Source organism: Natronoflexus pectinivorans, from assembly GCF_004345615.1.
GTDB classification, from domain to species: Bacteria; Bacteroidota; Bacteroidia; order Bacteroidales; family Marinilabiliaceae; genus Natronoflexus; species Natronoflexus pectinivorans.
The window spans coordinates 115,343-924,665 of sequence record NZ_SLWK01000001.1 but is presented as its reverse complement, the minus strand read 5'-3'; the positions used below and the strand labels follow the sequence as shown (position 1 = coordinate 924,665).

Annotated in this window: 615 protein-coding genes and 4 tRNA genes (1 of these 619 only partly in view); 363 read left to right on the top strand and 256 right to left on the bottom strand. The window is 39.7% G+C overall.

What is annotated here, in order from left to right; translation table 11 throughout:
* Positions 1 to 58: 58 nt before the first annotated feature.
* A complete protein-coding gene (locus EV194_RS03570) occupies positions 59 to 970 on the bottom strand; it encodes a sulfurtransferase (protein WP_132432147.1) in 912 nt (303 codons plus the stop codon).
* A 383-nt stretch (positions 971 to 1,353) separates the two neighbouring features.
* On the opposite strand from EV194_RS03570, the gene EV194_RS03565 reads away from it, so the two are divergent.
* Positions 1,354 to 2,793, top strand: a complete 1,440-nt coding sequence (locus EV194_RS03565; protein ID WP_132432145.1) for a protein adenylyltransferase SelO — start codon at positions 1,354 to 1,356, stop codon at positions 2,791 to 2,793.
* Between the two features lie 50 nt (positions 2,794 to 2,843).
* Here the strand turns inward: EV194_RS03565 and EV194_RS03560 are convergent, their stop codons facing one another.
* The 3 genes from EV194_RS03560 to EV194_RS03550 all read right to left on the bottom strand — a co-directional run bounded on the left by EV194_RS03560 (position 2,844) and on the right by EV194_RS03550 (position 4,452).
* Entirely contained in the window at positions 2,844 to 3,251 is a 408-nt protein-coding gene (locus EV194_RS03560) for a putative toxin-antitoxin system toxin component, PIN family (RefSeq protein ID WP_132432143.1), read from the bottom strand.
* Entirely contained in the window at positions 3,241 to 3,456 is a 216-nt protein-coding gene (locus EV194_RS03555; RefSeq protein WP_132432141.1) for a hypothetical protein, read from the bottom strand. Before EV194_RS03555 ends, EV194_RS03560 begins: the two co-directional genes overlap by 11 nt.
* A gap of 72 nt (positions 3,457 to 3,528) precedes the next feature.
* Positions 3,529 to 4,452, bottom strand: a complete 924-nt coding sequence (locus tag EV194_RS03550; protein ID WP_132432139.1) for a CPBP family intramembrane glutamic endopeptidase — start codon at positions 4,450 to 4,452, stop codon at positions 3,529 to 3,531.
* Positions 4,453 to 4,595: 143 nt separating this feature from the next.
* Here EV194_RS03550 and dgt point away from each other — a divergent pair, with 143 nt between their 5' ends.
* From dgt to EV194_RS03520, 6 genes are all read left to right on the top strand, one after another.
* Complete coding sequence (dgt, locus tag EV194_RS03545; RefSeq protein ID WP_132432137.1) at positions 4,596 to 5,933, top strand: dGTP triphosphohydrolase; 1,338 nt, start codon at positions 4,596 to 4,598, stop codon at positions 5,931 to 5,933.
* On the top strand, positions 5,930 to 6,832 hold the full coding sequence (locus EV194_RS03540) for an RluA family pseudouridine synthase (protein WP_207915887.1): 903 nt from the start codon (positions 5,930 to 5,932) through the stop codon (positions 6,830 to 6,832). The genes dgt and EV194_RS03540 overlap by 4 nt, the downstream gene beginning before the upstream one ends.
* A gap of 94 nt (positions 6,833 to 6,926) precedes the next feature.
* Positions 6,927 to 7,988 carry an endonuclease/exonuclease/phosphatase family protein gene (locus EV194_RS03535; protein WP_132432135.1) on the top strand — a complete coding sequence of 354 codons (1,062 nt, stop codon included), beginning with the start codon at positions 6,927 to 6,929 and terminating at the stop codon, positions 7,986 to 7,988.
* Positions 7,989 to 8,624: 636 nt separating this feature from the next.
* On the top strand, positions 8,625 to 9,224 hold the full coding sequence (locus EV194_RS03530; RefSeq protein ID WP_165921789.1) for a DUF4142 domain-containing protein: 600 nt from the start codon (positions 8,625 to 8,627) through the stop codon (positions 9,222 to 9,224).
* Positions 9,225 to 9,234: 10 nt separating this feature from the next.
* Entirely contained in the window at positions 9,235 to 9,693 is a 459-nt protein-coding gene (locus EV194_RS03525; RefSeq protein WP_132432131.1) for a ferritin-like domain-containing protein, read from the top strand.
* A gap of 329 nt (positions 9,694 to 10,022) precedes the next feature.
* Positions 10,023 to 10,283 carry a YtxH domain-containing protein gene (locus EV194_RS03520; RefSeq protein WP_132432129.1) on the top strand — a complete coding sequence of 87 codons (261 nt, stop codon included), beginning with the start codon at positions 10,023 to 10,025 and terminating at the stop codon, positions 10,281 to 10,283.
* Positions 10,284 to 10,612: 329 nt separating this feature from the next.
* Here EV194_RS03520 and EV194_RS03515 read toward each other — a convergent pair whose 3' ends face one another.
* From EV194_RS03515 to EV194_RS03500, 4 genes are all read right to left on the bottom strand, one after another.
* Positions 10,613 to 12,178 carry a hypothetical protein gene (locus EV194_RS03515; protein ID WP_132432127.1) on the bottom strand — a complete coding sequence of 522 codons (1,566 nt, stop codon included), beginning with the start codon at positions 12,176 to 12,178 and terminating at the stop codon, positions 10,613 to 10,615.
* Positions 12,179 to 12,315: 137 nt separating this feature from the next.
* Positions 12,316 to 13,461: an AI-2E family transporter gene (locus tag EV194_RS03510; protein ID WP_132432125.1), complete on the bottom strand. Its 1,146-nt coding sequence runs from the start codon at positions 13,459 to 13,461 to the stop codon at positions 12,316 to 12,318.
* Between the two features lie 28 nt (positions 13,462 to 13,489).
* Complete coding sequence (locus EV194_RS03505; RefSeq protein WP_132432123.1) at positions 13,490 to 13,657, bottom strand: DUF1328 domain-containing protein; 168 nt, start codon at positions 13,655 to 13,657, stop codon at positions 13,490 to 13,492.
* 248 nt (positions 13,658 to 13,905) lie between these two features.
* The gene (locus EV194_RS03500; RefSeq protein WP_132432121.1) at positions 13,906 to 14,118 is read right to left on the bottom strand and encodes a hypothetical protein; all 213 of its coding nucleotides are present in this window, start codon (positions 14,116 to 14,118) and stop codon (positions 13,906 to 13,908) included.
* Positions 14,119 to 14,805: 687 nt separating this feature from the next.
* On the opposite strand from EV194_RS03500, the gene EV194_RS03495 reads away from it, so the two are divergent.
* The 30 genes from EV194_RS03495 to kbl all read left to right on the top strand — a co-directional run bounded on the left by EV194_RS03495 (position 14,806) and on the right by kbl (position 49,102).
* A complete protein-coding gene (locus EV194_RS03495; RefSeq protein ID WP_207915885.1) occupies positions 14,806 to 15,327 on the top strand; it encodes a chemotaxis protein CheB in 522 nt (173 codons plus the stop codon).
* 349 nt (positions 15,328 to 15,676) lie between these two features.
* Complete coding sequence (locus EV194_RS03490) at positions 15,677 to 16,741, top strand: class I fructose-bisphosphate aldolase (protein WP_132432119.1); 1,065 nt, start codon at positions 15,677 to 15,679, stop codon at positions 16,739 to 16,741.
* Between the two features lie 25 nt (positions 16,742 to 16,766).
* Positions 16,767 to 17,087, top strand: a complete 321-nt coding sequence (locus tag EV194_RS03485; RefSeq protein ID WP_132432117.1) for a phosphoribosylpyrophosphate synthetase — start codon at positions 16,767 to 16,769, stop codon at positions 17,085 to 17,087.
* 61 nt (positions 17,088 to 17,148) lie between these two features.
* On the top strand, positions 17,149 to 18,075 hold the full coding sequence (locus EV194_RS03480) for a YihY/virulence factor BrkB family protein (protein ID WP_132432115.1): 927 nt from the start codon (positions 17,149 to 17,151) through the stop codon (positions 18,073 to 18,075).
* A gap of 216 nt (positions 18,076 to 18,291) precedes the next feature.
* Positions 18,292 to 19,371 (top strand): 2,3-diaminopropionate biosynthesis protein SbnA, encoded by a 1,080-nt coding sequence (gene sbnA / locus EV194_RS03475; RefSeq protein ID WP_132432113.1) that lies wholly within the window; start codon positions 18,292 to 18,294, stop codon positions 19,369 to 19,371.
* Between the two features lie 44 nt (positions 19,372 to 19,415).
* Complete coding sequence (locus EV194_RS03470) at positions 19,416 to 21,236, top strand: FAD/NAD(P)-binding protein (RefSeq protein ID WP_132432111.1); 1,821 nt, start codon at positions 19,416 to 19,418, stop codon at positions 21,234 to 21,236.
* A gap of 15 nt (positions 21,237 to 21,251) precedes the next feature.
* Positions 21,252 to 22,691 carry an alanine racemase gene (locus tag EV194_RS03465; protein ID WP_132432109.1) on the top strand — a complete coding sequence of 480 codons (1,440 nt, stop codon included), beginning with the start codon at positions 21,252 to 21,254 and terminating at the stop codon, positions 22,689 to 22,691.
* Between the two features lie 231 nt (positions 22,692 to 22,922).
* A complete protein-coding gene (locus EV194_RS03460) occupies positions 22,923 to 23,597 on the top strand; it encodes a PA2169 family four-helix-bundle protein (RefSeq protein ID WP_132432107.1) in 675 nt (224 codons plus the stop codon).
* Between the two features lie 274 nt (positions 23,598 to 23,871).
* Positions 23,872 to 25,026, top strand: coding sequence for a baeRF3 domain-containing protein (locus EV194_RS03455; RefSeq protein WP_132432105.1), 1,155 nt, complete (start codon positions 23,872 to 23,874; stop codon positions 25,024 to 25,026).
* An 11-nt stretch (positions 25,027 to 25,037) separates the two neighbouring features.
* Positions 25,038 to 25,352, top strand: coding sequence for an HPF/RaiA family ribosome-associated protein (locus EV194_RS03450; protein WP_132432103.1), 315 nt, complete (start codon positions 25,038 to 25,040; stop codon positions 25,350 to 25,352).
* Position 25,353: 1 nt separating this feature from the next.
* Positions 25,354 to 26,193 carry an alpha/beta fold hydrolase gene (locus tag EV194_RS03445; RefSeq protein ID WP_132432101.1) on the top strand — a complete coding sequence of 280 codons (840 nt, stop codon included), beginning with the start codon at positions 25,354 to 25,356 and terminating at the stop codon, positions 26,191 to 26,193.
* A gap of 48 nt (positions 26,194 to 26,241) precedes the next feature.
* Positions 26,242 to 27,153: a UbiA family prenyltransferase gene (locus tag EV194_RS03440; protein WP_132432099.1), complete on the top strand. Its 912-nt coding sequence runs from the start codon at positions 26,242 to 26,244 to the stop codon at positions 27,151 to 27,153.
* A 2-nt stretch (positions 27,154 to 27,155) separates the two neighbouring features.
* Positions 27,156 to 28,361, top strand: coding sequence for a type III polyketide synthase (locus EV194_RS03435; protein WP_132432097.1), 1,206 nt, complete (start codon positions 27,156 to 27,158; stop codon positions 28,359 to 28,361).
* Positions 28,362 to 28,709: 348 nt separating this feature from the next.
* On the top strand, positions 28,710 to 29,438 hold the full coding sequence (locus EV194_RS03430) for a methyltransferase domain-containing protein (protein WP_132432095.1): 729 nt from the start codon (positions 28,710 to 28,712) through the stop codon (positions 29,436 to 29,438).
* Positions 29,419 to 31,017 carry an FAD-dependent monooxygenase gene (locus EV194_RS03425; protein ID WP_132432093.1) on the top strand — a complete coding sequence of 533 codons (1,599 nt, stop codon included), beginning with the start codon at positions 29,419 to 29,421 and terminating at the stop codon, positions 31,015 to 31,017. The genes EV194_RS03430 and EV194_RS03425 overlap by 20 nt, the downstream gene beginning before the upstream one ends.
* Positions 31,018 to 31,798: 781 nt before the next feature.
* Positions 31,799 to 32,584 (top strand): methyltransferase domain-containing protein, encoded by a 786-nt coding sequence (locus tag EV194_RS03420; RefSeq protein WP_132432091.1) that lies wholly within the window; start codon positions 31,799 to 31,801, stop codon positions 32,582 to 32,584.
* A 140-nt stretch (positions 32,585 to 32,724) separates the two neighbouring features.
* A complete protein-coding gene (locus EV194_RS03415) occupies positions 32,725 to 33,651 on the top strand; it encodes a manganese catalase family protein (protein ID WP_132432089.1) in 927 nt (308 codons plus the stop codon).
* A gap of 231 nt (positions 33,652 to 33,882) precedes the next feature.
* Positions 33,883 to 34,059 carry a hypothetical protein gene (locus EV194_RS03410; protein ID WP_207915883.1) on the top strand — a complete coding sequence of 59 codons (177 nt, stop codon included), beginning with the start codon at positions 33,883 to 33,885 and terminating at the stop codon, positions 34,057 to 34,059.
* Positions 34,060 to 34,147: 88 nt separating this feature from the next.
* Entirely contained in the window at positions 34,148 to 35,938 is a 1,791-nt protein-coding gene (locus tag EV194_RS03405) for an SLC13 family permease (protein ID WP_132432085.1), read from the top strand.
* Positions 35,939 to 36,345: 407 nt separating this feature from the next.
* Positions 36,346 to 37,827: an MBL fold metallo-hydrolase gene (locus tag EV194_RS03400; protein ID WP_207915881.1), complete on the top strand. Its 1,482-nt coding sequence runs from the start codon at positions 36,346 to 36,348 to the stop codon at positions 37,825 to 37,827.
* Positions 37,828 to 37,830: 3 nt separating this feature from the next.
* Positions 37,831 to 38,367 (top strand): YeeE/YedE thiosulfate transporter family protein, encoded by a 537-nt coding sequence (locus tag EV194_RS03395; RefSeq protein WP_132432083.1) that lies wholly within the window; start codon positions 37,831 to 37,833, stop codon positions 38,365 to 38,367.
* Positions 38,368 to 38,466: 99 nt separating this feature from the next.
* On the top strand, positions 38,467 to 39,198 hold the full coding sequence (locus EV194_RS03390) for a hypothetical protein (RefSeq protein WP_132432081.1): 732 nt from the start codon (positions 38,467 to 38,469) through the stop codon (positions 39,196 to 39,198).
* Between the two features lie 149 nt (positions 39,199 to 39,347).
* On the top strand, positions 39,348 to 39,923 hold the full coding sequence (locus EV194_RS03385) for a YeeE/YedE thiosulfate transporter family protein (protein ID WP_132432079.1): 576 nt from the start codon (positions 39,348 to 39,350) through the stop codon (positions 39,921 to 39,923).
* A gap of 587 nt (positions 39,924 to 40,510) precedes the next feature.
* The gene (locus EV194_RS03380) at positions 40,511 to 41,563 is read left to right on the top strand and encodes an AI-2E family transporter (RefSeq protein WP_132432077.1); all 1,053 of its coding nucleotides are present in this window, start codon (positions 40,511 to 40,513) and stop codon (positions 41,561 to 41,563) included.
* Positions 41,564 to 41,569: 6 nt separating this feature from the next.
* On the top strand, positions 41,570 to 42,898 hold the full coding sequence (locus EV194_RS03375; protein WP_132432075.1) for a DUF2254 domain-containing protein: 1,329 nt from the start codon (positions 41,570 to 41,572) through the stop codon (positions 42,896 to 42,898).
* Entirely contained in the window at positions 42,885 to 44,234 is a 1,350-nt protein-coding gene (locus EV194_RS03370) for a CoA-disulfide reductase (protein ID WP_132432073.1), read from the top strand. Before EV194_RS03375 ends, EV194_RS03370 begins: the two co-directional genes overlap by 14 nt.
* 226 nt (positions 44,235 to 44,460) lie before the next feature.
* Positions 44,461 to 45,144, top strand: a complete 684-nt coding sequence (locus tag EV194_RS03365; RefSeq protein WP_207915879.1) for a mechanosensitive ion channel family protein — start codon at positions 44,461 to 44,463, stop codon at positions 45,142 to 45,144.
* 160 nt (positions 45,145 to 45,304) lie between these two features.
* Positions 45,305 to 46,840: an AbgT family transporter gene (locus EV194_RS03360; protein ID WP_132432069.1), complete on the top strand. Its 1,536-nt coding sequence runs from the start codon at positions 45,305 to 45,307 to the stop codon at positions 46,838 to 46,840.
* A gap of 242 nt (positions 46,841 to 47,082) precedes the next feature.
* A complete protein-coding gene (locus EV194_RS03355) occupies positions 47,083 to 47,787 on the top strand; it encodes a hypothetical protein (RefSeq protein WP_132432067.1) in 705 nt (234 codons plus the stop codon).
* Positions 47,788 to 47,914: 127 nt separating this feature from the next.
* Positions 47,915 to 49,102 carry a glycine C-acetyltransferase gene (gene kbl / locus EV194_RS03350; protein WP_132432065.1) on the top strand — a complete coding sequence of 396 codons (1,188 nt, stop codon included), beginning with the start codon at positions 47,915 to 47,917 and terminating at the stop codon, positions 49,100 to 49,102.
* On the opposite strand, the gene EV194_RS03345 is transcribed toward kbl, so the two are convergent.
* A complete protein-coding gene (locus EV194_RS03345) occupies positions 49,099 to 50,220 on the bottom strand; it encodes a glycosyltransferase family protein (RefSeq protein WP_132432063.1) in 1,122 nt (373 codons plus the stop codon). The genes kbl and EV194_RS03345 overlap by 4 nt on opposite strands.
* A 129-nt stretch (positions 50,221 to 50,349) precedes the next feature.
* Between EV194_RS03345 and EV194_RS03340 the strand changes: the two genes are divergently transcribed.
* Positions 50,350 to 50,631 (top strand): acylphosphatase, encoded by a 282-nt coding sequence (locus tag EV194_RS03340; protein WP_132432061.1) that lies wholly within the window; start codon positions 50,350 to 50,352, stop codon positions 50,629 to 50,631.
* An 89-nt stretch (positions 50,632 to 50,720) separates the two neighbouring features.
* Here the strand turns inward: EV194_RS03340 and typA are convergent, their stop codons facing one another.
* Positions 50,721 to 52,511: a translational GTPase TypA gene (gene typA, locus EV194_RS03335; protein WP_132432059.1), complete on the bottom strand. Its 1,791-nt coding sequence runs from the start codon at positions 52,509 to 52,511 to the stop codon at positions 50,721 to 50,723.
* 305 nt (positions 52,512 to 52,816) lie between these two features.
* Here typA and EV194_RS03330 point away from each other — a divergent pair, with 305 nt between their 5' ends.
* The 3 genes from EV194_RS03330 to EV194_RS03320 all read left to right on the top strand — a co-directional run bounded on the left by EV194_RS03330 (position 52,817) and on the right by EV194_RS03320 (position 55,196).
* Positions 52,817 to 53,467 (top strand): cobalamin B12-binding domain-containing protein, encoded by a 651-nt coding sequence (locus EV194_RS03330; protein WP_132432057.1) that lies wholly within the window; start codon positions 52,817 to 52,819, stop codon positions 53,465 to 53,467.
* A 3-nt stretch (positions 53,468 to 53,470) separates the two neighbouring features.
* Entirely contained in the window at positions 53,471 to 53,917 is a 447-nt protein-coding gene (locus tag EV194_RS03325) for a hypothetical protein (RefSeq protein WP_132432055.1), read from the top strand.
* Between the two features lie 112 nt (positions 53,918 to 54,029).
* Complete coding sequence (locus EV194_RS03320) at positions 54,030 to 55,196, top strand: sensor histidine kinase (protein WP_132432053.1); 1,167 nt, start codon at positions 54,030 to 54,032, stop codon at positions 55,194 to 55,196.
* Between the two features lie 55 nt (positions 55,197 to 55,251).
* On the opposite strand, the gene EV194_RS03315 is transcribed toward EV194_RS03320, so the two are convergent.
* From EV194_RS03315 to EV194_RS03230, 18 genes are all read right to left on the bottom strand, one after another.
* Positions 55,252 to 56,277 carry a branched-chain amino acid aminotransferase gene (locus EV194_RS03315; protein ID WP_132432051.1) on the bottom strand — a complete coding sequence of 342 codons (1,026 nt, stop codon included), beginning with the start codon at positions 56,275 to 56,277 and terminating at the stop codon, positions 55,252 to 55,254.
* A 65-nt stretch (positions 56,278 to 56,342) separates the two neighbouring features.
* Entirely contained in the window at positions 56,343 to 57,107 is a 765-nt protein-coding gene (locus EV194_RS03310) for a sulfite exporter TauE/SafE family protein (protein ID WP_132432049.1), read from the bottom strand.
* A 67-nt stretch (positions 57,108 to 57,174) separates the two neighbouring features.
* Entirely contained in the window at positions 57,175 to 59,064 is a 1,890-nt protein-coding gene (locus EV194_RS03305) for a sensor histidine kinase (RefSeq protein ID WP_165921788.1), read from the bottom strand.
* Positions 59,065 to 59,565: 501 nt separating this feature from the next.
* Positions 59,566 to 60,591 carry a glycoside hydrolase family 5 protein gene (locus tag EV194_RS03300; RefSeq protein WP_132432045.1) on the bottom strand — a complete coding sequence of 342 codons (1,026 nt, stop codon included), beginning with the start codon at positions 60,589 to 60,591 and terminating at the stop codon, positions 59,566 to 59,568.
* Between the two features lie 132 nt (positions 60,592 to 60,723).
* On the bottom strand, positions 60,724 to 61,398 hold the full coding sequence (locus EV194_RS03295; protein WP_132432043.1) for a TatD family hydrolase: 675 nt from the start codon (positions 61,396 to 61,398) through the stop codon (positions 60,724 to 60,726).
* Between the two features lie 112 nt (positions 61,399 to 61,510).
* On the bottom strand, positions 61,511 to 61,753 hold the full coding sequence (gene yidD / locus EV194_RS03290; protein ID WP_243699314.1) for a membrane protein insertion efficiency factor YidD: 243 nt from the start codon (positions 61,751 to 61,753) through the stop codon (positions 61,511 to 61,513).
* Positions 61,754 to 61,802: 49 nt separating this feature from the next.
* Positions 61,803 to 62,204, bottom strand: a complete 402-nt coding sequence (gene rnpA, locus EV194_RS03285) for a ribonuclease P protein component (protein ID WP_132432041.1) — start codon at positions 62,202 to 62,204, stop codon at positions 61,803 to 61,805.
* 135 nt (positions 62,205 to 62,339) lie between these two features.
* Positions 62,340 to 63,086, bottom strand: a complete 747-nt coding sequence (locus EV194_RS03280) for a uroporphyrinogen-III synthase (RefSeq protein WP_132432039.1) — start codon at positions 63,084 to 63,086, stop codon at positions 62,340 to 62,342.
* A 45-nt stretch (positions 63,087 to 63,131) separates the two neighbouring features.
* The gene (locus EV194_RS03275) at positions 63,132 to 64,268 is read right to left on the bottom strand and encodes a DUF4271 domain-containing protein (protein WP_132432037.1); all 1,137 of its coding nucleotides are present in this window, start codon (positions 64,266 to 64,268) and stop codon (positions 63,132 to 63,134) included.
* Positions 64,269 to 64,325: 57 nt separating this feature from the next.
* On the bottom strand, positions 64,326 to 64,934 hold the full coding sequence (locus EV194_RS03270; protein WP_132432035.1) for an LOG family protein: 609 nt from the start codon (positions 64,932 to 64,934) through the stop codon (positions 64,326 to 64,328).
* A 10-nt stretch (positions 64,935 to 64,944) separates the two neighbouring features.
* A complete protein-coding gene (locus EV194_RS03265) occupies positions 64,945 to 65,388 on the bottom strand; it encodes a YkgB family protein (protein WP_132432033.1) in 444 nt (147 codons plus the stop codon).
* Positions 65,389 to 65,390: 2 nt separating this feature from the next.
* The gene (locus tag EV194_RS03260; RefSeq protein WP_132432031.1) at positions 65,391 to 65,759 is read right to left on the bottom strand and encodes a YccF domain-containing protein; all 369 of its coding nucleotides are present in this window, start codon (positions 65,757 to 65,759) and stop codon (positions 65,391 to 65,393) included.
* 146 nt (positions 65,760 to 65,905) lie between these two features.
* On the bottom strand, positions 65,906 to 66,520 hold the full coding sequence (locus tag EV194_RS03255) for a deoxynucleoside kinase (RefSeq protein ID WP_132432029.1): 615 nt from the start codon (positions 66,518 to 66,520) through the stop codon (positions 65,906 to 65,908).
* Between the two features lie 15 nt (positions 66,521 to 66,535).
* Positions 66,536 to 68,074 (bottom strand): GH3 auxin-responsive promoter family protein, encoded by a 1,539-nt coding sequence (locus tag EV194_RS03250; RefSeq protein ID WP_243699313.1) that lies wholly within the window; start codon positions 68,072 to 68,074, stop codon positions 66,536 to 66,538.
* Between the two features lie 61 nt (positions 68,075 to 68,135).
* Positions 68,136 to 68,948, bottom strand: coding sequence for a fimbrial biogenesis chaperone (locus EV194_RS03245; RefSeq protein ID WP_132432025.1), 813 nt, complete (start codon positions 68,946 to 68,948; stop codon positions 68,136 to 68,138).
* Positions 68,949 to 68,978: 30 nt separating this feature from the next.
* The gene (locus tag EV194_RS03240; RefSeq protein WP_132432023.1) at positions 68,979 to 71,924 is read right to left on the bottom strand and encodes an SdrD B-like domain-containing protein; all 2,946 of its coding nucleotides are present in this window, start codon (positions 71,922 to 71,924) and stop codon (positions 68,979 to 68,981) included.
* A gap of 5 nt (positions 71,925 to 71,929) precedes the next feature.
* Positions 71,930 to 72,499 carry a hypothetical protein gene (locus EV194_RS03235; RefSeq protein WP_132432021.1) on the bottom strand — a complete coding sequence of 190 codons (570 nt, stop codon included), beginning with the start codon at positions 72,497 to 72,499 and terminating at the stop codon, positions 71,930 to 71,932.
* 86 nt (positions 72,500 to 72,585) lie between these two features.
* Positions 72,586 to 73,275 carry a hypothetical protein gene (locus EV194_RS03230; protein ID WP_132432019.1) on the bottom strand — a complete coding sequence of 230 codons (690 nt, stop codon included), beginning with the start codon at positions 73,273 to 73,275 and terminating at the stop codon, positions 72,586 to 72,588.
* 519 nt (positions 73,276 to 73,794) lie between these two features.
* Here EV194_RS03230 and EV194_RS03225 point away from each other — a divergent pair.
* Positions 73,795 to 76,368: a hypothetical protein gene (locus tag EV194_RS03225; protein ID WP_207915875.1), complete on the top strand. Its 2,574-nt coding sequence runs from the start codon at positions 73,795 to 73,797 to the stop codon at positions 76,366 to 76,368.
* Positions 76,369 to 76,425: 57 nt separating this feature from the next.
* On the opposite strand, the gene EV194_RS03220 is transcribed toward EV194_RS03225, so the two are convergent.
* The gene (locus EV194_RS03220) at positions 76,426 to 77,349 is read right to left on the bottom strand and encodes a hypothetical protein (protein ID WP_132432017.1); all 924 of its coding nucleotides are present in this window, start codon (positions 77,347 to 77,349) and stop codon (positions 76,426 to 76,428) included.
* 327 nt (positions 77,350 to 77,676) lie between these two features.
* Positions 77,677 to 78,468 (bottom strand): glycosyltransferase family 2 protein, encoded by a 792-nt coding sequence (locus EV194_RS03215; protein WP_132432015.1) that lies wholly within the window; start codon positions 78,466 to 78,468, stop codon positions 77,677 to 77,679.
* A 43-nt stretch (positions 78,469 to 78,511) separates the two neighbouring features.
* Between EV194_RS03215 and EV194_RS03210 the strand changes: the two genes are divergently transcribed.
* The 7 genes from EV194_RS03210 to EV194_RS03180 all read left to right on the top strand — a co-directional run bounded on the left by EV194_RS03210 (position 78,512) and on the right by EV194_RS03180 (position 90,618).
* Entirely contained in the window at positions 78,512 to 79,798 is a 1,287-nt protein-coding gene (locus EV194_RS03210) for a glycosyltransferase (protein WP_132432013.1), read from the top strand.
* A 625-nt stretch (positions 79,799 to 80,423) separates the two neighbouring features.
* Entirely contained in the window at positions 80,424 to 82,406 is a 1,983-nt protein-coding gene (locus tag EV194_RS03205; protein ID WP_132432011.1) for a tetratricopeptide repeat-containing sensor histidine kinase, read from the top strand.
* A complete protein-coding gene (locus tag EV194_RS03200) occupies positions 82,336 to 83,067 on the top strand; it encodes a response regulator (protein WP_132432009.1) in 732 nt (243 codons plus the stop codon). The genes EV194_RS03205 and EV194_RS03200 overlap by 71 nt, the downstream gene beginning before the upstream one ends.
* A gap of 264 nt (positions 83,068 to 83,331) precedes the next feature.
* A complete protein-coding gene (locus EV194_RS03195; protein ID WP_132432007.1) occupies positions 83,332 to 83,592 on the top strand; it encodes a hypothetical protein in 261 nt (86 codons plus the stop codon).
* 258 nt (positions 83,593 to 83,850) lie between these two features.
* Positions 83,851 to 85,980 carry a T9SS type A sorting domain-containing protein gene (locus tag EV194_RS03190; protein ID WP_132432005.1) on the top strand — a complete coding sequence of 710 codons (2,130 nt, stop codon included), beginning with the start codon at positions 83,851 to 83,853 and terminating at the stop codon, positions 85,978 to 85,980.
* Positions 85,981 to 86,135: 155 nt separating this feature from the next.
* A complete protein-coding gene (locus tag EV194_RS03185) occupies positions 86,136 to 87,929 on the top strand; it encodes a fibronectin type III domain-containing protein (RefSeq protein ID WP_165921786.1) in 1,794 nt (597 codons plus the stop codon).
* A 118-nt stretch (positions 87,930 to 88,047) separates the two neighbouring features.
* Positions 88,048 to 90,618 (top strand): BspA family leucine-rich repeat surface protein, encoded by a 2,571-nt coding sequence (locus tag EV194_RS03180; RefSeq protein WP_165921785.1) that lies wholly within the window; start codon positions 88,048 to 88,050, stop codon positions 90,616 to 90,618.
* Between the two features lie 65 nt (positions 90,619 to 90,683).
* On the opposite strand, the gene EV194_RS03175 is transcribed toward EV194_RS03180, so the two are convergent.
* From EV194_RS03175 to EV194_RS03165, 3 genes are all read right to left on the bottom strand, one after another.
* Positions 90,684 to 91,205 carry a YkgJ family cysteine cluster protein gene (locus tag EV194_RS03175; protein ID WP_132431999.1) on the bottom strand — a complete coding sequence of 174 codons (522 nt, stop codon included), beginning with the start codon at positions 91,203 to 91,205 and terminating at the stop codon, positions 90,684 to 90,686.
* An 18-nt stretch (positions 91,206 to 91,223) separates the two neighbouring features.
* Positions 91,224 to 94,937, bottom strand: coding sequence for a PAS domain S-box protein (locus tag EV194_RS03170; protein WP_132431997.1), 3,714 nt, complete (start codon positions 94,935 to 94,937; stop codon positions 91,224 to 91,226).
* A gap of 84 nt (positions 94,938 to 95,021) precedes the next feature.
* Complete coding sequence (locus EV194_RS03165; RefSeq protein ID WP_132431995.1) at positions 95,022 to 96,491, bottom strand: lipopolysaccharide biosynthesis protein; 1,470 nt, start codon at positions 96,489 to 96,491, stop codon at positions 95,022 to 95,024.
* Positions 96,492 to 96,866: 375 nt separating this feature from the next.
* Here EV194_RS03165 and EV194_RS03160 point away from each other — a divergent pair, with 375 nt between their 5' ends.
* The 3 genes from EV194_RS03160 (at position 96,867) to EV194_RS03150 (ending at position 98,713) form a co-directional block, all read left to right on the top strand.
* Positions 96,867 to 97,073, top strand: a complete 207-nt coding sequence (locus tag EV194_RS03160) for a hypothetical protein (protein WP_132431993.1) — start codon at positions 96,867 to 96,869, stop codon at positions 97,071 to 97,073.
* Positions 97,063 to 97,398, top strand: a complete 336-nt coding sequence (locus EV194_RS03155) for an addiction module toxin RelE (protein WP_132431991.1) — start codon at positions 97,063 to 97,065, stop codon at positions 97,396 to 97,398. Before EV194_RS03160 ends, EV194_RS03155 begins: the two co-directional genes overlap by 11 nt.
* A gap of 160 nt (positions 97,399 to 97,558) precedes the next feature.
* Positions 97,559 to 98,713 carry a glycosyltransferase family protein gene (locus tag EV194_RS03150; protein ID WP_243699312.1) on the top strand — a complete coding sequence of 385 codons (1,155 nt, stop codon included), beginning with the start codon at positions 97,559 to 97,561 and terminating at the stop codon, positions 98,711 to 98,713.
* Between the two features lie 476 nt (positions 98,714 to 99,189).
* Here the strand turns inward: EV194_RS03150 and EV194_RS03145 are convergent, their stop codons facing one another.
* The 7 genes from EV194_RS03145 to EV194_RS03115 all read right to left on the bottom strand — a co-directional run bounded on the left by EV194_RS03145 (position 99,190) and on the right by EV194_RS03115 (position 106,322).
* Positions 99,190 to 100,584, bottom strand: a complete 1,395-nt coding sequence (locus EV194_RS03145) for a polysaccharide deacetylase family protein (RefSeq protein WP_132431987.1) — start codon at positions 100,582 to 100,584, stop codon at positions 99,190 to 99,192.
* A gap of 5 nt (positions 100,585 to 100,589) precedes the next feature.
* Positions 100,590 to 101,447: an AAC(3) family N-acetyltransferase gene (locus tag EV194_RS03140; protein ID WP_132431985.1), complete on the bottom strand. Its 858-nt coding sequence runs from the start codon at positions 101,445 to 101,447 to the stop codon at positions 100,590 to 100,592.
* A 174-nt stretch (positions 101,448 to 101,621) separates the two neighbouring features.
* Complete coding sequence (locus EV194_RS03135; RefSeq protein ID WP_132431983.1) at positions 101,622 to 102,038, bottom strand: type II toxin-antitoxin system VapC family toxin; 417 nt, start codon at positions 102,036 to 102,038, stop codon at positions 101,622 to 101,624.
* Positions 102,035 to 102,286 carry a DUF6364 family protein gene (locus EV194_RS03130; protein WP_132431981.1) on the bottom strand — a complete coding sequence of 84 codons (252 nt, stop codon included), beginning with the start codon at positions 102,284 to 102,286 and terminating at the stop codon, positions 102,035 to 102,037. Before EV194_RS03130 ends, EV194_RS03135 begins: the two co-directional genes overlap by 4 nt.
* Positions 102,287 to 102,822: 536 nt before the next feature.
* Positions 102,823 to 102,996 carry a polysaccharide deacetylase family protein gene (locus EV194_RS17185; RefSeq protein ID WP_132431979.1) on the bottom strand — a complete coding sequence of 58 codons (174 nt, stop codon included), beginning with the start codon at positions 102,994 to 102,996 and terminating at the stop codon, positions 102,823 to 102,825.
* Positions 102,997 to 103,049: 53 nt separating this feature from the next.
* Complete coding sequence (locus EV194_RS03120; protein WP_262708643.1) at positions 103,050 to 103,313, bottom strand: polysaccharide deacetylase family protein; 264 nt, start codon at positions 103,311 to 103,313, stop codon at positions 103,050 to 103,052.
* A 111-nt stretch (positions 103,314 to 103,424) separates the two neighbouring features.
* The gene (locus tag EV194_RS03115; RefSeq protein ID WP_165921782.1) at positions 103,425 to 106,322 is read right to left on the bottom strand and encodes a glycosyl hydrolase 115 family protein; all 2,898 of its coding nucleotides are present in this window, start codon (positions 106,320 to 106,322) and stop codon (positions 103,425 to 103,427) included.
* 565 nt (positions 106,323 to 106,887) lie between these two features.
* On the opposite strand from EV194_RS03115, the gene EV194_RS03110 reads away from it, so the two are divergent.
* From EV194_RS03110 to EV194_RS03075, 8 genes are all read left to right on the top strand, one after another.
* Positions 106,888 to 107,757 (top strand): cell division protein FtsX, encoded by an 870-nt coding sequence (locus EV194_RS03110; protein WP_132431973.1) that lies wholly within the window; start codon positions 106,888 to 106,890, stop codon positions 107,755 to 107,757.
* A gap of 14 nt (positions 107,758 to 107,771) precedes the next feature.
* Positions 107,772 to 108,053, top strand: coding sequence for a DUF3098 domain-containing protein (locus EV194_RS03105; protein WP_132431971.1), 282 nt, complete (start codon positions 107,772 to 107,774; stop codon positions 108,051 to 108,053).
* 77 nt (positions 108,054 to 108,130) lie between these two features.
* The gene (locus tag EV194_RS03100; RefSeq protein ID WP_132431969.1) at positions 108,131 to 108,943 is read left to right on the top strand and encodes an undecaprenyl-diphosphate phosphatase; all 813 of its coding nucleotides are present in this window, start codon (positions 108,131 to 108,133) and stop codon (positions 108,941 to 108,943) included.
* 13 nt (positions 108,944 to 108,956) lie between these two features.
* Entirely contained in the window at positions 108,957 to 109,694 is a 738-nt protein-coding gene (truB, locus tag EV194_RS03095; RefSeq protein WP_132431967.1) for a tRNA pseudouridine(55) synthase TruB, read from the top strand.
* Between the two features lie 181 nt (positions 109,695 to 109,875).
* Positions 109,876 to 110,925 (top strand): tRNA preQ1(34) S-adenosylmethionine ribosyltransferase-isomerase QueA, encoded by a 1,050-nt coding sequence (queA, locus tag EV194_RS03090; RefSeq protein WP_132431965.1) that lies wholly within the window; start codon positions 109,876 to 109,878, stop codon positions 110,923 to 110,925.
* A 178-nt stretch (positions 110,926 to 111,103) separates the two neighbouring features.
* A complete protein-coding gene (locus tag EV194_RS03085) occupies positions 111,104 to 111,979 on the top strand; it encodes a universal stress protein (RefSeq protein ID WP_132431963.1) in 876 nt (291 codons plus the stop codon).
* A gap of 95 nt (positions 111,980 to 112,074) precedes the next feature.
* Positions 112,075 to 113,124: a 6-phosphofructokinase gene (locus tag EV194_RS03080; RefSeq protein WP_243699311.1), complete on the top strand. Its 1,050-nt coding sequence runs from the start codon at positions 112,075 to 112,077 to the stop codon at positions 113,122 to 113,124.
* A gap of 3 nt (positions 113,125 to 113,127) precedes the next feature.
* Complete coding sequence (locus EV194_RS03075) at positions 113,128 to 113,832, top strand: phosphoadenylyl-sulfate reductase (protein ID WP_132431961.1); 705 nt, start codon at positions 113,128 to 113,130, stop codon at positions 113,830 to 113,832.
* Between the two features lie 3 nt (positions 113,833 to 113,835).
* Here EV194_RS03075 and EV194_RS03070 read toward each other — a convergent pair whose 3' ends face one another.
* From EV194_RS03070 to EV194_RS03060, 3 genes are all read right to left on the bottom strand, one after another.
* Positions 113,836 to 114,111, bottom strand: coding sequence for a DUF4834 family protein (locus EV194_RS03070; RefSeq protein ID WP_132431959.1), 276 nt, complete (start codon positions 114,109 to 114,111; stop codon positions 113,836 to 113,838).
* 94 nt (positions 114,112 to 114,205) lie between these two features.
* Positions 114,206 to 115,846, bottom strand: coding sequence for a S41 family peptidase (locus EV194_RS03065; RefSeq protein ID WP_132431957.1), 1,641 nt, complete (start codon positions 115,844 to 115,846; stop codon positions 114,206 to 114,208).
* Between the two features lie 28 nt (positions 115,847 to 115,874).
* Positions 115,875 to 116,306: a deoxycytidylate deaminase gene (locus EV194_RS03060; protein WP_132431955.1), complete on the bottom strand. Its 432-nt coding sequence runs from the start codon at positions 116,304 to 116,306 to the stop codon at positions 115,875 to 115,877.
* Positions 116,307 to 116,444: 138 nt separating this feature from the next.
* Between EV194_RS03060 and EV194_RS03055 the strand changes: the two genes are divergently transcribed.
* From EV194_RS03055 to EV194_RS03020, 8 genes are all read left to right on the top strand, one after another.
* Positions 116,445 to 118,040, top strand: coding sequence for an aspartate:alanine exchanger family transporter (locus EV194_RS03055; RefSeq protein ID WP_132431953.1), 1,596 nt, complete (start codon positions 116,445 to 116,447; stop codon positions 118,038 to 118,040).
* 141 nt (positions 118,041 to 118,181) lie between these two features.
* Positions 118,182 to 119,897, top strand: coding sequence for a S41 family peptidase (locus tag EV194_RS03050; RefSeq protein WP_132431951.1), 1,716 nt, complete (start codon positions 118,182 to 118,184; stop codon positions 119,895 to 119,897).
* 182 nt (positions 119,898 to 120,079) lie between these two features.
* A complete protein-coding gene (locus EV194_RS03045; protein ID WP_132431949.1) occupies positions 120,080 to 120,520 on the top strand; it encodes a hypothetical protein in 441 nt (146 codons plus the stop codon).
* Positions 120,521 to 120,933: 413 nt separating this feature from the next.
* The gene (locus EV194_RS03040; protein ID WP_132431947.1) at positions 120,934 to 121,563 is read left to right on the top strand and encodes a 5-bromo-4-chloroindolyl phosphate hydrolysis family protein; all 630 of its coding nucleotides are present in this window, start codon (positions 120,934 to 120,936) and stop codon (positions 121,561 to 121,563) included.
* The gene (locus EV194_RS03035; protein ID WP_132431945.1) at positions 121,560 to 122,651 is read left to right on the top strand and encodes a toxic anion resistance protein; all 1,092 of its coding nucleotides are present in this window, start codon (positions 121,560 to 121,562) and stop codon (positions 122,649 to 122,651) included. The genes EV194_RS03040 and EV194_RS03035 overlap by 4 nt, the downstream gene beginning before the upstream one ends.
* Before the next feature lie 185 nt (positions 122,652 to 122,836).
* Positions 122,837 to 123,511, top strand: coding sequence for an NfeD family protein (locus EV194_RS03030; protein ID WP_132431943.1), 675 nt, complete (start codon positions 122,837 to 122,839; stop codon positions 123,509 to 123,511).
* 195 nt (positions 123,512 to 123,706) lie between these two features.
* On the top strand, positions 123,707 to 125,038 hold the full coding sequence (locus tag EV194_RS03025; protein ID WP_132431941.1) for an SPFH domain-containing protein: 1,332 nt from the start codon (positions 123,707 to 123,709) through the stop codon (positions 125,036 to 125,038).
* Positions 125,035 to 126,330: an SPFH domain-containing protein gene (locus EV194_RS03020; RefSeq protein WP_132431939.1), complete on the top strand. Its 1,296-nt coding sequence runs from the start codon at positions 125,035 to 125,037 to the stop codon at positions 126,328 to 126,330. Before EV194_RS03025 ends, EV194_RS03020 begins: the two co-directional genes overlap by 4 nt.
* Positions 126,331 to 126,374: 44 nt before the next feature.
* Here the strand turns inward: EV194_RS03020 and EV194_RS03015 are convergent, their stop codons facing one another.
* Positions 126,375 to 127,568 carry a M24 family metallopeptidase gene (locus tag EV194_RS03015; RefSeq protein ID WP_132431937.1) on the bottom strand — a complete coding sequence of 398 codons (1,194 nt, stop codon included), beginning with the start codon at positions 127,566 to 127,568 and terminating at the stop codon, positions 126,375 to 126,377.
* 230 nt (positions 127,569 to 127,798) lie between these two features.
* Here EV194_RS03015 and EV194_RS03010 point away from each other — a divergent pair, with 230 nt between their 5' ends.
* From EV194_RS03010 to EV194_RS02995, 4 genes are all read left to right on the top strand, one after another.
* The gene (locus tag EV194_RS03010; RefSeq protein ID WP_132431935.1) at positions 127,799 to 128,320 is read left to right on the top strand and encodes a hypothetical protein; all 522 of its coding nucleotides are present in this window, start codon (positions 127,799 to 127,801) and stop codon (positions 128,318 to 128,320) included.
* A 224-nt stretch (positions 128,321 to 128,544) separates the two neighbouring features.
* Positions 128,545 to 129,888, top strand: coding sequence for a fibrobacter succinogenes major paralogous domain-containing protein (locus tag EV194_RS03005; protein WP_132431933.1), 1,344 nt, complete (start codon positions 128,545 to 128,547; stop codon positions 129,886 to 129,888).
* A 47-nt stretch (positions 129,889 to 129,935) separates the two neighbouring features.
* On the top strand, positions 129,936 to 130,796 hold the full coding sequence (locus EV194_RS03000) for a hypothetical protein (protein WP_132431931.1): 861 nt from the start codon (positions 129,936 to 129,938) through the stop codon (positions 130,794 to 130,796).
* A complete protein-coding gene (locus EV194_RS02995) occupies positions 130,771 to 131,289 on the top strand; it encodes a hypothetical protein (protein WP_132431929.1) in 519 nt (172 codons plus the stop codon). Before EV194_RS03000 ends, EV194_RS02995 begins: the two co-directional genes overlap by 26 nt.
* On the opposite strand, the gene EV194_RS02990 is transcribed toward EV194_RS02995, so the two are convergent.
* The 7 genes from EV194_RS02990 to EV194_RS02960 all read right to left on the bottom strand — a co-directional run bounded on the left by EV194_RS02990 (position 131,258) and on the right by EV194_RS02960 (position 139,372).
* Positions 131,258 to 131,752 carry a DUF456 domain-containing protein gene (locus EV194_RS02990; protein ID WP_132431927.1) on the bottom strand — a complete coding sequence of 165 codons (495 nt, stop codon included), beginning with the start codon at positions 131,750 to 131,752 and terminating at the stop codon, positions 131,258 to 131,260. The two genes, EV194_RS02995 and EV194_RS02990, sit on opposite strands and share 32 nt — an antisense overlap.
* Positions 131,752 to 134,529 (bottom strand): DNA polymerase I, encoded by a 2,778-nt coding sequence (gene polA, locus EV194_RS02985; RefSeq protein WP_132431925.1) that lies wholly within the window; start codon positions 134,527 to 134,529, stop codon positions 131,752 to 131,754. Before polA ends, EV194_RS02990 begins: the two co-directional genes overlap by 1 nt.
* A gap of 130 nt (positions 134,530 to 134,659) precedes the next feature.
* Positions 134,660 to 136,102, bottom strand: a complete 1,443-nt coding sequence (locus EV194_RS02980) for a M20/M25/M40 family metallo-hydrolase (RefSeq protein WP_165921781.1) — start codon at positions 136,100 to 136,102, stop codon at positions 134,660 to 134,662.
* 183 nt (positions 136,103 to 136,285) lie between these two features.
* A complete protein-coding gene (locus EV194_RS02975) occupies positions 136,286 to 137,704 on the bottom strand; it encodes an SDR family oxidoreductase (protein WP_132431921.1) in 1,419 nt (472 codons plus the stop codon).
* Between the two features lie 132 nt (positions 137,705 to 137,836).
* Positions 137,837 to 138,358 (bottom strand): hypothetical protein, encoded by a 522-nt coding sequence (locus tag EV194_RS02970; protein WP_132431919.1) that lies wholly within the window; start codon positions 138,356 to 138,358, stop codon positions 137,837 to 137,839.
* Positions 138,359 to 138,460: 102 nt separating this feature from the next.
* Positions 138,461 to 138,907, bottom strand: coding sequence for a 6-pyruvoyl trahydropterin synthase family protein (locus tag EV194_RS02965; RefSeq protein WP_132431917.1), 447 nt, complete (start codon positions 138,905 to 138,907; stop codon positions 138,461 to 138,463).
* Positions 138,908 to 139,072: 165 nt separating this feature from the next.
* On the bottom strand, positions 139,073 to 139,372 hold the full coding sequence (locus tag EV194_RS02960) for an ArsR/SmtB family transcription factor (protein WP_079557021.1): 300 nt from the start codon (positions 139,370 to 139,372) through the stop codon (positions 139,073 to 139,075).
* A gap of 280 nt (positions 139,373 to 139,652) precedes the next feature.
* Between EV194_RS02960 and EV194_RS02955 the strand changes: the two genes are divergently transcribed.
* Positions 139,653 to 140,627, top strand: coding sequence for a polyprenyl synthetase family protein (locus tag EV194_RS02955; protein ID WP_132431915.1), 975 nt, complete (start codon positions 139,653 to 139,655; stop codon positions 140,625 to 140,627).
* 57 nt (positions 140,628 to 140,684) lie between these two features.
* On the opposite strand, the gene EV194_RS02950 is transcribed toward EV194_RS02955, so the two are convergent.
* The 4 genes from EV194_RS02950 to dtd all read right to left on the bottom strand — a co-directional run bounded on the left by EV194_RS02950 (position 140,685) and on the right by dtd (position 143,797).
* Positions 140,685 to 141,635, bottom strand: a complete 951-nt coding sequence (locus EV194_RS02950; protein WP_132431913.1) for a glycoside hydrolase family 43 protein — start codon at positions 141,633 to 141,635, stop codon at positions 140,685 to 140,687.
* A gap of 480 nt (positions 141,636 to 142,115) precedes the next feature.
* On the bottom strand, positions 142,116 to 143,012 hold the full coding sequence (deoC, locus tag EV194_RS02945; RefSeq protein ID WP_243699310.1) for a deoxyribose-phosphate aldolase: 897 nt from the start codon (positions 143,010 to 143,012) through the stop codon (positions 142,116 to 142,118).
* 2 nt (positions 143,013 to 143,014) lie between these two features.
* Positions 143,015 to 143,341, bottom strand: a complete 327-nt coding sequence (locus tag EV194_RS02940; RefSeq protein ID WP_132431911.1) for a nucleotide pyrophosphohydrolase — start codon at positions 143,339 to 143,341, stop codon at positions 143,015 to 143,017.
* 3 nt (positions 143,342 to 143,344) lie between these two features.
* Entirely contained in the window at positions 143,345 to 143,797 is a 453-nt protein-coding gene (gene dtd, locus EV194_RS02935; RefSeq protein WP_132431909.1) for a D-aminoacyl-tRNA deacylase, read from the bottom strand.
* Between the two features lie 210 nt (positions 143,798 to 144,007).
* Here dtd and EV194_RS02930 point away from each other — a divergent pair, with 210 nt between their 5' ends.
* Entirely contained in the window at positions 144,008 to 144,991 is a 984-nt protein-coding gene (locus EV194_RS02930) for a lipoate--protein ligase (protein ID WP_132431907.1), read from the top strand.
* A 9-nt stretch (positions 144,992 to 145,000) separates the two neighbouring features.
* On the opposite strand, the gene uvrC is transcribed toward EV194_RS02930, so the two are convergent.
* From uvrC to nadA, 13 genes are all read right to left on the bottom strand, one after another.
* The gene (gene uvrC / locus EV194_RS02925) at positions 145,001 to 146,824 is read right to left on the bottom strand and encodes an excinuclease ABC subunit UvrC (RefSeq protein ID WP_132431905.1); all 1,824 of its coding nucleotides are present in this window, start codon (positions 146,822 to 146,824) and stop codon (positions 145,001 to 145,003) included.
* Between the two features lie 24 nt (positions 146,825 to 146,848).
* On the bottom strand, positions 146,849 to 148,501 hold the full coding sequence (ade, locus tag EV194_RS02920) for an adenine deaminase (protein ID WP_132431903.1): 1,653 nt from the start codon (positions 148,499 to 148,501) through the stop codon (positions 146,849 to 146,851).
* A gap of 65 nt (positions 148,502 to 148,566) precedes the next feature.
* Positions 148,567 to 150,444: a tRNA uridine-5-carboxymethylaminomethyl(34) synthesis enzyme MnmG gene (mnmG, locus tag EV194_RS02915; protein ID WP_132431901.1), complete on the bottom strand. Its 1,878-nt coding sequence runs from the start codon at positions 150,442 to 150,444 to the stop codon at positions 148,567 to 148,569.
* 207 nt (positions 150,445 to 150,651) lie between these two features.
* Entirely contained in the window at positions 150,652 to 151,083 is a 432-nt protein-coding gene (gene ybeY / locus EV194_RS02910; protein WP_207915871.1) for an rRNA maturation RNase YbeY, read from the bottom strand.
* A gap of 2 nt (positions 151,084 to 151,085) precedes the next feature.
* Positions 151,086 to 151,472: an ATP-binding protein gene (locus EV194_RS02905; RefSeq protein ID WP_132431897.1), complete on the bottom strand. Its 387-nt coding sequence runs from the start codon at positions 151,470 to 151,472 to the stop codon at positions 151,086 to 151,088.
* 119 nt (positions 151,473 to 151,591) lie between these two features.
* Entirely contained in the window at positions 151,592 to 152,746 is a 1,155-nt protein-coding gene (locus EV194_RS02900; RefSeq protein ID WP_132431895.1) for a murein hydrolase activator EnvC family protein, read from the bottom strand.
* Positions 152,727 to 153,479: a DUF4292 domain-containing protein gene (locus tag EV194_RS02895; protein WP_165921780.1), complete on the bottom strand. Its 753-nt coding sequence runs from the start codon at positions 153,477 to 153,479 to the stop codon at positions 152,727 to 152,729. Before EV194_RS02895 ends, EV194_RS02900 begins: the two co-directional genes overlap by 20 nt.
* Before the next feature lie 91 nt (positions 153,480 to 153,570).
* On the bottom strand, positions 153,571 to 155,349 hold the full coding sequence (locus EV194_RS02890; protein WP_132431891.1) for a tetratricopeptide repeat protein: 1,779 nt from the start codon (positions 155,347 to 155,349) through the stop codon (positions 153,571 to 153,573).
* A gap of 89 nt (positions 155,350 to 155,438) precedes the next feature.
* Entirely contained in the window at positions 155,439 to 155,876 is a 438-nt protein-coding gene (gene dut / locus EV194_RS02885) for a dUTP diphosphatase (RefSeq protein WP_132431889.1), read from the bottom strand.
* A 31-nt stretch (positions 155,877 to 155,907) separates the two neighbouring features.
* A complete protein-coding gene (locus EV194_RS02880) occupies positions 155,908 to 157,368 on the bottom strand; it encodes an oligosaccharide flippase family protein (protein ID WP_132431887.1) in 1,461 nt (486 codons plus the stop codon).
* A gap of 6 nt (positions 157,369 to 157,374) precedes the next feature.
* On the bottom strand, positions 157,375 to 158,394 hold the full coding sequence (gene ruvB / locus EV194_RS02875; RefSeq protein WP_132431885.1) for a Holliday junction branch migration DNA helicase RuvB: 1,020 nt from the start codon (positions 158,392 to 158,394) through the stop codon (positions 157,375 to 157,377).
* An 18-nt stretch (positions 158,395 to 158,412) separates the two neighbouring features.
* Positions 158,413 to 158,796: a response regulator gene (locus EV194_RS02870; RefSeq protein ID WP_132431883.1), complete on the bottom strand. Its 384-nt coding sequence runs from the start codon at positions 158,794 to 158,796 to the stop codon at positions 158,413 to 158,415.
* Between the two features lie 191 nt (positions 158,797 to 158,987).
* Complete coding sequence (gene nadA / locus EV194_RS02865; RefSeq protein ID WP_132431881.1) at positions 158,988 to 159,983, bottom strand: quinolinate synthase NadA; 996 nt, start codon at positions 159,981 to 159,983, stop codon at positions 158,988 to 158,990.
* Positions 159,984 to 160,445: 462 nt separating this feature from the next.
* Here nadA and rpiB point away from each other — a divergent pair, with 462 nt between their 5' ends.
* The 3 genes from rpiB to EV194_RS02850 all read left to right on the top strand — a co-directional run bounded on the left by rpiB (position 160,446) and on the right by EV194_RS02850 (position 162,808).
* Positions 160,446 to 160,886 carry a ribose 5-phosphate isomerase B gene (gene rpiB / locus EV194_RS02860; RefSeq protein WP_132431879.1) on the top strand — a complete coding sequence of 147 codons (441 nt, stop codon included), beginning with the start codon at positions 160,446 to 160,448 and terminating at the stop codon, positions 160,884 to 160,886.
* Between the two features lie 96 nt (positions 160,887 to 160,982).
* Entirely contained in the window at positions 160,983 to 162,356 is a 1,374-nt protein-coding gene (locus EV194_RS02855; RefSeq protein WP_132431877.1) for a lactate utilization protein B, read from the top strand.
* 5 nt (positions 162,357 to 162,361) lie between these two features.
* The gene (locus EV194_RS02850) at positions 162,362 to 162,808 is read left to right on the top strand and encodes an RrF2 family transcriptional regulator (RefSeq protein ID WP_132431875.1); all 447 of its coding nucleotides are present in this window, start codon (positions 162,362 to 162,364) and stop codon (positions 162,806 to 162,808) included.
* On the opposite strand, the gene EV194_RS02845 is transcribed toward EV194_RS02850, so the two are convergent.
* A complete protein-coding gene (locus EV194_RS02845) occupies positions 162,797 to 163,198 on the bottom strand; it encodes a VanZ family protein (RefSeq protein WP_132431873.1) in 402 nt (133 codons plus the stop codon). The two genes, EV194_RS02850 and EV194_RS02845, sit on opposite strands and share 12 nt — an antisense overlap.
* A 222-nt stretch (positions 163,199 to 163,420) precedes the next feature.
* On the opposite strand from EV194_RS02845, the gene hemW reads away from it, so the two are divergent.
* Genes hemW through EV194_RS02830 form a run of 3 tightly spaced genes read left to right on the top strand, consistent with a single transcriptional unit; the run spans position 163,421 to position 165,818 of the window.
* The gene (gene hemW, locus EV194_RS02840) at positions 163,421 to 164,536 is read left to right on the top strand and encodes a radical SAM family heme chaperone HemW (RefSeq protein WP_132431871.1); all 1,116 of its coding nucleotides are present in this window, start codon (positions 163,421 to 163,423) and stop codon (positions 164,534 to 164,536) included.
* A gap of 17 nt (positions 164,537 to 164,553) precedes the next feature.
* Entirely contained in the window at positions 164,554 to 164,925 is a 372-nt protein-coding gene (locus tag EV194_RS02835; RefSeq protein ID WP_132431869.1) for a rhodanese-like domain-containing protein, read from the top strand.
* 35 nt (positions 164,926 to 164,960) lie between these two features.
* The gene (locus tag EV194_RS02830; protein ID WP_132431867.1) at positions 164,961 to 165,818 is read left to right on the top strand and encodes a cation diffusion facilitator family transporter; all 858 of its coding nucleotides are present in this window, start codon (positions 164,961 to 164,963) and stop codon (positions 165,816 to 165,818) included.
* Positions 165,819 to 165,872: 54 nt separating this feature from the next.
* Here EV194_RS02830 and EV194_RS02825 read toward each other — a convergent pair whose 3' ends face one another.
* The 23 genes from EV194_RS02825 to EV194_RS02715 all read right to left on the bottom strand — a co-directional run bounded on the left by EV194_RS02825 (position 165,873) and on the right by EV194_RS02715 (position 189,743).
* On the bottom strand, positions 165,873 to 166,328 hold the full coding sequence (locus tag EV194_RS02825) for a hypothetical protein (RefSeq protein ID WP_132431865.1): 456 nt from the start codon (positions 166,326 to 166,328) through the stop codon (positions 165,873 to 165,875).
* Positions 166,329 to 166,396: 68 nt separating this feature from the next.
* Positions 166,397 to 167,314 (bottom strand): hypothetical protein, encoded by a 918-nt coding sequence (locus tag EV194_RS02820; protein WP_132431863.1) that lies wholly within the window; start codon positions 167,312 to 167,314, stop codon positions 166,397 to 166,399.
* Between the two features lie 64 nt (positions 167,315 to 167,378).
* Entirely contained in the window at positions 167,379 to 170,453 is a 3,075-nt protein-coding gene (locus EV194_RS02815) for an ATP-binding cassette domain-containing protein (protein WP_243699309.1), read from the bottom strand.
* Between the two features lie 183 nt (positions 170,454 to 170,636).
* The gene (locus EV194_RS02810) at positions 170,637 to 171,017 is read right to left on the bottom strand and encodes a DUF1987 domain-containing protein (RefSeq protein WP_132431861.1); all 381 of its coding nucleotides are present in this window, start codon (positions 171,015 to 171,017) and stop codon (positions 170,637 to 170,639) included.
* 14 nt (positions 171,018 to 171,031) lie between these two features.
* Complete coding sequence (locus tag EV194_RS02805; RefSeq protein WP_132431859.1) at positions 171,032 to 171,595, bottom strand: SiaB family protein kinase; 564 nt, start codon at positions 171,593 to 171,595, stop codon at positions 171,032 to 171,034.
* A 43-nt stretch (positions 171,596 to 171,638) separates the two neighbouring features.
* Positions 171,639 to 174,257: a PAS domain S-box protein gene (locus EV194_RS02800; RefSeq protein ID WP_132431857.1), complete on the bottom strand. Its 2,619-nt coding sequence runs from the start codon at positions 174,255 to 174,257 to the stop codon at positions 171,639 to 171,641.
* Between the two features lie 129 nt (positions 174,258 to 174,386).
* Complete coding sequence (locus EV194_RS02795) at positions 174,387 to 175,166, bottom strand: hypothetical protein (protein WP_132431855.1); 780 nt, start codon at positions 175,164 to 175,166, stop codon at positions 174,387 to 174,389.
* Positions 175,163 to 175,741, bottom strand: coding sequence for a chemotaxis protein CheB (locus EV194_RS02790; protein WP_132431853.1), 579 nt, complete (start codon positions 175,739 to 175,741; stop codon positions 175,163 to 175,165). The genes EV194_RS02795 and EV194_RS02790 overlap by 4 nt, the downstream gene beginning before the upstream one ends.
* Positions 175,734 to 176,564: a CheR family methyltransferase gene (locus EV194_RS02785; RefSeq protein WP_132431851.1), complete on the bottom strand. Its 831-nt coding sequence runs from the start codon at positions 176,562 to 176,564 to the stop codon at positions 175,734 to 175,736. The genes EV194_RS02790 and EV194_RS02785 overlap by 8 nt, the downstream gene beginning before the upstream one ends.
* A gap of 26 nt (positions 176,565 to 176,590) precedes the next feature.
* A complete protein-coding gene (locus EV194_RS02780) occupies positions 176,591 to 177,439 on the bottom strand; it encodes a CheR family methyltransferase (RefSeq protein WP_243699308.1) in 849 nt (282 codons plus the stop codon).
* A 14-nt stretch (positions 177,440 to 177,453) separates the two neighbouring features.
* Entirely contained in the window at positions 177,454 to 179,331 is a 1,878-nt protein-coding gene (locus tag EV194_RS02775) for a PAS domain S-box protein (RefSeq protein ID WP_132431849.1), read from the bottom strand.
* Positions 179,332 to 179,391: 60 nt separating this feature from the next.
* Positions 179,392 to 180,471 (bottom strand): protein-glutamate methylesterase/protein-glutamine glutaminase, encoded by a 1,080-nt coding sequence (locus EV194_RS02770; RefSeq protein WP_132431847.1) that lies wholly within the window; start codon positions 180,469 to 180,471, stop codon positions 179,392 to 179,394.
* Positions 180,472 to 180,506: 35 nt separating this feature from the next.
* Positions 180,507 to 180,977: a chemotaxis protein CheD gene (locus EV194_RS02765; RefSeq protein ID WP_132431845.1), complete on the bottom strand. Its 471-nt coding sequence runs from the start codon at positions 180,975 to 180,977 to the stop codon at positions 180,507 to 180,509.
* A gap of 12 nt (positions 180,978 to 180,989) precedes the next feature.
* Positions 180,990 to 181,889, bottom strand: a complete 900-nt coding sequence (locus EV194_RS02760; protein WP_132431843.1) for a sensor histidine kinase — start codon at positions 181,887 to 181,889, stop codon at positions 180,990 to 180,992.
* 135 nt (positions 181,890 to 182,024) lie between these two features.
* On the bottom strand, positions 182,025 to 182,894 hold the full coding sequence (locus tag EV194_RS02755; RefSeq protein ID WP_132431841.1) for a CheR family methyltransferase: 870 nt from the start codon (positions 182,892 to 182,894) through the stop codon (positions 182,025 to 182,027).
* Between the two features lie 23 nt (positions 182,895 to 182,917).
* The gene (locus EV194_RS02750) at positions 182,918 to 183,400 is read right to left on the bottom strand and encodes a chemotaxis protein CheW (RefSeq protein WP_132431839.1); all 483 of its coding nucleotides are present in this window, start codon (positions 183,398 to 183,400) and stop codon (positions 182,918 to 182,920) included.
* A 20-nt stretch (positions 183,401 to 183,420) separates the two neighbouring features.
* Positions 183,421 to 183,873, bottom strand: a complete 453-nt coding sequence (locus EV194_RS02745) for a chemotaxis protein CheW (RefSeq protein ID WP_132431837.1) — start codon at positions 183,871 to 183,873, stop codon at positions 183,421 to 183,423.
* A gap of 27 nt (positions 183,874 to 183,900) precedes the next feature.
* On the bottom strand, positions 183,901 to 185,946 hold the full coding sequence (locus tag EV194_RS02740; RefSeq protein ID WP_132431835.1) for a chemotaxis protein CheA: 2,046 nt from the start codon (positions 185,944 to 185,946) through the stop codon (positions 183,901 to 183,903).
* A gap of 35 nt (positions 185,947 to 185,981) precedes the next feature.
* Positions 185,982 to 186,317 carry an Hpt domain-containing protein gene (locus EV194_RS02735; protein ID WP_132431833.1) on the bottom strand — a complete coding sequence of 112 codons (336 nt, stop codon included), beginning with the start codon at positions 186,315 to 186,317 and terminating at the stop codon, positions 185,982 to 185,984.
* Positions 186,318 to 186,326: 9 nt separating this feature from the next.
* Positions 186,327 to 186,692 (bottom strand): response regulator, encoded by a 366-nt coding sequence (locus tag EV194_RS02730; protein ID WP_026474334.1) that lies wholly within the window; start codon positions 186,690 to 186,692, stop codon positions 186,327 to 186,329.
* 24 nt (positions 186,693 to 186,716) lie between these two features.
* Complete coding sequence (locus tag EV194_RS02725; protein WP_132431831.1) at positions 186,717 to 187,025, bottom strand: STAS domain-containing protein; 309 nt, start codon at positions 187,023 to 187,025, stop codon at positions 186,717 to 186,719.
* 184 nt (positions 187,026 to 187,209) lie between these two features.
* A complete protein-coding gene (locus tag EV194_RS02720) occupies positions 187,210 to 188,925 on the bottom strand; it encodes a methyl-accepting chemotaxis protein (RefSeq protein WP_132431829.1) in 1,716 nt (571 codons plus the stop codon).
* A 302-nt stretch (positions 188,926 to 189,227) separates the two neighbouring features.
* Positions 189,228 to 189,743, bottom strand: coding sequence for a YfiR family protein (locus EV194_RS02715; RefSeq protein ID WP_132431827.1), 516 nt, complete (start codon positions 189,741 to 189,743; stop codon positions 189,228 to 189,230).
* A gap of 315 nt (positions 189,744 to 190,058) precedes the next feature.
* Here EV194_RS02715 and EV194_RS02710 point away from each other — a divergent pair, with 315 nt between their 5' ends.
* The 4 genes from EV194_RS02710 to atpC all read left to right on the top strand — a co-directional run bounded on the left by EV194_RS02710 (position 190,059) and on the right by atpC (position 195,461).
* Positions 190,059 to 192,473 carry an efflux RND transporter permease subunit gene (locus tag EV194_RS02710; RefSeq protein WP_132431825.1) on the top strand — a complete coding sequence of 805 codons (2,415 nt, stop codon included), beginning with the start codon at positions 190,059 to 190,061 and terminating at the stop codon, positions 192,471 to 192,473.
* Between the two features lie 126 nt (positions 192,474 to 192,599).
* Positions 192,600 to 193,577 carry a polyprenyl synthetase family protein gene (locus EV194_RS02705; RefSeq protein WP_132431823.1) on the top strand — a complete coding sequence of 326 codons (978 nt, stop codon included), beginning with the start codon at positions 192,600 to 192,602 and terminating at the stop codon, positions 193,575 to 193,577.
* Positions 193,578 to 193,677: 100 nt separating this feature from the next.
* Positions 193,678 to 195,192, top strand: coding sequence for a F0F1 ATP synthase subunit beta (atpD, locus tag EV194_RS02700; protein ID WP_132431821.1), 1,515 nt, complete (start codon positions 193,678 to 193,680; stop codon positions 195,190 to 195,192).
* Entirely contained in the window at positions 195,189 to 195,461 is a 273-nt protein-coding gene (atpC, locus tag EV194_RS02695) for an ATP synthase F1 subunit epsilon (protein WP_132431819.1), read from the top strand. The genes atpD and atpC overlap by 4 nt, the downstream gene beginning before the upstream one ends.
* A gap of 3 nt (positions 195,462 to 195,464) precedes the next feature.
* Here atpC and EV194_RS02690 read toward each other — a convergent pair whose 3' ends face one another.
* The 3 genes from EV194_RS02690 to EV194_RS02680 are packed head-to-tail and all read right to left on the bottom strand — an operon-like array spanning position 195,465 to position 198,266.
* Positions 195,465 to 196,454 carry a Stealth CR1 domain-containing protein gene (locus EV194_RS02690; RefSeq protein ID WP_132432215.1) on the bottom strand — a complete coding sequence of 330 codons (990 nt, stop codon included), beginning with the start codon at positions 196,452 to 196,454 and terminating at the stop codon, positions 195,465 to 195,467.
* A 4-nt stretch (positions 196,455 to 196,458) separates the two neighbouring features.
* Positions 196,459 to 197,190: a glycosyltransferase family protein gene (locus tag EV194_RS02685; protein WP_132431817.1), complete on the bottom strand. Its 732-nt coding sequence runs from the start codon at positions 197,188 to 197,190 to the stop codon at positions 196,459 to 196,461.
* Positions 197,191 to 197,249: 59 nt separating this feature from the next.
* On the bottom strand, positions 197,250 to 198,266 hold the full coding sequence (locus EV194_RS02680; protein ID WP_132432213.1) for a stealth family protein: 1,017 nt from the start codon (positions 198,264 to 198,266) through the stop codon (positions 197,250 to 197,252).
* Between the two features lie 82 nt (positions 198,267 to 198,348).
* Between EV194_RS02680 and EV194_RS02675 the strand changes: the two genes are divergently transcribed.
* The 3 genes from EV194_RS02675 (at position 198,349) to EV194_RS02665 (ending at position 202,377) form a co-directional block, all read left to right on the top strand.
* Positions 198,349 to 200,181 (top strand): LTA synthase family protein, encoded by a 1,833-nt coding sequence (locus EV194_RS02675; protein ID WP_132431815.1) that lies wholly within the window; start codon positions 198,349 to 198,351, stop codon positions 200,179 to 200,181.
* 3 nt (positions 200,182 to 200,184) lie between these two features.
* The gene (locus tag EV194_RS02670) at positions 200,185 to 201,441 is read left to right on the top strand and encodes a peptidase U32 family protein (RefSeq protein ID WP_132431813.1); all 1,257 of its coding nucleotides are present in this window, start codon (positions 200,185 to 200,187) and stop codon (positions 201,439 to 201,441) included.
* A 129-nt stretch (positions 201,442 to 201,570) separates the two neighbouring features.
* Positions 201,571 to 202,377: a DUF2797 domain-containing protein gene (locus EV194_RS02665; protein ID WP_132431811.1), complete on the top strand. Its 807-nt coding sequence runs from the start codon at positions 201,571 to 201,573 to the stop codon at positions 202,375 to 202,377.
* Here the strand turns inward: EV194_RS02665 and EV194_RS02660 are convergent.
* The 6 genes from EV194_RS02660 to EV194_RS02635 all read right to left on the bottom strand — a co-directional run bounded on the left by EV194_RS02660 (position 202,371) and on the right by EV194_RS02635 (position 211,228).
* Entirely contained in the window at positions 202,371 to 203,273 is a 903-nt protein-coding gene (locus EV194_RS02660; protein WP_132431809.1) for an exonuclease/endonuclease/phosphatase family protein, read from the bottom strand. The two genes, EV194_RS02665 and EV194_RS02660, sit on opposite strands and share 7 nt — an antisense overlap.
* Positions 203,274 to 203,431: 158 nt before the next feature.
* Positions 203,432 to 204,418 (bottom strand): Gfo/Idh/MocA family protein, encoded by a 987-nt coding sequence (locus tag EV194_RS02655; RefSeq protein ID WP_132431807.1) that lies wholly within the window; start codon positions 204,416 to 204,418, stop codon positions 203,432 to 203,434.
* 17 nt (positions 204,419 to 204,435) lie between these two features.
* Positions 204,436 to 207,162 carry a DUF3352 domain-containing protein gene (locus EV194_RS02650; protein ID WP_165921779.1) on the bottom strand — a complete coding sequence of 909 codons (2,727 nt, stop codon included), beginning with the start codon at positions 207,160 to 207,162 and terminating at the stop codon, positions 204,436 to 204,438.
* Between the two features lie 16 nt (positions 207,163 to 207,178).
* The gene (gene porZ, locus EV194_RS02645; RefSeq protein ID WP_132431803.1) at positions 207,179 to 209,572 is read right to left on the bottom strand and encodes a type IX secretion system anionic LPS delivery protein PorZ; all 2,394 of its coding nucleotides are present in this window, start codon (positions 209,570 to 209,572) and stop codon (positions 207,179 to 207,181) included.
* Between the two features lie 109 nt (positions 209,573 to 209,681).
* Positions 209,682 to 210,257: an RdgB/HAM1 family non-canonical purine NTP pyrophosphatase gene (rdgB, locus tag EV194_RS02640; protein WP_132431800.1), complete on the bottom strand. Its 576-nt coding sequence runs from the start codon at positions 210,255 to 210,257 to the stop codon at positions 209,682 to 209,684.
* A gap of 134 nt (positions 210,258 to 210,391) precedes the next feature.
* The gene (locus tag EV194_RS02635) at positions 210,392 to 211,228 is read right to left on the bottom strand and encodes a universal stress protein (protein ID WP_132431798.1); all 837 of its coding nucleotides are present in this window, start codon (positions 211,226 to 211,228) and stop codon (positions 210,392 to 210,394) included.
* A gap of 693 nt (positions 211,229 to 211,921) precedes the next feature.
* Here EV194_RS02635 and EV194_RS02630 point away from each other — a divergent pair.
* The 9 genes from EV194_RS02630 (at position 211,922) to atpG (ending at position 219,482) form a co-directional block, all read left to right on the top strand.
* A complete protein-coding gene (locus tag EV194_RS02630) occupies positions 211,922 to 213,376 on the top strand; it encodes an adenylate/guanylate cyclase domain-containing protein (RefSeq protein ID WP_243699306.1) in 1,455 nt (484 codons plus the stop codon).
* A 101-nt stretch (positions 213,377 to 213,477) separates the two neighbouring features.
* Positions 213,478 to 213,867, top strand: coding sequence for a bactofilin family protein (locus EV194_RS02625; protein WP_243699305.1), 390 nt, complete (start codon positions 213,478 to 213,480; stop codon positions 213,865 to 213,867).
* Positions 213,868 to 214,116: 249 nt separating this feature from the next.
* Complete coding sequence (locus EV194_RS02620; protein ID WP_132431793.1) at positions 214,117 to 214,488, top strand: hypothetical protein; 372 nt, start codon at positions 214,117 to 214,119, stop codon at positions 214,486 to 214,488.
* A 48-nt stretch (positions 214,489 to 214,536) separates the two neighbouring features.
* Positions 214,537 to 215,613, top strand: a complete 1,077-nt coding sequence (gene atpB, locus EV194_RS02615; protein ID WP_132431791.1) for a F0F1 ATP synthase subunit A — start codon at positions 214,537 to 214,539, stop codon at positions 215,611 to 215,613.
* A 20-nt stretch (positions 215,614 to 215,633) separates the two neighbouring features.
* Entirely contained in the window at positions 215,634 to 215,840 is a 207-nt protein-coding gene (locus EV194_RS02610; RefSeq protein ID WP_132431789.1) for an ATP synthase F0 subunit C, read from the top strand.
* A 32-nt stretch (positions 215,841 to 215,872) separates the two neighbouring features.
* Entirely contained in the window at positions 215,873 to 216,367 is a 495-nt protein-coding gene (gene atpF, locus EV194_RS02605; RefSeq protein WP_132431787.1) for a F0F1 ATP synthase subunit B, read from the top strand.
* A 73-nt stretch (positions 216,368 to 216,440) separates the two neighbouring features.
* The gene (gene atpH, locus EV194_RS02600) at positions 216,441 to 216,995 is read left to right on the top strand and encodes an ATP synthase F1 subunit delta (RefSeq protein WP_132431785.1); all 555 of its coding nucleotides are present in this window, start codon (positions 216,441 to 216,443) and stop codon (positions 216,993 to 216,995) included.
* The gene (atpA, locus tag EV194_RS02595) at positions 216,995 to 218,587 is read left to right on the top strand and encodes a F0F1 ATP synthase subunit alpha (protein WP_132431783.1); all 1,593 of its coding nucleotides are present in this window, start codon (positions 216,995 to 216,997) and stop codon (positions 218,585 to 218,587) included. The genes atpH and atpA overlap by 1 nt, the downstream gene beginning before the upstream one ends.
* A 13-nt stretch (positions 218,588 to 218,600) precedes the next feature.
* Positions 218,601 to 219,482: an ATP synthase F1 subunit gamma gene (gene atpG / locus EV194_RS02590; protein WP_132431781.1), complete on the top strand. Its 882-nt coding sequence runs from the start codon at positions 218,601 to 218,603 to the stop codon at positions 219,480 to 219,482.
* A 19-nt stretch (positions 219,483 to 219,501) separates the two neighbouring features.
* Here the strand turns inward: atpG and EV194_RS02585 are convergent, their stop codons facing one another.
* Positions 219,502 to 220,785, bottom strand: coding sequence for an O-acetylhomoserine aminocarboxypropyltransferase/cysteine synthase family protein (locus EV194_RS02585; protein WP_207915868.1), 1,284 nt, complete (start codon positions 220,783 to 220,785; stop codon positions 219,502 to 219,504).
* Between the two features lie 166 nt (positions 220,786 to 220,951).
* Here EV194_RS02585 and EV194_RS02580 point away from each other — a divergent pair, with 166 nt between their 5' ends.
* The 4 genes from EV194_RS02580 to EV194_RS02565 all read left to right on the top strand — a co-directional run bounded on the left by EV194_RS02580 (position 220,952) and on the right by EV194_RS02565 (position 222,963).
* On the top strand, positions 220,952 to 221,329 hold the full coding sequence (locus tag EV194_RS02580; protein ID WP_132431779.1) for a hypothetical protein: 378 nt from the start codon (positions 220,952 to 220,954) through the stop codon (positions 221,327 to 221,329).
* Positions 221,330 to 221,410: 81 nt separating this feature from the next.
* Entirely contained in the window at positions 221,411 to 221,974 is a 564-nt protein-coding gene (locus EV194_RS02575) for an RNA polymerase sigma factor (protein WP_132431777.1), read from the top strand.
* 52 nt (positions 221,975 to 222,026) lie between these two features.
* Positions 222,027 to 222,446 (top strand): hypothetical protein, encoded by a 420-nt coding sequence (locus tag EV194_RS02570; RefSeq protein ID WP_132431775.1) that lies wholly within the window; start codon positions 222,027 to 222,029, stop codon positions 222,444 to 222,446.
* A complete protein-coding gene (locus EV194_RS02565; protein WP_132431773.1) occupies positions 222,436 to 222,963 on the top strand; it encodes a periplasmic heavy metal sensor in 528 nt (175 codons plus the stop codon). Before EV194_RS02570 ends, EV194_RS02565 begins: the two co-directional genes overlap by 11 nt.
* Here EV194_RS02565 and EV194_RS02560 read toward each other — a convergent pair.
* The gene (locus EV194_RS02560) at positions 222,960 to 223,934 is read right to left on the bottom strand and encodes a hypothetical protein (RefSeq protein ID WP_132431771.1); all 975 of its coding nucleotides are present in this window, start codon (positions 223,932 to 223,934) and stop codon (positions 222,960 to 222,962) included. The genes EV194_RS02565 and EV194_RS02560 overlap by 4 nt on opposite strands.
* Positions 223,935 to 224,190: 256 nt before the next feature.
* Here EV194_RS02560 and EV194_RS02555 point away from each other — a divergent pair, with 256 nt between their 5' ends.
* The 8 genes from EV194_RS02555 (at position 224,191) to EV194_RS02520 (ending at position 235,595) form a co-directional block, all read left to right on the top strand.
* Positions 224,191 to 224,910 (top strand): DNA alkylation repair protein, encoded by a 720-nt coding sequence (locus EV194_RS02555; protein ID WP_132431769.1) that lies wholly within the window; start codon positions 224,191 to 224,193, stop codon positions 224,908 to 224,910.
* A gap of 136 nt (positions 224,911 to 225,046) precedes the next feature.
* Positions 225,047 to 226,414 carry a TolC family protein gene (locus tag EV194_RS02550; protein WP_132431767.1) on the top strand — a complete coding sequence of 456 codons (1,368 nt, stop codon included), beginning with the start codon at positions 225,047 to 225,049 and terminating at the stop codon, positions 226,412 to 226,414.
* A 52-nt stretch (positions 226,415 to 226,466) separates the two neighbouring features.
* Positions 226,467 to 227,600, top strand: a complete 1,134-nt coding sequence (locus tag EV194_RS02545) for an efflux RND transporter periplasmic adaptor subunit (RefSeq protein ID WP_132431765.1) — start codon at positions 226,467 to 226,469, stop codon at positions 227,598 to 227,600.
* Positions 227,601 to 227,740: 140 nt separating this feature from the next.
* The gene (locus EV194_RS02540; RefSeq protein ID WP_132431763.1) at positions 227,741 to 231,148 is read left to right on the top strand and encodes an efflux RND transporter permease subunit; all 3,408 of its coding nucleotides are present in this window, start codon (positions 227,741 to 227,743) and stop codon (positions 231,146 to 231,148) included.
* 210 nt (positions 231,149 to 231,358) lie between these two features.
* The gene (gene dnaG / locus EV194_RS02535; RefSeq protein WP_132431761.1) at positions 231,359 to 233,311 is read left to right on the top strand and encodes a DNA primase; all 1,953 of its coding nucleotides are present in this window, start codon (positions 231,359 to 231,361) and stop codon (positions 233,309 to 233,311) included.
* Between the two features lie 19 nt (positions 233,312 to 233,330).
* Entirely contained in the window at positions 233,331 to 233,819 is a 489-nt protein-coding gene (locus EV194_RS02530; protein ID WP_132431759.1) for a pyridoxamine 5'-phosphate oxidase family protein, read from the top strand.
* A 210-nt stretch (positions 233,820 to 234,029) separates the two neighbouring features.
* On the top strand, positions 234,030 to 235,262 hold the full coding sequence (locus tag EV194_RS02525) for a nucleoside recognition domain-containing protein (RefSeq protein WP_132431757.1): 1,233 nt from the start codon (positions 234,030 to 234,032) through the stop codon (positions 235,260 to 235,262).
* 90 nt (positions 235,263 to 235,352) lie between these two features.
* Entirely contained in the window at positions 235,353 to 235,595 is a 243-nt protein-coding gene (locus EV194_RS02520) for an SHOCT domain-containing protein (RefSeq protein WP_132431755.1), read from the top strand.
* 118 nt (positions 235,596 to 235,713) lie between these two features.
* Here EV194_RS02520 and EV194_RS02515 read toward each other — a convergent pair whose 3' ends face one another.
* A complete protein-coding gene (locus tag EV194_RS02515; RefSeq protein WP_132431753.1) occupies positions 235,714 to 236,592 on the bottom strand; it encodes an AraC family transcriptional regulator in 879 nt (292 codons plus the stop codon).
* 707 nt (positions 236,593 to 237,299) lie between these two features.
* On the opposite strand from EV194_RS02515, the gene EV194_RS02510 reads away from it, so the two are divergent.
* On the top strand, positions 237,300 to 237,881 hold the full coding sequence (locus EV194_RS02510) for a 30S ribosomal protein S16 (protein WP_132431751.1): 582 nt from the start codon (positions 237,300 to 237,302) through the stop codon (positions 237,879 to 237,881).
* A gap of 77 nt (positions 237,882 to 237,958) precedes the next feature.
* On the top strand, positions 237,959 to 238,492 hold the full coding sequence (rimM, locus tag EV194_RS02505; protein ID WP_132431749.1) for a ribosome maturation factor RimM: 534 nt from the start codon (positions 237,959 to 237,961) through the stop codon (positions 238,490 to 238,492).
* Here rimM and EV194_RS02500 read toward each other — a convergent pair.
* The 3 genes from EV194_RS02500 to EV194_RS02490 are packed head-to-tail and all read right to left on the bottom strand — an operon-like array spanning position 238,470 to position 240,323.
* Positions 238,470 to 238,919, bottom strand: a complete 450-nt coding sequence (locus EV194_RS02500) for an acyl-CoA thioesterase (protein WP_132431747.1) — start codon at positions 238,917 to 238,919, stop codon at positions 238,470 to 238,472. The two genes, rimM and EV194_RS02500, sit on opposite strands and share 23 nt — an antisense overlap.
* Before the next feature lies 1 nt (position 238,920).
* Positions 238,921 to 239,505: an L-threonylcarbamoyladenylate synthase gene (locus EV194_RS02495; RefSeq protein WP_132431745.1), complete on the bottom strand. Its 585-nt coding sequence runs from the start codon at positions 239,503 to 239,505 to the stop codon at positions 238,921 to 238,923.
* Between the two features lie 11 nt (positions 239,506 to 239,516).
* Positions 239,517 to 240,323 carry a 2,3,4,5-tetrahydropyridine-2,6-dicarboxylate N-succinyltransferase gene (locus tag EV194_RS02490; protein ID WP_079557112.1) on the bottom strand — a complete coding sequence of 269 codons (807 nt, stop codon included), beginning with the start codon at positions 240,321 to 240,323 and terminating at the stop codon, positions 239,517 to 239,519.
* Positions 240,324 to 240,502: 179 nt separating this feature from the next.
* On the opposite strand from EV194_RS02490, the gene EV194_RS02485 reads away from it, so the two are divergent.
* The 14 genes from EV194_RS02485 to EV194_RS02420 all read left to right on the top strand — a co-directional run bounded on the left by EV194_RS02485 (position 240,503) and on the right by EV194_RS02420 (position 258,114).
* Complete coding sequence (locus EV194_RS02485) at positions 240,503 to 241,225, top strand: peptidase associated/transthyretin-like domain-containing protein (RefSeq protein ID WP_132431743.1); 723 nt, start codon at positions 240,503 to 240,505, stop codon at positions 241,223 to 241,225.
* A gap of 444 nt (positions 241,226 to 241,669) precedes the next feature.
* The gene (gene ilvD, locus EV194_RS02480; RefSeq protein ID WP_132431741.1) at positions 241,670 to 243,511 is read left to right on the top strand and encodes a dihydroxy-acid dehydratase; all 1,842 of its coding nucleotides are present in this window, start codon (positions 241,670 to 241,672) and stop codon (positions 243,509 to 243,511) included.
* Positions 243,512 to 243,578: 67 nt separating this feature from the next.
* Entirely contained in the window at positions 243,579 to 245,312 is a 1,734-nt protein-coding gene (gene ilvB, locus EV194_RS02475; protein WP_132431739.1) for a biosynthetic-type acetolactate synthase large subunit, read from the top strand.
* Between the two features lie 41 nt (positions 245,313 to 245,353).
* Complete coding sequence (ilvN, locus tag EV194_RS02470; RefSeq protein WP_132431737.1) at positions 245,354 to 245,905, top strand: acetolactate synthase small subunit; 552 nt, start codon at positions 245,354 to 245,356, stop codon at positions 245,903 to 245,905.
* A 37-nt stretch (positions 245,906 to 245,942) separates the two neighbouring features.
* Entirely contained in the window at positions 245,943 to 246,992 is a 1,050-nt protein-coding gene (gene ilvC, locus EV194_RS02465; protein ID WP_132431735.1) for a ketol-acid reductoisomerase, read from the top strand.
* A gap of 104 nt (positions 246,993 to 247,096) precedes the next feature.
* Positions 247,097 to 248,596 carry a 2-isopropylmalate synthase gene (locus EV194_RS02460; protein WP_132431733.1) on the top strand — a complete coding sequence of 500 codons (1,500 nt, stop codon included), beginning with the start codon at positions 247,097 to 247,099 and terminating at the stop codon, positions 248,594 to 248,596.
* A gap of 235 nt (positions 248,597 to 248,831) precedes the next feature.
* Positions 248,832 to 250,232, top strand: a complete 1,401-nt coding sequence (gene leuC, locus EV194_RS02455) for a 3-isopropylmalate dehydratase large subunit (protein WP_132431731.1) — start codon at positions 248,832 to 248,834, stop codon at positions 250,230 to 250,232.
* Between the two features lie 45 nt (positions 250,233 to 250,277).
* Entirely contained in the window at positions 250,278 to 250,874 is a 597-nt protein-coding gene (gene leuD, locus EV194_RS02450; protein ID WP_132431729.1) for a 3-isopropylmalate dehydratase small subunit, read from the top strand.
* A 77-nt stretch (positions 250,875 to 250,951) separates the two neighbouring features.
* Positions 250,952 to 252,487, top strand: a complete 1,536-nt coding sequence (locus tag EV194_RS02445; protein WP_132431727.1) for an alpha-isopropylmalate synthase regulatory domain-containing protein — start codon at positions 250,952 to 250,954, stop codon at positions 252,485 to 252,487.
* 31 nt (positions 252,488 to 252,518) lie between these two features.
* A complete protein-coding gene (gene leuB / locus EV194_RS02440) occupies positions 252,519 to 253,586 on the top strand; it encodes a 3-isopropylmalate dehydrogenase (RefSeq protein WP_132431725.1) in 1,068 nt (355 codons plus the stop codon).
* 159 nt (positions 253,587 to 253,745) lie between these two features.
* On the top strand, positions 253,746 to 254,843 hold the full coding sequence (locus tag EV194_RS02435) for a hypothetical protein (protein WP_132431723.1): 1,098 nt from the start codon (positions 253,746 to 253,748) through the stop codon (positions 254,841 to 254,843).
* Between the two features lie 74 nt (positions 254,844 to 254,917).
* Positions 254,918 to 256,078 carry a TlpA disulfide reductase family protein gene (locus EV194_RS02430; protein ID WP_132431721.1) on the top strand — a complete coding sequence of 387 codons (1,161 nt, stop codon included), beginning with the start codon at positions 254,918 to 254,920 and terminating at the stop codon, positions 256,076 to 256,078.
* 175 nt (positions 256,079 to 256,253) lie between these two features.
* Positions 256,254 to 257,015 (top strand): UDP-2,3-diacylglucosamine diphosphatase, encoded by a 762-nt coding sequence (locus EV194_RS02425; RefSeq protein WP_132431719.1) that lies wholly within the window; start codon positions 256,254 to 256,256, stop codon positions 257,013 to 257,015.
* Between the two features lie 16 nt (positions 257,016 to 257,031).
* Complete coding sequence (locus tag EV194_RS02420; protein WP_132431717.1) at positions 257,032 to 258,114, top strand: 3-oxoacyl-ACP synthase III family protein; 1,083 nt, start codon at positions 257,032 to 257,034, stop codon at positions 258,112 to 258,114.
* Between the two features lie 105 nt (positions 258,115 to 258,219).
* Here the strand turns inward: EV194_RS02420 and EV194_RS02415 are convergent, their stop codons facing one another.
* The 7 genes from EV194_RS02415 to EV194_RS02385 form a co-directional block, all read right to left on the bottom strand.
* Positions 258,220 to 259,830, bottom strand: coding sequence for a 4Fe-4S binding protein (locus EV194_RS02415; RefSeq protein WP_132431715.1), 1,611 nt, complete (start codon positions 259,828 to 259,830; stop codon positions 258,220 to 258,222).
* 6 nt (positions 259,831 to 259,836) lie between these two features.
* Positions 259,837 to 260,757 (bottom strand): DUF362 domain-containing protein, encoded by a 921-nt coding sequence (locus EV194_RS02410; RefSeq protein ID WP_243699304.1) that lies wholly within the window; start codon positions 260,755 to 260,757, stop codon positions 259,837 to 259,839.
* Positions 260,758 to 261,055: 298 nt separating this feature from the next.
* Positions 261,056 to 261,130: transfer RNA gene (locus EV194_RS02405), tRNA-Val, on the bottom strand.
* A gap of 309 nt (positions 261,131 to 261,439) precedes the next feature.
* Entirely contained in the window at positions 261,440 to 262,858 is a 1,419-nt protein-coding gene (locus EV194_RS02400; RefSeq protein ID WP_132431713.1) for an MFS transporter, read from the bottom strand.
* Positions 262,859 to 262,894: 36 nt separating this feature from the next.
* Positions 262,895 to 264,085 carry an AGE family epimerase/isomerase gene (locus tag EV194_RS02395; RefSeq protein WP_132431711.1) on the bottom strand — a complete coding sequence of 397 codons (1,191 nt, stop codon included), beginning with the start codon at positions 264,083 to 264,085 and terminating at the stop codon, positions 262,895 to 262,897.
* 125 nt (positions 264,086 to 264,210) lie between these two features.
* A complete protein-coding gene (locus EV194_RS02390; protein WP_132431709.1) occupies positions 264,211 to 265,389 on the bottom strand; it encodes a glycoside hydrolase family 130 protein in 1,179 nt (392 codons plus the stop codon).
* Between the two features lie 45 nt (positions 265,390 to 265,434).
* Positions 265,435 to 266,547, bottom strand: a complete 1,113-nt coding sequence (locus tag EV194_RS02385; protein ID WP_132431707.1) for a glycoside hydrolase family 26 protein — start codon at positions 266,545 to 266,547, stop codon at positions 265,435 to 265,437.
* 563 nt (positions 266,548 to 267,110) lie between these two features.
* On the opposite strand from EV194_RS02385, the gene dnaE reads away from it, so the two are divergent.
* Both dnaE and trxA read left to right on the top strand, forming a co-directional pair.
* Positions 267,111 to 270,899, top strand: coding sequence for a DNA polymerase III subunit alpha (gene dnaE, locus EV194_RS02380; protein ID WP_132431705.1), 3,789 nt, complete (start codon positions 267,111 to 267,113; stop codon positions 270,897 to 270,899).
* Between the two features lie 112 nt (positions 270,900 to 271,011).
* Positions 271,012 to 271,329, top strand: coding sequence for a thioredoxin (trxA, locus tag EV194_RS02375; RefSeq protein WP_132431703.1), 318 nt, complete (start codon positions 271,012 to 271,014; stop codon positions 271,327 to 271,329).
* Positions 271,330 to 271,415: 86 nt separating this feature from the next.
* Here trxA and EV194_RS02370 read toward each other — a convergent pair whose 3' ends face one another.
* The 4 genes from EV194_RS02370 to EV194_RS02355 all read right to left on the bottom strand — a co-directional run bounded on the left by EV194_RS02370 (position 271,416) and on the right by EV194_RS02355 (position 275,651).
* A complete protein-coding gene (locus tag EV194_RS02370; protein WP_132431701.1) occupies positions 271,416 to 272,810 on the bottom strand; it encodes a NupC/NupG family nucleoside CNT transporter in 1,395 nt (464 codons plus the stop codon).
* A 36-nt stretch (positions 272,811 to 272,846) separates the two neighbouring features.
* Positions 272,847 to 273,452, bottom strand: coding sequence for a bifunctional nuclease family protein (locus EV194_RS02365; protein WP_132431699.1), 606 nt, complete (start codon positions 273,450 to 273,452; stop codon positions 272,847 to 272,849).
* Positions 273,453 to 273,682: 230 nt separating this feature from the next.
* On the bottom strand, positions 273,683 to 274,666 hold the full coding sequence (locus tag EV194_RS02360) for a lysylphosphatidylglycerol synthase transmembrane domain-containing protein (RefSeq protein WP_132431697.1): 984 nt from the start codon (positions 274,664 to 274,666) through the stop codon (positions 273,683 to 273,685).
* Positions 274,659 to 275,651 (bottom strand): lysylphosphatidylglycerol synthase transmembrane domain-containing protein, encoded by a 993-nt coding sequence (locus EV194_RS02355; protein WP_132431695.1) that lies wholly within the window; start codon positions 275,649 to 275,651, stop codon positions 274,659 to 274,661. The genes EV194_RS02360 and EV194_RS02355 overlap by 8 nt, the downstream gene beginning before the upstream one ends.
* 175 nt (positions 275,652 to 275,826) lie before the next feature.
* On the opposite strand from EV194_RS02355, the gene rsmA reads away from it, so the two are divergent.
* Positions 275,827 to 276,612, top strand: a complete 786-nt coding sequence (rsmA, locus tag EV194_RS02350; RefSeq protein WP_132431693.1) for a 16S rRNA (adenine(1518)-N(6)/adenine(1519)-N(6))-dimethyltransferase RsmA — start codon at positions 275,827 to 275,829, stop codon at positions 276,610 to 276,612.
* 38 nt (positions 276,613 to 276,650) lie between these two features.
* On the top strand, positions 276,651 to 278,015 hold the full coding sequence (gene mgtE, locus EV194_RS02345; protein WP_132431691.1) for a magnesium transporter: 1,365 nt from the start codon (positions 276,651 to 276,653) through the stop codon (positions 278,013 to 278,015).
* Positions 278,016 to 278,158: 143 nt separating this feature from the next.
* Here mgtE and EV194_RS02340 read toward each other — a convergent pair whose 3' ends face one another.
* Together EV194_RS02340 and EV194_RS02335 are read right to left on the bottom strand one after the other, a co-directional pair.
* Positions 278,159 to 278,818, bottom strand: coding sequence for a hypothetical protein (locus tag EV194_RS02340; RefSeq protein WP_132431689.1), 660 nt, complete (start codon positions 278,816 to 278,818; stop codon positions 278,159 to 278,161).
* 435 nt (positions 278,819 to 279,253) lie between these two features.
* On the bottom strand, positions 279,254 to 281,056 hold the full coding sequence (locus EV194_RS02335; protein WP_132431687.1) for an SLC13 family permease: 1,803 nt from the start codon (positions 281,054 to 281,056) through the stop codon (positions 279,254 to 279,256).
* 252 nt (positions 281,057 to 281,308) lie between these two features.
* Here EV194_RS02335 and priA point away from each other — a divergent pair, with 252 nt between their 5' ends.
* From priA to EV194_RS02310, 5 genes are all read left to right on the top strand, one after another.
* Positions 281,309 to 283,771, top strand: a complete 2,463-nt coding sequence (gene priA / locus EV194_RS02330; RefSeq protein WP_132431685.1) for a replication restart helicase PriA — start codon at positions 281,309 to 281,311, stop codon at positions 283,769 to 283,771.
* A 538-nt stretch (positions 283,772 to 284,309) separates the two neighbouring features.
* Entirely contained in the window at positions 284,310 to 284,630 is a 321-nt protein-coding gene (locus tag EV194_RS02325) for a type II toxin-antitoxin system RelE/ParE family toxin (RefSeq protein ID WP_132431683.1), read from the top strand.
* A gap of 11 nt (positions 284,631 to 284,641) precedes the next feature.
* Positions 284,642 to 285,736 carry a HigA family addiction module antitoxin gene (locus EV194_RS02320; RefSeq protein ID WP_132431681.1) on the top strand — a complete coding sequence of 365 codons (1,095 nt, stop codon included), beginning with the start codon at positions 284,642 to 284,644 and terminating at the stop codon, positions 285,734 to 285,736.
* A gap of 73 nt (positions 285,737 to 285,809) precedes the next feature.
* Positions 285,810 to 287,273, top strand: a complete 1,464-nt coding sequence (gene rpoN / locus EV194_RS02315) for an RNA polymerase factor sigma-54 (protein WP_132431679.1) — start codon at positions 285,810 to 285,812, stop codon at positions 287,271 to 287,273.
* 99 nt (positions 287,274 to 287,372) lie between these two features.
* Positions 287,373 to 287,975 carry a PAP2 family protein gene (locus EV194_RS02310; protein ID WP_132431677.1) on the top strand — a complete coding sequence of 201 codons (603 nt, stop codon included), beginning with the start codon at positions 287,373 to 287,375 and terminating at the stop codon, positions 287,973 to 287,975.
* 5 nt (positions 287,976 to 287,980) lie between these two features.
* Here EV194_RS02310 and EV194_RS02305 read toward each other — a convergent pair whose 3' ends face one another.
* Positions 287,981 to 289,108 (bottom strand): 4-phosphoerythronate dehydrogenase, encoded by a 1,128-nt coding sequence (locus tag EV194_RS02305; protein ID WP_132431675.1) that lies wholly within the window; start codon positions 289,106 to 289,108, stop codon positions 287,981 to 287,983.
* A gap of 322 nt (positions 289,109 to 289,430) precedes the next feature.
* Here EV194_RS02305 and EV194_RS02300 point away from each other — a divergent pair, with 322 nt between their 5' ends.
* The 3 genes from EV194_RS02300 (at position 289,431) to EV194_RS02290 (ending at position 293,855) form a co-directional block, all read left to right on the top strand.
* The gene (locus tag EV194_RS02300) at positions 289,431 to 291,458 is read left to right on the top strand and encodes a transketolase family protein (RefSeq protein WP_132431673.1); all 2,028 of its coding nucleotides are present in this window, start codon (positions 289,431 to 289,433) and stop codon (positions 291,456 to 291,458) included.
* A 222-nt stretch (positions 291,459 to 291,680) separates the two neighbouring features.
* Positions 291,681 to 292,733: a hypothetical protein gene (locus tag EV194_RS02295; protein ID WP_132431671.1), complete on the top strand. Its 1,053-nt coding sequence runs from the start codon at positions 291,681 to 291,683 to the stop codon at positions 292,731 to 292,733.
* A 39-nt stretch (positions 292,734 to 292,772) separates the two neighbouring features.
* The gene (locus EV194_RS02290; RefSeq protein ID WP_132431669.1) at positions 292,773 to 293,855 is read left to right on the top strand and encodes a glycosyltransferase; all 1,083 of its coding nucleotides are present in this window, start codon (positions 292,773 to 292,775) and stop codon (positions 293,853 to 293,855) included.
* Here EV194_RS02290 and EV194_RS02285 read toward each other — a convergent pair whose 3' ends face one another.
* Complete coding sequence (locus EV194_RS02285) at positions 293,856 to 294,326, bottom strand: DUF417 family protein (protein ID WP_132431667.1); 471 nt, start codon at positions 294,324 to 294,326, stop codon at positions 293,856 to 293,858.
* A 149-nt stretch (positions 294,327 to 294,475) separates the two neighbouring features.
* A tRNA-Ile gene (locus EV194_RS02280) sits at positions 294,476 to 294,550 on the bottom strand.
* A 92-nt stretch (positions 294,551 to 294,642) separates the two neighbouring features.
* Here EV194_RS02280 and EV194_RS02275 point away from each other — a divergent pair.
* On the top strand, positions 294,643 to 295,257 hold the full coding sequence (locus EV194_RS02275; RefSeq protein ID WP_132431665.1) for an HAD family hydrolase: 615 nt from the start codon (positions 294,643 to 294,645) through the stop codon (positions 295,255 to 295,257).
* 3 nt (positions 295,258 to 295,260) lie between these two features.
* Here the strand turns inward: EV194_RS02275 and EV194_RS02270 are convergent, their stop codons facing one another.
* The 3 genes from EV194_RS02270 to EV194_RS02260 all read right to left on the bottom strand — a co-directional run bounded on the left by EV194_RS02270 (position 295,261) and on the right by EV194_RS02260 (position 298,018).
* Entirely contained in the window at positions 295,261 to 295,677 is a 417-nt protein-coding gene (locus EV194_RS02270) for an SPOR domain-containing protein (protein ID WP_132431663.1), read from the bottom strand.
* 259 nt (positions 295,678 to 295,936) lie between these two features.
* Positions 295,937 to 296,890, bottom strand: a complete 954-nt coding sequence (locus EV194_RS02265; RefSeq protein WP_132431661.1) for a lipocalin family protein — start codon at positions 296,888 to 296,890, stop codon at positions 295,937 to 295,939.
* A gap of 129 nt (positions 296,891 to 297,019) precedes the next feature.
* A complete protein-coding gene (locus EV194_RS02260; RefSeq protein ID WP_132431659.1) occupies positions 297,020 to 298,018 on the bottom strand; it encodes a hypothetical protein in 999 nt (332 codons plus the stop codon).
* Positions 298,019 to 298,341: 323 nt separating this feature from the next.
* Between EV194_RS02260 and EV194_RS02255 the strand changes: the two genes are divergently transcribed.
* The 10 genes from EV194_RS02255 to EV194_RS02210 all read left to right on the top strand — a co-directional run bounded on the left by EV194_RS02255 (position 298,342) and on the right by EV194_RS02210 (position 309,155).
* On the top strand, positions 298,342 to 298,860 hold the full coding sequence (locus EV194_RS02255) for a YfiR family protein (protein ID WP_132431657.1): 519 nt from the start codon (positions 298,342 to 298,344) through the stop codon (positions 298,858 to 298,860).
* Positions 298,861 to 298,985: 125 nt separating this feature from the next.
* A complete protein-coding gene (locus tag EV194_RS02250; RefSeq protein WP_165921778.1) occupies positions 298,986 to 300,122 on the top strand; it encodes an OprO/OprP family phosphate-selective porin in 1,137 nt (378 codons plus the stop codon).
* 320 nt (positions 300,123 to 300,442) lie between these two features.
* Positions 300,443 to 301,558 carry a phosphate ABC transporter substrate-binding protein PstS gene (pstS, locus tag EV194_RS02245; RefSeq protein ID WP_132431653.1) on the top strand — a complete coding sequence of 372 codons (1,116 nt, stop codon included), beginning with the start codon at positions 300,443 to 300,445 and terminating at the stop codon, positions 301,556 to 301,558.
* Between the two features lie 213 nt (positions 301,559 to 301,771).
* Positions 301,772 to 302,926: a phosphate ABC transporter substrate-binding protein PstS gene (gene pstS / locus EV194_RS02240; protein WP_207915866.1), complete on the top strand. Its 1,155-nt coding sequence runs from the start codon at positions 301,772 to 301,774 to the stop codon at positions 302,924 to 302,926.
* A gap of 71 nt (positions 302,927 to 302,997) precedes the next feature.
* Entirely contained in the window at positions 302,998 to 303,981 is a 984-nt protein-coding gene (gene pstC / locus EV194_RS02235) for a phosphate ABC transporter permease subunit PstC (protein ID WP_132431651.1), read from the top strand.
* A gap of 81 nt (positions 303,982 to 304,062) precedes the next feature.
* Complete coding sequence (pstA, locus tag EV194_RS02230; RefSeq protein ID WP_132431649.1) at positions 304,063 to 304,923, top strand: phosphate ABC transporter permease PstA; 861 nt, start codon at positions 304,063 to 304,065, stop codon at positions 304,921 to 304,923.
* Between the two features lie 58 nt (positions 304,924 to 304,981).
* Positions 304,982 to 305,788 carry a phosphate ABC transporter ATP-binding protein PstB gene (pstB, locus tag EV194_RS02225; RefSeq protein ID WP_132432203.1) on the top strand — a complete coding sequence of 269 codons (807 nt, stop codon included), beginning with the start codon at positions 304,982 to 304,984 and terminating at the stop codon, positions 305,786 to 305,788.
* A 66-nt stretch (positions 305,789 to 305,854) separates the two neighbouring features.
* Positions 305,855 to 306,553 carry a phosphate signaling complex PhoU family protein gene (locus tag EV194_RS02220; RefSeq protein ID WP_132431647.1) on the top strand — a complete coding sequence of 233 codons (699 nt, stop codon included), beginning with the start codon at positions 305,855 to 305,857 and terminating at the stop codon, positions 306,551 to 306,553.
* A gap of 115 nt (positions 306,554 to 306,668) precedes the next feature.
* A complete protein-coding gene (locus EV194_RS02215; RefSeq protein WP_132431645.1) occupies positions 306,669 to 307,364 on the top strand; it encodes a response regulator transcription factor in 696 nt (231 codons plus the stop codon).
* A gap of 24 nt (positions 307,365 to 307,388) precedes the next feature.
* On the top strand, positions 307,389 to 309,155 hold the full coding sequence (locus EV194_RS02210) for a sensor histidine kinase (RefSeq protein WP_132431643.1): 1,767 nt from the start codon (positions 307,389 to 307,391) through the stop codon (positions 309,153 to 309,155).
* A 549-nt stretch (positions 309,156 to 309,704) separates the two neighbouring features.
* Here the strand turns inward: EV194_RS02210 and EV194_RS02205 are convergent.
* From EV194_RS02205 to ispG, 4 genes are all read right to left on the bottom strand, one after another.
* Positions 309,705 to 310,199, bottom strand: a complete 495-nt coding sequence (locus EV194_RS02205) for a GNAT family N-acetyltransferase (RefSeq protein ID WP_132431641.1) — start codon at positions 310,197 to 310,199, stop codon at positions 309,705 to 309,707.
* A 4-nt stretch (positions 310,200 to 310,203) separates the two neighbouring features.
* Positions 310,204 to 310,494: a type II toxin-antitoxin system TacA family antitoxin gene (locus EV194_RS02200; RefSeq protein ID WP_132431639.1), complete on the bottom strand. Its 291-nt coding sequence runs from the start codon at positions 310,492 to 310,494 to the stop codon at positions 310,204 to 310,206.
* 375 nt (positions 310,495 to 310,869) lie between these two features.
* Positions 310,870 to 311,655 carry a hypothetical protein gene (locus EV194_RS02195; protein ID WP_132431637.1) on the bottom strand — a complete coding sequence of 262 codons (786 nt, stop codon included), beginning with the start codon at positions 311,653 to 311,655 and terminating at the stop codon, positions 310,870 to 310,872.
* Positions 311,656 to 311,783: 128 nt separating this feature from the next.
* A complete protein-coding gene (ispG, locus tag EV194_RS02190) occupies positions 311,784 to 313,661 on the bottom strand; it encodes a (E)-4-hydroxy-3-methylbut-2-enyl-diphosphate synthase (protein ID WP_132431635.1) in 1,878 nt (625 codons plus the stop codon).
* A gap of 98 nt (positions 313,662 to 313,759) precedes the next feature.
* On the opposite strand from ispG, the gene gldA reads away from it, so the two are divergent.
* Positions 313,760 to 314,668 (top strand): gliding motility-associated ABC transporter ATP-binding subunit GldA, encoded by a 909-nt coding sequence (gldA, locus tag EV194_RS02185; RefSeq protein ID WP_132431633.1) that lies wholly within the window; start codon positions 313,760 to 313,762, stop codon positions 314,666 to 314,668.
* Positions 314,669 to 314,673: 5 nt separating this feature from the next.
* Here the strand turns inward: gldA and pdxH are convergent, their stop codons facing one another.
* Complete coding sequence (gene pdxH, locus EV194_RS02180; RefSeq protein WP_132431631.1) at positions 314,674 to 315,327, bottom strand: pyridoxamine 5'-phosphate oxidase; 654 nt, start codon at positions 315,325 to 315,327, stop codon at positions 314,674 to 314,676.
* A 419-nt stretch (positions 315,328 to 315,746) separates the two neighbouring features.
* Here pdxH and EV194_RS02175 point away from each other — a divergent pair, with 419 nt between their 5' ends.
* Positions 315,747 to 317,054, top strand: coding sequence for an acetyl-CoA hydrolase/transferase family protein (locus tag EV194_RS02175; RefSeq protein ID WP_132431629.1), 1,308 nt, complete (start codon positions 315,747 to 315,749; stop codon positions 317,052 to 317,054).
* A gap of 53 nt (positions 317,055 to 317,107) precedes the next feature.
* On the opposite strand, the gene EV194_RS02170 is transcribed toward EV194_RS02175, so the two are convergent.
* A complete protein-coding gene (locus EV194_RS02170; protein ID WP_132431627.1) occupies positions 317,108 to 318,124 on the bottom strand; it encodes a DUF4097 family beta strand repeat-containing protein in 1,017 nt (338 codons plus the stop codon).
* Between the two features lie 140 nt (positions 318,125 to 318,264).
* Complete coding sequence (locus EV194_RS02165) at positions 318,265 to 319,629, bottom strand: UDP-N-acetylmuramate--L-alanine ligase (protein WP_132431625.1); 1,365 nt, start codon at positions 319,627 to 319,629, stop codon at positions 318,265 to 318,267.
* 170 nt (positions 319,630 to 319,799) lie between these two features.
* On the opposite strand from EV194_RS02165, the gene EV194_RS02160 reads away from it, so the two are divergent.
* Complete coding sequence (locus tag EV194_RS02160) at positions 319,800 to 320,672, top strand: hypothetical protein (RefSeq protein WP_132431623.1); 873 nt, start codon at positions 319,800 to 319,802, stop codon at positions 320,670 to 320,672.
* Positions 320,673 to 320,713: 41 nt separating this feature from the next.
* Here EV194_RS02160 and EV194_RS02155 read toward each other — a convergent pair whose 3' ends face one another.
* Together EV194_RS02155 and EV194_RS02150 are read right to left on the bottom strand one after the other, a co-directional pair.
* Positions 320,714 to 322,357: an AMP-binding protein gene (locus EV194_RS02155; protein WP_132431621.1), complete on the bottom strand. Its 1,644-nt coding sequence runs from the start codon at positions 322,355 to 322,357 to the stop codon at positions 320,714 to 320,716.
* Between the two features lie 208 nt (positions 322,358 to 322,565).
* Complete coding sequence (locus EV194_RS02150) at positions 322,566 to 326,216, bottom strand: HYR-like domain-containing protein (RefSeq protein WP_132431619.1); 3,651 nt, start codon at positions 326,214 to 326,216, stop codon at positions 322,566 to 322,568.
* A 298-nt stretch (positions 326,217 to 326,514) separates the two neighbouring features.
* On the opposite strand from EV194_RS02150, the gene larB reads away from it, so the two are divergent.
* Positions 326,515 to 327,249, top strand: a complete 735-nt coding sequence (larB, locus tag EV194_RS02145; protein ID WP_132431617.1) for a nickel pincer cofactor biosynthesis protein LarB — start codon at positions 326,515 to 326,517, stop codon at positions 327,247 to 327,249.
* Positions 327,250 to 327,262: 13 nt separating this feature from the next.
* A complete protein-coding gene (larC, locus tag EV194_RS02140) occupies positions 327,263 to 328,072 on the top strand; it encodes a nickel insertion protein (protein ID WP_132431615.1) in 810 nt (269 codons plus the stop codon).
* A 3-nt stretch (positions 328,073 to 328,075) separates the two neighbouring features.
* Here larC and EV194_RS02135 read toward each other — a convergent pair whose 3' ends face one another.
* The gene (locus EV194_RS02135) at positions 328,076 to 328,783 is read right to left on the bottom strand and encodes a Crp/Fnr family transcriptional regulator (RefSeq protein ID WP_132431613.1); all 708 of its coding nucleotides are present in this window, start codon (positions 328,781 to 328,783) and stop codon (positions 328,076 to 328,078) included.
* 309 nt (positions 328,784 to 329,092) lie between these two features.
* Here EV194_RS02135 and EV194_RS02130 point away from each other — a divergent pair, with 309 nt between their 5' ends.
* The 3 genes from EV194_RS02130 to EV194_RS02120 all read left to right on the top strand — a co-directional run bounded on the left by EV194_RS02130 (position 329,093) and on the right by EV194_RS02120 (position 332,009).
* Positions 329,093 to 329,509 (top strand): OsmC family protein, encoded by a 417-nt coding sequence (locus EV194_RS02130; protein WP_132431611.1) that lies wholly within the window; start codon positions 329,093 to 329,095, stop codon positions 329,507 to 329,509.
* A 172-nt stretch (positions 329,510 to 329,681) separates the two neighbouring features.
* Positions 329,682 to 331,073 (top strand): class II fumarate hydratase, encoded by a 1,392-nt coding sequence (fumC, locus tag EV194_RS02125; RefSeq protein WP_132431609.1) that lies wholly within the window; start codon positions 329,682 to 329,684, stop codon positions 331,071 to 331,073.
* A gap of 18 nt (positions 331,074 to 331,091) precedes the next feature.
* A complete protein-coding gene (locus EV194_RS02120; RefSeq protein ID WP_132431607.1) occupies positions 331,092 to 332,009 on the top strand; it encodes a mechanosensitive ion channel family protein in 918 nt (305 codons plus the stop codon).
* A 32-nt stretch (positions 332,010 to 332,041) separates the two neighbouring features.
* Here the strand turns inward: EV194_RS02120 and EV194_RS02115 are convergent, their stop codons facing one another.
* The 11 genes from EV194_RS02115 to EV194_RS02065 form a co-directional block, all read right to left on the bottom strand.
* Positions 332,042 to 332,869 (bottom strand): glycoside hydrolase family 16 protein, encoded by an 828-nt coding sequence (locus EV194_RS02115; RefSeq protein WP_132431605.1) that lies wholly within the window; start codon positions 332,867 to 332,869, stop codon positions 332,042 to 332,044.
* A 97-nt stretch (positions 332,870 to 332,966) separates the two neighbouring features.
* Positions 332,967 to 333,785 carry a hypothetical protein gene (locus EV194_RS02110; protein WP_132431603.1) on the bottom strand — a complete coding sequence of 273 codons (819 nt, stop codon included), beginning with the start codon at positions 333,783 to 333,785 and terminating at the stop codon, positions 332,967 to 332,969.
* A gap of 30 nt (positions 333,786 to 333,815) precedes the next feature.
* Positions 333,816 to 335,546, bottom strand: a complete 1,731-nt coding sequence (locus tag EV194_RS02105) for a RagB/SusD family nutrient uptake outer membrane protein (RefSeq protein WP_132431601.1) — start codon at positions 335,544 to 335,546, stop codon at positions 333,816 to 333,818.
* A 17-nt stretch (positions 335,547 to 335,563) separates the two neighbouring features.
* Positions 335,564 to 338,755: a SusC/RagA family TonB-linked outer membrane protein gene (locus EV194_RS02100; RefSeq protein WP_132431599.1), complete on the bottom strand. Its 3,192-nt coding sequence runs from the start codon at positions 338,753 to 338,755 to the stop codon at positions 335,564 to 335,566.
* A 624-nt stretch (positions 338,756 to 339,379) separates the two neighbouring features.
* On the bottom strand, positions 339,380 to 340,723 hold the full coding sequence (locus EV194_RS02095; RefSeq protein WP_132431597.1) for a glycosyl hydrolase: 1,344 nt from the start codon (positions 340,721 to 340,723) through the stop codon (positions 339,380 to 339,382).
* A 201-nt stretch (positions 340,724 to 340,924) separates the two neighbouring features.
* Complete coding sequence (locus tag EV194_RS02090; protein ID WP_132431595.1) at positions 340,925 to 343,087, bottom strand: glycan-binding surface protein; 2,163 nt, start codon at positions 343,085 to 343,087, stop codon at positions 340,925 to 340,927.
* Between the two features lie 24 nt (positions 343,088 to 343,111).
* Positions 343,112 to 344,353 carry a glycan-binding surface protein gene (locus EV194_RS02085; RefSeq protein WP_132431593.1) on the bottom strand — a complete coding sequence of 414 codons (1,242 nt, stop codon included), beginning with the start codon at positions 344,351 to 344,353 and terminating at the stop codon, positions 343,112 to 343,114.
* Between the two features lie 31 nt (positions 344,354 to 344,384).
* Positions 344,385 to 346,076, bottom strand: a complete 1,692-nt coding sequence (locus EV194_RS02080) for a RagB/SusD family nutrient uptake outer membrane protein (RefSeq protein ID WP_132431591.1) — start codon at positions 346,074 to 346,076, stop codon at positions 344,385 to 344,387.
* A gap of 74 nt (positions 346,077 to 346,150) precedes the next feature.
* Positions 346,151 to 349,417: a SusC/RagA family TonB-linked outer membrane protein gene (locus tag EV194_RS02075; RefSeq protein WP_132431589.1), complete on the bottom strand. Its 3,267-nt coding sequence runs from the start codon at positions 349,415 to 349,417 to the stop codon at positions 346,151 to 346,153.
* A 787-nt stretch (positions 349,418 to 350,204) separates the two neighbouring features.
* Positions 350,205 to 351,938, bottom strand: a complete 1,734-nt coding sequence (locus EV194_RS02070; protein ID WP_132431587.1) for a RagB/SusD family nutrient uptake outer membrane protein — start codon at positions 351,936 to 351,938, stop codon at positions 350,205 to 350,207.
* A gap of 21 nt (positions 351,939 to 351,959) precedes the next feature.
* A complete protein-coding gene (locus tag EV194_RS02065; protein ID WP_132431585.1) occupies positions 351,960 to 355,088 on the bottom strand; it encodes a SusC/RagA family TonB-linked outer membrane protein in 3,129 nt (1,042 codons plus the stop codon).
* 1,164 nt (positions 355,089 to 356,252) lie between these two features.
* On the opposite strand from EV194_RS02065, the gene EV194_RS02060 reads away from it, so the two are divergent.
* From EV194_RS02060 to EV194_RS02030, 7 genes are read left to right on the top strand one after another with little or no spacing between them, the layout of a single operon-like run.
* Entirely contained in the window at positions 356,253 to 356,582 is a 330-nt protein-coding gene (locus tag EV194_RS02060; protein ID WP_079555839.1) for a hypothetical protein, read from the top strand.
* 34 nt (positions 356,583 to 356,616) lie between these two features.
* Positions 356,617 to 358,491 carry a DNA mismatch repair endonuclease MutL gene (gene mutL, locus EV194_RS02055; protein ID WP_132431583.1) on the top strand — a complete coding sequence of 625 codons (1,875 nt, stop codon included), beginning with the start codon at positions 356,617 to 356,619 and terminating at the stop codon, positions 358,489 to 358,491.
* A gap of 18 nt (positions 358,492 to 358,509) precedes the next feature.
* Positions 358,510 to 359,295 carry a rhomboid family intramembrane serine protease gene (locus EV194_RS02050; RefSeq protein ID WP_132431581.1) on the top strand — a complete coding sequence of 262 codons (786 nt, stop codon included), beginning with the start codon at positions 358,510 to 358,512 and terminating at the stop codon, positions 359,293 to 359,295.
* A 6-nt stretch (positions 359,296 to 359,301) separates the two neighbouring features.
* Positions 359,302 to 360,204, top strand: a complete 903-nt coding sequence (locus tag EV194_RS02045) for a rhomboid family protein (RefSeq protein ID WP_132431579.1) — start codon at positions 359,302 to 359,304, stop codon at positions 360,202 to 360,204.
* Positions 360,205 to 360,222: 18 nt separating this feature from the next.
* Complete coding sequence (locus tag EV194_RS02040; protein ID WP_132431577.1) at positions 360,223 to 361,323, top strand: endonuclease/exonuclease/phosphatase family protein; 1,101 nt, start codon at positions 360,223 to 360,225, stop codon at positions 361,321 to 361,323.
* A 4-nt stretch (positions 361,324 to 361,327) separates the two neighbouring features.
* On the top strand, positions 361,328 to 362,122 hold the full coding sequence (locus EV194_RS02035) for a thymidylate synthase (protein WP_132431575.1): 795 nt from the start codon (positions 361,328 to 361,330) through the stop codon (positions 362,120 to 362,122).
* Positions 362,123 to 362,151: 29 nt separating this feature from the next.
* Positions 362,152 to 362,643, top strand: a complete 492-nt coding sequence (locus EV194_RS02030) for a dihydrofolate reductase (RefSeq protein WP_132431573.1) — start codon at positions 362,152 to 362,154, stop codon at positions 362,641 to 362,643.
* A 74-nt stretch (positions 362,644 to 362,717) separates the two neighbouring features.
* On the opposite strand, the gene EV194_RS02025 is transcribed toward EV194_RS02030, so the two are convergent.
* From EV194_RS02025 to lysS, 3 genes are read right to left on the bottom strand one after another with little or no spacing between them, the layout of a single operon-like run.
* Positions 362,718 to 364,061 carry a glucose-6-phosphate isomerase gene (locus tag EV194_RS02025; RefSeq protein WP_132431571.1) on the bottom strand — a complete coding sequence of 448 codons (1,344 nt, stop codon included), beginning with the start codon at positions 364,059 to 364,061 and terminating at the stop codon, positions 362,718 to 362,720.
* 56 nt (positions 364,062 to 364,117) lie between these two features.
* On the bottom strand, positions 364,118 to 365,116 hold the full coding sequence (locus EV194_RS02020) for an NAD(P)H-dependent glycerol-3-phosphate dehydrogenase (protein ID WP_132431569.1): 999 nt from the start codon (positions 365,114 to 365,116) through the stop codon (positions 364,118 to 364,120).
* Positions 365,117 to 365,140: 24 nt separating this feature from the next.
* Positions 365,141 to 366,871 (bottom strand): lysine--tRNA ligase, encoded by a 1,731-nt coding sequence (lysS, locus tag EV194_RS02015; RefSeq protein WP_132431562.1) that lies wholly within the window; start codon positions 366,869 to 366,871, stop codon positions 365,141 to 365,143.
* A 360-nt stretch (positions 366,872 to 367,231) separates the two neighbouring features.
* Here lysS and EV194_RS02010 point away from each other — a divergent pair, with 360 nt between their 5' ends.
* From EV194_RS02010 to recJ, 4 genes are all read left to right on the top strand, one after another.
* A complete protein-coding gene (locus EV194_RS02010; protein WP_132431560.1) occupies positions 367,232 to 369,532 on the top strand; it encodes a hypothetical protein in 2,301 nt (766 codons plus the stop codon).
* A gap of 78 nt (positions 369,533 to 369,610) precedes the next feature.
* A complete protein-coding gene (gene lipA, locus EV194_RS02005; RefSeq protein WP_317128684.1) occupies positions 369,611 to 370,525 on the top strand; it encodes a lipoyl synthase in 915 nt (304 codons plus the stop codon).
* Between the two features lies 1 nt (position 370,526).
* On the top strand, positions 370,527 to 371,234 hold the full coding sequence (gene lipB, locus EV194_RS02000; protein ID WP_132431556.1) for a lipoyl(octanoyl) transferase LipB: 708 nt from the start codon (positions 370,527 to 370,529) through the stop codon (positions 371,232 to 371,234).
* 74 nt (positions 371,235 to 371,308) lie between these two features.
* Positions 371,309 to 373,030, top strand: a complete 1,722-nt coding sequence (gene recJ, locus EV194_RS01995; protein WP_132431554.1) for a single-stranded-DNA-specific exonuclease RecJ — start codon at positions 371,309 to 371,311, stop codon at positions 373,028 to 373,030.
* A gap of 475 nt (positions 373,031 to 373,505) precedes the next feature.
* On the opposite strand, the gene EV194_RS01990 is transcribed toward recJ, so the two are convergent.
* The gene (locus EV194_RS01990) at positions 373,506 to 374,444 is read right to left on the bottom strand and encodes a DMT family transporter (protein ID WP_132431552.1); all 939 of its coding nucleotides are present in this window, start codon (positions 374,442 to 374,444) and stop codon (positions 373,506 to 373,508) included.
* A gap of 97 nt (positions 374,445 to 374,541) precedes the next feature.
* On the opposite strand from EV194_RS01990, the gene EV194_RS01985 reads away from it, so the two are divergent.
* The 3 genes from EV194_RS01985 (at position 374,542) to EV194_RS01975 (ending at position 377,862) form a co-directional block, all read left to right on the top strand.
* Positions 374,542 to 375,375 carry a hypothetical protein gene (locus tag EV194_RS01985; RefSeq protein WP_132431550.1) on the top strand — a complete coding sequence of 278 codons (834 nt, stop codon included), beginning with the start codon at positions 374,542 to 374,544 and terminating at the stop codon, positions 375,373 to 375,375.
* 175 nt (positions 375,376 to 375,550) lie between these two features.
* Positions 375,551 to 377,089 (top strand): YifB family Mg chelatase-like AAA ATPase, encoded by a 1,539-nt coding sequence (locus tag EV194_RS01980; RefSeq protein WP_132431548.1) that lies wholly within the window; start codon positions 375,551 to 375,553, stop codon positions 377,087 to 377,089.
* Positions 377,090 to 377,187: 98 nt separating this feature from the next.
* Positions 377,188 to 377,862 carry an inorganic pyrophosphatase gene (locus EV194_RS01975; protein ID WP_132431546.1) on the top strand — a complete coding sequence of 225 codons (675 nt, stop codon included), beginning with the start codon at positions 377,188 to 377,190 and terminating at the stop codon, positions 377,860 to 377,862.
* Positions 377,863 to 377,927: 65 nt separating this feature from the next.
* Here EV194_RS01975 and EV194_RS01970 read toward each other — a convergent pair whose 3' ends face one another.
* Positions 377,928 to 379,634, bottom strand: coding sequence for a Na/Pi cotransporter family protein (locus tag EV194_RS01970; RefSeq protein ID WP_132431544.1), 1,707 nt, complete (start codon positions 379,632 to 379,634; stop codon positions 377,928 to 377,930).
* A gap of 292 nt (positions 379,635 to 379,926) precedes the next feature.
* Here EV194_RS01970 and EV194_RS01965 point away from each other — a divergent pair, with 292 nt between their 5' ends.
* The 8 genes from EV194_RS01965 (at position 379,927) to EV194_RS01930 (ending at position 387,459) form a co-directional block, all read left to right on the top strand.
* Positions 379,927 to 380,742 (top strand): SDR family NAD(P)-dependent oxidoreductase, encoded by an 816-nt coding sequence (locus EV194_RS01965; RefSeq protein ID WP_132431542.1) that lies wholly within the window; start codon positions 379,927 to 379,929, stop codon positions 380,740 to 380,742.
* Positions 380,742 to 381,746 (top strand): NAD-dependent epimerase/dehydratase family protein, encoded by a 1,005-nt coding sequence (locus EV194_RS01960; protein ID WP_132431540.1) that lies wholly within the window; start codon positions 380,742 to 380,744, stop codon positions 381,744 to 381,746. The genes EV194_RS01965 and EV194_RS01960 overlap by 1 nt, the downstream gene beginning before the upstream one ends.
* A 74-nt stretch (positions 381,747 to 381,820) precedes the next feature.
* Positions 381,821 to 382,423, top strand: a complete 603-nt coding sequence (locus EV194_RS01955; protein ID WP_132431538.1) for a hypothetical protein — start codon at positions 381,821 to 381,823, stop codon at positions 382,421 to 382,423.
* Between the two features lie 252 nt (positions 382,424 to 382,675).
* Positions 382,676 to 383,473: a ParA family protein gene (locus EV194_RS01950; RefSeq protein WP_132431536.1), complete on the top strand. Its 798-nt coding sequence runs from the start codon at positions 382,676 to 382,678 to the stop codon at positions 383,471 to 383,473.
* Positions 383,474 to 383,493: 20 nt separating this feature from the next.
* Positions 383,494 to 384,375, top strand: a complete 882-nt coding sequence (locus tag EV194_RS01945) for a ParB/RepB/Spo0J family partition protein (protein WP_132431534.1) — start codon at positions 383,494 to 383,496, stop codon at positions 384,373 to 384,375.
* A gap of 22 nt (positions 384,376 to 384,397) precedes the next feature.
* On the top strand, positions 384,398 to 385,036 hold the full coding sequence (locus EV194_RS01940) for a DUF5683 domain-containing protein (protein WP_132431532.1): 639 nt from the start codon (positions 384,398 to 384,400) through the stop codon (positions 385,034 to 385,036).
* 88 nt (positions 385,037 to 385,124) lie between these two features.
* On the top strand, positions 385,125 to 386,663 hold the full coding sequence (locus tag EV194_RS01935) for a lytic transglycosylase domain-containing protein (protein ID WP_132431530.1): 1,539 nt from the start codon (positions 385,125 to 385,127) through the stop codon (positions 386,661 to 386,663).
* A gap of 91 nt (positions 386,664 to 386,754) precedes the next feature.
* A complete protein-coding gene (locus EV194_RS01930; RefSeq protein ID WP_132431528.1) occupies positions 386,755 to 387,459 on the top strand; it encodes a zinc metallopeptidase in 705 nt (234 codons plus the stop codon).
* Between the two features lie 67 nt (positions 387,460 to 387,526).
* Here the strand turns inward: EV194_RS01930 and EV194_RS01925 are convergent, their stop codons facing one another.
* The gene (locus EV194_RS01925; RefSeq protein WP_132431526.1) at positions 387,527 to 388,258 is read right to left on the bottom strand and encodes an RDD family protein; all 732 of its coding nucleotides are present in this window, start codon (positions 388,256 to 388,258) and stop codon (positions 387,527 to 387,529) included.
* Positions 388,259 to 388,344: 86 nt separating this feature from the next.
* Here EV194_RS01925 and EV194_RS01920 point away from each other — a divergent pair, with 86 nt between their 5' ends.
* The 8 genes from EV194_RS01920 to pheS all read left to right on the top strand — a co-directional run bounded on the left by EV194_RS01920 (position 388,345) and on the right by pheS (position 398,149).
* Positions 388,345 to 389,331, top strand: a complete 987-nt coding sequence (locus tag EV194_RS01920) for a stage II sporulation protein M (protein WP_132431524.1) — start codon at positions 388,345 to 388,347, stop codon at positions 389,329 to 389,331.
* Positions 389,306 to 390,268 (top strand): hypothetical protein, encoded by a 963-nt coding sequence (locus EV194_RS01915; protein WP_132431522.1) that lies wholly within the window; start codon positions 389,306 to 389,308, stop codon positions 390,266 to 390,268. Before EV194_RS01920 ends, EV194_RS01915 begins: the two co-directional genes overlap by 26 nt.
* A gap of 22 nt (positions 390,269 to 390,290) precedes the next feature.
* On the top strand, positions 390,291 to 391,034 hold the full coding sequence (locus EV194_RS01910) for a DUF4129 domain-containing protein (protein ID WP_132431520.1): 744 nt from the start codon (positions 390,291 to 390,293) through the stop codon (positions 391,032 to 391,034).
* Between the two features lie 22 nt (positions 391,035 to 391,056).
* Positions 391,057 to 392,259: a DUF4350 domain-containing protein gene (locus tag EV194_RS01905; RefSeq protein WP_132431518.1), complete on the top strand. Its 1,203-nt coding sequence runs from the start codon at positions 391,057 to 391,059 to the stop codon at positions 392,257 to 392,259.
* 2 nt (positions 392,260 to 392,261) lie between these two features.
* Positions 392,262 to 393,269 (top strand): AAA family ATPase, encoded by a 1,008-nt coding sequence (locus EV194_RS01900; RefSeq protein WP_132431516.1) that lies wholly within the window; start codon positions 392,262 to 392,264, stop codon positions 393,267 to 393,269.
* A gap of 45 nt (positions 393,270 to 393,314) precedes the next feature.
* Positions 393,315 to 394,655: a DUF58 domain-containing protein gene (locus tag EV194_RS01895; protein WP_132431514.1), complete on the top strand. Its 1,341-nt coding sequence runs from the start codon at positions 393,315 to 393,317 to the stop codon at positions 394,653 to 394,655.
* Positions 394,656 to 394,790: 135 nt separating this feature from the next.
* The gene (locus EV194_RS01890) at positions 394,791 to 397,055 is read left to right on the top strand and encodes a patatin-like phospholipase family protein (RefSeq protein WP_132431512.1); all 2,265 of its coding nucleotides are present in this window, start codon (positions 394,791 to 394,793) and stop codon (positions 397,053 to 397,055) included.
* 74 nt (positions 397,056 to 397,129) lie between these two features.
* Positions 397,130 to 398,149 (top strand): phenylalanine--tRNA ligase subunit alpha, encoded by a 1,020-nt coding sequence (pheS, locus tag EV194_RS01885; RefSeq protein WP_132431510.1) that lies wholly within the window; start codon positions 397,130 to 397,132, stop codon positions 398,147 to 398,149.
* Between the two features lie 117 nt (positions 398,150 to 398,266).
* On the opposite strand, the gene EV194_RS01880 is transcribed toward pheS, so the two are convergent.
* From EV194_RS01880 to EV194_RS01840, 9 genes are all read right to left on the bottom strand, one after another.
* A complete protein-coding gene (locus EV194_RS01880) occupies positions 398,267 to 399,652 on the bottom strand; it encodes an LPP20 family lipoprotein (RefSeq protein ID WP_132431508.1) in 1,386 nt (461 codons plus the stop codon).
* Between the two features lie 449 nt (positions 399,653 to 400,101).
* Positions 400,102 to 400,560 carry a regulatory protein RecX gene (locus tag EV194_RS01875; protein ID WP_132431506.1) on the bottom strand — a complete coding sequence of 153 codons (459 nt, stop codon included), beginning with the start codon at positions 400,558 to 400,560 and terminating at the stop codon, positions 400,102 to 400,104.
* Positions 400,561 to 401,928: an NAD-dependent succinate-semialdehyde dehydrogenase gene (locus EV194_RS01870; RefSeq protein ID WP_132431504.1), complete on the bottom strand. Its 1,368-nt coding sequence runs from the start codon at positions 401,926 to 401,928 to the stop codon at positions 400,561 to 400,563.
* A gap of 209 nt (positions 401,929 to 402,137) precedes the next feature.
* Positions 402,138 to 403,094, bottom strand: coding sequence for a methylenetetrahydrofolate reductase [NAD(P)H] (gene metF / locus EV194_RS01865; protein ID WP_132431502.1), 957 nt, complete (start codon positions 403,092 to 403,094; stop codon positions 402,138 to 402,140).
* A gap of 29 nt (positions 403,095 to 403,123) precedes the next feature.
* The gene (locus EV194_RS17180; RefSeq protein ID WP_207915862.1) at positions 403,124 to 403,438 is read right to left on the bottom strand and encodes a nucleotidyltransferase family protein; all 315 of its coding nucleotides are present in this window, start codon (positions 403,436 to 403,438) and stop codon (positions 403,124 to 403,126) included.
* Positions 403,439 to 403,621: 183 nt separating this feature from the next.
* On the bottom strand, positions 403,622 to 404,026 hold the full coding sequence (locus EV194_RS01855; RefSeq protein ID WP_132431500.1) for a HEPN domain-containing protein: 405 nt from the start codon (positions 404,024 to 404,026) through the stop codon (positions 403,622 to 403,624).
* Positions 404,023 to 404,343: a nucleotidyltransferase domain-containing protein gene (locus tag EV194_RS01850; protein WP_132431498.1), complete on the bottom strand. Its 321-nt coding sequence runs from the start codon at positions 404,341 to 404,343 to the stop codon at positions 404,023 to 404,025. The genes EV194_RS01855 and EV194_RS01850 overlap by 4 nt, the downstream gene beginning before the upstream one ends.
* A 135-nt stretch (positions 404,344 to 404,478) precedes the next feature.
* Positions 404,479 to 408,213: a methionine synthase gene (gene metH, locus EV194_RS01845; RefSeq protein WP_132431496.1), complete on the bottom strand. Its 3,735-nt coding sequence runs from the start codon at positions 408,211 to 408,213 to the stop codon at positions 404,479 to 404,481.
* Positions 408,214 to 408,398: 185 nt separating this feature from the next.
* The gene (locus tag EV194_RS01840) at positions 408,399 to 409,283 is read right to left on the bottom strand and encodes an AraC family transcriptional regulator (protein ID WP_132431494.1); all 885 of its coding nucleotides are present in this window, start codon (positions 409,281 to 409,283) and stop codon (positions 408,399 to 408,401) included.
* A 149-nt stretch (positions 409,284 to 409,432) separates the two neighbouring features.
* Here EV194_RS01840 and EV194_RS01835 point away from each other — a divergent pair, with 149 nt between their 5' ends.
* The 3 genes from EV194_RS01835 to EV194_RS01825 all read left to right on the top strand — a co-directional run bounded on the left by EV194_RS01835 (position 409,433) and on the right by EV194_RS01825 (position 414,729).
* Positions 409,433 to 410,248, top strand: coding sequence for an SDR family oxidoreductase (locus EV194_RS01835; protein WP_132431492.1), 816 nt, complete (start codon positions 409,433 to 409,435; stop codon positions 410,246 to 410,248).
* 38 nt (positions 410,249 to 410,286) lie between these two features.
* Entirely contained in the window at positions 410,287 to 411,489 is a 1,203-nt protein-coding gene (gene uxuA, locus EV194_RS01830) for a mannonate dehydratase (protein WP_132431490.1), read from the top strand.
* 123 nt (positions 411,490 to 411,612) lie between these two features.
* Complete coding sequence (locus EV194_RS01825) at positions 411,613 to 414,729, top strand: ATP-binding cassette domain-containing protein (RefSeq protein ID WP_132431488.1); 3,117 nt, start codon at positions 411,613 to 411,615, stop codon at positions 414,727 to 414,729.
* A gap of 10 nt (positions 414,730 to 414,739) precedes the next feature.
* Here the strand turns inward: EV194_RS01825 and EV194_RS01820 are convergent, their stop codons facing one another.
* From EV194_RS01820 to purH, 8 genes are all read right to left on the bottom strand, one after another.
* Positions 414,740 to 415,621, bottom strand: coding sequence for a lysylphosphatidylglycerol synthase transmembrane domain-containing protein (locus EV194_RS01820; RefSeq protein WP_132431486.1), 882 nt, complete (start codon positions 415,619 to 415,621; stop codon positions 414,740 to 414,742).
* A 125-nt stretch (positions 415,622 to 415,746) separates the two neighbouring features.
* A complete protein-coding gene (locus EV194_RS01815) occupies positions 415,747 to 417,048 on the bottom strand; it encodes a KamA family radical SAM protein (protein WP_132431484.1) in 1,302 nt (433 codons plus the stop codon).
* Between the two features lie 301 nt (positions 417,049 to 417,349).
* Complete coding sequence (rodA, locus tag EV194_RS01810) at positions 417,350 to 418,786, bottom strand: rod shape-determining protein RodA (RefSeq protein ID WP_243699302.1); 1,437 nt, start codon at positions 418,784 to 418,786, stop codon at positions 417,350 to 417,352.
* Positions 418,755 to 420,599: a penicillin-binding protein 2 gene (mrdA, locus tag EV194_RS01805; protein ID WP_132431480.1), complete on the bottom strand. Its 1,845-nt coding sequence runs from the start codon at positions 420,597 to 420,599 to the stop codon at positions 418,755 to 418,757. Before mrdA ends, rodA begins: the two co-directional genes overlap by 32 nt.
* 12 nt (positions 420,600 to 420,611) lie before the next feature.
* Complete coding sequence (mreD, locus tag EV194_RS01800) at positions 420,612 to 421,130, bottom strand: rod shape-determining protein MreD (protein WP_132431478.1); 519 nt, start codon at positions 421,128 to 421,130, stop codon at positions 420,612 to 420,614.
* Positions 421,123 to 421,950: a rod shape-determining protein MreC gene (gene mreC / locus EV194_RS01795; protein ID WP_132431476.1), complete on the bottom strand. Its 828-nt coding sequence runs from the start codon at positions 421,948 to 421,950 to the stop codon at positions 421,123 to 421,125. The genes mreD and mreC overlap by 8 nt, the downstream gene beginning before the upstream one ends.
* A 123-nt stretch (positions 421,951 to 422,073) precedes the next feature.
* Complete coding sequence (locus tag EV194_RS01790) at positions 422,074 to 423,099, bottom strand: rod shape-determining protein (RefSeq protein WP_079555892.1); 1,026 nt, start codon at positions 423,097 to 423,099, stop codon at positions 422,074 to 422,076.
* A 13-nt stretch (positions 423,100 to 423,112) separates the two neighbouring features.
* On the bottom strand, positions 423,113 to 424,636 hold the full coding sequence (gene purH / locus EV194_RS01785) for a bifunctional phosphoribosylaminoimidazolecarboxamide formyltransferase/IMP cyclohydrolase (protein WP_132431474.1): 1,524 nt from the start codon (positions 424,634 to 424,636) through the stop codon (positions 423,113 to 423,115).
* A 149-nt stretch (positions 424,637 to 424,785) separates the two neighbouring features.
* Between purH and EV194_RS01780 the strand changes: the two genes are divergently transcribed.
* Positions 424,786 to 425,460: an SIR2 family NAD-dependent protein deacylase gene (locus tag EV194_RS01780; RefSeq protein WP_132431472.1), complete on the top strand. Its 675-nt coding sequence runs from the start codon at positions 424,786 to 424,788 to the stop codon at positions 425,458 to 425,460.
* Here EV194_RS01780 and EV194_RS01775 read toward each other — a convergent pair.
* Complete coding sequence (locus EV194_RS01775) at positions 425,457 to 426,170, bottom strand: ComF family protein (protein WP_132431470.1); 714 nt, start codon at positions 426,168 to 426,170, stop codon at positions 425,457 to 425,459. The two genes, EV194_RS01780 and EV194_RS01775, sit on opposite strands and share 4 nt — an antisense overlap.
* 138 nt (positions 426,171 to 426,308) lie before the next feature.
* On the opposite strand from EV194_RS01775, the gene EV194_RS01770 reads away from it, so the two are divergent.
* The gene (locus EV194_RS01770) at positions 426,309 to 427,007 is read left to right on the top strand and encodes a 2-C-methyl-D-erythritol 4-phosphate cytidylyltransferase (RefSeq protein WP_132431468.1); all 699 of its coding nucleotides are present in this window, start codon (positions 426,309 to 426,311) and stop codon (positions 427,005 to 427,007) included.
* Between the two features lie 151 nt (positions 427,008 to 427,158).
* Here the strand turns inward: EV194_RS01770 and EV194_RS01765 are convergent, their stop codons facing one another.
* The 6 genes from EV194_RS01765 to EV194_RS01740 form a co-directional block, all read right to left on the bottom strand.
* Positions 427,159 to 427,989, bottom strand: a complete 831-nt coding sequence (locus EV194_RS01765; RefSeq protein ID WP_132431466.1) for a metal ABC transporter permease — start codon at positions 427,987 to 427,989, stop codon at positions 427,159 to 427,161.
* A 2-nt stretch (positions 427,990 to 427,991) separates the two neighbouring features.
* Positions 427,992 to 428,729, bottom strand: coding sequence for a metal ABC transporter ATP-binding protein (locus tag EV194_RS01760; RefSeq protein WP_132431464.1), 738 nt, complete (start codon positions 428,727 to 428,729; stop codon positions 427,992 to 427,994).
* Between the two features lie 12 nt (positions 428,730 to 428,741).
* On the bottom strand, positions 428,742 to 429,614 hold the full coding sequence (locus tag EV194_RS01755) for a metal ABC transporter solute-binding protein, Zn/Mn family (protein ID WP_132431462.1): 873 nt from the start codon (positions 429,612 to 429,614) through the stop codon (positions 428,742 to 428,744).
* A 123-nt stretch (positions 429,615 to 429,737) separates the two neighbouring features.
* Positions 429,738 to 430,166, bottom strand: coding sequence for a Fur family transcriptional regulator (locus tag EV194_RS01750; RefSeq protein WP_132431460.1), 429 nt, complete (start codon positions 430,164 to 430,166; stop codon positions 429,738 to 429,740).
* Between the two features lie 587 nt (positions 430,167 to 430,753).
* Positions 430,754 to 431,200 carry a hypothetical protein gene (locus tag EV194_RS01745; protein WP_132431458.1) on the bottom strand — a complete coding sequence of 149 codons (447 nt, stop codon included), beginning with the start codon at positions 431,198 to 431,200 and terminating at the stop codon, positions 430,754 to 430,756.
* 104 nt (positions 431,201 to 431,304) lie between these two features.
* Complete coding sequence (locus EV194_RS01740) at positions 431,305 to 432,060, bottom strand: hypothetical protein (RefSeq protein WP_132431456.1); 756 nt, start codon at positions 432,058 to 432,060, stop codon at positions 431,305 to 431,307.
* A 323-nt stretch (positions 432,061 to 432,383) separates the two neighbouring features.
* Between EV194_RS01740 and rplU the strand changes: the two genes are divergently transcribed.
* The 5 genes from rplU (at position 432,384) to ruvC (ending at position 435,236) form a co-directional block, all read left to right on the top strand.
* Positions 432,384 to 432,701 carry a 50S ribosomal protein L21 gene (gene rplU / locus EV194_RS01735; RefSeq protein WP_243699301.1) on the top strand — a complete coding sequence of 106 codons (318 nt, stop codon included), beginning with the start codon at positions 432,384 to 432,386 and terminating at the stop codon, positions 432,699 to 432,701.
* Positions 432,702 to 432,720: 19 nt separating this feature from the next.
* On the top strand, positions 432,721 to 432,984 hold the full coding sequence (rpmA, locus tag EV194_RS01730) for a 50S ribosomal protein L27 (protein WP_132431454.1): 264 nt from the start codon (positions 432,721 to 432,723) through the stop codon (positions 432,982 to 432,984).
* A gap of 99 nt (positions 432,985 to 433,083) precedes the next feature.
* Entirely contained in the window at positions 433,084 to 434,355 is a 1,272-nt protein-coding gene (gene serS, locus EV194_RS01725) for a serine--tRNA ligase (RefSeq protein ID WP_132431452.1), read from the top strand.
* 3 nt (positions 434,356 to 434,358) lie between these two features.
* Positions 434,359 to 434,670 (top strand): DUF4286 family protein, encoded by a 312-nt coding sequence (locus tag EV194_RS01720; RefSeq protein WP_132431450.1) that lies wholly within the window; start codon positions 434,359 to 434,361, stop codon positions 434,668 to 434,670.
* Positions 434,667 to 435,236 carry a crossover junction endodeoxyribonuclease RuvC gene (gene ruvC / locus EV194_RS01715; protein ID WP_132431448.1) on the top strand — a complete coding sequence of 190 codons (570 nt, stop codon included), beginning with the start codon at positions 434,667 to 434,669 and terminating at the stop codon, positions 435,234 to 435,236. The genes EV194_RS01720 and ruvC overlap by 4 nt, the downstream gene beginning before the upstream one ends.
* A 60-nt stretch (positions 435,237 to 435,296) precedes the next feature.
* On the opposite strand, the gene EV194_RS01710 is transcribed toward ruvC, so the two are convergent.
* From EV194_RS01710 to EV194_RS01700, 3 genes are all read right to left on the bottom strand, one after another.
* A complete protein-coding gene (locus EV194_RS01710) occupies positions 435,297 to 435,692 on the bottom strand; it encodes an HIT family protein (protein ID WP_132431446.1) in 396 nt (131 codons plus the stop codon).
* Positions 435,693 to 435,717: 25 nt separating this feature from the next.
* Positions 435,718 to 436,191: a transcription elongation factor GreA gene (greA, locus tag EV194_RS01705; RefSeq protein WP_132431444.1), complete on the bottom strand. Its 474-nt coding sequence runs from the start codon at positions 436,189 to 436,191 to the stop codon at positions 435,718 to 435,720.
* Between the two features lie 154 nt (positions 436,192 to 436,345).
* Complete coding sequence (locus EV194_RS01700; protein WP_132431442.1) at positions 436,346 to 436,825, bottom strand: hypothetical protein; 480 nt, start codon at positions 436,823 to 436,825, stop codon at positions 436,346 to 436,348.
* Between the two features lie 147 nt (positions 436,826 to 436,972).
* Here EV194_RS01700 and EV194_RS01695 point away from each other — a divergent pair, with 147 nt between their 5' ends.
* On the top strand, positions 436,973 to 437,431 hold the full coding sequence (locus EV194_RS01695) for a hypothetical protein (RefSeq protein WP_132431439.1): 459 nt from the start codon (positions 436,973 to 436,975) through the stop codon (positions 437,429 to 437,431).
* Positions 437,432 to 437,696: 265 nt separating this feature from the next.
* On the opposite strand, the gene ahcY is transcribed toward EV194_RS01695, so the two are convergent.
* From ahcY to EV194_RS01665, 6 genes are all read right to left on the bottom strand, one after another.
* Positions 437,697 to 439,109 (bottom strand): adenosylhomocysteinase, encoded by a 1,413-nt coding sequence (gene ahcY / locus EV194_RS01690; RefSeq protein WP_132431437.1) that lies wholly within the window; start codon positions 439,107 to 439,109, stop codon positions 437,697 to 437,699.
* Between the two features lie 38 nt (positions 439,110 to 439,147).
* Positions 439,148 to 440,098: a bifunctional riboflavin kinase/FAD synthetase gene (locus EV194_RS01685; RefSeq protein ID WP_132431435.1), complete on the bottom strand. Its 951-nt coding sequence runs from the start codon at positions 440,096 to 440,098 to the stop codon at positions 439,148 to 439,150.
* 19 nt (positions 440,099 to 440,117) lie between these two features.
* Positions 440,118 to 440,459: an arsenate reductase (glutaredoxin) gene (gene arsC / locus EV194_RS01680; RefSeq protein WP_132431433.1), complete on the bottom strand. Its 342-nt coding sequence runs from the start codon at positions 440,457 to 440,459 to the stop codon at positions 440,118 to 440,120.
* Positions 440,460 to 440,462: 3 nt separating this feature from the next.
* A protein-coding gene (prfB, locus tag EV194_RS01675; protein WP_132431431.1) for a peptide chain release factor 2 occupies positions 440,463 to 441,570 on the bottom strand; the annotation gives its coding sequence in 2 pieces (ribosomal slippage) (positions 440,463 to 441,506 and positions 441,508 to 441,570; 1,107 coding nt in all).
* Positions 441,571 to 441,623: 53 nt separating this feature from the next.
* The gene (locus EV194_RS01670) at positions 441,624 to 443,153 is read right to left on the bottom strand and encodes a tetratricopeptide repeat protein (protein ID WP_132431429.1); all 1,530 of its coding nucleotides are present in this window, start codon (positions 443,151 to 443,153) and stop codon (positions 441,624 to 441,626) included.
* 175 nt (positions 443,154 to 443,328) lie between these two features.
* Positions 443,329 to 443,404, bottom strand: a tRNA-His gene (locus EV194_RS01665).
* A 238-nt stretch (positions 443,405 to 443,642) separates the two neighbouring features.
* Here EV194_RS01665 and EV194_RS01660 point away from each other — a divergent pair.
* From EV194_RS01660 to lon, 4 genes are all read left to right on the top strand, one after another.
* Positions 443,643 to 444,323: a DNA alkylation repair protein gene (locus EV194_RS01660; RefSeq protein WP_132431427.1), complete on the top strand. Its 681-nt coding sequence runs from the start codon at positions 443,643 to 443,645 to the stop codon at positions 444,321 to 444,323.
* A 381-nt stretch (positions 444,324 to 444,704) separates the two neighbouring features.
* Positions 444,705 to 445,895 (top strand): CBF/MAK21 family protein, encoded by a 1,191-nt coding sequence (locus EV194_RS01655; protein ID WP_132431425.1) that lies wholly within the window; start codon positions 444,705 to 444,707, stop codon positions 445,893 to 445,895.
* Positions 445,896 to 446,112: 217 nt separating this feature from the next.
* Positions 446,113 to 446,376: a type B 50S ribosomal protein L31 gene (locus tag EV194_RS01650; RefSeq protein ID WP_132431423.1), complete on the top strand. Its 264-nt coding sequence runs from the start codon at positions 446,113 to 446,115 to the stop codon at positions 446,374 to 446,376.
* A gap of 191 nt (positions 446,377 to 446,567) precedes the next feature.
* The gene (lon, locus tag EV194_RS01645; RefSeq protein WP_132431421.1) at positions 446,568 to 448,994 is read left to right on the top strand and encodes an endopeptidase La; all 2,427 of its coding nucleotides are present in this window, start codon (positions 446,568 to 446,570) and stop codon (positions 448,992 to 448,994) included.
* Positions 448,995 to 449,068: 74 nt separating this feature from the next.
* Here the strand turns inward: lon and EV194_RS01640 are convergent, their stop codons facing one another.
* Positions 449,069 to 449,860 carry an ADP-ribosylglycohydrolase family protein gene (locus tag EV194_RS01640; protein ID WP_132431419.1) on the bottom strand — a complete coding sequence of 264 codons (792 nt, stop codon included), beginning with the start codon at positions 449,858 to 449,860 and terminating at the stop codon, positions 449,069 to 449,071.
* 925 nt (positions 449,861 to 450,785) lie between these two features.
* Between EV194_RS01640 and EV194_RS01635 the strand changes: the two genes are divergently transcribed.
* The 7 genes from EV194_RS01635 to EV194_RS01605 all read left to right on the top strand — a co-directional run bounded on the left by EV194_RS01635 (position 450,786) and on the right by EV194_RS01605 (position 461,505).
* Positions 450,786 to 451,898, top strand: a complete 1,113-nt coding sequence (locus EV194_RS01635) for an AI-2E family transporter (RefSeq protein ID WP_132431417.1) — start codon at positions 450,786 to 450,788, stop codon at positions 451,896 to 451,898.
* Between the two features lie 586 nt (positions 451,899 to 452,484).
* Positions 452,485 to 453,984, top strand: a complete 1,500-nt coding sequence (gene araA / locus EV194_RS01630) for an L-arabinose isomerase (protein WP_132431415.1) — start codon at positions 452,485 to 452,487, stop codon at positions 453,982 to 453,984.
* A 72-nt stretch (positions 453,985 to 454,056) separates the two neighbouring features.
* Positions 454,057 to 455,952, top strand: a complete 1,896-nt coding sequence (locus tag EV194_RS01625) for a sodium:solute symporter family transporter (protein WP_132431413.1) — start codon at positions 454,057 to 454,059, stop codon at positions 455,950 to 455,952.
* Positions 455,953 to 456,124: 172 nt separating this feature from the next.
* Positions 456,125 to 456,814: an L-ribulose-5-phosphate 4-epimerase gene (locus EV194_RS01620; RefSeq protein WP_132431411.1), complete on the top strand. Its 690-nt coding sequence runs from the start codon at positions 456,125 to 456,127 to the stop codon at positions 456,812 to 456,814.
* A 26-nt stretch (positions 456,815 to 456,840) separates the two neighbouring features.
* Positions 456,841 to 458,508, top strand: coding sequence for a ribulokinase (locus EV194_RS01615; protein WP_132431409.1), 1,668 nt, complete (start codon positions 456,841 to 456,843; stop codon positions 458,506 to 458,508).
* Between the two features lie 276 nt (positions 458,509 to 458,784).
* The gene (locus tag EV194_RS01610; RefSeq protein ID WP_243699300.1) at positions 458,785 to 460,071 is read left to right on the top strand and encodes a galactokinase; all 1,287 of its coding nucleotides are present in this window, start codon (positions 458,785 to 458,787) and stop codon (positions 460,069 to 460,071) included.
* Between the two features lie 372 nt (positions 460,072 to 460,443).
* The gene (locus tag EV194_RS01605) at positions 460,444 to 461,505 is read left to right on the top strand and encodes an aldose epimerase family protein (RefSeq protein WP_132431407.1); all 1,062 of its coding nucleotides are present in this window, start codon (positions 460,444 to 460,446) and stop codon (positions 461,503 to 461,505) included.
* A 98-nt stretch (positions 461,506 to 461,603) separates the two neighbouring features.
* Here EV194_RS01605 and EV194_RS01600 read toward each other — a convergent pair whose 3' ends face one another.
* The 4 genes from EV194_RS01600 to EV194_RS01585 form a co-directional block, all read right to left on the bottom strand.
* Positions 461,604 to 462,191, bottom strand: coding sequence for an SPOR domain-containing protein (locus EV194_RS01600; RefSeq protein WP_132431405.1), 588 nt, complete (start codon positions 462,189 to 462,191; stop codon positions 461,604 to 461,606).
* A 33-nt stretch (positions 462,192 to 462,224) separates the two neighbouring features.
* Positions 462,225 to 462,749, bottom strand: a complete 525-nt coding sequence (locus tag EV194_RS01595) for a shikimate kinase (RefSeq protein ID WP_132432195.1) — start codon at positions 462,747 to 462,749, stop codon at positions 462,225 to 462,227.
* Positions 462,750 to 462,752: 3 nt separating this feature from the next.
* A complete protein-coding gene (locus EV194_RS01590; RefSeq protein ID WP_132431403.1) occupies positions 462,753 to 465,371 on the bottom strand; it encodes a DNA gyrase/topoisomerase IV subunit A in 2,619 nt (872 codons plus the stop codon).
* Between the two features lie 155 nt (positions 465,372 to 465,526).
* Positions 465,527 to 467,359 carry a DNA topoisomerase IV subunit B gene (locus EV194_RS01585; RefSeq protein WP_132431401.1) on the bottom strand — a complete coding sequence of 611 codons (1,833 nt, stop codon included), beginning with the start codon at positions 467,357 to 467,359 and terminating at the stop codon, positions 465,527 to 465,529.
* A 307-nt stretch (positions 467,360 to 467,666) separates the two neighbouring features.
* Between EV194_RS01585 and EV194_RS01580 the strand changes: the two genes are divergently transcribed.
* The 7 genes from EV194_RS01580 (at position 467,667) to EV194_RS01550 (ending at position 485,610) form a co-directional block, all read left to right on the top strand.
* Positions 467,667 to 471,647: a hybrid sensor histidine kinase/response regulator transcription factor gene (locus EV194_RS01580; RefSeq protein ID WP_132431399.1), complete on the top strand. Its 3,981-nt coding sequence runs from the start codon at positions 467,667 to 467,669 to the stop codon at positions 471,645 to 471,647.
* A 1,046-nt stretch (positions 471,648 to 472,693) separates the two neighbouring features.
* Entirely contained in the window at positions 472,694 to 475,756 is a 3,063-nt protein-coding gene (locus EV194_RS01575; protein WP_132431397.1) for a SusC/RagA family TonB-linked outer membrane protein, read from the top strand.
* An 8-nt stretch (positions 475,757 to 475,764) separates the two neighbouring features.
* Positions 475,765 to 477,642, top strand: coding sequence for a RagB/SusD family nutrient uptake outer membrane protein (locus EV194_RS01570; protein WP_243699299.1), 1,878 nt, complete (start codon positions 475,765 to 475,767; stop codon positions 477,640 to 477,642).
* A 28-nt stretch (positions 477,643 to 477,670) separates the two neighbouring features.
* Positions 477,671 to 480,508 (top strand): SusC/RagA family TonB-linked outer membrane protein, encoded by a 2,838-nt coding sequence (locus EV194_RS01565; protein WP_132431395.1) that lies wholly within the window; start codon positions 477,671 to 477,673, stop codon positions 480,506 to 480,508.
* 28 nt (positions 480,509 to 480,536) lie between these two features.
* The gene (locus tag EV194_RS01560) at positions 480,537 to 482,321 is read left to right on the top strand and encodes a RagB/SusD family nutrient uptake outer membrane protein (protein ID WP_132431393.1); all 1,785 of its coding nucleotides are present in this window, start codon (positions 480,537 to 480,539) and stop codon (positions 482,319 to 482,321) included.
* A 29-nt stretch (positions 482,322 to 482,350) separates the two neighbouring features.
* The gene (locus tag EV194_RS01555; RefSeq protein ID WP_132431391.1) at positions 482,351 to 483,385 is read left to right on the top strand and encodes a DUF5627 domain-containing protein; all 1,035 of its coding nucleotides are present in this window, start codon (positions 482,351 to 482,353) and stop codon (positions 483,383 to 483,385) included.
* 29 nt (positions 483,386 to 483,414) lie between these two features.
* Positions 483,415 to 485,610, top strand: coding sequence for an endo-1,4-beta-xylanase (locus EV194_RS01550; protein ID WP_132431389.1), 2,196 nt, complete (start codon positions 483,415 to 483,417; stop codon positions 485,608 to 485,610).
* 708 nt (positions 485,611 to 486,318) lie between these two features.
* Here EV194_RS01550 and EV194_RS01545 read toward each other — a convergent pair.
* From EV194_RS01545 to EV194_RS01535, 3 genes are all read right to left on the bottom strand, one after another.
* A complete protein-coding gene (locus EV194_RS01545; RefSeq protein ID WP_132431387.1) occupies positions 486,319 to 488,715 on the bottom strand; it encodes an RICIN domain-containing protein in 2,397 nt (798 codons plus the stop codon).
* 213 nt (positions 488,716 to 488,928) lie between these two features.
* A complete protein-coding gene (locus tag EV194_RS01540; RefSeq protein WP_165921776.1) occupies positions 488,929 to 490,464 on the bottom strand; it encodes a RagB/SusD family nutrient uptake outer membrane protein in 1,536 nt (511 codons plus the stop codon).
* Positions 490,465 to 490,483: 19 nt separating this feature from the next.
* Positions 490,484 to 493,606, bottom strand: coding sequence for a SusC/RagA family TonB-linked outer membrane protein (locus EV194_RS01535; RefSeq protein WP_132431383.1), 3,123 nt, complete (start codon positions 493,604 to 493,606; stop codon positions 490,484 to 490,486).
* 759 nt (positions 493,607 to 494,365) lie between these two features.
* On the opposite strand from EV194_RS01535, the gene EV194_RS01530 reads away from it, so the two are divergent.
* Positions 494,366 to 495,526 carry a glycoside hydrolase family 11 protein gene (locus EV194_RS01530; RefSeq protein WP_132431381.1) on the top strand — a complete coding sequence of 387 codons (1,161 nt, stop codon included), beginning with the start codon at positions 494,366 to 494,368 and terminating at the stop codon, positions 495,524 to 495,526.
* A 276-nt stretch (positions 495,527 to 495,802) separates the two neighbouring features.
* Positions 495,803 to 496,636 (top strand): formylglycine-generating enzyme family protein, encoded by an 834-nt coding sequence (locus EV194_RS01525; RefSeq protein ID WP_132431379.1) that lies wholly within the window; start codon positions 495,803 to 495,805, stop codon positions 496,634 to 496,636.
* Positions 496,637 to 496,742: 106 nt separating this feature from the next.
* Here EV194_RS01525 and EV194_RS01520 read toward each other — a convergent pair whose 3' ends face one another.
* Entirely contained in the window at positions 496,743 to 498,434 is a 1,692-nt protein-coding gene (locus EV194_RS01520) for a glycoside hydrolase family 43 protein (protein WP_132431377.1), read from the bottom strand.
* A 972-nt stretch (positions 498,435 to 499,406) separates the two neighbouring features.
* Positions 499,407 to 500,705: a carbohydrate binding domain-containing protein gene (locus tag EV194_RS01515; protein ID WP_132431375.1), complete on the bottom strand. Its 1,299-nt coding sequence runs from the start codon at positions 500,703 to 500,705 to the stop codon at positions 499,407 to 499,409.
* 545 nt (positions 500,706 to 501,250) lie between these two features.
* Here EV194_RS01515 and EV194_RS01510 point away from each other — a divergent pair.
* The 44 genes from EV194_RS01510 to EV194_RS01290 all read left to right on the top strand — a co-directional run bounded on the left by EV194_RS01510 (position 501,251) and on the right by EV194_RS01290 (position 587,051).
* Positions 501,251 to 502,267, top strand: coding sequence for a LacI family DNA-binding transcriptional regulator (locus EV194_RS01510; protein WP_165921775.1), 1,017 nt, complete (start codon positions 501,251 to 501,253; stop codon positions 502,265 to 502,267).
* Positions 502,268 to 502,414: 147 nt separating this feature from the next.
* Positions 502,415 to 502,849 carry an L-fucose mutarotase gene (gene fucU, locus EV194_RS01505; protein ID WP_132431371.1) on the top strand — a complete coding sequence of 145 codons (435 nt, stop codon included), beginning with the start codon at positions 502,415 to 502,417 and terminating at the stop codon, positions 502,847 to 502,849.
* Between the two features lie 66 nt (positions 502,850 to 502,915).
* Positions 502,916 to 505,393 (top strand): glycoside hydrolase family 95 protein, encoded by a 2,478-nt coding sequence (locus tag EV194_RS01500; protein WP_132431369.1) that lies wholly within the window; start codon positions 502,916 to 502,918, stop codon positions 505,391 to 505,393.
* 19 nt (positions 505,394 to 505,412) lie between these two features.
* Positions 505,413 to 506,702, top strand: a complete 1,290-nt coding sequence (gene fucP, locus EV194_RS01495) for an L-fucose:H+ symporter permease (RefSeq protein WP_132431367.1) — start codon at positions 505,413 to 505,415, stop codon at positions 506,700 to 506,702.
* A 10-nt stretch (positions 506,703 to 506,712) separates the two neighbouring features.
* On the top strand, positions 506,713 to 507,732 hold the full coding sequence (locus EV194_RS01490) for an aldo/keto reductase (RefSeq protein WP_132431365.1): 1,020 nt from the start codon (positions 506,713 to 506,715) through the stop codon (positions 507,730 to 507,732).
* Between the two features lie 14 nt (positions 507,733 to 507,746).
* Positions 507,747 to 508,814, top strand: a complete 1,068-nt coding sequence (locus tag EV194_RS01485) for a zinc-dependent alcohol dehydrogenase family protein (protein WP_132431363.1) — start codon at positions 507,747 to 507,749, stop codon at positions 508,812 to 508,814.
* Between the two features lie 244 nt (positions 508,815 to 509,058).
* Positions 509,059 to 510,375, top strand: coding sequence for a glycoside hydrolase family 43 protein (locus EV194_RS01480; protein ID WP_243699298.1), 1,317 nt, complete (start codon positions 509,059 to 509,061; stop codon positions 510,373 to 510,375).
* A gap of 184 nt (positions 510,376 to 510,559) precedes the next feature.
* Positions 510,560 to 511,477 carry an alpha/beta hydrolase family protein gene (locus EV194_RS01475; protein WP_207915860.1) on the top strand — a complete coding sequence of 306 codons (918 nt, stop codon included), beginning with the start codon at positions 510,560 to 510,562 and terminating at the stop codon, positions 511,475 to 511,477.
* A gap of 112 nt (positions 511,478 to 511,589) precedes the next feature.
* Entirely contained in the window at positions 511,590 to 514,772 is a 3,183-nt protein-coding gene (locus EV194_RS01470; RefSeq protein WP_132431359.1) for a glycoside hydrolase family 2 TIM barrel-domain containing protein, read from the top strand.
* A 77-nt stretch (positions 514,773 to 514,849) separates the two neighbouring features.
* Positions 514,850 to 516,706, top strand: a complete 1,857-nt coding sequence (locus EV194_RS01465; protein WP_132431357.1) for a glycoside hydrolase family 127 protein — start codon at positions 514,850 to 514,852, stop codon at positions 516,704 to 516,706.
* 188 nt (positions 516,707 to 516,894) lie between these two features.
* Positions 516,895 to 520,701 (top strand): glycoside hydrolase family 3 C-terminal domain-containing protein, encoded by a 3,807-nt coding sequence (locus EV194_RS01460; RefSeq protein WP_132431355.1) that lies wholly within the window; start codon positions 516,895 to 516,897, stop codon positions 520,699 to 520,701.
* 32 nt (positions 520,702 to 520,733) lie between these two features.
* Positions 520,734 to 523,349, top strand: coding sequence for a glycoside hydrolase family 31 protein (locus EV194_RS01455; protein WP_132431353.1), 2,616 nt, complete (start codon positions 520,734 to 520,736; stop codon positions 523,347 to 523,349).
* A gap of 95 nt (positions 523,350 to 523,444) precedes the next feature.
* Positions 523,445 to 525,313, top strand: a complete 1,869-nt coding sequence (locus tag EV194_RS01450; protein WP_394346313.1) for a glycoside hydrolase family 97 protein — start codon at positions 523,445 to 523,447, stop codon at positions 525,311 to 525,313.
* Between the two features lie 98 nt (positions 525,314 to 525,411).
* A complete protein-coding gene (locus EV194_RS01445) occupies positions 525,412 to 527,904 on the top strand; it encodes a glycoside hydrolase family 31 protein (protein ID WP_243699296.1) in 2,493 nt (830 codons plus the stop codon).
* A gap of 13 nt (positions 527,905 to 527,917) precedes the next feature.
* Positions 527,918 to 530,515 carry a xylan 1,4-beta-xylosidase gene (gene xyl3A / locus EV194_RS01440; protein WP_132431351.1) on the top strand — a complete coding sequence of 866 codons (2,598 nt, stop codon included), beginning with the start codon at positions 527,918 to 527,920 and terminating at the stop codon, positions 530,513 to 530,515.
* A 167-nt stretch (positions 530,516 to 530,682) separates the two neighbouring features.
* A complete protein-coding gene (locus EV194_RS01435) occupies positions 530,683 to 532,989 on the top strand; it encodes an endo-1,4-beta-xylanase (RefSeq protein ID WP_132431349.1) in 2,307 nt (768 codons plus the stop codon).
* A gap of 446 nt (positions 532,990 to 533,435) precedes the next feature.
* On the top strand, positions 533,436 to 535,835 hold the full coding sequence (locus EV194_RS01430; protein WP_132431347.1) for a glycoside hydrolase family 127 protein: 2,400 nt from the start codon (positions 533,436 to 533,438) through the stop codon (positions 535,833 to 535,835).
* A 378-nt stretch (positions 535,836 to 536,213) separates the two neighbouring features.
* Complete coding sequence (locus tag EV194_RS01425; RefSeq protein WP_207915858.1) at positions 536,214 to 538,160, top strand: glycoside hydrolase family 97 protein; 1,947 nt, start codon at positions 536,214 to 536,216, stop codon at positions 538,158 to 538,160.
* A gap of 13 nt (positions 538,161 to 538,173) precedes the next feature.
* Positions 538,174 to 539,550, top strand: a complete 1,377-nt coding sequence (locus EV194_RS01420; protein ID WP_132431345.1) for a glycoside hydrolase family 43 protein — start codon at positions 538,174 to 538,176, stop codon at positions 539,548 to 539,550.
* Between the two features lie 157 nt (positions 539,551 to 539,707).
* Complete coding sequence (locus EV194_RS01415) at positions 539,708 to 541,288, top strand: glycoside hydrolase family 43 protein (RefSeq protein WP_132431343.1); 1,581 nt, start codon at positions 539,708 to 539,710, stop codon at positions 541,286 to 541,288.
* Positions 541,289 to 541,375: 87 nt separating this feature from the next.
* The gene (locus EV194_RS01410; RefSeq protein ID WP_132431341.1) at positions 541,376 to 542,974 is read left to right on the top strand and encodes an alpha-N-arabinofuranosidase; all 1,599 of its coding nucleotides are present in this window, start codon (positions 541,376 to 541,378) and stop codon (positions 542,972 to 542,974) included.
* Between the two features lie 108 nt (positions 542,975 to 543,082).
* Entirely contained in the window at positions 543,083 to 543,988 is a 906-nt protein-coding gene (locus tag EV194_RS01405; protein ID WP_132431339.1) for an alpha/beta hydrolase, read from the top strand.
* A 404-nt stretch (positions 543,989 to 544,392) separates the two neighbouring features.
* Positions 544,393 to 546,990 carry a glycoside hydrolase gene (locus EV194_RS01400; protein WP_165921774.1) on the top strand — a complete coding sequence of 866 codons (2,598 nt, stop codon included), beginning with the start codon at positions 544,393 to 544,395 and terminating at the stop codon, positions 546,988 to 546,990.
* A gap of 129 nt (positions 546,991 to 547,119) precedes the next feature.
* Entirely contained in the window at positions 547,120 to 549,219 is a 2,100-nt protein-coding gene (locus EV194_RS01395) for a hypothetical protein (protein WP_243699295.1), read from the top strand.
* Between the two features lie 333 nt (positions 549,220 to 549,552).
* A complete protein-coding gene (locus EV194_RS01390) occupies positions 549,553 to 550,965 on the top strand; it encodes a Gfo/Idh/MocA family protein (RefSeq protein ID WP_132431335.1) in 1,413 nt (470 codons plus the stop codon).
* A gap of 86 nt (positions 550,966 to 551,051) precedes the next feature.
* Positions 551,052 to 551,795, top strand: a complete 744-nt coding sequence (locus EV194_RS01385; RefSeq protein ID WP_132431333.1) for a 3-keto-disaccharide hydrolase — start codon at positions 551,052 to 551,054, stop codon at positions 551,793 to 551,795.
* Between the two features lie 578 nt (positions 551,796 to 552,373).
* Positions 552,374 to 555,946, top strand: a complete 3,573-nt coding sequence (locus EV194_RS01380; RefSeq protein ID WP_132431331.1) for a family 43 glycosylhydrolase — start codon at positions 552,374 to 552,376, stop codon at positions 555,944 to 555,946.
* A gap of 54 nt (positions 555,947 to 556,000) precedes the next feature.
* A complete protein-coding gene (locus tag EV194_RS01375) occupies positions 556,001 to 557,743 on the top strand; it encodes a glycoside hydrolase family 43 protein (RefSeq protein ID WP_132431329.1) in 1,743 nt (580 codons plus the stop codon).
* Between the two features lie 254 nt (positions 557,744 to 557,997).
* Complete coding sequence (locus EV194_RS01370; RefSeq protein WP_132431327.1) at positions 557,998 to 558,831, top strand: alpha/beta hydrolase; 834 nt, start codon at positions 557,998 to 558,000, stop codon at positions 558,829 to 558,831.
* A gap of 125 nt (positions 558,832 to 558,956) precedes the next feature.
* Positions 558,957 to 560,519, top strand: a complete 1,563-nt coding sequence (locus EV194_RS01365; protein ID WP_132431325.1) for a carboxylesterase/lipase family protein — start codon at positions 558,957 to 558,959, stop codon at positions 560,517 to 560,519.
* A 493-nt stretch (positions 560,520 to 561,012) separates the two neighbouring features.
* A complete protein-coding gene (locus tag EV194_RS01360; RefSeq protein WP_132431323.1) occupies positions 561,013 to 562,125 on the top strand; it encodes an alpha/beta hydrolase-fold protein in 1,113 nt (370 codons plus the stop codon).
* A 110-nt stretch (positions 562,126 to 562,235) separates the two neighbouring features.
* Positions 562,236 to 563,399: an alpha/beta hydrolase-fold protein gene (locus EV194_RS01355; RefSeq protein ID WP_132431321.1), complete on the top strand. Its 1,164-nt coding sequence runs from the start codon at positions 562,236 to 562,238 to the stop codon at positions 563,397 to 563,399.
* A 126-nt stretch (positions 563,400 to 563,525) separates the two neighbouring features.
* Positions 563,526 to 564,635 carry an alpha/beta hydrolase-fold protein gene (locus tag EV194_RS01350; protein WP_132431319.1) on the top strand — a complete coding sequence of 370 codons (1,110 nt, stop codon included), beginning with the start codon at positions 563,526 to 563,528 and terminating at the stop codon, positions 564,633 to 564,635.
* Positions 564,636 to 564,646: 11 nt separating this feature from the next.
* Entirely contained in the window at positions 564,647 to 565,801 is a 1,155-nt protein-coding gene (locus EV194_RS01345) for an alpha/beta hydrolase-fold protein (protein WP_132431317.1), read from the top strand.
* 19 nt (positions 565,802 to 565,820) lie between these two features.
* On the top strand, positions 565,821 to 567,008 hold the full coding sequence (locus EV194_RS01340) for an esterase (protein WP_132431315.1): 1,188 nt from the start codon (positions 565,821 to 565,823) through the stop codon (positions 567,006 to 567,008).
* Positions 567,009 to 567,025: 17 nt separating this feature from the next.
* Complete coding sequence (locus EV194_RS01335; protein WP_132431313.1) at positions 567,026 to 568,585, top strand: carboxylesterase/lipase family protein; 1,560 nt, start codon at positions 567,026 to 567,028, stop codon at positions 568,583 to 568,585.
* A 111-nt stretch (positions 568,586 to 568,696) separates the two neighbouring features.
* Entirely contained in the window at positions 568,697 to 571,270 is a 2,574-nt protein-coding gene (locus EV194_RS01330) for a glycoside hydrolase family 9 protein (RefSeq protein ID WP_132431311.1), read from the top strand.
* A gap of 89 nt (positions 571,271 to 571,359) precedes the next feature.
* On the top strand, positions 571,360 to 572,211 hold the full coding sequence (locus EV194_RS01325; RefSeq protein WP_132431309.1) for a sialate O-acetylesterase: 852 nt from the start codon (positions 571,360 to 571,362) through the stop codon (positions 572,209 to 572,211).
* A 182-nt stretch (positions 572,212 to 572,393) separates the two neighbouring features.
* Positions 572,394 to 574,778 (top strand): carbohydrate-binding protein, encoded by a 2,385-nt coding sequence (locus tag EV194_RS01315; protein WP_132431305.1) that lies wholly within the window; start codon positions 572,394 to 572,396, stop codon positions 574,776 to 574,778.
* A gap of 105 nt (positions 574,779 to 574,883) precedes the next feature.
* Entirely contained in the window at positions 574,884 to 575,417 is a 534-nt protein-coding gene (locus EV194_RS01310; protein WP_132431303.1) for a DUF3237 family protein, read from the top strand.
* Positions 575,418 to 575,561: 144 nt separating this feature from the next.
* Positions 575,562 to 578,699: a glycoside hydrolase family 2 TIM barrel-domain containing protein gene (locus EV194_RS01305; RefSeq protein ID WP_132431301.1), complete on the top strand. Its 3,138-nt coding sequence runs from the start codon at positions 575,562 to 575,564 to the stop codon at positions 578,697 to 578,699.
* Positions 578,700 to 579,189: 490 nt separating this feature from the next.
* Positions 579,190 to 580,908 (top strand): methyl-accepting chemotaxis protein, encoded by a 1,719-nt coding sequence (locus tag EV194_RS01300; protein ID WP_132431298.1) that lies wholly within the window; start codon positions 579,190 to 579,192, stop codon positions 580,906 to 580,908.
* A 772-nt stretch (positions 580,909 to 581,680) separates the two neighbouring features.
* On the top strand, positions 581,681 to 584,065 hold the full coding sequence (locus EV194_RS01295) for a glycoside hydrolase family 127 protein (protein WP_132431296.1): 2,385 nt from the start codon (positions 581,681 to 581,683) through the stop codon (positions 584,063 to 584,065).
* 1,051 nt (positions 584,066 to 585,116) lie between these two features.
* The gene (locus EV194_RS01290; RefSeq protein WP_132431294.1) at positions 585,117 to 587,051 is read left to right on the top strand and encodes a glycoside hydrolase family 97 protein; all 1,935 of its coding nucleotides are present in this window, start codon (positions 585,117 to 585,119) and stop codon (positions 587,049 to 587,051) included.
* Positions 587,052 to 587,121: 70 nt separating this feature from the next.
* Here the strand turns inward: EV194_RS01290 and EV194_RS01285 are convergent, their stop codons facing one another.
* Positions 587,122 to 589,260, bottom strand: coding sequence for a family 43 glycosylhydrolase (locus tag EV194_RS01285; RefSeq protein WP_132431292.1), 2,139 nt, complete (start codon positions 589,258 to 589,260; stop codon positions 587,122 to 587,124).
* Between the two features lie 618 nt (positions 589,261 to 589,878).
* Here EV194_RS01285 and EV194_RS01280 point away from each other — a divergent pair.
* The 6 genes from EV194_RS01280 (at position 589,879) to EV194_RS01255 (ending at position 603,927) form a co-directional block, all read left to right on the top strand.
* Positions 589,879 to 592,632: a family 43 glycosylhydrolase gene (locus tag EV194_RS01280; RefSeq protein WP_132431290.1), complete on the top strand. Its 2,754-nt coding sequence runs from the start codon at positions 589,879 to 589,881 to the stop codon at positions 592,630 to 592,632.
* Between the two features lie 22 nt (positions 592,633 to 592,654).
* Entirely contained in the window at positions 592,655 to 595,765 is a 3,111-nt protein-coding gene (locus tag EV194_RS01275; protein ID WP_132431288.1) for a SusC/RagA family TonB-linked outer membrane protein, read from the top strand.
* A 10-nt stretch (positions 595,766 to 595,775) separates the two neighbouring features.
* On the top strand, positions 595,776 to 597,530 hold the full coding sequence (locus EV194_RS01270; RefSeq protein ID WP_132431286.1) for a RagB/SusD family nutrient uptake outer membrane protein: 1,755 nt from the start codon (positions 595,776 to 595,778) through the stop codon (positions 597,528 to 597,530).
* Positions 597,531 to 597,563: 33 nt separating this feature from the next.
* A complete protein-coding gene (locus EV194_RS01265) occupies positions 597,564 to 600,707 on the top strand; it encodes a SusC/RagA family TonB-linked outer membrane protein (RefSeq protein ID WP_132431284.1) in 3,144 nt (1,047 codons plus the stop codon).
* A gap of 19 nt (positions 600,708 to 600,726) precedes the next feature.
* Positions 600,727 to 602,508, top strand: coding sequence for a RagB/SusD family nutrient uptake outer membrane protein (locus EV194_RS01260; RefSeq protein WP_132431282.1), 1,782 nt, complete (start codon positions 600,727 to 600,729; stop codon positions 602,506 to 602,508).
* 471 nt (positions 602,509 to 602,979) lie between these two features.
* Positions 602,980 to 603,927 (top strand): LamG-like jellyroll fold domain-containing protein, encoded by a 948-nt coding sequence (locus EV194_RS01255; protein ID WP_132431280.1) that lies wholly within the window; start codon positions 602,980 to 602,982, stop codon positions 603,925 to 603,927.
* A 72-nt stretch (positions 603,928 to 603,999) separates the two neighbouring features.
* On the opposite strand, the gene EV194_RS01250 is transcribed toward EV194_RS01255, so the two are convergent.
* The gene (locus EV194_RS01250; protein WP_243699294.1) at positions 604,000 to 605,124 is read right to left on the bottom strand and encodes an aldose epimerase family protein; all 1,125 of its coding nucleotides are present in this window, start codon (positions 605,122 to 605,124) and stop codon (positions 604,000 to 604,002) included.
* A gap of 34 nt (positions 605,125 to 605,158) precedes the next feature.
* Complete coding sequence (locus tag EV194_RS01245; protein WP_132431278.1) at positions 605,159 to 606,634, bottom strand: arabinan endo-1,5-alpha-L-arabinosidase; 1,476 nt, start codon at positions 606,632 to 606,634, stop codon at positions 605,159 to 605,161.
* A gap of 293 nt (positions 606,635 to 606,927) precedes the next feature.
* Here EV194_RS01245 and EV194_RS01240 point away from each other — a divergent pair, with 293 nt between their 5' ends.
* Positions 606,928 to 611,244, top strand: a complete 4,317-nt coding sequence (locus EV194_RS01240) for a hybrid sensor histidine kinase/response regulator transcription factor (protein ID WP_132431276.1) — start codon at positions 606,928 to 606,930, stop codon at positions 611,242 to 611,244.
* A 6-nt stretch (positions 611,245 to 611,250) separates the two neighbouring features.
* Here EV194_RS01240 and obgE read toward each other — a convergent pair whose 3' ends face one another.
* The 3 genes from obgE to hpt form a co-directional block, all read right to left on the bottom strand.
* Complete coding sequence (obgE, locus tag EV194_RS01235) at positions 611,251 to 612,255, bottom strand: GTPase ObgE (protein WP_132431274.1); 1,005 nt, start codon at positions 612,253 to 612,255, stop codon at positions 611,251 to 611,253.
* A gap of 424 nt (positions 612,256 to 612,679) precedes the next feature.
* On the bottom strand, positions 612,680 to 613,252 hold the full coding sequence (locus EV194_RS01230; protein WP_132431272.1) for an adenylate kinase: 573 nt from the start codon (positions 613,250 to 613,252) through the stop codon (positions 612,680 to 612,682).
* Between the two features lie 148 nt (positions 613,253 to 613,400).
* A complete protein-coding gene (gene hpt, locus EV194_RS01225; protein ID WP_132431270.1) occupies positions 613,401 to 613,943 on the bottom strand; it encodes a hypoxanthine phosphoribosyltransferase in 543 nt (180 codons plus the stop codon).
* 217 nt (positions 613,944 to 614,160) lie between these two features.
* Here hpt and EV194_RS01220 point away from each other — a divergent pair, with 217 nt between their 5' ends.
* Both EV194_RS01220 and EV194_RS01215 read left to right on the top strand, forming a co-directional pair.
* Entirely contained in the window at positions 614,161 to 615,063 is a 903-nt protein-coding gene (locus tag EV194_RS01220) for a hypothetical protein (protein ID WP_132431268.1), read from the top strand.
* An 11-nt stretch (positions 615,064 to 615,074) separates the two neighbouring features.
* The gene (locus EV194_RS01215; RefSeq protein WP_165921773.1) at positions 615,075 to 617,111 is read left to right on the top strand and encodes a ComEA family DNA-binding protein; all 2,037 of its coding nucleotides are present in this window, start codon (positions 615,075 to 615,077) and stop codon (positions 617,109 to 617,111) included.
* Here the strand turns inward: EV194_RS01215 and recQ are convergent.
* Positions 617,108 to 619,288: a DNA helicase RecQ gene (recQ, locus tag EV194_RS01210; RefSeq protein WP_132431264.1), complete on the bottom strand. Its 2,181-nt coding sequence runs from the start codon at positions 619,286 to 619,288 to the stop codon at positions 617,108 to 617,110. The genes EV194_RS01215 and recQ overlap by 4 nt on opposite strands.
* Positions 619,289 to 619,980: 692 nt before the next feature.
* Between recQ and tatC the strand changes: the two genes are divergently transcribed.
* The 17 genes from tatC (at position 619,981) to EV194_RS01125 (ending at position 643,992) form a co-directional block, all read left to right on the top strand.
* Positions 619,981 to 620,787: a twin-arginine translocase subunit TatC gene (gene tatC / locus EV194_RS01205; RefSeq protein WP_132431262.1), complete on the top strand. Its 807-nt coding sequence runs from the start codon at positions 619,981 to 619,983 to the stop codon at positions 620,785 to 620,787.
* Between the two features lie 35 nt (positions 620,788 to 620,822).
* Positions 620,823 to 621,581: an LPS export ABC transporter ATP-binding protein gene (gene lptB, locus EV194_RS01200; RefSeq protein WP_132431260.1), complete on the top strand. Its 759-nt coding sequence runs from the start codon at positions 620,823 to 620,825 to the stop codon at positions 621,579 to 621,581.
* Positions 621,582 to 621,655: 74 nt separating this feature from the next.
* Positions 621,656 to 621,737 (top strand) — tRNA-Leu (locus tag EV194_RS01195).
* Between the two features lie 271 nt (positions 621,738 to 622,008).
* Positions 622,009 to 623,370 carry a trigger factor gene (gene tig / locus EV194_RS01190; protein ID WP_132431258.1) on the top strand — a complete coding sequence of 454 codons (1,362 nt, stop codon included), beginning with the start codon at positions 622,009 to 622,011 and terminating at the stop codon, positions 623,368 to 623,370.
* A gap of 70 nt (positions 623,371 to 623,440) precedes the next feature.
* Positions 623,441 to 624,121: an ATP-dependent Clp endopeptidase proteolytic subunit ClpP gene (clpP, locus tag EV194_RS01185; RefSeq protein ID WP_132431255.1), complete on the top strand. Its 681-nt coding sequence runs from the start codon at positions 623,441 to 623,443 to the stop codon at positions 624,119 to 624,121.
* Positions 624,122 to 624,132: 11 nt separating this feature from the next.
* Complete coding sequence (clpX, locus tag EV194_RS01180) at positions 624,133 to 625,347, top strand: ATP-dependent Clp protease ATP-binding subunit ClpX (RefSeq protein WP_132431253.1); 1,215 nt, start codon at positions 624,133 to 624,135, stop codon at positions 625,345 to 625,347.
* A gap of 333 nt (positions 625,348 to 625,680) precedes the next feature.
* A complete protein-coding gene (locus EV194_RS01175) occupies positions 625,681 to 626,520 on the top strand; it encodes an endonuclease/exonuclease/phosphatase family protein (protein WP_132431251.1) in 840 nt (279 codons plus the stop codon).
* 349 nt (positions 626,521 to 626,869) lie between these two features.
* Positions 626,870 to 629,899: a basic secretory protein-like protein gene (locus EV194_RS01170; RefSeq protein WP_132431249.1), complete on the top strand. Its 3,030-nt coding sequence runs from the start codon at positions 626,870 to 626,872 to the stop codon at positions 629,897 to 629,899.
* A gap of 472 nt (positions 629,900 to 630,371) precedes the next feature.
* Complete coding sequence (locus tag EV194_RS01165) at positions 630,372 to 632,579, top strand: sodium-translocating pyrophosphatase (protein ID WP_132431247.1); 2,208 nt, start codon at positions 630,372 to 630,374, stop codon at positions 632,577 to 632,579.
* Between the two features lie 170 nt (positions 632,580 to 632,749).
* Entirely contained in the window at positions 632,750 to 633,709 is a 960-nt protein-coding gene (locus EV194_RS01160) for a pyridoxal-phosphate dependent enzyme (protein WP_132431245.1), read from the top strand.
* 46 nt (positions 633,710 to 633,755) lie between these two features.
* Positions 633,756 to 635,171, top strand: a complete 1,416-nt coding sequence (gene nhaC / locus EV194_RS01155; protein WP_132431243.1) for a Na+/H+ antiporter NhaC — start codon at positions 633,756 to 633,758, stop codon at positions 635,169 to 635,171.
* Positions 635,172 to 635,406: 235 nt separating this feature from the next.
* Positions 635,407 to 635,916 (top strand): YkgJ family cysteine cluster protein, encoded by a 510-nt coding sequence (locus EV194_RS01150; RefSeq protein WP_132431241.1) that lies wholly within the window; start codon positions 635,407 to 635,409, stop codon positions 635,914 to 635,916.
* A gap of 142 nt (positions 635,917 to 636,058) precedes the next feature.
* Entirely contained in the window at positions 636,059 to 637,087 is a 1,029-nt protein-coding gene (porQ, locus tag EV194_RS01145) for a type IX secretion system protein PorQ (protein ID WP_132431239.1), read from the top strand.
* 72 nt (positions 637,088 to 637,159) lie between these two features.
* Positions 637,160 to 637,876, top strand: coding sequence for a (d)CMP kinase (gene cmk, locus EV194_RS01140; RefSeq protein WP_132431237.1), 717 nt, complete (start codon positions 637,160 to 637,162; stop codon positions 637,874 to 637,876).
* Positions 637,873 to 638,769 carry a 4-hydroxy-3-methylbut-2-enyl diphosphate reductase gene (locus EV194_RS01135; protein WP_243699293.1) on the top strand — a complete coding sequence of 299 codons (897 nt, stop codon included), beginning with the start codon at positions 637,873 to 637,875 and terminating at the stop codon, positions 638,767 to 638,769. The genes cmk and EV194_RS01135 overlap by 4 nt, the downstream gene beginning before the upstream one ends.
* Positions 638,770 to 639,067: 298 nt before the next feature.
* Positions 639,068 to 642,160 carry a glycoside hydrolase family 2 TIM barrel-domain containing protein gene (locus EV194_RS01130; RefSeq protein ID WP_132431235.1) on the top strand — a complete coding sequence of 1,031 codons (3,093 nt, stop codon included), beginning with the start codon at positions 639,068 to 639,070 and terminating at the stop codon, positions 642,158 to 642,160.
* 260 nt (positions 642,161 to 642,420) lie between these two features.
* Positions 642,421 to 643,992: a glycoside hydrolase gene (locus tag EV194_RS01125; protein WP_132431233.1), complete on the top strand. Its 1,572-nt coding sequence runs from the start codon at positions 642,421 to 642,423 to the stop codon at positions 643,990 to 643,992.
* A gap of 94 nt (positions 643,993 to 644,086) precedes the next feature.
* On the opposite strand, the gene EV194_RS01120 is transcribed toward EV194_RS01125, so the two are convergent.
* A complete protein-coding gene (locus EV194_RS01120; protein WP_207915855.1) occupies positions 644,087 to 644,374 on the bottom strand; it encodes a RagB/SusD family nutrient uptake outer membrane protein in 288 nt (95 codons plus the stop codon).
* 429 nt (positions 644,375 to 644,803) lie between these two features.
* On the opposite strand from EV194_RS01120, the gene EV194_RS01115 reads away from it, so the two are divergent.
* The 3 genes from EV194_RS01115 (at position 644,804) to EV194_RS01105 (ending at position 649,752) form a co-directional block, all read left to right on the top strand.
* A complete protein-coding gene (locus EV194_RS01115; RefSeq protein WP_132431231.1) occupies positions 644,804 to 646,285 on the top strand; it encodes a tagaturonate reductase in 1,482 nt (493 codons plus the stop codon).
* 25 nt (positions 646,286 to 646,310) lie between these two features.
* Positions 646,311 to 647,798, top strand: coding sequence for a UxaA family hydrolase (locus EV194_RS01110; RefSeq protein WP_132431229.1), 1,488 nt, complete (start codon positions 646,311 to 646,313; stop codon positions 647,796 to 647,798).
* Between the two features lie 286 nt (positions 647,799 to 648,084).
* On the top strand, positions 648,085 to 649,752 hold the full coding sequence (locus tag EV194_RS01105) for a family 43 glycosylhydrolase (protein ID WP_132431227.1): 1,668 nt from the start codon (positions 648,085 to 648,087) through the stop codon (positions 649,750 to 649,752).
* A gap of 24 nt (positions 649,753 to 649,776) precedes the next feature.
* On the opposite strand, the gene EV194_RS01100 is transcribed toward EV194_RS01105, so the two are convergent.
* The gene (locus EV194_RS01100; protein WP_243699292.1) at positions 649,777 to 650,493 is read right to left on the bottom strand and encodes a pyruvate formate lyase family protein; all 717 of its coding nucleotides are present in this window, start codon (positions 650,491 to 650,493) and stop codon (positions 649,777 to 649,779) included.
* A gap of 84 nt (positions 650,494 to 650,577) precedes the next feature.
* Complete coding sequence (locus EV194_RS01095; protein WP_132431225.1) at positions 650,578 to 652,839, bottom strand: S9 family peptidase; 2,262 nt, start codon at positions 652,837 to 652,839, stop codon at positions 650,578 to 650,580.
* Positions 652,840 to 653,399: 560 nt separating this feature from the next.
* On the opposite strand from EV194_RS01095, the gene EV194_RS01090 reads away from it, so the two are divergent.
* Entirely contained in the window at positions 653,400 to 655,475 is a 2,076-nt protein-coding gene (locus EV194_RS01090) for a beta-galactosidase (RefSeq protein ID WP_132431223.1), read from the top strand.
* Between the two features lie 56 nt (positions 655,476 to 655,531).
* Here EV194_RS01090 and EV194_RS01085 read toward each other — a convergent pair whose 3' ends face one another.
* On the bottom strand, positions 655,532 to 656,575 hold the full coding sequence (locus tag EV194_RS01085) for a S41 family peptidase (RefSeq protein WP_132431221.1): 1,044 nt from the start codon (positions 656,573 to 656,575) through the stop codon (positions 655,532 to 655,534).
* 390 nt (positions 656,576 to 656,965) lie between these two features.
* Here EV194_RS01085 and EV194_RS01080 point away from each other — a divergent pair, with 390 nt between their 5' ends.
* From EV194_RS01080 to EV194_RS01055, 6 genes are all read left to right on the top strand, one after another.
* A complete protein-coding gene (locus EV194_RS01080) occupies positions 656,966 to 657,289 on the top strand; it encodes a hypothetical protein (RefSeq protein ID WP_132431219.1) in 324 nt (107 codons plus the stop codon).
* A 90-nt stretch (positions 657,290 to 657,379) separates the two neighbouring features.
* Positions 657,380 to 657,814, top strand: a complete 435-nt coding sequence (locus EV194_RS01075) for a hypothetical protein (RefSeq protein WP_132431217.1) — start codon at positions 657,380 to 657,382, stop codon at positions 657,812 to 657,814.
* A gap of 257 nt (positions 657,815 to 658,071) precedes the next feature.
* Positions 658,072 to 660,261, top strand: a complete 2,190-nt coding sequence (locus tag EV194_RS01070; protein ID WP_132431215.1) for an immunoglobulin-like domain-containing protein — start codon at positions 658,072 to 658,074, stop codon at positions 660,259 to 660,261.
* A gap of 197 nt (positions 660,262 to 660,458) precedes the next feature.
* Positions 660,459 to 662,915: an immunoglobulin-like domain-containing protein gene (locus tag EV194_RS01065; RefSeq protein ID WP_132431213.1), complete on the top strand. Its 2,457-nt coding sequence runs from the start codon at positions 660,459 to 660,461 to the stop codon at positions 662,913 to 662,915.
* 239 nt (positions 662,916 to 663,154) lie between these two features.
* Positions 663,155 to 666,298 (top strand): glycoside hydrolase family 2 TIM barrel-domain containing protein, encoded by a 3,144-nt coding sequence (locus EV194_RS01060; protein WP_165921772.1) that lies wholly within the window; start codon positions 663,155 to 663,157, stop codon positions 666,296 to 666,298.
* A 309-nt stretch (positions 666,299 to 666,607) separates the two neighbouring features.
* Positions 666,608 to 668,998, top strand: coding sequence for a TlpA family protein disulfide reductase (locus tag EV194_RS01055; protein WP_132431209.1), 2,391 nt, complete (start codon positions 666,608 to 666,610; stop codon positions 668,996 to 668,998).
* A gap of 239 nt (positions 668,999 to 669,237) precedes the next feature.
* Here the strand turns inward: EV194_RS01055 and EV194_RS01050 are convergent, their stop codons facing one another.
* Positions 669,238 to 670,560 carry a cyclic 2,3-diphosphoglycerate synthase gene (locus EV194_RS01050; RefSeq protein ID WP_132431207.1) on the bottom strand — a complete coding sequence of 441 codons (1,323 nt, stop codon included), beginning with the start codon at positions 670,558 to 670,560 and terminating at the stop codon, positions 669,238 to 669,240.
* 223 nt (positions 670,561 to 670,783) lie between these two features.
* On the opposite strand from EV194_RS01050, the gene EV194_RS01045 reads away from it, so the two are divergent.
* A complete protein-coding gene (locus tag EV194_RS01045; RefSeq protein WP_132431205.1) occupies positions 670,784 to 671,386 on the top strand; it encodes an acyl carrier protein phosphodiesterase in 603 nt (200 codons plus the stop codon).
* Between the two features lie 7 nt (positions 671,387 to 671,393).
* Here the strand turns inward: EV194_RS01045 and prmC are convergent, their stop codons facing one another.
* A complete protein-coding gene (gene prmC / locus EV194_RS01040; RefSeq protein ID WP_132431203.1) occupies positions 671,394 to 672,245 on the bottom strand; it encodes a peptide chain release factor N(5)-glutamine methyltransferase in 852 nt (283 codons plus the stop codon).
* 119 nt (positions 672,246 to 672,364) lie between these two features.
* Here prmC and ribD point away from each other — a divergent pair, with 119 nt between their 5' ends.
* The 7 genes from ribD (at position 672,365) to EV194_RS01005 (ending at position 684,130) form a co-directional block, all read left to right on the top strand.
* The gene (gene ribD, locus EV194_RS01035; RefSeq protein ID WP_132431201.1) at positions 672,365 to 673,432 is read left to right on the top strand and encodes a bifunctional diaminohydroxyphosphoribosylaminopyrimidine deaminase/5-amino-6-(5-phosphoribosylamino)uracil reductase RibD; all 1,068 of its coding nucleotides are present in this window, start codon (positions 672,365 to 672,367) and stop codon (positions 673,430 to 673,432) included.
* The gene (gene cls / locus EV194_RS01030) at positions 673,433 to 674,896 is read left to right on the top strand and encodes a cardiolipin synthase (RefSeq protein WP_132431198.1); all 1,464 of its coding nucleotides are present in this window, start codon (positions 673,433 to 673,435) and stop codon (positions 674,894 to 674,896) included.
* A gap of 333 nt (positions 674,897 to 675,229) precedes the next feature.
* Complete coding sequence (locus EV194_RS01025) at positions 675,230 to 677,569, top strand: T9SS type B sorting domain-containing protein (protein ID WP_132431196.1); 2,340 nt, start codon at positions 675,230 to 675,232, stop codon at positions 677,567 to 677,569.
* Between the two features lie 13 nt (positions 677,570 to 677,582).
* Positions 677,583 to 678,494 (top strand): PorP/SprF family type IX secretion system membrane protein, encoded by a 912-nt coding sequence (locus tag EV194_RS01020; RefSeq protein ID WP_132431194.1) that lies wholly within the window; start codon positions 677,583 to 677,585, stop codon positions 678,492 to 678,494.
* 84 nt (positions 678,495 to 678,578) lie between these two features.
* On the top strand, positions 678,579 to 679,946 hold the full coding sequence (locus EV194_RS01015; protein WP_207915853.1) for a PKD domain-containing protein: 1,368 nt from the start codon (positions 678,579 to 678,581) through the stop codon (positions 679,944 to 679,946).
* Between the two features lie 18 nt (positions 679,947 to 679,964).
* Complete coding sequence (locus tag EV194_RS01010; protein WP_132431190.1) at positions 679,965 to 680,951, top strand: hypothetical protein; 987 nt, start codon at positions 679,965 to 679,967, stop codon at positions 680,949 to 680,951.
* Complete coding sequence (locus EV194_RS01005; RefSeq protein ID WP_132431188.1) at positions 680,948 to 684,130, top strand: two-component regulator propeller domain-containing protein; 3,183 nt, start codon at positions 680,948 to 680,950, stop codon at positions 684,128 to 684,130. Before EV194_RS01010 ends, EV194_RS01005 begins: the two co-directional genes overlap by 4 nt.
* On the opposite strand, the gene EV194_RS01000 is transcribed toward EV194_RS01005, so the two are convergent.
* Positions 684,125 to 684,697 carry an N-acetyltransferase gene (locus EV194_RS01000; RefSeq protein WP_132431186.1) on the bottom strand — a complete coding sequence of 191 codons (573 nt, stop codon included), beginning with the start codon at positions 684,695 to 684,697 and terminating at the stop codon, positions 684,125 to 684,127. The genes EV194_RS01005 and EV194_RS01000 overlap by 6 nt on opposite strands.
* A gap of 351 nt (positions 684,698 to 685,048) precedes the next feature.
* On the opposite strand from EV194_RS01000, the gene EV194_RS00995 reads away from it, so the two are divergent.
* Both EV194_RS00995 and EV194_RS00990 read left to right on the top strand, forming a co-directional pair.
* On the top strand, positions 685,049 to 685,456 hold the full coding sequence (locus EV194_RS00995) for a hypothetical protein (protein WP_132431184.1): 408 nt from the start codon (positions 685,049 to 685,051) through the stop codon (positions 685,454 to 685,456).
* Between the two features lie 90 nt (positions 685,457 to 685,546).
* Positions 685,547 to 686,131 (top strand): hypothetical protein, encoded by a 585-nt coding sequence (locus tag EV194_RS00990; protein ID WP_132431182.1) that lies wholly within the window; start codon positions 685,547 to 685,549, stop codon positions 686,129 to 686,131.
* A 65-nt stretch (positions 686,132 to 686,196) separates the two neighbouring features.
* Here EV194_RS00990 and EV194_RS00985 read toward each other — a convergent pair whose 3' ends face one another.
* The 6 genes from EV194_RS00985 to rsfS all read right to left on the bottom strand — a co-directional run bounded on the left by EV194_RS00985 (position 686,197) and on the right by rsfS (position 692,253).
* The gene (locus EV194_RS00985) at positions 686,197 to 687,318 is read right to left on the bottom strand and encodes a lipid II:glycine glycyltransferase FemX (RefSeq protein ID WP_132431180.1); all 1,122 of its coding nucleotides are present in this window, start codon (positions 687,316 to 687,318) and stop codon (positions 686,197 to 686,199) included.
* 94 nt (positions 687,319 to 687,412) lie between these two features.
* Positions 687,413 to 688,072, bottom strand: coding sequence for a phosphatidylserine decarboxylase family protein (locus EV194_RS00980; protein ID WP_132431178.1), 660 nt, complete (start codon positions 688,070 to 688,072; stop codon positions 687,413 to 687,415).
* Between the two features lie 26 nt (positions 688,073 to 688,098).
* Positions 688,099 to 688,917, bottom strand: a complete 819-nt coding sequence (locus EV194_RS00975) for a phosphatidate cytidylyltransferase (RefSeq protein WP_132431176.1) — start codon at positions 688,915 to 688,917, stop codon at positions 688,099 to 688,101.
* Positions 688,918 to 689,169: 252 nt separating this feature from the next.
* Entirely contained in the window at positions 689,170 to 689,802 is a 633-nt protein-coding gene (locus EV194_RS00970) for a LutC/YkgG family protein (protein WP_132431174.1), read from the bottom strand.
* Between the two features lie 11 nt (positions 689,803 to 689,813).
* Positions 689,814 to 691,850 (bottom strand): ATP-dependent zinc metalloprotease FtsH, encoded by a 2,037-nt coding sequence (gene ftsH / locus EV194_RS00965; RefSeq protein WP_132431172.1) that lies wholly within the window; start codon positions 691,848 to 691,850, stop codon positions 689,814 to 689,816.
* 25 nt (positions 691,851 to 691,875) lie between these two features.
* Complete coding sequence (gene rsfS / locus EV194_RS00960; RefSeq protein ID WP_132431170.1) at positions 691,876 to 692,253, bottom strand: ribosome silencing factor; 378 nt, start codon at positions 692,251 to 692,253, stop codon at positions 691,876 to 691,878.
* Positions 692,254 to 692,391: 138 nt separating this feature from the next.
* On the opposite strand from rsfS, the gene EV194_RS00955 reads away from it, so the two are divergent.
* Positions 692,392 to 693,132 carry a biotin--[acetyl-CoA-carboxylase] ligase gene (locus tag EV194_RS00955; RefSeq protein WP_165921769.1) on the top strand — a complete coding sequence of 247 codons (741 nt, stop codon included), beginning with the start codon at positions 692,392 to 692,394 and terminating at the stop codon, positions 693,130 to 693,132.
* Here the strand turns inward: EV194_RS00955 and EV194_RS00950 are convergent.
* Positions 693,129 to 693,539 (bottom strand): SRPBCC family protein, encoded by a 411-nt coding sequence (locus EV194_RS00950; protein WP_132431166.1) that lies wholly within the window; start codon positions 693,537 to 693,539, stop codon positions 693,129 to 693,131. The genes EV194_RS00955 and EV194_RS00950 overlap by 4 nt on opposite strands.
* Before the next feature lie 12 nt (positions 693,540 to 693,551).
* Positions 693,552 to 694,184 (bottom strand): orotate phosphoribosyltransferase, encoded by a 633-nt coding sequence (pyrE, locus tag EV194_RS00945; protein ID WP_132431164.1) that lies wholly within the window; start codon positions 694,182 to 694,184, stop codon positions 693,552 to 693,554.
* A 25-nt stretch (positions 694,185 to 694,209) separates the two neighbouring features.
* On the opposite strand from pyrE, the gene EV194_RS00940 reads away from it, so the two are divergent.
* A complete protein-coding gene (locus EV194_RS00940) occupies positions 694,210 to 694,839 on the top strand; it encodes an NUDIX hydrolase (RefSeq protein ID WP_165921768.1) in 630 nt (209 codons plus the stop codon).
* On the opposite strand, the gene EV194_RS00935 is transcribed toward EV194_RS00940, so the two are convergent.
* The 12 genes from EV194_RS00935 to EV194_RS00880 all read right to left on the bottom strand — a co-directional run bounded on the left by EV194_RS00935 (position 694,826) and on the right by EV194_RS00880 (position 708,652).
* Entirely contained in the window at positions 694,826 to 696,136 is a 1,311-nt protein-coding gene (locus EV194_RS00935; RefSeq protein WP_132431160.1) for a peptidylprolyl isomerase, read from the bottom strand. The two genes, EV194_RS00940 and EV194_RS00935, sit on opposite strands and share 14 nt — an antisense overlap.
* A gap of 2 nt (positions 696,137 to 696,138) precedes the next feature.
* A complete protein-coding gene (locus EV194_RS00930; protein ID WP_132431158.1) occupies positions 696,139 to 696,972 on the bottom strand; it encodes a peptidylprolyl isomerase in 834 nt (277 codons plus the stop codon).
* A gap of 31 nt (positions 696,973 to 697,003) precedes the next feature.
* Positions 697,004 to 697,816, bottom strand: a complete 813-nt coding sequence (locus tag EV194_RS00925; RefSeq protein ID WP_132431156.1) for a peptidylprolyl isomerase — start codon at positions 697,814 to 697,816, stop codon at positions 697,004 to 697,006.
* Between the two features lie 272 nt (positions 697,817 to 698,088).
* On the bottom strand, positions 698,089 to 698,424 hold the full coding sequence (locus EV194_RS00920) for a hypothetical protein (RefSeq protein ID WP_132431154.1): 336 nt from the start codon (positions 698,422 to 698,424) through the stop codon (positions 698,089 to 698,091).
* 3 nt (positions 698,425 to 698,427) lie between these two features.
* Positions 698,428 to 699,285, bottom strand: a complete 858-nt coding sequence (locus tag EV194_RS00915) for a UDP-2,3-diacylglucosamine diphosphatase (protein ID WP_132431152.1) — start codon at positions 699,283 to 699,285, stop codon at positions 698,428 to 698,430.
* Positions 699,286 to 699,616: 331 nt separating this feature from the next.
* The gene (gene cydB / locus EV194_RS00910) at positions 699,617 to 700,750 is read right to left on the bottom strand and encodes a cytochrome d ubiquinol oxidase subunit II (protein ID WP_132431150.1); all 1,134 of its coding nucleotides are present in this window, start codon (positions 700,748 to 700,750) and stop codon (positions 699,617 to 699,619) included.
* Positions 700,743 to 702,305, bottom strand: a complete 1,563-nt coding sequence (locus EV194_RS00905; RefSeq protein ID WP_132431148.1) for a cytochrome ubiquinol oxidase subunit I — start codon at positions 702,303 to 702,305, stop codon at positions 700,743 to 700,745. The genes cydB and EV194_RS00905 overlap by 8 nt, the downstream gene beginning before the upstream one ends.
* Positions 702,289 to 702,522 (bottom strand): DUF4492 domain-containing protein, encoded by a 234-nt coding sequence (locus tag EV194_RS00900; protein WP_132431146.1) that lies wholly within the window; start codon positions 702,520 to 702,522, stop codon positions 702,289 to 702,291. The genes EV194_RS00905 and EV194_RS00900 overlap by 17 nt, the downstream gene beginning before the upstream one ends.
* 317 nt (positions 702,523 to 702,839) lie before the next feature.
* Complete coding sequence (locus EV194_RS00895) at positions 702,840 to 705,422, bottom strand: beta-mannosidase (protein WP_132431144.1); 2,583 nt, start codon at positions 705,420 to 705,422, stop codon at positions 702,840 to 702,842.
* A gap of 44 nt (positions 705,423 to 705,466) precedes the next feature.
* On the bottom strand, positions 705,467 to 706,225 hold the full coding sequence (locus tag EV194_RS00890) for a ThuA domain-containing protein (protein ID WP_243699290.1): 759 nt from the start codon (positions 706,223 to 706,225) through the stop codon (positions 705,467 to 705,469).
* Positions 706,226 to 706,291: 66 nt separating this feature from the next.
* On the bottom strand, positions 706,292 to 707,470 hold the full coding sequence (locus tag EV194_RS00885; protein ID WP_165921767.1) for a redoxin family protein: 1,179 nt from the start codon (positions 707,468 to 707,470) through the stop codon (positions 706,292 to 706,294).
* A gap of 156 nt (positions 707,471 to 707,626) precedes the next feature.
* Entirely contained in the window at positions 707,627 to 708,652 is a 1,026-nt protein-coding gene (locus tag EV194_RS00880) for a nucleoside hydrolase (protein WP_132431140.1), read from the bottom strand.
* Between the two features lie 615 nt (positions 708,653 to 709,267).
* On the opposite strand from EV194_RS00880, the gene hisG reads away from it, so the two are divergent.
* From hisG to hisB, 5 genes are all read left to right on the top strand, one after another.
* Positions 709,268 to 710,140: an ATP phosphoribosyltransferase gene (gene hisG / locus EV194_RS17135; RefSeq protein WP_132431138.1), complete on the top strand. Its 873-nt coding sequence runs from the start codon at positions 709,268 to 709,270 to the stop codon at positions 710,138 to 710,140.
* Positions 710,141 to 710,160: 20 nt separating this feature from the next.
* Positions 710,161 to 711,447, top strand: a complete 1,287-nt coding sequence (hisD, locus tag EV194_RS00870) for a histidinol dehydrogenase (protein WP_132431136.1) — start codon at positions 710,161 to 710,163, stop codon at positions 711,445 to 711,447.
* Positions 711,448 to 711,562: 115 nt separating this feature from the next.
* On the top strand, positions 711,563 to 712,600 hold the full coding sequence (gene hisC, locus EV194_RS00865; RefSeq protein ID WP_132431134.1) for a histidinol-phosphate transaminase: 1,038 nt from the start codon (positions 711,563 to 711,565) through the stop codon (positions 712,598 to 712,600).
* A gap of 18 nt (positions 712,601 to 712,618) precedes the next feature.
* A complete protein-coding gene (locus EV194_RS00860; protein ID WP_132431132.1) occupies positions 712,619 to 713,524 on the top strand; it encodes an alpha/beta hydrolase in 906 nt (301 codons plus the stop codon).
* Between the two features lie 13 nt (positions 713,525 to 713,537).
* Positions 713,538 to 714,668, top strand: coding sequence for a bifunctional histidinol-phosphatase/imidazoleglycerol-phosphate dehydratase HisB (gene hisB, locus EV194_RS00855; RefSeq protein WP_132431130.1), 1,131 nt, complete (start codon positions 713,538 to 713,540; stop codon positions 714,666 to 714,668).
* Here hisB and EV194_RS00850 read toward each other — a convergent pair.
* Together EV194_RS00850 and EV194_RS00845 are read right to left on the bottom strand one after the other, a co-directional pair.
* Entirely contained in the window at positions 714,665 to 715,066 is a 402-nt protein-coding gene (locus tag EV194_RS00850) for a DUF2721 domain-containing protein (protein ID WP_079556071.1), read from the bottom strand. The two genes, hisB and EV194_RS00850, sit on opposite strands and share 4 nt — an antisense overlap.
* A 13-nt stretch (positions 715,067 to 715,079) precedes the next feature.
* Positions 715,080 to 716,066, bottom strand: a complete 987-nt coding sequence (locus tag EV194_RS00845; RefSeq protein WP_132431128.1) for an aldo/keto reductase — start codon at positions 716,064 to 716,066, stop codon at positions 715,080 to 715,082.
* Between the two features lie 565 nt (positions 716,067 to 716,631).
* Here EV194_RS00845 and EV194_RS00840 point away from each other — a divergent pair.
* On the top strand, positions 716,632 to 719,592 hold the full coding sequence (locus tag EV194_RS00840) for a glycosyl hydrolase 115 family protein (RefSeq protein ID WP_132431126.1): 2,961 nt from the start codon (positions 716,632 to 716,634) through the stop codon (positions 719,590 to 719,592).
* A gap of 112 nt (positions 719,593 to 719,704) precedes the next feature.
* Here EV194_RS00840 and EV194_RS00835 read toward each other — a convergent pair whose 3' ends face one another.
* Together EV194_RS00835 and EV194_RS00830 are read right to left on the bottom strand one after the other, a co-directional pair.
* Positions 719,705 to 720,874 carry an esterase gene (locus EV194_RS00835; protein WP_132431124.1) on the bottom strand — a complete coding sequence of 390 codons (1,170 nt, stop codon included), beginning with the start codon at positions 720,872 to 720,874 and terminating at the stop codon, positions 719,705 to 719,707.
* A gap of 371 nt (positions 720,875 to 721,245) precedes the next feature.
* Complete coding sequence (locus EV194_RS00830; protein WP_132431122.1) at positions 721,246 to 725,502, bottom strand: CotH kinase family protein; 4,257 nt, start codon at positions 725,500 to 725,502, stop codon at positions 721,246 to 721,248.
* A 272-nt stretch (positions 725,503 to 725,774) separates the two neighbouring features.
* Between EV194_RS00830 and coaD the strand changes: the two genes are divergently transcribed.
* The 7 genes from coaD to scpA all read left to right on the top strand — a co-directional run bounded on the left by coaD (position 725,775) and on the right by scpA (position 733,758).
* Entirely contained in the window at positions 725,775 to 726,266 is a 492-nt protein-coding gene (gene coaD / locus EV194_RS00825; RefSeq protein WP_132431120.1) for a pantetheine-phosphate adenylyltransferase, read from the top strand.
* Between the two features lie 71 nt (positions 726,267 to 726,337).
* Positions 726,338 to 727,798, top strand: a complete 1,461-nt coding sequence (locus EV194_RS00820) for a TlpA family protein disulfide reductase (RefSeq protein ID WP_132431118.1) — start codon at positions 726,338 to 726,340, stop codon at positions 727,796 to 727,798.
* Between the two features lie 12 nt (positions 727,799 to 727,810).
* Entirely contained in the window at positions 727,811 to 729,160 is a 1,350-nt protein-coding gene (locus tag EV194_RS00815; protein ID WP_132431116.1) for a GntP family permease, read from the top strand.
* Between the two features lie 100 nt (positions 729,161 to 729,260).
* A complete protein-coding gene (mutA, locus tag EV194_RS00810) occupies positions 729,261 to 731,126 on the top strand; it encodes a methylmalonyl-CoA mutase small subunit (protein WP_132431114.1) in 1,866 nt (621 codons plus the stop codon).
* A gap of 38 nt (positions 731,127 to 731,164) precedes the next feature.
* On the top strand, positions 731,165 to 731,356 hold the full coding sequence (locus EV194_RS17055; RefSeq protein WP_243699289.1) for a GxxExxY protein: 192 nt from the start codon (positions 731,165 to 731,167) through the stop codon (positions 731,354 to 731,356).
* A gap of 5 nt (positions 731,357 to 731,361) precedes the next feature.
* On the top strand, positions 731,362 to 731,553 hold the full coding sequence (locus EV194_RS17050; protein WP_243699316.1) for a GxxExxY protein: 192 nt from the start codon (positions 731,362 to 731,364) through the stop codon (positions 731,551 to 731,553).
* A 54-nt stretch (positions 731,554 to 731,607) separates the two neighbouring features.
* Positions 731,608 to 733,758 carry a methylmalonyl-CoA mutase gene (gene scpA, locus EV194_RS00800; RefSeq protein ID WP_132431112.1) on the top strand — a complete coding sequence of 717 codons (2,151 nt, stop codon included), beginning with the start codon at positions 731,608 to 731,610 and terminating at the stop codon, positions 733,756 to 733,758.
* An 80-nt stretch (positions 733,759 to 733,838) separates the two neighbouring features.
* Here scpA and EV194_RS00795 read toward each other — a convergent pair whose 3' ends face one another.
* The 3 genes from EV194_RS00795 to EV194_RS00785 all read right to left on the bottom strand — a co-directional run bounded on the left by EV194_RS00795 (position 733,839) and on the right by EV194_RS00785 (position 735,126).
* On the bottom strand, positions 733,839 to 734,216 hold the full coding sequence (locus EV194_RS00795) for a bacteriohemerythrin (protein ID WP_132431110.1): 378 nt from the start codon (positions 734,214 to 734,216) through the stop codon (positions 733,839 to 733,841).
* A gap of 26 nt (positions 734,217 to 734,242) precedes the next feature.
* Positions 734,243 to 734,632, bottom strand: coding sequence for a bacteriohemerythrin (locus EV194_RS00790; protein ID WP_132431108.1), 390 nt, complete (start codon positions 734,630 to 734,632; stop codon positions 734,243 to 734,245).
* Positions 734,633 to 734,730: 98 nt separating this feature from the next.
* Positions 734,731 to 735,126 carry a bacteriohemerythrin gene (locus EV194_RS00785; RefSeq protein WP_132431106.1) on the bottom strand — a complete coding sequence of 132 codons (396 nt, stop codon included), beginning with the start codon at positions 735,124 to 735,126 and terminating at the stop codon, positions 734,731 to 734,733.
* A 290-nt stretch (positions 735,127 to 735,416) separates the two neighbouring features.
* Here EV194_RS00785 and EV194_RS00780 point away from each other — a divergent pair, with 290 nt between their 5' ends.
* The 3 genes from EV194_RS00780 to EV194_RS00770 all read left to right on the top strand — a co-directional run bounded on the left by EV194_RS00780 (position 735,417) and on the right by EV194_RS00770 (position 740,066).
* Complete coding sequence (locus tag EV194_RS00780; RefSeq protein WP_132431104.1) at positions 735,417 to 736,994, top strand: methyl-accepting chemotaxis protein; 1,578 nt, start codon at positions 735,417 to 735,419, stop codon at positions 736,992 to 736,994.
* Positions 736,995 to 737,146: 152 nt separating this feature from the next.
* Positions 737,147 to 737,878 carry a CDP-alcohol phosphatidyltransferase family protein gene (locus EV194_RS00775; RefSeq protein WP_132431102.1) on the top strand — a complete coding sequence of 244 codons (732 nt, stop codon included), beginning with the start codon at positions 737,147 to 737,149 and terminating at the stop codon, positions 737,876 to 737,878.
* Positions 737,879 to 738,068: 190 nt separating this feature from the next.
* On the top strand, positions 738,069 to 740,066 hold the full coding sequence (locus EV194_RS00770) for a glycoside hydrolase family 97 protein (protein WP_132431100.1): 1,998 nt from the start codon (positions 738,069 to 738,071) through the stop codon (positions 740,064 to 740,066).
* 94 nt (positions 740,067 to 740,160) lie between these two features.
* On the opposite strand, the gene carB is transcribed toward EV194_RS00770, so the two are convergent.
* The gene (carB, locus tag EV194_RS00765) at positions 740,161 to 743,385 is read right to left on the bottom strand and encodes a carbamoyl-phosphate synthase (glutamine-hydrolyzing) large subunit (RefSeq protein ID WP_132431098.1); all 3,225 of its coding nucleotides are present in this window, start codon (positions 743,383 to 743,385) and stop codon (positions 740,161 to 740,163) included.
* A gap of 360 nt (positions 743,386 to 743,745) precedes the next feature.
* Here carB and argR point away from each other — a divergent pair, with 360 nt between their 5' ends.
* From argR to EV194_RS00680, 17 genes are all read left to right on the top strand, one after another.
* Positions 743,746 to 744,225, top strand: a complete 480-nt coding sequence (gene argR, locus EV194_RS00760) for an arginine repressor (RefSeq protein WP_132431096.1) — start codon at positions 743,746 to 743,748, stop codon at positions 744,223 to 744,225.
* 62 nt (positions 744,226 to 744,287) lie between these two features.
* The gene (locus tag EV194_RS00755; protein ID WP_132431094.1) at positions 744,288 to 744,989 is read left to right on the top strand and encodes a GNAT family N-acetyltransferase; all 702 of its coding nucleotides are present in this window, start codon (positions 744,288 to 744,290) and stop codon (positions 744,987 to 744,989) included.
* Between the two features lie 30 nt (positions 744,990 to 745,019).
* Positions 745,020 to 746,222, top strand: a complete 1,203-nt coding sequence (locus EV194_RS00750) for an argininosuccinate synthase (protein ID WP_132431092.1) — start codon at positions 745,020 to 745,022, stop codon at positions 746,220 to 746,222.
* A 3-nt stretch (positions 746,223 to 746,225) separates the two neighbouring features.
* On the top strand, positions 746,226 to 747,191 hold the full coding sequence (gene argC, locus EV194_RS00745; protein ID WP_132431090.1) for an N-acetyl-gamma-glutamyl-phosphate reductase: 966 nt from the start codon (positions 746,226 to 746,228) through the stop codon (positions 747,189 to 747,191).
* Between the two features lie 16 nt (positions 747,192 to 747,207).
* Positions 747,208 to 748,350, top strand: coding sequence for an aspartate aminotransferase family protein (locus tag EV194_RS00740; protein ID WP_132431088.1), 1,143 nt, complete (start codon positions 747,208 to 747,210; stop codon positions 748,348 to 748,350).
* Between the two features lie 23 nt (positions 748,351 to 748,373).
* A complete protein-coding gene (locus EV194_RS00735) occupies positions 748,374 to 749,000 on the top strand; it encodes an NUMOD4 domain-containing protein (protein ID WP_243699288.1) in 627 nt (208 codons plus the stop codon).
* A gap of 139 nt (positions 749,001 to 749,139) precedes the next feature.
* Complete coding sequence (gene proC, locus EV194_RS00730; protein ID WP_132431086.1) at positions 749,140 to 749,946, top strand: pyrroline-5-carboxylate reductase; 807 nt, start codon at positions 749,140 to 749,142, stop codon at positions 749,944 to 749,946.
* Positions 749,947 to 749,974: 28 nt separating this feature from the next.
* Positions 749,975 to 751,051: a glutamate 5-kinase gene (proB, locus tag EV194_RS00725; protein ID WP_243699287.1), complete on the top strand. Its 1,077-nt coding sequence runs from the start codon at positions 749,975 to 749,977 to the stop codon at positions 751,049 to 751,051.
* A 239-nt stretch (positions 751,052 to 751,290) separates the two neighbouring features.
* Positions 751,291 to 752,538: a glutamate-5-semialdehyde dehydrogenase gene (locus tag EV194_RS00720; RefSeq protein WP_132431082.1), complete on the top strand. Its 1,248-nt coding sequence runs from the start codon at positions 751,291 to 751,293 to the stop codon at positions 752,536 to 752,538.
* A 13-nt stretch (positions 752,539 to 752,551) separates the two neighbouring features.
* Complete coding sequence (locus EV194_RS00715; protein WP_132431080.1) at positions 752,552 to 753,517, top strand: N-acetylornithine carbamoyltransferase; 966 nt, start codon at positions 752,552 to 752,554, stop codon at positions 753,515 to 753,517.
* 86 nt (positions 753,518 to 753,603) lie between these two features.
* Positions 753,604 to 754,377, top strand: a complete 774-nt coding sequence (gene argB / locus EV194_RS00710; RefSeq protein WP_132431078.1) for an acetylglutamate kinase — start codon at positions 753,604 to 753,606, stop codon at positions 754,375 to 754,377.
* Entirely contained in the window at positions 754,377 to 755,438 is a 1,062-nt protein-coding gene (locus EV194_RS00705; protein ID WP_132432173.1) for a M20 family metallo-hydrolase, read from the top strand. Before argB ends, EV194_RS00705 begins: the two co-directional genes overlap by 1 nt.
* 396 nt (positions 755,439 to 755,834) lie before the next feature.
* On the top strand, positions 755,835 to 757,166 hold the full coding sequence (argH, locus tag EV194_RS00700) for an argininosuccinate lyase (RefSeq protein ID WP_132431076.1): 1,332 nt from the start codon (positions 755,835 to 755,837) through the stop codon (positions 757,164 to 757,166).
* Between the two features lie 18 nt (positions 757,167 to 757,184).
* Positions 757,185 to 758,528 carry a citrate synthase gene (locus EV194_RS00695; RefSeq protein WP_132431074.1) on the top strand — a complete coding sequence of 448 codons (1,344 nt, stop codon included), beginning with the start codon at positions 757,185 to 757,187 and terminating at the stop codon, positions 758,526 to 758,528.
* Between the two features lie 161 nt (positions 758,529 to 758,689).
* Positions 758,690 to 759,787 carry a glutamine-hydrolyzing carbamoyl-phosphate synthase small subunit gene (carA, locus tag EV194_RS00690; RefSeq protein ID WP_132431072.1) on the top strand — a complete coding sequence of 366 codons (1,098 nt, stop codon included), beginning with the start codon at positions 758,690 to 758,692 and terminating at the stop codon, positions 759,785 to 759,787.
* Positions 759,788 to 759,802: 15 nt separating this feature from the next.
* A complete protein-coding gene (locus EV194_RS00685) occupies positions 759,803 to 760,564 on the top strand; it encodes an RHS repeat-associated core domain-containing protein (protein WP_132431070.1) in 762 nt (253 codons plus the stop codon).
* A 65-nt stretch (positions 760,565 to 760,629) separates the two neighbouring features.
* Complete coding sequence (locus tag EV194_RS00680) at positions 760,630 to 761,259, top strand: hypothetical protein (protein WP_132431068.1); 630 nt, start codon at positions 760,630 to 760,632, stop codon at positions 761,257 to 761,259.
* 165 nt (positions 761,260 to 761,424) lie between these two features.
* Here the strand turns inward: EV194_RS00680 and EV194_RS16855 are convergent, their stop codons facing one another.
* The gene (locus tag EV194_RS16855) at positions 761,425 to 761,571 is read right to left on the bottom strand and encodes a hypothetical protein (protein WP_165921766.1); all 147 of its coding nucleotides are present in this window, start codon (positions 761,569 to 761,571) and stop codon (positions 761,425 to 761,427) included.
* 577 nt (positions 761,572 to 762,148) lie between these two features.
* Here EV194_RS16855 and EV194_RS00670 point away from each other — a divergent pair.
* The 8 genes from EV194_RS00670 (at position 762,149) to EV194_RS00630 (ending at position 769,229) form a co-directional block, all read left to right on the top strand.
* A complete protein-coding gene (locus EV194_RS00670) occupies positions 762,149 to 762,385 on the top strand; it encodes a hypothetical protein (RefSeq protein ID WP_132431066.1) in 237 nt (78 codons plus the stop codon).
* Position 762,386: 1 nt separating this feature from the next.
* The gene (locus EV194_RS00665) at positions 762,387 to 762,683 is read left to right on the top strand and encodes a type II toxin-antitoxin system RelE/ParE family toxin (protein ID WP_165921765.1); all 297 of its coding nucleotides are present in this window, start codon (positions 762,387 to 762,389) and stop codon (positions 762,681 to 762,683) included.
* Positions 762,684 to 763,924: 1,241 nt separating this feature from the next.
* A complete protein-coding gene (locus EV194_RS00660; RefSeq protein ID WP_207915851.1) occupies positions 763,925 to 764,722 on the top strand; it encodes an RHS repeat-associated core domain-containing protein in 798 nt (265 codons plus the stop codon).
* 160 nt (positions 764,723 to 764,882) lie between these two features.
* Positions 764,883 to 765,287: a hypothetical protein gene (locus EV194_RS00655; RefSeq protein ID WP_132431062.1), complete on the top strand. Its 405-nt coding sequence runs from the start codon at positions 764,883 to 764,885 to the stop codon at positions 765,285 to 765,287.
* A 642-nt stretch (positions 765,288 to 765,929) separates the two neighbouring features.
* On the top strand, positions 765,930 to 766,109 hold the full coding sequence (locus EV194_RS16850; protein WP_165921764.1) for a hypothetical protein: 180 nt from the start codon (positions 765,930 to 765,932) through the stop codon (positions 766,107 to 766,109).
* 28 nt (positions 766,110 to 766,137) lie between these two features.
* Positions 766,138 to 766,368 carry a hypothetical protein gene (locus EV194_RS00640; protein ID WP_132431058.1) on the top strand — a complete coding sequence of 77 codons (231 nt, stop codon included), beginning with the start codon at positions 766,138 to 766,140 and terminating at the stop codon, positions 766,366 to 766,368.
* Positions 766,359 to 766,658, top strand: a complete 300-nt coding sequence (locus tag EV194_RS00635; RefSeq protein WP_132431056.1) for a type II toxin-antitoxin system RelE/ParE family toxin — start codon at positions 766,359 to 766,361, stop codon at positions 766,656 to 766,658. Before EV194_RS00640 ends, EV194_RS00635 begins: the two co-directional genes overlap by 10 nt.
* A 942-nt stretch (positions 766,659 to 767,600) precedes the next feature.
* The gene (locus tag EV194_RS00630) at positions 767,601 to 769,229 is read left to right on the top strand and encodes a family 43 glycosylhydrolase (protein ID WP_132431054.1); all 1,629 of its coding nucleotides are present in this window, start codon (positions 767,601 to 767,603) and stop codon (positions 769,227 to 769,229) included.
* A gap of 93 nt (positions 769,230 to 769,322) precedes the next feature.
* Here EV194_RS00630 and lpxA read toward each other — a convergent pair whose 3' ends face one another.
* Positions 769,323 to 770,135 (bottom strand): acyl-ACP--UDP-N-acetylglucosamine O-acyltransferase, encoded by an 813-nt coding sequence (gene lpxA / locus EV194_RS00625; RefSeq protein WP_132431052.1) that lies wholly within the window; start codon positions 770,133 to 770,135, stop codon positions 769,323 to 769,325.
* Positions 770,136 to 770,733: 598 nt separating this feature from the next.
* Here lpxA and EV194_RS00620 point away from each other — a divergent pair.
* Positions 770,734 to 771,780, top strand: a complete 1,047-nt coding sequence (locus tag EV194_RS00620) for an acyloxyacyl hydrolase (RefSeq protein WP_132431050.1) — start codon at positions 770,734 to 770,736, stop codon at positions 771,778 to 771,780.
* A 68-nt stretch (positions 771,781 to 771,848) separates the two neighbouring features.
* Positions 771,849 to 772,268, top strand: a complete 420-nt coding sequence (locus EV194_RS00615) for a DUF6146 family protein (RefSeq protein WP_132431048.1) — start codon at positions 771,849 to 771,851, stop codon at positions 772,266 to 772,268.
* Between the two features lie 5 nt (positions 772,269 to 772,273).
* On the opposite strand, the gene EV194_RS00610 is transcribed toward EV194_RS00615, so the two are convergent.
* Positions 772,274 to 773,647, bottom strand: a complete 1,374-nt coding sequence (locus EV194_RS00610) for an MFS transporter (RefSeq protein ID WP_132431046.1) — start codon at positions 773,645 to 773,647, stop codon at positions 772,274 to 772,276.
* Between the two features lie 127 nt (positions 773,648 to 773,774).
* A complete protein-coding gene (locus tag EV194_RS00605) occupies positions 773,775 to 775,091 on the bottom strand; it encodes a ferredoxin reductase family protein (RefSeq protein WP_207915849.1) in 1,317 nt (438 codons plus the stop codon).
* A 451-nt stretch (positions 775,092 to 775,542) separates the two neighbouring features.
* Between EV194_RS00605 and EV194_RS00600 the strand changes: the two genes are divergently transcribed.
* From EV194_RS00600 to EV194_RS00585, 4 genes are all read left to right on the top strand, one after another.
* Complete coding sequence (locus tag EV194_RS00600; RefSeq protein ID WP_132431044.1) at positions 775,543 to 778,578, top strand: SusC/RagA family TonB-linked outer membrane protein; 3,036 nt, start codon at positions 775,543 to 775,545, stop codon at positions 778,576 to 778,578.
* A gap of 11 nt (positions 778,579 to 778,589) precedes the next feature.
* Entirely contained in the window at positions 778,590 to 780,104 is a 1,515-nt protein-coding gene (locus tag EV194_RS00595) for a SusD/RagB family nutrient-binding outer membrane lipoprotein (protein WP_132431042.1), read from the top strand.
* A 143-nt stretch (positions 780,105 to 780,247) separates the two neighbouring features.
* Positions 780,248 to 781,417 carry a PepSY-associated TM helix domain-containing protein gene (locus tag EV194_RS00590; RefSeq protein WP_132431040.1) on the top strand — a complete coding sequence of 390 codons (1,170 nt, stop codon included), beginning with the start codon at positions 780,248 to 780,250 and terminating at the stop codon, positions 781,415 to 781,417.
* A gap of 325 nt (positions 781,418 to 781,742) precedes the next feature.
* The gene (locus EV194_RS00585; protein WP_132431038.1) at positions 781,743 to 784,301 is read left to right on the top strand and encodes a TlpA family protein disulfide reductase; all 2,559 of its coding nucleotides are present in this window, start codon (positions 781,743 to 781,745) and stop codon (positions 784,299 to 784,301) included.
* A 652-nt stretch (positions 784,302 to 784,953) separates the two neighbouring features.
* Here the strand turns inward: EV194_RS00585 and EV194_RS00580 are convergent.
* The 3 genes from EV194_RS00580 to EV194_RS00570 all read right to left on the bottom strand — a co-directional run bounded on the left by EV194_RS00580 (position 784,954) and on the right by EV194_RS00570 (position 787,910).
* Positions 784,954 to 785,757, bottom strand: a complete 804-nt coding sequence (locus EV194_RS00580; RefSeq protein WP_132431036.1) for a hypothetical protein — start codon at positions 785,755 to 785,757, stop codon at positions 784,954 to 784,956.
* A 403-nt stretch (positions 785,758 to 786,160) separates the two neighbouring features.
* Entirely contained in the window at positions 786,161 to 787,351 is a 1,191-nt protein-coding gene (hydF, locus tag EV194_RS00575; RefSeq protein WP_132431034.1) for a [FeFe] hydrogenase H-cluster maturation GTPase HydF, read from the bottom strand.
* A 10-nt stretch (positions 787,352 to 787,361) separates the two neighbouring features.
* Complete coding sequence (locus EV194_RS00570) at positions 787,362 to 787,910, bottom strand: hypothetical protein (protein ID WP_132431032.1); 549 nt, start codon at positions 787,908 to 787,910, stop codon at positions 787,362 to 787,364.
* 339 nt (positions 787,911 to 788,249) lie between these two features.
* On the opposite strand from EV194_RS00570, the gene EV194_RS00565 reads away from it, so the two are divergent.
* Positions 788,250 to 789,272, top strand: coding sequence for a TolB family protein (locus EV194_RS00565; RefSeq protein ID WP_132431030.1), 1,023 nt, complete (start codon positions 788,250 to 788,252; stop codon positions 789,270 to 789,272).
* An 88-nt stretch (positions 789,273 to 789,360) separates the two neighbouring features.
* Here the strand turns inward: EV194_RS00565 and EV194_RS00560 are convergent, their stop codons facing one another.
* From EV194_RS00560 to ric, 6 genes are all read right to left on the bottom strand, one after another.
* On the bottom strand, positions 789,361 to 790,524 hold the full coding sequence (locus EV194_RS00560; protein WP_132431028.1) for a sigma-54-dependent transcriptional regulator: 1,164 nt from the start codon (positions 790,522 to 790,524) through the stop codon (positions 789,361 to 789,363).
* Positions 790,525 to 790,631: 107 nt separating this feature from the next.
* The gene (locus EV194_RS00555) at positions 790,632 to 791,570 is read right to left on the bottom strand and encodes a Ppx/GppA phosphatase family protein (RefSeq protein ID WP_132431026.1); all 939 of its coding nucleotides are present in this window, start codon (positions 791,568 to 791,570) and stop codon (positions 790,632 to 790,634) included.
* Positions 791,571 to 791,677: 107 nt separating this feature from the next.
* Entirely contained in the window at positions 791,678 to 793,024 is a 1,347-nt protein-coding gene (locus tag EV194_RS00550; RefSeq protein ID WP_132431024.1) for an ABC transporter permease, read from the bottom strand.
* Positions 793,025 to 793,037: 13 nt separating this feature from the next.
* Positions 793,038 to 793,958, bottom strand: coding sequence for an ABC transporter ATP-binding protein (locus EV194_RS00545; protein WP_243699286.1), 921 nt, complete (start codon positions 793,956 to 793,958; stop codon positions 793,038 to 793,040).
* Between the two features lie 115 nt (positions 793,959 to 794,073).
* The gene (locus EV194_RS00540) at positions 794,074 to 794,517 is read right to left on the bottom strand and encodes an RrF2 family transcriptional regulator (RefSeq protein WP_132431022.1); all 444 of its coding nucleotides are present in this window, start codon (positions 794,515 to 794,517) and stop codon (positions 794,074 to 794,076) included.
* A 16-nt stretch (positions 794,518 to 794,533) separates the two neighbouring features.
* Entirely contained in the window at positions 794,534 to 795,256 is a 723-nt protein-coding gene (gene ric / locus EV194_RS00535; RefSeq protein ID WP_132431020.1) for an iron-sulfur cluster repair di-iron protein, read from the bottom strand.
* A gap of 149 nt (positions 795,257 to 795,405) precedes the next feature.
* On the opposite strand from ric, the gene EV194_RS00530 reads away from it, so the two are divergent.
* A complete protein-coding gene (locus tag EV194_RS00530) occupies positions 795,406 to 795,945 on the top strand; it encodes an HD domain-containing protein (protein WP_132431018.1) in 540 nt (179 codons plus the stop codon).
* Position 795,946: 1 nt separating this feature from the next.
* On the opposite strand, the gene EV194_RS00525 is transcribed toward EV194_RS00530, so the two are convergent.
* The 3 genes from EV194_RS00525 to EV194_RS00515 all read right to left on the bottom strand — a co-directional run bounded on the left by EV194_RS00525 (position 795,947) and on the right by EV194_RS00515 (position 800,406).
* Positions 795,947 to 798,118, bottom strand: a complete 2,172-nt coding sequence (locus EV194_RS00525) for a cation:proton antiporter (RefSeq protein WP_132431016.1) — start codon at positions 798,116 to 798,118, stop codon at positions 795,947 to 795,949.
* A 224-nt stretch (positions 798,119 to 798,342) separates the two neighbouring features.
* On the bottom strand, positions 798,343 to 799,893 hold the full coding sequence (locus EV194_RS00520) for an Rne/Rng family ribonuclease (protein WP_132431014.1): 1,551 nt from the start codon (positions 799,891 to 799,893) through the stop codon (positions 798,343 to 798,345).
* A gap of 228 nt (positions 799,894 to 800,121) precedes the next feature.
* On the bottom strand, positions 800,122 to 800,406 hold the full coding sequence (locus EV194_RS00515) for an HU family DNA-binding protein (protein WP_079556137.1): 285 nt from the start codon (positions 800,404 to 800,406) through the stop codon (positions 800,122 to 800,124).
* Positions 800,407 to 800,530: 124 nt separating this feature from the next.
* Here EV194_RS00515 and mutY point away from each other — a divergent pair, with 124 nt between their 5' ends.
* From mutY to EV194_RS00485, 6 genes are all read left to right on the top strand, one after another.
* Positions 800,531 to 801,586 carry an A/G-specific adenine glycosylase gene (gene mutY, locus EV194_RS00510; RefSeq protein ID WP_132431012.1) on the top strand — a complete coding sequence of 352 codons (1,056 nt, stop codon included), beginning with the start codon at positions 800,531 to 800,533 and terminating at the stop codon, positions 801,584 to 801,586.
* 797 nt (positions 801,587 to 802,383) lie between these two features.
* On the top strand, positions 802,384 to 802,872 hold the full coding sequence (locus tag EV194_RS00505) for a single-stranded DNA-binding protein (RefSeq protein WP_132431010.1): 489 nt from the start codon (positions 802,384 to 802,386) through the stop codon (positions 802,870 to 802,872).
* A gap of 16 nt (positions 802,873 to 802,888) precedes the next feature.
* Positions 802,889 to 804,214 (top strand): gliding motility-associated protein GldE, encoded by a 1,326-nt coding sequence (gldE, locus tag EV194_RS00500; protein ID WP_243699285.1) that lies wholly within the window; start codon positions 802,889 to 802,891, stop codon positions 804,212 to 804,214.
* Positions 804,211 to 804,801 (top strand): gliding motility lipoprotein GldD, encoded by a 591-nt coding sequence (gene gldD, locus EV194_RS00495; RefSeq protein WP_132431008.1) that lies wholly within the window; start codon positions 804,211 to 804,213, stop codon positions 804,799 to 804,801. Before gldE ends, gldD begins: the two co-directional genes overlap by 4 nt.
* Positions 804,802 to 804,810: 9 nt before the next feature.
* Positions 804,811 to 805,440, top strand: coding sequence for a 4'-phosphopantetheinyl transferase family protein (locus tag EV194_RS00490; RefSeq protein ID WP_132431006.1), 630 nt, complete (start codon positions 804,811 to 804,813; stop codon positions 805,438 to 805,440).
* 42 nt (positions 805,441 to 805,482) lie between these two features.
* Positions 805,483 to 806,211 (top strand): geranylgeranylglyceryl/heptaprenylglyceryl phosphate synthase, encoded by a 729-nt coding sequence (locus EV194_RS00485; protein ID WP_132431004.1) that lies wholly within the window; start codon positions 805,483 to 805,485, stop codon positions 806,209 to 806,211.
* A gap of 237 nt (positions 806,212 to 806,448) precedes the next feature.
* On the opposite strand, the gene EV194_RS00480 is transcribed toward EV194_RS00485, so the two are convergent.
* Positions 806,449 to 808,017, bottom strand: coding sequence for an alkaline phosphatase family protein (locus tag EV194_RS00480; RefSeq protein ID WP_132431002.1), 1,569 nt, complete (start codon positions 808,015 to 808,017; stop codon positions 806,449 to 806,451).
* 123 nt (positions 808,018 to 808,140) lie between these two features.
* On the bottom strand, positions 808,141 to 809,323 hold the 3' portion of the coding sequence (locus EV194_RS00475) for a pyridoxal phosphate-dependent aminotransferase (protein WP_132431000.1). The gene runs 14 nt beyond the window's last position; only the last 1,183 of its 1,197 coding nucleotides appear in the window; its start codon lies beyond the right edge, outside the window; its stop codon occupies positions 808,141 to 808,143.

The following is an 809,323-nucleotide window of genomic DNA, read 5'->3' as shown; positions in this document are numbered from 1 at the left end:
AAACAGACCTAATTTAGTGTCCGGATGTTTCCGGAATGACTGTCCGGATAATCCCGGATTAGCTGTCCGGATAATTCCAGAACGCATGTCCGGATATTACCGGAATGCCTGCCCGGATAATTCCAGAACGGGTGTCCGGATGCCTCCGGATTTTGCAATGCTTAGAAACACCATTGCCTACAGCTGCTTCGAACAATTCTTTTAACTCTCTGATAGATTTATAGGTATCATCTTCATTCCATACATCAACAACTGGCATGGAAACAGCAGTAGGGATATGCCCGGCTTTAGACGCCCATGGTTCAATCACTTCACCGGAATAAACTTCGGCGTCGCGGGTGTCTATAATGATTTTGGAACCAATACTAGCTTCCACATATTCGGTAGAAACAAAAAGACCCAAATTGGGATCGGCAATAAAGGATGTAGCTGGCAATTCTGAAGGTTCTGTTTCCAATGCAAAACCCTCCTCCACCCATCTATTGATGCCTCCGTTAAGAATGGCAACATCCTTAATGCCAACGTAATGTAAGGTGGCCAATACACGCGTTACATTAGCTAAAACATAAGGTGGTTCTGGTGCTAAGGTGTTTCCTGAAATCAAAACAATTTTTGAATCGTTAGAGATACCTGCTTCACTAAGCATGTCCTCCAGGTCATCCAAAGGAGGTAGTTCCATAAGTAACTCATCTGAAACAATCCATCCGGATGATGGCATCAGAATAGGAATGTTTATTGAGCCGGGAACATGCCCCTCCAAATATTCTTCCTGAGCCCTCACATCAACTACCACAACCTGTTCAAAATCTTTAATGGCATTAAGATTGATGGCTGAAATAAGTGGTTCCCAGATCCCATCAGCGGGATTAATGATACCTGGATTTTTCTCTAGCCAATCTTCCGAACAGCCAAAACAACTTAATATTGCGATTGCTGTAACAATCAAAACTGAAATCTTTGTTGTTTTCATAATCTTTTGGGTTTAAATAATGGAAATTAAATCAAATGCGAATTGAAAATTCGCTCACGATTCTATTTATATGATAATAATGAATTATTAAATAAGCTCAAATGGTTAAGCAAACACACGTTCTTTATATTAGGGAATACCCATTTGTTAATATTTTGAATTTTAGAACAAATAAAAATAATAATTATAAATTAAGTTCCCAATTTAACCCCATAAATAATATTTCGAACACATTTTGAATCAAGCATATTTTATTTGTCTGTATTTATTCAATCACTCTAACTATGTCATATTACCAAATCATTAAACCAAAACCCTGGTTTGTGGTTTAAATTCTATCCAGGCAGATGAAATCTCTTCATTTTGAATAAAACCATTATCCAATGAGCAAAAACAGCAGTTTTAATGCGGAATATTCATATCTATCGCTTCCGGCCATGTTTTACAGCAAGGTTATCCCCACACCGGTGGCTAAACCTGTAATGTTATTGCTCAATGGAGAGTTGTGCAACGAACTCAATATCTCAATCATAAAACCGGAATTACTTGTTGATGAGATATACAACGGAGAGCCGGGAAATTCAAAATTCTTTTCCCAGGCTTACGCGGGCCATCAATTTGGTCATTTCACCATGCTGGGCGATGGCAGAGCCATCATCATTGGAGAGCACCTAACAGACGACGGAAACAGATTCGACATTCAGCTTAAGGGCAGCGGAAGAACACCCTACTCCCGGGCCGGCGACGGAAAAGCCACATTAAAATCCATGCTCAGAGAGTACCTGATGAGTGAAGCGGTTCATCATTTAAACATTCCAACATCGCGGAGCTTGGCCGTTCTGAAAACCGGCGAAACGGTGCGCAGAGAAACTATCAACCAAGGGGCTGTTCTCATAAGAGTTATGAAAAGTCACGTCAGAATTGGCACATTTGAATATGCCAGACATTTCGGCACCACAGATGATTTAAAGGCGCTTTTGCAATACACCGTAAAACGCTTGTTTCCGGAAATTGAAAACAACGAGAACCAAGCCTTAAATCTTCTAAGAAAGGTGATGTTGCTCCAAATTGAACTGGTTGTAAGCTGGATGCGGGTTGGCTTTATTCACGGAGTGATGAATACCGACAATGTCTCCATTAGTGGCGAAACTTTCGATTTTGGTCCCTGTGCCTTTTTGAACTCACATCACCCTGATACGGTTTACAGCTCCATAGATGCTTATGGGAGATATTCCTTCGGTAATCAACCCAAAATCATTAAATGGAATATCGCAAGGCTTGCAGAAGCTTTGCTGCCTGTTATTCATCACGATTCCGAAACATCTCTCAGGTTGGCTCAAAATCTCATTGATGAATTTGATGAAATCTGGAATGAAAAATACTACTCAACCATGCTGAATAAGCTGGGGATTAAAAACAAAAACCGGGATTTCTATCCATTGGTTGACGAGTTGCTTGAATTGATGACCAACCTGAATCTTGATTATACCAATACGTTTCAAGGTTTAGTACATGATATTGATTTGTCGGATAATCCGGCGTTGAACATATGGCTGGAAAAATGGCAAAATGCCATTTTAAGTAATTCCAACGGCCAGGCGACCGCTAAAAAACTAATGAGCCGGAACAATCCGGTTTACATCCCAAGAAATCATTTGGTAGAAAAGGCTTTGGATGAAGCAATAGTAGGTAACATGACTTTGTTTAATGAGTTTTTGGATGTTTTAAAAACACCCTATTCATATCAAGAAAACAAGGATTCTTTTATGATGCAACCCGATACGGATTTTGAAATGAGATATCAAACTTTTTGTGGAACATGATGATGATGTTTTGAAGAAGAGTTAATCACATACTGTCAACCCAGATTCCATCATAACTCGTATTCTAAATCTTTAATAGTTATAATTTTGGTTTTATGAATCGATTTCATATCCAATAAATCTGAGTCACCTGTAATCAGATAGTCTGCCTTACTATCTATGGCAAGATTTAGTAGAAAATTATCTTTCTCATCTCTGCAATTTTTAACACTCGACGAGATTTCATAAAGCACCCCAAACTTATTGATTATGCTTATTAACTTTGTATCATCATTTGGTGAGAAGAAAGCTTTAAATTTTGGTCTTTTTGCAACGGAAATGAATTCTGAAAATAACTCTTCGGAAAAAACCAACTTAACTTTTCCATTTAAAACATAAGAATCAAGAAAAGTATAGTTTTTCGAAATCAAAAAGCTAATCCATAGGTTAGTATCCAGAATCACTTTCCTATTTTTCATATCTAGCTTTCCTAACCTTTTCTACTTCCTTTGTAATTTCATCCAAAGAAGGAACCTTGTCTGAATTTCTCCTTAATTTCTCAAGTAACTCAGCAAATTCGTTTTTCACTTTTTCTTTCTTAATTCTTATTAAATCCATATCGGCAAGATTCTTAATGATATTCTTTGCTTTTGGATTTATGATTTCGATTCTTAATGATTCCATACCTCTCATTTTTAATCAAATATATGAAAAATTGCTTAGTTAGGGAATATTCTCGCTTGAAGGTTCTTCATTTTAACTCAAAATATTTCCTACCTTGTTGTTCTTCGGTGAATTATACCGAAACATTATCAACAAACCCACTACCACCACAAAACTTCCCACAGTAAGCCATCCGTCATAGCTGCCTGTTGATGCATCAAGTGGGTTTATTTCAGGTTTAGTGGTTCGCAAATAGTAAAAAAGCATCAGAGCCATAAAATTATTAAAAAAGTGAGCCACAATTGGATACCAAATGCTCTTTCCATAAACCAGCATATATCCCAACAATGCTCCAAGGATAAATCTTGGAGCAAAGGTTAAAAATTGCATGTGCATGGCACTGAATAAAAAAGCCGTGAACCAAACCGCTGCATGTTTATTGTTCACAATTCTTTGAACCGTTGGCTGTATAGCTCCCCTGAAAAGCAACTCCTCACCTATTCCCGGAAGGATGGCCATTAAAAATATATTGAAAAGAATGATTCCCACATTTTGAGTATCTAAAAACCTGAAAATCATATTTCCGGCGCTGGCTTCAGCTGATTTCATCCAATTTTCAATGCCTTCCATTGATGGTGGTAAAACCAATCGTGTATTCACTTCTGCAAGCCACGAAGAGAGCGGTTGTGCTGCCAAAATCAGCAAAACCGACAGAAACATTAGTCTGAATTTGGCTGAGCCAAACCACAACCAATTTATGGGGAAATGGGAGAACAGACGGGCAGCCAACAACGATGGAACTATGAAAACGGCGAAACTCTGAACCAACTGAACATAGCGATACATCCATAAGGTTGCATCTCCCCGACTGATGGCCATTACCGGATCCCACCCTGTAAAAGGGATGGCCAGTGCAAGACCTAACATCGAGACAAAAATGGCAGATAAAATCACCAGCACAAACAGCAGCAACAAATGAAACATCGGAGGGTACTCCGCAAAAACGCCTTTTCTCATCAATCTGATATTTATCGGTTCGATTCAAAAATAGCGATGTTTTTTGAAATTGGAAGAGATAATCAGAAATCATCCCATAAATCAGCATTATTCCTGAATAAAGCGTAAATTCGTACTTCACAATAGGAAAAATATTCTAATTCATGAACTGGAACCAGTTACTTTCATCCAAACGAACAGGAGAAACCGACAGCCAGAAAATCAACCACGACCGCACACAGTTTCAGAGAGATTACGACCGGCTGATATTTTCCTCCCCCTTTCGGCGCATGCAGGACAAAACCCAGGTATTCCCCTTGCCTGGCAGCATATTTGTACACAACCGGCTCACTCACAGTCTGGAAGTGGCCAGTGTTGGTCGCTCCCTGGGAAATAACATCAGCCGCTTTTTATCCGAAAAAAACATTGTACAAAACCCTTTGGTAAAAGAACTTGGCGCAGTGACTGCTGCGGCCTGTCTGGCGCACGACATGGGAAATCCTCCCTTTGGCCACAGTGGCGAAAAAGCCATTTCCCTCTTTTTTGAATCGGGCCATGGAGTACAATATAAAAACCTCATCAATAACGAATCTGTCTGGAACGATTTCATCGATTTTGAAGGCAACGCCAACGCATTGCGTTTGCTCACACACCAATTTGCAGGACGCCGAAGGGGTGGATTTAATCTCACATATACCACCGTTGCAGCCATTGTAAAATACCCCTATGCATCCGGAACTCCCCAAAGAAAAAAATATGGCTACTTTCAGCCTGAGCATCAAACCTGGCAGCAGATTGTCAGTGAACTGGGCATCAGAAAAATTTCCGGTAAACCTGAAATATATGCGCGCCACCCTCTGGTTTACCTCGTTGAAGCTGCCGACGATATTTGCTATCACCTCATGGACATAGAAGATGCACATAAGCTGGGAATCTTATCAACGGAAACCACCCGTGAGCATTTTATGCAATTTTTTGATGCCAATTCAGAAAAAGAGAGCCTTGATTACATCCAAAATATATGCTGCGAAGTGACTGATGCCAATGAACAAATTGCCTTTCTTCGTGCATTGGTCATTGGAAAACTGGTGGATGAATGCTCGCGTATTTTCAGGGAGAACCATGAACAAATTCTACAGGGAGAATTTAATGGCTCCCTTATTGGTCATCTCAACGGAACTCTTGCCACAGCCATGAAAGCATGCGAAAAAACCGGTTATGAGAACATCTATAAGCACCCCTCGGTGGTTGAAATTGAAATCGCCGGTTTTAAAATTCTTGGCACCCTGCTGCACGAATTCTGTCATGCGGTGATGCATTCCAATGACTATTATGCGAAACTGCTCCTCCCCTTCATACCGCAACAATACCGGGTGGCAGACAACGCTCCGGTTCCGCAAAAACTGCAAACCGTACTCGATTTCATTTCGGGGATGACCGATGTTTACGCTCTTAATCTCTACAGAAAAATCAACGGCATGGGATTGTCCGATAAACGATGATGCACGGAAAAACCGACCATACCAGCCATACACACGTTGTGCCTGATGGCACAACATGCATGCGCATCAGCGACTATCTTTCGGGAGTTTTCCCAGGCCTTAACACCAAATCATCGGTCAAAAAAAGCCTGAAACGCGGGGAAATCAGTCACAACAATCAAATTGCCACAACGGCCGACTTCATTAATCCCGGCGATGAAATTGTTTATCTAAAACCCATCTCTGAGCCACGTAAAATTTTCAATTTACACCTTGATGTAATTTTTGAAGATGATGAAGTGGCTGTGATTAATAAACCGGCAGGCATTGTGGTGAGTGGAAACCAGTTCAGAACCATTGAGAATGCACTACCCGGAAGCCTCAAAGCATCTCCTTCGGAGGATGCTTTGATGACTCCTCAACCGGTGCACCGACTGGACAGTCTCACCAGCGGACTGCTCATTGTTGCTAAAACCGCCAAAGCACATCTGCATCTCAGCCGTCAGTTTCAAAACAAAACCATAAAAAAGAGGTACAACGCCGTTGTCATCGGCAAACCCAACGATGAGGGAATCATCACATCTCCCATCGAAAACCGTGAAGCCGTTACCCGTTTTAGGACCATAAAAACCTGGCGTTCCATTAAAAACAAATACCTATCGCTGCTTGAAGTGACGCCCGAAACAGGCCGAACCCATCAAATAAGAATTCACCTGAAAGAGCTTGGATACCCAATTCTTGGCGACACCCTATACGGCACCGAGGGATTGATACTCAAACATCGGGGTCTTTTCCTTTGTGCAGTAGCATTGGAATTCATCCATCCTAAAACCGCTGAGCCAATAAAAGTGAAAATCGATCCTCCGACAAAGTTTTCTCGGTTTCCTGAAAATGAAGAGAAAAGATATAATCGCCAATAAATTATAATTGAAGAGATTTGTAGATTTAAGTAAGATAGCATTAACTTGGAGCTGCAATCAAAGAAATGGTTTCTTCTAATTTTAATTTAGATAGATGCAAATATTCACCATAATATTATGTGCTGCAGTTCTAATTGCCACAGCATTGCCATTTATCAACTCAGCAGCCTGGTGGATTAGAATTTTTGATTTCCCAAGAACTCAAATTGCTTTCTTAATCTTAGTAGCTATAATTCTGGCATATATATTTTTAGATTTCAAATGGGCATACAAGCTACTTTTATTGTTGGTTTTGTCTGCATCTCTTTTATATCAGTTACGGTTTGTTTTAGTATATATGCCATTTTACAAAACTCAGGCAAAAGATAGTACAAATCACAGTTCAGAAACCAGTTTTTCCCTTTTGGTTTCAAATGTACGCATGGAGAGTGACCATAAAGAGCGTTTAAATATGCTTGTAAAAAAGTATGATCCTGATATCTTGCTGTTAACTGAACCCAATTATGACTGGGCTGCTTCTATAAGTAAACTCGACGAGAATTTTCCGTATGCCATCAAACATCCGCTTGAAAACACCTACGGAATGATGCTGCTATCAAAACTTCCACTGACTGAAAGCAGTGTCAATTTTCTAGTGAAAGATGATGTTCCATCTTTTTTTAGCAAAATTACCTTACCCTCTGGAACCAAAATTGATTTTTATGGTGTTCACCCACAACCACCTCAACCAGGTTCCGATACCTATGAAAGAGATACAGAATTGCTGATTATCGGAAGAAAAATCAGAGAATCCAACAATCCAACCATAGTCGCAGGCGACCTGAACGATGTGGGATGGTCGGTTACTTCAAAGCTTTTCAGAAAGTATAGCGAACTGGTTGACCCTCGTGAGGGCAGAGGATTATTTAATACCTACAATGTGTTTGTGCCTTTGCTTCGGTATCCTCTGGATCATATTTTCTACTCCAGTGAGTTTGGACTAACAACCCTTAAAAAACTTGAAGACATTGGATCAGACCATTTTCCACTTCTCATTGGTTTAAATTTTGAGCCGGAAGAAGACAATACAGAGGATATTGAAAAACCAGATGCCGATGAAAAAGCGGAAGTTGAAGAAAAAATTGAAAATGGCAAAAAGGAAAGTGCTGAAGAATGATGTCGAAAAAGCATGTGTTTGTTAATATACCCATCAGCAAGTTTTGCTTAATTAATGAATTCAAGGCTACATAGACGAAAAATTGCCCGTTTTCAGCGAAGTTGAGAAGATTTAGATGAACCAAAAACGCATACAACCAACGTCCCCACGACTTTTCCTGAACTTCTATGATATCAAACCACATCCCTGATGAGCCTTTGCATTTTGCAAAGGCTCATCAGGGATGTGTTGCATTATCTAAGGCATTTTTACCACAAACGCAGAAATAGATTCTTGTCTTTACCATCGCATACCGTTCAATAGGTTTTTGCTCTGAATCAGATATCATCCATTCAATATCAGGAACATATGACCTTTTCTTCAAACAGTAATGTGTGAATTATGCAACAACTTTAAAAAATTATGTAATGCTATTCAATTTTATGTTTATCACCTTTGGTAATCTATTATCACGTTCAAATTATATGGAAGAAGCTTTAAAAAAACGTAATGTTTGAGAACACGGCTGTAGAAATTGGAGAGGCTCAAGATGAAGTAAAATATGTATCTCATTCCCGATAACATCAGGAACTAAGATTTTCAATATATAAGGATCTCAATTTCAAAGAAAGTGCTCATTAACAAAATAATATGAAAATGAAAAATAATAATTATTTCAAAAAAACAATGCTGGTGGCAACGTTGGTTATCGCAGCATTACTCATTACATCATGCGGCAATAGACAAAGTTCGCAAGATTCCAAAGATGTGGCTGAAGACCGAAATGAAGAAAGATTTGATGACAGAAAGCAGGTAAATGATGCACAGCTCCTTGTTGACGCTGCTGAGTTTAATCTGATGCAAATTCAGCTGGGACAACTGGCACAGCAAAAAGGGAGTACTTCGAATGTTAAGGAACTGGGGAAAATGATGGAAGAAGCACACACCAAATTACAACGTGATTTAACTGCATTTGCCGGAAGGAAATCAATGACCATTCCTACCACACCTACAGAAAATGTAAGAGATACTTACAAGGATTTAAATGAAAAATCAGGAAATGATTTTGACAAAGCATATGGTGATATAATGGTTAATAAACACGAGGATGCAATTAAAAAATTCGAAAAAGCAACCACTGACAGAAACGACACAGACATCGTAAATTGGGCAATAGCAATGCTTCCTGGCTTGCGTTCGCATCTGAATCATTCAATAGAAAGTAAAAAGAAAAGTGATGAATTGGCATCAAATTAACAACCAGAATATGAAAAAAGAAAAAACGATAGAAGTACTGAATTCACTCATTACTATCAATAACGATAGAATTGAAGGTTATGAAACCGCATCCAAAGAAACCAGTGAGTTGGATTTAAAAACCATGTTTGCAAAATTTATTTCAACCAGTAAAAAATGCAATCAAGAGTTGGCTAAGGAGGTAAACATGTTAGGTGGCGAGGTCGCTAAAGGTACAAAGACTTCAGGAAAGTTCTTTCGTGCTTGGATGGATGTAAAGGCTGCTCTCACAGGAAAAGACCGTAAAGCAATTCTCAACTCATGCGAGTATGGAGAAGACCAAGCATTAGATGCCTATGATAAGGCCTTAGAAAATGATTTGGAACATTTAACTGCAAATCAGCAAACCATGATTATCGCGCAAAGAACATTTTTAGAATCCGACCACGACCATGTAAATTCAATGCGTGATGCGTTGTTAAATGCATAGACCTTCCTGTTGATGATTGAAAATTTAATTATGGAATGAATGTCAGGAGAGATCTTAATGGTTTATTCGTTTTCCAAAACAGGGATCAGAAACCTAAGAAATTTCCAATCTTATTTATAGGCAAAGAATTGGAACACTAGGCTGATAACAGTTGACATTTAATTGATTTCTCCTGACATTTTTTAGATTACGCATAAATTGAACAACATTGAATTTATTTCAATCCGTCAGACTACGTAATGACCCTTAAAAAAACCCAATAGCATTCAATTAATCGGCTTCAAAAGTTTCCCCTTAAGGAAAGCTTATTGGGGCATAAAAAAAACGCAATGAGTATAGGTAAAGTAGTATTAGGAACAATGGCAGGACTTACCATTGGTGCAATTGGGGGTATCCTATTCGCACCCAAAAAAGGTTCAAAAACCCGCAAAGACATCATGCACAAAGGTGATGGTTATTGGCATAAGCTTAAAACGGAAAAAGCTAAAAAAAGCGCAGAGAAAGAGGTGGAAAAAGCAAAAGGGAAATATGACGATGCCAAAAAAGAGGTGAAAAATATGGCAACGGAAATTAAACATTCAGCTTCATAAGTTAACTCTCTCTCATCTATTTAAAAACCCATAGCTTAAAGTGACAATGCAATTCACATAGCAATGCGATTAGTTGGGGAATTTATATACTATCACAAAACAATCGCCATAGACAGTTATAATATTGTGGTTTATTCCTCTGCTTTCGTCCCCTGCTATTTAAAACAATTGCATTGTCGCTTTTATTCATATACCTGACTGGGAATTTCGTTGGAGAACCAGTTGGCCAACTGCAGTAGACCATGCTGACAAAAGAATGATAAAACACCTTACTGGAAAACTACCAAGAAGATTCTTCTGAACCATTATCAAATAAGAAAGAACAAATACTATATTGGGACAAAATCACGTATAACGGAATTCTTAATCCCTGATAAATAGCAATTCCACCAGTAATTAAATACAAACCGCTGGATGTCCCGTTCAAAATAAATATCGCCGGAGGGAGATTTATTAAAATCATTGGGATTGGATGGATGATATATTATCTTACCAAGATATTTGGTAATACCTGTAATCATCTTTCCTGACTCCGGAGTAAAATTCAGCGAAAGATTATTCCATTCCATGTACAACTCTCCTCTTGATTCAACATCGTTGCCGGTAAATGATAAAACAGAACTTTTGTGTATTCCGCCAGCAAACCTAATCCCCGCCAGTGGATATATGGCAGAATTGATGGCTTCAAACTGAAATTCGGTCAATTCAACGTCAGCGCTGTAACCACCATTAATATCCTTAAGATTGTAAATAAAATCTGCTCGAAGCATGGCATCATCAAAAATAAATGCCTCCGCGCTTATGCGCATAATACTGTCTTTATGAAGTGAGTCTGCAATATTCGTAATATTGCTCAGGGAAGCCTTCAGCTTTTTAAAAGGCACTTTCCCGGACGATTCGTGAAAAGCAGAATCGGAACCATCTTCCGGAAATTCTGAATACAAAATATCAACTTCACTGATATTTATTTCACCAACAAAAAAATTAATCGGTGCAGTCGCAAATAACCTGGTGGGCATTACCGGGCGTTGTTCCTCATTAAAAGCGGGTCTGCGGTCACGCAAAACATCGATTAGACCATTTCGAATATCAACCTGTGAAACCATCAACTCTCTTCTGCCATGCTTTTTATCTATCCGCAAACCTTTTACTTCGAGATGATCCAAATGTGTTTCTATGCGATCGGTTTCGAATTCAACATGCCGATAAAATTCTTCTTTGACGTAATTGGGAAGCGCTATAATTTTCTCCATGTGGATGGTCTCCATAACACCATCAACAGATATACTGGCAATATGAAAAGAATACAGATCTTGAGGAAAATAAATAGAGAGATTTGAGGCTTGAAATAAGTGATTTTTAAATGAAGTGCTTTCAATGGCACTACTTTCCTGATCAGGCAACTCAATTTTTCCCTTAAAGTGAATTGCCCCGCTATGAAATTTCAGCTTCTCTAAGGGCTCATCCAAAAGACTTTTGGTGTTGTAATAAATGCTGTCTGCCTTTAATCGGTTAAATGTGAACTTTCTAAACCCCAAAGCAATTAGCACAAGCGGTTTGAGGGAGATTTCAAGATTGGTTACTCCAGCTTCATAAGCCACTTTTTGTGACATTGCAGAACTGTCTTCATTATAAACTTCTGTTTCTGCATATATGGAAATTTCATCTGTTGTTACCGTTGCTGCAAACATGTTACAGTTTAGTATTTGCACTTTTACATCAACCAAATCGCCTGAAGACAGATCAAGATAACCAGCGATTTTCTCTTCTAATAAATTTTCAATATAACTTGTGAGAACTCTGGGAAGATGTGCCTGAATATACAGTATTCCCAAAGCAATTATCAAAACAGGTAGTGCTATAAATAACATTAACCTTGCATTTCTATTTTTCATGTCGAGTGCTTTATTTTGGATTACAGACCATTGGAATTATAGATTGAAGACAGATAGATTAGATAAAGAAAAGAGATTTGTAGAAATATAAAAATTCCTATCAGTCTAAATATCTAATATTCTTAAAATCTAACGATCTATTTTTTTATCTTCTTTTTGACTCGTTTCCAAATCCTTTTAAACTTATCCATTTTTATAGAGTGCTTTTCAGTCCCTTTTTCCCCAAGCAGAAAAGCATAAGGTTTCATGAAATCAATGTGCTTGAAAATTATTTTAATACTTGCAAGAAACGGTACAATAAGCAGCATACCCGGGATACCCCAAACCATGCTGGCAGCAACCAATCCGGTAATAATAAAAAACGGATTGATCTTCACATTTCCGCCTACAATATTGGGGGTAAGAATATTGTTTTCAATAAACTGAACAACAATAAAAAGTATAACTACTTTGAATGCAAGAATTGGATCACCCTCTACAAGAAAAGCAAAGATAAGTGGCACCGCACCTCCCAGCAATGTCCCAAAATAGGGTATAAAATTGAACAATGCTGCCGTTACGCCCAAAGGAATTGCAAATTGAACACCGACAATCCAAAGCCCTATTGAATTAATAAAGAAAAGAATAAAAACAACCAATAAAACCCCGCCCTGGTATTGTACCATTACCGCTGCTATTTCGCGCAACATGGTTACCATTTTCTTTCTTCTGGATCTACCAGCCAGACCTAACAAAAAATACATAAATTTTGTCCGATAGTATAAAAACAAGAAAATATAGACCGGCAATAATCCAAATGCAACAATGGTATTGGTGGTGGCGGTAAAAACCTTACCAAGCTGTTCTCCCCCTGCCTCGGTAGCAGAACCAAGCTGATTTCTAATAGATTCTCCTACATTGTTCGTTTCAATGCCAAAATACTGAGCTGTAACAACAATCATTTCTGCTATATTATCAATCGCTTTGTCAGTGAGATCAGCAAAATCAATCGAAATGGGCGTAATAATATGATAAGCAGCAATGATTAAACCAGTTATAAAGGCAAGAGTACCCATTATAACAATAAAATTGGCCAAAATACGATGAATGCCTTTAATCTCGAACCACCTTGTTAATGGGTAAACCAGATATGCCAGAACCAAACCAAAAGCTATAGGATAAAGAAAATTGCGTATAGCCATAAGGCCATAAATGAAAAGAAAAATGGCCAGTAAAACAACGGCTGTTCGTTTAACAAGCAAATACCTTTTTTCTGACTGTAGAGGGTAATTTTTTTCTTCCATATCGTCATAACTCTACATTAAACAATAACTATTTCCATCCTCTTACTCCACCTATTATTAGACTTATAATAAAAAGTGCCAAAAAAATGTAGAATAACACCTTTGCAATCGCAGCTGCACCAGCTGCGATACCTGTAAAACCTAGCACCGCAGCAACAAGTGCTACTATCAGAAAAATTATTATCCATCTTAACATAGACCAATGTTTTTGTTGATTAATAATTCGTTTAAAAAGTCAGTAGCTCAAACCTGAAAACTTTGTTTACCTGCGATAGAATCAAGCATACACAATCGCATTAGCTTCGTGCGCTTGGATGTTTAGCGCATGTTGACTCATGTTTTAATTGACACGAGAAATTCAACTTGTGAATTGAAGTTATCAATGATAGTTATGATCTAAAACCTAGTCTAATTGTTCAATCCAATGTAATGTTGTAAGACATTTTAGTTGGCCATCGTCCTCTTATTTGAATTCATTAGAACAATGCCCACTACAAAAAAGATTGCACTTATTATTACAGGAGTCCAGTTTGCACTCGATACACCAATATCGATTCCTAAAAAACTAAATGTCTCCGTATCCTGAATGGCTTGAATTCCGAATACCAAAATGCCTACAATTCCAATAATCAATAATACTATTCCTGCTACTCGCATAACGTTGATTTTAAATTCGACATAAAATGATTGTTCTTCAAAATTAAAATCTATTACTCTGGGAAGTGTTATAAAATTTGTTGGAAAATTTACATGATTCTCACATTTGAATGCTCAAATTGAAATCAATTTATTGATATTACTTGTCTCATCTAGTACAAACTCTTCAATACGGCCTAATTTTAATATTAACAGCTCGTCACAACTTTGTATGTCGCTGATTTTAAGCGATTTGCACCTGCTGATTGCATAGGTATAACTTACTGAATATCATAAACTTAACTCTGACAATCAACCTAATGATCTATTGAATATCGTACACCATCAAATCATTGGGCACATTCTACTACTTCTTCAAAGTGAATGTGTGAATTATGTAATTGTTTCTAAGAATTACGTAATGCTTCTCTTGACTAACCATCATAGTTTTGGTATATTATAGTTTTGGTTTTTAATGAATAACGATCAATTTAAAAAATAGTAAACGCATAGATTCTATGAAGTCTTACACTGAACATAGAGGTTGTGAAAGACTCAATGCTAAGTAACCTTGAGCAATCTGCGCCTACCATGGTGAGTTAAATAGTTATGTTTAACCCAACAGGGTGTTGGCTTTGCTTTAAAAACAATACCACTCTGTAGGGAAATTTAAACAATTGGTAATAGTTCAATGCAGAATAAATTAAAATGAAGAACAGCAGTAAAACCGATAAGTCTGAAAAAAAATCCCGGATAGTTGTAATTGGTACATCTGCAGGAGGAGTGAGTGCATTAAAAAAGCTAATTGGCCAACTACCCAAAGCGTTCCCTCTGCCGGTTATGGTTGTCCGCCATATTTCTCCCGATGCTACAGGAAATGTGCTATTGGACGAACTGAATAAATTAGACACCTTAAAATGTCAGCATGCGAAAAGCGGTAACAACTTGAAACCTGCAAATTTATATCTGGCACCCTCAGATCATCACCTGTTAATTGGAGAAGACCTGAAAATGCTGGTAACCAAAGGGGCTCATGAAAACAGGTCACGTCCTGCCATTGATCCGTTATTTCGGTCAGCTGCCGTAGCTTATGGTTCTGGCGTTATCGGAATATTGCTGACCGGCTATCTTGATGATGGAACGTCAGGAATGCATGCCATTAAAACATGCGGAGGAATTTGTATTGTACAGGATCCTAACGAAGCCGAGTATCCCGATATGCCTAGATAAGGATAGCAACTTACGTTACCGTTGCCATACTGGACACGCATATACGGTAGCTTCCCTATTGGCCGAACAGACCCACAAGATTGAAGAAACAATGTGGACGGCATTGCGGATGTTTGAGGAGCATAAAAACCTACTCACGGAAATGGCTCGGGGGAAAAAAGGTGTCGATGCTCAATCGACCCTTGAAAGGGCAAAAATCTCGCAAGTTCACATCGGACGAATTAGAGCAATCTTAAAAACAGCTGATGGTTTAATCGGGGATGATATGCCTGCCTGATTAACATCTTCGCCGAAACACTCAAAAAGAAAAACGAATACTAGGAAAAACCAATTAAAAAACACAGAAGATATGATTAACACTATAGAAAAAATCAAAGAATATCTGGGTGATGCGCAGGATGATTTATTGAAACATACTTGTGAAACAATCACCGCCAATCAGCTTACGCTTCCAGGCCCTGATTATTTAGATCAGGTTTTCACAGGAAGCGACCGTAACGTGCAGGTGCTGAAAAGCCTTGCTTCCATTTACAACCACGGAAGGCTGGGGGGCAGTGGATATGTGTCAATTTTACCCGTGGATCAAGGCCTCGAACATACAGCGGGCAGTTCTTTTGCCCCGAACCCTATGTTTTTCGATCCGGAGAACATCATCAAACTGGCCATTGAAGGAGGGTGCAACGCGGTGGCGACCACGTTTGGGGGATTGGCCTTGCATGCCAGGCGGTACGCGCATAAAATCCCCTTTATCGTCAAGATAAACCACAACGAACTGTTGACCTATCCAAACACCTATGACCAAATTATGTTTGGATCAGTACGCGAAGCATGGAACCTGGGGGCTGCGGCTGTCGGCGCAACTATATACTTTGGCTCGCCGGAATCCAACCGGCAGATTCAAGAAGTCTCTGAAGCTTTTGAGGAAGCACACGAAATGGGAATGGCAACAATTTTATGGTGCTACACACGAAACAGTGCCTTTAAAACAAAAGATAAAGATTACCATAGTGCGGCCGATCTTACCGGACAAGCCAACCATATAGGAGTTACCATTAAAGCAGACATGATCAAACAAAAACTGCCTGAAACCAATGGCGGGTTCCGTGACATCAAGTTTGGAAAAATGGTTCCGGCAATGTATGATAAGCTGGCCTCCAATCATCCTATTGATCTGTGCCGTTACCAGGTCATCAATAACTACATGGGTAAAATAGGTTTGATCAACTCGGGGGGCGCCTCTTCAGGAGCGTCCGATTTTGCGGAAGCTGTACGCACTGCCGTTATCAATAAAAGAGCGGGAGGCACTGGCTTAATTTCAGGTAGAAAAGCTTTTCAACGCCCACTCAAGGAGGGCATCAAATTACTGAATCTGATACAGGATGTATATCTTTCTAAGGATATCACCATTGCATAGGAAAAGATCATAAATAATAGAAATTATGGAACGAAAAAGCTACGATACCGTCACAGAGGCGATGGCTGACCTTAGAAAACTTGGTTACACCATTGATTTTTCAATATTGAGTGAAAAGGAGTGTCTTATTTGTCATCAAACGGCAACTGCATTATCGCCTGATGACTTTGAAATTGACGATTTCTACAGATTCGAAGGAGAGACTGACCCGGGTGACCAGATGATTGTTTATGCAATTACCTCAAAAAACAAAAAAATAAAAGGAATTGTGGTAAATGCATATGGGATTTATGCAGACAATGCGCCATCTGCAATAGTAAAAAAATTAAACACGCTCCCATACTAAAGACCTTGTGTTTGCATCTGTTAAATTAGTTTTTAGAAGTTAAACCTATAAGCGATAATTTATGACTGCTGTAAAAACTTCAAAAGAGTCTCGTTTCAAATTTAGACATATACCCTCTCTAATAAAGGAAACAGCAATTAACTGGACTAAAGATGACCCTTGGCGAATGAGTGCGGTGGTGGCATACTTTGCTTTATTGTCGTTGCCCGGTTTGCTTGTCATCGTATTTACCATTCTCAATTTTTTTTGGAAAGGAGAAATTGTAGAAGGAGAAATTTACGGGCAAATTGAATCTGCCCTGGGGAGCTCAGCCGCTGAAACGATCGAGTCTGTTTTTGTAACGGCCAGCGAAAACCAAACATCTTGGTTTTCAGCTATTATAAGTATTGGGGCACTGGTATTTGGCGCAACAGGTGTCTTTTTCCATTTGCAGATCTCAATCAACAGGGTGTGGAACCTGCAATCTGATCCCAAAAATGGATTTGTCAAATATCTTATTGATCGCTCCAAAAGTTTTGGATTTGTATTGATCATCGGATTTCTACTCCTGATTAGTTTTGTTGTATCCGCCCTACTTAACTCGTTGGAGGGATATTTTTCAAAATGGCTTCCTGATGTGGCTTTTCATTCTCTATTAATTGGCGAAATTGTAATCTCATTGGGAGTAGTAACTGTTCTTTTTGCATTGATGTTTAAATATTTACCCGATGTGCTTATAGGTTGGAGAAGTGTTTGGGTTGGCGCATTGATTACAGCAATATTGTTTAGTTTGGGTAAAGAATTGCTCAGTTTCTATTTTGGGTTTTTAAGTCCCGGCGATGTTTATGGGGCTGCCGGATCGGTAATAATTATCCTGCTGTGGGTTACTTATAGCAGTCTCATCCTGTTTTTTGGAGCCGAGTTTACCAAGGTATATACCCAACGTTACGGCTATAAGATGATACCCAAAAGCCACGCTGTGTTTACTGACCAAGAAGATAAACTGTGAATCATGTAACATCTTTCAACAATCATGTAATACAATCCGATTAAATGTTGGGCATCTTTAAGTAATTTATACAGTGGTAAGTCAACCATACAAATTCGTATTACTCTCGTGCATTTGGCGGTTCCTCTTATGGGGGTTAGTGGTGAAGTACGGGATAACATAAATTTGACATGAAGCTAGACCGTTAATACCCATTTACAATCAAAAACAACTTAAATGCAAACAACTGCAGTCCCTGAGAAGGGATTACTAAAATACCGCCCCAATATATTGTCAACCATTGGCAAAACACCTTTGGTAGATTTATCCAGGTTTTCAAAAAAACGGGGTTTTTCAGTTTTTGGGAAGTTGGAATGTTTCAATCCCGGAGGCAGTATTAAAGACCGAACGGCACTAAATATGCTATCGCAAGCACTTGAAAGCGGTGAGATCAAACCCGGCGATACAATAATTGAATCCAGTTCCGGCAATATGGCTTTGGGACTGGCGCAAGCATGTAAATTTTACCATATAAAACTTATTGTAGTTATCGATCCTAAGCTTAATGTCCATACCGAAAAATTACTAAAAGCATATGGCGTAAAACTGATTAAAATTACCCATCCCAAACTGCATGGAGGCTATCTGGAAAGCCGCCTCCAAAAAGTAGAGGAACTACTGGCGCAAAATCCAAGTTTTCACTGCTTAAATCAGTATGAAAATGCAGCCAACCCTATTACCCATTATCAAACCATGAATGAAATTGTCCACCAACTTGATCAAAATGTGGATTATATGTTTATCAGCACAGGTACATGCGGAACCCTTATGGGATGTGCTCAGTATGTATATGATAATCACTTGCCAACCAAGATCATTGCCGTTGACGCAATAGGAAGCGTCATTTTTGGCCAGAAAGAAAGTCTTCGCCTCATAACGGGACACGGGTCAGGGAAACCATCCAATTTTTTAAACCTCGATCTTGTGGACGATGCCATTTATATATCAGATGAAGAGTCTGTTCAGGGATGCTGGAATTTACTGGAGAATGAAGCTATTCTTGGCGGAGGATCCAGCGGAGCTGTAATTTCAGCAATAGAAAAATACGCATCGGTAATTGCTGACGGTTCAAATTGTGTCGGAATTCTATGCGACAGAGGTGAACGGTATTTGGATACCGTCTATAACAAAACCTGGGTAAAAGAACATTTTGCAGATTTTAAATTTCCTAAAAGACAAAACAAAGAAACCACTAACAACAGTCGAAAAGGGCAAGCACGAAAAAGGGCTACAACATTAACAGTTAATTCGATTTGATGAAAGTTTGCATAAATCCAATCACATAACTCATTTATATACAGATGAAAGTTCCTCCATTTAAAATAGCAATAATAGGTCTGGGACCTAAGGGATTGTATGGTTTTGAAAGGATTCTTGCCCAATTAAAGGCAAATCCGACAAAGGAGAAGGTGGAAATCCACCTATTTAATAAAACCAGGTTCATGGGTTCCGGAGACATTTACAGAAGCGATCAACCCGGTTATTTGCTCATGAATTTTGCTAATAAACACATTAATATGTGGACTGAGGAATCACCTCCTCCGGTAGTTGAAGATCCCTTAAGTTTTTCAGAATACATATCACTGGAAACACAAACGCCCCAAGGTGAAATCGAATCGTTATATGCATCAAGGGCGACAGTTGGTTGCTACTTAGAAAAAGGTTTTGCACGTCTCAAAAAAAACCTGCCCGAAAACGTCATTCTTCAACAACATATTCTGGAAGTGCGCTCTGTTGAAAAGATGGATGAAGTCTATTCGATTGGCTTTATGCAGGGGGGAAAAAAATGCTGGTTAACCGATTTCCAAAACATCCTAATAACTACTGGGCACCAGCGCCATAAAGAGGCAACAGACAAAAACCATAGTAAAGTTTCATTTATATATCCGGTTCAACAAAAGTTAAATGAATGGACGCAACAAAACACTGTTGCAGTAAAGGGGATGGGTTTAACCTTTATAGATGCGGTATTGGCCCTTACCGAAGGAAAAGGAGGGTTTTTCACCAAAAACAATGATGGAAAATATATCTACAAAGCATCTGGCAGGGAACCGAAACGTATTTTTCCTTTTTCAAAATCCGGCTGGCCTATAATGCCTAAATATGATTTTAATTTGAAAAATGATTATGAGCTATTTGTAAAAAGACTCAAGCTGTTAAATCATAAGAAGTTAAGTTTTAAATATGAGATACTCCCGCTCATTGAGCGGGATATGGGATATACCTACTACAGTACTTTGTTCACACATGAAAGAGAGATGCTTGAATACCATCCAAACTATGATGTAATAAACCGCCAAATAGAAACATTCCATCAAAAACATCCTGGATATGCACGTTTTTCATTGGATAAATTACTGGAGCCGGAATTTAACTCCTCAAAATGCAATCATCAGAATATTCTGGAATACCTTACTGCTTTTACCAACGAAAACAATCGAGACATAGAACACGAGGCGCAATTACGAGCTGCCTCAGTATGGAGAAGAATAAGTCCTATTTTTAACGACATCTATTCGTTCAGTGGTCTCGATGCCGCATCGCATCAGGAGTTTGATGAATACTATTTCGGAAAACTGAATCGCATTGCTTATGGCCCACCGCCCGAAAACCTTAAAAAAATGATTGCGTTAGCTAATACAGGAATCGTTGACTTTCGATTTGCCAAAAGCCCAAACATAGAGCCTTTTAAAAACGGATATATGCTCAGCAATGGCATTTCAGAAAACTATTGTGACATCCTTATTGATGCCCGTATTCCCAAAAATTCAATAGAAAAAGAAGTGACGGGCTTATTCATCAATTTGTGTAAAAACCATTTGGCACGACCTTATGAAAACAGGGACAAAAACATGAATTACGCACCAGGTACGTTAGAAATTGACCGAAACGGCAATCTGATTAACCCACAGGGAAAAGCAGAAAACATAACTCTTTACGGCACGCCGACTGAAAGCATAGTTCACGACAATGATACATTGTCTCGCACCCGAAACAATTTTGCAAGTTCTTGGTCACTTTCGGTAATGCAACATATCATTAATTATACAAATGCAAATATCATGAGCACCGTGCTCACAAACGGAAGCAAAAGAGAGTTCATGCAAGTTCCGTCAGGATAATAAATAAACTAATTTATGATGCATTCAAATAATCAACTGCCAAAACTTACGCCCGTAATAAGTGATTGGATGCCAAAGCTTATGAATGACAAGGTGCTCCTTGATTCGCTATTCGCAGCCTATGGTTCACCTATTAACATACATTATCTGCCTGAATTCGACAAAAACATTGATACTTTCCGAAAAGTATTTACAAAACATGGAATTTCATACCAAATATTCTATGCCCACAAAGCAAACAAAAGCAAAAGTATAGTAAAATGTGCCCAAGAAAACGGAATTGGTGTAGATACTGCAAGCTATAGAGAACTTCTGCAAGCACTTGAAGCTGGTGTGAAATCAGAGAATTTGACCGTGACAGCTGCTATAAAAACTGAAAAACTGCTCCAATTGGCAGTTGAAAATAACGTACTTGTTATTTTGGACAATGAGGACGAGTGCAATTTATTGAACACAATTGCCAAAAAACTTGACAAACAAACGCCGGTGGGTTTTCGTGTAAGCGGATTTAATACCGATATGGGAAAGCTTTACAGTCGATTTGGTTTTGATTTAGACGAAGTTTCATCCTTTATAACCTCCACTTGTTCCCCGCAAGGGGAACATTCAAATCTGTCTTATACGGGTTTGCATTTTCATTTAAACGGTTATTCTACTGAACAAAGAGGGGCAGCATTAAGCCAGTGCATCATATTGGCAGAAAAACTTAAAGACAATGGATTCACTACGCAGTTTATTGACATAGGCGGTGGTTTTCTGATCAATTACCTGCAATTTAAAAACGAGTGGAAGGCTTTTCGGGAGGAACTGAAAAAAGCGGTGAAAGGAGAACGGAAAGAGATCACCTTTAACAATGATGGCCTTGGATATCAATTAATCGATAATAAATTACAGGGAAAACTGGCAACCTATCCCTTTTACAATGAAGTAAACGGCGACTTGTTTCTTGAAAAAATCCTGAGTTTTCGATATAAAAACAAGGCAAGTGTAACTGAATTACTACGGGATAAAGACATAGAAATACGCATGGAACCAGGGCGTTCATTGCTAAATCAAGTGGGCATGACGTTAGCCAAAGTTGTTTTCCGGAAAAAAGACATGCGGGGCAGGTGGCTCGTCGGGCTTGATATGAACATGAGCCAGCTAAAAAGCTCCAGTACCGATTATTTAGCAGATCCCTTAACCGCTTTTGCCCCTGCACCAAAACACCTGGTCGAAGTCTATTTTACCGGCGCATATTGCCTAGAGCAAGACATTGTACTTAAGCGTAAAATAGCCTTGCCAAACCTGCCTCAAATTGGCGACATCATAGGTTTTGTAAATACCGCCGGCTACATGATGCACTTTTTCGAAACCCAGGCGCATTTGTTCGAGCTCTCGGTTAATTTAAGTCTGGAAATTTCAAAAGAAATCTATGATTTTCGAGATTTTAAAAACGACAAGAGGAATGTGTGAATTATGTAATAATTCACAAAGATATTGTAACGCTTCAATTGACTAACAGCATTATATTGAATTGAATTAATTGGAGGGGATATATAAAACGTTGGACAATTTGTAGGAAGTAAGATCAGGCAAGTACTATTAATATGAAAGTTGCATGAGTAAAATTCTCTTAACAGGTAATTGCATATAAATTCTCAAGCCAGATAAATGAGGCCAATAATATAATTTAATAATATACAGATGAAAACAGGTAGGGTAGCATTCGGAGCATTGGCAGGGGTTGTCATTGGGGCAATAGCAGGAGTTTTATTCGCACCCGAAAAGGGTTCAAAAGTCCGTAAAAAAATAATACATAAAGGCGACCATTATGTGGATATAGTAAAATCAAAATACAATAATCTACTTGATTCCCTTTCAGACAATATTAAAAGAACTAAAAATGAAACAACCATTTTAGAGGAAAATGAAAAAGCAATTGCAGTTCTAAACTCACTCATCACTATCAACAACGATAGAATAAAGGGCTATGAAACAGCTTCAAAAGAAACTGAAGAACCTGATTTAAAAGCTTTATTCAGACAATTCATTTCAACCAGTCAAAAATGCAAGCAAGAATTGGTTAAAGAAGTAATCACCCTGGGCGGCGAGGAAACGGAAGAAACAAAGACTATAGGGAAGTTTTTTCGTGTATGGATGGATGCAAAGGCAGCACTCACCGGCAAAAATAGCAAAGCCATTCTTAATGCTTGTGAGTATGGTGAAGATAAGGCATTAGACACATATGACAAGGCATTAAAGAACGAATTAAAACAAATAAAAACCGAACAACAGGTTATGATAAACGCTCAAAAATTAATGCTAAAAGCCGACCACGACCATTTGAAAAAATTGCGTGATACTATCGCAAATAAATAGACCATTCAATTACTAAATTAGTTGAACAACGATACTATGCAGTGGAAAGAGCTATCTAATTTTAATAGTTAAGAGCATGCCAACAGGTGATATAACTATTTGATTCCTTATAGAGTAATCATCTAATTACGTGCTGATTGGTTGCATTTGTTACAGACAGGATCATCAATCACTTTGGTGGAACCGTTGTAGGTCTGTTTGTAATTCATGCATGGCTTAAACTAAGATGATAAGAGAACACAAAGACAAATGTTGTATCCAAAAACAATAAAAAATGGAATTACTAACAAAAGCATTAATTCAGGAACTCCTGGCAGCAGATCAGGCCCCTTGTCTTTCCGTATATATGCCTACACACCGAATGCATCCTGAAAACCTTCAGGATACAATTCTTTTTAAAAATCTTATCCGGCAAATGAAAGAATCCCTGTTGCAAAAATATTCAGCCGATGATGTTCAGGAATATCTTAAACCTTTTGAGACTCTGGCTGAAGATGATAATACCTGGAACCACACATTTGATGGTCTGGCTATATTTGGTGGAACCGGAATATTTAAAGTGGTTGGTGTACATAAATCATTTGAAGAACTGGCCATTGTAGCCGACAGTTTCCATACCAAGCCGTTGAGACAATATTTACAATCCCTTGACCAATTCCATTTATTGGCTTTAACCCTTCATGATATTCGCCTTTTTCAGGGCAACCATCACTCGCTTACTGAAATAGAACTTACATCTGACACTCCAAAAACCATTACCGAAGCGCTGGGTGATGAATTGACAGAAAAGCATACAACCGTTGCATCTTATGGTGGTTCCGCGGGAGAAAGCTCGTCTATGCACCACGGTCATGGAGGCAGAAAAAATGAAACTGAAAAAGATGCTGAAAGATTTTTTCGTGTAGTGGCAAATGCCATTGAAGAAAACTTTTCGAAGCCTACAGGCTGGCCAATTATTCTTGCGGCATTGCCCGAACACCACCATCTTTTTCAAAAAGTAAGTAAAAATCCTCTTCTGCTCCCTAAAGGCATTGCAATAAACCCTTCATCAGTTTCATCGGGTCAACTTACAAAAATGGCCTGGGAAATAATGGAGCCGGAATATAACCATAAACTGGACAACCTGGTTGCACTTTTTGAGCAGGCAAGAATTGATGGCAAAGGCAGCGATGACTATAAGGAAGTTGCCGTAGCGGCAGTTGAGGGGCGCGTTAATACGCTTATTGTTGAACACGACCGGATAATCCCGGTCAGGATAACAAATCTTGTGACGGGAAATACACAAAAAAAAGATATGAGCAATCCCAGAGTAGATGATTTGCTGGATGATATGGGAGAATTAGTCATGAAAATGGGTGGAAAGGTTATGGTGCTTCCTAAGGATAAAATGCCATCCGAAACAGGGTTGGCCGCAATATTTCGATATTAATTTTAAGAAAAATGCAAATACAATTTAATTCAGACAAGAATGTCGTTGGAAGCGAAAAGCTTCTGGAGTTCTCTACTTCCTTAATTTCATTCGAACTAAGCAAGTTCAAAGAACAAATAACAAGAGTGGAAATACATCTCTCAGATGAAGATGGCAATAAAAAAGGTCTAAACGACAAGCGCTGCATGGTGGAAGCGAGACTGGCAGGAATGAAACCAATCGCAGTTACCGACCATGCAAACACCCAGGAGCAGGCTGTTTTTGGCGCTGTAGACAAATTAAAATCTTCTTTGGAAAAAATTACCGGACGTTTAAAAAATAATTAAAATGGAAAAAATAAAAGCAGGTGAAACCAGAGCCGAATATATTGAAGTAGAACCCAATGTTCGACTTCATATTACAGACGCAGGTGAAGGCAGACCAATTGTTTTAATACACGGTTGGCCTTTAAGTGACGAAATGTACGAATACCAATACCACGATTTAATAAAAAATAACTTCAGAGCCATAGGCATTACATTACGGGGTTTCGGAAAATCAGATAAACCTTTTGGAAAGTACGATTACGATGTACATGCCGAAGATATCCGCAAGATTCTAACTCTGCTAAAAATTAAAGATGCTGTTTTGGGCGGTTTCTCAATGGGTGGTGCAATTGCAATTCGGCTGGCAGCTACAGACGAGAAAGCAATTTTCTCGAAACTTGCTCTGTTTGGAGCCGCCGCACCTATATGGACAAAGCGGGATGATTTTCCTTATAATCTTACCAAAAGTGCTGTTGATGACTTAATTGCCTTGAACTATAAAGACCGGCCGAAACTGTTGGCCAATGTTGGTAAAATATTTTCAGCCACAGAAACTGCGCTGAACGATGGCATCGCCAGCTGGTTAAACGGAATTAACATCAGTTCATCTTCCTATGCAATGGCGGAGTGTTTAATTGCCTTGCGCGATACTGACCTGAGAACTGACCTTGCTAAAATTAAAATTCCAACATTAATCATGCATGGCAAAAAGGATAAAATTTGTTCTTTCGACCTGGCTGAACAAATGAAAAACCGAATCGCAAATTCGCATATTGTGGCTTTTAAAAATAGCGGCCATAGCTTATTTCTGGAGGAAACTCAGAAGTTTAATGCTGAATTATTAAAGTTTGCTAAAGAGTAGTTTGGAACTTATCAGCTTAATAACTAAATCTTTTTTACAATCAGATAAATGAAGGACTTTAACATCCCTTCTTGGTTCGATAAAAGCACTGTAAAACACTTGCGGTTGCCATTTTCTTTCTTTTTAATGCCTGTCTTTTTATTTGCGGTAAGTCAGGTTAGCAGTATCAACTGGGAGACAACGGCCATTGCATTTGTTATTCTGCATTTGCTTGTATTTCCATCCAGTAACGGGTATAATAGTTTCCAGGATCGTGATACTGGCAGTATTGGTGGATTAAAACATCCACCAAAAGTTTCGCGCAATCTGTATCGGGTAACATTGTTGATGGATGTTGTGGCAGTGTTAAGTGGATTTTTTATTTCACATATTTTCTCACTTTTAGTTTTCATTTTTATTCTGGCCTCCCGTGCTTATAGTTACCGGAATGTGAGATTAAAACAATACCCGATAATTGGATTTTTAACAGTGTTTATTTTTCAGGGCGCTTTTGTTTATTTGATGGCTTCATCAGCAGCAGTTTCCTCATTTTCATTGGTGAATTTTTTCACGCTCAATAACATCATTTGTATGAGTGTGGCAAGTCTTTTTATAGGAAGTGTTTATCCGCTCACCCAAATTTATCAACACGATGCAGATAAAAAAGATGGCGTAACAAGCTTAAGTTATAAACTCGGGTACAACGGAACATTTGTTTTTTCCGGGATACTATTCTCCGTTGCAACCTTGCTCCTCTACTACTATTTCAATTTAAGGCAGCAACAAATGACTTTATTGCTATTGTTTTTAATACTGATGTTGCCAGTGACTGTTTATTTGTCGGTCTGGTTTTCGAAAGTTCGAAAGAACAAGAACAAAGCCAATTTTGAGAACACCATGACCATGAACCTGCTTACATCTACAAGCATGAATCTGTACTTTGTGGTTCTTATTTTTAATAATTACATTAACTGGTTTTAGCAATGGGCACAATTATCTCCATAGGAACAGCAGTACCAAAATATGGTGCAAAACAATCTACCATATTGGAATTCATGAAAGCTGCGTACAACGATGATACTGCTTCGCGAAAACTGAATATTTTATTCCACAATAGTGGAATAAAAACCCGTTATTCTATCCTTTCTGATTTTGGTAATTATCCATCCGAAAACAGCTTCTTTAAACAGAATATAAAAGTTCCTGATGTGACACAAAGAACTGCTCTATTTAAAGAAAATGCATCTTCTCTCGCTATTTCTGCTTTGAAAAATGCATTACAAAAATTGAATACCAACATGGGTGATTTAAACATCACCCATTTAATAACGGTTACATGTACCGGTGTTTATGCTCCGGGTTTGGGTGCTGAATTAATTGAGCAATTGGATTTACCTGATGATACCTTTCACACTGCAATAAACTACATGGGATGCAATGCTGCATTTCCGGCCTTAAACCTCGCTGATATGATTACCAAAACCAACGAAAATGCTAAAGTGTTAATCGTTTGTGTGGAGTTATGCACCTTACATTTCCAGCCGGTAAACAATAGCGATAATTTACTGGCCAACACCATTTTTGGCGATGGGTCAGCAGCAGTGGTAGTGGTCTCTGATAGGGCTGCAAGAAGAAATCAACAGTCGGGTTTATCTTTAAATGGATTCTATTCACTGCTGCTTAATAAAGGCAAAAACTTAATGGGTTGGAACATAACACCAAATAATTTCGAAATGGTTCTTGATGGTGGAATTCCAGATTTTATTGGCAATGAAGTGAATGAAGTCATAATGAAAGCCAGCAAAAAGTTAAATACAGACCCATTATCTATCGATAAATGGGCCATTCATCCCGGTGGAAAAAAAATACTTGATGCCATTAAGAAACAGACGCAACTGAGCGATTACGATGTGCAATACTCCTATAAAGTACTTTCTGATTACGGAAACATGTCGTCGCCAACCATTCTTTTTGTTCTGAATGAAATCATGAAAGCTGAAAACACCAATGGTGAAACCATCTTTTCAATCGGGTTTGGTCCCGGATTAAGCATTGAAACCGCATTGCTAACTTATGTAACGAATAGGGTTGAAAAATCATACGTAGGTGAGAATGCAGATTCAACGAAAAAAATTAGTGCCGGTAAGAAAACTGCTGAAATATTGTCTTATGCCAACCTACACCCCTAACCTGGGGTGAACGAAATCGGAGTATTTAGAAAAATATATTCAATCTATTTTTAATAAGGTTGAATTTTAGTTGCCAAATATTCCTACTAAGATTAAATAATTAAATATAAGGATTTTGAAACCTTAGTAGAAACACAATATCTCATAACAATAAACCTTATTTTAAATAAAGTAGAACGAAAATAAAAATATTTGATTTAGATCACTTTACCCCTCCGCAGCAGGAAATCCCTATGCACTCAGATTTAGGTTTTCCCAACCAGAAATAAAAAAACTTTGCGTCTTTCAGAGTCCGTAGCTTTAGCATAGAGCTTCTCTGCGTTTAGCTATTTTTTCAACGAACTATTCATGACCACAAAATTCAAATACCGCTCCTATAAACAAGAATTACTGGATGAAACCAACATTCAGAAGAATTTGCTCTTCAAAAACCTGTGGGAGCTTGATATAATGAATAGAAACACCGGCGGACATGCGATTACTCTTAAAGGCATAAAACAATTAGTAACAGATCACACCAAACTCTATCATATCGTCGATTTTGGATGCGGAAGCGGCGACTCGTTGCGAACCATTGCCGATTGGGCCAGAAAAAACAATTTCAATGTTCAGTTAACAGGAGTTGATAAAAATGCCAATGTAATTGATTATTTGAGAAAACATTGCCGAACATATCCGGAAATCACCGGCATTATCGCCGATCATCAGGTATTTATTGATCAGAACAGAACCGTTGACATTGTTCATTGTTCCTTGTTTTGTCACCATTTAAACGAAAACGAATTACTAAAGCTATTCACCTATTTCAGCGAAAATGTCAAAGTTGGATTTGTCGTTAACGACTTGCAGCGAAACTGGATGGCTTATTACAGCGCATGGTTTTTCACTCGCTTATTAAATGGAACTGTTCTGGCAAAAAATGATGGCCCGATCTCTGTCCTTAGAGCGTTTAAATTCAGCGAATTAAAATATCTGCTCGAAAAGGCAAACATCAAAAACTACATAATAGAAAAAAAGCAACTGTTCCGCTTTTTAGTAGTTGGAAAAACCAGCAATTATGGCACATTCTCCGCATAATACCACCGAAGTCCTGATTGTTGGTGCGGGACCGACAGGTTTGATGATGGCCTGTCAATTGGCTCTTCACCAGGTTTCATTTCGTATCATTGATAAAAATACTGCTTCTTCGCAAAATTCTGGAGCACTTATTGTTCAAGCCCGAACCCTTGAAATATTTGAGCAGTTGGGAATTGCAAGTGAAGCGATAACGGAGGGAATCATTGCTGATAAAATAGATGTTTTATACAATGGAGAAAAAATAGCAAGCACTTCAATAAAAGACATCGGCCGGAATCTTTCTCAATTCCCTTTTCTGCTCATGCTCGAGCAATCTAAAACGGAGCAATTAATGCTGAAATTCCTGGAAAAGCATGGATGTAATGTTGAAAGAAATGTTCGTTTAAATAGCTTTGAAGAAGATGAAAACAGGATAATAACCGGGGTGACAATGCCTGATGGATATGAACAAACAATAACCTCAAAATATTTAATAGGTGCTGATGGAAGCAGGAGTGCCGTCAGAAATTCCCTGAATATTCCTTTTAACGGCATATCCTACCCTATGCCAATTTTCATTATCGACTGTGGTTTTATATCCAGATTTAGTTCAGAGGTAATTTACTTTGATTTTTCGAAAAAGTCAGTTGCCGGTTTTTTTCCATTAAGAAACCAAAGGTGGCGGGTGGACGGCAGTTTTCCCGGTAAAGCGAAAAAAACAAATAACATTACTCTGGAAACTGTTACAAAAGGTCTTCGCAACTGGAACAACCTGAATTTTGATTTGCACAACACCGAATGGTTTTCAGTTTCACATTCACAACAAAAGTACGCTCGTAACATTCGGATTGGAAACTGTTTTTTAGCTGGCGATTCGGCACACGTCAACACACCAGTTGGTGCACAGGGCATGAATACCGGACTTCAGGATGCTCACAATCTGGCCTGGAAAATGGCTTTTGTGCTAAAGCAAAAAGCAAACCCGGAATTGCTTGATTCCTACTCTACAGAACGGCTGGGCATCTCAAAAGGATTTGCACAATATGCCGATGCGATTTTCAGATTGGTCACAAATACTAATCTCGCTGTCAGGCTGTTCAGAACATTTGTTCTGAAAAGTTTCTTCAAAAGGATATTTCCAAAACTGGAAAACAATGAAAAATCACGCCTGATGTTTTTTAAATCCATCTCCCAAATTGACATTCATTATAAACCGAATTACAATACATACAAAGATCTGGAAAAGCCATTCTCTCGTGAAACTCCAAAACCCGGTTATCGACTCCCTTACATAGATTTTACTTATGAAAACAAAAATACAAACAGCCACCAAATTTTAAATGCATCCGCATATACGCTTTTGGTATTTGCAGAGGAGTTAACACCCGAGATACAATCCATCTCAGATAAGTATGAACTGACAACGGTACTGTTAAAACATCTGCCCGAAACAGATACGATTTACAAAATACTGGGTATTGCACACACTGGATATTACCTTATTCGCCCTGATATGTACATTGAAATACGTTCAGCTACAACCGATACCGAAAACTTGAACAGCCATTTAAATCGACTATTATTAAAAATAGATCGTTAGTCCCGATGCATCGGGATAGACCGTTAGATCTTAGATGCTGAGCATAGCGAAGTCCCGCATGGCAGGACTAGATAAATGTAAATCATTAAATATAAGCAAATTGTATTCACAAAAAAATAGATTTTCATATGCCTGATAATCAATAAAATAAGAAATATTAACGAAATATCATTTAAAGCTTTGATTTTCAAAATATTTGCAACTGATTAATTCAGTTGTGAGCGGACACAGAATATATTAAAGATGTCAGGGCTACGCCCCTAAAACCATTAGTAATATCTATTTCTACGAAAATATCAGGGCTACGCCCCTAATTATTTGTGCTAATATGACTTAGGGGCGCTAGCCCTGTAATCTTCGTAGAAAACATTTATTGATAAATTATGAGGGGCGTAGCCCTGATATCTTATATTTTCAGTATCATTTCATTCGTATATAATTAAGTTATGTTATTGGCCTCATGGAACTTGCATGAGAAGTTGTATTGACTGCGTCGATCTTCGATTCATGCTCTTGATGTGAGTTTCTCACTCATGCAACTTTCATCCATAAGCTTTTAATCATGACGTGCATAAGTTAATTAGTAAATTATTCGGATGAAGATTATAGTCTATAATAAAATTCGAAAAATTATCTAATCAGCTACCTAGAATCTGTATTGCTAATACTAATCCCTTTGTGCTCTTTGTGTCTTTGTGGGCAACAAAAATATCTCCCACAAAGACACAAAGAGCACACGAAGAAAAAAAATATTTATAATCAAAACTTAATTGCACATAACATGAAACTAAGAAATTATCTGTTCGAATTTGAAGACCTGGCATGGTTTCCCAACACAATACGGGAAAGCATGACCGACTATCTGCGTTACCTCATCACAAAAGTTGATTTTTACCGCCCTATTGCTCCATCGATAATCGAAGAATTAATAAGAACAAATGCAAATCAGATCATTGATTTAGGCTCGGGCGGTGGCGGTGCCATTGAGCAAATACATCATGACCTGAAGCAATTGTCTGAGACTGATATAAAAATTATCCTAACTGATAAATATCCCAATACAAGCGCTTATGCATTTCTTAAAGCCAAAACCAATGGGGCAATTTCTTTTCATAATTCTCCTGTTGATGCTGCCGATGTTCCATTATCATTAAAAGGATTCAGAACAATTTTCTCAAGTTTTCATCATTTCGATAATGGTTTGGCCAAAGCAGTTTTAAAAAATGCCGTTGATGCCAAATCAGGGATTGGGATTTTTGACGGTGGCAATAAAAACATTCTTGCTATACTGGCTATTCTTATTGTACATCCCTTAGTTTTCCTCATTTTTACACCATTCTTTAAACCATTCCGTTTCTCCAGAATATTGTTTACCTATATCATTCCCATTATCCCGTTTTGTACAGTTTGGGATGGCATTGTTTCCATCATTCGTTTATACAAGCCAACCAAGCTTATGCAAATTGCCAACGAAGTTGAGCCCTATGCATATAAATGGCGTTCAGGAAAAATGAAAAGCAAATATGGTTTGAATGTTACATTTCTGATTGGACACCCTATTGTATAAATAGACACTTCAAATTCAATGAGGGATGTGTGAATTATACAACTCTTCCAGGAAATTATGTAACGCAATAGTCGATAATCCTCAATAATTTTGATTGTGCTATATAAACAAATCTTGCTCAATTGCTAAAAATTACAACTATGTTTCATCATGTTAAAGAACTTCAGTTCAACGCAAGGGTTTCTAAACCCGATGTACGTTTTGCAAAATTACTCCTTGAACAATTTGGAGGGCCTAATGGAGAACTCAAAGCAGCCATGCAATATTTTGTTCAGGCTTTTGGTTGCAGAAAATCAAATCCTGACGTATATGACATGCTCATGGATATTGCTACCGAAGAGTTTAGTCACCTCGAGATTGTAGGTGCAACTGTTCAAATGTTATTAACCGGCGTAAACGGTGAATTAAAAAATGCTGCGGACGAATCTGATTTAACCAAAATGTTAGATGGGAAACCGGCAAAGGAAAATTATATACACGAAGCCATGACAAATCCCCATTTCTTTGTTGTTAGCGGTGGAACACCTACACTTACCGATAGTGTTGGCAATCCATGGAGTGCAACTTACATAATGGGCATGGGAGATTTAACAGCTGATCTTCGTTTAAATATAGGAGCAGAAACCAGTGCGAAAATGGTTTATCAGAACCTCATGAAATTCACCGATGATCCTTTAGTCCTGGAATCTTTACGTTTTTTAATGACCAGAGAGGTTGCACACTTTCAAATGTTTGAAGCAGCTTTAAACAGCATTCAGCCAAACTTTCCTCCAGGAATTTTACAAAGCGACCCACGATTTAGCAACAAATATTTCAACATGTCAAATGGCAAAGATTTCAAGGGTCCTTGGAACGAAGGTAAAAGTCCGGAAATGGGAGAAGATTGGCAATATATTGCCAGTCCACTTGAACATGTGCAACAAACCAATGGTTTGTTGGACGAAAAAGCCAAGGGGACAGAGAGAACAGAAAAATCTGTGCAAAAGAAGAATAAATCAATAAGTGCAAAACGCAAAGCGGAAGCAGATAAAGCTGCTCCTCCAGAAAAAGGAGTAATGAGTTGGTAAGAACTGAATAAGGACTTGAAAATTAAATACATACCAATAATAAAGAAATATGCCTCTTTCAAATGGTGTAATGATGCAATATTTCCACTTTTATACTCCTGCTGATGGGAAATTGTGGAAACAATTGGCAGAAAATTCCAAAAGTCTGGCTGAGTTAGAAATACCTACTATTTCGATCATCCTAACTGTATTGGCTGGACAAGAATGGGGAAAAAAGATAACCAACGCGGAATGGCTGTTTTAATCAGTAATGGGGATGAGGGAGTTAAGTACATGGAAACAGGTTCGCCTGACACAACTTATGTTGATATTACGAAACATATAGAGGGTTCCATAACTACTAATAAGGATGGATGGGGAGAGTTTCGTTGTCAAGGTGGTTCCGTTTCGGTATGGGTGCCGGAATAAATACAAAATCATTAACGATAAAAACAGAGATATTAACAAAGACATACGGAATGGTTTGAACATAAACCCTCTGAACTCAACTAAAAAAATGGATTCAGGTATTATAACAGTTTTGTTAATCCTTAGTGTAACAGTAATTATGCTGGTACTCGATGTCGTTCGCATCGACATTGTTGCCATAGGCTGCATGCTGGCGTTAGGCTGGACCGGAATATTAATCCCGCAGGAGATGTTCTCCGGGTTTTCCAGTAATGCCGTAATTGCCATGCTGAGCGTGATGATTCTGGGGCGGGGCATTGCCCGCACCGGAATTATGGATGGATTTTCAAAATTTATAATCAAAAAGGCTGGCACCCGAAAACGAAATTTAGTTGGATTACTATCTATTTCAACAGGATTACTGTCGGGATTAATTCAAAACATTGGTGCAGCTGCGCTTTTTTTGCCCGGAATATTGCAGGTATCACGCCGCACCAAGATTCCTGCATCATCACTCATCATGCCCATAGGGTTTGCAGCCATACTGGGGGGAACCCTTACGATGGTTGGCTCGGGCCCGCTCATTCTGATTAATGACCTATTACTGAATGAAGGCCATGAATCCTACAACCTCTTTAGCGTAACTCCTGTTGGCCTTGTGCTGCTGTTGTCGGGTGTAGGTTATTTTTTGCTGTTTGGGAGCAAAATTTTACCCAAAAAGAATGTTGGGGAATCAGGAAAAACAGAGCAGGAAAAGCTGGTGGAGAGACTTAAATTACCAGAAAACATCAAATTGCTAACCGTCACCCGTGAAAGCTCATTGATTGGAAAAACAACGGAAGAGGCTGGTTTATGGCAAACTTACCATGTTAACCTCTTAGGCATGGGAAAGGAAGACGATGTGGTTTACGCCCCTTGGCGTAAAACCAAATTTGAGGATGGACAAACCCTTGCCATTTTGGGCTCTGCGGAGAAAATTGAGCAATTTGCAAAAGACTTTCAGATAGAGGTAATCTCTGAGTCTCCCTATTTCTCTGATGATTTTAACCCCAATGTCAGCGGTTTTGCCGAGATAATTATTCCCCCGGGATCAGAACTTTGCAGGAAATGTTTAAGAGAGTACTCCCTGAGAAAACGCTACGCTGTAGAGCCGGTCATCCTATTCAACAATGGGGAAAGAGTGGAAGCTGATTTTTCTGATGTGGAAATACGCCCGGGTGATACCCTGATAGTTTACGGCAGGTGGGACAAAATAAAGGATTTGAAAGAGAGCAGTGACTTTGTTGTACTCACCGAATTTGAAGTGCCTAAAAAAGACAAGTCAAAAACCTGGCCGGCAATAGGCTGCTTTTTATTTGCCATTACCCTGGCTATGGTAGGTTTTCCCATTTCCATGGCATTTCTTACCGGGGCTCTTTGTATGATTTTAACCCGTGTATTGAATATCGGCGAAGCTTACGAGGCCATTGAATGGAAAGTGGTTTTTCTGCTGGCGGGATTGATTCCATTGGGCGTGGCCATGCAAAAAACCGGCGCTGCCATGTTTCTTGCCGAATCCATCATGAGGGTAGTGATTGATTTACACCCTGTTTTCATCGTGTTGATGGTTGGTGTGTTGTCAACGGTTTTTTCACTGTTTATGTCCAACGTAGGAGCAATTGTAGTCTTGGCCCCCTTGGTAATGGGCATGGCAGACATTGCCGGAATTGACCCCAGGCCATTGGTGCTGATGGCAGCCGTTTGTGCCGCAAACTCATTTATCTTACCCACACATCAGGTTAATGCGTTCCTGATGTCATCGGGTGGATATCGCAATGCCGACTATATCAAGGCAGGCAGCGGAATGACCATCCTGTTCCTAACCATTACAGTCTTACTGTTCTATTTCTTTATGATTTAATTTATATCTGCGCGGTAAAACCTTTTAAAAAATCCGAATTATGCAATTTTTTTAAAGATAAAATTTTTCTGAAAATATTGAACTTCCATTCCGCCTCAGGAAAAAGGCGTTAAAAAAATCAATGTTGTTTTCGTTAAGAAAACCATGTTGTTTGAGCGAAGCGAGTTCATGGTTTTTAGAAACGAGTCATCATTGTAATTTGATTCTTTAGTGCGTAAACAGCTTATGACGAGTTCAACCGAATACAATTTGTTTCAATTATGATAATGAGGTTAAAACAATATTGATTTTTAGTCTTTTTCCTGCAGCGGCGGCATTTTTTGTTTACTTTTTTTTGCTGTTGAAAAAAAGTAAAAGCCCGTGCGGCTTGAGCACTTAAATATAGGGAACTATTTTCCCTGAAAATAATGAATTTGATTTTACCAACTAAAAACAACACCATGCTGATAAAACACTATTTCATCAACAAGATTGCCCACAGTTCATACATCCTGGCAGGATCAGATGCATGTGCCGTTATTGACCCGCAACGCGACATTGATGTTTACATTAAAGAGGCACGCGAACTGGGTGTTGTAATCACCCATATTCTGCAAACTCATATGCATGCCGATTTTATTTCCGGACACATGGACCTTGCAGAAAAAACCGGCGCAAAAATCTATGTGGCCAAAATGGCAGAATGCACTTTCGATCATGTGGCGTTAAGCGAGGGCGACACCATAGAGATTGAAGACATTGATATCAAAGTGCTGGAAACCCCCGGACACTCACCTGATCATCTGTGCTTTGTAGTTGTGGATAGAGCCCGAGGCGACGAGCCTGTTTGCACTTTTGTGGGCGATACCCTGTTTGTTGGCGATGTGGGGCGTCCCGACATATTCCCCGATATAGCCCAAGAGCTTTCCGGAAAGCTATACCACAGCCTGTTCGATAAGATTTTAAAGCTTCCCGACTTTTGTGAAGTACTGCCTGCACATGGTGCCGGCTCTCTTTGCGGACGGGCAATGGGTGCCAAGTGGCGATCAACCATCGGGTACGAAAAGAAATACAACGCCGCATTGCAAATCAAGGATAAGACTGAATTCATCAAATCACTTACCGATTACATGCCCCCTGCGCCCGATCACTTTAGCCGGTGCAACGAGATCAATCGCAAAGGGCCTGCGCTTATTTCGCAACTTCCCCGTATGAAAGAGCTTAACGCAAAGACTTTCAAAGAGATGATTGAAAATGAAAATGTTGCTGTGGTAGATACCCGCAGCTACCTGGCTTTTGGCAGTCAGCACATTCATGGTTCGTGGAGCCTGGACTTCAATGGCAACCTGCCCACTTTTGCAGGTTGGGTACTGCCAATTGACAAGGACTTGCTGGTGGTATCAGACAGTTTTAAAGAAGCCGATGAAACAAATGTTTGGCTTAGGCGAGTTGGTCAGGATCGTGTTGTGGGTTATCTGGATGGTGGCATGTCCGCCTGGGTAACCAATGGTTATAAAACCAACCAGGTAACACAAATTTCAGCTGAAGATTTGCATGAAATGGTGACAGGTTCTGAAAAGTTCGTTTTGCTTGATGTAAGAGCGAAACAGGAGTTTGAGGACAGCCATATAGAGAAAGCCGTTAACATCCCGGTGGCTGATTTACGTGAACGGCATATCGATCTCAATAAGGACGATACGATAATTACGATTTGCAGTTCGGGGAATCGCAGTAGTTTGGGGGTAAGCATTCTAAGTCAGCATGGTTTTAAAAACCTCTACAATGTTGCCGGAGGCATGTCAGGTTATAGTGCTGCCGGTTATGCCAAACGCTGTGCCGTTTGTCAAAACCCTCACGGTTCAAGGTATTATTCTCGAATTGAAGAAGTAAAAATGCATTTTAATCAGTAAATTATGGAAACAATTGCTTCCGTTTTTACAGATGCCCGCTGGTCGCCCTATGCCGTTGGCATAGGCATTGGGTTATTGAGCTGGCTCAGTTTTTTAATTTCGGGCAAACCCATTGCCACTTCCACCACATTTGCCAGAGCCGGTGGTTTGATTGAGAATTTAATTACCGGAGGCAAAGCAAAACGAAGGCCCTACTACAAAAAAATAAAACTTAACCTCAACTGGCAGTGGATGCTGGTGATGGGTGTAGTGGCAGGGGCGTTTTTATCGGCAATTATCTCAGGCGATCTTCAGGTTGGTGTGTGGGTACCATCACTTTGGGCTTCAGCTTTTGGCGATAGCGCAATCCTTAGGGTAATTGTCGCTTTGACCGGAGGAGTTATTCTCGGCTTCGGCGCACGTTTTGCCGGTGGATGCACCAGCGGACACGGCATCAGTGGCACACTGCAACTTGCTGTTTCAAGCTGGGTTTCGGCCATATTTTTTTTTATTGGAGGCATTATAACTGCCCATTTAATATTTCATGTTTTTGCATATTAAAATTGAAACTAAAGGAACAAATTGGTTTTCTCACTCCCTTTTGGGTCGAGATAAATGAAGAAAAAGTAACTCTATTGAATATTTAGCAAATCAAAAAAAATGAAAAAACTATTCCTGACAATAATCTTTTCTGGGCTGCTTTTTTATACATATGGCCAGTTTAGCCTGGATGTATCCGGCGGATTGGCTGGACAAACCTATAACAAGGCTCAAATTCCTAACGAAGAAGGAACTCCCTTTGATTTGTATAAAGATTTTCAAATACAGACACCTGTGATGTACTATAACTTAAAACTCGGTTATAGCTTCAGGGATAAAAACCACATATTTTTACTGTATGCACCTCTAAGTGTAGATTATGAGGGTGCAGCACCATTTGATATCAGGTTTCAGAACACAACATTTCTTGAGGAACAAATTATAAATGCACGCTATAAATTTAACAGTTATAGAGCGACATATCGCAGAGACTTTTACAGCTCTGATAAATGGATCGTTGGCATTGGCTTAACTGCAGAAGTCCGGGATGCAAAAATTCGTTTATCGGAATCTAACACCATAGAGAAAAAGGCAAATTTTGGGTTTATGCCTTTATGGCATTTATATGCTGGATACAACTTAAACAATTGGATTCTTTATTTTGAAGGAGATGGTTTGGCCAATAGCTCCAGAAGAACTTTTGACTTATATCTGGGAGGGAAAAGACAAATTAATGAGCGTTTGATGTTAAAGGTAGCATACAGATTAGTAGAAGGAGGTAAAGATGTAAAAGCTGTTTACAACTTTGCCATGTTGCATTTTGCTAACTTGGGTGTGATCATTAACTTTTAACTACAATAGATCTAATCCCTCTAAAATCGGGATTAGATCATGAGATGCTAAGCTCAGCGAAGCCTCGCATAGCGAGATTAGACCACAGAAAACAGGTTTGCACACATCTGTATTTCTGACATTTAAAAACTCAACAAACTTTTATATCTATGAAAAATAAAAATATTGAACCACACATCAAGGAAGATCCGGATAGAAGACCCTTGTTTTTTGGTTTGGGTTTTGGCATCCTGTTCGGCTTTCTTCTCCACAAAGGCGGTGCAACCAAATATGATGTGATTGTAGGGCAATTGCTACTCACCGATTTTACAGTGTTGAAAATAATGCTTTCGGCAGTGGCAACAGGGATGATTGGAATTTATTTTATGAAATCCATGGGATGGATTAAGCTTTCCATTAAGAGCGGCTCAGTGGGCAAGAACGTGATTGGTGCTCTTATTTTTGGCGTTGGCTTTGCCATTTTGGGCTATTGCCCCGGCACCATTGCCGGTGCCATTGGCAACGGTTATTTAGATGCAATTGTTGGCGGAATGGCAGGCATTGTTCTGGGTACCTGGATTTTTGCAGTAACTTACTCCAAATTAAAAAATGGCATCCTGAAAAAAGGCGATTTTGGAGATATAACCTTGCCGCGCTTACTAAAGGTAAACGATTGGGCGGCAGTGGTACCGGCAGTTACCCTGATTGTTCTTTTGCTGTTTTGGTTTGAGAGTGTCGGGTTATAAGTATTCAACGCATAAATCAGCAATATCAAAATCAACCCGTTTGCCTCTAACCCGGGCGTGAACTAAATCGGAGTGTTTAAAAAAACATGTTCGTTTTATCTTTAATAAGGTTGACTTTAGTTGCAAATATTTCTACCAAAATTAAATTATTAAACATAAGGTCTTTAAAACCTCAGGAGAAATACAAAATCGCATAAAAACAAAACTTATTCTTTAAATCAATAGATTATTAGAGTTTTATAAATTTAATCATTATTGTCCGGGAAAATAATTCCATATTATTTAAGTGCTCAAGCCGCACGGGCTCTTACTTTTTTTCTACAGCAAAAAAAAGTAAGCAAAAAATGCCGCCGCTGCAAGTAATTTCCTAAAAATCAATCTTATTGTCTAAAATCCGGGAAACTCGCTACGCTCAAACAACCCGGATTTTTTAACGACAATAAACTTGATTTTATTAACGGAAATTCCTTGAGGCGGAAGTAAGCCCCCATTAATAGCAAAAATTAATAAATACCTCACGAATAAACGATTGTCAATATGGTCAAATATTTTAATCGGACACCAGTGAAATTTAATACTTATGTAACATGAATCAACTAAAAAAGACCAATAGAATCTTAATATTCTTCTTGCTCATTGTAGTTTTTCTCTATTTGGGCGCTCCGTTTTTAATCCCATTTATATTTGGGATTTTCTTCGCATTCCTGATGGTTCCCCTCTGCAAATTCCTCGAAAAAATAAAGTTAAATCGTACCATCGCCGCATTATTAAGTACTCTGGTTGTATTTATCATTTTCGGAGGCATTCTTTTCTTGTTTATAACTCAAATCAATTTATTTGTATCCGATATGCCGTCGATGGAAGACAAAGTAATGTCTTTAATCAAAAGCGGCCAAAACAGAATTGAAGCCATAACCAATATATCTCTAAGCCAGCAGGATGAGATCCTTGAGGAAAGATCGGGACAGATCATCGAGAAAATTGAACCTTTCGTAACCAACTTTTTCGGAAATGTATTAAGTACTGTCTTTAGTTTCTTTTTGGTATTGATTTATCTGTTTTTACTACTATTGTACAGAAAGAAGATATTTGATTTCCTGATGATGTATGTTTCACAGGAACAAGAGAGCTCTACTAAAGAGACTCTCAGCAAGATCAGTCATGTCGCATTTCACTATTTATGGGGTCGGGCGAAAGTGATGATACTTTTGGGAATCATGTTTTTCATCACTTTTATACTCTTCGGACTTCCTTATGCATTACTGTTTACTTTATTCGGTGCAGTAATAACCATCATTCCATATTTTGGCCCTTTACTAAGCGGTTTGCTACCAATTTTGTTTTCCTTTATCTATTTCGACAGTCTGCAAAAGATTTTAATCTTCTCTTCTATAGTTATTGTTATTCAACTAATTGAGAGCTATGTACTCGAACCACTAATTCTCGGGAAAGAAGTCGAAATAAATCCACTGGTCATCATTGTCACTATAGTTGTGGGAGGAATAATTTGGGGTTTAGCCGGAATGATATTGTTTGTTCCAATTATTGCAATGGTTAAAATCATTTCGCTCAACCAATCTAAGCTAAGACCCATCGGCTTTTTACTAGGACAAAGAGATAAGGATGAATTCAAAAAATAGAAGAATATGAAGAAATTTCAGTACTTATGGGAAGATCTCAATTCAAGTTTTTGGTTTATTCCTGTCATGATGCTTATGCTTGCAAGTGGCTCGGCCATGGGTTTAATTTATCTCGATAGCCAAACGTCCTACACTCCGGATGGTGTTTTAAAATACCTTTTGCCTGCAAGTATTGATTCTGCTCGCAGCATACTAGTCATCATAGGCGGAGCCATGATTGGCGTGGCAGGTACTGTTTTTTCCATTACGTTGGTGGTGCTCACTTTGGCATCCTCTCAATTGGGCTCCCGTTTGGTTAGAAATTTTATGTACGACAAACTAAATCAGGTTGTTTTAGGAACCTATGTCTCTTCTTTTGTCTATTGCCTAATTGTTTTAACTTCTATAAAAGATAGCACCGACTTTAATTTTGTTCCGGCCATTTCTGTTCTGGTCGCGCTGGTATCGGCTATGATTGGTATTATCCTGCTGGTCGTTTTTATTCATCATGTTTCCATGAGTATCCAATCCGATAAGGTGATCTCCGATATTTCAGAATCCATGTCAAAGAGTATCAAAAAGCTCTTTCCTGATGAAATTGGCCTTGAAGAAGAAAATGCAATTCCCGACATAAACGCCCTGAAAACAGAATATGCTTATAAGCAAAAAATCACCAACAGCAAAAGCGGCTATTTGCAATCTATTGACGGACAAGGCCTGATGAATCTTGCTGTAAACAATGACTGTGTCATTGTTTTGCGTTTCCGACCCGGAAACTTTCTCACTCAGGGAATGGTCCTTTGCGAGGTTTTTTGCAATGAAGAGTGCAGCAAAAATTTGCATGAAAAGATTCAAAATGATTTCATACTTGGAAAAGTCCGCACCCCTTTACAGGATGCGGAGTTCTCAATTCATCAGATGGTTGAAGTAGCTGCAAGAGCCCTATCGCCCGGAGTGAACGACCCCTATACTGCCATTGCCTGCATTGACAACTTGACATCCATCATGTGTTACCTGGCTGGCGCAGAGTTCCCCTCACCATACCGTTACGACTCCCAGGGTAAATTAAGAATTGTTGCCGATACCCATACTTTTTCCGGTATGCTGAACACAGCTTTTAACCAAATCAGGCAATATGGTGAAGGTAGTCCGGCAGTGCTTATACGGTTAATGGAGGCAATGCTAACCATAAGCACTTTTACAAGAAATAAAAATCAACAAAAACTCATTAACCTCCATGCTAAAATGATTATGAATGCCGCTAAAAATTCATTTTCAGAAAAACATGACCTGAAAAACATGAAAGACCGATATAAAACTTTAAAACATAAAAACTTACCAAATGCAGAACAATAAATTGATTGTAATAGGTGGAGATGCTGCTGGTATGACAGCAGCCTCCAAAGTGAGGCGTGAGCAACCTGAATGTGAGATTGTAGTCTTTGAGCGAGGCATTCATACCTCCTACTCTGCTTGTGGAATGCCCTATTACATAGGTGGGCAAATTGAATCTGAGGAACAACTGATTGCCCGTAAACCCGAAGTCTTCAGGCAAAAACAATATATTGATGTACGCACTCGTCATGAGGTGATTGAAATTGATCCCATCAGCAAGCGCGTAAAGGTTAAAAGTCTCGATGAAGAGAACGTTTTTTGGGAACCGTGGGATGATCTGCTTATAGCCACAGGCGCCTCACCAATTGTACCCGAAATGGAAAATGTTGATGCCGGTGGAATATTTACTCTCTCAACGCTTCAAAGCGGAATTGATGTTTTTAATTTCGTTAATGAGAAAAAACCGACCAAAGCAGTGGTGGTAGGTGGAGGATACATTGGCATTGAGATGGCTGAAGCTTTTCTCGATCGATCAATGGAAGTTACCCTAATCGATATGGCTCCACAATTAATGGCTACTTTCGATAAGGATATGGCCGACCTTATTTTTGACTACATGACGGAACAGCAGGTAAAGGTTTTATTAGAAGAGAAACTAGTGAAGTTTGAAAAGAATCCCGATGGTAGTGTAAAAACGGTAATAACCGACAAACAATCCATCCCTGCCGACATTGTCATTCTTGGTATGGGCGTAAAACCCAATTCTGAACTGGCAGCACAAGCCGGCATAAAATTAGGTGCCAATAACGCCATTTGCGTCAACCAGCGGCTTGAAACTTCTGCGCCCAATATTTGGGCAGCAGGCGATTGCGCCGAATCCTTTCACCTAATTACCCAAAAACAGGTTCACATTGCTTTGGGTACTGTTGCCAACAAGCATGGGCTGGTTGCGGGAATTAACATCAGTGGTGGCAGTGCCCGGTTTCCCGGCGTTTTGGGTACTGCCATCACAAAATTTAACGGTCTCGAAATTTCATGTACGGGCATATCCGAAAAAGAAGCAATAAAATTGAAACTTGATTATCAGGTGGAAACAATCACTTCATCTTCACCGGCAGGCTACTATCCCGGATCCGAAAAAATCACGGTGAAGCTTTTAGTTGACCAAGCCACCAAGCGGATTTTAGGCGGACAAATTATTGGATACCAAGGTGCAGCCAAGCGCATCGACACCATTGCAACAGCCATTACGGCAGGATTTACCGTACAACAATTGGTGGACCTTGATTTGGCTTACGCCCCACCATTTTCTACCGTTTGGGATCCGGTACAAATTGCCGCGCGAAAATTTATTTAATGATTGATTCAACATGGAACAAACCGTTGAATTCTATCACAATGTGATAGAATATTTTAAAACAAACTACCTTAATTATGCATTTATCCTGCTATTTTTTATTGCAGGGTTCGTGATAACCAATTTTATAAAAAATAAAGTTAGACGGCGCTTAGTTAGAAAATCACCTAACCATATTACTGCATCATTTATATCGCAAATTATCAGCTTTGTTCTGAAAACAGTAGTGATTTTTATAACCCTTTATTTATTGGGTCTCAATGCTTTTACCAACAAAATTTTGGCCGGAGCGGGATTGTTAACCTTTGTCATTGGGTTTGCATTGAAAGACATTGGAGAAAATTTTTTGGCAGGAATTATCCTTGCCTTTAAGAGTCCATTTAGAATAGATGATTTAATTGAAATAAACAGCATTGAAGGGTTTGTGAAAGATATAAACATTCGTGAAACGCTAATAAAAACACCTGATGGCAAGGATGTTTTTATACCTAACGCCATAATTCTAAAAAACCCATTGTTTAATTACACCATTGATGGTTTTTTGCGATACGAATTTATGATCGGAATCACTTATCAAAACAAACCCACGGAAGCCATAAAGTTAATTCTTGAAACAGTAAACAATGTAGATGGAGTTTTAAAAGGCTCTAAAAAGCCCGCCATCACGATCAATGAACTGGCTACAACCACCATAAATATAAGGGTGATGTTTTGGGTTGATACATTTAAAACGACCAACCGGTCTTTGCATCACAGCATCCGGTCAAAGGTGATGGATGATGTTGTACTCGCATTAATTGCAAACGGTTTCAATCTGCCCACCCCTGTTGTAGTAATAAACAACAATGAACCATCAAATCCATTGAACCCAAAAGTTGAGACAAACAAAAATGGAATAATAAAACCGTAAACTGTTTTATATCAAGTCAGACTCATTTAATAAAAAACGCGGCTCTTTCATTCTAACCTCAAAAAAACTACTCCATTTGATCTATTATCATTTCCATTCTTCATTTTTTTTACCATTTTTACGCCTTTGTTAATTGCGAAATAACACCCTGTTATCAATTATGACAAAGGAAACTGCCTCAACAACCAAAAGCAGCGGACTGCTAAAATGGGTTGAACAGCTGGGAAACAAACTCCCTCATCCATTCTGGATGTTCGTATGGATCACCATCATAATTATTGCAACCAGTGCTGTGGCGGCATTATTTGGCCTCAGTGCCACCGACCCCGGAACCGGGGAAGAAGTTTTTGCCAAAAACCTGGTTTCCGGCGAAGGCTTGCGCCGCTTTTTAGAAGAGATGGTCACCAACTTTGCCCATTTTGCACCCTTCGGACTGGTTTTAGTCATGCTGATGGGTGTTTCGGTGGCCGAACGCAGCGGATTGCTGACCATCGTTCTGCGAACCATGGCATTTGCCGTTCCCCGCAAAGTGGTGCTTCCCTTTATTTTCATAATTGGTGCCTGCGGCAACATTGGTTCCGATGCAGGTGTAGTTATTGTTCCCCCCATTGCAGCACTCATATTTATGCAGATGGGACTGCATCCCATTGCCGGGCTAATTGCCGGTTATGCAGGTGCCACCGCCGGATTTACGGCCAATTTTTTCATTGCCGGCACCGATGTATTGTTGGCCGGTATTTCAACAGAAGTGGCCGCCGGAATTGATCCCGATATTGAAGTGAGTGCCACTGCCAACTGGTACTTTATGATAGCCAGTACGGTGATGCTCGGTCTGGGTGGTGCGTTTATAGTCTCCAAATTCACCATACCAAAATGTAAAAACTTTGCCATTGGCGATGAAGGCATTGAAGCCTTTAAAGAAACCCCAAAACTAACCACAAAAGAAAAAAAGGGAATGCTTTATGCTGGACTTTCGGTGCTGATCTTTATTACACTTATTGCATTGCTGGTAATTCCCGACGGAGCTCCTCTCCGGAATCAAGAGTCCGGCGGCATTGTTCCATCCCCTTTTCTGCGCGGATTGGTTCCCATTTTGTTCTTCTTTTTTGCCATTCCGGGATATGTGTATGGGAAAATAACCGGCTCCATTAAAAAACCCGACGATTTACTGAAGTTCATGGAACAGGGTATGAAAGATTTGTCGGGCTATATTGTTCTGATGCTGGTTGTGGCTCAGTTTATAAATCTTTTCAGCTGGAGTCGACTGGATACCATATTGGCCATTAATGGTGCGGAATTTCTGCAATCTTCCGGTCTCACCGGCCCGTTTATGTTTACTTTGTTCATGATGTTGGTGGCATTTCTCAATATTTTTATTGGAAGCGGCTCGGCCAAATGGGCCATTTTTGCACCCATCTTTATCCCAATGCTCGCGCAATTGGGATACAGTCCGGCATTCATTCAGCTGATGTACCGCGTGGGCGATTCCATCACCAATTGCATCAGTCCGCTTTATATCTACTTCCCCCTGCTTATCGGCTGGGTTAGAAAGTATGATAAAAACATAGGTATAGGTACTATTATATCCTTACTGATTCCTTATGCAGTCGTATTGTTCATTATGTGGGTTGTATTGCTGTTTGTGTGGTACTGGCTCGGTATTCCAATTGGTGTTGGAGAAGGAATATATCTGTAAAAAACATAGCATAAAATAATTACTAATCCCCAGTGCCATTAGGCATTGGGGATTTTTATATTTCATACAAATCTGAATGTCAATTAAATCTATATTTTGTTTACTTAGTACAATTTGATAATCAGCGGCTTAATAATTTGCAATTATTATAACTTTTATCTATTTTCACCTTTTGTGAAATGCCGGAACATTTTTCATCATCAAAAAAACAGGGGGTAAAATTGATTCAAATTGCGGGAACTATGCCATACAGACGTTTACCAAATACCGATCAGGCTAGACTTAGGGCACTTAAGTCTGCAGTAAAAAAGGGGAACTCCTTAAATCCCATTGATCTGGCCTTTTCTCAAAAACTGCTTTTAGAACTTAAAGCATTCCTCCCTCATTTTGAACAAGTTTTAAATCAATATCAATACAATCGGGAACGGCAAGCCAATACAGGAAAACAACTTGGAGAGCATTATAAATCTGCACGACTATATGTTTCGCACTTTTTCCAGGTGGTCAACTTATGCATAGCCAGAGGAGAAATAAAGCCTGAAGCAAGAACCTATTACGGCCTGGCTGTTGACGAGAAATCAGTGCCTGAAATTGGAACGGAACAACAACTGTTGCAGTGGGGAAAGAGTCTCATAAAAGGAGAAGAAGACAGAATGGCCGCGGGTGCCACACGAATCTACAACCCCTCATTGGCAATGGTTCGTGTAAAATTTGAAAAGTTTCTGGAATATTACAACATTCATAAGGATCTTTTGGCAACTTCACATAAACTTCTTGATAAGGTAAACGATTACCGTGAACAGGCTGATAAACTAATCACCACTGTTTGGAATGAAGTGGAAGCCAAAAATGAAAACCTTTCTCCCGATGAACGACGAGAAATATGCAGCCATTATGGCGTGGTATATGTATATCGGCCTTCTGAAAAGGAACACAGTTCGGTATAGTAATTCTCCTTCCCTATTTTGTAACATTTAAAAGACTTTCTATTTTATGATATCCGGCATTTTATTATGCCCGGATTATTGGTATCTTGTCCTTAACAACTAATTGCGACTTAAAAATTGATGCCATATGTACGGAAACATCAGGAATCATATCATTGAAGAAATTGAATCCATCAAATCATCAGGACTCTACAAAACGGAACGGATCATAACATCTCCCCAGGGAGCGGAGATTTCAGTTCAAAACGGAAACACAGTTTTGAACTTATGTGCCAATAATTACCTGGGTCTTTCATCACACCCAAAAGTGGTGGAGGCAGCCGTTAAAACTCTCCAATCTCACGGATATGGAATGTCATCGGTACGCTTTATTTGTGGAACTCAGGATCTCCATAAAAAACTGGAAGAGAAAATTGCCTCCTTTTTTAAAATGGAAGACACCATTCTTTATGCGGCCTGTTTTGATGCCAACGGGGGCGTTTTTGAACCTCTATTAACCGAAGAGGATGCTATCATATCAGACGAACTGAATCATGCCAGCATCATCGATGGAGTGCGTTTATGCAAAGCGGCACGTTATCGGTACAAACATGCCAACATGAACGACCTGGAAGAGCAACTGAAAAAATCACAATCACAGCGCTTCCGCATTATTGTTACCGACGGGGTATTCTCCATGGATGGCGACATTGCTCCTCTCAATATCATTTGTGATTTGGCCGAAAAATACGACGCAATGGTAATGGTGGACGACAGTCATGCATCGGGTTTTATTGGTAAAACCGGACGAGGCACCCCCGAATATCACAATGTTATGGACAGAGTTGATATTCTTACTGGTACGCTTGGCAAAGCCCTTGGCGGAGCCATGGGCGGTTACACCACCGGCAAAAAGGAGATCATTGAAATGTTGCGTCAGAAATCTCGTCCTTATCTTTTCAGCAACTCACTGGCGCCAGTCATTGCAGGCGCTTCGCTGGAGGTGTTTAATATGCTTGAGCATGACACCTCTCTGCGCGATAAAGTAATGGAAAATGCTGTCTATTTTAAAGAAAAAATAGTTAAGGCCGGATTTGATATTAAACCAACCAACTCGGCCATTATTGCTCTGATGTTATACGATGCCAAACTGTCACAGCAATTTGCCGCTGAGCTACTCATAGAAGGAATTTACGTTACCGGATTTTACTATCCTGTGGTTCCCAAAGGTCAGGCCCGAATAAGAATTCAACTCTCGGCAGCACACACCAGGGAGCAGCTGAACAAAGCCATTGAGGCTTTTATAAAAATCGGTAAGTCTTTAAGTGTTATTTAATGAGTACCAAAAATCAACTGAATCATTCGGTCTGCATTGGCTGCATCCATAAAAGGAATCAATAGTTGATTCCTTTTATCAACTTCATACTGAGAAAAGGCAGTGGAAATTGATTTCTGAATGGCAGCAATCCACTCTGCATCCTTTGAAACCACTTCACAAAGCGGCTCCAGATGTGTGTTTTCAACCATTTGAGGAGAAGCGATACAATGACGTCCCCGAAACAACGAGACCAATAATTTCAAACGCAAACCGGTGGTTTGGTATGCAGGCAAAAGAATGGCTGCGGCATTACTGATCAGTTGCTCCATCTCAGCAGCATCCACATTCCTTATAAGTTGACAGGTTTCAACCTCCAGAACTTTTCTAGCGAGTGCCCGTGAAGGGTTTTTTCCGGCAATGATTAACGGTACACCGGCTTCGGAACAGATGCGCAGGACAAAAAGTGCCGAACAATGATTTTCGGCCACTGATAAGTCGCCATGGTACAACACATATTTTCCGATACCCGTTTGTGATTTTACTTCAGTTTCACCATGAAATGCCGTTATTAAGTGAACGTTCTCATGCACTTTTTTGAAAAAATCAGCATCTCCCTCGGATATGGGTATGATACCTTTCACCTTAAAAGGACCTTTTTCCCATGCTTTTAACCGGAGAGTTTCGAGTTTGAAAAAGAGCCTTTTGAAAAAACTCTTTTCAGTTCGGCACAACGATCGGTAATAATCGGTTTCCACATTGTGCATCCGAATCCAGATGTCACGGTTTTGCAGTTCGGGAAACTGCAAAACGGCTGTGGTGTGAGTCCCCTCCAACAAAATCGGATGATTGTCCTCCCTTAACCGGCTTATAAGCTTTTCGTTTTTGCGGCTCTTCACAATATATGGCACTCTTGAAAATTGCCTGAAAACACCCGTTTCTCTTTTATAATAACAAACTTCATGGCAGTATTTTTCCAACTCCGCAGCTTGCTTGCGACTATATGTAAAACAGTGAAGAATGACCTTAACACCACGTTCTGATAGTGCTTTTACCTTATAAAACACATCCATAGCTCCTCCGTAGTCGGGAGGCCAGGGAACTGTAAAACTCACAATGTGCAGAAAACGTTTGTCCATGATTAAATCTTCAATTTATGAGCGAATATAGAAATTTTAGGTGTGATTTTTTAATGTCTCCTGAAAATGAGCCTGACTTAATGATTTATCTTCACAAACAGTTGAGTATTTCTTAACTTTGATAAAAAAATGCAAAGAGTAAAAGTTCTGGTAGATGGCAGAGTACAGGGTGTGGGCTATCGATATTTTGTTAATAACAAAGCTACACGTTACGGCATAAAAGGGTATGTCAAAAATCTTCCCGGCGGCCAGGTTGAAATAGATGCTGAAGGTGATGTTGGTCAGTTACGTGAATTTTTGGAGTCGTGTTACCAGGGGCCACCAATGGCAAGAGTCGACAATTTTCACAGGAAACAGGTCACTCCCTATGGATATACTCGTTTCCGTATATTACATCATGAGGATTTATAATGAGAGGATGATCTCTGAAATGCCAAAAAAACAATGGTTCACTTTCGTGAACCATTTCTCAGAAGTTATTTCCTCTTTAAATTCTTATTCTATTTGCGTTTACGTTCATGTTCCTGCAATAAAATCTTTCTTAGGCGGATTGATTTTGGAGTAACTTCAACATATTCATCTGCCTGAATGTACTCCAAAGCCTCTTCGAGACTAAAAATAATGGGTGGTGCAATTCTTGTTTTATCATCGGCACCTGAGGCACGCATATTGGTCAGTTTTTTGTTTTTGGTAACATTCACGGTGAGGTCTCCGTCACGATTGTTCTCTCCTATTACCTGACCCATGTAAACTTCTTCCTGAGGAAAAACAAAGAACCGGCCTCTATCCTGAAGTTTGTCAATGGCATAAGCAAAGGCTGTACCCGTTTCGTGGCAAATGAGCGAACCATTCTGACGCTTTTCAATTTGACCTTTCCAGGGCTGAAATTCAATAAACCTGTGAGCCATGACAGCCTCTCCGGCTGTGGCCGTTAATAAATTATTTCTCAATCCGATGATACCACGCGAGGGAACTATGAACTCCAAATGAACCCTGTCACCTTTACGTTCCATGGTACGCAATTCACCTTTGCGATTGGAAACCATCTCAATGGCTCTCCCTGAAAATTCATCCGGCAAATCAATGGTCAGCTCTTCAATCGGCTCATTTTTTTCACCAGCAATCTCTTTTATAATAACTCTTGGCTGACCCACCTGCAATTCGTAACCTTCGCGGCGCATGGTTTCAATAAGCACTGACAAGTGCAAAACTCCCCTTCCGTAAACATTCCAGGCATCGGCCGAATCTGTGGGCTCTACACGCAGAGCCAGGTTTTTCTCCAGCTCTTTATCCAAACGATCTTTTATGTGGCGTGAAGTAACGTATTTACCCTCTTTTCCAAAAAATGGAGAGTTGTTGATGGTAAACAGCATACTCATAGTGGGCTCGTCGATGGCGATGGGATCCAACGGTTCAGGTTTCTCCAGATCACAAATGGAATCTCCAATATCAAAACGGTCAAGTCCGATGATGGAACAAATTTCTCCGGCCACAACCTCATCGGCCTTTTCACTACCCAATCCACTAAAAACATTTAACTCCTTGATGCGTGTTTTATGAACATCTCCTTTACGACCAACCAGAGCAATGTCCATTCCGGCTTTAAGAACCCCTCTGTGTACCCTTCCAATGGCAATTCGCCCTTTGTAGGCGGAATAATCCAACGAAGTGATCAGCATTTGTGGAGTTCCCTTATTTTCTATCGGAGCAGGGATGTGTTCGATGATGGCATCCATCAGCACGCTGATGTCCTGCTTTTGCTCTTTCCAATCGTCAGACATCCAATTGTCCCTTGCCGAACCGTAAACGGTGATGAAATCAAGTTGATTCTCGGTGGCTTCAAGGTTGAACATCAAGTCAAATACCATCTCCTGAACCTCCTCGGGGCGACAGTTAGGCTTATCTACTTTGTTAATCACAACAATGGGCTTAAGTCCCAATCCAAGTGCCTTTTGTAATACAAATCGCGTTTGTGGCATGGGCCCTTCAAAAGCATCTACCAGTAAGAGAACGCCATCGGCCATGTTCAAAACCCTTTCAACCTCTCCCCCAAAATCGGAGTGACCGGGTGTATCTATAATATTGATTTTGTAATCTTTCCAACGTACCGAAACATTTTTGGACAAAATGGTAATTCCTCTCTCCCGCTCCAAATCGTTACTGTCCATTATTAATTCGCCAACATGCTGATGCTCTTTAAACAATTTCCCAGCCAGCAACATCTTGTCAACCAGCGTGGTTTTGCCATGATCAACGTGGGCAATAATGGCAATATTTCTAAGTTTTTGCATAAGTTTTTTTCTAAAAGTGGGTGCAAAATTAGTTCATTTTGAAGGATTATAAATCAATGATTTATAATCAAAAAGCCATCCGGCATTTGATTTGCAATCAAAAACCTAAATATCAACTCATTGCAGAAAAGTTAATTTTAAATAAAAAACTCTCTGCGTATCAAAACAAAAATTATTACGTACAAAACAACGTCTGCCATTTTAACAAAAAAGCGTGCCACATGTTGCAAATCAACCAAAAATTAGTAATTTGTAATTCAAGCATATGTCGGTTTAAATGAAGGAATTTTTTATAGGAGGATGAGATGATGCAAAATCGATTAACGGATGATCTGTATCCAGGGTTTTTATCGGCTCTGTTATCGGGGAATCGCGAAGAGTGCAAGATGATTGTGACACAACTGACCGACGCAGGGATTAATCGCTTCGTAATTTACGAAGCGATGTTTAAACGGGCACTGTATGATGTTGGCGAACTCTGGGAAATGAACCGCATCAGTGTGGCCACAGAGCATTTGGCTTCATCTATAACCGAATCTTTGCTAAATGACCTGTATGCATCAATTAAGGTGAAAAATGATAAGAAAAAGACAGTCATCATTACCAGTGTAGAAAAGGAACTTCATCAAATAGGCATCAGAATGATTAGTGATTTATTTGAATGCAATGGCTGGAGAACGTTCTTTCTGGGAGCCAATACACCAACAACGGAGTTGATCAGTTTTGCAAAAAAGAACAAACCTGACTTGATTGCCGTTTCATTAAGTATATACATGCATTTACCTGTTTTGGAGAACCTGCTTCAAAAAATTAAAGAAGAATTACCCGGTTTGCCTGTCTTAACAGGCGGACAAGCCTTCAGTCATGGAGGCGATGAGATGCTGAAAAAATACGATTTTGTATATTTTCAACCCGACCTTGAGCACACCCGTCAGTTTATTGAAAATATTAATTAAGAAATGAATAAAGAATATCTGCAAAACTCTGCGCGAAAACTAAAACAGGCAGCGCCTTCTGCTGCCGTTGAGTATTATAACCTTTCAGATCGGCTTTCATCTGAAGTTTCCCGGTTATTGTTATCAAGATCAGACATTTCTGAATTAGTTGGAAAAGAAAATCTGGAGATGATGAAGGACAATCATGCCAACCATGCAAGATTTATCTCCGCTCAACTCCAGAACTTCAATTCTGAAGTTCTGGTGAACACTCTGTTATGGGTTTTCAGGGCATACCGAAGTCGCGGATTTAAAGAAAACTACTGGGCAGCTCAATTAAATTGCTGGGTTACCGTATTAAAAAAAGAACTTACAGAGAAAAGTTTTGAAGAAGTCTTGCCTTTATATAATTGGATGATTGTGAATATTCCCCATTTATCTTCCCTCACAGATCCCAAAAATGGTAATTAACCGCTGATTCAATAATTATGAAACATCCATGTTAAGGAATATTGACACACAGGCGGATGATTATTCATGGATGTTCCATGTGGCCTTAAAATACAAATTATAGACACAGGAAATGCTAAACAGGGAGTTACACAATACATTATCCAACTGGACAGAAGAGTTGGCTGAGTCGCTTTCGAAAAGCTCCTCTGTTTTCCTCGCACTATTTTCAACTGAAAAGGAGTTGCTTTATGCAAACAGCAACTTTAAACAACTTATAAAGGATAATAATCCTACGGAAAGCCTTCTAAATCCTTCTTTTGACACCATTCTCTCCTTAAATGCTGAAGAATCACCACTATTTTCCGGGTATATTACAGTAGGCAACAGTCACGGACTAAATAACTCAATACTGGCTGATGTTTTTCGTAAAGGTAAACAGATACTTATTATCGGAGGTATAGATGCGCAGCAATTGATTCGTCAGAATGAAATTATGCTGAATCTAAACCGGGAAATCTCAGACTTACAAAGAGAATTGATAAAAGAGAAGCGGGAACTTGAGAATGCAAACGAAGAACTTACTGCAACCAACGAAGAATTAGACAGAGTAAACACAAGTAAAGATCGGTTTCTTTCCATTCTGGCTCATGATTTAAAAGCTCCGTTTAATTCAATTCTGGGCTTTCTTTATGTTTTATCAGAAAACTTAAGAAGTTACGATGTAGATAAAACAGAAGAGTATATTAAACTGGTGTACAATTCATCAAAAAACGTTTATGACCTGCTGGGGGATCTGTTGACCTATACCAGGGCACAATCATCAGGTTTTCCATTCGAACCAGAAATAATTGACCTTAAAGGCTTAATTGATGAAATAGCTGACATTACCGAAGCGGGCAGAAACGCAAAAGCAATTACTTTTTACAATGAAGTGAATGCAAAAACAGAGGTTTTTGCAGATATTTTTATGCTAAAAACCATCCTTCGGAACCTGATTTCCAATGCCATCAAGTTTACAAATCAAAACGGCATCATCAAAGTATCATCAATAAAACAGGGAGTTTTTGAATCCATCACCGTCTCAGATAATGGAGTTGGGATGGATACGAAAACCCTTTCGGAGCTTTTTGACACTTCAAAAAAATTCACATCAGAGGGAACTGCAGGAGAACAAGGTACTGGTCTTGGTTTGCTACTTTGCAAAGAGTTTACAGAAAGACACGGGGGACAAATTTCGGCAAAAAGCGAGCTGCAAAAAGGGAGTCAATTTACCATCATCATTCCTTCTAAAAAATAACGGGACTATACAAGCATGGCCTATATAATCCCGTCAATGTCTACTGACTCTATTATTACTCCTCAATCAATGTTATCCAGCCAAATTTATCAGGTTCTTCACCATACTGAATGGCTCGTAGTTTGTTATATAGTTTTACCGAAATCGGACCCGGGTTGCCATCCTTGCTATAAACATAGGATTTTCCGTTATCCAGATCGTCAATCTTAGCCACTGGGCTGATAACGGCAGCAGTTCCACAGGCTCCCACTTCCTCAAATGTTTCTAATTCCTCATATGGAACCGGACGACGCTCGGTTTTAAGTCCCAGATCCTCAGCCAGAGCAATTAAACTCTTATTTGTTATGGAAGGAAGTACTGATTTGGATTCAGGTGTTATATACGTATTGTTCTTGATTCCAAAAAAGTTGGCCGGGCCGCATTCGTCAATGTACTTTTTCTCTTTACTGTCGAGATAGAGCACCGCTGAGTAACCTTTCTCTTTGGCAAGGTTACCTGAAACCAGACTTGCTGCATAATTACCTCCCACTTTGATGCTTCCGGTACCATTAGGTGCAGCACGGTCATATTTGCGGGTAATCATCAGGTTGGTGGGTTTAAACCCTTCTTTAAAGTAAGGGCCTACAGGCGTAACAAAAACCATGAAAAGGTATTCGTCGGCAGGAGATACGCCAACTTTAGGTCCGGTTCCAATCAGCAATGGCCTGATGTATAGCGATGCGCCTGACTCCATAGGAGGAACAAAACGTTTGTTAAGACTGACCACTTTTTTGACTGCCTCAATAAATATTTCATCAGGAACGCGCGCCATCATGATGCCATCGGCTGATGATGCCATTCTTTTTGCATTATCTTCCAGACGGAAAATCCTGATTTTCCCGTCCTTGCCGCGAAAAGCTTTTAATCCTTCAAAAGCTTCCTGTCCGTAGTGGAGACATGTCGCAGCCATGTGCATGCTAATCATTTCGGAGGAGCTGGTCTCAAGCTCTCCCCATTTACCGTCTCGGTAGTAACATCGAACATTATAGTCCGTTTTGGTAAAGGTAAAAGATAAATTACCCCAATCAATTTCGCCAGTCATGATAAGTGGTATTATAAAGTTGTAAATGAAGGGTAAAAATACAAATATCTTTGCAAAGATGCATGTTATCGGAGCAATAAGAGTATCGATGAGAGTGCAATAATTACAATTACGATAATACGGAAGCCTTTTTCAGGAATATAACTCACCACCTTTCTGCCTGCCAAAGCACCAATAAACACTGCCGGAACCATTACAAAGTTCATCTGAAGAGAGGCCAAAGTAATTGATTCCCAAACAAAAAAATGGAGCGGCACTTTAATGATGTTTAAGGTAAGAAAGAAAATAGCTCCTGTTCCGATGAAACTGTTTTTGGGCAAACGCATGGAAAGAAGATAGAGATCGAAAATGGGCCCGGCCGCATTGCCAATCATGGTGGCAAATCCTCCGGACAAGCCGGTGAACCCTGAAAGAAAGCCGGATTTTGAAAAATCCGGCTTTTTACCGGAAAAATCAAAGAAAACGATCAATGCAAGACAACTGATGACCAGAACGGCCATCAAATTACGGAAAAGATCATCGCTGATCATCTTTCCTACCAGTACAGCCAGTAAAATTCCTGCCAATGCAAAAGGCATAAGCCTTTTTACATGAGACCAACTCATGTTTTTGCGGTAAAACCGAACTGCAAACAGATCTCCAAAAACCAGAAAAGGCAACAAAATACCGGCAGAAAACATCCCTCCATACATGATTGCCAAAACCGGAATTGTCACCATCCCGATTCCCTTTAAACCGCTTTTGGAAAAGCCAATGATAAATGCACAGGCAAGTGTTATCAACCACACACCCCATGATACCTGCAACGGGTTCAAAATCAATTCTGCCATAAATGCAAAGGAAAGCATTTATGCTGTAATGAACCGATAAACTTTGTTAATTAAAACTACCTGATGACTACCCATTCCGTAAGGAGAAACTGAATATACTTCCTTTCCCGACTTGGCTGGTTGCTGTAATTTCGCCATTTTGCACCTTAATCAACTCATTGCACAAAGGCAGTCCGAATCCGGTACCTCCTTCTCCCTGTGTTCCAGGGGTGGAACGGGTGGTCTCGGCATTAAACAAACGTAGAACTTCCGAAGCTTCAATACCAACACCTGAATCATGAATCTCTACTAAGGTTCTATCATCAAGCTGCTTATGTACGACTTTTACATAACCTCCCGGATGAGAAAATTTGATGGAATTAGAAACTAAATTTCGAACAACAGTATTCAACATGTGTTCATCAGCCACAACGGTGACTCCATCCGGTATTTGATTGTCAATGATTATCTGCTTTGCATCGGCCAGTGATTTCAGATGATTGATGGCTCGGCGTACCTGGACCGACAAATCAATATTTGTCAGCGATGCTTTAAGTTTGCCGGTTTGCGATAATGCCCAGTTCAGTAAATTCTCAACCAACTCATAAAGAGAGTGAACGTTTCCCGATAAGAGCCTAACCAACTCATAGTTTTCGATGGCATTGTTATTATTGAAGTTGGTATATAATAGCTCCATGAATCCCAGAATATTATTTAACGGATTTCTTAAATCATGGGCTATGATGTACAAGAACTTATCCTTCTGATAATTAAGCTCTTTTAAATTATCATTGGCCTTTCGAAGAGATTTTTCAAGGAGAATATGATCCGTAACATCTCTTGCTGCTGCATAAATTTTGCGGTTCTTGGCTTTGGATCTCCATTCTATATATCTGTATGATTTATCTTTGCATCTGTATCTGTTGATAAAGCTTTCAGTCTCTTTTCCATTCTGAAGTTCCTGTATTACTTTTATGGTTGCCTCAATATCATCAGGATGAATCAAATCTATAATTTTCTTGCTTTTTAATTCCTCCAAAGAGAACCCCAAAACTCTCTTCCACGAGGGGTTCAGCATGGTAAAATATCCTTTAAAATTGGCAACAGCCAATAAATCCAATGAGAGAGTGAAATAATTGTTTAATTCTTCCGATTTTTGTTTGGCAAGTCTTTCCGCATTAATAGCATCGGTTATATCGTATGCTGTGCCTATGGCTCCGTTATACTGCCCCTCCTCGTTGTATATTTTACGGATGTTTAATCTTAAATAAACAGGTGTATTGTTTTTACTGACCCAAACAGACTCTCTGCCACGCAGTTGATCTTCAGGCAGGCTCTCCATGAAAAACACTTCTTCTTCATGGATTATATCTGATTGCAAGAATTCTACATACCGCCGTCCAATCATCTCTTGATGGGAAAAACCCAGAATATCGCGACAAGCTTTATTTACAAAAATAAAACGTCCTTCGTTGTTGGTTTGAAAGATAAGTTCCTGAGAAGTTTCAACAAGATTTTCATAAAGATGTTTGATGTCCTGAATCTCCTCTTCAATTCTCTTTTGCTCGGATATGTCCTGAATGGTTCCGAACATATTAACAGGTTGCCCGCTATCATTAAATGATAACTTTCCTTTTCCATGAACCCATATAACGGAGTGATCAGGTTTTAAAATCCGGTATTTTTTATCAAAGGGTTGTAGTTCAGTTAATACATCTTTTTTGAAATAACTCTTCATCTTTTCCCGATCATCAGGATGAATAATGCTTAACCAAACCTCCAGAGTTCTTCCTTCGGGAAAGTTGGTTCCAAAAACTTCATCCAGACCAGATGATTGTTCCCATTTCCCAGAACTTATATCCAGAACATAATAACCAAATTTGGCTATTTTTTCTGCTTCATCCAGAAAATAGGCCTTGTTTTTAAGATCTTCAAAAAGATCTTCCGACTCTTTACTTTTGGTTTTAATTTTTTGCATGATTACTGCTTTAATCTGAACAATCATTATTTATTCAGGTTAGGATTGTTCGTGCAGTATCCGGTGTCAGTAATGCTGAACACCTCCATCATTCATTGAAATCTAATATGTTTATCATTTGGTTCAAATCTGTTGGCATTATAAAAAATTTGTCTCTTCAGTAGCCATTGTGATTTCGCACAAAAGCATGTCTCGACAAGGAGACAAAACATCACTTATCTATATTTCTTTCAATTTAAACTCAATAGCATCAAATTGAAAGTAAACCAACGTTTTTCAACCTTCCAGATCACAATTTATCAATTATAAATATGACATGCAACAAAACAATAATATTATTTTATTGGGTATGGTTTGAGAACCATTTATAGCATCAATTTCCCTAATAAAAAACCACCAATAGAAGTTTTAAAACTTCTATTGGTGGCGCATGTGAAATTGTGTTTATCAATCTACTAAATAAATCTATCCCTAATACTAAAAGCAACCCATGCTAATTGTCTATTCATCTAATTTTTCCTTTCCCAGCATCACATCCCTGAAAAACCTTCCTGATCGGGTTGGGGTATAATTCCAGTCTTTGATTAACTGCGGAGACCAATCCGGATCGAAACACCATGCTACCCAGCTGATTCCTTTGTCACGAAAATATCTCATTAGTGTTCTTCCATATTCCTCATCTCCTATACAGGGAACGTGGGCACCACGATCGGTTGGTTGCATAAACCCAATTTCGGTGGCAATGATCGGATAATCATCTGCGGCGAAACCAAAATCACGTTCCCATTGGGGAATCCATGGCTGGTCACGCTTTTGTGGGTAGGGATGACTCACATAGGCGATTCCAGGTATATTAAGGGGTGCATACATAAGCGGTGTCAGGTCGTATGCCCAATTAAAACCGGCAACCAAAGGAATGGCTTCAGGGCTATTGGCACGAATTACGTATATGATGTCGGTAAGTATTTCAGTCCATTGATCCCATGTAAGTGAACCCAATTGCCCCTGATAAGTTGTTGGTTCATTAAAAATCTCATACATGGCAATAATTGGTTCATCGGCGTATCTGCGAGAAATAGTTAACCAGAAATCAAAGGTTTCGGGTAAACTGGTTTTATACATTTCGTGTTGAAACAATTCAGTTCTAAGATTTCCGATGGAATGCCAGTCGATGATGATGTAAAGATCAAACTCTCTTGCCCACTCCACTGCTTGATCTATAAGTAATAAATAATCCTCTTTCCCTCTTTCCCTCCAGGCTTGTGGATGCACAGGAAGCCTAACGATATTTGATCCCCAGTCGCGAGCAACTCTAAAAAGATCTTTTTTCCATTGTCCCTCTTTAACCAACCGATCTGGATCAGCAAAATTGACTCCTTGAAAAATGATGGTTTCCCCGTCGGGTGTTACAAATCGATTACCCTCCACGGAGATCCTCGGAAGTGATCCTGATGCTTCTGTTTTGATTGTTGTGGACAGGCAAAAGAGAAGAAAGGAGAATTGCAGTAAATAGAAATACGTTTTCATTTTGGTAAAACTTTAGTGATAATTGTGTATGACTCTTAGTGTGCTTTTTACACTATACGAATATACAAAATATAACACAATGAAGCAATAATTTATATTGCAGAAAATCATCAGAGAGAAGAAAAAAGCAAATTAACAGGTAGCTTGGGAGCGGGGAAATTCCATGCCCGGAAATGTTTTAAAGAATGTTGTAGCAATTTTATTCTTTAAATGATTAATTTCAATAAATTGTAATTCTGAAACTTGACTATATAATTTTTCAATCGCAAATCCGGAATCATCTGTTTCGAGAAAAAAAGGCTCATCTCTCATCATAATGAGAGATTTCCTTGCTTTGCTTTTACCAATAAAAATGGCAGAGCCAAATGAGAGCAAAAATCCATTGCGAATTAACTGTTCGGCCAGTTGTGGGTGACCATTAAACCCATGAATAATCCATGGCTGGGTCGGATTGATCTGTTTCTTTAAATTAATAATTTCATTATACCGTCCTACACAATGAATAATCAACGGTTTATGAAGTTGTTCAGAACAATGTACATGCTTTATAAATAGTTCAGTTTGTTCAGATAAACTGCCAGATTTATACTTGTCAAGACCACATTCGCCTATGGTAATTAAATCTTTAATATTAGTCACTTCATCAATCACTTTAATTGAATTAAGACGTGTGGTATCCCATGGATGAACCCCAAAACTAACCGGACCGTTGATCTCCTCCAAATCATCATAACCGGCCCGTATATTTACAATGGAAAATACACCTTTCCTTCGCACTTTGTTATGAGTATGGAAGTCAAAATACATATTAGAAGAAACTGTAAATCAATAGAGCAATTTACAATAAATAATTGAAAAACGAGTCCCGAGGCTTCGGTAACCTTAAAACACAAATTATAGACACATAAAAGGACACTATTCAGGGAACTGGGTCATAGCCGCTCCCTCCCCAAGGATTACATGAAAGAATGCGTTTAACAGCAAGCCAAAGACCTTTGAAAGGGCCGTGCTTTTTAAGCGCTTCAACGGTATAGTGTGAACAGGTTGGGGTATATCGACAACGAGGGCCAATCATTGGAGAAATCCCATATTGATAGATTTTCACCGGCAAGATGAGCAGAAATACAAGTAGCTGTTTGAGATAGTAAAGAATTCTATTCACAATATACCGCTTTAATTCTATTAGTTATGAGTTTTGCTTAATGTATAGATTAAATATTGCATTCCTCAAGGCGTGCTTTAAGTTTATCAAAAGCCTTAATGACTGCTTTTTCAACGCTCTGGTAATCGGCCACTTCATTGTTAATGTAAACAACAGCTGCCAACAATTGTTTTCCCTGCGGAACAACCGAATATAACTGCTGCTTATTTAATCTGAATGCCTCTCTCATTTTTCTTCTGATCAAGTTGCGTTTCACGGCTCGTTTAAAGCGTTTTTTGGGAACAGAAAAGAGCACTTTTGAAGGTGATTGATCGGACGCAGGAACTAACAGATACTGAATGCGCAAGGGGAAAGACGTTACCGAACGACCTTCTGAAAAAAGCTGCTCAATCTGTTTTGTTAAAAACAATCGTTCCTGCTTACCAAATGAATTTCCAACGTTTTTTTGCATTCCACCTAAACAATCAGTTTATATCTGGTTACAAAAACACCCCATTTGGAAATATACCTAAATGGGGCGTTTGTATAATCTTATAAGTTGTTACAAACATAAATTTCAATTCAGCGAAATTTACGCAGAGGTTATCTATTTCTTGTTATGCTGCTTTATAAACATATCCAAAGCTGCGGTCATGGAAGGCGCTTGGGGCATTGGAGCTTGAATATCGAGTCTTAATCCCGCTTCTGTAACAGCTTTTGCAGTGGCCGGACCAAATGATGCGATAACAATATCATCCTGTTTAAAATCAGGGAAATTCTGAAAGAGTGAAGCAATTCCTGATGGACTGAAAAAGACTAACATATCGTAATCAATCTTTTTGATATCGCTTAAATCACTGCTTACGGTTCTGTAAAATATCGCTTTGGTATACTTAGCCTTAGACTTATTCAACAAGTCAGGGATTTCCTGTTTATGAATATCTGAGAGCGGCACCAGAAACTTTTCCTCTTTGTGTTTCTTAATAACTTCCACTAAATCAGCAAATTTGCCGGTGGAATGGAAAATCTTACGCTTTCTGTAAACGATGTACTTCTGCAAATAGAATGCAGTTGCTTCTGAAATACAGAAGTATTTCATGGTATCGGGAACAGTGACACGTGTTTCTTCACAAATTCGGAAAAAATGATCAATGGCAGTACGGCTGGTAAAAACAACAGCAGTATGATCCAGGATGTTAATTTTTTGCTTTCTGAAATCTTTAACATCAATTCCCTGAACCTGAATAAACGGTCTGAAATCAATTTTTACGTTGTTTTTTTCCGCCAATTCGAAATAAGGCGACTTTTGCGTAGTCGGTTTTGGTTGTGAAACCAGAATTTTTTTGATCTTCAATGTGCATCAATTTTAGTTCAACAAAAATCGGAACTCCTCCATTTTCTATTTGAACAGTACCTTAAATAGGATGGATAAGGGCAATATTTCCAGAGCGCAAAGATACAAAATTATGTAATACCCTGAAAGAAGATTCGAAAAATTCTCTTTTATCCCTCTCACTATCTGCATGAGATAAAGGAAGATAAACACCCCCAATCCGATTCTGATAAATATCTCCTGAAACGAAAAATCTATGTAGGGAAGAAACAAAACAAAAGGCATTATTAATACAGAGAATGACTTTGCCGTTGCTGAAGATGATGCAAGATAACCATGAACAGCATCTGATGTTCCAAATATTTTACCCGCCAATCGGTAAACTATTACCTTTGAAGTAAAGAGCAGAAATAGAAAAATAAAAATAAAAGGTAGCAATATGGGTCCGGAATAACCCCAAATGGGCTTTTCCATAATGGATAATATCTGGAAAATAAAAAGTGTGCTGTTCAAATAAAAGAGAAACCCTAGTAAAAATGAAGGCCAAAAATTGGATGCATTTGCACTGGAGAGTCTCGTAATAAAGGAGGGATATATAATAGTATAGAGCAAATCCTTTAAATACCTGCTCCAGCTAAGGCGAACGTAACCCAGTACAACAACAGAAAAAACCACGACACCGGTAAACCAATCATTTTGCAAAAGTGATTTCTCCTCAATTGGCAATTCATCTGAAGATGCGTCAACTTCTGTATATGTTTGTTTAGCGACACTTGTGTCATCATGATCTAATCGTGTTTCGTGAGTGGGATGTCCCATCAACGAATCGGCTTGAATTGAAATCTCTCTCTGCAAATATTCCTCGCTAAATAAAGATTCAGACGTTTCTTGGCTCCAACCATCAGTGTTATAATCAAACTGCCAGTTAACGGCAGTTCCAAAAGATTCGGTAAGGTTAAAATAGATTGAATCGTTTTGAGATAAACTTGGCGGGGGAGCAACCCTGCGAGGGGGAGGTGGTGGTGCCGGTTCACGAATGGTATCAGGCTCGAGCAACTGAATTCGGGTGCGAAAGGACTCAAGCGTTGGCGTTGGAATATTCAACCCGGGCGAAAGCCGGGGTTGAGGAATTTCAACTTGCACCTGAACGGTATCGCTCGTTAGCTCTGTATGTAGCTCTTCCAAATCCATTTCGTATGTCATATATTTGGCATAAAATTACAAATTACTGCCAAATATCCTTTAAAACCCTGGTGGATGTTATTGCATTGATTGATTTTGTGATTCCGAAACAGCGGCAAACTTAATCACCTCCGGACCCCACTTATCAGTGTTTTCTATTATTTCAACGACCTCTTCAGGTCGTTGAGCTGCGCTCCACATGCTGAGATGCTCTTTGCGCATAAAATTCTCCCTGGCCATTCGTTCAGCCATTTCAATTAAAGGGTCAAAATAATTGTTGGTATTCAGTAAAACAATGGGATGGGGAAACATTCCAAGTTTCTTTAGTGATACCACTTCGTATAACTCTTCTAAAGTTCCGCTGCCACCAGGAAGTGCAATCACGGCGGAGGTATTCTCAATTAAAAGTTGTTTCCTCTGGTGCATGCTGTCAACATGAACCATATCTTGAACCCCTTTATGTTCCCATTCTACCTCAATCATAAATCGGGGTATAATGCCCTTAATCCTTCCGCCATTCTCAAGAACGGAATCGGCAATGGCGCCCATTAACCCAACGGCACCGCCGCCATATATGATGCCATAGCCTGATTTTACCAAATTCGATGCGAGCTTTTTCGCTTCGTCAAAATAAACTTGCGGAATCCCAGGACTGGAAGCACAATAAATGGTTACCCACTTTTCCATATCAATCATTTTATAATGAATCGCTTAAACACCAGGCCGCCGCACCAAACAGAATAAAATCCTTAAGAAAAGCCTGTCCTGCACGGGACAATTCAGGAAATCCATAGCCTGAATGCCAAACCACACCTGAGGAGAAAAAGACCAATATCCCGGCAAAAAATATCACCATGGCCAGCAATCCACCCCAGACGGATAGTTTTCGCGAGACAGGCTTCAACATGATGAATAACCCTGAAATGATTTGCATCCATGCAATAATCGATGTAAATGCGTAAATGGTAATGTATTTGAGCATCCATGAGAACAGAACGGTTTGCGACATGGCCTGCTCAATATAATGTGCTTCGGTGTTTTTAAATTTCAGAACACCCAACCAAATTAAAATAAGTCCTAATCCATAGCGAAAAAGAAACCTGGCCAATGAAAGCATCGATTTTTTAAATAGTGACCGCATAGCTATTGAATTTTATAATTAAACGGAGTGAGTGCGACTGTTGCTAGCTTAAAATGCTGATTGGCAAACGGAATACCTATAATTGTTATGAACAATATGAGACCCCAAAAAATATGGGTAAGCGCAATCCAAATCCCGAAAAAAACAATCCAAATTAAATTTAGGATAACTCCGAGACATCCTCCTGAACGTGCATTTGGAACCAATTTGGCGTGAAAAGGCCATATGGCTGTCAACCCAAGTTTAAACGCCTGTATTCCGAAAGGAATGCCAATGATGGTGATGCATAACACCAACCCTGCCAGAAAATACTCTATGGCAATGATCAAACCTCCGAAAAGTAACCAGATTAGGTTTCCTAAGATTTTCATATGCAAATAATTTGACTTTTAATGGTCAAGCTTGTACCCGTTAAAGCGCAACAGGTTATCTACTTGTGTGTCGAAGCATTCGGCATGGTTCGTTTCATGGTTGATATATTATTGTCCGTTGTCGATGAATGGTTTTCTATGAGAATCTAAAACAACCCGTGAATATTTGCATCTACTTTATCAAATACGGCACTGAGTGCCGTATTTTCATTAATAAAATCGGTTTCATCAACATTGATGGTCAATATCTTGCCACTGTTATAATTGAGAATCCATCTTTCATACTTCTCATTTAGTTTTTTCAGATAATCCAGCCGAATGGACTCTTCATATGGCCTTCCTCTTTTTTCTATCTGCCGAACGAGTGTGGGCACTGTTGCCCGCAAATAAATCAATAAATCAGGTGGCTGAATCAATCCGGTCATCAACTCAAAAAGCGAAAGATAGTTGTTGTAGTCCCGGTTACTCATAAGCCCCATTTCATGAAGGTTGGTTGCAAAAATATAGGCATCTTCATATATGGTACGGTCCTGTACAACCGTTTCGGGAGATTGTCGGATTTTCACAATCTGTGAAAATCTGCTGTTTAAAAAATAGACCTGGAGGTTAAAAGACCAGCGCTTCATGTCCTCATAAAAATCTGCCAGATAAGGGTTTTCGTCCACCTCCTCATAGTGTGCTTCCCAGCCGTAGTGTTTTGCCAGTAATGTGGCCAGAGATGTTTTTCCGGAACCAATATTCCCGGCTATGGCTATGTGCATGATGTGAAAGTTTTATTAATGATTCAGCTCCAGTAAGTCATCCATATATTCTCTGTTATTGGCCAGCCGCGGGACTTTATTCTGACCCCCCAATTTCTTTTTCTTCTTCAACCAGTCGAAAAACAGCCCTTTTCGTGCTGTTACCAAATCAGGCATCACAAGGGTCATATCTTTATATCGTTTGGCTTCGTAATCGCTGTTAACTTCTTTCAAGGTTTCGTCCAGCAATTCCATAAATCGCGACGGATTTTTTGGCTCGGATTCAAACTCAATGAGCCACTGATGTCTCCCTTTGGATTCGGCACTCATATAAACCGGTGCAGCCGTGTACTCCTTTATCACCGCTCCTGTCTCCTTACACGCTGTTTCCAATGCTTTTTCTGCATTTTCAATCATCATCTCTTCACCAAAAGCATTGATAAAATGCTTTGTGCGACCAGTGATGATAATTTTGTGGGGAGTTTTGGACTCAAAACGGATGGTATCGCCTATCAAGTAACGCCATAAACCACCATTTGTGGTGATAATCATGGCGTAATCCACGCCGATTTCCACCTCATCAATCAATAGCGTTTTAGGGTGGCTTTTACCAAGTTCAGATAGAGGCATGAATTCATAAAACACACCATAATCAAGCATCAACAACATGGCACTGGAGGAGAAATCGTCCTGAATGGCAAAAAATCCTTCAGAAGCATTATAAGTCTCCAGATAATTCATTTCGCCTGAAGGAATTAAATCATGGTATTGTTGGCGATAAGGCACAAAACTCACCCCTCCATGGATGAACAGCTCCAAATTTGGCCAAACTTCCAGTATGTTCTTTTTGCCGGTAAACTCCAAAACATTTTTCAACAACACCAGCAGCCAGGACGGAACACCTGCAAATGCTGTCACATTTTCTTTGACCGTGGTTTCGGTTATCAAACGAAGTTTCTTTTCCCACTCATCCAGCAAAGCGATATCACGACCCGGCGTTCTCACAAAATTGGTCCAAAAAGGCATGTTTTCGATTAAAATCGCCGACAAATCCCCATAAACCGAATCATTGCTGAAGTTGTTAATTTGGTTGCTGCCACCCAGTGTCAAAGTTTTTCCGGTGAGCATTTTATTATCAGGCCGTAGAGAGTTATATATGAGCAATGTGTCTCGACCGCCCTGGTAATGACAATCGTTGAGAGCTTCTTTTGAGATGGGTATAAATTTGCTTTTTGTTGACGTGGTTCCGCTGCTTTTGGCGAACCACTTAATCTCCCCCGGCCATAACAACCCTTTCTCACCTTGCCGTAACCGAATTACATGAGGCATAAAAGCCTCATAATCCTGAACCGGAACCCTTTCACGAAAAGCATCTTCACTTCGAATGGACGAAAAATCATACTCTTTGCCAAAGACTGTGTCTTTGGCCTTATTTATCAGCATCCTGAATTGTTCGTGTTGCACCTCGCCCGGATGATTCCTGAAACGGTCAATCTTAGTAATTCGACTGGAGTTAATAAAAGAAAAAATATCATTGATGATGGGCATATATATCACATTTAATTTCTGATCCAAAGATAAGGATTTTTGATTAAGTGATAAATGCCTGTAAGAATTAGATGATTAGATTTAATATCTAATCAATAATTAAATCCAGTTCAGCGCCTGCCAAATCAGTACGGCTGCCATAATCAATAATTCCAAGTATAGAATAACGACCGGGAGGAAAGTCTTCAGGCAGACGGAAATTCACTTCCCGTTTACCTCCCGGCAAAACGGTGAAGGCACGATTCATGATTCGCTGACTTTCGCCGGTGGTGGAATTTACAATATCCAGATATGGCGCACAGTCAATGATGGCTCGACCTGTGTTTTCAACTTCCATTCGCAGGACTACTCCTGCATCATTAGGACCGGTTACGTCTCTAAAACTCAGCACCGATGCTTCGCGCATATTTTCCAATGCAGGTGGCGTTTGAAATACATGAAAAAGAAACTCAAACGTCTGAATAATCTGCATGCCGGTAACATTGTCCCCACGCTCCTCCAGCGCCTTACGCTCCGTTGCCAATCGCACCTGTCCCACAGCCCAACGAACCGACAAGCCCTCCGAGCCGGAAGGTACCTGAAGTCTGATTTCAATATCTTTGGTTTCACCGGGGGCGGCTTCAAAGAATGCCGGAGACGCAGTTAGCCAACTGGCACATCCATGCTCATACTCATCTATAACAGTGGTTTTTCCCTGGTTGCCCTCTGAGGCAAAATTGGAAAATGAAACCTGAAAGGTCTCAGAGCGATTACCATTATTGGTTACACGCAAAAGCTGTGTCCCCGACTCCCCGGGTGAAAGTTTGTAATAAAACCTAGAAGGGGATATGGATGCACTTTGTGAAAACAAATTGCCTGATAAAAAAACGATGGTAGCGATAAATGCCAATAATCTGTTCATATATTATGCTGTTTAATTTCCTCCTACGTATCATTCACCATTTTGGTTCTCATTATTGTTTGCTGCTGGTGTCAATCTGATGGTTCTGCCGCGTTCCACCAACTGGAAGTTAACTGAATAACTGGCCACTGAGCCCGTTACTCTTAAGTTTATGTTGTTCTCAACAACACTGAAACGTTCATCAATAACTGCTTCGTTAATGGAAATGGCGTAATTTCCTCCAGGAAGATACATCACGTATCTTCCATCCCTGTCGGTAAGAGAACTGAATGATTGGCCACTGGTCTGATTGGTGGCAGTAATGCGAATGTTGTTGAGTCGGATGTCGCGCTGCTGGCCAAACTGGTCACGCTGTACCAGAATTGCACCACTCACACGCGCGCCATCGCTGTATGGCAGGTAATATCTTCCACGTGCAGTAATCTCCCTGTGGAACCGCTTGGTTTCAGATAATGCACCCTGCGCCGATAAAGGAATGGTTTCAATGATATAATTTCCACGGGGTAGATTTCGAAAACTCACCTCCCCATTATGGTCGGTAATCAAGATGTACTCATCGGTAGTAGCATAAAAATCGTTCCCCTCCGGGTCACTCATGGGCGTTTCAAGAGTGGCCTTTACCAATACATTTGGTATTCCCTGTTCTTGCCTGTCCTGCACCCCGTTCCCGTTTAAATCCTGAAAAACTACGAATTGCGCATCTGAATTCCTGGGAAGACTGGCCGGTAGATTAAAATTAAATTTCACTCCGGCACCAAACTCAAGGTAATCGGTACTGGTGGAGGGTGTTAGCATACTTTGGGAAGTACCTTCCCGAAACACCTCCCTCTGATAACTTCCATGGCTAAACAACATGTATCTGCTGTAGAAAGAGAAAACAAATCCACTACGAGCCAGGTAAAACAGTTCCGGCCTGAAATTTACCTGCTGCCGGTTGCGCCAAGTGCTGTAATTATAGTTTAACCCGGTGTTAAGATTTATATGCCCATCAAACAGCCATAGGTCATGTGTAAGATTACCATACAGCTTCTGTGGATTAAACTCTGTTCGGACAAACTCCATTTGGTCGAAAATGGTATAAGGACCGTAAAAGTATCGAACCGAAGCATTCAGGTCGTTAAACCGCAACGATGTACGGATGTGTGCTGTAAATATATTTCCCAAATCGGGATACTTCTCAAAATTCATGATGCCGACCGAAGCATTTGCAAATAATCCAACCTGATTGGTGCGTATGCGATATTCCAAATCCACTCCATACTGGTCGCTGTGCATATAAGAACTTCTTATCATATGCCACGAAGGACCCACGCCATAGTGCTCAGCACCGTTACGGTGCTGATATTTAAATACAACCCGGTTGCGTTCATTATAAAGCGAGTCAGAAACCAATTGACCTCTCGAATATCTTTCAGGTTCATAGCTGTAAACCGAACCATGAAGTTGGAAGCTGTTCCTGCTATCGAGACTGTATGTAACTCCCGATGAAGCTGAAATAATGCCATTGCGCGGCGAGTAGCCCGGTGAACCGTAATACCCATTGACTGAAAATCCAAATCGATTGATGCGGGTATTATATCCCAAGGCTCCGTAAAATCCGTCAACAGAGAAAACAGAATCGGGATTCCAATTATGGTTTTCGGTACTAAAGCCTGCTGCCATGCGTACACTGTGGTTATCCATCAACCTGGTGGATGCATTCAATATGGCAAGGGTTGATTCCGTCCGGCGCAAGTCATTGTTAATGTGTTGTCCGTAAATTTCAGCCCGTGTATTTTGCATCCGGTACATGTAGTTCACTCCAAAACCTTCTGCCGTGGCATCATCCAGGATGTTGGGCTGGCGCACATAAGTTGCCCCCAGTGTGTGATTTTGGTATGTATAGCTGCCTCGCAAACCTTTTCCACTGATGCCGGCACCGTGGCGATTTAGGGAGAGATTTCCGGCTTCAACACTGAATGTATTATTAAAATATCCAAGATAGTGATAGTTCCCACGCAAGGCATCCCAGTCCCATTGGTTATTAATAAAATCTGTCTGGTAATAGTAGTTCAGCATGCCACTGTTTCTTTCGAAATAGGTAGTGCCATATAGATTTAAAGTCGCATAAGTATAATCAGAAGCAATGTTGTATGTGTTAAACTCGGCCGTTACCGGCAGAGAGTTAAACCGTGATGGTTTAACTTTTACATCGCTTCCAAGTCTGAAACAATCAATGGTTCCACTCCAGCTTCGGCCTGCCTGCCTTACCGATGCTTCAGTGGTAACACTGAATCTTAAACGGTATGACTCTTCATAATAGGCCTGTGGCTGCACTACCGGTTTTCGGTCTTCATCGTACAAAACAACAGGAATGGTTATAATGGTATCCCTTCCCGGGGAAAGAAAAATACCTTTTTCAATTCCCGAAACAACTAGCTCTTTGGTTCTGAAACCAATTCCCGGATGGGCTTCGCCCCGGATGATGAAGTTTTCGTCGGCATTGCCTGTGTTGGATATGCGCAGTTGTACCGAACCGGTGTCTCGTCCGGCAGGAAAATAAAACCTGTGCCCGGATGTGGACGCCGTCCAGGCGCTCGTTCGGACAAAAGAGATGTTCCATTCGGCATTTGCAATGGTGATGCCCTTCGACGTAACCACTGCATTGACGGGGTAACTGATGTTTCCATTTAATTGGCCACCCGGCATTAGGCGCACCGGCACAAAAACAGAATCGCCGGGGTTTACTATAACTGCGCGAGTTGTTGATCCCCACAACCTCCAGCCACCGGGTACAGAGATATTAACCTGGAGTTCCTGATTTTGCCTGGTTCGGTTTTTAATGATTAAAACGTTAGATGCCAATCCTTCATCACGAAGTTCGGAATATGGCTCACGAAAATGTACCTCCACCCCGGAACCCTGCGCATGAACCATGGTTGGTACTGCTGATAAAATCAGCAGTATAATGAGCCATATTTTCGTGAGGTGGTGCATCGATGTTATAAATCTTCTACCAAAACGTATTGAATGGTTAAACTGTACAATCCGGCTTTGTAATCAAATCCCGGCACCACTCTCAAATCTATTGAAAAGCGATAGCAATTGGGATTGACAAGGTAACTCCCGGGTGCATTGGTTCCCTGGTCGGGACAATTAACCGGAAAATCTTCTACTTCAGAGCCAATGATGTAAACCGGGTCAGTAATATCACTCAACGGTACAAATCCGGAAACCAGAGAGGTGTTGCTGAGGTTTCGCACCCTCATTTGAAGAATGGAAACAGGTGGCTTTTCACCATGTATGGAGTAAGCAGATATTTCGTTCCAAAAGCCGGGCTCATCCGTCTGTGTTCCCACGTACAAATCCCACTGAACGTCGGACTCAATGTTGAGCGTGATGGCATTTGAAACGGTTACCCCTGTTAAATACTGATTAACCGTAGTGAAATTAAACTCCACGGAAGGTGATGTTTTTACAGCAAAGGAAAGCTGGTCCTGAGCCTTAATCAGCCCGGAAAAAACAAAGATGGTGACCACAATGCAGTAAAATCGTAATGAAATACAGCGCATGAACATGTTTTAGTTCTAAAATACGCAAAAAAACAGAAAACAGGGTAAAAACCCTGTTTTCTGACTACAAATATTTTAAAAAACTATTACAAATCTTCCACTAAGGAATAAACCACCTCAAGATAGTAGTACCCGGCAGCTGCAAAATCAGGAGCATCTACAGGAGCACCAATTGCATCAGGAATATCAACTTCCGAATTGGGGAATGTAGCAGGGATATCAGGAACCAGTCTCATATCCAGTCTGAAACGGTGCGTATCAGCATTTGCAGCAGCCGTACCCGGAGCAAAAGATTCTCCAATGGCAGTTCCTACCTGACCGGCTAAAAACTGAGTTTCATCTGTTGGACCACCGGCAGCTTCTGAATTGGTTAATCCTCTTAATGATGTAAATCCATTAAAGTTTTGAGGAGCAAGACTGGTGACAGATGACTGAATCTCAAGAATTTCAGCTGGCAAAACTCCACTTCCATTGGTTGAGTACTGCTCAACCTGCACCCAGTTATCGGTGCTTGCATAGGCGTACAAATCCCAGTTCATGGTGGCATCAACCTCCAGTTGCACAGCGTTAAAACGGGTAATTCCCTGCTGGTATTCCTGAATGGTTCTGAATACAAAATCCACCTGGGGATTGGTGGTCATGGTAAGATTGAGAATTCCTCGCAAATCCATGGTCACATAGTTATACTCTTCGTCGCTGAGCTGTGCCACAGCGTTTGGTGCAAATGATAAACCCAGTATCATAACTGCAGCAAGTGTAAGTAGTAGTTTTCTCATAACCCAATTATTAATATTAAAAATAAGTGATTTCTTAGATACTGTTTAAATTTATAATAAATCTACATTGAAGATTTTTTAGATATTAGACATTTAGACTGATAGACAAGATTTATCTAATTATCTTTCTCAGCTACTCTATCTGTCTAATTCCGAATGCCTCGGGATAACATTCTTAGAGTCTCCAACATGTTTATTAAAATAAATTTAATCAGTTACTTAATTCAAGTTAAAACAATTTTGGATTAATGTAAAGGGCAACTACGGCTGATTTGGTGACCTATTATACTTCAACCTTTGAAATAAGGTTTCCATTTTGTTAAATATTTTTTGAGGTAACTGCCTCAAAAAGTAATTTACCAAGGCGCACACAAAGAAAAAACATAGCTTATTTCTTTAAAGATAGCCCTTTGTGTATCTGGCAGAATTCGTTATGTACTTTGTGGTTTATTGGTTCTAAAATGGCTAAACCATCATATTTTTTATATTTTTGGTGTTCAATAGTATAAAATCAGACACATGCTTGAAAGAATTAAACCCCTTTTGCCCTATTTGGGCATCGTAGCATTTTTTATTGTTATCACATTTGCCTACTTCAGTCCGGTTTTGGAAGGTCGCGGACTTCCGCAAATGGATAATACTAAAGCCATTGGAATGGCCAAGGAGTTGGTTGACCATGAAAAAGAGACAGGAGAACGCTCCATGTGGACCAACTCCCTTTTTAGCGGCATGCCCGCTTATCAGATTCGTGGGGATTCATCTGCCAACCTGTTCAGCTACGTGAACAGGTATTCACGCCTGGGATTGCCTTACACCACGGTAGCCATTGTATTTTTATACCTGATAGGATTTTTTATTCTCATGCGCAGCATGGGATTTAACCATTGGCTGAGCGTCATAGGTAGTGTGGCTTTCGCATTTGGCTCATACAACTTCATCATCATCATTGCCGGGCACATCACCAAAGCTTATGTAATTGCTTTAATGGCACCCGTTTTGGCAGGGATTTTATACACATACAACAAAAACAAATGGGGCGGTGCATTATTTACCACTGTTGCACTTGGAGCCAACATCGCCTATAACCATGTGCAAATCACATATTATTTGGCATTGCTGGTGATGATACTGGTTATTGACAGACTGGTTCGTGCCATTGCACAGAACAATCTAAGAGATTTTTTACAACGTACCGGACTGCTTGCCATAGCCGCGGTTTTGGCCGTCCTACCAAATATGACCAATCTATGGACTACCTGGGAGTACGGTCAGGAGAGCATCCGTGGACGTTCATTATTGGCTGAAGAAAAAACAGAGCAACGGCAAAGGGGACTGGATCCCGATTATGCATTTGCTTGGAGCTACGGAAAAGCGGAAACTCTGACCCTCTTAATTCCTAATTTTATGGGAGGCGCATCGGAGCCCATTGGACTAAAACCTGAACTTCTAAATGGCATTGAAGACCGAATCAGTGAAGAGATGATGGCAAGGGGCTACAACCTTGGTGAGCAGCATAGTCAATTTGTGGGCCAGTTGGCAAATGAAGTGGCTCAACAATCGCAATACTGGGGAGGAAAACCGTTCACTTCGGGGCCGGTTTATGCCGGAGCCATCGTGTTCTTCCTGTTCATTCTTGGGCTGTTTATTTACAAAGGAAAGGAGAAATGGTGGCTGTTGGCCGGAACCATACTCAGTATTTTATTGGCCTGGGGTAAAAACCTGGAATGGTTCAACATGCTGATGTTTAACCATTTCCCGTTATACAACAAATTCCGCACCGTTGAAATGGCGTTGGTTATCGCTTCGCTTACCATCCCGGTTATGGCGGTTTTAACGCTCAGGGAGGTTTTTAATAATCCACAAATAATTCGAGAAAAATCAAATCAGTTTTTAGCAGCGTTTGGATTAAGCGGTGGAGTTGCACTCTTTTTCTATCTCTTCCCCGGCATTTTGAGCTATATGAATGAATTTGAAATGTCGTCGCTGATGTCGCAACAAGCATCAAATCCGGATCAGGCCTTTATCTATGATATATTGATGAGGGAAATGCAAAATGCCCGGATGGCTCTGCTGAAGGCCGACGCCTTCAGATCCTTGGTTTTTGTTGCTTTGGCAAGTGCATCGCTATGGTTCTTCTCAGGCAATAAGATTTCTGCCAAATATGTTATTCCGGGAATTTTAATTCTGATACTGGTGGATTTATGGGGTGTGGATAAAAGATATCTCAACAATGATGATTTTGTTCCTGCCCGCCAAATGCGCGCACTTTATACGCCTAATGAGGCTGATAGAATCATTTTTGAGGATGATGATCCTCATTTTAGGGTTTTCAACTTACGAAATCCGTTTAACGAAGTACACACCAGCTATTTTCATAAATCCATCGGAGGTTATCATGGTGCAAAGCTTCAGCGATACCAGGATGTCATTGATCATTACCTGGGAGATTATATGCGCCAGCTTTCCATGTCGGTTCAGCAAAGCAGAAATACTGAATTCATCCGTCCGCTATTATCCTACATGCCGGTATTAAACATGCTCAATGCAAAGTATATTGTGGCACACCCTGAAATGGCTCCGGTTTTAAACCCCTATGCCAAAGGCAATGCGTGGCTGGTTGAGAACATTCATACAGTAAATAGTACTCTTGAAGAACTTGAAGCCATTGGTTCAGTTGATTTAAGTAAAAACGCAGTGGTTCATATGGACTTTTCAGACATCCTTGAAAAAAAGACCATTGGTTCGGGTGGCGGACACATAGAGTTGATTGAAGAAAGGCTCGAATATTTGCAATATTTATCGAACACAGACTCCCCAACTTTTGCAGTATTCAGTGAAATCTATTATACCGGAGGCTGGAGAGCTTTTATTAATGGCGAAGAGGTTCCCATCATACGTGCCAATTATCTCTTAAGGGGATTATTTGTTCCGGCAGGTAACAACACCATTGAATTCAGGTTTGAACCTACTTCGTATCGCTACGGAAAACTGATATCATATATCAGTTCAATACTGATTTTGATATTGGTTGGTCTGTTTTTTTGGAAAAGAGATAAATTCAGAGCTACTAGAGATGTGGAGGTAATCGACTAAGATATATATGATGTAAATAAAGATTAAAGGCCGTGAATGATTCACGGCCTTTAATCTTTAATCCTGGCATATCTTTCCTAAAATAGCATTCTGCTCCATTTTTGTTATTGAGAGTTCAGATTCAATGCGTATCATTTTTGTTTTTAATCCCTGAAGAAGGGCTTCCAGAGAATTTTGTGTTTTACGTACGTAAAAAAGCGCCAGTTTAATTTTTTTCTCTTCAAGCCAATCAGCAATGAGGTTATTAAAAAATGAGTTTTTAAAGTCGGTAATCGCCTCCAGATGAAGATTTAAATCTCTCCCCTCCGAGAACTCACCCAACTCATTCTTAAAAGAACACAACATCATATGAGCTTGTACCGAATGATTAAAGACATCATCAGAAACATCCATTTCTCCGCCTGCTTCTGTTCCCCAATATTGAATGTCCCGCAAAACTCTTTGTAATACAATTAATTCAGCTCGGGCATTCTCCCCTGTTTCATAGGCAGAAACGGCTTCTTCAAGGTCGGCTTTAAGGTTTTCAATTTTGAATGTATACGGAATCAGCATCTGAGCATTTGTGTTTTCCGAACGATCTTCGAGGTACTTCTCCATCTCCTTTTTCACCTTAAGCTCCTCACGCTCCATGGATCTTATATTTCCGGATGGTAAAACCTGCATGAAAACCCTTTTTGTTAAATAATCAATAACTCTGGATCCGGCCATTTGATTTAACTTGGTGATCAATAATTCTCTGCGAGATTTATTCTTCAGATGTTGATTTTCTTCCAATATGATTAAAAAAATCTGATAAAGAGTCAGATTTTTAGCCATTGAAGCCCCGAGCTCATATTTCTTCAACCTTGTCTCTGCTTTTCGAAAAACCGAACGTTCATTTTTTAAAGCTTCATTACAGTTATCATAAATTTGCTTTTGATAATTATGACGTCGAATTTCTATTCGAATTTCAGAAATTTTTTGTTGATAATGGTGAAACATAATGATCTTCTGTTAAAAATTCAGGAAAACAATTCTCCTCATTTTCAAATGTCATATTGCTATCTAACTGCTCTTTATGATACTAATCTAACCCTGACACCCAAAATAAGATGAGATATTTACTTTAAACTTCTACGCGGGTAAGGATTCTACCTATTTAACTAAACTATCTATTTCCAACAATACAAACAGATTGATTGAAAATTTTAAAGCACAGTACATTACAACACGATTCAACAATTTACAGGCCAAATTTCCCCCTGCGGTCAAAGATATATAAAATTGGTAAAAGATTGTATACCTTTGACTTTAGTTTTTTGTTAATTTTCAGAATCTCTTATGTTTAACAAAATAATAAATAAATCTTAGTGCAATTGGAATGTGATGTAACAGAGCAGGTAAGAATCCGAAGTAATGAGTCATGATTATGAATCTTTCTTTTAAACCGGGAAAAATATTTTGCCTTGTGAGCCCTCCTTCTAAAAATCGTGATAGTACCATCCCAGTATTTACAGTTGTAGCAGCACTCTTAAACGCAGAAACTACCCAGTCATAATCCGATGACAATCTGTACATAAGACTGTATTTCGAAGCGGTATTTCTACTAACAATTACAGATTGATGGCTTACCAGCATCCCATTTAAAAAATCTCTATATTTTAACCTTTTTTTAGGACGTAATCTCCGCAACCCTATTTCTTGACCACTGTAATCGACGATCATTGTTTCCCCGTAGTAAATATCAGCTTGAGGAAAATTCTTGAAGATTTGCGACAAAATCATCGGATCAGACACCTCGTCGCCAGCATTGATAAACCAGAAATAATCGCCAGAAGCCAGACTCATCCCTTTATTCATTGCATCGTAAAGTCCTTCATCAGGTTCACTCAACCAAAGGGAAATCATACTCTCATATTTCCGGATGATCTCAATGGTACCATCACTGCTGCCTCCGTCTACAATGATGTACTCCAAGTTACTATAATCCATTGCGACGATGCTTTCAATCGTACGTTCAAGTACGTCAACGCCATTGTACACAACGGTAATTATCGAAACTTTAGGATAAAAGCCATTATTTAAATGAGGTTTTGTAATATGAGATGGTTGAGACTTCATATATTTGTAGAATGACCTGTCAAATATAGTAATTAAGAACGGAGTGAAAGAAGAAAAAAAAGAAATAAAGATTTGTCTGGTATCCACCTCCGACAGAAATGGCGGAGCTGCCATAGCAGCAAATCGCCTTTGGTTTGCGCTAAAAGAACACGGAATAAATGCCAAAATGTTGGTACAAAACAAATCGTTACCCGATGAAGACATCATCTCTACTTCGAACAATTTCTTTTATAAAATAAAACACTTTGTACAGTTTGCTTCTGAAAGGCTAAAAGTAAGCACCATCATCCGCGACCAAAAAGATCGTTTCGCATTTTCATTGGCATGCACAGGTAACAATATCCATCAACATCCTGCCATAAAAGAGTGTGACATCATTCACCTGCATTGGACCAACTTTGGATTTCTTTCCCTAAAAACGATAGAAAATCTACTGAACTTAGGAAAACCCGTACTCTGGACATTTCATGACATGTGGCCATTTACCGGAGGATGCCATTACAACGGTGATTGCTTTAGGTTTATAGATAGATGTGGGAAATGCCCGATGTTAAAAAATCGACATCCTGAAGATGTCTCATTTAACCATCTAAATAATAAACATAAATTATTATCCAATAGCAATTTATATATATCATCACCTTCTAAATGGTTCTCTGATTTTGCACAAACAAGTGCGCTTCTGAAATCGAAAACCATCCATACCATTCCCAACACCTTAAATGAAAATATATTTAAAGTATATGATAAACTTGAGTGCCGTAAATCATTATCATTAAGAACAGATTGCAAATATATAGCATTTGGCGCACCAAACATTCAGGATCAAAGAAAAGGCTTTGATCTGCTTAAAACTGCACTGGAAAGTTTGACAACAGAAATGTCGGAAAAGGAAATTGAACTGTTGATTTTTGGAAAAATCAAAAACAAAGTCGAATTCCCCTTTAAAGCCAATTACTTCGAATACATCAGCGACGAAAAAATGCTGGCAACTCTTTACAACGCAGCAGATGTCACGGTTGTTCCTTCACGGCAGGAAACATTCGGACAAACAGCATCTGAGTCAATAGCCTGCGGCACTCCGGTTGTTGCCTTTGACTCAAGCGGGGTAACGGAAATCGTGAAACATAAAACCAACGGCTATTTAGCAGAATCATTCAGCACCGAAGATCTGAAAAATGGAATTCTTTGGATTTTAAACCATCCGAATCCGGAAGAAATCAAAAACAAAACAAAACTCTCATTTACTGATAGATTTAACTCAACATTAATATCTGTACTTCAACTCAATTTATATCAACAAATCATAGAAAAGAACAACACTAAATGAAACGAGTCCAAAGGTTTCGGGACGAGTTCTCCTAAGTCCTCGCAAACCTCTGAAAAACAAAACATAAACACATAAAAGCTTAGGCGAAAAATGTTACATATTTTTTTAGAGACAACCATGATGGCAACAATATGAATTTACTATTCATATAATCACTTCTTTTATTTATATTTCATATTGTTATATCATATTGATTACTATTTGCTGCTAAACAAGACAGTAAAAAAACATCTATTTTCTCCCGATAATCAGAAACTCCTCAAAACAAAACCATCATAACATTTACGTTACATCTTGCCTGATCAATTTTAAAAAAACCAGATTTGATTATTGTTAAAGAGTTTCAATCTGTATTTCTCTGACAAAAGAGAAGAATGATTCGAAAATAATAGGATGGACATTTTGCCAACAGCATATATTTTAGTATATTGATATATAAAAGTAAGATTCATTACAAACAAAATCCTGCTTAGCTTTTAAAAAGAATGAGTTTGGGATCTGAAAGCCCCTCATAAGCCATTTTCTCTGACGTCGTTTAACACCTCGGTGTTAAACGACGTCAGAGAAAATATTAAGTTTCGATATACACACAAAGTGCTAACATTGATTTTTAAATCTGATAATAATGATAACCCAAATCACCATTAGATCAACTCTTACAATTGTCAAAATTTTTTGTGTCAGTTTTATCGCCTCAGCCTCTGGCGATAAAAATGGAAATGCATTTTTTGATGGAGTTGACTCGCTTTCCCGACATGGAAATCATGAATTAGCAATTGACACCTTAAACGACTTCATTAGCGAAGAATTAAATACAGACTCAATAGACTACAAAATAGTTTCATGGGCCTACTTAAAACAAGGACAACTTAATCAAACCATAGGGCGCTCATTCGAATCAATTGTGTCTTTAGAAAATGCATTAAAATATGCTTACCTATCTGAGGATTCCATAGAGATATCAAATGCCCACTATCAGCTTGGCTCAAGCTATACAATACTTGGCAGATATGAGGAAGCTCTTGAATCGTACGCCAGGGCTCTTGAAATTGACAGGGCTCTTGAATCGTGGATGGGCGTTGCAATGGATCTTAATTCCATTGGGAGAATTTATGAGGTATGGGGAAAGTTCGATCAAGCACTAAAATTTTTAATTGAGTCGTTGGCTATTTCTGAAGAAATTGGAAATCAAAATTTAATTGCCTTAAGGTATGCTAGTATTGGTTCAGTTTATAAGTCAAAAAGTGAATATTCAACTGCTTTGGAGTGGCTCTATAAATCTCTAGAACTTGAAAAGAATAATAATAACAAATTAAGACAGGGCTATAGGTTCGATCAAATTGGGGAGATTTACACATTACAGGGTAATTTTGAACTTGCCAACTATTATCTGAATAAAGCGTTATCGATATTTAATGAGAAAAACATCCCCACCTCACAATCTATAACGCTGAATCATTTAGGGTTAAACAGCTTGAAAAATAACGACTACAATAACGCCATAACCTTTTATAATAAAAGTTTAAGCATCGCAAAAGAGATTAATCATAGCAACATGTTAATAAAAAACAAGAAGGGATTATCAGAACTCTACAAAGCAATAGGAGACTTTAAAAGAGCTCTTGATTTCTACCAACAATATGTAGAACAAAAAGATTCCGCATTCACAGAAAAAGCAAGTCAGGAGCTTATGTTCTTCAAAGCAAAATTCGAAACAGAGAAAAAGGAAAAAGAGCTGGCTGTTTTAAACCAAGAAAAACTAGAACGAGAACTTGCCCTAAACAAGTCAAAACAACAAAAGGCATTTATGATAGGGCTTTCTATCATCCTTATTACTTTACTTATTACAATTTACAACCGCTACATGCTGAAAAAGCAAGCTCAAATTAAGCTATCAGCGATAAACACCCAACTAAAGGAAACCAATAAAACTAAAGATTTGTTTTTCAACATTATGGCACATGATTTAAAAAACCCCATATATGCTTTTAGAAATATATCATTAGCCGTGCACGACAACTACAAAGATCTCGATCGAAATGAAATAGTTTACTACTTAAAGGAGCTAAAATCCTCATCGGGAAAACTCTGCACCTTCCTTGACGATCTGCTTAAATGGGCCAGTTCACAGATTGGACGAATTAAACCAACCGTACAACCTTTTAAAATAAGACCAATTATCGATGAGGTGGTTCATCTGCATCAAACCATGCTTTCTGAAAAGGACATCGCACTTTTAGTTGATATTCCGGAAACTCATGAGGCGATGGCAGACAAAAATATGATAAAAACCGTACTCAGGAATATCATTTCAAATGCCATAAAATCCACTGAAAACAAGGGGCAGATAAAGGTTTTAAGCAAAAACAAGAGCGACACCCTTACATTACAAATTTGCGATAATGGCAAAGGCATGTCTAGGGAAACAATCAAAAATCTCTTTTCAATAACATCCAAATTATCAGGATTCAATACAGGATCGGAGACAGTTAGTGGACTTGGGCTGATTTTGTCGGACGAGTTCATAAGAAAGAACAATGGAAGTATTGAAGTTGAAAGTTCCATTGGCAAAGGTTCAATTTTTAGCATACATTTACCTTCTCGTTAAATCTAATAATATGAAGAACTTAACTCCTATAATTATAGTTGACGATCACAAAATAACAAGGGATGGCATAAGAGCCATGCTCATAGGAAACAAATCCTTTGTCCTTGTTGCAGATGTAGGTTCTGGTGCTGAACTCTTTGAGACATTAGACAAGCAAGTCCCTGAAATAGTAATTCTTGATATAGGCCTTACTGAAATAAATGGTATAGAAATAACCAAAGAACTTAATCAAAAACACCCACAAATAAAAGTTCTCATTTTAAGTGCCAACACAGACGAGGAGAACATTGTCTCAGCCATAAAAGCGGGTGCAAAGGGTTTTTTGTCGAAAGAGTGTTCACAAGGAGAGTTAATTAAAGCTTTAACATGTGTTTCGCATGGCGAAGAGTATTATGGAGAATCAATAAGCAGCATTATATACAATAGCTATCTATCATCTATCAAAAAAAACAATGTCAACAAACCTGAACTTACAGCAAGAGAAATTGAGATACTAAAAGCATTTTCCGAAGGGCTATGTTTTAAAGAAATTGCAGACAAACTCTGTATTTCTGCCAGAACGGTAGAATCTCATAAAAACAACATCCTTCAAAAGTTAGATTTAAAAAACACCATTGAGATGGTTAAGTATGCGATTAAAAAAGGCTTTATTGAACTTTAGATTAATCAATTAACATCCTACTTCTGATTCTGGCTCAGAATTACTGATTGGCTATTTTCACTAATTGACAAAGCCAAGACATTACCCTCTCACTTCTATATGAGAGTGATTCGTCATTCCTCACATTCTTCAAAATCTTATCCGTAAAATCCCCTACTAAAAGATAGGGTCAATTCCTTATTGCCTGATTTTCACACCCATAATACCTTTGTGTATATAAAGCATTTGCCATTTAGATGGTTCTAAATAGTTTAATAAAATACCATGACGAAACTATACCACAAAAAAATAGAGCACATCACTCGGCAACTAATTGATGCTTCAGAATTATTGTATAAGGCTGGAAATTTACCCCAAGCCGCAAACCTGATTAAGAAAACCGGTGATTTTTTTCTGTCTGAATATAAAACCAACCCGAAAGAGGGCAAATACAGAGAACTTAAAAAAAACTACGAAAAGATTCATAATGCCATAACCAAATCAATGATTGACGCTTTGGGGAAATCCCGATTAAATCTGAAATAACAATTATTAAACTGTGAAAAACAGCAAACAAGAGTGTGAATTCAATGGGCGGTTTGCAGTCAACAAATGAACTCCATTCTGAGCCGGTACTTGCAATGCTTTAAAAGTTCTAAAGTTGATGTGTTTCGCAATAGGCATTCTTGAAAAGAATGCTTTTAATGGATAGAGACTTGTTGTGCAAAGCTGATTAAATCCACCGGTATATAAGAAGAACTCTCTACAAAATGAAAATAACTATATCATTAAAACCCTTAAAACATGAAAAAACTACTACTTATCACAGCTATCCTTTGCTACATTTTATCGGCAACTGCACAGTGGCAATGGATTAACCCCATGCCACCGGAAACCCATTACAAATCCGTAGCACATGTTACTGAACAAACATATGTTACCATGGGGGAAAGTTTAATTCTAAAAACTCAAGATGAAGGAAGAACATGGACGCAGACCGAACATCCTCCGGTTACAAATTTAAATAAAGTATTATTTGTAAATGCTGAAACCGGCTTTGTGGTGGGTGATGACGGATTGCTTTTAAAATCCTCTGATGGTGGCGACAGCTGGCAGGAAATGAATACGGGTACAAAGTCCTCCTTCTGGGATGTTTACTTTGTAAATGAGCAATTGGGGTTTATATCAGCCAATGCCGGACAGGTGTTTAAAACCATAGACGGTGGCAAAAACTGGACGCAGCAGGAAATGCCGGATGTATGGCAACATCTGAGGTTAATTAAGTTCTTCGACGAGAATACAGGCTATGTTGCCAGCATGCATGGACTGTTTGCCAAAACCATCAATGGTGGCGAAGTCTGGAAAGTAGTTGAGGAGGAGCTCAGTTTTTATTACATCTACGATATGCACCTTGTAGATGCACAAACCATATTGCTGGCATCCTATGGCGGTATATTTAAGAGTACGGATGGTGGCGAAACATGGCAGGAAAAGTTAGCCCCTAGCGATGAAGAAATTGAGGCTTTCTCATTTATTAACGAAACCACCGGATATGCACTTGGGCAATTATCCAGAATTTACAAAACTACGGATGGTGGCGAAACATGGGTAAACACCAACCTACTCCCCGACTATTTTGTCTCTAATGTAATGGAAAAAGGAATCGCTTTCGGAAGTGAGCATACAGGAATAGTGGTTTGTTGGGATAACATTACATGGCTTGACATGCAAGCCAATGCTTATGATACTCCGGTCCAGACTATAATAACCCAAGACTTAAGAGATGCGGCTTTTACGAATGATACAACGATTGTTGCAGTTGGCCGAGGTTTAATAGCGCAGTCTAATACAAACGGCAGGACTTGGTCTATTCAGGCGCCTGTTCAATTCGGCGACTATTACTATAAAATTCATTTTATAAATGAAAACATAGGTTTTAGTGTAGGGGAAAATTTTGCCCCAAATATAAAAAAAGGTGTCATAATCAAAACCATTGATGGAGGAAATAACTGGGAATTAAATTTTGCAATAGAACAAGAATTAAGAGATGTGCATTTTGTCAATCTCGATACCGGATATGTTGTTGGCTCTGGTGGAACAATATATAAAACCACCAATGGAGGCAATGAGTGGGTAGCCCAAGATTCAGGAGTAGAGGTGAGTCTAAACTCAGTTTTTTTTACTGATACTAAAACAGGTTATGCCTGTGGAATGGGTGGTACAATTATCCAAACCACAAATGGTGGTGATACATGGACAATAGCAAGTACTCCTACTACCGACGCTATGTTTGCCATATCTTTCTTTAACGACTCTATAGGTTTTGCTTCTGTAAGGGGCTGGGGCATGGCAAAAACAATTAACGCGGGGAAAAACTGGACCTGGTTTAGATTGCCCGGTTCTCGCAACAGGATTATGCGTGATATGGTTTTTACTTCTGAAAAAGATGGTTATATCGCCGGATGGGATTATTTGTTTACTACAAATGATGGAGGCGAAACATGGGAGCTTGAGCAGCTGTCGGGGGGCGCCAGTATATCGGGTATTGCGGTAAGAAATAAAAACACGATAATAGGGGTTGGGCATAAAGGAACCATACTCCGAAAATATACCGGCCCGGAGGAAACCCCTATTGATGAGGAGGAAGATAATTCTCCTACAAACATAAAATTTCCTGACAGCGAAACCATCACTTTCAGTGTATATCCCAATCCTTTTAGCCATGTAATTAATATCAAAGGAACCTTTAAAGAAAATAGCTGCCTAATCGAAATATATGACCTTAATGGCCGCAGGTTACTGGACCGCAATTACAGCACGGCATCTGGTAACCTGACAATTGACACAAGTGGTCTGAATGCAGGAGTCTATCTTTTGCGCATAACAGATGGAGCTACCATTAGCACCCATAAAATAGTTAAAACACATAGGTAAGGACTACCTATATAATCAACTGAATAAATCTTTAATCAAAGACTATTAAATACAATCACATAATTAAAACAACCTAAGATTATTTACAAATGAAACGATTCCGGAGGTTTCAGAACAAATTCTATGTGATAATCAAAAAACAAAAAGATAAACAGATGAAAGATAAAATTAACAAACCAGCTCTATATGCAATTATTTATGCATTTATATCATTGTTATCAACAGCAGAATCACGCGCAAATTCAAACCTTGATGCACCTGTACTAACCCTTGATGCAGAAATGGTATGGGTAAATGAATTCAGGGTTAGCTGGGAAGCCGTAAATGGGGCGACCCATTACAGAATTTGGGTTATCGATACAGAGGCAGAAGACCAATCAACTTACCTCCCGCTTTACAGCGGGAAGATTATTAAAGCAAATCATGCTTGGGTGATAAACCTTAACCCTAACAGTGACTATCAGTGTTTTATCAGGGCATATAATGACAATGATAAATCAGTTAATTCGAATATTGTACAAGTCAGAACCAAATCACCAAATATTGAACCGCCTGTTTTGGAGGCAGCAACAAACATTACCGGAACAAGTTTTGACGTTAGCTGGAGCAGCGTTGAAGGGACTGTGGTAGTTTACAAACTTCTTGTTTCAGATGATGACTTTCACACACTTGTCCCGGGCTTTGATTCAGAATACAGGCCTGTAACCAGCATTACTGTGTCTGGGCTGAATCCTCTGACTACTTATAAATATAAGGTGAAAGCCAAAGACATTGCAGGTGAAAACGAATCCAGCTTTTCAACAACGCACAATACCACAACCCTATTGCACCCTCCGGTTGCCCTTGAAGCTACAAATATAAAACATGACAGGTTTACAGCTAACTGGACGAGCGTGGTCAATACAACCGGCTACAATCTTTGGGTGGTTTATAATGAACAACCGTTGGAAGGCTATTGGCCTTTTGCCGTTAGCGATACAACCCACACAATTACCGGGCTTGAATCGGAAAAAACCTATACTTATGTAGTCACGTCAGTTGCAGGCGCCCACAGCTCTGATTTTTCCAACGCTATTGAAGTAACCACAATACATGAAACCACGCCACCCCCTGTGGCTCTTGAAGCCACACATATCTCTTCAGCCTGGTTTGTAATCAACTGGGAGGAAGTTGAAAATGCGGACCATTATAAGATTTATATTTCAACAGACAATTTTACCAGTCATGTGGTGGATTATGAGGGGGTAGTTGCCCATGGCGATCATTATCCGTTTGACAACCTCAATTTCATGTTTGACGAGGCACAAGCTGAAACAGATTATCAATACAAACTTACCTCTGTATCTAACGGATATGAATCAGAATTCTCAAATATCATCAATGTTTCCACTACATCCAAACCAGATATACCTGAGATACCAGTTGCACTCAGTGCCGTAAAAGTTACTAGTCAAAGCTTTGTTGCACATTGGGAAGAAGCAAAAGATGGAATCTTCTACCGGGTTTTTGTTTCAGATGATGACTTTGAAACACACCTCAGCGGCTATGGAGGTATACCTGTATGGTGGGAGCTTACGCTTAAAGTAGAAGGTCTGGAGCCCGGAAAAACCTATCAATACAGGATTCAGGCCTCTAACGAAACTGGCCGTTCAGATTATTCAAACATCATCGAGGTTACAACGGAGAGCACTGGGACTTCAATTAATCCCGTTGCTGCGGCACACATCTCCATCTACCCCAGCCCCGCTCAAAACCACATTTCCTTAGAGGGTCTGGAAACTAACAGCACAATAGATATTTATTCCATTACCGGGGCAAAAATGATGCGATTGGATAATCAATCAGGAAGAGCAAATCTTGATGTGTCAGCTTTGGTTAATGGTATGTATATTATTAGAATAAACTCTGAAAAAGGAGTTGTAAGCAGGAAAATATTCATTAACAAATAACTGGGCGAAAAGCACGCCTCTGTGCGCTCTGTGCATTCCTCTGCAAGATTCTGTGTTATAATCACAGTATAATGCACAGAGCTTCACAGAAAATTGACAAAACCTTAAAATGAAAAAGATGAAAAACTTACTTATTATACTACTAGCTTTTTCTGTTACCCTTAGCTTTGGGCAGAACGCAAACACATTCAACTTTGTGATTGAGACCACCGAAGACAAAACCGAATACAAATTCTTGGTTGATAATGCTGTCAACTTAGAGGTTGACTGGGGCAACGGAAGCTCCGACACCTACAATGGAACCACTTCTCCAACCCACGATTTTGGCGAAGCCGGCCTTTGGACCATAAAGGTAAGTGGGCAGGCAAGCCGCATTAGCTTTTGGACTGTTTGGCCTTGTGAATATGCCGAAATGCTTAGAGATATTTTAACACCCGTTTCGGATGGCGTTACAGGTATTACCAATGTAAGAGATATGTTTAGGGGAACAAAAGTGGAGAGCTTTACTGCAGAAGATTTTTTAAATGATATAGTTCCCAATGTAACCAGCCTGTATGGCTTGTTTAACAACTCAAGCTTCAATCAGGATATCGGAGCATGGGATGTAAGCAACGTTAGCAATATGTCTGATATGTTTCGTAGTTCAGGTTTCAATCAGGATATTAGCAGTTGGAATGTCAGTAATGTCTCTGAAACATCATATATGTTTGCCTTCTCCCCTTTTAACCAACCACTGGCAAATTGGGATGTAAGCAATGTTACTGGTATGTCAAATATGTTTCAAGGTTCCAATTTCAATCAGGATATAGGAGCCTGGGATGTGAGCAATGTTAATAATATGAACGAGTTATTTTCAGATTCAGATTTTAACCAGGATATTAGCACATGGGAGGTGGGCAATGTTACAAACATGAATGGTTTATTTAGCAATACTCAATTCAACCATGATATAGGAAGATGGGATGTGAGAAAGGTTACCAGTATGTCAAGTATGTTTCAAAGATCAAGCTTCAATCAAGATATAGGAGCATGGGATGTGAGCAATGTCACTGATATGAGCTTTATGTTTCAAAGATCAGATTTCAATCAAGATATAAGCAATTGGGATGTTAGCAAGGTTACTAATATGCGGATAATGTTTGGGGATTCTGATTTCAATCAGGATATTGGCAGCTGGGATGTTAGTAAGGTTACTAATATGTTAGAATTATTTGATAGAACCCCTTTCAATAGGGATATCAGCAGTTGGGATGTGAGTAATGTTACTAATATGATGCGTATGTTCCGAAATTCTGAATTCAATCAAGATATTGGAGCATGGGACGTCAGCAGTGTTACAAACATGCACGGGATGTTTAGTGGTTCGGTCTTTAATCAGGATATAGGCAATTGGGATGTAAGCAACGTCACCACTATGCAAGAGATGTTTTATGATACAGATTTCAATCAGGACATTGATGGTTGGGATGTGAGCAATGTTACTAACATGATACATATGTTTTCTTTGTCATCATTCAATAGTCCCTTAGCAAGTTGGGATGTAAGCAAGGTTACCGAAATGAATGGTATGTTCTGGGGTACAGATTTTAACCAGGATATTAGCGGTTGGGATGTGAGTAATGTTACTAACATGCAGGACATGTTTTACAACGGGCCTTTTAACCAAGACATTAGCGGTTGGGATGTAAGTAGTGTTACTAATATGAATAGCATGTTTAGCTATTCATATTTCAATCAGGATATTAGCATTTGGGATGTCTCTAATGTAGAAAACTTTGAGTATTTTTTAAATAACTCAGAGTTATCAACCGAAAACTATAATAAAATGCTAATAAAATGGTCTGAACTGGACTTGCAGCAAGATATAAGCTTTTACGGGGGCAGCAGCAAGTATGATCTGGGATTACCCGAAGACAGAAGGCAGCATATTATTGATGCATTTGGCTGGACTTTCAATGATGGTGGCAATACAGGAAATGAAGTGTTCCTGCTTACGCTTTATGCCAACCCACAGGATGGTGGCGAAGTTGAAGGTGAAGGGCTGTATTATGAAGATGACAATATTGATCTTAAGGCAATTGCTAATCTGGGTTATGATTTTACTAGTTGGACTGACGGCAATGATGAAGAAGTGGATTCTGATCCGGAATTTGTATTTGTAATGCCGGCAGAAACAGTAACCTTAACGGCCAACTTTGCTCTTGTTGACTATCAACTTACAGTAAACATTGATCCCGAAGGTGCTGGCAACGTTTCCGGTGAAGGCATTTATAACATGAATGATGAAGTTACATTAGAAGCCACAGCAAATGATGGATATGAGTTTGTGAGTTGGAACAATGGAGAGGAGATATTATCTGTAAATGCCTTCTACGTTTTAACAATGCCTGCGAATCACATAAATCTTTCCGCCAACTTTTCGGTAATCACTTCCATTTCTGAAGAACCCCTTTTTGGCCATAGCATAAGCATATATCCCAATCCTACTAAAAGCCATATTTACATAGAGGGCGTGAAAGGAAACAGCTCAATTGAAGTAATTTCCATCACCGGAAAAAAAATGATGCAACGGGAAAATCAATCAGGAAAGGTATATCTTGATGTTTCATGCTTGGATAATGGAATATACATTTTAAAGATTAGTTCCAAGATTGGTGTTCTAAGTAAGAAAGTTTTTATTAATAGATAACGTAAACCTTCCTTGCAATCTACGCAGACAACAAATTAATAAACAGTTCTATTATTTTTAAAAAATTACTTTAATAATTCCGCCAAAGGAATCAATTCATTCTCAGGAAGAGCATCCTCTTCCTGAGTCTTTAGAAACTCCTGATTCAGCATATATAGGCGGCTGTTCCATCGGTCTTGTTCATGAAACCGGGTTTCAGAAAAATAGTCTTCATCCACATTTGTAAAATTGAGTTCACAATGTGATAGCACCCATTCCTCATCATTCATATATAACAAAGGAAGCCCATGGGTTCTGCAAATAAAGGGTCTGAACGGATATATGGTGCAGCTGTTATCGATCAATAAGGGACAAACATCATCTGATTCATCAGCTTTATCTATAACCTTGACGGATTTAAGGCGTTCTATCTCCGAACGTATAACTTCAAATTCTATGGGCAAAACTTTGAATGACAAACAACAAAGCGAGCATCCCTTTTTGCACAACATATGGTTTTGGTGCAACTTCTCAAGACCGGCAATCTCTTCATCAAGTTCTTGCCGCAACTCAAGATATTTTTTCTTTATGCTTTCTTTAAGTATCATATGAATCAAGAAATTTGATTAAATAGGAATAGAGAATCTGAAAACAGAACCCTTGCCGGGTTTGGACTCTAACCAAATTTTACCGCCCATCAACTCTATATGCCCTTTACAAATAGCAAGACCCAAACCTGTTCCGCCATATTTGGTTTGCACATCCGGGTTGGCTTGTCTGAATCGTTCAAAGACCTTATCCTGCATTTTTAAAGGTATTCCAATGCCGGTGTCTTTTACAAAAAAGACAACCTGCATATTTTTTTCATCAACACTTTCAACACCATACACCACTTCACCTTTTTCAGTAAACTTCAGAGCATTGCCAATTAAATTATTAAACACCTGCTTCAACTTTAGCTCATCTGTTTTAATGGAAAATTTATCAGATACACCTGGGGGTAATACGAAACCAAGATCAACACCTTTTCTCGAAGGATTATTGCTAAATACCGAGTTAAGATCCATTAATAAGTCTTTCAAAATAACCTTTTGAAGGTTCATTTTATCTTGTTGCGTTTCAATTGTAGAAATGGTCAGTATGTCGTTGACCAAATTCAAAAGTTCACGACTGCTGTTCACTATGATTTCTGAGAAATTCACTTTGTCACCCTCTTCAAAATCGGGTAAAGCCAACATTTCGGAAAAACCAATGATGGCATTTAAAGGAGTTCGTATCTCGTGTGATACATTTTGTAAAAATGCCGTTTTTAAGTTCTCACTCTCCTGCGCACGCTCAATGGCATGCACCAACTCCTCGTTGGTACTTTGCATCTCCTCGTTGATGGATTGATACTCCTCGTTGAGCATGGCATACTCTTCATTTTGTTGCTGCAATTTATCCTTACTCTCTTTAAGTTCCTCTTGGTAAATTTTTTCCCGGGTGACATCACGTCCAACACCAATATAAGCAACCGGTTCTCCTTCTTCCAGTATTGCGCTATTGTCCCAACTGATCCATTTCCATTCTGAATTTAACTTCACCTTCTGTTCAAATCGCACTCTGTATGGAGGCTTTTTAAGTTTCTCCAAAGCTTCGAGAGATAACACCGCACTATCGGAGTCAATGGGCGGAATAAAAACCTTTCCCATAATCTCTTCATCAGATTTACCTATAGCATGGCAAAAAGATGGGCTTGCATATAGATATCGCCCTTCCAGATCAACTTTAATAATAAAATCATGCTGATTTTCAACCAGAAACCGGTATTTCTCCTCACTCAGTCTTAATGCCTCACGTGCAGCAACCATTTCTGTGACATCTCTGGTCACTCCCAAAACTTCTTTTACCCTGCCATGCTCATTTGGGATCAGAGTCGTGGTTACCTCCGTAACAATGATCCCGCCATCCTTTTTTATCTGATTTAGTGTAACTGTTCGGGTCCGATAAGTTTCATCTCCATTTTCAAATTTCTGGACTCTGAAGGGCAACGACTCTGAAACAAATTCAAAGGATTCAGGGCTCAAAATATCTTTAAGCTTAAAACCCAAAGCCTCATCGACGGAATATCCACTTAACCTTTCTACCGAAGGACTCATATATCGGAATTTATGCGTCATTGCATCCATCACCCAAATAACATCTCCAACGTTGTCAGAAATCATGCGGTATTTCTCTTCGCTCTCCCTGATGGTACGTTCAGCCAGCACCCGGTGTGACACATCAGTAAAAACTGTTGCAAAAGTATCATCACTCATTGGAATTGCCGAGACATCGAAATACCTGTCCATTGGTGGAAAATACTCTTCAAAACGGGTTGGAGTTCCATCCTGAACAACCCTGGCATATACATCCAAAAAAGGAGCCGTTGGCTGTCCATAAAGATCGCTTGCTGTTTTACCAATAACATCTTTACGTGCAAGACCAAGAATTCTAGAATATGCTGCATTGATATCAACCAATGAATAATTCAAAATCTCCCCTTCTTCATTCCTGATGACCCTATGCATGGCCACCCCCTCAGCCATTGAGTTAAACAATAGAGAAAAACGCTGTTCACTTCGGTTCAATTCCTGTGTCCGTTTTTCAACATCACGCTCCAATCTGATTTTGCGTGTACTTAAAAGTCCCACTACAAAAGATAGAACAAGAGTCATTAGAATAGCCAAAGACAAGGAAACCGGTAAGGCAATAGATGGGTGCGTGCGATTAAAAAATTGACCCGGAAAAAAATCCAGTTTCCAAGTTCGCCCAAACATGAATAAGAAGTACCCAGCCGACATATCCTGAATTTTTCGTTCACGCATAACGTCATCCCCAAATCGGCCAATATAGGTATAACCAGACTGGTTTTCCACAACCCCGAACAAAACATTAAAAAGATTCTCTTCTGATCCTCGTAAAGCAACGGATCTGCCAAGTAGTTTATTTATATTTACCACTATATACGCTAAACCATTTGAACTATTTCCTGAAAACGAGAAGGGAATATAAATGATCAACCGCGGATCTGTGTTGCTTGATTCACTAATAATTGCTTCAGTAGTCAGCCTTTGATGCGAAACAGCATTTTCAATTATGTTTATGGTATGAGATGAAATTTTAGGCATGCTACTCCCAACTGAAAACAACTCCTGATAACCGCCCTCTACCAGACGAACCAAATATTCGGCAGAATATTCCTCTGCCCACCCAATTGATTCAACAAATTCAAGCTCAAGTAAAAAGTTAACCTCCTCTCTGAAAAAATCCTCTTCTATCTCATTAAAACGACCCAACGAATTGGACGTACGCAATAAATGCCACTCAAAAGTGCGCATGTACGATCTGAACTGATTAGCCTGTATGGAAGAGGATTGTTTAAAAATTTCCATTCTGTACCGGTTTTCAACTCTGACTGAAAACCATATAATTAACAGAGAGATGAATACGGAACCGATAAAGGTAAATATGGCTTCCGGACTTTGCCACCAAATTGATCGTTCGATCCGCATAATTTGGGGTCTTGAGAAAATAATGTTGCCGAATAACAGAATCAGCAAAAGGACAATGACCAAAACCTGTGGAATAACTATTGCATGATTAACCTCATCATTCCATTCATGTTCGTGTATGTCCATACCCACAACCATATAAGGTTCAGGTGAATGTTGCCTGAATACCGGGTAGAAGGCACTAATAAAATGTCCATATTCATCTTCATATGGGCCGACAATTAAATGGTTTCCTCTTACAAAAACATCCACCAACCCTTGTGGAGGTATCTTGTAGACATCTCCGGGTAGTGATGCATGAAAAAGCTCAGGATCAATGCTCTCCGGGCCGAATATAATTTGAGAATCCCGAAGCACCATGGTATAAATGTCCCTTTTATTTAGAAGACCTGAAGCTTCGCGCAATTGTTGGTTTAATTGATGATATACAGGATGGTCAAGATCAGACAGATTGAATTCAAGATTTGAAATGGTACGATAGCTCAATCCCTCCGCGACGGACTGAGCGCCAGACAATAACTCTCTTCGAATTTCCTTTTCCTGCAAGATTTTGAATTGGTGTACTATATAAATTCCTCCAATAAATAAGGCAAGACTTAAAAATGCAATGACGATTCGTATGGTTTTCTTTCCTTGCGATTCAGGAACATCTCTGCTATCTTTCGTAATCCGACCGGACTTTCGAAATGCAAGATAAAAAATGACCACCACCACTCCTAAAGCGATGATATTCATAACAAAATGAGAAACACCGTAGCTCACCATCAGATGTTTTGGTTTTTCAAGATAAATATGGCGGGTTGACATATCGTTGCACAATCCCACTCTTTTTCAGGCATGTAATTTACAAATAATTTTAATTCTATTTAGTTTTCACCTCCTGATAATCTATCACTTAAATTGAAACCGGCCTGTTTTAATGAAATTCAGAACAATGTTGATCTCATCCTTTCTGATGATTTTGAATAAATACATGGCAAAGGCCATGAAAAGAACAATCAGGATCTTCACGAACCAAGAAAACGGAATTTCAAGATTATAAGTCCAAATACCGGCAATCACCATCGCAACCCATAAACCAAAAAGTAACAGTAGCTTTTTAATTTGAAATTGTATGGATTCAAGCTTTTTTACCTCTACAAAAAACCAACCCATCCCTATGGCCTGAGCAATCAGAGTTGAAACTGAAGCTCCCATTTTTCCATATATAGGTACCAATACAAAATTTAGCAGGATGTTGATTCCCGCACATACAACCAGAATTACAGAAATCCGCCTGGTTTTTTTATGCTTGTTGAGAGGCAGAGTAAGTAATTGCCGCCATCCGCTAAAAATTAATCCGGCAATTAATACCGGTATGAGAATAACTGATTCTCGAAAGAATTCTGAACCGGCCGAAATAACCATCATGATTTCGGGGGAAAACAAAACCACTCCTAGCCCTCCGAATGTAATCAAAATCAGAAACAAACGGGAAAACCGGGAATAAAACTGCATACTTGACTTCTCATGCAGAGTTTTAAAAAAATAATTGGAATAGGCCGTGATTAGGGAGGCTATGACAACCATTTGAACCAAATTGGCTATTTTAAATGCCATGCCATATCCTGCCACTTCTCCAAGATTCTGATATTGATTAATTATATGCCGGTCACTTAAAGTTAATATTGTGGTCAGTATATTTGATATGGCCAATGGCAATCCATATTGAATCATTTCTTTAAGAACAACAACATTAAACTTTGGTTTAATGTGTTTTAATATAAACGGAACAAGAGCAAGGAAAGTTAATCCATGAGCCACCATCTGCGCCAGGTAAATACCCTTCAAACCCATTTCACGAAATTCCAGAAAATAAACTGTTACCCCGATCACCAGGAGAATATTCAACGACGTCCAAAATGTTTGTAATTTAGCTCTTTGTTCCAGTTTCATTAAATAAAATGGAACATCGTATAGTAACCGAAAAAAAGAACCGGCAAGAAAAAACAGGAAGATATCTGAAGATAGCTGATATCTGAAAACCGATTCGGACCAGACATTAAGAAGAACTGCCACCAATGCAACAGCCAGCAAACTGGTGAAAAAATTAAACATCCACGTGGTAAAAAAGAGCTCTTTTTTACCACTGCTGCCTTTCATCTCATGGTACCATCGCATGAACCCACCCTTCACTCCCCAACTTGAAAGAATCAGAATGAATTGAAAAATGGTTTCAAACAAAGTAACAACCCCAAACTCAGTTTCGTTGATATATTTTAAATAGAGGGGAAGCAGAATAACACCACTCAGCTTGGTGAGAACATTTCCAATGCCATAAATAATACCCTGTTTAAAAACAAACTGAACCGGTTGATACATGGTTTTTTATTGAGATCAACAACAAAAATAAAAGATATCGGTTAATTAACACTCATTAAATTAGCAATTTTAAGCGGTTGTTCTATTTTTGTGACAATAGCATTATTTATCATTGTCTTTTCACTCTGTTTAGAATTGTTTATCAATGTAAGTCAATTCTATCTATAACTCACTCTGTGCATTTCCGGTAGTTATTCAACTACCGGATTGAACCCATAGGTAATCGAAAAAAGAATCAAGGATAAGAGAAACAAATCATCAATAAATGAATCCAAAATCATCAATAAAAAAGTAGCTGTTTTTCAGCACATCAACCCCGATATTTTGGTTTTCGTTCTTCACCATATTTTAGTAACTTTGTACAAAACGAAAGCGATGGATACAATTATATTACAAAGCAATTCAAAGAATGACCTCAAACTTATTGCTGAAATTGCCAAAAAAATGGGTGTTACAGTGGTGAAAAAAAACTCTTCATCTTCCATTATGGATGAAATTGAACAAGGCTTAAAAGAGGTTAAACTAATGAAGGAGGGAAAACTGCAAAAAAAGCCATTAAATGATCTAATTAATGGAAAATAGAGTTTTCCGGACATCTGTTTTTGACAAACGATACTCTCGTTTTCTAAAAAAATTTCCTTCACTCAAGAATGATTTGAGTGAACTTGAAGTCGAACTGACCATGAACCCAACAATAGGGAAATCGCTTGGTAATGGTCTCTACAAAATACGACTAGCAAATAAAGACAAAAACAAGGGAAAAAGTGCTGGATACAGGGTTGTTACCTACTTAATAGATGAAAGCAACTCATTGGATGTTTATTTGATAATTATTTACGATAAATCTGAAGAGAACAGCATTAAAAAGCCTCTTTTGGCTAAATTGGTAAGAGATTTATTTGGTTAAATTCGCTATCCTGTTTTCACATATCTTAAGATCATAAAAAACATGCTCCATAAAAAAATAAACAGCTATTTAAATCACATCTGTTGTTTTGAAAGGTAAATTTCTAAAAATATCATCCTACTATCGGGATTTTCTGCAGGATTACTACATAAAATTCCCGATGATAAAAATCCAGAGTCATCGGGAGCAGCTCCAACATCTAATGGATCAGTGTTTCTCATGGTCGGACAATTACGGCAGACTCCTTGCAGCAAAAGGATTTGAAACCATGGAAGTGGTTGCCAATGCAACCCCCATGCAAAAGGCATGGGCTGTAGAAAACAACCTCAGCTCATCCTTGTCGTCCGAGGAGATCATCATGGCACAAATTGCATTCTTTAAGCCGGAGATCATCTATTTTCAGGATAGCGTAACTTTTAATGGTTCATTTATCAGGAATCTGAAAAACAGATTTTCATTCATAAAGGTCTGCATAGGAAATATCTGCGCGCCCTTTACCTCTTCACAAATTGAATCATTCAAAGCTTTTGATTATTTCACTGTTTGCTCCCCGTTTTTTCAGCAGCAGCTGCGACAGTTTGGAATAACCAGTGTGGTGATTCCGCATGCGTTTGACCAACGAATACTCGAGAAAACAGAAAAAGAGAATGATTGGCCGGTTGTCCCGTTTATTTTTACCGGCTCCATTATTCCGGGTGATGGATTTCACAGCATCAGAACCAGGGTGTTGGAACAACTGGTTCAGGAAAGCATCCCTTTTGCCTTTTACGGTAACCTGCCTGACAAAAACAGAACGGCAATCGTGAAAAAGCAGGCGTCGTATATAGCGGCATCAATATTGGACAACATCGGGCTAAAGAGCTTAACTGATTACATAACTCCCATTCGCAAAGGGAGAAACCACAGCTCTTTTCCACGGCAACTTAAACTTACCTCCAAGCTCTACAAAATGGCAAAGCCGCCTTTGTTCGGACTGGAGATGTTCAAAGCTTTATCTAAAGCAGAGATCGGATTCAACATTCATGGAGATTGCGCCGGCGATTATGCGGCCAATATGCGACTTTTTGAAACCACCGGGGTGGGAACCTGCTTGCTCACAGATCACAAAAGTGATCTCAAAAATTATTTCGTCCCTGATTCTGAAATCGTCACCTATCAATCGGCAGAAGAGTGCGTTGAAAAAGTGAAATGGCTGATAGACCATCCGGATAAATTAAAAGAAATAGCAAAAAGAGGACAACAAAGAACTCTTACAGAGCATCATTTTAACAACCGGGTTGATCTTTTTTATGATGAACTGGTTAAGCATCTGTAAATAATGAGCGGATTGCAATTGTTTTTTTTGGGTTCAGCATTGCCCTCCATATTATCTGCTTCCAAAGAGAGCCGCTTATTCAATTAGCTGCCATTGTCATATGTTTGATTGTAGTTAGATTTCTCGCTGTCGCCCATTCAGAGCTGTGGCTTTTCGTTTCATCATCCCGGGGGCTGTACCCCGGGTTTTTGACTTAACCCTAATCAGGGTTGGTTTAACTATTAAAGCAAAACCATTTATAGACACCTAAAATCTAGAAATATTATACACAAAAATAGGTTAAACATGAACACTACTATTATGTTGTGAGTTCTTATTGATGTGGCAAGATGTCAGGGCTAACGCCCCTTGATAAATTGGCTTATTACTATGCTGCTACGAAGACATTAGGGCTATCGCCCCTACATAAACATAACGAGCCAAAATGAAATTTTCCCACTAATGGGAATCGTAGATCGGAGCAGCCAATGTCTAGATTAGCGAATCACATTTGATGCTTGAATAATATCTATAATTTGCTCCCCAGTAACCGATTGCGGACTTTTACTCATTATATCCTTTAATAATTTCGGATAAAACTCAGAGACACCGGGATATTCATCATCCATCAGCCGACAGTTGTGCCAAAGCAGGGAAAACACTCCCCCAAACCGCTCAATCTCTTCAATGAGTTTAAAAGCTGAATGATACAATCCATCCAATCCAACTTTGCGATAATTCAATGGAGAAACTTCCATCATAGTCAACGGAATTTCCCAAAGATCAAGTTCCCGATCATTCTCTAGGTCGTATAGTTTAAAAGGATAACAATATCCGTTACGAAAGCCTTCATGTTCAGCAAAAGAGAGAGTATTATCGTAAATCAACCCCACCGATTCCTGATTACGGAAAGTCTCGATGCCTGTTACCCTCAAAAAATGTTGGCGATTACCAACAGGTTGTCTTCCTGCAATTTTTTCGAATAAATTAAACTGATACTTTATTTTATTTCGATTATTCGCTGAATAATAAGACCCATGTAATCCGGCTTCAAATCCGGCTTCGGTTAATCTTTTTATGAGATTAACTATTTTTTTATCGGTTAGCTCATATTGAGAATCCAGGTTTTTATGATCACGATGCAAAAAGAACCATGTTGACTTTATCCCCAGGCTTTTCTCAAGAAAGATCAGGTCATCAAAATTCCACCAGGGGTCTTTAAGTGAAAATAGAAATATGTTCTTTAATACTCCTTTAAACAAATACTTTATGGTCTTTCCGTATCCAAAACTCCGGGGAGCCATTCCAGATAATTGCTTAATCTTATACAAAACCTCTTTGGGCCGATAAAAGGAAACACGATCCACATCATGACTCAGGAAAAAACCAAACCGCTCAAACAGTCGCTTCCTTTTAAATGAGAGGCTATGAAAACGACAATACGCCTCAACCCCCTGCAAAATGGCTTCAAAATAGTAATTGACCAACGGAATATCTGGACAATCCAATCGGTATTGCAGAGAATCTTCGTAACTAAACCTGTCGAACTGATCCCTTTTCACTGTTTGTTCAGCGACACCTGACAAAAGATAAAATGATGATGTTATAAAATCATGATTAAATATCAGTTGACCATATTTATTTAAACTATATATTGATTTTATCTTTGAACTGTCCGAAAACAAAACGGGGATCTCTTTTTCAAGAATGTTAATGGAAACCGGGGTTTCAAGAATCTCATCACATAAAGGAAAGATGATGACTGGCTCTTCAATATTGGGCAATACGCTGTTGCTTTGCACAAACCGGAATTTCGACACCACCTCATCATTCGATTCCCAATGAAACGATAAATGACTTATAACATACTTTATATTTGTACTATATTGCATCTCAATTAAATCATTGATCGAAATTTATCCTTAACAATTTTTACCGCACTATGAAACTTTACGCTTACGTAATTCCCTGTTGAATGTTCCCAACGCAAACGACAATCTTTACATGTAGGATCGCTGCAAAAGAAAAAGGCAGGATCGCTTTTAAGAATCTCTCTTTCAATCCTTAAGGTCTCGCTCATTTTTGTTAGATAAGCAGCCCCATTTCCAACCTTACCTTTTATTAAAATTCCAGCATTTTCATAGTGGGGGATAAAATTTGGAAAGCCCTTGGTACATCCCCCTTTATATTTGGCTTCATACAACCTTATATTACCGTTCTTATCCAGATAATTGACACCTTCATGTTTTCGCTTTTTATCAAAAGGCAATTCCTCTATGGCCACATGAGCAGTTCCCGTAACGTTGACATTCTCTCCGATGGTTAAATGCCATGCTCCGGCATCAGCCATTTTTTCTAATGGTTCATACGCTTTACTGCCAGGTAAGTGTGATTCGATTATATTTTTAACCGCGTTGCCTATTGCAACAAACTTCTTTACCGGATGTTTGCTGCGTATCATATCAGTATGGCTAATCATTGAATTAACAAGGGCGCCTGCATAAGAGGGAGAATCCGGCTTACTGATAACCAACGATTTACTATCAGACAGTGGTAAAGGGTAGGTCGTTAAATAGCCGTTGGCTACTATGGCTCCTTCATCTCCAACGGTATCCAATAAAGCATCTAACAGAGTGTTGACACCCCACTCCATTTTCCCAATAGCCTTGGATGATACCATCAAATGTACAATCACTCCGGATTTTATCCCCAATACTCTCAAATCACGAATGATATCAGTTTTTGTAAATGCCATAACTTCGATAGAAAAAACTTAAACCATAATTTATCAAATATCCGGTTGCGTATATGAAACCTTTAGGTTTGCGGGTGTCATCATTGTCTACCATTGTAAAAGTTCGAGCGGGGCAGAATGCTTATCGTAAATGCCTAGCCCCCTATGTTTTATGTACGATGTTAGCAACTGGCTTTATTCAAGCGTTTCAATAAATTGTTTAGCTGTCATTGTCGGCAATTTTGAATTTTTGAAATCTTTAAGATTTCTAGTAATAATCAATTCTTGCTCGTCTTCAATTGCTGTAAAGTATTGAAGTGCATCTTCAAAATCTGAAAAAGTCTCGTCATTTAAAGCCAATCCAATAATTTTATCATCTAATGGCAAAACTTTAAGTATCAACCTAAGCTTCCTCAAAACCGATTTCGCTTTATTCGAATCCATTTGTCTCAACAATGCATAACTGGTATTTGCAATAGTCAAGGATGAAACTGATAATTCGACTTGCTTTTTATCTGCAAGAGAAAATAATTCTGCGGCTTCTTCAAAAAAGGGGACTCTCCTTGATAATAAATCAATTACAATATTTGTATCAACGAATAGTTTTTTCATTTATACTTTTCCTCCAAAAAAACACGGTATTCTTTTTTGTAATCAAAGTCAGCAGGCAAATTAATCACACCGCTCAAACTCTCAACAAGAGGAGTAATTGGAATCTTTTTCTCTTCTTCTTTTTGCTTAGTAATACTATCAAGATAAGATTCAATCATCTTAGAAAGACTAATCCTATGACTGCGAGCATAATTTTTAGCTCTTTTGATAACATTATCATTTAGTCTCAATGTTAATTTCGTTTCCATAATTTTCACATTTAACTACGTACAAATATAACACATCAGTACGTCAAATGCAAGGTTTTCGTTCTAGGCTTGTTGCTAACGTAATCTTAATAAACAAAAAAATGCATGAAATACACAAAAAACACCCTCACAAAAAAGCTGTTCATTGATAATTGGAAAAATAATTTCCGATTAAGTACAGAGTCAACTTGTAAATAATCATTTTAATTTAAAAGAAATTCTTCCTGTCTCTCTTCAAACAACAGATAAACAGTAAAACCTACCTTCGGTGGATTTGATTTCTGCTCAAAAACGAATTAAATAGGTAAAACATATATTTCCGTTTAAGAATTGAACCTGCTGAGGCATTTCTGACCTCCATAGAAACTCGATGCTGGTGAAAAGGCGAGACATCCTTGACCAGACCGGATGTCCCAAAAGTTAATTTACAGCCCAGATCATTGTATAGCCTATCAAAAAAACCGTTTTGGCAATCCTTCATCTGAAAATGGAAAAGAAAAGTATTTCTCTGTTATTCCAAATTGTTCCTGTAAATACTAAAAGCAATCTAACACCTCCAGTTTTTGCTCTGCCATTGTCAAATTAAAGAAATGAGGATGGTTAACACTGTGTGCTCCAACATTGAAACCTCGCTTAATTAAATCAGAAACCTGTTCCCTGTTCATATAAGGCTGCTCCTTTTTAAGATAGTTAGCAATGTCGATATTCAATATAGAAACCAGGTTGTTGATGATATTAATCTGTGTATCGTCAAGTGCGTTGACTATATTTCACATCCCGAGGGAACATTTAAAGCCTTCGCTATTTTAAAAAGGACATCAACTCCGTTCTGCCCTTTAATTGATTCAATGACAAGACTGGATTTGAATCGATAAAACATCTTCTTATTATCAATAAAACCGGTATTAAGAAATATGGTTGCCGGTATTCCTTTCTTTTCAAGAATGGGAATCGTTTCATGATAAATCTCACTCAATCCGTCGTCAAAGGTTAAATGAAATATTTTTGATGCTGGTTTTCGCGATATTAAATTATGATAGAGATGCTCAATGCTTACAGGTTCATAATGTTTGCATAAATAATCTAAATCTTTGGAAAATTGGTTTACAGAACGGGGGGCGTATGCATTTCTGAATTGCTACCGTCCGATATACTTACTTTCAGGCGGCCCTAAGTATGAATCTCTTAAGCCTCCGGCATCGATTACAAATTTTTGAAAAACAATTCCGGTATCAATCATCCACAACCTAAGAGTTTGTTTTCCGGGCTCAGTGATGTGATGTCGGGTGGATTTAATTTTTATCTGGTCACCAACCGATTGCATCCACCAATCTGCATATTTATAATCGGGGACAATTTCACCTTCATTCATATTAATAATTTGCGGCTCCTCATCATTAATAGAAATGGCAAATTTCAAACCGCCCTGCTTTTTGAAATCCTGTGTTGGCGAAAGATATGCCTCAACAATGATCTCTCCTGCATCAAATAGTGTAAATTCATATTCCACCCTGGGAGAGTTCTCCCCAATGGATTGAGATGGAGAATTAAATGGCTCAATTATGATTGAGGAGCATTCACGACCAAGATTCGGTACAACAGTCCAGTAAAGTTCCTCTGAATCGAACTTATTGGTATAATTGGCCGCTCCTATTGAAACAACTCCATTGTTTTCCACAAACCCGTACGCCTTTGGCAAAACATTCCTGACAGGAACCTTTACCACATATTCCTTTCCGGCTCCTTTTATCAATATTTCTCCTACCGGGTTCCCATCTGGAACTTTATCCCAATCAATCGTTACATAAACCCTTTCATCGAACTCTATGCTGCCTCCTTTACCGGATAGTTTTATCCAATCGTTTTTTGCCTCAATGGAGTAGTTTAAAGTTCCTTCACCCATGTTGAATATCTCAACATAGTAATTCTGTTGATTATAGGGGTCAAATTTAGAAAAACTATCACTAAACGTTGGTTCTCCTTCAATACTGAAACCTGCCCATACAGGATTGGAGCCATACTCAACCTCAAACCCAAGTTGAGGGCTATCCGGTGTATGGATGTATGATACGGCCGGCATTATATTAGCCCGGGGATGATTCCAACTGGTATATCCAATGCGGTTCTGCGACATCATGTGGTTCCATTTGCCGTTTTCCAAATCTTCGTGAAACTGACGGGTCAGTTTGTCATCCTTGAAAAATAGATCTTTCACCTTATCCACATAAATGTTTGTGGAAGCACGTCCCTGAAAGGCATAAAGTCTGTTTTTTGCAGCTGTAACATAGAGTTCATTAAGGTTGCTGCTCATCTCAATTGGTGAAAGCACCAATTGATAAAATGCTGATTTATGCGTTTCAGGCATCTGTTCATAGATTTTCCTGCTTCTTTCCAATAACAATCTGAAATCATCAACAATCCGGTCTGCTTCCCTATAATTTTCGAGGCTGTAAATTTCCGGTGATAACATTTCATGGGTTCTGCGAGCATTATATTTTGTATAAAGCGCTATAAGCTCTGCAATATCATGTTTATGGGTATCTCCAAACTTCCGTTGTGCCCACTTTATGTAATAATTTGGGAGATCACCGGCCTGAATTGCTTCCGGATTCCATGCAAAATCAAGAAAAAAGCTGATGGGAAACTCCATGGGTTTGATGTCCCCCACATTGACCAACCACAACTCTTTAACACCAAAATCGTATGTAATTTTCATTTGCTCCCACACCCGCTCAATCTGGGTGACATTATGCCATCTGTATGAAACAGGTGCTCCAACATAATTGAAATGGTAGTACATCCCAAAACCTGCCTTATGATCCAGTTCATCCGCCTTAGGTAAAAGACTGACATTCCCCCAATTATCGTTACAAAGTAAAATAAGAACATCGTCATCAACGCGCATTCCCTGATCCCAATAATCCTGAACTTCTTTGTAAATTGCCCACAGCTGGGGTGTTTCATTGGCTGGTTTGCCAGTTACATCAGCTATGATTTCACGTTGATCGGCAATAATGGTCTCCAGTAGTTCAGTGGCTGTTTCATCTGTCATAGCCAAATCGCCATCACCGCGCATTCCAACTGTGACAAAAGTCTCATAATCTCCAATGCGTTCTACCCCTTCCCGCCAAAATTCCTGAAGATTTTCCTTATTGGTTTCGTAGTTCCAATCACCGCCATAAAAATGATTCCACTCGTTGTGTGCACGCATCATGGGCTCATGATGCGTAGTGGAAATAACAATTCCATACTCATCTGCAACCTTAGGATTTAAAGGGTCATCTACATAAAACATGGACGGAAGCCACATGGCCGGCCACAAGAAGTTGGCTTTGCTTCTTAACAGTAATTCATATACCGTGGCATAAAATTGATGATTCAAATCTCCGAAATTCTCAATAGCCCAATTTCTCAGTGCAGGAGCTTCATCGTTGATAAAAATGCCTCTGTACTTAACAACAGGTTCTCCATCAGTATAGGTTCCTGGTTTAATATATATTCTCTCTTTCTTCTTAATTGGAACGTCGGCCCAGTAGTACCATGGTGAAACACCTATTTTTTCAGAAATATCATAGATGCCAAAAACAGTTCCCCTTCTGTCGCTTCCGGCGATAATCAGCGCATTCTCTATCCCGGGAAAAGGATTTTCAACTGTTTTTATGATGAATTTTTCCCATTTTCCATCTAGCTCTTGTTTGTTAATAACCCCTCGTGCAACCAAATCATCAATCAACTTGCTTTGGCCTAATGTCCCGGCAATGACTGCATATTTTGCAGAAGAAATCTCATCATATTTCAATTCCGGTTTTCTTCCGGTTACCCTGTATATATCCATCTGCAAATCACCAAACGCTCTGGTAACTGCCGGAAAATCATCGGAGTTAACCAACAAGGATGCTGTATTTTCCAAATCGGTTAAAACAAAATATCCCGACCCCTTTTTCTCAGATACATAATAATTATTTTCAGCCATCCCTGTAATTACAGAACAGGTCAGCAAACCAAACAAAAGAGTAGTGGACAATAATTTCATCATAAAAAGCTTTAGTGTTAACATCAAACATCTAAATAACACGCTGATGCGTTTGCACCATTAGCACCAAACAACGCATTTTGAACAATTTAGAAAGCTAAAATAATTGAAATGATTTACAATTATTCGATAATTATAAGAAAATTAAAAATCTCCACTGGCCGACTAATTAATATAGATTTCTCGCATTGCTCTAAATGACAAAACTTTCAGGAAGCTAAAACGGTTTAGGGAGTGATGGCGGCTTCGCCGCCATCACCCCCTAAACTCTCACAACGTAACAGCCTGTCATTTCGAGCGAAGCGAGAAATCTATTGCATGAATATCATAACAAAAAAGCTTAGCCGGGCAATAGTTACTTAAAAAACACATCATTATGCAGATTTTCGTTAGTGCACACGTGTGCACTAACGAAAATCTGCACAAGCCATTACCTATGATTCCACAATTTTAACCTAATTTAAGATGAATCCAAGGCTGTTATTTCTTGAATGTTACCGCAATTATACTATATTTGCGACTAATTTGAGATGAGTATGTCCTTTTGTGATCAAAACGGGTAAAAAATATGAGTAGTTCCATTGCCAGGAGAAAATTGCGGAGTTCTTATGCCACCACCATAATCAGTATTTCACTGGTTCTGTTTTTGCTTGGCATCATCGGATTCCTGTTTCTCAACGCCAACAGGCTTTCTACCTATATCAAGGAAAATCTTGGTTTTACCGTCCTGATAAATGATAATGCCCGCGAAGCTGAAGTTGTGCGGCTTCAGACCATCTTAAATGCAGCTCCCTATGTTAGGGTGGCCGAATACATCAACAAAGACCAGGCAGCCGACGCACTTAGAGAGGAGTTGGGCGAAGATTTTGTTGAATTCCTGGGTTATAACCCGCTTTTGGCATCCATTGAAGTTAAATTGGCCGCTCAGTGGGCCAATCCTGATAGCATGGCTCGCATCGAGGCTCAAATCATGAGCTTCCCGCAGGTAAAAGAGGTTTATTACCAAAAAAACCTGTTGGATGCCATCAACGAGAACATACGGAAAATTACCATGGTGCTTGGTGTTTTCAGCCTTTTGCTGATGGTCATCAGTATTGCACTTATCAACAACACCATCAGGCTGTCTGTATACTCAAAGCGATTTTTAATAAAAACCATGCAGCTGGTAGGAGCCACAAAGGGATTTATCCGGCGGCCGTTTTTATGGAAAAGCCTGCTTCATGGTCTGGCCGGCTCAACGGTGGCCATTGTGTTGTTGTCACTCATGATTTACGGCCTCAGCAACGAACTGGACGGAGTCATTGGATTTTCCAATATCCTGCTAATAGGTTTACTGTTTTTAATTGTCATCATATTAGGGTTGATGATTACGTTCATCTCAACATTTTTTGCAGTTAACAAATACCTGAGGCTAAAAACCGATCAACTCTATTATTGAAAAAACCGGAAGACATGTCGAAAAAAGAGAGTTTAAAAAAAGAGAAAACAGCCGGCAAACTTGAGATGCCGCTGGATAAAGAAAACTACAAGTATCTGGCCATTGCTTTTGGCCTCATCGTTCTTGGTTTCATAATAATGACCGGAGGAGGAAGCGACGATCCGAATGTTTTTAGTGACAAAATATTTGACTTCAGAAGAGTTACTTTAGGCCCCATGACCGCTTTGGCAGGTTTTGTTTTTGCCATTTATGCCATCATGAAAAAACCTGAGGTGGATAAGAAAAAGAAAAAATAAATTCTACACAGTCTTAAATGAACACCTACGTGTTCATTTAATGACATCATTATCTAAAACCACAAAGTACTCATTTTATGAATTGGATTGAAGCGCTCATACTTGGCATCATTCAAGGTTTAACAGAATTTTTACCGGTAAGCAGCAGTGGTCATTTAGAACTGGGAAAACATCTACTTGGGGTTGAAACCACAGAAAATCTCTATTTCACCGTATTGGTACACGGCGCCACCGTGCTCAGCACATTGGTAGTTTTCAGACAGGATATTGCCAATCTTATAATGGGCTTGTTCCGTTTTAAGTGGAACGATGAGACCCAGTATATTTCAAAAATTGCCGTATCCATGATTCCCATTGCCATTGTTGGCCTCTTTTTTAAGGATCAGGTAGAAGCGGTATTTGATGCACCAAACATCCTGCTTATTGTGGGGCTTATGCTGTTGGTAACCGCCTCACTTTTAGCCTTTGCCTATTATAAAAAATCGGGAAACAGGGATATTTCCTATCGGGATGCATTTATTATTGGCATTGCTCAGACAATTGCAGTCATGCCGGGAATTTCCCGTTCAGGAGCCACCATTGCCACAGGCTTGTTGCTGGGCAACAAGCGCAGCGAAATGGCACGTTTCTCATTTTTGATGGTGCTGATACCAATTCTTGGGGAGAATTTTCTCAGCGTCATCAGCTCATTAAAAGAGACTCCGGCAAGCGATCCTGCTTTACAAGGGCTTGGTTTTGGAGTGCTGCTTATAGGATTTGTTGCAGCATTTTTAGCCGGATTATTTGCCTGTAAATGGATGATCAACATCGTGAAAAAAGGCAAACTTATTTATTTTGCCATCTATTGCGCCATAGTTGCTGCAATAGCTATAACAGGCAGTTTATTGTAGAAGGATTTATTGAATGGAAAACATCAGGGTATTTAATCCCGAAGAGAGCTATAGCGCCGAAGATTACAAGGAAGGAATCGTGCTGTTGATTGATAAACCACTCACTTGGTCATCATTTGATGTGGTAAACAAAATACGGATTCTTTTCAGAACCCATCTGGGAATCAGAAAAATAAAAGTGGGACATGCAGGAACTCTGGATCCGTTGGCAACAGGCCTGCTGGTATTGTGCACCGGTAAAGCAACCAAACAGATTCCCATGTTTACCGGAATGGATAAGGAGTACGTAGCGCATGTGAAATTTGGAGCCACAAGACCATCGTACGATCTGGAAACCGAAATTGACAGTAAATATGATTGCAGCCACGTTAGCGAGGCACTGGTAAAAGAAGCGTTGAAAAGTTTTTTAGGGAAGCAATTACAAACGCCCCCTCTTTTTTCAGCCATAAAAGTTAACGGACAAAGAGCGTATGAGCATGCCCGTAAGGGTAAAGAGGTTGCCATGTCGCAGCGCGAAATTGAGGTTCATGAAATCGAACTGATAAGTTATAAGGATTCTGAAGCAGTTATTCGGATTGTATGTTCCAAAGGAACATACATACGTTCCTTTGCACACGATTTAGGCAAATCGCTTAACTCAGGTGCATACCTTTCGGGACTGGTGAGAACCGCCAGCGGTTCATTCAGAAACGAAAAAGCCATTGGCCCAAAGGAATTTGAAGAAAAACTGAAAACAAATTCATCTGTTTAATCGTATAACAGAAGTTTAGGGAGACAGAGCTTTTTCTGTCTGCTAAGAGTTATCATATACAGGGAGGATGTTCCTTATTGCCACTCTTATAGAGAAGGGCAATTAAACCATCAGGTTAATTATTCATCATTTATTATGAGCCATAATGCTCATAAATGTTTCATTTAACGATATTGTTGTAATGAAGTTATCAAAATTTAAGTACAAGCTGCCTGAAGAACTCATTGCTCTTCATCCCACACAAAACAGGGATGAATCCCGTTTGATGGTAGTTCACCGGGACACCGGTAAAATTGAGCACAAAATTTTCAAAGAGATCATCGATTATTTTAAGACCGATGATGTTTTTGTATTCAACGATACCAAAGTATTTCCGGCCAGATTATACGGAAATAAGGAAAAAACCGGGGCTGAAATTGAGGTGTTTTTGTTGAGGGAACTCAACACTGAGCAGCGCCTTTGGGATGTTTTGGTTGATCCTGCTCGGAAAATCAGAATTGGCAACAAACTCTATTTTGGAGATGATGATGCTTTGGTGGCTGAGGTGATCGACAACACCACATCGCGGGGTCGTACATTGCGTTTTCTATACGACGGATCGCACGAAGATTTTAAGAAAACCCTCTACAGCCTGGGTGAAACCCCTCTGCCAAAGTTCATAAAAAGGGAAGTTGAACCGGAGGACAGCGAACGTTATCAGACCATTTTTGCACGTAATGAGGGAGCTGTTGCTGCTCCAACCGCCGGTTTACATTTCAGCAGGGAGTTGCTTAAGCGCCTGGAAATAAAAGGAACCCATTTTTCCTATATCACACTTCACGTGGGTTTAGGGAATTTCCGGACCGTAGATGTTGAGGATCTGACCAAACATAAAATGGACTCAGAACAGATTCTGATTTCGGATGAGGCAGCCAACATCATCAACGCCGGAAAAGATCGCAAGAATAAAATTTGCGCCGTGGGAACAACGGTCATGCGAACTCTGGAAACCTCTGTCAGTACTTTTGGTCATGTAAAACCCTTTGAGGGTTGGACCAACAAGTTCATATTCCCGGCTTATGATTTTCAGGTGGCCAATTGCATGATATCCAACTTTCATCTGCCCTATTCAACGCTGTTGATGATGGTGGCTGCTTTCGGCGGATACGATTTGGTGATGAAAGCCTATAAAACCGCCGTTAAGGAAAAATACCGCTTCGGGACTTATGGTGACGCCATGCTGATTATTTAATCAGCATGCAACTATCATAAGCAGATGATAACAATTAATAAAATAGAGAATCGTACGTTTACGATTCTCTTTTTTATTTTTAAGGGTTCAAAGCATGATTCCGTAAGAAAAAAGTATTAAATTTCACCATTAAATGGGATTTTGCTCCCACAATAGCAGAAAAACCAAACAACCTGTTATGATAAAGATTCTGGTACCGGTAAACTTCTCCGAATACTCGCTTAACGCGTTGACCTTCGCACTGACGCTGGCCGAAAAATTTCCTGCGGGTATCTTTATTCTGCACTGCTTTTCAGAATATGTATCGTTGGAAGAGGAACCTCTAGTTGAGAAAGAGACACAGGAGTTTTATGATGCCAAGGCATCCATCGAGAAGCGAGATGAGGAATCAAGGGAAAAACTTAAAGAACTGACAGGAAACATCGTGAACTCCATGAATTCACTGCAAAACAAAAACATACAGCTGGAATACCGTTTCGAATATGGTTACCCGGAGGATGTGATTCCCCGAATAAGTAATAAGGAGTCTTTTGATGTGATTATAATGGGAACCAAAAGCAAAGGAGAAACCATAAAAGAGACATTGGGAAGCATCACAAGCGATGTGGTTCAAAAGGTAACAGCTCCTGTACTGGCTGTTCCGTCCCACTCAACCATTGACCTGACCCAATTGGGAAAAGTTCTGTTTTTAATTGAACTCAACGACCGGGACTACATCTCTCTTCACAGGTTGATCAGGCTGATTTCGCCGTTTCATACCGAAATAAGTGCTGTATATCATTCCACAGGAAAAGCAGACAAAAATGTGATACGTAAAATGGAGCAGTTGCGTACTTACTGCGACTGTACTTATCGAAATTACAACATCAATTTTGATATCATCACCGGTAAAAACTATTTAAAAACCCTTGAAGAGTATCTCACCGAAAACCCAACCCATCTGATTGCCATGACCCGTCGCAAACGAACACTTTTACGAAAAGTGTTCAGTCCATCGGTAACCAGGAAAATGCTCTTTAATACCGATATCCCATTGCTGATTTTTCATTCGTAAAACCTATAAAAAACAGAGCAGATTGAAAACAACATCGACTGCTAAATGGTTTAAAAATATATCGCCCTGATTATAAAAATATAAAACCAAAGAGTATGCGCAGTAAGAAAATGAGGGTAGGCATATTGTCTGCCGGTGGAGACTGCCCCGGCATAAATGCAGCCATACGCGGGGTTGGTAAAACAGCCATTGTTGAATATGGTATGGACGTTGTGGGCATAATCAATGGATTCAGCGGTTTGGTGGAAAAGCAAACCATATCGTTAAGCGAATCACAGCTATCCGGAATTTTGACCTTAGGGGGTACAATTCTCGGGACATCAAGGTTAAAGCCTTTTAAAGTGAACGAAGGAGAAGATCCGACGGTGATACCGTCGCTGATTAAGAAACATTACGAAGAACTTAAACTTGAGGCACTGGTCTGCATTGGAGGTAACGGCACTCAAAAAACCGCCGATTTGCTTGCTCAGGAAGGGCTTAATATTATTGGCGTTCCTAAAACCATCGATAATGACATTTGGGGAACCGATCTCACCTTTGGTTTTGATACGGCTGTACACATTGCCACCGAAGCCATTGACAGACTCCATACCACTGCCAATTCTCATAAACGGGTGATGGTAATAGAGGTTATGGGGCATCATGCCGGATGGATTGCATTGTATTCCGGAATAGCAGGCGGTGGGGACGTCATTCTGCTGCCAGAAATCCCTTACGACATGGAGCTGGTGGCCAAATGCCTGCTTGAGCGCAGCCATAAAAAGAAACCATATTCCATCGTGGTAGTAGGAGAAGGTATTTATAAGGAGGGCAAGAAAAAATCGGCCGGAGCATACATGGCTAAGCAGATTAAAAGAACCACAGGGCTGGAAACCCGGGAAACCATTCTGGGATACATACAAAGAGGCGGTAGCCCTACTGCAACCGACAGAATACTGGCTACAAGATTTGGCACATATGCCGCTCAAATGGTTCACAACAGGGAATTTGGTAAAATGGTGGCTTTAAAGAACGGCCTCGTAACAAGCGTTCCACTTTCGGAAGTGGGTGGAAAAACTCGTTTGATTGAACCGGATAACAAACTGATAGCAAAAGGTCGCAGTATGGGTGTATGTTTTGGAGACTGTACAAAAAAAAAGAAATAAACAATGCAAAAAGAAGAAATCGTAAAATTAAACGAAGAACTAAACTCAGCTAAGCCTCACGAGATTTTGGAGCGCATCTTAAGCCTTTTTGGCGCCAAGGTGGCACTTTCGTCAAGCCTTGGGGCAGAAGATCAGGTGTTGACCGATATGTTGCTTAAAATAGATGCGAACGCTCGGGTTTTCACCCTCGACACCGGTCGGCTGTTTTCTGAAACATATGACCTCATCGACCGCACATCGAGAAAGTATAAAACCAAAATTGAAATATTTTTTCCTGATAAAGATAAAGTTCAGGAGATGGTAAACAGCAAAGGGATCAACCTCTTTTATGAAAGCATAGAGAACCGAAAGCTTTGTTGTCACTTAAGAAAAATTGAACCATTGCAAAGAGCGTTTTCCAACCTTGATGCATGGATATGCGGTTTACGTGCCGGACAGGCTGTAACCCGAAGCGGGATAAATGTGGTGGAATGGGATGAAAACAATCAACTGGTAAAAGTTAACCCGCTTGCGCATTGGAGCGAAGAACTGGTTTGGGAGTATATTCATACCAACAAAGTTCCTTATAATACTTTACATGATAAAGGATTTCCATCAATTGGCTGCCAGCCATGTACCCGAGCCATTGAACCCGGAGAAGATGTGCGCGCCGGACGCTGGTGGTGGGAAAATCCCGACACTAAGGAGTGCGGGCTACATAAGAGATAAATCTTATTTTACCTCTTCAAAATCAACATACTCACCTGAAGAATCATTCATAAACGGCCGCGTTTTTCGCGGCTGTTGTTTTTTCTGGTGTGGCACCTGATCTACGGTAACCTTTCCTTCATTTCGTTTCTTCTGCTTTAAGTATTCCCGGTAGGCTTTCTCCTTTTGCTCCTCCATTTTCCTGATTCTGTTGGTCATGAAGATGGGTAAAAAAATGCGTCCTACAATTTTAAAAACGTAGTATATGATAATCAAAAACAGTAATACTTTAAATAACATCTCTATCCCTCCGGTTTTTACAACTGGTTCTTCTGTATATATAAAATAACTTCAGCACTTATAGTCCCCTAATATTCGTTACGAGAGTGCGGTACTAGTTCAGGCTTAACACTTCACGATCGTACCCGTTTCTGATATGATAAAGAGCAGCTCTGACAACCTCATCAATCTTATGAAATACAGGATAAAACCCTTCATTATCAAAGATATTCCTGGCAATATATGCATGAAGTTCCACTTCCAAACGCTCAGATGAACGTCTGAACTGTTCTTGATTGAACTGGACTCCTCTGCCACGTGCAAATTCGACCAATCCGCTTAACAAGTCCAGATTGGATAGGTATGCCACTAATGATTCAGCATTTTCGAATCTCTGAAGTTGCAACCTGTTGTTATCGGTATAATTTAGCGCATACTGATATATGACCCCACGATCGTGTAAACGGAAATAATATTCACTCAATTGTGTTGTGTCTCTGGGAATAAATACATCAGGCATAACACCCCCGCCACCGTATATGATTCTGCCTCCGCGTGTGAAAAATTCCAATGATTCATCCATTACAATGCTGTCTCGTTCAAAGAACTCACCGTGCTCAAATCTGGCCAAAATGTCCCGGTGGTAATCCTCAACACCATTTTCATAAGGTTTCTGGATACCCCGACCACTTGGCGTATAATACCTCGCAACAGTCAATCGAATGGCGCTTCTGTCGGGTAACGGAATTTGCTGCTGAACAAGCCCCTTCCCAAATGAGCGGCGTCCCACAACCAAGCCTCTGTCGTTATCCTGTATGGCACCCGCCATAATTTCGCTGGCCGATGCGCTGAATTCGTCGATCAAAATGGTAACTCCCACATCCTGGCAGGAGCCGGCTCCGTTGGCATAAATGTTTTGTCGCGGGTTATTCTTACCCTCAGTATATACAATTAAATCGCCCTTTGAAAGAAATTCGTTAATGATGCTGATGGCTACATCCAGGTATCCGCCAGAGTTTCCTCTTAAATCAATAATCACGCTTTGGCAGTTGTGCGCTTTTAATCTGGCCATGGCGGTAAGCATTTCCTGGTAGGTATTGCGTCCAAAACGACTGATTTTTATATAACCGATGGAATCGGTTATCATGTAAGAAACATCTACACTATATATGGGAATCATCCCACGAGTAATTTCAAAATCCAGCAACTCCTCGCGCCCCTGGCGTTTAATACCCACATTAACCTTGGTTCCCATTTCTCCCCGAAGCAATCGGACAACGTTATCGGTACTCGTGCTAACTCCAGCGATAATACTGTCATTAACTGTAATGATTCGATCGCCCGGAATGATCCCCAACTTCTCTGATGGCCCACCTGAAATCACACTGATTACCAACACCGTATCATTTTGCATGCTGAACTGTACGCCAATTCCGCCAAAATTTCCGTCCAACTCTTCGTTGGCTGCCTGTAGGTCTTCTTTAGGAATGTATACCGTATGCGGATCGAGGTTTTTTAAGATCTCAGGAATTACCTTTTCAATGAGCTCTTCCTTATTAATGGTATCAACATACTCTTGCTCAATGAGGTTAATTAATGCTTCCAGTTTATTAGATTGTGGATAAATAAACAACCGGTTGCTGCCGGTGGAAGAGGTTGAAGGCGTCCATATCCTGCCAATAAAAAATCCCAGGATCAAAACAAAAGCCAGAACAGCAGGAAGAATTATTTGCTTAAGGTTGTTATTATACTTCATTCCTTAAAATGGTTTAAAAAATTTAATTTCAGGGATGGATATGTACAATGTCCACTCCTGCTCTCTTTAATAATTGAATTCCGTCATCCACCCGATAATTCTCAGAAAAAACAACCCTGACAATACCAGCCTGTATGATCAGCTTGGCACACTCAATGCACGGCGAAGATGTAACATATAGAGTTGCTCCCTGGGAGCTGTTACCGCTTCTTGCCACTTTTGTAATGGCATTAGCTTCGGCATGCAATACATATGGTTTGGTTACATTGTTAACGTCTTCACATTCATTTTCGAAACCCGATGGCGTACCATTATATCCGTCACTGATGATCATTTTCTCTTTTACCAACAATGCGCCCACCTGGCGACGCTTGCAATATGAGTTTTGAGCCCATATGGCTGCCATGGCCAGGTATCTTTTATCAAGCAGCAATTGTTTGGCGTCTGCACCCTTTTCCATCCGGTATAAAGGTTAAAATTTACACAAATAACATACCAACAACAAAAATAACCATTAAAAATGGTAAAGTTAGATAAATCAAGTTACAAATTACCAATTATCTCTTAACTTTGCCCTCTTCTAAAATGCATGCATTCTATGGAACTGTTATCACAACCCTATTTCATCCTTTTTTTAATCATCTGTATAGGATTTGTCATCGGCAATATTAAAATTGCCGGTATTTCACTTGATATTTCGGCCATTATTTTCGTGGCCATCTTTTTTGGCCATCATGGGCTGGAAATTCCACCTATTATTGGCCAGCTGGGCCTTGTCCTGTTTATTTATACCATTGGAATGCAGGCGGGTCCGGGTTTTTTTGATTCGTTCAGGAAACAGGGAAGAACACTTGTCGTTCTGACCAGTATTGTCATCCTGTCGGCCTCGCTCATTACTTTTATTGCATGGTACTGGACCGGCATTGATATGGCTGTGGCCATTGGTCTATTAACAGGAGCCCTTTCGAGTTCTCCAGGTTTAGCAGCTGCAACAGATGCCATTGATTCTCCGCTGGTCTCCATAGGCTACGGTGTAGCCTACCCATTTGGCGTCATTGGGGTGATCTTGTTTATTAAACTTTATCCGAAACTTGTAAAGGCCGATATCAAAGCGGCTGAAGATGAGTTTGAGAAAGAGAGTCATTTTGAGTTTCCGGAAATAAAGAATCGCATATTCAGAGTTGAGAATGAGGCGATCATTGACCGAACCATTGCCGAACTTAAAGTTCGGTCCATGACAAATGCGGTCATTTCCCGCATTCAACATGGAGAAGAAACTATGATGCCTTCTCCTGATGTAAAACTACAAAAGGGCGACCTCATAAAAGCTGTTGGAACCGAAGATGCTCTTAAAAAGATAGAACTGCTGATTGGGCATGCCACCAATGAAGATATTCCCCTGCACAAATCCTATGAAGTGCAGTCGGTTTTAGTCACCAATAAAAGTGTTATCAATCAAACTTTAGGTGCATTCAACTTATGGTCAACCTATCAGGCTACAGTTACCAGGGTACGCCGAAGCGGAATTGATATCACACCTTCCCCGTCGCTGCGATTGCAAATGGGAGATAAATTGATGGTTGCCAGTAGCCATGATAATATGCAACAGGTTTTCCGAATTTTTGGAAACAATGACAAAAAGCTTTCTGATACAGATTTTTTCCCTGTTGCTCTGGGTATCGTTTTAGGAATTTTGTTGGGAAATCTGACTCTATCATTTGGCAATAGCAATGGATTTGAGTTTAATCCCGGATTAACCGGAGGTGTTTTAGTTGTGGGAATGATCTTAAGCCGAATTGGCCGAACAGGTCCAATCATATGGAGTATGTCTGGGGCAGCCACCCAATTGCTTCGACAATTGGGTTTGATGTTCTTCCTGGTAGAAGTTGGCACCAAAGCCGGAGCCAACCTGGAGGAGACTTTCACGACCTATGGATATAATCTGTTCCTGATTGGAGGTCTCATCACCCTGGTTCCCATGATTCTGGCTGTGATGATTGCAAAATTTTTGAAAAAAATGAATTTTCTTTCGCTTATGGGAACATTAACCGGAGCCATGACCAGTACACCCGGTCTTGCTGCGGTAGCTCCTATGACCGAAACCAATGCGCCAGCAGTTGCTTATGCAACAGTATATCCGGTAGCCATGGTATTGCTAATAATTTGTGTTCAGGTACTGGCTGTTTTTGGATAGAGATATATCCGTAATTAATTATAAATTTGCTACTTTAACGAACTAAACACTGCCTGACTTCATTTATTTTACTTTCAAACGAAGAAAAGGAATGAATTTTGACACAGTTTTTATCTTGTATTATATCAAAAACATCATAAAATGGATAAGAAGAGAGGATTAACAAAAAAAGGCTGGTTCATCACCATTCTTTTAAGTCTGATGATTTCAGTTGGCTTTATTGCTGCCAACACCGACCGTAGAAATTTTGAAATAGTCAAAAATCTTGATATTTTCTATACACTTTTCAGAGAATTGAATAGCTTTTATGTGGATGAGATTAATCCTGATGACCTAATCAAATCCTCCATTGATGCAATGCTCGAATCGTTAGATCCTTATACCACCTTTATCCCAGAATCGGAGATGGATGATTTTCGTTTTATGACGACTGGTGAATACGCAGGTATTGGTGCATTGATAACAAAGCGAGGCGATTTCGTTGTTGTTTCCGAACCTTATGAAGGTTTTCCGGCACAGGAAGCCGGCTTGCGTGCCGGCGACCGGATTCTGAAAATTGATGGAGATGATATGAAAGGGAAGCAAACTTCAGACGTTAGTGACAGACTCAAAGGGCCTGCCGGTACTGAAGTCAATGTTCTGGTGGAACGACCCGGAAAAAACAATCCAATCACCATTACCATTACCCGTCGCTCCATACAAATAAATCCCGTTCCCTATTACGGAATGTTGGATGATAAAACAGGAATCATCATTCTAAATAATTTTACCCAGAATTGCAGTCAAGAGGTTGAAAAGGCGCTTAAAGAGTTAAAGAAAAACGAGAACATGAGCCGCCTGATTCTTGATTTGCGTGGCAATCCCGGAGGATTGATGGATGAAGCCGTAAAAATCGCGAATCTGTTTCTTCCCCGTGGAAGCGAAGTTGTGAGCACCAAAGGAAGAGTGAGTCAATGGGATAAAACATATCGTGCGCCGCGTCAGCCAATTGATACCGTTATGCCACTGGCAGTGTTGATTAATCGGGGTTCGGCATCTGCATCAGAAATTGTTGCCGGAGCACTTCAGGATCATGATCGCGCTTTGGTCATTGGTCAGCGCTCTTTTGGAAAAGGATTGGTGCAAACCACCCGCAGCCTGGCATACAATTCAAGTCTAAAGGTAACAACCGCTCGTTACTACATACCAAGCGGAAGGTCTATTCAGGCTGTTGATTATGCCAACAGAAATGAAGATGGCAGTGTTGGTTTCATTCCGGACTCATTAATGCGGGAATTCTCCACCAGTGGTGGACGCATCGTGTTTGACGGAGGAGGCATTTCCCCGGATGTAATTGTTGATAGAGATCGATTTTCAAGCATTTCAATGGCTTTAATTGGACAACAAACCGTGTTTGATTACGCCACCCTGTTTGCTGTTAAAACACCATCTATTGAAAAACCAGGGGTTTTTCAAATCAGCGATGATCTTTACGCTGACTTTATATCTTACGTCACAGGTTTGGAAGATTTCAGATACGAGTCCCAATCCCAGAACCAATTCAGGAAGCTAAAAGAATCGGCTGAAAGAGAAGGATATTTTGACGTAAACAAAGAACTTTTCAGTGCGATGGAAGAGAATCTCCGACCAGATGTAGCCAGAGATTTGGGGACTTTCCGGGAAGAAGTTGAGGAACTATTAGCCATGGAACTTCTGCGCCGTTTCTATTACCAGAGAGGTGCCATCGTTCATAACCTAAAAACAGATAACGAAGTGGCAAAAGCCAAAGAAATTCTGTCGAATCCGGCCAAATACAACGACATGCTAAACGGGACTATTTTAACCCATGCAGGGGATAAAAGGGGGTCGAGAAACTAAACGCTAATTCTATAATTTACAGAAATACTAATTGATAAAGATATTACGTTATAGCGTAATATCTTTATTGTTTAAATAAATCACTAACTTAATCTGAAAAAACATGAGAAGCCTTATGACCCTAATCTTCTTATCAGTTATGACGATTAGCCACAGCCAGGACGAATTTATGATTGAAAATAATGGCTTTTAGAAGCTTTGCTTTTTATGATGGCAATACTGATAACCTACCAGCAACAGGATTTGGTTTTAAAATCAATAGAATAGTCTTTGGAACGGCAATAGCAGATAACAATCCATCATTTTCTTTGTTGTATAATGCCTTTGTAATAGAAACAACACCTGGATTTAGACAGATTTTCCAAATCGGCGCATCATTAATTTTTGCAGAATATGTGAATGTCTTTGGCGGACATTTAAACTTCAATCAATTATTACCGCTTATTCCAAATGCACCCTCTTCACTAAATGTGGGTGCTTCATTATACAAATACAATCAAACATTTAGTGGGTGGGGACTTTCAGCCAGTGAATATTCAAATACAACTCCAACAGTTACCTTTGGGATCAAACAGGCCATATTCTCGCACTTATTTATATATCCGGTATTTGGAGCATCATAAACAATTACTGAATTTGACAACTTCAAGATGTTCTCAGCTGGAATAAACATAAGATTTAATTGATTGAAATTTTCAAAAAGGTCATTACCACCAAAAGATCATTCGTGTTAAATAATATTTTTTAGATGCTGGGCGTAGTCGACTCTTCCACAGCAGGGTAAGAATTTAAACTTAAGAAAGCATCTTGCTAATTGCTTATTAAACAACAAAGCCATTCGATTTAGAACTACTAACACTTAGGAAATCATAAGAGCTTAAGGTATATTAGCATTAAATACTAATAAAAACACTGAACTGCAATTTTAACTGCTAAAGATGTGATGAAATCTGCTAAAGATTCACTATTTTTAAAAGGAAAATATTACTGGCTCTTACAAGCCAATTATAATTTGCAGATGAACAACCTTTAACCAATGATTAAAACTCAAAACAAAGAAAAAGAAGTCGCATCCAAAACCATTATTGGTGGGGGGTTGGCAACCATAAGTTTTTTGGTTTTATTTTTTGGCTTTAATCTTTCCATAATTTCCTCCGCCATATTAAGTACATTATCCTTTTTTATTGGTTACCATCTGGCCTCAAACAAAGAGTTCAAAAATGCGACAAAGGCTTTTAAAGCCAGAACTAACTATCAAAGTTCTGTTTTAAATAAGGCCTTCAGGAAGATTCAAATTGTTGAAGAAAAAGTTGTATTTATTAACGATCATGAAATTAAGTCAAAAATCAACTGCCTGGTGACAATTGGCTATAAAATCATTGATAACATCCGAAATCAGCCAGAAACCTTTCAGTCAGCAAAGCTCTTTTTTAATTATTATCTGGATGCCACTATAAAGATTCTGGATAAATATTTATCTCTTCAAAACGAAACACTGTATATTTCATCTGTAAGTGATTCTTTAATTAAGACCAAAGAACTCATTAACATCATGGATACTGCGTATAGAAAACAGCTGGAAAAACTTTATGATAAAGACATTCTTGAATTGGACATTGAATTAAAAGTTCTTGCAAACACAATCAAAATGGAGGGAATAAAATGACAAGCAATAATCCTGTACCTGCAAAAGACGTGCAATTAATAAAACTTGAGAACCTGAAACCTCAGGACCTTGAAAAAGCAACACAAATAGCATCAACTGTTGATATAAAAGACTCACAGTCGGTCATTCAATATGGAATAGGTGCTCAAAACAAGATTTCAGAATTTGCTGATTCCATCTTATCCAGCGTAAAGACCAAGGATGCCGGAGATATTGGCAATACCCTATCTGAACTAGGATTAAAGGTTAAAAGCCTGAAAGTCGAAAAAATTGGGACAAGCAACCCGTTGTCAAAAATCCCGGTCCTAGGGAATTTTGTCAACTCCATAAAACGTTTTATTAGCAGGTATGAGAAAATAAGTACTCATATTGAAAGGATTTCCAACGAGTTAGACACTGCCCGCATGCAGCTTATTAAAGACATTGCAATGCTTGATGCGCTGTATGAGAAGAATCTCTCCTACTTGATGGATTTAGATCTTTACATTGCGGCAGGGCAAATCAAGCTGCAACAAGTGTACGACAACGAATTACCGGCAATGGAACAAGCTGTGAAAGAATCAAATGATCCGGCTGATGCACAGCGGTTTCAGGATTACAAGCAGATGATTCATCGATTTGAAAAGAAATTACACGATCTTAAGCTCAGTAGAACCATTTCGATTCAGACTGCCCCTCAAATAAGATTGATACAGAATAATGATCAACTATTGGTTGAAAAGATTCAAAGCAGCATACTAAATACCATTCCATTATGGAAAAATCAGGTAGTTATTGCATTGAGCATATTCCGTCAACAGAGCGCCCTTGAACTTCAAAAAACCATTACACAAACAACCAATGAATTGATCTCGAAAAATTCAGAAATGCTCAAAGAGAGTTCCATTGAAACTGCAAGAGAAAATGAGAGGGGTATTGTGGAAATTGAAACATTGAAAAAGGTTAATGATGACCTCATTTCTACCATAGAAGAGACCATCGCCATTCAAAAAGAAGGAAAAACCAAACGAATACAGGCAGAACAGGAACTCGTGAAAATTGAACAAGAGCTGAAATCAAAACTTAAGGCTATAAAGAGCCAGGCATGAGAAACTCATGACTGTAGAAATTTAAAATGAACATTCTATCTCCTTAGTTAGATTTTAGGGTGCCCTTCTGATTACGTATTGTATAAAGGGAGTCAAAAGCAGGTTTGTCATCACTAAAAATTTATGAAAAGTCTAATTGTTAATTATAAACAGAGTTTATCTCATTCGTTACTTTAGGTTATATTATGGATCAACTTATTTACTTATATATTACAGCCGGGGTATTTGGTGCCGGAGTCATTCTTGTTGATTTCTTCACAAACGCTATATCATCTTTTCAAACCGGAGACGATGGCGAAGGCTCCTCCGACAGCGAAAGCAGCTATGATGATTCTGAAGGCTCAGATACACTTACTGATGCTTTGGATGATATTCCGTCTCACTCGTCAGGGAAAAACGGAGAAAAAGGTTCCATAATAATAGATTATAAAAAACGACACTCAGGTGTCGTTCTTGAATTTATACGTTTGCTACGAACGTTGGTCTATTTTTGTGCAGGTTTTGGTTTAACCGGCACCTTTGCCATTCTTACTAAAGAATCTGTAATTTCAATTCTGTTATGGAGTGTTTCAGTGGGTGTTATAACCGTTTTTCTATTTAAATTATTTAAGCGAATTCAACAAAGGAAACTTGATTCGAGCTTCTCAGACCATGAGTTAATAAATTTAAAAGGTGAAGCACTATTGCCCATCGAAGGAAGTTCGATGGGCAAAGTTCGGATCTTCTTTGGATCGCTCACGCTGGAACGATATGCCAGAACCATACCAGGCGAAGTCCCCATTAAAAAAGGAGACCTAATTCTCATTTGCAAATCGGAGCAAGATGTGGTCTATGTAAAGAAAATAGAAGAATTAAGCTAGGCCTTACTCCAATCCACAAACTAGGATTCATCTATGCTACAGGCAGATTGAAATATCATCATTCTTTAAACAGATAATTCGTTCTTGTTGAATTGGGATAAGGCTCTAATCATTTAATATTTCATATTTATAAACTTATACTTTAATATATTATACTATTTAATTTATTTTTTACTCTAACTTAAAATTACAATTATGGAAGAATTATTTGACCCTGCCAAAGGAGGAATTTTAGAAGGCATTATTGCCATTGTAAGCTTTTTTATTTTACTGGCCATATTAAAAGCATTTATAAAAGTAGCTCCCCCCGACAAACTGCTGGTAATCACCGGCCGTAAGCGAAAAGACAATGGAAAAACATTTGGCTTCAGTGTAGAAAGAGGCCGAAGCACAGTGATTCCCTATTTTCAAAGTGCTCAGTATCTTGATTTGCGTGTATTACCCATTAATGTGCAGGTTGACGGAGTAAACTCTGCAAATGGAATTACCGTTGGAGCCGATGCCACTGCGTGTGTTTGCATTGATGATGAAAAAAACTCAATGCTCTATTCAGCTGTAGAACGATTGATGGGAAAAGATGTTAATCAACTTCAGGAGCAAGTTCGACAAACACTGATAGGAAACTTTAGAGGGGCTCTTAACAAAGCAACCCCTCTGGAAGCCATTGGTATGCAGGAGAGCCATCATGACGAACAGGCACCGGGAACCAAAAAAAGTGAAGGTGAAAGAGCCCAATTCCGGAATGCACTGTTGGTTGATATCAACAGTGACCTTGCAAGTTTTGGGATGAAAGTTGTGTCAGTATCTCTTCAAAAAATATGGGATAGCTCCAACTATATTGGAAACCTTGCTCAAAAAACCCTGGCTGAAAAAAGACAGGAGGTAGAAATTGAGGAAGCGCGATTAAGAGCCATTGCTGAAAAAGCAGAATCAGACGCTAGAAGACGTGTAGAGATTGCTAAATCAAAGGCCAATGAACAAATCATTACGGCCAGAGAGAAAGTAGAACTATACAAGAAGGAGAGTGAAGCCAGCATTATTAAAGCAGAAGTAGAAGCCAACAATAACATTGAAGCTGCACGAAATAACGGTCTGAAAAGGATCGAAGAGTTAAATACCCAACTGAAAGAATTAAAAAACCAGACTGAAATACTAATTAAAGAAGAGGCTCAGAATGATGCCGCCATGATTCTCAGTCAGGGAGATAAGGAGTCTGTGAAAATCATTGAAAATGCAAAAAACAGAATCCTGAGTCAAAAGGTGGAAATCATTTCCAATGCAAAAGAGACCGGCTGTTCGGTGTTATTCCTGCAACAACAGCTTCCCCACCTATTCGAATCATTTAAAAAACACAGCAGTAATTTCTCTGTTGATTCATTTGTCCTTATGGACAATGAAAAAGGGTTTAGTGCTGCGGTGAACCGGGGGCCGGAAGCCTTTACAGGCTTCCTTGGAGAATTCGAAAAAGTAACCGGATTATCAATTAAAAGTTTTTTTGCAACATCAAATAAGGAGGTACAACAATGATAGTTTTCGTAAGTGTATTGCTTGGATTAATAATATTTACCCTATTGGTTCAGGTCGTTTCAAATATGCGTATAGTTGGAGGTAATGAACTGGGTATTATTTCCGGTGTGTCGGGGAAAAAAGGCTTCCAAATGATAAGTGGTGGAAGAATGTTCATCATTCCCCTCATACATAAATTTGCAAAAATGGATCTCACGCCACACACCATTGAGGTGGTTGTAGATTCTGCCATTGCGGAGGGAGTTGTTCCGCTTAATGTTAAAGCCACTGTAAGTTTTGCAATAGCTTCAAACCAGGCTGGCCGGGCGTTGGCCGCGACACGTATTCTTCACCTGATAAATCGTGAAGAGGAACTGAAACAGGTTGCCAGTAACATCATCGAAGGGCACCTCAGAGATTCCATTGCAACCATGACTCCCGTACAGGTCATGCAAGATAAAGACACATTGGTTGCAAAGATGATTAATGTGTGTAAAAATGATCTGGAAAATATTGGCCTGGAAATTACCACCATGAACATTGCCGATGTGGACGACCATCGCCTGAAAGGAGTTGAGGAGCCCGACCTCTATATTGCTCTTTTAAAACGCGTTCAAACGGTAAATGCCGAAACCAAAGCCAGAAAAGCCAAAGCCGAATCACGGGCCAATGCTGTTGAGCAGGAAGAAGCCAGAAAAGCCGAAGTTGAGGTGCGTAACATCGATAACCTTTATGAAGAGCTGATGGCCGAAACCAAGGTAAAAGTGATGAAGGAAAAACAGCGTGAAAAAGTTGGAATCGAGAAAGTTGTTCAAGACATCATGGCCAAAGAAGCCGGTCTGATTTCGGAAATTGAAGCTGAACGCCAGAAACTGGAAATGCTCAGACACAAATACAAAGCTGAAATCATTACGCCAGCTCAGGCAGAAAAAGAGAGAATGATTCTGCAATCCAAACAAAAAGCTGCGGCCATTATTGGTAAAGCCGAAGGAGAAATCGAAGAACTCAGAGAAACCATTGAAATCATCAATAAAGACAAGGAAATAGGTAACAAAATTTACCTGATTGAAAACTTTGATTCTCTGATTAAACCCTTTGCAGAGACGCTGGACTTTTTCCCGGCCAAAAATGTATCGGTTATTTCCGGCATTGAAGGAAAAAATCAGGGTCCAATTTCTGCCATTCATCCAAATGCAATAGATGAAATGAGAAATAAACTAATTGAAAATGCAATGGGTGGTGCCGTCTTTCAAAATCAGGCATTGAAAATGCCCGAAAAAACAGTTAACCAAGAACCATCTAAAGATGAATAATTATGAAAACGGGGAGCCTTACCGGCTCCCCGTTCTGTTTTCAATTACTCCACCAGCATTAATCCTTTATGGTCACCGGTTATACATCTACCTCCGGAAGATGATACCACGAAGCTGTTTTCAATGCCAACCATGCCAATGTTTTCAATGCCTTTTTTGGGCTCAACGGCAAACACCATATTTTTCACAAGCGGTTCGTTAAAACCATTGGCAATAACAGGCAATTCATCAACCGTTAAACCAATGCCATGCCCTAAAAACTTAACCTGCCGAGTTCCAAATCCCATGAAATTATTTAAAAACTCCGGCTCAATTTCAGACATGATTGTCTCGTATATATCTGCGGGAGTGTTTCCGGGTTTTAACATCCCGGCAACGTGGTTTTGAATCTCCACACATCGATGATGAATATCTATTGCAAATTGTGGTAAAGGCTTTCCAAACACATAAGTCATGGTTTTATCTGTATGATAACCATTGACACCCACCGCTGCATCCACAAAAACCAGGTCGCCTTGCTTTAGCCGCCGGTGCCGGCTTCCCAAGGACGGCGATGCCGGACTAAGACCCAATTGTCCTCCCGGACCATTGAAATTGGTCGGATATAAAGAGTTATCACCAAAAGCAATCTGTCCCACAGCAATTTCTGTATCAAACATATTGAAACGAGCCACGCCCTGATGTCCCTCCTCAATCATCACCTGATATAATTTACCGGCGAGTTCTGCTTCGGTCATTCCCTCTCGCAGCAATAAAGGTACCCGCTCCTCGAGAATTTTACGATGCATTTTTCCGGATGCTTCCATATTGGAAATCTCCCATTCACTTTTTACCGCCCTTGTCATGGCCAACTGAAAATCCAACGATTGAACCTCCGAAAACGGGAAGTATTTCCTAAACCGTTGATACATAGCCAAAGGAACAAACTCCGTTTCAAGGTGAACCGTACCGGTTGGAGTTTTATACGCTGCTGCTGCGTCGCGGTAGCTGTCCATGGGCTTGATGTTATGAAAGAGAGATTCATCCACTGTTCTTTCGTAACTTCTTCTTGCCCACAGGGTGCTTTCCCCATCTTTTTCAATGATTAACATGCCTTCCGGCATTGAGCCGGTGAAATAGAGAAGATTGATTTTACTAAAAATAACCGCACATTGCCATTCTGGATGCTGCAAATCCATCATTGCCCTAAATCGCTGCATACGTGAGGTGAGTTCACTGACCGGCGTTTTAACGTTCATATCTATAAATATTTTATATTTACTTATATAAATGCACTTTAATATATTTTTATTAAAGCGTAGGTTTAATAATATTAAAAAAAGAAACACAATATAAATAAAAACAAAAAGGCAACAAAGCAAAGATGCAAAAGATACGGTATTTCAAAAATGATTTGATATTTAAGTTATGTTTTATACCTTTAAATATCAATTTTTTAACTCATTCTCTAAAACTAAACCAAACAGCTATGAAAAGTTTGTTTCTATTTGCCTGCGCAGCATTATGCATATCACTACTCGCCGGATGCGGTCTTCGGGATTCGGCTAAAGAAGTAAGGGAAGTACGAAATGCCATGGAAAAAATGGCAACCGAACTAACAGACGCTATTGAAACCGCAGAGCAACAGAAGAGTCTGTCGCCTGATGAAGTGGCCTTAAAAGCCCTTACAGCACTTCAGGAAGAAGATTTGGTCGCTCTCAAAAAGATGGTTCAACCTACACTTGCTCTCTATCTCGATGAAGATTTTCTGAACTACAACAAAAGAAATGTAGAAAACTGGGATGGCGAAATCATTGAAGTACGATACAGAAAAGATGAACGTACCGGCCTTCCGCAAGGAGTGGCTCATTTCAAGAATCTTGGAGATGACCGCATACTGGTTCATATTCTGGATAAAATGGGAGAAAACTGGTACGCCATGGGAGGCGCATTCTCATTTGAAGAGATAACCACAGAAGATTTTCAGCAACTTGACACAAAGGTGGATTGAACCATTCATGATGTCAAGTGCATAGTCAAATCTGAATTATCTCCCTCGCTCACGTCGAAGCCAAGTGGGGAATCGCCAAATGCACTATTCTAAACCATCATTTTATGGTTGACTTGACATTAGTTTAATAATTAATATCTGTGTGTATATGATGGCTTTTTAAATACACACTCTTATGATGTAACTCAGAGTCTCTGAATTTCAATAATCAAAAAACATCCATAATGAAGTACATAATAAATTCAACAATATTCATTTCAATTTTACTTGTCTTTGCAGGTTGCAAAAAAGAGACCACCAGTCCTGAGAATTTTACAGCTTCGCGAGGAACACATGTAGGAGTTATTAACCTTGCGTTTAGTGAAGCACATGGACACGGAGAGATGCATTTTGATGTGGAGCGCTTTAACGAGGACAACGCAACCTGGGAAAGTATAGCTTGGACCAAACAACGCTCCTTTGGTGATTATGGGATAAACCTTCCGAACAATATTATCCCGGGAAAAGAATACAGATACAGAATGCGCGCCCACTCGCATGATGGCGGATACGGTAAATACACTCCCGAAGCAACAGGCTACGCATTTGAAGCCACTCCTGTTCAAATAGTGAGCCTGGAAACTACTGCAGATTTATTCCAAAAGTCGACAGAGATTACATGGCAAGATACCAATAACTATAATGATTTGCGAAATTTATTCAATATCTCATACACTATACTGCGAGCAAAATCCAATGAATTGGAGTCATTTGAACATGTTCACACAAAGCAGGTAGGTGGTATTCCAAATACAAAAGAGTTTTACAGCTTTTTTGATACCTATAATCTCGATCAGAGTTACGTTTACCGAATTACAGCCAGATACGGATATCAATACACGGACCGAGATGGAAGCCTGCAAGACAGATTATATTCTGTTGAGGGCCCAACATACGGAATCTCAGGAGATAACGGGAATGGGGATAATAACGGCAACGGAGGATTACCCGGCGAGGGAGTAACCGACGCGGAAGGAAACAATTACCAGACAATAATAATAGGAAGCCAGGAGTGGATGGCAGAAAATCTGCGTACTACCAAGTACAATGATGGCACTCCCATCAACGACGTTGATACATGGAATACGAGTACAACAGGGAACTATGCCTGGTATAACGATGACTCCGGTTATCAAAACCCATTTGGAGCCCTATATAACTGGCAAGCTGTAGAAACAGGAAAGCTATGCCCCGATGGTTGGCGAGTTCCAACAAACAGTGACTGGCAGGAACTAGAGAACCATTTAGGCGGTGCTGCTGTGGCCGGAGGTAAACTCAAAGCAACATCCTATTGGGATGCACCAAACGAAGGAGCAACCAATTCTTCTGGGTTTACAGCACTCCCCGGAGGCGAGAAATACGAAGGAGGAGCCTATATGGAAATGGGAAATCAGGGTTTTTGGTGGAGTGCAACTGAGGTGTCAGGCAATCAAGCGTATGCAAGACGATTGCATTCACATTTTGGAAGTATTCAAACCAATGAAGCGGCTAAAAGCAATGGTTATTCCGTTAGATGTATTAAGAATTAACCTTTAATTCACTACATTCAACTCAATTATCATAAACAGAATAGTTTATGAAATCATTTGTTATAAATAGAATCTTTTACCTGTCCCTACTGGTCATGATGCTCTTTGCATCATGTCACTCAAAACAGGTAAGTCTCAATTTCAGCACGCACCATGGTGCGTGCTGGAACAGCGACAGCACTAAAATCGCGGTCATCATCTCTTCCACCGCCTTCAGGCGGCCGGAAGGGATTTCCCGCTTTCCCGACGGGGGAAGGGTAAAACATGAATTTAAGAAAACTGCCCTCTATATCTATTCCCTCGAAGACAAAAGCCTCCTTAAAGTTGACGATTTTTCTGACCTCGCAAACATCATAGGAACCAATCGCAGCAAGTGGAGGGGAAGAATAGATTTTCGCGACAGCATTATTTATTACCAAATAGAACCAGTTATAGAGTGGGATTTTTTAAAACATCTGGCTGCAAATAATGTGGATAAACTGATGTTAATTCCTGAATTAAAAGAAAAATATACCCAAACCTTCCAATATAAAATCGTTTCGGGTGAAATAATGCCCGCTGACACAAACGCAGTTAAAGGGTTGTTTGAAAACACCAGACAAGCCAATCTCACCCAACTCAATCAAAAGTTGAACGACGTCCCCGTATCACAGATGGGTCTGGTTTTGAGAGATTTTCACCAAAAACCGGAAAGGAAACTCATTAATGAAACCATATTTCTTCAAAACAAATCGGCCTTAACACGCAGAGCCGTATTTGAGCAAATCATTTCGGAACTTAGCAATGAAGAACTTAAAAGCGTCCTCAACAGGATGGACAACCATCAATCGAGATTAACCGGATTAGAAAAAGAGCGATATGAAAAGGCTTCTAAAGAGTTGTATGAAAACATTAAAGCATTGCTTTAATATTTTATCTATTATCATCTGTTTTACTTTATTTAATGGCTTTCTATATTCTAACCAGCAAGGAGAATTGAGAAGCAATAAATATCTTTCAGTATGTACAGATACATTGCCAACATTTGTTACTGCTTATATCAGTGATGACGAATTCTCCCTGTTATTGGAATTAGAAAATGGCTTAACCGAAACCGTCTACAGTGATTCAACAGCTATTCTGCAACTGATTGAGATATCGCCCGATAATAAGTGGGCCATAGTTATTTCAATGCCTGTTGAAATTGACGATGGCAGAGTGGAAACAACTTATCAACTCATTGATTTGTGCAACCGAAAAATGGTGAATGATAAAATAAAAGCTCTGATATATGATTTTGTTCCGGGAAATGATATGTATTTCATGTCCGACAAGTCAGGGCTTTATCTCATATATTATTCTTCCCATTATGACTATTACGGAATAGAACTTATATCTGAGAACGAGAAAAAAGTTCCTTAAAGAAATGCCAGGAGAAATATCCGCTGACCACCAACTTTAGAACCACTCCCGCAATGATGCCGATAAAAGAGCCAAATGCGGCTCTGAATGCGCGGTTTGAATCATTGTGTGATATCATCTCCCCAACAAAAGCTCCAAGAAACGGACCAACCACAATTCCCCACGGAGCGAAGAAAAATCCAACCACCAGTCCAACAGAAGCTCCCCAAATCCCTTTACCGGTTCCACCAAAACGTTTTGTTCCCCACATTGGCACCAAATAATCCAGTACAGTCACTGCTGTTGCCATAAAAGCCGCAAGCCATAAAAATTGAACGTTGAATTCTCCCCATCGCGATAAATGCAAAAAGATTAACGCCAGAAAACTGATTGGCGGGCCGGGCAATACGGGCAAAACACAACCCACCAAACCCACCAAAAGCAAAAACAGGGCAACCGCGACCAGGAGGACATCAAAAATCATCAGTGTGCCTCCAGCCAGTTACGCCCCTCTCCCATATCTACAACTAGCGGAACACTCAATTCACAGGCCGATTCCATGGAACTACGCACCAACTTCTTCACATCAGCAAGCTCCTCTTTGGGAACTTCAAAATTCAATTCATCATGAACCTGCAAAATCATTTTGGTTTTGTAGCCTCCGCTGTTCAGTTCCTGCTGGATTTTTACCATGGCCATTTTGATAATGTCGGCGGCGGTACCCTGGATGGGAGCATTGATAGCGTTTCGTTCGGCCATTCCGCGTACTACAGCATTTCGAGAATTGATGTCGGGCAAATAGCGCTTGCGACCAAAAATGGTTTCCACAAAGCCTTTATCGCGCGCCAACCGAATGCTCTCCTCCATGTACACCTTTACCCCCTCAAAATTCTCAAAATAGCCATCAATTATCGACTTTGCCTCTCCGCGTGGAATATTGAGCCGTTCCGACAATCCAAAGGCCGAAATCCCGTATATAATGCCAAAATTGGCAGTTTTGGCTTTTCGACGCATATCTGAGGTGACCTCCTCCTGCGGAACGCTAAAAATTCGTGCCGCGGTAGCGGCATGGATATCATCACCACGATTAAAAGCCTCAAGCATGTGTGCATCTTTGCTTAAATGAGCCATCAACCGAAGTTCAACCTGAGAATAATCCGCACTCAGGAAAACATGGTTATCATCGGTCACTGTAAATGCCTTGCGAATTTCGCGCCCTTCATCGTCACGGATGGGGATGTTTTGCAGGTTCGGATTGCTGCTACTCAACCGACCGGTAACAACCAACGCCTGGTTGTAAGAAGTGTGCAATCGGTCGGTATCTTTTACTACAAGTTTAGGTAAAGCGTGAACATATGTGGACAACAATTTTTTAAGTCCTCGTTGCTCCAATATTTTTGGTATGATGGGATGCTTATCCTTTAGCTTTTGCAACACCTCCTCATTGGTGGTGTATTGACCGGATTTTGTGCGACCGGCTTTGGCATCAATTTTTAGTGTATCAAACAAAACCTCCCCAACTTGTCGCGGACTGTTTACATTAAATGAAACTCCAGCCATCTCCATGATTTCCTTTTCCAGCAATTCCAGTCGTTTTTCGAGCTCCTTTCCTGAATTTTCCAGTTCGTCCACATCAATTCGCACGCCATTATACTCCATTTGAACCAATACATCAAGCAAAGGCATTTCAACATCAGCAAAGAAAGAAGTTAGCTTTTCATTTTCCAGCTCCTTTTCGAGTTTTTGCTTCAACTGAAAAGTAACATCCGCATCTTCACCGGCATACTCCTTTACTTTCTCTAAAGGAACATCGCGCATGCTTCCCTGCTTCTTTCCCTTTTCACCTATCAACTCTTCGATGGAAACAGGCTTGTATTTGAGATAAATTTCGGCGAGATAATCCATGTTGTGCCTCAAACCGGGTTGAATCAAATGGTGAGCCACCATGGTATCGAAGAATGGCCCGGCAACCTGAATCCCGTATAGTTTCAGCATGAGTGTATCAAATTTCAGGTTCTGTCCGATTTTCAGAATATTGGCATCCTCAAAAACAGACTTCAACGGCTCCAACAGTTTTTCAGCTTCACCCCGATCTGACGGCACCGGCACGTAATAGGCTTCCCCCGCTTTCCAGGAAAAAGCAATCCCCACCAGGCTGCTTTCCCAAACATTGATGGACGAAGTTTCGGTATCAAAGCAGAATTCTTTTTGTATGGAGAGCTCCATGGCCAGAGATTGAATGGCCATCTCATTGTCAGCCAGAAAATATTGATGCTTTACATCATCTAATGTTTTAAGTGATTCGGCGGTGGTTTCCCTCACAGGAATTTCATCATCGCCAAAAAGAGAACCTTGCGCCGGTTGGGGCGCCTTGGCTTTAGATTCGCCTGTAATACGCTCCCACAAAGTGCGGAATTCCAATTCGTCCAGAATGGTTCTCAACTTTTCCAAATCAGGCTCTGCCCGTTTCAAACTGTCAATGGAAACATCCACAGGAACTTCCGTATTGATGGTGACCAGTTTTCTGGCCAGCTCAACCTGCTCCCGATTATTGGCCAGATTTTCCTTTTGCTTACCTGAAAAATCCTCCAGGTTTTCATAAACATTTTCAATGGTATGATATTTCCCAATGATGTCTTTGGAGCGCTTCTCACCAATTCCCGGACATCCGGGAATATTATCCGCAGCATCACCCCAAAGAGCGAGAACATCAATCACGTTCAACGGTTCAGGAACACCAAACTGCTCACGTACTTCATCGGGACCCCATATTTCCACTTCGTTGCCGCGGGATTTTGGCTTGTACATTTTAATATCTTCATTTACAAGCTGTGCAAAATCCTTATCGGGAGTAACCATATAAGTATCGAAACCATTTCCGGTGGCCTTTTTTGCCAGAGTCCCTATCACATCATCGGCCTCAAAGCCTTCAATTTCAAGCAGAGGAATATTTAATGCTTCAAGAATTCTCTTGATGTAGGGAACCGCATTTTTTATGTCCTCCGGAGTGGCATCTCGGTTGGCTTTATATTCGGTGTACATTTCGTTACGAAATGTGGGACCGGGATAATCAATCACTACAGCTAAATGCGTGGGGTTTTGATTTTTAAGAATATCAAGTAAAGTATTGGTAAAACCAAAAGCGGCAGAAGTATTCAACCCTTTTGAATTTATACGCGGAGCGCGTATAAATGCGTAGTAGGCTCTGAATATAAGTGCGTAAGCATCTAATAAAAACAGTGTGTTTTTTGTGTCGGACATGGATTTATCTTTTTATAAAAAGATAAATTTAGAAATTAGATGGCACATAAATGCTCTTGAAGAGGTAATATTTGAAATTTATCACCTAAATAAACAGTCTCATGAGTATTTCAAAACAACCCGTTAATCACTAATAAATAATTATCTTTTCACTGATACGGCCTTTATCCTGTAAAACAAACTCCACCAGAAAGAAGCCTTTTCCTTGTTCGATGGAAATGACTCCAACATTGGCATTGTTTTTTCGGGACTTAACAAGCTGCCCTGTGAGATTGTAAATATTTATGGTTTCGATGAATGGGGCATCAATTGAATAATGCAATTTATTGCTTTTGGTATAAATGGTGATGATTGACTTTTTAGTATCAGGTATATTCGAAGTACTACTTTTAGATGCTTCAATCATAAATTGCAACCCCAATTTTGCAAATTTGGCAGCATGTAAAGAGTTGCCCATAAAACTGTAGGTGTCATAAATCGTGTGGATGTTTGGGTTACTTTCATTCAGTTTGGCTTCAAAGGGGAAGGCTGCTTCATAACCGGCTTCTGCCCAACTGTAATTATCTGAACAACCATAATTACATATGGTTGTTGAATATTCAAATTGATGGTTGCCGCTTGAATTATAATAGTCCATTAGCTCCATCAAAAAATCATTGAGATTAGAACTGTTATAGGAATCGGTCATTAGATAGACATCTTTTGCTGAGCCCTTATAATTGGTCATATCAAAATTTACGTAGGCGATGACGTTTTTATCTTTCTCACGGTAATAGGAAACGATTTCAGCGGAACCTATCAGCCCAACCTCTTCGGCAGAATACGCCATGAACTCGATGGTTTTGGCAGGCACAAAATTAATCTCAAACAAAATTCTTGCAACTTCGGTAATGGTGGCCACCCCGGATGCATTATCATCGGCTCCAGGTGCAAGCCCATTGTTTGGTGGCACCGTAGAATCCAGATGAGCACCAATAATAACAATCTCATCAGGTTCATCCAAACCGGGCACGGACATGATGACAGAAGGCATTGGTGAGGATGTGTGTTCAAACAGTTCCACTTTGATATCATCCCTGCCGGTAGTGGATGCCAAATCCTCCCACATTTCTCTTAAATCAATGGCCGATTGTGTGGCACTCTCTTTGGTGTGAAATCGGGTTCCATAGTTTTCAAGCAATATGATGTGCTCTTCAATGTTGATGGGGTCAACCAATTCAATGGCCAAATTTACAATATCCTGCTGGTTTATTGAAAATTCATAGATTGAGGTGGTCTTTAATGGCCATTCATGAATGGCTGCCAAAGCAGCTTCACGACTCTGCCGAAAAACGTAACCCGGACCGGGTGTTTGCCTGATTTCCTTTAGATGTAAAAGGGCCGCTTCAGAAATATACAGAGCTGTGTGAATGTGATTTGACCCAAGTATCTCAACTTCTGAGGGGAACTTTGTTTTAAGTAATTCAGCGTCATGGGGAGAGACAGTGGCATAGATGAATTCATTCTGTTGCGCACTGGATAATAAAATCAGAGACAGAAAAAAATATGTTATGAGAAAATGCTTCCGCTTCATATTGTCAAAAATTAAAATTGTGGACATGCAGAATACAGACTAAATGCCGATGATATATTTAGTAACTGTCTATTTACATGGGGAAAACTTTTCTTCAAAATCTATTTTATAAAAACTTTGATGGCTTAATAAAGATAAACAATAAGTATTACACATTAAATTCTAAGGAATTAAATGTTGGTATCATTTCGCAATATTCCTGACCATGCCTCTAAAAATCCAATCGTGAAACGGATATATCATATACCAGTAAAGATTGCCCATAATGCCTTTGGGTTTGTAAATAGCAGTTTGGCTAATTTCATTTCCATTAATTTTAAACTCCAGCCATGCATCCCCCGGCAATTTCATTTCGGCATAAAGAAGAAGACGCTTTGTATTATGGTTTACATCCACTACTCGCCAAAAATCCAGAGTTTCTCCGGGCTTAAGTTCATATTGGTTTTTACGTCCACGTCGCAAACCAACTCCGCCCACCATTTTATCGATAAAACCACGGAACGCCCATAACCTTGTGGCAAAGTACCAACCTGTTGATCCACCAATGCGCATAACTTTATCCCACACACGATCCGGATCATCAATCCTTCTGATGTGGCGCACTCTCAGGCATCCATCTTCCGGAATTGCCTTCAATCGGGAAATGCCGGGTTGAAGTGCATTGCCTGACAGGGCATCGATCCAACTGGAGGTAACTCGATCATTATCAACTTCTTTGATGGCCAACTTCACGGCATCTTTATATGAGATAAGAGAAATATTTAGGTTTTCATCCAATTGATGAGCACGACAAACTACATCAATTTTCATGCTGTTAACAAGATTCACTGCTAACTTGTACGATGTGGAAGTGATAAAATAGAGCCAATAAGATGACAATCGGGGTGACATGACAGGAACAGAATAGATCCATCGGCGAAGTCCTTTGGCAGAGGCATATTGTAACAGCATCTCTTTGTAGGTTAGAACATCGGGGCCTCCAATGTCAAAGGTTTGATCATAAGTTTTCTCTTTTGCCAAAACCCCCATCAGATATTCCATAACATTTTGCATGGCAATGGGTTGTGATTTGGTGCTTAACCATCGCGGGGCAATCATCACCGGCAATTTTTCAACCAAATCTCGCATTATTTCAAAGGAAGCACTTCCGGAACCAATAACAATTCCTGCCCGAAGGGTAGTAAGATACCAGGAACCTTTTTGCAGAATCTCTTCAACCTCCTTGCGGGATGCCAAATGACGAGACAGTTTATCCTGATTTGCAATGCCACTTAAGTAGATAACCTGTTTTACCGATGTGAGCAGCATTTGATTAGAAAAATTGCGTGCCGCAATTTTTTCGAGTTCATCAAAATTTTTTGTTGATGCAGACAGAGAATGAATCAAATAATAAGCTACATCAATATCCTCCGGAATGGCCTTAAGAGATTCCGCATCAAGGAAATCTATTTTTAAAACGTCTAATTGTTCCTTAGGGTAGTTGTCAACAGCAAATCGATCAGGATCACGCACGCAACAGTATACATGGTGTCCCTTGCTGAGCAACAAAGGCAACAATCTTTTCCCAATGTATCCATTGGCACCTGTGAGTAGAATTTTCATGATGCGTTCAAATATAATTTATTAAACGCAGGTTTACATGAAAATGTTTGGATGGTAGAAGAATTGCTTTAAAAAGGATTAGAATAAAAACTCAATAGTTAGAGAAAGGTCAGAACGGGACTTCTGAACTTTTCAATTTATACGTCTAACTCTGAATTCTCCATTTGTCACAATTAAATCGCTTTGTTCATCTGCTTTTAACACACCGCTAAATGTCCCGGTCACGACAGATTGCGATAAACCGGTGATTTCAACTTGTGCATTTACATCAACGCCACCAGAGCTATACAAGATCCCCGTTGGTGTCGAATAGTGAATGATGACTCCGGTAACAACACCATCAGTAACACCATACCCACTATAAATTCCTTCAGTTATTGGGGAATCATGGTAAATTTGTAATCCTACATTGGTTGTTGCATCATTTGCTCCAGAAATGGTTGCGGTGTGGAATTCCGCAGATTGTCCAAAACCTGCCGTAAGAATAAGCTGATTGGTGAATTCGACTTTTGTCCCATCAGCATTGAAGCGGATAAAATAGATATCCTCATCTTTGTCCCCGTCGCTGGAACAAGCGGAAAATATCAGGAACAGCAGTGACAAACTCCAAAGTTTAAGCATTGAGATAGTATGGATGACTTTGGCTGTTTTCATTTTACTTCGTTTAATAACGAAGTAAAATTATTCTTAGAAAAACCAGAAGTCAATACCGGAACCTGATTAAATTCATACAGTAATTGTATGCAAATAGTTCAATCAATTATCCTCAGCGTACCATTCAGCAAAAGAGTTTGCTGTTTCGTGAAGTTTCAGACTGAAAAGGCTTACTTCTTTTGGAAGGGCATTTTTTAGTCGTTGAGCAAAATCAATGAGCATGTTTTCGCATGTTGGCTGATAATCAACCATAAAATGCCGTTCGCCCATCTGCCCCATCTGTTTGATGATTTCCGGAGAAACCTTATTACTCACAACAATTGAATGATCAAGATCCTTAACAATTTCACGGTTTACAATGGCTTTTAGGTCGCCAAAATCCATTACCATTCCCAATTTTGGATTCTCATCATCGGAAATTGGTTCACCAATTACCGTCACCTGAAGGATGTATGAATGTCCGTGAATGTTTCTACACAATCCATCATAGTTCCAAAGAGCATGTGCCATCTCAAAACGAAACTCTTTGGTTAATCTAATTTTTGCCATCTCTACTTTAAGAAAAGATCGTTAGACTTTTAGATTATTAGATATTAGATGCAAATAATCTTCTTATTATCAGTTGATTAAATAGTAAATGCGTAAGTTTTTATATGTCTAATTAATTAGGCAAAAAAAAAATAAACAAACACTTTAAATAATATTTGTTAATAATTAACTGGCAGAGCACTTACTTACACAATCAATAATATTTCTTAAACTTTCGTGTTTAAGAAAATAGAAAGTATTCTTTCCATCCCTTTGTGATGCGAGCACCCCTTTATCTTTTAATATTCCAAGATGGTGTGATGTGGTACTTTGTTCAATATTCAGAAGTTGATGGATTTCAGTAACGGTTAATCTTTTTCCATCCTCGAGGTGTGATAGAATGGCTATACGCATTGGATGCGCGATGGCTTTAAGCATACTGGCTGCTTTTTCCAATATTTGGGGATCCAGATCTTTAATTTTCATTGTTCTATGCTTTTACATACGATGTATAGGCATCGTATTTTGTTATGGTACTGATATTTATCTTAAATCTTTAATAGGAATGCAACAACAATTGTAAATTGTTGTTACATTTAGGAATACAAATATATGAAGAAATTACATATTAAATATGCAACCTCTTAAAATATTTATATAAATGCATGTATTTCAAAAAGAGAATCGTTAACAAATAATAAAAACAAAATTTAAGAAATAAGTATGGTACAATTTCTTATTTTTGAACAAAATATATTGAGAAGTAATGAGTGTTTCATCAAGGATAAAAGCCCCTATAAAGAAAGAGATGCAGGATTTTGAACCCTACTTCAAAACCCAGCTGAACTCAAAAATACCGTTATTAAACATCATCACCAACTATATTCTGCGCCGTAAGGGCAAACAGATGCGTCCCATGCTGGTGTTTTTGTCTGCAAAACTTAATGGGCAAATAACCGATGCAAGTTTTACCGCAGCCGGACTAATTGAACTTTTACACACGGCAACGCTGATTCATGATGATGTGGTTGATGAAACTTATCAAAGACGTGGATTCTTTTCGATAAACGCACTCTGGCGTTCCAAGATCGCCGTTTTGGTGGGTGATTACTTCTTATCAGTAGGTTTGATCAGTGCACTGAAGACCAAACAAATAGGTGTTCTTGAAGTGGTTTCTGATGCAGTAAAAGAGATGAGTGAAGGAGAACTTCTACAGATCGAAAAATCGCGACAGTTAAACATTACCGAAGAGGAATATTACGAGGTGATTCGAAAAAAGACAGCCACACTTATTGCTGCATGTACCAAAGCGGGCGCTTACTCCGTAAACGCCGACGAGGAGCATGTTGAGAAAATGTACAAATTTGGGACATACCTCGGTATGGCGTTTCAAATCAGAGACGACCTTTTAGATTATGAAAAAACCAACCTGGCCGGAAAACCTACAGGTAATGATCTTAAAGAGAAAAAAATCACACTTCCGTTACTTCATGTCCTAGGCAAAATGGAAAATGGTGAGAAGAAAAAAATTCTTCGCACCATTAAAAAAGATCATAAAAAGGAGAAAAAAATTGCTCCAATCATGCAGATGGTAAAAGAGAAAGGCGGAATAGAGTACTCCAGACAAAAGATGAGTGAATATAGGGATAAAGCCCTTGAAATACTACATACCTATCCGGTTTGCGAAACACGTAATGCCCTTGAAGAAATGGTTCATTTTACCACAACTCGCAAAATATAAAAAAAAGGCAGTCGTAAATTTATTTTACGGCTGCCTTCTTCAAAATTACGCGATTCATTAATCTACCGAAGTACTTGCGATAATATTATCTAACACACTTCTTTTAACTTTAAGTGCTGTGCCGTGTCTTGTACCAGGAGGAAAGGTAACTTGGTCTGTTATCTCTGTCCAGTTTTCTAAATCGTTAGAAGTAACTGCTCCCATGCGTCTGTCGCGATAGATATCAAAATAAACTATCCAATTCCCATCAATGTAAAGAGAAGTTGGTCCTTCTGCCCAGTAATTACCATGAATCACATCTCCAGGTTGGGAGAATGGTCCGGTAAGATTTCCAGATCTAGCAACATGCAGGCTCTTTGCAGGGGGTGTTCGTGTTTCATCCTTTAAAAACATAATAAACTCGCCTTCAAAAGGAACAATATGAGAATCAATAACATTAAATCCTGGTTCATAAAGAATTTTAGTGTCGCTGAATTCTTTAAAATCACGCGTTGTTACGTAGTACATGCGATGGTTTAATCCGTCATCTTCAGGCACCCAAGTTTCTGGAAAAGCACCTTCTATGGTAGTAGCCCAATAAATCATATATATTCCCTTCTTCTCACAATAAGTGATCTCCGGAGCCCAACAGTTTCTTGCATTTTCTTCATGCTCCATAACAGGAATATATTTTTGCTCCGACCAGTTAAGTAAATCAGGAGAATTGGCATAACCAATACCTCTCTCGGCCCAACTTACAGTCCAAACCATATGAAATAATCCGTCTGCTCCTTTTATAATGCAGGGATCTCTCATTAATTTATCACGGCCGGCGTTTGGTTTCAGAAAAGAGTTACCACCATTAAGTTCTTTCCATGTTAATCCGTCTTCACTCCACGCCAGATGAAGTCCGTCTCTACTATCTCCTTTAAAATAACTAAATAGATAAACATAGTCTTCAGTTTCCTGATTGCTACAACCAAACAACGAAAAGCTGGCCAGTGCAAGGAAAATAATAAATAATTTCATAAAAGAGTGTTTTAATAAATATGATAAAGAATATGATTATATTATTAGTGTTTCCTGATGTATTTTATAGAGGCTCGTATGGTATTGTCATTTGTACTTTTGAATGAATGAAAACTACATGGAAGGAGCCATTAAGAAAAGCTCAATTCATAAGAAAATGGCACTCTGATGAATTCAATCTGAATTCTGAAAACAACGACTATGCGAATGAAACAGTAAATAAAAGCATTCTTTGTTAAAATCTAAATTTTATATCTAAGTTAAATTAACACAAAATGATCTTTGGTGTGCACAAAATGATCTTACCTGCATTATTCATAAATTGTCTATTACGATGCTCAACTACCTTCTAAATCTGGACGCCCTCAATAAAATTGACTTGAACATAATTTATTATTCCCCTCATCAATTTTCTTTGCGGTTGATCATAGTTATTGGGATTTAAGCATCTCATCACGAAAACTTATGAATAAAGCAGGCTTAGAAATATTTTATAGGCTCAGGTAACCCTTCGGCTCTCTTAATTGCAATGATTAATTCATTGGCCAATCGGCTTGCTCCTATCCTAAACAAGTTGTTGTTTACCCAGTTTTTACCCAATACGTTTAATTGAATATCGTGGTAAAGCAACGCATCATCAACAGAAGCAATGCCGCCGGCAGGTTTAAAACCAATCATCTTACCTCTCTTCTTATGGAAAGCTTTAATGGCATGCGTCATCACCCAAGCAGCTTCAGGCGTTGCAGCAGGACTCATTTTACCGGTGGAAGTTTTGATAAAGTCTGCACCAGCCTCCATGGCAATTAAAGATGCTTTCCAAATTGATACTCTATCGGGTAATGCACCTGTTTCGAGAATAACTTTAAGATGTGCATCACCCATCTCCTGCTTTATTTCAAAAATTTCATTACCCACAAATTCATAATTGCCTTCGAGGAACTCTCCTACTGACATAACAATATCAATTTCGTTGGCACCGAAGAAAATTGCTTTTTTGGTCTCCTCCTTCTTGATATCTAAAAATGTTTGTGATGATGGAAAACAAGCAGATACTACTGCGCGATTAACTTTCATGTTTTTTAAACGCGTTGCCAATACAGAAGCAAATACAGGATAAACACATACAGCTGCAACATCCGGCATATCGGGGAAACTGGATTTGAACTGTGCAACTTTGTTGCACAATTCATCGATATCATTACTACTATCAGTTGTATTTAGGCTTGTTAAATCAATACAACTAAATATATCCTTTAAGTTTTCAACGGTTACCTCTGACGGTACTACTAAATTCGTTTTAAAGTCCGGTAGAGCTTTAAAATCTTCGTTGAACTCAGCAAACAACGGAAGCATATCCAATTCATTTAAATCCATCATATCTATTTCAATTTAATGTTGTTTTTATGTCTGGAAACATCCCTTTTGGTTTTTTTATCCAGGTTATCAATCAAAGCCTTTTCGAGATCAACTCCGGTTTGATTTGCCAAGCACAATAAAACCCATAAAACGTCAGCCATCTCATCCGGAAGTGAATCGGGACTTTCTTTCTCCTTAAAGGATTGATCTCCGTATTTACGGCTCATGATGCGTGCAAGCTCTCCGGTTTCCTCCATAAGAATGGCAAGATTAGTCATTTCAGAAAAATATCTAACTCCATATTTATGTATCCAATTATCAACTAATTGTTGTGCCTCTTTTATAGTCATAATTTAAATCCTGTTATGAGAATCCATCAAAATGGTAACTGGTCCATCGTTGATGAGATTAATTTTCATATGAGCTCCAAATTTACCACAGGCAACCGGTTTTCCAATGAGCTGAGTCAATAATTCTACAAAATATTCATACAGCGGAATGGCATGTTCGGGAGGAGCAGCATCTATATATGAGGGTCGATTACCCTTTTTATAGCGAGCATGAAGCGTAAACTGACTTACAACCATTGCTTCTCCACCAATTTCCAATACAGAATTATTCATAACACCGTTTTCATCATCAAAAATGCGTAAGCCTGCCACTTTTTTTGCAAGCCACTCAACATCTTCTTTGCTGTCCCGGTGTTCTATTCCGCACAAAATCATCAAACCCTGTCTTATTGAGGATATTAACCCGGTATCATCAGAAACTTCTGACTTATTAACCCTTTGAATGACCAATCGCATAAACTGTTTAAATTATCCATTTTAGAAAAACAACATTTATCAAAAAGCGGTTTTTTCAGAATGGTTTTTATATTAAAACTACCTAACATCTAAAATATGGAATATATTTGAATTAGAAAAAATAGCAAGGCAAACCTAAACAGAACAATTGGAATAATTGTTAAAAGAGATGAGTATCACTAGATTTAAACCGACTTTCACATTAATATAATGAATACCAATACGCTGTCCATCATCAGTAAAAGTAAAGATCCGGCATTTAACCTTGCCACTGAGGAATATCTGTTGAGAAAAAAAAACGAAAACGTTCACTTCTTCTATATAAATATTCCTTCTGTAATAATTGGAAAGCATCAGAATGCACTTGCAGAAATAAATCTGAACTATCTGGAACGTGAAAAGATTCCCCTATTTAGAAGACTATCGGGCGGTGGAACTGTTTATCACGATGAGGGAAACATAAACTTTTGCTTTATAAAGAATGGGGAATCCAATGATTTAGTGAATTTTAAAAAGGCAACTGATCCCATTGTTACGGTATTGAATGATTGGGGTATTCCGGTACGCCACGGTGTGAGAAACGATTTGCTCATTGATTACAAGAAAATTTCAGGTAATGCCTGTCATGTTTTCAAACGACGAGTGATGCATCATGGAACTCTTCTATTTAACTCCAATCTGGAACATTTAACCTTTAGCTTAAAAAGTGACCCCGGAAAGTTCCGAGATAAAGCAGTAAAATCCGTACGGAGTGAAGTAATGAATGTTTCCGATATATACAATGAAGCCATCAAAGCATCTGACTTTTTAAATAAACTTGAGTCACAGATAAGGTTTAATAACTCAAATATTGTACTATACGATTTATCGTCTGATGAAATAGATGAAATCAACAAATTAAAAAATGAAAAGTATGGAACCACAGAATGGAACTACAGTTATGGTCCAGCATATGAATTTTCGAAAAGAGTTAGATTGAAAAAAGCTGTGTTTTCAGTAAAAATGAAAGTTGAAAAAGGCAAAATCAGAGATTTACAAATTCGAAGCACAAAAGAAAATGAAAAACTCTGTAAGATGATTACTAAAAATTTAATTGAAGTATATCATCAAAAGGAAGCCATTAATCATGCTCTTACACCCCATTTATATAATACAGAATTTGAGGTATCGGAAATTACGGATCTGTTCTTTTAAATTATTTAACTATTCTCCTGCCTTCTTGAAAAATTCAATCAGAGAATTTGCTCTTTTAGATCCCACAACTTTTTTTAAATCATCGACAGAGGCAGATTTAATTCCACTAATTGATTTAAACTCTCTTATCAGATCTTCTATACTTTTGGGTCCTATTCCGTCTATTTGTTCAAGCATTGATTCATATGCCGCCTTACTTCGTTTTTGTCGGTGAAATGTTATCCCGAATCTGTGTGCTTCGTTACGTAAATTTTGAATCAGTTTTAATGTTTGGGAGTTTTTATCCAGATAAAGAGGAATGGGATCACCGGGCCGAAATATCTCTTCCAGCTTTTTTGCAATGCCAATGATGGCAATACGATCAGACAGATTTAAACGATTTAATGCCTTTACAGCTGAACCCAATTGCCCTTTACCACCATCAATAACTATCAATTGTGGAAGCGGTGAATCTTCATCCAGTAAACGCCGGTACCGACGTTCAACAACCTCTTCCATAGAGGCAAAATCATCAGGTCCTTCAACTGTTTTAATGTTGAAGTGACGATAATCCCGTTTTGAAGGCGATCCGTTTTTAAACACCACACATGCAGCAACCGGAAATGAACCCTGAAAGTTTGAGTTATCAAAACATTCGATGTGTACAGGAAGTTGCTTAAGTCTGAGATCCGTCTTTACATTTTCGAGTAAACGGACATGTCGCGGAATTTTTTGTCGGTTGGCATCTTGCTTAAGTTTCTCCAACCGAAAGTATTTGACATTTCTTTCAGACAATTCCAATAGCTTTTTTTTATCACCAATTTTTGGAATAACAAATTCCACATTTTGCAAAGGCACTTCAGGAATAAAAGGTACAATGATTTCCCTGGAATTACTCTGCAATCTCTCCCGTATTTCTATAATGGAAAGGGAAAGAAGTTCAGAGTCGGTTTCATTAAGTTTCTTTTTTAATTCAATGGTATGAGCCTGAATAATTGCTCCATTTAAAACTTTTAGGAAGTTTACGTAGGCCGATTTATCATCACTAATTATTGAGAAAACATCTACGTTATCAATTTTTGGATTTACGATGGTAGATTTACTTTGAAAACCTGACAACAAATTTAACCGCTGTTTGATGTTTTCAGCTTCTTCAAATTTATACTCGTCGGCGAGCTTCAGCATGCGCTCTTTCAAATATCGGATCACAGATCCGATGTTTCCTTTGAGTATGTTCCGGATATCATCAATATACTCCAAGTATTCCGATTCTGTTTGTAATCCTTCGCAAGGAGCCTTGCAGTTTCCTATATGATATTCCAGACAACGTTTAAATTTTCCCTGGGAGATATTATCCTGAATAAGGTTTAAGCGACATGTTCTGATTGGATATAAGTGCCGAAAAAGGTCAATAAGTGACCGAACCAACATTACATTGGTGTAGGGGCCAAAATACTGACTCCCATCCTTAATTAATTGGCGGGTTTGATATACGCGTGGAAAAGGTTCGTTGCGGATCACAATCCACGGAAAGGATTTATCATCCTTTAGAAGAACATTGTAACGTGGTTGATATTTCTTGATGAGATTGTTTTCTAACAACAGGGCGTCCTCTTCACTGTCTACTACTATGTGCCGGATATCTCGAATCCGTTTGACCAAAACTCTGGTTTTTCCATTATCAGGTTCACGATTAAAATAGGATGCAACTCTTCGTTTGAGATTCTTTGCCTTTCCAACATAAATAATTTTACCTGATGCATTAAAAAACTGATAAACTCCAGGATTATTCGGCAAAACAGAAACCAGTTCGCGAAGTTCATCAATATGTTCATTCAGGTAATTTATCTTCATAGAAAACAAACAGTTATTTTAAGATCATTTATCAGAAACAAACAGTGCTGTAAATTCAAAATCTGTAACATTGAACAATCCTTTATCACCTAGTTTTAATGACGGGATAACAAGAAGGGATAAAAAAGATAGCGTCATAAATGGTGATTTCAAACTGCTACCCATTTTTGCTGCATTTTGATTGCATACTTTATATTTTTCTGCTACTTCAACACCGGATTCACAACTCATTAAACCGGCAACAGGCAACGGCAGATAATTAAAAACTTCTCCTGTTACGGTAACAATACCACCTTTCCCTTCAATCAAAACATTAATTGCCCTGAGGATACTCTCGTCATCACAACCTGCTACAATAATATTATGACTGTCGTGGGCAACGGTACTTCCAATTGCTCCCATCTTTAATCCCAGGTTTTTCACAAACCCCACTGAAGGTGGAGTATCTTTATAACGATTAACAACAACGAGTTTAATAATATCCTGATTCAAGTCGGATGATAACACTCCTCCTGAAACATTCTCAGGTCTCCATTCAAATTGAGAAGTTAGAAGTTCACCATCGTGAACTTCAATCACTCTGACATAATCAAATTCATCAGGTAATTTCACCACTAACTGTTCAGGTGTAACAAGTTCAGTTCTGAATTTATTAATTGGAACTGCCGCAGAAACATCAAAAGTAATTCCATCACTTTTATGATATACCCTCTCCCCCTCAATATATGTTTCCACCACATTGAAATTATCGAGATCTTCGACAACAATAAAATCGGCAGGATCATTTACGCGCAATAAACCTATTGGTAAACTATAGTGTTGAGCAGGATTAATGGTTACTGCACGCAACAAGTCAAACAGATCAACACCTTCTTTCAATCCTAATCTCAACAAACGATCCACGTGACCTTGAGATATTAAATCATCGGGATGACTGTCGTCAGTGCATAGCATGAGTCTGTCAGGATGATTTTCGAACAGTGATTTTAGAGCCTCAAAATTGCGTGCGGCACTCCCCTCCCTTATCTGAATCATCATTCCCTTAGAAATTTTCTCCTCTGCTTCTTGAAGGGTACTACATTCATGATCGGTAGAAATTCCAGCCGAAACATATTTGTCAAGATTGTCTCCGGTTAACCCCGGAGCATGTCCATCGATTGGTTTATTATATTGTTTTGCAGAACTCAACTTCTTGTGAACCTCCCCATCATCGTAAATAACTCCTGGAAAATTCATCATTTCTGACAAAAACCATACATCATCTCTCCTAAGTAAACTCTGTACCGCACTACTGTCAATCACAGCCCCGGAACTTTCAAAAGAGGTAGCTGGAACGCAACTTGGTGCTCCAAAAAAGAACTTGAGCGGAACTCTTTTTCCGTCATTAATCATATAGTCCACTCCTTCCACGCCGAGCACATTTGCAATTTCATGAGGATCGGAAACCACGCCAATGGTTCCACGTGGAACAACAATTTCAGCAAACCGTGAAGGTGTTAACATGGAACTTTCAACATGAACATGTGCATCAATAAAGCCTGGAAGTATGAAATTATTAAATTCCTCGTCAACTTTGACAATTGAGATAATTTTGTTTTTATCGATAGTTATTTCACCAGGATATATTTCTTTGCTAAAAACATCTACAATGTTTCCCCTTATGCTATTGTTCCTCATATTGCAGAAATTATAGAATGATATAATAAATAATAAAAAAACAGGTAATTGTTTCACGTGAAACATTACCTTCCTAATAAAACCAAAAGAACATTTATATCGCTGGGGGAAACACCACTGATTCTCGAAGCTTGTCCGATGGTTTCAGGATCTATTCGTGTAAGCTTTTGGCGTCCCTCGGTACTGATGGTTTTAATATCTTCGTACTTAAATTTACCTTTAATCTTTAAGTGTTCCAGTCTTGTGAGCTTGTCTGCAATGATTCGTTCACGAGCAATATACCCTTCGTACTTAAGTAAAACTTCGGCAGCTTCAATAATCTCCTCTCGCCTATCTATAGGTAAACCCTCACAGAATTTTCTTAATGGCTCAAAAGATTCAATCAAATCAGACAACTTGACTTGAGGTCGTAAAACGATTGTATTCAGTTTTACGCCTTGCTTTAAAGGAGAAGATTGAATTGTTTCAAGATAATTATTGATATCAGAAGTCTTAACACTACAGCTATTAATGAATTCGATTACTTCATCTCTAAATTTAATTTTTTCATTAAATATTTCATAACGGTAATCGTCAACTAGTCCTATTTCTTTTCCTTTTGGAGTTAATCTAACATCGGCATCATCCTGACGAAGGAGTATGCGATATTCAGCTCGACTGGTAAACATTCTGTATGGTTCATCAACGCCCTTAGTAATTAAGTCATCAATCAAAACACCTATATAAGCTTCATCCCTCTTTAACACGAAATCAGAACCCCCATCTAAAGCCAATGATGCATTTATACCTGCAATTAATCCTTGAGCGGCAGCCTCTTCATAACCTGTTGTTCCATTAATTTGTCCTGCAAAATATAGCCCTTTAATTAACTTCGTTTCCAATGTGGCTTTTAACTGCGTAGGATCAAAAAAATCATACTCGATGGCATAACCAGGTCGAAAATAAACTGCATTTTCTAAACCGGGAACATGTTTTAAAGCTTCAAACTGCGTTTCCATAGGAAGCGAACTGCTAAAACCATTAAGATAATATTCAATGGTTGTTTCTCCTTCTGGTTCTAAATATAATTGATGACGATCTTTATCAGCAAAATTTACAATCTTAGTCTCAATGCTTGGACAATAGCGTGGACCTAAACTTTGAATGGTTCCATTGTACATGGGACTTTTATTCAAACTCCGTTCGATAATAGAATGAACCTTAGAATTTGTATAGGTGATATAACAGCTTCGTTGGTTTAATCGTCTATTCGTTATTGGGAGATAACTAAATTTGTAAAAAGAATTTTCCCCAGCTTGTTCTTCTAATTTGCTAAAATCTATAGAGCGAGAATCAATTCTGACTGGAGTTCCTGTCTTCATCCTGCTGGTAGTAAATCCTGCATTAAAAAGTTTTTCCGTGATTCCATATGAAGCAGGTTCAGAAATACGCCCACCTTTAAGCTGTGTTTCTCCAATATGCATTAACCCATTAAGGAATGTACCAGTAGTTATTATAATCTTTGGGGCGCTAAATTCAACACCCATTTGAGTAGTGACAGATTGAATTTTACCATTAGAAATGGATATATCAACAACAGTATCTTGCCAAAAAGATATATTCGAAATATTCTCTAAAATATCACGCCATTTTAATGAAAAAACCATGCGGTCACATTGGGAACGTGGTGACCACATTGCAGGACCCTTGCTTCGATTAAGCATACGAAACTGAATTGACGAGTAGTCAGTAACAATTCCCATTTGTCCACCAATAGCATCTATCTCTCTGACTATTTGACCTTTAGCAACTCCTCCAACAGCCGGGTTACAACTCATTTGAGCAATTTTATTTAGGTCCATCGTAATTAATAAAGTACGTTTACCTAAATTTCCTGCTGCAGCTGCTGCTTCACAACCAGCATGCCCACCTCCTACAACAATAACATCAAATTCAAATAACATCTTACAAGTTTTAAACCACCAAATTTAATAAACAAATAAATCAAAAAATTGATCAAACTCAAAAAATTAAAACCCGGCAGATAATAAACATAATAAAGACGATCAGAATTGCGTGAAAGAAAATGAACTTACAGGATATAAAGAATAGAAGAAAGAAAAGTAAATAAAAAGAGGCAGAAGAAGTATATAAGATTGTATTCCAAACATTTAATTGAACTTGTTAGCGTTTAGTTTTTCTAACCATAAGTCTTCATTTTTGCGCATTTCACGTGATTGCTCATCAGTTTTATCATCTTGGCCGAGAAGATGCAAAACACCATGAACAATCACCCGACACAATTCATGAAAATATTCAGTATGATAAATATCAGAATTACTTCTTACTGTATCGAGACTAATAAACAAATCACCAGAAATAACTTTAGGAGAAGAATAATTAAAAGTTATAATATCTGTATAGTAATCGTGATCTAAAAATTGTTTGTTGATATTTAGAATATAATCATCGTTACAGAAGATTACAGAAATGGAGCCGCAAGATTTGAGGTAACTTTCAATAACCTCCTTTAACCAAATTGTGATTTGGTTATAATTAAGTTCAGGTAGATCTACATCTTCATTAAAAAAATGTATGTCCAAAATCAGGATAAATTAAAGTAAAGTTTAACTTTATTTCCGGGATGCTCAAATTCAATTCGATCTGCCAGATGGTTCATTAAAAAAATTCCTCTGCCGTGTGTTCTTTCAATGTTTTCTGGTGTTGTAGGATCTGGTAGATTAGTAAAATCAAAACCTTCTCCGCTATCCGTAATGCAGAATTCTATTTCCTTATCAGAAATATCATATTCAATAAAGACTTCCTTATCTTTAACCAATTTATTTCCATGAACTATGGCATTATTAACACCCTCAACCACAGCTAGTAATAATTTCCCATATACATCTGAATGAATATCATATTCAGCAGAGATATCATCAATTAGCTTCTCAACTAAACTGATGTTTTGTATTTCAGATTTTAGTGTCATTCTATTCACTTGTAAAAGCTTTAAAAATTAATAGTATCCTGCATTACCTGATATTTGTAACAATGATACATAGCTTTATACTAAAAAAAAACAAAAGAGTTTCCTAAATTAATCATTTTTTAAGGAACTAACCAATTAACAGGATCCAATTTTTGGTTTTCCTCCCATATTTCGAAATGTAAAATACCACCTGAATCGTTATCTTCACGATACACTGTTCCCAGATTAGCACCTGAGGTAACAATTTGGCCCTGTGCTACTTTAACTGTTCTTAAATTAGCGTAAACAGTTAAAAATTTACCATGTCTAATTATAACAGCAGTGTTATAACCTGGAATGGCAACTACACGACTAATTTCGCCGTTATGAACAGCAAAAACATCATCATTTCCGCTGGTTTGAATATCTATACCGTTATTTTTAATGGTTACATTTGATAAAACCGGATGCGGATGTTCACCAAAACCATTAACAATTCTGCCTCTACTGACAGGCCAGATTAGTTTTCCTTTAAAATCTCCAAAATTTTCACCCGTTGTTCCAGCACGAGAAGTTCGAATATATTCAAGTATTCTATTTTCTAGCTCCTCAGCTTGCTGTTGCTGCTTATTTAACTGCTCACGCAACCATCTTTCTTCCCGTTGCAAATTCCGGATTAATACATTCTTCTGTTGTCGGTTACTTGATAATTGAGTGTACTCATTTTCAATCTCTTTAAGGGCTTCTTCCTTTTGTAATCGTTGAATTTGAATATCCTCTTGCAAAGCAAAAAGAAGATTTTGAGAAGTTTTTAATTTTTCAGCTTGCTGTTGACGATACCTTGTATATTCTTGTAACAAACGATATCTTTGATATGCCTCAGAAAATCCATTAGCACTTAGAAAAAATATAAGTTCATCTAATGCATTTCGTCTCTTATAAGTATCCTGTATTAAACGTGCATATTCTGTTTTAATACTTTCTATTTCATTTTCTAACTGATTAATTTGTCTTTGATTCTCCTCCAAACTTGCATCAATAATTGAAATTTCATTTCGGATATCCGCTAAAAAAGATTCACGAATTGTAATTTCTCGTGTTAACAGGTTTAATTGTTGAAGATTAGTTTCACGGGTAGTTTGTTTAGATTGAAGTAATCTATTGGTACGATCAATTTCCTGCAACAAAGCTTCTCTCTCAGTCCGTAAATTATTAATATTTTGACCAGACAATGTTGTGGATACTATCTGACAGCACAAAAAAATAAATAAAAATCTAAAAATTGACTCTTTCATAATTAGATGGGATAGAAAAACCAATTGAAGCATCAGAGTTCTTTTCAACCTGATTCAAATTTAATTCTAATTTTGCACTATTAGAGCCCATATTGCCGATAATTCTAATAGAATAAGGAAATACTTCATTTCCATTAAAAGATCTAAAATCAGCATATCCTATACGCAAAGAAGTGTTGTTGCCGGGTTGATCAATAAAAGAACTTAAAACACGGTAAATATCAGGTAAAATATCTATGCGTTGATATGTGTTATATGAATTTGTATCTAGCATTCTAGCATATGTCCTGTCGTCGTGAGACTTTAAAGAATAGAAATTGTCATAAACATCGCCACTGTAACGCTTAATATTTGATATTTGATTAAATGGAAATTCAAACATCCTATTTGTTAAAATCCGTTCCAATATATCATAGCTTAAAGGCACATTAAAACGGTTTGACAGCTGTTGATAAGTTGCCACGGAATATTCGCGATTAATTCTATCCATAATCTGAACAGACACCTTATCAAACTTAATTCTAACAGCTTCAATACCCATAAAAGGAATGACAGAAATTACAATTTCCTGATCTTTCTTTATGTACATATTGGCGCGCACACTGCGCTCCTGACCACCATGATCTATATTTGCAAGTAATCTTCTATAAAAAAGCGTATTAAATTGAATCTCATTATTAATGATCTCTTCTACTAGTTCTATTTCAGTATAATCTCCAAGCGGCTTACCCACAAAAATTCTGTCTATACTCCGACAAGAACCTAAGTATATCAGTAAAAAAAGAGATACAAGTCTGAATACCATAAAAAACCTACCCATCCTGTTATTCGAAATAAGATTCAAATTCAATTTTTTTAATCAGAAATTCTGTAACTTCATCATCAGTATACGAAGCTTTTTTCCAATATGTTATAGCTTCATCCTTCATACCATTTTTATACAGAATATCTCCATAATGTTCTAAAATAACACCGTTATCTTTTCCTCCTAATTCCATTGCTCTCTCAATGTAATACAATGCATCCAGATATTTTCCCTGTTGGAATAAAACCCATGCATAAGTATCCAAATAAGTATAATTATCGGGTTCTTGCAGTATAACTCTTGAAATCATTTCCTCTGCTTTATGAAGATCTTTCTTTTCAAGACTTAAAAAATATGAGTAATTATTTAATACAATAATATTATCGGGATTTAGAGAAATACTTTTTTGATAGGATGAGAAACTCTTTTCGACGCTATCAGTCTGGTAATAAAGATCGCCTAATAATCCTAAAACCTGAGCTTTTAACATGGTATTATTCTCAGCATTATCACTTGCTCTTTCAAGATAGTATATGCTGCTTATTTTATCATCATCCAATAAAAAGGAAAAACCAGCAATGTAATTGAAAAAAGGATTAGATGGATATAAGGAAGCAGCTCTTTTTGCGTATTCTGTTTTATTGTTTCTCTCCTGATCTTCAAATAATAACAACAAAAAGTCGTGCCATATTTCTTCTTGCCTCTCATCCAATAACAAGGCAGTTTCTAAAACGTCAATGGCTTTGGAATTATTTCCGTTTTCAGATAAAAAATTGCCATACAAAACATAACCCATTGCATCATATGGATGTAATTCAATAATAGCATTTAAAAAAAGATCAATATGTTCTGTATTTAATGGATTATCTGGATCATTCATGTTCATAAGGAATGGTAAAATTCTTTGAATCTTAATATCAATTTCCAGATTTTCATTAAAAAAACCATTCTCTAAGTGATGAACAAAAGATGGCATATCATTCTCCGACAAAGCAAGATTGGCTAAACTAAAATGTATTAAACCGTTGTCTGGAAAATCTATTAAAACCTGATTATAAGTACTTAAAGCATTCTTCATATCAGATTGCTGGACATAGAAATCACCTAAGAAAACGCGATAATTACCATTATTAGGATTTTCAGAAATCAGATTTTTAATTTCCCGTAAAGCAGATCTTTTTTTTCCAGCTTCCAAATAAATAGAATGTTTTTCAAAGGTTAAAGCTTCATTAATTCCTATAATTGCTTCAATCCTATTAAGATAATCTATGGCCTCTTCGAACCGTTCCTTTTCATATAAAATTTGACTTACTTGATATAAATATTCTGGATTATCTGGATCCAATTCAACTAAATATTTTGATGAAAGTAAAGCTTTATCAAATTTTCTGTTATGAAAATACAATTGTGTTAGCAAGCTAATAAAATGTTCATTATGCGGGTCATACTGAACAGAACGAAAAGCAAAATTTTCTGCTTCGTTAAATTCTCGATTGCGAATCAGTAAATGACTAATTTCGTAGTAACAAGTTGCACAAGTAGAATCAAGTCTGATGGCTTCCATATAAAGTATGGCAGAATTTCCGAGGTCTCCTAAGGCTTTTAATCTGTTTGCTTCAACAAAGTAGTAGTTAAATCTTTGCGTAGTAAAATCGTCAGAATGTCTGATACTAAAAAAACGACCATCAGGATACAATATATCTTCGAAAGTTGTTAATTCCTTAGTAGTACCACAACTTGTTAAAAAAGCAAGAAAGAAAGTTAATGCCAGAATAATATTTTTTAAAAAATCAGTCATTAAAATATTTTTAAATTTAGATAAATCAATTTAAACTTATCTAGGATATTAATTATTAAATAGTTGTAATACTGTGATATAATTTAAAATTAATTTTTACCTGTGTGTCCAAAACCTCCTTCTCCTCTTACACTTTCAGATAAAGATTCAGATAAAGACCAATTGAAATTTTCAAATTTATTGATAACCATCTGACATATTCTTTCTCCATTTTTAATAATAAACGGAACATTAGATAAATTAATAAGAATGACTTTAATTTCGCCACGATAATCAGCATCGATAGTTCCGGGACTATTAAGAACACTAATGCCGTATTTAAATGCCAAACCACTGCGAGGACGTATTTGAGCTTCAAATCCTTCAGGTAATTCAATATAAAGACCGGTAGGCACCAGAATACGTTCCATAGGCCTTAATTCAATATCTTCAGCAATAAAAGCACGCAAATCTACACCCGCGGATAAAGAGGTCGCAAACTCCGGTAAAGGATTATTGCTTTTATTTACAACTTTAATTTCTATCATGTGACTAAATAAATTTGAGAAAAAAAATCATTTATGATTTTAAAAATTTAATTCCTGATTTTCTTTGTAAAAGAACAAAGATAGCTATAAACACAAATAATATAGTGATTTTAAATAGATAACGAAATAAATAAAAATCGATAACTACCAACTTATTAATTATGTATAGTACTAAAGCTGCTACAAAATAGAGCAGAATTTTTTTTAATGGATAGGGAACAGGGAAATATTTATTACCGTATAGAGCGGAAAATAAAGCCATTAAACCATAACCAAAAAGCATTGAATAAGCAGCGCCAATCATTCCAAAAATTGGGATGGTTATAAAATTTAAACTGAGTGTAATTATTGTTCCTAATATACCAAAAATCGCTCCAAAATAGGTCTTATCGGTTAATTTATACCAGAGCGAAAGATTAAAATAAATTCCATAGAATAATTGTGCCATCAGAATAACTGGAATAACTACATTTCCATAAAGATATTCTTCGGTGAGCAAAATATTTATAAGTTCCTGAAAAATATTAACTCCCAAAAAAATAAAAAGTCCAAAAGCGATAAAATAATCCATGATTAAAGCATAACTGCTTAATCCTTTATCACTGTTTTTAAAAAAATATGGTTCAAAAGCAAAACGAAATGATTGAGTAAATAAAGTCATTAATATCCCTATTTTGAAATTAGCTGCATAAACGGCTAATTCATTAAAGCCATCTGTCCTTAAAATTGGAATAAGTATTTTATCGCTGTTTTGAATGATCATTCCAGTGATTCCTACTATTATAAATGGCCATGAATAATTAATAATACTTATAACTATAGATTTATCAAAAGTTCCCTTTAGACGTAGAATTTCAGTTATAAAAAAAGAGAACATCAGTAAACTACTAATCAAATTACTTAGTAGAATGTAGAATACTCCAGTACCAGATTCAAAAAAAATGGCATAAGGTTTACCAATAAACTCATTTTTAATTAAATAAGGAATTAATAGAAGGAAAAATAAATTGAAGAAAATATTAGAAAATATTCCAGATAATCTGATTATTCCAAATCGTATTGCTTTATTGTTTAACCGCAAATTGGCAAATGGAATAGATATGAAAGCATCTATCGCAATGATCCAACCAACGAGAATAATGGATATGCGAAATTGGCCGTCATACAAAACATGACTAAGAAAGTCGGATGAAAAAGTAATAATAATGATTAATAGAAAACCAGAAACGCTTAATGAAGATAAAATACTAGTATATACTGATGAAAATCTTTCACTTTTTGAAAACCTAAAAAAGCCAGTTTCCATACCATATGTGAAAATTACCAATAATATGGATATGAAACTATAGAAATTAATAACAACTCCATATTCTTCAGGTGATAGTACTCGGATATAAAAAGGCATCAATAACCAGTTTAAAAGTCTACCAATCATTGTTGTGGAACCATAAATAATGGTTTCACCGGCTAATTTTTTTAAACCACCTGACATTAAATACTAAAATAAAGAAGTCTGAATATTTCCCGGCTCTCTTCCGAAATGTTTATAAGCCAGACGAGTAACAACACGTCCACGAGGAGTACGTTTTAGAAATCCTTCTTTTATCAAAAAAGGTTCATATACTTCCTCTATTGTACCACTATCTTCACTAACGGCGGTAGAAATGGTAGTAACCCCTACTGGACCACCATCAAATTTATCCATTAGAGTGAGCAAAATTTTACGATCCATATCGTCGAGACCATACTCATCAATATTGAGTGATTTAAGCGAAAATCGCGTTATATCTAATGAAATTGTGCCATCTCCTTTAACTTGCGCAAAATCCCTGACTCTCCGCAACAATGCATTAGCAATACGAGGTGTACCTCTACTTCTTCGGGCAATTTCTTCGGCAGATTCCGTTGTAATAGAAGTATTTAAAATACCAGAAGAACGCAATAAAATACCACTCAATACATCAAGGTCGTAATATTCAAGATGACAATTTATTCCGAATCGTGCTCTCAATGGACTAGTTAATAATCCACTACGTGTAGTAGCTCCAATTAAAGTAAAAGGATTCAATTCAATTTGAATAGATTTAGCACCTGGGCCTTTATCAATTAAAATATCTATTTTATAATCCTCCATCGCAGAATAGAGATACTCTTCGACAATCGGGCTCAATCGATGTATTTCATCGATGAAAAGTACATCATTAGGCTCAAGGGAAGTTAATATTCCAGCAAGGTCTCCAGGTTTATCTAGAACCGGTCCGCTGGTTACCTTAAAACCAACATTTAGTTCATTAGCAATAATATTAGATAAAGTTGTTTTTCCTAACCCAGGAGGTCCATGCAATAATACATGATCAAGCGCTTCATTTCTCATAGATGCAGCCTGAACGAAAATCTTTAAATTCTCAACAACTTGTGCTTGTCCTTTAAAATCAACAAAAGTTAGTGGACGAAGTTTTTGTTCTATTTCTATATCACCTGTAAAATCTTTCTCAGGATTTCTTAAATCAATATCCATTCTAATCGTATAGCCATACTAATTACTAATTATACCCAAATCGGAAAGAATTGTATTAAAAACCTCAATATCGAATGGCTTAGACATATACTCATCCATTCCAATAGACATACATTTCTCCCTATCTGCATCAAAAGTGTTTGCAGTTAAACCAATAATAGGCGTGTGAATACCTTTTATCTCTTCCATTTCTCTGATTTTAATAGTTGCTTCAAATCCATCCATAACAGGCATCATTAAATCCATTAAAATCAAATCATAACGATGTTGATTAACTTTATCAACAGCTTCTAATCCATTATTGGCCACATCAATACTGAACCCAAATTTAGTCAGATTCAAAAAAATTAATTTTTGATTGAGTATGTTATCCTCAACAAGTAGTAATGATAAATTCTTCATCTGTCTAAATACATTTATAGTGCAGTTACAAGCTACACCATCCTTAGAATTAGTTTTAAGGCTACATTAATAAATATCCCTGAAAAATAATGATATAAATCTAAACAAAAAAATAAATATAAAAATACATGATGTTGATAATCATGATCTACCTATTTAGAAAAAAGTATCCAGAAGTATGATATACTTACTTATAAACTCAATTTTGCTGAGATTTCCAACATCTTATTAATTGGTTTAATAGCCTTTAATCTTAATTCCTCTTCTATATTGATTTCAGGTAATTCGTTTTTTAAAGCTAAATAAATTTTTTCAAGAGTGTTGAGTTTCATAAATTCACAGTCATTACATCCACATGTAGAATCCATTGGTGGTGCAGGAATGAAAGCTTTATCAGGAGATGCTTTTTGCATTTGATGTATAATACCTGATTCGGTTGCGACTATAAATTTCGATTTATCACTGTTTTTGGAATAATTAAGTAACGCAGCTGTGCTACCGATAAAATCAGCCATTACCAATAATGGCTTTTTACATTCAGGGTGTGCCAACAAAAGAGCATCCTGATGCTCCTTTTTAAGATCCACTATTTTTTCTACGGAAAATTTTTCATGTACATGACAAGCACCATCCCATAATACCATTTTACGACCAGAAATGCTTTGAAGATAATTACCCAAATTCCTGTCTGGTCCAAAAATGATAGGTTGATCTTCAGGAATACTATTAATGATATGTACAGCATTGGTACTTGTTACAACAATATCTGACAAAGCTTTAACTGCAGCTGTGGTATTTACATACGTAACTACTGTATGCCCAGGATTCTTCGCAATGAATTCAGCAAACTCTGGAGCCGGACAACTATCAGCCAGAGAACAACCTGCATTTAGATCAGGAACTAAAACCTTTTTATCTGGAGATAATATTTTTGCAGTTTCTCCCATAAATAGTACTCCTGCAAGTAGAATAATATCAGCATCAGTTTTAGCTGATTGTTGAGCCAATGCCAGACTGTCTCCAACAAAATCTGCAATATCTTGTATTTGATTTACCTGATAATAGTGCGCCATGATAATGGCATTTTTCTCCTTCTTTAAACGATTGATTTCATCTACTAAATTCATGTTTTTATCAATTCGTTCATTTACGTACCCATCTTTTATCCACTCACTATTATTATACATTATTTTAGAATTTAAAAATAATATGATGATGATAATACTCTGTTAGTAATGTTGAAAAAAATGTTTCGAAACTATTGCATATTTGTGAAATCAGATTAATTCAAATAGTTATAAACATTTAAAATTTTAATACAATTCTAATTTTCAATTAGATATGATTGATATTCACACATTGTTAAGAACCTGTAAAGTTAAAAATTTTGTTCTCGAAACTACACCTATTTTCTTACTAATTGTGTTTAAAACTATTTTTATTTATGCGCTATTGATTTTGGACTTTTGAATTTGGAAGACAATAAGGAAATATTTCTCTAAAATCCAAGATCTTTTTTTGAAAAAAAATCAATATCTATTCACACTTTATCAACAATTATTTCTACAAATTGTTGTGTTTATTTTATTTCTATCTTTGTAATCAAAATACTAAAGATAAAATCTTATAAACTGACCAAAAAGAATCTGATGAATATTAAGAAAATTGCTATAGGTTGCGACCATGCAGGGTATGAATTAAAGGAGATTTTAAAGGCATATCTGCAGACACAAAACTATGAAATAATCGATTTTGGAACGCATTCAACCGATAGTGTTGATTATGCAGATTATGCACATCCACTTGCTGTTTCTGTTGAAAGTGGCAATTGCGACATAGGTGTAACTATTTGTGGGAGTGGTAATGGTATTAATATGACAGCCAATAAACATAAAGGAATACGTAGCGCATTATGCTGGATGCCTGAAATTTCCCGATTGGCTCGTTTACATAATGATGCCAATGTTTGCAGCTTACCAGGACGTTTCATAACTGTTGAGGATGCCAAGAAAATTGTAGATTTATTTTTAAGTACTGAATTTGAAGGTGGGCGACACACCGAAAGAATTCGTAAAATGTGTGACTTTTAATAAGCAAATAGATAAAATGATTTGAAATTCCGGTGTTCTGTTTTTGTTACAGATACCGGAATTGTTATTTTTATCTGTATTTAATTGAATAAAAGCATGTTTTCACCTCGTTACGTATTTAATAGTAAAGCTTCTGATGTGGCTTTTGATCTTAAACATAGAAATACTATTCGGTATAATATGTTGAAGTACAGTCAATCAGTTGAGAAAGGAAAAAGTAGGTTCTCAAACAGGACTGATATTCATGAATTTGCAGCTGTTACAAAAAGAAATGTATTATCAAATTTACCCGAATACCTGGAAGAGTTTGAGAAAAATGCAATTGCTAATAATATTGAGGTAATATGGGCAGAAGATTCACATCAGGCAATTTCAATTTTTAGGAACATCATTAATAAATATGGAGTTAAATCAGTAGTTAAAACCAAATCCATGACTTCTGAAGAAGTTGATTTTAATGAAGTCTTTCAAAAACATAACATTGAATGTATTGAAACTGATTTAGGTGAGTTTATAGTCCAACAAGCAGGTGAGCGTCCTTACCATATTCTTACACCGGCCATGCATAAATCTGCAGGTGATGTAGCTAAACTTTTTAATGAAAAATTTAATACCGATAAAAATGCTTCAGCTGTCGATATAACATTATTTGTTAGGAAGTATTTACGAAAAAAGTTTCTAAATGCCGATATGGGATTAAGCGGTGCCAACTTTTTACTAGCGAAAGAAGGTGCTGTTGCTGTAACAGAAAATGAAGGTAATGGATTATTTACTTTTGGTTTTCCCAAGGTGCATGTGGTATTAGCAGGTATTGAAAAATTGCTTCCGGGAATTAATGAACTACACCAGTTTTGGCCTTGGTTGGCCTTACATGGTACAGGACAAAAAGTTACTGCATATAATTCAATCATATTTGGTTCCAAACAGCCAGATGAGCGAGATGGACCTGAAAAAATGGTTGTGATATTACTGGATAATGGAAGATCCAATTTATACAAACAGCCGCATCAATCTGAAGCATTATCTTGTATTCGCTGTGGTGCATGCCTAAATGCTTGTCCCATATACAAGAATGTTGGAGGTTATACCTATCAATCTGTATACACCGGCCCTATAGGATCTGTAATTGAACCGCATTTAAAAGGTTTTAAAAAATATGGTCATTTAAGTTTTGCAAGTACTTTATGTGGAAGTTGTTATGATGTATGTCCGGTAAAAATTAATTTACCAGATTTATTACTTAGAAATCGTAGGGAGTATGTTGAAGGGGGTTATGATTCACTAGTTAATAAAACTTCTATGACTATAGCACGAGAACTTCTTATGAAACCCGGTTTTAACAGAAATATTAATTATAAAAGTAAAAAAATGCTTATATATTTGGTTCAGAATTATATTTTTGATGGTAAACGGAAATTTTCCGAACCGAAGGAAGATACTTTCCAAAAACAGTGGTTAATTAACAAATAGGAACTATGTTATCAAATACATGCAGATATGCAGTTCGTTCTATCATCTACATAGGCATTAAGTCTTCAGTTGATCAACTTGTAAACGTTAAAAAAATTGCTTCAGAACTAGATGTTCCCATGCAATTTTTAAGTAAGATCCTTCAGGTATATGTTAAAGCCGGAATTTTAAAAAGTTTTAAAGGACCAACAGGAGGATTCTCTTTGGCACTTGATCCTTATACAGTTTCTTTATACGAACTGGTAAAAATTATTGATGGTGACCAAATATTTGAAACATGTGTAATTGGCACAAAACCATGTTACAGTAAGAATAGCGATAGCATGAAGTGTCCGGTTCACGATCAATACAGTGCAGTAAGAAGTCAACTTACTGAATTTTTTAAAAACGAAACTTTGGGAGCAATAATGGATAATTATTCCAATAAAACTGACGATTTTTTAATGCTTTAGAATTTTAATGGCTAAAGAAAACAGATAAAATCCCGCTACTACCCCTAAAACGTTTGCTATAAAATCAAATAGTTCACAACTTCTATTTGATATAGGTGGTTGTATCAACTCAATAATTCCGCTTGCAACAATTAATCCGATAATGGGTATCAGATTCACTCTGTTTTTTATGGAGAACTGATGTAGTTTGTTTCTAAGGTATTTTTCAAAAAAGAGTGTAAAACTTATGGCAAAATACATCAAAAAATGCACAATTTTATCTGAACCCTGAAAATTCCAGATATTATGATTTGGTACTTCTGAGCTGGGCAGCAAACTTAGAAAAACGACAACTGCACAGACCAGAATTGTTAATTTGAACTGACTTATTAAACTTATAATACTTTGCATGGTTGTTTATTTAATTGGCCAAATTAAGATTTTTATGCGAAACAGACTCTTAATTTTGATCATGAAGGGTTAATAAATATTCTATTTGAACAGGTTTTCAATAATTGTGATGTTTTACTGTTGAAAAACCTAAATTTTTTGTTAATAAACTGTTGATAACTGTGTGTAAAACGCTGTTTTTAAATGTTTCACGTGAAACATTTTGTGTAAATATTTAATGTGATGGCAGGGATTTATATTCATGTTCCATTTTGCGTTTCAAAATGTCACTATTGTGATTTTTTTAAAACCACAAATACTGAGATGCTGAATGGTTATTTAGATGCTTTGATGGAAGAATTTTTACATCGTAAAAATTCTTTTGATGAAAAAATTTCTACCCTATATTTTGGTGGTGGAACACCCTCGTTAATTCCATTACCCAATTATGATGCCATTTTTTCCAGACTTAAAAAGTTGTACCAATTTATTCCCGATGCTGAAATTACCATCGAAGCAAACCCTGATGATTTATCGAGTGACTATTTAATGGGTTTGAGAGAAATTGGTTTTAACAGAATCAGTATAGGCATTCAAAGTTTTCATGACGATGATTTGAAAAGAATGGGGCGTCGGCACACTGGACAACAAGCGATGCAATCGGTTATGGCGGCCAGTGATGCTGGATTTAATAACATCAGCCTGGATTTAATTTATGGATTATCATGGTCGGGAACAGATAAATTTGTTGAAAACCTGAAAATGCTAAAGGATTTACCCTTTCAACATTTATCTGCCTATCATTTAACCATTGAGCAGGGTACTAATTTTTATAAACAACAAAGAAAAGGAAAGCTTCGAGAAATGGATGAAGATGAAAGCTTAAAACAATACCTTTTACTGTGTGAGTTTGCTCAAAATTTAGGGATGGAGCATTATGAAGTTTCAAATTTTTGTTTACCCGGTTATATATCACGGCACAATTCCTCTTATTGGGATGGAACACCTTACATCGGATTTGGCCCCGGAAGCCATTCATTTTATGGCAGCTCCCGATATTGGAATCAGTCAGATTTACTTAGTTATATTGGTAAGAAATTTGATTTAGTTAGAGAACAGGAATTACTTACCTCTGTAAATAAATTCAATGAGTTAATAATGCTTGGATTACGTACCAAAAGAGGAATAGACATGTCGCTGGTTACCACCTATTTTCAAAATCATTTTAATGCGATTATGCAAAAATGGGTTGATAATAAGTTTTTATATCAAGAGGGTTCTTTTTTGAAATGTTCTGAGAAAGGATGGTTTATAGTTGATGCCATAATTGAAGATTTTTTTGTTGATGCCGATTTGTAATCACATATTTTTCTCTTATGAAGATCATTTCTTTTATATTGTCTATTTTTGTGTCAACATCTGTGTTCAGAATGAATTCCAGTGAATATTCTGATGCCATGGAGGCATCAGAAAACTATATTTTATTGGATGTTAGAATGTACGAAAAGTATCAGGTAGAAAGAATTCCCGGCGCTTTATACGCGGGAGAGCGAAAATATTTGGATGAAATAGCTGCTCATTTGGATAAGAATACCGATGTTTTCATTTATTGCAGTTATGGCGACAGATCTGTGGAAGTTATTAAAATTTTGAAGAGAAAGAGATTTAAGACCATTTACGATTTGGAACATGGTTTTGAGCAATGGTACATGGATAAAATGCCGATTGATACTTTAAAAATTAGATAACAAAGCATCCTTCTTATAGCTTAAACTAGATTTAAATGAAAAGTAAGTCCCCCATTATAGCCACATGGAGCTCTATTGTATTAAATGTACTTCTGTTTATATTGAAATTTTGGGCTGGTGTTGTATCTAATTCTGTTGCACTGCTTGCCGATGCATGGCATACACTTTCCGACTCATTTTCTTCGCTTGCTGTGCTAATTGGGTTAAAATATTCCCACCAACCAGCGGACAAAAATCATCCCTTTGGCCATGGCCGTGCAGAACTTATAGCCTCTCTGGTTGTTGGTGTTTTATTGGCTGTGGTAGGTTTTAATTTTTTGGTGGAATCCATCACTAAATTTCGCGATCGCGAAATTGTCGAATTTGGATCTCTTGCCATTTGGGCAACAGCAATTTCCATTGTTGTAAAGGAGGTAATGGCCAGATATTCAATCCACATTGGTAAAAAGAATAGGTATAATTCGCTAGTTGCCGATGGGTGGCATCATCGAAGTGATTCCATCACGAGCGTTATTATTTTGATTGGAATTTTTTTTGGAAGTAAAATTTGGTGGATTGATAGTTTTCTTGGGCTTATTGTTACCGCCATGATATTTTATACCACTTACGGAATCATGAAAGATACCATAAGTGTGTTACTGGGAGAAGCAATTGATAAGGAAATGGTAAATAGCATTACGGCCTGTGAAACAGAGGTTGGTGAGAGTATTTCTCTGAATCCACATCATTTTAAAATTCACACATATGGTCAGCATACTGAATTAACATTTCATATTACTCTACCCGGACATTTTAGTTTGGAAAAGGCACACGATATAGCCAGTAAATATGAGCGTATAGTGGAAACAAAGCTGGATGTATGCGTAACCATACATGTAGATGCTGAGGAATAAAAAAAACGGTCGAATTTCGACCGTTTTTTCATAATAATGATTGTTCTATTTTGCTTAAAAGTTCATTTCTCCTTCAGAAAATTGCCTTACAAGCGATACCACTGCTTCGGCACATCCCTCCTGTCCTCCCGGAAACGAGAAAACCAACTGATATACTTTCGAAGTTCTGACAATGTAATCAAATGCTGCAAAGGTTCTGCCTCCTTCACGATTGCTCGCAAGCATTCTGTCCTGATCATATAATTGCATCACAATGTCGTCAGCGTTTGAAGCACCATTTACTACGTTAAATCTATATTGACTGCGACTGTTAAGCATCACATTAAATTTTACCTGACCGGTTTTAACTTCCGTAGGGCTTTTGGTGAGGTTAACGGAATAATCTCTGATGTATTGAGCATCTCCCATTCCCTGCAATGCAGCTTTTCTAACAGATTCATCGCATTGTGCCCAGGTATTGTATATTCCGAAGGTAAATACCAAAAATAAACTAATTATTACCTTTTTCATGGTAGATGTTATTAATTAAAAGTTGATTAATCGGATTATTGAATTTTCAAAAATACATTATCATTTAATTATGAGATAATTTTTGTGCGAATTTCTTCAATAATCGTCATAATATTTTCAAGATCTTCATCGGTGTAATGCACAGTACTTACTTCATCCTGTATAAAAATCAATACGCCATCTTGTTCTATTCTTTGTGGATCACCGAGTTCAGTTGTAATTCTGATTGGTACGTAGGCCTCTTTTAATCTTGCTATGTCTTTGGCCAATTCAGCAAAATTTGGTTCGCTCGTGTAATTTGAAAGAATAATTTCAAGGATGTTGATAACATTTTTCTGTTCCGCAATTCTAATCTTCAGATCTTTGTCTCCCGATTGTCTTACAACGTTTGTGGCAATCCATAAACCTTCAATCCAGGCTCCGGTAACAATCAAAGTACTTACGTTGCTCCTGTTTTGCTCGCGAAGATAATTATCCATGCGGTTAAAACTGGATACCGACATTTCCATTAATGAATCCAGATTAGATGAACTGGATGCCATTCTGCGGAGGGAATTGAAGTCGAAGAATTGTCCCACTCTAATTCCATCTGCAAGACTGTTTACAGCCAATAAATAGGAAACAACGATATTGCTCTTGTCAAATGTGTTGATGTAGCCTAAATCGGCGCTAAAAACACCTAAATTAAGCGCTCTTTTAAAACTGGTCTGATACCGGGACACATTATCCGGATCATTAAGAATTCTTTGGGTAAATTCTACGCCTGAAGCTTTAAACAGGTTGGCCATTTCCACCGGAGAAGAAATGTTACCTATAACTTCGTTCATAATCTCTTCCGAAAGTTTAAGAGGAGCGTCTGTTATGAGCGAATCGGGTAAAACCAGTTCGTCTGAACCACGCCTGTCGGCATCGGAGCAACCTTTACAACCAGAAAATAGTTGAAAACCGGCAAGTATCAGCAGTACAAAAAATAAATTCTTTATCATGACAAATGAAGTTTAAGTTTCACTATATAATTATTGTCCTTATACATCTATGTATGTGAAAAGGTTACTTTTTCCTAAGTTTAATTGATCCAAAGTAGTCGATGCCTCGTTTCAGGAGATCAAAATAGAGTACAATGTAAAGTAATATTGTTAACACCCACACCATGGCTACATTGAACCACAACGTTTCGTAAAATCTTCCGCCGAAATGTTTCATCGGTGCAAAAAAGTGGGTGCGGAATGACCAGAAGTAATCAGGTTCAGGCATTTGGTAGATGGGATCAGCCATTTGAACCAGTTCATTGTCCTGACGCAGAATTTTATTTCTTTCGAACTCGCGTCTTACAATGGATGAAATGCTTTCGTTATAGTGGTCATCTTTTATTTGATTAAATCTGTCGGGATCCTGATTCATGTTTAGTGTAATGAATTGATCCTTTAAGGCATTGGCTCTTGAAAACATGTCTCTGTAATGTCGAGACAGAGCATTTACGTATTCATGTGCTTTATTGGCCACCGAAACGCTATAATTCTCGGGGTTCAACTGATCAATAAAATTGAACTCAATTTCAGGAACTCTGCGCATCTCTTTTGACAGCTCGTTGTAAAGCAAACGGACATTATTAACAAACTGACGATCATCCCGCGGCTTTTCATCCATAACATGTACCGATGTTTGATCAATTATTTGTCGCAATTCAGGTATGTAATGAACGTTTTTGTAGTCTGCATGGCTTTCCTGCATTTCAATTTCAAAAGAGTTTCTTTTGAAATTGTTGTGTTTATACTGATGCACAATTAATCCTTCATAAACATACCGTGAAGGCATAAATTCAGCTATGGCAGGAACTTTATCAACACTTGTAAAATCCTTATTGAGTTTATCAAAAGTAAACATTGCACCACCAAGAACCATCTGCGGAATCATAACCAGTGGTATCAATATGTAAATGGTTACGATGGAGTTAAAAGATGCAGACAATATGAGTCCCAGAATATTGGCGAATGCCGATATGGAGAAAAGTGCCAACCAGAATTCAAAATACATATTTTGAATTCCAAGTATATAGTTTCCTACAAAAACAAAGAGAACCATCTGTATGGCGGAGATTGTAAACAGCAGCAATATTTTCGAAGCCAAATAACTTGAGCGACTGAGTTTCAGAAATGATTCGCGCTTGAGTATTTTTGCATCCTTAAATATCTCTTCAGCACTAACAATTAATCCAAAGAAGAGAGCTACAACAATTCCCATAAAAATGTAGGGAGGAATATTTTCATTTTCTCGGAAAATGTAAATATTTGAGGTGGGATCGGCAATATACCTGATCAGGTATGCAAGAATAAAACCAAGAAACGGTGCTTCGAGCAAGTTAAGAATGATGTATTGCTTGTTGCTGATTTTTGAGAAAAAATCACGCAAGGTATAAATTTTGAACTGGTTAAACCAGGACGGGATATTCAGACTTTTAGGCGGTTGTGTCTCAACACGCTTAATTTCAGGAATTGGGTTTTCCTGTTTAAAGTGCTCATGCCACTCTTCCGGAGAAACTTTACGTTTATTTGTGTAGTTTCCGTATTCATCAATTACACTGGCATCAATAATGTTAAAGATCAATTCGGGATTGAGGTTTCCACAAGTTGGACATTCCCCCTGATCACTGTTGATCTGCGAATCCAGTTGTTTAAAATAGATGAGAGATTCACCGGGATTTCCATAATAAACCGGATATCCTCCTGTGTCGAGGATATACATTTTATCAAACATCTTATAAATATCGGAAGAGGGCTGGTGAATTACCACGTAGATGAGTTTGCCTTTCAAGGCAAGTTCTCGCAATAAATTCATTACGTTTTCCGAATCCCGGGAAGAGAGTCCTGAAGTTGGTTCATCCACGAATAGGATTCCCGGTTCACGGATGAGTTCCAGAGCAATGTTTAATCGTTTTCTCTGTCCACCACTGATCATTTTATTAAGTGGCGATCCAACTTTAAGATGGCGACGCTCATATAAGCCAAGGCTTTGAAGAGTATCGTCCACCAATCTATTTATCTCCTCTTCATTTTTATCTTTGAAGCAGAGTTTCGCATTGTAATAGAGGTTTTCGAATACGGTTAATTCTTCTATAAGGAGATCATCCTGCGGAATAAGACCGATCACACCTTCTATCTGATCTTTTTCTGTATGCAAGTTGAAACCATTGATGAGCACCTCTCCCTCGGTAGGGGCTTCAATACCGGATAAAACATTAAGCAAGGTTGTTTTTCCTGCACCGGAGGCACCCATAATTCCTATAAGTCTTCCCTGCTCTTCAGCAATATTGATGTTGCGCAAACCCACTGCTCCGTTCTTAAACCGGAAGAGTACGTTATTTACTTCGTAGCTTATTTTATTTGCGGCCGAGTCGGTAAGGAAATGACCTGCAACATCGGTATAGTATACAGGTTTTCCTTTGGGAACACGAATAAAACTTCCTTTGGGGAACAGATAAATGCGGGTTTTATTGATGACCAAACCGTTTAGGAAGATTTCCTGATCACCCGTATAGCGCATAAAATAAAGGTCAGCGCTTTTTATTCTCAGAATAATGATGCTGCCGCTAAGTCCCGAAGTTTGTATGTGCTTATTTTGAGTTCCGGATTGCTCCTGGTCATTAACCAGCATAAAATCCAGATGATCAAGTTTTACCGGATCATTATGCAGGATAAAAGTTTCAACCGCGGAGACTTCATTTTTTGGAATTTTAAATACATCGGCAACGGTATTGATGATCGCCATCCGTTGCTCGGTGAATTTCATATCCATACTGATTAGTTCGTAAAGACGAACCAATACGACTATTTTCTGTTCTCGGTTTAATTGTTTATTGATTTTTTTACAGATTCCCAGGATTCTTACAGAATCTTTCATGGAGGTTAGTTTAACCTTTCCTCCCTCCTCTTCACCATCGGAATCGTTTGATTTGGCTTTTGCAGAGTGCTTGAGAAAAAGTGCAAAGTATTCTTCAACAGCGTCACTGCTTAGTTGCTGTTTAAGGAACATCCGCACATATTCGGTTTCGTTGGAACCAACTCCTCCATCCTGTTTGGTTAATAAACCAAACAGTTGCATCAACGCTTTTAGTATCTCTTCACTCATTCTTTAAGCTCAATGAATATTCTGTAATTTTATACTAACTGGTTTAAAATCGAATGATGTAAAAATTCCATTCGATTTTTAATATTTTAATATTATAAAATAAACTATCAATCACAAAGTTATGAAAAATATGCAAACGCAATTTTTCCGCTTTTGCAATTTCATGATTAATTAACGATAAGATTAATCGTTGTAAACGATATAATCGAAAGGTATTTCAACGATGTCGGAATACTCTTCACCTGCTTCCAGCATATCTTCTTCGTCTTCGTGGTAGTGCCATTTAATCACTACTTCTTTTCCGTTCTCAACAATCTCTTCAAATTTTAAAAGTATGTCGAGAATTACTTTTGACGATGCTGTGTTGAAATATTCCAGTTTGAAGTTGAACTCAGTTCTGTCATTTGGATCTTGTGCATATTCATCAATCCAATCAAGAATTTTTTCAAAAAACATGTTGACATCTTCTGGCAACGATCTGCCGGAAATTTCAAATTGTCCGCTCGCTTTATCCAATATTACATTGGGGGTATCGTCTGTTCCCTTTATATTGATTACTTCCATATCTGTTGCTTTTATCAGTTTCTTTTAATCGTTGATGTTAAGATGAAAAAGGATACCTGGTCGTTGAGTTCTTTAAACTGGTAAGAGAGCTTACTACCGGTTTTTTTGGCGATATCTATCAAGCCAAGGCCGGCTCCACCTTTATCAGAAATGGTAGATTCTTTAATTTGTTGTTTAAACAGGGTTGATAATCCTGCTTTATCCAAGCTGTTGATGTGTTCCAAACTCTCTTTGAGACCTGGTACGCGTTCATTTTTGATGATGTTCCCGGTAATGATATTGTAAGAGTCGTCTCCTCTACTTACCATCACAATTCCGCGTCTTTCATTTTCTTCGTCGCTTAATGAATCAGCATGTTTGCTGATGTTTTGCAAGCATTCAACCATCACATTAAAAACCTTTTTCTGAACGGTGTTTGATTCAGCGTTTTTTGAAAGGCTTTTTTCGGTGAGAGAGGTAAATGTTTTGGTTATTTCCTGTGTTACCTCTCCTTCGTAAACCAAGTTAATTTCATTGGTTTTCATGGTTTTGTAGAGTTGGTATGCAAACTCCAAAAACCCTTGTTTTTCTTTTTCCATTACTATAGAGTTTTCAAACTATTCAATTAAAATGTAAATATAGCTACAATTCGATTCCAATCAATAAAACATCATCAAGTTGTTTTTCATCGCCCATCCAGTCATAAAAGTCTTTTGAAAAGTATCTGGCAAAATAGGCCATGCTTTGATTAGGGCTTGCTGTTAAAGCTTCACGTATTCTTTTTGGCTGATATTTTTTGGTATCGGGTCCTCCAAACTGGTCTGGTAATCCATCGCTGAAGAAAAAGATCTGATCACCCTTTTCGTAATTAATGACATGGTTTTCAAAATCTTTTTCCACTTTTTTTCTCAGAGGAATTCCTCCAATTGCTTTTCGTGTTCCCTGGTATTCCGATAATTCACCGTTGCGAACAAGAAACAGTGGCCGATGAGCTCCTGCAAAATTAATGGTTTGATTCTTTTGATCAATGATACAAAGAGCCAAATCCATGCCATCTCTTCCTGTAGCTCCTTCCTGATCTTGTTTCAGGGTGCTGCGAACTTTGTAATGCAACTCATCTAATATTTCAGCGGCAGTGGCGTTATCCTGGGCATTAACGATGTTGTTCAGTAAGAAATAACCAATAAAACTGATCAGCGCTCCTGGTACACCATGACCGGTACAGTCTACCGCAGCTACATAAGATATATCATTTTTTTGGAAAAACCATGGAAAATCCCCACTAACCACATCTTTTGGTCGGTAAAATATGAAGGATCGGGGGAAATATTCCTGTATCAGTCTTGTATCCGGCAAAATGGATGTTTGTATCCGTTGTGCATAATTTATACTGTCTGATATTTTTTTGTTTTTCTCTTTTATGTCCTGTTCAATTTTCTTGAATTCCGTCATATCATGAGCCACAAACAGAATGGTTTCCAACTCTCCCTCTTCACCGAGTTCCGGAATGGCTTTTATTTCCATAATTCGCTCGCCTGAAGGTGATTGAATTGAAACCTCAGATATGGTTTGTTCCTGATTATCACGAATATTTACGAGACATTCTTCAACATAGTCAATAAATCGGGTATCAATTTCAACTTCTGAAATACGTTTTTTTATCAGTTCTCCGGCAGGAAGATCTACGAAATTTGTTACAGCCGGGTTGACGTACACCAGTTTACCCATTAAATTGATACGAATGATCATATCAGGAGAGTTTTCTGATAAGCTTTGCATCCGGCTCTTCATTCTCTCTTCCTTCTCTGCTCGTTTACGTTCGGTAATATCCTGCGTATTGAATATGATTCCTTTTATGGCTGGATCATGTAGAAGGTTCTTTCCTTTTGTTTCAAGGAAAATTTTCTCGCCATTTTTGCGCAAATAGGTGTATTGCGCTGTTTGTTCTCCACCGGGAGTGTCCAAAAGATACTGAAACAGACTGTTAATGGTTTTTAATCCACGCGGGGTCAAAATGTCCGGATCCATTCCGGTGATTTTATCATCGTCTTTGTAACCAAGAATTCTTTTTACCGAAGGACTTTCGAAAACCAATTCCTGGTTTTCATCGTAAATTGAAATAAACTCAGATGCATTGGTTAACAACGCTTCCAGTCGCTTACGCGAATTTGCTACTTCCTGAATTTGAGTTTCCAGTAGCTTATTACTACGCTCCAGTTCTTCTTGAGCGGCAATCATTTCTAAAGCGTTCTTTTTAAGCTGCTCTTCGTTTTCACGAAGAGTAGAAGTCATTTGCTGTGACTCTTTAAGCAGCTCTTCCGTGCGGGTTGTTATTTTCAGGTTATAAATTGTTTGGCCAATAATTGTGCTTACTTCAGTGGCAAATTGTAACTTATAACCCGGTATATTATCACTTAAAAAAGCAATTTCAAAAACACCTTGCAACTCCTCTTCCTGAAGCAGGGGCACGATAACAATACTTCTAGGTTTTTGCTCACCGAGTAAGCCTGATGTAACCGTATAATAATCATCTGGAATTTCGTTGCGATAGATCATTGCTTTTTCGTAAGCTGCAGCTCCGATGAGGCCTTTCCCTATTTGTATTTCGTTATATTCAAAGCGCTGTCTTCCATAAGCATACATGGCACTTCTCTTCAGCCGATTGTCACGCAGAATATAGAATGCACCCTGTATTCCCCCCATATAGGTAATGATGGTTTTTATTGTTGAAATAGATAGTTCATCAAGGTTGTGGCTGTTCCTCAGAATGTCTGAAATCTGCTCTTTCCCTGTTGTAATCCAGTTGTGTTCCTCCTCTTTTTTTCGGCTGGTTCTGATGTTTTTTCCTATGTTAATCAGTTTTTCGGAAAGTATATCATCATGAGATACAATTTGATCCCACTGATTTTTTTCCAATGCATTAGCCAACTTTAAGTTTTTTTCCAGTTGGATTTTCAGGGTACTTATTTCTTCCTGTATGTGTTTATTTTTCCTTGAAATGTAGTTCTTTGCATTTAAATATATCAAAGGCACCGATAGAATAAACAAGTCGACAATCCATACCGGGACGTATTTATGAAGCTTTATAATGTTTAAAAAAGAAACAGGCTTATTAATGAAGGCAAGAAAACCAGTCCATGAAAAAAAGAGAAGTAATAAAATGGCAAATAGAAGATAGTATCTTTCCCGGGTGGAGATTACCGACAGGGAAAAATGATTCTTCCAATTTTTTATGATGCTAATATGTTTTAACTCCTTCATTTTTTATAATTGATTTCATTGTTCCGGGAATGCTCTCTATAATTTTTGCGAGACAATTTCCACATGAAAAATCATTTTAATAAGAGATTAATGTCTGTATTTATTTAGGTCACAGCTCTTTTTTATCATTTATAAAACTTTGTTTTCAATTAATTTGGCTGCTATGTTACTCCACATTTTCACTATCTGACTCTTTTTAAACGTGATAAGCTCAATTAAATATTTATTTTGATTTTTGGTATCTAAAATTGGCAACAGATAAAGGATGTTACCGGGAGCACTTCCAAGCCCTGAATTGATAAAGAAATATGATTCCGGAATTTCATCTATCTCTATTGCTTTCTCATCTTCCACGGCCTGACCATTTAAGCCCTCTCCCTTCGAAAAAGGATTGGGTTTAAAATCATCGGGCAGTGCGTAAGTTTCTTCTACGATAAATTGGCCTTCAGGTTCTGTTTGTTTGTATAATATGATGCCTCCTGCTTGAAATATTTCTGCCATTAGATGCAGAAAATTGTGTTGTGAAAGAGATTTTTTCCCTGATTCGAAGAGTTGCTTAAGTATTTTCTCCTGATAAGAACTAAATTTTGTGGCGGCATTTTCTTTGTCCTCAAACTCTTTTAATTTTATCCGCAGCGATTGTCGCTCATTGTCCCATTCAGTTTTTTCTTGTTCGAAGCTTGTTTTTAGGTTCTCAATTAGATTTGAGGATTCCCTGTAATATCGGTCAGTGATATAAAGAATTGTTAATAAAATAATCAGCGCTGAAATATCAAAGGTTATGAATAGCGCTGAGAAGCTTTCAGGAAAAAGTAAATATTTTACAACTGTCAAAATAACCATTGACAAAGCAAAGCTGAATATTTTCACCAGGAATGGGTGCTTTTTATGTAGTTTAGTTGATTTCATGGCTGAAGGGAATTTAGAAACTGAACAATTTCTGACGGAGAAAGAATCTCATCGGGACAAAAAAGTTGTAATGCAGATTTTGGCATTGTATCAATATCACAAGTTACGGGATCCTGAACGATGGTGTATCCGCGGTTATCTGCAATGCTTTTTAGTCCTTTGGCGCCATCTTTATTGGCTCCCGTAAGCAGAATACCCAGAGCTTTTTCTCTGTATACATAAGCAGCTGACATTAATGTATAATCAATTGATGGTCTGCTGTGATTATGACTCTCTTCGGTTGATAAAGCAATGGATCCATCAATCTCTATGAACATGTGATAATTGGATGGTGCCAAATAAACCCTGTTGGGTTCAATTTTCTCTTTATCGTTTGGCTCTACAACTTTAATTTTTGAGTTAAGACTTAATCCTTCCGAAAGACCAGAGCGAACATGTTTTAGTCTATGTAAGCTAAGTATTATGGGAATTTTAAAATTGGGATCTAATTTTGACAAAATGCCGGAAACTACAGAAAAACTTCCCGCCGAACCTCCCATCACGATAATTTTATATGAATGTTCAGGGTTATGCATGATGACTGTTCCGTTTTAATTGTGGTTTTTGGTATATTTTCTCTGATTTGTCAACAACTATCAACTCATCATTAATGGACAGAGGCATTTTTTCTTTTACTCCAATGGCGATGTAGCCTCCTGGCAACAAATTGTTATATAGTTCGGTAAGTGTTTTCTCTGCTTTTTTTGTATTGTAATAGATGGCTTTATTTCGGAAAATGATTAAACCTGTTTTATCAGGTTTGTTGTTTTTGATGATGTCGAACTCTTCACAATTGACCTGGCTTGTTATATTCTCAGTGAGTAAAACTGTACCGTTCTCTTTTTTGATATACTCGTTAAATCTATCTCTGTTTTCCAGTCTCTTATAGTTTGTTTGGCTCACATCAAGGTGCGATGCATTTATCCGGCCTTCACGGATGCTTGCACAAATGGAGGTAGAGGGGTTACTACAAAGAATGTTATACTTTCCTGCCTGATTCATTTCATGCAGTATAATGGCAAGAGAAAATATTTCTTCACCGCTTGGTTCGTCAGGTACCCAGATATTTTGAGTTCCTTCGGGCAGATTTAAAAGCACATTGTCTCTCAACGATCTCCAGAATGCCGGATCTCTGAACATTTCTGAATTCTCGACAAACATTAACTTGATCACATGTTCACGAAAATCGTTCTTAGAAAGAGCTTCAATAAAGGTTCCTACTTTTCGGATATTAAATTGATCAAAAATATATGCAAGCCTTCTTTTCAGAAACGATAATGCATACTCCGTATAATCCATGTTGGTATAAGCCGACATGGCTGATGTAATTTCACGTATGTCATTGATGCCAAGATTCACAACACAGATAATAATTTTGGGTTAAATTAATATTTGAAATGAAATGTATTTGTACGCGAATAAACCGGTCCTTTTTTGGCGAATTTCGTTTTAAAGAAACCGTTGAGTGTTTCATGAGTTCCAAGAACCATGACGCCACCAGGAAAAAGGTTATCATGAAAGCATTGAACAATTCTCGATTGCAATCCTCCATTAAAATAGATCAATACATTTCGGCAAAAAATGATGTCAAACTTGCTATAAAACGGCAGTTCCTGTTTAACCAGATCATGCCTGACAAATTTGGTTTTAGTTTTTAGAAATGGTTTTATAATCAACTGATCGCTTTCTTTTGAAATTTCAAAAAAATCAGTGATTTTTGGAACCACTGAATCTGCAAAAGCAGCATTCAGGTTTTCCTGATATTTGTTATGGTTAAAGCTATACTTATAAGCGCCTTTTTTAGCGTTTTCAAGGGCTTTTTTGCTGATGTCCGATGCATAAATCTCTGCTTTGTCAAATATTCCTGCCTCATGCAGCAAAATCATCATTGAATATACCTCCTGACCGGTTGAACAACCAGCATGCCAAATGTTGATTTTTGGTCTGTTTTTGAATGCAGGGAGAACGTTCTCCCTGATAAATTTCCATACCGGAGGGTCTCGAAACAGTTCAGTTGTATTAACTGTAATGGCCTCGACTACCAATTCCACAAACGCCTCATCATTCCTTGTTTTATGAATTAATTCATCCATGGTTAGATGATAGTCCCTCATTATTTTCTGGATGCGTCTATCTATCGAATTATCAGAGTATTCGCAAAAATCATAAGGCGAACACTCCTTAAGAACCAGCAGATACTCCTTATATGTCATTTTCCCCTCGCTATTCTGCATTAGTTCAATACTAATTAAAACAATTCAACTTCGACATTCTGGATAAACGCGGTGTAAGAGGACTCTTCTCCCAATTGCGCTTCTGAAAGCAGCATAAGAACCGGTATATCCTCAGCGTATTTATTTCTGATTGGAATTTCCCGACGTTCTCCTACAATTTTTTGGCTCTCTTTATTTAGAAATGCGGTGACAAATTCATTGGTTTTTGCTGTCTCTTTTGAAAACAACATATTGGCATGATTTCCTAAAACTTCACTTCGTTCGTATCCCCAGAGTTTTTCGGCGGCCGCATTAAAGAATTCTACTATACCATCTTGGTTTGTTGTAATGATGGCATCCAGAGCGCCTTCAAGTGTTTTTTCATTTCGAATTTTTACGGCCTCCATCTCTTTAAACTGCTCTTTCACTTCATTTCTTGCTTCCTCAAGCATTAATCCAAGTTCATCTTTGGAGCGTTTGAGAGCTTCCTCCATTTCAACCTGTTCGGTGATGTCGTTTTCAAGACTGATGATTTTCAATATTTCACCATTATGATCCATTACCGGGCTATAAGTTGAAAACAGGTAGATCTCCTCTCCTGCTTTTGTCCTACGTTTTACACGGCCACGAAAATTTTGACCGCTTGACAGATCGGCAAGAATTCTATCCAATTCTGAAACGTCATCTTTAAAGAAGAAAATTTTTAAGTTTTGGCCTTCAACCTCTTCAGGTTTATATTTAAACGTACTAAGGAAGTTTTTATTAACTGATAAAAGATTTCCCTCAATATCGAATTCGCATGATATGGCTGCATGATCAATGGCATCAAGAATCCCTTTACGTTCAATTTCGCGTCGGTCGCTCTCTTCCTGGGTGGCTCGCATCTCTTCCAGGTTTTGACGCAGTTCCTCTTCCTGCTGAGCCATTTTCTCGGCTTGCATCTGGGTTTCACTCAGCAGTTTGTTGGTTTGAATATTTGTTTTTACCGCTGAAATAGTAGAAGCGATGCTTTCTGCTGATTTTTCGACCAGTTCAATTTCGAATTGTTGCAAGATCTGGAATGATGCCAGTTCAATAACACCGAAAAGTTCATTATTTGTTTTTAAAGGAACCAATAATATGGTTCCGGGATTAGATTCACCAAGTCCGGATGTTATATTAATGTAATCGTCTGGCACATCGGTTAAAAATATTGTTTCCTTTTCTAGTCCACAACGACCAATCAAACCTTCTCCCCAGTTTATTGTTTTATCGGCATATTTTCTCCTGTCAAATGCTACACAGGCAGTCATTTCAAAATATTTGTCTCCCTTTTTAGTCTCATTTAGTAAAAAAACACCACCCTGATTTACTTTCATGTAAGTAACCAAGTATCGTATAATACTGTAAGATATATCTTCCAGATTGTTACTTGATTTTCGGAGTATTTCACCGAACTGAGCCAAACCTTGAGTTACCCAGGTTCTTTGTTCCTCCTCAATTCGCCTTTTTTCCTGTTCTTTTTTGCTTTTAATCATGAACTCTCGCAGGTTCAGAAGAGCATTGGAAAGGGGGTCGCTTTTCTTTACATTTCCAAATGGTTCATCCAGTTTATCCTGACGAAGATTTTCTATAAAAGCCAGAACCATGTTGGTTTTGTTGGCTTCTTTTTTAATTTTATTTGCTTGTTTGTTAATAACAAGCATAAATTTATTTGCCAGAAAATATCCTGCTATTGCTAAAATAAATGGCAATAAAAGTACAGCCCATAAAGCTGGGAAAAGGGAGAACAGGGTTGATAGACTTTTATCAGTCTCTGCTAACGCAGGAGCATCAAGACTGATAAGAATTATAAGGGTGGCCAATATTACACCTGCAGCACCACCCTGTAGGGTTGATTTTGAAATCAGAGCTTTATATTTGCTTTTTTTCATTCTATCCTGACTTAAAATATTAAGTAATTATGGTTAGTTTACGGAAAAAAAATAAAATGGTTAAAAGAATTTTTTAACCAGATAGGGAGCAATTTCATCGATACCCAAAATACCCTTCGCTGCACCTAATTTAATGGCCTCTTTTGGCATTCCAAATACAATGGAAGTTTCCTGATTTTGTGCTATGGTGTCAGAACCTGCTTCTTTCAGTTCCAGCAGTCCTTTTGCCCCATCTGCTCCCATTCCTGTAAGCAAAATGCCTGTGGCATTTTGTCCGGCATACCGGGCTGCCGATCTGAACAAAACATCAACCGATGGACGATGTCTGTTTACAAGAGGCCCTTTTTTAATCTCAACTGAGTATTCTTTTCCTGAACGTTTTAAAAGCATGTGATGGTCGCCACGGGCAATTAATACCCTTCCCTGATAAAGCCGGTCACCATCTTCGGCTTCTTTTACTTCCAGGTTTGTGATTGTGTTTAGGCTATTGGCGAAAGATTTGGTAAAGCCTTCGGGCATATGCTGAACAATGGCTATTCCCGGCATTCTCGGTGGAAGTGATTTAAGAAGGGATCTGATGGCTTCGGTACCTCCTGTTGAAGCTCCTAGAACAATTATTTTATCGGTATCAGCAATTCTTTTTTTATAGGATCCAGCCTCCAGAATAATGTCCGCAGAGTATTTTGGTTTTACAATTTCGACTTGCGGGGTATTACTAATTTTAAGTCTGGATAACTTTGCCTGTGATGCAGCTTTAACTGCATCGCATAGTCTGATTTTAGATTCATTGAAGAAGTGCGCAGCATTCATAGCCGGCTTCCCGATGATTTCTGAAGCTCCATACTCCAGAGCTTTCATGGCAACTTCGGTTCCTTCATTTGTTAGAGAAGAAATTACAACAACCGGAATCGGGTGTTGCGACATAATTTTTCTCAAAAAGGTGAGACCGTCCATTCGAGGCATTTCGATGTCGAGAGTGATCACATCGGGAACCTCTTTCATAATCTTTTTAACGGCGATGAGAGGATCAGCTGCGGTGCCCATGATTTCAATCTGGGGGTCGGATTCCAGAATGGAAGAGAGGCTTTGCCTGACCACTGCTGAGTCGTCAACTATCAATACCCGAATCTTCTTGTCCATGGATTGCAACTGTTATCTAAACTGAAAAATAGTGTTTAATTCTCCCTTTTGTCAATAAATTTATGCCTAACTTCACCTGTATCAGTAAAGAACAAAATTTTACGTCCTTTTCTCCCTCCCGTACTCGATGCTACCACTGAAATATTCTTCTCTTCAAGCAAAATCCTGGCCACCCTGATGTTTCTTTCACCAATCAGCATGGCACTTCTGTCCGCCGCGATCAGATCGCCACCACCAAATATCTTGGCTTGCAGTTTATCTCGTCTACACCCTAACGCTACCATCCGTTCAATGAGCTTTTCAAAGGCTATGTTACCATATTTTGGTGATGCCAGATCGTTCCCGTTCCATGTTGGCAGCATGTAATGATTTATCCCACCAATTTTTGTAACGGGATCCCAAAGGCATATGGCCACACACGATCCCAGAATGGTTTTAACCACATAAGGCTCTTTACTGGCAAATAGCGTTGAAGGATATAAAAAATGTTGTAAATATTGGTTCATTTATATGCGTCCTTAAAAAATCTCATCTTCATCATCGAAGAAAATGTCATTTCCTTCGCCACTAAAGCCTTCAACTACATTTTTTGCTTCGGGAATTCTAACAGTAAAAGTAGAACCTTCTCCTTTTTTACTATCAATTTCGATGGTACCGCCCATAACATCCAGCAGAGCTTTGGTGATGGAAAGTCCCAGTCCGTGTCCCCGATTTATTGAGTTGATACCTGAATCAAGACGCTTAAATCGTTCGAAAATTACTTTTTGATTTTTTTCGGATATACCAGTTCCGAAATCCTGCACTGCTATGTTGAGTGTATCTTCGTCAGCTGTCATCGTGATGATGACTTTGCTGTTTTTATAGCTGTATTTTAAAGCATTATTGAGTAAGTTACTCATAATTAGCTTTAATTTTTCGTTGTCGGTTTTAAAATAGAAGTTCTTTCCAAATCCATACTCAATTTCATAGTTGAACTCAATTTCAATTCCCATTTTGCGTGCAACCAGATTGAAGGCTTCGATGATGGTTTGCACAATGTTACGAACGTTTACTTTTGCTACGTTTGGAACAACTTCGCCGGCTTCAATTTTTGCGGCAACGAAAATATTTCTAAGTTGAAAATCCAGGTTAAAAGCCTCACTATGAATGAGTGCTACCATTGAAACAACTTTTTTCCAGTCATTTTTCTCAACTTGCAAAATAGATTTTGATAACCCCAGAATTGATGTGAACGGGTTAACTATTTCGTTGGAAATATTTGAGATAAAGTGACTCTTTAATGCTTCTGATTCTTTGAAACGCTTGGTAACACCTTGTAGTTCCTGAGTAAGAACATTCACTTCCTTTTCAAATTTGGCGCGCTCCTGGAGTCTGTCTTTTAACTCCTTTAACAGTTGTCTGTCATTAATATTTGTCATAGTTCAGCGATTATAAAATCTTATTTCTTTTCTGGTTTTGTTCTTTTGCTACGTATTAAAACCATATTGGTTTTAAATGATGATAAAAATTCATTAAAAAATCTCTCACCAGTGCTATTTAGCATTGATAATATCCTATATTTTTTTAAATATAGTCGGTTTTATATGTTTTAGCGGAACATTCATCCCAGAAAGGGATTCAGAATGTCCTATAAAAAAATGCCCATCTTTTTTCAGATATGTACACAATTTATTGATTACTCTTTCCTGGGTTGGCCGATCAAAGTATATTAGTACATTTCTGCAAAAAATTACATCAAACATATCTTGTGCTCCGTAGGATGTATCCATCAGGTTAAGATAACCTAGTTTTATGTTTTTTTGCAAATGTGGGTGTACCCGAATTGTTTGATTATTAACATCCTTACTTTTAAGGAAATATTTCTTTTTAATATCCATTGGTATGGTTAAGGCCTTACTGGCCGGATAGATACCTCTGGCTGCTTTTTCAAGCATTTGGGTTGAAATATCAGTTCCCTGTATTTCGAATTTAAATGAGGGGTTAAGTCTTTGATATTCATTCAATACGATTGAAATCGTATAAGGTTCTTCTCCACTTGAGCATCCTGCGCTCCATATCTTTAATGGTTGATGCGTTGGGTTATTCTTAGTAAAATCTTGAAGAACGGTTTCATTTAAAAAAATAAAATGAACCGGTTCTCTAAAAAAATCTGTTTTATTGGTTGTTACTACATTTAAAAAATGAAGTAACTCTTTCTGTTGTCCATCCTTGCTAAAGAAATACTCTTTATACTCTGAATACGAATTCATTTTCAGTTCGCGAATGCGTTTAAGCAATCGCCCCTGTAACATGATCCTTTTAATGGGAGGCATTTTTATACCGTATTCTGAATATATATATTGGCTAAATACCTGAAAATCTTTTTCGGATAATTCTGCCTTAAAACAATCCAGCCCGTTCGGATTTTGATTAATTGATGTCATTCGTGCTTTAAGCCGTATCTTGTTTATTTTTTTACTCCCTTTAAGATATCTGTCATTGCAATGATCTCTTTTTGGTTGAATACCATATCGGCATTTAAAACATAGATGAATTTATCCTCATGTGTCAATGTTGCCTTGATATATGCCGGTTTATAGTCATCAGAAATGGTTTTCATTTCACTTTCCTCACACTCAATAACATCAGATACTGCATCCACAAGCACTACAACCCTGTAGGTTTTTCCTAAAACATCACTCACAAGTTGTAATATAATCATACAAGTTGCTGCCTGAATTTCGACTGGAGCCATTCCAAATTTATGTCCAGTATCAATAACAGGGATTACTTCCTGCTGATATTCAATAACGCCTTTTACAAATTCCAAAGACTGGGGTATTGCTTTTGGTTCCATATATTCCCTTATCTCAAGAACCTTGGCCACGTTAATTCCAAACAATTCACCGGAAATTTGAAATGTGAGATATGAATTTATTGTTAATGACATACTAAGCTTATATTGTCTGGTTATTTTTCAATTATTTCTGCCAAGTTATTCATATCGATGATATGAATAAACTCATCGTTAATTAATAGGGTTCCTTCAAAAGACTCAATGAGTCCTTTTTTCCCATCCAGAACTGTTTCTTTCAGTTCAGAACTTTTGGTTTCTATCACTTCCTTAACTATGTCAACCATAATTCCCACCCTTGCGTCCTGATTATTGGCAGGATTGATAACAATAATTGAGTTATCCTGGTTGGAAGTGATGTCCTCCTTACCCATAATAATTCTCATGTCGGCTACAGGAATTATATTTCCATGCAGATTTATAATTCCTTTAATAAATTCCGGTGCATTGGGCACCGGAGTAATATTCTCCGGAACCTCAAGTATGTGATCAACCTTAAGGGCGTCAACAGCGAAGGTATCCTCCTGTATCTGAAATGATAATAGTGTAATTTCCTGCACGTCTTCCATATTGGTATCTACTCCTCTTGTTTAATATTAACCGGCAACCTTTTTGCTCTTCCTTTCCATGAGCAGGCGTGATGTATCTACTACCATAGCCAGAGTGCCGTCTCCCATAATTGTAGCTCCAGAAAGTATCTCCTGTTTTTTTAGGTATCTGCCTAATGGTTTTACCACTGTCTGATATTCTCCAATAACGCTATCAACAATGACTCCTGTTATTCTATCCTCAGCTTTAATCATAACCATTTGTATTACATCATGCTCTACTTCTGGTGCGTTAAAAACATTTCTCAGGTCGATGTATGGGATTTGTTCTTTGTCAAGAACAACCACATTGTTAAATGATTTTTTTAACTGGGAAGGATCTAGTGCGTGAATTTTGTCTATGGCTGATATCGGGATAACATATTGATTTGCACCTACTTTAACCAACAATCCATCGATGATGGATAGGGTCAGTGGCAGTCTGATTGTGATGGTTGTTCCTTTACCTTTTTCGGTGTCAATTGAAACCTCTCCTCGGATGTTGGCAATTTTTCTTCGGACAACGTCCATGCCCACACCACGTCCTGATACATCTGAAACAGCATCTTTTGTACTAAACCCACTGACAAAAAGAAGATCAAGCACCTCTTTATCAGTCAAAACAGCATTCTGATCAATGATCTCTTTATTGATGGCTTTCTGACGGATAAAATCAAGATCCATACCTTTACCGTCGTCTGATACTTCAATGATTACGTTTGCTCCTGAGTGGAACGCCTTAAAAAGGATGGTTCCTTTGGGTGATTTTCCTGAAGCAATCCGTTCCTCGGGTAGTTCAATACCGTGGTCAATTGAATTACGCAATATGTGAAGGAGAGGGTCGGTAAGATGTTCAATGATGTTTTTGTCCAACTCCAGGTCACCACCTTCAATTACAAAGTCAATATCTTTTCCCTGATCTTTGGACAAGTCCCTAACCAATCTCTGAAAGCGCATAAGCTCGCTCTGAAGCGGTATCAGACTAATGTCAAAAGCATTTTCCCTAAGTTGACGGGATAATTTTTGAATGTTTTCAGAAAGGCTGACGATTACCGGATCTTCGTTGCTCTCAGAATAGAGACTTAGCTGAGCCTGTATGGTAACTAACTCGCTTACTAGTGTAACCAACTCATCAATTTTGTGCGAGGCTACTCTAATGCTTGAGATTTTGTGCTCCTTTATAGCGGTTATTTTCTTTTTCTCTTCTCCGGATTCAAGCTCTTGTGATGAAGGCTTTAATTGGCTAAGAGATTGAAAATCTTCTATTTTAAGAAGACTGTTTCCTTTTTTAGCTTTGTTAATGATTTCAATACACTCCGGTTTTTGGAGGATATTGGAATCTGCAATCTGGTCAATATGAAGTTCGCACTCGTCTTCAACAAAAATGAATACATCTTTAATTTCGTTTAATGATTCGGATGTATTCAGTAGAATTTGCCACAGACAATAGTTGGCGGTAATATCAATTAATTCAAGAGAGGGAACCTTGTGGGTATAGGCAATGGATATAGCTTCACCCAAAGCATGTATGTCATCCAGAAGATATAGAGGGTTGGTTCCGTTTTGTAACAACTCCTCTTGAGGGATGAAATTAATCAGATATGTTTTGCTCTCACTTATTTCATCATTGATGTTTTGCGAATCAACTGCACTATGAACAGAAATTGTAGATGTTGAGTCAGATAGAACAGACTGCAACCTTACAATAAACTGATTGTGACCCTTTAACTCTTGATCATCGGTTAAATCTCCAGTTTTTATGAGATTTTTGATGTGGTCGATTGCTGAAAAAGTCAGAGATATCAGATCAGATGTAACCGCCAGTTTATTATTTCTAACCCAATCGAAAATAGTTTCCAGGTGATGCGTAAAGTCACTTAAGTGGTTAAAGCCAAACATAGCTCCTCCTCCTTTCAGGGAGTGCATCGCCCTGAAAATCCTTTCAATGAGCTCTTTGTTATCCAGGTCTTTTTCAAGAAGGAAGAGAGATTCTTCCAAATCCTGGAGATTGTCCATTGATTCCTCTACAAATTTCGCTTTAAACTTATCTAACATGAATTTTGCAATTTGGCCTTAAAATGATTTTATCCTTATTGTTGTGGTACCTGGGTTTGATTTTCTTCAGTAATACAGTCAATTATGGAGTCTATTGTTCTTTTCGTTTGCCATAAAAGTTGTAAGCTGACTTCTTTTTCTCCGGATCGGATCTCGTAGAAAGTTTTTTCCAGTTTACGTGATATTTTTGATGACATATCAAAACCCAACATCGGTCCAGTTCCACTTAATTGATGCGAAACAGAAAAGATTCTATCAACAAGCAAGGACTTTTTATCAGATTCAATAACTTGAGCTGATAGATCAGAGCTGATGTTTTTCAGCTCTTGCAGTGTCTCCTTGTAAAATTGTTGTTTAATTTCTGTTAACATGCGATTCTTTTAACGAATAACTCTGGATATTGCTGATAAAAGTTTAGCAGGAACAAATGGTTTAATAATCCATCCTGTTGCTCCGGCTTCTTTAGCCTCCATCTTTTTTGCTGCTTGTGATTCAGTTGTTAGAAAAAGAATTGGAATATGTTTGTAATTTTCCATTTCTCTGACTTTTCTGATCAGACCCAGGCCATCAAGATTAGGCATGTGTAAATCGGTAATGATGATGTCGATATGTCGCCCGTCAAGAAATTTTAAGGCATCTTCACCATCTACACCTACTAAAACATCATAACCTTCGTTCTGAAGGGTAAAGTTTACTACTTCCCGGATACTTTCTGAGTCATCAACGATAAGTACGGTCTTTGCCATAATTGTATGCAGTTTTAAATTGTTTTAATTTATATAATTACTAAATCCTGCGTTTTTAAGTAGTGCACTTAAATCTTCAGGGAGTTTCATCGAAAAGCTTACCTCATAACCGTTCTTTTTGCCACTGTTTTTTATAGACTGAAGTAACTGTATGAATGTCAGGTCTATATTGTCAACATCATTAACAAATACGCTAACTGATTTTGGATTTTTGATGTGGCTTTTTATCTCCTCAGTTATCTTTTTAATTGAATTGATGGTTAACTGGCCGCTTAGAGCAATATCCAATTGTCCATTATTCTCCTTAAAGTCAACATTAAAATTTTCTGTCATAATGTTTCGTTTTATTTATTGATGAAACCACATCTACTTTATTAACAGTGCCCCAATTCAAAATAAATTTTGACCTGTTTAAGTCAGTTATCGATGTTTAAATATTATAGTTTTCTTCAGCTTGTAATACAGGAGTTTGATTATCTGATCAATTTAATAATAAGAAGTCGTTAAATACATGCGTTTAGAACTTCTCATAGTTATCCAGGTCAAACTCTTTTCCCAGATTAGACAAATTAGGCTTCTGCTGAATCCCTTTACCTTTGTCCTTCTGTGAAGAATCTGGATCCTTTTTCTCTGTGCTCATTTTGTTTTCAATAGAAGCTTCTTGCTTTGCTTCCTTGATAATCTCTTGTTCTTCTTCCTGGCCAATTTTGAAATAGCTCACGGCTTTTTGGAGGTTTTCTGCAAGATCTGCCAGTTGCTCAGAACTTTGCGTAAGCTCATCAGAACTAGAGGCATTTTCCTGTGTGATCATGTTCAACTGTTGCATGGCTTGATTTATTTGATCTGCCCCTGTCTTTTGTTCCATGCTTGCTGCTGCAATCTCCTTTATCAGAAGAGTGGTTTTCTCAATGTCGGGAACAAGCATTCGCGCTTTTTCGCCGGCTTCCTGCGACACCTTTAGGCCTTTAGTTACCAACGTTACAATTTCGTCTGCAGCTGTTTTACTTCTTTCAGCAAGTTTTCTAACTTCTGCTGCTACAACGGAGAAACCACGACCATGTTCTCCCGCTCTGGCCGCTTCAACGGCTGCATTTAATGCAAGAATATTGGTTTGAAAGGCAATATCACTGATCATTGATATTTTTTCTGAAATAGCACTCATTGCTTTAGCTGCCTCAGAGCTTAACTCGTTGGCAACATTTACGTCCTTAGCTGTTTCAACAGTGATTTTCTCAGTTTGAATGGCATTGTCTGTATTTTGATCAATGTTTGCCACCATCTCTTCAATGGAAGTGGATACCTCCTCTGCTGAGGCAGCTTGATCGGCAGAGCCTCTGGACAGTTGCATAGAGCTGCTTTTTACAGTGCCGCTAGAATATACCAGACTGGAGGCATTTTCTTTGATAGACAAAACCGTATTTTTTAGGTTTATGGCCATGTTGCTTAGCTCTTTTGCAAGGATGCCGATTTCATCTTCCTGATCTACCTCAACTTTGGCAGTTAAGTCTCCAGATCCAATAGACTTTGCAAATTCAACACCTTTGGTGAGAGGCTGCACAATAGAAGTGTAAAGTATCCAAGCGATAGTCAGGGCGGCGAGAACAAGAACCAATCCCATAATAATTACGACCCAGGTAAGGGCAGAAAATGCATCACGCATGTCACCAAGAGCCTCTTCATTTAACTGGTTGTATTTATTAGAAAGCTCTAAAATATCATCTGCAATTTCATCCGAAAGCCTCATAATTCCCCGTCCTTCCATAACCATGTCTTCAGCTTGGAAGAATATCATTACATCCTCGTATGCTTCGAATGAATCAAGACTTTCCATTACTTCCCTTTGCATTGCAAGCATGGAATCAATAGAATTAAAAATTTCATGAATTTCTTCAACATCTTCCTGATCCCTCCATCTTTCAGTGATAGATTCAATGGTTCCTCTAAGTTCAGGCCAATCCACTCTGTGAAGATTATCTAGCCTGATTTTATCCGGAGTTCCTGGTTGGTTATCAACAAAAACCCAGTTTCTGATTAGCATCTTACTTTGAGTTATCATCATGTCAAGTTCACCTAAATGTTGAACTGTTGGACTATAAATCCCGGTAACCTGATTGTTGAGATTTGTACTTCGTACGAGCGTGGTAATGGTTAAGATGCTATTCAGCAACACAACGACTAATATTAGTCCAAACCCATAAAGGAGTTTTTGGCCAATGTTTAGTTTGATCTTCATCTGATTAATTTATTTAAGTTTATCTATCACTCTGTTTTAATAATTATTGAACGTTGCGTTCAATAATTAGCCGTCACATTGTTTAATGAATTATTAAAAATAATAAATATTAAAATATGACTGAAGATCAATGAGAATTAAAATCATTAATCTATTTTACATAAAGGTATAAATTAACGTCGACAAGTTACTAATTTTATATCAGACGCTTAACCCCTTTATTGAAAAAATCGATTAAATCCGTTTCAATAAAGGGATCAGTCTTAATTCATCCTATCTTTAGGTAATAATGTCTATGTCAATTAAAGATTTATGGCAGCTGCCATTCCCTCCAGACGCGAGCTGAATTGCAGTCCTACTCTGGCAGCATTAGCTCTGTGTAACTCAAAACGTAATGCATTATCCCGAATTACAAAATTAATTGCTGCTCCATGATTTGTTGCGCCTTCTGCTTCTGCAATAATCAAACTGTTGGTTTGAATAGCCTTGTCAATCAGCAAATCAGAGTTTGCCCTGATGTTGGTCGTATTTGAAACAAATATTACCTGGCAACCTTCAACCTCATCAATACTGCGATACTCACGTACAACAATATCCTGAAAGCCAAATTTTTTCCCTTCGGATTGTTCTCGTATATGATCAGCAACCTCTCGATTTCTGACCACCCCGATGACAAAATCTCCCTGCAGTGAACTCTCAGGCCATCCAATATAGCGGATGAAGTTCAGCGTAAAAACTGCCTTAAAACGAGCTTCCTGTGCAACCATCGTATACATGGGAAGCGTTAAAAGCAATAATAATAAATAAATCTTTTTCATATTACCCGTTCTTTATATTCTTTCTACCTGTGTCATATTACGAAGTTCTTCTTTTTTGGTTTCTATTTTTTGATAATTTGTTATTAGTGGCATGAATTTTGGCTATTTCTTGATGCGGTAAATATATGTTAAAGCATAGAAATACAGACAAATAGGCTTATTGTCAATTATTATTCCAAAACAATGTAAATAATTCTTATTATTTATAAAATACGAGGTTGGAACTATAGCAATTCTATATCATGGCATTAATTTTTTCGTTAAATTCGCATCATTTTTTGTTGATTTGTTTAAAAACTTCTTTTTGTTGATTTTATGTGGGTAACCATTGCCAGAACTATTCTTAAGAATCGCTTGCCTATCCTGTTTATTATTGCCGCAATAACTGTTTTTATGGCTTACCAGTCTCAACGAATTGAGATGTCATATCAGTATGCTCCATTGCTTCCTGAAGATGATCCGGCCTATCTAGAATATGAACGTTTTGCTGAATTGTTTGGTGACGAGGGAAACATTATAGTTCTTGGTGTCCAGGATGAGCAATTTTTTGATATCAATCATTTTAACCGATGGTTAAAACTAACTGATGAACTCAGAGCAATTGACGGTGTTAATGAAGTCCTTTCTATTTCCAACAGCTATAATCTCAAACGAATTGCCGTGGAACGTAGATTTGGTGTTCAGCCACTCTTCTCGGATATAGCATATCAGCAAGATCTGGACTCGATAAGGCTAATATTTGAAAGTTTACCATTTTATGATGGCCTCCTTTATAATAGAGAAACCAACACTTATTTAATGGCGTTATTGCTCGATACTGAAGTTTTGCAAAGCCCCGAAAGAGTACGATTGGTTGAAGAGATTAAATCTGCCGGTTCCAGATATGACAGTTATAATGGTACAACACTCCAATATTCCGGACTACCTTTTATTCGTGTTGAGACTGCTGAGATGGTGAAATATGAACTTAATATGTTCATTATTTTAACCCTTTTAATTACAGCCCTTATAATATTCCTGTTCTTTAAATCCTTTAAGGTGGTAATTTTTTGTATGCTCATTGTTGGTACGGCAGTTGTCTGGGCATTAGGTATACAAGGAATACTGGGATTTAAGGTGACCATTCTTACGGGAATGATTCCACCACTTATTATTGTTATTGGTATTCCCAACTCTGTTTTCATGCTGAATAAATATCATCAGGAGTTTAGGAGCCATGGTAACAAAATCAAGTCTTTGCAACGGATGATCCGAAAAATAGGGAATGCTACCTTTTTAACTAACTTAACCACAGCCAGTGGTTTTGCCACCTTTGTATTTACCAGCAGTCGGATACTCGTAGAGTTTGGAATTGTTGCTGCCATAAATATCATTGTGATATTTATATTATCGCTTCTTCTAATTCCCATTATATTCAGCTTTCTTGCCGATCCAAAAGAGCGGCATATCAAGCATCTTGACCGGACTTTTGTTTCCAATGTGGTGAATAAAATCCTCCATGTATCATTATATCATCGTACAAAGGTATTTGTTATTACCGGAATCATGCTGATGGTAGGAGGATATGGAATTTCCCGCATGCAGACTACTGGATACATGTTGGATGATATTCCTCATGAGCACCAATTATACTCAGATTTAAAGTTTTTTGAGGAGCATTTCAACGGATTAATGCCTTTAGAAATTCTGATTGATACAAGAAGACCCAACTCCATTATGCAAAGGTCAATGATGGAACGGATGGATTTACTTCAAAGCCGATTGGATTCCATTGATGAGTTATCGCGACCTATATCTTATATAGAGTTGATTAAGTTTGCCAGACAGGCATATTACAACGGATCGGAATTTCATTATGCCATACCCACGGCTATGGATCGCAACTTTATTTTGTCGCATATGCAAGCCCGAGGTAGCGATAATGGAGAGGGTTCGGGATTGATGTATTCGTTTATAGATTCTGCCAGACAAATGGCAAGGATTAGCCTGAGAATGGAAGATGTGGGTACAACGAGGATGGAAGCTTTGGAACAAAGCGTAAGGAACACCATCGAAGAAATTTTTCCGCCGGATGAGTATGAAAGTCTAATTACGGGCGCTAGTGTGGTGTTTTTTAAAGGAACCAATTATTTGGTTAGAAACTTGTTCATCAGTCTCTCCATCGCAGTTTTGTTAATTGCTACATTCATGGCCTGGATGTTCAGTTCAAAGAGGATGGTTTTGGTTTCGCTGATCCCAAATATCATACCGCTGTTAATGACAGCTGCATTGATGGGTTATTTCGGAATTCCCATTAAGCCTTCAACCATTTTGGTTTTTAGCATTGCGTTTGGAATTTCAGTGGATGATACCATCCACTTTTTGGCAAAATATCGGCAGGAACTGAGTGAAACCAACTGGAGTATAAGAGCTGCTGTTGTTATAGCAACGAAGGAAACCGGCTTAAGTATGATCTATACATCAATAATACTATTCTTCGGTTTTGGGGTATTCAGCCTGTCAGATTTTGGCGGTACAGTTGCACTTGGTTTGCTTGTTGCCTTCACTTTACTTATTGCTTTGTTTTCCAATTTGATTTTATTGCCATCCATTTTACTCACTCTTGAAAAATTCATTACGAATGAATCTTTTAAGGAGCCTCTGCTTGCTATTTATAACGAGGATGAAGATATTGAAATAGATGACCTGGTAATTGAACGCAAGAATCAAAAAGAGCAAGTTGATGACTAAAATGAACCTGCGAGATAGCAAATGACTTGTATTTTTTTTATTTTGCAGTATTTACTTTTAGTTACAAGATCCAATATAGAATTTTCAGAAAGATTCTAAGTTTTAAAAAACCCAAAAACAGGAATAATGACCAGAATAACTGAATTTATCGAACAATCGGAAAGAGCCATACAATATTTAATAACAGACAAAGAGCCATCGGGATTGTATGCTCCTGTATCATACATATTGTCATTAGGCGGTAAGCGCATTCGCCCTGCCTTGTGTCTTGCCGGTTGTGCTTTATTCGATGAATCCAGAATTAACCAATGCATTTCGCCTGCCATAGGTCTTGAGGTTTTTCATAACTTTACTTTATTACATGATGATTTTATGGATGGATCGGACATGCGTCGAAACCATCCGACTGTTCATGAAAAGTGGAATGCCAATACAGCCATTTTGTCCGGCGATGCTATGCTTATCAAAGCATATCAGTTAATGCTTCAAACTCCGGATCAGATTCTGAAACCTGTTCTGGATCTTTTTAGTGTTACTGCGATGGAGGTTTGTGAAGGACAGCAATACGATATGGAGTTTGAAACACGGGATGATGTGACCGAAGAAGAGTATATAGAGATGATCAGGCTAAAGACGGCTGTTTTATTGGGTGCCAGTTTAAAAACTGGCGCAATGGTAGGAGGTGCCGATCCGGATGATGCCGATCTTTTATATAATTACGGGATTCATTTGGGGATATCATTTCAATTGCAGGACGATTGGTTGGATGTGTTTGGCGATAGCCAAACATTTGGAAAGGAAATTGGGGGAGATATCACTTCCAATAAAAAAACATTTCTTCTTATCAATGCACAAAACCAACTTAAAGGTTCATCTTTAAAAGAGTTATACAAATGGTTGAATAAAAAAGAATTTAACCGGGATGAAAAAGTATCAGCTGTTCGTAACCTTTATGAGGAAGCAAACGTTTCTACTAATGCCAAAAAGCTGATGGATGACCACTATAAAAAATCGTTGGATTTTTTATCCAAAATAAAAGGTGATCAGTCTCTTAATCAGGAATTGGCCGGTTTTGCCCATCAGTTAATGGAACGTTCACGATAAATGAATATCGATAATGTGAATGATTTTAAGGGAGATCCGTTTTTTAACAAAATTATTTTGTAACTTATACCTCATGTTTTAATATTAATTTATTCACCGCATGGCACAGCTTACAGGAAAGGTTCTCCAGGTTATAGGTCCCGTAGTGGATGTTGAGTTTGATATTGAATCAAACGAAATTCCCAATATTGATGAGGCTCTTGATATATTTGCCGACAACGATCAGAAAATAGTGATTGAATGTCAGCAACACATTGGTGAACATACCATTCGATGTATTGCTATGGATTCTACTGATGGATTGCAGCGTGGCATGAAGGTCGTGTCACATGGAAGTCCTATTACTATGCCGGTTGGTAATGAAGTAAAAGGGCGATTGTTGAACGTTGTTGGACGAGCCATTGATGGTTTACCAGAGGTTAAAGGAACAAAATTCTCATCTATCCATAAGGAGGCTCCTTTATTTGAAGATCTATCCACTGAAACTGAAATATTATTCACCGGAATTAAAGTAATCGATTTGATTGAGCCTTACTCAAAAGGTGGAAAAATTGGATTATTTGGTGGTGCAGGTGTTGGAAAAACAGTACTAATTCAGGAACTTATTAATAACATAGCCAAAGGTTATTCGGGACTATCAGTATTTGGAGGTGTTGGAGAACGTACCCGTGAGGGAAATGATTTGCTGCGCGAAATGATAGAATCGGGAATTGTGGATTATGGTGAGAAGTTTAAACAAAGCGTATTGGAAGGCCGATGGGATCTCGATCTTGTTGATCATGATGCTTTAAAAAACAGCCAGGTTTCCATGGTTTTTGGACAGATGAATGAGCCTCCCGGAGCTCGAGCTCGGGTTGCTCTGTCGGCGTTAACCATTGCAGAAGGTTTCAGGGACGGTGACGGAAAAGGCGAGGGTCATGACGTACTGCTCTTTATTGATAATATTTTCCGTTTTACCCAGGCTGGGTCTGAAGTGTCGGCTTTGTTGGGAAGGATGCCTTCCGCTGTAGGTTATCAACCGACTTTGTCCTCCGAAATGGGTGCTTTACAGGAGCGAATTACCTCCACAAGACATGGATCTGTTACATCGGTACAAGCGGTTTATGTGCCAGCCGATGACCTTACCGACCCGGCTCCGGCAACTACATTTACACACTTGGATGCCACCACCGTTTTAAGCCGAAAAATTGCTGAACTTGGTATATATCCTGCAGTTGATCCTTTGGACTCAACTTCAAGAATTTTGACTCCCGATATTGTTGGAGAAGATCACTATCGCACGGCTCAAAATGTAAAAGAGATTTTGCAGCGGTATAAAGAGTTGCAGGATATCATTGCCATTCTAGGAATGGAGGAACTATCGGAGGAAGATAAGGTAGTGGTGCACAGAGCACGACGAGTTCAACGATTCTTATCGCAGCCTTTTTTTGTTGCAGAGCAATTTACAGGCTTGAAAGGAGAATTGGTTCCCATTGAGGAGACCATAAAAGGATTCAAGATGATTCTCTCAGGAGAATTGGATAAATATCCCGAAGCAGCGTTTAACCTGGTTGGAACCATTGAACAGGCCATTGAGAAAGGTGAAAAACTATTAAAAGAAGCGAGAAGAAAATGACCGATCTCTACTTGGAAGTTGTTACTCCGGAGAAAATCCTTTTCGAAGGCCCGGTGGGAATGGTCGAAGTTCCGGGCGAACTCGGACGATTTACCGTTTTACGTGATCACGGGCCTATCATATCAACACTTACTCAGGGCCGCATACGAATCATTGGTAAGGACGGGGTGGAGCGACACTTTCTGTGCCGGAAGGGAGTGGTGGAGTGTAAAGAGAATCGAATGACAGTGTTGATGGATCACACAACTGGAGTAGAAGAGGGAAAATAAAATCTATTCAAGAACTTTTGACAAAGAGCCTATCCTGTTGGTAAGCCAGTCTATAAGAATTTTCTTATTCTTATGGCTCGCTAAATCCAGACTTTGAAAACATCCAAACAGAAACTTTTTTAATTTTTTATCAGCAAACCACAAACTTAATTTAAGTCTTAAGGTGGATATCTTATCCATCTTCAATCGCATGGTTGAGTTAGAAGCAACGACTTCCGCTTTATTTTTTTTCAAGGCAATATGTGTCGTTAAAGCAGTAGGCACATACTGTTGTTCGGATCTAAACTTATATTTTATGTTTTTTGAAATCTCCTCGGGGTTATTTTTGTAAAATTCTTCTTGAAGTGAAACCAGTTGAGGATGAGGAGTATGTGGTGCTCTGAAATATTTTCTTTTATATCCTGCTTTTTCAGCGGCGAAGGCCTGGCCACGACGATTTCCGGCTCTTTCTAATGGTTTTATTCCAGAATTCATAAAGAAAGGAAATCTTTCTAACAATCTGTATTTCTGTTGTAATTCCCATTTCCCGCGTAAGATGATTTTACTCTCATTAAAGAAATCTTTTGGAGAGACCGGATTCAAGAGAATAAAATCATCGTCCAGATATATGTATTGTTCAGATAATCCCGGAATACGCCACAGAAGGGTAAATATTGATCTGCAGTTAAATGTCGGTAGAACATCTTCATAACCATTAAAAATTATTTCATGACTTACCAGTTCAATTTTCTCGGCAAATCGGGATTTTTGGATTTGATTCCAAAAACCGGGAAATTGATTATCGGTGACTATGAAGATTTTTCGCAACCAGGGAGCAAAACGCAGTAATGAAGCAATACAGAATTCAAACTCTCCAACTTCATTAAACCTTGTGGGATGAGCCGATTCTGTTTGAATATTTAGCTGCCCTATACAGGCAGCTAATTTTTTCTTATGCTGTGGATCATTTCCGTCAACCCATGTAATTACCGCATCTATGGAATCTTTGATCATTGTTTTATTTCCAATATTCTTCTATCCATTTTACCGGAGCTACGCGACGGTACCATTTTCCACTGATGCCTTTAATTGCTTCCGGTGGATTTGGTTTTCCATGGAAGACAATAACTTTTGAGTTTTCAGGAATTTCAGCCGTTCCAAACCAACCCAGTGGTTTTGGCAAACAATGTCTTTTAAAACTTACGCACCACTCGGCCGGCCAATATTTTATTTTGCCTTGAGATGCCATATATCCGGTAATAAATTCCTGTTCGTTTCTGACCGATGAGAGAACTTTTTTCATATTATTGTTAAGGTACTCCAGAGCATCTGAGTGCGTTCCGGCATTGAAACGGTAAACAGAAGTGTTCCCTGTTACATCTTTCTTATCCCACTCTTTGATAACTAAAAATTCGCCTTCTTCCTGAAAAAGGCAATCAATATTATCTACAATCACCACGTCGAGGTCTAAAAACAGGGTTGGACCCTCAAGGTCGTGCAGCTTTTCAACAAAACTGGCCACTTTTAGCCATCCATGTCCAAATACCCATGGTTTTCTCTCATCAAAGTCACTGATGCCGGTTTGTGGTATGTCTTTTACCTCAATTGCAGGATCGATTCCATTGCCATCATCGGTTAAACATACGAATCTAAAATCCAAAGTTAAATTACGTTTAACCATGGAATAGAGTCTGTTGATGTATTCTGGATCAAATTTTGTCCCCCACTTAATACAAATTACATTATTCATTATCTCAAGGATTTTAGATTTGTTAGTATAGCAAAAGTATGGATTTATTCTGATTTGCGTCAATAATTGTTGCTAATATCCCCCATAACGGACTCCAAACTGCCAATTCTTCTCTCCAACCAATGCAAGGTTTCCTGTTTAACTTTTTCGTTAGCCATATCCAAACTCTGTAGGCAAGTAAATGCAGTGTTTTTATCCCGATCTGCAAAGAAAAGTTTGATTTTCAAATGCCGGTAAGATAATTTATTGAGCTTAAGCCTGATGGTTTTATACCTGTTATCTATTATTGCACGTTTGTTTTTAAAAGCTATATGATTTGTAAGAGCTGTTGGAACATATTGTTCTTCCGATCTTAAGGGATACTTTATATTGCTAATTAGCAAATCTTTATTTTCTGAGAAAAAATCAGATTGCAGCGACTTTAGTTGTGGATGAGGGTTATGTGGAACACGGAAATACCTTTTTGAATATCCGGTTATTTTTGCACTAAGAGCCTGAGCAATTCTGTTTTTCACTCTGTTTTTCTCTTTTTTTACCAGATGGTATAATGAATTATACCATCTTTCTGATTGTTGAGTTTCCCATTTACCTCTAACAACAATTTTGTTTTCAATAAAAAAAGATTCAGTTTTTACCGGTCTAATAAAGAGATAATCATCATTTAAATAGATATATCGTTCGGATAGGTCGGGTATTCTCCACAAAAGCGACTCAATCGAAAGACTGTTAAAAGTTGGAAGGTTGCTTTCATAACCATCAAAAATAATTTTGTGGTCGATGATGGAAATCCTATCAGCAAAAGAACTTTTTTCAATTAAGCTCATAAAAGCCGGGGTCTGCTCATCGGTTACGATGAATATTTTTCTTACCCACGGGGCAAAGCGCAAAATAGAGGCAACGCAGTATATAAATTCTCCGGCTTCGTTAAACCTTGTTGAATGCGCAGATGGGGGATTTTGTCCAATTGATGTCAGATACCGGTTTAGTTTTTCTTTATGCCTTGGATCCTGACCGTCGACCCAGGTTATTACCGCGTCAATCGCATTAGGATCGTCATATCTAATAGAGTTGTACATTAGGTTCCGATATATATTTACATTAAAATACTGACAAATTTAGCTATTTTTGTAAACTATTTGTGACTTAATATTGAGTGATATGACCAGATTTTTCAAATATATTTTCAAGATAGCTCTTTTTTGGATTCTATTTTTTGCGCTTCACCGATTGCTTTTTATGATATTCAATTTGGGCTATGCCGGAGATGCCGGTTTTGGCTCTTTATTGGCTTCTTACGCTGTTGGCTTAAGACTTGACCTCTCTTTTTCCGGTTATATTTTACTCTTAACGTGCGTCATGCAATTGATTACTTTACCAATATTCAGACGGTTTGAATTTACTCATTTGCATTGGTTACACTATGTTATTATTCCTGTTTTTATGGCATTGATGTTTGCCAACACCAATTTATACTCCTATTGGGGCAGGCATCTGGATGGTGAGGCGCTTGGATTCTTGGCTACCCCCATGGTTATTCTGGCATCGCTACGATGGTGGGAGGTTATTATGTTTTTTGTTTTATTGATAAGTGCAAGTTTAGGTACAATCCTGATTTATAATAAATGGATGAAATCAGGAGAGGAAAAAATTGTATCAAAGATGCAACCATTGACTTTGGCAATGGCTGCTTTTATTACACTTTTCACAGGTGCATTAATGATCATCCCCATTCGTGGAAGCTTTGGAGTTGCTCCTATAAATACAGGAGTTGCATATTTTTCGTCTCACATGTTTGCCAATCATTCCGCCATAAATCCACTTTGGAATCTTTTTTACAGCCTCAAAAGGCTGGATGCCACAACCCGCCATTACCGGTTTATGGATCAGGATAAGGCTGAGGAGCTTTTTAATAAAATGATGCATCAATCTGGAGAGACGCAAACACTAATTAATCAACCACAACCCGATGTTGTAGTCATTTTGCTGGAGAGTTTTTCCGCGCAGGTTATTGGCAGCATGGGAGGAGAGTCTGTTACACCAAACTTCGATTCACTCGTTCCCAAAGGGGTTCTTTTTAATAATATTTATGCGGCCTCCGACAGGTCAGACAAGGGATTGGTAGCCGCGTTGGCGGGCTACCAGGTGATGCCTGCTTATTCCATTATGCAATATCCTGCTAAATCTCAATCGCTCAGTTTTCTTCCCAATAAATTAAAACAAGCTGGCTATAATGACCTTACCTATATGTATGGAGGAGATATCGGCTTTAAGGGAATGAACTCTTTTGTGACTCTGTCGGGTTTTGAAAAGGTCATTACCATTAACGATTTTCCACGCTCAACTCATGGTCAAAAATGGGGCGTTCACGATGAATATACTTTTGAACGTTTAATTGAGGAGATGTTGGCAGCTCAATCTCCATATTTTCAGTTTTATTTTACACTCAGCAGTCATGAACCGTTTGACGTTCCAATGGATAGGGTTTACGATGACCCATATTTGAATTCGGTATTTTATACGGATCAGTGTTTGGGAGATTTTTTCAGACGTGTTAAATCAAAAGGATTGTGGGATAATACTTTATTTATCCTGATTGCCGATCATGGCGTACCTGGGCCGGCCAGAGCTACCTCCCAAATGATTGAGAGATACCATATTCCTATGTTGTGGACAGGTGGAGCCATGGCTGTTACTGATACGATAATTTCAACCATTGGAAGCCAAACAGATATGGTATCTACGTTGTTAAATCAACTGCAATTGGATGCCAGTGAATTTCCATTCAGCAAGAACTTGCTTGCCGAAGAGGTGGAGGAGTTTGCATTTTTCACCTATCCCGATGCTTTTGGCCTCATTACAGCTGATTTGTACAAAGTTTACGATAATAATGCAGGTCGATACATAGTTTTTGAAGGGGAGGCTTCGGCGGTTGATAGCTTGAAGGGGAAGGCTTACCTTCAGGTGTTATCGCTTGATCATTTAAACAGATAACAAATGACCAGAAAAGATTTTGAGGTGATGGCTCCGGTGGGTTCTTTTGAATCATTAACGGCTGCCATTCAAGGAGGGGCAGATTCGGTCTATTTTGGAGCCGGAAATTTGAATATGCGATCGCGTTCGTCTTCCAATTTTGGAGCCGGAGACCTAAAGGAGATTGCTGCAATATGCAGGGATAACGGGTTAAAATCCTATCTGACTCTGAACATAGTGTTATACGATGAGGATCTGGATGAGATGCGGAAATTGGTGGATGTGGCCTGTGAAAGTGGTATCTCGGCGGTAATTGTTTCCGACCAGGCAGCCATTCATTACGCCTCACAAAAAGGAATTCCTATTCATATAAGTACACAGGTAAATATCTCTAACATTGAAACGCTTAAGTTATATAGCAAATACGCCGATGTTGTAGTTCTGGCTCGTGAACTAAATATGGATCAGGTGAAGAAAATTCATGAAGCCATTGTTGAAGAAGATATTCGTGGGCCTGGCGGGGATTTGGTGCGCATCGAGATGTTTGCTCACGGAGCGTTATGTATGGCAGTATCGGGGAAATGTTATCTCAGCTTACATCAATATAACTATTCGGCAAACCGGGGAGCTTGTTTGCAATCGTGTCGCAGAGGATATGTTGTTACTGACAAAGAATCGGGCGACCAACTGGAGGTGGACAACCAATATATTATGTCGCCTAAAGATTTAAAAACCATACATTTTTTAAACAAGTTGGTAGATTCTGGAGTTCGAATTTTTAAAATTGAAGGAAGAGCCAGGGGAGCTGAGTATGTTAAAACAGTAGCTTCTTGTTATAATGAAGCTTTTGAGGCCATTGCAGGTGGTTCTTATTCAAAAGAATTAATTGCAAATTGGGATGAACGGCTCGCATCGGTTTTTAACCGTGGGTTTTGGGATGGATACTACCAGGGACAGAAATTGGGAGAATGGAGTGCCAATTACGGATCGCTGGCCACCAAACGTAAGATTTATGTGGGAAAGGGAACCAACTATTTTCCAAAAATAGGGGTAGGGGAGTTTCGCCTTGAAACCCAGAGCCTGAAAGTTGGCGACGAGATTTTAATAACGGGACCTACCACCGGTGCTCTTGAGATGCAGGTAAATGAATTGAGAGTGGATCTTAAACCTGTTAATGAGGTTAAAAAGGGCGATCTGTTTTCAATGCCGGTGGATGATAAGGTACGTCGATCAGATAAATTATTTAAGATAGTAAAATCCAGTCAGGCCAAAATTCAATAGGAGAATAGTCTTAGTAACTGTTTAGATTTAATATATTAAACATTCGATAGACTCGAAGACTGTTATCCCGAGTAATTCGGGACTAAAAATCTTCAATTTAGATTTATTAAAAATTTAATCATTCTCTTAATGCCAGTATTTGAAGGAAATTTGTCAAAAATGAGAGGAACCGTTTCTGCCGACGGCTCTGTTACATATGTTTTGAAGCTCAGTGCCGATGAGGTGCTGATGAGTGATTTGATTGGTCAGAATCTGAACTTCGAATTCAGTGGACAGATCAATTGCATTTCGTGTGGTAAAACCACACGAAAATCTTTTGCACAGGGATTTTGTTTCAGTTGTATGCAAACTGCTCCAGAAGCCAGTGAGTGTGTCTTAAGGCCGGCATTGTGCAAAGCTCATGTGGGCGTTTCAAGAGATGCTGAATGGGCACAAATGCATTGTTTGCAGCCACACTTTGTCTACCTTGCAAATACAGGAGAAGTAAAAGTAGGCGTCACCCGACAATCACAAATACCAATAAGGTGGATTGATCAGGGCGCATCGGCAGCCATAAAGATTTGTAAAACTCCTAATCGGCATATGGCAGGTTTGATTGAGATGCACCTTTCAAAGCAATTTACAGATAAAACATCTTGGAAGAAAATGGTTGCAGGGATTGTTGACGATACTCTTGATTTGTTTAAATTCAGAAACGAAGCCATAGAATTATTAAGTTCCGGTATGCAGCAGTTTGTTGATGAAGATGATTCAATCTATTCATTTAAATTTCCGGTGCAGAAATATCCGACTAAACCTGTCACATTTACATTCGATAAAGAGCGGAGTTTTAGGGGCACTTTAAGCGGAATTAGGGGGCAGTATTTGCTTTTTGAAGATGATCAAGTGCTCAATATTAGAAGGCATAATGGTTATCGTATCAGTTTAAGCTATTGATTTCGCCATGGAAGTTCTGTGATATTTCCCTGGCGCATTCTGCGATTAAATAAAAATTTCAGATTTACTGATACCGGATAGTAATCAGAGATATACACATTCTGTTTTTTTATCCTGTGAGTTTCACTTCTTCTTACGTCAAAATAGCTGTTTACAAAGATATAATCACTCATTGCTGCCATACCTTCTTCTCCATAAGCATTATAAGAGGGATATTTTTGGTTCTTTCCTGATTTGGCAAGTTCTGAGCTGTTCTCAATTGACAAAAACCGGTCCCAGTTTGATCTTATAATTCTGTACGTTCTGGATGCTTCATTCATGTGAAAAGATCCTGTAACGATAACAGGCGCATTACCTGCCAGTTCACGTACCCTTTTTAAAAACAGAGCGCTGCTGATGATATCTTCATCATCGTTATCCTTGCAAAAATGTACGTTAAATATAAAAAAGATGTGTCCTGATTCAATGCTCTCCAGTTTCGACCAGGTTATCAGATGAATTTGATTACATGTAACTAAATCTTTTTGTGTAATGATCCCTTCTCCGGATATGTAGAACCTTGATTTTGCCAGAATTCTGAATTTATCTGTTTTATAGAATATTGGGTTGAGTTGATCTTCATCTGCTTCATCTATATCTTGCGATACAATATAACTATAAGCAGGAAGTATGGTAGACAGGCTTCTTAATCGTTTGAAATTAACCTGTTGCATCCCTATGATATCGGGATTTTGGTTTTTAAAATATTGTTGGATGATTGGTAGACGATTCTCCCACGTATTTATTGTATCTGATATAATTGAACTGCCGGAGTTGAAAGTAATCACATGCAGTTGTCCCGAATGGGAACAACTGCTTACAACAGCAAATATTAATATGTAAAGGCAGTATCTCATACTTTTAACACAATTCATCACCTACAAAAACCAGGAAGATAGAATTCCTTTAAGTAAAGATATTACAACTTGGCGTGCACATTGATTTTTTTACAGCAACGACCCGTTTTTATTGATGATGGTTGCCTAATGTGTTGACCACCTATTTAATTTGCAAATCAAACTTGCTTCCAGACATTTGATTGTGCAGATTTTTTTAGTGCATCAATCACCTTCATATTGTTAACGGCATCCATGGTTTCAACCGGCATGGGTTGTTCATTTATTAATGCTTCGGCAAAGGCATCAAACATTAACCCGTAAGCGTCTGATGGAGGGAATTTTATAATTCTTGAGCCAGTAGAAGAGCTGATGGAGACTTCTGCCGGAACATCAACATAGGTGTTAAATGGTAAATGAACAGTTATGCTTCCTGATGTTCCAATTATATCTACCTTTTGAAAAGGTTCAGAAAGGGTTGATACATAAAAAGATGCACGAGATTCATCAAAATCGAGGATTCCGGATGTGTGCATATCGGTTTTAAATTCGGGGTGGCGCGTAACCAGTGAAAGAACTCTTGAGGGTTCTTTCCCCAGTAAAAACCTTGGAACGGATACGGCATAACATCCAATATCCATTAAAGCTCCTCCACCATACTCTTCAATGTTACGGATATTTCCCGGCGAAGGATTGTTGTATGAAAATGAAGTTTGAATCTGGTTGATGTCTCCTATTTGATTGGTGGCTATCATATCCTTAATGTGTTTCCACAAGGGATGAAAGCGGTACATGAATGCCTCCATCAAGGGAATTTTGGATTCTGCTGATAACTTATGAAGCGCTATCGCTTCATTAGCATCCATGGAGAGTGGTTTTTCGCAAAGTACAGGCTTTTTTGCCTTTAGAGCTTTTATAGTCCACTCGGCATGTAAATGATTTGGCAGAGGGATATAAACAGCATCAATTTCAGGATCATCTATGAGCTCTTGATAGTTTTGGTGAGCCACCGGAATATTAAATTCTTTTGCAATTTGCTCAGCCTGTTCTCTTTTTCGTGATGCAATGGCGTAAATGTAACAGTTCTTTGTTTTACGGAGGGGTAAAACAATTCTTTTAATAAAGTGGTTTGATACTCCTAAAACTCCGATTTTTATCTTGTCCATGACTGTGTTTGATTTTGCTATTCTACCCTGTAATTATACAGATAATTGTGTTCGCCGCCTGTAATAAGGTTAAATCGGTAAGCCGACGATCTTAAAAATCCGATGCTGAATCTGCTGATTCCGCGAAGAGGGAATCCCTGATAATGGGATCCGTCCCGGTTAATTAAATGAATATGCCCACCAGTTTGTTCAACCACGCCAAATTTTATATCAGTGGCAGTAAATCTATACAGATCAGCATGCGGATGAATCTGATTTTCAAAGTTCACTTCCATCGCTTTCCTCCCCGATTGGTTAAAAACAATCAGTTGGTTGATTGTAGTATATAAATACTCGGGGTTTGCTGAATTTGCCGATAGAAGGGTAAAATGATGACTTCCCGGAGATTCAATAAGCGTTTCAAGAGTTGTGTTCCCCGACGGCAAAGCTATTTTAGCGAGCTCTCCGGTTATGGTGGTGGTTACTAATGCTGCCCTGTTGGAGTTTTCTCTCTCCAGATAAAATGGTGAGCCGGAATTGCGGATGAAATTAGCAGAAGGAGTAACTCTGTTGTCTCCTCTTCTGTCGAGTATGTAGTTTCTAAATTGGTCACTGAAAACTATATAATCACGCCCCAGGTTTCTAAAGTACTGTATAGGTGCTGAAACCATTCCCTCTGTAGATGGCACGCTCCAGCCGGGAACTCTGTTCCCGGTTTTATCATATAAATATACCCTTTGATCTTCGAGCGCCACAAAAATCCTATACTCTTTATTGTTATCATAATCAAATACCGCGATTGGGTTGGTGGCTTTTGAAGGAAAGTTAACTGGGAAACGTGCAACATGGTTGCCGTTTCTGTCGAGTAACCAAAGCCTGTTTGGTGTATTAAAAAGATATTGGAGTTTGTTATTTTTGTAATAATCAATCTGAATTACATCACCCATAATGGGTCCATCCAGGGGTCTTTTCCACAACACACGTCCCAAATTATTGATGAGGTAGAGGTTGTAATGTGCATCCTGAACAAGAATTTCTTTCTCACCCGTGTTGTGATTGTCCACCAGAGCCGGTTTCCCGATGATGGTTGAGTCAAGCCTGCTTTGCCAAATTGTTCTGGGTTCCTTATCTCTATGGGGAGCATAATTTCCATGCACCGATGTGTAAATAAGATCATTCGCCGATGACAGCTGTATTCCCAGGCCATAGAAGTTTTCAAGCGCCTGAGTTTGTTCACGCGTGGGATTAATTACAGATCGGTTAAAATGGCTTTCGGCCATTTTAAAGATATGGGGAACCTCAGCAAAAAGGAAAAAGTTCTCCTGGTATGAAAAACTTTCTGTAAATGGCGAATAATATGGATGTGTTGAGAGTGTTTTATTCAGGATGTTTGAGTAGATAAAACGGGAGATGGACTCACTTGATTCTCCAAAAATCAGGTAATTTCTGTAAAAGGTGAAATAATTTGCTGGAACATCAGGGAAAAAATGACCCCAAAACTCTTTTATAATATCTTTTTCAGGTGTATCATACACCTGAAAACGTGTTTGATCATCAAGGATGATCTCCCGGTGCTTCTCAGGATCCATGCCGCTATTGGTCATTAATGCACGCAGTGCCTGCATGGCATTTACTTGTCCTGTTGTGTTGAACACCAAAAACGACGAATAGTTGTTGTTTATATCCGGATCGGAAAGAATATAAGCTGCTTCATTCATTATAAAGGAAAAAAACAGTTCTTCAAAACTGTCTCTGTTTCTGGTTTTGAAACCGGCATTTTTTCTTTCGTAATTATCAGAAGTTGGTTGATTACTAATAAATTCAATCAAATTCTCTTTAAATCGTCCTTTTGATTTAAAATTATAGCTTGTTAAAAACCGCGTTGTTCCGGGCAAAACATTAGCAATCTCAGACTTTCCCGGTTCAACTCCTCTGAACAATTTGGTGAAATGACCCGGTTCATCTCCAAATGAGAATCCGTTTAGATATATGGCATCGGTTCGAATATCCATATTAAGTTCACTCCAACCTGAAAAATGCTCTAGAGCTGGTGCCGAGAACAGTTGTGAAGTTATGCCAGGAAGGGTTTTAAAATTGATGTAACAACTTGCGATATTTGATGTTAAAGAAGTTTTTTGAATGCGACTGAATTGCGGGTTGTCCAATAAAGAATTACCGGATTGAACCTGCGAAATGGATTTTTCGATGAGTTCCCTAGATCCTGAAAGTGTTAGGTATCCATTATTTACAGAAGCATAAATGGAATCCGGGATATGGTCTTTGTTAAGAATATGAAAGTATCGTGATCCTTTATGGCTTTCGTTGGCTTTTACTAAATTTCTTGATGAAATAAGCCGGTTGATTTCGGTCAGTTCAGCTCTTGATTTTATTGGGGCGTTGATTAGCCAACCTGTAGATGCGTCATCGCTTAAAGTGTGTATGGACAGAATAAATGTTCTGCTGAGGTAATCATCAAGAACAGAGTTGGTAATTATCTCAGAGGAATCTGTAAAATTGATGATGTTCTTGACAAACCTGTAGCTTTCAAATGGGGTTAAATCATTAAGGAAGCTGTTGCTTCTTGTTAAGTTTCTTTTTAATTGTTGAGGATTATTGATTTGCAGTATGATGGCTGCATCAACAGGAACTGCATGGATTGGGCTGTTGTTTGTAAACTGTTGGTATTTATGCAAATATAAAAATGCCAGCACAATTACTGCTATTAATGCTAATACAGATGTAATTGCAATGTATTTTTTAAGCATATAATCAATTTTTAATTTATCTAATGATAGCAACTTTCGTGACACCTGATTGGCTTCCATCTTCGGAGGCAACAAAAATCAGGTATATTCCTGATTTTACAGGCTCTCCCCAAAGGTTTCTTCCGTCCCAGAATGCCTGTCCACCAACTGAAACCGTTTCAAAAACCAGTTTACCGGATACATCTGTAATTTTAACATTGCTTCTGGCCATCAGTCCGGTTATTGTAATATCCCCGGTAAATTCAGGCCTAACTGGATTTGGGAATGCATAAATGTTAGAAAAATTTGAACTTCCTCCTGTTGCCGTTCCTCTGAATGAAACAATGCCTTCCCCGGTAGCGATAAAAACCTCTCCAGTTTTTTCGTTTATGGTAATATCGTTAATATAATCAGATGGCAAAGGACTGTTGGTTGTATTGAATGCATGTATTTGTCTGCTACCGTCTGGTGAGACAAGATATACTCCTGAACCTTGAGTGCCCAGCCATTTTCGGTTGCCTCCATCCACTTTAATCACGCTTACAATTTTATCACCCAGAAGGAAATCAGCATTATTTGTCCCATCTCGTCTTGGGACTAATATTCTTGTAAATACTGGTCTTTCAATATTGAATATCGAGAATGGCTGGTATTGAACTACGACCCCTTTATCAGTCCCAAGCCATATGTGGCCATTTTGATCTTCAGCCATGTCAAATATTAGGTCTGTTATAACTTCTCCGTTTTGATCCCAAAGTAGTAGCTGACCTGCATTTCGTCTGTCGTTTTCTGCAGATGGATGTATGGCTCCCCTGTAACGATCATCACTTTGATTTAGTGGCGTATTATTATCATCCCAAACAAAGATTCCTCTCGATCTGCCTCTAAAGACACTTAACCACTTGTGTCCCCATGATGTCGCAATCATTGGAGCCATCCCTTGATTAATGGATAGAGTCTCATAGCTATAACGCATCCAGGATTCAGTCTCAGGAAAGTAAGCTACTAACCCATTTTCAACTTCACTGTTTGATATCCATAGTACATTGTTTCTGTCAAAAGAAGCAGCTGCAATTCTGACAAATCTAGATCCGGGGATAACGCTAACTAAACCGTTTTCCGGAGTGAAAAACCAGTTTTTTACAAAAGGTTTGTTATTCTCATCATCAACTTCAAATATTCCACTTCCCCACGAACTTAGAAATACGTTTTTGGGATTTCTGGGATTTGGAGTAATAGTCACCAAGTCACGACTATTGTTAAATGTGGGTGTATTTCCACTCGTCAGATGAATCCAACCACTTGAATTTAAAACGGATGCTGATGCTGGAATATTGGCATTATTCCAAAATGCAGTTAATCCTCCCGGAACCACCCAGAGATTTTCTGCAGCCATTTTAATTCTGTGTGCTCTGTTCGTAAGTGGTCCTTGTGGCAAATAATTTGACCAAACGGCTTCGTTCAGGGGTCTTGCTACCAGACCATTATTGTTATCGGATATCCATATTTCGTTTGTCCCACCAATTACTGCATCTCTGAATTGTGGTGTTATTTGTGACCCGCCTAAAGTTAGTTCTGAAATATTGAGTGTGGATTGTAATTCGTTGTTATATAGTCTTATATTACTTGAGTTAATTACCAAGAGGCCATTTGGAATAGATTTGATGTTTTGAAAATTCGAAGCAGATGACAGTGTATGAGTCTGATTATTTTCAATATACTCGATGCTAACGGTCTCTCCCTTATTCCCTCTTGCAGCAAATATTCTACCGGCATGATTGGCAATTGCTGAGTACATGACTGAAGACGAAGAATATACCTCCCAGGAGGTGTAAATGTGTATATCCGGCGCATTTAGTCGTGCCCTGCGGACTCCTTCTGATGTGGCAGCATATAAATATTCCTGATCAATGGCAATTTGATTCACCTGAAGGTTGGAAGCATTATCACCAATATAATAGGTCGATTCGATTTCATACCTGTTTAAATTGATGACTAAAATACCGAAGTTTGTGGCACAATACAGTCTGTTCCCATCAGCAATAAAATGATTGATGGCTTTGTTGCCATCCATTACCTTTAGCCTTAGGTCGTTAATGTTTATGACTTTATTATTAGCAATAATATCAATGTTTCCATTCTCGTATCCAACTATAATCAAATTTCTTTCAGCGTAATAATATAGTGCTGAAATACCATAATCTGATAGTCCATTTACTCTGTTTAATGTGTTAACTGAAAAATCTGATTTTTCTATAACAATCAATCCTAGAGATGTTGCGCCAAGTATTTGATTTGGAGTTGAAATGACCTGATTGCTTCTATTATATGCAAAGTGAGTTTGCCATTCTCCTATGCGCAGTTGACCGTTATCACTGGCCAATATATTGCTGCTAAGGAGCAGAAAGAATATTATTATGAACCTGTTCATTCTTAATTGTTTTGTTGTTGACGGGTAGGGAGGAGATACATCAATAATTGGTTTTACAATTTGTTTTATTACGCCAAATTTAATGATTTATAACTTCGTATTGAAATCATTACATGTTATTGAAAAACTCTATGAGTTTTTCAATGGCTTTCCCTCTGTGGCTGATTCTGTTTTTTTCTTCTGCATCCATTTCTGCAAATGAAATCATTTTATCGTCTGGTTGAAAAATGGGATCATATCCAAAGCCTTTATTCCCTTTGGGTTCTCGTAAAATTGTTCCATTTACAATCCCTTCAAATATATGTTCATTGCCATCCACAATAAGCGCAATTATGGTTCTGAATCGTGCTTTTCTGTTTTCAATATTATGCATTAATTTCAGAACTTTGTTCATGTTGGCATTTGCATCTTTTTCTTCGCCTGCAAATCTTGCTGAATAAACTCCTGGTTGACCGTCTAGTGCTTCAATTTCTAGTCCGGTATCATCTGCAAAAGTGTTTTTTCCGTACAGGTTGAATATTGTTCGTGCTTTAATTAAGGCATTTTCAAGTAAATCTTTGCCGTTTTCCTCGATCTCAGTAGTGTGACCAACATCATTTAAACTTAGAAGGTCAATCTTATTTCTTAGCAATTGGGAAATTTCTGTTAATTTGTGCTGATTATGAGTGGCGAAGATGAATTGCATGTGTTTAAGTTGTATTGAAAATATTAACGTCTATAGTTGATTAATTATTGTTTATTATCCTGCTGGCAAGAAGAAAAAAAGCCCTTCCTGATAATATGATTTCAGAGAGGGCTTTATTTATTTGGTTTTTGTTTTTATCCGAAATTTCCGTAGCCATATTTCATTAGGTCTGTTCTGGGATTAATTACCATAACAGGAATTTTCGCAGAATTTGCTATCATATATTGCTCCTGTGCTCCTAAAACATAATCATGGAATGCAATATCTCTGGTAGTCATAATAATAATGATGTCAGCATTTCGGCTTTTTGCAAAATCGATGGTTTCCTGGCTGAATGAAGCTGCATTTTTTGATAGAACCAACTCGTAATCAATCTTTTTTTCCTCTAAGAATGATTTACAGAAAACCAAGTTTGCTTTGGTTCTTGGTTCAACTACACCTTCCTTGGATGTTGATGAAAAAAGCAATGTTTTTGCCGGGAAATGCTTATTCATAAATTGAACCCACTTCAGTTTCTCTTTATTCTCGGATTTGAAATCAACCGGGAAAACCAATTTTAGTTGATCTTCGCTTAGTTTTGGTGCATCCTGAATTACAAGGAATGGAATTTTGGAGCCAACAATAACCTTTAATGCCCAGCTGCCAGTGAGCTTTTGCAGACCTTTCATGCCATGGGTTCCCATAACAATGAGGGTCGCATCAAGTTCATGAGCAACCTGGTTTATTGTTTTAAAAATAGAACCTTCTCTTACAAGCGTATTTGGCTTGATATTATGCAGCTCGTTTACCCGAAGAGCATCACTTGAAAGTTGTTGCTCCATTTCTTTTATCTCGGTATCTTTTTTTACAATGTGCAAAAGTGTGATACCAGTATCCAATTGTTTAGATAGTATAACTGCATGTGCAACAGCATTCATAGCGACTTCCGTGAAATCGTACGGTACTATGATGCTATGATTAAGGGTTTCCATATGATAATTTAGTTCAGAGGTTAATTTTTGCGAAATAAATATAGCACATTTGATAATATTTAAAACACTTTTTATTTAAATTATTTTATTAACGAATATTTACCTGACAGATATTATCATAGAAATGCATTGCATTTTTAGATATGTTGTTATTAAGTTTCAACATTTATTCAAATTCAGCTAAAGTCCGTTTTTTCAGAAACGTTGTACTGATGGTTACGTACTTTTTTAAATTCGGTTGCCGGATTTTGATAAAAAGTTCAAATTTCATCATGAATTTATAGCAACAAAGCTCGTTTCATCATAATTTTTCAATGTTATTGTATTGACAAAAAAATCTATTTGGGCTGTTTACAACAAAGAAAGGTAGCTTTGTCAATTTAAATGTGAATTTAATCAGTTTCTTGTTATATTTACAATGGAAGGCATGTTTGTCCTGATTTTTGTTGAAGGAATGATTTTCAGGTAAGCATTGCTCCAGTCGCTATTTCTTGAACAGAACCTTAATTTATCTGAGAAGCCACTTTTTTAACTGCCAGTTATTACATGGTATTTTTGGGGAGTGTTGAAATAGTCTTTTATGTGCCTAACTTCTTACTATGATTTTATTTTTGCAAGCTATATCGTTGCTATTGTTTACATATAATTACGATGATTGATACATTTTATATAGAATTTTCTGATTTAGTATCTATGGCTTTTTTAAAAGCCATGTTGAGTTTTAACATTTCAAACTTGACCCTGATTTTTTTGTTCCTTTTATTTGCATATGTTTTATACACATACATTCGTCGACAAGTACAAAAAAAAATTGAGCATTTAGTCAATATTCGAGTCGAAAAAGCGTTAAAAGTAAAGGAAAAGGCAATGCAAATCCGAACCGGTTTTGATTCCGAATCGGTAGCACATACAAAAGACGGAACAAAGGTTAAATCAGTAAAATACAAAAGTGTCACAGTTTTATTTGCCGATATTCAGGGGTTTACAAAAATAGTAGAGCATCTCAATCCTGATTTGCTCATTGATGAACTGGATGATTTTTTTATAAAATTTGACTCCATTGTCGAAAAACACGGAGTTGAAAAGATTAAAACCATAGGAGACGCCTACATGGCAGCCGGAGGTATCCCGGAGAAAAATCGGATACATGCATTGAAAATGATACTGGTGGCATTAGAGATTCAAAACCATATGGTAAGTCTCAGGTCAAAAAAAATTATAGATCATCAGGATTTTTGGGAGCTTAGAATCGGAATTCATACAGGACCGGTGATTTCAGGTCGGGTAGGTCGAAACAAAACAGCTCCCGATATTTGGGGTGATACCGTCAACATTGCCAGTAGGATGGAATCTTCTGGTATTGCCGGAGAAATTAATGTTACAGGAGCAACTTATCAGTTGGTAAAAGATTTTTTTGTTTGTGAATACAGAGGGAAGATGCCAATAAAATATAAGGGAGAGATTGATATGTATTTTGTCAAAGGAATTGTACCTGAGTTAGCGGAAGAAAATAAGCGAAACCAACCAAATGAACTCTTTAAAGTCAGACTGCAGCACATTCGTTTTATTGATCTGGAAGAAGCGATACTGGAAAGACTCGAGAATGAACTACCAGTTGATATTTGTTATCATAACGTTAAACATACAATTGATGTTGTAACACAGGTAGAGATCATAGGAAGGGGAGAGGGTGTTTCAGAAGAAGAATTATTACTGCTGAAGACTGCAGCTTTGATGCATGATACTGGATTCCTGATAACATATGAGAATCACGAGCAGATCAGCATCGAACTATGTAATGACATTCTTCCCCGGTTTGATTATAATCCCGACCAAATTGAAAGAATCATTCAGCTGATAAACGTGACCCGTCCCAAAACAAAGCCAGCCAATAAACTGGAGTCAATAATGAAGGATGCGGACTTAGATTACCTCGGAAGAACTGATTTTCTGAATCTCTCAGAAAATCTTTTTAAAGAATTGAATCGTTATAATGGTCGTATGAGCATTCAGGAATGGAATAAGAAACAGTTTGATTTTATTTCGAAACATCGTTATTATACTGAAACTGCTCGCAATATGCGTCAGGTAAATAAGGATAAACAATTGACAAAGCTTAAACAGATTTTACCATTAAGCCGACAATAAATGGCCGTATTTATTTCACAATTGTTATCTTTACCCTGCATGAGGGAAAAATGAGCAGAAATTGCTGTTCGTGAATAGATAATTTTAAACACTTATTTTTAATGAGCAAGAAGATGAAAAGCTACGACACTGAAAGTAAACTTCCCAATATGATTGGACCAGGAACAAAGATTGTTGGAAATATTGAGACCAACGGAGACATTCGAATTGATGGAAATATTGAAGGCAATATCGACTCAAAGGGAAAGGTTGTAATTGGGAATAATGGGTTTGTAAAAGGTGAAATTTCCTGTAACAACGCAGAAGTTTCCGGAACCCTCAACGGGAAAATGTCTGTATTAGAGCTTCTCTCGTTAAAGGCGACATCGAAAGTCAATGGTGACATTAAATCAGGCAAACTCTCAATTGAACCCGGCGCATTATTCTCAGGAACCTGTGCAATGGGGGGATCTAACATCAATCCGTCTTCGATTAAGGAAGAAAAGAAATAGCTTATGTTGCTAAGGCAGCTTATTTATGGCTTAATCTCTGAGAGTCTTTTCTGTAGATGCCTGTTTTTAATAAACTGTTAATTGCAACATTCTAAATCATATTTGATATAATTATAGCCAATAAGATTTTTTCTTATTGGCTTTTTTCATAAATTTATAAAGCGGTAAAGGCTTTTATTGTGTCCAACAACTGATTCTTTACCGGCTTTTATTTTATATGCAACAGGTTTAATCTAATCAGTCAAATTTATGCGTTCAATCATTTTAAAAGAAATAATCTTAAGCTTAGTTGTTTTTTTTGCAGGATTATTTGTTTTTCGACATCTCGAAGTTGATATTTTTACAAAGTGGGTTTATTTTTCAATTTTATTGTTTGTGCTTTTTGTTATTTCTACTCTGTTTGTTAAATATTTGATTGACAGTAATAAATCATGGGTTGCGCTGGGGTTTGCAGGCATTACTTTTTTCTGTCAGATAATTCTTTTGCTCATTTTATTCATTTTTCTTGAACCCGAAGAGACAAATCATCGTATAGTGGCAAAAGTCGGTGTAGTTTCTTATCTTACTTTTTTGGGATTTGATACGTTTTGGAAGATTAAGTGGTTGTTTCCCAAAAGTTAGCGGATATGAGAGGTAGGTTTTTCTGTAATTTTTGATATTTTTTTTTGAATGAAGCTGATATCAACCATCTGTGTACTTTTCTTTTTTGGTTTCCATGTAATGGAAACCAAAGCAGCTGAATCAAATAAGGAGGATGAACCTTTTGATCCTGCTTATATGATAATGCACCACATTGAAGATGCACACGATTTTCACATCCTATCATACACAAATGCACAGGGCGAAAAAGTTGATATCAATTTCCCGTTACCAGTTATTTTATGGCATAATAAAGGTCTTCATTTTTTCATGTCGTGGACATTTAGGCAGCCTGAATCAGTGGTGCCGTTTGGCGATACCTATTTAAGGTTGTATCATGAAAAGATATATTATACAGACTCTGACGGAACAATACTTTATAACGAAAACGGATCAATAGCTAATTCGAAGCCATTAAGTTTTTCCATTACAAAAAATGTTTTTAGCCTCTTTGTTGGTTGTCTTATTATTTTCTGGGTATTTGGTGCTGCCGCCAAACGTTATAGCAAGCGCGGAGGCTTGGCTGTACCAAAGGGAATCCAGTTACTGGTTGAACCAATTATTTTATTTGTACGCGATGATATTATCAGAGCTCAAATTGATAAGGAAAAGGCGGATAAATTCACCCCCTATTTGCTTACATTGTTCTTTTTTATCTGGATAAATAATTTGGTGGGTCTTATTCCCTTCTTCCCGGGAAGTGCCAATCTTTCAGGTAATATTTCATTTACCATGACTCTGGCTGTAATTTCATTCCTCGCTATTAACGTTTTTGGATCAAAGCATTATTGGAAACATCTTCTCATTGCTCCCGGAGTTCCTTTTATAGCGAAAATATTTCTGATACCTGTAGAGATAGTCGGGATATTTACTAAGCCATTTGGTTTGATGCTCCGTTTGTTTGCCAATATAACAGCCGGTCACATCATCATTCTGGCCATTACAGCTATGATCTTTATTATCCGGTCGTTTGCGGTGGCACCAATGACAATTTTATTGTCATTGATCATGATTTCACTGGAATTTCTTGTGGCTATATTGCAAGCATATATATTTACACTATTAACATCTCTTTTTATTGGGATGGCAGTTAACGAAGAACATTAAACAAACTAAACTTTTTTATCATGGAACAATTTAATTCTACTGTATTCGGACTCGCGTTAATTATTTTTGCCGCTGCATTTGGTATCAGCCGCATTGCTCAGGCTGCCATGGAGGCGATGTCCCGTCAACCGGAAATCAGTTCAAAAATTCAGACTGCAATGATTGTTGTAGCCGCTTTAATAGAAGGAGCTACCCTTTTTGCCATTGTTGTTGCATGGTTAAGTTAAGTTTAAGCAGGGTTTAACCAAAAAAAATTGTCATGGGTTTATTAACACCGGATCCCGGATTAATTTTCTGGACAACAACGTCGTTTCTTATCTTGATGTTTCTTTTGCGGAGATACGCATGGAAGCCAATTTTGCGTGCTCTAAAAGTTCGGGAAGAATATATTGAATTTTCACTGAAAGATGCAGCACAGGCTAAGGATGAAGTTTTAAAACTCTCAGAAACACGCAGGCAGATGATTGAAACAACCCGACTGGAGCGAGAAAAAATGATGCGTGAAACCAGGGAAACCCGGGAGGAAATCATAAATGAAGCGAAGGCATCGGCTACGAGGGAAGCTGAAAAAATTATTCAGCAATCTCGTGAGCTAATAGAAAGAGAACGACAAGAGTCATTATCTGAAATCCGGCAACAAATAAGCCTTATATCTCTCGAAATAGCTGAAAAGATTCTAAAACAGGAACTTGTTAGCGAAGAGAGACAACAAAGTGTGATTCGTGAATATTTAGATCACGTCAATTTTAATTAAGAGTCAGTATTCGTTAAAAGGTTTAATACGGGATTAAGATTCATAATAGTTTTTTAATATAGAGTTCTGAAGCATGAATGTTAGCTTAATATCAGCAAGATATGCAAATTCACTTTTCCTTGTTGGAAAAGATGATGCCTTGTTATTGGACAGCATTTATATTGATTGCTCATATTTAAAAAACATGATAAAAGAGTCAGCCGATCTGGCAGAATTTCTCAAAAATAGTTTAATTAAACCAGGCAAGAAAGTTCAGGTTTTTAAAGGTATCTTTGGGAAACAGATCCATGAATATACTCTGCGATTTGTTGAGATCATCATTCAAAATCACCGTGAAACCCTTCTCGAAAATATACTGAGAAATTTTATTAATCAGTACCGTCAGTATAAAGGAATAAAAACAGTAACAGTAATTACAGCACTTCCTATACCTGAAATCATGTTCAGGGAAATCAATGAAACAATTGGACGACAAATGGACTGTGTAGCAGAGCTTGAGTGTCGTGTAAATGAGGATATTATAGGAGGATTGATTCTGATGGTAGATGGACGAATGGTAGATGGCAGTGTATCAGGTCAGCTGCGATCTTTGAAAAAGAAATTGTTGACTAATTTGAAGTTCAGCTAATGGAACAAATAAAACCTTCAGAGGTTTCAGCCCTTCTGCGAAAGCAGATAGAAGGATTTCAGGCCGCCTCGCAACTCGAAGAAGTAGGTACCGTGCTCCAGGTGGGTGACGGAATTGCCCGTGTTTTTGGTTTAACCAATGTGAAATCCAATGAATTGGTTGAACTTGATAAATGCATGGGCGTAGTTCTAAACCTTGAGCAAGATAATGTGGGTATTGTGCTTTTTGGCCCTTCCCATTTGGTTCGGGAAGGAGACGTAGTTCGCCGCACGGGTCGTATTGCATCAGTCAGAGTTGGCGATGGAATGGCCGGTCGGGTGGTTAACTCTCTTGGAGAACCAATTGATGGTAAAGGAGAAATCAGAGGGGAACTTTATGAAATGCCTTTGGAACGAAAAGCCCCGGAAGTAATTTATCGTCAGCCTGTAAAAGAGCCTTTACAAACCGGATTAAAAGCCATTGATTCAATGACTCCCATTGGACGTGGACAAAGGGAATTGATTATTGGTGACCGCCAAACCGGGAAAACAGCCATTGCCATTGATACCATCATTAATCAGCGGGTGTTTTTTGAAAGGGGAGAACCAGTTTATTGCGTCTATGTAGCCATAGGCCAAAAAGGAAGTACGGTGGCACAAATTGTACGAACTTTGGAACAACATGGAGCCATGGACTATACAGTGGTTGTAATGGCTACCGCTTCAGACCCTGCTGCCATGCAGTTTTATGCGCCATTTACCGGAACAGCTATTGGTGAGTTTTTCAGAGACACCGGCCGCCATTCACTTATTGTTTTTGATGACTTATCAAAACAGGCTGTATCATACAGAGAGGTATCTCTTTTGTTAAGGCGTCCTCCGGGACGCGAGGCTTTCCCGGGTGATGTTTTTTACTTACATTCACGTTTGCTGGAACGTGCCGCTAAACTTATTGAATCTAAAGAGATTGTTTCAAAAATGAACGATCTTCCACCGTCCATTGCTCATTTGGTAAAGGGAGGAGGCTCATTAACTGCTTTGCCAATTATTGAAACACAAGCCGGTGACGTGTCTGCTTATATCCCGACCAATGTAATATCAATTACTGATGGCCAGATATTCCTCGAAACAGGGTTGTTTAACTCCGGAATTCGACCTGCCATTAACGTTGGGATTTCCGTTTCACGAGTTGGAGGAAATGCGCAAATCAAATCCATGAAAAAAGTGGCAGGTACGCTGAAACTTGATCAGGCTCAATATAGGGAACTGGAAGCTTTTTCAAAATTTGGTTCTGACTTGGATCCGGCTACCATGGCTGTTCTGGATAAAGGACGAAAAAATGTGGAGTTGCTAAAACAACCCCAATATAAACCCATGAGGGTAGAGCACCAGATTGCATTGATTTTTTGCGGAACACGCGGATTATTGCGTGACGTTCCAATGGATAAAATTCAGGAATTTGAAAAAGATTTTATTGAAAATCTAGAGTTAAGACATGCCACGGTTTTAAAGCAAATTGCAGTGGGTAATCTGGACGATGATGTAGCGGAATTGCTAAAAGACGTAGCTGAAGATTTAAGTGTAAAATACCGGGTTCTGGAAAACCCGTCCTAATGGTTCCGTTTAAATGGCTAATTTAAAGGACATACGTACAAGAATTAATTCGGTTAAAACGACCCGTCAGGTTACCAGTGCCATGAAAATGGTTTCGGCAGCCCGCTTGAAAAAGGCTCAGGATGATATTTCACACATCCGACCTTATACCAGCCGCCTTGCAGCTATTATTCATGATTTGGCTGCCACGCTGGATAAAGATCATCCCATGGACTATTCTGAACCCGGAATCGGGGAAGACGTTCTTATTTTGGCCATTGCTTCCAACAGAGGGTTGTGCGGTGGTTTTAACATCAATGTCGTTAAAGAAGTTCAAAATCTGATTTCCGATCGCTATGCCCGTGATTATAAATTAGGAAAAGTGAAGATTGGAATCATGGGTAATCAGTTGGATAAAATGTTTAAGGTACGGGATATTCGTAGGGATTTTTATCATCATGAATTACTGCAAAATCCAACATATGAGTCGGCTGCAGTGTTGGCTAACCAACTTATGCTTGATTTTAAGGAGGGAGGATTTAAACAAGTGGTGCTGGTTTATAATGAGTTTATTAATGCTGCCTATCAGGAAGTTCAGGTTCAGCAATACCTGCCATTCTCCGTCCCTGTAGCCGAATCAAATGAGTTGTTGACTGAATATATTTTGGAACCGGATGCGGCAAGCATTATTAGAAGTTTGGTTCCAAAAATGCTGCAAACCATGTTATTTCAGGTTATCCTGGAGTCCTTGGCATCTGAACATGGAGCCAGAATGACTTCCATGCACAAAGCTACAGACAACGCTACGGAACTGATAAAAGGCCTTCAGTTGAGTTATAATAAAGCCCGCCAAACTGCCATTACTAATCAGATTGTGGAAATTACGGGCGGTGCAGAAGCATTAAAAAACGGGTAGCTTTGGCTACCCGTTTCTTTTATTTCACTTTTGAAAATGCCAGTTCAAAATCAGATTTAATGTCTTCAATGTGTTCTATTCCAACTGATACTCTCAACAAACCGTTTTCTACTCCGGCAGCCTTTCTCTCTTCAGCATTTAATTGCTCATGAGTCGTTGAAGCCGGATGAATTATCAGTGTTTTAGCATCGCCAACATTGGCAAGGTGGCTAACCAGTTCCAGATTATTAATAAACTTGTCGGCAGTATTTACGTCTCCTTTTATTTTAAAGGATAACATTCCACCGTATCCGTTTTTCAGATATTTGGTTGCCATGGTATGATATGGACTGTTCTTTAATCCGGGGTAATTCACATACTCTACCTGCGGATGATTCTCAAGCCAAAGTGCCAAATGCATAGCATTTTGCACGTGGCGCTCAACACGAAGTGACAGGGTTTCCAAACCCTGTATCAGCATAAATGCATTGAACGGACTGAGTGCCGGCCCGTAATCCCTTAACCCCTCTACTCGTGCCCTGATAATAAAGGCAATGTTTCCAAAGGTTTCCCGGAATTTCATGCCATGATAGCCTTCTGAAGGTTCCGTAAACATGGGGAATTTTCCGTTGCCCCAATCAAAGTTTCCACCATCTACAATTACGCCGCCAATGCTGGTTCCATGACCGCCAATCCATTTGGTGGCCGATTCAACAACAATATTTGCCCCATGTTCCAGCGGACGAAACAAGTAACCACCGGCTCCAAAGGTGTTGTCAACAATGAGCGGAATTCCATAACGGTTTGCCACATCGCCCAACTCCTCAAAATCAGGGATGTTAAATCTTGGATTTCCAATGGTTTCAACATAAAGAGCTTTGGTGTTATCGTCAATGGCTGCTTCAAAATCTTTTGGGTTATCGCTCTGTACAAATTTTACCTCAATCCCGATTCGTTTAAACTGAACCTTAAATTGATTATAGGTACCACCATAAAGATATGATGTTGAAACGATGTTGTCACCAGCTTCAGCCAAATTGGTGATGGCCAGGAATTGCGCTGCCTGTCCCGAAGAAACTGCCAGAGCTGCTACTCCGCCTTCAAGAGCGGCTATGCGTTTTTCAAAAACGTCGGTGGTTGGGTTCATGATGCGGGTGTAGATATTCCCAAATTCTTTAAGACCAAAGAGGTTTGCTGCGTGCTCTGCATCCTTAAAAAGGTAGGATGAGGTTTGATAAATGGGTACGGCACGCGACAGGGTAGTTGGGTCAACCTCCTGTCCGGCATGTAATTGCAGGGTTTCGAAGCGTAATTTTGACATCATGTGGTTTTTAATTGTTAGAAATGGTCAATTCAGACTTTAAAACTATGATAATTTTAAAAAAAATCATTTTTCTGCGAATGGTTTTTATAAAAGTGGTGTCTAAAAGATAAAGTCAGAATAAACATTGAGAGATAATTCTTTTATGCAAACAATTAAAACTTTAATTATGAAGAAATTAGTATTAACTTTGATGACAGTGGCAGCTTTATTATTTGTTGTTAATGCCACCGTTTCTGCTCAGGAAGCAGAAACTAAAGAAACGCCCCGAACAGGTTTTGTTGATACCACCGGTGATGGAGTTTGTGATAATTATGATGGAAAAAGACCCGGTAAAGGACTGGGACCCGGCAGTGGTGAAGGTCAGGGTGTAAAAGATGGAACAGGACGTAGGCAAGGTCGTGGTCAAGGATTACGTGACGGTCAAGGTCGTGGAGAACGAAAATTGGATGGAACCGGTTCTCGTGGTGGTGAAGGTCGTGGAGAGCGCAGAGGCAAACGTGACGGCTCCGGACCAAACTGTAATCCACAACCTAAAACAGAATAATCTGAATAAATCTGATGCGGATTTTTTCCGCATCAGATTATTATGAAATTTATGCGTTAAAACTTTTCATCGATATAAATCATGACAGAGAATACCAATGCCATCATTGTTGAGAAAGTTAAACAGGGAGACAAGGAAGCGTACCGGCATCTGGTAATGAGGTATCAGCAAAAAGTGTTTCAAACATGCATCGGTTTTTTACAGAACGAAGCTGATGCCGAAGATTTAACTCAGGAAATATTTATAAAAGCATACCAAAAGATTGAATCTTTTAGGTTCCAATCGGCTTTTTCCACATGGTTATATCGAATCTCTGTTAATACATGCGTAAATTTTCTGCGAAAGCAGAAGGTTAAAAGGCTTCTCTTCATGGATTCCGGTAATCAATCGAAGGAATTAAAAGGAGTTTCTGAACCAGCAGATTACTCAATAGAAAGAGAGGAGCAACGAAGGATGCTCCGAACAGCCCTTAAGGAATTGACAACTATGCAGCGTAAAGTTTTTGTTCTCAGTCAATACCATGATTTAAGCAACAAGGAGACAGCCGAAGTGCTTGAAATCTCAGAAAAGGCAGTAGAGAGTTTGCTGTTCAGAGCAAGAATGAAATTGCAGAAAGCGGTTAAAGAGAGAATGACGAATGATTAGTATATCATTAATTATAGAAATAACCAGAAAACAGATCAATAATCCCAAATATATGAACTGCGTTGAATTTGAAATACGATTGGCGAAACTTAAATCCGGGGAAAATCCGGGAGATGAGTTTATTAAGCATAGAAACCAGTGTGCAAAATGCACGAAGTTGGCAAATGAAGTTGAAGGATTGTTTCAACTCATTGAAGTAGATGCTTCAAAAACAGTATCACCGTTTTTATCCACGCGAATTATGGCTGCACTGGACAAAAAGGCTATGGAAGTTCATATATCAATTCAAAAAGCATGGCAAATTGCGGCTGTTTCATTGGCTTTAATTGCAGGATTTAATTTAGCACTTTTTATGGATTACCGCCAATCACCAACTGATGCGGACTCTGTTTTGTCAGAGTATTTCTTTGCAGGAAATGCCGGAATGGAGATTGAAAACAACTGGTTAAAATTATCTACAGATGAGGATTAAATACTTAATATATGCGCTGGTTTTAATACTGGCATTTTTATCGGGTTGGATGGGTTTTCGATTCATCAAGGGAGAGAGTTCTGAGCCTGTGGTTTCTGAACTGACTCTTGACAGCATTCCCGGCAGGGGATTTTTCGGAATTGCCCGAATCCTTGAATTTGATGATGTGCAGAGAGAAAAATTCCGGGAGATGGAGATTCAATATCGAACAGATTTAAGAGATTTGATAATATCCATGAACGAATTTGAATCTCTGATTGTTGAGGAGTTTTCTAAATCAACACCGGATACATTGCGATTATCTGAGCTTGCATTTCAAGTGGGTAAAATTCAGGGTGAGATAAAGCAACTTTCCATTGACCATTTTTTATCAATCAGAGACATCTGTGATGATAGGCAGGCCGAAAAACTGGCGGTGTTGTTTTCCAATATGCATGAACGGCCCGGATTTCGACGTGGAAGAGAAGGACAGGGACGAGGTGAAGGCAGGCACCGATTTGGCAGAAGAGGCAATTAGAATCTTGAACCTTCAAAAATTCTGCCTCCACGGCGACTTTTTTGACCAAAGTACCAGGTCAAATCCAGTGATGGATATATTTTTACTTTAGAAGAGCCAAAATTACCTATGGAAAGCAAATATCCAGGGGAAATTGAAAAATTCTTTGCAGCAAAGTAGTTTAATGCAGCATGATGTTCAAATCCATTGTTGTGGTGAGTGCTGTTGAAATATCGGAAACCTCCTTCGATAAAAGTAAAATCGTTGAGGCGTGCATCGGCACGCAACCGGGCTATTATCAATAGCCCCTTTCCTGTTAAAGGCGCACTTCTGCTTCCAATAATATGTTCATCTATGGCCGAGAGGTCATTGCTTTCGAGTGATAAGCCATAATCAGCAGATAATCCGGCGGTTATAATTAGCCATGGAATTCCCTGAACACAACTTACATCATCCATAAATGGCTTACTAACAATTAATTCATTCCTGATGGCAACAATATGTGGAATCGCAGCAGTGGTGTCAACATAAGAGTGATATCCCTTATTTTGCGCCCAGTTTAATCCCGGAGTGGGGACATAAATCCCATGCCTGGTAGCCCAATATATTTCTCCGGAATGAATCCTTCGTTTAATCATGAGATTGGGAACCCAATAAGAAGCACCTAAAAGTGATTGCAATTCATATTTTGAATTGATTCCTAAGCGTGAAGGGTTGGTAATACTGACGTTTCCCGTTTGAGGAATAGAAAGGTATGCCGTTTCCGGACTCCAGATATGGTCATCGCGGTCGTTATTTCTCCTGGAACCAAAAGGTTGCAGCGGATTAAAAAAGTTGGTTTGCTGTCCGGTTTCTCGTTGTCTTCTTTCCAGGTCGCGGGTAGCTCTTTCAGCCTGACTTCGTCGTCTGAATGGCCATACTTGTGCCTCCAGCTCTGCGGGAATCAGAGCTGTTATAATTAAAATTACAAAGATGGCATGTTTTCCACTCATGGTTTCCCGCTAAAAAAATCCATATCCACAATTGGCGAAAAGATAGCAGTTAAAAAAGAGATGTTTAGATAATCTTTTTTGCTGATACTTTGCTTTCTATTCAATGGATTTATAAATGAAAACGACTACTTGTATGATAATAATTAATATAAATATAACGATTCTTTTATGACATTAGTATTCAGTATAATATATTGTTGTAATTTTATCATCGCTATTTGTCCTACTATTTACCCATCAACTAAAATCCTTAACAATGAACTCAAATCAATTGGTCGATGAGGTTCGTGCTTATTGTCATAAACACTCTAATCCACAAAATCTTCAAAAATATCAACGCTACTTTAAAGGCGGGTATGATGGTTATGGACTTACCACTATTCAAATCACCGCTAAGGTAAAAGAGATTGCACCTAAGTTGGACGCAGGAATAGAAACAGCCTTAAAGGCTGTTCCTGTTTTCATGGAAAGTGGTATGTACGAAGAGACTTCTTTTGGTTTATTGATTGTTGACTCATTTGAGAAAGAGTTAACTCCTGAGGTTTTTGACCTAATTGGTAGCTGGTTTGCAAAAGGTATAACCAATTGGGCGCATGCGGATACTTTGGGAATGTATCTGCTACCAAAATTTTTAAAGAAAAACATCATTGCCATTGAGGATTTTAAACCGTGGCTTCAATCTGAATATAAGTTTCAGCGTCGCTGTGTCCCGGTCACTTTAATAAAATCTTTAAAAATTGTAGGTATTGAAAAGCCTATGCAATTTGTTGAACCACTGATGACTGATACAGAAAGAGAGGTGCATCAGGGAGTGGGTTGGTTCTTGCGGGAGGGATGGAAACTAAACCCAAACGAGGTTGAATTGTTTCTGTTGAAATGGAAGGAGACCGCTCCCCGCCTCATATTTCAATATGCTTGTGAAAAGATGGAGAAAGAGGAGCGATTAAGGTTTAGACGGACAAAGAAAGGGAAATAACGAAATCCGGATTTCGTTATTTATCCTGAAATAGTTGCCGTTGGTCGAAAACTTCTTGTAAGAAGCTGCTGCAAGGGATAATTTTGTGCAGAAGAAAGACCGAAATTGTACATCATTCAAACTGAAACTTAATTTTATGTTGTTGAAGAAGCGCTGTTTATTGCCCGTTTTATTGCTGGCAGGTTTTGTTGTATTCAATTCACATGTTTTTGCTGATGAACCGCAGTTTTCACTTGAAGAGGCCTTAGAGTTTGCTTCGAAAAACGCCTATCAAAAAATCAGTTCAAATTTCGATGTTGAATCGGCAAGGCGTAGAATTTGGGAAACCATCGCCGATGGTTTACCACAGGTGGAATTAACCGGACAATACAATCACTCCATTGATATGGCAAAAACATTATTGCCTGTCGAGTTTTTTCCGCAAGAAAACTGGCCATCGGGTGCTGGACCCGGAGACATGATACCTGTTTCATTTGGAACACCTTATGATGCAAACTATGGAGTTGGTGTTACCCAACTTATTTTCGATGGTTCTTACTTTGTAGGTGTTCAGGCAACAAGAGTTTTTCTGGAGTTTACCGAACAGCAACAACGTAAAACAGACATTGAAATCCGAAATAGTGTGGCTCAGGCATATTTTTTGGTTTTAAGTGCGCGAGAAAACCAGGAAGCTTTTTCCGGACTGCTTGAGGCCAATGAGAAACTTTTGCTTGAGACGCAATCCATGTTTGAGGCTGGATTTGTTGAGTCATTGGATGTGAGCCAAATGGAGTTGCTGGTCAATAATTCCAGAAAGCAACTAATGGAGGTAAAGCGAAATAAGGAGGTTGCCATGTCGGTGCTTAAGTTTACCATGGGGTATGATAAGCATGCAGAGATGCGTTTAAGCGATTCACTTACCTACCTTTCGCAAAGAATCATATCAGGAGGCATTCCTGATGATTTGTTTGTCCCCGACCATCACGTCGATTATCAGTTGGCAATGACCAACGAGGAGAGTCAAAGGTTATATCTGAAGAATGAAAGAGCTCAATATTTACCACGCATCAGCGCTTTTTATAATTTTCAGAAAATAGGGTTCTCCAACGATTGGAACGTGTTTACTCAGGATTGGTACCGGGCACAGTTTGTAGGTGTTCAACTTTCTGTTCCGCTATTTACCTCGGGAATGCGCCATGCAAGAGTTCAGCAACAAAAGCTCAGTTATAAACAGAGCATAAATGAACGCGAAATGACCTTACATAATTTACAAAGCAATTATGTAACAGCGCGTGCCACCATGCGAAACAGTTATGAACAATATCTTTACAGCATAGAAAACAGGCGGCTTGCTTTAGATATTCTGGAAAAAACGAGAGTGAAATTCACACATGGTATTTCATCGAGTTCTGAATATACACAACAACAAACTCAATATATACAGGCTCAGATGAACTATGTTCAATCGGCTGTAAATTTAATGAATGCGCACATTGCCTTATTAAAGGCAACTGGTCAGTTATGATAATCAGAGATTAAAAAATCAATCGTTCCCAATGATATTATACAGAGAAACAATGGCAAAGAATATTATCAGAGTAGTAGTTGTCAGCATTATATTGGTGCTGCACGGATGTGGAGCAAGAGTTGCTGATGAAGAGCAGGACAAGAGGAATCAGTTGGCTGAGTACAGATCTCAGATGGATGAATTACGTCAAAAAATTGCTCAGCTTGAATATGAATTGGATAATAACTCCGACCGTTCCAGGGTCAATGTGGAACTAAATGACTTGAAGGAAACCGTTTTCGAACATTTTATTGAGGTAATGGGTCGTGTTCAGTCCGACCGTAACCTGATTGTACGTCCCGAAGCAGCCGGAAATATCGTTGATATTCTGGTGAAAGAGGGTGATTACGTTCGCAAAGGTGACATCATGGCGAGACTGAATACGAATGCTCTTGACCGTTCTATTCAGGAGATGGAGGTAAATCTAGATTTAGCCAACACCATGTATGAACGCCAGGCAAAGCTTTGGAATCAAAATATTGGTAGTGAAGTTCAGTATCTTCAGGCAAAATCCAACAAAGAGTCGCTGGAAAGAAGACTTGAAGGGTTACAGGCTCAGCGGGCAATGGCAGTTGTAAAATCCCCAGTGAACGGGGTGGTGGATGAGGTAATTCAGAAGCAGGGCGAGATGGCCGGTCCATCGATTCCTTTTGCCAGAGTGGTAAATGTGGAGCAGTTATATGTTACTGCAGATGTGGCTGAACGCCATTTAACATCGGTCAGAAGTGGTGATTCTGTTTCGGTAAGATTCCCAGTTTTGGGAACGACCAGAACAGAAACTATCAACAGAACATCATCGGTTATTGACGCCGACAGCAGAACTTTTCGTATCAGGGTAGAAATGGATAACCCCGGAAACAGGATTAAACCTAACCTGATGGCAGTTTTGCAACTTAGAACTTACCGAAACCCCGAGGCTTTAGTTGTTCCTTCTATTTTAATAAAGCAGGATTTTACCGGTCAGTTTCTATTTGTTGCCGAAGAGGAAAATGGAAATTATGTATCGCGTAAGCGATACATAACCACAGGACTCAACCATAATAACAATACAGTTGTGGAGTCGGGACTTTATCCGGGAGATAAAGTTATTACCGAAGGATTCGCAATGGTGGTGGACGGAACACTTTTAAATGTAAATAATTAAGGATTTCTGAAATCTTAACTATTAAAATATATGAATACTAACACGTTTTGGAAAAACGTGTTAGGTGCATATTCCTTTTCGTTTCAGAGAAATCCATAGTCAGGTTTTTTCATAAACCGTTATTACAAACAGATACTTTTATGGATAAGGTAAAAAATGGCGATATAAGTCACAGAAATTTTAAGCCAACTTATTGGGCACTGTCCAATAAGAACACCATATATATTCTAACTTTTTTCCTGTTGATAGGAGGAATATTTACATACAGGAGCATGCAAAGGGAGTTGTTTCCCGAAATTGTGATTCCTTATATCATGGTGCAGACCCCCTATCCGGGAAATAGCCCACCGGATATTGAGAACTTAATAACCAGGCCAATAGAGAAGCAGTTGAAAGGCCTTAATGGAGTAAAGGTTTTATCTTCCGCTTCATATCAGGACATGAGCTTAATTATGGTGGAGTTTGAAGCGGATGTGGATGTGCGACAGGCTCTTCAGGATGTAAAGGATGAAGTGGATAAGGCAAAAAGTGACTTGCCTGACGACATGGATTTTGATCCCATTGTTGAGGACATTGATTTTTCGGAGTTTCCCATTCTGAACATCAATCTCTCGGGGGATTACAGTTTGTACGAGTTGAAGCAATTTGCTGAAAATCTGCAGGAGGATATTGAATCACTTCGTGAAATAAGGGAAGCCGATATTCGCGGTGTGGACGAGCGCCAGATTAATATTCTGGTTAATCCTCTTTTGCTGGAGGCCTACGACCTGACATTTATGGATTTGGAACTTGCCATCATGACTGAAAATGTTAACATTGGAGCAGGTGAGATTTTGGTGGATGGCACACGTCGGTCGTTGCGTACAGAGGCTAATTATCGCTCAATGGAAGAGCTGGAGAGCACCATTGTTAAATTTGAAAATGATAAGATTGTTTATCTGAGGGATTTGGCAAGGGTTGTAGATGGTTTTGAAGACCAATCAACCATAGCACGGTTGAATAATCAGCCGGTGGTGTCGTTGAGTGTGATAAAAAAGAGTGGAGAGAACCTTCTGGATGCCACTGATCAAATTTTCAGGATTATTGAGAATAAACAGGCTTCGGGTCAACTCCCTCCAGATTTATCCATCACTGTAACAGATGATATGTCTGTTTATATCAGGGATCAGATCAGTAATCTTGAAAACTCAATTCTTTTGGGGATGATTCTGGTAATTCTGGTACTGTACCTTTTTATGGGAATAAGGAATGCTTTTTTCTCGGGCATCGCCATCCCAATGTCCATGTTTATATCATTTCTGGTATTAGGAGAATTGGGATATACTATAAACACCATGATCCTATTTAGCTTACTGCTTGCGCTTGGGATGCTTGTTGATAATGCCATTGTGGTGGTTGAGAATTCCTATCGCTTATATGAGGAAGGATACAAAAAGATGGATGCCATTAAAAAAGGTGTAAGTGAAATCGCGATTCCAATTATAACATCTACTGCAACAACTCTGGCTGCATTTTTCCCATTGTTGTTATGGCCCGGAATTGTTGGCGAATTCATGAAATTTCTTCCTATTACATTAATCATAGTTTTGTCTTCATCACTTTTTGTGGCGTTGGTTTTGAATCCTGTTTTTATGGCTCGTTTTGTAAAAGTTGAGGATCCAACGGCAAAGGTCAATGTTAAAAGGTTGTTTACTATAACAGGTTCATTGGCTGTTATTGGAGTTGTTTTCTATTTATCCGGGAATCTTTTAATGGGGAACTTACTGGTATTGCCACTTTTAATGAGTCTTTTAAACGTGTATATTCTGAAACCGGGAGCCAGAAATTTTCAACAGCGTTTTTTACCATGGATCGATCGGCAATATGAGAAAACTTTAAGATTAGCCATGGGACGATTGACTTCCAAAATGTTGGTGGCAGCCATGTTCGTACTGTTTGTAGTTTCAATTATGATTTTTGGGGCGTCAAATCCAAATGTGATATTTTTTCCTGAGAATGATCCCAAAACCGTTTATATTACCATGGAACTTCCCCTTGGAACCGACATTGACCGAACAGATGTTGTTTCACGTGAAGCAGAAAAAATTGTATTCGAAGTTCTTGAACCCTATGAGCACATTGTAAAATCGGTTGGAGTAAATGTGGGAAATGGTAAAGGTGATTTTTTTGAGCCATCAAGAGCACCAAATAAGGCCTTGTTTACCATCACTTTTGTTGAGTTTATCGACCGGGATGGCATCAGCACTTCCAAAATCATGCTGGAACTTACAGAAGCATTAAAGGATTTTACGGGAGCTGAGTTTTTTGTTGAAAAGGAGGACGAAGGTCCCCCCGTAGGTCGACCAATCAATATTGAAGTCTCGGGCGATGACTTTGCAACACTGGTAAATTTGGCAGAAGATATCAAACAAACCATTGATGACAGAAGAATTCCCGGGATAGAAAATCTCCAGCTTGACATCAATATGAGCAAGCCTGAGATGCTTCTGACCATTAACAGGGAGATGGTTCGCCGGTTAGGTTTGTCAACCGAGCTGGTGGCAAGTACCATGCGGACAGCACTCTACGGAAATCGTGTTGATAAGTTTAAAGATGGAGAGGATGAATTTGACATTGTTGTTAGGTTGGACGATGAATTCCGCAACAATGTATCGGCTCTGATGAACATGAAAATCAAGGTTGAGAAAGAGGGTTTCAGTTTTCATATACCTGTCTCTTCGGTAGCCGATTATTCTTACGGAACGACTTATGAAGATATTAAGCGTAAGGACAATACACGTGTTATAACAGTTTATTCTAATGTAATTGAAGGGTACAATGCCAATAGAATCAATAATGATATCAGGGAATTATTAGGCAGATATGAAATGCCTCCGGGTTACTATTGGGAAATGACCGGTGAGCAGGAAAACCAGCAGGAAACCTCTGATTTCCTGCTAAGGGCACTATTCATAGCCATTGCGCTTATTTCCATGATATTGATTACACAGTTCAACTCGGCCATTAAACCCATGATTATTCTTGCCACTGTTGTACTGAGTACCATTGGGGTGTTTTTAGGATTGGCAGCTTTTAATATGGACTTTGTAATTTTGATGACTGGGGTTGGGATTGTTTCATTGGCTGGAATCGTTGTGAATAATGGAATTGTTTTAATCGATTACATCGATATAAAACGAAATGAAAGGCGCGAAATTCTTGGTTTACACAGCCGGGCACGATTAACACGGGAAGATGAAGTTGAAGCAGTTATTTCTGCCGGACGAACCCGTTTGAGACCGGTATTACTAACTGCCATAACAACGATTCTTGGATTGATTCCATTGGCCATTGGGTTAAACTTCGATTTTTTTAGTCTGTTTACCCAACTTGATCCTAAGATATATTTTGGAGGAGATAATGCAGCTTTTTGGGGACCCATGTCCTCGGCGGTTATTTTCGGGCTAACAACCTCCACTTTCCTTACGTTGATAATGGCTCCCGTTATGTACAACATGGCTGTTCGGGTTCGAAATTATTACGTAAAAGAGAAAGTTGTTGAGGAGTAGCTTATTTTGATATAGCAGTAAAAATTATGGCACTATGCCAAGAGGCGGAATTCGGTGCAAAGTTGCATTGAAACCGCCTCTTGGTATATTTATTGTAGAATGTAGTTTAATCTAAACTCCTCTACGCTGATTTCACCACTCCCGGATAAACACCTCTTTTCATTATTCTGCGATATTTCTCTATCTTTGATTCTGAATAACGAGGGAGACATGATAGATAAAGCCACCATTGACAGGGTAATGGAAACAGCACAAAGCCAAATCACTGACGTGATTTCGGAGTTTATTTCTCTTAAAAAAAGAGGGATAAATTATATTGGCCATTGTCCCTTTCATAATGAAAAAACCCCTTCGTTTATTGTTTCTCCTCACAAAGGTATTTTTAAGTGTTTTGGTTGTGGCAAAGGGGGTAATGCCGTGAACTTTTTAATGGAGCATGAGCAGATATCTTTTGTTGATGCTATTAAAACTCTTGGAAGAAAATTCCATATCCCCATTGAAGAGAAGGAGGCCACTCCTGAGGAGATGGTCAAACAGAATGAGCGGGAGAGCATGATGGTGGTCACTAATTTTGCCGCTCGCTGGTTCACCAAAAACATGTTTGAAACCGATGAAGGCCAATCTGTAGGACTTGGATATTTTAAGCAACGTGGGTTTGATGCGGAAATCATCAAAAAATTTCAATTGGGTTATTCCCCCGACAACAAGGATGCTTTTACACGTCAGGCCACCATCGAAGGCTATAAGCTCAACTTTTTGGAGAAAACCGGATTGACTGTTGTTCGTGATGATTACAAAGCGGATCGCTTCCGTGGAAGGGTTATTTTTCCCATACACAGTTTATCAGGAAAAGTCATAGCTTTTGGAGGCCGTATCCTGAAATCGGATGCTAAGGCAGCCAAATATCTCAACTCTCCGGAGTCAGAAATTTATCATAAAAGCAAGATTCTTTACGGCATTTACTTTGCTCGTCAGGAGATGACCCGACAGGACAGAACCTACCTGGTGGAAGGTTATACCGATGTGCTTTCATTTCATCAGGCAGGCATCACCAATGTGGTGGCTTCCTCGGGAACCGCTCTTACACCTGACCAAATAAGGCTTATTGCGAGGTTTACACCAAATATCACCATCATATATGATGGCGATCCGGCCGGTATAAAAGCCTCTCTCAGGGGAATTGACCTGATTCTGGAAGAGGGAATGAATGTTAAAGTGCTCCTTCTTCCTGAAGGAGAGGATCCCGATTCCTTTGCAAAAAAAATGTCGGGAGATGAGTTGCGTAGGTATATTTCAGAAAATGAGACCGATTTCATCAAATTTAAAACATCCATCTTACTGGCAGATAGCAACAACGATCCCATCAAACGGGCTCAGTTGATTCAGGATATCGTCAAATCCATATCGGTTATTCCCGATCAGATTATCCGATCGGTTTATGTGAAGGAGTGTAGTACACTCCTTCAGGTTGAAGAATCAGTGCTTTACAGCGAGATTGGTAAAATAAAGAAAAAGCAGCGTGATAAGGAGGCGGGTAGGACTGCTTATAAGGAAAAAACAGAGGAGCCGGTACCTCAAAATCAGCCGACAGCCATTACAGCATCTTCAAAAAATCCTCTGGATGCAGAAGAAAAGGAGATTTTAAGGTTTTTATTAAAATATGGGCATCTTGATTTAGGAGAGGTGGATTTGGGAGACAAAAAGGCCGTGATGTTGGTGGGGGAATACATTGTAAATGAGTTGCGTCAGGATGAACTGAAAAGTGAAAACCCTGTGTATAACCTCATACTCGAAGAGTATGAGGAACAAATGAAAACATCTGACTTTATAGCCAATAAGTACTTCATTTCGCATTCAAACCCTGATATTTCACAACTGGCAACAGATTTAATTGCAAGGGAATATCCGCTGAGTAAAATCCATAAAAAGCATGGTGTTATTAAATCTGATACCGATTTATTGGCCATTTTGGTTCCAAAAGTGGTGCTGGAACTTAAGTGGAAACTGGTGAAACTAAAGCTCGAACAAACCCGAATGAAACTACAACAAGCCGAAAAGCAGGGGAATATGGAGGAGGTCATGGAATTGATTAAGGAGATGAGTTTGTTGCAGAATGTTTTCAAACTGATTTCTCTCCAACAAGGAGAAAGAACCATTATATAAAATTGAAAATTCTTTTTTCATGAAGACAGTTGTACACGAAGATCAGGCAACCATTGAAGCCATTATCAGGAAATGCGACATTTGCTTTATTGGCGTGGTCACACCCGACAATTTGCCTTATGTGCTTCCAATGAACTTTGGTTACGATAATGGAATCATTTATCTGCATAGTGCACCCACGGGTAGGGTTATTGATTGTCTGGATAAAAGCCCCAATATTTGCATTACCTTCAGTGCCGATCATGAGCTGGCGTTTCAGCATCCGAAGGTAGCTTGCAGTTACCGTATGAAATCGAAAAGCGTGGTGGCTTTTGGTAAAGTTCGGTTTGTTGAAGACATGGACAAAAAACGGCGGGCGCTGGACATCATTATGGAGCAATACTCCGATAAACATTTTGAGTATAGCGACCCTGCTGTACGAAATGTGAAAATTTGGGAGGTTCCGGTGGAGCAGATAAGCTGCAAAGAATTTGGAGCTCCGCATCAAAAGCCTGATATTACAAAGTGAGTTTCTGTCCTCAATTTTTGTGCAGAGAATAGAAATTTAGACATTAGACAAATAGAGTTTTAGATATAAGATAGAGTTGAATTGATATTCTAGTAATATGTGATGATGTTCAAAATCTAATTTAAATTTATTACCAGGGTCTCGGGAATTGCTATTTTTCCCCTTATCTATTATTCTAAATATCTAATATCTCTTTATCTTTAAAAAGTTATGGTCTTAAATTATATATGGATAGCATTTTTTCTTATCGCATTTGTGGTTGCGCTTCTTCGGCTCATCATATTTCAGGATGTTGAAGTTTTTCCGGAGCTGGTCAATGCAACCTTTGAGTACGCACGGTCAGGTTTTACCATTTCGCTTGGACTTACCGGAGTGCTTACATTGTGGCTTGGGTTTATGAAAATTGCTGAACATGGAGGTATGGTTCAAGCCCTTACACGGGTGACTGCTCCTTTTTTCCGCCGGCTGTTTCCAGATCTGCCGAAAGACCATCCGGCATACGGCTCCATGATGATGAATTTTGCTGCCAACATGCTTGGTCTTGATAATGCCGCCACGCCCCTCGGACTTAAAGCCATGAAAGAGATGCAAACGGCCAACCCGAAAAAGGATACGGCGTCCAATGCACAAATTATGTTTTTGGTGCTTAATACCTCTGGGCTTACCATCATACCTGTGTCTGTTATGGTTTACAGGGCACAGTTTGGAGCCGCCAATCCCGCCGACATATTTTTGCCCATCATGCTCGCCACATTTTTTTCAACCTTGGCAGGGATTATCTCAGTATCGATTGTTCAGCGTATTAAATTATACGACCCCATTATTTTGGCGTGGCTTGGAGGAATGACAGCCATGGTGGTTGGATTGATTTACGGATTCTCGTTGCTCGACAGGAGCTTGATGAGCACCGTATCGTTGTTAGTAGCTAATTTTATTCTCTTTTCCTTTATTACCCTGTTCATTGTGCGTGCCGCTTTACAAAAAGTTAATGTTTATGAATCGTTTATTGAGGGAGGAAAGGAAGGTTTTACAATTGCCATAAAAATTGTTCCTTACCTGGTGGCTATTTTGGTTGCTATTGGTGTTTTCAGAGCATCTGGGGCTATGGATTTTTTAATTGATGGCATTGCCGCTTTTTTTGGATGGTTTGGAGTTGATACCCGTTTTGTGGATGCCTTGCCAACTGCCTTAATGAAACCATTGAGCGGAGGAGGGGCCAGAGGGATGATGGTCGATGCCATCGACGCCTACGGCGTTGATTCATTTGCCGGTCGTTTGGCTTCGACGGTGCAGGGCGCCACCGATACTACTTTTTATATCATTGCGGTTTATTTTGGGTCTGTGGGCATCCGGAAAACACGGCACGCCGTTTCGTGCGGATTAATTGCCGATTTTACCGGAATCATCGCAGCCATTTTGATTGGATACCTTTTCTTTGGATAAATCACCTGTTTACTTTTTCCGTAGGTTTTAGTAACTTGTCTGTTTAAGAATTATAAAGTTCAATTTTTGTAAAACAAAACCGGCATTATTATGGAAGACAAGGAAAAGAAAAAGAAAAAAAAGGGAGCCTGGCACATTGGCTGGGGTTGGTATTTGGCGGTTCCGGTTTTAACTGTTTTATCTATGGCTTTAAAACGCGGTATCAACGATGTATCGGATAAAACAACCTCCTCCGTGAATGCATTGGATATATTAAAGGAAAGATACGTTAAAGGTGAAATTGATAAAGAGGAATTTGACCAAAAATTGAGGGATATAAAGGAAGCACGTTAAGTGCTTCCTTTTCTATACCTGTCTGTCAACCATAAAGTGACGGATTAGATTTGCGCGTTTAGCGTTCCCCTTGGGGGCTAGGGGTGAGCGTTGAAGGCTATTCAGGTTTGACTTAAAGCTAGAAAACAGTTTTCACTCCATTGAAATTAACTCTGAATTCTGATGGTGTACAACCTTGTTTTCTTTTAAATGTCCTGTTAAAATTGGATATATTGTTGAATCCACAATGGTAACAAATTTCTGATACACTTTTATTCGTTTCAATTAGCAGTCTGGTGGCATGTCCCAGGCGGATTTCATTAATAAATTCAATAAACGATTTGCCTGTCCTCTGCTTTATAAGACGGCTAAATGAAACGACCGACATGTTAACCATTTGAGCGGCCTCCTCCAACATGATTTTTTTGTTGAAATTGGCTTTAACGTGATTGTAAATTTTTTCGATGCGCTCACTGTTGTGAAAATCGCTGTAATGTTGAAATGAAATGTTAGTTAGAAGTTTTTGGTTCCTCGAAATTGAGAGATCATACAACAGCGATTGGAATTCTAAAAATGAATCGAAACCTCTTTTTTGTGTCAGGTTGTGTAGACGTGGTTCTGCCTGTTTGGCGGTTTCTTTAGAAAATGCAATTCCTCGTGCAGCATTCTGAAGAAGATCCCTGATGGGTTTGAGAAGATTTTTACCCATTAACGGCCCTTCAAAGATGTCTTTTGGGAATTGAATGGTGATTTCATGTAAAAGCTGCTTTCCTGTATTACGATAGTTTTCCCATCCATGGTAAAGATTGGGGCCAACCATAACCAATTCGTAGTCTTCAATTTCTTCCATGTGATCACCAACAATTCGCCTCCCACCATTCGCATTGGCGATAAAGTTGATTTCATATTCGGGGTGAAAATGCACCGGAAAAGTGAAAAGGCTTCGTTCGCGATCAAATACCAAAAAACAATCATCTTCGTTCAATGGCGTGATTTCCCTGTGTATTGATTCTTTCATATTGTTGATTTCAGGTTGCTATCATCATTTTAATTAAGATGATGATGCGGTTTTCATCGATTAATCTTTGTTATATATACTCAAATATAAATAAAAATGATATAATAATATCATTATTATTGTAATGTCTTGAAAACTAGGGTAAGAATGTGGCTTAGTTTCTCAGGGTTATTATGTTGAAATTTGTAATTTGCAGATAGATAACTACTTTATAATAGTAAATATTAGTAATGACGGTTGGTTTAGTTCTTAAGAGAGTGAAAATGGCAGAATAGTATATGTCGATGTACAAAAAAATTGTGGTCTAAGAAACTGGTCGATTCAAGACGATAGTACCTCTAAGATGTTCATCGGGCGTTTCTATATGCCCCAGATTGTTACTCATATTTTATTTCTTTTCGGATGGCATTTTTCCAAATCAACCCTTAATCCTGTTGAAAAAGGTTATCCTATTCTCTCAAAGTTAAATTAGATACCTTGCTATTTTACCTCCCAAAATTTACTCTGTTCTATTTGCTCTTACTTGGGATTCGGAAAACCAGTAAAAATAAGGGATTTTAAAGTTATATGATGAACATCAATTTAGTACCTTTTCAACTTAAAACACTATGGACTAAGCTTTTTTTATAAAAAGCTTTCGCTATCAATTAAAAAGATATTACCTTTGCCCCGCTAAAAGTAGGTTGTAATTAATTAAATTTTTGAACATGCCCGTAAAAATTAGATTAGCAAGACACGGACGCAAAAGGTATGCTTACTACCACATCGTGGTAGCTGACAGCAGGGCGCCACGAGATGGCAGGTACATTGAAAGGATTGGTTCTTACAATCCCAACACGAATCCTGCTACCATTAACCTGGATTTAGATAAGTCTTTGGAATGGCTTTCAAAGGGTGCTCAACCTACAGATACTGCCCGTGCAATCCTTAGTTACAAAGGTGTTTTAATGAAAAAACACTTAATGGAAGGAGTTAAAAAAGGTGCTTTCGACGAAGCAGAAGCCGAACGCAGATTTCAAAAGTGGAGTGAAGAGAAAGAGGCAAAAATTCAGGCAAAAATTGACGGTCTTGCCAGTGATAAAGCAACAACTGTTAAAGAACGTCTTGAGCAGGAGGCAAAAATCAATGCCGAACGTGCTGAAGCAATTGCCAAAAAGGCTTCCGAACTTGCTGCTGAAGCAAAAGCTGAAGAAGCTCCTGAGGTTTCTGATGAAGCTGCTGGTGAAGAGCCTGCAGCAGACGAATCAGCTGCTGAAGAAAATGCATCAGAAGAAAAGCAGGCAGAATAACAATCGCCGAATTATTCTTCAACAAAATAAAACCCATTCGTATCACGAATGGGTTTTTTTTGTACTTTTACTTTACTATGATTACCAAATCCGATCTGCTCAAAATTGGCTCCCTTGCCAAACCACATGGGGTGTCCGGAGAAATCCTGATAAGGATTTTACCGGAGTTGATTGACCATGATCCCGATCCGGAGTTTCTCTTTCTTGATTTACATGGAGGTTTGGTTCCTTTTGAGGTTCAGTCACTGCGAATTCGAAACAGCGGAGATTTACTTGTTATTTTGGATCGGTTGGATAGTGAAGAGAAAGTGAGAAAACTACAAGGAGCTGAAATATACATTGATCCTCAGGAAATTGGAGAGCCACCTGCGAATGACCTATTTAATTACTCTGCGCTAAAAGGTTTTAAAGTAATTGACTCCAAGTTTGGAGAGATAGGCGTTGTGAAGTCCGTTGCTGAGATAAAGAATAATCCGGTACTTGAGTTGGAACATCAGGGAAGCGAGGTCTTAATTCCCTTTCATGAACACTTTATTACATCCGTTGATCGTAAATGCCGCACCATTCATCTGGAAACTCCTGAAGGTCTTATTGATCTATATCTTCAATAAGAGTCCCTTTTTCCAATTTATTGAAACACTGCCGCCACTCTTCTGGAATTACCATAGAGCAATTCTGATGCATGTCAATTCCGGAAAGTATTGAATCGCATGACGCAATTGGAGTGCTCTCGCCATTTTTAATAAGCCATTGGAACATTTTTATGCTTTTGTTGCCTAAGTTGTAAACCTTGGTAAGTACGGTGAGTTGATCGTTTATTTTAACCTGTTTGTAAAAGTCCGTTTTATATGATACAATGACCACATTTTTCCCATCTACGCCCAATCTTGCACCAACTGACATGTTGAGATATCCGAGTCTGCCCAAATCAAAGTATTCCATTATTGTGGAATTGTTCACGTGCCCAAGACCGTCAATGTCATTGAATCTGATCTGTATTGGAGTTTGATGATTGAAATCCGATAAACTATGTTCCATGCTATTTCCTGATAACTTCTATTTCATAATTTACTCCCAACTTTATAATACCTGACGGTGTTTCAGGTGTAACATCATCTCGTCGGTATTCCACAACATAATCGACGCCTTTAACAATTCGATCATCAATTTGTGTATAGTCGCGCGGAGTGGGTTCTCCACTGATGTTTGCCGAGGTGGAAACCAAAGGCCGTTTTAATCTTTGGCAAAGCGTCTTAGAGAATATCTCTTTTGTAATCCTTACGGCCATGCTTCCATCAGATGTCATAACTTCTTTTGCAAGTTTTTTTGCTCCGGGTATTATCAAGGTTAAAGGTTTTTCAGCAATCTCCCATAAGTCATAAGCCATATCAGGGATTCTATCCAGGTAGATATTTAATAGTCCCGGCTGATCTATTAATGAAATCATCCCTTTGCCTGAAACTCTTTGCTTTAATCTGATGATTCTGTTTACAGCTTCATCATTGGTTGCATCACATCCTATACCCCACACAGTATCTGTGGGGTATAGGATGATGCCTCCCTGTTTCAGAACAGTCAGTGCTTGTTTAAAATCTTCATTATCATATCTTTCTGAAACAGTCATAGGAGCAATGATTATACAGCCACACCAAAATCTCTTAATGCATCATTAAGAGATGTTTTCAGGTCTGTTGATTCTTTCCTTTTTCCAATGATGAGGGCAGCAGGGACCTGGTATGTTCCTGCAGGAAACTCTTTAGCGTAGCTCCCGGGAATTACAACTGAACGGGGAGGAACGTAACCTTTAAACTCAACCGGTTTATCACCACTTACATCAATGATTTTGGTGGATGCAGTTAATACCACGTTGGCTCCAAGAACAGCTTCCTTACCAATTCGACAGCCTTCAACAATAATACAACGGGAACCAACAAAAGCCCCATCTTCCACAATAACAGGTGCCGCTTGAAGGGGTTCCAAAACTCCGCCCAATCCTACACCGCCACTTAGGTGAACATTTTTCCCAACCTGCGCACAGCTGCCTACTGTAGCCCACGTGTCAACCATGGTTCCAGAATCAACGTATGCGCCAATATTCAGGTACGATGGCATCATTACAACACCCCGTGCAATATAAGCACCATAGCGTGCCACTGCGTGAGGTACAACACGAACACCAAGTTCTTTGTAATTACGTTTTAGTGCCATTTTATCATGAAACTCGAATGGGCCGATTTCAATGGTTTCCATTTGCTGCATTGGGAAATAAAGAATGACAGCTTTTTTTACCCATTCGTTGACAATCCACTCCTCACCTTGTGGCTCTGCAACCCTGATTTTTCCTTTATCCAGCTGTTCAATTACTTCACGAATGGCATCCTGCGTTTCCTTCTTCTGTAGTAGCTCCCGGTTATCCCAGGCATTTTCAATAATTTCTTGCATGATGGTAATTGTTAGATTAATTGGTTTTAATTGTTTAGGAACTGTAAAAATAAGGCATATTAATGGCATGTACCCAAATAATTGTCATTTAATCTGTTAATATTTTTTAAAAGAAGAAAAGTCGGTATAGTTATTGATTTAAATATATTGTAACCAGAGCCAAATTCCTGCCTGAATTTATGAGACACGTTTCAATCGCGATATTGTTTTTAGTTTTTATATGTGCCGACCTTGTATCACAAACTGACACAAAGGTAATCTGGAAAGGGTGCGTAAAAATTGCTGAGGACAACACACCAATACCATTTGCAACTTTAGCCAGTTATAAAAGCGTAACCATGAGTGCAGCTAAAGCAGATGGTTGTTTTGAACTCCGGCTTGATAAAGATGACTCACTACGTGTCGCTGCCATTGGCTTTTTACCACGAACCATATCCTATACCAATGTAGAGAGAGATTCCTCCGGAAACATGATTGTTTTCCTTGAAGTTCAGAGTTATTATATTAGTGAAGTGACCGTCAGGCCAGAACAAAAACCTATTGAATTGAATCTACCCTCTGATATTGGAAGCCGAATGTCCGATGTTCCACCAAATGAAAGACGAGCCAGAGCCACTGGGCCTGTGAGTCTTGTTTATAATATATTGGGAGGCGGAAATACTCCTTCTCCCAGAGAACTTGAGAGGATGCGCTCACGCGACAGGCAGTTTCAACAAATGGAAAGCATTGCCGGTCGTGAGGCCATCGAAACCATTTCAGGTTTGGAAGGAGAGCAACTCGACAGATTTATCATTTATTGTAATATTCATTTAAAGGTTTCTCCTTCAGATAACCCGGCATCGGTAAATGGGCGAATTTTGAATTTGCTTGAGCGGTTTTTGGAGAAAGAGAATGACCAATAGTTTTTCTTCATTTTTTTTGAACTAAATTGATTTTACCTTGTTTAGTAACTATAATTGCAAAGTTTATTTGCAATATTGATTGCATAAATATTCATCTTTTTACGAAAAACCTTATGGTTTTCGTAAAAAATGAAAGAAAATTGAAACTTTTTTTCTTGTTTTGATTTGATTTAATGACAAAGTTCATATATTTGCGTAGAATTTAAAAATAAAAAGAAGACATGACACTTTTTGCATCTCTACTTCTCGTCGTCATTATTATTCTCGTGGTTAACCACTAGGGAAGTGAGACAGGTATGTAAAAAGTAAAACGATATAAACGAACTTTAAACCCCTCTCACTTCCATTGTGAGAGGGGTTTTTGCTTGAATAAAACAGCTGACTTGCAGAACGGGGTGTTGAAATATTAACAAACAGAAGTATCCTTTTAAAAAGTGCATAAAAATGAAAATACCATTAAGGAGTAATACAACCACACAGGGAAGAAGAATGGCCGGAGCCAGAAGTTTATGGCGAGCCAATGGAATGAAGGACGAACAAATGGGCCGTCCTTTGATTGCGGTTGTAAATTCATTTACACAGTTTGTACCCGGGCATGCGCACTTACACCAAATTGGTCAGGATGTGAAGCGATTGATTGAGAAGCAGGGATGTTTTGCTGCTGAGTTTAACACCATTGCCGTTGATGATGGCATTGCTATGGGGCATGATGGAATGTTGTACTCCTTACCTTCACGAGATTTAATAGCTGATAGTGTAGAGTATATGGTTAACGCCCATCAGGCCGATGCTATGATTTGTATCAGTAATTGCGATAAAATTACACCGGGGATGTTAATGGCTGCCATGCGCATAAACATCCCCGTGGTTTTTGTATCAGGTGGCCCCATGGAAGCCGGAAAGGTTGGAGATAAAGCTCTGGACTTAGTGGATTCAATGGTGATGGCGGCTGATGATTCAGTGTCTGACGAGGAGTTACTTGCGGTGGAGCAGAATGCTTGTCCAACTTGTGGTTCCTGCTCAGGGATGTTTACTGCCAACTCAATGAACTGCCTGAACGAGGCTTTGGGTTTGGCTTTACCCGGTAACGGAACCATTGTAGCAACGCACGTTAACAGAAAGAAACTATTTGAAAAAGCAGCTAATCAAATTGTAAGGCTTGCATATAAATATTATCAGGATGGGGATGAGTCGGTTTTGCCCCGCAACATTGCCACCAAGGCCGCATTTATGAACTCCATGACTCTTGATATTGCCATGGGAGGTTCAACAAACACCGTTTTACATCTATTGGCTATAGCCCACGAGGCAGGCGTTGATTTTACTATGCAGGATATTGATCATCTTTCCAGGAAAACACCTGTTTTGTGTAAGGTGGCACCCAATAGCGATTATCATATAGAAGACGTAAATCGTGCCGGAGGCATCATAGGAATTTTGGCCGAATTGCATCGCGGCGGTTTGCTTGACGCATCCGTTGGTCGGGTAGACTATCCAACCCTTGCCGATGCTTTGGCAGATTTTGATTTGATGAGCAGAAGTTCTATAGCTGAAGCTAAAGAGATATACCAAAGTGCACCCGGAGGGTTTGTAAACCTGGTAATGGGTTCCCAAAAAGCCATTTATGGTGAATTGGATTTAGATCGTGAAAAAGGGTGTATCAGAAGCATTAACCATGCCTATTCTCAGGATGGCGGATTGGCAGTCCTTTTTGGAAATATTGCCGAAAACGGCTGTATTGTTAAAACAGCCGGAGTGGATGAATCTATTTTCCATTTTGAAGGAACGGCACGCGTTTATGAATCGCAGGACGATGCATGTGATGGAATCCTTTCGGGTGAAGTTAAGGCAGGCGATGTGGTAATCATAAAATATGAAGGGCCAAAAGGAGGTCCGGGAATGCAGGAAATGTTATATCCCACATCATATCTAAAATCGCGTCAACTTGGAGCCAAGTGTGCCCTGTTAACGGATGGAAGATTCTCAGGTGGAACATCGGGGTTGTCTATTGGTCATGCATCGCCTGAGGCAGCAGCCAAAGGAGCTATTGCCCTTATAAAAAATGGAGATAAAGTGATCATTGACATCCCTCAACGATCAATCAATATTATTGTAACTGAAGATGAGTTGAACCAACGCAGGGTAGAGGAAGAGAGCAAGGGAGATAAAGCCTGGAAACCTTCCACACGGGAGCGTATCGTTTCCAAAGCACTGCGTGCATATGCCGGAATGGTTACATCAGCCGATACCGGTGCCATCCGGGTTTTACCTGATGAGTGTAAATAGAGATGTTTAGAAAACGCTTTGCAGGTTTTTTCTGCAAAGTAATTGTAAATCCCATAAGCTTTGAGCCATGGAAACACAATCCCAAACAGTGATGAAAGAGAAGAGCAAACAAGCAATCAGAATGACAGGTGCAGAGGCCGTTGTTCGATCCCTGTTAAATGAAGGGACAGATTTAATTTTTGGCTATCCCGGCGGAGCCATCATGCCGGTTTACGATGCCTTATATGGTTTTCAAGAGGAGTTACATCATGTACTTGTCCGTCATGAACAGGGAGCAGTTCATGCTGCGCAGGGATATGCCAGAGTTACCGGGAAAGTGGGAGTTGCCATTGTGACTTCCGGACCGGGAGCTACCAATGCCGTAACCGGCATTGCAGATGCCATGATTGATTCCACTCCGCTTGTCGTAATAAGTGGTCAGGTAGGGTCACCTCTTTTGGGAACCGATGCTTTTCAAGAGACTGATGTGGTAGGTATTACGCAACCTATTACCAAATGGAATTACCAGATAAAGAGGGTGGAGGATATACCACAAGCCTTTGCGAGAGCTTTTTATATTGCCAGAAGTGGTCGCCCGGGTCCCGTGTTATTAGATATTACTAAGGATGCACAGTTTGCTAGCCTTGATTATCTGTACGAACCGGTAAAGTACATTCGAAGCTATAAACCTGTACCTGTGCTTGATCCATTGCAGATTGAGGCAGCTGCACAATTAATTAATCTTGCCAAAAAGCCCTTGGCTTTGGTTGGTCAGGGAGTTGTTCTTGGACAAGCAGAAAAGGAGTTAATGGCATTTCTTGAAAAGACAGGAATTCCAGCTGCATGGACATTGCTTGGCCTATCGGCCATGCCATCAGCCCATCCTTTAAATATTGGGATGCTGGGAATGCATGGAAATTACGGCCCCAATGTTAAAACCAATGAGGCAGATTTAATCATTGCCATCGGTATGCGATTTGACGACAGGGTTACCGGTGATTTGAAGAACTATGCAACCAATGCTAAAGTGATTCACCTTGAAATTGATGATGCTGAGATAAACAAAAATGTACATGCCGATGTTCCTGTTTTGGCTGATGTAAAAGAGTCATTGCCAAAGCTTACAGAAAAAGTGTCTAAAAATTCGCATCAGGAATGGCTGAATGAATTCCGAGCTTGCGACAGAATTGAGCACGATAGAATCATTCATTGCGAGTTAAACCCTGTAGAAAAGGGGATGACCATGGGTGAAGTTGTAAATAAGGTATCTGCGGCGGTTGATGATGATGCCATTGTAGTTACCGATGTGGGTCAACATCAGATGATGGCCAGCCGGTATTTCCGATTCAAGCAAACGAGAAGTGTTGTAACTTCGGGTGGCTTGGGAACCATGGGATTTGGATTGCCAGCTGCCATGGGAGCAAAATTGGGACAGCCTGACAGGCACGTGATTTTATTTGTTGGTGATGGCGGTTTTCAGATGACCATACAGGAGTTGGGAACCATTTTCCAGACTAAGATTCCTGTTAAAATTGTGTTGCTTAATAATAATTTCCTTGGCATGGTGCGTCAGTGGCAGGAGTTGTTCTTTGACAGCAGGTATGCTTCAACAGAATTGATAAATCCCGATTTTCAGACCATTGCCAAAGGTTATTTTATAGAATCTAGAAAAGTAACCGAAAGAGATGATCTGAACGAGGCCATTCAGCAAATGGTGGATCATGACGGACCATATTTGCTCGAAGTTGTTGTGGAGAAAGAAGGAAACGTATTCCCGATGGTACCTGCCGGAGCTTCTGTTTCGGATATTCGATTAGAGTAGGAGATTTCTGACAGGTTTACATCAATTAAAACTAAAAAGTCATGAGTTTAAAACAGGAATTTACACTGTCTATATTTTCAGAAAACGTAGTAGGTCTTCTGAACCAGATAACCAATGTGTTTACCCGCAGACATCTCAATATAGAGAGTTTAACCACATCTGAATCTGCCATTGCCGGAATACATAAATTTACCATAGTGGTATTCAGTACCCGCAATGAGATTGAAAAGGTGGCAAAACAAATTGAGAAGAGAATAGATGTAATAAAAGCATTTGTTCTTACTGCAGATGATATCATCCATGAAGAGGTGGCACTCTATAAAGTGCCAACCGCCTCGTTACTCAATGGGAACCAGATTGAGACTTTGGTTCGCCAGTATGGCGCTCGAATTCTGGAGGTTACACCGGAGTTTTTCGTAATCGAAAAAACCGGACACAAAAAGGAAACCCAGGAGTTGTTCGAAAAACTGGATCAATATGGAGTATCTCAGTTTACACGTTCGGGAAGAATATCAATCACAAAAACAAAAACCGAAATGCTGGACAACTATTTAAGAAAACTTGAACTGGACAATCATCCTGCAAAAAACTAATTTTATTTCCGATTAAATATTACTAACAAACATTATTATGGCTAAGATTAATTTCGGAGGAACCGAAGAAAACGTAGTAACACGTGAAGAATTTCCTTTGGAGAAAGCACGTGAAGTGCTTAAAGACGAAGTAATTGCTGTTATTGGATACGGCGTACAGGGACCTGGACAGGCTCTAAACCTGAAAGACAATGGCTTTAACGTTATCATTGGACAACGTAAAGAATCCAAAACCTGGGATAAAGCTGTTGCCGACGGATGGGAACCCGGAAAAACTCTTTTCCCCATTGAAGAAGCCCTTGACAAAGGAACCATTATTCAGTATCTGTTGTCGGATGCCGGACAAATTTCTGTTTGGCCAACTGTTCAAAAATATCTGAAACCAGGTAAAGCTCTTTACTTTTCACATGGTTTTGGAGTTACCTACAAAGATCGTACAGGCATTATTCCACCTGCTGATGTGGACGTAATTCTTGTGGCTCCTAAAGGATCAGGGACCAGCCTTCGTCGCATGTTCCTTGAAGGACGTGGATTGAACTCCAGCTTCGCAATTTTCCAGGATGCTACCGGAAAAGCCAAAGAGAGAGTTGTTGCCCTTGGAATTGGAGTAGGTAGCGGTTATTTGTTCGAAACCACTTTCCAAAAAGAGGTTTATAGTGACCTTACCGGAGAAAGAGGAACCTTGATGGGTGCCATTCAGGGAATTTTTGCTGCTCAATACGAAGTTTTAAGAAGTAATGGACACAGTCCTTCTGAGGCTTTTAACGAAACGGTTGAGGAGCTTACTCAAAGTTTGATGCCATTGGTGGCTGAAAACGGTATGGACTGGATGTATGCCAACTGTTCAACCACCGCTCAGCGCGGAGCGCTTGACTGGTGGAAGAAATTCCGTGACGCTACTCTGCCTGTGTTTAGCGATCTTTACAGCGAAGTTGCCAAAGGTAACGAGGCTCAGCGTTCTATCGATTCAAACAGCCAGTCAGATTATCGAGTAAAACTTGAGGCTGAACTTAAAGAATTGCGCGAATCTGAAATGTGGCGTGCAGGAGCAGCTGTTCGTACGTTGCGTCCCGAAAATGATAAATAGTCATTAGAGAATACAATGAGTGATAAAGGAGGAAACTTCTTTATCACTTCCTTAAATCATTCAAAATCAAAAATCCGGAAACAACCGGACAAAAAGAGACATTTATGAGCAATAGAGTCTATATTTTCGACACCACTTTAAGGGATGGCGAACAGGTACCCGGATGCCAGCTGAATACCATTGAAAAAATTGAAGTGGCACGTCAACTGGAGAAACTGGGAGTGGACATTATTGAAGCCGGCTTTCCGGTCTCGAGTCCGGGAGATTTTAACTCGGTGGTAGAAATTTCCAAGGCTGTTTCCAACCCAACCATTTGCGCATTAACACGTGCGGTAAAAAAAGACATTGAAGTTGCTGCTGATGCATTGCAGTTTGCAAAAAAGGGAAGAATCCATACAGGCATCGGAACTTCACCATACCATATTTATAACAAACTAAACTCAACGCCTGAGGCCATTATAGAACGTGCCGTAGAGGCTGTTAAGTTTGCCAAAAAGTTTGTTGAAGACGTTGAGTTTTATGCAGAAGATGCAGGCCGGTCAGATAATGAGTACCTGGCAAGAGTCATCGAAGCTGTCATTAAAGCCGGAGCAACTGTGGTTAATATTCCCGACACTACCGGCTATTGTTTGCCTTCAGAATACGGCGAAAAAATCGCCTATCTGGTGAACAATGTACCTAACATTGATAAAGCTATTATCTCAACCCATTGCCACAATGATCTAGGTATGGCTACGGCTAACTCAATTTCCGGAATTATTAACGGAGCCCGTCAGGTAGAGGTTACCATGAACGGTATTGGTGAAAGAGCCGGTAACACTTCATTAGAAGAGATTGTTATGACTCTTCGCTGTCATAAGGATCTGAATTTCGATACCGGCATTGACTCCAAGCAGATAATGAAAACCAGTGGACTGGTTTCTACATTAATGCGTATGCCAATTCAGCCCAATAAAGCCATTGTTGGTCGCAATGCGTTTTCTCACTCTTCCGGTATTCACCAGGATGGCGTTTTAAAGAACCGTGAGAATTATGAGATCATCGACCCGGTTGATGTGGGTGTTAAAGAATCATCCATTGTATTAACCGCCAGAAGCGGACGTGCTGCTCTTAAACACAGGCTGAGCGTTTTGGGTTATAATTTTGAGCCGGCCGAAGTAGATGAGATCTATCAAAAATTCCTAGAGTTGGCCGACAAGAAGAAGGACATTACCGACGAAGATCTGGAAATTCTTGTTGGACGTAATGTTGAGAAAGATTCAAAACGTCCTTTAAAACTTGAGTCTCTACAAGTGGTTTGTGGTAAATCAACCATCCCTACTGCCACTGTTCAGGTTAATTTTAATGGAGATGTATTTACTGAAACGGCTTCAGGCAACGGCCCCATTGATGCTGCTTTTACGGCAGTAAAAGCACTGGTAAAAAGACGTGTGCGCTTGGAAGAATTCCTTATTCAGGCCATTACCCGTGGAAGTGATGACCTTGGAAAAGTACACGTACAAATTGAGCATCAGGGACAGACCTATTACGGATTCTCAGCGCATACCGATATAATTACTGCTTCGGTAGAAGCATTTTTGGACGCCTTGGGCAAAATTCAATAGCAAATGAGTACACTTAAATCGAACAATTGTTCGATTTAAGTGTATTCCTATCATATCAATAGATCGTTAGACTTAAAGTGAAACGAAGTCCCGCTCAGCGGGATTAGACACAAGCAAGACTCCTATTATCAACTAACCATACAACGCAGGCTTGCATGTGTCAGTAGTTCAGACAAATACAATAGCGACCTATATATCATTAAAAACAATTGTATAACAATAAAAAGAGAGAACCTTGGCAGGAAAAACACTTTTCGACAAAATCTGGGAGAAACACGTTGTAAACCAAGTTGAAGGCGGACCCAGTGTGTTGTATATAGATCGTCACCTGATTCATGAGGTGACCAGTCCGCAAGCTTTTGCCGGACTTAAGGAGAGAGGTATTAAAGTTCGTCGACCCGAAAAAACCATCGCAACACCCGATCATAACATTCCAACCATGGATCAGCATTTGCAGATTCATGATGAGTTGAGCCGTTTTCAGGTGAATAAACTCAAAGAGAATTGTGAAGACAACGGAATTACCATGTACGGATTAACGCATCCATACAATGGAATTGTTCACGTAATTGGTCCTGAATTGGGATTAACTCGTCCGGGAATGACCATAGTTTGTGGCGACAGCCATACTTCTACCCACGGAGCTTTTGGAAGCATTGCTTTCGGAATCGGAACCAGTGAGGTTGAGATGGTTTTGGCTACCCAGTGTCTGATGCAGACACGTCCAAAAACCATGAGAATCAATGTAGAAGGTGAACTTAAAGAAGGTGTTACTTCAAAAGACATCGTTCTTTACATCATTTCTCAATTAACAACAGGTGGTGGAACAGGTTACTTTGTAGAGTTTGCTGGTTCAGCTATTCGCTCGTTGTCGATGGAGGCACGCATGACCATTTGTAACATGAGTATTGAAATGGGAGCCAAAGGCGGAATGATCGCTCCTGATGAAACAACTTTTGAATACGTGAAAGGCCGCGAATTTGCCCCTAAAGGTGAGGAGTGGGAAAAAGCTTTGGCCGAGTGGAAACAACTTCCATCAGATCCCGATGCTGTTTTCGATAAGGAAATTCACTTTAAGGCAGAAGACATTGAGCCCATCATTACCTATGGAACCAACCCCGGTATGGGATTGGGTATTTCAGCAAATATTCCAAAAGTTGAAGAAATTGAGAAGTCTTCTCAAAAATCGTTTGTGAAGTCGCTAGAGTACATGGGTTTTAACGCCGGAGAGGCCATGATTGGAAAGCGTGTAGACTACGTGTTTGTTGGAAGTTGTACCAACGGACGTATTGAGGATTTGCGCGCGTTTACCAAGTTCGTGGAAGGAAAGAAAAAAGCTGACAACGTGGTGGCATGGATTGTTCCCGGTAGTAAGCAAGTTGAAAAGCAGGCCCTTGAAGAAGGCTTAAAGGAAAAACTGGAAGCCGCAGGATTTGAATTGCGTCAACCCGGTTGTTCTGCTTGTCTGGCCATGAATGATGATAAAATTCCGGAGGGATTGTACGCGGTTTCAACTTCGAACAGAAACTTTGAAGGACGCCAGGGACCCGGCGCCAGAACCATGCTGGCCAGTCCGCTCACTGCCGCTGCTGCAGCAGTTACCGGAGTAATTACTGACCCCAGAACTTTACTGTAGCCGGGGTTTATAAAGATTAAAGTATTAACGACAAATTTTAATTCAATGCCAATAGATAAATTCGTAACACTGGAATCCAGCTGTGTACCGTTGCCCATTGAAAACGTAGATACCGACCAGATTATACCGGCAAGGTTTTTGAAAAAAACCACCCGCGATGGATTTGGTGACAGCCTTTTCTGTGACTGGAGGTATGATAAGGAAGGCAATCCTAAACCTGATTTTGTATTGAATGATCCTACTTATTCAGGTTCTATTCTTGTTGCAGGTAAAAACTTTGGTAGTGGTTCCAGCAGGGAACATGCTGCTTGGGCCATTCACGGATACGGTTTCAAAGTGGTGGTTTCAAGTTTTTTTGCAGATATTTTTAAGAATAATGCACTAAATAACGGAGTACTTCCTGTTCAGATATCTGATGATTTTCTAAATCAACTTTTTGAAGCCATTGAGGCTGATGCAAAAGTGGTTGTAAAAGTTGATCTTGAGAATCAAACCATTTCAGTACCGTCAAAAAATATTTCAGAGAAATTTGATATCAATCCTTATAAAAAGAAATGCCTGATTAACGGGTATGATGATATTGATTATCTACTAAGTATTACTGATGATATTCAGGCTTGGGAAGAAAAAGCCCATGCATAATTTAAAGTATTCGTGATTGGAAAACTCCAATCACGAATTTTTCCATTCGCCTGCAAATCTTATCAAAAAGCAGAATCATGACCAATATAGAAGTAATGGATACAACCCTGCGGGATGGTGAACAAACCACAGGGGTATCGTTTAGTGAAGCAGAAAAACTTGCAATTGCCAGACTATTGCTTGAGGAGATAAAGGTTGATCGCATTGAAGTTGCTTCAGCCAGAGTGTCAGATGGGGAGTTCAGATCAGTGAAGCGAATTACCGATTGGGCCAAAAAGAACAACTGTATTGAACGGGTCGAGATTTTAGGATTTGTTGATCAGACTGTATCTCTAGATTGGATTGCAGATGCCGGTGGAAAGGTTATCAACTTATTAACAAAAGGCTCTTTAAAACACTTACAGGGACAATTGAGAAAAACCCCTGAACAACATGCTGCTGATATCCAGTTTGTAATTGATGAAGCTGAAAAACGCGGCATTACAGTCAATGTCTACCTCGAAGACTGGTCAAACGGAATGCTCAGCTCACGGGAATATGTTTACTTCATGGTGGATTTTCTCAGCAAAGCAAACGTTCGCAGAATCATGCTGCCTGATACCCTTGGCATATTAAATCCTGATCAGACTTACAAGTTCTGTAAGGATATGTATGACCGGTATCCCGGGGTTCATTTCGATTTTCATGCACATAACGATTATGATTTTTCGGTGGCCAATGTGTTTATGGCACTCAAATCCGGAATGAAGGGACTCCATACCACTGTAAATGGATTGGGTGAACGTGCCGGTAATGCACCGCTTGCCAGCGTGTTGGGTATGATGAATGACCATCTAAATCTTCCAAATTCTTTGGATGAGTCAAAACTCACCAAAGTTTCAAAAATGGTTGAATCGTTTAGCGGTGTTCGAATTCCTGCCAATAAACCTTTAACCGGGGAGTATGTTTTTACTCAGTGTAGCGGAGTTCATGCCGATGGCGATAATAAAGACAATCTTTATTTCAATGAGCTGATGCCTGAGCGTTTTGGAAGGGTACGCCGATATGCACTTGGAAAAACCTCCGGGAAGGCCAATATTAAGAAAAACCTTGAGGAACTTGGCATTGAATTAAATGCTGAAGACATGAAGAAGGTTACTCAACGGGTTATTGATTTAGGGGATAAAAAGGAGACGGTAACAACAGAAGACCTTCCTTATATCATTTCCGATGTTCTTAAGAACAAGGAGACGCCCGAGAACATAAAACTGTTGAACTACAGTTTAAGCCTGGTTCGTAAAATGAAACCTGTTGCAAGCATCCGTATTCAAATCCATAATAAAACTTATGCCGAAACCTCCATAGGAGACGGACAATACGATGCTTTTATGAAAGCATTATGGAAAATATACGAATCTTTGAATCTGGAACATCCGGTATTAACCGATTATTGGGTTTCGATTCCTCCGGGCGGAAAAACCGACGCGTTGGTTGAAACAGTTATTACGTGGGATTTTAAAGGACAAGAGTTCAAAACCCGAGGCCTTGATGCTGACCAAACCGAAGCAGCCATTAAAGCAACACTTAAAATGCTGAACATCATCGAGAGTGATGAGGTGAGGTTTAAAGGGTAATTGGTTTGATTATAAAAATAACTACATAATTATGAAACTTAATATTGCTGTATTGGCCGGTGACGGAATCGGCCCTGAGATTATTGACCAGGCTAAAAAAGTTGTAGATGCCGTATGTGAGAAAAAAGGTCACGAGGCAATCTATACAGAAGCTTTAACCGGCGCTGCGGCCATTGATGCTGTTGGTGATCCTTATCCGGAAGAAACTCATAAAGTCTGTATGGACGCAGATGCGGTGTTATTCGGTGCCATTGGCCATCCAAAATTTGATAATGACCCTACTGCAAAAGTTCGTCCGGAGCAGGGATTGCTTCGCATGCGCAAGCAGTTGGGACTATACGCTAATCTTCGCCCGGTTGAAACTTTTCCTTCATTGTTGCACAAATCTCCGTTGAGAAAGGATTTGGTGGAGGGTGCCAACTTTATGTGTATTCGTGAACTTACCGGAGGAATCTATTTCGGAGAAAAGGGAAGAAGCGAAGATGGAAACATGGCATTCGATAATTGCGTTTATACCCGTGAAGAGATTGAGCGCATTCTCAAGCTTGGCTTTGAATATGCCATGAAGCGCAATAAAAAATTAACCGTGGTAGATAAAGCCAATGTGCTGGAGACTTCAAGGCTTTGGAGACAAATTGCACAGGAGATGGCTCCCAACTATCCTGAAGTTGATACTCAGTATATGTTTGTGGACAATGCTGCCATGCAACTCATTCAGTGGCCTAAAAACTTTGATGTAATGGTTACTGAAAATATGTTTGGAGACATCCTTACCGATGAAGCGTCGGTAATTACAGGTTCCCTGGGATTGTTGCCGTCGGCATCCATTGGGTTGCACACCAGCGTTTTTGAGCCCATTCATGGTTCATACCCACAGGCTGCCGGTAAAAACATCGCCAACCCTGTCGCCACTGTACTTTCTGCAGCGCTTATGTTTGAATATGCTTTTGAACTGAAAGAAGAAGCTGAGATCATTCGTAAAGCAGTTGCAGCATCGTTGGAACAGAACTTTGTTACGGAGGACATCGATAAAGAACAGGCCAAAAAGACCTCTGAAGTGGGAGACTGGCTGGCTGATTATATCAGGAAGAACGGGTAAAGCCGTTTATGAAGTAAAAATCTATAGGGGAGAATAATACGAAGCTATTATTTTCCCCTTTTTTGATATATCTCTTAACGATTGAATAACATTAATTGATTCAATTGTTGTTCTCATGGATTGAAGAATCTATATTTGTCGTTGATTTATCTGTTTAACATGAGTCGTTATCTCTTTATAATAATAGTATTAGTCACATCATGCGTTCAGCAGCAGGAACAGCCGGTGTTGTCGGGTTATATGTGGGGTGGAGAAGGAAACCGTATGGTCATATCTGCTCCAAACGATTCATTGTTTATTCCTGATACGTTGCTTATCAGTTCATCGGGTCAAATTCATTGGAACCCTGATACCATTGTTTCCGGACTCTATTTACTCTCAAAAACTTCAGGTGAGTCATTGCTCATTCAATTATCGGACAATGAACCGGTTTTTATAGATGCACAATACATCATTTTTCCTGATCATGTTCAGTTAAATGGCTCAGAGCATTCCAACCAGTTTTTAGCCATTGAAAGGATGAGCAAAGAGTGGCTTTCGGAAATGAACCGAATGACTTCAGTTGTAGACAGTCCGGGATGGACTCCAACACCTGCCAAAGTTGAAAATCTTTATGAGGATTTGGATTCATTGAAAAATGTTTTTCGCGGACGGGCATTGGAACTCTCGCGAGCTCCAATGGTGCGTATGTACGCTCTTTTACAGACAGCCGGAAATCACTCTCTCTTTGATCCATGGGGCGATCGGAATTTGTTCTACAGAGCAGATTCTATGCTGATAAACAAGCGATATCTACGTGAAGTTGAAGATTTTGCCAACATGGTTGGCAAATTAAGACAAATGGAGCAGGAGTTTCAGAGGTTTAATCCCGATCATCCTTTTCCAGATATGGAATTTGTTCAGAATGAAGAGAGCATTTCAATTGACGATTTTAGAGGAAGTCATCTTTACCTGGAATTCCCATCTCCGGATTTTACTTTATCCCGTGTGCAACTGAATCGTTTAACATCTCTTCATGCAGCAGGTTTTGAAGTCTGTTTTGTACTTAACCCTGAGGATGATTATAATATTCAACGTAACCCATTGTTCCGCTACCTGAAGTTACAGGATTACACACGCATGATGATACCGATGGGAAAACCTCCTGTAAATTTTATTGTAAACGATCAGGGCATTATTATTGCCAGAAACGTTTGGGATGAACAAATTTATGAGGTCAAAAATTTTCTTTTAACATCAGCAGCTATTGAGAATTAAACTTTGGAAGTAGTTTCCGGAGAATATTTAACTTTGTAATTTATATGCATAATCGCAATTTTTAGAATAAAACTATGAGGAAGCTATCAATTTTTCTTTTAATACTGGTTGTTTTGGGCAGTTGTGCCAGACAAGACCGTTTCATTATTGAGGGAAGTGTAACTGAGGGTGCCGGTGAAACCCTATATTTGTATCGAATGGATTTGGCAGGAGACGTACTTATTGATAGTACGGTAATTGGCAGGAATGATCAATTTACTTTTAGGCAAAATGCTCTGTTTGAACCGACATTTTTTAAACTTTCATTGACGCCTGGTCGTTTTATTACGCTTTTGGGCGATTCCACTGAACATATAAATATCAATGCTTCGTTAAATCGTTTTTCAAGAGATTACAAGGTTGAGAATTCTCCCGGCTCAGAAAAAGTGCAAATGCTGAAGCGAAGAATTACCGACTTGCGTAGCGAAGTGGATGTCATTATTGAGAACTTCAATAACTTATCTGAGCCTCAACAGGCCGAACAATTGGAAGCAGTCAGCATCAGACTCACTGAAGAAATTGATGAGTACAAAAAGTTTATTGGAGCGTTCGTAATGGAAAATCCTCGTTCGTTTACCAGTTATTATGCGCTATTTCTGACTTTTTCTGATGAGACTCTGGTGATGAATGTTTTAGACCGTGATGATCAGAGACTTTTCGCAACAATTGCCACCAGTTTAAACTTAGCATATCCCGATTCTGAGCGGGTGCGCCATTTATACAACATGGTTCTGAGTGTTAAAGCCGAAGAGCGTATGGCCCAAATGATACAAGAGCTTGCAGAAGAAGGACGATCTTATCCTGAACTGGTTCTGCCTGATCTCGACGGAAATGATGTGGCACTCTCTTCTCTCGAAGGCAACGTGATCTTGGTCTCATTTTGGGGTTCTTGGGATGAAACTTCTGTTCGTGAAAACCGAAATTTGAAAAGGTTGTACTCTCAATATCATCATAGGGGTTTTGAAATTTATCAGGTGGGATTGGAGCGCAGCCGTGTATTGTGGGAAAGCGCAGTTGTTAGAGATGAATTGCCATGGATCAGTGTGAGCGATTTGCAATTTACAAATTCCTATGCAGCACAGGTTTTTAATGTTCAACGAATTCCAGCCAATTATTTGATCAGTCGGGATGGGGAACTTGTGGGTAAAGACCTGTTTGGTACACGCCTGGAAGAAAGACTTCGCGAGGAGTTATGATTCGTTTTTCGAATTTTTTAATTGTATATTCGCTTTAAATTTAGAATGTTAAGCTTTTTTAGTTTGGAGGATATGCTTAAAAACAGATATATTTGTCGGCTAAAATTTTAACCACGTACGTGGTTAAAATTTCTCTCAAAAATTGATTCGTATCTGTTTGTGTTAATATAAAGGCTTGGAACAGAAAAAGAAAATATATTTTGCTTCGGATGTACATCTTGGAGCACCAACAATTAAAAATCCTCTGGAGCATGAACTACGTTTTGTGCGTTGGTTGGATAGCATAAAGCTTGATGCATCGGAGATATATCTTTTAGGAGATATTTTTGATTTCTGGTTCGAGTATCGCAGAGCCATACCAAAAGGTTATTCCAGGTTTATTGGTAAACTATGCGAACTAACAGATTCAGGAATTCCGGTACATTTCTTTACCGGAAACCATGACATTTGGGTGTTCGATTATTTGCCTTCGGAAACCGGAATTCAAATTTATCGCAAACCCTTAATCCGAGAAATTGATGGCAAGAAATTTTTCCTGGCACATGGGGATGGACTAACACGTTTTGAGAAGTCCTACAACAGGTTAAAGGCTATTTTTACAAACAATATCGCTCAAAAACTGTTCAGATTAATACACCCGGATTGTGGTGTTTGGTTCGCCAGGCTTTGGTCCGGAAAGAGTCGTGAGAAAAATCTGAAGTCTTACGGATCTGTTTTTCAGGGGGAAGAAAAAGAGTGGTTAATTGTTTGGGCCAAAGAACAACTGGAAATTAATCATTTTGATTTCTTTGTATTTGGTCATCGACATATTGCAAGAATTATTGATTTAAAAAATAATAGTAAACTAATATATCTGGGCGATTGGGTGCATCATTACTCCTATGGAGTTTGGGACGGGAAAACCTTTAACCTGGAGTTCTTTGAGCATAAAAACTAAAACTTGATAAGTAAGCATGTGTGCAAAAAAATCCATTTATTCAGTAATCACAGGATCGGGAAGTTATATTCCTCCTGTTGTGATTGAAAATTCACACTTTGAGAACAATGTTTTCATGAATGAAGACGGGAGTGTTATTGACACCCCGGGAAAAGAGATTACAGAGAAGTTTGAGCAAATTACCGATATAATTGAGCGTCGTTTGGCGCCCAAAGAGATGGTTACTTCTGACATGGCCACCGAAGCTGCCAAAGAAGCCATTGCTGATTCGGGAATTGACCCCGAGGAGTTAGACTACATTATTGTGGCTCATAACCTGGGCGATATGAAAAGTGGCTCTTTGTATCCTGACATATTGCCAACGCTGGCTTCGCGTGTTAAAAACAAGTTGGGGATTAAAAGCCCTAACGCCGTTGCATACGATATGACTTTTGGATGCCCCGGATGGACTCAGGCGATGATTCAGGCTAACTATTACATTAAGTCTGGAGACGCCCAAAAAGTTTTGGTAATTGGAGCCGATACCATCAGTCGTTCCATGGATCCGCATGATCGTGATACCATGATTTTTGCCGATGGTGCATCTGCCACTATTCTCGAAGGACGAGTGAGTGAAGAGCCCGTGGGAATGCTTAAACACGTTGCCCGTACAGATGTTGATGATTATTTGGATCTTTTGAAAATGGGATGCTCTTACAACCCAGAAAGAGAAGGAACCTATTTAAAAATGCTGGGTCGCAAGCTGTACAATTATGCTCTAACCTATGTGCCATTGTTAGCTCAGGAGTGTTTGAGCAAAAACAATATGCAACTCAAGGATGTAAAAAAAGTTTTGATTCATCAGGCCAATGCCAAAATGGACGAAGCCATTTTGAAAAGAATTTTTCGTCTTTATGGAGAGAAGAACGTTGATTTCAGCGTAATGCCTATGACCATAAGAACTTTAGGGAACAGCAGTGTGGCTACCGTACCAACCTTGTATGATCTAATTGTAAAAGGCAAACTTGATGGACATGAACTCAAATCCGGTGACAATGTCATGATGACATCGGTGGGAGCAGGAATGAACATCAATGCATTTATGTATAAAATGCCATAAATTGATTTACCTATTAAGATCAGGAATATCCCAGATCTGATTAAAATAAAACGGCTTTTCGCATTGCGAAAAGCCGTTTTCTCATTTGGTTAAGTTAGTATTTGGTTAAAAAGGAAAATCATCGAAATCAACTGACTGTTGTTCTCCAAAGTCTGGTTTGTCAGCCAACTTATGAACCCCGTTTCCATTCACATAAATGGCTCTGAACGGTGGCAGAACGGGGCATGGATACTCACACGCACCGCAGCCGATGCAGATTTCCGGATAGACTTCCGGAATCATCAAACCATCCTTATAAGGAACCATGTCCACCGCTTTTGTTGGGCAATGCTCCGAACAGGCGCCACAATCGGTGCCATCGGTGACTACAACGCAGTTTTCTTTTAAAAATCTAACTATTCCGACTTGTGTCAACTGTTTCTCCTCCATCGGTAGGGGTAATATGGCTCCGGTGGGGCAAACATCGGCACATTTATGACAATCGAAGTTGCAGTAGCTGGTTTCATAATCCATAAATGGCTGCATAAACCCTCTCAATCCGTATTGGTTGATGGATGGCTGCAAAACATGAGTAGGACAGGCAGATATACACAATGCGCATCCGGTGCATATGCTGTTAAACCGTCGTACTCCTCCCGATCCCGGAGGGGAAGGGAAGAAGTCCCTATTGTTAAGGGTCAGGTTGTGCTGACTCTCCGGTAATTTGTTTTTCTTTAGTGCATACACGCCCGATCCTGCCATCATAGCCAATCCTGTTACCAACAGTTTCCGCCTGGTAGCATCATTTTCATGCACATTCACTTCATCAGTTGAAGGTTTAACTGAACTTAATTTTTCTTTTGGTTTTGGAACTGACTTCAGGTTCCCAAAATCCAATGCTGCATCGGGACATACCTGTAAACAATTGAAGCAGGTGACACACCTTGTTTCATCTACTGAATAGTTTTTAATGCTGATGCATTCACTTTTACATACTGCAGCACATTTTCCACATTTTGTGCAATTATCGGGGTTGAATTTTACTTTGTACAATGCAGCTTTTGATGTAAGCCCCAAAAAAGTACCTACCGGGCAAATCACGTTACAAAAAAAACGTCCCCGCTTCCATGCCAAAACAAAGATAAAAGATGTCAATATAACGGTGAGTAGAACAGGAACAGTAGATACATGGTATATGGGAACATGGAAAAAAGAATAGTTTCCCTGGTTTTGCATAAAGGTTGCAACCACATTGTTCACACTCCGTACCGACGGATCAATGATAAATGAGAAAAATCGACCGGCTATGCTATACGGGTCAAGCCATACCACAATAAAACCCAAGCCTGCAATCATGGATACAATCATTATCCCCATGAAAGAGTATCGCCACACCGGGTGCGCCTTCTTGTATTTGTAAAATATCTTTTTTTTGGAGAATTTTTTGGAAATATTTGACACAATATCCTGCAGAATCCCCAGCGGACATATGGTTGAACAATACAATCGTCCAAACAACAAAGTTAAAATTAATACAATAATAAAGCCTCCTGCAGTCAGCAAGGAGAAAGTTTGTACAAAGTTAAGAACTGAAGGTACAAACTGAAGATAAAGTATCTGACCGAAACGTTCATCGGCATACTTCTCGAATATATCAATAAAAAGCGACAGGGTGAGAAGCAGGAAAATGATTCCCAGTATCACCCTGAGCTTTTTCAGTGTTGAAAACAGCGTCATATTTGTTTAGATTCTGATGCGATTAATTGATAGTTGTTCCAGATTTGTTGTTCCAAATCCCATTTCTTCAGCTATTCTGATATGTGCAATATCGTTCGGCTGACTACCGAACATCAGCGTTGCAGCTGCATCTACTGCTACAATATCGGATCCTGCAACCAGAGCTCCCAAGTCCACAACATCGGCAACTGAGACACCTCGAGGTCCGTTTCTGGTCATCATTCTGTAACCATCAATTACATTTAAATCTGGCTTTTTGAATGCCAGAAAATCTGCGATACATTGGCTGAGGTTGTTTGCGTGGTAAAACCTGCGATCCCATACACATCCCATCAGGTTTTTAATGGCCAGTGTAACTGTTGTTGATCCATGATGTTTTAAAACCGGAACATTTATAAAAACGTCTGTATTTAAAACCATCTCGTGGACTTTGGTTGTTTTAAGAATTTTTGCGTTCGGAATGGAGACCTCTCTGTAGTTTCTTTCATTATTACCAGGGACAATGGTTCCACCATTTTCGCGTACGGCAGCTTCAATTCCACTGTTGCGATATGCTCGATCCCACTGATCACAGGTATGATCAAACACAAAAACATCAGAAGCACCTGCTTCGAACGCTGCTTTTACCATGCGCCCAACCAAATCGGGATTGGTGTTTGCTGCTCTCTCCGGTGGTGTGTCCCAACCAATATTTGGTTTTATAAGAACCCTTTGACCTTGTTTTACAAATCGCCCCATTCCGCCAATGGCCTCCATGGCTTTGTCGAACATTTGTGGAGGCGTGCCTCCGCGAACTGCGGCCAAATCATAATTTCCCTGCACTGCCGGCTGAGAAGCAAGAGTGTCTAAACCGCCAAACATTGGAGCCACTGCTCCTAAAAGACCAACTCCTACGCTGCGTGTAACAAATTCTCTTCTTTTCATCATATCTGTTGCTGTTTTAATTTGCATCCCATCTTAAACGGATATCCCGTTGTTGGATGCCATGTTAACCTCTTGGTTCATTTAAAGTTATTAAAAAGAGATGAACGATTGAATCGTTGCAGGCAATTTAGAATTAGAACAAATAAAGATTAAAGCCTAATTCCCACCAAATAGGGATGTTAGAATGACGCTGTGTAGGAAAACGAAGTGTGTTAATGTGTTGTTAATGGATTTGAAATGCAGGATATGCTTTAATATTAACAAAAAACAGGTTGCTATATGCAACCTGTTTAATTATAAGTGGGTTGTACTGGATTCGAACCAGTGACCCCTACCCTGTCAAGGTAATGCTCTAAACCAACTGAGCTAACAACCCCGGCCTCTGTTACTGCAAAAATAATGCTTTTTTTATATGATAAAAATATTTGAAAGACAGTAATGAAAAGTCTTTTTATGATTGGTTTGTAAGATGCAGATATTTAATTGTATGGGGGAACTTTCTGACATAAAAAAAAGCCCCGGTGGGGCCTTCTTTTTTCATTTAGATTTTTTAGCTGATTCTATGGGAAAGGCATTTTATGACTTTCGCATGCAAACATACACAAAAATTAACAAAAACAAACAGTATTCGCATTAAATTTATTCCAATGCAAAAGCCATGGATTTGTAATAACTCGTCTGTAAATCAATTGTTGTTGTTCTCTATTTCGCGTCTTTTATCAAGATCGGCAATTATTTTTTCCATCTTAGCATCGCTCAGTTTGTAAAAGATCATAAAAATTCCTGAAATAAGTGCTGCGATTCCGGGTACGTAACTCATCATTAACTTTATGCCCTGTATGGTTTCAGGATTTTGTTCAACATTGGCCTGAAACCCGAAGTATGCCAACAGCCAGAGTGTAATTGAGCCACCCAGAGTCCATCCTAGTTTTTGCGACATGCTTGATGCCGAAAATACCAGTCCCGTGGCACGTCGACCGGTTTTCCACTGTGAGTAATCGGCTGCATCGGCATACATAGCCCACATCAGCGGGAAAATGATGCCTGCGCAGAAACTGATCATGGCCTGAAGAGCAAAAATCAGGAATAGGTTATCTCTTGTAAGATAAAAGAAAACTGAACTTAATGCTGCGGCAGTAAACATAGCCGATATAAAGGTCACTCGTTTACCAATAATTGCTGATATCGGTTTGGCCATCATCACTCCGATCATATTGGTGGCCTGACCCAGAAATATATAGAAAGTACTTATGGCAAACGTCATTCTTGAAAAGACCAAGCTGGTTTCTCTGGTAATATCATCGCTTATGTAGTATTTAAAGTAGTACATCGCCACGCCATCTCTAACTGAGTTAAATATCAGGGTCATGACTCCCGCACCCAAAATCACAAACCATGGAATATTCCCTGCCAGGTTTTTTAAGTCTTCTCTCAGGTTGTTTTTCTGATCTTTGGGAGGGGTGATTCTTTCACGAGTCCATGAAAATGTAAGAAGAAAGAAACCCACTGCGAGTAAACCAATAACCACCATGGTCAATTGATAGGCTGTTGAGATATCTACCATTTCCAGACTGTTGAATCCATCTACCAAGGGTTGAAAAAGTGCTACCACCAGCAAACTTCCGGCAAAAGCAAATACCATTCTGTATGAGGCAAAACTTGTACGTTCTGTAGATTTTGCTGTCATTACACCCAAAAGGCTTGCGTAGGGAACATTTATTGCCGTATAAACCATCATCATCAGCGTATACGTTATGTAAGCATAAACGATTTTCCCAGTCACATCAAGATTTGGAGTAGTAAAAAGCAACACGCCAATGATGGCAAACGGAAAAGCAATCCATAATAAATAGGGTCGGAATTTTCCCCATTTGGTGTTGGTTCTGTCTCCAATTATACCCATAATGGGGTCGTTGGCTGTGTCCCAAATACGGGTGACCAGAAACATGGTTCCTGCTGCTGCAGCAGGAATACCAAAAACATCGGTGTAAAATATGGCCAGATAAAAGGTGAAAATTTTCCAGAACATGGAAGATGCTGCATCCCCAAATCCATATCCTATTTTCTCTTTAAGGCTAACTTGAGACTGAATTGATTGAGCCATTTTTTGATATTTGGTTATAAAGTTGTGTTATCAGTTCTATAAACGGTTATATAGTTCCATTAATGCTCGTGAATTGTGATACGGGCATTTCCAGAAACCTGCTTTTGGATCAGAAGTTATGGGTAATCCCTGATCATTCGTCCGTAGATGCCACTCTCCATTTTCCCTGTCAATGATATGGGTTTTGATATAATCCCACATTTTCAACATGGCAGTCTGGTATTTTTCCTTACCGCTTAGCTGAAAGGCATTCATAAATCCTACCATGGCTTCTGCCTGTACCCACCAATGTCTGTCTCTGTCTAAATGATCGGTGGAGGGATCTTTTTCGTAATATAACGAATTGTCCTGAGCCAGCCCCTCTTTAAGCGTAACATCCGTCATTCGGAGACTCATGGATTCAACTTGCTTTAATAGTTCCGGGTTGTTTATAAAATCAGCGGCTTCACACAGCAACCAAGCTCCTTCAATATCATGGCCATATGAAACCATTTCTGATTTTACCGTCCAATCTTTATCAAAAAACAGTTCGAAATGCGCATTTTCAGGGTTGATTATTCTATCATGAAAAACCTTAACGAGATTTTCCATCTTCATTTTTAAGCCATCATCAGGCCATACTCTAAAAAGGTTGGTATATGGTTCAATGATGTGAAGATGAGTATTCATTGATTTTGGTTCGTTGGCATCTTTTTCACTCAGCCGCATATCCTGTAATGGCATCCAATCTCTAGACAGCGCTTCAATGTAACCTCCATGTTGATGATCGAAACTGTATTTTTCAATGCAGTTGAAGAGTTTAATGGCATAGTCAAGACTCTCTTTATTTCCTGTAGCTTTGAAATATTCAGAAAATCCATATATGCCAAATCCCTGTGCATATATTTGTTTTCGGTCGTTATGAACATTTCCTTTTACATCAACGCTCCAGAATAGGCCATCGAATTCTCTGTCCCAGAAATACTTGATGATATAATTATAGGCCAGATCTGCTACTTTTAGATACTGTTCATTTTTCAGAAAGTTATATGCCGAAGCAAAAGTCCATAAAATACGAGTATTCAATACGACTCCTTTGATGGCTTCAGAGTTTGGTGTCCCATCATTACATAGTTCTCCATAGAAACCTCCGTTTTCCTCGTCAGCGGTATGGTTTTTCCAAAAATCAAGAATGCTGATGTACTCTTGTTTCAGTTCATTTTTTAGTTTAGAAACATCCAGGTTCATAAAATTATATTGGGATAAGAATGAAGAGGCTGCGAAGGCGGTTTGCGCCGGTCTCTAATCTGGTTATTGGCAAAGATCGTTTAACCTCCAATTCGTAGACCCTTCTTTTTTAATAGATACTGTTATTACATGAATTTGAGATTTTTGTCAATTAGGTTGTTGATGGTTTGCACCGATGCTGCCGAGCGTAATTGATCCTGCGGCGAATTAATGCAATAGTCAACCAACTGATCGATGGTGGAAATCGCCACATGCATACGGGTGTCCGAAGAAGCATAATAAATGTAAACTTTCCCATCATCATCGGCAATCCATCCATTGTTAAACACCACGTTGGAAACATCTCCCACTCGTTCTTCTTTTAACGGTGCTATAAAATGACCATTGGGCTTGTATGTCACCAGCCACGGTTTTTCCAGATCGGTCATGAACATATAAATGGTGTATCGCAAACCTGCTGCGGTATTTCTTACCCCATGTGCCATTTGAAGCCATCCTTTTTCTGTCCGGATGGGAGCCGGTCCCAGTCCGTTCTTTACTTCATAAATGGTGTGGTAGGTTTTGGCATCAACGATGACTTCCTCTTTTATTTCTGCATTTTCAATGGATTCGGAGAATCCAAAGCCGATTCCTCCTCCCTTCCCGGTATCGATGAATCCATCCTGGGGGCGGGTGTAAAACGCGTATTTTCCCTCAATAAAATGAGGAAATAGCACCACATTTCTTTGTTGGCCTGTTGTTGAAATCAAATCGGGCAGGCGCTCCCACTTTACCAAATCTTTGGTGCGAGCAATTCCCGCAGCTGCAACAGCACTGCTGGTATCTCCTGAAGGCGCTTCAGGATCTTTTCTCTCTGTGCAAAATACGCCATAAACGTATCCATCGTCATGCCTGGTTAAGCGCATGTCATAAACATTGGTGTCAGGCTCTTCGGTTTCCGGCAGTGTGATGGGGCGATTCCAAAATCGAAAATTGTCAACGCCGTTTGGACTTTCAGCAATGGCAAAAAACGATTTCCGGTCGTTCCCTTCTACGCGAACAGCCAACAGGTATTTATCTCCCCATTTGATGGCTCCTGAATTAAAGGTGGCATTAAACCCAATTCTCTCCATAAAACGAGGATTGGTTTCAGGATTCAAATCATAACGCCAGTGAAGCGGGATGTGATTCCTCGTAAGAATGGGGTTTTTATAGCGGCTGTAAATGCCATTGGTGCTAAATAGTGCCTCATTAGGTTTTAATAACAGAGCTTCGTGCTCTGTTTTTACGCGGTTATACCGCGTTGTAAATAAATCTTTCTGCATCAATTCTCAATTATAATCTTGTAAATGTGTTTGCTTTCGCAATAATTATTTCTGTTGATGATTTACCCAATCGTTTAAAAGCCAGATATGTTGCTGAGATGTAAATTGGCGAAAATCTTCTGCTGCCGGATGTTCGGGGTAGGGAACATAAAAGTGGTCAAGATCATGGTTTCTCCAAACCATGACGTAGGCCATTCTTTTGGTCCATTCGTTGGCATTCAGTACTTTTGCCAATGATTGGGTGTACCAGTTTTCATCAGGAATTCTGTCCAGGCCCGTTTCGGTAAACGCAGCTATTTTTCCTGTTTCTTTTGCGTATTTAGCCGCAATTTCAAGTTTTAATATGGCATCCTGAAGTCCATCAGATCCTCTTCTCATGTCATAGTAATTGTCCACACCAATAACATGCACATATTCATCCCCCGGATACCAGGTTAAGTACTCCTGAATTGAATTAAAAAACCTGTCGGGTGAATAGGCCACCAGGAAGTTGTCCAACCCCTGTTTCCACATATAATCAATGGTGAATCTGAATAAGTCTATCATCTCATCCGGAGTTGTCAGGTCTGCACCCCACCAAAACCAATTTCCATCCATCTCATGCCACGGACGAAATATAAATGGTAGAGGTTGGCCATTTTCTTCATTTAGTTTTTTGAAAAAAGCCACCAATTTATCCATGTGTTTTAGAAAGACTTCGTGATGCGATCCTCCCGGAAGTATATGTTTTACTACTTCTTCATCGGTTACCCATGAGCTCTTACTCTCATCCAGAGCTGAAAAAGGATGCCAGCTGAATGTATTTACACCTCCATTTTGATGAGTCCAAATGGCGAATTGCCTCATTTTATTAAAAGGTACGCTGTCCAGGTTCACTTCATGACCCAGTTCGATACCCCCAAGCTCCCATCCAAAAAGTGCCGGGTAATCACCTGACGTTCTTTTCACATCTGATTCCCCATCCACATATTTCCAACCAATTCCATATGCCAGATCATCCTGATGGCCAAACAGGGTTGCTTTTCCGGTGATGGACATTAGGTCGTCAAACAGTTTTTGAGCAACACTTATATTCTCCTCACCAGTTTGGGATGAAGGATTTGAGCAGCCTGCTAAAATGAAAAGTGATAGCAGAATCGATAATAAAGTTGTTTTCATATTTTACCGTGTTGTATATTGTTGATATTCAAATGTTGTTGGGGTTTATTTTTCAAAATGCAAAATAGATGGATTTTATTGCTGAAACAAATACGAATTAATCACATTCTTATACTATTCGGTACTTTGTTTATAAATTTAATAAAGTCCTGAGATACAATCATGCAGGGTTGAGGTTCAGTTTTGCACAAATTGTCTTTCACGTTGGCTCACTATGTTTAATCTATGATGTATTTCATATATGTAGCCTTAAATGATTCTGTTAGGCGTGGAGTTGATGTGATCAAATTCGTAGTTTGTGAATTAGGCTTTTGATTAATAACATGTTTACAATTATAATCGCTTAAACGATTATAATAGCAAATAAATCAGACAAAAGTGATTCTAGTTGAGCAGTGTTTTGAATAAAAGAGAAGCTGATACTATTTTATCTATAAGATTTTCCCAATTGACAAACCGGGAATCTCAAAAGAAAAACTTTCGTCAAATTTAACTGTTACCTCTGTAATGGAATTGCTATTTTTGTTCGAAACAGAAAATCATATTGAAAGCTAAAACTTATCATGGCTAATATTCCCTTTACACATTTACACGTTCATTCTCAATACTCTATACTTGATGGTCAGGCGAGTGTTCAGGCGTTGGTTAACAAAGCTGTTGAGGACGGCATGTCTGCCATTGCCCTCACCGATCATGGAACCATGCTTGGCATTAAGGAGTTCTACGATTTATGTAAAAAGAAAAAAATTAAACCGATTATAGGAGTGGAGGCCTATGTGGCTGAGCGAACCATCGCTGATCGCTCCGATAAAAATCTGGATCGGTCGGGACGGCACCTGGTCATACTTGCCAAGAACCTGAAAGGATATAAAAATCTCCTGAAACTAACATCCATTGCCTATGTGGAAGGATTTTTCTATCGCCCCCGAATTGATAAACAGCTACTTGAAAAGCATCATGAAGGATTAATTATCACATCGGCCTGTCTGGGAGGCGAAATCCCCAGGAAAATCATCAACAAAGATTTTGACGGAGCCAAAGAAGCCATTCTCTGGTACAAAAATCTTTTTGGAGAGGATTTTTATTTGGAATTGCAGCGGCATCCTTCTGAAGATCCGCGTATGCGAAAGCTGGTGTACGATGAGCAGGTTGTTGTAAATGAAAAATTGCTTGAATTCGGTAAAGAATTGGGAGTAAAAGTGATTGCTGCCAATGACGTGCATTTTGCCGATGCAGCAAAAGCAGAGGCTCATGATGTGATGATTTGTCTCAATACCGGGAAGGATCAGGATGATGAGAGCCGGATGCGATATACGCGTCAGGAGTGGTTCAAAACAACGGCGGAAATGAATCAACTTTTTGCCGACATTCCGGAAGCGTTACAAAACACCATGGAAATTGCCGATAAGGTAGAAATATATGAATTGGACTCGCCTCCAATAATGCCACTTTTCCCAATTCCTGAGGATTTTGGTAGCTGGGAAGGGTATCGTGAAAAGATTAGTGAAGATGATTTAAAGGAAGAGTTTGGAGAAGAACGTTATGCGTCTCTGGGTGGTGACTATGATCATCTGCTTCGGGTTAAGTTAGAAGCTGATTACCTTGAACATTTGGCTTATGTAGGTGCAAAAAAGTTTTATGGAGATCCGGTTCCCGATAATGTTAAGGAACGAATTGACTTTGAGCTGAACACCGTGAAAACCATGGGTTTTCCAGGTTACTTCCTAATTGTTCAGGATTTCATAAATGCAGCACGCGATATGGGTGTTTTGGTAGGCCCCGGTCGTGGTTCAGCTGCAGGTTCGGCAGTTGCTTTTTGCGTGGGTATTACTTCTGTTGATCCCATTAAATTTGATTTGCTGTTTGAGCGTTTTCTCAATCCCGACAGGATTTCGATGCCTGACGTGGACATTGATTTTGATGACGACGGTCGACAGCTCGTTCTTAACTGGGTGGCTGATAAATATGGTAAAGATAAAGTGGCGCATATTTGTACTCTGGGAACCATGGCTGCAAAATCGGCCATAAAGGATGTTGGCAGGGTGCTTAAGCTTCCTTTATCGGAAACCGACCGAATATCTAAATTAATTCCTGAAAAACCGGGAACCAAACTCGCCAATGCATATAAGGAAGTTTTGAACCTGGAAGCAGAAAATGGAACTTTAGAGAATGTTCTGCCTGCTCTGGAACGAAAGCTTAGTGCAGCACGTTCTGCGAATAAGGATAAAGAGGTGGCTCGTTTAGAGATGCTCCGCATTTTTGCCACAGAGATGCTGAATGGAAGAAATTCCGGAAATGGAACCTTGTTGAAAACTCTTGAACTTGCATGTGACCTGGAGGGATCGATACGTCAAACAGGCGTGCATGCCTGTGGCGTTTTGATTGGTCGCGATCCGCTTGATGAACACATTCCTTTAATGCCGGCCAAAGAAGGTGTAAACCTTCTGGTTACACAATACGAAGGCAATCTGGTTGAATCCATTGGGTTGCTTAAAATGGACTTTCTGGGCTTAAAAACTCTTTCCATCATAAAGGAGACACTTGAAGCCATTAAGTTATCTAAAGGGTTTGATCTCGATATGGATGATACCAATTTCACCTATGACGATGAGAAAACCTTTGAACTTTTCTCACGAGGTGAAACCACAGCCATCTTCCAGTTTGAGTCGGCGGGAATGAAAAAATATCTTCGCGAACTTCAACCCAACCGTTTTGAAGACCTGGTGGCCATGAATGCCCTCTATCGTCCGGGTCCTATGGAGTATATCCCAAATTATGTAGCCCGTAAGCATGGCAGGGAGGATATCAATTATGATCATCCGCTGATGGAATCCTATCTTGAAGAGACATATGGGATTACAGTTTTCCAGGAGCAGGTGATGCTTCTGTCGAGGAAGCTCGCAGGTTTTACACGTGGAGAATCAGACTCCCTTCGTAAGGCCATGGGGAAAAAACTGATGGAAGTGATGGCCAAACTAAAGGCTAAATTTTCAGAAGGGTGTAAGAAGAATCCGGAATTTATTGAAGGTTGCGAGAAGGTTGGTAAGAAACCGGATGTGTTGATTGAGAAAATTTGGAAGGATTGGGAGGCTTTTGCCAGTTACGCCTTCAATAAATCTCACTCGGTTTGTTATGCAAACCTCGCTTATAAAACAGGATATCTCAAAGCACATTATCCTGCTGAGTTCATGGCGGGGGTTTTAAGCCGAAATCTAAACGACATCACCAAAATTACCACCTTCATGGAAGAGTGCCGGCGCATGGGAATTGAAGTCCTTGGACCGGATGTAAACGAAAGTCACCTGAAATTTACGGTTAATAAAAAAGGAGCTTTACGCTTCGGGATGGCTGCAATCAAAGGTGTTGGAGAAGGCGTTGTTCAGGAAATTATAAAAGAACGCGAGAAGAACGGACCATACAAAGATGTTTTCGATTTTATTGAGCGAATTAGTTTACAAACTGTAAATAAAAAGGCCGTTGAGGCGCTTGCTGCTGCAGGAGGATTTGACAGTCTAGGAAATATTCACAGAGCTCAGTTTTTTGCTGTGGCTACAGGCGATGACGGTTCTTTTATTGAAAAGCTGATTCGTTACGGAAACCGCTATCAGAGCGATAAGGCAACCAATCAGATATCACTTTTTGGATCAGCCGAGTTGGCTGTTGAAATTAAGAAACCTGACATTCCTCAATGCCTGGAGTTTTCAACTCTTGAGAAGCTTGAGAAGGAGAAAGACCTAATTGGAATCTACCTGTCGGCGCACCCTCTTGATGATTATCGACTTGAAATACAAAATTATTGCAATCTGGAGGTAAGTAAGTTAAATGAATTAGAACCTCTGAAAGGTAGAGAGTTTACAGTAGGAGGAATGGTGACCAATGTTCGGCAGGGACTTACAAAGAAGGGAAACAAGTTCAGCATATTAACCCTTGAAGATTACTCCGGTAGTTTTGATTTTGCCTTTTTTGGAGAGGACTACATCAAATTCAACAACTATTTTGAATCCAATCTTTTTATCATGGTCAAAGGGAAAGTGCAACCCAAAAAATACAGACAAGAAGAGTTGGAGGTCAAAGTACATAGTATTTCATTGTTGTCTGATATTTTGGAGAATCAGGTTAAGTGCCTCACTCTTCGCATTCCTTTGAGCGGTTTAACCAACGAGGTGGTAACCGAGTTGGCTCATATCACCATGGAGAACAAAGGCAAGGTCTCTCTCCGTTTTCAAGTTTATGACGAAGAAAATGAGCGTCAAAACATCAAACTTTTATCACGAAATGTGATGGTCAATTTAACCGGTGATTTGGTGCGGTTTTTCGAAGAAAGGCCTGAAATTTCAATGATATTAAGTTAGGATTTTTAATCTAAAAATGGCTATCTTTGAACAAGAGCGCATTTTTTGTGTTTTTAATATATCCAATTAATTTTAAATTTATATCTAACAATATTAAATAAACCAGATAATTATGGCAATTGAAGTAACTGATTCCAATTTTGATGAACTGGTAATGAATTCAGACAAACCTGTTCTTTTGGATTTTTGGGCCGAATGGTGTGGCCCATGTAGAATGGTAACTCCTATTGTAGCAGAGTTGGCCGATGAGTATAAGGATAAGGCTGTTGTTGCAAAAATGGATGTTGACAGCAATCCTGAAACCTCTGTTAAGTTTGGTATTAGAAATATTCCAACCATCCTGTTTTTTAAGAATGGAGAAGTTGTAGATAAGCAGGTAGGAGCTGTTCCTAAAACAATTTTGGCTTCTAAACTTGATGCAATTCTGTAACTAAGAAATAGTTGAGAGTAAAGAATAAAGGCGATTCCTACGAATCGCCTTTTGTATTTTAATTCTATGGTTATCAGAAATCTCTTTTAACCTAATATGGTACCAATAATTGTAGCTGATAAAAGGGAAGCCAGTGTTCCTGCAAGCAATGCTCTTAATCCCAGTTGCGACAATTGAATTCTTTTCCCAGGAGCAAGTGACCCAATACCTCCTATCTGTATGCCAATTGAAGCAAAATTAGCAAAGCCGCACAAAATGTAGGTGGCCATTATTATTGATTTTTCCTGAAAAAATGCTCCGGTTTGTTTCAACTCCCCCAAACTGACATAGCCAATAAATTCGGTCATGATAATTTTCTCACCCAAAACCCGTCCGACCAAATCAATGTCCTGACCATGAACTCCCAATAGCCACATTAAAGGAGCAAAAATATATCCCAGAAGAAACTGCAAAGATAACTCGGTATACTGACCATTGGTCAATTCTGCAATTCTCTCGTTTAAACCAAACCAATCGCCGGTTTTAAGAAATATAAAATTAAACATGGCAATAAATGAGATGAAAACCAGCAGCATCCCTGCTACGTTTACTGCCAGACGAATGCCTTCGGTGGTTCCGTTGGATATGGCATCCAGAATATTTTTTCCAATCCGGTCTTTACTGACTTCAACTTCTTTTGAGATGGATTCGGTTTGCGGAATCAGCATTTTGGCAATGACCACAACTCCCGGAGCAGCCATGATTGAAGCTGCAAGCAAATGCTTGGCATAAATCAATTCCTGAACCGGATCACCGCCTCCCAGTACTTTTATATAAACTGCAAGTACACCGCCTGCCAGAGTTGCCATGCCTCCTGACATAACCAGAAGCATCTCTGAACGATTCATCTTTTCAAGATAGGCCTTGATCATTAACGGGGATTCGGTTTGACCCAGAAATATATTTCCTGCTACCGATAAACTTTCAGCACCCGATAAGCGCAACAACTTGGTCATAGCCAGCGCCAGATAATAGACAACTCGTTGAATGATCCCGAAGTAAAAAAGGACACTGGTAATGGCCGAGAAAAAGATAATGGTTGGAAGTATGGTGATGGCAAAATTCAACAGTGGCGATTCAATGGTATCCGTTTGAAAACTGCTGAATAGGAAATGGGTGCCAGCCTCAGTAAAACTTAAAAGTTTTACAAATATTTTACCTACAAAATCAAAGATGGATTCAACAAAAGGAATGTGAAGAATGCTGAGTGCCAGAGCGATTTGGATTCCCAATCCGATTGCAACTACGCGCCAGTTGATGGCTTTTCTGTTGGAGCTGAATAACCATGCAATAGCCATGATACTCAACATTCCAAGTAGGCCACGAAACAATCCGGTTAATGTAAAACCCATGCTTTCGGGAATTGGAGTTACGGTATTTTCTCCGGTGGCGGGGAGGATAAAAAGGATCAGTAAAAACAGCAGAGCAGTATATCTCTTCATACTTCAGGCCTTAGAATTTTATTTTTGGAGTACCCTTTATTTTTCACGGCGCTTTATCTCATCCCTTATTTCTGAAGCTTTTTCATAATTCTCACTTTCAACAGCTTCTTCCAGCAGCACCTTCAATTCATCCAGCGACTTGGCTGTGTAAGCACTGGAACTTCCAGAAGCTGAAACTCCGGATTTTGCACCACTGCTTTCGGTGGTCTCTTCTTTGGGATCGCCAAAGTCAAGAACAATGCCTGCTTTTGACAATATCTCCTCGTAAGTATATATGGGACAGTTAAATCTTAGCGCCAAAGCAACTGCATCGGAAGTGCGGGAATCAATTCTGATCACTTCGCCCTCTTTCACACAAACCAGTTCAGAGTAGAAAATACCCTCTTCTAGTTTGTAAATGACCACCTCCAACAGTTCAACCTGAAAAGCTCTGGCAAATTTAAGAAACAGATCGTGTGTTAAAGGACGGGGAGGCTCAAGGCCTTCAAGTTTGATGGCTATGGATTGCGCCTCAACACCACCAATGATGATTGGAATCCGCCGTTCACCCTCTTCTTCTGCCAAAACCAGTGCATAAGCACCCGATTGGGTTTGTGAATATGATAATCCTAATATGTTTAGTTTTACTTTCTTTTTACTCATTCGAAATTAGTTTTTAGCATTGCCTGAAAAACTATCGTTTCAGATGATAAAATGCCAATGGTGTTTTATTTGGCTTCTTGTAAGTGTTTTACGCATGATCCTGGCTTGGGTAAAATAGAATTGGATCATATCAGTAACAAATATATGAATTTGTTTTAAGATTAATTCTTTATGTAAAAATTTATGGTCAGGAAAATTTATACAATTGCAAGCAAAATCATTCTTTCAATTCATGTTTGGTTTATAGGCAGGGAACTCCTTTTCTCCTGACTTTTAAAAAATGATGCTAAAATCACAGGCGTTCCAACGTTAATGACCCAGAGTATAAAAACGGATACCATAATCGCTTCGTAATTAACAGATATCATTCCGAATAGAAACAGCGCCACCGAGCCTCTTATGCCTATATCGGCCATGGCAATTGCGGGTATAAATGTAATGGTTGCAAAATAGATGAAAATCAGATTAAAATCGGAAGGATGTGTTGAGATACCAAAAAACCATAACATTAACCAAAGTTGAGAAGTGTACACCATGTATCTTAGAATTGTAAATCCTGTTACGATGATTATATTTTTAGTTGTTAGCTGTTGCAGCACAACAATATGTTGTGCTGCTTTTTTAAAGTAGTGTTTGCTTTTTTGAGAAGATATGATTTTAAAAAGCATTACCAGAATGATCAGCATGGTTGCAATAAATATTCCGACATAAAAAATGATCTGCTCCTTCAGTGCCGATAATAGGGTTGAATTGAAATCACTTGTAGAGGCGAGGTAAACCAACCCTCCAATTCCGCCAATTCCCAAAACAATGTTTTGCAGGATGCTTCCGGCAGCTGATAGCAGAAAGGCTTTAACGCGTGATCCCTGTGGAAGCATTAGCGCTCTGGCTAATGGTTCTCCTATACGAGCAGGCGTTATAACTCCCAATTGAAGTCCTTTCAAAACCTGAATTAACGAAATCTTAATATTTTGAATCCGAATCGGCGTTAACAGATATTTCCATTTTGCCCCTTCAAAGGACATGTTAAGAGCCAGCATCAGAAATTGAATAATCAGCAAAAGATAAAAGATCGAACTGTTGTCAGAAAGATGTTGAAAGAAGTCCTCCCATTTTTGGAAGTTAATAATCCGGTAAACCACATATGCAAGAGACACCACAGATATGATCAATCTGGCTAACCTGATGGAGATTTGGTTTTTCTGATCATTCATTTTTTGCCTGTTTCGGATTAATTAGGGGTAAAACCAGCAATGAAATAAGTCCGCAAACCACGACCATTAAATTGAATGCGCCATGTGTTACCAAGGCAAAAACTGCAGCCTGTGACGTTGGAATGTGGTATCCGACCAATGCTGTTATAACCATAAAATGCCATGGGCCGATTCCTCCCTGAACCGGTGCGACCATGCCCAAAGTCCCAAAAACAAACACTGTTAACCCGGCAAGAAGTGATAGGTGTTGAGTGGCCGGAAAAGCTTGGAAGCTTACATACATCATTAAAAAATAGAAGAAAAAAATCAGAAGAGTATGTATGATGAACCAAGGTTTGTGTATCACTTTCCGAAAAGAGAGCAGTCCTTCTCTGAATTTTTCCCACAGCGTTTGTATCCTAAAGAACAGTCCGCTTGCCTTAATCTTTTTTCTAAAAAACCAAAACGACATAAAAAGCAGAAAGATGACAACATAAGGCGTAGGAGTCAGCAAGTATGTTTTGAATGCACTATAATCAATCATTCCTGAAAGCATTCTTCGAAGCAAGCCAAACTCAAGAACTAAAACCAGCGAAAAGGAGACGATCAACATAATCAAATCTAAAATTCTCTCTGTGACCACGGTTCCCACCAATCTTGAAAAGGAGATGTTTTCGTAACGACTTAAAACTGCACATCTCGATAGCTCGCCCATTCTGGGAATGGCCAAATTGGCAATATAGCCTATCATCAAAGCCAGGAAAGTGTTGATGAACCCGGGACGGCGATCAACGGGAGCAATCAACATTTGCCAGCGTATGGTGCGGCTTAAATTGCTCAGGAACGCAACAAATATCATGGCAGCAATCCAAAAATAATTCACCTCTTTTTGCAGAGCATTCATGAGTTCTTCCGGATCCTGGTCTTTGTATAACCACCACAATATCCCAAGTCCCAGCAGCAAAAAAAAGACAAACTGGAGCGCTTTATACTTTTGGGTTTTCAAATTACCGGTTTTTTTATTTCAGGTTGAATAAAGAAATATGTAAAGCTAAAAGAGGTTACAAAAATAGTCTTACCTTTGTACCGCTAATATTTATTTTATTTACAATGTTACGAAATGAAATGATATTGGCCAAAACTGAGAATGAATGTCTTTATAAACCGGTGAACCATGGACGATGAAGCGTGTAAGGGCAAAAAAACATCTGGGACAGCACTTCCTGAACGAACCGGCCATTGCCGAAAGAATAACAGAAAGTCTGTCAACCCCTCCGACTTATGTCATTGAGGTGGGGCCAGGGATGGGTGTGCTTACACAATTCCTTGTTAATAGACCCGATATTGAACTGCAACTGGTTGAAATAGATACAGAATCTGTTTCTTATCTTCATGAGCATTATCCGCAACTGCAGAACAAAATTATTGAAGGGGATTTCCTAAAACTGGATTTTCAAAAGTTATTCCCCGGAAAGTTTAGTATCATAGGCAATTTCCCATATAATATTTCCAGCCAGATTTTCTTTAAGGCTTTCGAGAACCGTCATCAGGTGGAAGCTTTGGTTGGCATGGTGCAAAAAGAAGTAGGAAGGCGAATAACCTCGGGTCCCGGCTCAAAAGAGTATGGCATTCTGAGCGTGTTCTTACAATCATTTTACACGGCCGAATATCTTTTTACCGTAGACGAACATGTGTTTATTCCGCCTCCTAAAGTAAAATCTGGTGTAATCAGGCTGCTAAGAAACGATGTGGAAAAACTTCCATGCGATGAAAAGTTGTTTATTAAGGTTGTGAAAGCTGCTTTTAACCAACGTCGAAAGACGATGCGAAACAGCTTGAAGAATATTCCATGCAACATGGAAGCGATTAAACACCTCCCGGTGTTTAATCTTCGTCCTGAACAGTTGTCTGTTCAGGGATTTCAGGAACTCACATCATTGATTCAGGAGCATCCGCTTTGTGAATGATGTGTACTTAATTGTGTAACCGAATAAAACTCCGGTCTATGGCAAATTTTGAACTCACAAGGGAATATATTGAGAATCTCAGACTTCTGATTGAACAGAAAGATGAGGAGACTTTGTTGCAGTTACTCGGAGAGTTACACCCTGCCGATATAGCTGAAATTTACGAAGAACTCAGTATCGAGGAGGCCAAATACCTCTATTTTCTACTTGACGATGACACTGCCGCCGACGTTCTGATTGAACTTGAAGAGGAGGACCGGTTAAAATTCCTGAAAGCGTTGCCAAGTGAGGTCATTGCCCGCCGATTCATCGACAAGATGGATTCGGATGATGCCGTTGACGTACTCTCTGAACTTGACGAAGAGCGACAAAAAGAGGTACTCTCTTTTCTGGATGACATCTCTGTTGCCGGCGACATCGTAGATTTGCTTCACTACAAGGAAAATTCTGCCGGTGGATTGATGGCCAAGGAATTAATTAAGGTCAAAGAATCATGGAGCATTATAACCTGCCTGCGCAGTATGCGCAGGCAAGCCGAAGAGGTGGATGAGGTTTATTTTGTTTATGTAGTAGATAATGATGGCATTCTGAAAGGAACCCTATCATTGAAAAAAATGCTTTTAAGCGCTACAGATACCATCGTTAAAGACATCTACAATCCCGATGTAATTTCAGTAAGCGCAGATGTTACGTCGGAGGAGGTTTCCAACATTATGAATAAATACGATTTGGTTGTTCTTCCGGTTACCGATAGCATTGGCCGATTGGTTGGCCGCATTACCATTGATGATGTAGTGGATGTGATGCGCGAAGAAGCCGAGAAGGATTACCAGCTTGCATCGGGTATTACCCACGATGTGGAAGTGTCCGACAGCGTGTTCCGGCACACCAAAGCACGTATCCCCTGGTTAATGATTGGATTGGTTGGCGGTCTTTTTGGCTCCAGGGTGATTAGTGTTTTTGAGGGAAATATAGATGATAATCCGCAAGTGGCATTTTTTATGCCACTGATTGCTGCCATGGGAGGAAACGTTGGTATACAATCTTCAGCAATTATGGTTCAATCTTTGGCCAGTGGAAGTCTTGGTATTGAAAGTAATCTAAAGAAACTGCTGAAAGAGTTGTCCGTGGCATTGTTGAATGCTACTGCTCTTGCTCTTCTTGTATTTGCTTATAACATGGCCATAGGGTCGGTGTTTGCCCTTACCCTCACTGTTGCTTCAGCCATGTTTTCAGTAGTGATGTTTGCTTCTCTGTTTGGAACATTTTTACCGCTGTTCCTGCATAAATTAAAAATTGACCCGGCCATGGCCACAGGCCCATTTATTACTACGCTTAACGATATTTCAGGAATGTTTGTTTACCTGCTATTGGCCGCATATTTCTTTGGAATATTTGTATAAATTAGTCGTTCATAAAGCTTTTTTTGTAGCCTGAATTACAGGTATGTGCAAACTTGCTTGTTGATCATGCAATGTAGTTTAAACCAAAGACTTGATTTTGTCTGGCATCTAATATTCTGTAAATCTAATGATCTATTGTAATATCATACTTCACACAAATCCATCGGCTCAATAATGGCTTTACGGGAAGTTACCTGCTTTTGCCAGAGATTGTATAAATCAAGCTGCAGTGACCTTGAATTGCCCTCGGTTTGTACCAGACGATTACGTCTGGCTATCACATATCCGTTTCCATCGAAGGTTTCTCCAACCAGAAAATCGATGATTCCATGGAAAACATCGTTTATACCGGTCACTTCGGAGTGGCAGTTCACAATAAGGTTGAGCCGATGAATTTCCTTTAGCCAATTAATGGATGAAAGAAATTTATCTGTTACTCTGAAGCCAGAGTTTATATTCAAAACCATATGTGAAATGGCCGGACGTGCCTCTAAAATTTGGCTGATTGTTCCCATTTCGTCAGGATATTCGAAATATGGCTGACAAACAATGCCCAGACTTTTCATCAGTGATTCTGTTTCCTCGCTCTCTTTATGGTGGCCGCAAGTAATCACCTCCTCGTCCCATGATGTGATGGAAGATAGAAGCATCAGGAAGGCTTCATTCCTGTTCCCATTTGTTCTGATTAATTCATATCCGGACTGATAAAATCGATCCGGCTCGTAATATCGGTTTGTCCAGGATGGCATAACCTGATTGCAAAAAGAACTGTTTTCCGATAGAGTAATATTCGATTGCAGCATAAGTATAGGTTAATGGTAATTAGGAATAGATCTCTATTAGCACAGGTAAATAACTAATCAACCTGCAATTTTGTTCTTAATTCGTCAAAACAATTTAAGTTTCTGACTACTTAAATTTACTCTGAATGTGTTACCTCTGCATCAAGAATTTGTTAACAGCTTGTTATATTATATTAATGCTGCTACAAATAAGTTACTTTGGAACTCGAAATTTTACCTGTGTCTCTTAATGTATAGACAAATACCTTTGGCTTAACACGTACGATGCCATAGGTTTTTCTCTATGTTTATTGTTATAATAGTTCGTTAAACTTTTTTGTTTCCTTGATTTACAGCCAGATACAAACCTGTCTGTAAAGCATATAAGTAGCTTTAAATCAAGTATATTCTTTTGTCTATTATCTAAAAGTCTTATATTCTAACGATCTATTATTGTTAAAAACTCCACAAAAACGGGATGACTGTTAACGATACAATAAATGCAATGATATTCAGTGGCAGACCAATTTTAACAAAATCAGTGTACTTGTAATTGCCTATTGATTGAATAATCAGATTGGTTTGATAACCAATCGGAGTTGAAAAACTCGCTGACGAGGCCATACAAATGGCCACAAAAAATGGTTTGGGATCAACCCCCATTTGCTGACCTGCTGCCAGTGCAATTGGGAACACCAATGCTGCCGCAGCATTGTTGGTAATGAGTTCGGTAAAAATATTGGTAAGAATGTATATGGTTGCCAATACCACAATGGGACCATGATTTTGAGAAAAACTAATGGCAGTGGAAGCAATCAGCTCTGCCACACCGGAATTTTGCATGGCTTTACTGATTCCCAAAGAGGCGGCAATGGTAATCAGAACATCCCAACTGATGGCTTTAGTATAACGTTGGTGGGGAACAATTGATGTCCACACCATGATAATGGCTGCCAGAGATGCAAACCAGAACATGTCCAGCCTGTTTGGCCCAATTGGCGGCAAATGTTCGCCAATTGTGGCACCTATGACCATCAACAGAACAATAACTGCCGCAAGTATTTTTTTGTTTTTATTGGTTCCGTTGCTCACATCACCAATGTATGAGGTGAGATAAAAAATCTTGGACTCACTCCAGTTTTTGATAAACTGTTCGGTGGCCAGCAAAATAACAGTATCTCCTTCCTGAAGCACAATGTTTTCGATGTTGTCGGTAATGCGTTCTCCATTGCGATTAATGGCCATTACGACAGCCTGATAGTGGTGATAGAAATCAAAGTCACCAATGGTTTGTCCCAACCCCGGAAAACGCGGAGCCAAAACGGCCTCTACCTGTTTAAGTTTTTTGTTTTTTAATGATTCGTCCATGTTGTCTATGCCCTTTAGCTTAACGTATGGACTGTTCATTAAATCATAGAAGGTTTCGGATGTTCCGCGCAATAAAAGCTTATCGTTCTCTTCAATGGTTGTTTCTTCATCTTCAAGATTGTACTCTTTGCCATTGCGCACCAGTTTTTCAATTTTAACCGTTCTCAGGTCAGGAAGAAATCCCCGTACTGGTTTCTGACCAATTAACCGGCTCTTTTCGGTAACATAAACATCATAAAAATACTCTTTGAACTGGTTCTTTGTCATGTGTTTTGCCCGTTTTCCGGGTAAAAGCAGTCCGCCCATCAAAGCAATGTACAAAAGTCCTGCAATGGCGATTGGAAGTCCCACTTTTCCAAGTTCGAACATGGAAAAACCTTTCATGCCATTTTCGAGCATCAGACCATGCACTACAAGGTTGGTTGAAGTGCCAATAAGGGTGCACATTCCGCCCAATATGGCTGCATACGAAAGAGGCATCAGGAACTTGGATGCGGGAAGCTGTAACTTTTCCGACCAGTTTTTTATGATGGGAGCAAATATGACGACTACTGGTGTGTTGTTCAGAAATGCTGAGAAGAATGAAATTGGCAATGCAATTTGCAGATAAAGCCAGTGAATGGCTTTTCTGCGCTTCGGAAGTATCATTCGTGCTGTAAACCGCAGTGCACCTGTTAAGCTGATGCCTTCGCTTACGATAAAAAGCACCGCAACTGTAATCATCCCTCTGTTTGAAAACCCCGAAAGGGCTTCATCGGTACTGATAACACCCATAACCATCAACAGAATCATGGCTGAAAAGAGTATCATTCCCGGCCTGACGAGCTCTTTTATTAGAGCTACAACCATTAATGCAATTACTATGAGTACAACGCAGGCTTCAAATGGCATTTTAAGGATTCGGTTTAGTTGGTTTCAAATTATTCTTTGGCAATTTATTTTGGTTAGAGATTTGAGCATATGATTTCAAGATGTAATTTTAACAAATATTTGAGTTTTCAGAATGGGTATTTTTACCCATTTTGCATACCTAAATAGTAAGGAATTCGACCCAGGAGTAATTTCGAATTGTTATATTTGCTTTAAACAGATTGTTTTTGCTGATTAGTTCCATCAAGAGGGGAAAAAACAAAAAATAGAGAGATGAAGTATGCTGATATAGTGCTGCCGGTACCTTTGCCAAGATTGTTTACCTACGAGGTTCCTACGGAACATCGAGGAACCACAGAATCAGGTCAGAGGGTAGTGGTATCCTTCGGGAAAAAGAAACTTCTGTCTGGAATCATTTTCTCACTTCATAACAACAAGCCAGAAGCTTACGAAACCAAACCTATTATATCCATTCTCGACGACAAGCCCATCGTAACATCAAATCAGTTAAAGCTTTGGGAGTGGATGGCCGATTATTATCAATGTACTTTAGGGGAGGTTTATAAAGCAGCATTGCCATCGGGTTTAAAACTTGAGAGTGAAACCCGGATTTATTATAATGATGAGTTTGAAGCGGAATCCGTATTACCTGAAAAACATCAACAGATATTAGATTTTATTGCTGCAAAAAAGCATAGCACCATCAGTGAAATAAATCAGTTTTCAGGCCTTAAAAGTTGTCACCACATTTTAAAGCAGTTAATTGATATGGATGCCATTGTTGTAAATGAGCAGCTGAAAGGTTCGTGGCGACCGAAAACTGAAGTTTTTCTTTCACTGCATAACGATATGCATAATGAAAATTCTCTTCGTGATGTATTTGAGACCCTCAACCGTGCTCCAAAGCAGCTGGAGGTTTTGATGCTTTTTTTACAGCATGCAGGAGGGGTAGGTGGAGCAATTGCAGGGAAAGAAATTTTGAAAAAGGAATTTGTTTCAATAAACGGCAATGCGGGTGCTGCTATCAATGAGCTTGTAAAAAAGGAAATTCTGGTTCAGACAAAACGCAATGTGGATCGTTTGCTTACCAGTAAAGTTGAGAAAGTTCAGGAATTGAAAATTTTATCGCCTGAACAGCAAACAGCTCTGAAGGAAACCATTGATGGTTTTGGTGAAAATCGACCTGTGTTGTTGCACGGCGTTACATCAAGCGGTAAAACGGAGATTTATATCCACCTGATTGAACAGGTTTTAAAGCAAGGCCAACAGGCTCTGTATCTTTTACCCGAAATTGCGCTTACCACTCAAATAACCAATCGATTGAAAGCTCATTTTGGAGATAAACTTGGAATTTATCACAGTAAGTTCAGCGATGACCAACGAGTGGAAGTTTATAATAATTTGTTGAATAATAAGAGTTACCGGGTTATTCTGGGTGTTCGGTCATCGGTGTTTTTACCTTTTAGCAATCTCGGATTGATCATTGTTGATGAGGAGCATGAGAATTCCTTTAAGCAGTTTGATCCTGCGCCACGCTATCATGCCAGAGATGTAGCTCTTGTGTTGGGTCAGCAATTCAAATCCAACGTTCTGTTGGGAACTGCCACCCCATCCATCGAAAGCTATTTTAATGTTCGTAGTAATAAATACCGGTTGGTCGAGCTCACCACTCGGTATGAAGGAATGATGTTGCCGGAAATCATTGTGGTGAATACCCGTGAGGCGCAGCGAAAAAAAATGATGCAATCTCACTTTTCACCCCAGTTGCTTGAACATATTAAAGAGGCTTTGAGCAATCAGCAGCAGGTCATTCTTTTCCAGAACCGGCGCGGTTTTGCCCCATTTATGGAGTGTATGTCATGTGGCTGGATTCCCAAATGCAAACATTGCGATGTAAGTTTAACATATCATAAACACATTCATCAGCTGATTTGTCACTATTGCGGATATTCATCAAATGTCCACTCAACTTGTCAGGCATGCGAAAGCCCAACTCTGATCTTAAAAGGTTTTGGAACTCAAAAAATAGAGGAGGAGATTGGTCAGATTTTCCCGGAAGCATCCATTGCTCGAATGGATTATGACACAACCCGCTCACGCAAAGGATATGAAAACATCATATCCGGATTTGAGCAGGGTGAATTTAATATTTTGGTAGGTACACAGATGGTGACAAAAGGCCTTGATTTTGATCGGGTCAGCCTGGTCGGCATTTTAAATGCCGACCAAATGTTGAATCATCCGGATTTCAGAGCCTTTGAAAAAAGTTTTCAGATGATGGCTCAGGTGAGCGGTCGTGCCGGACGCAAGCATAAACGTGGTACGGTAATTATCCAGACATCAGATCCGGAACATCCCGTTATCGCGAAGGTTAGAAGTAACAATTACGCGGCCTTTTACCAGGAACAAATCGAAGAGCGGGAACAATTTAATTACCCGCCATTTTACAGAATCATCCATCTCACCATAAAACACAAAAACCAAAATGTGACCAATCAGGCAGCAAATTATCTTGCCGGATTGTTGCGATCCGTATTTGGATCGAGGATTCTTGGTCCGCAAGTTCCGCCTGTAAACAGAATACAAGATCATCACCTGCAAAGAATCATGATTAAATATGAACGGAAGGCTTCTCCATCGCAGGTTAAAAAGCTGATTCGGGATTGTATTAATCAGACATTGGCTAATGAGAGGTGGAAATATGTACAAATTGTTAACGATGTAGATCCTTTATAAAAAAATGCACCATTTGGTGCATTTTTTACATTATGCAAATGCTTTTTACCATTTGCAAATGCTGTTTTTATGAAATACCCTACTTTTGATTTAGAGATAACAAACAAGGAGTAAATCCCTTCCCTTAATCTATTAAACCAAAGCAAAAATACAGGTTGTTGAAAAAGGCACTTTCCGAAACCGGGTTTCCAATTCACACGGTTTTCAGGAGGTGCTTTTTTGTTTGAATACATTATACCTTTTCACTACTGTCAGATAAAAACTTTTTTGTCCATAACAGGACATTAATGCAATTCTAAACATGGTTAAGGATTAATTCGACTTGCCTTCTGCATAGTAAATGATGGTTGCCAAACACCTATAACAAGACTTCAATATTTCTTGTGATAAATGGAAACAAACTCTCGCAATCTAAAAATTTGTTATGCTGATAGTCACAAAAAAGAGATTAGAAAACAAAATTAGGCCTCTCAAATTATTCACTAAATTAGTGAATTAAAATAAAAACATATACCTTTGCATCATAACCAACCTTAAAATGGAGATAGTCTTTGAGAAGGAATATTTAGAACAGCTATATACAGAAGGGAAAGCAAAAGGCAAAAAGCACCGCTTTCCCAAAGGCGTTATCCCCAAATACATACAAACAATTGACAAATTAAGAGCTGCTGGCTGTGTAGAAGATTTATTTCCCATCAAAAGTCTGAATTATGAAAAATTAATTGGCGACAAAAAAGGTCTTGAATCGGTTCGGGTCAATCAACAATATCGAATTGAATTCAAAAGTTCCCTCCAAGGCGAAGAGCCTGACACAATAACCATTTGCTCAATTATTGAATTAAGCAACCACTACAAGTAAAGACACGAATTATGACAACACAAAAAAGTATAGTCCCCCATAAGGCTACACATCCTGGTACACTAATCAAGGACGAACTTGAAGCCAGACCGGAATTAAAGCAAAAGGACTTAGCAAAAGAAATCGGCGTAAAAGCATCTTTTTTAAATGAAATTATTAAAGGAAATCGACCCATTACGGCCGATATAGCAATCCTGCTTGAAGAGGCTCTTGAAATTCCGGCAGACTACTGGATGAAATTTCAATCTCAATTTGAAATAGATAAAGCTCGGGTAAAAGAGAAAAACATTAACAGAATTAAAAACAGAGAAATTTGGAAAGTCATCAAAGAATATGTCCCCGTCAACTATTTTAAGAAGCTGGGATACTTAAAAGACAGTCTTGAAAAAGATATACCTGCAATCAAAGCGATATATAATGTTTCAAGCGTCGATGACCTGGTAACCACCTTTGCAGGTCATAAATTGTCTTTTTACAGAAAATCTGAAAAGCTGCAGGTTGATGAAAAAAACATGCTTGCATGGAGTTCTCTTGCCATGTATGAGGCTAAACAACAATCTGTCAGTGCATTTAATCCGGAAAACATTAATCAACTGTGCCAAAAGCTAAACACCATCTTCTTTGAAAATGACAATACAATTGAAAAGGTGAAATCCACCCTGAATCAATTCGGAATAAAACTAGTGCAGATTGAAAAGCTCGACAAAACTCCGGTAGATGGATTTTCATTTTGGTCTGAAAACAACCCAGCCATTGCATTGACTTTAAGACACAAAAGAATTGACAACTTTGCATTTACCCTTATGCATGAAATTGCACATATCTATTTGCACATAACAACCAATAAAGAAAAAAGCTTTCTGGATTTGACCCTAAAGAACAGTAAAGATGTTTTTGAATCAGAGGCCGATCAATTTGCCCAGGAAAGATTGATACCTGAAGATTGTTGGAAGAATATTAAAAGCAACAAACTGCCCCCGAATGATGATAAATTACTTGAAGTAAGTCATAATTACCAAATCCATCCGGCAATATTACTTGGACGTATTAGTTACGAGATGAACCATTATGCGCTTAAAACCGAAATTGATAAGAGATTGAATTGATTGTATTTCGAAATTAAGGAAATAACTGTATTTTTGTAGGGAAGCGTTATTGTTTCCAATATTTCGAATAAGTATGCTTAAACAGAGTTTACAACATAAATTATTGCAGAAGTTATCGCCACTTCAAATACAGGTGATAAAACTGCTTGAAATCCCAACTGCTCAGCTTGAACAGAGAATCAAGGAGGAGCTGGAGGTAAACCCTGTTCTTGAATATTCAAAGGATAGCCAGAACAACTCTGATGATAATTACGAGGACAACAGCGATGCTCCAGCAGAAAATGAAGTTGAAAAAGATGAGTTGTCCATTGACGATTATATAAGGGAAGACGATATTCCGGCCTATAAACTTCAAAGCCATAACTACTCGAAGGATGATAAGTATGAAGATATTCCATTTTCAACAGGGACTACTTTTCACGAACATCTTGTGGCGCAGCTGGGCCTCAGAATCATGACTGAGCATGAACGAATGATTGCGGAATATATGATTGGCAATATTGATGAAGATGGCTATCTGAGGCGGGAAGTGGATGAGATAATTGATGATTTGGCTTTTTCTCAAAACATTGAGGTAGACGAAAAAGAAGCACTGGACATACTGGAGGTGATTCATGATTTTGATCCGGCAGGGGTAGGTGCACGGGACTTGCAGGAGTGTCTGCTTCTGCAGATTGTTAAAAAGGATCGATCCAACCCGGCCATCGAACATGCATATACTATTCTGAAGAGTCATTTTGAGGAGTTCACCAGGAAACATTACGACAAAATTTTAAAACGTCTTCATTTGGAAGACGCTGAATTGAAGGATGCCATAGATGAAATTCTGAAATTGAACCCCAAGCCCGGAAGTGCTTACAGCAACCCAATGACCAAGACAGTTCAGCATATCATTCCTGATTTTATGCTTGAGGTGGAGGATGGTCAGCTTCAACTTAGTCTAAACTCCCGAAATCTTCCGGAACTACGCGTCAGTCATACCTATTCGGAAATGCTTTCTGATTATCAGGCCAATAAAAAGAATCAGAGCAAAGAGCAGAAAGAGGCCGTGATGTTTGTGAAGCAAAAACTTGATTCTGCCAAATGGTTTATTGATGCCATCCGGCAGCGACAAAACACACTGATGACTGTTATGGAAGCCATTCTTGACTATCAGAAAGAGTATTTTGTTGAAGGAGATGAAACGCGGCTTCGTCCTATGATTCTGAAGGATATTGCGGATGTTACGCAACTTGATATAAGCACCATTTCCAGAGTTTCAAACAGCAAGTACATTCAAACCCATTTTGGGATTTTCCCTTTGAAATATTTCTTTTCTGAAGGTTTACAAACCGATTCTGGTGAGGAGGTCTCAACCCGCGAAATAAAAAAGATTCTGGAAGAGTGTATTGCCAATGAAGATAAGCGGAAACCGCTTACCGACGACCGATTGGCGCAGATACTGAAAGAAAAATCTTATAATATTGCCCGCCGGACTGTTGCAAAATACCGTGAGCAGTTGAATATTCCCGTTGCACGACTCAGAAAAGAGCTTTAGACGATGTTGCGACAAGTCGAAACTCTGAGTGCGGTTTATTTCTCTGGTTTGAATAATGGTTGAGTAGTTGCATTTTGACTTTTTTAAAGAACAATTCATATGAAGCTAGCCAGTAAGATTGTATCCATTCTTTTTCACCCTATGTTGATGCCAACCATTGGGATATATCTGATTTTTCAGGCCGGGACGCATGTTTCGTATATGTCATTGGATGCAAAAAGAATCATATATTTTACTGTGTTTCTTTCAACAGCCATTTTACCTCTTTCATTACTACCTTTACTTTATCAGTTTAAACTGATAAAGAGTTTTAACATGGAAACATCTCGTGAGAGGCTGTTTCCGGTGTTTTTTGCCGGACTTTTTTACTATTTAGGGTATGCTTTATTGAAAAAAATGGGTGTGCCGGGACTCATCGGAAATTTTATGCTTGTAACCTTGCTGGCTCTACTATTAGCGGTTGGCATTACCATTTTTTGGAAAATAAGCATGCATATGATAGGAATTGGAGGTGTAACCGGTGCAGTTATGGCATTGGCTTTAAGGTATGGCCTTGATATGTCGGGATGGATGGTGCTTCTTTTCCTTGCATCCGGCATTACTGCTACAGCCCGTTTGCACCTTGGCGCGCATACGCCGGCACAGGTGTATGCAGGATTTGTGCTGGGATGGAGCGTCGTTTTTGGTTCGGTGTTAATGTAAATTGATCATTGTTCAAATTGAAACCCCAGATTTTTTAGTGTTTTTACGGATTCCTGATTCAGATATGAATCAGGATGAATGATCCATGCCTCAAATTCCCTTCGGATGGGATAGCTACCTCTGATTTTTTCAAAATCTTCGGGATGATTTCTCAGTTTCAGATCGTCATCCTTTATATCATAAGTTGATAAAAAGGCATTTGCCGCAACCAAGGATGGATGTTTATCATGAGCATCAAGGCATATGTAATGATTAGCAGGAGATGGTATTGATTCCGGTGTCCATTCGGTAAGGGGAAATCCTAGCTTTGAGGCCACTTTTTGAACTGCCATTGTGGTGCCGTTTGCTTTTCCATCCATTGAGTAACCAGCAATGTGAGGCGTTGCAATCCAGGTTCTTTTATGCAGCTCAGGATGTATGTGCGGTTCGTTTTCCCAAACATCCAGAACCAGACGTGAAATATCTCCACCATCCAAACCACTCAATAATGCGTTGGTTGAGGTTACCTCTCCCCGTGAGGAATTAATGACAATAGCCCCTCTTTTTAAAAATTTAATTGAATCATTGTTCAGAAGGTGAAAGGTTGCATCAGGACTTTCCATGTTTAGAGGGGTATGAAAAGTTACAATGTCTGATTTATTAAGCAGGGTTTCCAAAGAAGAGAATTTGCCTGAACCTTCCTTTCTCTCCCGTGGGGGATCGTTTAGCAATACTTTGAATCCCAGAGTGCGTGCCAGAGCTTCAATTTTTGAACCAACCATGCCCACACCAACAATACCTAATGTTGTTGATTCAGGCTTTAAACCTTCTTTTATCAGGTGAGCAAAAACAGAAGCAATGTATTGTCGCACAGAGCCTGAGTTACACCCCGGAGAATTACACCACTCAATACCTGCTTTCTCTAACCAGGGAATATCAAAATGATCGGTTCCAATGGTTGCGGTAGCAACTATTTTAACTGATGATTCCTTAAGCAATTGTTCATTACACTTTGTTCTTGTGCGGACAATTAACGCATCGGCATTTTTCACATGTTCCGGCTGAATATCTTTTCCGGGGTAGTATTCAACGGTTGCATATGGTTCAAATACTCCTTTTAGGAAAGGGATTTTATCATCGGCTACTATCTTCATCTTGATCTGGAAGTGTTTGTTAAGTCTTTCTGATAATCAAATTTAGTGGTTTTAATGCAAAGAATTGTCGTAAGAATCAATTTAGTTTTTAAATTTTATATAAAAGTAAATTATACATAATCATTTGAAAAGCCTTGTCTCATGGGGTTATATTCCTTCAAATCAATTTAAAGTGATGAAAGTTGATTTTTTAGGTTCTAAGAAAAAAGCTATTTTTGTATTTAACTTTCCTTTTTTGTGGTGGTATTATCCATAAATGTCCACCTATAACTACATAATAATGAATTAAATTTGCATAAATCTTAAATAATAGTCACAAAACATGAGTAAAGAGATTGGAATAAGAGCTTCAGATAACATTCGTATATTGTCTGCAGCAATGGTAGAAAAGGCAAAATCAGGTCATCCCGGTGGAGCTATGGGCGGTGCAGATTTCGTGCACATCCTATTTTCAGAATTTCTAAACTACGATCCCAACGACAGAGGCTGGATCAATAGAGATCGCTTCTTTTTGGATCCTGGTCATATGTCACCCATGCTATACTCTATTCTGGCACTAACCGGAACATATACCATGGAGGAACTGGCCAACTTCAGACAGTGGGGCAGTCCAACACCCGGACACCCAGAAGTTGATATCCCTCGCGGGGTTGAGAATACATCAGGACCTCTGGGACAGGGTCATACCATGGCCGTTGGAGCTGCTATAGCTGAACGTTTTCTGGCTGAACGTTTTGGAGAATGGCTTCAACATAAAACCTATACTTTCATTTCTGATGGTGGTATTCAGGAGGAGATTTCTCAGGGAGCTGGTAGAATAGCCGGTTATTTGGGATTGAGCAACCTGGTGATGTTTTATGACAGCAACGATATACAGCTGTCAACTGAAACCAATGCTGTAACCATTGAAGATACAGAAAAAAAATACGAAGCCTGGGGTTGGAAAGTTAAAACAATTGATGGGCATAACCATGATGAAATAAGAGCTGCTTTAAAAGAAGCTGCTGCTGAAACAGAAAAGCCTTTCCTGATTATAGGAAAAACCATTATGGGTAAAGGTGCTGTTAAAGAAGATGGAACATCTTTTGAAAAGATGGTAAGCACACATGGACAGCCTTTGAGTGCGGCTGGTGCCTCTTTCGCAAAAACCATTGAAAATCTTGGTGGTGATGCTGAGAATCCTTTCGTAATATTCCCGGATGTGGCTGAATTTTACGCCAAAGTAAATGAAGAGAAAGCAAAAATAGCTCGTGAACGCAAAACTGCACAGCAAGAGTGGGAGCTTAAGAATCCTGAACTAGCGGCTAAATTTAACAAATTCTTCTCAGGAGAAGTGACAGGATTTGACTTCTCTGCTATTGAACAGAAAGCCAATGATGCTACCAGATCTGCATCAGCTAAAGTTTTGAGTGAATTTGCAGGAAAGGTTGAAAACATGATCGTTATGTCTGCTGACCTTGCAAACTCTGATAAAACTGACGGTTTCCTAAAGAAAACAACTTCTTTCACAAAAGGAGATTTTTCAGGGTCATTCCTTCAGGCAGGTGTTGCTGAGTTGACCATGGCTGCCATTGCTAACGGTATGGCGTTGCACGGTGGAGTTATTCCTGTATGTGGTACTTTCTTCGTGTTCAGTGATTATATGAAGCCTGCTGTTCGTTTGGCTGCTTTAATGGAGCTTCCTGTTAAGTATGTGTGGACACATGATGCTTTCAGAGTAGGAGAAGATGGCCCTACGCACCAACCGGTAGAACAAGAGGCGCAAATCCGTTTGTTGGAAAAACTGAAAAACCACAAAGGCCACAACAGTATGTTGGTTGTTCGTCCAGGCGATGCCATTGAAACCACAGTTGCATGGCAAATGGCTATGGAGAATAATGCCACACCTACTGCATTGATTCTTTCTCGTCAAAACATCACCAATCTTCCTGAAAATAGTTATGAGAAGTCTCTTCAGGCCAAGAAAGGTGCATACATTGTATGCAAAGATGAAGGAAAGATTGATGTTGTTCTTGTTGGAAACGGCTCTGAAGTATCTACACTTGTTGAAGGTGCAAAATTATTGCGTGAGAAAAAAGGGTTGAAAATCCAGATTATCTCAGTACCTTCAGAAGGTTTGCTAAGGAATCAACCAAAAGCTTATCAGGATGAAGTATTGCTTCCCGGAACGCCTAAGTTTGGATTAACCGCTGGTCTTCCTGTGAATCTTGAAGGGCTTGTAGGTGCCGATGGAGTTGTAGCAGGATTGGATCATTTCGGATATTCTGCTCCTTTCACGGTGTTGGATAAAGAGTTTGGTTTCACCGGAGAGGCGGTATTTGAAAAAGTTGTTTCTCTGCTGAATAAATAGCAGATTTTATAACAAATATTTATTGCACTACAACGGGACGGCTTCGCGAAGCCGTCCCGTTTTTTATATACCCTTAAGAATTATTGTATAAAAATTGAATCTTATAAACAAAATGAGCAATTATCTGAAAAATAACTATATTTGCTTCTATTGAGAGATTATTGATAAGATATTTGTTTTTATTAAATAATAATAATCCGCCATTCACAAAAACTGTTGAATATGGAAAATTATTTACTGGATCTGATTAAAGAGAACAATCGTATAATTATTCCCAATTTCGGAGCATTTATTGTTTCCCGAGAAAAGGGTCAGAATATATTGTTTAATAATTTTTTGAGCTTTAACGACGGCTTGCTCATTAGTCATATTTGTGCGGTTGAAAGCATTGATTCTGCTGCTGCTGCTCAAAAAGTTGAGGAGTATGTCAATACCATCAAAAGCTCTTTGGATTCCGAGGGAGTATATACCATAAAAGGTATTGGCGTTTTTACTAAAGATGATAATGGAGTTTTAAGATTTGAGCAGGAGGCGAGTGCCGCTCAGGAAACTGATTCGTTAAAATCCCATACATTGGAAAATGTGGACGGCACAGTTATTTCCGATGAAGATTTATTGGATCTGGATACTGATGATGTTGAGGATAAAGCCATCAGACCAAAGGAGATTCCTGATGAACATAAAAAATATACTGCACCTGTGACACCTCCGGTTGAGAAGAAGCCTGTAGAGCCAAAACCCCAGCCGGTTAAAGAAAAACCGGCAGTTGTTCAACCCAGAGTGAAATCTACTGTAAAGGAAACTAAAGAGAAGGTAATAGTGGAAAAGAGAGACCGGTTTCCGGTTTGGCTCATCGCGCTGATCATTGTCCTTTTACTGCTTTTGGCAGGAGCATATTTATGGTTTTTCACATCCTTGTTTGTTAAAGAAGAAATTCCTGTAGAACCGGAGCCAATCGAGATAGTTGAGGAGCCTGAGGTGGTTGAAAAAGAGCCGGTTGAAACAGAGACAGAGAAGGAAATTGTTCCACCAGTTATAGGAACTCGTCAGCACCATGTAATCGTAGGAAGTTTCAGAGAGGAAGCACCTGCCATTCAAATGATGAACAGACTTTCTGAAAGGGGAGTAAAGACAGCCTCCATTCTGCCTTACGAGGGACGATTTCTGGTTAGTGCAGAGTGGTATCCTTCGGTAAATCGTGCCTTGCAACGACAGGAAGAGCTACTGGATGAGTTGCAAATGGAGAATTGGGTTCTCTCGCTCACCGTTAGGTAGCGTGGATGCGATACAGGTTTTTGCCTGAATAATTTCGTTATGATGGAAATTTTACTGCCTGGCATAATTGTTTCCTACGCTTTGGTTATTCTGCTGTTGCGTTACGGTTGGTACAGTAAAGCTGATATTGAATACAAAGATGTAAATTGTAATCTGTTTATATCTGTAATCATTCCTTTTAAAAACGAAGCCGAAAATTTGCCGTTGATATTGAGGCAAATTGAAAAGCAGAGTCTTCCATCTGAAAAGTTTGAATTGATTCTGGTGAATGACCATTCAACTGATGATTGGCATCAACGGATACTTAATCTTTCAAACCTGAAAATTATTAATTCACAAAATTGCGGTAAGAAAGCGGCAATTGCCACAGGAATTGATCAGGCACAAGGTCAATATATTGTCACCGCCGATGCAGATTGCGTTATGGGGGAGGAGTGGCTGGAATCTATTGCTAAGTGGATTCGATTAACCAATGCTGATATGCTGGCAGGTCCTGTTACAATTGAAAGTGACGGGTCGTTTATTCAAGATTTTCAAGCCATTGATTATTATGCATTGCAAATATGTGGTGCAGGTGCAATTCAACTTGGACATCCTCTTTATTGCAGCGGAGCAAATCTTGTTTTTAAAAAGAATCGATGGATTGAATTGAATGGGAAACAGGATGGAAAACATATCGCATCGGGTGATGATGTGTTTTTAATGCACGCTTTTAAGACGGCAGGATTGAAAATTGATTTTCTAAAAAGTAGCAAAGCCCTTGTTTACACAAGGGCTTTATCTGAATGGTCTATGGTGTTGCGTCAACGATCCCGTTGGGGCGGAAAAACAACAACATATAGCGATTTGAGCTCAAAAATATTGGCAGTTTTGGTGTTGTTTACCAATTTGTCACTTTTAATCCAACTATTTTTAATCCCGTTTTATACTCAATTTATCCCTATCCTTCTCTCAAGTTTCATCATAAAATACGCTGCTGATGTTTTAATTCTTTCATCAGGAAAAGGTTTTTTCCATGTTAAATTAAAGCATAAACGAACACTGGTTTTCTCTGTTCTGCATCCGTTTTGGATTGTATTGGCAGCATTTCATGGCTTTTTCAGAAGCGATTCCTGGGACTGATTAATGGTTGTTGGTTTTTCTGAGTTTCCCGCCAAGTACTATCCCCGCTGATACCAATACCAGATTCTTAATAATATATTGTCCTTCTAGCGTAGGTGCATAAGGCACACGTGTAAATACATCCTCCGGAAATAGGAAAATGGGGGTAAATGTACCTGCCATTTGAAGAAACAGTAAAAACAATGTTTCACGCATGAATTTACCAGAAATCAGACCAATTCCAATCAATACTTCCCATAGAGCCAACCCATTTATGATTAAAACTTCCGAGATTAAACCAAAGGTCATTTTGTCAATGGTGTTTACTGCCAAATCATGAGCGGGACTTAGTCCCGGAAAAAATTTTAGAATTCCGAACCAAAAGAAGATGATTCCAATGGAGATTCTTAACAGTAAATATCCATTTCTTGACATCCATTCAATGATCACCGGATCAACTTTTTGATACCACTTACCTCTTAAAATTGTCATGTTTTTATAGTTATATGTCCACAAACTAAACATTAAGAATGTCTGATTGGTTCATTTTTATTAAGGAAAGAAAACATGGTGAAATGGTAGAGATTGTTGCAGGAATAAAAAAAGGATTACAAAACAGAGTTTGTAATCCTTTATGACGGTGGGCCCAGCTGGGCTTGAACCAGCGACCCCCTGATTATGAGTCAGGTGCTACTAACCAACTGAGCTATGGGCCCTAAAAACAAATATTGTATATTTGTTTTTCGCGATGCAAAAATACAAAGAAATTCGAGATAAGAAAGTAATATCAAAATAAAAAATTACCTGAATGAAGATTTTAAACATCATTTTTGACTTGGGTGGAGTTATAATTGACCTGGACGTTGAGAGAACTTACAAAACTTTTAAAAACTACATAAGCGATAAATACCTTGAATTAGAGTATGGGTACATAAAGCATCCTGTATTCAGACAATATGAAACAGGAGCAATTAGTGACGATGAATTTATTGGAACACTGGTAAATTTAGCTGGTAATGAAATCACAGCGCAACAAGCTGTTGATGCCTGGAATGCCATGTTGGTTCAAATTCCTGATGAAAGAATCAGGCTGCTGGAATCACTGAAAAGTGATTACAGGTTATTTATTTTGAGTAATACCAATGAAATACATACACAAAAGTTTGAATCCATGGCAAATGGTTATAATAAATTAAGTGATTTATTTGAATCGGCCTGGTATTCACATTTAATAGGAAGCCGAAAGCCTGAGCGGCAGGCATTCCAAACGCTGATAGACAGGTGTAATATACTTCCCGAAGAAACTCTGTTTGTAGACGATTTGGAGAACAATATAAGTACAGCCCGCGACATGGGTTTTCAAACGCTCCATGTTACTCGCGGGCTGAATATTGTAGAATGGTTTAAAGACAATCCTTTATAAGAATTATCTTTTTACAAGTAACCAAACATTTTCTTTTCCTTCCTGGTTTCTTTCGTTGTTAAGGGTTCTTAGTGCCTCTCTTTTGTCATTAAATGACATATATGAAACCCGGTAGAAGTTGCTATTTGGACCATGATTGCGTTGAATGATTTCTGATCGCATCCCTCTGTTTAGTAAATCCGATTGGCAACGTTGTGCGTTGTCGTATTCAACAAAACTGGCCGCAATTAGAAAGTATTTGTCAGGTTCAGGCACATATACCGGTTCTTCAACTACTTGCTCCTGATATAACGTGTCAGGTTCAGCAACTTCGACTACCTCTTCTATAACTGGCTCTGGTGGAGGGGCTTTTTCTGCTTTTTCTTTACACGCACCAAATGCCAATAGAGCAATTCCTGTTATTAGAAATATTCCTTTCATAATAATTTGTTTTAGGGGTATTCTTCAAATTAATACACAAATATACTGCATAATAAAGAAGAATGCATATTTCCAGACTTTTTTTATTCATTTTCGAATGGTATCATTTTTTCTTTCGTTTTGGAGTGCTCGTGGCTTTAAAACTGGAGCTTCTCTGATTTCAAAAAAAATTGCACCCAATCCGAGCAGTATTATACTGCTCGGATTGGGTGCGATATGGTCTATATAAATAAGAATTGTGAAATTCTCATTTTAGTGGTTACTCAGCCTCTTTGACTTCCAGGCTAAAACTTAATTCATCATCCTCATTATATCTGAAGACCTCAACATAAATATATCCTGTAGTGGTTGTAAGCTCTTTTGAATTTCCTTCAATTAGCTCATTGTCTCTGTCGCGTATCCGGAACTCTGTTTTTTGGTTTATACCATCGATGGGGAAAGGAACATCTGTTACCAATACTTGCAGGTATTGCAACCTCGACGGTAGATCAGAAAAATCCGTACTGACGTTGAAAACCCTTACATTATAGGTTTTGTTTGGTTCAGCTTTGATGTAATAGCGATACTGCGTAATTTGTGTATCCAAAGTATCCACTATGTTTTGAGTTGAATTGTCAATTACTTGATTCAAATTTATGCGAACAGGATTGCTATTTGAGCCTTGTGCACTGTTTTGATCGTGCAAATCTTCTAAATTTCCAGAGTCTGGCTGATCCTGATCTCCATTTTGGTCTTCATCTTCATCATTGGGTTCATCGGCCACTGGAGGCTCAACTTCCCTGATCTTTTCAGAGATTATCACCAATTCCTCACCTTGAACTGCTGTTGACAGCTTTTGAGTAAGCTTATTTCCATTGATTATAAAGTGGGTTCTTTCTACTCGCTCACTTCCGGTGTAGCTGATAATTAAAGTATCCCTGTTTATCGAATAGCTTCCGGTTTTTGTATATTGATCTAAAGTGTCTTCATTGTTCTTAACCTCGTAATAGGTGTAAAGGTTATTATCAAACAGCATGTAGGGCTGTATATTCTCATTATCTTCAGGGAACATAATGACCCAACTGTCATCTTCATTGCTTTGAAACCTTTCTTCCAGTATCTTCCATAGACCTTCAATACGGACGACTTCTTCTTTTTTGCTGTCGCTGCTGCAGGAGGCAAGCACAAAAACCAGTGCCACGGAAAGAAGGATGTATTTAATATATATTTTCATGAGCTTCTAATTATTTTTTAAGGTCGTAAAGATTATGCCGCCACACTTTCCGTTGTGAGCACATATTGACAAAGTCAATATGTTGGCGCGTTTCTTTGCTGTTCCCTTATTGGTTTTAGGTGAATTGATTTATTCTTGTTCTGTTATTTCAAGTTTGAATTGGATGCTCTCCTGAAAACTGAAAAATTCGATATACAAACATTCTGTTGCAGGAGTTACGGTCATTTGACCCGATGTTTGGTTGTAATGAAATCTGGACTCCTTTAAAATATAGTCGGTTACAAACTCCTCTTTAATGATGACATCCATATAATGATACTTTTCGTGAATGTCCTCATCATAATCGGCAGATATTTCAGATATTGATATGTTGTACTTTGCGTAAGGTTTAACCTGAAGATAGTATCTGTATAAGAATCCATTTTCAGTATCATCAGGTAAAGCTCCTTCTACAATTACATCCGATTCAATCAACTTAGGATTCAATTTTGATCCAACTCTTGCATCTCTCTGGTGCCTTGCTGCACAAGTAGGGATATCCTCATCATCTCCGTTGTCATCCTTATCTTCGTTCTCTTCATCTTTGTCGTCATTACCGTCATTTTCACCATCACCCGGAATAGCGTCCCATTGGGCAACCCGTTTCTTTAAGGTGGGGTGGTCATCGTACATCAAAGTTAAAGTTGTGGTATTGATGAGGTATTCAGCCGTAGTTTGTTTACCATTTATTGAAATGGTTACAATATTACCTGAAACAGAATATGATCCTTCTTCGACGGTTTCTTTTTCGGAATCTTCTATCTTAATTTTACTGTATTTAAGATTCTCAAAAATAAGATATCTCTGCACCTGATCGCTTGAATGGTATTTCTCTGTTTTATAAGGTCTCTCAACAGAGCCATTATCTTCTCCTTCATTGTCTGTTTCATCGTTACCGCTATCCGTATCCTTGAGACCAGATGAAGTATCCGAAGAAACATCGGTATAAATTTCTTCCTCAGAAATTCTCCAGATTCCTTCAATGTAGACTGTGTCATCAGACTTTTTACTGCTGCTACAACTTTGAACAGATGCCACTAAAAATGTACAAATGATGGCAAAAGAGGTGATTTGTAAAATGTTTCTCATTTCGATTATAAATTTGTTTGTTAAGGTTCCCATTATTACGTATTTGGTTCGCAAAGGTTATATTTTTTTTAATACTCAAATCATTATAGCACTAACATTTTCTATTTAATCGATAAATAATTCTCTGTCGAATATGCGCTTACTGTGTTGAATTGAGCCAATAAATTAACGGTTTTGTAACACGATTTTTATCCGGGGTTAACCATTTGAACATAGATTTGCATGCGTCAATTTATTATACAACGCAGCTCTCACAATTCTTTCGAAAAGCTTTTTTTAATTGGATGATTTATAAAAGGTGAAACCCAAAACATTAATTGAATATGAAAAAACTATCTTTATTTATTATTTTAATGACACTGCCAATGCGGTGGTTGTCGGCTCAGGATGCAAACCTGAAGGCGTTTTATACCCTCAATCTTATTCGTTATGTTGGTTGGAATCAAAAGGCTTTAGACGGAGATTTTGTTATTTCTGTTGTTGGTAACAAAGACGTTGCTGAGCAACTTCGGATACACTCAGCGGGAAAGCGTTTTGGTCATCAGTATTATGCCATTAGAGAGTACGATAAGGTAGAAGATGTAAATTTTGGACAGGTGGTTTTTATTGGTAATGATATCTCTTTGTCGACCAACAGCCGGCAATTGCTTGAAAAAGCACGAAATTTTGGTGTACTTATTATTACCGAATCCGAAGGGATGATTAATCAGGGTGCTGCAGTTAATTTTGTGCACCGCGATGAGGGGTTACGCTTTGAACTTAACGCTAGAAACGCGGGATATGCAAACCTACAGTTCAGCTCCCGGCTTGAAGCGATGTCGGCTGCCATTAACCTTCGATAAAATATTGTTGTATTTTGTAACCATATTGTAATATTTCTGAAATAAGTGTGTAATTATTTGAAAATAGTTTTGTCATGTGAAACTAAAAAACAATGAAACAACTTTATTACTTTAAATCGACAAAAATGAAGAAATTATTATTTAGAACAGCAATTTTGAGTATGCTGTTATCAGTAATCATGACAAGCAATATTGAAGCACAGGAATTCAGAATTCGCGGACGTTTGCATATGGATTCTTTTTTCGGACTTAGTGACGCAGAAGAGTTTTCAAACGGGTTTAATAACCGCAGAGCTCGTTTAGGTGCAGGTGGTACAATTAATGACAAATGGGATGGTCGCATTGAATTGGATTTTGCTGATGAAAGTCTTAGTGCTAACGATTTTCGGTTGAGAGGAAAATTTGGCGAAAGCGGACGTTTATGGATTGGCCAATTTAAGGTTCCTCAAGGGTTAAACCAGCTGACCAGTTCTAACGAGATTACATTTATCGAAAGATCTTCCATCAGCAATATCATTGCTCCGGCTCGTAGAATGGGTGTTGCTTTTGAACAAGGTTTTGGCGATGCAGGATTTAAAACCATGGTATTTGGTCGCGCTTTGGGAGAGAGAGGTATTTTCCAAACAGATGAAGATGGCTACCATAACAACATGCCACTTGGTATTGCTTTGCGCGGATTTTACGGAGCCCCTGTTGGCGAAGGTGTATTTCACGTAGGTGCTTCGGTAGTATATGAAGATTTTAACGACAACAACGGACTCCGCTTACGCGATCGTCCGGAAGCACGTGACTCCAGAGGAGGAGCAGTTCGCTTAATTGATGTCAGCCTTCCAAATGCTGAGAATACCACCAAATTCGGTCTTGAGTTGTTATTCATCAGCGGAGCATTCTCAATAGAAGGAGAATATATGCAAATGGGAGTAAGCAATGTAGATATGGATGATGCTTCATTCTCAGGCTACCACGTACAAACAAGCTATGTATTAACCGGAGAAAGTCGCAGTTACTCAAGTGGTGCTGTTGGTGGAATCCGTCCAGCTAATGAGTCTGGCGCATGGGAAATTGCTGCTCGCTACAGCGTAATGGATCTTAATGATGATATTTACCTGGGTGGAAAACAAAGCACCATTACTTTTGCTTTGAACCACTATGTAACAAACCGCCTCAGATTTATGGCCAACGTTATCTATGTTGACATCGACAGAGGTGACTATGATAAGAGTCCTCTTCTTGGGGTATTACGAGCCCAGTATAACTTCTAGGGTAAAGTCAACCATATACCTAGCGCGTTTGGCGTATCCCCCTTGGGGGCTAGGGGTGAGCGAGGGAGACAATTCAGATGAAACTTGACATTAGTTTCCGTTCTTTGTAAATAAGCAGGCACTTTTTGTTTAAGTATTTGGTTCAGCTACATTATTAAGTGCCTGCTTATTTTATTCTAATTATTTATATAGAATAATAATTCTATATAAATACCAGCCAATACATTTTTCTAAAGAATTAATTCATTCAAATTTATATGAAACAAGTTCCGATGTTTCGGGATCTGTTTCATAACACCTTCACCAAACAAATTTTAGTTATGAAATCAAGCAAAAGAAAATCATCGTTTTTCGCATCAATTGCCTTATCTGCAGCAATGATGTTTTCTGTTTCGTTAAACACCCAAGCCCAGGCAACCAGAGTTGACTTGCTGGGTGCAGGAGCTTCTTTTCCCGCTCCATTGGTAACCGCAATGGCCGACCAATATCGCACAGTAACAAATGGTCGTGTTACAGTAAACTATCAGTCCATTGGTTCCGGAGGCGGAATTCGTCAGTTCGTGGAGCAAACCATTATGTTTGGAATGACAGAGGCTTTCCTTTCTGATGAAATAGTTGGGAACATTGAGCGTTCAACCGGAGGAAAAGCTTTCAACATGCCCATTACTCTTGCCGACGTGGTTCCTACTTATAACTTACCCGGAGTTGATAAAGGTTTGGTATTTAATGCTGAGCTATTGGTTGATATTTATCTTGGAAAAATCACCAGATGGAATGATGCCAAAATCAGAGCGCTTAACCCCGGAAAGAATCTGCCAAATCTGCCTATTACTGTCGTTCACAGATCTGACGGTTCAGGAACTACCAACATCTGGACGAGCTATTTTACCAGAGTGTCCGACGAGTGGAAAAACCGTGTTGGAATGGGAACCAGCGTAAACTGGCCAACAGGTGTAGGCGGAAACGGTAACGAAGGAGTTGCCGGAGTGGTTAAAAATATGCCTGGTGCCATCGGTTATAACAGTTTGGCATATGCAATATTAAATGATCTGGCTTATGGTTCTGTTATCAATGCATCAGGAAACACCATAGAGCCCAGTTTCGCTGCTACCACCGAAGCTGCAAACATTGAATTACCTGATGATACTCGCATTCTTTTCACCAATACCCCAGCTCCCAATGGTTATCCTATAGCTGGCTTTGCCTGGATGTTGGTTTACGAGCATCTTGATAAAAACAACGCCATCACCAATCGTCGTCAGGCTGAAGAGTTAATTCGCTTTTTAATCTGGAGTATTACCGATGGACAGGAATTGTCTGAAATGTTAGGATATGCAAGATTACCTCAAGCTGCCATTGACAAAAACAAAGCCATGATTAAGCAAATGAAGTGGAGAGGAGAGTTGATTGGTCAGCAAATATTGAATGAAAAATAGCCAATCTGAATGTAACATTATATGTTTAAAACCGGAACGTGAAAACGTTCCGGTTTTTTTAATCGAAAGTAAATCAGAGAAATACAAGTATTCTATTGTAACAATTATGTAACAAATGTGTAACCATCTGGTAATAATTGCACCATAATATTGTAATTGAAAATAAAGAGGTAACGGCCTCTCACAAATCAGAAATTTCAAAATAAAAATGATATGCAAAAGAGAAATTTAAGAAACTTATTGCCCGTGATGGCAATCATGTTATCAGTAGCTATTTTTTCTGCCTGTGGCGGAAGGTCAGGTTCTGAGAGTTCAGATGAAAGAAGAGCTGCAAGAGCCGCACGTGTGGATGTTCTGGGAGCAGGTGCTTCTTTTCCTGCACCACTTGTAACTGCTATGGCTGATGAGTATCGTCAGGCAACTGCAAACCGTGTTACCATCAACTATCAATCGATTGGTTCAGGTGGAGGCATTCGTCAGTTTGTTGAGCAAACCATCATGTTTGGGATGTCAGAAGCATTTTTATCCGATGAGGTAATGACCAATGTTGAATCAAGCACAGGCGGAAGAGCATTTAATATGCCCATCACGTTGGCTGACGTTGTTGCTACATACAATCTTCCCGGAATTTCCAAAGGTTTGATTTTTAACTCTGAAGTTTTAGTTGAGATATACCTTGGAAAAATTACCAGATGGAATGATGCAAAAATTAAAGCGTTGAATCCGGATCAAAATTTACCAAACCTACCCATTACTGTTGTTCACCGTTCAGACGGTTCAGGAACCACAAACATCTGGACCAGTTATTTTAGTCGGGTATCTGATGAGTGGAGAGACCGCGTTGGAATGGGAACAAGCGTAAACTGGCCTGTAGGCGTTGGTGGAAATGGAAATGAGGGCGTTGCCGGTGCTGTTCAGAACACTCCCGGAGCCATTGGTTACAACAGTTTATCTTATGCCTTATTGAATAATATGTCTTACGGATATGTTATAAATGCAGCCGGGAACGTTATTCCTCCTTCTTTTGCAGCGACAACTGAAGCTGCAAACATAGAACTTCCTGCGGATACACGTATTCTATTTACAAATACTCCTGCACCTCAAGGATATCCAATTGCCGGCTTTGCCTGGATGTTGGTATATGAGAATCTTGATAAGAATAACGCTATTGCTAACGAATCAGAGGCAGTAGAACTTATTGAATTCCTGATTTGGGCTATTACCGACGGACAGGAACTTTCTGAAGGATTGGGTTATGCACGACTTCCTCAGGCTGCCATCGACAGAAATTTTGAGATGATTAAGCAGTTGAAATGGAATGGCGAAAAGATTGGTGAAAAAGTTCTTAACAGAGTTCTTAATTCATAGATAAATTAATTAAACCGATACTGCACCATGGGAGCAGTATCGGTTTGGTTTTATATTCAGATTGGAAAAAAATGAACGAATCTACAAAGGAGATACTGGAAAGGCCTTTGCACGGGGTTTATAGATGGTGGGGAGATCGGGTTTTTCTTGCCGTAGCTGTAATACTTGGAATTTCGATTATTGCACTTGGGGTCACAATGGCCTGGGTACTCTTCCGCGAAGGAAGTATGGCCATCAATGAGTTTGGAGTGTGGGGATTTATGAAAGGAAGAGTATGGGATCCGGGTGTAAATTTTGTTTTTGGTGCGCTCCCCTTTCTTTTTGGTACTTTGGTTACCAGCATTGGAGCATTGGCCATTGCCTTTCTGCCTGCCATTGCCATTGGGATATTTATAGCTGAATACGCTCCCCGCTGGCTGGGAGGAATTATTGAGAACCTTATTCATCTGATTGCTGCAATCCCCAGTGTAGTAATTGGTATTTGGGGAATATTTGTTTTCGCGCCCTGGATGCGCGAAAAAGTATATATGCCTGTTTTTTTATGGGCATCTGAAAATGCTCCTTCGCTGCTTCCAATCATTGGCACACCCATTGGCTATGGAATGACTACAGCGACTATAATTTTGGCGTTGATGATTATTCCTTATACAACAGCACTAACGAGAGACGCCATTCGCCAAGTACCAAAAGAGCAGAGAGAAGCTGCATATGCTTTAGGTGCTACAAAGTGGGAAGTGATTCGCATGGCTGTTTTGCCTTATGCAAGAGGTGGAATTTTATCGGGAGCCATTCTCTCATTTGGTCGAGCCATTGGTGAAACCATGGCGGTTGCCATGTTAATTGGAAATAAAAACACATTCCCATTCTCCATTTTCGGACCGGCAGCCACCATGCCATCGGTTATTATAAACGAATTCAGGGAGGCAGTTGGGAATCTGCACTTATCAAGTTTAATGGCCGTTGGATTGGCCTTGTTCGTGATTTCGTTGATAGTTAATCTTATTGCAGCATATATTATTAGAAAACATTCAATAACCGGAGGACAAGCAGTTTAGAACCAACTGTGAGCTTTCGGATACAATAGCTTAAGGACACTTTGTCCCATAGAACGGAAGACAAGGACAAATAATATTCAGATGAAGACATTAAGAAGAAGACAAATACAGGATAAAATAATGGAGGGGTTGCTGGTGGTCAGTACCATTACCATCTTGATTCCTCTGCTCATTATAATTGCTTATGTTGTTTACAATGGCTTTGGAGCGCTTAACTGGAGTTTTTTTACCGAAGAGCTCGGGTCACCTGCCAGGGCTATGCAGGGACAGCCAACAGGATTGGTTCATACCATGATTGGAACATTGGTAGTTGATTTCATAGGGCTTGTTCTAGCGGTTCCAGTAGGAGTAGGTGCCGGTATTATGTTGTCAGAATATCCGGAGCATAAACTGAATCCAATTCTGCGAATTATGAACGATACCCTGAATGGCATGCCTGCCATTTTGAAAGGATTGTTGGCTTTTGCTTTGATTGTGAAACCCATGGGAACATTCTCCGGCCTGGCTGGAGGGGTGGCTCTCGCGTTTGTGATGATTCCTATTATTGCAAGAACCACAGAAAGTTCTCTGATGACCATCCCATGGTCAATTCGTGAAGCTGGATTAGCAATCGGGTTACCTCGTTGGAGGGTTGTTTTGTCAACTGTAATGCCTGCGGCCAAAACCGGACTGGTTACCGGATTCCTTATCGCGTTTGCACGAGCAGCCGGAGAAGCGGCACCGCTGATGTTTACCTCTTTCGGGAACAATTATCTCCCCAACCATTGGACAGGAATGATTTTTGGCCCTGTTGATACTTTGCCGCAACGGCTTTACAGTCTGGCCATCAGTCCATACGCACAATGGCATCAGATGGGATGGGCAGCGGCCATCGTATTGCTCTCTTTTGTGATTATATTATTTGTCACTGCACGGTTATTAACACGTCAAAAGAATTACTAAAATGGAATTACTTTCAATGGAAAATAAGGTAAAAACCGAAAATATAAAGTCTTCAGCTATGACAACAACAAACGAAATTGAAACCACCGTTGAGAAAAAGGAGACTTCCAGAGTCAGGATGGAAGCAAAGAACCTGACCATAAAATATGGAACCAATGTGGCGGTGAGAAATCTCTCAATGCCCATCTATAATGAGAAGGTAACAGCACTGGTAGGTCCATCCGGATGCGGAAAAACCACTTTCCTCCGTTCTTTGAACCGCATGCACGATTTAACCAAATCCGCCCATATAACGGGCGAGGTCTTGCTCGATGGAAACGACATTTACGACCCGAAAGTAAACCCGGTGACCATACGCCGAAAAATTGGGATGGTTTTTCAAAAACCCACACCGTTCCCTACCATGTCAATTTACGACAATGTTGTTGCGGGACTAAAATTGGTGGGGATACGAGACCGAAAGTTGCTTAACGAGGTGTGCGAAATTGCTCTAACACAAGCAGCGCTATTTGATGAGGTTAAGGACAGACTGAATGCTCCAGGCGGGAGTTTGTCAGGTGGTCAGCAACAAAGGCTATCGATTGCAAGAGCTCTGGCCATCAAACCTGAAGTTATTCTGATGGATGAACCAACCAGTTCATTGGATCCCAAATCAACGATGAAGATTGAAGATTTGATTGTTGAGTTGAAAAAGAAATACAGCATCGTTATAGTTACACACAACCTTGCCCAGGCTGCACGGATATCTGATTATTCTGCATTTATGTATCTTGGAGATTTGGTTGAGTATGGTAAAACCAAAAAGATGTTCCAAAACCCCGAAGATAAGAGAACTGAAGAGTACCTGACAGGAAAATTTGGTTGATGGATGACCTTCATTATCTTAATTCTGTATTAAAATTTAATATCTTAGGAAATAAATCCTGAAAAAATGAGTGTTAAAAAAGAAAAGGCTTTAGCCGACCTGAATAAAGAGTTTGAATCATATTCAAACTTACTTTTGAAGCAGTTACGTCTTCTTGAAACCATCATCGAAACAGATGGAGGCACTGTCTCTGATGAGCATTTTAATGAAATAAAGAAGAACGAAAAAGAAATTGATAAATTTGAGGTGAAACTGAGCGACGATATCATCAATATCATTGTTCTTTATAACCCGATGGCTGCGGAACTGAGATTGTTGATGGCAATGTATCGCACATCTCTGAATGTTGAGAAAATTGGCGACATGGTCGCCAATATCATCCGTAACATTAAAAAAGCGGATGATGTTAAGGCATTTCAAAATCATACAGAAGCCATTCTCGATATTCTCATCATCAGCATAAATATGGTAGAAAAGTCCTTGCTGGCATTGAGAAATAATGATATGGACTATGCTGTTTGGACTATCAAGAATGATGATGTGGTGGATGAGTTGCACCGCTCTTTTGCCAAAAGAATCACCAAAAAGCAGCTGCCAAATGTAAAATCTCAATCCGAGATTAAAACTTTCATTAATTTATTGAATATAGTGTCGTATATTGAGCGAATTGGAGACAATGCGACCAATATTGCTGAAGCAGCAATTTACTCAAGTATGGGTAAGGACGTTAGGCATAAACATGTGAATATCGATTCCATATCCTGATCAATAGATCGTTTGACTTTAATAATTATAGATTTAAGCTACAGAACATATTAAAGTTTGAACGAATCCAGAGGTTTTGGAACAAAGCTTATGTCGCAATTAAAAATACATTAAAATGCAAACTGCCCGGATATTAGTTGTTGAAGATGAACAGGACATCTGTGAAATCCTCAAATTTAACCTTGAGAGCGAAGGCTTTTTGGTGTCTGTTGCCAATTCTGCTGAAGAGGCTCTTAACATGAAACCGGAAAAGTATGACCTTTTCCTGCTTGACATTATGATGGGAAAAATGTCCGGCTTTCGGTTGGCTGAAATCCTTAAAAAGGAACGTAAAATTGAGGCGCCGGTAATTTTTCTTACGGCACGTGATACCGAAAACGACACCCTTACAGGTTTCAGTTTAGGAGCAGATGATTACATCTCTAAGCCTTTTTCTATCAGGGAAGTTATTGCAAGGGTAAAGGCTATTTTAAACAGGGCTAGTAAACTTGGGAAAAAGGAGGAAAACATCACCATTGGTGATATGATGATTGATGTGTTCAGTAAAAAGGTGATGGTAAAAGGACAGTCAGTCGTCCTGACTAAGAAGGAGTTTGAGATTCTTTTGTTGTTGGCCGGAAACCCCGGTAAGGTCTTTTCCCGTGAAACCATTATGGACTACGTATGGAAGGATGATGTGGTGGTAAACGACAGAACCATTGATGTACACATTGCAAGGCTCAGAAAAAAAATGGCTGTTTATGGAAAGGCATTTGTGAACCGTTCGGGGCATGGATACTGTTTTGAACCTGAAAAAATAGCACAGTTGTAGTTTATTACTTGTAAAACTCCAGTTATGATTGCAAAAACCTCATACCGAAGGAAACTATTCATCTATTTTTTGATGGTATTTCTGGTGTTCTCTTCCGTTATTGCTATTTTTCAATATCATAGGGAAAAACAATATCGCATTCATGAGTTGAAGAGTATTTTAGAGACTTACTCCGATATTGTAAACAGTTATATTGTTTACAACAATATTTACTCAACCGGAAGTTTTGAGTATCTTGATTCGATCAAAAAGATATTTCCACGGGATGATATTCGTATAACGGTGATTGATTTTAACGGTAAGGTGCTGTATGATAGTTTTTTTAAAAACTATCATGAATTGGCAAATCACATCAATCGACCCGAAGTACAAAACGCACTTTTTTACAACCGTGGTTCAGACATCCGTCTTTCATCATCTACAAATCAGGATTTTTACTATCTGGCTAAAAGGTACGATAAATATTTTGTGCGATCGGCTGTAGTTTACAGTCTGGGTATTAAGGAGTTTTTAAGTGTGGAAAATCTCTTTTGGTATTTCATTGCCCTCTTGTTTTTATTAACCAGCAGCGTGTTACTTTTTGTTTCCGATACTGTTGGAAAATCCATTCTTAAACTTAAAGATTTTGCCATAAGAGCCGCCAATAATGAACCCATTGATTCCCCATCTAAATTTCCCGAAAATGAATTGGGTGTTATTGGAGAACAGATTGTAAACATCTATAACAATCTGCACAAAACCAACAATGAACTGGCTGCCGAAAGGGAAAAACTGATTCAACACATACAGGTCTCCAAAGTTGGAATTGCACTGTTTTCATCGAATAGTAAGAGGATATTTGCCAACAACTTTTTTGTTCAGTATCTGAGTGTGATTTCTGATACACACATGGTAAACGCCGACTCGTTTTTGGAAATTAAAGAGTTTGCACCAATCCGGGAATTTATTGATTTTCATTCATCATATTCCATTTCATTTAAATCCTTGCCGGTTAAAAGGTTGGCCATACATGCCAACGCGCGCTTCTTCGAGGCTCAGTGTATTATTTTCCAGGACAAGAGTTATGAGGTGTCCATAACTGATGTTACACGTTCCATTAAGGAGAAGATACTGAAGCAGGAAATGACCTCCAACATAGCGCATGAATTAAGAACGCCTGTAAGTTCCATAAAAGGATACCTTGAAACCATTTTAACACACAAGGATGTAAAACCTGAAAAAGTAATTTACTTTGTGGAGAAAGCTGCAGGTCAGATAGAGCGCTTATCGCAGCTGATTCGGGATATATCTATGCTCACCAAGATAGAAGAGGCCTCTGGATACTACAAAATGGAAAAAACCGAGTTGCGTGGTGTCATTGATGAGGTAACAGAAAATCTGCAATCGCAGATTTCAGTCTTCGATGCAGAAGTGGAGATCAATATAAAGTCCGACACCTTTGTAAATGGAAACAGGGAATTACTCTTATCGATTTTTCAGAATCTTATTGAGAACTCATTAAAATATGGAGGGGAAAACGTAAAAATTCATATCAATGAATTTTTAAATGAGGAAGGAAAAGTATTTATCTCTTTTTCAGATAATGGCCCCGGTATTGATGAAGAGCATCTTGGTCGTATTTTTGAGCGGTTTTACCGAGTTGAAAAGGGCAGAGCAAGAGAAAATGGTGGAACTGGATTAGGGCTTGCCATAGTAAAAAATGCCATAGAACTCCACGGAAGTGAAATCGTGGTAAAACGCCCCAAAAGTGGCGGTGTGGAATTTATTTTCTCTTTGACTTTGGAAAGTTGATTCAGATTGAAAGGTTTAATTCTATCAATGTAAAGTGATCTTTCGATGTAATTAGTCATTTCACCTATATGTTAAACTTCATGCGGATATAGGGGATTCTTCAAACATGATTGAAGAATGTGCCTAAAACATTAATTTCTTCAGGTATAAAAGAAAGATCGTTAGTCCCGACTCCCTCGGGATAGATTATTAGATGTAAGATGCTGAGCATAGCGAAGTCCCGCTCAGCGGGATTAGACGCAAGTAAGTTTCTTATTATCAGTTGATTGCACGACATTGCAGTGACGTCGTAAACGTTTGATAATTAGGCAGATAAAAAAGATTAGCGAGCTATTATGATAGAAAGATGTATTAAAAAGTCAATATTCTTCAATCATAGATGTATTAGGTTTTAGACTTGTTGGCAACGGTCACATATATGAAATGTTGGGGGATTGCGGGCGTCATCACTGTCTGCCGTTACAAAAGTTGGTGCGGGGCAGAAAGTTTCGCATAAACACCAAAACCTCAATCTTTTATATAAGATGTTTTTTACGCAGTATTGTTTTATTATTCGAAGAGTTCCTTTAGTGTTTTGATTGCAATAAACATTTTTTCGCTGTCTGGCAGTTTTATAAAGTCATACCGTTCGTAAAACAACTCTGCTTCTCTATCTATGGGGTCTACAACTACCGCAAATGAACCAATTTCCTTTGATAGTTCATAACTTCGCCTCAATGCGTCAATTAATAAAATCTTCCCCAATCCTTTCCCTTTAAAGTTTTTGTCAACTGCTAATCGTCCCAATAAAGTAGTCGGAATGCAATTATAAGATTGAGGTAATTTTCTTTTTATTGGTTCTGGAAAACAGCTAAGTGGAATACTATTATTTGATAATGTATAGTATCCTTGAATGAAATAAGTTTCTTTATCAGCCAACACAAAACATGCGGATAATTTTCTTTTAATATCTTGTCCTGCATGGGTTTTTAAATAATTGTTTAACAGCTCTTTCCCGCAGTCAAACTGGATTCTATTGTGCTTCTTGTCTAATAGTTCTATCATAGTTCTATATTGAGCCAGAGACAAAAGCATTATAATCATCCAACGCCTTTTTCAAAGTTTTAGATGGCTTTCTTGGTTTAGTTATCGCATCAAAGAATATTTGACTATCTTTTTCGGAAGCAATTATTTGTTCTTTCTCTTTGATTATTTCTTTTGCTTTTTCTTGAGCTGCGATAATAACGAAGTCTGTTAGATTCCGAAATCCACCCAAATATGCAGCTCTTTCAAAGAATTCTTTTTGTTCTTTGGGAAGGCGTGCATCAAATCTCGCTTGTTCTTTTATCGTTCTTTTCATATACTCTAATTTGTATTTTAAGGTCACATGGAATTCGCCTTATAGTCATTGGATGCGCCGATCTTCGATGCTCCTTTGTGTCAGCTGATTCTCATGGCTCGTTTCATAAATGTAATTATTTCTGCAAATATACGTAAATATTCCGTACAAATATGCAAATTGTACGTTAATATTCAGTACGTAATTCGGTGGTGTATATTGGGTACAACATGGTTTTATTCATGAAAAGAGTCTTAGACCTAAGCTCCAGACAGTGCAATCGATTAGAATCTTTCATAAAAATGCCCTCCGGTAACATGAGTTTGAGTCCGGAATTAAAAAACCTAATGGAAGTTTTCGATTAATTCAACGTTTAAGATGCAGAAATCTAATATATTATCTTCTTTTATTAAACACTTCCATGGTGTTGTCGTAATTCAGATAATAATTGCCACGTTCAAGGTTGGCCACTTGGAGTCTGTCACCAAATCCTCTGACCACGATTCTTCCAAAGCCATCAAAAAGTTCATATAGTGTTGCTTCAGAAAAACGGATGTAATTGCCATCAGAAGTAATATTAAAAGTAACCGGTTGTTTGTTACTTATGTAAGTGATTTCTCCTGATAATCGGCGGTTTCCCCTGGAATCAACCTGTCTGATTCGAAACCTGTTGGTGCCGGCATGCAGTCTCACTTCAGCCGAATAAGTATGTTGTCCCGGTACGCCTTTTCCGTCAACACGGCCGGTTTCAACCCACTTGTTCCATCTGAATTGTTCAATGATGAATGGAAGTGGACCAGTTTCATTTCGGGTGTTCCAGACTAACTTTCCGTTTTCTATATGTAACCCTTCAGCTACGAAGGTTGCCCGTGCGTTTAATACGTCTGCATTAAGGATGTTTGGAGAACATCCTTCCTTATAATTTACGCGTATGGTTATGGGTTCTCCCAACCGGAAACCAAAAACTGACAAATCAACTTCAAAGGCACTGGAGTTTATCTCATCTGTGGTGGTCATTCCGTTTACAGTTACTTCATAAACACAAAAACCCACACCGGTGGCAGCAAACGGATTTTTTATATATAAATTCTCTCCCTGATATGTGCCTCTTAGTTCAATTTGCCCGGCCGGTAGCATCGTCGAATTTACGACCAGCAGCATGAATAGGAGAATTTTCTTCATTTATCTAATATTAGAAAAGTTAATGCTGTTTTTGGGTACTCAATATTGCAATTTAAAAAAAGCTTTTAGCCTTTGCAAAAAAAACTCAAACGATTCCATTATCAGCGTTATAAATTTGATAAATGGAACTATTTTATCGGATTAACCCAATCTCCGTTTTCTTTAATCAGTGTCACCAACTCTTCTACTGCATCTTTCTCGGGGATGCTTTTTTTAATCAGTTCCCGTTTTCTGAACAGGGATATTTTTCCCGGACCTGCACCTACATAACCATAATCTGCATCGGCCATTTCTCCTATTCCGTTTACAATGCATCCCATCACAGCAATTTTCAGCCCTTTTAAATGTCCGGTTTTCTCCTGAACAAGTCTGGTGGTCGATTGCAAATCAAAAAGTGTACGCCCGCAACCGGGACAAGAAATATATTCCGTTTTTGAAAAACGAACCCGCGAAGCCTGCAAAATTCCAAATTGCAAATCAATCAGTTGAGAAGTTGGTAGGTCGCTCGCATTGATTGAGATTCCATCTCCGAAGCCATCCAAAAAAAGCAGTCCCATATCGGCAGCCGCAATAATCTGAGCCTTATCAACTGTCGTGTTTTTATATTTTCGATGGATGATAACAGGATGGTTTAAACCATGATTTTGCATGGATAAAAAGAAAGCTCTTTGTTCTGCAATGCCGTTTTGATTGTCGGTTATCAACAGAACAATGACATTGTTCTGCTTTTTGAGTAATTTAATGCACTCCGCATTCAAATCATGGTATCTCATTTCCAAAACAGAAACATTGTTATCCGTTATTCTATTAAAGTCCTCCGCTTTATATAGTGGCCAAATATTGTCTGCAGGTTCTGCTTTTTCGTGGGGAACTATTTTGATGCAATGATCCCAGCTTTTTGGAACAGAAAAATGTGGGTCATTTGTAATGTATGCTTCCGGCGCGGTTTTGCTTTCGCCTGTAATGGCCGATTCGCGCAAATCCGCGATAACCATGGCCTGATTTTCTCCCCCAACGCCTGCCACAGTCATTGTTTCTCTCTTTTTATATTGATATGGAGAATAATGAGAGGTGTTCGTTGGTTCAATGGGTTGATGGTTTTTAAAACCATCAAAATGCTCTTTCAGTTCACGCGCAACCGGAATCTCAGCTTCCGGATCTTCAGTTAGCGATACCCTGATGGTATCTCCCAATCCATCGGCCAGAAGTGCCCCGATTCCTACTGCCGACTTAATGCGTCCATCTTCACCTGCACCGGCTTCGGTTACGCCAAGGTGCAGAGGATAGTTCATTTTTTCCTGAATCATGGTGGCAGCTAAAAGTCTGACGGTATGCACCATCACCCTTGTATTGCTCGATTTGATGCTGAGAACGATGTTGTTAAAATCATTTTCACGACATATTTCCAGATATTCCATGATGGATGCCACCATTCCTTCGGGAGTGTCTCCATATTTTGCCATGATGCGGTCAGATAGACTTCCATGGTTTGCGCCTATGCGGATGGCGGTGTTGTTCTTTTTACAGATGTCAAGAAATGGAATGAGCTTCTTTTTAATTTCGGATAGTCCTTGCAAAAACATCTCGTTCGAGATGTTTTCCAATTCAAATTTTTTAGCACCCCCGGCAAAATTGCCTGGGTTGATTCGTACTTTATCAACAATTTGTGCTGCAATTTCAGCTGCATTGGGATTAAAATGAATATCGGCCACCAATGGAAAATCGTAACCTTTGGTTGAAATCTCCTCCTTAATGGCTTTAAGATTTTCAGCTTCCCTTCTGCCTTGAGTGGTAATGCGTACAAGCTCTCCCCCTGCTTGGAACACGCGAATACACTGCTCTGCGGTCTCTTTTGTATTCAGCGTGTTTGTTGTGGTCATGGATTGCAAACGAACGGGATAATCGGCTCCGATTATGACGTTGCCCGCTTTTATGTTGCAGGTTTTAAATCGTTCATATTTAAAAAGCGATTGACAATATTGGGGCAAATGATTCGATTCAGACATTGGATATATGGTTGAAATGATTGTATATGGAATTACGATGCAAAAGTATTCTCTCTTGATCGAAAATTAATAACTTTATGCGATAAAAAACAATTAATATGTCCATTTCAGTTTCAGGTGTTTCAAAATTTTACGGCTCACAGCAAGCATTGAAAAATGTGTCGTTTCAGATACAGAGTGGCGAAGTGGTTGGTTTTTTAGGCCCCAACGGTGCCGGAAAATCCACCATGATGAAGATTCTTACCGGCTATTTACCGGCTTCTTCGGGAGATGTGCAGGTATGTGGTTTCGACGTTACCGCCAACAGCGTGGAGTTTCGCCGGAAGGTTGGTTATCTGCCGGAACACAATCCTCTCTATCTGGACATGTATGTAGCCGAGTACCTGAGGTTTATTGGCTCTGTTTATAAAGTCGGAAACATCAAAAAGAGGGTAGGGGAGATGATTGATTTAACCGGACTGGAACCTGAACGACATAAAAAAATAGGCGCTTTATCTAAAGGTTTTCGTCAGAGGGTAGGTCTCGCCCAGGCTCTTTTGCCCGATCCGGAAGTGCTTATTCTTGATGAACCGACTTCAGGGTTGGATCCAAACCAGATTGTTGGTGTACGAAATTTAATCAACGATTTGGGAAAGAGCAAAACCATTTTGCTCTCCACCCACATTATGCAGGAGGTAAAAGCCATTTGCGAGCGAGTCATTATAATTCATCAGGGAGATGTGGTGGCCGATGAGCAGCCCGAAAATCTTGAAAGCGGACATCGTACCGGAGAAAATGAACTCACGGTGGCTTTTGACCGGCAACCTGCGCCCGAACAACTCATAACCATTGATGGGGTGGCAGGTGCTGATTTAATTAACGGTAAATGGATTTTAAGAGTAAAGGCAGGCAAAGAGATACGGCCTCAGCTGTTCCGGTTTGCTGTTGATAATGATCTGATTATTATGGAACTGACTCAAAAACAAAAATCGCTGGAGGATGTGTTCCAGTCACTTACCATCGGTTAGCAGATTCAGGGAGCAAGAATTTCATTTTTCCATTTGTTGTTAATTAATCTGTAGCAGAATCGTTGGTGCATCCTTCCCGGTTGCCCCTGCCAAAATTCAACATAATTGGGTATTACTTCGTATCCTCCCCAGTGTGGCGGCCTTGAAATTTTCTGGTCCTTAAATTGCTTTTCTGCTTTATTATAATTTTCCCGAAGAGCTTCAAAAGAATCCATTTGTTGGCTTTGAGGTGAAGCCCAGGCACCAATTTGACTGGTTCTGGGTCTTGAATCGAAATATTCATCGGATGATTGAGGAGATATTTTTGATGCTTTCCCCTCAATTCTCAACTGCCTTTCCAGCAAAGGCCAGAAGAACAGTAATGAAACATCAGGATAGTCTTTAATCTCCTGTGCTTTATGACTGGTATAGTTTGTGAAAAATTGAAGTCCGTTCTCTGTTACTCCCTTTAACAAAACAACTCTGCTGTGGGGTTTACATTGAATATCAATGGTAGAGAGAATCATCGCTGTGGGTTCCGGATGACCGGCATCAACTGCGTTGGTTACCCATTGCAATATTTGTTGCAATGGATTTTTACTCATTTTATCAACTTTTATTCCCGATTGAGTATAGGTGTCCCTTATAGATCTCAATTTATTATTGACTTCAAAATTCATAATAACAATAGATTGTTACGTTTTAAATTAGGATATATCTGGTACAGGTTCTGATTTGGTATAAAATCCTCGTGTGGGATTTAATATCTACTTATGTTCATGCCTCTGGTTTTTAGGGAGCAGCTATATTTCAAACAGTTTTATGTTGTTAAATTATACAACATCCCATTTTAAAACGGCAAAAGTATCACTATTGTTCACTTTTTGATTTGTTTTTTTCAAAAAAAACAAAAAATGTGCTATTAAGCATTGCTTTAAATGATTTTATATCTGGATAAAAATGATATTTTTGCACCGTTTTTCATCCCCCCAATATTTTCTCAACCAGTTTAATGAGGATTCCTGCTTCAAACAAGATTGGCAGGCAGGGGACTGAGCAAATAATAATTTGAAAGTATAAATATAAAACTGTTTATCAGATGCGTTACAAGCCAGTTACAGCCGAAGAGGCAGTAAAAGTCATTAAGTCAGGCGATAGAGTTCACCTGAGTAGTGTTGCAGTTACTCCACATGCCTTGATTAAGGCCATGGTTGAGAGGGGACGAAAAAAGGAGTTTTATGATGTGAAAGTTCAACACATCCATACCGAAGGGCCTGCACCTTACGCCGATCCGGCACTTGAAGGCGTTTTCCAGTTGGAGTCATTCTTTGTTGGAGCCAATGTTCGCAAAGTTACTCAGCAGGGGTATGCAGATTACATCCCCGTGTTTTTGAGTGAAACTCAAAAATTGATCCGCCAGGGTTACCTTCATGTAAACGTTGCTATGGTGCAGGTATCTCCTCCCGATAAGCACGGTTTTGTTTCATTGGGAACATCTGTTGATGCAACATTGGCTGCTATAGAAAATGCCGATACTGTAATTGCACAGGTCAATAAACATGTCCCTCGTGCATGGGGTGATGCCATGCTTAGCATTCGTGATATTGACTATTTTGTTGAGCATGATGAGCCTTTGTATATTCATAACAATGCTCCGCTTTCGGATATTGAAAAGGCCATTGGCCGAAACGTAGCCGAGTTGGTTGAGGACGGAGCTTGTCTTCAGATGGGAATTGGTGGTATTCCAAACGCTGTTTTGGCCGAATTAGGAAGCCATAAGGATTTGGGAATTCATACCGAAATGTTCTCCGACGGTTTGCTTCCGCTGATAGAAAGTGGTGTGGTTAACTGTAAGAAGAAACAGATTGACAAAGGTAAAATTGTTGCTTCTTTCCTTATGGGATCACAAAATCTTTACGATTTTGTGGATGACAACCCCATGGTTGCCATGATGGATGTTTCGCACACCAATGGAATTCACGTTATCCGTAAAAACAAAAAGGTTACGGCCATTAACTCCGCGTTATCAGTAGATTTAACCGGACAGGTTTGTGCCGATAGTATTGGAACCACTCATTATTCAGGAGTAGGTGGTCAAATTGACTTTATCCGTGGTGCAGGTCATTCAGAAGGTGGTAAACCAATTATTGCCATGCCTTCGGTAACGTCAAAGGGTGTTTCTAAAATTACCCCCACTTTAATGGAAGGTGCAGGTGTTGTTACCACGCGAGCCAATATGCATTGGTTGGTAACGGAATACGGAGCCGTTAATTTGTATGGTATGAGTCTGCAAAACAGAGCTAAAGCCATTATTTCTGTTGCTCATCCTGATCACCGAGAAATGCTGGACAAGGCTGCCTTTGAGCGTTTTGGCCCACATTTCCATTTTGCGTTTCCTACGAAGTAAAGCGAGAATATATAAAGGGTGCTATTCAAATGGAATAGCACCCTTTTTTGGTTTTATCTGAATCTTTGATTTCCCGAAGTAGTTCTGGCCGTCACCACTATTTCTCCGTCACCATATACCAGATTACGGGTAGCGCGGGTGTTGCCAACTGTTAAACTTCCCGATGTTGTTGTTAAATTAAAACTGAGCATGTTCAGATCGGTTCCAAGCGTTACATCAATGTTTCCCGATGTATTGTAAAACTGACTATTCGATGTAAGTACCAGATCATTTCCGCTGATTCTGCCTGAAACACTCTTCAGGTAAAGACCGCCCACCACACCATCCAGACTTATGGAGCCGGAACTACTCGTGGCATTAATATCTCCTCTTATGGATTGGAGATTAATCGCTCCCGAAACGGTCTTTACATCAACGGATCCAATCACCTGATCTGCAGTTACCGAGCCTGATGTACTTTTGACAATCACGCCATTTAACACAGATGAAGCCTTTACTCTGCCAGAGACAGAGTTTACATTGAGTTCACCTTGCACCTCTTCAATGGACGTGGAGCCACTCAAGGTTTTCGATTCAACATTCCCAATAATTCTAGTGGCATTAATGCCACCGGAAACGGTAGAAACTTTTAAATTTCCATTGATGTTTTCAGCACTGATCGTTCCGGATAAGGACTTTAGTTCTACGGTTGACGTTCCTGCATCTTTTGTGACAATGTTGCCAGAAATGGTTTCAACCTGCAGTTTTATTGATGATGGAACGGTAAAAGCCAGAAAACCTTTAGTTTGAGCAGGCAAATTATCAGGTTTATCAATCCAAACCGAAAGAACACTTCCTTTTTGTTCATATCTGATTTTGATCTCCTCGTGTCTTCTCACAGCACGAATTTGTCCTTCAAACTCAACAACTTTATCTGTACCGGCCAAAATATCAACTTTGCAAAAGACGCCTCTAACATTAAGTTGGGTTACATTCTCAAAACTCTCTTTAACCGAGTCTATCAGTTCCTGTCCTTTTAAATTAGTTAAAAAAAGTATCAGGAAAATCAGAAGGGTAGTTTTTTTTCTCATAACATGGGTTTTTAAACATTTCAGGTTTATATAGATGTGACGGTTAAACAGAGCAATAGTTACAGATACCGGATACGTTTCAATATTATACGCTTCTGATTTCTGAAAATGAATGTTTTAGATAAAATCAGTATGCAAATTTAGTGGTTCATGACTAGTTTGTCAACCATGTTTTTAAGATCAATCCCTCCTAAGTTTCCGGATGTCATGATTAATAAATTTGAATTGCTCAATGAGTTTTTTGAAATGTATGTTTCTAACTTATCGGCGGTGGTTATAATGTTTTTTTCATCAATGCCAAAAGCTTTTGCTACCTCTTTTGGAGCAATGGATGCAAGCTTTTTGTGTGATAGAACATCTGGATTGTAGAATACAATTGGCTCATCAGCCAATTGTAATGTGTCTTTGTATTGAGGAAGAAACTCCTTATTCAGACTGCTGAATGTGTGTAACTCCAGTATTGTAACAAGATTTCTTTCCGGAAATCTCTCCTTAACTGCTTCAACAGTGGCCTTTACCTTCGACGGAGCATGAGCAAAATCGTAAAAAACAATTCCTGATGAGGTCTCCGCCAGCTGTTGTAGCCTTCTTGCTGCACCTTTAAATGATCTCATTGCCGTTAGAAAATCATCAGCAGTTAATCCCAGCCTGAGACAGATGTTGAGTGCCCCGGCCATGTTTTCCATGTTATGTTTTCCAAAAACAGGGACAGGATATTCTTTGTTGTTGTAGCGAATGATTGTGGAGCTGTTTTTTGCAATAGATTCGAGTGATTGATATGGTTCTATTGATATATTTCTGTTTTTATTTTTGATGATGTTGGCCAAAACTGGATCATTTTCAAACCATGTCAGATAGCCTTCAGTCCGCACGGAGTCAATAAACAGTTCAAACTGTTTATTGTATTCATCAATGGTTGGGAACACATTGATGTGATCCCACGCAATTCCTGTAATTAAAGCAATATCAGGTTTATACCATAAAAATTTCGGACGTAAATCAATAGGAGATGACAAATACTCATCCCCTTCAAATATTGCGATTTTGGCGCTTTTCGAGATTTTAACCATGGTGTCAAATCCCTCCAGTTGAGCCCCAACCATGTAATCAAAATCTACATTGTTAACTTTCAGAGCATGCATTACCATGGATGTAACGGTGGTTTTTCCATGGCTTCCGGCAATTACAACGCGGGTTTTGTTCTTGCTCTGCTCATATAAAAATTCCGGATATGAATACACTTTAATCCCCTGCTCAATGGCGGCCAGAAGTTCGGGGTTGTCCTTTCTTGCATGCATTCCCAATATGATGGCATCCAGATTTTTTGTTATTTTTTCAGGATTCCAGCCTTCTGTCTCCGGTAAAATACCATGTTTTTTAAGTCTTGTTTTACTGGGTTCGAATATTTCATCATCGGAACCGCTTACATCGGCTCCGTTTTCTTTTAAGGCAATGGCCAGATTGTGCATGGCGCTTCCACCTATGGCAATAAAATGTATCTTCATTTATTCTGAATAAACTTGTAAATTATCCCTGATGTTTGCTTTGGCGACAGATTAAAATTAAGGTTTTCGTGATTATTTACAAACCGCACTGCGTTTTTTATTAGGATACTGCAACTCTGTTGGAGTTCTCATGGCATACATTTTGTTAAAGAAGGGAAAACCTTATTCCTATGTCAAAATTGAGTTTGTATCCCAGTCCCGTTCCTAATCTGAATGCGCAGAAGGATTTAAATTGTCGTGCTACAAAAATGAAGAACAGTCGTAATGTTCTGTTTCTTTTGCTATTTTATCTCATTGTAATGCCCTGTTCTGCTCAGGTACGTGATGTTCGCGAAAATGTGTCCAAGGACAGATCATCCGCACGCAGGAGCAGCTCCGGTTCAACCAGTAGCACATCTTCCCGTTCAAACTACCAATCGGATGATGATAATTTGTTTTGGTTCGAAATGATTGGATTTATGTTCCGTGGTATCGGTCAGTTGGCATATGTTATAGATGATGCCCAACGCAACACAGTTCATCAACGACTCTATCATCCCGAACTGGTATCACTTCAAACCACAACAAAAGCAGGAATCGATTTCAGATCAAATGCCTATATGATTAATCCCGGAATAAGAGGAAATCGGGGTCTTTTTGCGACGGATTTTAATTGGTTGTATGTAAATGACATCACCGGGGGGATGGCTATTATTGACTGGCAGGTTTTAATTATTCGGATTCCAATTCGCACATTTAAATTCGATTACGGTATCGGATTCAGTCATTTTACTGATCCTGAGTATACCTATTTTGATCAGAGTTTAGGGTTTGAAAAAACTTTTACCGGCGGAAATATTAATTTACAGGGACAGTATAAATGGAGCAACAAGTCGAACTTTGGCCCCAGATACAGAGAAGTATTTTCCATTGAAGGGGACTTTTATCTTACCAATCTAGGGCGATTCCGTTTATCCCCATTTCTGGGATATAATTACCAGAATTATTTTAATTCAACTTCCTTTAATTTTATTACCCTGGGGGTAAAATTCATATTGCAATAGGTTCTGTTTTGATTCTTTATATTCTCTGTTGCTCCATACCTTTATTTCACATACTTATATCGCTTAATGCTTTTCTTTGGAGTTTTTTCAAACTCCTCAGGAAAAATAATCATCTTGGATACAGCCATATATGGCGGAAGTTCGCTGTTAACCTCTGATCTAAGTTTTTGCATCACAGTTTCTATTTCTTCAGAACTGCAGTTTGATAAATCACACACTTCGTAATCGGGGTATATGAGAGCTTCAATTTTTCCGTCACTCTCCCTTACCAAACATTCCTGAACCAGTTCCTTGCTTCCAATCACTGCTTCAATCTCCTCGGGATATATGTTTTGTCCCGATGCTCCAAGGATCATATTTTTACTCCGCCCCCGGATAAAAATAAAATCGTTCTCATCTATAACACCCAAATCGCCCGTATGTATCCACCCATCATCGGTAAAGATCTCACGTGTTGCTTTGTCGTTTTTGAAGTATCCAAGCAGGGTGTTATCCCCTTTTACCTGAATTTCTCCAACCACATTATATGGATCTTCACTGTCGATGCGAACCTGCATTCGGTCAACAATGCTCCCGGCACTGAATGTTTCTGTTTTATCCCACGGAGCATAACTGATGAGGGGGCCGCATTCGGTCATTCCGTAACCCACTGTGATAGGGAAATTGATCTTTTTAAGAAAGAGCTCTACATCACGGTTAAGCGCAGCGCCACCAACAACCATCTCTTTAAATTCACCACCAAAAACTTCGAACAAGGTACTTCGCACCTTGTTATATATCAGCTTATTTATTACCGGAACCTTTAATAGTGCCTTTAACCCGGGTTTTTCGAGTTTTGGCATAATGCGACGCTTAAATATTTTCTCAAGTATTAGGGGAACAGATAAAATTAAATGTGGCTTAACCTCCCTGAATGCTTCAGTAATGATTTGAGGGGAAGGGGTTCTCGTTAGAAATGTAATGTGACACCCGGTGATAAAAGGCCACAGAAATTCGAACAGACAGCCGTAAGCGTGTGCCATTGGCAGAAAAGAGACAATTCTGTTACCTGCTACCAAATCGAATGTGTCACTGGCATATTTAACGTTAGACCAAATGCTGCGGTGTGGAAGAAGAACTCCTTTTGAAAAACCAGAAGTCCCTGAGGTATATGAGAGCACCATGACCTCTTCTGTGCCCATTTTCGGAAACATTAACCGGGTTACATCAAATTTGCCGTTTCCGGTTATTTCATCCGCCTTGGTCAGCGCTTTTTTCAATTTTCCTTTTCGATCTACAAGTGGCTCATAACTATTAACCGAAATAATGCCTTTAACATCGGGAATTTGTCCCTCATCTATCTTATCAAACATTAAATCTGACGATAACAATAGCACCGACTCAGAGTGATTGATGATGTGATGTATATCGTTGGAATGAAAATCCGGTAAAATAGGAACGGTAACAGCTCCATAAGTAACGGTGGCCAGGTAACAGATGCCCCAGTTTGACATATTTCTGCCAATAAGAGCAATTTTATCACCTTTTTTCACTCCCAACTCTTTAAACACAACATGAAGTTTAAAGATGGCTTTGCCCACCTGACGAAAAGTATGGTCTTCGCCTTTAAAATCACTAAATGCTATTGAATCAGCATTTTCAACAATGGCTTTTTCAACCATCGATAGATACCCGTTCGCCTCCATAGAAACATATTTTCTGTTCGAACTATTTGAATAATAATGCCCAAATTTTGATTAAATATTTGTAATTTCCAAAAATATGCGTCTTTTTAAGGATTTCTGCCACCTTAATGACATCATATAATGTGCTCAATTTCAGGACAAATAAACAACAGGCGTAAAGATGTTATCTTTACGCCTGTGCAATCTGTAAATAAATTGGTTGTTCAGTTTATCTGATAATCATCTTAACAACCTCTCTGTCATCAGAATAGAGCACCTCGATAATATATACTCCTCCTGATTGATCAGATATATCAATTTCAATCTTACTTTCGGACAGCCCCCGGTATTCACGAACTAAAGATCCTGACTGACTGTATATCTGAATAGAGATAATCTCTCTATTATAGTTAGTTGTTAGTGTGGTTACTCCATTAGACGGATTGGGTAACAGTTGCATGCTGCCAACTCTTTGCTCTCCGGCAAATGTTGAAAAATAGGAAATACATTCAGAGACTACGGTACAACTGCCTACTGTAATTTCAACAGCATATTCTCCATATTGCAAAGCCACAAATTCTACTTCGTCGGAATTCTCAATTGGTATTTCCGGGAAATTACAGTTAAACCACCTGTATCCATCGGCATTTGTATTTAGTGCTCTCAAAACATTCCCTTCAACCTCCACTTCTGTATTTATCGGAAGTGGCTCTGAAATTGCAAAAGAACTATTTTTTAAGCAACCATACCCATCTATAACTTCAACCTGGTATGTGCCAGGAAACAATCCAGTCCATTCACTTTCATCCCATTCCCCATCATTCCAATTAAATGAATAACTTCCATTTCCTCCATTGACTGTTAAAGAGATTCTACCAGATGGATTTCCATAGCATTGCACCATCTCTTTCTCGGGAGTTATTTGTAGGTCACTGATTACGGCAACCATAAAACTACAGGTTGCTTCATTTTCTGCTGCATCAGTGAATGTGTAAACAACCTCTGTTTCTCCAAGTGGAAAGAGATCTCCGGGCGCATGTGAACGGCTTACCACAATATAATCTGAACAATTATCAATTGCTACAGGTTCTGTCCAAAAAACAATGGCACTACACCCTGATGTATTTACCACTATTTCAATGTCTTCAGGACATTGACTGATAACCGGCGCAGTTACATCATCTATCACAACGTTCTGTTGCTGTGTGCTGATGTTTCCATTGCCATCATTGTAAGTCCAGGTAATGACTGTTGTGCCTTGAGCTGTAATTGGCAATTCTGCATCATGGGTTCCGGTAATGGTCCCGGCGCAATTATCGGTTGCTGTGGGCGCGGTTAATACTGTCACCATACACTCGGCTGTAATATCCGGCAGTTGAGCCAAATCAGGAACCGGCGCAGTTACACCGTTTATCACAACGTTCTGTTGCTGTGTACTGACGTTTCCATTGCCATCATCGTAAGTCCAGGTAACGACTGTTGTGCCTTGATCTGTAATTGGTAATTCTGCATCATGAGTTCCGGTAATGGTACCGGCGCAATTATCGGTTGCTGTGGGCGCGGTTAATTCTGTCACCATACACTCGGCTGTAATATCCGGCAGTGTAGCCAAATCAGGAACCGGCGCAGTTACATCGTTTATCACAACGTTCTGTTGCTGTGTACTGACGTTTCCATTGCCATCATCGTAAGTCCAGGTAACGACTGTGGTGCCTTGATCTGTAATTGGTAATTCTGCATCATGAGTTCCGGTAATGGTACCGGCGCAATTATCGGTTGCCGTGGGCGCGGTTAATACTGTCACCATGCACTCGGCTGTTATATCTGGCAGGTCAGCCAAATCAGGAACCGGCGCAGTTACATCGTTTATCACAACGTTCTGTTGTTGTGTACTGACGTTTCCATTGCCATCATTGTAAGTCCAGGTAACGACTGTTTTGCCTTGATCTGTAATTGGTAATTCTACATCATGAGTTCCGGTAATGGTGCCGGCATAATCATCAATTGCTGTAGGAGCAGTCAATTCATAAACAGAGCATTCCGAGGTAATATCCGGCAATACGTCCAATTCCGGTACAGGAGGAGTTGTATCTTCAGTGATATTAAAACCAGAGAGAACAAAAACATTTCCTGTACAGGTTTCACTTACGGCAAAAACTTTAATTGTTACCGGGCTAGTGCCAAATGTTATATCTCTTAAGTTTCCGGATCCGCTGACAGATGCGGCACCTTTAATATCCCATATATAATCAACTGCATTCTCAACCCCATCCAATGAATAAGAGACAGTTTGGTTAACAAATACATCGCTTGGACCATTTAGGTTACCCCCTTGAGGGACGACCCCGCTGCTTATCTCAATAGTTGTGTTATCAGAGTTGTTGGAATAATTTGTATCAAGTTGATTCAACGCAACAATGTTAGCATAAGCAGTCAGATAGCCAGACTCTACATTTGGAACGTTACCAATTATGGTTAACGACTTACTTTCACCGGCAGATAAAGAGTTGACATTCCAATATCCTGAGACATAGTTATAGGTACCTCCGTCTGCTTCATGATACTCATAATTGAATAAGTGTGGCAAAGCAGTCGTAGCAATAACACCGGTTGCTTCAATGTTGCCATGATTCGTAAGGGTTACAGTGAAAGAGACCTGGCCACCTTCACAAACCGAATTAGTTACACCGGAAATCGAAATAGCAACATCAGTTTCATCTGTTGGAGCATCTCCAAAAATCATCAAACGGTGCATATAACGACCGGAAAGAAAGAGCCTGCCGTTGATATCATTAGCAACATTATAGGGATAATTCATATTTCTTTCATCAGCATTCCCCCAGCGATGAAATTGAATATTTGTAGTAAAATCAGGTTGACCTAATACCATGTCGGCATTTGCACCATTGGTTGTTGGGATTTCGTTAAAAATTAGCACCCTGTGATTTCCCCAATCGCTAATAAATAGTTTTCCATCGGGTGATAATGAAACACCTGAAGGGCTTCGCAACCTGTTTTGTTGTGCTAGCGCTTCTCCAGTTCTGCCAATAACTACATTCGCTGCAGCCCCATTAATTTCAGGAATTGTGTTAAAAACCAACACCCGGTGATTAAAGTGATCACTAACCACCAATTTTCCATCGGGTGATACCCAAACCCCATATGGTCCATTAACCCGATTTAACCCTGTTCCGGAACCGGAAGAATTGAAATCTGTCTGACCAATGACCACATCGGCCGGGATGTTATTTTCATATGGAATGGAGTTCCATATCAATATGCGGTTATTGTTGTGGTCGGTCACAATTAATCGACCATCTGTGGTTGCATACAAACCGGAAGGCCTGTTAAGGGACTGTCGCCCCGTACCTGCTGTGGAGCTGGTAAAATTAGGCTGACCAATGACCACATCAGCCTCCTGCCCATTGGTGGTTGGAATGGAGTTCCAAATTAGAATTCGATTGTTTCCGGCATCGGAAACAATCAGCCGATTCCCATCAGGACTAAAAGCAACACCATCTGATGTGCTCATGATGCTTCTGGAAGTTCCGTTTGTAATTGTGGTAAAATTGGTATTCCCTACCACCACATCGGCAGGTGCCCCATTTGAAGTTGGGAAAGAGTTCCATATAAACACCCCGCAACCTTGTTGCAGAGCAACTGCCAGAACTCCTTTTGAACTTACAGCGCTATAGGTTGCACCCAGTAGCGACGATTGGTTATAAGTTTCATTAATTGTTGTAAAATCAGGCTGACCAAGAACCTGAGAAGCATTCATGAAATTTGAATAGTTCTGCTGTCCGGATAGAACAAATGGGAAGGGCAGCAGAAATAAAACATACAACAGAATTGGATTGGTTAATAGTAGATTTCTTTTCATAAAGTTTAAGTTTAGCTAAACAAGTTTTCACCCGCATTAGCATACTGATTACTTGAGTTTTAGTTGTCATGATTTGACGAACGAACTATTTCCACTTACGAACTAATTGAAAATTTAGACAAAGGAGTCATATGGTCGCGATGTGATCAAACGTTCAATCAATGACTGAATTAATTGAAAAGTACTCCGGAAAAAGAAAAAAATCACCACATTTGTAGTATTGGAACAGAAGCAAAACATCCATTCAATATTGGCACAGTCCAATAATCATTAAATAAGGAAATCAAAAAATATATTTATGACATTCGATGAATTGTACGACAAAATAGCCGCCGGGGAATTGAACAGGCAGGATGCGCAAAAACATTTCAGCCTGGATTGGATACAGACTGCACGCAACTATATAGCTGATGTTAACAGGGGATCACGTATAAATATTCCGGAAATCATATATGGCGAGTACAAATCGGCTTCGCAGAGTATAGAAATTGCCAAGGCTCTGTTGGAGAGACATCCACGTGTTCTGGTATCACGCAGTCCGCACAATCGTGAAATTGCAACACATTTTGAAGCAGAGTATGCCATTGAAGAGACCCCAAATCTGTTAATGATTGGTGAAGCACCTCCTTCTCGTGGAGCAGTATTGATCATCAGTGCCGGAGCAGCAGATCATCCGGTTCTGGCAGAATGCGCTCTCACTTTACGATGCATTGGAGTTAAAACCATCGTTTTTGAAGACAGAGGAATTGCGCACCCCACCAGGGTTCTTGACGCAGTAAAAACAGGCATAGAAAATGATGTGGCGGCAGTTATCGTAGTGGCCGGAATGGAAGGAGCATTAGCTCCGTTTGTTGCATCACTGGTTCCGCTGCCGGTTATTGGAGTTCCTACTTCGGTTGGATATGGATTCAGAGCAAAAGAAGCTGCTCTTACATCCATGCTGGCTTCGTGCGCACCCAACCTGACTGTGGTTAACATTGACGGAGGGTTAAGAGCTGCTGTGGTGGCCGGACTAATAGCAAAGAACAGATAAAATAATACTTATTATGCAGTTATTTATTAATGCCTCAGGAGGGTTTGCCGGTGATATGTTTTCAGCAGCACTCATAAGTGCCGGTGCCGATGAAAAAACCGTCACCTCATACATGAAGGCAGCAGCAGAAAAAATAGGGAAAGCCGCAGTATGCCATCTGCTTACAGCAGATGGCAGTTCACGAATGCTGATAGAAGTAGAGCATCATCATGGTCATTTATCATCACATAAAGCGTTACATCTTTTAGAACATCTGTTCGAAGATTTCAAGATTGAACAACCATATAGGGAGTTTGGATTTAAAGCACTTAAGGCGCTGATTCAGGCGGAAAAAATTGCCCACGAAACGCATGACTTTGATATGGATCATCACCATTTCCACCATCATCATGAGCATTCTCACGATCATGAAAATGGACATCATCATCATCAAGAAAACCATGAACCGGAAGCCTGGTTGCATGAAGCTCAGGATATTTTAATTGACATCATGGGTGCTGTTACCGGATTGCAGTTGCTAAAAGCTCCTGTTCACGCGAGTCTCGCTGCACCTGTGGCATATGGTGGAGGGTCAGTCAGTTTTTCGCATGGGACATTAAAAGTACCTGCACCTGCCACAATCGTTATGATTGAAACTAACCAGATGCCGGTAACAGCAGGGCCTATTGAGATTGAATTATTCACTCCAACGGGAGCAGCATTGTTAACAGCATTAGATGCCGTCAAAGTTGATCCACTTCCAAATAAACCACCCCTTTACAAAGGAAGTTCAAGAGGAACTAAAGATTTACCTATTCCTCCTCTGGAAATCATGTTGTTCTAAAGCTTAAACATAGACATTCCCAATCTTAATGAGTTTGGGGATGTCCAACAGCTTAATTCTTCTGCCTTGTATCTCAATGAGTTTATCTGCCTTGAACTCAGACAACAAACGAATCACAGATTCTGTTGCTGTTCCAACCATATTGGCAAGTTCCTCACGGGTCAATGATATCTGGAGGGTATAATCATCGTCAAGCTCAAAGGTATCCATCAACAAAAGAAGAACCTCTGCAAGTCGCTCTCTTACTGTTTTTTGTGCAATATCAGTAAGGTACTTGTTGGCTTCTCCCAACTCGCGGCAAGTCAACTTCATCAAATCCATGGCAAACTCCGGATTGACCTTAATCAAACCGGTTAGAGTTTCTCCCGGTATATAACATAAAGTAGCATCCTGAATCACTTCTGCAGTTGTACATGCCAGTTCATCACTGATTACCGACCGAAAAGCAATTAAATCTCCTGAACGGGCAAACCTGATGATCTGTTCTTTGCCATCGAAACCCGTTTTGTAGATTTTTAATATTCCGCTGTTTACGATGTAACTTCCATTTATCCTGTTACCTTCGTTGTAAACAATTGCTCCGCGCTTATAGGCTGAGCATTGCATACTTGTTATAGCTTCCTGAACTTGTTCTTCACTCAGACCATTAAAAATCTCATATTTTTTTAGATCTGGTCGTTCAAATTCCTTAACTTGATGTTCGCGTTTCATCAAAGATTGAATTAAATTGCTTAATAAATAGTTCCACTTAACCTTATCCGACTATTCTTCCATGCAGGCATAAGATTATAAAGATATGGCATGATAAGTCAGCAACGAGCATAAAATAAACCCGGCAAAAACGATTATTTAAAAACGGAGTTTTACTCCGTTTATGAAAAAAGTTAGAACATATTTGCTGTTGTGTATGACTTATTCAACAAAATCATCGAACCAAATGTTTATAACTTTGTATGCAACAAAGATAAAAAGAAAGATTAAATTTGCATCATACAACAAATAAATTAAATATATAGATATATGATGAACGAGGTAAAAATCAAATGGCAGGGCAACATGGCCTTCGAAAGCGAAATGTTTGGACATAAAATTGTTTTGGATGCAGCCAAAGAAGTGGGAGGAGAAGATAAAGGCATACGCCCAAAACCGCTAATGCTTTTGGCATTAGCCGGATGTACCGGGATGGATGTTGTTTCGATGATGAAAAAAATGAGAGTTGATATCGAAGGATTGGAGATTAAAGTTGAAGGAGATCTTTCCGAAGATCATCCCAAAACATATCAATCCATGAAGGTGATTTATGAATTTAAAGGGAAAGATCTACCGGTTGAGAAACTTGAAAGAGCCGTACAACTATCTGAAGAGAAGTATTGTGGTGTATCTGCACTTTATAAGCAAGTGATTCCGGTAATCACCGAAGTGCGAATTGTTGATTAAGAAGCCAGATAATACAGTTGGTCAACTATGTTATGCAGTACCAACAGTAAAATTATATCACAAATATATTGATAATTTACATCAAGAAACACATCGCCGTGTGGCTACATAATTACACTGTGGCACATATGCAGCCATAATTCATGTGTAAAACTTCCGTAATTTAAATAAGATGGCATTTCGAATAGAAAGGGATACCATGGGAGAAGTGAAAGTTCCCATAGAAAAACTATGGGGTGCCCAAACGCAACGCTCTATAATGAACTTTCCTATAGGCTCACCGGCTTCAATGCCCATTGAGGTAATAAAGGCTTTTGGGTATCTTAAAAAAGCAGCGGCGTATGCAAATTGCAAATTGGGTTTACTTCCTGAAGAGAAGAAGGTGTTGATCTCCACAGTTTGTGATGAGATCATCAGCGGAAAGTTAAACGACCAGTTTCCACTGGTCGTTTGGCAAACAGGAAGTGGCACTCAAACCAACATGAACTGCAATGAAGTCATTTCAAACCGGGTAGAACAAATCAGGGGAAGCAATCCGGTAGGAGCCAACAACATTATACATTCCAACGATGATGTAAACAAGTCTCAATCCTCCAATGATACTTTCCCGACAGCAATGCATATAGCTGCTGTAAAAATTCTGAATGAGGTCACAATACCGGGCATTAAACTTTTGCAGAATACTCTTGAGATGAAAGCTGCAGAGCTAGATGATGTGGTTAAAACAGGCCGTACCCATCTAATGGATGCAACACCATTGACGCTGGGGCAGGAGTTTTCGGCATTTGCAGCTCAACTGAAATATGGAATTAATTCGCTGGAGCGCACGCTAGAACACCTTTCTGAACTTGCACTGGGAGGTACTGCTGTTGGCACTGGCCTGAATGCACCAACAGGGTACGATGAACTGGTTGCCGAGCTTATTTCAGAGTTTACCGGGTTCAAATTCATATCATCTCCAAACAAATTTGAAGCTCTTGCCTCAAAGGATGCCATAGTCGAAAGCCATGGAGCACTGAAACAGATTTCAGTAAGCCTTATGAAAATTGCGAATGATATAAGATTACTGGCTTCGGGTCCAAGGTCGGGTCTAGGTGAAATACTGATTCCTGAGAACGAACCCGGATCATCCATCATGCCAGGGAAGGTTAATCCTACTCAGGCGGAAGCCCTGTCGATGGTTTGCACCCAGGTAATGGGCAACGATGTTACCATTACCATAGCGGGATCAAGCGGATATCTGCAATTAAATGTATTTAAGCCAGTTATCATCTATAATTTTCTACAATCGGCTCAACTTTTAGGAGATGCCTGTGTTTCGTTCAACAGCAACTGTGCAATCGGGATTAAGCCCAATCACGAAAGAATAAAAATGCATCTGAACAACTCTTTGATGTTGGTAACAGCACTTAATCCGCATATAGGATATTATAAAGCGGCTGAAATTGCCAAAAAAGCACATACGGAGAATACAACATTGAAAGAAGCCGCTTTAGCATTGGGTTATCTCACACAAGATGAATTTGATATGTGGGTAGACCCCTCAAAAATGACCGGAAAATAAACTTAAACCTTAATATTTATGACAGATTATTTCTCTACTGAATTCTGGCGACAAACCATCAACGGCCTTACCGGTTGGATCATTTCTGAATTACCGGGAATAGTAATTATATTGTTTGCGTTTGTGATATTTTTGAAAATCCTTAGATTTTCAAAGGCTCAATTTAGAAAAATCCTTTACAAGCGTGCCGAAGAAGATGAACACGTTGATACGGTTGAGGCACACAAAAGAATCACGACTCTCACATCCATTATTCATGCCTTTTTAAAGATCGCGCTTTATACGGTTGTTATAATGATGCTTCTGAGTTCTTTTGGTGTAAACATAGGCCCCATTTTAGCCAGTGCCGGTATTTTAGGTCTGGCAATTGGTTTTGGTGCACAAGAGCTGGTGAGGGATTACATTGCCGGGTTTTTCATGTTGCTGGATAATCAAATACGAAGAGGTGATGTAGCCATTATAAATGGCACCGGGGGATTGGTCGAAAGATTAGAACTCCGCACCATTACGCTCCGGGATGTAAGCGGAGTGGTTCATATTTTTCAAAACGGTAAAATTAACAGCATCTCCAATATGACCAAAGAGTGGTCTGCCATGACGTTCGATATAGGCGTAGCATACAAAGAAGATGTTGAAAATGTGATGGGAGTGATGAAAGAGGTTGGGGATGAATTGTATAACGATGAGGCTTTTAATATGCATATCATAGAGCCCATGGAAGTATCAGGTCTCAATGAGTTTGGCGATAGTGCGCTGGTGATCCGTGCAAGAATAAAGACAAAGCCAGGCCAACAATGGGGAATAGGAAGAGAATATCGTAAGCGCCTCAAAAAAGCGTTTGATCTCAATAATATCGAAATACCATTCCCACATACCACCATTTATTGGGGAGAGGAGATAAAGCCCTTAAACTTAAATATTAAGCAGCAGAATTAATTCATTAACTGAAATAACTATGAAGTAGAATTTTAATTACGAGAACGATAAACCCTGACATAATCAATCAACATGGTTGCCGGGAAAATGGAGTCATCAACACCTTGTTGCCCTCCCCAGTTTCCTCCGACTGCTACATTCAGTAACAAATGAAATTTTTGATCAAAGGGCCACTCAGCAGCACCTTCGCTGCTGTTATTAAAAGTATAAACTAAAACATCATCAATAAAAAAGTCAATTTTTTCTGAACACCACTCAATTGCATATACGTGAAACTCATGCCCGCTTTGGGGTAGAAAAACAGAAGTGCCTTTTTGTGTGTTGATCATGTGATTGAACATCTCTGTATGAACAGTAACAAAAACAGAATCGGGTATAAATCCGACATGCTCAACAATATCAATTTCACCACTTTTTGGCCATCTTCCGTATTCTCCGTCTGTTGGCAACATCCAGATTGCAGGCCATATTCCAATGCCACCTGGTAGTTTTGCGCGAACTTCAACACGTCCGTATTTCCAATCTCCCTTATGACGAGTTGTTAAACGAGCTGAGGTGTAATCAAAACCATGTATCCGTTCCTTTTGAGCTCTAATATGCAAAAAGCCTCCCTCCACCCATGCGTTCTCTGGCACTGCATAGGTATAATATTGAAGTTCCTTATTTCCCCATCCATAGGAATTCCCTATAGTGTCATAGTTCCATTTTAATGGATTTGGCAAACCATGGTAATTGAACTCATCACTCCAAACCAATTGCCAGTCGGATGAAGATCTGATGAAAGTACACCCAAATTTTAAGAATATTACGAAGAACAATAAAGTAATTCCAAACCTAAGCACAGAGTGATATTTTCCCATACAATAAACAAGAGAGTTTATAAGTAACTAATATCCACCTCTTGCTTTTGCAAGAGGTGGATATTTAAAATGATTTACTTAGTTAAAAAACCAGGATCTATTCAGGACGGAAAACCCAAATCCAACCTGTGCCCCCAGCTGCATTTGGTACAAACAACACCATTCTGTCTGAACTCAATTCAATGATATTAAACACAGGATTGTTACCAGGGTTACCCTCTGATCCTAAAATATTCGCATCACCAACGATGCGAAGTGTTGTGAAGTCACTATTAAATGCAAACGTGCTTCCGGTAATAGGATCCGCATCCGGACCTGAATAATAGGTATAGTTTGCACCACCATCAAGATCAAATATCATTCTTCCTGCGGCATCAGAAGGAGGACAACATTCACCTCCGGCATTCCACCATACTTCTTCATGATTAGTAGGAGATACCATATACCACCATAACCCCCCTTGTTCCGGCTCAGGGCCGCCATCAAAAACCCATGTTTTTCCTTCCAAATCATCGCCTACTAAAGCATAATATGCTGCAGGGAGGGGATTATCCAACACATCTATTTGTACATCAATAGATTTGGAAACATACTCTACATTCATAGGTGTGCCATCTGTCATATAGGCAGTTGTAACATGAAATGTAAAAGTATTTAAACCAGGTATCGGGTAGATAACTTCAACTCTGTCAGAGAACTTTTTGTCGATTACATAATCCCAGTATCCTGTAACTCCGGGAGTATTCATTTTTAATGTAAGTTTATTCCCTCCGGGAGTAGATTGAATTGCTTCCAGTTCAATTGCATCCGGATTAAAGCTGTTTTTCAATACATCCCGGTCTTCAATAGGGTCACATGCTGAAAAGACCAACATTAGTGCTCCTATAAACAGCCAATATATATTCTTTCTATTCATTTTGTATAGTTTTAATATTTATACTAAAAGTTACCACCCGGGGTTTTGTTCATAAACACCATTTGAAAGCCTGATTTCCGATTCAGGTATGGGCAATAATCCCTTCGTTTCAGGACGATAAGTTACACTATGATTTACAATAATTCCACCAGCATTGCTTACTTCAGCAACAACAGAGTAGAAATTATTAGAAGAGTTCTCAACATCCCCCCAACGAACTAAATCAAACCAACGCAGACCTTCAAATGCAAATTCATATAAGCGTTCACTTTTAAGATTCTCCATAGACCAGCTTACAGGATCTAATCCTGCTCTTTGGCGAACAGCATTGATTCCATCGGCAGTCTCTGTTAGTTCTGAATGCATCAGCAAAACATCCGCATACCTTAGATAATAAAAATCCTGTGCAGCCCACAATTGCATTCCATCTCCGTGCGACCAGCCATAAACATAATAGAACATCCCCTGAACACCATCAGCACCATCATGTTGGAGTGTTGTATATTTCTTATTAAACAATCCTGTTTCATGATCAGCATTATCCGGGGAACTATAACCGTCAGTTGCCTGGGCTGCGTCACCTACTTCAAGAATAGAGCCTTTCTTCCGGATATCCTCATCATCCCAACTATTAAAGAATGCAGGATGAACGGTACCCCATCCCCAACCTTGACCAAAAGGAACCATAGAATTGCCACGAATTCCAAAAAACAATGGGACTCTGTTATTGTACTTCTGTCCGTTGTCCCAATCCCAGTTGCCAAAGGCATAGCGAAGAGCAAACATCACCTCAGTATTTCCAGTTCCTATTTCAGAATTGTGTCCATCCTGACCAACCCAACTTAACCCTTCGTCCTCGGCCCATGGTAAAACCACCTGACCAGCACTCTGGTTTACATGTGAATATGGCCATAGATTTCTGAAGTCGGATACCAAAGCATATCCACTGCTGGCCATAATGTTTTCAAGATGGGTAACAACTTCAGATCTGGTTAGGGTACCACCATCAGGTAAAGGAACTACATCTGTCGGACTTCCTGCCATATTAGTCATATATCCGGTATAGAACAAGTACGTTCTTGCAAGATATGCTTTTGCAACCCATCGGTTTGCATGTCCATAGTCTCTCAGAGGAATTTGATCAGCTGAAATAGCCGGCATTAATTCTGCTGCCATTTTGAAATCTGCTGCAATCTGGCTGAATGTTTCTGTAAAACTTGATCGTGGTACATCTCGTGGGGTATCAGTTGAATTGATTAGTGGCATTCCGCCGAAAAAACGAGCTGCTCTATACATCATAAAACCTCTCATAAAATAGGCTTCGCCTACTGCAGAATTACGAAATTCAATTGCTTCCTGCTCCGTATCAAAAAATGGTGAATAATCGGCCTGAGAAGCGGCTTCTATGATGGCGTTTGAACGGTATACACCATTGTAAGTCTCAATCCACAAATCTCTGTATGTATCTTCATTTGGGTCAACGAAATTTGCTACGTTTTTTGCCGAAATGTCATCTGGGCCACCACCACCAAACATATAGTCACTCAATAAATTGGCAGCTACATGCTCCTCACTATGCACTCCATTAACGTATAGTGCATTATAAACACCTCCCATAGCTTCAATTATGTCCTGGGGAGTCTGATAAAAGTTTTCCAGGTTTTTCTGGTACAAGTTTTTAGTATCCAGAAAGTCCTCGCTACAACTTCCGGCGAATAAGATCAAACCGGCAGTAACCATTATATATACTATTCTTTTCATACTGTTTTTGTTTAGAATTAGAATGTTACGTTTACACCAACCATAACGGTTCTCGGCAATGGATACAGCCCCAGGTCTACACCCGATGCCCAATTAGCATCATGACCAAAGCCAACTTCCGGATCCATACCATCATAATTCGTAAATGTGTAAAGGTTATTAAATGAAAAATATAGCGATGCTGCTTCCATCCAATTTACATTCCTCAAAAAGCGATCAAATCTATATCCAACAGTTAGGTTGTTAATTCTTAAATAGTCAGCATCATGAAGATAAATATCAGAAATGTAATTTGTATTACGATGCGAGGAGGAACTTAAACGCGGAATCCTGTCAGATGTTCCCTCTCCGTGCCAACGAGAAAAAATGTCGGTGGTGTAGTTTTGGGTAAATTGATCAGCAAATGATCTGTACGACTGCATCACTTGCATCCCAAACTTTCCGGTTAAAGTAGTATTGGCAAAGAACCCTTTGTATTCAGCATTCAGTCTGATTCCCAGCTCAAAGTCGGGATTTGGATTTCCCAGCATAACTTTGTCATTCTCATCAATTACGCCATCACCATTTTGGTCAACAAAGCGAACATCACCCGGACGCTGATCCTCAAAAAATGGACGACCATTTGGCCCTACATAAGCGTCTACTTCATCCTGATTCTGAAGGATTCCATCTGTCTGGAATCCATAAAAGAATCCAATAGGCTTGCCAACTTCCACACGTGAAATATAGGCGGTTCCTTGAGACAATACATGTGGAGGACCTGTAATTATACCTTCAGCATTTGCAAGACGGGTAACCTCATTCTCATTGTAGGCTCCGCTAACCATTGCTCCATATCTGAATTCTCCAATACGGTCATTCCATCCTAGAGAAATTTCAAATCCCTTATTTTCAATATCACCACCATTTATAAATGGTGCTCCGGCACCAGCAGTCCCTTGTATCGGAGCTTGTACTAACCAGTCCTTGGTAGTTTTCTTATACCAGTCAAATGTTAGAGCTAATCGCATGTTAAGGAAATGTCCATCAAGACCAATGTTAAGCTGTTCTGAAGTTTCCCAGGTTACGTCGGGATTTGGAACGTTTTCAGGAACAGCTGTTGGTGATGAAACCAGTTTATCAGGACCAAAGTAATATCCTTGTGGGCGATAGGCAATATTTGAACTGTAGATAAAATTTGGGATGCTTTGGTTACCATTTTGTCCCCAACTCGCTCTTAATTTACCAAAATCCATAAAACCTAACCCATCAAAAAAGTTCTCCTCAGTAAAATTCCATCCTGCAGAAACAGAAGGAAAATATCCCCAACGGTTGCCTTTTGCGAAGTTTGAAGATCCATCCGCACGGAAAGTCATGTCAAGCATATATCTTTCCTGATAGTTATATGAAGCTCTGGCCATATAGGATAGCAATCCGCCACCTTGTGCTGCCCAGTCACGTCCCCAAGTGCCTATGTCGCTAATAGACTCCGCAACTACATTATCAAGATAAGCATATTGAGGTAGCCCAAAAATGGTCTTGGCCTTGGATCCTCCTACATTAAAATTCAATTTGTTTTCTAAAACTTCTGACCCAACTAATAACCCAATGCGATGATCATCAATTGCAAAATCATAATTAACTGTATTTGTCCAAGTGTAATTGACTCCCTGATACATCTCCTGTGTAGCAGCGTCATTGGTATTACTGTACTGTGTAGCAAGGCGATATGTAGGTGCCCATGATCTGCTATGGCCAAACCAGGCATTGACTCCAAATGAGGAACGAATCCTTAAACTTTCTATTGGCTCTATAATGGCATAAACATTTCCGGTAATATTATTCCCTTTGCCCCAATTATAGTTGTGACGATGATACATAACCGCCAGAGGGTTGTGTTGACCCAATGCAACACCTTCCAAAGTAGGTGTAAAACCTTGTGAATGTGGAGACTGATCCCAATATGCAGGCATCAATGGATTCGTAACAAGCGCATTGTGAAGATCATTCCAGTAAATATTACCTGTTGCAATACTCCGATTCTCAGTATTTGTATAAGTAAAATTTTCACCAACAGTTAATACATTATGCCTGTCATTTTTAAAAATGATCATCTCTGTGTTCATTCTGGCAGTTATTCTTCTATAACCGGCATCAGTAATATCTCCTCCTAAAATTCCAGTCTGGTCGAAATAAGAAAAGCCTAATGAATAAGTCACGTCATCACTGGCTCCGGTGATGTTGATTGCATGGCTTTGCACCGGTGCATTGTCCTTTGACATCTCATGAATCCAATTCGTACCTTCCCATCCATTTTGAAGTTTATTCCATACATAATCGCCTAATTGGGAACCTAATTGATCAGGAAAGTTTGCGTTTAAATAGCTGTTATTTCTGATTCTGGTTTCCCAGTCATAGGGAGCTAATCCATCGTTTGTGCGGCCTTCGTTCATAATAAACATATACTCCTGCGCATTCAATGGCGTTAAATTTTTGTAGATATTCTGTACTCCATAATATCCCTCGTAAGTAACACGGGGTTGAGATCCTCTCACTCCTCTTTTTGTGGTTACAAGAATTACTCCGTTGGCTGCACGAGAACCATAAATTGCTGCAGAAGCAGCATCTTTTAAAACATCAATGGATTCAATATCTGATGCATTCAGATAATCAATGTTTCCAACAGCTACTCCATCAACAATATAAAGAGGACTGGAATTACCAATTGTCCCTAACCCCCTGATAGTAACACGGGTACCCGCTCCAGGTGCTCCACTATTACGAGTTACACTTACACCGGCAGCCACTCCCTGCAGAGCTTCCATAGCTGTTGTGGTGTTCAATTCAGAGATGCGATCCCCTTGTACATTAACATTAGCGCCGGTAACTAACGCTCTTTTCTGTACGCCATAACCAATTACAACAACCTCATCAAGGTCTGTCCATGAATCGATCATAAGCACATTAATTGTACTTGAGGTAACGGTCACTTCTTCATTATTATACCCAATAAAAGAAAACCTTAAGGTTTCTCCCATTTGAGTAGATAATGAGTAGTTACCATCAATATCAGTAATGGTACCAATGGTTGTTCCAACCACCATTATACTGACTCCGGGAATGGCTTCCCCGGTAGATTCAGATGTCACCCGTCCTGTTACAGTGACATCTTGAGCTGCTAACATCGTCGTCAGCATCATCAGAAACAAAAGTCCTAACGTTTTTTTCATAAGATTTAATTTAATTACAAACTGATTAAGTATTATTGAGTGATTACTTAAAAAGACTAATTCAGCAAAGCGCCTATTTTAGATTTTTATAAAATAATGTTAATCGAAAACCACTTCTACAATTTGCTCAGTACTATCTTAATAGATAAATATAATCCTGTTACTATTGCCTTTCTTGCCTTGCACATTCCGAAAACACCATGGTGTCAATGAAACACTTACTCGCAAAGATAAGGCAAGCAATTATTATTTGCAAATATATATTAGCTAATTTAAATAATATTTAGCAATAAAAAACATAAAATATTAAAAGAACACATAAATTAACATAGGCAAAAATGAAATTACGCTCCACCTTACTCATTAGAATAAGGTTACTACCTATAATATTCGGTATTTAAAGTATAGACAAAAGAGTCTTCTATTGTTTTACATTTCTCAATCGAGAAACCGAAGTAAGCAAAATTGCTTTAAAAAATGAGGTGTCTACATTTCGAACAACTACACCTTTGAAGTTAAGAGGCATTTCAAAAACGTTATAGTAGAATATCTTAAAATCCGATAATCAACCATACTGCAATACCTTTATATGTAAAAGCAGACCCCGTGAGACTATTTCTGACATTATTTTAAATCCGGCATTTGATCGCGAGTTAAAACAAAATCTTTGCTGAAAGCATCTCTCCACCAATCAGCATTAGCAAACTCATGGCTTTCTTCGGAAAACGCAGTACCGCTCATATTGACCGTACGACTGTAATCATACCACGGCATAAAGAAAGACCATTTTGCTCCGGCCTCCCATTGTGAAGAAATGGTTGATAAGTTTCCGCATTCGCTTAAAGAAATAATCTTACCCGGAAATCTGGATTGTATGGAATTGAACTCATCGGCCAAATTTTGTGCATTATGTCTGTTATATATGTCACGGCCAATCATATCCACATATTGATCGCCCGGATACCAATCATCGTCGTTTGGTTCAACAGTCCATACCCATATCAGGTTATTTAACTGACGTGACTCAAAATAATCAAACATGATTCTCCACAGCTGCTTACATGGTTCTGCCCCTTTTGCGCCCCACCAAAACCATGTCCCTGCGGCCTCGTGAAGTGGACGCCACAACACCGGAATCCCTTTATCCCTTAATAATTCAAGCACATCAGCTGCTTTTTCAAGGTCGGCCATGATCACTTCATTTTCCCACGTTCCCTCTTTTACTGCTTCTCTAATGTCAAAAGAAGTTTCATTGGTGTAAAAAGCATAATTGGTTCCGCCTTGCTCAACCGGCACATTCCAGTGCCATGTAAAATGTACAATTCCATTGTTGTTCCACCAATCTTCCACAACGGAAACATCAGTATAATCAATCCAGTTAGCCGGCGAGGCCCATAAATGGATAATATCAAATCCATTCATTGCAGGATATTTCCCCGTATGCTGGTACACCCACTCTGCTTCATTGATGTTCCATGATACATTTGCCATGGCTCCTGAAATTGACTTCTCCCCATAATTATCGATGAGAAAATTAAAGAGATTAATCGCCTGCGATGAAGGGTTGTTTACTACCAACTCTGCTGTCACCTGGTCCTGAGGAGCAGCAACGGTTGTAAAACTAAATGAAACCGCTGATTGAGATGGAACCCCAAAAGTGTTTATAACAGCTCCTGCAGGAATATTTACCGAGTAATGTTTATCATATTCAAGCGTAAGGTTTAAGACTACTTTCGTCAATAGCGAAGAGGCCTCCACCGGTTTTTCGTTTACGGTAATTCCATGAGATTCTGACAAAGTAATAACCTCATCGAAGGTAATTTCTACCTCAGCCGACAACCTTACCTCAGTCGCCCCATCAGCAGGGAAGCTGCTTTTGAACACTGGTGGTTCATGACTTTCACGATCCTCACTGCACGCAGGAAATACCATCAATGCAAGAATAAAAAGAAGAAATAAACGTATCATTTTTATTGAATTTGAGTTTGAAGTAAATTTATGCTGTTTAATGGTATCAATCCAGTACTTTTCAGGCATTTTCTGATACATTTCTATCGACCACCAAATAAATAAAACCACAGAAACGCCCATCCAAGAAGCTTCTGTGGTCTATTTTATCAAATATTTCCCCAAACGTAATATGTTTGGGGAAATATCATGTTCAAATTGTTATGGAATAGGTTCAAATCTTACATTGTCAATTCCTATATTCACATTCACAGAAACTCCACTGCGCCAAATCATTCCAAACTCACTTCCTCCCAATGCCGCATCAGACAGCGGGTTTCCTGTTGATTCGTGGAGGAATCCAGATAATGGTAGGGTAACCGTGATCCAACCATTGGTATCGGCAAACCCCATGGCATTATTCAGATTGAAATCATAGAAATGAGTATCTCCCCCTCCACCAAGACGAACGCTGAGATTTCCTTCTGTTGGGAATGATTCAAATGTTTTAAGATCAAATCGAACCGCCCAGGTATTCACATCTACACCCTCAGCGGAATAATTATTACTGCTGTTGCGGAAGAATAGCCCATCCCACCATCCGGTGCCACTCATACCGTTTACTCTCCAATATGGAGTGCCATCAGCTGAAGTATCAGGATTATCTTCTGGTCCACTATTGATGGCGTTGCCCCACCATGAATCTTTCCCTGTTCCATTGAAATCAAAGAAGACCAGATTTGGATCGTAAATAGGATCAACACTGCCAAAGAATATGGTAGGAAGTAAACCTTCTTCTCCTTCATAGGTAATCATACGGATTTGCCCTTCACCTATGGTTACACCAGCTGGGACATATACCTCTACTTTAGTTTCTGTTTTTAAACCATAGGCTGTTGCAAAAATCCCACCAGGAAATACAAGTTCTTTTATCAGACTCATGTTTTCTCCCAAAATAGTAAGAATTTTACCAGGCTCTGCTCTCGCCTGCTTATATCCTGTAATGTCAGGCAAATTGGTTAATATCGTAAAGTCTGAAGAAGACTCTACCATTACGCCATTCAGAGCTTCAAGGGTAATTTTACCAGATTGCGAGCCAACCGGGATAAGTACGGTGATTTCGGTTTCACCCTGAGCAGTGATCTCTCCCTGCATGTTTCCTGTAAACCACACATTTTTAACTAAATCAAGATTTTCTCCCGTAATAACAACTGTATTATTGGCCTGAGCTTCAACCGGGGAAAATGAGGTAAAGACGGGATCAACAAATACAATATCTCCGCCTGAGACACTCTTTTCTGCCCTGGTGTGAAAGAGAACCTCTCCTGTAATGGCAGTCTCAGGAGTAACAATCGTCATAGTACTTTCTGTATGTGAAATAATTTCACCTTCAACTCCTCCAGCAAAGGTTACAGCTATCACCAAATCTAAATGGTCGCCCGATACTGAAATACTTTCCCCATTCTTAAGTGTCATCGGGGTCACTTCACTGATGGTAGGAACTGCCATGGTGAGTGCTTCAGGGAAAGTAACTTTAATTTCGGAAGCCATCACTATGCTGCCAACTCCATCCTGAGCACTCTCTGGTACAACAACAACTATTTCTTCATCAGATTGGGATTCAAAATCATCTGCATTGACAACCTGGTCGCCTGCGAAACGGATTTGCACAACAAGATCAAGGTCCGCACCTTTAATGGATAATTCTGTTTCTGCTTTCACCGGATTTGGTGTTACAGATTCAATAGTTGAAACAATAACCGTTAGTTGCTCATCGGAGTAGATTATAATTGGATCTTCTGCTCCATTGGAAAGAGCTATAATGCCAGTTTGAGCTTCTGCTGGAACTATTAGTTTTAACTCTTCACGGCTTTGACTAACAAATTGACTGCTGTCAACCGCAATCCGGTCAGTGAATATTATTTCGCCTACCAAATTAAGATAGTCTCCTGTGATGGTCAATTCACTTCCGGGTTTAATGGTTCCGGGGCTGAAAGATTCAATTGAAATTGGTTCTGAAAAGCCAATTGGAGTTTTAGTAGTTATATCTCCCTGCGGAGTTTTCAATACAACCAATCCTTCAACTGCGTTTTGAGGCACTATAAGTGCCAAAAGGGAACGCTCGCGTTTTGTAAATTGTGATGCGGCAATCTCAATATTGTCAGGCAGAATAATTGCAGTTACTTTATCAAGATTATTCCCGATAAAACGTAATTCAGCTCCTCTGGCTATGGGCATTGGCCCATAGCTCAGAAGTTCAATCCTGTCGCTTCTTTCATCATCGTCATCTTTTTCGCATGATGTTAAAAGGACACCGGCCATTAATGTACTCAATAATAGAGTATAAAATGAAAACCGTCCGTATTTTTTTAATATATCTTGCATATTTTTTAAAATTATCAGGTTAATCTATCGGGGAACAACACGTATATTATCAACTGCAAAGAAAAGATCCGCAGGCCCGGCCTCTTCGTCCAAAGCGGGACCCCAAACAAAAATGGTAAAACCTCCAAAGCTATCTGGGTAGGTTAAAGAGAGATCATTAAACTCCGCATTATGACTATATCTAAACTCAGACATGGGGATGGTAACCGTTATCCAGCCATCAGTCTGGAAAGGAGTTCCTGATGTGAACCAAGGACGCCACAAAGCTCTTCCTAAAGATTCATCTGAGTAGTAAGCATTAGTATTAGCAACATCATATCGTGTAAAGATTAGTTGCATAAAACCAACAGCCCAAGGGTTTACAACATTTACTTCAAATTTCAAGACCATATCTTCAAGTCTGTTCCCCATTAAATCGAACAATGGAGCCGAATGATCGGGTGAACTCACTCCCCATAAGTTCATGGCCAGATTGTCTTCAAGCCAGTCCCAGTCGGCTATAGCACCTGTGAGAGCAAGATAGTTTCCTGATACTCCAGCAGGATCGTCTCCTCTGACATTTCCTGGTCGCCACCCCGCACCAAACAGATGATCAAAATCAAGGAATATGTTTCTGTCGTCTCTGAAATAAAATGAAGAGCGAGATTGACCATAAATAGATCTTACAGCAATAGGGCCTGAGGAAGTTCCTTCAGGAACTCTTACTTTCACCTGAGTTACTGAAACCTCCTCTACGAATCCGGGGATATTGCCCGGGAAAATAACTTCCAGAGGCGCGCTTTCATCATCGATAAAATAGTTGCCCCTGATTACAGCAATCTCACCATCCGGAACATATTCGCAAAGCATTGATGAAAGCAACGGAGAAGGAACAACTACCTGAAAGTCATACTTATACTCCAAGCCTCCTCTCGTAACCAAGGTTATTTGATTGGTAACCTCTTCAGGGATTGCATTGGGGATTGTAACAATAATTGAGCGTCTGGTTATATAGTTAACGTTCAATTTAGCTGGTTGATCATTGAACCATATTTCAACTACATTTTGCAAATTACTCCCTACAAGGGCGATGGTGTTTCCTAAGAATGCACGCACAATCAAAGAGTCTGACTTATCAGGATCAGTAATCCTGATATATTGTATCTCAGGCATTCCATTGTCATCATCGTCATCATCGCAGGACTGAAATATAGTTCCTGCAAAAATGCTGATTAGTAAAAGCATCACCACAAAAATCGGTGAATCTTTCTTTATATATTGTTTCATAGCTATTGTTATTTAAGTATTTCAAACCAATTTAATACGGAATCGAGCTAAAATCAAATGGAACCGGCTCTCCGGTAAGATTTGGGTTCATTGCTAGATCTATATCCGGGAATGGTAGTTTAAAACTAGATGATGAAATGGTAACTTTAAAAGAGTTTAATGTTACATCTCCTTGAGAAGACTCGCCCCTGTAGAATGAATAAAGACCATCGAAATTTCCGCGCTCCTGTGCATTAATTAATTGAACAGCGAGCTGAGGATTATAGTATGAGAGTCTTACGTAATCATACCAATTATCTCCTTCAGTTGCAAACTCCTTACGACGTTCATTAAAAATGTCCATAAAAGAGATGCTAGTAGATGGGTTTGCATTTGGATTTGCTCTTAAACGCACTCGATTAAAATACTCCAATGCTTCAGGATCATTTGTCGATTCATTATTCCCTAAAATTGCCTCCGCATATATCAGATAAATATCTGCAAGTCTTAATATATGTGTTGCCAAATCAGTTGCCATTCGAGCTCCAACCCGTCCATTTTCATCATAATGATCTCCTTCAATGTGCCCAACGATGTGTTTTACAATATATCCACCGGTTGGGACTCCAAAAACAGCACCGGCAACATTGTCATCATCGTCCATTGTCGCGGTAAAGCCGCCTTCGTGTCTCCAAAAATATGGATAATGGTCTCCCCACATCATAATAGTGGCCTTTCTTCGTCTGTCTTCGTTTTGACGCTCGGAGCTAAGCGGGTTATCTCCAAATAGATTGATCAGGTCAAGCGTGACTCCTCTCCAACTGCCCCATGTGTCGGCCAGGCCTGTAAAATTGTTAAGAGCAACATCAGATTGGATGGAGTTTTGGGAAGTCCAGGTGTTTGAAATGGTCCAACGCCAAGAAATCAGATTCTCCGGATTATAATTTCCGGTAGAAATTCTGAATAAATTGCTGTATTCAGGTTCAAGTTGTCCGGGATATCCATCTATCACCATTTTCGCATAGTCTCTGGCCAAATCTAAATATTGCTGATCTCTGGAGCCGGACTGATTAACACCCGATCTGGTTAGGTAAACTTTAGCAAGCAACCCCTTGGCTGAATATTTATTGATTCTTCCTGTGGTATTTTGTTCAGGTAACAGCTCTATTGCGCGGAGCAAAGTACGTTCAATATATTCATATACGTCTTCAAGTCGATTTTTGGGGAGAGTATTTGCTGTACCGTCTCCAAGTATCTGACTATTGCTATGTATGATAGGAACTTCGCCCCAAATTCTAACCAGATAAAAATAGGCAAGAGCTTTCATTGTCATAGCTTCTCCTGTAACAGTATTTTTAACCTCTTCGCTCACATTACTGCCTGCCCGTGTTGCAATGTTCTCGATTATTGCATTTGCATGGCCATTTACCAACCACAGTGAATTTGATGCATTAATTAGGTCTTCATTTGAAGAACTTAGGTTAAAATTCTGGTAAATATTGTCAGTTCCCTGGTAAATATTTCCAGCCAGCATATCTCCAATCCAGAGAAACCCTCTCTGAAAATCGTACCATGGAGAATTATAAAGAATATTGGCAGCCTGAAAACACTGCTCGTTGGTTTGGAAAAAATTGTCAATGGTATATGCGTCCTCTGTTGGTCTGTCCAAAAAGTCCTCGCAGGATGTTGTTAAAAGCAACATTCCGACCATTGCCCAAACTGTATGTTTAAAATATTTTTTCATCTGTATATTTTTTGTTTGTTAAGCATTATAACCTATATCCATTTCTCTCACATATTCATATAATGCCTTTGATTTTAAAACGATACATTCACCCCAAAAGAATAGATACGTGGTGATGGATAACGGCCATTGTCCAATCCATATACGTTTGAACTGGTTTGGCTGGCACCAATTTCGGGATCAAAGCCACTATATTTGGTGAAAGTCCACATGTTCTGGAGATTGGTATAAACTCTTACATTGCTTAGGCCCCATCTGTTAGACACATGCGCTGGAATATTATATCCCAGGGTAATGTTCTGAATTCTTATATAAGATCCATCTTCAATGTATCTATCAGAAATCCTGCGATTGTTATTGGGATCACCAGTAATAGCTCTTGGAGTATTATCCTTACCTAATCTGTCAATTTGAACGTTATCAATATCGTTGAACCAGTTCTCGTATGGATTTCCACTGGCATCCAGGTAAACCTGATCAGGATTTATGGGTCGTAAAGTAGTTCTGTCAACCATGGTCGCTAACTGGTTATTCCACATGGTATTCATTCCTGTTAATGATCGTCCCACATAGTTAAGAATTTTGTTTCCATATGTCCCGTGCAAAAATACACTCAAATCAAAATTTCGATAACTGAATGTATTTGCAAAACCAAATGTAAATTTAGGCCATGGAGAACCAAGAAAAGTACGGTCATACTGATCAATAACTCCATCAGGTTTGCCGTCAGGTCCGGAAATATCTTTGAATTTAATGTCGCCTACCCAAACTGTATTTTGCCTGTTCCATAAAAGCTCACCTGTTTCTTCATTTACGCCCGGGAAGGCTTCAGGTCTTGGACTGTTAAGAATATCTTCTTTACTTGTATAAATTCCAGCAACTTGATAGCCATAGAATCCATATAAGGATTGACCAATAGTTGTTAAACTAACCACATCTGTCCATTGTCCATACCCTTCTATGTGTGCAGAAGGCGAATCACCCAGTCCCAAAAGCTTATTCTTGTTCATTGTAAAAGTTACGTTGCTGTCCCACTGAAATCTGCCAACTACAGGTCTTGTGTTCAAAGTAATCTCTATCCCTTTGTTTTCAATTTCTCCAAAATTACCCATAGGAGGATTCAGCCTTGATGATGCATTACCCCTGGTTCCCATGTAAGATGGCAACTGCAATTCCATCAACATATCTGTTGATGTTTTTTGGTACAATTCTAAAACCAGATCAATACGGTTATTGATAAAGCCTACATCAAATCCCAGGTTATACTGTTCCTGCTTTTCCCATTGTACAAAAGGATTGGCAATATTCGTCTGACGATATCCTGTGCCAAGTCCTGTCGGCATACTTGTAATGGAAGCACCCCATCTATAGCCACCAATGCTTGAGTTTCCTGTTTGCCCCCAACCACCGCGGATGCGGAAATTGCTGACTATATGGCTCATGCCATCCCAAAACGCCTCATTTGAAACTCTCCACATAACGGATGTTGCATGGAAAGGAGCCCAACGGTTTTCCGGGCCAAAATTGGAAGACCCGTCATAGCGAAATGTGTACGTAGCATAGTATCGGTTATCGTAATTATAATTTGCACGGCTAAAGAACGAGGCCATTGCTCCACTACCAAAACCGGAGCCCACATTCATTGAAGATGATTGTCCCAACTGAGGAGATCGAACTTCATTGGAAGGCAAGCCGGTGCTAGAGCCGCTCAGAAACTCATATTTCCATTCAGAGACCTCTTGACCTGCCATCATAGTTGCGTTATGCAGATCAAATGATCGGTTATAAGTCACATAGTTTTTTAATTCCCAAAATGTATTCTGGTTAAATTGCCATCTGGATGAATTTGAAATGTTTTCAACATTTCCATATCTATAGGTTGGTTGGAAAGTATAGGCGTTTGTATAACCCAAATCCAATGCAACTTCAGACCTCCACACCAAACCATCGGTGATGGTTATGTCACTATAAACATTGGCCAATAGATTTGTTCTTTTTAAACGAATTTCTTCGTCAAGAGCTTTTGCAATCGGATTTACACTTCCTGGTGAACCTTCTCGTTCATCACCTGACCATGTGCCATCAACGTTGTATATAGGAACGTCCGGGGAACTTCTTAAGGCAATATTAATAATACCCTCCTCACTGTTATTCAATCCGAGATTATCTTCAGATCTGGATAAGGAGATATTTGTACCAATTGTCCACCATCTTTTAAGATCTGCATCCAGATTTACCCGCCCGGTAAATCGTTCGTAATCACTTCCAATTACAGTACCTTCCTGGGTAAAATAGCTTCCTGACACATAATATCTGGCACTTTCGGTGCCACCGGAGGCGCTGATCTGATGACTTTGCATGGGTGCAGTTCTAAATACTGCATCTTGCCAATCAGTACCTCTTCCTAAAAGTGTTGGGTCTAAAAGTTCTACACGAGGGTCTCTACCTGCTGTTTCTGCTGCAATTGAATTACTATACTCAGCAAACTCCCTTAAATTCATAACATCAATGTGTTTTGCCTGATGCTGTATCCCGTAGTTAAACTCATAGTCAAACCGTGCTTCGCCGGTTTGGCCTCTTCTGGTAGTAATTAAGACCACCCCGTTTGCTCCTCGTGACCCATAAATGGCAGTGGCCGATGCATCTTTTAAGATTTCCATCGAAACAATGTCGGCAGGATTAATACTGCTTAATCCTCCACCAAAGGTGCTAACTGGAGCATTACCTAAGCGATCACCCAATCCTACAGAATGCCCTCCCTGTGAAACATTTTGTACAGGAACACCATCAATCACGTAAAGGGGTTCAGCAGCACTTGCATTCAAGGTTCCCTGTCCTCGGATTCTAACAGACACAGATGCACCGGGTTGTCCGGAAGTTACCATGGCTGTTACACCGGCAGCACGTCCTTGTAAAGCCTGGTCAAGGTTGGCAGAGATAGATTGTCTGATTTGATCACTCCCGACAGATACGCTGGCTCCGGAAATATCACTTTTTCGCATACCGCCATATCCTACCATAACGAATTCATCGAGCATTACATCAGCAGGTTCAAGAACCACGTTAATCACTGAACGACCGGCAACTTCTTCGAATCTGGTGTCATAACCAATAAAACTAAACACCAATGTGTTTTGGTCTGATTGCAATGCAATCTGATAGTTTCCATCGATGTCTGTAACAGTTCCAATCGTAGTCCCCTCTGCAATGATAGAGACTCCTGGTAATGGATCATTGGTGTTGTCAGTTACGGTTCCCGTAACTGTTCTTGTCTGCCCAAAAACCATCAAATGGCCACTGAGGAGACAAAGGAAAAACAACAAACGCAGATTTTTTGTCATAAGATTTGATTTAAATTTTGATAATGTTTTTGAAGTTTGGAACTTAAAATCAAAGTTGAATAAGTGAGGCATAAAAACATTGGTGTCATGACTACACTTATACAGTACACAAATCTAGTTCGTATTTTCCCCTTTCACTAATACTATTTTATCAAATTTTTGTACTAATGCGTATTTATTGTCATTTTTTAACATTCAAACAAACCTTTATTGAGGTGCGAGCCTGACTTTTACCCGAAGTAGGATCTCAATTCCTATGATTAAAGATTCGACACCAAATTAGTCTTATCAAGTGTCAAGTTATCTTGATCCTTGTGGCTTTAGCCTTTGACACTGTCGTGAGCTCAGTCGAACTGGGTAAAAGTCGTGATAGTGGGAAACGATTACGATTTGACATGAGGCTAGCTATGTATCAAAATGCTAATCAATTTAAAACACAAAAAGGGTTGCCAAATTTATTGGCAGCCCTTTCATATATCTGCTAGTTACTTATTCGTTCCAGCCCCGGTCTAGTCTAAGTTCACCCTTGGTATTTATGGTGGAAATATCTTAACACACTTATAGCCATTAATTGCTTTCCAAAGAAAAGTCTCCTCAACCTCTTTCATTCTCAAATACGGAATACATTGGACTTTATACTCAAAGCTTAAGACGCTCTTTCCCTCTGGCGTCCCCCACCTGGCAATCTGACTGACTAAGGCCTTAAACATTCAACTATGATACAAAAAACAAGGTTGCCAAATATTTTGGCAACCTTGAAACTTAAAAGTATTATTAAAGAATACTGCTAGTAACCTTGATATAAACCCAGACCACCTTCAGTATATCCGGCATTTTGTTCCAATAGTCCCTCTGATAATCTGATCTGACTAAAAGGAATTGGGAAAAATCCTTGGGTAGCATTGTAGCGAGCCGTATAACCAGATGGGTGAAGAGCACTGTGAGTAGTCCATTCGCCAAAATCCAAAATGGCCACGCCTTCCTGATGCTCAAGATGCTCAGTGGTGTATTCAGCACCCCAACGTCTCATATCATTCCATCGCAATCCTTCAAAAGCAAGCTCATATCTGCGCTCCTTCTGAAGATTTTCCAGTGTATAATCAACAGGATCTAATCCGGCGCGAGCTCTTACTTCATTCATGTAGCTTGCATCTTCTTTTAACTCAGACAACATCAATAGTACATCAGCATAACGTATGAACATTAAATCATCGGTATGTCCAAGTTGATTATTATTCTGAGTACCATACATTAGGTGGCTATAGCTGTCAAAATATTGCCCTTGTTCTGTTTTTACTGCAATACCATGAATTTTCTTGCCCCAGTAGTTACTCTCCATCACAAAATCCCACTGGCCTTTTTGATAGCCAGAAAGTTCCGCCTCAATATCAAGAACCGAAGCCCAAAGCCTTGGATCATTTGGTTCATCTTCCAGCCATTGGTTAACCAACGATTCAGGAACAGAGTTTCCTTGACCCCAGCCTCCTGCAAATGGGAATGTTCCGGAAACGTGTTGAAGACCTCTTAATGCAAAAAACAACTGATAAGTATTTGAATAACCCCTGTCAATATCCCAGGCAGCAAAATTGTTAAACTGCTGCACAAAAATAGCCTCGGGATTTCTTGCTCCGTTATCAGCAGCATACAGCAAGCTCTTACCTGTTTCTGCCATATAATTCTGAATATAGTCATAATCACCAATGGTCAGAGAATTGGTATAAGGCCACAACTCATGAAAATCATCAACCAAACGGTGTCCGCTATTGGCAACAAGATCCTCAAGCCATGCAATCACATTTGCTCTGGTTACAGAACCACCTTCAGGAAGTGTAATGGATTCTCTGCCATAAAAGCCGGTATAGAACAAGAAGCATCTTGCCATTAAACCCTGAGCCGCCCATTTGGTAACTCGTCCCTGTTGAGTTGAGGTGTAAGGAACATTAGGCATTAGCTCAATGGCAGCTTTTAAATCAGATGCAATTTGTCCGTAAATATCATCTGCAGAAGCAGCAGGCAGGTTTATCGCTTCGGAAGTTAATTTAAGCGGCACCTCATTAAAAATGGTGTTCAGTTGCCAATAAAACCATGCTCTTAAAAACTTAGCTTCTCCTTTAAATTGATTCTTTAAAGCAGGGCTAACCTGCTCATCAGGAACATTGTCTATAACTTCAAGCGCGAAGTTTGCACGATGAATTCCTCTGTAAAGAGTTGCCCATGGCCATAATGTCATCTCATTATCTGAGAATTGAAAAGTTTCATAAGCCTGGGCTTTTACGTCGTTCAAACCACCACCACCAAGTTTGTCATCGCTGGCAATTTCCCAAATAAAGAATGGACTCTCATCTGCCCTGTGCTGCAAAGAACTCATGATGGTATATATCCCGGCCATTAATTGTTCCGCATCGGCCCGGGTTTGAGGATAGTTTGCAGATGTTTTTTGGGTAAGAGGATCAGAATCAAGGAAATCTTCACATCCCATAAACAAAACACCGGCAATCAATAAATATAATATTTTTTTCATAATGTCCTAGATTTAATGGTTTTAAAATTTCAGGTTAAGACCTATCAAATATGTTCGTGGAGACGGATAGAATCCTAAATCAATTCCAGACACATAAGGTTGATCGTCACCGTATCCAACTTCCGGATCCATACCTGAGTAGTTAGTAAAGGTAATCAGGTTATTGGCTGCAACATACAAACGGGCTTGTCCAAGCGGCAAATTAGGCATCAATCTCTTAAAATCATACCCAAGTGTAAGGTTTTGAATCCTAACATAGTCTCCATCTTCCACATATATTTCTGAGATGGCTAACCTTTGAGGATTATTACCTGCAACCAAGCGTGGAAACACATTAGAAGTGCCTTCACCATGCCAACGTCTGCTTAAAATGTCGGTGGTATAGTTGTGGTACTCATTATCCCCAAATGAGCGATATGATTGCATGATTTGGTGTCCAAAAGCTCCTTGTCCGGAAACTGAAAAATCAAATCCTCTATAGGCAAAATTCACTCCAAATCCAATTCTGAAATCAGGATGAGGATTACCAATCATGGTTTTATCATCAGGTGTTATTTCTCCGTCACCATCGTAGTCTACAAAAATGATGTCCCCGGGTTGAGGATTTTCCTGGAAGAATGGTCCATCCCAATTATCGATTTGTTGCTGATTCTGGAAAATTCCTGCAATTTTATATCCATAAAAATAACCAATAGGGAAGCCTGTTTCTACACGATAGACCGGATCGGTACCTTGTGAAATAACATTTCCCGGACCCATGATATACCCGTCGGCATTACCAAGTCTGGTAACTTCATTCTCATTTTTAGTAAAATTGAAGTGTGCACCGTAGTTAAACTCTCCAACGCGGTCGTTCCAACGTAGTCCAATCTCTATACCTCTGTTTTGAACATCTCCCCCGTTATAAAATGGGGCATCAGCTCCATAAATTGCTGGTAAAGGCATCCGCACCAACCAGTCTTTTGTGTCTTTTACATAGTAGTCAAAAGCCATTTGAAGACGAGACCTCAGGAAATAAGCATCAAATCCTATGTTTAACTGTTCTGACGTTTCCCATGAAACATCAGGGTTAGCCAGCATTGATGGGTAGCCTCCTAATTGCAGTACGCTTCTATCAGAACCAAATCTATATTGATTCAGGGGCCCAAAACCTATCAGAGCCAAATATTGAAATGGATCTATGCTTGAATTTCCGTTCTGTCCCCAGCTCGCACGCAGCTTAAGAAAATCAATGGCGTCAAAATCCTGCATAAACGACTCATCTGACATAATCCATCCGGCAGAAACTGAAGGGAAGTATCCCCAACGATTGCCTCTGGCAAAATTTGAAGAACCGTCTGCTCTCATCACAAGCGTCAGCAGGTATCTTTCATTAAAGTCGTAGTTTACCCTTCCGAAAAAAGATGCCAACTGACCTTGAGCAAGAGGAGCTCCCCGAGTTCTGGTTGTACCAGCTGTGATTCCATCAGTGTTATCCAGATAAGCATATTCGAAACCAACAAACGTTGGATAGGCATTTCTAGCATTGATAGTTGATCCCAATCCCCATTTCTCAACTGATTGTCCAACAAGCACATCAACAGTATGGGCATCTTGTCTGAACAAATAGTTTAAGGTGTTCTCAAATGTCCAGTTGTGACCATTTCCAGAAGTTTGAGTAATACTTGGTGCACCACTTCTTGCATCACCGGCAAGGTCATAGCCTGGTTCGTAATTGCGGTACGTGTTACCATTATATCTGTAACCATATTGGCTTCGGAAAGTTAAATTCTCAATAGGCATAATTTGTAAATATGCACTACCATTGAGATTATAATTGCGGGATTCGTTCATTCCTCTTTGAAGAACCATCTGAGCAACGGGATTATATAATCTTGGGCTGATGCTAGCTATACCTGAAGACTGCGTGTCAGCATTTGCAAACCACTCTCCGGCATCGTTATAAACAGGAACCAATGGACTTGCTGACAACATGTTTCTTACATCATTCCAGTACATTCCACCGATTGCAATACCGGATCTCTCAGTGTAACCATAGTTCAATGTTTGTCCAACTTTAACCACGTCACGTCCGTTTATTTCAATTACAGTATGGTCACTGTTTAAACGCACAGTATATCTGTCAAAATGAGGCTCAACCGGTGAACCCAATACACCTTCCTGAGAAGAGTAAGAGAATCCCATAGAGAAAACAGACTGATCTGAACCTCCAGTGATATTGATCGCATGGTTCTGGATCGGAGCATTCTTGTTATAGATCTCATCTAACCAGTTGGTACCGTTCCACTGTCCACTCTGAATTTGTTGATACAATCCGGGTATTTTACCGGCCCAGTCTTCAGGGGTACGACCAGATTGAATTCTCTCCTCATTATGAATTTCGATAAACTGACTGGCAGATAGAGGTTTAGCCAAATTCTCAATTTGCTGAATTCCTAAGTAACCGTCATATGAAACCTGCATTGCGCCTCTTTGACCGCGTTTTGTAGTAATTAGGATTACACCATTGGCAGCACGCGAACCATAAATGGCCGCAGAAGCAGCATCCTTAAGAATATCAATAGATTCAATGTCGGCTGGATTCAGGTGGCTAATGTTTCCGCCGGCAACCCCGTCAATTACATATAAAGGCTGTGAATTACCAATGGTTCCAAGTCCACGAATGTTAACTTTGAACCCTTCACCTGGCATACCAGAGTTCTGAACAATATTAACACCGGACACCTGGCTTTGTATTGCACCAAGAGCTTCTGTATTACTTTGACGAAGTATATCGTCAGAGCCGACATTAATGTTTGCACCTGTAGTTAATCTTTTTCTTTGAACACCATAACCAATTACCACAACTTCGTCCAAATCCGAGAAGAAATCCCGCATTGAAACGTTAATTGTAGTTTGATTACCTACTAATACTTCTTGTGTTTCCATTCCTACAAATGAATAAACCAATACAGCGTCTGCACCGGCTACATCAATTGTATAACTTCCTTGAGAGTCTGTGATGACTCCATTTGTTGTCCCTTTCTCCAGAACGGTTACTCCTGGAACAGGGAAGTTTTGACTGTCATTAACCACACCACTTACACGTTGCTGTGCATAGGCAGTGTAGCTTAAAAACAAGCAAAAAATTAAAATCAGACTTTTTCTCATAGTTCTCTAGTTAAAGTTAAAAAATAAATAATACTGCTTGAAAATCTTCACCTTATAAAATAATTAATTAGTATACTGTTCTGTTCTGCTCAAATCTTAATGTTTTATTTAATAATAACTCATTTTTTGTTGATATCTATTTTCTATTCTCATCAATTTTTACTTTTAATTATAAACGATTATAAATTGATTTATGCTCTCTAATTTAAAAATGAATCAAATTTTATGTTTATTTTATCTCAAATTCTTCTTTTGGCTGTTTTATAAACTAAACGATTATGCAAAATTCACGTTTGTTTACATTCTAAATAAAACAGCAAAGATCTATTTATCTAATAAAATAAAGAACTTATAATTCTTATATATAAGCTGTAACGACATTGATATTGCAAATCTTCTAACTTTCAGACCTAAACTTGAAACATTAAAATACCTTTATTTTCAAAGTTCAATTTTAAGCTAATTTTGCTTTCAATGCAAGAATTTTCACATTTATTTTTTTTCTTTTTCATTTCTGCTTTTATAATTGTTTGTGACACAGACCACAACAGAACGGCCTTTTTAAACCTCTTAAGAACAGCAATATGTCATTCTTTTAGTTAGCTATAAAAACACACGTGTGCAATAGAAAAAACAATGGTTTTTCATATGTTAACTTAAGGGAATATCTCTATCAGCAGGTTGCAACCAAACAACCATATTTGGAGACAATGAGTCATGATGTATACTTCAGACAGACAATCTATAAAAGCTACGTCACATAAATCTGATTTCCATAATTTTTCTGATTTTCAATTTGATGCTTATTTTACAGAGCTTGCCGGCGAGGGGGGTTAGGTTATGAAACTAGTCCCGAAGCATCGGGACTAGTTCTCCCGGATTTTCGGGAGTCTTTGAATAGCAAATCATAGACACCTAAATAAAACTTTTTCAAATAACAGTGACCGGATTTGCAATTAATGATCTTAAGCAGGAAGTTTAAAATCCCACACAAAAATTCATGAAATCAGAACATGTAAAATTCAATGCGTATAACTCCTTCATTAAAAATATGGAAAGACCAACCCAATTTTGTAAATTTGCATCATATAATATATAGATGGTAATGAAAAGCAAAAAAGGCAAAGTTTTTGCGTTCATAACCATACAACCAAAGAAAAAAGCATGAGGTTTTCATTTATTAAAATCCCCCAGCACCGAAAGTTTCATCTTGATCCCATCTATTATGATGAGGCAAAAGAGGAACGCAGGGAAAGAGAACGAAGAATCAGGGTTGAGATGGGATTAAATCCCACAGAGGATGGAGAAACCGACAGCTCTTTTGAAGATCGCATAAAAGGGAAAATGCGTCGTAGAATAAAAAACACCTTCGAAGTAAGCAGAAGTGTGCGACGAAAATCAAACATCAGGCTGGTAGTCATCCTTATTGCATTGATGGCCTTATTCTATTACCTGTTACATGCCGGTTACGACTGGTACAGTCAATTTATGTAAAACCTGGATGCTTCTGTAAATAAGAGAAAAGCCCATGTCGGATATTATTCAGCTCCTCCCCGATGCAGTTGCCAACCAAATAGCAGCGGGTGAAGTTATACAACGGCCTGCATCGGTAGTTAAAGAACTTACAGAAAACGCCATTGATGCAGGTGCCACCGAAGTTAAGATCATTATTAAAGACGCCGGACGCACACTCATTCAGATCATTGACAATGGCAGTGGAATGAGTGAAACCGACGCACGCATGGCGTTTGAACGCCATGCCACTTCAAAAATAAAGGAGGCAAATGATCTGTTTTCCATCAGAACTATGGGATTTCGTGGTGAGGCATTGGCATCCATCGCAGCAGTTGCACACGTTGAACTCAATACAAAAACTGCGAATCAAGAACTGGGCACCCGAATTGTAATTGCAGGGTCTAAAGTGGAAACACAAGAACCGGTTACTTGTCCGACAGGCAGTAACTTTCTTATTAAAAACCTTTTTTATAATGTACCGGCGCGGCGTAGGTTTTTAAAAACAAATGCCACAGAATTGCGCCACATCATTACCGAGGTACAAAGAGTGGCTTTGGCCAATGAGCAGGTGGCCTTCACTCTCATACATAACGATCAGCCATTGATTAATCTCCAGCAATCGAATTTACGACAGAGAATCATTGGCATTATAGGGAAACAGTGCAATGCACATCTGCTGCCTGTAAACACCGAGTCGTCCATTGTTAATGTGCGCGGTTTTATAGGGAAACCTCAAAATGCAAGAAGAACAGCCGGCGACCAATACTTTTTTGTTAACAACCGCTACATGCGGCATCCCTATTTATATAAATCGGTGATGGATGCTTATGAGAATCTGATCGCAAAAGATGCCTATCCTTCATGGTTTCTCTTTCTTGATATTAATCCTGACCTAATTGATGTAAACATTCATCCCACCAAAACAGAAATAAAATTTGAGGATGAGAAACTGGTTTGGAAAATTCTCAATGCCGCAGTCAGAGAGAGCCTGGGAAAGCACAACGCCGTTCCCTCCATTGATTTTGATACAGAAGGACAGATTAATATTCCGGCTTTTACCAGACAATCTGAGGTTAAGATGCCGGAAGTAAAATTCAATCCCGACTACAATCCGTTTAAAACGGATTACAGCACACCGGTAAGCCGGAGCAAAACATCAGGCTGGGAATCTCTTTATAGAGATTCCGATGATGAGCCTGACTTTGAGAATCTCACCTCGTTTGAAGATGTAGATGAAACACCTGAGTCCATCGTTCTTCCATCACGTAAAAACCCTGATTACACTGACGAAGTACCAACACCCGATCAGATGGAAAACCCGCCATCTTCGGCTACCTACTTTCAGATGAAAGGCCGGTTTATCATCACACCTGTTAAATCAGGATTGATGATTATCGATCAAAGAAGAGCGCATGAAAGAATTTTGTACGAACAATTTTTACATTCAATAAAAACGAACAAATCCACCACCCAGCAGGTTCTTTTTGCAGAAACTCTGGTGTTTAATGAAGAAGAATCCACTTTACTCAGGGAAATAAAGACAGAACTCTCTATATTTGGGTTTGATTTGGAAGAGGTTAACAATGGAGAATTTCGTATAAACGGAATTCCTTCAGAATTTGATCACGTAAATGCTTCAAGGGTGATTGAAAACCTTCTGGAAGCATACAAAACCGGAGAAGTTGATCCGGCAAAAGAGATCAGGGAGCAATTGGCAGCCATCATGGCACGCAATGCGTGCATGAAGAACGGAGAGATTCTTTCCGCCGAAGAGATGACTTCTCTTACAGGAAAATTATTTCGTTGTAACATGCCACATTTTTCCCCGACAGGAAAACCTGTTATCACCATCATTGATAACGAAGAACTGGACAAACGATTTAGATAGAAATTTAAACCATACGATATGAATTTCGGAGCATCACCCTTTGGATCACTGACTCCGGTAGTTAAAAATCTACTGATAATAAACGGGATATTTTTTCTGGCCAGCATCATGCTGGCACAGAATTTAGGCATTCGATTTGAAAAGATTCTGGGGCTACATGTGCCTATGGCAGACAATTTCCAGCCTTATCAGTTGGTTACATATATGTTTTTACATGCCTACCCTCAATTCTACCATGTCTTTTTTAACATGTTCGCCCTCTTTATGTTTGGGCGGATGTTGGAAATGGTATGGGGACCCAAACGATTTCTGATTTTCTATTTTGTAACCGGAATTGGCGCAGCTCTTATTCACCTTACGGTTCAGTATATTGAGATTGTACCTGTGTTAAAAGAGATCACGAATGCAATGAATAACCCCACACACGAAAATCTCAGTCAGTTCTTCGTGCTGCAACCGAACCAGGAAATAAGCAGAGAGGTGGCTATTGATTCATTGATGAGATTTCGCACCGATTTTCTTAACAGTCATATTACCATTGGAGCCTCGGGAGCTGTTTTCGGAATTCTGCTTGCATTTGGAATGCTCTTCCCCGATACCAGGTTGATGTTATTATTTCCGCCTATACCCATAAAAGCAAAATATTTTGTAATTTTCTATGGAGTTTTGGAATTGTTCCTGGGAATTAGCAGATTCACATCCGTAAATATGGGACATTTGAATGTGGCTCATTTTGCCCACTTGGGTGGAATGTTATGGGGTTTTATATTAATAAAATACTGGCAGAAGAAGGGGATTTATTAACAGATTATGAGCATTATCAGAGAAATTAAGGAATCCTTCAGATACGGAACCATCCTCACCCGGTTGATTTACATCAACATTGGTGTGTTTTTGGCTTTTCGCTTCATTCAGCTTTTTTTGGTGCTCAGCGGCTGGTCGCCTGATGCCATTCGTCCCTGGCTGGCCTTTTTTTCGGTGCCATCAGAGCCGGCACGCCTGCTCGTAAGGCCGTGGACGGTTTTAACCTACATGTTCCTTCATTTCGATTTTATTCATGTTCTGTTTAACATCCTTTATCTGTATTGGTTTGGGAGACTATTTCTTCAAATTATAGGATCCCGTTTATTCCTCAAAACTTATTTTTTGGGAGGGATTGCAGGGGCTGCCGTTTACCTGTTGGCTTACAACCTGGTTCCGGCTTTTTATAATGTGGTTCCTTCATCCATACTGCTTGGAGCATCGGCGTCTGTTATGGCCATATTGTTTGCTGTGGCACGATATAGCCCCGATCACACGGTATTTCTGTTGTTCTTTGGCTCCGTAAAGTTAAAATACATTGCACTGGTAGCCTTTATCATTGATTTAATAAGTATTCCGGCGTTGAGTAATACAGGTGGGCATCTTGCCCATATGGGAGGAGCCGTTGTGGGACTCTATTTAGGATGGCAATGGAGTAAAAAAGGTACCGGAAGTTATTCTGGAATTCCGTCACACTTCAAGAAATCTGAAATGTCGAAGTTATTTGCCAGGAAAAAAAATCTGAAAGTTACGCACAAAAGACCGTTATCCGACCTGGAATACAATGCCATTAAAACGCGACGATTGAAAGAGGTGGACAGAATTCTGGAGAAGATTAAAACCAGCGGTTATGACAGCCTCACCGCAGAAGAGAAGAAAATACTGTTTGAAGCAAGTCAGGAGAATGATTAATGCATTATATTTAGAAAGTTGAAAAAGCTAATATATTCCATATCATTAATTATTGTGTTTATACCGGCAGCATTGTTACTTCTGTCGGTTCTCACAGCATATGTTAGCCCTGCGCGTTTGCATATTTTTGCCTTCGCCGGATTTGCCTTTCCGGTATTTTGGTTACTGAATCTGGTTATCCTGGGTTGGCTGCTAATAAGAAAGAGTTTATTATCTCTGATTCCTTTTGTGGTATTGGCCATCTCATTGCAGCATTGGAACAACACTTTTCAGTTTCGTGCAAAAACCATTGATAACATTCAGCAGCTGGAGCGCCCGGTTACCATCATGTCATACAACACACGAATGTTTGATTTTTACAAACATTCCGGGATGGATGGTGCGCCTGAAGCCATATTTGAATATATTCTTAGAAAAGATCCAGACATCATCTGTTTTCAGGAGTATTTTACCAGCATGAGGCGTGATGAATACACGCCTACCGCTATTATTGCAAAATTCAGAAAATATGGATACCGGCAAGTTGATTATCTCAGAACTCATCGTGGAAATACAGGTTACGGACTGGCCATATTTTCAAAGCATCCCATAGTAAATGGCAATGCCATCAGGTTTGAGAACTCCTTAAACATGGCAAGCTATGCTGATATAAATGTGGATGGAAAGGTGATTCGCGTATTCAACACACATCTTGAATCCATTGGATTTCAGGATCATGAATTGAGCGTTCTTGATAGTTTGGATTTCCGCATGACTGATAGTCAGAGACAGGGATTACGAAACATCTCACAAAAAATTACCAGGGCTTTTAAATCCCGGTCAAGTCAGGCAGAGTTTCTGGCCAGGCATATTGAGAACTCACCCTACCCGGTGATTGTTTGTGGCGATTTTAACGACACTCCGGTTTCGTATGTTTACCGAACCATGCGCGGCAATTTAAAGGATGCCTTTCGTGAGTCGGGCGTAGGTTTTGGAGGGACATACAACGGAAGGTTACCTTCTTTCAGGATCGATTACATTTTTCATGATCCACAGTTTGAATCGTTTAATTTTGAACGTTTACCCCTGGATTATTCAGACCATTTCCCAATTATGACAACCATTGATTTGAAACAATAAAAAAATGCAACAATATCTGGATCTTATAAAAAGAGTTACCACAGAGGGATTTCGCAAGGAAGACCGCACAGGAACAGGGACATTGAGTGTTTTTGGACATCAGATGCGGTTTGATCTTTCGGATGGCTTTCCACTTGTAACGACAAAGAAATTGCATCTGAAGTCCATTATTTACGAATTACTCTGGTTTTTAAAGGGGAGTACCAATGTGGCATATCTTCAGGAAAACGGAGTGAGAATATGGAATGAGTGGGCACTTGAAAACGGGGAGTTGGGTCCCATTTATGGATACCAGTGGAGATCATGGCCGTCTTATGATGGTGGGCATATTGACCAGATTAAGCAAGTTGTTGATTCCATAAAAAACAGTCCCGATTCAAGAAGGCATATTGTGAGTGCATGGAATGCAGGTCAGATAGATGAGATGCAACTGCCTCCTTGTCACATTTTATTCCAGTTCTACGTGGCCGATGGAAAGTTAAGTTGCCAGCTTTATCAGCGCAGTGCTGACATTTTTCTTGGAGTTCCTTTTAACATAGCATCATACGCGCTTTTAACCATGATGATGGCACAAGTTACCGGCCTTAAGCCTGGTGATTTTGTGCATACTTTAGGTGATGCACATATCTATCTGAATCATTTAGATCAGGTAAATCTCCAATTAACCCGGGATCCACGACCATTACCAAAAATGGAAATCAATCCTAATGTAAAATCAATAGATGATTTTGTATTTGAAGACTTTAAATTAACAGGGTACGAACCTCACCCCCATATAAAAGGCGATATTGCTGTATAATTATTTCTAAACCATTAGCAAAATCAACTATGCATATTTCAATTATAGTGGTTATTGACAAAAAAGGCGGAATAGGCTTTAATGGCGACCAACTTGCCTATATAAGTGGCGATTTAAAACGGTTTAAACAACTCACCACAGGCCATCCTATTGTGATGGGACGAAAGACCTACGAATCTTTGCCAAACGGAGCTTTGCCCAACAGACGAAACATCGTTTTAACCCGTAACCCACAATTGACTTGTAATGGTTGTGAAATGGCTCGCACCATAGAAGATGTGTTGGACAAGTGCAGAAAAGAACAAGAACTTTTTGTAATAGGAGGAGGCGAAGTGTATGACATTTTCATGCCGGTAGCCACTCGCATCTATTTTACGCACATTCATCATAAATTTGATGATGTGGATACATGGTTTCCTGAAATTAAGAGAGACGACTGGAACAGTGTAATGATGGAAGGTCCATTTACCGATCCTAAAACCAACTTACAGTTTTCGTATGAAACTGTTGAAAGAAAGTAAGAATCAATTCATTTATAAGAGAAACAGGGATTGCATTGCAATCCCTGTTTTTAATTTCTATATAGATCAATGGACTATAGTTTTTTGCGAATTTCTTCAGTTTCTTTCTCAAAACCCGGCTTGCCCAAAAGTGCGAACATATTCTTTTTATAGGCTTCTACTCCCGGCTGATCAAATGGATTTACTCCCAAAATATATCCACTGATTCCACAAGCTTTTTCAAAGAAGAAAATCAGTTGTCCCAAGTAGTATTCGTTCAGTTGAGGAACAGAAATTCTGATATTGGGAACACCACCGTCCACATGTGCAACCAAAGTGCCTAATTCAGCCATTTTGTTGACCTCATCGATTCGCTTTCCAGCAATATAGTTTAAACTGTCAAGATCATCTTTATCAGAAGGAACTTTAACGGTATGGTTGGAATTCTCAATAGAAATAACTGTTTCAAAAATGGTACGCTCACCTTCCTGAATCCATTGTCCCATGGAGTGCAAATCGGTTGTAAAATCTACAGCTGCAGGGAAAATTCCCTTGTTCTCTTTCCCTTCGCTTTCTCCGTAGAGTTGTTTCCACCATTCTGCCAAAAAGTGTAGTTTTGGATGATAATTTACAAGGATTTCAGTTTTCTTTCCACTTTGATATAACAGATTTCTGACTGCGGCATAAACTGCTGCAGGGTTATCTTCAAAACTCACATCGGGTGCAGTTGCTTTAACCATGTCACGAGCTCCTTCTACCAGTTTTTCGATATCAAAACCGGCAACCGCTATGGGAAGTAAACCTACGGGGGTTAAAACCGAAAACCGTCCACCAACATCGTCAGGTATAACGTAAGTTTGGTATCCTTCTCTATCGGCAAGTGTTCTTAAAGCACCCTTGCTTTCGTCGGTGATGGCTACAATTCGGTTTTTCACCTCATCTGCACCATGCTTCTTTTCCAGCAGTTCTTTTAATAATCGGAACGCGATGGCTGGCTCTGTAGTTGTTCCCGATTTGGAAATAACCACTACCGAAAATGTTTTGTCTTTTAACAACTCCAGAAGTTCTTGGGAGTAATCTTCTCCGATGTTTTGTCCGGCATATAAAACAACAGGGCGCTTACGGTCGGTGAGCAGAAAATCAAACGAGTTAGAGAGAGCATCAATTACAGCTCTCGCTCCAAGGTAGCTTCCGCCAATTCCGGTTACCACAACTACCTCTGATTGATCGCTTAACCGGTCAGCCGTAGCTTTAATGGTTTTAAGTTCCTCGCTGGTGATGGCTTCAGGTAACTCCATCCAACCCAGGAAATCATTCCCAGCACCGGATTTATCATGAAGTTTTTGTTGGCAGGCCAACACATTTCCGGCTTGCTTTTTCACTTCATCGAGTGATATAAAGCCTCCGGCTTTCTGAATGTCTATTGAAATCTTTTGCATTGTTAAGTGTGAATTATTTGATATTAAGCATTTTGATGTTGAGAAATAGTTTCTCCTTATCTCAGAGATTCGGTTAATAACCGAATCTCGATGGTAGGGGATATCTTCTCGTATATGATATTATAAACAGCATCGGTTATGGGCATGTTCACTTTATATCGATCATTTATCTCTTTTATACTCTTGGCTGCGTAGTATCCTTCGGCAATCATCAGCATCTCCAGTTGTGCGCTTTTTACAGAATACCCTTTCCCAATCATGGTACCAAAAGTTCTGTTCCGACTGAATTGTGAATAACATGTAACCAATAAATCTCCCAAGTATGCAGAACTTTTTATATCACGAGTTATGGGATGCACGGTATCAACAAATCGTTTTATTTCCTGTATGGCATTGGAGATTAAAACTGCCTGAAAATTATCACCATACCCCAGTCCATGACAAATCCCGGATGCTACGGCCATAATATTTTTTAAAACTGCGGCATATTCCGTCCCATAAATATCATCCGAAACCACTGTCTTTATAAAGCTGCATTGCAATCTGGAAGCAAACTCGCGTCCCTTTTTAACATCCTGACAGGCGATGGTAAGGTATGATAATCTTTCCAAAGCAACCTCTTCCGCATGACATGGACCTGATATAACTGCAATCTGGTCGAGTGGAACACCATGGATTTTATTAAAATAGCTGGCGATGATTAATTTATGCTCTGGTACAAGCCCCTTAATTGCCGAAACAATGAACTTATCTTTAAGAGACACTGACAACCCGGATAACAATTGACTTAAAAACGCCGATGGGTTTGCAAAAATTAATATATCAGAAGCTTCAACCAGTTCATTGATGTCCTGAAAAAATGAAATTCTATCAATATCAAAAGAAACCGATGTTAAGTAATTGGGATTATGCTTTACAGTTTTAAAACGTTCAATATATTCGGGACTTCTGAAATGCCAGTTCAGTTTATCAGAACTTATTAGTACCATTTTTGCTATGGCTGTTGCCCAGCTGCCACTACCTATGATTCCGATTTTCGACGCGGTTACGTCCATGATAATATTGTTTTTGTTACGCACTTAACTTTGCGAAAGCCATTCTGAAACCTCTTCTCTAGATGGATTTGTCAGGCCAAGTTTATTCTTTTTATTTAGTCCGCACAATTGTTGGTGCAATTTATTTGGATTATCAACTTCCAATAAATCTTTTACTCTCTGAAAACCGGCTTTTCGAATCACCGGTATCCACTCTGCTGGAATTCCTATTGCTTCAAATTTGTCGTCACCATCTTTCTCCGCTTTTTTTTCGGGTCGCATTTGCGGAAAAAACAGCACCTCCTGTATGGATTCCTGATTGGTCATAAACATGGTGAGACGGTCAATCCCAATTCCCATTCCCGAGGTCGGGGGCATACCATATTCCAAAGAACGAACAAAATCGTGATCAATAAACATGGCCTCATCATCACCTTTTTCCGAAAGTTTTAGCTGATCCTGAAAACGCTCCAACTGATCAATGGGATCATTCAATTCGCTGTAGGCATTTGCCAGTTCCTTGCCGTTTACCATTAACTCAAACCTCTCAGTAAGTTCCGGGTTTTCGCGGTGTTTTTTGCACAACGGAGACATCTCAATCGGATAATCGGTAATGAATGTGGGCTGAACGTAGTGATGCTCACATTTTTCTCCAAAAATCTCATCAATCAGCTTACCTTTTCCCATTGAGGTATCCACCTCTATATTGAGTTTTTTACAAACCTCGCGCAACCCATTCTCATCCATACCGGAAACATCAAACCCGGTATGCTCCTTTATGGCTTCCAACATGGGAACTCGTTTGAAAGGACGCTTAAAGTTTATGATTTTATCTCCCAGTTTCACCTCGGTAGTACCGTGTAGCTCAAGAGCTACACGTTCAATCATCTCTTCGGTAAAATCCATCATCCACTTATAATCTTTGTAAGCCACGTAGATTTCCATAACGGTGAACTCAGGGTTATGGGTCCTGTCCATACCTTCGTTTCGGAAATCTTTGGCAAACTCGTAAACTCCATCAAAACCACCTACAATCAGGCGTTTAAGGTAAAGTTCATTGGCAATTCTTAAATATAGCGGAATGTTAAGAGCATTGTGGTGAGTAATAAACGGGCGAGCTGCCGCTCCTCCGGGAATTGCCTGCAAAATGGGTGTTTCAACCTCTAAATAACCACGCTCATTGAAAAAATTCCGCATGGTATTCATAATTTTCGTTCTGGCCAGGAAAGTCTCCTTTACGTGATCATTCACAATCAAATCAACATAACGCTGACGATAGCGCATTTCCGGATCGGTAAATGCGTCGTAAATCTTTCCGTCTTTCTCTTTTACAATTGGAAGAGGACGAACAGACTTAGCCAATATGGTGAGTTCTTTTACATGTAATGATATTTCACCGGTTTGTGTTTTAAACACAAATCCTTTAACTCCAATGATGTCTCCAATGTCAAGCAAACGTTTAAAAACAGTGTTGTACATGGTTTTATCCTCACCGTCACAAATATCGTCACGACGAATATAAACCTGCATGCGTCCTTTCCCGTCTTTAATCTGCGCAAAAGAAGCACTTCCCATAATTCTGCGTGTCATAATTCGACCCGCTAATACCACCTCCTGAAACTGATCAGGATGATCATCAAATTGATCCAGAATATCTTTTGACTGATGGGTAACGGGGAATTCATCGGCAGGAAAAGGGTTGATACCCAGTTTGTAAAGTTCCTTTAAACTATCTCGTCGGATTTGCTCCTGTTCGCTTAATTCTATCTGACTCATTGGTTAATAATTGTTTACTTAAAAAAGTGAGTAGCAAAAAACAAAATGCAAAGATAACCTCAAAATATTCAATATAAAAAAGTAAGCGAAAAATCGTTGGAATTTATAATGATAAAAAGTGTAAATAATAAGGTATGTTGAATGTTTTTTAACACAAAACACTCATCACTTTAACATTAAATGTAAAAATAAATAGGCAATAGTTACGTTTAAAAAGAACTCAGGCATCAGCCATAACCCAAAAGGCAAGTTCGCGTGAAAAAACGGCCATTGCCGTTTTCTCTGAGAAGTATGATATGTGAAGTATTAACGGAAGAAAAAATCCTGTGGATTGTTTCTGCCTTTAAATTTAATGCGCTGATGTACAGTAAAATTATCGTCACTTTGTTGACAATCCTTAATTTTGCCTGGATAAATATCCATGCAAATGAAATCAGACTGGAGTTCATCACCAGTTATCAATGTGAAATAACCGATCCCGATAGTATTGTTATCGAAAATATGACCCGCCAGGGTTCGGCCACGATCTATTATCCCAACAATGTTTTCGTTATAACCGAAACAGGACTGTCTGTTGGAGACGGAACTGTCAGGAAGCCTGAAAAGTTTTCAGTGTCGCAAAACTATCCAAATCCCTTTACCGATATGACACGATTTGATGTGCACGTTAAAAGTGCCGATGAATTTGTTCTGTCTGTGAATGACTTAGAGGGACGTTTGCTTTTAACAGAACGTCATTATCTGGATTCTGGTGTTCATACATTTACATTTAGTGGAGCCGGGCAGCAAATCCTTCTGCTGAATGTTAAATCTCCGGATGGCAACCAGAGTATTAAAATGATTCAAAGCAGCAGTTCTTCAGGAAATTCTCCAAACATAAGGTATACCGGATTATCGGGAACTATTTATGATGATGACGCAACGCTGTTGAAATCAACAGATACTTTTCCTTTTGCTTTCGGGGATCAACTCAGATTTACAGCTTATGTAACCAATAGCTTGGGTGCAGTTGAGCATGCAAATGTAACGGCCTCTCCTGTATCAGGGAGTGATTATCATATCAATATCGCCGGAAACGCGCCTGCACGACCTTCATCTATATCCGGAGCAACACAGGTTACTGCCGGACAATCAGGTGTCACTTATTCTGTCTCCAACACAGCGGGGATCACGTATAATTGGAGCGTTCCAAGCGGTTGGAGTATTACAGGTGGGCACAACAGTTCCACCATTACTGTTACTGCAGGATCATCGGGTGGCACAATTGCGGTAACCGCCGAGAATGCTTGTGGAACAAGTAATTCACGTTCGTTATCGGTGACTGTTACAACGGGGGGTAATGAAACCTCCGGGCCTGTTAATATGGCTGATGCCGCCTTTTTTGTAGCACCAAACGGCCGCTCTAATGCGGCAGGCACATACAATGATCCCTATGACCTTGCCACAGCATTGAGAGCAAATGGGCCTGCTTCTCCGGGAAATCTAATTATTCTCAAAGAGGGAACCTATAATGGACGTTTTACTAGCAGTGTAAGAGGCACCAGAAACAACCACATTGTTTTTGCTGCCGAACCGGGCAAAAGGGTTACCATTAACGGTCATTCAGGTTCAGGTCAACATACTTTGCTGGTACAGGGCGAGTGGGTCATATTCAGGGAGCTGGAAATTACCAATAGCAATACCAACCGACTTCAACTGGTTGGAGGCGTGGAATTTGAAGCACCTAATTCAAAACTCATCAATTGTATTATTCATAACAATCAAGGGGGCGTAGGTTTTTGGACAGGAGCCATTGACAGCGAGCTATACGGAAACATCATTTACAACAATGGGTTCTTTTCTCAACGGGGAAGAGGTCATGGAATATACACTCAAAACAGGAATGGAACCAAAACCATTGCCAATAATATTTTGTTCTTTGGATATGGATTTGGAATTCATGCTTATACTGAAAATGGGTATCTTGAAGGATTCGACTTTTTACGCAATGTCTGGTTCCGCACAGGCGCTTCGATTGAAGGCGCCAGTGTATACGGCGAATCAGACGGACTCCTGATAGGTGGCCATCAACCGGTGGATCGTACACGTTTAATCGGAAATCACTCCTGGACGCCGGTAGCCAACGCCCGTAGCCTCCGACTCGGATACAGCGCCACTCTGGGCGTTGATGGAAGCACGCCGCTCTGGAACGAGTTTATTGAATTGCGAGATAATTATATTGTAGGAAATACTTATACGCGAGGACAATGGCGATCTGCAATAGCCGAAAACAATCAATTTTTTGGTGCAGAGATTGGTCCGCAACCTTCAGATTTTCCAAATAACTCATACTCCAACCAACTGCCAACCGGAACCAAAGTTGTTGTTCAAAACAACCAATACGATTCTGGCCGGTTTGACCTGATCATATATAACTGGAATGATCAGAGTCAGGTTAACGTGAATCTTTCAAACCATCTGCAAACCGGACAGTCATACAGAATTTACAATGTATTTGACTTGTGGGGCACTCCGGTAGCCAGTGGAACATACCAGGGAGGTAATGTATCTGTACCAATGGGAACTGTTGCGCCACCCCAGCCCAACGGATTTCCAAACGCCATTACAGGCGCCGATAACCCCGGCAGAACTTTTGGTGTTTTTATTCTCAGAGTTCAATAAAGTAATGTGGGTAGGATAAACATTCTCCGCTTTCAAACGTTAAATCATAACACTTCGAAGAATTAATGTATCTTCGAAGTGTTAGTGTTTAATGGATTATCGAAAACGACAACATCAACAAAAATGGTTAAAATTCAACGACGCATATCTAAACCCGATTGGCTTAAAATTCAACTTCCCAATACTTCAGAATACAGCTGGATGCACAAAACCATCCGCGACCATAAACTGCACACCATTTGTACCAGTGGCAAATGTCCGAATGCAGCAGAATGCTGGGGAGCGGGCACAGCCACTTTCATGATTTTGGGAGATACCTGTACCCGTGCCTGCAAATTTTGCAACGTAAAAACAGGAAAACCCGACCCGGTTGATTTTAAAGAGCCTTTCAGAATTGCCCGTTCCATCCAGATTATGAAAATTAAGCATGCAGTTATCACTTCGGTGGATCGTGACGACCTTCCCGATGGAGGAGCAGGGGTTTGGGTGGATACCATCAAAAAAGTGAAAGAGGTGAATCCCGGCATAACCATGGAGGTACTGATTCCCGATTTTCAGGGGATGACTAACCTTGTTGACCGCATTATAGAGGCAGAACCGGAAGTGATAAGCCACAATGTGGAAACGGTTCGCCGGTTAACACCGCAAATCCGTTCCAGAGCTAAATATGATGTCAGCCTTGATGTGCTTAAGCATATTGCCGGACGTGGTGTTGTTGCAAAATCGGGAATCATGTTGGGATTAGGTGAAACTCAGGAAGAGGTTCTCGAAACCATGGACGATTTGGTAAATCAGGGGGTAAAAGTCCTCACCATTGGACAATACCTGCAACCATCAGCGGTTCACCTGGAGGTTCAGGAGTATATCACGCCAGAGCAATTCAAGTTTTATGAGATAGAAGGATTAAAAAAAGGTTTTAAATTTGTGGAAAGCGGTCCATTGGTAAGATCATCCTATCATGCCGAAAAACATATTAACGCGTTAAAAGAGTAAAATGCAACAGACTACCATTTTCCACAATCCCGGGAAAGTTGATTACAAGCAGGAATGGGATCATCAGGAAAATCTCTTTGATGAAGTTGTAAACACAAAACTTAATAACAGGGAGAATACCGGATCTAAAAAACCTGTAAAGCACCATCTGATTTTTTGCGAACATCCCCATGTATACACACTTGGGAAAAGTGGCATGCCATCAAATCTATTAATTACAGATGATCTGCTTAAGAAAATTGATGCCGTATTTTATAAAATCAATCGTGGTGGCGACATCACCTACCATGGTCCCGGACAGTTGGTGGGTTACCCCATATTCGATCTGGAAGCGATGGGGCTTGGCATCAAGGAGTACATTTTCAATCTGGAGGAGGCCATTATTCTGACATTAAAAGAGATTGGAATTCCGGGGTCAAGGTTAGAAGGTGCAACAGGTGTGTGGCTTGATACCGATAAGCCGGCACAAAGCCGGAAAATATGCGCCATTGGTGTAAGAGCAAGCCGGCATGTTTCCATGCACGGCTTTGCACTCAATATCAATACAAATCTTGATTACTTCAGGTATATCAATCCATGTGGATTTATTGATAAAGGAGTTACTTCCATTGAAAAAGAACTGAATCAGCATCAGAATTTTACAGAAATAAGTCGGATTGTAAAGGACAAACTTACCGACGTTTTTCAATTACATTTTGAGGTTTCGTGAGGATGGCGTGTTAAAAAACCTATCTTTGTAATATTGTTGAACAATCTTGATCAACTTAGCACGAAAATCAGGTAATGGAAAAACGTTGGAGCATAAAGGATGAGGTGGATGAAGACTTAATTTTGCAATTAAGTCATGCTATTAATGTAGATGAAATTCTTGCAAAACTGTTGATTCAACGCAATGTTACAAGTTTTGATGATGCGAAAACCTATTTTCGTCCTTCATTGGAGCTATTACATGACCCTTTTTTAATGAAAGATATGGACAAAGCCGTGAAACGGCTTTTGTCAGCTATACGCAATGGCGAAAAAATCATGATTTATGGTGATTACGACGTTGACGGCACCACATCCGTTTCATTGGTATACTCATTTCTTCGTCATTATTATCAAAATCTTGAATTTTACATCCCCGACAGGTATAAAGAAGGGTATGGCATCTCCATGCAAGGCATTGAGTTTGCACACGATGCCGGTTGTCATTTAATTATTTCGCTGGACTGTGGTGTAAAGGCTGTTACTAAAATTGCCCAGGCAAAAAAAATGGGAATCGATTTCATTGTTTGCGATCATCACACACCCGGGAGCGAACTTCCCGACGCAGCAGCCTGCCTGGATCCAAAACGCCATGATTGTGGGTATCCTGAAAAAGAACTTTCAGGATGCGGTGTCGGCTTCAAGTTTATGCAGGCCTTTTGCCGAACCATGAACTATCCGGAAGATGACCTGTATGAATACCTGGATCTTGTAGCCGTTAGCATAGCCTCCGACATTGTTCCAATAACCGGTGAAAACAGGATTTTAGCCGCCTTTGGACTTGACAAACTCAACAAAAACCCCCGAACCGGACTGAAAAGCATCATTCAGATTGCAAACATGGAGCACCGGGAGTTTCTTATCAGCGATATTGTTTTTAAGATTGGCCCGCGCATTAACGCAGCCGGACGAATTGAATCAGGTCGTGACGCTGTAGAGTTACTCATCAGCGAAGACAAGTCTTTGGCCGAAAAAATGAGTCAGGATATAAATGTCTGCAATGAAACACGAAAAGATCTTGACAGGTTAACCACTCAGGAAGCATTGGATTTAATTGATACCAGTGAGGAGATGAAAGCACAAAAAACAACGGTGCTTTTTAAGCCCGATTGGCACAAAGGTGTAATCGGAATTGTAGCGTCGCGACTTACGGACAGTTACTATCGACCCACTGTAATTCTCACGCAGAGTCAGGGAATGGCCACCGGTTCAGCCAGGTCGGTAGAAGGTTTTGACCTTTACAAGGCGATTGAATCGTGCAGCGACCTGCTGGTTAACTTTGGAGGACATATGTATGCTGCCGGATTAACCATGCAAATAGAGAAAATCCCGGAATTTACACGCCGATTTAATAAATATGTTGAAGAAAACATCCTTCCGGAGCAGTTAATCCCCCAAATTGAAATTGATGCAGAGATTATGCTCAAGGATATTACTCCGAAGTTTTTCAGAATACTTAAGCAGTTCACGCCCTATGGGCCGGGAAATATGAAGCCGGTTTTTATAACCAGAAGAGTGGTGGATTACGGAACCAGCAAACTGGTTGGGAAAGATCGGGATCATGTTAAACTGGAGCTGATAGAAGAAGGATCCGCTACCATTATGCAAGGGATCGGTTTTGGAATGGGCAAATACATTAAGCAGATTAAAAGTGGAGACTATTTTGACATTTGCTATACCATTGAAGAAAATGTTTTCAATGGAAACACTTCCATTCAACTGATGATTAAAGACATGAGATTTCCATACAGCGTATAAAACATTAAGTAACTGTTTAAATTTAGTTTTCAAAGAATTCTATAGATTATAGATCATTAGAATTTAGACAGATAGGATAGTTTATAAAGATAATTAGACACAACTGGTTTTCTATTTTGTCTTGTCTATCGGTCTAATCCCGAAACCCTCGGGATAACATCTAAAAATCTATTTAATAATTTTAAACATTAGTGTCCGGTAAAAAGTTGTTTTGCCCCTAATGGGGCAATAGTTCTTTTTCCAACTAATATATTTACCGACCTTTAGTCCCTAACGGGACTGTGCCGTAGGTACAGAATATCGGTAGAGAAAAATTAACCCCCAATTTCATGTGTCCTGTAGGGACACAACAATTTGCAGGCATTATAGCATCTTGTCTGAAAATTTACCGGACAGTAATGAATTTTAAACAGTCTCTAAGTTCCACCCTTCCCTGTCTGCAAAAATCAGTGCAACCTCAATCCTGATGTCTGATCTAGTCATTCTTTCCTCGTGTCCTTTTCCATTTCCACTGCACTTTTCGAGCACCTACCGCAAGAGCAACTCCACCAAGTACCATTAATGCCCCAATGTATGCCATTGGTGCCATTGGAGGCGATTCAAACCAATGTACATTCATCAATAAAAGAATTTCTAAGATGATAAAGGTAATGATGGGATTCAGAGTCACGATCATACTTATGCGGTTGGCCTCAGTGTATTTAAGTGCTATGGATAAGCCGCCATATGCCAGAATGGTGTTTAAAGCGAGAAAAAGAAACAACAACCAAACTATAGGAGATTTCAGAACGAAGAGTGTCTGAAAATCAGCAAATGGAATAAAAAGCAAAGCAGGAATTCCATAAATGATCAGATTGATCTGCATGGGAGCCATTCTTTTAACCATAATCTTATTAATGATAGCATAGCCTGTCCATGCCAAAGCTCCGGCAAATGTCCATAAAGCTCCTATTCTGAGAGTACCTCCTCCATCTGGCATTACCTGCATTTGCTGGTGATAAAAGAAATAGAAGCCGGTAGCCGCCAAAAGGAATCCTGTGATTCGTACAAAATTTATTTTCTCTTTAAAGATTATGAACCCGATCAAAGCTAGATTTACAGGGCCGGCCTGAATTATAACCTGTGAAACAGCAGGGCCTGCATGTTCAATTCCTTGTTGGAACCCGTAGAAATTAATGCCTAGTAACACACCTCCCAACAACAAAATCTTTGGAGGATTTTTTAAAACGCGCAGAGAGCGTGGACTCCTGAAAAGATAGAAAAATGTTAGAATAAAAAAACTTGCAGCAAATCGCCACCAAACTATCGTGTATGAATCTGTGTAATTCAGTGCTATTTTTAATGCTATGGCGAGTAATCCCCACATCAATGCCGATAAACAGGCCAACAATATTCCTTTAGTGGAATCCTTCATTAAAATTTATTTTTTAGCTGGATGCAAAAATACAATAAGGCCGTACAAAATAAATTATAATCAGTTATATTTGTACAAACTAAAACAACCATCAATTATGAAACGACTCTTAAACCACACCACATTAGTCAGTCTCATTATTCTGTTCTCTTTCATAATAAGTGCTTGCCGCACAGGAAGAACTTCTTCAGGAGATGACGGCAATCAAACCGAAACCTTAGATAAAGCCAGGGTAGAACAAGATGTGCGGGAATTTGTTTATCCGCTGCCAACAAGCTTTGAAACGACAGAAATGCTTAACAGGATAGGGGCTTCATATATTCTGACCCTCAGTAACCCTGTATCCAATGTTGAGCGTTACCTGACAGAAAAATCAAAAGCCATCAACCTGGGGATATATAGCACAGATTTGAGTTATGCAAGTACTTACAACCAGAGACAGGCTACCATTGATTATATGAATGTAAGCAAGCGCCTAATTGATGCTTTGAATATCTCAGGTGCAGTAAGCCCGGACATCATAGATCAGATAGAAGCCAACCAGGACGACAAGGAGAAACTTGTTGAACTGATTACCAATACTTTTTACAACACATACGAATACCTAAATAGAGCAGGACGCGGTTCGGTTTCTATGCTTGTTTTGGCGGGAAGTTGGGTAGAGGCTCTTTATATCGCCACCCATATTTCTGAGGATACTTATCAAAACAAAGAGATGGTGGCCATTGTCATGAATCAGAAATCATCTCTTAATAAGCTTTTGTCCCTGATGGAAGTTGTAAAAGACAATCCTGCTATTGACGAAGTAATGCAGCAACTAAAACCAATCCAAAGAGTTTATAACTCCATTGAAGATGGAGCCATAACGCAACGTCAGTTGAGACAAATTACCGATAAAGTATATGTTGTTCGAAACCAGATGGTTGAGTAACTAACAGCAACAGCTTTGAATAACACAAGAGAGGTTGAACTTTACAGGGTTCAACCTCTTTTGTTTTATTTTTCCTATAAAATTCCCTCCTCATAAAGTATCAAACAAAATATTTTCATAAATTGGATCAAATTTAACCAAAGACCCAAATCCGGTCTCTTAATCATTTTACCCAATGCTAGTAAAAACCCATGGCGCTGCAGTTACAGGCATTGACGCCATTCCCATCACAATAGAGGTTGACATATCCCGGGGAATCCGATTTTTCATGGTTGGATTGCCCGACAACGCTGTAAAGGAGAGTCAGCAACGAATTGAATCGGTATTCCGAATTTATAATTATGAGTGGCCCGGAAAGCGGATTGTTATTAATATGGCTCCGGCCGACACCAGAAAGGAAGGATCTGCTTACGACCTTCCATTGGCCATAGGCATTCTGGCAGGTGACCAACAAATATCTGACAGCCTAATTGGTGACTATATGATGATGGGGGAACTGTCGTTAGATGGCAGTTTAAATCCCATAAAAGGAGCACTTCCCATTGCTGTTCGTGCACAAAAGGAGGGTTTTAAAGGCCTCATCATACCTAAAGCCAATGCTAGGGAGGCTGCTGTTGTTGAAGAACTGGAGGTGTATGGAGCTGAAAACATGCAGCAGGTCATTGACTTTTTAAACGGTAAACCATCTCTGGAAAAGACGATTGTGGATACCCATCAGGAATTTATGGAAGGATTACATGGTTGCGAAATTGATTTTTCAGATGTAAAAGGTCAGGAAAGTGTGAAACGATCGCTGGAGATTGCTGCTGCTGGTTCGCACAATCTCATAATGATCGGCCCGCCCGGTGCTGGTAAATCAATGCTGGCCAAGCGATTGTCATCCATTTTACCGCCCATGCAACTTTCTGAAGCGCTTGAAACCACTAAAATTCATTCAGTGGCAGGAAAACTTGGGGGAAACACGGCTCTGCTTACGCAGCGGCCGTTCAGAAGCCCCCATCATACGATTTCTGATGTAGCCTTGGTTGGCGGCGGAACCTACCCGCAACCCGGAGAGATTTCTTTGGCTCATAACGGCATCCTTTTTTTAGATGAACTTCCGGAATTCAAACGTACCGTATTGGAGGTATTACGTCAACCACTTGAAGATAGATTAATCAGCATATCCAGAGCCAAATTTGCCCTTGAATATCCGGCAAGTTTCACTCTTGTTGCCAGTATGAACCCTTGCCCGTGTGGATTTTACAATCACCCTGAAAAAAGATGCGTTTGTTCACCCGGTGTGGTTCAAAAGTACCTCAGCAGAATTTCAGGCCCTTTACTTGATCGGATTGACATACACATAGAAGTTGTACCGGTGCCATTTAACAAGTTGGCCGAAGCGCCAACTTCAGAAAAAAGTCACGAAGTCAGGGAGAGAGTAATCAAGGCCAGGGAAATTCAAACTATGCGTTATAAGAAACATCCAAAAATACATTGTAACGCACAAATGACCAGTAAACTTTTGGCACAATATGCTGTTTTAGATGAATCAGGAAGTATGATATTAAAAAATGCCATGGAAAAACTGGATCTGTCGGCTCGTGCATACGACAGAATTCTAAAGGTTTCCAGAACCATCGCTGATTTAGAAGCTTCAGAAAGCATCAAATCTCATCATGTTGCCGAGGCCGTTCAATACCGCAGTCTGGACAGAGAAGGATGGGCAGGTTAAGCATTTGTAACAAATTATTAGAGATTTATTAATCAAAAAGCATTTTATTTGCTGATACAATGACTAAAAAACGAAAAAAACAAACAACAGAACTCGATATGTCGACAAATATTTTAATGGAACCAATTGGACGATTGATGGGACTTAGATATAAATCACACCCCTGGCATGGAATAGATATCGGAGAAAAAGCTCCCGATGAAGTCATCTGTTTCATTGAAGTGGTACCCACAGATACCATTAAGTACGAAATAGATAAGGCAAGTGGGTACTTGCGTATCGACAGACCACAAAAATATTCAAACGTGGTTCCATCTTTGTATGGATTTATCCCGCAGACATATTGTGGAAGATTGGTAGGTGATTTCAGTGCGGAAAAATCAGGCCGCAAAAATGTAAAGGGTGATGGCGATCCACTTGACATTTGCGTACTGACCGAAAAAGATGTGATGCACGGCGATATTCTCGCTGAAGCCATTCCAATAGGGGGTTTCAGGATGATTGATAACGATGCCGCTGATGATAAGATTATTTCGGTTTTAAAAGGCGATGTAGTATACGGCGACATAAGAGATGTCTCTGACTTACCGGATTTGGTAGTAGAAAGACTAAAACACTATTTCCTCACCTACAAAGATATGCCCGGGATGAACCGTGAATCTGAAATAACGCATACGTACAATGCTGAAGAAGCAAAGGAGGTAATAAAGTTATCAATGAAAGACTATGAGGGGCGATTTGAAAAGCTCAGAAATGCACTCTCATCTTACTAAAACATTAAAATAATAAAGGGAGCTTGTGAAAGCTCCCTTTATTTATTCTATCAAACTTTGATTTCTTATTTCTTTGCTCTTTTAGCTGCTGATTCAGTCAACGCTTCAGAAACATTAATGGCATAATCTCCAAGTTTTTCACATTCAGAGAAAATATCATTGAATAATATCCCTGCTTCATAAGAGTATACTTCCTTTGAGAGGTTATCGAGGTGCTCAGCTTTAAGTTGATTGCGGTAATTATTGATCTGCTCTTCAACTTGCATAGCCTTGCCCAGATTAATATTGCTCTCATCCTTATCCAAATTCTCCCGCATAATTTCAAGCGACTCTTCAACCAGATTAAACATCAACTCAAGTTTTTGCATCGCCTCCTCGTTAAAGGTAATTTTCTTTTCCCTCATGCGGTTTACCGAACGAGCAAGGTTGAAATTGCAATCGCCAATACTTTCAAGGTCACCAACCAATTTTAGCATTGAACGCATCCGCTGCTGACCATTAACACTCATTTTATATTGTGATATCTGGCTCAGGTAGTTGGTTATTTCTACCTCTACATTATCACAAATCCCTTCGTATTTCTGAACTTTGGTAAGCAGTTTGTTATATTTCTTATCGGTAGGCTCCTTCAACATCTTTCTGAAGAAACCAAACATCTTTGTAGAATGCTTTGCAAAAAACTGCACCTCTTTTTTCGCCTGAAGCAATGATAATTCAGGAGTTGACAACATTCCAGTAGTAATGTATTTCAACCTGAACTCTTCCTCTGAATCCTTGTCTTTTTGAGGAACCAACTTAACAACAATCTTTTGCAGTAACGGAGTGAACCAGATAAATATGGAAACATTTAACACGTTAAATACCGTATGAAATAGAGCAAGTGCAGTGGGGACTGCCGCAGCACTATCCATTCCCATTCCTCCCGGGCTGGTTACAAAACGTAAAATAGCATCAGCAAAAGAGTTAAATACCAACAACATCCAAAAAATCCCCAGAACGTTAATGATGAAATGAACTCTGGCTGCTCGTTTAGCGCTGATATTTCCTACGCTAGCAGCGATATTGGCAGTGATGGTGGTTCCTATATTTTCTCCCAACACCATGGCTGCGGCAAATTGAAATTCAATCCATCCCTGACTGATCATTACGAAAGTGAGAGCCATTGTGGCCGATGAAGATTGAATAACCACTGTAAGAAGCGTTCCTATAAGCAGAAAGATTAAAACAGAGCCAAATCCAAGGTCTGAGAATCCTTCTACAAATGCCATGATTTCAGGATTTTCTCTGATATTAGGAACGCTGTCCTTCATAAAGTCGAGACCCAAAAACAGCAATGCAAAACCTACGAGAAACTCACCCCAGCTGCGACGAACCATTGCCTTCGAAAAAATCAGAGGTATCCCAATGGCAATCATTGGCAATGAATAGTCACTAATTTGAAATTTAAATCCAAAAACGGAAATCATCCAGCCGGTAAAAGTAGTTCCAATGTTGGCACCCATGATAACACCTATGGACTCTTTTAAAGTAATCAATCCGGCGTTAACAAATCCCACAAGCATAACCGTTGTAGCCGTTGATGATTGTACTACCACAGTAACAAAAATTCCTGTCAATAGTCCAAAAAAACGATTGGAGGTCATAGCTGACAGGATGCTTCTCATTTTTGAACCGGCCACTCTCTGAAGTGATTCACTCATCATTTTCATTCCGTAGAGGAACATCCCCAGAGAGCCTACCAGCGTTAGAAAATCGAACAATGTATAATTCATTCTAATATTATTTACAGCACTAATTTAAAACGGCTTAACGTTATACAATCTAATTTTCGGCCACAAAAATACGTTTTTTTTTAAACCAAGTAATTAATTAGCAATAATTTCTTAACGTCTATTTTCCATGGATACTTTTCTTAATGTGCAAATATTGCAGATTTGTGTGTTTAACTTTGAAAAGCACATTCATTTTTTGCAATTTTACATTTACTGTCATCCATGCCAGATGACACAACATAAAACTTGCAACGGATTAGTTGATCCGAAATCCAGGAAAAAAAGACAAATGATGACTGAGAAAACAACAGATACATACGCTTTAATTACTGGAGCCAGTCAAGGATTAGGGAAATACTTTGCAATTGAATTAGCTGAGCGAAAGTACCATACAATTTTGGTTGCACTTCCCGGAGAAAATATTGATCACGTGGCTGATATGTGCCGTATTAACGGCAGAAAATCGGTTATTTATGAAACCGATTTAACCAATAAACAGAACATTCTGGAATTAACAAAATGGGTAAATGATCATTTTGAGCTATCAATTCTGGTAAATAATGCCGGATTGGGAGGTACCAGATCCTTTGTCGATTCAGACGTTGATTACATAGACAACATCATTCAGCTAAATATTACAGCATTGGCGCTGATTACCCACCAACTGCTGCCGAACCTTCTGAAACAGAGACACGGATACATATTAAATGTATCCAGCATGGCATCATTTAGCCCAATTGGTTATAAAACAGTTTATCCGGCATCAAAAAAGTTTGTTCAGTCATTTACTCTCGGACTAAATCAGGAATTAAAAAACAGCAATGTTTTTGCAAGTGTGGTGCACCCGGGCCCCATGAAAACAAATCAAAGCGTAACGCAAAGAATCGAAAACCAGGGATGGATAGGCCGCTTAGGGCTGATGTCGCCGGAAATGGTGGCAAAAAAAACTATTTACAATTTATTGAAAAAAAAGCCATTGATCTTACTTGGTTGGTCAAACAGAATTAACTGGTTGCTTTTGGTATTAACTCCACGAAACATAAAGCTTCCGCTGCTGACCAGGGCGGTAAAACGGGAAATTGTTGCGACTAAAAAACCGATTAAGTGATGCAAAACATACTGGTAACAGGAGCCAATGGATTGTTGGCCACAAACATCATTAAGCTTTTAATTGAAAAAGGATATTCTGTAATCGGGCTGCTTCGCAGAGCGGAAAGCTATGTTGGAATGACTGATGAAAAACTCACCCTCGTGGAGGGTGAGTTTACAAATACTTCTACATTAAATAGAATTCTTCCCCAATGTGATGCAGTTATTCATGCAGCAGCATTAACTTCTCAGGGAATGCCATCGTTCCAACCATATTATGAGATAAATGTAAAGGCCACTGAAAATCTTGTAAAAGCATCAATCCTCCATCAGGTTAAAAAATTCATATACGTAAGCACTGCAAATGTTTTTGGTTATGGAACCAAAACAAGCCCGGGAAACGAAAACAGACCGCTACAACATCCATTCACCCAATCCAATTATGCGAAAAGCAAGGCCGAGTCTGAAAAACAAATCCAAAAATATTCAGGTGGGATTGATATTGTAATAGTTAACCCAACTTTTATGTTGGGCGCCTATGACGGAAAGCCATCCAGCGGTAGAATTATTTTAATGGCACTGAGAAAAAAAATAATTTTTTACCCCCCGGGGGGCAAAAATTTTATACATGTGGAAGATGCCGCTGAAGGAGTAATTAAAGCGATGACTGGTGGTAAACCACGGGAGAATTATCTTCTTGCCGGAGAAAATCTGAGTTATTTTGAGTTTTTTCAAAAACTCAAAAACATCACAGGCCAAAAATCTATTCTGGTTAAAATTCCCTCGTCACTACTTAAAGCGGCAGGCTATGCTGGTTTGCTTCTTCAAAAGTGCGGAGTTGTAGCAGATTTAAATCTGGTTAATGCCAAAATTTTAAGCATTGAAAATTATTACAGCAACGATAAAGCTGAAAAAAATCTGGGATTAAAAGTGCGCCCAATTGAAATGGCCATCAACGATTCCATCAACTGGTTTTCAAATCAAGAAAAAAACCGGAAAAACAAAAAAAAAAACATGCAATAAACAATCACGCCTAGCGTTTGCAGTATATTCCAATTATCTTTACAGAATCGAAATCTGACAAAACAACAAAGAATATGAAAAGTATTTGGCACATTATTCTTCCGTTTGTGGCTTTTATCCTAAGCATCGGCATTGTTTCCGCAAACCCTAACAGACCATATATAACCGAGTCATCCATCCAGGAACAGTTGGAATTTGTAATCAATCAGTCGTCTCGATGGGAGCAATACAGAATGGTGCCCGAAAGATGGCTTAACCAGCTTAACACCAATACTCTCGATACGCTGAATTATAAAAATAACCGCATCAGGACACTGAATTCGACCATATCCGGTCAAAAATCGGAGATAGAACAGCTAAGCAAAGAATTGAACGATACTCGTGAAAAATTGGCTCAGGCTGAAAGAGCCCGTGATGCATTCAGCCTGGTTGGAATATCCATGCACAAGAGATTCTTTCTGAGTTTGGTAATATTTACGATGACAGGAATATTACTATTAGCCGGGTTTATATTCCTATTATACAAAAAAAATCTTGAGACGATCAGCAAAACCAAGGACGAGCTGAATCATTTGAAGGACGATTTCGAAGAATATCGTCAGAAAGCCCGAAAGAAACAGGAAGATCTTGTTGTACAGCATCATCGGGAAATACAAAAACTTAAGGGAATGGGCTAAAAAAAATCAATTGACCCCGATAAATTGTTTATTAAAAATCAAAAGAGGCTTCTAACTAAGAGAAAATCTCACACTTGTGGCATATATGAAATATTTGACACACGCAGAACACGCTTAACTCCCAACAAGTCAACACCAAGCATAATTTTATATCCGTATTTTCTATTTATTTACCAATAAAAGATTAACTTTGGCTTTCGTCAAAAAATAACTTTTTATTACTTTGACGTACCAAATTTAAACATCTGTTTTATGGCAAAAATTATAGCTCTCGCGAATCAAAAGGGAGGTGTTGGTAAAACCACAACTGCAATTAACCTGGCTGCCAGTCTGGCAGTACTCGAATACAACGTGTTAGTTGTTGATGCGGATCCTCAGGCCAATGCAACTTCTGGTTTAGGCTTTGATCTAAACAACATTGAGAACAGCATCTATGAATGTATTGTTGACAAGGTTGATACTCAAAAGGCCATATTGAAAGCAGAAATTGAGCATTTGTATGTGCTTCCATCACATATTGATCTGGTTGGAGCTGAGATAGAAATGCTCAACATGCCCAAAAGAGAGTATGTATTAAAAGAAGTGTTGGAGAAGGTTCGCAATGATTATGATTTTATATTAATCGACTGTTCGCCATCGTTGGGATTAATTACTGTAAACGCCTTAACAGCATCCGATTCTGTAATTATTCCTGTTCAGTGCGAATACTTTGCTCTTGAAGGACTTGGAAAACTTCTGAATACCATTAAAATCATTCAAAACAGATTAAACCCTGATCTCGAAATTGAAGGTTTCCTTTTAACCATGTATGATTCCCGACTGCGGTTATCAAATCAGGTGGTTGAAGAGGTTCAAACCCACTTTCAGGAGATGGTGTTTGAAACCCTCATTACCCGTAACATTAAACTGAGTGAAGCACCCAGCTACGGAAAAGCAGTTGTTATGTACGACGCCGCATCAAAAGGGGCTACCAACTATTTAAATCTGGCGCGTGAATTGTTACAAAAAAACAATATGACACGCATGGACAATAAAGATAAAATCATTTAAATATCACTTTATCATAAAAGATGGCAAAAAAAAGCGCTTTAGGGAGAGGATTAGGAGCTTTAATTGACAATACCGAAGATGTACGCAAAAGCCGCCCGGCTGCTTCAATTATGGAAATTGAAATTTCAAAAATTGAAGCCAACCCATGGCAGCCGCGTTCACATTTTGACGAGGAACGACTGAATGAATTGGCCTTATCCATCAAAGGTGTTGGCATTGTTCAGCCGCTTACGTTAAGAAAAATAAGCGATGACAGCTATCAGATCATCGCGGGTGAACGTCGTTTCAGAGCAGCCAAACTAGCTGGCTTAAACAGAGTCCCCGCATACGTTCGCGATGCCGAAGACGACACCATGCTGGAACTGGCGCTGGTTGAAAACATCCAACGTGAAGATCTGGATCCGATTGAAGTTGCCATCAGTTATCAGCGCCTTATGGATGAGTGCAAACTTACCCAGGAAAGTCTTTCAGATAAGGTGGGCAAGAAAAGATCAACCATTGCCAACTATTTGCGTTTACTAAAACTTCCGGCTGAAATCCAGTTGGGTTTGCGTGAGCGACAAATTTCAATGGGACATGCCAGAGCAATCATTAACGTTGAAAATCCGAAAACCCAGATTCGAATTTTTAATGAGACCATCCATAATGATTACTCGGTTCGTAAAGTTGAAGAGCTGGTTAGAAAAGTTGCAGCAGGTGACATCGAAGCCAGGCCGGTTGAAAAAAATGTTTCCCAGCCAGCTACCGAGTATAACGAGTTGAAACAACAACTGTCCAATTTTTTTAAAACAAATATCCAGTTTTCCAGAAACGACAAAGGAAACGGAAAAATTGTTATTCCCTTTCGTTCTGATGAGGAACTGGAAAAGATTATTTCAATTCTGGACAAAACGAAGGAGTGATAAAAGTAATTTTATTCGCCACGTGAGCATATTTTATAAAAGACTCGTATTGTCGGTCATCATTATTCTAATGATGCCGGTTTTGGTTGAGGGACAGGCGGCTGATACAACGAACTACGTTTCAAACGAAGTCTATCTTTATGACTTCTACCCTGAGCAATATCATCATTCACCTCATAAGGCCACACTTTATTCTGCGGTTTTACCCGGATTAGGCCAGGTATATAATGAAATGTACTGGAAGGTTCCCCTGCTATATGCAGGAATTGGAGGCGTTGTTTATGGAATCTCTTTTAACACGACTTATTACAACAGGTACCGATCAGCGTATCGTGATTTTTTGATTCGGGATCCGGGGAATACCAGCTATGAAAGATTCATTCCGCCTACACTTACCATTGATGATGTTCATGGGCGATATTCTGAATGGTTTCAGAGAGCTTTACAAAACAAACGCCGCAGATATAAAAGAGACCGGGATTTGAGTTATATTGGTCTTGCTGCAATTTATCTGGCCAACATCATAGATGCGGCTGTTGATGCTCATTTTTACGATTTTGATATCAGTGATGACTTGTCATTTAGTCTTGAACCGGTTCTGCTTCAACCATATCCTGAGTCAAATGCCATTCCCGCGTTACAACTTCAAATCAGATTTTAAAAAAACAAATCAGTATAACAAATCTGGCGCAATATCGTTTTCTGTAGTAAATTGCAATAATTTTTATGAACCACAAACAAGAAGCTTTATGAAGATAAATATTTTAATTACGCTCTTTACTTTAGGAATGACAACTGGGCTATATGCAAGCACCTCTTCCAGCAATGTAAAGACAACCGACGCAGAGAGAGAGGCTTTTGTTACATCGCTTGACAGCATGGTTAATCTTTGGCACGTACGATCTGCAACTTCCCTTGATATGGTGCTGGATACTATCATTAAGTCAAGAGAAATGCTGGTTGATGAAATTCCCGATTCAGTATATATTCATCGACTGGCCGATATTAATTCTCCCATTTATTATCCCTTTAACAGTCAGGTAAAGGCCTACATTCAACTATATACACAAAGAAGAAGAACCCAGATGGAAAACATGCTGGGACTATCGGAGCACTATTTCCCAATCTTTGAAGCAGCCCTTGATGCCCGTAATCTTCCTCTTGAATTGAAATATCTTCCTGTGGTTGAGTCGGCATTAAATCCAAGAGCATTGTCACGCGCTGGAGCATCCGGAATATGGCAATTCATGTATCATACCGGGCGACATTATGGACTAAATGTAAATTCTTATATCGATGAACGTCGTGATCCGGTTAAGGCTTCCGAAGCTGCAGCAGATTTTCTGTCAGATTTATACGAGATATACGGAGACTGGCATCTTGTATTAGCAGCATATAATTGCGGTCCGGGAAATGTAAACCGGGCCATTCGTCGATCAGGCGGTCAGCGCGATTTCTGGGCCATCTATTATCGACTGCCCCGTGAAACCAGGGGCTATGTCCCGGCTTTTATAGCTGCAACATATGCTTTCAAATACGCTGAAGAGCATAATTTACATGCCCGTCCGGTTAATTTTCCTGTTGCAACCGATACGGTTATGATCAGTCAACCATTGCATTTTGAGCAAATTTCAGAGATGACAAACATTCCAATAGAGTTCATCAGGGAGCTAAACCCGCAATATCGCCGGGATGTTATCCCGGCTCAAAACGCTTTGTATCCGTTACGACTCGCTTTTGACCAAACCACCATGTTTGCATCCATTGAAGACACCATATACGCTCATCGAAGAGACGAATTTTTTCCCAACAACCAACTTGTAATTTCTCCATCAAGTACAACACATGCCGTGGTTGCACCTGCCGGAACAGTACCCATTGAATATACTGTAAAATCAGGCGACGTGGTTGGTCTGATTGCTGAATGGTTTAATGTAAGAGCGTCAGATTTAAGATATTGGAATAATATTAACCGTAACATAATCAGGGTTGGTCAGAGACTGACCATTTATGTTCCGGCAAGTAGAGCGGATCATTTTCGTGCAGTCGCTGCACGACATATGGGACAACCGGTTCAGGCAGCAGCAGCCACGCCGGCTCCGGCCACTGCATCTGTCGGTGACGATGGCAACTATGTATGGTACACAGTGCGATCGGGGGACAACCTCTGGACAATTGCAAGGCAATATCCCGGTGTTTCCAATGAAGATATTATGAGACTTAATAATATTACCGATGCCGGACGAATCAGACCCGGCCAGAGATTAAGAATCAAACCAGCCATATAATTTACCGTTTCAGTATGACAGTTTTTCCGACATGGTATTGTGGCAAACTTTTTGCAATCCATTGACGGATAATTTTAAAAAAGGAGGAGATATGTTTTCATCACCATTGCTGATAATTTTCATTGTTTTTATGCTGGCAAGCTGGATTGTCAGTTCAACCCTAAAAAGCAAATTTAAGAGATACTCCCAGACACCCATATCAGGTGGGATGTCAGGAAAAGAGATTGCTGAAAAAATGCTTTACGACAATGGCATTTCGAATGTAAAAGTTTTGTCGGTAGGAGGGCAATTATCTGATCATTATAATCCTGCCAACAGAACCGTCAACTTAAGTCAGGAAGTTTATCATGGTCGTAATGTCGCCGCAGCCGCCGTTGCTGCTCACGAGTGTGGACATGCAGTTCAACATGCCAGAGCTTATGCACCTTTACAGCTCAGGTCGGCATTGGTTCCGTTACAAAATGTAAGTGCCAGATTGCTCAACATTATTTTTATTTCAATGTTTGTTGGTGCTTTTTTACTGCCAACAGTCATATCTTTTGATTTGGCACTAATCATTATTATTGCTTGTTACTCGGTGTTTACAGCTTTCGCTTTTATTACCTTGCCTGTTGAAATCAATGCAAGCCACCGGGCACTGAAATGGCTTACCACAAGCGGGATAACATCTGGCAGAAGCCATGTAGAAGCCAAAGATGCACTAAGCTGGGCAGCTTACACTTACGTGGTTGCGGCATTATCTGCTTTGGCTACATTGGCCTATTACATTATGATTTTTATGTCAAGAAGAAATTGATTCGAAAAGTGGTTCAGAGAAATTGAAACAAAACTGGCTTGAGTTTTTACTCAAGCCAGTTTTTCTTTTATACGTTTACTGGCTCCCTCATGTGGATTGAGTTATAATCCTTTACTATTGCATATAAAAACTGAATATCAGTCATTTCGCTGGTAACAGCCATTTTCTTGGAGATGGCTTCTCTGGTTTTTAGCAAGATCTCTTGGCTACTCTTCTTTTCAGGTGATTTTCGATACACATCAAGCACCTCCTTCACAATAAGTATGTCTTTGTCCGAAAGCAATTCAACCTGATGGAAGTGTGGTGTATAGCTCTTTTCAATATTCATAAAAGGAGAGGATATCATTGATTTCTTTTTATGAATTCTTAGAACTGTGGTAGATGCGGCAATATCTCCGATTCTTTGACCTTTGCCGTTTATGATAATGATAAGAACGGCAATTGCACCTGCCAAAAGGGACACATCGATGATTCTGAATATCCATCTAATAAAACATGCACCAAAAGTCAGGTGAGAACCATCAGTTTTAACAACTTTAATACGCATGATCATTTTTCCCGGACTTTGTCCGTTAAAAACCATCTCAAAAAGTAAGTGATAGAAAATGACAGGAATAAAGAAAAGAAGAAACCATCCTCCAAGATCAGAAAGGTTAGAGGAAAAGATTAACAGTAAAAACAGGAAATAGGACCCAATAAATAGGGCATCCAGAAGATAGGCCAGAATTCTGTCTCCTAAACTTGCAATCTGATATTGCAAGTCAACATTTTGCGAGGTGTTAAGATTGAATGTCTCCATCCGTTATGGACATTTAAGATAATATGCTAAATTTGTTTCAAATTTAGATAAAAACATTTGAATCAGAAAAATATAATTCTACCCGGATGAAGGAAATATCATTCATCAGCCTCAACAAAGCACGCTGGAGTAACTTCGAGAAACAACTGGATAGTCCGGGGAGCATCAGCCCCGATGATCTGGCCGACCAATATATTCTGCTTACCAATGATCTTTCCTATGCACGCACATTTTATCCCGAATCAGGAATTGTTGATTATCTGAATGGACTAAGCGCAAAATCCCATTCACTGATCTACCGCAACAAAAAAGAGAAAAGTTCACGTCTCTTGAGTTTCTGGATAAAAGAACTTCCCATTGCTCTGTATGAAGCCAGAAAAGATTTTTTGTGGTCGTTGATTATTTTCTCTATTTCAATTGTAATTGGAGTTGCAGGCGCCATAGCTGATTCCCATCTGATAAGGCTAATTCTTGGTGATGCATATGTGAACATGACACTTGATAACATTGCCAAAGGTGATCCTCTGGGGGTATATGGAAAAATGACTCCATTTTTGATGTTTTTGTCTATCACCTTCAATAATGTTTATGTTTCATTTGTGGCATTTCTTTTCGGTGTTTTAACCCCTTTGGGAACTGCTTATGTATTATTTAGAAACGGGGTAATGGTAGGATCATTCATCACTTTCTTTTTTCAACAATCTCTCGGTACAGTTGCTTCCATTACCATCATGATTCATGGAACTCTGGAGCTTTCGGCAATTGTTCTGGCAGGAGGTGCAGGAATCCTATTAGGTAAAAGCATTTTGTTTCCAGGGACTTACACCCGAAAAGACAGCTTCTTAAAGGGGGTTCGCAGAGGTACAAAAATCATGCTTGGTCTTGTTCCATTCTTTGTTATTGCTGCCTGGGTCGAAAGTTATATTACGCGGCATTATAATACCATGTCAACACTGTCGGCTATTTTGATAATTGCACTATCTTTAGGAATAATTTTATGGTACTTTATAATAGTGCCATATTACGTTTATAGAAAAACTAACTCAAATGAAAAACACCGAAATCCAAATTAACAGAAAAAGAGACTTCTCAGAAGTCATAAATGCCACATTCACCTTTTTAAAACAAGAGTTTAAACCTCTTGGCAAAGTAATAATATGGTATGCAGGCATTCCAATTATTATCACCTCTATCATTGGAGCCTATTATTCAGGCAATGAGTTATCTCGTTTTTTTCAAGCACTGGAAGGTGGTATTGTAGACTCAGATGCTTTGGTAAATCCGTGGTTGCTAACTCTTTTGGTATTGGTGTCTTTTGCGACATCAATTTTTCTGACAGGCCTCTCTGCTTCTTATATAAAACACTATGTATACAAGGGAAAAGGTCAGTTTTCTTCTGCAGATGTATGGAATGGGTTTGTTCCCTTTATCGGACCACTTATCGGGCTTTATTTCATATCTTTTATAATCATAATGGTAACAGCTGCCATTGGCGGAATTTTTGTTTTCGGATTAAGTTCATTAACATCGTCGACAATTATTACAGCCATCATTATCTTTATGGGCATCATTACTTTGGTTATAATTCCGGTTGTTTTTGTATTTGTGCCTCTCTCGATGACTTATATGCCCCTCGTTGATGAAAACATAGGAGTGTTTTCGTCAATAAAAAGGTCATTCAGCCTGGTTTTTGGAAATTGGTGGGTCACATTCGGAATCATAGTGATAGCATCTGTTATCGTTTCATTGCTTGGAACCATATTCAGTATACCTGCCTTTGTTATTGGGGCTATTCAAGGCTATTCAATTGCGACAGGCGAAGGAGCTATAGATTCCAGATCAATGGCAGTAATCCTCACAACCTCCATAGGATCTTTAGCACAATACATCATTTATCCGATAATTTTTGTCGCCATCGCTATCCAATATTATAGCTTAAAGGAACAAAAGGAAAATCCGGGACTTCTTCAAAAAATTGAAGAAATTACGGATGATTCAAACATGAGCTAAACTCTTCTAAATATCATTCGCGGTGGCATCAAAAAGAAATCCGAGTATTTTATATCTGCTAACTGGCATCATGTTTATGCTAATCTGGGGGGGGGCATACCCCTCCCTGCCAGATTATAATGCTCAATCAGTAACACCATGGGATGATAACAGCAAGATAGATTACCGTGAGCCGCCAATAGAACAAATTCGGCAGTATCAAAATAACCCGGCATATAATTACGATCGTGAAAATGAAAGGCCGGGATTGCTTCAACGGATATTGGCCTGGATTTGGCAGGAAATTCTCAGTGGCATGCAAGGTCAAGGGGGAACAATAAAATATTTGTTGCTGGGATTGGTAATTCTGGTTTCTCTGTTTTTTGTGCTTAAACTGCTCAATATTCCGTTTGGAGGATTCTTCAATTACATGCGAAAAGGGGATTTGTCGGATATTCATCTTATGAAAACTGATGAGACCCATAATGAAAAAGAGTTGGAACACCTTTATAAATTATACAAAAGCAATAAAGCGTACCGGGAAGCAGTCAGGATTCTCTATTTGCTCTATCTGAAAAGTCTGGAGAAAAGAAGTTGTATCACCATCCGAACATGGAAAACAAATAAGGATTACTTATACGAAATAAAGGACCAAAGCATACAACAAAGCTTCCGTAAGATTATCAAGCTTTATGAATACGTTTGGTTTGGACAGTTTGATCCGGATTCAGAACGTTTTACTAAAATTGAGAAAACCATAAAAGAAGGAATGGCATCTGTTGCCTGAAATTTTAATTGTTAAAAAGAATATGAACCAATCCGGCAGATTTCAACGTGTGATATCCATCATCCTGATTATTGGAGTGATTGTCCTGGTTGTCTCTGCATTTTTTGCTCCCCAACCATTGGATTGGACTTACAGTTATTCAAACCGACACACAAAACCACTGGGAACTCGTTTGGTTTATAATGTAATAAACCATCTTTTTCCCGGTCAGGAGTTAATTGTTAAACACTCCGGATTAAATGATTTTTTAGAGGAAGCCACACCGGTAAATACAAATTTCATATACATAAATAATCATTACAACCCCATTTGCGACGAGGTTTCCAGGCTTCTGGAAGTTGTAGGTGCTGGGAACCATGTTTTTATTGCTGCAGAATCTTTATCCGAATGTTTTGAAGATACCTTTAACCTGAGAATCCGACGGGCAATGCCGCCGGTTTTATCTATTACCAATGATTCCATTGGTTATCATTTTGCCAATAAAAACATCCAAAAAGGCTATCAAGATTATTGGTTTAAGAAGGTGATCACGAACAACTATTTTGAATCCTATGATTCAACGCGAACCACTGTTTTGGGGCACAACAACCGGGGCAGAACAAATTTCATCAAAATTCAACATGGCGAGGGTGCCATATTCGTCAACGCCAACCCCATTGCCTTTACCAATTATCATCTGTTATCTGGAAACAAGAGTGAGTATATATTTAAAAGCCTTTCGTATTTACCAGTAACCACTACCGTTTGGGATGAAAGCTATAAAGCTGGTGTAACTTCAATTGGTTCAGAAATAGATTTCATTCTGGCTGACCCTGCATTAAGAATGGCATGGTACCTGACTTTGATTGCAGCATTTTTCTGGTTGGTTTTTCATGGCAAACGTCGCCAAAGAGCCATTCCCATCATACATAAACCCCGGAATATTACTCTCTCATTTGTTGAAACCATCAGTCGGTTATACCTATTAAAAAATGACCATGCCGGTATTGCCAGAAAGAGGTTTCTGTATTTTAAAGAGTACATACGTAACAGGTACTTCATACAAATTACGAGTGATGAAAGTAAGAACATTGAGGAGATTTCTGAAAAGTCAGGAGTACGAGAACGCAGCGTAGCTGCTTTGTTCAGAATGGCAAAAAACCTGGATAGGGTAAAAAATATATCGCAGGAAGACCTGCAGCAATTTAACCGTCAACTGGAATTCTTTTATAAAAACTGTCGCTGATTATGAATGAAGAATTAACCAACAATTATAACGAAGAAAACGGTATGTTTGAAAGCCGTTTAAAGGTTCAGGAACTGAACCATCTTGCATTTCGTATTCGAAATGAAATAGGTAAAGTCATCGTTGGTCAGGAGCGGGTTCTTGACCTGCTTTTAACCGCACTGTTGGCCAATGGTCATGTACTGATTGAAGGTGTACCGGGAGTTGCGAAAACACTCATCGCCAAACTTCTGGCAAAAACCATCAATACCGGGTTTTCCCGAATTCAATTTACTCCGGATTTAATGCCTTCAGACGTATTGGGGACAACCATATTTAACAATGCAAGTTCTGCGTTTGAATTCAAAAGTGGACCGATTTTTTCCAATCTGATTCTCATTGACGAAGTAAACAGAGCTCCAGCAAAAACTCAATCGGCTCTATTTGAAGTTATGGAGGAACGTCAGGCTACTATTGATGGAGTGACTCACCCCATGGCAAATCCGTTTCTGGTAATTGCGACGCAAAACCCTGTTGAGCATGAAGGAACCTACCGATTACCCGAAGCACAACTGGATAGGTTTATTTTTAAGATTAAAATAGATTATCCGGACGTTGAGGAGGAGGTCTCCATTCTCCAAAACTCTTGTGCCAGAGGTACAGCAAAAGAGACTGATGAGGTTCAGCCTGTAGTCTCTGCCGAAGAAATTATTGAATTTCAGGAACTGACTCGACAGGTAATTGTTGACCAGCAGCTGTTGCACTACATCGCAACCATTGTTGAGCGTACCAGGAAAAACAGCGCACTATATCTGGGCGCAAGTCCCAGAGCTTCACTGGCCATTCTGAATACCGCAAAAGCGTATGCGGCGTTGGAAGGGAGAGACTTTGTTACGCCGGAAGATATTCATGAGGTTATTTATCCGGTACTTTGTCACAGAGTAATCCTATCGCCTGAAAAAGAGATGGAAGGAATCAGACCTGAATCCATTATTCGACAGATAGTTGACTCAGTGGAAATTCCCAGATAATTTTCAGAAAGGAAGACAAACAATGATACAGCAAAATCAGGAAAAATGAAGGTTCCATTTAAGCCATTATTCATCAACAACAGATTCTATAAACTATTGGGGTTCGTAGCTTTTCTATACGTCCTGGCTTTTTTATGGAGTCTGTTTTTGTTAATTGCATGGCTTGGTTTTGGATTGTTCATAAGTCTCATAATCATTGATGGGCTGATACTTTTTGCTCCCGGAAATAAAAGTCGACTCATTGGAAAGAGGATACTCCCCGAGAAATTCTCCAACGGAGATGAAAACGAAGTTTCCATCTTAATTGAAAGCAAGTTACCCTTTAAATTCAATGCAGATATCATTGATGAAATCCCGTTTCAGTTTCAAATTCGGGATTTTCGGATAGAAGCAACTTTGCATCCCGAAAAAACAGTTACATACAAATATATCCTGACACCAAAAGAGAGGGGCGAATATTTTTTTGGGGTGCTGAATGTTTTCATTAAAGGTCAGATTGGGTTGTTCAGCCGCCGTTACCAGTTTGATAAAGATGCCATGGTAAAAGCATATCCTTCATTTATTCAAATGAAGCAATACGAAATCATGGCCATCAGCAATCGTCTCTCAGAAATCGGGATAAAAAAAATAAGACGAATTGGTCATCATACCGAATTTGATCAAATAAGAGATTACATAAAGGGAGATGACATCAGAACCATTAACTGGAAAGCCACTGCCAGAAAGGGGCATTTGATGGTAAACCAGTATCAGGATGAAAAATCGCAACAGGTAATTTGTGTTCTGGATATGGGTAGAACCATGAAAATGGCCTTCAATAAAATGACCCTCCTGGATTATGCCATTAACACTTCGCTTGTGCTGACTAACATTGCCATGCTGAAGCATGACAAGGCAGGTGTCATTACCTTTAATGAGAAAATCTGCAACATGCTTCCTCCCCGCCGTGAAGGCCACCAGATGAACTCAATCATGGAGTTGCTATATAATCAGAAAACCGGTTTTCTGGAACATAACCTTGAAGCATTGTATGCCACAGTAAAACATCGCGTACATCAAAGAAGCCTTCTGGTTCTGTTCACAAATTTTGAGAGCATAAAAACAGCAAGACAACAGATGCATGTTTTGGCCAAATTGGCTGCCAACCATTTGCTGATGGTCATTTTTTTCGAAAACTCCGAAATATCCGGTATGATTCACCATCAGGCTCAAGATACTGAGGAAATTTATCAGCAAGCCATTGCTGAGAAATTTATCTATGAAAAAAAGCAAATCGTTAAAGAGCTTGAAAGATATGGCATTCATGCCATTCTGACCAATCCCGAGAATCTAACCATAGACACCATCAATCAATATTTGGAACTAAAAGCCAGGGGCATCATTTAACACCCGGATTTGTTACGGTTAAAACATCAATTTTGCTCGTTTGAGCAAAATTGTTTCTTCATCTTCAATTATTTGCCTCCGAATTCATTAGATTTATATCAGAATAAATTTCAGATAAAGACTAATTGCTAGTTCATGCGCATCATCATCTCACTTCTTCTCACAATTATATTCTCGTATTCGGTTATGGCAGCCAAACCAACCGAAGAGCGACCCAAAATAGGACTGGTGTTGAGTGGTGGTGGTGCAAAAGGACTTGCGCATGTTGGAGTACTGAAAGTGCTGGAGGAAGCCGGCATCAGGCCGGACTACATAACCGGTACCAGCATGGGTGGTATTATTGGAGGTCTTTACGCCATTGGATATAGTGCTACTGAACTGGACTCAATTGTCAGGGCTTTGAATTGGAGTCAACTATTGTCCGACAGAGTCCCTCTTTCCATTGTTCTTCCGGAGGAGAAGCATGATTACCAACGGTTTCATGTTGAGTTGGACATTACAAAAGATGGTTTAAGAACACCTGCGGGGTTTATCAGCGGACATTCCATTTCGGAAATGATATCCAGACTTTCGTGGCATAAGTCGGGAATTGAGTCATTCGACGAATTTCCAATTCCCTTTAAGTGTGTGGCAACCGACCTGATTTCAGGAGAACAAATTGTTTTTGATAAAGGGGACTTTACTACTGCTTTGCGCGCCACAATGGCCATCCCATCTGTTTTTGCTCCGGTTGTTAATGATTCAATGATTTTAATTGATGGCGGGGTTTTAAATAATTTCCCGGTAAAACTTTGTAAAGAGATGGGAGCAGACATCATCATTGGTGTTAATGTTGGCACTCCCGACAAAACATCTCCTGCTGATTTACTTTCTCCAACGAATATTCTTTCGTCGGCTGCCATGATAGGCAACAACATCTCCATGAGACTGCAAATGCCATACGTGGACATCTTGATTACCCCGGAGCTGGAGCCTTTTACGGCTGCTAGTTTCTTCGACGGAGATATGATAATTGACAGAGGAGAAGCAGCTGCACGGACGGTGCTCTTTGAACTGGAATCCTTATCTGATAAAATCAATTCCTTTGAACAACCTGAAACTCCATCCAGACAAAAAATCCCGGAGAGGATAAAAATATCGGAAATCAGGATTAACGGTCTGGAGCGAATCAGTTATCATTTTTTCATCAGCAACCTGGGAATTGAACCGGGGGACACCATCGCTCCCCGCGATATGGAGAAGAAAATACATAAACTGATTGGAACCAGGTATTTTGAATCGGTTTCGTACAGAATATATCCCATCAACGATGATGGCTTCGTATTGGATTTGCAAGCCATTGAGTCCGAGACAGCGAGATTCAAATTCTCACTTCATTATGATAATGAATATAAAGCGGGAATCATTACAAATGTTACGTTACGTAACATTTTGATGCGTGGCAATCGCCTTTCCACAACCTTTGATATCTCTGAAAAGCCTCGCTTAAACACATCCATCATTAATTACCTGGGCGAAAGTCACCGATTGGCATCCAGAGTTGAGTTTGACCTGGAGAGCAACAATCTGCCAATCTATCATGACAACAATGCTGTTTATGGAACATTCAACCATTACTACACCAGTCTGGCATTGGGATTAATGTCAACTGTTGGAACACGCTGGGAGCATAACGCATTCATGCGTTATGAACGCTCTGTGATGTCACAAAACAGCGGTTTTTTTGAGCTTTTTTCCGAAGGTGTAAAGAGGTTTGGGAACTCATTTGTTTCAGCCTGTTTTACATCAACCCGAAATACTCTAAACCGCCGACATTTCCCGGACAAAGGGAGTCTTTTTCATTTTACTTTTAAGCATTACCTCGATATTGATGAGGTTTATAGAGGAAGAAATGACTCCAGATTTCTTATTGGTGAGTCCACAAGTCATGGAGAGAAAAATACATCTTTTCTGTCGGTCGGGTTCCAGGGGTATCAAAAATTATCATCCAGATTGGTAATAAATCCGGGGTTTCAGGTTGGATACAGCAATAAGGATTTGCCACTGCCGGGGCTCAATTTTGTAGGTGGAATGCCATTTCACAACAGGTCAAATGAAATAAGTTTTGCAGGGCTAAACCCGCGTGAAAAGATTGTTCAGGATTTTGCCATGGCAAAAATAGATATCCGATACAGGTTTCAACGGAAATTACACGGTACACTTATGGTAAATGGAATAGTTTCTCAATCAACGAACCATTCTGAGCTGGAAAACATTATAATTGGAGAAGATGAAACCATTATTGGCTATGGGTTGCTTGTGGAGTATGACAGCATTATAGGACCCATCAGGCTTGGCGGTGCCGGCAATTCAGATGGAGGAGGAGTCAGATGGTATTTTGGACTCGGATACCATTTTTAATTCTTAAGTCCCATTGTCTATGGATTGTTAGTTGATAATTACTATTTTTGTACTTCGTAACAAAAATATATCCGATGCTGAATAAGATTGATGCACTCCTTTCGGAGATTAAAGGACTTAAAGCTTCATCTTCCGCCGAAGCGGAAGAGCTCAGAATAAAGTATCTAAGTAAAAAAGGAATCATATCATCCCTTTTTGATGAGTTTAAAACCGTACCTCCAACTGAAAAAAAGGCGGTTGGTCAGGCTTTAAATCAACTCAAGAACGAAGCTCAGCAGATTATTCAGCGACTTAAGGAACAACATGAACAATCCGACACTTCGCACAGAAAGACAGATTTAACCCGTCCGGGGGCATCATTCCCATTGGGAGGAAGACATCCGTTATCGGTTGTGAAGAATCAGATTGTAGATATTTTTGCGCGTTTGGGATTTACCGTGGCCGAAGGGCCTGAAATAGAAGACGACTGGCACGTGTTTTCTGCATTGAACTTTCCGCCGGAGCACCCTGCACGTGATATGCAGGATACTTTCTTTATCCATAAAGACCCTGATATTTTATTGCGCACCCACACCTCATCGGTTCAGGTGCGGGTAATGGAAAAAGAGCAACCTCCCATCAGAGCCATTTTCCCGGGGCGAGTTTTCCGTAACGAGGCCATCTCGGCAAGGGCACATTGTATTTTTCATCAGGTTGAGGGATTGTATATTGAAGAGAATGTCTCTTTTGCAGACCTCAGACAAACACTTCTCTATTTCGCCAAGGAGATGTTCGGAAAAGAAACTCAAATTCGTTTGAGACCTTCATATTTCCCTTTTACCGAACCTTCGGCTGAGATGGATATTTCGTGTACCCTGTGCGGTGGAGAAGGATGTACTATGTGTAAATATACCGGCTGGGTTGAAATTCTTGGTTGCGGTATGGTTGATCCAAACGTATTGGAAAGTTGTAACATCGACAGCAAAAAATATACAGGGTTTGCATTCGGAATGGGAATTGAACGCATCACTGTTCTTAAATACCAGATTAAGGATATCCGGTTGTTCTTTGAAAATGACATCCGTTTTCTTGAGCAATTCAAGTCGGCGCTTTAAATCCATAGAGTTTTAGATGCAAGATATTTAGACGGATAGACAGGCAGCATATTTTGATAATTTATCATCTATTCTATCTGTCTAATATCTGAAAATCTTTCTTTCTCTATGTTAATGTTACATATCTACTTCATCAAGTTTAGGCAGAATCTCACGTCTAAACCGGTCTAGAACATTTTCTCTGGCTTCATTGAGGGCATGCTGATAACTGCCGGGGCGCATACCGCGAACTTCCATAAAGCCATCGGAGAATATTTTGGTTCCATTATGGACTGAAACCACTGAAATGTGCAAATCAGCATACACCAAAAAAACCGAATAGCCGGTTCCCACCCGCTCGTCTCCTTTTCTAAAATTCAGCGATAAATTGACGATGTATTCAGCATCAGCTGCATCCATGGAGAAATTGAAGAAGTTCTCATTTAAATCTGCACGAATAAGGTTTCCAAAGGAGTGAACCGGATCCAGATTTCCAAATAGATTCTCCTCGATTCTGCAAAAGGCAGTGGATTTGTTCAGTTCAATGGTAAAACGGGTACATGGCAAATCTTCGGATGGGAAAAAATAAGGTAATAGCGGACTCTCAAGGTCTTCGTCCCGAATGATGGTTGCCAAATCCAGGCAAGCGGTAACCTCCTGCATTTTGCGACGGGAAATTAGCCGATTTATGGTGCTTTGTATTTCTCCATTATTGGAGGTTACACTTTGAGAGTTTAAAACACCTTCACCATGCGAAAATTCAAATTTTACCGGCAGATTGGCCACGGGTAATATATCTCCATTTGAGAAATATTCTGCTTTTAAAGCCATAGGCTCTTGCATTTGACGGGAAAACTCAACACGCAGATGATTATTCACCGGTGTAAACGAAATGTTACGATAAAGACGGCGCAAATCGCTCATGATATCGGTAGAGTAATTAACTGTGCCATTTGCCGTACGATGTGTTAAGTCCTCTCCCACATGGTCTTGAAGCGCTGTCACTGCGCGAAAATATGAAGTTAAAGCTCTTGACACATCACCAACAGCTGTTGCATCGCGGGCATCAAAAAAATAGGAAGAGGCTAGCATTTTAGCCATGTCAAGTCGCTGTTGACGTCGTTGGGCATATACATTTTTATTCAACCGAACCATCACCCAATATTCACGCCGATTCTCCCATGTATGAACTTCATACCCTTCCAGCGTTTGTTGAACTGAAGTGTGAACCTTCGACTCAAATTGCTGCTGAAACTGAAAGTTATTCTCAAATTGGCGCAGCATGGAGTTGGCAGATATGGTGACTTTTATCTCAGAACTCAACTCTTCAAGCGCCTGGTTACGAGCATCTCTGGCGTATTGCATGTTCTGATCATCACGACTTTTAGGAGCCATCCCTATGCCAATATAGGAATCCGAATCGGATGGGCGTTGCCGAACCCACGAAGGACGCCTTTGCGATTCAGCAGTAAAGGTATTTAGTGAAAACAGGAAGATACCAATCAGCAGTAAAATTCTATACATATATTTTTGGTTTAGAGAACAATAAGAGCCTGTTACAATAATTGAGTTTACTCACTTTTAACTAATAAAGTTTCAATGTCGTTTAGTTAATGAAAAATTATATTCGCCTTCGCTCACCCTTTTATTCCCCAAGGGGATGCCAACTCGCGCGTAAGGATTTCCCCCTTGGCTTCGACGTGAGCTCAGCCGAACGGGGATTAAGGGGAGCGGGAAGGAAAAATGCCTTAACTAAACGGCATTAAATAAAGTTTTAGAATACAAAATACATAACAAATTTTAACAAAAACCAGGCCGGTTTTTGTTATCCTCTTAAAATTATATCGCTACCGTATGATATATTTTTAGACAAGATACTAAAATACCTGCAAATAGAGGATTGTATTATTGTCCTGTTAAGGAAAACAACGGTTTATTGGACAATTGTGAAGATAATTGCTTTTGTGTTTATATTATAACCCATCATCCGATAATGAATCCAAACAGTTTATGATATAATCATACTCAAAACCTCTGGAGCCCGCAAATCTCAACAGTGAGTTCTTAACTTTAAAGGGGTCTGACTGGTTGATTTGCCTACGTTTTGAAGCTAAAAGAGAATAGAGAACCTCACGGTATTCCTCGTCATTTATGGAGTCCATGGCCTCTCCAATGATATCCCGTGGTAACTTTTTCTGCAACAAATGCCATTGAATTTTTTTCCTCCCCCATTGATTAAATCTGAATTTATCCCGAACAAAAAACCCGGCAAAACGTCTTTCGTCAATATATTTCTCTGCCACGAGCCTTTCAATTACACCCGAAACGTCCTCTACTCCCCATTGTTCCAGTTTTTTCTCAATATCAGAAACGCATTTTTCCTGACGGGCACAAATGGCTGTTGCTTTATTAAAGGCTTCTTTTTTGTCCATTTACCTGACTACCACTGTTTTAATATTCACAAACTCCCTCAATCCATATACTGAAAGTTCTCTTCCGTGTCCACTTTCTTTAACGCCTCCAAAGGGAAGGCGTGGGTCAGAACGTACGAAGTCATTCACAAAACAACAACCGGCATCCAGTTCAAATTCAGCAATGTATCGGCCTTTTTCAACGTCGGAAGTAAAAACCGCTGCACCTAAACCAAAAGTGGTATCGTTGGCAATACAAATTGCCTCCTCAGTATTGGCAGCCTTGATGAGTACAGCTACAGGGCCAAAAAGTTCGTCGTGGTAGGCAGGCATTCCCGGCTTTACGTTACTTAAAATTGTGGGAGGATAAAAAGCGTTCGGGTAATCCTCGGCATTGCCACCCAAGATCAATTCTGCACCTTTCTCAATGCTGTTATTGACCTGCATTTCCAAATCAAGTCTCAGATTATTGCGTGCAAGTGGCCCCAAGTCAGTTTTTTCATCAGTGGGGTCTCCCATCACAATTTTTTTCATTCGCTCTGCAATCATATCCAGAAACTGATTATAAATTGGTTCCTCAACAACAAACCGTTTTGCAGAGATGCAACTTTGACCGGCATTTAAAATTCTTGCCTGAACACAAGCATCAGCGGCCTTTTCCAAATCAGCATCGGCAAGAATTATATATGGGTCGCTGCCACCTAATTCCATAACTGTTTTCTTGAGTCCTCTTCCTGCCTGCTCACCAACTAATCGACCTGCGGGCGTGCTGCCGGTAAAAGTAACTGCTTGTATTCTCCTGTCGGCAATCAGGCGTTCAACTTTCCTTCTGGAAATCAACAACGTTTGAAAAACTTTATAAGGAAATCCGGCATCGGAAAATAATCTATCAATTGCGATGGCACATGCAGGAACGTTAGATGCATGTTTAAGTAATACAGAGTTACCTGCCAAAATAGCCGGAATTGAAAATCTGAATACCTGCCAGAAAGGAAAATTCCAGGGCATGATGGCCAGCACCGGTCCCAATGGCTGAAATGAAATGTAGGAAGAGGCAGCTTCGGTAGGAACATGCACCTGCTCCAAAAAGGTTTCAGCATGTTCGGCATAATAACGACAAAGCCAGGCACATTTTTCAAGCTCGGCTTTGGCCTCCTTAATGGGTTTTCCCATTTCAAGAGTAATATTTAAAGCCAGTCCTTCAATCTGTTCAATCACCTTGTTGGCCAATGCCTCCAATAAATCCTTCCGTCTGGAAATGGGCACTTTTCGCCATTGATGGAATGAAGCTACAGCTTCATCCATTGCTGCATCAATTTCGCTCCATTGCCACTCATCATACTCCCTTATAACTTCCCCGGTGGCAGGATTTATCGATTTTAAAAGCATACGCTATGAATAGAAATTTAGATGTAAGATTTTTAGAAAGATAGATTAGACTCTAAAGACGATCAGATACATTAAAAGTCAACCATTCGCTCTGTCTCATTCCGACCATACCGGGAATAATCATCTTTACTGTATATTATATACCAAATTTAATTTCGTCTAATTTAAACTAAAAAAGATGGTTCTGCAATAAACAACCTGAAAGGTTTTTAATATATGTCCTTTGCCACTCTGCGAACGCTTTCTGTGGCCATCATGGTATAAAAATGAAGTAAATTTACACCATTTGCTATCAGGTCTTTAGCCTGCATGGTTGTCCATTCAATACCGACCTCAACTACCTGCTCATCGGTTTTGCACTTTCTTATTTCTTTGGCAAAATCCTCGGGTATGTCGGTATGAAATATTTTTGGCAGAACGGTAAGCTGATTCATCAGCGTAACCGGTTTTAAACCCGGAATGATGGGAATACTGATGCCAATTTCGCGACAACGTTTCACAAAGTCGTAGTATTTGCTGTTGTCAAAAAACATTTGTGTAAACACATATTCAGCACCGGCATCGGCCTTTTTCTTTAGCCAATACAAATCAGATTCCATGTTGGGAGCCTCTTCGTGTTTTTCGGGATAACCGGCCACACCAAAACTGAAAGGAGTGTCAAAAGCTTCGGCCTGTGTGCTGTCCAGAAACACCCCTTTGTTCAGGTCATTGACCTGATGAATCAGGTCAATGGCAAATTTATTTCCTTCATCCTGTGCCTGGTAGAACTTCTCGTTTTTTGATTTATCTCCACGAAGCAGCAACAAATCATGAATCCCCAAAAAGTTCAAATCTATTAGAGCGTATTCGGTTTCACTTTTCGTGAAACCGCTGCAAATGATGTGTGGTATTACTTTAATACCGTACAAATGCTGAATGGATGCAGCAACGGCGACCGTACCGGGACGTTTGCGTGTAATCTTCTTTTCAAATAATCCGTTGTCAATGCTTTTAAAAACAACCTCATCGCGATGGGAGGTGATGTTGATGAATAACGGATTAAACTCTTTTAAGGCATCAATGGTTTTATATACCCTTTTTATGCTGTTGCCTTTTAGAGGAGGCAACAGTTCAAATGAAAATCCCGGCTGTTTTAAATCCCGAATTAGCTGAGCTGCTGTTGGCATAATAATATTTTGGTTTTTCTGGAAGAATGTCATAAAAATATTTGCGACCCTTTTCCGTCATATAATAAGTACTTAGTTGTATCAATACTTTTCCTTAGATATGGATTTTTAATTGAACCATCAGTCAGCAAATCTACTTTTCGATTAAAAAACCGCTCAAAAGTATCCCACAGAGACATTAGCTTTTCTTCTCTATCCATTGGGTCAGAAGAATCAAGTTCAACCAACAAATCGATATCACTTATTTCAGGCTTAAACTTATTTGTTATAGATGACCCAAACGCACAAAGATACTTAACGTTATGGCTTTGACATAACGCCTTAAAATCATCCTGATGTTTCAATATTTCATGTGTCTATAATTTGATTTTTAATCCCGAGTAATCGGGATGGAACTCGCCAATCCAGTCATATTCATGAGTGAGAACTCTTTCTCATGGCTCGTTTCATCTCTTATAATCATACATTAAAAATACAACTTTTTCTTTATGATGACCGAATTTAGCATCCTCTGAAAATCCTTGCTATCATTTTGATTGCAATATGTTATAGATTTTGCTTTCAACAAACTTCTTAATCTCAAATGCTAGTTTTTTATATTCTAATGTTTCAACTTCGTCCGGAATATACATGTCACCTGGATATCTTGCATCAACTCCGAAATCGCTTAACTCTTTTGGGTCAATATTAATAAAGTCCTTATCAAAATCAGAACATTCTGATAGTAAGAATTCAATATTATGTGTTTTCTTAATTTCAACACCATTTGCAATTAAATAAGCTTTTAGAAATTTCTCTACAGCTTGTTGACAATGAAAACAAACAGAAGAAGTCGCTACAATCTCAGATTCAGTCAACTTTTCAACAACTAATAAATCTTCATTGGCTTTTATCAACCATTGTTTTATATAATCTACAGTGGCTTTGTTCATAAAGCGACCCCTTCTCTTAAAACATGTCTAAGAATATGTCCTGTAATTTCTTTCTTTGAAATTATTTCTTCTTCACTCTGTATTAAAATATCAGCCGGAATTTTTAATTGTGCCAACTCTTTTCTTAAAACAGATTTTAGAGTTCTCTTTTTTCGAATATCTATTGTTTCTCTAGTTATAATAAGGAAATCATAATCACTATCATCGCTATAGTCTTTTCGCGCACGAGAGCCGAACAATAGAATCTTGCTATTAGGAAGTATCCTACTAACTATTTCTCTAATAATTGAGAATGTATTTGAATTATCATTTGTCATCAGGCATGTTTTGTCTAAGTCAAAAATAATCAAATTTCGCAATGATTCAGGTAATTAGATATCATCACTTATAATATACAAATTTTCTGTGAATTCACAGAAATCACCTATGGAATTGACATCATGATGTCAATATCAATACGCCAAATTCACAGGGAACCATTTCTCTGTGTCGCGCAGTGACCAGCCTTTACGTTTTGCCAAATCTTCCACCTGGTCGCGCTGAACTTTCCCTATACCAAAATAAACAGCTTCGGGGTGTGCCAGGTAAATTCCGCTAACCGATGCATTTGGGTACATGCTGAAATGCTCTGTGAGAGAAATTCCTGCATTTTTTTCAGCCTCTATCAAATCGAAAAGCGTACGCTTTTCGCTGTGGTCGGGACAGGCCGGATAACCCAAAGCAGGTCTGATTCCTCTGTATCTTTCCCGAATCAGGTTGGCGTGATTAAACTCCTCTTCGGGAGCATATCCCCAAAACTCTTTTCGCACCCTGTAGTGCATCAGTTCTGCAAAAGCTTCTGCCAGACGGTCGGCCAGTGCTTTTAGTAAAATGGCATTGAAATCGTCGTTGGCAGCTTCGTATTTTTCAATCCAGGGCTCAATACCTTCCCCTGCCGAAACAGCAAAAGCACCTACGTAATCTTGTTTTCCGGTCTCACCGGGAGCCACAAAATCAGACAAACAATAGTAATGCTTCTTCCCGGTTTTTTCCTGTTGCTCCCGTAAATGGTGAAAGGTACAAATTTTTTTGTCGGATTGCGTCGGGTCATACACCGCTATATCGTCGCCATTGGAATTGGCCGGAAAGAGGCCAATTACAGCACGGGGTTTCACCATTTTTTGCTCCTTAATCAACTGAAGCATTGCGTTGGCGTCGTCCCATAATTTGAGCGCTTCCCGGGCTTTATCTTTGGCACTTTCGGAACTGAATTTTTCCAGCCATTCGTCAGGGCTAATGGTTTTGTTTACCTGTTCAATGTCATCATAACTGCCGGTAAGTCTCCATGCGTGGAAAAAGAAAGTCCAGTCAATGAATGGAATAATCTCATCCAGTGGATAATCATCAAAAACAGTGATGCCTAATTTCTTTGGCGTAACAATTTCAGTTTTATCCCAGTCAATATGATACTTGTTTTTGCGTGCTACTTCAATGGGGAGATATTTTTTCTCCTTCTTATTGCTGTTCGCCACTCTCAAAGCTTCATACTCTTCCCTTATCTTAAGAGCATATGAATCGCGCTCCTTTTGGGACATCAGAGCACCAACCACCTGTGCGCTTTGCGAAGCGTCCTTAACGTAAATAACCGGGCCTGAATAGGCCGGTTCTATTTTTACGGCAGTATGTACCTTTGATGTGGTGGCTCCTCCAATCAAGAGAGGCATTTTCATGCCACGTCGTTCCATCTCTTTGGCAACATTTACCATCTCCTCCAGCGAAGGGGTTATTAAACCACTGAGGCCAACAATGTCAACCTCCTGATTTACCGCCTCCTGCAAAATGCGGTCGGTTGGCACCATTACGCCTAAATCAATTACATCGTAATTGTTACAAGCGAGGATTACACCCACGATGTTTTTGCCGATGTCGTGCACATCACCTTTAACTGTTGCCATAAGAATACGGCCGGCTTTTGAAGAAGCATTGCCTGCTGCCTTTTTCTCTTCTTCTATGAACGGTTGCAGCCATGCAACCGCTTTTTTCATAACCCTTGCTGTTTTTACCACTTGAGGTAAAAACATCTTACCCGAACCAAAAAGTTCGCCAACAATATTCATCCCGTCCATCAAGGGGCCTTCAATGATGTCGATGGCAAACGGGTATTTTTCGCGGGCTTCGGGTAAATCTTCTTCAAGGTAGTTGTCAATTCCTTTTATGAGTGAGTGATGTAGCCGCTCCTCTAATGAGCCGCTGCGCCATGCGTCTTTAGACGCGGCGACTTTTTCTCCACCAGTATCTTTATAACTCTCTGCTTTCTCAATGAGTCTTTCGGTGGCGTCTTCCCTGCGGTTCAGCACCACATCTTCAACCAGAATCAATAAATCAGGCTCAATTTCATCGTATATTTGCAACATCCCGGGGTTTACAATCCCCATATCCATCCCTGCCTTAATGGCATGATACAGAAAAACAGAATGGATGGCTTCGCGCACAATGTTGTTGCCACGGAACGAGAATGAGAGGTTACTGACTCCGCCGCTAATCCGCGCATGTGGCAGGTTTTCCTTAATCCAGCGCGTGGCATTGATGAAATCCACCCCGTAATTATTGTGCTCTTCAATTCCTGTGGCAATGGCCAACACATTGGGGTCGAAAATGATATCCTGTGGGGGCAGTCCCGCTTTTTCGGTCAGTAACCGGTAGGCTCGTTCACAAATTTCAATTCGTCGTTCAAAGGTATCGGCTTGACCCTTCTCGTCAAAAGCCATAACCACCACAGCAGCACCGTACTCTTTAATTTTTGAGGCTTGTTCCAGAAATGGTTCTTCACCCTCTTTAAGGCTGATGGAGTTAACCACGCATTTACCCTGCATGCATTTTAGTCCAGCTTCCAGCACTTCCCAGCGGGAGCTGTCAATCATAAACGGCAATCTGGCAATTTCCGGTTCAGATGCCATCAAGTTCAGAAATGTGACCATCTCCTTTTTGGCATCCAGCATGGCATCGTCCATGTTCACATCAATGATTTGGGCACCACCATCCACCTGGTCCCTGGCAATGGACAGCGCCTCATCGTACTGCTCATCGCGAATAAGTCGTGCAAATTTGCGAGAGCCGGCAACATTGGTGCGCTCTCCAATATTTACGAAGTTTGATTCGGGGTTGATGACCAAAGGCTCCAGCCCGCTCAACATGGTGGTGGGATCCAATTTTTTTGGAACATGAGGTTTGGCATCCTCAACCAGTTTCGCAAAAGCAGCAATGTGTTCGGGTGTTGTACCACAACACCCGCCTACGATGTTCACCAGTCCGTTATTCAGGTAATCCCATATTTGCGGCGACATCTCTTCAGGTGTTTCGTCATATTCCCCAAACTGATTCGGAAGTCCTGCATTTGGATATGCACTGATATAATATGAAGTTTTGCGTCCCAGTTCCTCCACATAAGTTCTTAAGTCCCTTGCTCCAAAAGAGCAGTTCAGGCCAATGGAAAACAGTGGGAAATGTGATACTGAAATGATAAACGCCTCCAGAGTTTGTCCCGAAAGGGTACGGCCACTGGCATCGGCAACCGTTACCGACACCATGATTGGCATATCTTCCAGTTTACGGCTCTTTAAAACCTTTTGTATGCCGTAAAGAGCAGCTTTTGCATTGAGGGTATCAAAAATAGTTTCAAGCAGCAACAAATCGCAACCGCCATCAATTAATCCGTTCACTTGTTCGGCATAAACCTCCACCAAATCATCAAACGTAACTGCTCTGTACCCCGGATTGTTAACATCGGGCGAAAGAGAAGCCGTTTTGTTGGTTGGGCCTAAAGCTCCTGCAACAAATCGGGGTTTTTCAGGTGTCGAGAACTTTCTTGCTGCTTCGGATGCCAATCTTGCAGACTCCTTATTTAACTCATAAGAAAGAGCCTCCATTTCATAATCGGCCTGAGAAATGCTGTTGGCATTAAACGTGTTGGTCTCAATGATGTCAGAACCTGCATCTAAATATTTTTCGTGAATGGCTGATATAACATCAGGCCTGGTTAAAGACAACAAGTCGTTATTCCCCTGTACCGAACATGGGTGGTCTTTAAATCTGTCGCCTCTGAAATCTTCTTCCGTTAATTTGTATTGTTGGATAAGGCTACCCATTGCGCCATCCAGCAATAATATGCGCTCGCTTACTGCTTTCTCCAGTAACTCTCTTTTTGTCATAATGCCTAAACAGTTGTCAGATGTCAGGTTTGTTTAAACAAACCTGTTAAAATTCAATTAGAAAATGTGCAACAAAACCATAGTTGTTCGAATAAAATTGCACAATATTTTATTCAATTATCTGTCTATGGCAAAGATAAGCATAAATTATAGTAAATACCTTAAAGGTATTTACGCAAGATGGGTCATTTCAAAAACTGCCTGAGGTAATCGCGAGGTGTCATCCGCATTCGCTCCTTGAAAAAGCGATTAAAATTCGATAGATTGTTGAATCCGGTTTCAAAGCAAATCCTTGATATAGAATAATCTGTGTTCTGTAACAACTTACATGCATAATCTATTCGCATATCATTGATGTACTGAACAAGAGTCTTTCCGGTTTTACCTTTAAAATACCGAGTGAAAGAGGCGGGATTCATCCCCGACATGCCTGCAATCTGTTCAAGAGTAATTTTTTCTGTATAGTTGAGATTAATGAAGTTAATGATTTTCTTTAGACGGTCGTCGTTCACATCTGAAGGAATAACTTCGCTGCTTCCGGTTCCCAGTTGCCGGCACTTTTTAGTGCCAGCCATTTCATGCAATATTTGCAGCAGCAACATAAACCTGTTGAAACCCTTTTCTTCGTACAAATTTTTAAGTTTTGACTCTATGTCTACAGCAAACCGCTTATCAAAATGAACCCCCGACTTTGATTTTTCCAATAGCTTTTTAATCAACCCAAATTCGGGATAGTTGGCAAATGCCTGCTCCATAAAATCAGACCTGAACTGCACAACAATAGCATTAACGTGCTGGTTAGTATTTCCCTCTGACAAATGCTCATCGTTTTTCCAGTAGTGAGGTGTCTGACTTCCAACCAAAACCAAATCACCTTCTTCAAAAGGCTCCATATTGTCTGCAACAAAACGCGTTCCCTTGCTTCGCATAATGTAAACAATTTCATATTCGCTATGAAAATGCCATGGGAAAGTAAAATGCGGAAAATCGTTCCACTTTACTCTGATGGGACTACCACCGGGAATCACTACCCGTTCGTGCATGATGTCGGTTAATCTGCTTCTTTCCATCGGAATACTTTAGAAATGCAAATATAGTATTATTTAATGCATAAATACTATTTGACGCTATGGTTATTCGTGAATACTTTTGTGACCTCAAATCATCGCTCAAACCTTTAAATATGAGCGTTTTTGTTAATTAATATTAATACAGATTCATGCAACAATCATTATTTGACATAAGTGGAAAGATAGCCATCGTGACAGGTGGTGGAGGAGTTTTGGGAAGCAGTATTTCGGAAAACCTTCTAAAAAACGGAGCAAAAGTAATCATCCTGGATATTCGTCAGGAGGCATTGGACGCAAGGCTTGAAAACCTTCAAACATTGGGCGAGGTGACCGGACTTACATGCAATGTATTAGATATGGAAAGTCTTCGGAATGTTCGTCAACAAATATTAGATAAATACGGAAGAATTGATATCCTGGTAAATGCTGCCGGAGGAAACACGCCGGGTGGAACATTAACAGAAGAGCAGACAATATTCGATTTGAAAATGGAGGATTTTCATAAAGTTACAGACCTCAATTTGACCGGAACCATTTATCCTTCCATTGTATTTGGCGAAGCAATGGCTGAACAGGGAGAAGGAAGTATTGTTAATGTTTCATCCATGGCAACATATTCAGCCATAACCCGCGTGCCGGGTTATTCGGTGGCAAAAACCGGGGTAAATATATTCACCCAATGGCTGGCCATGGAAATGGCCACCAAATTCAGTGAAAAAATCAGAGTAAATGCCATTGCTCCGGGCTTTTTTATTGGCGACCAAAATCGCGCCGTCCTCATCAACCCCGATGGCTCATACACCGAAAGAAGTAAAAAAGTAATTGCAAGAACACCAATGAAACGTTTTGGAGATATTACCGAGCTGAATGGTATTGTTCAATTTCTGTGCAGCAATGCAGCTAGCTTTATTACCGGAACCATTATCCCGGTAGATGGAGGATTTAGTTCTTTCAGCGGAGTATAATCAATTACCGACGTACTAATTAAATAATACAGAGAATAATGGCTTTTGAAAAGACCTGGAGATGGTTTGGTGAGAAAGACACTGTCTCACTGGCAGAGTTGAAACAAATTGGAATAGAGGGCATTGTTACTGCGCTTCATCACATTCCAAACGGAGAAGTATGGCCGGTAGAAGAAATCATGCGTGTAAAAAACATGATTGAATCTTACGGCATGAGATGGAGTGTCGTTGAAAGCTTACCGGTTTCGGAGGGAATCAAAATTAAATCATCCGACCGTCCCAGACTCATCAAAAACTACCAGGAGTCGCTCCGCAATCTTGGAAAATGTGGTATAGATACCGTTTGCTATAACTTTATGCCGGTTCTGGACTGGGTCAGAACCGACTTGCATTTCAAACTCCCTTCGGGCGGAGAAGTGATGTATTTCGATTTCCCCACTTTTGTAGCTTTCGATGCCTTTATTCTGAAACGTCCAGGTGCCGAAAATGATTATCCTAAAGAAATTGTTGAAAAAGCCAGGATAAAACACCAAAGGATGAGTACTGAAGAGGCAGAATCTCTGGCTCATAACATCATAGTGGTTACCCAGGGATTTATTGACGGTGCGGTGGACGGCTCTACACCGGATTACAAAAAGGCTTTTCTGAGTTTTATCGATACCTATAAAAATATTGACCACGGCATATTGCGTCAACATTTGGCAGATTTCCTGAATGATGTTGTTCCTGTGGCCGAAGAAGCCGGGGTTCGGATGGCGATTCATCCGGATGACCCACCATTTTCTGTTCTCGGCCTTCCAAGAATTGCAAGCACAAAGGACGATTTTGAATGGATTATCAGTCAGCATGACTCCATCTCCAATGGCATCACTTTTTGCACCGGGTCTCTATCTGTTAAAAGTAGTCATTTGCTGGTGGATATGATAAAGTCAGTAGGTCATCGCATTCATTTCCTTCACCTTCGGAACAATGTGCTGTTGCCTGACGGTTGTTTCCATGAATATGGACATATTCATGGATGTGTGGATATGTATGAAGTGGTAAAAGCTCTTCTCATTGAACAAAAAAGAAGAATGAATGAAGGGAGAAAAGATTTCAGACTTCCGGTTCGACCCGATCATGGAATAAAAATGCTGGATGATTACAATCGTTCTGCCAACCCGGGTTATCCCTTGATTGGCAGAATGAAAGGACTTGCAGAATTAACAGGATTGGAGATGGGGATAGAACGGATGTTGTAATACTCATGGGGGATTTTTTCGCATGGCACAGGTTTTTTTCTTATCTTCAACCTGTAAAATAAACCTGAGATTTAACAACGGCAGAAGCTTCCCCTCTCTGCGATAAACACCACTTAATCTGCCATGAGTGAGACCCTTCTTGAAGCCCTTATGCAACTTTTTGCTTTGCTCACCGACGTTAAGAAGGAGAGCAAAACCGGGCGTGCACACTCATTGGTCAGCGATTTTCTATCAAAACATTTCTCCAAAGAGTATGTCGATCAATATCTTGGGCGGTTTGAAGTTTACCTCAACAGATATCACTCACAAGCTGATAGCGAAGATCAAACCTTAAAGGACAAACAATCTAGTGATAACAAATCCAGAATACTGAACATTGCCTCCAAAATCAACTCAGAACTGGAGCAGGAGCCAAAAGTATTGCTGTTTGTGCAGTTATTGGATTTTCTAAAAAAAGATGACGAGATAGGGGAAGAGGAGTTTCGCTTTGTTGACCTTCTTGCAGGGAAATTTCGCATTGCACAGTCGGATTACAATAACATGAAGCGATTCATCATTGACAATCCATTGGATGTAGCCGATAAAAATCTTCTGCTTTTAATCAGTGGCAACAATGAAAAACCCCATCCTGATGTAAAACTATTGTTTAACCCTAAGCAACAGGTCATTGTTTGGGTTTTGCACATCACAAGCACAAATACCTACATTTTTAGATACGACGGAGAGCGCAACCTTTACCTTAACGGCCATAAAGTGGAGCGCAACCGCCCCTATCCTTTGGCAGTAGGTTCAGTGATTAAAACCTCCCGCATGCCACCTGTGTATTACAGCAGGGTTGCCGAGCAATTCATTCACCAAAAAGAGACGGGACGCATAATTTTCCGGGCAATGGATGTCTCTTATAAATTCAGTAATAACCAAATCGGGATTCATCCATTTAGTTTTACAGGCCGTTCAGGGCAGCTGGTAGGAATCATGGGTGGCAGTGGAACTGGAAAATCCACCCTGTTGAATGTTTTAAACGGAAACTACAAATTAAGTTCCGGAAAAATATTCATCAATGGTTATGATCTGCATGCAGAAAAGGAAAACCTGCAGGGAGTTATCGGTTATGTGCCACAAGATGATTTGCTAAAGGAGGAACTTACAGTTTTTGAGAATCTTTGGTTCAATGCCCGACTTTGTTTTAACAACCTCAACAAAGAAGAGATAAAACAACTGGTTGAGAATGCTCTTAAGGATTTTGATCTGGTAGAAGCCCGTAACATGGTGGTGGGGACTCCCCTCAATAAAATTCTCAGCGGCGGTCAACGAAAACGACTCAATATTGCTCTTGAGTTGATAAGGGAACCTTCCATCCTATTTGTTGATGAGCCCACTTCGGGATTATCTTCAATGGACTCCGAAAAAGTCATGTTGCTTTTAAAACGTCAGGTTTTAAAAGGAAAACTTGTAATTATCAACATACATCAGCCATCTTCTGACCTTTATAAATTATTGGATAAACTCTTGATGATTGATAAAGGTGGCCGAATCATATTCAACGGCAATCCGATGGATGCCATTGCCTATTTTAAAAAAGAGGCCAACTACGTCAATCCCGAAGAAAGGGAGTGCTATGTTTGCGGAAATGTAAAAACAGAACAACCACTTCGTATCGTTGAAGCCCGGATTGTGAACCCATATGGAAATCTCATCCGGCAACGTAAAGTTAAACCGGAGGACTGGTATCAACTTTATATTGAAAACTTTGAAGAGAAGTACGAATGGAAACACAAGCGCAACATAACCCGAAAGGAACCGCTTCCCAAAAATTGGTTCAGCATTCCCGGTCGCAAAAAGCAATTTCAGATTTTCGCGTTAAGAGATGCGCTCTCCAAGTTAAAAGATAAACAATACCTCGCTATAAATATCCTGGAGGCACCTATTCTTGCCATTATTCTTGGTTTTTTTACGAAATTTCTGGTAGGGTCAGCCGAGAATCCTGATCTTTACATTTTCTCCGAAAATGTAAACCTGCCTGCTTATCTCTTTATGTGCGTTGTGGTGTCCATGTTCATAGGATTAAACGTAAGCGCCGAAGAGATTATAAAGGACAGAAAACTACTTAAGCGTGAATCGTTTCTTAATCTCAGTCGGTTCAGTTTTCTGAATAGTAAAATACTGGTTTTGTTCACCATCTCAGCCATTCAGACTTTGAGTTTTGTACTGATTGGTAATTACATACTGGAAGTTAAGGGGCTTACAATAAGCTATTGGATATTTCTCTTTAGCACAGCATGTTTTGCAAACATGCTGGGACTTAATATCAGCAGTGGTCTAAATTCCGTTGTTGCCATTTATGTTCTAATTCCTCTCATTTTAATTCCTCATCTGTTGTTTAGTGGAGTTATTGTGAGTTACGATAAACTGCATAATTCCATCTCCTCCAAGGAATTTGTGCCACGAATAGGGGATTTAATGGTAACGCGTTGGTCATATGAAGCATTGGCTGTAAATCAGTTTAAAAATAACCGATACCAGAAGAACTTTTTCTTTGAAGAGATGATCATGAGTCAGAACTCATATTATGCCAACACCTTAATTCCAGAGCTAATAAAAATCAACGATGCAGCAAATTGGGCAAAAGGAAGAAATGACCTTGAATCTTTTAATAATCAGAAAAGAGTTCTTCAAGCTGGATTGATGCAATTGCAGCAAAAGTATCCCAACCTGGTAACTTTTAATTTTGAAATTCAGAACTTACCTGAATATACAAGTGAGATCCACCAAGCCATCAGTAGCGTTCTTGAGTTGACCCGACAAACATTCAATCGGGAATACCAGCATTTTTCTGCTTTGAAAGATCAGAAAATGCAATCTCTCATAACAGAAAAGGGGTCGGTTGATGCTGTTGTGGAATTCAGACAACAATTCCATAACGAAGCATTAGCCGATTGGGTAATGGAACGTAAAGAGCCAAAACAATTTGAATTTACAGGTGAACAGTTTATTCAAAAGCGTCATCCGGTTTTTAAAGAACCTTCCGGCAAATGGGGACGTGCTCACTTTTATGCTCCTGAAAAAAGGATTGGTCCTTTTTTCATTGCCACACCATTTTTCAATACCTTTATTATCTGGATAGGAATAGTAATTCTTTATGTTACCCTCTATCTTGATATTCTGCGTCGTATAATCCATTACTTTGAGACATTCAGATTAAGACAGCTGAACAAGCGTCTGCAGAAGTTGGGTACTTGATAATGGTATGCTATTCCGGGCTTACCACACCATGATTTAACATGGCTGAAGGCTTAATGGTAAAGATTGCACCCGGCAACGCTGTGAGAGCAGATGAAGCATAGAAAAGCAGGCTAAGTGCAATAGCTGAGCTGACATCAATCCCAAGATATTGAGCTCCCCACATAAAAACAAATTCCCGGGCACCAATACCTCCTAAAGTAATGGGTAAACTGCCTGCGATAGCCGAAACAAAAAACAGAAAGAGGTATGCCAAAATATACCCATCCAATGGAGCATCTATTGATAAAAGAATAAAATAAGCACAAATCATTTGAAGCCCTTGAACAAGCATGGCCCAAAGCATTACGGGGAAAAAAGCCAGACGCAATGATCTGTTAAACAAGTGCAAGAAGAAGAAATAGGCCATGGCAACAAACGGAATGGCTATCCATACCCATCTTTTAAATGGCAAAGCATAATCAAAAAACGGTACCAAAAAGCAGAGCATGATCACAATTATGGTTAACCCGCTTATGCGATCGGATAAAACGGCACCAAATATTCTTTTAACCTCAGTTTTGTACCATTTTCTTATAAACCAGATTTTATATCCATCACCCCCAACTCCTCCGGGCAGAAAAAGATTATAGAACAAACCTAACCAATATAGTTTGATGTTAACAACTGTGGAAACAGGTATGGGTACAAACTCAAATAATTTTTTCAGCCGGAACGAAGCTGCAACTTGAGAAGCCGTATAAAATAATAGACCGACAATAAGAAAAATAGGGTTTGCAGAAATCATCATTCCCCAGATCTCCATTAAATCGATGCTGGTGATAACATAGTACAATGCAGCTGCACTAATGGCAATTTTCAATAATAGTTTAAGTGATTTAGAAAACTTCATTTATTTAGATTGAAAAGCAAAAATAGTCAAATCAAACTATTTAGAAAGACCTTAATTGCGGAAAACAAAAAAGCACAACACCTTTTATGGTGTTGTGCTTATTTCTTCATGCTCAGGAGTCTCTATTAATCGAGTAACATGGCAGCCAATTCCTCTTCAAAAAAGAACTCCTTTTTACCAAATGCAGGCTCCAGATCATCCATCCAAAGTGCTTTGGGATTATATTTTGCAAAAAATGGCCTGTTAACCCATTCTCTGTTTCTTCCTTGAATAAATTCCAGAACAAAAACCTTCTCACCCTGTATCTCAGTAACCCCGGTAATTTTAACTTTCCCCGGTGTGCATGACATACTCGGCCCTCTAACAGTTCGGGCAATACCGCTGACCTTATTATAGGCATTTCTGAAAATATCCCAGGCACGCGTCAGGGAAACACCAAAATATTCTTGTGCCCCAGTGTCGCGAGCTACAAACATATAATAAGGAATCATTCCAAGCTTTACCTGTTTTGTCCACATGTCCGACCATACCTTAGAGCTGGCATTGATGTGATTCAACAAAGGAGACTGGGTTCTTATTTGTGCGCCGGTGGCTCTAATTCTCCGCACTGCTTCCTGGACTGCTTCCGTTTCAAGCTCCCGAACATGATTAAAGTGTGCCATAAAAGCCAATGTTATTCCAGCTTTGGTTACTTTCTCAAATATTTTGAGTACATCTTCAGCATCAGGATCAGAAATATATCTGTATGGCCAAAATGCCAAAGACTTGGTTCCAATCCGTATGGTTTGTAAATGGGGTATTTTCGCTTCAAGAACCCTTGATATGTATGTATCAAGGATGTTGGCATTCATAACCATCGGGTCGCCTCCGGTTATAAGAAGATCAGTTATTTCAGGATGGGCTTTAATATAATCTATCACATCGTCAACCTCTTTCATTGCGAACTTAAGGTTGTCCATACCGGTAAACTGGGGCCAACGAAAGCAGAAAGTACAATATGCGTGGCATGTTTGTCCCTGAGTTGGGAAGAACAACATGGTTTCGTCATATTTATGCTGGGCACCAGTAAGTTTTTGTCCATTAATTTCAGGAACATTGTGCGATTGTCCGGCCGGGTGGGGGTTTAATTGGTGTCGAATTTTATTGGCCGCTTCTTTAATCGTTGGCGCATCGGCATTTGAATCAATAAGCCGAGCCATTGTTTCAAAGTGATTGGGTTGAAGCATTCCTCTTTGAGGAAAGTTTAGAATAAAGATGGGATCATTCTGGTAATTATCCCAGTCAATTAATTCATCAACAACATAATTATTGGTTTTAAAAGGTAATACACTTGCCACCACATCTATATCCCGTAGATGCTCCTTCCTTACACTCTTGAATTGCGTAATTTGCCTGTAATTACGCGATGTATAAATTTGATACTTCATAGGCATTAATGTTTTTTATATATATAAATATTTATATGTGATTAAAATCAACTATTCTGTGGATGATACTATCAGATCGAAAGACTGAGAAACCCGGGATATGAAGGCGTTCCGGTTTAGAAAGAAGCAAAATTTTGAACGCAAAATCCCAACATCCTTTCAAATATAAGCAAAAAAAAGAGATCTGACAAGAACCTGAATCATGAAGCCATGATCTATTTGGCTCCAACCCTCATGATGATTTATAAACAAAGAGGGTTTCAGCGAATCTGAAAAGAACTTAAAAACACTAAATAACTATCTATCGAAGTAATTGTGTTCTATTGGTATCCAATTTAAGGAATATGAAAAGCAAAATGGTAAAACCCCATAAAGAGGAGCCTCCATAGGAGAAAAATGGCAAGGGAATCCCAATAACGGGAGCTAAGCCAATGGTCATTCCAATATTAACTGCAACATGGAAAAAGAAAATGGATGCTACCCCATATCCATAAATGCGACTGAAATCAGAATGCTGTCGCTCCGCTAGAAAAATCAATCTTAACAATAAAATAACAAAAAGAAGCACCACAAAGGAGGTTCCTAAGAAACCCCACTCTTCTCCAACTGTACAGAAAATAAAGTCGGTACTTTGTTCAGGAACAAAATTAAACTTGGTTTGGGTTCCCTGAAGAAACCCTTTTCCCATTAGACCGCCAGAACCAATGGCAATTTTAGATTGGTTAACATTATAGCCAACACCTAATGGATCATCCTTGAGGCCAAGCATAACCAGAATTCGGTTTCTCTGATACTCACCCAGCATCTCTTCAAAAACATAATCGGTTGAATAAGTAAAAGCTACAGTTCCCCAGAAAAAAATCAACAGAACCCCTAACTTTGGCAATCGGCGTAACAAGGCTTTTATAGCCAAAAAAATCGATGATGCGGCCATGGCAATGAGTAAAGCAACATCATAATTTACACTCCCCTCGGCAGTTTTGAAAATGGCTGCACCAATCCCAAAAAACACCACGGATATGGCTGACATTATCAGAGCCTCTTTTCTAAACCTGTTGAAAAGAACCATCAAAATAAACGAGACAGACAAAATAAGGATGATGGAATGATTCGGAATAATCATGGTAAGGATGAAAACGGCAATGGCCACAAATCCAAAAACAAACACGTATGGCGACAATCCTTCTCTAAAAAATGCAATAAATAAAGCAAAGAGAACAATTCCAGAACCTGTGTCGTTTTGTATGATGATGATGAGAATTGGAAGAAATATCAGGGATCCCAGTCTCAGGATATCCGAAATGTTATTAAATGAAAATTGAAACCGACACATAACCCTGGCAACGGCCAATGCCGTTGCAACTTTAGCAAGCTCAACAGGCTGAAAACGCATCCCTCCTATTTGAAACCATGCTTTAGCAGCATTTATTTCAACTCCTATAAATATTACCAGAATCAATAAAAACGTGGTAATAGCATAAAAAACATATGAAAACTCCACGAAGAATTTACTGTCGGTGAGCATAATCACGCCAATGGTGACAAATGACACACCAATCCAGATAATCTGTTTGGTGTACTCCTTTGAATAATCAAAAAACACGAGAGTGTCAGGATCGGTATTCACGGCATAAATATTCACCCAGCCAAACCCCACCATAAACAGATAGAGTAAAACTGTAAACCAGTCTACACCTTTGATTGTTCTATTCTGTGCTCTCATTAATAAAACTAGCATTCATCATTCGTGTTTCAATCCATCCCCGTGAGGGGTGGATTGCTCTGTTTAAATATTTCTCCACCATCAAACTGGCAATGGGTGCAGCATAAGTCGATCCGTACCCTGCATTTTCAACATAAACTGCAATGGCTATTTTGGGATCGTCTTTTGGAGCAAATGCCACAAAAATACTGTGATTCTCTCCATGCGGATTTTGGGCTGTTCCCGTTTTTCCGGAAATCGAAATCCCTGGAATTCTTGCGATGCGTGCGGTAGCACCTACATCGCTCCAAACGGATTCTTCCATTCCATCAATCACAGGTTCAAAATGTACTGAGTCAATTCCTGTATAGTGCGGAACCCTGAACCGGGAAGGAATGGTGTCATTTTCAATTTCCTTTATAACATGAGGCGTGAAATAATGCCCTCTGTTAGCTATGGCGGCTGTCATATTTGCCATCTGAATAGGGGTGGTCAGGATTTCTCCCTGTCCTATACCCAACGACAACACTGTGAGCGAACCCCAGCGCCCGTTATAAATCCGGTCATAATATCCCCGTGTGGGAACGAATCCCCGATTCTCATTAAAGAAATCGCTTCCCAATCGGGTGCCTAAGCCAAAGTTCAAAAGATAATTGCGAAACTGTTCCAGCCCTTCTTGAGGTGAACCATGAACCGGATTATCAAGCACGTTTCGAAAAACATGACAATAAAAAGTATTACACGAAACGGCTATGGATGGAACTAAACTAATGGGAGAGGCATGTGGACGGCATCGCACATGAATACCTCGTGCTGTATATCCCTGATGACAGGGATAACGCGTGGTGCTTGTTAAAACGTTTTCCTGCAAACCAACCAGTGCCATCAATACTTTAAAAGTAGATCCCGGCGGATAGCCTGACATAATAGCGCGGTTGAGCAGCGGCGACAAAGTGTCTGATGATAATATGGGGAAATTTCTGGAGCGTTGACGCCCAACAAGAAGTGAGGGATCGTAGGAAGGACTGGAAACCAGAGCCAGAATTTCGCCTGTTGATGGCTCAATGGCAACAATGCTTCCGATTTTGTTTTGCATAATTTTTTCACCATAAGCCTGCAATTCAATATCCAGGGTTAAGGCAACATCGCTTCCTGCCACGGCAGCAGTATCCATTCTTCCTCCGCGTAAGGATCCCATTTCCCTACCATGCACATCAACCATAACATATCTTGCGCCCTTTTGCCCTCTTAAAAAAGTTTCATAGGTACGCTCAATCCCGCTAATCCCGGTGTAATCTCCTAATGAGTAATAAGGATCGCTTTGTAAAAGGGTTTCGCCAACTTCTGCAACATACCCCAAAACATGAGCAGCATTGGGATATTCATATTTACGTACCGTACGCCGCTGAACAAAGAAACCTTTAAACTTATAAAGCTTTTCCTGTAATATGGCATATTGTTCAGCAGGCAGCTGCTTATAAAACACAGATGGTCGGAAACTTGAAATGCGTCTTCTTTGAAGATTGAAACGAACTTCTTCAAACAAACGTTCAAGTTCTGAGCGCGTGATGTTAAGAGCATTGCAAAAGTCAACTGTGTCAAAAGGGACAACCTCTCTTGGAACAATCATCACATCATAAACAGGTTGGTTGGAAACCAACAGATTCCCGTTTCTGTCATATATTAATCCTCTGGTAGGGAATTCTGTGATTTTTCTCTGGGTGTTGCTTTCTGCTGAAAATTTATAGGATGGATCAACTATTTGTAGCACAAACAATCGGATGATAAAAATCAATCCGATCATTCCAAAGAATAGACCAATTATTATGGCTCTGTTGCTGTTTCCCACCCAAGTAACTTTTTACGATCTACTACTCTTCGTTGCTCCAAACATCTGCGCAACCATGATAAAAGCAATTGTAAACACAGAGCTCACAATAGCTTTCCATAACGTAAGGAGCGGTGTATCAAAGTTAAAAACTTCTACGTAAAAAAGAAAAATATGATGGGCAACTACTGTAACTGATACATATTTTAAAAACCATCCTACGCCAAAATGTGAGGGAATAGGTAAACTGCCCGGCTCATAGCCATCTCTTGGCGCAAAAAAACGTAAAAGAAAAGGTCGAATAAATGCCAGAAACACCGTAGCTGAGGCATGCATCCCTATGGTATTTAAGAACATATCCATTAACAAACCTGTTAAAAACCCAATTAGTAATAGCATCCAATCCGGAATTTCAACAGGTAATATGAGGATAAATAAGAGGTACAGCCAGGGATTAATATATCCTCCCAGATTGAGATTATTCAGGATTAAAACCTGAATAAAGACAATCACCAGAAAATTGATCAGATATTTCCCTAAATAATTAATCATCCAGAGTTAATTTTTCCAGTTCCAATCTTTCTTCAGAAGTGATTTTCTCAATCACTTCAACATGTGTTAATCGTCTGAAATCAACAGACAACTTTACACGTATCCTATAAAACCCTTCGCCGGGCAGCAATTCAAAATCATCAATTGTCCCTAACAATACACCTTCAGGAAAAATGGCTGAATATCCGCTTGTAACAACTGCTTCGCCAATACTGATAGAAGCATGTGCAGGAATATCACTCAGTATTGCATGAGCAACAGAGTTTCCATCCCAGGCAATTGATCCAAAGAAATCAGAATCCCGGAGTTTTGCCGATACTCTGACCTGTGTGTTTAAAAGGGACAATACTGTTGAATAATTTTTTGAAACATGCCTAACAACACCCACCACTCCCCGGGCTGAGATAACACCCATTTCGGGCTCTATACCATCTCTGGCTCCTCTATTTATGGTTATAAAATTCTGTAGTTTGTTAACCGAATTATGAACCACTCCAGCTGGATAATAGATATAATTTACACTATCCCGTTCATTTTCATTTAATGGTTGTGCAGCAGTTTCTCTTAAATTTTCGGGCAGCATTGCCCGAAGATATGCGTTCTCACGTGCAAGTTCCTCATTTGAGCGTTTAAGCGAAAAATACTCAGTAAAAGATCCTGACACGGTTAAAATTGAGGCAGCAATCTTATTTGACGAATTCAGGAATGTTTCTCTGTGGTGATGGTTATAGGATACCAACATATAAAAACAGACAACTTCAAACAGTAAAAAAAGAAAGAAAAAATGATACCGAATTATGAACCGTATAAAATTTATCATAACAAGGGAATTGTTTTACTTGTATTGAAGTGATGAACATCTCTTACCGAAAATCACAACATGCTGCTTTTAAGCAGATGATTCTGATTTAAAAATCAGAATCATTCAAAAGAATTCCTTTTGCTATCGCAAAAGGAATTGGAATTTATTTCGGTTCTTAAGAGCAATACCAGTTCCTCTGGCAACTGCATGTAAGGGATTCTCTGCAATATGGAAAGGTATATTAAGCTTGTTGGTAAGCCTTTTATCTAATCCTCTTAGCAAGGCGCCTCCCCCGGCAAGATATATCCCCTTATTTACAATGTCCGAATATAATTCTGGAGGAGTTTGCTCCAAAGCATTCAAAATGGCTGTTTCCATTTTTGAGATGGATTTTTCCAGGCAGTGGGAAATTTCCTGATAAGATACAGGCACCTCAATCGGTAAAGCCGTCATCTGGTTTGGCCCATTTACAATATAATCCACCGGAGGCTCATCCAATTCAGGCAATGCCGAACCAACACGGATTTTAATCTCTTCGGCAGTTCTTTCTCCAATTTTGATGTTGTGTTGGCGACGCATGTATTCCATGATGTCTGCGGTTAAATCGTCACCTGCAATCCGAATAGACCGATTGGTAACAATCCCTCCCAAGGAGATTACCGCAATCTCAGTTGATCCTCCACCAATGTCCACCACCATGTGACCTTCAGGCGCTTCAACATCTAACCCAATACCAAGTGCTGCTGCCATCGGCTCATAAATCATGTAAACTTCACGTCCGCCGGCATGTTCAGCCGAATCGCGTACAGCTCTGATCTCAACTTCAGTACTACCTGACGGAATACACACCACGATGGTTAAAGATGGGGTAAATAACCGCTTTTTGTTATTATCAATCATCTTTATCATGCCGCGAATCATCTGCTCTGCAGCATTAAAATCTGCGATGACCCCGTCACGCAATGGGCGTATGGTATAAATATTATCATGCGTTTTACCGTGCATCTGACGAGCTTTTTCACCAATGGCAACCAACTTGTCGGTTCGTCTGTCCAATGCTACAATACTGGGCTCATCCACAACGATTTTGTCATTGTGAATTATAATTGTATTGGCAGTTCCTAAATCCATTGCCAATTCCTGAGATAAAAATGAAAACAATCCCATTTAAAGGTCTTTTTTAATGTTTAAAATGGCGAATCCCGGTAAATACCATGGAAACCTTATTGTTGTTGCAAAAATCAATGGTCTCATTGTCGCGAATTGAGCCACCAGGTTGAATAACCGATTTTATTCCTGCCTCATGAGCAATCTCAATTGAGTCGGCAAAGGGGAAAAACGCATCAGAAGCCATAACGGCGCCATTCAAATCAAACTTAAACGACTGTGCTTTATTAATGGCATGTTTCAGTGCATCAACTCTGGATGTTTGACCAACACCGCTGGCAAGTAGCTGCCCGTTTTTAGCTAAAACAATGGCATTCGATTTTGAGTGTTTCACTATTTTATTAGCAAAAAGCAAATCATCAACTTCCTGCTGATTTGGAGCCACATTGGTTACAGTTTTCAAATCGCCGGGGGTTTCAGTTTTAGCATCTCGCTCTTGCACCAATACCCCATTAAGCAGAGTTCTTGAGTTTTTCGGAGGAAGAAACTCTTTCTTTTGAATCAGTATAATTCTGTTCTTTTTCTGCTTAAGAATGTCCAGGGCAGCTGCATCATAAGACGGAGCAATTACCACCTCAAGAAATATCTTATCCATTTCAAGGGCTGCATCCGCATCCACGTTCTTATTGGTAACAATAATTCCTCCAAAAGCTGAAACAGGGTCGCCGGCCAATGCGTCAAGCCATGCTTGAGTCAACGAATCTCTCGAGGCCAAACCACAAGCATTGTTATGTTTCAAAATTGCAACAGTGGTTTTTTCGAATTCTGCAATTAGCGAAACAGCTGCATCTATGTCCAATAAGTTGTTGTATGAAATTTCCTTCCCATGAAGCTGCTCAAACATTTCGTTGAACTCTCCATAGAACACTCCTTTTTGATGAGGATTTTCACCATAACGTAAAGGCATACTTTCATCAACACTCTCCCGATAAGCCGGGAAATCATTTCCCCCAAAATAGTTGTAGATGGCAGAATCATATCCTGAGGATACCGCAAAAGCCGAAGCTGCAAAGTGCTTTCTGTCATCCAGTGAAGTTTCGCCTTTCTTCTCCTTCAATAATTCCAATAACTTTGGATATTGATTTACAGAGGGAACAATTACAACATCCTTATAATTTTTTGCTGCTGCTCTGATCAAAGAGATCCCACCAATATCAATTTTCTCAATGATGCTTGCATGATCTGCACCAGAAGCTACAGTTTCTTCAAAAGGATAGAGATCAACAATAACCAGATCCAAATCAGGAATTTCAAACTCCTTCATTTGGGATTGATGCTCTGCATCATCCCTTTTGGCAAGAATCCCACCAAACACCTTAGGATGAAGAGTCTTTACTCTTCCGCCCAAAATGGAAGGATAGCCTGTAAGAGACTCAACACTGTTCACTTTTATCCCCAAATGCTCAATGAATGACTGGGTTCCACCAGTTGAGTATATTTTTACGCCTTGTTTGTCAAGTGTCTTAACAATTTCATCAAGGCCATCTTTGTAGAAAACCGAAATCAGGGCGGTTTTTATCTTTTTTGTTGCGCTCATTTTTTAAAATTCTTTGGACATTCGCAAAAATAAGAAAATAAGCACATTTAGCAACGGTATTTGGTGTTTTTGTTTTAATTTTGATTGATGAATTATGAAAAATCGCATGTTCTGTTCGTGGGGCATTGCATGATTTGTTCTGTTTATATATGAAAAAACTTGTAATACTTTCAGGTGCAGGGATGAGTGCTGAAAGCGGGCTTCCCACCTTTAGAGATATGGGTGGAATCTGGGAAAAATATGATGTGACTCAAGTGGCGTCACCAGAGGCGTGGCAATCAAACCCAGAACTGGTTCTCCGATTTTATAACGAAAGGCGAAAAAAGCTGTTTGAGTCCAAACCCAATATCGGCCACGAAATTATTGCCGGATTGGATAATTCATTTAATGTGCAAATTGTCACGCAAAATGTTGATGACCTGCATGAGCAGGCAGGCAGCAAAAATGTATTGCATTTGCACGGAGAACTTAAAAAAGCCCGAAGCACATCAAACCCTGAACTTGTTTATGAATTGAATCATTGGGAATTAAAAACAGGTGATTTATGCGACGAAGGCTCACAGCTCAGACCACATATTGTCTGGTTTGGCGAGCCAGTGGATGCCATCTACGATGCCATGAAAATTGTTGAAACTGCAGAAATCTTCGTAGTGGTTGGAACCTCTTTAAATGTTTATCCGGCTGCCGGACTACTATCTTATGTCCCTAGCGGTGTTCCAATATTTGTAATTGATACGGGACAGCCCAACATCAGCGCTTCAAATGTAACCGTAATAAAGGAAAAAGCGTCAGATGGACTAAAAAAATTAAGGGAGATTCTTTAACGAGCTGCATAACCAATAGTTACCACGCTTATCTTTGCATCGGAAGCCTTCTGTAAAGCCGATGCACATGCTTCAATGGTCGCACCTGTGGTAACAACATCATCAACAAGCAAGATGTTTCTGATATCAGGTGAAATATCGCCACAAATAAAAGCCTCATCAACATTTTCCCACCTTTCGTATCGTGATTTTTGGGTCTGAGATTCTCCATAAACCTGCCGGAGTGCGACCTCTGCATCATAAGGAGCGCCCAAAACCTCTGACATACCGCGAGCCAGAAGCTCGCTTTGATTATACCCTCGCATTCTCATTTTTCTCTCATGTAAAGGAACTGGAACTATTAAATCCGGAAATGGAAACAGAGTGCTCTCTTTTACCATACGTGCAACCAAACGACCTAAAAAGAGACCTGCATGCAGATTTCTTCTGTATTTTAGTCTGTGAATAATTTCCTGAATTACTTCGCCCTTTCGATAATAGAAAAGAGAAGAAGCAAAAGTAATAGGGACTCTCCCCCAAAACATTTGTGCCACCGGATTATCAACTTGGTTTTCGAATCGGGTACGCGGGAGATGTGCAATACATTTTTTACAAAGTAACTCTTCGGCATGGTTTAAATTTCTATTACAGGCAAAACATAGCTGGGGATAAAAAATAGAAAGAACACCCTCATACCAGGGTTTTAGGTTATTCAGGCTTATTGGGGTCATAGGTTTTTTTCTCAAATTTAAATAATAAATTGATTTATTCCTTCTTTATGATTTCTTAAAAATGAGAGAATACAAATAATTATTTGTCTCTTTGGTTTCTGCTGTTTAGTTTTATATTTTCATAGTAATTGTAAATTTATGCATCGAAATATCATCATTGTAGCCGGTGGCAAAGGTCTTCGAATGGGAGCGGAGCTTCCAAAGCAGTTTTTGCCCATTGGGCAAAAACCTGTTCTCATGCATACCATTGAGACTTTTCATCGTTTTAATCCGGAAATTAACATCATCCTTGTTTTACCTCTGTCTCACCAAAAATATTGGGAGGAATTATGCGATAAGCACCATTTCTCTATCAATCACAAGTTGGCTAATGGAGGTGTCACACGTTTTGAGAGTGTAAAGAACGGATTAGAGTTGGTTAATGATGAAGGATTAACAGGAGTACACGATGGGGTTCGGCCTTTTGTGAGCAGGGAAACCATTACGCGCTGTTTTAACAGCGCTGAGGAGATGGGTGCTGTTATTCCGGTTGTTGCGCCGGTAGAGTCTTTGAGGGAAGTTGCGGGAGAGAGTAGTTTTGCGCGTGAGCGGCAAAACTACAGGATGGTTCAAACACCGCAGGTTTTTCATACATCCCTTCTGAAAAAAGCATACCATTGTAATTTTGAAGAGAGATTTACCGATGATGCCTCCGTGGTGGAGGCTTTGGGAGGCAAGATTCACCTGGTAGAAGGAAATGTGGAGAATATTAAAATCACATCACCCTTTGATATGATGATTGCGGAGGCCTTATGGAATAAGAGTAAAGAAACACAGAGTTTTCCGGAAAGTCGATGAGAAACAAATAAAGCGATGTCATTCTGAATTCCGCCATGCGGAAAGGAATCTAGATTCAAGTTTTTGGATTAATTCTTTTTTATTTGCCGGACGCTAATGATTTTAAAACTAAATTTCCATGTCCTATCTGTGGACTCCGTGCAATAAGCACTCACTTCTTTCGTTTTTGCATCTCCAATACCACTATTATTCCTTTTATCACCAAAAACTGAATGGTCAGCATAAAAATGATGGCTGCACCGGACGGGATGTTAAAATGATTGGCGATATACAAGCCGGAAAATGAACCGATCCATCCCCAAAGAATTGAGAGCGGAATAATTCGTTTAAAGCTGTTGGTAAATAACATGGCTGTGGATTGAGGGATGGTAAACAAGCTGAGCACCAGGATGATTCCCATTGCACGAATGCTCACCACAATGGCAAGTGCTACAAGCACTGCCATGGCATACCGAAAAAATGCTACAGGGATGCCATTAATCTTCGAAAATTCCGGGTCGAATGCTGAATATATAATCGGTCGGTACCAAACCAGAAAAAACAGAGCAGTAAAGAGGGTGATTACCAACATAATGACGAGGTCTGATTTCCCCACTGATAAGATGCTTCCGAAAAGAAAACTCATGAGATTTGGAGTGTATCCGGGAGTCATAAAAACAAAAATGATCCCCAATGCCATACCCAGCGACCAAAGGATGGCAATGGCACTGTCTTCCCGAACCTTCCCTTTGCTTGAAATCCACTCAATGCTTGTCCCGGTTAGGATGGCAAACAGCGCTGCACCAAAAAAGGGATTCAATCCGAGGAAGTATGCGATGCCAATACCTCCAAACGAAGCATGGGTGATGCCCCCGCTGATGAAAACAATTTTTCTGGAAACAATGTAGGTGCCAATCATAGCAGCCAAAATGCTGATTAGCACCGAGGCCATCAATGCATTTTGAAAAAATGTATATTGAAATAGCGATATGAAATCAGTCATTATTAATGATTTTTTAAAACTCTGTGAGGCACATGTCCGTGCGTGATGAGGTCGATGGGACAATCGTAAACTTTGAGCAACTCTGTTGTTAGCTGGTTGGAAGGGTGGTAATGGAGTGTGCCGTTTACGCAGGCAATGGATTTCACCAACGACGGAATGGTTCCCACGTCGTGGGAAACCAGTACAATGGCCATTTTTTCATTGAGCTTTTTCAGCCATTGATGTAATTCGCTCTCAAAATGTTTATCCACATAAGTGTTTGGCTCATCCAATACCAAAAGAGCCGGGTTGCTCACAATGGCACGGCAAAGTAAAACCTTTTGCAATTGTCCTCCCGACAGTTCACCAATTGGCTTTTTGTAATATCTCTCCATGCCTGCTTCTTTTAGTAGTTTATGGGCAGCATCTTTTTGTGATTTTGAAAGATGATGACTCCATGCACGGTCTGGTTTTAATCCGGCTTCAACCACCTCCTTCACCGAAATGGGGAAGCTTCGGTCTATTTGTGAAGCCTGGGGAAGATATCCAATGTTGATTTTTCCGGTAGGAAAATCAACATTCCCCCGGAAAGGCTCTAATATACCTAATAAAACCTTGAGCATGGTGGTTTTACCACCACCATTGGGTCCAATGATTCCTATAAAATCATTTTCCCTTATCTCTAATGACACCCCTTTTAACACCGGTTCGCCGTTGTATCCCGCGGTAACGTTTTCAAGTCTGGCAAGTAATTTACTCATGTATCTTTAATTCTATAAATGCTTTCTGAAAAGATCCATAATATGCTGCATCGATTCAATCCAATCGTATGCCAAAGGATTGATCTGTGCCACTGCCATGCCAGTTGATTCACTCACCATTTTTGCGTTACGAATATCATATTCTTCCTGGATAAATATTACCGGGATGTTTTTCGCTTTTGCCTGTGCAATGGTCGATGCAAGCATGCCTGGAGAAGGTTCTTTCCCATCTACTTCAATGGCGACCTGCTCCAATCCGTAATCACGGGCAAGGTAGGTGAGCGCCGGATGAAAGATCATGAAAGATCGCTGAGTAACATTGGCGGCAACTTGCTCCATTTCAAGATGTATGGCTTCGACGCTGCTGAAAAGTTGCGGATAATTGTTTTTGATGGTTTCTGAAAGTTCCGGATAGGCCGCCGAGAGGGCTTCTTTTATTTGTGGCAAAAGCTCCAGCATCACTTTTGGCGAGAGCCAAATGTGCGGGTCGACGCCATGATGATGGTGGTGATGGTGTCCGTGATCATGTGAATGATCGCAAGTACCATAAATTGGTTCTACCAAATCCGATAGCGTAAAGAGAGCCATATCCGGATTCAACTCTTTAAGTCGGGGAGTCCAGGCTTGTTCGTATCCCAAATGGCCGATTCCCATATATAAGCGGGAGTCGGACAACTTGCGGTACTGCTGCGGGGTGGGAGAGTAGGTGGCATGGCTGGCTCCCGGAGGGATCATCACATTAACATCCAGTATTTCCCCTGTAAGTTGATCAATAAAAAATTTTTGCGGCAGTATGCTCACCGAAATCACATCAGTATCTCGTTCTCCGCTACATCCGGCCATTAACAGGCCAATGAATATTGTTAGTAGTATATTTTTTCTCATATTATGTTTCTTTCTATTTAAATTGATTGGTATTTCTTCTCAATGAACAACCATAAACCCAAAACCCTTTAACATCAAACGCTGAACTTTAAACCTCAAACTTCAAACATTCAACTTCAAACCTCAAACCTTTCCATTACAACTCGCACAAACTCCTTCAATTATCAGTTTGGTTGATTTCATAACAAATCCATGCGGCAGATGTTCGGCGTCAACCTTAATATGAGGCATGCAAACCAGTCGGTTACACAGTTCGCATTGAAAATGAGGGTGCTCTGCGGACTTATGCTTACCTGCCAACTTATATTTCACTGAATTTGGCCCAACTGCAATCTGATGAATCAATTTCTTCTGCATCAGGGTTTTGATGTTGCGGTATAAGGTCACCCTGTCCACAGTGCTTATTCGCTCAATGAGCCATTCCTCAATTTCCTTTTGGGATAATGCCGTACCTGGCTGCATCAACGCATAAACAATCTGTTGTCGTACCTCTGTTACGTTCAGCTTTTTGCTTTTGAGCAAACTGTTGATATCATCTAAATTTGCAACCATGTTGCAAATTTACAAAGATTTTTGAATTAGAAAGCGTTTTTTAGAATGATTTTAAATAACAATGAAGATTGACAACTTTTTTTAGGATGTATACTTCTGGTACGACGATTATATCTATCAAGAAAGAGGTATTTCAGGTTGCTGGAGGAGAGGCGAAGACATTTGAGTATTCCTGATGAACAACTCCTGAGTATTAAGTTGAAATTGCTTTGGAGAGGCGTGAAATTAGAATAACAACTGAACACCAATTTTCTGTATGAGGCCCAAATTAGCTCGTATTCACTCTTCTGTTAACCCATTCCCATCTGCAACAATCTATGTTTGTGTCATTTGACCTAACTTAATTAATACAACGTTCTTTTACATATTTACTTTAGATTTGTTGTAGTGTCAATCTTACTTCCCGAGGGGATTAAGGTGAGCAAAAAGGAAAAATGCCTTAACTAAACGGCCTTGATTCCTGAATGTTCATTCATTGTTAAACCAAACAGGAGCTTTCCTAAAGAAATCACTTGTAATTGAAAAACTCTGCACTTTTTAAAGTGCAGAGTTTCATTTTTAAAACCAAATTGCTTTTCGATGACTGCTTACTTAAACAAATACAACGTTCTGGTTTGAGCATCCGGCACTCCTATAATATTATTGATATAGTCGTTTCTCTCGGTATAGCTTCCTCTCCTGATAAGGCCTTCGCCTTTTGGCATACAAGCATCCCACGCGCCGGAAGCAACACAGTCGCTCCAATTGGTGATTTTAACAATGGTATGTTGTCCAACAATAATGAGTGCATTGGCATAATCCATTCCTGTTGTAAAGGCTTCTGAAATATTCTCTTTTGTCAACTCAATGGTTGTTTCAGCTTGCTGCGCTGCCAATTGACTGATGACCGGAACTGTGGTGTTTTCTGTAATAGTTGCTTCGCTTAGGTCAAGGATGCCGTCCAGTAGTGCTTTTAATTTTTCGGCTTCACTTTGGGCATTCATGGTGGAAATGGCAATAACGACAACCACCAGTAAAGAAATCATTTTTTTCATGGTTAAGATCTTTAATTGTTTACAAAACATAAAAGTAACACAATAATTTAAAATATCTGATGATTACGGAATATCAAAGTGATTTTGCATTCCGTAACGTACTTTTACATGGAAATAATAATCATCGTCCTATAGGCTTTAGCAGATATCTCGTCTAAACAGTTTGTCCACATTTTAACTGCCTCATTACTTGATCTGAGTTCTATTCCTTTTTCAATATCATCCTTCATCTTTTGAGCCAATTCCATGCCTTCAGAGATTCGTCCTGCTGACATTAATGCCTCAATCTGCTGCATTATTTCGTTCTGGTTTTCAGGTTCAGACCATCCCAATCCTGTTGTATTCTCATACTTTCTAAATATGAGTCGATCTTCAGATGTTAGAACACCTTTTTCATCCTCTATGTATACAAAATAACAGTTTCTTAAGTATCTGTATTTTCTTTCAATTTCAATCAATTGATTATTCGTTATTATTCCTTGCACTTCAAAACCTTTTAACCGGGAAAATATGTCCCCAATAACATTTGATCTACCCCTGCCTGATGAAACTGAAACACCTAAATCGTCCGGAAGACTTTTTTGATATAAAAAGAATGCAAAATAACCTGATGATGGGTTGCCTTCTTCGGTTCGGGGAGGCCCAACCTCATCTGCGTAAAATGATTTAACTTTTTCGTATGAATCCATTGAAAGCAGCGTGTTTTTCTGATTTGGATACTTGAAAACAGAGCCCGGGTAGGTGGATGGTTGTTTTTGACTGCTGGCAGTTGTTACAATGGCCAAAAACAGAACGGTAAGTTTGATGATTCGCAATTGCATAGCTTCAATTTTTAGGTTTAATAACAGTGAGTACTTCACAATTTACCAACAAATAACTCATAAGGCAATGGTTTTTTTAACTTACTATTGCCTGAATAATTACAGGTGATTCCCTTTTTAATTGAATTGTTGTTTACATTATAATATGGATTTAGCTAAAACCAGAAAGAAACTCTCTAATTTTATCCTTCAACAAAAGGAATCACATAAAAGCATTTGATTTTTATAAAATATCTCTGATAATTTGTTTGTTAACACAATAAATTTATCTAATTTTGCAGTCCGAATCAATTTCGCGGGGTCAGAAGAGGCAATCAACGAGTGAATTTGTCCACCTCCGGAAAGTAACAGAAAATTAATGAATGATGTACGCAATTGTAACTATTGCAGGTCAGCAATTTAAAGTAGAAAAAGACCGTAAGGTATTTGTACACCGTTTGAGTGCTGATGAAGGTGCTTCGGTTGAGTTTGATGAAGTTCTTTTGATTGAAGACGAAAGCGGCGTAAAAATTGGCGCCCCTGTTGTTGAAGGAGCAAAAGTAACTGCTAAAGTTCTTTCTCACCTTAAAGGCGATAAAGTTATCGTATTTAAGAAAAAGAGACGTAAAGGGTACAAAAAGAAAAATGGTCACCGTCAGTACCTGAGTCAAATTCAGATTGAAGACATTCAGATTGGTTAATTAAAAAAATTAATGTGATATGGCACATAAGAAAGGAGTAGGTAGTTCCAAGAACGGTCGCGAATCAGAAAGCAAGCGACTGGGTGTAAAAATCTTTGGTGGACAATTCGCCAAAGCTGGGAGCATCATCGTACGTCAGCGTGGTACTAAGCACCACCCCGGCGAAAACGTAGGAATTGGTAAGGACGACACTTTGTTTGCTCTTGTTGAGGGGAACGTAGTTTTCCGTAAAAGAAAAGACAATCGTTCTTTTGTATCCGTTGAGCCTGTTGCTGCCGAATAAGTAACAACAGAAAAAACTTAAAAAGTCTCCTGTTTTTGTTACTTTCGTAACAGATACAGGAGATTTTTATTTTGTCGCAACTTATAGAGATAATATTTTATGCTTACGCTGAAACAAATTCAGGACAACAAACAGGAAGTCATTGACCGGCTAAAGGTTAAGAACTTTGATGCTGCCAATATCGTTGACCAAATTATTGCACTTGACAATCAACGCAAGTCCACGCAAACTGAGGCCGACAATCTTCAGGCTGAGATGAACCGTTTGTCAAAATCCATCGGACAACTGTTTAAAGAGGGAAAAGCAGAAGAGGCCAATCAGGCCAAAGAGGCTACCGCGGGATTAAAAGAACAGATTAAAAACCTCACTACTCAGCAAGATTCCATCGAAACTGAGTTGCAAAACCTGGTGGTTCAGTTGCCTAATCTTCCCCATCCATCTGTTCCGGCGGGTAAAAGTGCCGATGACAATATTAAAGTACGAGAAGGAGGTCTCAAACCTGAATTAACGGAAGCTCTTCCACATTGGGAACTGGCAAAGAAATTCAACCTGATTGATTTTGAGCTGGGAGTAAAACTAACCGGTGCCGGGTTTCCTGTTTACAAAGGTTTGGGAGCACGTTTACAGCGCGCGCTGATCACATTTTTCCTGGATGAAGCCATTAAAGCAGGTTACGAAGAGGTAATGCCTCCACTGATGGTGAATGAAGATTCAGGGTTTGGTACAGGTCAGCTTCCCGACAAGGAAGGACAGATGTATCATGCAACTGCCGACAATCTGTATCTCATCCCTACGGCTGAAGTTCCTGTTACCAATATTTATCGCGATGTTATTTTAGATGGCAATCAAATGCCGGTACGCAACTGTGCCTATTCTGCTTGTTTCCGACGCGAAGCCGGTTCATACGGCAAGGATGTACGCGGTTTAAACCGCTTACATCAGTTCGATAAGGTCGAGATAGTACAAGTGGCTCATCCTGATAAGTCTTACGAGGTTTTGGATGATATGGTGAATCATGTTCAGGGATTGGTTGAAAAACTAGGCTTGCCATGGCGCATCATGCGCCTTTGTGGAGGCGATATGAGTTTTGCATCGGCACTAACATACGACTTTGAGGTTTACTCAGGAGCCCAGGAGCGCTGGCTTGAAGTGAGTTCGGTGAGCAACTTTGAGACCTTTCAGAGTAACAGGTTAAAACTTCGTTTTCGTGAGGAGGGAGAAAAAAAGACCCAACTGGCACACACCTTAAACGGCAGTGCGCTTGCGTTACCGCGTATATTAGCAGCCATTCTGGAAAACAACCAATTTGAAGGTGGAATTAAAGTTCCTGATGTTTTGGTGCCATATTGTGGGTTTGATGTTATTGCTTAAAGAATGTCGTTACTGATTTTCAATACATCATTTTATGTGCCCGCCAATTTAGTTGATGTTTGGGAGAAGTGGATGACAGATAGCCTGCTGCCTCGTGTTGAGCTTTTAATGCCTCAGCTTAAAGCTGAGGTTTTCGAGGTGGTTTCCCAAACAGGTGGGGAGCATCTGATATTTTCAGTGCAGTGGCGATGCAGCGGCTCCAAAGAGGTTGAACAACTGGATGACCTTTTGGCTCCGGAATTGCAATCGCTGGTGGCCCATTTTGGTGAGAAGGTTACGCATTTTAGTTCTGTTATGAAGAGAACCATGGGATGACCAAAAAAGCAGGTGAAAAAATCATACTTGGCATTGACCCCGGAACCACAGTTATGGGTTACGGGGTTTTAATGGTAAAAGGCAATCAGCCTTCCATGGTTGCTATGGGTGTGCTCGAGCTTAATAAACTGGAAGACCACTATCTCAGGCTTAAGAGGATTTTTGAGCATGTTATTCAACTCATTGACACTTATCATCCCGATGAATTGGCCATTGAGGCTCCATTTTTCGGAAAAAATGTGCAGTCGATGTTAAAACTAGGACGAGCACAGGGGGTTGCTATGGCTGCCGCCCTGTCACGTTCGGTTCCTATTTTCGAATATGCACCGCTTAGAATAAAACAAGCCATCACCGGAAGAGGAAATGCATCAAAAGAGCAGGTGGCTCTTTTTCTAAAACAATATTTGAAACTTCATGATGATCAGGATCAGAAATATCTGGATGCCACAGATGGATTAGCCGCCGCTGTTTGCCATTTCTTTCAGATGCGAACTCCAATAGCATCTTCCGGAGCTAAAAGTTGGAAAGAATTCATTAATAAAAACCCAGGTAGGGTTAAACGATAATAAAAAAGCAGGTATAATTTTATTATACCTGCTTTTTTGTGAAACCTTGAGGTTTCACACTTAGTTGATGTTCTCTTTTATGGCCGCTGCAATTTGTTCCATCTCTTCATTGCTTAATTTTAGTTTAGGCTTTGAAAAGCTCAAATCTGCAACAGTTTGTAAAGGTACCAAATGGACATGTGCATGGGGAACTTCCAAACCTACCACTGCAATACCAATTCGCTTGCACTCTATCGATTTTTCAATGGCCTTAGCTACCTTTTTAGAAAATACAATCATCCCTTGTAACAGATCATCTTCAAGATCGAAAATATAATCTACCTCCTTTTTAGGCACTATCAGGGTGTGGCCTTTCGCCAATGGCGTAATGTCCAGAAATGCCAAATATCGCTCATCCTCTGCTATCTTGAAAGATGGGATTTCGCCATTGATGATTTTTGTGAATATTGATGCCATAGTATCAGAGTGTTTTTTTGTCAATTTACAAAGAAATCTCTAATATTTCAAAAGGCATAATGCCTGAAGGAACAGTGATGTCTACTTTCTCGCCCACTTTTTTTCCCAATAGTCCTTTTGCAATTGGAGTGGATATGGAAATCTTTCCCGCTTTAAGATCTGCTTCGCTTTCTGAAACAATGGTATAGGTCATTACGGCATTGTTCTTCAGGTTTTTAATCTTGACCTTATTCATAATTTGCACCTTTGATGTATCCAGTTTGGATTCATCAATCAAGCGACTACCTGCAATGGTTTCCTTTAATTTGGCAATTTTCATTTCCAAAAGTCCTTGTGCTTCCTTTGCAGCATCGTATTCAGCATTTTCCGACAAGTCACCTTTGTCTCTTGCTTCAGCGATTTGCTTTGATATTTTGGGTCTTTCAATTGATTCCAATTGAACCAACTCTTCACGTAATCGTTTAAGACCCTCCTCCGTGATGTAACTCACTTTTGACATGGTTATTTCCTCCTTATGTTTTTTAATGATTTAATGTCTTATAAAAAAATGAAAGAATCCCGAACTCTTATCCGGGACCCTTTGCTATGTTATAGCAATGATTTCTTAAATAAAATGATTGTTGTTGGTTAGTTAGCTTAGCCGATTGACCGTTTTAGATGGTTGGTCTTTTTATGATTTCAGAAAAGATGATGGCTTTTTTCAAATCAAACTCTTCATCATCCCAGTAAGAGGTTTCGTCAATCGCTTTTTCTCTGGTGGCTAAACTTATTCGGGAAATTTTTTGTTTGATACGGCTGACCCGTTCCGGCTTTTTGATTCTTTCCCTTTTTTGAATACTTTGATAAACCGGCTTTTTGTATTCCAGCTTTTGGGGTTTTAACTTTTCAGCCTGCATGGTGGCGTATTCAGTTCCTGATGATTTTTTTCCTTTGGCCGGAACTTTCTCTTCCTCATCTGTATCTCCAAAAAGATCTTTAAAGGTAGGAAAAGCCTCTCCCGGACTCTCACCAACTTCGTGTTCGGGCATAAAATCCCCATCTTGCCCGGCTGACTTTGACTTTTTGTATAAACTAAAAATCAAAGCTCCAAGCATTAAAAGGATGTATACTATGTCACCTAACGCGTCGCCCATGTCTGAATGAAAAATAATAGCTAAATTAGCCCGAACAAAACAATTTACCAAATAAAGCACGCTTTAATTTGCTAAAACATCTGTTTTAGGAATTTAAACATGCGCATTTGTGGTTTAATTTTTGTCGAATCTAATTAAAATAACTTAATGATACGATTAATATTTATTTTGGTTACAGTTTTTTTCTTTTTCGGTTGCAAAACCGAAAAAGATCCTGTGCCAAATGTGCGATTTAGTATTACCATTGATGTAGGAATGCCTGATTTTATGGAAGAAATCTTCTACATCCCGCTACATTACAGAAGCGGATATAGTGACGATTTCGGACGACCAGGTATTTCAGGTCTAATCATTTTCCGAGCCGGGACTGATTTTATTGCCTATGAACGTTATTGTCCATATAGTCAATCAACACGTTGTGCGGTAATCCTGGATGAAACTCAGTTTTATGGAATCTGCCCCTGTTGCGATTCGGAATTTTTACTCAACACATTTGAACCATATCCGGCACGTGCTCCTGCCATATCAGGCCCGGCAAGCGATAGCCCCGGTCTTAAATCATACCGTAGCCAACGAAGCGGGAATCTTTTGAGGGTTTACAATTAAATAAAAAATGCTGCCTAGGGCAGCATTTTTTATTTATAATCTATTTTAATAATAGTTCGTTATTTTTTTATTTACCTAATTATCAAAAGTTTACGATTTTGCGTTAGCGTTGTGTAATCGGCTGATAATAAGAAAAATACTTGTGTCTAATCCCGCAGAGCGGGTTCCGAAGGAACTAAATTAAAGTATCGGAATTTCACTGCGTTCAAACTTCGCTGTGCTCAGTATCTTACATCTAATAATCTAAAAGTCTAACGATCTATTGTTAATATCTGTAATGATCAGGTTTAAATGGCCCCTCTAACGGCACTCCAATATAGCTGGCCTGTTCTTTCGAGAGTTTTGTAAGTTTAACTCCCAGTTTCGAGAGGTGTAAACGCGCCACCTCTTCATCCAGATGCTTCGGGAGTGTGTAAACACCCAGTTCATACTTACTCTTCCATAACTCAAGTTGAGCAAGTGTTTGGTTGGTAAAGGAGTTACTCATTACAAAGCTCGGGTGACCGGTTGCATTACCAAGGTTGACCAAGCGACCACGCGAGAGTAAAATGATGCAATGTCCGTCAGGAAAAATAAACTGATCTACTTGCGGTTTGATGTTAATCTCTTTGATACCCGGTAGCTTTTCCAGTTTCTCCACCTGTATCTCATTATCAAAATGACCAATGTTACATACAATGGCAGTATCTTTCATCTTCTGCATATGCTCAACGGTAATAACATCCCTGTTCCCGGTGGCGGTTACAAAAATATCAGCTTCTGCAAGACTTTCTTCAACCGTTGTTACTTTATACCCCTCCATAGCTGCCTGAAGCGCACAAATGGGGTCGATTTCAGTGACCAACACTCTGGCTCCGAACCCGCGCATGCTTTGCGCGCACCCTTTACCCACGTCTCCGTATCCGCAAACCACAACGGTTTTCCCGGCTACCATAACGTCAGTTCCACGTTTAATTCCGTCGGCCAAACTTTCACGGCAACCATACAGGTTGTCGAATTTTGATTTTGTCACCGAGTCATTCACATTGATGGCAGGGAAAAGTAGTTCGCCTTTTTCCAACATCTGATACAAACGAAGCACACCGGTAGTAGTCTCTTCGCTTACGCCTTTTACACCGGCAGCAACTTTTTGCCAACGACCCGGGTTTTGACTATGGAGTTTTGCCAAAATAGCCATCAACTCTCTGAAATCTTCACCTTCGCCGCTGTAGTCTTTTTGTAGTATGGAAGGATCTTTCTCTATATCCACTCCTTTATGTATCATCATGGTGGCATCGCCGCCATCATCAACGATTAAATCGGGACCCGTTCCGTTTCCAAAATCAAGCGCTCTTTCAGTACACCACCAGTACTCCTCAAGGGTTTCACCTTTCCAGGCAAAAACAGGCACTCCGGATTCAGCAATGGCTGCCGCTGCATGATCCTGAGTGGAATAGATGTTGCAACTGGCCCAGCGTACAGATGCTCCAAGATGGGTAAGGGTTTCTATTAGAACAGCTGTTTGTACGGTCATGTGCAATGATCCCATGATCTTTGCACCTTTTAAAGGTTTTTCTGCTCCGTGCTTTTCACGAAGGGACATTAATCCCGGCATCTCTTTTTCTGCAAGTGCAATCTCTTTTCTCCCAAATTCGGCCAATGAGAGGTCGGCTATTTTAAAATCCTGATTTTTACTCATGGTTTCCTTTTTTATTTTATAATTTTTTAGGTGTCAGATTATGGTATAAAATTTAATCTGTGATCGGATAATATTTTTCTAATTTCAATTTCATCTTTCTGCAACTGAAGACGAAGTTCGTCAATGTTTGCAAATTTCATTTCATCGCGGGTTCTGGCAACAAACCTGAGAGAAATCTCCTCTGAGTAGATATCTCCCTGAAAGCCCAAAATGTGTACTTCAATTGAACGATTGTCCATTTGGTGATTAACCGTAGGACGAACGCCAATATTTACCATTCCTCCGTATGTTTTTCCCATCACCTGAACATTGCATGCATACACGCCATCAAGAGGCACCAGCTTTGCTTTCTCTGAAAGCATAAGATTGGCTGTCGGATAATTAATGGATCTTCCCAATTTCATTCCACCGGTAACCTGCCCGTTGATGGTATATTGGTACCCCAATAGCATATTGGCTTCAATAATTTCACCATTAAGCAGATGATTCCTGATTTTGGTGCTGCTGGGGAATTGACCATGGATGTCTATGTGCCGAAATTGGCTCACATCAAAACCATGGAGGTTTGATAATTTGATGATCTCTTTCAGAGAGGTGCCTCCTTTGCCAAACCGGTGGTTAAAACCGATCACCAGGTGTTTAACCCTGAGTTTATCAATGAGGATCGTTTTCACGAAATCTTTGGCCGCTAGTGCGGCCAACTCTTTAGTAAAAGGTACCACAATTAAATGATCAATTCCTGCTTCGCTGATGATTTTGGTCTTCTCTTCCAAAGTAGTCAGCAAGCGTAACTTTTCGGCATCCTGTGACAATACGATACGCGGGTGTGGCCAAAAAGTTAAAGCCACCGACGGAGCTCCTTCGTTGCGAGCCAACTCACTTACCCGGTGTAATAATGCTCTGTGCCCGGGATGCACCCCATCAAAGGTGCCCATGGTTACAATGGGTGGCAGGTCATTGTATGTTTCTATGGAGGAGTGAATCTGCATTAATTTTTATTATCCTGTATTAAAGTATTTCTGAAATTTTCTCAACGGGACGTGCAATCACTGCTTTGTCTCCGTTTATAACAACTGGTCTCTCAAGCAATTTGGGATGAGTGAAAAGTATATCTATCCACTCCTCATCTGTCAAATCCCGGTTCTTATAGTTTTGTTTATAAATATCTTCATTTTTTCTAACCCAATCTTCGGGCTTAATGTTCATTTTTTTGATCAAATCCCTGATTTGATTTTTCGTGAGCTGATTATCCAGATATCGGATCTTTTCAGGTTCTATACCTTTTTCTTTTAAAAAACTCAGCCCTTCACGACTTTTTTTACATCTGGGATTATGTAGTATTTGTATCATGGTTTACTGTTTTTCAAACACATCTGATGCTCCATGCTCCATTAGCCAGGATTTTATGAATCCATCAATATCGCCATCCAAAACGGCCTGAACATTGCTGGTTTCATATCCGGTGCGCACATCTTTAACCAGTTTGTATGGTTGCAATACGTAGGATCGAATCTGAGAACCCCACTCAATTTTCTTCTTTTGGGATTCTATTTTGTTCTGCTCTTCCAATCGTTTTCGTAACTCTATTTCATAAAGCTGCGATTTCAGAAGACGAAGAGCATTTTCTTTATTCCCTAACTGGGAACGCGATTCGGTATTTTCAATAACAATACCTGTTGGAGCATGTCGCAACCGGACTCCGGTTTCCACCTTGTTCACATTTTGCCCGCCAGCACCACTTGATCTGAAAGTCTCCCAGGTTATGTCAGATTGGTTGATCTCTACCTCTATGGAATCATCTATGAGAGGAATTACAAACACCGATGTGAACGATGTCATTCTTTTATTGGCTGCATTAAAAGGGGATAGTCTAACCAGCCGATGAACGCCGTTCTCACTTTTTAAATATCCGTATGCGTAATCACCTTCAAACTGAATGGTAACTGTTTTTACACCGGCCTCATCGCCATGCAAAATATGATTTACAGTTGTTTTATAACCATTCTGTTCTCCCCAACGCAGATACATTCGCATAAGCATTTCAGCCCAATCCTGACTTTCGGTACCTCCTGCACCTGCATTAATTTTCAATATGGCTCCAAGTTTATCTTCCTCTTTTTGGAGCATGTTTTTCAGTTCGAGATCCTCTATATAACTTTTGGCCGTTTGAAACGCTTTCGCCAAATCGCTTTCGTCGGCCTCTCCCTCTTTGAAAAAATCTTGAAGAACTTGCAGATCTTCAATGGCCAGCTTTACCTTATCGTATAATGTAACCCAGCTTTTGAGGTCTTTCAGCTTCTTCATCTGCTCTTCTGCATTTTTGGGGTTATCCCAAAAATCAGGTGCCTGGGTTCTGATCTCTTCTTCGTCTATTTCAATTCTTTTACGGTCGATGTCAAAGATACCTCCTTAACGCCAACTCACGTCCACTTAAGTCTTTAATCTGTTCTGGTGTAACCATTGTTTTTTTAGTTTAAACCTGCAAATTTACTAAATTATGTTGGGATTTCCCCATTATCGTCCTGATGTATTCCGGCTTCGTCTGAGTTCTGAACAGTGTCTTGAAATCAGCCTGAAAGCCTGAGTGTTTCCCAACCGTCCTGCGGTATCCCAATCTTCGCAGGCTTGTTCTTTTAATCCTGTGTTATAATGTGCTATTCCACGGTTCATCAGAGCATGTACATCCTCGGGGTTGGTTCGCAGAGCTCTGTTAAAATCGTTGATGGCTTCCAGATAGTCCATTTGGTTCAGCCTGATGTTTCCAATGAGGGTATATACACCCGGGAGCTGATAATTTAGCCTGGCTGCAAGCATAAAGTCATTAAGCGCACGTTCCTGGTCGGTAGCGTGCTGCATCAGGAGCCTACCACGTTCGTAATATCCTGTTGCAAAAAGTGAGTCTTGCTCAATGGCCAGTGTGTAGCTGGCATAAGCTTCGCGAACTTGTCCGTGCAAAGCCTGTATCTGTCCCAACATGAGCCATGCTTGTACAGGAGGTTTTTCCGATTCAACACAACTAACCAGGTGATCTAAAGCACTGCGATATTGTTTTTGGTTAATGTTGTTAATGGCATTGGCTAAATGAGGAAGTGCCGAAGAAGGATTCAAACTGACAGATCTGTTGCAATCCTCCTCTCCTCCAATATGGTTGCCATATTGGTATCGGCAGATAGCCCTGAGCGCATATAGTTCTGCTTTGTCTGGTATAACTCTGATTGATGAGGTGTACGTTCTGGCAGCATCCAACCACAACTCCATCTCTTGTAATACTATGGCCTGAAACATCAAGGAGGTGGTCAGGCGGCTTTTGTACATATGACGCTTAAATTTGTACCATGGAAGATTTATCGAAGTCCATTGCTCATCGTGAATGATGTGAGAAGATATTAATATTCCCTGACTTCGGGTTGGAAGGTATCCGTAAATACCAATAAAATAGCCGTTAGAGTTGATGATTGGAGCTGCCCGGGAACTGTTTCCGTTGTTGATGGTTACAGTTGCAGAACGTCCCAGGAATCCTGAATGAAGAACCGATTGGATTTCGCCTAACGTGAAAGCTTCGTTTGCATTTTCTGCATAAGTAAATGCCAGGATTTCAGATGGAGTTGAAAAACTTGTTCTCTCCGGTAACAGATAATCGCTGTCACGGTTCCGAATTCCGGCAACCTGTATGATGGCCAGATTAGACCATTCATGTATGGCCAAAACCCGGGAAATCGAAAGTCGTCTGTTCTGATGATCTGAAAAAATCAGTGTGTCGGCATTTTGAAACAATGCAGCACTGGTAATTGCCAAACCATCTGCACTGATGAAAAAGGCTCGTGCGGTATCAATTGGGTGCAAATCCTTATCGCATGCAATGGCCGTAAAAGTGGCATTAGAAGCCCGGTCTATCATCTCAATTATGCTTTGACCAAAAGCCTGACTATGGAAAAGCACAAAATAAACGATGATGGTGATTTTATTCCGGACGTTTTGCATTCGTTCGGAACTGTTTCTTGTGAATTGTATGTATGGTTTTGCCGTAAGGTATAAGTATGCCATAAGCCAATTGCTATTATTTTAAAAAAAATCAGGCAGATGTCTCTTTTTAAACGCAACAAGTTATGGAAATTCAAAAAAAGATGCACTTTTTTTTGATGGAGGGGAGCAAAACGTAGATGGACAGAATATTTAATAATGAAAAAACCCGGTAATTTTCATTACCGGGTTTATGAAAGGGTGAAAGACCGGGTTCGAACCGGCGACCTTCGGAACCACAATCCGACGCTCTAACCAACTGAGCTACAATCACCATTTTTTAGCACTGCAAATATAAAGGTTTTTCTTGTAATTTTGCAAGAGGAATTTTCAAAAAAAATAATATTTAAACCCTAATTTGGTATTTGTTTTTTTATGATGGTTATTTGTAGATGATTAAGCTTTTGAAAGATTATTATTTAAGCAAATTTTGCTCAAATAATAGTTGTGCTTCCTTCCCAAGAAGGCTTAAGTCCCGCGTAGGGAACCAAAAAATAAGTAAACTTTACACGAATGAAGTTTTTCGCGTTTGATGAGAATGTTGACCGGCAGATGAAGATGATTCAGATCCGGATTCGACAGTTGATGAATGGAGAGGTTGCTGGTCAGTTAGCAACCGCGGGTCTTTCATATTCAAAAATGTATGGAGTTTCACTGGTGCATTTGCGACAAATATCACAACAATACAAACCATGCAACGAATTGGCGGAAAGATTGTGGTATCGCAACATCCGGGAAATGATGATTCTTGCCACCATGGTGGCCCAGCGAGATGAATTATCTGATGAAAAGCTAAACGAATGGTCAGAATCAATTTCCAACATCGAATTGGCAGAACAAATGGCATTTAACCTTCTTGGTAAAAGGGGAAATTCTGACGGTGTTTTGGAGAAATGGTTGTTAAGCCCAAAGTTATATGTTAGGTATACTGCTTTAATGGCCATTGGCTGGCAGTTCAGGTTTGTTGGCCCTGAGTTAAGCAACCTGGTCGGTGAACAGATTGATACCTTCGATGCCATGGGACACGATAGAAGAATTGTTAAGGCTGTTGCCCATTGTCTGAAAATGGCCGGACGATTCAATTCGGAGTTAAAAACTCCTGTTGAAAAACTGGCTCGTGATTGGGTTCAAAAATCTGATGTACATCTGAAAGCTGCCGGAGAAGAGATGTTATTTGAACTGGGGAGTTATTAATCTTGATATTGAATTGTATTAACTGATAAAATTCCTGCCCTGTTTTAGTTGATATATTTCCAGGGATAACTATTTTTGGATGTGTAAATTGGTATGCAGCAAATATTTTCAGCGGATACTTCACCGCTTTCCGGTAAAGTATTTACAGTTGATCAAATTTTAATGGCATATTATCTAATAATAGATTGTTAGTCCGATAGATGAGACTCTAATTCAGAACCATCGGGACAGAAGTTTCTAATTATCTTTTTCATCAATTCTATCTGTCTATAATCTTTGGGTCTTCGCATCTAACAATATTCAATTGAAACTAAATATAAACAGAGCGAAAAAGAGACGAATAAAGAACGGAGTTAAATCATACAAAGCCGAAGTTACAAAATGAGAATTATTCCTGTTGATGATAAACAAACCCGTACCATGTTTTTAGACATGGTTCAGCTTATTTATAAGAATGATCCCAACTACATTCGTCCTTTGGACAGCCTAATCGAAGAAATTTTCGATCCTTTGCGTAACAATTTTTATTCACACGGAGAAGCTGTGAGATTTCTTCTGTTGGATGATAAGAATATGCCCATTGGTAGGGTTGCAGCATTCATAAACCGCAACAAAGCTTTTGGTTATTCGCAACCCACCGGAGGAATGGGTTTTTTTGAATGCATCAACAACCGAGAAGCGGCTTTTAAGCTTTTTGACGTTGCGCGCGATTGGCTTCTTGAACGAGGAATGGAAGCGATGGACGGCCCCATTAATTTTGGAGAAAATGATAACTTCTGGGGTTTATTGGTGGATGGATTTACGCCTCCTGCATTTGGAATGCAATATAACCCGCCATATTATCGCGACTTCTATGAGAGCTATGGGTTTGATAACTATTTTGAACAAGTTACCCATCATTTGGATGTATTAAAACCTTTCCCCGAAAGGTTTTGGAACATTGCTTCGCGGGTTGTGAAACGGGAAGATTATACCTATAAGCATTTTACCTGGAAAGAATCTGAAAAGTTTATTCATGATTTTGTAGAGATTTACGATGATGCCTGGCGTTTTCATGAAAATTTTACGCCCATGAATCCTGAAACACTGCGTAAATCCCTGCGTGAAGCAAAACCATTTCTGGATGAGGAGTTGATATGGTATGCCTACCATAACGATCAACCCATCGGGTTGATTGTTATTTTTCCGGATGTCAATCAGATTCTTAAATACTTCAACGGAAAATTTAGTTTATGGAACAAAATACGTTTTGTTTTCTATAAATGGATGAATAAAATGAACAGAGGCCGGGTGGTCGTTTTAGGTGTAAAAACGAAATATCAACGCATGGGAATAGAGTCCGGTATTTTTTGGCATTTACGGGACGTTGTGGCAAAAAAGTCTTACCTGAAAGAGATGGAGATTTCTTGGGTTGGAGATTTCAATCCAAAAATGCAGGCGCTGCTTAATGCCATGGATGCCGATTTTGGGAAAAAGCACATCACTTACAGATTTGTATTTGATCCTGGAAAAAGGGAAGAGCAAAGAGCAGGTAAAATACCCGTCGACACCAAAAGCCGGCTTAATTCCTAAACCCAATATATGCATGTATTATGGTTTTCATCATCCTAAATCAAAAATATGACGATCAATTTGCAAGAAAAACTTGGTGATTAATTGGTTATTATATACCTTTGCAACCCGTTTAAGAATTAAAAGAGTGATTGTAAAACCGTTGAAGTTTCCGAAACATCTTTAATCACTGAACATCAAGGTGCCCGGAGACGAATAAAACACAAATTAAAAGACAATGAAAAAGGGAATTCATCCGGATAATTATCGTATGGTTGCTTTCAAGGATATGTCCAATGGAGACGTATTTCTTACCCGCTCAACCGCTAATACTCGTGACACAGAAGAGGTCGATGGAGTTGAATATCCGGTAATCAAACTAGAAATTTCAAGTTCGTCTCACCCGTTTTATACTGGTAAGATGAAGCTGGTTGACACCGCAGGACGTGTTGATAAGTTTAGAAACAGATATCAAAAACATTTCGACAATAAAAAGAAATAGTTCTTTTTTAGGAGAAAAGAAACCAAAAAGCTTCGGTCGTACCGAAGCTTTTTTTTTGAGTTAAACGGGTCTTGTTGCAGCCACACAGCGATACTATTCTTTTATTTGGCATGGCTATTGCCATATAAGGGACATTATATAATTCAAAGCGACTTAAGACATTTTGTCAGTTCGAGAGAGGTATCAATATTATGAATAAAATAAATAAGGTATCATTTAATTTTCAATTAAGCGATTTTCTGGAGTCAGACGCAGAGTTTATCCCTATTGTTGAAGATGACGATTATCAACAATTGATGGATGAAGAGAAGGTTCCTGATGTAATTCCCATACTTCCACTAAGAAATACAGTGCTTTTTCCGGGGGTGATATTTCCCATATCCATCGGAAGGGAGAAATCATTGCAGCTGGTGAGAGACGTTCAAAAGTCTAAAGGAGTGTTGGGTGCAGTCTGTCAAAAGGATCATAAAACTGAAGATCCGTTACCAGATGATCTCTACAGAGTAGGAACCATTGCCCGTGTTTTGAAAATTCTGGAACTGCCCGATGGATCCACTTCTGTTATTATACAAGGCAGAAAGCGTTTTCAGTGGCATGAAATAGTTTCAGATACGCCTTATTTTACCGGAAAAGTCTCTTTACTTGATGAAGTAAAGCCTGAGGGAGACGAGAAGCGTGAGTTTGAGGCGATAGTAGGATCTTTGAAAGATCTATCCATGCGAATAATCAAAGGCTCTTCCAATATTCCCCCGGAGGCATCTTTTGCCTTAAAAAACATTGATAGTCCTGCGTTTTTGATAAACTACATTGGAGCGAACAGTGAAATTAAGATTTCCGAAAAGCAACGTGTTTTGGAAACCAACGACCTGAAGAAGCGGGGGCTTCTGTTGGTAGAGCATCTTGTACGGGAGGTTCAGTTGGTTGAGATTAAAAACGACATCCAATCAAAGGTTAAGATTGACATTGACCAGCAGCAGAGAGAGTATTTGTTACAGCAACAAATGAAAACCATTCAGAATGAACTGGGTGCCAGTCCAATTGAGCAGGCTGCTAAAGAGTTGGAAGCGGCTTCCAAAAAGAAAAAATGGTCAAAAGAGGTTACCGAAGTTTTTAAAAAGGAGTTGGATAAACTGCGCAGATTAAATCCTGCTTCGGGTGAGTATTCGGTACAGCATAACTATTTGCAAACCATGATTGACTTGCCCTGGGAGCAATATACCAAAGATGTTTTTGACTTAAAAAAAGCCCAACGAATTCTTGATCGTGATCATTTTGGTCTCGATAAGGTAAAGGAGCGGATTCTTGAACATCTGGCTGTGCTTAAGCTAAAGGGAGATTTAAAATCACCCATTCTTTGTCTGTATGGCCCACCCGGAGTGGGTAAAACCTCGTTGGGAAAATCGGTTGCAGAGGCTCTTGGCCGACAATATGTCAGAATGTCGCTTGGTGGATTACATGATGAATCAGAAGTACGTGGGCACCGTAAAACTTATATAGGTGCCATGCCCGGACGAATTATTCAGAATATTAAAAAAGCAGGGTCTTCCAATCCTGTGTTTATTCTTGATGAGATTGATAAAATAAGCAGTAGCTTTCATGGAGATCCGGCTTCGGCATTGCTGGAGGTACTGGATCCCGAGCAAAATAGCAATTTTCATGATAACTTTCTGGATGTGGATTACGATTTGTCCAAAGTGATGTTCATTGCAACGGCTAATACCCTGAATTCCATTTCGGCTCCATTGCTGGATCGGATGGAATTAATAAGCGTTACCGGGTATATCGTTGAAGAGAAAGTTGAAATTGCCAGACAGCACCTAATCCCCAAGCAGTTGGCCAATCATGGTGTTCCCAAGAACATGGTAACACTAAATAAAAAGGTTTTAACCTACTTGATAGAGAATTACACACGGGAGTCGGGAGTTCGTCAACTCGACAAGGTGTTGGCGCAGCTTTTCAGAAAAATTGCACTTAAAATTGCTTCGGATGAGGAGGTGAAGAAAAGTCTGACCATGGCCGATTTGAGAGAGTATCTTGGTGTGGAAAAATATTCCAGAGACAGTTGGGAGAAGGATGTGCCCCCCGGAGTAGTAACAGGTCTGGCATGGACAGCAAGCGGAGGAGATATCTTGTTTGTAGAAAGCAGTCTGAGCAAAGGTAAGGGGAATCTGACACTTACCGGAAATTTGGGTGACGTGATGAAGGAGTCTGCAGTATTGGCTCTGGAATATATTAAATCGCATGCTGAGGAATTGAAAATTGATTCCGTCATTGCAGAGCAGAATAACATTCACGTTCATGTTCCCGAAGGAGCCATCCCAAAAGATGGCCCTTCAGCAGGTGTTACGATGGTTACCTCAATGGCTTCCATTTTTACCGGACGACCGGTAAAACCGCGGGTTGCGATGACCGGAGAAATCACTCTTAGGGGAAAAGTTCTTCCCGTTGGGGGAATCAAGGAGAAAATACTTGCAGCCAAAAGGGCAGGCATTCTGGAGATCATTCTATCGAAAGACAACCAGAAAGATGTAAATGAAATTAAGAACATCTATGTTGAAGGTTTAACATTTCATTATGTTGAAAACATAATGAACGTTTTGGAACTGGCTCTGAAATAATGCTGTAGCGCATAAACAAAAAAGAGCAGTCATTCGATATGACTGCTCTTTTTGTATTTACTACTATATTAAGTTTAGCTAACAGATATCTTTTCTTCAATTCTGCAGGATTGATCGAACTTTTCAATCAGATTTTCCATGTCAGGTGTAAGTCTGGTGAGTGCTCTCTTTATAAAAGCCTTTGGAATGTGTTTGAAATAAGCCTGAGCCAGAGCTCCGGTAATAGAAGCAATGGTATTGGCCGGACCACCTATGTAGATTGCCAGTCTTACTGCCTCCTCAAAATCAGAAGCTTCAAAAAAAGCTGATAGTGCTGGGGGAACAGGCGTTATTAAGGGTTGTCCACTTTTAATATGTTCTTTCCAGTAAGAGGTCTTCAAGTTAAGATCGTATTCGAAATGAGCCGATACATAAGATTTAATGTCTTTGCGGGTGGCCCCGTTAAATGCCATGTAAACAGATACAGCCGTGGCTTGAGCTGCCGCAATTCTTTCTGGCACATTATGAGTTACAATGGTGGATATTTCAGCTTCGTGGAGAGCTTCTTCCATACTTTGCGCCAGAAATCCGATAGGACTAATTCTTCTGGCAGCTCCATCGCCTTTGCTTATATATGGATTGCCCTGATCTGATTTGACCCACTCCAGGAAGTCTTTGCGATAACCTGCATTGGGATGCTTCAGCACCCAATTTACTATCGACTGTTTATAATCATATCCATGCAATACCGAATCGGCAGTGGCAAGTGTTAAGACCGTGTCATCCGTAAATTCTGATGTTGGCCTGAACAGTTGAAAATCTGTATCAGCCAAGTCAGAATTTTTGAATGCAGATCCAATGATGTCTCCAATAATTGCTCCTTTCATGTTGTTGATGCTTATGTTTAGGTGTGTGTGATGTGTGTTTACAGAGGACGAATATCAAAAGTAATTGTCAGAATATCAAATTTTTTTGATCTTGTGTTCAAGTAGGATTAAGATGAATTCTGTTTCTCTCCCTGCTATAATGCATAAAAACAAGAAGATAGAGCTTGTACGTAATAGTTGTTTAAAACAATCTGTTTTGATAAAATGCAATATTTAGTTGATTAGAATAGGTATAGTTATGTTTAAAATGATATAGGTTAGTATGAAAAGTTCGAAATATGTAATTTCAATTTAGAGTATATATGACTGATATAATTCAAAATTAACTTTATTATTTATTAAAGTTTGGCGATTAAGATGTTCTGGACGAAAAGTTTAAGTTTGAAAAAGTATAGAATTATGATAAAAAGGATTTGCATGTGGCTTTATATTATAATCAAGAATCTTATGCCTGATGTTTTTTCAAATATAGTTGGGTTTCTGTTGATGAAAGCCATTAGATACGCTATATAGAATATGCAGATTCTGAATTTTTATTTATTTGGAGAGGCTGATTGCTTTAAAGAATAGTAATACTATAGCGCGTTGGGATTGGAAATCATAAAAAGTCATTATATTTGAAATCAAGGAACTTGTTTTTTAATATTCTATGAGCGAATCATCTGTGTAGGTGTTTTGAAACAGATTTAATTGACCCGGATGATGTTTGTTATTGCCAACAGCAATGAGAATTCTTTATGAGCTAATTATCAAAATTTGGCGGCACGGGGAATCATTTTTTCGATGAATGGTGAGACCTGTGCTGTAAATTTGAAAATTCCCTGAGCGAAAATATAAATATGTTCAGTGAAGCGAATCGAGTCTCGAAGCATTGGAACGAGTTCCATCCCGAGTACTCGGGATTAAAATACAAATTATAGAGTATATGAAAGATGTTGTGAAGTACCTTGCGCTGGTAGCAATTTTAATTGCCGGAGGCTTTTTAGTCTGGTATTTTCGATCCGTCTTTTTCTTCATCTTGATCTCAGCTGTACTTTCATTAATTGCGCGACCATTGTTTGATCAATTTAAACGCATCCATGTTGGCAGAAAGCATTTGAGTAATGGTTTAGCGGCTCTGCTTACTGTACTAGTCATTTGGGTTTTGATAATTACATTTTTCCGTTTCACAATTCCATTGATCGGAAGTGAACTTCAATACTTATCTAATGTAGACATAACTCAGGTATTTGATAGGGCCACCCAATTGCTTCATGAGGCATTACAACCCTATCGTGAATCAAATGCTACCATCGTTGTTGCGTTGGAAGATCAATTAAGGGAAGCTGCAGCAGCTCTGTTGGACATGAATCGTATTAGAGAGACTGCTTCCGGAATTGTCAGCTTTTTTGGAGGCTTATTTGTGGCTGCTTTCGCAATTACTTTTATCACATTTTTCTTTCTAAAAGAGGAAGGTCTGCTTTTAAGATTGCTGATGATGGTTATTCCTGATGAATATGAAGCGGGTTTGCGACATGTGTTAGATTCTGTAAGATACCTGCTTCGTCGATACTTTCTGGGAGTCCTAATTCAGGTGTTTTTAATTTGCTTTCTGGTTACGTCAGGCTTTTTGTTGCTTGGTTTTAATTTCAATCATGCATTGACTATTGGTCTGGTCAGTGGACTCTTGAATATAATTCCATATGTTGGGCCGTTAATTGGCGCCTTCTTTGGAATTGTTACGGGAATAATTATTTACCTTCAAATCCCTTTACCTTTATCTCTTCTCGCTTTAATGGGATGGATTGCCTTAATTTATTCTCTGGTTCAATTAACAGATAATATGGTGTTTCAGCCGGTAATTTTCTCGAATAGTGTAAAGGCACATCCGTTAGAGATTTTTATTGTAATTATGATGGCTGGCTATCTTTCAGGTATTCTGGGAATGTTTTTGGCCATCCCCGTTTATACGATCGTTCGCGTGATTGGACGTGAATTCTTCTATAACTATAAAGTTGTTAAAAAGTTAACAGATGGATTAAGACAGAATTCTCAGTAGGATTGAAGAGTGTCTGTAAATAGTGATCGACTGTACGTCTGTCCAAACCCATCAGGGGTTTGGGTTAGAATGAAAGACAGTTTATACTTTACTTATCAAAAGAACCACCAGGTTATTTAATTCATAAGTGGTGCGATTGGCAATGGATTAATGATTCTCTCCTCGATTGTCAAACGCAGTTGAAATTGCCTATATTATTATTGATTCAGACAAATCAGATTTTTAGTTTAATCTCTGAGTTGTTATAATTGTAATAGTTACTATATTTAAACAATCAAAATATTTTGAATGATTTCTTAATTTTTTCTTGTTTTTCAAAAAAGTAGCAATTACTTTTATAAAATTATTTCAATGTATACATTTCATGTCTGAAGAAGATCTGTTTGTAACATTTCAGAGATCTTATAATCTGGAGTAATGATCACATTATAAGAGATGTATATCATGAAGATGGCCAAAGGGAATCGGGGTGACTTATAACCAGTAAGTAAAACATTTTTGGCAGGGTGTAATCTTTAAAATAAATTTGATTTCCCCTGTTAAAAAAACAATGTATTATATTATAACAAATTAAATAGAAGAAATTATGCTTAAACATCTTGAGGTTTGGTTTGTAACAGGAAGTCAACATTTATACGGGCCAAAAACCCTTGAACAGGTTGCTTCAAATTCTACTGCCATTGCAGCAGCTTTAAATGAATCAGCTCATATACCTGTTAAAATTGTATATAAGCCGGTTGTTAAAACTGCGGAAGAAATTCTGAATGTGTGTATAGAAGCTAACAATGCAAAGAACTGTCTGGGACTCATCACCTGGATGCACACATTTTCGCCTGCGAAAATGTGGATATCTGGTCTGATGTCTTTACAGAAGCCTTTTTTACATCTTCATACTCAGTATAACCAAGATCTTCCCTGGTCAGAAATCGATATGGATTTCATGAATTTGAACCAGGCAGCCCATGGCGACAGAGAGTTTGGTTTTATTGGTAGCCGTCTAAGAATTCAACGTAAAGTTGTAGTAGGCCATTGGTCTGAAGAGGGTGTTCAAAAAAGAATCGGAACCTGGACTCGTGCAGCAGCAGGCTGGAATGAGCTACGTAACTTAAAAGTCGCCCGATTCGGAGACAACATGAGAAATGTTGCAGTAACAGAAGGTGATAAAGTTGAAGCGCAAATCCGTCTGGGTTTCACCGTTCATGGATATGGAATTGGTGATCTTGTAAAGGAAGTTAATGCTGTTTCTGAGTCTGATATAACCAAATTGGCAGAGGAGATTGAAGCTAAGTACGATGTTGTGCCAGAACTTCGAAAAGGAGGAGCGAAACATGATTCGTTACGTGAATCAGCAAAAATAGAGATCGGACTGCGTACTTTCCTTGAAAAGGGAGGTTTTAAAGCTTTTGCCGATACATTTGAAGACCTGAATGGTTTAGAGCAGTTACCGGGATTTGCCGTACAGCGTCTGATGGCTGATGGATACGGCTTTGGTGCAGAAGGCGACTGGAAAACCGCCGCACTTGTAAGAGCAATGAAAGTTATGGCCACAGGATTGGAAGGCGGTACTTCGTTTATGGAAGATTACACTTATGACTTTAATCCATCAGGAGCAAAAGTATTGGGTGCGCATATGCTTGAGGTTTGTGAGTCAATTGCGGAAAACAAACCAAAAGTTGAAATTCATCAATTGGGAATTGGTGGAAAAGCCGATCCGGTGCGTTCAACGTTTACTGTTCGTCCAGGCAGTGCAATCAATGCATCTATTATGGATATGGGTAACCGTTTCCGTCTTGTTGTTAATGAGGTTGAAGTTGTGCCACTGGATGCTCCTATGCCAAAATTACCTGTTGCCAGTGCGCTATGGGTTCCAAAGCCAAACCTGGAAGTAGGTGCAGGTGCATGGATTCTGGCGGGAGGTGCACACCACACATCCTTTAGCCAGGTTATTACGGCGGAGTGTATGGAAGACTTTGCAGAAATGGCAGGCATAGAGTTTCTGTTAATCGACGATAAAACGACCATTTCAGATTTTAAAAAGGAATTGAAGTGGAATGATTTATTCTACCATCTTAGTAAAGGTATTTAACTTCATGCTAGCAGGTAAGTCAGACATAATTTTAGTCTCAGCTTACCTGTTTTAGTTCTAAAAATGTTTTTTATGAATGCGGGATTTACAACAATTGATTATCTGATTTTCGGAGCATACGCTGCTCTTATTATGGGAATCGGTCTTTGGATTTCACGAACAAAAAAGGGAGAGGAAAAGGATTCCAAGGATTATTTTTTAGCAGGAGGAACATTATCATGGTGGGCTATTGGAGCCTCCTTGATTGCTGCAAATATTTCTGCTGAACACTTTATTGCGATGTCCGGGTCTGGTTATGCAATTGGACTTGGGATGGCTGCATATGAATGGATTGCTGCCATTGTATTGATATTGGTTGCCAAGTATTTGCTTCCCCAAATGCTGGATAAAAAGATATTTACCATGCCCCAGTTCGCCAGAGAAAGATACGGCTCTGGTGTAAGTTTCTTTTTCTCGTTTTTTTGGCTGTTGGTTTATGTATTTGTTAACCTGACGTCTGTTGCCTGGCTTGGAGCCCTTGCCATGAATCAGATTCTGGGGGTTCCAATTCTTTATGGAGTTCCGGGATTGTTGATATTTGCCGGAGTCTACTCCATATACGGAGGTATGAAATCAGTTGCATGGACAGACATTGTACAAGTGTTTTTCCTAATCTTTGGAGGACTTATCACTGCATGGTTTGCTTTGGATGCGGTAGCCGGTGATGGAAAATCTGCTTTTGAAGGTTTCAGGGTTGTTCTTAATCAGATTAGAGGAAGTGAGTCAGACACTCACTTTAATATGATTATTAGTGATTCTGAAGGTACTCGTGATTCTTTTCTGAATCTGCCGGGTCTGGCCGTTATATTTGGTGCCATGTGGCTTACCAATATTGGTTACTGGGGTTTTAATCAATTTATCATTCAAAAAGGATTGGCTGCTAAAAACCTTAAGGAAGCCAAACGTGGATTGCTCTTTGCGGCATATCTAAAAATTTTAATTCCAATTATTGTTATTATACCAGGTATAACTGCATATGTCATACATGGGATGTCTGTAGAGACAGCTGATGGGTCTTTGGCATTTATCAACCAGATGGGCGATTCAACACTTCTGGCTGGTGAGGTTGCTATTTCAGATGATGCCTATCCATGGCTTCTTAGAAATTTTGCACCTATTGGTATCAGGGGTCTGGCCTTTGCTGCATTGGTTGCTGCAGTAATTTCTTCTCTTGCATCCTTGCTGAACTCTACATCCACCATCTTTACGCTTGATATATATAAAACTTTGATCAACAAGAATGCAAGTGAGCGCCAGCTGGTTCGTATCGGACGTTTTGCTGCTTTCGTTGCTCTTGCTATTGCCATTGTGGCTGCGCGACCTTTATTAGGTGGACTTGATCAGGCATTTCAGTATATCCAGGAATATACAGGGTTTATTTATCCTGGGGTAGTAGCAGTGTTTGGTATGGGAGTTTTGTGGAAAAGAGCGACCAACCGGGCTGCATTGTGGACAACCATTGCAACCATTCCAACCGGTATTCTGATGAAACTAGCTTTGCCTGATTTGCCCTGGATGATACGCATGGGTTATGTATTTATCATATTGGTTGGTTTGTCAATTACTTTGGTGTTGACCGACAAACATAAAGTGAAAGCAACTCCTATGAGCCCTGAAAACATTAGAAAGCAAATGAACGCCGGACATGTTTTTGCAGTTCTTGCCAGTATTACCTTTATTGCCGGAATTTTATGGGGAACCAATCTGTTTGGCATGGGTATGCTGCACCTGGGATTTAATTCAATATTTATGACCACAGCTATGATGACGTTTTTAGCTGTTATTATGTATACAAATGCTAAAAGCACTTTGCAGGATGATAAAGCATATGATTTCAATCCGGACATAATAAAGACCGATAAGGTGTTCTTTACTATGGCCATGGGAATTGTGGTAATCATTGTTGCCCTTTATGCTTATTTCTGGTAAATTGAGATAAGCCAATTATTCTGAAACTGCGTGGATTGAACAGTAATGACAATCCATGCAGTTCTTAATTTGATTAAAGAGGCGATCTTAGGAAGTGAAGAGTTTTGAATCAACTTTATGAGTGGGTTTAAAGTTTAAACAGGTGATTGTAAACTTACTTAAAGCAAATGTTATGCTTGAAAAATTGAAACAAGATGTGTGTAAAGCCAATCTTGATCTTGTAAAATATGGATTGGTTATTTTTACATGGGGAAATGTAAGTGCTATCGACAGAAAAAGCGGACTTGTGGTGATAAAGCCAAGTGGAGTAGAATATGATAACATGACCCACGACCAAATGGTAGTGCTGGATTTGGAGGGGAACATTGTGGAAGGAAACTTACGGCCTTCAAGTGATACTCCTACACATCTGGAACTATACAAAGCATTTCCTGAAATCGGAGGCATTGTCCATACGCATTCGACCTACGCCACTGCGTGGTCGCAGGCCGGGAAGGATTTGCCAATTGTTGGAACTACGCATGCCGATTATTTTGCGGGGGATATTCCTTGTACACGGGATATGACAGAGAAGGAAGTTACAGGAGGTGCATATGAAAAGGAAACCGGTACTGTTATCATTGAGAAATTTAGTGAGATTAATCCGATGCACATTCCAGGAGTGTTGGTGAAAAATCATGCACCATTCACCTGGGGGAAAGATGCACATGATGCAGTACATAATAGTGTTGTATTGGAGCAGATTGCAAAAATGGCGTTTGTAGCAAAGTCTGTAAATCCAAATATGTCTATGAATCCGCTTCTAACAACCAAACATTTCGAACGTAAGCATGGAGCAAACGCCTATTATGGGCAGAAGTAACCGATAAAAAATTAAAAGATAGGAAAATGTCAAAGAAATATGTAATTGGTCTGGACTATGGTTCCGATTCAGCGAGAGCTGTTATCGTGGATGCCCTTTCCGGAGACGAAATTTCCACATCAGTAAAACATTACCCAAGGTGGGTTGAAGGTAAGTTTTGTGATCCTGCCAAGGATCAGTATAGGCAACATCCTCTTGATTACATTGAGGTAATGGAATTTATTATTAAAGACTCCTTAGCAAAAGCAGGAGCCGGAGTTGCTGAAAATGTTGTAGGGATCTCATTTGATACCACCGGAAGTACACCCGTATTTGTTGATAAATCTGGAACACCTTTAGCATTGTTGCCCCAGTTTGCCGAGAATCCAAATGCCATGTTTGTACTTTGGAAAGATCATACTGCTGTTAAAGAAGCTGCAGAAATAAATGAGCTTTGCAAAAAGTGGGAGATAGATTACACGGCTTACGAAGGAGGAATTTACTCTTCAGAGTGGGTTTGGGCTAAGGCTTTGCATGTTTTACGCGAAGACAAAGCTGTACGCGAGGCTGCTTATTCGTGGATAGAGCACTGTGATTGGATGCCTGCCTTAATTACCGGTAAACAAAAACCAGAAGAAGTGGTGCGCAGTCGTTGTGCAGCAGGGCATAAGGCTATGTGGTTGGAGAAGTGGGATGGTTTGCCATCTGAGGAATTTCTAACTGCTTTGGATCCTATTTTGGCTGGATACCGTCAAAGATTATTCCGCGAGACTTACACCAGTGATGTAAAAGTTGGAAACCTTACTGAAGAGTGGGCAAAAAGATTAGGACTTAACACCAACGTTGCCGTTGGTGTGGGTGCATTCGACTGCCATATGGGTGCTGTAGGAGGAGAAGTTACCCCCAATGTTCTTGCTCGTGCCATCGGAACTTCCACTTGTGACATCATGATTGCTCCATATGAGCAGATCGGGGACAAACTGATTGCTGGTATTTGCGGTCAGGTTGATGGATCAGTTATTCCGGGCTATGTTGGCTTGGAAGCCGGACAATCGGCTTTTGGTGATATTTATGCATGGTTTAAAAAGGTAGTGGCTTGGCCTTTGGAGAATATTCTCGCCGAAACCTCTATTGTTGACGCCGAAACCCGCGAAAAACTTATTGAAGAGAGTGTAAACGCTATAATTCCAAAACTTGCTGAGGAAGCAATTAAGATTCCGGTTGAGGAATCTACCATCATTGCTGTTGATTGGATGAATGGTCGTCGAACCCCTGATGCAAGTCAGGAAGTTACCGGTTCCATAGCAGGACTTAAACTGGGATCATCTGCACCCCGTATTTTCCGTGCCTTGGTAGAAGCCACAGCTTTCGGATCAAAAGCGATTGTTGACAGGTTTGCTCGTGAGGGTGTTGAAATTAAAGAAATAATTGGTTTGGGCGGTGTGGCTAAGAAATCTCCTTTCGTGATGCAAACTCTTGCCGATGTTTTAAATATGCCAATTAAAGTTGCCAGAACTGAACAGACCTGTGCATTTGGAGCGGCCATGTTTGCTTCGGTGGTGGCAGGAGTATATGAAAAAGTTGAAGATGCTCAAAAAGCAATGGGTAAAGGTTTCGAACAAACCTACTATCCAAATGCAGCTAATTCTCAGAAATATGATGAGATATACAGAAAATATCAAAAATTAGGAGAGTTCACCGAGAAATCTCTTTAGTTATTTGATTAAAAATTGTTTAAAAATCCCCGTTCGATGACGGGGATTTTTTTTATTCTTGAATCAAACGATTTCTGTCTCCTAAAAACAATGCAAACAATACTGTTGCTTAACTGTTTAAAACATATTTATTTAAGATTTAATCACCTACCACACCCTACCAGTAGGTTTTGTTGTGAAAAAACGTTTTCTTTGTGAAGTGTCACTCATTCGAATACTTAAGTTTAGTTAAATAAATTACAGAAAAACAGGTTTTTCAACTATTAAAGCATTATTATGATGGAAAAAATTGAAAAGATTCTTGAGAAGTTAAATATTGATGAAAATCCCTTTCTTAAGGAATTATATGGCGAAGACGCTGCTGTATTGAAGATGCAGGCTGGTCGTTACGCTTCACTTATCAATGAGTTTAAAACTACATTTAATGCAAATGAAGCAATGCTGTTCAGTTCTCCTGGAAGAACTGAAATAGGCGGTAATCATACCGACCATAATTTTGGGCGGGTACTTGCTGGTGCTGTAAACCTTGATAATATTGCAGTTGCTGCTCCGAATGGAACAAATATCATACGTATCCTCTCCAAAGGATATCCGCAGTTTGAGGTTGATTTGTCAGATTTGTCGCCGAATGAGAAGGAATTCTTTACTTCAGGATCACTTATAAAGGGGACTTGCGCGAAAATGAAAGAGCTTGGTTTTGAGATTGGAGGCTTCAATGCTTGCATAGACGGCGGAGTTCCCAAAGGATCCGGTTTGAGTTCTTCCGCTTCATTTGAAGTGCTTATAGGAGCAATCATAAGCCATTTATTTAATAATGGGAAGTTGGATCCTGTTCAGAATGCCATCATAGGGCAATATTCAGAGAATACATACTTTGGTAAACCATGTGGCCTTATGGATCAAACGGCTTGTTCCGTAGGAGGACTTGTTACCATCGATTTTGAAGATCCTGCCAATCCCCTGGTAAAGAAAGTGAATTTTGATTTTACTTCAACCGGATATGCTCTGGTGATTACAGATACAGGAGGAAATCACGCTGATTTGAATGACGAATATGCTTCCATACCAGTTGAAATGAAATCAATAGCTCAACACTTTGGTGCTGATGTGCTTCGGAAAGTATCGATGGAGAAGGTGCTTGGCGCCATTCCGGAAATTCGCAAAAAGATAAGTGACAGAGCCGTATTAAGAGCCATTCATTTCCTGGGTGATAATGAAAGAGTTGTTGACCAGGTTTCTGCCCTGGAAAAAAATGATTTTGCCTCTTTTCTAAAGATGGTGGTGGATTCAGGTTATAGTTCGTATATGTATAACCAGAATATCTTTCCGGTGAATAACATAGAGGAGCAGGGAGTCTCCTTAGGTTTGGCTTTAAGCAACCTGGTGCTTAAAGACGAAGGTGCATGGCGGGTACATGGCGGTGGTTTTGCAGGTACCATCCAGGCTTTTGTTCCGAAAAATCTATTGGATAAATATGTGACAACGCTTGAGTCTGTTTTTGGGGAAGGAGCCTGTCATAAATTGTTTATTAGGCAAAAAGGAGCTGTTAAGGTGGATCTTTAGCAAAATTATCATAAAGAATCGCTATATTGTGATAGCGTTTGCTGCTGGAAGTGCTATTATTTGTGATTGCAGATGGGTCTACTTTCCCTTGGATCTGCTTCGCTTATTCCTGTAAAATTTTGGCTAGTTGACGAAAGCATTAGAAAAATAGTGATTATAAAACGAGCCATGTAGAGCGTTTTGACACACAGAAGAATCGAAGATCCGCGTAGCCAATGATTATTTGGCGAGTTCTCCCGAGGCTTCGGGATGGAATAACAAATTTTATACACATATGAAACGAGCCATGAGAAAAAGTTCTCACACAGGAGGATGATTATTGGCGAGTTCTCCCGAGGCCTCGGGAGCCTATAAAAAACAAATTATAAACAGATGAAAACATTTGATATCATTAAAGAAGAACTGTTTGAAGCAACAGTTAATGGAAAGAAAACAAGTTTGTTTACCCTTCGCAACAAGAATGGTTTGGTTGCTCAAATTACCAACTTTGGGGCAACAATCGTAAGCATATATGCCCCAAATAAAAAGGGTGAGTTTGCTGATGTAGTACTTGGCTTTGACAATGTAGAAGATTACATCAATGGTAATGGATCATACATGGGCGTAATTTGCGGCCGTTGTGCCAACAGAATTGCCAATGGAAAGTTCGAGTTAGAAGGCAAGGTATACAATATGGCCGTTAATAATGGTCCAAACCATTTACACGGTGGAGTAACAGGCTTCAATAAAGTGGTATGGGATGTTGAGAGTCTGTCGGAAAATAAGGTTGTATTAACTTATTTCTCTGTGGATGGAGAAGAGAATTATCCGGGTAATGTTACTGCTAAAGTTACATATACGTTAACAGAGGAGAATGAGCTGGTGTTGGATTATGAAGCATCTACAGATAAAACCACTTTGGTCAATTTTGCCAGCCATTCATATTTCAATCTGGGCGGTGAGGGTTCAGGAAAAACATTGGATCATCAGTTGATGATTAATTCTGATTATTATACCCCTGTTGATGATACATCGATACCAACCGGAGAAATTCTGAAAGTTACTGGTACTCCAATGGATTTTTCAAGGGCAAAGTCCATCGGGGAGGATCTGTTTAAAGAAGATGTGCAATTGAAGAATGCTGGTGGATATGATCATAATTGGATTTTAAAAAACAGAGTTGGAGAAATTGGTTTGGCTGCTGTTGCGCATGATCCTGCAAGTGGAAGGGTAATGGAGATTCATACAACTCAGCCCGGTATACAGTTCTATTCCTCAAACTGGATGGAAAATGAGAAGGGAAAACATGGAAATATTTATAATAAGCATGAAGGTTTCTGCCTTGAAACCCAACATTTCCCTGATTCAATAAATCATGCACATTTCCCTTCGGTTATTCTAAAACCCGGAGAGGTTTACAAGCACTCCTGTATTCACAGGTTTCTGACGAAGTAGAATATATCGGATATGAATCAAAGATAAACACTGATTGCTTCTGGAATTAAAGCAGTCAGTGTTTTTTTTATTCCTACATAATGGCTCTTGAGGTGGTTTTAGTCTCTTTGCAATACCAAAGCCTCCTGCAAATCTATTCGTCTTCCATTCTTTGTAGCTATTATAAAAGCATCGTTAAAGCCCATTCTGACTATCTCCTGTCTGAACTTTTCTGCATTGTTAAAATCCTCAAAAAGTCCAACTGTATATTGATTAATGGCTTCAAAGGAATACTGGTTAAGAGATACCAGGTTTAGTGTGAATTCTGAGAGGTTTATAGAAGTAAATGCACCAATTTGAACGCTGAACAGGATTCCGTTTTCAGGAATAGGTATTTTAATCAGGCTTTCTATGGGAGGTATGGATTCTTCGTCACGAAATTCTGTAACTCTGATAGTATCTCTGATTACGATGGTTTCCTGACGGATGGAGTCGCTTCCGGCGGGCCATTGTATCACATTGAAGAGAAGCAGCATCAGGAAGAACAGAAAGAAAAAGAAAAGCTGAAAGATGGTCCATTTTTTTAATCTTTGATATTTTGCAGACTGTCTCTTAGAGTTAGATTTTAATCTAATTATTTCCTTTTCCAGCGCTGATGCTCTGGTGTTTCCACCTGATTCAATAGGATTTGTCTCTTTGTCCTCCATGCGTACCGGATATTTTGATCATAAAAATAGCAATTATTTTATTGATTGGTATGATTTCAAAATATTTATATAGGTTTGGGGCCCAACTGCCGTTGCATCTGCAGTAACTTTGGCTAATTTGTAATATGATTCTCTTTCGGCTAATTTTTCTTTTATGAATTCCAATAACTCATCATCACTTTTGTTAGATATAAGTGGACGATTGGTTTTAGCCGGTTTTAGCCGGTCTCTTAAACCTTCAGCACTGAGTTGAAGGTAAATGGTTAAACCTGCCTGATTCATGGCCTCCATGTTTTTGTGAAAACATGGAGCACCTCCACCTGTAGCTATTATTACATTTTCCATGGATGTGGTTTCGGCAACGGCTTCAGACTCCAGTTGCCTGAAATAATCCTCACCATGCGTTTGAAAAACATCAGGAATGGACATTCCTGATTTCTTTTCAATGAAATCATCCAAGTCAATAAAATCCCATTGAACTTCTTTTGCCAGAGATTTTCCTACGGTGGATTTTCCGCATCCCATGAAACCCAGCAGATATACTCTTTTAAACCCCATCATTTAATTATCAAAGATTGACATTTGACCATCAGATTCATCTTGGTTGGAGGAGGCATCGTTCTCATCGGCTTTTTGCTCCTGCTCTAAAGTCTCTTCGGGCTTGTTGAGAGGCTCCAACTCGTTGATTTTTGAAACCTGGTATGTTGTTAGTCTTTTCCCTTTTGCTTTATAGCCTTTTACGTTGATGAATTCCGCCACTTCCACGATGGCCTTTTCGCGGTCTTTGTCCTCACCGCCAAATTTAATTTCCAATCGGGGATAATCCACCTTGGTCATTTTTACCAGATAGGATTTCGCGTTGTCACCAATAAATTTTTGTGGTTTGCTCACCTGCTCTGTCTGGAAGCGCTTAACGTAATGGTAGTTCTGGTCTGCATCAAAATAGACCGCTGACCATACCGTCTCCGGTTTAAATTTCTCAATATAAAGGATGTTGTCCTCATAGTGGTTGCTCAGGTCGAAGTTGGTTTGATAGAACTGGCCGTCGCGGGTGATGACCAGTATTTGGTCATCATTTTGGAATTCGCCTAAATATGAGCCTCTTCCGTCGGTATTCAGACGAAGCACCTCTGGTTCAAACCAAATTTTTCTGCCACCTAAAGTCGACTCGCCTTTCTTTTTAAGGGTTATTTTATGGATATCGTGACGAGTCAGGATGTTACCCATTGCACTACGACCTTTTACAAGAAGCTCTCCCATATCGAATTCGAAAATGAGGTTGCGAATACGTGGACGGGGACGAAGTGTGACCTTTAGTATTTCGGCCTCGCCGTTGGGGTTGGCACTGAAATAAACTACCTCGGAACCTTCGGTGCCGCGGGTCACATTGTACTCTTTATCACGGGTGATTCCTGTGACAGCAAATCGCTTAGCGTATGTGTTTCCACCTTTTCCGTCGCGGTAAGCGACGTTGTATATGGTACGGTTATCGTTTCGCTTAAATACCGCAATGTGGATGATGTTTTTCCCTACAAACGCTTTTTCCTGAACTTTTGTGATGATGTAGCGACCATCCTTATAAAAAATGATGATGTCGTCAATATCGGAACAATCGCAGATGTATTCATCTTTTCTGAGTGCGGTTCCCACAAAGCCATCAGCGCGGTTAATGTAGAGTTTCTCGTTTTTAACCACCACTTTTGTGGCTTCAATGGTTTGGAAGTTGCGCAACTCAGTTTTACGCGGATATTTAGAGGCGTATTGCTTTTTCAATCGCTTATAGTAGTCGATGGAGTAGGGGATGATGTTTTGCAAATTGTACTCCACCTGCTCAAGTTCCTCTTCGATGGATACAATGTATTCATCGGCCTTGTTGGAATCGAAACGTGATATACGTTTGATTTTTATTTCAGTTAATTTAATGATATCATCGCGTGTGACATCTCTTTTAAGCTTTGGCTTAAAAGGTTCCAAACCATGGTCTATGGTTTGGATAATGGCCTCGTATGTGGTACACTCCTCAATGCGTTGGTAAATTTTGTTCTCTATGAAAATCTTCTCTAAAGAAGCCATGTGCCATGCTTCTTCCAGCTCGTCCTTTCTGATTTCCAATTCACGAGTCAACAAATGAACGGTATGGTCTGTATTGGATCTCAGTATTTCGGAAACTCCAATGAAACACGGCTTGTTATCGCGGATTACGCAAGCATTAGGAGAAATAGACACCTCACAATCGGTGAAAGCATAGAGGGCATCAATTGTTTTGTCGGGTGATGCACCAGCCGGTAAATGCACCTGTATCTCAACGTTTTCGGCCGTATTATCATCTATCTTTCTGATTTTAATTTTGCCCTTTTCTACCGCTTTTAAAATCGATTCAATGAGTGTTGTGGTGTTTTTGCCGAATGGGATGTCTGAAATAATAAGGGTTTTGGCATCGAGTTTTGCTATTTTGGCTCGTACCTTAACTGCTCCACCGCGTATCCCGTCGTTATACCTTGCAACATCCATCATACCGCCGGTGGGGAAATCGGGATACAACTCAAATGGTTGATTCTTGAGATATCCAATGGAAGCATCAATGAGCTCCTGAATGTTGTGTGGTAAAATTTTAGAGGCCAATCCCACCGCAATTCCCTCTACGCCTTGTGCCAACAAAAGAGGAAACTTAACCGGAAGCGTTATGGGTTCCTTGTTTCTTCCATCGTAAGTGGGTTTCCATTCGGTGGTTTTTGGGTTAAAAACCACTTCGTGGGCAAACTTTGTCAGCCTGGCTTCGATGTAGCGGGGGGCAGCAGAACCATCTCCCGTGAAAATATTACCCCAGTTTCCCTGTGTGTCAATCAGTAACTCTTTTTGACCAATCTGTACCATGGCATCACCTATGGAAGCATCCCCGTGAGGGTGAAACTGCATGGTGTGGCCAATGATGTTGGCCACTTTATTGTAACGTCCGTCATCCAAACGACGCATGGCATGTAAAATGCGACGCTGAACCGGCTTTAGTCCATCGTTGATGTGCGGAACAGCTCTCTCCAAAATCACATAGGATGCGTAATCAAGAAACCAGCTTTTATACATCCCTTGCAGCGGAGTGATTTTTGGTGCTTCCTCCGGAGTTTGGTTGCTGTTGTCTTGATCTTTTGACTCGTTCTCGTCGAATGTTTTTTCGTTATCCATCTTGGCGGTTATGTTTTTTGATCAACATCTTAAAAGAGTTTTAGATTTAAGAAATAGAGACCAGTAGATTATGTTTCTCGAAATTTTATTTTGCTGGTCTGTTTTCTCTCTATCATTCTAATTATATGGTTTAAAGATCCTGATTTTTATAAATGTTAAAGCATCTCTTCATCGACAATCAGATTGTCGATGATAAAATTTTGGCGATCAGGTGTATTTTTTCCCATGTAAAAGTCAAGCAGTTCTTTTGCTGCATCTTCTTTTTTCATCCTTACCTGATCGAGCCTCATATCTTTTCCAATAAAATGCTTAAACTCATCGGGTGAAATCTCTCCCAATCCCTTAAACCTTGTGATTTCAGGGTTTGATCCCAGGCTTTTGATTGCTTTAATTCTCTCTTCTTCAGTATAGCAATATCGGGTCTCTTTTTTGTTTCTTACTCTGAAAAGCGGCGTTTGTAAGATGTATAAATGTCCGTTTTTTACCAATTCGGGGAAAAACTGAAGAAAGAAGGTAATGAGCAGCAACCTGATGTGCATTCCGTCTACGTCGGCATCGGTAGCTATGATAACGTGATTGTACCTCAGCGTTTCCAGTCCTTCCTCAATGTTAAGCGCTGCCTGAAGAAGATTGAACTCTTCATTTTCGTAAACAATCTTTTTGGTTAAACCGTAGGTGTTGAGGGGTTTCCCTTTCAGACTAAATACTGCCTGACAGGTAACATCCCTTGATTTAGTGATGGATCCGCTGGCCGAATCTCCCTCGGTGATGAAAATGGATGTTTCCAGTTTTCGTTCGGCGTTGGAGTTGTAATGAATGCGGCAATCGCGCAGTTTTTTATTGTGAAGACTGACTTTTTTCGCTCTTTCTCGTGCCAATTTCTGTATGCCGGAAATGGCTTTCCTCTCCTTTTCAGATTCCTGAATTTTTTTATACAGAATGTCGGCGATTTCGCCGTTTTTATGAAGGAAATTATCCAGTTTTTGCTTTAAATAATCGTGAATATAGTTTCTCACCGATGCGCCGCCTTGAACCATATCTTTGGAACCCAGTTTCGTTTTTGTTTGAGATTCAAAAACAGGTTCCTGAATTTTTATGCTCACTGCTGCTACTATACCCTGACGGATATCTGCCACATCAAAGTTTTTATTATAGAATTCCCTGATGGTTTTAACATAGGCTTCCCGGAACGCAATCAAATGCGTTCCTCCCTGTGTGGTATGCTGTCCGTTAACAAAGGTATAGTACTCCTCGCCATACTGACTGGTATGGGTTATGGCCACTTCAAGATCTTCGTCTTTAAGATGAATGATCGGGTAAAGACCGGTATCGGTCATTTTCTCATCAAGAAGATCCAGCAGTCCATTTTTTGAGATGAATGCTTTATCGTTAAAATTTATCGTTAAACCGGTGTTGAGGAATGTGTAGTTTTTCAGAAGATCCTCAATGAACTCTTCACGAAAGGTGAACGATTCAAACACGGTGTCATCTGGTTTAAATTCCAGCAAAGTGCCGTTCGGCTCTTTGGTGGACTCTACCGGAGAATCATTGATGATTTCTCCCTTGCTGAACTCAACGCACTTTGTTTCTCCATCCCTGAAAGCATGCACTTTAAAATTAACCGACAGAGCATTTACAGCTTTTACCCCTACTCCGTTTAGTCCCACAGATTTTTTAAACACGCGGCTGTCGTATTTGGCACCGGTGTTCATTTTTGAAACCACATCAACCACCTTCCCAAGAGGTATTCCGCGGCCAAAATCCCTTACCGAGATATAGCCATCCTGCATGGTTACATTGATTTTTTTTCCAAACCCCATCATGAATTCATCAATGGAGTTATCCATCACCTCTTTTAGCAACACATAAATACCATCGTCTGCATATGAGCCATCGCCGAGTTTTCCGATGTACATACCGGGTCGGCGTCTGATATGTTCTTTCCAGTCAAGCGTTTGAATGGTATCTTCTGAATAATTCTGAATCATTGCGTGCTTCTCCTTTCAGTTAATATTTCATTGGGTATTATATTCGGATTTTGTTAAGGATAGTTCTAAAAAAATCATCCAAATATAACGAAAAGGGAAAACGGTTGGTAATTTCTTTTTCAACAGTTCAATGCAGAATTGTTAAAATTGTTGATATTCAATTGATAATAGCTCTCTTTTTCTTATTATTGTATCATTCAAAATTTAATATCTATTTTAGTTTTATTGCTTTTTATGAAAGTGTTATTTACTTTTATTGTAAGTTTGTAATCACAACACAGAATATTACTTGATTTATTTGGATTCTATGAAGTATAAGGTTGTGGAGAAAGCTAACAGATTATTTGCACTAACGAGAGACAAGTTTCGAGTTGATAGAATTGATCTGTCTTTTTTTCGAATCAGGAATCATTATTTATCTGGTTTAACAAAAATTCGTCATTTCATTATCATTCTATTATCGGTTTCTTTGTTTTCTAGTGGATATGCCTCTAATGTGATATTTCACAATATAAATGATATTCATGGAATCTCTTTAAGGGAGACATCCTCAACTGTCATGGATGACTATGGTTTTGTTTGGGTGGCTTCCAAAATGGGGATTCTTCGTTTAACTAATGATGAGTACCATTTATATACTCTCCCATATGAAACCTCCGATGTTGTACTTGTTCGGTTAATCTATCACGATCTAACTTTATATGCATACACCAACAACGGTCAGGTATTTCGCTACAACCCTGTACTTGACCAATTTGACTTCTATGTTAATTTGGCAGTACTTATGGATTTCCGGTTTTTAAGCATCAGCAATTTAGTAATAGATGTAGACGGAAATTTCTGGTTCGCTTCGGTTGAAGGTTTGGCTAAATACGAGAACGGTGAAATCTCTCTTTTTGATAAATTTACTGATGTCCAATTTATAGAATGGATAGATGATTCAACTCTGGTTGTATCTGCTCAAAATCAATTTGTATTATTTAACATTAAAGATCAGGCAGTCGTATATAAATTGCCAGAATCTCTTACCACCCTTACGAGGATATCTGAACTTTATTATGATAAAGAAAAATCTGTTCTCCTAATTGGGACTGTATTTTCCGGTTTGTATGTATATGATTTTATCGGCTCTCGAACATTCAGGATCGAATCCATTCCCCGACAACCGATTCTAGCCATTGAGCAAGTAACTGATTCAACTTATTTAATTGGTGTTGATGGTCAAGGGGCTTGGGAGATACGCCGTGATACATATGATGTAACAAACCTTTTTAAGGAGGATTTGAACAATCAGCATTCATTGCGAGGAAACGGTGTATATGACATTTACCGTGATCGAAACGGCAGGGTCTGGATAAGTACTTATAGTGGAGGTGTTTCGTATTTTGATTATAGTCCTCGTTATCTTACCCGTGTAGAATATATTATAAACGAACCAAATTCCATAGTTAGCAATGATATCAATGATATGGTTGAAGATAACCGTGGGAATTTGTGGTTTGCTACCAATAGTGGACTAAGCCGATGGAATAGGTCAACTAATGAGTGGGCATCTTTTTATCATAATGAAGAGCAGGAGGTTCAGGTATTTCTGTCGATTAATGAGGATGTTGATGGTAACATATGGGCGGGGACTTATTCTGCCGGAGTTTTTGTGCTGGATGGTACTACAGGAGAGGAGTTGGCTCGTTATAGCAGTGAGACTGAGAATATAGATTTTAATAACAATTTTATATTTGATATCTACCGCGACAAAAAAGATCAACTATGGATTGTTGGTGTAAGAGGAGATATTATTCGTTATAATAGTGCAACTGGAGAGTTTAGAAGTTATATGGCTCAGCCTGTCTATTTAATTCAGCAGTATTCTGAAAATACGATGCTCCTGGGATGTTCTTATGGGTTAAGTACATTAAACACAGAGACTGGTGAGTTGCATATAGTTTTAAGCGGGTACCTTGTTCATGATTTTTATATTTCAGGTTCAGATGTCTGGTTGTGTACTGTAGGAGATGGTTTGCTCAAATATAATTTGGTATCAGGAGAAAAGAAAAGATTTGATGAGTCATCTGGATTACCTTCCAGATTTCTTAATAGCATCATTAGAGATGGAGATTTTTTTTGGTTAGGAACCGAAACTGGTCTTTGCAAATTTAATATCAAAAACCATACGGTCGAGAATTTTTCAGAAATAGAGAGTTTTTCTGGCCTATCCTACAACAGAAGCGCTCGACTAAGGTTAAACTCCGGAGAACTGGTATTTGGAACCAATAGAGGTTCTGTAATTTTTGATCCAGAACATATAGAACCCATTATACCTAATGGCAAAATCTTTTTGCAGGAACTTAGAGTTATGGGTAAATCATTAAGACCGGAACTCGCTGTTCCAATCAACAGTTTAAGTGAGATTGAATTAAGACATAATCAGGGAATCCTATCTTTGGAAATTTTACCATTAAACATGACATCAGGCTCCAAGTTCTCATGGATTCTGGAAGGGTTAGACTCTGATTGGAGCCTTCCAATAGGTGGCAGAACACTTAATTATTCTAATTTACCTACGGGCAAATTTACATTGAGAATCAGAATGTATGATAATTCGATGCTAAAAGTTGTTGACGAACGGATGCTTAAGATAATTAAGCATCCCCCATTCTGGGAAACCTGGTGGTTCCTTCTTGCTGTATCGTTGTTTTTGTTAGGCGTTTTTTACTTCTCTTTGAAATATCACATTAATCTTATAAAGCAGTTACATTCCGAAGAAAAGATAAGGTTTTTCGCTAATACTGCCCATGATATGAGAACCTCGCTTACATTAATAAAAGCACCGATTGATGAGTTAAGCACTGAAACAGGTTTGTCACAAATTGGTAAATACTATTTAGAGCTCGCTAGTGCTCAAGTTCTTCGATTGACAACAGTCGTTACTCAATTAATGGACTTCCAGAAAGCTGATGTAGGGAAAGAGCGACTTTCGGTCAGGAAGGTTGATGTGGTTAAGTTAATCTCAAATCGTCTTTTAATGTTTGATTCTTTAGCCAGTGAAAAAAATATAGACATTAGATTTAAAGAAAATTCTGCTTTTCAGGAAGCATACATCGATGAGGTTTTAATTGAAAAGATTGTTGATAATCTCATCTCAAATGCCATAAAGTATTCACATACCGGAGGAGTTGTTGATGTAAGATTTTATACCAAAGGGGAGAATTGGTTTCTGGAGATACAGGATTATGGAATAGGAATTGACAAAAGTGCACAAAAGCAACTTTTTAAAGAATTTTACCGCGGAGAGAATGCTATTAATTCCCGTGTTGTTGGTTCTGGTATTGGACTCATATTGGTTAAGAAGTATGTCGAGCTTCATGGAGGAATTATAGAATGTATAAGTCAGTTAGATGAAGGTACTACTTTTAAAATTTCTATCCCAGCTAATGAGACTGCTTTTAACCAGGTTGAGATTTTAACCATACCCAAACCATCTGAAGACATTTTTCAACCTGACGATTTTTTAGAAGATGGTTTTGAAATCATGGATTCACCTACTGTCCTTGTTGTTGAAGATAATGATGAATTACGCGAGTTCTTACTTCTTTCATTACAATCCGATTTTAAAGTATTGTTGGCTTCTAACGGAAAGGAGGCTTGGGAATTGATATCGGACAAATTGCCCGACCTGGTTATTTCTGATGTTATGATGCCTGAAATGAATGGATTTGAATTATGCAAATTGATTAAGTCCACCTATGAAACTTCTCATATACCTGTTGTATTGTTAACAGCACTAAGTGATCAAGCTAAACAACTTGAAGGATTAAGACTTGGCGCCGACGATTACTTAATGAAGCCATTCAATACTAAATTACTAAAGCAAAGGATTAAATCCATTATCATAAACAGGAGTGCAATTCATGATAAGGCATTGAAGTTAATTAAAAGTGTGGACAATGAACCGATTTTAACCAACGAGTTAAATGATCAATTTGTTAAGAAGGCCTTAAAGATAGTGGAGGAAAACATCTCAAATCCTATGTTTAATAAAGATATGTTTGCCTCTGAGATGAATGTGAGCGGCTCTCTTCTTTATAAAAAAATTAAAAGCTTAACAGATAAATCACCCAGTGATTTTATAAAAAGTGTTCGTTTAAGCAGAGCTTTGGAACTCTTACAATCCCGAAAATTAACAATTACTGAGGTTAGTGAGATGTGTGGCTTTTCAAGTATTGCATATTTTAGCACCGTATTTAAGAAGCATTATGGTAAACCCCCATCAGAAATTCTGGAAATGTAGTTGAGTTTATGACTAGTTTCCCGGTAATTGTATGAGTCTATAATTGTTGTTGATAATGTGCCACATGCACATATTTACATAATGGTTGTATGTTAATTGAAAATGTAAGTGGTATTTTAAGTTTACAATCCTAGATATAAGCTCAGGAAAATGCGAAATGGTTAAAACCATTTATCGCTCTTTCATCTCAACTGAAGTTTATTTGCGTTATCAAAATGGCTTGTACTACATCAAATGGAAACCCTGTTGATCGCTTCCTTCAAACCAATCACGCCGTTTACTTATTTTAACAATGCAGGGTTGTTTTTTTTAGTGATTGTGTAAAATTCATCTAATTCAATGAATATTTACTGTTTTTGATATAAAATTACACCTTTTCTGCAAAAATATACTCTATTCAGGGTATTGACTTTATTATTTTTACATTGTTCAAAATCTTGTTTAACAAGGTGTTCAGAATTTCTTTGTTGTAAATTCAGAATCTATATTATTAGAATACTAAGGCCGCTTAAAGTTTAGCGAACTATCGCTTTGTATAAATAAAAAAAGTAAAAAAATGTAAAATGATGTTCATTTTTTGTATGTTTAGGTGTTGATAAAAGCTAATCGCTTTTAAATTTAGATACGAAAAGAACAATTCTCTAAAATAAAAACCTTTAAAATGGATTCGAAAACTGTGATTTGTTAATTTTTTCTTACGAATTGGGGCATAGGGAAAGGAATATTTTATAGGGCGTGAGCTTCGTTCGTTGATATTTTTTTAAAAATTAACACTAATTTTAAAAAATATCTAAAACTAATAAAGAAGTATCTCATATCTAAAAAGGAAAATCTAAATAGAAGTTAATTTTGCTTGTAATAAAAAGTCTAAAATTGTAAACTAAAATGCTTATGAATAGAATAAGGGACGATAATATCTTAAGTTGGTATAATTCGAATGTTAGTTGGTCATTCCGAATTCCTGTTTTCTAAAATAATTACATCTAAAAAAATGCCAATGCAAGCAGCTTTTGTTTGTAATCGGCCGAAAATCAAATTTTAATGATATGAAGAAAATTAAACAGAGAATATTTTACTTCTCTAAGGGGTGGTTCAATATCAGACTGCTGATTTCTCTGATGATGATTTTAAATGGTCTCATATTGTCTGCTCAGAATCAACAGACTGTTCAGGGAACTGTAGTTGATAGCCGTAATGAACCTCTTCCCGGTGTTGCTATCTATCTTCGTGATAATACATCGGTAGGAACCATTACAGATATAGATGGAAGATTTACGATTCGATTGGATGGAGAGAATACTGTTATAGTTGCCTCCTTCATCGGTATGAGAACCCGTACGCTTGATATAGCCGGGATGTCTCAGGTAAATATTGTTATGGAAGATGAAGTAACAGTATTTGATGAGGTTATTATTGTTGGTTTCGGTCAACAAAGAAAGGAAAGTGTAGTAGGTGCTATTTCTCAGACTGACAGCAGAACACTCGAACGTACCGGAGGGGTATCAAGTTTAGGTCAAGCACTGACTGGTAACCTACCGGGGGTTGTTACCATGTCTACTTCCGGAAGACCTGGTGAAGAGGATCCGGATATTGTTATTCGTGGCGTTAGCTCATGGAATAACAGTGACCCATTGGTATTAGTCGATGGTATCGAACGTCCAATGAGCGGTGTGGATATCAACTCTGTGGCCTCTATTTCTGTTTTAAAAGATGCATCTGCTACAGCAGTATATGGAGTTCGCGGTGCAAACGGAGTTATACTTATTACGACCAAAAGGGGGCAAGAGGGAAGAGCAAGTGTTAATGTCAATTTTACGACTACTCTTAAATCTCACTCGAAATTGCCCGAATTAATGGACTCCTATGATGCCCTAATGTTGCGTAACCGGGTGATTGAACACGAGCTTGCATACAGACCGGAGGCATGGAGTTTTTATCAACCACAGGCCGTTATTGATAAATATAGATGGCCTGCCAATCTGGAAGAATTTGAACGCTATCCTAATGTTGACTGGGTAGATGAGCTTTTGAGAAAATATGCTACATCATATAATGCCAATGTTAACGTATCAGGTGGTACTAAATCTGTGAAGTATTTTGTGAGTTTGGATTATACCCATGAGGGAGACTTATATAAAAGCTTTGAGAACAATCGCGGATATGAAACGGGTTTTGGCTATGACCGACTTAATGTTAGAAGTAACTATGGTATTGCACCCGATGCATTCAGACCTAAATATAGCGATGGCTCATTTGGATACTATTTCCCCAACCCAACTCAGGCTTCCACAAACTCAATGATGGATCTTAGTGTAAATGGTATTGGATTTGAAACAAACAACCGTGTTAATACCGACTTTACGTTGGAGCAGGATCTTGGATTTTTGCTTGAAGGATTAACCGTGCAAGGAAAACTTGCATTTGACAACAGCTTTAGGGAGATAAATCGTGGGATTAATGACAGAGACCACTGGGAGGAAAAACCCACAAAATGGATTGATCCCGAAACCGGAGTTGAGTACACCAATCTATCAACTGATCGTCTAAATAGATTTGATTTTAGAAACAACAATGCCTGGTGGGCTACTGCAGGACAAGTTGATAATAATGAAACTTTTCGTAGGGTTAACTATTCTACACAGATCAATTACACTAACACTTTTGGTAATCATACTGTTGGTGCTATGGGTAACTTTAGCCGTGAGCAGTACACCAGAGGTAGTAGGGATCCAATTTATCGTGAAAACTGGGTGTTTAGAGGCACTTACGACTTTTTGAGACGTTATAACATTGAGTTTAATGGAGCGTATAACGGTTCAGAAAAATTCGGTCCCGATTATCGATTTGGATTTTTCCCCTCGGGAGGTGTTGGCTGGATGATGTCAGAGGAACCTCTGTTTAAAAGACTCAACTTACATTGGGTAGATATGTTTAAGCTTAGAGCTTCTTACGGTAAGATTGGAAATGACAGGATACACTGGGACGAATTTAATGAAAATTTTCGTTGGCTGTATATGGATACATGGAATTATGGCGGAGCTTTTAACCAGGGAATTACCGGCATCGATCCTAATCAAAGTCCATACCAATGGTATAGTGAGCATAGTGTAGGAAACCCCAATATACAATGGGAAGTTGCAACAAAAGTAAGTGTCGGTGTAGATTATGCGTTCTTAGGTGGTATGTTGGCCGGTTCTATAGATTATTTTACAGAGAACAGAACCAATATCTTATTGGAGGGTAGCAGACGTGCAATTCCTAGTTATTTTGGAACAAGTGCACCGGTAGCCAACCTTGGAGAGGTTGATACTCACGGTTACGAGGTTGAGTTGCGTTGGAACAGACCAGTAGGTCGGAATTGGCGCTTATGGGGTAATATCTTTTATACCCATGCTGAGAGTGAAGTTATATTTGCTGATGATCCTGTTCTCAGGGCTGCTTATCAGAATGTTGCAGGCATGCCTGTTCATCAAACAAGATCACATGTTGATTACGGGTACTTTAATAACTGGGATGAGTTGTATGGAAGTACTGCGCACGACGGATTAGATGGTGATCGCATGCCTGGTAATTATATAATCCTGGACTATGATGCTGATGGAATCATCACCGGTTTTGATCAAATACCTTACGGATTTACGAGCGTACCACAACAAACCATGAACTTACAGATAGGTGCCGACTATAAAGGTTGGAGTGGTTTTATTCAGTTTTACGGAGCCAGGAATGTAACTCGTTGGGTAGGGCTGTCTAGTCTTGGTGGAACCAGGAATACTGCTTTCAATGAAGGTTCATACTGGTCAAAGGATGATAATAACGCCGATGTTCCTTTACCAAGATGGAGTACTCAGGCAAGTGCTTATACCAACGGAACCCGCTTCCTTCATGATGGTTCTTACCTAAGGTTGAAGTATGCTGAAATCGCTTATACATTTGGAAGTGATGACTGGATACGAAGAATTGGACTGAACAACATGAGAGTGTTCATTAACGGTAACAACCTGATCCTGTGGACAAAAATGCCGGATGATCGAGAATCGAATACAGGTGGGAATACTGCTTATCCAACAGCAAGACGTTATAATTTAGGTGTGAGAATATCTTTATAATATTATTTATGATGAAGACAAAATTGATCTATTATCTATACGGAATGGCCATCTCGCTTGTATTAAGTGTAGGTGCATGTACGGACTATCTGGACAAAGCTCCTGATTCTATAATTTCTTCGGAAGATGCTTTTAAAGATTTTAGGAATTTTCAGGGATTTGTTGAAAGAATGTATCACTTAACACCCGATATTTCAAAGCATTTTTGGGTTAGTTCCTTTAACTGGGGCGAAGATGAGGTGGTTACACTAGGGAACGGAGAATACTTGATGGGATTTGCCATCGACAGAGGAAACTATCGTGCTTATATTGGTAAAGGTGACAGCTTCCTTGATCGCAACTGGAGTGCCAGTGGAGACAGATTCCAAAAATCAATTTGGGGAGGTTCCTGGCATGGTATTCGGGTTGCTAACATGGGGCTTGAAGCACTTGAAGCTGGGCTGATGACTGATGCCACCCAGGCAGAGAGGGATATGATTAGAGGACAATTGTATTTCTTTCGTGCATGGTTTCATTTTCAGTTGACTACATATTGGGGAGGTCTTCCATATATTGACCACGTTTTGCCCAGTGATGAGCCACTAACGCTTCCCCGTGAATCATACCGGGAGAATGCTTTAAAAATGGCTGCAGATTTCAAAAGAGCTGCAGAGTTACTACCTGTAAACTGGGATGATACAGAGATTGGACGTAGGACTGCTGGCTACAATGAGTTACGTGTTAATAAAATATGGGCAAAGGCTATGGTTGGAAAAACCTATCTTTATGGCGCTAGCCCCTTAATGTATCAAGGTATAAATGGTACACCACTGCAATATGATGCAGAGATGAGTAAACTTGCAGCTGATGCTTTTGGAGAGGTTTTAAGCATGGTCGAAAATGGCGAAACACAATATGCCCTTGTTCCTTTTGAGGAGTATAGCAATTTGTTTTATACCATTCAGCAAGGCTGGCGCATGCCAGGGGGAACTGAAGCCATTATAAGAAGTCCAACCTATGGACCTGACTCATATTGGAGGCAGATGAACTCCTATCAGCCATCTCCAATGGCAGAAGGTGACGGCATCGTCTTAGCACCCTCAGCCAATTACGTGAATTATTTTGGAATGGCCAACGGATTGCCATTAACAGATGAGGATTCAGGATTCAGTGAGACACAGCCATGGATGGATCGAGATCCAAGATTCTATTATAGTATTATTTACGATGGAGTAAGAGTGGTTGCCGACGACCTAGCAGGTGAGACCCGTGATCTATGGCAATGGGCCAATCTTTATACGGGAGGAAGTTATGTGAATGATCCACGATCAGTAAGCCGAACCGGATATTTGAATTATAAATTTATACCTTTGGGAGCAAACAGATGGGACCAAAGATATGGATATGGTATGGCAGGACATATGCACCTCTCCTGGATGCGTTTGGCTGATGTGTATCTGATGTATGCCGAAGCAACTGCGCAAGGTTATGGAAATCCGAATGCTTCTGCTAGTACCTTCTCGAAAAGTGCAGTGGAAGCTGTTAACACAGTTCGTGAACGTGCAGGAGTTGAAGGAGTACATAGTAAGTACACGGGCTCAACCGATGCCTTTATGAGCGAGTTAATAAGAGAGCGTGCAGTTGAACTTGCTTTTGAAGGTCATCGTTTCAACGATCTTCGCCGCTGGTTATTACTTACGGAGTATCCATATAATATCAAAACCAGACAACATTTTGATCGTGCTGCACCTCTTGATCATGATGCGGATCCAAGAGAAAATTCTGTGCTTAATTGGAGGGAAGAGGTTATCATTGAGCGTAATCTCACCAATAGACATTACTGGCTTCCTTTTAGGACAGAAGATGTGAGCATGTATCCCGAATTTTATCAGAATCCGGGCTGGTAACAAATTGAGAATATAAAATATGACTAAAATGAAATATATATATATTGGTCTCGCAATTTGTATTGTACTCGCTTTTAGTTCTCTTAAAGCTTCTGCCCAGGTTGATTTGGCAGAAACAGAGAATTTGGATAACGATTCAATACAAAGAAAGGTCGAGGTCGCATTTCGTTCAATTAACGAACAGGATCTGTTGGGTGGTGTTTCTGTCATTGATGTTGAAGCTTTGACAGAAAAATCCTATACACTTAGTAGCTTAGCTTTCGTTGAGAATGCTGTTGGCGGAGTCAACGGGAATATTTGGGGTATGAATGAAATGTTGGTTGTAGTTGACGGTATGGTGCGTGATGCCAACAATGTTCTGCCAACAGAAATTCAACAAATCACCATACTTAAAGGGGCGGCAGCTGTTGTTCTATATGGTAGTCGTGCTTCAAAAGGGGTGATTCAAATTACCACCAAAAGAGGCAAAATCGGCGACCCTTCTTTGAACATACGTGTAAATACCGGTGTTCATGTCCCAAAATCTTATCCTAAGTATTTAGGATCAGCTGAATACATGACTTTCTACAATGAAGCACGTGTAAACGATAGATTGGATCCTAGTTTCAGCATTGAGGATATATATCGACACTCTACAGGAGATAATCCATACAGATATCCAAACTTAAATATGTATTCTTCAGAATACTTAAAGAGTATGTATAATCAGTCTGAGGGTATTGCCGAAATATTTGGGGGAGACGAACGTGTCAGATACTATGCAACCACAGGATATTATCGTCAAGGTTCTCTATTGGATGTGGGGAATACTTCTGATAATTACATAAGTAGAATGTTTGCCCGAGGTAATTTGGATATGGATTTACATGAAAATCTTAGTGTACGAGCCGATGCCAACGCGACATTTTATGATGCTTCTGATGCCAGAAGCAACTGGTGGGGTGGAGCTGCGAATCTACGTCCCAACCGTGTTGCGCCACTTATACCTTTAAGCTATCTGGAGGCTAACGACGACATTTCATGGGCAACCATAAACGCCAGCAGATATATCATCGATGGCAAATATTTTCTCGGCGGTACTCAGGCAGATCAAGGGAATCCTATAGCTGATGCATATGCTGCAGGTAGCAATAAATATGTAAGCCGACAATTTCAATTCAATACCAGATTTGACCTTGATTTGAAATCAGTACTTGAAGGTCTGAAGTTTCGAACATGGTATGGAATTGACTATGCTTTGACTTACAATCAGACCTATTTTAATGAATATGCAATATATGCTCCAACCTGGACGAACTATGATGGACCAGACAGAATTGCAAGTGTTACACAGTTTGGTGTGGATAGAAGATCAGGACGCGAGTATGTTGAAAACTCTGCATACCGATATACATACAATGTGGGTGGTATGTTTGATTTTTCACGTACAGTGAACGAAAATCATAATTGGTATGGTATGGTAGTTGCCAATGTCTGGCAAAGAAGAATGAGTGGAGAATACCACAATCTGACTAACGTAAATCTTGGAGTACAGGCTTCTTATAATTTTGATCATAAATACTATGTAGATTTTAGCTCTGCACTTCCATACTCTGCGAAACTTCCTTCAGCTAACAGACTTGGGTTTTCACCAACCGTAACTTTAGGATGGCGTCCAGTTAAAGAGGATTTCTTTGGAACAACTGTTTTTGATGATTTGATGCTGACTGTTTCAGGTGGTATCATTAATCAGGATATGGATATCAGAACAGATGATAATCAGATGGGATACTATCTTTATAAAGCAGTTCTTGAGCGTGATGGTTGGTTTTCATGGGCTGATAATGAAGGGCAGGCTGCTGCAAGAATCAATAGGAGTGATAATCCTGATCTGAATTATATAAAGAGAAAAGAGATCAATGTGGGGTTACGAGGATCATTGTTGAACAGATTCATGACCTTTGATTTTAACTACTTTAGAGGAACAATGGATGGAGGAATTACTCGTCGAAGTTCTCAATATCCTATTTATTTTACACAGGTTGGTTATCCATCAGGTTCATTAATTCCTTATGTGAATTACAATATCGATGACAGGTCAGGATTTGATTTCAGCATGTACTTTAATCAAGATGTAGGTGCATTAGATCTAACTCTTGGTGTAAGCGGTATGTATTCTAAAACTGAAGCTTCGAGACGTGACGAAGTCTTTTCTCCAGAAAATGCACATTTGTCCAGTATTGGATACCATGTGAATGGAATTTGGGGTTTAAAAAGTGATGGATTTTTTAGAGATCAGGACGATATCCAAAATTCCCCAATACATTCGTTTGGTGAAATTGTAAGACCTGGTGATATTAAGTACAAAGATATTAATGGAGATGGCTATATTGATAATGACGATATGGTGTTTTTGGGTCGTTGGGATACCCCTTTCCGTTTAGGTGTGAATTTCACCGCAAAATGGCGTAATTTTACCTTGTTTGCTATGGCTAACGGATATTTCGGTGGATATGGACTGAAAAACAGCTCTTATTATTGGGTTAGTGGAGAAGGTAAATATTCTGATATCGTTAGGGACAGATGGACTGAGGATACCAAAGATACAGCCACTTTCCCACGACTTACCACAGGCAATGGTGCAAATAATTTCCGTGCTTCTGACTTCTGGTTATACAAAACTGACAGGGTGAATTTGTCGCAGGTTCAGATAACATATGATATTCCTGAGTCATCCTTACAGGGAACATTCATTAAAGGGTTAAGTGTATATGTTGGTGGTTATGATCTTCTGACCATATCCAAGGAGAGAAAGCATCTGGAGATGAATGTAGGAAGTGCACCACAAACACGTTTTTACAATATTGGTGTAAAGGGCTTCTTTTAGACGTAATCAGAATTAAATGTAATTAATTATGAAGAATAGAAATAATATATCTTTAATTGCACTTTTGGTTTTGTTCTTTATAGCGCAAACAAGTTGTGATGACATGTTTGAGCCGGCTATAGATAATCACAAAGATGAAAGTGAATTAGTAGACATGCCAATATGGGCCGTAGGTTTATTAGGGCATGTTTACATTGGCAACCCATTGGATACATGGCAAATTACTGATGTGGCCACCGACAATGCTGTAACCAATGACCGTGCAAGTGGATTACGAGCCATGGCCACTGGCTCATGGCGGGCTAATAATAATCCGCTTAACAGATGGCAAAACCTAAGGTCTGCATGGAATTATGTGAATATATTCCTTGATGTTGCAGATGATGTTGAATGGGCAGCTGATCCACTGGTTGATCTTATGTTTAATGATCGATTTAAAGGGGAAGCATATGGATTACGTGCACTTTTAATGTATCATCTGCTACTGAATCATGCGGGTCCTGGACCAGATGGTCAATTACTTGGGATTCCTATTGTAACAGAGCCTGAGAATATTGATTCTGAGTTTAACCTACCACGTAATACCTTTCAGGAGTGTATTGATTTTTTAATTGCGGATGCAGAACGTGCGATGTCGTTGTTACCCAGCTTGTATGGAGATGTAACTGATAATAACAATGTTCCTGAAAAATATCGCGAAATGGGCGTAATTGCCACTGTATATACTCGTGTTTTTGGAAATCATTCTAGAAATAGAATGAGCGGCCGAATTGCAAAAGCAATTCGAGCACAGGCTGCTCTATTGGCCGCAAGCCCTGCATATAGCAGCGGATCAGATATAACATGGGCAGATGCCGCTAATTTTATGGCTGATGTTCTTGGAGAGCTTGGCAGCAACCCGATTGCTCAAATAGCTCCAGACGGACATCGATGGTACGCTGATAACAGCGCAATTGGGAACCTTAATGAGGGAAATAATCCACGAGAAATATTATGGCGTTCTAATAGGGCCAATAATGTGGATCTGGAAAGGGAGCACTTTCCACCAACATTATTTGGAACTGGTCGTGTTAATCCATCACAAAATTTTGTCGACGCTTTTCCTATGCTTAATGGTTATCCTATTGGACATAGTGAGAGTAATTACGACCCAAATAATCCTTATGCAAATCGTGATCCTCGTCTGGCAGCATATGTTGTTCTAAATGGAAGCACTTTAGGGCCTCAGTCGGTAACTGTGAATACTGCTGCTGATGGACCTGATTTCAACGCCTTAAACAGAGACGGTAATTCAACAAGGACAGGATATTACTTAAGGAAACTTTTAAATCCAGCAGCGAATCCCAATCCAAACTCTGAGACTCCAGGACATCGTTACAGGGCATTTATGCGTTATACAGAGTTCTTCCTTGGCTATGCAGAAGCAGCCAACGAGGCTTGGGGACCAACAGGAACCGGAGCCCATGGTTATTCAGCTTACGATGTTGTAAGAGCGATTCGTCAAAGAGCTGGCATCGGCGTAAATGGAAACGATCCTTACCTTGAGTCTGTAATGAACGATACAGATGCAATGCGGGAATTGATTCGCAATGAACGTCGTCTGGAATTGAGTTTTGAAAACTTCCGTTTCTGGGATTTGCGCAGGTGGAAAGTGGATCTTAACGAACCTGTTATGGGTATGCGAATTCAAGGTGGCAACTACACAGAAATAGAAGTTGAAGACCGTGCATATCAGGATTATATGTATTACGGGCCTGTACCTTTCAGTGAAGTAATCAAGTTCGACAACTTGCTTCAAAATCAAGGATGGTAGGAGTTATTTGAACAATTAAAAGATCGAAAATGAAAAGGATATTATTTATAACACTTATTACGGCTTTTATAGCAGGGTTGTTTACCTCCTGTGAAAATGCAGATTGGGAGTTTCCCGATTTTGATTACACTGCCGTATATTTTGCCTATCAGAGTCCTATTCGTACCATCACTCTTGGAGAGGATGTGTTCGATACCACTCTTGACAATGAGTACAAGGCTCAGATAATGGCTACAATGGGAGGTGTTTATGCTAACAATAACGATGTTGTTATTCAAATTCAAGTTGACAACTCGTTAGTGGATGGATTGGCGTTTGATGGAAACGAGGATCCTCTTAGGGACATTGTTGCTATGCCGGAAAACTATTATTCTCTCTCTTCTGACAGAATAACCATCAAAAAAGGAGATATTCTTGGTGGCGTTACAGTTCAGCTCACTGATGCCTTTTTTGCAGATCCTTTGGCTCTCACAACCAACTATGTGATTCCGGTTGTTATGACATCGGTTACAAATGCTGACTCAATACTTCAAGGTGTTCCTCTTGTTGATAATCCAAGAAGAGGCGTAGCTGACGATTGGGAAGTTCAACCGAAAGACTATATTTTCTATGCCATTAAATACATCAATAAATATGATGCTAATTATTTGCGCAGAGGTCAGGATGTCATTTCTGGAGATCAAAACGGAACAATTACACGTGCTGAAGAGTATGTAGAGTGGGATGAGGTTATTAATACCATTTCTACTCGTTCTTTAAATACTATAGCCTGGAACCATCAAAGCAGGGATTTGGATGATTTTAGTCGTAGTTGTGTTTTATTGCTTACTTTCGATGAAAATGGGAATTGCGTTATTACCTCAGATACAGATGGTATTACAGCAAGCGGTTCCGGAAAATTTGTTTCTAAAGGTGAGAAAAATAGTTGGGGTAATAGAGATCGTGATGCACTTTATCTGGAGTACACCATAGATTATGGCGATGTTCAATTTAGTATCACCGATACTATGGTGGTTAGAGACAGAGGTGTTAAGCCTGAATGGTTTGATTCCGTATTAAAATAACAACAATCTTTTTTGTAAAATCAAAAAATATGAAACATACAATAAATATTTTAGCCTCGTGCTTCTTAATATTGATTTTTGCCGTTTCATGCGTGGATGACTCAATAGATTTCTTTGAGGTTGAAAAACCTGAATCTATTGCTGAGCTGGAATATCTGAATGATTATGATGTTCTGAAAGCCTACGTTGACAGAGCTGCAAGTCCCAATTTCAGATTAGGAGCAGGTGTTACTGTTAGTGAATACCTTGGACTAGGTCATTACTATAGATTCATCAATGCCAATTTTGATGCTATGACTGCCGGTAATGCAATGAAATACAACTCTGTGGTTGCAGACGATGGATCAATGAACTTTGGTCAGGTTACTCAGTTTGTAGCAGCTGCGCGAAATGCTGGTTTAGAAATCTACGGGCATACACTAGTGTGGCATTCACAACAGAATCTTGCATATCTTAATCACATCATCGATGATCGGGAATTAGAGACTGATCCTGATGCTACCGAAGAAGTGATTGATGGATTTAAGGATTATAGAGTGGAAGGTTTTACCGGATGGCATGGGGGACCTGTGCAACCATATGTTGAAAATGGTGTTTTAGTTGTAAACAATCCCGAAGAACAACCTAATTTTTGGGATGTACAATTTCATGTAGCTAACAATATTCCTACCATTATTGACACCAGGCATACGGTAACCGTTCGTATTAGAGGTACTGTTGAAGATGAAATAACTCTGGCTTTTGGTGATTGGGGAGGGACTCAAAACACAACGATTCCTATTACTACTGAGTGGGAGGAAGTGAGTGTAAATCTTTCTGCTCTTCATAGCAATAGTTTTGTTATGTTACAATCAGGAAAGTATGTTGGAACCTATGAAATTGAGTGGGTGAGGGTATCACATCAGGCAGCTGTAGCTGTTGCGTGGTGGACCCCACTGATTACCAACAGTAATTTAGAAGGAGATGATTTCTCTTATTACTTCGCAACAGAGGCAACAGATGGCCCTAATCCTGCAACCATTGGCGAACCCGGTACAGGAATTGATGGTGGACGTGCCGTAGTTGTTCAATCGGGGAATAGCCCTGTTAATGCCTGGGATACGCAGTTTTTTGTGAGAGTTCCCAGAACATTTGAGGATGGAGACAGAATCCGATTTACCTTGAAGTATAGAGCTGAAATCCCTGCAGCATCAGAGACTCAGGCTCATAATGAACCAGGAGGCTACCTGCATTGGCAAATGGCTGGTACACCCGGCTTTACTACCGAATGGCAGGAACTCGCTTATACTGGGACGATTAATGCTAGTCAGGCTGGAATGAACACCATTGCTTTCAATTTAGCACTGTTGGGTGAAGCAAATACCTATTATTTTACGGACATCCAATGGGAGTTTGAAGAGTCAGGTAGCACGATCCCTCTTACTCCTGAAGAGAAGGCAGATACGCTTACTTATGCCCTAAGAACCTGGATTTCTGGCATGATGGAAGCTACTGAAGGATATGTTAAAGAGTGGGATGTTGTAAATGAAGCTCTTGCAGGAGAAGGTAATGTAGATGGTTTTTACGATCTGAAGTCTGCCGTTCGGGGTACTGTATCTGCTGAAGCTGCAGCAAATAGTTTCTACTGGCAAGATTATTTGGGTGTTGATTATGTTCGCACGGCCGTTCAATTTGCTCGTGAATATGGTCCAGACAATTTGAAATTGTTTGTTAACGATTACAATCTCGAATCTTTCTGGGATGACAACCACAAACTCAAGAGTCTTATCTATTGGATTGACAGATGGGAAAGCGATGGTGAAACAGTGATTGATGGAATTGGTACTCAGATGCACGTTTCATATCATATGGACCCTCAACAGCAAGCTGTTAGAGATGCTCATATCGTTCAAATGTTTGAGCTTTTGGCCGAAACCGGTAAATTGATTAAGATTACCGAATTGGATATGGGACTTATTGATGAAGATGGCAACACTGTGCGAACAGGTGATGTGACAAGCGAACAACACAGAGCCATGAGTGATCATTACAAGTTTATCATTCAGAAATATTTTGAAATTATTCCGGCCAGTCAACAATATGGTATAACCCATTGGAGTCCTACGGATAGTCCGCAAGGATCATCATGGAGAGGTGGAGAGCCTATTGGTTTATGGACAGAATCTACATTCAGACGCAAGCACACTTATGGTGGATTTGCAGACGGATTAGCTGGAAAGGAGTAAGTTTGATAATCATTGGAATGTACTTTAGTTTTTGAAGTTTATTCATTATTTGGTTTGTATAAGAGGTTGTCCCACTGGGACAACCTCTTTTTATTTATTAAAATAGATGTAAAGGCGATACGGAAAGGCTTCTCAATCTATTCCCTATTAATGAATATCTATTTTCAATTATCGTTATCTAAAATCTAAAACGATAAATCTATGGCTTGTTTATTTATCCTTAACACGCAAAAGTGGTTCTGTAATTTCTCATTAGTCGTTGCGAGATGTTCTGTAAGCGCCAGATTGATATAGTTAAAGAGGCGAAGTGGTACTGTCGATAGGACGCGGTAGTATCTATTTTGGTGTTAAAAGAATGGTTAAGGATCATTGCATAATTGCAATTAGAATAGAGATTTTGTGTTGTATTTGTCAATTAATCAAGAAGCTGTGATGTTCCTGAGATAATGACTGACATGTATAGGCAAATACAAATTCAATTCTTTGAAGAATTATTCATAATTAGAAATGAAATGTCTGATTTTGAAGATGATTTTTGTAAACATGGGTTATTTTTGTTATAAGAGTTTAGAAAACAATGAAATCAAATTTCTAAGGGAATTTGTTTTAAAGATATTCTTGTAGTTTTTTAGTGCAATTAAATGAAAAAGGCTGTCCTAACGAGGACAGCCTTTTTTTTGTATTAATAGTCCGATAATGGGGGACTATCTATTTTATAATCAACTTTTGAACATATCTCCTTTCTCCGTCAGTTATTTCCAATATATACATACCTTGAATTAAGTTTAACGGGATATCAATGCTGTGCGTACGACAACTATTTGTTGAATATACTGTGCTTCCTTGCAGGCTCATGATATTAATAACTATATCATTGCTAATGTCTTTATTCGTTTCAGGTAGCACTATAGTAACGTTCCCATCTGTAACTGGGTTCGGGAAAACCTGTACTTCCAGTGCTGTTTCATTTTCAGAAGCGACTTCATTTTCGAATACTGAAGCACTTCTCAAGGAGGAAAGCATCCAGTGTTGGCAATGGTGATTGTTGGCAGGCCACTGTTGAACATTGGCTCCATTGGCTAAGGATGCTTCTGCTACTTCAAGAAGTTTACCGCTGTGACGAGCCTCTATCTGGAAATATCCGTTTCCAACATCGATAAAACGCCATTGTTGACAAGTTCCTCCCCAATATTCCCACAGTTGCACATTTGCTCCATCGGCAGAAGAATAATCAATGACATCCAGGGCTTTGCTTGGTGCATGAACTGGGGAGATTCGATAAAAATCGTTTTCAACGTGAGTGATGTTCCACTGTTGATTGGTTTGCCCTGTTCCTGGCCATTGTACCACGTTTGTACCATCACTTGTTCCAAGATTATAGCTGTCCAGCGCTTGTCCACTGTTTCTGTTCTGGATGCTGTACGTACCATTTGCAATTGCTTGAGTATTAACAAGTGTTAAAGCAAACTGTTGGCAATCGTTATTATAACATGTCCATTGTTGTACATTAGCACCATCATCCATCGAGAAATCTGTTATATCAATACATTTCCCGCTATTTCTGTTTACGATGGTGTAGTACCCATCGCCAGTGCTTTGAAGGCAAAATTGCTGAACCTCTTGTCCATTGCAAGTCCATTGTTGAATGTTGGCACCATCATTTGTTGACCAATTTGCCACGTCCAGACATTTGTCGCTGTATAAGCTTCTGATTGTGTAATATCCTTCACTATTTTGTTCGATTAGCCATTGTTGGTTCTCAGTGTTGCCGCAGCTCCACTGAACAATGTTACCACCATCCGACATGGAGAAATTATATACATCCAGACATTTGTTGCTGTGTTTTGCTGAAATGGTGTATATCCCATTCTGTACATTTCCGCTGCAACCTGCTGTTGGTTCACAATTACTGGTGGGGATGTTGTCTGCCGCATATTCGGAAAACCATTGTTTTACAGGTGCTGCAACTGCTTCCCAGTCATTGTTGTAAGCAGTAGAACCATTTGGATCTCCCATATGAATAAGGTTTTCTGGAGCCAGAACATTCCAGCTTACGTTACCCGATTGGTCAACGATGTATTTCAAATTGGCTCCGAATCCCTGGCCACCTGCGACACCAGTATTTCCAATTCCCCAAACATAATGTCCGGCATCTTTATAACTTTGCGGCGCCCAATCGGTTTCTGTAATAATTATTGGAGCTATATCTGCAACAGGTTTAACGTTTACATTCCATCCATTTAGAAAATCCTGATAGTTTCTTATTCCTCCCCAGTATCCGGGGTAAATATGAACTGCATATCCAATATTCCCGCCGGTGATGGGATTGTTTGCATAACCGGCATAATGCGATTGCCAACCGGTTCCGGGAATCCAACAAATATTATTTGCCCCATTGTTCCTTATTAAATCAACAATAGGCTGAAAATAATTCACTAAGGCATCAAAATGTGCCTGAGATGTACCTCCCCATACTCCATTTGTACCCAGAATTTCTACCGGTTCATTGGCAATCTCGAACATGACATGATCTGCATTTCTGATTTGAGGATGTTGGGACAGGAAGTCCCAAACAGTTATCAGGTATTGTTGGTAAGCATCTCCTACGGAAATTCTTTCAGGACAAACTCCGGGTGGTCGAAGTACCACGTATAAGCCTCTTGAATGAGCGTGGTTGATTAAAGGAATGATCACCTCATCGGTATATTGTACCAAACGGTTGAAATTAAATCTGGAAATATCATGCTCTGAAATTGGTGGGCCAGGGTCATTTGTCCAGTATGGATCGATGTGAAGTCGTATGTAGTTTAGGTACCATCCATCAGAAGTGTCGGTTAATCGGTTGATGATTGCAAAATTGTAATCCAGGCATCCCTGTACATCATAATTCTCCCACCTACAGTGTTCATTCCCATACATGCATCCATTGAACCATGGGCTTGGCGTAATTGCGACTCCATGTAAAAGGACATTATTCCCACAAGGATCTTTTAAGTATCTGCCGTCAACATGTAGGGGTGGGAGTTCCATGCCTGGCCAGGCAGATACCATTGTAGGCAATAGGTTTAAGGTTAGAATCAGAATTAAAAGTCGAAATAATTTCATAATTAGAAGTTAAAATTAAATAATATAAGAATTGAATAAAAAGGGATTAAGGGCATTATTGTGAGATATTTGGAGTGTTTATTAATGAAATAATTATGTTGCATTAAGCTGTGTCTTAAAATACGAAAGACGTAAAGAGTCTTTCGCTCTTTACGTCTTTCTCACAAGAATATTCTTAGATTGTTATGCTTTAACAATCAGTTATTGAAGAGATTAGTTGATCAAATTGTTACGACTAACTTCAGTGTCCGGCAATGGTAGTAATGCTCTTGCAGGGTTATTTCTGATGTATGCCACCGGATCGGGATTTGTTTCATCAAAATGACCATTTCTTCTCCATCTTGCCAATTCTAAAGGTCTGAGTTTTTCGTTTGAGAATTCTACCAGCGACTCATGCATAATGGTTCGTCGTACTTCCACTTTTGTGTTACTTGGGAACCGTGCAGTTGGATAATCTGGCATATCCACGCTTGGTCGACTGCGGATTTCATTTAGATATCCCAATGCCTCAGGTATGTTGTCCAGTTCGTTTTCGCACTCAGCAAGTTTGATAAGTACCTCAGCAAAACGCATGTTTCTGTAATTTATGCTGGAAGTGTAGTATTCTCCCGGATCAATTTTATACATAGGCGAATATTTAAACCAGCCAAGTAGAACATCTTCTCCATGGAAATTAGATGTATATCCTCCAACCCTTTCAGCAGTGAGCTCTATGGGGTTTTCTGGGGGTCCAAACATGTCACCCACAAAAATAACTGACTCCCGTAATCTTGGGTCTTCTTTATCATCTCCATTCTCCGGGTGTTCAAACGCATTGATCAATTTATCTGATGGAATCATATTGCGCCAGGCTACAGGACTGTAGTCCTGGAACATCACATTTTGTTTGTCATTTGGCCCATCTCCATTGCCATCTTCCCACCAGTTGAATCCTGTACCTGTAAAGCCTATCTCAAATATTGACTCATCATTATAGGATGTTTCCTCTCTAAAGTTGTCTGAATAGTTATCCATCAATCTGTATGGGCCATTTTCGTAAATATCGAGCAGCACTGTTCTCGCTTCAGAATACTTCCCTTGATGCATAAGTACACGAGCTAATAGCAGCTGAGCCGCACCCTTTGTTGCCCTGCCTCGGTCTTCAGATGAATGGGTGACTTTGAGTACAGATTGGATGTCGGTGAGATCGGTCTCTAATAAGTTAAAAATCTCAGATTCTTCAGCCAACGGCTGATAACCATCCGGAGATTTAACTGTTTCCGTATAAATTGGAACTCTTCCCCAATTAACAGTCAGATAATAATAGGCCCAGGCTCTTAAAAATTTTGCTTCCGCTATTCTATGAGCTCGAAGGTCTGAATCAATATCTTCAATATTAGGCCCAAATTCGATTACAGCATTGGCTCTGTGAATCAATCTGTACAATCCCCTGTACGCTGCAATTATTGTGTAGTTTGAATTGTCATAAGTACCGGTAAGTAATTGCGCGTTTCTTGTTTCAAGCTGAGGCCCTCCTGTAGAATGCTCATCTGCCCTTGTGTCGGAGAAGTATTGCATCATCCGTCCCCATAAATCTGAGCCTGTAAATTGTCCATAAATGGCATTGGTGGCTGCGGTTAATTCATCAGCATTTGTGTAATACTGGTCAACTGTCAGCTGGTTTGGATTTGTTTTATCCAATATTGAATCGTCGCATGCCTGGGAAAAGAAAAGTATTCCAAGTAATGCTATTATCAGTTTATTTTTCATCGTTTTCATTTTTTATGATTTAGAATGATGCACGAACTCCAAAAATGAATGTTCTGGGTTGTGGATATTGCCCTAGGTCAACCCCATGTCGAAGGGTGTTATTGCCATATGAGGCAATTTCCGGATCATATCCTGAATAATTTGTAATCGTAAGTAAGTTTTGAGCTGTAACATACAGACGTACACCTCTTATAGAATTTCTGAAGGTGGATGCCAGAACTTCGTCGGATATGTTATAACCCAAGGTTAGATTTTTTAATCTCATGTATGAGCCGTCTTCAACAAATCTGTCAGAAACCCTGGCATTTCTGTTTGGATCTCCACTTATTGCTCTTGGCATATCTGTATTTGTATTGTTTGGCGTCCAGGCATCTAAAACAGCTTTATCCATATTAAATAGTCTCATCATACCTTGAGTTAATACTGCCGTTCCATTATAGATGTCATTGCCATATACTCCCTGAATTAATAGAGATAGATCGAAATTTCTGTATTCAGCATTGAAGTTAATACCATATGAGAAATCAGGTAAAAAGTTTCCAATGATCTGACGATCATTCTCGTCAACAATTCCATTTCCGGTTAAATCCCTGAACCTGATATCTCCAGGGGCTGTAAATTCACTTTGATAGTATTGTTGATCCACAATTCCTGCAGCATATTGTTGAGCAGCTATATTATTAAGCGCGTCAATTTCTGCTTGCGTTTGGAAGATTCCATCCACTACATATCCATAGAAGCCTTGAATCGGATGCCCTGCTTGTGTTCTTGTAATTGAGCCACCACCATAGTCTTCTGTCGTTGCGCCGATGTCAATAAATGGTGCACCTGTACTTAATCGGACCACTTCATTATTAACGGTGCTCAGGTTTGCTGAGATTCCAAATCGGAACTCTCCATCGCGTTTGTTGTAACCAAGATTGAAATCGTATCCCCAGTTCTTCATTTCTCCAATGTTTGTTAATGGATCTGAAGAATAGCCCATAGATGGAGCCAAAGGATTTTCTACAATCAGGTTGTCAACTCTTCTCATATAGTATTCTGCAGAAAAAGTTACTGCATGATGGAATAGGGACAGGTCAAAACCAAAATTCGACATGGTTGTTATCTCCCATTCAAGATCCTGGTTAGGAAGAACGCTGAAATATGCTCCCTGGTTGTTCGATGCATTGTCGTTGAGTACTGCCCAAGTGTTAAAAGCAATTGTTGATTGCCATGGATAAGCTCCCACTGCATTAAAACCGAGTGTTCCATAACTGGCTCTGAATTTTAACTCAGACAGGAAGTCAAAGTCTTGCATAAAATCTTCGCGACTCATGACCCATCCAAGAGATGCTCCCGGGAAGTTTCCCCATTTTTTACCAGGTGCAAAAACCGATGACCCATCCCGACGAAATGAGGCACTCAATAAGTATTTGTCATCAAACGCATAATTGAGTCTTCCTGCATACGAAATCAATGCTGTTTCATTTAGGCCTCCGCTCACTGTTTGGGAAGATGTTCCTTGAAGCTGATCCAGACTGTTGGTTGTGTGCTGTCCTCTTCCTATCAGAAAATCGTTGCTGGTGATTTGTTCTTCAACAATTGCTACCGCATTGATTTCATGTCTATCAATTATTCTGTCGAAATTTAATTGATTGGTGAAGATTCTGGAGTAATACCTGGATCTGTCATCACTTAACTCGTTGTAATTTCTTTGGTTATATCCATTATTATACATTGGTCTTTGTTCCGTAATTCTGGTTCCGGAATATTCTATACCAACAGCTGAGCGGAAACTTAACCAATCTGTAAATGCTATTCTGGCATAAGCATTACCAACCAAATTTACCACTCTGTTTGAGATGTTATTATGGGTGGCAACTTGAACAGGATTCTCGGCATCACTACCATCAACTGGTTCTGGTCCACCAAAGCCTCCAAGGTTTGTTGGGTTATAGACTGGTATATAAGGAACCTGATTTACCATATGCTTAATAATGGTACGTCCTCCTTGTTCAATCTCTCTTGATTGTGTACTATATGAAGCTTTGATTGATTCTCCGACTGTCAAGAAATTATTTACTTTATATTCAGAGTTTATTCTAAAGCTATGACGGTCAAAATCGGAACCTACCATGATACCATCTTGTTGGAATCTACCATAAGAGGTATAAAACCTGTATTGCTCATTTCCCCCTGAAAGATCTATATTTACACGAGAAATTCCAGCCGTTCTGAACATTTCATCCTGCCAATCAGTATCGGTTTGAGCAAAAGTTTGGGTTGCTCCTTCATAGATTGGAGCATTCATGTTTGAAAACCTGGTAGGTAAAGCAAGACCTGCATTTGTCAATAAATCTGTTGCAAATGCCATGTACTCATCTCTATTTAAGAGATCTAATTTGTTCCATGCTTGTTGAAATCCTGTAGATGCGTCAACATTAATGGAAACTCGTCCGTCGCGTGAGCCTCGTTTAGTCGTAATCAGTACAACTCCGTTTGCAGCTCTGGATCCATATATTGCCGAAGCTGCTGCATCTTTAAGAACGGATACAGACTCTATATCATTAACATCGAAATTATTTAAGTTGCCAACAGGAATTCCATCAATTACATAAAGAGGGTCGGCAGAGAAATTTACTGAGCCAATACCTCTAATTCTTACTGATGGTGCTTCTCCCGGGCCACCACTGCTAACAACAGAAACACCGGACATCTCTCCTTGTAATGCAGATTCGATACTGCTAACAGGTTTTCGTTCCAATCGATCTGAAGAAATGCTCGCCACTGAACCTGTGAGGCTTTCTCTTCTTTGAGTTCCATATCCAACAACTACAATGTCAGAAAGTTGTAAAACATCTGGAGTTAATGTAAGATCTATCTGAGTTCTTCCATCAACTGGAATGGTTTCAGATGAGTAACCTATAAAAGAAAATGAGAGTATTGCATCAGGGGCTGCATTGATGCGATAATTTCCCTCTGAGTCTGTAATGACTCCGGTAGTTGTACCCTGAATTATTACATTCACTCCCGCAATGGGAAAACCAGCTTCATCGACAACACGGCCTTGAATTTGGCCTTGCTGCGCATTCAGGTTTACCGTTAGTAATAGTAATGGCAAAAGGAACAGACATGCCAATTTACAATTGATTTTTTTCATAATTCTTTTTTTTGAATGAAACAATTAGTGATTATATAGAATACATGTTGGCATATGGTACCATGTACCAAATGATAGTGCTGATTCTTGTAGTGAAAAAGTCGCGATTGCGATAAGAGAGTTTCGATATTATGCCAGAGATATTATCTAAAATTTTGAATAGATAATAAATGTGCAATGTGCAATTTGGATTGATAAAATTATAAAAAATAAACAAAAATGACCAAATAATCGTTCGTCTTATTTAATATTTGCAATGAATTATCGCCACTAAAGTTTGTAAATGCCTCTCAAATAAACAAAAACATGTAATAATTTCGTATGCATTTTAATTTATCTCAAAATATTTCAGGAAAAGAAGAATATAAATAACGTAAATGCAGCAGAATAACTTATAATTCTATGTAATGATAGAAAAATCAACGTCACTGGCAGAAAAAATATTAAGATAAATAAAAGCTATTTTCCTTTTGTTTTATAGTAATTGATAATGTGTGTAACGATCATAAAAATAGCAAGTAATGAAACTTAAAGAAAGATCGATTTATTGATTAAGGGATGTAAGTGTAGATAATTATAAACAAAAGAATCAAAATAAAATCATAAGTTAAATAAAAAAATGTATATTTAAACGCTAAAAAAAGTGAATTTTATTTCTTTAATGAAACCAAAGGGTGACCACAGTTGGTCCCTTTACTTTTTTTACAATTCAACTTGAATGTTTTTATGCCTTACACTATTAAAAATCCAACAAAAATTATGAAAAAAGTTTTTTTTATTGCAACTGCATTAGTTTTTATGTTTGCTGGGTGCTCAGAAGATATCATTGACGATGATTTAATGATTGATGATGTAATGTCTGACGCCACCCTTAAGTCATACGATTCGGGTACACATGATGGTTATTTTTGGCAACTTTGGACTGATGACCACAGTGGCTGGATAGATTACCAAAACGGACCAGGAGGAAATTACAGTGTTTCGTGGGATTACAATGGTAATTTTACATGTGGAAAAGGATGGAGTTCCGGTTCGAAAACAAGAATTATTGGGTATAATATAGGGGTACATAACCATAGTGGTGGTGGAGTTTTTGGGTATTATGGTTGGTCCAGAAGTCCAATGATAGAGTACTATGTAAATGAAAGCTGGGGTACTCAAAGGCCTACTTATGGCAGATTCCTTGGAACGGTTAACAGCGATGGTTCAACATATGATATCTATGAGGATATTAGGGTAAATGCACCATCTATTGAAGGAACCCAGACTTTTACTCAAATTTACAGTACAAGAAGATCTAAGGTGCCTGTTGGTCAAAATCGTACAATTACTTTCGCAAATCATGTGAATGCATGGGCGAATCTAGGATATCATTTAAATGATATGTCTCCATATGCGATTCTACTTACAGAAGCATATGGCGGTAATAGCCAGGGCTCGGTGAATGCAACAGTATGGAGCGCTGGTGAAGGAAGTGGCGATGGCGGCAACACCGACGGCGGTGGAGCTACTTATTACAGGATACAAAACCGGGCAACCGGGTTGTTTTTAGATGGAATGGGTAGAACTTCTGATGGATCTGATCTTGGACAATATGCCAACACCAATCACCAAAACGCACAATGGACAAGAGAAGCTTCCGGAGGTTTTGAGAGATTTAGAAACAGAGGTACAGGTTTATATATTGATGGAATGGGAAGAACTGAAAATGGTGCGAATGTTGGGCAATGGGCAAACACAAATCACAACAATGCTCAATGGAGCCTGGAGTCTGCCGGCAATGGTTATTACCGTTTAAGAAACAGAGGAACCGGATTATACCTTGATGGTATGGGAAGAACTTCTGACGGATCTAATGTAGGACAATGGGCAAATACCAATCATAATAATTCGCATTGGAGGTTTGTACCAGTTCAATAATTCTTAAGTTTAACATTTAAAGCATAAATGGCATAAAAGCATTTATTTATATTCTGCCCGACAATTTTTTTGTCGGGCAGAGTTTTAAAATATGATCATATAAAATGCTTCACAACCCTTACTTTGATTATAGATCTTATTAATTTTTTGATAGTTGTATAGATAAATCTAATTACTATAGATGTGTTACTAGTCTATTTTATTAATTTTATAATGCATAACAGGATTGTTTTCAATTGACTGGTTTTTAGAAATTAACTTATTAATATTTTACTAATGAAGAATAACTTTTTTTATTTGGCGCTGATGCCTGTATTGATTTTATCGGGGTGCAAAAAAGATGCTTCCAATGAGTTGATATTAATAAATGGAGGTGAGTTTAAAAATGAATATTCATATTTTTTTGGGAAAGGCATTGTTGTTAAAGACTTTTTTCTGAGTAAATACGAAATAACACAGAAGGAATGGATAGAGGTGATGGGATATAACCCATCACAATTTTCCGGGGACAACCTGCCTGTTGATATGGTGAGCTGGTATGAATGCATCATATATTGCAATCGGCGTAGTGAATTAGAAGGATTTACGCCCTATTATATTGTGGATACATTGAAAATTGATTTGAATAACTTCAGCGAATTTGATGATTTAAAATGGAGTGTAAGAATTAATGAATCAGCTGATGGTTATCGGTTGCCCACCGAGATTGAATGGGATTTTGCTGCCAGTGGAGGCATAAAAAGCAATAATTATATATATAGTGGTTCTAATAACCTGGATGATGTTGCATGGTATTGGAGAAATTCCGGGAATCAATATTTAGATGGGAAATGGAGTTGGATTAATATTGAGAATAATCAATCAAGAACCCGTCCTGTAGGAGAAAAAAGGCCAAATGAACTTGGTCTTTATGATATGTCAGGAAATGTGAGAGAATGGTGTTGGGATTGGTATGAAGATGACGAACTTGAAAGTGGTCACAGGAGAGTTTGGCGTGGCGGAGGCTGGATTGGTGGAGAACATGCATGCGCGATATCCTACCGCGGAATGTTTGAAGCAAATGGAGCCGGGCCAGACCAAGGATTTCGGGTTGCTCGAAATGCTCCGTGATAATATAATTTTCAAAAGATAAACTCCGAACAAGAGAGTTTTGCATTCCCTTATTCGGAGTTTTTCTTGTATAGACATTTAAATGCTTTACGCCATTGAGTTCATGTTATAGTTCGAAGTTGTTGGTGGTGTAAAGCCCTATAAGTGCACCAATAAAACCTCCGGCAACTCTTGAACTCAGGTTTCTGCCATCTGCATTTTCAACCAAAGTTTCCCAATTATTTCCGTCGAAACTGTACAAGAAGCTATAGTCGGCTGCATCTCCGGTAACTTTAAGATAAACCGGACGGTTTCTATCTCTTCCTGTTAATTCAACAGTGGCCAATGTCTCCTTATCCTTCTCAAGTCTGTTTACAACTAATGAAGTTTTTCCATCAACCATGGTTTTTCCAAATAAGAATTGATATTCTTCATTCTGGAAAAGAGTGAAGCCTGCAAAATCAGCTTCGGTTTCGGGATAAAATTCAAGTTTGGTCTCAGCCTCAAAAGTGGTATGTTGTTGTCTCCGCAAAATAGCTGATGGATTGCCAATCTCTTCGGTGGTCACATCACGCGGGCGTAATTCCAACTTGCCACTTCCTACAGTATAATATTTCTCACGAGGTGTACGTATGTGCATCCAGGTAAAGCCAAGATCTTCTGAGTCAAAATTGTCCACGAATTCAAAATTTCCGGTAGTAGGCGGAATGTTGGGGTCTGGATTTAAACCAGGCTTGTCATTTACAATAGGAATTTGTTCCCCTTGCGGTAATATTGTAGGCCAACCCCCTTCTGGCCATTCAACCGGCAATAAATAGGTGTCTCTTCCAACATTGGTCATGTCAAAATCGTAAGGACGAACACCTAAAAATACTGCCCACCACTTACCGTTCTCGTCTTGAACAAAATCAGCATGCCCAGCTGTGGTAATCTTATCATCTCTTTCTTCTGGCAAGTCACGTTGAGTTAAAATCGGGTTGTTCTCATAAGGAATGTATGGTCCCCAAACATCCTTACTCCTAAACACAACTTGTGAATGATTTAATCCGGTTCCTCCTTCGGCACAAATCAGATAATAGTATCCAAATTTCTTAATGATATGAGGTGCTTCAATCCATATGGGTCTGTCTTCAGGTCTGGCTCCTCCTCTTACTATCTCCTTAGGTTCTCCTATTATAACATCATTTTCTACATCCAACAGATGCATGTGAATTGCCCTCTGACCGCCATAATCGGCTCCACCCATTGGTTCAGCACATTCCAGAATATATCCTTTACCATCATCATCAAAAAATACCGATGGGTCTATGCCTCTAACTTGTGGAAATACAATCGGATCGCTCCATCCTTGTTCCGGATCTTTGGTTTTTACATAAAAGTTTCCAATACCCCAGGTACTGGTTGTTATCATGTAAAATGTTTCATTGTATGGATTGTATTCAATAGCAGGAGCAAAAATTCCATTGGAAATTTGCAGACCCTCTAGTTCCAATTGTGATGGACGATCCAAAACATGTCCTATTTGTTCCCAATTAACAAGGTCGTTGCTTTTGAAAATTGGCACACCAGGATAAAGACTGAACGAGGAGTGTACAACATAGTAAGTATCTCCTTTTTTGCATATGGATGGGTCGGGATAGAAACCAGCCAACACGGGATTGAGATACTGATTCTGTGGGTCAAACTCTCTGTCGAACAGGGCATCATTTCCTTTGTACCGAAAGTGTTCAAAAACAGCAATGTCATTGCTTCTTTCAGTGCAGGAATATAATACAGCAAATGCCAGCACAAAAAAAGGTAAAATGAATTTTTTTCTCATGGTAGTAAGTTTATTTAGTTAATGTTCATCTGTCTAAAATTTTTTTTCTATGGTTTCCGAAGCTTCGGGACACGTTTCATATAACTATTGCATGTTGATTCTTTGAAAGCAATTAATCTCAAAAAAATGACAATTTAGCTATATAGTAAAATCTTCAGTCGAATGCATTAATTCTATCACAAAAATCAAGACTGCATTCAAATAATTAATTGAAAAGATTAGGTGTAAGGCGGTGCTTGTGTTGGTTAATAACAGATCTACTATGCCAGATCACTCCCTAAAGAATTTTATGTATCTGTTAAATTTTAATTCTTTAAAAAAGTAGATGATAGATCTTTATCCCGAGACATTCGGGATTAGACAGATAGAATAGTTCAGAAAGATGATTAACACAACTGGTTTTCTATTTTGTTTTGTCTATCGGTCTAAAATCTAAAAATCTCTTTAATCTATTCGATATAAATTCAATCAGTCTCTAAGATTATGCATTACTTTTAAAGCTGGCTTTGAGTGTAGATTATTAAACACTTTGAAATGTATAAAAATATTAAATTTTTAAGCTAAGTCAATTTTGGTTATAGACATATGGGTTTTAATTTTGGATATTTATTTCCTATATACAAAATGTAAGGGCGTTGCGATACGAAGTGTTGAGAGTTAACCAGTTTAGAGTTTTATCTGTTTACCCCTGAATGATGTCACTTTACTATTTAGAATAATTCAGTTGATATTTATCTTCCTAAGGCTAATATGTTTATAGATTCTGAGGTATTCAATAAAGATTATACCACGAGGTTTAGGTATTTAAGCTTTTGAAATATAATATAGTCAGAATGAATGTTCTTTAGGAAGGTGCTAAGTGTTAATTGTACCTCTGAAGAGAGAGTTAAATGGTTGTAAACCATATTGGTTTACAACCATTTATTTATTAAATCTTTCTCACATTGTGAGAATAATAACTTGATTGGTCACCTATTTAACCAGAACTTTAGTTGCTACATTGTTTACTACTACAATATAGATACCATTTGAAAGAGGTACTGTTACACTGTCTGCGGTAGCAGAAACACCAAATACCCGAACTCCTGTAATAGCATATATTTCAATGTTCTTTCCAAATGCGTCATCAATGATAACATTGCCATTCGAAGTGTAAACAAGATTGTCTTCTTTTTCGAATGTCGGAGATGCAATTGAAGTGGTTGCAACCGCTCCCAAAAGTCTTACGTTATCAAAATAGAATTCAACATCAGCAGCATGTGCAATATCAAAACGTATGCTTATGTCGTCTCCAGTTGCATTAAATACAAAAGATCCCTCTGTCCAATTTTCTGATGTTACAAAACTTCCAGAATATTGAGCTGATGTTTCTGCAGTTGATATTCTGAACTCAGATGGGACGTCAGTACGGAATTGGAACTTCAGGGTGTACTCTTCTCCAGCCACAACATCCACCGTGGGTGATACAACTTGTGTGTCCCAAACATTCTCTACCTCATCTTTCACAACGACTTTTAAAGCCTGAGTGCTTTCGATATCAAGGTCATTATTGCTTGCTACCAATTCAAATGACGCGGCATTCCATACTTGCCATTCTGCTTGAGATAATTCTGTGATACCTTCAAAATCTCCTGAAGAGAGGATGTTTACATCATTGTCATCTCCATTGTCATCTCCATTGTCATCTCCATTGTCGTCTCCATTGTCATTCCCGTTGTCGTCACCATTGTCATCACCACTAGCAGCGGTGTATAATCTTATATTATCAAAATAGAATTCAACATCAGCAGCATGTGCAATATCAAAACGTATGCTTATGTCGTCTCCGGTTGCATTAAATACAAAAGATCCCTCTGTCCAATTTTCTGATGTTACAAAACTTCCAGAATATTGAGCTGATGTTTCTGCAGTTGATATTCTGAACTCAGATGGGACGTCAGTACGGAATTGGAACTTCAGGGTGTACTCTTCTCCAGCCACAACATCCACCGTGGGTGATACAACTTGTGTGTCCCAAACATTCTCTACCTCATCTTTCACAACGACTTTTAAAGCCTGAGTGCTTTCGGTATCAAGGTCATTATTGCTTGCTACCAATTCAAACGATGCGGCATTCCATACATGCCATCTTAATGCTTCTCCTGGTTCGGATAATTCTGTGATTCCTTCAAAATTTCCATTAGGAAGGATGTTGGTGTAGGCAGGTTCTTCTGCGCTCACTAAAACAGAGCACACGAATAGTGCTACAATTAAATGGTAAATTTTTTTCATAATTTTTGTTGTTTAAGATGTTAATTTTTATGCAGTAACAAATTTAAGTAAAAAAATGTATTAATTGAGAAAAAAAAGTGAGAAAAGTGCATTCTGTTCTGTATCGGTTGAATTTGATGGACTTTGAGATGCTTTAACGATTTGGTGGATTACTCCAAAACATAAACGGCTGACATTCTATTTTAACTTTTTAGTCTGCGTTTTAGCTTGTTAGTTGTTGTCAACTTGAGAGTTGAAGGGGTTGAGTTAATAATCTCTAATGGTTCTGGAACCTTAGCTTTGCATGCTGCAATACTGCATGAATTTTCTATGTATGAAATTTTTTTATCTTATTTTTAAATACTAATTATTCAAATTTATAAATGGATATTTATGATTCTGTTGTATATTTGTGAATATTATTTAAGTAATGTGTATTTTTATTTGTGTTTTGATACAACACAAATTTCCATGGAAGAATAATGTCTGATGCGTGAGGTTTATACAATGCTGTGTGGATTTCACTTTTATTTTACAAACAAATGCACACGTGTGCATTCGATTTTATGAAACGAATAACCATTAAAGACATAGCCAAAGAGCTTGGTTTACACCATTCTACTGTATCAAGAGCATTGAGATTTAGCTCGGTAATAAATCCTGCAACACGAGACAGAGTTATTAATTATGCAGAAAGCAAGGGGTACCAGGTGAATCGAAGTGCTTTACAGTTGAGGGGCTTAGGAAGCAATATTATTGGAGTAATCGTTCCAAATATTCATCATAACTTCTTTTCAAATTTTGTAAGTAATATCACAAGAAAGGCGTTTGAATCCGGCTATATTGTTGCTGTTTTTCAATCGGAAGAATCTCTAAAACAAGAAGTTGAGATTATTCACTCAATCATTCAGCAAAATCTTGCAGGTGTTGTCTCATCTCATTCGATGGAAACTCAGGATACTAGCCACTTTAATCTCCTGGAAAAATATAAAATTCCTTTGGTTTGTTTTGACCGGGTTAATTCATCGCTGAAAAAATCATCGGTGGTGCTTAATAACAAGTCTGCTCTTAAATCAGTGGTTATGAGGCTGGGGAAGGATGGTTATTCTAAAATAGCCTACTTGTCAGGCTCTTCTTCCATTCAATTATTCAAGGATAGGCAAAGAGGATATTCATTGGGCGTTAAGGAGATTAAATCCACCTATATAAACTGCATTAACATACCGGGTGCTTTCAGTGTGCAGAAAGGGAAAGAGATAGCCATGGAACTATTTCGGATTAGAGAAAAGCCTGATGCTGTTATTTTCGATTCCCATTTTTTAGCCCTTGGTGCATTGAATTATTTAAAGGAGAGCGAGCCGGATAGACTCAATACAATAGGCATTGCCAGCTTTGGAGCTGATACTTTTTCGCCTGTTTCGTCCGTCAAAACATTAATTATAAAGCAGCCGGAACAAGAAATGGCAGAAACGGCATTTACTCTTTTAATGGAAGCCATCAGTCATCCGGATGGTCATGATATTAAAACAATGGAATTTCACGCAGAAATTATTGATAACAATATAAAATCAATAGATCGTTAGTCCCGACTCACTCGGGATAGATTATTAGATATTAGATAGGAGCAAGTTTTTTATTATCAGTTAATTGAATAACACGACGATGAATTCATAAACATATAATAATTAAGCAAATAGAAAAGATTAACGAACTATTATAAAATAGAAATCATGCTAAAAGGTATATCACCACTTATCAGCCCTGAATTACTGAATGTTCTTGCCCGTATGGGGCATGGCGATGAAATAGTGTTGGCCGATTCACATTTTCCGGGTGAATCATTTAATAATAGAGTAATTCGGGCAGATGGGCTTCGAATTCCCGATATACTCGAAGCTGTATTGCCTCTGTTTGAACTGGACAGTTATGTCCCCCATCCATTAATTATGATGGCAGCCGTTGATGGTGATGTGCTGGATCCAAGCGTGGAGGAACAATATATAAAAGCGGTACAAAAATCCAATCCGCATATTAATGGTGTTAAGCGCATCGAACGTTTTGCTTTTTATGAACGCTCCAAAGAGGCCTTTGCAGTAGTTATGACAGGTGAAACTGCCAAATATGGGAATATCATTCTGAAAAAAGGAGTGACTCCTTTGAGTTAAGGATCACCTTTTTGCTTAATGCCAGCCATGATGTTATAGTGATAAAAATATTAAAATGATATAGATATGAAACAATTTGTTAGTTTTCTTTTTTTGATGATTCTTATTAGTTCATGTAGTCATGAACAAGCTAGTTCGGATCTGAAACTTTGGTATTCTGAACCTGCTACCATGTGGGAGGAGGCATTGCCCACAGGCAATGGTCGTTTGGGCGCAATGGTATTCGGAATTCCTCATGAAGAACTGATTCAATTAAATGAGAATACCATTTGGGCAGGAAGCCCTAACAGAAATGATAACCCTGGTGCATTAGAAATACTGCCTACAATTCGGCAGCTGATTTTTGATGGAAAGTTTATTGAAGCACAAGATATGGCCAATGAAAACATCATTTCTAAGAGGTCTCATGGAATGCCATATCAAACAGCGGGTAATTTAAGGCTTAATTTTCAGGGACACGAAGATTACTCTTCTTTCTACAGAGATTTAGATATAGAAAAAGCGATTGCCACAACCCGCTACTCAGTTGGAGGAACTGAGTTTAAGCGTGAAGTATTCTCATCGTTTACAGATGAGGTTACAGTGGTTCGCTTAACTGCCGATAAACCCGGGTCAATCACTTTTACATCGTCAATGGATCGCCCCGGGCATGTAGAAGTCAGCACCGTTGGCAACGATATGATTAGAATGAGTGGAGTCACCAGCAGCCATGAAACGGTTGAAGGTAAGGTGGAATTCGTGGTATTGAGTAAGTTTTTTAACGATGGAGGTACAATAACTGCATCAAATAATGAAATTAGCGTTGAGAATGCGAATAGTGTAACCATATTGGTATCCATAGGAACAAACTTCATCAACTATACTGATATTAGTGGTGATGCACAGCAAGTAGCTGAGCAATATCTTAATGATGCAATAGGTATAGATTACAATCAGATGCGTAATTCTCATGTCGCTTTTTATCAGGAATATTTCAATCGCGTTTCATTGGACCTTGGACAAACAGATTCCATAAAGAACCCGACTGATGTTCGAATCGAACAGTTTAGTAGGGGATATGATCCTTCTTTGGCCGCCATGTATTTTCAGTTTGGCCGTTACCTGTTAATCACTTCATCTCAACCTGGTACGCAGCCGGCAAACCTACAGGGAATTTGGAACGATCAACTTTTCCCGGCATGGGACAGTAAATACACTCTGAACATTAATGCCGAAATGAATTACTGGCCGGCTGAACCAACCAATTTAACTGAATTGCATGAGCCATTTATTCAAATGATACGTGAGCTTTCTGAAGCTGGTCGGGAAACTGCCAAAACAATGTATGGAGTCAATGGGTGGGTAACCCACCATAATACCGATATTTGGCGAATAACTGGTGCTGTGGATGGATCCTATTGGGGCATGTGGCCCATGGGTGGTGTGTGGCTTAGCCAGCATTTGTTTGATAAGTTCGAATACAGCGGTGATGTTGAGTATCTGCGCTCAGTATACGATGTTTTAAGAGGTGCAGCAGAATTCTGCGTTGAATTTATGGTTGAAGAGCCTGAGAATGGATGGATGGTTATTGTACCTTCAAATTCTCCTGAGAACTCACCCACCATACATTACCAGTCATCAATTGCAGCCGGAACAACCATCGACAATCAGTTGGTTTTTGATTTGTTTACAAAAACCATCAGGGCAGCTGAGATTTTGGGAATTGAGGAGGATTTAATTCCTGAAATGGAAAGAATACTTGAATTGCTGCCTCCTATGCAGATCGGACAGCATGGACAGCTCCAGGAGTGGATGCACGACTGGGATAGTCCCGATGATAAACACAGGCATATTTCACATTTATATGGGTTGTTCCCTTCAAATCAAATATCTCCGTTTCAAAACCCTGAATTGGCCGACGCATCCAGAACCACTTTGATTCATCGGGGCGACCCATCAACAGGGTGGTCAATCAATTGGAAAATTAACCTATGGGCCAGACTCCTTGACGGAAATCATGCTTATAACCTTATGAGGGAGCAAATCAAACTTGTTGGACGCGAAGAGAATGCCAGGGCTCATTCCGAAATGGGTGGAACTTATCCAAATATGTTTGATGCTCATCCTCCATTCCAGATTGACGGAAATTTTGGATTTACATCCGGCCTAACTGAGATGCTTGTGCAAAGCCACGATGGTGCGATTCATCTGATTCCTGCCTTGCCCGATGTGTGGCCAAATGGACGGGTAACCGGTTTGAGAACACGTGGAGGCTTCGAAATTGTTGAGTTGGAATGGAAGAATCATGAAGTCACAAAAGCTGTTATCAGATCCACTCTGGGAGGGAACTTAAGGATTAGAGTCGCTAATGAAATAGGCCTTAAAGGACAAGGTGAGATATCGATTGCTCAAGGCAATAACAGCAATCCTTTTTATCAGTTGCCTGAAATTAAAAAACCTCTGATTTCTACATCAGCCAACCTGAATGAGTTTGAATTACCAGAGGTTTATATGTACGATATCAATACAGAAAAAGGAAGAGAATATACCATTGTAAAACGATAGCGGATAAAAACATAGATTTATGTCAAAACCAAAACTTGTTGAAAAGAAATATCTCTTCCCATTTATCATCGTAACAAGCTTGTTTGCGTTGTGGGGATTTGCCAATGATATTACAAATCCTTTAGTGGCAGCTTTTAGAACCATCATGGAGATTCCCAATGCAAAAGCAGCTATGATACAGTTTGCTTTTTACGGGGGGTATGCAACCATGGCCATACCGGCAGCATTGTTTGTACGTAGGTTTAGCTATAAAAAGGGAATTATTCTTGGATTGGCTCTCTATGCAACCGGTGCTTTGCTTTTTATTCCTGCAGCACAGTTCGAAATGTTTGGTTTTTTCCTTGCATCGCTTTACATTCTGACTTTTGGATTGGCCTTTTTGGAAACAACGGCCAATCCATACATTCTTTCCATGGGTGATGAAAGAACATCTACCCGTCGGTTGAACCTGGCACAGTCGTTTAATCCCCTGGGCTCAATACTTGGGATGTTTGTGGCTTCAAATGTCATATTGGCTTCATTACAGTCAGACTTGCGTGATAGTTCAGGCAATTTAATTTTTGAGACGTTGGATTTTGCAGAACGCGCTGCCATTCGTACCCACGATTTGGCCGTGATTCGCGATCCCTATGTGGCTTTAGGTTTGTTCGTTATTGGCATGATCGTGGTTTTTCTGGTTGCAAAAATGCCACATACAAGCGATGAGAATCCGGGGTCGTCGGTTAGAGCCTCTTTTAAACGATTGTTTAAGAATGCGATATATCGACAAGGGGTTATTGCCCAGGTGTTTTATGTGGGTGTGCAAATCATGTGCTGGACATTTATTATACACTATGCCGAAGATCTTGGACTATCAAAAGCTACCGCTCAGAGGTATAATATGGTAGCCATGGCTCTGTTTATATCTTTTAGGTTTATAAGCACTTTCCTGATGCGATACTTCAATTCGCGAAAGCTATTGATGGTTTTCGCAATTGGCGGGATTATCTCCATCTCAGGAACCATATTGATTCAGGGAATGGGAGGTTTGTATTGCCTTATTGCAACTTCTGCATTTATGTCGCTTATGTTTCCCACCATTTATGGAATTTCCCTCGAAGGCATTGGAGAAGATACCACCCTTGGTGCTGCAGGGTTGGTGATGGCCATTGTGGGAGGAGCCCTCATGCCCCCGTTACAGGGCATGATTATGGATTTGGAGTATGTGTTTGGCTTTCCGGCGGTAAATTTATCGTTTATCCTGCCGCTGATATGCTTTATCGTCATTGCAAGGTTTGGATTTGTGACATCAAAAGAATATAAAAATTAGATAGATATATATGGAATCAGATATCGAAAATAACAGAATCGGGGAGGATATTCCCCGCATCGCGCTTAGTAATGGTGAAAAGATTCCGGTTGTTGGGTTAGGGACTTTTGGATCCGATAATTACAATGCAAATCAGATTGCCGGGGCTGTTGATTTTGCTGTCAGAAACGGGTACAGACATATAGACTGTGCTTCGGTATATATGAATGAATCTGAAATTGGTAATACAATTTCAGAATTGATTATCGAGGGGGTTGTAAATCGTCAGGATCTTTGGATTACTTCCAAAGTGTGGAATGATGCCCATGATAAGGTCATTGAATCTTGTAAGAAGAGTTTGAAAGATTTACAACTCGATTATCTGGACCTTTATCTTGTTCATTGGCCTTTCCCGAATTATCATGCTCCCGGTTGTGACGGCGATGCTCGCAATCCCGATTCACGGCCATATAATCATGATGCTTATATGGAAACATGGCGGCAGATGGAGCAGTTGGTGGAGATGGGGTTGGTCAAATCAATTGGAACCTCTAATATGACCATTCCAAAAATGGAATTATTATTAAAAGATGCCAAAATTAAGCCTGTTGTAAATGAAATGGAAATACATCCCCATTTTCAGCAACCGGAGTTATTTAATTATTTGGTTGGAAAGAATATTCAACCAATTGGCTATTCGCCAATTGGTTCGCCTAAACGACCGGAGCGCGATAGGACAGAAGATGATACGGTAGATATTGAAGACCCGGTAATTGTGAAAATCGCCGAAAGGTTGAAATTACATCCTGCTGAGGTGTGCATCAAATGGGGCGTTCAAAGAGGTGAAGTGGTGATACCTTTTTCGGTATCACCGGTGAAAATTGTCAATAACCTTAAAGCTGTTTCGGGAGAGCCTATCTCCAGTGAGGAGATGAAGCAAATTGCCGGAATAGATAAGAATTGTCGTTTAATTAAAGGACAGGTGTTTTTGTGGGAAGGTGCAAAAGGTTGGGAAGATTTATGGGATTTAGATGGTAAAATAACAAATTAATTGAGTAAGAATATATGGAAACAAATATGAAAGCTGCGTATCTCCCGGGTAACAGTACCGTGGATTTCAGAGAAGTTACAATTCCTCAGCCCGGACCGGGAGAAGTTCTCATTAGAATGAAAGCTTCTACAATATGTGGGAGTGATATAAGAGCCATTTACCGTGAACACCTGGGAAAAGGGCCGGAAGCATATCAGAATAAAATTGCAGGACATGAGCCTTGTGGACAAATCGTTAAATGCGGATCAAATACTAAGCGCTTTAAAGAGGGTGACAGGGTTGTAATTTATCATATTTCCGGATGTGGAGTGTGCAACGATTGTCGTCGGGGTTATATGATCTCATGTACCAGCCCGTCACGTGCTGCATATGGATGGCAACGGGATGGTGGAATGGCTCCTTACATTGTGGCCGAGGAGAAGGATTGTGTATTACTGCCTGACGAATTGACTTATGTGGATGGTGCTCAGATTGCATGCGGGTTTGGTACGGTTTACGAAGGCCTTGAAAGAATAGGAGTATCTGGAAATGATGCTGTTTTGGTGGTTGGTTTAGGGCCTGTAGGGCTGGCTGCCCTGATGCTTGCCAAAGCAATGGGAGCAAACCATCTGGTTGGAGTCGATACGGTTAAAGAAAGATGTGACATTGCAAAAAATCTCGGTTTGGCCAATCAAACGTTTGTTGCCGGAGCGGATACTCTTCAGGAGGTTTTGAATACAACATATCAAAAGCAGGGTTTTGAAAAAACCGTTGATTGTTCCGGTAATACCCATGGACGACAGCTATGTATAAGAGCCACCCGTAAGTGGGGCAAAATGGTCATGATTGGCGAAGGAGGTACGGTTGAATTTAATCCAAGTCCCGACATCATTCATGATCAAGTTTCTATTCATGGCTCATGGGTGACCAACATCTGGCGAATGGAGGAACTAGTCGAGCGTCTGGTCAGATGGGGCATTCACCCTGAAGATTTGGTAACGCATCGGTTTTCGCTTGATGAGGCAGACAAGGCCTATGAACTTATGAATGAAGGTAAGTGCGGAAAAGTGGCCATCGTTTTTGATGAAGAATTAAAAGGTTAAGAATGACCTAGCCGAAGGAAGGTTAACTATACCTCAGTGAGACTCATGTAGGATCCATAAAGCATGCAATCACACTATGAATTTTGAATAACACCAAATAAATATGAAACTATGAAACGAGCCATGAGAAAGCTTTTCTCACACAGGGAAATGACTGGATTGGCGAGTTCCATGTGGTAACTGAAAATTAAACTATAGACACATGAAAAGTCGATTCTCACTATTTTTGATAATCTCTTTTTTGATGAGTCAAACAGTCCTTGCTCAAAGAGCCATCATCCAAACCAAATACACCGCCGATCCGGCGCCCATGGTTTATAATGATACAGTGTTTTTGTACACGGGGCATGATGCCGATGATGCCATGGGCTTTAAAATGTTTAATTGGTTGTTATATACTTCAACCGATATGGTGAACTGGACAGATCATGGTGTGGTTGCATCGTTAGATAATTTTGATTGGGTCCCATACGACAATGGAGCATGGGCTCCACATTGTATCGAACGCAATGGGAAGTTTTATTTCTATTGCCCCATTCCAAATGGAATTGGGATAGGTGTTTTGGTGGCCGATAGTCCCTATGGCCCTTTTGAGGATCCGCTTGGAAAACCATTGATTCAGAACAGTCATCATGATATTGACCCGGCTGTTTTTATTGACGATGACGGGCAGGCATATTTGTATTGGGGAAATCCTAAAGTTTACTATGTGAAGCTTAATGAGGATATGATTTCATATTCCGGAGAGATTATGGTGGAGGAAACAACACCTGCAAATTATCAGGAGGGTCCTTGGGTTTGGAAACGCAATGAGCATTATTATATGGCTTATGCATCTACTTGTTGTCCCGAAGGGATTGGTTATGCCATGAGCAGCTCACCTACGGGTCCATGGGAGTATAAGGGTATGATTATGGATGCAACAGAACTAAGCAGGGGAAACCATCCCGGAATTATTGAATTTAAAGGGAAGTGGTACTGCTTTGGCCACAGTTATGATCTGCTTAAACTAACAACCACGAAATTTTACGAGCGCCGCTCAGTGATGCTCGATGAGATGGTCTATAACTCTGACGGAACCATACAAAACCGTCCTTACTGGACGGTAGAAGGTCCGCAACAAGTGGGAACTCTGAATCCTTTTGAAAGAGTAGAAGCAGAAACGATGGCTTGGAGCGAAGGCGTTAAAACCAGATCTGAAACGGAATGGGAAGGCGATTTTGATTGGGCAAGAGGAGAGAGAATTGCCGATCGTAAATTCGTTACCTCTATAAATCATGGTGATTACATCATGGTAAAAGGGGCTGATTTTTCAACTGGTGCAAAGTCGGTTGATGTAAGTGTTGCGTCGCTTTATGGAGGAAAAATTGAAATAAGAGTCGATAGACTCGATGGCCCCATTATAGCCACAGTTGATGTAAACACTTCCCGGGAAGGTGGTATTTGGAGAACTTTTTCAGCACCCGTAAACGAAAATGCAAAAGGTGTTCGGGATCTCTATTTTGTTTTCAGAGGAGAAAAAGACCTGTTCGATTTTGACTGGTGGAAGTTCAATCAATAGATCGTTATACTTTTCCCGAGACATTCGGGATTAGATATAAGACACAAATAAGCTTTTTATTATCAGTTGATTAAATATCATCGCAGTATATTTATAAATGTTTGATTATTAGGTAAATAAAAAAAGATTTACGAACTATTATTCAATTAAACGCTTAAATATCTAACTCAAAAAATTATTGATTATGAAGTTCAATGGCAAGTTTTTTCGATTTCTCTTATTGTTTCTGGTGTTTTTCAGTTTCGGTTTGTATGCCCAACAGGATAACACCTTAAAAGTTAATGAGCCCAGAGTTGTTGAAGATGGGGGAACAGGTGATTATAGCGCTATTATGTACACGGATGGTTCTTTAATTACTCATACCATTTTTCGACCAAAGAATCTTGATGTTTTTGGAGATCAATATCAATTACCAATCATTGTTTGGGGTAACGGCGCATGTGCCAACTCTCCCTGGGAGCATGTTAATTTTCTCTCGGAAGTGGCTTCGCACGGCTTTTTGGTGATTGCCATAGGGCCAATGCCTCATGAAGGGCAGGAGCACGGAGGAGGTAGGTCTGTTTCCTCCCAGCTTACTGATGCCATAGATTGGGCCATTGCTCAAAACAGTAACAGTGAAAGCGTATTCTACAATAAAATTGATGTATCTAAAATCTCAGTCAGCGGAATGTCCTGTGGTGGATTACAAGCTCTTGAGGTTGCTCCCGATCCAAGAGTAACTACCGCAATCATTTGTAATAGTGGAATTTTGCCTAATCCGGGTGGAGGAATGCCGGGGATGCCGGCATTGTCAAAAGATCACCTGGAAAAACTACACACTCCAACACTTTATTTACTGGGTGGTGAGTCGGATATTGCCTATAATAACGGGATGGACGATTTTAATCGCATCAATCATGTGCCTGTTTTTGTAGCCAATATGGACGTTGGGCACGGTGGAACCTATCGTCAACCACATGGCGGAGAATTTGCCATTGTTGCAACCGCATGGTACAAGTGGCAACTAAAAGGCGACGAAGAGGCCGGGAAAATGTTCACCGGAAATCCATGCCAACTATCAAAATCGGAAGTTTGGACTGTTGATAAAAAGAATCTGCCATAGTTTTGCAGAAAATGTTTGATATTCAGGTGTTTTTGAAACATGCCCACAGCATGTTTCAAACCTTTGGGGATGGGTGAGTTGCACCAGAATAAAGAATTTTAAATAATATACAATGAAGAAATTATTAATCATCATTTCGATATTCTTAATCACATTGAATTCGGAGGCACAGAATCGGCCACCACACCCCGAACTTGAGAATCCTGCCATACAAGGAATAAATAAAGAACTGCCAAGAGCTTCCTTTAATAGTTATTCTAGCAGGGAGCTGGCTTTAAAAAATAGCAGGGAAGCTTCTGATAGGTTTTCCTCGTTGAACGGTACATGGAAATTCAATTTTGTAACCGGGGTGTCGAATCGAATTATGAATTTTGCCGATGTAAACCTCGATATTTCAGGGTGGGACGATATTCCTGTTCCATCGAACATGGAAATGCATGGTTATGGTTATCCCATCTATACAAACGTAGGATATGAGTTTTACCCGCATTGGAATTTTAAACCGCCATATATTAACGATTTAGAGAAGAATAATATTGGTTATTACAGACGCGATTTTGACATCCCACAATCGTGGGATGACATGCAGGTATTCGTTTATTTTGGTTCCATAAAATCGGTGGGATTTGTTTGGGTAAATGGCCAGCGGGTTGGGATGAGTAAGGACAGCAAAACACCCCAGGAATTTGATATTACTCCCTATGTAAAGCCCGGTAAAAACTCAATTGCTGTGGAGGTATTCCGCTGGAGCGATGCCTCCTACCTCGAATGTCAGGATTTTTGGCGTTTGAGCGGTATCCCGCGTGAAGTGTTTGTGTATGCACAGCCAAAGGTTCGCCTGCGTGATTTTTTTGCCAAAGCAACACTGGATGAGAGCTATGTGAATGGTGTTTTCGATCTAGATGTGGAACTGAAAAACCATACCGGTAATCCAGCATTAAAATCTTTCAGTTATGAAATAATCGATAACAAGGGTATGTCTGTAGCCACAGATTCAAAATCTATTGAGATTGTTGATTCTGTTGGACATCTGAACTTTAAAGCTACAATACCTGCAGTTGATGCATGGACTGCTGAAACTCCAAACCTTTACACTTTATTACTTACTTCGAAAGACGTTTCAGGTAAGGTTACCGAGGCTGCATCCATAAAAATTGGATTTCGAACCAGTGAGATAAAAAACGGACAATTTTTGGTAAATGGGAAACCGGTTCTGATAAAGGGCGTTAACATGCACGAGTTTTGTCCAATTAACGGTCAGGTGGTCGATGAGGAAACCGTAATGCTTGATCTGCAACGGATGAAAGAACTTAATGTTAATGCCATTAGGTTGAGCCATTATCCGCAGCCCAGCTTCTTTTACGATCTTGCCGATAAATATGGTTTTTATGTGGTTGATGAAGCCAACATCGAATCACACGGAATGGGTTACGATCGCGCTAAAGGGAGAAGTCTGGGGAATAATCTTGATTGGACAGAAGCGCATATTTTCCGTACTCGTAACATGTTTGAGCGTTCTAAAAACCACCCGTCGGTGGTTATCTGGTCTTTGGGTAATGAAGCCGGAAACGGGTATAATTTTTATAAAACCTACCTCTTTATTCGCAGTCGCGACGAAATGCGTCCAATCCAATATGAGCAGGCAGGTCTCGAATGGAACACCGATATCGTTGCTCCCATGTACGCACGACCTCACAATATTGAGCATTATGCTAAAAACCACACCGATAGGCCATTGATCCTCTGCGAATACGCTCATGCAATGGGTAACAGCATCGGAAACCTGAAGGATTATTGGGAGATCATTGAGAAGTACCCACAGCTTCAGGGTGGCTTTATATGGGACTGGGTTGACCAGGGACTTGCCAACGAAAATGAGAAGGGAGAGTTTTGGGCTTATGGTGGAGATTATGGCCCGGAAGGAACGCCATCAGATGGAAATTTTGTTATCAACGGAGTGCTCTTTCCCGACAGAAGCATTAAGCCTCATAGCCTGGAAGTAAAGCAAGTATATCAGAATATTGGTTTTGAACCAAAAAATCTTGAAGAAGGGGTAATTGCCATCACCAACAAGTTTTTCTTTACAAACTTGAATGAATACGACTTTAGTTACGAAATTACAGAAAATGGAAAAGTGATTAGAACCGGCAAACTACCCAGATTAGATATCGAACCGGGGCAATCCAAAACTGTAAATGTCAATTTGAGGCGCATAAAGGCTAAACCCGGAGTTGAGTATTTTATCATTCTTTCGGCCAAAACCAAAAAGGCTGAAAACCTTTTACCGGCAGGATGGGAGATCGCATCGGAACAAATAAAATTGCCCATTGAAGCTCCCAAAACTCAGTTTGATATAGCAAAAGCAGGAGAAGTGACCTACAGTGAAGGAGCTTCTATAAACATATCTGGGAGTGACTTCTCTCTGGCAATTGATTCAGAAACAGGGATTATAACTTCCTATAAAAGCAAAGGAAAAGAGTTGTTCCTTGATGGTTTTGGCCCCCGGCCTGCGTTTTGGCGCGCTCCTATCGATAACGATTATTTGTGGAGAATGCAAGAAAGATGCCGCCTGTGGAAAGAGGCTTCAGAACACTTGCCTGTTGCGGCAAGTGTAAAAACAAACCAAGTTGGAAACGCGGTTCAGGTTGAAGTTGTTTATAATCTTGACTCCTTACAATCAACATGGAAAACCAAATATACCATTATGGGAAATGGTATGATTAAGGTCGATAATGAGTTGGTAACTTCCGGTGAGGATGTTCCGATTATCCCACGCATGGGAATGAAGATGCAGTTACCTTCGGATTTAACTCAAGTGGAGTATTTTGGGAGAGGTCCCTGGGAGAACTACTCCGATCGAAACACATCGACTTTTGTAGGGCGATACAAAACAACAGTTTCAGATATGTATGTGCCGTATGTTCGTCCACAGGAAAATGGTCATCGTACTGATGTACGTTGGTTAGCACTCAGCAGAAAAGATGGCTCCGGACTCTTAGTGGTTGCTGATTCCATCATAGAGTTTAACGCTCTGAACAACCCCATTGAAGATTTTGATGCCGGGATGAACAAAGACAGGAATCTTCGTCACATCAACGATATTAAACCTCGCGATTTGGTTGAATTGCACATTGATTATCGTATGATTGGAGTTAGCGGCGATGAACCATGGGGTTCGCCACCACACGAACCATACCTGCTAAGGCCAAGTGCCGAAGGACATAAGTATAGTTTTACTTTGGTTCCGGTAAGCTCTGTCAGAGACATTGAATCAAAGGCTATTCTTAGATATTGATTTTATTAAACGCGTCCCGAGGCTTCGGGACGCGTTCCATCCCGAGTACTCGGGATGAAATAACAAATTATAGACGCATGAAAAATTTTAAAGTACTAACGGTATTGTTGTCTGTTTTGATTTACTCATGCAGCTCTTCAAAGGTTCAGGATAAATCAATTTCTGACTTTTCTATAGACGTAGCTTTGCCTTTTCCCGGGCATTTGGTAACGTTAAATGATTCCTGGGTAAAAGAGCGTGAAGAGCTAAATACTGAATATTTGAGATCTCTTGACAGCGACAGGCTGCTGCATAACTTCAGAGAAAATGCAGGGTTGCCAACCAATGCGAAACCCCTTGATGGGTGGGAAGCTCCGTGGGTTGGCCTTAAGGGTCACTTTACCGGGCATTACCTCTCTGCTGCTTCTTTTTTAGTCGCAAGGTATGGGGATTCCGATTTTTTGGAAAGAATAAATTACATGGTGGATGAGCTTTATAAATGTCAGATGGTATTTGGGAATGGCTATCTGAGTGCATTTCCTGAAAGAGATTTCGATGTGTTAGAATCTCAGTTTGGTGGGGTTTGGGCTCCTTATTATACTTATAACAAAATCATGCAGGGTTTGCTGGATGCATACATTTTTGCAGGCAACCAAAGAGCTCTGGATATGGTGAAACAAATGGCTGCATATGTAAAAATGCGCATGTCGAAACTTGATGAGGAGACCATTGAAAAAGTTCTCTACAGTGTTGGAGCTAATCCAATGAATGAAGCGGGGGCAATGAATGAAGTGCTGTACAAATTGTATGCAGTGACAAACGATTCTGTTCACTTGGAATTGGCTCAACTCTTCGACCGTGATTGGTTCCTTAAACCAATGGCAAATAATGAAAACATTCTGTCGGGTCTTCATTCCAATACACATATTGTGTTGGTTAATGGTTTTGCAGAGGCATATCCTATAAACAAGAATGCGAAGTATCGCAACGCCGTGATAAATTTTTGGGATATGTTAATCAATTATCATGTATATGCTAACGGTTCGAGCAGTGGTCCCCGACCAAACGTTATAACCCCTACTTCATTGAGTGCTGAACACTGGGGTGTGCCGGGGGTGTTGAGCAATACTATGACAAAGGAAATTGCTGAAACTTGCGTTTCGCATAATACCCAGAAGATCTCAAAATCATTGTTCTCCTGGACAGCTGAGCCAAAATATGCAGATGCCTTTATGAATACTTTTTACAATTCAGTGATGGCATTACAAAGTGCCCGCACAGGCAAATGTGTTTACCATTTGCCATTGGGCTCGCCCAGGCAAAAGAAGTTCTTAGCAGAAAATGACTTTCATTGTTGTAATGGTTCGTCAATTGAGGCTTTTGCCCAGCTTAATTCAGGGATATATTTTCACCACAACTCAACATTATGGATAAATATGTATATCCCTTCGAAATTGAATTGGACTGAAATGGGGGTAGAAATTGAACAAACAGGAGATTTCCCTCTAAGCCCATCGGTGGAGTTTAGTGTTTCAACACCTGAAGAGAGAGAGTTAGACCTCCGTTTTTTTATTCCCTCCTGGGCAAACAATCTTACCGTCTCTATTAATGATGAAATTCAGAATATTGAAATTAAGCCGGAATCATTCCTCAGTTTTAATCGAGAATGGAACGATGGAGACAAAGTCAGTTTATCCTTTGATTATGACTTTCATATTAAAACCATGCCCGACGATGAGAGTGTGATCGCCTTGTTTTATGGCCCTATCTTATTGGCATTTAAAAGTGGTAATGAATTGATCTTGAAAGGAGATCATGAGTCAATTCTGGCTAATCTGGTTTCTGAAAATGACATGTTTTATCTTAATAACAATGGGTCAACTTACACCTTAAAACCATTATTTGAGATTGAGGATGAAGTTTATGGCGTGTATGCGACTATCAGAAGTTTTTAAACGAGATTAGTTTTATTGGAAATTGAATTTATATCAATGAGAGGTTGGCTTTTGGAGTGGCAAGCAGTCATAAAAAATAGTCAAATTTTAGACAAGTAAATAGAAAAGGGATTCGGAAATTAAGGAAGCAAGCATAAAGTACGTTTTCCACCCAAACAATATAACCTTAACAAACAAATTGTAGAAAAATGAAACATCGAATAATTAAAATTTCCTTTTGTGTCTTTTTTGCCATGGGTTCTATTGCTTTTGTGCAAAACTCTCATGATTTAAATAAGCCAATTTATTTGAATACTGCATATTCATTCGAAGAGCGGGCTGTTGACTTAGTGTCACGGATGACTCTTGAGGAAAAGCAGAGTTTACTGGGAAATACCATGGCCCCAATCCCACGGTTGGGAGTTAATAAATATGATGTTTGGGGAGAAGCTCTACATGGCGTTATGGGCAGAAATAACAACAGTGGAATGACCGCAACGTCGTTCCCAAATAGTAATGCCATTGGCTGTACTTGGGATCCGGAACTAATTAGGCGTGAGGCATCTGTTATTGCGGCTGAAGCCCGGGGCTTTAACCATGACCTTATCTTTACCTTGACCTATTGGTCGCCGGTGATTGAGCCGGCACGTGACCCTCGTTGGGGACGTACCGCCGAAACTTTTGGTGAGGATCCTTTTCTGGTGTCTCAAATTGGTAGCGGTTTTATTAGGGGCATGATGGGTAATGATGAAAGATATCTTAAAACCGTTCCATGCGGAAAGCACTACCTTGCAAATAATACTGAATTTAACAGGCATACCGGCAGCTCCGATATGGACAATCGAGACATGCGTGAGTTCTATTTGCGACCCTACAAAGTTCTTATTGAGGAAGATGATATGCCATCCATTATGACTGCTTATAATGCCGTAAACGGAGTGCCTGTTTCAGCAAGCAAATTTTTGGTGGATACCATTGCCCGCAGAACATACGGGATGAAAGGTTATGTAACAGGTGACTGCGGCGCAATTACTGACCTTATTGTTGGTCATCATTATGCAAAGGATGGACCGGAAGCAACTGCAATGGGTTTAATTGCGGGAGTCGATTCAGATTGTGGAGGTGAGTATCAAAGCCACGTCATTACTGCTTTGGAACGGGGGTTAATAACCGAGGCTGATATCGACAGAGCTTTAATAAATATGTTTACCATTCGTATGCGTTTAGGAGAGTTTGATCCTGCGCGTATGGTTCCATACGCAGGAATTAAACCGGGAATCATTAATGACCCTTCTCATAACGAACTGGCACTTGAGATTGCTACAAAGACACCTGTCCTTTTAAAGAATGAAGTGGTTTCGGCAATCGGAGAAAAAGCTTTACCTCTTCGACCTCAGAATATTCAAAAAATTGCCGTTTTGGGACCTCATGCAAACAAAATTGAGTTGGGTGATTATTCAGGGCCGGTGGAAGATCATTATGTAAGCACTCCTCTTCAAGGCATAAAAAGCTATGTTAAAAGGAATAATTTGGGTATCGAAGTGGTACATGGAGATGGTGGCAACATTGATCGTCGAAATGATTTTTTTACGCTGTCAACCTTTACTACTGTAAGTAATAGTGGAGAGAAGCATCAGTATGATGCGACAATTTTTGACGAGTCGGCAAGTGGGATTATTGCATCCGAAAGGTTTGGTACAAAATCCTTGCGTGGAATAAAGGATGGTGACTGGACGGCATATTACAACATTGATGTGACCCGGTTAGATTCTATAATGTTTAACATGAATGTGGCACTTAGCGGAGGAGCAATAGAGGTTAGAGTAGATTCGCCCACCGGCAACATTCTTGCATCGGAGATGGTCGAAAGTTCATCAACCGGAGGATTTTTTGGTAGTAGGGTTACTGTGGCTGCAAAGGTTAATACGTTAGGAATTACCGGCCCACGAAATATTTACTTTATATATCGTGAACCGCAGCCTGAATCAACCGATCAGGCCACGTTAGATTTAGCCGCTTCGTCCGATGTGGCAATTATTTTTGTAGGAACCGACCAGACCACCGGGAGAGAAGAGTCAGACAGGTTCTCTCTCGCTTTGCCAGGTAATCAGATGAATCTTATCCAGGCTGTTGCAGAAGTTAACCCAAACACAATAGTTGTAATGCAAACCATGGGAATGGTTGAAGTTGAAGAGATTAAGCATAATCCAAACATCCCGGGGATTTTCTATGTAGGTTATAACGGGCAGGCACAAGGAGCCGCCATAGCAAAAGTGCTATTCGGAGAAATAAATCCGGGTGGAAAAACCACCGTTACCTGGTATAAATCGGTCGATGATCTGCCCGATTTTAATGATTACACTTTGCGCGGCGATGATGAAAAGAATGGACGTACCTATATGTACTTTGATAAGGATGTCTCTTATGAGTTTGGATTTGGTCTTTCATACACAACCTTTGAGTACAGTAATTTTAAAATCAGTAAAAGTGAAATGACCCCTAACGATATGATTACCGTTAGTGTGGACGTTAAAAACTCAGGAAATGTAGATGGAGATGAAGTTGTTCAGGTTTATGTGACAACACCTGATAGTCCTGTTTCACTGCAACGTCCTATTAAACGTTTAAAGGGTTTTAAACGGGTAACCATACCGGCAGGTCAGATAAAAACCGTGTCAATAGACATCAATTGTTTCGATTTATGGTTCTGGAATGAAGATGATAACAAATTGGCTTTTGATAATGGCAGGTATGTTTTTGAAATAGGAGCATCTTCGCGCGACATAAAAGGTACAGTGGAAGCAGTCATGGCTGGAAAATTTAAGGCAGAATTAAAAACTGTGGTGGCTACTTCTGATAAAATAGTACTTCAACCCGGTGACAAGTCAGGCACCAGTTTTACGGCGTGCCTTACTGATGATAGTTTTATTGATGTAAGACATACAAATGTGGAGTATGTAAGCAATAATCCTTCTGTGATAACGGTGAATGAATCGGGTGTGATATCGGCGCTTAAGCCTGGAGTGGCCACTGTATTTGTTCATGTTACTCACAATGGAGTAACTGTTTCAGATGATTTCCCCATTAAGGTAATGCCAAATCTAACTCCCGCCTCAATTACCATCAATGGGAGAACTTTGAAAGGCTTTAATGCCGATAAAAAGGCGTATAGTTATCTCATGAACAGATCATCCAGAGTCCCTCGTGTGAACGCTTCAGCTGAGAGCAAGGATGTAACTGTGGAAATTCAGCAGGCAAAAGGTATTCCCGGAACAGCCATCATTAGTTTTGTGGACTATAACACCTATGAGAAAAACACCTACTATATAAATTTTGATGTCGCATCTGTAAGTGATGAATTTAATAATGGTCAGCCCGGTAGTCAATGGAATTGGGTAAGGGAGAATCCAAACAACCATAGTTTTACATCCGCTCCGGGGGCTCTTACCATTACTGCCGAGGAGGGAGATATTTCTGAAGGCAGTAATAATGCCCGAAATCTGTTGCTGCAAAGTGCCAATAACGATTGGACAATTGAGACAAAACTAGTCGCTTCCAGAACACCATCTCAACCTGAAAATGCCGGCATTGTTGCTTACCAGGACGACGACAACTTCGTTAAGCTTATGTTTAGAGCAGTCATCAAAACGTCAAGACAAACAGGAGTGCAACCCGGCACCATCGATTTGCTTTTTGAAGAGAACGGAATTGCGAAATCAGTGGCATCCATAAACCTTAAAGAAGAAGTTATAGGTGACAATCATCTATTATTGCGACTTTCGAAAGAAGGAAGCAGATATTCGGCTTATTATTCTGTGGATGGAAAAACTTTTGAGAAGCTTGGAGAGTCGGATATCCTGTTGAAAGATATTCATGCAGGTCTTCTGGTGTGCGACGGCGTTATAACCCAAAGTATGACAAGTACGTTTTGGTTTGATTCATCCACCACGAAGCCTGACAGCCCTTTTGATGTTTCGTTCGATTATTTTCGGATTCAAAACAGGGGGCTTAAGTGATTGCATATAAATGAGATTATAATTAAATCATTATGAAAGCTATTTTTCTGTTAAGTGTTGCTCTTTTCTTTATAAGTTGTCAAAACCAATTTGTAAAGAGCTATTTAAAAGAAAGTAATCGGGTTACTTTTCAAACTGACAAAGGAACTTTGGCTGTTTATCCACTCACTGACAACACCGTTCGGGTGCAGTTTTATGTGGATAGCAAGACGGCTCTTCCCGAGTTTGTGTTGTATAATGAAATTGAAGTGCCAAATTTCGTGGTCACTGAAGAAGGGAGCCTTGTTAAAATCTCTCTTAAAAAGATGACTGTTGAGGTCAATAAGAGAACGGGTCAGGTTTCATATTTAAATAGTCAAGGAGAGGCTTTTCTAAAGGAAAAGCCCGGTTCCCGATTAGTGAAACCGGATTCTGTTATGGGTGAACCATGTTTTTTTGTTGAGCAGAAATTCGAATCACCTGCCGATGAGGCCATTTTTGGGTTGGGGCAGTTTCAGGATGGGAATTTCAATCTTAAAGGTGTTACCCGTCGGTTAACCCAGGTTAACAGCCAGATTGTGATCCCATTTGTATATTCAAACAAGGGCTATGGATTGCTTTGGCATCAGTATGGATTAACCGATTTTAACCCAACAGACAATTTTGTCCAACTCGAAAAACAGGAAGATGCAGATTTGGGAGAGGGGCGAATTGCAGAAGTTACAACAACTGCAGGAACACAGAGGGTAGCGCAGGATCAATCTCTGTATACCGGGAGTTTTACTGTGCCCAGAAGTGGAGAATATTCTATATTTTTAGACTTGGGCGATATGGGCAATCGTCATTATGTAGTTATAAATGGCGTTCCCGTTATTGACCAAACCAATATGTGGCTTCCGCCCACTGCAGGAGTCCTTGTAAATCTCGAGGCTGGAAAACATGATGTTCAGCTGATATGTAAATCAGATAATGAGCCAACCCTATCATGGAATTTAAAGGAGGATGTCACAACCTATCGTTCTCCACATGCTCAAATGATTGACTACATTGTGTTTTATGGGCCTTCGGCCGATGAGGTGATTTCTTCTTACCGTAATTTGACTGGTGCTGCTCCTATGTTGCCTAAATGGGCCTATGGTTTTTGGCAGTGCAGAGAGCGCTATGCTTCATCTAACCAATTGATAGAGACTGTAAAGGAATTTCGTAAACGAAATTTGCCAATGGATGTAATTGTACAGGATTGGCAATATTGGGGAAATAAAGGATGGGGTGTTCCTCAATTTGACGAAAGATATTATCCAAATCCCACCGGGTTTATTGGTGAGATTCATGACCTGAATGCACATTTCTGCATCTCAATTTGGTCAAATCCGGACATCAACTCTGAATTGGGCAGAGAGTATCAACGTAACAACCACTTCATACCAAACACCAACTGGTTGGACTATTTCAATCCCAAAACCCGGAAAGAATACTGGAATACATTGTACGAGAATATGTTTGTTCACGGCGTTGATTCCTGGTGGATGGATGCTGTTGAGCCGGAAAATGACGCCCTTACCGGAGAGATGACCCATATTGGGCCGGGCGACTTTTATCGATTAATCTATCCCCTTCTGGTTAGTCAGTCTGTTTATGAAGGTCAACGTGAAGTCACTTCTGATAAAAGGGTTTGTATTTTAACCCGTTCCGCTTTTGCCGGACAGCAAAGATATGGTGTCATTAATTGGTCTGGTGATGTTGGTGGTACCTGGGACGAATACAGACGTCAAATTGTTGCCGGGCTGAACTTCACAATCACAGGTTTGCCCTATTGGACTACTGACATTGGAGGCTTTTTCCGACCCGGGCATTCTCAATACACCGATGAAAATTATCGTGAATTGCTAACTCGATGGTTTCAGTGGGGTGCTTTTAAGCCGATTTTCCGGAACCATGGTTATATGAGCGAAACAGAGCCATGGAAATATGGTGAAACAGTAGAGAGCAATATGCGAAAAATGCTGAATTTGAGATATCGGTTACTCCCTTATATTTATTCAGAAGCCTGGCAGGTAACCAGCAACGGTTCAACCATGATGAGGGCTTTGGTGATGGATTTTAGAGAAGATGAGATGGCTCTCAAACAACCATATCAATATATGTTTGGAAATGGTATGATGGTGGCTCCTATTACTGAGCCGGGTGTTGACAAATGGGAAGTTTATTTGCCAAAATCAAAAGGCTGGTATAATTTCTGGACAGGTGAGCGTTTTAATGGTAATCAAACCATTAAAACCGACGCCCCGCTTGATATGATTCCTCTTTTTGTTCAGGCCGGTTCTATTATACCAATGGGTCCCATCATGCAATTCTCAACTGAGAAGCCAGCTGATGAACTGGAAATTCGAATATATGAGGGAGCGGATGGAGAGTTTGTTTTGTATGAGGATGAAAACAACAATTACAATTACGAAGACGGAGTTTTTGCCACCATCACATTTAATTGGGATGATGGCAACAGAACATTAACCATCAGCGATAGAAACGGGAGTTTCCCCGGCATGTTATCAGAGCGAAAATTCAATATTGTAAGTGTAAATAGCAATTCCGGATTCGGAATTGACTCTTCCGGCTTATATAAAGAAACAGTTGTTTATACCGGAACGCAAGTAGTAATTAATATGTAAATCTTAAAGCTATAATGATGAATAATTTAATGTTAAAACCGAATTTGTTTAGGGGGGTTATTCCCTTTGTTTTCGCTTTTTTGGCGTTCCCTTTAATGTCACAAAAAGCCGTTGTTCTATCACCCAATAGCAAAAATGAAGTAATGCTGTTAAGCCAACAGGATGGTAATACCGGAAGTTGGTATTTACAGGTAAATTATATCAGTGATGACGAAAAATCTGAAGTTATTCCACGTATTGATTTGGGTCTTATTCGTAACGATCAGAGTTTCTCAGATAATCTAAGATTTTTAAAGGCAAGCCGACCCAAAAGAGTGGTAGAACAATACACCTCGATACATGGAAAGCGCAGTGAACGCAGCAATGTTGCCAATGAAGTTGTCATGGAATTTGAAAATTCAGAGCGTTCAAGAATGAACGTTGTGGTTCGAGCTTATAACGATGGAATTGTATTCCGCTATGAATTTCCAAGGGGTAGCGGAACATATACCATTGAGGATGAGTTAACATCTTATCATATACCCGATAGTACTACGAGATGGCTACAGGACTTTGATTTGTCCAATGAACATCTTTATGCCAAAATGAAGGATGCACAAACCGGTGGGGATTGGGGATATCCGGCCTTATTCAATACGCCTGATAACAGCTGCTGGTATCTCATCCATGAAGCAGGATTGGATAGAACATATTGTGCAACAAAACTAAATAACGCCGATAATGTGCCTGCATATAAAGTAACACTTCCTTATCCCCATGAAGGGAAAGGTGAGGCATTGCCAACCATCAATTTACCATGGAAATCGCCTTGGCGCGTTGTAATCATGGGGGAGTTGTCTGACATTGTTGAGTCAACTTTGGTTGATGATGTTTCCAAACCTTCTGTTCTTGAAAACACCGACTGGATAAAGCCCGGATTAGTTTCCTGGAACTACTGGTCTGACAATCATGGTACAAGATGTTTTCAAACTGTTGCTGCCTTTACTGATTTAGCTGCTGCAATGGGTTGGCCATATACCCTTTTCGATTGGGAATGGGACGTAATGTCAAATGGTGGAAATGTTGAGGATGCAGCAAGATATGCTCTATCAAAAGGTGTGAAACCTTTTATTTGGTATAACTCTGGTATGTTTCAATGGATTACAGCTACTCCAATAGATCGGATGAAGACTCATGAAAACCGGATGGAAGAATTTGCCTGGCTAAAGAGTTTGGGGTTTGTTGGAGTAAAAGTTGACTTTTTCCTCAGCGAAAAGCAATTTATGATTGAGTATTATCTCGACATTCTGGAAGATGCAGCCAAATTTGAAATGATGGTAAATTTCCATGGCTCGGTGGTTCCAAGAGGATGGGCAAGAACATACCCGCACCTTATGACTTTGGAAGGAGTACGCGGTGCGGAGTGGTACAATAATGGGCCTGAGTTTACTACTACAGCGCCGGAACACAACAGTGTTATGGCATTCACCCGAAACGTAGTTGGCTCCATGGATTACACACCTGTTACATTCACCAATTCTCAATATCCGTCCCTTACCTCTTATGGACATGAACTGGCCTTAAGTGTGCTCTATGAATCTGCTCTTCAGCACATGGCCGATCGTCCTGAAGGTTATTATAATTTGCCAGATGCCCCCAAATCATTTTTAAAAGATGTGCCGGCGGCGTGGGATGACACTAAGCTATTGGATGGCTATCCGGGACGTGATGTTGTTATGGCTCGTAGAAATGATAAGTTATGGTATGTTGGTGGAATAAATTCTGAAAATGTAGAGAAGAATTATACCTTAAGTTTTAATTTTCTGGATGATGGTGTTGATTATAGAATTGTGTTGATTTCCGATGGAAATCATGATAAGGATTTCTCCACTTATTACTCTGTGGTGAATAAATCAAGCACAATTGATGTGAAAATGTTACGTAGAGGCGGATTTGCTGCTAAACTTCAACCAATGGACAACTAATTATTAACTATTAACTGTGATACATGGCCTGGAAGAATTAGTTTCTAATATGGGATTGATTCTCTCAGGCAGGTTTACAAGACTAATAATCCAACTATATGAAACATTCATTTGTAATCACCACAAAAAAAAATCTGAGCGCAATTGATATGCGAACAGGGAGTCCTCGCAATGAAGGCAGAAACTTTTTTTATTTTTTAATGATGCGATTGATGTTTCTGTATTTATTCTTGTTCTTCATAAGTTCCTCTGCTGTATCTCAATCTTACCAGGAAACAGAAACGGGGGCTGTTGTCAATTGTAACTCGATACAAGTTGAAATTCAGTTCTTCAGCAACTCTATTGTCAGGGTTATTAAATGGCCGGAAGGAACAAGTTTCAAAAAAGAGAGTCTTTCAGTTGTTAAATCGCCGGAATCAATCTCTCTGAATATCTCTTCGGACAATGACTTAATCTCATTGCAGAGCGATGAATTAACGGTTAATTTGAATACAAACAACGGACAAGTATCTTTTTATAAGAACAACGGCAAAGCTTTGTTAAAAGAGAAGAACGATGGCGCGGTATTCGTCGAAATCGATGACGCTGGAGTAAAATCCTTTAACGTTTCTCAAACCTTTGGTTTGGAAACCGGTGAAGCGATTTATGGTTTAGGTTTTCAGCAACAGGGAAGGATGATTCAAAGAAATTTAGAAATGAATATGATTCAGAATAATACTGAGTCTTTTGTTCCATTCTTTCAGTCTGTTAAAGGTTATGGTCTCTTTTGGGATAACTATTCCCCAACCGTTTTTTCTGACTCCTCAGAAGCGACCTCGTTTAATTCCGAAGTTGGAGATTGTATAGACTACTATTTCATGTATGGTGGCAATGCCGATGGTGTAGTTGCTGAAATGCGTGAACTAACCGGTCAGGTTCCAATGTTTCCTCTATGGACATATGGTTACTGGCAGAGTAAGGAGCGATACAAAAGTCAGAACGAAACGGTGGGTATTGTCAGGAAATACAGAGACCTGGGGGTTCCGTTGGATGGAATCATCCAGGATTGGCAGTACTGGGGAAGCAATTATCTTTGGAATGCAATGGAGTTTCTTGATGTTGAATTTCCTGATCCACAAAGATTTGTAAATGAAGTACATGAGCTCAATGCTCATATGATCATTACCATATGGTCATCATTTGGCCCCAAAACCAAACAGTACAGAGAACTTGACGCCGGTGGAATGTTGATGAATATATCAACCTGGCCAGAATCCGGTTCACAGTTATGGCCTCCTAGACTTGATTATCCATCCGGAGTCAGGGTATATGACGCATACCATCCTGAAGCTCGTGATATTTATTGGAAATACCTGAACGAAGGGCTTTTTTCTCTTGGAATTGATGGCTGGTGGATGGATTCAACTGAACCAGATCATTTTAACTGGCAACCTGAGGATTTTGATTTCCAAACTTATCTTGGCTCATTCAGGAGGGTTCGAAATGCTTATCCATTAATGACCGTAGGTGGAGTTTATAAGAATCAACGAGCTGTAACTTCAGATAAGAGGGTATTCATCCTTACTCGTTCAGCTTTTGCAGGCCAGCAACGATATGGAGCAAATACATGGACAGGCGACGTTGTTGCATCCTGGAATGCTCTACGAAATCAAATCTCAGCAGGACTTAATTTTTCTCTTTCCGGTATCCCACATTGGAACAGTGACATAGGTGGATTTTTCTTATGGGAATATCCTGCCAGACTTGATGACCCTGACTACAGAGAATTGTACGCACGGTGGATTCAGTTTGGTGCGTTTTGCCCTATGATGCGCTCTCATGGGGCCGAAGCCCCAAGAGAGATCTTTCAGTTTGGAAGCAAAGGGGAGCCTGTTTATGATGCCATTGAAAAATTTATTAATTTGCGATATCTTTTACTGCCTTACATATATTCTACATCATGGGAGGTGACTGCTAACCAATCTAGTTTTATGCGGGCACTGGTGATGGATTTTGCAAGCGATCCTAAAGCTCTTGATATTGATAATCAATATATGTTTGGAAAATCTATTCTTGTATGCCCGGTCACTGAATCAATGTACACCACAAATGGCAGAGAAGATTTTAGCACGGTGAAATCTTCCCAAGTATATCTTCCTAAAGGAACAGATTGGATTGATTTCTGGACTGGAGAAAAACATAGGGGTGGTCAAACCATTAAAAAGCAAAGCCCGATTGATATCATGCCGCTGTTTTTAAAAGCGGGCTCCATTTTACCGGTAGGCCCAAAAGTGCAATATGCAACTGAGAAGAAGTGGGACAATCTAGAAATCCGCATTTATCCCGGAGCCGACGGTAAATTTACCCTTTATGAAGATGAGAATGATAACTATAACTACGAGGATGGACAGTATTCAACAATCACTTTTTATTGGGATGATGCAAATCGCAAATTAACCATAGATAATAGAAAGGGCTCATTTCCTGGAATGCTTACCGAGCGACATTTTAATGTCGTGAAGGTCGAAAAAGACAAAGCAATTGGAATGGATTCGATTGATATTGATAAAAAGGTGGTTTATAAAGGAGGAAAACTAGAAATTAAACTTTAATATAACACAAGTGATGAAAAACTTAGTTTTATTTACATTTTGCCTGTTTTGTGCTATAGGAATTTCGGCACAGCAGTATCCGTTTCAAGATCCAAGTTTAAGTTCGGAGGAACGAGCACGGGATTTAATATCCCGTTTAACCGTTGAAGAGAAGGCTGCTTTGCTCTGCGACCAGTCTGATCCTATCCCCCGATTAGGAATTAAACGCTTTAACTGGTGGAGCGAAGCATTACACGGTTATGCCAGCAACGATAGTGTTACGGTTTTCCCCCAGCCCATAGGGATGGCCGCATCATTTAATGATGAATTGGTGTTTCAGATTTTTGATGCTACATCGGACGAAGCGCGAGCTAAATACCATCAGGCCATGCGCCGCGGTGAAGAGAATCGCAGATTCCTAAGCCTTTCTGTATGGACCCCAAATGTGAATATCTTCCGCGATCCCCGCTGGGGACGTGGCCAGGAGACTTATGGAGAAGACCCATTTCTGATGTCAAATATGGGGGTACAGGTAGTAAAAGGACTACAGGGTCCCGAAGATGCCCGCTACCGCAAGCTTTTAGCATGTGCCAAGCACTATGCAGTACACTCAGGACCGGAGTGGAGTCGTCATGAATTAAATGTTACCCATGTTTGTCCGCGAGAGTTTTACGAAACCTACATGCCTGCTTTTAAAGCATTGGTGCAGGATGCCGATGTGCGACAAGTGATGTGTGCTTATCAGCGCCTTGAAGATGAGCCTTGTTGTAGCAATACAAGACTTTTGCAACGAATTCTTCGTGAAGAATGGGGGTTTGAACATTTGGTAGTGGCTGATTGCGGTGCCATAACAGATTTTTACACAACACACAATGTTTCATCAAGCCGTGAACATGCAGCTGCAAGAGCCCTGTTAGGGGGAACCGATCTGGAATGTATTTGGGACAACTATCACTACAAAGATTTGCCCAAGGCTTTGGAAATGGATTTGATTACAGAGGAAGACATAGACATTAGTTTGATGCGCGTGTTAATTGGACGTTTTGATCTGGGTGATATGGATGATGATTCAATTGTGCCCTGGGCTCAAATCCCGGAGTCGGTCCTGAATAATGAACGCCATCGCCGTCTTACGTATGAGATGGCTCAACAAACCATGACGTTGCTTTACAATCCTAACGGTGTTTTGCCTTTGGACAAAACAACCATTCAAAGAATTGCAGTTATTGGCCCCAATGCTGATGATGAAGAGATGCTTTGGGGAAACTATAATGGAACACCCATAAATACGATCACAATTCTTGATGGTATTAAATCTAAACTTCCTAACGCTGAAGTTTATTACGAGAAAGGTGTGGATCTGGTTGATGATCAGGTAACAATTAGTTATTTTCCTCAAACCTCTATCAATGGTCGCACAGGGTTTAGAGCAACCTATTGGAATCATCCAAATTTTGAGGGAGAGTCTGTAGCTGTTCAGCAAATGGCTAATTCCATCAGACAAACTGCAGCTGGACAACATGAATTTGCACCCGGCGTTTGGCTTGAAGATTTCTCAGCAATATATGAAACAACATTCACCCCAACGGTTTCAGAAGAGATTGTATTTAAGGGTGGAGCAACCGGATTTTTTGAGCTGAGTGTAAATGACGAAGTACTGGAAAGCTACACCAATTGGAGAACTTTATCAACCAGAATTCCATTCAAGGTAGAAGCCGGCCAAACCTACCACATAAAGATAAGGTATGCTCACAGAGAAAACTGGCAAGCCAATATTGAATTTGAATTTGGTAGGGAAGAAGATGTGGATTACGCAGCTCTGGTTAAGAGGCTTGAAGGATTCGATACTGTCATTTTCGTGGGAGGGCTTTCCGGTCATCTTGAGGGAGAAGAGATGCCGGTTTCTTATCCTGGATTTAAAGGGGGTGATCGTACCGATATTGAACTTCCTGCTGTTCAACGCAACTGTTTGCGAGCATTAAAAGATGCAGGTAAAACTGTGATCTTTGTGAACTGTTCTGGTTCTGCAATTGCTTTTGAGCCCGAACTTGAAACAACTGAAGCAATTCTTCAGGCATGGTATGGTGGCGAAAAAGGAGGTTTGGCTGTGGCCGATGTCTTATTTGGAGACTTTAATCCATCGGGTAAACTTCCTGTAACATTTTATGCAAATTCTGATAATCTGGGTGATATTGAAGACTACTCCATGCAGGGACGTACCTACCGATATACCACAGAGGCGCTATTCCCATTTGGATTTGGCCTTAGCTATACCAATTTCGAAATTGGAAAAGCGAAACTTAGCAGATCTAAATTAAGCGGAGATCAAACCACTACAATTACCATACCGGTTACAAATGCCGGAGACCGCGATGGCACTGAAATAGTACAGGTATATATTCGGAAAGTTGGTGACGTAAACGGCCCATTGAAAACGTTGAGGGGTTACCAGAGAGTTGATGTTCCGGCAGGGAAAAAGCGTCAGGCAAAAATAGAACTGTCGCCTTCCTCATTTGAATTTTACGATTGGGAGCAACAAAAAATAACAGTGACTCCCGGTGAATATGTGGTTTATTACGGGAATAGTTCACATGAATCAGATTTGAAAAAAGCAACCGTTACCATTAGATAATTATTCAGCCTAATTTTTATCCATCCAAATAATTCTATGATATGAGCCATGAGAATCGTAAAATCGACGAAGTCAAAGATATTCTCACACAGGGGAATCGAAGATCAGCGCAGCTAATGACTGGATTGGCGAGTTCCATGTGACCTTAAAATACAAATTATAGACACATGAAATCAATTAATTTACTGCTATGTATGCTTATTGGAATATTTATTTTTCCAATAAGCATACAAGCTCAAAACTATACCAATTGGTATAACAATGCCCAAGAGCGTATAGAGGAGCTACGCATGGACTCCTATGGCATACAAATATTCGATAAAAACGGGGAGCCCTACACGGGCGAAGTCGCTATTCGAATGCAGAAACATGAATTTCCATTTGGCATTGCCTTTGATTTCTCCCAAGGAGCTCAAAGCATGGGAAATGTTTTTTCCACAAACAATGTTGTACAGGCCGAAAAAGATGCCGAAATCTACCGGACTGAACGATGGGGTGGCTATTTAGCTTATGCCATCCCGGTTGAAGCTGGAAAAGATTATGAAGTCACCCTTAAGTTCGCTGAAATATTTCATGGAGGAAACAATGCCCGTATTTTTAATGTACGGATTGATGGGGAACTCTTTTTGGAAAATTTTGATACCCATGCAGTGGCCGGAGGAAGAGATATTGCTGTAGATAGGAGTCTGGTGGTTACATCTTCCGGGAATCAAATTCTAATTGAACTTGAAGCTTTAGTGGATAATGTAGCTATAAAAGGGATTGTTATTGAAGAAGTTGATGGTGATTTTGCTTTAAGGATTAATTGCGGAGGATCTGCATTAACAACAGGTGATGGCAATGAGTATGTTGTAGAGGCAGGATTCTTCGATCCTGATGCAAATACAGTTGCATCCAACGATGATTGGAGAAAGGCCACGATGTATAAATATTTTAACGCCGGTGTTACCGAAAACTCTTTTAAATGGAGTGGTGTTCAGTCACAACCCGGTCCACCCAATTATACCGTATTTGAGAATGCTGTTAGATGGACTCAAAAAGTTGGTTGGGAGTTAAGAGGGCATGCTTTGATATGGGGCGGTAATGATAATCACTCAACTCCAAATTGGGTAAGAAGCCTGCCAACTCCTGAAGATATATATGAAGCATGTAGAGAGAGAGTTCTTCGGGATGTTGAGCGATATAGAGGGATTATTAAAGAGTATGATGTGGTAAATGAACCGCTTACCGGTCATGCTGATTGGTTAAGAAATGAAGTGGGTGACCGAATTATCTGGGACAGTTTTAAATGGGCACGTTCAGTAGATCCTGATGCCGAACTTTATATAAATGATTATAATGTGGAGTATAATTGGGGTCAGGCTGAAGAATACCGGGATTTAATATTTCAGATGCTGGAGGAGGGTGCCCCTGTAACAGGTGTAGGGATGCAGGCTCATTTCTGGGACTGTTGCAGGCCAGGGATTAATGAGCTGGTACGTAACATTAATATTGTTGCTGAACCCGGCTTGCCAATCAAACTGACTGAGTATGACTTCGGCGGAAATCTCACACAGGCTGAACAAGCTGCTGACTATATCATGGTTCTTACCATCGCTTTTTCACACCCATCTATTGTAGGGTTATATCACTGGTCGCTTAGAGATGGATGGGCATGGCGTGATAGGTCTGGTTTCTTTGATGAAGATGGAAGGCCTAAACTAGCTGCTGATACCTTACTTTATTATACAAAAACCAAGTGGGCAACAAATTTCGATGCAGTAATGCCGGCCAATGAACCTTTAACTTTTAATGCATTCCATGGTAATTATACAGTAGAAGCAGAATTTGACGGAGTAGTTAAAGTCTTTGAAGTTCCTTTGCTGAAAGCAAATGCCGATGCGGTTTTTGTATTAAATGAGGAAGACGCAGTAGTTAAGGGGCCGCAGATTTTGGAAACAGAGCTTGTTGGAAGAAATTCTGTGAGGCTTTTATTCGATAAGCCTATTGATGGTAATTCATTGCGACGCAGTAATTACAGATTTTTCTCACCAGGGAACATTGGTGTTGAAGCGGCGAATGTTGATCCTGATAACGAGAATGCAGTCATTCTCTCTTTAAGTTCAAATGTCCCTACGGGGCAATATATCTCTGTATCTTATTTCCCAGGTTCGTTAAAGGCTTTGGATGGGAGTGTTGCCAATGCATTTGGGCCTGAGGAGATTGCTAATAATGCATCCGTTGGAACGACCATCATCGAGCAAAGTAGGGTTCGAATTTATCCCAATCCGGCAACAAACAATCTTAACATAGCATACGAGTCGTCTCCATTTAGAATCAGCATTTTTAATAGCATGGGCGTACTTGTTTATTCTGGTAATTCTGCAAATGAGTCATATAGTTTAGATGTAGGTAGCTTTGCAAGAGGAATGTACGTTATTCAGTTAACTGATCAAAATAACCAAATAAGAGTTGAGAAGTTCTTGTTGAAGTAATACTAAATTTAGAAAGACAGTAAGGAATTTGACATTCCTTACTATCTTTTTTCTACAGATTGCTGTTTCTTCAGAACTGATGATTAAAATGTTTTCAAATCATAGCCCCCTTGGGGAATTGGTTTCATGCTTCGATGCTACGAAGATATCTGGGCTAACGCCCCTAATTTAAACGAAATGTTTTTCATAAGAAACATAAGGCTCAGACAATTAGAAATAAATGAAATTATTAACAGATGAAACGAGCCATGAGCAAGTACTTCTCACATAGACATGTACTGAGCCCAGTCGAAATAAGTATGACTGGATTGGCGAGTTCCATCCCGAGTACTCGGGATGGAATAACAAATTTTAGACACATGAAACGAGCCATGAGAAAAAGTTCTCACACAGGAGGATTATTATTGGCGAGTTCCATCTGGCCTATAAAAACAAATTATAAACAGATGAAAAAAATAGAACTTCTTCTGATTAATATCATCATATTGATCTTTTTTAATACCGTTCAGGCACAAGAAAAAATGTATCATAATACATTTCCCTTGTCTGACGTTAAACTGTTGGATGGGAAGTTTAAAGATGCCCGAGATCTTAATATGGAAGTTCTTCTTAAGTATGATGTTGATCGATTATTGGCTCCCTACCGAAAGGAAGCCGGGTTGCCTGAGAAAGCTCCAAGTTATCCCAATTGGGATGGGCTTGATGGCCATGTTGCAGGTCACTACTTAACAGCCATGGCTCTGAATTACGCGGCAACAGGTCACCCGGAATCTAAGAGAAGAATAGAATATATGCTATCTGAACTTAGAAAATGTCAGGAGGCCAATGCCATTAATAATCCTGACTGGGGAGTTGGTTACTTAGGCGGTTTCCCAAACAGCGAAGCATTATGGTCAGGGTTTAAAAAGGGTGATTTCAGAGTCTATAACTCTTCATGGGCACCTTTTTATAATCTGCATAAAATGTATGCCGGTCTTAGAGATGCCTGGTTGTATTGTGGTTACGAGGAGGCGAAATCAATGTTTTTGGAGTTTTGCAATTGGGGGATAGAAATTGCTTCAGGACTGGATGACCAACAAATGCAACATGTACTTGATGAAGAGCATGGCGGAATGAATGAAATCTTTGCAGATGCGTATCAAATCTCCGGCGATAAGAAATACCTCGATGCTGCAAAACGATATTCGCATAGGATGTTTTTGGAACCATTATCCCAGGGAATTGATAATTTAGATAACAAACATGCCAACACCCAGATTCCTAAGTTCATTGGATTTTCACGCATTGCCGAATTAGGTGGCGATGATCAATACAATAGAGCTGGGAGATTCTCATGGGAAACCATTACAGAAAATCGGTCGCTTGCGTTTGGAGGTAATAGTCGCAGAGAACATTTTCCCAGTGTAAATGCTTGCAGTGATTTCATCAGAGATGTTGATGGCCCTGAATCGTGCAACTCATACAATATGTTACGATTGACTGAAGTTTTATTCAGACAGCAACCTTCTGCTCATTATGCCGATTACTATGAAAGAACTCTCTTCAACCATATTCTTTCTACCCAGCATCCGGAGCACGGAGGCTATGTCTATTTCACAACAGCGCGACCCCGTCATTACAGAGTTTATTCAGCACCAAATGAGGCCATGTGGTGTTGCGTTGGCACTGGGATGGAAAATCATGCAAAGTATAATCAATTTATATACACGCATTCAGGAGACTCTTTGTTCCTAAATCTTTTTATTGCCTCAGAACTCAATTGGAAAGACCGGAATATCATAATTAAGCAGGAAACAAAATTTCCTTTTGAAGAAAGGACAAAATTTACTGTAACTAATGGTTCCTCTAGATTTAATTTAATGGTACGTTACCCCGGATGGGTGAAAGAAGGAGAATTAACTGTTACTGTAAATGGGAATGAGGTTAAGTATTCTGAGCACCCTTCATCTTATATAAGCATAGAGAGAAAATGGGAAAAGGGAGATGTGGTGGAGGTCAGATTGCCAATGCACAGCACCATTGAGCATTTACCTAATGTGCCGGATTATATTGCTTTTATGCACGGCCCTGTGTTGTTAGGCGCTGAAACGGGCACAGATGACTTGAGGGGGCTTATAGCAGACGATGGTCGTTGGAGCCAGTATCCAGGAGGGAGATTATTGCCCATAAACAAAGCACCCATCCTGATTGAAGACGATATTGAGAATATCGTCGATAAATTGAGCCCTGTTGAAGAAGAACCCCTAAATTTTATGCTCAATTTGGAGATGATAAATCCAATAGATATTCAGTTGAAACCTTTTTTCCAAATTCATGATGCAAGATATATGATGTATTGGCTGGCCCTGACAAGTGACGGCTATCAGGCATACATGGATTCATTAACAAATTTGGAAAATGCGAGGATTGCCCTAGAAAGTCGAACAATTGATTTTGTGGCGACGGGTGAGCAACAGCCCGAAACAGACCACCTTCTTAAATCTGAGAATTCAAGTACAGGGAACCATTTTGATGAGTTTTATCGAGATGCACGAGGCAATGGCTTCTTCAGCTATCAAATGAAAACCAATTTTGAGACAAATTTAAGTCTTATTGTCAGGTATTGGGGTGCCGAATGGGGAGGACGAAAATTTGAGATTTATATTGATGATGAGAAGCTAATAAGTGAAGACAATACAGGGAGGTGGAATCAATCTGTTTTTCACGATGTGGAGTATGCCATACCTGACTCAATGGTTGAGGGAAAAGAAAGCATTAGGGTAAAATTTCAATCAATACAAGGAAATACAGCTGGGGCTGTTTATTTTATCCGATTGGTAAAGCAACAGTGTGTGATGGTTAAATGATTTTATGTAATTGAATGTTCTTGCAGTTCAAACAAACTTTTTAATGGCTGTATTAATAGAGTGTCAATGGGGATTTTTCTAAGTATTGGTAACGGCAGAACAATAACTAAGAGTAATGATGAGCTCTGCTCGGTATTAAGTTGGAACTTCATGCTCGCTCTTAATTGAGAGATGCTGATTTAAAGATTTATTGATTTACATAATTTAGGCATTAACGAAATATCTGAGATTTTAACTTAATTATCTAAATCTAAAAATCCGGTATTTTAAATTCAATTATATTTAAAATTTGAAATTATGGTAAGTTCCTAGTAGAGTTAATATTATTAATCGGCGAAGTTTTTGTAAATTTATATTAAAATTAAATAGTTCTTTATTATGAGATTTCATTTTTCTATTTTAATGTCAATCTGTTTGATGTTGTTTTCATCAGCAATTATGGCCCAACAAGTGGCAAGTGTAGGCAGTCCTGACGGAAAGCTTCAGGTTTCCATTCTAGTCGAGAATAATCAGGCAATGTATTCGGTAGAATACAATGGCAATACAATGCTTGAAAAATCTCCATTGGGGTTATTGACAAATGAGGGCGATTTTCGAACGAACATGAGCTATGTTGGCTCTGAGGAAGGAGTTGTGGAAAAAGAGTACACCCAGGATAGAATTAAGCACTCCTTCATTAAATATCATGCTAATACTTTGCGCTCAACCTTTACAAATGGTGATGGTAAGGAGATTTCAGTCCTTTTCCAGGTAAGCAATAACGACATTGCATTTCGTTATGAGCTCCCGATGTGGGGAGATACAAGAGCATGTGTTGTGGAAATGGAATCGACAGGGTTTAGATTTCCGTCCTACACCAGGAGCTATCTTTCTCATATGATGAGACCAATGCAAGCATTCGCACGTACTTCTCCAAGTTATGAGAGTGGGTATGAAGCGGATTATCCCATCGAAAGAAATCAATCTTCAGAAGGATACGTATTTCCTGGATTGTTTCAGGTTGGAGATAATGGCTGGGTTCTTTTATCTGAGACCGGGGTGCGCAGTCTTTCTAACGCTGCACATTTAAGTAAATACACCGATGGCGTATTTACCGTTGATTATCCAAATCCCGCACAAAATAACGGTTTTGGTAGTTCAGGTATACAGCTGGGTCTACCTGGAGTAACTCCTTGGAGAACAATTACGGTTGGTGAAAATCTTGCACCCATCGTTGAAACAACCATTATGTGGGATGTTGTTGAGCCACTTTACAAGCCTTCTATTGATTATCAGTTTGGACGTAGCACGTGGAGCTGGATTATTTGGCAGGATCCAAGTATGAATTACGAAGATCAGGTGAAATACATTGATTTGGCTGAAGCTCTTGATTTTGAATTTATCCTGATTGATGCATGGTGGGACGAAAGAATCGGCTACGACAGAATGGAAGAGTTGATAAGATATGCCCGTTCGAAAAATGTTGGGGTTTTCTTATGGTACAACTCCAATGGCTCATTTAATGATGCTTTTCAAACTCCAATCAACAAGATGAACACTTCAATTGAGCGAAAGAAAGAGATGAGGTGGTTGCAGGAGGTTGGCGTAAAAGGAATTAAAGTAGATTTTCTGGGTGGAGACAAACAGGAAACTATGAGATTATACGAAGACATCATGTCCGATGCCAACGATTATGGTTTAATGGTTAATTTTCATGGCGCAACATTGCCACGGGGATGGGAAAGAATGTACCCTAATTTTGTCGGAAGCGAAGCTGTTTTGGCTTCTGAAATGTTGGTTTTTGTACAAGATACCCGTGAGAAGGAAGCATTCTACGCCACCTTACACCCATTTATTCGTAACTCTGTGGCCAGCATGGAATTTGGTGGAGTTATTCTTAATAAATACCTAAATCGTGGAAACCAGGAAGGCCAAAAGCGATTAACTACTGATATCTTCCAACTTGCAACAGGAATTCTATTCCAAAATCCTGTTCAGTTTTTTGCGCTTACACCAAATAATTTAACCGATGCTCCGGACTTTGCTATTGAATTTATGCGAAATATTCCTGTGTTGTGGGACGAAACCAGATACATTGCCGGAACGCCAGGTAAATATAGCGTAATCGCTCGTCGCAATGGTCAGGATTGGTATATTGCAGGTGTCAATGCTGAAACTTCAGCCAAAAGGATAACTATTGATTTGCCAATGATGGCAGGTCAAACGGTAACAATGTATAACGACAAAAGGGATGGGACTCCTTTTATGGAAACAACCAGAGTTCCTGCCAATGGTCGCTTTAACGTAACGATTCAGCCAAACGGTGGCTTTGTATTAACCAAATAAAAAATAATATAATATGAGAGTGTTAAGATTAAGTGTGGCTTTGATAGCCAGTTTGATGTTCTTCGTAACAAATGCCCAAAACCCTTTTGTGCAAACCATGTTCACAGCGGATCCAGCTCCAATGATATACAATGACACATTGTTTGTTTACACAACACACGATGAGCATACAACTTCCAATTTCTTTACCATGCACGACTGGCAGTTGTTTTCAACTACCGATATGGTGAATTGGACTGCTTATGGAACTGTTGCTTCATTGGAAGACTTTAAATGGTCTAATGTAGAAAACGGAGCATGGGCTCCTCAAGCCATTGAACGTAACGGTAAGTTTTATCTCTATTGCCCAATCCACGGAGACGGAATTGGTGTTTTGGTGGCTGACAGACCGTATGGGCCATTTAAAGACCCAATTGGACGCAGATTAGTGCGCTCATCTGACTATATATGGGATGATATTGACCCTACAGTTTTTATCGACGATGATGGTCAGGCTTATTTATATTGGGGAAATCCCGATCTGCATTATGTTAAGCTTAATGAGGACATGATCTCTTTTGATAAAAGCATTGGGAATAATGGAGTGGTCTCTCTGGAAATGACGCCTGAAGCTTTTGGAGAAAGAACTGAACCTAGTGACAGATATACAACCAATTACGAAGAGGCTCCATGGCTCTACAAAAGAGGCGATATCTATTACATGATATTTGCCGCCGTTGGTATTCCGGAATATATTGCCTATTCAACAGCGCCTACAGCAGAAGGACCCTGGACATATCAGGGAATAATAATGGGTCGTCATCCGGGACTTGCATTTACAAACCATCCGGGAGTTATTGATTATAAGGGTAATTCCTATTTCTTTTATCACAGCGAAGAATTGCCAGGTGGTGGCGGATTTAACCGTTCTGTTTGTGTTGAACAGTTCGAATTTAACGCAGATGGCTCATTCCCTGAAATTATTCCAACCAGAGAGGGAATTGTTAATGGAGTGGCTAACTTAAACCCATTTATCAGGGTTGAAGCTGAAACCATTGCCTGGTCTGAAGGTTTGAACATTGACCGAGATGAAAAAACAGGCGTTTTTGTTACCAATATCAATAATGGGAACTACATTAAAGTTCGTGACGTTGATTTTGGTCGTGGAGCGAGAAATTTTAAAGCCTCTGTAGCATCCGGAAGGGCAGGAGGTAATATTGAAATCCGAATAGGAGGTGTTGATGGTGAGCTATTGGGAACATGCAAAGTTGAAAATACAGGAGGAGATAAAAATTGGGCAGTTAAATCTTGTAAGGTTAAGAGGGTGAGAGGTGTTCATGATGTATATTTTGTATTCACCGGCGGTGAAGGAAACTTATTCAACTTTGATTGGTGGCAGTTCAGTCGTTAGAAACGAGATAGAAATTATGATATTTGTTTCGAAAATCTTTTAATGATTGCAAAACCTTTATCCCCGCATCAGCGGCTGGATAAAGGTTTTGTTCGAAATTCACCTTTTAGTATTAGTATGGAATTATAATAGATTTTATTATTTAAATATTACAAGTATGAAAAGTTTTCTGAGTCTTTTTTTGGTTGTCTTCCTAATAGCAGGATGTAAATCCCAAACAAGTATAGGAGATGCAAAAGAAAGAGCTACAAACCCTGTTATATGGGCGGATGTGCCTGATGTAGCCATGGTGAGGGTAGGAGATGTTTACTACTCAGCAAGCACTACTATGCACATGAACCCGGGCTTGCCAATTATGAAATCATATGATTTAATAAATTGGGAAATTATAAGCTATGCTTATAACTCTCTTGTTGATAATGATGCGATGAACCTTGAAAATGATCAACGTTCATACGGAAGAGGCTCCTGGGCTCCAAGTATTCGGTATCATAATGGAATGTTTTATGCTTCAACTTTCTCTGCAACATCCGGGAAAACCCACATTTATACTACGCGAGACCCCGAGAATGAACCATGGAAAGAGATCTCATTTTCACCTGTCCTCCATGACCATTCACTGGTTTTCGATAACGGGAAAGTATATATGTTATATGGAGGTGGCGATGTTCGTATTGTAGAACTTAAGGACGATTTATCCGGGATTAAGCCAAATGGGATTAATAAAATAATTATTGCTGAGGCCGGAAAAGTTGTTGCAGAAGATTTAATGCTTCCTGCTGAAGGAACACAGCTTTATAAGCACGATGGAATGTACTACGTTTTTAATATAACGTGGCCTCGAAATGGTATGAGAACTGTTTTGGTACATCGTGCAAAAGAGATAACCGGGCCATACGAAGGACGCGTGTTATTAAGTGATAGGGGAATTGCTCAAGGATCCGTTATTGATACACCCGAGGGAGATTGGTATGCATATATGTTTCGTGATTTTGGGTCAGTGGGGCGTATACCGTACCTTATGCCAATGAGATGGGAAGATGGATGGCCGGTATTGGGAATTGACGGAGTCGTTCCTGATACTCTTGATCTACCTGCGAGCAGAGGTTTAATGCCGGGAATCGTTTCGTCAGATGATTTTAAACGGGGAGCAAACGACCCAGATCTGCCGCTGGTATGGCAATGGAATCATAATCCGGTAAACGAATTGTGGTCAGTAAGAGAGCGTGAAGGGTTTTTACGCTTAAGGACAGGAACCGTTGTTGATGAGTTGCAAAAGGCAAGAAATACACTTACCCAGCGTACTTTTGGCCCTGTAAGTTCAGCTTCTACTGTTATTGAAGTTGATAATATGAAAGAGGGCGATTTTGCAGGGTTAACCGCATTTCAGCGTATGTATGGCAAAGTGGGTGTAAAATATGAAAATGGAGTTAAAAGTGTTTTTATGATCAGCAACCAGGGTGATACTCTTGAAGAGATAGAAAGTTTTCCGCTGGATCAATCAACAGTGTATCTGAAAGTTGAATGCGATTTTAGAGACAGAGCCGATGTCGCCCGATTTTTTTACAGCCTAAATGGAAAAGACTGGGAACAAATAGGTAATGAGCTTAATATGCAATACACGTTGATGGAGCATTTCATGGGTTATCGTTTTGGTTTATTTAATTATGCAACCAAATCATCAGGAGGTTATGTTGATTTTGGTCATTATAAAATATCAGATAGCATTAGTTGGTAAGAGTTGCCATTAAGCATTAAGTTTAAGGAAGATTTTTAGCCATATTTTGAATTTGTCTTAATTGTTTAATATAAAATAAGAAAACGGATGAAACATTCAGTTAATTATTTAAAATTAGGTGCCTACATAAGCTTTGTGGCGCTGTTATTTTTATCTCAAATAACTTCTGCTCAAGGGCAGAATACGGTTAAAGTTACTATTGAACCTTCGCAGCAAGGGCCTGTAATTAATAGAAATATCTTTGGACATTTTGCCGAACATTTGGGATTTGGTATCTATGGAGGTATTTGGGTAGGTCCCGATTCAGATATCCCTAATACCAGAGGGATTAGAAATGATGTGGTTGAGGCTTTAAAAGAAATTAAAGTGCCAAATGTAAGGTGGCCGGGCGGTTGCTTTGCCGACAGGTATCATTGGCGCGAAGGGATTGGTACACCAGAGGAAAGAAGAAAAAGAATAAATGTGAGCTGGGGAGGAGCTGTTGAACCAAATACTTTTGGTTCACACGAGTTTTTTGACTTTTTAGCTCAGATTGGCTCTGATGCATTTGTTTCTGCCAATGTTGGATCAGGGTCTGTAAAGGACGCATCCGATTGGTTGGAATATCTAACTGCAACAGGGACTGCCCTTGGAGATGAAAGAGCACGTAATGGCAATCCTGAGCCATACGAAGTTCTTTTCTGGGGAATTGGTAATGAAACTTGGGGATGTGGAGGCCCCTTTACCCCAGAGGAATATATAACCGAACTTAAAAGACATTTAACTTTTACCAGCAATTACAATCCAAACGTAAACACTCAATTTGTAGCGGTTGGACCTGATTCATTTGACGAATATAGTTTTGGTTATACTGAGGCTATTATGGCGGCATGGGCAGACCGTACCTGGACCTGGGATCTGCAAGGCCTTGCTATTCATAACTACACTCGTGGTGGCTGGCCGGCGGAAATTCCTGCAACTGGATTTAATGAACTACAATACGCTGAAGTTCTTGAAGAAGCGCTTGGAATGGATCAGTATATTGCCAACAACAGGGCTATAATGGATAAATATGATCCCGACACGGAAGTTTCAATCCTGGTTTCAGAATGGGGTAGCTGGCTGGCACCTACTGAAGGTACAGAGCCTGGTTTCCTGATTCAGCAAAATTCGCAACGTGATGCTGTAATTGCTGCTTTGAATTTTAATATATTCACACGTCATGCTGAGAGAGTACATGGAGCCAATCTTGCGCAGATGGTCAACGTTTTGCAGTCAGTGATTCATACCGAGAATGAAAAAATGGTATTAACACCTACTTACCATGTATTTAGAATGTATGTACCTTTTCAGGATGCAACACGCCTTGCAATTAATTTCGATCCCGGAGTTTATAAGGTTGGAGATATCAGCCTTCCAAAGGTTGATGCCATCGCAGCAAAAGGAAAAGATGGTCAGATCTATGTTGCTATAACCAATATTGACCCTAATAATAGAGCAACCTTTGACCTTTCTCTGGACGGATATTCAATCAGAAACGTTAAAGGGGAAACACTTTATGCAAATGCGATTGATGCAGTTAATACCTTTGACAACCCCAATAACGTTAAGCCTAAAGAGATTAAAGCACAGGCTTCTCGTAACAAGGTTTCAGTTACAGTGCAACCTCAATCTGTGACAGTTCTTTCAATCACAACCAGAAATTAATATTTGAATACTATTGAAGCTGCTTATATAGATTATAGTATCTAATTAGCAGCTTCAATCTTCAACCAGCTTCAGTCTTGCCAGTAAAAATCCTAATGAAAATCTATTATGAAGGTATATATACTTACTTTGTTTTTACTTTTAAATATTCCACTTATAGCTCAGGACTATTCGAAAAAATGGGAGAATGTTAATTATGCCACTGATACCTTGTCATATCATAATATGGACATCTACCTTCCATCTGTGGAGAAAAGCAGTTACCCCGTTATAGTATACATTTATGGGAGTGCATGGTTGTCAAACAGTTCTAAGGGAGCTGATATGAATACAATAGGAAAATCTTTGCTGGATGCGGGGTTTGCAGTAGTCACCCCAAATCATCGTGCCAGTTGGAATGCTTTGTTTCCTGCTCAAATCCATGATGTTAAAGCAGTCATCAGGTACATCAGAGCCAATGCTGAGAAATACAGGTTGGATACTTCTTTTATAGGAATTAGTGGCAGTTCTTCAGGTGGTAACCTTGCTGCTATGGCAGGAGTTACCCGAAATGTCAAGAGTTTCACGCTTGAAGGTCAGGAGGTTGATTTGGAGGGAGAAGTTGGGAAATACCTTGATTTTTGCAGTTCGGTTGATGCTGTGGTTGCCTGGTTTCCTCCTACAAACATGTTGATAATGGATTCATGCGGTGGAACAGATTTTATTCATGATGATGTTAATTCACCTGCATCTCGTTATATAGGGGGGGCTATTCAGGAGAATCAAACTAAAACGCTGCTTGCCAGCCCCACTACTTATGCCTCGCCTAACTCACCTCCATTTCTTATTTTCCACGGAAACAACGACAGGGTTGTTCCACATTGTCAGAGCGAAGTCCTATATGAAGCCCTTAATGATGCTGGAGCTGATAGCGAATTAGTGATTGTTGAGAATGGAGGTCATGGGCCGGGTGTTCATGAAGAGGAATATATAAATATGATGGTAGACTTTTTTCTTCAGGCGTATAAGAACTGATGGATTGAGTTTTTACAGTGATCTCAGAAATTACATACTACAAGATAAAAGTTAAAGCATAAATTACCTATGGTAATTTATATATACTAACCGAGTGAATTGTGCTTTGAAAAAAGTCCTCAGGCTTCGGGAATTCTTCTCCTAAAGCATCTGGAGTAAATTAGAAACAAATTTTAACCACACCAAACTCGTCCCGAGGCTTCGGGACGAGTTCTCCCGAGTACTCGGGAGCAACTGAAAAACAAATTTTAGACAGATGAAACGAGCCATGAGAATCGTCAGATCGACGAAGTCAAAGATTTTCTCACACAGGCGAAGTACTGAGCCCAGTCGAAGTAAGAATGACTGGATTGGCGAGTTCTCCCGAGTACTCGGGCTTAAAAATTTGTAATTTATTAGAGTATATGAAAAAGATATATACTTTCATTTTAATGCCTGTTTTCATTATGTTTTTGAAGGCTGGCGGAATATCTGCACAAACGGCTACAATGGTGATTGATAATAGTGTCCAGCATCAAAAAATTACAGGCTTTGGAGGGTTTGTAAATGGACCACAATTTCAGTTCAACCACATGACCACAGCACAGATTCAACAATTATGGGGCGAAAATAGCCAAATGGGGTATAATATCATGCGGATTTACATCCCAGTGGGAGAAAGTAATTTTCATCAAGCTGTTCCCACTGCCCAACTAGCACAATCCTTAGGTATTAAGCTCTTTGCCAGTCCATGGACAATGCCCCCAGAATGGAAAACCAATAACCACATCAATGCAGTGCATAATGGAATTATCGGGGAACTTAAAGAAGAACACTACGAAGATTATGCAAACTACTTAAATAATTTCGTTGAATTGATGAGAGAGAATGGGGTGGAGTTAACCGCCATATCCATTCAAAACGAACCAGATTATTTGCCGGGTTATCATGGATGCCGTTTTACCCCAGAGCAAATGGCAAATTTCATCAGGGATTACGGTCATATCATTACCGCTCCTATCATGGCAGCAGAGGGAATTGGGATTACTGATGATTATGCAAATGCCATGTTGCCTGATGAGGTATTCGAAAATCTGGGCATCTTTGCAGGTCACCAGTATGGGCCTATCCAAACTGCACATAAAAAACTTCAGGAAAGAGGAATGGAAGTATGGCAATCTGAGTTTTTGATAAACTGGAATGCCGACTTACCATCGGACCGTAATTTTACTTGGTCAATTGATGCTTTTGATTTTGCAAAAGCTGTTAATACTGCACTTCTAAGCGATATTAATGCATGGGTTCATTATGCATCAAAACGGTATTATGGCATGATGGGTGATGGAACAAACGGAACACCTTATGGAGTGATTACAAAACGCGGTTATATTCTGAGCCATTATGCCCAATATACTACAGGAACCACACGCGTTGAAAGTTCATGGCGAGGTGGATCTGATGTTCTTGATGGGTCGGCCTATTTATCTGCTTCCGGTGATGAGGTAATTGTAAAAGTTATAAACCCTTCTGATAACCCTTATACTTTAACCATTGACTTACCATTTTTCACCAATTCGGCTACAAGTATAACTACCACCATCAATGCCAATATGGTAGAATCAACCATCGATATTCCGGAGGAGACTTTTAGACCAAGAATAGATATTGCTGCTTCAAGCTTCACCACGCTTATTTTCAGTATTGGTGATGATAGACCTGAGTCAGAGATGGAAGGCGCACAGATATTCCCGAATGCAATCGAAAACCAGTTTGTAACCAATCCTTCATTTGGAACCAATTACCAAATGAGTGGACAATCTTTTATTTTTGATAATGGGAATCATCTCATTAGCCCAAATACCAACAGCTCTAATGGTTATCTGCAATTGGATGACAGGTATAACAAACTTGTGTTTCATATCAAAGAGATATCTTCCCCTGCTACCTATACTTCTGCTAATACTACTTTGTATTACATTAATGGAAACGGGCAAGTACAATCTCATAATTACGGAACCATAAGTTTTAATCAGCAAGGAAATTACAATTGGGTGCTTGATATTTCTACCGATGTTTTAACCGATGGAATTACCGGCATTATTGGGCTTCGTAATGGAAACTGGACTTCAGTTCTCTCCATCACGTTTGGAGATGTATACTTTATGATTGGAGATGAGAAGATGTATAAGTTCTCCGGGCCATATAGTTCGGGTGATGGGTTCCTGTTGGATTGTCTTGAAGATATTTCAACAACTTCAATTGACTTTTCAGAAGTCACGGGAATACCTTCTGGTACAGATTGGCATTCCATGTCAGTAAATAAAAATGCAGTGTATTATATTGAAGAGGAACAAGCTGTAATTGGTGCAAATCTTATTTCTGATAACATTTGTGAGGAATTAATCTTGTCAGATGTTGGTGGAAGCTTTTATATTCAAGAAGATATTACTGCAGGTTCTGCATCTTATACCTTACAGCTTAATGGGTATAGAGTTATGACTTTACCTTTTGATGCCAGCATTCCTGAAGATATAGGGGTATATTCTCTGGAATATGAATCTGGACATATTTATGGATATCGTATTGAAAATGGAGGAATCTATGCGAACACACCCGTCCTGATAGTTGGCAACGGAACTTTTACATTCAATGGAAATGGCTTGGTGTCAACGCAACAGGAGAGCTTAGTTGATGATATGACAAACGTTTATGTTTCTCATAAGGCTCCGAAAAACAGCTATGTGCTCAAAAACGTTGGCGGTATTTACTCCTTTCATCGGGTGGAGAGTGGAGAACAAACTTACATAATGCCGTTCAGTGCCTATTTTGATTTTGATGGATCTGTTACTGCTGTTAATCTGCCTCTTATACTGGATGACGTCTCAAACATTAATGCTATTCCTGAATTCCAGAATGAAAATGATGGCGACAATGTGTATTATGACTTATTGGGACGTCCTGTAAGATATCCACAGAAGGGTGTGATTTATATCAAGAACGGGAAAAAAGTGATTTATCAATAAGCTCTTGATGCGTCAATCAAAGTATCTGTGTTCTTGATCATCGCAAAATCATACCCCAAATAAAGGTTCAATACTTATATAGAATTATGATGAGATCAGAATTATATTAAATTATCAAAAATAGTATTTATGAAAAAAGAAACGATGGTTATGTGGATGAGGTATATGCTCTTATCGCTGTTTATACCTTTAATTATGTTCTCTTGTGCACAAGTAAGAGATTCGGGGATTGCAAGTTCTAATGATAAAGCAACCTTCCGGGTTGCAGGTAATCCTTATTTACCTTTATGGGAACATCTTCCGGATGGAGAGCCACGAGTATTCGAAGATCCTGATAATCCAGGTAAGTATAGATATTACATCATTGGTTCTCACGATGTAAGATATACCAGCTACTGTGGACCCGACATAAGAGCCTGGTCGGCTCCTGTGGAAGATTTGTCAAGCTGGCGTGACGAAGGGCCTATTTTTACTTATCATGTCGATGATCAATGGGATGTGATGTATGCACCGGATCTTGTTGAAGTAGTTAGAAGGGATGGAACCAAGGAGTACTACCTTTATCCTCACAGTCGTGGTCCCGGTAGGGAAGCAATGGTGGCAAAAGGATATCGTCCTGATGGCCCATTCACCCCCATTAACATGACCGAAGATGGCCGAAACACTCTGCCAGGCAGCGTCATGGGATTTGACCCATCTGTATATATTGAATATATTACAGATCCCAACGACCCCGATTATGAAATTGGTTTCAGAGCCTACGGTTATTGGGGTTTTCAACGTTCGTTAGCAGCAGAGCTAGATCAGAACACAATGTACTCTGTAAGGCCCGGTACTGAAGTGATTGACCGTTTTATTCCAGCCAGTTTCCGTTATGGGGTTATTCGTGATCCGGAAGGAACCGAATATCCATATGTATATCCCGGAGAAGATTTGGGCTCATTCAATTTTTTCGAAGCGGCATCAATTCGCAGGGTTGGTAATAAATATGTATGGGTTTTTAGTGGTTATTCCGGCCCCGATTATGGAGTGAGCAGCACCAACTCCACACTCCGTTACGCATACGGAGACTCACCTCTTGGGCCATGGAGAAGCGGAGGAGTTCTTGTGGATTCGCGTGCTCCTGTACTAAATGAAGATGGTTCTGCACTTCAAACAAGTTATTCAGGACACAATACCCATGGAAGTATTGAACTGATTAATGACCAGTGGTATGCTTTTTACCACAGAGCTCCAAGAAGTTTTGGAAATGCCCGCCAGCCAATGGTTGCACCTATTATTATTGAGTGGGATGAAAAACCTGTGGCTGATGGAGGAAAAGTAACCATCAGGGCATACGATCCCTATGCAGAAGGTAAAATTTGGACAGCAAAGGATAGCCGGGGTATGGAATACACTGGAGCTGAGGTAACTTCGGAAGGTTTTCATATATACGGATTAGATCCGTATAACTATTACTCGGCAGGTTATGCTTGCTATTTGTCAAACCTGGGAAGCCAGCAGGATAGCTGGGATATTTGGGATAATAACATGCCCATTGGTGAAGTTCTTAATGGTGATATAATTGGGTATAAATACTTTGGTTTTGGTGGTTTGGATGTAGACAAAAAGGGTTTAAAGGCTTTTGAAGGCAGCAAACCTGGGAATAATACAGCTTTTAATCTATTTCTGACTCCAAAAACAGACCAGGCATTTAAAGTAAATGTTTGGCTAGACGGACCATGGGATAACGATGCCTGGAATGGAACAAAAATCGGAGAGATCCTAGTGCCAGCCAATTCAGCAAAGGAAACCAATAAATACACAATAGATGTATCTGATTTTGTAGATCATTTAGAGAAAAAGCATGCCATCTTCCTTGTGGCAGAAGGTGCGGATAACGAAGGCCTTTTTGATTTAATCGGGCTGGGTTTCAGCTCTGACCAAAAAGAGATTGTTCGCCCAATTGCTCCCACTGTCAACATTCAAGTTAATGGCAATGAGGTAGAAATTCCTGCCACGCCGGTAAGATCAACCAATGAAAACGGTATTGTTGATTATACCCTTTATCAAGCCAGCTATACTTTCCCAGCAGGAACAAATGATACTCCTAATGTAACTGCGTCAGCCAGTAATTCTGCTGTTAAAGTGGACATAAAGCAGGCTGATTCAATTGATGGAATAGCAGTGGTTAATTTTGATTACAATGGCATTGTGAAAACATACAACGTTGTGTTTGAATCTGAGTAGAATTTGTTTTTAAAAACCTATGTTTAGGTTTTTGCCATTATTATCTCATTTAAAAGAACAAGCTATCCCTTATTTAATTATCAGGGGTAGCTTGTTGCTTTTTATTCTATGAGGATTTTATCTCTATATAATTTGTTTTTCAATAGAGCCCGATGCTTTGGGAGAACAGGTCTCGAAGCCTAAGGTCTCGTTTCATCATGTTGCATTCTGAAACAGATGTCATGTAAATTTGATACAAATATCCTGTTTGAAGAGTTTGTAGAATCTTTTAATTTGTGTTTTAGGTTCTATGGTAATTTTAAAATTGATGATATTAATTTAAATCCTATAATTATGGGTACTAACAGACGCGATTTTATAAGAAATGTTTCATTAGGCGCCGCCGGTTTGGCAATGAGCGGGTCATTAATGGGTATGATCTCTTCTAAACGTGCAAGCGCAAACGAAAGAGTAAACCTTGCTTGCTGTGGAATCGGAAACCAAGGGGCTGCAGACATTATGGCCTTGTACAATACAGGACAGTGTAACATTGTTGCGCTTTGCGATACCGATATGGGAGCCCGTCATACCACACGTATGATGGAGCAATTTCCTAATGCTCCACGCTTTCAGGACTTCAGAGTGATGTTTGATAAAATGGCCAACCAAATTGATGCTGTCCTCATAGCCACCCCTGATCACTCGCACTTCCCAATTACCATGCTTGCAATGTCATTAGGGAAGGCTGTATTTGTAGAAAAACCACTAGCCAGAACCTTTCATGAGGTGGAGCTAATGATGCAGGCTGCTCTTAGGTATGGCGTTGTCACACAAATGGGAAACCAGGGGCATTCCGGAGCCAATTATTTCCAATTTAAAGCTTGGGTGGAAGCTGGGATAATTAAGGATGTTACGCATATTAATGCCCATATGAACAACCCTCGTCGTTGGCATGGATGGGACACCAGTATTACAAAATTTCCTTCAGGCGATCCTATTCCTTCAACTTTAGACTGGGATGGATGGGTCGCTGCAGCAGAGATGAGAGATTTCCACCGTGATTTTGTAAATGGTCAATGGCGTTGCTGGTATGACTTTGGATTGGGTGCTTTAGGAGATTGGGGTGCTCACATTATTGATACGGCTCACAGATTCCTTGATTTGGGATTACCTTATGAAATAAATCCCATAAAGCTTGATGGGCATAATAGCTTTTTCTTCCCTCAGGCATCTACCATCGATTTCAAATTTCCAGAGAGAGGTAACATGCCAGCTTGTAATATCACATGGTACGATGGTATCGATAATTTTCCACCTCTACCGGATGGACTTGGAAATGTAGAATTAGATCCAGACATTCCGCCACCAAGCGATGGCGCTATTCAACCTATTTCATTAAATCCCGGTAAAGAGATCTACAGTAAAGACCTGGTATTTGCCGGTGGTACTCATGCGAGCACTTTGTCTATCATACCAGAGGAGAAAGCAAGAGAAATGCAAAGCAAACTTCCTGATGTTCCGCGAAGCCCGTCAGATCATTACGCAAATTTCCTGTTAGCAGTAAAAGGGCAGGAAGAAGCCCGTTCTCCATTCGAGATTTCAGGGCCTTTAAGTCAGGTTTTTAGTTTAGGCGTCATGGCTCAGTTTCTGAATAAAAAATTGGTTTTTGACAGAGAAACGAAACAAATAACCAATAGTAAACTGGGTAATGAATTATTGGTTGGAACTCCACCGCGTAAAGGATGGGAAGAATTTTACAAATTGTAATCCTCCTCTTTTTGAGGTTGTTCTTTTCTTCGTCTTTACCGAAGAAAAGAGATGATATAGATATTCATTTCTAAATTATTTAAATTATGATCAAGTTGTTTATGTTTTTCGCTGTTTCACTGATGCTGACTGTTGTTTATGGTCAGGATCCCAGGGAAACCGAGGATTGGTCGCGCGAACCCGAAACGGTGATTCCGGGGCGATTCAATATGCCCCCCTCAGATGCTAAAGTTTTATTGGGTTCTTCAATTGACATGGTGCAATGGGAGCATCGCAATGGCGATCCTGTTCGTTGGGAAATGAAAGACGGAGTACTGACTGTTATTCCTGGAACTGGGGATATTCTATCCAAGGCCCGTTTTGGAGATGTACAACTTCATGTTGAGTGGCGTACTCCGGAAGTCGTAACCGGTAGTGGCCAGGGGCGTGGAAATAGTGGTGTTTTTCTTATGGATAGGTATGAAGTGCAGGTGCTTGATTCATGGGAAAATGAGACCCATTATAATGGACAGGCTGCAAGTATATATAAACAGCATATTCCTTTGGTTAATGCCTCTTTGCCTCCCGGTGAATGGCAAACGTATGATATCTTCTTTACAGCTCCTCGCTTTAACGAAGATGGATCTTTAAAATCTCCTGCCTACGTTACTGTATTGCATAACGGTATTTTGGTGCAAAACCATGTGGAACTGCTAGGTCCCACCAGATACATAGGTTTTCCCGAGTATGAGAAGCATGATGAAAAAATGCCCATCCGGCTTCAAAACCATGGAGATTCTGTTAGCTTTAGAAATATTTGGGTAAGAGAAATAGATTTGTTTAATGATTGAATGACAATCTTAGCTTTTCTGTAATGTTAAAAATAAGAGACAGCCATACGGCTGTCTCTTATTTTTTTGATTAAACATATTAATACATCCAAATCAATTTCTTCGCTTTGAAAGTAAACTTGTTCATGTCAGATATGCTTTCTCTTTCTACAGGCGCATTGCTGGGTGGTTGTCAATCAAACAACCTATCATTTCAATCAAACTTACATTCATATCAGATCGTTAGACTTTTAGAATTGGAGATATAAGATAAAATCAACTGGCAGGTTTTAAGGGATTTGCGAAACAAAGAGATAGGTTTATCTATTTAGTAATCAATGAAATAAAAAGGAGCCTCAAACTAATGCTTCACTATTTATTGATTTAATCTTTTATCTTCCCACTGTAAATAAGACTTCATTTTCTCGATCACTGATTGCATATATTCATAAAATACACTAAAAGACAGTTTTATCTTGGCTGATAAGAGGCTTTACTTGTCGAATTTATCTGAGAGTAAATATGGATTATCTAATTTCAAAAAGAGTTGATTTTGTTTTAGACTAATTTCACTGCCAGTTTTATTAATAAAAACAATTATGAAAAAATGTTTACTTCGAATTGCTTTATTAGCTGTTCTAATTATGGTTGGCAATCAAGCTTTGGCTTGGGTTGGAATGCCAACTCCAGGGCTTCATGTTGATGGCAGATATTTAAAAGATCCACATGGTAATATTGTGAATCTTCATGGTGTTGGAATTACCCCTAGTCCATGGTTCAACGGTGGCCATGTTGGGGAATGGCGCTGGCATGACTTCGATGTTGAAGGGGCCCTGGCTTACAATAACTCTGTAATTGATGTTTTAAGTGATCCTTCGAAGGGATGGTATATGAGCTATATCAGGTTGCATATGGATCCTCACTGGACTAATGCTCCGGGATGTACCCCCGACGCACATGAGCTTCCCAACTGTTTTGATGTTGACAGGTTTATAAAGTATCTTGATGAGGTATATATTCCATTAGCTGAACACGCTATTTCTCGAGGATTGTATGTCGTAATGCGTCCTCCGGGTGTTTCTCCTCACGTGATAGGAGTTGAAGATGAATACAATTATGCAGAATACTTGATGACAGTGTGGGATATTGTATCAAGCCATCCTTGGATTCAGAAGCAAGAGGAGATTATGTTTGAATTGGCCAATGAGCCAGTACAAATTCGTCTTGCAGACGGCTCTGTAGGTGCCAATACACAACCACACTTTGATGTATTGGTTGAAATATTTCAACCAATTGTGGACAGAATCCGTGAGAATGGATTTCATAATGTACTTTGGATTCCAGGTTCTGGTTATCAGTCCCACTATAAGGGTTTTGCAGTAAATCCTATCCAGGGAGACAATATTGGTTATGCTGTCCACATCTATCCCGGATATTGGGGTGGTGTTAGAAATTATGAGAGGTTCAGACAGGCTTGGGATGAAAATGTGAAACCTGTTGCAGATTTTGCACCCATTATTATTACAGAAATTGATTGGGCTCCTGATGGAGTTGGTGCCTGGGGAGATGGAATAACTGGTGTTGCTGGAGGTGAAGGATTTGGCGCAAACTTTAAGAAAATAACAGATGAATCTGGTAATGTGAGTTGGAATTTATTGATGGTTGAAAACCTTCTGGAAAGAGGTGACCCTGATGGTGGAATTGCATACGGAGGAAATCCAGAAGCATGCGGTTACCCAACTTTCCATTGGTGGCAAGAGTATGCCGGATATGAGTATCCACGGCCACATTTCGAAAACAGATCAATCAGCGACAATGGTAACGGAACTTTTAGAAACCCTGTAATTCATGGTGATTTTCCAAATGCTGATGTAATACTTGTAGATGATAAGTATTATATGCTGAGTTCTTCAAAAAACATCCTAGGTGGATTATCGTTGTTAAAATCAAAAGATTTAGTGAATTGGGAATATGCCGTTAATCCTTTACAAAGAGCCGAGTCTGCGCATGGTGAAGGTTTTTATAGCGATTTAATTCCCAATGGACTTTCCAGAATTAGTTTTCATGAAGGAGTGTTTTATATTGTTTTTAATACACACAACAATACATATGTTCTTTCATCTGAAAATCCGGAAGGTATATGGTCTATAGATGAGCTTGACACCTATTATGATAATCCGGTATTGATGTTTGCCGATGGCAAGAAATATATGATTCATGGGGCTGGTGATATAATGCTTAGAGAGCTAAACGAGGACTTTGAAGCCGTAGGTAGCAATGAGGTAATCATTGGTTTTAGAGATTATGACTTTTATGGAACTCGTGCCTATGTGTTTGATGGTCAATATTTCATTACATCTGGTAATGTGTCAACAGGCAGTCAAATTGTATTTCGTGCAGATGAATTAACAGGCCCTTATGAAGAGTCAGTGCTTCTTGATCATGCTTTGATTAATAGTGTTGCAATTGTTAAGACCCAAACAGGACAATGGTGGTCCCTCCTTTCTTACAATCACGAAGAACTTGGGCAACTGCCGTCATTGTATCGATTAGAATGGGATGATGGATGGCCCTCGGTGAGAATCGTAAGTGACATCATGGGAAATATGCAGAAGCCAAATGTTGGAATGAGTTTCTTCCCTACGGCTCTGTCAACCAATGATAATTTCCGGTATTATCAGTTAGGAGCTCAATGGAATTGGTATAACAACGTTAATCATTCAAATTGGTCGTTGTTTGAACGACCCGGTTATCTGCGAATTCATACAGGAAATGTAGTTGATAATATCGGCAATGCTGAGAACGTGCTCACGCAGAGGGTGCTAGGGTTTAAAGATAATGATAAGTCTTACGCCACCATTAGAATGGATATAAGCGAAATGTTGGAGGGTGATGTTGCAGGTCTATCTATTCTACAAAATCCGTATGCATTCATTGGAGTTATGGTTGAAAATGATGAGCCCAAAATTATCTATAACAATAATGGAACAATTGATATAGGTTCGGAAATCTCAGAGGCCTACATATATTTACGCATAATCGTTAACCGGGATGTGAAGAAGGCTGCTTTCTATTACAGTTTAGATAATGAGGATTACATGCCCTTCGGGATTGATTTTGAACTAGGTTTTGATGAAAATTTATCTTTCGCAAATCGTTTTGCCATATTCAATTATGCAACCATTGAAGAGGGTGGATTTGTTGATATAGATTGGTTTTCAACAGAAGAGGCCTTCGACGAAGATATGTTTTACGATCCCAATTTTGTAGGTTATACTGAGGATCAGTTAATTCTTGAATCTTTATCCGTTGAGAGTTCAAATATCACGATGATGACGGGTAGCAGCAAAGCACTCAATGTTAATGCGCTATACAGGGATGGCAGAGTTGAAAACGTAGCGAGACGTGCAGATATCCAAAATTCGGCTCCGGACGTAGTTAGAATTGTTAATGGACAAATAGTTGCCCTTAAAGATGGATTTGCAAACATTTCTGTCACCTTTTCAGGAGAATTGGCGGGCACTGAAACCATTCAATTTGATATAAATGTTACAACCTTCCCATTAACCAATGAGCTCTTTAATCCTTCTATATGGGAGGATGGTACATTCAACGAGGAAACAGGTGCCTTAATTACCGGGCCATGGGGCTTTGGAGGCTGGACATATGATCAAGGGCTCGATCTGTCAGATTATAAGTATCTAGTCGTTAAGTTAAAACAACCAACATCAGGAGGTGCCTCCTTCCGTATTTTTAATGAAACGAGTTATTGGAGTACGCCATTTGCTTATGAAGTCGGATCAGCAACTGAGTTTGTAGTGCCATTGCAACATATGTATAAAGTTGTAGATGGGCAACAAGTAAAATTAGATCCTAAAGCTCTTTATATTATCGGTTTTTGGTCGCATGGGGGAATTCCTATTTATATCGATGATGTTTTTGTGTCAAATTCTGATGAATATTATGTTGACATTCCAAATAGTATATCTGAAATGGATAAACCGGTTTTGAGTGATGATGACATTGTAGATGTTTACTCAATAAGTGGTGTTCTAATTCGCTCTTCTATATATAGAAGAGACGCTGTAAATGGGCTGCCAGGTGGTATTTATATCATCGGAAATGCACAAAAAGGGTATCAAAGGGAACTGGTGAATAGTAATAGATTTTGAATTGTGTTGTAAATTTAGGTGCACAGATTATTTAATTTTAAAATTTATATAGAGATGAAGAAAAGTCAAATCAATTATTTTGGAAAATGGCCAATGGTTTTTTTGTCCGTTTTTATGATGATTTATTCTTTTAGTGCAGTGGAAGCGCAAAGAAGAGCAAACAGAAATGCTCCCGTTTTTTCTGAATTTGTGTATCAGGGAGATGATCAGGTTTACCGGGATTATCCTTTAGAAGACGATGAATTCTATAGCCCAATTTTGCAGGGATGCTACCCAGATCCCGCTATTGTTAAAAGAGGAGATGATTATTTTATGGTTCATTCATCTTTCTCTATGTGGCCAGGTGTGCCTATTTTTCATTCCAATGATTTAGTGAATTGGACTCAGATTGGTCATGTGTTGGACAGACCTTCACAGCTTAAGGTGGTTGATTCCGGAATTAGTGCCGGTATTTTTGCCCCCGCTATCAAGTATAATGAGCATAATGAGACTTTTTACATGATAACTACCCAGTTTGCAGGAGGCATTGGCAACATGGTTGTAACCACAAAAGATCCATTCAAAGGATGGAGTGATCCTTACAGATTAAACTTTAACGGAATTGATCCATCATTATTCTTTGATGAGGATGGTAAAGCATACGTTGTGCACAACGATGCTCCAGACCCAGGAAAAGAGCTTTATGAGGGACACAGGGTCATCAAAATTTGGGACTTCTGCTTAGAAGAAAACCAGGTTATTGAGGGGACCGATAAGATCATTGTTGACGGTGGAGTTGACATCACTAAAAATCCTATCTGGATTGAAATGCCCCACATTTATAAAAAGTATGATAGATACTATCTATCATGTGCTGAAGGTGGAACTGGAGGTTGGCATAGTCAAGTTGTTTTTGTGAGCGACAATCCAAGAGGGCCTTACACTCCTGCACCGGGCAACCCAATTATGACTCAGCGTTACCTGAATCCTAACAGGGCTAATAGAGTTGAGTGGGCAGGTCATGCTGATATAGTAGAAGGGCCTGATGGAGAGTACTACGCAGTTTTCTTAGCAATTCGTCCTAATGAAAAAAACAGAGTAAACATGGGACGTGAAACTTTTATTCTTCCTGTTGATTGGAGTGGAGAATGGCCTGTTTTTGTAAACGGTTTAGTGCCATTTGAGCCAAAACTTAAAATGCCTGAGGGAGTAGTAAACAGAACTGGAGAAGATGGATTCGTTCCTAATGGTAATTTTACCATAAACGAGGATTTCTCTGCTGAAAATCTTGATTTTAGATGGATCGGAATGAGAGGGCCACGTGAAGCGTTCATCAACAGAACCAGAAATGGACTTCAGATTACTCCATTTGAGAACAACATCAAAGCAATGGCTCCTGTTTCCAGCTTGTTCATCAGGCAAATGCATAACACTTTCACTGCAACCACTACGATGAGCTACACTCCAAGATCTGAGAGTGATTTGGCAGGAATTGTATGTTATCAGAACGAAGGTTTCAATTATGTGTTTGGTGTTACAAGAAAAGGTAACGACACTTATCTTTTACTTGAGAGAACTGAAAGAGGTGAGTCAACCATTTTGGCCAGCACAAAAATTGATGTTCGTAATCCAATCCATCTGCAAATTAGAGCAGAAGGCGATGATTACAGATTTAATTATTCATTGGATGGAACCAATTTTACGAATTTGGGAGGAACTGTATCAGGAGATATTCTATCAACCAATGTGGCTGGAGGTTTTACCGGAAACCTAATTGGTCTTTATACAACTTCTGGAAATGATGCACAACCTGAATAAATTAAACAGTTGATATAAAGAGATAACAAGTCACCATAAATCTAACAAGAACTGGTGAAATTTTGGTCTGTAAATACCTCCTGGCATTGCCAGGAGGTATTTTTTTATTTGTTCAGCTTAAATTTTATATCTAATTTGCACATAAAGATTATTTTTTACATTTATAAAGTATCTCCATTTAATTTAAACATTGTGCTTAGTCTTTGTTTACGAACACTATATCCTAAAATGTTATGATTAATATTTTTACATCTATGAAAAAACATCTTCTTTTAATTTCCATTTTTGTTTATATCTCTGTCATTGTTAATTCTCAGAGTTTTATTGAAAGAGCCCCTGAAGGCTTTGATCTCCCTCAAACCGGGGTTTTAGCCGGAAAAATAGACACGATAGCCTATGAGTCAAACACTGTAGGAACAACTCGAAACGCTTTGCTCTATACTCCTCCTTGTTTTAATCTCGAGACTCAGTATCCGGTGTTATATTTGTTTCATGGAATAGGTGGTGATGAGTTTGAGTGGTATGTCAATGGTTCGCCTAATTTGATCTTTGATAATCTCATAGCCGAGGGGAAAATGAAACCCATGATTGTTGTTTTGCCTAACGGAAGAGCAATGAAGAATGATAGGGCAGAAGGCAATATTTTCGAAAGGGACAAGGTAGAGGCCTTTTCAACATTCGAACAAGACTTACTTAATGATTTAATCCCGCATATAGAGGCTAACTATCCGGTAATTAAGGAGCGTAAGCATAGAGCCATTGCCGGATTATCCATGGGTGGAGGGCAAGCGCTTAATTTTGGGTTGGGTAATATGAACCACTTTGCCTGGGTTGGTGGTTTCTCTTCTGCTCCAAATACAAAGGCGCCATCTGAACTAATTCCAAACCCTTCAATAGTTAATGAAAAATTAGAACTGCTGTATATATCATGTGGCGATCAGGATGCACTTTTACATGTTACCGTCAGAACTCATGAATTTCTAGACTCAAATAACATTCTACACATATATCGATTAATACCTAATGGTCATCATGATTTTGTTGTATGGAAGGATGACCTTTATCATTTTGTTCAATTGCTTTTTTAGCCTGTTGATTATAGTTGTTACAACTAAATTTCTAAATATTGTTCTAATTGATGGCATATTTAGTCTGTCTTATAGGCATAGGTAGGATTGTTGCCCAAAAATAAACTCCATAATTTAAATTCAAAATGAAAATAAAATCTCTTTACCCAGGAATCATCTTCATTACTTTGAGTGTATTCTTAATGGCATGTAACCAAAGTTCTGACAAAAATCAAATTCCGGTTGTTAATATTTGCAGTGGTGATATTTCCGGTTATATGGATGATGGAATCTATACATTTAAAGGAGTGCCTTATGCTAAGGCCGAAAGATTTATGCCACCTGAAAGGGTTGATGGATGGCAAAGTGTACTTGAATGTATAAATTATGGCCCCATTGCCATGCAGATTAATAGTTGGTCACCGGATTCCGTTATGGATGAAAAGGACTTGTTTAGCATCAACATCTGGACCTCAGGTATAAATGATGGGAAAAAGCGACCTGTTATGGTTTGGTTGCATGGTGGCGGGTTTAGCTTTGGTTCCGGCAGTGATCCGATTACAGATGGTAAATTGTTGGCAGAAAAAGGAGATGTAGTCGTTGTGTCTATTAACCATCGGCTAAACATCCTTGGTTTTCTGGATCTGTCTGCAGTTGATGACAAATATGCCCGATCTGCAAATGTGGGGATGCTTGATATTGTGGAATCGCTGGAATGGGTTAATCGAAATATTGAAAACTTCGGTGGCGACCCTAAAAATGTTACCATCTTTGGCGAATCGGGTGGAGGAGGAAAGGTTGGAACCCTCATGTGTATGCCCGGTGCTGAAGGCTTGTTTCATAAAGCAATTATACAAAGTGGAACTTTGGTCAATGTCATGACGAAGGATAAATCGCAAGAAATTGGACTGGCTTTATTGGACTATATGGGGCTTTCTCATGATGAGGTAGATCAGTTAAAAGACATCCCATACAAGGAGCTTGTTGCGGCGGGGGATAGCGCTTTGAAAAGGACTGTCGGGCTTCGAATGCCGGGTACTAGCAGGATGTTTGGCTTCGGCCCTGTTCCCGATGGAACTGATTTACTACAACAGCCATTTACTCCCGGTTTTGCCGATATAAGCAAGAACGTTCCATTGATGATTGGAACTACTTTCAATGAGATGATGAGAACTTATTATGCTGAAACAGATCTAACTTTTGAAGATGCACGGCAAAGATTAAAGAGACAATATGGTGAACAGACCGATTTATTTGTTGAACTGTTTAAGAAGGCATACCCAGATTATTCTCCTCAGGATTTGCTCTCAATTGACACAATATTCAGGCCTATTACAATTCAAGTGGCCGACGCTGCCTCCACAAGAGTAGCACCCGTTTATTCATATATGCTGACATGGAAAAGTCCCGTGGATGATGGTACACGTGGTTCTTTTCATGCGTTGGACATTCCTTTAGTATTTAATAATATAGAGCTTGGTAAGCACTGGTCAGGCGACACAAAGGATGCAATTGCTCTGGCTGAAATAATGAGTTCATCATGGATAAATTTTGCCAAATCAGGAGATCCTAATGTAAGTGAGGTTTTGCCTGAATGGCATGCTTACACAAAAGAAAATGGTATAACCATGATTTTTGATGATGAGTGCAAAATTGTTAGAAATCATGACAGGGAATTGATGAATCTTGTTCTGTCTCGTGAACAATAGGCTGAAATATGATTTTAACATTTACACAATTAAACCTTTCTTTATAAATGATGTCTTTGTTAAATAAAGGGTACATATTTTAATGAATTCTTGTATGCCTTGTTGATTCATTTATGCTTCAATATTGCTGATTGTTAAGTTTTTGTTTTTGGAGGTGTTTTTGTGTCGACTAATAGAAACTTTCTGTAAGATTAATAATTATGTAAATAATTTAATTTGTATTATGCATAGAGATTATTTGCTTATTATCTTGCTTCACCATCCAAATTGATAACTAATTCCTTTGCAGAAGGGGCAATCTTGTATCAGGCGTATAGACTAAAGAAGATCTGTTTAGCCAATGACTATTATGGCGATTTCTCCCGAGGCTTTGGGAACCATTGAATAACAAATTATAGACAGATGAAACGAGCCATGTCGAACGCTTCGACACACAGGGCAATGACTAAGAGGCGAGTTCCATGTGGCCATTGAAAAACAAATTTTTAGACACATGAAAATAATTACATTAACATTAACCCAGATTTGCCTGATATTCAATATTATGGGACAAAGCAACTCTCAACCTGCATCAACTAACGTAAGGAGAGCGGAATATCCCCGAATAACTGAAGACAGCAGGGCTGTATTCAGAATTGAGGCTCCAAATGTTGACCAATTACAACTCGATTTAGGTCGAAGATACGACATGGTTAAAGACAGCGATGGGGTATGGGAGGTAACTACCGATTCGTTGGGTGAAGGATTTCATTATTACTCTCTAATAATTAACGGGCTTGCTGTTGCGGATCCTGCCAGTGAAACTTTTTACGGGATGGGACGCATGGCCAGTGGAATAGAAGTCCCTTTTGACGGAGATGACTATTATTCTTTGAAAGATGTTCCCCATGGTGAGATCCGAATCAGACGCTACTTCTCTCAAGTAACCAACAGTTGGCGAAGTTTTTATCTTTATACTCCTCCATGTTATGACAAGGAAATTTCTACGAATTATCCTGTTCTGTACCTTCTGCACGGTGGCGGTGAGGATCAGCGTGGTTGGGCTATGCAGGGAAAAACTGACCTTATCCTCGACAATCTCATTGCCGGTGGACAAGCCGTCCCTATGGTCGTGATAATGGTTGATGGCAATATTCCCTCTACAGGTTTTGGGCTAAGCGCTTTGGAAGCTTTCGAGAACGAGCTGATACAGAGCATAATTCCTTTTGTGGAAAGCAATTATCGTGTGAAGTCTGATGCTGACAGTCGTGCACTTGCAGGTCTGTCAATGGGTGGATTGCAAACACTTCATGCGGGATTAAGAAATACTAATATGTTTTCATACTTAGGCGTTTTTAGCTCTGGCTGGTGGACCAATCAACCTGCGATTTCAGAACCTCAATATGATTTTATGAGAAACAATACAGAAACAATTAATAATAATTTGAAACAGTTCTGGATCGCAATGGGGGGGCAAGAGGACATCGCCTGGGAAAATTGCCAGGTAATGATGAAGGAGTTTGACCGGATGAATATTCAATACACTTATAGCGAGTATCCGGGAGGACACACATGGCCGGTTTGGCGCAACAATCTCTATAATTTTACGAGGCTTTTGTTTAAATAGATGTAGGATTTGTATCCTCTAAAAGTTGTGTTGGTCAATGGCTTTTGATCCTCAAATGTTTTCAAAGAATTCCGCTTTATAAATTACATTTAACCTATAATACAAATCACATGAAAAATCTATCAAAAAGCATCTTTCTCATGGCTTTTTCCATTGTTACACTATCCCAAGGCCAGGTTGTGGAAGATTTTCAGCCCTCCTCTGCAAATCAACCTGGAAGAGAATATCCGAAAGTAAACTCAGAAAGACGTGTTCGTGTGCAAATTTCTGCTCCTGATGCCAATTATGTGCAGCTCGACATAGGTGCTGTTAAATACGATTTGGTAAAGGATGAAAATGGTGTTTGGACGGGAGAATCGGCTCCTCAGGATGAAGGTTTCCATTACTACCAACTAAATATTGACGGCGCTTCAGTACCGGATCCGGGCAGTTTGTATTTCTACGGTGCCGGTCGCTGGGGCAGTGGAGTTGAAATTCCGGCTCATGATCAGGAGTTTTATGCACTAAAGAATGTGCCTCACGGACAAGTAAGAGAGCATATATACTTTTCGGAGATCGACAATGCCATGCGCAGATGCTTTGTATATACACCACCTTGTTATGAACTAAAACCTGAGAAACGATATCCTGTATTGTATTTGCAGCACGGGGGAGGTGAAAATGAAACAGGATGGTCCGCTCAGGGAAAGGCAAACCTGATTATGGACAACCTTATAGCTGAAGGGAAAGCCAAGCCATTTATTATTGTGATGGACAATGGTACCTGGAGAATGCCCGAAAGATCAAGGCCTGCCGATGGCGGTGAAAGGCCTCGTGGTCCTTGGCCTCCAACAGGATGGGCTGATGGATTTATGAATATTCTTACCAAAGATATCATTCCCATGATAGATGCCAACTATCGAACAATCGCCAATCAGCAGAACAGAGCAATGGCAGGTTTGTCAATGGGTGCAATGCAGACTCGGGTTATCACTCTGGCTAATTCTGATATATTTTCACATGTTGGAATGTTTAGTGGTGGAAGCATCAGCATCGAAGACATCGAAAACAACCCCGATTTTATGAATAATGTGAATCTTTTGTTTATAAGCTTTGGAAGCACAGAAGTTGAGAGTGGTAGATACAATATGGGAACCGATCCGGCTTTAAATGTTGAAGAACTTAAAAAGAGAGGTTTAAATGCCCATTATTATGTTTCGCCAGGTACAGCCCATGAATGGCAAACCTGGAGAAGAAGTTTATATCAATTTGCTCCTCTCTTGTTTCAAGAGTAATCTATATAGAAATCAATTGAGCTTTTTTAGTTTTTCACATTTCATATTAGTTGCGTATTACGCAACTAATATGAGATCCTTATATCCACTCTTCGTATTGTGTATAATTTTAAAAATCATTTTATTATGAATATCTTCAAAATTGCACTTATTATTCTATTATCATTTCATTTTGGAATTGCTCAATCCAGTGGACTAACGATGGTTGAAGACTTTCAACCAGCTATCTCAAATCAGCCCGGAAGTGATTTTCCTCAAGTAAATTCAGAGGGGCGTGTTCGTGTTCAGATTTCTGCCCCTGATGCAAACTATGTTCAGCTTGACATTGGTGGTGTAAAATATGATCTGGTAAAAGACGAAAACGGAATATGGACAGGTGAGTCGGAACCGCAAGATGTTGGTTTTCACTATTATCAGTTAAATATTGATGGTGCGTCAGTGCCTGATCCCGGAAGCCGGTTCTTTTTTGGTGCATGCCGCTATGGAAGCGGAATCGAGGTGCCTTCTGACGATATGGATATTTTTGCAAACAAAAATGTCCCCCATGGACATCTTCACGAGATTTATTTCCCCTCACAGAGCACGGGCGTGTCACGCAGAGCATTTGTTTACACTCCTCCATGTTACCAAAAAGAAACTTCAAAAAGCTACCCTGTTCTATATCTTCAACATGGATATTGCGAAAATGAAACTTCATGGCCTAAACAGGGACGCGCAAACTTCATCATGGACAACCTTATTGCAAAAGGTAAAGCAAAGCCTTTTATTGTTGTAATGACATATGGAATGATTAACGACGTGGAATTTGGAAGAATAATGGACTTTGATATCGAACCGTTTCAAACGGTTCTAATCGATGAGTTAATTCCTTACGTAGATTCTAATTTTAGAACAGTTGGTAAACAATCGCACAGAGCAATGGCCGGTCTTTCAATGGGAGCTTTTGAAACCAGACTTATTACCCTCAACAGACCAGATGTATTTTCATATTATGCACTGTTCAGCGGCGGGATTTATACTCCAGAGGATTTAAAAGACCATGAAAATCTAAAACTTGTTTTCTTGAGTTGCGGAAGTAAAGAGAGACCCGAAAGAATTGCAACTTCTGTTAAAGCGCTGAAAGAGGCAGGATATAATGCAGTATCTTACGTGTCTGAAGGGACGGCTCATGAATTTCATACATGGCGTCGTAGTTTGCATCAACTTGCCCCTTTTTTGTTTAATGATTTGGATTAGATAGTTTTAATATGAAAACTGTTAAGATAGGGGCACTCTTAATTGCATTATTGATTGGGCATTTCGGTTTTGCTCAATCACCAACTATACTGGATTCTTCAGTGCCGGCATCCACAAATATTAACCAGAACGATTGTCCATGCATTATGCCTGACAACAGTGTCGTTTTTCGGGTTAATGCACCAAATGCTCGGCGTATTCAGATTGATCTTGGGAAAAAATATGACATGGTGAAAGGTGATGATGGATTCTGGACGGTTCGTACGGAGCCAATTGAGCCAGGATTTCATTATTACTTTTTAGTTATTGATGATGTTCCGGTTGCCGACCCTGCCAGCAATTCATTTTTTGGAACTGGGAGAATGACCAGTGGAATTGATATTCCGGAACAAGGAGTCGATTTTTATTCAATTAAGAATGTGCCTCATGGTGCGATGAGTTCAAGACATTATTTCTCTGATGTTACCAACAGTTGGCGAAGACTGTATGTTTACACCCCTCCCGGATATGATACAGATGTTGAGAAACGGTATCCGGTAGTTTATCTTCAGCATGGTGGTGGCGAAGACGAAACGGGATGGGTCAGGCAGGGTAAAACTGATGTCATCATGGATAACCTAATTGCTGAAGGCAAAGCTGAACCTATGATTGTAGTAATAGCCAATGGAAACATATCAGCAGGAATGAGGGGGTATAGCAGCGAGGCAATGGCAGGTTTTACGCGAGAGATGATTCATAACATAGTGCCATTTATTGAGAAAAACTACAGAACCATTCCAAACGCCAAAAACCGAGCCGTTAGCGGATTGTCCATGGGTGGTGGACAGTCATTCTACGTAGGACTTGAAAATCTGGATGTTTTTAGCTCTGTTGGAATATTCAGTTCAGGGATATTTGGTGGAATTAGAACAAACATAGACTCCATTTTTGACGCTGAAAGCGAAATTCCCGGATTGCTCTCTAACTCGAAGGAGTTCAATGAAAAAATTGATTTGCTCTACATTTCTTGTGGTGAGGCAGATATGCGCATTAATCATACTAAATCAGCTGTGGCAAAAATGCGGGATGAGGGGTTGAAAGTTGAGTTTAACACTTTTCCGGGAGACCATGAATGGCAGGTTTGGAGAAAATCGTTACACGATTTTATTCAACAGGTGTTTAAATAATCATTAAAGTATAAATTTTATGAAGAAGCATATACTATTTTTTGTGGGATTTGTTCTGTTGAGCCCTTTTGCTATTAGAGCTCAGCAAGCCAATGTAAATCTGGATTTTAATCCCCATAAAAATACCGAAGGCCTTAATCCGTTCAGCGCTCCTCTTAATTCTCCGGAGGTGCATGATGACCAAACTGTTACATTTCGATTGAGAGCTCCTGAGGCCACCAAAGTGGTATTGCCCCCAGGGGCAATACACACATCAAATGATTTGGGCAATGAGCCCATCCCTTTTGTTAAAGGAGAGGATGGGATTTGGAGTCTGACAATCGGTCCTCTTATCCCTGATATGTATGCCTATCATTTTCATGTTGACGGAGTTCAGATTCCTGATCCAAGTAATACTTATGCTGCATTTACAGCAATGCCTCCATACAGTCAGTTGGTGGTACATGGCAATGAACCCGCATATTACGATGCCAGAAATGTGCCCCATGGAAATGTTACCAGGCATGTTTACTACTCTGGGGTAACCAATGGGCAGCGCGAACTGTATGTTTATACCCCACCATGTTACGATCCGAAAGAAACATATCCTGTTTTATACCTGGTTGGTGGTAGTGGTGAACTTCCTTCCAATTGGGTTTACGATGGTCGGGTTAATTTTATAATGGACAATTTGCTGGCAGAGGATAATGCAGTTCCCATGATAATTGCAATTCCAAACAATCAAATCATCCATCGAAACCATCCTAATCATGCGGAACTAACTTTCGATTTATTTGAAAGGGAACTGCGCGAGCATGTCATTCCTCTGGTTGATAAAAGCTATGCTACCATTGATTCTCCCAAAGGGAGAGCCATTTCAGGATTGTCGATGGGTGGACGTCACAGCATGTTCATCGGCTTTCGCTCTTTAGACTTATTTGCAAACTTTGGTATTTTAAGTGCAGGGGATTCAGATGCTGAAACTTCTCTTGCTCACTTTTTAAATGATCCTGATGTAAATGACAAGGTTGATTATCTGTTTGTGGGTCAGGGGACAAAAGAAGCAACCAGTTTCTTTAATCATCGCTGTCAGGCCTTGCACGAAGCGCTGGTAAATCACAACATTGATCATGAATACTACATTGGTGGTCATGGCGGGCACGATTGGGGCACCTGGCGACACCTTTTGTATTATAGATTCCTGCCAAATCTCTGGAAATCAAATTAATCTTAAATATGCTCAAAATGAAATACACCAAATTAATTCTTATCGCTTTGCTAGTCTTATTTATGGGCTCATGCAAACAGCAACCCGGACTTGTGGCAGTGGAGGGAGGTCTAATACAGGGCGTTGTTACCGATGATTTATTAATATTTAAAGGCGTTCCATTTGCAGCACCTCCAATAGGAGACCTTCGCTGGAAAGCACCTCAGCCTGTAAAGGAGTGGTACGGAGTGTTGGAAACTGTTGAATATGCCCCTGCGCCTATGCAAGGTGGTGATCCTGTTTCAGGGAAAAGTGAAGATTGTTTATATCTTAATATTTGGACTCCGGCAAAATCCACAAAGGAGAGATTGCCTGTTTTGGTATGGATTTATGGAGGTGGATTTAGTTTTGGGTCAACTTCCGATCCAGTTCACAATGGTGAACATTTGGCGCGCAAAGGAGTGGTTGTTGTAAGCATTGCATACAGAGTTGGCCAGTTTGGTTTTCTGGCTCATCCGGAATTGAGCGCTGAGAGTCCAAATGGAGTGTCGGGGAACTATGGGCTACTGGATCAAATTGCAGGTCTGGAATGGATACAACGAAATATTTCTCAATTTGGTGGTGACCCCGATAAAGTAACCATCTTTGGTGAATCAGCAGGCGGTATCTCGGTAAGCATGTTATGTGCTTCACCAGTTGCGAAGGGGCTGTTTCATGGAGCTGTTTCTCAGAGTGGTGGCTCTTTTGGCCCCACACGTCCAACTACTTACCCGGGTGAAAATATGAAAACATTGAAACAGGCAGAGAAGGAAGGTATTGAATATGCGAATAGAGTTGGTGCATCGTCCATTGAGGAACTTCGGAAAATTGATGCAAATGAACTGCCCCTTGGAATGGGAATGGGAGGAGCCTGGCCAATCGTCGATGGCTATGTAATCCCCGGAGATCAGTATGAATTATATGAAAAGGGGCAATTCAATGATGTTCCGGTACTTATTGGGTATAACTCTGATGAAGGTTTGAGCTTCCCCGGTGGGCGTACACCGCAAGATTATATTGATAATGTGAACAGACGCTTTGGCCCTTTTGCGGATGATTTATTGGAAGCATATCCGGTGGGAGAAACCACGGTTCCACGCAGCGCCCGTAATCTTATGCGTGATGCTGCTTTTGGCTGGCCAACCTGGGCTTGGGCTAACTTGCAGTCAGAAGTCGGTCATTCGCCCGTCTTCTTTTATTATTTCGACCAGCATCCTGAGTACCCGGAGGATTCTCCACAGGCAGATCATGGAACTCCACACGGAGTTGATGTTCCGTTTGTGTTTATGAATTTGAATGCCGACGACCCAAATGTTTCAAAATCAGATTTAAAAATTTCTGAGATAATGGGAACATACTGGACAAATTTTGCCAAATATGGTCATCCTAATGGTGGAGGATTACCGGAATGGCCCAAATTTACCAAAGAAAATCCAAATGTAATGTATTTGGGGCCAAATGCATATTTGGGTCCGGTTCCTGATGAGGCTTCGCTATTGGTAATGGATGCCTATTATAAATGGCGCCGAACTCCCGAAGGTAAGGATTGGGCAAAATAGATTCATTAATATCAGTTTGTTATGTGTATGATATATAAGTTTAAGCATTAGTATAATAAGGTTTATGTAATGTGTTTTTCCAAATATAATTAACTTCCCAAAATCCAAAAAATGAAAGTTCTATTCGCATTTTTCGCATCCCTGTTTCTTTTATGGAGCAGTTTCGCTTATGGTCAGACTCTTCAGTTAAATGAACTGGAATATTTTGAGTATAGTGGCCTTAATGTGCTGGTTTACAGTAATCGATACAATCCCATTTTCTTTGATGAAAAGACAGCCGGCATTGAGTTGATACACCACGGAGTGAGAACAGCTACCGGAGGTGCTGTAAGATTGCATCACACGCCTGAGCAATGGGATTTGGTTCCGGAAATTGTAAGCAGAAAGGTTGATGTTGAAGGCAACTTTATTTCAACACAATTGCGATATGCGGATTTTAACTTTGATAGCGAAATTAAGGTAACTCCTCATCATAGAGGCTTCCGTATCGAAGTGTTTTTAGAAAAACCAATTCCGAAGGAATTGGAAGGAAGAGCAGGCTTAAACTTTGAATTTCTTCCACCGGATTATTGGGAAAGTACTTATTTAGCCGATGGTAGTCCTAAGCTTTTTCCCCGCTATCCTGCCAGTGACGCGCAAGTGAGACCTGTGAGTGAGAAAATTCAGCAAATATTTGATCACTCCACATTCGATGACCGTGGTAGAGGAGAATTTCTTGAGCCTTTGCCAATATCCGTTGCAAACTCCTATGTTTTGGCTCCGGAAAACCCTATACGACGTGTTACTATTAAGTCTGATTCAGATATTATGTTTTTCGACGGACGCATTTTGGCTCAAAATGGATGGTACGTTTTTCGTTCTATTCTACCATCAGGAAAAACTGGCAAGGTAATGGAGTGGTATGTTGAACCCCATACAATTCCTGATTGGGTGCGAGAACCCAATATTGGGTTCTCGCAGGTTGGGTACACACCTGGACAACAAAAACGAGCAATCATTGAATTAGATAAAAACGACAATCCTCAATCATCTGCCAAAATATTTAAGCTTACTAATGATGGCAGTGAAGTTCCCGTATTTACTGGTAAAACAGAAGAATGGGGCAGATATTTGCGTTATAATTATCTTGTGTTTGATTTCAGTGATGTGAAGGATGAGGGTGTTTATTTTATTGAGTATGGCGGGCATAGAACCAATGTCTTTCCAATTGCCAAAGATGTTTATAAAGGGATATGGCATCCCACAATGGATGTGTGGTTGCCCATACAAATGGATCACATGACGGTAAGAGAAGCTTATCGCATTTGGCATGGAAATGCACATCAGGATGATGCTTTGCAAGCACCTTTGAATCATAACCATTTTGACGGTTACAGCATGGGTGATACTACCGACACTCGCTTTGAGCCTTTTGAACGCATCCCTGGATTAGATATTGGTGGTTGGTACGATGCTGGAGATTTTGATATTCAAACTGGATCTCACAATGCAGTGGTAATGGATTTGGTTCAGATATATGAGACTTTTGCCCCGCAGCGTGATATGACTTATGTGGATCAACAAACCAGATATGTGGACATTCATCGTCCAGATGGAAAAAACGATATGCTTCAGCAACTTGAACATGGAGTATTAGCATTGGTAGCACAAATCGAAAATATTGGGCATCCCATCAGAGGGATTGTTGTGGGCAATTTATACCAGTATCACCATATAGGTGATGCCGCTACGATTACAGACAATCTACCTTATAACCCGAATTTAGAACCTTATGAAACCGATGGCTTAAGCAGTGGTACATTAGACGATCGCTGGGCTTTTACAACAAGAAGTGTTTTTATGGACTATTCAACAGCAGCTTCGTTGGCAGCAGCAAGCCGTGTTTTAAAGGATTTTAACCCGGACTTATCCCAAAGAGCATTGAACTGTGCCATGAAAATGTGGGATGAGAATGTTGATGTAGAGCCTGAAACACAGGATGGAGGAAGGCCTTTCTTTAATTTTATGAGAGTGAAAACTTCAGCGGCTCTCCAACTATTTATAACTACAAAGGAGGAACGATTTAAAAGCGTTTTCGAAGAAGCTCTTTGGAGTCAGATGGATAGGACAATGTTTGATACAAACAGACCTGGTAATTTTCCCGTAGATAATGCTTTCTCTTATGCCCTTATGGCATATCCTCACATGGATGAGGATTTTCACGACAAACTTCGCCCTTATATTTTCCAGTATAAGGAAGAGTCGGAGCAGGAAACTTCAGTAAGCCCCTATGAGGTGCCTATGGGCGGACGGGGTTGGGGTGGCAACACCCCCATTATGAAATGGGCCATCAATAACTATTTAATACATAAATATTATCCGGATCTCATGGATGTAGAGTCAATATTTAATGCAATGAATTACATACTTGGCTGTCATCCATATTCCAATGTCTCTTTTGTTTCTACAATAGGAGTAAAGTCTAAACAAGTAACTTATGGCAGTAACCGGGCCGATTTTACATTTATAGCCGGTGGGGTTGTTCCCGGTTTGGTATTACTACAGCCTGATTTTTATGAGAATAAGGATGACTGGCCATTTCTTTGGGGACAAAACGAGGCAATTATTACCACCGCTACTCCTTATGTTTTTCTGGCACATGCTGTTGAAGAGCTTGCAAGAGAGATTAACAAGGAATTAGAGTAATAAGGACGTGAATTTTAACATTGTTGAGTAGGTTATTCCCGTACGGCAATTAGGCCAAAGAGTATGTCTATTTTTAATAAACTAATTAAATGAACTACAAAAACATCAAAGCTATTTTGGTATTAGGATTGCTGATATGCAGCTCGTTGAGTTATTCGCAAGATTCTAATTTCCACATCTACCTATGTTTTGGACAATCAAACATGGCTGGCTCAGCACCAGCTGAAGCACAAGATTCAATTGTTAGCTCTCGATTCAAAATGTTGAGTGCGATGGATTGCCCCGATCGTGGGCGAGTAATGGGAAATTGGGATACAGCAATTCCGCCCATTTCCGATTGCAATGCGGGAATCTCCCCCGCAGATTATTTCGGACGCACACTCATTGAGAACCTGCCGGACTCAATAACCATTGGTGTTATTAATGTATCTGTTGGTGGCTCACGCATCGAATTGTTCGATAAATACAATCATCAGGATTATATCGAAACAGCTCCCGACTGGATGATTGGATGGATTGAGAATTATGGGGGAAATCCATATGGCAGATTGGTTGAGATGGCCAGGATAGCACAGAAAGACGGGGTTATTAAAGGGATTCTGTTGCACCAGGGTGAATCGAATCCAAACGATACACTTTGGGTCAATAAAGTGCAGGATATTTATGATAACCTGTTGGCTGACTTAATGCTCGACCCTGAAAATACACCGATACTTGCCGGCGAAATGCTTAGTGACGAATTTGGAGGGAGATGCCATGGTTTTAATCATTTTATAAACCTGCTGCCGGGTGTCATATCAAATGCTCATGTGGTTTCCTCAGCAGGCTGTCCCGGAATGGACGACGGGCTGCATTTTACATCAGAAGGCTATAGAATGCTGGGAAAAAGGTATGGCAAAAAGATGCTGGAAGTAAACTATGGCATATTAAACTCTAAATAAATCTGGTCCTATGTTACTTTTAAAAATATCTGGTATTCACGATATCTGCTTTGTTTTTAAAGGCGGAGAGGGCAATCTGTTTAATTTCGATTGGATGCGGTTTCAATAGTAGTTAGAAAGTTGGCGTAAATTCTTTATGTCATATTTAGATTAGATTTTGTGTTAATTATAACCCTTATATTATGAAGTCTAAAAGTAATTATTTTCGGATTTGCTGTGTTGCATTGATTATGTCAATGCTTCCCATTCTATGTTTTGCTCAAATAGAAAACATCCAAGTGGGCGAACAAACCAGAAGGATGCTGGCTTTTGCTCCGTCTGACATTGAGTCCAACCGGCCACTTATGATTTCCATGCATGGCATGAATCAGGATATAAATTATCAGAAGAACATGACCAGGTGGGAAGATGTGGCGAGTGAGCATAATTTTGTAGTTGTTTATCCCGAAGGTCTTAACAGTCGTTGGAGCCTATTTGGTTCGAGTGATATAGATTTTATCCTGGCTATTATTGATGAAATGCATGATCGTTATGCAATTGATCGTGATAGGGTATATCTCTCCGGATTTTCAATGGGTGGAATGATGACTTATTATGCGGCCACTCAGATTGCTGATAAAATTGCGGCGTTTGCACCTGTAGGAGGTTATTTAATGCAAGGGCCAAATACCAATAGTTCACGTCCTATACCATTGATACATACACATGGAACAACCGATGATGTTGTCGTTTTTGGAGGTGTTCAAACGGCTATAGATGTATGGGTGGCACGAAATAACTGCCCTGAAACACCCGAGGTTATTCAACCATATCCAGCAGGCATGAGTCATTCCAATACTACAAAATACATTTATGGCCCTGGAACGGATCAGGTTGAAGTTGTTCTTCTAAAACACGAAGGGGTTGGGCACTGGCACTCTATGGAACCAGTAAATACCAGTGAAGTGATTTGGCAGTTTTGCAGACGATTCTCTCTTGGTTTTGGAATTCCCAAAGTTAGTTCTGCTTTTGTAATTGATGATGATCCAAATCAAGTAGTGATTGAATTTTCATTGGAATTAGAGGAGTCTTCAGGATTTGATGGTTTTACTGTAGAGGTAGATGGTAGCCCTGTTGACATTTCAAGCATTGAATTATTAGGGGAGACTGTTCTCGCTATTAATTTGGAACAAGCAATTATTAACAGCAATCAAATTACGATTTCTTACAATGATGGAAATGTGACTTCTGTTTTCGAAAAGGAACTTATTGACTTTAGTGATTTGTTAGTTGAGAACTTTCTTCATGGTTCATCGCCCCGAATCATTGAAATTATAGCTCAAGAAGCGGGTCAATCTTTGGTTATCAAGTTTAACAAAGAGATGTTATTACCTTCTGATATTGATGGTTTGATTTTGAACTCGAACTTTAATGGACTCACTGAAATATCTATTAATGATCAAGTTTCTTTTTTAGATGAAGACCCAAAAACTCTCGTTTTTGAACTGGACGAACAAGTTTTTGCGGATTATGAACTGTCCATTACTTATACAGGGACTGGGATTGCTGCAACTGATGATGGTTTGCTTAATAATGTAGATAATTTTCCTGTCAACAATAAGGCAAAAGGGTTGCCGGTTACAATTGAAAGTGCAATACTGGAAGAGAATGCGATAGCAATAAACCTGAAATTTGCGAAAGCAATGAGAATGGGAGATGAGCAGCTCGAACAGTTCAGAGTTCAAGTAAATGGACAAGATGTTGCTATTCGTGAGTTTTTTGTGAGAAAAGAGGTTATTAGTTTAGTCCTGGCTAATAATGTGTATTTTGGAGATGAAATTACCATCAGCTACACTCCCGGAGATATTGTGGCGGCGGATCAGGGTGAATTATCGGCTTTTATCGATTTCGCAGTTGAAAACAAAGTTGCTGAACCTTCAGAATGGACTGAAATACCGGCAAGGATACAAGCGGAAAACTATACTCTTCAGTTTGGAACTGACACGGAAACCACTTCAGACGTTGGAGGTGGTATAAATGTAGGATGGATCGACAGTGGCGATTGGCTGGTTTACGCAATAGACAATAAGAGCGACGAAACTGAGTTTCAAATTTCATTTCGCCTTGCAGCTGAGGCCGGAGGACGAAATTTTGATATCTATATTGATGATGAAAAAGTTGGACAAATAAATGTTCCAAATACAGGTGGCTGGCAAACTTGGCAAACTGTAACTTCTGAGATTAGTTTAAAACAAGGTCAGCAATACTTGAAATTAGTGGCTACAAGCAGTGGTTTTAATATCAACTATTTTGATATTGAGGTAAATACTGTGGGTTTTAATAACCCAGCTGTTAAAGATGTTTTAATTTACCATGATCCTTCGTCAAGACAAATTAGTATTAGGACAAACGATTTGATATACAATAATGTTAAAGTAATAGACTTGGCAGGTAATGTCATTGTTAATGATAGTGTTACATATAAGTCCGAGAAGCAGATTTCCGGAAATTTCTCAAACGGTGTTTACATTGTTAAAATCAGTAATGGCGAAGATTATTTTTCTCAAAAAGTGACAGTGCTGAAATAAAAATTAAATCATTATCTTATTCTTTTGTTCTCAATAGGGCGTAACCTTTCTGGCATTGCGCCCTATTTTTGTTAAATTGTAGGTATAAACTTCAAATTATTTGTCATGACTATCTTGCTAAAATCAACAGCAATAATGATTCTTTTAGGGTCGTTAATAATTGGTTTAAATGCTCAGGAAATTGAAGGCTCACATGAAAGAGTTTTTAAAAATTTTAAAACCGAGCTCTTATGGGAGGCAAAAGTGAAAATTGGGGAGATGATTAATCTGGGCGAAAGTAAAAGGGGTGAAAGGAGAATTATTCCAATCCTGGGTGGAACATTTGATGGCTCAAATATTCGTGGAGTGGTTTTACCAATGGGAGAAGATTGGCAACTTGTAAGGCCTGATGGCGATACAGAACTATATGCCCGGTATCTTTTGAAAACTGATGATGGTTATATAATTCAAGTTATTAATAAAGTATTGATACACGTGGGAGACGAGTTTTACAGTAAATCGGTCATTGATTTGGAAGCGCCTGTAAACAGCCCATACGAATATCTGAATCATGCAATATTTATAGGAACTTTAGGCTTTCCTGATTTAATGCCTGGTGAAGATCCCTATGTGATTATAGGGGTTTATAAGTTGCTGTAAATTATATATAAGGATATTGTATCCTTTTTAAAAGTTGTAATTTAGTATAAGTTTTCGGAAAAATAATACACATCATCCGGAAGTCAAATGTGCAATAATGATAAATTATTGTTTGTAATTGTAATAGTTCAAAAATATTTTGTGATGATAATTGTACCAATCAGATTGCGTTTTAAGATAAAACTCTTTATGCTGTTCTCTTTCTACACGCTGCTTTGCAGTTCTCAGGAAGTGAACTATTGGGAAAACCCTTCGGTTATTGGGATTAATAAAGAACCCTATCGGAGTTCTTTGGTACTTCCTTCAAAGAAGGCTGACCATAAAGAGATTATATCTCTCAACGGAACCTGGAAATTTATGTGGTCGCCAAAGCCCGACGATCGACCTGTTGATTTTTATGAAGTTGGATATGATGCAGGAACATGGGAGAATATTGAAGTCCCCGGAAATTGGCAATTGCAGGGTTTCGGAAAGCCCATTTATCTTAACATCAACTATCCTTTTAAAAGAGATCAACCATTTGTTACAGGGGAACCTCCTTCTGACTGGTTTACATACGAAAATCGAAACCCTGTAGGGTCATACATTACAACCTTTTTAATTGAAGAAGGTTTGGACGACAAACAATTCTACCTCTATTTCGAAGGTGTTGAATCGGCAATGTACCTTTGGGTAAACGGGCAGAAGGTCGGGTACAGCCAAAATTCATATTCGCCTGCTGAATTTGATGTTACGAATTTTGTAAAGCCTGGTGAAAACCGTTTAGCAGTTGAAGTGTATCGATGGAGCGATGGTAGTTATCTTGAAAATCAGGACTTTTGGCGTTTAAGTGGCATCTTCAGACCTGTTGAATTGTGGATTCGTCCTAAAACGCATATTCGAGACTACGCATTAATTGCTGAGCCTTCGGCAGATTTCTCCTCTGCGAAGGTTGGAGCAGAGGTGGAGGTTCGCAATAAAAGCAGCCGAAGAATAAGGAATTTAAACCTGGAGGTTTCAATATTGGGAAAAGACAGGAACGGAAGAGATATTGAAAAGACAATTATAAAACCAGTTCCGGCAATTCCCGGTAATAGCATTCAGAATGTTGTTCTGAGCGATATCATTGAAAATCCACGTTTATGGTCGTCCGAAGACCCTTATTTATATGATGTTACAATATCACTAAATAGCAGAAGGGGTGAGGTTGAGAGTTTTCAATACCATATGGGTGTACGCCGAATTGAAATTGTTGGAGATGTTTTAAAGCTTAATGGCAAAGCCATTAAGTTTAAAGGGATCAATCGGCATGATCATCACCCACGTACAGGTCGTTATGTGGATCCTAAAACTACCGAGTTGGATGTAAAGCTTATCAAGCAAGGTAATTTCAATATGGTACGTACTGCTCACTATCCGCATTCAGCTTTGTTTTACGAGCTTTGCGACCGATATGGATTGTATGTTATGTGCGATGCCAACCAGGAATCACATGGCTATGGCATTGGAAACCTAGAGTTAGGTGATAACCCTGACTGGACTTTAGCGCATGTAGACAGGGTTGTTTCCATGGTGCAGCGCGATAAAAATCATCCGTCCGTCCTGTTTTGGTCTCTTGGCAACGAAGGAGGCAGCGGGATGAATTTCAGGGCTATGCGCGATACGGTGAGAGCAATTGACCCGACTCGAATAATCTATTGCGACTCTGACCGTTCTGTTTCGGATATTTACGACGATGGATATTTGCCTCCCAATGAGCTTAAAGAATTGGCCAAAAGAATTACCGACAGACCTGTTATGCTTCGAGAATATGCTCACGCAATGGGAAATTCGCTGGGAAACCTCCAGGAGTATTGGGATGTCATTGAAGCTGATGCGAGTATAGCCGGAGCCGCAATTTGGGATTGGGCCGACCAGTCAATAGCAAAGAAAAGGGATGGTTCCATTCAAAGATATGGTGAAGATCCAACATTGCTAGCGCTTCAACCCGATGAGTTTTGGGCTTACGGAGGTGATTTTGGCGATATACCCAACGATGGACCATTTTGTCTTAATGGGTTGATAGGCGCAGATAGAGTTCCACACCCTCATTATTACGAGGCTCAGAGGGTTCAGCAATATATCGACTTCTCTGTTGTTTCCGGTTCCTCAAATGTTCAGGTAATAAGCAAACTTGATTTTTCTTCGTTGCATGAGTATGAATATTTCTACGAGTTTTTTGATAACGGGAAAATCATTAAAGCAGATCAACAGCCGCTAAACGCAAATAACATACTCGAAATTCACTATCCATTGGAGGTAAAAGGAGAACTTTTTCTGAATGTATATGCCAAATTGCGAAGACCAACACTTTGGGCAGACAAGGGTTTTGTAGTTGCCCAAAAGCAATTTCAGATGCACCCATACTCTTTTACTTCCATCAGTTCAACAGGGGAAACTCCGGTTCTCTCAGAAAGTAATTCTGCTATTAAGGTAAAATGCGAAAACACATTAATAAAGTTCGATGCCCAAAACGGAGCCTTAAAAAGCTGGATAGTTAACGGTGAAGAATTGTTACATGGAGCATTGGAACCTTACTTTTGGAAACCTGCCAACGATAACCAACGACGAAACGGGTATAATACCCGTTTAGGATCATGGCGAGATGCAGCGAAAAATCGGGTTGTTGAAAAGATAGAAAGCAAAATAGAGAATGGTCTCGCTGTTGTTGTTTTTGATATGTCTCTGCCCGTAGGGGCTTCTTACCAGCTTAAATACCAGGTGAACGGACAAGGGGAGATTCAGGTTAATGCCTCTTATGAGCCAAGAAACAATGACATTTCCCAAATGCCTAAATTTGGGATGCGTATGCGTCTTCCCGCCGATTATGATGAAATTAATTGGTACGGACGAGGTGAGTTCGAGAATTACCCCGATCGGAAAACTGCGGCATTGGTTGGCCATTACAATAAAGCATTGGAAGAGTTTATAACTCCTTATGTGGTGCCCCAAGATAACGCTAATCGAGGTGATGTTCGTTGGTTTTCATTTAGCAAAGGAAGCTCATCTCACATTAGAGTAACCGGATTACAACCACTCTGTTTTCGAGCATGGCCATATCAGGAAGAGGACTTAGAAACAACAAATCATCACTACCTTTTACCACGGCGTGATTTTGTAAATGTGAATATCGATTTAAATATTAAAGGGGTTGGAGGAAATGACTCATGGGGGGCACGAACAATGGAGCAATACACAATTGATGGAAATAAAGCATATTCTTATGGTTTTATTCTGAATGTAATTAATGAGGAATACAAATAGTTTTAACTTTTACCCCTATAGTATTGAAGAACAGAGTTACATATAATATTGAATTCAATTTATCACCTTCATATACTTCTTTTTAAGTAAGAAACTGAAACAATCGGGCATCGAGGTGTGTAATAATAATAGTTTTTTGTTTAATAAGGCGGTGGAAATCTTCAAAAAGTGGCGTTTCTTCTTGTTATAACGGGTATTGCCATATGAAATTTGTTGCTTTTTTATTCGGAGATGTCGCTTTAAGCGAACCTGTTATTGTAAGTTCAGACCATATTCTCGGACAATTGTTCAAATTTGTCCAAGTTAATTCATATAGACAATTTGTCAAATTAAGGTCTTATCAGCTTCTATATAAACCTTATTTAAAACCCAAAAGTTTTTAATGTAGTTTAAATAAGCAGGAAATCAGCTCATAAGTGGATTGGCATTAACCTCCTATGGACTTTCCTTGATTTATAGGGAGTTAAATATTTGAACAAATTGTATAAATATGAATCTAAGAAATCTAAGAATTTCTAGTAAATTAATTACTGGATTTGGAATTATTATTTCAATGACGATTATTATCGCAATAGTTGGAAATATAGGTATTAAGCAAGTTCATTACCAATCTACAGTTTTATCAGGTTTAGGAAACTTGACAAACGAATACAATCTTTCTCGTCTCTACATTCGCTCATTTGCTCATACCCGGGACTCTATGTTTTTGAATAGAATGGATGAGTCTTTATCACATGTTTTTAATGGCATAGCGGAAATGAGGGAAAAAGCTTCAACCATAAATGAGGGTGTCATATTGGATTCATTGTATAGTGCGCTCTCTTTATACCACACAGAGTCGCTTGGTTCAGTTGCCAATATAACCGATTTGGGTATAACCTCTTCTTTTGAAGAGCAACTTGGGCAAGAGATTGTAAATAGACTCTCTTCTGCTGGAGAGCTAAGGCGGTTACAGATATTAAATGATTTTTATGAAGCAAGGCTCAATGCCAGTTATTATATTTCAACATATAATGAGGATAAGCTATTAAGGGCTTTCCAATCCATTGACAATATTTTAGCAAAGCTAAATGACCAATTCTTTATATATGCAGAATTAATAGCTCAATACAGAGAGTTGCTGGTTCAATTAGAAAATATTGGAATGAACCAGGCAGAGTATGACGCAAGTATCCCTCCTCTCGGTCAACAGGTGACCTCGCTGTTTAACCAATTAATGGGGTATGCAAATGCAGAAGCCAATGCGGCAAGAGCCACCTCTAACCTTTTGGTGGTTGGGTTTACTGTCTTTGCTTTTATCCTGGCTCTATTAATTTCTTTTGTTATTACAAAATATATAACCTCCAGGCTTTTAAGAATTGTTGATGTTGCGCAAAACTACGCCAACGGTAATTTAATGGCTAATTTGTCAAAAAAGGACTTGCTATTAAAGGATGAAATCGGTCTTCTAATGAGAGCCATTAATGATATGGGTAATAACCTAAAAAGGGTAGTAGAATTAATTCATAAAAGTGCTATAAGTTTAACCTCAACCAGTACTGAGTTGAACACGTTTGCTATAAACCTTTCTGAAGGAGCCAATAGTCAGGCTGCTGCTTCTGAGGAATTAAGCGCCTCAATGGAGGAGAGTATCGCAAGTATGCAGCAAAATGTTGATAATGCATCAGGGGTTGATTCTATTGCAAAGGAATCAGGAGAATACTTAAAATTGATATCTTCGAAGTCGGACGAGAGTCTTCATTCAGCTGAGTTAATTACGCAGAAAATTAGCGTAATTAATGATATAGCATTTCAAACTAATATTTTGGCGCTGAATGCTGCTGTGGAAGCTGCCAGAGCTGGTTCTGCCGGTAAAGGATTTTCAGTGGTAGCTTCTGAGGTAAGAAAACTAGCGGAGAAAAGTAAACTTGCAGCTATTGATATTATCGCAATGTCACAAAAAAGCCATAAGAATACTGATGAAATGGCCGGTCAACTTTCCTATATTATTCCTAAATTAGATAAAAGTCTACATCTAATTCAAGAAATAACGAGTTCCAGCAAGGAACAACTAATAGGATCTCAACAGATAAATTCCTCCATTGAGAGCTTAAATCAGATAACACAACAAAATGTTTCTTCGTTTGAACAAATTAGTAAGAAATCAACAGAGTTGAATGCGAGTGCAGAAGAACTTTTTAAGTCAATTGCTTATTTTAAGATGTCTTAACCTTAAATTTATATTGAACTTTGTTATATAGTACATCTTATAAGATACATGCCAGTAATTGTTTATAAGGAGGTTTATGATGTTGTGTACTTAACTACAAATGATTTATGTAAGAATTATCAATCTTCTTAATACGATACATTTGGATAAATAACTTCGTAAAACCTGAAGAACGTTATTATTCACCCATCATTCAACAGTAGGTTTTTGCATTAAATGCATCTTGAAACACGACCATCTCCTTTCTCTGAAAAATAGTGTTTGAGTTTTAATAATTAGGGACGTGATCTTTTGTTCTTGAAAATTAATCCTTTGGCTCTATTTTTCTTGGTCAAATTATTATCTATTTTTATAATATGCATTATCTGATTTTGCAAAACGAAGGTATCTATTTTATTTATTTTTGTAAATATATCTTAACAGGTTGATAGTAATTCATAAAATTCTTATAGAGAATAGATCTTCAGCATTTTTTTGTGTTGCCACTTGTTTTTTATTAGCTTAAATATAGTTCGTGGATTGATTCTCAGTTTAGTATGATGAGAATGTAGATTTATGCAGAATAAGAGGTCCCTTTTTGTGAAGACTATTCTAATTGGATTTAAAATCGTAGATTTTAATAAAAAAGCAGAAATGATCTTTATCCACTAAAAAAGCAAGATATCTATAAAAACGCAAGGGTTTAAATTGCATCTGCACATATTCTGATTTTATATTATGCATCAAATTAAAGCTAACTTATTATAACGTTTAATCAAAAAATATCATTGGTATGAAAATTATTTCAAAACTACTTCCCTTAGCATTATCGTTACTATTATTTAGTGCGTGTGAAAAGGAGGAAGCAGAACAGGGGAACATTCAACCATTTCACCTTTCTCAGGTGAGGTTACTGGATGGCCCTTTTGCTCATGCGGCAAGCATGAACGAAGCATATGTTATGGTTCATGATTTGGATCGTTTATTAGCACCGTTCCTGATTGATGCTGGATTGGAACCCAAAGCACCCCGTTACGGTAACTGGGAGAACATCGGGCTTGATGGTCATACTGCAGGACACTTTTTAACCTCTTTTTCATTAATGGTTGCATCAACTGGTAATGAAGAAGCATTAAAGAGACTAAACTATATGATTGACGAGCTTGAGCGTTGTCAAATTGCCAATGGTGACGGATATGTAGGGGGAATACCCGGAGGGAGAGAAATGTGGAAGGAGATTGCAAATGGTCATATCAATGCCGGAAACTTTTCGCTCAATGGAAAGTGGGTGCCCTGGTATAATATCCACAAGCTTTATGCAGGTTTACGTGATGCCTATCTGTTAGCCGGTATCGAAAAAGCCCTTGATATGTTAATCGATTTAACTGATTGGTGTGTTGAGTTGGTTTCCAATTTATCAGAGGAGCAGATTCAGGAAATGTTGGTTTCTGAGCACGGAGGAGTTAACGAAGTATTTGCAGATGTTTATGATATTACAGGAGATGAGAAATATCTCAAATTGGCCAGACAATTCTCTCATCATCTAATTTTAGACCCCTTATTGGTTAAGGAAGATCGCCTAACTGGACTACATGCCAATACTCAAATTCCTAAAGTTGTTGGATTTATGAGAATTGCTGAATTGGCTAATGACAAAGAGTGGAAAGATGCTTCAGATTTCTTCTGGCATACAGTCGTCAATAACAGAACCGTTGTTATTGGAGGTAACAGTACGTATGAGCATTTTCACCAAAAGGAAGATTTCTCGTCAATGATTGAATCACGCCAGGGGCCTGAGACTTGTAATACATATAACATGATGAAGCTTTCTCAAATGCTTTACTTCTCTAAACATGATCTTAAATACCTTGACTACTATGAGCGTGCTTTATATAACCATATCTTACCATCTATTCATCCTGAGCATGGCGGATTAGTTTATTTTACTCCGATGAGACCAAGGCATTACCGCGTTTATTCCAATCCTGAGGAAACTTTCTGGTGTTGTGTTGGAAGTGGGATTGAAAATCATGCTAAGTACGGGGAGTTGATTTATGCTCATGATGATTTAGAGAATGTATATGTGAATCTATTTATTCCTTCAGTTTTAACCTGGGAGGAAAATGGACTTAAACTAACACAAGAGACATCTTTCCCTGAAACTGAATCGTCGAAACTCATCTTGAATATTGACAATCCCTTACGATTTACTGTTTTCTTGAGACACCCGAATTGGATGGATAAAGACAATCTGGAAGTTAAAGTAAATGGAAGAAATATTCGTGGTACCAGCGCGCCAGGCGAGTATTTTGCAGTTACCCGTCAGTGGAATGATGGTGATGTAATTGAGATTTCTCTTCCTATGTACACTTATGGCGAGGAAATGCCCGATGGATCTCCTTATATGGCTCTTTTGCATGGCCCTCTTGTTTTAACCGGAAAGGCTGGAACTGAGGATTTGATTGGCCTGATTGCAGACGATAGCCGTATGGGACATGTTGCTCATGGCCCTCTGGTCTCAAGAGAAGACGCTCCAATTTTGCTTGCCGATGAGTTTAATCTGGAAGATAAAGTAAAGTCTGTTCCCGGAAAACCATTAACTTTTTCTGCCAGCGAACTAATATTTCCAGACGAATTCAGAGATATGGAGCTGGTTCCTTTTTACATGCTGCATGATTCAAGGTATATGGTGTATTGGCAAACAGCTACAAGAGAGGAGTTGGAAAGCATACGTCAGGACCTTCAGGAAAAGGAACGCGAAATGCTTGAGTTAGAGGCCAGCACTTTGGATGCAGTTGAAACTGGTCAACAGCAACCTGAATCTGAGCGAAATTTTAGAGGAGTAAGAACTGAAACAGGCGTTCATCAAAATCGCCATTGGAGGCATGCTTATGGCTGGTTCTCTTATGAATTAAACGATCCAGAAAACCAGGCATCTACACTTAGGGTTACATACTTTGGTGGCGATGCTGGCAGAAACTTTGATATTATTATGAACGGAGAACTCTTAGCCACCGTTAATTTGGATGGCTCACAAGGTGACCGCTTTTTTGATGTTAACTATGAAATACCTCAAAGTATAAAGTCGAAAAAGAGTGGAAACTATCACGAGGTAAGATTTCAGGCTCATGAGAACTCTATTGCAGGAGGAGTCTTTTATGTCAGGTTGTTGAAATAGAGTGAGGTAAAGTGTGTTTTTGAACAGATATATATTATTTGAAATCTCTACTGACCGGCTAATTAATTTAGATTTCTCGCTTCGCTCGAAATGACAAGCTGTTGCGTTGTGAGAGGTGAAGGGGTTATGGCGGCGAAGCCACCATAACCCCTTCACACGCCTTGACCTCCTGAAAGTTTTGTCATTTCGAGCAGAGCGAGAAATCTATTATATGATTATCATTAAAAAAAATCTTAGTCGGACAGCAGTGATTTGAAATATAGGCATTGAATCAATAGTATAATAAACAAGTTGAACCCTTTTAGGGTAATGAACCCGTTGATTATCAGTCAGCCGTAAATTCCATTTGTGGTTTTTCAAGTTCAACCACATTCGTGGTTAAAAGCCTGAAAGGATTAAATGTAATTAGTCGCGGGTGCTAACCCGGGGCTAAAGGTAGATTTTATATTCAGGGGCAACCCTGAAAAGGGTTGAAAATAGTGGGATTTAGCAAGTTCGAAACTTTAGTTATTTATTGATTTCTTCAAGTATCGCCTCTCGATGAACCCGATCCGAAGGCGTGTTTGATATATGCCAATAAGAAGCTCTGAATTATAATTACATAACTAAATAGTTTTCGGTTGATATCAAAAAATTAATAAAAAGTCTTTCAGCAATATTGGTTTCTGTTCTAATCTCCTGGGTTCCTCACTGGAACCCCCAAATTAGCAACTGAAAAACACTTAATCTGCTGACTGCATGTTTTTTGATATTTTTGATTGAAAAGGAAGGCAGAACTTGGGAGCCGAAAACTGTCAATTGAGAACTGTTTCTCTGGTTGTTCGTCCTTCTGATTTTGATTTGAGTAACACAGGAAGAGATACCTGTTTGTTGCCGGTTGAATGGTCTGAGGGAGGATGGCCTTCAAATATTCGAGTAATTTAGAGCGGCTTAAAATCAGCATCCCAAAAGTTAATTTTGGATAATTAAATTGTATTGCCTACTTTTATTTTGATAGAAATGACAGGTTATATATTTCTGAAATTATAACAATCAATAAAATCCAAAGACTATGAAGCAGCGATTCTTACAATTATTTTTTATTCTTCTCCTTTTTTCAGGGTGTAAATCCGGTGAAAAGGATCTGGAACTAGTAAGTCCGGATGGCCGTTTAAAAGCTATTGTTCACCTTTCAACCAATGGAACTCCTCTTTACTCCCTTGTTTTTGATGGGAAAATCATTCTTGAAAACTCAAAGCTTGGTGTTGCTATGGAGGATGCAGATTTTACAGAAAATCTCTCTTTTGGAGGGATTTCCGAAAGCCAGGTCATCAACGATCAATACACTTTGGTAACCGGCAAACAAGTTGACCATGTTTATGAAGGTGTTGAAACAGTATTTACTTTCTTCACCAGCGATCGTGCACAAATGGATATAATTTTTCGATTGTCGGATAATGGTTTTGCCTATCGCTATTACTTCCCTGGTCAAAGTGACGATGTGAAAAAAATTACCTCAGAGGCCAGTTCATTCAGGTTTACTGAAGGAACCATTGGTTGGCTGTCTCCCATGTCGGTGGCAAAAACTGGTTGGGAACATACCAACCCATCTTACGAAGAGCAATATGAATATGAGGTGAAGCCGGGTACCCCTTCTCCTCTTGGTGTAGGGTGGGTTTATCCGGCGTTATTTAAAAATGGAGATGTTTGGATGTTAATCTCTGAGGCTGATTTGCACAGGAATTATTGTGGAACCCGACTGATTCCCGGAGATAATGACAATGAGTATAAAATTGGGTTTCCTGATCCAAGAGAAACCATATTTGATGGAAAACTAAATCCAGAATCCAAACTGCCATGGTTATCACCCTGGCGTTTAATAGCTGTTGGTTCCTTAGAAGACATTGTGATGTCAACTCTGGGAACAGACCTTGCTGCACCAGCCATTGATATGGATTTTTCATGGGTGAAGCCGGGAAATGCCAGTTGGAGCTGGATAATGTACAAGGATGAGTCAGTGAATTACAATACCACCAGAGAGTACATTGATTTTGCAGCCGATATGAATTGGGAATATTGCTTAATTGATGTTAACTGGGATATAAACATTGGCTATGACCGCATGAAAGAATTGGCCGATTATGCTGCATCTAAAAATGTGGAATTAATTCTGTGGTATAATTCGGCAGGCGATTGGAATACAGCTCCATACACGCCTAGAAGTGCATTGTTAACTCGCGAGGATCGCATGCGTGAATTTCAACGAATCAGCGAAATAGGAATTTCTGGTGTTAAGGTTGACTTTTTTGGTGGAGATGGTCAGTCAGTTATTGAGTATTATCATGATATTTTTATGGACGCTGCAAAATTCAATCTGACAGTCAATTGCCATGGAGCCACCTTGCCAAGGGGATGGCATCGCACCTATCCAAACCTTGTTACCATTGAGGCAGTAGAAGGGATGGAATTTGTCACGTTTACACAAGAAACAGCCAATAATGCACCACGACACAATACCATGCAAGTGTTTTCACGCAATGTTTTTGATCCAATTGACTACACTCCAATGAATTTAACCGGAATACCTGGTGATGTAAAAAGAATAACTACGCCGGGACATGAGTTGGCTTTGCCAATTTTGTTTACATCCGGGATTCAACATTTGGCAGAGAGACCAGCGGGTATTCGACAAGTTCCTGACTATGTAAAAGATTTCTTGCGCCAGTTGCCGGTGCAATGGCAAGAGACTCGGTTTGTTGATGGGTATCCGGGAGAGTTTGCTGTATTGGCCAGAAAAGCAGAAAATGGTTGGTTTGTTGCAGGGATAAATGGTGAGGATAAAGCTCGGGATTTTGTCATGAACCTTGACCTGCCTGGAGTGAATAGTCCCGGCCAACTTATTTCTGATGGATCAGATAAGGGATTTTCTATTTCAGACGTAGATACAGATGTTACCTTGAGCATGGAACCAAATGGTGGCTTTGTGATTTGGTATCCGGCAAACTAAGGTTTTATAAGATAAAAGCATAAAAGGGACGATCCATCGTCCCTTTTTGTTATATCAGCAGAAGGATGAATTACCTGGAAATAACTCGTTCTGTATATGTAAATGAAGGTGTTTCAATTCTTATGATATATATCCCATTTTCAAATCTGGCTTTTGTTTGATATTGGTTCAGCCATTCTCCCTGATACTGTTCAACCATAGAACCTGAGATGTTATAAATGGAAATCTTAAGGTTGCTTTCCGGATTCATAGAGTTTAGGTCGATTGTAACCGATTTTTGGGTTGTTGGATTAGGATAAATACTGATTTTTGGTTCAGGTGTCTTCATAAGTGAAGTGGGACTTTGAGGAATTCTTTCTAATCTCCACAATTGATTATTACCACCCAGATATTCCCACTGCACAACATTCGCTCCATCCTGTGTTGAGAAGTTGCTCACATCAAACGATCTTAAATCGTTTGACGAGGCAGTAGTAATAGAGAAGTAACCGTTTTCCTGATAGTTAAACTTCACGCGTTTTGAGTTGTCGATTACATTGGTCCCCAGTCGAATATTTGCACCATTGTTTGCATTGTTGTTTGCCACTTCCAAATACCTTCCCTGAGAGCTGCTTATTGGACGCAAAGCAACATAACCACTCCCGGCATTTTCCACCATCCATTTTTGGGAATTGGCTCCTGTGTATGTGTTTTGGATGATGTTTGTTCCAAAGGCATCGTTCCCATTAAATACCTCCAGAACCTTATTGCTGTTATGATTGCGGATGACATACACAGAGTCAGTAAAAACATTTGAAACAGCATCTACTGCATCTTGTGTAATATGTTTCCCCCAAATATTTAAGCCGCCCTCATTCATGCCTGTATAGGTAATGGTCAGTCTTCGGAGTTCCCAATCCCAGGCGCGGGATACAATTAGTTGATCTATATGCTGTCCATTACCCCAACTCATGGTAAGTTCATTACCGTCCAAACTCCATCTGTTTGTCGCATTATTGTCAATGGTGCCATTCTCAAGAAGCTCAATGATGCTTGGTCTTTGGTGAGGATTTGATTTGTCATATATCAATAAAAGGTGTTCCCATTGTCCAATGAGTTCATTTTTGCTGATTGGAGTTTGAAGGACATTGGCATAGCGCTGGGGTTCAACTACAGGCCAGTCATTTACCCAGTGTATTTTTCTAACATGAAGGACCATGCAGAAAATAGATGTACTTGGTCGCGCCTGATGAAAAATGTAGTAATCTCCGTTATCATTATAGATAGCATTGTGACCTGTTCCCTGCCATCCCATGTGATGATTAAATCTGTATGGTGCCAGAATCATTGGATAATCGTCTGTGTAGGCAGCCATATCTCGTCCATTAATATCGTAATATGGCCCTTCCGGATTTCGGGATCTGCCAACCCTGACATTATAAAAATCCTCCAGCCAGTCGTATGATACAAAAAGATAAAACCAGCCGTTTCTGTAGCTAAACTCCGGCCCCTCTATTGAGCCATGTCTGCCCCCTGCACGAGCAGCAACTTTCACGCCTTTATCACCTTGGTTTAAAATGCCTCCGGTTTCCGGATTCAACTCCAGTACAAACATTCCTGTTTGGTATGATCCATAAACCATCCAATGCTTCCCGGTTTCCGGATCAATTATCACCGATGGGTCGATTGCATTAATGGGGTCATTAGGTAGGGAGTGAACTATATGCCCCTGGTCTTCCCATGGGCCGCCAGCTGATTGGCTGGTTGCGTAGCCAATATAGGCGAGGTTCTGTCCGTCAAGACCTCCTGGTGCCGAATAGTAAAGGCGAAATTCATCACCTGCTTTGATTACGAATGGTGCCCATATGCCTGAATCGTCATAATTTGGGTTATGCTGGAGAAAGAAATCTTTTGCTGATTGTGGTACTCCATTAAAAGCAGTTCCGATAAATTCCCATTCAACCAAGTCCCTGGATCTACGAACCATGGCACCCGTGCCAATATTATGACCACCAAATGCTACATCGGTATTAAACATGTAATACCACTCTCCATCTTTGGTGACTGTTGGATCGTGTACATTAAAGATGGACCAATTTTCAGGATCTGTCGCAAATTCATGGTAGGTATCGAAATAGGGTGGTGGGGTAAAGTCATCTAAAAGGTTGTCTGATAAAGTATAATTAGCTATAAAGATCAGAGTTAGTAATACGGGAAAGTTCTTTTTCATAGTCTTTTAAATTGGCTATTCTATATTATTTGGAATAATGATTTATGCTTAAGTATAAGTGTGTAATAATGATGATTTAGAGAGGTTTTTATTCTTTTTTATCATTATCCTTTTGTCGATTTTGGTAGGTGAGAGGGAAAATTGTGTTTTTAAATACTTAAAGCCACAACTATGGTTTAGAGTAGAATAAATATATTGTTTCTTTTTTATGCTTTGGTGGACACAGGTTTATTTATAGTGGATCAATTTGTAAATATGCTTTCGCTTATTGCTCTCCATTCTTATAGAATGATTAACACTCTTTTTGTTAAATATTGTTTTAGTGCGGCTTCTTAATCAAAAATGCATCGGATATGTTTGTCGTTAGAAATACCCTTTTTATAAGGGGGTTTATGGTTCTCTCTCATAATATGTCAACATTAATCCACCACATATGTATTATTGTGCACCATGAAAAGTAAAATCTACCCTACATTTGATTTAACAAAAATTATAAATCGCAAACAGAAGTTTAATGTCAAATATTCAATTCTATGGAGGTAAACCTAAATCACTTTTTTAAATAGGAAGAATTCAATTAAAAGTTATGATTCAATGTTTTATTATTAAAAATTGATTATGAGAATAAAATTTAAGCCATTGGTAACCGTGACTCTGTTGGGAGTTTTATTAGGATGGTCATGCCAGAAGTGGGATCAAATGGATCCACCGGCTGGAAACCAGAAAAATCCTGAACCAGAGCCACCAGCAATGGATCCTTCATACTCGAATGTGACGGATCCAACTATTGGAAAGGATAATTACTATTACATCATCTCATCGAATGCTTCGCTAGAAGGAGTGGAATACGAGGATGGTCTTATGGTACGCAGATCAGTTGATTTGGTAAACATGACAATGACCGAGGGGAATGAATACATTTTATCTGATGTTATTTCTAACTGGGCAGGTGCACGGTTGCTAGAGCTTGATGATGCTGTAGTAGAAACCAATATTAGAATAGGCCAACCTGATTTAGTTAAAATTGGGGATGAGTGGAGACTATATTATTCAGTGTCTGCTGGAACCAATGCCTCTATTATAGGATATGCAGTAACTCCATCGTTGGATGATCCGGAATGGACTGATATGGGGGAGATTCTTAGCTCTGAGCCTGGAATGGAGTATAAAGCTATTAGCCCCAGTTTTTGTAAGTCTCCGGATGGAGCATCTCATTATTTGGCTTTTGGTAATAGTGGAGGTGGGGTTCATATTGTACCGTTAAACCCAGCAACCAGCATGCCAAGCGGATCTGCAGTAAGAGTTGCATCACGCGCAGATAATACCCTTACAGGGAACCCTTCAATGTTTTACCATGGAGGTTATTTCCATTTGCTTTTTACTGTTGATAATGGGGATTTACCCATTACAGCACATACTTATTCAACTGACCCTATGGGTCCATATTCTGATTTCTCAGGAAGAAGTGCGCTTGGAATTGCCAATTTTTGGGAAATTTCAAGGGTTTTGTCTAATCTTCAACATGCAGGAGGTACAGCCTGGCACAGGGTTAATGGTGTCAGTGTGTTTAAAGACGATAACAATCAGTTTTTTGCTGCACATCACGCTGTTGCAGCCGGATCTTCTGAACCTGTGTTACATATAAGACGAATGGAATGGATCGATGATTCCAGAAGAAATGTAGGTGCGGGGATTCCAGTGCCGGGCATCAGCCCTGTCAGGTATGCCGGACCTCTTCCTGATGATATTACCATTGCCGATATTGCAGGCGATTACTATTATGGTACAATTTGGGGACATACCCTAAGTGCTATAAATGATCCAAAATCTTTCAACGCAGATGGTACTTATAGTGGGGGATCTTGGGATTTTGATCCAGGACGTGGCATTTTACATATGCATAGTACAGAATGGGGAGGAGAAGATATCTATATCCGATTGTTTAAAGGACATGATTTTGAAGGCAATAATGAAGTGATTATTGTCGGAGCAGGAATCAATGATACGTTTGGAGATTTCCCAGGTGTTTGGATTAGAAAAATAGGCGACGTATCTGGCCCCGATCCTTCAAATGTAAGAACCGGAATCTATGATCCGGCCATGGCTGTGGATAACAAATATTGGTTTTTTTCAAGTAACGCCGGAATCGATGGATTCGATTACGAAAGAGGGCTTATTGTTAGATCAAGCGATGATTTGGTGTTCTTTGATGATCATGGATATGTTCTCAGCAGTGTAATTAATAACTGGGCTGGTGCAAGACTGATGGAATTGGATTCTTCAATTGAGGATGAAGACATAATAATTGGTCAACCTGCAATTGCCAGAGTTGGAAGTCAGTGGAGATTATACTATTCTGTTCAGGCCGGAACTGATGCTTCTGTATTAGGTTATGCGACCAGTTCTTCATTGGAAAATGCTTCATGGACAGATCAGGGAGAGGTGCTCTTCTCTGATGTATCTACCTCATATAAGGCTATGAGTCCAAGTTTTGTGGCGACAGCTGATGGCCATTTTCTGGCTTTTGGTGAGGGAGTAGGTGGAGTTCATATAGTTGAACTGGATCAGTCTACGGGTATGCCTTTAGGTTCTCCTGTTATAGCTGTAACCAGCAGCGATCCTAATCTTAATGTAGGGTCACCTGAATTGATATATTATAATGGTTACTATACCCTTATTGCAACCTATAATAATGTATCGGTGCTTCAGAGTGCTTCAATCAATCCGATGGGACCATACATCGATTATGGTAACAGGAATTTGTCTGATGGCAGCAGCTTTGGTGAAAGTAGAATTCTTACTCCTTATCAATTCTCAGGAGGAACAAGTTGGTCATACACAGACGGCATTAAGACCTGGAGAGATGGTGATAACTGGTATGTTGTGCATCAGGCCAGAAAAACAGATGGAACAGATTATGAGATGCATGTTAGAGTGATGAACTGGCTTAACGACAGCCGCATGGTCACTTCCAATCAACCATTTCCGGTCATTTCTCCAGAGAGATTCTCCGGTGTTGAAAGCGGAACAGTTTCAGTTGATGATATTCCGGGAACATGGCATTATGGAGCCTTCTGGTTCCAGGGCAGCCCAGCCAGCGTAAACAATATGTCTGCACCAATGATGGTACTTAATGCTGATGGTACTTATCTGCACAGCGGAGAAGAAGTTGGAGGTTCCTGGAATTTTGACGAATCATCTCAAGTGCTTCATTTGTCTAGTGATGCATGGGGTGGAGAGCAGATCTTCATCTTGCTGAATCCTGTTTTTGACTGGGATCATTCGGTTAATACATTCGCTGGTGGCGGTGTTAACGATACTTTCTTTTTCCATCCTGGTGTTTGGATGAAGAAAGTGGTTAATGGCCAGTAATCATTTAATTAACTTCTTTTTTATGACAAATTTATTTAATATAAATAGAAAAAGCGCGGGAGGCAATCCCTTCCGCCTTTTATTATTCGCCTTAATCTTGTTATTCAGTCAGATTGTTCATTCCCAAGGGCACACAGTAACGGGAACAATCACTGATTCAAACGGAGATTATATTCCCGGTGTGAATATAAGAGAACAAGGAACAATCGTGGGCACCATAACTGATATCAATGGTCAGTATACCATCAACGTATCTCCTGATTCTGAATTGCTGATCAGTTTTATTGGGTTTCGAAATACAACAGTTGAGGTTAATGGTAGAACGGTAATTGATATTGTTCTTCAGGAAGATACCTATCAATTGGATGATATAATTGTTGTAGGTTATGGACAGCAACGGAGAGAAAGTGTTGTTGGAGCAATTTCTTCTGTTGGAACAGAAGAAATATTGCGATCTTCTTCGCCTAATATAACACAGGCCATTGCAGGAAAACTACCCGGAGTAATTACTTCTCAGTCATCAGGAGCTCCTGGAATGGACGATGCCGAGATCTTTATTCGTGGTAGGGCCTCGTTTGCCGGTGACAACCAGCCTCTGGTGCTGGTAGATGGTGTTGAAAGAGAGTTCTCCCAAATTGCGCCTGACGATATCGAAAGCATCTCTGTTTTAAAGGATGCTTCAGCAACTGCAGTTTATGGTGTTAGAGGTGCTAATGGTGTTATTTTGGTCACAACAAAGAGAGGACGTGAACAGGCACCTACTGTTAGCCTCACTGCGAATTACCAAATGCAAATGCCAACACGTGGTGATGCATTTTTGGATTCTTACCAGTCAGTAAAACTTTTGGAAGAGGCCAGAGCGAATGATGGTCTTTCTTCTCTCTATTCTGCACAAGATATTGAGATGTTTCGTCGATCTGTACGTGGTGAGTTAAGCCCCAGAGAGCAACAACTTTATCCTAATGTTGACTGGTATGATGAAATTCTTCGTCGCTCTGCACCAGCAGAGCGTTACAATGTCAACATTCAAGGAGGAACCCGTAGAATCAGGTATTTCACCTCATTGGAATACTTTAACCAGGGCGGATTATATCGAGATAACAACAATTATGATTACGGGCAGAGTGGAAATGTGAATTTCAGACGATACTCGTTCAGAGTTAATTTGGATTTTCTTGTTACCAGTAATTTAACTGCTTCGGTGAATTTTGGAACTCGTTTTCAGGAACGTAGAGGGCCAAATATCATTGATGATCAAACTTCAAATATTGTTAATGAGGTTTTTTACGAATTGAGCCACACTCCCGGATGGCAGTTTCCAATTCAATATGAGAACGGCTTTTTCGGAGGGAATTCTCAACACCAAAACAATATTGCAGCAAAGTTGGCCAACGGTGGATTTTATGAAACTACTCGAACCATCAATGAAACCAACTTTATCCTAGATTATAAGATGGATTATATAACCCCTGGATTGTCTGCAAGAGGGATGGTGTCATTTGACTATGATACCGATTATGATCGTCGGTTCTCAGCTCCATTTGCTACTTATGAGTTAATTGACAGAGAAAACCCGGAGTTGGAAACCAGTTATACTAGGTTTGGAGAAGATGGCGAGTTGGTTTATCAGGGAAATGTTCAACGCACATCCATGAAAACCTATATGGAATATGCTCTTAATTATTCCAGAATGTTTGACGATCTTCATGAAGTTACTGGTTTAGTTTTATACAATCAGAATGATTATAGTTTTCAAGCTCAATTACCCAGAAGATACCAAGGTTTGGTAGGACGTGTAACCTACAATTTTGATAGACGATATTTTTGGGAAATGAATGCTGGTTATAATGGTTCAGAGAACTTTGCTAAAGGAAATCGTTTTGGATTCTTTCCTTCTTTCTCTGCTGGTTGGATGTTGTCCAATGAATCTTTTATGGATCAAACTAACTTATGGCTGGATGCTCTTAAGCTTAAAGCATCATATGGAGAGGTCGGTAATGATGCATTTAGACGTAATGGACAAGACATCAGATTCCTTTATGTTGACTCCTGGACGCAACTTAACAGTGCCTACATGTTTGGTAATAATTTTCAACCAGGGATATTTGAAGGTCGATATCCAAACTACGCTGTGACCTGGGAGCGTGCCCGCAAATATAATGCAGGTGTTGAATCCAGTTTTAGAAATGGGCTTTTTGCTTTGAATTTTGATCTCTTTTTGGAAAACAGGGACAATATTTTGACGGACTATTTAACTAAACCTGCATGGTTGGCAGTTGAGATGGCACCTGGTAATCTGGGAGAAACCCAAAACAAAGGGTTCGAAATTGAGCTGCGTCACAATAACCGTTTAGGAGCTCTTCATTATTTTGTGAACGCCAATTATATGCATGCCCGTAATGAGATCAAATTCATGGATGAGCCAAATGGCATGCCTGATTACCGAAAGCGTGAAGGACGCCCTATTAATCAGTTTTTTGGATTGGTTGTAGACGGTTTTGTAACCCAAGCTGACATTGATGCTGGTAATTTACCTGTGTCGACATTTGGTAATGTTCAACCGGGAGATCTCAAATACAGGGATATGAATGGTGATGGATTTATTGATGAAAGAGATGTGACCTTTATTGGTTACAGTGACATTCCGGAAAATACTTTTAGCTTTTCATTCGGAGGTAACTATAAAGGTTGGGGGTTTAGTGCTATGTTCCAAGGAGTATCAAATGTAAGCCGTTTTTATGATGCAGGAACCATGTTTGCCTTTGTAAATAATGGCAAAGTGAGCGAGCATCACCTTCACCGTTGGAATCCTGCTGTCAGCGAAGCAGAAAACTTGGCCAATGCAAAATATCCCTTACTGCATTATGATGAGTTTGGAAACCACAACCAAAGACTGAACTCTTTTTTCCTTCAGGATGGAAGTTTTATTAGGTTGAAAAATGTTGAAGTGAGTTATACAGTTCCCAAAATGGTTTCTCAACGTTGGCATATGAGTGAATTAAGATTCTATGTAAATGCTAACAATCTCATAACCTGGGATAATTTGGATATTAAGGTAGATCCTGAAAGCAGAGGCTCTTTCCATTATCCTATAATGAAGGCCGTCAATCTTGGTGTTAATGTAAAATTTTAAAAATCAGATTATGAAAAAAGTTATTTTAAGTATCACCATAATCTCTATTTTGTCGGGTTTTGCTTTGACATCTTGTGAAGATGCATTCGGTGATTTTCTTGACAAACAGCCCAGTAACGAGTTGACTGAAGAACAGGTATTTTCAAACTGGACCAATACCCGTTACTATTACCATGACATATATAATTTTTTAAGAAATGGGCGTGGACGAATTAATAATTCTTGGATGGACGCAACTACCGATTTGGCTACAACCAGCTACTCGTGGGGTGGTGCACGGTCCAGTTTTAATATAGGTAATTATTATGCAGGAAGTGGAGCCCCAGAATTAATTAGCACCTGGGAACATTATTACAGAGCAATCAGAAAATGTAATACTCTGCTTGAACGAATTGAAAGTGTTCCAATGACAGATGATCAAACTGTCGCTCAACGTTTAGCACAAGTTCGAAGGATGAAGGCTGAGGCACGTACCTTAAGAGCATATTTTTATTGGGAATTGGCCTTGCGTTACGGTGCTGTTCCAATTATCACTGAACGGCTTGACCCAAAGGATGAGTCTATTAACGACATCCCTCGACCAAGTTCTGTAAGTGCTAATTTTCAATTCATTCTAAATGAATTAGAAGCAAGTCGTGACAGCCTTGACAATGAAATGACTATGTCTGCGGAGAACTACGGAAGATTTACTCAGGGTGCAAATCTGGCTTTACAGAGTAGGATAAAGCTTTATTTAGCCAGTCCAAGGTTTGCTAACTTGAATCTCGTATCCTGGGAAGAGGCTGCTGAAGCTGCCGAGAAATTTATAGAACTATTTGGGAATGGTACATATTATCGTTTACATACACATGCCGACCCTGTTACAGCATATATGCAGGCCATCACTACACGGAAACAGGATTTAAATCCTGAAGTAATTTTCTGGAGGAATGATGGACAAAGTGACTGGTTGCGAAGTGAATCTCCTGTTGGTTTTGGAGGAGATGGTGGATTATCCCCATCTCAAAATTTGGTTGACATGTATGATATGGCCAACGGTTATTCTCCATTTTTAAGTTATGACGCAACTGGAGCGCCTGTTTATAATAACGGAGCCCCATCTATCAACGAAGCTTCCGGGTATTCAGATGACGATCCTTACACAGGAAGAGATGCAAGGTTCTATGCCACTGTTCTTCATCATGGAGCCATGTGGTGGAATCGTCCGATTGATGTATCAGAAGGAGGCGCAGATAATCCAAGAGGTAGCTCTACGGCCTCACCAACAGGTTATTATAATAGGAAATACATGGACGATTCACGTACACACCCCATAACAGGTGGAACCATGTGGAGAAACTGGATTTTTATCAGATATGCAGAGATTCTTTTAAATTATGCAGAAGCGATGAATGAAGCCTATGGACCAGTTGATGAGGTGTTCGATGCTCTGCAACAGGTGAGGGATAGAGCCGGGTTGACTGCTGATTTGAGGGATCGTTCGGATTTGAATGACCAGGAAAGTATGCGGAATTTTATAAGGAAAGAGAGAACAGTTGAACTGGCTTTTGAGGATCATCGCGCATGGGATGTTCGTCGTTGGAATGTTGCAGTGGAGGCTCTTGCCCGTCCTATTTACGGAATGACCATACAAGTAGTGGGTGAAGAATTGCACTTTTCTAGAAGGGTTGCTCAGGAGAGAGTTTTTGAACCGAGAATGTATCTCTATCCTATTCCTGAAGCAGAAATATGGAAGACTGGAATGGAGAATAATCCTGGTTGGTAACAGGCTTTTAATTGATTATAAAACTTAGAATTTATGTTTAAAACCATATATGCCAAATTAGTTGCAGGATTGGACAAGGTCCTAATCTGTGGCATCTTTATAATTTCGGCTCATACATTGGTCGCCCAGGACGGAGGGAGGTCTTTACAGGGGAGAGTTGTAGATGTTGATAACAATCCTGTACAGGGAGCTATTGTTAATGTTTCCGAAGCTACTCGTATCGAAATGACCAATAGTGAAGGTCTATTTGAATTATCTAATGTAAATCCGTTGGATGAAATATATGTTTCATTGGCAGGTTATAAAGAAGCAATTGTTCGAGCTGATTTTTCGGGTGATTTTGTGATTGTCTTAGAGCTGGATACAGATATTTATCACAGAACTATTGCGTTGCCGTTCCACAGACAACAGAAAAGATTTGTGGTTAACTCAACATCAACTGTATCTGGTGAGGAATTGGAAAAGCATCCCGTTACGGTGCTTCAGAATGCGTTTGTTGGAAGTTTAACAGGTATTGCAACTTATGAAGCAAACTCCGAACCGGGTTGGTCAGAAACCCAAATGTTTATTCGGGGACTGCGTACTATGAACGGTGCAGCCAGAGCTCCGTTGATCATTGTGGACAATGTGGAGCGGGATATCTCTTTCCTGGATGCATATCCTATAGAATCTGTTACCCTATTGAAGGATGCTGCAGCAACAGCAATTTATGGTATGCGAGGTGCCAACGGTGTCGTTTTTGTTACAACAAAAAGGGGTGAGGCCGGGCGTACTCGAATTAATGTTAATCAGGAAGTTGGGTTTCAAACCTTGTCAGGACTTCCTGAATTGCAAAACTCATATAACTATGCTCTTACTGTAAATCAGGCAAGGTATCTTGATGGTAATTCTCCTTTATATTCTGATCAGGATATTCAGCATTACTACGAGGCTGTTACAGGAACTCTGGATCCTTCTTTGCGTTATCGTTATGTGAACACAAATTGGCACAGAGAAATGATGCGCGATGCTGCCCCTCAGTACAGGACAAATATCAATGCCAGTGGAGGAAATGAAAATGCCAGGTATTTTGTCTCTTTCTCATATATCCGTCAGGAAGGATTGTATGACACTAAGTGGACAGAATGGAACGATGGATATTCAACCCAACATCAGCTTGATAGGTATAACTTGCGTTCAAATATAGACATTGATGTAACTAGGGGGCTAAATGTATCATTGGACTTAGGTGGTAGAATTGATATCATTAATCAACCACTTGCCGATACTTGGTCTATTTTTACCTGGGGTGGTGCAGAGAATTTGCCAATCTATCCGGTTTTTGCACCCAATGGAGAATTTTTTCTTCCTACTGATAATGATATGAAAAATGGACCTGCTAGAATTGCCATGTCTGGGATAGATTATAACAGGAGGAGAAATTTGTACTCAAACGTCACTGCGACTGGAGATCTTGGATTCATTACACAAGGACTCTCTATAAGAGGTATCGCAGGTTTTGATGCTTACAATACCTTCCAATATACGCAAAGTCAGAATTTTGACGGCTTTTTTTACGATTGGAATTCAGGCGTAGCTGACGATCCCGCATCATTTACTTATACCCGACGTAGAACTGCAGCTCCTTTGTCTAACCCGAATCCAATTGCACGGGCAATGTCGTATAACATTAACCTCATTGGTTCTTTGAATTATGATAGGTTGTTTAATGATGTACACAACGTCAGCGGCCAGGTAATGATGCGAACTTATCAGAATGTGGTTACAGGATACGTATCTTCATATAGATACCTAACCTATGCAGGTCTGTTTAATTATATCTACGACAATCGGTATGTAGCACAATTCAACGCCGCCTATATGGGTAGTGATAACTATGCAAAAGGAGATAGATACGGATTTTTCCCCGGTTTTAGTGCCGGTTGGGTTATGTCTGAAGAGAGTTGGTTGCAAACGGATGCTGTAGATTTGCTAAAATTAAGGGCGTCTATTGGACGTTCAGGACAGTCTAATCAAGGGTTAAGACGCTATCCGTTTCAGGGTGAATACATCGAGGGAGGTGGTTACAATTTCGGAACTTCTCAGGCCTATTTTCAAGGAACATACGAATCTGCTGCGGGAAATGCCAATATTAAATGGGAGTATTCTGATATGGTAAATGTTGGTGTTGACTTTGATATATGGGGACGGGGTCTTTATGGTAACTTGGATGCTTTTAAAGAGTGGCGCTCTGATATTTTGGTTGCTCGATCAACTATTCCGGATATGTATGGAGTTGCAGTTCCACTCGACTCATACGGAAAAGCTGAAACCATTGGAACTGAAATCACCTTAGGGCATAGAGGAAATGTTGGCAGCTTTAACTACTTTGTAGAGGGAATGTTTACCTGGAATCGAAGTAAGATTGTTGATATGGACGAGATTGAAAGAGTCTTCGATTATCAGCAGTTAACAGGGCAACCCATTGGGCGAAGATTGCTGCTAATCAAAGATCAATGGGCGTCAGATCCTAATTTAATTGCAACCTCTCATCAGGATGCCATTGATAATCCCGAAAAATATCCTTTTCAGGGAACTATGAATCTTGGAAATGCTGTTTTTGTTGATACAAATGGAGACAGAATCATAGATGACTATGATATGATACCTTATGGATATACCAATATCCCGGAGATAATACCTGCAGGACGTTTTGGCTTTTCATGGAAAGGATTTGATGCACGGGTATTAATCACTGCATATCTAAACAGAACAGTTGAGACTCGTGAAAACATGGACTTTGGTTTTGGATGGGGTGGAGCTACAACTCATGAAGTAACCAAAACATGGGGATACTTCAATGACGATCCTACAGACCCACGTAATATCAATGCCAAATATCCGAGACTTTCAATGAGCTTTAGCGATAATGACAGAAATTATCCAAGAAACCAATCTACCATTTGGCATCAAAATGGAAACTTTGTTTCTCTTCGAAATGTTGAGATCGGCTACTCTTTGCCTCAATCTTTGCTGGCAAGCGTGAACATTCGCAGTTGTCGTGTTTATTTCAGCGGGTATAATCTTTATAACTGGAGCCATTTTGAAAACGGGTTTGATCCTGAAAACCCAACCAACTATATATGGCAATACCCAAAAACCAAATCATTCTCATTTGGTGTAAATATTGGTTTTTAATTGTTTAAATATTAAGATTATGAGGATATTTAAAAAAGTATGGATGTTTGCCTTGGCAGTTTTGCTTATCCCTGGATTTTCAGCCTGTGATGATTTTCTTGACAAGGAATATGATGCGTCGCTATCTGAAGAGAAAGTGTTTGGCAACGAAAGGTTAACACGTCAGTTTTTGACAAATATATACACAAACCTCCCTGATGGGATTGGAATTTTTGGTGATTTCCAGTTTCAATCTGCATCAAGGGATGCCATGACTGATAATGCCACCACATGGTGGGGACTACATTGGTATAATATGGTGAACAACGATAGCTATACAGCTACCAATCATCCAATGCTAGGATTTTGGAATACCAATTTCTCAGGAATTAGAAAGGCCAATCAATTCTTGAAAAATATTGATCCAAATGTTATTCAGAATCAACCATTAGCGGGAGACGATAACAACTTATATGATCGCTACCGTGCCGAAGCGATTCTATTGCGTGCTATGTTCCACTTTGAACTTGTTGCATATTTTGGAGATGCTCCAATTCTTGAGGATATAGTGTTAGATATGGATAATCAGGAGCAGATGAATATGGTGCGTCAACCTGCGGCTGAAGTGCTGAAATGGGTTGCAGAGCAATGTGATCTGGTTAAGGATCTGCTACCATTCAGATACAGTTCAAGCGGGAACTGGGGTCGAGTAAGTGGCGCTACCGCTTATGCTTTGAAGTCGAGGGCTCTTTTATACCGAGCCAGTAATCTTCATAATCCAAACGGCATGACTGCTTGGTGGCAGGAAGCAGCTGATGCAGCTAAAGCGTTTATTGATAAAAATGCACAACAGAGTAATCCTTTTGCTTTATATAACAGTTACGAACGCATGTTCTATGAGGCTCCATATCTTAACGATGAGATTATACTCAGTAGATCTATTTGGAATACCAATGCAATTGAAACCCAAGTTTTACCTCCTGGTTTTCCCGGAATGAACGGTAAAACGAATCCCTCTCAAAATTTTGTTGATGCATTTGAGATGGCAAACGGACGTTTTATTTGGGAGGACGAATCAGGATACGATCCAAACAATCCTTATGTTGACAGAGACCCCCGCTTCTATGCTACTGTGCTTTATCATGGAGCCATGTGGGGCCGTGAGGACCTTGGACAGAGAAGAGCCATCGATGTTCATATGAACAATGCCAACGAAAAGGGAATTGATTATGAAGGTTCTAATGGCGGAACTCTCACAGGTTATTACATGCGTAAATTTGTTAATCCAAATGTTGATTTTGAGAATCTTGGCGTGTTTCCTCATGCATGGATTATATACCGATATGCTGAAATTCTTTTAAATTATGCTGAAGCTCTTAATGAAGCACAGGGGCCGGTTAGTGATGTTCATTGGGCCATCAACCAAGTGAGAGCAAGAGTGGATATGCCTGAGTTGCCCTCTGGCCTTAGTCAGGAGGACATGCGTAAACGCATTCGAAATGAAAGAAGAGTTGAGCTTTGTTTTGAAGATCACCGTTTCTTTGATCTGCGCAGGTGGAGAGCTTATGATGGTAGAACATACGAAAGTGAACTTGCACAATACGAGGTCGATGGGCGTTTTGATAATAAACTTCTTGTAATAGGAGGTGTAAATGTCAGAAGGGCAGGGGCCATTACCCGTTACAATAGAATGGTGGTTTCCGAGAGAGGAGGAAGAAGAGTTTTTAATGTTCCAAAAAACTACCTTTTCCCGGTTCCTTATAACGAAACTATTAAGTCTCCCAATTTGGGCCAAAACCCCGGTTGGTCAATTGAAGAATAGTGCTTTTATAATGTGTGATTGAAAATAGAAGGGTGTATTATTCCAATACACCCTTCTATTAATCATTGCTTTTCTCAGATAATCCTCCTTATATATCTTTTTGTCCACTAACTGTTTCTTAATTGAGCCATATATTTGACAGTAGAATTTCAGTTCAGGGTGCATTAGATCAATTATTTAATATCAACGACAACAGATTGTTTAGTTTATGGTGTTATGCTTTGTAAGAAGGATAGATGTTTAATTCATAACGATGAATCGTAATTATTTTTTCCTGGTATTTAATACACTTTATTGAGGGTGAATAACTAATGAAAAACCGAGTTGCACTGCTCAAAGAAAAGTTTTTATGTGATTAAAAATCACATAAGTGACAAATATTATCCAATGCGAAAATGATGATTTTCTAATAGAAACCCGGAGTCTTTATCCGGCTTGAATTTTTTTGTTTTAACTTAAAATTTAAAAATTATGAAAAAAATGTACACAATGCTTTTTGCTTTGATGGTAATGGTTGGGGTGAATGCTCAGAATGTTATCTATTCTAACGATTTCGAAGATGGTGCAGGTGATGCCACTATTGTAGGTAGTGGTGAAATTATTGATTCTGAAAATCCTGCTTTTGGACACGTTTTCCATAATGCCGCAGGTGGCCAGGCAGTGAGAACTAATTATCTCTTGTTGCCAGATGATGTCTTTGCCAATTTACAGGCTGCTGAAACAAGCGAACTTACAATCTCTTTTTGGGTGAATGAGGGTACTGCGACAGATTATCGGTTTACGCCACTTTTTTCTGCATACGGAGCAGCTCCTGATCCAGCTAATACATGGCCAATGTTTGTTCTTCAAACTCGCTTATTTGCACAAGTAAATAATGCTGGATGGTCAGATTTTACAAACGAGCAAAATGATGCAGGAACAAATTTCGAATCAGAAGAGTGGCTTAATGATGGTGAGTGGCATTTTTATGCAGCCACAATTACTCCTACATCAGCAGCTATATATGTAGATGGGGAGCTTAAAAATTCATGGACATTGTCAGGAGATGACAATGGCGGGTCGGCAGGTGGATTATTTACAAATGGAGCAGATTTGACTTATATTGCATTAGGAGGTAATCAAGCATGGGATTGGAATGATGTTGATGCAGCATTTATGTTTGATGATTTGGTTATATATTCAGATGTTCTTTCCGTGGAACAGATGAATGCTATCATGGAGGCTAAATTAAGTGTAAACAGTCTTGTAGGCTCAATTGGAGATAGTAATGGCGACGTGATCTCTAAAACATATTTCAACATAGCCGGTGCTAACGTTGGGTCAGATTTCGACGCTTTGGTGCCCGGAGTTTATATTAAGAGAGTAGTTTACAGCAATGGTGTAAATGAAAGCACCAAAGTAATTAAAACCAGACGATAGTCTGTTTTATTCCATACAAAAAAGAGTTGCCACGTTTTGGCAACTCTTTTTTTGTGGTTCTATTATTTATTTTTATTCTACTCCAAATGTCATAATCGTTGTTGTTTCATAAACTTCTCCCGGACGTAAAATGGTGTTTGGAAAATGATCATGATTGGGAGAGTCTGGAAAATGCTGAGTTTCGAGACATAATGCCGAATATTTTTCAAACACAAAATCTCCGCTGCTTAAAGTTCCATCCAGAAAATTACCTGAATAAAACTGAATTGCAGGCTCTGAAGTGAATATTTCCATGGTTCTTCCCGACTTAGGTTCTTTTAATTTTGCTGCAAAATTTAACCCTGCGCCATCGTGAGGAGCAAGAACAAAATTATGGTCGTAACCCCCGGGTACATTATTTATCCTGGCACCAATGTACTGAGAATATAAAAAGTCAAAAGGTGTGTTTGTAACATCAAGAATCTCACCTGTAGGGATTAGGTGTTCATTTACCGGCGTGTAATGAGGAGCATTTAAAGTAAGTTGATGATCCAAAATGGTACCTTTCCCTGCAAGATTGTAGTAGGCATGGTTTGTTAAGTTAATGGGAGTTGCTTTATCAGTTTCTGCACGATAGTCAATTCTTAAATTGTTGCCATCCAAAGTGTAAATTACCTCCACGCTTAAATTTCCGGGGTAGCCTTCTTCACCATCAGGGCTAAGATAGGTAAGTCTTAATGCGGGTTTTTCACTGCTAAGTAATGGCTCTGCATTCCATAGCACTTTGTCAAACCCTACATCTCCTCCATGAAGGTGATTTGGTCCATCATTGGTTGCAAGTTGGAAAGTTTCTCCGTCAAGCGTAAAAACTCCATTGGCTATTCGGTTCCCAAAGCGTCCAATTATTGCACCAAAGTAAGGGGTTCCTTCAAGGTACGGCTCAAAGCTGTCAAATCCTAAGGTGATGTTGGTAAATTCTCCCGATTTATCAGGTGTTTTAATGGATGTGATGGTTCCCCCATAGGTCATGATTTTTACTTCAATCCCTGTGGTACTTGTTATGGTGTAAAGTTCTACAACTTCACCTGTAGGCATTGTTCCAAATTCCTCCACGGTCATGTTGTCTGAGAGTTTTTTGATCCCGTCTCCACAGGACATGAGCATCGTTCCAACCAGAATAAACGATACAATGATGTTAAATTTGAGATTCCGTTTCACGATCAATGTTTGTTTTAGTTATTATTCAAGAAAATTAGTCGTCAATTTTTTTTCCCCATATTCCGGATCCATCGGGCAAGATGCCAGAGAATAATAACGCAGGTTTTTGATTTTCCCAATCCCATCCATAAAAAATGGCACAAAAGCTGTCGTCGAGATGCAGAACATCGCCATCAAAACTCCATTGAGATGCAAGACGATGATTTATTGCTCCGTTCCTACCGAATTGTACTATTTCCGATACGTTAAAGGCTTCATCTTTGTAAGTCCATCCTCCCGGAGGAATTTGCCCTTGCCAAAGTTCAACCTGATCGGGAAGATCATTTAGATGTATTATCTCCCATTTTCCGACCAAATCCTTACTTCTTATGCTGATATCGGGAAACTCTCCTGCATATCTTTGTGGAGAAAATACCGGCCATCCATCGGGTAACCATTTTATTTCCCTCACATGCATTATCATCATAAGGTTTTCAGGTGCAAGCCGACCCTGGTGCAAAACAAAGAATCGACCGTTGTCGTTCAATATTGCATTATGTCCATTGCCTGACCAACCCGGATGATTTCTAAATCTGTAAGAATGCGTTAAAATAGGAAAATTATTAGTAGTATCAGCCATATTGTTTCCAAAATAATCATAAAAAGGGCCTTCAGGTGAATCGGATCGCCCAACTCTAATGTTGTAATAAGTAAATAATGGTTCATATGAAACAAACAGATAATACTGGTCAAGTTCCGCATTATAGGTGATTTCAGGTGCTTCGATTATTCTTGTTTTGTGCTCACCTCTTGTTGCTACTAAATGTCCTAGGTCTCCTTCTCTCTTTGTGAATCCTGTTTTTGGGTCAAGTTCAACACAGTATAAACCACCAAAATAGCTGCCATAGTGCATCCACATGCGTCCGTTTTTTTTGTCTGTTATAACAGAGGCATCAATGGCGTTCATTGGATCTTCAGGGCTTGTTTTAATAACAATTCCCAAATCGGCCCACGGCCCTTCCGGCGACAAGGCCGTAGCAAGCCCTATTATCGACGTGTTGGCGCCAAAGCTGGATACTGAATAGTATAATCTGTAGGTGTTTTCATACTTATATACAAATGGCGCCCACATGTTATCGGCACCATTCCCGCCGGTTAAATTGTGTATGTGCTCAACTGCCGCAGATGGAATGGTGTCAAGCGCCCATCCCAAGAACTCCCAATTTACCAGATCTTTTGATCTTCTTATGGGGATATTTCCGATGTTTTTCCCGATATCGTTAAATTCAATTCCTCTTTTGTGGTAGTATGCATCGGTGGAGTATACATAGTAGTATTCTCCACTCTTAATGATTGCCGGATCATGAACGTTTGCAGCTCCCCATAAATCTCTATTTGATAGTGGAGTAATGTTTGAGTAATCATCCTTATAAGGATTTTCACTGATTGAGATTGAATCGGATAAATTACAGGCATAAGCCATAAGCGCTAGTATTATATAGCTTAAACTTTTAATAATGATTTGTTTCATGTTCGTTAGATTATAATCAATTTAATGCTTAATTTTAATACTACGGGTGGAGGCATTAGTATAAATGTGGTTACTTCAAAAGTATCCAGATTGTAATTTGAATGAGAGGATTGTTAGTTAAAAAAGGGGGATTATTGGATATTTGTATTTACTGGTATGGAAAAATTTCCTCCTTTTTTTAAATTTTATATAGTTTTAGGATCTTAAATGTTTTGTATTTGAAACAACAATTCCACACATAGTTATTTTGTATCTCAAAATAATTGTCGATGGAAATCTATTGATATGTTGACATGATGACGGGTATTAGAATTCTATTGATCTTTTTCTGTATTGCTCTCACGAGCAATACATCTGCGAGTGGAGAGCTTAATTACCACTACAGATATCTCACTATTAACGATGGCTTGCCTCAAAACACAGTCTATTCTATTTTGAAGGATCAGTTTGGCTTTATGTGGTTTGCAACTGGCAATGGTCTCAGTCGTTATGATGGCCATAACTTCGTAAATTATTGGAAGCCCGATCTGCCTTCCAACCTGATTCATGCTCTTGCCGAATGCGCGAACAACCGCATCTGGATTGGAACCTCTCAGGGATTATCATATTACGATCATAAAAATGAGGAGTTTGGAGAGTTCTCCCTTAGCCATGATTTTAGGACTCTTAATGTATTATCTCTTTTCATCGACAAGCTGGGGCGTATTTGGGTGGGTACTTCCAACCAAGGGCTGTACATGATTGAAGTTAATGATGAAGGAGATTATGTGCAACAGCACTGGAATAGTCAAAATAGTGTTTTGGCAGGCAACCAAGTTACCTGTTTTGCTTTATATAATGATGAATTACTCATAGGAACCAATGCCGGAATATATGTTTATAATGAGTATTCAAATTCATTAGATGAATTTGAATACTCGTCACCCGGATCTTCCTTAATTTTATCAATGTATGAAACTTTTAATGGGGATATCTGGATCGGGACATTTAATGGTGTATGGGTTTACAATCCTGAAACCGGACTGGATGTTTGGTATGCATTTAACCCTTCTGATATTGGGGGATTGAGCCACAGCAGAGTTAATCATATCATCCAGGACAAAAATGGTGTTATCTATATATCAACCCTTGGAGGGGTTGATATATTTCAACCTGAAACCAACACCTTTACTTCATTGCCTTACAAAACCCCGGCTGACTTTTCTCTTAATAGCATATTTATTAATTTGATTTATATTGATGATCAGGGAAACATTTGGATTGGAACCGAAAAAGGCGGAGTAAATCAGATCAGTTTATATCAAAAGCCCTTTAATCATCTCTTGCATAAGGAAACGAATCCAAACAGTTTATCAGAAAGTACGGTAAATTCTATTCAGGTATATGCAGACGTAGTCTGGATAGGTACTGCAGGAGGTGGACTCAATAAATTCTTCCGAAATGAAAACAGGTTTGAACATTATCGGTTTGATGCCAATAATGAAGCATCGATTCCTAGCGATTATGTTACATCTATTTTAAGAACACCTGATGGTGACTTATGGGTTGGAACTTGGGGGGGAGGTATTGCAAAGAGATTGTCCGATGGAAACTTTCAAAGGTATATTCCTGTTGTTCCAGATCCGGAAACAGGTTATGAAAATGTTTTTGTATCATCCCTTTTATATGATGACAGAGGATATTTGTTTATTGGAACAGAAGGCGGGCTTTCTATTCTGGATCTGAAAACAGAACAGTTTCTGGTTATTAATGAAAATCATAATGCGTTGGCTCACATCAGGGAAATTGGCGACCTTCTGCTTGATAGCAGTGATCAAATATGGGTCGCCACTCGTGTGGGGCTATATCGATTTCCGGCTGATAAAATAGACTTTGCTTACGATGCACTTTTCCCGGAAAGAAACCTGACCATATACAGACAAAATGCCACAACAATTGCCAATGGTGAGCTACCTGGAAATTATGTTACAACTGTTTTTGAAGATAGGGATGCAAACATATGGATTGGGACCCATGGAGATGGTCTGGTTAAGTTTGAAAAATTTGTGGGTGGGGATTTTAAATCAAGGGTATATACGGTTAATGATGGATTAAGCAATAATGTGATATACTCCATTGAACAAGATAAGGCAGGTTTTATCTGGGTAAGCACCGATTATGGGTTGTCCAGATTGTGTCTCGACTCTGATGAAATAGATCATTTCTTAACCGATGATGGTTTGTTGAGTAATCAGTTCTATTGGACGGCATCAAATATGAGTTCAGATGGAGAACTGTTTTTTGGAAGCATAAGCGGAGTTAATTATTTTTATCCATGCGGATTCCCGGAATATCTGTTCGAGCCAGAGGTTGCCATTACATCTTTTAGGGTTTTCAATAAAATACTAAATGTTGGAGATAGGCGAAATGGGAGGACAGTATTAAATCAAACACTGTCAAAAACAACCGAGATTTCTCTTTCTTACAAAGACAATATTTTTTCAATTGAGTTTTCCGCACTGGATTTTCTAAATCCCAGAAAAGTAAAATATGCTTATCAGCTTGAAAATGTTGATCGAGATTGGGTGGAGGTTTCATCAGATCAAAGAGTTGCTACATACTCAAACCTGAAGGGGGGGAGGTATCTTTTCAGAGTTAGGACCACCAATAGCGAAGGAGAATGGAGTAGCCACGAAAGACAACTACTCATTATTGTGCGCCCTCCTTTTTGGCAAACAACCTGGTTCCTGCTACTCATGGTTTTGTGCGTTATAATTGGTGTCTCATTTTATATGAAACATCATACCCGGCGACTTCTGCTTGAAAAAACAAAATTAGAAACTATGGTAAAGGAGCGAACAGCTCAAATTGAGGAACAAAATAGTTTCATGAAGGCTCAGGCTGAAGAGTTGAAAGAAGTAAACACAACACTTCAAAAGCGAAAGGAACTGATAGAGGGACAAAAAAAAGAATTGGAAGAAAAAAATGTTGAAATTGTTAATCAGCGCGACAGGCTTATTGCCCTCAATAAGGAGATTGAAGAGGTCAATCAATCCAGGCTACGCTTTTTTACCAATATCTCCCATGAGTTTAGAACGCCTTTAACATTGATCATATCTCCTATTGAGAGGTTGTTAAAAGAGATTCATCTACCCGGTATCGCGAATGATCTGTTGCAGTCGGTTCAACGCAATGCTCGCCGGCTTAATCTGTTGATTGATCAGTTGTTGATGTTTCGCAGAATTGAGACAGGCAATTTACGTGTACGTATTGTAAATGAAAATGTTGAGACATTCGTAAAAGAGGTTTTTCATGCATTCGAAAATCTTGCCAATCAACGAGAAATTAATTTTGAACTGAGGTTCAAATTACAAAACCCCGTTTGTTGGTTCGACCCTGAAAAAGTTGAAAATATTCTGTATAACTTGTTGTCAAACGCCTTTAAATATACTCCTCACAAAGGGAAGATTGAATTAATTGTGGCCGAAGAAACTGTAATGAAAGGCGATAAATCATTCAATTCTCTATCCATTGAAGTGAATGACACAGGAAAGGGCATTGGTGAAAACGAAATTGAGAAAATTTTTAATCGGTTTTACCGAGGAGAAAATGATGCCAGAACCAAAGGTTCCGGCATTGGCTTGTCACTGACTAAAGAATTGGTTGAAGCTCTCAATGGCTCAATTATGGTGACCAGGAATGGAAAATCTGGAAGCCGGTTTATAGTTACTTTGCCTATTGAAAAGGAAGACTTCCCTGGAGCTGAAGTGAATGAAATTCCTGTTTTTGACATGATTGATCTCAATAACAGAGTTCAGGTGATTTATGATAGCATCAGTGAGAAGGAACCATTTAATTACGAACTTAGCGAAGTTGATAACGATGAGGAGACCGTATTAGTAGTGGAGGACAATAATGAATTGGCACTCTTTATAGCCAATGCACTTAGCAGCAATTATCGGGTAATTCTTGCTGCCAATGGGAAAATTGGGTACGAACTAGCCAGGAAGCACTCTCCCGACTTGGTCATCAGTGATGTGATGATGCCCGAAATGGATGGAATAGAGATGTGTCGGCAGATAAAGAACAATCTATATACCAGTCATATTCCTGTTATAATGCTCTCTGCTAAAGCTTTGCTTGAAGATCAGCTTCAAGGAATTCAAACCGGTGCCGACGATTATGTTTCCAAACCTTTTAACCTCGATATATTAAAAGCTAAAGTTTCAAATGTCATTGAGTCAAGGCGCCGCTTAAGATCAAAATTTGCAAACAGTAACGAAATAAATATCGATAAAAAAGAGACTGAAACATTAGACGATAAGTTTTTGGCACGTGCCTATGAAGTAATGGAAGAAGCGTATTCAAATCCTGAGTTCAGCGTTGAAATGTTTGCAGATCAGATGTTTGTAAGCCGTTCGTTGCTGTATAAAAAATTAAAAGCATTGGTGGATTTCTCCCCCAATGACTTTATAACTGTATTCCGATTAAAAAAATCTCTTCCTATGTTACTCTCAAAAGAGTTGTCGATTAACGAAGTGGCTTATAGCATAGGGTTTAATGATCCCAAGTATTTTAGTAGGGTGTTTAAAAAATTCTATAAAAAATCGCCCAGCGAATATGTAGGATAGGAGATACTACCTTTCCAATATGGATTGTTCAAGTTCTTTCCAGATCATATCTTTAAGTTGCTGAATGCCATATCCCGTTACCGATGAAATGAATACGTGGGGTATTTCCGGAAGTTCGTTTGACATCTCCTGAATCAGTTCTTTATCCAGAAAGTCGGATTTGGATATGGCCAGAATACGCTGCTTATCCAGTAATTCCGGGTTGTGTTGTTCCAACTCATTTAAAAGAATGCGGTATTCGTCCTTTATGTTTTTGCTGTCGGCCGGAATCATAAACAACAGAATGGAGTTACGTTCAATGTGGCGTAAAAACCTCAGTCCAATGCCTTTCCCCTCGTGTGCCCCCTCTATAATTCCAGGAATATCGGCCATCACAAAGGACTTTAAATCCCGGTATTCCACAATCCCAAGATTTGGAATGAGAGTGGTAAATGGGTAATCTGCTATTTCAGGTTTTGCTGCACTTACGGCAGCTAAAAGCGTTGATTTTCCGGCATTTGGAAAACCTACAAGCCCTACATCTGCAAGGACTTTCAATTCGAGAATAGCTGCTATTTCCACAGCATCTTCGCCGGGTTGAGCATAACGGGGTGTTTGGTTGGTTGATGATTTAAAGTGCCAGTTTCCCAACCCGCCCCGGCCTCCTTTGGCCAAAATTACTTCTTGCCCGTCTTCGGTTATTTCAAATAGAACTTCTCCGGTTTCTGCATCTTTGGCAACAGTTCCCAAAGGAACTTCAATCACCTTATCTTCGCCAGATGCGCCAGATGAGCGCTGTCGACTTCCCGACTCTCCGTGTCCGGCAAATACATGCCGCTGAAACTTCAGGTGAATTAAGGTCCATAAATTACGGTTGCCGCGAACAATCACATGACCGCCACGCCCTCCATCACCTCCATCCGGACCACCCTTGGGGACAAATTTTTCCCTCCGTAAATGGGTCGATCCGGGTCCGCCTTTCCCTGAACGGCAGAATATTTTTACATAGTCAACAAAATTGCTTCCGGCCATCTCTTTTTTTATAATTGTTAAACTAAACTTGTTTCCAATATCTTAGAGACTGTTTAAATTGATTAAAAGATCTTTATATAATAGTCCCGAGATATTCGGGATTAGACCGATAGACAAGACTAAATAGAGGTTCAGTTATATCTCTAATCATCTTTCTAATTTCTATAGATCTCTAATCTATAGAATTCTTAAGAAACAAAATTTAAACAGTTACTTATAATATGAAAACACGTTTTTATTATATAGAAAACTCTGGGTTCTTGTGATCTGGGAAAATGGTGGTGATTAATATTTTTAAAAACTCTGTGAAACCCTGCATTGATCCGACTCAATTCCGTGTAATGATATTATACGGGATTGGCTTATTGTCTTTGCGGAGTTTCACAGAGAAAAATTACTTTATTTAATTCCTGCGAAACAAATATTAAACACAGGATTCAATGGATTCGCTGATTGAAGAAAAAATTTCATCAATTGAACCAACCCCTTTTACTCCATGATATGATCCTTCATTTTTATAAAAATCAATCACCGGGGATGTTTGGCTTTCATACACTTTGATTCTTTTTTCTATGGTTTCCAGGTTGTCATCCGATCTGCCGGAAATCTGACCTCGTTTTAGAAGCCTGTCAATAAGTTCAGGTTTGGCCACTTCAAGATTGATCATTACGCTGATCTTTTCACCCCGTTTTTCGAGCATCTCTTTAAGCGCTTTGGCCTGTTCTACGGTTCTTGGAAATCCATCAAAAATAACACCCGGCATGTCGTTAAGGGTGTCGAGTTTGTTTTCCAGCATGTCTATAATCAGGTCATCGGGCACCAATTGACCGTTGTCAATAAACTTCGCGGCTGTGACTCCAAGGGGAGTTCCGGATTTAATTTCTGCCCTTAATATATCTCCTGTGGAGATATGGGCAAAACCGAATTTTTCAATGATTTTTTCACTCTGTGTGCCCTTACCGGAGCCCGGAGGGCCAAAAATAATTACATTTTGCATGTGAGAATTTGGTTAATAGATTAGTTACTGTTTGGCTGTTATTTATTTCTGATTTCTAAGCTATTTTTATGTCTCAACTTGCACCAAACATATTATTTTGGCAAGATTTGTTGCTTCAACAGAAGAAAAAAATCATGGATGAGACATTTTAATTATCAGCTGTTAAGCTGTATATGTCGGGCAGGTTACGACCGTAGCCATTGTAATCAAGCCCATATCCAACGATAAAATCGTTGGGTATTTTCAACCCCACATAATCAAGTTTAATGTCTTTTTTTAAGGCATCGGGTTTAAACAGAAGCGATGCCACAACAACTTCTTCTACCCCCATTTTATTAAGCTGGTTAACACAGTTTTCAACAGTTACCCCGGTGTCAACAATATCCTCTAAAAGAACCACTGTTCGGCCTTTTAAGTCTTCGTTAAAGCCAATCAGTTCCTTTACTTTGCCTGTGCTTCCGGTGCCTTCGTATGATGCCAGTTTAACAAAGCTGATCTGGCAGGGGAAGTCAATCAGTTTCATCAGGTCGGCTGAAAACATAAATGATCCATTTAAGATGCAGATCATTAGAGGGTCTGCATCTCTTAATTCCCGGTTGATTTTTTCGGCCATCTCCCAAATGGCTTTTTTAATATCACTGGCCGGAATTGACAGGCTAAAGGTCTTGTCAAGTAACTGAATATTTTTCATTAATGGTAATTTCCTATATGGTTTAAGTTACAAATGTAAGAAAAATGAAGCACATGGATGTGATAAGATTCTGTGATTTTAGTATTTGTACATGCAGTGTTTCAATTCACCTAGGTTGTTGAGGTGATGATAAGTTTAAACAAACGATTGACAATTATTTTAGTTTTTTTTAATTTGGACTTGATATTGACACCTTAACTAACCCAAATATTGAGAGATGCTTGCTTTAAAGATTAAATGTCAGTTCAGACATGAAAACGGAAACTCGTTTTCACTAATGCTTCATTCATCTCGTTTTATCATTTCGTTTCTCTTTTGCTTTTTCTTCTTCTCTTTTTTATCTCTGTCCGTGGTTTTCTGTCAGGTTCAGGTTTTCAATTCTCCGGTGGATGGCATCATGGTTCGATCGGGGGCTATGAGCAGGGATGCATGGGCTTTTTTTACAAATCCGGCAGGTACGGCTCTCAATCCCGTTTTGGCAGCAGGAGCCGGGTATGAAAGCACTTTTCATTTGAGTGATCTAAGTTCCAGAGCGGCTTTTGCTGTTTTTCCCAACAGATACGGTGTTGTATCTGGAGGGTTTTCTCAATATGGGTTTTCAAGTTTTAATCTCCAACAATACAGTGTTGCTTTTGCACGTGAAATGGCTCCGTGGTTGCGACTTGGGATAAAAGGTACGCGAATGGTCAGATATCAGCAATCGTATGGTAGTCATGGGATTTTTCTGATGGATGCCGGACTGCAAATTATGCCGTCTTCACAATTCGCCATAGGCTTTTTTACAGCAAACCCCTCGCGACAAAAGTGGGACTTAGACAATCATAGCGAATACCACGTTTCATATTCGGCAGCTTCCATTTTGTACGAGCCATCCTCGGGGTTGTTTCTTGAACTTGGTTTGATAAAAGAGATGGAAGAGGATGCAGTGGTTAGTTTTAGCGTTGAAGCTCCGGTTCATCAACAGGTCAATCTGAGAGGAGGTGTTTCGTCGGCACCATTGCGTATGGCTTTTGGTGCCGGGTTAGAATGGGAAATGATTCGGTTTGACGCAGGCATAAATCATCATCCTACACTCGGGTTCTCTTCGGCGTTTGGAATTGTATATGTTATTAAAAGGTAATGCGTTTCTCCATGGTCAGAATATCAGTTATTTGGATTGTTTTTATTTGCATGTTTCATTTTGCTGCCGGGCAAAATGAGGATGACGTGCGTTTATGGGCATCAGAAATAATGGAAAGCCTGGCAGCTGATTTGGATGAAGATGTCGACCTCACCTGGTTCACCGAAGAACTGATCCGTTTGGCACGTAACCCTGTGAAAATTAACCGGGCTAGACGTGAAGATCTGGAACAGATTTTTTTCCTGAATGACATCCAGATTGAAGCCATCCTTTTCCGAAGATATCAATTAGAGAAGTTTGTTACAATTTTTGATCTACAGGCTGTTGAAGGGCTGGATCGACGTACCATAATGTTGCTTGAGCCGTTGCTGTTGTTTGATGAAGAGCTGGATGAAGATCATCGCTTTTTTCGTCGCAGGGGAGACCTGTTTCTGCGCACCCAATGGGTGCTGGAAACGCCTTCGGGATACCGTGAAAGGGAAGATGGTACCACTCCTTTTCAGGGAAATAAACTGAAACTCTATTCACGAATGGAAATTGAGCCGATGCGTGATGTGGAGCTGGGGTTTGTGACTGAAAAAGATGCCGGAGAACCCATGTTCAATAATCAGATAAATACGCTTGATTATGTTTCCGGGTATTTGTCGTGGAAACCCAATGGAATTGTTAAGCAGGTAATTGTTGGCCAGTACCGCATGAGCACTGGACAAGGATTGGTTTTGCAAACTGCCATGGCTCCACGTAAAAGTTCCATGACAACTTCCATCCGCAATCGCCATCCTGCCTACCGTCCTTCACTTTCAGTTGCCGAAGGTGGTGGGCTCAATGGGGGATTGATTGCTTTTGGAACGGATAATTTCACGATTGTTCCATTTGTTTCCATTCAGAATGTTGGCGGAAGAATCAGCGAAGATGATGGTGGGAACAGATTTATCACAAGCATCAAAACAGATGGGTTTCATCGCACTTTAACAGAGCTTGAGCAACGCAAAACCACCTTGGAGGAGATTTACGGCATATCTGTCAGATGGCATGCAGGGCGTTTTATTTTAGATGGAGGCTTTCTGCACTATGAGTTGGAGCATCCACTCTACCCGGTTGACCGGCCATACAATATTCACTATTTCAGGGGACGAAAAAATCAAAATGGATGGTTTGGATGGCAAGGCAGCATTTATAATGTGTATTGGTTTGGGGAGGTTGCTTTTAACGACAACCCCGAGCCGGCTCTCTGGACCGGAACACTCTTTGCCTTATCGGGTCAACTCAACATGGCAATGGCCTATCGTCGCATTCCGGTTGATTTCATTGCTCCGCTTGGAGCTCCGCTAACGGAAGCCGGGAATCCGGCCGGAGAGTCGGGATTTTACGCCGGAATGGAGTTGGGGTTGCCGGCAGGCCTCTCTTTATCGGCTTACATTGACTATTTCGAACACAACTGGCTCAGGTTTCAAACCAAATCGCCATCCAATGGATATGATTTTCTGTCTGTTTTAACCCATCGTCCATCAAGAGGATGGGAGAATTTATTGAGATACCGCCATCGCAACAAGGTTGTGAATGTTCCCATGGATAATCCGGGATATGAAACCGGGGAGCTTGTTCAAAACCAGTTCAGATTGCAAACCCGATATTCTCCAGATAACACCTGGAGTTTTACAACTCGAGCTGACTTTCATTATGTTTCCAGGTTTGGTGAAAGAGCTGAATCACCCGGCTTTCTTCTGGCACAGGATATCCGCTACCGGCATCCGGGTGAAAAGTGGAATGCGACTCTCAGGTATGCCATGATGGATGTTGAAGATTATGAGACGAGAATTTACGCATACGAACCCGACTTGCTTTACAGCTTTAGTGTTCCTTCTTATTATGGAGTTGGAAACAGAGTGGTTGCCATGGTTAAATATACACCACTTCGTCGACTGGATTTGTGGGTGAGATTTTCCCGTTGGCATTATGCCAACAGGGAAACTATAGGTTCAGGAAATATGACCATTCCAGGGAACGTTAGCAGGGAGGTTCGTTTTCAGGTACGAAAGAGATTTTAATTCCCTACTTCAGAAATAAATTTGATGCGCACCATCCTGATCTCTTCCTCTGAATACTCTTCTTCACCTAACTCATCCAATGCTGAGGCAACATCGTCTGTCTCCGCGTCCTCTTTAAAATAGAGGAAAATATCATCGCGATGATCTTCATCCATCACCTGATCAATATGGTAGTCAATGTTGACCCTGGTTCCACTGTAAACGATCGATTCCAGCTCTTTCAAGAGGTCATTCATCTCTATGCCTTTGCTTTCGGCAATGTCATCAAGGGGTACCTGCCTGTCGATGCTTTGAATGATAGAGATTTTTAGTTTGGATTTGTTGGCAACAGACTTTACGACCAAATCAATGGGTCTGTCAAGCTCGTTTTCGTCCACATGTCTTTTTATCAAATCCACAAAATCCTTCCCAAAGCGTTTGGCTTTACCTGCTCCAACGCCCGGCATATTCTGGAGTTCATCCAGCGTAATGGGATAGTAGGTTGACATGGCCTCAAGTGAAGGATCCTGAAAAATCACAAATGGGGGAAGGTTGAGCTTTTTGGAGATGAGCTTCCGCAAGTCCTTGAGCATTGAAAAAAGCTGAGGGTCAACCGCTGCTGTTCCTCCGGCAGTTCTGGTTTCCTGCTCCATTTCATCATAATCATGGTTTTTGGTCAGCATGATCGGAAAAGGTTTGACAAGATAATCAAGCCCTTTTTCGCTGATTCTCAATAAACCATAGTTCTCAATCTCTTTGGTGATGAGTCCCGCAATAAGTGCGTGCCGTATTACGGCATTCCAATATTTTCCATCCTCCTCTTTGCCGGATGCAAAGAGTTCCAAATCTTCATGGTTGTAAGATTTTACACTGCTGGTGACTCTTCCTGTGAGGATATCCACCACGTGTTCTGCTTTGAATTTTTCCTTGATAACTTGTATTACCTTAATCATTTTCACAATGGAGTCCTGTCCATCGAATTGTTCTTTTGGATGCAGGCAGTTATCACAGGTGTCACAGTTATCTTCCTTGTAGGTCTCACCAAAATAGTGAAGCAGAAGTTTTCTGCGGCAAAGAGAGGTTTCGGCATAGGCGACGGTTTCAAACAGCAACTGTTTCCCGATCTCCTGCTCGGCCAATGGTTTGCCTTGCATAAACTTCTCCAGCTTCTGTATGTCTTTGTAGCTGTAGAAAGTGATGCAACGACCCTCTCCGCCATCTCGTCCGGCACGACCTGTTTCCTGGTAATAGCCTTCAAGGCTTTTGGGAATGTCGTAGTGCATAACAATGCGTACATCGGGTTTGTCAATACCCATTCCAAATGCTATGGTGGCTACAATGACATCAACCTCCTCGTGCAGGAACTTATCCTGATTTCCCGATCTGGTGGAAGCGTCCATCCCGGCATGATAAGGCAAAGCCTTAATCCCGTTTACAATGAGCATTTCCGCTAATTCTTCTACTTTTTTTCTGCTCAGGCAATAGATGATGGCCGATTTTCCTATGTTCTCCTTCAGAATCCTAATGATCTCCTTCGAAGCATGAACTTTTGGTTTTACTTCGTAGTAGAGATTGGGCCTGTTAAATGATGATTTAAAAACGCAGGCATTCAACATTCCCAGCGTTTTTTGTATGTCATGCTGAACTTTTGGCGTAGCAGTGGCTGTTAAGGCGATCAGTGGAGCATTTCCAATTTCATTGATGATGGGACGAATGCGGCGATACTCCGGGCGGAAATCGTGACCCCATTCGGAAATACAATGAGCCTCATCAACCGCGTAAAACGATATTTTAACCTGTTTGAGAAAAAGTATGTTCTCCTCTTTTGTCAATGATTCAGGAGCAACGTATAACAACTTGGTTTTCCCCGACAATACGTCTTCCTTAACCTGCGTAATGGCAGATTTGGTTAAGGAAGAGTTCAGAAAGTGAGCGATCCCGTCATCTTCTCCAAAATTTCTCATGGCATCAACCTGGTTCTTCATCAGGGCAATAAGGGGGGAGATGATGATGGCCGTGCCATCCAAAATCATGGATGGCAATTGGTAGCAAAGTGATTTTCCGCCACCTGTTGGCATCAATACAAATGTATCATTACCTGCAAGAACATTTTTTATAATTTCTTCCTGATTTCCTTTAAAGGTTTCGAAACCAAAATGTTGCTTCAAGTGAGCTTTTAAGTTGATCTGTTTAGTCATAACTTAGATCGCGTGTTCTCCTTTTTAAATTCAACTAACTTTCGGCTTACCAGAGCCGGATTTTTCCCATCTCTCAAAAAAACAGACAAATATAATCTAAAATAACCGAATTTCGGTCTTCCTGTGAATCACATTGTTTTTGATACAATAACATCATGTAATTCTCTATTCCGGGGGACTTTATTCTTGTATTAAATTGTGATATTGTACCGGAAGTGTTCCTGATTTCAGCCAACTCCCGGTTGCTTAATTTTTAAACCGTACGATTTTGTAAGGTTTAATTTCTTCATGCTGAAATGAAAATATTCATTTTCCTTTTAATTGGTATCTTATTCTTGTTGTGGGTATATTTCCCTGAAAAGGTATAATGTAACATTATACCTTAAATCTATAATAAGATGGCTTGGTTTAATAGAACCCCAGAGTTGATAAATGGTAATTACCTTTTTTAAAACTATTATTGAAATTATAAAAACTTTTTATCATATCCAACAATCAGTTGTTACAAAAAAATGATAATCGGGTTGATTTTTTTACCGAATCTATTGTGATTGCCTGTGACCTAAATAGGTCAAGCCAGCATTATTTCTAAAAATAATTTTCGCAATAACAGTTAGCACATTATCTTCGCACTTTATTAATTTGTATTTTAAATGCAAATTAACCGATGGCTGAAAGATTAAATCCCTGTTATGGCTAAAAAAGAAAAAACTGAAATGTCATTTCTTGATCATCTTGAAGAGTTGAGATGGCACATTATTCGTTCGTTCGCCTCAATATTTGTGTTTGCGATACTTGCTTTTGTTTTTAAAAACTTTGTATTTGATGTGGTGATTCTGGGTCCCAGTCGGCCGGATTTTTTTACCAATCAATTATTGTGTCGCATTTCTGAAGCCCTCAACCTTCCTGTTTTATGCATCAACCAGGAACAGCTGAAATTTCAGAATATCCAGATGTCAGGACAGTTTGTAATGCACATTTGGGTGGCTTTTATTACCGGGCTGGTAATCTCATTTCCTTATATCTTTTGGGAATTCTGGAGGTTTGTGAGGCCTGCTTTATACGAAAATGAGGTGAAGCACAGTCGGGGTGCAATATTTTTTGCCAGTATTCTTTTTTCACTAGGAATCCTGTTTGCCTATTATGTCATTACACCTCTGTCAGTCTATTTTCTTGGTAACTATCAGGTAAGTGAAAGCGTGGAGAACATCATTAACTTTGGTTCCTATGTATCTACCATCTCTTCTATAGTTCTGGCAAGTGGGGTGATGTTTGAGTTACCAATATTTATATATTTTCTTAGCAAGGTTGGGTTGGTAACTGCTGAATTTCTTAAAAAGTATCGCAGGCACGCAATTGTAGTAGTCCTTGCTCTGGCAGCCATTATCACACCTCCCGATATGATCAGCCAAATAATGGTTTGTTTACCGCTGATTGTTTTATACGAAGCTGGTATAGTTATTGCTAAAAGAGTAGAGAAGAAAAAAGCCATGGCATAGTACGCCGGTTTAAAAACTGATATAGCTAAGATTTTATGGAAGATCAGGGTTTAATATTACATACAAAGGATCTGGTTAAGAGATACAAAAACCGGACGGTAGTAAAAGGTGTTTCGGTTGAGGTTAAGCAAGGCGAGATTGTGGGACTGTTGGGGCCAAATGGAGCCGGAAAAACCACCACTTTTTATATGATGGTAGGTCTGATTGAACCAAACGCGGGAGAGATTTATCTCAACGAAGAGCGAATTACCAGGGAGCCCGTTTACAAACGTGCTCAAAAAGGAATCGGTTATCTGGCTCAGGAGGCCAGTGTTTTTCGTACAATGAGTGTTGAAGACAACATCAGATCGGTTTTGGAAATGACCAAATTTTCCAAGGATTATCAAAAGCACAGGGTCGAGGAGCTGTTAGAGGAATTTAGTCTTACTCACATACGTAAAAGTAAAGGTATACAGCTTTCCGGGGGAGAGCGCAGGCGTACTGAAATTGCCAGAGCTCTGGCAATTAATCCTAAATTTATTCTTTTGGATGAGCCTTTTGCAGGAGTAGACCCTATTGCGGTAAGGGATATTCAGGAGATTGTTGCCAAGCTGAAATTTAAGAATATAGGAATTCTGATCACCGACCATAACGTGCATGAAACTTTATCGATTACCGATAGAGCCTACTTGCTGTTCGAAGGAGATATTCTTAAAGCAGGAAGTGCCGAAGAGCTGGCTGAAGATCCCGATGTGAGAAGAGTATACCTGGGAGATGATTTCATCTTGCGCAGAAGAACTTTTCAGGTAGAATGATGATTTTTTTCAAAAAAAAGCGGTGGATGTTTTGGCGAATTAAAAAAAAGCATCTATTTTTGCACCGCAATTAAGCGGACGTGGCGTAATTGGTAGCCGCGCTAGACTTAGGATCTAGTGCCGTAAGGCGTGGGGGTTCGAGTCCCTTCGTCCGCACTTTAAAAGGATAAAACCGCCTGACGAACGACTTATAATCGGGAGTAGGCGGTTTTGTAATTTCTGCATATTACAATTAAGAAATCCCCTTAATATTTTGATTTTTTTAGCAGATAAAAGCTGTTCAACTGAGGGGAATGTCAATGGCATACTTGTTACATTGTAAATGCTTCATTATCTTTGCGCTGAAATAATAGAACCAAAACTGGCTGCTTTGTGATGCAGAGTGGTCAATTCGGCCAATTCATAACTAATTTTTAACTATTTTCGAATGAATATTGTAAGGGAAAACATTGACGACCTTAACGCGGTAATTAAACTGACCATCGAAAAGGACGATTATGAAAAGCGTGTGGCTGACGTGTTGAAATCATACCAGAAAAAAGCCAGTATGCCAGGGTTTCGTCCCGGAAAGGTGCCTTCAGGTCTTGTAAAAAAGATGTATGGGAATGCTGTTTTAGTTGATGAAATCAATAAGCTGGTTTCTGAAAATCTTTCAAAATATTTAACCGACAATGAATTGAATATATTGGGTGAGCCTCTTCCTAGTGAGTCGCAACAACCCATAGATTTCGATACACAGGATAGTTTTGAGTTTGCTTTCGACATCGCCCTTTCTCCGCAGGTTGAGGTGAAACTGACAAAAAGAGAAAAAATTCCTTACTATACCATCGAAGTAACTAATGACATGGTGGATGGGCAAATTAAAACCCTGACCAGCCGTTTTGGAACCAGCCAGAATGTTGATGTTGTTGGTGAGGAGTCGTTGGTGAAAGGTGACTTTGTGCAAATTGATGCCGAAGGAAATGCCATCGAAGAGGGCATTAACGCTGAAGATTCAGTGATGTCACTGGCCATCATAAAAGATGACAAAGCAAAGAAAGAGTTTGTTGGTAAAAAAGTAGGTGACGACATCGTTTTCGATCCCAAAAAGGCATTCCCCAACGATACAGAGATCTCTTATCTTCTGAAAGTAACCAAAGAGCAGGCTGCTGATGTGTCAGGATCATTCCGCTTTACCATTAAGGAGATCACTGAACATGTTGATCCTGAACTTAACCAGGAGCTATTTGACAAACTTTTTGGAGAAGGAAAAGTTACTTCCGAAGAGGAAATGAAAACACGGGTGAAGGAAGATATGCAAAAGACTTTTGAAATGGAGTCTGAATACAGATTTTCTGCCGATGCACGGGAAAAATTAACAGGTAAAATCGAAATGGATTTGCCTGCGGAATTCCTGAAGCGTTGGATGAAAGCCACCAACAGAGGTGAAGAGCAAATTTCTGATGAGCAGATTGATAACGATATGCCTAAATTCCTTGAGGATCTGAAATGGCAACTGATCAGAAATGAAATCATCCGCACCAATGAATTGAAAATTGAGGAAAAAGATGTGGTTGAGTTTGCCAAAAAATCGGCTCGTGTTCAGTTCATGCAGTATGGTTTAACCAATCTTCCCGATGAGCACATTGAAGGATACGCCATGGATATGATGAAAAATCAGGATCATGGACGCAGATTTGCCGAAGGCGCGCTTTCTGAGAAGGTGATGGAGTTTGTGAAAGAGTCAGTTAAACTCGATCCCAAGGAGATTTCACGCGAAGAGTTTAATAAACTCTTTGAGAACAATTAATGGTGTTCGCGAAAGATGTGAGCAAAACATTTATTAAATTAGCGGATTACTAACATTAATTTGACACAATATGAGTGACCCTAAGGATTTTTACAAATACGCTACCAAGCATATAGGTATCAATAGTATGGTGATGGACAAGTACATGTCTATTGCCAACAGCTACATATCACCCACTATTATTGAGGAGCGTCAGCTTAATATTGCCAGTATGGATGTTTTTTCCAGACTGATGATGGACAGAATCATTTTCCTTGGTTTACCCGTCGACGATTATGTGGCCAATATCATTCAGGCTCAGTTACTGTATCTTGACTCTGCAGATCCAACAAAGGATATTTCAATTTATTTTAATACCCCTGGTGGTTCGGTATATGCAGGATTAGGTATTTATGACACCATGCAGTACATCTCTTCTGATGTGGCAACCATATGTACCGGAATGGCGGCATCCATGGGAGCAGTTCTTCTTACTGCCGGAACTAAAGGGAAACGTTCTGCTTTGAAGCACTCTCGTATCATGATCCATCAGCCGATGGGTGGTGCTCAGGGACAATCCGTTGATATTGAAATTACCACAAGAGAAATTGTAAAACTCAGAAAAGAGTTATACACCATCATTGCCGAACATTCAGGTAATACTTACAAGAAGATAGAAAAAGACTCTGACCGTGACTTCTGGATGACTGCTGAAGAAGCAAAAGCATACGGAATGATCGATGATGTGTTGATTCGTGAGAAGAAGAAGTAGAGGATAGTTTTATGGATAAATGTTCATTTTGCGGCAGGAGCCGTAAAGATACCAATTTGCTGATCGCAGGTGTGTCCGGACACATCTGCGACAGTTGTGTTGAGCAGGCCAAAGCCATTGTTGAAGAGGAGTTTAAGAAAAATGATTCTTTTGACGTAAAAGGCATTGATCTGTTAAAACCAAAGGAGATTAAAAAGTTTCTGGATCAATATGTCATTGGTCAGGATGAAGCGAAAAAGTATCTTTCGGTAGCTGTTTATAATCACTATAAGAGGTTGATGCAGCCATCATCCAATGATGATGTGGAGATTGAAAAATCTAACATTGTGCTGGTTGGGGAAACAGGTACGGGAAAAACACTACTGGCTCGTACCATCGCCAGAATGTTACATGTTCCTTTTACCATTGTAGATGCCACGGTGCTTACCGAAGCAGGTTACGTGGGAGAGGACATCGAGAGCATTCTTACGCGACTGCTGCAGGCTGCCGACTATAATGTAGAAGCTGCTCAAAAGGGTATTGTATTCATTGATGAGATAGATAAAATTGCAAGAAAAGGCGATAATCCATCCATCACAAGGGATGTGTCTGGTGAAGGTGTTCAGCAGGGATTGTTGAAATTATTGGAAGGAGCAGTTGTAAATGTGCCGCCACAGGGAGGGCGTAAGCATCCCGACCAGAAAATGATCCCGGTGGATACAAAGAACATCCTCTTTATTTGTGGAGGAGCTTTTGATGGAATCCAACGTAAAATTGGGCAGAGACTGAACACCAGAGTGGTTGGTTACAAAGCCTCGGAAACCCGTGAAGCCATTGATCCGGATAATTTGCTGCAATATATTGCACCGCAAGATTTAAAAGCTTTTGGACTGATTCCGGAAATCATCGGACGTTTGCCGATACTTACGTATCTCAATCCTCTAGACAGGAGTACTTTACGAAAGATTCTGACAGAACCCAAAAACTCCATAGTAAAACAGTATGTTAAGTTGTTCGAAATGGACAAAATTGAGCTACATTTTCAGGATGAGGCACTGGATTATGTTGTGGATAAAGCAGTGGAGTTCAAACTTGGTGCCAGAGGTTTGCGTTCAATTTGTGAAACCATCATGATGGATCACATGTTTGACAGCCCCGGAAAAAAGACCGGAAAACTGGAAATTACCATTGAATTTGCCCGTGAAAAGATCGAAAAGGCCAACATTGCCCTTCTTAAAGCGGGTTGATGAGATAAAATGAATGAAGTAAAAAAAGGAATCGTAAGATTCCTTTTTTTTGTATCTGGTTGTCTGAATTTTATGTTTCGCCGATAAAATATCTTGTTTAATCTTAGGGGCGTTAGCCCTGGCATCTTACTGCATAGAATACAACTCAATGCAATTAGCAAGGATTATGTTTAACCTGCTGCCCTTGCCAATTAGGTCTACGCCCCTCATTCACCCCAGATCAAAAAGCTGTTTCATCTCCACTGTGCCTCCATCCTTGCATGGTTTTTGAATTTTTTGAATTAAAATGTATCTTTCCTACTTACTAGTTAATTCACAAAACTTGATTTTTTTATGATAATTCGTTTCGCTTTTCTACTTATTATTTCGTTTTCTGTGCTTATAACGGAAGCACAGGAAAACTTGCCGATTAATGTGTCCTCGTTTAATTTGAGGTATGATACCCGTCGAGATCGCGATAATGCGTGGCCAAATCGTCGTGATTTTGTGATGCAGCTGATCAGATATCATGAATTTGATATCATTGGAACCCAGGAGTTACTATTTAATCAAATTGAAGACCTAACGGAGATGGAGGAGTTTGCCTATGTAGGAGGAGGACGAGACGACGGTTTATCAGGGGGAGAGCATTCGACCATTTTTTTTAAAACCGACCGTTTTGGTTTGTTGGATTATGGAGATTTCTGGCTGAGTGAGACACCAGACATCCCTTCAAGGGGTTGGGATGCAGCATTGAATCGGATCTGCACCTGGGTAAAATTAAAGGACTTCACATCGGGAGATACGCTTTTTGTTTTTAATGCGCATTACGATCATCGGGGGAGTGAAGCTCGCATTAGGTCATCAGCACTTGTGAGAACTAAAATAGAAGAGATTGCCAATGGCTATCCTGTTATTTTTACCACCGATTTAAATTCCACTCCCGGTACTGAACCATATAACGTTATTAACAGTTTTCTATATGACGCTTATGACATAACTGAGTTACCTCCATACGGGCCGGTAGGCACTTTTAATGGATTTGATTTGAATGCGCCTCTGAATAGCCGGATTGATTTTGTATTTGTATCTGAGCATTTCCGGGTTCATAAGTATGGAGCATTAACCGATTTTTTAAACGGACGATTTCCATCCGACCATTTGCCGGTGGTTGTACGTGTAACCTTGAGATGATTTAGTCTGTTAAAAGTATTATTGTAATGAAGATAATAACGAAAAATTTGGGATTTAGATCTGATTTTTGGACAGATGGAGTTAATTTTGACTTTATAAAGTTGGCTATAGGGCTTTTTGTCTAGTGTTAAGACAACAATAAAATGACGGGCATGCCTGGTGCGTTTGGTGCTTTCCCCTTGGCTTCGGTGTGAGACTTCGGTGTGAGCTCAGTCGAATACTCAGCCGAACGGGCTTAGGGGTGAGCGAGGGAGATAATTCATATTTGACTTGATACTGATCTATCATTCTAATTTCTAAGGATCTAATTCTCTGTATTAACAGGCAATTTTATAAAACACCTATATTGATGTCGTGGCTGAGGTATATTGTTCTTTCTGGGATTCTTCTAATTCTTCCGATAACTGTTTACAGTCAGTATTTCGGGAAGAATAAACCTTTTTACCGCACTTTTGATTTTCAGTTGGTAGAAACACCACATTTTCAAATTTATCACTATTTTGAAGATGACTCTGTGGTAAACCAATTGGCTGCAATGACCGAAAGATGGTATCGGTTTCATCAGCAAATATTTCTTGATACATTCATAACCCGCAGTCCGATTATTTTTTACGATAATCATGCAGATTTTCAGCAAACCACCGCCATCATGAGCCACATTGGAGTTGGAGTGGGTGGTGTTACAGAAGGGCTGAAGAACAGGGTTGTGATGCCCATGGGTTTTACTTGGCAACAAACCAATCACGTTCTGGGGCATGAATTGGTTCATGCTTTTCAGTTTAATAACCTAACATCAGGAAACGGCACAGGATTATCCTCTATTCAAAACATCCCATTGTGGATGATTGAAGGAATGGCTGAATATCTCTCAATCGGTAGTGTGGATGCACAAACAGCCATCTGGATGAGAGATGCTCTCATGCGAAACAGTTTTCCGACGTTAGAGCAAATGACAGCCTCTCCCCGTTATTCACCTTATCGATTTGGGCAGGCTTTTTGGGCGTATGTGAGCTACAAGTATGGCGAACAATATATTCTTCGTTTGTTTCGTGCAACAGCCCGACAAGGTTACCGGCAGGCATTGAGAGACGTTTTGTTTGTAACTCCGGAGGATTTTTCTGCAGACTGGGAGCGAACTTTGCGAAATCATTTGCTGGAGAATGTTAATGACAGTACTTATAACATCATCGGAAACCGGCTAATAACCAGACAAAATGCCGGACGGTATAATTTAAGTCCATCTGTTAGTCCCGACGGAAAATATATTATTTTCCTGTCTGAAAAGGATATTTATGGGCTGGATCTTTTTCTGGCAGATGCTGTTACGGGAGATATCATAAAGAAAGTTTTTAGTTCTACGCGCCACAGTGAAATTGATGCACTAAACTTTCTGGAAACCGCCGGAACCTGGTCGCCCGATAATAGGCACATTGCTTTTGTTGCCTATTCAAAGGGACGTTCGGTTTTGGTCATATATGATGTGGAACGTTTAAGGGTGATACGAGAAATCTCACCCGAATGCGTTTCAGCAATTAGCTATCCGGCCTGGTCCCCGGATGGTAGTAGTATTGTTTTTTCGGGGCAAACAGGTCTACAAAGTGACCTGTTTCTGTTGAATTTAGAAAGCGGCTCTTGCAGAAACCTGACCAGCAACAATTGGGCAGGTATACAACCTGCCTGGGCGCCCGATGGGAAAACCATTTGGTTTTCCACCGATGAACCTTCCCGCTGGCAAACATCACGCACTGGAGGTTTTTACAACATCGCCGAACTGAGCATTGAAACTGGTGAGACTTTTGTCCATTTTACGTTTGATGGCGCTAGGAACCTTAACCCTGTTCCGGTTCCTGATGGCCGTCATGTGGTCTTCCTCTCTAATCGCGATGGCCGGCGAAATCTTTACGCCTTTGAGATTGAAACAGGATTTTTGCGACAAATAACGGATTATCCTACCGGTATCACAGGAATGACAGAACTTTCTCCGGCTATGGGGTTTGGAGGAAACAGCCTTTATTATAATCTGCTGTGGGGAGGTGAATTTCAAATTATCAAAACTACGTTTGATAATTTGTGGTCGCTGTCGAGACCCATTTCAGATCGACAAAAAGATAATCATGCGGCTCGTCTGGTTCCCTACTCTGCTAATTTGTCTCTGGTGGAGCAAAACCTGTTAAACATGTCTCCATCGTATAAGCCTCCGGTAGAAGTAGCCCAATCACGCTTAAGGCGACAATTTCAGCTTGATTACATCGGAAATATGGGTGTTGGAGTAGCCACAGGGAGATTTGGAACCGGAATGGCCGGAAGTGTGGAGGCTCTTTTTAGCGATATGTTAGGACGAAACTTGCTTTATACTGCTGTGAGCATTAATGGAAGGATTCATGATTTTGGTGGGCAGCTGGCTTATATGAACCAGAGCCGGCGATTGCGTTTAGGTGGAAGTTTCTCCCATATCCCATTCAGAACCGGTTATTATACCTACGAGAATGGTGATCCGGATCTTAATGACCGGGGAGAGTTGGTGTTTTATAACAGACGTATTTTCGAGGATAAACTTGCTGCATTTTCAAATTGGCCATTAAACCGATACCGTAGAATTGAAGCAGGCGTTGCCTATGCTTTTTACACATATAGAACCGAACGCATATCCTCTCCCTCCTTTTACTATCCTGCTTATAGTGCTGCCGGAGAGCGGGTAGAATCTCCGCCTTCCTTTGGTGTAGGTACTTTTGATTTGGCTTTTGTGTCGGATAATTCCCGTTTTGGTATAACCTCTCCGGTTGATGGGCATCGCTTCAGAGTTCAGGCTGAACAATATTTTAACGATATGAATTACCGGGGCTTTCTATTCGATTACCGTAAATACTGGTTTGTTCGGCCGAATAGCTTTGCTCTCAGGGTTTATCATTACGGTCGATATGGGCAAGATGCAGATGACAACAGGTTTTACAGGTTGTTTTTAGGATACCCCTGGTTGATCAGAGGGTACAATACCTCTGCCAGTTATTCTTCTGAAACGGTAGAGGGGCAATCCATCTCTTTTAATCAGTTGGCTGGTTCAAGATTGTTGCTCGGTAATTTTGAGTGGAGGTTACCATTTAGTGGGCCCATGGATTTTGCTATGGTCCGTTCAGGGCTATTCGTTAGCGAAATGGCTCTTTTTATGGATGGTGGTATTAGCTGGGATGAAACCAGTGCTCCGGTTTTTTCGCTAACGTCCAACAGTGATGAAAACAGAATACCGGTAATGAGCACAGGTGTCACATTTCGATTTAATATTTTTGGAGTTATGGTGCTGGAAACCTATTACGCCGTTCCTTTTTTTCAGCAACGTTTCCACAGAGGTGAAATTGGGTTTAATCTGATGCCCGGATTTTAATCATGGCCATATCTAAAAATCTGCTGTAAAGCAGATGGATTATCATTGTTGAAATCTCTCTTTTCTATAACCATTCTGGTTTATCGATCGTATAATCTATTTAATATTGGAGCTGATTGTTAAAAAAGACTCAATGTCTTTTTAAAATTGTTTATGACCAAACCAGGGGCAATATGTAGCTTTTTAAGCATCACACTCATTTTGCAAATTCTCTTTTTTAATAAAATAGTGCGAAAACCCGTTTGGGATAGCGATTATTTCTTTTTATCTTTAAAAGAGAGGAAAGAGGTTAAAAATTCGAAGAATTTTTAACCTCAAAATTTATTGGTTTTTCTAGGTTTGAAAAGTGAGGTTGATCTTTTGAATATTGGTTTCTAGGATAGGAAGGATGTGAAGTTGTGAATCCAATCTGTAGAATTAGCTGTTTATCAGAATTTAAAATATCAGATTGAATAACTAAAAACTATCGCCTATGCTTACTTCAGTTTTTGTAATTGTTCCAATTGCATCACTTTTTGCGCTCTTTTTTGCCTGGTGGTTTTTCAGGCAAATGATGAAAAGTTCCGAAGGAACTGATGATATGAAACGAATTGCTGCCCATGTTCGAAAAGGAGCATCGGCCTACTTAAAGCAGCAATACAAAATTGTAATCATTGTGTTCCTTGTTATCACAGTAATTTTTTCAATACTGGCTTATGGTTTAGGCGTTCAGAATAAATGGGTGCCTTTTGCCTTTATTACCGGAGGTGCCTTTTCAGGGCTGGCAGGTTTTTTTGGCATGAAAGCGGCTACATACGCATCGGCCAGGGTGGCTAATGCTTGTCGTACTTCGCTGAATGGCGGACTCAAACTGGCATTTCGAAGCGGGGCTGTTATGGGCTTGGTGGTAGTTGGTTTGGTTTTATTGGACATCTCAGCCTGGTTTTTGGTTCTAAACCATTTTATTCCTGAAATGGATGGAGGGTATAAGTTGATGACCATCACCGCCATTATGCTTACATTTGGTATGGGAGCCTCAACACAGGCATTGTTTGCCCGTGTTGGTGGAGGTATTTATACCAAAGCAGCAGATGTTGGGGCAGATTTGGTAGGGAAAGTTGAGGCAGGGATACCGGAAGATGATCCACGGAATCCTGCAACCATTGCCGACAATGTTGGAGACAATGTAGGGGATGTTGCCGGAATGGGAGCCGATCTGTTTGAGTCTTTTGCCGCATCTATTTTAGCAACGGCTTTATTGGGCGCTGCAGCCTATATCGATAATGAGTCCGTTCAGCTAAATGCGGTGTTAGCCCCCATGTTGATTGCTGCTGTAGGAACACTTTTATCCATAGCAGGTGTTTTCATGGTTCGTACGCGAGAAGGTGCCACGCAAAAGGATCTGCTAAAGTCGCTCGGGTTTGGGGTTAATTTTAGCGCCTTTTTAATTGTAATAGCTTCATTCTTCATACTGAGGTTTTTGAATATGCCTAACTATGCAGGAGTTTGGGGATCCATTGTAACTGGCCTTTTGGCAGGAATTGCCATTGGTCAGTCTACCGAGTATTTTACAGCGTCTGCCTATAAGCCAACAAAGAAAATAGCAGAGTCCGGAGAGTCCGGCCCTGCCACAGTTATTATAAGTGGCATTGGAACCGGACTTATATCAGCCGCAGTTCCTCTACTTATTATTGTGGTGGGTATTACTCTTGCTTTCTCGTTTGCAACCGGCTTCGACTTTACCATGTCACAATTAAATAAGGGGCTTTATGGCATTGGAATTGCTGCTGTGGGTATGCTCTCAACTCTTGGAATAACCCTAGCCACAGATGCATATGGCCCAATTGCTGATAATGCCGGAGGAAATGCAGAGATGTGTCATCTTGGAGAAGAGGTTCGTAAACGTACTGATGCTTTGGATTCTTTAGGAAATACAACTGCAGCTACAGGAAAAGGCTTTGCCATTGGAAGTGCCGCGCTTACAGCGCTTGCTCTTTTAGCATCATATTTTGAGGAGGTGCGTATGATGTTCGTGAAATTCCTCGATATGCCAAATGAACTGATCAATGGCGTACCTGCAATTGACGCTGAGTTCCTTGATTTTGTTCAGCATTATCAAATACACCTGATGAACCCAACTGTCATTGCAGGAATATTTTTAGGTGTCATGTCGGTTTTCATTTTTAGCGGAATGACGATGAATGCAGTAGGACGGGCAGCTCAAAAAATGGTGGATGAAGTTCGCCGTCAGTTTAAAGCAAGTCCTGGAATAATGGAAGGCACCGAAGAACCTGACTATGCGAGATGTGTTGAGATTTCAACTCGTGGTGCTCAAAAGGAAATGTTATTGCCATCTGTAATAGCGTTATTTATTCCTGTAGTTGTTGGAATCGTTTTTGGAGTTCCTGGTATAGCAGGGTTATTGATGGGAACAATATCCAGTGGTTTTGCTTTGGCCATATTTATGGCAAATGCCGGTGGAGCATGGGATAATGCTAAAAAATATGTCGAAGAGGGGCATCATGGTGGTAAAGGATCTGATATCCATAAGGCTACAGTGATTGGTGATACCGTTGGTGATCCTTTTAAAGATACATCAGGACCCAGCTTGAATATTCTTATTAAGTTAATGGTTATGGCTTCGGTTGTTACTGTTGGGATTGCGGTTTCATATCCGCTCATTAAACCTTGGTTGGGATAAGGTAGAAATTTAGTTGTATAGCCATAAAAAAGTAGATTTGAGTTAAGTTGTTTATATTAGTTAAAGCATCGGCATTGCCGATGCTTTAACTTTATAGGTTCCGGAACTTGATTTCACTCAGGTTGCTATATGCTGATGATTTACTATATTTGAGTAAAGAGATCTACATTATGAATCATCCATCGTTTGAGGAAATAACCAAGGCTTCCGAACTTATTCGTCCATATATTCGGCAAACCGTTGTAATTGAAAGCACAATAATTAATCGATTGATGCATGGGCATGTCTTTTTTAAATGTGAGCACCAGCAAAAGGCCGGCGCATTTAAGTTTAGAGGAGCTACCCATGCGGTTTTTAGATTGGATGAAGAAGAGGCCGCAAAGGGAGTGGCCACACATTCGTCAGGGAACCATGGTGCTGCATTGTCGTTGGCGGCATCATTTCGTGGAATTGATGCCCATATTGTGATGCCCAAAAATGCACCTTTAGTCAAAGTGGAGAATGTTAGGAATTCTGGAGGTAAGATTGTTTTCTGTGAACCCACACTTCAATCACGGGAAGATACATTAACAGAGGTGGTGAAGGATACCGGTGCTGTTTTTATACATCCTTACGACAATTATGATGTGATTTGTGGGCAGGGAACTGCCGCTTTGGAGATGCTCAGGAATACCGGAGAGCTGGATTGCGTTTTGGCACCCGTTGGTGGAGGTGGGTTGCTGAGCGGTACTTCAATTGCCACCAAAGGTTTATTCGCCGGGTGTATGGTCATAGGAGCGGAACCTGAAAATGCCGATGACGCTTGCCAATCATTTCACACCGGAAAAGTTGTTCCATCCGTTAACCCTGAAACAATTGCCGATGGTTTAAGAACTTCTTTAAGTGATCTTACTTTTTCAATAATAAAAAAGAACGTTACCGACATATTTACTGTTTCGGAAATATCGATAAAAGCGGCCATGATCATGTTGAGAAAACATGCCGGAATACTTGCAGAACCATCTTCGGCAGTGCCAATGGCTGCTGTTATGGAGAATCGTGAGTTTTTTGAAGGAAAACGCATTGGTATCATTATTACCGGAGGTAATATTGATACGACTAAATATGATTTTTGGGATGCTGAATTTTAATACATACCTTTATTAATTGTTTTAACCTTAAAGCATGTAATTGAGTATGTATAAAAATTGGGATTTACCAACACCTCCTTTTTGGCTTGCACTTATTCCTATTCTTGTAACAGGTGTTTCGCTGGGATTTTCTGTTTTCATGTTCGATGCGGAACCTCATTTTTCGTTGTTTTTAGGAGCAACTGCAGCCGGCCTTTGTGCTTATTTTTATGGTTATAAATGGAATACAATAAAAGAGGGCTTCCGATCTGCCATTAATAGAACCATCCCATCCATTATTATTTTGTTGATTATCGGGATGTTGATATCAGTATGGATCGCAAGCGGCATTGTGCCCGCCATGATGTTTTACGGGTTTGAGTTTTTAGTGGAACAATGGTTTCTTCCGTTGATATTGCTGTTTTCAAGTTTTATGGCACTAATAACGGGGAGTTCATGGTCAACAGTTGGAACCATTGGGGTGGCAGCCATGGGTGTTAGCCAGGGCTTGGGAATTCCACCAGCGATTACTGCAGGGGCTGTGGTCTCTGGTTCTTTTTTTGGTGATAAAATATCACCCATGTCTGACTCCACAAACTTGACCCCGTCTGTGCTTGGCGTGAATCTATACACACACATCAAACACATGCTATATACCACTATTCCTGCTCTGATTATTTCTTTAGTGGTATTTACGATAATTGGTTTTGTGATGGTTAGTGATGGCGATACAGGTGATGTTGCTTTATATACCGACAGTATTCTTGAAAATTTTAATTTGTCTATCTGGCTATTTATTCCACCGATACTGGTTATATATATGATTGTCAAAAAAATCCCTGCTATTCCTAGTCTCATTGCCGGAGTTTTGTCCGGTGGCATCGTTTTTATTGTGGTCCAGGGTGGAAGTTTCGCCGCTTTTATGGACACTGTTTACTCAGGATTTGTTCTGGAGTCGGGCAATGAAGAAACGAATGCGCTCTTTTCGCGGGGAGGCATAGAGAGTATGTACAATGTGGTTTCGTTGGCGTTGATTTCACTTGCTTTTGGCGGAATAATGGACAGCACCGGTATGTTGCATAGCATTGTTTTAAAGATGGCAGGAATGGTTAAAACAGTGGGTAATTTGACGTTGACGGTTCTCGGAACATCGGTTTTTATCAATATTTTCGGTGCCAATCAATACCTGGCCGTAATTTTACCAGGCCAAATGTTTGAGGAGTGCTACCGCGATAAAAAATTAAAATTGAAAAATCTCACCCGTACTCTTGAAGGTGGCGGTACCTTAACAGCACCACTTATTCCGTGGAACAGCAGTGCTGTTTTTGTCTATTCCGCTTTAGGAATATCGGCAATGGAATATGCTCCATATGCTGTTTTGTGTTGGTTAACTGCAATTGTTGTGGCCATTTTTGGTTATGCTGGTATTACTATGCATAAGTTGAAGTCTTATGAACCGGAAGAGAAAGAGGATGATCTATGATTGCAATAGTTGGTTCGTCTCGAATGCTTCAGGATAGCGATGATATAGGTTTGTAGATTGATAGGTCAATAGGTTATTAGAATGAAATTGAATCTGCTGAGCGATGCGAAGTTCCGCAAGGTGTGAAACGCAACGAAGAACTTGAGGCATCGCTTCAAGTGTTCTTGTTTTTTTCTTAGTGTACTTTGTGGCTTTGTGGGAGATTCTTTATTTTTGCAGGTACTAGAAGATTCTTATGGCGGAAGAGGAGCGTAGTTTTTTAGAAAAATTTAAGGAGGTATCGCAAAACAAATCCCGCGATAATCAATTGTTTCTTGAGCGATTGCGAAAGAAGCGACCGGTAAAACTTGACGAAACTGTAGAGGGGTTTCATAATGCGGCATTTGAGAAAATTGATTGTTTGTCTTGTGCCAACTGTTGTAAAACAACCAGCCCGATTATAATTGATCGGGATATCGATCGAATTGCGAAACGCCTAAAAATGAAACCTTCGCAGATGATTGATGCTTACCTGATATTGGATGAGGAGGGGGATTATGTTTTTAAATCTGCACCTTGTCCGTTTTTGATGCCCGATAACTATTGTATGATTTATGAAGATCGTCCACGGGCTTGCAGAGAGTATCCACACACCAATCGGAAAAGATTCTATCAGATATTAAAGCTTACCTGGAGAAATACTCTGTTTTGTCCGGCTGTATTGGATGTGGTGGAAAATCTTAAAAATCATTATGGGAATAAATAATGGCTTACAGAAAGTTGGATTGTTGCAATTAAAACCGTTTTTTTTCGTTGATTATGCATAAAGATATGAAAACGCAATAAACAGTTTAAATCAACTGTGGAAAGTTTAAAGAGTTGAATGTAATTATTAATAGAAAAAGGATTTGAAGAAATTCAGGATATTATTGGTTTTGGTTTTTCTTGCCGGAACATTTAATGCTCATAGCCAAAGAGGAGGAGAATCTGTATTTGGACTGCTAAATCTGACACAGTCAGCACGGATTGCTTCGTTAGGAGGTAACCAGGTTGGTTTGCACGGCCATGATTTGTCTATTCTGATGCACAATCCAGGGATGTTGGATTCGACATTGAGTCAGCAAATATCTATGAGTTATGTGCCTTATATGGCTGGCATCAACTATGGATTTTCGGGAGCTGCATACTCTTTTGAGGGGATAGGCAATTTTGCAATCGGTTTCCACCATGTTGGTTACGGGTCTTTTGTAGCGGCTGATGAAACCGGTTTAATAACCGGTTCTTTCAGCGCCGGAGAAACAGTTGTACAACTTACTTACAGTCGACAGCTTTCTCCGCAATGGAGCGCCGGAATCTCAATAAAACCTGTTTTCAGTCGCATTGAATCATACAATTCATGGGGTATTGCTTCAGACATTGGCTTTTTTTATCGCCACAGGGATGGTTTATTAACCGGAGGGGCTGTGCTTCGGAATTATGGACATCAGATCGCTTCATATTCCGGTGGACAAACAGAGCCTATAGCGTCTGATCTGCAATTTGGAATTGCACAAAAGCTTGAGCACGCACCTTTCCGGTTTTCGCTAACTGTGCAGGATTTGCTGGGTGGGACACTGCAATATTCTCTTCGGGATCAGGAAGAGCACGGGCTTGTATTTGGAGAGAGGGGAACGGGTGACAACTTTGTTGAAAAGGCTGCAAGACACCTAACCGTGGGCGTTGAATTTGTTCCTTCCGATAATTTTTACGTGGCAGCAGGAATGAATCCCCGTCGAAGGCAGGAGCTTAAAGTTGAGTCAAAAACCTCAACAGTGGGTTTTAGCTGGGGCTTCGGAATTAGGATCTCAAAGTTTAACTTTTCTTATGGATCTGCGAGATATCATCTGAGTGGAACTTCCAACCATTTTTCTATCACAACCAACTTAACGGCCTTTTAGTAATTACTGATGGTTTCTGATGATATTTTGTAACTTTGAGCGAATAATCATTGTAACTTAAGCAGCACCCTCATGTCAAAACCAGCAGACAAAATAATCATCGCCATAGATGGCCACTCATCGTGTGGGAAAAGCACAATCGCTAAAGATTTAGCAAAGAAACTGAATCTGATATATATTGATACCGGAGCCATGTATAGAGCGGTAACGCTATTTGCTTTGAGTCGGGGTTTTATTAATAATGACGGTATAAATGCTGACAAACTGCGGAATAGCCTATCCGAAATTGTGGTAGAGTTTAAGCGCAATTCCAGCACCGGAGAGTTGGATACTTGGTTAAATGGAGAAAACGTTGAAAAGGCTATTCGGACTCTGGAGGTCAGCAATAATGTAAGTGCCATCAGTGCATTAAAGTTCGTACGGGAGAGGATGGTAAAACTTCAGCAAGAGATGGGACAAAGCGGTGGAGTGGTGCTTGATGGCCGTGATATTGGAACGGTTGTTTTTCCAAATGCTGATCTGAAATTGTTTATGACCGCCAGTCCGGAAGTTCGTGCGCAAAGAAGGTTTGATGAAATGCAAAGCAAAGGAGAGTGCGTTACTTTTGAGGATGTTCTCTCTAATGTGCAAAATCGTGACCATATTGATAGCACACGCGTTGAGAGCCCTTTGCGCAAGGCCGATGATGCTCTGGTTCTTGATAATAGCTTCATGGACAGGGAGGAACAGTTTGATTGGGTTTTGGAAAAGTTAAGTGAACGTGGCCTATATAAACTTCTACAGAAATGATGGACGGTTCTATGAATATGCAGAAGTTAATCATTGAGGTAGATAAAAAATCGGGTTTCTGCTTTGGTGTGGCACGAGCAGTAAAATTGGCAGAAGAATCTTTAAATAAGGGAGATTTGTTATCTAGTCTTGGCGATATTGTGCATAATGAAGAGGAGGTAAATCGTCTGAAAAAGAAGGGGATGGGTGTTTTACCTGAGGCTTGTTTTGAACACTCTAATGAACAGACCATATTATTCAGAGCACATGGTGAACCTCCAGCCACCTATAAAAAAGTTGAAAAATCCGGGGCAAAATTGATCGATGCCACATGCCCGGTTGTCTTAAAACTTCAGGAGCGGGTCAAAAAAGCCTGGAAAGAAATGCAGTCGGTCAACGGACAGATCATAATATATGGGAAAAAGGGTCATGCTGAGGTGAGAGGGTTGGTTGGCCAAACCAATGACGAAGCAATTGTAATACAATTTCCTGAAGAGATCAAAAACCTTGCACCAAACAAACCTACCATTCTGTTTAGTCAGACTACCATGAGTTATTCAGGATTCGATGAGATCAGCAATCTGTTGGAAAAGCACCTTATTGATCCCGATTTTCTTAAGGTAAATCGTACAATCTGTGCACAGGTTGGTAATCGGGTGCCTCATTTGCAGGATTTTTCCTCAAAATATGATGTTGTTCTCTTTGTTGGCGGGAAAAAAAGCAGCAATGGGCAGTTTTTGTTTGAAGTCTGTAAAAAGGTTAATCCCGCAACATATTATGTTACTGGAACAACAGATGTGAAAAAGGATTGGTTTTCGAATAAAATAACTTCAATTGGGATATGTGGAGCAACATCTACTCCTCAATGGCTAATGGAGAATCTTGCTGAATCAGTGAAAAGGCTGCTCGTATGAGCAGCCTTTTTTTGATATAAATTTCTAATCTGTTTTCTGCTATATATGTGCAAACCGCAATGTCGAATCATAATTTTATTTCGGTATCTGTTGAGCATTATCTCATTAAAACTTGATTTTTATTGATGTACACGTATTAAATATGGCTGTTTTTGTATTTGAAAGGTTGACCTTCGAGTTTATTATAGTTTTTGGAAAATTTGTATTATTGGAAATTAATAGTTCTGTTTAGATTTGTTATCGTTATTAAATCAATGTTTTTTAACAGATAAATATTCAATTAATTAAATATGTTACTATGCGGAATTTAGTTTTTTTGCTGATTTTGGTTTTATGTGCAACCAGTTTTTCCAACGCTGAGAGAAATGACTGGGAAGCACAGGATGTTTTTGCAGTTAACAAACGTCCTGCATTTGCAAACTCGTTTCCATTCAGGAATATCGATGAAGCAAGGAAAAATGATAGAAGAAACTCAGATTATTACCAATCATTAAACGGAGATTGGGATTTTGATTGGTCTATAAATCCTTCCCAGCGTCCAAAAGATTTCTTTAAGCCTAATGTATCAACAGATGATTGGGATAAAATTCCGGTTCCCGGAAACTGGCAAATGCATGGCTTCGGAACTCCGATTTATGTCAATGTTCAATATCCCTTTGTGGTTGACCCCCCACATATACAGGATTTTTATAATCCAGTTGGTTCTTATGTGACACATTTTGAAATTCCTTCCAATTGGAGCCAAGATCAAGTTATTTTACATTTTGGAGCAGTAAACTCCGCTATGTATATTTGGGTAAACGGAGAAAAAGTTGGTTATTCTCAGGAATCCAAATTGCCAGCTGAATTTGATATCACAGAATTTCTTAAAACCGGAAAAAACAAACTTGCTGTTCAGGTTTTTCGCTGGTCTGATGCCAGCTATATTGAGGGTCAGGATATGTGGCGCTTATCTGGAATAGAGAGAGATGTTTACTTGTACTCGTTACCAAAAACACATGTAGCAGACTTTTTTGTCAAGGCAGGCTTAACCTCGAATTATCGTGATGGATTATTCGATCTGGACATAGAATTAAATGAGGTAAAGCCGGGATATTCTGTTGATGTTAAGTTGGTGGACGCAAATGGGAGTCCCGTTTTTAGCGAAACAAAGGCTGTTAATAACAACAAGTTGAATTTTGATTACAGGCTTCGTCGTGTAAATCAGTGGAGTGCAGAAAGTCCTTACTTATACCAATTGTTTATTACACTAAAGGATAATCAAAATAATGTTGTTGATATCAGAACCTCGCGGGTTGGTTTCAGGACCGTTGAATTAAAGAACCGTCAGCTCTTGGTAAATGGTCAGCCGGTATTGCTAAAGGGTGTTAATCGTCACGATCATGATATGATTAATGGTCACTATATCACCCGGGAAGCCATGGAGGCAGATATTAAACTGATGAAGGAGTTTAATATTAATGCCGTTCGTACTGCTCACTATCCCAATGATTCATATTTATATGAACTATGCGACATTTATGGTATGTATGTGGTAAATGAGGCGAATATAGAATCTCATGGACTTGGAGTGTATGATGTTCCGGATAATGGATACAATATGAATAACATCCTTGCACGTGATCCTGATTGGCTTGCTCCAAAGAAGGATCGCATGAAGAGATTGGTGCAAAGAGATAAGAATCACCCATCAGTTATAATCTGGTCGCTTGGAAATGAAGCCGGACGTGGAGAAAATTTCCGCCAGCTTTATAAAGCAACAAAAGAGTGGGATCCAACACGACTTGTTCAGTATGAACAAGCATTTACAGAGGATTACACTGATATTGTAGCTCCTATGTACATGCGTATACCAGAGATGAAGGACTTTTTAAAGTTAAATGATCACCGTCCATTAATTTTGTGTGAATACTCTCATGGTATGGGTAACAGTAATGGAAACATTATTGATTATTGGGAGTTGATCAGGAATGAGCCTCAGTTACAGGGAGGTTTTATTTGGGACTGGATGGATCAGGGATTGTTACAACATACTGCTGATGGAACTTCTTATATTGCTTATGGAGGGGACTTTGGTCCACATGATGTACCATCTGATGGTGATTTTTGTATGAATGGAATTGTCTTTGCCGACAGAACCCCAAAACCTGCATTGTGGGAAGTGAAAAAAGCCTATCAAAATTTCTGGTTTACAGCCAATGATCTATCCAGAGGTCGAATTCGAGTTTTTAATGAGCATTTTTTCCGCACCACTGAACCTTATAATTTTACCTACGAGATCAAGTCAGAGGGACAAGTTGTTAGCCAGGGTACGCTTGATTTTAGAAGACCCATTGCTCCTCAGGGAGATGCCGTGGTGAATATTCCTATGGATTTTTCAGTTGAACCTGGTAAAGAGTATTTCCTTAATCTATATGTAACTTTAAAGAATGACGAAGGAATACTAAGTGCCAACCATGTGGTTGCCACAGAGCAATTTTTACTTCCGGTTTTTGTAGCCAAGGAAGAAGCGTCTATAGACTATTCTTCTCTTACATTGACAGAGAGTGATAAGCACTATTACTTTTTGGGAAAAGACTTTGCCATTATCATGGATAAATCGACCGGTAATATTTCTGACTGGAAATATGCAGGAAGAGATATGTTGCGACGTTCATTACAGCCTAACTTCTGGAGGGTTCCCACCAGCAACGACAAGGGAAACAATATGCCAACCCGCCTGTCGGTGTGGAGAAATGTACAGGGAGAGCGCACCTTGGAATCCATTAATGTAACCAAAGAACAGGATGGTATCTATCTTGTAGAGGTTGCATCCACAATCGCTCCTTCTTCATCAGTTTATAATGTAACCTACTTAATAAAGGGAGACGGGAGTGTCGATGTTTCGGTTTACTTTAATAAGGTAGATGAAAACTTGCCAGAATTGCCTCGCTTTGGAATGAATTTGATAATGCCTGGTGAATTTAATTATGTAACATGGTATGGCAAGGGGCCATTTGAAACTTATCAGGACAGGGAGTCGGCAGCTTTTGTTGATTTATACAGTGGAAGAGTAATTGATCAGCATACTCCTTATCCTGTGCCTCAGGAGAGTGGTAATAAGACGCATGTTCGTTGGTTTGAGGTCTCCAATGAGAGAGGCTTTGGGTTCCGAATTGATGGAAAGCAGCCTTTAAATTCAAGTACTTATCATTTTACCATTGATGATTTGGGGAATAACCTGACTCATTATTATGAATTGCCTCAAAGAAATATCACAGAAGTGAATATCGATTTGGAGCAGATGGGTGTTGGGGGAGATAATAGTTGGGGTAACCATACTCATGACCAATATAAATTGTTGGGTTCGGAGTATAGCTATCAGTTTACAATCACCCCCTTTAGAAAATAATTCAATCAAGTTATGCAAACAGAGCTGTGGTTTAATTAACCACAGCTCTTGTTATCTCTAGCCCATCCCAATATAGCTGAAATTATCACATGACTTAAATAAGTGCTCTTCATGCAGGAAACGAGCCATGAGAATCGTCAGATAGACAAAGTCAAAGCTTTTCTCACACAGGCGAAGTACTGAGCCCAGTCGGAGTAAGTATGACTGGATTGGCGAGTTCCATCCCGATTACTCGGGATTAAAATACAAATTATAGACACATGAAAATTTTAATACCTCTAATATTTGTTGTCACCATTGGGGTCTTTGGTTGTAAGGCCAATAATAATGTTGCACGCAGTTCTGAAACCATTGAATTAATTATCAATCAAAATAAGAAGCATCAGGTAATACATGGTTTTGGAGCCTCGGATGCTTGGAGTTGCCAGTTTGTTGGCAAATATTGGCCGGAGGACAAAAAGGAACAAATAGCAGACTGGCTGTTTAGCTCTCAGTTAGATAACGACTCAAACCCTGAGGGGATTGGCTTAAATATGTGGCGATTTAACATTGGTGGGGGAAGTGCTGCACAGGGAAGAAATAGCGGAATCAGAGATGTATGGCGAAGGGCAGAGTCGTTTATGGTTGGAGATTCGCAGTATGATTGGAATCAGCAATCAGGTCAACGTTGGTTCTTAAAAGCTGCACAAGAAAGAGGCGTGGAGCATTTTATTGGCTTTTTAAACAGCCCTCCTGTATTTCTGACAAGAAATGGGCGTGCGTACTCATCAGATAATCAGAGATATAATTTGTCTGAAGAGAATTATTCAGCATTCGCTGTTTATCTTGCTGATGTAGTTGAGAATATTGAAAAGAATGATGGCGTATTTTTGAATTACATTAGCCCATTTAACGAGCCTCAATGGGACTGGATTGATGGCGGACAAGAAGGGACTCCTTCACAAAACAATGAAATTGCTGCCATTACCCGAATTATTAATCAGGAATTTGAGAAACGAAATATCGTTTCTCAATTGGAAATTCCAGAAACAGCACATTATAAGTATCTGTATGAAACCAACGATAAACCAGGGAGAGGAATTCAGATTCGTGCTTTTTTTGATCCAGAATCCGATAATTTTGTTGGCAATTTATCACGTGTTACTCCCAAAATTGCAGCACACAGTTATTTTACCACTTGGCCAACAGAAAATTTGGTGGAAACCAGAAAGCGGGTTCGAAAAACTATTGAATCTAACCCCATGCCCATTGAATTTTGGATGACAGAGTATTGCATTCTGGAAAACAATAGCGAAATTACGGGGCCAGGACGAGATCTGGGGATGGATGCTGCCTTATATATGGCCAGGGTGATGTTCGCCGATCTTGTTTTTGCCAATGCTCAATCGTGGCAATGGTGGCTTGGTGTAAGTCCTTATGATTATAATGATGGTTTGGTTTATATAGATCATGATAAATATGACGGAGAAATATATGACTCTAAGAAATTATGGGCCATGGGTCATTTTTCACGATTTGTACTTCCAGGAATGAGGAGAGTTCAAGTTTCGAGGGGTGACCAACTACAGGACGAAGATGCCCTTGAATCCTTAATGAGTACTGCATTTGTGTCTGACGATGGACAATATACTACGATGGTATTGATTAACTATTCAGAAACTTCGATTCCTTTTGTAATGACCACTGAATATGCAGAATTGAATACTGAATTCAAATACTATTTAACCGACCATAGATCTGAAAACAATCTTACCCGCAAAGGTACAATTGTCATTGGAGATGTGGTGGAAATGCCAGCCAGAGCAATGATTACGATAACAAATGTTAATTGAGGATCGTTTTTTTATAAAGATCGAATGAATGGTTATATGATAAAAAATGCTATCTGAGAAATCAGATAGCATTTTTTATCATATAAATTAAATCTTAATTATATCCCGGGTTATTTTCCCATTTTACGTCCTTGTTTCTTTGAATTTCGCTTAATGGAATCGGGAGTAGGTTAATGCGAGGATTTAGCCCCGAAATGGTTCCTTTAATTGAACTGTCGGTATTGATTTTTGCTCTTTCAATTAAAGTTCCGGTTCGCATTAGTGTTAATCGGCGATTTTCCTCAGCAAACATCTCTCGCGCGCGCTCATCAAGGATGAAATCCAGGGTCTTTAATCCAATTGAAAAAAGAAACACTAAAAAAATGTGTCTTGATGTTTTCAAACAGAAGATTACTTTAGAGAGGTATGAAACGTTAACGAACACGCAAATTTCTTATGTGCGCTAAAAAACAGAAATACAAATAGATAGGATTTTTATTGAGTTAAAAATCATTAACGGTATTTCTGTTTCCCGTTTTTTTCTTTTCTATTTAGCATTGGCTTCATATATTTGTGCAAATTAATTTTGTATTATGCATAGAAATATTTTGGCTGCTTGTTATGTGTTTATTTCAGTTGTTAAACTTTTATATATTCCTAAATGAACTGAAATACAGCGTAGAGTATATTTCTTGATACATGTTTTTGGTGTTGTTTGTTTTAGTAATGCCATTCTCTGGATATTAGAATGTAGTCGTTTATTTAATTGCCGTTAACGAGAACGGTTTTGATTTTCAATTATTTCGATCTAAACCAATTTAAAACTATAATAATGAAGAAGCTGAATCGTCAGAATGCAACTGAAGCCAAAACTTACCCTACACGTATTCTACAATTTGGAGAAGGTAATTTTTTGCGTGCTTTTTCCGATTGGATTGTGCACAAAATGAACAAATCCATTGATTTTAACACAGGGATTGATGTTGTTCAACCTTTGACCAATGGGATGGTTAATATGTTAAACGATCAGGATGGTCTATACCATGTTTATTTAAAAGGGATAAAAGACGGGCAGCCAATTCAAGAGTATACGCTAATTGATTGTCTTAACGCGGGCATCAATCCATACACCGAATATGAGAAATACGAATCATCTATTTTGAATCCTGAATTACGTTTTGTTATCTCCAATACTACCGAAGCCGGTATCAGTTGGGATGATAATGAAAGCCTTGATCTGAAACCACAGAATTCGTTTCCGGGAAAAGTGGCGGCTTTGCTGTATGCACGTTATAAGCAGTTCAACGGCGATGCATCAAAAGGATTGATTTTCTTCCCCTGCGAATTGATTGATAGAAATGGTGATATTCTGAAGAAATTTGTTTTACAACACGCAGAAAAGTGGGATCTTGAAAAAGAGTTCATTAATTGGGTTGATGTTGCATGCTGTTTCTGTAATACTTTGGTTGACAGGATTGTCCCAGGTTTCCCAAAAGATGACATCAAAGAGATCCAAAGCGAATTGGGATTTGAAGATAATTTAGTCGTTGTAGGCGAATACTTCCATTTTTGGGTAATTGAAGCTCCTGAATGGGTTAAAAAAGAATTCCCCGCAGATAAAGCCGGACTAGATGTGAAGTTCGTGAAAGACATGACCAAATATCGCGAACAAAAAGTTCAGGTGTTGAATGGTTGCCATACCGGAAGTTATGCTGTATCTTTTTTAAGTGGAATTGAAACAGTGAGGGAGGCATTTGAAAATCTTGAAACTGGAGAGTTCATGCGCGATTTGGTATATGATGAAGTGCTTACTGTTCTTGAAGGCGAGGATGTGGAGTTGAAATCTTTTGCCAAGAAAATTCTTGAGCGTTTTAGAAATCCATACATCCGTCATCAATGGCAGAGTATTGCCTTGAACGCCATGTCGAAATGGGAAACCCGCAATCTTCCATCTTTGCTGAACTATTATGAGAATCATGGCATGTTACCTCAAAAACTCGTCTTTTCTCTTGCGGCCATGATCGCCTATTTTAAAGGAGAAGCCGATGGCCAAAAATACCCGGTTCAGGACGATCAGTGGATTATAGATTTTTACAAAGAGGCATGGGAAGCATGTGATGGCCGACCGGTTTCAATTTACCAACTGGTAGAGAAGGTTCTAAAACTTGACAAGGTATGGAAACGAGATTTGAACGAAGTTCCAAATCTTACCATTTCAGTAAGTCATTATCTGTTCCTCATTCAACAAGTAGGAATGAAACGTGCCGTAAAAGCGGTATTAAACAAAAACAATCCTTTGATGCAGATGTCTTAATTACACATCGGAAAAATATTAAATAATGGCAAAATTCTTATTGGTAAACCCCGAAGATAACGTGGCCGTTGCACTGGTAGCTGCAAATGCCGGAGATGTTGTTAACGTAGATAGTTATCAGGTAACTCTAACAGAGAATGTTCCTGTTGGACATAAGGTTGCTTTAAAAAATATTGATATAAATGAGGACATCATTAAATATGGTGCGCCTATCGGACATGCAACTCAGCCAATAAACGCCGGAATGCATGTCCATACTCAGAATTTAAAAACAAACCTTTCTGGAAATCTGGTTTATTCATTCAACCAAAAGTTAAATGAGCTTCGTTTTTCCGATCGAAACATGAAATTTGACGGCTACCGCCGTTCAAACGGGAAGACCGGGATCCGAAATGAGCTTTGGATTGTACCCACAGTTGGATGTGTAAATGGCCAAGCCCAGCAAATCATCAACAGGTTTAACCGTGAGGTTAATCCTTCAGATATTGACGGGGTAGAAGTTTTCAAGCACAGCTATGGCTGTTCTCAACTTGGAGATGATCACGTAAACACTCAAAAGGCGTTGGCCGATGTCATTAATCATCCCAACGCAGGAGGCGTGCTTGTAATTGGTTTAGGTTGTGAGAACAATCAAATCTCGCATCTGAAAAAATTCATAGGTGATTACGATGAATCTCGTGTTCGGTATATGGTTGCACAGGAGGTGGATGATGAGGTTGAAGCGGGATTTTCTATGCTGAAGGAGATTTATGAGAAGATGCGTTATGACAAACGCGAACCTGTGCCTCTTTCTGAATTGAAAATAGGATTGAAGTGTGGAGGTTCTGATGGTTTTTCCGGAATTACTGCCAACCCATTGGTTGGTGTATTTTCTGATTTTCTTGTTGCTCAAGGAGGAACAACGGTTTTAACGGAGGTTCCTGAAATGTTTGGCGCAGAAACCATCCTAATGGAGAGAGCCATTGATAAGGAAGTTTTTCAAAAAACGGTTGAGTTGATCAATGGTTTTAAAGACTATTACCATAAGCATAATCTGCCGGTTTATGAAAACCCCTCGCCCGGGAATAAAGATGGCGGAATTTCTACTCTGGAGGATAAATCTTTGGGCTGTACACAAAAAGGAGGTACAGCCACTGTTGTTGATGTTTTAAAATACGCTGAACCCATTCGTAAGAATGGCCTCAATTTGCTTTCTGCTCCTGGTAATGATTTGGTTGCAGCATCAGCTCTTGGTTTCAGCGGATGCCAGATGGTGCTTTTCACCACAGGCAGGGGAACACCTTTTGGTAGTTTTGTTCCGACAATGAAAATTTCAACCAACTCCAATCTATTCAACAAAAAGAGGAACTGGATTGATTTTAATGCTGGTCAACTATTGGAGGGTAAAACCATGGATCACTTGCTTGATGAGTTCATCAGTTTTGTGGTTGAAGTGGCCAGTGGGAAAAAATTAAAGCACGAGGAAACCGGGTTTAAAGAGATCGCCATTTTTAAAACCGGAGTAACTCTTTAATGACTTATTTGTAACTGTTATATATTGAGAATTCGCAGCGAGTAGATCAAACATGATCTACTCGCTTTTTTGTATGAAACTGTAATTTTGATTGTGAAATATTGTAGATTTTATTATAAAAGTATTTGGTACATATAAAATTTAAAGTATCTTTACACTGTTTTGTATTATATTTTATAACTAAAAAGGAAACAGATGAAACGAGCAATTAGGGAATTTTATGTTCTAAAGGCATATTGTAATCTGGGGCAAGTTTCATCTGACCTCGACAAACAAATTACCAATTATGAAAAAAAGGGTTATTATTGTATCAATGGCTTTGCTGATGTTTTTTCAGCTGACAAGTCAGAATCGGAATTTGAAACTGCATTACGATTTTAAGAGTGTTTCACCTTCAGGCGAAATCCTGGATGTGAGTGGAAATGGGTTTAATGCAGAATTGAAAAACGAAGCATTTTTGGATCATATGGGCGATTACCATATTCTGAACCTAGGGTTCCACAACGGTTATCTCGACATGGGGGAGCAAACCGGGGAGTTGGTGAATTCTTTGAAAGATTTTTCTGTGTCAACTTATGTGTATGTTGATGAGGGTGTTAGTTTGAGCCTTCATGGTAGTTTTATCTTAACATTTTCTAATTCTACGGACATTCGGAGTGAAGGTAATGGATGTTTGTTTTTAAGTGCCCGCGACCAGACATATGCCATAACAAAAACCGACAGTAGAGGCGAACAAGCGGTACGAGTGGGAGAGCCTGTTCAACAGGGTGCCTGGATGCATATTGTATATACTCAAGAAGGTAACCAGGGAAACCTTTTCATAGATGGGAAAATGGTTGCATCTAATACTGTAGATATTTATCCATCAGCAATAGGCAAAACAAAATTCAATTTTATTGGTCGCTCTCCATATAAGGAAGATAATTATTTGAGAGGTCTGTTGGCTGATTTCAGAATTTATGACAAAGCATTAACGGTAAGAGAAATCAATCGGTTGGGACGAGAAACCAAAGGATTGGCAGAGGCTCATGTGGAGTATGCTCAACGTCCCATTAGATTGATTGCTAATGGAAACCCCCTGTTTTCTCATAAATACACAGCCGACCCTGCAGCTCTTGTTCACGATGATGTTTTTTATATTTATGCAGGTCAGGATGTTGGTGACGGAAGAGGTTATAATATGCCAAACTGGGTAGTGTTCTCATCTGAAGATTTAGAAACATGGTACGAACACCCCATTCCATTGCGACCTTCTGACTTTAGCTGGGCTAGAGGTAATTATGCATGGGCAGCCCAGGTTATTGAGCGTGATGGCAAATTCTACTGGTATGTATCAACTCAACATTATACCGGGGCACGTGCTATTGGCGTGGCAGTGTCTGACAGCCCAACCGGTCCGTTTGTGGATGCCATTGGATCGGCTTTGATTACCAATGATATGACGACTCACTGTACAAACATTACCTGGGATGATATAGATCCGACCGTATGGATTGATGATGACGGGCAGGCTTATCTGTTTTGGGGTAACACATGTTGCTACTATGTAAAGCTTAAGGACAATATGATTGAAATGGATGGTGATATTATGACCATTGAAGACCTTCCTCACTTTACTGAAGCACCTTGGATCCATAAGAAGAATGATTGGTACTACCTATCTTATGCTGCATGGTTCCCGGAAAAAACTGCTTATGCAAGAAGTAAAAGCATCAACGGCCCTTGGGAGTACATGGGTATTTTAAACGAAGTAGCCGGAAACAGCAATACAAATCACCAGGCTATTGTTGAATTTAAGGGGCAATGGTATTTTGTCTATCACAATGGTGCATTGCCAACACAGGGTGGAAGCTATTTGCGTTCTGTTTGTATTGATTATTTACATCATAATGAGGATGGGTCCATTCAAAGGGTGATCATGACAACCGAAGGGGTTAGTCCGGTAAGAGATTAATTCTTTTTTGTGCTAAAAATATTCTCAAGGACTTTTCAACGAAAAGTCCTTGAGTTCTTTTATCCATATTGTTCTGTCCTTTTTATGATTTTTTGAAGCTGAGAGGAGTACGGCTGTGGGGTCATTTGTGTCAGCACCCTGAACCGGAGAAATGCCTTCGCTTACAAGAGATCCGGAAAGACGACCATCTGGCGATGCATGCATTACACTGCCGAAATAAACATGACAAGTGGTAGGAAGAAGATTAATGCGATAATCTGCTCCGCGAGGACTGATTTCTCCTTTAACCACATCATGAAACAGTTCAAAAACATCGGTTAGTTGCTCATCGGCATAATCATCATCGTTTCCATATTTTGGTGTTTTATTTAGAAGTATATGGCGAATTTGCTCTTCATTGGTTAAATTGTTTACCAGTGAGTTAAGTAGCTTCACTGGGTCAATATTTCTTTCCTCAAAAAGGTGTTTTCTAAGCGCAGTTAATGAGTCTGTGATTGTTCCCAGCCGAACACCCTGAATGTAATTGGTATTATATCGGGCACCTCCGTTGTTGTAGTCCTTGCCATTTTTTACGCAGTCGTCAGTAATTAATGAGAGGAATGGCGCAGGCATGTGGTTCATAAATATTTCCTCTTTTTTATTGCTGCCGGCAATTTTGATCTTAATAAAATGAAGTAGTTGTTGTTTGAAAGCCATTCGTAATTGGGAATAGCTTTCCAGGTCGGCTAATTCACCTGTCATTGTTTCTTTGTGGATGGATCGTAGCCATTATGAAGTGTAATTTCCAGTATTTTTGGAAGATTAATGTTTCCTGTCATACGGATTTCATTGACTGTTCCAGTTCGGTGTTTTCTGATTCAAAAGATGACGAATGAAGAAGTCTCTTCGTTTGCGTTCCCCATATACTCCGCCAAGTGTGTGTCCTACAGATGGTAATATTACCAGTTCAAATTCTTTATTGGCTTCTATCAGGGCTTTTGCTACTTGCATGGTGGAGGCAGGATCCACATTGTCGTCTATTTCTCCATTAATCAGCATTAAATGTCCCTGGAGTTTATGGGCATTGGTAACATTGGATGATTCCTGGTAATGAGGGCCAATCGGATATCCCATCCATTGTTCGTTCCACCATATTTTATCCATTCGGTTGTCGTGGCAGCCTGATGAAGCTACACCTGCTTTGTAAAACTCAGGATGGAACAGGAGTGCGCCCATGGCACTTTGCCCTCCTGCAGAGGCACCATAGATACCCACCCTTGTGGTATCCATGTATGGATATTTTTCTGCTGCGGCTTTTATCCATAATATCCTGTCGGGAAAGCCTGCGTCTTTCAGATTTTTCCAGCATACATCGTGAAAAGCTTTGGAACGGTTTGAGGTACCCATTCCGTCAATCTGTACAACAATAAAACCGAGTTCAGCCAGACTGCTAAAAGCACCCATGTATGGCGTAAAGCTCTTTTGAACAAAAGAGCTGTGAGGTCCGGCATAAATATACTCTATTATCGGGTAGTCAATTTCGGGATCGAAATTTGACGGACGATAAATGTTCCCCCATATATCGGTTTTTCCATCGCGCCCTTTTGCCACAAAAACTTCAGGAGCAATCCATCCTTCATTTTCCAGATCAGAGATGTCTGCTTGCGCTAGTTTAAGTATAATGTCCCCATTTTCTCCTTCTCGAATTACGCTTATAGGGGGATGTTCGGGTGTTGAGAAGGTGTTTAAAAAGAATTTGTGATTGTGTGAAAAAGATGCCTGGTGGTTCATCTCTTCCGGTGTAAGTTCAGTAAATCCTCTGCCATTAAATCCAATCCGATAGTAATGTATGTTGTATGGGTCTTCATTTTTGTTCCGGCCACTGGCCCGGAACAATATGGTACGGTTTTCTTCATCTACATGTTCAACACTTCTGACTACCCATTCTCCTTTGGTAATTTGGTTTTTTACTCTTCCCTTTTTTGCATCGTAAAGGTAGAGATGGTTCCAGCCATCACGTTCAGATGCCCAAATAATTTCCTCACCATCCTTCGTATCGTGCCGGTAGCGTTTCCCGCTGTAATCGATAAAAGTAGGGCTTGTTTCGTTAATGAGTACCCTTACATTTCCTGTTTGAGCATCAACTTCAACTACTTGATAAGTTTGGTGTCCGCGTTCATTAAATTCAAACGTGAACCCTCTGCTGTCGTACCACCAGGCCGGGTTGGAAAGTGAGTATTGGTGCTCAAAAGACTTGGTTTCAAGGGGGATTGGCAGCTTTTCTTCCACATTGAACAGCGAAGGACGTTTAATGGGAAGCGCGTCGCCGGGTTTTAGATACTCTATTTCATGTAATTTTGGCTGCAACTGATCCGAAGGAGCAGATTCTATAAAGTGAATGTATTGTTTCTCATGTAATCGCACTTTGTTGGTTGCCAGGTAACGTGAGTCTGGCGACCATGAGATGAAAGAAGAGTAAGTGTCACCTTGTGCTCCATCAAAACTGAGTTGGTACTCAGTGTTATCCTGCCTGTTTCGAATATATACGTTGAAGTCTTTAATGAATGCCGTCCAAAGACTATCTGGAGACATAACGGGAGATTGACTCAGTTCATCGGTTGTTTGTCCCCAATGTCCTCTGTTTCCTCTTTGGCGAACCCGTGAGGTCTCCTTTAGTTCATAACTGCTAAGATCGACTTCATAGTTTATATTATTCATCGTAAAAGTAATGGTGTCCAAACCTGCTTTGAAAGAGAGGTTCCTAATAGGCAATGAGTATGGAGATACCCGATTGCTGCCATTTACTTTTTTGATGGCTTCACTTAACTTTTTATGATCGAAAGCCTTGCGAATGTTTTTCTCTTTGGAGTCGGCAAGAAAATATTCAGTACCTTGTTTGGTCTTTAAATCATACCATAAAACTTGCGTGGTGTCAACCCAATCGGAGCCTGATATGGTGTTGTACACCATATCGTTAAATTTAGAAATGGAGTCGGCCTGCTTGTAATATTCAGCAGTGTGCTGAGCAAAAACAGGGAAGGTTAATAATGTGATGAATAACAGTAAAAGGCGGTATAAGTAGCCGAAGAATTTAATTCCAAATGTCATAAAATCGGTTTTAATAACGCAATATAACGATTTTAAGAAATGGTTATGATGGTTTTAGAAAAAGTGCCACTCATTTTTAAAAATGTGACAAGTGAGCGAATTTGATTAGGATTGTTATTTGATATGATAAATGTTATTTGCAATGAGATGTTAATATTTGTGTTATTTGCTTATGTTGTTTATTTTTATAAAGGAAAATCCCGGCGTGTGCATTAATAACGGGCTCTCATCATTCCTTTAGTTTAAATTGATTGTACACAGGCTGCTCATTTTATCGGTTTAATAATGTAATAATAGTTCGTTAATCCTTTTTATTTGCCTAATTATCAATTGTTTATGAGCTTGCTGTAGTATTATACAATCTGCAGATAATAAGAGACTTACTTGCGTCTATTATCTAATAATCTAAAAGTCTAACGATCTATTAATGTAAAGGAGTTTTCTTAAATAATAAATAACAAGCAAATATATCTATGAAGCGAGCATGATTCGTTAATCACATACACGGATGAAAATTTATCATGCGAGTTCCATCCGGCTTTTTTTAAAATAGTCTACGCATGAAAAAAATGATTTTATCAATTAGCTTACTTTTAATGGTAAGCTTTTTGTACTCGCAGAGTGCAAAGCGATTTTATCCTGCGTCAGAGTTAATCTCAGTAGGAGCTTATTATTATCCGGAGCATTGGGACGAGTCGGTTTGGGAACGTGATTTAAAACAGATGGCCAAAATGGGTTTTGAGTTTACCCATTATGGTGAATTTGCCTGGGCTCAGCTGGAGCCTGAAGAAGGAAAATACAATTTTGAATGGCTGGATAGAGCCATTGCTCTGGCAGATAAATATGGGCTTAAAGTGATTCTGTGTACATCTACCGCAACGCCTCCTGTATGGCTGGTGCGGAAATATGCTGAGGTGCTTATAACCCATGAAGACGGAACCCGTATGGATCACGGAGCACGCCAACATGCTTCATTTTCCAGTACTTTCTACAGAGAGTATTCTCAAAAAATGATTGCCGAGCTGGCAAAGCGCTATGGGAATGATGAACGGGTCATCGGCTGGCAGTTGGATAACGAACCACGAATGTCGATAGATTACGGACCCGATGCCCATGAGCGTTTCCGGGTTTGGCTTAAAGAAAAGTACGGTACCATTGAAGCTTTGAATAAAGCCTGGGGCAACGATTTTTGGAGTGGGTTGTACAACGATTTTTCTCAAATTAATATTCCATTACATTCTCAATGGGGCATGAATATACACCAAAGGCTTGACCATACCAGATTTGCCGATTGGGAAACCGCATCGTTTATGGATAAGCAGGCACGAACCATCCGCAAACATATAACACGCGACCAGTGGATTACCACTAATTACATTCCCATGTACGATGTGCGTTACATAGGACAAAGCCGGGAACTGGATTTTGTGACTTATACCCGGTATATGATTTATGGAGAAGGGCTTGGAGTTGGGCGAAAGGGATACAGAATAGGTGAGCCGCTCCGCATTGCCATGGCCAACGATTATTTCAGGCCATTGTCAGAGATTATTGGTGTCATGGAGCTTCAACCAGGGCAGGTGAACTGGGGGCAAATTAATCCGCAACCGCTTCCAGGTGCGGTACGGCTTTGGAACTGGCATGTTTTTGCCGGTGGAAGCAAGTTTACTTGTACGTATCGATTCCGCGCACCTTTATATGGTTATGAGCAATATCATTACGGAATCATGGACTTTGACGGTGTGCGTCCGTCGCCCGGCGGGCTGGAATTTCAACAATTTATTGAAGAGATAAATCTGTTGCGTAAGCACTTTGTCGGTTTGGATGTCCCCGATGAATACCGCAAACGTTATACCGGTGTGTTATTCGATCCCAATAATGCCATTGCCATGGCGCATAATCCTCAAACGACAGAGTGGCATACCGAAAACCATGTGTTGAAATATTACAAAGCTTTAAAGTCTTTTGGAGCTCCTGTTGATTTTGTGCGCGACACCATGGACATTTCGAAATATCCGGTTTTGGTTGTGCCTGCGTATCAGCAAATGTCTCTTGAACTGATTGAAGAACTGACCAATTATGCCAGTAATGGCGGACACCTTGTGATGACCGTCCGTACCGGACACCAGGATCCTTATGGACATTTGTGGGAAGCACCTTATGCCCAGCCAATATATAATTTGATAGGAAGTGAAATTGAGTTCTACGATCTTTTAATGCCACATGCCCCCGATCATGTAAAAATGGATGGAGAATTGCACTCTTGGACAAGTTGGGGAGAGATTCTCAAACCATTCACCGGAACTGAAGCATGGGCAACTTTTGAAGATGATTTTTATGCCGGAAAACCTGCCGTTATCTGGCGGAACCTGGGAAGAGGGACAGTCACTTATGTTGGAGTAGACACTCATGATGGCCAACTGGAGCATAAAGTCCTCACACGAGTTTTTGAGCGTGCAGGTATTAAAACTGAAAGCTACCCGGAAGGAATTATTGTGGAGTATCGTGATAGCTTTGGCATAGCCATGAACTATTCCGATAAAAACTATGCGGTGAAAATACCTTCAGGTTCACAAATTTTGGTTGGACAACCAAATATTGCTCCTGCCGAAGTGGTGGTGTGGAAGATTGAATAAATTAATAAAAAAATCATTAGGTGTTCTGCTTAACAGAACGCCTGATGATTTTTTTATTACTGTTGCTCCAGGATACTTCTGGTATATTCAATCCAATCTTCTTCCAGGAACCTGTCCAGATAAAAATCTGGCTGTATGCCAATTCCGTCTATAGGGTACTCATTTCTTATTGTGCTTCTACTCATAGCATACCATAGCTCAAAGTTCTCATCTGGAGATTTTATACTGTTCATGTTTGCATAATCAAAAGCTCCACCAGTTGGTTCACCAAAAATCTTTACTTTTTGACTTTGCCGGGCTAACACTAAGAAACTCTCATCTGAACTTCCATTGTACCTGTCACAAATTATTCCAATTCTTTTCGGATAAGGCATCACTGTGTCGAATGATGCCGTCATTACTGGATCATTGAAAATCACAAATTCTCCCTGAGTGTTTCTCATTTTTTTTGCCATTTCTAATAGCGATTTATCGCTCCTTTTACCTGCATATTGTTCAAAGAAAATGGTATTTTGTTCAGAGGCATAAAATTCATCGCCATACCAACGCATTGAATTTGTGTAAATAAATGGCAACAAACCTTGGAAAGATGCGTCACTGCCTCCACCACTCCCTCTTATATCAATTATTAAATTAGGAAAGGATGTAAGAAGTAGTTCGTTTTGCTTAATCAGATTGTCAATTTGATCTTTGTATTGGTATTCGAATGAAAAGATTTTTAAATACAGAGTCTTATCGTTCAGAGCTTTTAATTGTGTAGATCTGTTATTTGGTTTTGATGATGTATTATGCTGCCTCCCAAGGCTATGGCTTTTCGCATAAATTCCAATATGCTCTTTTCGGAAAAAGTGGAGCCACTCATTCATAAGTGCTTCACATTCCCGAATGTGTCGTGTTCTCTTAGCACGTCTGCGTAGAGCTTTTGTGTGATTTTTTACCCCATCCAGGTTATTGAATTCAACCAAAGTCCTGTAGCCGGCATCATTTTCCATAAATGTTTCGGTCATCCAATCGAATGTGCTTTTGCAATTGCATTGGTCAGGATTTGTTTTACATTCGGAAAGAAGTAGTAGGGTGAGAGCGAAGGTGATTGGTTTCATAATTATTTAGTTTGGAGTTATAGCATAACAGCACAGCTAAACTATGAAATAATGTTTATTAACCCAACGAGTACCAGAAATATTTTAGCTAATTACTTGTCGCAAATGAATTTGACCTTGCAAAACTTAAGTCTTTTTCGAATAATTAAAACGTTTCTCCGAAAACGTACTATCTGGATCTCTGAAGAATTCATAATTTTGATATTGTATTGTAAAGTTTTTATTGGTGCTTTACTTTTGAGTAACTCTAATCCAACTCGAAATGCAGACCAAAATTCTTCTTAAAAGCATTAAAAGCGCCCACACTACTACCAAGTACGAAAAAGTGATTGGTTATTTGTTTATTGAATTTTCTCCTTTCATGTTTGTATTATTATTAAAAATCCTTTTATGAAAACCTGTCCCATTTGTAACTCCGAAATTGAGCATAATTTTGAAATTTGCTGGAATTGTAACTACAGTTTCACAGAGAAAAAACAGATTGATTTTTTAGATGCAAACGCCGGGAAACGAAATTTGGAATGTTTGCGATGTGGGATTCCTTTGATTTTTGGAGGTAATTATAAGTTCTATGAAGGTACTCGGTTTGGGTTTGTCAGCATATGGACAACTCTGTTTTTGAACCGTGAAAGTTTCGACTTGTATGTATGCCCTAAATGTGGAAAGGTGGAATTTTACACCCCGGTTACTTCAAAACTAACTGATGGCAGTTAAAAGTATAGGTAAGTCATCAGAAGATTATTGGTGTAGCCAGCTTTTTAATTCGCAGCAGATTACCTCTTTTTAACCTTAAAACTCAAAACTATGAACTCATTGATCAAAACCTTTTTAATTGTTACTTTTTTTAATGTAACAATAAATGCCAATCCGGAAAATCCGCTATTGGGAACCTGGAGAATGATTGAAACGGCCAATAGATTCGAATCTGCCATGGCTGATAGCACTTTTAGAACATGGGAATTTAAAAGCGATGGATCATTTTTAGGATTGATGCATACACCATCTGGCCCATTGTTCTTCAATGCAGGGCAGTTCATCCTGGTGGACGACACCACCATGGTCACCATTCATCAGGATTTTTATAAAAGACGGATTCCTGTGGCTAACTACTATAATTTTCACATCCGAAGAGACACCATGCATTTTTATGGTAATGTGATTCAACAGCATCCTGAGAATAAAGCCCTGTACTGGTTTCCAATTAAGGAGAAATGGGTGAGAGGAACTGTAATGCCTTGATTCATTCGTTATGAGCTTGCGTCTTCTTTGCTCGGAACTTTAACTAAAAGTATCTTTTGTCCTTTCTTTTTTTAAAAAAGAGACAGTAGTTTTTAAATATCTGATACATCGTTTGATAATTAATTGCAATTTTTGAAACGTCGTAAAATGTGTTTGCAGAAATCATCTGTTCCTTTGATGAGGAATCTATTAGTTGTTTTGTTTTTTCGCTGTAAACCCAGTCTCTAATTAATTGGAACGTTTTAAATATTACTCAAATGATGATTAAAAGATTTTACTGGTTGTTGCTGGCGGTGTTGTTTTATTCGACAACGAGTTGCCAAACAGAAGAAGGTTTAGTATTACATTATGACTTTAGCAGAACCACCGGTTCTGGTAATGTAGTGCGTGATGCCAGCGGAAATGGTTATTCCGGAGAAGTTCACAATGACGCATTTTTTGAGTCTCTTGGAAGAACAGGTATTCTTAACCTTGGTAGTGAAAATGGGTTTCTTGATATGGGCTCCAAAACCGGAGAGTTGATCAGCAGCCTTGAGGATTTTACTGTTGCTGCTTATTTATATGTTGATGAGTTAATCGACCTTACAGCACACGGTAATTTCTTGTGGAATTTTGGAAACTCAGACAATCTGGCCGTTGAACAAAATGGTTCTATGTTCTTTTCAGCACGAACCACTGGATATACAATCTCTCGTCGACATTGGTCCGGAGAGCAGGGGGCTGCTCGTTCGCTCACATTTCCAAAGGGACAATGGCATCACGTTGCCTATGTTCAAAAGGGCAATATTGGAACTATATATTTAAACGGATCCCGCACTGCCGAGAGTTCTGTAACCATCTTACCTTCAGTGTTGGGGAAGACCACTCATAACTACATCGGAAGATCTTCATATAGAGGGGATGCATTTCTTAGAAATGCAAAAGTGGCGGATTTCAGAGTTTATAATCGCGCATTGAGTAATGAGGAGATGGGACGATTTAGGGATCTTACAGAAAAACTTCAAAAAGCGACCATTGATAAGCAGCTAAAATCTGCTGCACAAACTGCCTTGCCAGGCAGTTTGGCCAATGTAGTAGAAAACCTTGAGTTGCCTTCTGTTGTGGCGCATGGCGTTACAGTAAGATGGAGTTCATCCAGGCCAGATGTTTTATCTGATGAAGGCGAAATAAACCGTCCAGCGCAAGGTTCAAAAGCTGCGTCTGTTACTTTAACAGGATTGTTTACGAAAAATGGGCAATCTCATTCCGAAAAATACACAGTAGTTGTTCAGCCTTGGCTAAGTGAAAGAGCATCTGTTGAGAAGGATATTGAAAATATTGCACTCAAAGGTAACGTAAATAACCTTCGTGCTGATATGGCTTTGCCTGTTAGTGGTATTGAGGGAACGACCATCCGATGGGAGTCATCTCATCGTGAATTTTTATCTGACAATGGCAAGTTAATTAATTTGTCTCCAAATGGCGACGGCGAAAAAATGGTGACTCTTACGGCTCATGTTTCAAAAGGGAGTGAGTCAAAAACCCGTGATTTCGAGGTTTATGTGGCAGAAGATGAAGGGTATGTGGCTTATTTGTTCTCTTATTTTATTGGAAATGGTCCGGGTGAAGAGGCTATTTTCTATTCCATAAGTCATGATGGATATAACTTCAGAGCTCTAAATAACAACCGACCAATTATTGCCGCCGATACCATAAGTGCGCGTGGCGGGGTTCGTGATCCACACATCTTAAGAGCGCCAGATGGATATTTCTACATGGTTGTTACCGATTTGTATGTACCAAATGATGGTTGGTCAGGTAATGATGCCATGGTGTTTTTAAGATCCAGTGATTTGGTTAACTGGACGTATGCAAAAATAAATATTGCAGATAAATTTGAAGAGTTTAGTAATGTTCTTCGGGTTTGGGCTCCTCAAAGTTATTTTGATGAAGAGAAAGGAAAAGTTATGGTATACTGGTCTATGCTTCAGCCGGGAGGATATGACATCATATACTATGCTTATGCAAACGAGGATTTTACCGGATTAGTGACTGTTCCCCAACAATTACTGTATCATCCCGATGAGGTAGCATGTATTGATGGTGATATCGTTTATAAAGACGGAGTTTACCATCTGTTTTTTAAAACAGAGGGTGCGGGAAATGGTATTAAAAAGGCTGTTTCCGATCGTTTAACAGAAGGTTATGTGGTACAAGAGCCATACTTGCAACAAACAAATGATGCTGTAGAAGGATCATGTGTTTATCGTTTAATAAATACCGATACTTATATTTTAATGTATGATGTTTACTCAAGAGGAACATATCAATTTACCAAATCTACTGATTTGGAAAATTTTGAAGTGATCGATCATAAAATATCAATGAATTTTCACCCAAGGCATGGTACTGTTATTCCTATTACTCAGGAGGAATTGAATAACATTATGGCCAGATGGGGGAGGTAATTAGATTGGGTTAATCATGAAGAAAAGCAGAAATGTGCTCAGTCACATTTCTGCTTTTTGTTTTTGTTAATCATTACCTCGGATATTACTATTTGAAGCAATTTTGTCGAAAACGGATTAGATGTTTTAAAGTATCTGATATTTATTTAAACTAAAATTAACAAACTTTGAGTTTGATTGAATTAATACGAGACCTTATGATATTACGTGATGTTTTTTTTAGAGTATTTGTGCTGATTTTTAGCCTTACAATAGCAAATGCTGAGAATAATAACGGTTTAATTTTACATTATTCCTTTAATGGGAATAATGTCAGTGGAAACAGCCTTTACGATGAATCAGGCCAATTCCCGGCAGTACTTTCAAATGATGCTAAAGTTGAACAATTAGGTGATTTCTTTATTCTAAATCTAGGAAGTCAAAATGGATATCTTAATCTGGGGGCTTCCGTTGGAGAGATAATAGGAGAATTGGAAGATTTCACCATCGCAACTTATGTTTTTATAGATGCAGCCGCCGACCTTTCTGCCCATGGCCAGTTTGTTTGGAATTTTGGTAATTCTGATGACATGGCTAACCAACGCAATGGCGCTATGTTTTTCTCTGCCCGAACCACCAGATTTGCAATTTCTGAGGCGCATTGGACAGGCGAACAGTCTGTTAATTATAATTCAGCTTTCCCTCAAAGCACATGGCAACATCTGGTTTATCGCCAGTCAGAAAATACGGGTACAATATTTTTAAATGGAGTGCCTGTTGTGTCTGGTACCGTAACAATTGCTCCATCTGCATTAGGAAACACCACTCATAACTTTATTGGAAAATCAGCATATAGAGGAGACGCATACCTGAGAAATGCCTTACTCTCTGATTTTCGAGTTTATGATTCGGCGTTAACCGAATCTGAAATAATTAATTTAGAATCAAACAGATCCAATTTGCAACAGGCACTAGTATTGCGACAACTCGAAGATGCTGCAAATGAGCTGTTAATTGAAAATATCGATAAAGTTCTTGTCGACCTGACATTGCCTTTGGTAATCGGGAATATTGCGGTGGAGTGGGAATCTTCAGCTCCTCATTTTATTTCTAAAACCGGTGTGGTAACTCGACCCGATATAGGTGATGATCCGGTTGAAGTGGTGCTGACCGCAGTTTTTTCTAAAGAAGGACAATCGTTCTCTTATGATTATGTTGCCACTGTGTATCCGTGGTTGTCCGATCACTCCTCTGTTGAAATGGATGCAGACAACATCAAGTTGGAAGGAAATATTAATAACCTGAGAGCAAATTTAGAGCTTCCTTTTACAGGAACTGAAGGAACAACCATAATCTGGTCGTCCGATCAGCCCGGTTTTTTATCAGACAACGGGATTTTAATAACTCTTTCGCCCAATGGAGTAGGCAAACAACTGGTTAATCTAACCGCTACCATTTCGAAAGGAACCGAGTCAATGGTTCGTAATTTTGAGGTGTTTGTGGCCGAGGATGAAGGTTACGATGCTTATCTCTTTGCTTATTTTCTTGGTAACGGGCCGGGTCAGGAGGCTGTGCATTACGCCATCAGCTATGATGGGTATAATTTTACTGCGCTCAATAACAACGAAGCAGTCATTTCTCCTGATACCATTAGTTCCCGGGGAGGTGTTCGTGACCCGCACATCCTTCGTGCCCCCGATGGAATGTTTTATATGGTTCTTACCGATTTGTATGTTCCCAATGACGGATGGTCTAATCATGCCATGGTTTTTCTTAAATCTGAAAATTTAATTGACTGGACTCACTCTGTTGTCAATATCCCTCAAAATTTTAGTGAGTTCTATGATGTAACAAGAGTATGGGCACCACAGAGTATCTTTGATGAGGAAGAGGAGAAGATTATGGTTTATTTCTCAATGCGACAGCCGGGAGGATACGATATTATTTATTATGCCTATGCCAATGAAGATTTTACAGGATTGGAGTCTTCTCCGCAACAATTATTGTATCATCCGAACGAAGTGGCTTGTATTGATGGCGACATTGTTTATAAAGACGGAGTTTACCATCTGTTTTTCAAAACAGAGGGGGCCGGCAATGGAATTAAAAAGGCTGTCTCAGATCAATTAACTGAAGGGTATGTGGTGCAGGAGCCGTTTTTGCAACAAACCAACGATGCTGTTGAGGGATCCTGTGTATATCGCTTAATTAACACAGATACTTATATTCTAATGTACGATGTATACATGCGGGGAACCTACCAATTCACGAAATCCTATGATCTGGAAAACTTTGAAATAATAGATCACCTGGTTTCGATGGATTTTTATCCTCGGCATGGCACGGTAATTCCTATCACGCAGGCGGAGTTAAATGCGCTAAAGGCAGCTTATGGTGACGAATCCACGACAATACGGGATTTTAATTTTAAGAAACAGAACTTTTCGATTTCCCCAAATCCAGCCAGCGACTATTTATTGATTAATCATCCCGGTTATTTAAATGATGAAAGTGTAATTTCTATTTATAATTTGTCAGGATTGAAAGTGATGGAAGTAGAAGCAGGTTCTGATGAAACAGTTTTAAATGTTTCACATTTAAAACCAGGGTATTATCTGGTTCAGCTATCAAAAAGAAATGTGGTGAGCGAGGTTCAAAAGATTTTGCTGAGATGAATGTTTTGACATAGAGATTGTTTCGATTTATATCGAACAAACTAAATAGATTTTTAGATATTATCCCGATTGTCTCGGGATAATGATATAATCTACAAAATCCTTTAAAATCTAAATTTAAACATCTACTAAGAAAAGATTGGCTGAATTGCCTTGAAACATAACTGTAACGATCCAAAACTAGAAATGAAAACGCATCTCGAGTAATAAGTAATTTTTGCAATGATATAATGATAACTATGAAAACTCTATTTTCACGTTTAAGCATCCTCATTTTTTTTGCTCTGTCAACAAATATAAGCGCAGAGAAACCAAAAGATTGGGAAAATCAACATGTTTTTGACATCAATAAAGAGGAGCCGCGTGCTTCGTTTTATTCGTTTCCATTGCTCAATCAGGCACTTACTTTTAACAGAGAGAAGTCTCCATATTTTAAATTGCTAAATGGAACCTGGAAGTTTAATTGGGTTCCCAAACCCGCGGACCGTCCTCGTGATTTTTTTATGGAAAGCTACGATGTTTCAAGTTGGGATGAAATTGAAGTGCCTTCAAACTGGGAGATTAATGGTTACGGAGTTCCTATATATGTAAGTGCAGGGTTTGGATTTACCAACGATCCGCAACCACCAAAAATTCCGCATGATAACAACCCGGTTGGATCCTATCGCAGAGACTTTGAAATTCCTGATGATTGGTCAAACCGTCAGGTTTTTATTCATATTGGCGCGGTCACTTCGGCTATGTATATTTGGGTAAACGGACAGAAGGTAGGCTATTCTCAGGATTCTAAGCTCCCTGCAGAGTTCGATATTACACCCTATATTCGAACCGGAAGCAATACCCTTGCGCTTGAAGTTTATCGATGGTGTGATGGCTCTTATATTGAAGATCAGGATTTCTGGCGATTGTCTGGTATCGAAAGAGACGTGTACCTTTATTCAACACCAAAATTCAGAATTAGAGACTTCTTTTTTAAAACAGAATTGAAAAATAATTTCCGGGATGCTGAAGTCAAAGTAGAGGTCGACCTTAGAAATCATTTGAAATCAACAGAACGTGGTTCTGTTGAAATCAAACTCATAGATGGTGATCAGGTTGCTCTAAAAACGACCGGGCAGGTAAGATCAAACGGGAATGATGATACACAGATTGTGCTTGAAGGTTTTTTGCAAAACATCAGATTGTGGAATGCTGAAGAACCTGAACTTTATACTCTCGCTGTCACTTTAAAAGACAGAAGAGGCCGTGAACTTGAGTCATTGGCTGTTAAAGTTGGATTCCGTGAAGTGAAAATAGCAGGTGCTCAACTGTTGGTTAACGGGAAAGCGGTGCTTTTAAAGGGTGTAAACCGCCATGACCACGACCCATTTACTGGTCATGTTATATCTGAAGAATCAATGATTCAGGATATTCTTCTGATGAAGCAGAATAACATAAATGCGGTAAGAACTAGCCATTATCCAAATGATACCAGATTTTATGAATTGTGTGATGAATTTGGACTCTACGTGGTAGATGAAGCTAATATCGAATCCCATGGAATGGGATATGGCGAAAGAAGTCTTGCCAAAGACACCACCTGGATGGCTGCACACATCGATCGTACCAGAAGAATGGTCGAACGGGATAAAAATCATGCTTCGGTGATTATATGGTCGCTTGGAAATGAAGCCGGAAACGGACCCAATTTTGAAGCTACATATGATTGGATTAAGGCCAGAGATTTAAGCAGACCGGTTCAGTACGAGCAAGCTGCCACTGGCAGGAATACTGATATTGTTACTCCCATGTACGCAAGAATCGACAGACTCGTAGGCCATGGAACATCTATCCAGGATCGTCCTCTCATCTTGTGTGAATATGCACATGCTATGGGGAACAGTGTTGGAAACCTGCGTGATTATTGGGACGTCATAGAAAAGTATGAAAACCTTCAAGGAGGATTTATTTGGGATTGGGTTGATCAAGGACTGGCAAAATTCAGTGACGACGGAACTCTTTATTGGGCATATGGAGGTGATTTTGGTCCTGAAGGAACGCCTTCAAGCAGCAACTTTTGCATGAATGGTCTGGTAAGACCGGATCGTTCCCCCAATCCATCGCTTCATGAGGTAAAACATGTTTATCAATATGTGAAAATAGAGCCGATACCTTTTACATCTAATCAAATAAGAATTGAAAATAATTATGACTTTATTTCTCTTGATCGTTTTGATTTTCGTTGGGAGGTAAGGTCAAATGGCAAAACAAAATTATCGGGAGTTATTAGTGCGCCTCATATTAAAGCAGGAGAGAAGAGTCAATACGAGCTTCCACTCGAAAGTCTGAACAAAATTCCCGGAGAGGAGTATTTTGTTGTTATCAGAAAGGTTTTAAATCAGGATTGGGGCATTCTGTCAAAAGAACATGAATTGGCAGCGTTTCAGTTGGAAATTCCAAATACTGCTGGCGAGAAATATTACCCTTCTTATGGACCTCTGAGTTTTCAGCGTGCTTCAGGAGAATTGAGGTATAGCGGAGAAGATTTTGCGATTGCATTCAATCAAAATACCGGAGAATTATCTTCATGGATAAGTAACGGGTTGGAGTTAATCGATAACGGACCAAAACCAAACTTTTGGAGGGCTCCCAATGATAATGATTATGGTTATCAGATGCCGCAATTATTGAATATTTGGCGACATGCAGCAGACAGCGCCCGAGTGGTAAGAGTTGAAAGTTCGTCAGTTCAAAACGGAAAGGCCACAGTTACGGTTGAGTATGCACTTAATAGTGATGCAGGAGGTTGTGAGATAACATATACGATATACGGTTCCGGCGATCTCATAGTGCGAATGAATTTTAAGCCGGGGAAAAATGACCTGCCAGTATTACCACGATTGGGAATGATGATGTCATTGCCCGGCCGATTTAATAACCTGACATGGTATGGAAGAGGCCCCTGGGAGAATTACCCTGACCGAAAAACATCCGCTTTCATCGATCTTTATCATAGCACCGTAGCCGATCAGTTGGAATGGTATCCTGCTCCACAGGAGAATGGTTATAAAACCGATGTTCGTTGGTTAAAACTGACCGATGAGGATGGCAATGGCTTTCTTATTGAAGGTGAAGAATTAATAGGTTTCTCCGCTTTGAATTTCACGCCTGAGGACTTTACGCTTCCTGGACGCGGACAAATCCATACCATTGATCTTAATCCCAGAGATGAGGTTTATCTAAATATCGATCATAAAGTGATGGGTGTTGGAGGAGACACCTCCTGGGGAGCACGTCCGCATGCAAATTACTCCATAATGCCGCGCAATTATGAATATCAATTCAGAATAAAGGCCATTGATAGAAGTGATAATTTCAAAACTGGGTTTGATTTTTTGAAATAGAAAACAAAGAGGGGTACATTTATCTGGATTCATCCATATAAAGTGAATTGCATAATGCTTTATAGGAGAGTATTATGCAATTCTTTGTTAATAGTTGTTTTGACTTTTTAGTATTGTTTTTTTATATTTGCTTACGTTCTTTTAATAGCTCTATAGTCTGTTTATTTACAGATGTGAAAACTGGAGTTGGATGCGCAGTTCGCAAAATAACAAGAATATGCTTTTATCTAATATCTAGTATTCTTATCACGAGGTATTCGGAACTAACGATCTATTTATTTTTTGCAAATTTAACTTTAAACTCAAATTATGAAACTTGCTCTAACTCTATTGGGGATGTTGTGCTTCGTTGCTACGTTGCACGCCCAAACAGTAATCGAAAATCCTACCGTTGGGGGTACAAATGTACCTTATGCTAAAATTGAAAGAGTCACACTCACCGACACCGCTACCATTATCGATTTTAATACAGAATTTATCCCTGGCTGGTGGATTCGGGTTAACGACGATAAAACTTTTATTACAGATAGTAGCGGCGGTGATGAGCTCTATGTCAAGGCTGCTGAAGGGCTTATCCTTAATGAGCAGCACTGGACTCCCGAGTCAGGTCTAAATATCTACTCGCTTATTTTCCCTCCATTGGATAAAGACGTGGAAAGTTTTGATTTAATTGGTGAGAGCTGGCGCTTTTTTGATATCCGTATTTGTGTCGATAACAATGATCTGTTGAATTTCCCTGAATGGGCTCGCGGAAACTGGCTTGCTACTGATGGTAGTAATAACTGGAAATATGGGTTTTACAAAGATTGTGTTATCTACGATAACACAATCTGGCGAGATGTTGATTTTGAGGAAGCCGGAGATCAATTAAAGATTTTTCTTAATAAGGACGATAGAAAAATTACTCTTATTGCTCATAATGCGGGTGACGAATTATTGAAAGTTAGGAATGGTCAGGATGACGTGGCTTTGGTCAGCCGTAATCAAACAAGAGTAAGAGGTTACACCATACCAAATAATCTGCCATATAGTGAACCTTTGTTGGATAATGGAATCGCTGTATATCAGGGTTACATAGAAGGTTACCATCCGAAAATGGGAGAAACAGGTGTTCTGTATGTAAATAACTTGTTTACTTCTGAACAGGAGAGTCATATTGTAATGATTAATAAGGATGGGACATTCTCTGTTGAAATACCACTGATGCATCCACAATCTGCATATCTTCGGTTGCTAGATGTTAATGATTTAGTTTTTTTAGAACCGGGCAAAACATTAACGCATTTTATTAGGCTGAGCGAATACACCAATTATCGCCGAAATTACCAAGAGTTTGTAAATCGGAAAAGGCAATCACTCTTTATGGGAGATTTGGCAAGAACCAATTCAGATTTGGCATTAATGAGTCCGATTAATTATGTTGATCACGGTAATATAAGGGACAGAATTCATGAAATGTCTCCCGAAGAGTATTATCAATATTATATGAATGCCATGAATAATGAAATGGCCAATTTGCAAAGGTTAAATCAAACCACTGGTTTATGTGCCAAAGCTTTACAAATTATGAACATGGAGATTCCGATGCGAATTGTTTCAGGTTTACTTGAGTATAATTGGATGAAAGAGTCGGCATACCGGAGAGTGCATGATATCCCCCGTGAGCAGAGAGAAATTGATTTGGAACCGCATTTTTTTACACCAGAAGATTTTGAGTTTTTACAAAATTACGATTTAAACACCCAATTGAGTCTTATTGTAGGATCTTACTCTATTTTTTTAAATAGAGTAGGTTATTACCAAGGTCCTAGTAATGAATCAGAACGAAGAGTAATGGCTTACTTGTTAGATGTTTTGCAAGATGCTAACGTTGCCTTATCTGATGAAGAACTTGTGATGGTTGAAAAACTGATGGCTTGCACTAGCGATGATTGTCTCAATGAGGTTGTTCAGGCCGACTCTATGTTGTGGGAGGAGTTTTATGTTAAAAATGAGGAGCATGTTCAAAAAGCGGTTATGCAATACATTGTGACCAATGAGAGCGAAGATAGAAATAAGGCTATTGAACAATTATTTGGCATTTCAGGGGGGCTGTTCGCAGATTTGATGTTATCTCAACGGCAGAATCAAATGATGAAATCAAGAATGCAGCCAATGTCTGACCAGGATAGAGAATTGGTAGAAAGAGAAATAGAAACCCCCTTTATTCGTGATTACATATTGGCACAAAGTGATCGATTGGCCAAAGAAATTGAAGAAACCATGCTGGCCAATAAATCCAGAACCGGGTATGTCATTAATGAAACTCCGGAGGGAAAAGGAGAAGCATTGTTTGACGCCATCATGGAAAACTATAAAGGGAAATTGGTTTATGTCGATTTCTGGGCTACATGGTGCGGTCCTTGTCGCTCCGGAATGGAAAGAATAAAGCCTCTTAAGGAGGAGCTGGCCGATGAGGACATCGTATTTGTTTATATCACTAATCCTACATCTCCTGTAAGTACATGGGAATTGATGATTCCAGATGTTAAAGGTGAACATTACCGCGTGACGCAGGATGAGTGGAACTATTTCTCAAGCATGTTTAACATCAGCGGAATTCCCCACTACCTTTTGGTTGACAGAGAGGGGAATGTTGTCAGGAATAAGATTTATAAGGACAACGAGGCCTTGAAAACTCTTTTTAATGAATATCTTTAAAAATGGGTTAGTAAGTATCGCTCTAACATTTAATGAAAAACCGGGGACTTCCCCGGTTTTTTGTTTGAATAATGAATACAACTTATACCCCGTTTTGCATCTCAGATTGATGCAAAATTCAAAAGAAGTCACTGAATCCTTTTTGTTATTTATTGAGTGTTGGCAATTTATATTAATTCTTCTCCGCTTATGGGTTTCTATAAACTTTGAGATCCATTTACAGGACTCTTTTGATCTTTCTAAATCCGAAATCCATCCAGTATATCTTTTAGAGCAGGATAACCAATCTCTTGTAAATCATAGTGAACCCGGGTGGTGGGTTGCTTAATTTTAACTATTCTGCTCAGGTCTATCGGGGTTCCAATAATGACGGTGTCACATGGCGTAGCAGCAATGGTTTTCTCCAAATCTTTGATCTGTTCCTTGCCATATCCCATGGCAGGAAGTAATACTCCTACATCCGGATATTGCTCAAAAGTCTTTTTCAACTTGCCTGTGGCATAAGGTCTTGGATCAACAATTTCTGCGGCTCCATATTTTTGGGCTGCTACGGTTCCGGCTCCAATTTTCATTTCTCCATGTGTCAGCGTGGGGCCATCTTCAATAACAAGCACTCTTTTGCCTTCAATTAGTTCCGGATGGTCAGATTTAATGGGCGAAGCGCCATCCACAATCTGTGCCTTTGGATTCACTTTTCTGATGTTTCGGCGGACTGTCTCTATATCGTCTCGATTGGCGCTGTCTATTTTGTTGATTACAACCACATCCGCCATGCGAAGGTTGACTTCTCCGGGATAGTATGACAACTCATGTCCCGGCCGGTGCGGGTCGGCCACGGTTACCATCAGGTCGGGTTTGAAAAAAGGAAAGTCGTTATTGCCTCCGTCCCACAGAATGACATCACATCCATCCGGGTCGTTTTCGGCATCTTTCAAAATGGCTCCATAATCAACGCCTGAATAAATCACATTGCCTCTTACAACATGAGGTTCGTACTCTTCCATTTCTTCAATGGTGCAATAGTGTTTTTCAAGGTCGGAGAGATTTGCAAACCGCTGAACTTTCTGCTTCGTAAGGTCGCCATAGGGCATGGGATGACGAACAGCCACCACTTTCAATCCTTTTTCCATGAGATACTCAATGATACGCCTTGATGTCTGGCTTTTTCCGCAACCTGTACGCGTAGCACAAACCGCGATTACCGGCTTGTTGCTTTTTATCATGGTGTCGTTTGGTCCAAGGAGCATAAATGCAGCTCCGGCGGCATTTACTATGGCAGAGGTGCTCATCACTTTATTATACGAAATGTCGCTGTATGAAAATACGGCGATATCCACCTTCATCTCCTTTATTAGTTTGGGAAGCTCATCTTCCGGGAATATCGGTATGCCTTCGGGATAAAGATTCCCTGCCAAATCCCCCGGATATTTTCTTCCATCAATATCAGGAATTTGAGCAGCTGTAAAAGCCACCACTTCATAGTCTTTGTTGTCCCGAAAGAAGGTGTTGAAATTATGAAAGTCTCTTCCGGCAGCGCCTATTATTATAACTCTTTTACCCATACAACTTATTGTTTGATTAAAGAACATTGAGATGTGATTTCGTTTATTTCCATTAAAATAAATATAGCTATTTTTTTGTTATGGAATGAATTGCTTTTGTCATGCCAAAAACTGTTAAATAACAGTTTTTGGTATTGTTTATGTTAGAGGTTAATTTCTTATATTACAAAATGGTATTGATTATTCTCCACCTGGAGAATTTAAAACATAATGCAGAGGCTTCATGAACTATTTGGCACATCTTTATTTATCCGGATCTGAGCCGGGAGTTAAGGTTGGCAACTTTATCGGCGATTATGTCAAGGGTAAACGTTACCAGCGATACCCTCCTGCCATACAGAAGGGGATCTTATTGCATCGCCAGATAGATTCTTTTACCGACAAACATCCGCAATTAAGGGAAGGTGCGAAAGTTTTTAAGCCGGAATACGGAAGATATTCCGGTGTTGTAATGGATGTTGTTTATGATCATTTCCTGGCTGCCAATTGGTCGCGGTACTCAGATGTTTCTTTAAGGAGATTCGTGAGCGAATCTCATAAAATCTTAATGAGACACTATTTCTCCCTCCCCGGTGTGGTAAAGCAGTTTTTGCCATTTCTCATTCGCAGTCGGCGAATGGAGCAGTATCAATATATGGAAGGCGTTGAGAAGACCCTGCGGGTAATGGCGGGTCATTCCTCTTTGCCTGATCACAGCAGATGGGGTGTGATACAATTAAATACTTTTTACACTGAACTTCAGGAATCGTTTTTTCAGGTTTTTTCAGATGCCATGGTGATGGCTGATGAATATCTTAACGTCAATTCGGTAAACCATTGCGCCTGAATTGAATTCATCCCGGCCAAACCGCTTTTACAAAGCGGTCTTTCCCCAATAAATCTGTTATAACCATGGCTTTTTTGTAGTTTTTTGCATCAAGAAGTTGGCAAACTTCCTTCCCAAACATTTCGTTTATCTCAAAATAGATATAGCCACCCGGCAATAGCGCTTTGGTACCAAGTGTAGCGATGGCATCATAAAAAACCAGCGGTTCTGTATCTTCCACAAAAAGAGCCAAATGAGGCTCGTAGTTTAATACATTCTCATCCATTACCTTTTTCTCACTGATGGTCACATATGGAGGGTTGCTTACCAGCAGATCATACTTTCGCTGAATATTTGGAGATGCAAGTACATCGATTTTTGAGAAGATGATTTCAACATGATTCAGTTCCGCGTTCTCTTTAGCAAGAGATATGGCATCATCGGATACATCCCAGGTTTCTACATTCGCTTTCGGCCATTGTTTTTTTAGCGAAATTGGAATGCAGCCCGTCCCGGTTCCAACATCCAGGATGTTGGAAATCTGATCGGAAAAGTCGTTTGTAATCAGATACACCAACTCCTCCGTTTCAGGGCGGGGAATGAGGGCTCTTTTGTCTGTTTTAAAGATGAGCCCCATGAACTCTGTCTGCCCGGTTATATGTTGTATGGGCTCCTGCTTCTGCAATCGTACGATTGCAGAATTTAAAAAATCAATTTCCTTATCGGTCAATTGCTCTTCCTTGCAAGTAAGGAATTCGGTATACGAATATCCTCTGAGGCAATTCATCAACAGGAATCCAAACTGACGTATTTCGTTCTGGTTGGTAATCCCATTTAGTTTATCTTGAAGAAGGGAGATATACTCATTAACTGTTTGCATCTTTTTAGCATTGCGGGAGGTGGTTATAATTAAAATGTTTATTTTAAACCTGGAACTCCGGTTTACGTTGTAAAAATAAACATTATCTTAGCAACAAGTACTTTTTTATTAAAACATCCATGCAGGACAATCAACTTAAAACCGATCGCAAATATATGCGCCGATGCCTTGAATTGGCTATTCAGGCAGAGGGATTTACTTATCCAAATCCCTTGGTTGGAAGCGTTGTTATGCACAATGGAAAAATAATTGGAGAAGGCTTTCATCAGAAAGCGGGAAATGCACACGCCGAGGTAAATGCCATTGATGCCGTTAAGGAAAAATCACTACTGTCGCAATCGGTGCTGTATGTAAATCTTGAACCATGCGCACATTTTGGGAAAACGCCCCCATGTGCATTACTGATTAAGCAGCACAAAATTCCACGGGTCGTTATTGGATGTGTTGACACCTTCTCACAGGTTGCCGGCAAGGGGATAAAAATTTTAAGGGATGCCGGCATTGAAGTGGTAACCGGTGTTTTGGAAAAGGAGAGCAGGGAATTGAACCGCCGATTTTTTACTTTCCATGAGCAGAAACGCCCTTATGTAATCCTTAAATGGGCTGAAACCCGCGACGGTTTTCTTGATATTGACCGTGAGGTGGTAAAAGACAATCGACCGAACTGGATTACCAATGAACATGCCCGTCGCATGGTTCATCTATGGCGCAGTCGAGAGCAGTCCATTATGGTTGGATCCATAACGGCTCTCAAGGACAATCCATCTTTAACTGTCCGTGATTGGTCGGGTCGGCACCCGCTGCGAGTGGTGATTGATCGGGGGAACAAACTTCCTGAATATCTGTCTCTTTTTGATGGGACAGCGCCAACGCTCTGGTTTACCGGAAAAGAGACAAACGATGGCAGGAATGCAGAAAACATCGTTTTGCCTAAGGATAAAGTTCCCATCATTGAAGTTTTAGATGAACTTTACAAACTTGATATACAATCAGTTATTATTGAAGGGGGGGCTCAGTTACTAAATGCCTTTATAGAGATGGGGTTGTGGGACGAAGCTCGCGTTTTTGTGGGAAACAGATGGTTTCAGCGCGGGATTAAAGCACCACGTATAAACGTGGTGCCGCTTATGCACGAACGGTTCAACGAGAGCGATTTGTTCGTTTACAGAAACAAGATACTTATTTAGATGGAAACTTTTCAGGACATAATCAACATCATTAATCCATTGGTTTTGGTGGTATATGTTATCACCATTCTCATTGTTGTGGTGTTTACTGTACTTGAAAACCGCAGTCCCCTTAAAACCATATCATGGGTTTTGGTGTTAATTTTTCTTCCTGTCATCGGGTTCATTTTCTTTATTTTTTTCGGACAAAATTTCCGAAAAGAGAAAATCATAGCCAGAAAAGGTTTGCGAAATCACGATCTGCTATCCAATCTTGCTCATGCACAAATCCATAGACTTTCGGAGGGAGAGATGTTTGATAACCAGGCGGTAGAGCAGAACCGAAATCTTATTACACTGCTTTTAAACAACAGCAATGCTGTTGTTACTGTTGGTAACAGCATTAAAATACTTCAAAACGGGCGAGCCACATTTTCTGAAATCATTGAATCACTCCAAAAGGCAAAACAATTCATTCATCTTGAATATTACATTTTTGCGGATGATAAGATTGGAGGAAGAATAAAGAACATTCTCAAACGTAAAGCCTCAGAAGGGGTCGAAGTTAGACTTATCGTGGATGATGTGGGGAGTTGGGAATTAAAGAAACCTTTTTTTGATGAGATGTGGAAGGCAGGTGTTCAGGCATACTCATTTTTACAGGTGCGATTTCCAAATCTTACAAGTAAGGTGAACTACCGCAACCACCGAAAGATTATTGTTATCGATGGTGAGGTTGGGTTTATTGGTGGCCTCAATATTGCCGACCGTTATTTAGATGGAAATGAGGAGGTAGGATTATGGAGAGATACCCATCTGAAAATAGAAGGCGATGCTGTAAAAACCCTCCAGACGGTATTTTTAACCGATTGGTATTTTGTCAGTCAAACCGAGTTGAATGATCGGAAATATTTTCCAACCAAAGAGCCATTGGGACAAACAATGGTTCAGGTTGTTGCCAGTGGTCCTGATTCCGATTGGCCCGGCATTATGATGGGGATTTTCCATGCCATTGCCTCGGCTCGTAAGTATGTTTACATCGCCACCCCCTATTTTATGCCTAGTGAAAGCGTTCTGTTGGCACTTAAAACTGCCGCATTAGGAGGAGTAGATGTCAGAATCATCATCCCTGAAAGAAGTGATGCTTTTGTTACTTTGCTCTCTTCACGATCCTTTATCAGGGAGATGCAGGAGGCTGAGGTAAAATTCTACTTTTATCGGGAAGGCTTTTTACACTCCAAAGTAATGGTGGTGGATGATACCATCGCAATTATAGGATCAGCAAACATGGATTTTAGGAGTTTTGAGCAGAACTTTGAAATAACTGCTTTTATTTTTGATGAAGAATCGGCTGTTGAACTACGTGAGACTTTTATGGACGATATTCGTGCAAGTCGGCTCGTTGATCCGGATGAGTGGAGTAACCGACCACTCATTGAAAAAACCAAAGAATCCTTTGCTCGGCTAATGAGTCCTCTGCTATAGTTTTATCTGGTCAGGATGCCCAATTGTCTTTAATGAGTATAAAATATTCTCCTAATTATGTGAATTTATGCATCTTGACTTTTTTTTTAGCGTAAAAATATTTAAAATTACATTCATGTTTGTTAAATCGCCTGTTTAGCGGTGGTCGACAAACGAGTAGTTGCTGCCTCATAATTGGTTATGGTAAACGAAAGATCCCTGTTAGAACATCCCTTTTTGATGGGTTTTTTGTCGAATGAGGGGCCGCATAACAGTTGCCTGGTCTGAGAAATTCACTATTTCCAATTAGAAAAGCAGCGATTCATCAAAAAATTTTGAGTAAAACAGAAATTAATGTTTTCTTTCAGAGTTATTCTAAAAGCAAAAGATATATTACACATGGGGCGGTGTTTGAGTTATATAACAGGGTTACTTCTATTTTTGGGAAGTGTGGGCAACATTGAAGCCCAAACCCCATCGGCAGAATTGCTTGATGATGTGATAGAAGTGTGTGAAACGGGAGAGTTTCAGATTCGAATTCGATTTACCGGCGTAGAGCCTTTCAATGCCTGGATTGAATTTTCCGATGCTGATGAGGAGTCAGAGTGGAATGGAGAAAGAGGTCCGGCTCATGGCAATGTTGACGCAGGTCCTCCTCGAAGACTCGTGGGTGGGATTTATGATGACAATTCCAACATGAGCAATGGTATATATACTTATAATACAACCTTTGCCGAGGGGTGGTTGAACAGAACTCGTGAAGTAAAGATCAATATTGTTGAGTTTTTCCATGGAGAAGTGAATGGAGACTGGATCATTGGTCAGGGAGAATCGCAAAATATTATTGGAGAACTGTTGGTAATATCCCACCAAAGACCTGCTCCTTTTGCTGGTGACCCTATTGACCAATGTGGCTACTCCACAGCTTTGAATGCACAACCAGATCCTGTCAGCACATCTTATTGGTGGGAGCTTGTTGATGGCGCATCTTTTGGAGAGAATAATTCTGATTTTGCAAATCCCAATGCACTGTTTACTGTAGAAACAGAGGGAACTTATGATCTTAAATTTCTTCAGGAAAACGGGGCATGTACCCCGGTTGAAAGTGAAGTTCAGGTCATTTTAAAGGGTTCACCATCTGGAGAAATACGAACAAATTCAGAAGTTTGTGGCAGAGGAGATGCTGAGGTTGAAATAGAACTGCTTCAGGGTTACGGGCCGATGGAGTTCATCTATCAATTAAATGGAGAGAACTTTATACACACCGGAGACCCCGGCAATAGTTATTTGTTTCCGCATGAGAGCGTATCGGGGAAAGCTGAGTTTCAATTGATATCCATTGAGGATGTTAATGGTTGTTTTGCCGCGGAGTCTCAATTGCTAGGTGAAGCAGTCGTTGCTGAATTGACCCCGCAATTAAGTGCGGGGGAAGACGAAATTGTTTGCGGAACAACTTTTTCATTGAATGCCTGGGGAGAGCCAGGAGACGGAGCCTGGACATCACAATCTGCATTTGCTACCTTTTCTGATCCCGATTCAGGAAATAGTCAGGTGGAAGTATCTCAATATGGAGACTTTGTTTTTACCTGGAGCATGGATAATGAGGGATGCGAAGCATCGGATCAGATTACTATCCGTTTTGTTGAGTTCCCTGATCTTATAGCACAACTTGCCGAAGATCGTATATGTGAAGGCGATGAAACCACCTTAACCTTCAATGCCCAGGGCAGCGGGCCATGGACTGTCAGATTAAATGATGATGACATCTCTTTTGGTACAGCAGTATTTAACCAGTCACTTTCTCCGGAACAAACCAAAAATTACCATTTGCATAGCATCATCGACACTTATGGATGTGAAACCACATTCGATGATCTTGTTTTTTCAGTAAGCGTTGATGAGATGCCTTCCCCATATGCCGGTAACGATCGCGAAATCTGTGGAGAGTCAATTCAAATGTCTGCAGTACCTTCCATCGGAAGCGGAACGTGGAGTGGGAGCGGATCTTTTAATTATGCAGCTGATCCTACAACTGTGTTCTATCCCGATCCATTTCACGAATTGGCCGCTCATACTTTAAGGTGGACTGAAGTAAACGGAGTTTGCACTGCCTACGATGAGATTTCTGTTACTTTTTATCATGAGGTGGAACCAATGGATGTTGATGCCGGAGAAGATATTGAAGCGTACCATCAATTCACCATCAATCTCAATGCCATGACTCCTCCTGTTGGTGTTGGTACCTGGGAAATATTGAGTGGTGAAGGGAGTTTGCTGAATTCTAATGATCCCAAGTCCGAGATATCCGGTTTGACCTTTGGCTCGGTTGCATTAAGATGGACGGTTAAGAACGGTATTTGTCCGGAAATCTCGGATGACTTAAGCATTGAGGTAAAAGGATTAATACATCCAACAGGGTTTTCTCCCAACGAAATTCCGGATGGGTTTAATGACAGATTTGTCATTAAAGGCGCCACACATATATCTAACAACCGTTTAATGGTTTTTAACCAGACAGGTGAGATTGTTTATCAAAAGCAAAACTATGGTGGCGACGATGAAGATTACGACGACCCCAAATGGTGGGATGGACGAGACTCCAGTGGCAATCCGGTACCTGAAGGAACCTACTATTTCGTCTTTACAGGTGATGGAATAGATCCGGTAAAAGATTATTTGGTCATAAAACGATAACTAAGTATATGCTATGATGAGGTGGTTATTGATTATACTAATGTTTATGATGGTTGCATCAGAGATGAATGCGCAACAGAAATTGTTCATGAGCCATTATATGCATAACCAATTTGCCATAAACCCTGCTTTTGCCGGTTCGAGGGAGGTACTTACTGCTTTCGGAGGTTATCGTCAGCAATGGACTGGTGCACCACGTGCACCATACGCTCAATATTTTACAGCTCATGCCCCATTGAAAAACGAAAATGTTGCTCTGGGGCTTTCGCTTTATAACGAGCAGTTTCCTGTTGTACGTAATTCAGGATTTGCATTTGCATACGCTTATCGGGTTCGAATGACCAATGGCAGTCGTCTTTCATTCAGTCTTAGCGGAGGGATGGAGTTTTCCAGTGCCAGTTGGGATAACGTCTCACTTCTTCAACCCGATGATCCGGTTTTTGGATATAATGAAACGGCATCCGAACCTCAGTTGAGGTTTGGAGTTGCATGGTATAGCAGTAACTATTTTGTAGGGTTTTCAATCGCCGATCTGTTTTATAAAAATATGTTCGATGAGGATTCTCCTTTTTTCGAGCCCGGAAAATCTGATTACCTGATCACAGCAGGGTATCTTTATGATGTAAGCCAGACTCTGTCATTACAACCCTCTGCACTTTTAAGATATAACCCCGATTTATCAACTACATTAGATGTTTCGGGAACGGTTATCTTGCATAATTTAATTTGGGCCGGGGTTACATACCGCAGCAATAATGAATTGATAGGGTTATTGGGGTGGCAGGTCACTCCACAGTTACGGTTGGCTTATAGTTATGACTATCCAACAGGGGATTTAAGCAACCTAAACAGTGGCAGTCATGAAGTTTCTTTACAATTTGATTTTGGTTATCGCATTGCAACAGTTAGTCCTAAGTTCTTTTAATATCAAACCATGACCAACGATAATAAATATAGTTTTAGCCTAAAGTGTGAGTTTTATTTTAAAATAAAACTTGCGGGTTTCTTTATGTTTATTCTCTTTACAATCATCCCCGCTTCAGGGCAGGAGCTAAAGGTTGAAAGTCTTAAGATTAATTCTGTATCTTCCGGAGAAATGGCTCCTTTCGTTCATGACTCTGTAATCTATTTTGTGTCAAATCGCAAAAGCACCATATTTATTAATGTTTTTAATCAGGACAACGAACATTTATACCGACTTTACAAAGCTCCATTGTTGCCCGGAGGGCGCATAGGGCGTGTAACGCCTTTTGAAGGTCTGGCTGGGAGTTTGCTCACTACAGGGCCAGTTACCATCTCTCCCGATGGGGAATTTATGCTCGCTACTCTCAATAAGTCAAGTTCTTTAAGGGAAGCACGATCCCGCTCGGGCTACAATCAACTGGGACTTTTCAGGCTTGAACGACAGGCCTCAGGCTGGGAAAATCCTGTTCCTCTGCCATTGAATATTGAAGGCTATTCGGTAGGACAACCATCGCTGTCGCCCGATGGACGTCAACTCTATTTTGTCTCTAACAAATCTGGCGGATACGGCGAAACAGACATTTACCGGAGTGTTCTTTCCGAAAATGGCTGGAGCACACCTGAAAATTTGGGCGGAGTTATTAATACTCCGGGACGTGAACTTTTCCCGTTCTTTCATCCATCCGGGAAGCTTTATTTTTCATCTGACGGCCATGGAGGATATGGAGGTTTGGATATTTTCTATTCGATCTATGAAAATGGAACCTGGAGTGAACCAATTGCTCTGGAATCTCCGATTAATTCGCCATATGATGATTTTAGTTGTTTCATCTTTAATGATGAAACAGTAGGCTTTTTCGCATCCAATAGGGATGGAATAGATAATATATACAGATTTGAATATGAGTTGGTGTTTTGTGAACGAGCATTAGAAGTTGTTGACGACAACTTCTGTTTTACTCTGTTCGAAGACAGCGGTCTTGATTCTGACACCATTCCACTGGCTTTTAAATGGACAATCAGTGATGGCACAGAAGCAATGGGAGCTGAAGTTGACCATTGCTTTCCCGGTCCAGGCAGATATGAGATTTACCTCAATGTGATAGATTCCATAACAGGCGAGGAGCAATACTCTGTTGCCAATTACGTGCTTGATCTGGAGTTAACAAAACAGGTTTGGTTTGAAATACCTGAAACTATTAAGGTAAATGAACCGTTAAACGTAATAGCGCAACTAAATGGATATGGAGAGGTAGGTCATGTTGAATATTTTTGGGATTTTGGAGATGATCAAAGACTCAGAGGAGAATCAGTTCAACATGTTTTTACCAGAAGTGGGACATATCGTATACGTTGTGAAGCATACTGGGGTGATAATAAAGTTTGTTCTTACCGGACAATAGTGGTTGAATAAAGGAAATTGTAGGATAATATGATGAATTTAAAATCGATTTTTATTTTCTTTTTGTTTGTCTGTCTTATTAAGGGAAACACCTTTGCGCAGCCTGTCCCGGCTTTAGATGAAAATATACCGGCTTTGGTTACTTTTGGTAAGGACGGAGATACCGCTTGGGGCGATGACGACTTTATTCAGGTAATATTTTTCTCAATACCTGAGACCTTCCAGGATCCGATATTTATAAGGGTTTATGATCCGGATGTTGGAGGTTATCTGGATGAACAAAAAGGGGAATGGAATACCCGCACTAATTTTGCTGTATATGGTGGTCAGGGTGCATGTTCTGATGAAGATGCACGAAGAATTCGTCGGGATGGAAATTTCAGAAGTGGTACTATGCTTGCTTCCAGAACCTTCGGCAATGATGGTCGTTGGGATGGTCGATGGTTTACCTTTGGACCATTTAACCCGAGTGAAGGAGAGCTACTGCCGGAGTATGGAGGGAATATATTCAAACTGGTGGTTGAAGGATTGGAAGGTGATGATGGAAATCTATACCGACTGTTTTTGAGTACCAGTCCAAATGAAAACAGACCCATTGAAGGTGCATTTGCATTCTACTTTAAATATAAATTCCGTCTGCATGATGATGCCAGAGAGGTGTCTCATATCTATCCCTATATTGACGATAGGGTGGTTGCAATTAAACAAAGTAATTTTGACTGGGATGATGATGGCATCATTCGCATCATTTCCCCCAGTAAAAATGGAGAGTTAATGGCTGTTTCCGGCGATGATGAATGGGCAACCAGTACTCATCAGATAACCGAAGATGATATAAACAGCTCCTTGGACATTCAAATGATCAAGGATCCTAACCGGAATATGAGGAACAATAATGTGGTTATTTACCTGGAAAACCAGTATGGAGAACTCATGCCGTTCTACAGTATCCCCATTGGAGGTATTCCGAGATATAAGTACAGCATAGGTATAAAACCAAAAGCACCTGCACGATGAAGTTTGAAAAGAAAATTTGCTGTCTGATCTGTTTAGGGTTGTTGGTGTTTTCATCCCTAGAAGCGCAAACCTTTCAGTTTCGGAACTATGACTCCAATATGGGGCTTCCCCAGAACTTTGTCTATGCATTGGAGCAGGGACATGATGGTTTTTTGTGGATCGGTACAGGTGAAGGTTTGGTTAAATATGATGGTCTCAGATTTAGATCATTCACAACAGCTGATTCTTTGGCCGGGGATTTTGTTATGTCCCTTAAAGTGGCCCGTGACGGAAAACTATGGATCGGACACAACAATGGAGATGTAAGTGTCTTTAATGACAACAGGTTTACACCCATTGTTCTGGAAGAAACGTCAAGCCCTGTCAGAGATATAACCGAAGACAGGGATGGTCACATCTGGGTAGTGGTTCAAAACAGTGGTTTTGCGCGTATTGATCGCTACAACAATGTTACCACTTGGTTTGAAACCGGGAGTTTGGGTTTCACCTTGTTTTATTCCATTCATCCTCTGGGAAATAATCAGGTTCTATTAGGAACTTCTGAGGGACTCATGAAATTAACTCTTTCAGGAGACGGAAAGATCGAAAGTCTTGAGCGTTACTCAGAAATACCCATGACAACCATCACTTCAATAACTCCGCGCAAAGGTATTCAGGATCAATTCTGGATTACAACTGAAGACGAAGGTTTTTACAGTTTTGCTCTAAAGGAGGGCCAAGCTTCTCACATTATTGACAACAGTTTGTGCTTAACATTCAACCTGGAGTGGGAAAATATTCAGGCCATTGAGGAAGAAGAAGAGGGACATTTGCTCTTGGCAACATGGGGAAACGGCGTCATAAAGCTCTTTTTTGATCCTGTATCACAAGAGTTTACCGAGTCTTTTACCTTCTCTACCGTGAATGGGATGAACAACAATTTCATCCGCGACATACTTGCCGATTATGAGGGGAACTATTGGTTCGCAACTTATGGGGGTGGAGTAGCTTCTCTTGTGGATGAGAGTATGGTTTTCTATGATCTTGATGAGATTGGTTTCCAGAATAATAAAGTAATTTCCGTTTTTCAACAAAACAATGAATTGTGGATCGGTTTGGAGAATGGATTGATCATCGCAGATCCATTCTGTTTTACTGATTTTGAATTTTATGATGATGAGTTAGGCATACCCAGGGATAATGTTACTGCTTTTTACAGGGATGATGAGGGAACTATGTGGGTTGCCACAGGTGGTAGCGGGCTCTACTACCGTCGCGACGGGGAGTTTCGGTTTTCCCGATATCATTTCACTCGCAGTAGGATGGGGAATATGATCAATGACATCACCGGATCAAATGGGGTTCTTCACCTTGCAACCATTGGCGGGTATTATCAGCTTGACATTGAATCGGGTAGCAGCCAGCATCTCACTACAGAGAATGGATTACCACATAACAATGTGAATTTTGTTTTCCTCGATCGTGATGGGTTTCTTTGGATGGGGCTTCGCAACAGCGGGGTGTCACGAATCGTCAACAACAGCATTGAGATCCACAGAATCACAGATACGCCGTTGGATGTTTTTGATATGACACAGGATCATGAAGGAAACATATGGCTGGCTACTCAGGGACGAGGTGTGTTGCAATACTCTGAGGATTCGCTTCGCTTTATTGATATGACATCTGGTTTGGCTCGTAATTTTTGCTACAATGTTGTAATTGACACATCTAACCGTTTATGGGTTACACATTTTCCGGGTTTGAGTAGTATTGACTTAAATACTGGAGAGATAAGGAGATTTGATTACGAGCAAAATCTTGGTGCAGATTTTTATCATGCAATGGTTGATGAAAACCAAACCATCTGGTTTGGTTCAACACAAGGAGCCATCAACTATTTTCCTGATAAAGATGTCATAAATAAGATGCCTCCAATGCTAAACTTTACCTCTGTCAGAGTTTCAGGACAAGAGTTTGGTTCTGTAAGAGAATTGAATCTTCCATATGCTTATGGTGACAGATATCGTTTCCGTTTTGATTTTATTGGAATCAGCTTTAAGGATCCCCTGGGTGTGACTTATCAATACAGACTTTTACGCAGAGGGGAGTCATCTACTCCTGAGTGGGTTGATTTAGGCAGCACAAGTTTCAGGGAATACGAATATTTGCCGGATGGTAGTTATACCCTTCAAATAAGAGCTTTTAATGCCGATGGGGTATATAATGAAGAACCTTTAACAATTCAGATCGTTATTGCCAGTCCTTTTTGGAAAAAAGGTTGGTTCTATCTTGTTTTGATATCTGTTCTATCTTACGTGGTTTATCTCATTATTGTTTTCAGAGAGAGAAAACTACGCAAGCAGAAGGAAGCTCTACAGCGGGAAGTTGACTCCCAAACAGTGATTCTTCGTTTGCAAAAGGCCGAAATTGAGCGGAAAAACCGGGACATTACCGACAGCATTAATTATGCTAAACGCATACAGTCGTCCATATTACCGCCACCTGAGGTCATCGAAAATCAGTTCAGAGAATCTTTCATATTCTTTGCACCACGAGATATTGTGAGCGGTGATTTTTATTGGTTCCACCCACTCAACGGTAAGTTTTTGATTTGCGCTGCCGACTGTACTGGTCATGGGGTTCCGGGAGCTTTTATGTCAATGATTGGAACGACTCTGTTAAATGATATTGTAAAGAGGAAAGAGGTTAAGAGTCCTGCTGATATTCTTAGTCGACTGGATATCGAAATTAAAATACTTCTCCAAAAGAACGATAAGGATAATACACGGGATGGAATGGATATCTCAATTGTTGAAGTAGATCCTAAAAACGGGACAATACGTTTGGCATCAGCCAAACGTCCGGTCTATATTTTTATCAACGGAGAACTCAATATTTATAAGGGTATTCGTCGCAGCATCGGGGATTTGATGATGGAGGATGACTCCGAGTTTGTAGATATTGAATACCAAACCAAAGAGGGTGATACATTTTATATGTTTTCTGATGGTTTTACAGATCAGTTTGGTGGGCCTAAAGGAAAAAAGTATATGACATCCAGAGCCAAAGATTTGCTGGTTGAAATCAAAGATAAACCTATGAGAGAACAGCTTGGAATAATCCGAAATGAGTTCTTTAACTGGAAAGGTGATGAAGAACAGGTAGACGACGTGGTATTCGTGGGGGTCAGGTTATAGTTCTTTGCAGTACAATATGGCATTACAAAAGCATGGATTGCCGCAAACAGGGCACTTAAATTGCTTTGAAATGCTCTCTTGCAACCAGTAATTCTTAAGAATTCCGAGGCTACGAAAGCCTTCTTTTCTAAAAATGTGGTGCATGGGGCTTTCCTTGAAGTGCCATGCGGTGCCAATTACAGAGTTTGGGTTCATCTCCTTGATCTCTTCCAAAGCATTGCAGAAAAGGGCATGACCCACGCCCATGTTCCGGAATTTTTGATCTACCACTTCTGCCTGTAGAACAACTGTAGGCACAGAAGGTATTCGAAGCCCATCTTTTGCAATTCGTTCAATAAGTTGATCATTGTCGCTAAGGGTTATCATCCTGATCAGCATTGTTCCTGCCATCACACCACTCAGATAAGCAGATATCATGAACCTGTGTGGAAGGTTCATGGAATAGCTGTATAGATCATCTTTCGTGATGAAATCATTGCCAAATCCTTCGGTAAGCATTTCTAACGCATTGAGAATATCTTCCTCAGTGTGGTTAAATAGTTTTATGGATATGTTGTTGATTGGCATGGCTTTAACAATGCATGTTTATCAAATGTAAATATTTTGATGCTGTTTTTTTCAAAATATTTGTTTTATTTGCACTTAGAAAGTTTGATTCACCTTATTTATTGGCTTGTAATCAATAAATGTTTTACTGTAAATCTTGACCCATGATTATATTTCTGCGTATACATCATCTGGAGCTTCTTCTACGATTAGCTAAAAACGGCTGCTTCTTTTTTTTACTTATATTTTACCGATTCCTGATCAAAATAGCGCATAGTTGTGTCTGTTCAACAGATAAACATTGAGATTTTGAAGGATGGTCAATGTAGATCTCTTTCGCATAGATTTATCTATCAATTTAAATTTTTAAAGATGAAAAAAGTAATTCTTTTAATGCTGTTTGCTGCTTTTATCAGCAGTAACTCCTTTTCGCAAGAGGGGTTAGAAGTGAATGTTAATAGCGAACGAACCCTTGGTTTTGAATATTGGTTTAATGATAAAGTTGCCGGAGTATTGCGTTTACACCAAGGGGTTCTGGATGGGTACTCAGTTGCTCCCATGCTGTTTTTGAATTTAAAGGAGATTAACGAATCAACAATGCTCTACCTTGGTGTCGGACTTCGTGAAGTTGAAGAGTTTGAAACGATATCCATCCCATTGGGATTACGGGTTTTCCCTTTTGATAAAACGCCAAATTTTGGGTTTACCTTAGAACTTGAGAATGTATTTGGAGATGACTATATTTTGATTCCATCATTTGGCCTCAGTTATCGATTTTAGATTATTTTATTCATAAAAAACCTGTCGTTTGATTTATGAACAGGTTTTAAAACTCATTTTTCTTATTCTATGTATTGTATAAAATTTATCTTGCTGCTTTTTTGTATCTCCATAGCCTCTCATATAAAATCTCAGGATTCAGATGTTGAAGGTAGTTTGTGGGGATTTCAAGCTGGGATTTTACCCCTTGCAATTTATAACGAAACAAAATTAACGAACCAAATAGCATTGCGCTCTGAGTTGATGTTTGCTTTTGCTTTCGACCCATACATCAATGCACCCAAAGGTTCTTTTGGCTGGGCTCTTATTCCTAAAATCAGCGTTGAACCCCGGTATTATTATAATCTCCGCAAACGTCAGGCAAAACTTCGCCGAATAGACGGGAACAGTGGTAATTATCTCTCCATCAATTTTGGCTATGGTACTCAGTTTGCTTTTTCAAATACCGATATTAAAGCCTATCCAACCTCTCGAGTTATTCCTATGTATGGTTTACGACGAAACATTGGCAAACGATTTAATTATGAGTTTGCAGTAGGTTTAGGTCCAACCTGGGTGCATAAAAATAGATACTATTACAATTTCGAAAAAGAGGAGTTCATTCAACGTCCTTTCACCGAAAAAGTAATCACTCCAACCATGCGGTTGGCATTGGGATATAAGTATATCAGATAGCATCTCCAAGTTAATTCAACGCATAATTTATTATGCGTTGAATTAAATGTTTCATAGGCCGATGGTTAAGAGTAATACCCTTGACTGCTCATTTCTTTAGCTGTAAAATAGTTATAAGCTTCTTCTTTAAATGGGTAGTCCCAACTACCCATGCTGTGATAGATTTCGCCACCAAAGCCTGTTTTAAAACGATAAAGCCCGTACATTGGATGCTCGGGATTTGGATTGGGAGCTACTCCAAACATGTCATAATCGGTGCATCCCTTCTCTTTTGCCATCTGTATTGCTTTCCATTGTAAGGCATAGCTGCCCATATAGTTTTTATGGTTTGATGCAGAAGCTCCATACAAGTATGTGGCTCTATTTCCACTTATTACGAGAAACATGGCGGACAATGGCACATTGCCGGCTTCGGCAACCAATAAATGAACCTCGGCAGGAGAGTTGGTGTTTTTGGCTTTAGCTGTTAAAACAGTCCTGAAATATTCTATGTTGTGGAGATAGAGTCCATTTCGAATGGATGTCTCCTTGTAAAGGTTGTACCAGATTTGCAGGTTTTCCATGCCATGCTCTTTAACATTTACACCATTTCTTTCAGCCAACCGGATGTTATATCGTGTTTTTGGCTTCATTGAAGCCAAAATCTGTTCTTCTGATTTTCTCAGATTTAGAAAAACGGTATTTGAAGGCAGTAAATTGGTTAATGATTTGCGAAGATTCCAGTTTATGGTATTGTAGTTGAGCCTCATTTCCTGTATGTTTTTTGCCGGAGGTCCAATCCAGTTACCTTCTAAGTCATAGTAATCATCTTCTGCCGCCCAGTGCGATTGCCAGAGTAAGTCATACCTTATCATAATGCAGTTTTTAGGAAGATAGGAGCGGAGCGATTCTGATAACTCCTCAAGAAATACGCCCTGATTTTCCATTGCGGGCTCCAGCTCAGGCCCGTATGGAACATAGGCTATTGAGTAGTTACTGTCAATCTTTTGATCTATGATCAAAAGATCTGATAACAGAGTTTTCTTTACATCAGATTTGCTGTAAAGTTTCTCAGTCCTGCTTTTAAAATTAAAGGCTTTGGTATCAACTCCCATTCGCTTTTTCACCTCCGACCAGAATGCGGTTTGTTGAATAATAGGTGTTTCGAAAACCTCCTCCTGATGCTTGAGGCAGACTTCAGATAGCATGATGTTTTTGGTTTTTATGATTTTTACATATAGCAAAACCACGATAAAGGTTGGTTGACCTTTATCGTGGCTTTATCATTTTTTTACTGATGGTTTATTCCAACCAGCCTAGAATGGTCTGTTTTCCTACAACTTTTTGTCCCGGACGAACATCAATTCTAGTGCCGGGTGGCAAATAAATGTCAACTCTGGATCCGAACTTTATAAAACCCATTTGATCACCTTGTTTAATGGTGTTTTCGGATTTTGCGTAGCATACAATTCTGCGGGCAATGGCACCGGCAATCTGTCTTACTACCAGTGTGGATCCGTTTTCGTGTTCAATGGCCACAGTGGTTCTTTCATTTTCGGTGGATGCTTTGGGCAAATAGGCCGACATGAACCGGCCACTGTGATGAACGGCAGTTTTAATCTTTCCGTTAATTGGAAACCAGTTGATATGAACGTTAAAAACGTTCATGAAAATTGAAACCTGTATGGCTTTTCCTTTTATTATCTCATTTTCTTCGGTCTCTTCCACTACAACAATTTTGCCATCGGCAGGAGCTATAATTGCATTTTCGTGGTAATAACCTTCTCTGCGCGGGCTTCTGAAGAAGTTCACAACAAAAAAGAAAACGACCAAAGATACAGGCACCGACCATTTTAAGGTTTGCGCCGGTGATCCGGGTATAAATGCCAGCAAAATATTGATGGCGGCTAGTCCTAGAAAAGTTACTCCAAGGATTTTAAACCCCTCTTTGTGAATTGTCATGATGCTTTTAAATGAATAATGGTTTTTTAATTCAATATTTGAGTTAGAAAAAGATAAGTGCAAACCAATGGTGCAGCAAAAATTACTGCATCAAATCTGTCCAGAATCCCTCCGTGCCCGGGTAATAGCGATCCGGAATCTTTAATGTTTACACTCCTTTTCAGCATTGATTCTACCAGATCACCAAGTGATCCCATTATTGAGACAATGATGCCTATAATCAGCCAGTTTAGGGTGGAAACATCCTTTATAAGCAAAGATAGCACATAGGCGGATATAACCGTAAACACGAATCCTCCGATGGTGCCTTCCCAGGTTTTTTTTGGTGATATTCTTTCAAATAACTTGTTCTTTCCAAAGTTTACTCCAACAAGATATGCGCCCGAGTCGTTTGCCCATATCAAAATAAAAAATCCTAAAAGAGGCATGTAGCAATACACTCCATTTAAATAGACCAAAAAATGAAGAAAAGAAAATGGTAATGCTACATAAAATGGAATGATAAGGGTGCATGCAATGTTAAGTAAAGGAGTGGTTGAGTTTCGGAACAGTTCAGTTATGAACACCCCCATTATCATAGGAACAATAAGCATTAGCCACAGAGGGCTTACAAATCCACCCAAAACAAAAAATGATGACAGATACCAATAAGCCCCAAGTATGATCGGCCATATCCTGTTTATGCTTACCGGGCGAGCTTCAACCAATTTAATGAATTCCAGAAGGCCAAGAATAACAACGATAAAGAAAATTGCCAGGTATGAGTATGGATGCCACCACATGCCACCAATTATGGCGATAACAAATATGATTCCTGTAAAAAGGCGCTGCCAGAAATTATTCATGCGGTTTTTATTGTATATACCTGGTTGTTTGTTATCATTAATGATTCAATGCATTACTGAGCCACCATTTTTACATTTGCTGATATAAATCAGAAAATGCTAATCGTGATTTTGTTTTTATTCCGGAATAATTTTCCGTCACTATAAATATAACAACCTTTCTAATTGCTGCAAAATTAATAGAAACTTTCAGTTTATAAAATTGCAGAACGGATAAATAATGCAATTTACAGGAAGTCAGTGTGATATGGTTTAAGATTGTGGTTGAGTTGTTTTGGAGATCAGGAAAACAATTAAATGACGTGGTCCGTGGGCTCCCAAAACCAGCGTTTTTTCAATGTCTGCAGTGCGACTTGGTCCAGTAATTAACCCTGTCCAGGAAGGTTTATGGTTGTTTTTTTGGAGATTTTGCAGAGCATCCTTGATTTGTGGTACCAATTGTGTCTCATAGGCTATGATGATGAGCGTTTCTGCCGATACATAAACTTGCCGCCCAGGGCCGGTGTAACTGCTTGCAAAAACCGATCCTGTTGTTGATATCAGATGTTCGCATCCTGCAACGGCCAATGGTGTTTCCGGGCTGTTGTTTAGTTCTATCCCGTGTTGAGATATTTTCTGACTGATGTTTTCAATTGAACACCAAATGGAATCATAGCTCAATTCTTTGGCTATGCTGACAATTTCCTTTACAGCGTCTTCAATTGAACTAAACTGTTTAAATTCTCCGGAGACTTCGGTTAGTTCCTTCTGGAAAGCTTCGATGAGGTTATCGGGGGTGGGAAAAGGATCCGTTTCGCCGGTTTTGCCGGGCGAAACGGACCACTTAAAAGATGGAGCCGACCTGAGTCGACTAAGTATATTTTCTTTGGCATTGTTGTCAGCCATCGTTTTCAGGACTAAAGTTCCTGCTCTGGAGTTTCATCCCCTTTGGAATCTTCTTTCGCAGAGCTGTTTTCAGGGGCTTCAATTTTTTTGCCATTGGACTCTTCCTGAATGACATGCTGCGAAAGTTTGCGCTTACCAAACAACTGTTCCAGGTCTTCGCTAAAGATTACTTCTTTTTCAAGTAGTAATTCTGCCAATTGCTGGTGCTTATCTGAGTTTTCCTTTAGAATTGTTTTAGCTCTTTCGTACTGTTCTTCAACAATTCTGGAAACCTCTTTGTCAATCAACTCCGCGGTCCTTTCACTATATGGCTTTGTAAAGCCATATTCATTTTGACCGGTAGAGTCAAAGTAACTCAGGTTCCCAATCTCTTTGCTCATTCCAAAATAGCTTACCATGGCATAAGCCTGGCGGGTTACTTTTTCCAGATCATTAAGAGCGCCTGTTGAGATGCGGCCAAATACCACATCTTCAGCTGCACGTCCGCCAAGGGTGGCACACATTTCATCCAACATCTGCTCGAATGTGTTTAGTGACCGTTCTTCGGGCAAATACCAGGCTGCACCCAGCGCTTTGCCACGAGGGACAATGGTTACTTTAACCAACGGATGAGCATATTCCAACAACCAGCTGATTGCTGCATGTCCTGCTTCGTGGTAAGCCACCGCGCGTTTTTCATCCTTGCTGATGATTTTGTTCTTCTTTTCCAGTCCTCCAACAATGCGGTCAACGGCATCAAGGAAATCCTCTTTTTCTACCAGTTTCTTGTTTTTGCGGGCAGCGATCAACGCTGATTCATTACAAACGTTGGCAATGTCAGCTCCTGAAAAACCTGGAGTCTGTCTGGCCAGAAAATCAGATTTAACATCTTCGCTGAGTCTGAGCGGGCGAAGGTGCACTTCAAATATCTCTTGTCTCTCATTCAGATCCGGCAGTTCAACGCTGATCTGACGGTCAAAACGCCCTGCACGCATTAATGCACGATCAAGAATGTCGGCACGGTTGGTGGCTGCTAAAATGATGACACCGCTGTTGGTGGCAAAGCCATCCATCTCGGTAAGAAGCTGGTTGAGCGTGTTTTCACGCTCATCGTTTCCACTGAAATTAACATTCTTTCCTCTGGCACGGCCTATGGCGTCAATTTCATCAATAAAAACAATACAGGGTGCTTTCTCTTTTGCTTTTTTAAAGAGGTCGCGAACGCGAGAAGCTCCAACACCTACAAACATTTCAACAAAGTCGGAACCTGACATGCTGAAAAATGGCACATTGGCCTCACCGGCAACAGCTCTTGCCAACAAGGTTTTTCCGGTACCCGGAGGGCCAACCAGCAATGCTCCTTTGGGGATTTTCCCTCCCAATTCGGTGAATTTTTCCGGTTTTTTCAGAAATTCAACAATCTCTTCCAGCTCAGTTTTGGCTTCAGCCAATCCTGCAACATCGCCAAAATTCACTTTTATGCCCGATTCTTTATCAAACATACGTGCTTTGGACTTACCAACGTTAAAAATATTTCCGCCCCCACCCGGACCTCCACCGCCACTCATTCTTCTGAAAATGAATATCCAGATGGCAATGATCAGCAGTATTGGCCACATCATGAAAAAGAAATCGCGAAACAGGTTGGTTCGCTCTTCATATTCAATGGGAATGCTTATTCCATGTTTTTCTTCTGCCTCTTTTCTGGCATCTTCAAACCTGTCAACGGTAGGAATTTTTACCGTTAAGTGTGGCCCTGTGCGGGGCAGACTCTGTACGTCTTTAAAAATGTCGGTGTATTTGTCGAGGCTTTCCGGCTTAAAAGTGATTTCAGCTTTCCCTTCATTGGTAACCAATACAACACGTTTGATGTCGCCTTTTGGAAGGACTTCGTTTTCGAATACACTCCAGGATACGGATGCCGGACTTTGTCCGACATTAAAAATGCTGATGGCAACCAGAGAGATCAGAATGATTCCATAAATCCAATATGCATTGAATTTCGGCATTTTAGGAGGCATCTTGTCTCCCTGTTCTCCGGTGGGTTTCTTTTTTTCTTCTTCTGTCATTATTTTGAGATCTTATATTTACTTATTAAAACAAATCAGGAACATCTTTTCTTTCAGCATCGGCCCAAAGGTTTTCCAAATTGTAGAATTCTCTCGTCGATCGTTGAAAAATATGAACAACAACGTCCAGATAATCCAGCAATATCCATTGTGCATTTTGTTTTCCTTCAACATGAAAGGGCTTTTCACTTACATGTTCTCTGACATGTTCTTCTGTTGAATCGGCAATGGCATCAACGTGAACATTGCTGTCCCCGTTACATATAACAAAAAAACTGGTGATGGTGTTCTCTATCGAAGTTAAATCCAGTATGGTGATGTTAGCGCCTTTCTTTTCCTGCATGCCTTCTACTATGGCGTTAACAAGGTTTAGTGTGGCTTGGTTTTCCTGGTTTTTTGTCATTCCAAATCGTTTATCTTGCTTTGTTTGGGATTAATTAATTTTAAATATTCAATTTTTTTCAAAGATAACACTTTCAAAAGATTTAATTACCTAAATTGAGAGGCGAATTGTTTAATGACATGTGGAAATTGTTGCGATATGTATAAAACACCCGAGGTATTTTACTATGATGAGTTGGTTTCAACAAGTCAGAAAATTAAGGAGTTAGATAGCGCAAGAAATTTGCCTGAGTTTTCGGCAGTTATTGCAGGGTACCAGACAGCAGGCAGAGGCCAGGGTGAAAACAGATGGGAGAGCGAGAAAGGTAAAAACCTGACGTTTTCACTGGTATTGAAACCCCATGGGCTGGAGGTTCCAAACCACTTCCGCATAACACAAGTTGTATCACTTGCTATAATAGATTGGCTAAATGCTCATATTAAAAATGCTTCAATCAAATGGCCGAACGATATCTACGCTGGTGATTTAAAAATGGTAGGCATGTTGATTGAGAACAGTTTGGCAGGCAAGGAGGTTGTAACTTCTGTGGTTGGCATAGGATTGAACTTGAATCAGGAGAAATTCATTTCGGGCGCTCCGAATCCCATTTCGCTAAAAATGATAACCGGTAAAGAGTATGATGTTGAAGAGGTTTTTCAGGAGTGCATGCAGCACATCATGAGCCGCTATCTGCATTGGCTTGAAAATGGAGATGATGAAATATTGCACAGGCAATATTTTCAAAACTTATATAGAAACAACGGAGTGTTTCTATTTCGCGACAATACCGGAGAGTTTTCTGCACAAATCAGAGAGATCGAACCAGATGGTCATCTGGTTCTTGAAACTTCCTCCGGAATGAAACGATTTGCTTTTAAAGAGGTGGAATTTCTTCGTTAAATCTGATACGGATATTTTACAATGGCATCGGTAACCACGTCGAGAAACTTTTCCACATGACTGCTCACCATCATCTTTAGCATGGGATTTAGATCAGCCTTTATGGTAAGTTTTACTTTAGTTTCGTTTTCCGTAATCTCTTTTAGTTGAACCCATAGAAAAAAGTTGAACGGGGTTTTTCCGTCGGCTGTATATTTGATGGTTTTTCCCTGCTCTTTTTCAATGATTTTCAACCCAATGTCACCAATGCCTTCAATGGTAAAACGGCATGTGTCACCGGCACTGTGCCAATTTGTTACTTTTTCGGGAGGAAGAAGAGACTCAAAATGGTCGAAGTTGGAAAGAAAATTAAATACCACATTCGAAGAATGTGGTATTGTACGTATGGGACCTTCAAATTTTGTCATCACAAAAAATAATTATTTGTTCCAGTTTGCCGGATCTTTTCTCCATGCATCCAGAGTTTCCAGATGGTCGGCCGTCACATTTCCGTTGCTTACTGCAACTTTTAATAGGGTTTGGTAGTTGCTCAGGGTTTGAAGCTCTACGTTTTCTTTTCTGAAATTCTCTTCTGCAACGCTAAAGCCGTAAGAAAATATTGCCAGCATCCCCAGTATATCACCACCTCCATTACGAACAGCCTCGGCAGCTTTAAGGCTGCTGCCACCGGTTGAAATTAAATCTTCGATGATGACTACTTTCTGTCCTGGTTTTAGGTCACCTTCTATCAGGTTTTCCAGGCCATGCCCCTTCGGGGATGATCGAACATATATGAATGGTTTCTTCAGAATGTCGGCTACCAAAGCCCCCTGCGCGATTGCTCCGGTGGCAACTCCTGCAATGACATCTGCATCAGCAAATTTTTCCTTTATGATTTCAGCAAATGCATTTTTTATGTAATCTCTTACCTCGGGATAAGAGAGTGTTTTTCTGTTATCGCAATAAATGGGGGATATCCATCCGGATGCCCAGGTAAATGGGTTTGCCGGTTGCAATTTTATTGCTTTTATTTGTAATAAATGTGACGCGATTGTCTCTTCCGTTTTTTTCATTTTGGTTTTGTTTACCTGTTTGATTATGCAAATGTATAAAATCTTTTTTAAGGAGCGGGTCGTTTTTTTGACCAGGGAGGTTGCTCCATTGATGTCAATCGATTTTGACGCTGTGTTAAAGTATGGCAACCAGGGAGAACTGAAGGATTTTATAAATCGATTTGATGCGGATAAAAGATTAAAAACGGCCATCATATACCATCACAATGCTTACGATTTATTACAAAATTTCCGTGCCTGTTTTGTCAATCTCCCTGCTGCTGGGGGGTTGGTATGGAACGGTGAGAGAAGCCTGTTTCTAGGGATGAAACGAAGAGGGTGTTTTGACTTGCCAAAAGGGAAGGTTGAAAGGGATGAAACTTTTGAGGAGGCAGCCATTAGGGAGGTAGAGGAGGAGTGTGGAATTATTGGTGTTCAGCCATCTAAGTTCTTGGTCTCAACCTATCATACATACAAGATTGGGAATAAACATATATTTAAGGAAACCCGCTGGTATGATATGTTTTACCTTGGAAATGAACTACCAACTCCGCAAACAACTGAAGATATTGAGTCAGTTTTCTGGATAGACCCGGGCGATGTTGATACTGTGCAAGGCCAAACCTACTCATCAATATTGGAAGTGATGAAAGCAGGGGGTATTATCTGTAAATAATCTCTATTCTTTTCATCCAGATGTCTTCTTTAGGCCTGTCGCCTCGTCTGGTTTCCACCAAACTAATTTTATCAACAACATCCATCCCAGAGGTTACTTCACCAAAAACAGTGTATTGATTGTCGAGGTGAGGAGCACCTCCAATGGTACCGTAGATGTGTCGCTGTTCTTCTGTGTAGGTTATTCCGTACCTCATTTCCAATTCATTCAGTTCTGTTTCTCCAAACCTACGTCCTGCCACTATATAAAACTGGGATCCATCTGATTCATCTCTCGGGTTGCTTGCATGTGGCAGTTTGGAAGCAGCAATGGCACCACGTTTATGGAATTTCCCGGGTACAATGTCCATGGGGATGGTATATCCCGGGCCTTGCCAGCCCACCACCTCCCCGGCGGTTGCTTCTCTGGTGTCAGCAGCACCGGTTTGAATGAGAAACCCTCTAAGTACTCTGTGGATTAATAAATTGTCGTAATACTGATCGGTAACAAGCCGTATGAAATTGTCGCGATAATTTGGCGTTTCATCGTAGAGTTTTATTTCGATGTTACCCATATCTGTTACTATTCTGAAACCTCTTATTGTTGTATGAGAAGGGTAAACGCGGTTGCTTTTTCTGCTTAGGTCGATTACCGGTCGAGACTCATGCTGGTCTGCCAGCATTTTGTTAATCGAACTTCCGCGCAATACGACTTGTTGTTTGGTATCGTCGTCCTCGGTTATGGTTTGAACAATTCCGGCCAGACCATGATCGTCAAAAAATGCAGGTCTTCCATTGTCAAGTCCGGCATGCAAAATGAAATACTCTGCAGAGTCTTTTGCTGATGTTTTATTAACAGCTGCCCTTTGAACCATTAATTGGCTTTGAGGTCTGAGAAGCGTATAAAGCGTGTCGGTTTGGGAAATGGGGTCAACAGCTTCCAGGTAGTTGTTGTTGGTTCTTTGCACATTAAGAAGTACCAGATTTTTCTCCAGAGAATATGCTGTGTAACCGTTCACATTAAAGAATTGCTGGGTTCCGGTGGGAGCAAAGCGTACTCGATAAGCACCCTGTACCAGATCCAGATTGGTGACGATGGTATGTGGCCCTACGTAAAATCCGAAACCACGCTGCATGTTCCTGGTGTAATGGTCGAAAGTATGAATATCCACCATGGCTCCAATATTATAGCTAAACGAACCTCTGGAAACAGGTTTCTCGGCTTCCGTAGTTGGTTGAGATTCCCCTCCGCCACTTCTACAACTGCTTGCAATTATTATTAGAAGGAGATAAAGATATGTTTTGATCCTTCTATACATGTCTATAGTTTTTTAATGGTAATCCTCACATCCTGCATAGGTCTGTCATGATCGTCAGTCGCCAGTTTAGCAATTCTCTCAATCACGTCAAGACCTTCTATTACTTCACCGAAAACGGTGTAATCTCCATCCAGATCAGGTAATCCACCTATGGTGGTGTAGATTTCACGTTGTTTCTCTGTATAAATAAGATGATCCGATAAATTGAATTCAATATCAATGTTTGATCTGATCTCTCTCAGCAATTCATTGAAACCTCTAGGGTTTTCTTCTCGCAATCGATCAAGTTCTTCTTTATGCGGATCGTAATATTTTTCACGCAGCTTGCGACGAATCGGGTTGTTAACCCTTCGCTCCAGCATATCAAGCTCTTCATGCGTGAAAACCCTTCCATGAACGATGTAAAACTGAGATACATCCGACATTCTAAAATGATTTACGTCCTCAGGCTGGCGTGGAGCGCAAAGCGCTCCTCTCTTATGGAATCGACCAGGGACAAACTCTGAACTTATGATTTTTGTTGAACTTCCGTACCCAATGCGCCTTCCGGGAGCTGCATTTCGGGAATCAGATGAGCCTCCCTGTATTACAAAATTCTCAATAACACGATAAAAGAGTGTCCCATCAAAGTGTTTCTGACTTACCAGGTTCAAAAAGTTGTCGCGATGATTTGGTGTATCGTTGTAAAGCTTTATTTTCATGTTGCCCATATTGGTTTCAATAAGGACGTGATGAACTGACTCGTTTTGAGAATTAATATGGCTGGTAATTAGTGTTATTATACTAATTACCAGCCACTTTCTTAATATGTTTGAATTGTGATGTGTTTGACCCATCGTTTGATATCCTTTGGGGTTTATTTGTTTTTTATTTTATCCGGATGTTCAATTTTATGTCCTCAACAGGTCTGTCGTGTTGATTGACTTCCACTTTTGCAATTTTGTCTATAATTTCAAGCCCTTTAACAACTTCTCCAAATACAGTATATTCACCGTCAAGATGTGGCACCCCTCCAATAGTGGTATATGCTTCACGTAATTCCTGAGGAATTTCAATTCTAGGTAATGCCTCAATTTCAGGACCTGCTTCTTCAGATATCTCCATCATTAACCTCTCAAATCCTTCCCGGTCGCCTGTTTGTTGAAACTGCATTATTTCATTCCGATATGGCTCGGCGTATTTCATGAAAACCTGTTGACTTTTCCTTTCGTTCATGAAATGTTCCATTTCGTCAAGCTCTTCATTTGAGTATACTTTACCATGTACAATATAGAATTGCGATCCGGAAGATTTTTTTTCCGGATTTACCTGGTCTCCCTGTCTGGCGGCAGCTAGTGCGCCTTTTTTATGAAATAATTGTGGGTACATAATTTCTGCGTCCAGTTTGTAATCCACACCGCCACCACCAAGCATAGCGTTAGGCATTGCGTCGCGTGATCCCGGATCCCCGGCTTGAATCATAAATTCATTAATAACCCTGTGGAACAATAAGCCTTCATAATAGCCTTCTTCAACCAGTTTTAAAAAGTTATCGCGATGAACCGGGGTTTCATCGTATAGTTTAATAACCAAATTTCCGTATTCTGTTTCTAGTATAACATGAGTACCTTCAGAAGTTTGACAAAAAGCAAAGAATTGCAACAATGCTAAAAGTGATATTGAAAAGAGAATTTTTTTCATGATGTTTGTTGTCGTTAATATTAAAAAGTATTGTTTGATTTGAAATATGTTACTTTGAAAAAATGCGAACACTTAGAGACTGTTTAAATTTATATCGAATTGATTATAAAGATCTTTAGATATTAGATTTTTAGACCGATAGACAAGACAAGATAGAAAACCAGTGATGGCTAATCATCTCTCAAATCTATTCTAATTTGTCTAATCCCGAAGCCTCTGGATAAAGATCTATAATCTATAAAATTCTTTATAAATTAAATTTAAACAGTCTCTTAATTTAATTTGTCTTTAAAGTACTCCATCATTGCTTTTTTTAACAGATGCTTTTGGAATGAAGGACTTAATCCTTTGACACTTTTAATCTCCTTGAATCTTGGCCACCCTTCCTGATCTTCCTCAATCTCTTCAAGATACCCCAGATGCGATAAAAGTTTGCATTTCCCCAGATTGATTAAATCCATTTTTTCTTCTCTTGGATAGTGGGTCATTCCTGTTCCCCTTTCCTGAATTCCTATGATGAACAGCATGAAGTCATAATCTGCCGTCACTTTAAAGTGACGGCTAACCATCAACACCAATTCATCCCACGTATAATCTATGCTTTCCATGCGCTAACTTTTTAAAATTTCTTTAAATGCCCTGGCAAAAACATCCTCAATGGTTTCCGAAACAATTTCCTCAACCAATGGGTCTTCAACTATTTCATCAGTTTCAAAATTCCAGTGTTTCAGATGCCAATCGCCATTTTCATATTCTAATGCCGTCATGTTATCCACCCAGTCGCCTGAGTTGATGTAGGTGATGGCTCCAACCGGGGTTCTGATGCGTTTTTTTGCGGGTCGGTGAATGTGACCACAGATAACATAATGATATCCTTTTCGAATACCCAGTCTTGCTACCATGGCTTCAAATTTTGAAACGGCCTCCTTTTGCCCTCCTTTTACTTTGTCTTTTATTTTTCCTGCCAGTGATATTTTTTTCTTTCCAAACAGGGTCAATATGCCATTAACCATTTTGTTGATGCCGGTAAGAATACCATATCCCACTGAACCCATTTTTGCCAACCATTTTGAGTGATGCATCACCACATCGAACACATCGCCATGAAAAATCCATGTGGATTTTCCATCAAGATTGAGAACAACCTTGTTGTCTATCTTTAACCGTCCAAAATCTATGCCGGTAAATCGTCGGGCTATTTCATCGTGATTACCGGGGATAAATATGATTTTGGTGCCCTCTTCGGCCAATTTGAAAAAATAGCGAATAACTTTCAGGTGCGATGTGGGAAAGTAGCTGGGCGAAAATCTCCAGGCATCAATGATGTCCCCATTTAGTACAAGCGTTTCGGGTTGAATGGTTTTTAGATAAGCATGTAACTGTTCGGCTTTGCTGCCGTATGTGCCCAGGTGGGCATCGGAGATGACCACCGCTTTTACCTGTCGTTTCGTTACATGTTTTTCACTCATACATTTGTGTAATAATAGCAAAGATATAAAAAATGAATTCTAATCATGAATGAGGTGGTTTATATCTGGTAAAGAAACTGTGAAATAAAACAAAAGAACCGGCATTGCCGGTTCTTTTGAACGTATTCCGCTCTATGCCTTTTTATAAAGGCATAGTGTTTTTTTCAATTGTTCTTGTTAGACCTTATTCGGTTTCATTGTCTTTTTCGTAGTTTTTATGGAATATTTTCAAGGCATACAAACTTAGTTTGTATCCTACATATATTAGAACCGGAAAACTTGCTAACCAAAGTATTTGTGTGAGATGTTCCATCTTTTAAGTTTTGAATGATTAATAAACGTGATGTTCGCTCTCTTTGTTCATATGTTCTTCACTTATTTTGGTTTTATCTACAGCTCGCCATGCAAAATAAATGTAGGCAATTACCACAGGCACAAACAATGAAATATAACTCATGGCCGTAAGTGTGTAATGGCTTGATGAAGCATTCTGTATGGTTAAAGAACTTTGTAAGTCATACGACGGATAAAATGCGGTGTTATTATAACCCAGTATCCAGAATATAGACATAACGGTGGCAAAGGTTCCGAAACCTGAAAACCAAATTCCGCGATTGCTCTCTTTCGCCCAGGTGATAAATATGCCATACAAAACCAGAGGAACTCCAACCAGAAACAGTATGAGAGCAACCGGCATCTGAAGGTAGTTGTTGAGGTATTTGTACGATTCCATAAAAACAGCTCCGGTCTCAGGGTTGTAAGCATATCCGTCCTTAATCAGAATTCTAACCAGAAAATAGAGAAAGAACACGGTGAAAATAGCACCATTGATAAGTGTTTGTTTACGAGCTCTTCGAATGATGTCGTCTGACTCAATGTTGGTTATGATGTACATGGCACCAAGCGTACGAGCCAAAAACAGCACCGCAAAACCAAGCGATAAGTTTGTGAAGCTTACCAGTATGTCCAGTCCGTACCAGCTTGAACCCCATTGCGACAAGTTGTATTCGTTGCGAATGAAATCGCTACCGGTAAAAAAAGTGGCAACCACCACTCCAAGGAGGATGGTACCAAGAAATCCATTGATGGTTAAAAACCAGTCGTATGTTTTTTGGCCAAATATGTTCCCCTTTTTTCTTCGGAACTCGAAAGAAACTGCCTGGAGGACAAAACATACAAGAAAAATTTTCCACGCGTAATATGCCCCTCCCAGCGAAACGGAATACCATAGCGGAAACGCGGCAAACATGCCTGCGGCAAATACAATGAGTGTGGTAAATGTGAACTCCCATTTTCGGCCAATGGAGTTTACAATCATGTTTTTTTCGTTGTCGGTTTTTCCTAATACACCCACCAGTGTTTGCCCGCCCTGCACAAATAACAAAAACACAAGAACGGAACTAACCACCGACATGATAAACCACCAGTATTGCTGTAGTTGTAAATGAGATAATGCTTCAAACATTTGGACCTCCTTTCGTAGATAAATTATCCGGACCTTTGCGAATGGCTCCGATCATGATTCTGTATTCTGCAATGACAAGTACCGTAAGCATGGTAGCAAAGAGCCAGAATGTGGCAATTACCGCATTGGCGCTGATGTTGGACGTGGAAATCATGGTTGGCAATAGTCCCTGAATGGTCCATGGTTGGCGCCCAACTTCGGCCACAATCCATCCGCACATGGATGCTATAAAGGAGAGTGGGAAGCACCAAATGCCTACATAAAGCAACCATTTCTGATTCTCGATGCGGTTCTTAACCGAAAGGTACACAAACAGTAGAAGAACCCCAATGAACAACATTCCGGAAATCACCATGATCCTGAAACTGTAAAAAATCAATGGGATCTTCCGTGGAATAATCATCTCCGGGGAGTGAAGATTTCCATATCCCATGTATTGATAATATTCATTAAACAGTAATTCGGCTTCCTCCATGCCTTGTGGGTCATTGTTTTTTTGTGCTTCCTTATAGTCGGCTAATGCACCAAGTGCAATGCGTCCTTTTTCCATTTTTTCTTCGGCCGACATGATTCCAAACTCTTCGTTACCATAAACCAGATCGTTCATACCCGGAACGAAAGCATTGGCGTCGCGGTAACCTAAAATGGATAGCATTTTGGGAATCTCCATTTTAAATAGGAAATCCTTTTTGTCATCGCCAAGTTTTTTGTTTGGATTGAGAATTCCCATCATAACCAGCCCTGCGCCTTCTTCTCCATCAAATAGGCCTTCCATGGTGGCCAGCTTTGCTGGCTGTTTTTGTGCCACATAATAAGCAGATCCGTCACCGGTCATAGCCAGATAAACGCTGGACAGAAGTCCGAAAGTAGCCGCCAGTACAATGCTTCGCTTGGCCAAAAGGATGCTTCGCTTTTTGAGCAAATACCAGCTGCTGATGGCTATTACAAAGAATGCTGATATGACAAGACAGGATGTGATGGTATGAAGAAATTTATTCATGGCGTAGGGAGAAAATAAAACTGCCCAAAAATCAACCATCTCATGTCTCGCGGTGTCGGGGTTGAACACCATTCCTACCGGATAGTTCATCCATCCGTTTGCAACCAGAATCCAAAGAGCCGACAAGCTGGCTCCGAAAGCCACAAGCCAGCAGGAGAGCAGGTGAAACTTTTTGCCAACTTTTCCCCATCCAAAAAACATCACTGCAATGAATGTGGATTCGAGAAAGAAGGCCATTATACCTTCTGCTGCCAGTGGTGCCCCAAAAATATCTCCGGCAATCCACGAATAATTGGCCCAGTTGGTTCCAAATTCAAGCCCTAAAATAATCCCGGTTCCAACTCCAATGGCGAAGTTTATCCCGAATAGCTTAGCCCAGAATCGAGCCAGCCGTTCCCATTCCGGGTCACCGGTTTTTACATGTATGGTTTGCGCAATGGCTATGATGTAAGTTGTTCCAATGGTGATTGGAATAAACAGCCAATGATAAAAGGCAATCATGGCAAACTGTCCCCTTGACCAGTTCACCAACGTAAAATCAATGTTCTCTATCATCTTTAAGGGTTTTATTATGGTTGTCAAGTAATTTCTTTATCACCTCTTCGCTTCGGTGGTCTTCATTTTCGTATTTGGGTTTTAGAAAAGTAGGGTAGAGATAGCCTTTTAAAAAGCCATAGAACATTGCAAACTTTAGAAAAATGATTAGCAGCAGAATCTTCGCAAGGCTTGATTCTTTTACCTTTTTATAGATATACAGGAAAAATTCCTTCATGACTTTTGCAATATATAACAATCGTTAACGAATTTCAAATATAGCAAAAAGAGTGTTTCGTTTTTTATTGAAGTTCAATAAATGTTAAAGCTGTTTGTCAGGCAGTTTTGGTATGAATTACAAGTAGAGAAAGAGTGTTTGATGGTTATTTTGCAGTCAGTTAGAGTGTTCTGTGTTGGGATTGAACTAAAAAAGAGGTAATGAATTACCTCTTTTTTAAAAAGTCAATAAAAAAAATAATGCTGTAAAGCATAAAAAATGCACCAAGCCAACTTAAATATTAACCTGAAAAAAATCTCTTTTTTGCATAAGTTTGACTAAAGTCCGTTCAAGTGTTTGATATCGAGTTCTTCACTCAGATTTATGTCACGCTTTGTAATCAATTTAATGGTTTTGCTTTCACCCGGCAACAAATCAAAAAAGTTATCGGTAAAGAAGACATCTCCATAAGGAGTGTCAAAAAACAGATTTTTTGCCAAATTATCTGTTGTTACTGTAATGGTGTAACCGTCAGTAGTTTTTTCAGAACTCCATGTGATGTTGGCTTCCGGTAAAAGTAGGTCTTTAGGTTTGTGGAAATAGAAAATGTTATCTGCCAGAGTAGTGGGGCCATCGGTTAACTTCATGCTGACAACTGTTGAGGCTAAGTTGGCATGCTGTTGTAACTCACGGATGTCATTTTCCATAACCATCATAGATGAGTTGGCTTTTACTGTTACGTTTTGCGAAGTTGAAAAAATCTCCCTTCCAGAGAAATCCATAACTTTTATATGCAATCGAGCATTTTCAACAGGTGTAAGTCGGTCACTAACCACATAAATACGTCCTGCATTGCCATCCACTTCTGCCGAAATAATAATCTCTTTATTGGCTTTCCTTACGGCATAGTGAGCTGCTTTCCAGCGTCCGTAGTAATCAACTGTTGCCCATGAAATGGTAGGCCAGCTGTCGTTAATTTGCCAATAGAGTGACCCCATACAATGGGGCATGTTGCGGCGGTGTGCTTCCAAAGCAGTGCGATAGCATTTGGCGTGCATTATTTGGCTCACATATACAAAATCTTCGAAGTTGTCCGGCACGTTATAATAGCGTTCCATATATCTTTTAATCATATCGTTGCCGTCGAATCCCGGTTCGATGTACTCCATGGTTCCTCTTTGTCGATGGCGCATCACTTCCGAGTGAATGTCCCAATCCCCTTCCTCTGAAAAATCGCTGATGGTATGCATGCCCGGGAAAGCCTGCATTCCATATTCGCTGACAAATCGTGGGACGTTTTTTCCATAACTGGTGAAAGGCTCTTGCCCAAACCAGATGGTCCAGTCATGTTCATCACCCGATTTTCTGTCGGCCTTCTGATTTCCATAGGCCATTGGTGAAGAGGCCCAGTAGGAGTTTTTGGGATCATACTTTGCCACAACTTCAGGGAGTATTTCATCCCAGATTCGTTCATAGGTTCTCCACATGAAATCCCTCTCTTCAGGGGTGTACATCTCTTTCCAACCCCATTCGTGCCATCCGTGCAGGTTTTCGTTGTTGCCACACCATAGAGCAATACAAGCGTGATTTCGTAACCGTTTAACATTGTACACGGCCTCTTTGCGGATGTTCTCAAGATGAGCTTCATCTCCGGGTTGGAGATTGCATGCAAACATAAAGTCCTGCCAGATCAGAATTCCGTTTTGGTCGCATAGTTCATAAAACAGATCTTCTTCATATATGGCTCCTCCCCATACACGAAGCATATTCATATTGGCATCAACAGTGTTTTTAAGCAACCGTTCATATACCTCAGTAGTTACTGAGGGGGTAAGTGTTTCCGATGGAATGACGTTGGCGCCTTTCATGAAAACCGGAACCCCGTTTAATTCAAAATAGAAAGAACGTCCCACTTCATCAGGCTCTTGGATCAGACGCAAGGTACGTACACCATAATTCAGTTCATATTTGTCAATGATCACATTGTTTTGAGCCAACCTCAATTCAAAGTTGTATAAATGAGGCTCTCCCAATCCGTTTGTCCACCAAAGTTTTGGGTTTTTAATCTCAAAATCGAAGGGGATTTGGTGTTCACCTTCTTCCAGTTTCAACTGTAAGTCAACTCCGGTTTTCTGTCCGTTGACGAATAGTTGTACCTGGTGTGTCCCCTGGTTAAGTACATGAAGATTTACATGACCGGTGATTTTCGCCAGATCACTGTTTGCCGATGTGGTATGAAAATATACATCTTCAATTTTTGCCTGATTCCAGGCTTTTAAATAAATAGGTCGCCAAATACCCGATGTAACCAAACGCGGCCCCCAATCCCAACCGTAATGAAATGGTGCTTTGCGGGTAAAAACGCTGGTTCTTTTATCTTCCGGTGCTTGTTCATTTATGGATGGAATGATGTAATCAATTTGTTGCAGTTTTTTCATTCCCACCCTAACAGGGGAATGAAAGTAAATGCGTAAAGTGTTTACTCCTTCAACCAAATGCTCTTTTACATCAACACTGTATCCGACAAACATGTTGTTGGCAGACAATATCTTGTTGTTGTTCAGGAAAACATCTGCATAAGTGTCCAGCCCCTTAAAATTCATCTCTATTACATCCGAGTCAAGGATTTCTGAGTCGACATTGAACGTAGTCTGATATATCCAGTCCTCATTCTCGATCCACTGTACATCGTTTTCGTATAGTCTGTAGTGGGGGTCTTCAATGATTCCGTTGTTCATTAAATCGGCATGAACAGTTCCGGGAACTACGGCAGGCATCCAGTTGTTCTGTCCGTTTTGAGTAAAAGTCCAATTCTGAGAAATTTCAATAACCATTGGAAGTTTTTTTTCTGATGTTTCGCAACTGAGAAGAATTAGCGCACCAAGGGCAGTTGTTATTGCCAGGGTAATTTTTCTAATCATAAATTGTAGGTGTTTTTGTTTTTTAAAGTGTGTTATTTGGTTAGCTAGTGAGATTTTTTTATTCCCCATTCTATAGCACCCTTCAAATGTTGGAGAAAGAGTGAGTCAGCATACATTTGTGGCACATGACCCAACGCGGTTTGAAAAACGCGTCCCTCGCCAACAATCTTATACCATACCAGCGGGTGGTCTCCCATTCTTTGGTGGGCTTCCGGGAACCAGCGATTATCATCCACGTCATATGAATCCTCATCTATGGAGATCAAAACATGTACATCACCTCTGGGGTTTCGGTCGAAGCTATACCATTCGTCTTCAAGAATCCAAATAGAATCGGGTAAAAATGAGGTAGCCGGATGTGTTGGGTCTTCAATGATGAGTTTCCCTTCTTGCACCGGTGGATGCCCGGTAAACATAGCTCCAACAGCTTCTACAAACCATGGCCAATTGTTTTCGGTTACCGTGCCGGTGTGGATGGTCACCAATCCGCCTCCCGATTCTACAAAATGCCTCAAGGCATTTTGCTGATCGGAGCCCAGAATATCTCCCGAAGTAAGCAGAAATACCACAGCATCAAAGTAGCTTAAATTTGCGGGAGTGAAGAAAAGTGAATCTTCGGTGAAGTTTAAATGCCATTTGTTGTCCTTGCCAAGCTTTTTCAAAGCCTCTTTTCCTGCGGGGATGGCATCATGCCTAAAATCGTTGGTTTTGGTGAAAACCAGGATAGATGTTTTTTCTTGGTGGGATTGTGTGCCTGACAGCATAGCCAACGAAAAGATGAAAATAATTGCTTTTAAATTCATGGATTGGTCTTTTTACTTAGAAAATAGGTTTCCATCATGGTTACCCCATGATGGAAACCTATTTTGTTAATAGTATCTGCCAAGAAGCGGATGCTCAACAATGATTCTTTTGAGTTCAAGGTCGTTTATCACCCCCTGATGTTTGTAGATGATATTTCCTCCGGGTTCAATCAAGAGAGTATATGGAATGGCTCCTCGCCAGTCGGGGTCGATGGCATTAATCAGATCGTCTCTCTTGGTGTCGTTGAAAATGAAATTGCTGACAGCCATATGATTGTTTCTGAGAATACGCAATGCGTCATCTTTTTTGTCGGGACTGTCCGCTGAAATCATGACCATTTCAAAACGGCGGTTTCTATAGTATCGGTTAATTTCTAATAAATCAGGTAGCTCCTGAACGCATGGGCCACACCAGCTTGCCCAAACATTCACCAGTCTCAGATTTTCAGTGTCGTTTGCCATGATCTCTTTAACCCCATTTTTATCAATGAAATCAATGTTGATTTCTTGTTCTTTCCATTCACGGTTTATTCGACTCACCCACTCATCAAGCCACGACCATTTTACAGAACACCCAAAAGCGGAAGTTCTTGGGTTGGAAACTTCCTCTCCGGCCAAAATCTGGTCAACTGCTTTTCTCAAATCTTCCCCATTAGCTGTTCCCGGACGCTCAATTTCATCCATGCGGCCATTATAGCGAAGTTTTCTCTCGCTGTCGAAGACAAAAAAATGAGGGGTTGAAACCGGACCAAATAATAGAGAGACTGCATGATTATCACCATCATAAAGATAGGTAAAATTGTAACCTTTGTGTTCGGCTCTGATGGACATGGTTTCAAAAGTGTCGTCCAGATCGGAGTAGCTGCACTCCTCAGGAAGCAGTCCAAATGGACTATTTGGATTAATAGCTACCAGGGTAACGCCTTTGTCCTGATAATCTTCAACAAAACGAATGATTCTATCCTCGTAGGCTTGGGAGGTAGGACAATGGTTTGAGATGAATGCAATAACCAATATTTCAGCATTGGAAAATTGTTCATGAGATACCATTTGACCATACATGTCAGGAAGTTCGAAAGGAGGCATTTTTGATCCTGTTTCAAGTGTCTCAACTTCCATGCGTTCCAGAACAATTGGATTTGGTTCGAACAGGTCACCATCCCTGGAGGGAACTTTGCAAGATTGAATAGCAGAAAAAGCCATTACTGCAATGGCGCAGTTTCTTAAAAAGATATTAATTTTCATAACCATATGTTTTTTATCGAGTTAATGTAATAATAAAATTTTATTTCTGCTGTTTTTTTTACTTGATGTCTGTTAGAATGATATATTAGTACAAATTTTTGATAAAATAATATCGCTTTATAGAGCAACATTTAATCAATTTAAACTTATTTGCTGCTATTGATTAATCCCTGATTGGTTATTGCAAATATCAAATAACATCAAATCCTCAATTAAAGATCCCAATTTCGAAGAATCCTCAAGAAGACGGAGGTATGAATGATTTGTTACTGTCGCCTCAATCCACCTGTTGCCACCATTTTCATCAGCTTTGTTATATCCTCCCTTAATTTTATCCCACCACAAGCCAACGCCGCCACGCACTGCATAAAGCACTGCAGTTTGATCATAGGTTGCGTTATTAAGAATTCTACCCTGAAAGTTCTCTTTCATCCAGGGGGCATGCTTGCTAAAATGCTTAAATCCCAAATAGAGAGGGTGGTTTTGGTCAATATTGTTGAAGGCATATCCGGTTTGAATCTGCAAACCAAGTTCGTACCCGGAAAAAATAACAGGCATTCCCAGGTTCTCTAATACAAACTTTGTTACTCCGGGCATCCCTCCACAAAAATTCCATTCCCATTCACCTTCAGGATATTGACCTCCCATGATGACCATCTTTTTTACTTTTTTATGGAGAAGTTCTTTCCCATTTAGTCCTGAATGTTCACAAGGAGTTGATTCAAGTACTCTCTTGATGTTTTTTAAAGGGCCAACACAAACTATAACGATGCTTGAATCTGGTTGGTCTGCAAGGACTTTTCTGTATAAGTCGGTTGTTTCCGGCACATCTTCATAATTAAGTTTATGTGGCAGGTTTTCTGAAATGATTTTACCATGGTTAAAATCTAAGGTATGCGTTCCTCCCGACCTTACCCCGATAGGAATGTTCGAATTTCCGTAAAACCTGTTTACGGCGTCAACCATTGGTACGGCGTATTTTTCCGTGTTCCAGATCATAACTGCCAGTAGCTCGCATTCTCCATTTTTTACAAATCCGTGAAGCATCGCGAGGGCACCAAGATCGTCGGCATCACCGCCGATATCGGTGTCAAAGATGATTTTAACTTGTGCCGGGCTCACGGTAATAAATCCTAAGATAAGAACCAGAAGTACGATTGTTTTTATTTTGTTCTTTGCCATGATTTTTTTGATGATTTAGTTGTTCCTATAGTGATAAGGGGTTTTGTGAATTTGCTTCATCGAATGGATCCTGTTACAATAGATCGTTAGTCCCGAATATCTCGGGATTAGATTATTAGACATTAGATGTGAGTAAGCTTCTTGTTACCAGCTGATTGAACAATACAACAATAAATTTATAAACGTTTGATAATTAAGTTAATAAAAAAGATTAACGAACTATTACTGTTAAAATCAGGACTGAATTTGAATGCTCAATGGTCTGGTAGTCTATACGAATATACAAAAAAAGATATAGCAATTTGTCTGTTGATTACTTAATAAGCTTATGAAGCAAAGACCTGAATACATTCAATGGGCTAAAGAAATTTTTGAACAGATAAATTTATGACAAAACTCTTTTTTTTCGTGAAAATTTTGAATCAACCAGAAAAATATCATAGTTTTGTCATGTAAATAATCTTTTACCATATGATTTTTATTCATCACAGCAATGCTCATCATCATCTCCTTTCATAAGGGGTGGGCTTGTTGTGTGCATAATATAACAAAAGGCTTACCCTGTGTGGTAAGCCTTTTTGCGTTTTGTATAATATAAATTCTAACAATATAGTTATGGAAACGAATATTGAAACAACTTTAAGAATTGCACTTCAGAAAAAGGGAAGACTTCATGACGACAGCATGGGGCTCATGAAGGAATCCGGTATTAAGTTTAATATTGGCAATGGCCGTTTGGTTGCACAGTCAACTGGTTTTCCCATCGAAGCACTTTTCTTAAGAGACGATGATATTCCTCAATCGGTTTTTGACGGAGTGGCAGACCTGGGAGTAGTTGGAGAAAATGAATATGCCGAGAAAGGATACGAGCTGGATATCGTTAAGCGTCTGGGGTTTAGTAAATGCCGCTTGTCCCTTGCCATTCCTAAAAGTGAACATTACACCGGAGTAGGCTGGTTTAATGGAAAGAAAATAGCCACTTCATATCCTGAAATACTAAAGAAATTTTTTGCCGAAAAGAAAATTCAGGCCGACATACATGAGATAGCGGGGTCTGTTGAAATAGCTCCGGGAATTGGTTTGGCAGATGCTATTTTTGATATTGTTAGTTCCGGCAGTACATTGGTTGCCAACAGTCTGAAGGAGGTGGCAGTGGTTATGAAATCTGAAGCGCTTTTAGTGGCCAATAAAAATCTTGATGAAGAAAAACGGGCACTTCTGGAGCAGATGCTTTTCCGTTTTGATGCCGTACAGGCAGCAAACTCAAACAAATATGTGCTTTTAAATGCTCCAAATGAAAAGGTTAAAAATATCGTTGATATTTTACCGGGCATGAAGAGTCCTACGGTTCTTCCACTTGCCGAAGCGGGTTGGAGTTCAATTCATTCGGTAATTAACGAAGATAAGTTCTGGGAAGTGATTGACCAGTTAAAAGAGAACGGAGCACAGGGAATATTGATTATTCCGATTGAGAAGATGATTCTGTAACACTATTAAAGTTGGTTATTATGCAGACGTATGTTAATCCGCCACGTAATCAGTGGGACGAGTTGCTACAGCGGCCTCAGTTAGATGTCTCCGGATTATATGAGCAGGTACAATCTGTGCTGGATGAAATAGAGGTTGGCGGGGATCAGGCAGTTTTAAAATACAGCCGGATGTTTGATGGCTATGAAAGAGCTGAATTGCAAGTGAGCGAGGAGGAGATTGCCGCTGCTTCATCAAAAATAAGTGAAGAACTTAAAAAAGCCATTGAAACCGCAGCACAAAATATCAAAACGTTTCATGCCACCCAATGGCAATTAATGGAGAAAGTTGAAACCCAACCGGGAGTAATCTGTTGGCAAAAGAGCGTTCCCATTGAGAAGGTGGGATTGTATGTTCCTGGTGGTACTGCACCATTATTCTCCACGGTGCTCATGTTGGGTGTCCCTGCCAAAATTGCCGGTTGTCGGGAGATTATACTTTGTACCCCTCCCGGAAAAGATGGAAAAATTCATCCGGCCATTCTTTATGCAGCCAGTGTGGCAGGAATTGATAAGATTTACAAGATAGGTGGAATTCAGGCCATTGGGGCAATGACTTTCGGTACAGAAACTGTTCCTAAAGTTTATAAAATATTTGGGCCCGGTAATAAGTATGTCACTGCAGCCAAGCAGTTGATAAGTCTTAAAAATACGGCCATTGACATGCCGGCGGGGCCATCAGAAGTGTTGGTCATGGCCGATGAATCGGCCAACCCTGCATTTGTAGCAGCAGATCTGTTGTCACAGGCTGAGCATGGCGCAGGAAGTCAGGTCATTCTGCTCACCACAGTTCCGGAACTTCTGGATGCTGTAATGGCCGAAGTTGAAAAGCAGGTAAAATCACTTCCACGGGAAGAGGGAGCAAGAGGTGCGTTGAACGATAGCAGAGCTTTTTTGCTGACATCCATCGATGAGATGATAGAAATGAGCGACCTCTACGCCCCGGAACATCTTATTTTGGCGGTTAATGATGCAGAAGAGGTGGCAGACAGGATTATTAATGCCGGTTCGGTTTTTATTGGACATTATACTCCCGAAAGTGCAGGTGATTACGCATCTGGAACAAACCACACATTACCAACTTATGGTCATGCCAGAACCTATTCCGGAGTGAACATCGACAGCTACATCCGTAAGGTTACATTTCAGCAAATTACGCCGGAAGGGTTAAAACAACTGGGACCTGTAATCCAGGAAATGGCTGCAGCAGAAATGCTGGAGGCACACAAAAATGCTGTCACCATCAGATTAAACGAAATTGGAGATTAAGCGTGAATACTCGGAGAAACTGAATGGTTTCTGTGCGCATGATTGCCAGGCTTTTGTTATGCGTCTTTACGTCTCTGCGCCTATTCAATAGTACTAAGAATCTTATAATAAAAACATGAGGTCACTCACTCAACTATTAAGAACCAATATACAAAACCTTAAACCCTATTCATCGGCACGCGATGAATATACAGGTGAAGAAGGAGTTTTCCTTGATGCCAACGAAAATCCTTTCAATGAACCTTACAATCGTTATCCCGACCCTTATCAGCGAAAGCTGAAAGCTATTATAGCTGAATTAAAGGAGGTTGATGCTGCCCAGATATTTTTGGGTAACGGCTCGGATGAAGCCATTGATTTGGTCTATCGCGCCTTTTGCGAACCGGGTATTGATAATGTGGTATCCATTGACCCAACATACGGGATGTACCAGGTAGCTGCCGAAACCAACGATGTTAAGGTCAAAAAAGTGAAACTAACTTCCGACTTTGAATTGGATGTGGCTGCCTTGCTTGATGTGGTTGATGCCAATACCAAGATGTTGTGGATATGTTCACCCAATAACCCCACCGGTAATTGTTTCAGAGAGACTGATGTAGAAACGATCTTGAGGAAATTCGATGGTATAGTTGTTCTGGATGAGGCTTATGTTGATTTTGCTCCGGGACGTTCAATGCTGGGAAAATTGAATAATTTTCCCAATCTGGTTGTGATGCAAACATTCTCCAAAGCATGGGGGATGGCAGGTATTCGTTTGGGAATGGCATTTGCTCAGCCTGAAATCATCAAGATTTTAAGTCGCATAAAGTATCCATACAACCTGAATATTCTCACTCAGAAAAAGGCCATGGAGCTGATATCTCAAAACAAGGAGAAAACAGAGCAGTGGATAAAACTTTTGCTGGATGAGCGAATAAAATTGGCTTCTGAGCTGAAAAAACTACCGTTTGTTCATCACATTTATCCTTCTGATGCTAACTTTTTGCTGGTCAGAACCACTGAACCCAAAAGGATTTATAATTTTCTGGTGGACAAGAAGATCATTATTCGCGACCGTTCTACAGTCACTCTTTGTGAAGGGTGCTTGAGAATAACAGTAGGATCTCCCGAGGAGAACAGGATATTAATGGATGCGTTGCGCTTATTTGTGTAAATGTAAAAATTAGGTGTTATGAGACTCTACAGGGTGCTGATAATATTTTATCTGATAGTGAATTCTCAATTATTATTTAGTCAAGAGATGATTCCTTTGTGGGATGAAAGCATCCCATTTAACAGGGATGGGCTTGCTGTAAAGGAAATAAACGAAAATCACCGGGTTTCACGTGTTTCTGTTCCTGGTATATTCCGCTTTGCTGCATGTGAAATGGCTGTAAAACAGAAGCCGGCTATTATTATAGTTCCGGGTGGAGGATACGCTCGTCAGGCTACAAATCATGAAGGCGTTATGGTGGCTAAGTGGTTTGCTTCACGTGGTTACGAAGCTTTTGTGCTGAAATACCGTTTGCCGGACGAAGAAATTGTTACAACTCCGGCCTTCACTCCATTAATTGATTTGCAGCAGGCCATTCATCATGTTCGTAGTAATGCAGATAAGTATGGTGTTGACGCTGATAGAATTGGGGTCATCGGCTTTTCTGCCGGCGGTCATTTGGCCGGTTCGGCATCAGTGATGTTCGATGTTCCGGTAAATAAAGAATTAAAGGAGGAAGATGTCCGACCTGATTTTTCGATTCTGGTATATCCTGTTATTTCGATGGATGATGAAATCACCCATCGCGGAAGTAAAGTCAACTTATTGGGTGAAGATCCGTTGAGTGAGTTTGTGGAGTTGTTTTCTCTTGAAAAGCAGGCTTCTCCGGAAGTTCCAGTCACTTTATTAGTCCATTCGATGGACGATAGAGCAGTGCCGGTGGAAAATTCACTTCGCTATGCAGACGCTTTGTCTGAAAAAGGAGTGGATGTTACTCAGTTGATTCTTCCTTTTGGAGGACATGGATACGGATTTCGGGAAAACTCAGGAGTTGAATACTGGATAGAGCTTCTGGATGTTTGGTTAAAGAATAAAATAGATTAACACTTTACTATAAATGAAGAAGAAAGTTCTCTTTATCGATCGCGATGGAACAATCATAAAAGAGCCACCTGTGGATTACCAGGTGGATAGCTTGGAAAAACTGGAGTTTTTCCCAAAAGTAATCAGGAATTTGCATCTTATCGCATCCAAATTGGATTTTGAACTGGTTATGGTAACCAATCAGGATGGATTGGGAACAGCATCCTTTCCGGAGGAGACTTTTTGGCCTGCTCAAAATAAAATGATGAGTACTTTGGAAGGTGAGGGCATTGAGTTTTCGAAAGTGCATATTGATCCGTCAATGCCGCAGGACAACTCCCCGAACCGCAAACCTGGAACGGGAATGCTTACTGAATACTTCTCCGAGGAGTATGACCTGGCCGGATCTTATGTTATCGGCGACAGGCTGACTGATGTACAATTGGCAAAAAACCTTGGCTGTAAGGCCATTTTTGTACAGGAACAGGAAAAGGGTTCAGTCATGCTTGAAGATCAAAATCTTAGTGAGTATGCGGTTTTTGTATCTGCTGATTGGGATGAAATTGCCGCTTTCTTATTTTCATCGGAGCGAACTGCTGTGGTCGACAGAGCCACAGCCGAAACCAAAATACACATCGAACTCGATTTGGATGGAACCGGAAAATGTGATATTTCAACCGGCCTCCATTTCTTCGATCACATGCTGGAGCAGATTGGACGCCATTCCGGGTGCGATTTGACCATTAAAGTAGATGGCGATTTGCATGTGGATGAGCACCACACGATTGAAGATGCCGGGCTTGCTTTAGGCGAGGCTTTCAGAAAAGCCTTGGGTGATAAAAGGGGGATTGAGAGATACGGTTTTTGTTTACCTATGGATGATGTGCTGGCACAGGTTGCCATTGATTTTGGCGGCCGTCCATGGTTGGTGTGGAATGCAGAATTTAAACGCGAAAAGGTAGGAGATATGCCTACTGAGATGTTTCACCACTTCTTTAAAAGTTTTAGCGATACATCACTCAGCAACTTGAATATTAAAGCTGAAGGTGGAAATGAACACCACAAAATAGAAGGAATTTTTAAGGCTTTCGCGAAAGCCATTAAAAATGCCATTCGTAAAGATATTTTCAGCGATCAGCTGCCAAGTACAAAAGGAGTGCTTTAGCACTCCTTTTTTTCCATATCACTCAAATGTAAATCGAGAGCTTTTACCGAGATCTGGATTTCTTTTATAGATGTACCGAGTGAAAGAATCAGTAAAACCAACGCAACGCCAAAAATGATTTCGGCTGCAGTTTGCCATCCAATATAAATCAAAAACATACACAGCACACAAAGCAACAAGCTGGCTATGCCCATGATTTGCATGGAGCGGGTTAATATTAACCGTTTCCTCATGTTTTGTATTTGCCCATACAATATGTCGTTGGGAGATTGTATGAACTTATCGTGCAAAGCCCTAACCACCGAGGCATAGGCCAGAAACCGATTGGTGTAGGCCAGCAATATCAGAGATATTGCAGAAAATAGCAGTGCCGGTGTGGTCAGTGTGAGTTGCTCCATAATCCAAGTGCGTTTACCATAAGTGATGAACTTCTTTCTTTATATGATTTTTGTAAATCTCATTCATTTGAGACACCTGCTCAGGTGTCAGATCCGGGAAGTCGTATACTGAAAGATTAGACGTTACATGCTCTTTTTTTGATGCGCCCGGAATGATGCAGCTCACTTCTTTAAATTGCAATATCCACTTTAAGGCTGCCGGTGCAAGATTTTCAACGCCGGGGAATACCTCTTTGAGCTCTTCAACAACCTTTAATCCCAGGTTGTAATCAATTCCGGAAAAAGTTTCGCCTTTATCAAAAGCCCCACCATTGCGATTAAAATTTCGATGATCATCTGATGTGAACTGCGTGTCGGCTTTAAACTTTCCAGTTAACAACCCACTAGCGAGAGGGACGCGCACAATGATCCCAATGTTCCGTTTCTTTGCTTCTTTAAAAAACAGTTCTGAAGGTCTTTGCCTTAAAAGATTAAAGATGATTTGAACCGTGGTTACATTTGGATATTCAATGGCTTTTAAAGCTTCCTCAACTTTTTCTACGCTGACTCCCAAATTGGCAATTTTCCCTTGCTCTTTTAGCCGCTCAAATCGTTCAAATATTTCAGGCCGGTAATAGACTTCGGTAGGGGGACAATGCAACTGAATTAAATCCAGTTGTTCTAACCCAGTGCGTTTTAAAGTGTCCTCAACGTATTTTTGAAGCACATTCGGCTGGTAGCCTTTGCTCACATGCGGATTGATCTGTCGCCCACATTTTGAGGCAACATATATTCGTTCCGATCGGCTGCGCACCACTCGTCCAACAGCGGTTTCGCTGAGACCGTTTTCATAAACATCGGCCGTGTCGATAAAGTTTACCCCATTATCTATGGCGGTGTTAATAATCTCATCGGCCAGTTTGTCATCAAAACCTGAGCCCCATTTTCCTCCTACCTGCCACGTGCCAAGAGAAATTTCTGAGATGTTAAATCCTGTTTTTCCTAGTTGACGGTATTGCATTTTATTCTGTTTTAAGCATGATTAAAAATGAAACTCCGGGACATTGCTGGACGCTTGTTTGTATCCATCTCTTTTTCTTTCTTAAAAGAAAAAGGTCGTCTCTTTTGAAATTTGATCTATCAAATATACTGATTTGATAATTGAAAAATGATAATCTCACAGGTTTTTCAAAACTTCTGAATAGTATTCTCTAAGATTTGAGTCAATAGACACTCCCTGCGTTTTGTGAATTTATGTATTGTGTTCTTTTTAATCTTAGTTATTTCATTAATGTCCTCCTTTATAATGATTTTATCCACATTCTGCACGGTGTTTTTAACTTATTTTGTAATTAGGATTTTTCAGAGGAAGCATCTCAAAAGAAAATTCCCGGTTTTATCATATCGTCCTCCTAAATTTTCAACTTACTGGGGTCGTTTTAATGTCTTGCTTTAACTGTTGTTTTGGTTCATGAAGACATTGGCTTTGAGGACTGTGAGAGGGCAGCGTTTAACTCTATCCTGATTGCTGTCTATAGTCATATGAGAATCGATTTATCGACATATTATAAACAAAAGAAAAAAACATGAAAAAAAAGTGTTTAGTTATCAGAAGTTTACTTTCTCTGTTCTTTTTAGCAGTAGCTGGAGAATTGGTGAGTAATAACAATCAATTATTAGCGTCCGATGCAAGTGTCGGTTCGCATTCGTCCAGTATCATAAGTTTCACTTCTGTGGACGGCTATTTTCCTTTGGCCGTAAGTGGAAAGCCTGTGCCTTTATATACTCATTCGGATGATTACCAGGGAGTCATACGTGCTTTGAAGGATCTGCAGAGTGATTTTGAGCTTGTTACCAGGAACAAGCCGAAACTTTCAACAAAGTCAGTTCCAAAATCCAAAAGGATTGTGATTGCCGGTACCCTTGGCAATAATCAGGTTATTGACAAGCTTGCAGAAGAAGGAAAAATAAATGCAGAGGAGTTAGACGGAAAGTGGGAGAAATTTATTATTCAGGTTGTTGATAATCCCGTTAAAGGTGTAGATCAGGCATTGGTTATTGCCGGTAGCGACAAACGGGGAACCATTTTTGGAATTTATGAAATTTCAAGACAAATAGGAGTTTCTCCATGGTACTGGTGGGCTGATGTTCCTGTTGCTCATCAGCCAAATCTTTATGTGTCGCCAGAACGATTCACACTTGGAGAACCAAAGGTACAATACAGGGGAATATTCCTTAATAACGATGAACCTGCATTAGGGAATTGGGTCAGACACTCTTTTGGAGGGTTTAATCATCAATTTTATGAAAAAGTTTTTGAGTTGATTTTAAGACTCAGAGGAAATTACTTATGGCCTGCAATGTGGGGTAAAGCTTTTCACGACGATTGCCCACATAACGCTCCTTTGGCTGATATGTATGGTGTGGTGATTGGTTATACTCACCATGAACCAATGATGAGAGCTCATATTGAATGGGAAAGATATGGAGAAGGTGATTGGGATTACCAAACCAATGAAGAAGGGCTGAGGAAATTCTGGATTGAAGGAATAGAAAGAATGAAGGACTATGAGAGTACTGTTACTCTTGCGATGCGAGGAGATGGAGATGAACCTTTGAGTGAAGAGGCGAACATTGAGCTTATTGAAAGAGTTGTGAATGATCAAAGAGAGATTATTCAAAACCACGCAAAAAATCCGGATGATGTAATTCAGATTTGGGCTCTCTATAAAGAGGTAATGGATTATTACAACAGAGGCATGGAAGTTCCTGATGATGTGTTAATCCTGCTCACCAATGACAACTGGGGCAATATTCGTTACCTTCCAGATCCTGAAGCTGCTGCAAAGCGTTCCGGAGGATGGGGGATGTATTATCATTTTGATTATGTTGGTGGCCCGAGAAGTTACAAGTGGATTAACACCATACAAATTTCGAGAATATGGGAACAGATGAACATTACTTATCGTCACAACATTGATAAATTGTGGTTGGTAAATGTTGGAGACCTAAAGCCAATGGAGTTTCCTATTTCTTTCTTCCTGGATTTTGCCTGGAATCCTGACGCTATCCCAGCTGATGTGATGGGACAATATCCAAAATGGTGGGCTCAACAACAGTTTGGGAAAGAGTTTGCAGAAGAAATTGCACACCTGTTAAATGAATACACAAGAATAAACTCCAGAAGAAAACCTGAATTATTAAATGAAGATACATATAGTATCATTCATTTCCGTGAAGGTCAAAGAGTGGTTGAGGAGTATAATAATTTGTTGAAGAAAGCTGAACGAATTAACGGAAAAATTTCAGAAGAGTACCGGGATGCATTTTTTCAATTGGTTCTTTATCCGGTAAAAGCATCAGCCAATTTAAATGAAATGTATGTTTCTGTGGCAAAAAATCGTCTGTATGCCAGGCAATTGCGCTCAAGTACAACGGAAATGGCGGACAAGGTACGTTATCATTTTGATATGGATGCCAAGCTTAATGATAAGTACCACAGCATAGCTGATGGTAAATGGATGCATATGATGTCCCAAACGCGTATTGGTTATACGTACTGGAATCAGCCTCCATGGGACGTTATGCCCAATGTAACTGTTGCCACACCACATGACCCTGCCGATATGAGGGTAGCAATTGAAGGCTCAGGATATGCATGGCCACAAGCTGGTCGTAACAGACAAGAAGCCGTGTTGCCTAAGTTTGATAAGTTTAATCAACAATCATTCTATATAGACGTGTTTAACCGGGGAAGATTTTCATTTGAGTATTCTACAGATACAGATGTGCCCTGGTTATTGATTGACAAACCTGCCGGTACAGTAGAGAAACAAGAGCGCTTATTAGTCAGTGTAGACTGGAATCAGGTTCCAGATGGTACGCATCGTCAACCCATAAGGATAAGCGGTCCCGACAATAGAATTATTACTGTTTATGCCGAGGTGTTCAATCCTTCATATCCGGCTCGTGAGAATGTTCAGGGATTTGTTGAGGCCAATGGTTATGTATCCATTGAAGCGCCGAATTTCACCCGAAAGGTTGATTCAGAAAATGCATGGTGGAAGTATGTTCCTGATTTAGGAAGAACCTATGCTTCTATGGTGTCTTTCCCTGTATTGGCTGATATTCAGACCCCAGGAGATCAGGATGCTCCAAGGTTGGAATATGATATGCACCTTTTCTCGGAAGGCGAAGTAACTGTTCATGTATACTTGGCTCCTACCAAAAATTTTAAACATGAACGAACAGGTTTGAAATATGGCATCTCTTTTAACGACGAAGAACCACAGATTGAGAATATTCATACCGAAATATTAAACTGGGGAGATTACAGTTACGGTGCTCCAGAATATGGTGTTTGGGCCAGTTGGGTGTCAAATAATATCAATGTACGTAGAACAACCCATACAATTGATAAACCAGGTAAGCATACTCTTAAAATCTGGATGAAGAACCCAAATGTAGTTATCCAAAAAATAGTTGTGCAAACGGGAGATATGGGTGAGACTTACTTAGGGCCACCGCAAAGCTTTTTTAATAAATAGATTGGAGAAATGATTTTTTAATAAAAACACCCCGTGAATTTCACGGGGTGTTTTTATTTACTTTTGACAGAGGAATGACCAATGGTCATCTTTTCCGCATATCTTCTGTTTTTTATTTAAACAGCATCGGAACAAATTCAGTTAAATATAAACGCCAGTTATCCCATGTATGACCTCCCTCACTTTCTCGATAAGTGTATGGCATGTTAATTCTGTCCATTATTTTTCTCAACTCAACACACTGTTCGTAAAGAAAGTCTGTCTTCCCCATGGCTATCCAGTAAAGCTGGTATCCGTTATCTTTTTGATTTATAAGAGTCTCTTCGAGGTTTTTGTATACGGGAGAAGTGGCATCTCCTGAGGGAAAAACAGCACCTGAAAACAACCCAATGTAATGAAAAGTATTTGGATAATAGCGTGAAATATGAAGGGAATGGAATCCTCCCATCGATAAACCGGCAATGGCTCTTGCTCCGGGGGATTGTTTTACTCGGTAGTTACTTTCAACAAAGTTGATAACATCCATAAAAGTTTCTTCCATTTTACCATCCATGGTGTTCGGAAGTTGCATGGTTGGTTTAACAAACCCAAGGCTGGATTCTCCCGGAGCTGCTTCCTGATAAACATTTCCATTTGGCATCACAACTATCATTGGTTCAGCTTTTCCCTGAGCTATTAAATTATCCAGAATTTGGGAGGTGCGGCCCAAAGCCATCCATGCCTCTTCATCGCCACCCATGCCATGTAACAGATACAAAACAGGATATTCTTCATGGCTTGTTTCATATCTGGGTGGGGTGTAAATGGTGATTCGACGGTTCTTATCATTTTCCGGCGAATGATACCATTGGCGTGTGATGGTTCCGTGAGGAACATCATTGACTTTATAATAATCTCCTTGACCACAACTTATTATAAAAACGTTGGTTAAGGTTGCCACATCCCTTATAAGGTATACATTGGATGGGTCGTTCATTCTCATTTTATCAACAAAAAATGAGTAGCCATAAAGATTGGACTCCAATGGTTCGGTAGTATAAATCCATAAGTCATCTTCAGTTTTTTCCATCTCAACAAGTCCCGGATTCCACCCTTCTGAAGGGATCCAGTCGCCTGTAAGTTGAACCTGATTTGCATGGGGAGCATGCAAACGAAAAGTGACGGAATTGTCATCGTTTATTTCCGGTGAAACAATTTCAGATCCACCCCAAAGTGCTTGTTGTGCCATTGTATGGATAGAAATAAGATGCATTAGAGCTAAGAATAATAAGTTTTTTTTCATGTGTCTATAGTTTGTATTTTAATCCCGAGTACTCGGGATGGAACTCGCCAATCCAGTCATACTTATTTCGACTGGGCTCAGTAAATCGACTGTTTGAGAAGGTTTTATCATGGCTTGTTTCATATAATTTATTTTTAAATTTCTTCGGGACTTGTTTTATATAACCTGTATTATTCACAAATTATCTATTACGATGATCAACTACCTGCTAAATACTGACGTCCTCAATAAAATTGACTTGAAAATAATCAATTATTACCTTCATCAATTTTCTTTGCGGTTGTCCGTATTTATTGGTATTTAATAATCTCATAACGACAATTCATGAAACGAAGTTCGACCTATGTCAATAAAACAGGATAAAAATGAATTTATTGAATGATGAATTTTACCACTCGTCCGGTGTTGGCTTCCTGATAGATATATATTCCTCCCGGAAGATGCCCCACCCTTGCTACATTTTTGTTAAACATTCGTCCGACTTCAACTCCCGCCATGTTAAAAATACGGCCTGTTGTTCGCTCACTAAAGTTAATAAAAGTTTCATTAACAGGGTTTGGGTATACTCTTAATTCAGGAAGATTGTTCTCGTCATATTCACCAGGAATACCGGTTGAACCGGATATGTTAATGGAATGAATGGCAAGCATGTCACGTGCCCCACTGGTTTGATCAACTCTTTCTCCTGTGTAATAAAAGAGCCACCTCAGCTGTAAATAGTCTTTATTTAACACCTCCTTAGGAAAGATGATATTTTCGAATGTCTCTATTTCGTTTTCAACAGAAGAACGGTGGTATTCTATTTTGTTACCATGGATGTCTTTCCAGTTTTTCCACTCTGCGCCAATTTCAGTGCGAAATTGAAGTCTTATTCTGTAGGCTCTCGAATTGGCTCTGAGTGTTGAAGCACTCCAGTTTAAAACGATATTATCGGAATTTTGTGTGTTAACGGCAAGCACTAATGCTCCCAAATCCCTTCCTCTTCCGGTATTTATAAAAGATATGCCATTTTCTCCAAGTCCATTGATCCGGGTTCTGCTTTCATTCCTGTATGGAAAACCAATATTGCCGACATCTCCTGCAGCAAAATCCTGTTCAGGGATTTGATAAACACTGTGGAACTTTGCTGATGGTAACGGGTCGTCCGTATCGCTCTGCATAAATATTATATGGTTAGGGAACGTTCCTTCAGGAGCGTTCGCATCCCAATAATTGAAGTGTAATTCAGTGTTGTCAGGGTCTACAGCTTCAGGATAAACAATGGTGTAAAAAGAGCGCTCAAATGGTGGGTTCTGTCCATCTGATGCTGAAATTAGAATTGTTGCACCACCCCTGTTTATCGGCATAATTGTTAGCCTGGAATTGGTTAAATCATAATCAAGAACGTTTTCGTTACTGATTTCGACCGAATAGGTCAGAAGTAGACCTTGTGGTTGGCTGAAAAAATCAGACAAATCTATTATATATGGTCCCGAGTTCTCAATTAGTTTTAACGGATCTCTGAAATAATTGATTTTTATAGGAGGCTGAACAGTTCCATTAAAAGGTTCTCCTTCAAGAGAGACATTGTCAATTCTATTGTTTCCTGTGGTACCTCCCTCATCAGATTCATCAAAATCCATTGAGATTTTGATGGCTAAGTTTTCATTGTTGTCAGTTTCTGGAAGCAGAGCCAGATCAAAACTATGGTACACCGGAATGTCTGTTACGATTATTGTATCAAAAGGAATAAACTCAATTCCATCTGTAGAGTAGGAGATGTATTGACGATTAGCTCCGCTTCCGGATCTCCTTGTTTCATATGCAAAAAGCAAATCCTGATATCCGGTTGATGGAACTTTGAAAACGACCGCGGAGCCAGATGGGTTGTTAACACGCAAATGGGAACCTGCCGGATCATTGTTCTTTGCATTAATGGCCACAAAGCCTTGTCCGGTTCCAGATATTGCTTCACTTGAACCTCCGGGAACGACAGCCAAAGAACCTCCTCCGATTGTATAAGTTGGAGCGAAAAGATTATCCTCATTGTTGAAGTTCCAGTAGTGAATGACAGAAAATGGTTCTCCCAACTGTCCGTCGATCCAATCCAGCCTTCTTTCGAGCCAGTCAATCATCCAGAAAACCTCTTCTTCGTAAGTGTTGCCTATGAACCAGTTGGGCCATATATAATTTCCCAGAATCCTCCATCGTTCAAAATTACGAACCTGAGCTTCACATAAAAGATCATAGTAATCAAGTATCTTGTTTTTAAGAAATGCGTTTGAGAACTTTCCTGTGCGTAAACTTCGGTATCTTTTATTGTACTTTCTTCTAAATTCCTCATCCTCGAATAGTCGGGTGTACCACCCTTTAAGGTATTGTTCCTGATTAAGAAGGATATAATACCAGCCTTCGGGACTCCATCCTTCATTATAATTTGCATTTCCAAGAGATAAATTGAAATCCCATAGGGGACCCGATTTAATTTTTTCTCCTCTTTCTTTGGTGAAAAAAGTACTTAGCCGATATCCGTCAATCTCTTTGGTGACTTCTGTTATCAGATGCATATCAACGAATGACGGAACATCCAGAAAGGCGCGATATCCAACTTTCGGATCCTTGAAATCGTCACCAAACAAGGCTGTTTCCAGAGAGTCGATGTACCCAACAAGATAATCTCTTTGTTGTGGTGTGATGGTGGCTTCATTGGGTCTTACAAAGGCAAAGTGACTGTTTCTGCTGGTATGGAATCCGGATTCTCCCGGGTTTAGGCGGTCATTTTTAAAAATGTATCCGCCGGTAATTTCCGGGTGGTTGTTATGCCATGTCTCCAGATCTTGAATGTTTACATTTCCCGGTGCAACTTTTATGCGTTGCGTCAGCAGGTAAACACCATGATAATGTAATTCGTTAAGCGTTCCTGTTCCGGTGTGTATGAAAAGCTCAACAAATCTGGTGTATGGAGAGTATTGTCCAATTTCATTGCTTAAACCGTAAGAAAAGGCATTGCGCATAAGGGTTTTGTCAGAATAGGGGCCATGTAAAACCCAGTTATGCTCTTCCGGTAATCCCAGAAGAGAAACCTTACCGTTGCTACCATCTTCTTCCTGGATATGAAAACCGTAATTGTTTTTTGGGAAACTTAAAGAACTTGATCCCCTTTTGTTGATGATGATTCTACTTTGGAATTCAGGAATATCAGTAATTTCATTTCTTCCTTCGTGTTCATTGTTGGATATGACCATGTAAGCTGGGGTTCTGCTTCCTGGTGTAATCGGGGTATTGTATCCAAAAATGGTCATCACAGGTAAGTTGGAACTGAACCCCTCCAGACTCTTATGAATAAAAGAAAAGTTGGCTGAAACTATTTCACTTCTCAGTTTTCCTTCCTCGAATGCAGCAGCCCTTAGCTGAGTGGTTTGAGATATAATAAGAGGATTTTCATAAATAGGGCTATCAGCAGTAGGTTTACTTCCGTTTGTGGTATAACGTATGGTTGCCCCATTATTAGAGGATAAACTCACAATTGTATTTTCTCTAAAAATTCCTCCATTGGGATAAATGGTTGGAGTTGTTGCGATCCCGGACACGTAGTTGTCCGGGTTTGGTTTGCCGGGTGTTGGATTCTCAAAATAGACCCACTTTCCCGTTCCATTAGGATAACGGCCATATGAAATGTCGGTCGGAATACGAGTTGGAACCACCTGATCAATAATGAACCCCTCTGGATTAGTCAAAATGATCTCTTCTCCTTTTGAGTCAATCCTGAAATTAGTGTGTAAGTAGCCTCCAGGCACGAAACAGTATTCAGCGCTAATTGGTTCGTCTATGACTCCAGCTGGCATTCTCCATCTCACGGAAAGATGATCTCCACCAATTGCTTCTTTCATTAAAGTTGAAAGATAATAGTAATTCCCTTCTTCAAGGAAAATCGGTAGGGAAGCCTGAGAGGGATATTTATCCCATTGTCGTGGATTTGTCCAGCCAGATACACTCGCAATCAGTGATTGATTTTCCGGAGATGAGTCTGTACTAAGATACAGTTCAGAATTGTCATCGCTGGCAATCCAAAACCTATATTCCCCACTTAAAGGTGGCTTTATCCAGGCAAACATGTGCTGCCCATAATTGTCCCCAATATTTAGAGGAGCTTCGAAGAAACTGGTAATTATGTGACTTAATGTTGGGTGATTGGGAAAACTATGGTGGCTTGTCAGATCGCTTACCTGGGAGCCGGGGATGTTATCGTAAAAACGTCTTTTAATTCCATTTTGCATTTCATTTTTTATGGGTTTCCGGTCTTTGCCGGATGCCCAAACAATAAGCTTTTCCCCTGGTTCTATTAGGTAGTCGGGGAAAATCCACATTCGAATATCGTTATAATCATCTGAAAGACCATAGCCTTTCAGATTAATGATTTCATCACCAATGTTAATAATCTCAATCCAATCTTCAAATGAACCATCCTCATCGGAAATGGTAGAAGAGTTTGAAGCCATGACTTCATTTATCCGGATATGCTGAGCTGAAAGGTTAAATAAAAAAAATGCCGGTGCAACAATTAAAGCAGCTAGTAGTTTTTTGCGTAAGAGATTCTGATTAAAAATGAATTGAGTAAATGTGATCGTTTTTTCTTTCTTAAATATCATTTTTCTTTGTTTATTGCAAATGGCTGGAAAAGAGAAGCCGTGTTTTTACAGGTTTTAAAAATACTCTTTAATTTTCAGTTATTAAAAGTATCAATAACTCATATATTTTAGTTGATGCAGACACTTCAAATGGTTGCTTTTAAAGGTGTTTTAAGTTTTATTTTTGCAGTTAAAGTTATTGATTATTAACTTTCCACGTTAATCAAGAATTAAAGGTTTGCTGTTTCAACTTATTTTTCCAAATTTTACCTTTTCAATAAATCTATGTTTGAATGGAAAGAATAGCAATTTTCCCCGGATCATTTGATCCCTTTACGGTTGGTCACGAGAACATCGTTCGTCGTGGGCTAAAACTTTTTGATAAAATAATTGTAGCGGTTGGTTATAATACCACAAAGAGTTATTATTTCACAATTAATGAACGCGTGGCGTTCATTAAAGCTCAGTTTGAAGACGAGCCGCGTATATTGGTTGAGAGATATGAAAACCTTACCGTGGAGTTTGCTCACGAAAAACAGGCAGACTTTATTCTTCGAGGCATCAGAACAGCTGCCGATTTTGAATATGAACGAGCCATTGCCCAGGTTAATAAACTGATGACCGGAATCGATTCAGTGTTTTTGTTAACCACGCCGGAACATACGCCCGTAAATTCGTCCATTGTTAGAGACATCCTTAAACACAATGGTGATGCATCAAAGTTTATTCCTGTAATAACATATCGAATGATTCAGGACATCAGAGCAGGGAAGGTTAAAGTTTGAAAAATGGCCGGAAGTTTGCTTTGTCATTAGAGCGATGGAAGTTTTTTTAAATACATCATAAACATGTTTAAATGAGGGTTTATATAGTCTGTCTTGTTCTTTGGGGTATAAATGGTGCCGCTTTTGGACAAACCAACAACGATGAAGTTAGATTTTTTGGAAAGAATCCTGAGTATGCCGGATTTAATCTCGTTTTTGAGCGTTATTCAAATTTTATAATTCCTCAAACTGAGCCTTTGGTGACGCTAGCCATTGATGACGATGGCGAGTTTGACTTTACTTTTCCTCTGAATGAAACCCTCCACGCATTCGTTGACCTGGGCAGATACAGAGCGTCCATTTATCTGGAACCCGGTTTGAGCTATCAATTGGTTCTTCCTCCGTTTGAACCTAAAAATCAAGCTGAAAGGCTTAATCCCTTTTTCCAGCCGGAAGAGGTGTTGCTCGGAATTGCAAACGAAGAAGCACGTGCGTTGAACAGAAATATTGTTGAATTCGATGCCATGTTTGAGTTTAATTTCAGCAGGTATGCAACCGATCTGTTTGTGAATGGAAACGTTGCCAGAGCAACAGAAATTGAAGAAATGCTGGAGGAGAGATTTACCTTTGATCATCCTGTTTTTAATCGCCATAAACAGTTCATTTATATGAAATTATGGCGCATGACTGTACGAAGACAAAACAGGACGTTGATTCATCGCTACATGTCAAATCAAGCTGTTGATTATCATTTGCCAGTGTATTGGGAGGTATTCAATGATGTGTTTAAAGGTTTTTTTCCAAACAATCTGGCAGAAGAGGTTCAACAACCAATATTGCGAAGCATTTCCCGCAGGGAAAGTTTTAATTCGATTGCAGACATTGCTGTTCAGGACACAATCTTCAAAAATCGTGAATTTGCGGAAGTGATGTTGTTATATTCTCTTTACGAAGCCTTTTACCAGGAAAATCTAGCACCTGAAACCGTATTTGCCATAACATCTGATGCTGTACATACAGCATCAACACCTGAAACCCGGGAAATGGCGCGTCAGTTTCACCGAAAACTTTCAATGCTTCGCACAGGTACCGAAGCTCCGGGTTTTACCTTGTTGGATCGAGAGGGAAATTATAGGAGCCTGGAAGATTTCAGGGGTAAATTTGTCTATTTAAATTTTATGCATACTGCAAACTTTTCGGCATTGCGGGATATGCAGTCATTGGTCAGGATTCAGGAAGTTTTTCGTGAGCAATTACATGTTGTGACCATCATTGTGGATGAGGATTTTGAAGCAATGACAAGGTTTTTGGATCGGCATCCATCTTATGATTGGACGTTTTTACACTTTGCTTCTGCCCCAACTGTATTGTTTGATTACAATATCATGGCAGTTCCTGCCTATTATTTAATAAATCCTGAAGGGGTTCTCTCTTTGTCGCCGGCGCCTACACCAGACGAAAATTTCAGAGCACGGTTTGCCGACCGTTACAGATCATGGCAAAGAGAGCAGCTTCGGCGTAATCCTCCAGAGCGCAGGTCAATATTCAGATAAAACCTTTTGCCTATGTCCGGTATTTTTCTTGCATTGGTGGTGGTTGCAGCAGTAGTCCTGTTGCTTTTATTGGTATTAAGACTTAAGATCAATGCTTTTATAGCATTGATAATAACTGCTATGTTTGTTGGCATCGCAAGTGGATTGCCATTTCAAACAGTACTTGACAGCATTCAGAAGGGCATGGGAGGGACTCTTGGTTTCGTAGCAACTGTTGTGGGGTTGGGTGCTATATTTGGCCAGATGTTGGAAAGTTCAGGAGGGGCGGAAGCTCTCGCAAGGTATCTGGTTAAAAAGTTTGGACAGAAAAAAGCACCATATGCGATGGTGCTTTCCGGTTTTTTTATTGGGATTCCGGTGTTTTTCGATGTTGGTTTTATCATCTTAATTCCCATAGTATATGCTTTAGCGCGGGATACCAAACTCTCTTTGCTGTATTACGGTATTCCTTTGTTGGCCGGACTTGCCGTGACTCATTCCTTTATTCCACCCACGCCGGGTCCAGTCGCTGTGGCTGAAATCATTAGTGCACAGTTAGGGTATGTCATTCTGTTTGGTTTTTTGCTCGGAATTCCTGTGGCTATTCTCGCAGGTCCTGTTTTTGGGCGATACATCAGTAAGAAGATAATGGTTTCTCCGCCGGATTTTTTTGAGGAAGCCAATACTTCTGAAGAGAAACTACCTCCTTTCGGTCAGATTATCTGGATAATACTGATCCCACTCATATTAATTTTACTGGCCACCATTACAAATGTAATGGTGACAAGGGAAGTGATTGAAAAAGGGGTATTCCCGGATCTGTTGATGTTTATAGGGCATCCTTTTTCTGCCTTAATCATTGCTACGCTGGTTGCCATATACTTTCTAGGGCTTCGGCGGGGATTTAAGAAAAAGGAAATTCTGGATTTAAGCACCAAAGCATTAGGTCCGGCCGGAATCATTATTTTGGTAACGGGGGCAGGAGGTGCATTGAAGGAGGTCTTGGTTGACAGTGGTATTGGTGATGTTCTAGCAGGTGCTTTGGCTAAATCGGCGTGGCCTCCGGTGCTCCTGGCATGGGCATTGGCCGCCTTGGTAAGAATAACCCAGGGCTCTGCAACGGTTGCTATGATTACGGCAGCCGGAATTATGGCTCCTCTGTTGGTTGCTTTCGATTTGAGCGAAATGCACAGAGCTCTTATCGTATTGGCCATCAGTTCAGGAGCAACCATATTATCTCATGTAAACGACAGCGGTTTTTGGTTGGTTGGCAAGTATCTTGGATTGGACGAAAAACAAACACTCCAATCATGGACTGTTATGGAAACCATCATAGCAGTTTCAGGTCTTGCTCTCACTCTACTGGTTAGTTTTTTCGTTTAATCTGATTGACTGCTTTTAAACACTTTAATAATTCTTTCGAATCTGGAACAAAAGAAGTACTTTTGCGGCCTGTAAACTCGCATTATAAAACAGTTACATTATGGCAGATAAATCAAATCAACCGTTGTTTGCAGATTTCCCTCCTGTTTCCACACAGGAGTGGATGGATAAAATAACAGCGGATCTCAAAGGTGCTGACTTTGAGAAAAAACTCGTTTGGAAAACCAACGAGGGTTTTAGTGTGAAACCATTCTACCGTGAGGAAGACCTGGAGCAATTCAGTTATCTGAACTCTCTTCCTGGAGAATTTCCTTATGTGCGCGGAACCAAGAACACCAACAAATGGTTCGTTCGTCAGGACATTGTGGTGAATGACCCAAAAACAGCCAACGAAAAAGCACTTGCTCTGCTAACCAAAGGAGTGAGCTCTCTTGGGTTCTTTTTTGAGGATGAGAACCTTATCTCTAAGGAGAGTGTGTCGCAACTTCTGAAGAATTTGGTGTCAAATGATGTGGAACTCAATTTCAGTACCCGCCATGGCAACAAAAAACTGCTGCAATTGGTGATCGCTGAATTCGGTTCTCAAAACCGCGACATGGAGAAGGTTGCCGGATCTATTAATTTTGATCCGATAGGGCAACTGACTATTTCCGGAAAATCTTGTGAAACCATTGAAAAAACAATGGTTCACGTCGCTGAAGTGGTCAGCGAAGCAAAGAATTTGCCAGCTTTTCAAACCATAACTGTAAATGGGCGCTATTTTGGCAATGCCGGTTCAACCATTGTACAGGAGCTGGCTTTTGCCTTATCAATGGGGAATGAATACTTGGCTCAATTAACCGAGCGTGGCATAAATATTAATGATGCCGCAAAATCCATTCGTTTTAATTTGAGCGTAGGCTCAAATTACTTTATGGAAATTGCCAAACTTCGAGCTGGTCGTTTATTGTGGTCGACCATCGTTCGGGAATATAAGCCATCGGGCAATGATGTGTGCAAAATGATTGTTCATTCTGAAACCTCAGAATTCAATAAAACAGTTTACGATCCTTATGTTAACATGCTGCGTACTCAAACTGAGGCCATGTCTGCATCAATAGGCGGTTGTCACTCTCTTACCGTTCAGCCTTTTGATAAGGTGTTCAGAACTCCGGGAGAAATCAGTGAGCGGATTGCAAGAAATCAGCAATTGCTGCTAAAAGAGGAGTCATATTTCAGCATGATTACCGATCCTTCTGCCGGAAGTTATTACATTGAAGCACTTACCGACAGCATTGCTAAAGAAGCATGGAGCTTGTTTCTTGCTGTGGAAGAAAAAGGCGGATATATCTCTGCTCTGAAAGAGGGCTTTATTCAAAACCAGATTAAAGAAGCTGCCGATACGCAACGCAAAACTCTGGCTCAACGCAGATCTGTAATGGTTGGAACCAACCAGTACCCCAATACATCAGAAAAAGTGGCAGAGTCAATAGATGAGGCATTGGTTAACAAAGCCGGCGTTGAAGGAGGCGATATTGAACCAATACGCTTGTTCCGTTGTGCCGAAGAGTTTGAAGCATTGCGATTCGCCACCGAAAAAGCCGCCAAAAGACCTAAGGTCTTTATGTTGACCTACGGAAATCTGGCCATGCGACTAGCTCGTTCTCAGTTCTCTGGTAATTTCTTTGGATGTGCCGGATATGAAATCATCGACAACTTAGGCTTTGCTACTGTTGAAGAGGGTGTTGATGCTGCCATTAAAGCAAATGCAGATATTGTAGTTCTTTGCTCATCCGATGATGAATATACCGAAGCTGCTCCTCTTGCATTTGAAAAATTGGACGGAAAGGCACAGTTCGTTGTTGCCGGGGCACCTGCTTGCATGGATGAATTGAAAGCCAAAGGCATTGAACATTTTATAAATGTTCGCAGCAACGTGCTTGAAACTTTGCAAGGGTTTAATAAACTGTTGAATATTAATTTCTAAACGCAGAGACGCTAAGACGCTGAGTTTTTTCAGAGAATATGCAAAGGGATTTACTCAACCATATTTCATCTCAAATAATTGGCGGAGCCATTGATGTTCACAAGGAATTGGGTCCGGGATTACTTGAGTCTGTTTATGCCGAATGTCTTGCAAAAGAACTGAGGAATAATGGCCTTCTTGTTGAAGAGCAAGTCGGGTTGCCTTTAAAATTTATAAAGGTGAAGTATTGAGTAAAATGTTTTATCTTGATTTTTTAATAGAGAAGGAGATAATTATAGAACTAAAGGCTGTTGAAGAGATCCATCCTGTTCACGAGGTTCAGTTGGTCACTTATTTGAAATTGGCCGGGAAGCGTTTGGGTTTATTAATAAATTTCAATGTTCCGGTACTACAGAAGGGGATCTACCGAAAAGTGAATAACTTTTAGACAATAAATTAAAATCTTTGTGACTCTGTGTCTTTGCGTTAAAAATGAAATAAAATGAAACCAGATTTTTCAAAAATATCATTTCAAAAAGAGCCATGCGGAGCCAGTGCTGCCGGATGGGCTCAAAAAAACGGGATTAAAAAGGACTGGGTTACACCGGAACGCATTCCCGTTAAACGTGTCTATACCAAGGAAGACCTGGCCGGAATGGAGCATCTGAACTATGCTGCCGGACTGCCTCCTTTCCTTCGTGGGCCATACTCCGGTATGTACGCCATGCGTCCATGGACAATTCGTCAGTATGCCGGATTTTCCACAGCTGAGGAATCTAACGCATTTTACCGCAGAAACCTGGCTGCCGGACAGAAAGGTCTATCGGTAGCATTTGACCTGGCTACACACCGTGGCTACGATTCCGATCACGAACGAGTAGTTGGAGATGTAGGAAAAGCAGGTGTAGCCATTGATTCCATTCTGGACATGAAGGTGTTGTTTGATGGAATTCCATTGGATAAGATGTCGGTATCAATGACCATGAATGGTGCTGTATTGCCGGTAATGGCTTTTTATATTGTAGCCGGACTTGAACAGGGTTGTAAGCTTGAAGACCTGTCAGGAACCATTCAGAACGATATTTTGAAGGAGTTCATGGTACGTAACACATATATTTATCCACCGGAGTTTTCAATGAAGGTGATTGCTGACATTTTTGAATATACCTCGAAGTATATGCCTAAATTCAACAGCATCTCCATCTCGGGATACCACATGCAGGAAGCTGGTGCCACCGCCGATATCGAGTTGGCTTATACATTGGCCGATGGATTGGAATATCTTCGTACCGGAGTAGATGCCGGGCTGAGCGTTGATGCTTTTGCACCGCGTCTATCATTCTTCTGGGCAGTAGGGATGAACCATTTTATGGAAATCGCCAAAATGCGTGCTGCGCGCATGTTGTGGTCGAAGATTGTAAAGCAGTTCGATCCTAAAAATCCAAAATCTCTGGCTTTGAGAACTCACTCTCAAACTTCAGGATGGTCACTAACCGAACAGGATCCGTACAACAATGTTGGTCGTACCTGTATCGAAGCCATGGCAGCTGCTTTGGGTCACACTCAATCATTACACACCAATGCATTGGATGAAGCCATCGCCTTGCCAACTGATTTCTCTGCACGTATTGCACGTAACACCCAGTTGTTTATCCAGGAGGAGACACAAATTTGTCGCGCCATCGACCCATGGGCCGGTTCTTATTACGTGGAAGCACTTACCAACGAACTGGCTGAAAAAGCTTGGACTCTGATTCAGGAGGTTGAGGAGATGGGAGGAATGGCAAAAGCCATTGAGACCGGATTACCCAAAATGAGAATTGAAGAAGCGGCAGCACGTACACAGGCAAAAATTGACAGTGGCAAACAGGTGATTGTTGGAACCAATCGTTTCCGTCTTGAGAAAGAAGATCCCATTGACATTCTCGACATTGACAATACTGCAGTACGTAAGTCTCAAATTGAGCGTTTGCAGAAGTTAAGAGCAGAAAGAAACGAAGTGGAGGTACAGGCAGCTTTAAAAGCCATTACCAAATGTGTGGAAACCGGTAAAGGTAACCTGTTGGAACTTGCTGTTGATGCAGCTCAAAAACGCGCATCATTGGGTGAAATTTCTTATGCATGTGAAACCATAGTAGGAAGATATAAAGCTGTGATACGTTCAATTCATGGAGTTTACTCCTCAGAGGCCGGTGATGACAACGACTTTGCCAAAGCTCAGGAACTGGCACGCAATTTTGCAGAAATCGAAGGTCGTCAGCCACGTATTATGGTGGCTAAAATGGGACAGGATGGCCACGACCGCGGGGCAAAAGTTGTAGCAACCGGTTATGCCGACATCGGTTTTGATGTGGATATGGGGCCTTTGTTCCAAACTCCAGCCGAGGCTGCCAAGCAAGCCGTAGAAAACGATGTGCATGTAATGGGAGTTTCTTCCCTTGCCGCCGGACACAAAACGCTTGTTCCACAAGTTATTGAGGAGCTTAAGAAACTTGGCCGTGAAGACATTATGGTGATTGCCGGTGGTGTAATTCCTAGTCAGGATTACCAATTCCTATATGATTCGGGAGTTGTTGGTATTTTTGGCCCCGGAACCTCCGTTGCTAAAGCAGCCATCGATATTCTTAATTTGTTGCTGGAAGTACGTAAGTAATCATTCAGGTAAAATGATAAACAAAAACAGGGGTTGCCACTACGGCAACCCCTGTTTTTTGTATTAAGATTATAATGAGTTCAGTTTTTTAGCTTCATATCCTCATTGAGGATATGATGAACAATCCAATCCTTAATAAAATTAGTAACTTCAAAGGAGACCATCATCTTCCCACTCCTGAATTTTTCATAGAAGTCGTTTGCTTTAGACATAAATTCCTTATGCTCTTTTGAGTGTTCTTCTATGTTCTGATAATTTATGCTTTGCATATATTTCTCCTCATTGGAGAAATGGGATTCTGCATATTTTAGTAGCCTTTGAATGAGTATATCAAGATTTTCTTTTGATGAATTTATCCTTAAACCTTCATAAAACTCATTGAGTGACTTTATGAGAGTTTTGTGCTCTTCATCTATTTGTGGCACATCAATGCTGTATTCTTTTTTCCATTCAATCATAAATCATTGAAGTTTTCAGTGCATACCTATTTTTCTGCGAAAGCTGCATATTGTTTGTCTTCAGTCATGATGTGATTGGTAATCCAATCCTTAATGAAGTTGGTAACTTCAAAGGATACCAACAGCTTCCCGCTTTTAAATTTGGTGTAAAAATCCTCTGTTTTGGCAATGAATTCACGATGTTCTTTTATGTGGTCTTCGATTTTCGGATAATTGATAGAACGCATAAAATCTTCTTCATTGGTAAAGTGAGTCTTTGTGTAGTTGATCAGATTTTCAATCAATCGACTCATATTTTCATTAGAGGCCTTATTTCTCAGTCCTTCATAAAAATCATTCAGCGCTTTAAAAAGAGATTGGTGTTCATTGTCAATTGTTTGATTGTTGACGCTAAAATTGTCATTCCATTTAATCATTGTTTGAATACTTCTTAGGTTAAATTAATTAGGTGCTTAATTGGTTTAAGAATGTGAAAATAAAAAATGTCTGGCTAAAATCAAATGTTTATGGATGGCTACTGGCCATCCACATATCTTGCATATTGCTGATCGGTTCCTTTTATGTGATTGATGAGCCAAGTTTTAAGGAAGTTGGTTACCTCAAGGGAAAGGATTAGTTTTCCGTCCTTTATTTTTTCATAAAAGCCGGTGATTTTGTCAACATAAAATGCATGTTTTTCCTGATGCTCTTTCAAATCAGGATAGTTTACCGATTTCATAAACTCTTCTTCGCTGGCAAAGTGATATTTGGTGTAATCAAGCATTGCAAGAACAAGTTGTTCCAGTTTTTCTTTAGGACTACCATCTAGAATTCCCTGGTAGAAGTTGTTCAGGATTTCTATCCATTTTTGGTGTTCTTTATCCAGTCCTTCGTTTGATACAGATAAATCCGGCGTCCATTTTACTTGCATAATACAACGTTTTAGTAAAGTTTATATAGTCATTTCTTAATACGAGTAGGATCGTTATTAAGTTCTATTTGTTAATGACTTTTTAATCAAACTGAATTTAATTGTAGTTCATAATAAGGAATAGTGATTAAAGTGTTCATTTTTTGTTTTTACCATTATGTTTTCAAGCTTTCGTTCATCTGATATTTTAAAAAAGCTATAATTAAGTTAAATATGAAACCTCTTTTTTTACTCCTCGTAATTATGCTCATTATTATGAACTTGTCAGACATCCCATTAAAACCATAACAATGATCAAAAGGTTCTTTTCAAAGCTGAAAAATAAGATTGCACTTTTTACCGGTGTAGCTATGTTAATTTTAGCGGCACTAATTACATCAACATTTTCTTACATTACATACCGCAATGGAGTGCGGCAAATAGAAGATCTTGAGGTTAGGTTGATGGACAATCTTGACCTGTTATTAATTAGTGAAGTGGAAACAGCTGTTTCAATGTTGAAGGGTTTTAATGATAAAATTATATCGGGAGAGCTTGGATATGAAGAAGGAACCCGTTTAGCGGCAGATGTTTTGAGAGAATTGAGATTTGGTGAAGAAGGCTATTTTTGGGCCGATACCAAAGATGGGACCAATGTTGTATTACCGGGAAGTACAGGGGTGGAAGGTTTTAATCGAATTGACCTGGTTGATTCCCACGGGAATGAATTCATAAAAGATATCTTAAACGCAGGGATTTCCGGAGGGGGATTTGCCGAGTATTGGTTTCCAAAATTAGGGGAGACTGAGGCTTTGCCTAAAAGAGGATACTCTTTATTGTTTGAGCCTTTTGGCTGGGTTATAGGTACCGGTCTTTATTATGACGATATTGAAGAAGCGGTTCAAGCCATACGCGTTCAACGTCAGGAGGATCTGAGAAGAACCATAGTTTGGGTAGTCACAATGGCATTGATAATTGTGCTTTTGGGATTGGGTTTTGCCTATTATGTTGGTTTAAAAATATCCAATCCAATATCAGATTTGTCAAATAAAACCAGGGAAGTTGCCGGAGGAAATCTCTCAGTTGAGGTGGAATCAAGATTGAATGATGAGGTGGGAGATTTGTCACGTTCATTGGCAAATATGATAAAAAAGTTGCAGCAGATTGTAATGGAAATTTCAGAAGGAGCATCTAATGTGGTGGTTGCTTCTCAACAAATGAGCAGTGCCTCCCAAATAATTGCTGATGGAGCAACGGAACAAGCAGCTTCAACCGAGGAGATTGGGACTTCAATGGAGGAAATGGTTTCGAGTATAATGCAGAACACCGATAACGCTAATAAGGCGGATTCTGTTGTAAATGAGTCTGAGCAGAGTATGGCACAGTTAACCGAAGCATTTAAAGAAACTCTGGAGGCCATGGAGCAAATCACCTCCCGAATTACCATTATCAAGGAAATCAGTACGCAAACCAATTTGCTTGCGCTTAATGCTGCGGTTGAAGCCGCACGAGCCGGAGATGCCGGAAGAGGATTCAGTGTGGTAGCCGGCGAGGTTAAAAAGTTGTCGGAAAATACCCAACGTGCCGCCAATGATATTTCGCAATTAAGCAAGAATAGTCTGGCTGTGGCTAAACATGCCTGGGAATTACTTGAAAAACTGATTCCGGAGTTTCAGCAAACAGCAATTTTGGTTAAGGAGATTTCTGCATCCAGTGGAGAACAAAGAACTGGAGCCGATATGATCAATGCTGCTGTGCAATCAATGGTTAATGTGACCAACCAGAACTCTGCTTCTTCAGAGGAGTTGGCTTCAAGTTCCGAAGAATTAGCAGCTCAGGCAGAAAGTTTGAAGGATGCTGTAAGTTTTTTCAAATTTAAGTCGAGTTGACGCAGCGCTGCAACAAGCCATTTTTTTTGTTATGATTTCCAATATTTAGATTTTATGCATTAGCTTTGTCACGATTCATTTTGTGTACGCAGAATGAATCTGAATGATTGAAAATCGGATCTGTTTCATGATCATTTTAAATTGATGAAGCTATGAAGCTAAAACAGCATATTCCAAACGCAATAACAAGTTTAAATCTTTTTTTTGGAACGGTAGGAATTTACCTTGCAATTGCCGGTAGGCCGGATTTAACAGCCTGGTGCATTTTAGCTGCTGCACTGCTTGATTTTATGGATGGATTTGCAGCCAGAATGCTCAATGCATACAGCGATATAGGAAAAGATCTGGATTCGCTTGCTGATCTGATCAGTTTTGGGGTTGCTCCTGCTGCCGTTTTCTCGTCATTGATTCATTTTCATTACACAGGCACCTGGGGTGGGGCATTTCTTTCTCTCCCTTTTCTGCAAATGTTGATGGTGCTTACACCTTTTGTGTTGGCAGTTTTTGCCGCTCTTCGTTTGGCGAAATTTAACAACGATGATCGACAGAGCGATACATTTTTGGGATTAACCACCACAGCAACCGGGATGTTTGCAGTTTCTCTGGCGTATCTCATCGTAGTACGAGAAGGTGCCTGGCTTCAACTTACAAATCCTTTGGTGGTGATTTTTATTGTACTGGTTTTTTCTGCACTTTTAGTGAGTGAGATGCCAATGTTTTCACTTAAGTTCTCTCATTTTAAATGGAAAGGAAATAAGCCCCGTTTCCTTCTTATGGCACTTTCATTATTGGCTATTATATTTACGGGAGTTGGCGCTTTTGCGTTTATAATTCCTTTATATATAGTCTTGTCGTTGTTCTTAACCATGAACAAAAGTTCGTAGTATCACACAAAGGGAGGGAATCATCTTTTCTATATAAATTGCAGGTTTAGTAAACATTTGCACCCCTGTTTCACGAGTTAATATTACATTTTATCCATAACCGTAATACATTCTTACCCTGTCAGAATTCTGATATATTTGTTAATTTGTATTCCGTTAGGAATGCTAATGTTAATTTGAATATATTATTATGAAGAGACTCTTTTTTATTTCATTATTTGTAGGATTGTTGCTGAATGCTTGTGGTGACAAAGATACAGCAACTGTTTCATCACCCGATCGAAATGTGCAGGTTAAGTTCGAATTGGTTGATGGAGAACCTTTTTATAGCGTAACATATAATGGCCGTAAGGCCATTGAGCCATCTGCCATGGGGTTTATACTTCGTGATCAGGCTCCGCTAAAAGACAATTTTAAAATTGTAGATACACGCTTTTCAACTCAAGATGAAGTTTGGGAGCAGGTGTGGGGAGAGAAGCAGTTTATTCGTGATCATCACAACGAATTGTGGATTGATCTTCAGGAAGATGGGGGCGAAGAGCGAATCATGAGCATTGTCTTCCGGGTTTTCGATAATGGAGTAGCTTTTCGCTACATCATACCTGAGCAGGAAAACATTGGTGAATTTGTGATCATGGATGAGTTGACTGAATTTGCCATGACCGGCGATCATAGAGCATGGTGGATTGGGGCATATCAGGAACACAGGTATGAGTATCTTTATGAAGAAACGCCCATCAGCAGAATGGATACGGTGCATACACCTGTTACGTTTCAAACCAATGATGGAATGTATATTTCTCTTCATGAAGCTGCATTGGTCGATTATGCAAGCTATACCGTAGCTCCGCTAGGAAATAACAGGTTGAAAACTGATCTGGTTCCCTGGGCTGATGGAACAAAAGTGAGAACACAATCGCCTATGCAAACTCCTTGGAGAACCATACAATTGGCGGAAAAACCTGGTGACCTTATCACAAACTACATGGTTTTGAACCTGAATGAACCTAACAAACTTGATGATTTATCATATATTGAACCCAATAAATATATGGGAATATGGTGGTCTCTTCATATTGGTAAAAGAACGTTTTGGCTGGGGCCAATTCATGGCGCCACAACCGAGAATGCTAAATATTATATCGATTTTGCTTCCAAACATGGGATTCCTCGTTTATTGATTGAAGGTTGGAACCCCGGGTGGACTATGGAGTGGTATCTGGATGCCATGCATGAGTTTGTATTTACTGAAACTGTTCCCGGCTTTGACCTTACGGAAGTTGTAAACTATGGTAAGGAAAGAGGAGTTAAAATTGTTGGATATCACGAAACCGGATCAAATCTTATCAATTATTTGGAACAAATAGATGAAGGTTTCCAGTTATACAAGGATCATGGCATAAATGATATAAAGATTGGACAGGTAGGAACCCGATTAAATATGAAGGAGTGGCACCATGGTCAGTTTGGTGTAAACTATTATGCTTATGTTGTTCAGAAAGCACACGAATATCAACTTGCTATTAATTTTCATGAGCCGATTAAACCCACCGGTTTAAGAAGAACTTATCCAAACATAATGACAGCCGAGGGTATTCGAGGGCAGGAATATAATGCATGGAGTGAAGGTAATCCCCCAAACCATTATACCATTTTCCCGTTCACCAGAGCTTTGGCAGGACCTATTGATTATACTCCCGGCATTTTTGATGTGATGATTAAATATCGCGAAGGACGCAGAGTGCATACCACTGTTGCAAAGCAGTTGGCTCTATATGTTCTGGTTCATTCCCCGATTCAAATGTTGGCAGATTTACCTGAGAATTATGACGGACATCCGGCTTTCCAGTTTTTGCTTGATGTACCTGTTGACTGGTATGATACCCAGGTTATTGATGCAGAAATTGGTGAGCATATCACGAAAGTGCGTCGTGACAGACACAGCGAAGAGTGGTATCTTGGTAGTGTGACCAATGAGAAGGCTCGTGAGTTCAACTATCAATTGTCTTTTCTTGATAAGGGGCGTACCTATCTGGCTCAAATTTATGCAGATGGCGAAGGAGCTGATTGGGAAACCAACCCTGAACCGGTTGCTATTTCAGAAATGGAAGTGGATAGTAATACCATTTTTAATATAAAATTGGCTGCCGGAGGTGGGCAAGCTGTTAGGTTTGTTCCCTTAAATTAGGTGCTCAATTAGAATCTATCAGTAATTATTGTTTATATAAAAACCGATGCTATATTTTTAGCATCGGTTTTTTTGATTTTATTACGTTTAAAAACTATTTATACTCATCCCAGCTCTTAATCGAAATATCATCCATACTCATTCTGCAGAATGAGTTGATAAAGGCACTTGCAAGTCTCGCATTGGTTATCAGTGGAATATTAAAATCAATGCTGCTGCGTCGGATTTGATATCCGTTTTTCAACTCTCCCTTTGTCAGGTTTTTGGGTATGTTGATGACCAAATCAAGCTTTTTATCTCTGATAAAGTCCATGGTGTTTGGTTGTTTTTCCGGTTCATCGGGCCAGTGTAGAAGGGTGGTTTTAACCCCGTTCTCTTCAAAAAACCTGTGGGTTCCGGAAGTTGCAAACAGATTATAACCTTTCTCGGAAAGAAGTCTTGCACTGGAAAGTAATTCTATTTTATCCCTCAATGGACCAGACGAAATCAGGATGTTTTTCTCAGGAACCCGATACCCAACAGAAAGCATTGACTGCAAAACGGCGTCGTAGTAATTGGTTCCAATACATCCAACCTCCCCTGTAGATGCCATGTCCACTCCAAGAACCGGGTCGGCTTGCAATAATCTGGCAAAAGAAAATTGAGGAGCCTTTATTCCTACATAGTCCAGTTCGAAAAGACTTTTATTGGGCTTTTCAACCGGCAGTCCCAACATCACTCTGGTAGCAATATCTATCAAATTGACTTTAAGCACCTTTGAAACAAACGGGAAACTGCGGGATGCTCTCAGGTTACATTCAATAACTTTAATGTCGTTATCTTTTGCAAGCAACTGCATATTGAACGGTCCCGAGATATTAAGTGCAGCAGCAATTTTCCTCGAAATTTGTTTTACCCGTCGAATGGTTTCAATATATATCTTTTGTGGCGGAAATACAATGGTGGCATCTCCTGAATGCACTCCTGCAAACTCTATGTGTTCAGATATGGCATAAGCCACTACCTCTCCATTTTTTGCTACCGCATCTATTTCGATCTCTTTTGCCTGTTCAATGAATTCAGATACCACAACCGGATATTGTTTGGATACATTGGCGGCCAGTTCCAGGAAATGTTGAAGTTCCTCTCGGTTACTTACTACGTTCATGGCTGCACCTGACAGAACATAAGAGGGGCGAACAAGAACCGGAAACCCAACCTCATCCACAAAAGTATAAATGTCTTCAATGGAGGTCAGTTCGCTCCATCGTGGTTGATCTATTTTTAAATCATCCAGAAGTGAGGAGAATTTTTGACGGTTTTCTGCGCGGTCGATATCCTCAGGTGAAGTTCCTAATATGGGGATGTTTTGGCGGTGCAGTCGCATGGCCAAGTTGTTGGGAATCTGACCTCCCATTGAAATAACAACCCCTTTAGGAGATTCTAGGTCAGCAATGTCCAGTACCCGTTCAAGCGTTAATTCATCAAAAAACAGGCGACTACAAACATCGTAGTCAGTACTTACTGTTTCCGGGTTGTAATTGATCATCACACTTCGAAAGCCCTGCTCATTCACTGTTTCTACAGCATTAACACTACACCAGTCGAATTCTACACTGCTCCCAATTCTGTAGGCTCCGGATCCTAGAACCACTACCGAACGACCATCTTTTTCAAACTCAACATCGTGATGCGTGCCATTATAGGTAAGATAGAGATAGTTAATTTGTGCCGGAAATTCGCCTGCGAGGGTGTCAATTTGTTTGACAACCGGAAGAATTGCTCTCTTTTTTCTGTGTTCCCTTACTTGTAACAACCCCTCTTCCATCTGGTGATCATGGGTTTTAAGAACAATTCGTGAAATCTGGAAATCTGAATAGCCAAGTTTTTTCGCCTCAATCAGAAGTTCGTCAGGCAATTCTTCAAGAGAAGAATATTCTCCCAGTTTTTCTTTTAGATCAGTAATGTTTTTAAGTTTCTCCAGAAACCATCTGTCTATCTTACTGAGGTCATGTATTTCATCAACGCTCATTCCTTGTTCAAGCGCTTCGGCAATGGCAAAAACTCTTTGGTCGGTCGGTTCGGTCAATTCTGTCCGCACATCTTTGTTTTTCAGTGGCTGATTTCCAACAAATCCGTGCATTCCCTGACCAACCATTCGCAAGCCTTTCTGGATTGCTTCCTCGAAAGTACGTCCAATGGCCATGATTTCACCAACGCTCTTCATGCTTGAGCCAATCTGGCGCGATACGCCCGTGAATTTATTCAAGTCCCATCTGGGAATTTTACAAACCACGTAATCCAAGGCTGGTTCAAAAAATGCCGATGTAACCTTTGTTACGGAATTCTTAAGTTCGTGCAATCCATAACCAAGTCCCAGTTTTGCTGCCACAAACGCCAGCGGATACCCGGTGGCTTTCGATGCCAGCGCACTTGAACGGGATAGCCTTGCATTAACCTCTATGACACGATAATCTTCTGAATATGGATCAAGTGCATACTGTACATTACATTCACCTACAATTCCAATATGCCTTATTATCTTAATGGCGAGTTCTCGTAGTTTATGATATTCTGAGTTGGATAAGGTTTGCGATGGTGCCACAACAATACTCTCTCCGGTATGAATTCCAAGAGGATCGAAATTTTCCATATTACAAACCGTAATACAGTTGTTGTATGCATCTCTTACGACTTCGTATTCTACTTCTTTCCATCCTTTTAACGACTCTTCTACCAATATTTGGTTAGAGTATGAGAAGGCGTTATCAGCACGGAGTTTCAACTCTTCGGGATTTGAGCAGAATCCGCTGCCCATTCCTCCAAGTGTGTAGGCTGCTCTGACGATAATGGGATATCCCATTTTCTCTGCCGCCTTTAATGCGTCATTCACAGTGGTGACAGCCTTGCTTCTAGGAGTTTTAACATCAATTTCAGCCAGTTTTCCTGCAAAAATTTCACGGTCTTCTGTATCAATAATCGATTGAACCGGTGTTCCCAATACTTCAACATTGTATTTTTCCAGAATTCCCTGTTCAAACAGCTTTACGCCGCAGTTGAGTGCCGTTTGGCCGCCAAAAGAAAGGAGAAGTCCTTCGGGCTTCTCCTTTATCAATACCTGCTCAACAAAATAAGGGGTTACCGGAAGAAAATAAATCTTATCTGCCAGTTTCTCTGAAGTTTGAACTGTGGCAATGTTGGGATTGATAAGGATGGTGTAAACGCCTTCTTCTTTTAAAGCTTTAATGGCTTGCGAGCCTGAGTAATCAAACTCACCGGCTTCGCCAATTTTTAATGCTCCCGAACCAAGGATTACAACCTTGTTTACATGTTTTTTCATGCGAATGATGATATTTAGATAGATTTAGGAATCTTATTTGTGCAAATTTACATCATCTTTAAACAAAAATCATGTATATGATGATACTTTTTTTGTATATTTTTTGAATATGCAGAAATATTCACGCTTTCAGAGGGTGTTAAAAAATGTGGTTTAAAAACCACATTTTACAGGTGTTTGAATATTTTTTATCAAAACCGGAAAAAATACCTCCATTTCTTTTTGGATTGAATAATATTGTATAAATTTGCACTTTACTTGAATAATTATTCAGGTTTATGAAAAGGGGATAGCCATTTTACATCATCGATTGGTTAAGCCCCTCGCTCTTTTTAAAACACATAACCTTAAGTCTTCAACATGAAGATAAAGACACAAAGAATAAATGCCATAATCAGGCTGATTGAAAAAAACAGGGTCGGAAGTCAGGAAGAATTGCTGGCATTGCTGGAAAAAGAGGGGTTTAGTACCACGCAGGCCACGTTGTCGCGCGACCTAAAGGCATTGAAAGTAGCCAAACAACCCGGTAATGACGGAGGGTACATATATGTGCTGCCTGATGAAACAGTCGAGGTTGAAAAGGAGAACCTAAGAGAAGACTTCCCTTTGGGCGGAATATTGTCTCTTGAGTTTTCAGGAAATATGGCAGTTGTAAAAACCCGTCCGGGTTTTGCAAATGGAATTGCTTCAGTAATTGATGGACAGGGTTGTTATGAAATCCTTGGAACCATTGCCGGAGACGATACCATTTTATTGATCTGCAGGGAAGGAATCAGTGTTGAAGAAGTTCTCAGGTCGTTGGACATGTTTATTCCGGGCATTGAGGATAAAGTATTGTAATGAATATTTAGTTTTTTGTTATTCGGAGTTTAACCAGGGAAAGATTAATTGTAAGTATTTTAATGGAGAAAAAGGTAACCATACATATTGCTTCAGAAAAACATCTGGAATATGTAGATGTCATCCTTCAAACAATTGCCGATGCGGCAAAAGTGAGAGGCACAGGAATTGCGAAGCGTAATCCTGAGTACGTGCGTCAGAAGATGATCGACGGGAAGGCGATTATTGCTTTGGCTGAAGGTGAGTTTGCAGGGTTTTGCTATATTGAATCATGGGGGCACGATAAGTTTGTGGCCAATTCGGGGTTGATTGTGGCAGACCAGTTTCGTGGACAGGGATTGGCAAGAGAAATCAAGCAAAAGGCGTTTGAGTTGTCCAGAAAAAAATACCCGAAAGCAAAAATTTTTGGTCTAACCACCGGGTTGGCCGTGATGAAAATCAATTCAGGTTTAGGGTATAAACCCGTTACTTTTTCTGAGCTGACCGATGACGAGCAGTTCTGGAAAGGTTGTCAGAGTTGTGTCAATTACGATATTCTGATGCGAACCAACCGCAAACATTGTCTTTGCACCGGAATGCTTTACGACCCGGAAAAAGAGGAGAAAAAGAAAAGTAAACCAAAGCCTCTGCCAAAAAGAAAGCTGAAAGTTTACGAGCGTTGGCTTCGGTTTAAGCGGTTCGTTTTCTTAAAGGGTGGAAACAGTAAGTCAAACGACAAATCCAACAAGAGTTTCTTTAGGAAACTGGTAGCCATTTTTGTATAAAAGCATAAACAGAATAAGATAGCATTAACTATGAAGGAAAAAGTAGTTGTAGCATACAGCGGAGGTTTGGATACCTCCTATTGCGTAAAATATTTAGCAAAGGAAAGAAATCTTGAAGTGTGGTCGGCCATTGCCAACACCGGCGGCTTTTCAGATGCTGAACTTAAGGATATTGAAGAGAAAGCTTATGGTTTAGGCGTTGCCAAACATGTGAGCCTTGATGTTACCGATGATTATTATAATAAATGTATCCGCTACATGGTGTACGGAAACGTGTTGAAAAACAACACGTATCCTCTTTCGGTCTCTTCGGAGCGAATTTTTCAGGCTTTGGCCATTGTGGATTATGCACGCAACATTGGAGCTAAATATATTGCTCACGGAAGTACCGGTGCCGGAAATGACCAGGTTCGTTTTGACCTGACATTTCAGATACTTGCTCCCGACATCGAAATCATTACCCCCATCAGAGACCAGGTGTTGAGCCGCGAAGCTGAAATTGAATACCTTAAAAAAGAAGGTGTTGTGCGCGACTGGACAAAAATGGCCTACTCTATAAATAAAGGCCTTTGGGGAACCAGTATTGGTGGAAAAGAGACACTCACATCAGACAAGGGACTGCCGGCTGAGGCGTATCCGTCGCAACCTCAAAAGTCAGAGTCGGAAAAGCTCGAGCTTGAGTTTGCTAAAGGTGAGTTGGTGGGAGTTAACGGAAAATCGTTCGCCAATAGAATTGAAGCTATTCAGGAGGTTGAAAAAATCGGTTCAGCTTATGCCATTGGTCGTGATGTTCACGTGGGGGATACCATCATTGGAATTAAAGGACGTGTTGGTTTTGAAGCTGCTGCTCCAACATTGATTATAAAGGCTCATCATTTATTGGAAAAGCACACGCTTACCAAATGGCAAATGTACTGGAAAGAGCAAATCTCAAATTGGTACGGAATGATGCTTCATGAAGCCATGTATCTTGAGCCGGTTTTGCGTGATATTGAAGCATTTTTGGAAAGTACACAGCAGAATGTGTCGGGTAAGGTTTATATCAACCTTCATCCATACCGCTTTGAAATGGTAGGCATTGATTCGGCACATGACTTGATGAAGAGTGATTTTGGCGAATATGGAGAGGTAAATAAAGCCTGGGGAGGTGATGATGTAAAAGGATTTACCACCATCATATCCAACTCATTAAAAATATTTAATAACGTAAATAAAGGGCAACTGGAGCAGTAAGATATGATAAAAGTTGGAATCATTGGAGGAGCCGGCTATACGGCAGGAGAACTTATCAGAATACTTTTGGGACATCCACAGACAGAGATTTCATGGGTGTTGAGTTCAAGTCACGCCGGTCAGCCGGTTTACAAGGTACATACCGACCTGCTTGGCGATACCACTCTTGCATTTGACGAAAAGCCCGATTTCTCATCAGTTGATGTTGTCTTCTTTTGTATGGGACACGGCAAATCGGCGGAATTTATGCAAAAGCATAACATTCCTTCGAAGGTGAAAATCATTGACCTCAGTCATGATTTTCGTTTGATTGCGGCGGGGAATGATTTTTTGTATGGATTACCGGAGCTTAATCGCGATGAAATTTCTAAAGCACAAAAGGTTGCCAACCCCGGTTGTTTTGCCACTGCCATTCAGTTGGCTCTGCTACCATTGGCTTCTGAGGGATTGCTCAATGAAGTTCACATACATGCCATCACCGGCTCAACGGGGGCCGGCCAGGCACCTACCGGGACAACCCATTTTAGCTGGAGAAACAGTAATATTTCAGTGTATAAAGCATTCTCACATCAGCATCTCGGCGAAATAAAACAATCATTGAATCAACTGATGCCGGCATTTAATCTTCCGTTGAATTTTGTTCCTCTCAGGGGCGATTTCACCCGTGGTATACTGGCTTCGGTTTATCTCGATTGCGACCTTGAGCAGAGTAGTGCGGCTGAATTATTTGACAAATTTTACTCGGATGCTCCTTTTACGGTGCGCTCAAACCAAAATATTGACCTTAAGCAGGTGGTGAACACCAATAAATGCTTGTTGCATCTGGCTAAATACGATGGTAAGCTGCACATCACAAGCATCATTGACAACCTGACAAAAGGTGCATCTGGTCAAGCCGTTCAGAACATGAATCTGATGTTTGGTTTGGATGAAAAATGTGGACTCTATTTAAAACCTTCCGGTTTTTAATTATTCGAAAAAAAATATGAATTTATTTGATGTATATCCCTTAATGAATGTCACTCCTGTAAAGGCAAAGGACTGCCTGGTGTGGGATGATAAGGGCAACGAGTATCTTGATTTGTATGGCGGACATGCTGTCATTTCCATTGGTCATTCGCATCCTCATTACATTAAGCGAATAACAGACCAGCTTAATAATATTGGTTTTTACTCCAATTCGGTTCAAAATCCATTGCAGGTGGAGTTGGCAGAAAAACTTGGTAAACTAAGTGGCCTTGAGAATTATTCTCTTTTTTTGTGCAACTCGGGGGCAGAGGCCAACGAGAATGCGCTAAAACTGGCTTCTTTTCATACCGGCAAAAAACGTGTGATTGCATTTGGTAAAGGATTTCATGGAAGAACCTCTGCTGCAGTTGCCGTCACCGATAATACCAAAATTCAGGCTGAAATTAATAAAGGACACCACTCCGTTATTTTGCCTTTGAATGATTTGGAGGGAGTTAAAATAGAGATTGCCAAAGGTGATGTTTGTGCAGTAATCATTGAAGGCATCCAGGGTATTGGAGGCATTCGCGTACCGGAAGCAGGATTTTTAAAAGAGCTGGACAAACTGTGCCGAGAAACGGGCACAGTTTTAATTCTGGACGAAATACAGTCGGGATATGGCCGTTCAGGTTCATTTTTTGCCTTTGAGGTTGCAGGTATCTCCCCTGACATCATCACAACAGCAAAAGGAATGGGCAATGGTTTTCCGGTAGGTGCCGTTTTGATTTCGCCCTCATTTGAAGCGTCGCACGGTCTGTTGGGAACCACTTTTGGAGGCAATTACCTGGCATGTGCTGCTTCTCTGGCCGTTTTGGAAGTAATGGAAGAGCAAAATCTAATTGAAAATACCCGCAACGTTGGTCAATATCTTATTGATGAATTGGGTAAACTGGATGGGATTGTGGAGGTACGAGGTAGCGGACTGATGATTGGAATTGAATTTGAAGGAAGTGTTGCCCCAATCAGGAAAGCGCTTTTGGAGGATAAGAGAATTTTTACTGGTGTTTCATCAACCAATGTTATACGACTTTTACCCCCCTTAACATTGAGCCATGAAATGGCATCCCGATTTTTAGAGAGTTTCTCAGAGGTTTATAAATCCCCACAAAAAACATTGTAAAAGACCTATGAAGAATTGAAATTATGAAAAACGCAAACCTGACTGCTTGCCCTCAATTGAAAACTTCGTTTTGGAATGAGGAGTGGAAAGAGATTCATTTTCGCAAAGGTGCATTGCGAAAGCAATATGCCATCAGCAATTATGGGCGTGTTGTCAGCTTCTCTGACAGCTTTGAAAACGCACGAATCGTTAAAGGTGGGACACTTAAAGGTTATAAAACTTTGCCTTTACGGCCGTTCGGTAAATCCACGACCTTTTATGTACATAAACTAGTTGCTGAATACTTTTTGCCAAAACCCGAAGAAGGACAGCAATTTGTTTTACATCTGGATTATAACAAGACTAATAATTTTGTCTCAAATTTAAAATGGGCAAACAGAAAGGAGACCTTGGCTCATCAGCAGCATAATCCTGCAGTTTTGGATGCTCGCCAAAAAGTTAGAGATAGAAACCCTGTGGAAGGGCCAAAGTTGACCATGACACAGGTGATGAGATTAAAGAAAAAATTGCTTGACCCGGATCGTAAAACTAAGCTTCGAATTATTGCCAAGCAATTTGGGGTAAGTGAGATGCAACTTCATCGCATAAGACGAGGAGAGAACTGGGGGCATGTTCAGGTGTATTTTAATGATAATGTGGATGGATTATAAAAAACTATAGTTTTTTATATCTTTACGTGTTTGGAAAAACAATAATAATATTGATTTTTGTCATGCTTTTGTTGGTTGACTGATAATTAGTCGGAAATTGAAGCATAAATTAACCAGGTATAGAGAAGAATATAGCGTTATGGAAAAAATAGCCATAATTGGAGGAGGGAACTTAGGATCGGCCATTGCACGAGGATTGGTTCATACTAAAGCCTGCGATCCGCAAATGATTCATGTAACTCGTCGTAGAGCCCAATTGTTAGCTCCTTTAGCAGGTCTTGGAGTCATAACGGGATCTGACAACTTGGAGGCAGTTAAATCTGCTAAAATAGTTTTCCTCGCAGTTAAGCCTTACCAAATGAAAGATCTGCTGGCAGAAATCTCACCTGCCATTGCAGGTGATGCTGTATTGATTTCCCTGGCTACAGGTATTGACAACAAAACTCTACTGGAATTAAGCGGAGGGAAAAATGCCGTTTTTCGTGCCATGCCCAATACTGCGGTAGCCATAGGTCAGTCCATGACCTGTCTTGCATCATTGAACGCAACTCCCGATCAGGATGATAAAGTAAAAGAGCTTTTTGAACAGCTTGGAAATGTACAGTTTATCCCTGAAGAGTTGATGGCCGGAGCAACTGTTCTTGCTGCCTGCGGTATCGCTTTTGCATTGAGGTTTATCCGTGCAGCGACACAAGGCGGGATAGAAATTGGTTTTGGGTCGGAGTTGGCTTTGAAAATTGCTTCCCAAACCGTAAAAGGAGCAGCACATCTGCTTATTGAGGGCGGAACGCATCCTGAGGCAGAAATCGATAAGGTTACAACCCCCAGAGGTATTACCATCTCAGGTTTGAATGAGATGGAGCATCAGGGATTCAGTTCTTCTTTAATCAAAGGATTGATGGCTTCTTATCAGAAGATTGAGAACGGAAGTAAACAGCAGAAATAACAGGTAAAAAAGCAGCGATATTTATAAAGTGTATAAAAGCATCACTATTAAAATAGGGTCGAACGTACTGACCCGTCCGGATGGTAAACTGGATGTGGAGCGCATGGCGCACATTACAGACCAAATTGCATTTTTGCATAAAAAGGGGGTTAAAGTTATTCTGGTTTCATCTGGAGCAGTGGCAGCCGGCAGAAGTCTGGTGAATTACAAACAAAGAAAGGATCCGGTTTCCGAGAGACAGTTGCTATCTTCTGTAGGACAAGTAAAGCTGGTTACCAATTATGCCTCGTTGTTCGATATGCACAAAATGTCCTGTGCACAGGTATTGGTTACCAAAGAGGATTTCCGAACAAGAGAGCACTATCTGAATATGAAAAACTGCATTTCGGTGTTGCTTGATAATCAGATAGTACCTATAATTAATGAGAATGATGCCGTATCGGTAACGGCACTGATGTTTACAGACAATGATGAGTTGGCAGGTTTGGTGGCATCCATGATGAACACCGAGGCCTTATTTATCCTTACAAACGTAGATGGGATATTCAATGGAAATCCCAATTCTCCTGATTCGCAGTTGGTAGAAGAAATTGATAGCGAAAATGTGGATTTGACGGGATATGTTACAACCCAGAAGAGCAACTTTGGAAGGGGGGGGATGCTAACTAAAGGACGGGTAGCGCAGAGTACCGCTGCTGGTGGGATTTCAGTTCACATTGCCAATGGAACCAACGAAAATGTTATTACATCGTTGGCCTCTGATGCGGCATCTGTGAGACATACACGGTTTTTGCCGGGAACACCACGACCGGCCGTAAAAAAATGGATGGCCTATTCAGCAGGATTTGCCAACAGCGAAGTGCACATCAACGAAGGTGCTCGGCAGGCTCTTTTCTCAGCTAAGGCTACAAGTCTTTTATTGGCCGGAGTCACAAAAATGGAGGGAGAATTTAAAAAAGGTGATTTGCTGAAAATTATTGATTCCAACAACAAAGTTGTTGGAATTGGCAAAGCGCAATATGACAGAAAAAAAGCGGATGAGCATAAGAACGATGCGAAGTATAAACCATTGGTTCATTATGATTATCTTTATTTGTTTTCATAGCTAAGTAACTGTCTAAATTTATTTGTAAAAAATGTTATAGACTCGAAGACTGTTAGATTAAAGACAGATAGAGTAGTTGAGAAAGATGATTAGATTGATCTTATTTTCTGTTTATCTAGTCTGTCAGTCTAAATGTCTAATATCTAAAATCTTCAATGCAGATTTATTATAGATTTAAACAGTCTCTAAACCTTTTATATAGTTTTCGTTATCCTAAGACATAAAATACATCAAAATATATGAGTGCAATATCACAGATTCAAAAAGCAAGAGAAGCAGCACTGGAAATGGTGCGAGTGAGTACTGAAATAAATCAGAAGGTATTGCTTGATCTCGCTGATCGTGCTGAGGCTTCAATTGAGGAGCTTTTGGCAGCAAATCTAAAAGATCTGGAGAGGATGCCTGAAACTGATCCCCGGTACGACCGTCTGAAATTGACGGAAGAGCGCATTCGTGCAATAGCAGGTGATTTAAGAAATGTTGCCGCTATGGATTCTCCGGTAGGAGAAGTCCTGGAGCAGCGCGAAATGCCTAACGGTTTAAGCTTACGTAAGGTTAGAGTGGCGCTTGGAGTGGTGGGTGTAATATACGAGGCCCGTCCAAATGTAACTTTTGATGTTTTTGCGCTTTGTTTCAGAACGGGAAATGTATCTGTATTAAAAGGTGGTCAAGATGCATGGTATTCAAATCAGGCCGTTGTGGCATTAATAGAAGCAAGCTTAAAAGCTTTTGGCGTTTCAACGGATGTGGTGCAGCTTCTTCCGCCCGAAAGAGAAGCGGCTACAGACCTGATGAATGCTGTAGGATATGTTGATGTATTGATACCAAGAGGCTCGCAGGGGTTAATTAACTCGGTACGCGACAACTCAAAAGTACCTGTTATAGAAACCGGAGCCGGAGTGGTGCATACCTATTTTGATGAAACGGCTGACTTAATAAAAGGGAAAGAGGTAATTTTTAACGCAAAAACCCGCAGGGTAAGTGTTTGCAACGCGCTGGAGTGTCTGTTGATAAACCAGTGCAGGCTTGAAGAACTTGGAGAACTTTTGATGCCTCTTGCAGAAAAAAATGTCATAATTGAGGCCGACGAATTGAGTTTTAAATTCTTGAAAGGCAAATATCCCGTTGAGCTTTTAAAGCCTGCTTCAGAAGAGTCCTGGGGTATGGAGCACCTTGACTATAAACTGTCGGTTAAAGTGGTTGGCGATATGGATGAAGCTTTGCAACACATAGCACGTTACAGTACAAAGCACAGTGAAGCCATCATTACCACCAGCGAAGCTAATAAAGCACGCTTTTTCAATGAAGTGGACGCCGCAGCCGTTTATGCCAACACATCCACGGCCTTTACCGATGGAGCTCAGTTTGGAATGGGGGCCGAAATTGGAATCAGTACCCAGAAATTACATGCTCGCGGACCAATGGCTTTGCCCGAATTAACCAGTTATAAATGGCTTATTGAAAGTGACGGATTAACCAGACCATAAAATATAATTGTGTATGAAGAGATTTTTAACACCTGAAGATATAGGCAGTCTGTCCAAAGCGTTGGACGATGCCCGCAACGCAAAGAATAACCCCTATGCTGACCAGGCTTTGGGACGAAACAAAACGTTGCTTTTGCTCTTTTTCAACTCAAGTTTGCGCACACGACTCAGTAGCCAGAGAGCCGGTTACAATCTTGGGATGAATGTTATTGTCATGGACATCAACAAGGACGGTTGGCAACTTGAAACTGAATTTGGGGTGGTGATGAATGGTGATAAGCCTGAACATATACGTGAAGCTGTACCGGTAATGGGACGATACTGTGACATTATTGGTGTACGTTCTTTTGCGAAGTTTGAAAATAAGGAGGAAGATTACAGCGAAAAAATCCTTAATCAGTTTATTGAACTTTCAGGAGTTCCTGTAATCAGTCTGGAATCGGCTACGCGCCATCCGCTGCAGGCATTCGCCGATTTATTCACCATTGAAGAGTACAAAACTGTGGAACGCCCAAAAGTGGTTTTAACCTGGGCGCCGCATCCAAGAGCATTGCCACAGGCGGTTCCCAACTCTTTTGTGGAATGGATGAAAAAGGGGGACGTTGATTTGGTGGTCACCCATCCCGAAGGCTACGATTTGGCTCCTGAGTTTATGGATGGGGTTAAATATGAGCCCGACCAGAAGAAAGCTTTCGAAGGCGCTGATTTTATTTATGCGAAAAACTGGGCCAGTTATACCGATTACGGAAAAATTCTATCCACCGACCGTTCATGGACTGTGGATGAAGAGAAAATGGCGCTCACGAACAATGCTAAGTTTATGCATTGCCTGCCCGTTCGGCGAAATATGATTGTGACTGATGGTGTGATTGATGGCCCCAATTCGATAGTGATTGATGAGGCTGCTAACCGCGTTGTTTCAGCACAGGTTGTGCTGAAACGCATGTTGCAATACATTGCGGAAGAGGAAGATTTGTAGCTGGGATAGATATAAGATTTTTAGATATAAGATTGATAGATTTTGGGTTGATAATTAGGTAAACAAGAATCCTTAATACAAAATAAATGCAGGATTTAACCATTGTAAAAGTTGGAGGTAAAGTTGTTGAAGAAGCGGATAGTTTATTCGGCTTGTTGAATGATTTTGTTTCATTGCCATCGCCAAAAATTTTGGTGCACGGTGGTGGTCGTTCTGCCACTTCCGTGGCAGCACGTCTTGGGATTGAGACAAAAATGGTGGAGGGACGTCGCATCACCGATGGCGCCATGCTTGAGGTGGTGACAATGGTTTACGGAGGTCTTGTGAATAAAGGCGTTGTGTCGGGAATGCAGGCTCGGGGTTGTAATGCTCTGGGAATGACAGGTGCCGACATGAACATCATTCAATCGGTAAAAAGAACCAACTCGGCCATTGACTACGGGTTTGTTGGGGATATAAAAGAGGTGAATGCCAATGCCATTGATGCTTTGCTAAAAGCAGATGTGGTTCCGGTAATTGCTCCGTTAACGCACGACGGGAACGGCCAATTACTGAACACCAACGCTGACACCATGGCTTCGGCCTTAGCCTCGGCCATGTCGGCTTTGTATCGGGTTACCCTGGTGTTTTGTTTTGAACTGCCGGGAGTGCTTAAAGACATTGATAATCCCGAATCGGTCATTTCAATAATTAATCCCAATGTTTATGAGAATCTTAAACGTGATGGCGTTGTGGCCGATGGAATGATTCCGAAACTCGACAATAGTTTTGATGCGCTTAAGAAAGGCGTGTATCAGATAAAAATAACCAACACGGCAGGCTTGGCAATTCCAAGTGCCGGAACAGTTTTAAAATTGTGATGATACCTGAATCTTTACATATTGATGCAGTTGAGATGCTGAAAATGCTCATCTCCATTCCTTCGGTCAGCCGTGATGAAAAGCAGGCTGCCGATATGATGGAGGATAGCTTGCAGAGATTTGGGTACTCTCCGTCACGGAAAAATAACAATGTTTGGGTGGTCGCACCGGGTTACGATGAATCCCGACCTACCATTCTGCTCAATTCACACATCGATACGGTAAAAGCTTCCGGCGATTGGGAACAGGACCCTCTAACACCGGTCGAAAGAGATGGGAAAATAACCGGGTTGGGAAGCAACGATGCAGGCGGTCCATTGGTTGCATTAATGGCTGCTTTCAGATACCTGAGCGACAGGAATCAGGCATATAACCTTATTTTTGCTGCTACGGCAGAGGAGGAAGTTTCAGGCGTGAATAATGTTGCATCAATTTTGCCGCTCATTGGTGATGTTGATTTAGGAATTGTTGGTGAACCAACCCGCATGCAGATGGCTGTAGCCGAAAAGGGTTTGCTGGTGTTAGATGGCGTTGTTTATGGAAAGGCTGGTCATGCTGCTCGCAACGAAGGCGTAAATGCCATAATGGAGGCGTTGCCGGTACTCCAATTTTTTAAAGATTATAAGTTTGAAAAGGTTTCTCCTTTTTTGGGAGAAGTGAAAATGACCGTAACCGGCATCATTGCCGGTACGCAGCATAACGTAATTCCCGACAGGTGTTCGTTCATGGTGGATGTGAGAATCAATGAGTGCTACAGCAACCAGGAAGTGTTCGAAATTCTCAAAAACCAGGTGAGTTGTGAATTGAATGCACGCTCATTCCGACTAAACTCCTCATCCATACCGCAAGAACATCCCATCGTGAAACGCGGAATTGACATGGGATTAGAAGCATTTGGCTCTCCTACCACCAGCGATCAGGCCGTGATGCCATTCAATACGCTTAAAATCGGGCCCGGTGATTCAGCCCGGTCGCATACGGTAAACGAGTATATTTATATCGATGAAATTAAAAAGGGTATTGAAACATATATTAAGCTGTTGGATGGACTTACGTTCTGAAAATTTAGATGTTAGATTCTTAGATATAAGATTATTAGATGTTAGATGCTGAGTGCAGCGAAGTTTGAACGCAGTGAAGTTCCGATACTTTAATTTAGTTCCTTCGGAACCCGCACAGCGGAATTAGAGTTCTATTTTGATAGACGGCTTTTAAAATGGTTGTTTTGTTTAGCCCCAAGGGGGCGTGATCATCAGCATGGGGCAACGCCCTATGCAAATGGTTTTAAATTATATTTAGCCTGAATGGGCGTAAGAATTATCGATAGAATGATGGTACCCAATGTCTCGGGATAGAATTTAAATAATAGGTTTGATGTCATATAGATGTGTTAGTCAGATATGATTATAGCCCCATCTATCATCTAAAAATCTAAATAAAAATAGAAAAATCAACGAATGAAGCTCTGGGAAAAAGATACTGTTGTAAATAAAGCCATTGAAGATTTCACAATTGGCAAAGACCGTGAATTGGATGTGGAATTGGCTCCCTTCGACATACTGGGAACCATGGCACACATCACCATGCTCGAAAAGGTTGGGTTACTTACTGCTGATGATTTGCAGCAGCTGTTACCGGAACTAAAATCCCTTTATGAATGTGCCATAAATGGCAACTTCACCATTGAGGAAGGTATTGAGGATGTGCATTCCCAGGTGGAGCTTTTGTTAACCCGAAAGCTTGGTGATGTTGGTAAAAAAGTACACAGTGGTCGTTCCAGAAACGACCAGGTTTTACTGGATCTAAAGCTATATTCTCGTCATCGGATTTATGAACTCAGTCAGGACGTTCAGCAGCTTTTTGCAGAACTTCAGCAGAAGAGTGAGGCGCATAAGGATGATTTGATGCCCGGATATACGCATTTACAAGTGGCCATGCCCTCGTCTTTTGGCCTTTGGTTTGGTGCCTACGCCGAGAGTTTGGTGGACGACATGTACATGCTCAATGCTGCATGGCGAATTGTCAATCAAAACCCGCTTGGTGCCGCCGCCGGATATGGCAGCTCTTTCCCGTTGGACAGAAATATGACCACCCACTTGCTTGGGTTTGATGATATGAGTTACAATGTGGTGTATGCTCAGATGGGACGGGGAAAAACCGAACGTGCTGTGGCCATGGCGTTGGCTTCCATTGCCGGAACCATTGGCAAATTAGCAATGGATGCCTGTTTGTATATGAGTCAGAATTTTGCATTCATTGGTCTGCCCGATGAGTTAACCACGGGAAGCAGCATTATGCCTCACAAGAAAAATCCGGATGTATTTGAATTGATTCGTGCAAGATGCAATAAAATACAGGCACTTCCCAATCAGATTGGGATGATAACAGGAAATCTCCCTTCGGGATATTTCCGCGATTTGCAAATCATCAAGGAGGTGTTTGTTCCTGCATTTGATGAGTTAAAGAGCTGTTTGGAATTAACGGCATTTGCCGTTAAAAACATGAAAGTCAATAAGGATTTATTAAAAAATCCTCTATACAAATATGCATTCAGTGTGGAGGAAGTAAATCGTCGTGTGCTGGAAGGGATCCCCTTCAGGGAAGCCTACAAACAGGTAGGCCGAGAAATTGAAGCCGGAAAATTTGAGGTGCCTGAATCCATTCACCATTCTCATGCCGGAAGCATCGGAAACCTATGCAACGATGAGATAAAATCGAAGATGGATGCGGTGGTGTCAGCATTTTCTTTCGATAAAATGAATGAAGCAATAGGAAAAATAATCACTTAACCATATAAATTACGAAAAATGGCATTATTGGAAAGATTAGCCAGGTCGGCAGTTAAGTGCTGCGAAGTTGACAAAGAGCTTTACAATGTTTATAACGTAAAACGCGGACTTAGGAACGCTGATTTTACAGGAGTTTTGGTGGGATTAACCAACATCGGTGATGTGGTGGGTTATACAAAGGGTGAAGATGGAAAAAACATCCCGCAACATGGAGAACTATATTACAGAGGATACGAAATAACCAAACTGACAAGGGGCTTTCAGGCTGATGGTCGTCACGGTTTCGAGGAAACAGCTTTTCTGTTAATTGCCGGACAACTTCCCGACAACAAGGATTTAAAGGAGTTTACCGACCTGATTAAACTGGAGCAGGAACTGCCATTTTCACTTTCCAAGAATTTGATTTTATCGCTTCGTGGTAAGAACATTATGAATATGCTGGCTCGCACCGTGCTGGGATTATATACCGATGATGATAACGCGGAGGATTATACTCCAGAGAACTTAATCAGACAGTCCATCAGTCTTTTGGCTCGTTTTCCCGTTATTGTGGCATATGCGTACTTTGGAATGCGTCACTCTTTTCAGCACAAGTCGATGATAATCCGTCACCCAAACCCTGATTTGAGCTTGGCTGAGAATTTCCTTTATATGTTAAAGGGTGATGACTATACCCGTTTAGAAGCTGATTTGCTTGATTTGGCTCTGGTACTTCATGCTGAGCATGGAGGAGGTAACAACTCATCTTTTACAACAAGAGTGGTGAGTTCGGCACAAACCGATACTTATTCGGCCATCGCGGCAGCGTTGGGGTCTCTTAAAGGGGGATTGCATGGTGGCGCCAATATCAAGGTGATTGAAATGATGGAGGACATCAAGAAAAATGTAAAGAATTGGGCCGATGAAAAAGAGGTGGATGAATATCTTACAAAAATTCTGAATAAAAAGGCCTATGATGGTTCCGGAAAGATATACGGTATCGGTCATGCCATTTATACCCTATCAGACCCACGCTGTGTGTTGCTGAAGGAGAAAGCACGGGAATTGGCCAAGGAGAAAGGCCGTGAAGATGAGTACAACCTATATGAAAGTATTGAGCGTCTTGGGCCTGAAGCTTTTTATCGTTTTAAAGGCTCTAACTCAAAGGTGATTTCTCCCAATGTGGATTTCTATTCAGGGTTTGTTTATCAGTGTCTTGGAATTCCTGAAGAATTATACACTCCAATTTTTGCAATTGCAAGGGTTGCAGGATGGGCCGCTCACCGAATTGAAGAGGTTACATCATCAAGTGCCAGGATTATTCGTCCGGCATACAAAAATGTGTCAACCAGGCGAGATTATGTCGCCATCAACAAAAGATAATCTCAAACGGCATCAATTTTAAATTGATGCCGTTTTTGTATTTATATACATAATGGATTGTTTTTTATAAATAAATATGCAAAAGTGATTATTTTTCTGTTATCTCAACTCTATTATTTGTAAATTTGCAACAACAAAATAAACCTAATTAAACCTGTTGTATGATATCTGGATTAAAAGAAGTAAAGCTGGTGCTGGATGATGGTACTGTGTTCAAAGGAAAATCTTTTGGCTTTCCTAAATCGGTTTCGGGAGAAGTGGTATTTAACACGGCCATGACCGGATACCCCGAAAGTTTAACCGACCCATCCTATAAGGGACAGATTTTGGTATCAACTTATCCTTTGGTTGGAAATTATGGAGTTCCATCAAAAGAGGAAGAATTTGGTATTCCTAAATTTTATGAATCCGACCGGATTCATATCTCAGGGTTGGTGGTGTCTGATTACTCATTTGAATTCAGCCATTGGAACGCAGGCCACAGTTTAAGTGATTGGTTGATTCAGAATGAGGTTCCCGGAATTTTTGATATAGACACACGCGAATTAACCAAAATTCTGAGGGAAAAGGGTCCAATGCTTGGGAAGATTATTATAGATGATGAGGATGTTCCATTTTACAATCCGGATAATGATAACCTTGCTGCTCAGGTTTGCGCAACTGAAAAGTTGATTTATGGCAATGGAAAGCACCGGATTGTTTTGGTTGACACAGGCGCTAAGTATAATATTCTGCGTTGTTTGCTAAAGCGCGATACAACGGTTATTCGGGTGCCGTGGAATTACGATTTCACACAAGAGGATTATGATGGCATCATGTTGTCAAACGGACCCGGAAACCCCGAGGTTTACAAAGAAACAGTCGCCAATATTCAGAAAGCACTTAAAGGTGACAAGCCCATTTTTGGAATTTGCCTTGGCAACCAGTTAATGGGTATTGCGGCCGGTGGTTCCACTCGCAAATTGAAATATGGTCACAGGGCGCATAACCATCCGGTTAAAAAAGTTGGAACCGACACCTGTTACATTACCAGTCAGAACCATGGTTTTGTGTTGGACACCAAAAGTCTTGAAAAAGATTGGGAGCCCTTGTTTGTTAATTTAAATGACGATACAAACGAAGGAATCCGCCATAAAACCAAGCCATTCTTCTCCACCCAGTTTCACCCCGAAGCATCAAGCGGACCAACTGATACGGAATTCCTTTTTGATGAGTTTATTGGATTGATTGAGAAATATAAAGAAGCGGTGGTGGGTTAGTATTAAGGTTGCTGGTTGCATAGTTTTTTTGGTTGGTACGATTATGGGGCGAGGTTTTATGACCCCCAGATTGCAAGGTGGTATAGTCCCGACCCATTAACCGAATACCGGTACAATATGACACCGTATCATTATGTGATGAACAACCCTTTGAGATTTATCGACCCTACAGGATTAAAGGAAGAAGAACCGGAAGTTGATTACCACATAGATTTAGACGAGGTGACAGTGACAGCGCCTGCACCAACAAATAATGTTTCATGGCTTTGGCAATTTTTTAATTATAGTCAAGCAGGAGGAGTGCATTTTTCAGATCCTAATGGCAATCCAAATTATAACAATCCTTATACTGCACGACACACTGAGTTTATGCCCAATGCTTTGAGGCTTTTTAATCTGGGCTTTGGCCGAGCAAGAGGAGTTAATAGGAGTTCTCGATTTAATGATGGTATATCGAAAGGCATTGGCAAAGCATCTGAAATTGGGGTTACTCCAGATTCTGAAATTAAGCGAAGCTCAACAGGCAAAGGTGAAGAATTGGATAAAGATGGAAGAAGAGCGAATATTGAGAAAGCGAAGGAGAGGGAGGCGAACGACACACGTAAAAATACCGAAAGCGAACGAAGACTTATGTGGAGGCCTGATTCAATAGATGTTACATACTTACCACATCAAAGAGGAGCGAGAATTCCTGTACAAATAAATGACAAAACTGGGGATACGTTGAGAGTCTATCGCCATAGCCAGCGGGATGTTGAATACCTTTTAAATGATTAATGTAATAGCATTAGGGATATAAACTAAGAAAGCGTTTCAGCTTTTTTATTAAAAAAATGATTGTTATGAAAATGTTTTTGATAAGTATTGCTCTTACTGGATTTCTGTTTTCATGTAAAAACAAAGAAAACATAGATGCCTCTAATCTTAAGATAGAGAATAAATATGAAATAAACTTTTGCGACAAAGGAGATTTAAGTTCTTTAATTATCTACATAGATGATTGCAATGAGACTGTTTATCGCTTTTTTTCAAACGGAATGATAGATCTGGTTTATAGTTATTGTGATAGTTTAATGATAGGGTCGGCATATTCATATTATGAATCTGGAGGCCTTGCTTTTTATGGTTTCTTTGACAAGTCAGGTCTTCTGAGATATAAGAGACTCTATTATGAACATGGGGAGGTAAAGGAAGAAGAGGGAGTTTTAATAATTGTTGAATATGATGAAATGATTTTGGAGAATGATAGTTTATATATACCGATTTATATTCCTCATCTTCCTGGAAGTTGCGTTCTGGCTCATGCATTTTTATATGATGAAAACGAAAACTGCTTGGACACTTTGGTTTTTCATAAACATATTATTAATTTAAAAGTTAATGCAAAGATAGTCCAGTCTATTGAGCTTGATGTTCAAATGACTGTTGGAGAGATTATTATTAAACACGGTAAGACTTTGTTCATTGATTAACGCTGTTAGCTCCGCTCGGCGTAGTCTTGTGTGTTAGAATATGCGTTGGGTAACTACGTCGAATCTTAGCCGGCAGTTTGTAACTGCCATTAGGCAAAATAAGATTTAATTTAAGATTACGTTATCAATGTAGTAACAAAGCCCGGCAAGTCCAGGCTTTTTGCTTTATAGAGCAGCAATGTTTTTTTGGAGATAATCTTTAAAGCGTTTCTTGGAGACAAAAGTCTCAATAAGTTTGAGCAGAATGCCTTTTTCTTCTTCATTCAGCTCGTTAATATGCTGTAATTGTTCAAGGGCTGCTTTGTCGTTCATAGAAATGTGCAGTTTATCGAGCTTTGGGAAAAAGCTCCGTTCGCGCCGATTTGCAATCCGTTCGCGCCGATTTGCAATCGGGGCGTCTTGGTTTTACATTGAATAAAAAAAGCCTGATAAGTTCCGGGCATTTTTATTTTAAAATACTTTGCAATTTGCTTTTAGCCAGGAATGCATCCATTAAGGAATATACGCATTCCTTTTCTTTTTCGTCTAAGCTGTTAATCTCGTTAAACCGCTTTAACAGGTTGGGGTCTTTAAAAAGGTTGGGTCCCCGTTCGCTCCGATTTGCAATCGCGACATCTTGGTAGTTATCTGGAAATTGTAAAAGAATCGGTGAAGTTGGAGCGGATTTAAGTTGAAAATGACACGAGTTGCCGCTCGGCTCTGTCGCTTTTTGAGTTTACGAAATCCCGGTTTCGGGAGCGCAAAGAATTGAAAATCGACGTAGTCGAATTCGCGCCAACGGAAATACAATCTGGAGAACCTTCAAGAGAAACTGGAAAAACTTCATCCATAAATGGTGACAATAGTGATTTAAATCTTTAAATTTGTAGAAGATAAAACAAAGAATACGATGGATATTCAAGCAAAGAAACTAGAGTTGGTTCAGATGATATTGAATACTGACCGACCCAATTTGTTGGAGAAGGTCAGTCAATTACTCACAACGGAGAAAGAAACTGACTGGTGGGATGAATTACCTATATCTGTTCAGCAAGCCATTGAAGTAGGGATTAAGGAAGCTGACAAAGGAGAGACTACTCCTCATGAAGAAGTTATGAAAGAAGTTCGCTTAAGATATGGCATTTGAGATGGAAATAGCCTGGTCAAATCAAGCACGAAAAGATTACTATAGAGTACTGGACTATCTTCATGAAAACTGGGGGCTAAATGAAGTGAAAAGCTTTGTGGATAAGACAGAGGAAGTTCTCGGGGTTATTAAAAAATATCCTAAAACTTTTGTTGAATCCCCTCGAAAAAGAAATGTTCGAAAAGGCTTTGTTACTAAGCACAATAGCTTGTTTTATAAAGTTAAACCTTACAAGAAGGAAATAATCTTACTTACATTTTGGGACAATCGCCAAAATCCCAAGAAACTCAAATATTAATCCCCACCGCACAAGACCCGGAATTGGAGCGAAGCGTAAATCCCTGATGCCATTAAAAGGCCAACGCACAATCAGGAAAAGCGGTGTTCGTCATCGTCAGTCAGCAAAAAATCACGCCAAACCGCCCGGCACTTGTTTTTAAAAAGCAAGCTCTATAAGGTAAAAACAAGCGCCGTCCGCCCTTCGGTTCCCTCCGGGTTACGCTACGCTCCAGTTTGTCATGTTTTTTGCCTTCCTTCCTCTTCCTCACTGCAGCTCCCGGTCTTTTTTAGCCTTGCCAGTCGTTCCTTTGTGGCAAAGCTAAAAAATCCCTCCGCTGCTGTGTTAGGCTCGCCTGCTAACTCCCTCGGTTCTTCTTTGTCACAGTTTTTGAGCCACCGCACGAAAAACCCATCCCGAAAGTCAAAACCTCAGCGTAAACGCCACTGCCGGCTTCGCTTCCTTCCCGATAAATCGGGATCAGCTCTCGCCGTCAGGCCTCGGTCGCACTCGCAGTCGGCTCGCGCCCACAGCGTCTGCAAACCGCTCCGTTCGTTCCTCTCTTCGCTATTTGCAGCCACTATCCCGACGCTTGCTCAAGGCTGTTTTTCCACGCACAATCCATTATTATCAGCAGGTTCTAAGCAAAGAAGAAAACAAAGCAAAACTCCTGCATCCTTCCGCCCTCAATCAGCAGTAGCACATTTAATCAACTTTTGCAGTTCGGTTGGATGCTCATTTTTATAATTAAATCCGCACAAAATCCCACCCACGGCCAAAGCTTTAATCATAAAAATCGAGCTAAACCCATCCAATACCGAGCGTGCTTTTTTCTTTTAACTGAAATAGATTGATTTAATGGGAGGTGAAGAAAAAAAGAGGCTGCCTTAGCATTTAAGACAACCTCTTTTGATTTTTTTTACAATAACAACATGAGCATTTTTGCAACCTGGATTAGAGAAATTTTAATCTCTAATTTACCATACTTGATAATCATATTATCCAAGTGTTGCGCCCAGTCCCTTGGGCTTTTGTGCTCCCACCCCAGACTACAAGAATTATAGATAAGTCTGTTGTTAACAATAGGATAAAGTTAATGAATCTTTTTCTTTTAACTGAAATATCTGAAAAAATGATTTTCAATTAAAAAGGTTCAATTAAAAGAAAAAAGATGCTATTTTTGAGGAAGTAGACGTTCTTTGAACACCGGTTTTGGAGCAGGTAAGGAGCCAGGGGAAACGTAAAAAAGTTGCGTAAATTGGTTGGATTACGGGGCAAGGATGTATGACCCTGCTTTGGGACGTTTTCATACGATTGATCCGTTGGCAGAGAAGTTTCAGCAACAAACCCCTTTCGCCTACGCCGACAACAACCCGGTTCGGTTCATCGACTTTATGGGGATGAATGCACATGATCCAAATAATTCAGATGATGAAGATGAAGAGGAGAAAGCAACTAATCAAAGGTTGCAAGAATATTACCAAAATCTTGGGTATAATGTAAGAAATAATGATGATATAAAAGTTGTTGATGAATTTCTTAATGGAGATGCCGCAAACGGGAGAGGTGCCGCTGCCGCAAACAGAATAAGAAATAGTGTTTTCGAAGTACTTCCAGGCACAGGTGTTGGACCTCTCGGTATTTTCAATCCTTTTTATGGGGCTGATGCGATATATTTTGATGTTGGAGGTGTATATATTGCAGCTGAATATGCTAGAGGATATTTCTTCGTATTGACAGGTGATGATATTGGACAAATGATACCTTTTTCTGAAAATGCAGCTGGTGGCTCTGGGGAAATTAGTCTTACATTTGGATATGGGAGGGTTGATTACACAGGTAATTCGTCTGATTTTAAAGCGAGTATGCTTTTTGGAGACAGAACTAAAGCATGGGTCGGTTTAAGCCTTGGAAAAATACCGGTTGGAGCAGGCATAGAAGGAGCATTGTCTAAGGTACGTGGAGGTCATACTATTTCCACAGGAATATCAGCTGGAGGTAGTGCAAACCCTTTTGTTGTGTCTCCGGGTTTAAATCGTGGTACTATAAAGAAAAAATAGCTTCCTGTTTTTACCCAAATAGTTGTGTTAATGATTTGACTAAATCACAGAGTTAATAATTAATAGAAAAATGAAACAAGACATTACTATAGCTCCAACACAAAGTGATTTGACTGAATCGTAGGTTTCATAGGCAATATTAATAACAAATTTCAGCAAAATGAAAAAAAGCAAAACGCCAATTTGGGTTTATTTTCTTCTTCCCATAATTGTATTATCTTTTGCAGCAACTAAATTCATAATAGATTTCATAGAAAAAGACAAATTAGAAGAAGAATTGAATCGAATCTATCCAAGATTAACTAAACAAAATCATATCAACAGTCAGGTTATATCAACATATTATCCGCAAGGTTGGAGAGGTGCTAGTGATATACAGCATATTAAACTTGAAAGTGGCGAGAACTTTACGATTTGGATTAGAAGAAATCTAACTGATCGGGAGATATATTTTGGGGATATTGTCAAACAAGGGTCTTTTTTAATGAAGAATGCTGGTTCAGACACCTTAATATTAATGATTAACAATAAGGAGTATAAGTATTTAATAAGTTGTAATGAGTGACTATAAATTGTGTTGAACAGTTTCAAATTGATTGATATGGAGTATTTTAGTCCTATTTTAATGGTTTCGGGTACAATTTGGTTTATTTTTATTATTATTCTGAATAAAAAAGCGTTCCCAGATGCTAGTTTTTACAGCTTAATTAAGCTACGCGACATTTCACAATATCAGGAAAGAATTCAATCTGCGACTGATATACAAAAACAAAAACAAAAACAATTAAAGAGATTGTCCACGTTGGTCGTTGTTTTAACAGCTAACTTTTTCATTCAAACAATAATTGTTCTTGTCAGAATGTTATAGCCTTGCTCTAGCTCGGCGTAATTTCCCCGTTCGCGCCGATTTGCAATCGGGGCGTCTTGGTTTTACATTGAATAAAAAAAGCCTGATAAGTTCCGGGCATTTTTATTTTAAAATACTTTGCAATTTGCTTTTAGCCAGGAATGCATCCATTAAGGAATATACGCATTCCTTTTCTTTTTCGTCTAAGCTGTTAATCTCGTTAAACCGCTTTAACAGGTTGGGGTCTTTAAAAAGGTTGGTTTCCCGTTCGCTCCGATTTGCAATCGAGACATCTTGGTAGTTATCTGGAAATTGTAAAAAGAATCGGGAAAGTTGGAGCGGATTTAAGTTGAAAATGACATGAGTTGCCGCTCGGCTCTGCCGCTTTTTGAGTTTACGAAATCCCGGTTTCGGGAGCGTAAAGAATTGAAAATCGACGTAGTCGAATTCGCTCCAACGGAAATACAATCTGGAGAACCTTCAAGAGAAACTGGAAAAACTTCATCCATAAAAGGTGACAATAGTGATTTAAATCTTTAAATTTGTAGAAGATAAAATAAAGAATACGATGGATGTTCAAGCAAAGAAACTAGAGTTGGTTCAGATGATATTGAATACTGACCGACCAAATTTATTGGAAAAGGTCAGTCAAATACTCAAACAGGAGAATGAAGCTGACTGGTGGGATGAATTGCCATTTAGTGTTCAAGAGTCTGTGAAAAAGGGCATGGAGCAAGCCAAAAGGGGTGAGACAAGAGCCCATTCTGAAGTAATGAAAAAATATCAGAAATGGCTTTAGTTGCTCGGTGGTCTAAAGAGGCTGAAGATACTTTTGATGGGATAATAGATTATTTAGAGGATAACTGGACGGAAAAAGAAATAAAAGATTTTGTTCGAAAGTCCAATAAAGTTATAGGTCAAATCGAGAATAATCCTTATCAGTTCAAAGCTTCTCGGTTCCAAGAAATACGTAAGGCTGTTATCACAAAACATAACAGCTTGTTCTATTTTGTGAATGAAGCTGATAAGATTATAGAACTCTATACATTTTGGGACAATCGACAAAATCCCAAGAAACTCAAATATTAATCCCCACCGCACAAGACCCGGTAAAGCGGTGTTCGTCCTCGTCAGTCAGCAAAAAATCACGCCAAACCGTCCGGCACTTGTTTTTAAAAAGAAAGTTCTATAAGGTGAAAACAAGCGCCGTCCGCCCTTCGGGTACTCGTTCCTCGTAGTTTGTCATTTTTTTTTGCCTTCCTTACTCTTCCTCACTGCAGATCCCGGTCTTTTTTAGCTTTGCCACAAAGGAACGACTGGCAAGGCTAAAAAATCCCTCCAGCTGCCTGTAGTTTGCCTGTTCGCGCCGATTTGCAACTCGTGCCTCCACATCTAGCCTTAGTTAACGTTTTGCTCGGTGAATGTTTCTTTGCAAGCAAAGCGGCATAGCCAAGCGGCAACTTCGTCGAATCTTAACCGGCAGTTTTTCGCTCAGCTATGCCGCTTGGTTTACAAAGAGCTGCCATTGACTCCGTCGATTTCCTGCTTCTTTCCAATTGACTCCTTCGATTTTCGATTTATGTTAGACCAAGCTGCATAACTGGGAGGCGAAATAGGATTGTGATATAAGATTGCGTTATAAATTTTTAAACTAAGCTGGACAACTGGGGCGTTGTTTCTTTTCCCACAGTTTCGGGTCATGGCTTATATGCAAGACAACAGAAACAGCAACTGTTTGGCTGGATCCTGTTTTGTGCACCAAATCCATCTGTCTCCGGAAAAAGTAATTGAATAGATTAAAGAAATCAGGCAGTTACGATATGTTCCACCTAAATCCTCCAATTTTGTTAGAATATCCTCTTGAATTGAACTCGAAACAAACATCTTTGTACTATGATCCAATTAATTTAAATATTGTGTTATGAAACGAGCCATGAGAACCAATTCTCACACAGGAGAATCGAAGATCGGCGTAGTCAATGACTATTATGGCGAGTTCCATGTAGTAACTGAAAAACAAATTATAGACACATGAAAAAAAATTACTTTTTATCTTTTTTCCTGTTTTGCTTTCTGGGAGTTAAAGTGATGGCGCAAGGGCCTATACATGATCCGTCACATATTATAAAGGGGGATGATGATCGCTACTATGTTTTTGCAACAGGGTTAAATGATGATAATGGCAATGCAACAGTTGGGATATATGGGATCTCTTCTTCAAATTTAAATTTCACTAATTGGCGTGAAGAACCATCCCCGGTTGATCACATTAATTTTCCTGACTGGATTAATACTTATGTGCCGGGGTTTAACGGTCATTTCTGGGCACCCTGCATCATCTATATGGAGGGATATTATTATTTATACTATTCAGCCTCAAATTTTGGGACTTCAAACTCGATAATTGGCGTAACCAGAACACCTTCTCTTGCAAACCCCACTTGGGAAGATCTCGGTCTGGTTGTCTCTTCAGACGGTACTCGAAATGCCATCAATGCAATTGATCCGGCCATGTTTAAGGATGATGACGGACGGGTTTGGATGTCTTATGGTTCATATTTTGGAGGAATTGGTGTGATCGAAATCAATCCTGAAACAGGTAAAACAATGGGCAGTTTAACTCATATTTATGGAGGGAATCATCAGGATATTGAAGCTCCTTACATTTTGAAGAATGGTCCTTATTACTACTTGTTTGTTAATCGCGGAAGTTGTTGCCGGCTATTGGAAAGTACTTACTATGTAGAAGTGGCAAGGTCAACCAGCATCACAGGCCCCTACACTGGTACGAGGGAGTTTCTGCCAGTTCAACATGGTGTTATTGTTGGCCCAGGACACATTGGATTTGCAGAAGGAGTCTTATCCTATCATTACTATGATGGGTTTTCCAATGGATACCCCAGGCTTCTTACAACTACCCTTGATTTTGTTAATGGCTGGCCAGTTGCCGGACCATCCGGAGTGGAAATGGGAGAGATTAATGGAGTTTTTGCTCTGGTGGCTAATCACAGCAATAAGGCTGTTACAATTGAAGATGCAATCCCGGATTTTGGAACAAACATTGCTCAATATACATACAATGGGGGAGATTCTCAGAAATTTATCATCACCAACGAAGATGGTATATGGCATTCAATTAAGCCCGCTGTTAATGAGTTTTTTGCTATAGATGTGTTCGAAATATCAACGGAATATGGTGCTAATATAAACCTGTGGGAGAGTTTGGGGCATGTCGGACAACAATTTGCCTTTCAGGTCGATGGGAACGGGTATCGAATAATCAATCGCAACAGTAACAGGTGTTTTGATGTCCAGAATGCTTCACATGCCGATGGAACCAATATTTTGCAATGGGGATGTTTTGGTGGGAATGCACCCCAACAAACTTTTAGATTGGTTGATTTACAAGGAACTAACATAGAGGAAGAACAATTGCCTAAAAGTTCCGTAACACCAAATCCTTCAAATGGGAGTTTTAATGTAATACTAGAACAGGATAATTTGAGAATTAGAATTTCCAATTATTTAGGACAAACCCTCTTTGAAACTGTTGGTCACAAAGGCTCAAACTCAATAGATACTCCCTTAAAAACAGGTGTATATATCTTGAATGTTGAATCATATAATGAATATGAATCACATAAATTGGTTATTAAGTAAATTCTGGGTAACTGTATAATAAAAAACGTGGTAGTTTAACTACCACGTTTTTTCTATTATGTCTAAAACTCTAATGTTCTGCTAATATACTTCCTAAGCCTCTTGTGTCACATTGGCTGCACGAGTGGCACTTTTTATAATACCTCGTTTCGATTGCTTAATAAATTCAACAATCTGCTCTTTTTCAGCTGAACTCTCCATGCACATATTGATGTGTTCAATGGCTTGGGAGGTATTCATTCCACTTTGGTAGATGGTTCTGAAAATATTATGAATGGTATCTACCTGTGATTTTTCAAAACCTCTGCGCTTCACACCAACGTAGTTTATGCCCATGTAGTTGGCCGGAACACCAAAAACTTTGGTGTATGGAGGAACATCGGATAAAACACCGGACATTCCTGAAACCATAGCGTGTGCACCTACACGACAAAATTGATGGATGGCACTCATTCCTCCAACCACAGCCCAATCTTCAACAACAACCTCTCCGGCAATCTGAACGCTATTGGCTATCACGCAGTGATTACCAACTTCAGTGTCGTGTCCAAGGTGAGTATATGCCATAAGGAGAGTGTGACTTCCTACTTTGGTATATCCCTTGGATGCTGTTCCTCTGTTAACGGTAACATATTCTCTGATGGTGGTGTGGTCGCCTATCTCAACTGTAGAGTATTCGCCTTTAAATTTTAAATCTTGAGGCACTGCTGCGATAACTGCCCCGGGGAATATCTTACACTCTTTACCTATTCTTGCACCCGGATAGATGGTGGCATTGGCTCCAATCCAGGTTCCATCACCAATAATTACATCTTTATCAATTTTCGCGAACGCTTCAACTACAACATTCTTCCCAATAACTGCTTCGGGATGTATCTCCGCACGTGGTGAAATCAATTGCTCCATTCTTTTAATTTAGTTATACACAGATAGCCAGATAAGGGTGCTATGCACCCTTATCGGCTATATTAAAGTATCTTTTGTATGTCATTCAAATATATGACAAATGAAAAGCTCAATACACGTACTTTATTTCACTTTTTTTTAATAAAAAAGTAACGAGCTGTTAATAATGTCTTGCTTTGCAAGGTTTTAAAATGATTTCTGTTTTGGTTTTGATGTATGCGCTCGTTTTTATATTTTGCCGTGGAATACGTTTTTTACGAATTATAGCAGGAGTAAAGGATGCTTATAATATTGCAATCATCTTTATAATTGTTCGTTAATCTTTTTTATTGACCTAATTATCAAGCGTTCACTAATTTACTATAGTGTTGTACCATCAGTTGATAATATGAAACTTACTTGTGTCTAATCCCGCTGAGCGGGACTTCGCTATGCTCAGTATCTTACATCTAATAATCTAGTAGTCTAACGATCTATTGTCTTTATGATTCGTCAAATATTAAACACATGAAACGAGCCATGTCGAACGCTTCGACACACAGGGCAATGACTAAGAGGCGAGTTCAATGTGGCCATTGAAAAACAAATTTTTAGACACATGAAACCATACATCATAATAATACCATTGTTGATTTATGCGCAGCTTTCAATTGCGCAGAACATTCAGCGTTTGAGAGCTGAAATTCAGCATGGTTTCATCATATCTCATGCCAGCGATTTAAAGCCGGTTTCGGACAACCGTCCGACCGGGTTTCACGTTTCATGGCAACGGATGGGGTTGGGACAGAATCATTGGGAAATATGTAACTGTTTCTATTACATAGGAGCCCAGTTTTCGTGGTTGAGCTTTGGTGACCGCGATATTCTGGGAGACGCTTATACATTGGCAGGAACATTTGAACCCGTTTTGTGGAGACAAAATCAATGGTCTCTTACTTTGAATTCCGGTATTGGAGCCACATGGTTAACCAAAGTGCATCACCCTGAAAATAATCCGTTGAATAATTTTTTCAGTTCACGTTTCAGTTTTCTCTTGTATGTAGCACCCGCCATAGAATATCGCTTTTCTGAGAAATGGAGTGGCCGGTTGTCAGCTAATTACAACCACATTTCCAACGGTGGAAGAAAACAACCCAACAGGGGAATGAACTATCCTCAGGTGGGGGTGGGGTTGAATTATTATTTAAACAGGGAACCTCTTCCGGTTTATGAGCGACAGCATCCGGGAAATGAATATCTGGTTTGGATGGAGAGCGGATTTACTACCCGAAAGGTAGACGATGAGAACAATCGCAAACCTTCAATCTCTCTGGTAGGAGGTGTAAAAAGAGCCTTTTCGGCATTTAACGGATTGGGTTTTGGAGCGGAGTATAACCATGATTTTTCAATGGTTGATGAATCAGGGGATTATGGCAAACATTTGTTGGCTCCATTTATATCGCACCATTTTATTTTTGGAAAGTTTGATTTCAGCCAGCGCATGTCATGGTATGCCTATAGGCCGGAGCAATTGTCCTCTCATAAGTTCTATCAGCGCTATGTTTTAACCTATAACATTTATTCAGGTTTGAGGATGGGGTTTTCTTTAAAATCCCACGGTCATGTAGCCACCAATTTGGATTTTAGAATGGGATGGGATTTTTAATGTGGTATGATATTTGCATTGATATTCAGTGTAATATGTTGTAATTTGCACTTAAAAAGGAGGTCGTTATGCGTTACCTGATAATCAGTATTTTCGTGATTGGATTTCTTTTGGCATCCTGCGGAACCCAAAAGAACATAGATGCTCCCGACCAGACTGTTAAGCTTGAGAAAGAGGTTGCTGTGGAAGACTCTATTGAGTATGAACTCATTATTCTCGACAGCCGATTTGAAACTTTTCTAGCCACGCAGCCTTCTGCTGCATTTCATACTCAATCTTATTACGAAGGCTGGAACAAGCGTTATGTTACTGAATGGAACATACGTCATTCCAATCCTCTGCGGTATGGGGATTTCTATCAGACCAGAATTGAATATCATCCCGACAGAAATGAATATGGACTGGAATTAAATTACCGGCTATACTACTATTTCCAGTTTATTGAAAAGGAATATGGCATCCGATTGATAAGAAGAAGGGGGAATTAGTCTTGTTAATTTCTCATTTTTCCTCTGTAAAATGAAAACCACATTCCAATAAAACAGATGATGGCAAAAGCCATAAATGCTGCCGACATGCCATTTATAAACTGTTCGCTGGGGACTTCTGAAATTCTTGCTTGTCCGATGTATATGGCAAAAAATAGCGTGACCAGTGTCATGCTCACCATTTGTCCCACTACACGCATGGTGGCTGAAACACCTGATGCAATGGCATATTGATGTTTTTCTACTGAGCTCATGATGGTATTTAAGTTTGGCGATGAGAAAAGCGCGAAACCAGTTCCCATAATTATCAGGTAAAAAATAATTAAACCAGCAGATGTTTGTTCGCCTACGAAGGCGAACAATGCCAGCCCCAGAGTGCACAAACCCATTCCGGAAGTGGCCAGATAACGTGGTTCTATTTTGTCAGACAAGCGTCCGCTAAGCGGTGACAATATCGCCATTACCAGCGGTTGCGCCAGCAATATGCTGCCCGCTTCCTGGGGTGAAAGTTCTTTAATCTTTTGCAGATAAAGGCTCAATAAGAATACGATGGCAAATGTGGCACTGTAGTTGATAAGTGCAGCCAGATTCGAAAAGGCGAAGAGGCGATTCCGAGTAAACATTTCGATGTTAATAACCGGGAATTCGACTTTTTTTTCTATCATTATAAACAGAGCCATAAGAACTAAGCCAACACCTAACAGCATCCAACCTTTGATTGTTGGAATGGCCGATGAACCAATTACCAGGGTTGAAAGTGACATGGCGTAAATAAATGAACCTTTCAGGTTTATTTTTCGTGGTTCTTTAACTGGTGCATCTTTCCCCAGATAAAGCCAGGTTATGGTTACCGAAATCAGGCCCAATATTCCAGAAATCAGGAAAATTGAACGCCAACCCAGTTGTTGGGTTAAAAAACCTCCCGCAAAAGGCCCCATGGCAAGACCCATGTAAACTGCAGCAACTGTAATACCTAAAGCTTTCCCCCTTTCTGATGCGGGAAAAACAGACACAAGAATAGCTGCGCCGGTGGTCATCACCATGGCACCTCCCACTCCTTTTAGTACTCTTAATAAAATCAGCATTTCGCCGGATGTGGCAAACGCACACAACACCGTGGATATGGCGAATATGGTTGCACCTGTTTTGTAGATTCTTTTTATCCCGGTCAGGTCAGCCCACCGGCCAAGAGGCAGCAACAGAATAGCAGATGAGAGCAAAAAGCCGGTGATAATCCAACTCAAAGTCAGTGCATTCATTTCAAAAACCTCTTCTATGGCAGGGAGCGCTATGTTGACCGACGAAATAAGGAAAGTTCCCAGAAAGGATGTGGTGGTAACAATGGCCAGTGCGCTTTTTTGTGTTCTATTCCAGGACATGAATTGTGGAGTTTTTATTTCAGGAACGTAAAATTGCGAATATTATCGCAATTACCAACAGAAGCAGAGCAACAATATTACCGGCCCGACGAATGGTTTTGAAAAATAGTTTTTTATGTTCTTTCATCTATATAATATTGAATCGTTCTGAATATACATAACGCCAATCAGCACCCAAATCTCGAACCGCAAGCTCTGCTGCATCCATCATCGGTTTTGGTCCGCATATGTAAAATGCAAAGTCATTTAAATTAGCCGGTGCATGTTTTTTTATTATCTCATAATCGATGAGTCCTTTCTCTATATTGGATTGGGGGTTTTGCGGAAGCTCTTGAAGCACATGTATGAGTTGAAGGTTAACAACAGTTCTTAATCTCTCCAACTCTTCTCTGAAAGTGATGTTTTCCCAGTCGGGATTTGCATATAGCAAAATGACTTCTTTTGAACTGTTCTGTTGTTCCAATGTTCTTAACATACCAATTCCGGGGGTTATTCCAATTCCGCCCATCACCATGAACATATGTTTTTCCGGCTCAGGGGTGAAAGAACCAAATGGACCTTCAAGATAAGCTGTAGTTTCCGGCTTAAGGTTTTTCCATGTTGATGTAAAATCACCGGAGTTTTTCGCTGTCAGTTTTATAGTAGAACCTGTGCAGGCCGATGCTATTGAAAAGGGATGTTGTTGCATTTTAAATGGGGTGCTGCCAATGGTTATCCATACAAATTGGCCACACTTATATTTCATTCCCTGATGACCTTGAGGAGTTAGTTCAATGGTCCAGCAATCATCTCTTTCAGCAATAATATTGCGAATAACATAAGGCCTTTTGCGGTTGACCCATGGTCGTACAATTCTTGTATGAATTACAAAATAGATAGCCAATCCCATTGTTGTTATGATGGCCATTTTCTGCCAGGTCGCATTCAGGTAGTGACCTACCTGAATGCTGTGTGCAATCCCAACGATAAGGATTAAAGCTGAAAGAGTGCCATGAATCAGTCTCCATAGTTCGTAACTTAATCCAATTATTGCTCTGTACAAACTTGAAAACGCCAAAATAACTAAACCAATGGTTGCAGAACTTAAAGCAATGGCTCTGGGAAGATTAACTTGTGGATTGAAGTATTCTCCGAACTCAGGTTGCACAAAGATGAGAATAGCAGGATGCATGAGTAAGAAGAGTAGTGCAAGAATTCCCATTTCCCGATGGTATTGAAGAATATTATCCATCCCGAACTTGGGTGCTACCTCTCTTATCCGACCCGAAAAGAGGAATTGAACCGCCAGCATTCCCATACCAACGAATCCAAGTGCAACACCAAATTCGATAACAGGTCCACGATATTCAGGAAGTGAACCTGAAATTGCGCATAAAAACGGGATCATTACAAGTAAAACGTAAATGGCTAACCATTTGGCTCCGTTTTTTGCAGAATACTTCATTTGATAAATTTTTAACTTTTCCGTTTTAGTTAACGCTTGCCGCAAGGTAGGTGTTAACTTTTGCTAACTATTAAGTTTCCCTGTCGGGTTGATTTTTTCTGTTGTTCAATTACAAAAGATAAGTAATTTTTTTAGGACGCCATAAGCACGGTGTTATTTTTTGAATCTTATCAAATTCCTTAATTATGGCAATTTTTTATTTAATGCTATCAGAACCTACTCATTATTATTGGTGATTAAATTTTGTATAAAATTTAACAATATGCCATAAATGATTTTTATCTGATGTGTATTTAAATGATTGATTGGCATCTTTTTTAGGGATAGAATTTTTTGTTTTTTCGTTCAAAAAAAGCTTGAAGTATGTTGCTGAAAAACCCCTACAGATAGGGATTTTATGAGAATTTGGAGCATCCTACTTTTGTGTTATCAAATTTTTAATAATTCAATTATGCACAAAATAGGACTCTTTTTATTTTTTATTTTCCTGATATCGTTTGACGTATCAGGGCAAAGATTCACTGTAAGGGGGAGGGTAACGGATACCCAAACCGGTGAGCCAATTATTGGAGCAACGGTTCATATTAAGGGAACCCACAGAGCAGCCATCACCGATGGTGATGGACGTTACCATTTGCATCCTCAAATTAACCAGGTTTTGGTATTCTCTTTTTTGGGATATGAACCTCAAGAGGTAGAAATTACCGAAGATACCCGGTATTTGAATGTGGATTTGCAACCAGTGGCTCAACAAATTGATGAGGTGTTGATAACCGGAGCGCTGGGAATTAGGCGTGCTTCCCGTGAAATAGGTGGAGGTGCGCAAGTGGTGTCTCATGAGGAGATGAACCAGGGACAATCGCACAACCCTTTAGCGGGTTTGTCCGGACGTGTTAGCGGTTTGCGCGTCAATATGTTCGACAGTAAAGTTGACCCCCAGTTTCAGGTGGTTATGCGGGGAACCCGCTCTTTACGGGGAAACAATGCACCGCTTTACGTGGTGGATGGTGTTCCGGTTCCCGAAATCAACAGAATTAATCCCGGAGATATTGCCGAAATCACTGTACTTAAGGGAGCTAATGCTGCTGCGCTTTATGGTTCGGAAGGGGTGAATGGGGTTATCATGATTACCACCCATCAGGGAACCAAAGGTGGAGCAACCGTTTTGTATAACAATGCAACCACATTTTCGCGGGTCTATCAGTTGCCTGCTGCTCAAAATCAGTTTGGACAGGGTGTGAACGGTGTGTATGACCCCACTCAGTTTCAATCTTGGGGCCCGGCATTCGATGGTTCTGAACGTCCCATTGGATTACCGCTTGCTGATGGAACTCAACCCACCGCGATATATGCAGCGCCGGATAGAGATGTTCGAAAGGATATGTTCGATACCGGGATAAATATAAGACACGATTTGTCAGTTGCAGGTGGCGATGATTTTTCTTCATACTACCTTTCGTTAAGTGATGTAACGGTGAAAGGGATTATACCTGATGATGAGAGCCGCAGAACCGGAATCAGACTGAACAGTTCACGTAGATTCAACAGGTTAACCTCTTCATTTGGTATCAATTATGTTTTTACCCAGAACAATACCACACCGGATGGTCCATGGGTAACCATGTATCAGATGCCTGCCAATTTTCCCCATGATTTGATGAGCGACTGGGAACATCCCAATTCTCCGGGTAATCCAAATAATTTCTTTACGGACAGACACCAAAACCCATATTTTCAGATTGATAATCGCAGAAATGAATTGACTCAACAACTATTTAACGGCCATATTACTTTTGATTATCGAATTGCACCATGGATTAATGCCACATACCGTGCCGGATTATATAGTTCTGTTCAGGAAATCCGAAACACTGTTGGCAAATTTGAAGCTGACGGAAGAAGAAATGTGAACGGAAGTGTTTCAGACGGGAACAGCAATGTAAGACGTCTCAACAGCGACCTGATGATTACTTTCACCAGGAAAACCGGCGATTTTAATCATCGTTTGTTGCTCGGAAGCAATGTTCGCAGCGATTATTCAAAAAGCACCAGCATTGGCGCATCAAATCTATTGCTTCCCAGTCTCTATAACCCCGGTAGCCGCGTAGGCGACCTTAACGGAAGTGTTTCCATCAGCGAGTATCGGCAGGCTGCCGTTTATGGCGAATATTCGGTGAACTACAATCAGTATCTGTTTCTTAATTTTACCGGGAGAAATGAGTGGGTATCGGTGTTGAGCAAAGAGAACAGAGCCTATTTTTATCCTGGTATCAGTACCTCTTTTGTATTTAACGAAGCCATTGAGGGATTGCAAAATCTGGACTGGTTGAATTTTGGAAAGATATTTTTGTCATACAATAGAACAGGAAATGTAAATCTTTCTCCTTATGCATTAAATAATGCTTACAGCCAGTCAAACGGCTTCCCGTTTGACAACCTGGTAGGATTCACTCCTTCTAATACCTACCCAAATCCAGATATTGAACCGGAGTTTGTCACTTCATGGGAAATAGGAACTCAATTGGCACTTTTCAACAATCGCCTCAATATTGAAGCTGCCTATATCTATTCCGATTCAGAAGGTCAGATATTTCCTGCTACCACATCGCGTGCAACAGGGTACAGTACTGCAGTGGTAAATGCCGGAAGGCTTACCAATAACATTATTGAGTTGACTGTGGGAGGTGATGTGGTAAGAGCCGGTGATTTTACCTGGAATATGAACTTTAATTTCAGTTATACCCACAACGAGGTGAAAGAGCTGTTCGAAGGACTGGAGAGATTTACCATTTTCCGCCAGTCGTATGCCACCATTGGGGAGCGTTTTCCGGCTCTGCATGTGCTGGATTACGCGCGCGACCCGCAAGGGCGCGTAATTGTGGATGTCGAAACAGGACTTCCTTCTCCGGCATCGGAGCTGACTCACCTCGGGCCTATGGTTCCTCCATACATGATGGGGTTAAACACAACCTTTTCATACAAAAATTTAAGCCTTGCCATGCTGTTTGACTGCCGTCTGGGCGGATGGATGTATTCCGAAGTGGCCAACCGCATGATTACGGCCGGTACACATAAAATGACAGCCGAATTCGACCGTCAACCATTTATCTATCCCAATTCGGTGATTGAAACGTCTCCCGGAGTTTTTGAATCCAATAATTCGGTTTACATCCAAAATGGCGGTGATGCTTCTTACTGGACCGACCATGTAGCTCCATATCAGATTAATTACGCTGCGCCGGGAGATTTTCTGAAACTGAGAGAAATTAGCCTGAGTTACCAGGTTCCGGCTTCAATCCTGTCAGGACAAAATGTTGTTCGCGAGGCCACCGTGGGGCTGATTGCTACCAACGTGTTCCTGATTACCCACAAGGACAATGACATGGGCGACCCTGAATATTTATATAACAACACCGCCGGATACTACAGTTGGCGACAAGTTCCGCCATTCCGCACGTTTGGATTTAATGTTAATGTTGCATTTTAAAGATTTGGAAGATGTATAAATATAGAATCAATTTTGCTTTGTTATTTGCAGGACTGTTGCTTTTGGCTTCCTGCGACGATTTTCTTGACGTGAATGATAATCCAAATTCTCCCGTATCGGAGAATTTGGAATTGTCGGCCAAGCTTCCTGCGGCACTGGTATATACCTCCATTCAGGAAACCGGGCAGTTAAATCAGTTGGGTGCTTTTTGGGGCGGATATTGGGGAAATACTGCCGAAGCGGTTAACCGATTTGTAAAAGAGCGTACCTACAACGGAACGGCCATTGCCGCTGTGAGGGATGGCATCCATGTATGGGAAAACAACTATCAGGCGCTTCTTTACTACCATTTAATTGAAGATGAGGCGTTGAATAAGAATGAGCTGTTTTATGCCGGAATAGCACAAATAATGAAGGGGTGGCATTTTATGCGCCTGGTTGATGTTTATGGAGATGTCCCTTTTGATGAGGCGTTGCAGGGTACCCGTTACGCAGAGCCTGTCTACGAACCCGGAGAAGATGTTTACCGCAAGGCCATCAATCTCATTACTGAGGGAATCCAAAGCATTAAGTCGGCGCCAGCTTACGCGGCGCCTGGTAACGATGATGTTGTTTTCAGCGGCAATGCACAACTATGGGCTAAATTTGGAAATACCATTAAGCTTCGGGGGCTAATCCGCCAGAGCGAAGCAGGAAATCAATCATATATCAACCAGCAGTTGGCCATTATTGAAAGTGAGGGAAGTGGATTCTTGCACGTAGGAGAGATGGCTGTTGTTCAACCGGGTTATCAAAACATCACCGGCAAAATGAACCCGTTCTGGAGCAATTATTATAGGAGCGTTCAGGGAGTCAGCACCAACAACCTTGTAGATTTGGCACCAACACAGTTCGCGATTGATGCCTACGCGGCGTTAAATGACCCACGTTTGTCGTTGTTATATACCATTCCCGATAATGCAGATGTTCCCGTTGGGGTTTTGTTTGGCGATGCAAGTCCCGGACAGGAGCATCGACGTGAGAATGTTTCAGCGTTTATGGGGCCGGTTGAAAACAATGGACAACCCGCAGCATTGTTTAAAAGTGCGACTCAGGCATCTGTATTAATGGGTGATTTTGAAAGTCTTTTTCTTCAGGCAGAAGCCGCTTATCGCGGTTGGATTGCAGGTGATGCTGCAACGCTTTACAGGCAGGCTGTAACGGCTTCCATGCATTATATGGAAGTTATTGATTCAGATTTAATCGAAGCTTACCTGCAACAGCCGGAAGTGGTTTTTAATAGCAGTCTGGAGCAGATTATACTTCAAAAATGGTTGGCGTTAAACAGCATCAGCAGTTTTGAAGCGTGGAGCGATTTCCGGCGCCTTAACATGCCGGCTATTCCAAATTCCTTGTCTGCTCCTTCTGCTCAGGCAAGACCATTGCGCCTGATGTATCCCGAAAGTGAAGTGCAAAGCAATGGGCGTGAAGTGGAAAAGATGGGAATTACTGATATTACCTCCAAAGGCGTTTGGTGGATGAAGTAAATAATCAAATCTCGGAGTTCAGAAAGGTAATTATTGATAAAGCTTCCTTCGAGTGCTCTGTGGATACCTTTGTGCCCATTGTGGTTAAACATTTCAACCTTGAAAATGAATCACCTGGCTGATTAATTTTATAAAAATCAAAAATGAGAGCAAAAAACAGTATTTGGAAAAACATCAGAAATATATTCCGGCAAATCCATTTATGGCTGGGCGTTGCCAGTGCTTTAGTTTTAACTATTGTATGTGCCACAGGCACCATTTATGTTTTTCAAAGTGAAATCATCGGATTGTTGAACCGCGATGTTTTTAAATTTGAAGTCGCGAAGAACGCTGAGTTGCGACCTTTAGAAGAGATTTTTGAAGAAGTAAGATTCTATTCAGAAGGGGACGTTTTTTCACTTTCCGTACCGGCATCTGAAAATGAGGTGTGGACTGCATGGGTGCGCCGTGAAGGCGAGCGTGGGAGAGGGAGTGTTTACCTTGTGAACCCATATACTCTGGAAGTTTCTCTCCAGGAAAATCTCAAAGGTCAGGCTTTTTTTCGTACTGTTTTGCATTTACACCGCTGGCTTTTGCTCGACCGGAATATAGGAAAACCCATTGTGGGATGGGCTACCATTATTTGTACTTTTTTAATTATCAGTGGTCTGGTGGTTTGGGTGCCCCGTAATGCCAAATATTGGTATAAAGGTTTGCAGGCAAAGTTTTCCGGTAAATGGAAGCGGAATAATTATGTCATACATCGTTCTCTTGGTTTTTATGCAGCCATTTTCATTCTTATCATGTCGCTTACAGGTCCTCACTGGTCATTCCAGTGGTACAGACAAGGCATTTATAATGTGTTGGGAGTTGAAGCGCCTCGCAGGGGTGCGCTTCAGGCACAAAACAGTCGCGACAGAGGTTCAGAGGCCATTGAAGAGATAGAAAATGAGCTTGTTGATAAGCCTCAATTTTACACATACAGCCATGTTTTATCTGTTACTGACTCAGAATTTCCTTACAAGGGAACTTACCGCATTGCTCCACCGCGCGAAGAAAGTTCCATTGTTACAGTAACGAAAGGACGAACCGGATTTTTTGCTTCCTCGGGTAGCGACCGAATATCAATGGATATGATCACTGGAGAGATAACAGACATAGATAGGTTTTCTGACAAACGACTCAACGAACAACTTGCACAGTCTATAAAAGCACTGCATACCGGTGAAATATTCGGAATGTTCACCAAAATACTCTATTTTCTGTCGGCTCTTATTGCCACCGCTCTTCCGTTTTCCGGGGTTGTGATTTGGCTGAACCGGATTCGCAAATAGAATCCGGTTTGCTTTGGCCGAAAAATCGTTGATAGGTTTTACTGCATTACAATATTATTTTTGTATGTAATGGAAATAGGTGAGTTCATCTGAATTATTCTTGTTTGCATTGTGCATCATAATTGATTTCCGTGAGGAGGAAATCTGGTCTGATTTGCATAGCATTTGTTAGTTTTTATTTAATCATGTAGGTTAGATGCCGGATTTAGTGAACAAGAAAAATTATTGGAGTTATTTTTATAATTATTTACATTTGTAAATAGAATTTGGTGTAATACAAATTCTATTTGTGCTTTTTAATTTATTAACTCTAATCCAATTTATTATGATTAAATGCTTTCTTCAAACTATTTTGATTGTAGTAGCAGGTTTAAGCCTCACTTCTCATACAATTATCAAAAACCCCAAACACGGATTTTCGAATTCTCAGATATTACAATTGACTGGTATTGAGATTCTGGATACAACAACCATTTTGCATTTTCATGCAATCTATACTCCAGGGTGGTGGATAAATCTGAATGAAAAATATTACATAAGCGATGTCGAAAGTGATGAGAAACTATTTGTGAAGGCATCCGATGGCATTCCATTTAATGAACGATTTACGATGCCTGAGTCAGGAGAGGTAAGCTTTAAAGCTTATTTTCCACCTATTGGCAGTGGAGTAGAGAGAATTGATTTCACGGCTGAAGACCTTGATAGGGCATGGACTATTTTTGATATTGAATTAAACCCACAGAGTCAGCCGGAGTGGATGCAGATGTTCGGAGGTAACTGGTTTAGGCCTGCATCAGGTAATTGGGAATTAGGAGTTTATAATGGTCAGATAATATATCAACAAAAAATATGGATACTTAATGATGTTGAGTTAAGCGATGGTTTTTTTCAGTTTAATGTGGATTCCGAGGGAGATATAAAGACAATTTTTGCGCATATAAATGAAGATGACAATATCTTGGCAGGTTTTTCGAGATCTGCCTTGCAAGAGTATGTTAGAATTGAGAAATTGGCAGCTGCAGAACTAGAGAAAGATGATGCATTATTTGAGCTACCAATATTTAATTTGGATAGTGTAAAATTTACTGGTCTTTTGAAGGATTATACCCCCAGGGTTGGATCTTTCGTGTTTACAATTTATGTGAATAATATTTTAACTGGTGATCAGGAATCATATACTTCATCTGTTTTACCTGATGGAACTTTTGAAATCATGATCCCCCTCTATTATCCCCATGAAGTATATGTACGGTCAGAGTTCTATAGTGCCAGTTTATTTCTTGAACCCGGGAAGGATGTTTTGGTCATGTTTGATTTGAGTAGCAGGTATGAAAGTGTTCTATACATGGGTGAAAATGCAAGGCTTATTAGGGAATTATCTGGTTTCAATGTTCATCAGAATTTCAATTATAGAGAGGTGGAGAGTAAAATTTTGGGTATGAGTCACATGGATTTCAAGGCCTATTGTGACAGTGTTAAGAAAGTAACTCAACAATTTTTTGAAGAATATGCAAGAGTCAATAATCTGAGTGCCAAAGCAATTCAAGTTAGAGAATTGGATTTTATATATCAATTTCTTTCCATCGCACTTGAATATCATTGGACTTTTGAAAATGCATACAGGCAGAAGCATAACATCCCGCGTACACAAAGAGAATTGCCTGTGAAGATTCCCGTGGCCGAAATTGATTTTTATGATTTTATGACCGATGAGATAATACATAACCCTTTAGCGTTATTAAGTGATGGTTATAATTCATTTGTTAACAGAATAAAGCATAACAGAATTTTAACTCAAAATGAGGGTGCTGATTGTTATTCGCAGGCAAGAATTATGCAGTTGCTTCTGGAATCCGGATTTGAATTTACTGAGGAAGAGTTGAGCATGATTGATCTTATGAAAAAGTTAGAAGATGAATCATTTCTGGCTGACATGTTGCCTTATTCTGTAGAGGATGTTCAGAATTTTGTGAACAAAAACGAGGAGTATATAGAGGGTTTTTTAGCTCAAAATGAATATTCTGGTATTTTTAATCTTCCGGACTTTTGTAGTTATTTATTAGAACAGGGTATTCCTGTTTCTCCGGAAGAAAAGATTCTGGTGGCGCAAGTTGAAGAATTCCAAAACAGCGATAAGTATAATGAAATGAATGATACCTGGGAACAGGTCAATAATTTTTATTCCGGGTATGCTCATCTAACGGATATGGCAATTACTTACCATCAATATTCTAGGAGACTGACACATTTAAACTCCTTTTTTGGTATAGAGCTTGGGCTTGTTACGGATATTATGTATTCACAAGATATCTTACGAAGAATTGTATCACAGATGACGCCTTTGACTGATTCCGATGTTGAGCGGATACAGGCTAATATTTCTGACCCTTTTATTAAAGAGTATCTTGCAGTATCAAATCAGTCGGTCATTGATAAAATTGAATTGAACAAGTTGACTTCAGTCCATAATATTCAAGAGGTTCCGGATACCGATCTAGAGAATGTTTTTGATGCAATTATCTCAAAATACAAAGGCAAAGTGGTTTATGTTGATTTTTGGGCTACCTGGTGTGGCCCATGTCGTAGTGGTATGACGAGGATAATACCCTTAAAAGAAGAACTTTCGGACGAGGATATTGTGTTTGTATATATAACCAATCCTTCTTCTCCTAAGAATGCCTGGAAAAATATGATTGCTGAAATCAAAGGAGACCATTACCGAGTATCCAACGAAGAATGGGAGGTATTTAGAAACAGATTTGATATTACGGGTATTCCACATTATGTTTTGGTCGATAAAAACGGTGAAGTTGTAAATCCAAAAGTTCAATTTGGAATTAGTAACAACGATTTAAAAAATCTGTTTATGAAATACCTGAATTGAAGCTGGTTAGAAGATTGTCTTAAATTTCGCAGATGATACCGAGTGACTGTTTAAATTTAATTTATAGAACATGTTATAGACTCGAATGTTAGATTTAAGATAGGGGTTGTGAAAAATTCCTACATGATTAATAATGTGCAATATAGCCTTATTTCCAGTCATTAAAGTGCAAGTTTTTTTAATATAACTATAGAATTTACGTGCATTGAAAAAGCTTGAAATAATGGAATCTTCCGCCTTTGAAAAATGCCGTTAAGAATATCAATGTGACAGGCGTAAAAATATGCGTTGTTTGAGCGTAGCGAGTTCGCAGATTTTAGCCTGGCAGATTGATATTTAGGCAATTTTTCAGCAGCGGCGGCATTTTTTGCTTACTTTTTTTTGCTGGTGCGGAGCGAAGCGGATCACGCAATACCTTAAAAGGAAAACACAAAATGAGTAAAAAAAGTAAGAGCCCGTCCGGCTTGAGGACAAAAGAAATATAATATTGGTCTGCAGACTTTTTCAGCAGACCCTATTGTTAATTTAACAGTGCTTGATGAAGTATCAGAAAACTTTTTGTTCCCAAAAAGCTTTCTGATATTCTTATATAGGAGGATGTTTAACCGTGTTTTTCAGGAAAGGCAAGCATAAGTGTGACATTTCGATTAATTCAATACTCTTCAATACATAAAATCTTCACCGGAACAGAAGGGCCTACATAGGCCAGGCAAACCGGTTCATATAGATATTTATGCTCCTCCTTTACTATTACTCCAATAATGTATTGTTTTCCTTCAACAGGAATGAATTCAGAAATTGCATCATCAATGGCAACAGGTTGTAGGTATTTGTGAAAATGATAGTTTCCGTAACCTGCATAAACGCTGTCATCAACTGCAAACCACAAATTGTCGTATAGTCCGTTTCCGCAAATTACAGATTGTGCCGTTACAACAAAGTTGCAGTTGTAGCTCTCTTCAAAATCAAAATCATACCCGTCTCCTGTCCAAATTACTGAATCGGAAGGATTGTATCCACTATACGCGTTGATCGAAACATTGGTGATCATTATGGAGTCCAGAATGTTTTCCAAGGGAAAGTATAGAGTTTCCGTTATATATGCATCGCAGAAGTCGTTGTTGGCGTCGTGGGTAAGTATCAGGTGCATAATTGGGGGGTTACTGCTGCGCATCATTTCGTCCCAGGTTAGGGTGAAATGATGAGTTTCGCATCCCCCGGAGTAACCAACAGTGATTTTTATTAAACCGTCCTCAAAACTAACTTCAAGTATTTCAAATGGGTCGCTTGTGGCTCCTGAAGAGTTGTTTTTAATATTAAAAAAATCGCTGTTGCTGCTTTTAACAGTAGTTAAAGAGATTTTTTCATCAGACGTAGTCTCTTTTTCTTCGTCTTTGGAGCAACTGATGAATGTAAATGTTGCTGCTAATAAGATAATTGCAAAATGGGTTTTCATGTGTCTATAATTTGTTTTTAAGTTGCCACATGGAACTCGCCATAGTAGTCATACCCCTGTGTGAGAATTGGTTCTCATGGCTCGTTTCATATGGTTATGATTTAAATTTTTAATGACTTCCGATACTTCAGCCCAACGGGGTTAGGGGTGAGCGAGGGAGACTCATCAGGTTTGACTCGATACCTGGGACTCCTCTCATGGCTTTACTTAAATGGATTACAAGATATATAGCAGTTCGTTAATCTTTTTTATTTCCCTAATTACCAGGCCTTTACGAATCCGCCGTGGTGCTGCCCAATCAGTTGAAAATAAAAAGCTTACTTATATCTAATAATCTAATCCCGAGATATTCGGGACTAACGATCTATTGAGATATAGATGCAAATGGCAAAAAAAGGTTGCGTCAAAGATTAAATGGTTGCATGGCTCTATTATAAATTCCCTTCATCCAGGCAATGGCCATGCCGTAATTGGTGACCGGAATGTCGGCTTCGATGGCCGGTCGCAGTCGGTTTTGCAGTTGACGACGGGTAATCATGCAGCCACCGCATTGGATGACGATGGCATATTGATTAATAGGTTGTGGAATGTTGTCCAACCCGGCTACTATATCGAAATGAATTTCCCCTTTTATGTGGTTTTTTAGCCACCGGGGGATTTTCACCCGTCCAATGTCATCGCAGGTTGAGTGATGCGTGCACGACTCCAGAATGAGAACTTTGTCGCCATCTCGAAGTTTATCAAGATAAGGTGTCCCTTTTTTATAAGCTTCAAAATCGCCTCTGAAACGAGCCAGTAAAATGCTAAAACCCGTTAGAAGGATTTCATTCGGAATGATTTTATCTATTTTCCCGAACAACTGGCTGTCTGTGACAGCCAGTTTTGGTTTGACGCCGGTAGTTCTGAGGAAATGTTCAACTTCACTCTCTTTTAAAACAATATTGATGGCATGATTGTCCAAAACATCCCTGATGGTCTGAACCTGGGGTAAAATCATTCGCCCCTCTGGTGCTTCAGTATCTATGGGTGTAATGAGCATTACTATATCTTTTGGTGCGATGATGTCGCCCAAAAGGGTCGGATTAGACCAGGCTGTTTCGGGAATGGCGTTTCTTATGCAATTATTGATTTCTACAGTGTCTTCGCCAGCTGAAAATTCCAGAAAAAATTTGGCGCCGATTTCCTTGTATGAGTTTTTTGTCTTTTGGCTGGCCGGCTCAATATCTTTTTTATTATGCACCACGATGAACGGCACACCTCTTTGTGTGAATTTTTCAGCTAGATCAAATTCCCAGTTCTCCAGTTGGTTATTTGTTACAATCAGGATGGCTAAATCTATTTGATCGAGTATTCGCAGGCTTTTTGTTACACGTTTTTCGCCAAGTTCTCCGGTATCGTCAATTCCGGCAGTATCGATTAAAATGGCAGGTCCTACGCCTGCAATTTCCATTGATTTTTTAACCGGGTCGGTGGTTGTACCTGCAATGGGAGAGACAATGGCTATGTCTTGTTGAGTGAGACAGTTTATCAGCGTGCTCTTGCCATTGTTTCGTCGTCCGAAAAAGGCAATATGAGGTTTTCTGTCTCTGGCCATAATGAGTTTTTTAGCTAAGCACCATCATAAATTCACTCTCCAGAATATCAGATTCCTCCATGGAGGCAGTCCAGATTTTCCAGGTTATGAGATATTTTTTCAAAATAAGAAAGTAGGTAAGAGGGAATTCATCTTTTTGCCACAACTGGGCATAGTTCAGAAGACCTTTGCGTTTGATGAGCCCATCAAGTTCTTTGATGATGGTATGATAAAATGATTTTAATGGAATCGATCCCTCAATAACCTCTTCGGGTTGATTGTTCTCTTCAAAGGCATTGGTGTTTCTGATTAAAGAAAAATCTATGGTTTCTCCATCAAGCGATGAGAACTCCATGGTAAATACACAGTTGTCGCAATACCATTCAACACCGGCGCTGTTTTCCTCTCCCCATAAATGAGCCGGAGTTTGAACCAAATCGACCATGGATTTGAGCAAGTCGCCTAACGGATTGCTGGCATTTAAGGCTTCAAACTGGAGTTTCTTCTTTTTGTAAATGAAGTAACCTCCTGCTTTGCCGGTCTCTATCAGATCGTATTTGAAAGTAATTGTGTTTTTCATTAATGATCTATCGACTCTAATTGGTTACTTTGATTTGATCGAGAAGAGATTTAAGATGCAGGAATATATTTCATTTATGATCCATACAGCATTTCCGTTTACGGGAAATGCTTAACATCCAAATCTCTAAAATTTAGGGATGAAAGTATAAAAAAAATATTTGTAAACGATCTCTTTTTTAATGTTTTTCAGCATTATGGCTGATTTTTTGTTGATGATATCGTGTCTGTTTTTGTTTGATGAATGTTTGTTGTCGTAAAATATTATTATCTTTACTATTGATTTTGGATGTGCCCGGATGGCTGAGTTCGCAAGTTTTGTGGGGCGAAATTTGTAATTATGATTAGGTTTTTTCTTATAGCTGGTTGTCTGTTTTTCTTCTCGTTTATTAATGAAAGTAAGGGGCAGATTCGTTACGATGGTGATCCTTCGGCTTTTTTGTTGCCTGACGAGGCACCGGAAATCCCCAGATTATTGGCATCTGGTTTGATCTCCACTGGTTTGGATGAAACCGGAGGTGTTTTTACTCCCGATTATCATCAATTCTATTTTACCATCAACCATCGAAACGAAACTTTTGCCATTGTATATATCCGTTTTGAGTCGAGTGTTTGGCGATACCCGGAGGTGGTGACATTTTCAGGATTATATAATGATACAGATCCTTTTATTACGGCGTGCGGAACACGTTTGTATTTCTCTTCAACCCGTCCGGTTGAAGAGGGCGGGAGATCCGATGTTTGGAATATCTGGTATGTAGAAAAAGATGGAAATGATTGGGGTGAAGCCATTCCGGTTGTTTTTAATTTGGATCGTCATGAACGTCATCCTTCCAAAACCAATACCGGAGAGTTATATTTTCATGCCGATTATGGAAGTTCTCTTGTCACCTATGATTTGATGGCCACTAATATTTATGTTTCATCTTTTGATGGTAGTGGTTTTGGCCAACCATCAAAAGTTGCAAGCCATTTACTTAGCGATTTTGCTGATTTCTCTCCGGTGGTTTCTCCAGATGGCCGATATATGATCTTCGCCTCAAATCGACCCGGTGGAAATGGCGGATTCGATCTTTACATTACATTTCGGAATGATGACGGAACCTGGGGTCCGGCTCATAATATGGGTGAGGTAATCAATGGTTCAGATAATGAGCATTTCCCTTCTATTTCGCCCGATGGACGCTTCTTGTTTTTTTCAAGTAATCGCCGGGTACCTCATGTACGTACTTCGCGGCAAATGAATTACTCTTATTTTAAGCGCACAGGCCTTGGGCCCGGAAATGGGTTAAATGATATATACATGATTGGTGCTTACCTTTTTGATCCGGATGCGACGAAAGAGAAACCTGATGATGAGTAAGGTTTTTGCCAATGGATTTATCCAGTCCTTTAGGATGAAATACTGAGCAACTTTTCAGGTGTTTCAGTGAGACTGCCAATCCGATTTGTTACCAAACCGGCGTAGCATAAGCCTTCACCTCTTTGCTTGTGATGGTGTTGTTACAAAGAATGATGAGTCGTTCAATTACATTTCTGAATTCACGTATGTTTCCTGTCCAGGAGATTTCCTGTAATGCATCCAGAGCCGATTGATCAAACTCCCTTTTGGCAACTCCCAACTCTTCTGAAATGAGTGTGTTAAAGTGTTCAGTAAGCAGCGGGATGTCTTCTTTTCGTTCATTTAGCGCCGGAACATGAATAATGATAACGCTTAATCGATGAAAAAGATCTTCCCTGAAATTTCCCTGCCTGATCTCTTCCTGTAGATTTTTATTGGTAGCTGCCAAAACTCTAACATCTACCTTTATATCTTTATCACTTCCTACTCTCGAGATCACATTCTCCTGTAATGCTCTTAATACTTTTGCCTGAGCAGCCAGACTCATGTCTCCGATTTCATCCAAAAAGATGGTGCCACCATGTGCCTGTTCAAATTTTCCTTTACGCTGTTTTACTGCTGAGGTAAATGCTCCTTTTTCGTGACCAAAAAGTTCACTTTCGATGAGTTCAGATGGAATTGCTGCGCAGTTTACCTCTACAAAGGGCTCCTGTGCACGATTGCTTTTCTCGTGAAGCCATCTTGCCACCAATTCTTTTCCGGTTCCGTTGCTGCCTGTTATGAGCACCCTGGCATCGGTTGGCGCCACTTTGTCGATCATCTCCTTTACCTGTCTGATGGGTTCTGACTCACCAACCATTTCGAAGGTTTTACTAACCTTTCTTCGTAAAACTTTGGTTTCTGTTACCAGATCTTTTCTTTCAACTGCATTTCTTATGGTTACAAGCAATCGGTTTAAATCGAGGGGTTTTTCAATAAAATCGTAAGCTCCTTTTTTGATGGCATCCACGGCCGTATCAATGTTCCCATGTCCTGAAATCATTATCATGGGAGTTTCCTGACTTTTTTCCATGACTTTTTGCAATACTTCAATGCCATCCATTTCCGGCATTTTTATATCGCATAGTATGATGTCGTATTTGTTGTTGTCAAACAGTTCCAACCCCTGTGGCCCATTTTCTGCCAAATCAACTTCGTTGTTTTCGTATTCCAGTATCTCTTTTAACGTGTTTCTGATACTCTTCTGATCATCAATTACTAATATTTTGGACATAAGATGTTTTTATTGATCGTTACATTCGAAATTCCTGGCGGAATTCGAATAACAGATGTGCATACATCTGTTTAAGAAATGATGTGGTATAATTTGAAATATAATTTTTACAACTCACTGTTGATTATTTGTAGAATGGCTCCTTCTTTTAAAGCAAACGAGCATTGCCATACTTCCTGATGTTTTATTTTTCCCAGTACCCACTGAACAATGATGCTGGCAGGTACAATGTTATCCACTCTGTCTCTATCCATACCCGGTATTATTCTACGCTCGTCGGCGTTGGTGGTTATCAGGGTTTGATGGATATCTTTCAAAAATTGTTCATGAATTTTGAAGGTGGTAATTTTTGACAAATCCAGAAGTGGGAACTCGCGATTAGCTATAATTGCTGCTAACGTGTCGAAAGAACCTGAAGATCCTACCACCTTGAATATTGGAAACTGTTTAACTGCGTTTAATAATGACTCCAGTTTTGACGACAGATGTTTTTCAATGCTTTTAACTTGGTCGGAGGTGATTGGATCGGAAGGAGTAAATTGCTCTAAAAGCCTGGCCACACCAACATTATAACTCTCTTTCCAGGCTATCCCGTTTTTGTTGGCAATAATAAACTCAACACTGCCGCCGCCAATATCCATGATGAGTGTGTAGTAATTGGCCAGTGGTACAACTTGCTTTACTCCGTCAAAAATTGTTTGTGCCTCCTCGTCTCCCGGGATTACGCGAATTGTAAGTCCCAACTCCTGCTTAACGCGTCGAACAAAATCAGCTCCATTGGTTGCACTTCTGATGGCCGAAGTTGCAAAACAAAAAATGCTCTCCACCTGGTATTCCGAGATGGCTATCAGGTGTGAAGTCAATGCTTCAACTCCTCTTTTCATTGCTTCGGGAGTGATGGTTGCTTTGTGAATCCCCCCTTCTCCAAGTTTTACAGGATATTTGGACTCTGTTAAAACTCGGTACGAATTTTTATCTACCTCTGTAATAAGAAGATTAAAGGTGTTGGTACCCAAGTCAATTATAGCAACTCTTGTTTTTTCCATACTTAACTGCCTCCTTCTTATGGCTGATCTTTGAACTTCTTTTATAAATTGATAAACTCAAAGTTATAAAAATAACTTTGAGTTTAACCTTTATAGAGGGGGAATGTTTATTTTGTAGAATATTTAAACCATTTCCATAGTTCCTTGTAATCTACTTTTTTACCATACATCAATATGCCGGTGCGATAAATTCGTGCTGCAAACCATGTGGCAAACAGAAAACCTGCCACAAGTAACACCATTGATAAGGCAATTTCCCATCCCGGAACATCGAATGGAACCCTTGACATCATCACAATGGGTGATGTAAGCGGTATCATCGAAAACCAAAAAACCAGGTCGCTGTGAGGATTTCTGAATCCTGCCATGGCTACCCATAAAGCAATTATAATGGGGATGGTAATGGGCAGCATGAATTGCTGTGAATCTGTTTCGTTATCGATGGCTGCACCAATGGCAGCAAAAAGTGCTGCGTAAAGCAAGTATCCGCCAATAAAGTAAAACAAAAACAACAACAAGGTATTAACCGGGTTGATGGTGTTGATGGATTCCATGATTTGATCGAATGCAAATGCAGATTCGATGTTCTCCATTTCTGCTCCGACAGGATGCTCTGTACTGGTCATCTCTATGCCATCCATTCTGGATGGCATAGGAGAATCTGAAAAGAACAGAGCTTTTACACCAAAAAGAATTATAGCGGTTAATGCTACCCATAAAAGAAACTGGGTTAGTGCTACCAATGCAATTCCACCAATTTTTCCCAGCATTAGCTGAAATGGCTTAACCGATGAAATGATGACTTCAACAATGCGGTTGCTCTTTTCTTCCATCACCCCACGAAGCACCTGTGTCCCATAAATAAATACAAACAAATAGGTGAGGAACGCGAAAAATATACTTACAATCATTGCGATTTCTGTTGATGTATGTTTTTCGGTGCCGTCCTCTCCAAGTTTTAGGGTGGAAATGTTTACTCGTACATCGTTTACCTCAGCAATGATCTCATGAAGACCATCCATTTCGTATGTGCGGAGTTTCTCATTTCTGAGAAACTCTCGGAGATTCCGTGTTATGTGATCTCTTACATCCATGGTGATTTGTCCGTCAGAAAAAAGTCTGATGGCGTCTGACTTTTTCAAGAGATCGTCTTCAATTAAAAGAAAGGCATAGTATCCTGATGTCGAAAAATTGCTTCTAAGTTCACTCTCTTTATTTACCGGCAGATATTCGAATTTCAACCTTTCGGTATCATCAATGCGACCTTCGTATAGCCCTGTGTAGTCAATGATGGCTATTTGCCGTTCATCACGATCTTCAATGGATGCTATCCACCCCGGAATGACAAACATGGCTGCAAAGAGCAAAGGACCCAGAATGGTCATGATGATGAAGCTCTTTTTTCTTACCCTGGTAAGGTATTCTCTTTGTAGAATTAGTATTGTTTTGTTCATGGCTTTGGTTGGGTTATTTGTTTTCGTTCACAACTTTAATAAATACGTCATCCATGCCGGGTAAAACCTCCTTGCAACTATGTATTTCACAGTCGTTTATCACCAGTTTCAGCAGTTGGTTCATGTTATTTCCTTCATCCATTTTTACCAGCAGAGAGCTGAACCCGTTGGAGGGACCGCTTTCGATGATCTCATAGGATTTGTTGATGGTCTCCTTAAGTTTCTCTGTATCTCCGGAGTATTCAAGTTTTATGAGATTCTCTCGATATTGGTAGCGAATATCGTGAACAGCGCCGTTCAAAATGGATTTTCCGTTGTTTATGAGTGTGATGTGGTCGCAAAGAGCCTCTACTGAACTCATGTTGTGGGTAGAAAAAATAATGGTAGCTCCCTCTTTCTTCAGATTCAGAATTTCATCTTTCAAAAGACTTGCATTGATTGGATCGAAACCACTGAATGGCTCATCAAAAATAAGAAGTTGGGGGTTATGCAGGATGGTCACGATGAATTGAACCTTTTGTTGCATCCCTTTGGATAGTTCCTCTACTTTTTTGTCCCACCACGCCTGAATCTCAAATTTTTCAAACCAGTATTTGAGTTTCTTTAAAGCGTCCCGGCGGGAGAGATCTTTTAATTGGGCTAAGTAGAGAGCTTGTTCTCCAACCTTCATCTTTTTATACAAACCCCTCTCTTCAGGCAGATAACCTATTCTTGCTATGTCGCTGCTTTTAAGTGGTTTGTTGTTGATGAGGATGGAGCCACTGTCAGGCCCCGTAATTTGATTAATGATGCGAATCAGCGTGGTTTTGCCAGCTCCATTTGGCCCTAGAAGGCCAAATATTGTGTTTTCCGGAACAGAAACCGATACATGATCCAATGCCAGATGTCCGGCATATTGCTTTACTACGTCTTTTGCTTCTAAAAATGCCATCATATTAGGATTAGGTGATTACCTTATTTTTTGCACATTATGCAAAAGTACGAAAAGAGTTGTTAGAATTTTAAATGAAAAAGAAATAATTGACCGATTGTATAATTGCATAGCTGTTTTATTCCATGGTAATTCTATTCAACACCCCTTCACCCGATATAATTTTATCAGCCAAATCATCTATGGTGGTGTTGGTTGTCAGCTGTTGATATCGGTCTCTTATTACGGCGTATTCTTTATGAATAGGACAGGGTGCAGTGTCGGAGCATCTGCTTAACCCGATTCCACAACGAGTAAAAAGGGTCATTCCTTCAATGGCATTAATGATTTCTATTAGGGAGAGAGGCTTGCTTTCTGGATCGAAAAAAAAGCCACCGCCTCTTCCGCGAACTGATAGTAGAAGTTTTTTTCGAACACAGGTTTGCAGAATTTTTGCCGTGAATTGTTCGGGAGCTTCAATCTCCCGGGATATTTCACGATAACCGGGACGCATGGCGTCCCGGTTTTTAATGGCTATGTAAACCAACGCTCTTATGGCATATTCTGAGGCTTTCGATAACATGATGATTATTTTGCCTCTAATTTATTAATTTTTTCTCCATTTCTAGTGCTTTTGGAAACAGGATGTTGTTTTCAAGATGCACATGCCGGTGTAGGTCTTTTTCGAATGCTTTTAGTTTTTCTAAACCAACACGATACGTGTTGCAACCATCCGGAGGAAGGGTGTAGTTATTTGTTAGTTTCGAAATAGTTCGAAATCTTTCTCCTTCCCCATCATGTTCATCGTGCATGTTTTCAATGACATCTTCGATGGATTTGAAGTTGCTCTTTTCCGGAAGCTGACCTGTATTCAAAGCATCTGCCAGTTCTTTTACGTACGGGAATAAGATCTCTTCTTCATCTTTTAAATGTTTTTTAAAAGCTGTGATTGCCTCCCCAAACAGATGCTCAATTTCTATTAATTCGTGGTGATTTGCACCATGTACATCTGCAAGTTTTGCAAGGTAGGGAGGGATGGTTTCCAGGTTTTCGCGCACAAATGTGTGGTGATGCTCAATGATGTGGTCAATTAGTTCTGCAGGACTCAGCCTGTTTATGAGATCTGATTCCACATCGCGACTGGCTATGGCAGTTTCAAGTTCATTCACCAGTTTATTAGTATTTACATTGTTTTTTTTGGCAGCCTCTTCTATGGAGATGTTACCTCCGCAGCAAAAGTCGATACCGTTTTTCAGGAAGACATCCGCTGTTTTGTAATTGTCTGCTACCAGTTTCCCAATTGTTTGATCTAAAATTGTCATAACTATTCTGTTTTAATTGAGGATAAAAAAGTCTTTAATGTTGCAAATGTACTTATTTGAGACAAGACTGCAATATAAAAAGACAAAAAAGTCTTTAAAAAAATCAAAGCATTACAAACTTTAACCGTTTCTTTTTCGTATCATTGTGAATGATGGTAGAACTGATTATCGACAAATATTATCCCCGGAAAAAGAAGGCAAGAAATATCCTTGAAACACATAGCCTGATGGTTATGGAAAGGGCGCTGAAGATCGCTTCTGAGCATCCTGAGCTGGAAGCTGACGAGATTCTACTAAGAGAGGGTTGTATGCTACACGATATCGGGATTGTGGAGACTTATGCTCCGGAAATACATTGTTTTGGTGAACATCCCTATATTCGTCATGGAGTCATTGGTGGGCAGATTTTAAGGGGGCACGGACTTCTGAGGTTGGCAAATATCTGTGAGCATCACACAGGATCTGGTTTATCTGCTGAAGAAATCAAATTGCAAAATCTTCCTCTTCCTCATGTTGATATGCTCCCAGAATCCATTGAAGAAAAAATAATCTGTTTTGCCGATAAGTTTTATTCAAAAGGGAACAACTTAACCAAGGAAAAATCTCTCGATAAAGTCCGAAAAGGAATGGCTCGGTATGGAGAACAGCAATTGAAGAGGTTTAATGAGATGTGTGAAATGTTTCTTTAGATTAGTTCTTTCTCAACATTTTCGAAATACTATCAATTAAAGTATCCAATCGTTCAATGTTTTCACTTAAGAAATCCAGTTTTTCAGGATTTCCAAAATCGTTCAGCACGGCTTCTTTAAATCCATGCTGCCTTGGATAAATCATTATGAAACTATTTCTCTTTAAATATTTCTTCAGGTATTTTGGAATTCTTGCCATAATGCCTTGATAAGAAACGGCATTTTTGCGACTCATGACTACCACCACGTTATCATCTTCTCCTGCCTCGGCCAGTATCACAAGAATGTCATCGTAATCGTGAAATATTTTAAAGTCTGCAGATACCGGATGTTTTTTATGAAGTTTGGCGATGACCTTAAGAGTTGATTCTTGTCCGTAAAAAATTAGTTTTACACCGGTATTGTCTGCCAGTTTCCAGATTCTCATAATCCAGAATGCAAAGCCAGGTTCTTTTTCGGCATCAGGCGGAACAATTACCAAATGACGCTTTATGGTCGAGAGTGGTTGTGAAATGCGATAAATAAATATGGTGGCGTGGCATGTTGAAAGCAACCCTTCGGTAATACTACCCAAAATTGATCCGGCAATTTTGCTTTTTTGATGCAGTCCCATAAAAATATCTGTGATTTTTTGTTCTTTAACTACGTTGGTGATGCCGTTTACCACGTTAAGATCATACCTGAGCAACTCATGCATGTGTTTATCTGTTGCAGCGGCTACATTTGCGGCCCGTTGTAATGTCTTCCTGGCTTCCCGTTCTTTCACCGGATCGAAGCCCTCTTGGGAAACAACATTTAAACCATAAAGATCTCCATTATTTTTGCTTTTTATGGTAATGGCCAGATTTACCAACTCTTCTATGGTGTCGGGGTGGCTTATTGTAACGAGTAGTTTCTCTTTGCCGGGTTTCTCTTTCTTTTCATCGTCGTCTGTTCCTGCGGATTGCCGGGCAATGTTTTGTGCGCCTTTTTGAGCTACAAATGAGGCGATGGTACAGGTAACCAGAATCATTAATATGGCTCCATTGAGTACGTTTTCATTCAGAAGTCTGATGGGGTCTCCGGCCTCGGTTTCCCCAAGAATTACATTGTAACCTACCAGAACAGCAGCAAGCGTAGCTGCTGCCTGTGCATTGCTAAGGCCAAAAATTACTCGACGTTCATCAATTGTAAACCTGAAAGTTTTTTGTGTAATGTAGGCAGCGATAAACTTAGATACGGTAGCTGCAACGGTCATCACAATGGCTACCAATATGGCTTCGAAATTGTTTATAAGAACGCGAAAATCAATTAGCATTCCAACCCCAATTAGAAAAAAAGGAATAAAAAGAGCATTACCCACAAATTCAATGCGATTCATTAAGGGCGAAGTGTTTGGCACCAGTCTGTTGAGTGCCAGCCCAGCCAAAAACGCTCCGATTATGGCTTCAACTCCTGCTAATTCAGCCAAATAAGCTGAAACAAACACCACCCCCAGTACAAAAATGTATTGCGAAACTTTATCCCCATATCGCTTAAAAAACCAACGACCCAATATTGGAACCAGTATCGCGACAGCTGCAATAAACAAGGCCATGGAAATGGATAGCTCCAGCCAAAAACCGGGACCCATTTCACCTCTGGTCATCCCTACAATAACTGCCAAAACTAGTAGGGCAAGGGTATCTGTAATCATGGTTCCGCCAAGTGTAATACCAACCACCCTGTTACGGCTTATACCATACTGGCTTATTACAGGGTAGGCAACCAGAGTATGCGAAGCAAACATACTGGCAAGTAGTATGGATGTTGTTAGGTTAAACCCCAATAAATAAATACCAGAAAAGATTCCTAATACCATGGGGATGATGAAGGTGTACATCCCAAAAATGATGCTTTTGCGACTATTTTTTCGAAAATCGGCCAGGTCAATTTCCATTCCGGCCAAGAACATGATGTACAATAGGCCTACAGTGCCAAAAAGTTCCACGCTGCTGTCGCGCATCAGTAAATTTATGCCATTGGGGCCAACAATTGCCCCGGCAATGATCAGTCCTATAAGATGGGGAACCTTCAGAAGGTTTAAAACCAAAGGAGCAAAAAGTATAATAAACAGGATGACCGAAAAAATCAGTACGGGGTTTTCAAGGGGGAAAGTTAACCCATTTGAATGGAGTATTGAGAGTATCCGCATAGCTGACTTTTACAAATGTTTCCTGACTATTAAATCGTCATTTTTATCAGTTTGTTCATCTCAAATATAATTTATTTCTTAGTTTATTGAGGAATGAGAGATGATAAAGTTTATATAAAATTGTAAGATATGACATCTTGAAGGTGGAAGTATTATTTCTTATTTATCATTTCGACAGAGCCTTATCTGTGAAATGTTAACGGCATGTAAAAAAAAAGCCGGTCTCATTTGAGACCGGCTTTTTGATTTTTATGATCAGTGATCTTGAACTCTAAAAATGCCATAGAATCAGAAGGCAACACCTTTAATCCAAACCCATATTTTAGTCTCCACTTCAATACTTTTGAAGGAAAACCTCTTTTTAAATAGGCAAACAGATATGGGTGTACCCACAGGGTCAATTTCTTTAAATTTTGCTGTTGCACAGCTAGCCGGACACTTTGCTCTATTTTGTCATCAAACAGCACCGATGGACTAATGGATCCGGTACCCAGACATGAGGGGCATTTCTCCTCGGTGTCAATATGCATTTCTGGTCTGACGCGTTGGCGGGTAATTTGCATCAGGCCAAATTTGCTGAGAGGTAGTATGTTATGCTTGGTTCTGTCAGAAGCCATGGCTTCTTTCATTTTTTCAAACACCTTTTGACGATGTTCGTTATCCTGCATATCAATAAAATCCACCACGATGATTCCGCCCATGTCCCGGAGTCTGAGTTGACGTGCTATCTCTTCGGCAGCGGCCAGGTTTACATCCAGAGCATTGCTCTCCTGGTTGGATGCCGATTTGGAACGATTTCCGCTGTTTACGTCAATGACGTGAAGAGCTTCTGTATGTTCAATAATCAGATATGCACCGCTTCTAAATGATACGGTTTTCCCAAAGGACGCTTTTATCTGTTTTTCAATTCCATATTGGTCAAAAATAGGAACATTGCCATTGTGGAATTTAACAATTTTTTCACGTCCGGGAGCAATTAATTCTATATAGTCGCGGATTTCGCGATATACATCTTGATTATTAACATATATGGAATGAAATGTCGGGTTAAACAAGTCTCTTAAAAAGGCTGTAGTTCTTCCAATCTCTCCAACAACCAATCCTGGTGCTTTGGTTTCTTTAAGTTTGAGAGCGGACTCTTCCCAACGTTTCACCAAGGTACGCAACTCCTTATCAAGTTCAGCAACGCGCTTATCTTCAGCTACGGTACGAACTATTACTCCATAATTCTTTGGTTTGATGCTCAAAAGTAATCGCTTTAAGCGATTGCGCTCTTCCGGGCGCTGAATTTTTTGGCTTACCGAAACCCTGTCGGAGAATGGTATCAGAATCAGGTTACGGCCTGCGATGGATATTTCGGAGGTCAGTCGGGGCCCTTTGGTCGAAATTGGCTCTTTGGCAACCTGAACTAAAACCTCTTGTCCCGGGTTTAATACTTCTGAGATCGTTCCGTTTTTATTTATGTCCTCATCCGGCTTTAGCTTGTGCAATGCAGCGGCTCCTTTTTTAGTCTTTAGCTGGCTTACATATTTTTGAAGGGTTCGAAATTGTGGTCCAAGATCAAGATAGTGTAAAAAGGCATCTTTTTCGTACCCTACATCAACAAATGCTGCATTTAATCCTGGCATGATTTTCTTAACTTTTCCAAGATAAATGTCGCCAACGGCAAACTGAACATTACTTTGCTCTTTTCTTAGTTCCGCCAATTTGCGGTCCTCAAGTAGAGCAATAGTAAGTTCTTTAGGAGCTACATCAACGTATAGTTCTGCACTCACTATAAAATAAATTAATTAATAAAATTTCAAAGAACGTTAATTCTTAAACGAAAAGAACAAACAGACATTGTCCTGTTTGTTCTTTAAAGTTTTTTTCAGAACAGACTATTTCTTCTTCTTATGTCTGTTTTTTCTTAGTCTTTTTTTCCTCTTATGAGTGGCCATCTTATGCCTTTTTCTCTTTTTACCACTTGGCATCGCAATAGGTTTTAAATTAAAATTCTTCCTTTACTTCACGTTATTCTTCACCTTGGTAACAAAGCTCTTTGAGGGCTTGAAAGAAGGGATGAAGTGCTCAGGGATAATAATGGTTGTGTTTTTAGAAATGTTACGGGCAGTTTTCTCTGCTCTTTTCTTGATGATGAAACTTCCGAAACCTCTCAGATAAACATTTTTACCCTTCACCAGGTTGCCTTTTACGGTTTCCATGAAGGCTTCAACAGTCTTCTGTACTGTAACCTTCTCAATTCCAGTGTTTTTCGAAACTTCGTTTACAATATCAGCCTTTGTCATTGCTTTTAAAATTATTTAATTATCAGTAAATTAGACACTAGTTTTAATTTTTCAGATTGCAAATATAAATCCTTTTGGTTTTAAAAAAAAACTAAAAGCGGTATTTTTGGATAAAATTTTAAAAATGACCGATTTCGAACGCTCTTTAATTAAATGGTATCGTATTAATAAACGTGATTTGCCGTGGAGAAAAACCAGTAACCCATATCATATATGGGTTTCAGAAATCATCCTACAACAAACTCAGATATCGCAAGGTACAAATTATTATTTAAACTTTCTAAGGAAATTCCCCGATATTCAAAGTCTTGCCAATGCACCGATCGATGAAGTTTTAAAGGTGTGGCAGGGATTGGGTTACTATTCTCGTGCCCGCAATTTTCACGAGGCTGCAAAAACTGTTGTGGATCAATATGATGGAATCATTCCATCATCAAAATCTGAGTTGCAGAAACTTAAAGGCATCGGACCATATACGGCTGCCGCTATCGCGTCAATTGCTTTTGGCGAGAAGTGTATTGTTGTAGATGGTAATGTTATTCGGTTATTGTCGCGCTGTTTCGCTATGGATGTCCCTGTTGATACCGGAAAAGGGCGAAAGATTATTGAAAAACTGGCAAGTAATTTACTTGATGAGGCAAAACCAGGAGATTTCAATGAGGCCATGATGGATCTTGGTGCTATGGTTTGTAAACCATCAAACCCGGAATGTAACTCGTGTCCATTAAATTCAGGATGCAAGGCATTTCATTTGAGGCAACAAGATGGTTTTCCTGTTAAGCTTTCAAAATTGACACGAAAATCGCGTTACTTCAACTACCTGATTGTTACGGATGGATGTTCAATACGATTAAATAAAAGAGGCAAAGGTGACATATGGGAGGGTTTGTATGATTTTCCGTTGATTGAAGCTAACTCGCTTATGTCAACCAAAGAAATTAAGAATAAATTGGCAGAATCTTGGATTGGGGCAGAATACAAAGTAAATATTATTGGAGATGCTGTTCATGTTTTGACCCACAGAAATATTCACGCCCGATTTTTTTGGCTGAAAGCAAAAAAAGCAGCGGATTTTCCTGAATTTTTCAATGGTAGCAAATCAATTAACGTCGCATTAAAGGAGGTAAACAGCTACCCGGTGCCTAAACTCATCGAAAACAAAATTAATGATCTTTTATAACAATAGATCGTTAGATTATTAGATATAAGATATTAGACATGATTAAGTTTCTTATTATCAGTTGATTGTACAACACTACAGCGAATTCATAAACGTCTGATAATTAGGTGAAATAAATCTTAACGAATTATTATTATAATAGATTGTTATGTAGTGACTGCGCGAAAACACCCAGAAAAAGCAATCAACCTTCTTCCCCCCTTAATCCCCCAAGGGGGAAACGCCTAACAGAGAGTGCGTTGAAATCCTCCCCTTTAGGCTTCGGCGTGAGCTCAGTCGAACGGGGAGTTAGAGGGGCGAGCGTGTGATTAGGCGAGTTTTCTCGCAGGCTCTATGAAGGGATTGCTGAAAAACTTTTACATAATTAATAATGTGTGACATAGCCTTGTTTTCAGTCATTAAAGTGCAAGCTTTTTTAATATAACTATAGAATTTCCGTGTATTGAAAAAGCTAGAAATAATGGAAACTTCCGCCTTTGAAAAATGCCGTTAAGAATAACAATGTGACAGGCGTAAAAATATGCGTTGTTTGAGCGTAGCGAGTTCGCAGATTTTAGCCTGGCAGATTGTTATTTAGGCAATTTTTCAGCAGCGGCGGCATTTTTTGCTTACTTTTTTTTGCTGTTGAAAAAAAGTAAGAGCCCGTCCGGCTTGAGGACAAAAGAATTATTATTTTGGTCTGTTGACTTTTTCAGCAGACCCTATGTAAGCGAATCTTTAGAATTTGTTTTGGCAAAGTAAGTTTTGTATTTTAGCTTTGTTAAACTTAATCCATTAACCTTATATTATATTTGTATATGGTAAACAAAGTAATACTAGTAGGAAATGTCGGGAAAGATCCCGAAGTCCGTTATTTCGACAATGATCAGGCTGTTGCTAATTTTCCATTAGCCACAACCGAGCGCGGATTTAAAACCCGCGATGGACAGGAAGTTCCCGATCGCACCGAATGGCACAACATTGTTGCATGGCGCGGATTGGCCAAAATTGCCGAATCTTACATCAAAAAGGGGACTCAACTTTATGTTGAAGGCCGCATTCGAACACGCTCCTATGATGATGCCAATGGTGTGAAAAAATATATGACCGAGATTTATGCGGATACCATTAATTTATTAGGGCGTCGCAATTCAGGTGATAATGATCAGGCAACACGCGCTGATCAACCTATGCAGCATGCCTCCTTAAACCAACAGTCTGCGGCACAAAACAATTTAAGTAACAGTTCAGATCAGGGCTCCTTTAATGCCGGAGACTCTGGACCTGAGGACGATTTACCATTTTAAATATTAATAGGTAGTATTGGAAGCAGATTCGCTCATTCAGATTCAATCAGCACTGATGTTTTTGCAGTTCCAGGCATTTACACCGGGACTGTTGCTGGCTATCATCATTATTCTGTTGTTACTGTTAAGTTCGGCTCTCATTTCAGGATCCGAGGTCGCTTATTTTTCTCTTAAACCAACCGATCTGTCAGAGATGAGAGAGGGAGAAAGTAAAGCCGGTAAACGGGCGGTTAAGCATTTGGAGAACCCTGAATTGTTGTTGGCCACCATTCTCATCAGCAATAATTTTGTCAACGTGAGCATCGTCATTCTGACTGCGTACATTGTTGGTGAGTTGGTTGTTTTTACTACGCCCGGGGCATGGCAGTTTGTTATTGAGGTGGTTTTTATCACCGGCATGATTCTCCTTTTTGGTGAAATATTACCAAAACTCTATGCAGGACTCTATTCGCGAAGGTTTTCTGCTTTCATGGCATATCCTTTATTGGTTCTGTCTCGTTTTTTTAAACCGGTAAGTATACTAATGGTCAAGTCAACCAACGTGGTAAACAGGCGGTTGGCAAAAAAGATAAAAGGTATTTCCCTGGACGATATATCTCATGCACTGGAACTTACCGATGATAACATTACTGAGGGGAAGGAAATTCTTAAAGGAATAGTTTCGTTTGGGAATACAAATGTGGAGGAGATTATGACAGCCAGGGTTGATGTTGTGGACCTGGATTTGAAGAGTGAGTTCTCAAAAGTGATTTCTGTAATTGTTGAGTCGGGATACTCACGTATCCCGGTTTACGATGACGGGCCTGACGATGTCAAAGGAATTTTGTACGTTAAGGATTTACTGCCCCATCTTGGCAAGGACAATTCGTTCAAATGGCAGGACTTAATTCGTCAGGCCTACTATGTCCCCGATACCAAGCGGATCAACGATCTGCTTCAGGAATTTAAAACCCATAAAATACACATGGCCATCGTTGTTGATGAGTATGGTGGTACTTCGGGGATTGTTACGCTGGAAGACATTCTGGAAGAAATTGTTGGCGAAATCAGTGATGAGATGGATGAAGATGAAATTAATTTCACCATCATGCAGGACGGTTCCTATGTCTTTGAAGGGAAAACTTTGCTGAAAGATTTCTTTAAGGCCACAGGATTGCCCGAAGATGCTTTTCGTGACGTGTCAGGAGAAGCTGAAACCCTGGCAGGGTTGTTGCTCGAAATTCGAGGAGAAATTCCCCTAAAACACGAAGTTGTGGAGTACCCTCCCTATAAGTTTACGATTTTGGCGGCAGATAACCGTCGGATAAAGAAAATCAGATATTTACCAGAAAACAAAGGATGAAGATGATGCAGTTGGTGAAACGTTTTGTTGTGGTTGCAGGTGCGATTGCCCTGTTTGTGGCCGGGTGTACTCAAGGAGGAACTCCAAAACCAAGGGGCTTTTTCCGGATTGATTTGCCCGAAAAGGAGTATGTTTTTCTTGATTCCACCATGCCTTATGGATTCGAATATCCTGTCTATGGAAGAATAGAAACCGATGTCTCCAGAAGTGCCGAGCCACACTGGATTAACCTATATTTCCCCCGGTTTAAGGCACGGGTACACATCAGCTATAAAGAGGTTGATGATAATTTGTACGATCTGCTGGAGGATAACATTCGTTTCGCCTATAATCATGTGGTAAAAGCAGATGCCATTGAAGAGATGCTCTTTTTCGACGAGGAAAAGAATGTGTATGGAATGCTGTTTGAAATTAAAGGCGACGCGGCCTCACCGGTTCAGTTTCTTGTGACCGACAGTGCCAGGCATTTTCTAAGAGGTTCGCTTTACTTTCAGGTTCGGCCAAACAGAGACTCCCTCAACCCGGTTATTGATTTCATTACAGATGATGTGATTCATCTGATGGAAACCATAAAATGGAATGATTGATATTGTATTATGCCGGTTGTATTTGAAACGAATAAAGAAAACAAATCTTTCCTCTCAGTTTGGAAAATTAAAGAAACAGAAAAGCAACTCGCAGAGTTGCTTTCGTTTACCGAATTGATGCGAAATCAGTTAAAACTGATTTCCAATTCTGAAAAACGATTGGAATGGCTGGCTTCACGATTGTTGATTCAAAGACTAAGCGGTTTGCCTCCATGCGTTAGTCACACCTCTTCGGGAAAACCAAATCTTAACAAATCAGATCTTAACGTCACCATTTCACATACTAAGGGATTTGCAGCGGTGTTAATTTCCAGTCAAGCATGTGGTGTTGATATGGAATATCCCTCTTCCAGAATATCAAAATTAAGCGAGCGATTTGTAAATCCTACAGAAGAGAAATACATATCCGGAAGAGATGAGCCCACTTACCATGCCGTAATATGGTGCGCCAAAGAGACTTTGTATAAAACAGCAGGAATTCAGGGCATCATTTTTAAAGATCAAATGGTGATTGATCCCTTTTTACCGGAAAAATCAGGAACACTCTCAGGGAGAATCCTTTTTGAGGATTCTCCCGTTCAGGAATATGATCTTTCTTACAAAATCACCGATGAATATTATCTTGTATGGCATTGGTAATTAGGTTACATTTGTATTTGTTGAATAAGATTTGAAGACACCATGATATTTGATTTTATCACCGACAGAGTTCGCAGAAAGCAAAAAATAATGGCATTTTTGGTAGATCCCGATAAATGTCATGGTGAAAAACTGGAGCAATTTGTTGCTTCATTGAAGCAACAAACACCGCAAATGCTTCTGGTTGGAGGCAGTCTGATCTCAAATCCAATTGAACCACTTGTTGATTATCTGAAAACTGAGTTGGATATGCCTGTGGTTTTGTATCCCGGTAGTCCTACCCATCTCACATCCAATGTAGATGCCGTACTTTTTCTTTCCATGATATCAGGACGAAATGCTGAACTGTTAATTGGTAATCATGTTGTTTCAGCGCCATTTATTCACAGGCACAAGATAGAGCCTATCTCCACCGGTTATATGTTAATTGATGGCGGAAGCTATACATCGGTGGAATACATGAGCCAGACGCGACCCATTCCTGCTGAGAAAAATGACATCGCCATTGCCACGGCAATGGCGGGTGAAATGCTCGGCATGAAGATGATTTACATGGATGCAGGTAGCGGAGCAAAATGGCCTGTATCTCCTTCAATGATCTCCGATGTGAAAAAGCACTTGAAAATTCCGTTGATGGTGGGAGGAGGAATTACTACGCCGGCCATTATGAAATCGGCAACCGATGCCGGAGCCGATCTCATCGTAGTTGGTAATGCTCTGGAAAAAGAGCCGGAACTTGTAAAAGCTTTTCTGGATGCAATAGATTGTTAGAGGAAAGATTTGATTTTTAGATATTAGACATTAGAGGACGTAGTTCCACTATGACATGTTGCTTTAAAAATGAAAGTTTGTTAAGCCCCAAGGGGGCGTCATTATCAGCATGGGGCAACGCACTATGCAAAAGGATGTAAGATATATTTAGCCCTGAATGGGCGTAAGCATTTTCAATAGAACGTTAGTCCCGAATGCCTAAAAGATAGACTATTATTACCTTCTCAGCTGGTTACGCTACTTAAACAAATTAACCTGCTCCATATAAATCAATTCCGGGTGATTGATTCCATACAACTGAAGTAAGATGGGAGTCAGTTTGTTGATGTTGAATGGTGCCAGCCAAGCTCCGTAACGAATGCCTGCTCCTGATACAAACAGTGGAACAAAATTATTTCCGCTCTTGCCTGTTTGTCGGGTCCCCAGGTTTGTTGCAGGCGTGCTCCAACCGGGCAATAACTCAATGGATATATCAGGAAGTCGGCGAGAAAACAGATTGTCAGATAAAACGGGCTGCCTTTCGCTGTCGAACATTTTGTTCCAGACCGGTATGGCGTGTTTTATTCCACTGAATTCCACCAGAAACCGGCACGTTTTTTCTTGTATAACTTCCAACTCGAGTTGGTTTTCCTCAATTAATTGGTGATTCAGATAGAGATAGTTGTCATGTATGCCTGTTACCCATTGACCTTGTCCGTATTGTGCCATCAGGTAAAGGTTTAATAACGATACAACTCTTCTGAACTCAACGGTTCCTGTTGTAACTCCAGCTTTCCCTGTGGTGGTTTGATCCGGCATGCTGTTTGCTCCTGCAGTTAGTACCAGCAGATAGTTGTCCCGTCCAAATTCAAAATCCAGATATGCAAGCAGCGATGCGATGTCCTGATCCAATCTTAACAGCATGTCTTCTTTTTCCGCAGGAAGTATGGTTCCATTGGTCTTTGTGAAAGGACGCGTGGTGAATTGAATGGTGAGGAGATTGGGAACGCTTGATTTTCCGAAACCGGTGTTGGCTAGAAAAGAGACGGTGAAATCCCGAATAAGCGTGTTGATGTATGGCGATCCGGCAATGCGTGAGAATGGTGCTTCGGTTCCGGTTCGCATGTTATATAAAAAGCTTCGGAAATCCTTTCTTTTTTCATCAGGCAAATAGCGAAACTCAACATAGCTGGTGATGTCTTTCACCGGTCCCCATTGTCTGCTTAACAGGTTGGTGTTGTTAATGCTCTGGTTAAAACCTCTCATCCAGTCATCCTTTTTCACCGGATTTGATGCATCATAAAAAACTCCGCGATTTTGGTCGTAGGTGAAAATGTGATCGGGGTTGTATCCGTTTGCATGGATCAGCCAGGGAGCATTAACAGAGATGGTGGCATTTTTAGCCTCTGAGCCGTAAACTGATTTAAGATAATCGGCAATTGTTTTCGACTGATTGTACGATAAAACTGTCGATATTTGAGCAGAATCGTAGGATGCCGGCTGAATGAACTGGTTGTTTCTTCGGTTTACCCAGGTTTCTCCAATCAGTCCATGGGTTGATGGCGAAGTTCCTGAGTAAAGGGACGCAATACGTGTTCCCGGATATCCGGATATGTCTGAAGAATATGCATTCATAAATCGCATACCCGTGCGGGATATGCGATTTATTCCCTGTGAGGAAAATTCTCTTTGAAGTAAGAGAATTTGCTCATTATCTAATTCGTCTATAACCAAAAAAATAATTAATCCGGGAACCTCTGTTTTTTCAGCTTTCAATGAAAAAAAAGGAAGTAATACCAGCAAAAACCACCACAACAATCTCATCATAACCCCAATTGTCAATCAATTTTTATTCTGCATCCGGCGCTGTTTAAATGAAGGTCGGCATAAATATAACTTTCTATTTTATAGCTTTTCCGTTTCATCAGCTATAACGATGTAAATTCGGATTTATTTTCTTCCGGGATATGCCTCAAGAGCTTTTTCAAGAGTCTCTATGGCGTTTTTAAGGTTATCAATGTTCAGCACATATGCAATCCGTACTTCATCAATTCCCTTACCGGGTGTGGTGTAAAAGCCTGAAGCAGGCGCCATCATTACGGTTTGATTTTTATACGAGAAATCACTTAAAATCCATTGGCAGAACTTGTCGGCATTGTCTACTGGCAGTTTTGCAACGGTGTAAAAGGCTCCTTTAGGAACCGGTGTATATACACCTGGTATTTTGTTAAGACCTTCAACAAGAAAATCACGTCGTTTGATATACTCTTCGTGCACTTCTTTAAAGTAAGATGGCGGAGTATCCAGTGAAGCTTCTGCGGCAATTTGTCCCAGAGAAGGGGGGCTAAGTCTTGCTTGAGCAAATTTTAGCGCCGTTTCAATGATTTCCCGGTTTTTTGATATCATCATTCCGATGCGAAGACCACATTCACTGTATTTTTTCGAAACTGAGTCAATCATCACGGTGTTTTGTTCTATGCCATCCAAATGCATAACCGACATGTGCGGCTTGTCGGTATAACAAAAATCGCGGTACACTTCGTCGGAGAAGAGATATATGTTGTGTTTTTTTACTAGATCGCGCAGCTGCTCCAGTTCCTCCCGGGAATATAAATAACCGGTAGGATTATTCGGGTTGCAGATGAAAATGGCACGGGTGCGCGGGGTTATCATCTTCTCTATATCTGAAATGGGGGGCAAAGCAAACCCATCGTCGATGGAGGATGCCACCGGAACTACTTTGATGCTGGCTGCTGTGGCAAATCCATAGTAGTTGGCATAGAATGGCTCAGGTACAATGACTTCATCTCCGGGATCCATACAACTCAAAAAAGTTAGCGAGATGGCTTCTGACCCTCCGGTAGTAACCAGTATCTGGTTTTTGTCGATGTTGATGCCAAGGTTTTTATAATATTCAACCAGTTTTCTGCGATAGGATTCAATGCCGGCAGAGTGGCTGTACTCTATGGTTTTAACCTTTAGGTTATTCATGGCTTCAATAGCCACCTCAGGGGTTTTAATGTCGGGCTGACCAATGTTCAAATGATATACGGTAATGCCTCTTGATTTAGCATCTTCTGAATAAGGAACCAGTCGCCGGATTGGAGATGCGGGCATCTCTAATCCTCGTTTC

Excerpts from the sequence above, each read along its gene's own strand:
- EV194_RS02805 (WP_132431859.1), bottom strand. The coding sequence starts at position 171,595 with ATGGAAAAAGAAAAACAAGGGTTTTTGGAGTTTGCATACCAACTCTAC.
- EV194_RS00560 (WP_132431028.1), bottom strand. The coding sequence starts at position 790,524 with ATGTCCAAAATATTAGTAATTGATGATCAGAAGAGTATCAGAAACACG.
- EV194_RS01990 (WP_132431552.1), bottom strand. The coding sequence starts at position 374,444 with ATGAAGGATTCCACTAAAGGAATATTGTTGGCCTGTTTATCGGCATTG.
- atpH (WP_132431785.1), top strand. The coding sequence starts at position 216,441 with ATGAATGTTAGCTTAATATCAGCAAGATATGCAAATTCACTTTTCCTT.
- EV194_RS03110 (WP_132431973.1), top strand. The coding sequence starts at position 106,888 with ATGAGTAGTTCCATTGCCAGGAGAAAATTGCGGAGTTCTTATGCCACC.
- EV194_RS02690 (WP_132432215.1), bottom strand. The coding sequence starts at position 196,454 with ATGATCAAAGATTCCATAGATGCGGTAATTACATGGGTTGACGGAAAT.
- EV194_RS01960 (WP_132431540.1), top strand. The coding sequence starts at position 380,742 with ATGCAAAACATACTGGTAACAGGAGCCAATGGATTGTTGGCCACAAAC.
- EV194_RS01100 (WP_243699292.1), bottom strand. The coding sequence starts at position 650,493 with ATGACAGGTGAATTAGCCGACCTGGAAAGCTATTCCCAATTACGAATG.
- EV194_RS02250 (WP_165921778.1), top strand. The coding sequence starts at position 298,986 with ATGAAGAAATTATTATTTAGAACAGCAATTTTGAGTATGCTGTTATCA.
- EV194_RS01000 (WP_132431186.1), bottom strand. The coding sequence starts at position 684,697 with ATGCCAATCAACAACATATCCATAAAACTATTTAACCACACTGAGGAA.
- EV194_RS01775 (WP_132431470.1), bottom strand. The coding sequence starts at position 426,170 with ATGACCCCAATAAGCCTGAATAACCTAAAACCCTGGTATGAGGGTGTT.
- EV194_RS02500 (WP_132431747.1), bottom strand. The coding sequence starts at position 238,919 with ATGGAACATAGTTTATCGGATTTCAATCATCAAACTCCAATACAGATC.
- EV194_RS03075 (WP_132431961.1), top strand. The coding sequence starts at position 113,128 with ATGCAAAAAGAAGAAATCGTAAAATTAAACGAAGAACTAAACTCAGCT.
- EV194_RS02170 (WP_132431627.1), bottom strand. The coding sequence starts at position 318,124 with ATGAGAAAAAAAACTACCCTTCTGATTTTCCTGATACTTTTTTTAACT.
- EV194_RS02655 (WP_132431807.1), bottom strand. The coding sequence starts at position 204,418 with ATGGACAAGATAAAAATCGGAGTTTTAGGAGTATCAAACCACTTTATT.
- EV194_RS01510 (WP_165921775.1), top strand. The coding sequence starts at position 501,251 with ATGAAACGAATAACCATTAAAGACATAGCCAAAGAGCTTGGTTTACAC.
- EV194_RS02540 (WP_132431763.1), top strand. The coding sequence starts at position 227,741 with ATGGATAAGGTAAAAAATGGCGATATAAGTCACAGAAATTTTAAGCCA.
- EV194_RS02275 (WP_132431665.1), top strand. The coding sequence starts at position 294,643 with ATGAAGATTTTAAACATCATTTTTGACTTGGGTGGAGTTATAATTGAC.
- EV194_RS01900 (WP_132431516.1), top strand. The coding sequence starts at position 392,262 with ATGAATGAAGAATTAACCAACAATTATAACGAAGAAAACGGTATGTTT.
- EV194_RS00820 (WP_132431118.1), top strand. The coding sequence starts at position 726,338 with ATGAGGGTTTATATAGTCTGTCTTGTTCTTTGGGGTATAAATGGTGCC.
- EV194_RS00595 (WP_132431042.1), top strand. The coding sequence starts at position 778,590 with ATGTATAAATATAGAATCAATTTTGCTTTGTTATTTGCAGGACTGTTG.
- EV194_RS01935 (WP_132431530.1), top strand. The coding sequence starts at position 385,125 with ATGAAGATAAATATTTTAATTACGCTCTTTACTTTAGGAATGACAACT.
- EV194_RS02325 (WP_132431683.1), top strand. The coding sequence starts at position 284,310 with ATGGAGATAGTCTTTGAGAAGGAATATTTAGAACAGCTATATACAGAA.
- EV194_RS01595 (WP_132432195.1), bottom strand. The coding sequence starts at position 462,749 with ATGGGGTTTAAAAGAGTATATCTGCTGGGTTTCATGGGATGCGGAAAA.
- mreD (WP_132431478.1), bottom strand. The coding sequence starts at position 421,130 with ATGATTAATTATTTAGGGAAATATCTGATCAATTTTCTGGTGATTGTC.
- atpC (WP_132431819.1), top strand. The coding sequence starts at position 195,189 with ATGACCGATCTCTACTTGGAAGTTGTTACTCCGGAGAAAATCCTTTTC.
- EV194_RS02370 (WP_132431701.1), bottom strand. The coding sequence starts at position 272,810 with ATGAAGAGATATACTGCTCTGCTGTTTTTACTGATCCTTTTTATCCTC.
- EV194_RS01345 (WP_132431317.1), top strand. The coding sequence starts at position 564,647 with ATGAAAACTGTTAAGATAGGGGCACTCTTAATTGCATTATTGATTGGG.
- EV194_RS01085 (WP_132431221.1), bottom strand. The coding sequence starts at position 656,575 with ATGAAACCAATCACCTTCGCTCTCACCCTACTACTTCTTTCCGAATGT.
- EV194_RS02750 (WP_132431839.1), bottom strand. The coding sequence starts at position 183,400 with ATGTCATTAACAATAAATTCATATCTCACATTTCAAATTTCCGGTGAA.
- EV194_RS01765 (WP_132431466.1), bottom strand. The coding sequence starts at position 427,989 with ATGACTGATTTCATATCGCTATTTCAATATACATTTTTTCAAAATGCA.
- EV194_RS02090 (WP_132431595.1), bottom strand. The coding sequence starts at position 343,087 with ATGCAAGATATATTAAAAAAATACGGACGGTTTTCATTTTATACTCTA.
- dnaE (WP_132431705.1), top strand. The coding sequence starts at position 267,111 with ATGGCTAATATTCCCTTTACACATTTACACGTTCATTCTCAATACTCT.
- EV194_RS02165 (WP_132431625.1), bottom strand. The coding sequence starts at position 319,629 with ATGAAGATACATTTTATTGCCATAGGTGGAAGCGCCATGCACAATCTG.
- EV194_RS01400 (WP_165921774.1), top strand. The coding sequence starts at position 544,393 with ATGAAAAAGATATATACTTTCATTTTAATGCCTGTTTTCATTATGTTT.
- EV194_RS03375 (WP_132432075.1), top strand. The coding sequence starts at position 41,570 with ATGAAGAAATTTCAGTACTTATGGGAAGATCTCAATTCAAGTTTTTGG.
- typA (WP_132432059.1), bottom strand. The coding sequence starts at position 52,511 with ATGCAAAAACTTAGAAATATTGCCATTATTGCCCACGTTGATCATGGC.
- EV194_RS02545 (WP_132431765.1), top strand. The coding sequence starts at position 226,467 with ATGGCAAAGAATATTATCAGAGTAGTAGTTGTCAGCATTATATTGGTG.
- EV194_RS01655 (WP_132431425.1), top strand. The coding sequence starts at position 444,705 with ATGAGAATTATTCCTGTTGATGATAAACAAACCCGTACCATGTTTTTA.
- EV194_RS03270 (WP_132432035.1), bottom strand. The coding sequence starts at position 64,934 with ATGGAAAAGTGGGTAACCATTTATTGTGCTTCCAGTCCTGGGATTCCG.
- EV194_RS00635 (WP_132431056.1), top strand. The coding sequence starts at position 766,359 with ATGGCTTTAGTTGCTCGGTGGTCTAAAGAGGCTGAAGATACTTTTGAT.
- rpmA (WP_132431454.1), top strand. The coding sequence starts at position 432,721 with ATGGCACATAAGAAAGGAGTAGGTAGTTCCAAGAACGGTCGCGAATCA.
- EV194_RS00695 (WP_132431074.1), top strand. The coding sequence starts at position 757,185 with ATGGCATTATTGGAAAGATTAGCCAGGTCGGCAGTTAAGTGCTGCGAA.
- EV194_RS02120 (WP_132431607.1), top strand. The coding sequence starts at position 331,092 with ATGACAGATTATTTCTCTACTGAATTCTGGCGACAAACCATCAACGGC.
- EV194_RS02290 (WP_132431669.1), top strand. The coding sequence starts at position 292,773 with ATGATGGAAATTTTACTGCCTGGCATAATTGTTTCCTACGCTTTGGTT.
- EV194_RS03385 (WP_132432079.1), top strand. The coding sequence starts at position 39,348 with ATGAAAAATAAAAATATTGAACCACACATCAAGGAAGATCCGGATAGA.
- EV194_RS02285 (WP_132431667.1), bottom strand. The coding sequence starts at position 294,326 with ATGACAATTTTAAGAGGTAAGTGGTATCAAAAAGTTGATCCGGTGATC.
- EV194_RS01985 (WP_132431550.1), top strand. The coding sequence starts at position 374,542 with ATGAAACGACTCTTAAACCACACCACATTAGTCAGTCTCATTATTCTG.
- EV194_RS03275 (WP_132432037.1), bottom strand. The coding sequence starts at position 64,268 with ATGACATACGAAATGGATTTGGAAGAGCTACATACAGAGCTAACGAGC.
- EV194_RS02575 (WP_132431777.1), top strand. The coding sequence starts at position 221,411 with ATGACAGAGAATACCAATGCCATCATTGTTGAGAAAGTTAAACAGGGA.
- EV194_RS03165 (WP_132431995.1), bottom strand. The coding sequence starts at position 96,491 with ATGTATCAACCGGTTCAGTTTGTTTTTAAACAGGGTATTATTTATGGC.
- EV194_RS01450 (WP_394346313.1), top strand. The coding sequence starts at position 523,445 with ATGTCACAAAAAGCCGTTGTTCTATCACCCAATAGCAAAAATGAAGTA.
- fucU (WP_132431371.1), top strand. The coding sequence starts at position 502,415 with ATGCTAAAAGGTATATCACCACTTATCAGCCCTGAATTACTGAATGTT.
- EV194_RS02065 (WP_132431585.1), bottom strand. The coding sequence starts at position 355,088 with ATGAGAAAAAGTCTGATTTTAATTTTTTGCTTGTTTTTAAGCTACACT.
- EV194_RS01920 (WP_132431524.1), top strand. The coding sequence starts at position 388,345 with ATGAAGGAAATATCATTCATCAGCCTCAACAAAGCACGCTGGAGTAAC.
- EV194_RS02665 (WP_132431811.1), top strand. The coding sequence starts at position 201,571 with ATGCCAGTATTTGAAGGAAATTTGTCAAAAATGAGAGGAACCGTTTCT.
- EV194_RS01615 (WP_132431409.1), top strand. The coding sequence starts at position 456,841 with ATGTCAAAGAAATATGTAATTGGTCTGGACTATGGTTCCGATTCAGCG.
- EV194_RS01710 (WP_132431446.1), bottom strand. The coding sequence starts at position 435,692 with ATGGCATCAATATTCACAAAAATCATCAATGGCGAAATCCCATCTTTC.
- EV194_RS02680 (WP_132432213.1), bottom strand. The coding sequence starts at position 198,266 with ATGTACAACTCTATTAGATATGACGATCCTAATGCGATTGACGCGGTA.
- EV194_RS01070 (WP_132431215.1), top strand. The coding sequence starts at position 658,072 with ATGATGATTAAAAGATTTTACTGGTTGTTGCTGGCGGTGTTGTTTTAT.
- EV194_RS03565 (WP_132432145.1), top strand. The coding sequence starts at position 1,354 with ATGAGCAAAAACAGCAGTTTTAATGCGGAATATTCATATCTATCGCTT.
- EV194_RS02755 (WP_132431841.1), bottom strand. The coding sequence starts at position 182,894 with ATGACATCAATTAATCAAAATCCGAACGGGCTGGATTGTTTTAAGGCA.
- truB (WP_132431967.1), top strand. The coding sequence starts at position 108,957 with ATGGAAAACATCAGGGTATTTAATCCCGAAGAGAGCTATAGCGCCGAA.
- EV194_RS03440 (WP_132432099.1), top strand. The coding sequence starts at position 26,242 with ATGAAGGACTTTAACATCCCTTCTTGGTTCGATAAAAGCACTGTAAAA.
- EV194_RS02890 (WP_132431891.1), bottom strand. The coding sequence starts at position 155,349 with ATGACTGATTTTTTAAAAAATATTATTCTGGCATTAACTTTCTTTCTT.
- EV194_RS02435 (WP_132431723.1), top strand. The coding sequence starts at position 253,746 with ATGAGTCGTTATCTCTTTATAATAATAGTATTAGTCACATCATGCGTT.
- EV194_RS02820 (WP_132431863.1), bottom strand. The coding sequence starts at position 167,314 with ATGATAAAGAATTTATTTTTTGTACTGCTGATACTTGCCGGTTTTCAA.
- EV194_RS02870 (WP_132431883.1), bottom strand. The coding sequence starts at position 158,796 with ATGAAGAATTTATCATTACTACTTGTTGAGGATAACATACTCAATCAA.
- EV194_RS03525 (WP_132432131.1), top strand. The coding sequence starts at position 9,235 with ATGAAAAAAGAAAAAACGATAGAAGTACTGAATTCACTCATTACTATC.
- EV194_RS03465 (WP_132432109.1), top strand. The coding sequence starts at position 21,252 with ATGATGCATTCAAATAATCAACTGCCAAAACTTACGCCCGTAATAAGT.
- EV194_RS03370 (WP_132432073.1), top strand. The coding sequence starts at position 42,885 with ATGCAGAACAATAAATTGATTGTAATAGGTGGAGATGCTGCTGGTATG.
- EV194_RS02020 (WP_132431569.1), bottom strand. The coding sequence starts at position 365,116 with ATGGACGTAACCGCGTCGAAAATCGGAATCATAGGTAGTGGCAGCTGG.
- EV194_RS00680 (WP_132431068.1), top strand. The coding sequence starts at position 760,630 with ATGAAAATGTTTTTGATAAGTATTGCTCTTACTGGATTTCTGTTTTCA.
- EV194_RS01430 (WP_132431347.1), top strand. The coding sequence starts at position 533,436 with ATGAAAAAAATAGAACTTCTTCTGATTAATATCATCATATTGATCTTT.
- EV194_RS00790 (WP_132431108.1), bottom strand. The coding sequence starts at position 734,632 with ATGATTAAATGGAATGACAATTTTAGCGTCAACAATCAAACAATTGAC.
- EV194_RS02650 (WP_165921779.1), bottom strand. The coding sequence starts at position 207,162 with ATGCTTAAAAAATACATTGCAATTACATCTGTATTAGCATTAATAGCA.
- EV194_RS01755 (WP_132431462.1), bottom strand. The coding sequence starts at position 429,614 with ATGAGAAAAAATATACTACTAACAATATTCATTGGCCTGTTAATGGCC.
- porZ (WP_132431803.1), bottom strand. The coding sequence starts at position 209,572 with ATGAACAGGTTCATAATAATATTCTTTCTGCTCCTTAGCAGCAATATA.
- EV194_RS02155 (WP_132431621.1), bottom strand. The coding sequence starts at position 322,357 with ATGGAGGCGAACGGGTATCTATCGATGGTTGAAAAAGCCATTGTTGAA.
- EV194_RS01610 (WP_243699300.1), top strand. The coding sequence starts at position 458,785 with ATGATGGAAAAAATTGAAAAGATTCTTGAGAAGTTAAATATTGATGAA.
- EV194_RS02510 (WP_132431751.1), top strand. The coding sequence starts at position 237,300 with ATGCCCGTAAAAATTAGATTAGCAAGACACGGACGCAAAAGGTATGCT.
- mutY (WP_132431012.1), top strand. The coding sequence starts at position 800,531 with ATGACCGATTTCGAACGCTCTTTAATTAAATGGTATCGTATTAATAAA.
- rdgB (WP_132431800.1), bottom strand. The coding sequence starts at position 210,257 with ATGCAATTCATCTTCGCCACTCATAATCAGCACAAATTAACAGAAATT.
- argC (WP_132431090.1), top strand. The coding sequence starts at position 746,226 with ATGATAAAAGTTGGAATCATTGGAGGAGCCGGCTATACGGCAGGAGAA.
- cls (WP_132431198.1), top strand. The coding sequence starts at position 673,433 with ATGGAAACTTTTCAGGACATAATCAACATCATTAATCCATTGGTTTTG.
- EV194_RS03530 (WP_165921789.1), top strand. The coding sequence starts at position 8,625 with ATGAAAAATAATAATTATTTCAAAAAAACAATGCTGGTGGCAACGTTG.
- ilvD (WP_132431741.1), top strand. The coding sequence starts at position 241,670 with ATGAAAATACCATTAAGGAGTAATACAACCACACAGGGAAGAAGAATG.
- EV194_RS00930 (WP_132431158.1), bottom strand. The coding sequence starts at position 696,972 with ATGGGTCAAACACATCACAATTCAAACATATTAAGAAAGTGGCTGGTA.
- EV194_RS03130 (WP_132431981.1), bottom strand. The coding sequence starts at position 102,286 with ATGGAAACGAAATTAACATTGAGACTAAATGATAATGTTATCAAAAGA.
- EV194_RS00750 (WP_132431092.1), top strand. The coding sequence starts at position 745,020 with ATGAAGGAAAAAGTAGTTGTAGCATACAGCGGAGGTTTGGATACCTCC.
- EV194_RS03180 (WP_165921785.1), top strand. The coding sequence starts at position 88,048 with ATGAAAAACTTACTTATTATACTACTAGCTTTTTCTGTTACCCTTAGC.
- EV194_RS01670 (WP_132431429.1), bottom strand. The coding sequence starts at position 443,153 with ATGGCATACTTATACCTTACGGCAAAACCATACATACAATTCACAAGA.
- EV194_RS01485 (WP_132431363.1), top strand. The coding sequence starts at position 507,747 with ATGGAAACAAATATGAAAGCTGCGTATCTCCCGGGTAACAGTACCGTG.
- EV194_RS01780 (WP_132431472.1), top strand. The coding sequence starts at position 424,786 with ATGAAAAAACTTGTAATACTTTCAGGTGCAGGGATGAGTGCTGAAAGC.
- EV194_RS02950 (WP_132431913.1), bottom strand. The coding sequence starts at position 141,635 with ATGAAATTATTTATTATTTTCCTTGCACTGGCCAGCTTTTCGTTGTTT.
- EV194_RS00835 (WP_132431124.1), bottom strand. The coding sequence starts at position 720,874 with ATGAAAAAAAACTTATTATTCTTAGCTCTAATGCATCTTATTTCTATC.
- EV194_RS00880 (WP_132431140.1), bottom strand. The coding sequence starts at position 708,652 with ATGGCAAAGAACAAAATAAAAACAATCGTACTTCTGGTTCTTATCTTA.
- ade (WP_132431903.1), bottom strand. The coding sequence starts at position 148,501 with ATGAGGAACAATAGCATAAGGGGAAACATTGTAGATGTTTTTAGCAAA.
- EV194_RS02025 (WP_132431571.1), bottom strand. The coding sequence starts at position 364,061 with ATGCAAAAGATTTCAATAGACATTCAGAAAGCCGGAGGCTTTATATCA.
- EV194_RS01165 (WP_132431247.1), top strand. The coding sequence starts at position 630,372 with ATGCTTACTTCAGTTTTTGTAATTGTTCCAATTGCATCACTTTTTGCG.
- EV194_RS00925 (WP_132431156.1), bottom strand. The coding sequence starts at position 697,816 with ATGAAAAAAATTCTCTTTTCAATATCACTTTTAGCATTGTTGCAATTC.
- xyl3A (WP_132431351.1), top strand. The coding sequence starts at position 527,918 with ATGAAAAACTTAGTTTTATTTACATTTTGCCTGTTTTGTGCTATAGGA.
- EV194_RS03420 (WP_132432091.1), top strand. The coding sequence starts at position 31,799 with ATGAAACTAAGAAATTATCTGTTCGAATTTGAAGACCTGGCATGGTTT.
- EV194_RS01325 (WP_132431309.1), top strand. The coding sequence starts at position 571,360 with ATGAACTACAAAAACATCAAAGCTATTTTGGTATTAGGATTGCTGATA.
- EV194_RS01355 (WP_132431321.1), top strand. The coding sequence starts at position 562,236 with ATGAAAAATCTATCAAAAAGCATCTTTCTCATGGCTTTTTCCATTGTT.
- EV194_RS02990 (WP_132431927.1), bottom strand. The coding sequence starts at position 131,752 with ATGATTTTTGATGTCCTCCTGGTCGCGGTTGCCCTGTTTTTGCTTTTG.
- EV194_RS01875 (WP_132431506.1), bottom strand. The coding sequence starts at position 400,560 with ATGGACAAAAAAGAAGCCTTTAATAAAGCAACAGCCATTTGTGCCCGT.
- EV194_RS03015 (WP_132431937.1), bottom strand. The coding sequence starts at position 127,568 with ATGAACGTTAAAACGCCGGTCAGTGAACTCACCTCACGTATGCAGCGA.
- EV194_RS03115 (WP_165921782.1), bottom strand. The coding sequence starts at position 106,322 with ATGATGAAATTATTGTCCACTACTCTTTTGTTTGGTTTGCTGACCTGT.
- EV194_RS01285 (WP_132431292.1), bottom strand. The coding sequence starts at position 589,260 with ATGAAAAAGAACTTTCCCGTATTACTAACTCTGATCTTTATAGCTAAT.
- EV194_RS01060 (WP_165921772.1), top strand. The coding sequence starts at position 663,155 with ATGAAAACTCTATTTTCACGTTTAAGCATCCTCATTTTTTTTGCTCTG.
- EV194_RS02395 (WP_132431711.1), bottom strand. The coding sequence starts at position 264,085 with ATGAACCTGGATGTTTCTAAACTAAAAAATGAACTGAAACAAGAGTAC.
- EV194_RS01170 (WP_132431249.1), top strand. The coding sequence starts at position 626,870 with ATGTCGTGGCTGAGGTATATTGTTCTTTCTGGGATTCTTCTAATTCTT.
- EV194_RS02010 (WP_132431560.1), top strand. The coding sequence starts at position 367,232 with ATGTACAGTAAAATTATCGTCACTTTGTTGACAATCCTTAATTTTGCC.
- tatC (WP_132431262.1), top strand. The coding sequence starts at position 619,981 with ATGGCTAAAAAAGAAAAAACTGAAATGTCATTTCTTGATCATCTTGAA.
- EV194_RS02720 (WP_132431829.1), bottom strand. The coding sequence starts at position 188,925 with ATGAAGATCAAACTAAACATTGGCCAAAAACTCCTTTATGGGTTTGGA.
- EV194_RS03395 (WP_132432083.1), top strand. The coding sequence starts at position 37,831 with ATGGAAACAATTGCTTCCGTTTTTACAGATGCCCGCTGGTCGCCCTAT.
- EV194_RS01380 (WP_132431331.1), top strand. The coding sequence starts at position 552,374 with ATGAAAAAATGTTTACTTCGAATTGCTTTATTAGCTGTTCTAATTATG.
- EV194_RS02445 (WP_132431727.1), top strand. The coding sequence starts at position 250,952 with ATGACCAATATAGAAGTAATGGATACAACCCTGCGGGATGGTGAACAA.
- EV194_RS00905 (WP_132431148.1), bottom strand. The coding sequence starts at position 702,305 with ATGATAGAGAACATTGATTTTACGTTGGTGAACTGGTCAAGGGGACAG.
- EV194_RS02775 (WP_132431849.1), bottom strand. The coding sequence starts at position 179,331 with ATGAAAAAAAGCAAATATAAAGCTCTGATTTCAAAATCAACCCTACAG.
- purH (WP_132431474.1), bottom strand. The coding sequence starts at position 424,636 with ATGAGCGCAACAAAAAAGATAAAAACCGCCCTGATTTCGGTTTTCTAC.
- EV194_RS01870 (WP_132431504.1), bottom strand. The coding sequence starts at position 401,928 with ATGCTTTTAAAATCGATAAATCCTGCCACCGGGGAAGTTATAAGGGAG.
- EV194_RS01480 (WP_243699298.1), top strand. The coding sequence starts at position 509,059 with ATGAGTCAAACAGTCCTTGCTCAAAGAGCCATCATCCAAACCAAATAC.
- EV194_RS00785 (WP_132431106.1), bottom strand. The coding sequence starts at position 735,126 with ATGCAAGTAAAATGGACGCCGGATTTATCTGTATCAAACGAAGGACTG.
- leuD (WP_132431729.1), top strand. The coding sequence starts at position 250,278 with ATGCCAATAGATAAATTCGTAACACTGGAATCCAGCTGTGTACCGTTG.
- atpD (WP_132431821.1), top strand. The coding sequence starts at position 193,678 with ATGGCACAGCTTACAGGAAAGGTTCTCCAGGTTATAGGTCCCGTAGTG.
- EV194_RS02385 (WP_132431707.1), bottom strand. The coding sequence starts at position 266,547 with ATGAAAACAACTTTATTATCGATTCTGCTATCACTTTTCATTTTAGCA.
- EV194_RS00485 (WP_132431004.1), top strand. The coding sequence starts at position 805,483 with ATGATATTTGATTTTATCACCGACAGAGTTCGCAGAAAGCAAAAAATA.
- EV194_RS02550 (WP_132431767.1), top strand. The coding sequence starts at position 225,047 with ATGTTGTTGAAGAAGCGCTGTTTATTGCCCGTTTTATTGCTGGCAGGT.
- EV194_RS01560 (WP_132431393.1), top strand. The coding sequence starts at position 480,537 with ATGAAGAATAGAAATAATATATCTTTAATTGCACTTTTGGTTTTGTTC.
- EV194_RS03195 (WP_132432007.1), top strand. The coding sequence starts at position 83,332 with ATGACGAAACTATACCACAAAAAAATAGAGCACATCACTCGGCAACTA.
- EV194_RS03260 (WP_132432031.1), bottom strand. The coding sequence starts at position 65,759 with ATGAAAATCTTAGGAAACCTAATCTGGTTACTTTTCGGAGGTTTGATC.
- EV194_RS01580 (WP_132431399.1), top strand. The coding sequence starts at position 467,667 with ATGAAGTATAAGGTTGTGGAGAAAGCTAACAGATTATTTGCACTAACG.
- EV194_RS02900 (WP_132431895.1), bottom strand. The coding sequence starts at position 152,746 with ATGAAAGAGTCAATTTTTAGATTTTTATTTATTTTTTTGTGCTGTCAG.
- EV194_RS00840 (WP_132431126.1), top strand. The coding sequence starts at position 716,632 with ATGAAAAAAAAGTGTTTAGTTATCAGAAGTTTACTTTCTCTGTTCTTT.
- EV194_RS02270 (WP_132431663.1), bottom strand. The coding sequence starts at position 295,677 with ATGAAAGGAATATTTCTAATAACAGGAATTGCTCTATTGGCATTTGGT.
- EV194_RS01230 (WP_132431272.1), bottom strand. The coding sequence starts at position 613,252 with ATGCAAAATGTAATTATTTTTGGCCCTCCGGGCTCCGGTAAGGGCACA.
- EV194_RS01215 (WP_165921773.1), top strand. The coding sequence starts at position 615,075 with ATGGTCAGAATATCAGTTATTTGGATTGTTTTTATTTGCATGTTTCAT.
- EV194_RS03500 (WP_132432121.1), bottom strand. The coding sequence starts at position 14,118 with ATGCGAGTAGCAGGAATAGTATTATTGATTATTGGAATTGTAGGCATT.
- EV194_RS03450 (WP_132432103.1), top strand. The coding sequence starts at position 25,038 with ATGCAAATACAATTTAATTCAGACAAGAATGTCGTTGGAAGCGAAAAG.
- EV194_RS02420 (WP_132431717.1), top strand. The coding sequence starts at position 257,032 with ATGTGTGCAAAAAAATCCATTTATTCAGTAATCACAGGATCGGGAAGT.
- ilvN (WP_132431737.1), top strand. The coding sequence starts at position 245,354 with ATGAGTTTAAAACAGGAATTTACACTGTCTATATTTTCAGAAAACGTA.
- carB (WP_132431098.1), bottom strand. The coding sequence starts at position 743,385 with ATGAAAAAACATGTAAACAAGGTTGTAATCCTTGGTTCGGGAGCATTA.
- EV194_RS01570 (WP_243699299.1), top strand. The coding sequence starts at position 475,765 with ATGATGAAGACAAAATTGATCTATTATCTATACGGAATGGCCATCTCG.
- EV194_RS01905 (WP_132431518.1), top strand. The coding sequence starts at position 391,057 with ATGAACCAATCCGGCAGATTTCAACGTGTGATATCCATCATCCTGATT.
- EV194_RS02035 (WP_132431575.1), top strand. The coding sequence starts at position 361,328 with ATGCAACAATATCTGGATCTTATAAAAAGAGTTACCACAGAGGGATTT.
- EV194_RS00850 (WP_079556071.1), bottom strand. The coding sequence starts at position 715,066 with ATGGAGCAACTCACACTGACCACACCGGCACTGCTATTTTCTGCAATA.
- uxuA (WP_132431490.1), top strand. The coding sequence starts at position 410,287 with ATGGCTTTTGAAAAGACCTGGAGATGGTTTGGTGAGAAAGACACTGTC.
- EV194_RS03160 (WP_132431993.1), top strand. The coding sequence starts at position 96,867 with ATGGATACAATTATATTACAAAGCAATTCAAAGAATGACCTCAAACTT.
- pstS (WP_207915866.1), top strand. The coding sequence starts at position 301,772 with ATGCAAAAGAGAAATTTAAGAAACTTATTGCCCGTGATGGCAATCATG.
- rplU (WP_243699301.1), top strand. The coding sequence starts at position 432,384 with ATGATGTACGCAATTGTAACTATTGCAGGTCAGCAATTTAAAGTAGAA.
- hisD (WP_132431136.1), top strand. The coding sequence starts at position 710,161 with ATGCAGACGTATGTTAATCCGCCACGTAATCAGTGGGACGAGTTGCTA.
- EV194_RS03510 (WP_132432125.1), bottom strand. The coding sequence starts at position 13,461 with ATGGAAGAAAAAAATTACCCTCTACAGTCAGAAAAAAGGTATTTGCTT.
- EV194_RS00830 (WP_132431122.1), bottom strand. The coding sequence starts at position 725,502 with ATGATATTTAAGAAAGAAAAAACGATCACATTTACTCAATTCATTTTT.
- EV194_RS02400 (WP_132431713.1), bottom strand. The coding sequence starts at position 262,858 with ATGGCTCAATCAATTCAGTCTCAAGTTAGCCTTAAAGAGAAAATAGGA.
- EV194_RS03215 (WP_132432015.1), bottom strand. The coding sequence starts at position 78,468 with ATGAAGTCTCAACCATCTCATATTACAAAACCTCATTTAAATAATGGC.
- EV194_RS03560 (WP_132432143.1), bottom strand. The coding sequence starts at position 3,251 with ATGAAAAATAGGAAAGTGATTCTGGATACTAACCTATGGATTAGCTTT.
- ilvC (WP_132431735.1), top strand. The coding sequence starts at position 245,943 with ATGGCTAAGATTAATTTCGGAGGAACCGAAGAAAACGTAGTAACACGT.
- EV194_RS01605 (WP_132431407.1), top strand. The coding sequence starts at position 460,444 with ATGAAAACATTTGATATCATTAAAGAAGAACTGTTTGAAGCAACAGTT.
- EV194_RS00995 (WP_132431184.1), top strand. The coding sequence starts at position 685,049 with ATGAAAAAAGTAATTCTTTTAATGCTGTTTGCTGCTTTTATCAGCAGT.
- dgt (WP_132432137.1), top strand. The coding sequence starts at position 4,596 with ATGAACTGGAACCAGTTACTTTCATCCAAACGAACAGGAGAAACCGAC.
- EV194_RS02855 (WP_132431877.1), top strand. The coding sequence starts at position 160,983 with ATGTTTTCACCTCGTTACGTATTTAATAGTAAAGCTTCTGATGTGGCT.
- EV194_RS00815 (WP_132431116.1), top strand. The coding sequence starts at position 727,811 with ATGTCCGGTATTTTTCTTGCATTGGTGGTGGTTGCAGCAGTAGTCCTG.
- EV194_RS00550 (WP_132431024.1), bottom strand. The coding sequence starts at position 793,024 with ATGAACAAAACAATACTAATTCTACAAAGAGAATACCTTACCAGGGTA.
- EV194_RS02485 (WP_132431743.1), top strand. The coding sequence starts at position 240,503 with ATGAGACACGTTTCAATCGCGATATTGTTTTTAGTTTTTATATGTGCC.
- EV194_RS03135 (WP_132431983.1), bottom strand. The coding sequence starts at position 102,038 with ATGAAAAAACTATTCGTTGATACAAATATTGTAATTGATTTATTATCA.
- EV194_RS02710 (WP_132431825.1), top strand. The coding sequence starts at position 190,059 with ATGTGGGTAACCATTGCCAGAACTATTCTTAAGAATCGCTTGCCTATC.
- rpoN (WP_132431679.1), top strand. The coding sequence starts at position 285,810 with ATGCTTAAACAGAGTTTACAACATAAATTATTGCAGAAGTTATCGCCA.
- EV194_RS02995 (WP_132431929.1), top strand. The coding sequence starts at position 130,771 with ATGAAAACATTAAAGCATTGCTTTAATATTTTATCTATTATCATCTGT.
- EV194_RS01820 (WP_132431486.1), bottom strand. The coding sequence starts at position 415,621 with ATGAAGTTTTCTAAATCACTTAAACTATTATTGAAAATTGCCATTAGT.
- EV194_RS02205 (WP_132431641.1), bottom strand. The coding sequence starts at position 310,199 with ATGATAGAACTATTAGACAAGAAGCACAATAGAATCCAGTTTGACTGC.
- EV194_RS03150 (WP_243699312.1), top strand. The coding sequence starts at position 97,559 with ATGATAAAAATCCAGAGTCATCGGGAGCAGCTCCAACATCTAATGGAT.
- EV194_RS02110 (WP_132431603.1), bottom strand. The coding sequence starts at position 333,785 with ATGAATAGAAAGAATATATATTGGCTGTTTATAGGAGCACTAATGTTG.
- EV194_RS01425 (WP_207915858.1), top strand. The coding sequence starts at position 536,214 with ATGAGATTTCATTTTTCTATTTTAATGTCAATCTGTTTGATGTTGTTT.
- EV194_RS00480 (WP_132431002.1), bottom strand. The coding sequence starts at position 808,017 with ATGATGAGATTGTTGTGGTGGTTTTTGCTGGTATTACTTCCTTTTTTT.
- EV194_RS00590 (WP_132431040.1), top strand. The coding sequence starts at position 780,248 with ATGAGAGCAAAAAACAGTATTTGGAAAAACATCAGAAATATATTCCGG.
- EV194_RS16850 (WP_165921764.1), top strand. The coding sequence starts at position 765,930 with ATGAGTTGCCGCTCGGCTCTGCCGCTTTTTGAGTTTACGAAATCCCGG.
- hydF (WP_132431034.1), bottom strand. The coding sequence starts at position 787,351 with ATGGCCAGAGACAGAAAACCTCATATTGCCTTTTTCGGACGACGAAAC.
- EV194_RS03065 (WP_132431957.1), bottom strand. The coding sequence starts at position 115,846 with ATGAAGTATAATAACAACCTTAAGCAAATAATTCTTCCTGCTGTTCTG.
- EV194_RS01270 (WP_132431286.1), top strand. The coding sequence starts at position 595,776 with ATGAAAAAAGTTATTTTAAGTATCACCATAATCTCTATTTTGTCGGGT.
- metH (WP_132431496.1), bottom strand. The coding sequence starts at position 408,213 with ATGACAAAAAGAGAGTTACTGGAGAAAGCAGTAAGCGAGCGCATATTA.
- EV194_RS01460 (WP_132431355.1), top strand. The coding sequence starts at position 516,895 with ATGAAACATCGAATAATTAAAATTTCCTTTTGTGTCTTTTTTGCCATG.
- EV194_RS02515 (WP_132431753.1), bottom strand. The coding sequence starts at position 236,592 with ATGAAAGAATCAATACACAGGGAAATCACGCCATTGAACGAAGATGAT.
- EV194_RS00600 (WP_132431044.1), top strand. The coding sequence starts at position 775,543 with ATGCACAAAATAGGACTCTTTTTATTTTTTATTTTCCTGATATCGTTT.
- EV194_RS02905 (WP_132431897.1), bottom strand. The coding sequence starts at position 151,472 with ATGACACTAAAATCTGAAATACAAAACATCAGTTTAGTTGAGAAGCTA.
- EV194_RS02030 (WP_132431573.1), top strand. The coding sequence starts at position 362,152 with ATGCATATTTCAATTATAGTGGTTATTGACAAAAAAGGCGGAATAGGC.
- pheS (WP_132431510.1), top strand. The coding sequence starts at position 397,130 with ATGCTGAATAAGATTGATGCACTCCTTTCGGAGATTAAAGGACTTAAA.
- EV194_RS01840 (WP_132431494.1), bottom strand. The coding sequence starts at position 409,283 with ATGGAAAGAAGCAGATTAACCGACATCATGCACGAACGGGTAGTGATT.
- EV194_RS01815 (WP_132431484.1), bottom strand. The coding sequence starts at position 417,048 with ATGAAGTATCAAATTTATACATCGCGTAATTACAGGCAAATTACGCAA.
- EV194_RS01105 (WP_132431227.1), top strand. The coding sequence starts at position 648,085 with ATGAAAAAAAGGGTTATTATTGTATCAATGGCTTTGCTGATGTTTTTT.
- EV194_RS01585 (WP_132431401.1), bottom strand. The coding sequence starts at position 467,359 with ATGATTCAGAATTATTCAGAAGATACCATTCAAACGCTTGACTGGAAA.
- EV194_RS03005 (WP_132431933.1), top strand. The coding sequence starts at position 128,545 with ATGAAGTACATAATAAATTCAACAATATTCATTTCAATTTTACTTGTC.
- EV194_RS01280 (WP_132431290.1), top strand. The coding sequence starts at position 589,879 with ATGAGAATAAAATTTAAGCCATTGGTAACCGTGACTCTGTTGGGAGTT.
- EV194_RS03485 (WP_132432117.1), top strand. The coding sequence starts at position 16,767 with ATGGAACGAAAAAGCTACGATACCGTCACAGAGGCGATGGCTGACCTT.
- EV194_RS01340 (WP_132431315.1), top strand. The coding sequence starts at position 565,821 with ATGAAGAAGCATATACTATTTTTTGTGGGATTTGTTCTGTTGAGCCCT.
- EV194_RS01770 (WP_132431468.1), top strand. The coding sequence starts at position 426,309 with ATGCATCGAAATATCATCATTGTAGCCGGTGGCAAAGGTCTTCGAATG.
- larB (WP_132431617.1), top strand. The coding sequence starts at position 326,515 with ATGACATTCGATGAATTGTACGACAAAATAGCCGCCGGGGAATTGAAC.
- EV194_RS02815 (WP_243699309.1), bottom strand. The coding sequence starts at position 170,453 with ATGAGTGAAGAGATACTAAAAGCGTTGATGCAACTGTTTGGTTTATTA.
- EV194_RS02265 (WP_132431661.1), bottom strand. The coding sequence starts at position 296,890 with ATGAAAATATATATTAAATACATCCTTCTTTCCGTGGCACTGGTTTTT.
- EV194_RS01275 (WP_132431288.1), top strand. The coding sequence starts at position 592,655 with ATGACAAATTTATTTAATATAAATAGAAAAAGCGCGGGAGGCAATCCC.
- EV194_RS00780 (WP_132431104.1), top strand. The coding sequence starts at position 735,417 with ATGATCAAAAGGTTCTTTTCAAAGCTGAAAAATAAGATTGCACTTTTT.
- lon (WP_132431421.1), top strand. The coding sequence starts at position 446,568 with ATGAATAAAATAAATAAGGTATCATTTAATTTTCAATTAAGCGATTTT.
- argH (WP_132431076.1), top strand. The coding sequence starts at position 755,835 with ATGAAGCTCTGGGAAAAAGATACTGTTGTAAATAAAGCCATTGAAGAT.
- EV194_RS01160 (WP_132431245.1), top strand. The coding sequence starts at position 632,750 with ATGAATCATCCATCGTTTGAGGAAATAACCAAGGCTTCCGAACTTATT.
- EV194_RS01305 (WP_132431301.1), top strand. The coding sequence starts at position 575,562 with ATGATAATTGTACCAATCAGATTGCGTTTTAAGATAAAACTCTTTATG.
- EV194_RS00795 (WP_132431110.1), bottom strand. The coding sequence starts at position 734,216 with ATGATTGAATGGAAAAAAGAATACAGCATTGATGTGCCACAAATAGAT.
- EV194_RS17050 (WP_243699316.1), top strand. The coding sequence starts at position 731,362 with ATGTTTTATCTTGATTTTTTAATAGAGAAGGAGATAATTATAGAACTA.
- EV194_RS02565 (WP_132431773.1), top strand. The coding sequence starts at position 222,436 with ATGAGGATTAAATACTTAATATATGCGCTGGTTTTAATACTGGCATTT.
- EV194_RS02200 (WP_132431639.1), bottom strand. The coding sequence starts at position 310,494 with ATGAAAAGAACGATAAAAGAACAAGCGAGATTTGATGCACGCCTTCCC.
- EV194_RS03540 (WP_207915887.1), top strand. The coding sequence starts at position 5,930 with ATGATGCACGGAAAAACCGACCATACCAGCCATACACACGTTGTGCCT.
- EV194_RS02360 (WP_132431697.1), bottom strand. The coding sequence starts at position 274,666 with ATGAATGATCAGAAAAACCAAATCTCCATCAGGTTAGCCAGATTGATC.
- EV194_RS03455 (WP_132432105.1), top strand. The coding sequence starts at position 23,872 with ATGGAATTACTAACAAAAGCATTAATTCAGGAACTCCTGGCAGCAGAT.
- clpP (WP_132431255.1), top strand. The coding sequence starts at position 623,441 with ATGAGTGACCCTAAGGATTTTTACAAATACGCTACCAAGCATATAGGT.
- EV194_RS01080 (WP_132431219.1), top strand. The coding sequence starts at position 656,966 with ATGAAAACCTGTCCCATTTGTAACTCCGAAATTGAGCATAATTTTGAA.
- EV194_RS01625 (WP_132431413.1), top strand. The coding sequence starts at position 454,057 with ATGAATGCGGGATTTACAACAATTGATTATCTGATTTTCGGAGCATAC.
- EV194_RS01350 (WP_132431319.1), top strand. The coding sequence starts at position 563,526 with ATGAATATCTTCAAAATTGCACTTATTATTCTATTATCATTTCATTTT.
- obgE (WP_132431274.1), bottom strand. The coding sequence starts at position 612,255 with ATGGCCGGAAGCAATTTTGTTGACTATGTAAAAATATTCTGCCGTTCA.
- proC (WP_132431086.1), top strand. The coding sequence starts at position 749,140 with ATGGAAAAAATAGCCATAATTGGAGGAGGGAACTTAGGATCGGCCATT.
- EV194_RS00620 (WP_132431050.1), top strand. The coding sequence starts at position 770,734 with ATGAAACCATACATCATAATAATACCATTGTTGATTTATGCGCAGCTT.
- EV194_RS00655 (WP_132431062.1), top strand. The coding sequence starts at position 764,883 with ATGAAAAAAAGCAAAACGCCAATTTGGGTTTATTTTCTTCTTCCCATA.
- EV194_RS01685 (WP_132431435.1), bottom strand. The coding sequence starts at position 440,098 with ATGCAGATTCACTCCTCCATAGAAACATACAATGACCTGCCACCCATT.
- EV194_RS03520 (WP_132432129.1), top strand. The coding sequence starts at position 10,023 with ATGAGTATAGGTAAAGTAGTATTAGGAACAATGGCAGGACTTACCATT.
- EV194_RS03570 (WP_132432147.1), bottom strand. The coding sequence starts at position 970 with ATGAAAACAACAAAGATTTCAGTTTTGATTGTTACAGCAATCGCAATA.
- EV194_RS03295 (WP_132432043.1), bottom strand. The coding sequence starts at position 61,398 with ATGTATTTTGACTTCCATACTCATAACAAAGTGCGAAGGAAAGGTGTA.
- EV194_RS01540 (WP_165921776.1), bottom strand. The coding sequence starts at position 490,464 with ATGAAAAATAAACTGATAATAGCATTACTTGGAATACTTTTCTTTTCC.
- EV194_RS03145 (WP_132431987.1), bottom strand. The coding sequence starts at position 100,584 with ATGCAATATAGTACAAATATAAAGTATGTTATAAGTCATTTATCGTTT.
- EV194_RS00890 (WP_243699290.1), bottom strand. The coding sequence starts at position 706,225 with ATGAATTTAAAAGCAATTATTTTCATCTTTTCGTTGGCTATGCTGTCA.
- ahcY (WP_132431437.1), bottom strand. The coding sequence starts at position 439,109 with ATGAGTAAAAATCAGGATTTTAAAATAGCCGACCTCTCATTGGCCGAA.
- EV194_RS02580 (WP_132431779.1), top strand. The coding sequence starts at position 220,952 with ATGAAGAAATTAGTATTAACTTTGATGACAGTGGCAGCTTTATTATTT.
- EV194_RS01620 (WP_132431411.1), top strand. The coding sequence starts at position 456,125 with ATGCTTGAAAAATTGAAACAAGATGTGTGTAAAGCCAATCTTGATCTT.
- EV194_RS02760 (WP_132431843.1), bottom strand. The coding sequence starts at position 181,889 with ATGACAAATATTAATGACAGACAACTGTTAAAGGAGTTAAAAGACAGA.
- uvrC (WP_132431905.1), bottom strand. The coding sequence starts at position 146,824 with ATGAAGATAAATTACCTGAATGAACATATTGATGAACTTCGCGAACTG.
- EV194_RS00975 (WP_132431176.1), bottom strand. The coding sequence starts at position 688,917 with ATGAATAATTTCTGGCAGCGCCTTTTTACAGGAATCATATTTGTTATC.
- rimM (WP_132431749.1), top strand. The coding sequence starts at position 237,959 with ATGATTACCAAATCCGATCTGCTCAAAATTGGCTCCCTTGCCAAACCA.
- pstB (WP_132432203.1), top strand. The coding sequence starts at position 304,982 with ATGACAACAACAAACGAAATTGAAACCACCGTTGAGAAAAAGGAGACT.
- EV194_RS00940 (WP_165921768.1), top strand. The coding sequence starts at position 694,210 with ATGCAAATGTATAAAATCTTTTTTAAGGAGCGGGTCGTTTTTTTGACC.
- EV194_RS02555 (WP_132431769.1), top strand. The coding sequence starts at position 224,191 with ATGAACTCAAATCAATTGGTCGATGAGGTTCGTGCTTATTGTCATAAA.
- EV194_RS03330 (WP_132432057.1), top strand. The coding sequence starts at position 52,817 with ATGATGCAAAATCGATTAACGGATGATCTGTATCCAGGGTTTTTATCG.
- rnpA (WP_132432041.1), bottom strand. The coding sequence starts at position 62,204 with ATGCAAAAAAACGTTGGAAATTCATTTGGTAAGCAGGAACGATTGTTT.
- EV194_RS02610 (WP_132431789.1), top strand. The coding sequence starts at position 215,634 with ATGGAACAATTTAATTCTACTGTATTCGGACTCGCGTTAATTATTTTT.
- EV194_RS03300 (WP_132432045.1), bottom strand. The coding sequence starts at position 60,591 with ATGAAAACGTATTTCTATTTACTGCAATTCTCCTTTCTTCTCTTTTGC.
- EV194_RS01395 (WP_243699295.1), top strand. The coding sequence starts at position 547,120 with ATGAAAAAAGAAACGATGGTTATGTGGATGAGGTATATGCTCTTATCG.
- EV194_RS01700 (WP_132431442.1), bottom strand. The coding sequence starts at position 436,825 with ATGGGCGACGCGTTAGGTGACATAGTATACATCCTTTTAATGCTTGGA.
- EV194_RS03100 (WP_132431969.1), top strand. The coding sequence starts at position 108,131 with ATGAATTGGATTGAAGCGCTCATACTTGGCATCATTCAAGGTTTAACA.
- EV194_RS01515 (WP_132431375.1), bottom strand. The coding sequence starts at position 500,705 with ATGAAAAAAATTTACCATTTAATTGTAGCACTATTCGTGTGCTCTGTT.
- EV194_RS01435 (WP_132431349.1), top strand. The coding sequence starts at position 530,683 with ATGAAATCAATTAATTTACTGCTATGTATGCTTATTGGAATATTTATT.
- EV194_RS03235 (WP_132432021.1), bottom strand. The coding sequence starts at position 72,499 with ATGCGCTGTATTTCATTACGATTTTACTGCATTGTGGTCACCATCTTT.
- EV194_RS02115 (WP_132431605.1), bottom strand. The coding sequence starts at position 332,869 with ATGGGAAAATATCACTCTGTGCTTAGGTTTGGAATTACTTTATTGTTC.
- EV194_RS03430 (WP_132432095.1), top strand. The coding sequence starts at position 28,710 with ATGACCACAAAATTCAAATACCGCTCCTATAAACAAGAATTACTGGAT.
- EV194_RS01720 (WP_132431450.1), top strand. The coding sequence starts at position 434,359 with ATGTCGTTACTGATTTTCAATACATCATTTTATGTGCCCGCCAATTTA.
- EV194_RS01550 (WP_132431389.1), top strand. The coding sequence starts at position 483,415 with ATGAAACATACAATAAATATTTTAGCCTCGTGCTTCTTAATATTGATT.
- EV194_RS01335 (WP_132431313.1), top strand. The coding sequence starts at position 567,026 with ATGAAATACACCAAATTAATTCTTATCGCTTTGCTAGTCTTATTTATG.
- EV194_RS03040 (WP_132431947.1), top strand. The coding sequence starts at position 120,934 with ATGATTAAAACTCAAAACAAAGAAAAAGAAGTCGCATCCAAAACCATT.
- EV194_RS03550 (WP_132432139.1), bottom strand. The coding sequence starts at position 4,452 with ATGAGAAAAGGCGTTTTTGCGGAGTACCCTCCGATGTTTCATTTGTTG.
- EV194_RS02260 (WP_132431659.1), bottom strand. The coding sequence starts at position 298,018 with ATGAGAAACATTTTACAAATCACCTCTTTTGCCATCATTTGTACATTT.
- EV194_RS03315 (WP_132432051.1), bottom strand. The coding sequence starts at position 56,277 with ATGACTGGCGAAATTGATTGGGGTAATTTATCTTTTACCTTTACCAAA.
- EV194_RS03230 (WP_132432019.1), bottom strand. The coding sequence starts at position 73,275 with ATGAGAAAACTACTACTTACACTTGCTGCAGTTATGATACTGGGTTTA.
- larC (WP_132431615.1), top strand. The coding sequence starts at position 327,263 with ATGCAGTTATTTATTAATGCCTCAGGAGGGTTTGCCGGTGATATGTTT.
- EV194_RS02060 (WP_079555839.1), top strand. The coding sequence starts at position 356,253 with ATGAGGTTTTCATTTATTAAAATCCCCCAGCACCGAAAGTTTCATCTT.
- EV194_RS03555 (WP_132432141.1), bottom strand. The coding sequence starts at position 3,456 with ATGGAATCATTAAGAATCGAAATCATAAATCCAAAAGCAAAGAATATC.
- EV194_RS03405 (WP_132432085.1), top strand. The coding sequence starts at position 34,148 with ATGGATTCAGGTATTATAACAGTTTTGTTAATCCTTAGTGTAACAGTA.
- ruvB (WP_132431885.1), bottom strand. The coding sequence starts at position 158,394 with ATGGATATTGATTTAAGAAATCCTGAGAAAGATTTTACAGGTGATATA.
- EV194_RS01475 (WP_207915860.1), top strand. The coding sequence starts at position 510,560 with ATGAAGTTCAATGGCAAGTTTTTTCGATTTCTCTTATTGTTTCTGGTG.
- EV194_RS00640 (WP_132431058.1), top strand. The coding sequence starts at position 766,138 with ATGGATGTTCAAGCAAAGAAACTAGAGTTGGTTCAGATGATATTGAAT.
- EV194_RS02215 (WP_132431645.1), top strand. The coding sequence starts at position 306,669 with ATGCAAACTGCCCGGATATTAGTTGTTGAAGATGAACAGGACATCTGT.
- EV194_RS00670 (WP_132431066.1), top strand. The coding sequence starts at position 762,149 with ATGGATATTCAAGCAAAGAAACTAGAGTTGGTTCAGATGATATTGAAT.
- atpG (WP_132431781.1), top strand. The coding sequence starts at position 218,601 with ATGGCTAATTTAAAGGACATACGTACAAGAATTAATTCGGTTAAAACG.
- gldA (WP_132431633.1), top strand. The coding sequence starts at position 313,760 with ATGTCCATTTCAGTTTCAGGTGTTTCAAAATTTTACGGCTCACAGCAA.
- EV194_RS03030 (WP_132431943.1), top strand. The coding sequence starts at position 122,837 with ATGGATCAACTTATTTACTTATATATTACAGCCGGGGTATTTGGTGCC.
- ruvC (WP_132431448.1), top strand. The coding sequence starts at position 434,667 with ATGACCAAAAAAGCAGGTGAAAAAATCATACTTGGCATTGACCCCGGA.
- EV194_RS02415 (WP_132431715.1), bottom strand. The coding sequence starts at position 259,830 with ATGACGCTGTTTTCAACACTGAAAAAGCTCAGGGTGATACTGGGAATC.
- EV194_RS00980 (WP_132431178.1), bottom strand. The coding sequence starts at position 688,072 with ATGACAATTCACAAAGAGGGGTTTAAAATCCTTGGAGTAACTTTTCTA.
- scpA (WP_132431112.1), top strand. The coding sequence starts at position 731,608 with ATGAAACCAGATTTTTCAAAAATATCATTTCAAAAAGAGCCATGCGGA.
- EV194_RS00860 (WP_132431132.1), top strand. The coding sequence starts at position 712,619 with ATGAGACTCTACAGGGTGCTGATAATATTTTATCTGATAGTGAATTCT.
- EV194_RS02070 (WP_132431587.1), bottom strand. The coding sequence starts at position 351,938 with ATGAAAAAAATATTATATTTATTGATTGCCGGTGTTTTGTTTATGGGA.
- EV194_RS01010 (WP_132431190.1), top strand. The coding sequence starts at position 679,965 with ATGATGAATTTAAAATCGATTTTTATTTTCTTTTTGTTTGTCTGTCTT.
- EV194_RS01650 (WP_132431423.1), top strand. The coding sequence starts at position 446,113 with ATGAAAAAGGGAATTCATCCGGATAATTATCGTATGGTTGCTTTCAAG.
- EV194_RS03495 (WP_207915885.1), top strand. The coding sequence starts at position 14,806 with ATGAAGAACAGCAGTAAAACCGATAAGTCTGAAAAAAAATCCCGGATA.
- EV194_RS01500 (WP_132431369.1), top strand. The coding sequence starts at position 502,916 with ATGAAACAATTTGTTAGTTTTCTTTTTTTGATGATTCTTATTAGTTCA.
- gldD (WP_132431008.1), top strand. The coding sequence starts at position 804,211 with ATGAAGATGATGCAGTTGGTGAAACGTTTTGTTGTGGTTGCAGGTGCG.
- lptB (WP_132431260.1), top strand. The coding sequence starts at position 620,823 with ATGGAAGATCAGGGTTTAATATTACATACAAAGGATCTGGTTAAGAGA.
- EV194_RS02780 (WP_243699308.1), bottom strand. The coding sequence starts at position 177,439 with ATGCAGAATAGCGAGGGGAAAATGACATATAAGGAGTATCTGCTGGTT.
- EV194_RS03020 (WP_132431939.1), top strand. The coding sequence starts at position 125,035 with ATGATAGTTTTCGTAAGTGTATTGCTTGGATTAATAATATTTACCCTA.
- pstA (WP_132431649.1), top strand. The coding sequence starts at position 304,063 with ATGAAGACATTAAGAAGAAGACAAATACAGGATAAAATAATGGAGGGG.
- pdxH (WP_132431631.1), bottom strand. The coding sequence starts at position 315,327 with ATGAATTTTGAAGTCAATAATAAATTGAGATCTATAAGGGACACCTAT.
- EV194_RS02175 (WP_132431629.1), top strand. The coding sequence starts at position 315,747 with ATGCGTTACAAGCCAGTTACAGCCGAAGAGGCAGTAAAAGTCATTAAG.
- EV194_RS00900 (WP_132431146.1), bottom strand. The coding sequence starts at position 702,522 with ATGAAGGAATTTTTCCTGTATATCTATAAAAAGGTAAAAGAATCAAGC.
- dnaG (WP_132431761.1), top strand. The coding sequence starts at position 231,359 with ATGATAGATAAAGCCACCATTGACAGGGTAATGGAAACAGCACAAAGC.
- nhaC (WP_132431243.1), top strand. The coding sequence starts at position 633,756 with ATGTATAAAAATTGGGATTTACCAACACCTCCTTTTTGGCTTGCACTT.
- EV194_RS02635 (WP_132431798.1), bottom strand. The coding sequence starts at position 211,228 with ATGGAAACCCTTAATCATAGCATCATAGTACCGTACGATTTCACGGAA.
- leuB (WP_132431725.1), top strand. The coding sequence starts at position 252,519 with ATGAAACTTAATATTGCTGTATTGGCCGGTGACGGAATCGGCCCTGAG.
- lpxA (WP_132431052.1), bottom strand. The coding sequence starts at position 770,135 with ATGGAGCAATTGATTTCACCACGTGCGGAGATACATCCCGAAGCAGTT.
- EV194_RS02800 (WP_132431857.1), bottom strand. The coding sequence starts at position 174,257 with ATGAAGGAGTTAAAACATATTAGCATCATAAAAAATTGGAAGAATCAT.
- EV194_RS02660 (WP_132431809.1), bottom strand. The coding sequence starts at position 203,273 with ATGAGATACTGCCTTTACATATTAATATTTGCTGTTGTAAGCAGTTGT.
- EV194_RS01825 (WP_132431488.1), top strand. The coding sequence starts at position 411,613 with ATGAGTGAGACCCTTCTTGAAGCCCTTATGCAACTTTTTGCTTTGCTC.
- EV194_RS01930 (WP_132431528.1), top strand. The coding sequence starts at position 386,755 with ATGTTTTCATCACCATTGCTGATAATTTTCATTGTTTTTATGCTGGCA.
- serS (WP_132431452.1), top strand. The coding sequence starts at position 433,084 with ATGCTTACGCTGAAACAAATTCAGGACAACAAACAGGAAGTCATTGAC.
- EV194_RS01405 (WP_132431339.1), top strand. The coding sequence starts at position 543,083 with ATGAAGGTATATATACTTACTTTGTTTTTACTTTTAAATATTCCACTT.
- EV194_RS02295 (WP_132431671.1), top strand. The coding sequence starts at position 291,681 with ATGGAAAATTATTTACTGGATCTGATTAAAGAGAACAATCGTATAATT.
- mutA (WP_132431114.1), top strand. The coding sequence starts at position 729,261 with ATGGCAGATAAATCAAATCAACCGTTGTTTGCAGATTTCCCTCCTGTT.
- EV194_RS02105 (WP_132431601.1), bottom strand. The coding sequence starts at position 335,546 with ATGAAAAGAATAGTATATATAATGGTTACTGCCGGTTTGATCTTATTC.
- kbl (WP_132432065.1), top strand. The coding sequence starts at position 47,915 with ATGTACGGAAACATCAGGAATCATATCATTGAAGAAATTGAATCCATC.
- EV194_RS03400 (WP_207915881.1), top strand. The coding sequence starts at position 36,346 with ATGAATTTGATTTTACCAACTAAAAACAACACCATGCTGATAAAACAC.
- EV194_RS01470 (WP_132431359.1), top strand. The coding sequence starts at position 511,590 with ATGAAGAAATTATTAATCATCATTTCGATATTCTTAATCACATTGAAT.
- araA (WP_132431415.1), top strand. The coding sequence starts at position 452,485 with ATGCTTAAACATCTTGAGGTTTGGTTTGTAACAGGAAGTCAACATTTA.
- EV194_RS00895 (WP_132431144.1), bottom strand. The coding sequence starts at position 705,422 with ATGATTAGAAAAATTACCCTGGCAATAACAACTGCCCTTGGTGCGCTA.
- EV194_RS00915 (WP_132431152.1), bottom strand. The coding sequence starts at position 699,285 with ATGAGTGAAAAACATGTAACGAAACGACAGGTAAAAGCGGTGGTCATC.
- hisB (WP_132431130.1), top strand. The coding sequence starts at position 713,538 with ATGAAGAAGAAAGTTCTCTTTATCGATCGCGATGGAACAATCATAAAA.
- EV194_RS00540 (WP_132431022.1), bottom strand. The coding sequence starts at position 794,517 with ATGTTATCGAAAGCCTCAGAATATGCCATAAGAGCGTTGGTTTACATA.
- lysS (WP_132431562.1), bottom strand. The coding sequence starts at position 366,871 with ATGAGTCAGATAGAATTAAGCGAACAGGAGCAAATCCGACGAGATAGT.
- EV194_RS01760 (WP_132431464.1), bottom strand. The coding sequence starts at position 428,729 with ATGAGTAAATTACTTGCCAGACTTGAAAACGTTACCGCGGGATACAAC.
- EV194_RS02715 (WP_132431827.1), bottom strand. The coding sequence starts at position 189,743 with ATGAAAAAGATTTATTTATTATTATTGCTTTTAACGCTTCCCATGTAT.
- EV194_RS02320 (WP_132431681.1), top strand. The coding sequence starts at position 284,642 with ATGACAACACAAAAAAGTATAGTCCCCCATAAGGCTACACATCCTGGT.
- EV194_RS01330 (WP_132431311.1), top strand. The coding sequence starts at position 568,697 with ATGAAAGTTCTATTCGCATTTTTCGCATCCCTGTTTCTTTTATGGAGC.
- EV194_RS02705 (WP_132431823.1), top strand. The coding sequence starts at position 192,600 with ATGACCAGAATAACTGAATTTATCGAACAATCGGAAAGAGCCATACAA.
- ispG (WP_132431635.1), bottom strand. The coding sequence starts at position 313,661 with ATGTCTGAATCGAATCATTTGCCCCAATATTGTCAATCGCTTTTTAAA.
- EV194_RS03305 (WP_165921788.1), bottom strand. The coding sequence starts at position 59,064 with ATGCAAAAAATTAAAACCAAAAGTAAAGAGTCGGAAGATCTTTTTGAA.
- EV194_RS03055 (WP_132431953.1), top strand. The coding sequence starts at position 116,445 with ATGGAACTGTTATCACAACCCTATTTCATCCTTTTTTTAATCATCTGT.
- EV194_RS00920 (WP_132431154.1), bottom strand. The coding sequence starts at position 698,424 with ATGGAAAGCATAGATTATACGTGGGATGAATTGGTGTTGATGGTTAGC.
- EV194_RS03025 (WP_132431941.1), top strand. The coding sequence starts at position 123,707 with ATGGAAGAATTATTTGACCCTGCCAAAGGAGGAATTTTAGAAGGCATT.
- EV194_RS01445 (WP_243699296.1), top strand. The coding sequence starts at position 525,412 with ATGAAACATTCATTTGTAATCACCACAAAAAAAAATCTGAGCGCAATT.
- EV194_RS00935 (WP_132431160.1), bottom strand. The coding sequence starts at position 696,136 with ATGTATAGAAGGATCAAAACATATCTTTATCTCCTTCTAATAATAATT.
- EV194_RS02970 (WP_132431919.1), bottom strand. The coding sequence starts at position 138,358 with ATGAAAACAGCCAAAGTCATCCATACTATCTCAATGCTTAAACTTTGG.
- EV194_RS01970 (WP_132431544.1), bottom strand. The coding sequence starts at position 379,634 with ATGAATTATACATTGTTCGATTTTCTAACGCTGGTAGGCTCTCTGGGG.
- EV194_RS01370 (WP_132431327.1), top strand. The coding sequence starts at position 557,998 with ATGAAAAAACATCTTCTTTTAATTTCCATTTTTGTTTATATCTCTGTC.
- EV194_RS03190 (WP_132432005.1), top strand. The coding sequence starts at position 83,851 with ATGAAAAAACTACTACTTATCACAGCTATCCTTTGCTACATTTTATCG.
- EV194_RS02740 (WP_132431835.1), bottom strand. The coding sequence starts at position 185,946 with ATGTTAGATAAGTTTAAAGCGAAATTTGTAGAGGAATCAATGGACAAT.
- EV194_RS03470 (WP_132432111.1), top strand. The coding sequence starts at position 19,416 with ATGAAAGTTCCTCCATTTAAAATAGCAATAATAGGTCTGGGACCTAAG.
- EV194_RS02530 (WP_132431759.1), top strand. The coding sequence starts at position 233,331 with ATGAAGACAGTTGTACACGAAGATCAGGCAACCATTGAAGCCATTATC.
- rsfS (WP_132431170.1), bottom strand. The coding sequence starts at position 692,253 with ATGACAAAAAACCAGGAAAACCAAGCCACACTAAACCTTGTTAACGCC.
- EV194_RS03200 (WP_132432009.1), top strand. The coding sequence starts at position 82,336 with ATGGAAGTATTGAAGTTGAAAGTTCCATTGGCAAAGGTTCAATTTTTA.
- EV194_RS02685 (WP_132431817.1), bottom strand. The coding sequence starts at position 197,190 with ATGAATAATGTAATTTGTATTAAGTGGGGGACAAAATTTGATCCAGAA.
- EV194_RS00735 (WP_243699288.1), top strand. The coding sequence starts at position 748,374 with ATGAAAAACGCAAACCTGACTGCTTGCCCTCAATTGAAAACTTCGTTT.
- EV194_RS00955 (WP_165921769.1), top strand. The coding sequence starts at position 692,392 with ATGTATAAAACACCCGAGGTATTTTACTATGATGAGTTGGTTTCAACA.
- tig (WP_132431258.1), top strand. The coding sequence starts at position 622,009 with ATGAATATTGTAAGGGAAAACATTGACGACCTTAACGCGGTAATTAAA.
- EV194_RS02300 (WP_132431673.1), top strand. The coding sequence starts at position 289,431 with ATGAGTAAAGAGATTGGAATAAGAGCTTCAGATAACATTCGTATATTG.
- EV194_RS02130 (WP_132431611.1), top strand. The coding sequence starts at position 329,093 with ATGATGAACGAGGTAAAAATCAAATGGCAGGGCAACATGGCCTTCGAA.
- EV194_RS02585 (WP_207915868.1), bottom strand. The coding sequence starts at position 220,785 with ATGATGTCAAAATTACGCTTCGAAACCCTGCAATTACATGCCGGACAG.
- EV194_RS01745 (WP_132431458.1), bottom strand. The coding sequence starts at position 431,200 with ATGAAAAAAATGATTTCTTTACTGGTGGTTGTCGTTATTGCCATTTCC.
- EV194_RS01020 (WP_132431194.1), top strand. The coding sequence starts at position 677,583 with ATGATGAGGTGGTTATTGATTATACTAATGTTTATGATGGTTGCATCA.
- EV194_RS02850 (WP_132431875.1), top strand. The coding sequence starts at position 162,362 with ATGTTATCAAATACATGCAGATATGCAGTTCGTTCTATCATCTACATA.
- EV194_RS02520 (WP_132431755.1), top strand. The coding sequence starts at position 235,353 with ATGGAAGACAAGGAAAAGAAAAAGAAAAAAAAGGGAGCCTGGCACATT.
- EV194_RS01220 (WP_132431268.1), top strand. The coding sequence starts at position 614,161 with ATGCTTGCTTTAAAGATTAAATGTCAGTTCAGACATGAAAACGGAAAC.
- EV194_RS02220 (WP_132431647.1), top strand. The coding sequence starts at position 305,855 with ATGAGTGTTAAAAAAGAAAAGGCTTTAGCCGACCTGAATAAAGAGTTT.
- EV194_RS01360 (WP_132431323.1), top strand. The coding sequence starts at position 561,013 with ATGAAAATAATTACATTAACATTAACCCAGATTTGCCTGATATTCAAT.
- pstC (WP_132431651.1), top strand. The coding sequence starts at position 302,998 with ATGAACGAATCTACAAAGGAGATACTGGAAAGGCCTTTGCACGGGGTT.
- rpiB (WP_132431879.1), top strand. The coding sequence starts at position 160,446 with ATGAATATTAAGAAAATTGCTATAGGTTGCGACCATGCAGGGTATGAA.
- EV194_RS03070 (WP_132431959.1), bottom strand. The coding sequence starts at position 114,111 with ATGTTATTTAAAGTATTACTGTTTTTGATTATCATATACTACGTTTTT.
- EV194_RS03435 (WP_132432097.1), top strand. The coding sequence starts at position 27,156 with ATGGGCACAATTATCTCCATAGGAACAGCAGTACCAAAATATGGTGCA.
- EV194_RS02810 (WP_132431861.1), bottom strand. The coding sequence starts at position 171,017 with ATGGAAGTAATCAATATAAAGGGAACAGACGATACCCCCAATGTAATA.
- EV194_RS01050 (WP_132431207.1), bottom strand. The coding sequence starts at position 670,560 with ATGGGTAAAAGAGTTATAATAATAGGCGCTGCCGGAAGAGACTTTCAT.
- EV194_RS03345 (WP_132432063.1), bottom strand. The coding sequence starts at position 50,220 with ATGGACAAACGTTTTCTGCACATTGTGAGTTTTACAGTTCCCTGGCCT.
- EV194_RS03415 (WP_132432089.1), top strand. The coding sequence starts at position 32,725 with ATGTTTCATCATGTTAAAGAACTTCAGTTCAACGCAAGGGTTTCTAAA.
- EV194_RS03170 (WP_132431997.1), bottom strand. The coding sequence starts at position 94,937 with ATGTCAACCCGCCATATTTATCTTGAAAAACCAAAACATCTGATGGTG.
- EV194_RS02845 (WP_132431873.1), bottom strand. The coding sequence starts at position 163,198 with ATGCAAAGTATTATAAGTTTAATAAGTCAGTTCAAATTAACAATTCTG.
- EV194_RS01880 (WP_132431508.1), bottom strand. The coding sequence starts at position 399,652 with ATGTATAGAATTTTACTGCTGATTGGTATCTTCCTGTTTTCACTAAAT.
- EV194_RS02675 (WP_132431815.1), top strand. The coding sequence starts at position 198,349 with ATGACCAGATTTTTCAAATATATTTTCAAGATAGCTCTTTTTTGGATT.
- EV194_RS03045 (WP_132431949.1), top strand. The coding sequence starts at position 120,080 with ATGGCTTTTAGAAGCTTTGCTTTTTATGATGGCAATACTGATAACCTA.
- EV194_RS03085 (WP_132431963.1), top strand. The coding sequence starts at position 111,104 with ATGATAAAGATTCTGGTACCGGTAAACTTCTCCGAATACTCGCTTAAC.
- EV194_RS01095 (WP_132431225.1), bottom strand. The coding sequence starts at position 652,839 with ATGACATTTGGAATTAAATTCTTCGGCTACTTATACCGCCTTTTACTG.
- EV194_RS02100 (WP_132431599.1), bottom strand. The coding sequence starts at position 338,755 with ATGAAAAAAACGTTAGGACTTTTGTTTCTGATGATGCTGACGACGATG.
- EV194_RS00630 (WP_132431054.1), top strand. The coding sequence starts at position 767,601 with ATGAAAAAAAATTACTTTTTATCTTTTTTCCTGTTTTGCTTTCTGGGA.
- EV194_RS02630 (WP_243699306.1), top strand. The coding sequence starts at position 211,922 with ATGGCTTTTTTAAAAGCCATGTTGAGTTTTAACATTTCAAACTTGACC.
- arsC (WP_132431433.1), bottom strand. The coding sequence starts at position 440,459 with ATGATACAAATACTACATAATCCCAGATGTAAAAAAAGTCGTGAAGGG.
- EV194_RS01045 (WP_132431205.1), top strand. The coding sequence starts at position 670,784 with ATGAACTATTTGGCACATCTTTATTTATCCGGATCTGAGCCGGGAGTT.
- EV194_RS00505 (WP_132431010.1), top strand. The coding sequence starts at position 802,384 with ATGGTAAACAAAGTAATACTAGTAGGAAATGTCGGGAAAGATCCCGAA.
- EV194_RS03445 (WP_132432101.1), top strand. The coding sequence starts at position 25,354 with ATGGAAAAAATAAAAGCAGGTGAAACCAGAGCCGAATATATTGAAGTA.
- EV194_RS00555 (WP_132431026.1), bottom strand. The coding sequence starts at position 791,570 with ATGGAAAAAACAAGAGTTGCTATAATTGACTTGGGTACCAACACCTTT.
- EV194_RS01590 (WP_132431403.1), bottom strand. The coding sequence starts at position 465,371 with ATGGATAACGAAAAAACATTCGACGAGAACGAGTCAAAAGATCAAGAC.
- EV194_RS03240 (WP_132432023.1), bottom strand. The coding sequence starts at position 71,924 with ATGCACCACCTCACGAAAATATGGCTCATTATACTGCTGATTTTATCA.
- EV194_RS01640 (WP_132431419.1), bottom strand. The coding sequence starts at position 449,860 with ATGAAAGGAGCAATTATTGGAGACATCATTGGATCTGCATTCAAAAAT.
- EV194_RS03325 (WP_132432055.1), top strand. The coding sequence starts at position 53,471 with ATGAATAAAGAATATCTGCAAAACTCTGCGCGAAAACTAAAACAGGCA.
- EV194_RS03390 (WP_132432081.1), top strand. The coding sequence starts at position 38,467 with ATGAAAAAACTATTCCTGACAATAATCTTTTCTGGGCTGCTTTTTTAT.
- EV194_RS02335 (WP_132431687.1), bottom strand. The coding sequence starts at position 281,056 with ATGCCATTTGAAGCCTGCGTTGTACTCATAGTAATTGCATTAATGGTT.
- EV194_RS01005 (WP_132431188.1), top strand. The coding sequence starts at position 680,948 with ATGAAGTTTGAAAAGAAAATTTGCTGTCTGATCTGTTTAGGGTTGTTG.
- recJ (WP_132431554.1), top strand. The coding sequence starts at position 371,309 with ATGGAAAAACGTTGGAGCATAAAGGATGAGGTGGATGAAGACTTAATT.
- EV194_RS01975 (WP_132431546.1), top strand. The coding sequence starts at position 377,188 with ATGTCGACAAATATTTTAATGGAACCAATTGGACGATTGATGGGACTT.
- EV194_RS00615 (WP_132431048.1), top strand. The coding sequence starts at position 771,849 with ATGCGTTACCTGATAATCAGTATTTTCGTGATTGGATTTCTTTTGGCA.
- EV194_RS01465 (WP_132431357.1), top strand. The coding sequence starts at position 514,850 with ATGAAAAATTTTAAAGTACTAACGGTATTGTTGTCTGTTTTGATTTAC.
- EV194_RS01950 (WP_132431536.1), top strand. The coding sequence starts at position 382,676 with ATGGCAAAAATTATAGCTCTCGCGAATCAAAAGGGAGGTGTTGGTAAA.
- EV194_RS03105 (WP_132431971.1), top strand. The coding sequence starts at position 107,772 with ATGTCGAAAAAAGAGAGTTTAAAAAAAGAGAAAACAGCCGGCAAACTT.
- carA (WP_132431072.1), top strand. The coding sequence starts at position 758,690 with ATGATATCTGGATTAAAAGAAGTAAAGCTGGTGCTGGATGATGGTACT.
- EV194_RS01090 (WP_132431223.1), top strand. The coding sequence starts at position 653,400 with ATGAAAAAAATGATTTTATCAATTAGCTTACTTTTAATGGTAAGCTTT.
- EV194_RS02305 (WP_132431675.1), bottom strand. The coding sequence starts at position 289,108 with ATGAAGATAGTAGCCGATGATAAAATCCCTTTCCTAAAAGGAGTATTT.
- EV194_RS02795 (WP_132431855.1), bottom strand. The coding sequence starts at position 175,166 with ATGAAATCAACTAAACTACATAAAAAGCACCCATTCCTGGTGAAAATA.
- hisC (WP_132431134.1), top strand. The coding sequence starts at position 711,563 with ATGAGGTCACTCACTCAACTATTAAGAACCAATATACAAAACCTTAAA.
- EV194_RS02940 (WP_132431911.1), bottom strand. The coding sequence starts at position 143,341 with ATGACTATAAAAGAGGCACAACAATTAGTTGATAATTGGATACATAAA.
- EV194_RS03035 (WP_132431945.1), top strand. The coding sequence starts at position 121,560 with ATGACAAGCAATAATCCTGTACCTGCAAAAGACGTGCAATTAATAAAA.
- EV194_RS01530 (WP_132431381.1), top strand. The coding sequence starts at position 494,366 with ATGAAAAAAGTTTTTTTTATTGCAACTGCATTAGTTTTTATGTTTGCT.
- EV194_RS01695 (WP_132431439.1), top strand. The coding sequence starts at position 436,973 with ATGATACGATTAATATTTATTTTGGTTACAGTTTTTTTCTTTTTCGGT.
- EV194_RS01850 (WP_132431498.1), bottom strand. The coding sequence starts at position 404,343 with ATGACAAATGATAATTCAAATACATTCTCAATTATTAGAGAAATAGTT.
- EV194_RS01130 (WP_132431235.1), top strand. The coding sequence starts at position 639,068 with ATGCGGAATTTAGTTTTTTTGCTGATTTTGGTTTTATGTGCAACCAGT.
- EV194_RS01410 (WP_132431341.1), top strand. The coding sequence starts at position 541,376 with ATGAAACATTCAGTTAATTATTTAAAATTAGGTGCCTACATAAGCTTT.
- ilvB (WP_132431739.1), top strand. The coding sequence starts at position 243,579 with ATGGAAACACAATCCCAAACAGTGATGAAAGAGAAGAGCAAACAAGCA.
- deoC (WP_243699310.1), bottom strand. The coding sequence starts at position 143,012 with ATGATGGATTTAAATGAATTGGATATGCTTCCGTTGTTTGCTGAGTTC.
- dut (WP_132431889.1), bottom strand. The coding sequence starts at position 155,876 with ATGATAGAAATTAAAGTTGTAAATAAAAGCAATAATCCTTTACCGGAG.
- EV194_RS01535 (WP_132431383.1), bottom strand. The coding sequence starts at position 493,606 with ATGAAAAAAATCAATTGTAAATTGGCATGTCTGTTCCTTTTGCCATTA.
- clpX (WP_132431253.1), top strand. The coding sequence starts at position 624,133 with ATGGATAAATGTTCATTTTGCGGCAGGAGCCGTAAAGATACCAATTTG.
- EV194_RS01390 (WP_132431335.1), top strand. The coding sequence starts at position 549,553 with ATGGGTACTAACAGACGCGATTTTATAAGAAATGTTTCATTAGGCGCC.
- EV194_RS01945 (WP_132431534.1), top strand. The coding sequence starts at position 383,494 with ATGGCAAAAAAAAGCGCTTTAGGGAGAGGATTAGGAGCTTTAATTGAC.
- EV194_RS02770 (WP_132431847.1), bottom strand. The coding sequence starts at position 180,471 with ATGGACAAGAAGATTCGGGTATTGATAGTTGACGACTCAGCAGTGGTC.
- EV194_RS03480 (WP_132432115.1), top strand. The coding sequence starts at position 17,149 with ATGACTGCTGTAAAAACTTCAAAAGAGTCTCGTTTCAAATTTAGACAT.
- EV194_RS00570 (WP_132431032.1), bottom strand. The coding sequence starts at position 787,910 with ATGAAAAACACAATTACTTTCAAATACGATCTGATAGAGACCGGCAAA.
- EV194_RS03205 (WP_132432011.1), top strand. The coding sequence starts at position 80,424 with ATGATAACCCAAATCACCATTAGATCAACTCTTACAATTGTCAAAATT.
- EV194_RS03080 (WP_243699311.1), top strand. The coding sequence starts at position 112,075 with ATGCGCAGTAAGAAAATGAGGGTAGGCATATTGTCTGCCGGTGGAGAC.
- pyrE (WP_132431164.1), bottom strand. The coding sequence starts at position 694,184 with ATGAAAAAAACGGAAGAGACAATCGCGTCACATTTATTACAAATAAAA.
- atpA (WP_132431783.1), top strand. The coding sequence starts at position 216,995 with ATGGAACAAATAAAACCTTCAGAGGTTTCAGCCCTTCTGCGAAAGCAG.
- EV194_RS01965 (WP_132431542.1), top strand. The coding sequence starts at position 379,927 with ATGACTGAGAAAACAACAGATACATACGCTTTAATTACTGGAGCCAGT.
- EV194_RS02745 (WP_132431837.1), bottom strand. The coding sequence starts at position 183,873 with ATGGAAGACGTGCAGGAAATTACACTATTATCATTTCAGATACAGGAG.
- EV194_RS01245 (WP_132431278.1), bottom strand. The coding sequence starts at position 606,634 with ATGAAACAAATCATTATTAAAAGTTTAAGCTATATAATACTAGCGCTT.
- EV194_RS02965 (WP_132431917.1), bottom strand. The coding sequence starts at position 138,907 with ATGGCAAAAATTAGATTAACCAAAGAGTTTCGTTTTGAGATGGCACAT.
- EV194_RS02150 (WP_132431619.1), bottom strand. The coding sequence starts at position 326,216 with ATGAAAAGAAATCTACTATTAACCAATCCAATTCTGTTGTATGTTTTA.
- EV194_RS02430 (WP_132431721.1), top strand. The coding sequence starts at position 254,918 with ATGAGGAAGCTATCAATTTTTCTTTTAATACTGGTTGTTTTGGGCAGT.
- EV194_RS00545 (WP_243699286.1), bottom strand. The coding sequence starts at position 793,958 with ATGATGGCATTTTTAGAAGCAAAAGACGTAGTAAAGCAATATGCCGGA.
- EV194_RS02410 (WP_243699304.1), bottom strand. The coding sequence starts at position 260,757 with ATGATGAAAAGAAGAGAATTTGTTACACGCAGCGTAGGAGTTGGTCTT.
- EV194_RS02955 (WP_132431915.1), top strand. The coding sequence starts at position 139,653 with ATGAGTGTTTCATCAAGGATAAAAGCCCCTATAAAGAAAGAGATGCAG.
- EV194_RS01855 (WP_132431500.1), bottom strand. The coding sequence starts at position 404,026 with ATGAACAAAGCCACTGTAGATTATATAAAACAATGGTTGATAAAAGCC.
- fucP (WP_132431367.1), top strand. The coding sequence starts at position 505,413 with ATGTCAAAACCAAAACTTGTTGAAAAGAAATATCTCTTCCCATTTATC.
- rsmA (WP_132431693.1), top strand. The coding sequence starts at position 275,827 with ATGAAGCGTGTAAGGGCAAAAAAACATCTGGGACAGCACTTCCTGAAC.
- rodA (WP_243699302.1), bottom strand. The coding sequence starts at position 418,786 with ATGCTAGTTTTATTAATGAGAGCACAGAATAGAACAATCAAAGGTGTA.
- EV194_RS03245 (WP_132432025.1), bottom strand. The coding sequence starts at position 68,948 with ATGAACAGATTATTGGCATTTATCGCTACCATCGTTTTTTTATCAGGC.
- EV194_RS00515 (WP_079556137.1), bottom strand. The coding sequence starts at position 800,406 with ATGACAAAGGCTGATATTGTAAACGAAGTTTCGAAAAACACTGGAATT.
- EV194_RS01110 (WP_132431229.1), top strand. The coding sequence starts at position 646,311 with ATGGCAAAATTCTTATTGGTAAACCCCGAAGATAACGTGGCCGTTGCA.
- EV194_RS01015 (WP_207915853.1), top strand. The coding sequence starts at position 678,579 with ATGTTTATTCTCTTTACAATCATCCCCGCTTCAGGGCAGGAGCTAAAG.
- EV194_RS16855 (WP_165921766.1), bottom strand. The coding sequence starts at position 761,571 with ATGAACGACAAAGCAGCCCTTGAACAATTACAGCATATTAACGAGCTG.
- EV194_RS03490 (WP_132432119.1), top strand. The coding sequence starts at position 15,677 with ATGATTAACACTATAGAAAAAATCAAAGAATATCTGGGTGATGCGCAG.
- EV194_RS01915 (WP_132431522.1), top strand. The coding sequence starts at position 389,306 with ATGAAAAACACCGAAATCCAAATTAACAGAAAAAGAGACTTCTCAGAA.
- ftsH (WP_132431172.1), bottom strand. The coding sequence starts at position 691,850 with ATGACAGAAGAAGAAAAAAAGAAACCCACCGGAGAACAGGGAGACAAG.
- EV194_RS03460 (WP_132432107.1), top strand. The coding sequence starts at position 22,923 with ATGAAAACAGGTAGGGTAGCATTCGGAGCATTGGCAGGGGTTGTCATT.
- EV194_RS01150 (WP_132431241.1), top strand. The coding sequence starts at position 635,407 with ATGGCGGAAGAGGAGCGTAGTTTTTTAGAAAAATTTAAGGAGGTATCG.
- ribD (WP_132431201.1), top strand. The coding sequence starts at position 672,365 with ATGCAGGACAATCAACTTAAAACCGATCGCAAATATATGCGCCGATGC.
- EV194_RS02045 (WP_132431579.1), top strand. The coding sequence starts at position 359,302 with ATGAGCATTATCAGAGAAATTAAGGAATCCTTCAGATACGGAACCATC.
- EV194_RS01310 (WP_132431303.1), top strand. The coding sequence starts at position 574,884 with ATGACTATCTTGCTAAAATCAACAGCAATAATGATTCTTTTAGGGTCG.
- EV194_RS01115 (WP_132431231.1), top strand. The coding sequence starts at position 644,804 with ATGAAGAAGCTGAATCGTCAGAATGCAACTGAAGCCAAAACTTACCCT.
- EV194_RS00705 (WP_132432173.1), top strand. The coding sequence starts at position 754,377 with ATGATACCTGAATCTTTACATATTGATGCAGTTGAGATGCTGAAAATG.
- EV194_RS01260 (WP_132431282.1), top strand. The coding sequence starts at position 600,727 with ATGAGGATATTTAAAAAAGTATGGATGTTTGCCTTGGCAGTTTTGCTT.
- EV194_RS00950 (WP_132431166.1), bottom strand. The coding sequence starts at position 693,539 with ATGACAAAATTTGAAGGTCCCATACGTACAATACCACATTCTTCGAAT.
- EV194_RS03425 (WP_132432093.1), top strand. The coding sequence starts at position 29,419 with ATGGCACATTCTCCGCATAATACCACCGAAGTCCTGATTGTTGGTGCG.
- EV194_RS01365 (WP_132431325.1), top strand. The coding sequence starts at position 558,957 with ATGAAAATAAAATCTCTTTACCCAGGAATCATCTTCATTACTTTGAGT.
- EV194_RS00605 (WP_207915849.1), bottom strand. The coding sequence starts at position 775,091 with ATGAAGTATTCTGCAAAAAACGGAGCCAAATGGTTAGCCATTTACGTT.
- EV194_RS01980 (WP_132431548.1), top strand. The coding sequence starts at position 375,551 with ATGCTAGTAAAAACCCATGGCGCTGCAGTTACAGGCATTGACGCCATT.
- EV194_RS01660 (WP_132431427.1), top strand. The coding sequence starts at position 443,643 with ATGAAGTTTTTCGCGTTTGATGAGAATGTTGACCGGCAGATGAAGATG.
- trxA (WP_132431703.1), top strand. The coding sequence starts at position 271,012 with ATGGCAATTGAAGTAACTGATTCCAATTTTGATGAACTGGTAATGAAT.
- EV194_RS01375 (WP_132431329.1), top strand. The coding sequence starts at position 556,001 with ATGAAGAAAAGTCAAATCAATTATTTTGGAAAATGGCCAATGGTTTTT.
- lipB (WP_132431556.1), top strand. The coding sequence starts at position 370,527 with ATGCAACAGACTACCATTTTCCACAATCCCGGGAAAGTTGATTACAAG.
- EV194_RS00565 (WP_132431030.1), top strand. The coding sequence starts at position 788,250 with ATGATTAGGTTTTTTCTTATAGCTGGTTGTCTGTTTTTCTTCTCGTTT.
- EV194_RS02495 (WP_132431745.1), bottom strand. The coding sequence starts at position 239,505 with ATGACTGTTTCAGAAAGATATGATAATGAAGATTTTAAACAAGCACTG.
- EV194_RS02340 (WP_132431689.1), bottom strand. The coding sequence starts at position 278,818 with ATGCTGCAATCGAATATTACTCTATCGGAAAACAGTTCTTTTTGCAAT.
- EV194_RS00885 (WP_165921767.1), bottom strand. The coding sequence starts at position 707,470 with ATGAAAATTAATATCTTTTTAAGAAACTGCGCCATTGCAGTAATGGCT.
- EV194_RS00585 (WP_132431038.1), top strand. The coding sequence starts at position 781,743 with ATGATTAAATGCTTTCTTCAAACTATTTTGATTGTAGTAGCAGGTTTA.
- EV194_RS02075 (WP_132431589.1), bottom strand. The coding sequence starts at position 349,417 with ATGACAAAAAATCTGCGTTTGTTGTTTTTCCTTTGTCTCCTCAGTGGC.
- EV194_RS00770 (WP_132431100.1), top strand. The coding sequence starts at position 738,069 with ATGAAGAGACTCTTTTTTATTTCATTATTTGTAGGATTGTTGCTGAAT.
- EV194_RS00985 (WP_132431180.1), bottom strand. The coding sequence starts at position 687,318 with ATGCTATCTGAAGTCTGCCTCAAGCATCAGGAGGAGGTTTTCGAAACA.
- EV194_RS03340 (WP_132432061.1), top strand. The coding sequence starts at position 50,350 with ATGCAAAGAGTAAAAGTTCTGGTAGATGGCAGAGTACAGGGTGTGGGC.
- EV194_RS03050 (WP_132431951.1), top strand. The coding sequence starts at position 118,182 with ATGGATAAGAAGAGAGGATTAACAAAAAAAGGCTGGTTCATCACCATT.
- EV194_RS03155 (WP_132431991.1), top strand. The coding sequence starts at position 97,063 with ATGGAAAATAGAGTTTTCCGGACATCTGTTTTTGACAAACGATACTCT.
- EV194_RS02980 (WP_165921781.1), bottom strand. The coding sequence starts at position 136,102 with ATGAAGCGGAAGCATTTTCTCATAACATATTTTTTTCTGTCTCTGATT.
- EV194_RS02085 (WP_132431593.1), bottom strand. The coding sequence starts at position 344,353 with ATGAAACAATATATAAAGAAAGATTCACCGATTTTTGTGGTGATGCTT.
- EV194_RS02625 (WP_243699305.1), top strand. The coding sequence starts at position 213,478 with ATGAGCAAGAAGATGAAAAGCTACGACACTGAAAGTAAACTTCCCAAT.
- mutL (WP_132431583.1), top strand. The coding sequence starts at position 356,617 with ATGTCGGATATTATTCAGCTCCTCCCCGATGCAGTTGCCAACCAAATA.
- EV194_RS01790 (WP_079555892.1), bottom strand. The coding sequence starts at position 423,099 with ATGGGATTGTTTTCATTTTTATCTCAGGAATTGGCAATGGATTTAGGA.
- EV194_RS03255 (WP_132432029.1), bottom strand. The coding sequence starts at position 66,520 with ATGCACATAGCCATAGCCGGGAATATTGGTTCCGGAAAAACATCTCTG.
- EV194_RS01565 (WP_132431395.1), top strand. The coding sequence starts at position 477,671 with ATGAAATATATATATATTGGTCTCGCAATTTGTATTGTACTCGCTTTT.
- EV194_RS01420 (WP_132431345.1), top strand. The coding sequence starts at position 538,174 with ATGAGAGTGTTAAGATTAAGTGTGGCTTTGATAGCCAGTTTGATGTTC.
- EV194_RS03355 (WP_132432067.1), top strand. The coding sequence starts at position 47,083 with ATGCCATACAGACGTTTACCAAATACCGATCAGGCTAGACTTAGGGCA.
- EV194_RS02255 (WP_132431657.1), top strand. The coding sequence starts at position 298,342 with ATGAAAAAACTATCTTTATTTATTATTTTAATGACACTGCCAATGCGG.
- pstS (WP_132431653.1), top strand. The coding sequence starts at position 300,443 with ATGAAATCAAGCAAAAGAAAATCATCGTTTTTCGCATCAATTGCCTTA.
- EV194_RS01600 (WP_132431405.1), bottom strand. The coding sequence starts at position 462,191 with ATGGAGGACAAAGAGACAAATCCTATTGAATCAGGTGGAAACACCAGA.
- sbnA (WP_132432113.1), top strand. The coding sequence starts at position 18,292 with ATGCAAACAACTGCAGTCCCTGAGAAGGGATTACTAAAATACCGCCCC.
- EV194_RS01415 (WP_132431343.1), top strand. The coding sequence starts at position 539,708 with ATGAAAAGTTTTCTGAGTCTTTTTTTGGTTGTCTTCCTAATAGCAGGA.
- EV194_RS02880 (WP_132431887.1), bottom strand. The coding sequence starts at position 157,368 with ATGTCAGGTGGTTTAAAAAAATTAGCCGGTGAAACCATTATTTATGGT.
- priA (WP_132431685.1), top strand. The coding sequence starts at position 281,309 with ATGAAGTATGCTGATATAGTGCTGCCGGTACCTTTGCCAAGATTGTTT.
- EV194_RS02460 (WP_132431733.1), top strand. The coding sequence starts at position 247,097 with ATGAGCAATAGAGTCTATATTTTCGACACCACTTTAAGGGATGGCGAA.
- atpF (WP_132431787.1), top strand. The coding sequence starts at position 215,873 with ATGGGTTTATTAACACCGGATCCCGGATTAATTTTCTGGACAACAACG.
- EV194_RS01075 (WP_132431217.1), top strand. The coding sequence starts at position 657,380 with ATGAACTCATTGATCAAAACCTTTTTAATTGTTACTTTTTTTAATGTA.
- nadA (WP_132431881.1), bottom strand. The coding sequence starts at position 159,983 with ATGTATAATAATAGTGAGTGGATAAAAGATGGGTACGTAAATGAACGA.
- EV194_RS02735 (WP_132431833.1), bottom strand. The coding sequence starts at position 186,317 with ATGTTAACAGAAATTAAACAACAATTTTACAAGGAGACACTGCAAGAG.
- EV194_RS01300 (WP_132431298.1), top strand. The coding sequence starts at position 579,190 with ATGAATCTAAGAAATCTAAGAATTTCTAGTAAATTAATTACTGGATTT.
- EV194_RS01955 (WP_132431538.1), top strand. The coding sequence starts at position 381,821 with ATGAAAAGTATTTGGCACATTATTCTTCCGTTTGTGGCTTTTATCCTA.
- EV194_RS02765 (WP_132431845.1), bottom strand. The coding sequence starts at position 180,977 with ATGAACCAATATTTACAACATTTTTTATATCCTTCAACGCTATTTGCC.
- ric (WP_132431020.1), bottom strand. The coding sequence starts at position 795,256 with ATGACAATTTTAGATCAAACAATTGGGAAACTGGTAGCAGACAATTAC.
- EV194_RS02525 (WP_132431757.1), top strand. The coding sequence starts at position 234,030 with ATGGTCTTAAATTATATATGGATAGCATTTTTTCTTATCGCATTTGTG.
- EV194_RS01835 (WP_132431492.1), top strand. The coding sequence starts at position 409,433 with ATGCAACAATCATTATTTGACATAAGTGGAAAGATAGCCATCGTGACA.
- EV194_RS00665 (WP_165921765.1), top strand. The coding sequence starts at position 762,387 with ATGGAAATAGCCTGGTCAAATCAAGCACGAAAAGATTACTATAGAGTA.
- EV194_RS02095 (WP_132431597.1), bottom strand. The coding sequence starts at position 340,723 with ATGATACGTTTATTTCTTCTTTTTATTCTTGCATTGATGGTATTTCCT.
- mnmG (WP_132431901.1), bottom strand. The coding sequence starts at position 150,444 with ATGTTATTTGAATTTGATGTTATTGTTGTAGGAGGTGGGCATGCTGGT.
- EV194_RS02790 (WP_132431853.1), bottom strand. The coding sequence starts at position 175,741 with ATGCATAACCCTGAACATTCATATAAAATTATCGTGATGGGAGGTTCG.
- EV194_RS00525 (WP_132431016.1), bottom strand. The coding sequence starts at position 798,118 with ATGCGGATACTCTCAATACTCCATTCAAATGGGTTAACTTTCCCCCTT.
- greA (WP_132431444.1), bottom strand. The coding sequence starts at position 436,191 with ATGTCAAAAGTGAGTTACATCACGGAGGAGGGTCTTAAACGATTACGT.
- EV194_RS01065 (WP_132431213.1), top strand. The coding sequence starts at position 660,459 with ATGATATTACGTGATGTTTTTTTTAGAGTATTTGTGCTGATTTTTAGC.
- EV194_RS01265 (WP_132431284.1), top strand. The coding sequence starts at position 597,564 with ATGTTTAAAACCATATATGCCAAATTAGTTGCAGGATTGGACAAGGTC.
- prmC (WP_132431203.1), bottom strand. The coding sequence starts at position 672,245 with ATGCAAACAGTTAATGAGTATATCTCCCTTCTTCAAGATAAACTAAAT.
- EV194_RS03175 (WP_132431999.1), bottom strand. The coding sequence starts at position 91,205 with ATGATACTTAAAGAAAGCATAAAGAAAAAATATCTTGAGTTGCGGCAA.
- EV194_RS02825 (WP_132431865.1), bottom strand. The coding sequence starts at position 166,328 with ATGAAAAAGGTAATAATTAGTTTATTTTTGGTATTTACCTTCGGAATA.
- EV194_RS01555 (WP_132431391.1), top strand. The coding sequence starts at position 482,351 with ATGAAAAGGATATTATTTATAACACTTATTACGGCTTTTATAGCAGGG.
- EV194_RS02210 (WP_132431643.1), top strand. The coding sequence starts at position 307,389 with ATGATTGCAAAAACCTCATACCGAAGGAAACTATTCATCTATTTTTTG.
- EV194_RS02570 (WP_132431775.1), top strand. The coding sequence starts at position 222,027 with ATGAACTGCGTTGAATTTGAAATACGATTGGCGAAACTTAAATCCGGG.
- metF (WP_132431502.1), bottom strand. The coding sequence starts at position 403,094 with ATGCCAACAGCAGCTCAGCTAATTCGGGATTTAAAACAGCCGGGATTT.
- EV194_RS02960 (WP_079557021.1), bottom strand. The coding sequence starts at position 139,372 with ATGAAAATTAAAGATCTGGATCCCCAAATATTGGAAAAAGCAGCCAGT.
- EV194_RS03265 (WP_132432033.1), bottom strand. The coding sequence starts at position 65,388 with ATGCGGTCACTATTTAAAAAATCGATGCTTTCATTGGCCAGGTTTCTT.
- hemW (WP_132431871.1), top strand. The coding sequence starts at position 163,421 with ATGGCAGGGATTTATATTCATGTTCCATTTTGCGTTTCAAAATGTCAC.
- EV194_RS17055 (WP_243699289.1), top strand. The coding sequence starts at position 731,165 with ATGCAAAGGGATTTACTCAACCATATTTCATCTCAAATAATTGGCGGA.
- EV194_RS01520 (WP_132431377.1), bottom strand. The coding sequence starts at position 498,434 with ATGAGAAAAAAATTCATTTTACCTTTTTTTGTGCTGGCATTTGCTGTA.
- EV194_RS03140 (WP_132431985.1), bottom strand. The coding sequence starts at position 101,447 with ATGGCATTTACAAAAACTGATATCATTCGTGATTTGAGAGTATTGGGG.
- hpt (WP_132431270.1), bottom strand. The coding sequence starts at position 613,943 with ATGAAAAATATTCAGTTACTTGACAAGACCTTTAGCCTGTCAATTCCG.
- EV194_RS01240 (WP_132431276.1), top strand. The coding sequence starts at position 606,928 with ATGATGACGGGTATTAGAATTCTATTGATCTTTTTCTGTATTGCTCTC.
- EV194_RS01055 (WP_132431209.1), top strand. The coding sequence starts at position 666,608 with ATGAAACTTGCTCTAACTCTATTGGGGATGTTGTGCTTCGTTGCTACG.
- EV194_RS01135 (WP_243699293.1), top strand. The coding sequence starts at position 637,873 with ATGATGGACGGTTCTATGAATATGCAGAAGTTAATCATTGAGGTAGAT.
- EV194_RS01525 (WP_132431379.1), top strand. The coding sequence starts at position 495,803 with ATGAAGAATAACTTTTTTTATTTGGCGCTGATGCCTGTATTGATTTTA.
- atpB (WP_132431791.1), top strand. The coding sequence starts at position 214,537 with ATGAAGCTGATATCAACCATCTGTGTACTTTTCTTTTTTGGTTTCCAT.
- EV194_RS00530 (WP_132431018.1), top strand. The coding sequence starts at position 795,406 with ATGATGGTAGAACTGATTATCGACAAATATTATCCCCGGAAAAAGAAG.
- EV194_RS03380 (WP_132432077.1), top strand. The coding sequence starts at position 40,511 with ATGAATCAACTAAAAAAGACCAATAGAATCTTAATATTCTTCTTGCTC.
- EV194_RS03310 (WP_132432049.1), bottom strand. The coding sequence starts at position 57,107 with ATGGCAGAATTGATTTTGAACCCGTTGCAGGTATCATGGGGTGTGTGG.
- EV194_RS00755 (WP_132431094.1), top strand. The coding sequence starts at position 744,288 with ATGGAGAAAAAGGTAACCATACATATTGCTTCAGAAAAACATCTGGAA.
- EV194_RS02195 (WP_132431637.1), bottom strand. The coding sequence starts at position 311,655 with ATGAAGAAAATTCTCCTATTCATGCTGCTGGTCGTAAATTCGACGATG.
- argR (WP_132431096.1), top strand. The coding sequence starts at position 743,746 with ATGAAGATAAAGACACAAAGAATAAATGCCATAATCAGGCTGATTGAA.
- mreC (WP_132431476.1), bottom strand. The coding sequence starts at position 421,950 with ATGATAAATTTTATACGGTTCATAATTCGGTATCATTTTTTCTTTCTT.
- EV194_RS01490 (WP_132431365.1), top strand. The coding sequence starts at position 506,713 with ATGGAATCAGATATCGAAAATAACAGAATCGGGGAGGATATTCCCCGC.
- EV194_RS01315 (WP_132431305.1), top strand. The coding sequence starts at position 572,394 with ATGAAGTCTAAAAGTAATTATTTTCGGATTTGCTGTGTTGCATTGATT.
- EV194_RS01025 (WP_132431196.1), top strand. The coding sequence starts at position 675,230 with ATGTTTTCTTTCAGAGTTATTCTAAAAGCAAAAGATATATTACACATG.
- cydB (WP_132431150.1), bottom strand. The coding sequence starts at position 700,750 with ATGTTTGAAGCATTATCTCATTTACAACTACAGCAATACTGGTGGTTT.
- EV194_RS01255 (WP_132431280.1), top strand. The coding sequence starts at position 602,980 with ATGAAAAAAATGTACACAATGCTTTTTGCTTTGATGGTAATGGTTGGG.
- EV194_RS01925 (WP_132431526.1), bottom strand. The coding sequence starts at position 388,258 with ATGGAGACATTCAATCTTAACACCTCGCAAAATGTTGACTTGCAATAT.
- EV194_RS01125 (WP_132431233.1), top strand. The coding sequence starts at position 642,421 with ATGAAAATTTTAATACCTCTAATATTTGTTGTCACCATTGGGGTCTTT.
- EV194_RS02930 (WP_132431907.1), top strand. The coding sequence starts at position 144,008 with ATGAATACCAATACGCTGTCCATCATCAGTAAAAGTAAAGATCCGGCA.
- EV194_RS01635 (WP_132431417.1), top strand. The coding sequence starts at position 450,786 with ATGAAAGATGTTGTGAAGTACCTTGCGCTGGTAGCAATTTTAATTGCC.
- EV194_RS01890 (WP_132431512.1), top strand. The coding sequence starts at position 394,791 with ATGCGCATCATCATCTCACTTCTTCTCACAATTATATTCTCGTATTCG.
- EV194_RS01545 (WP_132431387.1), bottom strand. The coding sequence starts at position 488,715 with ATGAAATTATTTCGACTTTTAATTCTGATTCTAACCTTAAACCTATTG.
- EV194_RS01455 (WP_132431353.1), top strand. The coding sequence starts at position 520,734 with ATGAAAGCTATTTTTCTGTTAAGTGTTGCTCTTTTCTTTATAAGTTGT.
- EV194_RS03185 (WP_165921786.1), top strand. The coding sequence starts at position 86,136 with ATGAAAGATAAAATTAACAAACCAGCTCTATATGCAATTATTTATGCA.
- EV194_RS02160 (WP_132431623.1), top strand. The coding sequence starts at position 319,800 with ATGTCAAAATTGAGTTTGTATCCCAGTCCCGTTCCTAATCTGAATGCG.
- EV194_RS01895 (WP_132431514.1), top strand. The coding sequence starts at position 393,315 with ATGAAGGTTCCATTTAAGCCATTATTCATCAACAACAGATTCTATAAA.
- coaD (WP_132431120.1), top strand. The coding sequence starts at position 725,775 with ATGGAAAGAATAGCAATTTTCCCCGGATCATTTGATCCCTTTACGGTT.
- EV194_RS00775 (WP_132431102.1), top strand. The coding sequence starts at position 737,147 with ATGAAGCTAAAACAGCATATTCCAAACGCAATAACAAGTTTAAATCTT.
- EV194_RS02620 (WP_132431793.1), top strand. The coding sequence starts at position 214,117 with ATGCGTTCAATCATTTTAAAAGAAATAATCTTAAGCTTAGTTGTTTTT.
- EV194_RS00740 (WP_132431088.1), top strand. The coding sequence starts at position 747,208 with ATGAATTTATTTGATGTATATCCCTTAATGAATGTCACTCCTGTAAAG.
- polA (WP_132431925.1), bottom strand. The coding sequence starts at position 134,529 with ATGTCCGACACAAAAAACACACTGTTTTTATTAGATGCTTACGCACTT.
- EV194_RS03410 (WP_207915883.1), top strand. The coding sequence starts at position 33,883 with ATGGCTGTTTTAATCAGTAATGGGGATGAGGGAGTTAAGTACATGGAA.
- EV194_RS03535 (WP_132432135.1), top strand. The coding sequence starts at position 6,927 with ATGCAAATATTCACCATAATATTATGTGCTGCAGTTCTAATTGCCACA.
- dtd (WP_132431909.1), bottom strand. The coding sequence starts at position 143,797 with ATGCGATTGGTCATTCAAAGGGTTAATAAGTCAGAAGTTTCTGATGAT.
- EV194_RS02310 (WP_132431677.1), top strand. The coding sequence starts at position 287,373 with ATGAAGCTAGCCAGTAAGATTGTATCCATTCTTTTTCACCCTATGTTG.
- hisG (WP_132431138.1), top strand. The coding sequence starts at position 709,268 with ATGGAAACGAATATTGAAACAACTTTAAGAATTGCACTTCAGAAAAAG.
- EV194_RS03225 (WP_207915875.1), top strand. The coding sequence starts at position 73,795 with ATGCTTGAAAGAATTAAACCCCTTTTGCCCTATTTGGGCATCGTAGCA.
- EV194_RS01175 (WP_132431251.1), top strand. The coding sequence starts at position 625,681 with ATGATAATTCGTTTCGCTTTTCTACTTATTATTTCGTTTTCTGTGCTT.
- EV194_RS02365 (WP_132431699.1), bottom strand. The coding sequence starts at position 273,452 with ATGAGTAAAAAGAAAGTAAAACTAAACATATTAGGATTATCATATTCA.
- EV194_RS03060 (WP_132431955.1), bottom strand. The coding sequence starts at position 116,306 with ATGGAAAAGGGTGCAGACGCCAAACAATTGCTGCTTGATAAAAGATAC.
- EV194_RS03360 (WP_132432069.1), top strand. The coding sequence starts at position 45,305 with ATGACAAAGGAAACTGCCTCAACAACCAAAAGCAGCGGACTGCTAAAA.
- recQ (WP_132431264.1), bottom strand. The coding sequence starts at position 619,288 with ATGACTAAACAGATCAACTTAAAAGCTCACTTGAAGCAACATTTTGGT.
- EV194_RS01295 (WP_132431296.1), top strand. The coding sequence starts at position 581,681 with ATGAAAATTATTTCAAAACTACTTCCCTTAGCATTATCGTTACTATTA.
- mgtE (WP_132431691.1), top strand. The coding sequence starts at position 276,651 with ATGGCAAATTTTGAACTCACAAGGGAATATATTGAGAATCTCAGACTT.
- queA (WP_132431965.1), top strand. The coding sequence starts at position 109,876 with ATGAAGTTATCAAAATTTAAGTACAAGCTGCCTGAAGAACTCATTGCT.
- EV194_RS03515 (WP_132432127.1), bottom strand. The coding sequence starts at position 12,178 with ATGAAAAATAGAAATGCAAGGTTAATGTTATTTATAGCACTACCTGTT.
- EV194_RS02050 (WP_132431581.1), top strand. The coding sequence starts at position 358,510 with ATGAATTTCGGAGCATCACCCTTTGGATCACTGACTCCGGTAGTTAAA.
- EV194_RS00715 (WP_132431080.1), top strand. The coding sequence starts at position 752,552 with ATGAAGAGATTTTTAACACCTGAAGATATAGGCAGTCTGTCCAAAGCG.
- EV194_RS02725 (WP_132431831.1), bottom strand. The coding sequence starts at position 187,025 with ATGACAGAAAATTTTAATGTTGACTTTAAGGAGAATAATGGACAATTG.
- EV194_RS02730 (WP_026474334.1), bottom strand. The coding sequence starts at position 186,692 with ATGGCAAAGACCGTACTTATCGTTGATGACTCAGAAAGTATCCGGGAA.
- EV194_RS00490 (WP_132431006.1), top strand. The coding sequence starts at position 804,811 with ATGCCGGTTGTATTTGAAACGAATAAAGAAAACAAATCTTTCCTCTCA.
- EV194_RS00580 (WP_132431036.1), bottom strand. The coding sequence starts at position 785,757 with ATGAAAACCCATTTTGCAATTATCTTATTAGCAGCAACATTTACATTC.
- EV194_RS02975 (WP_132431921.1), bottom strand. The coding sequence starts at position 137,704 with ATGAAAATTCTACTCACAGGTGCCAATGGATACATTGGGAAAAGATTG.
- EV194_RS03320 (WP_132432053.1), top strand. The coding sequence starts at position 54,030 with ATGCTAAACAGGGAGTTACACAATACATTATCCAACTGGACAGAAGAG.
- EV194_RS02560 (WP_132431771.1), bottom strand. The coding sequence starts at position 223,934 with ATGAGTGGAAAACATGCCATCTTTGTAATTTTAATTATAACAGCTCTG.
- EV194_RS03505 (WP_132432123.1), bottom strand. The coding sequence starts at position 13,657 with ATGTTAAGATGGATAATAATTTTTCTGATAGTAGCACTTGTTGCTGCG.
- EV194_RS02390 (WP_132431709.1), bottom strand. The coding sequence starts at position 265,389 with ATGCAGAAAGATTTATTTACAACGCGGTATAACCGCGTAAAAACAGAG.
- EV194_RS03010 (WP_132431935.1), top strand. The coding sequence starts at position 127,799 with ATGAAAAGTTTGTTTCTATTTGCCTGCGCAGCATTATGCATATCACTA.
- EV194_RS03220 (WP_132432017.1), bottom strand. The coding sequence starts at position 77,349 with ATGTTTCACCATTATCAACAAAAAATTTCTGAAATTCGAATAGAAATT.
- EV194_RS01575 (WP_132431397.1), top strand. The coding sequence starts at position 472,694 with ATGAAGAAAATTAAACAGAGAATATTTTACTTCTCTAAGGGGTGGTTC.
- EV194_RS03000 (WP_132431931.1), top strand. The coding sequence starts at position 129,936 with ATGAAATCATTTGTTATAAATAGAATCTTTTACCTGTCCCTACTGGTC.
- EV194_RS00845 (WP_132431128.1), bottom strand. The coding sequence starts at position 716,066 with ATGCAATACCGTCAACTAGGAAAAACAGGATTTAACATCTCAGAAATT.
- EV194_RS01385 (WP_132431333.1), top strand. The coding sequence starts at position 551,052 with ATGATCAAGTTGTTTATGTTTTTCGCTGTTTCACTGATGCTGACTGTT.
- cmk (WP_132431237.1), top strand. The coding sequence starts at position 637,160 with ATGTCAAAACCAGCAGACAAAATAATCATCGCCATAGATGGCCACTCA.
- fumC (WP_132431609.1), top strand. The coding sequence starts at position 329,682 with ATGGCATTTCGAATAGAAAGGGATACCATGGGAGAAGTGAAAGTTCCC.
- EV194_RS00610 (WP_132431046.1), bottom strand. The coding sequence starts at position 773,647 with ATGTCCTGGAATAGAACACAAAAAAGCGCACTGGCCATTGTTACCACC.
- EV194_RS02135 (WP_132431613.1), bottom strand. The coding sequence starts at position 328,783 with ATGAAACGCGAACATCAAGTTAAGGAATTTGAACGACCAGATCTAAAA.
- EV194_RS01750 (WP_132431460.1), bottom strand. The coding sequence starts at position 430,166 with ATGGTTGCAAATTTAGATGATATCAACAGTTTGCTCAAAAGCAAAAAG.
- EV194_RS00720 (WP_132431082.1), top strand. The coding sequence starts at position 751,291 with ATGAGTGCAATATCACAGATTCAAAAAGCAAGAGAAGCAGCACTGGAA.
- EV194_RS02830 (WP_132431867.1), top strand. The coding sequence starts at position 164,961 with ATGAAAAGTAAGTCCCCCATTATAGCCACATGGAGCTCTATTGTATTA.
- EV194_RS00970 (WP_132431174.1), bottom strand. The coding sequence starts at position 689,802 with ATGGCTGACAACAATGCCAAAGAAAATATACTTAGTCGACTCAGGTCG.
- argB (WP_132431078.1), top strand. The coding sequence starts at position 753,604 with ATGCAGGATTTAACCATTGTAAAAGTTGGAGGTAAAGTTGTTGAAGAA.
- EV194_RS02835 (WP_132431869.1), top strand. The coding sequence starts at position 164,554 with ATGAAGATCATTTCTTTTATATTGTCTATTTTTGTGTCAACATCTGTG.
- EV194_RS01290 (WP_132431294.1), top strand. The coding sequence starts at position 585,117 with ATGAAGCAGCGATTCTTACAATTATTTTTTATTCTTCTCCTTTTTTCA.
- EV194_RS02670 (WP_132431813.1), top strand. The coding sequence starts at position 200,185 with ATGACCAGAAAAGATTTTGAGGTGATGGCTCCGGTGGGTTCTTTTGAA.
- EV194_RS02080 (WP_132431591.1), bottom strand. The coding sequence starts at position 346,076 with ATGAAAAAATATTTTAAACATACAGTTTGGGCAATGGTCGGAATGTTG.
- EV194_RS02490 (WP_079557112.1), bottom strand. The coding sequence starts at position 240,323 with ATGCAAGAAATTATTGAAAATGCCTGGGATAACCGGGAGCTACTACAG.